This is a genomic window from Microtetraspora malaysiensis (assembly GCF_050947145.1).
Lineage (GTDB): Bacteria > Actinomycetota > Actinomycetes > Streptosporangiales > Streptosporangiaceae > Microtetraspora_A > Microtetraspora_A malaysiensis.
This window is the reverse complement of record NZ_CP191998.1, coordinates 6,273,953-7,190,569: the sequence shown is the minus strand read 5'-3', so window position 1 is coordinate 7,190,569 and position 916,617 is coordinate 6,273,953. Positions and strand designations below refer to the sequence as shown.

Below are 916,617 nucleotides of genomic sequence, written 5' to 3'. Positions count from 1 at the left end.
CGTGACGCGCGGGCTGCTCCGCCGGGCCGGCGGGGGACGGGTGTTCGACACGCTCCTCGACGAGCAGTCGATCCTCGGCCTCGCCCTCGGCGCGGGACTGTCCGGCCTGCTCCCGGTCGCCGAGATCCAGTACCTCGCCTACCTGCACAACGCCATCGACCAGATCCGCGGTGAGGCGGCGACGCTGTCGTTCTTCTCGTCCGGGCAGTACCGGAACCCGATGGTCGTGCGAGTCGCCGGATACGCGTACCAGAAGGGGTTCGGCGGCCACTTCCACAACGACAACGCGGTGGCCTCCCTGCGGGACATCCCGGGGCTGGTCGTCGCCACGCCGTCCCGCCCCGACGACGCGGCCGCGATGCTGCGCACCTGCGTCGCCGCCGCCCGCGCCGACGGCCGGGTGTGCGTGTTCCTGGAGCCGATCGCCCTCTACCACACGCGGGACCTGCACGAGGAGGGCGACGGCGAGTGGCTGGCGCCCATCGCGGCCAAGCACGTGCCGATCGGCCGCGCCCGCGTGTACGGCTCGGGCGACCAGCTCACCATCGTCACGTTCGGCAACGGCCTGCACATGAGCCTGCGCGTCGCGCGGCGTCTCGGCCTCCGCTGCCGCGTGGTCGACCTGCGCTGGTTGTCCCCGCTGCCGGCGGACGACCTGCTGCGGGAGGCGACGGCCACCGGCAAGGTGCTGGTCGTGGACGAGACCCGCAGGTCGGGCGGAGTGTCCGAGGGTGTGCTCGCCGCGCTGGCCGACGCCGGCTTCGACGGCCGGGTCGCCCGCGTCACCAGCAAGGACAGCTTCGTCCCGCTCGGAGACGCCGCCGCGCACGTCCTGCTGACCGAGGACGAGATCGAGGCGGCCGCGCTCGATCTCGTTCTCGGCCGCCCGTGACGGAGGCCGGGTCGCCGGCCTCCTACGAACCGCCCGGCCGTTCGGTCGTGGCGGCGGCCGGGCGGAGGGGAACGGTCGCGCGGGCCAGACGGCACAGGTCGGTGGGACCCAGGGAGTCGGAGCGCCGCCACAACGCCGGCTCGACGCTGTCGGCCTGCCGTACGTGCTCGACCGCCTCCAGGCCCTGCCGTTCCAGCAGCGCCGACAGGTCGCCGGGGGTGAAGAAGGTCAGCCAGGGTTCGCCCCGCTCGGCGGCCGCGGGAAGGGCGAACTCCGCGAAGGCGGCGCTGCGCTCATCACGGAGGGCGGGCGGCAGGGCATACTCCATGACCAGCTCCGTGCCGGGGGCGAAGCCGCCGACGGCGGCGAGAGTGGCGGCGATCGCCTCCGGCGTGAGGTACATGGAGACTCCGAGCCAGCTCACCAGGGACGGCCGGGACGGGTCGAACCCGGCCGCGGTCAGGCCCGAGCCGAGATCGCCGGTCTCCAGGTCCGCGGGCGCGAAGGTCAGCGCCTCCGGCAGCGGGATGCCCGCGGCCGCGAGCAGTTCGCGCTTCCATTGCTGCGTGGCGGGGTGGTCCACCTCGAAGACCGCGACCCGGCCGGCCGGGTCGGAGCGGTAGGCGAAGGTGTCGAGCCCCGCGCCGAGCACGACGTACTGCTCCAGGCCGTCGCGGGTCAGCTCGGCCAGGCGGCGCTCGGTGTAGTGGCTGCGGGCGGTCACCTGGGCGCGGACGCCCGACAGGATGAGGTGGTCGCCGTACGCCCGGTGGAAGCCGATGATCTGCTCGGCGTGCTCGCCGAGCAGAGCGGCGGCCACGGTGTCGTGGAAGATGAACGGCTCCCGATCGACCACGAGGTGTGCCGCGCGGGCGGCCGCCGTAATGATCGCGGTCTGGCTGGGCTGTCCTTCGCGCATGGGCCCGTCGTTCCTTTCTCGCTATGGAACGACGATGCTAAATGCGGAAATAGATAACCATAACGTATCATATCATGGAAAAATAAATTCCAGATAACTGTTCGATATGTATGACATCACATTCCGATTTGCCATGCGTTCTTGCGCGTTTTCTTGCGAATCTCGCCGGCAAGGGCAAGGGCAAAGCGCGGCGAGACGCGGCGGTCAACGGCGCAGCCGCAGGGTGGCCAGTTCGAACGGGCGGAGCGTCGGCGGTGCCGCGCCCCCCTCGTGGGGTACCTCCGTGAGCGGCCGCGGCCGCCGCCTCCGGAAAGCGGGCGGGGTCTGATCGTCGCGCGGATGGTTGCGTTAGCATCGCTATTGCGAATAACTTGCAACTAGCCATTTGGTGAGGAGAGCGCCATGGGGCGGTACACCCTGCCGGACATGCCGTACGACTACGCCGCGCTGGAGCCGGCGATCACGGGAGAGATCCTGGAGCTGCATCACGCCAAGCACCACGCGGCGTACGTGAAGGGCGCCAACGACACGCTGGACCGGCTCGCCGAGGCCCGCGACGCGGGCGACTTCGGCAACCTGGTCGGGCTGGAGAAGACCTACGCGTTCAACCTGTCCGGGCACGTGCTGCACTCGATCTTCTGGCAGAACCTCTCACCCGACGGCGGCGACCGTCCGGATGGGGAGCTCGCGGCGGCCATCGACGAGCACTTCGGATCCTTCGCGGCGTTCCAGAAGCAGCTCACCACCGCGACCTCGACCGTGCAGGGCTCGGGCTGGGGCGTCCTGGCCTGGGAGCCGCTCGGCCGCCGGCTCGTCGTGGAGCAGGTCTACGACCACCACGGCAACGTCGGCATGAACACGACCCCGCTGCTGGTCTTCGACGCCTGGGAGCACGCGTACTACCTGCAGTACCGCAACGTCCGCCCCGACTACGTGGAGAAGTTGTGGTCGCTGATCAACTGGGACGACGTCATCGCCCGCTTCAGGGGGGCCACCGCCGTGGCGTCCTGACGTCGCCCCTCACCTGACTCGGCGCCCGTGCCCCGGCCTTCCTTAGAGATGTCCAACCGGGGCGCGGGCGTCGGCGTGTCGTCCGCCGGTCAGCGGTCTCCGGTGGAGGCGCGCATGCGCAGCTCCGCGGGCAGGACGATCGGCCCCGGCCGTGTGTCCCCGGCCAGCCGTGCGATGAGCAGTTCGACGGCCGCCTTGCCCGTCTCCTCCGGCATGAGATCGAGGGCCGTGATCGCGGGTGTCGCGTGGCGTGTCTGCTGCGCGTCGGAGCCCGCCGCGATGAGCAGGTCACGCGGGACGGCCACGTCGAGCCGCCGCGCCTCGGCGAGCACACCTGCCGCGTGCCGTCCGGTCTGGCAGTAGACCGCGTCGGGCCGCGGCTGCCTGCCCTTCAGCAGCCGCCGGGCGGCGTCCGCGCCGCCCTCCTCGGCCGCCGCCTCGGGGATGTGCAGGACGCGTGCGGGCATGTTGTGCCGTCGAGCCCACGATCGGTACGCCTTCTCGGAGTCCACGTTCCAGGCGTTGTCGTCGGTGCCCGCCAGAAACGCGATGCGCTCGGCGCCCCGTGAGCGCAGCAGGTCGAGGACGCGCTTGGTCTCGTCCACGTCGTCGGGGCCCACCCAGTCCGTGAACGTCGGCCGCCCCGGGTCGCGGCCCACGGTGACGACCGGCACCGAGGCGTCGATCAGCCGGGTGAGCACCGGGTCGTCGCGCACCGGGTCGCCGACGACGTAGCCGTCCACTCCGTGGGCGTACTGGGGGATGTCCGAGCGGGTCAGGTCGGGCACGAGCATGAGGCCGAGTCCGTGGTCGAGCGCGGTCACCGCCGCCGCGCCGGCGAACCGCATGAAGTAGTCCACGCCCTCGGGCAGGTACGACCCGATCGCGTCGAGCGGGCGCATGTCGAGACCGAGGACGCCGGTGCGCCCCTGGCGGAGGCCGCGGGCCATGGGATGGGCACGGTAGGCGAGGCGGTCGGCGACGGCGAGGACCCGCTGCCGCGTGGCCTCGGAGGCGGTCCCCTTGCCGTTCAGTGCGTGGGACACCGTGGTGACGGAGACGCCGGCTTCTCGCGCGACGTCACGGATCGTCGGTCGGGAGGGGGGTAATCCCTGCTCGGACATACCGAACATGGTAGGACACAAAACCTTTTACTAAAACGTTTTGTGCTGTATGGTCGCTGCCTATCGCGCCCTTGGCCTGCTCAAACGGTCCCAAAGGGTCCACTCCCCCCCAGTTCGGAGAACGAGATGCGTATCTGCGCGACAGCGGTCCTGGCCGCCTCGCTGAGCCTCGGACTCGCCGCGTGCGGCGGTGGCCCGGCCGGCCAGAAGACGGCCGACCGCAAGCTCGACGACCTCCTTGTGACCACCCCGGCCGCACAGCGGGATCTCGACAAGGCGACCTGGAACCTGCCTTTCGGCGAGCCCGCGTCCGTCGACCCCATCAAGGCGTTCAACTACCCCGAGAACACCGTCGTCGCGAACCTCTGCGAGGGGCTGACGCGGCTCGACCCCGACTACTCCCTGAAGCCCAACCTGGCCGAGAAGGTCGAGACAGCGGACCAGAAGACCTGGGTGTTCACCCTCCGGGACGACGTCCGCTTCTGGGACGGCACGCCGATGACAGCGGACGACGTCCTCTTCAGCCTGCGCCGCCACCTCGACGCCGACGAGGGCAGCTACTGGGCCTCCGACCAGATCACGGGCAACATCGCGAGCATCGAGAAGACCGGCGAGCACCAGGTCACCATCACGCTGAAGAAGCCCGACGCCACGCTCAACTCGTACATGGCCACCCCGATCGGCGTGGTCGTCCAGCGCGCGCAGCGCGAGAAGGCGGGAGCCAAGTACGGCACGCCCGAAGGCGGCGTCATGTGCACCGGTCCGTACACGGTCTCCTCCTGGGCGAAGGGCTCGTCGATCACGATGCTGCGCAACGACGCGTACTGGGACGCGTCGCGGCGGGCGAAGACCCGGCAGGTCGACCTGCGCTTCATCGTCGACCCCGGCGCGATCGCGAGTGCCCTGGAGACCAACGCCATCGACGGCTCCTACGACGTCCCGATCGACGCGGTGGACCGGCTCTCCGCATCCGGCTCCGGCACGCTGTACCTCGGCAAGTCCCTCCAGATGGTGGCCGTCATCAGCACCGGCAGCGGCCCGCTCGGCGACCCCGCGGTGCGGCGCGCGCTGGCGCTCGCCACCGACCGGGAGGCCATCGCGGCGACCGTCTTCTCCGGCACCGCCCAGGTGCCCCGCTCGCTGGTGCCGCGCGGCGGCTGGACGTACGGCGACGGCGTCTTCGGCCCCGCGAACGACGCCCTGCCCGGCACCGCGAAGAACCTCGACGAGGCGAAGAAGCTCCTCACCGGGGCCGACCTCGGGAACCGGACGATCACCATCGCCTACCCGAGCGAGCGCCAGTTCTACGCCGACATCCTGTCGGAGATGTCCAACGCCGCCCGCGAGCTGGGCCTCACCATCCAGCCCAAGGGCGTCCCGAGCGCGCAGTACGGCGCCTTCTTCTCCGACGCCAAGGCGCGCGCCGGTTACGACGGCTTCATGACGACCAACTACATGGACGTCCCCGACCCGCTCGCCTTCCTGCGGACGATCGCCGCCAAGGGCGGGTCGCAGAACTTCGACGGGCACTCCGACCCGGAGACACAGCGCCTCATCGAGCAGGCCGCCGGGACGCTGGAGGAGTCCGAGCGGGCCAAGGCCGTCGCCGAGTTGCAGACGAAGGTGATGGAGCGGATGCCCTGGATCCCGATCGCCGCTCCGTCGGTCAGGTTGTTCCTCCGCAAGGGGATCACCGGGGTCCCCGCCTCGTTCGTCTACCTCTACTACCCCTGGGCCGCCGACCTCGGCGCGGCGTGACCATGACCGACCCGGGGCGCGGCGACGCGCCCCCCACCTCCTGATCGGAGGCGTTGTGCTGCGCTTCGTACTCCGGCGGCTCGGCGCGCTGGCCGCCACTCTCCTCATCTCCAGCTTCCTCGTCTTCTCGGCGATGTACGCCGCGCCGGGCACGCCGGAGAGCTTCCTCGTCCAGGGCCGGACCGTGAGCCCCGAGGTCCTCGCCTCGATCCGGGCCCAGTACGGCCTGGACGACCCCTTCCTGATCCGCTACGGGAACTGGCTCGGCGGCGTGCTCACCGGCGACCTCGGCGAGTCCCTCACCACCCGCCAGGACGTCGCCTCGCTGCTGGCGTCCCGGATCCCGACCACTCTGTGGCTGACCCTGTACGCCGCCGTGCTCATCGTGGTGTTCGGCGTGCTCGCCGGAGCGCTCGCCGGCCTGCGGGGCGGCGCGTTCGACACCGGCGTGCTGCTCGGGTCGAGTGTGGGCTTCGCCGTCCCCACGTTCTTCGCCGCCGTCCTGCTCATGAGCGTCTTCTCGGTGACCCTCGGCTGGTTCCCCGTCTTCGGCTCCGGGTCCGGCTTCGCGGGGCGCATCGAGCACCTGACCCTGCCCGCCGTGGCGCTCGCGCTCCCGGCGGCCGCGGTGGTCGCCCGCATCACCCGTACCGCCGTCGTCGAGGAACGCGAGGCGGAGCATGTCTCCGTCGCGCTGGCCCGCGGCGTCCCCTGGCGCGTCGTGGCCCGCCGGCACATCCTCCGGAACGCGATGCTGCCCGTCACCACGATCGTCGGGGTGAACATCGCCGCCCTCGTCGCCGGCGCGGCCGTCGTCGAGCACGCCTTCACCCTCGACGGCGTCGGAGCCATGCTCATCAACTCGGTCCAGCAGAAGGACTTCGCCGTCGTCCAGGCCGTCGCGCTCCTGCTGGTCGCGGTCTTCGGCGTGGTCAACCTGGTGATCGACATCCTCTACGCGGTCATCGACCCGCGCGTCCAACTCGGAGGTGAGAGCGCGTGACCGCGCAGGCCCTCGAACGGCCGGCCGTACGGCGGCGCGGCGGCGACCTGGCAGATCGGCTCGGCCCGCTGGGCCTCGCGGCCGTGGCGGTCGTCGCGCTGATCACGCTGGCCGCACTGTGCGCCCCGCTGATCACGTCCCACGACCCCGCCATCGGTAGTGTCATCGAGCGCTACCAGGGTCCGAGCGCCGAGCATCTGCTCGGCACCGACCAGTCCGGCCGCGACCTGCTCGCCCGCCTGCTGTACGGCGCCAGCACCAGCCTGCTCGGCGCGGCCGTCGTCGTGCTGCTCGCCGGCGCGGGCGGCGCCCTGCTCGCCCTCGTCGCAGCCTGGTTCGGCAGGACCGTCGACGCGCTCGTCGGCCGCGTCCTCGACCTGCTGTTCGCCTTCCCGAACCTGCTTCTCGCGATCCTCGCCGTCGCCGTGTTCGGGACCGGGCTCGGACAGGTCACGGTCGCCCTCGCCATCGCGTACGTCCCCTACACCGCGCGCGTGCTGCGCAGCGTCGCGCTGCGCGAGCGACGGCTCGGCTACGTCCAGGCGGCCGAGCTCCAAGGGCTGTCCGGGCTCGTCGTCAGCGTGCGGCACATCCTGCCCAACATCGCGCCGCAGATCCTAACCGGCGCCGCGATCAACTTCGGGTACGCGATGATCGACCTCGCCGCGCTGTCGTTCCTCGGGCTCGGTGTGCAGCCGCCGACCGCCGACTGGGGGCTGATGGTGTCGCAGGGGAAGGACTCGCTCCTCCAGGGCCACGCGCAGCAGAGCGTCTTCGCGGGCGTGTGCATCGTCGTCGCCGTCGCCGCGTTCAGCGTCATCGGCGAGCGGCTCGGCGGGCGGAAGGCGGGTGGCCGGGCATGAACGTCCTCGAACTCGACGACGTCCGTCTCGACCTGCCCTCCAACCACGGAGACCGGACCCTCCTGCGGGGCGTCTCGCTGTCCCTCGCCCCCGGAGAGGCCCTCGGCCTCGTCGGCGAGTCGGGGTCGGGCAAGTCGATGACCCTGCGCACCGTCCTGCGCACCGAGCCCGCCGGCGCCCGGGTGACCGGACGGGTGCTGCTCGACGGCCGGGACGTGCGGACGCTCGGCGCCGCCGACCTGCGCCGAGTGCGCGCCGACGCCATCGCGATGATCAGCCAGAACCCCCGGGCCGCGCTGAATCCGGTGCTCCGGGTCTCACGGTTCCTCGTCGAGGGGCTGTGCGACGCGCGCGGCGAGAGCCGGGAGGCGGCCACCCGCCGGGCCCGCGACCTCCTCGCCCAGGTCGGGATCGCCGACGTGGACCGCTGCATGGCGTCCTATCCGCACCAGCTCTCCGGCGGGATGCTGCAGCGCGTCGTCATCGCCGCGGCGGTGGCGAGCGCGCCCCGGCTGCTGCTGGCCGACGAACCCACCACGGCGCTCGACGTCACCACGCAGTCGGAGGTCATGGCCATCCTCGACGGGCAGCGCCGCGAGCACGGCATGGCGATGCTCTTCGTCACCCACGATCTCGAGCTTGCCTCGGCCGTGTGCGACCGCATCGCCGTGCTGTACGCGGGGGAGATCGTGGAGATCGCGACGCCCGCGCAGCTCCATGCGGCGCCGCGGCATCCGTACACGCGGCTGCTGCTCGACTCGCGGCCGAACATCGCCGCCCGGGTGCCCGCGCTGCCCGTCATCCCCGGCCGGCCCATCGCCGCATACGAGGTCGAGGGCGGCTGCGCGTTCGCGGCCCGCTGCCCATGGGCGGCGCCGCGCTGCGAGCGGGAGGAGCCCGCGCTGGTCCACGACGCCGGCCGCACCACCCGCTGCCTGCGGGCCGGTGAACTGGCCGACGAGCTGGCGGGCGCACCCGCGGATGACGCGGCGGGTGTTTCGGGGGCACCGGCGGAGGCCGGCCGGGACGGCGAAACGGAGGCGAGGGCGTGAGCACCACCGCGGAGAACGTCATCGAGATCAGCGGGCTGCGCAAGCAGTTCGCCGTCGGCCGGGGAAAGCGGCGCCGCACCGTCCACGCACTCGACGATGTCAGTCTCGCCGTCGCCGACGGGAGCTGCCTCGCGGTCGTCGGCGAGTCCGGATCGGGAAAGACGACCCTGGCCCGGATCCTGGTCGGCCTCGAAAGCGCGGACGGCGGAGAGGTCGTGCTCGCCGGTCGCCCCGTCGCCCGGCGGCCGCGCCGGGCGGAGCGGCGGGCCCGCGCCCGCGACATCCAGATGGTTTTCCAGGACCCGAACGGGTCGCTGAACCGCCGCCGCACGGTCGAGGCCGCGATCAAGGAGGTGCTAGCCGCCCACCACCGGGTCACCGGGGACGAGGCGCGTCGCCGGGTGGGCGAGCTGCTCGACCAGGTGGGACTGCGGCCCGCGCACGCCCGGGCGCTGCCCGGCGAGCTCAGCGGCGGCCAGCAGCAGCGGGTCGCCATCGCCCGGGCGCTCGCCGCCGAGCCGCGCGTCCTCGTCCTGGATGAGGCCGTCGCCGCGCTGGACGTGTCGGTGCAGGCGCAGGTGCTCAACCTGCTGGCCGAGATCCGGCAGGCCCGCCGGCTCACCTATCTGTTCATCACCCATGACCTGTCCGTCGTACGGCAGGTGAGCGAGGAGGTCGTCGTCATGCGGCAGGGCCGGATCGTCGAACGGGGGAGCACCGATGAGGTGCTCGACCGTCCCCGGCACGCGTACACGGTGCTGCTGCGCGACAGCGCGCCCCGGCCCGGATGGCGGCCCCGGCTGTCCACCGGCGCGGACGCGCGGGAGGTGGAGGCGTGAGCCCCCGTACGCACCTGCGGATCGAGGAAGCCGACCCGAGGCGGCGCGGGCGTGCGCGCGGGCAGCGGCTCGGCGCCGACATCGCGCGGGGCTGGCGCACGTACTCGGAGCTGTTCGAGGTCGCCGCGGCGGCCAGGGGCGTGACGCTCGACGTCCCCGCGCTCGCCCTCCGGAGCCTCGCCGCCACCCGCGCGTGGGCGCCCGAACTGGCCGATGAGGTCGAGGGCGTCGCCGAGGGCGCGGGCGTCCCGCTGTGGGTCGCCGCCGCGCTCAACGCGCGCACCGAGATCCTCGCCGCGGCCGGAACGCCGCGCGCCGGGGAGTGCTCGACCGTGGTCCGCGCCGGCGTCCTGGGCGGGCAGACGTGGGACTGGCACGAGGAACTGGCGGACGGGTGGCACCTGCAGTCCGTACGCGGTGACGCGGTGGCCTTCACCGGAATCACCGAGCACGGCATCCTCGCCAAGATCGGCCTCAACGAGGCCGGGGTCGGTGTGCTGTTCAACATCCTCGGCCACGCGGACGACGGCGCGGACGGCGTGCCGGTTCACCTCGTCGCCCGCAAGGTCCTCGGCGGCGCGCGGTCGTACGCCGAGGCGGTCGGCATCCTGACCGAGGCCCCGGTGTCCGCCTCCACCGTCGTGACCGTCGTCACCGCGGACCGGGCGGCGTGCGTCGAGTTGAGCCCGGCCGGGGCCGCTGTGATCACCTCCGACCTGACCATGCCGGACGGCTCGGCCTGGCTCGTCCACACCAACCACTTCGCCGACCCGGCGCTCGCCGCGGGCGAGTTCCGCGGCCGGGCCGAGCCGGAGACCTACGACCGGGCCCGCCTGCTCGCCGGGCGGATCCGGCACGGATGGCGCCTCGACGACGCCGACGACCTCGCCGCGCTGCTCACCGCCCATCCGGGCGACGGCGCCGAGATCTGCTGCCACGCGTCCGCCGACGGGCGGCTCGGCACGCGCTGGGCGTCGCTGGCCACCATCGCGGTCGAGCCCCGGGCCGGCCGCCTCATGGTGCACGACGGCGGCCCCTGCTCGGCGCACCCGTCCGCCTGGATCGCCCTGCCCCCTTGCTGACGTCCCTCCCGTTGCTCCGCCGCCACCCGCGGCGGAGCAGCGCGGGGCAGCGGCGGGATTTGCCGAAGCGGCAAGACGATTCACGGCGGCATCACCGCACAGCGGACGATTGACGCGCGAGTCATCGGTCGGTGCGCTCACCTGGTCCGCACCTGCTCGCACGAGGATCGAGAGCTTTGGGGGATCGATGTCGACGTCCGCTCCCGCCGCGGCGGCCACACATCGGGTGGTCTCGTCGCCCGCTGGCCGTATCCACCTGGTGGAACAGGGCTCCGGGCCGCTGGTGCTGCTGGTGCACGGGTTTCCTGAGTCGTGGTACTCCTGGCGCCACCAGTTGCCGGCACTGGCCGCGGCCGGTTACCGGGCCGTCGCCGTCGACGTTCGCGGCTATGGCCGTTCTTCCAAACCCGCAGACGTGGCCGCGTACCGGATGCTGGAACTGGTCGAGGACAACGTCGCCGTGGTGCGTGCCCTGGGCGAGCGGACGGCGGTGATCGTGGGCCACGACTGGGGCGCGACGATCGCCGCCGACTCCGCCGTCGTACGGCCCGACGTCTTCCGCGCGGTCGGGCTGTTGAGCGTGCCGTACGCGCCGCCCGGCGGACCGCGCCCAAGCGACGTCTTCGCCCAGATGGGCGGAGATGAGGAGTTCTACGTCAGCTACTTCCAGGCGACCGGCCGGGCCGAGGCCGAGATCGAACCGGACGTCCGCGGCTGGCTCGCCGGCTTCTACGCCGCCCTGTCCGCCGACACGATGCCCCCCGCCGGCGCCCCGGACCCGCACTTCGTGTCCCGGGGCGGCAGGCTGCGTGACCGGTTCCCCACAGGTCGGCTGCCCGCCTGGCTCAGCGAGGACGATCTCGACGTCTACGCCGCGGAGTTCGAGCGGACCGGTATGAGCGGGGCTCTCAACCGCTACCGGAACATGGACCGGGACTGGGAGGACCTCGCCGACTTCAACGGATCGCCGATTACTCAGCCGTCGCTGTTCATCGGAGGCGCGCGGGACGCGTCGACCACCTGGATGGCCGACGCCATCGCGGCATACCCCGCCACCCTGCCGGGCCTGGTCTCCTCGCGCATTCTCGACGGTTGCGGCCACTGGATCCAACAGGAGCGGCGAGCGGAGGTCAACGAGATCCTGACCGGCTGGCTCGCCTCTCTGCCTGGCTGACCCGCCAGCGAGGCGCGCTCTACCACGATCGGCAGGCCCCGGCGTCTGATCACCCGGCCGGGGGTGACCGCCTTTCTCCTGTGGAGCGCGTGGAGCGGAAGTCGATCCGCCGTCTATCCGTCCGCCGGGCCGAAGGCCGTGAGGAATGTGCCGACGGCGGCGCGGGCGATCTCATGCAGATCGGCGTCGTCGATCTGGCGGGTCCCCATCCGGGAGCGTGCTTCCAGCGGACCGGTGAGCAGTGCCATGAACTGTTCGGCCGCTTGGTCGGGGTCGGGCGCGCGCAGGCGTCCGGCGAGGGTGAGTCGTGCCAGCCGGTCGGCCATCGCCTGGGTGAGGCGGTGCGGCCCGCTCTCGGTGACGATGTCGAGTATGTCGGGGAACTGGGTGATCTCCGAGTAGAGCAGCCGCCGCAGGGCGCAGGAACGGTCGTCGGTGTGCAGGCGGAGGAGACGGTGGCCGACCTCCTCCAGTGTGGCGCGCAGGTCGGGGCCGGGCTCGGCGAGCGGTTCCAGCGCGGCGAGTCGCTCATGCAGCGCGGTCTGGGCCGCGGTCTGCATCGCGTGCCGGAACAGGGTGGCCTTGTCGGTGAGGTGGTTGTACACCGTGGGTTTGGCCACGCCCGCCTCGTTGGCGATCTCCTGCACGCAGGCCTGGGCGTACCCCTGACGGGCGAACACGGTGAACGCGCCGTCCAGGATCGCCTGCCGTTTGTCGATCCGTCCACGTGACCTGACCATGCCCTGATTGTACTCACTGGTTCAGTCGCGTGAACCACGCGGTTGCGTTTGGATTGGCGAGATAAGTATTTTGAACTCATGAGTTCAACAGAAGCAGACGATCGTCTTGATCCGCGGCTGCTGGTGATGATCGCCGTGGTCCTGCTGGGCGGGCTGCTGGGGATCCTCAACAGCACGATGGCCGCCGTCGCCACCGAGAGTCTGGCCATGGCGTTCGACGCCTCGCTCAGCATGGTCGGCTGGGCCTCCACCGGGTTCCTGCTGGTGGTCACCGCCACCATCCCGTTCACCACCTGGGCGGTCGACAGGTTCGGCGGCAGACGGCTGTGGCTGACCGGCCTGGCGCTGTTCATGGCGGGGTCGCTGGCCGCCGGACTGGCCTGGAACGTCGGCAGTCTGATCGCCTTCCGCGCTCTGCAGGGCCTCGGCGCCGGGTTGCTCGACCCGCTCGTGCTGATCCTGCTGGCCCGCGCCGCCGGACCGCGACGCGCCGGACGGGTGATGGGCCTGATGGGGGTCGTGCTGTCGCTGGGACCGGTGCTCGGGCCGATCGCGGGCGGCGCGGTCCTGCACGATCTGTCATGGCGCTGGATGTTCCTGCTCAGCGTGCCCATCGGACTGATCGCGTACCTGCTGGCCCTGCGGGTGATTCCGGCCGACTCGCCAGTTGACTCGCCGGCCGACTCACCGGCCGGGCGGCGGGCACAGGTCCGCCTGGACGTGCTGGGGCTGGCCCTGCTCGCGCCGGGATTCGCCGCGCTCGTCCTGGCTCTGTCGCAAACGGCCGAGCACGGGGCGTTCATCGCCTGGCAGGCACTACTCCCGCTGGCCGCGGGCGTCGCGCTGGTGATCGGCTACGTCGTCCACGCGCTCGCCGCGCGGCGCACGCCACCGCTGATCGACGTACGGCTGTTCGCCTCCCGCGGCTTCACCGCCAGCGTCACCATCATGGGGCTGGGCGGCCTGGCCAACTTCGCGACCCTGTTCGCGTTGCCGCTGTACTACCAGCAGGCGCACGGGCAGGGCGTGCTGGCCGCCGGGCTGCTGATGGCCCCGGCGGGTCTGGGCGGCGCGATCGCCATGCCGCTCGCGGGCGGGCTGTCGGACCGGCTCGGCGCTCGCGGCCTGGCCGTCGGCGGCGCGGTCCTGGCCGGGCTCAGCGCACTGGCGTTCACCCGGATCGGAGCCGACACCGCCGAGATGTGGCCCGTGCTGGCGGCGCTGACCATCGGCCTGGGCATGGGCTGTTTCAGCGCCCCGACGATGGGGTCGCTGTACCGGAGCCTGCCCGGCCCCATGGTGGCGCAGGGCAGCTCCGTGCTCTACATGCTCAACCAGCTCGGCGCCGCACTCGGCGTCGCCCTGGTCACCCTCGTCCTGCAGACCTCCGGCGACCCGATCGCCGGATTCCACGGAGTCTTCTGGCTCGTCGTCGTCGCCATCGCGGCGGTGCTCGCCGCGATCCCGCTGCTGCCCGGCCGTCCCCAGGAGCCGTCCGACCACCCCCAAGCCGTCACATCCGGAAAGGCGTCCTCATGACAGCAATCGTCATCACCGGTGGCACCGACGGGATGGGCCGGGCCCTGGCCCGCACCTACCTCGACCGCGGCGACACTGCCACCGCCGCTCATGTCGCGGCGCTCAAGAGGTACGGCGCCCCCGTCGCGGAAGGCATCAAACCGATCATCGCGCGCGTCGACGCCCCACCCGCCGAGCCGCTCAGCGCCTTCCTCCCGGACGCCCGGATCAGCCTGGACAACCCGTCCTTCGCTCCGGGCGACGCCGCCCGCCTCGACGACCTCACCCGCCACCTGCTGCGCCCCCGGGAGAACTGAACACAGCCATCGCTCGCGGCCCCGCCCCACGCAGGGGCGGGGCCGTACCGCTGTTTTCCGCGCGATCCTCGAATGCCGGGGGCCGCGCCGTTTGGAACTCCATATTCGCTTAGGAAAATGGCGTAATCGATGGAGGTATATCCCGGTCTCTATGATTTGTTGAATTCAGTGTGAATTGTCCGAATCTGTTGTGAGGTGTGTGGATCAACGGCGTGGCGGGCGTCCCGCATCGCTGATGTGGTCGGATGCGTCGGTAAACCGCCGGGAGCGGCCTGGCGTCTGATCTTGGTGAGGCTGGATGAATAATTCAGCTAGATCACGATATTTCAATGCCTCGGCAGAAGATAGCGCTATATTTCCGAATGGAGTGGGCGCAGACTCCATGGGGGAGAGATACGAAGCTGTGCGGGCCGGGGGAGAAATCGCGTGCAACCGAACCTGCCAAGGCGCATAAGGAGACCGGGCTTGATCCGTCTACTGCTAGCGGAGAACATGCACCTTGTTCGATCGGCCCTCGTGGCGCTGCTCTCCACGGAGGAGGACCTGGAGGTGGTCGCGGAGACCGGCCAGGGCGGCGAGATCGTCCCGCTCGCCCGGGAGAACCGTCCGGACGTCGCGCTCCTCGACATCTGCCTCCCCGGCGTCGACGGCCTGACGGCCGCGGCCGAGCTGCACGAGCGGATGCCCGAATGCAAGACGGTGATCCTCACCGGTCGCGGCACCCCGGCAGCGCTGCGCCGGGCACTCGGGGCCAAGGCGCGCGGTTTCGTGGTCAAGCACGCCTCGGCCCAGCAGTTCGTCGACTGCGTGCGCCGGGTGGCGCGCGGGGAGCGGGTGATCGACCCCGAGCTGGCCCTCGCCGCGCTCAACGCTCCGGAGAACCCGCTCACCTCGCGGGAACTGGACGTTCTCCAGGTCGCCGCCGAAGGCTCCACGGTGACCGAGATCGCCGACCGGCTCTATCTGTCCCCGGGGACGGTACGGAACTACCTGTGCCGGATCCTGCCGAAGGTCGGCGCCCGCACCCGCGTGGAGGCGATCAGGATCTCGCTGGAGCGCGGCTGGCTGTGGCCGGAGACGGGCGGCGACATCGGCATGGCCCACTACCCGGCCCTGGGCGGCCGGCGCGGCTCCGGCGGGGCCGAGCACGTCCCGGTCGCCGGTCGTACGGCACCGCGGCGTGGCCGCTGATCGGGCGGCACAGCCCCCACTAGTGGAAGAGGCCGGTGTGGGCGGCGAGGAAGGCGAGGGTGTCGGCGGCCAGCGCGGTGGCCCGGCTGGTGGCCCGGGCCCCGTGCCCCACGTCGCCCTCGTGCCGCAGCAGGATCGGCCGATCGCCGCCGGTGGCCCGCTGGAGCGCGGCGCACATCTTGCGCGCGTGCGCGGGATCGACGCGGGTGTCCCCGCCGAAGACGGTGAACAGCGTGGCGGGATAGTCCACGCCCTCGCGCACCCGGTGATAGGGCGAGTAGCCGAGCAGGCAGCGGAAGAGGTCCGGGTCCTCGGCCGAGCCGTACTCGCCCCGCCAGGCCGGGCCGAGGCCGGAGCGCTCGTAACGGACCATGTCGAGGAGCGGAGCCGAGCAGACCGCGGCGGCGAACAGGTCGGGCCGCTGGGTCAGGGCGGCGCCCACCAGCAGGCCGCCGTTCGACTCGCCCCAGATCCCGAGCCGGTCCGGGGCGGTCCAGCCGTCGGCGATCAGCTTCTCCGCCGCCGCGACGAAGTCGTCGAAGGTGTTCTGCTTGCGGTCCAGCATGCCCGCGCGGTGCCATTCCTCGCCCTCTTCGCCGCCGCCGCGCACCATGGCCACCGCCACCACGCCGCCGGCCTCGGTCCACGCCAGGGTGTCGGCGGCGTACGCGGGGGTCAGCGCGACCCCGAACCCGCCGTAGCCGTACAGGATCGCGGGTCTCGGCCCGTGCAGACCGGCCCGCGCCATGATGAGCATCGGCACCCGTGTCCCGTCGGCCGAGACGCAGTGCAGCCGGTGGCTCTCGATCCGCGGCTCATCGTCGCCGGACCGCGGCCGTCCGCCCGGTACGGCGGCCCGCGCGCCCGGGTCGGGCCCGGGCGCGGTCTCACCGGTGCGGCCGTCGAAGCGCCACACCGCCGGCGGCGTGACGTGGTCGGTGTAGGTGAACCACGCCTCGCGGCCGTGCCGTACGGAAAGGGGGCCGACGGATCCCGCGCCGGGCAGCGGCACGGAGCCGAGCCGCTCGCCGGTGTCCAGATCGTGGACGCCGATCTCGGCGACCGCGTGCCGGACGCGGGTGACGAGCAGCAGGGGGCGGCTCGGCCCGGTCCCGTCGAGGATGGCGAAGTCCGCGAGAACCGCCTCCGGGTCGGCCGGGACCAGGTCCTTCCACACGTCCGGCCGCTCCGGGTCGCCCACACACAGCCGCACCCGGGGCGCGTCCCGGTCGGTGACGACGTACACGCGGCCGTCGCGGGCGACGGTCAGCGCGGTCCGCGCGTCCACGCCCTCCTGCACGACCCGCAGATCCGGCTCCTCGGGACGGCCCCCGGCAAGGTCGGCCAGCCACAGGTCGTTGCGCGAGCCGAGCGACGCGGAGACGACCAGCCAGCGGCCGTCCCCGCTGATCTCCAGCCCGTACGAGGCGACGCCCGCGCGGGCGAAGACCGGGACGTCCGCCGGGACGCCCGTCCGGTGCAGGAAGACGCCGCGCGGCTCGGTCCGCACGTAGAAGAAGCCGGTCCCCCCGGCCAGCCAGGCCACGGGGGAGTAGCGGCAGGGGCCGACCGGCCCGTCCACGACGCGGCGCGTCCGGACGTCCATGACGTACAGCTCGGACCGCTCGTCCCCCCTGCGCGAGGTCTGGTACGCCAGGAGCCCGCCGTCCGAGTCGGGCTGCCACGCGTCGAGCGTGGTCAGGCCGGTCGGGTCGAGCACCGACGGGTCGAGGAGAAGCTGCTCGGCCGGGCCGGGCCCGGTGACGTGGAGCGCCGCGTGCTCCTGCCCCGCCGTGCGACGCAGGGAGAACGCCCGCTCGCCCCGCCACAGCGGCGCGGTGACCATGCCCGCGTCCGCCAGTTCGGCCAGCCGCGTGTACAGCCGGGCCCGGCCGGGCAGCGCGGCCGCGTGCGCCCGCCAGAGGTCGTCCTGCGCGGCCAGCCACCTCCGCGTCTCCGGGTCGTCCGGGTCCTCGAGGCGGCGGTAGGGGTCCGGTACGGCGACGCCGTGCAGCCGATCGACGACAGCCTGGCGCTCCACATAGGGATATTTCATGACACCTGCCTCACGTCGGGGGTCCACTGACCGAGCAGATCGCGGTAGAGCGGCGACACGGCGACCAGCTCGTCATGTGTGCCGAGCCGTACGCGCGTGCCGTCCATGAGCAGCACGTGCCGCGCCCGGAGCGCAGAGGTGAGCCGGTGCGCGACCACGACGAGGGTGCCCCCGCGCCGGGCGAACGCCGCCTCCGCCCGCGCCTCGGCCGCCGGGTCGAGATGACAGGTCGCCTCGTCCAGGATCACCAGCCGGGCCGGTGACAGGTACGCCCTGGTCAGCGCGATGAGCTGACGCTCGCCCGCCGACAGGGCCGCCGGGTTGACCTCCGACGGCAGCCCGCCGAGCCGGCGCGCCAGCTCCGCCATGCCCACCTCGTCGATCGCCCTCCGCACGGCGTCCGGCGCGGCGGAGGCGAGATAGGTGAGGTTCTCGCGGAGCGTGCCCTGGAAGACGTACGCCTCCTGCGGGATCAGCACACGGGCGGCCGGGTCGACGTCCCGTGCGGGCACGCCGCCGATCCTGACCTCTCCCGAGGACGGTTCGAGCAGGCCGGTGACCAGCGCCGCGAGGGTGGACTTGCCGAGCCCGCTCGGGCCGACCACGGCCAGGCGGCACCCCTCGGGCAGGACCAGATCCAGGCCGGACACCACCGGCTCCGCCTCCGGCCCGTACGCGAACGTCACGTCGTGCAGCTCGACCCGGGCGTCGAGTGGCCGGACCGTCCTCGTCCTCCGCGGCCCAGGGCGCGGTTCGCGCGGGGTGACCGCCCGGCCCCGGCCCGTTCCGGCGCGCCTCGCCCCGGGACCGGGCAGCGGCGTGGTCTCCCGGATCCTGGCGACGGACGCCGCCAGCCGCACCCCGCTGACCCCGAGCCCTTCGACGAGGCCGCCGAGCGCGGGCGCGAGCGACTGGACGACGTAGGCGAGCGTCCCGACGATCGCTCCGGCGCTCGCGCCGAGCCCGGGACCGTACGCGAGCACGAGCAGGACGGGCAGCCAGCCCGCCACGCCGAGCGACAGCGTGCGCACCGCCGTCACGCGGGCGACGCGGCGCGCCGCCGCCGCCTGCGCCGCGATCGCTTGTCCGATGTCGGCGGCGACGCGGCGCTCGGCTCCGCAGGAGACGATGTCGCGCAGGCCCCCCGCCATCGCCGCCACCGACTCCGTCAGGCGCTCGTCCGCGACGAGGAAGGCGCGCTGCCGGCGTGCCATGGCGGGCAGCGACAGCAGGAACACCGCCAGCCCGGCGGCGAACGGCGGCAGCACCAGCGGCAGCATGGTCGGCAGGAGCGTCGCCATGCCGACGACGACGCTCACCACGGTGAACGCGAACGACCGGACCGCCGTGATCACCGCGGCGAAGGCGTCCCTGGCCAGCTCGACCTGGAGGGTGGACCGGGCGACCGACTCCGCGCCCGGCCGCCACGGCGGCGTCACCGCGTGACGGACGGCGCCGCCGACCACCCGGGCAAGCAGTTCGTCGCGGAACGGCTCGGCGATCGCGGCGACGGCCAGGACGGACTGCCGGGCGCCCACCGCCGCCACCAGCCACGCGCCGCCGAGCAGGGCGAGCCAGGCCAGCCCCGCGACCGGCCTGCCCACCGCGAAGCCGTCCTCGATGGCGCGCGCGATCGCGTGCCCGATGAGCAACGAGGGCAGCGCCTCCGCGACGGACCACCCCGCCAGCCGCGCCAGCCGGCGCGGCTCCCGCGTCACCGACCGCCAGATCACGCCCGCCCCCCGTCCGAGACGCCGGGGACGCCGGGGACGCCGGTCTGGAAGACGGCCCGATAGGCGGGATACCGCTCCCACAGCACCTCGTGCCGGTCGTAGCCGCGTAACCGCCCGTTCTCCAGCCACAGCACCGCGTCCGCCCTGGCGGCGGTCGCGACCCGGTGGGTCGTCAGGACGCGGGTCCGCCCGCGCAGCTCGCCGGAGAGCGCGGCGGCGACCCGGCGTTCGGTGAGGGTGTCCAGGCTGGAGGTCGCGTCGTCCAGCACCAGCAGGCGGGAGCCCTGCGCGAAGGCGCGGGCCAGCCCGATCCGCTGCCGCTCACCGCCCGACATCGGCGCCTGCGCCAGCGGCGTCGCGTAGCCCAGGGGGAGCCGCCGGACGAACTCGTCGGCGCAGGCCGCCCGCGCCGCCGGTACGAGGGTCGCGTCAGGGTCTTGTGAGCGGAGAAGGGGCGGTTCGTCCGCGTCCGATGGCTCGGTCGGGCCGGCCAGGCCGAGGCCGATCGCGTCGCCGACCGTGTCACCGACCAGGACCGGCCGCTCGAACGCGTGGCCGACCACCCGGCGCAGCGCCCTACGGGACAGCTCGCGCACGGGCACGCCGTCGAGGAACACGGTCCCCTCGGACGGGTCGGCCAGCCGACCGGCCAGCGCGGCGAGCGCCGACTTGCCGGACCCGGACCTGCCCACCACCGCGACCGCCACCCCACCCGGGATGACGAGGTCGACGCCGCGCAGCCCGCTCCCCGAGACGCCCCGGAACTCCAGCGCTCCCGAACCGGCGGGCAGCGCGCGCCGCCCGTACGTCAAGGGAGGCTGCCGCCACAGCTCCTGGACCCGTCCGGCCGCCGACCGCGCCCTGGCCAGCCGTCCCACGTATCCGAGCGCGGAGCCGAGCCCCGCGCCGAGCACCGCGTACCGTGCCGCCGCGTACAGCTCGCCGACCGAGAGATCGCCCCCGGCGAGCCGCAGGCCGCCGACCACGAGCACCGCCACCTCAAGAAGGGGCACGACGACGCCGGTGCGGACCCCGGCCTTGGCGTTCGCCTGCCACAGGCCCACGCCGTACGAGCGCAGGAGGGGGAGCGGCGCGAGCACCCGCGCGACCTCGCTCTCCGTCGTCCCGGCGGCGGCGATCGTACGCGCGCCGGACAGCGCGGTGACCAGGCGGGCGGCGATGTCGCCCTGCACCCCCTGATATGCGGCGACGACCTCGGACGTGTCCCGCATGAAGCCGCGCAGCACGAGCACGATCAGCACGAGCCCGGCGACGAGGGTGAGCGCCGACAGCGGGTCGATGAGAACGAGCGCCACCAGGCCGCCGACCGTCGGGACCAGCAGGGACGCGCCGCTGACGATCGCCTCGGGCGCGTGCCCGGTCTCCTCGGCGTTCATGCCCAGCCTGGTGGTGAGGTCCCCTTCGGGGAGGCGGCGGGTCAACGCGGGGCCGGCGCCGAGCACGTGCGTCATGGCCCGGTGGCGCAGCCACGCCGAGGCGGCGGCGCTGGACGAGCCGGAGGCCCACACATGCAGGCTGTCGCAGACGACGACTCCGGCGAGGACCAGCGCGCACCCGGTGACGGAGCCGATGACGGAGCCGGAGAAGACGCCGGGAGAGGTTCCAGTGATCAGCGTGTCCACGGTCCGGCCGATGACGTACGGCAGGGCGAGTTCGAGGACCGAACCGCCGACGGCCACCACGGCCAGGACGAACACCCACGGGCCGCCGTGCCGGACCGTCCGGACGACCAGCCGGTCTGCCGCCTCCATCCGTCCTCCTCACCGAGCGCGACGCTCGTCCGGGACGTCGCCGGTCCCGAGATCCGGGGTTCCGGCGCGTGCCGTGGCTGTCTTCGGGGGTGCTCCTTCCGAGCGGGCGGCCCCGCCCGATGGGAGTTGGGCCGCAGGGGTCGGGCCCCGGGCGCAAGCACCCGGGGCCCGAGAGGCCGCCGTGACGGCGACCTTCATATGACCGGCCTCTGCTTAGTGGCAGAGAGCGATGCTGAGGTTGCTCGGCCGCCCGGACTGGCAGGTCAGCACGGTCAGCGTGCTACCGCCGCCGTTGTGGCCGCCGCCACCGGGGGTCTCCATGCCCTGAAGATCGAGGAGAACCATTCGTCTACACCTCCTTTCCTGCTCGTTGGGACGGGAGCCGCTGGCCAGGCGGCTGGCTGAAGGGGAGGAACACCGGTTCCTCGTGCAAGGCCGCGCCCAGGGCGAACAGGACGCCGGCCGTTCCTGTGGAGAAGTCCATCGAGAGCCGCAGCAGGCCGTCGCCGGGGAACGCCACGCCCTCGCCGTACGGGAGCATGTGCCAGCGCAGGCCGCGGATCTGCGCGGCGAGCCCGGGATCCGACCGCCGGATCATCGCCAGCGCCGCGATCACCCCGGCCCGGCCGGTGAACAGGCCGGGCTGCACGAAGTACGCGGATCGGGTGACCGTCAGCAGGTCGTCCAGGGCGGGGCCGAGCTCCTCGTCGGCCCGGTGGACGAGATACCGGGACAGCACCAGCGCGATGCCGACCGACCCCTCGTCCAGGTACGGAAGGTGACGCCAGCCCTGGTTCACCTGGAGCGATCCGTCCGCCGCGCGCACGCAACGCCGCAGGTCCTGGCGGATCGCCACGTGGGCCAGGTCGAGCAGCCCCGCGTCGCCGGACCGCTCGTACGCGCGCAGGAAGAGCAGCGCCGGGCCGGACGAGCCGAACATCAGCCCGGCGCGCGGGTTCGCGCCGCCGCTGATCTCCGGCACGTCGTCGGGGCCGCCGAGCCGGTCGGCGCACACGTCGACGACCTCCCGCGCCCGGTCGAGGAGCGCGGATTCACCGGTCGCCTCGCCGAGGTCCAGCAGGTTCAGCCCGATGCCGGCCAGGCCCGCGTACAGGCCCGGCCCGAGCCCCTCCCACCGCTCCCGCAGGCAGATGTCCATGACGTCGAGGGCGTCCTGCCGGTGCCCGAGCCGTTCCAGGACGTGGGCGACGCCGTGCAGGCCGTCGTAGAAGCCGAGAGCGCTGCCGGGCGCCGGCGTGACGGCGCGTTTGCGCAGCCAGTCATCATGGTCCGGGCACCGTTCCGCCCCGGTCGCCGCCAGGGCGTGGAGCACTCCGGCCGCGCCGTTCGCGAGGCTGAGCCCGCCGCCCGGACGGAACTGCGCCACGTCACCGGGGAAGAGCCGGTCGTCGCGGTCCGGCGTGGCCGAGGCCAGGATGGCGCGGCACAGCGCGTCGCGGATCTCCGGCCAGCGGCCCGGGTCGGGCGGCTCCTCCATGTCGCGGTCGCCCGCGATGATCCGGGCCGCTTCCTCGATCGCCGCGGTGGGGATCGGGAACGTGTCCGCGACCAGCCGGGCCAGATGCCGGGCCTTGCCCGGCCGCATCGGCGCCATGATCGTCGTCTGCGGCGCGAACAGGCCGAGCCGCAGGCAGGCCAGCGCGTACTCGTCGCTCGCCACCCCGCGCCGGTCGGACGGCGCGGCATAGGCCGGATGGCCCAGCGCCGGGCGGGCCCCGTCCTCGGCCCAGGTCGCCACCTCGAAGTCGATCAGCGCCACCCGGCCCTCGTCCGTGACGAGGATGTTGTTCGGGTGGAGGTCGCCGAAGACCACGCCGCGCTCGTGCAGCGAGCCGACCGCCCGCTCCACCCGGCCCAGCATGTCCAGCGCCCACTCGGTGTACGCCGGCAGCGCGTCGGGCGCGAGGTCGGTCCGCGTGAGCGGATAACGGTGCACGAGGAGCCGCTGCAACGGGTTGCCGTCGACGAACTCCTCCACCAGGAAGTGGTGGTCCCCGACCGTGAAGTGGTCCAGCAGCGCGGGCACCGCGTCCAGGCCGGCCAGCCGCCGCAGGATGTCGCGCTCGTGCTCCAGCCGGGCGACCGCGTCGCGTCCGGCCGCGTCGAGTCCCGCGTGCGGCCGCGCCTCCTTCAGGACCACGCGCCGTCCGGTCGCCGTGTCCCGGCCGAGATAGACGCCTCCGCCGTTGGAGAAGTGCAGCACGCTCTCGATCTCGTACGGCAGGCCCTCCACCGTCACGGCGTTGCGCGCGGCCAGGTGGGGTTCCAGGAACGCGGGCAGCTCGACCCACGGGGGCACCGAAAAGGTGGAACCCCGCACGTCCGGGACGAGCCGGCCCGCGCCGTCCTCGATCGCGAGCACCATCTCGCCGCTCGTGTCCAGGCAGCGCCGCTCGGCGAAGCCGCCGTACCGCACGAAGAGCGGGCCGTTTCCGTAGCGCAGGTCGCTGAGGATGTACGGGCCCTCGACCCCGCGCAGCAGCTCGTCCAGCTCGGTCAGGATGGTTTCGAGCCGGGCCTCGTCAGGGGGATAGATGGCGATCAGCTTGCCGCTGGACGAACGGGAGGCGGCCTTGGAGTTGTGCATCACCAGCACGGACTCGCTGCGCAGGAACTTGAACGCCACGTTCCTCGGCACGCAGTAGTCCCAGACCGTACGCACCGCCCGTTCCGCGTCGGCCAGCCGAGCGGACACGTGGATCTTCCAACCCTGCGTGGGGAGCGCGGCGACATCGGCCGGCGTGAAGTACATCCACGTGTCGGTCGCCTGATGAAACCAGCCCTCCGGAATTTCTCTCGACAAAGCGGAAAAATCCGAAATCTCTGCATTTTTCTGGTCGGGGCTGTCGTAGAACAACAAATCGGCCAGGCAGTAGAGCTCGTAGTCATCCATATGCCGCCATCTCCCTGTTTATCGCTACAGAGAGAATGGCGAATGCGCCGGTGTGGGGTCTAGTTACACCGTTCACCGATACCGTGTGCGTTTTTCACCGCCGCGATCGGTATGGCGTCATTTCACGTGCTTGGGCGCTTGTTTGCTGTACGGCTCGCCCAGCTGTTCGCGATTTGGCGGCTCAGCGGCTCGATCTACGCCGTTGATGGGACCGACCAACATCGCCGACGCCGCCGGCCACCACCGCAGCCATCCCGCGGACGGCCTTCAGTTACTCGGTCTCGCGGTAGGAGAATGCTTGGGTCCTGGGGTTGGCGCTGGGGCTGGCGCGTGGGGCTGGCGCCGCAAAACCGGGCAGCGTCAGTGCGGCCGAGGCATTCGCCGACCGTTACTGCGCAGGCGACCCACCCCTCGCCGCCGCCAACTCGTGGAGTCGGTGGCGATGACCCCGACATCGGAGGCGCCGATCTTTGCGCGCCCCCTCCGGTCACGAATTCCCACTAAACGGAATGCCGTACACAGCGGTCGCAAATAGTACAAGCGTGACTACTTAGAGTTGCCTATCGAACGCGTGAACGATATCCTCGCAGAGGGTCGACCACCAGACCGGGAGAGGAGGTGCGAAGAGATGATGCTTGCGGGTGGTGTGCTGCTGTCGCGCCGACCGAAGGACGCTCCTCCGCCCCGCGCATCCGACGCGCCTTCCACGTCCCCACGTCGGCGCGGGTCCAGGCGGCACACGCCGTTCATCGGATCCGATCGTTTCTCTGGTGACTCCTACGGTGCGGTGCTTCTCGACCGTGCTCGCAGTGCCGGGCTCCTCGATCGCGCCCGCAGCTCCGGCGGCCGCGAAGGAGCCGCTCATCCCGCCCTACACGACCCGGCCCACCCTGACGAGCGAGTTGCGCGGAGCGGTGGGCCGGGCGACGCGGCGCGCTCTGACGGGCGAGCTGCGCGACGCGAGCCGGACGAGATGCTTTCCTGGGCTCGGCGGCTGCTCGGCCTCCCGGAGGCGGCAGAAGAGCAGAAGCCTGATGGCGGGGAGGGGTCGCAGGGCCTCGGCAGCGGTGGCGGTGTTCTTTCCGGTCGGGACGAGCCGCGGCCCGGGTTTGACCGTGGTGACCTGTCTGCCTGGGACGGGATCTGGCAGGGCCGCCGCCCCACCCACGAGTCGCCCGCGAACCGTCCCTTGCGGGCTGGTCGGGATGATCGGCAGCAGAACGACTCGGGCCGGCAGGGCAAGGACCGGCGGGGTCAGGATCAGCTGGGCGTGGGCCGCGTTCGCGAGGATGAGCAGCGTCCGGGCCGCGCCCCGCAGGACACAGACGCACAGGGCTCGGGTCGGCGTGGCTGTGACCGGTGGGCCAGTGGCGATGCTGCCACCGACGGCCAGGGCATCGGCGGTGATGACCCAGCCGCTGGTGGTGACCGCCGGGGCGCTGGTCGGGATGGCCAGGACGCTGCTGGCCGGGGCTCTTCCACCGACCGCCGAGACGCTGGTGCAGGCAGTGCTGGCAGTGACGGCCAGAACCCCACAGGCCCGGATGCTGCTGGTGATAGCCGGGTAGCGGACTGGCCCGATCTGAACTTGGCCGGACGCGACGTCATCGACCTGCTGGCTCGTGCCGAGCGGCTGGCCGCGGCTGCGGGGACGGTTCCGGGCCGAACCGATACCGAGGCTGGAGCAGAGGCTGGGACCGAGGCCAGGGCTGGCACCGGCGCTGGTGTCGGTGCCAGGACTGGCTCCGGTGCCGAGACCGGTGCCGAGGTTGAGGTGGCGATGGCGGAGATCGTCGCCCTGGCCCGGGCGATCGATCTGGCCGAAGCCGCGATCGCCGCCCGCCTCCCGATAGCCGAGGCCGGGAAGGGCCACCACCTGTTCGGGCGGCGGTCGATCGGAGCATGGCTGGCAGCAGCCACCGGCTCACGCACCGCCCGCGCCGGAGAACGCGTCACACTCGCCCGGCAACTCCCGCGCCTACCCCACACCGCTGGTCTGTTCGCCACCGGCCGTCTGTCGTTCGGGTATGCGGCGACGATCGCGTCCGCCACCCGGCATCTGGACGACGCCGAAACCGAACTGGCCGAACCGATCCTGGTCCAGTTGGCACAAGCGTCGGCGTCCACGGTCGAGGACGTGGCCCGCGCCGGCCACACCATCATCGAGACGATCGACCCGGACGGGAGGCTGGCGCGGGCGGCGGCCAAGACCGAACGCCAGCACCTGACGATCTCCGACACCACCGATGGGATGGGCCGCCTGCGCGGGCTGCTCGACCCAGAGTTGAAGATGCAGCTGAAAACGTGGCTGGAACCTTTGGCGGTCAAAACCGACAGCACCGACCTGCGCAACCGCCCCCGCCGCATGGCCGACGCCCTCGCCATCCGCCTATCGGCGGGCGGCAGGCGCACCGTGATGCACGTATCGGTCACCGAGCAGACCCTGACCGGCCAGTCGGAGGAGCCAGCCTTTCTGGAGGACGGCACGGCTATCCCGGCGCAGGATGCGCGCCGGATGGCCTACACCGCTGAACTACGGCGGGTGCTCCGCGACGCGGACGGGATCATGCGGGACTTCGGGCGGGCACGTCGGCTGGCCTCGGCCGACCAGCGGGAAGCGATCCTGGCCATGTACCGGACCTGCTGCCGCGAAGGGTGTGACGTCCCCGCCTACCTGGCCGAGATCGACCACATCGAACCGTGGTATCCGACCGGCCGCACCAACTTGGACAACCTCGCACCGTTGTGCGCCGCGGACAACAAGTGGAAGTCCCGCCACCCCGACCGGGTAGAGGTGATCGATCAAGGGGACGGGACCGTGTCGATGCGGTTCCACCGGTACTCCAAGCTCCGCCCCCGACGCTGGACCGACAGACAGTGACCAACCACCACTGAACAACGACCCGCGACCCGCGAGCCACGAACGGTGAGCAGCGAGCCGCGTCCGGCGAACGGCGAACGGCGAACGGCGACCCATGATCGGTGATCGGCGTGACCCGCCAGCCGTGATCGACGAGGTTGATCGCGGCGGCCACCCGGCGATCCGGCCCCACCCACGAGCCGGCCCCGCAGCATGCCTGAACTCCACACGCCAGGGCTCTACGCGCGGGGCATTCACGTGCCCGAACTGCACGCGCCAGGCTGCACGCGTGGATGTGCGCGTGCCGGAGCTCCGCACGCGCCTGCCCCAGGCCGCCGCAGACGATGCGTGAACAGGCAGCGGCCCGGCGCGGCGATCGATCACTGGGGATCAGGCCCCACCCACGGGCCGGCCCGGCAGCATGCCAAGGATCCACGCGCCAGGCTGCACGCGTCGGAAGCCAGCGTGCCGGGGCAGCTGTGCCGGGGTTCCATACGCCAGGGCTCCCGTTGGGGTCCCCTCCGAGACGGTGGGCGGACAGGCAATGATCGATTTCACACGCCGAGAGGCGAGGCGAGGGGAGGCTCGCCCTTGTCCGCGAGGGCTTCGCGTTACCGCTGGTCAGCACGTCGATCAGGTTGACTGCGCGAGTGGCGGTCAGGTCACGTACGGCACCGGCGTAGGGCCGGCGATGCTCAGATCGGGTGGCAGGCGTTCCCATCCTGACCAGCGCGATCAGGATGGAAATGGGCTCAGTGAACGTGACCTGGCCAGCCGCAGTGACCTCCTCGGGTCAAGGACGGCCGGCGGCTCGCCTCGCCACCCTTGGCGTCGGTCAGGCTGCGTGGAGCGCGGAGGCCGGGGCGTGGACGTGTCGCCTCAGCACCGCGACGGCAAGGATGACGATGACGGTCAGGTCGAGGGGCCATCCAGGTCGAGGTGGAGCCGAGAAGAAGCTGGGGTGGAGCCGAGAAGGAACCCGGGGGAGCCGAGCGTGGGGCCGGGGTGTGGCCGCAGTCGCGCCACGGGTGTGGGTGCGGTCGGCGCGACGCCATGCCACCCGAACGCAGGCCACGGCACGACGGGTGTGGCCGCGGTCGGTGCGACTCCACGCGAACGCAGGCGAGGCCAGCCGCGATCGGGTGGGGTGTGGGGTTCCCTCTGAAGGGGGGATGGTGAGCGTAGGAAAGCTGTCAATAATCCCCATGACGGCGTAGGAAAGCCGTCAAGACGGGGCGAAGGCTCCCAAACTCCGCGATTTGCTTGCCTTGGGGCTGCTCACCTGGGCGGCCCGAGGCACTCATCCGGCATCTGAGGAGTGGGGATGGCAGACGTCATCTTCGTCGCCCTGACGATCGCGATCTTCGCGGTTCTCGGGCTCGTCGTGAAGGCGGTGGAACGACTGTGAGCGCCGTCAACGCGACCGGTCTGGTCGTGGTCATCGGCCTGGTGATCTTCATGGTCGCGGCCCTGCTGTTCCCGGAGCGGTTCTGATGTCGCCGACCGTGGCGGGGATCGTCTTCATCGCGTCCCTGATCGTCGCCCTCGCGATCACGCACCGGCCGCTCGGCGACTACATGTACCGCGTCTACACCGGCACCAGGCATCTCGCCGTCGAGCGGCTGATCTACCGCCTCATCGGTGTGCGGCCCGACACCGAGCAGCGCTGGACGGTGTACGCCCGTTCGGTGCTGGCGTTCTCGGCGGTGTCGATCCTGTTCCTGTACGCGTTCCAGCGCCTTCAGGACAAGCTGTTCCTGTCGCTGGGCTTCGGCCCGGTACCCGATCACATCGCGTGGAACACGGCCGTCAGCTTCGTGACCAACACCAACTGGCAGGCGTACTCGGGTGAGTCCACGATGGGCCATCTGGTGCAGATGGCGGGCCTGGCCGTGCAGAACTTCGTCTCCGCGGCGGTGGGGATGTCGGTCGCGATCGCGCTGGTACGCGGTTTCGCCAGGAAGCGGACCGACGAACTGGGCAACTTCTGGGTCGATCTGGTGCGCGGCTCGCTCCGTATCCTGCTGCCCATCGCCTTCGTCGGCGCGTTGGTGCTGGTCGCGGGCGGTCTGATCCAGAACTTCGCCGAGCCGCACGCGGTCGCGACGGTGGCGGGCGGGCACCAGACGCTCACCGGCGGCCCGGTGGCCAGCCAGGAGATCATCAAGGAGCTGGGCACCAACGGCGGCGGCTTCTACAACGCGAACTCCTCCCACCCGTTCGAGAACGCGACGAACTGGACCAACTGGGTCGAGATCTTCGCGATCCTGCTCGTCCCCTTCGCGCTGCCGCGCACGTTCGGGCAGATGGTCGGTGACCGGCGGCAGGGCTATGCGATCCTCGCGGTCATGGGCGTGCTGGCCCTGGCCAGCGTCAGCGCGCTGACGGCGCTGGAGCTCGCGCACGGCGGGACCGTGCCGCAGGCGGTCGGGGCCGCGATGGAGGGCAAGGAGGCCAGGTTCGGCGTGGCCAACTCCGGCACCTTCGCCGCCGCTACGACGCTGACGTCGACCGGCGCGGTGAACTCCTTTCACGACTCCTACACCGCGCTCGGCGGCATGATCGCGATGGGCAACATGATGCTCGGGGAGGTCGCGCCAGGAGGCGTCGGCTCGGGTTTGTACGGCATGCTCGTCCTCGCGGTGATCACTGTCTTCGTGGCGGGGCTGATGGTCGGCCGGACGCCGGAGTACCTGGGCAAGAAGATCGGCGCCCGGGAGATCAAGCTCGCCTCGCTGTACTTCCTGACCACCCCGGCGCTCGTCCTGATCGGCACGGCGCTGGCGATGGCGTCCCCGGAGCAGCGCGCGAGCATGTTGAACGGCGGGCCGCACGGCCTGTCGGAGGTCCTCTACGCCTTCACCAGCGCGTCCAACAACAACGGCTCGGCGTTCGCCGGCCTGACGGTCAACACCCCCTGGTACGACACCGTGCTCGGCCTGTGCATGGCCTTGGGGCGGTTCCTGCCGATCGTGTTCGTGCTCGGACTGGCCGGCTCGCTGGCCCGGCAGGCGCCCACCCCGGCGTCGGCGGGCACGCTGCCCACCTACCGGCCGCAGTTCGTCGGCATGGTGGCCGGGGTCACGGTCATCCTGGTCGCTCTCACGTTCCTCCCCGCCCTGGCGCTCGGGCCGCTCGCAGAAGGAATCCACTGACATGTCAACACCCGCGCGGAAAGCGGCGGGCTGTTCCCCCGCACCCAGGAAAGGCCGGGTCGGCGGCGGCCTGCTGGACCCCCGGCAGATGATCCGCTCGCTGCCGGGCGCGCTGCGCAAGCTCAACCCGGCGACGCTGTGGCGCAACCCGGTCATGTTCATCGTCGAGATCGGCGCGGTCTTCACGACCGTGCTGGCCATCGTGAATCCGTCGTTCTTCGCCTGGGCGATCGTGGTCTGGCTGTGGCTGACCGTGCTGTTCGCCAACCTGGCCGAGGCCGTGGCCGAGGGCCGGGGCAAGGCCCAGGCGGCGACGCTGCGCGCGGCCAAGCGCGACACCACCGCGCGCCGTCTGCGGGACCCGGACGACCCGAGCGCATGGGACACGATCGGAGCGACCGAACTGCGGCAGGGCGACGTCGTGGTCGTCGAGGCGGGGGAGATCATCCCGGGCGACGGCGACGTGATCGACGGCATCGCCTCGGTCGACGAGTCGGCGATCACCGGCGAGTCGGCCCCGGTGATCCGCGAGTCCGGCGGCGACCGGTCGGCCGTCACGGGCGGCACGAAGGTGCTCTCGGACCGGATCATCGTACGGATCACCCAGAAGCCGGGGGAGAGCTTCATCGACCGGATGATCTCGCTGGTCGAGGGGGCCAACCGGCAGAAGACGCCCAACGAGATCGCGCTCAACATCCTGCTGGCCGCGCTGACGATCGTCTTCCTGGTCGCGACGGCGACGATGCAGCCGTTGGCGATCTACTCCAAGAGCGTCAACCCCGGCATCCCGGACTCACCGGCGCTGACCGCGGACGGCGTCACCGGCGTGGTGCTGGTCTCGCTGGTGGTGTGCCTGATCCCGACCACGATCGGCGCGCTGCTGTCCGCGATCGGCATCGCGGGCATGGACCGGCTCGTCCAGCGGAACGTGCTCGCGATGAGCGGCCGGGCCGTGGAGGCGGCCGGCGACGTCAACACGCTGCTGCTGGACAAGACCGGCACCATCACGCTGGGCAACCGGCAGGCGTCGGATTTCGTGCCCGCGAGCGGCGTCAGCGCCGAGGAGCTCGCCACCGCCGCCCAGCTCGCGAGCCTCGCCGACGAGACGCCCGAGGGCCGCTCGATCGTCGTGTACGCCAAGGAGGCGCACGGCCTGCGCGAGCGACGGCCGGGCGAACTGGCGCACGCGGTGTGGGTGCCGTTCACCGCCCAGACCCGGATGTCGGGCGTGGACGTGGACGGCCGCCAGGTGCGCAAGGGCGCGGCCACCGCGGTCATGAAATGGGTGCGGGACGCCGGCGGGCACCCGACCGACGAGGTCGGCCACCTGGTCGACGGGATCTCGGCGTCCGGCGGCACCCCGCTGGTGGTGGGCGAGATCGCGGACGGCAAGGCCCGCGTCCTGGGCGTGATCCACCTCAAGGACGTGGTCAAGGCCGGGATGCGGGAGCGGTTCGACGAGATGCGCCGGATGGGCATCCGCACCGTGATGATCACCGGGGACAACCCGCTGACGGCCCGGGCGATCGCGGAGGAGGCCGGGGTGGACGACTTCCTGGCCGAGGCCACGCCGGAGGACAAGCTCGCGCTGATCAGGCGGGAGCAGGAGGGCGGCCGGCTGGTCGCGATGACCGGCGACGGCACCAACGACGCGCCCGCGCTCGCCCAGGCGGACGTCGGCGTGGCGATGAACACCGGCACGACCGCCGCCAAGGAAGCGGGCAACATGGTCGATCTCGACTCCAACCCCACCAAACTCATCGAGATCGTCGAGATCGGCAAGCAGCTCCTGATCACGCGCGGCGCGCTGACCACGTTCTCGATCGCCAACGACATCGCGAAGTACTTCGCGATCATTCCGGCGATCTTCGCGGCGGTCTACCCCGGCCTGGGCGTGCTCAACGTGATGCGCCTGGCCAGCCCCCAGTCGGCGATCCTCTCGGCGGTGATCTTCAACGCGCTCGTCATTGTCGCGCTGATCCCGCTCGCCCTGCGCGGGGTGCGCTACCGGCCGTCCAGCGCCTCGAAGCTGCTCTCCCGCAACCTCTACGTGTACGGCCTCGGCGGCATTGTGGCGCCGTTCGTCGGAATCAAGCTCATCGACCTGTTCATCCAGTTCATCCCGGGGATGTCGTGATGGAACGCATGCCAGGCTGGCTCCGCCAGCACATCGCCGCGTTGCGGGCGCTGCTCGTGCTGACCGTGCTCCTCGGAGCGCTCTACCCGCTCGCGGTCACCGGCGTCGCCCAGGGGCTCCTCAACGGCCGGGCCAACGGCTCACCCGTCGAGAAGGACGGCCGGGTCGTCGGGAGCGCCCTCATCGGCCAGTCCTTCACCGGCCCGGACGGCGCCCCGATCAGAAAGTACTTCCAGAGCCGGCCGAGCGCGGCCGGGGCCGGCTACGACCCCATGGCGAGCGGCGCGAGCAACCTCGGTCCCGAGAACGTCCTGGACGTGCTCGCGGTCCCCGGCGCCACGGACGCCCACGGCAAGCCGGACACCGGACGGCAGAGCCTGCTCACCCAGGTGTGCGCGCGCAGCCGCGCGGCCGGCGCGCTCGAAGGCGTGAGCGGCGCCCGGCCGTACTGCACGCCGGGCGGCGTGGGCGCGGTCCTGAAGGTCTTCCCGGCCGTCGGCACGCCGACCCGGGTGGTCAGCGTCAACCAGGCGTGCCCGGCCGCGCCCTTCGTCGCCGAGTACCGGGGCGTGAAGGTGGAGTGCGGCCGACCCGGCGAGGACTACTCGGCGGGGCGGACCGTCCCGGTGCGGGGGACGGCGCGGGCCGTCGTCCCGGCGGACGCGGTCACCGCGAGCGGCTCCGGCCTCGACCCGCACATCTCCGTCGCGTACGCGCGGCTCCAGGCGTCCCGCGTGGCGCGGGAGCGGGGGCTCCCGCTGGAGCGGGTCAGGCACCTGATCGACGAGAACACGTCCGGGCGGGCCCTCGGCTTCATGGGCGAGCCCGCGGTGAACGTCCTCACGCTCAACCTGGCGCTGGACAAGGGCTGACCGTGGGTTGGGGCCGCCCATCGCGGGCGGCCCCAACCACATGCGGTCTCCGATCAAGAGCTGGGCGCGGGAAGTAGACGCGAGAGTAACGGCCGGCCCCAACCACACGCGGTCTCCGATCAAGAGCTGGGCGCGGGAAGTAGACGCGGGAAGCGGACGGGAAGAAACGGCCGGCCGCAACCGGGGCCGTCGGTCGCCCTCCGGTCGAGCGCCGGGCGAAGCACGCAGCTCACCCCGCGTATCGCGGCCGAAGGAGAGTCACCTCTAAGGCGTGGCCGCTGAATTTCGCGGGTGTTCGGTTAAGCCACTTTCGCGGTGGAAGCTGGAAAGGTGCCGATTGTGGGGGTAATGCTGTAAGCATGGTGAGCCTCTTCGAATACGCGGGTGGGCACGAAGGTCTCCACCGGTTCAACGAGCACTTCTATCGCAGCGTCCTGGCCGACCCGCTGCTCCAGCCGCTGTTCGGTGCCGGGCGCGCCAGTCACGTCACGCACCTGACGGCCTTCACGGCCGAGTCCTTCGGCGGCCCCGATGTCTTCTCCCAGGACATGGGCGGGTTCCCCATGCTGATCGCGGCACACCGAGGCTTGAAGATCAGCGAAGAGCAGCGGCAGCGGTTCGTCGAGCTGTACCTGGCGGCCGCCGACAGCGCCGGGCTGCCGGGCGACCCGGCGTTCCGCGAGGCGCTGCGGTCCCACGTGGAGTTCGGCTCGCAGGTGGCCGTGCAGAACTCCCACGCGGAAAGCGACGATCAGTTGCATCCGCTGCGCGACGTCCCTCTTTGGGAGTGGCCCGGCCCGTCGGCGTAGCCCTTCATCGACGCCTCGATCCGACTCTGGCTCCGCTCGCGGTCCGCGACTGGCTAGTGCCCCTCCCGCCACGGGCAGCATTTGTCAGACACTCCTTAGTCGTCCGAGCCGGGAGCCGACGGCGGTACCTCGACGACGAAGAACAGGAAGGCGGGTTTGCGGGAAAGGTCATGGAAGCCGTCGGGGAACAGCGCACGGGCGGCCGGGTCGGGCTGCGGCTCGCTGATGACGGCAACGCGGAAACCGGCGGCGGTGAAGGCATCGGTCATCGCGTGCAACGGCTTGCGCCATAGCCTCATCGGGTAGAGCTGCCCGTCGAATGGCCAATCGAAGGTGTAGCTGGTGGTCGCGAAGTAGTCGGGCCGAGGATCCTGGAACGTGTAGGCCACGAAAGGGTGGTCCACCGACGCGATCAGCCGGCCGCCGGGCCTGAGCACCCGCCGCAACTCGGCCAGCGTCGGCCCCCAGTCCTCCAGGTAGTGCAGCACCAGCGACGCGACCACGTCGTCGAACGCATCGTCGGCGAACGGCAGGGGGTCGCGCAGGTCGACCATGTGCAGGGCCGCGTCGGCACCCAGCCGCCGCCTGGCCAACGCCAGCATCCCGGCGCTGGCGTCGATGCCGGTGACGACCGCACCGCGGTCGCGTAGCGCGGCGGACAGGGGGCCGGAGCCGCAGCCGGCGTCCAGGATCCGACGGCCGGCCACGTCTCCGGCGAGGGCTACCATCGCGGGTCGCGTGTAGTACCCGTTCACGAGGTTGTTCTCGTTGTCCGCCGAGTACGCCTCGGCGAAACTGTCGTAGTCATTCACCTGGTCCCGATCCGCGGACGGGGTGAAGCTCTCAGGCTCGTCGGTTACGCGTTCCATCGTCGCAGCCTAGTGTTCACATGATCCGCCGGGCGGACCTTTGGCGCCGGGCTAGGTGCCGGGCCAGGCGAAGCGGTGGGTGTGGATCCCGAAATAGGTGAACGCCTCGGCCCGGGTGACCCCGGGGACCCGCTTGATGTGGTCGTTGAGGACGGCGAGGAGCTCGGCGGGCTCCTTGCACACGACCTCCACGAACATGTCGAACGAGCCGGACGTGAGCACCACGTAGATCACCCCGGACAGCTCGCTGATCCGGTCGGCCACGGTGTGCACGTCGCTCTCGACGCGTACGCCGATGAGCGCCATCACCGGAAGGCCCAGCGCCATCGGGTCGGTCACGCCGACGATCTGGACGGCGCCCTCGTCCCGCAGCCGCTGCACCCGCTGGCGTACGGCGGGGGCCGAGAGCCCCGTCGTCTCGGCGAGCGCCGTGTAGGACGCCCGCCCGTCCCGCTGCAGCTCGCGCAGCAGGGTCCGGTCGATGTCGTCGAGGTGCACGCGGCTCATCGCACGAGTTCGGATACGGCGGACGCGAACACCTCGTGGTGCAGGTCCACGTCGGCCTCGGTGGTGGCCGGGCACATCAGCGCCATGTTGTGGAACGGGGTGAGCAGCAGGCCGCGGTTGGCCAGGTAGACGTGCAGGTAGTCGTCCAGGTCGGGGTCGCCGGCCGCGTTGGACTCCCCGCCGTTGCGCGGCGCCGGGGCGGCGAAGCGGTACTCGGCGCGCGCGCCGAGCTGGGTGACCGTCCAGGGGAGCGCGTGCTCGTCGATGACCCCCTGGACGCCCTTGGTGAAGCGGGTGGCCAGCTCGGTCATGGCGACGAAGGCGTCGTCGGTGAGGACGTGCTCAAGGGTGGCGCGCATGGCGGCGACCGAGAGCGGGTTGCCGGCGAGCGTGCCGCCGACGCCGCCCATGTCGACCAGGTCGAGCCCGCTCATCTGCTCGACCCGGGCCGCCACCTCGGCGGACAGCCCGTACCCGCCGCTGGGGATGCCGCCGCCGATGGCCTTGCCGATCGTGACGATGTCGGGGTCGAGCCCCCACGCGCCGGTGCAGCCGCCGGGACCGGCCGAGAACGTGTGCGTCTCGTCGTTGATGAGCAGGCTGCCGTACCGCCGGGTCAGCTCGCGCACGCCGTCGAGGTAGCCGGGCTCGGGCAGCACGATGCCGATGTTGGTGAGCGCGGGCTCCATGAGGACCGCGGCCACGTCGCCGTGGGCCAGCTCGCGCTCCAGCGCCGCCAGGTCGTTGAACTCCACCACCCGGCTGGTCACGGTCGGGTCGACGGGGGCGCCGACGTTGCCCTCGCGGGAGACCTGCTCGCCGTCCGGGCCGACCACGAGCAGCACCTCGTCGACGCTGCCGTGGTAGCAGTAGCTGTTCACCAGGATCTTGGGCCGCCCGGTGATCGCCCGCGCGAGGCGGATCGCCCAGCGGTTGGCGTCGGTCGCGGTCAGCGAGAAGCTCCAGTACGGCACGCCGAAGCGGCGGCCGAGCTCGGCGCCGACCCAGGTCGCGTCCTCGGTCGGCATCATCACGGTCGCGCCGCCGCGGCCCCCGAAGCGGTCGGCGACCGCGTCCACGGTGGCCTGCGGCGAGTGCCCGGCCATGGCGCCGGTGTCGCCCAGGCAGAGGTCCACGTACGTGTTGCCGTCCACGTCGGTGATCCGGGCGCCCCTGGCCTCGGCCAGGTAGAGCGGGAAGCCGGCGGCGGTCTTGTTCATCCACGTCATCGGCACGCCGCCGAACAGGTGGGCGCGAGCCTGCTCGTACGCGGCGGCGGAGCGGGGGTTGCGGTCGCGGAACGTCCGGCGCTCGCGGTCGAGCAGATCGGCGAGACGGGCACGGTCAATCATGGTCACTGCCTTAGAAAACGTCGAGAGAACCGGTTCCGGTATGTGAATCTGAAGTCAACGTACCCCACGACATTCGATTCTTCATAGAGGGGGAGTCGGGCGGGGGCTCAGGCCGGCTCCCCCGTGAGGTCCGTGTCCGGTGTGATGTCCCGCGTGATGTCCCGGGGGAGGGGCGCGGCGGCGCGCTCCGCGCCGGTGCCGTCCGGCAGCAGTCCAAGCGGCCCGGGCGACCCGGGCGACCCGAGCGGACCAAGCGGTCCGCCGAGTGCGCGCAGCGTCCCGCGCAGCCCGTCGACGATCGCCGCGAGTCCGACCTCGAACGAGAGGTCGGCGGGCGGGCGGCCATGTGCCGCCGAGGCCGCGTCGCGGGCGCGTACGGCCGCCGCGAAGGAGGGCGCCTCGGACGAGAGCGGCCCGCAGTCGAACATGTCGGGCGGGGCCACCATGTCGAGCGCGGAGCCGAGGATGAACGACTCGACCGACACCATGACCGGGATGATCATCTCGCCGGGCCAGCCCCCGCGCCGCAACCCGGAGACGACCTGGTCGTACATCCGCAGGGTGCGCAGGGCGCCGGTGATCGGGAGGGTGGCCAGTAGCGATATGGCCGGCGGATGGGCGGCGAAGGTGTCGCGGTAGCCGTGCGCCCATACGATCAGCGCCTTGTCCCACGGCAGCCGGGCGAACATCGAGGCGTCGATCGAGTCGGAGACCAGCTCGCGGACCGCGGCCAGGATGTCGTCCTTGCCGTCCACGTGGTTGTAGAACGAGGAGGGCCGCACGCCGAGCCGCTTGGCGAGCGCGGCGAGGGAGAACCCGTCGGCTCCCGCGTCGTCGATGAGGCCCAGGGCGGCCCGCGCGATGATCTCCCTGCTCAGCACCGGTGTGGCCGGTCGGCCCGCCCGTCTTCTCATTTCCTCGGCCGACCCCTTCCGCTTTGGCCTCCGGACAACTTATCCTTCCGGCACTAAACGAACGTCATTCTTTTTGGACGGCGATGTCACGCACTCTTTTCCGCAACGGCACCATCTGGACCGGCACCGGACACACCGTCACCGCCCTCACCGTGCGGGACGGCCGCATCGAGGCCGTCGGGGCCGAGGCTCTCGCCGTCCAGCCAGATGCCGACCAGGTCGTCGACCTTGAGGGCGGGCTGCTGCTGCCCGCCTTCGGCGACGGGCACTGCCACCCCGACCACGCCGGGTTCGAGGCGATGGGCCCGGGGATCAGGGACCGGGCCAGTGTGGAGGAGATCGTCGAGGCGGTCCGCGAGTACGCGCTCGCGCACCCGGAGGACGAGTGGATCATCGGCGCCAGCTACGACTCGACCCTGGCCCCCGACGGCGTGTTCGACGCCCGCTGGCTGGACGCCGCCGTACCGGACCGGCCCGTCGTCCTGCGCGCCTGGGACTACCACACGGTGTGGTGCAACACCGAGGCCATGCGGCGGTCCGGTGTGGACGCCGCCACGCCGGACACGGAACGCGGCCGCTTCGCCCGCCGCGCCGACGGCGAACCGCTCGGCACGATGTACGAATGGGACGCGGTGGAGGCCGTGCTGCGCGCCGCGCCCGCCCGCACCACCGAGGACCTGATCCGGGCGCTCCCGATCGCCACCGAGGCCTACGCGGCGGCCGGCGTCACCTGGATCCAGGACGCCTGGGTGGAACACGCCTCCGTGGACGCGTACGTCGAGGCGGCCCGCCGTGGCGTGCTCGCCACCCGGGTGAACCTCGGCCTGCGCGCCGACCCGGAACGCTGGCGCGAGCAGCTCGCCGAGTTCGCCGCCGACCGGGAGCGCGTCCGCGCGCTGGGCGACGAGCGGCTCACCGCCAACACCGTCAAGTTCTTCGTCGACGGCATTCTGGAGAACCGCACCGCGTCGCTGCTCGCGCCGTACAGCGACGACCCGTGCACGCGCGGCATGCCCGTCTGGCCGTACGAGGAGCTGGTCGAGGCGTTCACCGCGGTGGACGCGCTGGGCCTGCAGGCGCACCTGCACGCGATCGGCGACGCGGGCGTGCGGGCCGCGCTGGACGCGGTCGAGCACGTGACGCGGGTCAACGGGCCCCGGGACCGGCGGCCGGTCATCGCCCACGTGCAGCTCCTGGACGAGGTGGACCTGCCGCGCTTCGCCCGGCTCGGGGTGATCGCGAACCTCCAGCCCCTGTGGGCGCGCACCGACGCCGCGATGAAGGAGCTGACCTTCCCGCGGATCGGCGCCGAGCGCGCCGGCCGCCAGTACCTCATCGGCTCGCTGCTGCGCGCCGGGGTGACGGTGGCCTTCGGGAGCGACTGGCCGGTGAGCGACCACCGCCCGCTGGCCGGGCTGCCGGTCGCGGTGACCCGCGAGAACGCGGAGCGGGAGCCGGCCGGCGGCTGGCTGCCCGAGGAGCGCGTCGGCTTCGACGCCGCCCTGTCCGCGTACACGGCCGGTGTGGCCTACCAGGCGTTCGCCGAGAAGGAGCGCGGCCTGCTGGTCCCCGGCATGGCCGCCGACCTGGTCTGGCTCGACGCCGACATACGCCTGATGGATCCGCACGACATCGCGCTCCGGGCGGCCGTCCGCGGCACGTGGATGTCCGGCGCGCGAATCCACCCCCCTTCCGACAGGAGAAGCGCTCAATGAACCAATCAGCCGCCCCCTCGGGGCTGAAGCGGGTCCTCGGCGTGCCGGGCCTGACGCTCTTCGGACTCACCTACCTCGCCCCGGTGGCCGTCTTCACGACGTACGGCACGGTCGCGCAGACCACCAAGGGCCACCTGCCGTCGGCGTACGTGGTCGCCCTCGTGGTCATGCTGTTCACGGCGATCAGCTATGGCCGGATGGCGCGGGCGTATCCGACCGCCGGGTCGGCGTACACCTACACGCAGCAGACCTTCGGCGGGCACGTCGGTTTCATGACCGGCTGGACACTGATGCTCGACTACCTCTTCCTCCCGATGATCAACTTCCTGCTCATCGGGATCTACCTGAACAGCCAGTTCCCCGCCGTGCCGCAATGGGCGTTCACGCTGGCCGCGCTGCTCGTCGTGTTCGGGCTCAACGTCCTCGGCATCACCGTGATGAGCCGGGTCAACGTGGTGGTCGTCGGCGCCTCCGTGGTGCTGATCCTCGTGTTCGTCGCGCTGGCGCTCAAGCACCTGTCGGGCCAGCCCTCCCCGGCTCCCTTCGAGGTCTTCACGCCCGGCGAGGGCGTGTTCGCCGGCGCGGCCATCCTGGCGCTGAGCTTCCTCGGGTTCGACGCCGTCTCCACGCTGTCGGAGGAGGCCAGGGAGCCGCGCCGCGACATCCCGCGGGCGATCGTGCTGACCACGCTGATCGGCGGGCTGCTGTTCGTCCTGGTCGCGTGGATGGGCGGGCTGACCCACCCCGGGTACGGCGACTTCGCCAACCCCGACACCGCCGGGGTGGACATCATGGCCGCGCTGGGCGGCGCCGCGTTCGAGACGATCTTCGTAGGCATTTACGTGATCGGCGCCTTCGGGTCGGCGATGACCACGCAGGCAAGCGTCTCCCGCATCCTGTACTCCATGGGACGGGACGGCGTGCTGCCCAAGAGCGTCTTCAGCCTGCTGCACCCGCGCTTCAAGTCGCCGATCTTCGCGGTGTCCGTCGTGTCCGTGGTGTCGCTCGTCGCGCTCTTCATCAGCCTGGACCACGCGGTCGTGATGGTGAACTTCGGCGCGCTGATCGCCTTCTCGATGGTCAACCTCACCGTGATCAAGCACTACATCGTGGACGGCGGGCGGCGCTCGGCGGGCGATCTGTTCCACTACGGCCTGCTGCCGCTGGTCGGCTTCGCCCTGACGGTCTGGCTGTGGACGAGCCTGTCGGGTGTGACCTTCCAGGTCGGGCTGGTCTGGATGGCCGTCGGCCTGGTCTACCTCGTCGGCCTCACCCGGTTCTTCCGCCGCAGGCCCCCGGTGATGACCTTCTCCGACGCCGACCCGGTCACCGCCTGATCCACGCCTGATCCACATCAGCGCTTGGTCGGAGGCGTCTGAAGTCCACTCCGCCGGGGCTCCTTCCATCGGGGCCCCGGCGTCGCAGATCGGCTACGACGACAGGGTGAACCCCTCGTAGTCCTTCGCGGCGACCTCGTCGCATTTCTGCCGGTAGACCCCGACGCCGCCGCAGTAGGGCAGGATGACGCGCGGCTTGCCGGGGACGTTCGCCCCCATGAACCAGGAGTCGGCGGTGGGATAGAGCGTGAGGTCGCCCACCTCCTTCACGTGCTCGACCCACGCGTCCTCGGCCTCCACGGTCGCGTCGATCGACGCGAAGCCGCGCCGGCGCAGGAACGCGACGCAGTCCGCTATCCACTCGACGTGCTGTTCGATGGACACCACCATGTTGCTGAGCACGGACGGGCTGCCCGGGCCGGTGACGATGAACAGGTTGGGGAAGCCGGCCGTGCCGATGCCGAGATAGGTCCGGGGGCCCTCGGCCCACTTCTCCCTCAGGGACCTGCCGCCCTTCCCCCGGATGTCGATGGACAGCAGGGCGCCGGTCATGGCGTCGAAGCCGGTCGCCAGCACGATGTCGTCGAACTCGTGCTCCCCTTCCGTGGTCCGGATCCCCTTTGGGGTGATCTCCACGATCGGGGACCGCCGGAGATCGACCAGGGTGACGTCGTCCCGGTTGTACGTCGCGTAATAGCCGGAGTCGAGGCAGGGGCGCTTGGTGCCGATGGGATGGTCCGTCGGCGACAACGCCGAGGCCACGTCCGGGTCGGCCACGATCTCGCGGATCTTGCCGCGGATGAACTCGGCCGCGGTGTCGTTGGCCCTCCTGTCGAAGAGGATGTCGGTGTAGGAGATCAGGATGTCGACGAGGTTGCCCTTCTCCCAGCTCTCCTGGTATCGCCGCTCCCGTTCCTCGGGCCGTACGTCCAGCGCGGACTTCACCGGGAAGTCGACGGGAATGCCGAAGACCGACTCGCGGGCCAGCCGCCGATGTTCGGGGTACTCCGCCTTCCTGGTCCGCTGCGTCTCGGGATCGAGGGGGACGTTGCGGGCCGGCATGCTGAAGTTCGGCGTCCGCTGAAAGACGGTCAGATGAGCGGCCTGCTCGGCGATGATCGGGATGGACTGGATGCCGGAGGAGCCGGTCCCGATGACGGCGACCCGCCGCCCGGTGAAGTCGACGCCCTCGTGCGGCCAGCGACCGGTGTGGTGGCAGTCGCCCTCGAACCGCTCCAGCCCCTCGACCTCGGGGCCCTTCACGGCGGACAGGCAGCCGGTCGCCATGACGAGGAACTGCGCCGACACGGTCTGCCCGGCGTCCTCCTCGGAGTCCGTCCCGAGGCCATCCCCGGCGACCTGCGCGGCGCCTTCCCCGGGCTCCGTACGGATCATCCAGCGGCTCGCCGCCTCGTCGAAGCGGGCGGCCGCCACCCGTGTGCCGAGCCGGATGTCGCGGCGCAGGTCGAACCGGTCGGCGACGTGCTCGATGTACCGCAGGAGCTCCGGCTGGCTCGGGTACTTCTCCGTCCAGACCCACTCCTGTTCGAGCTCGGGGGAGAAGGAGTAGGAGTACTCCATGCTCTCGATGTCACAGCGCGCGCCGGGGTAGCGGTTCCAGTACCACGTGCCGCCGACGCCGGCGGCGGCCTCGTACACGCGTACGCGCAGTCCGAGCCGCCGCAGGCGGTGGAGCGTGTACAGGCCGGCCAGTCCCGCCCCCACCACGACCGCGTCGAAGTGGGCCGCGGCCGTCTCGTCGCGCGCCATGAATCACCTCGCTGGTGAATCCGGAGGCCGGGCCGACCCCTCGCCGCCTTCGTCCGGGGATGTGATCTACCTCACGAACGTAAGACGCCTGACGAATCCCGTCAACGTCCGCGAAAGTGGCATATGTCCAGACCCGCTCAGCCGCGTTCGAGCAGGACCGCGACGCCGTCCAGCATGCGGTGCAGGCCGAACTCGAAGATGTTCTCCGGCTCGGAGGCCTCGAACGCCTCGGCGCCGAACTCCGACACCATCGGCAGGCGAGGGTCGCGCATGGTGCGCTCGAACGCCTCCTGCCGGGCGGCCGCCCACTGCCGCCGCGTGTGGCGCGTCCTGCGCGCGGCCTGCGCCTCATACGCGAGCGGCACGGCGGCGCTCTGCAGGTATGTGCCGATCATGATGGCGACCTGGACGAGGGTGGCGAAGCCGAGGCCGTGGCCGTCCAGCGCGCGCATCCGCCAGTCGGTGTAGGCCAGCAGGTTCGGCGCGTTCGGCGGGCGCGTGGTGGCGGCGGCCAGCTGCGACAGCCAGGGGTGCGCGCGGTAGAGGGCCCACTCCTCGCGCGCGGACAGCTCCAGTTTGGCCCGCCAGCCGTCGGGGCCGGGCTCCGGCAGGGGCCGCGCGCCGAAGGCGGCGTCCACCATCAGGTCGTTGAGCTCCTCGCGGCCGGCCACGTACCGGTACAGCGACATCACGCCGACCCCGAGGTCGCCGGCGAGGCGGCGCATCGACACGGCGCCGGCCCCCTCCCGATCGGCCACCGCGACGGCCGCGCGCACGATGACGTCCTGGTCCAGGCCGGCTTCGGCGACCTCGGGCGTCCGCCGCGCCTCCACGGTGGCCGGGCGGTCGGCGACCCGCGCCCGGTACGCCCGGGCGCTGCAGGCGCGGGAGCAGTACCGCCGGGGACGTCCCCGCACGCTGGGCCGCAACGCGCGCCCGCACATCTCGCATGTCGCCACGGTCGCCGTCCTCTTTTCGTCACGGAGCTGGTTCGTGTCGAAATTATAAAACATCCTGGCAAATAAGGCATTAAGCAAATTGATGTACGGTGTATTTATGACTCGTGCACTGTACAACGAGCGCGTGACGAACTCCGTCACCGCCGCACTTGAGCTCCATCACGTGACGAAGCGCCACGGCGCGGGCGCCGCCGCCGTGACCGCGCTGGACCGGGTGTCCCTGTCCATCCCGCGCGGCACGTTCACCGCTGTCATGGGCCCTTCGGGGTCGGGCAAGAGCACCCTGCTGCACTGCGCGGCGGGGCTCGACCGGCCGGACTCCGGGGCCGTGGTCCTCGACGGGCGTGACCTGACCGGCCTGGACGAGACGGCGCTGACCCGGTTGCGGCGCGAGCGCATGGGCTTCGTCTTCCAGTCGTTCAACCTGGTGCCCACGCTGACCGTGGCGCAGAACGCGGTGCTGCCCCTGGAGTTCGCCGGTCGCCCGGCCGACGACCGGCGGGTACGCGCGCTGCTCGGGCGGTTGGGGCTCGGCGACCGGATCGACCACCGCCCGGCTGAGTTGTCCGGTGGGCAGCAGCAGCGGGTGGCCATCGCCCGCGCGCTGCTCTCCCAGCCGGCGATCATCTTCGCCGACGAGCCGACCGGCGCCCTCGACACCCAGGCCGCGCGCGAGGTGCTCGGCATCCTGCGCGAGGCGGTGACCGTGTCCGGGCAGACGATCGTGATGGTGACGCACGACCCGGTGGCGGCCGCGTACGCCGACTCGGTGGTGTTCTTCGCCGACGGGCGGATCGTGGACCACTTGGCGCGGCCGGACGCGGGGGCGGTGGCCGCGCGGATGGCCCGCCTCTCGGCGAGGGGCGCCGCCTGATGAGCGGCCTGATGAGCTGGAGGCTGGCGTTCGCCACGGTGCGGGCGCACCGGGGGTCGTACCTGGCGTCGGCCGGGGTGACGCTGGCCGGCACCGCGCTGCTCACCGCGTTCGCGAGCCTGCTGGAGACCGGGCTGACGACCGGACGCGACAGCGGATTCCTGATCATGCTGCCCGCGATCCTGGGCGGTTGGACCGTGGCGATCGTGGGGTTCGGGGTGGTCTCGACCGTGTCCCTGACGATCCAGCACAGGGAGCGGGAGCTGGCGCTGCTGCGCGCGATCGCCGCCACCCCGCGGCAGGTCCGGCGGAACGTCGTGCGGGAGACGATGATCGCGGCCGTCCCCGCGATCGCGGCGGGGGTGGCGCCCGGGGTGGGGCTGGGCGCGATCGTCCTCGGGCGGCTGGTCGACGCCGGGCTGGTCGCGGACGGCACCACGGTCCAGGTGGGCTGGCGGGGCGTCGCGCTCGTGGCGGGCATGTCGCTGCTGACCGCGGTGGGGGCCGCCCTGATCTCCAGCCGGCGCGCCGTCTCGATCCCGCCCGTGCGCGCGCTGGCGACGGCGGCCCCGCAGCCCGCGCGGGCTCTGGGCCGCGGCCGGGTGCTCGCCGGGGCGGCGCTGCTGGCCGTGGGGCTCTCGCTGTCCTGCGGGACGCTGTTCATGGAGAACGGCCCGCTGCTGTCGAGCACGGCGGGGCCGGCGGGCGTCGCGGTCGCCGTCGGGCTCGCCCTGCTCAGCCCGGCGGCCCTGCGGCCGGTCAGATTGCTGTCGGAGGCCCGGCTGGGCGCGACCGTGCGGCTGGCCGCGCGCAACCTCCAGGCCGGGGCCCGGCAGGGCGGCGCCGTCGCGGCGCCGCTGATCCTCCTGGTCGGCATCGCCGGGGGGACGCTCTACATGCAGTCCACCGAGGACAGCGTCATCCACGGGGGCGATGACGTGAGCGCGCAGCTCGCTCCGGTGAATTACCTGGTCGTTGCCATGATCATCGCGTTCACGGCGATCGTGGTGGTCAACACCCTGATCGCGGCCACCCGGCGCCGCCGCCGGGAGTTCGGCCTGCTGCGGCTGTCGGCGGCCACCCGGCGGCAGGTGTTGTGGATGGTCGCCGCCGAGGGCGGGATCACGGCGATCCTCGCGGTCGTGCTCGGCACGGTCGCCGTCGCCGCGACGACCGTGCCATACAGCCTGGTCAAGACCGGATCGCCGATCGCCACGGGGCCGGGGTGGATGTACGCCGCCATCGCCGGGGCGGCGCTCCTGCTCGTGTTGGCCGCCACGATCCCGACCGCCGTGTCCGCGCTGCGGGTCCGCCCGGTCGAGGCCCTGAACTCGGTGTGAGCCAGTGTGCCCGGCCGGGCGGAGCCGCCGTCAGGCGGTCATCGCGACCAGGATCCGGCGGGCGCCGGTGAACGGGTCCCGGCCGTGCGCGCACAGCATGTTGTTGATGATCATCAGGTCGCCCTCGCGCCAGGGGAACCCGTACGAGATCTCGTCGTACGCGGCCTTGACGGCGTCGAGGTCGGCGGTGGTGATCGGGGAGCCGTCGGCGAAGTAGGCGTTGCGGGGCAGGTCGGCCTCGCCGTACAGGCTGAGGAGGGCCTCACGGACCTCCTCGTCCAGGCTGCTCACGTGGAACAGGTTGGACTGGTTGAACCAGACCGGCTCCCCGGTCAGCGGCTCGGTCTGCCAGGACGGGCGGTGGTGCCGGGTGCGCAGCCCCTCGTCGGTCCACTCGTACGCCATCCCGTGGTCGGCGCAGTACCGCTCGACCTGGGCCCGGTCGTCGGTCTGGAACGACTCCTGCCAGGACAGGCCGAGCCCCTCGCGGAACGCCCGGGCGTACACGACGCCGGCCGCGAACCGCTCCCGCACCTCCTCCGGGATCGCGCGGAACATCGCGCGGCTGTTGGCGATGGGGGTGGCCCCGCCGGTCGCCGCCACCGTCTCGCAGAAGAAGAACAGGTGCCCGGGCCAGGTGTCCGAGTACGCGTTCTCGTTGTGCATCGGGAGCGGCTGGTCGGCGGGGTACTCCGTGGAGGTGTAGATGGACTCCGTGACCGACGTGCGCGGGGTCGAGCGCTCGGTGTAGCGCAGCGGCTCGCCCCCGACCACCCGGACGATCCGGTCGAACAGCTCCAGGTCGACCGGCAGGTCGCGGAGCAGCACCGCGCCGTGCTCGGCGAGGGCGGCCCGCAGCCCGTCGCGGTGGGCGGTCACCCAGTCGAGGTGGCCGGTCGCGTCCGGGCCGAGGGCGTACACCGTGATGGCGGTGTGGCCGTTGCCCTCGACGCGTCCGGCCACCGACCCCAGCCGGGGCGCCTCAGTGGGGGTGACTCCGGTCATGATTCGCTGCTTCCTTTCACGAGGCTGAGGCGACGCTGCCTCTCCTGCATACCGATGAGGTCGTCGGGGAGGGAGTCCGGCACCTCGGTGTCGAAGCGCCTCAGCAGCCGGATCGTGGACGCGCTGATGGTGACCGCGGCCATCATCAGCGCGAAGACGATGTACGTGAGGCCCACGCCCCGGCTCTCACCGACGCCGATGACGGCGCCGACCGTGTCGGCGAGCGCGCCGCCCGGCTGCAACATGGGGTTGAACAGGGACGTGGCCACCGGCGCCAGCACGGCGAACCCGATCGGCAGGGTGGACCACGAGAGCGCCTGGTTGAGCGCGAGCACGCGCCCGTGGAACCGCTGCGGCACCTTGACCTGGATCAGCGTCACGTAGATGCCCTGGGAGATCGTCATCGACATGGCGAGGAGGAAGATGCCGGTCACGACCACGGCCAGGGACGGCCGCAGACCCATCACCAGGCAGCCGACCGCCATGCCGAGGTTGCCCAGGAACACGCCGATCATCCGGCGCTTGCGCGGGCCGCCCCACAGCGCCATCACGATGCCGCCGGCCACCGCGCCGATCGCCTCCGCCACCGACACCTGCGCCACCTGGTCGACCGTGCCGAACGAGAGCGTCAGCGGGACGGTCAGCACCAGGGCCGGACCCAGGAAGATGTTCGCGATCGCGAAGTAGATCACCATCGACCGGAAGCCACGCATATGCCAGGAGAACCGCAGACCTTCCGCGATCGAGGTCAGCAGCGGCTCCTTGCGGCGGAACCCGAGCGTGTCGGGGAAGCGGATCACCAGCAGCACCGCGAGAGCGAACACGTAGCTCGCCATGTCGATGGCGAGGATGCCGGGCAGACCGATCGCGACGTACAGACCGGCGCCCAGCAGGGGCGCGAACAGCATCGCGAAGCCGTTGGTGAGCTGCGTGAGGCCGATCGCGTGGCCCAGGTAGCGCTTGGGCACGAGCTGCGGCACCGCGGTCTGGAAGGCCAGTCGTTGGTACGTGCCCGCCATCGAGTTGATCGGCAACAGCAGGTAGATGATCCACAGGTCCAGCCGTCCGGTCCACAGCAGCAGCGCGATCGTGAGCTGGACCACGCCGGCCACGCCGCTCGCGGTGATCATGACGCGGCGCCGGTCGAACCGGTCGATGAGCGGCCCGGCGATCGGCATCATCGCCACACCGCAGATCAGCGTCAGCGCCCACAGCAGACCGAGGTCGGTCACCGACCCCGTACCGGCGAACAGCCACACCGGAACCGCGAAGCCGGTCAGCGCCGATCCGGTCGCCGAGATGAGCTGGCCGATCGCGACGCTGAGGAAGCGGCCGCCGCTCGGCTGCACCGCCGGCTTCTTCTCGGCCGTCCCCGGCTCGGCCGGGTAGTGCGTGTCGTTCACCGCCCATCCCGAGTCCGGGCCCCTGGCGGCCTCGCCGTACTCGGAGGTGTTGCGCCGGGCCATCGCCGGATGGACCTTCGTGACGATCTCGGCCAGTTCCTCCGCGCGGTGCTTGAGGAAGAAGTGGCCGGCCTGGTCGAGCACCACCAGTCCGCTGGTCTCGGTCAGGAACTCCCACTCCCGGTACCGCTCGGTGTAGTAGTCGGTGACCGGGTCCTCCGAGCCGACGATCGAGATGATCGGGGCGGACATCGGCTCCGGGTGCTGGTCGAGCAGCGTCGTGAAGTACTCCTCGGAGGCCCGGGAGTCGGCCCGCATGTTCGCGATGATCCGGTCCGCCTGCTCCGGGTCCAGCTCGTCGGTGTCGACGCCCATGCCCTTGAGCCAGTTGGCGTACTCGCGGTTGCTGCGCAGCTTCTCCAGCCGGGCGCGCAGGGTGCCGATGACGCCCTTGAGCCGGGCGAACGGGAACATCGCGCCGATGTAGACGGCGTCCACGTCACGGCCCGACTCGGTCAGCTTCCGCGCCACGCCGACCGCGATGGCGCTGCCGACGCCGCAGTGGCCGTACAGGACCAGGGGGCCCTCGACCCGTTCCCTGACCTCCGCCACAATCCGGTCGACCAGCTCGTGGAAGGGCACCGCCTCCTCGTTCAGCCCCACGTCGTGGCCCGGGATGGCCACCGAGTACAGCGCGTTCCCCGCGGGCAGCGCGTCGGCGAGGGGCTGGTAGACGATCGCGCTGCCTCCGCCGTACGGCACGCAGACGTAGGACAGGGTGCGCGTGGCGCCCTTCGGGGTCAGCTCGTACAGCAGCGGCTGCGGCCCGTCCGCCGCGTCACTGCCGGCGTCGATGAACACGGCCAGCTCGCGGATGGTGCGGTTCTGGAACAGGTCCATCACGCCGACCGGACGGCCGGTGCCGTCGGACGCCTTGCGGATGCGGGCCACCACCTGGGTGGCGAGCAGCGAGTGGCCGCCGGAGTCGAAGAAGTCGTCGTGGACGCCGATGCGCTCCACGCCGAGCACCTCGGTCCAGATCGTGGCCAGCATCCGCTCGGTGGCGGTCTCCGGCTCGACCAGCTCGGTGGAGGCGTCGCGGGTCGCCTGCGGGGCGGGCAGCGCCTTGCGGTCGAGCTTGCCGTTGGGCGACAGCGGCAGCGCGTCCAGCGTGACGAACGCCGTCGGCACCATGTAGTCGGGCAGGCCCTGCTTGAGCGCGGCCCGCAGCTCGGTGACGTCGATCTCCGCCTCGCCGGCCGGGGTCAGGTAGGCGACCAGCCGCTTGTCCCCGGGGGTGTCCTCGCGGACGATCACGACCGCGTCGGCGACCTCGTCGCGCTCGCGCAGCGTCGTCTCGATCTCACCCAGCTCGATGCGCAGGCCGCGCAGCTTCACCTGGTGGTCGATCCGGCCCAGGAACTCAAGGTTCCCGTCGGCGCGCCAGCGCGCCAGGTCGCCCGTGCGGTACAGCCGGCCGCCCAGCTCGGGGCCGAACGGGTCGGGGACGAACCGCTCCGCGGTGAGCGCCGGGCGGCGGTGGTAGCCCCGGGCCACGCCGACGCCGCCGATGTGCAGCTCGCCGGGTACGCCGAGCGGCGCCGGGTTCCCCCGCCCGTCCAGGACGTAGAGCCGGATGTTGTCGATCGGGGCACCGATCGGCAGCGTGACCGCGCCCTCCAGCGCCTCGGGGCTGCAGTGCCAGGAGGTGACGTCGATGGCCGCCTCGGTCGGGCCGTACAGGTTGTGCAGCTCGCAGCCGGGGAGCACGGAGGTGAACGTGACCGCGGTGGCCACGGGCAGCTCCTCGCCGCTGCAGATCACCCGGCGCAGCGCGGTGCAGCCCTTCGCCGCGTCCTCGTCGTCGGAGAGGAACACCCCCAGCATCGAGGGGACGAAGTGGGCGGTGGTCACGCCTTCGCTGATCAGCAGCTCGCGCAGGTAGGCCGCGTCCTTGTGGCCGCCCGGCTTCGCGAGCACCAGCCGCGCGCCGGTGAGCAGCGGCCAGAAGAACTCCCAGACCGACACGTCGAAGCCGGCCGGCGTCTTCTGCAGCACGACGTCGTCGCCGCCGAGCTGATAGGTGCGCTGCATCCACTCCAGCCGGTTGACGATGCCGCGGTGGGTGTTCGGCACGCCCTTCGGCCGGCCGGTCGAGCCGGAGGTGTAGATGACGTACGCCGGGTTGCGGGAGATGACGGGGGCGCCGGGGTCGCCGGCGGACCGGCCAGTGGATTGACCCGCCCACTCGGCGGGGTCGTCCAGATCCAGGATGACCGCGTCGGTGGCCGGGACGCTCTCCCGCAGGCGGCCCAGGGTCAGCACCACGGGCGCCTGGGCGTCCTCGATCATGAACTGCAGCCGGTCGGCCGGGTACTCGGGGTCGAGCGGCAGGTAGGCGGCGCCCGCCTTGAGCACGCCGAGCAGCGCCACCACCAGTTCGGCCGAGCGCTCGGCGAAGACGCCGACCAGCGTCTCCGGTCCCGCGCCCAGGTCACGCAGCCGGTGCGCCACCCGGTTCGCCCGCTCGTTCAGCTCCGCGTACGTCAGGTCGCGGCCCTCGAAGGTCACCGCGACGGCGTTCGGGGTACGGGCGACCTGCTCCTCGATCCGGCCGTGCAGCGTCGCCGCCTCGTCCAGCTCGGCGGTGGTGTCGTTCCACCCGTCCACCAGCAGCGTCTGCTCGGCGGCGTCCAGCATCGGCAGCTCGGACACCCGGAGGGCCGGGTCGGCGGTGACGGAGCGCAGGAGGGTGACGAACCGCGTCGCCATCCGCGCCACGGTCGCCTCGTCGAACAGCGCCGTGTTGTAGACGAACTTGACGATCAGGCCGTCGCGGATCTCGATGACGTGCAGCTCGATGTCGAAGCGGGTGGACCGCAGGTCCATCGGCAGCCACTCGAAGCCCAGGTCGGACTCGCCCGCCTCCGAGATGCGGCCCATCTGGTAGTTCTGCAGCGCGAACATCGCCTGGAACACCGGAGGCCTGCTGACGTCGCGCGGCACGCCGAGCGCGTTGACGAGCTGCTCGAACGGCACCTCCGCGTGGTCGAAGGCGTCCAGGACGCCCACCCGGGTGCGTTCGAGGTACTCGTCGAAGGTCGGGTCGTCGTCGAGCCGGGCGCGCATCGGCAGCATGTTGATGAACATGCCGATGACGTTCTCCAGCTCCGCCAGCGATCGGCCCGCGGACGAGGAGCCGACCGCGAAGTCGTCCTGGCCCGAGTGCCGCGACAGCAGCACCTGGTAGGCCGCGAGCAGCGTCATGAACAGCGTCGTGCCGCGCGCTCTGGACAGCCGGTTGACCGCGTCGGCCAGCTCGGCGTCCACCTGCACGGTGTGCCAGTCGCCGTCGAACACCTGGGTCGCCGGACGCGGGCGGTCGGCGGGCAGCTCCAGGGCCGGCACCCCGGCCAGCCGCCCGCTCCAGAAGTCCAGCTGCCGGTCCAGCTCCGGCCCGGTCTGGGTCTGCCGCTGCCACTGCGCGAAGTCGCCGTACGAGACCGGCAGGGCGGGCAGTGCGGCCCCGGCCCCGGACCGGCCCGCGTGGTAGGCGGCGGCCAGGTCGCGCAGCAGCAGGTCCACCGACCAGCCGTCGCTGACGATGTGGTGGGTGCTGACCAGCAGGCGGTGGTCGTCGTCGGCCAGCCGGACCAGCAGGGCGTGCAGCAGCGGCCCCTCGACCAGGTCGAACGGCTCGGCGGCGGCCGCGTCGATCAGCGCCTGGGCGGCGGCCTCGTCGTCCGCCGTGACGACGCGCAGCGGCACCGTCACGGACTCCTCGACCCGGACCGTCGGCCGCCCGTCGGCGTCGGCCGGGAAGCGCATCCGCACCGCCTCGTGCCGGACGGGCAGCGTCTGCAGCGCCTGTTCGAGCAGCTCGACGTCGACCTGCCCGGTGAGCCGCATCGGAACCGGGATGTTGTACTGGCTGGTGCCCGGAGCGAACTGCTCCATGAACCAGACCCGCTCCTGCTGGTAGGACAGAGGCGGGGCGGCGCCCTCCGGCCGCGGCTGCACCGTGGTGGTGGCGCGCCGGCGGAGCCGCTGCTCCAGCAGCGCGCGGCGCGCGGCGGACGGAGAGGTCTGCGCGGGCGTCGTCATGATGTGCCGTCGCCTTCCGATGCGAGCATCCGCTCGACATCCTCATCGCTGAGCTGGTCGAGGTCCTCGGACAGCCGCCGCTCGATCTCGGCCGCGAGGTCCTCGACGGTGGTGTAGGAGAACAGACCCCGGACCGGGATGTCGATCTCGATCTGGCCGCGGATCCGGGCGATGGCCCGGATCGCCAGCAGGGAGTTGCCGCCCAGCTCGAAGAAGTCGTCGGTGGCCCCGATCTTCTCCACGCCGAGCAGTTCGGCGAAGACCTCGGCCACCAGCTCCTCGGCCGCAGTGCGCGGCTCGACGTACTCGCTCTCGCCGGGCGCGGCGACCGGCGCGGGCAGCGCGGCGTGGTCGAGCTTGCCGTTGGCGGTCAGCGGCAGGACGTCGAGCACCACGTACGCCGACGGCACCATGTGCGCGGGCAGGGCGGCGGCGAGCGCGTCGTTCACCGCGGCGACGTCCACGTCGGCGACGTCCGCGGCGGACCCCGGCTCGCCGACCAGGTAGGCGACCAGGCGCTTGCCCTCGACGGCGTCCTCGCGCACGCTGACGGCGGCGTCGCGCACGCCGGGCTGGGCGCGCAGTGCCGTCTCGATCTCGCCCGGCTCGATGCGGTAGCCGTGCAGCTTGATCTGGTCGTCCGCGCGGCCGATGTACTCCAGGATCCCGTCCGCGCGGCGGCGCGCCAGGTCGCCGGTGCGGTACATCCGGGCGCCGGCCGGGCCGAACGGGCACGGCAGGTACGCGGCGGCGGTGGCGCCGGGCCGGTTCAGGTAGCCGCGGGTCACCTGCGGGCCGGCCACGTACAGCTCGCCCACCACGCCGGTGGGCACCGCACGCAGGCCGCCGTCCAGCACGTACGCCGCGACGCCGGGGGCCGGACGGCCGATGGGCACCGAGCCCGCCCGGTCGACCGGCAGCTCCTCGCCCGGCGTGACCCGCGCCAGCACGCAGCCGACGGTGGCCTCGGTGGGGCCGTACTCGTTGACGACGGCGACGCCGGGGTGCCGCCGCCGGAACGCGGCGACCGCGTCGGCGGGGAGTGCCTCGCCTCCCAGCACCACGTCGGCCTCCGGGGCGACCCGGTCCGGCAGCGCGGCGAGCAGCGCCAGGTGGCTGGGCGTGACCTTGAGGAACGTGGCCAGGCCGGCCCCGTCGCCGCCCGGCTCCTCGTCCAGGGCGGCGAGCCGCACCGAGCCCCCGACCGTCAGCGGCCCGAACAGGGCGGTCACGGTCAGGTCGAAGGAGATGGGGGAGTGCAGCAGCGCCTGCCCGGCCAGGCCGGGGTAGGTCGCGCCCGCCCACCCGAGGTAGGCGGCCACCGAGCCGTGCTCGACCGCGACACCCTTCGGGGTGCCGGTCGAGCCCGAGGTGTAGATGACGTACGCGACCGCGTCCGGCGTGGGCGCGTCGCCCGCCGTCCCGGCCGATACGGCGGGCCACTCGGCGGGCTCGTCGATCGCGAGCACGACCGGCTCCGCGCCGCTCTGCCCGATCTTCCGCCCGGTCTCCCGCACGGTGTCGAGCAGGTGCTTCCGGGTGAGGACCAGGCCGGCGCCAGAGTCGCCCAGCATGTACGCCACCCGGTCGGCCGGATAGGCCGGATCCACCGGGACGTACCCCGCCCCGGCCTTCCACACGCCGAGCAGCGCGGGCAGCAGCTCCAGGCAGGGCTCGGTGCAGACCGCGACCAGCGACTCGGGGCCGGCGCCGGAGCCGCGCAGCCGCTCCGCCACCCGCCCGGCGGCCTCGTTCAGCTCCGCGTACGTCAGCCGCCGGTCACCGGCGACCACCGCGACCGCGTCGGGGGTGCGCGCGACCTGCTCCTCGACCATGCGGAGCGCCGTCGCGGCGCGCGGGGCGAGCGGCTCGCCCGTGCTCGCCGCGAGCAGCGCGGCACGCTCGGCGCCGTTTACGAGCGGCAGGTCGCCGATCGCGGTGCCGGGGTCGGCCACCCCGGCGTCCAGGACGCGCAGGTAGCGGGCGACGAACGCCTCCGCCGTCTCCTTGTCGAACAGGTCGGTCCGGTACAGCAGGCGGCTGGTGCCCGTGGTCAGGTCGAAGGCGAGGTCGTCCTTCGAGGTCGTGTACGGGATCGGCTCGATGCCCGAGTCGGGGATGTAGTTGAAGCCGATCTGGTACAGCGGCTGCGCCCCCGGGTCCCGCGGCGGGGCGACCGCCTCCACGACCGCCTGGAACGGGACCCGGCCGTTCTCCATCGCGTCGAGCACCGTGGCGCGCACCCGGCCGAGCAGGTCGGCGAACGTCGGATCGCCGCCCGCGTCCGCCCGCACCACGAGCTGGTTGACGAACATGCCGATCAGCCCGGTGACCTCGGGCAGCTCGCGCCCGCTCATGGTCACGCCGACCACCGTGTCGTCCTCGCCGGACAGCCGCGACAGCAGCGCGACATACGCGGTGAGGAACACCATGAACGGCGTCGCGCCGGAGTGGCGTCCCAGCGAGGCGGCCCGCTCCCGCACCCCCTCGGGGATCGTGAAGCGGACCTCGTCACCGGCGTAGCCGAGCCGGGCCGGCCGGGGCCGGTCGGCGGGCAGGGAGTGGACGGCGGGCAGCCCGGCCAGGCGCGTGCGCCAGTACTCCACCTGCCCGGCCGTCGCCTCGTCGCCGATCCGGTCCCGTTGCCAGGACGCGAAGTCGGCGTACTGGATCGGCAGCTCGGGCAGCCCGGCGGCCCCGGCCAGCCCGGCCGGGGCGACCGGCTCGCCGCCCTCGTCCGCCCTGGCCGCGGCGGCGGCGCAGAGGCGGGCCGTCTCCTTCTGCAGGATGACCGCCGAGGTGGCGTCGAACACGGCGTGGTGGATCACGAAGGTGACCACCCAGCGGGCGTCCTTGGCGCGGACCGCCGTCACCCGCCACATCGGGGCGCGGTCGGTCGGGATCGGCTCGCTGTTGGCCGCCTGGATGTGGCCGAGCGTCCGGGCCCTGCGCTCCTCCTCGGGGAGTCCGCGCAGGTCGTACACCCGGATGTCGGGGGTGATCCCGGCGTGCACGACCTGGCGGAGGGTGCCGTCCACGACCCGGAGGGACGTGCGCAGCACCTCATGCCGCTCGGCGAGCGCCGTCAGCGCCGCCTCGATCGCGTCCGCCTCGATCGCGTACGGGATCTCGACCGGGCACGGCAGGTTGAACACCGGCGAGCCCGGGTCCATCTGGTCGGCCAGCCAGATCCGTTCCTGGCCGAAGGAGGCGGGCGCCTCCCATTCCTTGGCGGTCACCATGGTCACCCACCCTGGCGGAGGCTGAGTGGCCGCATGTCGGTCCACACGGTCTCGATGTGGTCCAGGCACTCCTGCTTGGCTCCGCCGAACCCGGCGTCGTGCCATCCGGCGGGGAGGGTCCGCCCGGCGGGCCAGATCGAGTACTGCTCTTCGTCGTTGCGTACGACGACGTACTGCTCGTCGGTCATGGTTCCTGCCTCGTTCGTCGAATGTCTGCTGCCGCGGCGACCTCGGGCGTGGCCCGGGGAGAGGAGGTCATCGACGGTCCAGCTTGGGGATGGTGGTGCCGGCGGCCTGGCCCTGGCCGCTCGTGCCGGCCGCGGCCGGGGACTGCTCGGCGTCGGCGGAGGCGCGCAGCCGCTCGACGACGACCGCGAGCTCGGCCACGGTGGGTGACTCGAACAGGCTGCGCATCGGCAGCTTCACGCCGACGGCCTTGCGCAGCGAGGCGATGAGCTGCACCGCGATCAGGGAGTTGCCGCCGAGCGCGAAGAAGTCGTCGTCGATCCCGACTTCGGACACGCCCAGGCCGTCGCTCCACACCTGGGCGATGGTGGCCTCCAGCTCGTTGCGCGGCATCGCGAGGTCGCCGGACGCCGCCCGCTCGCCCACGTTCTCGTCGCCGCCGGCGACGGTGTCGGTGGTCCGGGACCTGGCCCGCTCGGCGAGCTCGGCCACCGGCAGCGGGTTGATCACGACCTGCGAGCCGAGGCCGCCGGCCAGGACCCGGCGGAACGCCTCGGCGCCGTCCACGGGGGAGATGCCGTCCCCGCTCGTCCCGGCTCCGGCCGGGGCCGCGGGCGCGGCGGCCGGAGCGTCGCCGGCCAGGTTGCCGGCGACGGCGTCGCGGTCCACCCGGCGGAGCACGAAGTCGGCGATCTCGACCAGCACCCGGCCGTTCTCGTCGAACAGCGTCAGGTCGGCCGACACCACGTCGTCGCCTCCGTCGGCGTACCGCAGGTGGCTCCAGAACCGCGCGGGCAGCGCCTCGCGCACCCGCACCTGGCCGTAGGAGAGCGGCAGGTAGCTGCCCTCCCCGCGTCCTTCTCCGAACGCGGTGGCCACGTCGAGCAGGGCCGGGTGCAGCACCCAGCGCTCCAGGTCGGCCGCGGCCGCCTCGGGCGCGATGATCCTGGCCAGCTCCTCGTCCCGGCCGACGTGGTGCTCGCCGAGGGCGTCCCACCGGGGGCCGAAGGTGAGCATGCTGGTCCGGCCGCCCTCGGCGTCGTGACCGGCCGCCTTCGCCCGGCAGCGCGCCACGATCGCCGCGGCGTCCACCTCGGCGGCGGCCTCGGGACGCACCCACCCGGCGGAGCCGCGCACGTGGACCGCGGAGCGGCCCGCCGTACGGCTGGTCACCCGGAACTCGGCGCCCTCCGGCGTGCCGTTCAGCTCCACCCGGTACTGCGCGGTGGCCCCGTCGGCGACGGAGAACGGCTCCAGGAACGCCACGTCCCGCAGCTCCACGATGTGGTCGGCGTCCGGAGCGGTCAGGCAGGCGGCGACGGCGGCGCGGACCGACTCCAGGTGGCCGGTGCCGGGCACCACCGGAACCCCGCCGATGCGGTGCTCGTCGAGCATCCAGTGCGTGCCGGCCGACACCAGGCCGTGGCACTCGGCCTGCCCGTCCTCGCCGGTCAGGCGGGTGGAGACCACCGGGTGGTCCACCGCCTGGGCGACCCCGCCGCGCGCGGCGCGCAGGCCCTCGGGCGCGGTCACCTCGACGGCCATGCCGACCTCGGTCCAGCCGCCCCAGTTCTGCGAGACGACCGGCGCCTGCCAGCCGTGCGCGCCCTTGGCGTAGGCGTCGAGGAAGTTGTTGGCCGCGCAGTAGTCGACCTGGCCGAAGCCGCCGACCACCGAGGTCACCGAGGAGCAGAGCGCCACCCAGTCGAGCGGGAGGTCGCCGAACGCCTCGGACAGGGCGAGCGTGCCGGCGATCTTGGGAGCCAGCACCGCGGTGGCCACGGCGCGCTCCTTGACCTCGGCCATGCCGCCGCCGGGCAGACCCGCGGCATGCACGATGCCGTCCAGGCCGCCGAACTCGGCCTCGACCCGCTCGCGCGCCGCGCGCAGCGCGGCCGGGTCGGTGACGTCGGCCGCCAGCACCAGCACCTGGGCGCCGGCCTCCTCCATCCGCCGGATGGCGAGGATGGCCCGTCCGGTGCGGTCGGCGCCGCCGTGCACCGCGAGGTGGGCGTCCCACTCCTCGCGCGGCGGCAGGCCGCCCCGGCTGAGCAGCGCCAGCCGGGCGCGGGAGCGCCGCGCGAAGTCCTCGGCGAGGGTGATGCCGATGCCGCCGACGCCACCCGTGATCAGGTAGCGGCCGCCCTCGCGGACCGCCGGCGCCGCGGCGTCCTCCTCGCCCAGCGGCACCTGCGCGTAGCCGAGCGCCCAGCGGCGGCCGCCGCGCAGCGTCACCTCACGCTCGTCGGCCGGGCGCAGCAGCTCGGCGACGATGTCGGCGGTACGGGCCGGGCTCGCCTGCGGGTCGGCGTCGATGTGCCGCACGGTCAGGCCGGGCAGTTCCAGCGGCACCACCCGGGTGATGCCGGCGAGGGTGGCGTGCTCGGGACGCGACGGCTCGCCCTGCGCGTCGGTGGTGCCCGACGACACGATGTCGAGGCGGACGCCGTCGGCGGTCCCCGCTCCGGCGAGGGACTGCACCAGGCTCAGCACGCTGAAGAAGCCGCGCTCCTGCGCCTCCCAGGTGGCGGCGATGTCGCCGTTCGCGGGCGCGCCGTCCAGCGCCAGGGCGTGGACGATCGTGACCGGCGCGGCCGCGCCGCCCTCCGGCGTGCCGAGGCCGGCGAGCAGCGCCTCGTGGTCGCCGAGCCCGGCGACCCGTACGGCGGTGCCCCGGTCGCGCAGCGCGGCGACCAGCTCCTCGCCGCGCGGCCCGTCGGCCAGCACCAGGCACGTGCCGAGCTCGGCCCTGCGGGTGTCCGGGGCGAGCTGGCGCCAGGTCGGCACCGCGAACCACTCGCCCAGCGGCAGCGGTCCGCGCCGCCGCGGCGCCGCGGCGACGGCCTCCTGGTCCACCGGGTCGGCGTCGATCCAGTACCGGCGCCGCTCGAACGGGTAGACCGGCAGCGGCACCCGCTGCCCCGCGCCGCCGAACCCGGTCTCCGACCCGGCCGCCAGCGGCACTCCGGCGGCCCACAGCGCGCCGGCGGCCTCGTAGGCGGTGACGACGTCCCCGGCGCGCTCGCCGGGCCCGGGCAGGGTGGGCAGCGGCACCGGCGCGCCCTTCGGGAGCTGCATCCGGGCCAGCCCGGCGAGCTGCCGGCCCGGTCCGCACTCGACCAGCAGCGGCGGCGTGTCGCCGTACTGGGCGAACAGCCCGGCCACGCACGCGCCGAACCTGACCGGCTGCCGCAGGTGGTCGGCCCAGTAGGCCGGGTCCGTCGCCTGCTCGGCGGTGATCGGCAGGCCGGTGACGTTGGACCAGAACGGCAGGCTCGGGGCCTGGCGCGGCACCGAGGCCACCAGCGCGGTGAATTCGGCGAGGATCGGGTCCATCATCGCCGAGTGGAAGGCGTGCGAGGTGCGCAGCGCCTTGCAGCCCACCTTCTCCGCCTTCAGCGTCGCGGCGAACGCCTCGATCGCGTCCACGGGGCCCGCGACCACGCAGGTGCCGGGGCCGTTGACGGTCGCCACCGACACGCCCTCCGGCAGCCGCCCGGCCAGCTCCGACTCGTCCCGCTGGACGGCGAGCATCGCCCCCGGCGGCATCGACTGCATCAGCGCGCCCCGGGCGGCGACCAGGCGCACCGCGTCGGGCACCCGGAAGACCCCGGCGACGGTCGCGGCGGCGTACTCGCCGATGGAGTGGCCGATCATCGCGGCCGGGCGCACGCCCCAGCTCTGCCACAGGCGGGCCAGCGCGTACTCGACCGTGAACAGGGCCGGCTGGGTGTAGCGCGTCTGCCGCAGCAGCTCATCGGCCTCGGAAGCGGCCTCGGAAGCGGATTCGGAGGCGCCGACTGGGCCGCTTTCGGAGCCGGCGAACATCAGGTCGCGCAGGTCGAGGCCGAGGTGCTCGGTGAACAGGTTCGCGCACTCGTCCACGGCGGCGGCGAACACCGGCTCGGCGCGATACAGCTCGGCGCCCATGCCCGCGAACTGCGCGCCCTGCCCGGAGAACAGGAAGGCGACGGGGGGGACGGTGCCGGCCTCACGCTTGCGCAGCCGCTTGCGGTCGCGCAGCGCGGCGACCGCGTCGGCCCGGTCGGCCGCGACCACGGTGGCGCGGTGGGGGTACTCGAGGCGGCCGACGCGCAGCGTGTGCGCCACGTCGGCGAGGTTGAGGCCCTCATTGGTGTCGAGGTGGCCGGCGAGCCGCTCCACCGCCGTGTCCAGGGCGGTCGGGGTCTTGGCCGACACCTGCAGCAGGTGCGCGGGCCGGGGCGCGCGCGAGGGGAGGGTGTCGGGCGCCTCTTCCAGCAGGACGTGCGCGTTGGTGCCGCCGATGCCGAAGGAGCTCACCCCGGCGCGGCGCGGGACGCCGTCGGTCTGCCACTTGCCCAGCGTGGACGCCACGTAGAACGGCGTCTTCTCGAACTCGATCGCCGGGTTGGGCCGCTCGAAGTTGATGGTCGGCGGGATCACCCCGTGTTCGACGGCGAGCACGGTCTTGATCACGCTGATGATGCCCGCGGCCTGGCTGAGGTGGCCGATGTTGGACTTGACCGAGCCGATGGCGCACCAGCTGTGGTCCCGCGCCCCCTGCCCGTACACCGCGCTCAGGGCGGCGACCTCGATCGGGTCGCCCACCGCGGTGCCGGTGCCGTGCGCCTCGACGTAGCCGATGGTGCGCGGGTCGATGGCCGCGAGTCCGATCGCCTGGGCGACGACGGCGGCCTGGCCGTCCACGCTCGGCGCGGAGAAGCCGACCTTGGTCGCGCCGTCGTTGTTGATCGCGTTGCCGCGCACGACGGCCCGGATGTGGTCGCCGTCGGCGATGGCGTCTTCGAGCCGCTTGAGCACGGCGACGCCGACGCCGCTGCCCCAGACGGTGCCGTTCGCGCCCGCGTCGAACGGCCGGCAGTGGCCGTCGGGGGAGGTGAAGCCCTCCACCCCGATGTAGCCGGTGGCCGGCGGGTGCTCCAGGTTGACCCCGCCCGCCAGGGCCATGTCGCACTCGCCGCCGCGCAGCGCCTCGCAGGCCATGTGGAACGCGACCAGTGACGTGGAGCACGCGGTGTGCAGGGTCAGGCTGGGCCCGCGCAGGTTCAGCCGGTACGACACGTTGGTGGCGACGTAGTTCGGCGAGTTGGCGGTGGCCAGGCCGATGCCGTGGCGGGTCTCCCACACCTTCTTGTTGCGGGCCAGGTTCTCCCACAGGTACTGGTTGCCGCCGGTGCCCGCGTACACGCCGATGTCGCCGGCGTAGCGCATCGGGTCGGTGCCGGCGTCGTTCAGGGCGGCGTAGCACGACTCGAGGAACAGCCGGTGCTGCGGGTTGAGGATCTCCGCCTCACGCGTGGTGAGGCCGAACAGGCCGGCGTCGAACTGGTCGTACCCCTCGACGTACGGCGCCTTGGACACCCAGCTCGGGTCGTCGACGTCCTCCTCGGTGACGCCTCTGGCCACCTGCTCCTCGCGGGTGAAGGTGGTGATGGACTCCACACCGTCGACCAGGTTGCGCCAGAACTCCTCGAGGTCGGCGGCCCCGGGCACGCGGGCGGCCATCCCCACGATGGCGATCGGTTCGACGCCCTCGTCGGTGATGTCACTCATGGTCGTTCTCCTGTCCGGTGGTGCTGGAGGCGCGTCGTGGGCGCCGGGTGCGGTTTCGCCGCGCCTCGGCCCTGGAGGCGGCGCGGGCGATTTCGGGGTTGACGGCCTCGGTGGGGCCGCCGGTGTCGTCCGCCTGGGCGTCCAGGTGGGCGGCGAGGGTGCGGATGTTCGGATGGCGGAAGAGCTCCACCATGCGCAGGTCGCGGCCGAGCCAGGTGCGCAGGCGGGCGTGGACGGCGGCGATCGCGAGCGAGTTGCCGCCGATGTCGAAGAAGTTGTCGTCGGGGCCGAAGCCGTCCCGTTCCAGGACCTCGCGCCAGATCGTGGCGATCAGCGCTTCGGTGGCGGCGGTCCCGGCCCCCGCGGGCGGGAGCGGCGCAGCCGCCTCCGTGACCCGCATCGCGCCGGGCGCGGCCTCCGGCGAGAGCTGCTCCGGCAGGGCGACCGAGCCCGCGGGGACCGCCGGGTTCGCCGCCAGCGCGCCGACCACGTTCGCGTAGTCGGCGAGCATCGCGTCGATCCTGGCCGCGTCGAAGAGGTCGGGGTTGTAGAGGAACTCGACCTCGAACCCGTCGCCGCGCTCCGTCACGTAGACGGTCAGGTCGAACGGCGAGCCCGGCTTGTCGACCTCGATCTCCTCGCCGCGCAGCCCCGGGAGGTCCAGCCGCGGCTCGGTCAGGTTCAGCACGTTGAACATGACCTGCGTGAGCGGGGCGTGGGACGGGTCTCGCGCGATGCCGAGCTTCTCGACCACCCGCTCCAGCGGCGCGGCCGGATGCGCGGCCACGTCCATCAGCTCGCGGGTGGCCAGCCGCACCTGGGTGGCGAAGTCGGCCTGGTCGTCCGAGCGCAGCCGCAGCGGCACCATGTCGATGAAGAACCCGACGAGGTCGTCGAAGGCGGCGACCCGCCGGTCGGCGACGACCGCGCCGATCACGTTGTCGGCGGAGCCGGTGAGCCGGTGCAGCAGCCGCCCGAGCCCGGCCAGCAGCACGCCCGCCGGGGTCGCGCCGAGGTCGGCGGCGAGCGCGCGTACGGCGGCGCCGGTCTCGGCCGGGAGCTCCAGGCGTGCCTCCGCGCCCCGGTAGGTCTGCTCCGCCGGACGGGGCCGGTCGCGGGGCAGGTCCAGCACGGTGGGCGCGTCGCGCAGGTGCTCGGTCCACCAGACGAGGTCCGCCGCGCCGTCGCGCAGGTCACGGTCGGCCCGCCACACGGCGTAGTCGGCGTACGACGCGCGCAGCGGCGGCAGGTCCGTCGCCCGGTCCTCGACGAGGGCGGTGTACGCGGCGGCGAGATCGGTGTAGAGCGTGTCCCTGGACCAGCCGTCGAACACCGCGTGGTGCAGGGTCAGCGCCAGCACGTGCTCGTCCCGGCCCAGCGCGTACAGCCAGGCCCGCCACGGGTTCGCGGTGGCCAGGTCGAGCGGCGCGGCCGCGCCGGCGGCGAGCAGCGTCCGCAGCCGGGCGTCCCGCTCGGCCGGGGCGTACCCGCTCAGGTCCACGACGGGGAGGTCCACGTCCGACGGCGGCTCGCACACGGCGTACGGCACGCCGGCCGTCTGCCGGATCCGCCAGCGCAGCACGTCGTGCCGCTCGGCGACCGACCGCAGCGCGGCGCGCAGCGCCCGCCGGTCGAGCGGGCCGTGCAGCCGCTGCGCCAGCGCGATGTTGTACGGCGCCGAGTCGGGCGCGAGCTGGTCCAGGAACCACAGGCGGCGCTGCGGCGGCGCCAGCGTCGGCGGGTTGCCGCGGGTCAGCTCCGGCTCGGTGCGCCGGGTGGCCTTGTCGAACCGCGCCGCGATCTCGGGCAGGGTCCGGCCGGTGAACACGTCGTCCACCGTGACGTCGAGCCCCAGCTCGTCCCGTACGGAGGCGACGAGCCGCATCGCGGTGATCGAGTCGCCGCCGCCGGCGAAGAAGTCCGCGCCGATGCCGAGGCGCCGCCAGATCGCGGCGAGCGTCCGTTCTGTGGTGGTCGTCCCTTCCGCCGCGTCGCCGGCGGGGTGGTCGCCGGCGGGGCGGTCGGCGGCGGCCAGCTCGCGCAGCCTGGCGCGGTCCAGTTTGCCGGAGGCGTTGATCGGCAGCTCGGGCAGGCGCAGTACGCGGGCGGGCAGCATCGCGGCGGTCAGCCGCGAGGCGGCGTGGCCCACGTCGTCCGGCGCGTCCTCCGGGGTGAGGAAGGCGACCAGCTCCACGCCGCCGCCGGCGTGTGGCACCGCCACGACGGCGGCCTGCGTCACCCGCGGATGCTCCTCGAGCACGGCCGCGATCTCGCCCAGCTCGATCCGCTGGCCGCGGACCTTGACCTGGCCGTCGCGGCGGCCGAGGTAGACGAGCCGTCCGTCCTCGGCGTACCTGACCATGTCGCCGGTCCGGTAGAGCCGGGCGCCCGGCTCGCCGGAGAACGGGTCGGGGATGAAGGACGCGGCGGTCAGCCCCGGCCGGTTGAGATATCCGCGGGCCACGCCGGGGCCCCCGATGAGCAGCTCGCCCTCGGCCCCGGGCTCGACCGGCTGGAGCCGCTCGTCCACGACGTAGCAGCGGTGGCCGGGGGTGGGGTGGCCAATCGGCACCGGCGCGGGCTGCGGCGTGGTCAGCGCGCCGCTCACGACCGCCACCGTGGTCTCGGTGGGGCCGTACGTGTTGAGCAGCGTGCGGCCCGGGGTCCCCCACCGGTCGATCAGCGCCGGCGGCACCGCCTCGCCGCCGCACATCACCATCCGCCACTCGGGCAGCGCGGCCGGGTCGAGCAGGGAGAGCACGGCCGGGGTGATGAAGCCCCAGGTGGCCCGGTGCTCGGCGATGAAGCGCCGCAGCCTGGCCGGGTCGACGCGATCCGCGTCGCCGGCCAGGTAAATCGTCGCGCCCACGACCAGGGGGACGAACAGGTCGATGACGATGGGGTCGAAGCCGAGCGAGGTGATCCCGAGCGCGCGGGTGCCGGCGTCGGCGCCGCTGATCTCCACCCATGCGGTGACGAAGCCGAGCAGGTTGCGGTGGGTGTTGAGCACGCCCTTGGGCCGCCCGGTGGATCCGGAGGTGTACAGGGCGTAGGCGAGGTTGTCCGGCCGCGCCGGGCAGGCGAACGGGGCGCCGTTCGGGTCCGCGTCCGGCTGCTCCGTCCCGTCAGGTACGGCGAGTCGCCGCAGGGCGGCGTCGCCCATCGCCTCGCTGACCGCCTCGGCTCCCGCCGGGTCGCACACCACGACGTCCAGGCCGGCGTCGGCGGCCATGTCGAGCAGCCGCAGCCGCGGGCCGGCCGGGTCCAGCGGCACGAAGCAGCCGCCCGCCAGCAGCACGCCGAGCACCGCGACGACCAGCGCGGGCCGCCGTTCCAGGCAGACGCCGACCCGGGCCTCCGGGCGGACGCCGAGCGCGCGGAGCCGGGAGGCCAGCAGCGCGGCCCGGCTGACCAGCTCGGCGTACGTGATCTCCTCGCCCCACTGTGCGACCGCGATCGCGTCGGGCACGGTGCGCGCCCGCTCCAGGATCATGTCGACGACGGTGGGCCCGGTGAGGGGCGGCCGGTCGCTCATCGCGCGCCGCCGGGGACGAGCGGGTCGGTGATCTGCAGGCGGAACTCGCTGAAATAGCGGTCGCCGCGGTGGTCGGGGACCCAAGCCTGGTCAGAGGTGGGAAGGGCCTCGCTGACGGTGAGGGTGATGTCCGGTCCGGCGGTGCGGAGCATGGTGCACAACACGCCGACGTAATGGGGACTGGTGAGGTCGAAGTAGCAGGGTTTCACTTCGCTGCCGATCTTGATGAATACCCGGTCGGGCAGGTTGAGACGGTTTCGCCAGGCACGGGTGGCGAGGTAGCGTCCGCGCTCGTCGGTGATGCCGGCGAGCCCGGTTTCGCTGATGGTGGTGCGCCAGGTTTCGCGGGAGACGACGAGCCGGTCGATGGTGATCCGGGGGGTGTGCTCCCGCGGCGTGGTGATCTTGAAGGCGTCGACGGCGAGCGTGCTCAGCATCTCGGAGAACATCTCGAGCAGTGGCCAGCGGTGCCCGTCGGGGGCGGTGGCGATCAGGGCCCCGCCCTCGTCGGTGACGACGACGGAGGTGGCGGGCAGCAGCCGTTCGGGTTCGGTGCAGCGCCCCGGGGCGAACCCGAGCCGCCGGTCGGTGGTGCCGGTCAGCGACTGCGTGACCCGGCCGGTGTGCCGGGGCCAGTCGGTCGGCAGGACCAGCCGGATCCGGTGCGACCCGAGGTCGGCGCTCAGCTCGTCGCGGAGCCGGTCCGCCTCCGGGTGCCAGACCGTGAAGAGGTCGGATTCGAAGGTGGCCCAGGCCGCGTGCATCTCGCCGAGGACCGCCTGGTAGTCGCCCCGGTTGACGGAGTCCACGTCGGGCGCGCAGATCTGCAGGTCGGGGCTGTGCAGCCGGCCGGCCGACCAGCCGGGCCGCTCGGCGGGGAAGAGCCGGGCCAGCGGCTCGGCCAGCTCGGTGGAGGACACCTGGACGGGGGCCTCGCCCTGCCCCGGCCCGAACAGGCCCTCCCAGCGCCGCGCGAACTCCTCGGCGACCGCGTCGGCCGGCCGCTGCCCGTCGCCCCAGAAGAGGCCCGGCGCCAGGGCGAGGATGTCGGACAGCCGCACCGGCCCGTCGGCCCCCTCCCGCAGGTCGTCGTACAGCTCGCGCAGCGCCGCCGCGTAGGCGTCGGCCAGTGCCGCCGACAGCCAGCGGGCGGTGGTGAGCAGGACGTCCAGTGGTGCGGCGAGGTCGTCCAGGAGCGCGGTGCCGATGGTGACGTCGAGGTCGCGGGTGGTGTCCTCGTAGCAGAGGGTGCGTCCGGCGTACATCTGGCCGTCGCGGCGGCGGGGGGCCGCGCCGGTGAGGGCGGTGAACTCCTCGTCGAGTGTGGCGAGCGCGGCCTTGAGCGCGTCGGGGTTTCCGGCCGCGGCGGCCACGGCGTCGCGGGCGGCGCAGAGCCGGTCGAGCCCCGCCACGGCCTCGGCGCGCAGCTCGTCCTTGTCGATCGCCGCGATCCGGTCCCGGAGGGCCTCCTCGACCTGGTGGCCGAGGGGGAGGTTGGCGTCCCAGATGATGAGGTCGCGTTCGACGAGTCGTTCGAGGAGGAGGTAGCCGTCCTCGGGGCGGGGGAGGGCCGTGACGACCTGGTGGGCGGGGGTGCGTCCGTCGCAGCGGGCGAGCAGGTCAGCTTCGGCGGCGGACAGGGGGAGGGGCGGCTGCATCGGGCGCAGGATGCTGCGCTCGTGCAGGGTGAGGTGCGGGAGCAGTGCAGGCGGCCAGCAGCGGCGCACGCGGGGGTCGGCGGCCAGGTGGTCGGCGTATGCGGCCAGGGCCCAGCTCTCGAACATCACTCCCCGCTGCCGGAGGAGTCCGGCTCCGGGACGGACGTCCAGCGCCTGGTCGGAGTCGGCGACGCTGATCCAGCAGACCGGGCCGAAGAAGCCGATGGTCTCGTTCTTGGCGCAGTACCGCTGCCAGTAGCGGGTCACCGCGCGTTCCCGGTCCCGGCGGCGGACGTTCCGCGGCGCGTCGGGACCGCCCGCGACCAGGCCGTCCAGCGCGATGAGCACGCCGGGGTTCTGCCAGGTGACCGCCTCGCGGAAGAGCGGGTCGGCGGCGATCTCGCAGATCTTGGCCGCTCCGGCCGCGATCGCCTCGGCGAAGACCTTGTCGAAGACCTCGGCGTCGCCGTGGCCGGCGAGCAGGTCGTCGGCGGCGGCAGCGGCGGCGGGCGCGGTGAAGGCGTCCAGCCCGGCGGCCGGGAAACCGGTGGTGCGCAGCAGCGCGTCCGGCCAGACGGCCCAGCCGGTGTTCCCCAGTTCCAGTTTTGTCACCGCGCACCGTCCGGGGTGAGGGAGTCGGTGATCTGGAGGCGGAACTCGCTGAAGTAGCGGTCGCCGCGGTGGTCGGGGACCCAGGCCTGGTCGGAGGTGGGCAGGGCCTCGCTGACGGTGAGGGTGATGTCCGGTCCGGCGGTGCGGAGCATGGTGCACAGCACGCCGACGTAATGGGGACTGGTGAGGTCGAAGTAGCAGGGTTTCACTTCGCTGCCGATCTTGATGAATACCCGGTCGGGCAGGTTGAGCCGGTTTCGCCAGGTACGGGCGGCGAGGAAGCGGGCGCGCTCGTCCGTGACATCCACGAGCCCGGTCGCGCCGACGGTGGTGCGCCAGGTTTCGCGGGTGATGACGAGCCGGTCGATCGTGACCCGGGGCACGTGCGCGCCGGGGACGGTGAGCTTGAACATGTCCAGCAGCTGGGTGCCGAGCATCTCCGCGAATATCTCGATCAGCGGCCATCGCCGCCCGTCCGGGCCGGTGGCGACGAGCGTCCCGTCCTCGTCGGAGACGGTGGCCGCGGTGGCGGGCAGCAGCCGGTCGGGGTCCGCGCCGCGCGCCTTGCCCACGCCGAGCTGCCGGTCGCGCGGCCGGGTCAGCCCGTACCCGGTGCGGGTGGTGTGGCGGGGATAGTCCTCGGGATAGAGGATGTGGATCCGCTCCGGCCCCAGGTCGAGGTCGAGGTCGGCGCGCAGCCGGTCCTGCTCGGGGTGGAACGGGCTGAGCAACGCGCTGTCCAGGGACGACCACGCCGGGTGCAGTTCGCCGAGGACCGCCTGGTAGTCGCCCCGGTTGACGGCGTCCACGTCGGGCGCGCAGATCTGCAGGTCGGGGCTGTGCAGCCGGGCGCCGGACCAGCCGGGCCGCTCGGCGGGGAAGAGCCGGGCGAGCGGCTCGGCCAGCTCGGCGGAGGAGAGCGTGACCCGGCCGCCGGTCGCGGCGGCGTCCGGCGTCCCGATCAGCTCGGCCCAGCGCCGGGCGAAGTCGGCCGCCACTGTGCGGAACGGGTTGTCGTCGCCGGTGAACAGCAGGCCCTGGGCGAGGTACCACAGGTCGCCCAGGCGCACCGGACCCGTCGCCTCCTGGCTCAGCTCCGCGTACAGGTCGCGCAGGACGTCCAGGCACGCCGCGCTGATCGCGTGGGTGAGCCAGCGGGCGGTGGTGAGCAGGACGTCCAGTGGTGCGGCGAGGTCGTCCAGGAGCGCGGTGCCGATGGTGACGTCGAGGTCGCGGGTGGTGTCCTCGTAGCAGAGGGTGCGTCCGGCGTACATCTGGCCGTCGCGGCGGCGGGGGGCCGCGCCGGTGAGGGCGGTGAACTCCTCGTCGAGTGTGGCGAGCGCGGCCTTGAGCGCGTCGGGGTTTCCGGCCGCGGCGGCCACGGCGTCGCGGGCGGCGCAGAGCCGGTCGAGCCCCGCCACGGCCTCGGCGCGCAGCTCATCGTCGTCGATCGCCGCGATCCGGTCGCGCAGCGCGGATTCCGCGTCACGCCCGATCGGCAGGGCGGCGTCCCAGGTGACGAGGTCGCGTTCGACGAGCCGTTCGAGGAGGAGGTAGCCGTCCTCGGGGCGGGGGAGGGCCGTGACGACCTGGTGGGCGGGGGTGCGTCCGTCGCAGCGGGCGAGCAGGTCGGCCTCGGCGGCGGACAGGGGGAGGGGCGGCTGTATCGGACGCAGGATGGTCCGCTCGTGCAGGGTGAGGTGCGGGAGCAGTGCGGGCGGCCAGCAGCGGCGCACGCGGGGGTCGGCGGCCAAGTGGTCGGCGTAGGCCGCCACCGCCCAGCTCTCGAAGGCGACCCGCCGCTCACGCAGCAGCGCGGGCCCGGGGCGGATGTCGAGCGGCAGGGTGGAGTCGGCGACGGTGATCCAGCAGACCGGGCCGAAGAAGCCGATGGTCTCGTTCTTGGCGCAGTACCGCTGCCAGTAGCGGGCCACCGCGCGTTCCCGGTCCCTGCGGCGGACGTTCCGCGGCGCGCCGGGACCGCCCGCGACCAGGCCGTCCAGCGCGATGAGCACGCCGGGGTTCTGCCAGGTGACCGCCTCGCGGAAGAGCGGGTCGGCGGCGATCTCGCAGATCTGGGCCGCTCCGGCCGCGATCGCCTCGGCGAAGACCTTGTCGAAGACCTCGGCGTCTCCCCGGCCGGCGAGCAGGTCGTCGGCGGCGGCAGCGGCGGCGGGCGCGGCGAAGGCGTCCAGCCCGGCGGCCGGGAAACCGGTGGTGCGCAGCAGCGCGTCCGACCAGACGGCCCAGCCGGTGTTCCCCAGCTTCACCTTCGCCATCAGGCACCTCCGAGCGTCATGAGGTCGGCCGACAGCAGGGCGAGCAGCTCCGCCTCGCCGTCCTGGAGGAAGAAGTGACCGCCCTCGACACGGTGGAGCGCGAACCCGGCGGCGGTGAGCTCCTCCCACGCGGCCATCTGCTCCATGGACACGGACGGGTCGAGCGTGCCGGAGAAGGCCGTGATCGGCACCGGCAGCGGCTCCTCGGGCTGGTAGACGTAGTCGTCCAGCAAGGTGAAGTCGGCCCGCAGCGCCGGCAGCAGCAGTTCGAGCAGCTCGGGCTCCTCCGCGACCACCTCGGGCACGCCGCCCCCGGCCACGACCCGCGCCACCAGCTCGTCGTCGGGCAGGCGGGAGAGCCCGTCGAACCCCGAGGACGCGACCAGGTGCGGCGCGCGCGCCGCACCCACGTAGAGCCGATCGGGCAGCCGCTTGCCGTCGCGGCGCAGCTCCCGGATCAGCTCGAACGCGATCCGGGACCCCAGCGAGTGTCCGTACAGCGCGTACGGCCGGGCGTCGGAGTCCACGGCGTCGGCGAGCGCGGCGGCCAGTTCGAGCAGGTCGAGCTCGGCCGGCTCCGCGATCCGGTTCTCCCTGCCGGGGAGCTGGACGCCGTGCACCTCGGCGACCGGCGCGAGAGCGGCGGGCCACGGGTGGAACACGCCGGCGCCGGCCCCGGCGTAGGGCAGGCAGAACAGCCGGGCCGCCGCATGCGGCGCCGGCCGCGGGCAGCGGAACCAGCGGGCGGTCAGTGTGGTCATGAGTCGCCTCCCGGCGGGTCGATCCAGTGACGCTGTCGCTGGAAGGGATAGGTCGGCAGGGGCACCCGCCGCCCCGCGACGGGCGGAGCGGAGGGGCCCGAGGACGGCTCCGCCGCGCCGGCGCCGGACAGGAGCCGGTCGGGGTCGAGCGCCGCGATCGCCTCGGCGAGGTCGCCGCACTCCACCACCACCCGGTGCGCGAAGGAGCGGCGTCCGGCGGCCAGCGTGTACGCCACGTCGGCGAGCGGCAGGTGCGGGTTGGCGGCGAGGTGGTCGCGCAGCCGGACGATCGCCGCGCGCAGCGCCTCGGGGGTGCGCCCGGACACCGGGAGCCGGAACCGGCCGGTTGCCTGGGGCTCCGCCCGCGCCGCGGGCTCCGGGGCCTCGGCCACCAGCACGTGGGCGCCGGTGCCGCCGATGCCGATCGCGCTCACCCCGGCGATCCGGGGGCCGCCCTCCGGCCAGGGCGCCGTCTTGGCGGGCAGGTAGAACGGCCCGCGGTCGAGGTCGAGCTGCGGGTTGGGGGAGTCGACGTGCAGGTTGGCCGGGATCTCGCCGTGCCACACCGACAGGACCGCCTTGATGAACCCGGCGATCCCGGCCGCGGCGTCCGTGTGGCCGATGTTGGTCTTGACCGCGCCCAGGGCGCAGTAGCCGGTGCCGCGCGCCCCGGCCGCACGGAAGGCGCGGGTCAGCGCCTCCACCTCGATGGTGTCGCCCAGCGGCGTGCCGCTGCCGTGCGCCTCCACCAGGCCGATCTCGTCGGGCGCGACGCCCGCGTCACCGAGCGCGTCGGTCACCGCCGCCACCTGCCCGGCCAGGCCCGGTACGGCGAAGCCCACCCGGGCCGCGCCGTCGTTGCCGACGCCCCAGCCGGGGATCACCGCGTACACGTGGTCGCCGTCGGCCAGCGCGTCGGCGAGCCGCTTCAGCGCGACCACGCCGCTGCCGCTGGAGAACCCGGAGCCCGCCGCCGCGGCGTCGAACGCGCGGCACCGGCCGTCGGGGGAGACCATCCCGCCGGGCGTGTGCCGGTGGCGCGGCCAGGTGACGGTGACGCCGCCCGCGAGCGCGAGGTCGCACCGGTGGTCGGCGAGGCTCTGCGCGGCCAGGCCCACCGCGACCAGGGAGCTGGAGCAGGCGGTCTGCACCGCCACCGCCGGGCCGGTCAGGCCCAGCCGGTACGCGACCTGCCCCGGCAGGTGGTCGGACCGCTGATGCGGCAGGATCCGCCCCTCCCAGTCGTCGGGGTCGTCCGGCGAGCCGGCGCCCGGGTTGCCGAACAGGTGGAAGAGGAAGTACCGGTTGGCCGAGGTCGAGGCGAACACGCCGACCTGCCCGTCGAACCGCTCCGGGTCGCACCCCGCGTCCTCCAGGGCCTCCCAGGCGGTCTCCAGGAAGAGCCGGTGCTGCGGGTCGGTGCGGGCGGCCTCCTCGGCGGTGAATCCGAAGAACTCCGCGTCGAAGTCCGCCACCCCGTCCAGCTTCCCGCCGGAGCGGACGTGCGCGGGGTCGGCGAGCAGCCGGTCGCCGATGCCGAGCGCGCGCAGTTCGGCCTCGGAGTAGTCCCAGATGGTGTCCACGCCGTTCGCCAGCACGGACCAGAACGCGGCCGGGCCGGGCGCGCCGGGGAACCGGCAGCCGAGGCCGACCACCGCGATCCGGCCGTCCAGTTCGTCGTCGTACTCCCCGTCGTCTTCGTCGTAGTCGTCGCGTACGGCGGGGGCCGGGCGTGGGGTGGCGGGTGCGGCGGCGGGCGGGGCGGCCTGTTCCAGCAGCGCGCGGGCCTGCGCGCGCACCGTCGCGTGCTCGAACAGCGCCGTCATCGAGACCGGCTCGCCGACCAGGTCGGTGAGCCGCCGCTGGAGCCGTCCCAGCAGCAAGGAGTGGCCGCCGGCGTCGAAGAAGGGCTCGGTCACGCCGACCTCGGTCACGCCGAGCACCGCGCACCAGGCGGCGTGGACCGCCTCCTCGGCGGGTGTGGCGGGCGGCTCGCCGGAGCGGGCCGCGGCCGGCGCGGGCAGCGCCCGCACGTCCACCTTGCCGGTGGGCGTGAGCGGCAGCGCGTCGAGCACCATGACCGCCGCGGGCACCATGTGGTCCGGCAGGTTCTCCGCCGCGGAACGGCGCAGCGCGGCCGGGTCGAGGACCGCCCCGGGGACGGGCTGGACGTGCGCGACGAGCCGGTCGCCGGAGAGCGAGACCACGGCCTTGGCCACGCCGGGCCGCGCGGTGAGGTGCGTCTCGACCTCGGCCGGTTCCACGCGGAAGCCGCGCACCTTGATCTGCCGGTCCAGCCGGCCCAGGCAGATCAGCGTGCCGTCGGGCAGCCGGCGGCCGAGGTCTCCGGTGCGGTAGATCCGCCTGCCCTGGCGGTCGGTGGTGAAGCGCTCGGCGGTGCGCTCCGGGTCCCGCCAGTACCCGAGCGCCAGGTGGGGGCCGCGGAGGGTGATCTCCCCCTCGACGCGGCAGTCGTCCTCGGCCGAGTCGCCGGCCGGGTCCAGCAGCACCACGTCGTAGCCGGGCAGCGCGCGGCCGATCGGCATCAGCGGCCCGGCCTCGGGGAAGGCGTCCCGTACGTCGAAGGAGGTGTGGTGGTGGGCCACGAAGGTGGCCTCGGTCGCGCCGTACCCGTTGACGAAGAGGCACGCGCCGGCGAACCGGCCGCGGCCCGCGAGCACGTCGTCCCTGGTCACCCGCTCGCCGCCGAGCAGCACGGCGCGTACGGACGGCAGCCGGCCGTCCGGCCCGAGGGCGTCGAGCACGTACCGGTAGAGCGTCGGCGTGGAGTGGTAGACGGTCACCTCGCTGTCGGCGAGGCGGCGTACCAGCTCGGCCGGAGTGAGGGCGCGCACGTCGATGGGCACGACGGTCGCGCCGGTCAGCAGCGCGGGATAGATGTCCGGGATGGACGCGTCGAAGCTGACCGAGGCGAGCAGGCTGAGCCGGTCCTCGGGGGTGATCGAGAGGCTGTCGATCTGGTTGCCGACGCAGTGCAGCAGGTTGCGGTGGCTCTGCGCGACCCCCTTCGGCACGCCGGTGGACCCGGAGGTGTAGCGCAGGTACGCCAGCCCGTCCGGCTCGACGGCCGCGCAGGCCGACGGCGGCGTCGGGGTCGCGTCCTCGATGAAGACGATCGGGCCCGGCCGGTCCCCGAGCAGGGTCCGGGCCAGCGCCTCGTGCCTCCGGGTGGTGACCAGCACGCTCACGTCGGCGTCGTCGAGCATGTACGCCAGCCGCGGCGCCGGGTACGCCGGGTCCAGCGGCACGTAGACGCAGCCGGCGAGCAGCGCCCCCATGATCGTGGCGATGACCTGGGCGTCGTGTCCGGTGAGCAGGCCGACGCGGGAGCCGGGGCGGCCTCCCGCCGCCGCGATGAGGTGCTGGATCCCGCCGGCCGCCGCCGCCAGTTCCGCGTACGTGACCGGGGAACCGGGGGAGAGCACCGCGACGCGATCGGGGGAGCTCCTGACGACGTCCAAGAATCGATCGACTACGGTGTGTCGCGTCACCGCATTTCCCGCACGTTGCCCACCATTTCGGTTCTTCCGCCGCCCTGTTACGCCATCGGTAATGACTGAGGATTTGCTGACAGACGGACGTTAAAGGGGGGCCGTTTCCGATCATTAGCCGTATGATTGCTACGCCCGCAATTGCGGCTAATGCGGCTTTGAAGTGATCTTTCGCGACGATCCGCGAGTGGCTCAGGTCGGGAGAACCGGCAGTGATCCTTGACAAAATCGGTCCCGCATACGACTTCCAGATTCTCGGGCCGCTCCAGGTCCGGGTGGACGGCACCGCGCTGACGTTGCCCGCGCGCCATCCGCGGATGCTCCTCGCGGTGCTCCTGCTGCACAACGGCGAGATCCTCCCCGAGGGACGGCTCCTGGAGCAGGTGTGGGGGCACGGCGTGGGCAGCACCATCGCCCTGCGCACGGCCGTGTCGCGGCTGCGCTCCTGGCTGCGCGACAAGGCGGGCGGGGTCGCCGAGGTCGAGCACGTCGGCGGGGGCTACCGGCTGCGGCTGCCGGGCCGATTCCTCGACGCGGCCCGGTTCCGCGCCGCGCTCGCGGCCGACTTCGACGCCCCCGGGACCGACCCGCACCAGCGGCTGGCCGCGCTGATGGGCGCGCTCGAACTCTGGCACGGCTCCGTGCTGGACGGCGCCCCCGAGGGGGTGCGGGAGGAGTCGGAGGTGCGCGCCCTGGAGGACGAGCACGCCCTGTGCCTGCAGCGGCTGGCCGCGCTCGCCATCTCGGTCCAGATGCCCGAGCTGGTCCTGCCCCGCGCCCGCGCCCTCGCCCGGACGCGGCCGTTCGACGAGCCGCTGCACACCCGGCTGATCGAACTGCACGCCGCCTGCGGCCGGCCCGCCGAGGCCCTCATGGAGTACGAGCGGCTGCGCAGCCGGCTGGCCGAGGAACTGGGCATCGCGCCGAGCGCGGACGCCCAGCACGCCTACCTGACGGTGCTCAACCAGGACCTTCCGTCGTCCGGCAGTTTGGACCGATCCCACGCGGTGAGCCGGGACCACCAGGTCGTCCCGCGCCAGACGCCGCCCGACATCGCCGACTTCACCGGGCGCAGCAAGGCCGTCGCGGTGCTCCTCGACCACCTCTGCGGGCTGCTCGACGACGCGTCCCGGACGACCGCGCCCGTCGCGGGCATCACGGGCCCGGCCGGGGCGGGCAAGACCGCTCTCGCCGTGCGCATCGCCCACCGGATCGAGGCCGCGTACGCGGACGGGCAGTTATACGCCGACCTGCGCGGCGCGGACATACCGGAGTCCCCGGCCCGCGTGCTCGGGCGCTTCCTCCGGGCGCTCGGGGTGGCCAAGAACGCCGTCCCGGACGACCCGGCCGAGCGCACCGCGCTGTATCGGAGCCTGGTGAGCGGCCGCCGGATGCTGGTCGTCCTGGACGACGCGGCGGACGAGGCGCAGGTGCGGCCGCTGCTGCCCGGCGCGCCGACGTGCGGCGTCCTGATGACGAGCCGGTCGCGGCTGGTCGGCGTCGGCGGCGCGCGGATCGTCGAGATCGACCGCTTCGACGCCGACCACGCCATCCAGCTGCTCTCGGCGGTCGTCGGGCACGAGCGAGTGACGGCGGAGCCCGCCGCCGCCGCGGAGCTGGTCGCGCTGTGCGACCGGCTCCCTCTCGCGGTGCGTGTCTGCGCCGCCCGGCTCGCCGCGCGGCCGCACTGGCCGCTGGAGGGTCTCGTCGCGCTGCTGCGCGACGAGCACCGCCGGCTCGACGAGCTGAGCGTCGCCGACCTCGCCGTACGGGACGGCCTGCGGCAGAGCTACGCCCGGATGAGGAAGGAGGTCCGGCCGACCCTGGCCCGGCTGGCGCGGCTCGGGCGGGGCGAGTTCACCACCGGCACCGTCGCCGCCGTCTGCGGCCTGGACCACGGCTCCGCCGTGGACCATCTGGGCATCCTGGTCGAGGCCCGGTTCGTCTCGGTGGTCGACACCGGCCAGGCGGGGCGCTTCCATTACCGCGTCGACGACCTGGCCCGGCTGTTCGTCCTCCACCCGGGCAGCGCGGGGTTGGAGTCCTCCGAAGGGCTCCACATCCACTCCTGACCCCGGGCCCGGCGTCACCGCCTCCCGTCAGAGGTGGAACCAGTGAATCCGGCGGCACGCCACGCAGACGAAGCAGGCCGCGTCGCGGTTGGCCCAGTCGAGGTTCATGAACGTCATGCCGGTGGTCTGCAGCTTCCAGCGGTGCTGCTCGAACAGCGCGCCGTCGCAGGTGTCGCAGGTGAGCTGGTGGCCGCTGGGGAGGGTGACCGTCGTGGGCTCGTCCATGCCGACGACACTAACCGTTTTCGCCCTTTAGTGAGGTGTGTCCGGACCTTGGCCGGGCCGGTCACTTCGCCGGGCCGGGTCTCCTGACCCTGGCCTCTCTGGGCTCTGTGCCGGTCGGCCGATGGCATTCGCCGACCTTCTGCGACGAACCATGCCGCACGTAGATCTTTTGGTGATCTTTCGCCACAAGCGTGTCATGCAATACCCACGTCCCATTACAGTGCGGGAATGCGTTTTGTCCCTTTTGTCATGCTTCCTGCCGCATTGCTGCTCGGTGTCGCCATCGCCAGCCCCGCGGAGGCCATCACGAACGGCACCGCCGACGGATCCGACCATCCTGAGGTCGGCGCCCTCATCGCCGACAAGCCGCACGGTGACGGGACCTGGTCGTTCTGCACCGGCACGCTGATCTCCCCGACCGTCTTCCTCACCGCCGCCCACTGCGGCGAGGACGTCCACAAGGGGAAGGACGGCAAGAAGACCGCCCACGTGTCCTTCGCCAGCAAGTACAAAAAGGGCGACAAGCTCTACACCGGCCGTTACGTGGCCGACTCCCGCTTCGGCGAGAAATCCGAGCTCCATGACATGGCCGTCGTCATCTTCGACACCCCGATCACGGACATCACCCCCGCCACGCTCCCCACCGAGGGCCTGCTCGACGAGCTCAAGGCCGACAAGACCCTGCAGACGTCCCAGTTCACCCCTGTCGGGTACGGCTCGCTCAACCCCAAGAAGGGCGCGCACGGTCGCCGGTACATCTACACGGACGAGCGCAGCCAGACGTCCATCTCCTTCGAGGCCCTCACCCCCAGGTGGCTCAAGCTCTCCCTGGACCCGGCGAAGAAGGACGGCGGCACCTGCTTCGGCGACTCGGGCGGCCCCAACTTCCTCGGCGACCGCACCTCCCACCTGCTCGTGGCGACGACGATCAGCGGAGACGACGAGGCGTGCAAGGCGACCAACCTCGACTACCGGCTCGACAGCGCCACCGCTCGCGCGTTCCTCGGCAAGTTCGTCACGCTCCCCTGACTCCCTGCCTCCTGACTCCCCGCCTCCCGGCGGCGCCCCCTCACCCCCCGACGTAGTGGAAGCCCGGCTTCGGATGCATCAGGAAGTCGTGGTGGGAGATGTTCCACGCGTACGCGCCGGCCATGGTGAACTCCACCACGTCGCCCCGCTCCAGGCGCATCGGCACGCGCCGGGCGAGCACGTCCTTGGGGGTGCAGAGCTGCCCCACGATCGTGACGGGCTCGCCCGGCTCGCCGACGACCACCGGCTGGCTGTGGCCCTTGGTCGCCGGCGTGCGGATGTGGTGGGTGCCGCCCGCCACGACGGCGAACAGCTCCCCGTGCACCCGCTTGACGTCGATCACCCGCGTCACGTACCGCCCGCAGTAGACGGTCAGCGACCGCCCCGGCTCGATCCGCAGCGTCTCGCCCGGCCGGCGCAGCGCCGCCAGGCCCCGTCCGTAGGCGTCCCAGTCGAAACGCCGGTCCGGCTCGGCGTAGGAGACCGCCATGCCGCCGCCGAGGTTGACCTCGGTGACCCCGAGCCCCCGCGCGTTGTCCAGGACGGCCGCGGCCAGCTCCAGCAGAGGCCGCGCCTCGAGCCCGCTGGCCAGGTGGGCGTGGATCCCGCGCAGCCGGACCGCGTTCTGCGCGCGGAGTAGCTCCAGGCATTCGTCGATCGCGGCCGGGTCCATGCCGAACGGCGTCGCCCCGCCTCCCATGGCCAGGGACGCGCCCTCGACGGGGACGTCCAGGTTGACCCGGAGCAGCACGTCGGCGGAGCGCCCGGACGCGAGCAGCCGCCGCAGCTCGCCGGGGCTCTCCACATGGAGCCGGGTGACCTCACCGCACAGCTCCGCGTCGGTCTTGCCCGGCCCGCCGAGGGCGACCGGCAGGCCGGGGTGCAGTTCCCGTACGTGCGCCAGCTCCCCGCCCGAGGCGACCTCGAACCCGTCGACGTGCCGGGCGAGGACCCGGAGGAGCTCCGGGTCGGGGTTCGCCTTGACCGCGTAGTAGAGCTCGATGTCTCCGAGCGCCGCGCGCACCGACCGCAGGTGCGTGTCCAGGTCGGCCAGGTCGTAGACGAACGCGGGCAGGCGCTCGGCGGCGAGCGCCGTCGCCGGGATGTTCGCGGGCAGTGCGGTCGTCACCGTGACCTCCGATTCCGCCCGGGGCGGGCGCGCTCCGAGTGATCCTCGCCTGCCGGGACCGGCCGTCCCGCCCGGCGGCGTCCGTACGGTGATCATAGGTTTACGCGCCGTCGCGCTCCCGCGGTTCCGCGTTTCCGTTCGGGGCGTCCGAGTGCCGTACGCCGTCGCATTCCTGTGTGGTGGCGCGGCGCTTTCCACCTCGGGTGGGGCGGTCCGCCGTTGTCTTCCCCTGGTTCCGCTGACGCGGTGGCCTCGGCCCGGGGAGGCGCCCAGCCCGATGGGACATATCCGATCTGACGGATATCTTTACGCGGCGGAAAATCGAAATTACTCTCGCTGGAGTCGTCGCGTCCCGCCGACCGCGCTGGAGTCCATCGCCCTCATGGCCCACCCCTTACCCCAGCCGTCGCCGAGCCCGCGGCCCTCGACCGACCCGTCCCCGCCGCCGTCCCAGCCGTCCCAGCCGCACGAGCAGCCGTCGCCGACGCCGCAGCCCACGCCGGAGCCGTCGGCGCCCCTCAAGGCGGGCGGCGCCACGGGAGCGTCCGGCGGCGGGCCGTCCCGCGTCCCCGCCCCGCCGGGCGGCACGAGCGCGACCGAGGGATATTCGGGCATCGACCCCGCGCGGATGGACGCCTTCGAGCGGGCGCTGGGGCGGGCGGAGGACGCGCTGGGCCGCAACGAGCAGGTGATCCGCGGCGTGCTGCAACGGCTCGACCTGGACACCTCGGGGTTGAGCGCGCTGCGCGAGGCGCGGAGCTGGATCGAATCGAGCCGCCCCGACCTGCGGCGGCGCGGCGACACCATCCGGTCCGAACGCTCCGAGTGGGGCGCGTCCGCCGGACCTGTCGCGCTCGCCGCCTTCAACGAGTCCCAGTACGGCAAGGCGGGCGGCGACCCGGACGTCTACGCGGCGCTCGGCGCGCTCGCCCGGGGCCGCGACACGGGCGAGGTGGACAAGGAGGCGCTGGCCGCGCTCGAGAAGCGCACCGGCGATCCGGCGTTCGCCACCGCGCTGATGAACGCCATGGGCGCGACGGCGTACCGGAAGCTGATCGCCGACACCGCGGAGCGGCGGGACGACAAGGAGGCCAAGCGGCTGCAGACCGCCCTCGCCACGATGCTGGGGACGGCGAGCTCGCGGCTGAGCGACACCTGGCGGGACGAGCTCACCACCGATCTCGCCATCGGATGGCGCGAGGGACACGCGGTCGCGCTGGCGCTCAAGCAGGGCACCTTCGCCACCGGTTTCCTCCTCGCCGCCGCCAGGAAGCTCGACGCGTGGGATCGGAACGTCTCCAAGGCGCCGACCGGACAGGATCCGGGCGCCATGACCGCGCTCATGGAGGCGCTCAGCCGTGATCCGGTGGCGGCCCAGGACTTCTTCGCCGGTGACCCGACCACGTTGAAGCGGCTGCTGACCGAGCGCGGCATGGCGGACAAGGGAGTGGCGCTGGGCAAGGCGCTGGAGGCCGCCACCCTCACCTTCCGCGACCACGACGGCTCGCCGCAGAACCCCTCGCGCGGCTACCTGTCGGCCAAGCTGGCGTCGGAGCTCGTCCACATCGAGGCCGGCCGGATCGAGAAGGGCTATCCGCCCGCGTCGTTCGTCGCCCCACCCAGCACCGGCCGCATCCTCGCCGGCTACATCGCCGACATCGACTCTGCGGCCCAGAAACGCGACGATGCCGCCATCGCCGGGGTTCATGGCGCGGACAATCCCAGCGTGCCGGGACAGGACCCTTGGGGGGCGAAGTTCAACCGCCAAGAGTTACGGCAGGTGATGCGGGAGGCGTTCGCGGACTCGAAGGCGTTCACCCCCGTCCTGGCTGCCCAGACGGCATTCACCCAACGGTTGCTCGACCACGGCGCGGCGGAGATAGCCGCTGGACGGGGTGAGGACGCGCTGATGTCCAACGCGAAAAGTATTGGAGCCGGGTTCGGGGTGATCGCCGACGCGGCGGGGCTGGCGAAGATCGAGGAAGGCAAGAAGCTGGACGAGGCGCAGCAGCGGAATCTGAAATTGCTGGTAGCAGCGGTCAACATCGGGCTGGCCGTGGGTGCAGGGGATGGCACCGCCGCCGCTGTGGGGGAGGTAGCGGGGCTGATCGTGGACAACGCCAAGGGCAGCGCGGAGAGCAAGGCACGCAGCCAGGCCAACGCCGCCGTCGACCAGACCCGGACCCTCCTGCACGATCTCACCGCCCAGGCGATGCTCAAGCACGGTCTGTTCGGTCCCGTCGACCCCGCAGCCCCGACGCATCCGTGGGCTTCGCTGGAAGGCCTGCATGACGGTGACGATCCGCGCGACAATCCCAACAACTTCCTCAAAGACGATGGCCGGACGCTCATGAGCAGGGAGGACATGATCGACAAGACTGCACTCAACGACACCGACAAATACCGACGAGTAGAAGCCTACGAACGGTGGCTCTACGACGGGCCCTCCGGAAAGCCGTGGCGCGACGTGGTGGGCCAGTTGGACCAGGGCTTCAACAACGGCTTCACGCAGTACGGCTCATGAGAAGCTCCCGGCTTGCCATGACGGTAGCCCTGGCCTGCACTCTGGCCATCTCAACCGGCTGCCAGAGCGAGGAGCGCCCCGCTGACCGCACCCCGCTGCCGACGGTGGCGGCCCCGCCCTACATCTGCGACCACATCCCGTTGCACGCGGTTGAGCTGATGACCGGGGTGCGCAACCCCCTGGTGCGCGGCTACTTCGACCTTTCCATCGCCGAGGGACTCGGTGCCGGAAGCTGTGCGGTGTATCAGCGGGATGGCGAGCGGTTGAAAGTGCTGCTCATCGACCTGACGCCGGGAGGCTATGCGGAGGAAGTCGAGGAAACGCTCAACGACGGCGCCTCGCCGTTGCCGGAGATCGTGCCTGGGGGCATCGGCTACTACTTCACGCCCGTCAAAAGTAAGAACAACGACGCCTATGCCCTGCTCGTGCGGGGCAAGGCGGAGCTCAGCGTCCAACTGGAGTACGGCGTCAAGGGGCGGGACAACGCCGCGGACGTGCTGGCGTTGATGAAGCTGATCGCGCCCAAGCTCATCACCCCCGCCAGCGCACCATCTCCCAGCGCGTCAGCTACTCCCAAGGGGAAGTGACCGGACCCCGAGCTGGGCCGCTCGGCTCGGGGAAGGGCCGATGGGAGCTTGGCGACCGCGGCCCCCAGGTCGCCGTGAGTGGGCAGGGTGTATCGGCGCGCCTTGAAGCTCAATCGGGCAGAAGCGCGCCGTGCCGGGCCCGCCGCGTGGCGGCCAGTCCTCCGGCCAGGCCGCTCAGCGTGCAGATCAGCACCAGCCCGGCGTACTGCGGCAGTGAGTAGGCGAACCGCAGCTCGCCGGTTTCGGCCTTGCCGAGCATGGCGAGTGAGGAGGCGGCGATGCCCGTTCCGAGCAGGGTCCCGGCGCAGGTCACGATCAACGTCTCCCAGCACACCGCTCTTGCGAGCTGCCGTGGCTTGGTCCCCACCGTGCGCAGCAGGCGGATCTCCCCGGCCCGCTCGGCCATCGTCATGGCCGTCGAGTTCAGCACCGAGATCACGGTGTAAACCACCGCCGACCCCACCAACATCGGGGCTACCCACACCGACGGCCCGGTACGGGTGACACCCGCCGCCGCGTCGGTGGTCTCCACGGCGAACAAGAAGGTGCACGCCAGCGCCACGGTCAACATCACCGGAGACGCCGCCGACATCGCCCGGCGCGGCTGAGCGACCAGCGAGGACCTGGCCAGCATCCCGGCACCCGGATCGAGCCGGGCCGCCACGGCTCCGAGCAGCCATCCCATCCCACGCACCGCGACGGGGCCCAGCGCGGACGCGCCCACGCAGAGCACCATCGTCGCCCCCAGCGCAGTCGGCGCCGCGCTCTTCAGCTTGACCTGCGGCACCAGCCACAACAGCACGGCACCGCCGGCCAGCGCCGCCCCTCCGGCTACCGCCCTGGGCCAGGGCAGCAGCCGCCGCTGCACCGCGCTGTCCCGCAGCACCTCCAGCGGGCCCACGCCTACCGCCTTGCGCGCCGCGACCCGGGCCGCCAACAGCGTCACCGCCAGCCCGACCACCAGCGCCACGATGAACGGCCCCGTCGTGACCTCGACCGGGACGCCGCCTGGCGCCAGCCCGGTCATTTGCATGAACGCCGCCATCAGTGCGGCGTACGGCACGGCCAGCAAGCAGCCTGCCACGTTCGCCAGCACGGCCACCACCAGCGCCTCCGCCGTGATGAGCCGGCTCACCTGCCGCGGCGTCATGCCGACCGACCGTAGCAGCGCCCATGTCCTGCGCTGCCGCAGCACGTGCAGGCTCAGAATGCCCGCGACCACGAAGATCGACACGAACCCCGACACCACGGCCGACAGCACCAGCAACCCCATGATGCCGTTCAACTCGGCACGTGTGGCCGCGCCGACGACCACCAGACCGCTACCGCCGACCAGCATCACAGCCAAGACCACCGCCGCGAACGACGCGGCGAAGCCCATCCGATTGGTTCGTACGTTGTTCCAGGCCAGTACGAGTGTCACCGGCGGCCGCCCAGCCGCATGCCGATCTGGTCAGCCGAGGGCCGGTCCAAAACCTCGACGATCCGCCCGTCGGTCAGCAACAGCACTCTGTCCGCCTGGGCCGCCGCCTCCGGATCGTGCGTGACCATGACCACCGTCTGACCGAACGCATCGACCGCCTCCCGCAGCAGCGCCAGCACCTCGTGCCCGGTGCGGCGATCCAGCGCCCCCGTCGGCTCGTCGGCGAACAGCACCTCCGGCCTGCCCAGCAGGGCGCGGGCGATCGCCACCCGCTGCTGCTGGCCGCCGGACAGTTGCGCCGGTCGATGCCCTTCCCGACCGGCGAGACCGACCCGGTGCAGCAACTCGCGCACGCGTGAGGGATCGGGCCGCCGCCTGGCAAGGCTGCTGGGCAGGATCACGTTCTGCCAGGCGGTCAGCGACGGCACCAGGTTGAACGCCTGGAAGATGACGCCGACTTGGTCGCGGCGCAGTACCGCCAGTTCGTTCTCCCCGAACCGGGTGATGTCCTGCCCGGCGATGCGAACCGCCCCCGAGTCCGGACGGTCCAACCCCGACGCGCACTGCAGCAGCGTGCTCTTGCCTGACCCCGACGGGCCCATCACCGCCGTGAAACTGCCGCGCGGGAATCCGATACTGACCCGCCGGAGCGCGGCTACTTCGGTTGCGCCTTTTCCGTATGTCCTGGTCACTTCCTCAAGGAGGACCGCGTGATCAACCATGATCAGCAGCGTGCCGGAACGGGTGTGCCTCGCCCATCCGGTTTCTCTCTGAGCGGATCCCTGAGGCTCGCCGCACGCCCTGACATCTCACCTCGCGGCGGTTATCGGAGATCATGCGGGCTGCCCTAGCCGCATCCCCTGATCACCTGGGCGAACGGCCCCCGGCGGGGGAGGCGGCGCGCCCGGACAGCCCCAGCTCGGCGGCCTCGCGCACCGGGACGGACGTGCTGCACGAGCCGTAGGAGGCGAAGCCCGACCGGACCCGGCGCACCTCCTCCGGGGTGAGCGAACGGGCCAGGTCTGCGAGCCGTCCCGCGTCCGTGTCCAGCAGGACGGAGGCGACCTCGTCCGCGCTCCGGCCGCGTACGGCCTGCGCCGAGGCGAGCAGCACGTTGAGGTACCCGAAGTGGGTGAACCCCGTGGCCGGGTCCGTGTGGCGTACCGCGTGGTGCAGGCCGGCGGTGGCCTTCACCGGGATTCCGGCGCCCGCGGCGGCGACGAGCGCAGAGGCCAGGTCGGCGGCGGGCGGGAACAGCTCCGGCAGGACGCCGCCGCACCGCAGCTTCAACCCGAGCGGCCGCCCGGCCGACTCCCGGCGCGCGGCGAGCGCGGCCGTCAGGGCCGCCGCCCCGGTGACGTCCGCGGGCTCGGCGAACAGGATGACGTCCGGGCCCGCGCCTCCCTCGGCGAGCGCCCGCAGCGCGACGTCGAGAGCGGCGGCCATCGGCTCGGTGCCGGACGTGGCGGGGGCGAGCGGCGCGAGCGCCCACTCGATCCCGGCGAGGGTCAGCGCCGGGGCGTCGGTCACCGTGCGGATCGCCTCCCGCGTCTGCGCGGGGTCGGCGCCGCCGATGAGGATGATCCGTACCCGGTCCTCGGGGGCGAGCTCGGCGAGGAACTCGCCGATCCGCGCGGCGGGGCAGAGGAACCGGTGCGCCAGCATCGGCTCGGCGGCGGCGAGGTCCGCCCGGTGCCGCCGTACGGCCGAGGGCATGTCGAGGGACGTCGGGGGGAAGAGCCCGGCGTCGTCGACCAGGGCGTCCAGCAGTCCGGTCACGACGACCTCCGCACCGGTCGGCGACCGCCCCGGCCGAGATCTCTCCTGACCTGCCGCGAGGTCGGCATCTGGTACGGCATCGCACCTCCTGTTGCCGTGCCGTGTGCCGGGTCCGGCCCAGGGACTCGGGCCCGCACGCGATCTGACGCTTATGTCCGCTATCAGACCATGCCGACGGCGAGCGTCGCGAGCCGGAGCACCCCGGCCGCGCGACGACCGCTCGCCACCCGGACGCGCAGCGCGCGCACAAGGCCGAGTGCCGTCACCCGTGGGCGGAAGGTGTCCGGGAGCGGCTTCGCGTCCTCCGGTCGTACGCGATCAGCAGCACCGCGGCGGCGGTGAAGGCCGCGCTGAACAACAGCGGGACCGTATCCGGGAAATAGATGGAATCGGACGGAATGAGCCGCAGCGATCCCTCCACGGCGCCCATGTAGAAGTCCGGCTGGCTGCCCGCCGAAACCTCGGCGGGGGTGTAGCCGCCGAACGCGGTCTCCGGAGGAGCCGGGATCACCGCCGCGACGCCGGCCACTGCGAGGAGGAGCAGCGTCCCGGCCACGGTCAGGCGGACGGCGGCCGCTACGCCGATCGACAGCGCGGTCCAGACGATCAGCCTGACCGGACCGTAGGGGCGACTGGACCCGGTGTAATCACCCGCGCCGAACGTCCAATAGGAAAGGAGGTCGGCGACCAGGTCACCGATGCCGGATTTCCAGTCGTCCGGCTCCTTTCCGCGGTCACCACCGGCGTCGACGTGCATTCGCTCCCTCACCATGGTCGCGAGACGGATCTGGACGCCACCATACTCGGCCGACGGCGTCGCGGATCGGCGATGAAATATCGATTCCTGTTCCGTCGATTCCCGAGGTGAGATATCAATTCGTCGAAAGCAATGTGCCGTCGAATCGGGGCGGGGTCGATGGAAATCGCGGAAACCGGGCGGGAAAGCCCGGCGTGACCGCCGGGCGGGCGGGCCCGAAGACACAGGTCGCGGCGGGGGCCGGAGGCGGGAGATCCGACAGGAGGCCGGGGACGTGAGACGTGACGGGGGCCAGACCGCGAGCGACCTCCTGCCGGCGGTGGTGGTCGCCGTCGTCACGATGGGCGCGACGGCCGTCATCGCCCGGACGTCCGAGCCCGGCCTGCTGCCCGAGTGGGCCGGATATCTGATCCTGGCCGGGACGGCGGCGCCGCTCGCCGCCCAGCGGACGGCTCCCGCGCGCACGCTGGTCGCGGTGATGGCCGGCGCGCTGTGCTACCAGGCTTTCGACCTCCCGGGCGGGGCCTTCACCATCGCGCCCGCCGTCGCGATCTTCAACGCCGCCGGCGCCGGACGCCGGATCGTCGCCGTCGTCGCGACGCCGGTGTGGGCCCTCGCCACGTACCTGCTCGGCGCGAGGTGGGACCACGCCCCCGATACGCAGGGCGTGGTGTGGTTGGCGACCTGGCTCGCGGTCATCCTTGTAGCGGGCGAGGTCACGCGCGGCCGCCGCGAGCGCCTGCGCGCTGAGCGGGAGAAGGCGGCGCAGGCCGAACGGGCCCGCGAGGAGGAGGCCAGGCACCGGGTCACCGAGGAGCGGCTGCGCATCGCCAGGGAGCTGCACGATGTCCTCGCGCACAGCATCTCGGTGATCAACCTTCAGGCCGGTGTCTCGGAGCATCTGATCGACCGCGACCCGATGCAGGCCCGCGCCGCTCTCGGCGCCATCCGCCAGGCGAGCAAGGACGCGCTCGTCGAGCTGCGCAGTATGCTCGGCGTCCTGCGTGCCGTGGACGACGACGGGCGTCCCCTCGCCCCGGCCCCCGGGATGGACCGCCTGCGCGAACTGGTCGAACGCGCGCGAGAGGCGCGGTTGGAGGTGTCCGTCACGCTGCCCGAGGCGAGGTCCGAGCTGCCCGGCATGGTGGATTTGGCCGTCTACCGCATCGTTCAGGAGTCGCTCACGAACGTCATCCGTCACTCGGGGGCGGGCCACGCGGAGGTGACCGTCCGCCTCACCGGCCGGGACGTGTTCGTCGAGGTCGCGGACGACGGTGTAGGGGTGCCGGGCGGCGGGCCGCTCAACGAGGGCAACGGACTGGTGGGAATGCGGGAGCGGGTCATGGCCGTCGGCGGCGAGTTCACCGCCGGACCGGTGGAGGGGAAGGGGTTCCTGGTGCGGGCGAGGCTACCGGTGCGGAGCGCGGCGGCATGATCAGGGTGCTGCTGGCCGACGATCAGCCGCTGATCAGGATGGGGCTGCGTGCCCTGCTCGGCTCAGAACCGGACATCGAGGTCGTTGGCGAGGCGGCCGACGGCGGCGAGGCCGTCGAGATGGCCGCCGACCTCCTCCCCGACGTCGTGATGATGGACGTCAGGATGCCGGTCCTCGACGGCATCGAGGCCACCCGGCGGATCGTCGGCGACCCCCGCCTCGCCATGGTACGGGTCGTCATCCTCACCATGTTCGAGCTGGACGAGTACGTGTTCCAGGGGCTGCGGGCCGGGGCCAGCGGCTTCCTCGTCAAGGACAGCGACCCCGCCCAGCTCCTGCAGGCCGTCCGGGTGGTCGCGGCCGGGGACGCGCTGCTCAGCCCCGGCGTGACCCGGCGTCTGATCGCCGAGTACGCCGGCCGTGTCGTGGACGCGCCCGCGACGCCGGAGCTGGACGTGCTCACCGAGCGAGAGCGCGAGGTCGTGGCGCTCGTCGCCGCCGGGCTGTCCAACCAGGAGATCGCCGAGCGCATGGTCGTCAGCCCGGCGACGGCCAAGACGCACGTCAGCCGGGCCATGACGAAGCTGTCGGCGCGCGACCGCGCCCAGCTCGTGGTGTTCGCTTTCGACTCCGGCCTGGTGCACCCGCGCCCGCGTCCCTGACCGCGGGTTCCGTGACCCCTGAGCGTCCCGGCGCAACCGGCCGCGTCCGCGGACGCGGCCACCGGGATGCCGGCTTCGGTACTCCGCCGGGAGTAGCCGGCCTCGGGGACTGCTCCGCCGGGAGCAGCCGGGCAAGCCGCCCTCGGTCCGATGACCTCCTCCGCCACGCCGTGACAGGCTTGATCACCGTGATCAGGCCTGTCCGGTGACGGAAGCACTCGGAGCGATATGGACACCCTTCTCCTGGCACGGCTGCAGTTCGCGACCACGACCTCCTTCCACTTCCTCTTCGTGACCCTCTCGCTCGGGCTGGTCGTGTTCGTCGCCGGCATGCAGACCGCCTACGCGGTCTCCGGCAAGGCCGTCTACGCCCGCATGACGAAGTTCTGGGGCACGCTGTACGTCATCAACTACGCCCTGGGCATCGTCACGGGCCTGGTGATGGAGTTCCAGTTCGGGCTGAACTGGGGCGGGCTGTCGGAAGTCGCCGGCAACGTCTTCGGGGCGCCGCTGGCGCTGGAGACGCTGATCGCTTTCTTCGTCGAGGCGACGTTCCTCGGCATGTGGATCTTCGGCTGGAACCGGCTGCCCAAGTGGATCCACCTGGCGCTGATCTGGCTGGTCGCGGTCGCCGCGTACGCCTCGGCGCTGTGGATCCTGGCGGCCAACGCCTTCCTGCAGAACCCCGTCGGCCATGAGATGCGTGACGGCCGGGCGTACCTGACCGACTTCGGCGCGCTGCTGCGGAACGACAGCCTGACCGACTCGCTGCCGCACGTGGTGTCGGCGGCGCTGCTGGCCGGAGGGCTGTTCGTGGCCGGGATCAGCGCCTGGCACTTCATCCGGCGGACGGACGAGGTGGAGGTCTTCCGCCGCTCGCTGCGATGGGGCGTCGTCGCCGCCCCCGTCGGCGCGTTCTCGATCATCCACTTCGGCTTCCTGCAGGAGGTCGCGATCGAGAGGTACCAGCCGATGAAGCTCGCCGTCATATACCAGGAGTCGGCCCGGCTGGAGGCCGCGCGGCAGCTGATGCTGCAGCGGTTCGGCCCCGGCGACTTCGCGCCGCCCTCGTGGATCGCGATCCCCTACCAGATCATGATGAACGGCGCCTTCGTCCTCGCCCTCGCCACCCTGGCCTGCCTCGTGCTGCTGTTCCGGAACTGGCTGATACGGCTACGCGTGCCGCTCTACGCGCTGGTCGTGATGATGCCGGTGCCGTTCATATTGATGATCACGGGCTGGCTGGTGCGGGAGGTGGGCCGGCAGCCCTGGGCGGTGTACGGCCTGCTGACCACCGAGCAGGCGGTGTCGGATGTCCCTCCCGGACTCGTGCTCGCCTCCTACGTCGGCTTCACCCTGGTACTCGGGCTGCTCGTGGTCCTCGACTACTGGCTGATCGCCACCTACGCCCGCAGGGGACCCCGCCACACGCTGTTCGGGACGACGCTCGCCGAGCCCGCCAGGGACCGTCTGACGGCCTACTGAACACAGGAGGAAATGGTGGATCTCGTATGGGCGGTCCTGCTGGGGCTGCTGTTCTGCGGCTACTTCATGGTGGACGGCTTCGACATCGGCACCGGTCTGCTGCTGCGTCAGGTCGGCCGCACGGAGGGGGAGCGGCGGGCGCTCCTCACCGCGATCGGCCCGTTCTTCCTCGGCAACGAGGTGTGGCTGGTGGCCGTCGGCGGCGTGCTCGCCGGCGCGTTCCCACTGGTCGAGGACCGGGCGCTGGGCGGAATGTACCCGCTGGTCGTGGTGGGCCTGCTCGTCTGGGTGCTGCGCGACGTGTCCATCTGGTTCCGCAGCCGGCGCGCGTCGCTCGGCTGGCGGGCGGGCTGGGACCGGATGCTCGTCGTGACCAGCGCCGCGTTCGCCGCCTTCTGGGGCCTGTTCACCGGGGCCGCGTTCGCCGGCCTCCCCCCGGCGGGCATGACGGCCGGGGCGGCGCGGCTGGCCGGGCCGTACCCGCTGCTGTGGGCGGTGGCGCTGGTCGCGCTGTTCGCCGCGCACGGGGCCGTCTTCCTCGCGGCCCGGCTGTCGGGAGATCTGGTGAAGCGGGCCGAGGCGACGGCGGTGCGGCTGCTGCGCCCGGCCGCGGGCCTGCTCGCGCTCGCTGTGTCGGCCGGGGCCGTCCTCGTGCTGCCGAAGCGGTGGGAGGTCCTGCTCCCCGCCGTCCTGATCGGCGGCCTGGGCACGGCCGCCCTGTGGGCCGCGAGCGCGGCGGTGCGGCGAGGGAGGCACGGCCGGGCGCTCACGCTCACCTCACTCGCCGCCGCGTCCCCCGTCGCCGTGCTGCTCGTCCGGCTCGCCTGGGACCTGCCGGACGCGGCGGCGGACGCCGCCACTCTGAGCACGCTCGGCGGTTTCGCCCTCGTCGCGCTCCCGCTGCTCGCCGTGGCGCAGGCGTGGATGTGGTGGGCCTTCCGGCGGCGGGTGGACGCGGGGACCGTCGTCTTCTTCTAGCGTCAGCCCTTCTCGGCTCCCTCGTTGGCGCCGCGGACGAAGTAGCGCTGGAAGACCACGAAGATGACCGCGACCGGGATCGTGGCGAGTACGGCCGCGCCGAGCTTGAGCGGATATTGGGTGCCCTTGCCGAGCGAGCCGCTCACCAGGTCGGCGAGACCGCGGGGGAGTGTGAAGAGCTCGGGGCTCTGCACCGCCACCAGGGTGTGCGGGAACTCGTTCCAGGTGCCCTGGAACGAGATGATGGTCAGCGTGAGCAGCGCCGGTCTGGCCATCGGGAGCACCACCGACCAGAACGTGCGGAACACTCCCGCGCCGTCGATCCGCGCGGCCTCCTCGACGCTGACCGGGATCGACTCGAAGAACTGCTTCATGATGAAGACGCCGGCGGCGTCGGCGATCACCGGGAGGATCAGCGCGGTGTAGCTGTTGTACAGGCCGAGCTGGTTGAGCACCAGGAACTTCGGGATGAACAGCACCACACCGGGCACGGCGATCACGGCGACGATCGCGGAGAACAGCGCGCCGCGCCCGGGAAAGCGCAGCCGGGCCAGGGCGTACCCGGCGAGCGAGTCCAGGAAGACCCGCCCCACGGTGACGATGATCGTCACCAGCAGGGAGTTGCCGAGCCACAGCGGCAGGTCGGTGTTCAGGAAGACCTTCTCGTACGCGTTGAGCGTGACGGGGTCGGGGATGGGCGACAACGGGTGCGCGGCCGCGTCCGGCTCGGTCTTGAACGAGTTCGCGATCTGGATCACGAACGGATAGAGGAAGACGAGCGCGAAGAAGATCAGGATGAAGTAACCCGCGAACGTGGAGGCGAGCCTCCGCGCGCCCGCCGAGTCGCCGGTCCGCCGTCCCTTCCGCGTCGAGCGCCGGGCGGCGTCGGTGCTCACCGCCATGCCTTCCCCTTCCTGGCCCGGCGGCCGGGGCGCGGTACGGCGTCCCGGTCCCGCAGGACCCAGCGCTGGACCAGCGCCAGCACCACGATGATCACGAAGAGCACGAACGAGATCGCCGTGCCGGGGCCGTAGTCGAAGTTGCGGAACGCCGTCTTGTACGACAGGTACGCCGGGGTGAGCGTGGTCTTCGCCGGGTCGCCCTGGCTCATCACGTAGACCTGGTCGAAGACCTGCCAGGTGGCGATCGTGCCGAGCGTCAGCACCAGGAAGAGCGTCGGCTTCAGCAGCGGCAGCGTCACGTACCGGAACGTCTGCCAGCGTCCGGCGCCGTCCAGCCGGCTCGCCTCCTCCAGCGTCACCGGGATGTCCTGCAATGCGGCCAGGAACATCAGCATGAACGTGCCCGAGGTCGTCCAGACGACCAGCACGATGATGGTCGTCATGGCCACGCTCGGCCCGGACAGCCACTCCCACCAGGACAGGCCGAACGGCCCGCCGCCGGTGAGCGCGGCCGGCGGCGCGTCCGGATCGACCAGACCGAGCGCGCCGAGCAGCAGGTGCAGCGTGCCGCGCGGGTCGGAGAACCACTGCGGCCCGTTGATGCCGACCAGCTCCAGCAGGCGGCTCACCGCTCCCGAGTTGGCGAAGATGAAGAGGAAGACGACGCTGATCGCCACCGAGCTGGTCACCGACGGGAAGAAGAACGCCGCACGGAAGAACGTCCGGCCCTTGAGCAGCCGGCTGTTGACGATCATGGCCAGCCCGAGCGCCAGCACGGTCTGCGCCGGCACCACGATCACGACGTAGTAGAAGTTGTTGCGGATGCTCGTCATGAAGTCCTGGCGGGCCAGGCCCTCCTCGGTGAACAGCCGCGTGTAGTTGTCCATCCCGACGAACGGCACGCTCGCCCGGAACGGGCTGCCCTGGCCGTTCCACTCAGTGAGGCTCACCCACAGGGCCATCAGGATCGGCAGCAGCATGAACAGGCCCAGGATCACCACGACCGGGGCCACGAAGAGCCAGCCCGCGACGCCCTCCCGGGCGGCGGCGGAGAGCCGCGGCCTCCGCGCTCCCGGCACAGGTCCGCCGGCCGGGGCGGTCATGTCGGCCACGCCGACCTCCTTCCACCGTCTTGCATGTCACTCGCCGGCCCCCGGCCGTCGCGGTGTGGCGGGGCCGGGGGCCGGGTCCCGGGGCGGGCGCCCCGGGACGGATGTCCGGGGGTCAGTTCCCGAGGGCGGCCTGCGTGTTCTTCTGCAGCCGCTCCAGGACGGACGCGGGGGAGGTGGACGTGAGCTTCTGGATGCCGGTGTCGAAGTCGGCCAGCACGCTCTCCATCTTCGGCGCGTTGACGGGGCCCTGGGCGTACTCGGCGCCGTTCACGAACGGGGTGTCGCCCGGGAACTCCGTGGTGTAGGCGTCCTTGGCGGACTGGCGCGACGGCATCACGCCGAACGCCCGGGCGAAGGCCATCTGCTGGTCGGCCGTGGTCATCGCCTGGACGAAGTCGATCGCCTGCTCCTTGTACTTGCTCTTGGCGGAGACGCCCCAGCAGGTGGTGAAGGAGAGGGTGCCCTTGCCCTTCGGCCCGGCGGGCAGCTCGTGCACCGAGTACTTCACGTCAGGGAAGTCGGCCGTGAGCGCGCCCTTGATCCAGTTGCCCTCGATCGTCATGGCGGCCTTCTCCTTGCCGAAGGCCTCGCCGCCCCAGCCCGCGTCGAGCTGCTTGGGGAACTGCGCGTACTTCTTCTTGAGGAGCGACTGCACGTATTCGAGCGCCTTGGCGTTCTCCGGCGAGTCGGCCGTCGCCTGCTTGCCGTCCGGGCTGGTGATCCAGCCGCCCGCCTGCACCATGAACGCGCCGACCCGGTCGCGGGTGTCGCCCACGGCCAGCGGCGTGATCCCCTTGGCCGACAGCTTCTCGCTCACCGAGGTGAGCTGCTCCCACGTGGTGGGCACGTCCGCGTCGGTCAGCCCGGCCTTCTTCCACAGGCCGTCGTTCACGATCAGCGCCAGCGTGGAGAAGTCCTTCGGCGCGCAGTAGAACTTGCCGTCGGAGGTGAAGGTCGCGCGCAGGCTCTCGTAGAAGTCCTCGGAGTTGGCGATCCGGTCCCCGTACGGCTCCAGCGCCCCGACGCTCGCGTAGTCGGCGAAGCGCGACGCGTCCACGTAGAAGACGTCCGGCGGGTTGTCGCCGGCGAACGCCTGGCCGAGCTGCTGGGAGAGGTCCTGCGCCGGGGTGACCGTCGCCGTCGATCCACTGGTCTTGGCCCAGGCGTCGGCGGCCTGCCGTACGGCGTTCGTCTCGGCGTCGCCCGAGGAGCCGATGAGGATCTGCAGGGAGGCCGGGCCGGCGCTCTGCTGGGCCGGTGCGGCCGGCTTGTCGTCGAACCCGCTGCCGCAGGCGGCCGAGGTGAGGAGGCCGGCGCAGGCCAGCGTGCCGAGGGCCGCATTCCTGAGAGTTGCGCGATTCATGGGCGTTCCTGATCTTCTTGTTCTCTGGGGAGTGGGGAACTGCGACGGGTCAACCCGAGCGCCGTACGACCAGCGAGGGCTGGAGCAGCACGTGCGGGTGTGGGTCCCCCGAGGACCCGGATGGGCGGCTGTCGCCGTCGAGGAGGCGGGTGAGCAGCGTGACGCAGCTCGCCGCCGCCTCCGCGAGCGGCTGGCTGAGACTGGTGATGCCGACGGCTTTCGCCACCGGTGTGTCGTCGAACCCGATCACGGCGACCGGCGGCCCCGCCCGGTGCTCGGCCGGCGCGGCGGCGCCGGGGGAGCGCACGGTGTGCAGCGCGCCGAGCGCGAGCGAGTCGCTCACGCAGACGAGCGCGGTCGCCGGGTCGCCGGATTCGAGCAGCTCGCGGGCGGCCGCCTCACCGTCGTCGACGCCGTCGCTGGTCGCCCGGTCGAGCCCCGCCGGATCCACGCCGGCGGCGCGCAGCGTGCGGGCCCAGCCCTCCCGCCGGTCGTCGCCGACGCCCGACCCGGCGGGCCAGCCGAGGAAGCCGATCCGGCGGTGGCCGGCGTCGAGCAGGTGGCGGGTGGCGGCGGCGGTGCCGGCGGCGCCGTCCACGTCCACCCACGCATGCGGCGTACCGTCCGGCACGCCCCACGGGCGGCCGAAGGTGACGAACGGCATGCCCCGGTCGAGCAGCCACGAGGTGCGGATGTCGCCGTGGTGGGTGCCGGTCAGCACGAAGGCGTCCGGCTCGTACGCGCCGAGCAGGTCGGCGAAGGTCGCGATCTCGGCGGTGTCGTCGTCGGCCGTGTAGAGCAGCACCCGGTAGCCCGCGCGCGCGGCGCTCTCGGTGAGGCCGTGCAGGAAGCGGTCCAGGACCGAGCCGTTGATGCCGTCGCGGTCCGGCTCGATGCGGGTGGCGATGAGCCGCGACCTGCCGGTACGCATCTGGCGGGCGGCCTGGTTGACGCGGTAGCCGAGCTCCTCCACCGCGTCGAGCACCCGCCGCCGGGTCTCCTCGCGGACGACCTCAGGCGTGTTGAGCACGTTCGAAACCGTCTGGCGGGAGACGCCGGCGTGACGAGCGACGTCGGCGATCGTCACCTTTTCAGGCATAGAGTCCCTTTCCGTGGGTTTGAACGTTCAAAGAGAAGTAAGGCATCATTGGATCGTTCAAGTAAAGGAAGTGTTGGCAATGTGCACCCCCGGAGCGGATCTGTCAAGGTCGCGCCCCGCCTGATCCGAACCAAGGAGTCGTTACGTGCTGGTCGGAGCCACGCCGGAACCGGGAGCCGCTCTCGCGGCCGAGGAGACCGGCCCCCCGGCGGGATATCGCCTGCAGCCGCTGCTGCACGACCTCGTCAGCACCGTCCTGGCCCCCACCAGCGCGTTGAGCGGAGCCGACGGGCAGATCCGCGCCTCCGGCGTCCAGGGGCTGTTCCACGCCGACGCCCGCGCGCTCTCGCTGGCCAGGCTGCAGATCGACGGACACGAGCCGGAGGCCATCGCCTACCTGCCGGTCGGCCCCGGGCACGACCGGTTCGTCTCACTCGCCCGCCGGCTCGGCGATCCCCACCCCGATCCCACCGTGCGGATCGAGCGCACCCGCCAGGTGACGCCGTACGGCATGAGCGAGCAGGTGGAGATCGTCTCCACGGCGTCGGCGCCCGTCACCGCCACCGTCACGATCGAGCTGGCCGGCGACTTCGCCCCGATCGAGGTCGTGAAGTCGGGCGGCGACACCACGCCCGTCGCGGCCACGGCCGAGGGGCCCGGCACGCTGGTCTGGCGGTCACAGCGCTCCCGGGTCGTCGTGACCGGGATGGACGCGCGGGCCGAGATCGCGGACGCCCCCGGACAGGTCGCCCCGGCGCGGCTGGCCTGGCCGGTCACGGTGCGGCCGCGCGAGCGCGTCACGCTGCGCTGGGAGGCCGCCGTCACCGACCCGGCCGCGGTCGTGATCTCGCCGTCCGGCCCCGTCGAGTGGAGCCGTCCCCGGGTCGCCGCGGCCGACCGGCGGCTGGAACGGCTGCTCGACCGGTCCCTGGACGACCTGCGGTCGCTCCGGCTCGTCGAGCCGGACGCCCCCGGCGACACCTTCCTCGGCGCGGGCGTGCCGTGGTTCCTGACGCTGTTCGGCCGGGACAGCATCTGGGCCGCGCGGATGCTTCTCCCGCTCGGCACCGAACTCGCCGCGGGCACGCTGCGGGTGCTCGCCCGCCGCCAGGGCGTACGGACCGACCCCGCCTCCGGGGAGGCGCCCGGAAAGATCATGCACGAGCTGCGCCGCCACGAGTTCACCGTCGAGGGCAACGGGCTGCGCCTCCCCGCGACCTACTACGGCACCATCGACGCCACCCCGCTGTGGATCGCCCTCCTGCACGACGCCTGGCGGTGGGGGATGCCCGAGCGCGCGGTGGCCCCGCTGCTGCCGCACCTGGAGGCCGCGCTCGGCTGGCTGGGCGAGCACGCCGACCCCGACGGCGACGGCTTCGTCGAGTACATCGACACGAGCTCCCGCGGCCTGGCCAACCAGGGCTGGAAGGACTCGGGCGACGCCGTCCGGTTCAGGGACGGCAGCCAGGCGACCGCGCCGATCGCGCTCGCCGAGGTGCAGGGCTACGCCTACCAGGCGGCGACCGGGGCCGCCGCGCTGCTGGAGGCGTTCGGCCGTCCCGGCGCGGAGCGCTGGCGCGAGCACGCGGCGGCGCTCGCCGCGCGGTTCCGCGACCGGTTCTGGGTGGAGGGCCCCGCGGGCCGCTACCCGGCGCTCGCCCTCGACGCGGCCAAGCGGCCGGTCGACTCGCTCACCAGCAACATCGGGCACCTCCTCGGCACCGGCCTGCTGTCGGCGGGGGAGGAGGCGGAGGTGGCCCGGCTGCTCGCCTCACCCGCGATGGCGGGCGGCTTCGGCCTGCGCACGATGTCGGCCGACGACGGCGGGTTCAGCCCGCTGTCCTACCACTGCGGCTCGATCTGGGCGCACGACACCGCGATCGTGCTCGCCGGGCTGGCCCGCGCCGGGTTCGGCGGGCAGGCCGCCGGGCTCGCCGAGGGGCTGCTCGCCGTCGGCGAGGCGTTCGGCTACCGCCTGCCCGAGCTGTACGGCGGAGACGCGCGGGACGACGTGGGGCGGCCCCTGCCGTACCCGGCCGCGTGCCGGCCGCAGGCGTGGTCGGCCGCGGCGGCGGTGACGATCGTGCACGCGGCCACCGGCCTGTACCCCGACGTGCCGGAAGGCCGGGTCACGCTGCGTCCCCTCGCCGGCGCCCCGCTCGGCGCGGTGTCCGCGCACGGCCTGCGCGTCGCCGGGCACGAGGTCGGCGTCGAGGTGGACGCCGCGGGCCGGGCCGAGGTGACCGGCCTGCCCGCGGGCCTGCGCATTGAGGATCTCGCCCAGCCTGCCCGGTGAGCCTCCCGGCGTCTCCCGGCCCGTTCACCGCGCCGGGAGACGCCGATCACAGGGCTCGCGAGGCGCGGCAGAGCTCGCATCGGTCACAGGCCGGGGGGAGGCGGATCGCTGCGCAGCCTGCTGTACATCCAGCCGTCGCGCCACTGTCCGGCACGGAACTCCACCGAGCGCAGGACGCCCTCCAACGTGAAACCGGCCTTCACCAGCGACTTCTGTTCGGCGATGTTCTCGGGGTGGGTGGCCGCCTGGATGCGCTCGACCGGGGTGTGGGCGAACAGGTAGTCGCACAGCATCGCCTGAGCGCGCCAGCCGATGCCGCGCCCCCGCCAGTCGGGGAGCAGGGCGATCCCGATCTCCCAGTATCGGGAGACCCCGAACCCCTGCGCCGACCAGCTCATGAAGCCCACGGCCGTACCGTCGACCTCGACGATGATCCGGCTGTCGTCCTCGCCCAGGTACCCGTCGGCGGCGTAGCGCCGGACCGGGGCCTGCGCGTCGCGGAACCCCGTCCAGTCCAGGCCGACCAACCCCGGCTCCGTGGCGAAACGCCGGAACATGGCGAGGTCGTCCTCCGCGACCGGTCGCAGTCGTATGTCAAGGGCGCTCACCGCGCCACCCCCTCGTGATGCGTTCGTCCGCGCATGATCGCGTCACCGGCCTGGACCCTACCCCGTGAGATCCGCGAGCCGCCGCCGAGAGGAGCCTGTCATCGCGGCTCGCCGGCCGACTGCCCCTCCCCGCGCACACGGACGGCGAGCAGGGCAAGCCACGCCCAGCCGACGGTGATGGTCAGCCGCTGAAGCAGCCCTCCGATTTCGACGAGGCCTTCGGTCTGAGAGAAGGCTTGGCCGGACAGGAAGAAGCCGATGACGACCAGGGTGCCGGTGGCGGCCGAGTAGAGCGCCCACCCGCGGTCGCCCCAACCGGCGAAGCGCCGGGCGAAGACGAAGCACGCGCCGGCCAGTGCGGCGAAGACCAGCAGTGAAAAGGGCGCGGCCTGCCAGCGCCACTGCTCGGTCGCGGAATCGTTCGTGGCCGAGTCGATCACCGCTGCGCGGGCAGCGGGCGCCACCGGCAGTTATGAACCGGTACAGGGCACCTGCGCATGCCGTCGCGATCAACATCGCGTTCAGAAACTACTGAACTTTCCTCACATCTGACGCATCGAAGCCAAGCATGAACAAGATTCAAAAGCTTTCCATCCTGTCCGCACTGCCCGTCGCCGCGGCTCTGATGGCGCCCCCTGCTCAGGCGGCGGAGCGCCCGGCATGCCCCGTCCCGACCAAGGCAGAGGCGAAGCGGTCGTCCGGTACCAAGACCGACAAGCCGCCCAGGGGCGCCGCCGCCATCAAGGGAGTCCGCGTCAACCACATCCCGAAGGGTTTCACCTACGGCCAGGTCGGCGTCAACGAGCACGATGGCATCACCGAGTACGGCTACCAGTGGAGTGATGACCGCTCCGACGTGAACCCCAGGCAGCGGTCGCTGTGGGTCAGGGTGGTGTGCTGGCCGAAGGCGAGTGAGCTGACGCAGCTCAAGAACGCGCCGTTCGACATCGGGACGTTCTCCGGTGACACCAAGACCGTGAAGATCGGCCGCCGTCAGGTGCTCACCCAGGTGGGTGACGGCGCGCTGGGTCATGGCCGGTACGCGGGCTGGGTAGAGCGTAAGGGCGTCGTCGTCACCGTGATGGCCAGCCGGCCCCTCGTGCCGGAGCTGGCGAAGATCATCAAGGGCATCGAGCTGTCAGCTTCTCGGCCGTAAACGACCGAGCTTGCAGCTCCTCGCCATCGATGGATTCGACGGTTCAGGCCGCGTACGGCAGCGTGACTCACTGCCCAGCGTGGCGAACCACGCCGCGTTGCGATGTCGATAACAGACCAGAGAGCCGTTCCCCGGCATACCGGGTGCGTTCAGTCCCGCCACCGCAACACGAACCGTAACAGCAAAACCACGAAGAGAGAAACCATTCCTCTCGGGCGTGAACGCCCGAGGTTCCTGGCTAGATGGCGCTGAACCGGCCAACCCCGCCATCCGGGGGCCGGGTTGGGTGGTCATCACGCCCGATCGTCTACTGATATCTCGCTCGTGAGGGCACCCCCTCATTTCACGGCAATCACGTCAGATTCCGCTCGGTGTATCCAGGCTGAGGGCCGGGCTGTACCGGTGACCGGCGGGGCCGGCGGGATCCCTAGGCTCGGGGTGCCCTCTCCCGTGATCTCACCCAGGCGGTGAAGCCCTCGATCGCGTCGATGACGGCCTCGAAGCGGACCGAGTGGTACAGGTCGAAGGCGTGGTTCCCGCCGCGCAGCTCGGCGTAGACGACGGGGGCGGCCGAGGTCTCCCGTAGCCGGTCGGCGAAGTGCCGGGCATCGGCCGCGGGCACACGCGAGACCGCCCGCATTCGCGCCTTCGACCAGGCCGCACAACTCGCCGTGCCCGACCTGCCCGCGCCGCCCGCTTCCCAGGAGAGCTACATCCGGGTCCGCGTGTACGCGTGCAGTGCGTCGCGGACGAACGTCGCTCCCGCGGCGTTGTCGTACATGCCGGCGAAGCGGGGGTCGTCGACGTACATGTCCCCCAGGCAGTTCACCATCTCGATCGAGCGCTCCCGGTCGCCCTCGGCCGTGGGGGTACCCGGGATCTGGCTCAGCCACCGGACGTGCCGGGCAGCCAGTGACTGAGCGTGTTCCGATGTCGGGGAAACCCCGGCCTTCACTGCGGCGACCCATGCGGCGACGAGGTCCTCGGTGTCCTGCTTCCAGGCCTGCTGCTGGTCAAGGCTCTTGCCGTGCCACCAGTCGTTGCTCACTTGGAACGCGCGCTCGCCCCAGCGTGAGATCACCTCGTCCTTGTAGCGGTCGTTGAACCCCGCCAACATGACGTCCATCCGCGGTTCCGCCCCCGACTGCAGGGCCTCCAGCGTGTGCCGCACCGACCGGATCTGCCATTCGATGCGGTCCCGTTCCTCTTCCAGAGCGGCGATGTGGGCACGGAGCCCGTCGCACGTGTCCACATCGTCGGCCAGGACCTCGGCGATGGCCGACAAGCCCATGCCGAGCCGGCGCATGAGCAGGATCCGCTGTAGCCGGGCGACCGCGGTGGGGTTGTAGTAGCGGTACCCGTTCGGGCCAACCCGGGACGGGGCCAGGAGCCCGAAGCGGTCGTAGTGACGCAGGGTGCGACTGGTGATGCCGGCCCTCGCCGCGAGTTCCTGGATCGTCCACTCCATCGTTCCAGTGTTACCTGCGGCGGAGAGTGGTTGCGATGATCTCCGAGGCGTCGGCGTGCAGGGCTTGGGCCGCCGTCTGCCCGGTCTCCGCCAGGTAGGTGTCGACCAGCCGGTTGCCCGCGGCGTACCCCGCGCCCATCGGCAGTCCCACCGGGGTGACGCCGAGGTGCTCCGCGCCTGGGTCGCCGTGCACCCAGGCGGTGAAGTTCTCCATGCCGGTCACGTCGAGCCCGGTGAGTACCTTGGCGAAGACCTCGTCGTCGTGCAGGTGCGGCACGCCGATGCGGGCGGGGCCAAGTTCGTCGCCGTAGAGCTGGCGGGCGAAGGCGTCGGCCAGGCCTTCGCCGACGATGTGCTCGCCGACCGTGACGGTCATCGGGTCCCACACCACCCCGCCCGGGCTCCAACGCAGGTTGTGGTGGAGTTCGTGCACGGCGGTGGCCTCCAGCCGCTCCACGTTCTCGGGGAAGGGCCAGAACGTGATGGCGATGTTGCCCGAGATGCCGCCGAACCCGGTCAATCCCAGGCAGGGACCCATGAAGTGCTTGTCAGCCGGATCGCCGAGAACGAACAGCACGGTGATGTCCGGGGCCTCCAGCCCCGGCGTCGCCTCCAGCAGTACGGCGAGAGCGTCGTCGAGCGCGCGTTGCATCCGCTCCCAGGCTCCGGCCGCCGCGAGGGTTTCGAGCGCGTCGAGGCAACGCTCCTCGTCGCGGTCGATGGGGAACCCGGACGATTGGAGGTGTACGGCTACCAGGTCGAGCTCGCCTGGGTGGTAGCGGTACATACCCTTGTTGGCCTCCAGCATCGAACGCAGCAGGTCAGCGCGCTCCGCGACCGGGGCCAGCAGGATCCGCCGCATGGCGGAGTAGGTGTCAAGAACAGTGATCGACATGGGACCCGATGCTAGAAGTTGACGCAGCGTCAAGGTCAAACCGGCGGCGCTCCTCGTCGGGGTATGGCCGGCATGCCGTCACCCGGTCCCGTCATGACCGGCGGTTCGCCGCTGCGACGGACTCACGCGACGTGGTCAGCCGTCAGCTCCAGGTGGGAGCCGGTGAACGCGGCCCGCAGGCGCCGGTCGTGCGTCACGACCACCAGCGCGCCCTGGTAGGAGGCCAGCGCCTCCTCCAGCTGCTCCACGAGCATCGGCGACAGGTGGTTGGTCGGCTCGTCGAGCAGGAGCAGGTCCACGGGCTCACTCACCAGCCGCGCCAGCTCGATCCGCCGCCGTTGTCCGTAGGAGAGCTCGTCCAGGCGCAGCCCCAGGTCGGACGGCCGGAACAGCCCCAGGGCCAGCAGCGCGTCCGCGTGCTCGTCCAGGCTCCCGGGACGCCCCTGCGCGTAGGCCCGCAGCACGGTCCGGTCCGCGGCCCCGGCCGGTCCGGCCCGCCGGGTGTCGCCGGTGTCCAGCTCGTCCTGGCGGAAGAACCCGACCCGGCCGGCCCGCCGTACCACGCCCGCGTCCGGCTGCAGCTCCCCGCTGAGCACCCGCATCAGCGTGGTCTTGCCCGCGCCGTTCGGGCCGGTGACGAGCAGCCGCTCACCGGCGCGGATGGCCAGGGAGTCGAGGCGGAGCCGCCCGGTCACCACCACGCTGTCGAGTGCGGCCACCTCGGCCCCGGTGTCGGTCTCCGCGGTGGCGAGGGCGGCGGTGAAGCGCAGCGGTTCGGGCGGCGGCGGCGCCGGGTGGCCGGTGAGCCATCGCAGCCGCTGCTGGGACTGCCGGATGCGTCCGGCGGCCCCGTGCGTGCGCGAGCGTGCCCGCCAGGCTCCGGTGCCCATGCCCGCCTTGGCCATCTTGCGGGGGATCACGGCCAGCCGGCCCGCGTTGGCCGCCACCAGCGTGGCATGCCGGTCCAGCTCGGCCTTCCATTCCTCGTGGGCCCGCGCCTGGGCGGCGCGTTCGGCGGCCTTGGCCGCGAGGTATCCGGCGTACCCGTCGCCGTAGCGGCGCACCTGCCCGTCGGAGACCTCCAGGATGGCGGTGGTCACCCGCTCCAGGAACGCCCGGTCGTGGGTGATCGCCACGACTGTGCCCCGGTGGGCGCGCAGGCGCTGCTCGAGCCAGGCCACGGCCTGGTCGTCCAGGTCGTTGGTGGGCTCGTCGAGCAGCAGCAGCTCAGGGGCGGACGCCAGCGTGGCGGCCAGGGCGAGCCTGGAGCGCGCGCCGCCGGAGAGCGTGCCGAGCGGACGGTTCCGGTCGAGCCCGGGCAGCCCGAGCGCGTGCAGCGCGACCTCCACCCGAGTGTCGACCGCGTAGCCGTCTCGTGCTTCGAACTCCGCCGCCAGCCGGACGTAGACATCGAGCCCGGCGCGAGTCTCCGCACCGGTCTCGCCGAGCGACTGTTCGGCCGCCCGCATCCGGGCTTCGAGCTCGCGCAGATCGGTGAGCGCCAGGTCGATCGCGTCGGCCACCGTCGCGTGCGGAGGCAGTGCGAGCGACTGCGGCAGATATCCGACGCCGCCGGGCGCCACGACCACGAGTTCGCCGTTGTCCGGCCGCTCGGTCTCCGCCATGAGCTTGAGGAGTGTGGACTTGCCGGACCCGTTGTCGCCGATCACCCCGATCCGCTCGCCGGGTTTGACGGTGAGTGACACCCGGTCCAGGACGACGCGGGTGCCGTAACGCTTGGTGGCCTCGGTAAGTGCCAGTTGGGCAGCGGTACGCAACGGCCCACCTCCTCTTCTCGGCGCGGACGAATTCTGGACGCGGTGGTCGCAATATTCGAGACGAGACGGATCGTCGCGCCACATCACAGTGTGAGGGGATTCTGGGTCTAAGTCAAGACGGACCGTCTCGTCTCGCCGAATGATATGCTCCGGGCATGTCCCAACCCAGAAAACCGAACCCAGCCCGCCGCAGTGAACGGTCCCGGCAGGCCGTCCTCGACGCCGCGCGCGATCTGGTCTCCGAGCTCGGATACGCCAAGGTCTCGATCGAGGCCATCGCCGCCCGGGCGGGAGTGGGCAAGCAGACCATCTACCGCTGGTGGCCGTCAAAGGGGGCCGTGATCTTCGACTCCTTCCTCGCGCTCAGCGAGAGCGAGGAAGGCATGAGCCTCCCCGACACCGGCGACCTCGAGGCCGACCTCAAGATCGTCATGCGGGCCACCGTTGCCGAGTTCGCCGACCCGGCGTTCGAGGCGCCCATCAGGGCGCTCAACACGGAGATCATCGGCGATTCCGCCCTCGCCGCCCAGTACCGCGAGAAGCTGGCCGGCCCCGTCGACGAGGCCAAGAAGGAGCGGCTGCGCAGCGCCCAGCGGGCCGGCCAGCTCGCCGCGGACGCCGACCTCGACCTGGTGCTCGAGGTGCTGTACGCCCCGCTCTACCAACGCTGGCTGCACCGCTCCGGGCCGCTCACCCCGCAGTACGCCGACGCGCTGGTGGAGATCACCCTCCGCGCGTTCGCCCCCTGAACGCGCGGAGGGAGGGCGGTCAGGGGCTGAGCACCGTGCCCGGCGCGCAGGTCGGCGAACGCGCGGTGGACGTCGCCGAGGCCGCCCCGGTCGGGGGGGATGTCCTCGCCGCCCCCCATGACGGGTCCACCAGAGTCTCCCGGTCGTGATCGGGCGTTCCCGGACGGTGGGCGGTGATCGATACTCGGGAGCGAGAACATTCAGCGCCATCTAGCCAGGAACCTCGGGCGTTCACGCCCGAGAGGAATGGCTTCTCTCTTCGTGGTTTTGCTGTTACGGTTCGTGTTGCGGTGGCGGGACTGAACGCACCCGGTATGCCGGGGAACGGCTCTCTGGTCTGTTATCGACATCGCAACGCGGCGTGGTTCGCCACGCTGGGCAGTGAGTCACGCTGCCGTACGCGGCCTGAACCGTCGAATCCATCGATGGCGAGGAGCTGCAAGCTCGGTCGTTTACGGCCGAGAAGCTGACGGAGGCACGTGTCACTGATTTTTCCGGTTCCGCACGGGCGGCCCGGACCGCGCCGCCCGGGACCGCACGCGATCTCCCGAGGTAGCCGAAGGACTCCGGCGGCTCTCCGGGGATGGGTCTGGCGGTGACCGTCGAGACGCGCGGCACGCCGCGCCCGCTTCCCCCGGAGGCCGAGATGGCGGCGTACCGGCTGGTGCAGGAGGCGCTCACCAACACGCTGCGCCACGCGGAGGCCTCCACGGCCGAGGTCGTGCTCGACTGGTCGCCGGACGCGCTGCGGATCGAGGTGGCCGACGACGGCCGCGGCCCCGGCGACCGCGGGGACGGACCCGATCCGGGCGGAGGGCACGGGCTGATCGGGATGCGGGAGCGGGTCGCCGCGTGCGGCGGCACCCTCCGGGCGGGGCCGGGACGGGCCGGCGGGTTCACCGTCGAGGCGACGCTCCCGGTCCGGAAGCCGTCCGGAGAGGCGGTCGGCTGATGCTGCGCGTCCTCGTCGCCGACGACCAGGACCTGTTCCGCGGCGGCTTCTCCATGATCCTGGACGCGCAGCCGGACATCACCGTGGTCGGCGAGGCGTCCGACGGCGTCGAAGCGGTTCGCGCGGCGGCCGAACTCCGGCCGGACGTCGTGCTGATGGACATCCGGATGCCCACCATGGACGGCGTCGAGGCGACGCGGCGGATCCGCGCCGCCACGTCCGCCCGGGTGCTCGTGCTGACCATGTTCGACCTGGACGAGTACGTGTACGCGGCGCTGGGCGCGGGCGCGAGCGGGTTCCTGCTCAAGGACGCGCATCGCGACGAGCTGGTCCGCGCGGTCCGGGTGGTCGCCGCGGGGGAGGGGTTGCTCGCGCCGACGGTGACCCGGCGGCTGATCGAGACGCTGGCGCAGGGTGGCCACGCCGTACCCCGCCTGAAGGCCAGGCTCGACGAGCTGACCGTCCGCGAGCGCGAGACGCTGACGCAGGTCGCGCGCGGCCTGTCGAACGCCGAGATCGCCGCCGAGCTGGTGGTCAGCGAGCACACGGTGAAGACCCACGTGAGCAACCTGCTGACGAAGCTCGGCCTGCGCGACCGCGCCCAGGCCGTCGTCTTCGCGTACGAGTCGGGGCTGGCCGTCCCGGGGTCTCCATCGCAGGAGTGAACCGGGATTCACTCGCGGCGGCGATCCGCGCGGCACTCCTTCGCGGGCAACATCGACGGCGATCGCGAGGAGGTCGTCGCATGTATCCAGATCCCACCCGGCCAGATATCAGCCATCCAGATGCCACCCGCCCAGATGCCACCCGTCCGCGCGGGCTGCGTGGCATGGGCCGGGCCGGCGAGCTGGGCGTGCTCGTCGCGTGCGCGGCGCTCTCGGCGGGGCTGCTCTACTTCGGCACGGGTCTGCATCCGATCGCGTGGCTCACCTGGGCGGCTCCTCTGCCGGTGCTGGTGATCGCGCCGCGGACGACCGCCGTCCGCGCGTGCCTCGCGGCGATGGCGGCATGGGCGGTGGGCGGGGCGAACATGTGGGAGCTTCAGCGCGACCGGATGGAGGTGCCGCTTCCGGTCGCGCTGCTCACCGTCGTCCTGCCCGCGCTGGTCGCGGCCGTGGCCGTCCTGCTCTTCCGGGCACTGGTACGGCGCGGCCGCCTGTGGTCGGCGGCGGCGGTCGTGCCCGCCGTCTGGGTGAGCGCCGAGTACCTCGTCGCGGCCCTCACGCCGTACGGCGCGATCTGGAGCCTGGCGCACACGCAGGCCGGGGTCCCGCCGGTGGTCCAGCTCGCCGCGCTGACCGGCGGGTGGGGGATCTCGTTCCTGCTGACGGCCGTCCCGGCGGCGCTGGCCGTCTCCGCCGCGCCCCGGCGGCGGGCGGGGGAGCGGCCCTGGCGGGTCGCGGCGACCGCATTGACGCTGGCGCTCCTCGTCGCGACCGGGGGAGCCGTCCGGCTCGCCCTGGCCGAGCTGGACGGCACGGAAAGGAAGGTCGCGCTGCTGGCCTCCCGGCAGCAGGACGACTGGGCGCCCATCGACACGCCGCGCGGCCGGGAACGTCTCCGGGAAGTGCTGGCACGGGTGCGGGCGCTGCCGCCGGGGACCGACGCCGTGGTCCTGCCGGAAGGCGGGTTCGTGACGACGGCGGCGGACCTTCCCCTGATCTCCCGCCCGCTCGCGGCGCTGGCCCGCGAGCGGCGTATGGACGTCGTCGCGGGCGTGATCGTGACCGACACCAACCGCAACACCGCGATGTTCTTCCCGGCCGGGGGAGGTGAGCCGGGCGTCTACCGCAAGCAGCACATGGTGCCCGGGGTGGAGCCGTACGTGCCCGGCGACCGGGTGTTCCTGCGCTCCGGGACCGGCGTGGCGATCTGCAAGGACCTGGACTTCCCCGAGCTGGCCCGCGCGTACCGCCGCGCGGGCGCGCAGGTCATGCTGCTGCCCGCCTGGGACTTCGACCTCGACGGATGGCAGCACGCGCGGACGACCGTGTTGCGCGGCGTCGAGAACGGGTTCTGGGCCGTGCGCAGCGCGGCGAACGGGAACCTGACGGTGAGCGATCCGTACGGCCGGGTCCGCGCCGAGACCGCGACCACGGGCCGCGCGCCGACGGTGCTCACCGCGACCGTCGGCACGGGCGCCGCCCGCACGGTCTACACCTGGGCGGGTGACTGGTTCGCCTGGCTGTGCCTGGCCCTGGCCGTCCTGCTTCCCGCGTCGGCGGTCCTCCGACGCCGGGGAGCGGAGTGACCGGGCGGCGGGCCGACCGTGCGTGGCCGGCCCACCGCGGACGGCCCTACAGGTCGGTGGCGATGATCTTCTCGATGTTGCGCTCGGCGAGCGCCGTGATGGTGACGAACGGGTTCACGCTGGTGTTGCCGGGGATCAGCGCGCCGTCGATGACGTACAGACCGGGATAGCCGGCGAGGCGGCCGTAGTTGTCGGTGGCCTTGCCCAGGACCGCGCCGCCCAGCGGGTGGTACGTGAGGTGGTCGCCCCAGATCTTGTAGATGCCGAAGAGGTCGGTCCGGTAGATCGTCCCCTCTTTGGAGTTGATCTTGTCGAAGATCGTCTTGGCCATGTCGATGGCGGGCTGCTTCCAGGACTGCTGCCAGTTCAGGTCGACCTTGCCCGTGGTCGGGTTCCAGGAGAACTCGGCGCGGTTCGGGTTCTTGGTGATCGACAGATAGAACGAGGCGAAGGTCTCGATCCCGGTGGGCAGCGGCGCCACCTCGGCGAACGCGCCGCCCGCGGCCCAGTTGTCGATGCCGCCGCAGGGGATGGACGACTGCAGGGCCCCGGTCGGGTCCCACAGGTGGTTGGCGCGGCCGCACATGACGTTGCCGTTGTCGCCCCAGCCCTTGCCGACCTCGTTGTTCAGGTTGGGCAGCATGCCGGTGGCCTTCAGCTTGACCAGCAGCTTGCTGGTGCCGACGCTGCCGGCGGCGAAGAACACCCGGTCCGCGGTCACGGTCTTGGTGGTCGTGGTCTCGCCGCTGGTGTTGATCTGGTCGATGACGACCGTGTAGCCGCCGCCGGACGCCGGGGCGACCGAGACGACCTTGTGCAGCGGCGAGACGGTGACCCGCCCGGTGGCCGCGGCCTGGGCGAGGTACGTCTTCTGCAGCGACTTCTTGCCGTTGTTGTTGCCGTAGAGGATCTCGCCGGCCAGCGCCGACTTGGTGACGGTGCCGGCCGCCTCCTGCTTCATGTAGTCCCAGTCGTACACGTCGGGCACGAAGACGAACGGGAACCCGGAGCGCTGGGCGTGCTTCCGGCCGACCCGGGCGTACTGGTAGCAGTCGGTGGAGTCGAACCAGGCCGGGTCGATGGTGCCGACCCCGAGCCCGGCGTTGGCGCGCGGGTAGTAGGTGTTGTACATCTCGTCGGGGTTGACCGTCGGGAGGATGGCGCCGAAGTTCTCCCGCTTGGGCGTGACCGCCATGCCGCCGTTGACGAGGGAGCCGCCGCCGACGCCGCGGCCCTGGTAGACCGTGATGCCGCTGAACTCCTCGGCGTCCAGGATCCCGGTGTAACAGGAGATGTCCCGGTCGATCGGGAAGCCGAGGAAGTAGTTGAGCGGCGCCTTCGTCCGGGTGCGCAGCCAGTACGACCGGTTGTCCGGCGAGAGCGTGTTGCAGAAGATCTTGCCGTCGGAGCCGGGGGTGTCCCAGGCCATGCCCATCTCGACCATGTGGACGTCGACGCCCGCCTGGGCGAGGCGCAGCGCGGCGACCGAGCCGCCGTATCCGGTGCCGATCACCAGGGCCGGCACGTGAGCCCCACTGGCGATCGGAGTGGTCGCGGCGACGGTCTGCGCCCAGGCGGGGGTGCGGCCGCCGAGGGCCATGACTCCCAGGAGGGAACCGGCCCCGGCGATGAATCCGCGTCGGGAGAAGCCCGAGGAAGCCGAACCGACCGGCGTGCTGTCACTCATGTGTGGTCCTCACTTTCGACCGATGGGGGGTTCGCGTCGTGCGAGACGGGGGTGGGTGTCCAGGTGGGCGTCCGCAGTGTCATGGGACCGGCTACGGCGTGCCGGAGGGGGAGTGGCCGCCGCCGGGCAGCACGCATACGGCGTCGAGGCCCAGCACCCGGTTGAGCCGGCCGAACGTCAGCCAGGAGCCGATGCACATGGTGAGCTCCACGATCTCGGGCTGGCTGTAGTGCGCGGACATCCGGTTCCAGAAGTCGTCGTCGAGGCCGTGGTGATCGAGCGCGTACCGCTCGGCGTATTCGGCGGCCAGCCGGGTGCGGTCGTCGAAGGCGTCGGTGGTGCGCCAGTGGGTCACCGCGTCGGCGAACTCCACCTCGACCTTCCGCCCGTCGCGTTCCGTCCGCCAGTCGAGGCAGAAGAGGCACCCGTTGATCTGCGCGATCCGCAGCCGTGCGGCCTCGAACTCGCGCAGCCCGAGGGTCGTGTGCGCGTACACCGCAAGGGAGAAGTACGAGGCGGCGGGTCCGATGCCGGGGACCATCTCGCCCCACACGTACTGGATCGGGTCCTTCCCGTCCGGGACGTCGACTCTCATGATCGCTTCCTTCCGAGCCTGCCGATCGCGGGGCGCAGCGGGACGTCGAGCGCGTCGTAGAGTCCCGGCTCCGCCTCCACGAGCCATTCGACGGCGTTCACCAGCCGGCCGACCGCGGTGGCGTTCCCGCCCGCGGACCGGTTGCCGCCCTCGTCGGAGGCCTCGATGGTGACCTCGATGCGCGGGCGGCCCTCGATGATCACCCGGTGCGCTCCTTCGCCGTCGGGCGGCGACGGCCAGTCCGGCGCGCAGGACGGGTGGATGCGGGTGATGTGCTCGATCACGATGCGGGGCTCGCCCTCGACGATGCCCTGCACCTCGAACCGGACCGCGCCCTGGGTGCCGGCCTCGAAGTCGCCCATCGACCTGGTGCTGACCGTGGAGTCGAGCGGGCGCCGCTCCAAGGTCTCGCGGATCTCGTCGAGTTCGACGCCGAGGGCGCGGGCCATCATCCGCACCTGCCCGCCCCACACCATGGTCGGGACCGTCGGCGCGATCATCGGCGGCTCGTAGTCCATCGGCTGGCCCATGCCGACGATGTAGCGGACCGAGTCGGGCTGGTCGTAGGTGGTGTAGTCGAAGATCTCCTGGCAGCGGATCACGTCCACCGTCGAGCCGAGACCGCTGATCAGCAGGGGGAGCACGTCGTTGCCCCAGCCGGGGTCGACGCCGGAGACGAACAGGGAGCCGCCACCCTCGGCGATCGCGGCCAGGATCGGTTCCCGCAGCTCGGGCGGGGCGTTGCGCTGGTCGTAGAGCGCGTACAGCGAGGGCGTGACGACCACGGCCCCGGCCCGGATCGCCCGGACGATGTCGGCGAGGGCGTCGTCGGGGCGGATGTCCCCGGAGGCCGCGTACACGACGGCGCGGGGCCGGGCGGCCAGCACCGCGTCGACGTCGTCGGTCGCCGTGACACCGAGCCGGTGGTCGAGCCCGCCGAGTTCGCCCGCGTCGCGGCCGACCTTGCCGGGAGTGTGGACGAGCACTGCCGTGAGTTCCAGTGCCGGATGGGCCTCGACGGCGCGGATGGCCGCTCGGCCCACATTGCCGGTACCCCAGACGATTGTGGACACCATGGGCGGAGCGTAGCAAGCGCTTGGTTTAGTGCATAGGGCCCCCGCGCCCCGATGTTCGGACGGTGAATCCCATGGTCAGGCCGGGAAAAGGGCATGGCGTGCCCGCCCTCCGACCCGGTCGTTCTCCGGCGGTGTGACCTCGTCCCGTTTCCCGTCGCCACCGCTTCCCGGCGGCCGGGGCGTTGTGTCAGGGGGCGGTCAGGGTGGCCATCGCGCGGTCCGGTTCCCAGTGGGCGCGGAGCGACGTGATCGCCCCGGATTCGTCGACGGTGTAGATGATCACGCAGTCGACCGTCATGGTCGCGCCGCCGTCCAGCGCCATGACGATGGAGGCGACGTTGGCGCAGCAGGGCCCGTTGGCGAAGGAGTCCCTGACATGGAAGCGGTATTCGCGCACCGAGCCGACGTAGGCGTCCCAGAACCTCCCGATCTCGTCGTGACCGCGGTGGCCCCTGCCTTCGGGATCGAGCGGCGAGGGGCCGACGGGATCCTCCACGAGGGCGTCAGGGGCGAACAGTCCCAGCCATTCGCCCCTGTGTCCCGCGGTGACCGCGGCCATGGACGACCGTGCGGCCCGGCGCGCGGGGTGGTCCGTGTCCGGCGCTTCCCAGGTGACTGCCGTGGAATCGGTCATATCCGCGACTGTAACGTGTTCTCGTTTCCGGGTTAAGGGGTGACTTTGGCGATCACCGACTCCGCGAAGCGCTCAAGGTGCTCGATCTTCCTGGCCAGGGGTTCGGTGTCCGGCCCCTTGAAGTACGGCGACCGGAAGCCGACGATCAGGTCGGTGACGCCCTTGTCGGCCAGCCGCTTCACCCCGTCCGCGTGGTACGCGTCGTAGGAGATCGCGTGGATCTCGAAGGGGCGGTCGGCCGTGCCCTCCTCGGCGCGCAGCGCGGCCAGCCTGGCCAGCAGCGCGTCCAGTTCCTCGGCGTCGCCTCCGCCGTGCATCCAGCCGTCGCCGAGGCGGGCCGCCCGGCGCAGCGCCGCCTCGCTGTGCCCGCCGACCAGGATCGGGATCGGTTCGGTGGGGGCCGGGGACATCTTCACCGGCGGCAGGTCGTAGAACTCGCCGTGGTACTCGAAGTAGTCGCCGCTCGTCAGGCCGCGTACCACCTCGATGGCCTCGTCCATCCGCTTGCCGCGGCGCGCCCACGGCACGCCCATCACCGCGAAGTCCTCCGGCCACGGGCTGAGCCCGACGCCGAGGGTCAGCCGGTTGCCGGTCAGGTACGCGATCGAGCTCGCCTGCTTGGCGACCAGCACCGGCGGGCGGACCGGCAGCTTGAGCACGAACGGGGTGAACCGGATCGTCGAGGTCGCCGCTCCCAGTGCCGCCACCAGGATGAACGTCTCGATGAAGCTCTTGTCCTCCAGGAACTGCCGGTCGCCGTCGGAGGTGTAGGGGTAGCTCGTGGCGGACTCCTTCGGATAGACGAGGGAGTCCGCCACGGTGAAGCTCGCGTAGCCCGCCGCTTCGGCGGCCTGGGCGAGCGGGAGATAGTACGACGGGTCGGTCATGGCCTCGGCGTAGGTGAACCGCATGGAAACAGAGCGTAATAGAACCTGTTTCACTTTAGAAGTGCGCGCTTGCCCGCGCGACGTACCTCCGCCGGCGACCGAGGAGCCCGCGGCCGGGAAGCCGGTGCGGCCGTTCGAGGTGATCGAGCAGTCCCCTTCGGCCCGCAGAAGGCGACGACTCTCAGGACGACACTCCGTAGCGGGTGGCGATCGCGGTCGCGCGGTTGCGCAGGAAGTCGCGCAACCACTGCGGGGCCAGGGCTTCCGCGTCCATGCTCAGCTGCCACAGCGCCCATTTGGCGTGTCGTGAATCTTGGAAGGACACCTCCATCCGCAGCCAGCCGTCTGCGTCGGGCTCCTCGGCGCGGACCGCCAGCGCGGTGCCCAGCAGGTCCTCCCGCCGCGCCGGGTTCACCCGTACCAGCACGGTGACTTGGTCGCCGCCGGTCCGAAACCGCGTGCTGCGTTCCTGCCAGGCCCGGTCCAGATCGACCCGGTCCGGACGCTGTGCGGGTTCGGGGAGTTCCTTGGCGGCCAAGATCCGGGACAGCCGGTAGGTGCGGTCCGCGCCAGACTTCGTGGCCAGCAAATAGCCCCGGTCGCGAATGGTGACCAGGCCGATCGGGTCCACCGTGCGCCACATCGGAGTCTGGTCCACAGCCGAGTAGTGGATCCGCAGCTTGTGCCCGGCGAACACCGCGCGCAGGACCTCGGCCGCTATGGCGTCAGGCACCTCCTCATCGACCAGTCGACGCGAGAGGAGGTCGGTCTCCGGGTCGATGAGCAATCGCTCGGCCGCGCCGGCCGCGGTGTCCCGATAGCTCTCGGGTAGCGCGTCAACCACCTTGAGCATCGCCGAAGCGAGCGCTGAGCCGAGGCCGAATGCCTGCGCGCCGCGCCGCGATCCGGCGACCAGCAGGGCAAGGGCCTCGTCGGGGTTCAGCCCGGTGAGCTCGGTCCGGAAACCGGGCAGCAACTCGAAACCGCCGTGCCGGCCGCGTTCGGCGTAGACCGGGACGCCGGCTGCGGACAGCGCCTCGATGTCGCGCAGCACGGTGCGGGTGGATACCTCCAGCTCGCGGGCCAGCGCGGTCGCGGACAGCCGGCCGTGCTGCCGCAGCAGCAGCACCAGCGAGACCAACCGGTCGGCACGCACACGAAAACACTATCGAAATACATGACGAAAGATGTCGTGATTTGTTGGGAGGCTCATCAACGCAACCAAGCAGATGTCGGCTGCCGAGCCGATGGACGTACGTACTCACGATGAATCGAATGGAGCTGATGTGGCTATGGAGCGAACGGCGGTCAACCCGTGGGCGTGGTCGACGGAGCTGGGGTACAACCAGGGTGAGATCGTCTCCGGCCAGACCCGGACCCTGTACATCTCCGGGCAGACCGCGATGAGCGGCGAAGGCAAGCCCCAGCATTCCGGTGACATGGCGGCGCAGTTGGCGCTGAGCCTCGACAACCTGGAGGCCGTGCTCGGCGAGGCCGGCATGTCCCTCGCGAACCTCGTCCGGCTCAACGTCTACACCACCGACGTCGATCGGGTCTTCGAGCACTACGGCGTGCTGGCGTCGCGGTTGGGCGCCGCCGGGGTGGCACCGTCCACCACGATGCTCGGGGTGACACGGCTGGCGATCCCCGACCTGATGGTCGAGCTTGAGGGGACCGCCGTCGCGTGATGCGACCGTGCCGCCTCCGGCAGTGCTGCCGGAGGCGGCACGAGTAATAGGCAGGTGGGTGGCTTCCGGTGCAGGGGCGGTGCGTAGCAGGCCGGTGAGATCGCGGCCCCGGCGCGAGTACTACGTTTCCGACTCGCAATGGGATTTCGGTCTGAATAAAACACTCAATTGGCATCGAATTTTGCGGCGCTGTTGCCTGTCGCTTGACGGATATGCAGGTGGCCAGACGACGCCGAGCCCCAGCGGCACGGTCACCATTACCATCAAGAGCATCAGCGGCGCGACCGGGAGTCGTACAATTCCTCGGTAGGCCCTTCAGTAAAGGCGGTCAACCACGTGGAATCCGCACCAGTCGATCCGCCCCCTCCGCCGCCTCCCGTCGCTGTGGAGGCTGGTCACGAGTTGACCATCGACAGGGGCGCGTGTATCACGTGCGGGGCTCCGGCCGTTCGTGGCGGTCTGTGCTCCGATGATTTCGTCCGCGCCGCGCTCCGTGTCGGCACGTCTCCTTCCTGACATTCTTTGCTCGGCAACAGCAGGCGGTCTCGCAGCCGGCGAGGCCGCCTGTGGAGTTTTCGCGGAAAGGTGATTTTGGGTGGCCGACAGGGATTCCGCGCTCTTGCGTCTGGATGAGGTTTCAATTTCTTTTGACGGGCAGGCAACGCTCACCTCCGTGAGTCTCGACATCTCCGAAGGTGAGTTCGTCGCCCTGGTCGGCCCCAGCGGAAGCGGGAAATCCACCCTGCTGCGCTGCGCGGCCGGATTGCTTCCCCCAGATTCCGGGCGCGTCCTGCTGGCCGATGAGCCGCTGTACCAGCTCCGCCACCACACCCGCACGGCGCTGCGTGCCAGGCACTTCGGGTTCGTCTTTCAGGACGGCGACCTGATCGACGAGCTGACCGTGCACGAGAACGTACGACTCCCGCTGGAGCTGAACAGGATGCACGACAGCCGCGACCGCGCCTCGCAGATCATGAAGCTGCTCGGAATCGCCGACCATGCCAAGCGCTACCCCTGGCAGCTTTCCGGTGGAGAACGGCAACGCGCCGCGATCGCCCGCGCGATGGTCCACCGGCCCGACGTGCTGTTCGCCGATGAGCCGACCGGCGCCCTGGACGCCGACAACAGCCTGGTTGTGGCCGACCTGCTCATCGGTGCGGTTCGCGAGCACGGCACCGCGATCTTGCTGGTCACGCACGACCCACACCTCGCCGGACGTGCCGACCGCGTGGTGACGCTGGTCAACGGCCGCATCGAGACAGCCGACGACCAGAGGGCAGGGACATGACTCCGTTGTCGGCCCGGCTGAGTTACCGGATGCTCCGCGGCTCCCCCCGCGCCACGCTGAACAGGATGACCGGGTTCGCGCTGTGTGCGGCGGCGGCCGTGTTCTTCGGCCTCATCGCCGCATCCATACCGGGAATCGTCGAGGCCCAGCAGACCCGCGACCGTCTCCGCGCGGTTCCGGTCGGTCAGGACCGCGTTGTGAGCGACCTGGAAGCGGGCATGAAGGTCGGGGTCTCCGACATCATGGTCGCCGAGACCAGAAGGTGGCGCCGGGTCTTCGTCTACGACGTACGGGATCGCGCGCGGGCCGCGACTCCGCCCGGCGTCGACCACGCGCCCCGGCCCGGCGAGGTGTTCCTGTCCCCTGCCGCCGCACAGTTGATCGCGTCAAACCCCCGGTACGCGACCTGGGCTCCCGGCCGGCAGGCCGGGCTGATCGGACCGGCCGGGCTCGCCCACCCCGACGAGCTGTACGCGTACGTAGGGCGGGTATCGAACGTACCGGAGGAGCCGAACCTGGATGTCACCTTCGGGGTGAGCCCGACCGCCTACCGGATCACGCCGGACCGGTCGGGTGAGGTGTGGGAGACCTCCTGGAGTCAAGGCACCATGCAGTACCTGGATTCCGAAGCCATCCTGGTCAGGCTGATCCCCGCCACCCTGATCCCCGTCGCCGCGCTCACGCTGGCCGCACTCGGCATGTCATCGCGTGTCTATCGGCGTCGCTGGCTCCGCGCTCATCTCGCCGGCATGCCGCGGGCGCTGATCGGCCGCGTCGCCGCCTGGGAGGGAGCGGTGGCGGGGTTGGCCGGCGGTGCCGCCGGATGCCTGGCCGCCGCCCTTCTGTGGCCGCGCCTCGGCACAACGGGCATCCCGAGCCTCAGCTGGTATCCACAGGACGCGGTCCTGCCGCTGCCGTTCCTCGTGGGAGCAGTCGCCTGCTCGACACTCGTCTTCGCCGTCATGAGCGCTGTCTCAGCGGCCCGATCCATCCGATCGTCGGGACAGGTACGGCGGCGAGCCCAGGGCTCGTGGGCGTTGCTTACCGTTGCCGTACTGGCATGGGTGCTGGCCGCCGTCCCGTTGGCCGAGTACAAGGGGATGTTCGGACGACTCGCCCCCGACAGCCTGCTGGCCCGCGTGTATTCCCCCCAGGTCAGCTATCTGCTCATGACCATCGCGGCGGGGGTGACCATCGTCGCGATCGAGCCGATCACGGTTGCTCTGTCGCGGCTTGTGCGCCCCAGGCACATGCTCGCCACTCGCTTGGCGGCTCGTTTCGTTGCCGGTAATCGAGCGTTGGCCCCCCGCCTGGTGGCCGTGCCCATGTTGCTGATCAGCCTGCTCGGTCTGCACGCCGGAAGCCTGGACGCCGCCACCGAGGTCAAGCAGTTCGCCTACGGGGCCGACGGCCTGCAGAGCGTCGGAATAGACGGGATCAAAGAGCCGCTCAAGCAGCGCTTCCTCGCCTCTCCCGCGGTCGCCCCCTACGCGAAGGTGACCCGTCATCCGGATGGATCGGAAAGCCTCGACATCGTCTTCCCTCGCCGGCGAGCCGACGACGTCATGTCCGACATCCAGACGATCAGGCCGGAGCTGAAGTTCGAGCGCGGGATGGTTCAGACTGTCCAGCAGAGCGCGCAGTTGTACGCGGTGCTCCTGCCCGCGATCTTCGTGGTCGGCCTGGTCGTCTCCATGCCCATGCTGATCATGGGCGTGGCCGACGCACTCCGAGGCGACAGCCGCTTCGCTCGTTCGCTCGAACTCATCGGAGCGCCTCGGCAACTCGTTCGCTCGGCAATGGCCCGGGCGCTGGCATCCGTCGTGTTCTGCGGGATCGTTGTGGCCGGCTTCGGCGTCGCCGTCAACTACAACGTCGTCTACATAGGCGCCTTGTACGGCACCGAGTTGCAACCCGTCTTCGGCTTTCCGTGGGCATATGTACTGGGCGGCGGGCTGGGCATCGCGGCGACCTTGTGGCTGTGCCTGCGGATCCAGCCGAAGGTCTCCGCTCGGCGCACCCACGCGCCACGGCGTCGGGAGCGGATGAACCGCCGTCCGGCATGAGAAAGGCCGGGGGCGGCGTGACCACCCCCGGCCATCCTCGATCGACTACGAACGCCCGTCCTCGGAGCCGAGCACGCTGGACAGGAACGCCCGGGTGCGCTCGTGGGCCGGGGCGGCGAGGAGCTCGCGCGGCCCGCCCTGCTCGACCACGACGCCGTCGGCGAAGAAGGTCAGCCGGTCGCCGACCTCCCGGGCGAAGGCGATCTCGTGGGTCACCACGACCATCGTCATGCCCTCGGCGGCCAGGCCCTTCATGACCTCAAGGACCTCGTCGACCAGCTCCGGGTCGAGCGCGGAGGTCGGCTCGTCGAACAGCATCAGCGTCGGGCTCATCGCGAGCGCCCTGGCGATGGCGACCCGTTGCTGCTGCCCGCCGGAGAGCTGGTGCGGCCGCTTGTGCGCGTGGTCGGCCAGGCCGACCCGGTCCAGGTGCTCCATCGCCAGCGTCCGCGCCCGGTCCTGCGGCGTGCCCAGCACGTGGACTGGGCCGCAGGCGACGTTCTCCAGCGCGCTCTGGTGCGCGAAGAGGTTGAAGCGCTGGAACACCATGCCGATGTTCTTGCGGAAGGCGGCGAACTCCTTGGGCGTCCAAGGGTGGTACCTGCCGTCACGCAGCGTGTGGCCGACCTCCTCCCCGAGGACCCGCAAGCTGCCGCCGAGCACCGGCTCCAGCCCGTTGAGGCACCGCAGGAACGTGGACTTGCCGGACCCCGACGGGCCGATGATGCAGCTCACCTCGCCGGGGGCGACGGCGAAGTCCACCCCGTTGAGCACCTGCACGCTGCCGTAGCCCATCCGGACACCCGAGGCCAGCACGACCGGCTCCACCCCGGATTCCACGCCGGACTCCGCGGACTCCGCGGACTTCACGCCGGGGTTCACGCGGCCACCTTCGGCAGGACCCGGGCCGCCGCGCCGCCGCCGCGCACCAGCCGTACGGCGTCAGAGCCGAAACGGCGCTCCAGCCGCCCCTGAAGGAAGGTCGCCACGGCCGTCATGAGCATGTACCAGACGCTCGCCACGATCAGCAGCTCCATGATCCGGTTGTTCGCCTTGTAGATCTGGCTGGCGTTGGTCATCAGGTCGTGCCCGGCGACCACGTAGACCAGCGACGTGGTCTTCAGCATCGAGATGAACTCGTTTCCGGTCGGCGGGATGATGATGCGCAGCGCCTGCGGCAGCACGATGACCCGCATCCGCTTGGCCGGTGTCATGCCCAGCGCGTACGCCGCCTCGGTCTGGCCGCGGTCCACCGCCTGGATCCCGGCGCGTACGGTCTCGGCGAAGTAGGCCGCCAGGTTCAGCCCCAGCCCCAGCATCGCCGAGGTGAAGCCGGTCATCACCTGGTTGGTGTCCCACTTGAGGCCGATCATGGTGAACGGGATCTTGAGCACCAGCTCGGGGAAGAGGAACGCCAGGTTGTACCAGAAGATGAGCTGCACCAGCACCGGCGTGCCGCGGAAGAACCAGATGTAGCCCGAGGCCAGCGCGCTCAGCACGGGGTTGTGCGCCAGCCGCATGACCGCGACCAGGACGCCGAGCACCAGCCCGAGGGCCGTCGCCAGCACGGAGATCTCGATGGTGACCCAGACTCCGGCCAGGATCCGGTCGTTGAACAGATACTCGGCGACCTTGCCCCAGTCGAGGTGCGGGTTGACCACGACCAGGTAGACCAGCCAGCCCGCGACGGCCAGAGCGACCGCCGCGGACACCCAGCGGCCCCAGTGCAAGGTACGGGCGACGGGCACCGGAGGGCCGGACGGGCCGGCGATCGGTTCGGTGCGCACGTCACTTACCGCCGTTGACCACGGCCGACTCGACGGCCAGCGCGTCCAGGTTCCACGCCTTGAGCAGGTTGCCGTACTCGCCGCTCTTGATGAGGGAGTCGAGCGCGCCCTTGACGGAGTCGATGAGCTGGGTGTTGTCCGGCTTCATCCCGATCCCCCAGGGGGCCGCGGTGCCGTCGAGGGCGATCGCCTCCATTCCGAGCTGGGGATCGGTCGCCTTGTACGCGGCGACCACGTAGTCGGTGACGGTGGCCTGGGCGCGGCCGTTGCCCACCTGGAGCATGGCCTCCGTGTCGCCGGGGAACTTCAGGATGTCCACGGCCTTCTTGCCGTCCTTCTTGCAGTCGGCGTCGTAGCTCTCGGCCAGCTCCATCGAGGAGCCGTTGTCGACGACGGAGACCGTCTTGCCACACAGGTCCTTCGGCCCGTTGATGCCCGCCGGGTTGCCCTTCTTGACCAGCAGCGCGGCGCCAGCCTGCACGTAGTCGACGAACGTGACCTGGCCCTGCCGTTCCTTCGTGTCGCTCATCGAGGAGATGACGAAGTCGTACCGGCCGGTGAGCACGCCGGGGATCTGCGAGTTGAACTCCTCGTCGGTGATGGTCACCTTGACGCCGAGCTTCCTCGCGATGGCGCGCGCCAGGGCGGGGTCGAAGCCGATCGCCGTCTTGCCGTCGCTCGCGTACAGCTCCATGGGCGGGTAGCCGATCGAGGAGACGACCTTCAGGCCGCCGGACTTCAGGCTCGCCGGCGCCTTCGCCGCGAGTTCCTCGTCCGGGGTGATGGCGTTGATGACGTCGGCCGCCTTCTCCTCGGCGGGGGCCTGGTCGAGGGTGACGGCCGCGGCCGGGGCCGTCGCGTCGGAGTTTCCGCCGTCGAGGGACTGAGCGCCGCAGGCGGCGGTCGCGGCCAGCAGCCCGCCGACGGCGAGCGTGGTGAGGATCCGGGTGTTCAAAAGGGGGTGCTCCTTCAGATGAGCTGCCAGCGGACATCGCCGCCGACGACGGTGGTCAGGACCTTGGTGCGCAGCACCGCCTCGGGCGACTCCAGGTAAGGGTCGGTGTCCACCGCGATGAAGTCGGCGAGTCTGCCGGGCGTGAGGAGGCCCTTGCGGTCCTCCTCGCCCGCGGCGTAGGCCGCGCCCAGGGTGTGGGCGGTGACGGCCTCGGCCATGCTCAGCCGCTGTTCCGGCTGCCACCCGCCGACGGGGGTGCCGTCGGTCCGGGTGCGGGTCACCGCGGCGTACAGCGCGGCGAAGGGGTTGGGGTGCTCGACGGGCGCGTCGGAGCCGAAGGCCAGCGCGACGCCGACGTTCAGCATCCCGCGCCAGGCGTAGGAGGCCAGCTCGTGGCCGGCCAGCAGTGAGTCGACCAGGTCGATGTCGCTGGTGCAGTGGACCGGCTGCATCGAGGCGACGACGCCCAGCCGCGCCATCCTGGCCAGGTCGTCCGGCCGCAGGTGCTGGGCGTGCTCGATGCGGTGCCGCAGCCCCGGCGTGGCGCCCAGCGCCTCGTAGGCGTCGAGGACCAGGTGGTTGGCCTGGTCGCCGATGGCGTGCGTGGCCACCGCGATGCCGGCCCCCGCCGCCCGGGAGAACAACGCGACCAGTTCCTCGTACGGCGTGACCGCGATGCCGGTGTTGCCGTGATCGTCGGCGAAGGACTCGCTCATGTGGCAGGTGTGCGAGCCGAGGGCACCGTCGCTGAAGATCTTCACCGGTCCGGTGCGGACCCAGTCGTCGCCCTGCCCGGTGCGGCGGCCCTCGGCGATGGCCTTCTCCAGGTGGATCATCGGGATCGCCTTGTGGACGCGCAGCTTCAGCTCGCCGGCGTCGCGCAGTGCCAGGTAGGCGTCCCGGCAGTCCTCGCCGTCGATGTCGTGGACGCTGGTCAGGCCGAGCCCGAGCAGCTCATCCTGCGCGGTGCGCAGCAGGTCGCGCAGGTCGGCGGAGACCATCAGGTTGCGCAGCGGGTACGAGGCCGACTCGCGCAGGATGCCGGTGGGCTCCCCGTTCGCGTCCCTGACGATCTCGCCGCCCACCGGGTCGGGCGTGCTCGCGTCGATGCCGGCCAGCCGCAGCGCGGCCGAGTTGGCCCACACCGTGTGGCCGTCCACGCTGGGCAGCGCGACCGGCAGGTCCGGGCAGACCGAGTCCAGCGCGTACCGGTCCGGCTGGGCCGGCGGGTTCCACGTGTTGCTGTTCCACCGGCCGCCGAACAGCCAGGCGCCCGGCCGCAGCCGAGCCGCGTGCGCGGCCACCATGGCGAGGGCCTCGTCCAGCGAGCGCACGTCGCGCAGGTCCACCGCGCCGAGGCTCTGGGCGTACTGCGCGGTGTGGATGTGCGCGTCGTACAGGCCGGGGAGCACCGCGGCGCCGTCCAGGTCGATCAGCTCCGCGCTCGGGCCCGCGGCCGCGCGCACCTCCGCCTCGGTGCCGACCGCGATCAGCATTTCGCCGTCCACGGCCATTGCCTGGGCCGGCGGGGCGCCGGCCTCTCCGGTGCGGATGGCGGCGTTGCGGTACACGCGAATGCTCATGTGACTCTCAAACGGGTTCGAGGAACGGTGGCCATCACCTTAGGAGTGGCGAAAAGAAGGCGGAAGCGCTATAAACACGACATTTGGCAGCCCTGAGAGTAAGGAGTGCTAATGCTCAAGCCGGAGCACCTGCGCACTCTCCGTGAAGTGGTTCAGCTCGGTTCGTTCGCCGCCGCGGCGAATCGGCTCGGGTACACCCCGTCGGCCGTCTCGCAGCAGATGGCCGCACTGGAGCGGCAGATCGGCGTGAAGCTGTTCGAGCGCTCCGCGCACAGCGTGCTGCCCACCAGCGCCGCGGAGGTGCTGGCCAGGCACGCGCAGACCGTCCTCGCCGACCTGGAGCGGATGGTCGCGACCGTCCGGGCGGTGCACCGGAACAGCGAGCGGCAGCTCCACCTCGGCATCTTCCCCAGCTTCGCCGACGTGCTGACCGGCGTCCTGCGGAGGATGGAGCCGCGTGACCGGGCCGGCATCAGGGTCACCGTGGCCGAGTCGTCCCAGCTCATCCCGCGCCTGAACGCCGGCGGCGAGATGGACGCCGCGATCGTCTACCAGGTGGGGAACTCCGGCCTGTCGTGGCCGTCGGCGCTGGGTCGTCGCTGGATCGCGGAGGACCGCTACAAGGTCGTGCTCCCGAGGCGCTGGCCCGACCTGGCGCCGCACCGGGCCGAGCAGCTCGCGGACCTGCCGTGGATCATGCACCACCCGGGCAGCAGCGACGCCTTGTTCTTCGACAGCGTGTTCGCCCGGTGGGGCCTGCGCCCTCGTGTCGCGGGCCACTCCGACGACTTCAAGATCACGATGGCGATGATCGAGGCCGGGGTGGGCGCGGCGCTCGTCCCCGACCTCGCGCTGCGCGGGCACGGCCCGGAGGTCGTGGTCGCCGACGTGCCGTGGCTGAACACCAGCCGCAGCATCTTCGCCCTCGCCCGCCCCGAGCGCGAGACCGCCCGCCTGCGCGCGTTGCTCGACGCGCTCGCGGTCTGACCGCGTACGGCGGCGCGCGGAGGGCTCGACGCGGACCGGGGGATATGTCACCATTTGCCGGTTCATGAGCGCGGCCGGACGGGCGACCCCGTCGCACCGGCCGCGCCGTCCGGCGGTGCGAGGAGGTCCCCGACCATGGAACGCGAGACGGCGCAGGCCGGGTCCGCCCAGGTGATGGCGGAGCGCGAGGCGGCGATCGCGCGGTCCGCCGAGGCGATACGCCTCCATGCCGGGCACAACATCCTCATCGAGACCGGCTCCCAGCCGGTGATCGACCGGCTCGCCCGCCACGACGTCCCGGCGCCCGCCGTCCCGGCCGAACTGTGGGGCTGGACGTTCGTGGCGAAGGACATGATCGACGTCGCCGGGCTCCCCACGACCCGCGGCTCCGCCCTGTACGGCGGCGAGGAAGCGCTGACCACCGCGCCCTGCGTCGAGCTGCTCGAACGCGCGGGAGGACTGCTGGTCGGCAAGGCGAACCAGCACGAGTTCGCCTGGGGCATCACGAGTGAGAACCCGCACTGGGGCGACGTGCGCAACCCGCGGCACCCGCACCTGTCGCCCGGCGGGTCGAGCGGCGGCACCGCGGCGGCGCTCGCCGCCGGCATCGCCCGGGTCGGCCTCGGCACCGACACCGGAGGCTCGGTCCGGATCCCGGCGTCCTGCTGCGGCGTGGTGGGGCTGCGCCCGCGGGCCGGCGCCGTCTCCGCCGAAGGCGTCGCGGCGCTCGCCCCGATGTTCGACGTCGTGGGGCCGATGGCCACGTCGGTGGCCGACTGCGCGCAGGTGTGGCGGGCGCTCACCGGCCAGGCGGTCGAGCCGCCGCCCTCCCTGTCGGGACTGGTCGTCGGGGTCGCCGAGGGGTGCGCGCAGGCCGAGGAGTTCGCCGAGCTGGGCGCCGAGATCCGCGAGATCGCCCTGCCGTACGACATTCTCACCCCGTACTGGACGATCGTCGGCGCGCAGGCCCGGCGCACCCACGAGGCCACGTACCCGAGGGCCGCGGCGAGCTACAGCGAGGGCGTGCGGCGCAAGCTGGACGCCGCCGGCGGGATCGGCCACCGGGAGTACCGCCGGGCCGTCGAGGAGCTCGCGGCCGTCCGGGCCCGGTTCGCGGAGGAGATGTCCGGCGTCGACCTCCTGATCACGCCGACGCTCGGCGGACCCGCGCCCCGGGTCGGGTGCGACGAGGCCGCCGTACGCGGGGAGGTCGGCCGCTTCACGTCGGTCGTGTCCGCGCTCGGCCTGCCCGCGCTGGCCGTCGGCGACCTGCAGATGGTGGGCCGCCGCGAGGCGGACGTCCTGCGGGCCGGCCTGTGCCGGGAGGCGTGCGGCGGCGAGATCCCCGAACCCCGCTGACCTCCGGCCGTCAGGCCCGTACCTGGCTCAGGGGCGTCTCAGCCCTTCCTGACCGCCTCGCTCACCTGGGCCGGTGAGGTACGCCAGGGGGCGCCGTGACCGGGGAGCACCCAGGATGCCGACAGTCCGGCGATCCGGTCGAGGGAGGAGAGTGCTTCGGCCGGGTCGTCGGTGAAGGGCGCGGGCTGCGGGCCTGCGCGCCCGGTGAGGACGTGCCGCGTGGTCAGGGCGTCGCCGACGAAGACCGCGTCGGCGAGCGGGACGTGCACCGCCACGCTTCCCGGAGAGTGCCCCGGCATGCCCACGATCACCGGATTCCCGGGCAGGTCCAGGACGTCGCCGTCACCGATCTCGGTGACTTCGCCGACATAGCGGGTGCGCAGGCCGTTCTTGCGGATGGAGTAACCGAAGAATCCGAGCGTCGGGCCGAGACGCATGGGGCCGAACGCGACCTTGGGCTTTTCTCCCGTGCGGGTGCGGACGGCGTCGGCGGCATGCACGAACACCGGTACGCCGTGTGTGCTTCGCAGGCGTTCGGCGAAGCCGATGTGGTCGGAGTCGCCGTGGGTCAGCACGAGTCCGCGGATGTCGTCGACGGACTTGCCCAGGGAGCGGAGTTCGCGCTGCAGATCCCGCCAGTGGCCGGGCAGCCCCGCGTCGATGAGCGTGATGCCCTCGGCGGTGTCGACGAGGTAGCACGCCACGAGATCGTTACCGAGCCGGTGCAGATGGGGTGCGAGTTTCATTGGGCTTCCTTCGGGGGCTGGACAGAGACCGTCGATAGCTAACATAATTAGCCATGATGGCTAACGTCAATAGCTTTCATTCTGGGAGGACGACCGATGCCGACGCCTGAGAAGACCTCGTTCAGCAGGATCGTCGCCGCGGGACGCGATTTGCTGGAGGCGGGCGGCCAGCAGGGACTGACGATGCAGAACGTCGCCGAACGGGTGGGAGTGCGCGCCCCGTCCCTGTACAAGCACGTCGGCAACCGCGCGGCCCTGCTGGCCGCCGTCGCCGAGGCCACCGTCGACGACCTGGTCGCCCGGCTGGAGTCGACCGACGGGTCGATCGAGGGGTTGGCGCGCGGCTACCGGCAGTTCGCCCAGGCCTGGCCAGAGGGGTTCCGGCTGATGTTCTCCGCGGGCGCACCGCCCGAGGCCCTTGCCCGTGTGGCCGCCCCGGTGCTGCACGCCTCAAGGCAACTCGTGGGCGAACGGGACGCGCTTGAAGCCGCCCGCTTGGTGACGGCTTGGGCCGCCGGCTTCATCAAGATGGAACTCGCCGGCGCCTTCCGGCTCGGGGGCGATGTCGACCGTGCCTTCGAGTACGGCCTGGTCGGCATACGCCGGGCACTGGCGGGTGATCACTAGAGCTTCGGAAACCGGGTGTTCGAGTCCGCCCCACCGGGACGGACCGCCCGAGCCCGACGCCGAGGTCGGCGAAGCCCGCGATCGCATCGCCCCGCTGTGGCTACCCGGCCAGGGTGCCGAGGGATCGATCGCGAGCGGCCGGCGGATCAGATCAACTGGTGCAGGGCGGCGATGACCTGACGGCCGGTGGGCGTGGTGAAGTCACGCACCATGTCGGTGGCGAAGCCCGCCACGGAGGTCACCACGCCGCCCGCCGCCTCGATCTGCCGCAGGGCGGCCTCTTCGGTGCGGCGGGTGATGCCGCCGCAGGCATCCACCAGTACCTGTACGGCCATGCCGCCCTCGAGTGCGTCGAGGGCGGTGCGAAGCACCACCATCTCCGTGGTGACCCCGCAGATCACCAGGGTGGGGCGGGACATGGACAGGACGGCCGCACGCCAGGCGGTGTCGTCCCAGCAGGACGCGCCGGTGCGCACATACGGCTCGCCCTCGGGCACCTCCTCGATCGTCCCGGGGCCGCCCGGGCGGGGCGCGGCAGAGACGGTGAACGGTAGGTCGAGGGCCGCGACGAGTCCGTTCAGGACCTTGACCGAGCGGCGGATGGAAGAGGCCGAGTTGGTGGCGGAGGCTTCGACGATGCTGTCCTGCAGGTCGGCGAACACCAGCTGAATGGAGGCGGGATTCAACATTTGTTCTCTCTCTCAATCATTCAGAATCTGAACGGTATCGAGACGGTAGCATTCGGGGTGTGAACGATGTCAAGCTGACTTCCACGCTCGCCTTCCGGCTCGGCACGCTGGGGGCCGTGGTGACCGAACGCTTCTCGGCGCGCCTGGCGGCCTACGGCCTCAAGCCCAAACATGTGGGGCTGCTGGCGATCCTGGAGGCCGGAACGGCGACCTCTCAGCTCGACATCGCCAAACTCATGAACGTGGCGCCCAGCCTCGTGGTGTCGCTCGCCGACCGGCTCGAGGAGCTCGGCGCAGTGCGGCGAGAACGCGATCCCGTCGACCGGCGCAGGCAGACGCTCGCGCTCACGACGGAGGGCCGGGAGCTGCTGGCCGCGTGCACCGGGGCGGCGGCCGAACTCGACGCGGAACTGACCGACGGTCTCCGACCCGAAGAGGTGAAGGCGCTGCGCGGCGTTCTCCGCACGATGGCCGGACGCAGCGGCCTGCCGACTAGCTAGCCCCCTAGGCTCCACGGGTCCACCGGGACGACGCCGGTGCAGCGGCCGAACCGGTCGAGGCGCCGGCCGTAGAGCTTGGCCTGCCGCAGGACGATCTGGCGGTCGGCGACGACGACGTGGGGGAAGCGCTCCTCCAGCCGCACCACCAGCGGGTGCAGGTCGCCCGCGGCGTGCAGGCCCACGGTGAGGAGCATGTTGCGGGCGCCGGCGAGCGCCGCGCACGTCCGGGTCTCCGGCCAGTCGAGCAGCGCCCGGCCCGTCTCCTCCAGCAGGGCGTCCGGCATCCGCAGCCACAGCACGGCCGAGGAGTGCCAGCCCGCGTGCGCGCGTGCGAGGTCGCAGCGGAAGTCGAGGTCGCCGGACCCGACCAGGCGGGACAACCGGCGCTGCACCGTGCGCTCGGAGGTGCCGACCGCGCGGGCCAACTCGGAGTATCCCGCGCGCCCGTCGGCGAGCAGGGCGGCGAACAGCCGGCGGTCGAGCGCGTCCATCCGCCCGGTCGGCTCCGGCGCGGCGGGCTGCCGGGCCAGGGCGCGCGCGGCGCCCGGGGACAGCATGCGCAGCCGCCAGCGGCGCGAGGCGTCGAAGACCCGCGTGGCCACATGGGTGCGCACCTTCGCCACCCCGGGCACCCGCGGCAGGTCCGCGAGCAGGTAGTCCGCCAGCGCGGGCATCGAGGCCGCCACGGCGATCACGAACAGGTCGTGGTCCGCGGCGACGTGCTGCACGGTGATGAGGTGCCCGGCCGCGGCCAGCCGGTCGGCCACCTCGACCGCCGATCCGGCCGCGCAGTCGATCTCCAGGAACGCCACGCTCATCGCGTGCATCTGCCGCCGTCCCAGGGCGACGGTCGTCCACGCCTCGCCGGACGCGTTCAGCCGCTGCCAGCGCCGCGCTACCGTCACCGGGTCCGCGCCGATCGCCGTCCCGACGTCCACCCAGCTCGCGCGGGGGTTGATCTGGAGGGCGTCGATGAGTTCGAGGTCGGCCTCCGACAGCAGCCGCGGCGGCTTGGTGCCGGAATCCTGCACGATCGTCCCTTCAGTGACGCTTTGCTGCGTTTGGCGGCCGGAATCACCTTATCCGGTGATCCTTGTGCGGGCGGCCCGGGACCATGCGGGGAACCCACGGCCCCCGGAGAGAGGACGAATCTCGATGACTCGGTTCGGCGGCACCCGGCGGGTCCGCGGCCTGGCCGGAGGCGGCCGGTGAGCGGACCCCGTCTGGTCGGCGTCCTGGGCGGCATGGGACCGGCGGCCACGGTCGACTTCTACGGCAAGCTCGTGGAGGAGACGCCGGCGACCTCCGACCAGGGACACGTGCCCGTCGTCATCTGGGGCGACCCCCGCGTCCCCGACCGCTCCAAGAACCTGATCGGCGACGGCGAGGACCCGACCCCGTACCTGCGACGCGGCATCGAGGGCCTGAAGCAGGCCGGGTGCCAGGTGCTCGCGGTGCCGTGCAACACCGCCCACGCGTTCGTCCCCCGCCTCGCCGACGAGGCCGGGCTGGAGCTGGCCAGCATCATCGAGGTCACCGCCGACGCCCTCGCCGCCGACGGCGTGCGCGCCGCGGGCGTGCTCGCCACAACAGGCACCCTGCGCGCCGGCCTGTACGCCGAGGCGCTGCGGCGTCGCGGCGTCGCGGTGATCGAGCCGGACGAGCCCGGCCAGCGGCGAGTCATGGCGGCCATCGGCGCGGTCAAGAGCGGCGCCGCCGGCCCGGACCACCGGCGGGCGCTTGAGGAGGTCTCCCGCTCCCTCGTGGATCGCGGCGCCGAGCGGGTCGTCGCCGCGTGTACCGAGATCGTCCTGGCCCTGGACGCCGCCCGCGCCCCCGTCCCGGTCGTCGACCCCGCCCGCCTGCTGGCCCGCCGGGTCGCCGAGCTGGCGCTCGGCTGACCCGTTCCGATCACCTGATCCGGCGCTCGCGCGTCGCGGCCGGGGCCTGGCGTCGTCGCGCGTTCACCGGTGTTCCTGGCCGGTCAGTTCGCGCATGCGGCGCAGCAGCGCGGCCCGCCGGGCGTGGGCGCGTACGGTCAGTGCCAGCGTCCCCGCGATGAACAGGCCCCCGACCGTAAGGGCGAGCCCTGTCCCGGTGCCGCGCTGAACGGCCACCGCGGCGACGACGGCCGTGGTGGCGAGCGAGGCGGCCAGGCTGATCCAGGCGGCGATCACTTGATCGGTGGCGAACAGCGGAACCCTGCGGGTCAGCAGCCACCCGCCGTACCCGGTCCAGAGCAGGCAGAACACGGTGAACAACGCGAACGCCAGGTGAGTGTGGCCGGGAAGCGGGCCGGGCTCCGACCACCACAACGTGCTCACGAACACCGTGCCGGCCATCCCGGCCAGCAGCGCCGCCACCGCCCTGATCCGCGTTGTGCGCGACAGCGTCGGCGCCAGCCGCTCGATGATCTCCTGCTCCGAAAGGCGCGGCTCTTCGGTCATGGCCCGTATCCCTTCTCTTCCAGGTGCTCACGCAGCAGACGACGGGCGCGGTTGAGCCGCGACTTAACCGTTCCGGTCGGGATCCGGCAGATGGCCGCACATTCCTCCACTGGCAGATCCTCCAGATAGAACAGGACGAGAATCTCCCGCTCCAGCACCGGGAGATCTGCCAGGAAGCTCACCAGCGCGGCGCGATCCACCATGGCCTCAGCCGGATCTTCGGTGACCACGTCGTCCACCACGGGCGCTTCCTTGGCCCAGGCGTACTCGCCGCGCAGACGATCGGTCACCGACCGCCGGGCGATCGTGAACAGCCACGGCGCGAACCGGCCGGGTTCTCGCAGCCGGGGAAGGCCGCGGACCACGGCCAGCCAGATCTCCTGGGTCACGTCGTCGGCCCGCTCGGCGTCCAGCATGCGCCGTACGTATGTCCACACCGGCACCCGCCACCGAGCCAGCAACTCGGCCAGTGCTGCGCGCTCGCCCAATTGAGCGCGGACCACCAGCAGTTCATCGGTCATCTCGTCCTCCCGTCAATTAGGACAGTCGGGGGAGAGGCCGAGCGGGTTCACGGTTCCCGAATCAGCGGGCGAAGCACGGCCACCGCATTGGCGTGACCTGGGGAACTTTCCGTCGTGTTGTCTGGCATGGCGCCGACGTCAGGGAGTGCGTGGATGGCGCGGTATCGGCCTGGACGTACGGCTGGGTGGGGCCAGACCCACTTCCGGGCCGCCCCGGGGGGATCAGGCTCCGGCACGGTGCAAAGTAGAGACACCACGCCGTACCGGTCAGATCGCCGCATTTCAGGACGCGCGGGTGCCACGGTCGGGGTCATGGAATGAGAAGGACGGTTCATGAGGCAGCTGGTGTCGTGGTCGGCGCGTGCCTGCGTGGGGTTCGTGCGAGCGTGCGTCGTGGTGGTCGTCAGCATGCTGGTCCCGGCCGTGTGGGCCGCTGCCGCGGCGCTGTGGATCTGGTGGTGGGATGGAGACCCGTGGTCCGGGATAGTGCCGTTCCTGTGGGCGTGTATCGGCACGCTCGCCCTGTCCCGCCCCGTGTGCCGAATGGTCCGCTCCCTCGTCGCGAAGTGGACGGGCACCGTCATCCCCGGCGGATATCGGCAGGCCGGGCCGGTGACGCAGATGGCGACCGGGTACTGGTGGAACGGATACTCCTACGAGCGCACCAGCCGGGACGCCCGCATGGATCAGCAGTGGCGGACCCGGTGGCGCGATCCCGCCACCTGGCGTGATCTGCGGTTCACGGCGATCGCACCGATCACCATGGGAGTGATCTGCGCGATCCCGCCGGCCGGAGTCGTCGCGGCGGTCCTCGGGTTCGGTCGCCCGGGGTTCCCCGCGGTTCTTGCCGGAGTGCTCGGCGCGGTAGTGGCCATCGCCGGCGCGCCGTACGCCTGGCGGTCCATCGAGCCGGTGGCCGTTCGCTTCCTGCGCGCGTCGCCCGCGATGGCACTGCAGGACCGGGTGGCTGAGCTGACGGCCCAGCGCGCGGACGCCACGGTCGCGCAGGCCGCCGAGATCCGCCGGATCGAGCGGGACCTGCACGACGGAGCGCAGGCACGCCTGGTCGCGCTCGGGCTCTCCTTGGCGACCGCGGAGAAGCTGATGGAATCCGACCTTGACCAGGCCAGGGCGCTGCTGCGGGATGCGCGGGCCGGCGCCGCCACGTCGCTGACCGAGCTTCGCGACCTGGTCAGGGGCATCAGCCCGCCGGTGCTGAACGAGCGAGGGCTCGTCGACGCCGTCCGCGCCCTCGCCTTGGACAGCCCGCTCGAAGCGGCGGTCAGCGCCGACGTTCAGCTCCGCCTGGACCCGCCGATCGAGGCCGCCCTGTACTTCGGAGTCGCCGAACTGCTGACCAACGCGGCCAAGCACGCCCACGCGTCCCGGGCGCGGATCTCCATCGCCCAGGACGGCACCGGCATCGTCGTCGATGTGGAGGAGGACGGCCGGGGCGGGGCCGACGTGCGACCCGGGGGTGGACTCGATGGGCTACGCCGCCGCCTCGAGGTCTTCGACGGCACTGTGGAGGTCACCAGCCCGGCAGGCGGTCCGACCCGAGTGAGGATGATGCTGCCATGCGAATCGTTGTAGCCGAAGACCTCTACCTCCTGCGCGACGGGATGGTCCGCCTCCTGGAGGCGTACGGACACCAGGTGGTGGCGACGGCGACCACCGGACCCGAGACGCTCGACGCGCTGCGGACATGGCGGCCGGACGTGTCCGTCGTCGACGTCCGCATGCCGCCGACCCAGTCGGATGAGGGCCTGCAGGCGGCCCTTGCGGCCCGCCGGGAACTGCCCGGACTCCCGGTCCTGATCCTTTCCCAGCACGTCGAACAGCTGTATGCCCGCGAACTCCTGGCCGGCGGCGTCGGCGGCGTCGGGTACTTCCTCAAAGACAGCGTGTTCGACGCCGATCAGTTCATCGATGCCCTGGAACGCGTCGCCGGCGGCGGGACCGCCATGGACCCGGCCGTCATCACCAAATTGCTGTCCAGTGGATCCTCCAGCCGACGGCTCGAACAGCTCACCGAACGCGAACACGCCGTGCTCGGCCTCATGGCCGAAGGATTGTCCAACCAGGCCATCCGCCAGCGGCTCTTCCTCAGTGAGAGCGCCATCAGCAAGTACACGACCTCCATGTTCGGCAAGCTCGGGATCAGCGATGACGAGAGCAGCAACCGCCGTGTCCTGGCCGTCCTCACCTACCTGAACAAGACGTGAACGCGGGCGGCCGTCGCACTCGCGGCGGCGTGCCGCAGTGGTGATCGCCGGATGCCGCCCGCGGCACCGTCTCCGAGCGACGAGGGCGCTCAGACGCCTTCCTGGGCGGCTTCGCGAGAGGACTGAGCGGTGTGCCGGGCGGTCCGCGCGCGCTCCTTCCCGCGTGGCAGGGCGGCCAGGCCGGGGAGCCAGCCGAGCGCGACGCCCCATATCAGCCCGGTCACGAGCGCGCCCGCCAGATATCCGGCGTACGCGCCGAGGCCCGCGGACGCCGTCTGCGTGAGCACGACGGCCCGCAGCAGGTCGGCGAGCACGGCGCCCGCGAGGAAGGCGCCCCATGTGCGCCAGAAGCCGCCGCGCGCGAGCGCGACCACGGCGACGAGCACCAGCGCCGCCACGCTGTCGGCGAGCGTCACCGTCCAGGTCGTCTCCCCGATCGGGACGAGCCGCAGCCCGGGCGGCCCGAGGGGGAGGCCGAGCGCGGCGGGCACCGCCAGGTAGCCCACCCGGGTGACCAGCGCGCCGCCGAAGAGGCCGGACGCGATGACGAGTACCAGCGTGACGACCGTCGGAAGGCTGTTGCGAGCAACGCTCATGTTCGGCATGCTAGCGGCGTCCACGTTTCTCACGGAAGCCCTCGGAGATCGGATGAAGAGAGCCCGGTGGATCGTGTCCCTCGCCGCGCTGGTCGTACTCGCCGGGGGCGTCGTCGCGGCGACCAGGGGTGCCCCCGAGCCGGGCGGCCGCTTCATCACGGACGAGCGAGGCAGGACGCTCATCCTGCGCGGCTTCAACACGGCGAGTAGTGCCAAGGGTGCCCCGGACGCCCTGCCCGAGCTCACCAAGGCGGACATCGACCGCGAATACCGTGACATGGGGACAAACTTCGTCCGGTTCCTCATCATGTGGCGTGCGGTGGAGCCCCAGCCCGGCACCTATGACACGAAATATCTGGACAAGGTGGCGGAGTGGGTCCGCTGGTATGGCGAGCGCGGGTACCACGTCATGCTCGACATGCACCAGGACGTGTGGGGCAGCGGGGTCAGCCCGGAAGGTGAGACAGGCAACGGCGCCCCCACGTGGGCGACCTATCTCGACGGGTTCCCGGTCGAGACCGACCTGCCCACCTGGGAGTTGGGCTACCTGGAGCCGGGCGTCATGCGCGCCTTCGACAACTTCTGGAACACCACCGGCGAGCACCCGGAGCTGATGGACCACTATGCCAAGGCGTGGAAGGCGGTCGCCGCCAGGTTCAAGGACGACCCGGCGGTCCTCGGCTACGACCTGATGAACGAACCCTGGGGCGGCTCGGTCCAGGGCCCGCAGTTCGAGACCGGGCCCCTGGCCACCCTCTACCGCACGACCATCTCCGAGATCCGGTCCGTGGACTCCGACAGTTGGATCTTCCTGGAGCCGCAGGCGGTGGGCGTCAACTGGGGCCTGCCCTCGGCGCTGCCGTACGTCGACGACCCCCGGAGCGGTCCGCCCCGTATCGCCTACGCCCCGCACCTCTACCCGCTGCCGCTCGACCTGGGCGACGACTACACGGCGGGCTCCAAGAACTGGACCGACCGCACGCTCGGCTGGTGGCGCGACAACGTGTTGCGTACGGCGGACCGGCTCGACGCCCCGGTCCTGCTGGGCGAGTTCGGCCTGGACATGACCAGGCCGGGCGCGAGTGACCTGGTGGACCGGGTCGTCCGGCTCAGCGAGCGGGCGGGTGCGGGCGTGGCGTACTGGTCCCGGGACCCATGGTCCTGGGGCCCGTACGACGAGAGCGGCACGGCCACCCCACTGGTCGGCGTCTATGCCAGGCCGTACCCGAGGGCGATCGGCGGCGTCCCCGTGGACATCCGCTCCGAGGCGCGCTCGCTGACAGTGACCTTCGACGCCAACGGGACGGGCCCGACGGAGATCTACCTGCCCGCCGCCGGCTTCCCGGACGGCGGTCGTGCCTCGGAAGGCGAGGCGACCTGGGACGCGGCGCGGCGGGTCCTGACCGTCCGGACCAAAACCTCCGGCCGGGTCACCCTCACGATCACGCCTGCTTAGGTGGGGTGTCTGTACGCGTTCACCGGGGTCGAGGGAGCGAAGCGGGCTTCGCGAGGACCACGGGTTTCTTCCGGCGAACTGACCGGCCCGGCCAAGGCCCGTGGACACCCCACGAGGTGTACCGGCCACGGACGTCGGTGACGGGGGGCGGCCGTGGCGGGCCACTCTCTCCACCGCGTCATCGCCGAGCGGTGCGTCGTGCGCGCGTACGGAGTTTGTCGGTGGGAGCGGCTAGTTTGTTCGAGCACCCTCCGCAGGGCGTATCCGGCCCTTCACCCCCCGGGAAACAGCACGTGCGTCGTTATCGTTTCGGGTGGTTCGCCGCCTCGGTCGCCGCCGCCTACACGGCCGCGGCCGTCCTGTTCGGTGTCATCGCGCTGGTCACCGGTGACGGTGGTCTCCTTGCCCGGCTGCTCACGTTCGGGCAGGCGGGAGGGGCATCCGCCGGATGGCCGGTGCCGCTCCTCGTCCTGATCGCCGCGTTCCACGGGTGGGCGCTATGGCAGATCCTGCGTGGGCGCCAGGCCGGGCCGGTTCCGGCGTCCGGCCGCCGAGCGGATCTTCGGCATCGCCCGGCTGTACGGGCTGCCCTGGATCCTGGGTACGGCGCTGCTCCTGATCGCCCAGGCGGCGGACGGCAGGTGGAGGCGGGCCACCGTGTGGGCGGGGTTCTGTTCCGTGGCGGTGCCGTACCTGCTGTTCCCGTTCTCCATCAGGTTCGCCTTCGCCTGGGCGGACGGCGGCGTCGGGCCTGTGATGTCAGGCCTGGCCACCGCGACCGCCCTGCTGACGGCGGTGTGGCAGGCGCGTTCCGCCCATGAGCTCGCCGGCCCTCAGACGGAGCCCGATGCGCGGGCGGCTCGGCCGGGGCCGGCGTCGCTCCGCTCGCGGACGCTCGCCGTGGTGGCGGTCGCGCTGCCCCTGCTCCCACTGGCAGTCGGCCTTTTCGGCGGCCCGCCGCCGTGGCCTGGGGCGGAGATCTTGTTCGGCTGGACCTCCTACGCTCCGGACGGCTTCCCCGACCTCATGCCGGCCGTGCTCGTGTCGCTGGTCGACGTCGTCGCCGGGGTGGGCGTCCTGTCCGTTCTGGTCCTCGTCGCGGTCCTGCGGAGGACGCTCGGCCTGGTGCGGGCGACGGTGCTCGTCCTGCTCGCCGCCGCCGCGGCCGAGGTCGTCATCGCGCTCACCGCCGCCGTCCCGGGCGACGACCTCGGGTCTGGCCTCCAGGTCTTGGGCGACCCCGAACTGACGTATTCCATGCCGGGCGGCTATCCCTCCGGCGACGTGCGGCTGTGGTTCGGCGGCGCCTTCGCCATGGCGGCTCTCCTGCTCGTGGCGGCGGTGCCGGGTTCCGGTGGCCGGCCGCACTCGCGGTTCCGGATCGCGGCGACGGGCGCAGCGGCGGCCGCCCTGCTGGGTTTCCTTCCGGCGGCCGACCACGGAGGCGGCCCGGTCCTGTGACGTCCATACTCGAAGCGACCCGGCGGAGCTCGCCCGCGTTCACCGTACGGACGGCGTCCAGGTCAGGGATCTCAGCTATGTCCTCGCGGACATCTGCCCGAGTGCCGCCGCCGACGTCGCGGCGGACGCCGAGCAGGAGGAGCGTGAGTTCCGGGAGTGGGAGGAGGAGCGGCGGCGCGTCTGCGCCACCGGGCGCCGCCACCGGCCCCGGATCAGACCGGTGTTCAGGGTCGTCCAGCGGAACCCGGTGATGATGGTGGACTACGGCGACCTGGCGGCGTACGAACCTGACATCGCCGGGGAGGACTTCGAGACGAACGATCCGTCCTACTCGGACGACCTGCTTGCCGGTGGGCCGGGGTTCCTCGACCTCGCCGTCCACCAGGATGTCCCGCTCTGCGTCACGACCGAGACGTACGACCGGCGCCCGCCCGTGGAGACCAGGGGATGGCAGCGCGTGGTCGAGGTCGGCTACCTCAGCGTCAGCGGCGAGATCAGATTCGCTCACCCGTTGGGCGACGACTCGCTACCCGACCTCGCCGTCCGGGGCAAGGGCCACTACCGCATCCGGGTCCACTACTCATGGGACACGTCGAAGGACGGCGGGGCCGTCCGGCAACGGCTGCTCATCATGTCGTATCCGGATCGGGGAGACCGTCCCGTCGTCTACCGGAAGCCCGCCAAGCCCTGACCAGTCGCGCCGGAGTGCTCAAGGTCGCGTGTCGGCGGAACGGGATCGGTTCGGCTCGGTTCGGTTCGGTGGCACGCGCGGTGCGCCGTGCTGGTGCGCGGTTCGTGGGGTGGCGTGGCTCTCGCGGTGGGTCGTGCCGATGTGCGGTTCGTGGGGCGTTGTGGTGCGCCATGCCGCAGTGCGTTCGTGGGGCGGCGGTGGGCCATGCTGATGCGCGGTTCGGTGGCGTGCGCGGGGTGCCGTGCTGGTGTGCGGAGGCCGCGTTCTGACTCGCCAGGACGGCACCACGTCAGCTGGCGCGCTGATGCGATCACGCAGGCCATGCTTGTCCGGCACGTCATCGGAGGCGACCGCTACTCAGGATGAACAGGGCTTGGCGATCTCAGTCCGTCCCGCCCATGCGCCTGCCCAGTGCGCCGCACGGGCGGCGGGGCTGGCACGTGGGCGCAAGCCGGGCAAATTGGGCGGCATCAACGTTGCTGGCCGTAGCTGTAGGTCACCCGGTCCCGGGACGCCAGTGATGGCGTCGACGACAGAGAAGCCGGCCTCGGTGGCGATCCACAGTGATCTCGCGGCTCACGAATGCCCACCAAGCGGAATGTCATGCACGGTACTCACAAATAGTACAAGTGTGATTACTTTGAGTTGTCTATCGAACGCGTGAGCGATATCCTCGCAGAGGTTCGACCGTCAGACCGGGAGGGGAGGTGCGCAGAGATGATGCTTTCGGGTGGCGTGCTGTTGTCGCGCCGACCGGAGGACGCTCTTCCGTCCCGGCCGTCTGACGCGCCTTCCGCATCCCCGCGACGGCGGCGCGGGTCCAGGCGGCACACGCCGTTCATCGGATCGGATCGTTTCTCCGGTGACTCCTACGGGGCGGTGCTCCTCGACCGTGCTCGCAGCGCCGGGCTCCTCGATCACGCTCGCGGTTTCGGCGGCCGCGAAGGAGCCCCTGATCCCACCCCGCACGACCCGGCGCGCCCCGAGGGGCAAGCTGCGCGACGCGGTCAGCCGGACGCCACGGCGCGCTCTGACGAGCGATCCGCGCGACGCGGCAAGCCGGACGCCACGGCGCGCTCTGACGGGCGAGGTGGGCGAGGAAGCGAGCCGGAGACGACGCACTCCTGGGCTCGGCGGCTGCTCGGCCTCCCGGATGTTGCGGAAGACCAGAAGCCTGACGGCGGTGGGCAGTCTTCGGGTCCGGCTCGACCGCCGACCGCGTCCGCTTTCATAGGGCCCGACCGGTCCCGCGCGAAGACGGCCGACCCAAGGGAAGAGACCGGTGGCGGGGGCGGGCCGCAGCGTCTCGGGAGCGAGGGCGGTGCTCTTTCCGGTCGGGACGAGCTACCGCGGCCCGGGTACGACCGTGACGACCTGTCGGCCTGGGATGGGATCTGGCAGGGCCGCCGCTCCACCCTCGATGAGTCGTCCGTGAACCGTCCCCTGCGGGCCGGTCGGGATGGCCGGGGCGCTGGCCAGGGCATCAGCGGTGATGGCCCGGCCGCTGGTGGTGACCGCCGGGGCGCTGGTCGGGATGGCCAGGACGCTGTTGGCTGGGGCTCTTCCACCAACCGCCGAAAGGCTGGTGCAGGCAGTGCTGGCAGCGGTGGGCAGGACGGTGCGGGCCGGGATGCTGCTGGTGGTGATAGCCGGGTAGCGGACTGGCCCGATCTGAACCTGGCCGGACGCGACGTCATCGAGTTGCTCGCTCGTGCTGAGCGGCTGGCCGCGGCTGCGAGGAAGGTGCCGGGCGCGACCGAGACCGAGACCGACGCCGTGGCCGGGGCTGAGATTCGGGCTGGAGCCGGTGTTGGCGCCGGGGCCGAGACTGGCGCCGGGGCCGAGACTGGCTCCGGTGCCGAGACTGGTGCGGAGGTTGAGGTGGTGATGGCGGAGATCGTCGCCCTGGCCCGGGCGATCGATCTGGCCGAAGCCGCGATCGCTACCCGTCTTCCGATAGCCGAGGCCGGGAAGGGACACCAGTTGTTCGGGCGGCGGTCGATCGGAGCATGGCTGGCAGCGGCCACCGGGTCACGCACCGCCCGCGCCGGAGAACGCGTCACACTCGCCCGGCAACTCCCGCGCCTACCCCACACCGCCCGCTTGTTCGCGTCGGGTCGTCTGTCGTTCGGGTATGCGGCGACGATCGCGTCCGCCACCCGGCATCTGGACGACGCCGAAACCGAACTGGCCGAACCGATCCTGGTGGAGTTGGCGCGGGCGTCGGTGTCCACGGTGGAGGACGTGGCCCGCGCCGGCCACACCATCATCGAGACCATCGACCCGGACGGGAGGCTGGCGCGGGCGGCGGCCAAGACCGAACGCCAGCACCTGACGATCTCCGACACCACCGATGGGATGGGCCGCCTGCGCGGACTGCTCGACCCAGAACTGAAGATGCAGCTGAAAACCTGGCTGGAACCGCTGGCGGCCAAAACCGACAGCACCGACCTGCGCAACCACGGCCGCCGCATGGCCGACGCCCTCGCCATCCGCCTATCGCAGGGCGGCAGGCGCACCGTGATGCACGTATCGGTCACCGAGCAAACCCTGACCGGCCAATCAGAAGAGCCGGCCTTTCTGGAGGACGGCACGGCTATCCCGGCGCAGGATGCGCGCAGGATGGCCTACACCGCCGAACTACGGCGGGTGCTCCGCGACGCCGACGGGATCATGAAGGACTTCGGGCGGGCACGTCGGCTGGCCTCGGCCGACCAGCGGGAAGCGATCCTGGCCATGTACCGGACCTGCTGCCGTGAAGGCTGTGACGTCCCCGCCTACCTGGCCGAGATCGACCACATCGAACCCTGGTACCCGACCGGCCGCACCGACCTGGACAACCTCGCACCGCTGTGCGCGGCGGACAACAAGTGGAAGTCCCGCCACCCCGACCGGGTAGAGGTGATCGATCAGGGGGACGGGACCGTGTCGATGCGGTTCTACCGGTATTCCAAGCTCCGTCCCCGACGCTGGACCGACAGACAGTGACCAGCGACCACTGAACAACGACCCCGTGACTCGCCACCGTGGTCAGTGATCCGCGGTCGGTGATCCGCGACCAGCGAACGGCGAGCCGCGATTCCTGATCCATGATCGGCGAGCCGAGAGCCGAGAGCCGAGAGCCGAGAGCCGAGATCCTCGAGCGGCGAGCGGCGAACGGTGATCCGTCATGCACGTCGAAGCCGTCGCATGCAACTGCGACTTCTCTCCGATGCAGGCGGACCGGTGTATCCCTATGGGTCCACCATCGGTACGTCCTCGATTCACGTTGGCGCGGACGCCGCTATCACCGCTGCCTGTGGTGGGGCCGGTTCCTGTTCGATTCCCTCTACTGCGAGCGACTCCGGCTCTGCTGCGATGCCTTCTTCTGGACCAGGGCGCTGTGGATCGTCACCTCGTGCTGCCGGGGTTTGACGACCACCTCATGCCCAGGGTCGATGGTGACCGCTGGCGGCCTGGACACCATGGTGCTCGTCGGGGTCGGCGTTGGGGTCGGCGTCGCCAGGAGTTGGAGTGGGCGTCGGGGCGGCGTTGGAGTCGGGGCGGGGGCGGGGCTGCCTCCGGCCGGTTGTACGCCGTGAACGTCCATCCCGGGCCTGTGGGGGTCGCGCCTGTGACGTCCTCTCCTGTTGTCCTCGGGAACGATCTGCTTGCCCCCGGGCGCGGCCTAGTTCTGTGTCTCCGCCGTCCACGGCCAGAGCTTCTCGGGGTTGCGTACGGCCCAAATGTGCTTGATCCGGTTGCCTGGAACGTCGAACGCCGCCACCGTCACGGTGACGCCGTTGTGCTGGGCCACCAGACCGGGCTGGCCATTGACCGTACGCTCCAGGATCGCCAGGTTGGGGGCCAGGTCGGCGATGGCGATGATGTAGCGGGCGATCTTCTCGCTGCCTTCGATCGGGTGGAGCACGGAGCTGACCAGGCCGCCGCCATCGGAGACCATCGTGGCGTCGGGGTCGAGGAGGCCGACGAGGGCCTCGATGTCCTTCGCCTCCCATGCCTGCTTGAAGTCTCTGACGATGCCGGCCTGCTGGGCCGCCGGGGTCGCGGGAGGCTGCGACGCGCGGACGCGACGGCGGGCCGACGAGGCCAGCTGGCGACATGCGGCCGGGGTACGGCCGACGATCTCCGCCACTTCGGTGAAGGAATGGCAGAAGACATCGTGCAGGACGAACGCGACGCGCTCAGCCGGGGTCATCGATTCGAGCACGACGAGGAAGGCCATGCTGACCGACTCGTCGAGAGTGACCCGGTCGGCCGGATCGACCGCGCTGCCGCCCGGCCGCACGCTGATCCACTCCGTACGGTCGGGCAGCGGCTCCGGGACCCATTCGCCCACGTAGCTCTCGCGCCGGGCCCGGGCCGACCCGAGCAGGTCCAGGCAGATGCGACTGGCCACCCTGGTCAGCCAGGCGCCGGGGGATTCGATGGCCTCCTGCCGCTCCCGGGACATGGCGTACCAGCGGGCGTAGGTCTCCTGGACGACATCCTCGGCGTCGGCCAGGGAGCCGAGGAGCCGGTACGCCAGGTTGATCAGCTGACGCCGCTCGCTCACGATCGCGCTCAGGCCCGGATCGAGTCGGTCGCGCCCTGGCTCGGATTGGGTGGTCATGATGTCGCCGACTCCCTTGGTCGCGTCTGCCCTCACCAGATCGACGAGACAGCGCAGCGAAATGTGAGGTGGGCGGGGACACCTCACATTTTCGGCGGCTGCGTCGTCGGACTACTGAGGCGCCGGGTCACCAGCCTCAAGCACCGCTGAGATTGAGAAGGGAAACCTCCCCATGCCCTCGCACACGACGACGAAGCAAGGCAACCTCACGTTCTTGCGTGTCGCGATCACCGTGCAAACCGTAGCCGTCTTCGTCCAGGCGATCACCGCGGGGCTGTTGCTGTCCTCACCCGGAGGTGGGGCACTGCACAAAGCTGGGGCGTACGGGGTGTTCTTCGTGGTGCTGGTGCACGTTGTCGCCGCGATCGTGGGGTGGCGGCCGGGCGGCGGCTCGCCCAGGCCCATCCTGTACGCGGTCGGCTACCTGGTGCTCGCGTCGGCGCAGGTAGCGCTGGGCATCGCGGGGGTGAAGGCCGTGCACGTCCCCTTGGGTGTCCTGATGTTCGGCATGAGCGTCCTTCAGCTCGTCTGGATCCGGACCGGCCGCCGCGCTTATGGGGCCGCCGCGGCATGACGTCCGGCGCGCAGGTTCCCAGCGGTTGCGTCGCCGGACCACTGAGTCACCCACCAGCACGCGGGAACGCTGGGCGACCCCGGCCGGTGCCGGAAACGCCGGGCGACCTCGGCCGGCACAGGGAAGGCTGGGCGACGCTGGCCGGTGCGGGGAACGCTCGGCATCCCCAGCCGGTATGCGGATCGCCGTCGACCATCCGCGTCGGAACGCGTGATCGTCCCCGGCCATCGGCCGCTTCGCGATGAATGACCAACCCCACCGGTACGCACGCCGAAAACACCGCTGAGATGAGAAGGGAAACCTCGCCATGTCCATGCCTACGACGACCGAGCCGGACCACCTCCAGTCGCGTCTGCCCGACCCCAGCCAGTTCTTCCCCGAGGTGGCGGCAATCGCGGGAGCCATGACCAAGGCGACCCTGAACGGTGCGATCCCGCACACCACCATCCACCTGATGCAGTTGCGCGCCGGGCAGATCGTCGGCAGCACGTACCACACCGTCCGGCAAGCCGGCCTGCTCCGCAAGGCCGGGGAGACAGAGGAGCGCATCACCGCCGTGGCGTCATGGCGGGACGCCCCCTACTTCACCGACGCCGAACGGGTCGCACTGGAGCTCGTGGAGGCCGTTCTCACCCCGAACCCGTCCGGGGAGCGCGTCCCCGACGAGCTGTACGCCAAGGCGTCCGCCCACTACGACGACAAGGCGTTGTGGACGCTCACCATCGCGATAGGCCAGATCTGCTTCTTCATCCCCGTCGCTCTCATCGCCAAGCCGATCCCCGGTAAGGCCCTTGGGAAGAACTACAACCGGTAATGTCCGGCGGCTCAGGGTGAGGCACGGCAGCCGTGCCTCACCCGGGCGCGGCCGACTCTGTGTCGGCACGGCTCGGGGCCGGTGGTCTGCACGGTTCGGGGCCGGCGGTCTGCACGGGAACCGTACGGCTGGCCGCGGCTCGGAGGGTCATGGCGAAGGCCCGGCGGACCGCGCCGCTTCTGAGGAGAAAGGGCGGGGTTCTGCCCACGTCGGTGGCGGATACCGGCCGAGCCCGGTGGGCGGGGGATCAGAGGTCCAGTCCGCCTCTGCTGACGAGTTGCCGCACAATGACGTCGCGCTGGATCTCGTTCGTGCCCTCGCCGACGATCATGAGCGGCGCGTCGCGGAAATAGCGCTCGACGTCGAACTCGGTGGAGTAGCCGTAGCCGCCGTGGATCCGCACCGCGTTGAGCGCGATCTCCATCGCGGTCTCGGAGGCGAAGAGCTTGGCCATCCCGGCCTCCATGTCGCAGCGCCGCCCGGTGTCGGCGCGTTCGGCCGCGTACAGCACGAGCCGGCGCGCGGCGGTGAGCTTGGTGGCCATGTCGGCGAGGTAGTTGCCCACGGCCTGGTGCTTCCAGATCGGCTTGCCGAAGCTCTCGCGTTCCTGGGCGTAGCGCAGGGCGTCGTCGAACGCGGCCCGGGCCACGCCGAGGGCGCGGGCGGCGACCTGGATGCGGCCGGTCTCCAGCCCCTTCATCATCTGCGCGAACCCGCGGCCCTCGACGCCGCCGAGCAGCGCGGAGGCGGGCGCGCGGTAGCCGTCGAAGGACAGCTCGCAGCTCTCCACGCCCTTGTAGCCGAGCTTTGGCAGGTCGCGGGAGACGGTGAGGCCGGGGCCGTGCTCGACGAGCAGGATGCTCATGCCGGTGTACGCCGGCTTCGCGGCCGGGTCGGTCTTGCAGAGCAGGGCGATGAGCTGCGAACGGCGGGAGTTGGTGATCCAGGTTTTGACGCCGTCGATGACGTAGCCGTCGTCCGCGCGGCGTGCGACCGTGGTCATCGCCTGCAGGTCGGAGCCGCCGCCCGGCTCGGTGAGCGCCATCGTGGCACGCACCTCGCCAGTGGCCATCCGGGGGAGGTAGTGCCGCTTCTGCTCCTCGGTGCCGTACGTCGCGAGCAGCTTCGCCACCACGGTGTGCCCGCCCATCGCGCCGGCCAGGCTCATCCAGCCGCGGGCGAGCTCCTCGGTGACCATGACATAGCAGGCCATGGAGACGTGCACGTCGCCGTAGGGCTCGGGTACGGCGAGGCCGAAGACGCCGAGCCGCTTCATCTGCTCGATCAGCGCCTCGGGGTACTCGTCGGCGTGTTCCAGGCCGCGGGCGACGGGCCGGACCTCTCGGTCGACGAAGTCCCGTACGGTCGCCACGATGGCCCGCTCCTCCTCCGACAGCTCTGACAGCTCTGTCACGTCGCCTCCACGCCGCGTCCGCGAAGGCTGCCGGTCGCGGCCTCCGTCGTCGATCCGATCACTCGTCGATGGAACACTGCCCGGTTGGAGCTCCGGTTAAGGGGGCGCGGCTTGAGGGGGGCACAGCGCGAGGAGACGACAGTGGGTATGGCGGTGAGCGGTCGCGGCGAAACCGTCGGGCCGGGCGGGGGACCGTCGGGCGAGGCGGGACACCCGCGGGCGGGGCATGAGGTCGTCGGGCAACGCGCGGGGGACCGTCGGGTAGGGCGTGAGATCGTCGGGAACGCGTGGGACCGTCGGGCGAGGGCGGGGCGAACGGACGGGAGTCGACGGTGAGCGATGTGGTGACGGCGATCGCGGAGGGGCCGTACTTCGAGGAGCTGGCGGTCGGGCAGGTGTTCGACGGCGCGCCCGGCGTCACTCTCACGGCCGGGCACGCCGCGGTCCATCAGGCGGTCGTCGGCGACCGGCTGCGGCTGCCGCTGGACGCGCATCTGTGCCGGGAGGTCACGGGTGAGACCGCCCTGGCGCATCCGGCGCTGGTCTGGGACGTGGCGATCGGCCAGTCCACGCTCGTCACCCATCACGTCGTGGCGAACTTGTTCTATCGGGGGCTGGCGTTCCGGCGGCTGCCGTCGATCGGGGACACCCTGCGTACGTCCACCGAGGTGGTCGCGTTGCGGCAGAACCAAGCCAAACCGGGCCGACGGCCGACCGGGCTGGCCGTGCTGCGAATCAGCACGGTGGACCAGGACGGGGCGCCCGTCCTCGACTTCTGGCGTTGCGCGATGCTGCCGCTGCGCGACCCCGGGGCGCGGACAGGCCACGACGCCGATCTCGACGCGGTGGGCGCGGCGGTCTCGGACGCCGACCTCGCAGAGGCGGCCACGCGGGTGCTGGCCGGCTGGCGTCTCGACCGCTTCCGGGAACGGGTCCCGGGCCGGCACTTCGCGGACGTCTCCGAGGGCGAGAGGTGGCGGGTCGGCGGGGGAGACGTGGTGTCCGCCGCTCCGGAACTGGCGAGACTCACCGTGAACATCGCGCAGGTGCATCACGACGCCCGCGCCGCCCGGGACGCGCGACGGCTGGTGTACGGCGGGCACGCCATCGGTGTCGCGCTGTCCCAGGCCGCCCGGGCGCTGCCGAACCTGGTCACCGTCGTGGCCTGGCACGGCTGCGACCACGTCGGCCCGGTCCACGAGGGGGACACGCTCTCCAGCGAGGTCGTCGTGGAACGGCGCGCCCCGCTGCCCGGCGGCGGGCTGGTCCACCTCCGCTCGCGGGTCGCCGCCCTTGGCGACGGCGACCCGCGTGCCGTCCTCGACTGGAGGTTCGTCGCCGTGATGGCATGACCCGGCGAAGCCCCACAGCGCCGCCGGTTGTTCCGCCCGCCGCACGCGACGGCATCGGCCGACGTCACATGCGAGCCAGGCTGAGCCCTCCCTCCCCGCTCCGTTTGATCACGATGACGGCGTAGACGCCGGACACCTTCGGGTTCGAGATGCTGAGCCGTTCGGCCTTGCCCGGGCCTCCGACGGCGGAGCGGAGGGCGCGGGAGCGCGGCAGGCCCCACACGCCGGACGTCGGTGTCATCACGAAGAGGTCGACGTCCTGCCCGTTGCGGGGCGTGACGACGAACGTCGCGGGCTGGCCCTGTTCGAGCCGGGCCGTACGGATCTCGACCAGCCGGTCGGCGCCCATCGTGAACTCCGTGAACGCGTTCTTCTCCAGGTCGCCGTCGGGCGCCTCGGCCACCTCCAGCGCGTACTCCTGATAGTCGGCGTCCGAAGCGGCGCCGGCCACGTAGGCGTCGTCGGCGGAGGCGGGTTGCACGGCGATGAAGTCCGCGTTGGCGGCGACCCCGTCCGAGCTGGCGAGAGGCACCTTGGCGTGGTCGGGAGGGTACACGTCGAGGTCGACGTTCGCGCCGGTCGCCGGATTGGCGACCGCCGCCACCACGGACCACTTGCCGGCCGTGGTGGTGAAGACCGGCAGCAGCGGGACGTTGGCGGGCCAGCGCGCGATCTTCCGGTCGAAGATGTCGTCGTAGCGCGGGCCGCCGATGGTGTTCTGGAAGAGCACCGACCGCGCGAGAAAGCGGTCATCCTCGCTCAGCCCCGTCAGGAACTGGTCGATGTCGTCGGCGGGCGCCTTCCTGAAGGCGGCCACCACCGCGGCGGGGCCCAAGCCGGCGACGTCCCAGTACTTCTCGTTGCGCGGGCCGGCGTCGGCCAGGTCGAGGAGCGCGCCGGCCACCCGGCCCTCGACCGTGTCCCCGCTGGACCAGCCCTGGCTGAACCAGGTCGGGCTCTCGAGGTCGACCGGGGTGTCGGTGGGCCCCCACCGGTAGTGCGTGTCGCCGTAGGTCTGGACGGCGACCCAGTCGGCCCACCCCTCGGTCCAGGCGCAGGCCGGGCTCTCCACGGGGTCCGTGATGAAGTGCTCCTGGCAGGAGGGGGCGTGGGGCGGCATGCGGTCGTGGGTGTAGTCCATGATGAAGTGGCCCAGCTCGTGGGCGATCGTCATCTTCTGCATCTGGGCCGACGCGTCCAGGCGCACCTGGAAGCGGCTGTCGCATTCGCTGCTGACGGCCGGGCAGTAGTACGAGTGGGTGAGCACGGTGTCGGGCTTCCATTTGACGGTCACCCGCCGGCAGGCGGCCTCGCCGGGTTTCCAGCAGTCGTCAGCCGGCTGGTTCAGCCACCCGGTGTACGCCTTCCACGTGTCGTAGACGGCCGCCATGATCCGGAAGGCACCCTCCATCTCGTCGCCGGGCGCGGCCGCATAGTCGATGGTCGTCGTGTCGGTGCCCTTGGGCACGTCCTTCATCACAGTGCTGTTGGCGAAGTAGTCGAGGCCGGCACCGGTGCCCGGCTCCTCCACCGTCCACAGAGGGGCCACCGTGGACACGGTGAGATAGACGTCCTGGCCGCTGCCGTCCTCGTCGGTGCCGGGAAAGCACACCTTGTAGCCGCCCGCGGCGTCGGTCACGACCTTCCCGAGCAGGTCGGGGGCTTCGCCCTCGCCCTCGTCCTTGTCCCACGCCTCCACGGAGACGCTGGGCGTGCCCCTGACCGTGCCCGTGTCCGCCTCGACGTGCGTGACGCGCCCGTGCACGCAGGTGTCGCCGGCGGGGGTCGCCGCCGGCGCGAGGGTCTGCGCGGGACGGCTGAGGCGCTCCCGCCGCATACCGAAGATCGACGACTTCTCCCCGATCGTGAGGTAGGCGAGTCCTTCGCTGCTCGGGCCGGGCCGCCCGTCCCGGGCGTGAACGCGGATCGAGGCGGGGCCGGGGGCGACCGCCGTGACCACGCCCTCGTACCGGACCGGCGTGCCGCGCCGGGCCCGTTCCGTACGGCTCGCGCGGTCCACGGGGCTGCGCCCGATCGTCGCCGCGGCGTGGGAGAGCCCGGCCGGCGGGCGCACCCAGCGCAGGGTGTCCGGCAGTTCGATGATGGTCGTGGCGTCGGGAATGTCCTGTTTCGCGGTGACCTCGACCGCGAGCGTCGCGTCCTGCCCGACGGCCGGGGCCCGGTCGAGCGCGACGGTCACGGTGAAGCAGTCACCCGGAGTACATGGGGGAGGGGCCGCGTGGGCCGGGGCGGGGGCCGCCGCGGTGAGCACCGCGGCGATCCCCCCGACGATCAGCGCAGCCGCCAGGGCGGCGGCCGTCGGTCGGCGTGACATTCGTGTCTCCTGATCAGCCCGCGCAGGCGACGGGCGAGTCGAAGTGTCCCGGTGAGGTGGGGTACGGCGAGCCGCTGTCATTGGCGGGGATCGCCAGCTCCCGCTGGGCCGACGGGTCGTCTGCGGCACGGCCCGCGCCCGCTCCCCAGGCCACCTTGGCCAGGAAGTCGAGCATCGCGGGGGAGTGCTGGCGGACGATGTTGTGCCCGCCGTTGGCCGGGCCGCAGTGGGTGTAGAGGTTGAACGAGCCGTTCCAGTCGATCATCTTGTCTCCGGGGTTCGGCCCGTTGGCGGTCCGGTCGCCCTGCAGCACGTCCCGGCCCGCGCCGCCGTACTGCCAGTCGACGCCCTGGTGGTGCTGGTCGTCGGCCGTCGAGGCGTTGTCCTTGTCGGTCATCCGGAACCACTGGCAGGGATCCACGACAGTGGTGAGCGTGCCGTCCGGCATGCGCCCCGGGGCGCACGCGTCGGGGTAGGAGCCGCGCGGGTTGTAGTCGAGCAGGTCGGCCCCGGCGCCGCCGAAGAGGTGGTCGACGAACCGGTCCCCGGTGCCCCGGGCGGCCGGGTCGAACGCGCCGCCGCTGAGGCAGTCGGCGGTCGCCGCGTCCAGGACGGGATCACACCCCTTGCCGCCCCAGATGATGTCGTCGCCGTCGTCGCCGAAGACCTCGTCGCCGCCGCTGTCGCCGTTGACCAGGTCGTCGCCGGCGCCACCGTGCATGCTGTCGCGGCCAGGTCCGCCGCGCATGCGGTCGTCGCCGCCGGTGGCGAAGCCGTCGTGCGGCAGGGCCGCGCTCACCCAGGCGTCGCCGTCCGCGTCGTGCAGCAGGTCGGTACGGCGGTCGTAGGAGCCGAGCGGGAATCCGCGGTAGGTCTCCTTCGGCGGGGCGTTGAGGCTGACCGTGAAGCCGAGCTGCTGCGCGTCCCCGGCGTCGATCCGCTCGTTCACCACGCCGCCGCGGTCGCCGAGCATGGCGTCCTCGCCCTCACCGCCGTACATCTCGTCGTCGCCCAACTCGCCGAACAGGTCGTCGTCGCCGGGGCCGCCGTAGAGGCGGTCGTCGCCGTCCTGCCCCCACAGTCCGTCGTCGCCCGCGTCGCCGTACAGGCGGTCGTCGCCGAAAGCGCCCTCCGGCTCGCACGTCGGCTGGGCCTCCGTGCAGAACCTGGTGGAGTCGCCGGGCAGCGCCGGGTCGTGTGTACGGCTCCGCGTCGCGTCGGCGGGCGCCTGCCCGGCCGGATAGCGCTCGGTGTAGACGCGCTCGCCGGTCGCGGTGAGCGTGCGGACGAGCGAGCCGTTGTCGCCGAGCAGCATGTCGGCTCCGCCGCCGCCCTCGATCGCGTCGCCCTTGTCCGCCGCGCCCGGCCGGGCCGAGCCGCCGATCAGGTCGTCCTGGCCGGGGGTGGCGTCGTCGCCCTCCAGCTCCGCGGGCTCGCTCGCGACGCCCTTCCAACCGGGGTCGTCGAGCGGCTTCGTCGTGGTCTGGGAGGACTCGGCCGACAGCGGGAGGTCGCCGCGGATCTGATCCGCGCCGCCGCCGCCTTCGACGTAATCGCCCTGGGCACCGCCGGAGATGTGGTCGTCGCCGCCCTGCCCCCACAGGACGTCCACGCCCGAGCCGCCGGAGACGCGGTCGTCGCCGGAACCGCCGCCCAGGAGCGTGACCGCGCGCGGGGTCATCGGCTTTCCGTCGGACCCGGCCCGTACGGTGGGCCGGGCAGGCTCGCCCGCGAGCGTCACCAGGGCGTTGTCGCCGAGGACGACGTCGTCGCCCGGACCGCCGAACAGCGCGTCGTCGGCCCCGTTGTCGGCGCTGTCGTCGGTGGAGTCGGACGCGACGTGCGAGCCGCCCACCAGGTCGTCGTCGCCCCGGTCGCCCTCGACCCAGTCCACGCCCGGGCCGCCCTCGGCGTAGTCGTCGCCGTCCTGGCCGCGCAGCCGGTCGGGGCCGCCCTGCCCGAAGATCGCGTCGTTCCCGGCGCCGCCGTCGGCGACGTCGGCGCCGGAGCCGCCCGCGAGCAGCTCGACCCGGTGCGTGTGGACCTGGCCGGTCCGTACGGCGACCGCGGTCGCCGCGCCCGACGTGCTCAGGATCGCGTTGTCACCGGCGATCACGTCGGGCCCGTCGCCGCCGAGCAGGGTGTCCCCGGCGTCCGGGTACGGCCCGGAGCCGCCGCCGACGAGCTCGTCCTCGCCGGCCTCGCCGGACACCCGGTCGGCGCCGTCGCCGCCCTCCAGGTGGTCGTCGCCGTCGTCGCCGTGGACCTCGTCGGCCCCGATCCCGCCGAAGGCGGTGTCGTCGCCGGCTCCGCCGTGGATCACGTCCGGGCCGCCGGCCTCCTCCGGCGTCCCGTCCAGGTCGAAGGGTCCGCCGGCGTCGCCGTTGTCGCCGATGAGCCGGTCGGCCCCGGCGTCGCCGTAGAGCGCGTCGCCCCCGTCGGCCTTGCCGGCCGTACGGCTGCCGCCGATGACCAGGTCGTTTCCGGCGCCGCCGAACGCGGTGTCCTCGCCCGCCTCACCCACGACCGTGTCGTCCTGGGCTCCGCCGTACAGGGTGTCGTCGCCGGGGCCGCCGGTCACCTCGTCGGCGCCGTCGTCGCCGAACGCGATGTCGTCGCCCGAGCCGCCGCTGACCGAGTCGTCGCCCGCGCCGCCGGACAGCCGGTCGTCGCCCCGCTCGCCGCAGACGCGGTCCTGGCCGCCGCCCGCGTCGACCCGGTCCGCTCCGCCACCGGCCGAGACGGTCTCCTTGCCCGCGCCGCCGAGGATGAGGTCGCGGCCGTCGCCGTCGCCGTCGTGCTCCTCGCACGGCTCGTCCCGCAGCCGGTCGCCGAAGATCGTCGCGCCGCCGTCGCCGCCCACGATGTGGTCGTCGCCGTCGCCGCCGACCAGCAGCTTGGCCGAGGGTTCGACGCCCGCGGGCAGCGGCAGGTGCCGAACCTGCCTGAGCGGGCCGTAGTCGTCGCGGCCGTCGGCCTCGCCGACGTCGGACGGCTCGGCGACGACCCAGTCGTCACCGGGGCCGCCGAAGATCTCGTCCTTGCCGTACCCGCCGGCGAGGACGTCGTCGCCACCGCCTCCGAGGATCCGGGCGACCTCGCCGGGCCGGGAGCGGCCCGCGACCAGGTCGACGGCCTGCCCGCCGTACACCTTGTCGTCGCCCGCGCCGGTGTCGACGTAGTTCGGCCCCGAGTCGGCCGGTCCCGCGGCGTCCGGCCCGAACTCCTGGCGCGGCCCGGTGTAGATCTCGTCGTCGGCGGAGCCGCCGGTGAGGGTGTCGCGGCCCGGCCCGCCGACCAGCAGGCTCGGCTGGGCGCGGTAGCGGGGCGACGGGTCGGTGGCGGCCAGCGGGCTGTCCGAGGCCACGCCGATGGTGTCGTCCCCTCCGTTGCCCCACAGGTGGTTGCGGCCGAGCCCGGCGGCGATCCGGTCGTCGCCGTCGTCCGGGCCGTCGGCGGGCGCCCCGGGCAGCCCGTCGACGTCCCAGTCGGCGACCTCCACGGTGCCGACCCGGCGGCTGCCGGGGGTCAGGCGGCCGTCACCGGCCACCCAGCCGCCCGCGCCGCCCACGGTGATCTGGTCGTCGCCGGGGCCGCCGGCCACGATCGCGACCCGCGTGCCCCGCTCGTCGTACTGGTCGGCGCTGGTGATCTGATCGTTGCCGGGGCCGCCGTCCACGACGTTGGTCCCGGAACCGGCCAGGATCATGTCGTCACCGTCGCCGCCGAACGCCACGACCTTCCGGTCGAACGGGTACGGCGTGCCGGAGTCGTCCGCGTACCCCTGGAAGACGAGCCGCAGGGAGCCCTTCGCGCCGCGCCCGTCGGCCAGCACCCGGTCGAGGCCGCCCGCGCGGTGCTCCTCGCGCACGCCCAGCGCGCTGACGACGAAGCCCTCGTCGCCGGGGAGCTGGCTGACCGTCCACTGCTCGGCGTCGTCGCTCGGCTTGGCCGTGCTGCCGCCCCGGGCCGCGCGCATCGGGCCGATGTGCAGCACCAGCGCGCCGCCGCTCTCGGTCGCGAGTTTGGGCGGATCCTCGTCGCACTTCGGCTTGGCCGAGAAGTCGAGCAGCGTGGCCTCGACGACGGTCCAGTCGAAACGCTTCTTGAAGATCGAGAATCCGATCTCCACCCAGGCCTTCAGATAGACCTTGAGCTTGCCGTCCATGCTGAACAGGCACACCGGGTTGCGCAGCAGGACGCCGGAGAACTCGTAGAACCTGAACTTGCCGTCGTTGTTCGGGTCGGCCCAGAGCAACGAGACGGTCAGCGAGATGCCGCCGCTCACTCCCGCCCTGACGAGCAGCAGGTCGACCGCTGCCCCGGCCTCCAACCGCCCGTACAGCGTGATCGCGGGCAGGGGCCGGCCCCGCTCGTCGGTGGTCTTCAGGTAGAGGCTGTCGAGGATCTGGAGATCGGCCTCGCCCTGCTCGATCGCCTTGCGGATGCCGTACGTGTCGAAGCCCGCCTTGATCCGCGCCTCGACCCCGGCGGTGCCGGAGATGACCACCATGACGGGCGGCGGCGCGTAGACGGGACCGAAGGACTGGCTGTAGGTGAAGCCGAGACGCAGCGGGCCGGAGTCGTACTCGACCAGCTCCACGTCCCTGCCCATCAGCAGGCTGAAGATCGACCGGCCCGCGTTGTCGAGCACCGGGAAGCTGAAGCCGGCGGTCTTGGAGCGCGTCATCGGCCCCTGCTCGCCGGCCGCGGCCTTGCTCTTGGCGCAGCTCCTGGCCCCCTGGTCGAGCGCGGCGAGCAGGTCGGCCGTCTTCGGGGTCACATCCTTGATCAGGGAGTCCGCCACGTCCGGCGAGTTCTCGGTGGTGAGCGCCCGGTCCCCGGCCACGGTGAAGTCCCCGATCGGGATGTGCAGCTCGCCCTGGCAGTCGGGAAGGGAGGAGACCAGCTTCACGATCTCGACCGCCCGCTCGAGGAACTGGGTCGCCTTGCCGCCGCCCAGCGTGTTGTACTTCTCGGCGATCGTCATCAGGTTGACGTCGCCGCCGCCCGCGGCCCGGCTCAGGTCCGACAGCACCGGGATTGGCGCGTAGAGCTGGTCGACCACCGGCCGGACTGGGTCGGTGAGCCGTTTGACCTGCGTCACCACCGGGCCGAGCACGGTACGGAAGAAGTCGCCGGCCTCCAGGTTCACGTTCGTGAAGGCGATGGACAGGTTCGCGGGGTCGGGGGAGCCTCCCTTGGTGAGGTCCCAGTCGAGGTGGAAGTCGCCGAACAGCCCCGGGAGCATCGGCGAGCCGGGCGTCACGGTGAAGCGCCAGTCGATCGCCGCGTTGGCGTGCAGCGAGGTCTCCACCAGGTCGCCGGCGTCGGCGAGCTGCGCCAGCCCGATCCGGCCGACGGGCTTGAGCCCGACGCCGAAGGTGCCCGCGAACAGGTCGGGCGACTGCGGCGTACGGTTCTTCACGGTGACGTCCAGGATGGCCAACCTGGCGTTGATCTCCTCGGGCAGCGAGACGTTCACGCCGATCTCGGCCCGCGGCCGGTTGTCCGGCGTGGCGTCCACGAAGAATCCGCTGGTCCGGTCCAGGCCGACGGTCGCCTCGATCCGCCAGCCGACCTGGGCCCGTACGCCCTTGCCGGGGCCCTGGCGCAGCGCGAGGCCGGGGATGCCGATGTCCAGCCGCCGCTCCAGGCTCTCGCAGCCCTCGACGCAGCCCTTCGCCGGATCGACGACGCCCTTGCCGACACTGATCTTGAACGTGATGCCGGTCAGCTCGGCGCCCTTGGCCTCGTCACAGGCCTCGGGTTTGTCGGGGTTCGGTGCCTGAACGCAGGTGATCACCGGTTGCACGCCCGGACCGATCTTGGGGGCCAGCTCGGCGTTGTACCACTCGCGCAGGCTCTTGCCGGTGCCGCTCGGCACCTTGCCCATGGCCGCCTTGATCTCCGCGCGCCTGGCGCCGATGAAGTCGGCGCCCTGCTGCAGGTCGTGGCCGACCAGAGGCAGCCTGCCGTCGTAGGCGGCGACGCGCATGCCGGTCTCCAGCGCGACCAGGTAGCGGTCGATGCCCTCGCCCAGGTTGCTCCAGTCCAGCTCCAGCCCGGCGGGCAGAGTGGAGAAGTCGAACGAGGGCAGCTCCAGCCGGTCGATGTCACCGGGCAGCTTCGCGGTCAGGTCGAACATCTCGGCGAGCGGAGCCATCCTGGGCAGCCGCAGGACGAGCGCGTGCTTGCCGTCCGCCGTGATCGGGTTGCCGGCCAGGTAGGCGGGCAGCACCGCGCACAGCGCCAGGTCGGTCTCGTCGCGCCGGGGGTCCCGATCACAGCTGACCGGCTCGCTCGTCTCGTTGAGCGCCAGGTCGAGCCCGGCGAAGAAGTCGGCCGCCGGCACCGCCGCCTCCTGCGACTCGCCGCCGTACCGGAGGCCCACGCCGTAGTCGAGCCTCGCCTGCAGCGGGTCGTCGCCCGCCTTCCCGATGGAGAGCGGCAGCGGACCGACGTCGGCCTTGACGACGCCGTCGAGCTGCGCCTTCGCCTCCAGGTCCAGGCTGGACCCGGTGTCGATCAGCAGGTCGCGGGATAGGTCGAAGTCGCGCCGGAGCGCCACCTCGAACCCGAGCTGCACCTGGCCGTCGATCGCCGCGTCGAGCGTGCCGGAGCCCGAGGCGGCGACCAGGCTGCGCTCACCGAAGGAGAAGCGCAGCGGCTCCTTCAGCGCCGCCTTCTTGTCGTACGCCAGCGACAGGCGCAGCCGGCCGTCTTCGTAGCCGATGCGGGCCTGGCCGCCCAGCGCCTTGTTCAGCTCGGCGACCAGCGCCTGCACCGTGTCCGGCGGGGCCGCGGTCAGCCGGTCGATCGCGTCCCTGAGGGGCGAGCGCAGCGCGTACGCGGCGCCGGGTTCGGGCCGTGCCTGGCCGAACTTCGCGGTGAACGCCATCGTGTGCTCGCCGCACACGGCCGACACGGTCATCAGGCGGGTGCCGACGATCACGCCGCGCCCGATGTGCGCCTGGGTGAACGTGCGCGAGGGGTCGGTGACGAAGCCGTTCTCGCTTCCGCAGGCGCCGTCGCCGTACACGACGCCGGGGCCCGCGCCCATCTCCTCGGCGGCCACCAGGTCGGAGACCGAGCGGCCGAGGAGCGGCAGCTTCGTCGCCATCGCCTTTCCGGCCTGCCCGCTGCCCTTGACCTGTTCGAGGTAGGCGGCCAGCGCGCCCAGCGACTTGATCAGCGTGCCGAACAGCGCGCGCGGGTTGTCGGGGTCGAACGCGAAGTCCTTGACCTTGCCCAGCCGGTCGAAGCCGTGGAAGGCCAGCTCGCCCGGCTTACCGATGTCCGGCATCTCCACGTCGCCGGTGACCTTGCCGCCGAAGAAGTCCGCCATCCCCGGCACGCCCAGGGTCAGCCTGGTCTGCGCGGCGGCGTTCACCTGGGACGTCACGACCGCGCCGGGGTCGCTCGCCAGCCGCTCGAAAAGCCGCGTCAGCGGGATGTCGCCGACGTCCTTGAGGCCGACCTTCACCAGGTCGCCGCCCTTGGCGCTGGACATGGAGAGGTCGCCGGTGAGCCGTACGCCCAGGTAGCCGATGACGGCGTCGACGTCGACGGAGCTGCGGACCGAGACGCTCGCGCCGAACAGCTCGCGGCCGGTGCGCAGCATGACCCGGTCCGCGGGCCTGGGCAGCTCGGTCACCACGGTCGAGGTGCCGTCCGGGTTGGTGTGCTTGTAGGGGCAGGCCTTCCCCTGGCCGTCCGGCCGGGCGGCGCACGCCTGCCCGGTGGCCGCGTCGCCGAGGTCGAGCACGACCGTCGCGGTGGCGTGGTAGCCGCGCATCACACCGGCCACCGAGGTGGCCGCGTTGGCCTGCGCGAGCCCCGCGCGGGACGCGAAGACGTCGCCGAAGGAGACCTGGCCGATCATCGGGTCGGTGGCGGCGATCCGGTACGGCGTGCCGGCGGCGGGCATTCCTCCGCGCCACCCGTCCTGGGCCACGGTGACGGTGTCGGTGGTGTTGTCCGCCACGACGCCGGTCGACGTGCCCGCGGTGACCATTCGGCCGGCGAACTGGCCGGGTGTCCACTTCTGGCCGGCGTGCTTGAGCGTCGTGGCCGTGTAGGTGACGCCGGCGCCCGACCCGCTGCTGCTCTGCCCGGCGGGGTTGAGGGGCTCGGGCGCGGGGTTGACGGTGCGATCGACGACCAGCGTGAACACGATCTTCTTGGTGGCGTCGTCGTACCCCGCGTCGGCGACCTTGATGATCGCGCCTCCGGGGAGTCCGCGCGCCTTGGCGAGCGCGGCGAACATGTCCTGGATCGAGGTGAAGGTGGGCCGGCCGGTGTTCCGGTCGACGCTGCCGGCGACGAACGCGTCGAGCGACTCGGAGACGTGGACCGCGTCGGCCAGGGATCCGCGCATGAACGGCAGGTCGACGTCGCCCTGGCCGTTCCAGCGGGCCCGCTGGACGGCGGTGATGGCGTTGGCCAGGTGCGCCAGGCCGTCGAGCAGGTCCTTCGGGGTGAGCGACTGGAAGCGGCCGAGCCGGTCCAGGTCGGCCTGGCTCACGCTCACCTGCGGCGCACCGGCCGCGATGTCCGGCCAGCTCACGTTCACGGTCGCGGTGGCACCCTCCACCTGCGCGCCGGCGAACGGCTGCGCGGTGACCCCCAGCCCGGCGCTCGCCGCCCCCTTCTTCGCGAAGGCGAACAACCCGGCCGCCGCGCCGTCCGCGCCCAGCTCACGCAGGTCGAGCCGGCCGTCGCCGCTCGGGTCGGAGGACGTGGAGGTGAAGGTGGAGGTGAAGGACAGTGCCGAGCCGGGCGACAGGTCGACGCCGAGGATGCCGAACGCGGCCGAGGGCTTGGCCCCCGCGACCAGCCTCCCGTCCGCCTGGACCGTCAGCGTGGAGCCGGTGCTCAGCCAGACCGCGGTGGTCGCCGGGTCGTAGCCGAAGGACAGCTTCGCGCCGAGCTTCAGCGAGACGTCGACGCCGCCCGACGTGGCCAGCGAAATCTTGGGCTGCGCGCTCTCGATGGAGAGAGGCCGGTCGGCGACGTTCCGCGCGACCTCCAGGGTCAGGTCGAGGCGCCTCGTCCCGCCCTCGGTGCTCGCCTTCGCCAGCAGCCGGCCCGCGCGCGGGCCGGTGATCTCGTACTCGTCCTTGAGATCGTCGAGGCTGGTGAGGTCCTTGAGCCGGTCGTACATCGCGACCCGGAACAGGTCCGCCAGCCCCAGGCCGTCCTCGCCCCCGGGGACCAGGCCCACGAGGGGCAGTCGCTCGCCCATCGGGCCGACCCCGGCGAGCCCCTCGCCGAGCGCGGCGAAGCGTTCGACCGCGGAGAGGAACGCGGTGGTCTCCGCGTCCTTTCGCACGGCCGCCGCGGCGGTCTCCGGCACCCCCGTGACCAGTCCCGCCAGCACCCCGAGAACGCATAGAACATTGAGTAATCGCTGCCTTATCACCAAAACCCCCATACCGGACAGCGGACATACAGGGGATCTGTCTAGTGAGGCCTACTTGTGAATGGCTTGGCGACCACTCGAACGGCAGCGTGCGCCGCCCCCACCCGTCCGGAAAGGACGGAGACCGGCGCGTCCCGTGTCTCGTAACCGAGACACGGGGTCAGCTTCTCGGCCCTTCAGCTTCAGGGCCGAGCTTGCAGCTCCTCGCCGTACCTGGCGGGTACGGGTCAGGCCGCGTCGTCGGCAGCGTGACTCACTGCCCAGCCCGCGACACCGCGTAGCGCGTCAATCGTCCTCGTCGTCGTCGGGGATCATGTACTCGAGCTGCTCGCGGGTCGTGGCGAGCTCGGCCATGACCTCCTCGGAGGCGTCCTGCTCCGCGAGCGACTCAAGCTCGGCGAGCACCGCCCGCATCGCGACCGGGCCCGGCCGCTCCATCGGGTCGATCGGGTCGCCGCCGTCGCCGGGATCGTCGGAAGCTTCCTCCCAATGGATCAGCCAGGCCGCCGACCGCAGGCAGCGTACGCGCGGCACCACCTCGCCGAGATCGCCCCAAAGCTCGGCCGCCCGCCGGTAGGCGGCCAGCGCCTGCGGTGTCTCCTCGGCGTACTCCAGCGCCAGCGCGGCGGACCAGGCCAGCTCCGCGTGCGTGCGCGTGCTGTCCGGGTCGTCCTGCACGAGCCGCGCCGCCTCGACGAACTGCTCGGCCGCGTCGCGATGCCGTCCCAGCTCACGCAGGCACTCGCCGAACTGGGCGCGCGTCATCGCGACCATCGGCGGCGCGTACGGGACCTCGACCTTCGGCATCGCCTCCTCGAACAGCGCGGCGGCCTCGGCGGGGCGGTCGAGGGTGTGGTAAGCGCGGGCCGCGGTGAAGGTGTTGTGGAGCGTGTCGGGTTCGGAGATCCCCTGCCAGCGGGCCGCCGCGGCCAGCGCCGCCCCGGCGAGATCGAGCTCTCGCTCGGGTTGCCGGGAGATCGCGTCGACGATCAGTGAGCTCAACTGGGCGGCCCGGTCGGGCGCGAGGAGGGCGCCGCCGTGCTCGATCGCCCGGCCCGCGAGCTCCTCCGCCTCCTTCGGGTTCTCGTCCAGGGTGACCCCGGCGAGCATGTGCAGGGCGTCGACGGCGTGCCAGCCCGCCCCGGCCTCGGCAAAGCGCGTCGCCGCCGCGACGAGGTGGGCGCGGGCCCCCTCCTGGTCGCCCAACTGGAAGCGGACCCGGGCCAGCATGTCCTCGTAGGCGGCCGCGCGCAGCGGCACGTCGTGCTTCAGCGCGAGAGCGTGCTCGGCCTCCAGGAGGACGATCACCGCCTCGACCTCGGCGCGAGGCGGATCCTCTCGCCCGGCGAGCGCCCCCATCGCGATGACGGGTACGGCCCGGCGCGCGGTCAGGTAGTCGTCCGGCGTGAGCTTCCCGGCGGCGTACGCGTCGCCCGCGTCCGCGCTGACCGCCCGGGCGAGCTCTCCGGCGACGGCCGGGTCTCCCATGTGGAACCTGGCCAGGGCGGCGCCCGCCCGGGTACGGAGCGCCGCCGCCTGGTCGTTCAGGGCGGCGAATCGCTCGGCGACCGCGAGCAGCGCCTCGTGGGCGGCCGCGGGGTCGCCGGCCACCAGCGCCCTGGCCTCGGCGTACGCGACCTCGGCGGCCAGCTCCTCGGAAAGCGGCTCGCCGGCCTCCGCCACCCGCCGCCACGCGTTGTCGGCGTGGGGGTGCCAGATAGCGGACAGTCGGCGCGCCTCGGCGACCAGCTCGTCAAGGGTCGGCTCCGCGGACGGCGGAGTGGCCGGGACGGACACGGCGGACGGCCGCGGCAGCACCGCCGACGCCCCGAGCGGGAGCCGGTCCAGCAGGGGATCGCGGGCGAGCCGTGCGGCGACGCGCTCGCTGAAGACGGTGCTGCCGTTGCGGGCGTCGTAACGGGCGCACACGTCGGCGATCTCCCGTTCCAGCGGGGCGAGAAGCTCGTCGACGCTCCGCCCGCCGACCGGCAGGTCGCCGTGCCCGAGAGCCACCAGGCGGCGCAGCAGCACGACCGCGCCGCTCAGGAAGCCGAGCTGCTCGGAGACGTCGTCGCGCGGGCCGGTCAGCCAGGACGCGTGCTCGGTCAGGATCTCCAGGCCGCGCGCCTCGTTGCCCGTCAGCGCGCAGAACTCGATGTGGTACCCCACGGACGAACGCAGGTTCCCGTCACGGCGGACCATGGGGTACCCCCGCAGGTAGGCGCCACGCGCGTCGTCGAGGCGTCCGGTACGCACCAGGGGGAGCAGTGCCTTGGCCAGCACGCGGTGCGGCTCCTCCGCGCAGGACCGCTCGCCGTCGATCAGCGGGGCCCAGTGCTCCAGCGCGCCCGCGTCGTCGCCCATGTCGGCCCGCCACGTCCCCCAGTCGTTGCGTTCGCAGGCGTCGCAGTCGGCCATCTCATCCCGCGGGGCGCTGAGGGACGCCTCCATCGCGGCGGACGCCGCCCTGTGGTCGCCGAGGTCGCCGGCGAGGCACGAGCGCAGGGCGAGGATCGGGCGGGGACTGTATCCGCGCTGCCGGTAGCGGCTCTGCAACTCGTCGAGCCAGCGGTAGGTCGTCTCCAGCGGGACGGTCGGGCTGCTCAGGAGGTTGTAGGTCATCCACTTGAGCTGCCAGTGGATCATGTCGGCCTGCTCGCCGAGCTGGTCCGGGAAGTCGTCGAGGATCCGCAGGAGCCGTCCGAACGCGATCGGCATACGGTCGCGCTCGCCGCCCCACTCCTGCGCCTCGATCAAGGCGAGGAGCACCTCGCCCTCAAGCGCCCGGTCGTCCGTGGCCCTCGCGTCGGCGGCGAGTCGTTCCAGGCGTTCGATCTTGACCTGGCCGCGCGGCAGCTCGCTGATCGCGTCGAGGGCGGCCTGGATGTCCGTCACGTTCACTTCGTCTCCTCGCCTTCATCGAGCCCGTCGAGCCGTTCGCGTCCGTCGAGCCGTTCGCGTCCGTCGAGCCCGGCCGCGCTGCGTGACGCCCAGCCGAGCAGGTCGTCGAACGCGCGGTTGACCAGCGCCACGTCGGCCGGCCGCAGCGGCCGGTGGGTCATCAGCAGCGCCTGGCCGTACAGCGCCTCGATCGTGGTGACCAGCAGGGCCCGGTCGCGGACCCCCGCCAGTCGCCGGACGACCGGGCTGCGGTGGTTGAGCACGAGCCGCGCGCGGGGCGCCTCGGACTTGAGCGCGCCGAGGATCTCGGCCCACACCCCGTCCGCCTCGGCGGCGGTCTCGGCGCGGGTGCGCTCGCCGCGCGTCGCCCGGGACTCCAGATAGAGCGCCGACACCGAGGCCGGGAGGAAGGAGCGCAGGATCACGTCGCAGCCCAGCGGGTCGAGCGCGCCGCGGGCGGCGGCGAGGAACCCGGCCAGGGCCAGCTCGTCCGCCTGGTCGACGGGGTCGAGCGCGGCGGTGACGACCTCGGTGTCGAGCTCCTCCACCACGACGTCGGGGGCGACGGCCGGGAGCAGCGCGAACAGCTCGGCGTCGTACGCGTAACCGCCGTTGAGCACGCCGACGCCCTGGGCCGCGGCGATCGACGCCACCTGGCGGAAGTCGTCGACGGAGGTCGTGAACCGGATGACCGGGTGCCTCCTCGCGAACTCGGCGAGGGTGACCGTGCCGTCGGTGCTCTCGAACTCGAGATACGGCAGCATGATCTTGAACAGAGCCAGGTCGTGTCTGGCCAGCGACTTCGCCCCGAGGCTGTGTACGGCGAGGAACGCGGCGAGGCGGTGCGGCTCCTGGGCGGCGAGCCCGGTGAGCCAGTCCCGCAGCCGGCCGCCCAGTGCCTCGCGCACGGCGCCGAGGGTTTCGTCCTCGAAGAGCCCTTCGCGTGAGGCGGTCGGACGCAGCGTGTCGGTGTCGACCAGGCAGCGCGCGAAGAACGCCCAATCCGGCAGGAGGCCGGTGGTGGCGTCCCCGAGCAGCATGCCCTTCAGATAGACGCGATGGCGGCCGCCCGCCGACGGGTTCGCCGGCTGCGGCAGGATGTAGGCGGCGCCGCGGATGCCGGCCAGCTCGATGTCGAGCTCGACGACGTCGAGCGCCCTGAAGCCGAGCACGCGCTCGCCGTACGCCAGGAGGGCCGCCCGGCGCGCGGCGGGAGAGTCGTACGAGCGGTCCCACACGGCGGGGCTGTCCGTGGTTCGCACGGTGTGCCCGCCACCGTCCACCGTCACCTCATACGGCAGCAGCGAGCCGAAGTCGCGGGCGAGCTCGACGACCAGGTCGGGGGCGAACCAGCGCTCGGCCCCCGGGCGGGGAGTCAGGAACACCGAGGTTCCCGGCGCCGGCCGCTCGTCCGGCTCCAACCGGCGGACGGAGTACGTCCCGTCGGAGGTCGCCGCCCATTCGACCGGCGGGGCCTCAGGGTCCGCGGCCGACCGCGTCACCACCCGGATCCGCTCCGCCACGGTGAAACAGGCGAGCAGGCCGATGCCGAACTGGCCGAGGAACTCCCGGCGGGCGCCTTCCAGGTCGTCGCGTTTGGACGAGCGGCCGATCGTCGCGAGGAACCGATGGACGTCCGCCTCGGTCAGGCCGACGCCGGGGTCGTCGACGCGCAGCCCCGTCTCGTCCACCGTGATGCGGATCGCGGTCGGTGCCGAGGGGTCGGCCTGCCGTCGCGCCGTGACCGCGTCCACCGCGTTCTGCAGCAGCTCTCTCAGGTAGACCCGGGGGCTGGAGTACAGGTGGTGGGAAAGAAGGTCGACCAGGCCGCGCAAGTCGACCTGGAAAGAGTGCTCGTTTACTGACTTGTCAGCCAACATGCGGGCGATCGTAGCGGCACGCTGCGACAACACGCTGACGTTGGCCGAACCACCGTCTCACTGGTCCCGGTCGCCGCCGCCCGAGCAGCTGCCCACTCCGGCACCGAGCCGATGTCGCCATAATCGGCAGGTGCCGTCACTTAGAGCCTGCTGACGAAGGCTTAAGTGCGCGTGGACATGGGGCCATAGAGGGCCGGCCCGATCTTGTTGATGTAGCCCTGGTGCGACCATTGGGACAGCTGAACGCGGAAACTGTTGACGTTCTCGATTCCAAGGACGGCGGCCAACTCGGCTCCTTTCCAGGCCCGCCAAGGCTGGGCGGCCAGGAGTTCGCAGACCTTGCCGCGCCGGTCGGGACTGGACAGGTCAGGAAGCGCAGGCGGGTCGCTCCAGCGGCCATGGGGCGGTTGGCCTGCCAGTTCACGGGTCAGGCGGCGGGTCATCTGGTGCACGGTGGCCCACCAGACCATGGCTTCGTGGTGCTCGGGCTTGCGCTCGTAGATCCGGACGAGCCGGCGGTAACGGGCCAGCCAGGCGAACGTTCTTTCCACCACCCACCTGCGGGGCAGGACAACGAAGCCGCGGATATCGTCCGAGCGCTTGACGATGGCGACAGCCAGGCCGAGGACCTGCTTGGCCCAGGTCACCAGGCGTCCGGCGTAGCCGCCGTCCGCCCACACCAGCGTGATGGTGGAGAACTTCTCCCGCAGCCGGGCCAGCAGCGGGTGTGCGCCGTCACGGTCTTGGACCGACGCTGCGGTGACGATCACGCACAGGAGCAGTCCGAGCGTGTCGACCGCGATATGCCGCTTCTGCCCCTTCAGCTTCTTGCCCCCGTCATAACCGCAGGCCGCGGCCGGGACGGTCTCGGCGGCCTTGACCGTTTGGGAGTCGATGCAGCCGGCTGTCGGTAGCTCTCCGCGTCCGGCCATGACCCGCAGGCGGCCGCGTAATCGCCCGGCGAGCCGTTCGGGCAGACCGCGCCGGGACCACCGCAGGAAGAAGGCGTACACCGCCTCGTGTTGGGGGAAGTCGACCGGCAGGGCCCGCCACTCGATCCCGTATCGGGTCACATAGTTGATCGCGTCCAGCACCGCGCGCAGGTCATGGACCATCGGCCTGCCCGTGGTCGCGACCAACTCGGCCATCACCGCCCGTGCCTCGCCTGCCAGCACCGCCCACTCGGCATTGGTCAGGTCCGACGGATACGACGGCTTCCGTCCATGACATCGGCACCCCGGTGAGGCGCAACCACTGGCGCCCACGGACGCGGGCGTGTAAACAGACAACCACGGGCTCCTGGCCGCCGAGATGCGTAGACAACACCTCAGCTACCAGGAGCCCGCTCTCGTCCGCAGGCGTATCACGTGAAGAAGGTCTCTACCAGGGCATCCCTGGTCCCGGCCTCAGCGGCCAAATCCTTTGTCAGCAGGCTCTTATAGAAGCCTCGTTGCCGCCGGGCCGGATGGCGTCGCTCATCCAGCCCGAGATCGACGCGGGGGACGTCCGGCTACGGCCATGGCGGCAGTCGGACCGCGCCGCCGTCGTCACCGGTTACGCCGACCCCGCGATCCAGCGCTGGCACTGCCGCTCGATGACGGACGACGAGGCCCGCGACTGGATCGACGCCTGGCCGGACCGATGGCGGCAGGAGACCGGCGCCGGATGGGCCGTGGTCGACACGGCTGAGGTCGTCGGCCAGATCAGCCTGCGCCGGCTCGACTTCGCGCACGGGCTCGCCGAGGTGTCGTACTGGGTGCTGCCCGCCGCCCGGGGCCGCCGGGTCGCCCCGCGCGCCCTCATCGCCCTGACCGCGTGGTCCTTCGCCACGCTGGGGCTGCACCGCGTCGAGCTGTACCACTCGACGGCGAACGCGGCGTCCTGCCGGGTGGCGCACCACGCGGGCTTCGCCGCCGAGGGGACCAAGCGCCGGGAGCAACGCCATCTCGACGGCTGGCACGACGTGCACATCCACGCCCGCCTCGACACCGACAGTGACCACGGGAACCGTAGGCCGAGTCACGCGGGGTCCAGCGCCTGAGCACACCCGCCCACGCCCCGGTGCCGACGACCCGGCCGCCCGCGATGCCGAGCAAGCGCTTCAGCCCCGAGCCGTTCCTGTTGTCCATCGCGCTCGGTGGTATGCGACGTATCTCGGATCAATTCGATGTGACGGATGAATGAACAGGGCGCTCTTGGCTTCCCCTGTGGGCGCGTCAATTACCTTGAGTTCGTCCGAGAGGTAGATAGCGCCGTTGTCAAACAGAACGTGATCGTTGGGGCAGAGGCAGAGAACGTTCTCGACGACGTCGGGGCCGTAGTGAGGACTACCAAGTGCCTGAATGTGTGCGCCTTCGCTGTAGAGGCCCCCGGCTACGCTCAGCGTGAGTCTGCATATTTGGCACTCGTGGTTGTACCAAGCCTTGACCTGCTGGACGACTTTGGTGCTGCGGACAATCCGCTGAACGACGGTCTCGATAACGGAGGGAGGGCCAGGGGTGTCAGCGAACCCTTCGAGCGTAGTTTGGGACGAGCGTGGCGCTGCTGTCGTAGAGCCCTCCTCGGGGATCTTGGCCAGGGTGAATTGCCAGATTCGATATCCGTCAATGCCGACCTTCGCCCCGTGCGACTCCACGCGGAACAGACCGTCGTACCGGAGTCTTGAGGTCGGAGCATAGGGAGAGTCGGGGTTACGGCCGCGGATGACACGAACGGGAAGCCCTTCGAGCTCACTGCGTACCAGGCCGGCATTGCCGGGATCGGATAGCTCTTGGTTGCGGACCTGCCGGCCGGTGTTCGCGTCACGACCGCCGTGACCGGTATAGACGATGGTGTCGCCATAGTCCTCGTCGTCTACGTAGCCGCCAGAGACCACTATCGAGTCGGCGCCTTCCTTTCCCGTGCCCGAGATGCCCGCCTGGAGTGGAGCATGCACTCCTGCATCGTGCAGTTCTCGCCGATTGTTGTACGTCGTCCCAACGGGCTGGCCCTTAATATGCCCAAAAATCCGTGCCATGCCGACATAACTAGCAGGATCGGTAAATGGTTCCAAACCGGTTAGGCGGCTTTCGATAGCCAAGGCTCTACTGCGTATCGCCTCCTCGTGCTGCCGCAACTCTACGGACGTCAGTCGAAGAGGCGGCCTATCAGGGCGCCCTGGCCGGACTGGAGGATGTGCGCGGTTTCCAGCGGAATCCAGAAGCACTCGAACCGGGTCGGCTCCCGTTCGCCGTCGTGGTCCTCCTGGCTGGTCCACCGCTCGGCCGTGGGCTCGGTCGGCTCCAGTTGGAAGATGTGCCGGTGTTGCACCTCGAACCGGTACGGGCTGATGTCGTACTCGGTCTCGCCGAGCTTGCGCACGACCGTGAAGCCATGCAGGCCGGTCTCCTCGCGCGCCTCGCGCAGGGCCGCCGCCTCGGGGGTCTCGCCGGGACGGACGCTCCCCGCGGGGACCTGGATGCCGACCTCCTCGTAGCTGTAGTCGGCGTGCCGGAACACCAGCAGCCGCCCGTCGCGGACGATGTAGCAGAGGACCTTCTCCGCGGTGAGCTTCTCCGGCACGTGAACTCCTGAGTCGTGAACCCGATGCGGAACCGCGCGCCCGTAATCGCCGGTCGGCGCGGACGCGACAGCCAACCAGTTCGGGGACGATACGCGCATCCTGCCCAATACTGCGACGGTCGATATATGGTCGGAGCCATGGCCGGAATGACAGAGGCGACGTACTTCATCCTCGTTGCCTTGATGGAAGAACCGCTCCACGGATACGGGATCATCAAACAGGCCCGAACCCAGTCGCTCGGCGAGGTCGACCTCGCCGTCGGCACCCTGTACAGCGCGCTCGACCGGCTCTCGGAGACCGGCTGGGTGCGGCTGGACCGCGAGGAGACCGTCAACGGGCGTCCGCGGCGCTACTACCGGATCACCGACGACGGCGTGTGCGCCGTCCGTGCTCAGGCGGCCCGGTTGCAGCGCGCCGCCGCACTCATCCTGCGGCCGAGCGGGGTGACGAGCGTATGAACCACGTTCTCGAACTGCGGTACCGCCGCCTCCTGCGCGCCTACCCCAAGGACTACCGCGCCGAGCACGGCGAGGAGCTGATCGGCACGCTGATGGAGGCGGCCCGGCCCGGGGCCCGTCGGCCGTCGCTCCGCGAGACGCTGCATCTCCTCGCCGGCGGGTTCACCGTCCGCGTCCGGGCCACCCGCGCGTCCGGTGTGCCGCCGTGGACCGACGGCCTGCACCTCGGCGCGCTGATCGTGGCGGCTGTCACCTTCGCGCAGCTTCCCGTCCTGCCGTATGTCATCTTCCCGGTGTGGACGGCGCTCGGGATCGTCCTGATGGTGGCGCTCGTGCGGGGATGGATGCGTGTCGCGGCTCCTCTTGCGGCGGTCGCCGCGGTGGCGACGAGCTGGCCCATAATCCTGGGGTTCCACACCCCGGTGCTCGACGTCGGTCCGCTGTACGGAGACTTCGCGCCGGTCGCGCCCTACTGGGTGGTCGCGGCCGCGTCGGCGGTGCTCGCCGTTCGGCGGGCGGGGGCGGGCCGCGCGTCCGGGAAGACCCGGTGGTGGGGTGCGACGATGCCCGTCCGGTCGCCGCGGTGGCTGCTCGTCCCGCTGGTCGGCTGGGCGCTGCAGCTCACGCAGGTGCCGATGCACGAACCCATCTGGGTCGTGTCGCGGGCCGGCGTCGAGGTGGTGGCCCTGCTGCTGGTGCTGGCCGCCACGCTGGCCGCCAGGGACGGCCGCTGGGCGCTGGCGGCCGCCGTCTACCTGCTTCCCGGCCTCGTCTACCTGGCCGAGAACCTGCTTGCGACCGGCGTCCGCGGCTTCCTGTACTGGAGCGTGCTCACCGCTCTCGTTGTGGCCTCCTTGGTCGCCGCCCGCCGGGTGCACGCCAAGGCGTGACCGCCGCTGAGCGCACCTGGTTGCCGGTCGGCGCGGACGCGACAGCCAACCAGTTCGGGGGCGGGACGGGGAGTGATGTGCCGGAGGGGCGTGGCGACCGGACGGGCGCCACGCCGCATTGACCAGGCACTGTCAGCCGATGACGCAGTTCATGGAGTTGAGCGCGAACGCGGCCGGCTTACCGGTGTCGCCGGTGTGGGTGCCCTGGAAGCCGAAATCGGTCGAGCCGCCGGGAGGGATGCTCGCGTTGTAGGAGACGTTCCTGGCGGTGACCTGGCCGCCGGCCGGGGACACCGTGGCGTTCCAGGCGGAGGTGACGCTCTGTCCGCCCGGCAGGGTGAAGGACAGGCCCCACCCGTTGATCGCGGAGCTTCCGGTGTTGGTGACGGTGACGTTCGCGGTGAAGCCGGTGTTCCAGGCGTTCACCGTGTACGTGACCCGGCACGGGCCCGGCGCGGTCGGCGAGGCGGACGGGCTGGCTGAAGGGCTCCCCGACGCGCTGGGGGAGGGGCTGGGCGACGGGCCGGAGGTGTCCGTCAGGCCGAGGAACCGGATCGCGGCCAGCTCCATGCCGCTCGTGGGCAGGCTGTGCCCCACGCCCTGGACGCTGATCGCCTCGACGGGAGGGGTGATGCCGCTGTCGCCGTACCGGGTGCGGGTCCAGCTCGGCTGCGGCTGGTCGGTGAGAGCCGGGGTCTGACCGAGCCCGTGCACGTTGGTCCACTGCTTGACCTCCTCCTGGAGGTTGGGGTAGCGCAGCGTCGTGTCCTCGGTGCCGTGCCAGACCTGCATCCGCGGCCGGGCGCCGCTGTAGCCGGGGTACGCCGCCCGGACCAGGTCGCCCCACTGCTGCGGCGTCTTGATCAGGGCGCCGTTGGCGCAGGTGCCGTTCCAGCTCGATCCGTCGGTCGTGGCGAAGCAGCCGAACGGCACGCCCATGAACGCCGAGCCCGCCTTGAAGATGTCGGGATAGTCGCCCAGCAGGACGTTGGTCATCATCGCCCCGGAGGACGCGCCGGTGGCGTAGACCCGGTTCGTGTCGGTGGTGTAGTGCTGCTGGACGTACCTCACCATGGAGACGATCCCGACCGGGTCGCTGGCGCCGTCGTGGCGCAGCGCCTGCGGCGAGGAGACATCGAAGCAGGAGCCGCTCCTGGTCGCCGACGGGTAGATGACGATGAAGCCGTACTGGTCGGCGAGCGAGGCGAACTGCGTGCCGGAGTAGAAGGCCGGGCCGGAGCCGGTGCAGTAGTGGATCGCGACCAGGACCGCCGGGCGCGCCGGGAGGCGGTCCGGCACGTAGAGGTGCATCCGCAGGTTGGTGGGGTTGGTGCCGAACCCGGTCACCTCGGTGAGCGAGGCCGAGGAGGCCGGTACGGCCATGACCAGGCCCGCCAGCATGAGTAGCGCGGTCGCGATCATCGCGCCCAGCGCCTGAGCTTTCACCCTCATCGGTTGTCCTTCCTGCCTCGGGGGCGTCCGCGTGGAGGGGCATGCGGATCTGAAACATTCCGAGCCTTTGTCGAAATGTTTCGCAGGACAAGACCTGTGCGGGTCGAAGGTCCGCTCCGGCGCGCTGAGCTGGACAAGGGCAAGAAGGACGAGCTGACGGTCTGAAACTTTCCAGGAACGCGGCGGCCGGGCTGCCCCGGCCGCCTCCGGCACGCGGCCTCCCTTGGATCTCCACGTCCCGCGGCCGGATATCGGGACGGACGGGTCAGCCGGCCCAGCGGGCCCGCGCGGCGGGGTCCTCCAGGCCCCAGTAGTTGAGCAGCGGCTCGACGACCTCGGTGCGGAAGACCTGCAGGTTGCTGAGCCCCGTGTCCCAGATGAGCGCCTTGCGCTCCTCGTAGTCGGGCAGCACGGTCACGGGCTCGCGGAAACCCATCAGCCCCCGGTGGACCACCTCCGCCAGTTCGGGCCGCTGCCGCAGCGCGAGCCGGACCGCGTCCCGGTAGAAGGCCAGGTGGAGCGACTCGTCGGCCTGGACGCGGCGCAGCAGGTCGGCCAGCAGCGGGTCGGCGACCACGCGGGAGAGCCGCGCGTAGAAGACCCGCGTCGACAGCTCCTGGATGGACGTGTAGACCATGATCTCGAACGGGTCCACGGCGGGCGCGGGGCGACCGGCGCGCAGCATCGTCGTCTTGGCGTCGAGCATCTCCGCGGACGGCACGGCCCGGTCCATCAGCAGATAGATCTCGAACGCCCGGCCGTGCTGGTCCTCCTCGGCCACCCACCGCCGGAAGAAGTCGGCCAGCAGAGGATGCCCGCGTCCGAGGTGGGCGTACAGGTTCTCGGCGTACCACGGGAGGTTCGTCTCGCCGAGATAGGCGGTCTCCAGCGCCTTGGCGTGGTCGGGGTGGAGCGGCCCCGCGCCCGCGGCCCAGGCGGCCCGCACCGACGCGAGGTCCACCGGCCCGTCGCCGAGGCGGCGGACCATCGCGTCGAGCCGGCGATCCTGCATCCGCTCGATCAGGTCGTCGTACGTCCAGGGGGTACGGGACCGGTCGTGCCGTTCCAGGAGCCGGGCGAGGTGTTTCTCCAGCGGGTCGAAGTCGATCACGCTCGGACCTGCTTCCTCAGGGTCGCGAAATCGGAGGGCGTCGAGATGGGGAGGCCCGCGATGTCGCCGAAGAGCGAGCAGATGGCGCGAGCCTCCCGCTCGGGGTCCACCCACCGGCGGTGCAGCTCCGCCATCGCCGCGGCGGTCTCGGCCTCCTGGTAGTTCTCCGCCGCCGGGTTGGCGTCCGCGAGCCCGCTGTCGGGGTCGCACCACAACTGCCCGACGCGCAGCAGCACCGGCACCGCGCCGTCGGGGTCGGCCGTGGCGAGCTTGCGCGCGTAGTGCGCGAAGCCCTGCGCGTGCCGTCCCTCGTCACCCGCGATCTTCTTGAGCAGCGCGGCCAGCACCGGCTCCTCGCAGGAGGCGGCCATCGCCCCGTACAGCCGGCAGGTACGGACCTCGCCCAGCACGTTGACGGCGAGCGTCGCGATGGCCGGCGGGTCGCCCAGCTCCGGCCGGGTCAGCTCGGGCACCATGCCCTCCGGGTCGCGGCCCGCGGCCTCCGCCCACTGCCGCAGCAGCAGGTGGTGGCGGACCTCCTCGGCGAACCAGATGGACAGCCAGGCCGTCAGGTCCGCGTCGTTCCGGAAGATCCGGACCAGGTCGAGGATCGCGGGGATGGAGGAGAACTCGGTGCGGGCCAGCACGACGAGCCCGTCCACCATGTCACCGTCGATCTTCGAACGGTCGATCTCGCTGAACGGCGGGAGGTCGTGGGTGGGCGACCACCGGACCCGCTCGTGCTTGTAGAAGAGCTCGTCGAAGTCGAGGACGCCGGTCATTCCGCGCCCCCGTCGAACACGTCGAACGCGCCGAACGCGTCGTGGGCGGCCGGCGACAGGCCGGCGAGATAGCCGCGCGGGTCGACGATCAGCTTGCGGGCGTTCAGGTCGAGCAGACCGCACACGCTCTCCATCTCGGCCGCGACCGCGCCGTCCTCGAAGAGGAACGCCTGCCGCAGCACGAACGTGCGCCCGTGCGGCTCCCCCCACTCGTACGCGACGGTGACCCGGATGGTCTGCCCGGCCCGCACCTCGCGACGGAACCGGATCGTCGACTCCAGCAGGACCGGGCCGACGCCGCCCCCGCGCAGGTCCTCGGGCAGCACCCCGAGCGAGCGCAGGTGGCACCACCGCGCGTGCTCGGCGTACGAGTGGTACACCGCCGAGTTGAGGTGCCCCTGCCCGTCGATGTCGTGGAACCGGATGTCGAGCGGGACGGCGTATTCATCCATGTGTTCACCCATGCAGCGTCTCCACTTCGAGTACGGAGGGGTCGACCGCGGCTCCGCTGATCAGGCCGGGGAAGCCGGTCGACAGCGCCCGGTCGGGCGGCTCGGGCGCGGCCCTCCAGGCCCGCTCGTGGCGACGGGCCAGTACGGCGAGGCGCGCGTCGCCGCCATGCAAATCCTCGGCGGCGTCGGCGGCGAGCAGCCCGGCCGAGAGGATGTGCAGGCACCGCTCGGCCAGCCCGCGCAGCGCGAACTGGGCCTCCTCGGGCGGAAGCCGCTCCCAGTCGGCGAGTTCCCGCGCCCACGCCGCGGCCTTCTCCCGTACGGCCGCGCCGAGCGGGTCGCCGGCAAAGGCGCCGGCAGTGTGGTCGGCAGTGTTGTCGGCAGTGTGGCCGGTGGGGCCGAGCGGCGCGGCCAGCGCCTCGACCAGCGTCGACCCGGAGCCGGTACGGCGCAGCGCCCGCGCGAAGTCGAGCAGCATGATGTTGCCGCTGCCCTCCCAGATGGACAGCAGGTGGGCGTCCCTGACCATCCGCGCGTTGGGCCAGTCCTCGATGTAGCCGTTCCCGCCCCGCACCTCCATCGCCTCGTGGCAGGCCCACTGCGCCTGCCGCGCCGTGTGGTACTTGACCAGCGGGGTGAGGGTGCGCAGCAGCACCCCGGCCACCCGGTCGCCGGCGTCCGAGCGCTGCAGCAGCCCGGCCGTGTAGAAGGCCAGCCGGGTGGACGTCTCGGCGGCGAGCGCGAGGTCGGCCAGTACCTCGCGCATGAGCGGGTGGTCGGAGAGCCGCCGGCCGAACGCCGCCCGGCCCGTCGCGTGTTCGCGCGCCTCCAGGTAGGCGCGGTGGACGAGGGCCGCGGCGACCACGGAGTTGGCGACCCTGGTCTGGTTGAGCATCTCCGTCATCTGCCGGAAGCCCACCCCCGGGCCGCCGACCAGCTCGGCGTACGCGCCGGTGAACGTCACCTCGCCGGAGGCGAGGCCGCGCGTCCCGAGCTTGTCCTTGAGCCGGTTGATCACGTACGCGTTCCGCGACCCGTCGTCCAGCGTGCGCCGGACCAGGAACAGCCCGAGCCCGTCGGTGCCGGGACCGGCGCCCTGCGGCCGGGCCAGGGTGAGGATGAGGTCCGCCTGGCAGTTGGAGCAGAACCACTTGTCGCCGTACAGCCGCCAGGAGCCGTCGGCGTCGAGACGGGCCTCGGTCTCGTTCACCCCGACGTCGGAGCCGCCGGCTTTCTCGGTGAGGAACATCGCCGCCTGCCAGAGGTCCCCGTCCGTGGCCGTGAGCCGGGGCAGGTACCGCTCGGCCAGCTCGGGCGCGTAGAGCCGCAGGACGCGGGCCAGGACGTCCGTCATGGTCAGGCCGGTCACGACGTTGCGGTCGGCGTGGGCGAGCAGGAAGAACAGCGCCTGCTTCGCCACCTCGGGGGCGCGGCCCGGCCAGCCGAGCACTCCCTCGCGATGCGACATGGCGGCGATGCCGAACCGCCGGTAGGCGACGTCGACCACGCCGTCCCAGGCGGGATGGAACTCGACCTCGTCGACCCGCACGCCGCGCTGGTCGTACGGCCGTAATCGCGGGCCGTTCAGGTCGGCGGTCGCGGCGAGTTCGTCGAGCGGCCCGGCGGCGAGCTCGCCCATGCCGGTGCAGTGCTCGGCCGCCCACCGCGCCGCGTCGTCGTCGAGCCAGCGGTGCAGGATGCGGGGGAGTACGGGGCTGGCGGTGAAGGGGTTCAGCCCGACGGTGTCGGGCATCGAGCGGGGCGGTGGGAGATCGGTCATCTCACTCCAATCCGAGCAACCTCGACTTTTCGTGCGCCACGGGGATGGTCAGGGGGCGCGCCGTGAAGATCTCCAGCGCGACGGCGGTGCGCTCGTCGCCGAGCGCGGTGAGCGCCCAGCCGGCCTGGGCCGCGAGCAGCGCCGCCTGGTAGGTGCGGGCCATGCTCCAGGCCAGCTCGCGGGCCGTCGCGGGGTCGGGCTCGCGCGCGGCGACCTCCCGCGCGGCGTCCCGGACGATCCGCGCGGCGGCCTCGGTGCGGGGATGCGGGTGGGCGGCGAGCCGCGCCTCCACGTCGTCCCGGAACGCCGCGGCGACGCCGGGGGCGCCCAGCGCCCGGACGACGTCGAGGGCGAGGACGTTCGTCGTGCCCTCCCAGATGGACTGCACCTGCACGTCGCGCAGGACCTGCGGGATGCCGGTGTCCTCCAGGTAGCCGGCGCCGCCGAACGATTCGAGCAGCTCCGAGCAGACGCGTACGGCCTCGCGCGCGGTCACCATCTTGGCGAGCGGCACGACGACCCGGGCGAGCGGGGTCGTGTCCCCGCTGTCGCCGGAGTCACCGTTCTCCTGGCGGCCGACGAGCTGCGCGGAGCGCAGCGCCATCTGCACCATCGCCTCGTGCTCGGCCGCGAGCTCGGCCAGCCAGCCGAGGTGCAGGGGCGAGTCGGCCAGCGGGCCGCCGCGCACCGTCCGGCGCCGGGCGTAGTCGCGGGCCAGCTGGAGGAGGTGGCCGGTCGCGCCCGGCCCGGCCTGCGCCGACGCCATGCGGGCGACGTGGAGCACCGAAGCGATCTTGGCGATGCCGCCGCCGATCCCGCCGACGGGGACGGCGACCGCCCCGTCCAGGTCGAGCTCGGCCGTGGGCAGGCCGCGGGTGCCGTACTTGTCCTTCAGGCGGCGCACCCGCAGGCCGTTCCAGCCGCCGTCCGGCCCGCGCAGCTCCAGCGCGAACAGGGAGAGGCCGCGGCTGCCGGGCTCGGCGCCCTCCGGCCGGGCCAGCGCGACGGCGATGTCGGCGGTGGTCGCCGAGGTGAACCACTTGGTGCCGCGCAGCGCCCACGTGCCGTCGCCGAGAGGCGTCGCCACGGTGCCGGAGCGCGACAGATCGGAGCCGCCCTCCTTCTCGGTCATCCACTGGCCGGAGGTCCAGCCGCCGACCCGCTTGGTCAGCAGGGGAACGTACCGGGCGGCGAGCTCCGCGTCGTGCTGCCGCAGGCAGGCCGCGGCGCCGTCGCTCATGCCGAGCGGGCACAGCGCCGTCGCGGTCACGGCCTGCACCATCTGGTACAGCGCGGCCTGCACCACGCGGCCGTAGGCTCCGTATGTCTCCTCGTAGGGGATCGCCACCGCGCCGAGGCCCTGCAGGAGCCGTACCAGCTCGGTCCAGGCGGGGTCGATCTCGATCCGGTCGATCCGCCGCCCCCACGCGTCGTACGGCAGGTGCCGGGGCGGGTTCGCCTCGGCCCTGGCCGCGAGGGGCGGCATCTCGGTCGCGCAGCGTTCGGCGGCGTGGTCCAGCTCCCCGGCCGCCTTCTCGAAGACGTCCGGGGGAAGGATCCGCTGGACCGCCTGGCGCAGCGCCCGGTCGGCCCGCCACCGGTTGGCGACCCGCGGCGCGTCCTGGACGAAGGGGTCGATCTCGTACCGCTCAGCCGGCATCGGTCGTCACTCCTGTCAGGTTCAAGGCGAGCGCCGTCACATTGGCGATCAGTGATTCGTCGTCGGCGTGGTCGTGGTCCGGTGCGAGCGGGCCGACCAGGCATTCGGCGACGGCGCCCACCAGCGCGGCGCCGGTCAGCTCCGGATCCTGGGCGGGCAGCTCGCCGCGGGTCACGCCCTCGCGGACCAGGTCGGCGAACAGGTCTCGGTAGCGCCGCCGGTAGTCCAGCCGCGCCGCGTCGACGGAGGGGTCCACCGGCTCCGCGATCAGCGCGTAGGCGAGGCGGCGGCCGTCGAGCGCGCGGCGGGCGAACGTGACCACGACGCGGGCGAGGCGGTCCCGCACCGTGCCGTCCGCCGCCGCGACGGAGGCCAGCACGTCCAGCTCGTGGCCGGAGGCGCGCCGGAAGACCTCGGTGAGGAGGTCGCCCCGCGACGGGAAGTGCCGGTAGATGCCCCCCGCGGACAGGTCGGCCCGCTCGGCGACGGCGGACATGGCGGCCGCCTCGAAGCCGCTCTCCGCGACCACGTCCCAGGCCGCCGAGACGATCCGCTCACGCACCTCGGCGAGCCGCCGCTCGGTCTTCTCCGTACGCCGGTAGGGCATACCAAGCAGTGAATCCAGATTTGCAGCTTTGGTCAAGGGGTACGGCGGACGGCGGCCGGGTTGTCCTGTTTCGCCATGAACTCGCGGAAGGTCGCCACCGTGCCCGCCCGATGCTCGCCGAGGCGGCGGATGAGGTCCTCGGTGTCCCGCGCGCGTACCGCGTCGATGATGCCCTGGTGCTCGCGCTCCACCCGCTCCCGGTTGCTCTCCTCGCTGTAGTAGAGGGAGCGGTAGACGTCGCTGGCGTCCCACAGGATGCTCAGGAATCGACGCAGGCGGGGCATCCCGGCGGCGTCGATCAGGGTGAAGTGGAAGCGCCGGTTCGCCGCGGCCATCGCGATGATCTCCCCGGCCTGTCCCGCGGCGACGACGTCGGCGTGGGCGTCCTGCAGCCGCTGGATGTCCTCGTCGGTGATCCGCTCGATCGCGCGCCGCACCGCCTCCTCCTCCAGGATCTGCCTGATGCGGTAGACCTCGAGGAAGTCCTCCAGGGCGAGCTCGGCCACCATGTAGCCGCGCCGGGGACGGTAGATCACCTGGCCCTCGCCCTCGAGGATCTTCAGCGCCTCGCGGATCGGGACCCTGCTCACGCCGAGCTGCTCGGCCAGCGCGTCCTGCCGGATCGCCGAGCCGGGCGCGAGCTGCCCGGTGAGGATCGCCCGGCGCAGCTGCTCCAGCACGTACTGCTGGGTCGTCTGCGGAGGCCTGGCTTCGATGTCCACCCTGTCCTACTCCGTCTCGTGGTCTCACCCGATCGGCCCGCCGGTGCCCGTGACCCCCTGGCTGGGTCGGTCACTTCGCCGGAAGGAACCTGCGGTCCTCGCGAAGCCCGCTCCGCTGGGCCTTCCCTGCGGTCCTCGCTCCCTTCCGCTCCGTTCCCTCGATCCCGATGAACGTTTGCGGACAGCGCACCAGGGGCCGCTGCACGTCCGACTTTAGGGGCTCACGTGTTCGACGCCGTTCGCCCCGAGGCTGGACGCGCGGGACCGTACAAGTAATACTGGATCCAAAATACAATCGGTCAAGCTTTTGTGGAGCGCTGCCGGGCGGTGCTCGACGGCCGAGCACCCCTTGCGACCCTCACCCCTGGAGCAGATCGTCAGCATGAGACTCCGACATCGACCGCACGAGGAGCCCCGATGAGCGGACCGCTCGCCGGCGTCCTGGTGGCCGACTTCTCCCGCGTGCTCGCCGGGCCGTACGCGACCATGCTGCTCGCCGAGATGGGCGCCGACGTCGTCAAGGTGGAGCACCCCGTCCACGGTGACGAGACCCGGGCGTGGGGACCGCCGTACGCGGGCGGCGAGGCCGCCTACTACCTGTCGGTCAACCGCAACAAGCGCGACATCGCCCTCGACCTGAAGCACCCGGAGGGCCGCCGGGTCGCCGCCCTGCTGTGCGAGCGCGCCGACGTGATCATCGAGAACTTCCGGCCCGGCGTCGCCGACCGCCTCGGCATCGGCTACGAGTCCGTACGGCCGCGCAACCCGGGTGTCGTCTACTGCTCGATCACCGGCTTCGGCCGGCAGGACCGGCCGGGCTTCGACGCCGCCGTCCAGGCCGAGAGCGGGCTGATGCACATCACCGGCGACTCCCCGAGCAAGGTCGGCGTCGCCATCGTCGACATCCTCGCCGGGCTCAACGCGGCGGTGGCCATCCTCGGCCCCCTCTACCGGCGGGCGCTCACCGGGACCGGGGCGCGGGTGGAGGTGTCCCTGCTGCACTCCGCCCTGTCGGCGCTGACCAACGTCGCGCAGAGCGCGCTCATCTCGGGCCAGGAGGCGAAGCCGTACGGCAACGCGCATCCGACGATCGTGCCGTACCAGACCTTCGAGGCGGCCGACGGCGGCGTCACCGTCGCGGTCGGGAACGACGCGCTCTACCGCGCCATGTGCGCGGCGATCGGACGCGACGACCTCGCCGCCGACCCCCGCTTCGCCACCAACCCGCTGCGGGTTCGGCACCGGGAGGCGCTGGTCGCCGAGTTGAGCGCGGTCTTCCGCACCCGCCCCGCCGTCGAGTGGACCCGGCTGCTGCAGGACGCGGGCGTGCCGGTCGGGAAGATCCGCGGCGTGCTTGAGGGCATCCGGGCCGCGGAGGACCCAGCGACCGTCACGGTCGAGCATCCGACGGCCGGGCTCCTGGAGCTGCTGCGCACCGGATTCACGCTGACCGGTGACGTCCCGCCGACCCAGCCCCCGCCCCTGCACGGCGAGCACACCAGGGAGCTGCTGGCCGAGCTCGGCCTGACCGGCGACGAGATCCGCCGTCTGGAGGCAGACGGCGTGGCCCGCCAACACCGCCAACACCCCCATGACCGCGACGCCGCGGACCCCGCCCAGAAAGGTATAAACCGGTGAAGACCCCCGACCCGCACGACTTCCTCGCCGTCGACCGCGACCTCACCGAGGAGGAGCGCGCGATCCGCGACACGGTGCGCGCGTACGGCGCCGCCGAGCTGCTCCCGTACGTCGCAGACTGGTTCGAGGCGGGCACCATCCCCGACCCGCGCGCGATCGCCAAGGGCCTCGGCGCGCTCGGCGTGCTCGGCATGCACCTGGACGGGTACGACTGCGCCGGCACGAACGCGGTGAGCTACGGCCTCGCCTGCCGCGAGCTGGAAGCGATCGACAGCGGGCTGCGCAGCTTCGTCTCCGTCCAGGGCTCGCTGGCGATGACCGCGATCCACCGGTACGGCAGCGAGGAGCAGCGGCAGGAGTGGCTGCCCCGGATGGCGTCCGGCGACGCCATCGGCTGCTTCGGGCTGACCGAGCCGGACTCGGGCAGCGACCCCGGTTCGATGCGGACCAGGGCCCGGCGCGACGGCTCCGACTGGGTGCTCGACGGCACCAAGATGTGGATCACCAACGGCTCGGTCGCGGACATCGCGGTCGTGTGGGCCGCCACCGAGGACGGGATCCGCGGGTTCCTCGTGCCGCGGGGCGCCCCCGGCTACTCGACGAACGTGATCCACAAGAAGCTCTCGCTGCGCGCCTCGATCACCTCCGAGCTCGTCCTGGAGGGCGTCCGGCTGCCCGCGGAGGCCATGCTGCCGGGCGCCGAGGGGCTCAAGGCCCCGCTGTCGTGCCTGTCCGAGGCCCGGTACGGGATCGTGTGGGGCGCGGCCGGCGCGGCGCGCGCCTGCTACGAGTCGGCGCTCGACTACGCCCGCGACCGGGTCCAGTTCGGCCGGCCGATCGCCGCCTTCCAGCTCACCCAGCGCAAGCTCGCCGACATGCTGGTGGACGTCAACCACGCGATGCTCACCGCGCTGCAGATCGGCCGCCTCAAGGACGACGGCCTGGCCCACCACTCGCACATCAGCTTCGGCAAGCTCGCCAACGTGCGCGCCGCGCAGCGCGTCGCCGCGCTCGCCCGTGGCATGCACGGCGCCAACGGCATCACGCTGGAATACCCGGTCATGCGGCACATGGTCAACCTCGAATCGGTCGCCACGTACGAGGGGACGGAGGACGTCCACGCCCTGTCCCTCGGGCTGGCGCTGACCGGAACCCCCGCCTTCCGCTGACCCTCGCCGTCCGGGCACGGCAGCTTCGGAGCCGAGCTCCGCGCCGTGCCCGGACGGTTCGGGCTACCGGGCGAGGTGGCGGGTTCTCATCCGATGGCGTAGGCGCGAGTGATCGTCTGGGTCAGACCGGCGCCCGCCGCGTCGGTCACCACCGCGCGGAGGGAGACGAATCCGGCCGTACGCGGGTTCGGCACCATGGCCGTCCATCCCGAAGCGGTGGGGACGACCGGGATACGGCGCCAGTTCGCCCCGTCGTCGGAGGACATCTCCAGCCGGACGGACTTCACTGCGCTCTTGGGAGCCCCCGGGTTGCGCTCGATCCACATGGGCAGCCGGGTCAGTGAACCCGGCTTGGCACGGTTGAGGTCGTCGAGCCCGGCGGGGGCATAGCGCATCGCCATCAGCGGAAGCGCCTGTTCCTTCGCCGTGCTCGCGGACCGGAACGTCCACACGGACTCCACACCGGTGGAGAGCGTGGAGTGCGGCACCTGCCTGCGCATCGACGCGCTCAGCGTGTACGAGGCGGGCTCCGGCGCCAGTTCGGCGTTGAGCGAGCACGACTCCGGCTCAAAGACCGCGCAGTCGGCGAGATCCGTTTTGGCGAGCACCTGCCCGTCTTTGGCGAGGGTGGCGGTTCCGGTGGCCGCGTTGTCCCCGCCGACCCTTCCCTCGGCGCCGTCCGAGAAGAGCGTGCCTCCGAAGAAGGTCAGCGTTTCGCCGATACGGCTGCCGCCGGAAACGGTGAAGGACGGGCCGGTCACCGCGGTGTTCCACACCTCTTGGGTGTGCCCGCGCTTCTTTGCCCTGCCATCATCGGCCAGGTAGGCCGATCCGACCTCGAGCCCGCTGTCCCAGACCAGGCCCGGCGTCCGGTAATGGGTGAGCGTGCCCGGCAGGCTCACATCCTGACCCAGCCACGACATGAAACTGAGGTCGCCCAATCGTGGCCCGGCGAACGGTGTGCCCTGGGCCGCCACGCCGGATGCGCGATAGGTCACGGTCACCTTCGCGAGGTCCTTCTGCCTGACGGCGTACGTGGGATCCTCGGGCAGCCCGTCGGCGTGGCGGTTGACGAGGTCGTAGACGTAGGGGCTCGGGGAAACATCCTTGCTTCCCCAGAGCGTCCTGAGCATGAAGCGCAGTCCCGCCAGGCGCGCCGGGACGACGTAGAACTCTGATTCGGGGTTGGACGATGACCAGGCCATCTTCCACGGCCCGTAGTCAAGCCGGAAATCGAAGCCGCTCTGCTGCGCCGCGGTCGGATCGTCCAGCGTGGTCTGCGCCCGCTTGCCGCGACGCGCGTCGATCGTCAGCTCCTGGTCGGCGTTGTCGACCTTCAGGGCGGTATGGGCGACCGTGATGGTCCTTTGGAAGAATTCCGCGTAGAGATTCCACTCGCCCTTGGGCAGCCGAACCTCGGCGACGCCGTCCTGGGAGAACACGTCACGGACGACGCCCGTCTTCGGGTCGTAGAACTGAGCGTAGGCGTCGGCCGGCTCGCCCTGCCTGTCGATGGTCTTGATGGTGACGTTGTAGGACTCCGGCTCGACGTACGCACCCGCCAGGGTGCGGATCACGGTATCGCCCGAGGTGGCGGTGATCGTCCCGACATAGTCGCCGGGGGCTTTGCCGTTCGCGTCGATGGTGAGCGTGACCGACGCCTGTCCGGCGGCGGGCACCTCGATCCGCTGGGCGGAGAGCTTCAGCACGTCGCCCTCGCTGGCGAGGTCGAGGCTGACCGGGGCGTCGCCGGAGTTGGTGTAGGTGATGGTCCCGGTCTTCGTGCGTTCGTCCGGGCCGTCCCAGGGGAAGGCGGCCCAGGTGTCCGCCGTCTGGGCCACCACGTTCTGGGCGAGCGCGCGCACCAGGTCCACTCGTCCGGTCCCCTGCTGGTACGGCGTGGCACCCGGCGAAGGAGCGGCGCTGCCGGCCAGCGCGGCCTTGAGCTGCCGGCCGGTCCAGTCAGGATGCCGCTGGGCGAGGATGGCCGCGGCCCCGGCCACGTGCGGCGCGGCCATGGAGGTGCCGCTCTTCGCGACGTGTGTGTCGTCGGCGGTGCCGGCGGCCGCCGCCGCGACGATGCCGACGCCCGGTGCGGTGAGGTCCGGTTTGACGGCGTGGTCGCCCAGGCGGGGGCCGGTGCTGGAGAACGGGGCCACCCGGTCCTTCCTGTCGACGGCGCCGACGGTGAGGGCGGCGTCCGCGCTGCCGGGGCTCATCACCGGGTCCCGGAAGGTGTTTCCCGACGCCACGACGAACAACGTGCCCGTCCGCTCGGACAGCGTGTTCACCGCCTGTTCCACGGGGTCGATCTCGGGGGTGTCGGGGGAGCCCATGCTGAAGTTGACGACCTTGGCCTTGACCTCGACGGCGGCCCACTCCATGCCCGCGATGATGGCGGACTCCGAGGCGCCGAAGCTGCCGCCCACCTTTCCGATGGCCAGCCGTGTGCCGGGGGCCACGCCCCGGTACTTCTCTCCGTTACCTGCGACGATCGAGGCGACATGGGTGCCGTGGCCGACGTTGTCTCGGATGTCGGGCTCGTCGCTGAAGTTGCGCTCCTGCGCCACCACGCCCTTCAGGTCGGGATGGTCGGGGTCGTAGCCGGAGTCGAGAACGGCGACCGTGACGCCCTCGCCGGTCATGCCCTGCTTCCACGCTTCGGTGGCGCCGATCTGCTTGACGCTCTGGTCGAGGCTGTAGGACAGGCGGCCGTCCAGCCAGATCTTCGTCGTGCCCGCGGCCAGAGTACGGGGGCCCGCTGTCAGGTCCTTCCAGGTCTGAGCCGCGCCGCTCTTGGGCACGCGAAGCGTGGTCATGCCGAGGCCGGCGAGCTGCCGGGCGCCCTGCGCGCCCCTGAGCGCAGGGGTCGGGCCCGTGCCCGACTGGGTGATCAGCGGGATGTCCGGCGTGTCGGCGTCGCCGTAGTGCCATTCCAGGAGTTGGGTGACGTCGAACAGCCGATCGTCGAGCAGGCCCTGGGCGACCAGGGGCCTGGCGTCCGACGGGATCACGTACAGGTGATCGCCGCGGACCTGTCTCATGAACGCCACCTGCCGGCCGGGGCCGGGTTCCACCCGGTAGCTCTTGCCGGTGACCACGACCCGGTCGCCGGTGATCAGCGTTACGCCGCCCGCCTTTCCGAGCCTCGGCTGCACGGTGTCGGCTTGCGGGCCGTGTACCGGCACGACGCCGAGCGTCCCTGCCAGGAGGGCGGCGACGAGGCCATTGCCTAAGATCATGGGTTGCCTTTCGGGGATGGGGATCGATCGTCCCGTTCTGGGGACAAGAACCGCCCAAAACGGGAATGATCTTTTGGGCGCGCGAAGGACCATACTCCGTTCAACGGAGTATGGTCAATGTGTGCCGCGTCCCGATGAAAGGCGCATGGCCCGCGCCGCGTGACGCGGCGCGGGCCATTTGGAGAGGAGGTCAGGCCCGGGAGATGCGGACGGCGTCGGCGATGACGTAGCCCGTGCCCGAGGTCCAGCGGCTGACGCCGACGGCGTTGTACGTGCCGGCGCTGAGGGAGAACGTCCCCAGGCTGCGCCACGAGCCGCCGCCCGAACGCTGGTCGACGTAGACCGTCTGGTTACCGCCCGACGCCGCCACGATGTACGGCGCCGAGGAGTTGTAGCCGGGGTCGGCCGGATACCACACCTCGACCTTGTACGTGCCGGCGCTGGGGATGCTGGCCTGGTACCAGGCCGGGTCGCTCGCCGCCACAGGGTTGGCGAAGCGGTAGTCGGCGCCGTAACGCTGGCTGGAGTACGCCGAGGTGCCCCAGTTCGCGCTCGCCGAGAACCCGGCGCTGGAGTTGTCGATCGTGGCCGACCACGGCGGGGTGCCGCCGCCGGTCACGTAGTTCATGTACGTGGTCCAGTTCCAGTACGAGCCGGGGTCGGTGTGCGTGGCGCCAGGCACCTCGTTGTGCCCGATGATGTGCGCGCGGTCCTTCGGGATGCCGTACTTGTCGCAGATGGCGCGGGTCAGGGCCGCCGAGGCGCGGTACATGGCGTCGGTGAACCACGAGGCTTCGCTGATGTAGCCCTCGTGCTCGATGCCGATGGAGCGGGTGTTGTAGGACCAGCTGCCCGCGTGCCAGGCGACGTCCTTCTCGCGGACCATCTGCGTGATCTCGCCGTTCGACGACTTGACCACGTAGTGGGCCGACACCTGCGCGCTGGGGTTCTGGAACCAGGAGATGGAGCCGGCGTACGAGCCCTGGGTCACGTGGATGACCACGCGGTCGATGGCGTAGGCCGACGGACGGCTGGAGGCCGTGTAGTTGCTGGAGCTGGCCGCGACCCAGTTCGCGGGCGGATAGTCGGCGCTGAGTATGCCCGCCGCCGCGTTCGGGTCGACCGCCGCGTTCAGGTCGCGTGCCTTGGCGTACTCGCCGCGGTCGGCGGTGACCTCCTGCGGCTTGACGCTGACGCCGCGGGTGTCGATCCCGAGCCCGATCTGCTCGTAGACGGCGTCGGCGTAGAGGCGGGCGACCTCCGGCGTGGACGCGTTGCCGTACTTGGCGACGGCCTGGTACCAGCGGCCGGCGTCCTTCCTGGCCGCCTCGTCGAGGCCGAGCTCGTCGGCGTACGCGCGCAGCACGGCGGCGCCGCCCATGATGTTGGCCTCGGTGTCGGTGCGGAGCTTCCCGGACGGCAGTCCGGTCAGCTCGGCGGCCTTCTCCAGGGCGTGGGTGGTGGGGTTGCTGACCAGATGCATGACGCCGTAGCCGCCGCTCGCGCTCGGCTTGCCCTCGTGGGCGTCCAGGTGGGTCTCGGCGTAGGCGACGGCGACGAGCAGGTCGCGCGGCACGTCCCGCGCCGCGGCCGCGCGGTCGAACGCCGCCGGGAGCGGGGTCTCCCGGTCCGCCACCGCGGGCTGGCCGGCGAGGACGACGAGTGCGGCGACGGCGGATGCGGCGACAGCGGTTAACCGGGCAATGGGGGGTGTCATGTGGAGCTCCTGTCCGGGGGTAACGGCTGCACCGTATGTCACTCCTGACACGATGTCGATAATTGACAAACGATCTGTGTTAGGTGAAAATTTTCGCCCTCATCGCCGCCGAGCGTGCTGATCCTTCACGCGGGCCCCCTGAGATTTGGGTCCACGGATCCTGTGAAGACTATTGCGCTCGCTTTGCAATTTATTGAAACTTCTTTTCGTGACCGCGCTGCTGCGTACCCTCCTGGCGGTGTTCACCGTCGCGATCGTCAACCTCGTCGTCCCGACCTCAGCCGTGACCCCCGCCGCCGCCGCGGCCTGCGCCACCGACCCCGCGACCCCGAAGCGACAGCTCCGCGCCATGTGGATCTCTTCGGTGGCCAACATCGACTGGCCCAGCCGGACCGGCCTGAGCGTCTCGGCGCAGCAGGCCGAGCTGCGCTCCTGGCTCGACCTGGCCGTCAGCAGGCGGATGAACGCCGTGATGATCCAGGTCAGGCCCACCGCCGACGCCTTCTGGCCCTCGTCGTACGAACCGTGGTCGCAATGGCTGACCGGCACACAGGGCGGCGACCCCGGATACGACCCCCTGGCGTTCATGGTGGCCGAGGCGCACGCGCGCAACCTGGAGCTGCACGCCTGGTTCAACCCGTACCGGGTCGCGAACCACGACGACCCGACCAAGCTGATCTCGACCCACCCGGCGCGCCAGCACCCCGGCTGGCGCTTCGCCTACGGCGGCAAGCTCTACTACAACCCGGGCATCCCGGAGGTCCGCACGTTCATCGAGGACGCGATCATGGACGCGGTCAGCCGGTACGACATCGACGGCGTCCACCTCGACGACTACTTCTACCCCTATCCGGTGAGCGGCGAGACGATCCCCGACGCCGCCGCCTTCAGCCAGTACGGCGGGGGCTTCTCCGACATCGGCGACTGGCGCCGCGACAACGTCAACCGGCTCGTGCGTGAGCTGGACCAGCGCATCCACGCGGCCAAGCCGTGGGCTGCCTTCGGCGTCAGCCCGTTCGGCATCTGGCGCAACTCGTCCACCGACCCGCTCGGCTCCCGCACGTCGGGCCTGCAGTCCTACGACGCCATCTACGCCGACAGCCGGCAGTGGGTGAAGCAGGGCTGGGTGGACTACATCGCGCCGCAGATCTACTGGCACATCGGGTACGCCCCCGCCGCCTACGACGTGCTCACCGGGTGGTGGTCCGACGTCGTCAAGGGGACCGGCGTCCAACTCGTCGTCGGCCAGGCCGTCTACCGGGTCGGCGCGAGCGGGCAGGACGCGGCCTGGCAGAGCCCCGCCGAGCTCAGCAACCACCTCTACGAGAACAGGAAGCACCCCGAGGTCGCCGGCGACGTGTACTTCAGCGCCAAGGACGTCAAGGCGGACCGGATCGGCGGCTTCTCCGCCCTCGCCTCCGCGCACTACTCCAAGCCCGCGCTCCTGCCCGCCCGCGGCACCGGAAGCGCGCCCGCCGCCCCCACGATCACCTCGGCCACCCGGACGTCGAACGCCGTCGCCCTCTCCTGGCAGGCCACCGGCTCGCCGACCTCGTACGCGGTCTACCGGGTCGCGGGCGCCCCCACCACGACCGATCCGTGCTTCTTCGCGGACGCCCGCAACCTCATCGCGACGACCCGGCAGACCAGCTACACCGACACCACGCCCGGGGACACCGCCACCTACTACGTCACCGCCCTCGACCGGTGGCAGCAGGAGAGCGCGCCCAGCGCGGGCAAGTCGGTCGGCTCTTCCGGCGCGTTCAGCGTCGTCGTGGACAACTCCGACCCGTCCTTCGCCGCCGGCTCCGCCTGGGGCACCTCGGCCTACTCCTCCCAGGCGTACGGCGCCGACTACCGCTTCGCCTCCCCGGTGGCCGCCAGCGACCCGGCCTGGTTCACCGCCGCCATCCCCGGCGCGGGCAGCTACCGCGTGGAGGTCTGGTATCCGGCCAACTCCGGCTACAACAGCGCGACGCCGTACATCGTGGCGACGAGCGGTGGCAACCAGACGGTGCCGGTGGACCAGCGCACGGGCGGCGGCCAATGGCGCTCGCTCGGCACGTTCACCCTCGCCGCCGGGACGTACAAGGTGGTGGGCGTGAGCCGGTGGACCTCCACCACGGGCTACGTCATCGCCGACGCCGTCCGCATCACCAAGCTCTGATCCTCCTCGCCGATCACACCGCGTCGGTTCACGTACCCTTCGGCGTGGACCGACGCGGAGGAGCGGGGATGAATCGTGGAGCGATGCCGGACCAGGCGATCGCCGGGCGCCTGATCGGGATCCCCGCCGGGGAGATCGTTCTGCGGGATGAGGGTACGAAGACACGGTGGACGGTCGAGGTCGCGGCCTTCCGGCTGGCTCCCCACCCCGTCACCCGCGAGCTGTACCACGCGGTCGTGGGCGAGGCTCCCGAGAGCCCGGCCGGGCCGCGCACGCCGGTGACCGACGTCTCCTGGCTGGACGCCGTCCGGTTCTGCAACCTGCTCTCCCGGGCGGAGGGGCTCGACCTCTGCTACACGATCGGGAGCGATCCCGACGGGCAGGACGTGGTCTGCGACTGGGCGGCCGACGGCTACCGCCTCCCGTCCGAGGCGGAGTGGGAGTACGCCTGCCGGGCCGGGACCTCCGGCGTCCGGTACGGAGAGCTGGACGAGATCGCCTGGTACCGGGGGAACTCCGGCGGCGAGGTCCACGACGTCGCCACCCGGGCGCCGAACGCCTGGGGCCTGCACGACATGATCGGCAACGTGTGGGAGTGGTGCTGGGACGTCTACGACCCCACCGTCTACGGCCCGTACCGCGTGTTCCGCGGGGGCGGCGTGTACGACCACCCCCGTGGATGCCGGGCGTCCTGCCGCCGCAAGAGCCACCCCACCTTCCGCATCGACGACCTCGGCTTCCGCCTGGCCCGGTCGCGCTGAACGCCGGACCGCCGAACTCGCCGGCCGGAGCTCAGCGCGTCCCCCGTTCGGCGGTCACGCCGAGCGCGTGGCCGGCGTGGTCGGCCAGGGTCACCGCGACGAGCCGCGCCTGGAGCGAAGGCCTGCTGCCGGGCGCGGGCCGGAGCATGAACCGCCCGTAGAAACGGCCGTTGGCGAACGTGCGCAGCTCGATCTCCTGATCGGGGAGCCCCTTCCGCTCCACGTCCCAGTGCCTGCGGCCCACGGTCACGGTGCCGTCCTGTTCGAGGCGCGGCGGATGGCCGAGCAGGGTTCCGTACTCGAACCGGCAGTCGCGCAGATGGAGGAGGTCGGTGAGGTGCTCCTGCACGGCGGTGACCACGGCGGCGGACGAGGTGGCGGACTGGGACAGCGCGGCGACCTCGTGGACGCGGGCGAGGTAGTCGGCGTCGGTGACCGTGATCACCTTCAGGCGGCGGGCCCAGGCGGCCAGTTGTGAGGTCACCAGCCCGACGACGAGCAGCAGGACCGCCGTCTGGACGTCCGCCGCCTTGACGATGGTGAACCGTTCGTACGGCTGGGTGAAGAAGAAGTCGAACCAGACGGCGGCCGAAACCGCCGCGAGCGCTCCGGCGAGGCGGTTCCCCGTGGTGGCGACGGCCACCACGGCCACGACGAGGATGAGCGCGACGTTCGTGTTGGAGAGGGCCCCGCGGAAGGGCACGATGATCGCCGCGACGACGAGGGGGAGCAGCACCGCGGCGACGACCGCCGCGAGGTCCCGGTTCAGGAAGCGAGGCATGGGTCATCACCCCTCTCTCTGTCTAGCACGGCGGCCAGGCGATCAACCGAGCGCGTGGCGCAGTCCGTCCGCCAGCGGGCCGAGTGACAGGACGGGCAGGTAGCCGAGAGCGCCGACGATCAGCGCGGCGGTGACGGTCATCAGCGCGAACACCGGGCCGTGGCTGGGGAGCGTGCCCGCCGTGGCGATCCCCCGGGGCCGGCCGGCCAGCATCCCGGCGAGGGCGACGACGAAGATCATCGGCAGGTAGCGGCCGGCGAGCATGGCGATCGCGAGGGCGATCTGGAAGAAGGTGCCGCCGGAGTTCAGCCCGGCGAACGCGCTCCCGTTGCCGGCCGCGGCGCTGGTGAAGGCGTACACGACCTCGGAAACGCCGTGCGCGCCCGGGTTGCCCGCCGCCGTGCGCGCGTTCGACGTGCCCACGGCGAGGGCGGACCCGACGAGCACGGCGGCCGGGGTGACGAGGTGGTAGAGGACCACCGCCTTCATCTCCCGGCCGCCGATCTCCTTGCGCAGGTATTCCGGAGTGCGCCCGACCATGAGACCGCCCAGGAAGACCGCGATCAGCGAGATCATCAGCAGCCCGTACAGGCCGCTGCCGCAGCCGCCCGGGCTGATCTCGCCGAGCATCATGCCGGCCATCAGCACCCCGCCGCCCAGACTGGTGAAGCTGCCGTACGCGGAGTTCGCCGCGCCGTCGGCGGAGGAGGTCGCGGTGACGCCGAACAGGGTGCTTCCCGGCACGCCGAAACGGGTCTCGGTGCCCTCCGCCGCCGCGCCCACCGCGGTGGGGACCGTGCCCGGGTGGGCGTTCTGCACCACTCCGGCGCAGACGGTCGCGAGCAGGAAGAGGACGCCCGCCACGGCGAGGAGCGTCCAGCCCTGCCGCCGATCGCCGACCAACCGGCCGAACATGCGGATGAAACCGGCCGGCACCAGCACCATCAGCACGATCGCGATCACGTTGCTGAGCTGGGTGGGATTCTCGAACGGGTGGGCGCTGTTCGCGTTGAAGAACCCGCCGCCGTCGCCGGACATCAGCTTGATCGCCTCCCAGGAGGCGACCGGACCGGCCGGGATCGTCTGCCGGCCGCCGGCCGGTGTGGTCACCGTCCCCAGCGTGCCGTCGAGGTTCTGTATGACGCCGAGCGCCACCAGGACGAGGGCGAACACCAGGGACAGGGGCAGCAGGACGCGGACGACGCTCCGTACGAGATCGACCCAGAAGTTCCCGATGCGGTCGGTACGCTGCCGGTCCAGCCCCCGGACGAGCGCGACCCCGGCGGCCATGCCCACGCCCGCGCTCGCGAACGCCTGCACGCCCAGGCCGGCCGCCAGCGCGAGGTGGCCCATCGCGGCCTCCCCGGAGTAGCTCTGCCAGCTCGTGTTGGTGGTGAAGCTGACGGCGGTGTTGAACGCGGCCGCCGGGGAGAGCCCGGTGCGGCCGAGGGACAGCGGGAGCACCGGCTGTACCCGCAGAACGATGTACAGCAGCAGTACGCCGACGCCGGAGAACGCGAGAAGAGCCCCCAGGTAGTGCGGCCAGCGTTGGTCGTTGTCCGGATCGACCCCGCACAGCCGGTAGATCACCCTCTCGACCCGCCAGTGCCGGGCGTCGGTGTAGACGCGGGCCAGGTAGTCGCCGAGGGGGACGTGCAGCGCGACGATCACCACCACGACGAACGCGGCCTGCGGCCACCCGGTCATCCCGCGGGGTCCGGACGGGACGCGGAGGCGCGGAGAGCCGGGCCGTGCGCGGACGCGGTGGAGATCGCTGACATCGCCTGCTCCTCGTCTGCCCCTCGCCGAAACGATCATGTGTTGCCGCGGCGCTCCGCCGTCCGGTCAGCGGATGGAAGCGCTCCTGACGTCGCACGCGGCGTCGTGACGCCGGGTACATACCCCGGCTGACGACAGGCCGGGCGCGCGTGCGCCGATGACGTGGGTGACGTGGGTGACATACGCGTTCTTGGCGCCCCTCGCGACGGCGGCCGTTCGGCGGGAATCTCGGAAGCGCAGGAGGAAAGTTTTAAATCAATTGATTGACTTAAGCTGACTCGACGGATTTACTCATCACACATAAGTGGTCAAATCGGGAGGGTTCCAGGTGAGCGAAGACGACGGCCTGATCGTCGGCGGGCCGCGGGACGTCCCGGAGCGGTGGTGACCATGGCGGTCCGGGCCGAGCGGGTCAGCGCGACCCGCGAGCAGATCCTCACGGCGGCGGAGCGGCTGTTCGCCGAGCACGGGGTGTTCACGGTGTCCAACCGGCGGGTCAGCGAGGCCGCCGGGCAGGGCAACAACACCGCGGTCGGCTACCACTTCGGGACGAAGGCGGATCTGGTCCGCGCGATCGTACGCGGGCACGCCGAGCGGATGGAGGCCGTCCGCCGCCGGATGCTGGCCGAGATCGACGGCTCCACCGAGGTGCGGGACTGGGTGGCCTGCCTGGTACGCCCGCTCACCGAACATCTGGCCGCGTTGGGAAACCCCACCTGGTTCGCTCGCTTCGGCGCCCAGGTGATGACCGACCCCGCGCTGCGCGAAATCATGATCGTCGAGGCGCTCACCTCGCCCACGCTGCTCCGGATCCTCGATGGGCTGAACGCCTGCCTGCCCAGGCTGCCGGTCGAGGTGCGGGCCGAGCGCGGCGAGATGACCAGCCAGTTGATGGTGCACATCTGCGCCGAGCGCGAGCGCGCCCTCGCCGAGGGACGGCCGACCCCCCGCTCCAGCTGGCACGACGCCGCGACCGGCCTGATCGACGCGATCACCGGCCTGTGGGCGGCGCCCGTCACCCTGGGCGGGGAGACGCCCCGAAGCGGCCAGGAACCGACATGAAGATCAGCGTGGACGAGGCAGCCGAGAGCGCTTGAGCGCTCCCTCCACCGTCGCGGGCGGACCGGAGCCATGCCGTCCGGCCTCGTTCCGTGCCGACCCCTTGTGAGCCGACCCGTTGTGAAAGGACGCAAGCGATGACCGAAACCGTGAATCCGGCCGAGGTTCCGCAGTTCCCCGGCGCCCGGGCGGCGAGCTGCCCGTTCGACCCGCCACCGGTCCTGCACGCGTTGCAGGAGCAGGGACCGCTGGCGAAGGTCAAGGTGTGGGACGGCAGCACGCCGTGGCTGGTGACCCGCTATGAGGAGCAGCGGGCGCTGCTCGCCGACCCGAGGGTCAGCGCCGACGTCACCCGCCCCGGCTACCCGAGATCGGCCCCGGTCGTGTCCAGGAACGGCTCGGCCATCAGCTTCATCCTGATGGACGATCCCGAGCACGCCCGGCTGCGCCGCATGGTGCAGGCGCCGTTCACCGTCCGGCGGATCGAGACGCTGCGCCCGGCCGTGCAGAAGATCGTGGACGGCCGGATCGACGACATGCTGGCCGGTCCGAACCCGGTGGACCTGGTCGAGGCGTTCGCCCTGCCGGTGCCGTCCCTGGTGATCTGCGAACTGCTCGGCGTCCCCTACGCCGACCACGAGTTCTTCCAGGACAACAGCAAGATTCTCATCAGGCGTGAGGCCGACCCCGAGGAGCGCGCCGCCGCGTTCGCCCGGCTGGTCGGGTACCTGGACGATCTGGTCGGGCAGAAGCTCGACCACCCCGGCGAGGACCTGCTCTCCCGGCTGGCCGAGCGGATCAAGGCCGGCGAGCTGACCCGGCCGGAGGCCGCCCGGATGGGGGTGCTGCTGCTGGTCGCCGGACACGAGACCACCGCGAACATGATCGCGCTCGGCACGCTCGCCCTGCTGGAGCACCCCGACGAGCTCGACCTGCTCCGCCGTACGGACGATCCGAAGCTGATCGCCGGGGCGGTGGAGGAGCTGCTGCGCTACCTCAACATCACGCACAGCGGACGCCGCCGGGTCGCCCTGGAGGACATCGAGATCGGCGGCCAGGTCATCCGCGCCGGCGACGGGCTGATCCTGGCCAACGACATCGGCAACCGCGACCCCGTGGCCTTCCCGGACCCCGACCGGCTGGACCTGCGGCGCGACGCCCGCCGCCACGTCGCCTTCGGCTTCGGCGTCCACCAGTGCCTGGGCCAGCCGCTGGCCCGCATGGAGTTGCAGGTCGCCTACGGCACGCTCTACCGGCGCGCCCCCACGCTGCGGCTGGCTACGGAGCTGGAGCGGATCCCGTTCAAGCACGACGGCCAGGTCTACGGCGTCTACGAGCTCCCCGTGGCCTGGTGACCGACGTCGCCGGCCCGGCATCCCCATCGGCGGAAGGTGAGAGGAACCCGTGAAGATAGTCATCGACCAGGACAGGTGCATCGCCTCCGGGCAGTGCGTGTCCGCCGTCGGCGAGGTGTTCGACCAGCGCGACGAGGACGGCGTCGTGGTGCTGCTCGACCCCACCCCGCCCGCCGACCTGGCCGCCGCCGTCCGGCAGGCCGCGGCCGTGTGCCCCGCGCGGGCCATCCGCGTCGAGGAGTAGGGGGCCACCGGCAACCGGACACGTCCTCAACCGGGCGGCGCAGGACCGGTGCCGAACCGGCAACACCAGTTGCGATTTCCGGGAGGGGCGCGGTGGAATGGGAGCGTGGAACAGCAATCTCCGATCGCCGCCGCGCTGGCCCAGGTCGGCCCCCGGCTCCGGCGCATCCGCACCCGGCGCGGCGTGACCCTGACGGCGCTGGCCGAGGCCACCGGCATCTCCAAGAGCACGCTGTCCCGGCTGGAGTCGGGACAGCGCCGCCCGAGCCTGGAGCTCCTGCTGCCCATCGCGCAGGCCCACCAGGTGTCGCTGGACGAGCTGGTCGGGGCGCCCGAGGTGGGCGACCCCCGGGTCCGCTGCACACCCCGCGTCCGCAACGGCCGTACGGTGATCCCGCTGACCGTCCAGCCCGGGCCGCTGCAGGCCTGGAAGTCGATCATCCCGGCGGAGCAGAACCGGCCGGACCTGTGCACGCACGAGGGCTACGAGTGGCTGTACGTCCTGTCCGGACGCCTGCGGCTCATCGTGGCCGACCACGATCTGGTCATGGGCCCCGGTGAGGCCGCCGAGTTCGACACCCGCCTGCCGCACTGGTTCGGCCCCGCGGGCGACTCTCCCGTGGAGGTCCTCAACCTGTTCGGCCGTCAAGGAGAGCGGATGCACATCCGCACCCGGCCCCGCTCCCGCGAGAATGCGGCGACCTGACCGGCCCTCCCCGAAGGCAGATCCGCTCAGGAGCCCTTGACCAGTGTGAACGCGCCACGGGTCAGCCCCAGCTGCTCCGAGGCCGTCCGTCCCGTGTCGAACGGAGTTTCCGGGTCGCTCGCCAGGGTCGTCACCACGAACGCCCGCCCGTCCGCCGTCCTGGCGAGGAAGCCCAGGTCGTGCACCCCGGGCTCCGACCCGCCCTTGAACCAGACGGACGGCCACTCTGCCTTGTCCAGCGCGAGCCCCGCGTCGTTGATCGACAGGGCCTCGCCGACGCGCTTGTCGGGCAGCTTCGACAGCCGGGCGAAGGCCTGGCACACCTGGGCCGGGGAGGCATACCACTCGATCGTGTCCAGCTCGCGTGGTGCGGTCCACGCGGCGATGCCGGACAGCGGCACCTTGGCGACCACCTTGTCCAGGTACGTCCGTCGCCTGGCCGTTTCCAGCGACAGGTACTTCTTGGCGTGCCGCGGATAGTCGGCCCCCTTGAGCACGAACATCTCCCGCGTGGTGAGGAAGGGCGTGTCGCGCTTGTCGCGGGCTCCCCAGGCCCGCGCCGTACGCTCGACGTTCTTGCGGCCTGCCTTGTGGATGAGCAGATCGGCGGCGGTGTTGTCGCTGATGGAGATCATCAGCTTGGCGGCCTCCAGCACTGACACCTTGCTGTTGTCCGGGCGGTTCTGCAGCTCGCCCGACCCCAGGCTCTTCAGCTCCGGCGTGATCGTGAGCTGGGTGTCCCACCTGAACGCCCCGCTCGCGATGCGCTCGGCCACGGTCCCCAGCACATAGAGCTTGAACATGGAGCTGAGCGGGCGCGCCGTACCGGGGGCGACGGTGTGCACGGGGCGGCAGGTTCCGTCCTTGGTCACCTCCGCGGCGATGAACCCCGCCTGCGGCGCGAGCGTGCTCAGCCGCTGGTCCAGCTCCGCCCAGTCGTTGGGCGCGGGGGCGATGTAGAACAGCAGTCCGTCGATGAGGCCGGCGCCGTCCGTCGTGAGCGACAGGTTGAACAGGGCGCCGGCCGCCTCGACCACGGCGGTCAGCAGGGTGCTCTCCGAGCGGGTGAGCTCCTGGAGCCGCATGCCCGTGAAAGCGGTCAGGGTCTGGTTGAGCTGGTCAGCGGGGATGCTCTGGAGGAACGCGGCGGCGAAGTGCTCCCGCAGCTCGCTCTCCGCGATCGGCGGGCGGGTGGCGGCGTCGAGCAGCCAGCGCACCTGCCTGCCCGCGGGCGTGTCGGGGATGCTGGCCCGGCGCGACCTCCGTGGCCGGCAGGAGGCGCTGACCGGACGCGAACGCGATGTGCTGCGGGAGATGGCGCACGGCCGCTCCAACTCGGCCGTCGCCGACGCGCTGCATCTGTCGATCTCCTCCGTGGAGAAGAACGTCAGTGCCATTTTCACGAAGCTGGGGCTGGAGAACAGCGGGGACGTGCACCGGAGGGTGGCGGCGGTCCTCGCCTACCTGGGCCCCAAGCCATAGGTGAGGAGGCGCAGGAGGATCTCGTCCGGCCCTCGGCGCGCGGCGCGAGCCGTTGAGCGGTCTGCCCTCAGCAGACATATCGGCAGGTCGCGGGGATGCGGCGGATACAAAGGCGCCATGCGTGTTTCACCGAGCATGAGTTATCGGGATCGGCTGAACGAGAAGCTGTTCCAGCAACGGACCCTGCTGTTGACCGGCGAGGTCGACGACGAGATGGCCGAGCGGGCGTGCGCCGAGATGGTGTTGCTCGCCTCGGCCGATGCCGAACGCGACATCATCCTGTACATCAATTCGCCCGGAGGGTCGGTGATGGCCGGGCTGGCGATCTACGACACCATGAAGCTGGTCCCGAACGACGTGGTCACCGTCGCGCTCGGGTTCGCCGCGAGCATGGGGCAGGTGTTGCTGGCGTCCGGCACACACGGCAAGCGGATCAGCCTCGCGCACAGCCGGATCATGATGCACCAGCCGTCGGCCGGCATCGGCGGCACGGCGATCGACATCGCGATCCAGTCCGAGAACCTCCGGTACATGAAGCGGCAGTCCGAGGAGATCCTCGCCGCGGAGACGGGACGCACGATCGAGGAGATCGCCGCCGACAGCGACCGGGACCGCTGGTTCACACCGGAGCAGGCCCGCGACTACGGGATCATCGACGAGATCGTCGACTCCTTCCACAGCCTCGCGCCGTACGCGGCTCACCCGATGGGATTCTCGTCATGACGCAGTACACGATCCCGTACGTGGTCGAACGGACCCCGGTGGGGGAGCGGTCGTTCGACATCTTCAGCCGGCTGCTCAACGAGCGGATCATCTTCCTCGGAACCGAGATCGACGACGGCGTCGCGAACGTCGTGATGGCACAGTTGCTCCACCTGGAGGCGGAGAGCCCCGACCAGGAGATCAACCTGTACATCAACTCTCCCGGCGGCTCGACGACCGCGATGCTCGCGATCTACGACACCATGCAGTTCATCCGCGCGAAGGTCGCGACGTACTGCATGGGCCAGGCGGCATCCGCCGCCGCGGTGTTGCTCGCCGCCGGAGCCCCCGGGCGGCGGTTCGCGCTCTCCCACTCCCGCGTGCTGCTGCACCAGCCGTCCTCGCAGGGGCAGGGCACCATCTCCGACCTGACCTTGCAGGCGGCCGAGATAATGCGCGTGCGCACGCAGACCGAGGAGATCCTCAGCTCCCACACCGGAGTGGACGTCGCCCAGCTGCGCAAGGACACCAGCCGGGACCGGGTCTTCAACGCTCGCGAGGCCATCGAGTACGGCCTGGTCGACGAGCTGATCATCACCCGCGAGACGTTGTAGCGCTCATGCCGCCAGCAGCTCCACCCGCGGCGTACCGGACGGCCTGTGCGTCGCGATCCGGCGCGACGCCGTGATCCGCCGGACGGCGCGGGTGAGCAAATGCTCGATCGGCAACCCGAGCGCGTCGCACACCGAATGCAGCATCTCCGACGACGGCTCTTTGCGGCCGCGCTCGACCTCCGACAGATACTGCTTCGACATGCCGACCGTACGCGCCACGTCGTCGAGCGTGCGGTCCTGGTCCAGCCGCTCGTCGCGGAGGATCTCTCCGTAGACGTTGCGCAGCAACGGGTCCGGGTCGTCGGGGATCTCGGGGCCGCGCTCCTTGCCGGCCCGGCGCGTCCGGATGTCGATGACCACTGATCGGCCCGAGGCTGCCATGCCTCGCAGTCTGGCACGTCCGGATCCGCGGAAGAACGCTTGTTCGCGGACAGGTGAGCGAGCCGAGTTCCCTGGGCGTCCCCGGCGGGCAGCCCACGGTCCGGGACCGAACGAGCCCCCTCCTGCCCGAAGACGGCCGCGGGGCGGCGGCGATCCGTCCGCCGCCCCGCGGCCGCTTTGTTCCCGATCGGGGCCGGACTACCTCGGCGTGTCGACGGCAACGAAGGCGACGGTGCCGCCGGCCTGGAGACTGCTCACGCCCTTGCTGGAGCACTGGCTGATGTCCGAGGTGGGCGTCGCGTTCCCGGCGATCCGCTTGCCCTTCATCTTCCCTTCGGTGACCTCACCGATCAGCAGCATGTCGCCGGCGTTGTAGGAGTTCATCGCGTTGAGGTTGGGACGGATCGTGGAGGTCCCCAGCGCCTGGCCCTTGGCGTCGCTCCAGGTGATGGTGCCCGTGCCGGTGACGTTCTGGGCGCCGCCGACGCAGGACAGCTGCCCGCTGCCCTGGATGGTGATCTTCCCGGAACGCAGGTTGGGGAAGCTGTTGTCGGGGGAGGCGCAGTTGGTCAGCGTCAGGGGGCCCTTGACGGTCACCGTGCGGGCCTCCTGGCTCACCGGCGGGTTGAACGTGATCGGCTGGCCGCTGTTGGTGCTGATGGTGCAGGTCAGCACCGTGTGGCCGCCCGGCTGGCTGGGCGAGGGGGCGGCGACCGGTGTGGCGGGCTTGGCGGCGCCGCTCGACATCCCCTCGGCCACCGATGGGGCGGCCACGAGGGCCATTCCCAGGACGGCCGCGGCCGCGGCGGCGAGACCGCCGACGACGTGGGCGCGGGATCGAGGAGCGTTCATGGGCATCTCCCGGTAGATCGCTGTAGGTGATTGCTTGGTCACAATAAGTAACATGCGAGGGGTCTGTTTGGCAGGGACACGCGCGGATCATCGGTCATGACTTCCGCAGGACACCGTCAGGGAGCGCCGGTGCGTACGGGCAGCGGCGTCCGCTCCGGTCACCAGAGGGCCGGTCACCAGAGGTGGTCACCTGGAGCGCGGGCACGAAGAGCGTGGATGCTCGTGAGAAGGTCCGGTGGGCTGCTGTTTTTCCGCGGCCAGGGAGTGTCTGACAAACGCTGCCCCGGGCTTGACTTGTCAAACGACCTAGACTTGTTGCATGGTCGCGCAAGTTCCCAAGGGTTCTCCGGTCGTTCCGGTAGAGGCGATCGTGGAGGTGCTCAAGGCGATCGCCGATCCGACCCGGTTCCAGATCCTGTACGCGGTCTCCAGCCAGGAACGGGGCGTCGGAGAGCTGGCCGAGATCGTCGGCGCGCACGTGGCCTCCGTCTCCCAGCATCTGGCCAAGCTGCGCGCGGCGGGGTTGGTGAGCTCGCGCAGGGACGGCACGCGGATCTTCTACCGTGCGGCCAACCAGCATGTCGCCGGCCTGATGGCGGAGGCCGGGCTGCTGACCGGATACGTGACGGGCGTGATCGAGCCGCCGGACGACGGCCCCGCGCCGCCCCGGGAGGCGGCGGCGGGCGTGGGGTGGCAGCTGCTGCCGAGCCGGTTGCGTCCGGCGAGTTCCTGACCGTCAGCCGGGCGGCGGGTCCAGGCGATACTCCTCGTGCAGGGTGTCGTACGAGTACAGCTCCGCGTACCGGCCCCAGTCGGTGGCGACGTTCAGCTGCTCGGCGACCTGCTCGCTGGTGTAGTGGTGGGCCAGGACGTTGCGGAAGAATCCGGCGCGCAGGCGCCCGCCGACGCTGTTGGCCAGGCTGGTGGCGATGAAGCGCACCAGCGGGATCTCGATCGCGGCGGGAGCGAAGATCTCCTTGGACGTCTGCACGTCGGCCTCGGAGAACGCGCACCCTTGCGAAGTGAGCCGGACCTCGGTGCCTTCGACGGCGGCGAAGCCCAGCAGTTCCAGCGCGTCGATCAGCGGGAGCAGGTCGTCGACCTCCAGGCTGAGCTCGTCGGTCAGCTCCGCGAAGTCCAGGCGGCCGCCGTGCCGCTGGAGGATCTCGGCCAGACCGGAGAGGCCGTCCACGCCGGCCGCCGGAAGCGGGGTGTTGGCGGGGGTGCGCTTGGCGGGCGCCCGCACGCCCGGCGGCGGCAGCGGGGTGCCGTGGTCCCGGCCGGTCATGGTCTGGTAGATGACGTCGATGAGCTTGGTGAAGTCGGTGCTGTCGCGGTCACGGGGGCGCGGCAGCGGGATGTCGTACGCGGCGCGGATCGTGCCGTAGGGGCGGGCGGCGAGCACCACGACCCGGTCGGCCAGCAGGACGGCCTCCTCGATGTTGTGGGTGACCACGACGATGGCCTTGGTGGGGAACTCGCCGGACTCCCACAGCTCCAGCAGCTCGCCGCGCAGGTTCTCGGCGGTCAGGACGTCGAGGGCGGAGAAGGGCTCGTCCATCAGCAGCACGTCGGGCTCCACGACCAGGGCGCGGGCGAAGCCGACACGCTGCCGCATGCCGCCCGACAGCTCCTTGGGATAGGCCGACTCGAACCCGTCCAGACCGATCAGGTCGATGGCCTTGAGCGCGGCCTCCCGGCGTTCGCGGGCGGGCAGGCCGCGCGCCTCCAGGCCGATCTCGACGTTCTGCCGCACGGTGAGCCACGGCAGCAGCGCGAAGGTCTGGAAGACCATGGCGGTGCCGGGGTTGGCGCCCGTCAACGGCCGGCCCCGATACGTGATGGTCCCGGAGCTGGGCGGGATCAGCCCGGCCAGGCAGCGCAGCAGCGTGGACTTCCCCGAGCCGCTCTTGCCGAGCAGGGCGACGATCTCGCCCTCGTCGATGTCGAGGTCGATGCCGGCCAGGACCGGCAGATCGCCGTCGGCGCCCGCGTAGCTCTTGGTCAGGCCGGTCACGGTCAGCAGGGTCATGAGCTCTCCCGCGGTCACAACGAGTAGCGGTGCTCGGCGAGCCGGTACAGGCGGCGCCAGACGAGGCGGTTGATGAGCACCACATACATGCTCATGACCGCGACTCCGGCCAGGAGCCGCGGATGGTCGCCCGCCGCGGTCGCGTGGGCGATGTACGCGCCCAGGCCGGTGGCGGTCAGCGTGGTGCCGCCGAAGGTGACGACCTCCGCGACGATGGAGGCGTTCCACGCTCCGCCGGAGGCGGTGATGGCGCCGGTCACGTACGACGGGAAGACCCCCGGGATGATCAGGCGCCTCCAGCGGCGCCGGCCGTGTACGCCGAGGTCGTCCATCGCCTCGCGCAGGTCGGTGGGGATGGCCATGGCCCCGGCGATGGCGTTGAACAGGATGTACCACTGGGCCCCGAGCGCCATCAGCAGGATGCCGCCGATGTTGAGCGACAACCCCGTGCGCAGGAAGAGCCACGTCGCGAGCGGGAACAGGAAGTTCGCCGGGAAGCTCGCCAGGATCTGCACAACCGGCTGCGCGATGCGGGTCAGCCGCGGCGAGAACCCGATCTTCACGCCGATCGGCACCCAGATCAGGGTGGCCACGGCGACCAGCACCATCACCCTGGCCAGCGTGGCCAGCCCGAGCAGCAGCGGCTCGACGAAGATGGACAGCCCGGCGGGCTGTCCGGCGAGGTAGCCGACCAGGCTGACCAGGCCCCAGCCGATCAGCGCCAGCGTCACGACGGTGAAGAGGACGTCTCCGGCCCGCCTGCGCCGTGCGTCCACCAGGAACGGCCGGTCGTCGACGCCGAACACCCGCCCCGCCCGGCCGGCGGCCTCCCGCAGCGGCGCCAGGGCCCGGCCGAGCAGGCGGGGCCAGTTCGCCCGGCGCAGGAAGTCCAGCACCAGCGACCGCTGCACCTGCGCGGCCTCCGACTGCTCGACCTTGAACCGTTCGGCCCACGCCGTCAGGGGACGCCAGAACAGGAAGTTCACCCCGATGACCAGGATCGCCATGGTGAGGATGGCCCAGCCGACGTGGCCGAGGTTCCCGGCGACGATGGCCGCGCCCGCGTAGGAGCCGACCCCGGGCAGCGTGTACTCCCTGTTGGACACGCTGATCAGCTCGGAGGCGACCAGGAAGAACCAGCCGCCGCCGAAGCTCATCATCGCGTTCCACACCAGGCCGATCGCGCCCGACGGGAGCTCGACCTTCCAGAAGCGCATCCAGCGGGAGAAGCCCATGCCGCGGGACAGCTCGTCCAGCTCGCGGGGCGTGGTGATCAGCGAATGGTAGAAGGCGAAGGCCATGTTCCACGCCTGGGACGTGAAGATCGCGAACACCGAGGCGAGCTCCAGGCCGAGCAGTGATCCGGGGAAGAGCGCGACGAACCCGGTCACCGCCACCGTCAGGAACGCCAGGACCGGCACCGACTGGAGGATGTCGAGCGCGGGGATCAGCACGCGTTCGAGCCGCCGTGAGTGCGCCGCCGCGTAGGCCCACACCAGCGCGAAGACCAGCGACACCCCGAGCGCGGCGAACATCCGAAGCAGGCTGCGGCCGGCGTAGTACGGCAGGTGCGCCGGGTCGGTGTCGATGCCGCTGACCTGCGTGGGCACGAACGACAGCGTGACGTCCTTGCCGAGGCGGATCACCACGTACAGCAGAACCAGCAGTCCCGCGGCGACGACCGCGTCTACCCAGGAGAACCACCCCAGTCGTGGCGAAAGCGGGCGCGACGGGGCCAGGCGATTCGCCGGGGAGCGTGGGACACCCATGCCGCGACACCTTCCTGCGAGAGACCGACACCGGAAGCCGCCTCGCAGGGCCCGGGTCAGGCGGCGGGCGCGAGGCGGCCGGGACTGTCGGGATCGTCGTCCGCCGGCCGCCTCCTTGCTCGCCGCTGCGAGCTTGACACCCCTACGGAATACCCCGTGAACTGGCCGGACGCTCGGTGCCGGGGCAGGATCCCGGGCGGGCGGTGTACTATTTGCGTATTCGCGCAACTAGTCAATTAGACTGGTTATGGCCGCGACACGGCGGCCTCGATGCGTGCCTCGACGGCGAGGAGGTAATCGATCATGAACACTCTGACCACCGTCGAGTTCGTGCTACGCCTGGCCGTCGGCGTGGGGTGCGGCGCGCTGATCGGTCTGGAGCGCCAGTGGCGCGCCCGGATGGCCGGTCTGCGCACCAACGCGCTCGTCGCCGCCGGAGCCACCCTCTTCGTGCTCTACTCCGACGCGGTGGGCGACAGCGGAAGCCCCACCCGGGTCGCCTCCTACGTCGTGTCCGGGATCGGCTTCCTCGGGGCCGGGGTGATCCTGCGCGACGGATTCAACGTCCGCGGGCTCAACACCGCCGCCACCCTGTGGTGCTCGGCCGCCGTCGGGGTGCTCGCCGCCTCCGGGCACTTCGTCTTCACCGGGATCGCCACGATCGTGGTCCTGGCCGTCCACCTGCTCGGCCGGCCGCTGGGACGGCTCATCGACCACGACACGCCCGGCGCGGTCGAGGACCTGCACCCGTACCTGCTGAACCTCACCTGCCTGGCCGAGGCCGAAAAGCACATCCGCGCCCTTCTCGTCCAGTGCACGAGCGGCGGCGAGGTGATCCTCCGCGGCATCGACAGCATCGGAACCGACCCGACCGGCGACACCCGGTTCACCGCCCACCTTCTGCTGGACGGGGACGCCCCGGCGCGGCTGGAGCATCTGGTCGCCCGGATGTTCCTTGAGCCCGGCATCCACACCGTGGAGTGGCGCACCGCCGATGATCACGCCGCACCGCTGCCCGGCCCGGTCGTGACCGCACGCCAGGAGGAGGGGGTAGCGGCCCCCTGACTCGAAGAAGAACCCACGGGTGCGACCGGGGGCGGGCGTATCGCGTCGGTCAGGCCTGGAGATAGCGCAGGACGGCGAGTACCCGGCGGTGGTCGCTTTCTGATGGAGAAAGACCGAGCTTGGTGAAGATCTGCGTCACGTGCTTCTCCACCGAGCCGGACGACAGGAACAGCGCTTTGGCGATGGCGTTGTTGGAGCGCCCCTCCGCCATCATGGCCAGCACGTCGCGTTCTCTGGGAGTGAGCGTGCCCAGAGACTCCGCGCGCCTGCTCGCGCCCATGATCTGGGTGACGACCTCCGGGTCGAGGACGGTCTCGCCGGCCGCGATCCGGTCGAGCGCGGCCAGGAAGTCCTTGATGTCGGCGACGCGCTCCGGTGCCGCGTCGGCTGCGTGGCCGTCCCGACACCGAGGCGGGACCGCGTGAGCGGGGCTCGTCCAGCACGTCGTCTACGGCGAGTGCTCCGGAGATGTGTCCGCTGCGAGCCTGCGGGTCAGCTCGACCCGGGAGCGCACGTCCAGCTTGGCGAAGACGCGGGCCAGGTGGGCCTCCACCGTCTTGGGGCTCAGGTAGAGCCGCTGGGCGATCTCGCGGTTGGTGAGGCCGGAACCGGCCAGCGCGGCGATCTGCCGCTCGCGTTCGCTGAGTCCCGCCGGCTCCTCGGCCTGCCGGGTGAGGCTCGCCGCCATGCGCAGTTCCGCTTTGGCGAGCTGCTTCTCCAGCCAGGCGGCCGAGCATTCGGCGTAGCGCGCCTTGGCCCGGGCCAGCTCGTCCCGCATCGCCGTCGGGTCGCTGTTCCGGGAGTGCAAGGTCGCGAGGAGCTGACGCGCCCGGCCCTCGTCGATCGCCGCGCCCGCGTCGGCGAAGTAGGTGGCCGCCGCCGACGCGTGCGGCAGGGCCTCCTCCAGCTCGCCGTACTGGAGCAGGACCTCCGCCCGTGCGTGGTGCGCGGCGCCGAGCTGGTGGTCCATGCCGAGGCCCTTGGCGTCGGCGAGGCCGAGGTCGGACAGGAGCAGGGCGCTGTGCAGGTCGTTGAAGCGGGCCGCGGAGACCGCGTGCAGCGCCTGCCGGTAGATTCCCGCGCCGGCCGCCGTCTGCGGAAACCACGGGCCGGCGGTGAGCTGGGCGAGGCAGGCGGCCACCCGGCCGGCGTGGAAGTTCACGGTGGCGAGGTTGAGCCGGGTCAGCTCCGACCACCACGCCGATCGGGGCAGCGCCGGGCCGATCAGCCGGTCGGCCGCGGTGAGGGCGGCCTGCGGGCCGCCCAGCCACAGCAGCGCGGGCAGTGCCGCGGCCCACACGGTCGCGGTCAGCTCATGGCTGTTGGGGAAGGCCGCCAGCTCGGCCGCCTCCTCGGCGGCGGCGACCGCCGCGGAGAGCTTTCCCTCGCGGGTGAGCAGGACGACCTCCACGATGCGCAGGAAGGGGAAACCGGGGTCGAGCCCCTGGTTGCCGACCAGCTCCAGCCCCTTGGCGAGGTGCCGGGCGGCCCGATCCCGGAGGTTGAGCTGCGCCTCGACCAGCGCGAGGGGCGCGAAGAGCGCGGCGTGCGGGCGCAGCTCCGCGTCGGCGACGCCGTCCGCGATCCGGGTGGCCTGTTCGACGTGGACCTCGGCGTCGCCGGTACGGGCCTGCTGCGCCGCGTTGAGCGCGAGCAGGCTGTGCGCCGTCGCGGCGAGCGCCTCATGCCCCAGCTCGCCGGCCTGTTCCAGCGCCGCCAGCGCGTGTCGCCACGCCTCGTCGCTGTCGAGCCGGAGCGAGTCGAGCGCGGCCAGCTCGATCAGGATGTTGGCGGTGTGGGGACAGGCGTCGGCGCCCCGATTCAGCATCCTGACCAGCAGGTGTTTGGCCGCGTCCAGGTCGCCCGTCAGGCGGGACAGGACGGAGGCGAATGCCGCGGCCTCCAGGGACGTGGGTTCCGGCCCCGGCAGCACCGCCTCCAGGATCTCCCGGCCCTCGGCCAGCTCGCCCTCCGAGGCGACCGCGCGGGCGAGCGCCATGAGCATGGTCATCCTCCGCGAGGTCAGGTCCTTCCGGGCGGGGAGGACGCGCAGCGCGGTACGCAGCAGGCGGGACGCGGTGGCCGGCGCAACGTCGAGCAGTCCCGCCGCGGCCTCGTGCAGGATGGCGGCCGCCCGCTCGTCGCCCTGCCGGGCCGACCGCTGGACGTGATGCGCGAGCAGCGTGACCGGCCCGCGATGGGCGTCGAGGTAGGCCGCGGCGCGTTCGTGTGCCCGCGTGCGCCAGCCCATGCCCGCGTCCCGATAGACGGCCGCGCGCAGCAGCGGGTGCCGGAAAGTGAAGAACGCGTCGGTGGGCACCACGGCGCCGTGCGCGCAGAGCCGGTCCAGCGCGTCGGCGGTCTCCTCCTCGCCGGTCTCGGCGATCCAGGCCACCAGGTCGAGGGAGGCCTGGTCGCCGGCGACGGCCAGCGCCTGGGCGACCCGGCGCAGGTCGTCGGGCAGGACGTCGAGCTCGGCCAGCAGCAGCCCCTGCAGCGCCCGCGGCCCGCCCACGGGGTACTCGCCGCCGGTCAACCCGGCCAGGACCGAGTCGCCGGCGTCCGCGAGCGCGTGCAGATAGAGCGGGTTTCCGGCGCTGGCCCGGTGCAGCAACCGCCGCCGATGCGGGCCGGCGCCGGGGAAGAGCTCCGCGAGGTCCTTCTCCTCAAGCGGACGCAGATCCAGGAACACGGCCTGGTCGTCCGCCTGGGGCAGGGCGGCGGCGACGCCGGTGGGCAGCGGCGCGGGCCGGTACGCCACCGCGACGAGCAGGCCGCCGCGCGGTGGCTTGCGCAGCAGGTACTCGGTGAGCTCCAGGGAGGGCTGGTCGGCCCAGTGCAGGTCGTCCAGGAGCAGGGCGATCGAGCCGGGCGCCACCTCCAGCAGGCGCCGGATGCCGCGGTACAACCGGTAGCGGTCGGTGCTCGCCTCGGGCTCGTGGTCTCCCCTGGAGATCGACACGAGGGTCTCCAGCGCCGTCCGCGCCTCCGCGTCGTCCGGTTCGGGCGGCGACCACGGCGTCAGCGCCTCGATGTAGACGGCGAACGGGAAGCTCCTCTCGAACTCCGTGGCCCTGCCGGACATGACGGTGAAGCCGCGTTCGCCGGCGCGCCGGCTCAGCTCGGCCAGCAGCCGCGTCTTGCCGATGCCGGGGCTTCCGGTGATGGAGACGGTGCGGAACCGCCCGGCGGCCACGTCGCCAGCGGCCCGGTCGAGACGCCCCAGTTCGGCCGCGCGTCCGATCAGCCCGGGCGACGCCGAGAAAGGATCGTGCATGCTCACCATCCGAGACGCGAGATCTCGTTCCAAAGTAGGCGATCACCTCACAGCATGTGAAGGTCATCCTGACCTGCGGGCGACAAGGGAGAGAACGGCGATGGCCCGCCCGGGAGCACGCCCGGGCGGGCCATACTGGGGCGGCTATTGTTCAGTCGGGAAGTTGGGGTGTTCGGTCCCGACCGGGCCGCAGAACCACCAGGTGAGGATCCTGGTGAGGTTGAAGGAGTCCCCGTCCGCGGCGCTGATCGACCTGAGGTCGATCTGTCCGGACGGGTGAATCAGACCGGGAAAGATCTCCCGGTAGTCCTCATCCTTCCATGCGCGGATCTCGTTCATCGGTATCACGTCTCCTGGGGCTGACCGGGGAAGCAGCGCAGCAGCAGCGACATGGTGACCGTGACGCACAGCCAGCTCGTGACCTGCGCGTCGGCGCCGGTGGCGGAGGTGAGGTCGATGTCGCCCGCGGGGTGGGCCATCCCGGCCAGGTCCTCGCGGTGGTCCTCGTCCTTCCAGGCGCGGATCATGTCGTGGTTCATGAGGGGGGTTCCTTCCTGTGAGTGAGGGGAAGCGGCGTTAGCTGTCCTTCTGGAACGTGCCGAAGATGATGGTGATGAAGGTGCAGGGAGCGGTGCTGGTGATCCACCAGGTGTTGCTCGCGTCGGCGGCCGTGCTCAGGTTGATGTCACCAGCCGGGTGGCCGAGGCCCGCCGGAAGGCTGTCCCGGTGGTCCTCGTCCTTCCAGGCGCGGATCAGGTCATGGTCCATGGAGTTCACCTCCTTTCTGGGGTTCGTGGGGTTCGGGGGGTGCCGCGCCGTGGCGCGGCGTCACCGGACGAGGCCGGGCAGCCGCTCGGCGGCGGCCGCGGCCTCTCCGGAGGTCAGGGGGCCGAACATGGCGGCATAGTGGCCGCCGAGTTCGAGCAGCTCGGCGTGGGTACCGCGCTCGGCGATGCGCCCGGTGTCGAGCACCACGATCTCGTCGGCGTTCTCGATGGCGGACAGGCGGTGGGAGATGACCAGCCGGGTGACCCGCAGCCGGTTGAGCGCCGCGTCCACCCTGCGCTCGGTGGCCGGGTCCAGATGGCTGGTCGCCTCGTCGAGGATGAGCAGCCGGGGACGGTGGACCAGGGCCCGGGCGAGCGCCACCCGCTGGCGCTGCCCGGCCGACAGGGCCAGGCCGCCCTCGCCGACCCGCGTCGCGTAGCGCATGGGCATCCGCTGGACGTCGTCGTGCAGTCCGGCCACCTCGGCGGCGTACTCCACGTCGGCCTGCGAGGCGTCTGAGCTGCCCATGGTGATGTTGTCGGCGATGGTTCCGTTGAAGAGCGACAGGTGCTGGAGCACCGCTCCGCAGTTCGCCCGCAACTCGTGCAGGTCGAGCTCCTCCAGGGGGATCCCGGAGAGGTGGATCTCGCCGCTGTCGGGGCGCAGCAGGCCCAGGACCATCAGCGCCAGGGTGCTCTTGCCCGATCCGGTACGGCCGGCCACGCCGATCTTGCGTCCGGGCCGCATCGTGAGCGAGATGTCCTGGAGTACGGGCGTGGCCTCCGGGTCGTAGCCGAACGTGACCCGGGACAGTTCCACGTCGATGGGCCCACCGCCGGGCAGGCCGGTCGGGCCGACCGGCTCCTGCCCGGAGTCGAGCACGTCGTGCATGCGCTCCACCTGCGCCCGGACCGACTGCAGCGACTGGCCCGCCGTGGCGAGGGAGCCGAGTGGGGTCAGGACCGACACCGCGACGGCGTTGGCGGCCAGCATCGCGCCGGCGGTCATCGTGCCGTCCAGCACGAGGCTCACGCCGAGCACCAGCATGGCCAGCGGCGACAGAACGCGCATCGTGCTCAGCGCCGCCTCGACCACGGCCGACGAGCGGCCGCGCCGGAGGCCGGCCTCCTGGTGGCGTTCGAACAGGGTGCCCCAGTGGCTCAGCGCCCGGGTCTCCGCGCCGTTCGCCTTGAGCGGCAGCACCGCGTCCAGCGTCTCGACCAGGTAGCCCTGTTCCTCCGACATGGCGTACAGCTCGCGTTTGGCCAGCCTGCCCTGCCTGCCGTACGTCACGACGATCAGGCCGACCTGGACCAGGCCGAGCAGGAGGGTCAGCGCCAGATACGCGGGGGCCAGCACGGCCAGGCCGACCAGGTAGAAGCTGAGCATCGAGGCGTCGAGCACGATCATGAAGAGCTGGCCGGTCAGCACCTCGCGGGCGCTCATCACGCTGGCCAGGCGCATCAGGAGATCGCCCCGGGACCGCTGGAGGAAGAACAGCAGCGGCAGCCGCAGGAGATGCGCCATGAAGCCGCGGGTGAGCACGGCGTTGGCCCGGGTGCGCAGGGTGATCGCCACCCAGCCCCGTATGAGCGCCGCGCCGGCGTGCGTCATGGCGGTCACCGCGACCCCGAGGGCCAGCAGCGGGACGAGTCCCGCCTGGCGCTGCGGCAGCAGTGTGTCGACGACGTACGCCGTGGTCAGGGGCAGGGCGAGTCCGACGCCCTGCAACGCGGCCGACGCCAGGAGGATGCCGGCCATCGGCCCCCGGGTCCCCGGTACGGCCAGCACCTCGCGCAGATATCGGGGGATCGGCCAGTCGCGGGCGCGGCCCAGCCGCCGCCGGAAGTCCGGCTCGGGGCGGAGGGTCAGGCAGATCCCGCTGTAATCCTCGGCGAACTCGGTGTGGGACAGCCGCCGGCGTCCGCCGCTGGGGTCGGCGATGCGGACCCACCGGCGGGTGCGTCGCTCCAGCACCACGAAGTGGCGGCCCCGCCAGAACAGCATCAGCGGGCCGTCGGGCAGATCCGCCGGGGCCACCTGCTCGACGTCCGCGGCCAGGCCGAGCCGGGCCGCGGCGTCCATGAGGCGGCCGACCGACAGGCCGTCCCGTCCTGCGGCGAGGAAGGTGCGACACTCGGCCATCAGGGTGTGACGTCCGAAGTAGCCGGCGATCATGGCCAGGCAGGCGATCCCGCACTCCGTCGCCGTGAGCTGCTGGCGCAGGGGAACGCGCCGGGTGCGGCGGCGCACCAGGGCGAGCACCGCCATGAGGGCCGCGCGGATCCGGCTCACGCCGTCACCCGCTTCGGCGGCTCGAAGAGGAGCACGGAGGGGACGGTCCCGGGCGAGGCCAGCCGCAGCAGGCCGTAGCCGATCCCGGCCAGGCCCGTCATGAGCGACGGTGTCTCGATCTCTCCCGGTGTGCCGCACACCGGACCGTCGCGGTCGAGGGAGTCCACCGCACGCGCCAGCGCGCTCCGGGCCTCCGGGGCGAGGCGGGCGCCGCGCTCCTCGGCCAGCAGGAGCAGGTCGGCGTTGCCGAAGACGCCGTGGCAGAGGCTGTGGCCGCGCAGCGACAGCCCGCCGCGTACGGTCGCGGCCAGCGCCAGGTCCAGGTCGGCGCGCAGGTCCGCATCGGCGCGGAGGCCGGGGTTGTCGCGGAGGTCCAGCACGCCGGCCCTGGCCAGGCCGATGCCGGGCGCGCCGTGGCACCAGGCGTACATGTGGGAGGCGAACCTCTCGGTGTCGCCGCGCCGGTCCACGCGGTGGTCGGGCCAGTTGCCCAGTTCCGGGCTGTAGTCGGCGCGCTCCCCGGCGAGCGCGGCAAGCCCCGTCTCGGTGAACCGGGCCTCGCCCGTCACCGCGCCGAGCCTGATCAGCGCCCAGCCGATGCCCGCGGCCCCGTGCGAGAAGCCCGACAGCGGCCGGCTCGCTCCGTCGGCGGGCCAGGCCACGCCGTCCTCCTGGGGTTCGGCGCGGTCCACCAGCCGACGGCCGCACGTGACGGCGATGTCCAGCGCCCGCTCCGAGTCGGTGTGGGCGTGGACGGCGAGCAGAGCGCCGATCGTGCCCGCGCTGCCGCTCAGAATGTCGAGCGGGTCGGGGACGTCCTCGTCCAGCAGCCCGGCGACGTGCTCGACGGCCTGCACCACGGACGGGGCGGCGTCCTCACCGGCGCAGGCGGCGACGTGGAGGAGCCCGTAGGCCAGCCCCGGCATCCCGCTGAACCCGCCCAGGCCGAACAGCCGCCCGCGCTGCTCGGCCGGCATGAGCGGGTAGCGGTCGAGCAGCGGAGGGATCATCCAGAGCGCCCGCCGCGCCAGATCGACGAAGCGGCGCTCGCCGGTGACTGTGCCCAGCCTGGCGAGGAAGACCGCGATGCCCGTGTGCCCGCCGTAGAGGTCGGTCTTGAGCGGCGAGACCCGCCAGCCCGCTTCGCTGACCGGCTGCAGCCCCAGCCACGACACGCGCTCTCCGTCGCGGATCGCCAGCTCGCTCAGCCGGTCGGCGATCCGTACGGCCTGCTCCAGGCAGCGGTCCGCCGTCTCCGGCGGGACCAGCGGGCGGTCGGGTTCCTCGCGGGGAGCCGCGCCCGTGACGGCGGGTCGCGTCGCCAGGGTCGAGCGGATGATCCATTCCTGTCGGGCCCGGTCGGCCGCGGCCATGCCGGCGAGCTTGGCGTGCACCCGGTCGAGAGGGCTGGCCGGGAAGAACTCGGGGATCCGCTCGCCGTGGCTGTCCCACAGGTCGCGCGAGCCGGGGCGGCCGGTGAACAGCGGGACGTCGCCCGCCCACAGATCGGCCTGCTCGTACGGCACCACCCGCAGCATCGACTCGCCGACCGTCGACACCGACCAGAGGAAGTCCAGGTGACGATCCCGGTTCAGGGCGTCCCGCATCAGGTCGGGATGCGTTCCCTCGTCCAGGAGCGTGCCGTACACCTGGGTGGCGCGCAGCACGGCGCGGACCTCCAGCTCGGTGAAGGCCGCGAGCGGGCCGCCCTCCGCCGTGAGCTCCTCGCGGTGGCGCAGGATCGCGTCGTAGCCGGTACGGAAGCCGAGCACGAGCTGGTCGACGTGGTGCGCCGGCTCGGCGGGGGTTCCGTCGAGCGTCGGTCGGTTGTTGCCGCCGCCGAGTGCCGTCCGCCGCCGCACCATCCGCATCGTGTCGGTGCCGCCGGCCTCCAGCGTCGGCAGGGCGAAGGGGTACATCGCCCCCGCGTCGCCGCCCAGCCCGCCGAGGTCCAGCTCGCCGTCCTCGCTCGACAGGAGCATGGGCAGCACCCCCACCCGGGTGACCGACGAGTTCAGCACGGTCAGCGCCGGGTCCTCACCCTCCTCCAGCACGGGGTGGGGGAGCTGCGGGTGGAACAACGCCTCCAGGTCGATGAGGACCGGCTGGTCGCCGTGGGCGATGAGGTTCTCGAAGTGGAAGTCCGCCGCCTCGATGGTGTGCAACAGCGCCAGGAGCGCGCCGAGCCGCCGGTAGTAGCCATCCACCTCCTCCACCGAGCGACACGGGGCGGCCTCCACGAACGCGATCCAGCCGTATCCCTCGCGCTCCACGATCTCGGGGACGCGCAGGCCCATGTGGCCCGCCCGCTCGTCGAACCATCGCAGCAGCGTCGCGAACCGGGCGTGTACGGCGACGGAACGCGGCTTGTACACCAGCCGCGCGCCCGAGGCGAAGCGGAGGATGGCCACCGCCCGGCCGCCCTGGTGGGTGTCGCCGTCGTTGAGCGTCAGCCCGGTGATCGGGCCGGGGTCGGCCGCGCCGAAGAGGGCGGCGACGACGGCCTCCCGGTCCGCGGTCCAGCGCCGGAGCAGCTCCCGCACCGCGGTGACGGTCTGGTCGGCCCGCTGCGCGAGCAGCCGTCCGAGCACCTGGTATTCGGCCAGTAGCGCGCGCCGGCCCTCGGGAGCGGCGAAGTACGCGACGAAGGACGCGAACCGCGCTTCGGGCGTGTCCCCGGTGAGCCGTCCCTCGACGCGCAGCACGTTGAGCTCCAGCACCAGCGTCCGCGTGGCCAGACTGAGCAGCGCGGCGCTCAGCGCTTGGGCGATGCCGGAGCGCAACGCGTCGCCGTGCTCCCGGGGGATGTCCGGTTCCAGGCGTCGGAGCGCGTCGTCGGTGAACGGCTCGACGATCGCCGCCATGCCCTGCCGCCAGTCGGCCTCCGGCGCGGCCCGGTCGTGGCGCTCGCCGGACAGGACGCGGCCGAGGGTCTCGCTCCAGTCCGGGACCGTGTCCACCCTGGCGCTCAACCGCTCGGGAGGCTCGGCGAGCAGCGCCAGCAGCCCGGCCTCGCTCCCGCAGCCGGCGGGCAACGCCGCCAGGCGCGCGGCGAACGCCGGCCCGTCGCCGAGGCCGTGGGCCCGTTTCCACCGCTCCAGCCGCCTGCGGGCCCGCTCGTCGGCCTCGTTCGCGACCTCGGGTGCTCCCGCCGTGGCGCGCTCCGCCAGGGTCAGCGCACTGATCCACAAAGGAAGGCCCGCCGACGCCAGGGGATCGATCGCCGGGACCGTGGTGTCCGACATGAACTGACTCCCAAGCACAGATCGAACAGATGGCGTCAGCTTGGGCCAGGCGGCGGATCGGCAGCCTCGGGGAAATCCCTACGGGGTTCCCCCTACTTGATCCCTTAGTGAAGGTCCTCCTACTTTTCTCTCTAGCGAGGCTTCGGGCCCAGACGGGCGCCTCGCCAGGCGCAAGAGCCGGCCGGAGCCGAGCCTCCGGCCGGTGATCCAAGAAACACGACGTAATCGCAGCACGTCCCTGCCCCCGGGTGCCTTGGAGAGTTCGGCGTGACCATCGAGATCCGCGGCCTGACGAAGGTGTTCCAGGGACGAGTGCGGGCGCTGGCCGAAGTGACGCTCAGCGTCCCCAGCGGCGTGTTCGGCCTCTTCGGCGCCACCGGAGCCGGGAAGAGCACACTGCTGCGCATCCTCGCCGGGCTCGTCCGCCCGACCAGCGGGAAGGTCGAGCTGGACGGCAGGGAGCTCGTGGGCCCGGTCGGCCGGGACGTGGGGCTCCAGATGGTCGGGTACGTGCCGCAGGCGCCCGGACGGTACCCCGACCTGACCGTGCCCGAGTACCTGAACTACGTCGGCCTGTCCCGGGGGCTGGACGACCGGACCCTCCGGCGGCGGCGCATCGCGGAGGTGGTGGAGCTCGTCGGGCTGGCCGAGGCGGCGCACCGGAACATGGCGGAGTTCGGCGGCGAACTGCTCCGGCGGGTCTCCGTCGCGGCGGCGCTGATCACCGATCCCCGGCTGCTGGTGATCGACGAGCTGCCCGGCCGGCTCGCCCCGGACGAGCGGGCGAGCCTGTGGGAGCTGGCCGCCGCCCTGGGCGAGGAACGGATGGTGATGGTCAGCTCCCGCACGATGGACGACGGCCTGCTCCGTGTCTGCGGGGGGATGGCGGTGCTCGCCGATGGCCGCGTCACCTACTCCGCCGAGGGCGACCGGCTGCCCTGACCTCGCGTCGGTGCGGCTCGCGGCGCGTACGCGCACGCGGGCGGTCAGGCGGGCGGGGGCGAGGTGGGCGAGAGCGCCACCACGGCCTCGGCGGTGTAGGCGAGGAAGGTCAGCGTTTCCTGGAAGTAGAGCTGGACGGCGGCGTCGTCGTGGTCGAGGTAGCCGATCGAGACGTCCTGGCCGATGTGCAGCTCGAAGTCGCCGCCGCGGGTGGACAGCAGGAAGGCGCCGTCGATGGCGGGCGCCCAGATGATCTCGCCGCCGAGGACGCGGGCGATGTGATCATGGATCGGGTAGCCGTGGTCGGTCGCCTCACTGACGGCGGTGTAGGCGTCGGCGCCGAGGGCCAGGCTGTACGGGCCGTCGACGCCGGCCAGCCGCAGCGCGCTCATCGCCCGGCTGACGGCGCCGGGGTAGCCGGGTACGTCCGCGGGGAGCGGGATCGCCGGAAGGGAGGAGGCGGCGCGGAGGCCGATGACGCCGGCCGCGGGGTAGCCGTCGAAGATCACGCGGTCCTCGGCGAGGGCCATCTGGCGGGCGGCGTCCTTGACCGGCTGCCAGTCGGCGTCCTTGGCGCCGCGTTCGACGGCGTCGACCTGCTGCCGGTCGACGGTGAAGGGCGCGCGCAGTTCGACGATCGGCTGGGAGCGCCGCGTGCGGGCGACGACACCGTTCACGGGAGGCTCGGCCGGTTGCAGGTGCCCGGTGCCGACCGCCGACAGCCGCGCCCCTTCCGGCCCCACGACGTCCACGACGCGACGGCCGGCCACGTGCCGGCGGAACGTGCGCCGCGCCTCCTCCTCCAGGTCCGCCCACGCGGCGTCGGAGATCGGCGCGAGTTCCCGATGCAGGTTGTTCATCGAACGTCGCTCCCTTTGAGATCGCCGATGCCCAGGGACTGCTGGGGCGGCCTCTCCCTGTCATCTGGCACGCCCGCGTCGCCGCGTACCCAATCCTCGGCCCGGTCCTCGGCCCGGGGTGCGGCCGCGACGGCGGGCAGGTCGGGCGGATCGTCGAGGAAGCCGACGCTGGGGGCGAAGAAGAGGCCGCCGGTGACGGGGGTGGAGAAGTCCAGGAGCCGGTCGTGCCTGGCCGGCGGGTCGCCGAGGAACATCCGCTCCAGCATCCGTTCGGTCACCGCCGGGGTGCGGGCGTAGCCGATGAAGTACGTGCCGAACTCGCCGCTTCCCACCGTGCCGAAGGGCATGTTGTCGCGCAGGATCTCGTGCTTGGTGCCGTCGGGGTCGACGATCGTGTTGAGGGCGACATGTGAGTCGGGCGGCTTGACGGCGTCGTCCAGCTCGATGTCGGACAGCTTCCTACGGCCGATCACCATCTCCTGCGCCTCGACCGGCAGGGCGTTCCACGCCCGCAGGTCGTGCAGGTACTTCTGCACGATCACGTAGCTTCCGCCGGCGAATCGCGGGTCCTCCGCGCCGACCAGGACGGCCGCGCCGGCCGCCGGGCCGACCGGGTTCTCCGTCCCGTCGACGAAGCCCAGCAGGTCGCGTACGTCGAAGTACTTGAACCCGTGCACCTCGTCGCGGACCGTCACCGCGTCGCGCACCCGATCCATGATCTCCGACGCCAGCGCGAAGCACAGGTCCGGCCGCTGCGCCCGGACGTGGAACAGCAGGTCGCCCGGTGTCGCCACGGCACGGTGGACGGGCCCGGCCAGCTCGCGGAACGGGTGCAGCTCGGCGGGGCGCGGCCCGGCGAACAACCGGTCCCAGGCCTGCGACCCGATCCCGGTGACGCAGCTCAACCGGCCTTCCTGCGCCCGGAAACCCACCGCCTTCTGCAGGCCCGACAGCTCGGTCAGTAGATCCCGTACCCGGGACTCGCCGCCCGGGTCGATCGTCACGACGAGGAAGAGCGCCGACCTGGTCAGTGGGCGCAGCACCTCCTGCGGGAGCGGTTCCACCATCGCGTTCACCTCGTGGTACGCGATGGATGCGTCGTGGTGGGAGCTCCGGTCACCTACCGAGCAATGCCCCGGCCCTGAGACACCACACGGAGCCGTCGGCAACGAACGCGCCATCCAGCCGCCAAACGCAGTCAACCCCGCATATTTCCGGCGGTGGGCCTCAAATCAATACATAGGCAGGTTTGGGGGCGGCTTGGCGCGGCCGGAGTTCCGCGCGGGCAGGGACCAGACGGACATGCTCCTTGCGGGAGAGGATGACGGCGAGATGGCGGGCGAGGAGAACCGGCGGCCGGCCGCCGCCAACCGGGTCTTCGAAGAGACGGACGAGGGGTACCGCACCTCCGCGCGCGGACTGGAGGTGCTGCGCGAGCCGCTGCTGAACAAGGGGACCGCGTTCACCGCCGAGGAACGCGACGAACTCCACCTGCACGGTCTGCTGCCGACGGCGGTGGAGACGCTCGACCAGCAGGCGCGCCGGGTGTACGCCCAGTACCAGGCGCAGGCCACCGACCTGCTGAAGAACATCTACCTGGAGGCGCTGCGCGACCGCGACGAGGTGTTGTACTACCGCCTGCTGTCCGATCACCTGCGGGAGATGCTGCCGATCGTCTACGACCCGACCGTCGCGCAGGCGATCAAGAACTACAGCCACGAATACCGCCGGCCCCGGGGCGTCTACCTGTCCGTCGACGACGTGGACGGCATCGAGCACGCCTTCGCCGACCTGGGACTGGGCCCGGACGACGTGGACCTGGTGGTGGCCTCCGATGCCGAGGAGATCCTGGGCATCGGCGACTGGGGGGTCGGCGGCGGCGCCGGGATCACGGCCGGCAAGCTCGCCGTCTACACCGCCGCGGCCGGGATCGACCCGGCACGCGTCGTACCGGTGGCGCTCGACGTCGGCACCGGCAACGAGGCCCTGCTGAACGATCCCGGCTACGTCGGCAACCGGCACACGCGGGTGCGCGGGCAACGGTACGACGACTTCATCGACGCGTACGTCACCACCGCCACCCGGATGTTCCCGGGAGCCCTGCTGCACTGGGAGGACTTCGGCCCCTCCAACGGGCGGCGGATCCTGGAGAAGTACACCGGCCGCATCCCTACCTTCAACGACGACATGCAGGGGACCGGCGCCATCGTGCTGGCCGCCATGCTGGGCGCCGTCCGGGCGTCCGGGACGCCGATGCGCGACCAGCGGATCGTCGTCTTCGGCGCCGGCACCGCGGGCATCGGGATCGCCGATCAACTGCGGTCGGCGATGGTGCGGGACGGCCTGGATCCGGACACCGCGACCCGGCGCATCTGGCCCGTCGACAAGCAGGGCCTGCTCCTCGACGACATGACCGGCCTGCGGGACTTCCAGACTCCGTACGCCAGGCCCGCCGAGGAGGCGCGCGACTGGAAGCGGGACGGCGGCATCGGCCTGCTGGAGGTGGTCGAGCGGGTCAAGCCGACGATGCTGCTCGGCACCTCGACCGCGCACGGCGCCTTCACCGAGCAGGTGGTCCGCGCGATGGCGGCCGGCGTCGACCGGCCCGTCATCTTCCCGATCTCCAACCCCACCGAACGGATCGAGGCGATGCCCGCCGACCTGCTGCGCTGGACCGACGGCCGGGCCCTGATCGCCACCGGCATCCCGGTCAACCCGATCACCTACGGCCGGGTGACCTACGTGATCGCGCAGGCCAACAACGCGCTGCTGTACCCGGGACTGGGACTGGGCACGATCGTGGCCCGCGCGCGGCGGGTCAGCGACGGCATGCTGCAGGCCGCGGCCGAGGCCGTGGGCGGCATGGTGGAGGTGTCCGCGCCGGGCGCGTCGCTGCTTCCCCAGGTGGAGAACCTGCGGGAGGTGTCGGCGACCGTCGCGGTCGCGGTCGCCGAGCAGGCCGCGCGGGAGGGCCTGGCCCGCGCCGACCTCAAGGACCCGGTCCAGCAGGTCCAGGACGCGATGTGGCAGCCGGTGTACCGGCGGGTCAGGGGGCGGTAGCCGTGACCGCGGACGATCGACGCGCCGGCTCCGGGCCGCCCGTACACGACGTGCCCATCGGGCTCACCGGCTCCGGCACCCGCACCGAGACCGATTCCATCGGCGAGATCCAGGTGCCGGCCGACCACTACTGGGGCGCGCAGACCCAACGATCGCTGATCCACTTCGACATCGGCGACGACCGCATGCCGAAGGAGGTCTACCACGCGTACGGCTACATCAAGAAGGCCGCGGCGATCGTCAACGGCGCCGCCGGGCGGCTGCCCCACTGGAAGGCCGACCTCATCGCGCGCGTCGCCGACGAGGTGATCGGCGGCGACCTCGACGCGGAGTTCCCGTTGTACGTCTGGCAGACCGGCTCGGGCACCCAGTCGAACATGAACGTCAACGAGGTGATCTCCAACCGGGCGATCCAGCTTCTCGGAGGCGAGCTCGGCAGCAAGCACCCCGTGCACCCGAACGACCACGTGAACATGTGTCAGTCCTCCAACGACACCTTCGTCACCGCCATGCACATCGCCGCCGTCCAGATGATCGAGGCCCGGCTGCTGCCCGCCCTGGACCGGTTGCGGCACGCCGCGGAGGCGAAGAGCCGTGAATGGGAACACGTGGTCAAGATCGGCCGAACCCACCTGGAGGACGCCACCCCGCTCACGGTCGGTCAGGAATGGTCCGGATATGTCGCGCAGCTCGCCGACGCCACCGACCACCTGCGCCATGTGGCGCGCGAGCTGTACCGGCTGGCGATCGGCGGGACCGCGGTCGGCACCGGCCTGAACGCGCCGCCCGGTTTCGGCGACGAGGTGGCCGCGCGGCTGGCCGAGCTGACCGGCCGCCCCTTCACCAGCGCGCCCAACAAGTTCGCCGCTCAGGCCTCCTGCGACGCGCTCGTCCGCGTGTCCGCGGCGACGCGCGCCCTGGCCGCGCCGCTGTTCAAGTTCGCCAACGACCTGCGCTGGCTGGCGTCCGGACCGCGAACCGGCCTTCAGGAGCTCGTCCTCCCCGCGAACGAGCCGGGCTCGTCGATCATGCCGGGCAAGGTCAACCCGACCCAGGCCGAGGCGATGCTGATGGTGGCCATCCAGGTGATCGGCAACGACACCGCCGTCTCGATCGCCGGCGGGGAGGGCAACTTCGAACTCAACGCGTTCCGCCCGATCATCATCGACAACGTTCTGCATTCGGTGCGGATCCTCGCGGACATGATCGATCACTTCCGCCGCTTCCTCGTCGAGGGTGCCCGCGTGAACCGCGGCAAACTCGCCGACAACCTGCGCCGCTCCATCATGATGGTCACCGCGCTCAGCCCGGTCATCGGCTACGACAGAGCCGCCCGGATCGCCCACCGCGCCCTCGACGAGGACCTGACCCTGGAGGAGGCCGCGCTGAAGTCCGGGGTCAGCCGCGAACTGTACGAACGCGTCGTCGTCCCGGAAAACCTCACCCGCCCCGGAGTCGCCGAGGCCGGTGACGGGGACGCCGCGGGCGGATCGCGTTGACCCGACGCGCCCCCGTGCGGGCTTCCATCTGGAACAACCCGGGAACAACTCGGGCGATCGCAGCATTCGCCCTTTTCCCTGGCTTTCCGTGCTGCCGCCCGAGGCGGTGACAGACTGGTCCGAGCGCTGTCCACACAGCGGTCATACCTGCTCTGACCTGCGGCGATGGGAGTGCCGATGGCGGACGGAAACGACGTTTTCGATGTAATCGTGATAGGTGCCGGACCCGTCGGGGAGAACGCGGCGAAGCGCGCCGTACGGGGCGGCCTGACGGCCGCGGTCGTCGAGGAGCGCCTGGCGGGCGGCGAGTGCGCCTACTACGCGTGCATCCCGAGCAAGGCGCTGCTGCGGCCGATGGGACTGGCGGCCGAGGTGAGCCGGGTCCCCGGGCTGGAGCTGCGCGGCCCGATCGACGCCGCCGCGGTGCTGGCCCGCCGCGACGAGACCGTGTCCAACCTCGACGACAGCGGCCAGGTGAGCTGGATCGAGAACGTCCCGGCGACATTCGTCCGGGGCCGCGGACGCCTGGCCGGGCCGTTGCAAGTCGAGGTGACGACGCCGGACGGCGGCGTCCGGCCGCTGCGGGCCCGGCACGCCGTCGTCATCGCCACCGGCAGCGACCCGTGGATCCCCGACACGCCCGGACTGCGGGAGGCGCGTCCGTGGACGAACCGGGAGGCGACCAGCGTCCAGCAGGTGCCCAAGCGCCTGGTCGTGATCGGCGGCGGCGTGGTCGCCTGCGAGATGTCCCAGGCGCTGCACTCCCTCGGCGCCCAGGAGACGACCGTGTTCGTGCGTGGCGACCGCCTGCTCGCCCGGACCGAGTCGTTCGCCGGCGAGCTGCTGGCGAAGTCGTTCCAGGACTCGGGGATCGACGTGCGCTTCAGCCGCTCGTGCATCCGCGTCGAGCGGTCCGCCCCGGGCGGCCCGGTGACCGTCCACACCGACGACGGCTCGGTGATCGAGGCCGACGAGATCCTCGTCGGCACCGGACGGCGGGCGGCCGTGGGTGACATCGGCCTGGACACGATCGGCCTGCCTGCGGTCGGCCCGATCGAGGTGGACGCGAGCATGCGGGCGACGGGCGTCCCCGACGGCTGGCTCTACGCCGTGGGCGACGTCAACGGGCGCAACCTGCTCACCCACATGGGCAAGTACCAGGCCCGGATCTGCGGCGACGTGATCGCCGCCCGCGCCCAGGGGCGGCCCGACAACCTGCGGGCGACGCGCGACATCGCCGACGACCAGGGCGCCCCCCAGGTCATCTTCACTGACCCGCAGGTCTGCGTGGTCGGCCGCACGGAGGCGCGGGCCCGCGCCGACGGCTTCGCCGTACGCGCCGTGGAGTACGACATCGGCGCGGTCTCCGGCGCGTACCTGCAGGCCGACGGCTACACCGGCCGGGCGAAGATCGTCGTCGACGAGGACCGCCGCGTGCTTCTCGGCGTCACGTTCGTCGGTCCGGCCGTGGTCGACCTCCTCCACTCGGCCACCGTCGCGGTGATCGGCGAGGTCACCCTCGACCGGCTGTGGCACGCGGTCCCGTCGTTCCCGACCGTGAGCGAGATCTGGCTGCACCTGCTGGAGGAGTACGGCCTGTGACGGTCAGCGGCGGCAGGTGAGGCGCAGCCGCCCCCAGGAGGTGTTGGCGTAACCTCTGGGGTTCCACAGCGCCGCCGGTGACTCGGGGTGTGTGGCGCCCGCGCCGTCCCAGGCGCGGGCCACGATCTCCGCCTCGCCCTCGGGCAGGACGAGGGCGGTGCGCCAGAGCCGCCAGGCCCAGGGGCTCGCCGGCGCGTCCAGCTTCGCCTGGGTCCACGTACGCCCGGCGTCCGGGGAGACGTCCACGCGGGCGACGCCGCGGCCGTCGCCGGCGAACGCGTACCCGATGATCTCGGTCGGTCCGGGCGGCACCCGGGAGCCGTGCTCGGGGCGCAGGATGTCGCAGGTGAGGGCGACCGGCCCGAGCGGGATGCCGGCCCCCGGCCCGCACCGGGAGGGATCGGCGCCGGGCGGCAGCATCCGGTACGCGACGGCCTGGAAGTAGCCGTCGGAGGGTTCCGCGCGGGCGGTGACGCGGTCGAGCCATTTCACGCTGCGGGCGCCGATCCAGCCCGGCACGATCGCGCGCAGCGGGGCGCCGTGGACGGCGGGCAGCGGATGGCCGTTCATCGCCCAGGCGAGCAGCACCTCGTCCGCGGTGGCCTTGACCACGGGGATGGAGCCGCCGTAGAGCTGGGGCGGGTCCGCCTCCCGCGCCATGTCCGGCGCCGCGAAGGCGACGTGCGCGGCCTCGGGACGCAGGCCCGCCTCGGTGAGCACGTCGGTGAGGCGCGCACCGGTCCAGGACGCCGTGGACACGGCGCCGGACCGCCAGGGGTCCTCGCCCGGGATGTCGCGGACCTCGATCAGCTCGGCACGGCGGTTGCCCGCGCACTGCAGCGTCGCGATCACCTCGTACGCGGGGAAGCGGGAGCGCAGCTCCTCCAGCGAGAGCCGCGACGGGCGCTCGACCAGCCCGTCCACCTCCAGCCGCCAGGTGGCCGGGTCGACGCGGGGGATGGGCCCGTGGTTGCGGCTGTAGAAGGTGTCGAGCGGCGTGGTCAGCCGCTCCGCCAGGGCGGACGTGGGCGGTTCGGCGTTGAACGGCTCGTCCGTGTGAACGAGCATGTCATCCCTTTTGTCCCACTTAGTCATGTCTCACGGGTACCCCGAGGCGAGTAGGCGATGCGCGACCGCCGGCCCCGCGCGAGGCGGCCGAACTCAATCGCCGGTGGCCGCCGCGCTCCTACTCGGGCCGCCCGGGGCCTTGCGGCCACGCGCGCTGCCGACGATCGGCAGCACCAGGACGGCCAGCACGCCACCGATCCACAGCACTACTCGGTGCCGGGGGTCTTGCGCGTGGTCACGTTCATGCGGTTCCAGGCGTTGACCGTGAAGATCAGTGCGATGAGCTGGGCGAGCTCCTCGTCGTCGAAATGCCGCGCGGCCTCGTCGTACACCTCGTCCTCGACCCCCTGGGGCAGCAAGGTCACCGCCTCGGTCAGTGCCAGCGCGGCGCGCTCCTTGGCGGTGTAGAGGCTGGATTCCTGCCAGGCGCTCAGCTGGTAGATGCGCGCCTCGGTCTCACCCGCCCGGCGGGCGTCGCCGGTGTGGTAGTCGATGCAGTACGCGCATCGGTTGATCTGCGAGGCGCGGATCTGCACCAGCTCGACCAGGACCGGGTCCAGCCCCTCGCGGGCTGCGGCGTCCAGTCTCAGTACGGCCTTGAAGACCTTGGGGGCGACGGTCGACATGTTCATGCGTGCGGGAATTGCAACGTTCGTCATGTCTTCGACCCTAGAAGCGTGAGCGGCCCAAGATAGGGTGCATTCTCATGGATGTTTTGTGGGTCAATTTCCGACACCGGATGTGGCGGTGAGCGGCCTGCCCCCGGACGGCGGCAGCGACCTGCACCTGGAGCTCACCGGCGGCGGTGGCGCGCGCGTGCGGCTGATGCGGGCGCTGCGCGAGGCGATCCGTTCGGGGTTGCTGGCGCCCGGCACCCGGCTGCCGCCCTATCGCGCCCTCGCCCTTGACCTGGGAATCGCCCGCAACACCGTGGCCGCCGCGTACGCCGAGCTCGTCGAGGAAGGCTGGCTCACCTCACGTCAAGGCTCCGGCACGTACGTCGCGCATCGCGCCGCACCCCTCGAACCCGACCGCCGGCGCTTCCCCGATCGCCCGTCCCGCCTGCGCGTCATCCACGACCTGATGCCCAGTTCCCCCGACGCCGCCGCCTTCCCGCGCTCGTCCTGGATCACCTCGGCCCGGCGCGCGCTGGCCGCCGCGCCCAGCGACGCCTTCGGCGTCGGAGACCCCCGCGGCCGGCCGGAGCTGCGCCAGGCGCTGGTGGACTACCTGGCGCGAACCAGAGGCGTGCGCACCAAGGCCGAGCACATCGTGATCTGCTCGGGCTACGCGCACGGGCTGCGGCTGGTGTGTCAGGTGCTGGGCGGCCCGGTCGCCGTCGAGGCGTACGGGCTCGACTTCCACCGCTCCATCCTCACCGGGGCGGGCCTGACGACCGTGCCGCTCACCGTGGACGCCCACGGCGCACGCATCGAGGAGCTGCCGGCCACGGGCGCGAAGGCCGTCCTGTTGACGCCGGCGCACCAGTACCCCACCGGAGGCGCCCTGCACGCCGAACGCCGCGCCGCGGTCATCGACTGGGCGCGTGCCACGGGCGGTCTGCTGCTGGAGGACGACTACGACGGCGAGTTCCGCTACGACCGCGAACCGATCGGCGCCGTCCAGGGCCTCGACCCTGACCGCGTCGTCTACTTCGGCTCGACGAGCAAGAGCCTGTCACCCGCGCTCCGACTCGGCTGGATGGCGTTGCCCGGCCGGCTGGTGGACGACATCGTCGCCGCCAAGGGCCCGCGCGAGCTCTGGTCGGGCGTCACGGACCAGCTCACCCTGGCCGACTTCATCACCTGCGGCGCCTACGACCGCCACCTGCGCCGCACGCGCGGGATCTACCGGCGCCGTCGTGACCTGCTCACGGCCACGCTCGCCGAACGCGCCCCGCACATCACCGTCAGCGGCATCGCCGCGGGCCTGCACGCCGTCCTCGATCTTCCCGCGGGCAGCGAGCAGGCGACGCTCCGCGCCGCCCGCCGCCTGGGCCTCGCCGTGGAGGGCCTGGGCCCCCACCGGCACCCCGGCAGCACGATGCCGCCGCGCGACGGTCTGGTCATCGGGTACGGCACTCCACGCGAGCACGCGATCGCCGCCGCGCTGGACGCCCTCTGCCTCGCCTTGCCCGACGCGCCATAGGATGCGCGCCGCTGGGGTACCTGGAGATACAGAAAAGGGAACCACATGGTGGCCAACCAGGGACAGCATGGCTTAGCGCGATCTCGCCAAGACGTTCCTCAACCCCCTTCCACGGTCGGCAGCTGGTCACGGGGCGATGAATACCTGCGGGAGGTCTCGGACCTTGTCCCAGCGTTCCTGGGCCTGGCGCAGCCACGTGTCGGTCAAAATGAGTCGCCGTCCGAGGAACTGGGACAAGCGTCTGCATCCCTCCACGTCCGGGTGAAGGCGTGTGCTCGCTCTCCAGTCTGGGGTGGGGCTGGCTCCCATAGCCCCCCACGATGCTGGCCACTTCGGGTGAAGAGAGGAAGAGCTTGGCAGTGATCTGGCCGGCGTCGAATTCCCCCGTGACATACGCTGTTGGCTCCTCGGCTGCGGACTTGGGCGTGCGGGAGTAGTTTCGGACACCCTTGACGGATGTGATTCAGGCGTTGCCGATGCTGTCGGTGGCCATGCAGGCTGCCACCTCGTCGTCAGAGTGCTCATCGAACCGGGGAACCGCATCCACCTTGCCTGACGGCAGGTAGACCCGGGTGCGGCGCAGTTCAGCGCTCTTCTGCCACACCACGTGTTCGTGGACGACCTGGTCGCGATCGCATCGATCTGGGTGGTAGTTGATCCAGCACCATGGCGTCCCGAACGCCTCCCAGGTGCGGGAGTCATACATCGGCTCTTCGTAGAGCTGGCGAAAGACCGCGAGAGTGACTTGCTTGCCGTTGACGGTCATCGCCTTAATCTCCACGGTAGCAGTGGTGATTTCGGCGGACTGGGGGGTGAGCGGAGGACGTCGGGTAGCCAAGGCTCTCCCTTCGCAGACAGGGGGTGCTCTCCACGGTAGGCCGCGTGACCGACGGCGAAAAGTAGCTGCCGTTGCGGGCCAGCCCCAGCCGCGCAGGCGGGCGGAGACGAAGGCTCAGGGAGCGGAGCCCCGCCGCCTCCGTGACGGGCGGAGACGAAGGCTCCGGGTGTTCCCGCCGGGCTCAGAGCGCGAGTTGCGCGTTGAAGGGCGGGGAGGCGGTCAGCGGTCGCATGGCCAGGCGCAGGAGGGTGAGCGCGTTGTCGTCTCCTACGATCCGGTTGGCGCTCAACTTCCCGCAGGCCAGGCAGTGGTGAATGAGCAGCCATTCCCCGTTGCGCCGGGCCGTCACGCCCACCGCCGCCATGCGCCCGCGACACGTCTCACGTCGATCGCCGGGGATCCGGCCATCGACGTGCAGACTCGTCAGGCAGTGCGGGCAGTGGTTGCGCCGACGGCCGTCCGGGGCGAACGCGGCCACGGTAAGGCCGCAGCGCACGCACTGGAAGGTCGTGGCCCTGAGAACAGAACTCGGGGAGAAACTCCTTGGTCAGCTTCTCGGCCCTGAAAGGGCCGAGCTTGCAGCTCCTCGCCGTACCTGGCGGGTACGGGTCAGGCCGCGTCGTCGGCAGCGTGACTCACTGCCCAGCCCGCGACACCGCGCGCGGCGATGTTGCGGGCTGCGTTGACGTCGGCGTGCTCAGAGCCTGTTAGCGATCGGTTTGGGTGGGTTGGCGTGTCGGCTCTGGAGACAGAAGAGGGCTTCTGATAGTCGAGGGAGTGTCTAGATCACTCGCCCACCAGAAGCCCTTGGATGACTGTCTACCGGTTTCCTGGCGTCAGCGCCAGTTGTGTTGTGCCCGGTTGCCTGTGCCGGGATCGGATCCGGTCGTACCCGTCGGATCTGACCGATGAGCAGTGGCAGGTGCTGCGGCCGGAGGCCGAGGCGGTGATGGCCAGGTTACGCAAGGGCCCAGGCGGTGCACCGACACGTCATGATCTACGGGCGATGCTGGACGCGATCGGCTATGTGACCAGGTACGGGATCGAGTGGCGGGCTATGCCGGTGGACTTCCCGCCATGGCCGGCGGTGTACGCGTTTTTCGAACGCTGGTCCGCCCGGGGGATGCCGCACAGCTTGGTGGATCGGCTGCGCGGCCGGATCCGGGTCGCGGCCGGCCGCAAGGAGGCGCCGACCGCGGCGGTGATCGATGCGCAGAGCGTGAAGGCGGCCGAGACCGTCGGCTCGGCCGCCTGCGGGTACGACGGCGGCAAGAAGATCAAGGGACAGAAGCGGCATATCGCGGTCGACACCCTCGGCCTGCTGATCTGTGTGATCAGCACCGCGGCCTCAGTGCAGGACCGTGACGGTGCCGCTCCGCTGCTGGCCCGGCTGCGGGAGAAGTTCTCCACCATCGGCCTGGTGTGGGCTGACGGCGGCTACGCCGGACGGCTGGTCACCTGGGCCAAGCAAGTCCTGGCCTGCACCATCGAGATCGTCAAGCGCAATGACGACATGAAGGGGTTCGTCGTGCTGCCCCGCCGGTGGGTGGTGGAGAGGTCCTTCGCCTTGCTGATGCGCTACCGCCGTCTGGTCCGCTGCTATGAACGAAAACCGGAGCATCACGAAGCCATGGTGCTGTGGGCCACCGTCCACCACATGACCCGCCGCCTCACCCGTGACCTGGCAGGACTGCCAGCCCACGGCCGCTGGAGCGACCCTCCACCGCTGCCGGCGCCGACCAGCCCCGACCGGCGCGGCAAGGTCCTCGAACTCCTGGCTGCCCAGCCCTGGCGGGCATGGAAGGGCACCGAGCTGGCCGCCATCCTCGGGATCGACAACGTCAACAGCTTCCGCGTCCAGCTGTCCCAATGGTCACGCCAAGGCCACATCAACAAGATCGGCCCTGCCCTCTACGGACCCGCACTTAAGCATCTGTGAACAGGCTCTCAGCGAAGCCGCACGACGTGCAGGAGAAGGTTGCCTGGCTCGGCCGGTTGGCCTTGTCCACGTGCCCGCAGGCCGAGCAGGTCTGGGAGGTGTAGGCCGGATCCACATGGATCACGGCGACCCCGTGCCGGGCAGCCTTGTAAGCGATGAACGACCCGAGCTGGTGGAAACTCCACGAATGCAGCGTGACCCGCTGGGGCTTGCGGAGCCGTACCCGGTCACGGATCCCGCCCAGATCTTCCAGGGCGATGCCGCGTCCGGTGCGTTCTGCCTCGGTCACGATGCGTTTGGCGATGGTGTGGTTGGTGTTGGCGGCGAACCGTGCCTCCGTGCGGCGGCGCTTCTTCAGCAGCCGTTTGGCGGATTTGGTGGCCTTGGCCTGCAACCTGCGGCGCAATTCCCGGTTGCGGTGGCGGACCGCGTTCAGGCCCTTGCCGCAGTGGCGGGTGCCGTCGCTGGTGGTGGCGATGCCCAGATCCACCCCTATGAACCCGTCCGGTTCGGTGACCGGAACATCAGGGATCTCGCAGGTCGCGTACAGGAACCACATGCCGTCCCGGCAGACCAGGTCGGATTCGCCTTTCCGGTACTCCGCGAGCGTCTTGAGCTGGCCGGGCGAGCCGGTGAACGCGATGTTCTTCAGCCGTCCTGCCGTGCTCCAGATCGACACCGTGCGGGCGGTGTGGTCCCACGACAGGCAGCGGTCGTCGAACGGCTGGGCGGCATCGGCGCGGAAGGTGACCGGTTTGCTCTCGGCCCGCGCGCGGCGCGCACAGCCTTTCGGTCCCAGGTTCCCCGCCCGGATGTTGGCTTTCAGGGTGGTGTAGGCGTCGGCGACCTTCTTGATCACATGCTGGGCGGCTTGCGCCCCCAGCCCGCGTGCTTTCACCTCGCGATAGGTGTGCTTGCGCAACGCGTACTCACGCCGGTCCCCGGTCGTGAACGCGGTCGCCGAGGCGAAGTTCGCCGCGTCGTTGCAGGCGTGCAGCGTCGCCTCCAGCGCCGCCGCCTGCTCGGGCGTTGGCAGGAGTCTCACCTGCATCACCAGCTTCACAATCGAACACATTAACGTTTGGTCGATGTCGCCGCGGTGGGAATCCAAACCCCAGGCCGGAAGCGATTCCTCCCGGACGTCAACGCCCGGGGTTACTCCCTGGATCACGCTGAAGTAGGTAGGTCCTGGCGAGGCGGGCCTACGCGACGAAACGTCCCAGGACCTTGTGGGTGAGCTGCATACGCGGCGGCAGGGTGCATCCGCACTTGGCGGGAACGCTGCGGCCGCGACGTCGCCGCATGGTCGCGCACCGTTGGGCGCATCCACCCTGGTCAACTCCCTCAAGAGTGTCTCGGCACGCGTGCTGCGCAAGGAGTACGGCGCTCGTGTCCGCACGTATCTGTGGAGCGGCCATTTCTGGTCACTGTCCTGCTTCGCCGCCTCCTGCGGAGGAGCGCCGTTGAGCATCATCAAGGAGTACATCGAAGGCCGGAAACGTCCGGGCTAGCGTCCGGAGGTTCAAAGCCCTAGGCCGGAAGCGATTCCTCCCGGGCGTGAACGCCCAGGATTCCTCGCTAGTGCTGCATCAGCTTGGGTTTGCCCTGTTTCGTGGTGACACGCCGATCAAGGTCCCACCACGGTCGGCGTGATCGCTTCACACTCTGCGTGTGGCTGAACGGGTTCGCGTACGTGAGATCGATGACGATGAAGGCAACCGGCTGCTGCGGATCGTACGGCGCGGCAGCGGGTCGGTGGTGACCTGGCGGCGGGCGCAGATGGTGCTCCTGTCGGCCCAGGGCATGCCTGTCGCAAAGATCGCGCAGGTCGCGTTCACCAGCGAAGACCGGGTCCGGGACGTGATCCACAACTTCAACGCCGATGGATTCGACTCCCTGTACCCCAAGTACAAGGGCGGCCGGGCACCGACGTTCACGCTGCCGCAACGCCGTGAAATCAAGAAGATCGCCAAGTCCAAGCCTGCCGAGCACGGGTTGCCGTTCTCCCGGTGGAGCCTTGCCAAGCTGGCCGACTTCCTGGTCGCCGAGGGGGTGGTCGAGGACATCAGCCATGAGGGCCTGCGCGAGCTTCTACGTGCGGAAAGTGTCTCCTTTCAAGCCATAAAGACCTGGAAGGCCTCCCGCGACCCGGACTATGCGACCAAGAAGGCCCGCATCGAGCACCTGTATGCCATCGCCGACGGCGAGGTCGTCCCCGACCCCGGCGAACCCGCTGTGATCTTCTGCATGGACGAGTTCGGGCCGCTCAACCTGCAACCCCGCCCCGGCAGGCAGTGGACCGACGTCGGCGGCAAGGGCAAGGACCCCAACCGGGAACCCCGGCCGCGGATGCGCGCCACCTACACCCGCACCCAAGGCGTACGGCACCTGTTCGCCGCGTTAGACGTGGGCAAGAACAAGATGTACGGGCACATCAAGAAACGCAAGCGACGCGGCGAGTTCCTTGAGTTCTGCCGCTACCTGCGCAGCCTTCACCCGGCCGAGGTTCGCATCGCGATCGTGTGTGACAACTTCAGCCCGCACCTGACGACCAAGAAGGACAAGCGAGTCGGCCAGTGGGCGGAGGCGAACAACGTCGAGATCGCCTACACGCCCACCAACTCCTCCTACCTGAACCGGATCGAGGCGCAGTTCACCGCGTTGCGCGAGTTCACCCTCAACGGCACCGACCATGCCAGCCACCGCGAGCAGGGCAGCATGATCCGCCGCTACATCGCCTGGCGTAACCGCAACGTCGATAACCCCCGCCTACGCCGGATCGTGAAGAAGGCAAACGTGGCCTGACACGGCACTAGATCACGCTGAATGTCTTTACGAGGGCAGCAAGGAAGCGCCGAGCGGGCCTTGGGAGGCGTTCATCCGCCGACGGTGTTCACGCGGGTACGCGAACACACGGAAATGTCGGTGCACCGGGGCCCGGCCTGACCGACAGGTGACACGTCAGTGGCAGGACCCGCCCAGGGCACAGAGAGGCGCGCTCGGCGCGGACCGGGGCATAAATCAACTGCTTTCTAGGGCGCGACGGCCCGGAGTTCACTGACAGAGTGCCCGGCGAGCATAACAACGGCCCGCGCCGGCCCGCGAACGGTTTTTCACGGCGTCGCCTCTTTCGCCCGCGGGACGGCGACGTCGCGGGGGCTGGTAACGACGCGGCATCCGTGTGCAGATAAGCAGAGGAGTTTCCACCGGTTAGTGAGGCGCCATGACCGAGCGGACAGTGCTGATCTCCGGAGCCGGCGTCGGCGGGCCGACGGCGGCCTACTGGCTGGCCAGGCACGGCTTCCGTGTCACCGTCGTCGAACGCGGTGGAACGCCGCGCTCCAGCGGGAACCCGGTGGACGTCCGAGGCCCCGCCGTACGCGTCGCCGAACGGATGGGCGTCCTGTCCCGGCTGCGCGCGGCGGCCACCGGCACGACGGGCCTCACCTTCGTCGACGCGGCGGGCCGGCGGGTCGGCCGCATGGACATGCGCGCCTTCCAACAGCCGGACGAGGTCGAGATACCACGCGGCGACCTCGCCTCGATCCTCTACGAGGCGAGCCGCGACCACGTCGAGTTCCTCTTCGACGACTCCATCGCGACCCTCGACCAGGTCGAGCACGGGGTCGAGGTCACCTTCGACCGCGCCGGGCCCCGCCGCTTCGACCTGATGATCGGCGCCGACGGCCTGCATTCGATGACCCGCCGGCTGACGTTCGGCGCGGAGAGCGGGTTCGTGCGCCACATGGGCCTCTACGTCGCGACGATGCCGCTCGGCGGCCGGTCCGGGCCCGGCCGGGACATCTTCATGCACAACATCCCCGGCAAGGCGGTCGCCGTCAGCTCCACGCCCAGCGGCGCGTTCTTCCTGTACCGCAGTCCGGCGGAGCCCGGCTTCGACCACCGCGACATCGAGCAGCACAAGCGGCTGCTGACGCGCGCGTACGCGGATGTTTCCTGGCGCGCGCCCGAACTGCTGGAGCGGGTGCGTGCCGCCGACGACCTCTACTTCGACTCGGTGAGCCAGGTGCGCCTGCCGCGCTGGTGGAACGGCCGGGTCGTGCTCCTCGGGGACGCCGCGTCCTGCGTGTCGCTGTTCGGGGACGGCTCCACCCTGGCCATGGCGGGGGCGTTCACTCTCGCCGAGGAACTGGCCGCCGGTCCGGGCGACCCAGAAGCGGCCTTCCGCCGGTACGACGCCGCGCACCGGCCCCTGGTCGACGCCAAGCAGGGGAACATCGGACAGGTGTCGGCGCTCATGGTCCCCGCGACGCGGCGCGGCATCCTGGCGCGGAACCTGGCCACCCGCCTGTGGCCCGCCGTGGCCGCCGCCGCCCGCCTGAAGGGCGCTTTCCGCAGGGCGTAGGGGTCCCCTACGAGGCGCGCGAGCGGCCGACGCAACTGCCCGCCGCTACGCCGACATCGCCGCGATCCTGCCCGGCCTGCTGCGCGATGCCGAAGCTCTTGGCAGCCTCCGCGCCCGGCTCCTGAACACGGCCGGCTCAGCGTCGGCGCCTCCCCAGCACCTTGGGCCGGCCCCGGGTCACCCAGAGGACGACGAGCGCGATCGCGACCGTCGCCGGCCCCGCCACCGCGAGATGGGCGGTGAACCGCTGAACGATCTCCGGGGCGACGTGGTAACTGACGGTGACCAGGGTCGCCGCCCACGCGCAGGCCGTGGGCAGGCTCGCCGTCGCGAAGGTGCGGTACGGCATGCCGGCCCAGCCCGCGAGCCGGGGGGTGAGCGTGCGCGCGCTGCCGAACCACTGGGCCGCGACCACCGCCCAGCGGCCATGCCGTCCGAGCAACTCGCGCGGCCGGTCCCAGCGGCCGGGCGCGAACCGGTGAAACGACGGGGCGCCCTCGCGGCGCCGTCCCCACAGATAGGAGATCTGGGTGCCGGTCACCGCCGCGCAGGCCGCGACCCCGATCGCCCCGCCCAGCGGCACCACGCCCAGATGGGCGAAGTAGCCGAGCGCGACGAGCACGCTCGTCCCGGGCAGGGCGACGCCGATCAGCAGCCCGGCCTCCGCGGTCAGCAACAGCCACGCGACCGCGAGCAGCAGTGGCGGGGAGAACCGGCCGAGTAGATCAGACACCGGCGACCGGCCTGCGGCAGACGTACGCCATCCCCGGCGGCAGGTTCCGCCAGACGGGCCCGGTGGTCAGCACCTCGTCGAAGGCCGCCCGCAGCCTCCGCCGCAGCGCCCTGGCCCCGGCGAGCGGCAGGGCGTGCAGGTAGGTCACGGTGGTGAACGCCCCGGTCGGAGCGAGCGCCCGGCTCACCTCGCCGAGGATCCGCTCCTGACGTCGGCCGGGGAACAGCGACCACGGCAGCGTGCTGACGATCGCGTCCACACGGTCCGCTCCCGCCCGCGCCAGGAGCGCGCCGAGGTCGGCGGCGTCGCCGTGGATGGTCTCCATCCACGGCTTGGTCCGGCGCAGGTGCGTGACAAGGTCCGGCTCGATCTCGACGGAGAGGTGCCGTGCGCCGGGGGAGAGTCGCTCCCGGATGGCCTCGCTGATCGAGCCGGTCCCCGGGCCGAGCTCGACCACCACCGGTGTGCCGCTCGTGGGCACCACCGCGGTCAGGGCCCTGGCCAGTGAGGGAGAGCTCGGCGCGATCGCACCCACGACCCCCTGCCTGCGCAGCGCGGCCGACATGAACGCCCGCAGGTCCGGGGCCAAGGCTGTCTTCATGGAGTCAATGAGATCGTCACGGGGGTGCCGTCCGCAGGGCGCCAGAACCTAGTCCTCGGGGTAGGTCTGGCCATACCTCCCGGGTGGGTCCAGGCGGTTGGCCGGTCGGACGGCACGGGCCGTACTGTCGGGGAATGCAGTCATCGGCGGCCTGGCGGGCCCTTGTTCGGTGGGACCTGTTGCGTACCGCCTGGCCGTGGCGCTCGGTGGCCTACCTGATCACCGGCGTCCTCCTCGGGGAGGTCGTCCTGGTGGCTTTCCTCTTCGCGCTGTTCGTGAGCACGCTCCTGGCGTTGCTGCTGGTGGGCATCCCGCTGCTGCTGGTGCTGGGGTTCAGCGGGATACCGGTGGCCGCGCTGGAACGCCGCCGGTTGCGGATCATCGATGCGGAGCCGGCCGACACACCGCACCGCCGGCTCGACCGTCCGGGGTTGCGCGGGTGGGTGGGGTCGCGCCTGCAGGAGTCCGCCACCTGGCGGGAGCTGGCCTACGTGATCCTGATGATCACCGTGCTCTGGCCGATCGAGCTGCTGGCGGTGACGTTCGGCCTCGGCGTACCGACGACGATGATCCTCACGCCGGTCCTGCGCGCCCAGATGGGTGAGGTGAGGGTGCTGAAGTTCTGGCTGGTCGACACGGACCTGGGGGCCTTCGCGGCGCTCGCGTTGGGGCTGATCTGGCTCGCCCTGGCCCTCTATCCGCTGACGCTGCTCGCCGCCGCGCACGGCTCGCTGGCCCGGCTGCTCCTCGTGTCCCGGGACGCCGAGAGCGGGCAGCGGCTTGAGGAGCTGACCCGGTCCAGGACCCGGCTGGTGGAGGCGTTCGAGATCGAACGGCGGAGGATCGAGCGGGACCTGCACGACGGGGCCCAGCAACGGCTGGTCGCGCTGACCATGACGCTCGGCCTGGCCAAGCTGTCGGAGGGCGCGGAGGCGGCCGATCTCGTCACGAAGGCGCACGAGCAGGCGAAGCTCGCGCTGGCCGAGGTACGCGACCTGATCAGGGGGATCCACCCGCAGATTCTCACCGACCGGGGGCTGCCCGCGGCCGTCGCCGACGTCGCCGACCGCTCCCCGGTGCCCGTCGAGGTCTCGATGGAGCTTCCCGGACGGTTGCCCGAATTCGTGGAATCCGCCGTCTACTTCGTGATCTCCGAGGCGCTGACGAACGTGGCCAAGCACAGCGGCGCCCACGGCGCGTCGGTCACCGGGCGTCTGGACGGCGACTGGCTGGTCGTGGAGATCCGCGACGACGGCGTGGGCGGCGCGGACGCCTCGGTGGGCACCGGCCTGGCGGGGCTCGCCGACCGCGTCTCGGTGGCGGACGGCAGACTGATGCTCTCCAGCCCGCCCGGCGGGCCGACCCTGCTACGAGTGGAGATCCCTTGCGCCTCGATCGCCCCCTCTCGATAGTCCTCGCCGAGGACGGCGTGCTGCTCCGCGAGGGGCTGGCCGGGCTGCTCAACCGGTTCGGGCACCATGTGGCGGCCACCGCGGGCGACGCCGACGGGCTCGTCGAGGCGGTGCGCGCGCACGCCCCCGACATCGTGGTCACCGACGTGCGGATGCCGCCCGGCTTCACCGACGAGGGACTGCGGGCCGCGGTGGCGCTCCGTGCGGCGGACCCGCGGCTGCCGGTTCTCGTGCTGAGCCAGTACGTCGAGCAGACGTACGCGAGTGAGTTGCTGGACTCGGGCGACGGCACCGGGGTCGGCTACCTGCTCAAGGATCGGGTCGGCGACGTGGAGGAGTTCGTGGACGCGCTGCTCAGCGTCGCCGCGGGCGGAACGGTGGTGGACCCCGAGGTGGTGCGGCAGTTGCTGCGCCGCCGGCGTGACCCGCTCGAACGGCTCTCGCCACGCGAGCGGGAGGTCCTCGCGCTGATGGCCGAGGGTCGGTCCAACGCGGCCATCGCCAGGAGCCTGGTGATATCCGAGGCCGCCGTGGGCAAGCACATCGGCAACATCCTGACCAAGCTCGACCTGCCCCCGGCCGAGGACGACCACCGCCGGGTCCTCGCGGTCGTGACCTACCTACGCGGTTGACGCCCGGCACGCCGTGGGTCTCTTCGGGGGGCGATGGGGTGAATCCGTCTTCGAGGGTGATATCGCGAACAGCGCGTTCAGCGCTCGGAATTGTTTGAGGGTATTTGGGGTGAATTGTCAGTCAAATTCCGACGCTTCATCAGCATGACGCCGACGGCATTCACGCCGGCACCCCATATCAGGAGGACGGTCAGCCACTGCCCCCACATGAAAGGAGTCATCGGCCCGGAAAGCAGGTTCTGAACCGACGGGTGCGGCGTGAGCCAGCCCTGCGCGGGCCGGAGCACGTCGACGGCGCCGAGCACGGCCCAAAGGCCCATCGGCAGAACGATGGTGGCGAGGAACGCGACGACGGGCGGCCGCAACAGGAGGCCCAGCCCGGTGCCGGCCAGCTGGGCGGTCATCTGCACCAGCACGCCACCCGCCGCGATGGTCCCGACGTGACTCCACGGCGTGTGAGCGGCGTCGGGCTCACTGACCGCGAGCATGACGGCGCAGATCAGAGCCCCGAAGACGCCGGCGACGGCGGCCACCGACAGCGCGCCCAGCAGGGTCGGCGCGGCGCGTACGGGGCGCGGCGCCCGGCGCAGATCGCCAGCCAGCAGGACGCCGAAGAACGGCACCGCCACCGACATCGCGCTCTGCACCGGACCGGAGAGCGCGGCGAACGTCCAGTCGGGGGACGGCGCCGCCACGGCCACCGCCAACGCGGCGGACAGGCCCGCCAGCAGGGTGATCGCGACCAGCCACTTCCGGGGGAGCGTTCCGACCGAACGCCGGATCGCGTCGAGAGTGGTCCCGCCCGAACGGGTGGCCGTTTCCCCGGCGTCCAACAGTTTTTGCTGCAAAGCTGGTACTCCCGTTCCGTCGGCGCGTTTTCATATCCGGATCGAAACAGCATTCGCCGTCACATCGGCTGAATATCACGATATCCAGATAACAGGGTCCGGCCGAGGAAGTTCCACGACTTAAGCGGCAATTGTTGTACGCGCTGAATGGCACCGACCGCCAGGGCGAGCGGAACGCGGCGATTTGTGTCGAATGCGCCGGCGCGACGCCCGGGTCCGCCCCCGGACGGACGTCGCCGCCGGCTCGCCCATGAGAAGCGGGACCGGTCACCCGGCCATGGTCGCGTGACGGGTCACTGGCCTCGGGCGAGAACGAGGCCGATGCGCTCGCCCAGCCCTTGGGCGTATCCCAGCTGGACCAGCAGCTCGCACACCGGCTCCAGGTACCGCGCGTTGGTCATCGGTCCCACGTCAATCGCGTCGAACCCCAACTGGGTCCCCAGCTCGACGGCCACCTTCCTGCTCTCGGGGTCGTCGCCCGCCACCGGGAGCAGCAGCCGGCGGCCGTCCAGTACGGGAGTCGCCATGGTGGCCGCGAACACGGTGTTGAACGCCTTGACGACCCTCGCGCCCGGCAGTGCGGCCGCGACCTGCTCGCCGCCCGAGGTCTCGTGGCCCACGGTCAGGGACATGAGGTCGGGGGACAGCGGGTTGGTGGCGTCGATCACGACCTTCCCGTGCAGCGACGCCTTCAGCTCGCCGCCGAATTCCCGCACCGCCGGGTAGGGCACGGCCAGTACGACGACGTCGGCGTGGGCGGCCTGGGCGGTCGCCCGCTCCGGGGGCGTCGAGGTGTTGACCCCGGTGACACTGTGGCCGACCTCGGCGAACCGCTCTGCCAGGACAGCGCCGACGTTGCCCGTTCCGATGACGCAGATCTCCACGAGACCTCTCCCTGTTCGATGTTGCTTCGAATTCGAAGCAACATAACACACGTATTTCGAATTCGAAGTAAGCAACCGATAGAGTGTCGCCCATGGATGAGCCCAGATGGCTGAACCAGACCGAGATGCAGGCGTGGGCCGGCTTCCTTGAGGCGTCCGACCTGCTCAACCGGCTGGTGGAACTTCATCTGCGCGAGGCCGGCGGGCTGACCCGCGTGCAGTACGAGATCCTGCACCGGCTCAACGAGAGCCCCGAGAGCGTGCGCATGACCGAGCTGGCCTCGCTCATGGTCTGTTCGCCGAGCGGCCTGAACTACCAGGTGGGGCGGCTGGTCAAGAGAGGGCTCGTCCAGCGCGACTCCGACCCCTCGGACGAGCGCGGCATCCTGGTCTCTCTCACGGAGCAGGGGCGTGCCGTACTCCTCGCCGCGGCGCCAGGGCATGTGGCGACCATCAGGGCGGGCTTGATCGACCTACTGAGTGAGCAGCAGGTGGCGCAGCTCGCGACGATCATGAAGGTGGCTCGCGATCACTTGCGGAGCGTCGTCCCGACGGTGCCGTCCCGCAAGGCGGCCGACAAGCGCGGCTGACCGGTCACCTCGCAGGCCCCGGACGGGCGCCGACGTGGTCGCGCCCTGACGGACACGCCGGCGTCGCGGACGTCAGGAATGGATCTTCTTGTGCTCGGCCAGCATCGCGACGTACTGCTCGATGCGGCGCGCCCGCGTCTCGGGCTTCTTGGCGTCCTGAACGCGGTACAGCACCGCGTAACGGTTGGCGCTGTCCAGTGTCGCGAAGAACGCCTCCGCGGTGGGATTCTCTGCCAGCGCGCGGGCCAGGTCGTCCGGCACCGTGGCGGTCCGCGATCCGTCATACGCGGCGTCCCAGCGGCCGTCTTCCTTGGCGCGTTCGATCTCGAGCAGACCTTGCGGCTTCATCCGGCCCTGCTCGATCAGCGCGACGGCCTTGTCGCGGTTGATCTTCGACCACCTGCTCCTCGGGCGGCGGGGAGTGAAGCGCTGCAGCCAGTGCCCATCGTCGAACGTGGCCTTCTGCCCGTCGATCCAGCCGTAGCACAGTGCCACGTCGAGCGCCTGCGCGTAGTCCACCGAATCGACGCCCGCCGCCTTCTTGGCGAGCTTGAGCCAGATTCCGGACGGAGAGTCGTGGTGGGCGGCGAGCCACGTCTCGAACGCCTCGGCCGATGGAAAAAAGAGAATCTCTCGGTCATGAGCCACCGCAGTAGTCAACCATGCCGGTGGCACAACGGCTGGTGTCCCACCGTTCCCCGATACCTGTCGGCGGGGCCGCAGCCGGCGGCCGGGATCGGATGATGATCGGCATAACCGAAAATCGCCGTGAGCGGGGACGTCTCGGCCATTAGGGTGCGCTCGTGGACACTCTGGAGAACTTCGTCATCACCAGGCGGCTGCGCGTTCCGGTCGACGCCCCGGCCGACTCCACATCTGGGTGGGGGGAGGTGGCCGCCCGCCAGCTCGACGCCGCGCTGCTGAGCGTCGGCTTCACCTGCTCGGCGGCGCTGCTCGAACGCCTGTCGCGGTTGCCCGGCGAGACCGTGGTCGATCTCGGCGTACGGATCCTGGCCGGCGTCCGCCGCCTGGTCGGCGACCATGTCCGGCACAACGCCTACTTCATCGACTTTCCCGCGAACGTGCCCGACACCCTGGAGTTCTGGGCCGGTCTGCTGCGCGAGGCGCTGCTCGACCCGGTCGCCGCCGCGCGCGTCCAGCCGTCCACGCTCGACCTGCTGACGCTGCCGGGCTACGGCCGCTACCAGCACGCGTACGCCGACCTGCTGGCCGCGCACGCCGAGCTGATCCCGCTCGCCGGGGACCGGGTGACCGTGCTGGAGCTGGGCGGGAGCCTGGAGTCCGAGGCGCGCGACCTCTACTTCTCGCTGGCGGGCGCGGAGACGCCGCTCGCCGCCGAGGACCTGGCGGCCCTGCGCACCCTGGCCGCGTTCTGCGCCGACCAGCCGGAGCGCGTCCCCGTTCGTGAGAACCGCGCCGTCATCAACGAGGTACGGCTGGCCGCCGGGCAGCCGCTGCTCGTCGACACGGTGACCGACGTGCTGCGGCTCGCCTGCGGCTGCTCCGGGGGCGACGTCACGCTGGCCACGCCCACCAGGTTCCGCTCGTTCCGCCGCGCCGAGCGCCGTGCCCTCCTGCGGGCCCTGGACGCCGTCGCCACCCCGGCCAAGCTCGGCGACGTGTCGCGGCACCGGGAGCAGTGGAAGCGGCTCGGCGAGCGGCTGCACCCCCACGAGTACCCGCAGTTCCCGCGTGCCGCCGGCGTGTTCGAGGTGGCCAGGGGCGTACGCGAGGCCGCCGGCTTCGACAGCCGCGTCGAGGCCGCCCTGTCGGCGGGCCGTACCGCCGACGCCGTCGAACTGCTGGAGAAGGCGCCCGGCGCGCTGCTGCGCCGCCTCGACCACCTGTTGCGTACCGGCGGCCGGTCCGGGCCGGCCGTACTCGACGCCGCGGAGCGCGCGGCGGCCGGCGCCTCCGGCCGCGTGCTGCTGTCCCTGCGCGAGCACCTGCAGAACCGGCTCGCCCCCGCCGCCGGCCGCGTCTTCGCCAACCGGTACGGCAGGGCGTGGGTGGCGTCCGACTCCCGCCCGCCGCTTGAGGAGGAGTTCCTGTCGCGGGCGCTCGCCGTCCTGGACGAGGAGATCGCCCGCCGCCTCCCCGACCCCGGCGAGCTGATCGTCGATCCCGGCGTGCTCGATGTCGCCCTGCCGCTGTCCGGCAAGGCCGTCGCGCCCGGGCTCGGCATGCTGCCCCGCGGCTCGCTCTCGCGGGTGGACGGCGAGCTGCTCAGATTCTTCGTTCACTGGCGCCAGGCCGGGCGGCGCACCGACTACGACCTGTCCGCGCTCATGCTCGACGCCTCCTACGACAACCCGACGCACATCTCGTGGACGAACTACGCCAACGGCTTCGCCACGTACTCCGGCGACCTCACCGAGGCGCCCGCGCCGCACGGCGCTTCGGAGTTCATCGACATCCGTCTCGCCGACGCGACCCAGCCGATCATCATCCCCGAGGTCAACGTCTACGCGGGTGAGCAGTTCCACGAGGCCGCCGAGGCGTTCTTCGGCTACATGACGCGGGACGCCGAGCAGGAGGGCCGGCCGTTCGAGCCGCGCACCGTACGCATGAAGTCCGACCTGCGCGGCTCCGGCCGGGTCGCGCTGCCGCTCGTCTTCCTCCGCGGTGACGACGGCGACTGGCGGGTGAAATGGCTGCACCTCTACCTGAAGGGGTTTCCCGGCTTCAACCAGGTCGAGGGCAACCGGGGCACCGCCTCCCTGCTGGTGCGCTCGATCGTGGAGCGCGACTACCTGCGGGTCCGCTACCTGGCCGACCTGCTGCGCGCGAAAGCGTCGCCGGCCGGGCACGCCACGTACATCGGGCTGGAGGCTCCGGAGGACCTGCCGGCGGGGTCGCGGGCGTACACGCCCGCGACGCTGCACGAACTGATCCCCGCCTGATACGGTGGCGACACTGCGAGGCCATGGGTGAGCTTCCTTCTTAACCCTAAAGAACCTAGTTCTCCCGCTTTCCTCGCGTTCCGGTCGTGAGGCCATTCGAGGGCTTCCTTCTTACCTGGTTCGAATCCAGGTAGGCCCCAGTGGGCCTACTGGTCTTCTAGCTCCCGAGCCTTCCTCACGACCGCACCATGGCCTCGTTCCGCCAGAGCGGCGATCCGCCGACCACCGCCTGGGCCGTTCACTCCCGATGCCTGCGCACCATGCCGGCGGCGAGGGGAGCCCCGGCGAAGTCACCGGCGGTGATCCGCGCCGCCACGGTCCGGCGGACAAGCCGGTCGGCCAGGCGTGGGGCGTGCCTGGCCACCGCCATCTCGACACGTCCGCGGGCGGTGGTCGCCACATCCCGCGGGGCGCGGCGCGCCGTCAGCGCGCGGGCGATCGCGTCGACCACGCCCTCCACGGGCTCCGGCCGGGACACCGCGTCGAGGGACAGGCCGGCCCGCCGGGTGCTGTCGTGGATCGGGCTGCGCACCATGCTCGGATAGATCGTCGTCACGCCGACGTGCGTCCCGACCTCGAGCCGGAGCGCGTCGGCGTAGGCGGCGAGCGCGCGCTTCGAGACGCCGTACGCGGCGGCGAGCGGCAGCGGCAGGACCGCCATCCGGGAGGCGACGAAGACCGCCCGCCCCCTCGCGCGCACCAGATGGGGCATGACCGCGGCCGTGACGCGCCAGGCGCCGACGAGGTTCAGCCGGAGCTGCGCGTCCACCTCCTCGTCGGGAGCGAGCTCGGCCGGGGCCGGCCCGCCGCGCCCGGCGTTGTTGACCAGCACGTCGACGCCGCCGAGGAGCGCGACAGCCTCGTCGACCGCGGCGTCCACGGACTCCTGGGACGTGATGTCGCAGGCGACGATCGGTACGCCGGAGTCCTCGGGGCACGCGACGTCCAGCCCGACCACCTGCGCGCCCTCCCTGACGAAGCGCTCGCTCATGGCCCGGCCGAAGGTGCCGGCCGCCCCGGTGACCAGGATCCTGCGTCCGGCCAGGCCGCCCCCGGAGGCGGGGCGCAGCTCCTTCTTCATGATCCGGAGGTACGCGTCGATGTCGATCCGCATGTGCGGGCGCCGCTCGCCCCAACGGGCCCGAGCGGCGGCGAGCTCCGCGGAGGCGATCCTCACGGCCGTGTCGGGCGCGGGCGGCCGGTACGTTCCGGCGCGGAGACCGGCCACCATCCGGGCCTGCGCTTCGACGACCGGCAGCGCCGACCCGGTGGACTGCATCAGCCCGACATAGCTGATGGACGTGTCGTCGACGGGGAGGACGTGGCGGTAGAGCAGCAGGCCCGCCGGATCGCCCGCCGTGTCAGCGTCGAGGAAGGGCACCACCGCGCGGTATCCGGTGCACCAGATGATGTGGTCGACCTCGTCCACCCGGCCGTCGGCGAAATGGACCCGCGACCCGTCGAACCGGGAGATGCCGTGCCGGGCGAGTACCTGCCCCGCGGCCACCAGCGCGGGTACGGAGTCGCTCAGGGTGGGGTGGTCCTGGAGCAGGCCCTCCCGGGGGGTGGGGAGACGTGGTCCCGCGGGCCTCCTGTCGAGGATCCGGAGCATGGTCTGCGAGATCGCCTGCCGCACCCGCCAGGGGAGCAGTGCGGCCAGTGCGCCGTTGAGCTGGTCGGAAGGACGGCCGAGCAGCCGTTTCGGGATCACCCAGACGCCTCGCCGGGCCGACAGCAGCACGGCCGAGGCATGGTCGGTCAGCTCCGAGGCGATGTCCATCGCGGAGTTGCCCGTACCGACCACGAGCACACGCTTTCCCGCGAACTCCTCCGGGGTGACGTAGCCGTGCGCGTGGGACTGGGTGCCGGTGAACGACCCGGGGTAGGGCGGGTCGGGGTAGCGCGGCACGTGGTTGTGGCCGTTGGCGACCACGAGATGCTCGACCACCTCACGGCTTCGCCCGTCCGGGCCGTCCAGGACCAGCTCCCACGACCCGTCGGGGGTGCGCCGCGCCGACTCGAGCGTCGTGCCGAACCGGAAGCGTTCGGCCACCCCGGAACGGTCGGCGTACGCGAGCAGGTATTCCAGCATCTGGGCGCGGGTCGGGTAGTCCGGCCACTCCTCCGGCATGGGGAAGTCGGAGAACTGTGTGCGCGGCTTGCTCGTGTTGAGGCAGAGCCCCTCGTAGGAGGCGGTGGCGTCGTCCAGCCGCCACAGGCCGCCGAGCCCGTCGGCGCGCTCGATGCCCAGCACGGGCACGTCCGCCTCGATCAGCGCCTTGACCGCGGCTATCCCGGCGGCTCCGCCGCCGACGACGGCGGTCATGCCCGGCTTCATGGGGTCCATCGCGCACCCTCCGATTAATCCATCGCCTGATGGAATTATTGGTGGGATGAGCCGTGCGCGCCAGGGGGTGCGTAGAGGAGATCGATGAGACGGTGGGCGTAGGCGCGGAACTCGCGCCTCTCGCGGGCGACGGCGACCGCCCCGGCTCCCGCGGCGGTCAGCGCCGCCACGTGGCCGTGCGCCGCCCACACGAGGCTCCGCACGGTGACGTGAGGGGTCGGCTCGCCGATGAGGCCGCGCGCGGCCGCGTCCAGCAGGGCCTGCTCGATCTCGTGGTAGATCGGCAGCGCGTACGCCTCGTCCAGTGGAGAGTGCCGGGTGGGGTCCAGCCAGCGGCGCAACCACAGGAACGTGGTGTGCGGATGCTCGTCCAGGAAGTCGACGAACGTGTCCACGAGGCGGTGCATGGCGCCGACCAGGTCGGAGTGCGACGCCGTGCGCGCCGCCTCCGCGACGGCGCGGACCGAGGGTTCGAGGGTCGCGCGCTCCAGCGCGAAGACCCGGGCGAAGCAGGCCTCGCACAGCTCCGCCTTGGACGGGAAGTGGTGGTGGACGCTGGAGACGTCGATCCCGACCTGCCCGGCGATGTCGCGCATGGAGACGCCGTCGAACCCGCGGACGGCGAAGAGCTCGGTCGCCTTCAGGAGGATGCGCTCGGGTGTGGCGGGTGCGGAAAGGTCACGTGGCGGCCGCCCGCGCCGGCGCGCGCGGGGCGCTCCGGCGTCTTCCTCGCTCGTCTCCATGACTCAAGTCTGGTCGCGCCCCCGCCGGGCGCGCAATCGATCGCTCGTTGGATTACCGGTCGCGCGTGCGAAGGTGGTCTTCTGCAGGTCGGCAACTATTGCGATTTTCGCAATCGCGAGCATAGGCTGCAGGTCATGGCAGGGGAGAAGACAGCAGCGCGAGTACGGCAACTGATCGCGGAAAGCGGTCTCACACAAGCCGAGTTCGCCGGAAGGGCCGGTTTCGACGCCTCCAAGATGTCGAAGTCGCTCTCGGGTGTCCGGCGATTCACGTCACTCGACCTCGCTCGGATCGCGGACCTCTGCGGAGTGACCGTCGACTGGCTCCTCGGTGCGGATCCCATCTCGCCGTCCCTGGCCGCACGAACGGCTGCATCCCCGTCGACCTCGGCTGACACCGCCATCCGCGAAGCCGAACGCCTCGCGCAGATGCGGGCCGACCTCGCGTTCCTCGGATTCCGGCAGGACGTGCCGAGGTTCGAGCTCGGTGGCGGGTCCTTCGTGGACCAAGGGACGCATCTCGCCGCCACCGCCGCCGAGCATGCTCTCAGTAGGGACGTAACGCTCTGGAAGTGCCGAGACCTCGCGGCAGCCGTTGAGACAGTGTTCGGAGTGGACGTCCGAGTGCACAAGCAGCCGGACGGATTCGACGGGCTCTCCTGGTCCGACGACGACTCCGCGCTGATCGTGGTGGGAACCTCCGAGGTTCCCGCCCGCCAGAGATTCACGATCGCGCACGAGTTGGGTCATCTCCTCGCGCGCGACGACCAGAAGCTCAACGTGGACGTGAACATCAACGACGCCGAGCACAAGAGGAAGCCGTCGGAGAAGCGTGCGAACGCGTTCGCCGCGGAACTTCTTCTCCCCGCACAGATGCTCCGGGAAGAAGCCGGCCGTACAAGGTGGAGCCGCCATGATTTCGCCGCGTTGACCTGTCGGTTGTGGGTCTCCCCAAGCACGCTCGCATGGCGATTGTTCAATCTCGACCTCATAGACCGCGGCCTCTGCGATTCCTTCCGCGGGATGACGGCAGGGGAGGCGGCGTCTCTCGCGGGGGAGTGGGAGTCCTTCGGCGAGTGGATCCAGAACGCGTCCCACACGCGGATCCCCGCTCCGCTGGTCCGCGACACCTTCCAGGCGTACGTCGAGAAGAAGTCCACACTCCGTCCGTTTGCGAACCTGCTCGACGTCGATACCGCCACGCTTCGACAGGCGATCAGCGGCACGAGAGAGGACTCTCCCCTCGCGTCATGACCTGGTACTGGTTTCCCGACAACACAGTGCTCTGCAACTTCGCCGTCGTCAGGAAGCTGCCGCTCCTGCGACAGATCTTGCGCGAGCGTGGTCGTTGGACCGAAGCGATCGCCTTCGAGGCGGACAGATCCGCGCGTTACTACCCCGACCTGCGGACGGTCGCCGTGGAGGGGTGGCTCGGGGAGCCGATCGAGATCGACATCGAGGAAGCGCATGTGGTTGAACGCGTGCGACGTGCGGTCTTCGGCGGCACGCGGCAGGAGCCGTTGAAGCATCTTGGTGAGGCGCAGACGTGCCATGTTATCCGGCATTGGCCCGAGTTCACCGGCGCGTACTGGATCACCGACGATTATGACGCCCAGGAGTATGCCCGAAACGTGGGAATCACGACACGAGATACCGCGGACCTGATCAGCGAGGGCGTGAGCGAGGGGTACTGCTCGCGGAACGACGGCTACAAGGTCCTTCAGCTCATGCGGCAAGAGGGCATGCACCTACGGGTTCCGCCCAACCAGGCACACCTGTAGCCATCCCGCCAGCCCGGCCACGTCAGGTAGGTCCATGGGGCCTATCGGCCTATCTAGCTCCCGAGCCTTCCTCGCGACCGCACCGGGGACTCTTTCCGCCAGGGCACGGAGATTCGCCGACGGACTGCGCGGGCTGCGCTGAGGCGGCCGCCGGTGAGAGGTCCCCTGAAGGTAGCCGGCGGTTGCCTGCGATGCTCGTTGTGGGGTAACCGGCCGATACGTTGGCCCGCATGGGATTGGCGGTATCGGTGGGGATCATCGCGGGGCTCGTCGGCCTCGACGATGAGGGCGTGGTGGAGTTCCAGTCGCGGCTGGACGGGTTGAGCGCGGCGCTGGCCGGCGAGGGCATCGTGTGGCGTGAGCCCGACGGTCCCCCTGGGGTGGGGATGCGCCCGCACATCGGCGGCTTCCCCTATTCCTTCCTGCACTACCTGCGGCGGGTGTTCGCGCTGGTCGACAACGACCAGCCGGTCACCCCGGCGCGCGGTGCGGACGACATCGACCGGGACCAGCGATGGGTCGAGTCGAGTTCCGTGCTGTTCGATTCGCATCTGCTGTGCCATTCCGACTGCGCGGGGTACTACGTGCCGGTCGATTTCGAGGATGTGGTGTTCCTGCCCGAGTCCTCGGGGGTCGACGGCGGCGGGATGGTCGGGTCGAGCGTGCGGCTGCTGCGCGAGCTGTGCCGATGCGCTCCAGCGCTCGGCATCCGCCTCGACCCGTCCGCCTCGGCGGCGGGAGCGGACGCCGGCGGTGTGCTGTCGGACGCGGAGGCGGCCCGCGTGTTCACCCTGCCGCTCGAGGACTTCGCCACCGAGACGATGGTGTGGTTGACGCTGTTCGAGGCGTGCAGAGTCAGCGTCCTCAGCGGCCACGCCATCGTCTTCCACTGAGCCCGTGGGATCAGTGGAATCAGGGGACGATGTAGTCCACGTAGCCGCCGTCGACGCGCAGCGCACCGCCGGTGGTCGCCGAGGCGTGGTCCGAGCTGAGGTAGACGACCATGGCGGCGATCTCGTCCGGCTCGATCAGGCGCTGGATCAGCGATCCCGGCCGGTGCCGCTTCATGAACTCGGTCTGGGCCCGATCCCAGGGCAGCTCGTCACCGACGAGGGCGCGGACGAAGTCCTCCACGCCCCCGGTGTGCGTCGGCCCGGCGATCACCGCGTTGACGGTCACGCCCGTACCGGCCATCGTCTTGGCGAAGCCCCGCGAAACACCGAGCAGCGCCGTCTTCGTCACGCCGTAGTGGACCATCTCCTCGGGGATCACCAGGGCGGAGTCGCTGGCCATGAACAGTGCCCGACCCCAGCCGCGGTCGCGCATTCCCGGCAGGTAGTGGCGCGTCAGCCGGATGGCCGACATGACGTTCACGTCCCAGAACCTCTGCCAGGTGGCGTCGTCGACCTCCAGCACCGGCCGTGGAGCGAAGATGCCGAGGTTGTTGACGAGGATGCCCACCGACGGCAGCCGATCGACGACCATGGCGGCCCCCTCCGGTGTGGACACGTCGGCCGCCACACCGTCGAGCCGCGTGCCCGGCGCCTGCTCCGCGCGTAGTTCCGCGACCACCGCCTCGACGCGTTCGGCGTCGCGACCGTTGATCACGGTGTGTGCGCCCGCAGCGGCCAGCCGCGCGGCGATCACGCGACCGATCCCCTGGGTCGATCCGCTGACGAAGGCCGTCCTGCCAGTGAGGTCGATCAGCATGGCCTCACTCCTACCCGGCACTGGAACGACGGCTCGCCGGGGCGAGGGGCGAGGCCCGATCCATGGCGAAAGTTTCCCGCCCGTTTCCGGTGGCCGGCGCTGGGACGCCCCGGTGACGTGGCGGGCGCCGCGGCCGCGTGGGCTGGAGACGGCGCCGATTCCGCGCCGGCGCCGTCTCCAGCCGTCATCGCTCAGGAGCTGTACGCCTCCAGCTCGGAGAGCTGCGCGGCCGCCCAACCGGTGTTGCCGGTGAACTCCAGGCGCAGGTGCCTGACCGTCGCCAAGGTCGGCAGCGTGATCGTCACCTCGTTGCCCGACGCCGGATCGAAGGTGTAGTCGGCGCTGTCCACGACCGTGTCGTACGTGGTGCCGTCGACGCTGGTCTGGACCGAGAGGGTCTGGGTGCGGGCGCCCCAGGCCGGGCTGGGCGGGAGGCGCAGCACGAGGCGCTTGACGCCGAGCGTGCCGCCCAGGTCGACGGTGATCGGCTGCGGCCAGGCGTGAGCCGGGCTCTCCCAGTAGCTGTTGGCCTCGCCGTCCACGGCCTTGGCGGGGACGTACGGCCCGTTGGCCTGCCCGATGGCGGCCTTGCCCAGCGCCAGGTTGGTGGGGGCGTCCGGCGGGAAGCCCTCGCTGTACACCTCGACCTCCGACAGCTGACCGGCGGGCCGAGCCGTGTTTCCGGTGAAGGACAGCCGGACCTTCCGGGTGAGGACCGGGCTGGACAGGCCGATCCTGACCATCCCTCCGGAGGCGGGGTCGAAGGTGTAGCCCTGGGTGGCGACCGCGGTGCTGTAGGTCTTGCCGTTGATGCTGGTCAGCACCGTGATGTTCTGGGTGCGGGCGGCCCACTCCTTACTCGGCGGCACCCGCAGGATCAGCCCCGCCACGCGCCGGGGCCGGTCCAGGTCCACGGTCAGTTCCCCGGGCAGGCCGCTGCTCTCCCAGTAGGTGTCCGGGTCGCCGTCGACGGCGTTGGCCAGGACGTAGCCCGGGTGCGAGTCGCCGGTGACCGGACGGCCGAGGGCCAGGTTCGCCGGGGCGCCGACTGCGGAGACCGCCCAGGTGGCACGCTGCGGCGGAGTCTGCTGCACCGCCTGCTCGCCCGAGGGCACCACGATCAGCTGGGTGATGGCGTTGACGAGCTGTTTGTCCCGGAACTCCCAGCGCTGCAGCTTGCTGCCGGCCGCGCAGGGCCGCAGCTCGACCTTCGTGCCCGGCTGCTGGTGCATGCGCGGATCGGTCACGTCACCCGGGTACGGCACGGCCAGGCACTGGCCGCCGGTCCAGTCGGAGATCGTGTAGTAGTTGTCGGCGGTCGCCGTCAGCTTCCAGACAGAGGGCTTCTTGCCGACGCCGGTGTAGGTCAGGTACGTGGAGCCGGAACCGAGGGTGTAGGTGCCGTCCGGGTAAGGGGTGCCCCGGCCCTGCTCCCAGCCGGGGGCGCGGCCGAGCGCGGCGACCCGGGCCTGGAAGGCGTCGAAGGTGGGCTCGGGATAGGTCGCCTGCCAGGTGAGCTGGGCGATGTACCGCGTCGGCCCGAACGCCTCGTCCTCGACCTCGCGCTCGGTCTGCGCCGCGGAGTAGTCCGGCCAGAGGCTGACCTTCGCGCCGGACAGTCCGGGCTGGTCGCCGACCTTGAGGTCTCCGGCGAACGTGGTGGGCATCCAGCGGTTGTCGTAGAGCCAGCGCGGGTTCATCCAGGAGCCGCCGCGGACCAGATAGAGCGCGCTGGTGCTGTTCATGACCTGGTGTCCCCGGTCCATGAGCTGCTGCGGGGAGAGCGTGCCGGCGAGCGTGGTCCAGTGCTCGACGACCACCCTGGAGTTGAGCTTCACCTTGGCGGTGGCGTGCAGGCCGTCGTTCCACATGCGCAGCCGCTTGCCGTGCTCGGCGGCGTACTCGTCCATCTGGTTGATCAGGTCGGTGACCAGGTCGTCGTACGTGGCCCCGGGCCCGAACTTCGCCTCGGCGGCCTGCTTGAGCTGCGGATAGTTGTCCGGGTTGCGGGCGAGCATGTACTCGTCCGAGCCGATGTGCCAGTCGGGCCCGAACAGGGGCGCGTAGGCGTCGATCATCTTCTTGTATGCGTCGAGCACGGCGGGCTTGCTGACGTCGACCCGCTCGTAGTCGACCTTGCCGTTCCGGTCCTTGAGCGCGATCTGGTCCTCGGTGAAGCCGGCGGGCGCCCGGAAGCCGAGCAGGTTGATCTCGGGGGACACCGCGACGTGGTACTTGTCGGCCAGCGCGACGACCTGGCGGATCTCCTCGGGGGTGTACCAGGCCCAGTCGGTCGTGGGCATGGTCTCGTCCCTGACGTAGACCACCCAGGTGAGGTGGTTGAGCTTGACGTACGCCATGTCCCTGATCAGGCGTTCCAGCGCGGCCATGGAGTGCTTGACCCGGCACGAGCACAGCGTGACCCCGCGCTCGCCGTACTTCGGGGTGTCCTGGACGGTGCCCCCGGGCAGCGTGGCGCCCTGGTGCAGCATCTGCAGCAGCGTCCGCGTGCCGTTGAACACGCCGAGCTCCGAGAAGCCGACGATCCGCACCCGGTCGGTGATGGAGATCGTGTATCCCTCGGCGCCGAGCGCGCTCTGGCCCGGGTCGATCGCGAGCGACACGTCACCCGCGTTTCCGGAGGGCTGGGTGACGGGCGCGCGGCCCGCGGGAGGCCGGCCCGCCGCGGTCAGGTCCTCTACCAGGGTCCGGGCCACCTGCTGCACGGCGGGCGAACCGGTCTCGGCGACGACCCGGGTGCTCGCGGTGTAGCTGTACGAGCCGGAGCCGGCGGTCCAGGACGAGGGCGAGGGGATCAGCTTGAGTGGATCGGCCACGGCCTCCGCCGCGACCGCGGCGGCGGGCGCGGGGACCGTGAGCGGCCCCGCCATCAGCCCCGCGGCGAGTAGAAGGGACGAAAGGAGTCGCAAGGGGGGTGTGCTCCTTACTTGAGCGCGCCAGCGGTGAGGCCGCGCTGGATCTGACTTTGGAAGAGCGTGTAGACGATCATCACGGGGAGGATCGCCGTGCTGAGCGCGGCGAACAGCGCGGCCCAGTCCGCGTCGTAGCCGGCGGCGGTGGAGATCTCGGCGATGCCCTGGGTGAGGACCCACTTGTCCCTGGCCCCGCTGAGCAGCACGAGCGGGAGCTGGTACTGGTTCCACTGGCCGAGCACGTTGAAGATCGTGATGCTGATCAGACCCGGCTTGGCCATCGGCAGCATGATCCGGAAGAACACCCGGGCGTGCGAGGCTCCGTCCACGAACGCCGCCTCGGCCACGGCCGTGGGCAGCGTGCGGAAGAACGAGGCCAGGAAGAACACGGTGAACGGCAGTGAGTAGGCGATGTAGACCAGGACCAGGCCGCCGTGGGTGTTCAGCCCGAGGAACGGGACGGCCCGCCCCACGTTCTGCACGACGAAGAAGAGCGGGGTGAGCGCCAGGTAGGTCGGGAACGCCATGCCGGAGACGAACAGCAGGTACAGCGGCCGGTTGCCGCGGAAGGGGTAGCGGGCCAGCACGTACGCGGCCATGGCACCGAACAGCATCGTGCCGAACGTGCTGAGGGACACGACGACGATGCTGTTGAGCATGTACTGCCCGATGTGCGCCTGCTCCCAGGCCCGGAGGTAGTTGTCGAACCTCGGGACGGCGGGCAGCGACCAGGCGTTGCCGAAGATCTCGTCCTCGGTCTTCACCGACGCCAGGAAGGTCCAGGCGATCGGCACGACCGTGAGGACGAGCCAGGCCAGCAGGGCGAGATGGCTCAGTCTGCGATACATCAGAACTCGATCCGTTCGCGCCGTGACAGCCGGAGGGTCAGCGCCGAGAAGCCGATCGTGAAGAAGAACAGCACGACGCCCATGGCCGAGGCGTAACCGAACTTGAAGTACTCGAAGGCGTTGCGGTAGACCTCGGCGGCGATCACCGTGGTGGAGGAGTCGGGACCGCCCCGCTCCGCCGTCATCACCCAGACGATCGCGAACGCGTCCATCGCGGTGATGCCCAGGTAGACCCAGCCCGTCTGGACGGTGTCACGCAGCAGCGGCAGGGTGATCCGGAAGAAGATCCGCGCCCGGCTCGCCCCGTCCATCTCCGCCGCCTCGACCACCTCGGCCGGGATCGAGGCCATGCCCGCGGTGAACAGCACCACGTAGAAGCCGACCGCCTGCCAGATCAGGACGCCGAGTACGGCCCAGAAGGCCACCGACGTGTCGGAGAGGAAGCCGATCGGCTCCAGCCCCAGCGCCACCAGCGGTGCGTTGAGCATGCCGCTCGCGTCCGGCCGGAACACCTGCTGGAACAGCACCGCGACGACGACGACCGAGAGCACCTGGGGGAAGAAGAACACGACCCGGTAGAACCGGTGGCGCTGGGTGAGGAAGGCGATCACCAGCGCCAGGGACACCGTGACGGAGGGGAGCAGCACCAGCAACAGGGCGTTGTGCCAGAGGGCCTTAAGGAAGACCCTGTCGCCGGCCAGCCTGGCGAAGTTGTCCAGGCCGACGAACCGGGGACTGGCGCTGACCCCGCGCCAGTCCGTGAGCGCGATGTAGAACGCCTGGCCGTATGGGGCGATCACGTAGACCAGGTAGAGCGTCACCGGGATGGCGAGGAACCCGATGATGAAGCGTGTTCTGCCGCTGGTCATCGGGTGAATGTCCGCACGGAGGAGTCCGACTTGATCTCCGCGGCCTTCTTGTCGATCCGCTCCGCCCACGCGTCCACGGCGAGCTTGCCCGCCATGAGCTGGCCGGTGGCGGCGACCACTTCGTCCTCAAGCGGCTTGTACCAGGAGTTGAACAGGAAGTAGACCGTGTTGTCCCCGGCCGCGTCCAACGCCTTGGCCGCGCTGGCCAGGCCCGGCTTGAGCGAGCGGCCCTCGGTCGCCCCCTTCACGATGGTGAGGGTGGAGACCAGCTCGGTGAACCGGCCGGCGCCCTCCTTGGACAGCATCACCCGCAGGTATTCCAGCCCCGCGCCGACGTTGGCCGACTTGGCCGACACCACGTACGGCTCGCCCGGCTGGGCGTGCAGGGTGCCGTACGGCAGGGCGTCGGACGGGGAGAAGTCGGGCAGCGGGAACATCGCGTACCCGAAGTCGGCCGGGGTGGCGTCCTTCTGCTCGTTCTCCAGCCACGATCCGCAGGGCAGCATCGCGACCTGGTACTTGTTGTGCGCGGTCTGGGTCTGCACGTGGTCCAGGCCGGCGGTGCCGGACAGCAGGTAGGGCTGCAGGTCGGCGAAGGCCTTGGCCGCCTGCTTGACCGGCTCGGCGGTCCACGCGCCGGGCTCCAGGTTGTCGATGCGCTTGAGCACGTCGGCGCCGCCGATCTTGGCGGCCAGGGTCAGGATCGTCTCGTAGATGTAGAAGGGGTACTTGCCGGCGAAGGTGAACGGTGCGGCCTTGCCGGACTTCTTGATCGTCTCGCAGAGTGCGATGAAGTCGGCCCAGGTCTTCGGCACCTGCCAGCTGTTCTCCTCGAACAGCTTGGTGCTGTACCAGATGCCCCAGACCGTGTTCACGTAGTTGATCACGCGGGGGACGCCGTCGTACGAACCCTGGGCGATCGCGCCCGGGTCGACGACGTCGCGCACCTTCTTGGACGGGTCGTCCCAGCTCGGCGCGTCGAGCAGCGGGGTCAGGTCGGCGAGCTGGCTGTCCTGGACCAGCGCGCCGAGGTCCATCTTGCCGTCGCCCGAGTTCATCACCAGCTCCGGCGGGTTGCCGCCGGCGAACCTCGGCTGCAGCGCCTTGCCGACCTCCTTGGCCGCGTTGTGCTTGATCTCCAGGCCGGCATACCTGCTCTTGAGCATCGGCTCGTGGATGTCCCGGGCGTACGCGTCGCCGAAGCCGCCGTCGAAGATCCAGACCTCGAGCGGCCGGTCAAGGGCGACGCCCAGCGGGTTGGTGGAGCTGGTCGGGACGGGGGCCGCCGGCGAGCCGCCGGAGGCGACCGGCTGCGCGCAGGCGTTCAGTGCGGGCAGCGCGAGCCCGGCGAGGACGGCGGTACGCAGCATGTCGCGGCGGGTGAGGTTCTTCATGGGGGGATCGCTCCTTGTCAGGCGCCACGGCGGATGCGGCCCGCGTAACGCGCCTCGATCGCGTGGTTGTGCTCGTCGCCGCCGGCCATGTTGGCCGAGAGGTAGACGGGAGGTTCCTGGCCTCGGTCGAGCAGGTCGGCGACCACCTGCTCGACCACCAGCTGGGCGAGCAGTGCCGAGGTGATGGTGGAGACGGCGCCGAAGGCGCCGCCGCCGGGCAGCGGCAGCACCGCGTCGCCGTAGGGGGCGAGGTTGTCCAGGACCACATCGGCGAGGTCCATGAGCTTGCGCCCCGAGGCGTGCCGCGAGGTCATGCGGCTGCTGTGCGCCACGGAGGTGATGGCGATGAGCGGGTGGCCGCGTTCCTTGACCAGCGTGGCCAGCTCGACCGTGGAGCCGTTCACGCCGGAGTTGGAGATCATCACGAAGACGTCCTGCGGCTCGACCGGAGCCAGTTCGTAGACGCGATGGGCGACCTCGGGGTCACGCTCCAGCTCGGGGGTGAGGATGTCGGGCGAGGCCCCGCCGTACTGGACCAGGTCCCTGGGCGTGAGCCGGTTGGTCGGCACCAGGCCGCCCGCGCGCCCGGCGATCTCCATCGCGATCGCCTCGGAATGGCCGGTGCCGAACGCCTGGATCACGCCGTCCCTGCTGAGGGAGTCGACGAGCAGGTCGGCGGCGGCGCGTACGGCCGCGGCCTGGCTCTCGATCACCTCGTCCATCAGGGCGCCGATGCGCTGGGCGTACAAGAAGATCAGTTCCTTTCGACTCGGTGACCTTCGAGCGCCTGGATCGTGCGCCGGAAGGCTTCGTTGGTGCGTTCGTAGGTGCGCTGGGCGACCGCGATGAAGAGCGTGTCCAGCACGAACATCTGGGAGTGCACGGCCGAGAGGCTGACCGGGCGCAGCGCCACCTCGCGGCTGCCGGTGATCAGCGTGTGGTCGGCCAGTGTCGCGAGCGGGGAGCGCGGGAACGAGGTGACCGCGACGGTGGTCGCTCCGTGGTCGCCCGCTTCCCCCACGATCTCCAGGACCTCGCTGGTGCGGCCCTGGTGGGAGACGCCGATGACGACGTCACCCGGCCGCAGCATGGCGGCGTCGGCCAGCGCCTCGTGCGGGTCGGCGTGCGCCCAGCAGGACAGTCCGATCCGGCGCATGTGGCCGCCGATGAACTGGGCCACGAGGCCGCTGGACGAGGAGCCGAACAGCATTACCCGGCCGGCCGCGACGATGGCGTCGGCGACCGCGGCGACGGTGTCCGCCTCCAGCTGAGCGGCGGTCTCCTGGATGAGGCGGGTGTCCGCGGCGGCCACCGACTGGATCACGTTCGCCACCGGATCGTCGGGGCCGATCTCGTGGCCGACCGCGACGTCCCACTTGGCCTGCTCGGCACGGCCGGTCTCGGTGGCCAGCGCCACCCGCAGCTCCGCGAAGCCGGCGAAGCCGAACTGGCGGCAGAAGCGGGTCACCGCGGCGGGTGAGGTGCCGCTCCGCTCGGCCAGCGCCGGGCTGGTGTCCCTGGTCGCCGCGCCGGGATCGGCGAGTATCGTCTGCCCGATCCGGCGCAGCGCCTCGGGTAATTGGTCCAGCTCGGCCTGGATCCGACCAACGATCATGATAGAACCTTTCACTTCGGCGAAGTGATGATGAAAATTAGTATTGCCCAAAGGAGGCGTCAAGCCCCAAGATTTCGGACATGGACCTGGTTCTCGGCATCGACGCCGGCGGCACATCGTCCCGTTGCGCGGTCCGTACCCTCAACGGCGACCCCGTCGGCTACGGACGTTCCGGGGGTGGCAACCCCACGGCGCACGGCGCGGCCACCGCGCGGTCGAACCTCGCGTCGGCGGTGCGGCAGGCGCTGGGCGCCTGCGACCCGGCGCGGGTACGCGCGGCCGTGGCCGGAGTGGCCGGGTTCGGGACCACCCCCGGCGACCTGGCCGAACTCTGGTCCGCGCTGGGGCTCGCCGTGTCACCCCGCGTCGTGGGGGACGCCGAGATCGCCTTCAGCGCCGGAACGGCGGCCCCCTCGGGCACGGTGCTGATCTCGGGCACCGGAGCGATCGCGGCGGCCGTCGCGAACCGCTCGCTCGCCGCCGTCGCCGACGGGTACGGCTGGCTGCTCGGCGACACGGGATCCGGTTTCTGGCTCGGCCGCCAGGCGGTCGGCAGGGTGCTCGACACCCTGCGCCACGGGGCGCCGCCGTACGGGCAGCTGGTGGAGTCCGTGGCCGACCGGCTGCTGGGAACCGGGGAGGAACCGCTCGGCCCGGGTGTGGTGGACCGGGTGATCCGGGCGGTCCACGCCCGCGCGCCCCTGGCGCTCGCCGAGCTGGCGCCGCTCGTCACCGCCGCAGCCGAGGCCGGGGACGCCGTCGCCGCGCGTCTGGTCACGCAGGCGGCCGGACATCTGGTCGACACGGTCTCCCGGGTGCGGGAGAAGGACGCGACCAGCCCGATCGTGCTGGCGGGGAGCGTGCTGACCGGGGGCGGCCCGGTCGGCCACGCCGTACGGGACCTGCTGGCCCGGCGCTGGGACGCCCCGGTGACGGTGGCGGGCGACGCGGCCTGCGCCGCCGCGTGGCTGGCCGCCCGGGACCTGGTGCCCGACCCCGACGCCCTGCACGCCCGGATCATGCGGCCCTGATCGCCACTCGCCCGACCGTGAATTGTCACCGCTGTCCTCTAGCCTCCCGATCAATCGATCAGGCCGGTCTTATCTGGAGAAGGCGGACATGACTTACCTTGAGCTGTCGGAGGACGGCGGCGGAGCGCACAAGTTCTACGAGACCGTCGTCTCCGGAACGCGGGTGACCATCACCTACGGGCGCATCGGCGAGACGGGGCAGATCAAGGTCACCGACTTCCCCACAGTGGAGAAGGCGCGGGCCGCGGCGACCAAGAAGATCAACGAGAAGATGCGCAAGGGCTACGCCCCGGCGGTGCGCGGCGTGCGCCAGCGCAGGGCGGTCACCCGCAGGACCATCGCGAGCACCCGTTCCACCGCCCGGCAGGCGCCGGTCCTGTGGCGCTTCGACAGCGGCGCCTCCGCCTTCGGCATCTTCGTGGACGAGGAGCGCTGCTGGGTCGGCAACCAGCGCGGCGACGTGTACACCGTCACCCACTCCGGCACCGTGACCGGTCGCTTCCGCCTGCCGGACGGCGTCAAGTGCATCGTGGCCGACGACTTCTGGATCTACGCGGGCTGCGACGACGGCAAGGTGTACGACCTGAGCGGCAAGGTACCGAGGGCGGCCTACGAGATCGCCGCCGACGTGGACATCTACTGGCTCGACATCCATGACGGCATCCTCGGCGTCTCCGACCGGGCCGGACGGATCACCACGATCGACTACGAGGACGAGTTCCAGTGGGCGCGTACGGGCCAGGGGGACTACGCCTGGATGGTCCGGTGCGACGAGGACGCGGTCTACCACGGCCACTCCGGCGGCGTGGCGCGCTATGACGCCTCCGACGGCGCCCTCGTCTGGCAGACCCCGTCGGCGGACCATGTGCTGTTCGGCTGGCAGGAGGAGGACGCGGTCTACGCCGCGACCGCCCGCCGTACCGTCCACCGCCTGGCCAAGAGCGACGGCCGCGTCGAGGCCGTGTACCGGTGCGATGGGCCCGTCTACTCCTGCGCGACCTCGCCCAGTGGCCGCTACGTCTTCGCCGGCGACAGCCACTCCTCGGTGTACTGCTTCGCCGCGTCGGGGGAGCGGCTGTGGAAGCTCGCCACCGGCTGCGGATCGGCCTTCTCCATGCAGTTCCGCGACGACCGCCTCTACATCGTCACCACCGACGGCACCCTGGCCTGCATCGACGCGAGCGAAGCGGCGATCGCCGCCGCGTGCGCGGGCACGGTGCCCGAGCCCGTCGACGTCAAGGCCGCCGCGTCGCTTCCGGTGGTGGAGCCTTCGGTCGTACTGGAGACGGTCACGCACGCCGGCGACGGCGTGGTCGTGGAGTGCGTACGCGAGGGCGAGCGGTTGCGCGTCCGCGTGGTCAGCCCCGGCTTCGAGACCTGGAACGTGCAGTTCCCCAAGGAGATCCGCGAGGCCGGCGCCCGCTACCTTGTCGAGGGCGTACGCCCCTCCGGCCGGGGCGGCTTCTACCGCACGTACGGCGAGATCAGGCGGCTCCTTTAGCGGATGCCCACCTACCAGCGCACTCCGCCCGAGGTATCGGATGATTTGCCTGGTAAACATGGGATATGCGGCGCAGCCCGTCACATCCGGCTGACGCCGAGGACGGGAGTGACACGGGACGGGGGCCGCGTGCGTGCGAATGAGACGGGACGAACGGTCACGTCACGTGTCCTGTCGATCCTCGAAGCCTTCGAAACCCACGGGCCGAGCCTGTCGCTGTCGCAGCTGGCGGAGCTGACCGGCCTGCCGGTCTCCACGGCGCACCGGCTCCTGGGCGAACTGCACGCATGGGGAGCCCTCGCGCGCGACGAACAAGGGCGTTACCAGGTCGGTTTGCGCCTGTGGGAGCTGTCGCAAAGCGCGGGCAGACGGCTGCGCGACACCGCGCGGCCCTATCTGCAGGACCTGTTCTCGCTCACCCAGGAGACGTCGCACATCGCGATCCGTGAAGGCAACGAGGCGTTGTACGTCGACCGGGTCTACAGCTCCAAGCGGGTGCCGCGAGCGTCCCGCATCGGCGGGCGGCTGCCGCTCCACGCGACGGCCGTCGGCAAGGTGCTGCTGGCCCACGAGGAGCCGTGGTTTCGCGAGGCCTATCTCCAGGGCGACCTGGAGGCGCGGACGAGGCGGACGCACATCGATCCGGCGGCCCTGGCCGATGAGCTGGGGCAGATCGCCGAGCAGGGGTACGCCGTCACGCTGGAGGAGGCTCGCGCGGGCGCCTGCTCCATCGCGGTGCCGGTCGCGGGGCGATCCGATCATGTCGAGGCGGCGGTGGGCCTGGTCCTGCTGTCGACGCAGTGCAAGACGCTGACCCGGCACCTGCCGGTCCTGCGCGGGGTGGCGTCCCGCATCGAGGCGGCCATCGCCCGCTATCCGTCCGGGTATCTGCGGCAGCGCGGCTGACCGGTTCCGGGACGCGGCCGCGCCGGCTCCGCCCCAGAACGTGTGGGCCCCGGAACGTGTGGGCCCCCGGAACGTGTGCGCCCCCCGGAACGCGTGCGATCGCCGCGTGGGCCCGCGCGCATCGGCGAAAACTCTCCACGGAACCGTCACGCACGCTCGTTTCCGTTGAATGGAAACCGTGCATTGTGACCAGTCGCGATGCGGCCTCACACTGATGAAACTTCGGTAATGCCCGAAATGAAGTGGAGTTGAGCGTGACCGCAAACCTCACCGCCGCCCCGCGATCGTGTCCCGTTCACCACGGGTATGAGCCGTTCGACCAGAACGACCCCTTCCCCGCGTACGCGGCGCTGCGTTCCGAAGAGCCCGTCATGTTCGACGAGCGCATCGGATGCTGGGTGGTCACGCGGTACGACGACGTCAAGGCGGTCTTCGAGGACTGGAAGACCTTCAGCAGCGAGAACGCCCAGGCACCGGTCCGGGAGCGCGGGCCGGAAGCCACGCAGATCATGCTCGACGGCGGATTCACGGCCTACTCGGGCCTGTCGGCGCGGGTCCCTCCGGAGCACACCCGCATCCGCAAGGTGGCCGCCAAGGCCTTCACGCCTCGCCGCTACAAGGCGCTCGAGCCGAGCATCCGGCAGCACGTCGTCACCCTGCTGGAGAGGATGCTCGCCCGGCCCGAGGCCACCGGGGACTTCGTCCGCGACCTCGCCTACGACGTCCCGACGGTCACCATCCTCACGTTGATCGGGGCGGACACCGGCCAGGTGGACACCTTCAAACGCTGGTCGGACTCGCGGGCCGCGATGACCTGGGGCGACCTGAGCGATCAGGAACAGGTGCCGCACGCGCACAACCTCGTCGACTACTGGCAGGAATGCCTTCGCCTGGTGGCCGACGCCCACGAGCACGAGCGCGGCTCCCTGGTCGGCGACCTCGTGCGTGCCCAGGCCGCCGGAGACGAGATCACCGACCACGAGATCGCCTCCGTCGTCTACAGCCTGCTGTTCGCCGGCCACGAGACGACCACGACTCTGATCGGGAACGCCCTGCGTGTCCTGCTGTCGCATCGTGACCAGTGGCAGCGCGTCGTCGACCGTCCCTCGCTCATCCCCGCGGCCATCGACGAAGTGCTGCGCTACAGCGGATCGATCGTGGCGTGGCGGCGACGCGCGCTGGCGGACACGCGGATCGGCGGCGTCGCCATCCCGAAGGGAGCCGACATCCTTCTCGTCATGGGGTCGGCGAACCGGGACGCCGTCAAGTTCGACGATCCGGAGGTCTTCGACATCGACCGGCCCAACGCGCGTGACCACCTCTCGTTCGGATTCGGCATCCACTACTGCCTGGGCAACATGCTCGCCAAACTCCAGGCCAGGATCGCGATCGAGGAGATCGCCCGCCTCATCCCGGATGTCCGCCTGTGCGAGGACGAGCAGATCGTCTTCGGTTCGAACCTCTCGTTCCGTTCTCCGGTCAGCGTCCCGGTGAAGTGGGAGGCCCGCGCATGAGCGGCTTCGACCCGCGGTACGTCCAGTTCTTCGACGGCGGAACCGCGCCGGACCACGCCCTCCTCGGCGGGAAGTGCGCCTCCCTGGTCACGATGACCGCCGCCGGCATGCCCGTGCCGCCGGGCTTCGCGGTGACCACCGCGCTGTACGACGCGTTCGTCGAGGAGTCCGGGCTGCGCGACGTGATCACGAGCGGGCTCAACCGGCTCGACCCCGACGACGTGGCCAGCGTCGACGCCGTGTCGGCGGCCATCCGCGACGAGATCTGCTCGCGCCCGGTGCCCGAGCGGCTCCGGCGCCCGGTGATCGAGGCGTGGGCGGACTTCCAGGGGCGGTTCGAGCGGCCGGTGCCGGTGGCCGTCCGGTCGTCGGCGACCGCCGAGGACCTGCCGGACGCGAGCTTCGCCGGCCAGCAGGACACCTACCTGTGGCTCGTCGACGAGCGCGATGTCCACGAACACATCCGCAAGTGCTGGGCCTCGCTCTACACCAGCCGCGCCATCACGTACCGGCTGCGGAACGCGATCTCCGAAGACGGACTCTCGATGGCCGTCGCCGTCCAGAAGATGGTCCATGCCCGGGTCGCCGGGGTGGCGATGACGCTCAACCCCCGCAACGGGGACCGCTCGAAGATCACCATCGACGCGTCCTGGGGAGTGGGCGAGGCGGTCGTCTCCGGCCACGTCACACCGGACAACATCGTCGTCGACAAGGTGCTGCTGTGCATCGTCGAGGAGCACGTCGGCGACAAGCACATCGAGCTGGTGCCCGACAGCGCCGGCGGCCGCCTCGTCGAGCGTGACGTGGAGGCGGACAGGCGGGCGGTCCGGAGCCTGACCGACGACCAGGTCAGGGCCGTCTCCGAGCTCGCCAAGCGTGCCGAACGGCACTACGGGTGCCCGCAGGACATCGAGTGGGCGCTCGACGCGGACCTTCCTGACGGACAGAACCTGCTCCTGCTGCAGTCACGACCGGAGACCGTCCACTCGTCCAAGCCGAAGCCGGTCACCGCGCCGGCGAAGGCGTCCCCGCCCAGCGTCGGTTTCAGCCTCGGCAGCATCACCGCGCATCTGACCGCGGGCCGCGCCGCAGGCGTGACGAACTGAACCGACCACCCCCCTCACGACAAGGACCCCGATAGCCATGACTGTCGAACCCGCAGTGAAGTCCTTCCCGCGGCCATCGGAGCTGCCGGTGCCTCCGGGCGCCGAAGGCTGGGAGAAGCTCTACCCCTACAACCTCGTGTTCCAGAACCTGAGCGGCTCGGACGACGAGAAGTTCTGGTTCTGCGACAGCCAGCACTGGCCGACGGTGTTCAAGCCGTTCGAGACCATCGGCGGCGAGTTCGCCGTCAAGTGCCTGGGCCAGTACAACACCAGGCACCTGCTCATCCCGCCGGCCAACGGCATCGAGTTCAAGATCCACCTCGGCTACCTCTACATGAGCCCCGTGCCGGTGCCCGAGGAGCAGATCCCGGCCCGGGTGCCCGAGTTCGAGCGGCGCGTCGGCCACTACTTCCAGAACTGGGACAGCCTGCTGGAGCAGTGGAAGCTCAAGGTCCGCGCCACCATCGACGAGCTGGAGGCGCTGACCTTCACGAGCCTCCCGGAGATGGTGCCGTTCGACGACATCGTCAGCGGCAAGGCCAAGGACGGCTCCGAAGTCCTGATGGAGAACTACGACCGGCTGATCCAGCTCGTCTACCAGAACTGGCAGTACCACTTCGAGTTCCTCAACCTCGGCTATCTGGCCTACCTCGACTTCTTCACCTTCGCCAAGCAGGTCTTCCCCGGCATCCCCGACCAGGCCATCGCCAAGATGGTCCAGGGCGTCGACATGGAGCTGTTCCGTCCCGACGACGAGCTGAAGAAGCTCGCCACGCTCGCGGTCGAGCTCGGCCTGCAGTCCGCGTTCGAGAACACCGACGACGTCGAGGGGACCCTGGCCCGGGTCGGTGACCTCTCCGGTGGGCGGCAGTGGCTGGACGCCTACCGCGCCGCCCAGGACCCCTGGTTCAACTTCACCGTCGGCAACGGCTTCTACGCGCACGACAAGTACTGGATCGAGCACCAGGAGATCCCCCTGGGCTACATCAAGGACTACATCCGCCGGGTCGACGAGGGGCAGCAGATCCTCCGCCCGATCGCCGAGCTCGTCGCCGAGCGCGACCGGATCGTGGCCGAGTACCGGTCGCTGATCGACGGGGAGAACCTGGCCGCCTTCGACGTCAAGCACGGTCTGGCCGTGACCGCGTACCCGTACGTCGAGAACCACAACTTCTACATCGAGCACTGGACGATGGGGGTGTTCTGGCGCAAGGTCCGCGAGCTCAGCAGGGTGTTCGTGGCGGCCGGCTTCTGGGCCGGCGAGGGCGACCTGCTGTATCTCACCCGCGGCGAGGTGCGCGACGCCCTGTTCGACCTCGTGACCGGGTGGGCGGTCGGCGCCGAGCCGACCGGGCCGAGCTACTGGCCCGCGGAGATCGAACGCCGCCGCGGCATCATCGACGCTCTCGGCAGCCGGCGTCCGCAGCCCGCGCTCAACACGCCGCCGGCCCAGATCACCGAGCCGTTCACGATGATGCTGTGGGGCATCACGACCGAGCAGGTCCAGCAGTGGCTCGGTGACGACTCCGGCGACGACACCGCCATCACCGGCATGTCCGCCTCGCCCGGCGTCGCCGAGGGGCGCGCCCGTGTCGTCCACCACGCCGACCAGCTGAGTGAGGTGCGGGAGGGCGAGATCCTCGTCGCCACGATCACCGCGCCGTCGTGGGGGCCGATCTTCGGCAAGATCAAGGCGACCGTCACCGACATCGGCGGCATGATGAGCCACGCCGCGATCGTCTGCCGCGAGTACGGCCTTCCCGCGGTCACGGGAACCGGCAACGGATCGACGACGATCCGTACCGGGCAGCTCATCCGGGTCGACGGCAACGCCGGCCGCGTCGAGATCCTCGAGGACTGAGACCGTGCCGACCATGCCGACCACCCGTGACGCCGTGGGCGCCGGCCGCACCGTCCTCGTCACGGGCGCGGCCGGCGGCCTCGGCCGCGCCTTCGCCCTGGGCTTCGCCGCCCACGGATATGCCGTCGCGGTCGCCGACATCGATGCCGCCGGAGCCGAGGAGACCGCCCGGCTCGTCAAGGAAGCGGGCGCCGCCGCCTGGCACGGACACGTCGATGTGACCTCCGTCGACTCCACCGAAGCGCTCGTCGCGGCGGTGGCGGACTTCGGCGGCGGACAGATCGACGTGCTCGTCAACAACGCCGCGCTGTACGCCACCGTGAGCCGCGCACCGCTGGAGCAGATCGATCCCGCCGAGTGGGACCGGGTGATGGCGGTCAACGTCAAGGGACCGTGGCTGGTCGTGCGGGCGGCCAGCCCGTACCTGCCCGAGGGCGGCCGGGTCGTCAACCTGTCCTCGGCCACCGTCTACTCCGGTTCGGAGCAGTGGGCCCACTATGTCGCCTCCAAGGGCGCGGTCATCGCCATGACCCGGGTCATGGCCAAGGAGCTCGGCCGCCGATCGATCACCGTCAACGCGATCGCCCCCGGCTTCACGCTCACCGAGGCCAGCTACGGGCTCATCGAGAACGCCGAGTCCTACGGCGTCGACCGGGGAGCGTTGCGGCGCGCCGGGCAGCCGGACGACATCGTCGGCGCCGCGCTCTTCCTCGCCGGACCCGGCGCCGCCTACGTCAGCGGACAGACCGTGGTCGTCGACGGCGGCCGCCAGTTCATCTGAGACCACCACCAGGAGCAGCATGCCGAAGATCACCTTCGCCGCCGCCGACGGCGACACGCGAACCATCGAGGCCAACGTCGGCGACTCGGTGATGGAGACCGCCGTACGCAACGGCATCGGCGGCGTCGTCGCCGAGTGCGGCGGGTCCCTGTCGTGCGCGACCTGCCACGTCATCGTCGACGAGCACGACTTCGCCTCCCTCCCGCCGATGGAGGAGATGGAGGACGAGATGCTGTGGGGCACGGCCGTCGACCGCACCGGCACGTCGCGGCTGTCGTGCCAGATCCGGGTGACCGAGGACATGGACCTGCGCGTCACCCTGCCCGAGACACAGGTCTGACATGGGCGAGAACGGCCTGTTGATCGTCGGCTCCTCCCAGGCGGGGGTGCAGCTGGCGGTGTCGTCGCGCGCGCTGGGGTATGCCGGACCGGTGACTCTGCTGGGCGATGAGAACCACCGTCCCTACCAGCGGCCCGCCCTGTCCAAGGACTTCCTCCAAGACAAGATCACCAAGGAATCCCTGATCTTCCGGAGCCAGGAATTCTGGGACGAGCATCGCATCACCGTCGTCAAGGGTGAACGCATCGAGAAGATCGTCACCGCACCGGGCGGCGCGGGCACCGCGTGGTCGGCCAGCGGGCGCGCGTTCCCGTTCGACCGGCTCGCCTTGACCGTCGGGGCACGGGCCCGGCGGCTCGACGTTCCCGGCGCCGGCCTGGACGGCGTGCTCTACCTGCGCAACGCCGACGACGCGCTCGAGCTCAAGGCCCGTACGGCGGGAGCCGAGCGCGTGGTCGTCATCGGCGGAGGGTTCATCGGCATCGAGGCCGCCGCCAGCCTGCACGGCCTCGGCAAGCGGGTCACGCTCCTGGAGTTCGCCGACCGCCTGGTGGCGCGTGCCGTCGGAGCCGAGACCTCGCGCTTCCTCCTCGACCACCACCGCCGAGCCGGCATCGACATCCGGCTCGGCAGCGCCGTGGACGAGATCGTCGGCCACGACGGCAAGGTGCGCGCCGTCCGGGCCGGCGGCGAGGAGATCGCGGCCGACATCGTCCTCGTCGGCGTCGGCGTCATCCCGAACACCGAACTCGCCGAGGAGATGGGGCTGCGCTGCGACAACGGCATCGTCGTCGATCACCATGCCGTCGCCTCCGACGGCACGACACTCGCCGTCGGCGACTGCGCCAACCTCCCCAACCCCGTGCCCGGCTCATGGGCGGGGGAGCGCGTCCGCTTCGAGAGCGTCAATCACGCCATCGAACAAGCCAAGGTCGCGGCGCACGCCCTGCTGGGCCGGCAGGAGGAGTACGGAGGCATCCCGTGGTTCTGGTCCAACCAGGGCGACCTCAAACTGCAGATCGCCGGCCTTTCGTCCGGCTACGACCGCACCGTCGTCCGCAGCCCCGCCGACCCGCTCAAACACTCGGTCCTGTACTACCGCGGCGACCGTCTGATCGCCGCGGACTGCGTCAACGTCCCACTCGACTTCATGGCCGTCAAACAGGCGCTCACCAGGAGAGTGACGCTGCCGCCCGACGCCGTCGCCGATCCGGCCGTGCCACTGAGGTCGCTGCTCGCCGAAGCCGCCGCCCCCCACGAAGGGAACCTGTCATGACCACGCCCCTCCCCGCGGCCCCGGTCCCGGCCAACGGGCCGGTCGACACCTCGCCGATCGTGCTCACCCCGGCCCGCGGTTCCGACCTGGACGCGATCTGGTCGGCGGTCGTGCCGGAGACCCGCGTGCGGTCCAACGACATCCACCTGCCGGTGTCCCTCGCGTACGCTGAGCGGCTCTGCGACGCCCATCCCGAGGCCGACGCGCTGCTCGTCAGAGTGGCGATCCTGCTGCACGACGTCGGCTGGGGGCGGGTCGACGAGTCGCGGATCATCGCCGAAGGGTTCACCGGCGACTGGCGCAAGGCCGCCATCCGCTACGAGCACGAGAAGCAGGGGTGCGAGATCGCCCGCGAGGTGCTGCCGCCGCTGGGGTACGACGACGCCTTCATCGAGCGGGTAACCGCGATCATCGACGGGCACGACACGCGCGCCGAAGCGTATTCGCTGGAAGACGCGCTGGTGCGGGACGCCGACCGTCTGTGGCGATTCGACCATGTCGGCATCGCGCTCGCCTCCGGCTGGTTCTCGATGGACCCGGCGACCTACTGCGCCCGGCTGCGCGCGGAGATCGTGCCCGAGTTGCTCACCCGGGCGGCCATCGAGATGGCCCTCGCCTCACTGGCCCGCTCCGAAGCCCTGTTGAAGACGGACGTGCTGCGGTGATCGGTTGGACGCACGTGGACGACCACTTCATCGACGGAGCGTGGGTGCCGTCCACCGGTTCGGAGCGCGTCGGGATCATCGACCCCGCGACCGAGGAGATGTGGGGCAGCGTCCCGGCCGCGACCCGGGACGACCTCGACGCCGCGGTCGCCGCGGCGCGCCGTGCCTTCGACTCCGGGCCGTGGCCGGGGCTCCGCCCGAGCGAAAGAGCGGACGTACTCCGCCGCATCGCCGACGCGATCGAGAAGCGCGCCGAACCTCTCGCGATCACCAACACGCGCGAGAACGGCTCGCCCATCTCCGAGACCGGCGGAGCCGCCGCCAACGCCGCGGCCATCTTCCGCTACTTCGCCTCCCTCGCCCCGGAGCTGGAGCGCGAGGACGTCCGCCCCTTCCCGTCCGGCGTCGGAGAGACGCTGGTCCGCCGGGAGGCGATCGGCGTCTGCGCGCTCATCGCCCCCTGGAACTTCCCGATCAACCTTGTCGCGATCAAGCTCGCTCCCGCGCTGCTGGCCGGTTGCGCGACCGTCATCAAGCCCGCCGAGGCCACGCCGCTGTCGATCCGGTTCGTCGTCGAGGCGGCGGCCGAAGCCGGTGTGCCCCCCGGCGTCGTCAACCTGGTGACCGGGACCGGGCTGACCGGCGACGCCCTCGTCCGGCATCCGGGCGTCGACAAGGTCGCGTTCACCGGATCGACAGACGTCGGCCGGCGCATCGCGGCCGCCTGCGGTGAGCTGCTCCGGCCCGTCACCCTGGAACTCGGTGGCAAGTCCGCGGCGATCGTCCTCGACGACGTCGACCTCGACCTCTTCTCTCAGGCGCTCATCCGGTCCTGCATGCGCAACACCGGCCAGACCTGCTACATCTCGACCCGGATCCTGGCGCCGGACACGCGGTACGACGAGATCGTGGACCGCGTGACCCGCACGATCGCCGCCGCGCCTCAGGGCGATCCGTTCGACCCGGACACGGTCTTCGGGCCGGTCGCCACGCGCCGCCAGTTCGAGACCGTGTCCGAGTTCATCGAGTCGGCTCGCGCCGAAGGGGCGCGCGTCACCACGGGGGGACGCGCCCGCACTGATCGCCCCGGTTTCTTCATCGAGCCCACCGTGCTGGCCGATGTCACACCTCAGATGCGCGTCGCCCGCGAGGAGATATTCGGCCCCGTGGTCACCGTGCAACGGTACGGCGATGTCGACGAGGCGATCCGCATCGCGAACGCGACCGACTTCGGCCTGGGCGGCATCGTGTTCTCCTCGGACCCGCGCAAGGCGCAGGCCGTCGCCGAGCGAATCGACACCGGATCGGTCGGCATCAACTTCTTCGCCTCCAACCACGCGGCACCGTTCGGCGGGCGCCACGACTCCGGGCTCGGTGTCGAGTACGGCGTCGAAGGGTTGGCGCAGTACATCACGTACAAGTCGATCCACCGCCGGACACCCGCCTGAACGGTCGCGCCCGCCCCCTTGGGGCGCCCCCGCGGACGAGCGCCGGGGTGACCCCGGCGATGTCACTCCGGACGGACGGCCCGGACACAGTGCAGCAGGGGTTTCACGTGTTCCGTGCCCTCGACCCGGAAGCCTGCGGCGGGGACGAGGTCGGCGAGGAGCTCCGGCATGCTGGGGTGCATGGCCGGCCCGACCGCCACGGCGACGAGGTGGGCGAAGAAGGCGTTGGTAGGCGGGCGGAACTCGGCGATCAGCAGCCGTCCGCCCGGCCGCAGGACACGGAACATCTCCCCGATGGCGGTGCCGCGGGCGGCGTACGGCATGTGATGGACGGCGAGGGTCGAGACCACGATGTCGAACGAGGCGTCGGGGAACGGGAGATCCTGGCCCTCGCCCACCCGGTAGGAGCAGTTGCGAGGCGCCCGGCCACGGGCATGGCCGACCATCGGCGGCGACGGATCGACTCCGGTCACGTGCCCGTCGGGCCCCACGCGAGGTGCGAGCACCCGGCTCAGGTAACCCGTACCGCAGCCGACGTCCAGAATCCGATCCTCCAGCCGGGCGCCGGTGAGCGCGGCCACCTGAGTGAAAACTCGGCGACGACGCCCGGCGAAGCCGACTTCCGCCATGACCTCATAGGCGCGCGGATGGTGGATCGCGCCGCCCCCCTCTTCGTGTTTTGAAGGGTTGTGCAGGGACTGTCCGATTTTCATGGCGCTGCTCCCTTTTTCGGTACACGCTGTTCAGTTATGAATCGTCCGTTCGTTGGCGTGAATGGGTCAACAAGCACATTCGCGAGGGCGTGCCGTACTGAACAGAGGTGGGAATGTGTTCGGAAACCGGGGGCGGGAGAGCCCCGACCGGCGCGTGCGGCGCACCCGCCGGGCCATCCGGCAGGCGTTGGTGGACCTGATCCTGATCAAGGGCTACGAGGCGGTGACCGTCACCGATCTCATCAACCGCGCCGACGTCGGCCGCTCGACCTTCTACGCGCATTTCGCGGACAAGGAAGAGGTGCTCTTCAGCAGCCTCGACGAGCTCGCTGAGCTGCTCCGCCTCGTCCCCGCCACACGCTCCGGCCCGCTGCTCTCGTTCTCCCTGCCGTTGTTCGAACATCTCCACGAGCAGCGCCGTCTGGCGCGAGCGCTGCTCGGCCGGCGCGGGGGAGCGGTCGTGCGCCTGCGCGGAGAGCAGATCATGGCGGCAGTCGTGCGTGCCGAGCTGATGGCGGCGCTGCCTTCGGAGATCCCGCCGCCGGCTTCGCTCGACATGATCGTCACGTGCGTCACCGGCGCGTTCATGGCGTTGATGCGCAGGTGGGCCGACGGTGAGCTCGTCGCCACACCCGCCGAGATGGACGCGGCGTTCCGCGCGGTCGTGATCCCCGGCCTGGACGCGATCCTGACCACCCACCGGGGGTCGCTGTAGTACTCGGCCACCGCTCCCCGCCTTTCTGTCCTTCCCGCTGGTAACTGGTGGCGTGGGGCGTCGACCGACTGCGCCTGACAGGGCGTAGCCGTCGGCTCCGTAGGCGCGGGCCAGCTCAGCCCGTTTCGTTTCCGAGGTCGGCAGCCGCCAGGAGTCGACCCGGGCCCGGTATCGGTCGGCCCAGCCCCCACCTCCAAGACGTGCTCCACCCACCCGGGTGCGGCAGCCGACAAAGCCTCAAGACAGGCACGAACGCATTCCCCATCTCCAGCCGATTCAAGTCCCGAACAGCGGCGATCACGTGTGTGGAATCGGTCCGCTGCTTGCCGCCGGTCTTGACCAGGCCCTTGTCGGCCAAGGCCGCGAGGAGCACGTCCAGGGCCTTCTCCTTCAGCCCATGCGCGGCCATCCGCGCCCGGAACTCACTGAGTACTGTGTGATCGAACCCCGGATCGTCCAACTCCAGCGACAGCGCGTACTTCCAGTCCATCCCGTACTTGACGCGCTCAGCCGCCGCCCGGTCAGTCAGGTTCTCCACCTTCTGCAACACGGTGATCAGCGCCAGCATCCCGGCGACAGGCCAGGCCGTCTCGGGCGGCGAATCGCGGCAAAGGTATAGGAATAAGCGCGTGATGATGGCTGAGCACGCTCAATCCCTGTCCCCGGTCAACTCGCAGGTGCGGCAGAAGGCCCTGCGGCCGCAGGATCTCCAGCCGCTCTTCGTCGAGCGGGTCAACGCCCGCGATCTGGAGGGGCTCGAAGAGCTCTACGAGCCTGACGCGGCACTGCACTATCCGGCCGGGCACATTGCCCAGGGGATCGAGGAGATCCGGCTGGTGTTGAGGGATTTCCTGGCCGCCGAGCCCCTCATGACGGCCGAGCCCGTCAGCGCGGTCCTCGCCGGTGACCTGGCACTGACCTCGGGGGTGTGGACCATGGAGATCGCCGGGCCCGATGGTCGGCCTTTCCGCGCGACGGGGCAGACGGCCGAGGTCGCGCGCCGCCAGGCCGACGGGACATGGCGGATGATCATCGATGAGCCGGACTTCGTCAGGCCTCAGGACTGACATGGCGCCCTGCTCCGTCAGCGGGTACGCCCGTCCCGGAGCAGGGCGATCGTCTCGGTGAGACGTCGCTGCCTGGTCTCGGGCTTCTTGGCTCCCTCGACGGAGAGAACGAACCACTGCTTCTTGGTATAGGAGAGCGTGTCGAAGAACCTCTTGGCCTCGGCGTCGCGGTCGAGGGCCTCGGCGAGATCGGCCGGCACGGTGACCTCGCGGGGTTCGGTGTCGAGTTCGAGGTTCACCACGACGTCGTCGCCCGCGGAGACTCTCGCGTGTGTGCGGTTCTCCGCGCTGATCCCGACCATGTATCTGCCGCCCATGGACGCCACGGTCGAGCGGTAGGTGTGACCGTTGATCGTGACGCGGACGGGGGGCCGCTTGCCCGCTCCGAGGTCGGCGACGACCTCGTCGGGCACCTGGAACCCTGTGGCGGTTTTGCCGGCCAGCTCGAGTGTGACTCGGAATCTCATCGCTGTCGCTTCTCTACGGGTGGAGCGCGGGCTGATAGGTCAGATGAACGACACCGGTGCTGAAGGTCGCGGAGTCGATCAGCCGCAACGGCGTCTGCCGGTCGTCGTCGAAAAGGCGCCGGCCGCGGCCCAGGACGATGGGGTGGACCAGCAGCTGGAGTTCGTCCAGGACGCCCTCACGCAGCAGTGACCGGACCAGGGTGGGACTGCCGCTGATGGTGATGTTGTTTCCGGGTTCCTCCTTGAGCTTGGTGAGCTCGGCGGTTACGTCGCCGCCGAGCAAGGTGGTGTTGTGCCACCGCACCGTGTCCAAGGTCGTGGAGGCGACCAGTTTGGGCATCGTGTTGATCCGCTCTGCCAGCGGCACCTCGCTGCCGCGCTGCGGCCAGGAGGCGGCGAACACCTCGTAGGTGGTCCGCCCGAGCAGCAGGATGTCGGACTCGTGGAACTGTGCGGCTACCACCTCGCCCATCTGCTCGTTGTAGTAGGGGAAGTGCCAGTCCTCAGGTGCTTCCATGACACCGTCCACGGACACGAACAGCTGCGCGACGATCTTCCTCATGACCTCTCCTCGGTGGGGGGGTGCCTCTGGGGATGCCTGGCGACGCGGTCTCAGGCGGCGAAGAACTCCGCTAGGACGGGGGCGATGGCCGCCGGGTCGACGTTGTGGGGCTGACCGTGCAGGGTGCGGCGCTGGGGGGTGGGCAGGGCCGCGGTGATCGCCTCGGCGGCGGCGCTGACCCAGGGGATCGTCCCGCCGTCGATCACGATCGTGGGAACGGTGATGGAGGCCAACTGGTCGGCGGGCAGGGAGAAGTCACCGGCGACCTCGGCGTCGTAGGCCAGGGCGGGCGCGGTGGAGCCCATCGCCTCCCAGAACGGGCCGGCCTTCATTCCGGCGACGAACTCGGCGGGCATGAGCACCGCCTCCAGGAAGAACAGTTCGAGCATGTCGCCGTGACGGCCCTGCTCGCGCAGCGCGAACTGCTGGTCGCGATAGTCGGCGGGGACGGCCGGGCGGGTGCCGGGGAGGATGTAGGGCACCTCCCACAGCGCCAGCCCGGTGATGGCCAGACCGCGAGCCGCGGCCTGGACGGCGAGGATCCCGCCGCCGGAGGTCCCGTACACCATCGCCGATCCGCCCGCTTCGGTGATCAGGGCCTGGATGTCCTCGAACTCGCGGTCCACTGAGTACGGCGCGGCGTCGCCGCTCTGGCCCCGGCCGCGCCGGTCGTAGTTGTACACGGTGTAGTCGCCCGCAAGCAGGTCGGCCACCGGCGCGTTCGCCGATCGGTCGGTGGGTCCGCCGCCGATCAGGATGACCGCCGGTCCCGAGCCGATCCGGTCGTACGCGATGGGGGTCCCGTCCGTGGAGATGACCTTGTTCATGGCGTTTCCTCTCGAGTTCGTTCGGTACTGGACCGTACAGTACTTGTTTGAGTACTGAGCCGTCTAGTACTAAACTGAAAAATGAGGAGAGGAGCGGACGATGACAGACGTGGCACAGACGACGCCGCAGGTGGAGGGCCGTTCAGCCCGCAAGCGCAGGGCGATCATGGAGGCGGCCACCGGGCTGTTCCTGCGTAACGGCTATCAGGGCACCAGCATGGACGAGGTCGCCGCCCTCGCCGCGGTGTCCAAGCAGACCGTCTACAAGAACTTCACCGACAAGGAACAGTTGTTCCGCGACATCATCCTCGGCGCCACCGACCGAGTCGGCGAGTTCACCGAGGTCGTCGCCCAGCTCGCCGGCACCGAGGACCTGGAGGAGGACCTGGGTGAGCTCGCCCGCCGATACATCACCGTGGTCATCCAGCCGCGAACGCTGCAGCTGCGCAGGCTTCTCATCGCCGAGGCGGGCCGCTTCCCGGCGGTGGCGCGTGACTATTACCAGCGGGCGCCGGGACGCACGATCGACGCGTTCACCGACTGCTTCCAGAACCTGGCGGACCGGGGGCTGCTGCGGATCGACGATCCGTCCCTGGCCGCCAGCCACTTCGCCTGGCTGATCTTGTCCCAGCCGATGGACAAGGCCATGTTCTTCGGGGACGAACAGCAGTACACCCCCGCGGAACTCCAGCACTTCGCGGACGAAGGGGTCCGCGTGTTCCTCGCCGCCTACCGGACCTGAGCGAGACGGCCCGCCGGACCTCGACGGCTGAGCGGCGCCGGAGTCGCGGAGGCTGCGCTTGAGCAGCCCGACGATCAGGTTGGAACGCGGTGGCCGGCGAGGTGGGCGAGGACGGCGTGGTTGGCCTCCCAGCCGTCGGGGAACTTGATCGGCACGTTGAGCCGCACCCGCCCCGTGCTGGGGTGGGCGTCGAGGAGCTCGGGGATCCCGGCACGGGCGACGACGACGCAGGCGTGGCGGTGGCGTGAGGCCAGCACGCACAGGCGCCCGGATTCGAGGTGGAACGCGGTGGCGTCGCGCCGTCCGGACAGCGGGTGGAGGGCGATGGTCACGTCGTACTCGCGGCCCTGGGGCCGGTTGGCCGTGTCCACGGTGATCCCCGCTGGTAACTGACGGCGTGGGGCGTCGACCGACTGCGCCTGCACACCCCGAACGGGCGCCCCACCTGGTAAGGGCGCACCTCGCTTGATTTGCCTACTATTCAGGTAGGTATTACGGTTTATCTTCAGATCCCCCGGAAAGCGAAGGGTTGTTCGGAACATGTCCTCCTTCAGACCTGCGGTCGTCACCGTGGCCATGCTCGCCGCCGTGGGGCTGCTGACCTCCTGTGGCGGTTCCGGCACCGGCGCTCAGGCCAAGAGCGACGGCGAACCCGTGTACGGCGGCACGCTCACCTACCTGGAACACCAGCCGCCCACGTGCCTTTACCTTCCGGCGGCCGGCTTCTATCCGAACGGCGGCGTGCTCAACCAGCTCACCGACAAGCTGACCTGGCAGAACCCCGAGACGCTCAAGATCGAGCCGTGGATCGCCACCAAATGGGAGATCAACGAGGACGCCACGGAGTACACCTTCCACCTGCGGGACGGCGTGACGTTCAGCGACGGCACGCCGCTCGACGCCGAGGCCGTGGCCGCCAACTTCGACGTGTACGGCCGCGGCGACGACAAGCTCAAGCTGCCCCCAGCCGAGTTCGTCAACAACTACGAGCGCAGCGAGGTCATCGACGCCAGGACCGTGCGCTTCCACTTCAACAAGCCGTCGCCCGGCTTCCTGCAGGGCACCTCGGTGATCGGCGCCGGCCTGGTGTCCAAGAAGACGATCGGCCTGCCGTACGAGGAGCAGTGCCAGCTCAAGAACATCATCGGCTCGGGGCCGTTCACGGTGGCCAAGCAGGTCGTCGACAAGGAGATCGACCTCCAGGCGCGCAAGGACTACAACTGGGCGCCGCCCTCCTCCGCGCACCAGGGCCGGGCCTACCTCGACCTCGTCAAGATCATCGTCACGCCGGAGGACAACGTCCGCGTGGGCGCGCTGACCTCGGGGCAGGCCGACTACGTCCGGTACGTGCAGGCCTACGACGAGGCGACGGTCAAGAGCGCGGGCTTCGTCGTCAAGGGCGAGCCCACCCGCGGCGTCAACAACGGCCTCTACCTGCGCCCCGCCAACAGCATCCTGAAGGACATCAGGGTCAGGAAGGCGCTGCAGGCCGGGACGGACGCCAAGGAGGTCGTGGACACCCTCTTCACCGACAACTACCCCGTGGCGACCTCGGTCCTCAGCCATCAGGCGGCCGGGTACGTCGACCTGTCGGACAAGCTCGCCTACGACCCCGGCAAGGCCGGCGAACTGCTCGACGAGGCCGGGTGGACGCGCGGCGCCGACGGCGTCCGGGAGAAGGACGGGGTCAAGCTGCGGCTCGGTGTCTTCGTCGCCGGCCCGCAGCCGCTGTCCAAGCAGACCCTGGAGCTGGTCGCCCAGCAGTGGGCCAAGATCGGCGTGAAGCTCGAGATCCGCCCCGCCGACGCGGGCACCCAGGCCGTGGACATCAAGGACGCCGAGAAGACGGCGGTGAACCACTCGATGGTCGGCCGCGCCGACCAGGACGTCATCAAGAGCCAGTTCCACACCAAGAACCGCGACGTGATCCTGTCCAACGACACGAAGCTCGACCAGCTCCTTGAGGAGGAGTCGGCCCTCGCCGACGAGACCAAGCGGAACGAGAAGGTGGCCGAGATCCAGCGGTACGTCATCGACCAGGGGTACGCCATCCCGCTCTTCGAGGAGCCCCAGGTCTACGGCATCGCGCCGTACGTCCACGGGGCGGCCTTCGAGGCGGTCGGCCGGCCAAGCTTCTACGCTGTCTGGCTCAGTAAGTGACGAAATATCTGCTCAAAAGGGCAGGACAGGCACTGCTCGTCCTGTGGGCCGCCTTCACCGCGGCGTACATCCTGCTCCAGGCCATGCCCGGCGACTCCATCCTGATCAAGTTCCAGGACCCGGAACTCGGGCTGTCACCGGAGCAGATCGCCAAGATCCGCGAGTACTACGACGCGGGCGGCTACCTGCACACGGTGCTCGGCTTCCTGCACGGCGACTTCGGCTACTCGGTCGACACCGGCACCCCGGTCGTCGAACGGCTGGCCGAGGGCCTGCCGGAGACGGCCAAGCTGGCCACCTGCGCCTTCGTCCTGGCGGTCCTGCTGGCCGTGCTGATCGCATTCGGCTCCGCGTACAGCGGCAGGCTGCGCGGCCTGCTGCTGGCGGTGCCCTCCCTGTTCATCTCGGTCCCGGCGTTCTGGCTCGGCATCCTCCTCATCCAGGTCTTCTCCTTCCGGCTCCGGCTGGTCCCCGTCATCGGCGGCACCGAGCTTCAGCAGCTCGTGCTGCCGGTGCTCACGCTGGCCGTCCCGATCTCCGCGCCGATCGCGCAGGTCCTCGCGCGCAGCATCGACCGGGTGCTCACCCAGCCGTTCGTGCCGGTGGTGGCGGCCAAGGGCGCCTCGCGCTCCTGGATCCTGTGGCGGCACGTCGCACGCAACGCGCTGCCGCCGACGCTGACCGTGGCGGGCCTGGTGTTCGGCGAGCTGATCGCCGGGTCCGTGGTCACCGAGACCGTTTTCGGGCGCACCGGCGTCGGCCGCCTCACCGAGCAGGCGGTCAACGCCCAGGACACTCCGGTGCTCCTGGCCGTGGTGGTGCTGGCCGCGACCGCCTTCGTCCTGGTCAACCTGCTGGTGGACGTGCTGTTCCCGGTGCTCGACCCGAGGCTGGCGACATGAGGTGGCCGTCATGGGCGGTCATCGCCCTGGTGGTGCTCTGGGCCGCCATGCCGTCGCTGTTCACCGGGTACGACCCGCTGGCCGGAGTCCCGGCCGAGAAGCTCCAGGGGCCGAGCGCCGCGCACCTGTTCGGCACGGACGCCGTGGGGCGCGACCTGTTCGCCCGGGTGGTGCACGGATCGGTCCACTCGCTCTCGGGCGCGCTCGTCGCGGTCGCCGTCGGTCTGGTCCTCGGCACGCTGCTCGGTCTGATCGCCGGCTCGGTGCGCGGGGTGGTCGACGAGATCGTCATGCGCGTCATGGACGTGCTGCTGTCGGTGCCGGGGCTGCTGCTGGCGCTCACCGTGATCATCCTGCTCGGGCCGGGCACGGTGCACGTGGCGCTCGCGGTGGGCGTCGGCTCCGTCGCCTCCTTCGCCCGCCTGGCCAGGGCCGAGGTGGTCCGGGTGCGCCGTACCGACTACGTCGAGGCGGCGTTCGGCAGCGGCGGCACCTTCGCCGGGGTGCTCTGGCGGCACGTGCTGCCGAACTCCCTCGGCCCGGTCATCGCGCTGTCGGCGCTGCAGTTCGGCGTGGCGATCCTGGCGATCTCCACGCTCGGCTTCCTCGGCTACGGCGCCGAGCCGCCCACCCCCGAGTGGGGGCTGCTCATCGCCGAGGGCCGCAACTACCTGGCCACCTCGTGGTGGCTCACCACGCTGCCCGGCGCGGTCGTCGTCGCCGTGGTGCTCGCCGCCGGTCGCATCTCGAAGGAGATCAGATGAGCCTCCTCGACGTCCGGGATCTCACGGTCGCGTACGGCCGGCAGGTCGCGGTCAAGGGCGTCTCGTTCACGGTCGGGCAGGGAGAGGTCGTCGCCGTGGTCGGCGAGTCCGGGTCCGGCAAGACGACGACGGCCAACGCGATCATCGGCCTGCATCCGGCGGCGTCGGGCGAGGTCCTGCTCAACGGCGTCGACATCGCGGGCTGGTCGCAGCGCCGCCTGCGGTCGATCCGGGGACACGGGATCGGCCTGGTCCCGCAGGACCCGTCGAACTCGCTGAACCCGGTCATGAAGATCGGCCGGCAGATCGGCGAGATCCTCAAGATCCACAATTACGGCGACAGGGCGGACATCAGGCGGCGGGTGATCGAGCTGCTCACCCGCGTCGGCCTGGACGACCCCGAGCGCCGCGCCGGCCAGTACCCGCACGAGCTCTCCGGCGGCATGCGCCAGCGTGTGCTCATCGCCATCGCGATCGCCCTGCGCCCCGGCCTGATCATCGCCGACGAGCCGACCAGCGCGCTGGACGTCACCGTCCAGCGCCGCATCCTCGACCTCATCGACGACCTCAGGAAGGAGTACGGCACCGCCGTCCTCCTGGTCACGCACGACCTGGGTGTGGCGGCGGCGCGCGCCGACCGCCTGGTCGTGATGAAGGACGGCCTGATCGAGGAGTCGGGCGGCGTCCGCGAGGTGCTCGCCGCGCCCGCCTCGCCGTACACCCGCCGCCTCTTCCAGGACGCCCCGGCGCTCACCGCGCGCCCGTACAAGCCTTTCGACGCCGCGGCCGAGCCCGCCATCGTCGTGCGCCACCTCGTCAAGGAGTTCGGCTCCTTCCGCGCCGTCGACGGCGTCTCCTTCGAGGTACGGCGGGGCACCACCCACGCCCTGGTCGGCGAGTCGGGTTCGGGCAAGACAACGACGGCCCGCGTCGTGACCCGCTTCGCCGAGGCCACCTCGGGCGAGGTCGTGATCGGCGGCGATCCGGCCGGCCCACGCGACTTCCGGCGCAGGGTGCAGCTCGTCTACCAGAACCCGTACGGCTCCCTCGACCCCCGCCAGACGGTCGCCGCGATCGTGGAGGAGCCGCTGCGCAACTTCCGCCTCGGCGACCGGACCGCCCGCCCTGCCCGGGTGCGGGAGCTGCTGGAGCGCGTGGCGCTGCCCGAGACGCTGCTCGGGCGCCGGCCCGCGGAGCTGTCCGGCGGGCAGCGCCAGCGAGTGGCGATCGCCCGCGCGCTCGCCGTCGAGCCCGAGGTGGTCGTGCTCGACGAGGCCGTCTCCGCGCTGGACGTGACCGTCCAGGCGCAGATCCTGACGCTGCTGGAAGAGCTCCAGCGCGACCTCGGACTCACCTATCTCTTCATCTCCCACGACCTCGCCGTCGTGCGGCAGATATCGCACACCGTTTCCGTAATGAGCAAGGGACGCATCGTGGAATCAGGAACGACGAATCAGATCTTCGACAGCCCACGGGAGGACTACACCCGCGAGCTGCTCGCCGCCGTGGCGGAGCCGGTGCGATGACCCGGATCGGCTTCTTCACCCGGCTGCTCGACGACGCCCCGCCCGGCGAGCGCTACCGCCTGGCCGCCGAGCAGATCGAGCACGCAGAACGCCTCGGCTTCGACACCGCCTGGGTGGCCCAGCACCACTTCGACGGCGGCGAGGGCGGCCTGCCCGCGCCGCTGGTCTTCCTCAGCCACCTGGCCGCGCGCACCAGCCGGATCAGGCTCGGCACCGCCATCATCACGCTGCCCCTGGAGCACCCGGTGCGCGTGGCCGAGGACGCCGCCGTGCTCGATCTGTTGTCCGGCGGGCGGCTGGAGGTCGGCGTGGGCGGCGGCGGCACGCCCACGGCGTTCGCCGCGTTCGGCCAGGACCCGGCCCAGCGCGGCTCCATCTACGCCGAGCACCTCCAGGTGCTCGTGGACGCGTGGTCGGGCAAGGATCTGGGCGGCGGCAACCACCTCTACCCGGCCGCGCCGGCGCTGCTCGACGCGATCTGGGAGGCCACGTTCTCGGCCTACGGCGGCGCGCGCGCCGGACGGGCGGGCAACGGGCTGATGCTCGCGCGCACCCAGCCCAGGCCCGAGGAGGCGCCGCACGCCACGCTCGCCGAGATCCAGAAACCCATCGTGGACGCCTACTACGCCAATCTGCCCTCCGGCGTCGCCCCACGGGTCATGGCCTCGCGCACCGCGTTCGTCGCCGACACCCGCGAGGAGGCGCTGCGCTGGGCCGCCCGAGGGCTGGCCAAACCGGGCCTGCGGCAGCCGGACGGCGCCGGCGTCGATGCGCTGATCGCCGCCTGGGACGCCCACGTCGGCACCCCCGAGGACGTCATCGCCAGTCTGAAGGCGGACCCGACGCTGGAACGCGCCACCGACCTGGTCTTCCAGGTGCACTCCATCGACCCGCCGCACGAGCGGATCCTGCGCTCCATCGAGCTGCTCGCGACCGAGGTGGTTCCCGCGCTGGGAGGGATATTGGAAGGAACCACCGTATGACCGCCGACGTCATCGACGCGCTGGCCGGGGTCCGGCCCGGCTCCCGCCTGGACCTGCTGCGGGACCGGCGTCCCGACGCCCGTGAACACGCCCAGCGCGCCTACGACGCGTTGTTCGCCCCCGACTCGGAGAAGGAGGTGACGCTGATCGAGCGCGTCGCCGTGGCCGCCTTCGTCGCCGGTCTCCACCAGGACCCCGCCGCCGCCCGCCACTACGCCGGCCGGCTGGCCGAGCACGCCCCCGACCTCGTCGCGACCGTCGAACGTGAGATCGAGGAGGCCCGGACCGCCGGCCCGTACGGCGTGTACGACGAGCCGGCGCTCGCCCGGGAGAGCCTGATCGGCCCGGTTTATCGGACGGCCCGGCGCGACGCGCTCGGCGAGCGCCTGGCCGCCGCGCTCGACCACGCCCACCTGCTGGTCTTCCGTCCCCGCGAGTCGAGCCGCGACGCGCTCAAGACGCTCGTCGACGCCGGCTGGACCACTGCGGGCGTGGTGACGATCTCGCAGCTCGTCGCCTTTCTCGCCTTCCAGGTCCGCGTGGTCGCGGGCCTGCGCTCCTGGGAGCCGACCGATGAAGTTCACCCAGGACAAGCTCGGCTGGGACCCCTGGCTGGAGCCGCCGGCCGAGGACGAGCTGACCGAGGCCCACCGCGACGCCCTCGTCGACAAGGCGCGCGCGGCCTCGCCGTACTTCCGGTTGCTGGCGCTCGACCCGCGCGTGCTGCACGCGCGGACCACGACCGACAACGACATCTTCTACAACGCCGACGGCGGCCTGCCGCGCGCTGAGCGGGAGCTGGCCGCGACCGCGGCCTCGCGGCACAACGGCTGCGTCTTCTGCGCCTCGGTGCACGCCCGCTTCGCCGCGCACTATTCCAAGCACCCCGACCACGTGCAGCGGCTGCTCGACGACGGTGTCGACGCCCCGCAGAACGAGCGGTGGCGAGCGATCATCGACGCCTCCGTGGCGCTGACCGCCACCCCCGGCGCGCTCGGCGCCGACCATCTGGCGGCCCTGCGCGCCGCCGGGCTCGACGACCTGGAGATCAGCGACGTGATCCACGCCGCCGCCTTCTTCAACTGGGCCAACCGGCTCATGATTTCCCTGGGAGAACCCGCGTGACCATCGCACTGGACCACCTCGTGTACGCCGTCCCCGACCTTGAGGCCGGGGTGGCGGCCTTCGCCACGCTGACCGGCGTCGTCCCCTCGGCGGGCGGCGCGCACCCCGGCGGCACGGCCAACTACCTTGTCGGCCTCGGCGCCGGCGCCTACCTGGAGATCATCGGCCCGGACCCGTCCCAGCCCGGGGCACGGCCGCGCGCCTTCGGCCTGGAGGCGCTGACCGAGCCGACGCTCGCCGCGTGGGCCGTACGCACCGACGACATCGAGGAGACCGTACGGCAGGCCCGAGAGGCCGGCTACGACCCGGGCTCCATCGAGCCGCTCTCGCGGCGGACGCCCGGCGGCACGCTCCTCGAATGGCGGCTGACCAGGCGCGACGACCCGGCCGCCGTGCGTACCACGCCGTTCCTCATCGACTGGGGGAGCACCGGGCACCCCTCGGCCTCGGGCATCCCGGCCCTCTCCCTGGCCTCCTTCGCCGTGATCCATCCGGAGCCCGCGTCGGCGCGCGGACCCCTGGACGCCCTCGGGGCCACGGTCCCGGTTGAACGCGGCCCGGCCCCCGGACTGCGTGCCGTGCTCGACACTCCGGAAGGACAGGTGACGCTCGCATGAGCACCCTTCGCGAATACCTCGTCCAGAAGCGTGCCGCGCTCCTCGCCCGCCGCGCCGCCACGGCGGAGAGCGGCGGCGGCCCGGTGCCGCTGCGCGCGACCGTGACCGCCGAAGGCCGCAGTGGCGTGCGGCGGATCAGGATCCGCGACTTCCAGATCCTCAGCGACAGCGGTCCCGACTTCGCCGGATACGACCTCGGGCCCGCTTCACCGGAGCTGCAGGCGGGCGTGCTGGGAAGCTGCGTGACGCACATCTTCCTGATCAAGGCGGCCGAGCTGGAGGTGCCGATCGACGCGCTGTCGGTGGACGTGCGGGCCGAGTACGACCCGCGCGCTCAGTCGCCGGACAACACCGACATCCCGGTCTACCCGCAGAACTTCCGCTACGAGGTCCACCTGGACTCGCCCGCCTCGGACGAGGACCTCGCCCGGCTGCACGCCGAGGTCGAGCGGGTCTGCCCCATCCTCAACCTCATCCGGAACCCGCACGACATCTCGGGCACGATCGTCCGGGTCGGCGCCTGACCCCTCCCGGTCCGCGCCGGCTCCCGTGGCCGGCGCGGACCGGGATCCGAATTCTTCCGTTTCTGCGACTTTCCGATAGAAGATTCCCCGGGGGACCAAGGTCGTTACGGGGGCAGAGGATGCGAGCGGTCAGGGCAGGCGAGGACGCCGACGGGAGCCGGGTGGCGGTGGTGCGGGGGACCGCCGCCGCGCTGGCCGTGCTGTCGGTGGCGCTGACCGTGGCCGGCACCGCGATCCAGTTGTCGTTGCCGAAGGAGTGGGCGCCCTGGCCGCCCACGGCGCCCGACCATGGCTCGGGCCTGATGTTCCCGCTGGTCGGCGCGTTCGTGATCGCGTACCGTCCCCGCCTGAGGCTGGCCTGGCTGATGTGCGCAGGCGGCCTCGGCTGCGCGGTCAACGTGATGGCGACCGGGCTGCAGTTCATGCAGGCGTCGGCCGGCCACCTGGAGAGCGCGGGGTGGCTGCGCTTCCTGGCCATCGCGGGGTGGACGGCCGGGGCGTGCGCGCTGTCGATCCTCGTGCCGCTGCTCTCACCGGACGACCGCCTGCCCTCCCGGCGCTGGCTGCCGGTGGCGATCGCCGGGTTGGCCGCGAGCGTCGTGTACGGCGCGTACAACATCGTGCGGCCGACGCCGCCCGCCGGCACGTACCGCTGGCCGCAGGTCATTCCGAACCCGCTGGCGATCGAGGCCCTGGCTCCCCATCACACCGCGGTGAAGGGGGCACTGACCCTGCTGGTGAACGCCTTCGTGGTGCTCACGGTGCTCTCCCTGCTGGTACGGCTGCGGCACGCGACCCCGGCGGCGCGGCGGCAGCTCGCCTGGCCGTTGGTCGCGTTCGCCGTCTACGCGCTGTTCGTGCTGCTCGGTGAGGACTACTGGCTGCCGGGGACGATCTGGACCGGGCTGATTCCGGTGGCGATCGCCTTCGCGGTGCTGCGCTACCGCCTGTACGGCATCGACACCGTCATCAGCCGGACCGTCGTCGCGACCGGCCTGATCGTCGCGGTCGGCGCGGTGTACTTCGGCACCGGCGCCCTGGCCGGGATGTTCGTCTCCGGCTATGACCAGGTCGCGGGACTGGCCGCCGCCCTGGCGGCGGGCGCGTTCTTCGAGCCGTTGCGCACGCGCCTGCGCCGCCTGACCGACGTGATGCTGTACGGCAAGCACGGCCGGCCCGAAGAGCTGGCCAGGAGGCTGGCCCATGAAGTCGGCGAGACCGAGCCGGGCAACGCGCTCGCCGCCGTCACGGCGGTGGTGCAGGACGGCCTCGGCGTCACCGGCGTCGTCGTCGAGGTCGGCACGGCGGGCATGCGGGTGGAGCGCGGCGCGGCCGGGCCGGACCCGCGTGTCGTGCCGCTGGTGTGGCACGGCGAACCGGTCGGCCGGATGCTGGTCGGGCCGCCCGGACCGCGCCGATTCTCGGCCGCCTACACCGAGCGGCTGATCCGGACGGCGACCCCGTACGTCGCGGATGTGGCGCACGCCGTACTCACGGCGGCCGACCTGCAGCGTTCCCGGGAGCGCATCCTGAGCGCGCGCGAGGAGGAGCGGCGCAGGCTCCGCCGCGACCTGCACGACGGCCTCGGTCAGGCGCTCGCCGCCATGTCGATGTCACTGAACATCGCCCGGATGCGCCTGCGCGAGGCGCCGTCCTCGGCCGACCGGATGCTTGGGGAGCTGCGCGGCAGCATGGACTCGGTCAGCCAGGAGGTCCGCGAGCTGGTCTACGGCCTGCGTCCGCCCATGCTGGACGACCTCGGCCTGCACGGTGCGGTGCGCGCGCTCGCCGCCGCGCCGGGGCCGGCCGTCGACGTCGAGGTGGAGGGCGAGACGCGCGACCTGCCCGCGGCGGTGGAGGTGGCGGCGTACCGGATCGCGCAGGAGGCGCTGACCAACGTGCGCAAGCACGCCGACGCCACCCGGGCGACCGTCATGCTGGCCCGCTCGGACCACGCGCTGGTCGTACGGGTACGCGACGACGGCAAGGGGCTGCCCGAGCGTCGGCGCTCCGGCATCGGCTTCGCGTCGATGCGCGAGCGCGCCGCCGAGCTGGGCGGCACCTGCCTGATCACCCGGGCCCCGGCGACCGGCGCGGACGCCGGGCCGGGGACGCAGGTGGAGGTCACGCTCCCGCTCGCCGTACGCTCCGGCGACCGGGCGCCGGTGAGCACCGGCGGCAGCCTGGATCAGGCCCAGCCGTAGGTCGACCTGATGGACGCGGCGATCTCATTGACCAGGTTCGTGTTGTCGCCGTTGACCATGACGGCGTACCCGGCTCCCAGCTCCGGATAGCCCTTGAACACGGACTTGAAGCCGTAGTTGGAGCCGTCGTGGGTGAAGGAGAAGTTCTTCGTCCCCGACCCGGCGATGAACAGGCCGCGGCCCATGTCGGGCTGCGCCCCCTTGCTGAGCAGCGTCCGCACCGACTCCTTGCTGAGCGGGCCCGCGATGTCACCGGACGCGGTCCACGCCTTGTTGAGGTAGCACACGAGGCGGGACAGGTCGAGGACGTTCGAGTAGAGGCCCGCGGCGGCCGACTCCGGATAGCGGTTCCGCTTGCCGGAGATCACCGCGCCGGTGGTGGTGTGCCCCGACGCGAGCTCGAACGTCGGAGCCAGCGCGTACGAGCTGGTCTTCATGCCGAGTGGCGCGAGCACCTCCTTGTCCATGTACTGGGCCAGCGACAGGCCGGTCTGCTGCTCCACCATCCGCTGCAACAGCACGAACCCCGCGCCGGAGTAGTGGTACTCCGCGCCCGGGTCGGTGGTGAGCTCGATCTTCGGCGAGTTGCCCTCGCCGTTCATGATCTGGAGCAGCGACGGCACGGTCGCGTTCGGCCCGTAGCCCGCGAAGCCGCCACCCGCGGAGGCGTTGAAGCCGGAGCAGACGTCCGCGGGAGAGGTGGAGCCGCGCCCGATGACACCGGCCCGGTGGGTCAGGATGAGGTCGATCGTGGGCACCGCGTCGGGCGAGACGCAGGAGCGGCTGGGCAGGGTCCAGCCGAGGAAGGGGCGGATGTCGCTGCTCAGCGGCTTCTTGAGCGTTTGCATGAGGCGCAGTACGCCGACCGATGCGACGGCCTTGCTGATGGAGGCGGCCTGGAAGCCGGTCTCCGGGTGCGCGGCGGCTCCGCTGCCCGCCTCCAGCCAGCCGTAGCCGGTGGACCAGGTGATGCGGTTGCCGGTCACCACCGCGATCGCCACGCCCGGCGTCTTCCAGTAGCCCATCCGCTGCCAGATGCCCCCGCTTCCCACCGAGTCCTCGACCTGGCGCACCCGGTCGGCGGGCAGGGCCGGAACCTTGCCGCGTGAGCACAGCGACCAGCCGCCGGTCGGCGAGAAGGTGACATTGTGCAGCTGCCAGCCGCCCGCGGAGAGCTTGCCCATCTGCTGGTAGCACTCGTCGTCGATGCCGCGCGCGTGGAACTCGTCCTGCGCGACGACCGCCCACCCGCCGCCGCGGGGGAAGGCGACGTAGGTGACGCGGCGTCCCCCCTGCGTCAAGTTGCGCATCATCTGGTAGCACTCGTCGTCGATGCCCCGGACGTAGAAGCCGTCCGTGTCGACCACCGACCAGCGATTGCCGCCCGCCGGGGGGAAGGCGACGTTGACGACCTGCTTGCCCGCGCCGTAGGAGGCGGTGATCCGCTGCTGGCACTCCGCGGGGATGCCGCGCGCGGACACCCCCTTGTCCGTGGTGATCACCCACCGGTCGCCGCCCTCGGGCGGGAAGGCCACGCAATGGATCTTCCGGCCGGCCTTGGTCAGCTTCCCGAGCTCGGCGTAACACGCGTCGGGGACGCCGCGCGCGAAGAAACGGCCGTCCTGGGTGACGATGACCCAGCCGTTGGACGGCGTGAACGCGAACGAGGTGATGCCATAGGGCGCCAGCTCGCCCATCTTCGTGTGCGCCTCGTCCGGTACACGACGGTTGAAGTAGGGGTAGCTCGCCGCCCACGCCGGCTGGCCGAACCCCACAGCGGCCAGACCGGCGCCGGCTCCGGTGGCGGCGGTCAGGCTGAGAAAATGTCTCCGGTCCATACGGGCACTCCTCCGGTCAGCACAGGACGGGTCCCGCGTACGGGACGCCGATGGTCAAGAAGGTCAAATCCTGGCAGACCGCCGAGTGATCCGCTTCGCTATCCCAGAACGCCGGGGAGAACCTCCAGCTCAGCGCCGGATCGTGCCGCCCGGCCGGCGGTGCCGTGAGCCGACGCCGGCATTCCTGGATTTTCTTCGGCACGGATGTAAAGACTGACGATGTCGTTCCGACTCTGCTGTGAGGCGCTCCCATCAGGGAGCGGCCGATGGCAAGGAGCTGACATGGGAACGTTGGAGAAGAAGACGGCACTGGTGACCGGCGGGTCGCGGGGGATCGGGCGAGCGATCGTGGTGCGGCTGGCTCGTGAGGGCGCGGCAGTGATGTTCAGCTTCAACCGCGACCAGGCGGCGGCTGACGACGTGGTGGCTGAAGTGGCGGCCTTCGGCGGGCAGGCGATCGCGGTACGAGCGGACCAGGGGCGCTTGGAGGACCTGAAGTACCTCTTCGGTGAGGTCGACCGGAATCTGGCCGGTTTGGACGTGGTGGTCAACAACGCGGCGATCAATCCGATGGGGAACATCTGCGACGCCACTGAGAGTGACTTCGACGAGGTGATGGCCGTCAATACCAAGGGGCCGTTCTTCGTTATCCAAGCCGCAGCCGAAAGGCTCGGCGAGGGTGGGCGGATCGTCAACATCTCCTCTTCCGGTGCGGTGCCGGGTCTGGCCTTGTACTTCGCCAGCAAGGCGGCGTTGGAGTCGATCACCGCGGTCGCCGCCCGCGAGTTCGGCCCCAGGGGCATCACGGTCAACAGCGTGACCCCTGGTGCCACCGAAACAGACATGATGCGCGCCGCAGCCGGGGAGAATCTGGAGCAGGCCATCGAGCACGTCGTGTCCCTGACGCCACTGCAACGGCTGGGACGCCCGGAGGACATCGCCAACGTCGTTGCCTTCCTGGCCGGGCCCGACTCGCAATGGATCACGGGTCAGAACCTGCGTGTCTCCGGCGGCCTGATGATCTGACCGGCGTCGGCGGCGAGCCGGAGGACAACGGGCCCCTTCGGCGTTCCCGCACTTTGTGTCAGAAGTAGGGCGTGTCAGAAGTAGGGCCGGGCGCTCTCACGAGCCGATGGCCCCAGCGGTGAGCCGAAAATGTCGGCTCCTGCCCCTACCGTTGACCGCAGCGGGAGGCCCGGCCTTCCCGTCCTCGGACAAGGACGAGATGTGTTCCGCACCCAAACGATCAATCAACCATCTCCACGAATCGAGGCAAGATCTTGAGCACAGTCACCTCGCAGGATGGCACGGTCATCGACTATGACCTCTACGGTGACGGGCCTGCCATCATCTTCATCGGCGGGGCAACGCAGCACCGCGCCATCGACAAGAACACCGGGCAGGTCGCGCAGCGGCTCGCGGCCGAGGGCTTCACGGCGATCGACTACGACCGGCGTGGACGCGGACAGTCCGGCGACACCGCACCGTGGGCACTGGAGCGAGAGGTGGAGGATCTCGCTTCGCTGATCAAGGCAGCGGGAGGGGCCGCGACCCTCTACAGCAGCTCGTCAGGAGCGACCGTGGCTCTGGCAGCCGCAGAGGCCGGCATCGGTGTCACCGCGCTGGCGCTCTATGAGCCACCCCTGTTCGCCGGTGTCGACCATGCCGAGCACCTGGCCACGCTGCGCTCCTTGTTGGCCGCCGGCAAGAACGACGAAGCGATGCGCTACAACCTGAAGGCGGTGATCGGGATGCCGTCCGATGCCGTCGATGGCGTGGCTCACGCACCCGGATGGGCCGAATTGGTGGCAGTCGCCCCAACGCTCGTCTACGACCTCGCAGCCGTCCACGAGATCAACATCGATCCCGACTGGGCCGGCCGTTGGTCCTCGATCACCGTGCCGACGATCGTGTACTCGGGAGACCAGACCTTCCCCGGCATGCCCGAGGCCGCCGACGCGGTGGCGGCGGCCCTTCCCAACGCGACCCGTCGCACCCTGCCCGGCCAGGGCCACGGGCCCACGCCCGATGCCATAGTGCCGGTGCTCCTGGAGTTCCTCCACTGAGCCGACTGCCGTGGTGATCCGCCGAGCGGGATCTTCAGGAAGCCGTCGTTTCTTGAAGATCCCGCTTTCGCCCGTCTCCGGCGCCGGCGGGGGAGATGGAGGGCACGCTTCTCGCCTCGAGGATCGGCGACCTGACGTATGTCTCCGACCACAATGGCCGCCGGGCGCGCCGGAGCTCCGTATGGCGACGCTCGCGGCCAGGCCGGCCCATGTCCACCACGGCCAGCCGGCCTCGTGACCCTGGATGAGCGGGAAGACGAGCAGGAACAACGCGACGGTGAGAACCGCTACTCCCGGCAGGTCGATGCCGCGTGCGCGGGTCGCCCGTGACTCGGGGACGTACCGCACCGCCAGCAGGACCGTGGCGAGCCCGATCGGGATGTTGATCCAGAACACCGGCCGCCAGCCGGAGCCGAAAAGGTCGGCGCCGATCAGCAGGCCGCCGATGAGCTGACCGCCGCTGGTGGCCAGTCCGATCACCATGCCGAGGACGCCGAAGGCGCGGTGGCGGTCCTTCCCGGGGACCAGCAATGTGATGACGGCGAAGACCTGCGGGACCATCAGCGCGGCGCCCAGACCCTGCGCGAGCCGTGCCGCGATCAGGGTGATCGCCGTACCGGACAGAGCGCAGGCGGCCGACGACAGCGTGAAGAGCGCCATTCCCAGCGTGAAGATCCGTTTGCGTCCGTACAGGTCGGCGAGGCGGCCTCCGGTCATGAGGAACACCGCATAGGTGAGCTGGTAGCCCGCCATGATCCACTGCAGTTGGCCGCTGGACGCGCCGAGGTCGGCTTTGATGGCCGGCTCGGCGACGACGACGATGAACGAGTCCAGAATCGCCATGAACGTGCCGACCATCACGATGGCCACGGCGCGCCACGGCGTAGGGGAGGACGTCGGCTGAGCGGCCCCTCGCGCTTGGAGGTCGGGGTGGTCCCGCCGCGCCCGGAGGGATCCGTCGATGTCGGTCACGCGGCTGTCTCCCTTGTTCCGTTCGCCTGTTCTGTTCGCCGCCGGGCGCGCCGGATGGCGCGGCGGCGGTCTCATGCCTTTCCCTGTCACTCAGGCGCTCGGTCGCTCGTCACGGGATGTGCGCGGAGCACGTCCACGAGTCCCTTGACCAGCTCGGACGCCATCACGGCCTGACCTGAGGTCGCGAAGTGGACGCGGTCCGCGCTCAACAGGTTCGGCCGGGAATTGACCGGGTGGCTCCACATGTCGACGAGCACGGCGGAGTGGGTGGCCGCCAGTTCGCGGGTGATGTCGTTGAGCGCGCGCACCCGGTCGTGCCAGTCCGGGAACCCCGGCACCACGAAGGCCGAGCCGAGGGTGAACGTCGTCAGCTGGGCGCCGGTCTCCGCGGCACGCTCGAATATCCGCCGCAGGTTCCGCCCGATCTCGGCGAGGTCGGGATCCGGCCGCCAGATGTCGTTCGCGCCACACGAGATGTGGATCAGGTCGGGGCCGAATTCGAGGACCGGGCCCACCTGGTTCGCCAACGTCTTGGTGGTGGTCGCTCCGATCTTCGCGGCGTTCAGGTAGGCCAGGTCGGGACGTACCCGGCGAAGGATGCCGGCCAGCCGGTCGGGCCATCCCAGGTTCGCGTAGCCGGGGCTCGGGTCCCCGGTTCCCGCCGCGAGGCTGTCGCCCATCGACGCGAACCGTCGCCAGGGCGCGTCGGTCAGCAGCCGTGTGGCGCTCGCCGCTGACAGGCAGAAGGGGTCGGACTCCTCTGTGGGATTCATGGTCACGAAGAAAACGTACGGTCGATCGTACGTATTGTGCAACGCGGGCTGTGGAAGGATGGAGTCGATGAACGAGCCGGCGCAGCGATCGGGGGCAGACGCGGACACCCGCTCCCATGGGGTAGGCGCGGCGGTGTCCGACCAACGCCTCCTCCGCGGCGCGCGGGCCAGGCGGACGATCACCCGTCATGCCGTCGACGTGGCCTCGCTGGAAGGGCTCAACGGCCTCAGCTTCGGCCGGCTGGCCGCCGACCTCGGGCTCAGCAAGAGCGGCATTCAGACGTTGTTCGCGACCAAGGAGAACCTGCAGGTCGCCGCGGTCGAGGCCGCGCGTGAGGCGTTCACTGACGCGGTCGTCCGCCCGGCGGAGGCCGCGTCCCGCGGCGTCGCCCGGTTGCGGGCGCTGATCGAACGATGGATCGCCTACGCCGAGACGCCGCTGTTCCCGGGCGGCTGCTTCTGGGCGGCGAACCTCGCGGACTTCGACAGCAGGCCGGGGCAGGTCCATGACGCGCTCTTCCGGCACCAGCGAGACTGGCGCGGCCTCATCGCCGGCGAACTGCGATACGCGGCCGACGCGGGCGAGATCGCCGACCTGGACGCCGACCTCGCCGCCTTCCAGATCGATGCGGTGCTCTGCGCCGCCAACACCGCCTTACGGCTCGGCGACAAGGACGCCGGGGACAAGGTCGGTCACGTGGTCGACGGCTTCCTCGCGCCTCCCCGGTGATCCGATCCCGCCGGGGGTCGGCGGCACGGTGCCGAATATCCCTGCCTGCGGGGCGGCAGCGGCGGGAGTCTCGGGGGTGTGCGTGATGCTGCGGTCCGCCCGGTGACGCGCCGCCCTTGTTCTCGTCGGGCTGTTCTCGTCGGGCGTCGGCTCAAGGAACCGGTGATCCGCGCGGCACGCCCTCCGGCCCGATCGCGCACCCGCGGCGGGTTGCGGGCGCCTGAGGTCCGCTGCCGCTCCGCGTCGAGTCGGCTGCAGGCCGGGACGTGTTCCAAAGTGACCGCATGCGGCGGCCGTACCGACTGATCGGACGGCCGCCGCATGCGGTGCGAGGGTCAGGGGGCGAGGGCGACACCGACGTTCGTCCCGAGACCCAGTCCAAGACCGGCGCTGACATGCGCCCTGATAAGTGCCCAGAGGTTGGCGTTGACGTCCGTCGTGGCCGCGACCGTGGAGTTTCCAACAAGGAGAGGTACGGGCACCCAGGCGCTGTTCACGTTCGCGCTCGCATCGAGGGGAGCGCCGACGAGAAGCCCCGAGTTCGTCCCGAGGGAAAGCCAGGCGATGCCGAGCCCGCACGCGCAGCTCGCGCCGACGTTCGTGGTGACCGTTTCGGTGGTGACGGTCTCTGTGGTGACGGTCTCTGTAGCGTCCCTGTCGGTGGTGTCCCTGTCGCACCTATCGGTGTCGTACGTGTCGTACCTGCCGGTGTCGTACGTGTCGTACTTGCCGGTGTCGTACGTGTCGTACTTGCCGGTGTCGTACCTGTCGGTGTCGCACCTATCGCACCTGTCGCATCGATCGCACTTGTCGCCGCATTTGTCACAGCGGTCGCACTTGTCACATCGATGGCATTTGTCACAGCGATCGCACCGATCGCATTTGTCGCACCGATCGCAGGGGACCGGCGAGGGTTGAGGCACCGGCGTCGTCACTGTCGGCGTGGGCGTGGGCGTGGGCGAGGGCGTGGGCTTGGGCTTTGGCGGCACGAGGGGCGGCGGGGGCAGTACCAGCGGAGTCGGTTCCGTACGGACCCGCGGCCTGTGCGGCGTCACGATGATGTTCCGCACTTTCTGGTGCTGCTTCTGGCGCTGGTGCTGACGCTCTCGCTGGTGCTGGCGGTTCCGGTTGTGGTTCCGGTTGTGGTTCCTGTTCCTGCCGGTGCCGCCGGAAGGACCGGTGGAGCCATGATGGTGGCCGGTGACCACGGGGACGGGGATGGGGACACCGTCCGCGAATGCGGGCGTGACCACGCCACCCGCGGCCACGGCACCCCCGATCGCCACAGTGCTGATCATGAGTACTCTGGCCAGCTTGCTGGACTTGAGCAACTTGGTTCTCCTTGGAAAGGTCTCGTGTCCCGGCGTAATAATCCTCGAATCGGTCGATGGTGGAAAATACTCAACCTTGATAACCGCTCGAGATTTTATCCGAACGCCGCTTGGCCTCTCCCTTTCGGAGGCAATCGAAACGGAGATCGGCAGATCTTGCCGATTCTGTTTTCGTTTGTTGGTGAATATGAGCTGCATCATGTGACGGTTCCTCCGAATGCCGTCGATCAGTCGAAATGTCACTCTTATCGCTCTTATTTCGGGCTGTGTCGTACGCCGCCGTGGCAGGCTGTCGTCCATGCTGTGACGTGAGCGGGCCGACGTGGGGGAGAAGCGGCCGTCGCCCTGGACCTTCGGCTCGAAGGGCTGGCCCGAGGCCTCTGGCCTGCGTGTTCCGGTATCGGGTGGTGCGTGGCCTCGGGCCTGGCCGATGAGGCGAGCGAAGATCCCATCGGGGTCCGGTGCGACGGTGGCGGGGGCGGACTTTCCGCGCTTCGGGCGTTCTCGCGCCCTCATTGGCACCGCGTCAACGCCTGTGATGATTACCCCTTAATAAGGATATTTTTCGGGGCGTAATGGTGGAATCGCTCCGTGGGAGCTGTGAAAACGGTCCGGCTCATCTGAGGGTGAGGTTGCGAGCATTCCGCATATATTTCGCGGACGATGGTGTGCGGCTGCTTCCGGCCGTGTTCCGCCGCCGGTTACGCCCATGAGCCGTGCCCATCCTGAGGACCGTGGGCGCCGCTCTGCCACCCGCGCCGACACGGGGCGTGCGTCAGCGGTCATCGTCCCCGGCCGAATGTGCGCCTCTCGTTTGGCCGCGCTCGCCGTATGCTGTACGGTACGGCGTACGGAAGAGGAAGGGGTCTGGGCTTGTACGAGCCGAGCAATGAGGAACTGAAGAGTGTCGAAGACTGGTTCGGCCAGTACGACGCGCTGGCCGAACAGGGGGAGGTCGAGAAGCTGGCCGATCTGGCGGTCTTCCCGATGAACCTGGCCACCGACGTGCCGGGCGCCTTCGCGGCGGTCCAGCAGTGGACGCGCGAGGAGTACATCGAGGCGATGAAGGAGGCCATGGGCGGGGGTACGGCGGGCCTCGGCTTGGAGTCCACGAGGACGCCGCACTTCATCAGCCAGAACCTCGTGCTCGTGGAGACCACGGCGACGATGACGATCGAGGGCCGGCGGGAAAGCATGCGCTACGCCGACCTGCTGGTGCGCACCGAGGACGGATGGGCATTCCAGACGATGGTGCAAGGGGGATGGGGACACGGCTGGACGCCGGCGAAACGCGGCTGATCCAGTGCGGGCGTCCGCGGCAGCTGACCGAATCGGATAGGCCGGTCGGCCACGACGGCGACGTCGTGTCGAGGATGGCCGGCACGCGAGTGGTGGCGCGGCGGGGGAGCAGTGGAGTTTCGACGGTGCTTCTCCCGCTTTCGCGATCCTGATCGCGCGGTCCACCGCCCAGGGCTCGGAAGCGGGCGCGGTTGACGGCGTTCTGAACGTCCGACAGCCGCGCCCGCTGCGATGGCGCTCGAGCGAGGTGCGGATCGTGCCACCTGCGCCGGGATAGGCCTTGCCGGCCCAGGTCAGCACGTTGCCGGGGGTCAGGGCCGTCGATCCGGCCGACGGTGTGAGCGGGCAGTCGGGTCGTGTGTCGCTCCAGGAAGAGCGGGTGACGCCCAGGCGAGGTGGCCGGCCGGATCGTGGCCGGGTCAGGTTTCCGGGACGGTGACAGTGATCAGAGCTGGACAACCTTGACGCAGGCCGAGCAATCCGGCTCGTAGCCGCTCCGTGCGGGCCGGGCCGAGGAGCCGTTCTGCCTCCTCGGGGTAGGCCCAGCGATGCTCGACGATGTCGGGATCGTGGGTGGTGAGCCGGGCCGTGGTCGAATCCACGATGCCGAGGTGGAAGAGCATGATCTGGGTCGGGTGGTCCCAGCCCGGGCTCGGGTGCTCGAAGGAGATCGCGATCAGCGGTCCGACGGGGAGGTCCAGGCCGGTCTCCTCACGCAATTCACGGCCCGCCGCATCCAGGGGAGTCTCGTGGGCGTCGACCTGGCCGCCGGGGAGCTGCCACGTGCGGCTTCGCCCGGGGCGGACGAGCAGGATCCGCCCGTGCTGGTCCTGGACCAGCGCATTGGCGCCCACGTGCCAGCGGGGCAAACTGTGCTGCCACTCGTCGGCGTCCAATTGCGGCTTCGCGGGGCCGATACGGCGGACCAGGTCCAGGATTTCCACGCTGACCGCCGGAAGGGCGTCAGCGTACCGCCAGGCGTGGTCATCGTGTTCGGGCGACAGAACGACGTCCGCCCGCTCGACGTGCGCTGCGAACACCAGGTGTCGCGCCGTGCCATGGACGGCCGGATAGTCGAAATGTCCCGGGTATCGGGCCAGGTCGGTGGTGGTCAGGCCAGTCTTCCCGAAGAATGTGCGTTCTGCCGCAAGTTCCGGCGGCTCGCCGTCTTCCACCTGCCCGCAGGGAATCTCCCACAAGCCCCGCAGGGCACGGTCCGGCGCCCGGCGTAGCAGAAGGATCCGTCCCATTTCGTCGAAGGCTGCGACTCCGACGGCAACGGCGCCGCACGTCGCTCTACGGGTGGGCGGCGAGCGGTCGTCATTCTCCCGCCGGTGTGCGGTGGACTGTTCTCGCCGGTCCCAGCCGTCTTGGGCGGTGGCGCTGTCTGGATTCTTGGTCGCCGCGGGCTGGATGCGTGCGGCCGTCGTCTTGTCCGTCGGCGTGTGCTTGCTCATGCCCGGGTGTGTACCCGCGAGTGAGCGCGAGTGGTGCTCGCTCCGGTCGTCGCCCGCACTGGGTTCGGACCCGCGATGGCCCTTCATCCGGCCCGCGAGGTGGTCACCGCGCAATCGCGAGGGGCCAGGTGAACTCGGCGGGCCGCCGCCGGGACCTCTGCCGGCCAGTTACGGGGTGGGGTTGGCGCGGTACCAGTCGAGGGTGGCGGCGATGGCGTCGGTGTGCGGTGTCGCGGCGAACGGTCCGAACGTGGTGGTGAACTTCGAGGTGTCGCTCACGAACGGCCGGTCGCGCTGGTACCACGTCTCGCCGAGGGCGCGGACGGTCGGGTTGAACAGGCCGATCAGGCGTTGCATCGGGCGTCCGAGTGCCGCAGTCCTGCCGTGCCGGCCAAGCTCGGCGAGCACCAGGTCGAGGAACTCCCTGCCCGTCACGGCCGGCGCCGTCGGCAGGTGCCAGGCCTGTCCGTCCGCCCGCGTGTCGCAGCCGAGCGTCACGAGGCCCTTGGCGATGTCGGGCAGGTAGCTGAGTGTGTGGGGCTGGTCGAGTGGCCCCACCCAGCGGGCGGTCTTCCGGCCGAGCGCCGCGCCGAACACCGTCGCGCCGACGATGGTGTTGACGCCGCCGGGGCCGTAGTAGTCGGAGGCTCTGCCGAGGGCGACGCGCAGCTCGCCGGAGCGGTGGGCGGCCAGCAGCGCCTCGGCCATCTCGGCGCGTACCCGCCCCTTGGGGTTGCGGGCGGCGTAGGGCAGGTCCTCGGTCAGGGACCCGTCGATGGGGCCGTACATGTACAGGTTGTCGGCGAAGACCAGCTTGGCGCCGGCGGCGGCCGCGCCCTGGCGCACCGTGTCGGTCATGTGGGGGAACTCCTCCACCCATCGGTCGTACGCAGGGGCGGCGCAGTGGTAGACGACCTCGGCCCCGGCGCAGGCGGCCGTGGCGCCCTCGACGGTGGTGATGTCGCCCCGATGGACCTCGACACCGTGCGGCGCCGGCATCCGGCCGCTGCGGTTGACCGCGCGGACGCGGTGCCCCCGGGAGGCGAGCTCGCGAACCACGGAGCCGCCGATGGCCCCTCCGGCACCGAGGACGACATGCAGATCGGATTCAGCGGGCACGGTGGCCTCCCGTTCGCGAATTTGAGAACGCTGTTATGAAACAGCGTTACGGTATGGTTGTCAACATGGCCCGCCCACGTACCCGCGACTACGACGAGCTACGCCGAGACCTCCTGGACGCCGCCGGACGGCTGCTCGCCCAGGAAGGCCCGCAGGCGCTGAGCACCAGACGCCTGGCCCAGGAGGTCGGCACCTCCACCACGGCCGTCTACAACCTCTTCGGCGACAAGGCCGGCCTGCTGCGCGCGATGTTCCTCGAAGGGTTCGCCCGGCTTGCCGACGCGTTCGCCGCGGTGCCGACCGACGGCGACCCGGAGGCCGACCTGATGGCCCTCGGACAGGCCTACCGGGCCGCCGCCCTGGCCAACCCGCACCTGTACGAGCTGATGTTCGGCCGCCCCATCGCCGACTTCCGGCCGGACGAAGTGGCCCTGGCCGAGATCCAGGGCACGTTCGACACATTGATCCGCGCGGTCGCGCGATGCATCGACTCGGGCCGGTTCGCCCCGGCCGACCCCCACGACGTCGCCGCGCACCTCAACGCCCTGGCGCACGGCCTGGCCAGCCTCGAACTTCTCGGCTCCCTCGGCCCCCGCCCCCAGGCCGACCGCCACTGGCGCATCTCCCTGGAGGCGGCTTTCCGCGGCCACCATGCAACGATGCCGGGGTCGCCGTAGCCGCGACGTGCCACAGTTGGTGTCGCTGTTTCTGCCGCGTTCTCGCCGTGATGGTTCGGCAGTTGGTTGATGGACTGGTGGGCGATATGAAAGCCGTTGCGTGCTGCCCGGGCGCGGGTCGACTGTCTGCCCTCGCACGAGCGGATGGCCGACGGCGGTGTACTCCCGATCGCGGGACTTTCGGCACACCGCCATCGCCGGCGCGTTCCTGAAGGCGGTCTCATGACGGACGCTCCGCTGCTGCTGGTCGACGGCCACAACCTGGTCTGGCGGGCCGCGTTCGGGTTCCCCGCCCCGATCCACTCACATGACAAGACGCGTGACCTCACCGGTGTCTTCGGGTTCTTCGCCCTGCTCAGGGTTGCGATTCGGGATGAGATCCCCGATCCGCCCGAGGTGATCGTCGTGTTCGACGGTGAGTACGGCTCGGCCGCCCGCAAGGAGACCGATCTCTCCTATAAGGCCAACCGGGTCGCGGACGAGACGATGCTCAAGCCGATCCGCGGATGCACGCAAATTGGCGACACCCGGAATTTCCGTACCAGCTCGCTCGCCGGCCTCCCACCCCTGTCGGACAACCATGTTGCGAAGGAACGGCAGGAGGGCCCTGCAGCCTTGAACGCGTGCACGCGAGGTTCGGTCATCACACACTGCCCTCCTGGACGGAAGCACGATCTTGCTGGAGGAGCCACACGCGGGTACGTCTCGCGGGCAAGGAGCTCTTCGTCCCGTGGGCGGCGCCCGGCAGCGCCGCATGCTCTGGCGGAAGGGATCGCATGGCTCGGCGGAGCGGTTGCGCCGATTCGGCGAGCCGGCTGTGCGGGCGTGCATGGGTGCGGCACCTCCCATTGCGGCGACGGAATGCGGTCAGTCAATTGCTCTGCGTGACTGTCTCAGATGCCACTGACATTTCCGCCGGTGCTGTGTCGCCCAGGCCACCATGGACGGATGCCGCCCTCTGCGATCTTCCAGTGACCTCGCTGCGACAGGGAACGGGTGCCTCCCTGTTCTCGCGGATCGCCGGCGGCGACGAGGGCCCCGTCCCGGCCGTACCGCACGGCTCCGATATCGGGATCATTGGGACGGACATCTGCGTAGCGGAGGGGGGCGGACGTGATCAACGTGCTGCTGGCCGAGGACATGCATCTCATCAGGGGGGCGTTGGCCGCACTGATCGAGTTGGAGGACGACATGCGGGTCGTCGGCGAGGTGGCCACAGGGGAGGAGGCGGTCGCGCGGGGGGTCGAGTTGCGTCCCGAGGTCGTGGTGCTGGACATCCAGATGCCAGGGCGGCTGGACGGCATCGCGGCGGCGGAGGAGTTGCGGGCGCGGGCGCCGGAGTGCGCGCTCCTCATGCTGACCTCGGCGGGGAGGACCGAGACGCTCCGCAGGGCGCTCGCGGCCGGGGCGCGTGGCTTCATGGTGAAGGACGCGCCGCCCGCCCGGCTGGCCGAGGCGATCCGGCGGGTCGCCGCGGGCGAGTCCGTCATCGATCCGAGCCTGGCCGCGGCGGCCATCACCGAGCGGCCGAACCCGCTGACCCCGCGCGAGGCCGAGGTCCTGCGCCGGGCGGGGGAAGGCGCCGATCTGGCCGAGATCGCGGCCGGCCTGTTCCTGAGCAAGGGGACGGTGCGGAACTACCTCGGCGCGATCGTGACAAAGCTAGACGCGCGCAATCGGCTCGACGCTGTCCGCATCGCCGCCGAGAACGGCTGGATATAGGACGGTCAGCCGGTACTCGCCACCGTCGCTCTCTGTGGTCAGGGTGCCCCCCGCGGCGGAGACCCGTGCGGTGAGATTGGCCGTTCCGCTGCCGGTTCCCCGGGCGGTGCGGGCGCCGTCGTTGACGACCCGCAGTCCGGTCGGGGTGATGTCGATGAGGCAGTACGTGGCGTCACTGTGCCGCAGCACGTTGGTGACGGCCTCGCGCAGGACGATCGCGAGCAGCGCGTCGTCCCGCCCCGACTCCCGGCGTACGGTGACCTCGACGCTCGCCGCCTCAAGGACAGAGCGGGCCGAGTCCAGCTCGACGGCCAGCGACAGCCGAGGGTCGGGCTCGGCCGGGATGGCGCGCAGCGCGGCCAGGGATCGGCGGGCGATCGCGGCGATCTCCGCGAGCTGCTCTCCGGAGCCCTCCGGCCCCAACCGTCCGGCCAGCTCGGCCTTGACCGTGATGGCGGAGAGCCCGTAGCCGAGGAGGTCGTGGACGTCGCGGGAGATGCGCCTGCGCTCGTCGGCCGCGGCGAGCGCCGCCAGCGCGCGCTGCGCCTCCCTCGCCTCGAAGACCAGCGCGGTCTGCGTGGACAGCCCGTAGAACATGGCCGCGATGGCGACGGCGTTGAACGTCCAGTACAGGTTCTCGGCGGGGGAGTAGCCGCGGAGGGCGAGTACGGCCGACAGCGACGCGACGACCACTCCGGCCAGCGGCCACCAGGCCCGCCCGAAGATCAGGAACCCGGCCGCGGCGAACCCGGCGAGCTGCGGATAGGCCTGTCCCGGATACAGCAGCGTGACGGCGGTGAGCAGGACCAGCGCGGCGGCCGTCCAGGCGGCGTGCCGTGGTCGCGCGCCGGGCGGACGCGGCAGCGCGTGGTGCAGCTGCAACCCGAGGATCCCCGCGGCCAGCAGCGAGGGCGCGGGACGCCCCTGAAGGTAGATCAGCGAGGTCGCGAGGTACCCGGCGTGCACCGCGACCAGGATCGGCAGCGCCAGCCGGGGGGTGAGATCCGGCTCGGGCGCGGGCTCGCCCGTCGCGCTCGGGACGGCACGCGCCCGCGCGGCCGCCGACCGGGAGACCTCGGCGATCCGCGCCGTGTCGCCGCGCCCGGCGAGAGCGATGATCGTGGACAGGATCGTTCCGAGGGCGGCCTCCAGCTCGCGCGCGGCCCGTGACCGCTCGGCGGAGACCGCCCTCGCGGCGAACTGGGCGCGTGCGGCGTGGACGGCGGCGCGCGTGTCGCCGAGCCGGGTCACCCCGAACAGGACGAGCCCCTGGCACGCGGCGTTGAGCACCGCGAGCGCGATCCCGAACGGCGTCGCGGGCGCGAGAAGGGCCGCCGCGGCGACCACCGCCCCGAACAGGCACCAGCGGGCCGCTCCGCGCAGGACGAGCAGCGCCGACGCCGCGACCATGCCCGCCGCGGCCGGCCCCGCCCACGGCAGGAGCAGGGTCTGGGCCGCCAACGGCCAGCGGCTGCGCCACGGAGTCAGGCAGTACACCAATTGGAGTGCGAGAACGAGGGCGAACGGCGGGCTCGGCACCGGATGGAGCGGATCCACCGCGACGCCCAGGAGAACCACCAGAACGATCAGCACGTCACGCACCATATGTCGTGATCGTGCATTCTCCATGCCGGCCCATGTGTCAGACACTGTCGAGGTGCGAGGCCCGCGCCGCACACTGACGGCCATGAAGAAAGCGATCATCGCGGCCCTCGCCGTCCTCGCCCTCCACGCCGCCCCCGCCCACGCCGATGACCTCGGAGCGATCGCGGCCCGCTCCGCCGCCGCGCACAGTGACGAGCTCGGCGCGGTCGTGGCCCGCTCCGCCTCCGCGTACGGCGACGACCTCGGCACGGCGATCGACCGGGCCGTCCCCGCCCTTCTCGCCGAAGACAAGATCCCAGGCGCGGCCGTCGTCGTCGTGGAGAACGGGAGGACGGTGTTCAGCAAGGGCTACGGGCTGGCGGACGTGGGGTCGGGCCGGCCGGTCGACACCGCCACGCCGTTCCTCACCGGCTCGCTGGCCAAGGTGTTCACCGCCGAGGCCGTCCTGCGCCTGGTCGGGGAGGGCAGGCTCGACCTGCGCGCCGACGTGAACCGCTACCTGACGGCGTTCAAGATCGACGACACCTATCCGGGCCGTCCGGTGACCTTGGAGCACATGCTCACCTACACAGCGGGCTTCGACGACGACATCGTCGGTCTCGCCCGTGAGGATCCGGCGACGCTGCCCTCACTCGCCGAGAGCCTCAAGGCTCACCAGCCGCGCCGGGTCCGGCCACCGGGCACACTGATCGCCTACGACAACTACGCCCTCGCCCTCGCGGGCCACCTCGTCGAGGTGGCGTCGGGCGAACCGTACGCGCAGTACGTCGCCGAGCACGTCTTCGCCGCACACGGCATGACCGGCTCGACCGCCGCCCTCCCGCACCCCGCCGCGATCGGGGCACGGCTCGCCCGCGGCTACCGCCCGGACGGCGACGGCTACGCCGAGCAGAAGGGCCAGTACAGCCCCTGGACGCCCTCCGGCACCGGCCCCGCCGTCACCCCCGCCGACATGGCCCGGTACATGATCGACCAGCTCAAGGGCGATCCCCTTGCCCGGCAGATGCAGGCACGGCACTTCACCGCTGACCGGCGCATGCCCGGCATGGGCTACACGCTGGAGGAACGACCGCGCAACGGCCGCCGGATCCTCTACAAGGACGGCGACGTCCCCGGCTATCACAACGCCATGGCCCTCATGCCGGACCAGAGGTTCGGCGTCTACGTCGTCTTCAACGGCGACGGCACATCCGGCGCCGCCGCCTGGGACGCGCAGAAGCTCCTCACCCAGATCATCGACCGGCGCTTCCCCGCGCCCACCCCGCTCACCGCGGACGTCTCCCGGTACGCCGGCTCCTACCGGTCCGCCCGTACCAGCCGCAGCAGCCTGATGAAGGCCTCGACCCTGTTCGTCGTCCCGACCGTCACGGCCAACCCCGACGGCACCCTCACCACCACCGGCCTCTCCCCGGATCCCGACCGGTGGACCCAGCACTGGATCCAGATCGCCCCCGGCCTCTTCCGGGAACGCGACGGCCAGGCCCGCATCTCCTTCCCCGGCGACGGCACCCTCGTCTCCTCCGCTCTCCCCTCGGAGGTCTACGAGGAAGTCCCCTGGTACGACGCCCCCACCCTGAACCTGCCGCTCTTCGTGACCGGCGCCCTCGCTCTGCTCCTCGCCACCCTCGGACTGCCGCTGGCCGCCGCCGTCCGCCGTATCCGCAAGGTCCGCCCACCGCTCCCGGCCCGCCTCGCCGCCCTCGCCGCCTGGATCAGCGCCGCCCTGGCCACCGTCTTCCTCGCCGGGTTCGCCCTCCTCATGGCCGACCCCAACGTCCTCATGGCGGCCCTGCCGCTGAACTCCCCACGCCTCGCCGCGCTTCCCGTCCTGGCCACCCTCGCCCTGGCCTTCGCCGTCCCCATGGTCCCGGCCACCGTCGTCGCCTGGCGCGCCCGCTGGTGGAGGCTGCCCTCCCGGATCGCCTACACCCTGCTCGCCCTGGCGGCGGTCGCCTATTTCGCGGTCGCCCTCGGCTACCACCTTCTGCTCTTCTGAGTCGTCACCGGGCAGCTCCGGTGATCAAGGCCCCGGCCGTCATCCGCCGCCCCGTTTCCCGCTGGCTGTCGGGGGCACGCAGACGATGTGGAAACGGGGGAACCTCCTGGAGGCGCGTGCGAGGTCGACCTCGCGCACCGGGTCCTGGCCCATATACCCATCGGGCGAGGGCCGGAGGCGGTCGTGGTCGACGCGGCCGCGCGGCGCGCCTTCGTCGCCTGTTCCCGCAGCAACGCCGTGGTGGCGGTGGACCTCGACCGGCGCCGGACGGAATGGCGGTCCCCGGTCGGCCGGGAACCGATCCCCGTCGTCATCGACCTGCCGGCCCGGCGGCTGTTCACCGCCGACGCCCGCTCGGACACGGTCACCGTCGTGGACGCGGACAGCGGGACGCGCCTCGCTCAGGTACCCGTCGGCGCTTATCCGGCAGGGCTCGGCCACCATCCCGGGCTGCGCCGGGTCTTCAGCGGAGACACCGCCGCCGGCACCGTCACCGCGCTCGACGCCGATCACGCACGAGTGATCAGGACCGTCCCCGCGGAACTCGGCGCCGGCAGCATCGCGGTGGACACCAGCCGCGACCGGGCGTACTGCGCCAACTTCATGTCCGCCTCGGTCACCGTCTTCGACGCGGCGACGCTCCGGCCGTTGGGCCGGATCGCGGTGCCCGAGGGGCCGTGCAAGGTCGTCGTCGACCCGGTCTCCGACCGGCTGTACGTGGCCGGCTCGCTGCACGGCACGATCACCCGGATCTGCCTGCGGACCGGCGCGAACCTGGGCGAACTGGTGGTCGAGCGGGCCCCGGTCGGGATGTGCGTGTCACCGGACGGCCGGTGGCTGTACGTCTGCAATCGAGGGGCCGGCACCGTCAGCGTGCTCGACACGCTTCGCGGGACGGAATCGCATCGCATCACCGTGGGCGACGGGCCCGGGGACTGCGCGCTGGACCCGGTTACGGGCCGGCTGCTGGTGTCCAACGCCGGCAGCGGCACGCTGACCATCGTGGACCGGCCGTGGCTGCCCGGGCCGCCGGCGCGCGCCTTCCATCCGGTGGTCGGCCACCCGTTGCCCGAGTTCGCGCTCCCGGACCTGCGGACCGGGCGGATCCGCACCACGCGGGAGTGGGCGGAGAAGAAGTACGTCATCAACTTCTTCGCCAGCTGGTGAGGCCCCTGCAACGCGGAGGCGCCGGTTCTTGAGGAACTGCGCCGCCGTACAGCCCGGTCGGGGCTGGACGTCATCATGATCAATGTATGGGAGAGCGTGGACGCCGCCACCGAAGCGCGCCACTTCGCCGATGTCTGGGGCCTTGACGGCACCGTGCTCCTCGACGAGACCGGTGAATATGCGGCACGACTCGGAATCCATGGAGTGCCCACCAACGTGTTCGTCGACGCGAACGGAGTTGTGCGCACAATGGGCGCGACCAGGCCGGACGAGCTGAACGCGGCGGTGGAGGCTCTCCTGCGGCAGCCATGATCAGCGGCCGGGTGTGCGCCCGGCGCCACTGGTGGCCAACGGGGTGATCCTGCCGCGCGCGACATACGTACGCACGCGGTGTCGCGACCGCCGACGCCTCGGAGGAGCGCACCCGTTGAGCCGCACGAATGATCACGGGGCCGATTGCCGGAGGGCGAGATCGCTGGGGGTGCTCAGGGGTCACCAGGTGACGGGCAGGGCGGTCAGGCCGCCGGCCAGCACGTTCGTGTTGAACGTCAGCTCGTCCACCGCGCACCCGAGTTTGAGCGTGGGAAAGCGGGCGGCGAGCTGGGCGAAGACCGTCTGCAGCTCGATGCGGGCCAAAGGGGCGCCGACGCAGTAGCGGGCGCCATGGCCGAAGGTCAGGTGCGGCACGGCCGGGCGGACGAGGTCGAAGCGGTCGGGGTCGGCGAAGACGGCCCGGTCGTGGTTGGCGGCGCCGGTGTCCAGCAGCACCAGATCGCCGGCCCGGATGTGGACTCCGGCGATCTCCAGGTCGGTGCGGGCGTAGCGGGGGATGCCACCGCCGCCCAGACGGGGCGCGCGCAGGATCTCCTCCACCGCCGCGTCGATCCGCGACGGGTCGTCCACCAGGGTCTGCCACTGGCCGGGAGTGGCCAGCAGCCACAGCGTGCCCATGCCGATCGCGGTGACCGTGGTCTCGTGCCCGGCGAACAGCAGGAACATGCCCATCGCGGCGGCCTCGTCGTCACTGACCCCGTCAGTGGCGGCCAGCCGGGAGATCACGTCCGCCTCGGGGTCGCGTTCGGCCCGTTTGCGCGCCACCAGCCGCTGCCCGTAGCCGAACAGTTCGGCCAGCCCCTGCTCGGAGCGTGCCCGATCGGTGGTGTCCGCGGCGGCCTGCGTCCATTGCCGGAACTGGCCGCGGTCGCCGAACGGCACCCCGAGCAGCTCGCAGATGACGGCGATCGGCAGCGGCAGCGCCAGCGCGGCGTGCAGGTCAGCGGGCGACCCGGCGGCATCCAGGTCGTCCAGCAGGCTCGCGGTCAGTGTCTCGACGCGGCCGCGTAGCGCGCGCATCCGCTTGGGTGAGAAGTGCGGCTGCAGCAGCGAGCGCATCCTGTGGTGGTCGGCCTGTTCGGTGTCGAAGTCGCCCAGCGGGCCGCCGAACATCGCCGACTCCCCGGTACGCGAGGCGCGCTCGGGCTCGCGGTGGGCCCGGCCGAGACGGTCGTCATCCAGTAACTGGCGCACCTCCTCATAGCCGGTCACCAGCCACGCCGGGTGGCCGACCGCGGTACGGATCGCGTGGATGGGGCCGCTGGCCTGCAGCTCGCGCAGCAGCGGCGCGGGCCGCATGGGGTGGGGCTGTTCGAGCGGCAGCTGGGCGGGGGCGGACATGGCTCCTCCATGAGGTAGACACTCATTTGTATACTCTGGCGTCTAAAACGCTATATGTATACTCCTGCTTCTACAAGCGGAGGTGGGATGGACAACCCCGAAGAAGGCGTCGGTAAGGCCGTGGTAGCCCAGCCGGTGCGGCGGCTGCGTCGCGCCGAACGGCGCGAGCAGATCCTGGACGCCGCCACCCGCGCCTTCGCCCGCTCCGGCTACACCGCCACCGGCCTCGACGACATCGCCGCCGAGGCTGAACTCACCCGGGCGATGCTGTACCGGCACTTCGACTCCAAGGCCGACCTGTATCGGGCCGTACTCGACCGCGCCTGCACTCGCCTGGCCGAGGCTGTCGGCACCGACGACTTCGACGGCGACGCCATCCCCGCCCTGCTACGCGCCGCCGCGGTCGACCCCGACGGTTTCAGGCTGCTGTTCCGCTACGCCGTCCGTGAGCCCGACTTCCGCGACATGATCGACTCCATCACCGCCGCCTCCCACGAGGTCGCCCGCCGCACCCTCGCCCGCCGCATTCCGGAGGGTCCATGGCTGGACTGGGCCGCCAACCTGCTCCCCACCTTCACCCTGGAAGCCGTCATCGCGTGGCTTGACGCCGGCCGGCCCGATCCCGATCAGGCCGCTGAGCGCATCAGTCAGGCCGTGCACGGGGTCATGGCCGCCGCTCATCCCGTCCGCCAAAGGGAACTTTGACGGTCTTCACACCCAACGCGGGCGCGGTCGCCGCCACTCTGGTCCGCCCCGAGGTGCGGGCCCGCGCCCTGGCCGTGGTGGTCGGCGGACTGGCCGTCGCGACCGCCCTCGGCGTCCCACTCGGCGACGTCATCGGCAGGTGGCTGGGCTGGCGCGGCGCCCTCGGCGCGGCGCCCTCGGCGCGGCGCCCTCGGCGCGGTGGCCGCGATGTGCCTGCTCGTGGCCGTCGCCGTGTCCGCGATCATGCCGATGCTGCCGGGTGGCCCGCGGGTTCCGCTGCGCACCCGGCTGGCCGTACTGCGACGACCCGCCGTCCTGACGGTGCTGCCCCTGACGGTGCTCGGCATGGCCGCCGCCTACACCGCCTACGCCTACATCGTGCCCGCCCTGCGCGCGATGGACATCGGCGAATCCTCCACGGTGTGGATGCTGTTCCTGTATGGAGCCGGCGCCGTGCTCGGCAACCTCGCCGCCGGGTACGCCACCGACCGGTGGGGCTCGGTCCGCGTCCTGAGCGCCGGATACCTCACCATGGCCGCCGCGCTGGCGCTGCTGGCCTGGATGGCCGCCTCCGGGATCGCGCTTCCCGCACTGGCGGGCCTGCTCGTGCTGGCCTGGGGCGGGAGCAGCCGGTGCCAGACGCCACCGCAGCAACACCGGCTCATCGCCACGGCGCCGCAGGAAGCCCCGCTGGTGGTCTCGCTGAACTCCTCGGCGATCTACACCGGCATCGGCGCGGGCACCCTGCTGGGCGGGCTCGCCCTGCCGCACGGGACGCCCCTCGTCTATTTGAGCGGCGCCGCGCTGGCCGCGGTGGCTCTGATCTTCCTCCTCGCCACCGCGCGCAAGGCGTTTCACGGGTGAGCGCGCACGCCGGCGATCGTCCCGGAGCCGGAAGGCCCTTGCCGGAGGCGCGAGCTGGCACTCCCGACAGTGGGGCTGGTTTGATGCGAAGCGGCGAGGAGCAAGGAGTCGGGAGAGCCCGTGGGCGACAGGAGAAATACCCACGTCGTTGAGATGCGCGCCGATGTCGTGGTCAAGCGATACCGGTCATGGAGTTATGGCCAGCCTGAACGCGAGTGGCGGGCCTTGAAGTTGCTCCACGAGCATGTGCCGGGGGTGGCGCCGGTGCCGGTGAGCGCGCATCTTGATGAAGACCCGCCCACCGTGGTGATGTCCCGACTGAGTGGGGCGGGACTGGAAGGTCCTGTCACGACGGATCTGGCCGATGCGATAGCCGAGACCCTGGCGCGAATTCACGAGGCGATCCCTCAGCCGGCCCTAACTGGTTTGCCTCCTCGCGCGGGCGATCCGGTCGAGCTCCTGAACCAGGTCCGAGGGTGGTCGGTGGCTCCGCCAGACCCCCATGGGGATGCCGTGCTGAGTGAGGCGCTGGCCGCGGGCGCCGACTGGGTGCGCCGGCCCACCTTGGAGAAGTCGCTCATGCGGCCGGCCCCTCCTGTTTTCGGCACGGGGGACGGGAATCTGGCGAACTACCTTTGGGATGGCACCGATCTTCGCCTGGTGGACTTCGAATACTCCGGTCGAAGCGATCGCGCCTTTGAACTGGCGGAGGTAGTCGAGCACATCTCCGTACGTGCCAGTCGTTCAGGCATGACACGCGTGTTGGATCGTTTCGAGCTGAGCGCCGCCGAGCTGCGCAGATTCAGAGAGTGCCGCCGACTTTTGGCCCTCTACTGGCTGCTGAGGATTCCGGCTCACAGCCAGAGGCAACCGGGTGATCGAACGGACATTCTGGCCGAACAGGCGACGTGGATGCTGACCCTGCTGTAGGGACCACACCGGTAGCGCACGCGAGGGAAGACGATCCTGGCTTGCGGCGAAGGGTGAGTGATCGTATCCATCACCCGGAAGGCAGGCCAATGCCGGAGCTGAGAACTTGATCGTCGGAGTGTGCGAACAGGCGACCGACGCCGAACTCGTCGCCCGGTACCGGCGGAACCCTGATTTGTTCACCGACGTGCACGACCGCTACTACCGCGACGTCTACCTGTACGTGGCCGGCCGGCTGGACACACAGATCGCCGAGGACATCACGGCCGAGACGTTCCTGCTGGCCTTCGACCAGCGCGACCGGTTCGACCCGGAACGGGGGACCCTGCGGCCCTGGCTGTTCGGCATCGCCACCAATCTGATCGCCAGGCACCGGCGCAAGGAGACACGCCACTACAGGGCGCTGGCCCGGCTGGGTCCGGAACCCGTCATGGAAGGCCACGAGAACCGGGTCGTCACCTCCGTCGCCGCTCAGCGTATGCAGCCGCACCTGGCCAAGGCGCTTGCCGCCCTGTCCGGCGGCGAGCGCGACGTTCTGATTCTCGTTGCCCTGGGCCAGCTCAACTACGACGAGGTGGCCCAGGCGCTCGGCATCGCCTCCGGCACGGTGGGCTCCAGGCTCAGCCGGGCGCGCGCGAAGATGCTCGCCCTCATCGACAAGGAGAAGGTCCATGGATGACCTGAACGCGCTCGCCAACCTGCTGACCAAGCCCGAGCCGTCCACCGAGGCGATCAGCCGCAGCAGGAGTCGGCTCCAGGACAGGATGCGCGGCCGCGCGCGACGGCGGATCGGGTGGCTCATGCCGGCACTCAGCCTGGCCACCGCCGCCGCGGCGGCCGTCGCCGTACTCGCCACGGGCGTGACCGCGCCCGCCGGCGCACCGGCCTCGGGCAAGGAGATCCTGCTCATGGCCGCGGCCAGTGCGGAACGTATGCCCCAAGGTTCCGGGACCTATTGGCACGTCAAACGTGAGTGGCCGCATCTGGGCGAAATCATGGAGATCTGGACCACGCGCGACGGCCGGCGCTGGACCAAGGGCGAGCCCGGCCACCCTCCCGGCGTCGTCGTGCCGGACTCGGCCTCGTTCATGCTCAAGGGGGCCAAGGTGGGATTCGAGGACCTCGAAAGGCTGCCGACAGATCCAGAGGCGTTGAAAACGCGGATCGCCGAGCTTCAGGGGCGTGACGACGACATGGCCGCATCTGAGCAGCGAGGTGACCCCACCCGCACCCTGGTCGCGCTGATCTCGGAGCTGCCGGCGCCTTCAGAGGTCCGTTCCGCGGCGTTCCGGGCACTCGCCGCGATGCCGGGAATCGAGAGCGCGGGTGCGGTCGAAGGCGGGCAGGAACTGCGGTTCCCTGATCCTGATGACGATCCTGATAGCGATCCTGCTGACCGGGCGGAGATCAAAATGGTCGTCGATCCCGAGACCGCTCAGGTGACTCGCACCAACTGCCTCGAAACCAACGACGGAGGCGTGATGGTGAGCGGCCGTGGACCCGTCTCCGTGACCGCCGAATGGACGGACCAGCCCCCTCAGTAGGGGCTGGTCGAGCGGCCCAAGACTCCCACCACCCCGTACGGAGACGGCAGAGCGACTCTGCCGTCTCCTGAGCAGTGCCGCCGCGTTCAGAGACGGAGGTCGAGCGCGGCGGCTCGGCAGGTTTCGCATCTCGCGGGCGCGTGGTCGCGGCCGTGGGCGAACGCGAAAGAGACCATTTCCCCTCGCACGCAAGGCAGATCATGATTTTAGGTAAGTCGCTCCTTGCCGCTGTCATGGCAGGAACGATCGCAGGCATCACACCGGCAGCGGCGGCGGCACCGGCCCCGCAGGCTCCCTCTCGCCAGGCGAACGCGGTGACCCTGATCACCGGTGACCGGGTCGTGGTCACCGGCAAGAGCTACCGGGTGGATCCCGGACCCGGCCGGCGGGAAGTCGGCTTCACGAGCCAGGTACGCGAAGGACACCTGTACGTGATCCCGTCGGATGCCCAGCCCCTGGTCGCCCAGGGCCTGCTCGACCGGCGGTTGTTCGACGTCACCCAGCTCCTGGAATGGCACTACGGCGACGCCGACACGCCGGACATCCCGCTGATCACGCAGTCGGGCACGGGCCCGGCCCCTGCGCTCAGGGGCGCGCAGGGCTCCCGGCAGCTCGCCGGCCTCGGCATGACCACGCTTCACGTGCCCAAGAGCGGCGCGGCTCAGACCTGGAAGGATCTGACAGCGGGCGCCCGTACTCTGGCCGCGGGCACGACGAAGATCTGGCTGGACGGCCGCCTCTCCTACAGCCTCGACCAGAGCACCACACAGATCGGCGCCACCGAGGCATGGAAGCAGGGCATGACCGGCGAGGGCGTCACGGTCGCCGTTCTCGACTCCGGCTACGACCCCGACCATCCGGATCTGAAGGGCGTGGTGGCGCAGGAGCGCAACTTCAGCGACGACCCCGACATCCGCGACCCCATCGGCCACGGCACCCATGTCGCCTCGATCGTCGCAGGTAACGGGGAGAAGTACCGGGGCGTGGCCCCGGGCGCCAAGCTCGCCGTCGGAAAGGTGGGCGACGCCTGGGGTGCGGCCGACTCCGCGATCATCGCGGGTATGGAATGGGCCGCTCTCGAGGTCAAGGCCAAGGTCGTCAACATAAGTCTCGGTGAGCCGGACGCCCCCGAGATCGACCCCGTGGAACAGGCGGTGAACACGCTGTCCGAGCGGACGGGCACGTTGTTCATCGTGGCGTCGGGAAACACCTTCCGGGACCCGGTGATGAGCCCCGGCAGCGCGGACGCCGCCCTCACCGTCGGCGCCGTCGACAGGAAGGACCGGGTGGCCCCGTTCTCCAGCACCGGCCCCCGCCTGGGCGACCACGCCGTCAAACCGGACCTCACCGCACCGGGCGTCGGCATCGTCGCGGCGGCGGCCGCCGGCACCGCCGACGACACACACGTCGCGAAGAGCGGCACCTCCATGGCCGCGCCGCACGTGGCCGGGGCCGCGGCCATCCTCGCCCAACGGCATCCTGACTGGACCGGCCGGCAGCTCAAGGCCGCGCTGGCCGGCAGCGCCGCTTCTTCGCCGGGCGCCACGCCGTACCAGCAGGGCACCGGACGGGTGGATGTGGTCCGCGCCCTGAAGCAGCAGGTCGTGGCCCAGACGGCGGACACCTGGGCCGCCTTCCCCTGGGACGGCCCGGACGAACGCACGAAGACCGGGACCATCACCTACACCAACTCCGGCGACGCCCCGGTCAGCCTCGACCTGACCGCCGAGGGCGACGTGCTGAAGCTCTCCACCCAGCGGATCGAGGTGCCCGCCGCCGGACAGGCGTCGGTCACGCTCACCATCGACGCGAACGGCAAAGCCCCCGGCGACTATGTCGGGACGATCACCGCCACCTCGGGCGATACCGTGATCCGCACCCTGGCGGGTGCGTACGTCGAGCCGGAGTCCTACAACGTCACCATCACCGTCATCGGCAAGCAGGGCGAACCGGTCGACCCCATGATGGCTCAGGTCTATGACGCGAAGACCGGGGCCATCGTCGACCCGATGTTCGAGAACGGTGTGGCCACAGTACGGCTCGCCAAGGGCGACTGGAACTTCTACACCGAGATCGGGGAGAAGGTCGATGGGAGGTTCACCTACACCATCGCCGACTTCCCGCTGCGGGTCGATGGCAGCGACCTTCAGTTGACGGTGGACGCCCGCCAGGGCAAGGCGGCCAAGATCACCGTCGACGATCCGAGTGCCGAACTTCCGAGTTCGTTCGAGTTCGGGCTGTTCCATGGCGCATGGAACTCATTCGGGTCGCGGGGCGGCGTGGACATCACCAACAGGTTCTTTGTCGTTCCCGTTCAGCAGCCAGGTCTGACCTACACCTTGAGAACCCTGTGGCTGAGCAAGGACGTGTCTCCCAGCCCTTACGTCTACGACCTCGTTGACTATCGCACCGGCGGCATTCCTGACAATCCCACCTACGACGCCAGGCAGCAGGATCTGGCGAAGGTCTCCACGACCTACCGGGCCTCGGGAGTGGCGGCCACGGGGACGCCGATGGCTGGACCACATTACGAGGAATTCCCGGCCATGAATTTGATACCACTGGTCGGCGACCTTCCCCTGCCCGGCACGCTCATCCAGTACCGGACCCCCGGGCTGACCTACGCAAGCGGTCTTCAGGTCGGCACCGCCGTGACCTTCGACGGCGGAACGCTCATGAAGCGCGGACAGACCAGCGACGTCTGGAACGCCGCGGTCACCGGTCCGTCGTTCCTGCTGCCGGGCGGCAGCCGTACCGGCGACACGCTGACCTTCTCCGCGTTTGGGCTGTTCGCCGACGCGGGCGCGGGCAGAACGGGCGCGGACGCCGCCGCCACCGGCACCGCCACCCTCGCCAAAGACGGGAAGGTACTGGTCACGACCGACATCGACAACTGTGAGGTCTACCAGGCGGAAGAGTGCGAGCTCCGCGCCGACCTTCCCGCCGGGTCCGGTGCCTACACGCTGACCGCGTCGATGCGCAGGCAGGTGCCGTACTCGACGCTCTCCACCGGGGTGGAGTCCGTATGGAAGTTCCGGTCCGCGACCAAGGCGAAGGAACAGCCGCTGCCGCTGACGGCGGTCCGTTACAGCCCCGCCGGCCTGGATGAATCGAATCGCGCCAAGCCGGGCAGCACGACGCGCCTGCCCATGTGGATCGAGCGCAACCTCGGCTTCATCGGGGCGGAGACGACGTCGGTCCGGCTGGAGGTGTCCTCCGACGACGGGGCGCACTGGCGCCAGATCCCGATCGTCCGCACCGGCTCGGGCTGGACCGCCATGGTGCCGAACCCGCGTACGGCCGGATTCGTCTCCCTCCGTGCGGTGGTGACCGACACGGCGGGCACCGGCCTGACCCAGACGATCACTCGCGCCTACGCCGTCGGCTGACCGACGATCGCGTCACGCTTCCCCGGGCCCGGCTTCCTTCCGGGCCGGGCCCGGGGGGAAGTGACTGATCCGGGCGAGGAGCCGCCGGCTCTTCTGCGACAACTCTCACTGCCCGGCAAAGACGTTCGTTGAGCAGATCCCTCATCTGATCAAGCAGTGTCGGCGGGCTTCGGCGGGGGTGGCCGGCGGCGGCACCCGTGACTGGGCGTGTGTCGACCAGGTCCAGGGCAAGGGGTTCCCCGGTCAGGGGGCCTGGCTCACTCATGTCCTAATGCTACATCATCGTGTTGACGCGTTAGATTACTCATCGCTATAACTAACGCATCATCTTCAATGAAAGGCATTAGAAGTGACGTTCTCCTTGGTCGCCCGCACCACCCACCGCCACCTCGACGTCGATGGTGTCCGCGTCTTCTACCGCGAGTCGCTGCCCGAGCGGTCTGGCGCGCCGGTCCTGCTGCTCCTGCACGGCTTCCCATCGGCCTCGCACCAGTTCCGCCGCCTCATCGACGTGCTGGGCACCCGCTACCGGCTGATCGCGCCCGACTATCCCGGCTTCGGGCACACCGAGGCCCCGGCCGACTTCACCTACTCCTTCGACCGGCTCGCCGACATCACCGAGGGCTTCGTCCAGAAGCTCGGCCTGACCCGCTTCGTGATGTACGTCTTCGACTTCGGCGCGCCCATCGGGTTCCGGCTCGCCGAGCGGCACCCCGAGTGGATCGCGGGCCTGGTCGTGCAGAACGGCAACCTCTACGAGGAGGGCTTGTCCGCCGGAGCCCGCGACTTCATCGCGCTGCGCCCCGACCAGCCCGGTGCCGAGGACACCATCCGCGACCTGCTCACCCTGCCCGGCACGCGCGGCCAGTACGAGACCGGCGTCGCGGACCCCGAACTCCTCGCCCCCGAGGGCTGGACCCTCGACCAGCACTTCCTCGACCTGCCCGGCCGCAAGGAGGCCCAAGTCGCGCTCGCCTTCGACTACCACTCCAACGTTGAGCGGTACGGCACCTGGCAGGAGTGGCTGCGCACGCACACCCCGCCCACCCTCATCACCTGGGGCGCGAACGACCCGTTCTTCCCCGAGCCCGGCGCACACGCCTACCTGCGCGACCTGGCCGACGCCGAACTCCACGTCCTCGACACCGGCCACTTCGCCCTCGAGGACCACCTCCCGGGGATCGCCCCGCTCATCGCCGACTTCCTGGACCGAGTGTGGGGCCGACCGTGAGGCGTCCCGCTGCCGGGCTGGCGGTGTTGTTCACGGTCGCGTTGACCACCATCACCACCGAGACGCTTCCGATGGGTCTGCTGCCGCAGATGAGCCACGGCCTTGGGGCGTCGCAGGACCGGATCGGCTGGCTGGTGGGCGGCTACTCACTGATCATCATCGCCTTCAACCTCGGCATCACCGCCGGTTCGACGCTCGGCGGCCAGACGCCGAGGCACCAGGACCCGGGGCGGCGGATGGCCGCCGCCCCGGGTCCGGCCCCGTCAGCGCAGGCCGAAGGCGCGCGTCACGGTGTGCTTGAGCCGGTTGCCCGCCTCGTCCCACGCCTCGACCTTCAGGCCGACCGCTCCCTTGGTGTCGGCGAGCTTCGGGTACTTGGCGGAGGCCCGGTAGGTGCCGTCGTTCTGCCGTTTCACATCGACGGGCTGCCAGGTGGCGCCGTCGTCGGTGCTCGCCCACAGCTTGATCCCGGCGATCTTCGGCATCGCGCCCCCCGACGGGGAGCGATAGGGATCGACGGTGAAGTGGTGGGTCCTGCCGGCCGGCACGGTGTTGTCCATCCCCAGATCACGGCCGAGGTCGTAGCCGACGAACACGGCCTGCGTCGGCCCGCACTCCTTGGCCCAGCCCTGGACGACCTGGCTGACGCAGATGAGCCCGGGCTGCGGCGTGCCCTTGACGGGCCGGGAGGCGAAGGTCCACTCGGCCTCTTCCCCGTCCTTCTTCGCGGTGAGCCGGTAGGTGCCGGCGCCCTCGGGGATGGTGAAGGCGGGCGCGTTTTTCAGCGCCGGGTTGAGCGGAGCCCGCGGGAGCTCCACGTCGTCCCGGTAGAACCTCACCTCGTAGGCCGGGTTGAGCAGGCCCGGGCTCCAGAACCGGTCGCTGAAGTCCCTGTCCTCCAGCACCCCGCTCGTGACGCCGATCTCGGCCCACAGCACGTCGCCCTCCACGCAGATGGCGCAGCGCAGGGTGGTGCCCTGCCGCGTTCCCGGCGCCGCCTTCGGGTCGGGGATCGACAGCGCCTTCGCCGGAGCCGACGCGGCGCCGAGCGTGCTGGGCGTGGCGAACCACTGCTGACCGGTGCGCCCGGGACGGTCGAACGCCTCCACCCGGTACCGGGTCCCGTACGTGGTGACCTCGTCGAGGCCGCGCGCGGTCATGCCGTGCAGGTGTGTGATCTCCGGATCGAGCGGGCCGACCCACTCCGGCCGGCTGAGGGGCCCGGTGAAGGCGGTCGCGCCTTGATCGGACACCATCGTCGCCGTCACGAAGAGGTCGTCCTGCTTCCAGATGTAGCGGAAGTCCTCGAAGGTGGCCGGCTCGGAATAGTGCACGTCCAAATCCACCTGGGCCAGGTCCCTCGTGCCGAGTTCGTACCGCATCGAGGCGGGGACCCTGCCCTCCACGTACGGCTTGAGCACGTAGGTGTAGGGAGTCTCGGGAGTCCCGGTCACCTTGACCGTGACCGGCCCGGAGGCGAGGCGTTCGCGCAGGTCCATGGCCTCCTTGTTGGACAGCGAGATGTTGCTGATACCCACGGGCTTGGGGTCGCCGGTGAGCGGCTTCTGGGTGATGCCCAGCGGGATCGTGCAGTTCGTGCCCTTCCCGGGGAAAGCGGCGATGCCGGCGGCGCCGGCGTCCCTGATCGGGCCGACCAGCTCGACCGGCAGGCCGCAGAGCGCACCGAACACGCCGTCGCTGAGGCCGGTCTCCAGCAGCGCCAGCTTGCCGCGCAGGTCGAGCCCGGCGAGGTCCTCGGGCCCGCCCCGGCCGACGTCGACGACCTGCAGGTCCCGCGTTCCGGTGAACGGCACGAAGCCGGGGTGGTAGCTCTGCTGGCCGCGGCGCTCGTGCTGCGGCGTGGCCGGGTGCAGCGTGGCCGGCTTGTGCCCGGTCACGCGCATGGCCACCTCGGACTGCCCCAGCGTCCACGCGATCGCGAACCTGAACGCGCCCTTGGTGACCTTCTCGGTCGGCAGGACCCACATCTTGTCCCACGGCCCGGAGGGGAAGGATCCCGCCCAGGTCTCGCCGCCGGCGACGGTCCGCTGGAAGTAGCCGTATGGGGTGTTGTTGAGCGGCTCGGCCGGCTTTGGGGTGCCGAAGCTCACCTGCGAGGTTTTCCTGACGTCGAACGTGATCTCCGTGTCGCCTGTGATGGCGACCTGCGGGTTCATCAGCCAGGCGGTGTTCTTCCTGTCGTCGCCGTCGGCCCAGGAGGCGAGCTGGGTCACGCTCACGGTCCCCTCGGGGACGCGGACGGCGACGGTGCCCTCGCCCACGAGCGCCTGGTCTTCGAGGAGGCCCCGGCTCCCGTCCACGTCGATGACGAACTGGTCGCTCGGGTTGAGCGGCTTGCCGTCCCTGCCGATGGTGTGCACGGTCAGCGTATGCGTCGGGGCCTCGCGTACGGCGCCCACGGGCGTGGTCACCCGCACGTCGCCGGCCTGCGCGACGACCGCCCCGGTGTAGCGGCCGTACTCCAGGTCGGCGGGGTCCAGCGTGACGGTGGTCGTGGCCATGCCGGACGCGGGGACGGTCAGCGAGGACTCCGTCGTCAGCGAGCCCTCCATCGCCGGCCCGCGCACGTCGCGCAGCGCGCCGGTCAGCGTGAGCGTGACCGGCTCCGAGCCCAGGTTGACGTAGCTGATCTTCCGTTCGAGCTTCGTGCCCGGATCGCTCACCGAGGTGAAGTCGGCGGCGGAGGTTGTGGCGAAGACCGTCTGCCGGTGCGCGCGGACCAGGTCGACCCGACCGGCGCCCTGCTCGTACGCCGCGAACCCGTCGTCCTTGGCCGTCGACATCAGGGCCGTCTTGATCAGCGGCCCCTTCCAGTCGGGGTGCTGCTGGGCCATGATCGCCGCTGCTCCGGCCACGTGCGGGGTGGCCATCGAGGTGCCGTTCGCCCTGGTGTAGTACTCGTCGACCGGGGTGCCCATCGAGGTGCCGGCCGCGCGGCCGGCCGCGATGCCGACGCCGGGGGCGGCGATGTCGGGCTTCAGCGCCATGTCGCCGAAGCGCGGGCCCTGACTGGAGAAGCCGGCCAGTTTGTCGTCCTTGTCGACGGCGGCCACAGTGAGGGCCGCGTCGGCCACGCCGGGGGAGCCGATCGATCCGACCTTGCCGTCGTTGCCGGCCGCGATCACGAACAGCGCGCCCGTCGCGGCGCTCAGCTCGTTGACGGCCTGGCTGGTCGGGTCGGTGCCGTCGGTGACGTCGCCACCGAGGCTCATGCTGATCACCTTGGCGCCGCCGGCGGTCGCCCACTCCATGCCCTCGACGACCCAGGATTCCCGGCCGCTGCCGCCGTTGCTGAGCACCTTGCCGATCAGGAGGTCCGCGCCGGGCGCGACGCCCTTGTTCTTCTCTCCTGACGCGGCCCCGCTGCCCGCGATCGTGGTGGCCACGTGGGTGCCGTGTCCGCCGAGGTCCTGTACGGCCTCGCCGGGCACGAACGACCGGGAGTCGGCGACCTTCCCCTTCAGGTCGGGGTGTCCGGCGTCGACACCGGTGTCCAGCACCGCGACCTTGACCCCGGAACCGTCGTGGCCGCCCGCCCAGGCCTCCGGCGCGCCGATCATCGGGACGCTCTCCGCGAGGTCCACCTTGATCTTGCCGTCGAGCCAGATCTTGGCGATCCCGCCGCTGAGCTTGGCCGCGCCGGGGGCGAAGGAGCCGCGTACGGCCTGCCAGAACGTGCCGGACTCACCCTTGGTCACCTCGACCGACGCCCCGTGGATGCTCTCCAGGGTGTGAGTGGGCGCGCTGGCCGGTAGGGCGTCGGCCGAGCCCTTGAGCGTGGCAGCCGGGGGCGTGCCCTGGTACTGCACGATGACCGGGACCTGCGCGGTCGCGTCGTCGGTGTAGCCGTTCTCGGCCAGGTACTTCACGTTGAACAGCCGGCGGTCGAGCTTGCCCGCGTCGACGGCCGGCATCGCGTCGCTCGGCAGGACGTAGACGCCGTCGGGGCCGCTCAGCGTGGCGAGCGTGGGCAGGTCGCCGTCCGGCCGGGGGACCGGTTCGGTGTCGACGGCGTACCTGCCGCCGCCGGTGTCGGTGAGTTTGACCTTGTCTCCGGTGATCAGGGTGATGGCGTGGACACCGGCCCCCAAGCCGGACAGCGAGACGGACGGCGGGGCGGACGGGGGAGCGGTGGCGGCCGGTTCCGGCTCGGCCTGGGCGGCCGGTGGGGGAAGCGCCGCGAGCAGCGCGAACACGGTCGCGGCGGCGCACAGCGAGTTCTTCATGGACACAGGGGGACTGCCTTTCCGCGGGGGGTGACGCTCATACCGGCTCGAAGCCGTCAGGAGGCGCGGGTTCGGACTCCGCGTCCGGCGCGGGTTCCGACTCCGCGTCCGGCTCGGCTTCGGTCTCTGGTTCGGGGGCGGGGTCTGGCTCGGGCATGGAGCAAGCGTCGTCGCTGCCGGGCAGGTGGAGTTATGGGGAATCCCTGGGGAAAACTCCCCAATTCACCGGTAGAAGAGGGCCAGCTCCGTGCGCGACCGGGCTCCGACCTTGCGCATGGCGGCGCTGAGATGCTTGTCCACCGTCTTCGGTGACAGGAACATCTCCTTGGCGATCTCCTGGTTGGTCAGCCCCGTGGCGGCCAGCCGGGCGACCTGCTCCTGCCGCGAGGACAATGCCGAACCCCGCCCCTCGCGCGGCTGGGTGAGCTGCGGGAGGCGTACCCCCCACGTCCGGCCGAGGAGGCTGGCCCGGTCGAGATCCCACCGGGCGCCGAGTTCCGCGTACGCGGCGGTCGCCGCCCGCAGGATCGGTCCGCCGGCCGGGTCCCCGGCGCTGAGCAGGCAGGCCGCCGCCTGCTCGTCCGCCTGCGCGGCGTCGTAGGCCGCGGGGAGCGCGCGGAAACCCTCCGCGGCGGCGGAGAGTGACCGGGCGGCTTCGGCCCACCGCTGGTCCGCCGCCCGCAAGAGTCCGCGGGCCTGCCCCAGCGCGGGAGCGGCCAGCGGCGCGTCCAGTCCGCGCAGACGCCCGTCATAGCGGTCCACCAGCTCGGCGGCGTCATTCGCGCGCCCGGCCGCGAGCAACGCCTCCACGAGCGCCGGTACCGCGCGCACGCCCGCCGGCCACATCTCCTTGTCCTCCCACACGCGTACCGCGGCGGCCGTCTCCGTGATCGCCGCGTCGTGCTCGCCGCGGGCGGTGGCCAGCCGGAGCAGCATCGAGACGGGCAGGGGCAGCAGGTCGAAGTCGCCGAACACGAACGCCCGCCCGACGACGTCGCGCAGGGCGTCCAGTGCGAGATCAAGGCGTCCCGGGGCGGGCGCCAGGCACGCCGTCACCATGTCCACTTGGACGCTCTCGTGTGGAGGGGCGTCGCCCTGCCTGCGCAGAGCGTCCACCATCGGGCGGAGCCTGCCCCACGAGCCGCGGCAGTAGTCGACGATGGCCAGCCTCGACCTGGTCCGTTGCTCGCTGACGCCCTGCAGGTCGGGGTCGGTGGTGTCCAGCGCCGTCTCCAGCAGGTTGCGGGCGAGGTCGTGGTGACCGGCGTAGCAGGCGTCCTCGGCGATGGAGCGGTACGCGTTGGCCTCCTGGTAGTCGCGTGCGCGGCCGTGCGTCTCCGCGCGGACCTGTTCGGTGAGTTCGACCCAGCGCGTGTCGCCCATCAGGGCGAACACCATCGCCAACTTGCTCAGGATCAACAGCCGCATGGTGCGGTTCTCGATGGAGGGCAGGAGGCCGAGCGCCTGGTTGAGCCGGTCGCGCTCCACCTCGGGCGGGACGTCCGGCACGATCGGCAGTCCCAGCAGAACCAGCGCCCACGCGGCCAGGTCGGGACGGTCGCCCAGGTCCTCGATGGCCGCGGCCAGAACGCTGTTCCTTTGAGTGGGATCTTCCCGGCTCACCTCGGCGTGCATGCCCGACAGGAAACGCAGCTCGCCGCGGAGCGTGGTCGGCAGCTCGTGGCGGAGCGCTTCGGTGATCAGCTCGCGCACCTGCGGGAAAGGCAGCACCTGCAGGGCCGCCCAGCCCAGGCGCACGGTGAGCCGCGCCCGCCGTACCGGATCCAGCTCCGCGTTGCGCAGCAGGTCTTCGAGCAGTCGGGTGGCCTCGGCCTCGTCGCCGAGGGCGTCCGCCTGCTCGGCCGCCCTGGCGGCCGCGTCCGCCCACTCGGGCATCCTGCCCGCCTGCCGCAGGTGGTGCGCCATCTGTCCGAGCGGCGCCTGCCGGAGTCCCCGTACGGCCTCCGCCGCGGCCGCATGCATCACCCGCCTGCGTCCCACCGGGATCGCCTCGTAGACGGCCTGCGCCGCCAGTACGTGCCGGAACCCCACCGTCCCTTCCTGCTCGGCCAGCAGCCCGGAGTCGAGCGCGCCGTCCATCGCCTCGGGCCCGGGCCGGCCGGCCGCGTGCGCCAACACTGAGACGGGTACCGCGAGCTGGAGCACCGCGGCGGTCTCCACCACGGCCCGTGCCTCGGCGGGCAGCCGGGACACCCGTTCCTGTACCGAGGCGCGCACGCCCACGGGCACGTCCAGCGCGTCGAGGGCGCGGCGGGCCCAGCCGCCCTCCCATTTGATCAGCGCGCCGCGCGTGCGCAGCAGCGCGAGCAGTTCCTGTACGGCCAGCGGCAGCCCCGAGGCCCGCGCGCGCAGATGCTCCGCGAACTCCTCCGTCACCTCGTTCACACCCAGGATCGCCGCGGCGAGCACGCGGGTCTGCGCCGTGTCGAGCGGAGCGAGCGCCAGGTGCTCGTGCGTGACCGAGTCGGGCGGGCGCGCCGTCAGCGCGCGAACGGGGGCGGCCGCCTCGTCGCCCCGGTAGGTCAGCACCACCGACAGCGCGCGCTGCGGAGTTCCCAGCAGGTAGCCCAGGAACTCGACGGTCTGCTCGTCCGCCCAGTGCAGGTCCTCCACCACCAGGACGGCGGGGCAAAGCGCGGCCAGGACCTCGACCAGGCCGCGGAACAGCCGGTGCCGGTCGGCGGCCCGGTTCTCCAGCGGCGGCGGCGGTTCCGGGAGCACCGCTTCGAGTTCGGGCAGGAGTCCGCGCAGCGCTCCCGCCACCGGCGAGAGGGCGGCGCCGGTCAGGTCGGCGGCGCGGCCGCGCATCGCCTCCACGATCGGGCCCAGCGGGAACGGTTCCCTGATCTGGCCGCAGCCGCCGCTGAGGAGGCGGCGATCCGCCAGCTCGGGCCGGGTGGCCAGCTCGGCCAGCAGTCGTGACTTGCCGATGCCCGCCTCGCCCTCGACGACGGACACCGAGGGGGCCGCGGTCACCGCGGCGACGATCCTTTCCAGCTCTCGATCCCGGCCGACCAGGAGGGGCGACACCGTCCTGCCGAGAGCCTCGGGGTCGTTCACCGGCACCAGCCGCGCATCTCTCACCGTGCCCTGATCGTCATGCAGGCCATGTGATCATGCCATTCAACCCCAAAGGATGATAAAAGTCACGGGCGTTGCACGGCCGGTTCGCGGGCACGACCGGCGCGGCCCCGACACGACCGGGGGACCGCCGACATCCGCGAACCGACGTGACAGTGACGGCCTGGGCGCGCACAGCGGCCGGCGGTACGCGCCCACACGCGCCCACCAGCCGGGGTTCACCTTCGGGCTATTTCCTGCCTGCCAAGGTGTGGGCGACGAGGGCGTTGGCGTGACCGTGCCCGAGGCCGTGCTCGGTCTTGAGCCAGCTGACGAGCTCCATGTGCTTGGTCAGGGGCGAGGAGTCGATGAGGTCGATCCATTCCTGGATGGGGCGCCCGTACTTCTTCTCGATCGAGGGGAAGTAGCTGGTGGGGTCGCCCTTCGGCGGAGTGGCCATGTCGGGAGGTCCGTTCTGCTCGTCGGGGTGTCAGGCTAGGGCCGCGTGGACGAGGTCAGCGCCGGGAGTGGGGCCGGGCGGGCTGGTAGGTCAGGTCCAGCACGCCGGTGGTGAACGTGGCGGACCGGGCGAGTTCGAGCGACACCCGGTCGGTGCCCTCAGGGAAGAGCCGCTCTCCGGTGCCCAGCACGATCGGGTGGATCAGCAGGCGGAGCTCGTCGATGAAGCCCGCGTACAGCAGCATCCGGGTCAGGGTGAGACTGCCCGTCAGGTGGATGTTCTTTCCCGGCTGCCGCTTGAGTTCGACCAGGCTGCCGATGACGTCCCCGGCGATCAGGGTCGAATTCGTCCAGTCGGCTCTGTCCAGGGTGGTCGAGACGACCAGCTTGTGAATGCTGTTGATCTGGTCGGCCAGCTCGCCGGTCTGATGCGGCCAGACCGCGGCGAACGACTCATAGGTCACCCGGCCCAGCAACAGAGTGTCCGCCGCGGCGTGCATCGACCCGACCGCCGCGGCCATCTCGTCGTTGAGGTACGGGAAGTGCCAGCGATCCGGCGCTTCCACGACACCATCGAGCGACATGAACAGTCCGGCCACGACTTTGCGGGCATCGGCCATCCGCTTCCCCCTCTGCTTGGGCGCGATTCATTCGCGCACCGCGGATCAGTTACTCCGAATGGACACGACACGGGTCGTGTCCCCGAGACAGTGTACGAAGATCGTCTTGGCTGTCAACACGATACGTGTCGTTTCCTGTAGGGTGCTCTCGTGGGCAACACACCGAACGTGGCGCGCCGCAGCGAAAGCAGCCGTCAAGCGATCTTTGCTGCCGCCCGTGAGCTCTGCGTGGAGCGGGGGTACGGGCGCCTCACCATCGAAGCCATCGCCTCTCGCGCGGGCGTGAGCAAGAAGACCATCTACCGTTGGTGGCCTTCCAAGGGCGCGGTCATCCTGGAACTGCTCGACGAAGCCGCGACCATGAAAGCTCACCATCTCGACACCGGCGACCTCGCCGCCGATCTGCGCACTCAGTTGACCGCGGTCATCGGCATGCTCGCGCCGCCGCAGACCTCCGCCCTCGCCGGGGTGATCGCCGAGGCGCTGCACGATCCGGCCCTCGCCCATGACCTGCGCGAACGGCTCATCGAGCCGCGCATCGCCGAGTTCAAGAACCGCATGCGCCAAGCGCAGCGGCAGGGACAGCTAAGCCCGGACGCCGACCTCGATGTGGCACTGGACCTGCTGTACGGTCCCCTTTACCACCGGCTCGCCTTCCACCGCGGCATGCCCGACCCCGCCTACCTCGACACCCTCATCGCGCATGCCCTGCACGCGCTCACCCGGCCGGCGGCGCCCGACCCGGGATCCCCTCCAAGCGAGCGGTGAGCCTGCCGCCCCGACGTCAGATCCGATACCGCGCGCAGGGCCGCTACCGAGCGAGGCCGGCGCGCGGTGCCGCCGACCGGCCGGTCGCTCTCGATGACGCAGTGAGAGCACCGCGGCGGCGGCTCCGGTGACCGCACCGAGCCGCTCGCCGTCTGGTTGAGAGGGCCGTCACCGGAACCCCGCCTACATCAGTGCACGTGGGCGCGGGGGATGTCCTGGGAGCTGAGGAGTCGCTGAAGGCGCTCCAGGCCCGTCTGCAGGCTCTGGTCGTCCAGGGCGTAGGAGAGGCGGAGGCAGCCGGGGGCGCCGAAGGCTTCGCCCGGGAGGAGGGCCACGGAGGCCTCGTCCAGGATGAATGTCGCCAGCTCGGCGGTGGTGGTGAAGGAGTGGCCGAGGATTGACCGGGTGAGCAGGCGCTTGACCGAGGGGAAGCAGTAGAAGGCCCCGGTGGGGGTGGGGCAGTCGACTCCGCGTATCCCCTGGAGCACATCGACCATGAGCCGGCGGCGGCGATCATAGGCGGCCAGAACGTCGTCGAAACCCGGGCGGCCCGCGCGCAGGGCCGCGATAGCGGCGACCTGGGCGACGTTGGCGACGTTGGATGACATATGCGATTGCAGGTTGACGGCCGCCTTGACCGCCGCGGTGGGACCGTACAGCCAGCCGACCCGCCAGCCCGTCATGGCGTACGTCTTCGACACGCCGCCGATGACGATGCACCGATCCTCGATGTCCGGAGCGGCTACCGGCATGGATTGGGCTGTCGCGCCGTCGTACACGAGGTGCTGGTAAATCTCATCGCTGATCACCCAGATTCCCCGCTGCGCCGCCCAGTTTCCGATGGCCCGGGTCTCCTCGGGTGTGTAAACGGTTCCCGTCGGGTTGGCGGGGGAGCCGAAGAACAGCACCTTGGTTCGCGGAGTGACGTGCGCCTCAAGGAGTTCGGGCGTCACCTTGAAATCCTGGTCGGCGTCGCTGTGCACGGGGACCGGGGTCGCGCCGGCGAGGCGTACGGCCTCCGGATAGGTGGTCCAATAGGGCGCCGGAATGAGTGCCTCGTCGCCGGGATTCAGCAGGACCATGCAGGCGAGATACACGGCCTGCTTCGCTCCGTTGGTGACCAGCACGTCCGTGTCATTGATGGCAAGGCCCGTATCCGCCAGGACGGTCTGGGCGATCAAATGGCGCAACTCCGCCAGTCCGGCCGCCGACGTGTATCGATGATTGACGGGATCCGGGCAAGCCCGCTGGGCGGCCTCGACGATGTAATCCGGGGTGGGGAAATCCGGCTCACCCGCGCCGAAACTCACGATGCGGTATCCGGCCGCGCGCAGCTCGGCCGCCCGGGACGAAACCGCCATGGTCGCCGATCCGGCGATCGCGCTCGCTCGGTCACTCAATCCGATAGACATGGTTCTCCTCTTACTTCGACGAAAATTCGGCCAGGGTCTTGAGGAAGATGTCGTTCTCATCGGGATGTCCGACGCTTACGCGCAACCATCCGGCCGGGCCCACGTCGCGTACCAGCACGCCTTGCCGGGCCAGCCACGCCGCCACCGCGGAAGAGTCGGCGCCGGTGTCGAAGAGCAGGAAGTTCGCGTCGCTCGGCACGACCGCGTGGCCGGCGCCGACCAGAGCGTCGCGCATTCTCTGGCGCTCGGCGAGAACGCTCGGGATATGCGCGAGCAGTTCATCGGCCTGTTCGAGGGCGGCGAGCGCGACCGCCGCCGTCAGCGTCGACAGATGGTACGGCAGGGCGACGATACGCAAAGGGGCCAGCACGTCGGGTGAGGCGAGCAGGAACCCGACGCGTATCCCCGCGAAACCGAACGCCTTCGACATGGTCCGGGAGATCACCAGCCGTGGATGTTCGGCGAGGAGGCCAGCCCGGCTGCCGATGGCGGAGAACTCCACGTATGCCTCGTCAAGCACCACCAGCCCCGGCGCGGTCCGCAGGACGACGTCCAGCGTCGCCCGATCCAGAGGCGTCCCCGTCGGATTGTTGGGCGCGCAGAGGAAGATGATGTCAGGCCGGTGCCGTTCGACCGCGGTGGCCGCCGCCTCACGGGTCAGGCCGAAATCCGGTCCGCGGTCAGCTGATATCCATCGAGTTCCGGTTATCGTCGCGATTTGCTCGTGCATCGAATACGTGGGCCCGAATCCAAGGGCCGTACGGCCGGGCCCGCCGTACGCCAGGAGCAGGTGCAGCAGTACCTCGTTGGAGCCGTTTCCCGGCCACACCATCTCGGCTCGCACGCCATGTCCGGTATACCGCGCCAATGCGGCTCGCAGCGTGCCGAGGTCGGTGTCCGGATAACGGTTCGCGGTCGCCAGCGCCAGGGAGGCCGCCGAACGCAACACCTCAAGGTGACGTCCTTCGGGAGGACGTGGACTCTCATTGTTGTTCAGCAGCGCGACCGGGTCGACCGGCGAGGAAAACGGCCGGGTGTTGTACGGGCGGACCGTACGCAGGTCGTCCCGGACAGGTAGGGCGGGCATTCAATCTCCGCTTGTGTCTTGTGATCCGGTGATACGCGCGACAAGGCGCTGCATGGACGTTTTCCAGTTGCTTTCCAGCTCGCGGGTCGCCGTCGCCAGATCCTGCTCTTGAAGGGCCGCGGCGATACGCTTGTGCTGTTCGATGGACTCACGAACAATCTGCGGGTCGCCAAGATAGGCATGCTCATATCGATGGACGATGCGTTTGGTGTCGCCGATCATTTCAAGAAGCCGGCTGTTCGGGCAGGCCGCCAGCAGGCCCGCATGCCACTCGTCGTCGGCGCGCTGCACCTCGCGGACGTCTTCGGCTGCCGCCATGTTCTCTGCGGCCTCGATGAGCTGCGGCGCATGCCGGGCGAGTTCCGCGGGATCGGAAAGCGTGATCGCGAGCACTTCGAGCTGGGCGATGATCGGGTAGGTCTCGCGGACCTCCTGCTCGCTCAGGGGAGAGACCCAATACCCCCGGTTCGGGCGGGCGTCGAGAATGCCTTCCTGTGCCAGGCTCGCCAGCGCCTCACGCAGCGGCGTCCGGCTGACGCCGATCTCCGCCGCGAGGTGCACCTCGTTGATGCGGGTGCCCACTGGATATTTGCCTCGGAGAAGGCGGTCAAGGACCTCGTCCCTGACTTGCTCGCGCAAGAGTCTGCGATCGACCGCCATTGTTCCGCCTCCGGCAAAAGCTACTGATGATGTCAGATCCAGAGCATACTACATACTGAACTCAGAGTGCAGAAGCGCTAGGCTGGCGACCCCATCCCCACACCTCTGGAGGTCGCGCCATGCCTGGCTGCGCCATCATCCAGTCACTGAGAACCGCCTACCCGAACGCGTTCAGTGATGACCCATGTGACGCGCCACGACGATTCCACCGATCGATGCCGGGTTACGCCCGCACCCCTCTCGTCGAATCGCCTGAACTGGCGCGTCGGACGGGAACGGGGCGAGTCCTCGTCAAGAACGAGCAGCACCGCCTGGGGTTGCCGTCGTTCAAGATCCTCGGCTCATCCTGGGGGATCCACCGTACGCTGTGCGAACGTCTGGGCCTCGACCCGGCGATCTCGTTCGAGGAACTGCGTCACGCCGTCGGGCCGCTACGCGACCATGTGCTGACCTGCGCCACCGACGGGAACCACGGAAGGGCCGTGGCGCACATGGCCGGTCTCCTCGATATGCGCGCCCGCATCTACGTGCCGAACGAGGTGTCGATGGCGCGGTCGGCGGCGATCGAGGGCGAGGGGGCGCAGGTCGTCCGGGTGTACGCGAGCTATGACGACGCGGTGCGCTACGTGGCCGTTCAGGCCGAACGCGACCCCCACGCCATCCTGGTGTCCGACACGGCCTGGCCCGGGTACGAGACGGTGCCGCGACGCGTGATCGACGGCTATTCGACGATCTTTCATGAGGTTGACGAACAGCTGGCCGAGATGGGTCTCGACCCCATGGACACCCCGGACTTGGTGATCGTCCCTGCGGGTGTGGGCGCCTTCGCCGCCGCCGTCGGCCTCCACTTCGGCTCCCGTGCGGCGACGCGCATCGCGACCGTCGAACCCGACACCGCCGACTGCGTACATCGCTCGCTCGCCGCCGGCGTCCGTACGACCGTCCAAGGGCCGCATCGCTCGATCATGGCCGGTCTGAATTGCGGCGAAACGAGCGTGGTGGCCTGGCCGATCCTGCGCGGCACGGTGGACGCGGCCATCACTGTCGACGACCACGGAGTGCGAGAGGCCATGAGGGTCTTCGCCGGTTGTGGGATCGAGTCGGGGGAGAGCGGCGCGGCCTCGCTCGCGGGTGCGCTGCTCGTCTCCGCCGACCGCGAGTTCCGTGAGGGGCTCGGGCTGACACAGGACAGCACGATCCTTCTCCTGAACACGGAGGGTGCGAGCGACCCTGCGAGCTATCGCAGCATCGTGGGAGATCTGAGCGCGGCCAACGGCTGACGCCTCCACAACCGGAGATCACGCTTCGGGTCGGGCCGTATCGGTCCGGCCCGAACTTGTTCCCTGGCCGGACTTTTAGTTCAGTCTCTGAGTATTCGTCTCCTTGACACCTCTTGCACCACCTCTGCATTCTGTGTTCAGCACGCAGTTGGAAGCGCGTGGGGGAACTGCCTCGGCTGCCTGCGTCACACGACTGCCGGATGTCCGGCGTCATTGACGATTCACAAAAGGTGGGATGACCGTGTTCCTACACATCAGAGGCATGGTGGCCATCGGTTTGGCGTCTGTCCTGCTGGTTTCGGTCGCGTCATGCGGCGGTTCCGAAGCCGGCAAGAAGACGGGGGCGTTCTCCGCCGCGATCCTCGAACCGTCCTCGCTCATGCCGGCCAACTACTCCGAGGTCTACGGAGCGCAGGTGGTGTCCGCGCTCTTCACTCCGCTGGTGACGTTCGACATCAAGACCAACGAGACCCGTCTGGAGGTCGCCGAGAGCGTCGAGAGCACCGACAACAAGGTGTGGAAGGTCAGGCTCAAACCCGGCTGGACGTTCCACAACGGCGAACCCGTTACCTCGCGGTCGTTCGTGGACGCGTGGAATTTCGCCGCGAACAAGAAGTCCGCCCAGCTGAACGCGTACGTCTTCGGGGACATCAAGGGCTATCGCGAGGTCGCCTCCGGAGCCGAGGAGACGATGTCCGGCCTGCGCGTCGTCGACGACCTCAACTTCGAGATCGCGCTGGTGAGACCCTGGTCGCAGTTCAGGCAACTGCTGGGGTATCCCGCGTTCTCGCCGCTCCCCTCCGTGGCCTACAAGGACCCGAAGGCCTTCGAACAGCGGCCGATCGGGAACGGCCCGTTCGTCATGGAGGGCGCCTGGCAGCACGACCAGCAGATCACGCTGCGCCGTAACGACTCCTACGCCGGCACGAAGGCCAAGGCGGGGGAAGTCCAGTTCAAGATCTATCAGAGCTTCGACACCGCCTACAACGATCTGCTCGCCAACAACCTCGACGTCCTGCCCGCCATCCCGACCGCGAGGAGCACCGAGGCCAAGAGCCTGCTGGGGGACCGGTTCGGGGAGTCGCCGAGTGGGCGCATGGAATACCTCGGGTTCCCCGTGAACGGCGAGAAGTTCACGTCGCCTGGCGTACGCAAGGCCATCTCGATGGCGATCGACCGGGACGCGATCACCAAGGCGATCTTCAAGGGCACGCGCACACCGGCGACCGGTTTCGTGCCGCCCGTGGTCCCGGGTGCGGCAGCGGACGCGTGTGGAGCCTTGTGCGTTCATGACGCCGCCGCGGCCAAGGCGGCCTTCGACGCGGCGGGGGGCATCCCCGGCGGCAGTTTCACCATCGGCTACAACAGCGACGCCCCGGAGAACAAGGAGTGGGTCGAGGCTGCCGCGCGGCAGATCTCGAAGGACCTCGGCGTGAACGTCGAGACGAAGGCCTATCCCAAGCTCGCGGTGCTGCTGGGAGATCTGAGCAGCGGGAAGGTCGACACCGCCTTCCGTACCGCGTGGACCTTCTACTTCCCCAGCCCCGAGAACTACCTCAAGCCGTTGTTCACTCAGGACGCCGGGGAGAACTTCTCCCGATACCGCAACGACAAGTTCGAGGCGCTGCTGCGTGACGGCGCGGCGGCCAAGGACACGGAGGCCGCCGACGCGAAATACGCGGAGGCGGAGCGGGTGCTTCTCGACGACATGCCGTACGTGCCGCTCTGGTACCAGGGCGTCATGGCGGGGCACTCCAAGCGGGTCAGCGACGTGATCGTGGATTCCTTCCGCAGACTGCGGATCGAATCCGTGGTCGTGAAATAGCCGGCGGAGGACGCACCAGTGTCCCGTTACATCATGAGCCGAGTCCTGCAGGCGGTGCTGGTCTTCGTCGGCGCGACTTTCGTTATCTTCGTCATCACCTTCGCCCTGCCCGGCGACCCGGTGCAGGCCCTGGCCGGTGAGCGAGCCGCCGATCCGGCGTTCGCGGAGGCGATCCGGGCTCGTTACCACCTCGACGAGCCGCTCCTGCAGCAGTACGTCCGCTTCCTGGCCGGGGCCCTCCAGGGCGATCTGGGGCAGACCTACAGCGGCCAGGACGTGGCCCAGATGCTCGGTGAACGGATCTGGGTCAGTGCCCAGCTCGCGGCGTTCGCCCTGGCGTTCCAGATCATCATCGGTGTCGGCGCCGGAGTCCTCTCCGCGCTGCGCCGCAACGGCGTCGCCGACACCGGGGTCCGGATCTTCACCCTCGCGGGGCTCTCGATCCCGTTCTTCGTGACCGCGTTCGTACTCCAGCTCGTGGTCGGCGTGAAGTTCGGCTGGCTCCCGGTAGCCGGAACCGAGGACGGCCTTCTCAGCTACATCATGCCCGGGTTCGTGCTGGGGTCGTTGTCGACGGCCTACGTGGCCCGGCTCACCCGTGGCCAGCTCGCCGAGTCGCTTCGCGAGGACTACGTCCGGATGGCCACAGCCAAGGGCCTGACTCGAGTCCGAGTTGTGGCGCACCACGCGTTGCGCAACAGCCTGATCCCCGTCGTCACGTTCCTCGGCCTCGAAGTGGGCGCGCTGCTCAGCGGCGCCGTCATCACCGAGAGCATCTTCAACATCCCCGGCATGGGCCAAGCCATGGCGCGAGCCGTTTACCTGGGAGAACGCACGACGGTGGTGGGCGTGGTCACCGTCTTCGTGTTCGTCTACGTTGTCGCGAACCTGCTCGTCGACCTGCTGTACGCCGTACTCGACCCGAGGATCCGCTATGCCTGAACTCGCTTCGGCCGCCGGCGTCGTGGAGCGGCGGGGGGTTCCGCAGAGGAAGCGGCGCGGTCATTGGCAGGCGGTCTGGCGAAGGCTCTCCCGCAGCCCGCTCTTCTATCTCTCCGCCGCCCTGCTTGTGGTGATGGTGGGCATGGCCGCCGCTCCGTCCCTGTTCGCGATGGCCGATCCGTACGACTGCGACCTCGGGCGGACACTGGCCGACGCCGGCGCCGGCCAGTGGTTCGGAAGGGATCTCCAAGGCTGCGACGTGTTCTCGCGCAGCGTGTACGGCGCTCGCGCGAGTCTCGGCATCGGCATCGCCGTCTCCCTGCTGACCGGGCTGCTCGGCGGGGTCGTCGGCGCGGCCGCCGGCTATTTCGGCGGTTGGGTCGACGCGGCCCTGTCCAGGATCACCGAGATCTTCCTGGCCATTCCGCTGCTGCTGGGGGCGAGCGTTCTGCTGACGCTGTTCGGCACGTCGGGCAGCGGCACGTGGACGGTGATCATCGCTCTGTCGGTCCACGGCTGGCCGCAGGTCGCCCGCATCACCCGGTCGTCGGTCATGGAGGCGAAACAGCAGGACTACATGCTGGCGGCGGCCGCCGTCGGGTGTTCGCGGCTGAGGGCCCTCGCCCGCCATGTCGTGCCGAACAGTCTCGGCCCCTGGCTGGTGGTCGTGACGACAAACCTCGGCGTGTTCATCACCTATGAGTCGATCATCTCGATGCTGGGGATCGGCCTGCGCCCGCCGACGATCTCCTGGGGGCAGATGATTCACGACGCTCAGGCGCGGTTCCTGGAGGCGCCACTGCCGCTTCTGGGCCCGGCTCTGTTCCTCAGCGTCACCGTCCTGGCCTTCATCCTGCTCGGCGACGTCGTCCGAGACGCCATCGACCCAAGGATCCACTCGTGAGCGACACGACGCGGAAGGGGAACACCATGGCGACCGAACACCTGCTGGAAGTTCACGATCTGCAGGTCGAGTTCGGCGGCGACGACGGCCCCGTGCCGGTGTTGCGCGGGGTGAGCTGGCACGTGGATCGCGGGGAGACGCTCGCGATCCTCGGAGAGTCCGGGTCGGGCAAGAGCATGACCGCTCAGGTGATCATGGGGATTCTGGAGACCCCTCCGGCCAGGATCGGTGGCGGAAGCGTGCGCTGGAACGGCCGCGATCTGCTCGGCCTTCCGGAAACCGCCAGGCGCGAGGTCCGAGGCCAGGGCATCGGCATGGTCTTTCAGGATTCGTTGTCCGCCTTGAATCCCGTCCTGCGCGTCGGGCCACAGATCGGCGAGACCCTGCGGACCCGCCTCGGCCTCTCCCGTGGAGAGGCTCGTGACCGCACGGTCGAACTGATGCGGCAGGTACGGATCCCGGACGCCGAACAGCGCTACCGCCAGTACCCGCACCAATTCTCCGGCGGTATGCGGCAGCGCGCCGTGATCGCCATGGCGCTCGCGTTGTCGCCGGACGTGCTGATCGCCGACGAGCCGACGACCGCACTGGACGCCACCGTCCAGGTGCAGATACTCCGGCTGCTCCAGACTCTCCAGGGAGAGTCCGGCATGGGACTGGTCCTGATCACCCACGACTTCGGCGCGGCCGCGTCGATCGCCGACCGGGTGGCCGTGATGTACGCGGGCCGCGTGGTGGAGACCGGCATGGTCCGCGACATCTTCCGCCGTCCCGCCCACCCCTATACGAAGGCGCTGCTCGACGCGGTTCCCCGCGCGGATCGCCGGGCCGGACAGCTCGCCGCCCTGCCCGGGCAGCCGCCGGTGCTCGGCAAGGAGACCAGCGGCTGCCCGTTCCGGTTCCGATGCCCGCTCGCCGAAACCGTGTGCGAGGAGCGGGAGCCGGTGCTCAGTGAACACGCGCAGGGCCGCTGGAGCGCCTGCCACCTGGGAAAGGACGTGATCGCCGGTGTGCTCACCGCCCATTCTTGAGGTCACCGACGTCACCCGGCACTACGCGTCCGGACGGCGGTGGCCGTTAGGCTCCGCGTCGCGGGTACACGCCGTGGACAAGGTGTCGTTCACCTTGGGGGAGCGGGAGACACTCGGCCTCGTCGGTGAGTCCGGCTGCGGGAAGTCCACGCTCGGCCGGATGCTCGTCGCCCTCGACCGGCCCACGTCGGGGACGATCCGGTACCGCGGTGAGGACATTCACCGACTCAGCCGCGCCGGGCTGAAAGCCCTGCGGCGCAAGATCCAGATCGTCCTGCAGGACCCGTACACCAGCCTCGATCCGCGGATGACGGTCGGGGACATCGTCGCCGAGCCGCTGGCCGTACACGGCGAGGGAACGCCCGCCGAAAGGCGGAACCGTACCCGGGAGCTATTCGAACTGATCGGCCTCAACCCCGATCATGTGAACCGCTACCCGCACGAGTTCTCCGGTGGGCAACGCCAGCGCATCGGCATCGCCCGCGCGCTCGCCCTGGGGCCCGAGATCGTCGTCTGCGACGAACCCGTCTCGGCGCTGGACGTCTCCGTCCAGGCGCAGGTTCTCAACCTTCTGGCCGATCTGCAGGAACAGCTGAACCTTTCGTACGTGTTCATCGCGCACGATCTCACCGTCGTCCGCCAGATCAGCCACCGGGTCGCCGTGATGTACCTGGGGAAGGTCATCGAGGTCGGCCCTGAGGGCGAGGTCTACGGACAACCGCGGCATCCGTACACGCAGGCGCTGCTGTCGTCCGCACCGCCCACGGACCCCGACATGGCCCGCGAGCAGGAAGTGATCATGCTCAACGGCGATCCGCCCAGTCCCGCCGAGCCTCCCAGCGGGTGCCGATTCCGCACCCGCTGCTGGAAGGCGGAGGAGGTGTGCGCCGTACATGAGCCCGCGCTCGTGGAGGGTGCGGCCTCCGGCCATCTGACCGCCTGCCATTTCGCCCCCGCTGCCTCTGTCCAAGTGGACGGCTAGGCATTACTGTATTCTGTACACAGAATTTTGGAGGAAACTGTGACTCAGTCCACGAACGACCGCCAGTTCGCCGTACGTGCCTCTCGTGTTCTGGACCCCGCGACCGGCGAGTACTACGAGGACGCGAGTGTTGTCATCGCCGACGGCCGGATCGTGTCGGTCGTCGACACCCCGCCCGCCGGGGCCGATCTCATCGACGTGGGCCGGCTGACCCTGATGCCCGGGCTCGTCGACTGCCACACGCACATGCTGCTGCGCCCCGAGGACCAGGTGTGGCCGCCGGCGATCTTGTTCAAGACGCAGGTCTACCGGATGATCGAGGGTGTCGCGGCGTGTGACCGCGCGCTGCAGATCGGCTTCACCAGCGCCCGGGACACCGACAACGAGCAGGTATGGCACGGCGACACCGCGCTCCGGGACGCGATCGAGGCCGGCATCATCCCCGGCCCGCGGATGGCCGTGGCGTCCGATGGCATCTCCATCACCGGCGGTGACATGCGCATCGACGACAAGGTGAACCCGGAACTCAACCTCCCCGACGTCGCCGGGATGGTGGACACCCGCGATGAGCTGATCAAGGAAGTCCGCCGTCAGATCAAGATCGGCGCGGACTGGGTCAAGATCTACGCGACCAGCACCCGCAAGGATGTCGAGCCGGAGGAGCTGGAGCCGCTGCACCAGTTCACGGAGGAGGACATCGCCGCCGTCGTCGCCGAGGCCAAGCGGTACCGGCGCGATGTCGCGGCGCACGCTTACGGCAAGGACGGCGCGCAGGCCGCGATCCGCGGCGGCGTCCGCACGCTTGAGCACGGCCCGCTGCTCACCGAGGAGGACCTGCAGGCCATGCTCGAGTTCGGCACCTTCTGGGTGCCGACGATGGGCACGTACTACAAGCGCCAGCACACCGAGTTCGACCGCCGCTTCGTCAAGCGGCACGAGGGCGCCTTCAAGCGCGGGCTCGAACTCGGTGTCAAGATCGCGTTCGGCACCGACGTCGGCTCCTTCCCGCACGGCGAGCAGGTGGACGAGTTCAGCCTGATGGTGCAGTACGGCATGAAGCCGCTGGACGCGATCAGGTCGGCCACCGTGGTGGCGGCGGAGGTGCTGCGCAAGGAGGGGCAGATCGGAACCCTCGCCGCCGGCTCCCACGCCGACCTCATCGCCGTCGACGGCGACCCCCTCCAGGACATCGAGGCACTCAAGCGGGTCGGATTCGTGATGAAGGGCGGCCTGGTCCACCGGGACGACGTCGCCGCGACCGCGAAGACGCCCGAGGTTCTGTGGAAGCCGGCGCGCTAAACCCCTGGTGACGGCGGCAAGCGAGGTGGAGGGCCATGAACCGGCTGCGAAACGAACTGGTGGTGTACGCGGGTCGGCTGCGTGTGGATCCGTGGGCGCGTGACATCGGTCCCGCGTGGCTGCTCATCCGGGACGGTCGCTTCGCGGAGATCGCACCCGGCCGGATCCGGCCGGGGGAGTGGCCCGACACCTGCGCCAGCCTGGATCTGGGCCGGGCGGTGGTGCTCCCGGGGCTGGTGGACTCCCACGTCCACCTGACCGAGTCCGGGGACGGGGCAGGCGAGGACGTCTCCGCGGCACGCACCGTCTCGGAGCGCGTGGAACTGGGCGTCAGGAACGCCCGGACCGCGTTGCGCGCGGGCATCACCACCGTCGCGGACTGCGGCGGCCCGCCGGAGGCCGTGTTCGAGGTGCGTGCCCGGGCGGCCGCCCTTCCCGACTGCGCCCGGATCCTCGTCGCGGCGGCGCCGATCACCACGGTGCGCGGCCACTCCTGGCGCTTGGGCGGTGAGGCGCCCGACGCGGCGTCCGTACGAGAGCTGGTCACGCGGTTCGCCCTCGCCGGGGCCGACTTCATCAAGGTCATGGCCTCCGGCGGGGGCACACCCGGGGCGCCCCCGTGGGAGCCGAGCTTTCCCGAGGAGTCGCTCCGCGTGGCCGTCGAGACGGCCGCGTCGCTCGGCCGCCCCCTGAAGGTCCACTGCCTGTCCGCCGGTTCGATGCGGACCGCTGTCGCAGCGGGCGTCACGCTGATCGAGCACGGGAAGTTCCGCACCGCCGCCGAAGACGGAGGCGGCTTCGACGCCGCCGTCGCCTACCTGCTCGCGAAGACCGGCACTGTCATCTGCCCGACCCTGTCCGTGGGCCATCACGTCCTCGCAGCACCACCCGAGGTCTCCGGGGACGCCGCCGCGCTTTGGCGACGGCGCCACCCCTACGACCTCGAGGACTTCCGGCATCTGGTCGAAAGCGGTGTACGCATGGTGAGCGGCACGGACGCGGGCTGGCGGTTCACGCCGTTCGACGCGCTGCCCGGCGAGCTGCGGATGATGGCGGGCGCCGGGATGGCGAACCGGGAGGCCCTGGCCGCGGCGACCACCGACGCGGCCGCCGCACTCGGGATGGGAGACCGGATCGGCCGGATCGCGCCTGGCTACCAGGCGGATTTCATCGCGGCCGACGCCGATCCCGTGGACGACCTCACCGCGCTGGACCGGCTGCACGCGGTGGCGCGTGACGGGCAGGTCATCCGATGACGCGCTCCGACCCGATGGCCGTCCTGCTCGAATGGCAGGCGGCCGCGCAGGAAGCCGGTGATCCGCAGGCGGGGCTGATGGCGCTGAGCACCGTCAGCCCGGCCGGTGAGCCCAGCGTGCGCACCGTCTCGGTGAAACTGCTGGAGAGCCGCCGCATCGGCTTCGTCACCGACAGCCGCTCGCCGAAAGCGCGCGACATCGCCGCCTGCCCTCGGGTGGCGGTGATGTTCACCTGGCTGTCGCTGCGCCGCCAGGTCACGGTGCGCGGTGACGCGGCACCCATGAGCACGGCGGAGGCCGAACGGGAGTTCCGCCGCCGTTCCCGGCCGGCCCAGCTTGGGGCCTGGGCGAGCCACCAGTCCTCGCCCATCCCGGACCGGGGCGTACTGGACTCGGCCATGGCCGCGGCCGCCCGCCGCTGGCCCGAGGGCGAAGCCGTTCCGGTACCTCCGTACTGGGCCGGGTACGTGATCACGCCGACGGAGATCGAGTTCCTGCAGGCGGGCCGCCCCGACCGTCTGCATGACCGCCACCGGCATCGCCTGATCGGGGATGCGTGGGTGGGGCAGGCGCTCGGTTCCTGACCTCATCGGCCTTCGGCTCGTCAGATTGGACGGCAAAAGTGAAGCGTCGCGAATTGCTGGCAGGTTCTGTGCCCGGTGTGGTCGCTGTCGCCGCCGGCGGCTGGGCGCTGCCGGACAACGATGGCATCCGTGTCCGCGAGGTGGGCAGCTATTACGTCGGTGGTAAATCGATCACTCTGGACAACGCGGAGTCTCGGGACGCGTTCGCCGCCCAGGGGCAGCCGCCGGTGCAGGTGAACCCCAACGGGGATTTCGAGACCGGCCAGGTATACGTCCAGTACGTACGCCTCGCGCGCCCCCGCGGTTCGCTGCCGGTGCTCATGTGGCACGGCGGCGGCCTGACCGGCGCCTCCTTCGAAACCACGCCGGACGGACGGCCGGGATGGCAACAGCACCTGCTCGCCGGCGGCCATGACGTCCACGTGGCCGACGGGTTCGGCGGTGGCCGCGCCCCGTGGCAGCGCTATCCGGAGATCTCCCAGTCAGAACCGCTGTTCCGTACCAAGCAGGAGCTTTGGGAGCTGTTCCGCATCGGCCCTCCCGGCTCGTACGCCACCGACCCGGCCAAGCGCCGGCCGTACCCTGACACGCTGTTCCCCGTCGCCGCGTTCGACGAGTTCGTCAAGCAGGTGGTGCCGCGCTTCCGCACCTACGACCAGTCCACCCAGGCCGGGTACGACGCGCTGGTCGCCAAGGTCGGGCCGAACGTGATCCTCACCCACAGCGCCGCCGGGCCGCTCGGTTTCGCCGCGACCATCGCCGCCCCGGGTCACGTCCGCGCCCACGTCGCGATCGAGCCGTCAGGGGCTCCCGACCCGTCCACCGTGGACTTCAGCCGGCTTCGCCGGATCCCGCACCTTGTTATCTGGGGCGACCACCTCGACGCCGACGGCTCCTGGGCCGAGCTGTACACCTCCACCAGGCGCTTCCACGACGCTCTGCGCAAGGCCGGCGGACGATCAACCTGGATCGACCTACCGGCCGAAGGCTATCGCGGCAACTCCCACATGATCATGATGGACCGCAACTCCGACAAAGTGGCCGCCCTGATCAACTCCTGGCTGGAAGCGAACGTGAAAGGCTAGACCGCCTCTCCACCGAGCGGCGGCTGGGGAAGCCGTACGGCCGGAGCCCCTGTTGTCCCGCCGTACGGCTTCGGCTCGGAGTGTCAGGGGCGTTGGCCAAGTGAGTTCGTCCAGCCCATCTGCTGGTAGGCCACCGACAGCTGGGGCTCATCCCCGAGCCGCATCACCTGGTACGCGAGGAGCCTGCCCGTGTCAGGAGCGACGATCAGGCGAAACTGAGAGACGCCCTCCACGTCGGAGGAGTACCGGCTTTCGCCTTTCACGGAAACAGCGACGCCCTGGCGGCCGAGAGGATCGGTCACCTTCCCCACCATGGTGACCCCAGGTTGGTCGGCGAGTACCTGGTAGAGAGCCGCCCTGGTGCCTGGTGTGATCGGCCCTGCGAGCAGGTCATGTGCGGTGCCCCATACGTACTGGTTGTAGCTGCCCTGAAGCGGATTTTCCGGATCATCGGCGTCGGCCTGATAGCCGCGCCGCAGATATTTGTCCAATGCGGCCGGCGTAGTGGGCAGTTTCCCGAGTTCGTCCATGCTCAGCCGCCGCGAACCGATCATGAACTGCATCCGTATGTTGTAGTTGTTGACTTGGGGTTCGACGGGACCGTGGCCGAGGCGCGGCGACCCCATCTTCTTCCACGCCGCCTCGTCGTCCGGCGAATCAAAGATGACCTGGTAATCAACGCCGGTTATCGTCCGAGTGCGGTCGCGTGCGTCACGCGCCATCCAGGACTCCTGGGATGTGGCGACAGAGGCAGTGAATGGCAACGGGTTTCTCTTCCCCGCCTGCACCTTCCTGGTATCGCCCCGCTCCCTCTTGTTCTCCGACTGGTCGACCCGCGTGATGGTCCGTTCGAGCGTGTACCAGTAGCGGCCGGTCGTGGCCGGTTCGCGAGCCGCGCTTTCGGCCGCGGCCAGCAGGAACGAATGGGCGTCCACCGGGGTCGTCGCCGGGGGATGAGCCGCTGTGGAGGAGGGCCGGGCGGGCGGTGTGTCCGGGGAGACCATCGCGGGAACGACGATCGCGGCGGCGAGGCCGGCGACGGCCGCACCGGCGATCAGCGGAAACGGGCGGTGCCGGGACACGGTTCCACGGCCGCGGCGGGAGACTCGTGGGGTTTCGAACGCGCGGGCCAGGTCGGCTGAGCGGCGGCGCTGATAGGCGTCCTCGGCGAGGTCATCCAGCCGAGTGGGCGTGAGCCGGGCCATCACGAGGTCGGCCATGTCGGTTCCCTCGGACGGTGGGTTGCGGGAATCCATCACATCTCCTCCAGAAGCTGATTCCTAGCGACGGTCCGGTCCGGCGACATGGTTCGCATCGCCTTGCTCAGGCGTGCGCGGGCACGATGAAGACGCACGTTGTAGGTGCGGGTCGCGCAACCCATGACGGCTGCCGCCTGGTCCGGAGTGAGGCCGTGCCAGGTCGTGAGCGCCAATGCCTCCAGGTCCTTCTCGCGCAGGGAGCGCAACGCGGTGAGTGCGGTTTCCCGGTCCAGGACACGCTCGGCGACATCGCGGCCCGTCTTGTCGTCGGCGGTCATGAGGGCCGCGACCCGGTCGACCAACGCTTGCCGGCGGTGCTGTGCGCCACGATGTTTGGCGAGCTTGTTGCGGGCGACGCCCAGTAGCCACGGAAGCGGTGGATCGGGGACGTCGTCCAGGCGTCGCCACGCGACCAGGAAGGTCTCGCTGGAGACGTCCTCCGCTGTCCCGGGTTCCGCGCGCAGCACGACGTATCCGAATACCGCCCGGTAGTGCCGGTCGTAGAGGTCCGTGAAGCGCTTGTAGGGATCGTTCACATGAGGAAGTCCCTCCCGGAGCCCTCCGATTACCGACCCCTCATCGGAAATTTCGGCACCGGCCATGGCGCGGAGGGAGGCTGGGAGCGCGATGGCGATCCGACAGCGGTCATCGGCCGACCGGGCCCGAATGCGCCATGCGCGCCATCCCGCCCGGCCGACCGGCGGAGAGTTCGGAGCTGACTACTTCGCGGTGAAGACGATCTCCACTCTCCGGTTCTTGGCGCGGTTCTCCTCGGAAGGCTTGCCGTCGACGAAGTTGGGCAGCTTGGGCCTGCTCTTGCCGAAGCCCCTGACCTGGAAGGTCACGCCGGACAACGTCCCCTGCAGAGCTTGCCGTACGGCCTGGGCCCGCTTGAGCGACAGCACCCTGTTGTAGGCGTCGCTGCCCTGGTCGTCGGTGTGTCCCTCGATCTTGATGACCCCGCCGGCGGACTCGGCCTGAATCCTCCCGGCGATCTGACGCAGGCGCGCCTTCGCCTTGGCCGTCAGCACGGCCTTGTCGAGCGCGAACAGCACGTCGCTGGTGAGCGCCACGGTGACCTGCTCGCCCTGCTTCGACTCGCTCTCGGTGCCGTCGAGCGACTCCACCTCGGCGGTGATGTCCTCGACGGTCGCGACGACATCCTCCACCTCGGCCGTGACGTCCACCGGGTCCGCCCACGCGACGGCCGCGGGACCGGTCACGGGGCCGGCTGTCAGGGCGACCGCGACCGCCAGGACCGCGAGACGTTCAGGAAATCGGGACATCGGTGAACACACCCAGCACCTTGAGGTCCACGTTGATCTTCGTGACATCAGGCGGCGGGGCGGCGAACGTGGCGTGCAGCGGCAGTACCTCGCCGGGCTCGGTCCACACGTCGTAGTCCGAGCACAGGCACTTGGCCTTGGTGGGAGGGGTCCCGGTACGCGCGACGGTGTACCGCTTGCCGTTGACCGGATCGACCAGGCTGATCCCCGCCACGGTGAGGCCGAGACCGGCCGGGGTGTCGCCCATGTTGCTGGACATCTCCCAGCGCGTGTCCCCCTTGTTCGTGACCGTGAAGGTCAGCGTGGACAACCGGCCCTGCCGCTTGAGCCCGGTGATCTCCACGGTCAGGTCGGCGCCGCCGGTCTTGACCTCCCTGCCGGCGATCACTGTGCCCTGCTCGGCGGGTGCGCCCGCCTGCCCGCCGGTCTCGGAGTCACCGCCGTCGCCGGTGGAGGCGGGCTCGGCGGAGTCGGCGGAATTCGCAAGCTCGACGGCCTGCTTCTCTTTCGCGACGGGTTGCTTCTCGCCGCCGCCTTGCTGCGCGGTAAGCATCCCGCAGCCGGTCAGCAGGCCCGCCAGGACCGCCGTCACCACATACCCGGCCAGCGTCGGCGTGTTCGCTTTTTGCACCCGTTTTTCACCTCAACATGTCATTAGGCGGGGCACCTTCGGGATCGGCATAGCGCGCCATATCGCGGCCCCCGGTGCCATGACCGCATTGCTGGACTCTTCGGTCAGCAAGGCAATCACCGGGAGCAATTCGTCCCAGTAGCCTCAACTGCCTCATCCACCCCATTAGTGTCGATCATACAATCGTTCGCATTTTCGATACCGACAATTTGTGCACAACCGCCACGGCGGACGGGGAGAACGGCAGGTCAAGGCCCATATTCGGGGAGCTCGGGTCAGTGGAGCTTGCGGGCGTCGACGCGTTCGATCGCGCCCATGGTCAGGCGCTCGGTCTCCTCGATGACGATGCCGAGACCACGCAGGATGGTGACGGGGCGGCGGGTGTAGTGCTCGCCCTGCAGAGGGACGCTGACCAGATCGACGGCGTGCTGGAGCGCACGTAGTGGCCAGAAGGACGCCGCGACGTGGTCGGCCAGCAGCAGGCGTCCCCCGGGCCGCAACACGCGGAGCGCCTCGACGAGAGTGGCGCGTTCGTCGGGGACGCAGCACAGGGCGAAGGTGCTGACGACGGTGTCGAACGTCGCCGCGGGGAAGGGCAGCGCGGTCGCGTCGGCCTGGTGGAGCCGGACGGCCCGGTGGATCAGGTCCGCCTGCCGGCGTGCGGCCTGGACCATGGCGGGGCTCCAGTCGATGCCGGTCAGGTCGACGTCGTCGGGGTAGTGCCGGAGGTTGGCGCCGGTGCCGATGGCGATCTCCAGAGTGGCGCCGCGGGCCCGGCCACAGACCCAGCGGCGGCTGTCTGCCAGGAACCGGCGTTCGACCCCGGCCAACCTTCTGTCGTAGGTGGCCGCCTGCCGGTCCCAGTAGCCGACGAGTTCTCTGGATGACCGGCTCATGGTGCCGAGACCTTCGGTGGTTGGGTGCCGTGAGCGGGGGAGGCGCCGAGGATCTGCGCGAGCGCGGACTTGACGTCCTGGAGGCGGTCGGGGCCGACGATGGCACCCCAGCGGGCCTCCATGTCGGCGAAGTAGGTGGCGCTGATCTCGGCGGCGCGTGTCCCACGGTCGGCGTAGACGACAACACGGCCCCGGCCGTCGGTCGGGTCGGGGACGCGTCGCACGTAGTCGCGCTGTTCCAGGTAGCCCACGAGTTCGCTCATCGCCTGAGGGGTCATCCCGGCTCGGCGGGCCAGCGTGGTGGGCCGGGTGCCGTCGCAGTCCATGAACCGGAACACGTTCAGGCAATGGGTGGGGCGTAGATCCTCGTATCCGCTCTCGACAAGGCGGTGGTAGAGCTCGTCGAGGATCAGGTTGAACGCCTGACCGATGAGCTGCGGCAGGAACGGCACCGCACTTGTAGATCCTTCGGCCACCTTATAACCTCACCTTCTTAGGTTGCCTGAATACTTTAGGACGTAACCGAAGGAGGCGCTATGCCCCAGCCCCGCCCTTGTCGCCGTTCCGAGGGCGACGCCCATCATGTGGGATGCCCCTGGCCGTCAACCCGGCGCTCACCGGGGAGGGGGAGCAGCCATGACCTGGCGTAAGGCCGCGAGGATCGTCGGCGGTACGGTCCTGACCCTGCTTGGCCTGTTGTGGACTCTTCAGGGGGCCGACCTGATACGGATACGGCCCATCCTGTGCGTCGCCGAGTGCCAACCCGTCACCGGTGGATCGCCCGTCTGGCTGGCCATCGGCGTGGTCACCGTCGTTGTCGGGCTCTGGGTGCTGGGTGTGCCGCGGCGGCGACGCGTGAAGCCCAAACGGTGATCGCCGCGCCCTTCAGGGCGTCGGTTCGCCTGGAGCGCACCGCGTGGCCGGGCGCCGAAACGATCTGGACAGGCGCGGGTGGGGGCCGGGGTGCGGCACCGGCCGCCCCGATCACTCGGGCCAGGCAGAGTTCTTGATGACCTCGACGAAGTCGATGTGCCGATATCCGGGGACGAAGTGTTCGAGCACGTCGGCGTTCACCGTGCCGAAGGTCGTGTCCGGGCGGTGCTCGAACCCCTCCTTGAACGCCTGAAGAATCTCCCGCTTGAAGTCGGGCCGCGGGTGCGCGGCCGTCACGGCGTCGAGTTCCTCCCGGCTCAGGTTGTCCAGGCGCATGCCGAGCACGTCGGTCTCCACACCCGCGGTGGTCGCGGCGATCTCCGGGGCCATCTTGTACGGGACCTCGGGCGTGGTGTGGAGGGCGATCGCCGTCCACACGAGATCGGCGTCGGCTTCCGAGAAGCCGTGGGAGCGGAGGAACGCGCGCGCCTGGTCGGCCCCGTCAAGTTCGAAACGCTGATAGTCGCTCCGGCAGGGCGGTACGAGACCCGTGTCGTGGAAGAGGGCCGCGACGTAGAGGAGTTCCGGATCGGGGGCGATCCCGAGGGCACGGGCTTGCAGGCTGCCGAACAGGAACACCCGGCGCGAGTGGTGGAAGAGGAGCGGGGTCGTCGTCTCCCGGACGAGCGACGTCGCTTCGGCGGCGATCGGGCTGTCGGGGATGGCGACCCCGGCGATCATCTCGGACACGGGCGGCTCCCATCGAGAACGGTCGTGACGCCCCAAGACCATGGAGCTGCCAGATAATCCGAGAGATGGATACCCTTCACACCGCCGGTTAGGTCGTGTCTGACAAATCAAGCCCTGCTGCGCTCGGCCCAGACGGCGCCTCGCTACGTTGTCGTCGTCGGCCGTAGGCTCCGCTACGGCCTCCTCCTCCGCCTTGCGATGCATCCATCTGGATCCACGCTCGCGACGGGCAGCATTTGTCAGACACTCCCTAGGGCCAACGATGCTTGATCATCGCCACTCATCCGATCGTGTCGGAGACCAGGCCGAGGTGGCGGGCGACCTGAGCCGGATGGGTGAGCTGTGGGTAGTGCCCCGCGCCGGCGATCTCGGTCACCCGGTGGTCGACGCGTACGGTCAGCGGGTCGGTCGAGCCCACGAGGATCTCGACCGGGACGCGCACCCGCTCCAGCAGCGACCGGGACGTCTCGCGTTCGGCGAAGGCCGTGCGCATCGCCGCGATCACGCGGCGCGCCACCCCGGGACGGCGCAGGTCCGCGGCGGCGCTCGCCACCTCCGGCCCCTCGGGAACGCCGAGCGCAGCGGCCAGGCGAGCGGCGGACATGCGGCGCAACATGGGTACGGCCAGGGCTGAGCGGGTGAGCCGAGAGCTCGGAGCCTGCAGGAACGCGGGGGCGATGAGCACAAGCCTGCTGACGCGCCCGGGATGCTCGACGGCGAAGCGGAGCGCCGGTCCGCAGGCCAGCGAGTGCGCGACCAGCACGGGGCGGGTCCGCACCGGGCGCGTCAGGTCGGCGAGCCACGCGTCCATCGGCGGGCGGTGGGAGCCGAACGTCCCAGCCCGGGCAGGTCGGGGGCCAGGATCGGGCCGGACAGGTGCGCGGCGAGGGGCGCCCACAGGTCGGCGTTCATCGGCAGCCCGTGCAACAGGACGTGGGCGGGCCGGTGCGCGTCTCCCATCGTCCAGGTGCCGTCGCGGAAGCCGTACGGGCTCAGCCACGGCGACGCGGCGCCGAAGCGGGCGGCCACCAGGTCGTCGGCCCACGCGCGCAGGGCGCCCGGGGCCGGGGGCATCTCCAGGCCGGCCGCTTCGGCGAGAGCGCGGGCGGAGGCCGTCGGGTAGCGGTCGGTCGACAGGAACGACAGCGTCTCGGGGTCGGCGCCGGTGATCTTCCGTGGCAGGCGGCGCACGAGGCCGACGGGGACGGTACGGCGCGGCGCGCGCACGCCCATGTGGTCGGCGATCGTGCCGACCAGCTCCGGGAGGCGCGGCGTCGTGTCGTCGAGCACCCAGTGGTCCTGCCCCGTGGGCGAGGTGGGGAGCTCCGCCAGGAACCGCGAGAAGTAGTCGATCGTGACGATCGGCAGGAAGACGTCGGGGCCGCCCGGGAGCGCGGGGAGCCGCCCGTTCCAGAGGTCCTCGACGAGAGAGGCCAGGCCGATGTGCTGGCCGGGACCGATCACCGTGCTGGGATTGGCGATGGTCAGCGGGACCTCCAGTTCACGGGCCCTGGCTCGCACCGCGAGATCGGCCTCGGCCTTCGACGCCTCGTACGCGCCGAGCCTGGCGTAGTCCGGGTGAGCGTTGCTCACGCGGTACCCGCTGATGTGCACGAACCGTCGTAATCCGGGCAGCGTGGCGGCCCATTCGAGCACGTTGAGCGCCCCGGTCACGTTGGTCGCCCGAGCCTCCTCCACGCCGAGGCCGAACGCGAAGCGCGCCGCGGTGTTGTAGACGTCGCGCACCTGGGGCAGTCCCGTGAGCGGCCGGGTGATGTCGGCGCCGACGACCGCCAGCCGGCTGGTGTCGACATCCTGTGCGTTCAGCCAGGCGGTGAGGGTGTCGTTCCGTACGGCTGCCGCCACCCGCTGTCCCCGGCCGAGCAGCTCGGCGACGAGGGAACGGCCGATGAAACCGGTCGCGCCGAAGACGATCGCGTCCATGAACACTCCTTAATAGATCGGTCTACATATTTTTGTGGCCAGAAAGAGGGCCCGCCTCGTGCGGCGGGCCCGGGTCAGCGCAGCAGGGCGGCGAGTGGGCCGGTGACGCGATCCAGTGGCTCTCTGCTGCGGTGCGCCTTGGCCAGCAGCAGCGCCCCCTCGATCAGGGCCAAGATCGTGACCGCGAGGTCGTCGGCGTCCGGCCGCCCGTCGAGCCGCGCACGCAGAGCGGCCGCCCATGAGGTGTACACCTCCGAGCAGGCCTGCTGCAGCGGGTCGCTGGTGCCGGCCATCTCGAGCGCCACGGTGGCGACCGGACACCCCTTCTGCCAGCCTGATTCCTCCAGCCGATCGCCCAGGTGCCGCAACACGCCTTCGACGAAGTCCGCCACGGACGCGCTGGACTCGGCCAGGCCCGCGAAGGCGTCGCCCATCGCCTGTCCGGCACGCCGTATCGACTCGCCGACGAGCTGATCCTTGCCGTCGGGGAAGTGGAAATAGAGCGAGCCGCGGGGCGCGCCGCTGACCGCGATCACCTGGTTGAGTCCGGCGCTGAAGTATCCCCCGGTCTCGACCAGCTCCTGTGTCGCGGTCAGTATCCGGGCCCGCGTCGCCGTCCCCTTCTGCCCCATGGCGGCAAAAATAGACCGATCTGTAGATTTATTCAATCTGTCTCGTACGGCTCATGTCTGGCACCGCTCACGCGCGGCGGCGCCCCGATCCGCGGCACCACTTGCCGGGCCGGGATCCCGATGGCGTGTCGTCAGCGCATCCCTCTAGTTCTTCCGCAGCCTCCGGTAATGGCGGATCAGGCGGTTGGTTGACGAGTCGTGGGTGAGTTCGGGCTCGGTATCGGCCGTCAGCTCGGGTGCGATCTGTCCCGCGAGCACTTTGCCGAGCTCGACGCCCCACTGGTCGAAGGAGTCGATCCCCCAGATCGTTCCCTGGGTGAACACGCTGTGCTCGTACAGCGCCACGAGAGTGCCGAGCCGGTGCGGGGTGAGCCGTTCGGCGAGCAGCACGTTCGTGGGATGGTTGCCCTGCATGACCCGATGCGGCACGACGTCCGGCGCGGTGCCCTCGGCCCGCACCTCCTCCTCGGTCCGGCCGAAGGCGAGTGCCTGTGCCTGCGCGAAGACGTTCGCCGACAACAGGTCATGGTGGTCGCGCAACGGGTTGAGGCTCTTGGCGAAGCCGATCAGGTCGAGCGGGATCAGCCGCGTGCCCTGGTGGATCAGCTGGTAGAAGCTGTGCTGGCCGTTCGTACCCGGCTCGCCCCAGTAGACCGGGCCGGTGTCGTAGTCGACGACGCGGCCGTCGCGGCTGACATGTTTGCCGTTCGACTCCATCGTCAGCTGCTGCAGATAGGCGGGGAACCGCGTCAGATACTGCTCGTACGGCATGACGCCGATGGTCTGGGCCCCGAAGAAGTTCACGTACCACACGGTGAGCAGCCCCAGCAGCACCGGCAGGTTCGCCTCGAGCGGGGCCGTGCGGAAATGCTCGTCCATCTCATGGAAGCCCTCGAGCAGCTCACCGAAATGCTCGGGGCCGATGGCGATCATCGTCGACAGCCCGACGGCGGAGTCCATCGAGTAACGGCCGCCGACCCAATCCCAGAAGCCGAACATGTTCGCGGGGTCGATGCCGAACTCCGCGACGCGCGCGGCGTTGGTCGAGACCGCGACGAAATGGTGGGAGACCGCGCTTTCGTCGCCCAGCTGGCCGATCACCCAGTCGCGCGCCGAATGGGCGTTGGTGAGGGTCTCCAGCGTGCCGAACGTCTTGGAACAGACGATGAACAACGTCTCGTCGGCGAACAGGTCGTGGGTCGCCTCGGCGAAATCGGTGGGGTCGACGTTGGAGATGAATCGGAACCCCAGATCGCGCCGACTGTAGTGGCGCAGTGCCTCGTAGGCCATGACCGGCCCGAGATCGGAGCCGCCGATGCCCACGTTGACGATGTTCTTGATCGGCTTGCCGGTATATCCCTTCCACTGCCCGGAGCGAACCTGCCGGGCGAAGGCCGTCATCCGGTTGAGGACGTCATGGACCTCCGCGACGACGTCGGCACCGTCGACGACGAGCGAGGCACCTTCCGGCATCCGCAGTGCGACGTGGAGCACCGGCCGATGCTCGGAGGTGTTGATCGGTTCGCCGCGGAACATCATGTCCCTGCGCTGCTCAAGCCCCGATTCCCGGGCGAGCTCGACCAGCAGGCGCATCGTCTCGTCGGTGACGCGGTTCTTCGAGTAGTCCAGGTACAGTCCCGTGGCCTCGGCGCACATGCGCTCGCCACGGTCGGGATCCTTGGCGAACAGCTCACGCAGGTGCCGCCCGCCGATGTCGGTGTGGTGCTGCTCGAGTGCCTTCCACGAGGCTCGGTCACGGAGCGGGACGGTCGGCATCGGTTCCTCCGATAATCGGCGAGACGGAGATGGTCGCCCGCATACATTCCCCCTTTCGGCGGCCATGTGTTCGCGGGCGACCTCCGACACCCGTTCGGGGGCGAACCTGATTCACGGTCGGGCACGTACGTATGTGGGGATCCAGCGGCCGTCGCCGGTGAGGCGGTCGGCGCTGGACGGCCCCCACCCGCCGCGCTCGTACGGCTCTGGTGGCGTCTCGAAGTCGAGGATGGGATCGACGATGCGCCATTCCTCTTCCACGGTGTCCTGGCGGGCGAAGTGGCGGGGGTCGCCGGAGAGCGCGTCCGTGATGATTCGTTCGTAAGCGCTTTCCGGTTGTCCCTGCTGCGCCTCGAAGTCGACCGACACCGGCACCTCCCGGATCGCGTCGACCTCACCCGGAGCCTTGGCGAGCAGGTCGAGGGTGACCCCGGGGTTGGGGTCCAGCCTGAACCGGACGATGTTGGGGCGCGGGCGGCCGGCGTCGGCGGACAAGAACAACATGCAGGGCGGACAGCGAAGCCGGACGGCGACCTCGGTGCTGGTGACCGCGAGTGCCTTACCCGTCCTGATCAGGAACGGAACGTCGACCCAGCGCCAGTTGTCGACCCACAGCCGCACCGCGGCGTAGGTTTCGGTGGTCGACCCGGCGGCCACCCCCGGCGTATCGAGATAGCCGGCGTATTGGCCTCGGACGACATCATCGGGCTCGATCGGCCGTATCGCGCGCATCAGCCGACGTTTCTCATCGCGTTCGGTCTCGGCGCTGCTGTCGGCCGGAGGATCCATCGTCAAGTACGCCAGGACCTGCAGCAGATGGTTCTGGACGACGTCGCGGACGGCACCCACCGCGTCGTAGAACGCCCCGCGGCCGGCGACGTCGAACGCCTCGGCCATCGTGATCTGCATGGTGGCGACATGGTCGCGGTTCCAGATGGGCTCCAGCAGGGTGTTGGCGAAGCGGAACATCATGAGGTTCTGGACCGGCTCCTTGCCAAGGAAATGATCGACGCGAAGCAGCCGGTCCTCCGGGAAGTAGCGGTGCAGGTGCGTGTTGAGCCGCCGCGCGGAGGCCAGGTCTTCACCGAATGGTTTCTCCACCACCAGCCGGCCCCGGGCGTTCAGGCCCGAGGCGCCCAAGCGTTCGGCTATCGGCGCGAACAGTGGGGGTGGCACGGCCAGATAGTGGACGGCGAATGTCTCGTCGGAGATTCGCCGCGCGAGTTCGGTGTAGACCTCCGGTCCGGTCACGTCGCCGTGGACCAGCGCCAGCCTGTCGGCGAGTGCGCCGAACACGTCCTCGTCGACCCGCCCGTAAGCGGTCGCGACGCTGTCGTGGACGTGGTTCCGCAGCGTGGCGATGTCCAGATCGCGGCGAACCATGCCGATAACCGGAACGTCGAGTACACCGCGGGCGGTGAGCCTGTACAGCGCCGGAATGATCATCTTCCTGGCGAGATCCCCGGTGATGCCGTACAGCACCAGGACCTGCCCCCGCGGTACGTTCAAGATGCCCCCACTCGGTCCCAAGGACGCCTGCCCGGGCGGGGAATGCCACGCCCGACCGACCCCGGGACGCTACGCGAACCTCACCGGCCGTACTCCTCCGGCAGGTCAGATCTCGCTCACGACGGTCGGGAACGGCGAGATGGCGCCCTTCGTGGCGTTCTTCCCGACGGGCCCGGCACCTATCACGATTACGTGGAAAACGTCTTTCCGTCCGTCATCGGCACTCCCGCTGTGTGACCGGCGTGCGTCGAATCAGTCTTTCACCAGCTCGGGCGGTAACACGGAAAGCCATGGGCAAGGGCGAACGCCTCGATCACCGGGCTGTCTGTCTGGTTCTCTGGTCACGGGTGCGCGATCGGACGCCTTGCGGAAATTTTTGGGTAGGCCGCGCGGCTTCCGCGTCCGGCTGCCCGGCTGGAGCGTAGTTAGTGCGGGTGAGCTGTGGGTATCTGTGCGGATGCGCCCGAAACGGTGGGTGCGTACGGCACCTCCTACGCCACGGCGGCGCCCGGCCGGCGGGAGCCCCGGTAGGCCCATGAGGAGTGCCTGATGCCATCGACGAAGCGCACCGCAGGCGGTCTGCGCAGCCAGGCCTGGTGGGACAACGCCGGCAATCCGGAGATGACGGCTCTTTATCTCGAACGCTTTCTCAACTTCGGGCTGACCCCGACGGAACTCCAGTCGGGCCGACCGATCATCGGCATCGCCCAAACGGGGAGCGACCTCGTTCCCTGCAACCGCCACCACCTCGCCCTCGCCGACCGGGTCAGGGACGGGATCCGCGACGGCGGTGGCATCCCGTTCGAATTTCCCGTCCATCCGCTGCAGGAGACCGGTAAACGCCCGACTGCCGCGCTCGATCGCAACCTCGCCTACCTCGGGCTGGTCGAGGTGCTCTACGGATATCCACTCGACGGGGTCGTCCTCACGACAGGCTGTGACAAGACCACGCCCGCGTGCCTCGCCGCGGCGGCGACGGTGAACATCCCGGCGATAGTCCTGTCCGGAGGGCCGATGCTCAACGGCTATCACCATGGCAAGCGGACCGGCTCATCAGGCTCGGGGCTGGTGATCTGGCAGTCGAAGCGGCTGCTCGCCAGCGGGGAGATCGACTACGACGAGTTCATGGCGCGCGTGGCCGCTTCCGCGCCCAGCGTCGGTCACTGCAACACGATGGGCACCGCGCTGTCGATGAACAGCCTGGCCGAGGCCTTGGGGATGTCCCTGCCAGGCTGCGCGGCGATCCCGGCCCCCTACCGCCAGCGGGCGCAGATGGCCTACGAAACGGGCCGCCGAGCGGTATCCCTCGTGCGCGAGGACCTCACCCCGCGCAAGATCATGACCCTGCGGGCTTTCGAGAACGCGATCGTGGTCGCCTCGGCCATCGCCGCCTCGACCAACGTGCCCATCCACATCAACGCCATCGCGCGTCACGTCGGGGTGCCACTGTCCCTCCAGGACTGGCAGCGAGTCGGAGCCGACATCCCGGTACTGGCGAACGTCGCCCCCGCCGGCGAGTTCCTCGGCGAGGACTTCTACCGCGCCGGCGGCGTCCCCGCCATCATGCGGTCGTTGCTGAGGGCAGGACGCCTGCACGGCGACGCCGTGACTGTCTCCGGCCGTACCGTGGCCGAGAACCTGGCCGATGTCCCGCCCGCCGACCCGACGGTCATCCGTCCCTTCGACGAGCCGCTCGCCGCTCGCGGCGGACTTCTCATCATGACCGGCAACCTGTTCGACTCCGCGGTCATGAAGACCTCGGTCATCACCGACGACTTCCGCGCCCGCTACCTGCCGCATCCCGGCGCTCCGCAGGTGTTCGACCTTCGCGCCATCGTTTTCGACGGGCCTGAGGACTACCACGCCCGGATCCAAGATCCCGAGCTGGGCATCGACGAGAACTGCATCCTCGTCATCCGCTACACCGGGCCGATCGGCTACCCGGGATCGGCCGAGGTCGTGAACATGGAGGTCCCCACCGCGCTGCTCCGGCTCGGCGTCACCTCGCTGCCGACGCTCGGTGACGGCCGCCAGAGCGGCACCTCGGACGCGCCGTCCATTCTCAACGCCAGCCCCGAGGCGGCGGTCGGCGGCAATCTCGCCATTCTGCGCACCGGGGACCGCATCCGTATCGACATGGACAACACGCGCGTCGACGTCCTCCTGCCGGATGAGGAGATCGCCGCGCGGTGGGCCCGATACACACCGCCGGTGTTCGAGAACCAGACACCGTGGCAGGAGATCTACCGCTCCACGGTCGGGCAGTTGGATACCGGAGGCTGCCTGGAGCTCGCCGTGTCGTACCAGGATCTCGTCCACACCAAGGGGATTCCCCGTGACTCGCACTGACGCCAGAGGGACGATTCTGATCGCCGACTTCGACTTCGGCGATGTGGACATCGAACGCGCGATTGTCGAGGGCGCCGGGTTCGAGCTCCTCGCCGCACAGTGCAAGAGCGAGGACGAGGTGATCGAAAAGGGCCGGGACGTCGATGGCGTCCTGACCCAGTACGCGCGGGTCGGTTCCCGCGCCATCGACGCGTTCACCCGTTGCCAGGTGATCGCCCGCTACGGCACGGGCGTGGACATCGTCGACGTCGACGCCGCCACCCGACGCGGCATCCAGGTCACGAACGCGCCGAATGAGTGGTGCGCCGACGAGGTCGCCGATCACGCCGTCGCGCTCTGGTTGGCCGCCGCCCGCAAGATCTGCGCATACGACCGAGCGACCCGGCAGGGCACGTGGCAGTGGCAGAGCGGAGAGCCGATCTGGCGGCTGAGAGGACGGGTGTTCGGGCTGCTGTCCTTCGGCTCCATCGCCCAGCTCGTCGCCGAACGCGCGAGGGCGTTCGGCGTCGAGGTCTGGGCGCACGACCCGTTTCTCGACGAGTCCGAGATCCGATCGTGCGAGGTGCGGCCGGTGTCCTTCGACGAGCTTGTGGAAGGTGCCGACTACCTGGTGGTCCAGGCGCCGCTCACCCCGCAGACACACCACACCTTCGACCGTGCGACGCTCCGCAGGATGAAGCCGACCGCCATCCTCGTCAACACCGCGCGCGGCCCGATCGTGGAGGATACGGCGCTCTACCAGGCACTCACCGAAGGATGGATCGCCGGCGCGGCACTGGACGACCTTGAGGAGGAGCCCGCGAAGCAACGCGACTGGCGCCCGCACAACCCGCTCCTCACGCTGCCCAACGTGATCGTCACCCCGCACGCCGCCTACTACTCCGAGCAGTCCATCACCATGGTGCGGCACATCGCCGCCGAAGAGGCCGTGCGGGTTCTGACCGGGCAGCCGGCCCATTGGCCGGTCAACGACGTGACGGCCGGCTCCCGTCCGTAAGAAGGTGTTCTCCAACCGGTAAGTGATCTTCGCGCATCTCGGGACGCGAACCAGAAGACCTCGCTTGCCAGGGGTTGTCACATTTCGTGATGGCCGTGGCCGATGCGGGGAGGTGGGTCATCGCAGGCTCTCGTTCCGGCGTGCGCTCCACACGGCCGGCCCGGCCGCCAGGAGGAGAACGCCGGCGAGCCAGAGGATGCCCTGCAGTGACAGGGCATCGACGATCGCGCCGCCGGCCAGTGCGCCGAGACCGATCGAGAGGTTGAACACCGCCACCCACAGAGCGGAGGCTTCCTCGACCGCTTGCGGTGCGGCCTTGATCATCCAGGTCTGGAGGCTGGTTGAGACCCCGCCGTACGCCAGGCCCCAGACGACGAGCAACGTCACTCCGCCCACAGTGGTGAGACCTGCCACGGGGTAGAGCAGCACGGTCACCCCCAAGGCGGCGGCGATGGACAGGACGGTGCGATGGAGCCGCTTCACCACGGTGGCACCCGCGATGAAGTTTCCCGCGATGCCCGCCATGCCGAATCCGAACAGCAGCGGCCCGATGAGGTGCTCGTCGATGCCGGACAGTTCCTGCAGCACGGGGCTGATGAACGTGTAGGCCGAGAAATGGCCGGTAACGATCAGGAAGGTCGCCAGGATGCCGACCCGGACACCCTGGTTGCTGAACTGGCCGACCAGCCGCCGCAGGCCGACGGGCTGAGCGGCGGTCAACGGTGGCAGCACAGCCAGCAAGGCGACCAGCACGGCAAGCGCGAGGGCGCTCAGCGCGCCGAACGCGATCCGCCAGCTCGCCAGCTCGCCGATCATCGTGCCGATGGGGACGCCGAAGACGTTCGCGGCCCCGACGCCGCCGAAGATGATCGCGGTGGCCTGCGGCACGCGCGAGGGCGGGACGAGCCGCACGGCCAGACCGCCGGCGATGGCCCAGAACCCGCCGATCGCCACCCCGGCCAGCACGCGGGCGGTGATCAGGAGCGGATAGTTCGGGGTCAGGGCGGAGGCCAGGTTGGCGAGCGTCATGAGTGCCATCAAGGTGACGAGCAAGAGCCTGCGGTCCATCCTGCCGACGAGCATCGGCACCACCGGCGCCGCGACGGCGGCGACGATGCTGGGGACCGTGACCATCAGCCCTGCCGCGCCCTCCGACACCGACAGTGCCGATCCAACGGGGGTGAGCAGCCCGATGGGGAGCTGCTCGGCCGTCACCAGGAGAAATGTGCCAAGGGCCACGGCGGACACCGCGATCCAATGTTTCCTCGCTGACGTGTCTCGCTCGGTCATCGTGGGGCCCGTTGTCGTCACGTCGAATCTCCCTTGTCTCATTAGGGAGCGATCGCTCCCTAACGGCGGCACACCCTAATACGGGAGCGATCGCTCCACAACGTTGGTAGGGTGGCGACCATGGCACGACCCAGGGAGTTCGACGAGCAGGACGTGATCGCCAAGGCGACTCAGCTGTTCTGGTGTCGTGGCTACAACGCCACGTCCGTCCGCGATCTGGGCGCCGAACTCGGGCTCCAGCAAAGCAGCCTCTATCGGGCTTTCAGCGACAAACACACACTGTTCCTGCGGGCGCTGGACCACTATCGGGCGACCGAGTCCACCCAAGCCCAAGAGCAGCTCGACGCCCCGGGCCCCAGCCTCGAGGTCCTGCGGGAATGGCTGGTCTGGATGGTCGGCCACGAGTCCGGCCGCGGCTGCTTCGTGGTCAACACGGCCACCGAGCTCGGCGCCGCCGACCCCGAAGTCCGGCAGAGGACCGAGGCCGCGTTCGAAGTCACTCAGAAGACTCTGGCGTCGCTACTGCGCCGCGGCATCCGCGACGGCGACCTGCCCGCCACGCTGGACGTCGACGCCGCGGTGGAGTCGCTGTTCACGACGGTGCTGGGGCTGCGCGTGCGCGAACGCGCCGGGCACGATCCCCAGCGGCTGGCCACGGCTATCGACTTCACGATCAAAACGCTCGCGGCGTCCGCGATCTGATCGCATGTCGCCACCAGGGCGAAGGCGATGCGAACGGAGATCGGCTAGGGGTTCGACGGCGGCTTCCAAGGAACCGGGGCCCCTCGAATCGGCCCGGTCGCCGCTCGGCGATCAGCTCGGTCGCGGCCTGGTGCACCGCGGCTCGGACGCGGGCGCTGCGTCCGCCGGGTCGTTTGGCGCGCTGCTGTTCCACCATGCCGGCCAACCGAGCCAACCGCGTTCAAGTGCTCGCGCATTGTTGAGGTAGTGTCCGCCCTGCCGATGACCGCCACCGGGAAGATCCTGAAGCGCGAGCTCGCCCACCCGCCCCCCGCCAGACTCGACCTCAGAAGGCGGAACATGCCGAACTTCTCCGACTTCAACCTGAACATCTACCTGAACGGCTTGAACGGCGAGAAGCCGAGGTATCCGGTCACCTGCGGCGATCTCGAGGCGCTCGCGGCGGAGAAGCTCGACCCGGTCCTCTACGACTACGTCGCCGGCGGCGCCGGCGACGAGGCGACCCAGCGCGGCAACGTCACCGCGTTCGAGCGCTGGGGCATCGTGCCGCGAATGCTCTCCGGCGCCGCCGAGCGCGACCTGTCCGTCGAGCTGTTCGGTCGTCGCTACCCGACGCCGCTGATGATGGCGCCGATCGGAGTAGTCGGCATCATGCATGAGAGCCGGCACGGCGACCTCGAAGTGGCGAAGGCGGCGGCCGCGACCGGCGTCCCCATGGTCGCCTCCACGCTCACCCAGGACCCGATGGAGGACGTGGCAGCCGCACTGGGCGACACCCCGGGCTTTTACCAGCTCTACACGCCCAATGATCGCGAGCTCGCGGAGAGTTTCGTGCGCCGGGCCGAGGCCGCCGGGTACGCCGGCATCGTGGTCACGCTCGACACCTGGTCCCTGGGCTGGCGCCCGCGCGACCTCCGGCACGCCTCGATGCCCCAGCTGCAGGGACTGTGCCTGGCCAACTACTTCAGCGACCCTGTGTTCCGGAGCCGGCTGGAGAAGACGCCGGAGAAGGACCCCGCCGCCGCGACGTTCGCCTGGGCCTTCACGTTCGGCAATCCGGCCCTGTCCTGGGACGACCTGGCCTGGCTGCGCGGCCTCACCGGCTTGCCGCTGCTCCTCAAAGGCATCTGCCACCCCGACGACGTACGTCGGGCGCGCGACGGTGGCGTCGACGGCATCTACTGCTCCAACCACGGCGGTCGGCAGGCGGCCAGCGCGCCCGCGCTCGATTTCCTGCCCGCCGTCGTCGCCGCGGCCGAGGGCATGCCGGTCATCTTCGACTCAGGCGTGCGTACCGGCGTCGACGTGGTCAGGGCCCTGGCGCTGGGTGCCACCGCGGTCGCGGTCGGCCGCCCCTACGGCTGGGGCATCACGCTGGGCGGTGCCGCGGGCGCGGAGCACGTGCTGCGCTGCCTGCTCGCCGAGGCCGACCTGACGATGGGACTCAACGGCTACCGGTCGATCGCCGACCTGAGCCCCGACGTACTGGTGCGGGTGCCCTGACCGAGCAGTCTGCGTCCCCGAGCGTGGACGTGCGTGGCGTCGTGAAATGAGGGATATCGGCACCGCGCCTGGGACACCTGGGCAGGCACCGTCGAGTTCGCGATCCCGAAGCCGCGGCGGGGCTGGCACTTCCGTACTCGTTGGGTCGATCCACGAGTACCACTGAGCCGCGTAGACGCTTCGAAGAACGTGCGACTCTGGCCGAGCTGGATCCGCCCCTCTTGAGTTAGCTGTCTGACTCACTATAGACACGGACCTGTTCTGGTGGCTATGGTCTCCAATCAAGTCAGTCAGTCAGCTAACTAACTCAGGAGCGAGTTTCATGATCGTTGTAACCGGCGCCACCGGCAAAGTCGGGCACGAGCTGGTCCGCCTGCTCAGCGAGGCGGGGGAGCAGGTGACCGCGCTCTCCCGGCAGCCGGCGCCGCTTCCGGAGGGGGTCCGGCACAGCGCGGCCGACCTGGCCGAGCCCGCCGGCCTGAAGGCGGCCTTCGACGGGGCCGACGCGTTGTTCCTGCTCGTCGCGGGGGAGGAGCCGCAGGCCATCCTCGACATGGCCAAGGCGGGCGGGATACGGCGAGTGGTGTTGCTGTCCTCCCAAGGCGCGGGAACCCGGCCGCAGGCTTACCGCCACGCCGCCGCCTTCGAGGACGCCGTCCACGGCTCGGGGCTGGACTGGACGATCCTGCGGCCGGGCGGTTTCACCTCCAATGCCTTCGCCTGGGCGGAGCAGATTCGCGCGGACCGTACGGCCGCCGCCCCATTCGGCGATGTCGGGCTGCCGACCATCGATCCGGCCGACATCGCCGAGGTCGCGGCAGTGATCCTGCGAGAAGCCGGACATGCCGGACGTACGTATGAGCTCACCGGCCCGGAGCTGGTCACCCCGCGCGAGCGTGCCGCGATGATCGGGGAGGCGTTGGGCGCGCCGGTGCGATTCGTCGAGCAGACTCGCGAGGAGGCACGCACGCAGATGCTGCAGTTCATGCCCGAACCGATCGCGGAAGGCACCTTGGCCATCCTGGGCGAGCCGACCGCCGCCGAGCAGAAGGTCAGCCCGGACGTGCAGCGGATCCTCGGCCGCGCGCCCCGCACCTTCGCCGACTGGGCGGCGCGGAACATCGCCGCCTTCCGATGATCGGTCTGCCGAACTCGGCGGAGGCGTTCCTGGACGAATCGCACGTGGCCACCCTGACCACGTTGCGACCGGACGGCTCCCCACACCTGGTGGCGGTGCGCTTCACCTGGGACGGCGCCGCGGCTCTGGTCCGAGTCCTGACCGTCGCCTCCTCACGCAAGGCCCGTAACGTGGCCGTCCGCCCGGGCGGACGTGCCGCGCTCTGTCAAGCCGAGGGATTTCGCTGGGTCACCCTCGAAGGCGCCGCCACGTTGTCCAGCGATCCGCGGAGGGTAGCCGAGGCCGCCCGCCGCTACACCCGGCGCTACGGTTCACCGCCTCCCGACCCGCCGGGCCGGGTCGTGCTTGAGATCGCGGTGGACCGAACGATGAAACTCAACACGTGAACGGATTTTCGTTATGCCTGTCCAGCATGTGCTCGACTCCACGATGTTCTATCGAGAGCTCGGCGCCGGGACGCCGATGGTCTTCCTGCACGGCAACCCGACCTCCTCCCACCTGTGGCGGCATGTCCTGCCCGCCGTCGGCTCAGGCCGGCGTCTGGCTCCCGACCTGATCGGCATGGGGGAGTCGGGGAAACCCGCCATCGACTACACCTTCGCCGACCATGCCCGCTACCTGGACGCCTGGTTCGGCGCCCTCGAACTCGACGACGTGGTGCTCATCGGCCACGACTGGGGAGGCGCCCTGGCCTTCGACTGGGCCGCCCGTCACCCCGGCCGGGTGCGTGGCATCGCCTTCACCGAGACCATCGTCAAGCCGATGTCCTGGGAGGAGTTCCCCGAGGGCGGTCGTCAGATGTTCCAGGCGATCAAGGCCGACGGCGTGGGGGAGGCCATGATCCTCGACGAGAACGCCTTCATCGAGCAGGCCCTGCCTGGCACTGTCGCCAAGCCGCTCACCGAGGAGGACTTCGCGGCGTACCGCCGGCCGTACCCCACCAGGGAAAGCCGCCTGCCGCTGCTGCAGTGGCCGCGGTCGATGCCGCTGGGCGGGGACCCCGCCGACGTCGTCGCCAGAGTCGAGGCCTACGACCAGTGGCTGGCCACCAGCGCCGAGGTGCCGAAGCTGCTGGTCACCTTCCGGCCCGGCCCCGGCACCATGATGGGCCCCGAGCTGATCGAGTGGTGCGCGGACAACATCGCCGGCATTGAGATCTCACGATATGAGGCGATCGCCGGTCACCACACTCCGGAGGATCAGCCCCAGGCCATCGCGTCGGCCGTCGCCGACTGGGCGGACAAACACCGGCTCCGTTGATCTACCGGCCCGCCGCGGCGCCTGGACGGCTGCGGCAGGGTGCGGTTATGCGCCGATCAGGCTTGGTCGACCGGGAAGGAGAAGTAAAGCCACTCGTTGTAAAAGGACCCGAAGTGGTCCTGCCAGTCGGCCCGTACGGACGCGAGCCACTCATCGTTTTCGCCGGCGAGCGCCGCTTCGGCCTGGGCCACGGCGGTGGGGATGTCGTGGGCGACCAGATCGCGTACCTCCTGCTCGGGATCATTGCCGCCGAGCGAGATGATCTCCCCTGTCTCCAGCAGAAAGAACTTTCCCCGCTGCTTGTCCAGGTGGGCCATGGTCTTGTCAACGCATGCGGTGAAGTCACGGTCCGCGAGCCCCTGGCCCACCACCCGCAGGAGGTCGCCGAGCAGGCTCGCGCCACCGGCGAAATCCGCGGCGATGCCGATGCGCGGGTTCCAGATCATGGACGGAACGACGGCCGTCTCACGCCCGACCAGCAACTTGTGCGCGAGCGGGATGCTCCAATTGTGCTCAGAGATGCACCGGACCGGCTTCGGAATGTCTTCCACGCTGGGCAGCGAGTCCGCGGAGTAAAGGTAGGAGCGGTTAGCCATGGCGGCGACCATAACAGCGCCGGCCGACAAGAAACGCGCCGTCCCGGCGCCCGGCCGTGGCCGGCAGGGGGTTCCCGGGATCCGGTGGCGGACCCCACCTGTGTGCCCTCCTGCACGAACCTGCCAGGGACGGACACCTGGCTTGATGTCCGTACCATTCCGGCCTCAACTTCGGAACGGGCCGGCAGCACCGCGCCTGCGAACATCTGCCGCAGCGGATCAACGGCGGATGCCGGTGGTCCGCTGCTGTCTCGTGCGGGGCGCGCTCCGTCGTCAGCGGTCACCCTGCGGTTTGCGCCATGTCATGATCGCGGTCGCCGGAAGATGCTCGGCGAAGCCTTTGTCGGGTGATGCTTCCTGCAAGAGTGCCCGCAGGTCCTGTTCGAAATCCGCCAGCCTTTCTCCGAAAAGGTGTGGGGCGGAGTCGGATCGAGAGAAAACCCACGCTATGACGTCGTCCACGGATCGTTCGACCAGCTGTCCGGCCGGAACAGTGTGCCGTTGGAAGTTCTCGAATCCTGCCCGCGCGAGGACCAGGTCCTCCCTGCCCGGCGTGCCATTGGGAAGTGTTCCCTGGCCCGCACGGCGGACCGGGCCGAGATACCGCCGCACCAGTTCACGGATCTCGTCGTACGGCGGAACCGGATGCGAGACCGGTCGCGGCTGCTGGATTGACTCCCCGAACTGGTCCTTGAGTTCGCTCATATGGATGAACGCGCCGCCGGGCTCCAGCATCGAAAGCACGGTCGCGGCGACCCGATCCCGGTCCATCCAGTGGAACGACTGGGCGAACAGCACGGCCCGGAACTCACCCAGACCGGCGGGCAAATCTTCGGCACGGGCGGCCACCCAGCGTGCGTTCGGCACCCCGCGGCGCGCCGCCTGCCGCTCCGCCTCGGTCAGCATGTCCTGGTCCGGGTCGAGGCCGACCACCTCGGCGAAGAGCGGTGCCAGCGCAAGGGACACGATCCCCGGACCGCAGCCGACATCGAGGAGCCTCCCGCCACCGTCCAGGCCGAGAACCTTGGCCAGGGTCTCGACGAAGCCCGGAGCGTACGGAAGACGCCCGCGCTCGTAATAGGCGGAAGCGCCCTTGAAGAGGGAACCGTCCCACTGCCATCCATCAATCACGTTGGGTTCACTCCACGAAATGGCGAAGCCGTAAGGCGGACATGGCCACCGTCGGCAGTTTCTGATTCAGGTGTTCGGTCGAATCGCCGTCCTTGACGCCACTGATGGAGGCTCGCCACTCGGCAGGACGGAAAAGCAGCTCGGGACTCTTGCAGTCACGGATCGCGACGATGTCCGGAAGGTTCCCGGCGACCTTCACACGTTAGCCGCCATTCCCGCCGGAGCGTGACGAATTTCTGCCGGAGTACCGCTCGCGCGCAACTACGAGGCCGCTGTCACGGCCGCAGGACGGCCTTGATGACTCCGTCGGCGCGCTGGTCGAAGGCCCGGTACAAGCCGGGCGCGTCATCGAGCCTGCCGTGATGGGTGACCACCACGCTGGGACGGGCCCGGCCGGACAACACGAGATCACGCAGCAACACCGTGTAGCGACGATCATGCGTGCGGCCGAACCTCGCCGAAACCCCCTTGGAGAAGAAGGTCGCCCACGGCGCCGTCAGGCGGCCGTCGGCGTGCCCCTCGGGGGCCGGGTGCAGGTCCTTCTCGGCGTAGACACCGATGATGCCCAGATGCCCGGTCGGGTTGATCAGCCTGGCGAGATCGGAAACGACCTGCGTCGGGTTCTCCGCTCCGGGGGTCAGGCGGTCGTGGGCCTGGAATCCCACCGCGTCGATGCCCACCTGGACCCCGCTCATCGCCGTCTCGCCGGGCGCCAGGCCGCCGGCCCGGCGTAGCTCGCGAATCTGGTCGACCGGATCCCCCTGCCGGTAGTCGACGGGAACGGCACCGATTTCGCCGGCCTTGTCCAGCCGTTCGGGTACCGCGTCGACGACGTAGACCTCGGCGGCACCCTTCAGCAGGGAACTGTAAGCCGCGAGCAGGCCGATGGTCCCCGCGCCGAACACCGCGACCGTCGCGCCCGCGGTCACCTCGCCCAACACGGTCGCGTGCCAGCCCGTCACGAACGCGTCGGCCAGCAACACCAGATCGTCTTCATGGGCGTCGCCCGGTTCCCCGGGCACCGGGACGCAGTTGGCGTCAGCGAAGGGCACCCTCAGCAGCTCGGCCTGCGCGCCGCGGTACGGACCCATGCCCGCGTAGCCGTAGGCCGCGCCGAAGCCGCCGGGGCGCACTCGCAGGCAGGCGGCGGACAGCCCCCGCGCGCAGTTGACGCACACCCCGCAATACACATGGGTCGGGATCACCACCCGGTCCCCGGGCTTGACCATCTCGACCGCCGAACCGGCCCGCTCGACGATCCCGAGAGGCTCGTGCCCCAGGACCAGCCCTCGGGTGGCTCCTGTGCGCCCGTCGTACATGTGCAGATCGGTCCCGCAGATCGCGCTCGAGGTGACCCTGACGACGACGTCTTCGGGTTCCTCCAGCACCGCGTCGGGGACGTCCTCGACCGCGACGGAGCGGGTGCCGGCGAAGACGACCGCCTTCATGCCGGCCCCTCACCGGTTGTCGTCATCCGAACCTCCACCGTTTCCCCTGGTGGTCGCGTCGCACGCCGATCCCCGGCATCCGTGGTGACGCTCCCTTGGGTGTCACTCACCGCTGTACCCACTCTTGGGCGTCAACAGGTGACTCCAACGCGGGCTCCAGGCCCATGCGAGCCGACAGGCGGTCGGCGGCCGCCATCAACTGAGGCGGGGTAGGGCGACGGGTCACCATGAAGAGGGTGAGCCTGCCCGGAACGGCCACCGTCGAGACCTGCTCCTCCCGCTCGGCGTACGAGATGCCCATCCCGCGGGGCAGGACGATCGGGCAGCGAAGCAGGCGGCCCATCCGTACGGCCGTTTCCGCCGTGGCCGCCGTACGGGGCCGGGCGCCCAGCTCCGAGAGCCGCCGGTGCAGCGTGGCGGTGGACGCGTCGTAGGTGTACGCGACCACATCGAGCCCGGCGAACGGCTTGCGCCCGGAGCCGAGCGGCACGCCCGGTGGGATGAGGACGGCGAGCCGATCGCGGGCCACGGGCAACGCCCCGACCGTACTGGGCAACCGCATCTGATCGGCGATCGCGACGAAGGCCACGTCCAATGAACCCTCGCCGACCCACTCGACCAGCCGATCGCCGTGGTCGGTGACCTGGTGCACCGTCACGTCGCCCAGTAGTCCCTCCAACGCCGGAAACAGCCACGGGGCGAGGCTGCCGAACGTGCCGACGGTGAGGGTGCCCGCGCGCGCCGCCGCCCGGGTCCGATCGAAGATCGCCTCCAAGTGCTCGAGGACGTGGGCCGCCTCCGCGGCGAGCGCCCGCCCGGCCGGCGTCGGTCGTGCTCCGGTCGTGTCCCGGTCGAAGAGTCGTTCGCCGATCCGCCGCTCCAGCGCGGCCAGCCGATTGCTCGCGGCCGGCTGACTGATGAGCAGTTCCCGCCCGGCCGCGCCGAGCGAGCCGTGCCGGGCGAGCGCCTCGACGAGCCGCAGATCCTCGACCGTGGGTAATGACCTCATAAGTCCACGTTATGAGCCGACAGGGCAATCCGCGACCTACCCGGGAATCCCACCTGATTTCAGGATTGGCTCCATGACCGCTCGCCGCGATATCGCCGCCATGCTGATCACAACGTTCCTGACCTGGATGGGACAGCGCACGACCGCCGTGGCGCTCCCTCTCGTCGCTCTCGCCGAGACCGGATCCGCCTGGGCCACCGGGTTGGTCGGCGGGGCTGTCGGGCTGCCCATGCTCACATCGGCGTGGTGGGCCCGGGGACTACGACAACGACTGACGACCGGCCGCGCTCTCGCCGGCGTGCTCGCCGTCCAGGTGGTGGGGTTGCTCGTCGTCCCGATCGGCGCCGCCCTCGGCACCGTCGGCCCGATCCACCTGGCCGCTGCCGGGCTGATCACCGGCTGCGCCACCGCCGTCAGCGCACCGGCCCAGCGGGCACTACTCGCCGACATCTGCGACGGTCTGGGTTCCGGCGTCGCCGCCCGGATGCTCGCCTGGCAGGACTTCGCCCACCGGAGCACGATGATCCTGGCGCCGCCGCTGGCCGGGTGGGCGATCAGCGTCAGCGGTCCGTTCGAGCTGCTCTGGGCGGAGGCGGCGGGCGTCGGCCTCGGCGCGGCCGTACTGCTGACAGTAAGAGGCGATGCGACGGCCACCGCCGGCGGCGAGGTGACGGACGCGCCGGCCCTCCGGCACGTACTGGCCCGTCACCCGGAGGTACGCCGCGCCGTGACCATGTCCGGCGTCGGCGGCCTCGTCTGGTTCGCTTTCACCCTCGGGCTGGCGATCCTCGGCGCCGAGACCGGCCGGCCCGGGCTGCTCATCTCGGCCGGCATGACCGGGTACGGAGTGGGCTCCCTCATCGGCGCGCTCATGGCGCCGACGGTCGTCCCCCGACTGCCGTCACTGGGCACCATGGCCACCGGATGGATCGTCCTCGGGATGGCCTTCGCCGCCCTGCCCGCGGTGACCTCGTCGCTCACGCTGATCGCTTGCCTGGCCGCAGTCGGCGGCTTCGCCATGCCGCTTGGCATCGGAGCGATGAACCGGCTGATCACCGTTCGGACCGACGGCGCGGAACGGCGAGCGGCCTTCGCCGCCGAGAGCCTGGTGCACGACGGGGCAGTGTCACTCGGCCTGCTCGGCGGCGGAGCGATCATCGGACTGGCCGGCGCGGGGCCGACGCTGGTCGTCGCCGGTGTCGCACAAGTCGCCGTCGCGCTCCTCGCCGGACCGTGGATGATCCCAGTACCCGCTCCCCGGGCGCGAGACGACTCCATCAGCCGGCCGGTGGATCGAGACAGCATGACCGTGTGATCGCTCAGGCGTTCTGGCCGCCGAGCAGGACCGTCTCAAGTACCTGGCTCACGTGGTCGGCGGGAGCCGGGTCGACGCGGGGGAGCACGTTCCTCGATGGGCGGCCATGGCCTCTCGCCTGTGGGTCGGCTGCCTGCTCTTCTCGCTCAGCGGCATCGGCGCTGTAGTCGGCGCACTGATGGCCACGCGCATGGCCCGTTGGATCGGCCAGGCCCGGTCGCTGTTGGTCTTCACCTTCGTCGCGGCGCTGGCGGGCCTGCTGGGACCGTTGTGGCTGCTGTTCTCACCCCTGCGGAAGATGCGCGACCTGCCGTCCGGTGACGAGGCGGCTCACCTGGCCGGGCGACCTCTCGCTTCGGAATCTGAGACGTCGTCTCATAGATGAGGCCGCGGTAGCGAACGAGCGCGGCGGCGAAGACCGCCGCTTACCGCAGCCGCCGCCAGGCCTGATCAAGCCTTGTAGTACTCGCGCATGAGACGGGTGGCCCATGCCGGTTGCCGGACCGGGTCGGTGGGCGCGAACTCGACCAGATAGGGCTTGATGTCCAGCACAGGGGTGCCCTCCAGCGCGTCCAGGTCGGCCACATGCAGGTCGCGGCCATCGACGGCCAGCAGCCGGCACACCGAGACACCGAGCCGGTTGGGCCGGTACGGCCCGCGGTGCGCGAAGACACCCACGAGCGGGCCGTCGGGATTCTTGCGCGGCGGCCGGGGGCGGCTCTGCACGTCCGCCTCGTCGATCCGGTCGAACCGGAAGACGATCTCCAGGTGGGAGAACTCCTGCAAGCCCTGCAGGGCCGACGGCTCGAAGCGGTCCTCCAGCCGGATGACGGCCTTGACGTCGTACCAGTTGTCCTCGTACATCTCCGGCCGCCCGCCGAGGACGCGGGCGACGGGGCTCAGGATGGCGTCGTCCATCATGAGTCACCTCGCATGGAGCAGAGCTGGGCGCAGAGGGTGTCGCCGGCCCATCGCTCCCACCGCTCGCGTGTCCACCCCCGCTCGCGGACGAACAGCAGATACAGCTCGGGGCTGAGCAGGCCGTACAGCAGGTCGGCGGCCTCCTCCACGGACATCTCGGCTCGCGCCCCGGGTTTGCCGACAAGCGCCTTGGCCGCGCCCTGCTGGACGACGTACCGGGGATCGATGTCGTGGGGCCACAGCGCGGCGACCTCGGGGTCGCTCGCGCACGCCCCGTCCAGCACCTTGCCGATCGGCGCGACCCGCTCCAGGACCGAGGTCGTGCCCGCGACGTAGGCGCGCAGCATGTCCGGGGCGGTGCCGGCGGCCAGTGCGGTGGTGTACCACGGCCGGTCCATCGTGGCCACCGGCTCGTCATCTCCGGCGATCGTGACGTCGACCAGTTCCTTGAGCAGGGCGCGCTTGTTGCCGAAGACGAAATAGATCGTCTGCACCGCCACGCCGGCCTTGTCCGCGACGTCCTGCAGGTTCGTGGCGCCGTATCCGTCCTGCACGAACAGTTCCAGTGCCGCCGCGAGGATGCGCCGACGCGTCTCCCCGGCTTTCTGTGCTCGTTTGTTCGGCCGCTTGACATCGCTCATGGCTAGAGTCTATCTCTAGATTTGTTCAATAGAAGTCAACTCTAGAGAGAAGGTCCAGCTAATGCCGGTCATCAGCGTCACTCGCTTCCAGGCCGATCCCGCCGACGCCGAGCAGGTTCAGGCCCGGCACGCCGCCCTGGTCACCGCGATCAGAGCCACCCTGCCCGGCCTCACCGAGGCACGCCTCGGCCGGCTGAACGACGAGACGTGGGTCGGCGTCTGGCGCTGGGATTCGGCCGCCAGCCTCCAGGCGGCACGCCAGTCCGCGCCCGGCACCCCCGCCGCCGTCGCGGCGTTCGAGGTGGTCCGCGACGTCACGGCGGAGGACATCGAGGTCCTGGCCGAGATCTGACCGCCTGTCCCGGCCCCGGAACCCGGGGCCGGGATCCCCGATTCAAGGACATGACATGATCGAAATCGACGCGTTGACCAAGGTGTACGGCTCGGCTCAGGTCCGGGCGGTCGACGAGGTGTCGCTGACCGTCCCCGCCGGATCGGTCTTCGGCTTTCTGGGCCCCAACGGGGCCGGCAAGACCACCACCATCAAGATGCTGGCCGGCCTGCTGACCCCCACCTCCGGTCAGGTCCGGCTGGGCGGCTTCGACGTGACCCGGCAGCGCTCGGCCGCGATGGCGCAGTTCGGCGCCGTGCTGGAGGGCTCGCGTAACGTCTACTGGAGCTTGTCGGCCTGGCAGAACCTGATGTACTTCGGCCGGCTCAAGGGCATGCGCAAGGCCCGGGTCGCCGAGCGCGCCCAGGATCTCCTGACGGATCTGGGCCTGTGGGAGCGCCGCCACGACAAGGTGGGCGGCTTCTCCCGGGGCATGCAGCAGAAGGTCGCGATCGCCGTCGCGCTGATCGCCGATCCGCCGATCGTGCTGCTGGACGAGCCGACCCTCGGCCTGGACGTCGAGGCCACCCGCACCGTCAAGAACTGGATCGCCGAGCAGGCCCGCGAGCTCGGCACCACCATCCTGCTCACCACCCACCAGCTGGATGTGGCCGAAGAACTGTGCGACCGGGTGGCCGTCATGCGCCAAGGGAGGCTCGTGGCCGACCTGCCCACGCGGGAACTGCTGGCGCGCTTCCGGGAACGCGACCGGTACGAGATCCGCGTCGAGGGAGCGGCGCCGCCCGGCTTCGACGCCGTCACCCGGGAGGGCGTCACCACGATCAGTGTGCGGGTGAGCGATCCGAGCGAGGTGTATGAGGTGGTTGTGCGGCTGCGCGCACAGGGAGTTGTGCTGGAGTCGCTGACGCAGGTGCAGCCCGATCTGGAGGATGTGTTCCTCGCTCTGGTGAACGAGCCGTCCCATGCGTGAGGTCTTGCGAGCGGAGATCGGCAAAGGCCTGCGGGTTCAGCTCGCTCACCCGGTCGGACATGTGATCACGCTGTTGATCAGCACCATGATGTACCTCGGCCTGCAGTTCGTCCTGGGCCAGGGCGAACTGCGTCAGGACCTGCTGCCGCAAACCCTGGTCGCCATCGGCGGCTACTGGTTCCTGCAGTACGCCGGCCTGGTGATGGTGGCCGACCTCATCGAGGAGAAACGCGCCGGCACCTTCGCCCAATCCCAGATGAGCCCGGCGCCGCCGTGGCTGCCGATGCTCGGCCGGCTGATCACCGCCTCGATCTTCGGACTGGCCGTGGCCGCCGTCGCCGCCCTCGTCCCGATGCTGGCGGCCGGGATCACCATCCCCTTCCGCTGGGCCGCGCTCCTGCCCGCCGCGCTCCTGGGGATCAACGCGCTGGCCTTCACCTTCCTGCTGGCCGGCCTCGCCCTGGTCTCCCCGATGATCGGCGCCCTGCAGTCGCTGTTCACGTCGCTGGTGCTCCTGCTCAACGGCTCGTTCCTGCCGCTGAACCTGTATCCGGACTGGCTCGCCGGAGCGGCCAGAGTCCTGCCCACCACGCTGGGCATCGAGGCGCTCGCTCAGGCGCTGTTCGAGAGCCGAACCCTGACACAGCTCTGGAGCGGCGGCACCCTGCCCTGGCTACTGGCCCACACCCTCGCGCTCACCGCCGTCGCCGGCCTGCTGTTCGTCCGCAACCACCGCCGAGCCCTGGAGTCGTCATGACCTTCGCCCGCGGATTGGCCGCCGAAGTCCGCAAGGGCCTGCTCAACCTGCTCGCCGGATGGCGTGAGGTCCTCATGGAGATGATCACGTTTCCGCTGTTCTACCTGCTCATCGTGCTGTTCATGGGACGCGGGCAGCTGCGTGCGGACCTGCTGCTGCCGGTGCTGCTCGGCATGGTGGCGCTGACCTTCATCCATGAGCAGGTCAACCGGGTGTTCTGGAGCTACCTGGGCGACATCCAGTCCGGCGTGCTGGAACAGACCTACCTGACCCCGCTGCCTTCGGCCGCGAGCATCCTCGGCCGGCAGGTCGCCGCCGTGATCGCGGCCGTACCCACCGCGCTGGCCGTCCTGACCACCGGCGCGGTCGCCATCAGCATCCAGGGCGGGCAACTGCCCTTCGACGCGCAGGTGATCGTACCGCTGGCCGCCATCGTGCTGGGCACCTGCGGGCTGGCGCTGATCCTGTGCGGGCTGACCCTGGTGTTCAAACGCATCGAGATCATCACCCAGCTGTCCGTGGCCCTCTACGCCATCGCCGGCGGCACCCTGGTCCCGCTGGCCGCCCTGCCCGACCCGATCGCCTTCCTCAGCCGGCTGGTCGTCCCCATCGCGCCGGGCATCGAGGCGATGCGCGACATCCTGCTCGGCGGGCACTCCCTGGCCGCACTCCCCACCGGCTGGGGTCTCGGCTGGCTGCTGGCCCAGCCGCTGCTCATCACCGCCGCCGGGGTCATCCTGTTCAACCGGCTCGAACACCTCGCCCGGCACCGCGGCACCCTCGGCCGCTACTAGGCCAAGAACCTGAAGGAAGAGAGCAACCGACGTGAATGTGTTCTTGTGGGTGGCGCAGGCCGTCCTGGCCGCCGTCTTCGGCCTGGCCGGGGTCATGCATTCCACCCTGCCCAAGGAGAGACTGCGCCCCATGCTGCCCTGGGTGGAGGACTTCACCCCGGCCCGGATCCGCCTGATCGGCGTGGTCGAACTTCTCGGCGCCCTCGGTCTGATCCTGCCCGCCGCCACGGGCATCGCCCTGATCCTCACCCCGCTGGCCGCCGTCGGTCTGGCGATCACCATGCTCGGCGCCGCCGTCACCCACGTCCGCCGAAAGGAGCCGGCGGCCGTCGCCGTCAACGCGGTGCTGCTCGCGCTGGCCGTCCTCATCGCCTGGGGCCGCTTCGGCCCGAACGCCTTCTAACGGCTGCCCACCGCGGCGACCTCGTACGGTGCCCAGGCGGTCAGCTCGAACCGCCCTTCCCCGTGCGAGGTGGCGAGCCGCCCGCCCAGGGTCTCGAGCCGGGTGGTCAGATTCCCCACCCCCGCCGAACCAGGACGCCCCTTCACCGAGGCCACCCCGTCATTGCGGACGCGCAGCCGTATCCCCTTCGCCTCCGTCACCGTCGCGATCGCGCAGTGCCGTGCGGAGCTGTGCCTGAGCACGTTGGTGACCGCCTCACGCAGCACCGCGCTCAGCACGGTCTCGGCGTCGGAGGCGAGCGCCTCATGCCCGAGCGACAACGACACCTCGATCCCCGCGGCCGTCAGCACGGAGCGCGCGGACTCCGCCTCGGCGACGAGCTCCAACTCCAGCTGTCCACCGGACACGGCGCGCAGGTCAGCCTTGGCCCCCTCGGCCATCTCCAGAGCCTCGGCGAGCTCCACGCGCGCCCGCGGAGCGTCGAGCCGCCTGGCCAGCTCGCACTTCAGCAAGATTGCCGCCAGGCTGTGCCCGAGCAGGTCGTGCAGGTCGCGGGCGGCGCGCAGCCGCTCTTCGACGACCGCGGTCCTGGCCAGCTCCTCCTTGGCCTCCCGCAACTCCTTCACTACCTGGGCGAGCCTGCTCAGGCTGTAGATGACCAGCCCCGTCACCAGCGTGCTCACCGTGTAGTTGACCACGACGGGCACCGGCAGCCTGAGCAGGAAGCCGATCACCGCCACGCTGGCCATCTCCGCCGCCACCAGGGACAGCCCCCATGCCCACGGGAAGGTGAGCAGCAGTGGCCCGGCCAGGAACCCGGCGATACCCAGCCAGGCCCGGCCGAACAACGCTATCGGCGCGTACGCCAGCGCCGCCATGACCAGCAGTCCCACCGTGTGCCGTCCCCTGAACAAGCTCAGGTGCATGAAGACGATCGCCGCCAGCAGGACGAGGCCGGGGACGAGGAGGTTGGAGGGGGCCTGGAGCAGTGCCTTGGCGCTGAAGCCCACGAGGATCGCGGTCAGGAGGCTGATCGACAGAGCGTAGGCGTGCTCCGTGTCGTACAGGGTGGCGCTCTCTTCGGCCAGCTGCGGGAGCATGGCCTCGACGATGTGGTGGCCCTGGGGTGACAGGCTGGTGGTGAGGGTGCCGCCTGCCTCCGCGAGCCGGGCGGGCAGGTCGCCGAGGAGTTCCTCGCCGGCGTTGGGCACGCCGTCGTTCGTCACGCGGAGCCGTACCTCATGGGCGAGGACGCGGGTCTCGATGGCGCAGAAGGTGGCGCCGCCGTGCCGTACGACCTGGGTCACCGACTCCCGCAACACCGCCGCGAGCAGCGCCCCCGGGGGGCCGAGCGGTTCGGTGTGGCCGATCTGGACCTCGACGGGGACGCCGGCGGCGCTCAGCATCGCCCGAGCCGTGGTGATCTCGGGCGCCAGCGAGGTGGCGCGGTAGCCGGAGGCCGCTGACCTGGCCTCGGCCAGGGCCAGGCGCGCGGTGCCGACAACCTCGGCGATGGACTCGCGGCTGGGATCCTCGGCCGACAACCCCTGGGTGATTCCTGCCAGGGCCCGGCCAAGACCGTCGTTGAGCTGGGCGGCGATGCGCAGCCGTTCCTCCGACACCGCTGTGGCGGCCAGGGCGCGCCTGGTGGCCTGCACCTCGTCGACCTGCTCGATGAGCCGCGTCAGACCATAGATGATCAGCGAGATGAGGATCATGGAGATCGTGGAGTCGAATGATTCACGATCGATGATCGCGGCGCTCACCGCGACGGGAATCGCCAGCGGCCACAGCCGTGTCAGCAGCAGCGAGCCGCCGAGGAAGCCGAGCAGGCCAACCGGCACGTCCAGCCAGGCCGTGGCGGCGTAGGCGATCACGGCCTGGGCGGGAAGGAGACGAGCGGGACGGGAGAGCCGCAGAACGTACGGCAGCTGCATGGCGAACATCGGGGCCGCCAGAAGGACGCCATAGGGGGTGGCTAACGCGTAGATGCTGGAGAATCCGGCGAGCACGGCGACGACGATCCAGCGTGCACGACGCGACACAGCGACCCCCCAGAATCATGACGGATCGCTATGTCACCACATGGGGGCGATATTCCTCACATTGGTGCCGTGGTTTCCGCCCGAACCGAGCCGGCGTGTGTCATGGCCGAGTCATCAGCACTTCCGGTCGCGCGCGGGCAGGTGGCCGGTGACGAGGAAGTCGGTGACGGTCCGGTCGCCGCAGGCGTTGCCGTTGGCGAGGTAGACGCCGTGACCGCCGGAGTTGACGGCGACCATGCGAGCCCGCTGCCCGAACGCCTCGCGCATCTTCAGTGCCCCGCTGTAAGGCGTGGACGGATCGCGCAGATTCTGGATCAGCAGGACGTTGGCCGGGCCGCGCGAGCTGATCCGGGTGGCTTTCTCCGCAGGCTTGAACGGCCAGTACGCGCACGGCCCGAGATTGACCGGCATGCCCGCGGTCAGCGGGTAGACGACCCGGTTGCGCTTGACCTGCTGCTCGTGCCGGGCGATCGAGTTCGGCCATTCAATGTCGTTGCACATCGTGGCACCGGCGTGCGCGGCGGTGTTCTGGAGAGCGGCCTCCTCCGGCTGGTTCGGAGTGGGCAGCTCGGCGCGGTTCAGCGCGGCTTTCATGAGCCCGGCCAGCATCGGGTAATTGGCCGTGGAGTAGAGCGCGTTGAGCAGGGTCTCCCTCAGGAGGTTGCCGGTCAACTGCTGCTCCGGCTTGGCGCCCGGCCACGCCAGCGGCTCGCGGTCCAGCCGGGCGGCGAGATCGAGGAAGGTCCGGCGCACGGCGGCCGCGTCGGCACCGAGGCCGTAGTCGCTGTCGCGCGCCGCCGCCCAGGCTCCGAAGTCGGGGAAGCTGTCCTCCACACCGATGGCGTAGTTGGCCAGCCACTGGCGCGACACCTTGTGCGGATCGGGGTCGTCATTGCTGTCGAGGACCACTCGATCGGTGGTGCCGGGGAACATCGTGGCGTGGACGGCGCCCGCGTAGGTGCCGTACGAGACGCCCCAGTAGGAGATCTTGTCCTCGCCGAGCGCCACGCGGATCCGGTCGATGTCCCTGGCGTGGTTGCGGGTGCTGATGTGCCGGATCAGCGGCCCGCCGTTGCGGGCGCAGGCCTCGGCGATCCGGCGCGACCACGCCGCGTTCTCGGTGATGCCGCCGGCTGCGTCGGGGTACGGCTTGAGCCGCGTGAGGGAGAGGTCGGCGGGCGCGAGCCCACAGGAGACGGGTGAGCTCTTTCCCACGCCACGCGGGTCGAACCCGATGATGTCGTAGCGGTCAAGCACTTCCTGGGGAAGCTTCTTGACCAGGGTGCTCGGACGGTTCAACCCCGGGCTGCCGGGACCGCCCGGGATGATCAGCAACACGCCACGGCGGACCTCGGGGCGAGCCGTCTTGATCCTCGACACCGCCAGCGTGACCGACGGACCGCCGGGGGCGGAGTAGTCCATCGGCACCTCGATCGTCGTGCACTCCTGCCGGGGATCGATGCCCTCGCCGGGCAGGCAGGCGCCCCACTGCGTGACGGCGGCGTGCGCCGGGGCCGCGAGCAGTGCGGTCGTCAGGGCGGCTGCGGACAAGAGGGCGGGGGTTTTCATCAGGATCCTTTCGGTTCTGCGGATGTCCACGACTCTGCCGGGTCGTTGATCGTCGAACCAGAGACCTCATCAGTGATCACCCGTGACCTCGTCATAAAAGCGACAAACGCCCAGAATCCGCACAGCATCCGTAATTCAACGCTTCCCGGTGCGCTCGGCGAGCATCGCGCCGCCGCCTGTCGAAGCAGCCGAGTTCGCTCACCCTCGTGGCCGGCGGCCTGCCCCGCCGCCGAGCGGTGGGACACCCGTGGCCGACAAGCGATCACAATGTGAGGCAACGGGGCTGAAGTCGGGCACCGGCAGGGTCGGGGGGATGTCGATGGGTCAGATCATGTTCATGCTCTTGGGGCCGTTGGAGATACGGGCGGACGGGAGAGCGCTCAAGCTGGGCAGTCCGCGTCAGCGGACCATTCTGACGATGCTGCTGCTGGCGCCGAACCGGGTCGTGTCGGTCGACAGCCTGATCGAGGCCGTCTGGCCGCAGGGGGCTCCCACCACCGCCCGCAACCAGGTAGCCATCTGCGTGGCCGGTCTTCGCAAGGTCTTCAAGGACGCCGTCGGGACGGCCGATCTGATCGTCACCTCGCACCCGGGCTACACCTTGCGTTCGCTTGGTCACCGTATCGATGTCGTCGACTTCGAGGAGCGGGTGGCCCGGGCACGGGACGCGGCAGGTGCCGGCCGGACCGCCGAGGCGTGCGATCTGTTCGCCGAGGCGATCACCCTGTGGCGGGGCCGGGCCCTGGACGGGGTGACCGGTAGCCGGATCGAGGAGGAAGCCGCGCGGCTGGAGGAGGCGCGGCTCGACGCCTACGAGCAACATGCGGGCCTGCAAATCCAGCTCGGGCGTCATCATGCACTGCTGTCCGAATTGTCGGCGCTGGTCAAGGCGCATCCGCTGCGGGAACAGAGCAGGGCGCATCTCATGCTGGCGCACTACCGCTCGGGGCGGCGGGCCGAAGCGCTCGCGGTCTTCCGGGAGGGACGTGATCTGCTTGTGGAGGAGCTTGGCATAGAGCCCGGTCCGGTCCTCCAGGGACTGCACGACCTGGTACTGCGGGACTCGCCAGAGCTGACACAACCGCTCGCCAACCCAGCGCCGTCCCCCTCCACCGACGTTCCGGCGCAGCTGCCGGTCGACTCTGCCTCGTTCACCGGGCGGGCGGGCGAACTACGGGCGCTGGACCGGATGCTGGACGAGCGGCTGGGCCGGTCGCCGCTGGCCGTGGCGGCGATCAGCGGGGTGGGTGGGGTCGGCAAGACCGCGCTGGCCGTCCACTGGGCCAACCAGGTCGCCGGCCGCTTCCCGGACGGGCAGCTGTTCACGGATCTGCGCGGGTACGACGAGAAGGACGACCCGGTTCCTCCCGCAGCCGTCCTCGACCGGTTTCTGCGCGCCCTCGGAGTGGCGGGGCCGCAGATCCCCGCCGACCTGGACAACCGGGCCGCGCTCTACCGCAGCGTGCTCAGTGGCAAGCGAGTGCTGATCGTCCTGGACAACGCCCGCTCCTTCCAGCAGATCCGGCCGTTGCTGCCGGGCAGCGGACGCTGCTGTGTGCTGATCACCGGACGGGATGGGATCGACGACCTGATCGGTGACTACGCCGTGCTCCAGATCGGGCTCAACGTCATGGCCCCCGACGAGGCGGCAGCGCTGCTCGCGGAGGTCGCGGGCGAGGCCAGGATCGGCGCGGATCCGGCGGCCACGGCCCGGCTCGGCGTGCTGTGTGACCGGCTTCCGCTGGGGTTGCGCATCGCCGGTGCCCGCTTGGCCGCCAAGCCGCACTGGTCGGTGCGGAGCCTGGTGTCCCGGCTGGAGAACCAGCGGCGCAGGCTGGACGAGCTCAGCCCCAGAGAGGGCGGGGTACGGGCGAGCTTCCGGCTCAGCTACCGCGACCTGCCGCCTGCCGCCCAGCGGCTCTACCGGCGGCTGGGCCTGTTGACGGTGCCCGATTTCGCGGCCTGGGTGGGAGCGGCGTTGCTCGACATCACCGATCCGGTGGAGGCGGAGAACCTGCTTGAGCAGCTGGTCGACGCTCATTTGCTGGAGGTGGCCTGGGGTTCGGGGCCGGCCACTCGCTACCGCTTCCTGGATTTGTTGCGGCTTTTCTCCTGGGAGTGCGCGCAGGCGGAGGAGGGTGAGGAGGAGCGCGCCGCCGCGTTGGAGCGTGCGTACAGCGGCTGGCTGACGCTGGTGGACGCGGCCCGGCAGCGGGTCTATGGCGGAAGCCACTCAATGGCGTACGGGCCCGTGCGGCGGTTCCCGCTGCCCGAGGAGCTGGTCGACGAACTGTTGGAAGACCCGATGGCGTGGCTGGAGTCGGAACGGACCGCCATCACTGATGTCATCCACCAGGCGGCCGAGAGCGACCACTCGGCGTACGCGTGGGGGCTGACCTTCAGCGGCACCGTGCTCTTCGAGGCGCACAACTACCTTGAGGACTGGCACTCGTGCGCCATGAGTGCCCTGGTGGCGGCAAGGCGGGCCGGGGATCGGCTGGGCGAGGCGAACATGCTGCGCTCGCTCGGCACCCTCGCCATCTACCAGCGGAAGTATCAGGAGGCACAGCCCTCGCTGCTGCTCGCGCTGAAGCTGTTCGAGGAGTGCGGGGAGGTGCACGGTCACGCGCTGGTGCTGCGCAATCTCGCGATCTGCTCCCGGTTCGCGGGGGATCTGGGGGCCGCGCGGCGGGAAGCCGGGCAGGCCCTGGAGGGCTTCCGGAAGGCCGAGGATCTCGCGGGCGAGTCACATCTGTTGGGCCTGTCGGCCCAGATCGAACTGGAGCTCGGCAATGTGCCGGGCGGGATCGCACTGTGCCGGGAGGCCATCGCCAAGAGCCGCGAGGCCGGCTCGACGCGGGGCGAGATGCAGAACGTCTACCGGCTCGCCGAGGCTCTGATGCGGCAGGGCGACCCGGCGGCCGCGGAACGGGCCTGCTTCGAGGCGCTGGCGCTGACCAGAGCGGAGAGCGACCGGCTGGGGGAGGGGCATGCGCTGCGAGGCATCGGGGAGGCGCGCTGGCGGCTGGGCGATCCGGAGGGAGCGGAGCCGGTGCTCCGGCAGGCGCTGGAGGCGGCCGAGGAGGTCGCAGACCGCTTTCTGGGGGCGCGGATCCAGGCCGACCTCGGGTGCGCACGGCTGGTGGGTGGGGAGCCGCGGGCGGCCGTGGACCTGCTGCGGTCGGCCCTCGAGGTGTTCGAGGAACTGGGGGCGTGGACCTGGCGGCAGCGGACGTCCCGCATCCTCGCCGCGGTGGACGCGGATGGGGACCCGGACGGGTCAGGTCTCCGGCCGGCGATGTCGGCCGGAGACCTGGTGGTGCTGATGGAGAGCCGGTGACGGCGCCGCGCGGGCGGGCCCCGCGTCACACCACCTGTGGTGTCTGCGTCGCGCGCCGTACCACCGCCATGGCGGACAGCACCGCCGCCGACACCGCGACCAGCGTGCCCGCGGCGGTGGCGAGCCCCATGGCGCCCCACGGCACCGACAGCGGGGCGGCGCCCCCCGCCAGGACGGAGACGGCGGACCAGACGCCCAGCACGTTGACGCCGCTGACGAGGGCTCCGAGAACGGCACCTGTCACGACGACGGTCAAGGCCTCGAACACCACGATCTGCAGTACCTGGCCATCGGTGGCACCGGTGAGGCGGAGAACGGACAGGTCGCGCCTCCGGTCGGAGGTGGCCATCACCATCGTCGCGGCCAGGGCGATGAGCGTGTACAGCACCACCAGACCCATCACCACCGTCACGGCCAGCCGGTTCTCCCGTTTCGTGTCCGGCAGTGAGGCGGCGATCCACTGTTCGGTGCCGGCGAGGGTGGCGCCGGTGCCGCGTACGGCCTCTCGCAGCCCGGCGGCGACGGCGGCGCGATCCGCGCCCGGCTCGAGTCGCACCTCGATGCGATCCGGCGCGGCACCGGGCGCATTGGCGGCCGTGACGTACACGTCGTCGGAGCCGATGCCGGTCCGCAGGACGCCGGCGACGGTCAGCCGGCCCTTGGAACCGTCCTTTCGCCAGACGTCGACCCGTTGTCCGACGGCCGCGGCAGGCCACTCCTCGTTGACGATGATGGAGCGGTCGTCCAGCTTCTCCAAGGAGCCCTCTACCAGCGGCAGCCTTGCCAGTTCGGCGTGGGAGGCGGGGTCGACGACGCGCCCCGGGTTGGGGACGCGTGCGACGCCCTCCAGCAGGTACTCGACCGTGGTCGGGGCGGAGATCGCAGAACGGGCGCCGGGAACCGCGCGGACTGCCTTCGTCACCTTGTCGGGCAGCGCCCGCCCGCCGCCGCTCGCCGTGATGACGTAGTCGGCCGTCGTGCGGTTGCGGATGTCGTCGGCACGGCCTGCGGCGACCGTGCCGGAGGCGCCGAGCAGTGAGCCGACCAGGCCGACGGAGACCAGGACCGGAGCAGCCACGGCCGCCGTACGCCGCAGGCTCGCGGAAGCGCTCTCCCGGGCCAGCATTCCGATGGCTCCGGGGAGCCGGGATGGCAGCCAGGCGACCAGCTGTACGAAAGGGCGTACCGCGACGGGCGCGAGCAGCGCGAAGGCACCGATCAGCAGCAGCGGCTGGGTGGTGTACGTCTTGCGCTTGAGCAGGTCGGCCGGGTCAGCGGCGATCTTCTGGATGAGCAGCACCACACCGACGGCGAGCAGCAGCCCACCGAACGCCCAACGGCCGCCGGTCATGATGCGCCGGTCCACGTCGGACTCACGCAGCACCTGCACGGCGCTGGTGCGCGAGGCACGGCGGGAGGCGGCGAGCGCCCCGATGATCGCCACCAGCAGTCCTGACCAGAAAGCGAGTTGGTACGGCCAGAACTGGTCACCGACGGTCAACCACGAAGGCGCCAGGCGCTCGTCGATCATCCAGGCCACCAGTTCCGGGCCGCCCAGCCGTCCCAGCAGGCAGCCTGCCAGCGCTGCCAATCCGCCGACCAGCAGAGCTTCGACGACCACGACGGTACGGATCTGCCGTGGTGTGGCCCCGGCGGTGCGCAGCAGCCCGAACTCGCGCTGTCGCTGCGCCACCGCGAAGGCGAAGGTGGAGGCGACGATGAACACCGAGGTGAAGGTCGTGACGGTGGCCGCCGTGGCCAGCAAAGCGTTGACCGTGAAGACCGCGTCCGGGTCCTGTTCCTTGAGGTGCTGCGGGGCGTCGAGAGTCGCGGCAAGGGCGAGCCCCATGGAGGCGGTCAGTCCGGCGCCGAGCGCGACTGCGAGGAAGACCCCGACGAAGTGCGTCCAGCGGGCCCGTACCGTGCTCAGGCTGATGCTCAGCATGCGACCGCCTCCAGCTTGGTCATCCGCTCGGCAACGTCCTGGGCGGTCGGGGAGACCAGTTCTCCGCTGAGTCGGCCGTCGGCGAGGAAGACCACGCGGTCCGCGTACGAGGCGGCCACCGGGTCGTGGGTGACCATGACCACGGTTTGCCGCTCACTGTCGGTCAGCCCGCGCAGCAGGGAGAGGACATCACGGCTGGTGGCGGAGTCCAGGGAACCTGTCGGCTCGTCACCGAAGAGCACCTCGGGGCGGGTGATCAGCGCGCGGGCGAGCGCGACCCGTTGCTGCTGGCCGCCGGACAGTTCCGCCGGCCGGTGCCGGGCGCGGTCGCCGAGCCCGACCTGGTCCAGCGACTCGCGCACCTCGTCGCGGCCGGGCCGGCGTCCCGCGAGCCGCAGCGGCAGCATCACGTTCTGTTCGGCGGTGAGCATCGGCAGGAGGTTGAAGGCCTGAAACACAAAGCCGATCCGGTCCCGGCGCAGCAGGGTCAGCGCCGTCTTGGAGAGTCCGGTCAGTTCGGTGTCGCCCAGCTTCACGCTGCCGGAGTCGGCCCGGTCCAGCCCCGCCGCGCACTGGAGGAGAGTGGACTTGCCGGAGCCGGACGGGCCCATGATGGCGGTGAAGGAACCCCGGGGCAGGGAGAGCGAGACCTCGTGGAGGGCGGTGACCGCGTGGTCGCCCGTTCCATAGGTCTTGCTCACCGCCGTGAGCCGGACTGCGTCGTTGCTCATTCGCTTCTGCCTTTCGTCAGGGATGCTGGGGGACCGGGGAACCAAACGGGCTCCACCTCACTGTCTGCGGCGCACGCTATGTGCGCGCGATTTTTGATCGATTTCGTCCGCCGGAGCCGAGCCGAAATGAGATCCCGGCCCTGGCCGCTCTCCGCGAGCACGTTCGAGCCTTCGCCGACATGACGCTGCGACTCGATGACGACGGCCTGGACGGACCCCACCGTGCGGAATCGACGAGCCAAGGCGGCCGGCCACGGGCGCTTGCCGGCTCTTTCTAACGGTGTTAGGTTCTGCCTAACGATGTTAGAAAGGAAGGTCATGAGCCCGGCCGCACGCCTCGACGCCGATTCGATCCTTGGTGCCGTGTTCGACATCCTCGACAGGGAAGGCGTCGCCGCGCTCTCGATGCGCACGCTGGCCGCACGCCTCGACGTCAAGGCCGCGTCGCTCTACTACCACGTGCCGAACAAGGCCGCGCTGCTCCAGATGGTCGCGGATCGGGTCGCCACGCAGATCGTGGCGACGATCACCCCCGGCCGGGCCTGGCGCGAGCTGCTGGACGGCATCGCCCACAACCTGCGGGGAACCTTGCGGGCCCACCCCGGCGCCGCCGCGGTCGTGGCCGTACAGAACGCGTCGCCCCACGTGTTCGAGGAGGCCGTCCCCCTTGTGCTGCTCTCGATGCGGTCGGGCCTGCACCTCACCGATGACGTGGCGCTTCACCTGGTGCAGTCGCTGTACGTCCTCGTCACCGGCCTCGCTCTCGCCGAGTTCGGCAACGCGCCGGAACCGCCGGCCGCCCCGGCCGCCTACTACGACGCCTGGTTCGACATCGCAGTCTCGACCTTCCTCGACGGGGTCCAGGCGCGGTACGGCACCGGCGACCCGGACTGAGATCCCCACAGAACCCGAGGAAACGAAATCATGCTCCCCGTCGCGCTCGTCCTACTGATCCTCGCCGACGCCTACTTTCTCTTCACCACCCTCGTGGACGTCTTCCCGCTCAACAACGTGCGCGAGGCGACGAGGTCGGAGAAACGCGCGGAGGTGGCCATCAACGGGCCGATCCTGCTCGTCCCGGCCGTGCTCCTCGCCGTGGCCGCCGCCGCACACCTGCCCGTTCTCGCCTACGTCGGAGCGGCCGTCGAACTGCTCATCGTCCTGAGCGGTCTGGCGCTCTGGTGGCTTCCGTACCTGGTCGGGGTCGCGGTCCCGTGGGCGACGGCGGGTACGGGCGAGAGCTGGGCGCAGCTGCACGCCCGGACCTACGCCAAGACGATCATCATCCTTCCCCCTATCGGTGATCGGCCGCGCCCCAACGTCGAGCACATGATCCTCCACGCGCTCATTCTCGTGGCCGCCATCTGCGCGTTCGTCGCCGCCGGCTCGTTGTAGCAGACCCTGGCCGTCTCGCCGCGCGTCGAACGCCCGGCTTCGCGGAAGGCGGTGACGCGTGGTGCGGGCCACGCGTGGCAGGCATGTTCAGTCAGGCACTGCCTGGGCGGCACTGCTGCGTGACCCCACCGTCTTGCCGCTCAACGGCGCAGCCGCGCGTTGAGCCGTGCGGCCTGTCGCGTGAGGTGGTCGCGTTCAGGGAGGCTGGGCGCCGATCGGGCGGCTTCGGCGTAGAGCCGTGCTGCGGTGACCGGGTCACCGTCACGCTCGTGTAGGTACGCCGCGACGGCGGCGTGGCGTGGCAGGGCGGGGTCGAGCCCCGCCAGGGCGGCCAGACCGGCCCGCGGGCCGTCGGCCTCACCGACGGCGACGGCCCGGTTGAGGTGGGCCACCGGGCTGTCGGTGAGGCGCACCAGTTCGTCGTACCACTCGACGATCTGCACCCAGTCGGTCTCCTCGGCCGTCTGGGCGTCGGCATGGAGCGCGGCGATGGCGGCTTGGGCCTGGAACTCGCCCAGGCGGTCGCGGGTGAGGGCTGTCTGGAGCACGTCGACGCCCTCGGCGATCAGACGGGTGTTCCACAGGCTGCGGTCCTGCTCGGCAAGCGGCACGAGCCTCCCGTCGGGAGCGGTCCGGGCCGGGCGCCGTGCGTGGTGGAGCAGCATGAGCGCGAGCAGGCCCGCGACCTCCTCATGGTAGGTCTTGACCGCCAGCTGGCGAGTGAGCCGGATCGCCTCGTCGGCGAGGTCGACGTCGCCGGAGTAGCCCTCGTTGAAAACCAGGTAGAGCACGCGCAGCACGGTGGCGACGTCGCCGGGCTGGTTGAACCGGACGCCCGAGATGGTGCGCTTGGCCCGGCTGATGCGCTGGGCCATGGTCGCTTCCGGCACGAGGTAGGCCTGCGCGATCTGACGCGTGGTCAGGCCGCCGACCGCGCGCAGCGTGAGCGCGACGGCCGAGGCCGGTGTCAGGGACGGGTGCGCGCACAGGAAGTACAGCTGGAGCGTGTCGTCCACCGCCTCGCCCGGGCCGGGCACGGGCTCGACCTCGACGCGTACCTCGCGGTGCCGTCGAGAGGTGTCGGCACGGGCGGCGTCGAGGAACTTACGCCAGGCCACGGTGACCAGCCAGCCTTTGGGGTCCTGCGGCGGGCCGCCCGGCCACACGCGCACGGCCTCGACCAGGGAGTCCTGCACGGCGTCCTCGGCCGCCGCGAAGTCGGCTCCGCGACGGACGAGGATGCCGATCACGGCGGGGGTGAGGCGCCGCAGCAGGGTCTCGTCCACCGTGCGTCACTCCGTGATGGTCGGGCACGCGGTCAGGAACGGGCGCAGCTCGAGCCATTCGTGGATCGGCTTCCCACCCGCACCCGGAGCCGCGGACAACTCGCCGGCCAGCTCGAGCGCCCGCTCGTAGGACTCGACGTCGATCACCATCCAGCCGGCGATCAGGTCCTTGGTCTCGGCGAACGGGCCGTCGGTGATGGGCGGCCGCCCCTCGCCGTCGTAGCGGACGAACGTGCCCTCCGGGGAGAGCGCCTGACTGTCGACGAACTCGCCGGTCTCCTCGAGCCGCGCGGCGAAGTCCCGCATGTACTGCAGGTGGGCCGAAACCTCCTCCGGCGTCCAGCGGTCCATCGGTACGTCGTTGACCGATGCCGGCGCGCCCCGGTAGTGCTTGAGCAGCAGGTACTTGGCCATCAGATTCTCCTTTGCGCGGTACGGCCCAGTGTGGCCATGTTCACCGCGGGGACGAAGCCACACGCGGGTTCTCGACATCCCACCGCGATATTTCCTGGGGGACTTCAAAAACCACGCGTACCACGGTGGGGTTGCGGCCAGCCGACGACGCCGGCCATCGCCTTCGACCTGACCCAGCCGCTGCCCTACCTGTGGTCTCTATCTGGTGGCGGAGGAAGCCCGTACCGTGAGCGACACGAGGTGAAGATCAACGTCGACCAGCTCATAAGGTGAGGATCTCGGAAGGTCGTCGCCGTTGATGGGCGCGGATATGGTCGATGAAGGGAATCTCCGGCGCGGCTCGAACCAATGAGTGTTCAGCGGAGTCCAACAAGATCACAGTTATCGGAAGGGACTCATGTGATCAGCTGGTTGAACGGCACCTCCAAGGCAGCGACCATGTCACCGCGGATGGGCCTTTCGATAAGCAACCGGGGTTACTCATGACGCAGGGTGCTCTCGCAGCCGTGAGCGTGTCCCAGGCATGGTGACCCGCAAACGCGCCCCACGCTCGATGCAGCGAATCGACGTGGCCCGCCTTCCCGAAGACGTCGTGGCGCTCATCGACGCCCTCGGGCCTGATGAGAACTTGGTCGTCACACGTGACGGCGCGTCGATAGCCACAATCTCCAGCACCATTGACGTGGTCCAAGGCGCCATCGTCGATCGCGACGCGTCAGATGAGGCCAACGATCAAGCACCGATGGACTACGAGGGCGTGACAGTCGTGGCCACCGCGATGGAGCTGTCGACCGCGGCTCGGGTTGCGCTGTCGACACAGCTCGGGGCGGACTACGTAGTGCTCGACATGCATGCGGCTCCCGCAACAACCGATGTGCTGCTGGTACCCCCAGGCAGCCCGCAGCTGATTGCAGCGCTCCGGTCGATGTTCCCGAAAGCTCGCGTCGTCGTCACCGAAATCGAGGACCACGAGCTCGGAGTTCAGTACCACGGCCCGGTCCGACGCCTGCTCGACGCTGGCGCTGACGCGTATCTACCTCCGGCGACCCTCCCACTCCTGGCCAGGCAGCTTGACTACACCCTGAATCACGAGCGCGAGATCGCTGGCGGGGTTGCTACACCATTGCAGATCGCACCGATCGTGGCGCCGGCAGATCCAGACGACGAATGACATCCCCGCGCCTCTTCGCTGGACCGTCGGGTGGCGGCTCACCGTAGCTAAAGGAGTTCCGGGCCATCGTGCATCGTCCGCATTCGGGTTGCCGTTCGGACGGTTCGACCTCTACGGCCCCAAAACGGTGGGTATTGTCCCCGGTCACGGGGCGACCAGTGCGTTCGCGCCGAGAAGGACCTTGATGTCCCCTGCGAATGCTCCATTCTTGAGGTTCACCGCATAGTCAGGAAGTTCGACGACGTTGATTCTGCGGTTGAGACGCTCCACCCGGAGAAGAACGGGGGTGTCGCCGTTATGCAGCGTGAGGATTCGTTTGAGTTCTCTGACGACATCCTTGTTTACGCGTTCCTCGCGAAGGAAGAGCACGATTGGCTCGCGGCCATCTGCCTGGATCCCGGAGATGTCGAGGAACGTGATGTCAGTGGCGTTGAACGAGATGGTCGCTTCGTCACCGTCACCACGCGAGCGGATACGTCCTGTGACGGAGACGACCAGGTCGGGCGCGAGGTTGGTCCCGTACAGCTGGTAGGTCTGAGGGAAACAGGGAACCTCAATGGACGCGTCGTGGTCCTCGATCTTGAGGATCGCCCACACGTCACCCTTCTTGGTGACCTTCTTGTCGACGCCGGAGATGATTCCGGCGATGCGGACGTTGCCGGCCCCCGCCTGGCCGTCGAGCACCTGGGCGATCGTCAGATCGCGGTTGCGCTCCAGCACGCGTTCCGCTCCGTTGAGCGGGTGATCGGAGACGTAGAGGCCGAGCATCTCTCGCTCGAATGACAGTTTGGTCTTCTTGTCCCACTCGCCTTCGGGAACCGCGACTTGGAAGACGCTGCTCATTCCGTTGTCTTCATCGTCGTCGAACGCGCCGAACAGCGAGTCCTGTCCCAAAGCCTCTTTGCGCTTGACGTCGATGACCGCGTCGATGGCTTGCTCGTGGATGTGGACCAGGCCCCGGCGGGGGTGGCCGAGCCCGTCGAACGCACCGGCTTTGATGAGCGATTCGATGGTGCGCTTGTTGCAGACGACCTGTGGCACCTTCGTCAGGAAATCATTGAAGTCGGTGTAGGCGCTCTTCGTGGTGCGGGTGCTGATGATGCCATTGATGGCGTTTTCCCCGACGTTCTGGATCGCGCCGAGCCCGAACCTGACGTCATCGCCGACGGCGCTGAACCGCAGTCCGGATTCGTTGACGTCGGGCGGGAGGACCTTCAGCTTCATGCGGCGGCATTCAGCGAGGTAGAGCGCCATCCGGTCCTTGTTGGTGCCGACTGAGGTGAGGAGGGCGGCCATGTACTCGGCCGGGTAGTTGGCCTTGAGGTAGGCGGTCCAGTAGGAAACGAGCCCGTAGCCGGCGGTGTGGGACTTGTTGAATCCGTAGGAGCTGAACGGCTCGAGAACGTCCCAGACGGCCTTTGCCGCTTCCTCCGTGTACCCCTTGTCGGTCATTCCGGAGGAGAAGGTGGCCCATTGTTTGTCCATCTCCTCCTTCTTCTTCTTGCCCATCGCCCTGCGCAGGATGTCGGCGCCGCCGAGGGTGTATCCGGCGAGCTGCTGGGCGATGGCCATGACCTGCTCTTGGTAGACCACCAGGTGGTAGGTGGTGCCCAGGATCGGCTCCAGCGCCTCCTTAAGGGAGGGGTGGATCGGTGTGATCTCCTGCTGGCCGGCCTTGCGGAGGGCGTAGTTGGTGTGGGCGTTGGCTCCCATGGGGCCGGGGCGGCCGAGCGCCAGGACCGACGAGATGTCCTCGAATCGGGCCGGGGCGATCAGCTTGGTGAGGTCGCGCATCATCGAACTGTCGAGCTGGAACACCCCAAGCGTGTCGCCGCGCGCCAGCAGTTCGTAGGTCTTCTTGTCGTCCAGAGACAGGGACAGCATGTCCAGGTCGATGCCGCGGTTGTCCTTGACGTTCTGGACGGCGTCGCCGATGACGGTCAGGTTGCGCAGGCCGAGGAAGTCCATCTTCAGCGCGCCCATGTTCTCGCTGCTGGGCCCGTCGAAGCCGGTGATGCGGGCGCCGTCGTCGGGCCGCATGAAGATCGGCATCACATCGAGCAGGGGCTGGGAGGACAGGATGACTCCCGCGGCGTGCACGCCGGTGCCCCGGGTCAGTCCTTCCAGGCCGAGCGCGGTGTCGATGACCTGCTTGACGTCCTGGTCTTCGTCATACAGCTTGCGGAGTTCGGTCGCCTCGGGGTATCGCTGGTGCTTCTCGTCGAAGATGCCGGTGAGCGGGATCTCCTTGCCCATGACAGCGGGCGGGAACGCTTTGGTGATCTTTTCGCCCACCACGAAGGGGTAGCCGAGGACGCGCGCCGCGTCCTTGACGGCCGCCTTCGACTTGATCGTCATGTAGGTGATGATCAGCGAGACGTTGTCCTCGCCGTACTTCTCGGTGACGTAGCGGATCATGTCACCGCGCCTACGCTCGTCGAAGTCGAGGTCGACGTCGGGCATGGAGATACGTTCGGGGTTCAGGAACCGCTCGAACAGCAGAGAGTGCTCGATGGGGTCGAGCTCGGTGATGCCGGTGACGTAGGCGACCATGGACCCGGTGGCCGATCCTCGGCCGGGGCCGATCCAGATGCCGCTGTCGCGGGCGTACTGGCAGATGTCGGCGACGACGAGGAAGTAGCCGGGGAACCCCATGTCCTCGATGACACGCAGTTCGTAGTCGATCCGTTCCCGGACATCGTCCGGCACGGGGTCGCCGTAACGGCGGACGGCACCGCGGTAGGCCTCCTTGCGGAGCCAGCTCATCTCGGTCTCGCCCTCGGGGACCGGGAACTTGGCGGCAAGGTCGCGGTGGGCGAACACCTCGTCATAGGGCTCGACACGCTCGGCGATCAGCAGGGTGTTCTTGCAGCCCTGCGCCCATGTCTCCGAGCTGTCGAGCGCCCACATCTCCTCAGCGGAGCGCACGTAGTAGCCGTTTCCGGAGAACCGGAACCGACTCGGGTCACTGATCTGGGAGTTGGTGCCGACGCACAGCAGCGCGTCGTGCGCGGTGGACTGGTCCGCGGTGACGTAGTGGGAGTCGTTCGTCACCAGGGGAGGGATGCCGAGAGCCTCGCCGATCCGCAGCAGGTCCTTGCGGACTCCCGTCTCGATCGGGATCCCGCCATGATCCATGATCTCCAGGAAGTAGTTGTCCCGCCCGAAGATTTCCTGGTACTTGGCCGCGGTCTCCAGCGCCTTGTCGTACTGCCCGAGCCGGAGCCGGGTCTGGATCGCGCCGGACGGGCAGCCCGTGGTGGCGACGATCCCTTCGTGATACTCCGCGAACAGCTCATCGTCCATGCGCGGGTACTTCTTCATGTGGCCCTGAAGGGAGGCCAGTGAAGAGATCTTGAACAGGTTGCGCAGACCTTGAGCGTTGATCGCCCACATCGTCTTGTGCAGGTAGGTGCCGCTGGCGGACACGTCGCCGCCCAGACCGGTCCGCTCATCCGACTTGCGCTGGTGGGGCTCCCCCCAGAACACGGACTGTTTGTGGAAGCGGGACTCGGGGCTGACATAGCCCTCGATCCCGATGATCGGCTTCACCCCGGCGGCTTTCATCTTCGCCTGGAATTCGTAGGCGCCGAACATGTTGCCGTGATCGCTCATCGCGATGGCGGGCATCCCCAGCTCGGCCGCTCGCGAGGCCAGTTTGCCGATCTTCGCCGCGCCGTCCAGCATCGAGTACTCGGTGTGAACGTGCAGGTGAACGAACGAATCAGCCACGGGTGATCTTGGCCTTTCCGGTGTGGTGCGGGTGGGGCGCTGGAGGAGACCCAACTCTATCGAGCAGGCAGCGGTGGCCGACCACCCTCGTGGAGAAAGCAGAGAGATCAAAGGCTGAACGCCTGCGGCGAACGGGATGGGCCCCGCGGCCTGTGGCAGGTCCAAGCGGGCACGCGGGTACCACTGAGGTGAAGCTCATCGGCCTCGGCGTGCGCATCGACTAGATTCATCCGGGCCGGACCTGCTCAATTCTGCGATCGTTCGTCCGGCGCGTCCGGGGCGGCCGAAGGTCCGGGGGCGCAGGTCACGTGATCGAGCTTGGACCTAACCGGTGACTGACCACTGGTGAGCACCAGGCGGCCGGTAACCCGGCGCACAGCGCCGTTACCACCTCACTGGCCGCCGGGCCGGAACTGGTGGGCATTTGTTGTGATATTTCCCTTATGGGCAGATGTTTTGGGGATGCCGGCCAGGCGCGTTAGCGATTTGATTTCAAGTCGATGCAGATCAACCCGCTGTGCGCTGCCGTGCACGACCCTGATGACGCGTAATCCACCACCCGTCAGCGTGCCTCACCTGGGGGTCCGTCCCGGGCGAGGGAGAGGCACCCGCGAGTGGCCGACACCGATTCGGTCGAACACGATCCCACCCATCTGTGGGACAGACCACCGAAATGACCCTCGAATCCCTTGCCCGCCTGTTGCCGACGAGTTTCGAACGCAGGACACTGGGTGATCGACGGGGGATTTCATGACAACTCACATAGAGTTTCGAGTTCTTGGTCCGCTGGAAGTCGGCGTCAGGGGTCGCCCTGTCCGGTTGGGAGGGCCTCGGCAACGTTCACTGCTGGCCGCGCTGTTGCTGGATGCCGGGCGGGTCGTGTCGGTCGATCGGCTGGCGGCCGCGGTCTGGGGCGAGCGCCTGCCCGAATCGGTACGCACCCAGATCCCGATCCACGTGCACGCGTTACGCAAGGCGTTCAAGGCCGCCGGCTGCGGCGTGCAGGTGATCGTCACTGAGCAGGCCGGCTATCGCCTGCGCACCGACGGCGTGTGGTTGGACACGCGTGAGGCGGAGGAACAGGCGGGAGCGGCCCGAAGGGCGGCCGCGGCCGGGCAGAGCGAGCAGGCGGCGGCGATGCTGGGGCGGGTGCTCGGGCTGTGGCGGGGGCCGGTGCTGGCCGAGATCGACACCACCGAGATCGCCGCGGTGGCCCGCGGCCTGGAGGATGCCCGGCTGGGCATCGCGGAGGAATGGGCCGAGGCGGAGTTGGCCTGTGGCCGTCCTCGCGAGGTGGTGACACGGCTGGCAGGGCTGGTGGAGGAGCACCCGCTGCGTGAGGGGCTGCGCGCGCAGTTGATGGTGGCGCTGTGGCACTCGGGACGGCAGGCCGACGCGCTGGAAAGCTATCGGCAGGGACGCGAACATCTTCTGGAAGAACTGGGCGTGGAACCGGGCAGAGGGCTGCGAGAAGTCCAGCAGGCGATCCTGGCCGGACCGCCTGCCTGTGAAGTCACGCAACCGGAGGTTCCCAGGCTGCTGGCGCCGCGCCGTGGCGGGAACCCGGACGATGAGCCTCTTCGGGTGGGTTCAGGGCCAGTCGTGACGGTACGGCCGGCGCAGTTGCCGCCGGTGATATCAGCGTTCGTGGGTCGGATGACGCAGATGCGGACGCTGGATCGATTGCTGGGGCAGGATGGGCGACACCTTCCCATGGGCGTGATCAGCGGGGCGGCCGGGGTGGGCAAGACCGCGTTGGCCCTGCAGTGGGCTCATCAGGTGGTCGACCGGTTCCCCGATGGCCAGTTGTTCGCCAATCTTCGTGGCTATGACCTCGACGGAGAGTCGGCGCAGCCGGCGGCGGTGCTGGAACGGTTCCTGCGAGCGCTCGGAGTTGACGGGGCGGCGGTTCCTGCCGGGGTGGAGGAGCGGACCGCGTTGTTCCGCAGCATCTTGGACGGGCGGCAGGTGCTGGTAGTACTGGACAACGCCGAGTCGGCGGCACAGGTGCGGCCATTGCTGCCGGCGACGCCGGGCTGTTCCGTGATCATCACCTCCAGGCGGCGGCTGGAAGGGTTGATGGTGGGTGGTGGTGCGCTGCCGGTTCCGGTGGAGGTTCTGACCGAGCAGGAGTCGGCGGAACTGCTGGCGCGTGTGCTGGGAGCTGAGCGAGCGGCCGCCGAGCGGGAGGCGGTGGCGAAACTGGCCGCGCTGTGTCACGGGTCGCCGCTGGCGTTGCGCGTCGCGGCGGCGAAGCTGGTCATGCGGCCGCAGTGGCCGGTCGCCGAAATGGCCGAGCGGCTGGCCGACGAGCGGAGCCGGTTGGATCAGCTCAGCCGAGGAGGGCTGGAGGTACGAGCCGGCATCGAGCTGTCCTGCCGCGAACTGTCGACGCGGGCGGCCCTGGCGTTCCGGCGGCTGGGGCTGGTGGATGCCCCCGGCGGATTCGCGCCCTGGCTGGTGGCGGCGCTGCTTGACACGACGGTGCACGACGGTGAGCGGCTACTGGAGCAACTGGTCGATGCCCAGTTGCTGCAGCCGCTCGGCAGGGACGGAGCCGGCCAACCGCGTTACCGGTTCCATGATCTGATCCGTCTGTTCGCCCGTGAACAGGCGGAGGCCGCAGAGCCGCCTGACGCCAGGCTGGCCGTGCTGAGCCGGGCCTTCGGCGCGTTGCTGGGTCTGGCGGAGCAGGCCCGCGACGCGCGATACGGCAACCGCTATCCGATGGTCCCCCGCGGTCATGCTTCGCGCTGGTTACCGGAAGACGCATCGCAGGCGGCGCTGCTGAGCGACCCGCTGGCGTGGCTGGAGAGCGAGCGACTGAACCTCGTCTCCGCGGTGACGCAGAGCGCCGAGTTGCAGCTCGCCGATCTGTGCCGCGACCTCGCGGCCGGCTTCGTGCACATGTTTGAGTCACGGGCGTACTTCGACGACTGGCGGTCGGCCGCCACCCGGGCCCTCAGACCTGCTGGAAGCAGCTCTTGAGCTGTTCCAGCGGCTCGGAGACGCGCCCAGCCAGGCCATCGTGCTCCGCCACCTCGGCATGCTGCATCTCTCCGAGGGAGACCTCGACAGGGGGAGACGGGAGCTGGAACAGAAGGCGTTGCGCATCGCCCGCCGGGTGGGCGACAGGATGATCGAGGGCCGGGTCCTGCTCGCTCTCGGCCACCTCAAAAGCGATGACAGCGCCTTCCATCTCCAACAGGCTGCCGAGACCTTCGCGGCCATCGGTGCCGCACGCTGGCAAGACGAGGCCGTCAGGGCGGTTGCGCGGGTGAGCGTCTGAACATCGGCCGGGCCCGTTTTCTGTCGGACACTCCGCTACGATGCCTGGTCCCTAAAATGAGGGTTAATGGGTAGTGGGGTGGATTTCCTGATTGCCGGATCAGCCGGTCGGCCGGTCGCCTTGGAAATCATGTCGGCCGCAGCGTTGCTGAGCACCGCCGCCGGCCGAGTGGTCGTGGGCCCGTGGAACGGCGTAGCCACTGCCCGCGAGGGCTCATAGTGGGGGAGTCCAGCCAACCGGAAGGCCGGCCAGAGCCGAGCCGGGGTGTCCCGTCGCAGGTCGTTGCCCAGCTCACGGCACTCAAACGACCGATACCCGCACAGCTGCCCAGCCCCGTCGCGACGTTCACCGGCCGTGAGGCAGAGGTCGAGAGGCTGTGCACGCTGCTGACCGATGGCTCCGAACGCGCCGTGGCCATCTCCGGACCGGCCGGCATCGGCAAGTCGGCTCTCGCTCTCCAGGTGGCCCACCGCATCTCCCATCTCTTCCCTGATGGGCATCTCTACGTCAACCTGCAGGGATCCACTCCCGATACGGACCCCCTGCCCACTGCGGAGGTGCTCGGCCGATTCCTGCGCTCCATGGGTGTCGCCGCCCCGGCGATCCTGAGCGAGCCGGAGGAGGCGGTCGCCATCTTCCGCTCGCTGACACACGGGAAGCGCCTGCTGATCCTTTTGGACAATGCGGCGAGCGCCGAGCAGGTACGCCATCTACTCCCCGGCAGCGCGACGTGCTGCGTGCTCATCACCAGCAGGCGGATGCTGAGCTCGATCGACGCCGCGAGCCATTCTCAGCTCCGAGGGCTGGTGCCAGAGGAGGCCGGCGCACTTCTCACCAGGCTCCTCGGTGCTGACCGGCTCGACCGCGAAGCCCAGGCGGTGGCTGAGGTCATACCCCTGTGCGGCGAACTACCACTGGCGCTGTCCATTGTCGCAGCGCGACTGCTCGGGCGTCCGGACATGTCAGTTCGCGCCCTCGCCGACAGGCTCGCCAACGAGCAGCGGCGGCTGGCCGAGCTCGAGATCGACGACCAGGCGGTACGCGCCAGTTTCATGGTCAGCTACGAGGACCTGGGCGATGGACCGGCGGCCCGGCTGTTCCGGTTGCTCGGCCTCCTGGGCGGGCCGGATATCGGCGTTCCTGTCGCCGCAGCTCTCGCGGGGCTGCCGGAGCGGCGTACGGCTGAGCTTCTCGATCATTTGCTGGAGAGCCAGCTCGTGGTGTCCGACGTTCCCGGGCGATATCGCATGCACGACCTCCTGCGGTTGTTCGCCCAGGAACTCGCGATGAAACAGGAGAGCGAGGAAGCCCGAGCCCTCGCCGTCCAAGGAGCTTTCCACTGCTATCTCGCCACGGCGCGACGCGCGGCGCTGTCGGTCGAGCCGCTGATCGCCTGGCGGATCGACTTCGTACCCGAGGTGCTCACCCATTCGGGGGTGCCACTGGACTCCGTTGAGGCGGTCAACGCATGGCTCGATACGGAGATCGAGAACCTTGTCGCCACCGCCCGTCAGGCCGTGGCCGGTGCTGATCCGGCGATCGCGGCCTACCTGTCCGCGTGCTTGAACACGCCGTTGGAACAGCGAGCGCGATGGCGCGAGCAACTGGCTCTGGGACACCTCGCTCTGGAGGCGGCGCGTTCCACCGGTGACCTCCGCCAGGCGGGGCTCGGCAACAATGATCTCGGTTGGGCATTGCACGCGCTGGGAAAGCCCGCAGAGGCTCTGGCGTCCTTCGATCGTGCTCTCGAATCCTGGAGACCGATCGGCTACGACACCGGCCAGGCTTTGGCCCTGAACGGACGAGGTGCGGCTCTTCGCTCGCTGGGGCGCCATGAGGAGTCGCTTCTTGCCCTGGAACAGGCGAGCGCGATGTGGCACCGACTGGGCCATGCCCGGCATGAGGCATCGTGTCTGACCGGCATCGGACTGACCCATCAACGACTCGGACGCTACAGCGAGGCGATCGCCGCTCACCGGAAGGCTCTGGCTCTGGCAAGAGAGTCGAATGCCAGGGTCACCGAGGTGATGGCGCTGGGCAACCTCGGGGAGGCACACAGGCTGGCTGGGCAGGCGGATGAGGCGGTGACCTGCTTCCGGGAGGCCCTCCGACTGGATCGGCAGCGCGGCTTGTCCGACACCTATTGGGAGGCAGAGCACCTGTGGGGGCTCGGCCAGGCAACCGGTGACCGTGCCTGCCTGAACAAGTCAGCGGCAATCCTCCACGAGCTGGGTCTGATCACTTACCACGAAGCCCGCGCGATCGAACTCGACCCTGATCCTGAACCCCCCGACGCCATCTCGCAGCAACTCTAGACGCGGAAACGCTCCTGTCATGCAGGGATGCCCCTGCCCAGAGCTCCTGGCCAGAGGCAATCCCACCCGCATTGAGGAACGCAGCACTAGAAGCGCACTAGCAGTGGTTGACGCCCGGGAACGGGTCCTTCCAGGTGTAGACGTTTTCGGCCGCGACGTAGCCGGTGCGCCCGCTGACGTCGCCGTACGTCCGGTACCAGATGCTGTTCCCGCCTCCGTGCTTCTGCCCGGAGACGTAGCACTCGAAGTAGCTGGGGTTCGACTTCAGTGTGTCCACGGCATCCTGGTCGTACTCGCTGTAGCGCGGGCTGCGCCACACGCTCACCCCCGCCTTGTTCCCGCAGTACAGGTGCCCGCTCTTGGCGTAGCAGGGCGGGTTGCCCTGGGCCTGCGCCGGAGCCGTCACCAGCACGCACGTGCCGATCAGCGCCAGCCCCCCGGCCGCCACCGCGATCTTCGTGTGTAGTCGCATTCCAGATCCCCCTCGTTCGAAACTGCCATGTCCAGGGAGACGCTAGGCGTGACGTCTTTCGATCCGTTATCGATGTGATTCACGCACCACGGAACGGGGGCTTGATGACGGCCACTCGCCCCGGCGCGGTATGCACGTCCGCCCAGCCTGAGCTGGGCCGAGGCTTGCCACTCCGTATCAGGGCCTGGGCCCCATCCCGGTGAAGAGGGCATCGATCACGCGGTCGACGTATTCGTGCGTCAGCGGCTTCTGGATGATCAGAGCCTGGAAGTACAGCGGGCCTGACAAGATGCCCATCGCCAGGTCCAGGTCGAAATCAGGCGACAGTTGCCCTTGGTCGCGGGCCGCCTTCAGCCGGGCGACGGTCTTTTCCGCTTGCGGGGTGATGAAGTGGTCGTTGAGTGCTGCGGCGACCTGGGGGTTGAGCAGGGCCTCGCCGATCAGTGCCCGATATAGGGGGCCCACGGGCGCCCGGTCCAGCAGGTTGATGGCCGCGTGGATCTGCTGGCGCAGGTCGGCGATGACGTCACCGGTGTCGGGGTAGTCCAGATGGGCCTCGTTCAGCGACAGGAGCGAGTCGAGGAACAGGGCGCCCTTGGACGACCAGCGGCGGTAGACCGTGTGCTTGCCGACGCCGGCGCGGGTGGCGACCGCTTCGATGCTGAGCTTGGCGTAGCCGATCTCCTCGCCCAACTCCAGCGCGGTCCGCATGATGGCCTCGGTCCGGTCGGCGGCGCGGCTGCCGCGCTTGTCACTCATCCCACCACCGTAACGGACGGCACGTGCCGTGTTGACAGCATTGACCGGTCTCCGCCATGCTCCAAAACGGCACGGCACGTCACGTGTCGTGTAGTCCTGGGAGGTCACCATGAGGCCATCAAGCACAGATCCGGCGCTCCGGCTCGCCGGTCTGACCAAGACCTTCGGCCGAAAGCCGGTGGTCGACCACCTCGACCTGGAGGTGCCGTGCGGGTCCTTCTTCGGCCTGGTCGGCCCCAATGGGGCGGGCAAGACGACGTCGTTGTCGATGGCGGTGGGCCTGCTACGCCCCGACGGCGGGCGGGCCGAGATCTTCGGCCTCGACGTATGGACCGACCCCACGCGGGCCAAGAAATTGATCGGCGTACTGCCCGACGGACTGTCCATGTCCGAGCGGCTGACCGGCCGCGAGCTATTGCGCTTCACCGGCCTGCTGCGCGGCATGGACCTCAAGCAGGTCGAGCGGCGGGCGGGTGAGCTACTGGAGATCTTGGAGCTGGACGGGGCCGAGCGCACGCTGGTGATGGAGTATTCGACCGGCATGCGCAAAAAGATCGGCCTGGCCTCGGCGCTGCTGCATGCGCCGAGGCTGCTGGTGCTGGACGAACCGCTGGAGGCCGTCGACCCCGTCTCGGCCGCCACCATCAAGGTGATCTTGCAGCGGTTCGTGCGCGGCGGCGGCTCGGTGGTGTTCTCCAGCCACGTGATGGCCGTGGTCGAACAGTTGTGTGACCGTGTGGCGGTGATCGCCTCCGGCCGGGTCGTGGCCTCGGGGCCGGTGGAGACCGTACGGGCGGGCCTGAGCCTGGAAGAGCGGTTCGTGAGCCTGGTCGGCGGCCAGATCCCCGAGGTAGGTGAGCTGGCGTGGCTGTCGTCCTGATCCAGATGAAACTGGCCGTGCTGCGGCATTCCGTGACCGGCCGGCGCGCCGCCCAGATGGCCACCGGCGCGCTGGTCGGGCTGGTCCTCGCGGCGGGCCTGATCGTACTCGCGGGCCGCGACTACCCGGTCGCGTCGCTGCCATTCGACCTGCTGGGTGTGGGGTTCGCCCTATGGACGGCAGGCTGGCTGCTGGGCCCGGCGCTGTTCGCCGGCGGCGATGAGACGCTGCGTCCCGAACATTTCTCGCTGCTGTCGTTCACGCCGCGCCGGCTGGCGGCCGGGCTGGCGGGGGCCGCGTTCGTCGGCGTCGCCCCCCTGGTCACACTCGTGGCCTTCTCCGCGCTCGTGGTGGTGACCGTCAAGGCCGGGCTCGGCACGGCGGCCACGGTGGTCGGCGTGCTCGCTGTCGTCCTCCAGCTGGTGGTGTGCGTGCTGGCCTCTCGGCTGGTCACCGCGGCGCTCGGCCAGGTCATGCGGTCCAAGGCGGGCGCGGCCCTGGCCGCTTTCATCAGCGCCGCCATCTTGGCCGGCCTGCATTCGAGCTGGGTGCTCTCACCCCTGGTGCAGGCGGCCCTGCGCACCGGGTTTCCCGACCCCTTCTCCGCCTGGGTTGTGGCGCTGCCCTCCGGCTGGGGTCTGGTGGCGGTGCGGGCGGCCGGTCAGGGGCACTGGCCGACGGTGGCTGCCGCCCTGGCGGGGCTGGCCGTGCTCGGCGTGGTCTGCTGGTACGGCTGGGCGGCCCTGCTGAACCGGCGGCTGACCACCCGGCGCGCGAGTGGCCGTCCGGCCCGGGTCGCCTCCAGCGGGTGGGTCAAAGGCCCGACGACGGCGGTCGCCGCCCGGGAGCTGCGCACCTGGTCTCGGGACCTGTCGCGCTTTCACTACCTGGTCTTCGCCCTGTGTTACGCCATGGTGTTCTGCCTGCTGCCGCTGGCCATCGACGCGCCGATCTTCCTGCCCTGGACCGGAGCAGTCTTCGCTCTGTGGGTCGCGGCCATCTCCGCCAACCTCTACGGCGAGGACGGCACCGAGCTGTGGGCCAAGATGATGGTCCCCGGTGCCGAGCGCCACGACGTGCGCGGCCGTCAGCTCGCCTGGCTGCTGGTCACCGCGCCACCGACGCTCGTCCTGACCACCGCCATGGTCATCCTCACCGGCGAGTACGGCCTGTGGCCCTGGCTGGCGGCGCTCGTGCCCGCGCTTCTGGGCGGCGGCGCGGGTGTGATCGTGCTGGTGTCGGTGCTGCGGCCGTCGCCCATGACCGACCCGCACCGCAGAGGCGGCAACCTGCACGGCACCGACTTCGCCCAGGTGCTGCTGGTGCTGATCCTCACCGCGACGACCGCCGCCCCTGCCTATTTCGCGGTCCGGCTGGGACCGGTCTGGGCGGGACCGGTCGTGGGCCTGACCGGCGGCATCGCGCTGGCCTGGGCGCTGGGACGCTTCGCCGCAACCAGGCTGGAATCGAGCGCGCCCGAGTTGCTCTTGCAGCTACGCACTGGTGTCTCACCGAAGCGGAGGCGACCGGCCCCGGCCCTGGATCTGGAGCGGCTGCACCTGTCCAAGCCCGGATTGGGCCTGGACAAGCTCGGCCTCGACTTGGCTCCGGCGGGCCGGCGCGCCTACGTCATCGCGAGCCTGACCCTGTGTTGGGTGCCCCTGGCGGCTCAGGGCATCGTGCCCGCGCTCATGCTGACCACCGGCCAGGTCACCCGATCGTGGTTTTTGGCCCTGTACCTACCGCAGCATCTCCAGTGGCCCGCCATCATCGCCATGATCGCCCTCGGGCTCGTCCTGCTGGCCACCGGACTGAGCATCGGCCTCTACTACCTGGCCAGGTCACGGCGCGACGGCATCGAACCAGATGGCGGCCCGTGACAGGCGCAGCGGGATCACCGCCCGCGCAGGGTCCGCAGTCCCTGCCGCACGCTGCGCGTGGATGTCGTGCACATCCCCGTTACGAGTTGGCGAGTCGGCTGCGAGTGGCCATGGCTCGGGCTGCGGGGATGCTGCCGATCACGAGCAGGGTCAGCGCGACATCACCCAGGACAATGGGACGGCCCGGCACCACGAAGGCGGCGACCGTCAAGGGGCTGCTGGCCAGCATGGACCAGGCCGCCCATCTCGGGATGACTCCGGCTCGGCGCAGCGCGACAGCGAGCACCACGTAGGCCACCAGATGCCCGACGATGTAGACGAGTAGGTAGCCGCCCATCACCGCGTCGTTCGCGAACCGGTCCAACAGCGTGGCGTAGGAACCGCTGTCGGGTAGGGCGGCCATGGCCATGCTGACGTCGTCCAGCGCGGTCAGGGCCGAGAACGGCAGCCAGCCCACCACCGCGAGCAGCCCACCGATCGTGGCCAGCCACGGCGCCCGGGCATAGGCGAGATACGCGAGGCCGACCGCTCCGAGAGGGAGCAGGAAAGAGGCGAGGACGTACGCGACCAGGTGCACGGCGTTGGTGATCGGATTCGCGGTGGCGTTCGCCGCGATGCTCGTCGCTCCGTCCTCGTGGACGGCCGGAATGAGGATGCTTCCGACGGCGTAACCGAGCGGTCCGCCGACGATCGCCACCGCCAGGACACGCCGCCATAGCCGCTCGTATCCGGGCATCTTCTCGGAAGAATTCTCATCCGGGATGGATGAATCCAATGTGTGCTCATTCAGGGTTGCTGGCCGGGATGAGCGCCTGGACGCGGAAAGAATCATTTCCGGTACCTCCTGGGAAACCGCTGACGTCACGATGGGAGAGCTCGTGTCCTGCCATTAGGTTCCGGCTCGGACATGGGCCGCGTCGTCGGCCGCCCAGCGGCTTTTCACCTACGTGCGCCCGGGTATCCGGGGATCCCGTCGTACGTCGCTGAACGTATCCAGAAGGGAACCGCGCAGGTCAGCGGTACCACCGGGGGTGGACGAGGCCGGATTCGCCGGCGGAGACGACGTAGTTGCACGCGATCGCGGGCGGCGAGTCTGACCATTGCCCGCGAGACGTGGGTTGCGGACTGACAACCCAAGGGAAGTCATCCTGGGCGTGCGCATTTGCCCGAGTTACGCAGACGACGGCGAGGGTGTCCTCCGGAGGAGCGGAAGATCTATTCTTCTGCTATGCGTGTGCCCGCCTGGGATGTGGCCGCGGCGGTGATGCTGTCCGCATTCATGGTCGCGGTGTCGGCCGCGGCGCGTGTGGTCCAGCCCGAGGCCCGGCCGGTAACCACTCTCGGAGTGGCGCTGCTGGTGCTCTCCGGGGCCGCGCTCGCCGTACGGCGGGTGGCGCCGTTGGTGTCCTTCACGCTCGCGGTGGGTGCCGCGGCGGCCTACCTGGGGATGCGGTTCGCCGGCTGGCCGGTGTACCTGGGCGCGTTCGCCGGTCTGCTGGTATTGGTCTCGGAGGTCGGCAGGACGAGGTTGTGGGTTCCGCTCGCCGCGGTCGGCGGTGCGGCGATAGCAGTCGTTACGGGGCCGCCGGAGGGCTGGGACCCGGTCAGGATGCTCACTGTGGCGGCGGTGTGGACGGTTGTGGCGGTGGTCGCCGCACGGTTCGCACACACCCGCCGACGGCTCATGGAACGGGAGGCCGCGGCTCGGGTCGTGCAGGAGCGGCTGCGGATCGCCCGGGAGCTGCATGACGTGCTGTCCCACAGCCTGGCCTCGATCAGCCTGCAGGCCGGCGTCGGGCTGCATCTGGTGGACCGGCAGCCGGAGCAGGCGCGTGAAGCGTTGCGAGGGATCCGGCAGATCAGCACCGACGCTCTGGCGCAGGCCCGGGCCGCGCTGGCCGTGGTCCGGACGCCGGGCGAGGAGACCGCACCGGGCCTGGCTGACCTGGAGGAGTTGATCGCGACTGTGCGGGGAAGCGGCTTGAGCGTCGAAGCGGACATCGATCTCGATGACCGGGCGGTTCCCGAGGTGATCGGCTCCACCGCCTATCGAGTGGTGCAGGAGGCGCTGACCAACGTGATGCGCCATGCGGGGGACGGTGCTCACGCTCGGGCCCGTCTCAGGTGTGTCGACGGCTGGCTGGAGATCGATGTGACAGACGACGGCGTGAGTGCCACGGGGCCGGTCGGCCCTCCTGGCCACGGGTTGCGGGGAATGGCCGAGCGCGTCAGCGCGGTGGGCGGGACGATGCGTGCGGGAGCGACACCTGGTACCGGGTTCACCCTCCATGCCCGTCTCCCGCTGAAGGGGACGGAATGAGCGTGCTGCGGGTCGTACTCGCCGACGACCAGATCATGATCCGCGCCGGGCTGCGCGCGCTGCTGGCCGCCGAGCGGGATCTGGAGGTGGTCGCCGAGGCCGGCGACGGGTGGCAGGCGGTTGCCGCCGCTCGCGCCCAGCGTCCGGACGTCATCGTGATGGACATCCAGATGCCGGTGATGGACGGGCTGGAGGCCACTCGAGCGATCGCGGCGGACCCGAACATGTCCGACGTACGGGTGCTTGTGCTCACCACATACGACGAGGACGAGTTGGTCTTCGAGGCGATCAAGGCGGGCGCGGCTGGATTCCTGCTCAAGGACGCGGAACCGGCCGAGCTGCTACGCGGGATCCGGGTGGCCGCGGCCGGTGACAGCCTTCTCGCTCCGCAAGCCGCGCGCAGGCTGGTCGCGGCCTTCGCGTCCGGCGCGTCGCCAACGGGGCCTGCCGCGCGATCTTTGGGCCTGCTCACCGGCAGAGAACGGGAGATCGTCGCGTTGGTCGGCCGGGGCCTGTCCAACGATGAGATCGCCGAGCGGCTGGTGATCAGTCCGGCGACCGCCCGCACGCATGTCTCCCGGGCCATGGTGAAGCTCACCGCGCGCGACCGCGCGCAGTTGGTCGTGTTCGCCTACGAGTCCGGCTTGGTCCGCCCCGGGCGCGCCGGTTGACCCCTACGTTCTACGAACCAGCTCACGACCATCCGCAGCTCGCGACACTTGAATAGGCGAGCCCGCCAGTACCACCGGCCCTGGTGCCGCCGGACTCGCGACAGGCTCACGTTTCAGCTCTCTGTCGCGACTACTTGGTGATGGAAGGAGCTGAGATGAGCGCACGACGGTACGCACCGGTGGTGAGCACGCTGGGCGATGTGACGTTGGTCGCCGACGGAGGCGAACTGGTGGGCTTGCATTTTCCGCACCACTGGAGTCGGCCGGATGCCTCGACCTTCGGCGAACAGGTCGACGCGTCCTCGGATCCGCTCTTGGCGCAGGCCGCCCATGAGCTGGACGATTATCTGGCTGGGCTGCGGCGCGAGTTCGCGGTACCGCTGGCCGCTCGCGGTGACGAGTTCCAGGCCCGGGTGTGGGCGCTGTTGCGGCAGATTCCCTACGGGCGGACGACGACATACGGGGCGTTGGCCGAGCAGCTCGGCGACCGGCGCCTGGCGCAGAAAGTCGGGCAGGCGGTCGGGCGGAATCCGTTGTGCGTGTTCGTGGCCTGCCACCGGGTGATCGGAGCCAGTGGGGCACTGACGGGATATGCCGGTGGGCTGGAACGCAAACGGCGGCTCCTGGAACTGGAGGAGCCCGAGGAGGCGCGGGCGGGGCGCCTGTTTTAGCAGGGCGCGACCGATTCGGCGATCACCAAGGAGTGGATCGAGAGCCGGAGCGCAATGCGGCAGGTCATCGGCGCCGCGGGCGAGTGCTACGCAACCTCCTGTGCCGCCGGGCGCGGGACGACGGGATTGATTTGCCGCCCTGATCTCACGTTCGGCGGGGTTGGGGCGTCTACGGGGTGATGACTATGAGAGCACCGTTTGAGCAGGCCGTGGAGCGGCATGGCGCGACTGTGTTGCGGGTCTGCCGTGCCGTGCTCGGCCCGGGCCCGGACGCGGATGACGCCTGGTCGGAGACGTTCCTGGCCGCGCTGCGCGCGTGGCCGGGGCTGGACGAGGATACGAACGTGCAGGCGTGGCTGGTACGGGTCGCGCACCGCAAGGCGATCGACATCACCCGAGCCCGAGCCCGGCACGCGATCCCCACCGACGAGCTGCCGGAGCAGGCCTCGACCGCCGACATCCCCGACGCGGAGGCCGTGGAGCTGTGGGGAGCGGTCCGGTCGTTGCCGGAGCGGCAGCGTCTCGCGGTGGCGTACCACTACCTGGGTGGGCTGCCGCACACCGAGGCGGCGGAGCTGATCGGCGGGACCCCGGAGGCGGTGCGCCGGGCCGCGGCAGATGGGGTCAAGACGCTGCGGAAGAGATATCACGCGGGCGGGACACAGGAAGGAGCACCCCGATGAACATCATCATCGACGATGTCGACTGGGACGGCGAGGCCGGGGAGCCGGACGTGACCGCCCTGCTGCCCGTGCCGGAGACGCACCTCGCGGCCCTGCAGGCCCGCCTCGCGCAGGCGGCGTCCGACAGCGACCTGCTGGACGTGGCCTACCGCACCGTCGCCACTCCGGTCGGCGAGCTGCTGCTGGCCGCGACCGAGCGCGGCCTGGTCCGGGTCGCCTTCGAACGTGAGGGCTTCGACCAGGTCCTGGACACACTCGCGGCGAAGATCAGCCCGCGTGTCCTGGCCGCCCCGAAGCGGCTGGACACCGTCGCGCGGGAGCTGGAGGAGTACTTCGCCGGCACCCGGCGTGCCTTTGACGTGCCGCTGGACTACGCCCTGTCGGCCGGGTTCCGGCAGACGGTGCAGCACTACCTGCCCCGCATCGGCTACGGGCACACCCTGACCTACAAGCAGGTCGCCGAGCAGGTGGGCAACCCGAAGGCCGTCCGCGCGGTCGGCACGGCGTGCGCGACCAACCCGCTGCCGGTCGTCGTGCCATGCCACCGGGTGCTGCGCACCGACGGGGGACTGGGTGGCTACATCGGCGGCCTGGACGCGAAGACCAGCCTGCTTACCTTGGAGAAGGCGGCATGACCACGACCAGCACGATGACGAAGACCTCGAAGGCGGCGGACACCCCGTCCACGGCCGGTCCGGACGTGTACGCGGAACGCGTCGCGTCCGGGGACTGGGAGGCGATCACCCAGGAGGTGAACGAGTACGGCGGCGCGCTGCTGCCGCAGCTGCTCAGCCCTGAGGAGGCCGCCGCCATCCGCGCCCTGTACGACGACCGGGGCGGGGTGTTCCGCAGCACGGTCGACATGGGCCGGCACCGCTTCGGCGAGGGCCAGTACCGGTACTTCAACACGCCTTACCCGGAGCCGATCGAACGGCTCAAGCAGGCCCTCTACCGGCGGCTGCTGCCGATCGCCCGGGACTGGTGGGGCAAGCTTGGCCGGGAGCAGGTCTGGCCGGACACGCTGGACGAGTGGCTTCAGATGTGCCATAAGGCGGGACAGACGAAGTCGACCGCGATCCTGTTGAAGTACGGGGAGAAGGACTGGAACGCGCTGCACCGCGACCTGTACGGGGATCTGGTGTTCCCTCTTCAGGTGGTCATCAATCTGAACAACCCGGGCGTGGACCACACCGGTGGGGAGTTCCTGCTGCTGGAGCAGCGTCCCCGCGCTCAGTCGCGTGGCACCGCGTTCCTGCTGCCCCAGGGCCACGGCTACGTGTTCACCACGCGCGACCGCCCGGTGGAGTCCACGCGAGGCTGGTCGGCCGCGCCGGTGAGGCACGGTGTCTCGGCGATCCGGTCCGGTGAGCGGCACACGCTCGCGCTCGTCTTCCACGACGCCGCATGACCGATCACGACACGAGCGGCACGGACGAGACCGGGGGAGCACCGGTCGGCGCCGGGAAGGTCTACACCCTCCTGGACGCCGACCGGCGCCCCTACTCGTCCACCATGCCCGGCGAGCTGGGCGGGCACAGCTGCTCGAAGGTCTACGGGCGCCTGGACTGCCCCGCCGCGCTGCGGGCGATAGCCAAGGGCATGTACGTGAAGCACCGGGTGTTCTTCGCCGACGAGGCCACCGCCATCGCCGCAGGCTATCGCCCCTGCGGCGCCTGCCTACCCGAGAAATACCAGGCCTGGAAGCGGGAGCACCGATGAACACCGCCCTGGTATCGCCGCGACTTCCCAACGGCACGACCGCCGCATGGAGCCGGCACCGAGGTTCGTCCATGAATGAGGACGAGCTGGCCGGGCTCGTCCGGATGGCGCAGGCGCGACGGGCGGCCACGGTCGCCGTCGGCACCGGCCGCGACCCGGCATCCGTGGATGCCGGGCGCCGCTTCGCCGCCGCATGGAGGGAGGCGGGCGGCCAGGTGGTTGCAGTGGTCGACTGGCCCGAGCAGGCGGCGTCCTGGCTGCGGCAGGCGCACCGGCTCACTCGCTCGGAGCCGGACCTGTGGGTGTTCGCCGGGACCCCGGTGGGGCTCGCCCAGATGACCCGCCGCCTCGTGTGGTCGACCCCATGGACGCCGCGCCGTACCCTCGCGGCCCGCGCCGGCATCGACCAGACGGCGCGTCTGGCCGGGCTCGGCGTTCTCGACGGCCTCGCCGGCGCCGGTGAAGACGGGACCTTTTGGTGCATCCGCGACGGCCTGGCCACCACGATCACGTGGGCGGAGGCGGCCACGCCGCGAGGTGGACGGAGGCACGCATGAGCACATTGTTCGGCGATGACCTTGTGGCTCGCCCACGGTGGGAGCTCGCACCCGGGGCGGTGTGGGTGCCGGGCTGGCTGACGCTTGAGCAGCAGGCGTGGATCGTCGCCCGGTTCCGCGAGTGGACTCGCGGCCCGGTGCCGCTGCGGGCGGCAATGGTCGGGGGGCACGAGATGAGCGTGAAGACGGTGTGTCTGGGCTGGCACTGGCGGCCCTACCAGTACACGCGCGAGGCCGTGGACGTGAACGGCAACCGGGTGCTCGGCTTTCCCGACTGGATGGTTCGCCTGGGCCGCAGGGCACTGGTCGAGGCGACCGGCGACCCGCACGCCGGCGACGACTACACTCCCGATACCGCCCTGGTGAACTATTACGACGACACCGCCCGCATGGGCATGCACCAGGACAAGGACGAGCGCTCGCTCGCCCCGGTGGTGTCACTGTCCATCGGCGACACCTGCACCTTCCGCTTCGGCAACACCGAGAACCGGAACAGGCCCTACGAGGACATCGCCCTGGCCTCCGGCGACCTGTTCGTCTTCGGCGGGCCCTCACGGCTCGCCTACCACGGCATCCCCAAGGTCCATCCCCGCACCGCCCCCGACGGGTGCGGTCTGGACACCGGGCGGATCAACATCACCATGCGCGTCACCGGCCTCGCCGGCTGACGGCCCGCATCGACTCGAGAACGAGGAACCCGCACGAGCATGACCGACGCACCCACCGCCGAACAGTCAGCCCTGGACGCCGCGCAGCCCGATCCTGGGGTGGTGATCGGCGAGGACGGCCTGCCTCGACCCGCCTGGGCATCCGTCGACCCGCTGCTGCGCGACTACTACGACACCGAGTGGGGCATGCCCGTGCGCGACGAGCAGGGCATGTACGAGCGGATCAGCTTGGAGGCGTTCCAGGCCGGCCTGTCGTGGGCGACGATCCTGCGCAAGCGCCCCGCGTTCCGGGCCGCGTTCGACGGCTTCGCCCCCGACGTCGTCGCAGGATACGGCGACTCGGACGTGGAGCGGCTGCTGGCCGACCCGGGCATCGTGCGCAACAGCGCGAAGATCCGCGCAGCGATCACGAACGCCCAGGCCACGATCCGCCTGCGCGACAGGGGAGGTTTGGCCGATTTCGTGTGGTCGTTCCAGCCCGATGTGACCCCCGAGCCGGTCACCTTCGATCAGATCCCCACCCGGTCGCCCGAGTCCGAGGCACTGTCCAGGGCGCTGCGCACCGAAGGCTTCGCATTCGTCGGGCCGACCACCATGTTCGCCCTCATGGAAGCCATCGGCATCATCGACACCCACCTCATCGGTTCGCACCGTCGCGGCTCCTCCGGCGTCTGGCCGAAGTGACCGCCCTTCTCGTGCCCGCCCGAGGGCCCTGGGACATCCGCGCCGTCCTGGCCATTCGTCCAGGCGCAAGTGGCGGGCCTCAGCACTGGAGGCGCCGAGCAGCAGGGCGAGGATGCCCAGCAGAGCCTCGTGCGGGTGGACAGCCGGGTCGGTGATCCATCTCCGGAAGAGGCGCCGCTGCTGGTCGAGGGTGAGTGTCTGGCCGATGAAGCCCGGGTACCACGGCCACCGCCTCTTCTCGGATCTTCGACAACCCGACGATGAGCCGGTGGCCGCCACCTGTCCGGTGGCCTGACAGCCACAACCCGTTACGCGCGGTAGATCAATGCGCATCGACCAGGACAAATGTAGCCAGGCCGTAGCCCTATGGTCATACACTCAGGCGCTATGGCGATCGATAAGTCGGGCGTGCTGTGGCGCGGTGAGGACTTTGAGGATCTCGCAGATCTGATCCGCGATTTCCGGGCAGGTGGTTATGCCGTCGACCGGGTGATCGAGGCGGTGTGCTTGGAGTGTAATGGAAGGTCTTTCAATGTTCTGGTCGATGACGATGAAGGATGCGGGCAGCGTGTCTGTGTCGCGTGCAAGGAGCCTTTCTATATTGCTGATAGCGCCGATTATTGGGAGGATACGGATCCCAGTGAATGCGTCTGCCCATGTGGGGGCGAGGAGTTCGCAGTAGCTGTCGGGTTTGCTTTCTGCGATGATGGTGAAGTGCGCTGGGTCAGCATTGGCTTGCGGTGTCTGAGAGACGGAACTCTTGGCGTGTACGCAGACTGGAAGATTGACTACAGCCCCACTGCCCATCTGCTGGAAATGGCCTAACGTTGCTTAATTGGGCAGTGGCAGCCTGGGTCGAGTGGGTGAAAGTCGTCGTGCTGCCGTGAGGCCGGTGCGTCAAGGAATTCAATCACGTCGATGCGGCCATATTGACAGCGCCAGAGCATCTTCGGGTTATGTGTCACGGCCTGGGAACGATTGCCCAAGGCGAATCCCGTGATGTAATTTCGGATGAAATTGCATTCGCTTACATCCTGGCAGCAGAGCGTTCCGGCGTCGCTGCAGGCCAGAGAGGGGTCGGCGTACGGACTCGTCCGCGAGACTGTCCGTCGTGCCCGACCCCTGATCCTCAGGTGAGACAGGCCCGCTGGAAGCTCCAGCGGGCCTGTCTCGCCCGTCATGAACCGGGCACTACGACCAGTCCCTGGCCCTCGGCCGCCAGGCGTGTTTCGGGGATTGCCGCCACGTGCCGTGCCGTACGGGCTCATCATGGACACGTAACTCTCCCCCGCGAGTGATGAGGTCCGAGTCCCTGGTGGATGACCTGATCGCGTTCGTGCAGGTGGCGCCCCTGAGTGGGTGCACGCTGAGCAGCGTCCCGCTCCGGTCCGGGTGAGCGCCGTCGTGCGGCTGCATCGGTTCGATCTCCAGGGCCTTGTCCCCCAGCGCGAACCGGCAGGGGTCTGGACATCAGCCAGCTCTCGCCCCTCAGTCACGAGCCGGCCGTACCGTTCCTGTCCTGCTGGTGGCCATTCATTTCTGGTGGTAGGTGGCCCTGGGCTCCGGGGGGTTGGTGTACGGGTGTCACCGTTCCGTCGCCGCTGGTTGTGCGCAGGAGCGTAGCCGGATCCGCAGCGTGGTCCCGGTCGAGGGTCTAACCGCTGGTCACGAAGGCCGCGATGTCCTCGATGCGGACGATCTCTCCGCGCGCTCCCCAGTTGCCCTCCGGAATCTCGTTGATGTGCACCCACGCGGCGGCGGCCTGGGTGAACCGTCCGGGATCCGCGTCGGCGTCCGCGAGCACGCGCGTGACGCGCCGCACGATGTCACGGCGTTTGTCGTCGTTCATCGAACCGGCCGGAACCCCGACCCGCACGACGTACTTCGGCTTCTCCCCGGCGGGCAGCTGCCGGCCGCCCACGAACCAGGCGTCGATCTCGTTCACCACCAGCCATGAGATGGATCTGGCCGCCTCGGTATCCGGGGCGCCCTCGGCGATCATCACCTCCGACACCAGTTGCCCACCGATCTTCTCACGGAGCTCCTGGTCGAGCGAGCCCTTGGGAACGAACAACTCCACGAACGGCATCAGTCAGTCCTTTCATTGAACTCTCTCCCGAACGTAGCAGTGGTGAGTTCAATGAATCAACTCTCTACACTGAAGTCATGCAACGGACCAGCTTCGCGGAGATGCACTGCTCGATCGGGCAGTCCCTGGAACGTGTCGGCGAGTGGTGGACACCGCTGATCGTGCGGGACATCCACCTGGGCCTGCACCGGTTCGACGACATCGCGGAGAACCTCGGCATCTCCCGCAACCTGCTCATCCGCCGACTCGAGACGCTGGTCGCCGACGGCATCGTGGAGCGCCAGGCGTATCAGGAGCGGCCGCTGCGGCACGAGTACCACCTCACCGAGGCCGGCCGCGATCTCGTGCCGGTCCTGATGGCGCTGATGGCCTGGGGCGACAAATGGGTGACACCGGCGGGCGGTCCGCCGGTACGCCTGGTGCACCGCGAATGCGGTGTGGAATTCACGCCGCAGGTCTGCTGCTCGGAGTGCGGGAAACCGGTGACCACCGCCAACGTGACGGCGCTCCCCGGTCCGGGCGCCGCCTCCGGACCGGGGACCAGGGTGCTAGCCCGGCGCAGCGGCATCGCGCCCGAGGAGTCGTAACCCCCGAGATCACGGGCTATGAGACAGCTTCTGACAGCGGTCTCCAGGGCCTCGGCATAGTCGCGTGATGTCCGGTTGAGGGGCGAACTCGCCGATCTACCCGCGGACGTCGCCGTACTCCCGGTACCGACTGCCGGAGTCTGCTGGAGCACCTGGCCACGGTTCCCGCCCCCCGGCAACGCCGTGGAGTGCGACATTCCTGGTGCTCGCTGCTGGCCATCGCCGCAGCGGCTGTCGCGGCCGGAGCGTGCTCACTGACAGCGATCGCGGAGTGGGCCAGCGACGCTCCCGCACACGTCCTGACCGTCCTCGGAGTCCGGCGCGATCCGCTGACCGGCAAACATCAGGCCCCACACGAGGCCACCATCCGCCGTGCGCTGGGCCACGTGGACGCCGATGCCCTCGACCGCGCGGTCAGTTCATGGATCCTCAGCCGGATGCCCTCCACATCGAACACTCCGCCCGCAGGGCACCGCCCATGTCAGGCGATCGCGATAGACGGCAAAACCTTGCGCGGTGCCCGCTCTCGCGATGGTGAGGCCGTCCACCTGCTGTCAGCCGTCGAGCACCACACCGGCACGGTGCTGGCACAGACCGATGTGGACGGCAAAACCAACGAGATCACTCGCGTCCGGCCGCTGCTGGCGGGGCTGGACCTTGCGGGAAGAGTGATCATCGCTGACGCGCTGCACACCCAGCGCGACCACGCCGAGTTCCTGGTCGCCGAGAAGAGCGCACATTACCTGCTGGTCGTGACGAGGCGGCTGTTATCTAGGATTGTCGGACCCTTCCAGCAGGTCAGAGGATGATGATCTCTTCTTTCACGTAGGTCAAGTTGACCGAACTCAGATCCGCATGGGTCAGAATGTGCGGATGACGATCTCCGCTGACGACTCCGGTCCAGTCCAGATTGTGACGGCCGTTCTTCGCGACGGCGATCGGGTGTTGCTGTGTCATCGAAGCGCCGGACGCCGTTGGTATCCCGACGTGTGGGACCTGCCGGGCGGTCATGTTGAGGAGGGGGAGGATCCGAAAGAGAGCCTTGTCCGCGAGCTTCGGGAGGAGTTGGGAATCACGGCATCGGAGCCGTCCAGCCCGCCGATGCATGAGATCCGGACCACGACGTTCGACATGCAGATCTGGTTGGTCGACAGGTGGACCGGAACACCCGTCAACGCCGCGCCGGACGAGCACGACGCTGTGGCGTGGTTCGAGACGTCCGACCTTGACAGCCTGCGTCTCGCCCACGAGTCGTATCTCTCGATGCTCACCGCCGTGCTCGTCACGTGACGTCGCTCCGGAAGCCAGGGGTGCGCGCTCATCGGCAGATCCGGACACCACCAGGGCTCGGCGAACGTCACTATGTGTAGTCGATGATTTCGATCCGGCCCGCGTACGTCTTCTCCGTGGCTATGAAGGTGGATCCGAGAGCCATGTGTCGGTCGGTTTGAGAGCCACTTGCTGATCAACTGCCTTGGAGTGTTAGTGAAAAAGAGAGCCATGCCAGTGGGCCTGGGGCATGGCTCTCGTGACGCTGTGTGAGTGTTGTCGGCGTACACCTCCCGCTGCGGAGGCGAGTACGCGTAAACGTGCACAGCCCGAGGACGGTTAGCCGGTGGCGGTGATGTGGCTTTGACGGCGGCCAGGGTTCGTGAGGCGGCAGCAGGGGTGCGACGTACGCGTATGTTCGACCAGGTTCAGTGGAGTTCCTGGCGTTCTGCCGTTTCGCCCAGACGATGGAGCAGGTGCGCCCAGCCGTCGCTGGTCTCCTCTTCGAGTACGGCCGGCAGACCACTGTGGCGCAGGATGAGCTCGGTGCCATCACCGTCCGGGGTCAGGGTGACTTCGACTCGGGATGCCTCTGGTGCCATGTCGGGCGCTCCCGGTGTGGCCTCCCAGCCGAAGGTGAAGACGAGACGTTCGTACGGCACGAGCTCCACGAACCGTCCGCGCATCACCGGGCGTGGGCCCTCGTGCATCGCAACCTGCAAGGTGCCACCGGGGCGGGCGTCCAGCTCGGCCGTTCCCCACCATCGCGCCAGGCGTGCCGGGTCGGTGAAGAACCGCCAGACCGTCTCGGGACGCGCACGGATGTGCAACGTCTGCTCAATCGTCCTGCTCACAACGATCCCTTCACGTCCTGGTCACCAGTGTGCGCGTGTTCTTCTCGCTCGGCTTCGTGCTGGAGGCGGCTGAGCGAGGTGGACCACATTGTCTCCAGGAACGTCACCGCCTCGGCCAACCCCTCCGGACGTAGCCGATAGAAGCGGCGATTGCCTGCGCGGCGGACGTCGACGAGGCGGGCTGCTGTCAGCGTTCGCAGATGCTGGGATACCGCAGGGCGACTGATTTCGGGAAAGCGCTCCGCGATCTCGCCTGCCGATACTTCGCGATCCCGCACCAGGACGAGGATGGCGCGGCGGGTCGGGTCCGCCACAGCGCGAAGCGCGTCGTCCATGGGCCACCGCCTTCGTTTGCGCACTGCCGGGACAGCATGTAAGTGTTTAAGCAATATCTTACACTCTATCGATGACGAGGATCCGCCATGTCAGGAGACGACAACACCCGTGCCCCGCGATCGGAGAACCAGCGCCTGAATGCGCTGGTTGGCCGTTGGCGTTCGCAGGGGCGTATAGCGGCAACCGCGATCGACCCGGCGATCCGCATCGCCGGGTCGGACACCTACGAGTGGCTGGCGGGCGAGCACTTCCTCATTCACCGTGTGGACGTGCGCATGAACGAGGAGCACGTCGAGGTCATCGAGATGATCGGGCCCTACGATCCAGCGAGCCGGACCTACCCCATGCGCTCCTTCGACAATCACGGCAACTTCGTCACCATGCGGGCAAGCGTCGACGACGAGGGTGTCTGGACGTTCGCCGGTGAGACGGAGCGGGCGACGCTGGTGATCGCCGAAGACGGCGACTCCATGACGGCCGAATGGGAGCGCACTGACAACGGCTCAAACTGGCGGCACTGGATGGACATGAGCTTCACGAGGGCTTCCAGCCCCAGCGCCATCCCTCGCCGCTGAATCCCTCGCAGATCAGAAGCCTCACCGTCGAGCTCGCCTCGCCGTTCCTGGCAGAGGCACTACAACACCATCATGCTATGCGCGTCTATCCGTACGACGCCATGAAGGTGCTCAACGGTGAGATCACGGTTTCGTGGTAGCGCACGGGCGTTGATCCCCGGCCGGGAACATCAGGATTGGGGCCATGCTCGGTGGGCGTTGGCGGCGTCGCTGTGCGGGCACTGCTGCGGAGGCGAGTGCTCCCTATGTGTGAGCAGTCTTTGCATCGCTGAGCCCGGCCAACACGCGATGCCAAGGGTATGTCTCTATACGGCTATCCCCGCTATTGGGGGCGTGGGGCTCGAATTGGCCGGGGCCTAAAAGGACGTGAACACCTTCGGCGCGAAGCGTCTCTACGCTGCGGCGGAATGGTGCCCGTGAGGCAAGGGCGCTGTTCACGAACGGTAGGACGACGACGGGGATGCCAAGGCCGGGTGCCTCGGCCAAGAGGCCCAGGGCGTAGGTGTCGCAGATGCCTTGGGCGAACTTGTTGATGGTGTTGTACGTGGCCGGGGCGACGACGATGGCGTCTGCCCTCGGGGACTTGGGCTCGCCCGGTTTGCGGTACTGGCTGCGGACCGGGCGGCCGGTCAGCTTCTCCAGTTCGGGCACGTCGATGAAGTCGAGAGCGGACGGGGTGGCGATGATCTGGACCGTCCAACCCCGCTCCTGCGCCATCGTCACGAGGCGGCCGACGTCGCCGGCCGGTCCTGCGGCGCACACGATGACGTAGAGGACCTTGCCGGGTTCGGTCACGTGCTGACTCCCAGGGCTTCGGCGTACTCTCGCGCTTCGCGCCGGACGCTGATGGGCGCGGTGGCGAGGATGTCGCGGACCAGCCTAAGCGCGGCCGGGCAGCCGGTGATCTCCTCGGGGGCGATGTCTCCGGCGGCACGCAGAACGTACAGGGCGCGGTCGTGCCTGCCCCAGGCGAGGAACGCGCGCGAGGTGTCGAGCAGGACGTGGCCTTGCGCTCGTTGATCGGCAGAGCGTTCAGGTCGATCTTGCAGGCGTTCTCGATCGCTGTACCGGCGTCGCCAAGCGGAAGCGCGATGTTCACGCGGTGGCACAGGACATTGTTCGGGCCGAACGCGGTCCACATGTGGTTGCCGTCGTGACCGAGTCGCCGGCCTGCTCGGCCTCATCGAGCAGTTCGGCCGCGGTGTGCCGGTTGGCGTGGAGGGATGCGGCGACGGCTCCTCGTAGGAGGAGCGTGCCGTACACCGACAGGTCGTCAGGGGAGGTCGATTGGACAGACCCCAGCCTCCTCTCGTGGGGTCGATGGTGCATGAGCGACTAGGGCCTGTGCGGAGTTCGGATCTTCAGGCAGGCCGGAGGCTTCGGATCCACAAGATGGCTCCACGTAGATGAAGGCCGGCCAGATAGCTTTCAGGGGTCTTGTCGAACCGGAAGGCCAGCCCACGCCAGTCCTTGATCCGGTTGATACAGCGCTCAACCGTGTTGCGCTCCTTGTAGAGATCCGCGTCATGGCTGACCGGGCGGCCGCCACGCGAGCCGCGTTTCTTGCGGTTGGCCGCCTGGTCCGCCTTCTCGGGGATCACCGCCCGGATGTGGCGTCGGCGCAGGTAGGCGCGGTTGGCGCGAGAGGAGTACGCCTTGTCGGCGGCCACCGCGTCCGGGCGGGTACGCGGGCGCCCGACGCGAATGCGGACCTTGATACGGGCCAGCACGGCGTGAAACTGCGGGCTGTCTCCGGCTTGGCCCGGGGTGAGGACGAAGGACAGAGGGCGGCAGCGCCGGTCGGCGGACAGGTGGACTTTGCTGGTCAGCCCACCCCGTGAGCGGCCCAGCTTGGCTGCCGTCAGCCGGATCCGGCGCCGCAGTCGTAATCGCCGCTGTTCGCCTCGCTCCTCGTCCCCGTCGTCGCCATCTTGGGGGTTTTGCCCCTTTGACGAAGCCCCTTTTCCTGCTCGGCGGCCTCCACCAGCGCCGTGACCAGCTCGCCGTCCAGGGCCATCCCGGCGGCGTGGTGGTGGGCACGGGCCGTGGTGGAGTCCACGCTGACCAGGCCGAGGTCGGCCTGCCCCTGGGCCGCGGCTTCGGCGATCACGGCCTGCATCAGGTGCTCGAAGACGCCCGCCGTCGCCCAGGAGCGGAACCTGTCATAGACGGTGGACCACGGCCCGTACTCGGCGGGCAGATCCCGCCACGGGCTGCCGGTGCGAAACCGCCACATCACGGCGTTGAACTGCTGTCGCAGGTTCGGGATCGGGCCTCGCTCACCCAGGGGCAGGTGAGGCTCGATCAAGGGCCATTCCTCGTCGGTGAGGTCTCCACGCGCCATGGCGATGGCCTATCAGCATCAGAGACCGAGGCGCAGGCGAATCCTTCTGATCTCAACTCCGTACAGCCCCTAGACGGAAGGCGGCGCGCATCAGACCACAGGGGTGAAGCAGCCGGCGGCGGCACAGTTCGAAACGGGTGGACCATGCCGACGCTGGAGAGGCTCGCGGAGGATCTGGAGATGCGGTTGACCGCCCAGTTCCAGCCGCCGCGTGAGGCAAGCTGAAGCCGACCCTGCAACCATCCTGGCCTGGGCCTTCATGATGAGAGGGAGTGACGGGAATCGAACCCGCGCTGCGTGCCTCCCCGCAGTGCGGTGGTCTCAGAGTCGGTACAGCTTGTTGAATGGTGTCGTGATTCGTTCCTGCCGCGATCCAAAATCGATGACCACGGCGACCTCGTCTTCTACACCGATGACGACGCCAAGGCCGTACCGATCGTGGGTCACCCGGTCGTTCACGCTGAACCGCTCGGCAGGCGGGGCGGGGGGCGGGGGTTTGAAGGGACTTGTGGGCAGGTGACGGCGGGACGCGCCGCTAGCTGGTTTCATCCCCTCCAGTATGTGCTGCCTTTGGGAACGCCCGCGACACAAGCTCGACAAACTCGCTAAAATGATCAAGGCCAGGGCGAGGGTCCGACTCCTGACCTGGCCGTTCACGAGTGGAGCGGGTGGCGGGAATCGGCACCGGACCGGCAACAATGTTCTCGCCTGGGGTTTGGCCTTTCGGCAGTTCATGACCATGGGCTTGTGCCGGGTTCAGTGGCCGTCGCCTCGGTCTTGCCGGAAGGGTGTGCCCCCGTGGGCACACCGTTGGTCTTCCCGCATGGGGGTGCGTGAAAGAAACCGGGTCCCGAGATCGCGTTGCACGCGCTGTTGCCGTGGGAGCGGGAGGCGACCGTGTTCAGGCCGCCGGCCGATCCAGTCGCGGGTGTCACAGTGAGGTGCACTGCGGGGCGGACGCGCCGGGTCACTCGGCCACCGTGAAGTAGACGGCCGGATCAAGGGAGTTGAGTGCGATCCAGCGCTGCGCCGTCGCTTCGGCGGGCGCTTGGCCGCCGCCCGCCGAAGCGAGGAAGAAGCCCTGCACGTCGAGAGCGATGCGGGGATCGTCGTCGATGCGCCGCGCCATGTCGTAGTAGACGGCCAGCTCGTGGACGCACCGCGGGGTGGCGGCCGGGCAGGAGCAGTCGACGCTTTCGAGGACCGGCGCGGGCGGATGGCCCGCGTCGGCGATCGCGCGGTACAGATCGTCGGTGAGCAGGGGCTGGATGCCGCTCAGCTGACGGGAGATCTCGGCCGTCGCCCCCGCGGACATCGGCGCGACCTCGATCGTGACCACCGCGGTGCCGCGACCTCGGTGCACGGCGGCGCGCACGGTACGGCCGTCGAACGTGATCTGCACCTTCCCGTCGCGCACCATGCGCCGCGCACTCGGCAGCTGGGGATCTGGACGGGTCTGGCGCAACGACTCGGCGAACCGGACCCAGTCCTTGCCCCACTTCGTGTAACCGTAGTCGTGGTCGGCCATGGTCAGTTGACTCGCTTCCGGCGCAGGACCTCGATGAGACGGTCGTCGTCCAGGCGGGTCAGCTCGGCGACGCTGGACATGTCGGCGATGTCCGACAGCGCGGACTTGCGGTTGTGCATGGCCGCGATGTGCTCCTCGACGGTGGTCCCGGTGGTCAGGGTGGTGATGGTGACCGTGCGGGTCTGACCGATCCGGTGGACCCGGTCGGATGCCTGGGCCTCCACGGCCGGGTTCCACCACCGGTCGAAGTGGATGACGTCGGCGGCGCGCGTGAGCGTGAGCCCGGTGCCCCCGGCCTTCAGGCTGAGGACGAGCACCTTCGGACCGTCGTCGGACTGGAACCGGCGGACGATGTCGGCCCGTTGCTCCTGGTTCAGGCCGCCGTGGAAGAACGGCGTACTCACCCCGAACTGTTCGGCGAAGTGCCGGACCAGCAGCTCACCGGTCTGCCGGTACTGGGTGAAGACGAGGGTCGGAGAGTCGTTCTCCAGGTTGTTGGCCACGATGTCGGTGCACAGGTCGAGCTTTCCCGACCTGCCCGACAGCTCACCGAGGTCGTCCGTGATCAGGCCCGGATGGTTGCAGACCTGCTTGAGCGAGGTCAGGGCTGCGAGCACCTTGGTCTGCCGTTGGGCGCCACTGCCGAAGCCGTCGTCGATGACCTGCTCCAGCAGCCGGTCGTACAGCCTCTCCTGCTCCTCGGTGAGGTCGCAGATGAGATCGGCATGGATCTTGGGCGGGAGCGACCCCGCGACCTGGGACTTCTTCCGCATCAGCACGACCGGCTCGATGGCCCCGCGCAGCCGGGCGGAAGCGGCCAGGGAGCCGTCCGCGATCGGCCGCACGAAACGACGGCGGAACTGCGTCCGGTTCCCGAACAGGTGCGGTGCGACCAGATTGAGCAGGGCCCACAGCTCGTCGAGGTGATTCTCGACGGGCGTCCCGGTCAGGGCGATCCGCGCGTCGGCCGCGATGGTGCGCGCGGCCTTCGACACCTGCGTACGGGGGTTCTTCAGGACCTGCGCCTCGTCGAAGACCGCGGTGCTCCACTGGATCCCCGCCACGGCCGGGCTGTGCGTGCGCAGCGTGGGGTAGCCGGTGAGCACCACCGTGCCGCTGTCCACCGCGGGCAGCGGCCCGCCGCGCCAGATCGTCGCCCGCAGGCCAGGTGCGAACCGCGCGATCTCGTGTGCCCAGTTCCCCACCAACGACGTGGGACAGACCACCAGTTGCGGCCCCTTCTCGGCCCGCCCGGCGACACAGCCGATGGTCTGCAGGGTCTTGCCGAGTCCCATCTCGTCGGCCAGCACCGCTCCGCTGTGCGTCTCGATGGTCTCGCGCAGCCAGCTCACCCCGCGCACCTGATACGGGCGCAGCTTGGCGGTGAGCGCCGTGCGCATCTCGGCCCCCACCGCGGTGGTGCGGCGGAAGACGCCGCTCGCGTGTTCCGCCGTCGTGACGGCGATACCCGTGGCGTCGGGGACCGCGTGCGCGGCGATCGGCAGAGCCGACTCGCCGCCCGCGATCCACGACCGCCATACGTCCACCGACCGGCCGGGCGAGTCGAGGGACACGGCCACGAGCCGGTCCGGCTCGATCAGCACGCAGTCGACGTCGGACACCTTGAGCGTGCCGAGGTCCGGCGTCGGGACGACCAGGGGGACGGTCTGGACGTGACCGACCGCCGGGGCCGCCCCCACGGCGCCGTCGGCCCAGGTCCACAGGGCGAACATGTGCCGGTCGGGCAGGTACGTGGCCTGACTGTCCGACCGCGCCTCGGGGAGTTTCTGCCTGGTTCCCATGGCGTCAGCGGGTGCCCACGTCGTCGCCCTCGCGGGCGGTCAGGTCCTCGGCCCCAGCCCCGGGGGCCGTCTCGTCCGCGGTCGGACCGCCGTCCCACGCGGGCTCGATCGCGCGTCGGTACACGATCGACATGATCGGGCCTCCGACGGCGATACCGATCACACTGCCGGTCTGGCGCACGGCCGACCCGGCACCGGCCCGCTCCAGCGGCAGCGTGCTGATCAGCGCCGCGGTCACCGGGCCGAGCACCATCCTGATGGACAGGCCCTGGACCAGCAGCACAACCTCGATCCAGACGAGGGGCGTGCCCAGTCCGAAAAGCCCGTACGCGCCCATGGTCAGCGCCGCGACGATCAGCGCAGGCACGGCGACGAGCCGCAGCTCGGCCGGGCCGGCGTTCAGCCCACGGACCGGGTCCGCGAGGGTCTCCAGGGTGGTACTCAGGACGGTGTTGTCCAGCCAGATCAGCAGTGAACACACCATGAGAACGGCAAGAATCAACTGCTGCCTGGACTTCGGCAACGTGGATGTAGTCATGAATACTTTCGGATGCGGTCTGGAAAAGCTGACGAGCGGACCGTAGGCAACCATCGGGCGTATGTCAATTCCCGGACGGCCGGTAACGGTCGGCGATTTTCCGGCGCCTCCGAGGGCATGCCGCCAAGTGTTCTGTCAATTCTTGAAGATGTGAGCGGGCCTGCGGTTCGGTGCGCTCCCGTGGGCATGCCGCCAAGCGCTCTGTCAATTTCTGATCCTGTTGTTTGACTTCGCGTGAATTCCGTGCCCCACCCCGTGTTCTGCCTCTGCTCCGCGCCCTGTCCCGCCCCGTGTACCGCGTCGTGCGCTGCACCGGAAGTAGGAAGGGGGGTGGGCGCCAGCGCCGGTGCGGCCGCTCCCGGGGTCCGTCCTGGGGCCGCCGGGAGCGGCCGAGTACCCAGACGGCTACCCCGTGCGGGCGGTCCTTTCGGCCTGCCGGTTCAGCAGGCCGAACGTTCTTCCTCGCGTATTTTTGAATAGGAGGATCGGAATTCACCCGGGTCAATGGAACGGAAGTTGCCGGGGTATGCATGGAGAGGCAGGGGACGGAGCGGACCGCATTCTCGCTAGGGTGTTGCTCGTCCGCAGGGAGAGGAGAGGCGCGCCCTGGATCAGGTTTGCTCTGGCGGTTCTTCTATTCGCGCCCACCAATTGATGTTCTGACCGGTGGTCCCGAAGGCTTCGTTCAGTCGGTTGCTGAGATCGCGAAAGGTGCCGCGCTCGGGTTGCTGTTCAGGCGTCCAGGTGGCGTCGCATTCCTCGCAGAGGAGGAAGCTGTAACATCAATCCGGCGGACATGGCTGAGGGAATCACTCCCTGTTGTTGCTACGGCTCCTGCGACCGCCTCTCAGCAAAACAAATCCTCCGATCACGGCCAGAGCGACGAGTCCGGCCCACAGCCATCCCGATACGCCCTCGGCGGGCTTCTCAACGTCCGCGGAAGCGGTGCCGGTCGCGGACACCTGAACGAGCGGTTCCGACGCGGCGGACGGAGAAACCGACGGAGAGACCAGTGGCGTGCCGGTCGGGTCCGGCGAGCCGGAGGCTGTGGCTTCCGGGGCCGTCACGGTGAAGGGGATCTCACCCTCGATCGGGTGGCCGTCGGAGGAGACCACGCGCCAGGCGATCACGTACCCGCCGGGCGTCAGCGGCTGAGTGACGTCAATAACTACTCTGGAGCCGTCGAGGCGGGGAGCGCCGAGTTCCATCACCTGCCCCGCCGCGTCGCGCAGGGCGACGACGGGATACCGGACCTGGGCGCTGTACTCCAGCTCGATCTCCTTGACGCCGGAGACCTGGGCGTCCTTGGCGGGTGAGCTGTGTTTGAGGCTGTCGTGGGCGAACGCGGCGGGAGCGGTGAGAGTGAGGAACAGTCCGCAGCCCAACACCGCCACCACGGTGCTGCGGATGAATCGCGGCAAGGATGCCATCGTGAACTCCAGGCAGGAGGAAGCCCCGGACCATGCCGGGCACAGTCGGAAACGGCGCCGCCGCGGCGATGCGGAGCGCCTGGACACCGGGCACACCGGCGTCGGAATTCCTGGTCTTCCTGGTTCCTCAGCCGGCGGGATGTGCCATGGGAGGTCCGCGCCGATGGATCGATACCGCGATCTCGCGGCGGCCGTACGGCTCAGGATCGGAGGCCGGAACGGCCTGCCACACAGGACGGAGGGTCTCCTCCGGAACGGTTAGCAGCAGGCGTAGCACGGGAAAGGTTGGCGCGCCCCACAGGCGAAGCATGAGCCAAACCGCGCTCTCGCCCCGGTACAGCCACCAACCGGTCAGCACCGCCACCACGAGATGGGCGAGCACCATGCCCGTGCCGAGGTGGCCGTGGCCGTCCTCGTGATGGGGTATCGGAGCCGGTGTGGTGCTGGCGAAAAGTTCATGGAGGAAGAGTTGCGCGCCCACTGTCGCCGTCAGGACGACCTCGGGACCGCGCTCGCGTCCGTTGAGCGCGTAGGCCAGGACCACTGATCCGAACGTGCCCACCAGGAGCGCCCCAGGCGCGACCGGACCGCCTCCCGCGAAGATGTGCCCGGCCGCGGAGACGAGCACGCACACCGCCGCGAAAGCGGCGGCTCGTGCCAGTCGCAGGGCCGGATCCTCGGGGGACACGATCGCCATCTTTTCAGCAGGGTGGCGCGGTGAGAAGACGGACCCAGGCGATACACGAATCTGGGCGTCCACGTTTCGACTGGTGGGCCGGAGGGCGAAGGGGCCCATTGGTTACTCGGCCGACCATGCAGGGGCCCTGCATTCAGTGGGTGGCGGAGCCGATGAGGACGACGAGCGCGGTGAGGAGCGCGGCGAAAGCCATGGCCAGGGGCACCGGGGATCTGAGCAATCGCCTGTCGTAGGGCGATCGCTGGTGGGCGACCTTGATGGCGACCCAGGAGCTCCGGGCGAGCACACCGGCGACGAAGGCCAGCAGTAATGGCATGAGGACTGCCGGGATGGGCAGCGCGGTCGTGACGAAGGCGCCCATGACCGGACTCAGACAGGCCAGCCCGATCCACGGGGCTATGCGTCGCTGCGGTTGCGCTCCCAGCAACGCGGCGAGTGCCAGGCCCTCGCCGGCCGCGTGGACGAACAGAGCAGCGACCACGACGATCGAGGCGGTCAAGGCCAGGGTCGCCCCCTCCAGGAAGCGGTGCAGCGCGAGACCGCACGCCGCGCCGATGCCACCGGTGCGGCTTGGCTCACAAGGACAGCCGAGGCGGACTACGGCGCCCATCACGCAGTAGGAGATCAGCGTGGTCACCGGCACCGCCCACAGCGGCACACCAGCCTCGTGCGCCTCGGCCCAGGCGTCGGGCAGGAGATCCAGGGCGGCGATGATGAGCAGGACGCCCGAAGCGGCGGCGAGCAGCAGAGTGGATCGACCGGAACCACGCCGGGCCAGCCAGGCACCCGTGACCGTCGCGAGGGCGACCAGCAGCACGGCCGCAAGCGTTTCGGCCGAGGGCAGCGGCCACGTGATGGCCCCGTTGTCGGCTTGTGTTTCGGCGAGTAAGACGGAGAGCATGTTCCCTCCCTTTTGAGGGAGACCGTGCATATGCATCCGTATGAGACGAACAGGCTGCTCAACCACTATGGCACCCGCTGGGCGCGTCGGTTGGCGTCCGGCATCACGCATCCCGACTCGGGCATTGGCTCGTAATGTGACCGCAATCCCGAATCAAGAGCGTGTACCGGGACCATCCCGATCGCCCTTATGCATCGAAACCGGGACTAGCGTGGAAGGCGGACGACGCCTCGACGAGGAGCGACCATGCCTCACACTCGCGAACTGTTCGACACGATGACCGCCAGGGCCGGACTGAGCAGTGACGTCCTCGCCAACGCCGTGGACACCCTCCAGGAATGCGAGGAAGTGGTGACCGCCTGCGCCATGGGCATGCTGGGTGAACAGGACGCGCTCGACATGGCACCGGCGATCAGCCGGGACCTGGACTGCGCTGACGTCGTGGGGACGACGCGCCGCGTATTGACCCGGGGCAGCGGTCCCGACATCAGCCTGATCAGCGCGCAGCTTGAAGCCTGCCTGCTGGCCTGCGAACGCAGCTACGCCTTGTGCAGCCAGCACGCGGCCCACCACGCGCACTGCCAGATGTGCGCGGAAGTCACGCGCCGCTGTGCCGACATGTGCCGGCAGATTCTCGGAGCACTTCACAGGTAAGCACGAGTTGCCGCGCCTCAGAAGGCGCAGGCAGGCTGGGTCTTCTCGGGGCCGGGAAGCCCCACGTACGCTCTGCGCCGCTGGCAGGCGTCGAGCGTGGCCGGCGAGCTCCGGGCCCGCGTACGCGCCCGCGACGGCGTCACGGTCCTGGCCTCGGACGCCGCCTGCACGGCGGGCATGGCGTGTGTACGAGATCTACAAGGTGGGAGCCGAGCCGTACTGGGAAGAAGGGCTCGACCTGGTCGCTCGCACCGTCGAGGTGGCGGGCCGCGGAGGGCTGACGATCCGAAGGCGCGGTTCGCAGACCGTCCTTCCCACGCGGACTTCGCTTGCCCTTGCTAAGTTTCGGGGGCTGGTCGAGGGCGGGAGCATGCCGATCGGCATCGTGAAAGAGAGGGCGAATACCGCCCCTGAACTGGTGACGCTCGGCGCGCTCATCAAGGAATGCGAGCAGCGCTTCGAGGCCGCCGTCGGCGCAGGCGATCGCCGTGGCGTGACGCGGGCGGTACTCGATCTGGAAGAGGCGATCGCCATGTGGTCCGCCGACACGGAGGAGGACGAGGGCGGGGTCGACCAGGCCCGCGCGACGGTACGCCGTCTGGTCGTACGGCTGGGCGGCCCGGCCGACTTCAGCGAGCCCCGGCAGCGGCTGGCCCCGCTGGTGGAGCCGTTGCTCGCCTTACGCGGTCGGCTGCGCGAGCGGGGCATGTACGAGGTCGCGGACGCGCTGCGGATCGCGCTCGCCGACGGTGGTGTGGCGGTGCGTGACACCGCATCCGGCCCGGTGTGGACGGTCCATCCCGCGAAGCGACAGGCGGTCGCGTCTGGATACGACATACGGGTCATCCAGCTGCTGGGGACCGTGTCGCTCCCCGGTAGCCCTCCAGCAGCCGTTTGCGCTGCTTCGCTGGCAGGCGGTCGATATAGAGGCGGCCTTCCAGGTGGTCGGTCTCGTGCTGGAGGCAGCGGGCCAGCAGGCCGGTGCCCTCGACCGTGACCGGGTTTCCGGTGGTGTCGAAACCGTGCACTGTGGCGCGGTCCGGGCGGCCGAGCGTGGCTCGCTGCCCCGGCACGGACAGGCAGCCCTCGTCATGAGCGTCGATATGGCGCTCTCCAACCCTGGGCATGATCAGCACCGGGTTCACCACGACGCCCTTGCAGAACTTATCGCTCTGGTCTGGGCAGTCGTAGACGAAGAGGCTCAGGCTGACGCCGATCTGGTTGGCCGCCAGCCCGACCCCTTCGGCGGCGTACATGCTGGCGAACATGTCCTCCACCAGTTCGCCCAGCTCCTCGTCGTACCGGGTGACCGGCGCACATGGGCGGTGGAGCACGGGGTCCCCTACATGGCGGATCGGCCGGACGGTGCCCCGGCTGCGAATGTCCACGTTCCGCGTCGCCTCCCTGGTTCGCGGTCTGCGGGAAGCAGCACGGCGCGGTGACGCGACAGGGCGGCCACCGGACCAGTTCCCGCTCAATCGCCATAGGATTTTAGTTGCCAATCATATGCAATAAGAGGACGTGGCGGTGTGGCGGTCGTTCTAGGGATCGAGACCTCCTGCGACGAGACGGGCGTGGGCATCGTCGTGGACGGCCGACTGGCCGGAGACGCGCTGGCCTCCAGCATGGCCGAGCATGCCCGGTACGGCGGGGTCGTGCCCGAGATCGCCGCCCGGGCCCACCTGGAGGCACTCATGCCGTGCGTGAACGAGGCGTTCGCCGTCGCGGGCCTGGCCCCCTCGGACGTGGACGCGGTGGCCGTCACCGCCGGACCCGGCCTGGCGACCGCGCTGGAGACCGGAGTCGCGGCGGCCAAGGCGTTCGCGCTGGCCTGGGATGTTCCGCTGTACGGCGTGCATCATCTGGCCGGCCATGTGGCCGCCGACACCCTGGAACACGGCCCGCTCCCCGAGCGCTGTGTCGCACTGATCGTTTCGGGGGGTCACACGTCCCTGCTGCGTGTGGATGACCTCGCTCGTGACTCCATCACCCATCTCGGCGACACCCGTGACGACGCCGCGGGTGAGGCGTTCGACAAGGTGGCCAGACTGCTCGGTCTGGCCTATCCGGGAGGGCCGTCGGTGGGCCGGGCCGCGCTCGACGGCGACCCGCACGCGATCGCATTTCCTCGGGCGATGCCGCGCAGTCACGATTTCTCCTTCTCCGGATTGAAGGCGGCGGTAGCCCGACATGTCGAAACCGGTCTGGTCTCGGTGGCGGACGTGGCCGCCTCCTTCCAAGAGGCCGTGGTCGACGTGCTGACCGGCAAGGCGGTGGCCGCCTGTCGTGAGCATGGGATCGACACCCTCGTCATGGTCGGCGGGGTCGCCGCCAATCATCGGCTGCGCGAGTTGGCCGCCGAGCGCTGCGCCGCGGCCGGGATCACGTTGCGCGTCCCACCGCCCAGGCTGTGCACCGACAATGGCGCGATGATCGCCGCCGTGGGCGGCCTGCTGCACGCCGCCGGGGCGCCCGCCTGTTCACTCGAACTTTCGATCGATCCCTCGGCCCCGCTGACGCGGGCATCGATCAACCGCTCAAGGAGTCCCGCTCCTGAGTACCGCGAAGACCTGCCGCGAGGGCGTCGGTGATCCCGGCGAGGCCGCCCGGCTCGGGCGGACGATCGCTTCGCTCGCTGCTCTTCAGTGCCGCTACCTCGCTGGACCGGTAGGCACTCCTGGAGTCACGGTGAGGGACGGGCGAGGTATGAACGCTGCCGTAATGCCGCCAACGGGAACCGCTCGGACAACGGGCGGGGTACTTCCAGCGACCTTTGATGCAGTCGGCTTCGCCCGCAGGACCGCATAGGAGGAAGGTCATGCGCGGGCTCGTATCCAGCATCGACATCGACCACAGCCCGCAGGAAGCTCAGTGGCCCGGCTGCTGACGGACCTGCCGCCGGAGTGGCACGGAGAGACTGATCGGCGGGAACAGCGTCTTCAAGATCTCCGACGCACATCAAGATCACCCCGCCAGCTCTCACATTCCATCAGCACCGCATTCGTGTCAGAGCCCGGTCACTGGTGTAACTCCTGATCAAGGAGGAACGCACCTGATTAGTACTGTGACCCAGGCAGCGACAGAGATCGACCTGGAAGCCGTCGGCGTAGCGCTTCAGCATGTCGGCTGGACAGCGGGAGTGGATGCTCAAACGTGCTGGGTGACTCGCTGGTGACAACCGTCGCGTCGGGGGCAGGGGCATTCGCGAGGGCTCCGGCCCGGAGCCCTCGCGAAGGAGACGCGCGAAGGGACAAGAGACATGCCTCGGGGTTCGAGCCCGAAGCGGGAACGCCAGTACGAGCACATCAAGGAAAGCCTGCGCGAGCGCGGCCGCAGCGAGGACCTCGCCGAGGAGATCGCGGCTCGCACGGTGAACAAAGAGCGCGCCCGGGCCGGGGAATCCAAGACCGCCAGCCGTACCTCGATCAACGACATCTCTTCCGGTCGACGCGGCGGGCTGCGGTCGCACTCCGGTGCGAAGGGGCGCACGCGCGACCAGTTGTACGCCGAGGCCAAGCGTTGCAACATCTGGGGCGGTCGAAGATGACCAAGGCGCAGCTGGAAAAGGCCCTCAGCTAGGTGGGGTAGAGGTCGTCGAAGTCACAGTTCGGGACGATCTCCAGCGCCCGCCCCCCTCGCTCCAGAGAGGCGGGCCGCCTCGGTAGTACCTGCGTGCCGGCCTGGACACTCATCGGCCCGCTGTGCGCGTCTGGTTCGCGTCGCTGCGTCCCTGGACCAGCAGAGTTTTCGGATGGAGGAGTCGTGGCAACCAGCAGATTGTGCGTCCGCTGGTTGCCGAATTGCGAGCCTCAACTGCCGGGATTTCGCCTATTTGTCGGATTCGGCGCATCTGGAACGCCCGTGACCGCCGGAATGCCGCAACCGGGCAGAGGAGCCCTGTGGGGTGTTCGGTTGTGGACTTCTCTTCGTCGTCTTGTGGTCTGCCCTGATGATCGGCGATCGAGTGATCTACCACATGCACCGGATCCTTACATGAACCAGGCCGAAGTCGGGTGCACTCGGCGATGATGCGAGCGGACTCGCATCCTGGTCTCAGGATCGAAACCCGACCTTTCCCGGCCGTGTTCGGAGCGAAATGAACTCGAAGTCACGTCCGAGCTCGAATCCGCCGCAGCGTACTGGACCCATGGCGGGTTCGACGGCAGCGGCGACTCCTGTCATGAGACGGGACATCGGACAAGGGGGAGCCGGGGCGGATGCCCCGGCTCCCTGGATGGTTCTCCGGCGCTCCGTCAGGTGGCGGAGACCGCGGATCCGGCGGGTGGCCGTCAGGTGGCGGACACCACGACGTCGTCGGCCTTGACGAACATCACGCGGTGGCCGAACTGGATCTGGTAGTACTTCAGGTTTCCGCGGACCACCGTGTGCTGGGACGGGTCCAGCGTCACCGCCTGGTAGTACTCACCCACCGCGGTCAGGCCGACGGTGTAGCGCTGACCCGCGGGGAAGGTGTACTGCAGCGGGGAGATCGCCTGGTAGGGCACGCCCGCCGGGTAGGCCTCCGCCTCCGGATACGCCCTGCCGTACACCGGGACGCTCGCCAGGCCCGGCTTGGGCGTCACCACCAGGCCCTTGGAGGGCACCGCGGTGGGCTGGGAGGCGGGGTTCTGGAACCACGCCTTCTGGCCGAGGTACCAGATCGCCGTCCAGTCGCCCTGGCGGTCGGCCACGGCGTAGCGCTGGCCGGTGACGGCGCGGGCGCTGTGGTCGTAGACGCTGTAGAGCGAGTCGCCGGTCGGGTGCTTGCCGATGTCCTTGACCAGCGGGGCGTCCTCACGCGGCTCGGTGCGCAGCCAGATCGACGCCGAGCCGTGCGGCAGGCAGGCGGCCTCGGGGTTGTCCTTGTCGCAGCCGTAGTAGTACGGCTGGTTCTTGTCGTAGTCGGGAAGGATCATCACCGACTCGGTGGTCGGGCCGCCGGTGCCATGCAGCGGGTGGCCGAGAAGCTGGAAGTAGTGTGCCCAGTCCCAGAAGGGGCCCGGGTCCTCGTGCATCTGCCGGACGGTGGACGCGATCGTGCCGGGCACGTTGTCGTGACCGATGATGTGCGCCCGGTCGAGCGGGACGCCGTAGCGCTTGGCCAGGTAGCGCACCAGCTTGGCCGAGGTACGGTACATCGCCTCGGTGTACCAGGCGCCGCCGGTGCGCAGGAAGCCTTCGTGCTCCAGGCCGATCGACTTGGCGTTGACGTACCAGTTGCCCGCCTGCCAGGCGACGTCCTTGGTCTTGACGTGCTGGGCGATGTGCCCGTCGACGGAGCGCAGCGAGTAGTGCCAGCTCGCGGGTCGCGCGGGGTCCTGCACCAGGTTCACGGAGGGGCCGAAGTAGCCCTCCATGTCGTGGATGACGATGTACTCGATCTGCTGGTTGACCGGCCGGTTCGACAGGTCGTGGTTGCCGTAGCTCCCGTTCGGCAGGGCCTGGTAGGGCGCGGGGATCCACTCGCACGAGATCGTGGGCGGGCACTCGACGCCGTCGCGGACGGGCCGGCGCAGGCCGAGCTTGTCCAGCCAGCTGTCCATCTTCCGCAGACCGGGCGCCGCCTTCAGCGCGACCTTATGGCCGTCGTCGGTGACCCGCTCGGCGCCGGTCTCGATCGTGGCGTAGACCTCGTCGGCGAAGAACTTCGCGGCGTCGGCCTCGGTGGCGCCCGAGTAGCGGGCCACCGCGCCGTACCACTGGCCCGGGTCGTCGCTGAGTGGCGCGCCGAGCTGCTTCTGGTAGTCGGCCAGCAGGGCCGCGCCGCCGCGGATGTTCGTGGCCGGGTCGGCGCGCAGCTCATCGCGGCTCGCGCCGGTGAGCTCGGCCGCCTTCTCCAGGGTCTTGAGCGACATGGGGATCTCGGCGGGTGCCGGGGTCTCCTCGGGGGCCGAAAGGGGGCGGCTGTCGTCGCCGCGGGGGTCCTCGACACCGTCGACGTGGTGGTTCTCCGTCGTCAGCGCGGAGGCGTCGGTGAGGTGCATCGGGCCGTAGCCCGCGGAGTTGCTCGGCAGGCCCGCGTTGGCGTCCCAGCGTGACTCCAGGTAGGACACGCCGAGCAGGACGCTCTCGGGCACGTTGTAGGCCTTGGCGGCCTCGGCGAAGGCGGCCTGCCGTTCGTCTGGGGCGGTCTGCGCCGCCGAGGCGGATTGGGGGAGGGAGAGGCTGCCGACGGCCACAATGGCCGCGGCCGCCAGGCGGAGGGGGGACGATCGTCGCACGAACGCTCCTCGGCTGGGGATCCGGTGCAGACAGCCTGCGAAGCGGAGATCGCGATGTCAATAAGTTTCTTCATATTGACAACAGTTAGCGAAAACTTTCTTCATGATGTCGGGTCGGTGCCGCCGGGCCCGGGTGATGCCGGATCGGTGCCGCCAACCTTGATCAGTCGTCGGTGAGGCGCGAGGTGGCCTCCCGAGCAAGAAGCCGGTCTTCGGCTGAGTTCGATCATGTTGTCAAGCTGCTGGGCAGTCTGTTTGCCCGGCTGTCGCGCAGGGTGGGCGTCGGTTCCAGGGGCCGACGGTGGGGTTCCTCCGGGGTTGACGGGCCAAGGGCGAGTTCAGCTGTCAACCTGGTGGGTCAGGCCTCGCGGCGTGGGTCATCTGCCCGTTTCCGGCTGCACGACCCTCCGGAAGGCGCGCTCCCTTGAGTCGCGAGTGCGCTGGAAGCTGGACGTACCGTTCCTGCCGGACGCGGACGCCTGTGAACACGACGGCGCCTCGATCGGAGCGCTGGGCCGCGGGTTCCACACCCTGCGGGCGCACGGGACGTCGTGCCCGCCGACGTACTCGATGCCTGGTTCTCGCCCGCCCCCCGGGGTCGTCAAGGCGCTGAACGAGCATCAGGACTGGACCACGCGCACCTCTCCGCCTGCTGAAGCCCAGGGGCTCATCGAAGAGATCGCAGCCGCAAGAAATCTACGCTTCTGGGGCGCTTGCGCGAGCGCGCGTCCCGCTCGCCGCCGACTCAAAGGGGGGCGTCCAAGAACGAATCGCCCCCGGACGCTAGCCGGACGCCTCGAAGTCGCTCGGGAACCGGAACCCGAGTCGGGCATGCGGATCGGTGGTGACCGAGAGTTAGGCCAAGAGGATGCGGTGGCGGAGCAGCGCGAAGGCGGTCCGGCCGTGCATCTGGCGCATGATCCGCTTGGTCTTGGTGTTCACGCCTTCGGTGCCGCCGTTGTGGAACGGCAAGGTGACGGCCGCCCGGACGGCATCGCGGTCCTGGTCAAGGCCGCGGATGAAGGCATGGAGATGAGGGAGTTCCGCAGCCGTCCCGGCCCGTCACGCCCTCTGGTCACAGGGCTCTCCCCACGGACGCTACTGACAGCCCGCCTCTCGGCATCCCTGGGGAGGATGGGCCTTGTAGATGTAAGCGGCGAGGTCCACCCCGAACATCTTGAGGGTGTCGTGGTGGACTTCATGGTGCTCCATGCTCACCCAGTAGCCCCAGAAGTCCCTCGGTTAGGTGGCGGATCGAAGCCGTCCGTGGCTGCGCCGTAACGCTAGGGAGCGGGTGGTCCGGGATCGTCCCCCACGGTGGACATTGCCCGTAGCTCGTGCGGGGGACAAGTGCGGCTTGTGGGAGAGGGACGCGATCGCCCCGCTCTGTCGTGCGATACGGATGCCGCCGGAGATGTACGCCATCCGCGGCGACGTCGAACGCAGCGGCGTCGTACGACGAATCGCATGTGCGTGTCCCCCGTGCGAGCTACCCGCGAGTGTCCACCGCACGGGGACGATTCCAGACCGCCGAATCCCTAGCGTTTCTCGGCGTAGCGGCGGTGCCCCGTCGCGGAGTCCCCACGTAAGGGAGTCGTCATGCGGTTGTTGAAACAGCTCGTGCCTGTCGCGCTGGTCGCCTTCGCCGGCAGCGCGATCGTGGGCGCGGTGCAGGGGAACTCGCTCCTCACCCTGCTCCTCGGCGTCGCGACGGCCGTGCTCGCGGTGCTCGTGTACGCCCGCGTGGTGCGGTGGTCCGAGCGCCGCGCACCGGTGGAGGTGGCGGCGCAAGGCGCCGCCCGCGCCATCGCACGATGGGCGCTGATCGGTGTCGCGTTGTTCGCGGCCGTCATCGTGAACATCGCTCTCGTGGGCGGCTACCGGATCGACGGCCTGGGCTCGCTGACGGGCGCGGTCGGGCTGCTCGGCTTCATGGCCGCCGCCGCGGTGACGGAGGAACTGCTCTTTCGCGGCATCCTGTTCAGGATCGTCGAGGAACGCATGGGGACGTGGACGGCGCTGGCGCTGACCGGCCTGTTGTTCGGCCTGTCGCACCTGTTCAACCCGCATGCCGACCTGTGGGGCGCGATCGCCATCGCGATCGAGGCGGGCGGTATGCTCGCCGCCGCCTACGCCGCCACCCGTACCCTGTGGGTGCCGATCGGCGTGCACTTCGGCTGGAACTTCGCGGCGGCCGGCATCTTCGGCACCGAGGTCTCGGGCAACGGCGCGACGCAGGGGCTGCTGCACGGCGTGACGTCGGGCCCCGCGGTGCTCACGGGCGGCGAGTTCGGGCCGGAGGCGAGCCCGTACGCGGTGGTGTTCGGCCTGCTGCTGACGGTCGTGTTCATGTGGCTGGCCCGCCGGCGCGGCAACGTGGTCCCGCTCCGGCGCGGCGCGACCGCTACGCTCGCCCAGTGATCGATCTACGGCGGGTCACGGACCTGTGGCGGCGGTGCGACGTCGTGGTCCGGGATCTGCCGTTCGCGCTGCTGCTGGTCATCGCGTCACTCCTGCCAGCGTTGCACGGCAACGGGACGCAACTCGGCGACCTGTCGCCCCGACCCTTCGACGCGCTGGCCGCCCTGGTGCTCGCCCTCGAGTGCCTCCCGCTCGCCGTGCGCCGGCGGTGGCCGGCCGTCAGTCTCGTCCTGGTGTCGCTCGGCTTCGCCCTCGACCAGCTCCGCGCTTACCACACGGTGGCGGGCACCGCACTGCCTATCGCGCTCATCAGCGCAGGCGCCCATCTGGAACGTCACCGGCGCGTCACCGTGGTTCTCCTCTCCGCGGCGTACGTGCCGCTGGCGCTCGCGCTCGACCGGTCCGGCTCAACCGAGGGGCCGGAGGGATACGTGACGTTCTACCTGGCCCTGACCCTCGCGTGGGGCATCGGGGCCTGGCTGCGCTCCACCCGCGCCGCCGAGGCGGAACGCCGCCGCCACGTCGCCGAGGCCACCCGCGCCGCCGAACGCACCCGGATCGCCCGCGAACTCCACGACGTCGTGACGCACCACGTGACGGCGATGGTCGTGCAGGCCGAAGCCGCACGCTACCTGACCACCGCCCCCGACCACCTCGACGCGACCTTGAGCGCCGTCACCGACACCGGCCGACGGGCGATCGCCGACCTGCGGCACATGCTCGACCTACTCAACCCCGACCACGACGTCGACGTCAGCATGCCCTCCGCCGGCGAGCTCCATACCCTCGTGGAGCAGACCCGCCAGGCCGGGCAGCCGGTGGAGTTCACCGAGGAGGGCAGTCCGGCGGAATCGGCCGGTAGCGCCGAGTTCGTGACCTATAGGGTCGTCCAGGAGGCCCTGACGAACGCCCTCAAATACGCCCACGGCAGCCCGACCGTGGTCCTGGTGCGCTACGGGGAGAAGGAGATCAGCGTGGAGGTCAGCACCGACGGCCCCGGCTCCAGGGCCGCCTCTCCCGGCGGGAGCGGGCGGGGCCTGGCCGGGCTCCGCGAGCGGGTGGACGCCCTGGGCGGCGAGTTCAGCGCCGACCGGCAGGCGGGCGGCGGCTTCGTGGTGCGGGCCCGCATCCCCGCGGGCAGCCCATCGTGACCGCGCCGATCCGGGTCCTGGTCTGCGACGACCAGGCGCTGATCCGCACCGGCTTCGCGACGATCATCGACGCGCAGTCCGACTTGGAGGTGGTGGGCGAGTGCGGTGACGGTCGCGCCGCGGTCGATCTGGCCCGCCGGCTGAGCCCCGACATCGTGGTGATGGACGTGCGGATGCCGGTGCTCGACGGCATCGAGGCCACCCGCCTGCTGGCCGGCGCCGGGGTCGAGAGTCCGATCAAGGTGCTCGTGGTGACGACGTTCAACCTGGATGAGTACGTGTACGAGGCGCTGCGTGCGGGGGCGAGCGGGTTCCTGCTCAAGGATGCCCCACCGGCGCAGCTTCTGCACGGCATCCGCACCGTCGCGGCGGGCGCCGCGCTGCTGGCACCCGAGGTGACGCGGCAGCTGGTCGGCAGGTACGCGGCCCGGATCCGCCCCGCCCAGGCCACGCCGGACGAGACCGCGCTGACCCCGCGCGAGCTGGAGGTGCTGCGCCTCATCGCAGACGGCCGGTCCAACAGCGAGATCGCCGCGACGCTGGTGATCAGCCAGGAGACCGTCAAGACGTACGTGTCCCGCATCCTCACCAAGCTTGACCTGCGTGACCGCGTGCAGGCGGTGGTCTACGCCTACCGCAGAGGCCTGGTGACCTGAGATGCCGGCCCGCCGTCAGCTCCGGGCACGGCCGGCGATCGTGGCGGCCATGTCCGAGTGCGGTCGCCAGGGAGCGCGACGAGGTGATCGCCGGCTTCGATGCCGCGTACGGCAATGTCGAGGCACTCACGCAAGCAGTGGCAGCAATCTCCTTGGACCCGTCGAAGACCTCGAGTCTGACGAGAAGCATGCTGACCGTCACCGAACAGATGTGGCACGGCTGGCTGGTCGGCGGTGCGCTGACAAGCCAGGCCGACGAGCTGTCTGAGATACGCATACCGACCTGCTACATACTCGGCGGAAAGGACGTCGTCGTAGATCAAGCCAACCAGCTTGACGACGTTCGGCGCATCCCTGGAAGCCGTGCGGTCCTGCTGAGCGAGCTTGGACATCTGTGTGGTCTCGAGATGCCCGACGTCGTCGCGAACGAGATCTCGAACTTCCTGGAGACGGAGATACGCGCCGATCCAGCTGAAAGTCGTTGAGAGGCCAGGACGCCGAGGGTGTGCGCGGTGAGCCCGACGATGACCAGGCAGGTGATGAGCGCGAGGTTGAGCAGCAACACGATCGTCAGCCGCCGCCGGGTTCGCTCGTGCAGGGATCTCCTGGACAGTGTCGGTCGAGATCATCACCTTGGACGGTATCGGCAGCGCCGTCGCTGCCCGTGGTCAGCGGGGTTGGTTGCGGGTGGTCCAGCCATGTTTGGTGATGAGCTTGTCCAGGGCGTGGCGGACGGCCACGTTGGAATGGATCCGAACTCGGGCGGCTGCTGCATCCGCAGCACGACAGTGACCAGTTCCACCTGATCGCATCCCGGGCAGGTCTACCGCCGGTCCGGCTGCACGACCCTCCGGAAGTCGCGCAACCCATCTGAGAGATCGTCTAGGCTTGGGCGCCCATAACGGAAGAAAGTCGGCTGTATGGGAGAGCACCGTGGGTGTGGCCATGCCGGAACTGCGTCTGGCGTCGCAGGCCGACAGGGAATGGATCTACCGGCTGCGGCACGAGGTGTACGCACACGAACTCGGCCAGCACCTTCCCAACGATGCCGGGCGGCTCACCGACGTGCTGGACGAGACGAACGTCTACCTCGTGGCGGCCCACGGGACTCAACCTATGGGGTTCATCAGCGTCACGCCTCCTTGGACAGGGCGCTATGCGATCGACAAGTACCTCCGCCGGGAGGAGCACCCGGCGCTGGACGAGGACGGCCTGTTCGAGATCCGCGTCCTTACGGTGGCCCCCCACTGGAGGGGCACATCGACCGCAGCGCTGCTGATGCACGCTGCGTTGCGCTGGATCCGCGCGCATGGCGGCCGCACCGTCGTGGCGTTGGGCCGTTCCGAGATCCTCGCGATGTATCTGGCTGCGGGAATGTCGACCACGGGAACGTCGGTGCGCTCGGGCGCCGTCACGTTCGAGGTGTTGACCGGTCGCGTAGCCGACCTCGCCGAGCGGGCGGTACGGAACTACGGCCGGTTGCTGCGCCGCCTCGAGTCGCGAGTGCGCTGGAAGCTGGACGTACCGTTCCTGCCGGACGCGGACGCCTGTGAGCACGGCGGTGCCTCGATTGGAGCGCTGGGCCGCAGGTTCCGCACCCTGGGAGCGCACAGCGACGTCGTGCCCGCCGACGTACTCGACGCCTGGTTCTCGCCCGCTCCCGGGGTCGTCGAGGCGCTGAACGAGCATCAGGACTGGATCACGCGCACTTCTCCGCCTGCCGAAGCCGAGGGGCTCATCGAAGAGATCGCAACCGCCCGAAACCTTCCGGTAGAGGCCATCGCGGTCGGCGCCGGTTCATCGGACCTGATCTTCCGCGCATTTCGCGGCTGGCTGGACTCATCGGCCCGAGTACTCCTGGTCGAGCCCACTTACGGCGAGTACGCCCATGTCGTCGAGCGCTTGATCGGCTGTCGCGTTGACCGGTTCCCGGTGTGCCGCGAGGAGGGCTGGCGGATGGACCTGGACCGCTTCCGGGACGCTCTGCGCGAGCGCTACGACCTGGTGGTCGTCGTCAATCCCAACAATCCGACGGGAGTGCACGTCGACGCGGGCGAGTTGCGACAGGTCCTGGCGGACGCGCCGGCGCAGACCCGGTTTTGGATCGATGAGGCCTACGTCGGGTATGCCGGGCCCGGCCAATCGCTGGAGCCGTACGCTGTGGCCGCCAGTAACGCCGTGGTGTGCAAGTCGCTGTCCAAGATGTATGCCCTGTCAGGTCTGCGCGTGGCCTACCTGGCCGGGCAATCGGAGATCGCCGCCGAGCTACGCCGCTGGACTCCACCCTGGGGGGTGAGCCTGCCCGCCCAGATCGCCGCGGTGCACGCGTTGCGTGATCCGGGCTACTACGACGAGCGCTGGGCGCAGACCCGGATCCTGCGCGCTGCCCTCGCCAGGGCGCTCGCCGCGATCAACGAGGACCTGCATGTCCAGGAATCGGTGGCCAACTCCGTCCTGCTGACGCTGCCCAAGCACGGTCCCGGCGCGGCGAGCCTGGTGCGGGCATGCCGGCAGCAAGGAGTGTTCCTGCGTGACCTGTCGCCGATGTCGCCCGCTTTCGAAGGGAGGACAGTACGGATCGCGGTGCGCGAGGCCGTGGCCAACGCCCGCATCGCCGCGACCGTCGGCGCGGCGCTGCACGACCTGCAGACCGCGACATGACCTCTCTCGGTGATGCGATCCCTTATGTCGCCGGTGCACTCGCGGTTGGCGGGATTGCCGTCACACTGTCCGGGCGGCGGGACTTCATGCTGCGGTGGTGCGCCTGGGCGGTGGCTGTGCCCGTGGTCGTCGCCGCGTTGTACGCGGGACCGGCCGGGGCCGCTGCCCTCGCCTCGGCCGCAGGCATCGTATGTGCCATCGAGTACGGCCGACTGACGTCTCTTCCCCGGCCCGACCGTGTGATGCTCACCGTCGTCGTGGCCGTCCTGCCTGCCGCTGCCTGGTGGGTCCCGTCGCAACTGCCCCGCGTGCTGATCGCGGCTGTTGTGGCGGTCGCGCTGGTCCCGCTGCTGACTGGTGATGCGGTTGGTGGGCTGCGCAGATTGTCGCTGGCCGTGCTGGGGGTTGTCTGGTTCGCGCCCTTGGTCGGGGTGGTCCTGCTCGGCCCGGCTGCTCTGCCAGTGTTCGTCGCGGTTTCGCTCACCGACATCGCCGCCTCTTTCGGCGGTCGTCTGCTGGGTGGGCCACCTCTGTCACCTTTGTCGCCGGCCAAGCGCTGGGGCGGCGTTCTGGCCGGGGCCGCCGCCGGTCTGGGCGCGCTGGCCGTTTTGGACGCGTTCACCGTTCCTTTGACGGTCGCTGTGGTGCTCGGCGCCCCCTTGGGCGACCTGCTGGAGTCGATGGTCAAGCGGGGAGCCGGCGTCAAGGACTCCGCGTCCTGGCTGGCGGGGGCCGGCGGGCTGCTGGATCGGCTTGACTCCCTGCTGGTCGCACTCGCGCTGGCCCTGCTGCTCACCTGAGCGTTCGCGGACGCTGCTGGCGTGGCACCACGGCCGCGGTGTTTACCACGGCGGGTGCCACCTTGACGACCTGTTTGTTTCCAGCCACGGCTGCCGCATCGGGATCTGCTGGTCTGGGCACGCGCGGCTGGTGTCGTGCGACAGGCCGGTGTGGAAGGGGCCGGATCGTATGGAGCTGTGAGGTTCCCCCTTCGGCGTGGACACCCCTGACAATTGGACCTCGTTCCATGAAGGGGAGACTGTCGGGTGGCACGTCCGTCGAAGTACGGCGATGAGTTCAAGAAGGACGCGGTAAAGCTGGTCCGCGAGTCGCGCCGGACCTGCGCGGATGTCGCGCGGGAACTGGGGATGAACCGCGAGACCCTGCGCGTGTGGGTGCGTGAGGCCGAACAGCAGGAGTCCGATGCCGGAGTCGGGCTGGCCCGCAGTGAACGCGAGGAACTGGCGCGGCTGCGTAAGCGGGTGGCCGAGCTGGAGATCGAAAAGGAGATCCTCCGCAAGGCAGCCGCGTATTTTGCGAAGGAGATGGATCGTTGATCGGCCGCTTGCAGTTCATCTCCGTCCACCGCCTCGTCTACGGGGTCAAGCGGCTGTGCCGGGTGCTGAACGTGGCGCGTAGCGCCTTCTATGCCTGGCTGGGGCGGGAGCCGGCCCGAGCGGCGCGTGTCGTTGAGGACGAGCGGATCGTGGAGAAGATCCGGCGCTTTCATGGCGCCTCGGGTGGGACGAACGGCTCCCCGCGGATCACGGCGGACCTGCGTGATGACGGTGAGCGCGTCAACGCCAAGCGGGTGGCCCGGTTGATGCGCGTGAACGGCATCGTCGGGCTGCATCTGCGTAAGGGCAGGCGGACCACGATCCCTGACGAGCTCGCTCCGCCGGTCCCTGACCTGCTCAAACGCGACTTCACGGCCGGTGAGGTCAACCGGAGGTGGTGCGGGGACATCACCTATCTGCCGGTCGGTGACGCGTGGCTGTATCTCGCGACGGTGATCGATATCGGGTCACGGCGGCTGGTCGGCTGGTCGATCGCCGACCATCTGCGGACCGAGCTGGTCAGCGACGCGTTGACGGCGGCGGTCGGAGCGCGAGGCGGCCAGGTCGACGGGGTGATCTTTCATGGTGACCGCGGCTGTCAGTACACCTCGGCCGAGTTCGCGAAGTTGTGTGAGAAGTACGAGATCCGCCGATCGGTGGGCAGGACCGGGACGTGCCTGGACAACGCCCTGGCGGAGGCATTCAACGCCACGCTCAAGCGTGAACTGCTGCACGGCCGGGGCAGGCGCCGCTGGTCGAGCGAGGTAGAGGCCCGTACCGAGATCTTCCGCTGGATCGCCTGGTACAACCACCGGAGAAGGCACTCGGCGACCGGGAACCTACCCCCGGCCGTCTATGAAGATCGGCTTGTTAGAGTGGCCGAACTGGCTGCATGAAACCGGGTGTCCACGCCCCGGGGGGAAGCCCACTGCACTGAGCCGCTTCCTGCGTGGCCGGGGTGGGCAAGTTATCGAGATGAATCGCCCCGATTGGGCTGAGCGCCGTCGCCATGGAATGAGCACACTATCGATGCCCAGACCACGGAGCCTCCCCCTAAGTGTGGACACCTTGAGTGCCGCGACAGCGGGATGGCGTCCGGACGGTTCGGGATTCAGCACTGCCAGAGGAAACGGCCCTCCCGTTTGTCTGCGCTGAGGAACCCGTAACCCATGCCGCCGCCGAAGTTGGCGCAGGTGCAGTCCGATTCGTTGAGCTGGAAGAAGAACGACCAGGCGCCGGGTGGATACTCCTCGGATTGCAGCCACTCAGGTTGCCCCATGATTCGGGACTCCCATGGTTTTAGGCATTTGGGGTCGACCTCGTCGAGATCGACGTGGACATCGCCATGGACTCCGTCTGGGCCGGTGAAGCCGGGCAGTGTCTGGATGAAGGGCGGGAGACGGCCGGGCTGGACGATGAGCGCGTTCTCGCCCGCTTCTGGATCCCATGATCCCTCACAGCGCTCGCTCATGAACAGGTAGGCCATGCGGGGCTCTCTGCCGGGGAGGCGGAACTGGCCGATGAACGCCATCGGGCGATCGTGCCGGACGCAGACAGGCCATTGCGGTGCCTCCAGCCAGACGGGGTTTCCGCTGAGCTTGGTCACGAACTCGTCGATCGGCTCGCTAGCAGGGCTGAGGGTCATGGTGTACGGGAGGTCGTCGTCCACGGGTGCCTTCCATGGGTCAAGCAGATGGGGGGAGTATCCATCGTGCCGAATATGAAGGTCCGGCGGAGCATGTCATGACCAGGGTCGACCTGCGGAATCTCGATCGGAATGCAGACGGAGATGGTCCGGCGCAGGGCTCGCCCCGCAGCACGCTACAAGCCCTCAACCAGCGGGGCTTCGAGGTGGAGGAGTTTCATCGACCAGCAGATTATTCGTCGCCTTGATCAATGCCGGTCAGTGTCCCGGCGTGCCGATTTCTATCCTCCTGTCCACCGTTGACCCCGCTGACGTGCCTTGCTGTGACGGCCCATTCACCCTGTGCCGGGTACACACGAGCAATCACCGAGCAACCAACTGGGCAACCACACGAGCAACCATTGGGCACCCCGGCGAGCGATCAACGAGCGACCGCCGAGCAGCCAACGAGATACTGAGCTTGCTTGACTTGAAAGCCGGAGAGGAGCTGGGTCTGTCCACTAGTCACGCTGCTCGACGCCCGTCGACGTGATCGACTCGGCAGTGTCCTCAGGGGTGCCGATATGCGGCTTGACCTGGCCGGATGATTAATCGGCACCCGCAGTCTGGCTGCGCTCGATGATGTTCAGTACGGCGTCCCTGGCCTCGCGGAAGACGGCGATGGTCTGGCCGGCGGCTGCGGTGACGGCCTGATCACCGGGTGCATCCGGGGGGTCGAGCAGCAGGGCTACGGTGTCGGCGAGGACGTCGCCGGGGTCGCCCGCGCTGGGCGGGGCGGTGGCCGGCTCGGACATGGCGGTGCCGAACCCGACGAGCACGGCGTGCATGGCGTAGGCCTGGTCGGCCAGCGGGCGGTCGTGGCGGATCAGGCCGTGCCGGCGCAGGATCGGCATGACCGCCTCGCACAGGGCACTGGGCTGGGTGCGGTCGAACAGGTCACGGTCGCCGGCTTGCTCCGTGAGCAGCCGCAGCAGTTCGGCGTCACCGCTGTTGAGGCGGCGCGCCAGCGGGGATTCCAGCCCGGTGCGGATCAGCAGCGGGGCCAGGCGGCGCGGCAGCACGGCGGCGGGGTCGGCGGTGATGCGGGCGATGACCTCGTCCAGGAACCTCAGCAGTTCGCGGGCGAACAGGCCGAGGATGAGGTCCTCCTTGGTGGGCCAGTACAGGTAGACAGTGCCCTTGCCGACCCCGGCCGCCCGGGTGATCTCGCTGACGGTGACCTTGCGCACGCCGTGGTCGGCCACCAGCGCGCGTGTGCTGTCCAGGATGCGGGCGGCTTTGCGCGAGTGGTGTTCGATCAGCTGGCTCACCTGGGCTGTCCTCTTCTTGCATGCGACGACGGGTCACACGGCGGCGACGTCGAATTCCTTGTTCTTCATGTCTGGGCCGTTCATTATCTTGCGCATGGCCGGCCCGATGGCTGGCGCGCGCATCAGGCGGAGCATCGCGGTGCGCATGAATTGTTCCTTGCGGTCGTGCGGGGTGAACAGTCTGCGCATGGTCAGGGCGCTGATCTGCTCGGTATGGATGAACGGCCGCATCCGGGCCTCCCACGTGCGCAACGCGGCCGGCAGGTCGCCGGGGTGGCGCTGCAGCATGGTGCCCAGCAGTTCGCCTCCGGCGATGCCGCTGGAGGCGCCCATGCCCGCGTACAGGGTCACGCACCAGGCGGCGTCGCCGACCAGGACGACCCGGCCGCGGTGCCAGCGCGGCATCTTGACCTGGTGCACGGAGTCGAACAGGTGCTCCGGGGCTTGCTCGAACGCCGTGAACAACTTCTCCAGCAGCGCGCCGGTGGACTGGGGGCCGAAGGCGGCGCGGATGGACTCGATGGCGGGGCGGGTGAACTCGGCGTCGATGTCGTCGGTGCGGTAGGAGAACAGCAGGCCCGGCGTGTGGTCGTGGAAGGGGAAGATCCACGCCGAGCGCCCCGGCTCGGCCAGGACCAGGCCCTCGTCCTGGCTGAAGCCCTCGAGGGGCTCGTTCAGCACGGTGGCGCCGATCATGTAGTTCAGCGGATGCAGGTACTCGGCGGGGCCGAAGACCAGCCTGCGCACCGTCGAGCGCATCCCGTCGGCGCCCACGACGAGGTCGAAGCGCTCGGTGACGGTGGCGCCGGTGGCGGTGTCCTGCAGCGTGACCTCGGCTGCGGACTCGTCCTGGGTGATGCGGGTGGGCACGGTGGAGTAGCGGATCTCCACGTTTGCTGGCAGCGCGGAGAACAGTGCCTGCTCGATGTCGCCGCGCAGCAGTTGCCGGGGTCTGCCGGGCAGGTGGGCCGGGCTCATGCCGGGGGTGCGGCGCTCGGCCCGGTTCACCTCGTAGGAGACCATCTGCGGGCTGCTGCGGTCGCCGATCGCGTCGAGGATGCCCAGCCGCCGCGCGGAGGCGACGCCGGTGCCGAACAACATGATGAAGTACCCGCTCGAGCGGCGGGCGGCGGCCCGCTCCACCAGAACCGGCTCCCAGCCCACCTGCCGTAGCCGCAGCGCGGTGGCGATGCCGGCGATCCCGAGTCCGACCACCAGCGCACGGCCACGCCCAGCTGCGTTCTCCATGATGACTCCCTTCCTGTCAGTCACGACGAACCTATCGAATAAACTGACCAGAATGGTTCTTCTGGTCAGTGGAGTAGAGGAAGGCACCCAAGAACAAGATCGGCCGCCGCTTCTCCCGGCTGGCCCTTACGGCTTCCCTGGCCTGCGTGACCAGCGCAACGCGACTGCAAGAAGAACGGCTCTGCCGCAGATTCGGTGGTGACGGCACTGCGCCTGCCGATAATGTCATCCGCCCAGGTCATGGCCTTGGCCATGACTTCGCCTGACGTACGTGATCTCCGGCTGACAGGGAGGGGTGGGAGTGCGGCATGATGTTCGGCCATGCTCTTTCGCCTGGCCTATCTCGCCGTCACGAACACCTTCGCGGCGCTGCGGTTGCTGCCGATGGGCGATCGTGACAAGGATGTCGAGATTCTCGCCCTGCGCCACCAGATCACCGTCCTTGAACGGCAACTCGGCGCCGGCACGAGGGTGAGGTTCGCCCCCGAAGACCGAGCCTTTCTCGCCGCCCTATTGACGTCGCTGCCCCGTGAGCTCCTACGCCGCCTGCAGCTCCTGGTCCGCCCAGACACCATCCTGCGCTGGCGGCTCCCGAGCGGGCGTCCAGCACGTGGGCCGACTTCCTGCGCTCGCAAGCCGACGCCATTTTGGCCTGCGACTTCATCGAGACCGTCACGCTTGATGGGCGGCGTCAGTACATCCTGGCCGTCATCGAGCACGCCACCCGGCACGTCCGTGTGCTGGGCACCACCGCTCACCCGACCGCGGGCTGGGTCGTGCAGGCCGTCAAGAATCTGGTGATGGATCTGGAGGACGCCAGTTGTCGGGTCCGCTATCTGATCCGCGACCGGGATGGGAAGTTTCCCACTCGCATGGAGGAGATCCTCGCCGATGCCGGCATCCAGACCGTGCTCACCGGCATCCGGATGCCGCGGATGAACGCGATCACGGAGCGGTGGGTGCAGTCGTGCCGCCGTGAGCTTCTCGACCGCTGCCTGCTCTGGAACGAACGCCACCTACGGCACGCCCTGCGCGAGTACGAACGGTTCTACAACCGGCACCGCGCCCCAGCCCTGGCCCAGGCGGCCCCACTGCGCGCCGTCCCTGATCCGATCACTGATCCAGAGCGCATCGCCGACTTGAACATACGCCGTCGAGACCGGCTTGGTGGAGTCCTCCACGAATACTCACATGCCGCTTGAACTGCATGGATGGAGTTTTCGGCAGGCGCAGAGTCGAGGGCCAAGCATCTGGCGGGCGGCGCCAAGGAGCTGTGCCTCGACGGCATCGACTCGGTCAGGCGCGACGTTGACACCCCCGACGACCTACGCGCGGCTGTCCTCCTTGGCGTCGGCGTCCACACGGCCGCCGTCGTCCGTGATCTTGAGCTTTCGTACGGCGGGAGCCAGCACGAAGGGTAGGTTGGCCGCCGCGGTGCCGAGGCAGGCGATCCACAGGAGCTGGTGAACGGTGACGGCCTCGCCCAGCAGCCCGCCGACGACACCGCCGAGCGGCAGCGAACCCCACATGAGGAAGCGGAGGCTGGCGTTCATCCTGCCGCGCAGGGCTTCTGGGCAGATCGCCTGGCGGTAGCTGCCCTGGGCGACGTTGTACATGACCGCGACCAGGAAGATGAGCGCCATGCCGATCGGGTACAGGGCGAGCCGCCAGCCTGGTCCTGTGAAGGCGACGAGCACGTTGAGCGGGATGATGAGGACGGCTGTGCCGTACATCGTGGGGCCGTGACCGAAGCGGGCGATCACGCGTGGTGCGAGGAGCGCGCCGAGCAGGCCGCCGGCCCCCGCGCCCGAGATCATCAGGCCGTAGGCCGTCGCGCTCACGCCCAGCTCGTCGACCAGGTACAACGGCTGGACGATGGCCCAGATGCCGTTGATGAACATGTTCATGGCGCCGACGAGGCCGATCAGGCGCAGGATGGGGTGGCCGAGCACGTAGCGCAGGCCCTCCATGAGGCTCACGCGCCCCCCGGAGGGGGTCTCCTCGGCCTTGACGGTCGTCAGCAGGGTGGCGGAGATCATGTAGCTGACCGCGTCGGCCACGATGGCGATGGGCGCCGTGAGCGCCTGCACGAGCCAGCCGCCGAGCCCGGGGCCGAAGAGCACGGCGAGGCTGCGCACGGACTCCAGGGTTCCGATGCCCTTGGGCAGGCGCTCCTTGGTCACGATGGAGGGCAGGAAGCTCAGGTGGGCGACGTCGAAGAAGGCCGTGCCGATGCTGACGATCACGGCGACCGCGTAGAGCTGCGCCAGCGTAAGCGCGTCGAACAGCGCGGCGATCGGGATCGACGCCAGGGCGACCGCGCGCAGCACGTCGGCCGTCACCAGGATGGGCTTCCTGCGCAACCGGTCGACCCACACACCGGCGGGCAGCCCGAAGAGGAGGAAGCCGATCATCTCGGCGGCGCTGAGCAGGCCGAGCTGGAACGGGCCCGCGTCGAGCACCAGCAGCGCGACCAGCGGGAGGGCCACGCGCGTGACCTGGGTGCCGAACTGGCTGAAGCCGTCGGCGGTGACGTAACGACGGAAAGCGGGGGGCATCTGATCTACCCTAGGGGTGTGTTGGCGCTCTGCGAATTTTCAGCGAGCGGCATCAGCGGGGTGGGTGGTGGCGCTCTTGCGCAGCTCGAACACCATCTTTACAGCGCGCTCACGCATCTCAGGGGTGTATGTCCTCGGGGCCACCATGCCTCCCAGCTTTCCAACCTCGGGTATCGGTCCCAGCGGAAGTATGTGGGGTGCAGGGCCTCGGCATAGTGGCTTGATGTCCGGTTCAGGGCTGGCTTCCGCGGAGTAGAGGCCGATGAGGGGCGGACGGCCGCCGACATGCGAACAGGCACGATCCGCGTGATCATGAGGTTCTCGACGCCAAATGATCAGAGAAGACCGTACCTGCCCCCTCATCATCCCCGATCTCCCCTGCCCTGAGCCAACTCGCCAGCGTGGCCGAGAACGTATCCACGCTCCCATCGGTGGATTGCGTGAGCCTGCTCGATCACCTCGCTGCGGTCCCCGACCCTCGCCGTCGCCGTGGAATCCGGCACGCATGGTGCACGCTGCTGGCCATCGCCGCGGTGGCCGTTGTCGCCGGAGCACGATCGCTCACCGCCATCGCCGAGTGGGCGGCCGATGCTCCCCAGCAGGTCCTGGCACTGCTCGGCGTACGCCGCGACCCGCTGACCGGCGACTTTCAACTCCCGCACGAAGCCACCATCCGCCGTGCCCTGGCCATCGTGGACGCCGACGCACTCGACGCCGCCATCTGTTCATGGATCACCACCCCGCTCCTCGCCGCCGGGATCGCCGAGGCACCCAGGCGGGCGCTCGCGGTGGACGGCAAGAGCCTGCGTGGCACCCGCTCGGGCGGCGGCGAGGCCGTCCACCTGCTGTCCGCCGTGGACCACGCCACCGGCACCGACGTGGCCCAGACCGACGTGGACGGCAAGACCAACGAGATAACCCGGTTCCGGCCGCTGCTGAACGACATGGACCTGACCGGTTGCGTGATCACGGCGGACGCCTTGCACACCCAGCGCGACCACGCCGAATTCCTCGTCGGTGAGAAGAACGCGCACTACCTACTGATCGTCAAGAAGAACCAGCCGAGCCAGTACCGGCAGCTCACCGGCCTGCCCTGGCGCCAGGTCGAGATCCACCACCGCAGCAAAGACCGCGGTCACGGCCGCGAAGAGCGGCGCACGATCAAGGTAGTCAGTGTGGCCGCCGGTCTGCTGTTCCCCTACGCCGTGCAGGCCATTCAGCTCAAACGCCAGGTCCGCGGCCTCGGCCCGGGCACGAAATGGCGGAGCGTGACCGTCTACGCGATCACCAGCCTTCCGGCCCATCAAGCCCGCCCTGCCGACCTGGCCGCCTGGATCCGCGGCCATTGGACCATCGAGAACAAGCTCCACTATGTCCGCGATGTCGCCTACGGCGAGGACCACTCCCAGACCCGGACCGGCAGCACACCCCGCGCTAGCCACCCTGCGCAACCTGGCCATCAGCGCTCTGCGCCCGGCCGGCGAGACCAACATCGCCCAGGCCCTCCGCCGACTCGGCCGAGACGCCACCCGTCCCCTCGCGCTACTTGGCATCACATGATCAGACCGGCTCAACCGACTTTGCCGGAGCCCTGATTCCACCCCGTGCCGCGTACACGCGAGCAAACAACGAGCGACCATCCCGGCGATGGCATGAGCAATGTATGCCTGGATGACGTTGCAACCCCAGCCGTGTACCGCGAGCAGCCACGGAGCAACCATGCGTTTACTGCGCCCACCGGCGCCGCTCCGGGGATAGTTCGGGGCGGGTGTCATCCCGACGAGACAAGTGCGGGCGGTGCCGCACTGAGCCTTCGCGACCCCGAACGCGCAGCGGCCCCGCTGGACGGTGGAAAGCGCACCGCACGAGAGCGGCCGAACAACCTGCCGCTTCTGTCCACTCTTTACGTAAAGATCGTCGACAGGTACTGTGTGATCACTTTCTTAAAGATCGCTCCAACGTTGCTGAGTAGTTCCTGTGACTCAGTCTCTACGCGCACGTTTACCAAACGGAATACGCGCCGCTGTGATCCGGATGGACTGGAGCCGAGATGAATGACCTGGCCGGAGCCCGCCATGCGGATGCACGCGGCGGTCCTCGCCGGAGAACGTGCGCGTTAATGCTTGCCGTGCTCCTGGCCGTCTCCCTGGTCGTGGCTGGACTCGCGTGGAAGCGTGAGCACGACAGGGCGACGGCTCAGGAACGGATCGCACTGGCTCATGGGCTCGCGCTCCACGCCGCGGAGCTGCGTGACGCCGCCCCTGGCATGGCCCTAGACCTCGGCCTGGCCGCAGTCGAGATCCACTCTGACGAGCAGACCCGGGCGGGGCTGATCGACACGATGGTCGGGATGCGTGGCGATGAGCTCACCTCGGACCCCTCCGGCGAGGTGGTGCTGAGCGACGACGGGCGGATCGCCTTGACCGGCGGCGACGAAATGAGCGTCTGGGACCTCACGACCTGGCTCGATCCCAAGATCGTCAATAAGTCCGATCGGGTCGCCGTGTTGAAGGACCGCAGGGAAGGCATGAGCATGACGGCGCTGAGCGGCGACGGGCGGACGGCGCTGACCGGCGGCGATGTCGGCGACACGATCGTGTGGGATCTCACCGATCCGGCCAAGCCGATCCGGGCGGCCGTATTGGCGGGCGGGAAGAACGACGAGGACGACGCCAGCGTGCGGGCGATGGCGTTGTCGCGCGACGGCCGCACGGCGGTGACCGCCGACCTCGGCGGCGACCTGACCGTGTGGAATCTGACCGACCGGTCTCGTCCGGTGCAGTCGGTGACGAGAATTCTCACCTTCGCCATCTTTAGCGACCTCAGACTCAGCGCGGACGGCGGGATCGCCGTCATCTCGTACGGCGGTTTGTACGACGATGGAGCGGTGGCGGTCTGGGATCTTTCCGATCCCTCGCGTCCGGTCAAGGCGGCCGATCTGGCCCTGCCTGCCGGGAAGTATCTGAGGGCGACGGCGATGAGCGCGGACGGGCGCGTCGTCCTTGTCGGGGGCGAGCATTGGGCCGAGGTCTGGAACCTCGATGACCCGTCGCGTCCGGTTCGCGCGGCTGCGCTTGATGTGCCCTTCAATGATATGTATGGCATGGCTTTGGCCCCCGATGGGAGGACCGCCCTGCTTGCCGGACCGAGCGATTCGGCAATCCTCTGGGACCTTTCCGACCGGTCCAGGCCGGCCCGGCTGGCCGCGTTGAAGGGATACACGCGGGAGATCAACTCCGTGGCTCTCGGCGCCGATGCCGGCGTCGTCCTGGCGGCCGGCCCCGGCGGGGTCTCCCTATGGGATCTCGGGGACCTCGCCGAGATCGTCGCCGACCCGGGGCGGGCTGCTTGCGGAGTCAACCCCGGCACGGAGATCAGCAAGGCGGACTGGGCCCGCTACACGGGCGGCGCGGACTGGTCGGACTACAAAGGTGAGGACTTGTCTGACGCCCTTGCCGTTTGCTTCATCAGGTAGGGCTCCATGTAACGCCTGCCTTCGCTACGGCGCCTCGCGCCAGGCACGGAGTGTCAGAGCAGAGCCGGGACGGATGGTGGGGGTGCCACAGCGTAGGGCTGTAGCGGGTCGCTTGGGTTGATGACGCGCGGGCTCAGACCAAGCCGCACAGCCCCAGAGTTGGTGCAGGGAGTTCAGTCGAACTCGCCGTTTTGACGCCGGCGATGAAGGCTTCCCACTCGCTGGGCGTGAGGATGAGGGCGGGGCCGTCGGGGTCCTTGGAGTCCCGAACCGCGTACAGGCGTTCGCCGGTGTTGTGGCCGTCAGTGGCCGAGATGACGGCCACCTCGACGCAGTCGCCGTTGGCGCCGCTGCGGGTGCTCTTGCGCCACTCGGCGTGGAGGAGATCAAGCCGGGGCATCCTCGCGTCTGCATCCACGCAGGTCGTAGGCACGGTGGGCGATCTCGGTCCTAGTGGGTGTCCCGAGCGCTTCAGGGCGGGCATGAAGATCGGCCGTGGTGGCGAGCTTGGCCTACCTCACGGTGACGAACGCGGGCCGCTTCGTCGTCTCAGGCAGTTGCCGAAAGACGCAGCAGCGCGGGGGCCTTAGTCGGCATCTAGAAGGCCCTCCGCTCCCGAACATGTCCCCAGCCGCCAGGCAGCGGAGTGAGGGATCGCGCTTGCGGTTCGTGATCGTTTCGGTGCGGTTCGGGCCCAGCCGTGTGCGCGCCGGGGGCTTCGGTGGCCCTCACTGCGGCCGAACGGCGATCGAGTCGGCGGAGAGCGTGACCTCGACGGTGATGTGCGGATTGTCCAGCTGCGGAAGCTGAAGCCCGCGCTTGAACTCCTCCGCATCGTCCGGCATCATCTTCGGCTGAACTGTGACCTTGACTTGTCCGGTCTCGTCATCTGGGTGCGCCATCATCGTGGCCACCTCAGAACGGGATCGGAGCCAGGAGACGACCGTGTCCTGGGCCTGCCGGAGCTCCGCGGCCGAGAATCCCTTGCCGCCGATCAGGGTGACCTCCATGGGGAGAGTCCTGGCCAGCTCGATCGCGCGAGTCGGGATGGGACCCTTGAAGCCGACGCGCAGCCCCCGCTGGTCGTCGACGTATCTGACGCCGGAGATCTCGTCGGGGAACTCCACGTTAAGTTTGTCGATCACCCGGCTGTTGGACGACTGTGAGCCGAAGCGGTCGATGGCCTCCTCGTAGGAGATGCCCTCCGATTTGGCGATGGCCCCGAGGTCGACCAGCTCAGCGTAGGGAATGCCGTCGATCGCCACGTCCGGGTCGGCCACCGCAGGGTCGTAACCCTCGAAGTCCGTCGGCTTGGGCGATGAGGTAGCAGCCACCCGGGTCGCGTACCGCTTGACGACCTCCTCCAGGGGGCGGCCCGACGACGCCGCCTCTCGCATGAGCCGCTCCAGGGTGGGCCGATGCGCTTTGGGCTGATCGGCCCGCGGCAACACGATCGTCTCGGTCCCGGCCACAGTGGATACCGGACCAGCACCAGACTGGCCGCAGGCGCACAACGACGCGAGCACCGCGATGACGGTCAAACGCGATCTCTTCATACCTGAGGGACGCGCCACCGGCCTGGAGGGTTCATCCAGGCACCCATCCAGTACGGCCAAGCCCGTTCATCAGAGTGCTCCTCCAAGGCGGACCTTGACCGCCGGCATCGAGACTGTGCTCACCGGTATCCGGGTGCCGCGCATGAATTCGATCATGGAGCGGTGGGTGCAGTCGTGCCGCCGCGAGCTACTGGACCGCTGCCTGATCTGGAACGAACGCCACCTACGGTACGCCCTGTGCGAGTACGAACGGTTCTACAACCAGCACCGAGCTCACCAGGCCCTGGCCCAAGCGGCCCCGCTGCGTACCGTCCCGGATCCGATCACGGATCCCGAGCGAATCATCAACCTGAACATACGCCGACGAGACCGGCTCGGTGGCGTCCTTCACGAATACTCACATGCGGCTTGAACTGCGCGGACGGAGTTTTCGGCAGGCGCAGTGTTCGCTAATACGCCAGAGTTCTTCCTTCTTCCGCAAAAGAGGTTGATGCATGCGTAGCGAGAGCTCTTCAGTTCACCGTGCAGTCGCCCAGATCTATCAAGAACTGGTTGAGGCGCGCGAACACTTCTGTTACACGATAACCATGCCAATCCTGCTTGCCGAAGCCGTTCGCTGTATCGGGATGCATGAGGCGGATCTTCTTCCTGCCGCGGGACATGACACATTGGAGGAGGAAGGCTGTCTGCTCATCGGGCAAGTCGGGCCTACGGTGGTCACGTTCGATGAGGCCGGCATCGGTCGCTTTCTTCGAGGTGATGCTGCTCTCGCCAAGGGGCGGCATCGCGGGGTGGTCCAGTGGGATTTCTATGACAAAATGTTCAGCTATATCGATCCCAGCGGGAACGGCGGCAGCTGGGATGAAGATGTGCGCGTTAGAGACAAGTCGATCGACATGATCGGACTGCTGCGGGATAGTTCTCTTTCAGCATATGCCGGTCTCTTCGAGAGTGGCCTGTGGGCTGAGGAGGCCGACGATGCAGAGGCAGGTGCCCCATATTTGGAGACTGTAATGCTAGCGGTTCTAGAATCCGAAACCGGTTTGCGATTCGACGAACATGTCATCGACAGCCTGCCATACGCCCTTCACATTCCCGAGAATCTGAGATAAGGAGAAGAGATGGCGACATTCGTCCCTTTCATTGGATGCCGCTTCGTAAATGAACATGGGAACGTCGATCTCGTCCCGGAGGTCAGGGTAGGCTTTCTGGTTCCTGTTACGGATCCGCAGTTCTCTCTGATAGATCCAGCCGGCAACAGAGTCGATATCAAAACTTATGCCACAACGGGCGATAGTCAAGGATGGGCGTTCACCCCTACCAGCCCGCTCTGCCCTGCCACAAAATACCGCATCGAGATCACGTCTGCACGGGACGCCGAGGGTAATGTAATGGCTGATTACAGCAATTACATAACGACTAGAGAGTGAAATCAGTATTGCCGTCGGCGCCGCATACGCTGGCCCCCGAGGTAAGGTCGGCGTTTCATTCCCGACGATGGGTACGCCCAACTGGCAGGACGGTGATTTTACGGCACGAGCGAAGATGGCGGCATGTCGCGTACGGTCGATGAGCTTGTGGCCGAAGCGGGCTCCGTGTCCGTGGACCGCTGGGACTTCTCCTGCTGGACGGGCGGGCGACGGAGGCATGGGCCCTCCTGGGGGATGCCAGCGCCTGATGAGCGAGCGACTTGCGATGGCCACAACCCGGCTGAACGTCCAGACGGGTAGCGGCGAGGTGCTGGCTAGAACCGCGAAGTTCCTGCCCAAGATGGCGGCCACCGAGTCGTGGCCGCCGAACCTCGCGCGGGCCACCACGCTGCTGCACCCGCGCGGCGTGGTCATCAGGGGCCACCCTGACGAGCCGTCGCTGCCCTTCGCCGACGAGGACCTATCGGCGACCGTGTGATGGCAGGAGATCGCCCGGTGCTCCGTCCAGGCGGCACGTACTTCGCCCAGTACGTGGGGCCCAAGACCATGTTCGAGCTGATCGAGTTCTTCCTCGGCCCCCCTGCCGCGCGAGCTGTGCCGCAGACGGCACCCGGACGAGAAAGCCGCACAGGCGCGGGCGGCCGCCTGAAGATCATGGGCGTTGGCGCGGTTGTCTACTTCCTGCACAAGGTGATCTGGACGGTGCCCCACTTCACCGTCGAACGCTATCGCGACCGGCTGCACGAACGGCACGAGAAGATCGAGGCCGGGCCCCTTCGTGGCCCACTCGTCCCGGACCCTCATCGAGGTCCGCGAACCGGGTGGTCCTAGCCCGGCAAGGGGACGCGGTTGTGGATGCGCCGGCACAGGCTCCGCGTGCCGGCCGGGTGAGTGAAGTACACGAGGACAAGGAGACCGCCACCGTCGGGCACCTTGCCGTCCGCACCAACGCCGTCTTGCGCCCAGCGGGCAGGGCAGGAGGTCAGGGTGCTCTGCACCAGGTATCAGCAGGGAGAGTGAGGAAGGCCAAGCCCACGGCAAGGTTGAGCGTCCGGCCTGCTGGCGCAGCCTGCCGGCCCGCGGCCTGATCGCTGACCGTCTCGAGGAAGACCTCTATCTGCCCGCCCTGAGCGTTCTGCATCTGGACGATGCCTCCGCAATCTGGCTCCTGGCCATCCCGAGGCAGGCCATCGCCTGGGCCGCCACCTACAACCGCGCCTGATCCGGAGCACCGACCGCCCTCGACTTCACCTGGCTGGCCCGCGGCATAGGACAGCGCCCTCACCTGCCGGGACGGAGGCCTCCGCGCCAGCCGGTGCGCACCAGCCGCCGGACTAGGCGGCCCACGTTATGGCCACGATCGGCCCCCGATTTCTGATCTTGGACTCGTTGGTGTGGTGTGGCCGTCTCCGCCGAGGTCCGCGAGCAGCTCGAGCTGAGAGCGGCGGCGGGCGCATCCAGGCTGGAACGCAGATGCCGCTGACGCGAAGCTCATCAGCCTCAGCGTGCGCGTTCAGTCCGGTCGCCATGTCCCTGGACCAGCGGAGTCTCCGGATGGAGGAGCCGCGGCAACCAGCAGATTATTCGTCCGCTGGTTGCTGGCCACCAGCCTCGACTGCCGGGTTGCGCTCATTTGTCGGAGTTGGCGCGTTTGGGGCGGCCGTGGACCCTGGTGGTTAATTTGTGACACACGGGCGGATGTTGATGATCTGGGGCTGTCTGGCCGGGATCATGCGGTGTGCGGCTGTTCCCCCGTCCCGGCCGCGAATATGGAGCAGTCGTGTCGATGCAGCCGCAGCCGTGGCCGCAGATTCCGGAGATGACCGCGCGGGTGGCGCGCGCGGCCTCGGCGAAGGGCGCGTATCCGCTGGCCATGCGGGTTCGAGATGAGCTAGGCGAACTGTTTGCCGATGCCGAGTTCGCTGAAGCGTTCGGGACGCGGGGCCGCCCGGGCCTCTCCCCGGGCTTGCTCGCGCTGGTCACGGTTTTGCAGAAGGTGGAGAACCTGACCGACCGGGCCGCCGCTGACCGGGCCAAGTACGCGATGGACTGGAAGTACGCACTATCGCTGGAGCTGGACGATCCCGGGTTCGACCACACCGTGCTGAGTGAGTTCCGTACCCGGGTGGCCGAGCACGGCCTGGAGGAGAGGGTCCTGGATCTGCTGCTGGCCAGGCTGGCCGCAAAGGGCCTGGTGAAGGCTGGTGGTATGCAGCGAACTGATTCCACGCATGTGATCAGTGCGGTGCGGGATCTGAACCGGATCGAGCTGGCGGGTGAGTGTGTGCGGGCGGCGCTGGAGGCGCTGGCCGCGGCGGCTGCGGGCTGGGTCGAGCAGGTGCTGGAGGTGGGCGGCTGGTCGCGGCGGTATCACGCCCGGGTGGACTCCTGGCGGCTGCCGACCTCGGCCACCAAGCGAACCGAACTCGCCCTCGCGTACGGCGCGGACGGATATGCGCTGGTGGAAGCCGTTTATGCGCCGTTCTCCCCACCCTGGCTGCGGCAGTTGCCCGCCGTGCAGGCGCTGCGGGTGATGCTGATCCAGAACTACACCCGGGTGACTGGCAAGGACGGGCGGGAGGTGGTCAAAAGGCGGCAGGCACTCGATGAAGGCGGAGAGGGACTGCCGCCGGGCAGATGGCGTCTGACCTCCCCGTATGACACCGACGCCCGCTGGGCGGCCAAGGGCGATGACCTCGTCTGGAACGGCTTCAAGGTCCACATCAGCGAGACCTGCCACACCATGGCCCGCAGTTCGGCCGGCAGTTCCCACTCGATGGAGGCAAGCGACGGGCGCGATGTCACGAACAGGGACCCGGGCAACACAGACCCGGTGAGCGAGGAGCCGGAGAACGGGGAGGATCGCCTCCCGCCCAACCTGATCACGAACGTGTCGACCACGGACGCGACCGTGCCGGACGTGGCGATGACCAGCATCATCCACCAGGCGTTGCGGCGGCGCGGCCTGCTGCCGGCCGAGCACTACGTGGACTCGGGGTACGCCGCCGCGGAGCTGCTGGTCACCTCTCGCACGGTCTACGGCCTGGCGTTGATCACCCCGGTCCTGCTCGATCACTCCTCGCAGGCCCGTGCCGGTGCAGGGTTCGACCGCACCGCGTTCACGGTCGACTGGAAGAGCGAGCAGGTCACTTGCCCGCAGGGCCAGGTCAGCGCCTCGTGGAGCCCGTGCACCCAGCGCGGTGCCGAGGCGATCGTGGTCAAGTTCCCCGGCGAGAGCTGTCGGGCATGCCCGGTCCGGGCTTCGTGTACCACGGCGCGGAAGGGTGGCCGTCAGCTCACGTTGCGTCCGCGTGAGCTGCAGCGAGCCCTTGATCAAGCGCGCAGCGAGCAGAACACCAAGGATTGGCAGGCCAAATACGCTCTCCGCGCGGGAGTCGAGGGCACTATGCATCAAGCTGTCGCGGTCACCGGGATGCGCCGGGCCCGCTACCGGGGTCTGAAGAAGGTCCATCTCGACCACGTCTTCTCCGCGGTCGCACTCAACCTGATCCGTCTGGATGCCTGGTGGAACGGCCATGCGCTGGACCGCACCCGCACCAGCCACCTCGCTCGACTCGAACTCACCCTCGCCGCCTGATCGAATTAGCCACCAGAGTCGCCGTGACCGCCGGTATGCCACAACGGGGCAGGGGAGCCCTGTGGGGTGTTCGGCTGTGGACTTCTTCATCGTCTTTGGGGTCTGACCTGATGATCGGCGATCAAGCGATCTACCACGTGCGCGGCCCCCTACATGAACCAGGCCGAAGTCCGCTGGTTGGGCGCACAGAACCCGTACGCGCGAGCAAGCAACGAGCAACCAACGGTGGCCTGCTTCTCGGGCCGAGATCAGCCCACATCGAGAAATCGCAGGTCAGGGGCCATATTCACTGATCAAACTGAGCAGGGCGGGTGGGACTTGAACCCACGACCCACGGATCATGAGTTTCCTGGATGAATGCCACCCTGTGCCTCGGCGTGCCGATTTCTATCCTTCGGCCCCCATTTGGCCCTGCTGATGTGCCGCGCTGTGACGGACCGTTTCTCCCCGTATCGCGTACACACGAGCAATCACCGAGCAACCAACGGGGCAACCACACGAGCAACCGTCGGCCCCTGGCGAGCGATCAACGAGGACGCAGCCCGTGGTTACGCGGCGGCCGTCGCGGTCGTCGAGCGACTGGGACCGCCGGCAGGTCACCTGCCCGCAAGGACAGAAGAGCACCTCCTGGACACCCTGCCGGCAGAAGAACACCCCGATGATCGTGGCCGCCTTCTCGCCCAGCACCTGCCGACCCTGCCCCGTCCGGGACTTATGCACCAGCGCCCACCACAGCGGCCGCCACCTCACCCTGCACCCACGAGCGATCCAGGAAACCCTCGACGCCGCCCGCACCGCACAGGCCACCCCCGCCTGGCGCGATCGATACGCCATCCGATGCGGTATCGAGGCCACCATCCACCAAGCCGTCACGGCCACCGGCCTGCGCCGCGCCCGCTACCGCGGCATCAAGAAAGTCCACCTCGAACACATCGTCTCCGCCATCGCCGTCAACCTGATCCGCCTGGACGCCTGGTGGAACGGCCGCCCTCTGAACCGGAAACGCACCAGTCACCTGGCCCGACTCGAACCAGCCCTGACCGCCTGAATCGAGTTAGCCAGCAGAGTCGTGCAGGTCGTCAAGGGATCAGCGCCCGGGACCGCCGACCCGCCATCCGGGTCCGCCGACCCGGAGACCTGAGCCACGGTGAGCGTAGGACCGTACGGCATCATGCGGGAAAGCGATCGGGCGGTTGGGAGAAGTTCAGGTGAGTGTCGCCGATCCCGAGAGGCACCCGCATGACGGAGACCAATACGTGACCCCTGGACCAGGCGCGGTCGAGGACCTCATTGATGCCCAGCTTGCCGCCCAGGCCGGTCGTGATCCCGCCGTTTTCTCGGCCATCTACGACCGGCACTTCCGAGACATCTACCGATACATCGCCGGACGGCTGGACGTACAGGCCGCCGACGACCTGGCCGCCGAAACCTTCCTCATCGCCCTCCGCGGAAGCCAGAAGTTCGATCCCAAGCGTGGCGGCCTACGGCCTTGGCTGTTCGGGATCGCCACCAACCTCGTGGCACGGCACCGCAGCAAGGAGGCCCGCCACTACCGAGCCCTGGCTCGCATGTGGGCCGAACCGGATGCCGACAGCCACGAGACCCGGGTGGTCAACGCGGTCAGCGCCAAACGGCTGCAGCCTCAGCTGGCCAAGGCGCTGATGAGGCTGACCCAAGGCGAGCGGGACGTGCTGCTGCTGATGGCGCTCGGCCAACTCAGCCACGAGGAGATCGCACAGAGCCTGCAGATCTCGTACGGCACCGTCGGTTCTCGGCTCAGCCGTGCCCGAAAGAAGCTCCGCACCGAACTGAAGGACATCGAACCATGAACGAACTGGAGATGATCAGCGAGATGCTGCACAAGCCCGATCCCTCGGACACCGTCGTACGCGAGGGGCGGCGCCGACTCCACAACGCCCAGGCACGACCGAGGCGCAGGAGCTTCGTTTGGCTGACCGGAGGTATGGGCCTCACGGCTGCCGCGGCTGTGGCTGTGGCCGTGGTGGTCACCACCAGCGGAACGCCTGTGGCGGTGACCACCGGATCGCCGAACGGCACGCCTCACAGCGCGTCGGCGGTGCCGGTGCAGCTGTCCAGCACTCAGATCCTGCTCGCGGCCGCCTCCACCGCGCAGACCAGGTCCGACTCAGGGACCTACTGGCATGTCAAGGCCGACTACAGCGTGCGCGCCGGCAAGCAGACACTTCCCACGAAGTCCTCCGAAAGCTGGGTCAGGCGCGACGGGCAGCCATGGGTGCTCTCCGACCAGGGCGACACCGTCTACGAGGCCAAGGGCCCCAAGACATTCTCCCTGGCCGACAGCCACGTCAGTTTCTCCCAGATTGAGCAGCTGCCGACCGATCCGGAGGCGCTGAAGGCGTGGATCGCCAACAAGGTCGACAACGGCGACGGCGATGCGGATCCCACCGCACGCGAGTGGTTCGTGGCCAATTCCCTGGTCAACCTGCTGGGCGACTTGCCGGCTCCACCGCAGGTCCGCGCCGCGGCCTTCCGGGCGCTGGCCACGATTCCCATCGTGAAGAGCATCGGCACCATGAAGGACAGCCTGGGCCGCGCCGGCGACGGCCTGGAGATTTCCGACCTCGGCGTGGATCTGAAGGTCATCATCGACCCCGAAACCTCGCTCGTCCTAGGCTCCAGCTACCGCAGTGGCAAGGGCGGCAAGATCTACAAGGAGGGGACGACCACCGTTCGAGTCTCCGAGTGGACCGACACGCTGCCTCCCGTGGTCCCCGAACCAGAGCGAACCGCCCCCGCCCGCGGCTAAACCCCCACGACCGAGGGACCCGCCCCGGCTGTTCTCCAGCGAGCGCGCGTTGGCGGCACTGGCCGCACTAGCCACGATGCAATCTGCGCTTGTGCGGTCAGCCCGGGTGTGGTGTCGGTGTTGCCAAGTGATCCGTGGCCGCGGCGTGACGACCGCCGCCTCAGCAACCGACGAGCAGAACTGAGGGGCGCCGTCGGCATGATTCGACGCCTCATCCCCAACCGGCTAGGCGTCAGCCCCAGCACCCCTGATGATCGGAGAATTGCGTGCAGAGAACGACATGGTGGGCCGGTGTCGCCGTGCTTGCCGCGGCCGTGACCGTCCCGCCTCCGGCGGTCGCGCAGGCTGGTGATCAGCCGGTGGCCGGCGTGCGGACGGTCACGCTGGTTACCGGTGACAAGGTGACGGTGACCGGCGCCACGAGCGCGATGGTGGAGCCGGGCGAGGGCAGGGAGAAGGTAACCTTCCTCACCGACGAGACGCGGGGGCGGCTGCGCGTCTTACCCAGCGACGCCGCACCGCTGGTCGCGGCCGGACGGCTCGACCCTCGGCTGTTCGACGTGACGGGGCTGTTGGAGCTCGGGTACGACGACAGCCGCAAGGAGCTCCCCTTGCTCGTGACCGGGGCCTCCGGTCCCGCGCCGGCCGTCCGCGCGATGAGCGGGTTCAGGTCGCTGGGCGCGGTGCGGGGCTTCGCCGTACGGCAGCGCAGGGGCGAGGCCGCGCGGACGTGGCAGGCACTCGCGGGCGGCACGGGCAAGGTGTGGCTCGACGGGCGCCGGAAGATCTTGCTCGACGTGAGCGTCAAGCAGGTCGGCGCGCCGCAGGCGTGGGAGCGTGGGTATACCGGTGCCGGCGTCAAGGTGGCGGTGCTTGACACCGGGATCGACGCGACCCATCCCGACCTCGCCGGGCGGGTCGTGGCGCGGGCCGACTTCACCGAGGTCCAGGACGAGCGCGATGTGATCGGGCACGGCACGCACGTGGCCTCCACCATCGCGGGTAGCGGCGCCGCCTCGGACGGCAGGTACCGTGGCGTCGCCCCCGGGGTGGCGCTGCTGGACGGCAAGGTGTGCGAGTCGCGGTGGTGCTCGGACTCGGCCATCCTGGCGGGCATGCAGTGGGCGGCCGAGCAGGGCGCGAGAGTCGTCAACCTGAGCCTCGGGTCCCCGGACACCTCCGGGCTCGATCCGCTCGAGGAGGCCGTGCAGACGCTCAGCGAGCGCTACGGCACCTTGTTCGTGGCGGCGGCGGGCAACGAAGGTGCCGATCGTACGCTCGTCTCGCCCGGTACGGCCGATGCCGCGCTGGCGGTCGGCGCTGTCAGCAAGTCCGGCGAGCAGGCCGAATTCGCCAGCCGCGGGCCGCGCGCCGGTGATGACGGCCTCAAGCCGGACATTACCGCCCCCGGCGTGGACATCACCGCGGCCCGCGGCAAGGACAGTCCCGGCGACGGCTCCTACGTCGCCATGTCCGGAACCTCCATGGCCACCCCGCACGTCACGGGCGTCGCCGCGCTGCTGGCCGGGGCGCACCCCGGCTGGAAGGGCGACACGCTCAAGGCGGTCCTCATGGGCACCGCCCGGCCGCTGCCGGGGATCGGGGTCTTCGCGCAGGGCGCCGGGCTCGTGGACGCGGCCCGCGGCACGAGCCAGGCCGTGACGGTCGAGCCGCCCGCGCTGAGCTTCGGGCAACAGCGGTGGCCGCACGACGACGACCAGCCAGCGAGCAAGAAGATCGTCTATCGCAACCACCAGCAGCAGCCGGTGACCCTGCGCCTGGAGGTGCGTGGCGACAAGTCCTTCAGTGTCACACCCGCCACGCTGACCGTCCCCGCGGGCGGGCAGGCCGAGGCCGTCGTCACCTCCGACACCCGCGCCGGCGGGCCCGACGGGCCCCTCGGCGGGCACGTCGTCGCTACCGGCGACGGTGACCTGACCGTCAGCACGCCGGTCGGGGTCAACAAGGAGGTCGAGAGCTACGACCTCACCTTCAGGTTCACCGGCAGGAACGGCGGGCCGACCGCCCAGAGTTTCACGACTCTGTACCCGCTGGACACTGACCAGACGCCGATCGACGTGGTGGAGCCCGAGGGGCCGGTCACGCTACGGCTGCCCAAGGGCAGATGGCTGATCAGGACCACCATCCGCGACGATCAGAGCAGGACGCTCCTCGTCCACCCGGGCCTCGACCTGGACCGATCGCAGACCGTGGAGGCCGACGCGCGGCTGGGCCGGCCGATATCGCTGACGCTGCCCCGGGCGGACGCCGTCCCGCTGCTGGCCGAGATCGTCTACCAGTATCAGGTGGCCGCCGGGTCGTCGCGTATTTGGGGCTGGCTCGGCAACTCCTACAACAGCACCTTCACCGCCCAGCTCGGCCCCGCCCGTGCCTATCCGGGCGTGCGCACCAAGGTCGCCGGGGTGTGGGCCGCCGCCCGGGTCGGCAGCCCGTACGCCTACCGCCTGACCTGGTTTCATTCTGGTGGCATGGTCAACGGATTCGAGCGGCGCGTGGCGCAGCGCGACCTGGCCACCATCCACACCGACTATGCCCGCCACCTGCCCGACGCGGAGGCCAACGCGGCCAGCCGCGCCTGGCCGCGTGACGGCGCCGTCTTCTCCTTCCTGATGCACACCACGTTCGGCACGCCGTTCAAGCAGGTCGAGTACGTCAACACCGACGACGGCATCCGCTGGCAGCGCTACCTGTTCGAGTACGCCCCCGACGGCCGGGTCAACAGCTTCGAGTCACCCTTCGCGGTCTACCGGTCCGGGCGGGCGTACACGGAGGCCTGGAACCGCGGCGTATTCTCGCCCACCCTGCCCTGGGCGGGCTACCCGGACTCAGACGGCGTCAGCCGCACCGGTGACGTCATCTCGACCAGCCTGCTCATGTACGGCGACGCCAGAGGATCGCTCGGCTACTCTTCCCGGGCGACGCAGCGGACCGCCCTCTACCGTGACGGCACCCTCGTGGGCGAGCAGCCGGAGATCGTGACGAGCTTCACCGTGCCCGCGCAGGAGGCCGCTTACCGTCTCGTTGTCGAGAGCGAGCGCGGAGCACCCGCGACGCTGTCCACGCGCGTGTCCGGCGTGTGGACGTTCCGGTCCGGGCACGTCGCGGACGACACGCCGACGCGGCTGCCCGTGTCGGTCGTGCGCTTCAGCCCCACCCTCGACACCGAGAACGCCGCCCCGTCCGGACGGCGTTTCACCGTGCCGGTGAGTGTTCAGCCGCTGGAGGGAAGCGCCGCCCGTCCCGTCAGGCGGTTGTCGGTGGAGGTCTCCTACGACGACGGCGCCACCTGGACCAAGGCCGAGATCCACGGGTCAGCGGCCGTCCTGCGCCACCCGGCCGGTGACGGATTCGTTTCCCTGCGCGCCCAAGCGGTGGACGAGGCGGGCAGCACGGCGGAACAGACGATCATCCGCGCCTACCGGATCCGGCCGTCGTGACCCGATAACCGTCACCCGCTGGAGCGGCCAGCGCCCAGGGCGCTGGCCGCTCCAGCGGAATGCGGGCAAAGAACGGCGGTGCCCAACATGCGAAGAGGCCCGGAGCTGATGCTCCGGGCCTTCGTGCTGCTATCTCAGGGCGCTTCCCGGCCTGCTGATCGGGACTGATTCCATGCCTACTGGTCCACTGTGACCTCGTGTCTGGACACGGCCGACAGGGTCGCCTCGTCGCCGGCCCACTGGAAGGTATACGTGTACTTGCCAGCCACTTCGGGTGTGTCCGAGAAGCTGAATGAGCCGTCGCTGCAACCGCGCGCGGCAGGTCGTTGAGATCGGTGACGGTGGTCGTGACGTAGAGCGTGACCAGTGTGACCCCGGCTCCGGTGGCCTCCTCGGCGGCGGCCTGGCGGGCACGTGCCTGGTCGAAGGCGTCGCGGGCGGTCTCGTCCCGGCCGGTCCTGCGGCGGTAGTGCTCGCGGAACGCGGCGGCGTTGACCTCGTCCTCCAGGACGCGGGTGGCCTCGGCGGCGGGCAGCGGCCGGTATTGCACGCTCACCCGCTTGGGGAACGGACCGGGAGCGACCAGGCGGCTGAGCACGTCGGCGGGGACCTTCTGCCGGGGCGCTTCGTGCCAGGCCCAGCTCACGCTGACACCGCTGTCGTGCCGGTAGTGGTCCATGTGCTCTTCGGCTCCGATCGGACCCGCGTCCGCCCAGGTCAGATCCTCGGCCCGTACGGCGTCGGCGCGGGCGGCAGGGTCGAACGCGCAACGGACGACCCTGGCCAGTTCGGCGGCGGTCGCCCGTCCGGTGCACGCCCAGGCCGAGCACCTGCTGCGCCTGGAGGCCGCCGCCTACGACGGGCACGAGGACTACCGCCCGGAGTGGCGCCCCTGACAGCACTCTCCGAGACGAACACGACGTCGTCCATGCGGCGCTCGGCCACCGCCCGGATCCCTGACATTGAAGCGGCGGCGGGCAGGTCCAGGCCGGCACGCAGGTACTAGTGAGGTGAAGCTCATCGGCCCGGTGTGCGCGTCTGGTTCGCGTCGCTGCGTCCCAAGACCAGCCGAGTTTCCGGGTGGAGGAGTTGCGGCAACCAGCAGATTATTCGTCCGCTGGTTGCCGAATTACCAGCCTCAACTGCCGGGATTTCGCCTATTTGTCGGAGTCGGCGCATTTGGAACGCCCATGACCGCCGAAATGCCGCAACTGGGCAGAGGAGCCCTGTGGGGCGTTCGGTTGTGGCCTTGCCTTGATCGTCACATTGGTCTGACCTGAAGATCGATCTCTGGGTGATCTACCGTGTGCCCGGAACGTGCCCGGTGCCCGTGAAAGTCCGCTGGTTGAGCTTCCCGGCGGCGTACACGCGAGCAAACAGCGAGCAACCAACAGGAGCCTGCTTCTCGGGCCGAGATCGGCGCGCATCGAGAAATCGCAGGTCAGGGGCTATATTCACTGATCAAACTGAGTAGGGCGGGTGGGACTTGAACCCACGACCCACGGATTATGAGTCCGATGCTCTGACCGGCTGAGCTACCGCCCCGCAATGGTGGAGTCTCTCACAACTTAGCGCCTCAGTGGATCAGTCGATCACGTCGAAATCGAGCCGGAGGCGGAGCCTGGCGCGCCTCGTTCCGGAACGGTCCGCCGGTCCTGATCACTCCCGTTCCTGTTCATGGCCTGTGTGGTGCCCGGTACGGCGGTCGCAAAGAACAGCTCCGCGCCGCCCGCCATCAGGCGTTATGTCCATGATGTCCGGGTACGGCAGGGCCGAACAGGCTGAAGGGGTTTCGCCGTGGGCAGAAATCTGGTTCGCCGGCTCATGCCGGGAGTCGTGGTTGTTCTCATGGGTCTGGAATCGTGCGCTACGACCTGGCAATCAGGAGGGGACCCCGCCAGCACCGCCGTCGGCTCCCTGAGCGAAGGCTTCTCGATCGGCCTGCTGCTGCCCGACGCCAAGGCGCCGCGCTACGAGAAGTTCGATCGGCCGTACATCGTCCAGCGCGTCGCCGAGCTGTGCCCGAAGTGCGAGGTGGTGTACCGCAACGCGGGCGGAGAGCCGAAGCGGCAGCAGCGGCAGCTCGCCTCGATGCTGGCGGCGGGCGTGAAGGTCTTGATCCTCGATCCGGTGGAGCCCAAGGGCATCGCGGCCTGGGTCGCCCTCGCCAAGAATCAGGGGGCGCGGGTCGTCGCGTACGACCGGCTCGCGAGCGGTCCGGTGGACGCCTACGCCTCGTTCGACAATATTCAGGCGGGCCGGATGCAGGGCCGTTCCCTCCTCGACGCGATCAGGATCGGCGGGGACCCCAGGCGCGGCGAGATCGTGATGGTCAACGGCTCGCCCGCCGACCAGCACGCGGGCGACCTCAAGAAGGGGGCGCACCAGGTCCTGGACGGGCAGGTGACGATCGGCAGGGAGTACGACGCGCCCGGCTGGAGTCCGTACCGGGCAGGGGTGGCGGTGAACGGCGCGTTCACCGCGCTCGGCGCCGACCGGGTGATCGGCATCTACGCGGCCAGTGACGCCATGGCGGACGGCATCGCCACCGTCCTGCGGTACGCGGGCGTCACACCGGGCACGCCGCTCACCGGCCGGGGCGCGGAACTGGAGGCGGTACGGAGGATCCTGCTGGGCGCGCAGACGATGACGGTCTACCTGCCGATCAGGTCGGTGGCGCGGAGCGCGGCCCGGATCGCCGTCGATCTCGGTGTGGGAAGGACGGTGTCCGGGACGGCCGCGCTCTCCAACGGGACGGTCGTGTCGATCCCCTCGACCATGATCGCGCCCGTCGTGGTCGACAGGGGCAACGTCAAGGAGACCGTGATCAAGGACGGCTACTGGACGGCCGCCGAGATCTGCGCACCCCCGCCGGTCCGTACGGCCTGCCGCGCCGAGGGGCTGATCTGAGCGGGGTGGACGGTCCCCGCCCGGAGCCTTCCGGCAACCGGAACGGAGGAGGTGACGGCATAGGCGCGGCGATCTTCGCCGCATGGCCTACCGGCGGAGCCGCGTCGGCTGTGTGCCCGCCACGCTTGGGTGTCTCCGAACCGCCCGGCGCCCTTCGGTCATGATCGCAGGGTCTCGATGAGCTCATCGAGACCTCCTCGGCGGCGAGCCGAGGAGATGTGGTCGATGTAGTCACGAGAGCTGACGATCTTCCCGTCCCGCACGCGGAGGATGAAGACGCAGGGGACCCGGTAGGGTTCACCCCCCTCGGTCGTCCCTCGGTATTCGAATTCGGCGACGATCACCTCGGGATCGGCGGTCTCGTGCACGGTGATGTTGGCCGGCTCCTGGCGAAGCGGCGGCAGACGTTTGCCGGCCGAAAAGTGCTCGCGCAGTTCCTCGCGGGTGCGCAGCGGTTTGTCGCCGGAGGGCGCGAATGGATGTTCGACGTAGGTCTGCTCCGCGTACAGATCGGGCAGTTCGTCCCAGCGCCCCTCCGAGACGCCCCACACGAGTTTGAGGAATACCTCGACTCTGGTGGCTAATTCGATCAGGCGGCGAGGGTGAGTTCGAGTCGAGCGAGGTGGCTGGTGCGGGTGCGGTCCAGCGCATGGCCGTTCCACCAGGCATCCAGACGGATCAGGTTGAGTGCGACCGCGGAGAAGACGTGGTCGAGATGGACCTTCTTCAGACCCCGGTAGCGGGCCCGGCGCATCCCGGTGACCGCGACAGCTTGATGCATAGTGCCCTCGACTCCCGCGCGGAGAGCGTATTTGGCCTGCCAATCCTTGGTGTTCTGCTCGCTGCGCGCTTGATCAAGGGCTCGCTGCAGCTCACGCGGACGCAACGTGAGCTGACGGCCACCCTTCCGCGCCGTGGTACACGAAGCCCGGACCGGGCATGCCCGACAGCTCTCGCCGGGGAACTTGACCACGATCGCCTCGGCACCGCGCTGGGTGCACGGGCTCCACGAGGCGCTGACCTGGCCCTGCGGGCAAGTGACCTGCTCGCTCTTCCAGTCGACCGTGAACGCGGTGCGGTCGAACCCTGCACCGGCACGGGCCTGCGAGGAGTGATCGAGCAGGACCGGGGTGATCAACGCCAGGCCGTAGACCGTGCGAGAGGTGACCAGCAGCTCCGCGGCGGCGTACCCCGAGTCCACGTAGTGCTCGGCCGGCAGCAGGCCGCGCCGCCGCAACGCCTGGTGGATGATGCTGGTCATCGCCACGTCCGGCACGGTCGCGTCCGTGGTCGACACGTTCGTGATCAGGTTGGGCGGGAGGCGATCCTCCCCGTTCTCCGGCTCCTCGCTCACCGGGTCTGTGTTGCCCGGGTCCCTGTTCGTGACATCGCGCCCGTCGCTTGCCTCCATCGAGTGGGAACTGCCGGCCGAACTGCGGGCCATGGTGTGGCAGGTCTCGCTGATGTGGACCTTGAAGCCGTTCCAGACGAGGTCATCGCCCTTGGCCGCCCAGCGGGCGTCGGTGTCATACGGGGAGGTCAGACGCCATCTGCCCGGCGGCAGTCCCTCTCCGCCTTCATCGAGTGCCTGCCGCCTTTTGACCACCTCCCGCCCGTCCTTGCCAGTCACCCGGGTGTAGTTCTGGATCAGCATCACCCGCAGCGCCTGCACGGCGGGCAACTGCCGCAGCCAGGGTGGGGAGAACGGCGCATAAACGGCTTCCACCAGCGCATATCCGTCCGCGCCGTACGCGAGGGCGAGTTCGGTTCGCTTGGTGGCCGAGGTCGGCAGCCGCCAGGAGTCCACCCGGGCGTGATACCGCCGCGACCAGCCGCCCACCTCCAGCACCTGCTCGACCCAGCCCGCAGCCGCCGCGGCCAGCGCCTCCAGCGCCGCCCGCACACACTCACCCGCCAGCTCGATCCGGTTCAGATCCCGCACCGCACTGATCACATGCGTGGAATCAGTTCGCTGCATACCACCAGCCTTCACCAGGCCCTTTGCGGCCAGCCTGGCCAGCAGCAGATCCAGGACCCTCTCCTCCAGGCCGTGCTCGGCCACCCGGGTACGGAACTCACTCAGCACGGTGTGGTCGAACCCGGGATCGTCCAGCTCCAGCGATAGTGCGTACTTCCAGTCCATCGCGTACTTGGCCCGGTCAGCGGCGGCCCGGTCGGTCAGGTTCTCCACCTTCTGCAAAACCGTGACCAGCGCGAGCAAGCCCGGGGAGAGGCCCGGGCGGCCCCGCGTCCCGAACGCTTCAGCGAACTCGGCATCGGCAAACAGTTCGCCTAGCTCATCTCGAACCCGCATGGCCAGCGGATACGCGCCCTTCGCCGAGGCCGCGCGCGCCACCCGCGCGGTCATCTCCGGAATCTGCGGCCACGGCTGCGGCTGCATCGACACGACTGCTCCATATTCGCGGCCGGGACGGGGGAACAGCCGCACACCGCATGATCCCGGCCAGACAGCCCCAGATCATCAACATCCGCCCGTGTGTCACAAATTAACCACCAGGGTCTACCTCGCGGGGAGTGAGCGCCATGATGCCTCCTGATGACACGGTAATGTCCGAAGTGGAGACTCCGTATATACGGAGTGAGGACTTCGAATATACGGAGTGGAGACTTCGGATGGCAACACAACCGACGCGCGCCGATGCCCGCGGAAACCGGGCCCGGATCCTGGAGGTCGCTGAGGAGGTCTTCGGCCGGGGCGGCTCGGCGGCCTCCACCGAGGAGGTCGCGCGCCTCGCCGGGGTCGGCATCGCCACTGTCTTTCGCCACTTCCCCACCAAGCAGATCCTGCTGGAGGCGGTTCTGGTGAGGCACTTCGACCGCCTGTGCGAGCGGGCGCGAGCCCTCGCCGAATCGGATGATCCCGGTCCGGCGTTCTTCGGCTTCTTCGGCCAGATCGTGGCCGATGCCGCGGGCAAGCTCGCCATCATCGAGGCGTTCACCGACGCCGGCGGTGACGTCGGCGGCAAGGCGGCCCAGGGCCCGCGGGACCTGCGCGAGGCCGTCGGCGTCCTGCTCCGGCGTGCCCAGGACGCCGGCGCGGTCCGTACGGACGCCGGCCTCGACGAGGTCCACGCGCTCCTCGTCGGCGTCTCACGGGCCGTCGCCCACATTCGCCTCGACGAGCGGGCCCGCGCCCGGGCACTCGAGATCGTCTTCGATGGGCTCACCCCCCGGTGACCGCTGTGCCACCCGACGGCCGCCGTGGCGTCCTGCCGGGGCATGCCGGCGATCCGGCGTGGCGGAGGGATGCGTCTCGTCCTAGGACAAGTGGGACACGGCGCTTCCTTTGGCAAGGGAGACTGCGTCCATGACCCCGGGCCGCTGGTCTGGATCAGGCGGACTGGAGGCGGCGGCGCAGTGATCCGGCGGCGGCCATCATGGGAAACAGGTGAGTGGCCAGGTTGCGGACAGCGATTCCGCGCCGGGTCGCGGGTATGAGCAGGGCGGTGGCCGAGCCGAAGCCCCGCAGCTTGGGTTCCACAAGGGTGCGATGCCGGCTCTCGTACCGGCGGAACGCTGTTTCGGGGTCGGTGCGGGCGGCCGCCAGTTCCTCGGCGAGGGTGAAGGCGCCCGCTATGGCGAGAGTGGAGCCGTCACCGAACAGCGACAGGCAGGAAGCGGCGTCACCGAGCACCGCGATGCGTCCGCTCGACCACTGGGGCAGGCGGACCTGGCTGACGGAGTCGAAGTAGATGTCGTCGGCGGCCCGTACGCGTTCCAGGAGCTCGGGCACTCGCCAGGAATCGTCGGCGAAGGCGGCGGTCACCAGCCGTTTGTGCTGCTCGGTGTCGCGATGGTCGAAGCCGGTCAGCGCCGGGCTGCGGAACATGAAGGCGGCGACGGCGTGGCCGCGCGAGGGGTGAGCGGAGACCAGCCGGCCAGGGGCGTTGTAGAGGGTCACTTCACGGTCGTCGTCGATCGGACCGTCGATCGGCAGTGTCGCGACATAGATCCCCATGTGGCGAACGAAGTCGCTCTCGGGTCCGAACGCCACCCGGCGGACCGCCGAGTGGAGCCCGTCGGCTCCGATCACCAGGTCGAAGCGACGGGGCTCGGCGCGTTCGAAGGTGACGTCCACCCCGTTCTCGTTCTGATCGAGGGCGACGATGGTGTCGTCCCACAAGAACTCGGCGTCGTCGCTGCTCGCCTCGAGCAGGATCGAGGCGAGCTCCGCGCGCGGCACTTCCGGCTCGCGATCGCCCGCCGACACCTGGAAGGCCCGCAGCTTGATCCGCCCGACGTGGCGGCCCGCGGCGTTGACGAAACGCATGTCCGTCACATTCGAGTCGGCGGCGCGCAGCCGCGGCATGAGACCCATCCGCTCGGCCACCTTCATCGCCGGCCCCCTGACGTCCACGGGATTCCCGCTGGAGCGAAGCCCCGACGCGCGCTCGACCACGGTGGGGCGAAAGCCGTGCCGTGCCAGCCAGTACGCCAGGGTCGACCCGGCGATGCCGGCTCCGGAGATCAGCACCGTCTGGTTGCTCATGGCAACCCTTCCTGTTGAGCGGATGGATTTCTGCCGGAAGCCGGAGGGTGTCACGCCCGCGAGGCGGTGACCTGCGCCAGGAACCGCGCCTTGCCCGATCGGTCCAGCCAGGTGCCGAAGTCCATGAGGCCGGAGTGGGCCATGCGCGCGGATGCCGGGTCGCTGTCGAAGTAGGCCTCGTCCGCCCAGGTGTAGACCTTGGCGACCTCCGGGTTGTGCTTCCAGACGATGTCGAGCGGGACGCGGCTGTGCGGGATGGGACGCCCGGTCGCGGTGCCGAGCGCGTCGGCGATCTGTGGTGTGGTCAGCCTGTCGCCGGCGATCTCCATGGCCTGGCCCACATGGGTGTCCGGGTCGGCGAAGGCCAGTGCGGCGAACGCCCCGACGTCGTCGATGGCGATGAGGTGCATGGCCAGGTCGTCGCGCCAGGGCACGGTGAGCGAGCCGTTCTGGAAGAACCGGGCCGGGCTGGTGAAGTCCTCCATGAACACGGCGGGCCGCAGGATGGTGGCGGGAACGCCGAGGTCGCGGATGTGCTCCTCGATCTGCCACTTTTCGATGGGACCCCAGCCGCGCTCCACGTAGAACCGGTTCTGGCTCTCGGCTCCGCCGACCGACGAGTACACGAGGTGCCGCACGTCCGCGGCCTTGGCGGCGTCCGCGACGTTCTTGCCCTGGGCGAGCTCGTTGTCGTTGGCGGACTGGACGCTGTAGATGCCGTGGACGCCGCGTGCCGCCGCGTCGATGGAGGCGCGGTCGTCCAGGTCGCCGCGGACGAGTTCGGCGCCGCCGGCGGCGAGGCCGGCGGCCGCCGGCGTGGTGTCGTCCCGGACGAGGGCGCGGACGCGCCAGCCGGCGGCGAGGAGGTGGCGGGCGGTGGCGCCGCCCTGGTTCCCGGTCGCGCCGGTGACCAGGATGGTCTTGCGGTGAATGTCCATGGTGTCCATGTCGTGCTCCTGTCGGAGGTGGTGCCGCTGTCGTTGATCGTGACGATATGACGATTCTCGAAAATTCGTCAACTACAAGTTGTGGTTGACGAAATCTCGTATCTGGTCATACGGTTCGTGCGTGAGTGCCACCATGGAACGACTTCGCGAACCGCGACAGCGAGCCGAACGGGCCGCACGGATCCTCGATGCGGCGGCGGACCTGCTCGTCCGCCACGGCTACCGGCGGGTGACCATGGACGATGTGGCCGCCGAGGTCGGCATCGGCAAGGGCACTGTCTACCTGCACTGGAAGACCCGCGAGCAGTTGTTCGGCGCGGTCTTCGCGCGCGAGGTGCTGCACGCGATGGACGAGCTACGGCAGGCGCTGCGGCAGGACCCGCGGACCTGCCTGCTGCACAACTTCGCGCGCGTCTACTTCCTGGCCATCACGAACCGCCCGTTGATGCGCGGGCTCCTCCTGGCCGACCCGCACCTGCTCGGCAAACTGACCGGCTCGCCCGATGCCGCCCGCGATGACCGGCACATCACGATGGCGCGCGACTACTTCGAGCTGCTCGCCGAGCACGGCCTGCTCCGCGACGACATGAGCGTCGATGAGATCGGCTACGCCTACCAGGCGACATTCGAGGGCTTCCTGCGAGCCGAAGGCACCGCTGCCGCGGGCGGCCCGGAACAGCGGGCGGACCTGCTCGCGCGGACCGTCCAGCGCGCGTTCGAGAGCGAGCCGGCGATCCCCGACGCCACACTGCGGGACCTCGCCGCCGCCACCGGCACCCTGATCACCGGCCTGATCGACGCCGATCGCGCCGCCTCCGGCCTCCCCGAGATCTGACGCCCTTGCGGCGCGGCTCTCCGCGGTCGTCGATCGGCGGTGTCCGGCCGTGCGTTCGCGCCGGTCAGGCCTCCCGCGGGCCACGAGTCAGCCGGCGGATGTGATCCTTCCGGCCTTCGCGTCCTGCGCTGGCCCCTTCGCCGCGACAGCGTCGAGGATGAGTTCCACGGAGAAGAGGAAGACTTCCTCGGTCTCCGGATAGATGGACGGCGCGGCCGTGGTCGCGCTGGGGAATCGGACGGGGTCGAGCGCGGCGTACACGCGCCGTTGCTCGTCCCGTAGCTCCGGCACCGTCAACCACGGGGAGAAGGCCGCGACGAGCCCGTTCCCGACGGTGAAGTTGTAGATGGTCTGATAGAACAGGCCGAGCTGGTCCTGGGGGATGCCGGCCCGGATGAGTTCACGGACGGTCCACTCCGTGATGTGGAACAGCTGTGGCTCGTCGTCAGGCTGACCGGCCATCGCCTGGGACAGCCCTTCGTGACGCCGGTAGAGCTTCCACCAGTCGACGATGATGTCCCGCAGGTTGTCGCGCCAGGCGCGTCCGGGCTCCGGCGCGCGGACCTCGCGAAGGAACAGGTCGTCGATGAGCGCGGAGAGCAGGTCGGCCTTCGACGCGAAGTGGCGGTACATCGCGGTCGCGTCCACACCCAGCTCCCGGCCGAGGCGCCGTAGCGTCAGCGCGGCCAGGCCCTCCTCATCGCAGACCCGCTGAGCCGCGCGAAGAATCATCCCGCGGTCCAGGCGAGTTCCACGACGCGTCTCGGCCGGGGGTGAAGGGGCTGCATCTTGACTCATGCAGCACAGCATCCCATCTCCCTCTCGTGCGGTCGTGCCGAGCCGGAGCGGCACTCAGTTCCGGTGAACATAGGTGTCAACGCTGTTGATGTCAACACCGTTGACATCGATATTGGGGCATGCGAGGCTCGCGTCCTGCTGACCCGCAGTGACTTAATACGGCCCGCGACGTTGCGGCCGCCAGGAAAGAGGTCGATGCGCATGAGCGCGTCCGCACCAGAGCGGTACACCCAGGAACTCAAGAGAGACCTCAAACTGTGGGAGAACGTCTCTCTTGTCGTTTCCGCAGTCACCCCGGCGACCGGGGCCTTCATCATCGCGCCGGTCCTGTTCGGCCTGAACGGTACCGGCGCCCCGCTGACCTTCGTCATCGCCGCCATCCTCGGGATCTCGCTCGCCTTCTGCTGGGCCGAGCTCGGCAGCGCCTACCCGATCGCCGGCGGTGACTACACCTTCGTTTCCCGGATCCTCGGCCGGGGAGCCGGGTTCGTCTCCCTGGTCCTGAGCGGACCGGTGCAGGCGGTACTCATCCCCGCTGTCGTCGCGCTCGGCATGGCCGAATATCTGCGGGTCGTCATCGACATCGACGCCAACGTCCTCGGCGCGATCATCCTTCTCAGCGGAATGGTGATCGCGATATTCGGGGTGCGGCTGAACGCGCTCGCGGTGGCGGCGCTCCTCGTCATCGAGCTTCTGGCCGTCGTGCTCGTGTCAGTCCTCGGGTTCGTCAAGGCGAACCGCAGCGTGTCGGTGCTCTTCAGTCCCGAGGTGATCGGAGACGGGGGCACGCGGCCGCTGACCTTCGGAGCGCTGATCGCCGGTATCGCGGTAGCGAGTTTCGCCTACAACGGGTTCCAGGGAGCACTGCTCTACTCGGAAGAGACGGTTGGGGAGCGGAAGAACGTCGCGCGTGCGGTCTTCATCGCGCTCGGCGTGGCCATCGCGTGCGAGGTGCTTCCCGTGGCCGCGGCGCTCCTCGGCGCGCCCTCGGTCCCCGACCTCGTCGCGAGCGCCAACCCGTGGCAGTACTTCCTGACGGCGATCGGCGGCGACACCTTCAACACGATCATCAGCCTCGGTATCGCCGTCGCCGTTCTGAACGCGGTCATCGCCCTGATGCCGTTCTTCGCGCGGATTCTCTACAGCTCCGGGCGGGACATGGCGTGGCCGCGACCGGTGAGCCGATCACTGGCCAAGGTGCACCCCAAGTACGGCACTCCGGTGGTCGCCACCATTGCCGTGGGGGTCGCCGGTGCACTGATCATTCTCGTGACCGACGTCGAGACCTTGACGACATGGGTGGGCGCGGTCCTCGCCATCGAGTTCATCCTCGTGGCGCTGTCGGCGATCGTCGGCCGCGTGCGTCAGCCGAACCAGGACCGGCCCTACCGCATGCCCCTGTGGCCGATCGCGCCGGTCGTCGCGATCGTCATGTCCATCGGCGTGCTCACCCAGCAGGAGCCGAGCGACCTCGCGGTCGCCGGAGGGCTGGTCCTCATCGCGGTGCTGTACTACGTCTTCTACCTGCGTCCGCGCGTGCACACCCACATGCTCACCCTCGACCCGGTCCTCTATGACGAGGGGAAGGGGTCGACCGAGTCATCGGGTAGCGCGCAGCAGACCACACACATCTCGCAGAACTAGGGAGAGACCAGTTGAGCGAGGCTCGGGGCCATACCCTGGCCCACCACGGATCCGTTGGGTTCGACGCCGTGGACTTCACCGCGGTCGATGAGATCTTCGCGCGATTCCACGCCGATGGCGCCGGTGCTCCCGGTGTGGCGTACGGGATCGTCCACGGTGGTCGGGTCGTTCACGGCGGCGGCTACGGCCTGGTCGGTTCCGAATCCCCGGGGACACCGGGACCGGCCACGGTCTTCCGCATCGCGTCGTTGAGCAAGAGTTTCACCGCGGCCGCCATCCTCTCGCTGCGGGACGAGGGCGTGCTCAGGCTCGACGATCCTGTCGGAGAGCACGTCCCGATGCTCGCGCGATTGCCGCGGGCCACCCGCGACTCCCCGCCGATCACTGTCGCGGACTGCCTCACGATGAGCGCCGGACTCCCCACCGACGACGCCTGGGCGGACCGGCAGGAGGAGCTGACCGAGGAAGCGCTCGGCGCGCTGCTGTCCGCCGGGATCGGGTACACAGCGACCCCCGGCACCCGCTTCGAGTACGCCAACCTCGGTTACGTCTTCCTCGGCCAGGTGGTCGAGTCGCTGACCGGGCGACCGTTCACGCAGGTCGTGTCCGACAGGTTTCTTCAGCCCCTGGGGATGTCCTCGACGACCTACGACTACCGGGACGTGGCGGGGGAGCGGCTGGCCACCGGCTATCACCGTGTCGGCGATCGCTGGGAGCCCCAGGCGTTCACGGCCCCGGGCATGTTCTCCGCCATCGGTGGTGTGCTCAGTACGGTCGAGGACCTCGCCGTCTGGGTCCACGGCTTCGCGAGCGCGTTCCCCGCACGCGACGAGCCCGAGGGCGGCCACCCGCTGGCCAGGGCCACCCGCCGGTCGATGCAGCAACAGCACCGGGCGATCACCCCGCTGGTGTCGATGAACGGGCACGGCCTGCCCGACGCGCGCACCGGGGAGTTCCCCTGGGGGCTGTCCGGTTACGGCTACGGCCTGTTCGTCGAGTACGACCCCAGGTGGGGGGAGTTCGTGCACCACATCGGCGGCTACCCCGGGTTCGGCTCGCACATGCGATGGCACCGGGAGACCGGAATCGGGGTCGTGGCCTTCGGAAACGCCCGATACTGCCCCGTCTATGAGCCGGCGGACGCGGCGCTGCGCCAGGTCCTGGACGCGGTCGCCCCTCCGTCACGCACCGTCGTGTCGTGGCCGGTCGTGCATGAGGCGCGGCAGGTGGTCGATCGCCTCGTCGACGGAGACGAGTCCGCGGTGCGCGATCCCGTCTTCTCGCCCACCCTCTTCCAGGACGAGCCGGCCGCGGCACGCTTGACGGCGCTCGACGAGGCGCACCAGCAGGTCGGCGCGCTCACCGGTCCGGCCGAGCGACTGAGCGCCGCGACTCCGGGGCATCTGGTGTGGTGGCGGCCCGCTGAGCATGGGCGGATCCGGCACGAGATGTGGCTGACCCCCACCGTGCCGGCGAAGGTGCAGCGTCTGCAGGTCGACGCGGTGCCGGACCCCTCGCCGGAGTTCGCCCCGGTGATCGAGTGCGTCGTCGAGGCCCTGGCCGGTAAACGACCGGACTGGCCCGAGCATGTCGCCCCGGCCGGGGACACGACCCCGGAGGAGCTGGTCGACGAGCTCAGCCGTGCCCGTGACCTGATCGCTCCCGTCGGCCCGGCCGCGGTGATCGGCGCCACGTCTCCCGACGACGTCGTGATCGAGTGCGTGGGCCGGCAAGGCGCCGTCGAAGTCCGAATGGCACGTACAGGTGATCGAGTGCGTCTCGATCTGGCTCTCCGGCGGACGCCGGAAGATTATCTGCTCCGTCGCGACCAGAGGTGAGACGATCACGCCGGTCGAGGGGAGACCTCGACCGGCGTGTCGCCACGAAACGGCTCAGACCACCGCGCCCGACCCTTCGCGGACGTTGGGCGCCCGCCGCTTGCTCTTCTGCTGGGGAGGCGGCTGCTTGCTGAACCGCTCCAGCTCGATCGCCGCGGGCCCGGCCAAGAACATCGACGACAGTGTGCCGACGAAGATGCCGATGAGCAGCGCGATCGCGAAGTCCCGCAGGGAGTCGCCGCCGAGCACCGCCAGCGCCGCCACGACGAATATCGTGCTGCCGCCGGTGTTGACCGTGCGCGGCACCGTCTGCAGGATCGCGGTGTTGACGATGCGGTCGAACGGCGTCTTGCGGTTCGCCGGCCACAGTTCCCTGACCCGGTCGAAGATGATGACCTTGTCGTTGACCGAGTAGCCGACGATCGTGAGCAGGGCGGCCAGGAAGACGCCGTCGATGGGTTTGCCCAGCCAGGCGAACGCGCCGACGACGGCCAAGGTGTCCACGAACAGCGCGGCCACGCTGGCGGCGCCGAACGTCCACCGGAACCGGAACGCGAGGTAGACGAGCTGCGCCGCCAGCGCGACGCCGAGCGCGATGAGCGCGTTCCTGCGCAGTTCCGCACCCATGCTCGGCCCGATCAGCTCGTCACGCTGCTTGGTGACGTCACCCACCCGCTCGTCCAGTTGCTTCTCGATGCGCACCACGTCGTCGGCGCTGATCTGCCCGGTCCGTACGGAGATCGCGTCGCCCGACATCTGCACGACGGCCGAGGGGAACCCGGCGTCCGACACCGCCTGCCTGGCCGCCCCGGCGTCGACGGTCCGGCTGGTGGCGAACTCCATGATCCGGCCGCCGGTGAACTCCACGCCGTAGTTCAGCCCACGGGTGAAGACACCCAGGGCCATCACCACGAGCAGCCCGGCCGAGACGGCGAGCCAGACCCGCCTGCGCGACATCAGGTTCGGGTTCCGCCGGGTCAGCCAGGTCCGCACCCGGCCGACCGACGCCAGACCGGACGCCTTCGGTCCGATCCGGCCGATCACCAGGTGGGTGAGCATCCGAGTGATGACCATCGCCGAGAACATCGAGACGATGACGCCGATGGCCAGCGTCACCCCGAATCCCTTGACCGGTCCCGACGCCAGCCAGAACAGCAGACCGGCCGCGAGCAGGGTGGTGATGTTGGAGTCCGCGATCGCGCTCCAGGCGTTCTTGTACCCCCGCTCGAGCGCGGCGCGCAGGCCCCTGCGGGGCGACTCGTGGTATTCCTCCCTGGCCCGTTCGAAGACCAGCACGTTGGCGTCGATCGCCATGCCGATCGCCAGCACGAAGCCGGCCAGGCCCGGCAGCGTCAGGGTGGCCCCGAGCAGCACCAGCCCCGCATACGAGATCAGCGCGTAGCAGCCGAGGGCGACTGCGGCGAGCACACCCACCAGGCGGTAGATGACGCCGATGAACAGCGCGGTGAGGAGCACACCGAGGATTCCCGCCTTCGCGCTGGCCTCGATCGCCTCGGCGCCGAGCGTCGGGCCGACCGTGCGCTGCTCGACCAGCTCAAGCGGCACCGGGAGCGAGCCGCCCTTGATCAGCACCGACAGGTTCTGCGCCTCCTCCATGGTGAACGATCCGGTGATCTGGGTGGTGCCGCCGGAGATGCCGGCGTTGCAGCCCACCGTGTCGTTCACTTGGGGCGAGGAGATGACCTCGTTGTCGAGCACGATGGCCACCCTGCGTTTGGGGTCGCCGATCGGCTCGCAGGCCGCCTTCCCGGTGAGCTCCCGCCAGGGGCCCGCCTCCTTGAAATCGATGGTGACGAACCAGCCGAACCCCATCTGGGGATCGGTGTACGCCGAGGCGTCCGTGACGTCGGCCCCGCTGATGGCGACCGGGCCGAGCTTCAGTTTCTGGCCGCTCTCGTCCGCGACGGCGTCCTTGTCGCCGTCCTCGGCGGCGCCGAGGACGGGGTGGAAATTGAGCTGCGCGGTCTTGCCGATGACCTCGGCCGCCTCACGCGGGTCGAGCACGCCGGGCAACTCGGCGATGATCCTTTTCTCGCCGGAACGGACCAAGGTGGGATCGACGACTCCGAGGGCGTCCGCCCGGCGCCGGAGCACGTCGAGAGCACGGTCGGTGGCCTCAGAGTCCGCCTTGACCGTGGGAGAGTCCCTCGTCTCGAAGACGAGCTGGGTCCCGCCGCGCAGATCCAGACCGAGGCGCGGAGCCAGGGTCAGGGCCAGCGACAGCGAGGTCGCGATGACGGCAAGCGCCGCCAGCGCACGCCACAAGGGCGCACGTGACATTCGAGCCTCCACAGGCTTGTCGTTATGGGAAACGTGTCACTGCGCTGTGGAGGGTGGCGCGCGCGCCGGGGCGATCGACGTGCCCGGAGGCACGGGCAGGCCGGGGCCCGCCATACCGTGCTTCCCCATGGCGAGGAGAGCGCGGTGCGGCCCGGCGCCGGCAAGTACGGCGACGCCGCCGGACACGGCGTACGGGCCGGTCCGCGCCTGCAGCCGGGGCATCCTGTGCTGCTGGTCCACCCCGGGGGTGGACAGGTCGTGCCACTTGTGCGCCGGGTCGGCGGGCCCGGCGTGGAGGGCCGCGACGGAGGCGGCCCGGTGGGCCGAGGTGAGCGCGTCCGTCGGGGTCGCGCCCGCCAGAAGGAACACGGGCAGCAGAAGGAGCAACGCGGCGGTCAGTCTGCTCCGCATCGTTTCTCCTCTCTGCTCAGCAGGCCACCGTAGCCTGGGTCGCTCCGAACGCGCGCCACGATGAGCCGTCCAGCGCGCCTCGGCCTACGGCGGCGAGCGGACGCGGCCGGGCGCGTTTCGCTTTCGGAGTGCCGATACACCGATCTGGCCAAGCCGGTCGCCGACCGGAGTGAGGCGGTCGAGCGGGAGAACGACTACATGCCGAATTTCGCCATCTAGCGCCACTTTTCGCGCTTAGCGGTGCCTTCTTGGAGATTTGTCCATATCTCAGAATTATGCAAATTTGGAGGGTATTCCGGCGACGCTCTTGGTGTCAGCTTGGGGGCCAGTCCGATTGCTCGGACCGCTCACCCCCCATGCAGAGGAGTCACCGAGAGTGAATCCCACGATGAGGTCGGGGGCCGTCGCCTTGCTGGCGGCGGTCGCCTTGACCACAGCCTCGCTCACAGCAATGCCCGCCGCCTCAGCGGCCGGGGCCGACGGCTCCCAGGCCGCTGCCCAGGCCGCCCCGCCGCCGTCGCCGGCGTTCGCTCAGCCGGACGCCCAGCAGCGCAAGAACGCCGTCGCCAGTGCCGGCAAGGCGCTGGCCGCCGACACGGCGGCGCTGCACGCCTCGGCCGATGACACCTTCCAGCTGGTACGCGACATCGCCGGCACCCGCGGCCTGCAGTACCTGACCTACCAGCGCTCCCACCGCGGCGTGCCGGTCTACGGCGGCGACGTGGTGGTGGCCACCGACTCCTCCGGCCAGGTCATCGAGACCGTCACCACCGGCCAGGAAACCACGCTGAAGCTCGACGTGACGGCCACCGTCACCGCCGATGCCGCGGCGGGCACCGCCCGCGCCCAACTGGCCGCCGCCGACAGCGTCGCCACCCCCGAGCTGGTGGTGCACGCCACCACCGCCCGGCCGCGCCTGGCCTGGGAGGTCGTCGTCACCGGCACGGCCAAGCACGGCGGCCCCAGCGTGCAGCACGTGTACGTGGACGCCAAGAGCGGCAAGGTGATCGACGCCTGGGACGAGGTGCGGGACGGCACCGGCAGCAGCAATTACCACGGCACCGTCACACTCGCGACCTCCGGGTCCGGCAGCTCGTACTCGATGACCGACCCGAACCGGCCGGGGCTGCGCTGCGGCGGGCAGGGCGGCACCGCCTACACCAAGAGCAGTGACAGCTGGGGCAACGGCTCGGGCACCGACCTGGAGACCGCCTGCGTGGACGCGATATACGCCGCGCAGGTCGAGTGGAACATGCTGCGCGACTGGCTGGGCCGCAACGGCCACAACGGATCGGGCAGCTCCTTCCCTGCCCGGGTCGGTCTCAACGACGTCAACGCCTACTGGAACGGGTCCTACACCAACTTCGGCCACAACCAGGCCAACAACAAGCAGGCGACCACGTACGACGTGGTGGCGCACGAGTACGGCCACGCGATCTTCCAGTTCTCCGGCTCCGGTGGCGCGGGCAGCGGCAACGAGGCCGGCGGACTGAACGAGTCCACCGGTGACATCTTCGGCGCGCTGACCGAGCACTTCGCCAACGAGCCGGCCCCGTACGACACGCCGGACTACCTGGTCGGCGAGCAGCTCAACCTCACCGGGACCGGCCCGATCCGCAACATGTACAACCCGAGCGCGCTGGGCGACCCCAACTGCTACAGCGCCTCCATCCCCAGCACCGAGGTGCACGCGGCGGCCGGCCCGCAGAACCACTGGTTCTACCTCCTCGCGGAGGGCAACAACCCCGGCGGCGGCAAGCCGACCAGTCCGACCTGCAACAGCACCACGGTGACGGGCATCGGCATTCAGAAGGCCGGCCAGATCTTCATGGGTGGCCTGAACCTGAAGACCACTCCGTGGACCCACGCCAAGGCCCGCGTGGCCACCCTGAACGCGGCCAAGTCGCTGTTCCCGAACGGCTGCACCGAGTTCAACGCGGTCAAGGCGGCCTGGGCCGCGGTCAGCGTCAACGCCCAGTCGGGTGAGCCGACCTGCACGGCCGTCCCGGGCAACGACTTCTCGGTCTCCCTCAGCCCGACCTCCGGCAGCGTCCAGACCGGCCAGTCGACCACCACCCGGGTGAACACCGCCGTGATCTCCGGTACCGCCCAGCCGGTCACTCTGAGCACGCGTTCGCTGCCCAACGGCGTCACCGCGTCGTTCAACCCGGCCACGGTCACCGCCGGCCAGTCCTCCACGCTGACCCTGTCCGCCTCCTCCACCGCCACGGGCGGCACCTTCCAGATGACCGTCGTCGGCACCGCCGGATCGACCACCCACGAGGCGACGTTCTCCTTGACCGTCGGCCGTGACCAGCCTCCGGCGAACGACTTCTCCGTCTCGGTGAACCCGTCGTCGGCCTCCGTGCAGGCCGGCCAATCGGCGACCGCGACCCTCGGCACCCAGGTGGTCACCGGCAACGCGGAGTCCCTGGGGTTGTCGGTCAGCAACGCGCCGGCCGGGGTGACCGTGACCTTCAGTCCGTCCACCATCACCGCGGGGCAGACCTCGACGGTGACGATCGCCACGTCCTCGACCACCACGGCGGGGACCTACACGATCAACCTCAACGCGGCCGGCGCGTCGGCCGGCCACTCGGCGGCGTTCTCCCTGACTGTCGGCGGTGGCGGTGGGGAGACCACCTGGGCGACCTGGACCTCGTACAAGGCGGGCGACGTCGTGACCTACAACGGCGTGCGCTACCGGTGCCTCCAGGCGCACACGTCGCTGCCCGGCTGGGAGCCGCCCAACGTTCCCGCCCTCTGGCAGCCGATCTGATCAAGGGGCTCCGGTCAGGGGAACCCTGATCCGCGGTTCTGCTCGATGACAGGGCGGGCGGCCATCCGAGGGCCGCCCGCCCACGTCGTCACGAGGCCGGAGCTGCTTCGGCGCGGGCTGGTCCGGCACGAACGCGGCTCCCGCCTCCGTCACGTGTACGGCCTCCTGATCGGCGGAAACACATGACCAGGGACGGCCGGGGCCTGGGCTGCCGGGCCCCGGCCGTCTCGCCGTCGGGGGCACACCCGCAGGAGGAGTCCGTTTCGTCCGGAAGGACGAGATCGGTGCACGCCCGGCTGTCTATTCTGTGCGCAGGAGGTGACCGGGTGGCGATGACCGAGAACGCGCTGGGCGGCGACGGCGAGGGTGGTGAGGCGGCGGCCGCGGTGCGGCAGGCGGCCGAGCCCTTGGGCTGGCTCGATCCGATACGGGCCCGTCCCGGCGGCCGCCTCACTCTGAAGATCGTCGTCGGTGTGCTCGGCGCGGCGCTCGTCGTCGCCGGCCTCATCATGGTGCCGTTCCCCGGGCCCGGCTGGCTCGTCGTCTTCGCCGGGCTGGCCGTACTGGCCACGGAGTTCGCGTGGGCGCACCGGCTGCTCGGCTTCGCCAAGCGAACGGTCACGGCCGCGACCGACTGGCTCAAACGCCAGAACTGGTTCGTCCGCATCGTGGCCGCCCTGCTGACGGCCGCGCTCGCGGCCGCCATCGTCTGGATCTCTCTCAAGCTCACCCTGGGCATCGACCTGATCGAGCAGGCCGGGCGTCTTCTCGGTTGACACTCTCACCGGCCGGCGGGGGTTCTCGTCCGGCTGACGCGCCGACCACGACCACGACCGGGATCGGGACCGAGACCGGGCCGCCGTCGCGGTTCGCGCTTCGGCGAACGGCGAGCACGCGGCCCGGCACCGGAAAGGCGTCTCTCAGGACAGGACGACCGGATCGCCGTCCAGGTACGGGCGCTCCACCGCGAACGGCGGATGGGCAGGCTCCAGCACGATGTTCCGGCTGGGCGTGGGCACATGCCGGAGATCATGCGTGATCAGGATGGTCGTCCGCCCGGCCATGAGCCGTCGCAGGAGCTCCATGATCCGTGCCGCGGTCGGCGCGTCCAGGCCGGTCATCGGCTCGTCGAGGATCAGCACGGGCGCGTCGCGCAGGATGGCGCGGGCGATCGCGATCCGCTGCCGCTGCCCGCCCGACAGCAGCCGCCCCCGCTGCCCGATGGGGGTGTCGTACCCCTCCGGCAGCGTGCGGATGAAGCCGTCCGCGTCCGCCGTGATCGCGGCCCGCACGATCTCGTCGGGGTCGGCCTCCGGACGCCCGTAGGCGATGTTGTCCCGTACGGTCCCCGAGAAGAGCAGGTTCTCCTGCTGCAGGATGGTGATGTTCTCGCGCAGGGACCTGCGCGGCATCTCGCGGATGTCCACGCCGTCGAGCAGGACGCGGCCCGCCGTCGGGTCGTAGAACCGGAGCAGCAGCTTGGCGATCGTCGTCTTACCCGCGCCGCTCGGCCCCGTGCAGACGACGAGCTCGCCCGGGGCGGCGGTGAAGGAGAGGTCGGTCAGCGTCGGCCTGGTCCGGCCCGGATAGGCGAACACGACGCTCTCGAACTCGATCCGTCCGTGGGCACGGGAGTCCACGACGACGATGTCTCCGGATGCGGTGCCGTTCGCCTGGACGGCCGTCCTTCCGGACGCGGTCGCGGACTCAGCGCCCCCGGCGGCCGCTCCCTTGCCCGCCGCGCCGTCCTCCCCGGCCTCGGAGAGGCCGTCGTACGGGTCGGTGACCATGGGCTTGGCGTGCAACACCTCGATCACGCGGTCCGCGCCGGCCGCCGCCGACGACACGCTGAGCGCCAACTCCCCGAGCCCCTGGAACGTCGGATACAGATAGGCCAGGTACGCGGCGAAGGCGAGCAGCCCGCCGATGGTGAGCCGGCCGGAGGCGATCTCCCACGCGCCCACGCCGATGATCACCAGCAGGCAGAGCGTCTCCACGATCTGCGCGGCCGGGCCGTACAGGGCGGAGAGCCGGGCCCGCGTCACGTTGGCGAGGAGCCACTTGCGGCCCTCCTCGTGCAGGCGCGCCGCCTCGGCGTCCTGCCGGTTGTACGCCTGGACGAGGGACTGGTTGGCCAGGCTCTCCTCGATGACGCTGTTCATGGCGCCGTTGCTGGAGCGTTCGCGGGCGGACGCGTTGCGCAGCCGGGACGTGAACCCCTTGGAGACCAGCAGGAAGAGCGGGACCATCGCGAACGTCACCAGCGCGAGATCCCACCGGATGAAGAACGCCGCTCCGGAGAAGAGCACCGCGCCCGCGGTCGTGGTGATGATCCGCACCAGGCCGGAGCCGACGAGCTCCTCGATGGCCTCGATGTCGTCGGTCAGGCGGGCCATCAGGTCGCCCAGGCGGCGGTTCTCGAAATAGTCGGGCGTGAGCGTCTGCAGGTGGGCGAACACCCTGTCGCGCAGCCGCAGCAGGAAGCGTTCCCCCGCGAGCGCCGTCGCGTAAGCGCTGGAGAAGGAGAGCAGCCCGGCCAGGACGCCGACCCCGATCCAGGCTCCCGCCGGAATCCAGAAGGCGCTCAGTCTGCCGCTGGCCAGGACCTCGTCGGTGATGACCCCGAACAGGCCGATCACGCCGACCTCGCAGACCGACGCCAGGACGGCGGCCACCACGCCGGCGACGAACAGCCGGCGTACGCCGCGGGTCTGCGGCCAGAACTCTCGCAAGGTTGTGCGGATCGAGATGATCGGCGCGATGATGCCGGGCGCCTCGTCCTCCGGGGCAGACGCATTCTCCTTGGACGGGGGTGCGTTGTGTCCAGGTGCGGGCGCGCCGTCCCCGGAACGGGACACGCTCTCTCCAGTGGGGTGCCCACGGACCTTGGCCGGGTCGGTCACTTCGCCGGAAGGAGACTGCGGCCCTCGCGAAGTCCGCTTCGCCAGGTCAACACTGCGGTCCTCGCTCCTTTCCGCTCCGCTCCCTCGGTCCCGGTGAACGTGTGCGGACCGCGCGCGATCTCGCCGCCGGGGTTGGTGGTCGGGCCGGATGAATTCCACCGTGTCGTCGGACGCGGGGTCGCGGCCTCGCCGGTCCGCAGTGTGGTCCGCGACCGCGTCGCCCGGCGACGTGTCGGTCGCCGTCAGGTTCGGGTTCGGGTTCGGGTCAGGTGTCGTGATCGCCACACGCCGTTCCGCGGTCGTTCTGTCGGGGCGGGCCGCCGGTGCGGGGGATGCCGGGGGCCCGGCGTCGGCGTGCGGCGCGTACTCCTCGTCGGACGATGGGTTCAGTTCCACGTGAGATACCTGCCTCTGTGATGGCCGAGAGCCGGCGGGAAAAACCCGCCGGCTCTCTTTCTTCAGATCAGCCAGGGCCTACCAGCATCTGCGCCAGCACCGGCGACGGCAGCCGCAGCGGCGACGACGGCGGCAGCCCCAGCCGCCGCCCCAGCCGCCTCCGCAGCCGCCTCCGCAGCCGCCCCATCCCCAGGAGCTGAACTGCCCCGTCGGAAAGACTTTGGTAAGGCTCATAGGTGCCTCCCTCAGACTGGTTTCCGTGATCTTTCAAATGCGACACTACCACCCTTAGCGCAGCAAATCATTTGAAATGCGGTCGAATCGACCAGCTTTTAACTGGCGGCCGAATGTGAATTATTCTGATTTAGTGTCAGCAAAGAATCTTGCTCATCCTGTTTGGGTGCGCGGGTGCATTGCCCCTGCTTGACGGGGATGGTCGCCCCCGTCGGTCGGTGTGTCGCGGGGGTGCGGCAGGTGCTCGCCGGTGTCCGGTATCGGGCAAGGGGGAAGTGTCGGACTCGCCCGGCATTTCGCGACCGTTCCCCGACCTCTCAATGGTGAGTGGAATAACCGGTCACTGGCATTTACCCGGGATGTCAACGCATTCCGGGTAAAGCAGGCGATCGATGTCTAAAGAAGCGGTTCCGCGGACGCCCTTGCGGGGAGGTCTGTACGGCTTCCGCCCCCGTCGTTATGATCGCGATGGCCTGACATAGGGGTATTCGTCGGAGGCGAGATGTCGGAGCTGAAGCGCGTTCCCGACGGGATCGACACCTCTGTGCCGAGTTCGGCGCGCGTGTACGACTACCTCCTGGGCGGCACGGACAACTCCGCCCTGGACCGGATGGTGGCGGAGAAGCTGCTGTCGGTCGCACCGGCCGCGCGCACCGTCGCCCGGGCGACCCGGGCGTTCCTCGCCAGGGCCGTCCGCTACGTCGCCTCGCAGGGGATCCGGCAGTACGTCGACCTCGGCGCGGGCCTGCCCACCTCGCCGAGCGTTCACGAGATGGCCAGGGAGTCGGTCCCGGACGCGCGCGTCGTCTACGTCGATTACGACCCCCTGGTCAAGATCCGCAACGACGCGACGTTCGCCGCCGATGAGGGCGTGATCACCCTGCGGCGCGACGTCCGCGACCCGGAGGCGATCCTCGGCGACCCCGATCTGCGCGCGGTCGTCGACTTCGGGGAGCCGGTGGCCGTGCTGCTCCTCGGCGTCCTGCACTTCGTCTCCGACGACGAGGGCGCCCATGACATCGTCGCCGCCTGGCGTGGCTGCATGGCGCCGGGCAGCCACGTGATCATCTCCAACCTGGCGGCGGACAGCGACCCCGAGGCGCTGGCCCGGCTCGCGGCGGCGACGGCGGGCAGCCCGGCCGAGTCGACTATCCGCTCCCACGACGAACTGGCCCGCTTCTTCGATGGGTTCGCCCTGGTCGCGCCGGGCCTGGTGCCGGTCCAGGAGTGGCGGCCGTCCCCCGAGGAGCCCGCCATCGGTGCGAAGGTGGTCGTGGAAGGCGGCGTCGGCGTCCTGTCCTGACCCGTCCGCCCGTACACGACCGGACGGCCTCGGCGTCAGGAGACGGCGTCCGCCCTGGTCGCGATCCCGTCGAGCACGCACGCGAGGCCGAACTCGAAGCGTTCCTCGGGGTCGGCGTCCTCGGCTTCGGCGACCCTGCGGGCGAACTGCGGATAGGCGCCGCTGTCGATGACCTCGCGGATGTAGGGGGCCACGCTCTCCCGCCACTGATCCTCGGTCAGGCCGGAGCGCCGCTGCGCCTGCTCCTCGGCCAGGTCCCGGGCCACCGCGCCGAAGACGTACGCCCGGACCGTGTCGACCACGTTGGCGGCGAGCGTGATGTCGGGGGTGAGCGCGAACCCGCGACGGCCGGACGGTCGCGGGCGGAGCCAAGGGGACCGCCGAACCCGATCCGCGCGCCGCGCGACCCTGACCATCGGCCGGGGAGCCGCGCACATGGCGCGACGCCGAATCAGCGGACGGATCAGCGCACGGATCTCAGGCGCAGGACATCAGCGGTCGCGCGTCAGCGTGGCGTGCATGAAGAACGGCGAGTCCTTCGTCACCTTGTTCTCGCCGTGTCCGGCGTACTCGAAGCCGAGCGTTCCGTCCTCGTTGAGCGTGAGGAAGATCTCGCCGTTGCGTACGCAGTTGCCGCGCATGCTCTTCCGTTCGAGCCGTGCGATCGAGTCGGCGATCTCGTTGAGCTCGGACGTGCCGGTGCAGCGGTAGTCCAGGAACTGCTCCGTGGCGGTCCTGCTTCGTTTCTTTATGGTCAGCACCAGCCGGTCGTGCGCGCCGGGGTCGTAGTCGACCTGGCCGCGCCACACTCCCGCGTAGCTCGCCGGGAATTCGTTCGCGTGCTTGCCCCCCGGTCCGGATTTGGACGTGGGGGAGATTCCCGGAGACGGGAGCGGCGGATCGGCGGAGGCGGAGGAAGCGTGCGGCGTCGGGGAGCCGGTCGTGTCGAGGATCTCCCGCCCCGTCGGGCCGAGTGCGGTCGTCCCGTTCCCGCCGCCGGTGGGTTCGCGGGAGTCCCCGTTCCCCGCGCCCGGCCAGAGCAGCACGCCCGCCACCACGGCCACGGCGAGCGCGGCGGCTCCCGTGCCGGCGAGCAGCGCGTTCCGGCGGCGCACGCCGTACCCGCCGGGCGCGGTGACCGCGCCGTCGTGTGTCCCGCCGTCGTGCGTACCGGCGGGTGGGACGGTGGCACGGCCGTCGCCGGCTCCCCGCTGCCGGGAGTCGGGCGCCGGCGCGGTGCCCGAAAGAGCGGCGGACGGCTCCGCGTGCGCCCGGGGGAGCGGCAGCTGGGGCGCGTCCGGGGCGGCGGACGGCGGGGCGGCCGTGGCGGGTGGCGGTGCGTCCGCCGTGGGCGCTTTCTCCTCGGCCGGTCGGCCGAGCAGCCGCATCTGGATGTCGAGGATGGACGGGCGCTGCGCGGGATCCTTGCGCAGCGCGTCCGTGACGATCGACCGCAGCGGCTCGGCCAGATCGCCGAGGTCGGGTTCGCGGTTCATCACCCGGTTGATCACGGCGGGTACGGAGTCGTCGCCGAAGGGCGGCCGCCCGGTGGCGGCGAACACGATCACGCACCCCCACGCGAACACGTCGCTCGCCGGCGTCGCCGTGGCTCCCCCGATCTGCTCGGGGGACATGTAGGAGGGGGTGCCGACCAGGCCGCTGCTTCTCGTGGTCGCGTCCAGGTGCCGGGCGATCCCGAAGTCGATGACCCGGGGACCGTCCGAGCCGAGCAGGACGTTGGCGGGCTTGAAGTCACGGTGCACGACCCCGGCCTCGTGGACGGCCGCCAGGGCGGTCGCGGTCGAGACGGCCAGCCGGTGCAGCGCCGTCCCCGATCGCGGCCCGGCCTGCTGGAGCGAGGGGCCCTCGACGTACTCGCTCACGATGTACGGAAGGTCGGCGTCCACGTCGGTGTCGAGGACCTGCGCGACGCAGAAGGGCGCCACCCGGCGGGCGGCGCTGATCTCGCGGACGAGCCGCCCGCGACTCTCGCCGCCGGCCCATCCCCGGTGCAGGACCTTGACCGCGACGTTCGTTCCGTCGGGCGCGCGGCCCAGGTAGACGACTCCCTGACCTCCCGCGCCGAGCCGGGACTGCAGCGCGTATCCGCCGACCTCGCGCGGGTCGTCCGGAAGCAGCGGCTTCTCCACGCCGAACCCTCCCCTTTTTGCCCCCGCTTTACCTTAGATCGGTCCTGCCGTACGGGCGAAGGGCTCGGCTGCACGAACGCGGGAAAAGGGGGCGGCCGAGGGGAGGGGAAGACGGCGGAAGGCGGGGCGCCAGGCGCCCCGCCTTCCGGTTGGTCAGGGGACTTCGGCCGGTGGCCGGCGTCGGCGCGCGCCGGCGGAGGACGATGCCGGGTGGCGCGCGGAGGAGGTCAGAGGTAGAGACCGGTGCCGTGGTCGGTCTGCGGGGTCGCCACGGCGTGCAGGTCCCGCTCACGCATCACGAGGTAAACCTGGCCCTGGACGTCGACTTCGGACTGCTCCTCGGGGTTGAACAGCACCTTGTCGCCGACCTTCACCGCCCGGGCGTTGGCTCCGACGCCGTAGACCTCGCCCCAGACGAGCCGGTTGGCCATCTTGACGGTGGCCGGGATGACGATGCCCGCGTTGCTCCGCCGCTCTTCGGTCTCGGGGTCCGCCTTGACCATGACGCGGTCGTGGAGCATCTGGATCTCGAATTTGGGGTCAGCCACTCTCGCAGTTTACGCGGGCTCGAGCATCGGGAGTGAAGTGCGCCTATCGGCCCATGGCCAGCTTGTAGCCGGTGCCGGAGGTCCGGTAGACCCGCCCGGTGCCCCACTTGAGGACTTCGAAGTTCACGTGGACGCTGTTGGAGCGGACGCCGGTCAGGTCGGCCATCATCTTCTCCGACAGGTCGAGGATCGCGGGGATGTCGTGCTGTCTGACGGCCCATTCGGCGGGACCGAAGTCCTCCACCACGCCGATCGCGCTCTTACCGTTGTAGGTGACCTTGACCTTGGTGCCGAGCGGCCAGTACGGGCTGGCGATGGTCTCGTAGCGCATCGGCTTGCCGGAGGCGGTCTGCGCGTCCCAGAAGGAGGTGGCGGTGGACTTGCCGGAGGGGAGCTTCGGCTTGGCCTTGGCCGTCTTGGCGCTCTCGGCGGTCGTGGCCTTGGCGGCCGTGGTCTCGGGGGTCGTGGTCTCGGTGGCGGTGGCGGCGCTCGTCTCGCTCGGAACGAACTTCACCGGCTGATCCGCCTGGGCGGCGGTGACCTCACCGGTCGTGGTGGGGGCCGCGGTGCTCGCGCCGCCGGTCTCGGTGCCGGTCTCGGTGCCGGACTCGCCGGTGCTCCGGCTCTCAGCGGACGGATCGGCCTGGGGGGTCGAGGAGGTCTCGGCAGCGGACGGCGACTGGGCGATATGCGCCCTGTCGGCGCCCTGGCCCGGCGACATCACCACTGCGGCGGCTGTCACGCTCCCGATGAGCGTGAGACCAGCGGTCACGGTGACGATCGCCTGGCGAGCTCGCTTCTGCATGGGCATCCTTTCGCTGGATCGCGACTCGGACCCGGAGGGGGCCGGGGAAGAGCGCCGCCGCGAGAGGACGTGCGGGCCGCCATCGGGGGATCGACGGCGGACCTGGTTCCGGGCAGGCCAAAGCAGAGGCCCGGCGAGGTGTGGACTGGGGGGACTCCGGGGGGACGGAGGGACACGTCATCTCAGGAGGTTTGCGACGGCATTGCGATTTTTGGGGATTAAGTTCGCAAGAGGGCTTTGCGTGGCACGAGTATAGGCAATCAGGAGGTAAAGCGGACAAACCAGCACAAACCGGAGGTAGATCTTCCTTTGCGAGTTCCGCCTCGAAGAGCGCCTTCCTGGCATGATCGAGTCCACTCGGACGAAGGAGCGGTCATGCCGTACACGGGCTGGGAATGGATCAACGAGCCCCGCGACTGGGCGGCGGGAGAGGCACTCCGTGTCGTGGCCGACCCCGGCACCGATTTCTGGCAGAAGACCCACTACGGCTTCACGCACGACAACGGCCACATCTTCGGGCGGGTCATGAACGGCGACCTGCGGATCACCGCCACCTTCGAGCTCGACTGGAGCGAGCAGTACGACCAGGCGGGGGTCGCCCTCCGGATCGACGAGGAGAACTGGATCAAGGCGGGGGTCGAGCTGGTCGACGGCGCGCCGCTGGTCAGCGCCGTCGTCACGCGGGGCTGGTCGGACTGGTCCGTGGTCGCGGCGCCGGACGGCTTCCGCTCGGTCACCGTCGACCTCGAACGGACCGGCGACACCGTGACCGTGCGCTACGGGCTCGACGGCGCGGCGCCGGAGCGGATGCTGCGTCTCGCCTACTTCCCGCCGGACGTCCCCGCGTTCGCCGGAGTGATGTGCGCCGCTCCGACCGGGAAGGGCTTCGAGACCCGGTTCGGACCGGTGTCCCTCACCTGAGCCTCCCGCGCCGGCCGGCGCACCGCGTAACAGTGCGGCGTCCGCCGAAGTGTCGGCCGCCTACGTTGACGCCCATGACGACCGACCATCTGACGATCACGCCGAGCGTCCTCTACTTCGGGACGCCGGTCGCCCTGTTGTCCACCGAGAACGAGGACGGCTCCTTCAACCTCGCACCCATGTCCTCCGCCTGGGCGCTGGGGCAGGTGATCGTGCTCGGTCTCGGGAAGGACAGCCAGACCGCGCACAACCTCGCCACCCGTCCCGACCTGGTGATCAACCTCCCCGAGCCGGCGCAATGGCCGGCGGTGGAACGCCTGGCCCCGCTCACCGGCCGCGACCCCGTCCCCGCGCACAAGCAGGGCGCCTTCCGGTACGAACCGGCCAAGTTCGAGGCGGCGGGGCTGCGTCCCGAGCCGTCGGAGACGGTACGGCCGCCCCGGGTGGCGAGCTGCCCGATCCAGATGGAGGCGCGGGCCGCGCGGGTCCAGCCCGACGTGACCGGCGAGTTCCGGGTGATCGAGGCCCACGTGCTGCGCGTACACGCGGATCCGCGCATCGTCGTGCCGGGCACCCAGCACGTCGACCCCGCGGCCTGGAGCCCGCTGATCTACAGCTTTCGGCACTACTTCGGCCTCGGGCGGGAGTTCGGGCACACCTTCCGCTCGGAGACGGCCCACTCGGAGACGGCGCTGCTCAGCGCGCGGGGAGCGTGAGCTCGGCGAACACCGCGCGGTGATCCGTACGCGGGAGCGGGCGGACGCCGAAGGACCGGGTCGCCACGTCAGGAGCGACGAGGATGTGGTCCAGCGTGACCGGAGGGATGCTCCACCCGTTGAAGCGCCACGGCTCGTACGGCCAGGTGGCGGCCAGGCCGTTGCCCGTCGTGGCGGCCGCGTCCCGATAGCCGGCATCCAGCAGACGGCGCATCCGCGCGTGATCGAGGGTGGCGTTGAAGTCCCCGGCGAGGATCCGCACCGGACCGCCGGGCACGGGCAGGGGCAGGGCCGCCAGCCCCTCCGCCCAGCAGGGGGCCTTCGCCGCGTACCGGGGCGCGCAGGGATGGACGGATACCACCGCGACCTCGGGAGCGCCGGGCACGCGTACCGTCGCCACCCCCTGCCGGAAGTCGCCGAACCGGATGTGCCGGCCCGGAGCGACCGGGTGGCGGCTGTAGATCCCCGACCCGTGCGCGCCGGGCTCGGACACGTCCACGCTGTACGGCAGCAGCGCGTCGATCCCGGCCGCGCGCAGGCCCGTGGCGGCCGAGGGAGTGAGCTCCTGCAGGGCCAGCACGTCGGGACGGAGCTCCCGTACGAGGGCGACGAGCTTCTCCGGCGGGACCGCCCCCTTCTTGAGGTTGGCGGACAGGACTCTCAGCCGGGGACCGGCGGCGGCCGGGTCACCGCCCGGGACGGTGCGGGGCAGCACGCAGGCCGCGAGCGTGGCGGCCACGGCCAGGCTCACCACGAGGGCGGCCCATCGGCGCGTCAGCAGCGTGAGCAGCGGAAGGGCCGCCGAGGCGAGCGCCACGTAGGGCGTGAACGCAACGGCGCGGATCCACTCGAAGTGCACGTCCGCGGGGATCAGCCGGAGCACGGCCCACGCCGCGAAGGGCGCGATCGACGCCCAGACGAGGACGCCGGCCCACCGCCGCCGTGTCCGCCGACGCCCGGAACGCGGATCGGGCGTCGCGTCGCTCGGGCAGGCCGCCCCGGACGTGGGTGTCGACTCGGCCGGTCGGGCCGCCGGCAGCGGCTTCGCCTGGTCTCCCGGAAGGGCCTCGGCAGATCGCGGATCGGACATCTGAACGCACTCTCCCGTACCTGAGCGAGCGACCGCGGAGGAAGGCAGGGATTGATCTTATGTGCCGGACCTTCATACTGTGTTGCGCGTTCCAGAGGAAAGGTCGGTTGATGGTCAGGCTCGCCCCCTATGCTCGGTTCCCTTGGCCGCTCCGATGGCTGCTCCGTGTTTTGACCGTTCTGCTGGTCCTCGCGCTCGTGCTCGCGGGCGTGGTCACGTGGACCGTGCGGCGGTCGTTCCCCCAGGTGAACGGTGAGATCAGGCTGCCCGGCCTGGCGGCGGACGTCAGCGTCCTGCGTGACCGGTACGGCGTCCCGCAGATCTACGCCGACACCTCGGCCGACCTCTTCAAGGCGCAGGGCTATGTCCACGCCCAGGACCGCTTCTGGGAGATGGACTTCCGCCGCAAGACCACGGCGGGCCGCCTCTCCGAGCTGTTCGGGTCGTCCACGCTCGACATCGACAAGGTGGTGCGCACGCTCGGCTGGCGCCGTACGGCGGAGAAAGAGATCGAGCTGCTTGAGCCGGAGGCGCGCACGGCGCTGGAGGACTACGCGGCCGGCGTGAACGCCTGGATGGAGCAGAACCAGGGGTTCGCGGCCCGGAGCCTGGAGTACGGCGTGCTCGCCCTGACCAACCGCTCGTACGAGCCGGAGCCGTGGACCCCCGCCGACTCCCTCTCCTGGCTCAAGGCCCTGGCCTGGGACCTGCGTTCCAACATGGGTACGGAGATCGAGCGCGCGATCGACGCGTCCGCGCTTCCGCTGGACCGGGTGGAGGAGCTCTTCCCTGACTACCCCTTCGACCGGCACCGGCCGATCGTGACCAGAGGAGCCGTACGCGACGGCAAGTTCAGCCAGGACGCGGACGAGAAGCCCACCGCCGGAACCCCGGCCCAGCCCGCCCAGCCGTCCGCGACCGAGGCGCTCGCCCGCGTCGCGAAGGTGCTCGACGCCGTCCCCAACCTGCTCGGCACGTCCGGCGGCGATCAGGCGGGCATCGGCTCGAACTCGTGGGTGGTCAGCGGCAAGTACACCGAAAGCGGCAAGCCGCTGCTGGCAAACGACCCGCACCTCGGGCCCCGGATGCCGTCGATCTGGTACCAGGCCGGGCTGCACTGCCGTACCCGCGGGCCGGTCTGTCCCTACGACGTCAGTGGCTACACCTTCTCCGGCGTCCCCGGAGTGATCATCGGGCACAACAGCAAGATCGCCTGGGGGTTCACCAACCTCGGGCCCGACGTCACCGACCTGTACGTCGAGCGCGTGCAGGGCGACACGTACGAGGTGAAGGGCTCGCAGGTTCCGCTGCAGACACGGGTCGAGCAGATCAAGGTCGCGGGCGGGAAGACGGTGGAGCTGCCGGTGCGCTCGACCGCGCACGGGCCGATCATCTCGGAGGTCCTCGGGAACGCCGGGGAGGCGTTGCCGGGCGCCGCCGCCAAGCTCGGCAAGATCGACAAGGGGATGGCCGTGGCGTTGCGCTGGACCGCGCTCGACCCCGGCCGTACCGGTGACGCGATCTTCATGCTGAACCGGGCGGAGAACTGGGAGCAGTTCCGCGCGGCGGCGGCGAAGTTCGAGGCCCCCGCCCAGAACCTGATCTACGCCGACCTGGAGGGCAACATCGGCTACCAGGCGCCGGGCAAGATCCCGGTCCGCGCCGACGGCGAAGGCACGTGGCCGGCCGCGGGGTGGACCGGCGCACAGGAGTGGACCGGTTATATCCCGTTCGAGCAGCTTCCGCACTCGTACAACCCGCCCGAGGGCTTCATCGTCACCGCGAACAACGCCGCGATCAAGCCCGACTACGGCCCGTTCCTCACGACGGACTGGTCGTACGGCTACCGCTCGCAGCGGATCGTGGACCGGATCACGCAGGCCATCGGCGCGGGCAAGATCACCGCGGACACGATGCGGGACATCCAGATGGACTCGCGCAACGGTCTCGCCGAGGTGCTCGTCCCGCACCTGCTGCGGATCGGGGGAGGGGACACCCGGCTGCTGAAGGGGTGGGACTTCACCCAGACCCGGGACTCCGCCGCGGCCGCGTACCACAACGCGATCTGGCGGCACCTGCTCATGCGGACGTTCGACGACGAGCTGCCGGAAAGCGTACGGCCGGGCGGCGGCGACCGGTGGTTCGAGATCGTCGCGAAGCTGCTCGACGAGCCGGACTCGCCCTGGTGGGACGACGTGCGCACGAAGGATGTGACGGAGACCCGCGACGACATCCTGGCGGCGGCGATCAAGGACGCCGGGGCCGACCTGCGGGAACGGCTCGGCGACGACCCGGACGCCTGGCGCTGGGGCGACCTGCACACCCTGGAGCTGACCAACGAGACGTTCGGCACCTCCGGCATCGGCCCGGTCGAGTGGCTGTTCAACCGCGGCCCGCTGCACCTCGCGGGCGGCAAGGACGCGGTCGACGCGACCGGCTGGGACAGCGACAGCGGCTACGAGGTCGTCTGGGTCCCCTCGATGCGGATGGTCGTCGACCTCGCGGACCTCGACCGTTCGCGCTGGATCAACCTGACCGGGGCCTCGGGGCACGCCTTCCACTCGAACTACGACGACCAGGCGGAGCTGTGGGCCGACGGCCGCCTGACCGCCTGGCCCTTCACCGAGCAGGGCGTACGCCGGGAGGCGGTGGACACCCTCACGCTGACTCCGTCAGCTTCTCGGCCCTGAAGTGAAGGGCCGAGCTTGCAGCTCCTCGCCGTAAGCAGAGCCGTGCGCCGGTCACGGCACTAGCGGGCGGCGACGACCGAGGTGATCTCGCCCAGCGGGAAGTCGAGGTAGTCCCCGGCCTCCTCGCACCACGCGTCGAGGACGCCGTCGCGCAGCTCGCCGTGGCTCACGGTGGCGGTCACGCCGTCCGTCAGCGTGATCAGCGCGCGTACGCCCCGGTCGACGACGAAGCCGAGCAGCGTCTGCTGCGCGGTCGGCAACCGGATCGCCCGGCGCCCGATGACCGCCCACGTCCGGCCCGGCGCCCGGTCGGGCGTCTCGCCGCCACGGCGGGCCCCGCTTGCTGCGAGCAGCCTCCGCGCGTGCTCACGCGGGTCCGGCACGTCCGGCGGGAGGTTCGCGAGGCCGTCCAGCAGCCCGTACGGGTGGGCAGGGACGTCGGCCTCGGCGGTCCGCCCGCCGGGGAACAGGATCAACCGGCCGTCGCGCGGGTCCGGCTCGCGCTCCCCGTCGCGCTTCCCCTCCCGGTCACCGGTCCGGTCCGGGGTGTCGTGGCCCGGGCGCGGGCCGCGGCGGACGGCGAGCCCGCCGAAACCGTCGGGCACCGGGGCGTACCCGGCCTCGCGCAGCGCGGCGAGCGTCCGCTCGGCGGTCGCGCCGCTCGCCAGAACGGTCGGCGCCAGGAGGCGGAGGCCGAGCCGGCCGAGCTTGCGATGCGCGTTGATCTCGGCCAGCAGCGCGGGATCCGAGCCGAGGACGACGCAGCCCACCGAGGCCACGGTGACCTCGCCGTGCCTGCGGGCCACGTCCCGGACGAGGTACACGAGCGGCTGGGGCAGCGTGCCCACCTCGGCGAGCGCGTCGAGCAGCGTGTCGGCGCTCTCCCCGGCGTCCAGGGCACGCCGAACGCTGGCGGGGCCGAACCGCCAGACCGACGCCGCTCCCTGGGACTCGCGGTCGGCGGTGCGGTCGAGCAGGGACGCCAGCTCGGCGGAGGGCGGGCCGGTGACGACGGCCGTCAGGTCCGCGCCGAAGAGCGCCGTGCGCTGCGCGCTCGCCAGCGCCTTGGCCGACCGCTCCGCCAGGGCCGGGTCGTGCTCGACCTCGGCGACGGCGCTGTCGTTCTCGCCGCCCGCGACCGAGCCGAGCGCGGCCAGCGCCCGGCCCAGCGCGGTCAGGGCCGGGCCGGAGCACAGCCCGAGCAGCGCGGCCTCCTCCAGAACGGCCGGGGCACATTCGGCGAGCAGCTCCCTGTCGAGCAGTGGCGCCCGCCAGTGGACGGCCTGCACGAGCTCCGGAAACGTCGCGAAGCCCTGGCCCTCGGGGATCTCCGTGAGCGCGCCGAGCAGGGCCCGGCGGATCCGGGCGATCGTCTCGCCCTCGGGGTCGTCGCCCAGCACGGTCGCGTACCGCTCCTGGACGCGGCGCAGGGACGACCGCTCCATCCGCCACCAGGCGGCCAGCAGCACGCGGAGCCGGGCCGGGCCCTCCGACAGCCGCCACCGGTCGAACCTGTCGGTGGGGACGAGCCCGCCCGCCTCCTCGTCCAGGCCGATCAGCCGGGCCACGGCCGACACCTCGATCAGGAGGCGGGCCTCCGCCTCGGCGCAGCCGGTCTCCTTGGCGACGCGCTTCACCTCGCGCACGCCGACGCCGCCGCCCTTCAGCAGGGGCAGCGGCGTCTTGTCGATGTTCTCCAGGACGGCGGTCGCGCGGTCGAGCAGCCGCGGCGCGGCCAGGCACATCTCGTACTCGACCGCCTCCGCGTCGACCGCGACGGTCGCGAGGTCGGGCGGACACGGCGTGAACGGCGGGTGGTAGTCCGGCCCGCGCAGGGCCAGCGCCACCTCCCGCGGCATTCCGGCGACCCCCCACTGCGTACGGAAGAGCAGGCCGCGCTCGACGGCCCATTTCTCCGGGGTCCCCGGCGTGATGAACAGGTCGCCGTTCACGCTGCGGATCGGGCCGTCCCAGGCGAAGTCGTCGAGCATGCCGATCGTGCCCTCCGGCGCCTCGGCGACCAGGGAGGACAGCAGCTCGGCGTCGCTCAGAGCCGCCGACATCCGAGTCATCATCTGGCGTCTCGTCCCCTGGGGCGGGACGCCGAGGTTGCGGCACATCCGCCGCAGGCCCTCGGCGTTCAGCGTCCATGATTCGAGGTACGCGGCGAGCGGCTCGCCGAGGCCGCACGGGGCCGTCCACCAGTGGGCGAGTGCTCCGGCCAGCCCGATCCTGCCGTCGGCCTCCGGCCAGGCCAGGGCGTGGTCGTACAGGCGGTCCAGCCAGGGGATCGTCTCCGAGACGCTCACGCCCAGGAAACGGGCGAGCCGGTCCTCGCCGGGACGGTCGCCGAGTGCGAGGCACGCCTGCACGATCTCCAGGGCCGGGAGGGGAAGTGTGCGCATGACCTCCATGACGGCGAAGTCGCCGGCGAGCCGTTCGGCGAGGGCGTCAAGCGTGCGGGGCCATGGCGGGATGAGGGCGTCCGGGCGGTTGCCCAGCACGCGCGTGAGTCGTTCTTCGTCGAGAGCGGCCAGCCAGCCGGTCAGGTGATCGTCCATCAGACAGAGCTCTCTCGGGAGTCTCGGGAGGGCCACCGTAATCCAGATCGCGGGCCGCGGGGGGCCGGGCGACAGAAATATGAGCCCCTGTTTGACTCCTGACGAGATCGGCCCGGAGGCACGGCGCCCCCGGCCGCGCCCCGCTCCGGCGCGGCCGTAGCGGCGTCTCGGCGTCGTGCACGAGCGCGGGGGAGGGGACGGGCCGGGGAGAGAAAGTCGGAGCGCGCACGGCGGGCGGACGCGGCGATGGGGAAGCGCGACCGGGTGAACCGGTCGCGACGGAGTCAGGCGGAGAGGACGGCCCAGACGGCCTTGCCCTGGGGCGCGAGTGGAGACCAGCCCCAGCGCAGGCTCATGGACTCGACGATGTGCAGTCCCAGCCCGCCCGGCTCGAACGGAGACGGATCACGCAGCACCGGGGCGGCCGAGCCGGGGTCGGTGATCGCGCAGGTGACCAGGGGTCCGCGGCGGATCAGCGACAGCCGTACGACCTCGCGGTCGCGGTGGCGCGGCGCGGCACCGAGCATGAGCCCGTGCCGGAGGGCGTTGGTGGCGAGTTCGGAGACGACGAGCTCCATGCCCTCGGCCAGCTCGCCCATGTTCCAGCCGGCCAGCGTCCCCACGGCGAAACTGCGGGCCGAGTGGATCGACTCCGCGCTCGGAAGCAGGACGAATGTGGCGCTTGCGGCGGCGGATCCGGGGGCGAGAAGATCACGCGCGGGTTCCGGCCACCAGCCGAGGGGAGGCCACCAATCGAGCGCCGACCACTGGGTTTGGCCACGAGTCAGGTTCGCGGACTGCACGAGATCATGATGGTGCACGGTCGCGTGCATGTGCAAGAGCGGATGCACGTGCATTTGGGGGATGCACGCGCTACGGTTACCCCCAATACACCTCTGGGACGAAGGGGGCGATCTTTGACAGACTGTGACTCAGTCCACATACCGGAGGAATAGCACGTGTCGATAGATCCGCCTGGATCCGGCTCCACCGTTCGGCGAATCATGCTTGGTGCGAGCCTTCGCAAACTGCGCGAGGACCGGGGACTGACCCGGGAGGTCGCGGGATTCCATATCCGCGCCTCAGAATCCAAGATCAGCCGGATGGAGCTCGGCCGGGTCGGATTCAAGACACGTGATGTCGAAGACCTGCTCACGTTGTACGGCGTCCACGACGACGCCGAACGCCGTGGCCTGCTGGAGATGGTCCGTGAGGCCAACACGCCCGGCTGGTGGCACAAGTACGGCGACGTACTGCCGAACTGGTTCGTCACCTTCATCGGACTCGAAGAGGCGGCGAGCGTGATCCGCACCTATGAGGTGCAGTTCGTGCCCGGCCTGCTCCAGACGGCCGCGTACGCCCGCGCGGTGATCCGACTCGGCTACCCGGACGACCCGGAGGAGTCGATCGAGCACCGCGTCCATCTGCGTATGCAGCGCCAGGAACGGCTGCGGCAGAAGGGTGGGCCGAGGCTCTGGGCGGTCATCGACGAAGCCGCGCTCAAGCGCCCCATCGGTGGCAAGGGGATCATGCGGGAGCAGCTCCAGCACCTGCTGGAGGTGTCGATGCTGCCCAACATCACCGTCCAGGTGATGCCGTTCCGCTTCGGCATGCACGCGGCGGAGGGAGGGGCGTTCACGATCCTCCGTTTTCCCGAGGCCGATCTTTCGGACGTGGTCTACGTCGAGCAGCTGTGGGGTGCGCTGTACCTCGACAAGCGTGAGGACATCGATCCTTACCTCACCGCCATGGAGCAGTTGTGCGTGGAGAGCACCACGCCCGGGGGTACCGCCGAGATCATCGGTGATCTTCTCAGAGAGATGTAAATGCAGACATATAACGGGATGCCGGCCACTGACCTGACCGGGGTCACCTGGCGAAAGAGCGTTCGGAGCAACTCGACCGGCAACTGCGTGGAGCTCGCCGAGCTTCCCGACGGCGGTGTGGCCGTGCGGAACTCGCGATTCCCCGAGGGGCCGGCGCTCATCTACACACGGGACGAGATTCGAGCGCTGGTGCTCGGAGTCAAAGACGGGGAGTTCGACGGGCTTCTGGTGTAACGCCGTTTTTACGCGACCACGTACGGCCTTAACCGGCTCGTGCGGAACCGCGTAACACGCGTCCGGCAGATTGGGTCCCACACCATCGTGAGATCAGGGGGCTCGCCATGCTGGATCAGATGACTTTCTACCCCGTTGCCGACGACGTGCTCTTCGCACCCGGTGGCCGCGTCGTGATCCGCACATACGGCGTCGCCACGGCGGCGGGGTCCACCGACGGGCGACCCCGGCCGGTGGCCTACCGGACGTGGGTCACCGGGGTCCGGGACCAACCCAGATACTGGCATTGGGGTCATTTCGAGGACGCGCGAACCGGCCACCGCGAAGTCCTCGAATGGCTGACCGGCCGCGGCCCCCGGCCCCAGCAGGTCGCGACCGGCTGAGCTCGCGCCGCGGCCGGGCGCCTGAGACGCGTCAACGGCGCCGCGTCCTCAGGGGAGCCGGAAGCGTCAGGGAACCGGGGCGTTCCACCGCAGGACGGCGGGCTCGCCGTGCTCGAATCCGAGCGCGGAGTACGTCCCGGTGTCCAGGCGGAAGAACCGCCCGTCGCCGGCGGGCAGGCCCAGCCAGCGGGCGGCGAGCACGCGCAGGAAATGGCCGTGCGAGACGAGCACGACGTCGCCGTCGGCGGCCCGGATCCGGGCGATCACCTTGTCCGCCCGCTCGCCCACGTGCGTGACGCTCTCCCCGGGATGCGCCGCGTCGCCCGGGACGACGCCGTCGCGCCAGAGATACCAGCCGGGGCGCGTCGCGCGGATCTCCGGGGTGGTGATCCCCTCGTAGCCGCCGTAGTCCCACTCCCACAGGTGGGGATCGGTCTCGACGGCCGAAAGCCCGGCGAGCCGGGCGGTCTCGCGGGCCCGCCGCGCGGGGCTGGAGAGGGCGAGGGCGAACGCGCGCCCCCGCACCACCCGGCCGAGCGCGCGCGCCTGCTCCTCGCCCCGCTCCGTGAGCGGCAGGTCCGTCAGGCCGGTGTGCCGTCCGTCCCTGCTCCATTCCGTCTCGCCGTGCCTCAGCAGAATGACATCCATATGGGCATCATCCCGGCAGGGCGCCGCTCGCCGTCGCCGGGTCACGCCCAGGAACGGTCAGGGCCGGGTTGCCCGACCACGCCGCGCCCCTACGGGTGAGCACGAACAGGCCCGTGATGAGCACGCAGGTGGCGAGTGGCGGGAGCAGCCCCACGGTGAACCCGGTGACCATGAGGGTGGTCAGCCCCGCGCCGATCATGAGGGTGCCGACGACCACGATGCGGGCCGAGGCGGTGCCGGGCGGCTCCTCCATCCGGCCGAAGAGGCCGACCAGCGCGAGCAGCACGACCGTCAGCGCCGCCAGCCAGAGCGGGATCCGCGCCCACCAGGAGGCGGTGCCCACCTCGGGCGTGTCCGCCCCGAACCCCAGGATGGCGATCCCCGACACGATGACCAGCGCCGTCATGTGCCAGAGGTAGAGCGTCATCATCCGGGGGGCGAGAACGCGGAGCAGCGTGTCCACCCGGCCGCCGCGGGTGATCCGGTCGAGTGCCGGCCGCAGCAGCATCGCCAGCCCGAGCTGCCCGACGAACAGCGCCAGCATGCAGGCGCTCGGCGGGGCCATGTTCGACACCGCTCCGGGCATCCCGATCATGTGCGGCGGGTACGGCCCCGCGGCCACCATCCCGGCGACCATGCCGAAGCCCGCGACCGACAGCGCCAGGGCGCGCCCACCGCGCAGCCACTCCAGCCGGCCCTCGGCGTACAGGAACCCGACCTGGTGGACGGCGAGCCAGACGAACAGCACGTTCAGGTAGCCCGCCTGCTCCAGCCCGGAGAACCGGACCACGTCCACCAGCACCGCGCCCGCCGCCAGCGCCGGAAGCACCCGGCGGGCGGGCTGCCGCGACAGGTACGGCGTGGTCACCACCGCCAGCAGATAGACCGCGAGGAACCACAGGAGCTGCCCCACGGTCCGGGCCGCGACCGCGACCGGCTGCTCGGGCACGTCGAAGGCCCCGAGAACGTAGGGGAGCGGCAACCAGACGAACGCCAGCGGCAACACCGGCCAGGCGAGCCGCCGCAGCCGTCCCGCCACCCAGAGCCCGGGCGCGCGCCCCTTGTTCCGGGCGGAGCGCCAGCTCATCGCGTTCGCGGCGCCGCCCGCGAAGAACACCAGCGGCATCACCTGGCTGATCCAGGTGATCATCGGCACCCCGGCCAGCGCGTTCCCCGTGGACAGCCGCCCGCCGGCGTAGACGAGCACCGGCATGGTCCAGTGCTGGACGACGACCAGGACCATCCCGAAAACGCGCAGGATGTCGACGAACCTGTCCCGGTGCGCGGGGCTCGGCGGCACGCCGGCACGGGATGGGGGGAGCATGGTCAGTGACATGGGGGAATTCGCCTCCGCTGGGGATCAACTCCTCAAGCATTGCGAAAAACCCCTGCTGGGCGCAGCGGTGCAGTCCCCCGTTCTGATCGTTCGGCCAGGACTACCACCGGGGGTGTAGCCAGCTACACCATCGCCCTCCGGAAGACCCGACCATGCAGGTGCCCCTCCCGGCACTCTTTGCCCCGTCGCGTCGCTCCGTCCGGGCAAACCTTGCCGGTCACGGCACTAGTGCGACAGGTAGCTGAGCACGGCCAACACCCGGCGGTGCCCGCCGTCGCTCGGCGGCAGCCCGAGCTTGACGAAGATGTTGCCGACATGCTTGTGCACCGAGCGTTCCGTGACCGTCAGGTGCGCCGCGATGTCGCCGTTCGACCTGCCCTCGGCCATGAGGGCGAGCACCTCGCGCTCGCGCGGGCTCAGCGCGTCCACCGGATGGCGGCCCTGCCGTACCAGCAGTTGGGAGATGACCTCCGGGTCCATGGCCGTGCCGCCGCCGGCCACCCGCCGCAGCGCGTCGACGAACTCCGAGATCCGGCCGACCCGGTCCTTCAGCATGTAGCCGATGCCGCCCTCGCCGCTCGCCAGCAGCTCGGTCGCGTACGTCCGCTCGACGTACTGCGAGAGCACGAGGATCGGCTGGCCCGGGTGCCTGCGCCGCACCTCGACGGCGGCGCGCACGCCCTCGTCGCTGAAGGTCGGCGGCAGTCGCACGTCGACCACGGCGATGTCGGGCCGCTGCTCGTCGACGGCGCGCAGGAACGCCTCGGCTGTGTCGACCGTCCCGGTCACCTCGTGCCCCTCGGTGCGGAGCAGCAGCGCCAGCCCCTCGGCCAGCAGCACGTTGTCCTCGACGATCAGCACTCTCACCGGCACGGCAGCTCCACAGTCAAGGTCGTCGGCCCGCCGGGCGGGCTGGTCAGCCGGGCGCCCCCGTCGAAGGCCGCCGCCCTGCGCCGGATCCCCCTCAGGCCGGTGCCCGCGGTCTCGTCCGCCGCGCCCCGGCCGTCGTCGGTGACCACGACGGTCAGTCGCCCGTCCGTCTCGCTCAGCCGGACCGACGCGGACGACGCGCCGCTGTGCTTGGCCACGTTGGTCAGCGCCTCCGCCACGACGAAGTAGGCCGCCGCCTCCACGGCGGCGGGTAACCGATCGACGCCGTCCGTCGCGGTCGTCACAGGTACCGGACATCCGGCGGCGAGGGCGGCCACCGCGCCGGGCAGTCCGCGGTCGGCGAGGATCGGCGGGTACATGCCGCGGATGATGCCGCGCAGCTCGGTCATCGTCTCCTCGGTGCTCCGCCGGGCCTCCGAGACCAGCTCGGCCGCCTTGGCGGGGTCGTTCGCCATCATCCGCTCGGCGATGCCGAGGCGCATCGCGATCGACACCAGCCGGGCCTGCGCGCCGTCGTGCAGGTCGCGCTCGATGCGGCGCAGCTCCGCGCCGTGCGCGTCGAGCGCCGCCGCCCGGGTCTCGGTCAGCTCGGCGACGCGTTCGGCCAGCCGTACGCGCTCGGGGGTGGCGAGGACCAGCCGGGACAGGTGCGCGTCGGCGGTGGCCAGCAGGGGGATCGCCCACAGCGCGATGGCGGTGAAGGCCGCGAAGTGGACCGGCACGACGGTGATCACCTTGAACCAGCTGTCGATGGGGACGCCGGTCAGGTTCACGGTGTGTTCCGCCGGCACCGCCCACCACCAGAACGGCAGGCCCAGGTCGAACCCGAGCGCGCCCCACAGGGCGATCGCCAGGATGGGCAGCACCATGCCGGCGACGAGATGGAGGGCGAGCCAGCCGATGTCCCGCCAGGTCATCGGGTCGTTCAGGGTCTGCAGGGCCCGGTTCAGCAGGCCCGAGCGGGGCCCGTACTGCGCCGTGACCGGCCGGCCGAGCCATCGGGAGGCGAGCCTCCTGGCGAGCCCGGTGACGGCCCGGTTCACCCGCGTCGTCACCGGCAGCAGCAGCAGGCCGACGAACGTCACGCTGAGCACCAGCGACAGGAGGAACTGCACGAGAGCCAGCACGCACAGAGGGACCAGCAGCAGGCTGAGAAGCAGGTGGCCGGTCGCCCGCGCGGCCAGTCTCGCGCGCTGAACGATGCCTCCCACGGGGGCAAGACTATTTGGTCAGTGGTCCGGTTGATACCGTTCATCCCGACGCACGGCGTAGCGAAGTCCGGTGAGAGACCGGCGCTGTCCCGCAACTGTGAGCCCCTGTCCCCAGGGGGCGAGCCAGGTCGCCTGCACCGTGCGCCGACGCCATCGACCCTCGTGGAAAAGGGTGATCCGTCAATTGACACGGGTCTCTCCAATTCCCGGTGATCCCCCTGGAGGACTTCGTGTCGCCGCTACGCACGACCTTCGCGGGCGCGTTGCTGGGTGTCGTCGTCCTGGCCGGTTGTGGCCAGACGGACGGCACCACAGGAGCCGCGCCCTCCGAGAGCGCTACCGCTTCGGCGCCCGCCGCGGGCTCCGCCTTCCCCGTCACGGTCCAGGCCGGCAACGGAGCGGTGACCATCGCCAAGCGCCCCGAGCGCATCGTGTCGCTCTCCCCGACCGCTACCGAGACCCTGTACGCCGTGGGCGCCGGAAGCCAGGTCACCGCCGTGGACGACCAGTCCAACTACCCGGCGGAGGTGCCGAAGACGTCGCTGTCGGGGTTCAAGCCCAACGTCGAGGCCATCGTCGAGGCCAAGCCGGACCTGGTCGTGCTCTCCAACGACATCGACAACGTCGTGGCCGGGCTGACGAAGGTGGGCGTGCCCGTCATCGTGGAGCCCGCCGCCAACACGCTCGACGAGGCGTACGACGAGATCATCGACCTGGGCGCGGCCACCGGCAACGCGGAGAAGGCCGCCGAGGTGGTGGCGGACATGAAGCGCGAGATCGACCAGCTCGCCGCCGCCGCGCCCAAGGACAAGAAGCTCACCTACTATCACGAGCTGGACACCACGCCCTACGCGGCGACGTCCACGACCTTCCTCGGGCAGGTCTACGGCCTGTTCGGGCTGGTCAACGTGGCCGACAAGGCGCCCGACGCGGCCGGCGGCTATCCCAAGCTCTCGGCCGAGTTCGTCGTCAAGGCGGATCCGGAGCTGATCTTCCTCGGCGACACCAAGTGCTGCGGGCAGAACAAGGACGCGCTCGCCAAGCGCCCCGGCTGGTCCGGCCTATCCGCGATCAAGAACGACCGGGTGATCGAGCTCGACGACGACATCGCCTCCCGCTGGGGGCCGCGCGTGGTGGATCTCGCCAAGGCGATCGGCGAGGCCGTCCAGAAGGCCGCGAGCTGATCGCGTCATGAGTGCCGAGCCGCCCCACGCCGATCCGCTCTGTGCTGATCCGCTCTGTGCTGATCCGCTCTGTGCGGATTCGCCGCGGTCCGACGTGGACCAGGAGGGCGACGGGCCCGGATCCAGCCGTTCCGGCGCAAGACGGTCCGAGACACGGCCGTCCGAGGCGGCGCGGTCACGGCCGGGGCGGCTCCGGACGGAGACACTGCTGGTCGCGGTGGCCCTCCTGCTCGCGAGTATGGCCGTCGGGCTGCTCGTCGGCGCGGCCGACATCTCGCCCAAGGGGATCCTTTTCGCCCTGCTCGACCGGCTGCCGTTCGTCCACCTGGACTCGGGGCTCGCGCCGGTCGACCAAGGGCTGCTGTTCCAGCTCCGGCTGCCGCGCGTGCTGCTCGCCGCCCTCGTCGGCGGGTTGCTGGCCATCGCGGGCGCGGGATACCAGGGGGTGTTCCGCAACCCGCTGGCCGACCCGTACCTGCTCGGCGCGGCGGCCGGCGCCGGGCTCAGTGTGACCCTGGTCGTCGTGTTCCTCGGCGGGGACGCCGGAGTGGCGATCGTCCCCGTCGCCGCGTTCGTGGGCGCGGTCGGCGGCGTCCTCCTCGCGTACGCCGTGGGGAACACCGCCGGTCGCGGGGGCGGGACCGCCACGCTGGTGCTCGCCGGCGTCGCGGTCACGTCGTTCCTGACCGCGATCCAGACCTTCGCGCAGCAGCTCAAGCTGGAGGAGCTCCAGCGCATCTACTCCTGGATCCTGGGCGACGTCGGCGGAGGCTGGGAGCAGGTGTGGATGATCGCGCCGTACGTCGTGGTCTCGACGGTCGTGCTCCTGCTGCACGGGCGGCTGCTGGACGTGCTGTCGGTCGGCGACGAGGAGGCCGCCGGGCTGGGGCTGCGCGCGGGCCGGGTCCGGTTCGTGGTGCTGCTCGCCGCCTCGCTCGCCACGGCGGCCGCGGTGGCGGTGGGCGGGCTGATCGCCTTCGTCGGGATCGTGGTTCCGCACGTGGTGCGGAGGCTGGCGGGCTGGTCCTACCGCATCGTGCTGCCGATCTCCTTCCTGGGCGGCGGGGCCTTCCTGGTGCTCGCCGACACGGTCGCCCGTACGATCCTCGCCCCGGCGGAGCTGCCGATCGGCGTCGTCACGGCGTTCGTGGGCGCGCCGTTCTTCGTCGCGGTCCTGCGCATGACCCGGAGGGTGGGCACGTGAGCGGCCGCCGTACCTACCCCCTTGAGGTCACCGACCTCGGCGTCCGGCTGGACGGGCGCGAGGTCCTCTCCGGCGCCGCCGTCTCGGCGGCCGGAGGGGAGTGGCTGGCCGTCGTCGGTCCGAACGGCGCGGGCAAGTCCACCCTGCTCAAAGCCATGATGGGACTCCTGCCGCACACCGGCGAGGTCGTCGTCGGCGGCGTCCGGGTCCGGGACCTGAAGCCGCGCGAGCGGGCCAGGCTCATCGCGTACGCGCCGCAGAGCCCGTCGCTGCCGCCGGACATGACGGTGTTCGACTACACCCTGCTCGGGCGCACGCCGTACATCCCCTATCTGGGGCGGGAGAGCGCCGCGGACCGGGAGATCGCCGGCGCGGTGCTGGAGCGCCTCGACCTCGCGGGCTTCGCGGCCCGCCCGCTGGCGCACATGTCCGGCGGCGAGCGCCAGCGCGTCGTCCTCGCCCGGGCGCTCGCCCAGCAGGCGCCGGTCCTGCTGCTGGACGAACCGACCACCGCCCTCGACCTGGGACACCAGCAGCAGGTGCTCGAACTCGTGGACCGGCTGCGCGCGGGCGACGGCCTCACCGTCGTGACGACGCTGCACGACCTGAGCCTGGCCGGGCAGTACGCGGACGCGCTGCTGCTGCTCGCGGGCGGCCGGGTCGTCGCGTCGGGCCCTCCCGCGCAGGTGCTGACCGAGCCGCTGCTCGCCCGGCACTTCGGCGCCCGCGTACGCGTGGACGCCGAGGAGGACGGACGGCCTCTCGTGCGGTTGCTCCGCCCCGATGATCGATAGGTTGCCCGGCATGAAGATGACGCTGGGGTACCGGCACGAGGACGGGGCACGGCTCGCGTCGCTGCTGTGGGAGTTCGGCCCGGGGTGGCGGATGATCTCGTCGGCGATGCTCGGCGGCGGCATCGGCCCCCGCGCGTGGGTGCTGAACGCCCAGGTCGTCGCCGCCTACGCGCGGATGGACCCACTGGATCACCTGGCCGAACTCGCGCCGCCGGGCCCCGGGGCCGGGGTGGGGATGCTCACCGCGGCGTCCGTGGACCGGTACGTTCAGGCGTCGGATGGGGGAGTGGAGGCGGTCGCCACGGTGGGGCTGCGCGTCCCCACCTGGGCGGCGTCGCCCGAGGGCAGGCCCGACCCCGAACTGCGTCCCGCGCTCGCCGACCCGGCGACGTTCGATCCATTGCCGCCTGACCGGGCCCCGCACACGCCTGCCCTGCCCGATCACCCACCGCTCGACCCGGCTCCCGGCGACCCGGCACCGCGCGGCTCCGCGCCGTCCGGCCTCCCCGCACCGGGGACGATCAACATCGTCGTGGCGGTTCCGGTCGCCTTCACCGACGCGGCCCTGGTCAACGCCGTCATGACGGTGACGGAGGCGAAGACCCAGGCGTTGATCGAGGCCGGGTTCCCGGGCACCGGCACCGCGTCCGACGCGGTCTGCGTCGCCGTACGGGACCACGGAACGGGGGACGGCCCCGGCACGGGCCGTGCGGCATGGCACGGCGCGGAGGCCGGACCGGAACTCTTCGGCGGCCCGAGATCGATCTGGGGCGCCCGCATCGCGCGCGCCGTCCACCGGGCCGTCCTCGCCGGATCCCGGCAGTGGACGGCGACCCACCTGGGCTAGCTCCGTTTTCCGCACATCGGGACGAGTTGCTGATGTGACACTCGCTCGGGGCCGGCCGGGTCGATTGGGCGAAGAGCCGGCCACCCCACTCATCGCTGACCGTCCAGATGACGATCCTGGGCCGGAGTACTCTACTGCTGATCTAGCACGTAGTGGCCATGCCAGGGCGGAGGCGGCGATGAGCGCCGAAGACCGGATCGAACGGGCCAAGACGCTCTATGAACAGGCAGTGTTCAGCGGCGACGCCAGCGTGCTGGCCAACGCCGAATGGGGCCTGGACGCGGTGGAGGCCGATGCCGCGTTGGCCCGTGGGCGGATCCTGCATGCGCGGTTTCTCAACGAGCGCGCCAGCGCTGGCTCGTCACCCGTCGAGGACCCGGCTGAACTGCCGTTGTTTGAGCGTGCGCTCGAGCTGTACCGGGCGCTGGGCGACGCGCGCGGCGAGGCCGAGGCGTTGTTCTGGATCGGCTGCCTCCATCAGGTCATCCGGCGTGACAACGAGACTGCGGTTCCGGAGCTGGAGCAGTCCTGCCGGCTGGCGGCGCAGGTCGGCGACAAGCCGACCCAGTCCGAGGCCCTTCGGCACTTGGGCATCGCGGCACACATGGCCGGTCGGCTGGATGAATCGCGCGAGCGGCTGGAAGAGTCGTCGCGGCTGCGCCGGGAGGTCGGGGCCCTGCCGGGTGTGGCCGCCAACATGGTCGGGCTGGCCTACATCGCCGCCGCTCAGGACCGGCGGGCGGACGCGCTCGCGACACTCGACGAGGCGCACGCCATCGCACAGGCGCATGGTGCCCATGCCATCGTGCGGCAAATCGAGCAGGCGAGAACGGAGATCTAGTACTCCAGCTGGGCTGGATTGCTGATCGAACTGGAGGAGGTCGTCGAATCCATCACCCGATATTGCCGACGAACGTCAGGGCAGGACTCTAGATATTCCATGAAGGAATACCGATTATTTGCTCGAGTTGCATGTCACGAGTGATGGCGTTATCGAACTTGGCGTCAGTGACATCGGTTAGGCCGTGCGGCGGGGTGCCCGTGTTGACGCTGCTGAATTGTGCCGCGGTCAGGTCGGTGTCTCGCAGGTCGGCCGCCCGCAGGTTACAGCCGGCCAGGCTAACACCTCTGAGTGATGCGCCGCGAAGGTGCGCCATGCTGAGGTCACACAGCTTAAAGGAGCAGCCATCCAAGACGGAGTGACGTAGGTCTACCCCGACGAACGAGCAGCGCACGAACCACAGCTGCCGCGGTCGCAGCGAGGCGAGATCCTGGCCATCGAATACTTGCTGTTTGACGGTGGCGTAGAGGCGAAGCGAATTTAGCAGCTGCTTCGGTGAAGCTTTATCAATCATGTACATCATTGTGCCATCCCGGCTGGAGCCGAATCGAGAATGCCGCTGCGCTGAACCGCAACCAGCTGTCGCAGCCGACCAGGCCGGGCAGAGCATGACGGCCATCGCGAAGCAAGATGAGTGCCGACCGAATCAATCTCGCCTCCTGCATCTATCACCGAAGCACATACGAGCGTCAGTTTGCAGAGGCGGCGAATGTATGCTTGCTTACGCGGCGCCTAAACATGGACGAGCCGGTCAAGAATAGTCTCGACGTCATCCCATCGGGCCACGGCATCGCGTGCCGGCAGGCTCGGATAGGCCGACGTAAGAGCCTTCGTGGTAAGGGGGCGCAAAGATTCAAGGCAAGATGCGGCCAGCGATTCGTGTCCACGCTTTCGCATGGGATCAAGATTGAAGCAGAGAACCCGATCCGAGGGATACAGCTGAGCTACTCTCAGGTCGCTCCGGCTCAAGACGCGGATCCCGCTCGGGGCACTTTGAAGTGCGACCCCCTGCCGCTGCGTCCATCGTTCGAGCAGGTCCCACAGTGCACGAACGTGGTCATCGGCGTTCTGTCGAACTTCCCGCAGGTCAGGCCGTTGTGTAGCAGTCTTCGCAGAAGCGGCAGCGGTACGTCCGTATAAAACTGGGACGAGTGTCTTCCCCGGATAGCCCTCAGCAAGGTACTGCTTGACCTCTACGGCAAGAACCTCTCCAGGGTTCATCTGCTCGTTGAGGAATTCCACGATGCAGCGAAGATCATCGGGGATGACGTCAGCGACGAAGACCATACGGATCCGGCCCGTACGCAGATTCTCCGCGACTTTGGCGAAGAACTCCTCCACCGTGACCATCTCGTCACCGCAGAGCTGGCTGATCAGTTCCTGTGGGTCCTGGCCTGCTTCACGCTGCGTCTGCTCAAAGTGCACACGCAGATCCTGGGACGGCCAATAGCGAACGCCATTGGCGGCGTAATCGAGCATCTGGCCAACGACTTCGCGGCGTATTCGAGAGTCGCTTGAGCGTTTCACCTCGACCAGGGTGGGAACGCCATCCTGATCGACGAAGAGATGATCCAGACTCCACCGACCGCTGCCGCCGTCACGGTCGGGGATGCCGAATTCGCGCCGCACCAACAGCCACCGGCGAGGAGCGCCGGGTGTCATCTGCCCGCCGGCGAGCAGGTCCGGGTGAGTGGCGAGCAAGTCCTGGAGCACTTCTTCAGCTTCGTAAGGCGCCACCCGCATCGCCACAAGACGACCTGCCTCGTCGATGTGAAACAGTCCGTCGCCCATTTCCATCTCCTGGGATCTTCCGTCAGGTTGCCCGGCGATGATATCGAAACAAGATCGAAACTACCGAGAATCGGCCCGAGGTGAGCGATCCTTGCGCCGCTTCATCGGCTCCCTGCGATGCCGCTTTGCCGATAGCGTTCGCAACGAGATAGCGCCAGAAGAGTAGCTCCGCTGTTTCGGCGAGGGCTCGGTGTGTGGTCGCGCTGATCCCGGAAATGGCGAACGCCCCTTCAAAACCCTCACTGCGCGCTGTGGGCGTGCTTGGCCACGTGGCATCTCCTGTGAGGCGGCCCAAGCGCGGACCGAACAGCCGAAGAGCGCGGCGACGTCGCCGGGTTGGCGTCGCGCGGGTACCTCTACCGAGCTCCTTCCTGCAGTGCCTTCTCAACGGCCTGGAGCGTGGCGTCGTCCAGCATCTCGCCGTGGCCCCCGACGAAATAGCGCTCCACCATCTCGAACACCACCACGTCGCTCGCCGCGATCTGATCGGCCACCTGCCGTGCTCCCGCCCTGGCCGGCGCGTCGCTACGCATAACAGTCAGATCCGCGAAGTACGGCGTGGTCCATGGGACGGAGGTTCGGGTGAACGAGTCGCCGATGAGGATGGTCCTCGGTGTGAACAGCGGCGCCTTCCCAGAGGTGTTGGTGACCCTGAACCACAGGGGCGTCCCGCTGTCGTCCCACCTGAGCTGGCGGACCCCTTCCCGCTTCAGACTCCACTGCTCGACGATCTCCTCCCGAGGGGTGCCCAATAGCGGGCCGAGATCTCCCGTCCTGGTCTGGCTTCCCGTTCGGGCGAGATCGTTGCTTTCGGTGAGACCCGGTTGGACGGCCTCGGCGAGCAGCATGCCGTACAGGGCGGAGGAGCGATCGTTCCAATGGCTGTCGGTACTCCAGTAGACCGGTTTCCCTGCCTCGTTCCGTAATTTCAGCAGGGCCGAGCGGAGATCGATGTACCCGTCCAGATCGGCGTGTGCCAGCGCGGCCCAGAACTCCCGCTTCCGCCTCTCCAGGCAGTCCTTGCCGAGGAACCGCTCCGGCAGATGCTCAGGATGGATGGTGGTCTTGTCGGGAGCCACAGTGAACAGGAACCTCTTGCCGGACTTCCGGACCATTCTCGCGAGGCGGCGGACACGGTCCAGCGTCTCGTCGATCGACCACTCCGGCCGGCACGCCTCGGCCACGTCGTCCCCGAAGTAGAGCCACCCGTCCCGGCCTTCGATCACTCGCGGGTACGTCGGTTCTCTGCCGGTGTGGTACGTCGGAGGCTGCTGGAAGAGCAGTTGGGAAAGCGCGGCGTTCCCGCTCACCGCGTGCTGCCGCAGCGGCAGATGGGCGATCGCCCAGGATTCGAGCTTGGGGATGAACGCCCACCCCTCGGCGAGGTCCGGGAAGTCGGGGAGTTTCCGATTCTCCAGTTCGATGGCCCGCTCGCCTGCGGCGAACGCCACCATGGGGCTGAAGAAGAGCAGCCCCGCAGCGAGAACGGCGGCCGCACGTCGGCCGCGTACCCGGCGAAAGCCGGCGTCCTCGCGGCGCCGCGTGCTGTCGGTCGACGTCATCTGTCATCTCTTTCAAAACTGGTAGTAGAGGAACGGGCTGAACGTGCCGGCGGCGACCAGCACCCCGGCGTACGGGGCCGCCACCCACGTCATCACCGCCCGCGCCGCTTTCGCTGCGGGCCCCCGTCCGGACTCGACCAACCGGCCGAGCGAGAACGAGGAGGGGAGCAGTACGACGGTCAGTGCGAGGACAAGGATGAGGGACCGCTGATGGTCGAGCGCGAACACGACGAACTCATCGGGAGCGCCCGGCTGCCAGCTGAACATCGCACCGAGCATGTGCACGGCCTCCGTCATGTTCTCCGCCCGGAAGAACACCCACCCGACCACCACCAGGAGGAAGGTCGCCGCCCGGCGCGCGACCAGGACGATGACGTTCCCCGGCATCCGGTCGAATCCGGATGCACGCTCGAATACGAGCAGGGCGCCGTGATAAAGGCCCCAGGTGAGGAACGTCCAGTCGGCGCCGTGCCAGAAGCCGCAGAGTATGAAGATGATGCACAGGTTCCGGTAGGTGGCCAACCGGCCTCCGCGGTTCCCGCCAAGAGGGATGTACACGTAATCGCGGAACCAGCGGGACAGCGACATGTGCCAACGGCGCCAGAAGTCGGTGATGGAGTATGCCGAGTACGGGCGGTCGAAGTTGTCCGGTAGCCGGAACCCGAGCATGACGCCGAGGCCGATGGCCATGTCCGAGTATCCGGAGAAGTCGAAGTAGATCTGGATGGTGTAGGCGAGCGCCCCGAGCCACGCTGTCGCCGTGGTCATCTGCCCGCCCGGATGAGCGAAGGCCGCATCCGCGATCGGTGCGATCGAATCCGCCACGATCACCTTCTTGGCCAGCCCGAGGGCGAAGCGGGGAAAGCCCACGGCCAGGTCGTCCAGTTTCCTGCGGCGGGTGTCGGCGAGTTGCTCGGAGATCTCGTGGTAGCGGACGATCGGTCCGGCCACGAGCTGCGGGAACATCGCGATATAGGTCACGAACTGAACCGGGCTCTTCTGCGCGGGCCGGCTGCGCCGATAGACGTCCACCACATAGGACAGATGGTGAAAGGTGTAGAAGGAGATGCCGATCGGCAGGGCGAGACTGATGATCGGGGTGTGTCCCAGTCCCAGTGCGCTCGACAGCGCATCGATCTGATGACTGGCGAATCCGGCGTATTTCCAGACGGCCAGGATCGTCAGATTCCACAGCACGGTCGTGATCAGTAGATACAGGCGTAATCGGGAGCGTTCCCGTAGCCGATCGGAGTCGATCGCGATGCCGACGGCGTAGTTCACCGCGATGGCGGATAACAGGAGACCTGTGTAGGCGCCCGCACCCCAAGTATAGAAGACCAGGCTGACCACGGCCACCAATGCGTTACGCCACCGGCCGGGGAGCAGCAAGTATGCAGTGAGCGTGACCGGCATGAAGAACCAGAGGAAGATCGGCGAAGCGAAAGACATCGGTCTCCTGGTACGGGGGAAAGAGAGATCCTGGCGGCCGCGTGGGAAAGTTCGGTCCCTTTATCCGTGTCCGGGCGTCACGAGGAAAAGGAGATAACTCACGCAGGACAGGGCCCCCGGGCGGCTCATCGCGACGAAAACCGCTGAAGCGTGAGCGTCGCCTGGGCGGTGGAGCCGTGCGGCCGAAACTGCCATGACCACGGCCTCGGCAACCTTTGAGAGGGCACTACTCCGCGTTATCCATGCCCGGTCACGCTTTCGCGGGACTCCCGCGCTCCACTGGGTGACGCCATTGCATCAGATGGCCGTCGACGTGTTCCAAGCTCAGGTCCTGGTCGTACCGCACAGGGATGTCCTCGACCTAAGTGAGTGGAACACGCTCCTCCTTGGGCGCCTCTTTGGGGGAAAGCTACAGAACTGCGGCTACCCGGGTGTCGCAAAAGTATCGTAATCGACTATACAGCCAATGTAAGCACTTCATGACGAGGCGACGAATCGGAGGTCAGACATGGCGGGCCGGGATCTCGCCGCGTGCGCGGACTGTCCCTTCTCTCGCCCCCGATCGCCGCCAAGGTCCTGGGGCGCCTCGGGGTGTGGCTGGACAGTCTCGAATCATCATCCTCGGTGACGCGCTGGAGCAAGTAGCCGAGCGCTGATCTTGCCGCCCACGGTCGAGTCCGAGGCCAGGGGTTCGGAGCGTGGGGCCAGTGGCGGGCGAAGACGCGGGTGACGGTCCGAGGAGAATCCATTGCTTTGCGAACTGGGGCGGGCATTCACCGGTCCCGGCGTGATCACGGATCAATTCCAAGTGGGAAACGTGAACAATGGTGCCCTGCGCCGGCATTAGAAGATGACTCCTCGCCCTGTTTCGAGGAGTCTCATGCATCCCACCGAATCGCCTACGCCTCTGCGGCCGATACGTGGCCTGGGGAGGGCGGCCGTCGTGATGCTGGCCGTCGATTCTCTGGTGAGCGTGATCGCGTCCGTCATAAGCGCGCAAAGGGCCATTCTCATCGACAGGATGCTGGCCGACAGCGACTCCGTCTCCATGAGCGAGGTCGAGGCCAGCGACGCGCTTAGTGCCGGGTCCGGCCTGGTGGAGATCATCGTCTATGTCGCCACAGCTGTCATGTTCCTGATCTGGCTGTTTCGCGCCCGGACGAACGCGGAGGTGCTGAGCCCGTGGCCGCATCGACGCGCCAGACCATGGCTGATCTTCGGATGGTTCGTCCCCATCGTCAGCTGGTGGTTCCCGAAGCAAATCGTTGATGACATCTGGACGTCTTCAAACACTGGCGCCCTGGCGGAGACCGGAAACTTCGCGACCGCCCGCCGTTCCGGCCTGATCTGGGCCTGGTGGCTGGCGTGGCTGGTCACCGCGTGGGTCACAAAACTGGTGGGCCGCAAATACGTGAATGTCGAGGAGCTGCCGGACTTACGGAATGCGGCCGTTTTCGACATCGTCGGCAACGCGCTCTCCATTGGCGCGGCCGCCCTGGCCGTCGCGGTCGTCCTGGCGATCACCCGTCTCCAGGAGGACCATTACCGAAATGTGGCAGGGCGGCTGCAGCGCGTGGCGTGATGGGAGATCGACGCTGCCCGGCAAGGGATGTAAGGAGGGCGTCGGCAAGACCACCACGCTGTCGATGGCCGTCGGCCCGCTGCGCCCGGACGGCGGCCGTCGCGGGGGACAGGGGACGTGCGTCGGAGCCGTCAGTAGGTGGCGCACCCGACGTTGACCGGGACGCGCGCCGACGCGCGGCCGGACTTCAGGTCGTACGCCTGGACATAGCCGTTCGGCTTCTTGGACCCGGAGCAGTCGAGGAGGTCGAGCTTCTTGCCGAAGCTTCCCCCGGCGTAATCGGCGTTGGCGACGGCCTTCACGTAACCGCTCTTGTGGATCTGCCCGTTGGTGTAGCGGAAGACGATCGAGACGGTGCCGAAGTTGTAGTGGTCGCCGTTGACCTGGATGCGCGGGATGGTCCCCGGCCCGTTCGGCCGGTACGTGCTGATCCAGAGGCGGGCCAGGACCTTGCGGTCGGAGGAGGTCTTGTTGGCGTCCAGCGTCTCGTCGCGGAGCTCGGGAGAGACGCAGACGTCGTCTCCGGTGAACGCCTCGCGCCAGACCAAACCGGTCAGGCAGGTGTGCGGGCCGTACGCGCCGTTTGTCCAGCGGGCGGCTTTGGTGCGGTTCTCCTGAGCGGTCCGGGTGCGCACCTCGGGCGTGACGCAGACCAGGTCCGAGGGGCGCGCCTCCCGCCACACGTAGCCCTGAAGGCAGGTCTCGGGACCGGGGTCGGGGGCGGCGGCGGACGCGGGCGCGGCGAGGATCGCGGCGGGGACGGTGAGGGAGAGGCCGGCGATCGCGGCGGCGGCCAGGCCGAGCGTGGTGCGCTTCATGGTGATCTCCTGACGGGGTGCTTCCCTGCGGTGCGCGTTCAGGAAACGACCGGGCGCTTTCAGCTCCCTTGATCAGGGCATGCAGAAAGTCTTGCAAGTCGGCAAGTGCCCCATCTGGGCGGTCAAGGCCGGGACCTGGCCCCCGCCCCGTGACCGGATCGCCGTATCGGGTTGCCGGCCGAGGGGCGGGGGATGCGTGGGCGCGCGTGACGAGCGGATTCAGTCGTCGGCGGTGAGCCCTTCGGCGATCTTCTTCAGTTCGGCGTCGATCGCCTTGGCGCCGGTGAACTTCTTGGCGTAGACAGGGCTGAACATGATCTCGGCCCGTCGCCTCTCGCCCATGTTCAGGATGAGGGTCGGGGTGCCCTTCCCGCCGTCCTCGCCGACCCACTGGGTGATCAGGTAGCCGGTCCGGTCGCCGATGGTCACCTCCGCGCCCTTCCCCTCCTCGCGGTAGGCCCGCAGGCGCGTGTCGGCCGCCTGGACGGCCTGGCCTTCATAGACGTAGATCTGGACGCAGTAGAAGCCCTTCTCGTCGCCGTCGTAGTTCCACGCGGTCGTGTACTTGTCGCCGAAGTCCAGCGACCAGTGGGACCACTGCAGGCCGTCGGGCAGGTAGCCCACCCTTACGTGTCCGAAGGCCTTCCCGTCGCCCAGGTCCCCGAGATCACGTTCCTCCCGCGCGGGATCGTCGTCGGCGGGGACGACGATGGCGGGGGGCTCCTGCGCGGCCTGATCGGTGGTGTCCGGCTGCGAGGTCGCGGAGACGGCGCCGGGCGCGCCGGCCCCGGATCCCTGCAGGGAGGCGGAGCCCGGGCTGAGGATCAGGTACGCGGGGGCGGCGACGCCCGCGACGGCAACCGCGGTGGCCAGCGTGGCGAGCCTGATTCGGTTCGTCTTCTTGCGGCGTGTGGAGCGGATGACCCGGTTCACCAGGTCCGGCGGGGCGTACAGCCGCGCGGTCTCGTCCGCCATGATCTGGCGGATGTCGTCTTCAGGCATGGACATTCCTGATCATTCCTTCCGATGATCGCCCGCCGAGGGCCGTGCGGAGTCTGGCGAGCGCTTTCGATGCCTGGCTTTTCACCGTGCCTGCCGAGCAGCCGAGGATCTCCGCGGTCTGCGCCTCGCTGAGGTCCTCCCAGTAGCGCAGGACGATCACCGCGCGCTGCCGGGGAGGCAGGGCACGCAGGGTGTCCATCAGCACGTGGCGCAGGTCGACGTCTGTCTCGTACGGCGACGGCTCGGGAGGGGTGTGCATCGGGATGATCCGCAGGATCGCCCGGCGCCGGGCACGGTCGATGGAGGTGTTGACGATGATGCGGCGGACGTAGGGCTCGGGATTGTCGTACCGCACCCGATCCCAGTTCCGATATGCGCGCTCCAGCGCCGTCTGCAGCAGGTCTTCGGCCTCCCCCTCGTCGCCGCTCGTGAGGTAGGCGACCCGCAGCAGACTCGTGCCGCGGGCGGCCACGAACGCGGCGAACTCGTCGTCTTCGGCGCTGCTCACGCCGGTTCGTCCAGTTCCATGACCCCTAATACGTACGGGGCTTCCCACGCGTTGCCCACATCAGTGGACGACCCCCCACGTTTCCTGGAACCGCGAATCCCGGGAGGAAAGCGGCAACGAGCCCGCGCCTTGTCCGGAACCTCGGGGCGTACGCGGGCAACCCGTCAGGCGGTCCAGCCGTATTAGGGGGCACACAATCGGACGTTCCGGAGGAACCAGATGAAGTTCGTGACCACCCCCGCCCGGTCGCTGATCGCGCTCGGGCTCGGCCTGGCCACCGTGGGCGCCATGGCCCTGCCGGTCTCGGCGGACACGCTGAACCTGCGGCTCACCGCCGCCACCCGGTCGGCGACGGCTCCCGCGCAAGGCGCTTACTGGCATACCAAGATGCTGCGGACGGCCACCTTCCCCTGGCAGTTCGGGAAGGGGACGAACCGCTACCGGCTGGAGCAGCAACGAGTCATTGAGATGTGGACCTCGCCCGATGGCAAGGTCTGGGTGGGGCAGCGGAACCTGGGGGTCCACCCCAAGAGCGCGGCGGACGAGGAGGCGTGGCGTCGCGACGGCTCCCCGGCCACGTGGAAGCGCGCGGTGAACGGCTCGACCGTGTCGCTGTCCAGCGAGCCGGACAAAGGCGGAGTCTTTCCCGTGAAGGCCCCGGCCACGTTCTCGCTGGCCGGGCAGCGGCTGTCCTATGAGCAGCTCCAGAAGTTGCCCGCGGACGCGGCGGGGTTGAAGACCTGGCTCGAGAAGGCCGCGCGCGCCGCCAAGGTGAACGCGGACGCCGTCGACGGTTACGTGACCCAGGCGCTGACCACCCTGCTGCGCGACCTTCCGGCGCCGAAGGAGGTCCGGGCCTCCGCGTACAAGGCGCTGCCGACGATGCCCGGCGTCCGCTCCCTGGGGGCGAGCAAGGACTCCCAGGGTAGGACCGGCGAGGGCCTGTCCGTCGACCACGGGCGGACCCGCCAGAAGGCCGGCACGATCGCGTCCACGACCGAGCTGATCGTCGACACCGACGCGATGCTGCTGCTGGCCGAGAGTCTGACGTCCACGATCAACGGCAAGCCGTTCCTGGACAAGACCTGGACCGAGACCGTGCTCCAGGTCGGCTGGACCGACGACAAGCCGTCGGTTCCCGCTCTCCAGTAGGTAACCAGGCTGCCCCTGCCATCAGGGGCATCCGCGATCCCGGGGACGGGGAACCCTCGGGATCGCGCCTTGGGACGAGAAACCACCGAGAACGGGGACGTTCACATTGGCGGGAGCGCGGCGTGGTCAGCTGTGCGCATGACCACCTAAACGGGAGGCGCCGTCGATTCTGATGGTTTCACCGTTGATCATTGGATTCTGAATCACGTGCGCGACCAGGTTCGCGAACTCGGCGGGGGCGCCGAGACGATACGGATGCTGTGCACCGGACAGCGCCTTTCGTTGCGCGAACTCCGGAAGCCGGCCGAACATCGGGGTGTCGAACATTCCCGGGGCGACGGTGACCACGCGAATCAGCGTGGGCGCGAGATCGCGCGCCGCGGTCAATGTCATCCCGGCCAGACCGGATTTGGACGCGACGTGAGCCGCCATTCCCGGAGGTGCGTCGAACCCCGCTATGGAGCCGGTGTTGATGATCACTGCCCGGCTGCGTGAGCATGGCGAGCACGGGCGGCGCCCCACAGGTCAGCCCCGTTGATCGGGATGATCGGCACGTCGAGAATCGCCATTCCCGCGTAGACGAGGTCGTGGGGAGCGCGCTGTCCCACCGATACGTGATCTTGCGGCACGTCGGTGCTCTTCGGGACGACGAACTCGCGGCCGGACTCGACAACGGTCTGCCGGTGCAGGATCCGCCACAGCCCGTCGCGCTTTTCGAATACGTCGACGTAGCGGCCCTCCAACTGCTGATCGATGAAATCGCCCGAGCCGTCCTCCATCGGAATGTGGTGCAGCACATACCATTGGCTCTCGACAAACGCGCGATCACCGTCGAGTTTGATGATCGGATTCGTGATCGAGTGCTGGGAGTTAGAAACCTCCGCCAGTAGCGGCACCACGTACTCTGCGAACTCGTGCGCGTTTCCGTTGAAAAACCAGTGTATGTCGATGCCGTCAGAGTGGTAGCAGGACTTGAACAATTCGAGGTCGCACCGGTCCGCCGCGCGCGCATAGCGGTACAGCACGTCGCGAATGGATTCCCGGTCCTCCAATTCTGCGAGCTTGCGTTCGAGCTGTTCGATCCGGCCGGCGTTCATGTCCGTGGTCATGACTTCTTCCATTTCGATTCGGGTTGCCAATCAGCGCACTGCTGTCAGCTCGGCTCCGTGGGGGCTCGTACGCCCTGGCGATAGGTGGGCAGAGCCACCGGCGCCCAGCCCGGTTCGGTCTTGGTGTTCGACACGCGTATGGACGTGTCGATCATCGGAGTGGCGAAGTGCGGCGCGGCCGGCCGGAGCACCCGGCCGGGCGTCGCCACCGTGGTCGCGCAGATGCCGGTCCGGGCCGGGCCTGCGCGCCGGCTGCGGTGCCGGACCGGCAAAAGTCACCTGTCTCATGCGTCGCCTCCATAGGCGCCTGTGTCAGTCAACATAGACTGTGTCAGATGGCTAGTCAACGCGGATGTGACCGGCTGGTAACGACGGCGCTTCAGGCGTCGTGGCTGGGTGGCGAGGGCCGGCGGGCAGCCGGATGCCGATGCTGACGGCGGCCCGGTAGGCGGCCCGCTCGACGATGCCCCGCGCCAGGCGTTGCTAGGAGGTGAACCGCACGGTGTTGATCATGTGGTCGATCAGGTCGGGGTCGCACTTCGTGCAGAAGAACGTGATCAACACCGACGACTCTCCGGAGCCCTGCCGTACGACGTAGGCGGAGAAGTCGAGGCGGCCGCCCTGCCCGGGGTCGCCCGCCACGCCGGACAGCTTGACGGCGGGGCGGCCTCCTACCGTGGCCGCCATCGGAGCGCCGGTGAAGGCGACGGTGCCGGGCAGCGCGGACGGCAGGCTCTGCTGGAGCTCCACGGGGGAGTCCGACGTGCTCAGCGCGTTGTTGACCTGGGCGAAGATCCCCGAGGCGCGCTCCGGCTGCCCGTTGATGACCGGGTTGACCTTGGACCAGTCGGTGTTCCCCGGGATGGCGAACAGGGCGTTGAAGTCGTCGGTCGCGGGTGTGGCGATCATCCACTGGTCGCCGTTGGTCTTCGCGGTCCCCCAGGTCGAGGGGTAGGCGATCGTGAAGGGCGCCGCGACGGATCCGGGATAGGTGTTCCAGGTCGCCGCCGTATCGCCGCCCCGGGTGAGGATCAGCACGGCCGCCACCACGACGGACACCAGTACGGCACAGCCGCCGATCAGCGGCCCGAGTGGCAGCCGCCGACGTCGCCCGGCGCCCACGACCGTCGCCTCAGGGGAACGGGGAGGCTCCGGCGTCCGGGGCGTGGCGCGCCCGGGGGCCGGGGGGTACGAGGTCGGTCCGGACGGCGCGCCGTACCCGGGCGGATTCGAGGTCGGACCCGATGACGCGGCGTACCCCGGGGGATTCGAGGCCGGAGCGGGCGTCGGGGGATACGACGTGGGAGTGCCGGATCCGGCCGGCCCCGCTCCCGGAACCGGCGCGGGACGCCCGCCGGGGTGCGGCAGGGAAAGCGTCACCGGAGATGGCGCGCCGCCGCCGATCTCCGCGCCGTGCCCGCTGATCGCGTCGCGCAACGCGGCGACGAACGCCTGGCAGGTCGGGTAGCGCTCGTCCGGTGACTTGGCCAGCGCCCGCGCCATGACGTGGTTGACCGCGTGCGGCAGGTCCGGCCGGTACGGCGTGACCGGCGGCGGCTCGTGCGAGACGTGCGCGTACAGCAGCGCCAGCTCGCTGTCCCGCTGGAACGGCGGCAGCCCGGTGAGCGCCTCGTACGCCACGCAGGCGAAGGCGTACAGGTCGCTGCGCCCGTCCACGGGCAGGCCGCGGATCTGCTCCGGGGCGACGTAGCGGGGCGTGCCCATGAAGTGGCCGTGGCTGGTCAGCCCCGCCTCCGCCGACGAGCTCTTGGTGAGCCCGAAGTCGGTGAGGTAGACGTGGTCGCCGTCCGCCACCAGGATGTTGGCCGGTTTCACGTCGCGGTGGACCAGCCCGTCGGCGTGCGCCGCGTCCAGCGCCGAGGCGATCTGCGCGAACAGCCGGTACGCCCGCGCCACCGGCAGCGGCCCGGCCGACAGCAGGAGGCGGCGCAGGTCGCTGCCCTCGACGTACCGCATGGCGATGAACAGCAGCTCGTCCCGCTCGCCCGCCTCGTAGATCGGGATGATGTTCGGGTGGTCGATGCTCGCGACCATCCGGGACTCGCGGACGAACCGCTCGCGGAACCGGTGGTCGTGGGTGAGCTGCGGGGCGAGGATCTTCAGTGCGACGGCGCGGCCGAGCCGCCGGTCGCGCGCGCGGTACACGGTCGCCATGCCGCCGCGTCCGACGACGGCCTCGATCGTGTAGTCGCCCAGCGTGCGGCCGACCAGCCCGGACGGCGTCTGCGCTCCCTCGCTCATCGCGGGTCCGCCGGATGTCCGCAGAAGCCGCAGAACCGGTGGCCCGGCCCGAGCCGCATCCCGCACTGCGTGCAGAACTTGAGCTGCGCCTGCCCGCGCGGCGGCGAGGGGTCCGGCGCGGGCGGCGCGGCGGCTGCCGGAGCGGCCGCCCCGGCTTCCCTGGTGACGTCCCGCTCGGGGGAGGCAGGAGCCTCGTACGGCGCGGCCTCGAACACCTGGGTCGCGGCGGGCGGCCAGGAGGGGACCGCCGGCCCGGAGGCCACCCCGTCGGGGGCCGGATCGTGCGCGTGCTCGGCGGCGCTCCCGCCTTCCACGCCGGATCGCCGCCGCCGACGGCGGGCCAGGGCCAGTACGGCTCCCGCCGCGATCACGATCACGACCGCCGCTCCGCCGCCCAGCCAGAGCAGCGGCGAGATCGCCGAGGACTTCTTCGCCACGGCCACCGGCGAGGCCGTGGCCCGGGCGCCCGCGTCCTCGGCGGTCCCCGTCTTGGCTCTGGCGACCTTGAGGTGGTCGAGCGCGACCGCCTGGTCCGGCCGCAGGTTGAGCACCTGGAGCAGCACCGGGACCGCTTCGGCGTACAGCTTGTTGTGGTAGGACGCCAGCGCGCTCTCGTACACGACGTCCACCGGACCGCGGCGCGGTGTGACGCCGGCGGCGACCAGGGAGGTGCGGATCTCGTCCACCGGTGTGATCGTCAGCGGCGTGCCGGAGTCGCCGGCCAGCAGTCCGACGACCTCGCTCTTCTCGTCGTCGATGAGCGCGCCGCCGGTCGCGCCGTTCTTGAGCAGCTTCGCGAGCTTGTCGCGGTCCTCCTGCTTGAACGTGCGGGTGCCCGGCGGGTCCAGGTGGGCGGTATCGGCCTTGGCGGGCTGCTTGGCCGACGGGCGGCCGGCGAACGAGATCACGTCGAGGGCGACGACGGACGGGCCGAGCGAGACGCCCACCGGCACGGTGGGGAGGGTCTGCTTCTCGCCGCCCTTGGTGACCTTCAGTACGGCGGGGGCGGCGGGGGAGGCGCCGGTGGTGAGGATCTGGGCGGGCAGCCCGTCCGGCAGCGGGGGATCGAGATAGGGGAAGACGGTGACGTCGGTGGTGACCGTCGCGATGCAGGTCGAGTTCTGTCCCTGCGGGGGATAGCAGGCCTGTAATCGCCGGTTGAGGTCGGGGTCGTCGAGGGTGTGCCGGGAGAAGTCCGCCGGGACCTTGACCTTGAAGTATTCGGAGAAGATCCGGTTCGCGGCGTAGATCCGGGGGTCGCGGCTCGCCTGCACCACGCCGGTCGCGGTGACGACCACGCCGTCAGGGGTGACGGTGAACCCGCTGCCCTCGGCCAGGTCGATGTCGTACTCGCGGACGGCCTGCTGGATGACGCTGCGGTCGTCGAGCAGGGTGATCGACACGTGTGAGGTGGACTCGACCCGTACGACACCGGGAGTGACCCGGTCGGTGGAGCCGCTGGGGTGGGGGTGGAATGGCAGCGAGAGCAGGCCGAGGGCGCCCAGCCCCGCAATGAGGGAGTGCAGGGAAGGCATCGCCGCCTCCTACGACCCGGTGGGAACAGTCCAAGAGTCCCAGCGCGGAGAGTGATGTTCAAGAGCCGGTACGGTGACCGACATCCACTTGATACCGGCGCCGGGTCGCGCGCTCACTTGTCATCCACTTGTCGTCTGATTGACGCCCCGGTCGGGACGGTGCCGCTCTCCGGAGCGGCATATTAATGTGCGCGTCATGACCTCCCTGACCCGTCATTTCCGATCACTCCCTTTGGTGGACGTGCTGATCGGCGCCGCCGTGATCACCCTCGGCACGCTCGAGGCGATGACGGTCGCGACGTCCTACGGGTCGGCGCAGAACCCGCAGTTCTGGTGGGTGGCCCAGGCGGTCGTCACCGGCGTGCTGGTCCTCTACCGTCGTAGGTTCCCGGTGGCGGTCTTCATCCTGATGCTGCTCGCGCAGTACGCCTGGCACCGGCAGGGCAACGAGGGCTGTCCCGTGTGGCAGCTCGCCTCGCTGCTCATCGTCTTCCACACGATCGGCGCGAAGCTGCCGCCGAAGCCGGGGGCGTCGTGGGTGATCGCAGGCATCCTCATCTTCGACTCGGGGGCGGTGGACCACCGTCCGCTGCCGCTCGACGAGGTCATCTTCCTCACCGTCGTCTTCGGCTCCGCGTACCTGACCGGGCTGGCGCTGCGCGGCTACCAGACGCACGCGCAGCGGATGGCCGAGCGGGCGGCCCGCCTGGAGCTGGAGCGCGAGCGCCGGGCCGCGGAGGCGGTCGCCGCCGAGCGCACCCGCATCGCCAGGGAGCTGCACGACGTGGTCGCGCACAGCGTGAGCATGATGGTCATGCAGGCCGGTGTGCTGCGCCGCGGCCTGGGGGGCGACAACGAGATCCTGTCGGGCATCGAGCAGGCCGGCCGGGAGGCCGTCGAGGAGCTGCGCATCATGCTCGGCGCGCTCCGGATGCCGCAGGACGAGGCGCTGCCCCAGCCGGGTCTGGACATGGTGGGCAACCTCATCGCCACGCTCGGGTCGTCCGGCGTGCGGGTCCACCTCGCCGTCGAGGGCGAGCCGGTACGGCTCCCGCCCGGCCTCGACCTGTCCGCGTACCGGATCGTGCAGGAGGCGCTGACGAACGCGGTGAAGTACGCGGGCGACGCCGATGTGCGGATCACGATCGGTTATCGCGACGACGTCGTGGAGCTGCGGATCGCCGACAACGGCACGCCGGGCCCGTCCGCGGCCGGGCTGTCCACCGGCAACGGACTCATCGGCATGCGCGAGCGGGCCGAGCTGTTCGGTGGCTCGATCGAGGCCGGGCCGCTGCCTGAGGGCGGCTTCCAGGTCAACGCCCAGCTTCCCCTGTCCCAAGGAGTCCCCATGAGCGAGCACGCGTGATGAGCGAGGCGTCCCCGATCCGCGTCGTCGTCGCCGACGACCAGGCCATGATCCGCGTGGGGCTGCGCATGGTCGTGGAGAGCGAGCCCGGCATGGAGGTCGTCGGCGAGGCCGCCGACGGTGTGGAGGCGGTCGCCGTGGTCCGGCGGTGCCGGCCGGACGTCGTCCTCATGGACATCTCGATGCCCCGCATGGACGGCCTGACCGCGGCCAGGCAGCTGCTCGACGCCCCGCACCCGCCGAAGATCGTCATGCTGACGACGTTCGACACCGACGAGAACCTGTACGCCGCGCTGCGCGCCGGGACGAGCGGCTTCCTGCTGAAGGTGTCGCCGCCGGAGCAGCTCGTCGAGGCCATCAGGGTGGTGGCCGCAGGCGACGGGCTGCTCGACCCCGCGGTGACCACGCGCGTGATCGCGTCCTTCGCGGGACGGCACGAACCGGTCCGCCCGCCGCAGCTCGCCGAGCTGACGCCGCGCGAGCTGGAGGTGCTCCGGACGCTCGCCCGCGGCCTCACCAACGCCGAGATCGCCGGGGAACTCTTCGTGGGTGAGGCCACGGTGAAGACCCATGTGGCGCGGGTGCTCATGAAGCTGAACCTCCGCGACCGCGCTCAGGCGGTCGTCTTCGCGTACGAGTCGGGCGTGGTGAGGCCGGGGGCGGCGGGGTAGTAGGCGGCCCACGCGCCGTCGCCCATCCGGAGCACCTTGACGCCGAACGCGCCGAGGGCGACGACGGGCAGCGTCCAGAAGAGGATCGTGAGCGGGCTGTACGGCACGGGGAACGAGACGACGTAGCCGACCGCCACCGCGGCCGGCACCCACCAGTGGACCGCCCCGGCCCGCCACACGGCGGTCAGCAGCAGGGGCAGCGCGGCGATCCCGATCATCCCCGGCAGCATGAACCCGAAGGTGGAGTGGGGCAGGCCCATGATCTCGTCGAGCATGCGCTGCGCCTGCTCCGGCGGGTAGCGCTGCCCGAGCCACCACTCGACCGGGTCCGTCATCAGCAGGGACGAGAGGTTCATGTAGCCGAGGACGGTCACCACGCCGGTGATGTGGCCGAACGCCACGGCGCGGCGCCGGACGAAGTGCAGAATGCCGACGGCCGCGACGGCCATCAGCAGCCAGCTCCAGTGGTAGAGCGCGGACTGGAGCTGGGCGAGGGCCGGGTTGTCGCCGTAGCTGACCGCCTCCCGGTCGTCGCCCCAGGTGCCGGGGTCGACGATCACGGCGACGAGCTGCAGCAGCGGGGCGACGATCAGCAGCGTGCCGGTGGCGACGCGCCTGAACCTGGTCGTGTTCCTGAGCATGGGATTTTCCTCACATTGGGGCCTTCCGATCGTTCTCCGATCGCGCTGGACCCTAGGCGGCCCGCGTGCGGGCGCACGTCCGCCGCCGGGCTGATTCGCCATCCACCGCTTGGGGGACTTGTGGTAACAGGCTGTCCTATGTGTATATTTTCCTGTAGATAGGTCCTGAATCGGGAGATATTTCATGACGACGTTCCCCTCGATCCTGTTTGACGAGGCACACAGCGAGGCATGGACCATCCGGCGCGACGTCGCTGAGGCCATGAACCCGGCGCATCCTGACGACAACAGCTACGCCAGGGCGGCGGGAGCGCTGCGCGCGCTCGGCCACGCGGTCGCCGCCCACACCGAAGGACCGATCACGCCGTCATTGCTGAGCGCCCACGACGTCTTCGTCGTCGCGCACCCGTCGGCGGAGCTGTGGGAGCGGACCACCGGCCTGGGCAGCCCCGTCTTCCCGGTCGAGGAGCTGGACGCGATCGAGGCGTACGTCGCCGACGGTGGCGGGCTGATCGTGCTGGCCGAGTGCGAGCAGGAGAAGTACGGGAGCAACCTGACCGAGCTGCTGGCCCGCTTCGGCGTCGGCGTGGAGCACCTCACCGTCCAGGACCCGGCCAACTGCCACAACAAGGTCGCGACCTGGGTCCTCGGCGCTCCGCAGACCGCCGTCGTGCCCGGCGCCGCGGCCGCGGGTACGGACGCCGCCCCCGCGCAGGACCTGCTCGCCGGCGCCCGCCAGGCCTGCTTCTACCGCTCCGGCACGCTCGTCCCGCCGGACGGCGCGACCGTGCTCTTCGCGACCTCGGGCACCGCCGACCCCGCCCGCCGCCCCCTCGCCCTCGCCGTACGGCACGGCCGGGGCCGGATCGTCGTCCTCGCCGACTCCGACCTCTTCGGCGACGACTCGATCGGCGACTACGACCACGAGCGCCTCTGGGAGAACCTCGTCACCTGGGTCGCCCGCGACCCCGCCGACGCCGCCGGGGAGCGCGCCTCCCACGTGGCCGGCGCGCAGGACGCCCAGGAGGAGGAGTACGTCCGGGTGTTCGCCGGGCTCAAGGCGGCCGTCGAGGAACTGCGCGGCCTCCAGGCCAAGGACGGCTCCGTGACCGGCGACCGCGACCGCGCCGTCGCGCTCGTCGGCGACATCGTGGACCACGTCGTACGGCTCGCGCCGCGCTTCCCGCACGACCGCGCGTACCTGGACGCGGTCGTCGCCGACTTCCGCAAGTGGGTGGCCGACGGGCTCGGCGTGCCCGACTTCCTCGACTCCCTCGACGCCTTCCACCCCGACACCCAGCGGGTGGACGGGCTGGAGCACCTCGTCGTCTTCCCGATGTACACCCAGAACGGCAACCTGGACCGCAACATCGAGGCCGTCTGGATCCGCACCGTCTGGCCGGAGTGGCTGGCCGAGCTGGAGCGCGGCGGCTACGACAACCCGATGTTCGTCCCGATCGCGTTCGTGGACTTCACCTCGGGCTACGACACCAACTCCGCGGTGCTGTTCCCCGAGACCGTCGCCGTGCGGCGGACGCCGCCCGCGTTCACCTGGGGCGGCATCTTCTGCGACCGCGAGGCCGCCCGGTTCCGCGTCGTCAGCGGCGCCGCGGCCGCGACGCTGAAGCTGGCCCTGCCGCCGGACGCGGCCCGGCTGATCGCCTCCCAGCAGCTCGCCCAGGACACGTTCGTGATGTGGGACCTGATCCACGACCGGACGCACAGCCACGGCGACCTGCCGTTCGACCCCTTCATGATCAAGCAGCGGATGCCGTACTGGCTGTACGCCCTGGAGGAGCTGCGCTGCGACCTGACGGCGTTCGGCGAGGCGGTGAAGCTGGAGGAGGCCGGCGTTCCGCAGGCCAAGTACGTCCAGTACGCGATCCTGTTCGACCGGCTGTTCCGCTTCCCGATCACCGGTGACCGGGTGCGCAACTACGACGGGCTCGGCGGCCAGCTCCTCTTCGCGTACCTGCACCGGAACGACATCGTGCGCTGGACCGACAACCGGCTCACCGTCGACTGGGAGCGCATCGCCGACGGCATCGCCGACCTGCGCGGCGAGGTCGAGAAGCTCTACCGCGACGGCATCGACCGGGCCAAGCTCGCCCACTGGCTCGCCGCGCACCAGCTCGTGGCCGCCTACGTCGAGCCGCACCCGGCCTCGGTCTGGCACAAGGGCGCGGACGCGCTGCCGGTCGAGGGCTTCCCCAAGGCCGTCGTGGACGCCGTCCTGTCGGACGAGTTCCCCCTGAGCATGTTCTACGAGGCGCTGCGCCGTAAGCTCACCGATGTCGTCGAGTCCACTCGTGGGATCAGGGCGTGACCCCGTCCAGCCACACGAGCCGTACGCGAGAGAGTGAGTGATCGATGAGCAGAGTGATCCTTGTCGCCGGTGCGGCGGGACCCGCCGGGCAGGCCGTCGTCCGCCGGTTCGAGGAGCTCGGCGACACGGTGATCGGCGTCGACCGGACCGGAGCCGACGGCTGCCTCCCGGTCGACCTGCTCGACGAGCAGGCCGTACGCGACCTGGCCGAGCGGATCGGTGAGGAGCACGGCCGGGTGGACGGCATCGTCCACCTCGTCGGCGGCTGGCGCGGGTCCAAGACCTTCGCCGAGACCTCGCTCGCCGACTGGGACCTGCTGCACGACCTGCTGGTCCGCACGCTCCAGCACGTCTCGCTCGCGTTCGAGCCGCTGCTGCGGGCCAGCGAGGACGGCCGGTTCGTGATCGTCTCGGCCAAGGCGGCGCAGAAGCCCACCCAGGGCAACGCGGCGTACGCGACGGCGAAGGCCGCCGCGGAGGCGTGGACCCTCGCGTTCGCCGACGCTCTGAAGGGCACGGCGTCCGCGGCGACGATCCTGGTGGTGATGGCCCTGGTCAACGACGCGATGCGGGCGGCCAGCCCGGAGCGGCCGTTCAAGGGGTACACCGACGTCGCTACCCTGGCTCAGGCCGTCTCCGACCTGTGGGACCGCCGCCCCGAGGAGGTCAACGGGCAGCGGATCGACCTCACGGCGAGCTGAGCGGTGACCCGGGTGCCGGGCCGAGAGACCGGCCCGGGGCCCGGCTGGACTATCACGACGAGAAACATGGGGGAGCTTCCGTGACCACGGATGCCGTTCGGCGGCACGATCCCGAGATCAAGACGTTCGCGAGCGACAACTACGCGGGCGTGCATCCCGAGATCCTGGAGGCCGTCGCCCTCGCGAACGGAGGTCACCAGATCTCCTACGGCGACGACGTCTACACGGAGGCGATTCAGGAGATCTTCCGCGGGCACTTCGGCGAGCGGGCGGAGGCGTGGCCGGTCTTCAACGGCACGGCGGCCAACGTCATCTCGCTGCGCTCGATGTGCGCCCCCTGGGAGGCCGTGGTGTGCGCGGAGAGCGCGCACATCAACACCGACGAGGGCGGCGCGCCCGAGGTGACCGGCGGGCTCAAGCTGCTGACGGTGCCGACCCCGGACGGCAAGCTCACGCCGGAGCTGATCGACCGGCAGGCGTGGGGCTTCGGCGACGTGCACCGGGCGCAGCCGCGGGTCGTCTCGATCTCCAACGCCACCGAGCTGGGCACGCTTTACACGCCCGCCGAGATCAAGGCGATCTGCGACCACGCCCACGAGCTGGGCATGATCGTCCACCTGGACGGCTCCCGCATCACGAACGCGGCGGCCGCCCTGGACGTGCCGCTGCGCGCGCTCACCACCGACGCGGGGGTGGACGTGCTCTCGTTCGGCGGCACCAAGATCGGCCTGCTGCTGGGGGAGGCGGTGGTCGTCCTCAACCCCGCGGCCGTGCGCGGCCTGCCGTACCTCCGGAAGACCAGCATGCAGCTCGCCTCCAAGATGCGGTTCGTCTCGGTGCAGTTCGAGGCGCTCCTCGCGGGCGACCTGTGGCTGCGCAACGCCCGCCAGGCGAACACGATGGCGGCCCGGCTGGCGAGCGCCGTGCGCGAGATCCCCGGCGTGGAGGTGCCACGGCCGGTCGAGGCGAACGCGGTGTTCGCGATCCTGCCCGCCGACGCGGCGGACCGGCTGCGCAAGCGCTACCGCTTCTACAACTGGAACGAGCAGGTCGGCGGCGGCCGGGTCGAGGTCCGCTGGATGTGCGCCTTCGACACCACCGAGGCCGACGTGGACGCCTTCGCGGCCGCCCTCGCCGCCGAGATGCACGCCTGAGAGAGGCGTCCGACAGCTCCGGCCGGCGTACGCGGTGCCCGGCACGCCGGCCGGGCACCTGTCGTCCGGGAAGGGCGGCTCAGAGCTTGTGACCGGTCTCCTTCTCGAACGCGGTCAGCTGCTGCTCCAGCGCCTTCATCAGCTCGAAGACCTGGGCGGGAGGGATCCGGACCCGGCTGACGATCCGCGTCGGCACGCTCACGTACTGCGTGCCCGACTGCGGGTCGTCCGCCATGGCCGGGGGCCGGGTGATCACTGCGAAATCCAGGATGAACCCATCACGGGTGTGCCACACCGAGGCGAAATTGGCGTACTGCCCCGCCTCCACCTCAGGTGAGATGGTCACCTCAAGGCGGCTCTCCGGCTCGTCAATCAATGTTCGCCTCTCCTCCGGACACTTCCCCTCATGTTGCCCTGGCAGGCGCGTTTCCGCGCACTAGGACACGGTGCGATTGAGGGGGTGCGCACCGGAAGCCAGTTCACGGGGTGAGGATCGACGGGAGCGGCTGCCCACCGCGCGCCTGGAGGAAGCCCTTCATCAACGTGATCTCGGCGGTCTGGCCGTCGACGATGTGCTGGGCCAGCTCGCGGACCTCGGTGCGGTCCGACAGTCGCACCGCGCCCCTGGCCATGTCCACGCCGCCCTCGTGATGACGGATCATCAACTGGAGGAAGAGGATCTCGGCGTCCCGCCCCTTGGCGGCACGCAGCCGGTCCATCTCCTCGGGCGTGGCCATCCCCGGCATCACGCCCTGCGTCCCGGTGGCCGCGCCCGTGCTCGGGCCGCCGTGGCCGTGACCGGCCATCCACGCCATCGGCGGACGGTCGGACGCCTGGTCGAGGCCCCACTGCTGCAGCCAGCCCATGAAGATCCCGCGCTGGGTGGACTGCGTGGTGATGATGTCGTACGCCAAATTGCGGATCGGGCCGTCGGTGCTCGCGTCGCGCACCGCGAACGCCATCTCGACCGCCTGCGCGTGATGGACGGCCATGTCCCGGGCGAACCCGGCCTCGGGAGAGGTGTCGCCGGGCGTCCCCGGCCGTGCCACGACCAGCAGGAGGAACGCGGCCGCCGCGACCACGAGGGCGATCAGGACGACCAGGAGGGCGCCCCGCCGAGGAGGCGCCGCCACCTCGCCGATGGGCTCGGCGGCGGAGGGAACGGTCTCGGTGCTCATCGCCACCCAGGCTACTGGCCTCATGGCCGGAAAGGGCCATCGTGCGAACGTCATCTATACGGACGAACCCACTATTCTCCATACGCAATGCGGGGAGTTTGGTGACCAGTCGCTGGAGGACCGATGAGCAAGGAAAAGGCGCAGGCGCGGCGCGAGCACCTCGCCCGCATGAGGGCGGAGCAGAAGCGTAAGGAGCGGCGCGCCGGGCTGCTCATGTGGGGCATCGGCGGCCTGGTCATCGTCGTGCTCGTCGGCCTCGTCGGGTTCTACGTGATCAACGACCGGTCGCAGAAGTCGCTGGACGGCGTGCAGACCTTCGCCTACAAGGGGTCGGAGCACACCTGGGACAAGGTCGCGTACAAGGAGACGCCCCCGACGGGCGGCCCGCACAACTACTACTGGCAGAACTGCGGCATCTACGACCAGCCGATCCACAGCGAGCACGGCGTGCACTCGCTCGAACACGGGGCCGTGTGGATCACCTACCGCCCGAGCCTGCCCAAGGCCGACGTGGACAAGCTGAAGACCCTCGCGTCGAGCGACTTCATGCTGCTCAGCCCGTACGAGGGGCTGAAGGCCGACGTCATGGTCAGCTCGTGGAACCACCAGCTCGTCCTCAACGGCGCCGACGACCCCCGGCTCCCCGCGTACATCAAGAAGTACAAGCAGAACCCGACCTTCACCCCTGAGTTCGGCTCCGCCTGCGACCGGGGCGTCGGCACCACCGCGGGCCAGCAGCCGCTCCCGACCCCCGACCCCGAGCTCGACCCGCACGCCGAGGCGTCGGCGGCGCCCACGCCGCAGCCCTCCACCGAGTCATCGACCGAGCCGGACGCCACGCCCAGCCCGGCCGCGTCCTGACCGGTTCCGCGCCGCGGCTTCCGTGTCAGGCGAGCGCCCGCTCCAGGGGCACCGCCTCCAGCCCGTGCGCCTCGGCCACGGGCCGGCTGGTCAGGTGCCCCTCGTGCGCGTTGAGCCCCCTGGCCAGCGCGGGGTCGGCGAGCAGGGCCTCCCGCCAGCCGAGATCGGCGATCGCCAGCGCGTACGGCACCGTCGCGTTGGTCAGGGCGAACGTCGAGGTGTGCGGCACCGCGCCCGGCATGTTCGCCACGCAGTAGAACACCGAGTCGTGCACCCGGTAGACCGGGTTCGCGTGCGTCGTCGGCCGCGAGTCCTCGAAGCAGCCGCCCTGGTCGATCGCGATGTCGACCAGGACGGAACCGGTCTGCATCCGCGCCACCAGGTCGTTGGTGATCAGCGTGGGCGCCTTGGCCCCCGGCAGCAGCACCGCGCCGATGACCAGGTCCGCGTCGAGCACCGCCCGCTCGATCTCGTACGCGTTGGACGCCACGGTCTGGCAGTGCCCCTGATAGATGATGTCGGCCTGGCGGAGCCGGTCGATGTTCACGTCCAGCAGCAGGACCTCGGCCTGCATCCCGACCGCGATCGCGGCGGCGTTCATGCCGGTGACGCCCGCGCCGATCACCACCACCTTGGCCGCGTAGACGCCCGAGGCGCCGCCCATCAGCACCCCGCGCCCGCCGCCCTGGCGCATCAGGTGGTACGCACCGACCTGGGGCGCGAGCCGTCCGGCGACCTCCGACATCGGCGCCAGCAGCGGCAGCGCCCCGATCTCCGTCTGCACGGTCTCGTACGCGATGGCGGTGACGCCCGAGTTCAGGATCGCCCTGGTGCAGGGCTCCGACGCGGCAAGGTGCAGGTAGGTGAACAGCACCTGCCCCTTGCGCATCCAGTGGTACTCCTGGGGGACCGGCTCCTTGACCTTGAGGACGAGTTCGGAGCGGGCCCAGATCTCCTCGGCCGACTCCACGATCCGCGCGCCCGCCGCGGTGAAGTCGTCGTCCGTGATGGCCGACCCGACCCCGGCCCCCTTCTCGACGAGCACCTCGTGGCCGTGCAGTACCAGCTCGTGGGCGCCGGCGGGAGTGAGGGCGACGCGGTATTCCTGGCTCTTGATCTCGCGCGGGACTCCGACCTTCATCCCTTCACTCTCCTTTCGGGGGAGCGCGGACGGGAGGGCCCCAGATGCAACCAATTGCCTGTCATTCGTGACAAATTGTGATCAATGCCTGTCGAGGGGAAGTCACTGATCTTCCGATTACCTCGGCATGGCATAGCTCGATAGGCTCTGCGACGATGTCAGGGATCGAGGTCGGGATGCAGAACACGCCGGTTCCAGGTGGCCAGGGATCCGATCGCGGGGCGGAAGGCTCCGGTCCGGCCGGGCTCCCAGGTTCAGCAGATGGACCTGGCTCGGCAGGTACCCCAGGTTCAGCAGGTCCGGCAGGCGCGGCCGGTCCGGCGGCTTCCTCGTCCGGCGTGCCGGACTCTTCGGCTCCCGCGCCCGCGGACGCCACGGCTGCGGCGGGCGCCTCCGGCGCCGCCTCCTCGGACCCCGCGTCCGGTCCGGCCACGCCTCCGGGGCCGCCGCAGGCGACGCGCGGCACCACGATCGTCCTGGCGGTGGCGCTCGTCCTCGTCGTCGTCATGACCGGGGTGCTGGGCGCGGTCGCCGTGTTGATGACCCGCGACCCGGACTCTCCTCCGCTCTCCCGCGCGCCACTCCGCACCCTGCGGACGTCCATTCACTTCGCGCCGGTCATCGGTGTGCGCGCCGCGCCCTGCACGGGAACCGACGCGGTGCCCGACGACGCCGGGACCACCTGCTACCAGCTCGATCCCGGGGTCACGGTCACCAGTGTCCAGAAGATCGAGCGGGTGGCCGAGCAGAACGGCACCTTCTCCGTCCGGGTCGTCCTGGCGCCCGCCACGCGGGAGCAGGTCGCCGACCTGACCCGGGAGACGGTGAAGCAGCAGCTCGCCATCGTCGTCGGGGACCAGGTCATCGCCGCGCCGCGGGTGGCGCAGGAGATCACCCAGGACAGCCTCAGCATCGCGGGCTTCACCGAGCCCAACGCCGACGCCCTGATCGCCCGCCTCCTCGGCAGCGGCGCGGGTGACGGCGGCACCGGCCCGACCGGCGGCGACACCACGGGTAATCCCGCCGGGACGACCGACACCACGGGCGGTACAGGCGGCACGACCGACACCACAGGCACCACGGGAGGCACGGGAGACACGACCGGCACCACCGGCGGGACCACCGGGGGCACGACCGACACGGGAGGCACGGGAGACACGACGGGAACCACCGGCGGCACCACGGGCACGACCGGTGGCACGACTGGGGGCACGACGGGCGGCGCGACCGGCACCACCGGGGGCGCGACGGGTACGGGTGCCACCGACGGGACCGTCACCACGCGGAGCCGCACCCAGCCGACCGAACCTGGCCGGTTCGCGACCTGCAAGGAGGCCCGGGAGGCCGGCTACGGGCCGTACACCCGGGGCGTCCACAAGGAATACGCCTGGTATACCGACGTCAACCAGAACGGCGTCGCCTGCGACTCAGGCGACCTCTGACCCCAGGCCACGCCGCCTGACCGCGACGGCCCGTCCCCGGAGGCCACCGCTTCACGGGAGGAGCCCGTTCACGATGGCGCGCACGCCCTTGGCGTAGGTGTCGCGGGCGGTCAGCTCCTCCCAGCGTCCGGCCACCTCGCTCAGCCGGGGAAACTCCTCGGCGTCCAGCTCGGCGAACACCCGTTCCCGATGGGTGTCCCCATCCTCCTGGCGCCGCTTGCGCGCCGCCGCCCGGCCGCCGATCTCGCCCGCCGTGTAGTGCCAGATGATCCGGTACGCGTCCACGGCCTCCTCCAAAGTGAGCCCCGCGCGTACGGCGGCGTCGACGATCCGCTCCGGATACCACAGCGCCCCCACCGACATCAGGTCGTCGGCTCTGAGTACGTCCACGGCCCACGAGCACCCGGACACCGCCTCGCGCATCGCCGTGGCGGCGGCCACCATGCGCTCGCCCGGCTCCTCCGGCAGCTCGGGCCGCGGGATCCCGGCCGCGTAGTCGTCCAGTAGCAGCAGGAGCAGCTCTTCCTTGTCGCGCACGTGGTGGTAGATCGCCATCGCCGTGCTGCCGACCTCCCTGGCCAGCCTGCGCATGGTGAGCCCGCCCACTCCCTCTTCCTCGATCACCCGGAGGGCGGCGGCCACGATCTCCGCCCGGGAGATCTTGGGCGGTCTTCCTGTACGCGTCGGCATCCTGCCATGTTACTTTCTATACATGTATAAAAACTTATGGGTCGTAGCCGTGCTCGCGTTCGCGGTGGCCGTGGGGACCCTCCAGATGACCGTCGTCGTACCACTGCTGCCGGGCCTCGAACGGCAGCTCCACGCCTCGTCCACCACCGTTTCGTGGACGCTCACCGCCGGACTCCTGTCGGGCGCGGTCTCGATACCGCTGCTGGCCCGGCTCGGCGACATGTACGGCCGGCGCACGGTGTCGCTGGTCGCGATCGGACTGCTCATCACCGGTTCGGCGCTCAGCGCCGTGGCGGGCACGCTGCCTTTGCTCATCGTCGGCCGGGTGCTGCAGGGAGCGGCGGCGCCGCTGCTCCCGCTGGCCATGGGGCTGGTCAGGCAGGCGGTGCCCGATCACCGGCTGCCAAGCGCGATCGGGGTGCTGAGCGCCACCATCGGCGTCGGGAGCGGCGGCGGCATGATCCTCGCCGGGCTCCTGGACGGGAACCACCGGACGGTGTTCTGGACGCTCGCCGGGCTGGCCGCGCTGAGCTTCGTCCTGGTGGCGGCCGTGGTCCGGGATGCGCCCGCGCGCGGGTCGGGACGGCCGGACCTGGCCGGGGCGGCGCTGGTCGCGGTGTGGCTCGGCTGCCTGCTGCTGGCGATCAGCAAGGGCGCGGCCTGGGGCTGGACCTCGCCGCTGACGCTGGGCCTGTTCGCCACGGCGGTGGTGGTGGCGGTGGTGTGGGTCGCGACCGCCCGCCGTACCGCGTCGCCGCTGATCGAGATCCCCATGCTGCTGCACCGGGCGACGGTGGGGGCGACCGTGGCGTCGTTCCTGCTGGGGTTCGCCCTGTTCGCGGCCATCACCACGGTGTCGGCGGTGGCCCAGGGCGCGCTTCGGGCCTCGGTGCTGCAGGTCGGGATCTACCTGCTGCCGACGACGGTGCTGATGCTTGTGGTGTCCGTGCTCGCGGGCTCCCTGATGCGCCGCTTCACCGCGTCCGCGCTCGTGGTGGCCGGTTCGGCCCTGGTGACGGCCGCCGCCCTGTGGCTGGCGGTGTCCAGCTCCTCGGGCGCGGACCTGTACGGGGCCGCGACGTTGCTGGGGCTGGGTGTCGGCCTCGGCTACGCGGCGCTCGGGACGATGGCCGTCGAGCACGTGGAGCCCGCCAAGACCGCGGCGGCCGGCGGTGTGAACGCGCTGGTCAGGCTGGTGGGCAGCAGCGTGGCGGGGTCGGTGGGCGCGGCGCTGCTGTCGAGCGGAGGCGCCGTGTGGACCTTCGGCGTCGCGGCCGGCGCGGCCCTGCTGGCAGCGCTCTTCGCCGCCGTCTATGGAAATCTCGCGCGAAAGGAACGGGCATGACGGACGAACAGCGCATCGTCGCCTGGGGCGACGAGCTGATCAAACTGCACGACGGCTTTCGCCGGGACCTGGCGGACCTCCGGTCGTCACGGGCGGGTGCGGCGGACTTACGTACACACTGCCTGGCGTTCTGCGACGCCCTTCACGCCCACCACGAGGGCGAGGACAACGCGCTCTTCCCTCATCTCGGGACCGAGCACCCGGAGCTGGCCGAGACCCTGGTCCGGCTCCGCTCAGAACATCAGGTGGTGGCACGGCTCCTGGAGCGGATCAGGCGGCTCCTGGACCACGGCGGTACGGGGATCGGCGCGGAACTCGACCGGCTCGCCACCGAGCTGGAGGCCCACCTGGACTACGAGGAGGAGCAGCTGGTTCCCATCCTCAACAAGATGCTCGATCTCCCCGAGGAGGTCTGAGCCCGGCGCGCCGGGCGCCGGGCGTGGCCCCCGATCAGCCGGTGTGGGCGAGGGCGATGTCTTCGGGGCGGATGGGGACGCGCGGCAGCGCGAGCCCCGTAGCCGCGCGGACGGCCGCCGCCACGGCGGGCGTGGAGGACAGCGTGGGCGGCTCCCCGGCGCCGCGCAGGCCGTAAGGGGCGTTGGGGTCCGGATTCTCCAGGATCGACAGCCGCATCGGCGGCATGTCGAGGATGGTCGGGATCAGATAGTCGGTGAACGAGGGGTTGAGCACCCTGCCGTCGCGCATCTGGATCTCCTCCAGGAGGGCGAGGCCGAGGCCCTGCGCCGAACCGCCGTGGATCTGCCCCTCCAGCGCGAGCGGGTTCAAGATCCGGCCGACGTCCTGGACGGCGGCGAGTTCGACGACCTTGACCAGCCCGAGCTCCACGTCCACGTCCACGACGGCCCGGTGGACGCACAGCGCGAGCTGGGTGTGCGAGTCGCCCTGGCCGGTCACCGGGTCCAGCGGGACCGTCGGCCGGTGGCGGTACTCCCGCGTCTCCTCCACCGGGCCGTACCGGTCGAGCAGCTCCCCGAGCGAGAGCCCGGGGTCGGCGGCGGTGAGCGCCTCCAGGCGTCGCCGCACCGCCTCGCACGCCGCCTTGACCGCCCCTCCCGTGACATAGGACTGGCGGGAGGCGGAGGAGGATCCGGCCGACCCGACGGTGGTGTCCGCCGGGGCCACGGTGACCCGGTCGATTCCCAGCTCGGTGCGGGCGATCTGGGCCTGGATCGCGACGAGACCCTGCCCGACCTCGGCCGCCGCCGTGTGGACGAGCGCGTGCGGCTCGCCACCGAGGAGCTCGACCCGGACCCGGGCCGTCGAGTAGTCGTCGAAGCCCTCGGAGAAGCAGATGTTCTTGATGCCGACGCCGTAGCCGACCCCGCGCCGCACGCCCTCGCCGCGCGTGGTCCGGCCGACGCCGCCGGGCAGCCGCCGGGGGTCGGGCTCCTCCCGCGTGCCGATCATCCCGCTCGCACGCGCCCCGCTCCCGCCCGGCCCGCGCGAACCGGACGGCGCGTACGCCGGGGGGCCGGGGAGGGGCATCGCGGCGAGCTCGCCGAGCATCGCGGCGAGCGGCGCCGGAGTGTCGATGACCTGCCCGGTCGCCAGCCGGGACCCCTGCGACACGGCGTTGCGCACGCGGATCTCGACCGGCGAGAGGCCGCACGCCGCCGCGAGCCGGTCCATCTGCGACTCGTACGCGTAGCACGCCTGGACGGCGCCGAACCCCCGCATGGCGCCGCACGGCGGGTTGTTGGTGTAGGCGGCGTAGGCGTCGATCCACACGTTCTCCACCTCGTACGGCCCGACGCCGAGCGAGGCGGCGTTGCCGACGACGGCGGGGGAGGAGGAGCAGTAGGCGCCGCCGTCGAGCACGATCTCGGCCTTCACGTAGACGAGCCGCCCGTCGGCGGTCGCCCCGTGCTCGTAGCGCATCCACGCCGGGTGCCGGTGGACGTGCCCGAAGAACGACTCCTCCCGGCCGTACACGATCTTCACGGGGCGGCCGGTGCGCAGCGCCAGCATCGAGGCGTGGATCTGCATCGACAGGTCCTCGCGGGCGCCGAAGGCGCCGCCGACGCCGGCCAGCGTGAGCCGTACCTTGTCCTCGGGCAGGGCGAGGCAGGGCGCGATCTGGTCCCGGTCCACGTGCAGCCACTGGGTGGCGACGTAGAGATCCACGCCTCCGTCGTCCGCCGGCACGGCGAGGCCGGCTTCGGGGCCGAGGAACGCCTGGTCCTGCATCCCGACCTCGTACTCGCCGGTGACGACGACCTCGGCCCCGGATCCGGCCGATCCGACCCGTACCGGCTGGTGCCGTACGACGTTGCCGCCGGGGTGCACGTGGGGACAGGCGGGATCGAGGGCGGCACGGCGGGCGTCGGTGACCGCCTCGCGGACCTCGTACTCGACGACGACGGCGGCGGCCGCCCTGCGGGCCGTCTCCGGATGGTCGGCCGCGACGATCGCCACCGGCTCGCCCTGGTAGCGGACCTGGTCCACGGCGAGCACCGGCTGGTCGGCGTGTTCCAGGCCGTAGAACTTCGCGCCGGGCACGTCCTCGTGCGTCAGCACGGCGAAGACCCCCGGCAGGGCGAGGGCCGGGCCGACGTCGATCGAGCGGATCCAGGCCGACGGGTGCGGGCTGCGCAGCGTCGCGCCCCACAGCATCCCGTCGAGCCACAGGTCCGAGGCGTAGGCGAACGCGCCGGCCACCTTCAACGCGCCGTCGGGGCGCGGGGCGCTCGCGCCGACGCCCAGGTTGGTGCGGGTCTCGGTCTTCAACGGTCGCTCCCCACTTCCGCACGTCCGGGGCTCCGGGTCAGGTCGAGTGGAGATCTCCCCAAATAATGCGATCCGCACGCTTCTGCGGGACCCACTGGCCGTCGATGAGCGGCGCGGAGATGGGGTCGTCCGGCGATGAGACAGAGCTGAGCCATATGCGCACGGGCTGCCGTCGACGACGGTGCCGGACGGCGTACGCGGGAAGTGCGGGAGCCGGTCGCTCGACCCGCTCGTGGGCTACCACCGGCGCCACCAGGGGGAGCTGCCGCTGACCCGCGGCATGTTCTCGGACCGTTCGTGGAACGCGTGCGATGAGCGGCCGTACGTCCACGTCAACACGGTGCGGTTCCGGATCCGCCGCATCGAGGAGCTCAGTGGATCTCTCCTCGATGGCGGACCGGGTGGATCTGTTACCTCGCGCTGCGGGCGGTGGCCCGCTGGGGGGACAGATGGGCTCGAAGCGGATGAGATCGGGGATTGATAACGACTCAGCAGCACCAGTCGCTGGCTGAGTGCCCAGGGGAAGACGTCGCGGCGTTCGCAGCCGTAGCATTTGCCGCAAGAACCACACTGGTTGAGAAGAGAACAGCCAAGGCAGAGACGATGAGTCGGCGGCGCATGATCAGCTCCTGTCGGAAAATCGTCTGATTTACACCATTCTTGCAGGGGGAGCCCGTGACGAGTCAAGATCTAGTAGGCCAGCGCATCAAGATGATCCGCCGTCAACGTGGTCTTTCCCAAGCTCAGCTCGCACATCCGGAGCTTTCGGACAGCTATGTTTCGTTGATCGAGAGCGGAAAACGGACGCCCACTCCGGCCGTTTTGGAACTGCTCGCTCAGAAGCTCGATTGCTCGCTCACTTATCTGATCAATGGCGTGACCGCCGAGCAGATGGAGGAGCTGGAGATCGGCCTGCGCTTCGCCCGGCTCGCCCTGGACAACGGCGAGGTCGAGGAGGCCCGGCGCCGCTTCGGCGAGCTGCTGGCGGACCGGAGCCTGATCGGGCTCTCCCAGCTCCACCAGGACGCCGAGTTCGGCTACGCGCTCGCCGCCGAGGCGTGCGGTCACCGCGGCGAGGCCATCGCGATCCTCAACCGCCTGCTCGACACCGAGGCCGGGATCATGCCCGAGGACCGCCGGGTGGCGATCGCCGTCGCCCTGTGCCGGTGCTACCGCGAGAAGGGCGACCTCGGCCCGGCCGTCGAGGTGGGCGAGACGATGCTCAAGGACATGAACCGGACCACCTGGACCGACGACCTGATCGAGCTCGCCGCGACCCTGCTCGCCGCGTACGGCGTGCGCGGCGACCTGCTGCGCGCCACCCAGTTCGCGAACGAGCTGCTCGCCGCCGCCGACCTGCTCGGCACGCCGCGCGCGACCGTCGCCGCGAACTGGAACGCCGCCAGGATCGCCGAGCTGACCGGCCGGGGCGAGGAGTCGATCGCGCTGGCCGAGCGTGCCCTGGCCGTACAGAGCGAGAACGGCGACTCGCGCAACCTCGCCCGGCTCCGCCTCGCGTACGCGATCCTGCTGCTCCGGGTCCGCCCGGACGACCTGGAGACGGCCCGCGACCTGCTGGCGCGCACCCACCGGGAGCTCGGCGAGTCGGCGGCGAGCAGGGCCGACATCGCCCGCTGCTCGGTCTTCCTGGCCCGCACCGAGCTGGCCCTGGGCCGCCCGGAGGAGGCCGCCGAGCACGCCCTCGCCGCCAAGGGCCTGATGGAGGAGCCGCACGGCGAGCTGCGCTCCGAGGCGCACCTCGTGCTCGGCCAGGCGTACGAGCAACTCGGCAGGCGCGAGGAGGCGGCGGCCGAGCTGGCCGCGGCCGGAGAGTGGCTGGAGCGCTCCCCCAAGATCAGGATTGCCGCGCAGGGCTGGCTGGAGGCCGCCGAGGCGTTCCAGCGCATCGAGGACGGCTCCGCGAGCACCGCCGCCTACCAGCGCGCGCTCGCCTGCGTCGGCCTGTAGCCCCCGCGTCAGAGCGCGCCGAGCGCCCGCCTCCTTCCGGGGGCGGGCGGCGGCGCGGAACCGCCCCGGTGAGTCGGACAGGTGAGCCGGACGTGTGGGGCCGCCGAGTCCCCTGCGGCGGCCTTTACGTGGAGTTACCGAAGTGTCCCGTCCCGGTGCCTCACGCGGGGTAAGGACCGGGCACATGCGTCGGTAGCCTTGTTGCTGCCATGAGAAAATCTCCGCTTGCGGCCGTCGTCGCCTTCGTTGTGACCCTCCTGCTCGGCACGGCTCTCGCCATGCCCGCGCTGGCCCACACCTCGCTCCGGAGCAGCGACCCGAAGGAGAACTCCCGGGTCGACGCACTCACGGAGGTGAACCTGACCTTCTCGGAATCGGTCCGCTACCCGGTCGTGCTGGTGCGCGGCCCGGACGGCCGGCGGTACGAGTCGGGCACCCCGGCCGTCCACGGCTCGGAGGTGACCCAGGCCGTGTCCGGCTCCCTGCCCGCCGGAAAGTACAGCGTCGCCTGGCGGGTCGTCTCCAGTGACGGGCACCCGATCGAGGGGGAGATCCCGTTCACGGTGACCGGCTCCGCCGCGGCCGGCCAGGACGGAACCGAAGCCGCCGCCACCCCGCCCTCCACCCCGGCCGCCTCCGGCGGCACGTCGGCCCCCGAGCAGAGCGCCGCGCCGGTCGCGGCGACGCCGGCGGCGGACGATCAGGCCGAAGCGGACGCGGGCAAGGGCGGCGTCCCGGCCTGGGTGTGGATCGTGGTCTTCGGCATCGGGGGCGTCGGCATCGGGATGGCCATCAGCATGCGGAAGAAGCCATGAGCCGCGCCGCGCGTCTGGGCATCGCCGCCGTCTGCGCGGCGGTCGTCGCGCTGGTGATCGCGATGGTGGCCGGAGGCGCGGCCAGCCCGCGCATCATCCCCGGGCTGCCCGACGAGGGCGCGTTCACCCGGTGGATGCTCCCGCTGTCCAAGCTCGCCATGGACGGCGCGGGCCTCGTCACGATCGGCCTGCTCGTGATGAGCGTCGCGTTCCTCCCGAGCGACAAGGGAGTGCTCGGCAAGCCCGCCCAGGAATATGTCAAGGCCGCTTCCTGGTCGGCGCTGGTCTGGGCGGCCGCGGCCGCGGCCGCCCTCGTCTTCAACCTGTCCGACGCGCTCGGCATGCCGGTCGCGGACGTCCTCGGCGGCAACGAGCTGACAAGCTACGCCAGCCAGGTCCCGCAGGGCATCGCGCTCACGCTGGTCGTGCTCTTCGCGGTCGCCGTCGCGTTGTTCGCACGCGGCGCGATCACCGTCGGCGCGGCGGCGGGGCTGCTGCTCTTCGCGGTGGCGACGCTGCTGCCGCCGGCGCTGACCGGACACTCGTCCTCCTCGCCCAACCACAGCCTCGCCACCACCTCGGTCGCCTTCCACGTGATCTTCCTGGCGCTGTGGGTGGGCGGCCTCGGCGTGCTGTGCGTGCACGCCTACCGCGGCGGCGACCGGCTCGACGTCGCCGCCGCGCGCTTCTCCCGGATGGCCCTCTGGTGCTTCGCCGGCGTCGGTCTGTCCGGTGTCGCGAGCGTCCTCGCCCGGCTCGCGTCGGTCGAGGAGCTGTTCACCACGTCCTACGGCTTGCTGATCGTGGCCAAGACGGTGGCGTTCGCCGGGCTCGGCGTGATCGGCTGGTGGCACCGCGGCCGCACGGTGCCCGCGCTGGCCGCCGGGAAGACCGGGGCGTTCCTGCGCCTCGCCCTCGGCGAGATCCTGCTCATGGCCGCGACGGTCGGCCTGGCCGTCGCCCTCGCGCGCACCGCCCCGCCGGAGATCAAGGGGCCGATCGACCGCGCCTACGAGCTGCTCGGCTACCTCGTGCCGCCGCCGATCTCGGTGGGCAACCTGGTGACGCTGTGGTGGTTCGACCTGTTCTTCGCGGTCGTCGCCGCCGCCCTCGCCGGCCTCTACGCGGCCGGTCTGGTGCGGCTGACCCGCCGGGGCGACTCCTGGCCGCACGGCCGGACCGCCGCCTGGTTCCTCGGCGTCATCGTCCTCGTCATCGCCACCCAGAGCGGCGTCGCCAAGTACGCGCCGGTGCTGTTCAGCGTCCACATGTCCGAGCACATGGTGCTCGCCATGCTGGTGCCGATCCTGCTCGTGCTCGGCGCGCCCATCACGCTCGCGCTGCGCGCGCTCAAGCCCGCCGTACGACGCGGCGACCGGGGCCCCCGCGAGTGGCTGACCGTGCTCCTGCACAGCCGCTACGCCAGATTCATCGCGCACCCCGCGATCGCGACGGCGATCTTCATCGTGTCGACGTACGCGCTGTACTTCACCCCGCTGTTCGCGGCGGCGATGCAGGAGCACCTCGGGCACATTGCGATGTCGGTCCACTTCCTGGTGAGCGGCTGCCTGTTCTTCTGGGTGATCATCGGGGTGGACCCGGGGCCGCACCGGCTGCCTCACATCGGCCGGTTGCTGCTGCTGTTCATCACCATGCCGTTCCACGCGTTCTTCGGCATCGCGCTGATGAGCATGACCACGATCCTCGCCCCCGAGTGGTACGGCCAGCTCGGCCGCACCTGGGGCGCGTCGTCGGTGTCCGACCAGCAGACCGGAGGGGCGATCGCCTGGGGGTTCGGCGAGATCCCGACCCTGATCGTGGTCCTCGCGCTGGCGCTGCAGTGGTGGCGGGCCGACGACCGGCAGGCCCGCCGCGCCGACCGCCGGGCCGAGGAGCGGGCCGCGAAGGTGGGCGGCACCGGCGACGCCGAAATGGACGCCTACAACGACTACCTCGCCAAGCTGAACAAGCGCGACACCGCCCAGTGAGCGGCTCCGGACCCGCTCGCCGAAGAGACGCGAGCGGTCCGGCCGCTCGGTGCGGACGGCGTTCCGCTCGCCGTGCCATACCGGCTGTTCACCGGCAGGGGCCGCCGGGCCGGGCGGAGCGGAGTCGCGCGATGACCCGCCCGGCGATGCCGCCCGCGGGTACGGTTGAAGCGCGTGACCTGCCGGGCGGTGGGCATAACCGCAGGTGACGCCCGCCCCGGGAGCGGGGCGGGTCACGGTGGCGAACCTGTTCGAAGCCCGTGCCGCCGGCGTCCGCGTCGCCCGTCCGCCGGAAGGCGGCGCGACGATTGAGGAGGGGCGGGGTGGCGGAGGAACTGCGGATCCGGCCGAACGGCGATCTGGCCGCGGCCCTGGGGGACTACCTCGCGGAGTGGTCCGGGCGCTGCGGCGTCGCCGTCGAGATCTGGGCGCTGCCCGCCGCAGCCGTGTCGCGGCGGGTCGCGCAGGTCGTGTACGCCACCTTCGTCGAGGCGCTGTCCAATGTCGAACGGCACAGCCGCGCGCGGCAGGTCTCCGTTGCCGTCACCGTCGGGAAGGCGGGCCTGCGGATGACCGTGAGCGACGACGGAGCCGGGTTCGGCGTGGACGGGGTCGCACCCGGCTCGGGGCGGGGACTGGCCGCCATGCGGGCCCGCTTCGCCGAGGCCGGGGGCACGTTGACGATCAACAGCGTCCCCGGCGGCGGGACGACCGTCACCGGAGTGATCCGCTCCCGCTGACGCCCACCGGGCGACGCAGCGGGCGCGACCCTAGGGGAGCGTCAAGATCTCGTGGCCCGAGTCGGTGACCAGGATCGTGTGCTCGAACTGGGCCGTACGCTTGCGGTCCTTGGTCACGGCGGTCCAGTTGTCCGGCCAGATGTCGTAGTCGATCGTCCCCAGCGTGAGCATGGGCTCGATCGTGAACGTCATGCCGGGCACGAGCGTGACCGCGAGCGAGGGGTCGTCGTAGTGCGGGACGACCAGGCCGGAGTGGAACGACGTGCTGATGCCGTGGCCGGTGAAGTCGCGGACGACGCCGTAGCCGAACCGCTTCGCGTACGCCTCGATCACCCGGCCGACCACGTTGAGCTGGCGCCCGGGCGCGACCGCCCGGATCGCGCGCATGGTGGCCTCGCGGGTGCGCTCGACCAGCAGCCGGGACTCCTCGTCCACGTCGCCGACGAGGTACGTCGCGTCGGTGTCCCCGTGCACGCCCCCGATGTACGCGGTGATGTCGACGTTGACGATGTCGCCGTCGTTCAGCACCGTGTCGTCGGGGATGCCGTGGCAGATCACCTCGTTGATCGAGGTGCACAGCGACTTGGGATAGCCGCGGTAGCCCAGGGTCGAGGGGTAGGCGCCGTGGTCGCAGAGGAACTCGTGGCCGATACGGTCGAGCTCGTCGGTGGTGACACCGGGCGCGACGTGCCGGCCGACCTCCTCGAGGGCCTGGGCGGCGATCCGGCCCGCGATCCGCATCTTCTCGATCGTCTCCGGCGTCTGGACGTCGGTGGCGCCCTTCTTCGGGGCGGCCTTCCCCACGTACTCCGGACGTTCGATGTGGGCGGGGACCTTACGCATGGGCGACACTCGCCCTGGCCGGAGGAGTGTTGTCATGCGGCCAAGTCTAGATGCGGTCTGGAGGGGGAGGATTAGCCCGTGAGCGGTCAATGGTGGTTCTGTCTGAAACACATGCGCGTCGAGCCGGAGAAGGGCTGTCCCGACAAGGATCGGATGGGTCCGTACGCGACGGAGGCGGAGGCGGCGCACGCGCTGCAGACCGCCTCCGATCGGAACGAGGCGTGGCAGGTCCAGGACGAGGAATGGGACGAGTAGTGCCTTGACCTGATATTGGGGGACACGCCCGCCGATGGCCTGCGAAGCTGGCCTGGGGCGGGAGGTGACTCATGACGGACCTCGGCGAGCCGGGAGCCCTGAGCGGCGTGGACGAACGCGCCCGTCGCCTGTCCGGTCCGGAGCGCAGGGTCGCGGCACTGCTGGCGGCCGAGGGACATCGTGTCGTCGCCGTGGCCCCCGTCAGCGAGCGGCGTCCCGGCGTCCCGTCTCGGGCCAGCCGTCCGGACGCCCTCGTGGACGGGCGGCCCACGGACTTCGCCGTGCTCACCGAAGGTGACACCGGCGTCGCGGTCACGATGGCGCTGAGCCGTGCCGCCCGCCACGCGGACCGGGCCGTGATCGACGCCCGCGGCACCGGGCTGGGCCGCGCCGCCGCCGAGGCGGGCGTCCGCTGGTTCACCGCCGTCCCGCACAGCAACGTGCTGCGCGGGTGGCGGGTCATCGGCGACGGCTACGACCTCACTCACGAGAACGACCACGACGCGAGCGCGTAGGAACCGCGGGCGGGCGGCCGCACCGGCGTCGCGGTGCCCCCGGTGCCCGGTGTCCCCGGTGCCCGGCGCCCCGCGTGCGCGCGTCAGTCGGTAACGCGCGGCCCGCTGACCCGGTCCACGAGGCGGGCCAGGCGCTCGCGCAGGCTGAGCCGCCGGACGTCGCCCGCCGCGCTGCTCACCAGGTGCTGGGCGCCGTCGAAGCTGAGCGGGCCGTCCAGGCGCGGGATGGCCAGCGCGTCGTGCGCCAGCGACTCCAGGGAGGGGTCGCCGCCGTCGAGGGCGAGGATCGTGGCCCCGGTCCGCCGTGCGTCGTCGACGCGTTCCAGCAGCGGCACGGGGGCCTGCTCCTCGGCGACCACGAAGAGCGTCTCGCCGCGCCGGGCCTCACGCAGCCGGTCGAGCCCGACCCGCAGGTGGGTGGGCGCGTTCGCGGGCGGCGACCAGCGCAGCAGGGTCGGGGTGAGCTGGGAGAGCCCGGACAGCCGCGCCTCGTCCGACAGGTGGGCGGTCAGGTGCCAGGGTTCGTCGTCGGGCGTTCCCACCAGGAGCAGCCCTCCGGGGGACCGGGTCGTACGCAGCGCCCGTCCCAGCTCTCGGGTGCGCTCCAGCCAGTCGGTCGAGGCGAGCACCTCGCGGAGGAGGCTCACCGAGTCAGCATCCATGCGCCCCATCGTGCCTGACATGTCCGCGCGCGGTCCGGCGAATGTCGCTCCTGACCCGCCGGGACATTCCGCCGTCGCCACACGTGATGTCCGCCACACGTGATGTCCGTCACGGGTGATGTCGCTCCTCAGCCACGGGGAACCCCGGGGCGTGGCCGCCCGGCCGGTACGGCAGGCGCCGCCCCAGGCGGCGGCGTGCCTGCGGCGCCCTGGCATGATCTGCCTATGGCTGAGCTGAAAGACCTTCCGGACGTTTCCGGCCTCTCCATCGGCATCCTCGGCGGCACCGGCGACCAGGGCAAGGGCCTGGCGCGCAGGTTCGCCCTCGCCGGGCACACCGTGCTGATCGGCTCGCGCAGCATCGAGCGCGCCCGCGAGGCCGCCGAGAGCATCGGCGTACGCGGCGCAGAGAACGCCGTCGTCGCCGCCGAGGCGGACATCGTGATCGTGGCCGTGCCGTGGGAGGGACACAGGGCGACCCTGGAGTCCCTGCGCGCCGAGCTGGCCGGGAAGATCGTCGTCGACTGCGTGAACCCGCTCGGGTTCGACAAGCAGGGCCCGTACGCGCTGCCGGTCGAGGAGGGCAGCGCGGCCCAGCAGGCGGCGGCCGTCCTTCCGGACAGCCGCGTCGTCGCGGCGTTCCACCACGTGTCCGCGGTCATCCTGCTCGACCCGGAGGTGGCCGAGGTCGGCCTGGACGTCCTCGTTCTCGGCGACGACCGGGAGGCCACGGACATCGTCCAGGCGCTCGCGTCGCGCATCTCGGGAATGCGGGGCATCTACGGCGGACGGCTGCGCAACGCGGGCCAGGTCGAGGCGCTGACCGCCAACCTGATCGCGATCAACCGCCGGTACAAGGCCCACGCCGGGTTCCGGGTCACCGACGTCTGACGGGGTCCGGGGCGCGGGAGGCGCGGCGCCGTCCGACGGCGGTCACCCGCGCTCAGGCCGTCAGCGAGAGCGGCGGCGGATTTCTGGCGCTTTGTACGGGTCTATGGCGGCCCCTGGATCTGACATCCGGGGGCCGGGGCCGCACCGGCCAGGTAATCCTTGTGGGCTTGACATCCTCCCGGCCCTAAAGGACCAGGATCCCAACCGTCGCCGGTTGGGGTTCCTGCTTCACCGCCAGTTGCCCGCTCGGAGGTCTCCGTTGAGGTCTTACACCGGCTCCACAGGCGTTTTACCTGTCCGCCAGCCCGGCGGCCAAGATGTTCTTCGCGGCGTTCACGTCCCGGTCATGGACGGCACCGCAGGCGCACGTCCACTGCCGGACGTTCAGCGGCATCGTGTCCTGCAAGGTTCCACACGCCGAGCACAACTTGGAGGAGGGGAACCATCGGTCCACGACCACCAGTTCCCGCCCGTACCAGTGGGCTTTGTACTCCAGCATCGACCGCAGCTTGCGCCACGACGCATCAGAGATGGCGCGGGCCAGGCTGTGGTTCTTGACCATGGTGCGGACGGTCAGGTCCTCGATCACGACCGTTTGGTTCTCACGGACGAGCCGAGTCGAAAGCTTGTGCAAGTGGTCCCGGCGGCGGTCGGCCATCCGGGCATAGACGCGGGCGACCTTCAATCGGGCCTTGGCCCGGTTCGCGCTGCCCTTGGCTTTGCGGGCCAGCGAGCGCTGTGCCTTGGCCAGCCTGCGCCGCTCAGCCCGCTCATGCCGGGGGTTGGCGACCTTCTCCCCGGTCGACAGGGTGACCAGGGCGGTGATCCCCGCGTCCACCCCCACCGCGCTGCCAGCCGGGTCGAGCGGGCGGATCTTCTCTTCGACCAGGATGGACACGAACCACCGCCCGGACGCGTCCTTCGACACGGTCACGGTGGACGGCTCCGATCCCTCCGGCAGGGGGCGCGACCACACAATGTCCAGCGGACCGTCCATCTTCGCCAGCCACAGCCGACCGTCCCGCCACCGGAACGCCGAGCGGGTGTACTCCGCCGACGCGCGGGACTTCTTGCGGGACTTGAACGCCGGATACTTGGCGCGCTTGGCGAAGAAGTTCGCGAACCCGGACTGGAGGTGCCGGAGCGCTTGCTGCAATGGCACCGACGACACCTCGTTGAGGAAGGCGAGTTCCTCCGTCTGTTTCCACGCGGTCAGAGCAGCCGAGGATTGCTCGTAGGAGACGCGGTGGCCGTCCAGCTTGTAGGCGCGGGTCCGCTCCTGCAGAGCCTTGTTGTAGACCAGGCGCACACACCCGAATGTCCGGGCAAGCTCGGCGGCCTGTCCGGGGGTCGGGTAGAAGCGGTACTTGTAGGCCCGCTTCACGATCCGCACCATGCCGCACATCATGCCACGCGATCAGCCAAAAATCGAACGCGTATTCGACTTATGGCGAATCGTCTACCTTTGCCCTGCCCTGCAGGGAGTCCGATTCCTCCTCCGCCCGAAGGCGGAGGTTTCCTTGGAGGTTTTCGATGACCCTGCGCCCGGAGACGCGAGCCGTCCACCTGCCCCGACCCGATCTGAACGGCAGCACGCCGATCACGATCCCCATCTACCAGACGTCGGGCTTCGCGTTCGACAGCCCGGAGGTCTTCGCCGACGGGATGGGGCGCCCGGACGGCGCCTTCGTCTACGGGCGGCTCTCCAACCCCACCGTCCGCGCGCTGGAGGAGGCCGTCGCCGGCCTGGAGGGCGGACAGGCGGCCGTGGCCACCGGCTCCGGCATGGGGGCCATCAACTCGGTGCTGCTCGCGCTGCTGAGCCCGGGCGACCACGTGATCGCCCAGCGCCCGCTCTACGGCGGCACCGCCCACATGCTGGCCGACCTGACCGCGCGGTTCGGCGTCGAGGTGACGTACGTCCACGAGGCGGACCCGGCGGCGGTGCGCGCGGCCGCGCGGCCGGAGACGAAGCTGCTCTACCTGGAGACGATCGCCAACCCGATGACCCAGGTCGCCGACCTGCCCGGGATGGCGTCCGCCGCGCGCGAGGCGGGGGTGCTGACCGTCGTGGACAACACGTTCGCATCGCCCGTCCTGTGCCGGCCGATCGAGCACGGGGCGGACGTGGTGGTGCACTCCACCACGAAGTACCTCTCCGGCCACACCGACGTCCTCGGCGGCGTCGCGGTCTTCGCCTCCGCCGAGCTGCATCGCAAGGTCTGGTCGTACGCGATCGAGCTGGGCGCCACGGCGGACCCGTTCGCCGCCTGGCTCACCCTGCGCGGCATCCAGACCCTGCCGCTGCGCATGGAGCGCCACTGCGCCAACACGCGCCTGCTGGCCACCCGCCTCGCCGAGCACCCCGCCGTGGCGGCCGTGCACTGGCCCGGCCTGCCGTCGCACCCGTCGTACGACGTGGCGGCCAAGCTGCTGCCGGACTTCGGCGGGGTGTTCTCGTTCGACCTGCACGGGGGCCGCGCGGCCGGCGAGGCGTTCATGAGCTCCGTACGGCTCGCGCTGCTCGCGCCCTCGCTCGGCGGCGTCGAGACGCTGATCCTGCATCCGGCCACGACGTCGCACCGGTCGCTCGACGCGGCCGGGCTGGCCGCCGCGGGGATCGGCGAGGGGACGGTCCGGGTATCCGTCGGCATCGAGCACCCGGAAGATCTGTGGGCCGACTTCGCGCAGGCGCTCGGCTGACGCCGTTCACCGGCGGGCCGGCCCCGCGGGACACGGGGCCGATCCGCGGTCGCGGTCAGTGGTAGCTGTGCTCGGGGGCGGGGAAGACGCCGGAGACGACCTCGTCGGCGTACGCCCGGACGGCCTGGCTCATCTCGCCCGCGAGGTCGAAGTACTTCTTCACGAACTTCGCCGGGCGCGGGGTGAGACCCATCAGGTCCTGCCAGACGAGGACCTGGGCGTCGGTGCCCCCGCCCGCCCCGATGCCGATGGTGGGGATGCTCAGCGACGCGGTCACCCGCTCCGCCAGCTCGGCCGGGACGCACTCCAGCACGACGGCGAACGCGCCGGCGTGCTCAAGGGCCTTGGCGTCGGCCATCAGCTCGTCGCCCGACTGGCCCCGGCCCTGCACGCGGTAGCCGCCGAGGACGTTCACCGACTGCGGGGTCAGGCCGATGTGCGCCATGACCGGCACGCCGGCCGACACGAGCATCTCGGCCTGCGACAGCACGCGGCGGCCGCCCTCCAGCTTCACGGCGTGGGCCCCGGCCTCCTTCATGAACCGGGCCGCCGTCTCCAGCGCCTGCTGCGGCGACGCCTGGTAGGACGCGAACGGCAGGTCGGCGACCACCATCGCGCGGCTGGAGCCGCGTACCACGGCGGCGGTGAGCGGAATGAGGTCGTCGACCGTGACCGGCAAGGTCGAGTCGTACCCATAGACGACCATCGCGGCCGAGTCGCCGACGAGCAGGACGGGGATGCCCGCCTCGTCGAAGATCTTCGCCGTCATCGCGTCGTACGCGGTCACCATCGGCCACTTCTCGTGGCGTTCCTTCGCTGCCGCGAGATCGCGGACGGTCACCCTGCGCCCCGACGTGCCGCCGTAAAGAGCGGTGGGTGCAGCGGAAACAGAGGACATGGCTACCTCCAGGTCTCGTGGCGCCCCTGTGGCGTCCCCGGACAGTCAGATCATCGCATGGTGCCCGCAAATAGAACACCCGAAGGGTGGACGGTAATCCGGTGGAAATCCTGTCGGTGCGGCACGGCACAATGCCATCCCGGAGGTACGCACCAAAATGGCACTCGAACGTTATCGGAGGGTTCTCGCCCTGCCGGGAGTCCGCACGTTGCTGCTGGTCGGCATGCTCGCCAGGATCCCGCTGACGGGCACGGGCATCACGCTCACCCTGCACGTGGTCAACGGGCTCGGCATGGGCTTCCTGCAAGCCGGGCTGGTCGGCACGGGCAACCTGATCGGGGCCGCGATCGGCTCGCCGCTCGCCGGGCGGTTCGTCGACCGGCGCGGGCTGCGTCCCGTGCTCGCGGTGACCACGGCGGTCCAGTTCGCCTTCTGGTGCTCCGCTCCGCTGCTCCCGTACGAGGCGCTGATCCCGGGCGCGATCGTCGCGGGGCTGTTCGCCCAGCCCGTCTTCGGCGCGCTCCGGCAGTGCCTGGGCGCGATGGTCCCCGCGGAGCGCCACCAGTCGGCCTTCGCACTGGACTCCATGGCCGTCGAGCTGTCGTACATGGTGGGCCCGGCCCTGGCGGTCGCCCTCTCGACCGGGTTCGGCACCACCGTGACGATGTACGCGGTGGGCGTCGGACTGGTCGGCACCGGCGTCGCCCTGTACGCGCTGAACCCGCCGACACAGTCCCCGGGCGAGGAGAGCCCCGAGAGGGTGCCGCGGCGCAGGTGGCTCGGGCCCGGGCTGTTCACGCTGCTCGGCGTCGCGTCGTCGCTCACCTTCGTCCTCACCACCACCGAGCTGTCGGTCGTCGCCATGCTCAAGGCGGGGGCGGCCACCCAGTGGACCGGGCTGGTGATCGGGCTCTGGTGCGGATACTCCCTCATCGGCGGGTTCGTGTACGGCGGGCTGCCCCGGGGGTTCTCGCCCCTGCTCCTCACCGGCGCCATGTGTGTGTTCACCGTGCCGATCGGCCTCGTCGGCGGCGGGTGGTGGTGGCTCTGCCTGGCGCTGGTCCCGGCCGGCCTGCTGTGCGCGCCCGCGATGTCGGCCACCGTGGGAGCGATCCAAGGGCGGGTGCCCGCGGGCGCGCGCGGCGAGGCGATGGGCCTGCACGGCACCGCGCTGCTGATCGGTGGCGCCTGCGCCGGCCCGGCGGCCGGGGCGGTGGTCGACGCGCACGGTCCGGTCTGGGCGTTCGCGGCCGCGGGCTGCCTCGGGCTGGTGCTGGTCCTGATCGCCTTCCCGTTCTGGCGGGACGCCAGGCGGCCGGCGGCCGCCGAGCCGGTGTCGGCGTCGGTGTCGGCGTCGCTCTGACGTGCTGATCCGCCGGGTTTCGTTTCCGGAACGTTCCGAGGCTGTTCGGGGAACGTTCCGAGGCTGTCCCGGGGGTGTTCTGAGGTCGTTCTGAGGTCGTTCCGGGAACGCTGCGAGGCTGTCCGGTGTTCGTCTCCGAGGAGGCACGGGGACGGGGGCGGCGTTGCCGTATCCACGGCCGGGCCGCTCCATCCGTCACCCGGGCGTGAGCGCGGCGTGGCCGGGCCTGACGGCCGAGGGCCTGGCCGTCCACATTATGAAACGAGACGGTTGCGTATCGAATCTCGTTCCGCTACGGTACCGTTCCGAAACTAATGCGTATCGAAACTTCACTGGGGGACCCTTTGGACGCGTGTACCGGGCACCCACGCCGATGGCAGATTCTCGGCGTCATGGTGTTCAGCCTGCTGGCCGTCGTGCTCGACAACACCATTCTCAACGTCGCGATCAAGACGATCGCCGACCCGGTGCAGGGTCTGGGGGCCACCCAGAGCGAGCTCGAGTGGGCGATGAACTCCTACACGCTCGTCTTCGCGGGGCTGCTGTTCACCTTCGGCGTGCTGGGCGACAGGTACGGCCGTAAGAAGATGCTGCTGGTCGGCATGGTCATCTTCGGTATCGCGTCGCTGGTCAGCGCGTACGCGCAGGACCCGATGCAGCTCATCATGGCCCGCGCGTTGATGGGTCTCGGCGGCGCGGCCATCATGCCGGCCACGCTGGCGATCATCTCGAACGTCTTCCCGATCCACGAGCGGGGCAAGGCGATCGGCATCTGGGCGGGCGGCGTCGGCATCGCCGTGGCGATCGGCCCGATCACCGGCGGCCTGCTCCTTCAGCACTTCTGGTGGGGCTCGGTCTTCCTGGTCAACATCCCGATCGTGCTGATCGGCCTGGTGTTGATCGGGGCAGTGGTGCCCGACTCCAAGGACCCCGGCAAGACCGGCCTCGACCCGGTCGGCGTGCTGCTGTCGATCGTCGGCCTGGTGGCCCTGGTCTACGGCATCGTGCGGATCAGCGACCTCGGCACCGTCGCCGACGTCTCGGTCGTCGTCCCGTCGCTGCTCGGCCTCGCCATCCTCGGCGTGTTCTTCTGGTACGAGCGGCGCATCGACCACCCGGCCTTCGACGTGCGCCACTTCAGGAACGCCGCCTTCTCCACCGCGATCGCCAGCGTCGGCCTGGTCTTCTTCGCGGCGATGGGCGTGATGTTCTTCATGGCCTTCTACTGGCAGATCGTCCGGGGATACTCGCCGCTCCAGTCGGGCGCCCTGGTGCTGCCCTTCGCGGTGGCCCAGCTCATCTTCGCGCCGCGCAGCTCCAAGGTCGTCGAGAAGTACGGCGCCAAGGCGGTCGGCACGGTCGGCATGTTCGTGATCACTGCCTGCCTCGCGTCCTACTCCCTCGTCGGTGTGGACACGCCCATCTGGATCCTGCTGGTCCTCACGTTCGTCCAGGGGGCGGCGATGGCCCACATCATGCCGCCCGCGACCACCGCGATCATGAACGCGCTGCCCCGTGAGAAGGCCGGTGTCGGCTCCTCGATGAGCAACGTCGTGCGCCAGGTCGGCGGCACCCTCGGCATCGCCATCCTCGGCGCGGTGCTCTCCGCCGTGTACCGCGACGGCATGGAGGGCAAGGTGACCGGCGTCCCGCAGCAGCTCCACCACGTCGTGACCGAGTCGATCTCCGGCGCCGCCGGTGTCGCCGAGAGTCTCGGCGCGCAGGGCGCCGGGCTGATGAAGGCGGCCGGCGAGGCGTTCGTCGGCGGCATCCACTGGGCGGCCCTCGGCTCGGCCGCGGTCGCGCTGGTCGGCGCCCTCCTGATGGCCCGCTGGATGCCCGGAAAGCCCGTTCCGGCCGCTCCGGACGGTATTCCGGAGGTGGATCGCGAGGCGGCGGTAGTGTGAGCGCACGATGATGACGCGGCAGATGGCGGAAGGGGCGGCTCGCGCCGCGGGGCGCCCCCGCAGTGAGAAGGCGGAGAAGTCGATCATCGAGGCCACTCTCGAAATGATCGGCGAGGGCATCGCGGTGTCCGAGCTGTCCATCGAGGGCATCGCATCCCGGGCGGGTGTCGGCAAGACGACGATCTATCGCCGCTGGTCCAACAAGGAAGATCTCGTCGTCGACGCCCTGGCGACGTTGAAACCGCCGCTCCCGCCGCTGCGGGGGGACTCCGTCCGGGACGACCTGGTCGCCTATCTCAGAGTCATCCAGGACGAGTCCCGGCACAGCCGCACGCGCTGCATCATGAACATCGCCATGAGCGACTCCGACCGGCACCCCCGCCTGGCCGCCCGCTTCGACGAGCTGGCCATCCAGCCGCGCCGCGCCGTCATGGCGGAGGTGCTGCGGCGCGGTGTCGAGCGCGGGGAGCTGCGCCCCGACCTCGACGTCGAGATGGCGATGGCCATACTGACCGGCGCGATGCTGTGGCACACCAAGTGGTCGCAGCGCGCCACCGATCTGCCCGACGACCTGGCCGAGCGGATCGTGGACGAGGCGTTGCGCGGCTTCTGCCCCCGCTGAACGCGGGCACTGTCCGGCTTCCGCCCGCGCCGAACGCGGCAGCTGCGCGGCTTCCGCCCATGGTGGACGATGAGGCGCCGCCCGGCTGCCATCCCTCGCTGAGGGGGAAGCCGGGTCGGCGCCGGACGGTCAGCGGGTGGTCTCCCGCCACCGGTTCGTGATCGGCAGCCGCCGGTCGCGGCCGAAGTTCTTCGGCGTGATCTTCGGCCCCGGCGGGTACTGGCGCCGCTTGTACTCCGCGAGGTCCACCAGCCGGATGATCCGGCTCACCAGCTCGCTGTCGTGCCCGGCCGCCACCAGCTCCGGGGCGCCCATGTCCTTCTCCACGTACTCGTCCAGCAGCCGGTCGAGCACGTCGTACGGCGGGAGCGAGTCGGTGTCGCGCTGGTCGGGCCGCAGCTCGGCGCTGGGCTCCTTGGTGATCGAGTTCTCCGGGATCGGCGGCTCGTCCGTGCGGAGCAGGAAGAAGTCGTCCGGGCCGTGGGCGTTGCGCCACGTGGACAGCTCCCAGACCAGGGTCTTCGGCACGTCCTTGATGGGGGCGAACCCGCCCGCCGAGTCGCCGTAGAGGGTGGAGTAGCCGGTGGCCAGCTCGCTCTTGTTGCCGGTGGTCAGCACCAGGTGGCCGTGCTCGTTCGACAGGCTCATCAGCAGCATGCCGCGCACGCGGGCCTGGAGGTTCTCGGCCGCCAGGCCGTCCAGGTCGATCTCCTTCTCGAACGCGGTGACGATGTCGGCGATCGGGACGGTCCGCGCGGTGACGCCCTGCCGCCGTACCAGCTCCTCCGCGTCGCCGACCGAGTGCTCGGACGAGTAGCGCGAGGGCATCAGCACGACGTTCACCCGCTCCGGCCCGATGGCGTCGGACGCGATCGTCGTGGCGAGGGCGGAGTCGATGCCGCCGGACAGGCCGAGGATCACCGAGCGGAAGCCGTTCTTGGTGACGTAGTCGCGCACGCCGAGGACGAGGGCGTGGTAGATCTCGGCGAGGTCGTCCAGCCGCGGGGCCACGACGGGCGGCACGGGCGCGTACGGCTCGACCGGCCCGCCCGTGAGCTCCAGCCGTTCGACGGTGATGGTGGTGCCGTCCTGCGCGTCCACGGGGAACTCGCCGGGCTCGCCGGTGCCGAGCGGGAGGTCGAGGTCGGCGACGAGCAGCTCCTCCTTGAACTGCGAGGCGCGCGCGATCAGGGCGCCGGAGGCGTCGACCACGATCGAGTCGCCGTCGAAGACGAGCTCGTCCTGCCCGCCGACCTGGTTGACGTAGGCGAGGGCGCAGCCCGCTTCCCGGGCCCGCCTCTCGACCAGCTCCCGTCGCACGTCGTCCTTCTCCACCTCGTACGGCGAGGCGTTGGGGACGACGAGCAGGCCGGCGCCGGCCCGGGCGACCGTGGAGACCGGCCCGCCGTCCTGCCAGAGGTCCTCGCAGACGGCGATGGCGACGTCCACGCCGCGCACCCGCACGATGGGCATCCGGTCGCCGCGCACGAAGTAGCGGTACTCGTCGAAGACGCCGTAGTTGGGCAGGTGGTGCTTGGCGCTGCGCGCGACCACGCGCCCGCCGTACAGCACGGCCACGGCGTCGAGGGGTGCGCCCTTCGGCTGGCCGACCCGGGGTTCGAGGTCGGCCCGGTCGACGTAGCCGGTGATGACGGGAAGCTCGCCGAGCCCCTCGTCGGCGAGGCGGCGCGCCACGGCCTCGAGGGTCGCGATGGAGGCGTCCACGAACGAGGAGCGGAGCACCAGGTCCTCGACGGGATATCCGGTCAGGAACATCTCCGTGAAGACCACCAGGTGCGCGCCCTCGTGGGCGGCGCGGTGGGTCCACTCGACGAGCCGGTTCGCGTTCCCGGCGAGGTCGCCGACGACGGGGTTGGTCTGGGCCAGGGCGATACGCAGTTGTGCCACAGGCCCAGCGTAGAACCCCGCGTTATTTGTCGTCAAAGCGACGATAAGTCATCGTTCGGATGATCCGGGACTGACCAGGCCGCTCTCGTACGCGAGGACCACGAGCTGCGCCCGGTCGAGCAGCTCCAGCCGGTCGAGCAGCGCGGCCACCTCCTCGGCCACCTCGCTTTCCGGCACGGCCAGGGTGACGGCGATCTGCCGGTTGGTGAAGCCGCGCGCCACCAGCTTGACCAGGTCGAGGTCGGAGTCCGAGAGCCCGGCGGGGGCGGCCGGGTCGCGCCGCCCGGCGAAGGCCGCGATCAGGTGCGTGGTGACCGCCGGGTCGAGCAGGGCGTCGCCCGCGACCGCGGCCCGGATCGCCGCGATGAGCTGCTCCGGCGGGGAGGTCTTGAGCACGAAGCCGCTCACCCCCGCGCGCAGCGCGGCGTAGAGGTTCTCGTCGGTCCCGAAGGTCGTCATCATGATCACCTTCGGCGGGTCGCCGTCCGCGAGGATCCGCCGTGCCGCGGCCAGGCCGTCGAGCCGGGGCATCTGGATGTCCATCAGGACCACGTCCGGCCGCGCCGTCCGGACGAGGGCGATCGCCTGCTCGCCGTTCTCGGCCGCGCCGGCGAACTCCAGGCCGGGCTCCGAGTCCAGGACCATCTTCAGGCCGGTGCGTACCAGCGCCTGATCGTCGGCGACCAGGACGCGGATCGCCGCCGGCGGGGCGTACGACGCCGGTCCGGCCGTCGGCGCGCCCGAGGCGCGGGACTTCGGGCCGTCCAGGTGCGGCGCCTGCGAGAAGATGTCCTGCTCCAGCCGCTGCAGGGCGGGCCCCAGGTCCAGGCCCAGCTCCTCGCGGAGGGCCTCGCGCGCCCGCCGCAGGGCGCCGAGCGCGTCCCCCTGCCGTCCCTCCCGGTACAGCGCCAGCGCGAGCAGCCGCCAGGCCTCCTCACGCAGCGGGTACGTCGACGCGTGGGCCTCCAGATCAGGGACCAGCGCGCCGGCCCGGCCCAGCCGGATGGCCGCGTCACCTCGGCGTTCGACCGCGAGCAGGCGCAGCTCCTCCAGCCGCAGCCCCTCGGCCACCGCCCACGGCAGGTCGAGGAACTCGGCCAGCGCGGGACCGCGCCACAGGCCGAGCGCGGTCTCCATCCGCTCCAGCGTGCGCGCCGGATCGTTGTCGTGGTCGCTCTTGACGAGCTTCTCGAACCACCAGGAGTCGACCTGCTCCACCGTGGCGCGCAGTGCGTACCCCGGGGGAGCCGAGACCAGGATCCCGGCCTGCTCGCGGGGCGCGCGGCGCGGTTCGAGCGCGCGGCGCAGCCGCGACACGTATCCCTGGATGGTCGAGAGCGCCTGGCCGGGCGGCTCGCCCGGCCACAGCTCGTCGATGAGCACGCCGACGGGTACGGCCCGGCCGCCCGCGACGACCAGCCGGGCCAGCACGGCCTGCTGCCGCTGACCTCCCAGGTCGAGGACCTGACCATCAGATTCCGCCTGGAACGGTCCGAGAGCACGAAATTTCACCATCGCACTGGTAAGCGTAGGGCTATCCGATGCGCCAGAGCAGTGCCCGATGCGAGCTGTCTCCTGCCGTCCGTCCTCACCCGCGTTCTTCCCCGCCGGGCGACCGGCGCGGTGCGGGCCGGGACCGGCAGGAGAGAGGTCAGCGGCCGGGAGCGGGGTCGGGGGAGGCGCTCGTGGTGGAGCCGGTGGGGGAATCCGGAGCGGGGCCGTTCGGGATGGCCGGGGTGGAGCCGTCCGGCGCGGGCGGCTCGCCGGGGGAGGCGAGCGGGAACCGGGCCTCCACCGTGGTGCCCCCGCCGGGAGCGGCGGCGATGACGCAGCTCCCGCCCAGCTCGGCGGCGCGTTCCCGCATCGACGACGTCCCAACCCCGGCCCGCCGGTCCTCCGGCAGGCCGATCCCGTCGTCGGTGACGGTGACCCGCAGCTCGGCGTCCCGGGAGAGCGCCACGCTCACGCGCTCGGCTCGGGCGTGCCTGCGGACGTTGGTCAGCGCCTCCTGCACGATGCGGTACGCCGCCACCTCCACCGCGGCGGGCAGCCCCGACGTCTCGCCCTCGACGACGACCTCCGCGGGCGGCGGCGCCTCCTCCGCCAGGGCCCGTACGGCTCCCGCCAGGCCGAGGTCGTCGAGCGCCGGGGGCCGCAGGCCGTACACGAGCCGGCGAATGTCGCCGGTGACGGCGTCCATGCCGGCGTGCAGGTCGCGGAGCAGTTCGTCGGCCGCGGAGCGGGAGCGCGTGAGGCTGTACCGCGCCATGTTGACGGTCATCGCCATGGCGGACAGGGTCTGGCCGAGGCCGTCGTGCAGGTCGCGGCGCAGCCGGCGGCGCTCCTCCTCACGGGCGGCGAGGATCCGCTCCCGGGATCGCTGCAGGTCCGAGGCCATGCGTACGGCGTGCGCCACGTCGGCGACGTGGGGCAGCAGCGTGGCGATGACCCGCTCGTCGTGAGCGGCGGCGAACCGCCGTGGCCCCGGCTCGCCGATCAGCAGGCGGCCCACCGGCTCGCCGTGCCAGACCAGGGCGATCTTCCTGGGGGAGCCGCCGACGTCGCCGCGCGCGACGTAGCCGGGCCGCCCGCCGGTCACCTCGACGGCGGCGCCATCGACGGCCAGGCCGTCCCGCACGACCGCGACGACGGAGGCGAGCGCGTCGGCGGGACCGGCCAGACGCACCTCCTGGGTGAGCCGGTCGGCGAGGACCGCGGGGTCGCCGACGGGGCCGTAGAGCATCCGGTCGATCGCGCGCTGGAGGGCGCCGCGCAGCGGCTGGAAGAACGCGCCGGACAGCACCGCCGCCGCGACCCCGGCGACCTGGTGGTATCCCGATGCCAGCAGGCCGGCCAGCCCGCTCGCCCCGAAGTAGACGCCGCCGACCACGGCGAGCAGGCCCGCCGCCACGAAGGTCCTGCTGATGACCGTGTCGATGCCGTACAGCCGGTAGCGCAGCGCCGAGAAGAGGATCGCGATGGGGATGGCGGCCGTCCACGCCGAGGCCGGCACCACCATGGACGGGCCCGACAGATAGAAGACGACATATCCGGCGAAGGCGATGAGCGGCCAGGCGATCTGCCGCCGGGTGACCGGGTCGGCCCCGCGTAGCCGCAGCACCAGCGAGAGCAGCGCGGCGACCACGCACACCGCGATGGCGTACGCCAGCGCCGAGACGACCTGGTCGTAGTACGGCGCGAGCGCCTCGATCGCCAGCGGGTTGGGGATGACGGCGGGCAGGCGGTAGCGCGCCGGGTCCGGAGTGGGTCGGGCGACGATCACAACGATCTCCGCGAGCGTCGCCACGACGCCGGCCACGACCACCGGCCGCCACCGGCGCGAGGGCAGCCGGCCGGTCGGCGAGTAGAGGGGCAGCACGATCGCGAGCAGCAGTCCCGCGACGGCCCAGCACGTCACCTCCAGCCAGCGCAGCACCCCGGCGACGTCGAGGTCGCCCCGCGAGGCGGCGTGAAGGAGCAACGCGCCGCCGATCACGTTGCCCGCGCCGAGCAGCCCGCCCGCGCACATCAGCCAGGCGAGGCTCAGCCGTGGGCGCTGCGCGACCAGGAAGGCGCCGACGGGCGCGAAGGCGAGGCCGACGCCGAGGTCCGGGGAGACCGGGAAGCTGGGCTGCCAGTCAGGAGGGAGCCGGAGCTGGACCAGCAGGCCGATTGCCGTCAGGGCGACCGACGCGACCGCCATGACGGCGGCGACCGTCCGGCCGCGTCGTTCGTTCATGGTGAATGCGGATTATGTCGCCAGGAGTCCGTCGGCGCCAGCCCGGCGGCGGATCGCCGGGGCGATGGCGAGCATCGCCGCGGCGGCCAGCGCCCCCAGCACGCCGCAGGTGATCCACAGCACCGGCGCGCCCACATCCAGCAGCCGGGTGCCGAGCAGCGGCGCGAGCAGCGAGGCGGCCGACCAGGCGAAGCCGTTCAGGCCGGCGTAGCGGCCCCGCAGGTGCGGCGGGGCGAGCGCGGCGACGATCGTGCCGGGGATGCCCGCCAGGGCGATCTCGCCGAGCGTCCAGACGGCGATCGCGGCGCCGTGGCCGAGTGCCGACGACATCAGGGTGGTGAGCGCGAACCCTCCGCCCACGACGACGAAGCCGAGGGCCAGGAGGCGGCTCGGGTCGCGGTGGGCGAGCCATGCGTTCGTCAGCGGCTGGATGACCACGATCAGCACGCCGTTCACCGCCATCGCGCTGCCGTACGCGCTGGTCGGGAGGCCCTGACCGGCCATCGCCAGCGGCAGCGTGGTGAACCCCTGGAGGTAGACGAACGCGTACACGAGGTTGATCAGCGTGAAAGCGACCATCAGCCGGTCGCGCAGCACGTCGCCGAACCCGCCCTCGGACACCTCGCTCTTGGCCGGGCGGGTCTCGGGGATCGCCCGCCACACCAGGACGGCGAAGGCGGCGCAGGTGATCGCGTCGATCCAGAACAGCGTGGTGAAGCCGCCCTTGGCCAGCCAGCCGCCGGCGATCATCGCGACGGAGAAGCCCAGGTTGAGCGCCCAGTAGATCAGGCCGTACGCGCGGGGCCGATCCTCGGGGGAGACCAGGTCGGCCACCAGCGCATGGGAGGCGGGGCGGTAGGCGTCGATCACGATCCCGAGCACGAACATCCCGGCGACGATCCCCGGGATGCTCGTCGTGTACCCGAGCGCGATGAACGCGACCGCCGTCATGAGCATCGATCCGGCCAGCGTCACCCGCCGCCCGAAGCGGTCGGCCATCCAGCCCGCGACCGGCTGGGACGCCAGCGACCCCGCGCCGTAGACGGTGAGCACCAGGCCGGTCGCCGCGAGCGACATCCCGCGCGACTGGGTCAGGTAGACGCCGATGAACGGGTCCACCATGGTGCCGAGACGGTTGACGAGGGTGCCGCCGAAGAGGGCCCAGAAGGGGCGGGGAAGGCCGCCGATCCGCGACCGGAGGAAGCCAGTTCTGGCGATGGTCGTGCTTGTCACGGGGAAAGCTTCGGACAGGTGTTCGCTACGATGCGAACGATTTAGCTGTCGCTAAAAGCTCCTGCGGGGAAAGGAGGGCCGGTGAGCATCGAGTGGTGGTTCGCCCCCGGTGACGTGGCCCGGCTGCGGTTCGCGTTCTCGCCGCTGTGGGAGCTGGTGTCGAGCCTGCGCGTGCTGCGGCAGCCCGGGCGGCACTCGGTCCACCTGCCATGGCTGCGCGCCGTGCGGCCCCGGGTGGCCGGGCTCGACCTCGCCGAGCTGTACGCGCTCGTCCCGATGCGGGGTTACCTCCCCGACTTCCTGACGCCGCCGCCGGACACGACGCTTCCGGACTTCGCAGCCGAGCTGGAAAGGGTGCGGCACACACGGCCCGAGACGGCGCTGGAAGAGGCGGCTCACGTGCGCTCCCCCGACCCGGAGGCGCAGCGCAGGTTCGCCGACGACCCGGAGGCCGGCATCCGCCGCGTGTCGGACACGCTGTGGAGCTTGTGGACCGTCGCCATGGAGGAGTTCTGGCCGCAGGTCTACGGCGTGCTGGAGGCCGACGTCATGCGGCGTTCCCGCATCCTCGCGACCGGAGGAGTGCAGGCGGTGTTCACCGACCTGCACGACTCCGTGACCTGGCACGGAGACCGGCTCGTCACGGCCAAGGAGTGGAACCACTCCGGACCGATCACGGGGGACGGCCTGCTGCTCGTGCCCAGCGCGTTCCACTGGCCCGACGTCGCGGTCGTGTGCGAGCCGTACCAGCCGCTGCTGTGCTATCCGGCGCACGGCGTCGGCACGCTGTGGACGACGGGACGGCCGTGCACCTCCGGCGGGCTCACCGCGCTCATCGGCCGTACCAGGGCGGGCATCCTCACCGCGCTGGAGGAGCCCGCCTCGACCTCCGGGCTGGCCCGCCGGATGGATCTCACCCCGGGAGCGGTGAGCCAGCATCTGACCGTGCTGTCCGGCGGCGGGCTCGTCGCCCGGCAGCGGATGGGCAGGGAGGTGCTCTACCGGCGCACCTCCATGGGGGACGCGCTGGTCAGCGGGGTGTGACGGTCGCCCCTGGTCCGGTCACGGAGGACGCGTTCCCTCGTAATGCAGGTGAAACACGCAGAGGGCACACTGGTACGAGACCAGACGTGTAGTTCCCGAGAGGTACGCCGTGGACCGCCAGCAGGAATTCGTTCTCCGAACGCTCGAAGAGCGCGACATCCGGTTCATCCGGCTGTGGTTCACCGACGTGCTCGGCTTCCTCAAGTCGGTGGCCGTGGCGCCCGCCGAGCTCGAAGGGGCCTTTGCCGAAGGCATCGGGTTCGACGGGTCGGCGATCGAGGGCTTCTCCCGCGTCTACGAGTCCGACATGCTGGCCAAGCCGGACCCGTCCACGTTCCAGATCCTGCCGTGGCGCAGCGAGTCGCCGGGCGCGGCCCGCATGTTCTGCGACATCCTCATGCCGGACGGCTCGCCGTCGCACGCCGACCCGCGCTGGGTGCTCAAGCGCACCCTGGCCAGGGCGGCGGAGATGGGGTTCACCTTCTACACCCACCCCGAGGTGGAGTTCTTCCTGCTGCGTGACCGGCCCGAGCGCGGGGAGCGGCCCAGCCCGATCGACGAGGGCGGCTACTTCGACCACACGCCGCACAGCGCGGGCCACGACTTCCGCCGCCAGGCGATCATGATGCTGGAGTCGATGGGCATCTCGGTGGAGTACAGCCACCACGAGGGCGCCCCCGGCCAGCAGGAGATCGACCTGCGCTACGCCGACGCGCTGACGACCGCCGACAACATCATGACCTTCCGGCTGGTGATGAAGGAGGTCGCCCTGGAACAGGGCATCTGGGCGTCCTTCATGCCCAAGCCGTTCACCGAGTACCCCGGCTCGGGCATGCACACCCACATGTCGCTCTTCGAGGGCGACCGGAACGCCTTCTACGAGCCGGGCGCCGACTACCAGCTCTCCAAGGTCGGCCGGTCGTTCATCGGCGGCCTGCTGCGGCACGCCGCCGAGATCACGGCGGTCTGCAACCAGTGGGTGAACTCGTACAAGCGGCTGTGGGGCGGCGCCGAGGCGATCGCCGGGCAGGGCGGCGAGGCCCCCTCCTACATCTGCTGGGGCCACAACAACCGATCCGCGCTGGTCCGGGTCCCGATGTACAAGCCGCACAAGGGCGGCTCGACCCGCATCGAGTTCCGCTCGCTGGACTCCTCGTGCAACCCCTACCTCGCGTTCGCGGTGATCCTCGCCGCCGGTCTGAAGGGCATCGAGCAGGGGTACGAGATGCCGCCCGGCGCGGAGGACGACGTCTGGGCGCTGACCAGCGGGGAGCGCCGGGCGCTCGGCATCCAGCCGCTGCCGCAGTCGCTCGACGAGGCGATAAGCGTGATGGAGCGCAGCGAGCTGGTCGCCGAGACGCTGGGCGAGCACGTCTTCGACTTCTTCCTGCGTAACAAGCGAACCGAGTGGCGCGAGTACCGCCGCCAGGTCACCGAGTTCGAGCTGGGGCGCTACCTCCCGATCCTGTGATCTTCCCCACAGGCCGAATCACCCGCCCCGGGCACCATCGATCACTATGGTTTCGAACCAACACGCTCGGGGCGTGGCGGTGTCTGGACTGAGGAACGAGCGGGCTGAGGAACGAAGCCCCGAGAGACGAGGGAAGACATCGCCTGAGGGCGCCCCGAGCCCGCGCGAGCGGAGCGAGCGCAAATAGACACGCATAGTGAACGTGGCTGACATCCGGGTCTGTTTAACTTCTCTTAAGCGGAGAAGCGTAAAATCGGCGGGTTGGTTACGACTGATGCGGATGGGCCGCAATTGGGCGTGACGTTGGAGGGTGTTGCATGACGACGGCTGCCGGGCTGCAGACCGTTCTGACCGTTCCGGAGCGTTTCCGGGGGCCCGAGGGGACCGCCAACGGCGGGTGGATCTCGGGCACACTGGCCGGCGTTCTGACCGGTGCGAGTGACGGTTCGGCCGTCGAAGTCACCCTGCATAAACCCGTCCCGCTGGAGAAGGAGCTGGGGGTCGCCCAGGTCGGCAACACCCTCGCTCTCGGCGACGGTGATCGGCATCTCGCCGAGGCCATCCCGGTCGCCGAGTCCCTGACCCCGCCCCCGTTCGTGCCGTTCACGGACGCCGCGCGGGCCGAGGCCGGGTTCGCGGGCCTGCGCGGGCACGCGATCGCCGGGTGCTTCGCGTGCGGCCTGCGCGAGCCGGGTGACGGCCTGCGCATCTTCCCCGGCCCGGTGCCGGAGGCGGGCGCGGTGGCGGCGGGCTGGCGGGTCCCGGCCAACGTGACCGATGAGGACGGCGTCGTCCCCGAGTCGATCGTCTGGGCCGCACTCGACTGCGTGACCTTCTGGGCGCACTTCGGCGGCCCCGGCGCGCCCGCCGAGCCGCAGCCGCAGCCCGGCCAGTCCGCGCTTCTCGGCCGGCTGACCGCGCAGGTCTACCGCCGGGTCTACCCGCTCGGCCGCTACTCCGTGGTCGGGCGCGTCTCCGGCCGCGACGGCCGCAAGCTCTTCGGTGAGAGCGCCGTCTACGAGGTCGACGGCACCCTGGTCGCGGCCGCCAAGGCCACCTGGATCGTTCCGCGCGGCTGAGCCCGCGACGACGGGCGCGACGACCCACGTCCGACGGCCCGTGGCCCCCGCGAGAGCGGGCGCGGCCACGGGCCGTCGCGCGTCGTGGAACGGTGGTACGCCGTCGAGCCGGGGGAGCGCGCCGGCCGCTCCGGACCGGCTCTCTGTGCGGCGCGACGGTTCCGCCGCGGTCAGTCGGCGGTCAGCCGATCGACGACCGTGCGGACGCAGCGCTCGTCGAAGATGATCGTGTAGTGGTTGCAGTCCTCGACGACCTCGTCCCGCAGTCCGGGGAGCCGCGCCTTCCACTGCGCGGCCAGGTCGTCGGGCTGCATGCCGACCTCCTGGTTGAGCAGGCCGCGCGGCGCCCGCAGCAGGCTGAGCGGGGACTTGGCGCCCTCCAGTGCCCGGCCGATCTCCTCGGCGCCGGTCAGCAGCCAGCGGCCGTCCTGCCGCACCGCGTCCTCCTGGGCCCGGGAGCGTACGGCGTCGGCCGGGCCGGTCGCGTCGTAGCGCACGTACTCGTCCACCACGGGGGACCAGTGCCCGGCGAACGCCGGGTGCGCCTGGAAGAAGCCGACGTAGTCGTCCACGCCGGCGTAGGTCTGGCTCAGCCGCGCGATGGCCGGGCCGAGCGTGGCCTCCAGCACCGCGTCCGGATCGGCGCCCGGCGGCATCGGCAGCGGGAGCCCGCCGTCCAGCAGGACGGCCCTGGCGTACGCGCGCCGCGCGCCGTGCAGCGCCGCGATGTACGCGCCCATGGAGTGGCCGGTGAGGACGGACGTCTCGTCCGCGCCGACGTGGTCGGCGACGAGGTCGAGGTCCTCGGCGTGCCGGGGCAGCCCGTACGGGCCGGGCACGTCGGCGCTGTGGCCGCGCCCGCGCAGGTCGACGGCGACCAGCGACCACCCCTCGGGGAGCGCCTCGCCCACCGCCCGCCAGGCCATGAGGGAGGCGGTGATGCCGTGGGCCGCGATGATCAGGCGCGGGCCGGTGCCGAACGTCGCGATCCGCAGCCTGCCGCCCGGTACCTTGACCTCGTCGAGCCGCATCGGTTCCTCCTGGGATGAACGATCTTTCCGTGCTGTTGCCCGGCACTGTACGCCAGCGGCGCCGCAAAAGGTACGTCCAGTGACAGACGTGTAATTACTCCCCCTTTATGCTCGTCGGCATGAGCGAGCGTGTCGTCGTGGTGGAGCATGAGGTCGGCGCGGGCCTGGGGTTCTTCGCGGGCTGGCTGGAGGACGCGGGGATCGAGTACGAGATCGTCCGGCCGCACAGGGGAGAGGCGGTGCCCTCCGACCCCGGAGCCGGGCTCCTCGTGCTCGGCGGATCGCCCTCGGCGTGGGACGACGACGGCTGCGCCTGGCTGCCGGACGCCCGCGCGCTCATCGCCAAAGCGGTGGAGAGCGGCGTTCCGACGCTCGGCATCTGCCTGGGCGCGCAGCTCATGACCATCGCCTGCGGCGGCACCGTCGCGCGCGGCGCCGACGGCCTGGAGATCGGCCTCACCTCGATCGAACTGCTGCCCGAGGCGGACGGCGACCGCCTGTTCGGCCCCGTCGCGGCGGCGGTACCGGAGCCGCGCGCGGTGCAGTACCACTACGACGCGATGACCGAGCTGCCGCCGGGCGCGGTGCGCCTGGCGACCGGGTCGCGCTATCCCAACCAGGCGTACCGGCTCGGCGACTCCGCGTGGGCGGTGCAGTTCCACCCGGAGGCGACCCCGGAGATCTTCGCGAGCTGGACCGCCGAGGGCAATCCGCCCGATCACGAGGTGGCGGAGCTGGACCGCGAGGTGAAGGAGGCGGAGGACGGGCTCCGGGCCGCGTGGCGTCCCCTGGCGGAGGCGTTCGCCGCGGTCGTCCGCAACCACCGCTGACGCGGTCGCTGACAGCCCGAATCTCCGGGATCTTCCTGCCAGTCAGGGTGCAGATCCAGATGGCTCCGGTCCGAATCGCCGCCCTCAAAGCGGCGGATCAGTGAGACCGGGCATTGAGGCCGACGATGACAACTTCGATGCGTTCGCGGAGTTCGTCATCGTCGGGCATGCCGAGATGGAAGACGAGGCGGTGGTAGAGAGTGCCGTGCAGAAGGTCGTTGAGGAGCTCCAGGTCGGCGCCTTCGGGGATCTCGCCACGGCGCTGGGCGGAGCGCATCCGCTCGTCGAAGAGCCCGATGTTCGGCATGATCAGTTGCTCACGCAGGTTGGCCGCAAGGTCATCGTCGCGGAGCGCTTCGGCGATGATGCCCGTGAGCGCCGAAGTCTGATGGGGCGTGAGCAGCGCGATCACGGCCTTGAGCTGCGCGAGCACATCCTCGACGAGGTTGCCGGTGTCGGGATGGCCAGCCGTGTCTGCGGCCTCTTCGATGACCGCCTCTAGTAGCACCGCACCCTTTGACGGCCACCATCGGTAGATCGTCTTCTTGCTCACCCCGGATCGGGCAGCGATCCCCTCGATCGTGAGGCGCGGATAGCCGTCCTCTTCACACAGCGCCAGGGCGGCTTCCAGCACCGCCTGGCGCGCAGCCTCGCTACGTTTCGTCGGATCGGGCGCCTTGTTCACCCCCTTAAAGTACACGATACGTAGCGTGTTGCGTAAATGGATATCGTCCTCTACCTTCATAGCAACACGATACGGTGCGTGTCGCCGAGGAACGCGGCCTCCATGGCGGCCGCGGAGGGGATGTCCTCGTCGTCGGCGCCGGGGTCGCACACCGTTTCACCGCCACCGGTCCCGACCGGCTGCGGATGGTCCGCATCCACGCATCGCCGCAGATCGGGCAGGAGTTCGGCTAAGGCCCGCCCGATTCGCACTCATACCCGAGGGGCCGAACTCGGCGCCTCTCCGGGCGGTCGAACGCGCCCGAAACCCCGCAAAAGAACGGAGAACCCCATGTCCATCCCGACCTCGACCGGCGCGGTGCGCGCCGACCTGAACATCTCGCTCGACGGTTTCGCGACCACGACCGACCAGACCCCCGAGAACCCGATGGGCAAGGACTGGTTTCGCCTGGTCGCCGCGTATGCCGCGACCCGCACGTTCCGCGCCCGTGTGCTGGGCGAGACCAGCGGGGCGGGTACGACCGGCGTGGATGACGCGTACGCGGAGGCGTACTTCGCCGAGGTCGGCGCCGAGATCATGGGCGCCGGTATGTTTGGGCTGCACGACAATCCGGACGACCCCGACTGGCGGGGCTGGTGGGGCGACGAGCCACCCTTCCGCGTCCCGGTCTTCGTGCTCACCCACTCCCCGCGAGCCTCGATCGAGATGGCCGGCGGCACCACCTTCCACTTCCTCACGGCCACCCCGGATGAAGCACTCGCACAGGCGCATGCCGCCGCGGCCGGGAAGGACGTGCGGATCGGCGGCGGCGCCACGGTCGTCCGCGAGTTCCTGACGGCGGGCCTGATCGACCGGCTGCACGTGGCCATCGCGCCGATCCTGCTCGGCCGGGGCATCCGGCTCTGGGACGACCTGCGCGGCCTGGAATCGGGCTACGAGGTCACCGCCGAAACCGCGCCGAGCGGCACCATCCACCTCACCTTCCACCGCGACCATTGACCACCCGCGGAGCCGTCCGTCATCCGGAACATCTTCGCCACCAGCGACGCCCGCGTCTCCTGAACCCGGCAAGGAGAACGTCTCATGTCGTTTCAGAGCTACCTCGACAGCATCGAGGCCAAGACCGGCCTCACGCCCCGTCAGTTCCTCGACCTCGCCCGTGAGCGCGGATTCGATGAGACCGCCAAGGCCACGCCGATCCTCGACTGGCTGAAGCAGGACTACGACCTCGGGCGCGGGCACGGCATGGCGCTCGTGCACGTGATCACCAAGGGTCCGCAGATCAGCGGCAAGCACGTCGGAACCACCGGCACCCACGCCGACGCCAGCGACATGCTCTGGCTCGACGGCGCCGCCACCAACCCAAACCGATGACCCGATACCCCGGAAAGGGAGCGCATCATCATGACCACCACCCGTGACCTGGTCTACACCGGCTTCATGTCGCTCGACGGCGTGTTCGACTCGCCCGGCGCCTCGTCCGAAGGGCACCGCAACGGCGGCTGGGTACTCCAGGCCGAGTTCGTCCCCGAGGCGTTCTCTCTCAAGGACGAGGAGCTCGCGGAGACCTCCGCGTTGCTGTTCGGCCGCCGCAGCTACGAGGCGTTCTCGGCCTTCTGGCCGGGGTCCGCCGAGCACGAGCCGTACCGGGACATCCCGAAGTACGTCGTCTCGACCACGCTCGGCGAAGACGCCCTCGTCGACGGATGGGGACCGACCACGATCCTCCGCTCCCTCGACGAGGTCGCGGCCCTCAAGCGCGAAGCGGGCGGAGCGATCTTCGTGCACGGCAGCACCGAACTCGCGCGCAGCCTTGCCGACGCCGGCCTGATCGACCGGTACAACCTGCTCGTCTTCCCGGTGCTCATCGGCCCCGGCAAGAGCGCCTTCGGCAGCGCGGAGCACGGCACGCAGCGCCTGCATCTGCGGGAGTCCGCGACCTATCCCAACGGTGTCACCAAGCTCTGCTACGACGTCGCCCCGGCAGGAGCGGAGGTGGCGGCATGAGTACCGCACGCAAGCTCGTCGTCGGCCTGTTCATCTCGCTCGACGGCGTCGTCGAAGCGCCCGAGACCTGGCCGCGGGTGCCGCTCGCCGTCACCGCGACGACCACCTTCCCCTCCGGCGTCATGAACGCCGTCTACACACCCGCCTGAACCGCGGGACGACTCAGCGATCCGCCGCGGTCACACCGATAGGAGCCGGGCGCACAGCGTGCCCGGCTCTCGTCGATCCGAACAACGGCACCGGCGCTAGCGGCCGGCGTGGTCCGGTGCGGCGCGCCGGAGTCGATCTCCGCGGGGGAGCCTCTCCCGTCGTGTGTACCGTTGCTGCGAAGGCCTCTCCACGATGGCCGATGTGATCGACGTCGAGCTGGAAGAAGGCACGTGAACGCCGACTCCCGGATGCAGACCACGGCGGGGCGCCTGGCCAGGCTCGGATTCACCGACGGAGCCAGGGCAGAGCGGCTGCTGGACCAACTCGGCCCGGAGGCGGTCGGCGATGTCGAGCTGCTCGACGACCTCCTCGCGACCGCCGACCCCGACCTCGCGCTCGCCGCGCTGGCCCGCCTGGTCGAACGCGACCCGAGTGTGCTCGGGGCGTTCCGCGCGGATCCCGCCCTGCGCGCGCGGCTGCTGCGCGTTCTCGGCCTGAGTGCCGCGCTCGGCGACCACGTCGTCCGGCATCCGGAGCACCTGCGGCTGCTGGAGCAGCCCGGGGACGACGGGGCCGAGCCACCCGCGACCGGGGCCGGGGCCGGGGCCGCCGGGCAGGGAAGGGCCGGTCGGCCGACCGAGCGTGAACTGCGCGAAGAGCTGACCACCGCCGTCACCGCGTTCCCGCAGGACCGCCGGGCCGCGCTGGACGCCCTCCGGGTGGCTTACCGGGGACGGCTGCTCCACCTCGCGGCCCGCGACCTGGTGGGCGAATCGGCCTTCGCCGACACCACCGCCGAGCTGTCCGATCTCGCCGGGGCCGCGCTCGACGCCGCCCTGGAGATCGCCCGCACCGAGGTCCCGGACGCGGGCGACGTACGGCTCGCCGTCATCGGCATGGGCAAATGCGGCGCGAGGGAGCTCAACTACATCTCCGACGTCGACGTGGTCTTCGTGGCCGAGCCGAGGGACGGCGCCGACGAGACCAAGGCGCTGCAGGCCGGGACCCGGCTGGCCCAGGCGATGATGCGGGCCTGCTCCGAGAGCACCCCCGAGGGCGCGCTGTGGGAGGTCGACGCGGGACTGCGCCCCGAAGGCAGGCTGGGCCCGCTGGTCCGCACGCTCGACAGCCACCTCGCGTACTACCGGCGCTGGGCCAAGACCTGGGAGTTCCAGGCGCTGCTCAAGGCCCGGCCGGTGGCCGGCGACCTGGAGCTCGGCCAGGAGTACGTCGCCGCCGTCAACGAGCTGGTCTGGCAGGCCGCGGCCAGGGAGAACTTCGTCGAGGACGTGCAGGCGATGCGCCGCCGCGTGGAGGCCCAGGTCAGGGCCGGCGACGCCGAACGCCAGATCAAGCTCGGGCCGGGCGGGCTGCGCGACATCGAGTTCGCCGTCCAGCTCCTCCAGCTCGTCCACGGGCGCGGCGATCCGCTGCTGCGCCGCCGCGCCACGCTGTCCGCGCTCGCCGCCCTGTCCAGGGGCGGGTACGTCGGCCGGGACGACGCCAAGTCGCTCGCCGAGGCGTACACGTTCCTGCGCCGGGTCGAGCACCTGATCCAGCTGCACCGGCTGCGCCGTACGCACGTCGTGCCGTCGGAGACCGCCGACCTGCGCAGGCTCGGGCGGGCGCTCGGCATGACGAGCGACCCCGTCGGCCAGTTCACCAGGACGTGGCGGCGGCACGCGCTGGAGGCGCGGCGGCTGCACGAGAAGCTTTTCTACCGGCCGCTGCTGCAGGCCGTCGCGCGGCTGCCCGAGACCGAGACCCGGCTGTCCGCGGCCGCCGCGAGAGCTCGGCTGGAGGCGCTCGGATACACCGACGCCGAGGGCGCGCTGCGGCACATCGCCGCCCTCACCAGCGGGGTGTCCCGCCGCGCCGCGATCCAGCGCACGCTGCTGCCCGTCATGCTCGGCTGGTTCGCCGACGCGCCCGACCCGGACGCCGGGCTCCTCGGGTTCCGCCAGATCAGCGACAAGCTCGGGGCCACGCCGTGGTATCTGCGGCTGCTCCGCGACGAGACGGCGGTCGCCGAACGGCTCGCCCACCTGCTCGGGACCAGCCGCTACGTCACCGGGTTGCTGCTGCACGCGCCGGAGGCCGTCGCGATCCTCGGCTCCGACGCCGCCCTCGCCGTACGGCCCGCCGCCGCGCTCGCGGCCGAGGCCGCCGCGGCGGTCGGCCGGCACGGCGGGGATGCCGAGACCGCCGTCGCCGCCGTCCGCGCGCTGCGCCGCCGCGAGCTGCTGCGTACGGCGTGCGCCGACCTGGCCGGGCTGATCGACATCGAGGGCGTGGGGCAGGCGCTCTCCGCGCTCAACGATGTGACCATCCAGGCCGCGCTCGACGCGGCGGTCAACAAGGTGAGCGCGGAGCGGCGCGGGCCGATGCCGACCCGGATCGCCGTGATCGCGATGGGCCGGCTGGGCGGCCTGGAGAGCTCGTACGCGAGCGACGCCGACGTGATGTTCGTGCACGCCCCGCTGCCGGGCGCGGCCGACCGGGACGCCACCGACGCCGCTCACGCCGTCGCCGAGGAGCTGCGCCGGCTGCTCGCGCTCCAGGCCCCCGATCCGCCGCTGCCGGTGGACGCCGGGCTGCGGCCCGAGGGCAGGCAGGGGCCGCTGGTCCGCACGATCGCGTCCTATGCGGCGTACTACGCCCGCTGGTCGTCCCACTGGGAGGCGCAGGCGTTGCTGCGCGCCCGGTTCTGCGCGGGGGACGCCGAGCTCGGCGCCGAGTTCATCGCCATGATCGACCCGGTGCGCCACCCCGCCGACGGCATCCCGGGCGACGCCGTACGGGAGATCCGCAAGCTCAAGGCACGCATGGAGGCCGAACGGCTGCCGCGCGGCGCCGATCCCGCCCTGCACACCAAGCTGGGCCGGGGCGGGCTCTCGGACGTGGAGTGGGTGGCGCAGCTCATCCAGCTCCGCCACGCGGGAGCCGTACCGGCGCTGCGCACGACCCGGACGCTCGGCGCGCTGCGCGCCGCGGTTGACGAGGGCCTGCTGGCGGCCGAGGACGAGGCCGTGCTCGACCAGGCGTGGCGGTTCGCCTCGCGGATCAGGGACGCCGTGATGCTGGTCAGGGGCCGGGCCGGGGACACGATCCCCACGGCGGTCAAGGAGCGGTCGCTGATCGCGCGGGCGCTCGGCTACCCGCCGGACGGCTCCGAGGACTTCATCGAGGACTACCGCCGGGTCACCCGCCGGGCCAGGACGGTCGTGGAGCGCGTCTTCTACGAGGACTGACACCACCCCCGCGCCGATTCCGTTGCCGCGGCCCGGCGTCCCGGTGTATCAACGGTGCGATCGACGTCCCCCGGTGAGCCCCGATCCGCTGGACGGGGCCGCGCGTAGATTCGCGGTGATCCTGTGATCTCGTACTACACCGATTTCGCCCTCGGCCTGGTGCTCGCCTTCCTGCTGCTGTCGTTGCTGGTCAGCGGCGTCAACGAGGGCATCGTCCGGCTGCTCGGCATCCGCAGCAAGTTCCTGTGGGCGTACCTGCGCGACACCCTCGACGGCGCGGAGGTCGCGCGGCGGGCCCCGGTGGCACTGCGGGTCCTGACGGGGGTGCTCGACCGGTTGAAGGGCGTGGGGCGCTGGCTGTGGGCCCGGTTGGCCGACCTGCTCCCGCCGTCCGGAGAGGGCCGGTCCCGGCTGCCCGCGACCGTGCTCGGCGTGTTCGCGAAGCTGCCGTTCGGGCGGGATCCGCGACCGGCGTTCAGCGCGCGGCCCGCGCCCGTGCAGAGCCCGCCGCTCGCCGGCCGGCCGGAGGGGGGCAAGTCGCTGGCCGACCTCCTGCACGAGCGGCTGCAGGAGATCGACCACTCGGCGCGCGGCCGGACCAACATCGCGCAGATCCCCCCGGCCCGGTTCGCCGTCGCGCTGATGGAGATCGCCACCGACATGGGCGGTGTCGAGCGGATGATGCGCGAGCTGGACACGCTCAGGAGCCCGCTCTACCGGCCGCTCAAGGCCGTGTGGGACCGCGCGTCCCACGACGCCGAGGCGTTCCGCAACGGGGTCGCGGACTGGTTCGACGGTGAGATGCAGCGGCTCACCATGCTGTACCGGAGGTACGTCCGCTGGGTGATCGCCGCGCTCGCCCTGCTCGTCACGGCGCTCTTCGGCATGGACTCCCTGGAGTACGGCAAGTCGCTGCTGAACGACAGCGCCTACCGCAGCTCGGTCGCGGCGTTCGCCCAGTCCGGCGCGGAGGCACTGGCGCCGCTGAAGGAGCGGTGCGCGTCCGGAGAGAACACCTACTCCTGCGTGACCGACGTGCTCAGCGCCCCGGCGTTCGCACAGATCTTCACGCACGCGCCGGTGACGGTCGAGATGGGCGCCGCGGCCGCCGGGCCGTCCTGGTCGTGGCAGGGCGGCGACTGGTGGAGCCGGGTGGCGTCCCCGTCCCACTGGCCCGGCTTCCTGATCACCCTGTTCGCGCTGCTGTTCGGCGCTCCGTTCTGGTGGGACGTCTTCCGCCGGATCACCGGCATCCGCTCACGCGTCTCGACGCCGGACAAGTAGTCCCGCCGCCGGCGGAGGCCCTACAGCGTGAGCAGTTCGGGCAGGTCGGCCACGCCGGGCAGCAGGTGGGTGTGCCGCTCCGCGCCCAGGCCGACGGCGTCCAGCTTCCCCGTCAGCACGCCGACGACGAGGCGGGCCCCCGCGTTCGTCCCGGCCTGGAGGTCGCGTACGGTGTCGCCCGCCACGGCGACCCGCGCGACATCCCAGACACCCGTCGCCTCCATCGCCCGGAAGATCATGTAGGGGGCGGGACGGCCGGTGGGCACGTCGTCCACGCAGACCGACGCGTCGATCACCACACCGTCCGCGACGTCCACCGCGCCGTCCACCGGGGCCGCGCCGGGCGCGACCCGCCAGCCGAGGGTGGCGAGCAGCGCGGTGGTGACCTCGCGGTCGAATCCGGTCGTCAGCGCCACCTTGACACCGGCCGCGCGGATGCGGGCCAGGGCCTCCGGGACGCCGGGCAGGGGAGTGGGCGGCCGGTCGCGGTACGCCTTGTCCAGCCGGGCGCGGAAGTCGGCGAAGGCGGCGTCCACCGTCGCCTCGTCCGGGTCGTGCCCGGTGCTCTCGGCGAGCAGGCGCGTGATCGCCTCGCGCTTGCTCGCGCCCATCCAGCGCTGGATGTCGGCCTCGGTGGGGCGGCCCCCGGCGGCGGTGACGGCCTCGGCCAGCGCCTGGTACACGGCGCCGTGCTCTTCCACGGTCGTGCCGGCCATGTCCAGGACCACGAGTTCGATCGTCAAGACGGTTCCTCCTCAGCAGGTGCGGGTCGCATGTCGTCGTCACGGCCCGGCCGCCAGGTGCGGCCGACCGAGGGGCGGGCCCGCTGGGCGTTCTCGATGGTGAAGGTGACGACGTCCGGCCGGTAACGGTCGTCGGAGTACTCGTACGGCTCGCCCGCCGCGCTGCCGGCCCTCCGGCGCTCGCGCAGCAGCGGCGCGCCCGGCGGGACGTCGAGGAGCGAGGCGTCCGTCTCGTCGGCGGCGACCGCGTCGAAGACGTGCCGGGCGACGGAGAGATCGACCCCGCGCTCCGCGAGGTAGGCGTAGACCGACCCCGAGTCGGTGTCGAAGTCGAAGAGCAGACGGCCCACCGGCTCGACGAAGGCGGTGCGCTCCACCATCGTCGGCCAGCCGTCCAGCAGCCGCAGCCGCAGCAGCTCGACGACCGGGTCGCCCTCGTCGATGGCCAACGCGTCGGCCACCTCGGGCCGCGCGGGCCGCCGCGCGATCTCCACCGTGCGCTGGCCGGGCGTACGGCCGAGGCCGCGCGCCCACAGCGAGAACGACAGGAACGTCTCGAACGGCTGCGACACCTGGCCCGTGCGCACGACCGGCGGGCGTCCGCGGCCGCCGCCGACGAGCCCCTCGGCGCGCAGCGCGCTCAGTGCCTGGCGTACGGGACCGCGCGAGACCGACCACTGCTCGCACAGTTGGGACTCCGATGGCAGCGCCGCGCCGACGGAGAGTTCGCCGCCGGCGATGCGGCGCCGTAGGTCGTCGGCGATGCGCTCGTGAATTGCCTGCTCCACGGCAGTTGACTATACATCTCGACGTCGTCGACGCAAGCGGGTTCGGCCGCTCGATAATCCCTCTGACCTGCGAGGTTAATAGAAGGCGAACAAGGTGCGACAACTCGCTTGGACGTGTTGACGAGCGTCGGAGGAGTCGGCCACCTTACTTGTCATGACAAGTGCACCGCTGCTTGCGAGGCCACGGGAACGCGCCGACATCGTCATCGTCGGCGCGGGGATCGTCGGCCTCGCCCACGCCGTGGACGCCGTCCGCCGTGGCCTGTCCGTCGTGGTCGTCGAACGGGACGAACACGCGGTCGGAGCCTCGGTGCGGAACTTCGGCCACGGATGTGTCACGGCCCAGGACGGCCCGGCGCTCGAATACGCCCTGGATGCCCGCGCCGCGTGGATCCGGCTGGCGAAGGAGGCCGGTTTCTGGGCGCGCGAGTGCGGCACCGTGGTGGTCGCCCGCGCCGACGACGAGCGCGCCGTGCTCGAGGAGTTCCGCGACCGGCGCGGCGACCAGGTGCGGCTGCTCGATCGCGCCGACGTCGAGGCCCGCGTTCCGGTCGGCCCGGACGCCGTCGGAGGGGCGTGGCTGCCGCTGGACATCCGGGTCAATCCCCGCGAGGCCGTCCACGCCCTCGCGTCCTGGCTGGCGGCTCAGGGCGTGCGCTTCCTGTGGGGGACCGCGGCGCTGACGATCGAGCAGGGGCTGGTCCGCACCGCCCGGGGCGATGTGGCGGCCACCGCGGTCGTGCTGGCCGCCGGCCACGACCTGGACCGGCACTTCCCCGACCTCGCCGACGAGGCGAAGGTGGAGCGCTGCGCCCTGCAGATGCTGCGGGTGCGCGCGCCGTGGGACCGCGCCGTCGATCCGGCCGTCTTCAGCGGCTTCTCGCTGCTGCGCTACCGGGGCTTCGGGGGCTGCCCGGCCCTGTCCGCCGTACGCGCGCGGCTGGAGGCCGAGCACCCCGACCTGGTCGCCGCCGGGCTGAACCTGATGCTCACCCAGCGGCCGGACGGCGACCTCACCCTCGGTGACACGCACGTGTACGGCCGCACGCTCGACCCGTTCAACGTCGAGGTCCTCGACGAGGCGGTGCTCGCCCAGGCGGCCCGGCTCCTCGGGACCGGACCGCTGCGGGTGGTCGAGCGGTGGCGCGGCGTCTACGCCGCCTCGCCCGACCGCGACTTCCTCGTCGAGGCCCCCCTTCCCGGTGTTCGGGCGGTCGCGGTCACCTCCGGCGTCGGCATGACGACCGCGCTCGGGCTCGCCCCGCGCGTCCTCGACGACCTGCTCGCCTAGATCCCCCTCCAGATCCCCTTCCAGATCACCCGACTCGGCCGGCTCCGGCCGAGGCCCTCTCATCCGACCGGCCCGGCTGATCCGGTCCGGTCACCCCCACCGCGTACTCGTCGAAAGCTGAAGGAGAATCGGATGCGCGCCAAGCGGCCCATCGCGTTCGTCACGGCGGTCTCATCCCTCTGTCTCGCCCTCGCCGCCTGCGGCGGCACAGACACGGGCACGGCCACCGGAGCCGCCGGCTCCGCCTCGGCCACCTGCCCGGAGGGCAAGGTCCGGTTCGGCATCGAGCCGTACGAGGACCCGGCCAAGCTCAAGCCCGCGTACGAGGTCCTCGCCTCGGCGCTGGAGAAGAAGCTGAACTGCCCGGTCGAGCTGCAGGTCGTGGACGACTACTCGGCCGAGGTGCTCGCCATGCGCAACGGGAAGCTCGACATCGCGCAGTTCGGCCCGCTCGGCTACGTCTTCGCCAGCCAGAAGGCCGGGGCACAGGCCCTGGTCTCCTTCGCCGACGCCTCCGGCCGGCTGACCACGTACACCGCCGGGATCTGGGTGCCCAAGGACTCGCCGATCACGTCCATCGCCGATCTGAAGGGCCGCACTCTCGCCCTCGGCAGCACCGGATCGACCTCCGGCGACGCGCTGCCGCGCTACGCCCTGAAGACGGCCGGCGTCGCCGAGGCGGACGTGAAGATCGACTACGCCGGAGGGCACCCCGAGGCGCTGCTCGCGCTGACCAACGGCAAGGTGGACGCGGCCGAGATCAACAGCCAGCAGCTCGCCGTCGCGCAGGCCGCCGGCACGTTCGACCCCTCCCGCTACCGGAAGATCTGGACGTCCGACCCGATCCCGAACGACCCGATCACCGTGGCGGGCACGCTCGACCCGGCCTTCCGCACCGCCCTGAAGGACGCGCTGCTCGGCCTCGACCCCGGCGACGTCGCCAAGGTCGGCGCCTTCCTGGACGTGGACCCGCCCGGCCCGCTCGCCGAGGTCACCCAGGACACCTACCGGCCGTTGTTCGAGCTGGCCGCCGCGCTCGGCCTGAGTGAGAAGGACGTATGAGCGTGTCGCCGGGACGTTCAACGGGCGGCACCGCCGTCGCCGACAGGCCGTCCCCCGAGGCCGTGCCGTCGCTGGCCATCACCGGGCTGCGGAAGTCCTTCCCGGGCCGTACCGTGCTGGCCGGGCTCGACCTGCGGATCCCCGCGAGCGGGCTGGTCGTGCTGCTGGGGGCGAACGGCTCGGGCAAGTCCACCGCGCTGCGTTGCGTGGTCGGGCTGGAGCAGCCCGACGGCGGGTCGATCCGGCTCCACGGCGAAGAGATCGTCGGGCTGTCCGGGCGGGAACTCGCCCGGCGGCGCAGCAGAGCCGCGATGATCTTCCAGAAGATCCACCTGGTCCAGCGCCGGACCGTGCTCGACAACGTCTGCGCCGGGGCGCTCGGGCGGCTGCCGTTGCGGCACTCGCTCGTTCCCGCGCTGTTCCCCCGCGAGCTGCGCGAGGAGGCGATGGAGTGCCTGCACCGGGTCGGCCTCGCCGACCGGGCGGGTGACACGGTGGGCCGGCTCTCCGGCGGGCAGCAGCAACGCGTCGCGATCGCCCGCGCGCTGTGCCAGCGCGCCGACGTCGTGCTCGCGGACGAACCCGTCGCCGCCCTCGACCCGGCCGCCGCCACGCAGGTCCTGGAACTGCTGTCCGACCTGGCCCGCGGCCAGGGCCTCGCCGTCGCGGCCGTGCTGCACCAGCCGGAGTTGGCGCGGCGCTACGCGGACCGGGTGGTGGGGCTCGCGCGCGGCCGGCTCGCGTTCGACACCGCGCCCGCGCACCTCTCGGACCGCGATCTCGATGACCTCTACGCCGCCGGGGAGGGGGCGTCATGACCTGGGACACACCCCGCGACCACCGCACGCCGGGCAGGGGGAGCGGCCTGGTCGCCGTCGCGGAGACGGCGGGCAACCCGGGCGGGCGGAGAGGAGCGGTGCCGGCCCCGCCGTCCCGCCGCCGCTCGCCCTCGGCGCTCGGAGCGGCCGTCGTCACCGTGCTCGTCGCGCTCCACGTCCTGGCCTGGCAGGGGACCGGCTTCTCCCCGGCCGAGCTCGTACGGGGCTGGCACGGGATGGCCGACTTCGTCGGCGAGGCGATCCCTCCGGACCTGTCCTGGCCGGTGCTGGGGTCCGGGATCCGGGCGGCGCTCGTCACGCTCTACATCGGCTTGCTCGGCACCACGTTCTCGGTGCCGTTCGCGCTCGTCCTCGCCGTGCTCGGCGCCCGGACCACCACGCCGAACCGGTGGGTCTACCAGGCGGCCCGGTCGCTGCTGTCGTTCCTGCGGGCGGTGCCGGACGTCGTATTCGCGCTGATCTTCGTGACCGCCGTCGGGCTGGGACCGTTCGCCGGCGTCCTCGCGCTGATCTTCCACAACACCGGCGTGATGGGCAAGCTGTGGTCGGAGGCGATGGAGGAGATCGACCTCGGCCCCCGCGACGCGCTGCGCACCAACGGCGCGGGCGGCGTCCAGGTCGTGGCGCACGCGATCCTGCCCGCGGTCGTGCCGCAGTTCATCGGGCTGCTGCTCTACCGGTTCGACGTCAACGTGCGCTCGTCGCTGGTGCTCGGGCTCGTCGGCGCCGGAGGGATCGGCTTCCTGGTCAACCAGTCGATCAAGCTCTTCCGGTTCGACCAGATGGCCACGCACCTGCTGATCGTGCTCGTGCTCGTCATCGGTGTGGACCTGCTCTCCGCCGCCGTACGCCGCCGCATCGCGATGTGAGGGCCGCGCGGACCCCGGCTTCGCGTGGAGAGCTAGCGCGGGGACGGCCGGCGCGTGGTCGTGGCGACCAGGCGCCGCAGCTTGTCCTCCGACTCCGAACCGGGTTCGGCGGCGAACAGGTCCATCCCCTGCAGTTCCGGATCGCCGGGCAGGGCGACCAGCTCGGCGGACAGCCGCAGCTCGCCCACGACGGGGTGGTCGAGCACATAGTCCCAGTGCGTCGCGACGGCCACGTGGTGCTCGTGCCACAGACGGCGGAACTCCGGACTTTCCCTGCAGATCGCGTCCACCTGCGCCATGATCTGCGGGCTCTTCGGGTGACGTACGGCCAGGACCCGGAGCTGGGCGACGTGCTCGCGGGCCAGCCGCGTCCAGCCCTCGCCGTGCATGCGCCGGATCTCCTCGTCCAGAAAGATCAGGTGGCCGATGGTCCTGCGCTCTTCGGGCAGCGCGGCGAAGTCGGCGAAGACCGCGGCGGCCGGCGTGTTCCAGCCGACCACGTCGGCGTGCCGCCCGAGGACGAGGGCCGGCGTCAGCACCAGGGAGTCCAGCAGCCGCCGCAGCCCCGGCCTGAGCGGGGCCGACGTGACCTCCTGACTCCCGCGCGCCGGGCGGGCCAGCGCGTGCAGGTATGCCCGCTCGTCTCCGGAGAGCCGCAGCGCCCCGGCGATGGCGTCCAGCACCTCCGCCGAGACGTTCTGACCGCGGCCCTGCTCCAGCCGCGTGTAGTGGGTCACGCTCACCCCGGCGAGCAGCGCCAGCTCCTCACGGCGCAGCCCGCGCACCCGCCGCGCTCCGTTGCCCCGATACGGCAGGCCGACGTCGTCCGGCCGCAGCCGCGCCCGGCGGGACTTGAGGAACTCGTTCAACTCAACCGCGCGATCCATGTCCGCCCCAGCATAGGCAATCTTTGAGTAGTCAAAACGCGGAGCTGGCCGGCCTCCGGAGGCGCCACCAGGCTGTCCGGCATGCGATACGCGTTCCCTCTTGTCCTTCTCGGCCTGGGCAGCCTGATCACCGCCCTGGACTTCACCGTCGTCTACGTCGCGCTGCCGTGGATCGCGCGTGACGTGGGCTTCTCTCCGTACGCGCTGCAATGGGTGGTCAGCGCGTACGCGGTTCCCTTCGGCGGCTTCCTGCTGCTCGGCGGCCGGCTGTCCGATCTGGTGGGCAGACGGCGGATGTTCGTCTGCGGCATGCTGCTGTACGGCGTGGCCTCGCTGCTCGGCGGGCTGGCCACCTCCCCGGGGCTCCTGATCTGCGCACGGGCGCTGCAGGGGATCGGCGGCGCGGTGCTGATGCCCGCGACCCTCTCGCTGGTCGTCACCATGTTCGACGAGGGGCCCGCGCGCAACCGGGCGATGACCGTGTGGGCCGTGTGCGGCGCCGCCGGTCTCAGCCTGGGCGCGCTGCTCGGCGGAGTGCTCACCAGTGCCTTCGGCTGGGAGGCGGTCTTCTTCGTGAACGTGCCGCTGACCGTGGCCGGCGCCGCCGCCGCGTTCGCCGTACTGACGCCGGACGGCGCGCGGAGGCCGGGCGGGCTCGACCTGCCCGGCGCGCTCACCGGCACCGTGGGGATCACGGTGCTCGTGCTCGCCATCGCGCACGGTGCCGACTGGGGCTGGGCCTCCCCGGGCGTCCTCGGGTCCTTCGCGGCGGGCGCCGCGTCGCTCGCCGGATTCTTCGCGATCGAGGCGCGCAGCCGAAACCCGCTGTTGCCGCTGCGGCTGCTGGCCAACCGGCACACGAGCGTCGGCGCCGGCGCCATCCTGCTCTACGGACTGACCTTGCAGTGCGTGCCGTACTTCCTCACGCTGCACTTCCAGGACGTGCTCGGCTACGACGCCCTGCGGTTGGGCCTGGCCTTCCTCGGGCCGACCCTGGCCATCACGGTGGGCAATCTGGCCGCCGAGCGGCTGATCCCGCGCCTCGGGACGTACCGCACGCTGGTGCTCAGCCTGGTCGTGGGTGCGGCCGGTACGGCGGTGCTGGCGGCGAGCCTGTCCGTCAGCGGGTCCTATCTCGGTCTGCTGGCCAGGGTCGTCGGCTTCGGCCTGGGCGCGGGCCTGTCGTTCGCCACCATGTTCATCGTGGCCTCGACCGGTGTGGCCCCGCACGAGCAGGGTGCGGTCTCGGGCCTCTCCTCCACCGTCCTGCAGGCGGGCGCCGGCGCGGGCCTGGCCATCCTGGTGGTCGTGGCCGGCCACGACACTGCCGGCCTGACCGGTGAGGCGCTCCGCGCCGCCACGGTCGACGGCCTGCGCTCGGCTCTCTTCGTCGCCGCCGCGGTCGCCGCGACGGGCTCGGTGGCCGTGCTCGCGTTCATCCGTGAACACAGGAAACCGGCATTGACCGGCCTGGCAGCCGCGGAGGAGTAGGGCTCTCCGCCGCGGCGGACCATCTCGGCAGCGTGATCGGCGTGGTGCGGCGGCGTCAGACGCCGGTGACGCCGTCGGCCATCTCCCTGAGGACGTCGATGTGCCCGTTGTGGCGAGCGGTCTCCTCGATCAGATGCATGATGATCCAGCGCAGCTCCACCTCTTTGTCGCCCCGGATCTTGCGCTTCGCCACGGTGCCGAGATCGAGGGACGCCACCAGCTTCCGGAAGCGGTCGCACTGGGCCTCGTAGTCGGCCAGCAGCTCTGCCAGGGGGACGTCGAGGCCGATCCGCATCTCGCGGTCGGGGTCCTCATCCGTCCACGGTCCCTGGTCCTCCTCGCCGAGGAACACGACCTGCATCCAGAAGTACTCGACCCCCCAGCGCAGATGGCTGACCAGGCCGGAGATCGTCATGAGCGGCGACCCGGGGAGGGGGGCCTTGCGGGCGTTCTCGTCCGAGAGCCCCTCACATTTCGCGTGGACGGTGGCACGCGCGTAGTCGAGGAAGGTCGTCAGCATGGCGCGTTCGTCGAAGGACGAGGGCATGTCGGTGCGTGTCATGGCTGGCATCCTTCAGGCGCGCGACCCGGGTGTCCAACCGTTATATCCGGCCGCCCGGCCACGCCCCCGGCCTGGAACGGCGTGGCCCGTACGACCCCACGCTCCGCCGCCCTGGGCGGGACGGCCGGGGCGGTCTTCCTCCCCGGCCGTACGGCATCTCCCCGGCCGAGATCACGGGCGGCGCTGCCCCGGGGCTCTTCGCGGAACGCGGAGACCGGGCCCGGCGATCACTTGGTGGTGGGGCGGGCGGACTGGTAGAGGCGGGTGGCGTACTCGGGTCCGTAGTAGCGCTCCAGCTCCTCCAGCGTCTCCTCCGTGGGCTGGAGGCTCTTCACGATGCGCGCCTGCGACGGCAGGGCGTCGGGGTTCCACGTCTCCGGCTTCCACAGCTCGGAGCGGAGGAACGCCTTGGCGCAGTGGAAGAAGATCTGCTCGATCTCGACGACGAGGGCGAAACTCGGCCGGTGCCCCTTGATGACCATCCGGTCGAAGAACGGCGCCTCGCGGACCAGGCGGGCCCTGCCGTTGATGCGGAGCGTCTCGTTCCGGCCCGGGACGAGGTAGATGAGGCCGACGTGCGGGTTGGACAGCACGTTGAGGAAGCCGTCCGCCCTGCGGTTGCCGGGCCGTTCGGGGATCGCGATCGTGGTGTCGTCCAGGACGAGCGTGAACCCGGCGGGATCGCCCTTCGGGGAGACGTCGCAGGCCCCGTCCGCGTCGGCTGTGGCGACCAGACAGAACGGAGAGGTCGCCAGCCACTCCCGGTCGCGCTCGTGCAGCCGCACGCGCTCCTTGGTGATCGCCCTCGGCATCGGTGCCCCCAGCAACTCGCGGAGCTCGGCCTCCGAGGTGACCTCCACGAACTCCGCCGACTCGATGGTCTCGGGCATGGTCGCTCCCGTCGTCACGCGTTGATCAATCGCCGTTGAGCATACTTCGCAGCATTTGTTTCGTCGGGGGGCAGGCATCGCCTTACGCTCCGATCGCCTGCCGTACGGCGCGGTCGGAGCGACGTCATAATCGGCGGGGCAGCCGTCTGGAACGGACCTGCCTACGCGGGCCAAAGGACATCGATACGCCTCCCGTCACAGGCGGTCATACGGAGCCGCAGTGGTCTCCGTTCGTCATATCTGTGGTGCGGGCGCCCCCGCCGTCGTCGATTTCACCGGCCTTCCGCCCGGCGCTCGGGCTGGACGTGACGAGACCGCACTGCGGTGATGGTTCGCCGGATTTGATTCGGTGTTCTTCGTTCCGTCTTGATCTAGAGTCACACTCCTTGTCACCAGCGCGAGCGGAGCCACACGATGACAGCCCTGACAGTGCGTCGAGCGTTTCCCGAGGATGCCGCCCTACTCGCCGAGATGAACCGCCACGTGCACGATCTGCACGCGCGGCATCGGCCGGACATCTACAACGAGCAGCCGCCGCTGGAGGAGCTGGCGCCGATCTACAGAGAGCAACTCGGTCGCGCATCCGTCTGGGGCTTCGTCGCCGAGCTCGCGGGGAGCGGATGCGTCGGATACGCGACCGCGGCGCTCCATCAGCGTGCCCCCAGCGCGTTCCTGCAGCCTGAAGCGTTCATGGTTCTGAACCAGCTCGCGGTGGCGCCGGAGGCGACACGGCGCGGAGCCGCGACCGCCCTGCTCGATGCCGTTCGAGAGGCGGGACGGGCGGCCGGCTGCCGCCGCCTCGTCACCGAGGTCTGGGATTTCAACGACGAAGCACGCTCGTTCTACGAGGCCTCGGGCTTCCTGCCGATGAAGCGTTCCCTGGAGCAACTGCTGTGAGCGTTTCCCCTGCGCGCGGCGGTGGCACAGCGCTTGGTCGGCGGGTGGCGGAATCCGAAATTCGGCGTTAAGCCATGCGGACGGACGCGGATCGGTGGCACGGCAACGGGCCGAACGTAAAGGAAGAGCGGCCGCCGCGGCACCCTCGCAGCTTATAGGGTGCACGATTTCCTTGGATCGGCTATCTATTAATTCGTCGGTACTTGTTTCCGCTGGTTCCCTGAATTCGGCGTGGCGGGCCGAAGTGCCGGTCCCGTGTCGGCATTTCGGAGATTAACTTCAAACCGATGTGCAACATCGCCCGCATGCTTGGTCGATGAAAGTCAAATGCCGTTTCCCGTCGCGAAGAAAGGGGTTTTCGATGAGTTCGTCGCGTACCGGCGGCCGCACGATGATCGGGCTGTCCACCGTACTGGTCGATCGGCTCGACGTTCCCTCGCCGGACAGCCGCGATGGGCGGCACACGGCCCTCTTCCTGCGCATCCAGGCGTTCGTTGAGAGGCAACTCGGCGACACCGGGCTGTCGCCCGCGATGATCGCCGCGGCGCACCACATTTCGGTCCGCCAGCTGTACAAGGTCATGCAGGCGCAGGGCGAGACGGTGGCGGGCTGGATACGCACACGGCGGCTCGAACGTTGCCACCGTGACCTCGCCAACCCGTTACTGGCTCAGCGGTCCGTGAACGCCATCGCGACCCGCTGGGGCTTCATCAGCGCCGCCCACTTCAGCCGCGCCTTCCGGGCCGCCTACGGCGTTTCGCCCACCGAGTATCGACGGTTGACCATGAGGCGTTGACCGGCGACGCATTGACTGCGAACGCACACTGCTTGACCGATGGTGCACAGTATGGCCGTACGACTGTTTTGAGGACGTATTCGCGGTTCTACTTCACATAGTCGACTGCCCGACGACCGAGTCGTCCCGAAATCCATGAGATGCCACAGGAACAGGAGAAGGAAACGTGACCGGATTAACCCGCAAGACCTTCATGAGCGTGGGCCTGACGGCAGGGATACTGGCCGCCATCACAATCGCCCTGCCGGAATCCGCCTCGGCGGTGGTGCTCTACCCGAGCTGCGGTGGAGGGGCCACCAAGACCTCGACGTCCACAAGTTCGTACATGGGGGGGTGTTTCTCGACTCAGGCCCGAATCGACCGGTACTACGCGGGGGTGCCGAGGTCCTACTACGGGCCGCAGGGGAAGGACTCCAACGTTACGGCATCAGACGGCACTCTGATCGGCAACTACGCGCGGTACTACGTGGCGAATTCCGGCGATCCCGGCAAGCACTGGACCAGCTGGATCAAGTTCTGATCGTAGTGGCGCACGAGGTTGCTCGCTGACCCTTGACCCGTGGAGGCGTTGGCACGGATGCGTAGTTTGATCCGCCGGACGGTGAGCGGCTCGGTGCGGGCTGTGCTGGCACTCGTGGTCGGGGCCCTCGTCGCGGTCTCCTGTTCCGGGGAGGCGCGTCCAGGGGAACCGTATGCCGAGGATTTCGAACGCGCACAGAAACAGGCGGTGTCGGATTTCGAGAAGCAGGTGCTCGCGGATCGCAAGATAACGCGGACAGAGTACGACGAGGCCGTGCGCCAGTACGTCTCGTGCATGAAGGCGCGCGGTCTCGGCCTCGAGGCGGTCGACAGCGGCTACGGCTATTACACCTATGTGGAAACTCCGACGAGCCCGAACCACGACGCGGCGCACGTCGTGTGCCGGCGCGGGACCACGTTCTTGATCGAGACCCTCTATACGGGGATCGTGACCAATCCGAACAACGTCGACGTGGATGACCTTCGCGCCGCATGCTTCGTTCGAAAGGGCCTGGCGCCGAAGGGATATTCCGGCGAGTCCTCCAAAGCCGACGGAAGGCGCGGCTACGAGGGCGCGCCATTTGACAGAGAGGATCCGCGTTTCCAGCAGTGCCTGGCGAATCCTTCCCGGTGACGGTATTTGCGAACCGAATGGGGTGGGACAGCCGGATGACCATGTGAAGGATTGGACGGCGCTCCAGCCCACGCCCGTCCCCTGTTCATCCCGTCTACCGTCGCCCCCACCGCAGAGCGCCCACGGGGTCGCCGCCGGCATCGCGGGGCGCCGTGCCCGGTTGTCGCGAGCAGTCGCTCGGCGTTCGCCCGGCGCGCACTGCCTCGTCAGGGGAGCAGATCATGGGGGCGCTTCGCCGCCGATGACGCGGCCCTTCTACGCGTAGTCGGCTCGCTGGTCATGCAAGCGCACCGTATGCGGTTGACGAACCTCGTGCTGATCGAAACACCTGCACATCGCCCCGCCGGCCGCGTACCCGCCGTCTTCGACGGCATCGGCTATCGGAGCGGGGCGGAGGAAAGTCGGCGATCTACGGCGTATCAGAGGCCACGTTCGGCCGTGCTCCGCTCAACGCAGAATTCGTTGCCCTCGGGGTCGAGCAATGTGACCCAGCCGAGCCCTTCGGCGGTGCGGTGATCCTCGTACAGTTTCGCGCCCAAGGTGATGATGCGCTCCACCTCCTCGTCGCGGGTCCGCTCGGTGGGCATCCAGTCGAAATGGATCCGGTTCTTCACCGTCTTGCCCTCGGGCACCTGAATGAACAGCATCCCGGGCACGGGCGAGGGAGCCTCGACGAGGACCTCGGAGTCGCCCGGCGCGTCCTCATCGGACACCGGCCATCCGGTTACGGCACTCCAGAACTTCGCGAGCTCATAAGGATCGGCACTGTCGACGGTCACATGGCGCAGGATCATGAAGTTCAGCCTAGCCACTCGGCCGGCGCTGTCGGGCGATCATGAACGTGGGGGCCGGATCACGAGCTGCGGCCGCCGTACTACCCGGACCGGACTTCCGTCAGCAGGCCATGACGAGCTTACGAACCTAGGGTCCGCCGCTATGTCGCAGCGCCACCTCCTGTCCTGCTGGGCACATGAAGGACCGAGGCTAATAATCAATATCGACCCCATTCTTGCAATTTCCGCCGGTTGGGGAAAAGGATATCTGGAGCCAATATTGCGACAGTGAGGGCTTATCCGCTGCATCGCCTGACCAATAATCAAAGGCCACCACAAGATCGGCAACGAATCCGCCGAGATCTTTGGAGTAACAGGTGTCGGATGGCCAATACTCGGTTGTTCCCACCTTTCTTTTCAGCTCGCGAGTGCCATCCTTCGTCATTCGCCATCCTGACAGCTTCGCTTCGGAGGCATAGTAGGAGGCGACGTCGAAAGGCGTTCCGTCGAATCTGATGAGACGGTCAACCTCACCGATTCCGTTGGCGTCGGTACACGCCAGCGAGGGCATCACATCCGAAGCGTCGTGAGCGCCAGGCGGAATCTTGTCCAAAATAGATTCCTTCTGGGCGCGCTCAGCCATTGAATCGGTTGGATCGTTTATGCAGTCCAAGCCCGTAAGTCTGCCGACCGCCGAGCAGCCAGATGTCATGACAGGCAACGCCACTGCCGCCAGCAGGATTGCCGGTAGATAGGAGCGCGGCGGATGCGTCATCCCACGAACCCTTCTATTCGCGAAAATCCGGGATCCTTCCACAATGGTTTCCCCTACGCCGCCCAGTCGGCGAAACCCTTCTCCAGAACCGGCCGGCTGTGCGGCTGGGGCCCCACGGTCGGTTCGACCACAGTCCCGATGGGCGGGGGAGCTACTTCGCTGAAGGATCTTGCGCGTGATCGCGTTCGGCGCGGAATTCATCCAGGAGGGTGAAGAAGAGCTCCATCGCCGGGGTGCTGGACTTCTCGGCCGCGTTTTCGATTTCCGCAGCCCAGCCCAAAGCGCTGGAATACGACATGCCCAGCCGTGGCCACAGCCACTCCGCGAAGGGCCCGTCGTTGTCGAAGTCAAACGACTCATCGATGCCGTGGATTTCCTGAGCGATCGCATAACCGGCCAGCATCGAGTACAGGTGCTGTAGGGAACCGCGCCAGACCCACATGCTTGGCCGGAGCCGAACCTTGTCCAGAAACTCGTAGACATCGTTCAGCTCACTCGGTGCCCGCAATGCCCGTCGGCTTTTCCCCACTTCCGTCATGTATGCACCCTACTGAGGAGCAAGGGGCCAGGTACACGATCGCGCCGGGAATGTCCACGGCGTTATGAAGAGAGACAGAGGCGTTGGCTCGACAGGCCCCGATGCGAAAGCCCGCGGGAAGGTGGAGACCTTCCCGCGGGCTTTCGGTTCTACGACTTGCGGCACGGAAGCCGCGCGATGAACACCCGGTTCACCGCGCGGCCACCGGTCAGCAGTCGCAGTAGAGCTCGAACTCTCAACTACCCCTTTCCGACCTGCGCCGATCACGTCGAGTAGTGCCTTGACCAGGCAATGCAGCTCTCAACGTCTCCCGCAGGTTTCCGGCGTTTTGCGGCCTCGGACGGAACTGGAACGGAACTGGGGAGCCTGCCCTACGGGTGTTCTACCCCTCGACCGTCCACCCTCGGTCCAGATCGCGAAGCAATACCCGGACTGGACTCGTAGGCTGAATCTCGCACGTGATGGACAGGAGGCTGAGGTGGCGGAGACGACGCTGACCGAGACGATGGTGGCCGAGGTGATGGCCGAGCTGGCCGAGCTCGAGGACCCGAAGATACGCGAGGTGAACGAGAAACACGGTGACGATCACGGTGTGAACCTCAGCAAGCTGCGCGCGCTCGCGAAGCGGCTGAAGACTCAGCAGGAACTCGCGTGCCAGCTCTGGGAGACGGATGACACCACGGCGAGATTGCTGGCGATCCTGATCTGCCGCCCGAAGGCGTTCGAGCGTGACGAGTTGGACGTCATGATGCGCGAGGCGCGCATACCCAAGGTGCACGACTGGCTCGTGAACTACGTGGTGAAAAAGAACCCGCACTCCGAAGAACTGCGCCTGGCCTGGTCCGCCGATCCGGATCCAGTGGTCGCGAGTGCCGGCTGGGCGCTGACCACCGAACGCGTGACGAAGAAGCCCGAGGGCCTCGACCTCGCGGGACTGCTCGACGTCATCGAGGCGGAGATGAAAGACGCTCCGGATCGCCTGCAGTGGGCGATGAACCACTGCCTGGCTCAGATCGGGATCGAGCACGCCGAGCACCGCGCCCGTGCAATCGACATCGGTGAGCGCCTGGAGGTGCTCAAGGACTACCCGACTTCCCCGGGCTGCACATCTCCGTTCGCGCCCATCTGGATCACCGAGATGGTGCGCCGACAGCACGATAAGTAGGAAGGTTCGCGCTCACGCGCGTGTCGCTACTCCCTCAGAACGCGGCGCCCGTCGGCAGGCGTGGCCGCCGCTGCCTGAGCATGTGCTCGCGTTCTCTGGCATGGGCGAGCACGACCCAAATCGAGGATCGCGGCTACATTGACCTCGGGTATTCACCCGCGAAGGGCTCTTGGTGATCAAAAGTTAGAGAAGGTGCATCTGGTCTGCAAGGATGCGATTTGCTGAAGATCAACCCCAAGCAGAAGAGAGTGCACTTTCCGGGTGAACAGTACGGCAATGGCCCGACTCCGATGAGTCAACACGGGCCGCGATCGATGCGGTACTTGTCGCCCGGACGGAACTGAGGCAGAACCAGACGGAAGCCGCGCGATGAACACCCAGTTCACCGCGCGGCCACCGGTCAGCAGTCGTAGTAGAGCTCGAACTCGTGCGGGTGCGGGCGGAGGCGGATCGGGTCGATCTCGTTCTCCCGCTTGTAGGCGATCCAGGTCTGGATCAGGTCGGGCGTGAAGACGCCGCCTTCGAGCAGGTAGTCGTGGTCGGCCTCAAGGGCGTCGAGCACCTCCGGCAGCGAGCCCGGCACCTGCGGGACCTGGCGGGCCTCCTCCGGGGGAAGCTCGTAGAGGTCCTTGTCGATCGGCTCCGGCGGCTCGATCTTGTTGCGGATGCCGTCGATCCCCGCCATCAACTGCGCCGCGAAGGCGAAGTACGGGTTGCAGGACGGGTCCGGCACGCGGAACTCCAGGCGCTTGGCCTTGGGGTTCGAGCCGGTGATCGGGATGCGCACGCACGCCGACCGGTTGCGCTGCGAGTACACCAGGTTGACCGGGGCCTCGTAGCCCGGGACCAGGCGGTGGTAGGAGTTCACCGTCGGGTTGGTGAACGCGAGCAGCGACGGGGCGTGCTTGAGGAGGCCGCCGATGTAGTAGCGGGCGATGTCGGACAGGCCCGCGTAGCCGACCTCGTCGTAGAAGAGCGGCTCGCCGTCCTTCCACAGCGACTGGTGGCAGTGCATGCCGGAGCCGTTGTCGCCAAAGAGCGGCTTGGGCATGAATGTGACGGTGTGCCCGTGCTGGAGCGCCGTGCTCTTGATGATGTACTTGTACAGCATCAGGTTGTCGGCGGTCTTGAGCAGCGTGCCGAACTTGAAGTCGATCTCGGCCTGGCCGGCGGTGCCCACCTCGTGGTGCTGCATCTCGGTCTCGATGCCGGCCTCGATGAGGTTGCGGACCATCTGCGAGCGCAGGTCGGTGAAGTGGTCCATCGGCGGGACGGGGAAGTAGCCGCCCTTGTAGCGGGGCTTGTAGCCCAGGTTCCCGCCCTCGGCGGCCTTGCCGGTGTTCCAGGCGCCCTCGACCGAGTCGATGAAGTAGTAACCGGCGTTCGCCTTGGTCTCAAAGCGGACGTCGTCGAAGATGTAGAACTCCGCCTCGGGGCCGAAGTAGGCCGTGTCGGCGATGCCCGTGCCCTTGAGGTATTCCTCGGCCTTGCGGGCGACGTTGCGCGGGTCGCGGCTGTAGGCCTCACCTGTCAGCGGGTCGTGCACGAAGAAGTTGATGTTCAGCGTCTTGTGGACGCGGAACGGGTCGAGCACGGCGGTGGACGGGTCGGGCAGCAGCAGCATGTCCGACTCGTGAATGGCCTGGAAACCGCGGATCGATGAGCCGTCGAACATGAGGCCGTCGGTGAATACATTGGGGCCGAAGTTCTCGACGGGGAAAGTGAAGTGGTGCGTCGTCCCCGGCAGGTCAGTGAACCTGACGTCGACGAACTGCACACCCTCGTCCCGGATGAACTTCAGGACGTCATCGGCAGAGTTGAACACTCTTGAACCTCCCAGGGGCATGGGCCAGCATCCCGAAAATAAGTCCCGGCCGTTTCCACCCCATGTCTCGTTTGTTTCGCCCGTGTTAATGGGAACGTGCTCGGGCGGTAGCCGCGAACCGGCGGCCGATCATGCGTTTGTGCAGGTCAGGACAGTAGTTGTGCCTCGGTCGTCAATGCGTGGCCGGATCCGCCCGTGGCGCCGCCGGGTCGTGACAGAGCGCGCCGCCATGCGATGGGGCGTGCCGTTCCCGACCGCTCGTACGCGCCGGATCGTTTTCCATCATGGGGGCGGCGGGGCTCGGGGCGGCATTTCCTGTGCAGAAATTGCCCATTCACCGAATATCTTTGCGATCGGCCCGGCATATCACGGTGTGATGATGCGCCTGCGGAAATTCGGCTCATCGAGACTTCTGGGAGCGGAGGTGTCGCGGTGGTTTCAGGGGCGGGACGACGGCACGGCGTCCGGCGCGGTCGAGGCGGCCTGGGTGCCCGTGTCGGCCGGCGGATCGGTGACCGGGGGGTCGGTCGCCTCCCTCGCCGGGCGCATGATCGCGGGTGAGGGCGGGCGCGGCGTCGGGGCCGGATCGGTGTCCCCGGCCAGCAGGTCCGGCCGGAGGCTGAGGATCGCGCCCGCGAGAGCGACCACTCCCAGAATGGCCAGCATCATCACCGGTGTACGGCGTCGCCCCGAGCGGGGGAGACGCGCCGCCGTCGCCTCCATCCGCTTGATCTCGTCCTCGCCGAACTGCGCGACCAGCGCCTCGAAGCGCGCGTCGATGTCGTCAGGGTCCGCCGAGCGCAAAGTTCACTCCAATAGCTGAAATTTCGGGAGATGGTGGGATTAATCATGGTCGTCTTGACCTCCAAGCGGAAGACCGGTGACAGGCGCGGATACGCTGTGGAGTCATGAGCAAGCAGCAGCCCCGGTGGACCCAGACCTGGATGGGGGGAGTCCGGTCGGCCGGCTTCGACCTCGGCTATCCGGGCGAGCGCCTCGGCCTTCCGGCCGAAGGCAGCGGTTCCGTCACCGGGTGGGGGCGCCGCGTCGGCGCCGTCTTCGTCGACTGGCTGCTCTGCACCTGGGCCATCGCCGGGGGCATCTTCCGCGTGCAGAACCCGGACGTCGGCTGGGTCGGCCTCGCCGTGTTCGCGGTGGAGAACGTCCTTCTCCTCGGCACCCTCGGCATGACGCTCGGCATGCGGCTGTTCGGCCTGCGCGTCGCCACGCTCGACGGCGGTCGGCCCCCCTTCCTGGCCGTACTGATCCGGACCTTCCTGCTCTGCCTCGCCGTACCCGCGCTGATCTGGGACCGGGACCGCCGCGGCCTGCATGATCGGGCCTCCAACACGGTCGTCGTCCGCCTCTGAACGGGTCTTCCGACGCCAGATTAAAAGATGAACCGGGTTTGCTTCTGAACCCGGTTCATTTATTGTGCCGGTATGGCCGGTCTCAGAGAAGACAAGAAGCGGCGCACGCGGCAGGCGATCGGCGACATGGCGATGCGGTTGTTCGCCGAGCGCGGGTTCGAGGCGGTCACGGTCAACGAGATCGCCGAGGCGGCGGGCGTCGCGAAGGTGACGCTGTTCAAGTACTTCCCGTCCAAGGAGTCCCTCGTCCTGCACGCGGTCGAGGAGGACCTCGCCGGAGTGGTGATCGCCCGCCCGCCCGGCCGATCTCCGCTGCGCGCCCTGCGCGAGCACCTGCTGGCCTTCGCCGCCGCGCCCATCGGCGACGCGGACGAAATGATCGCCCGGATGAAGGTGATCGTGGACAGCCCCGCGCTCACCGCCGCCGTCAACCGCCTCCAGTACGGCAGCCGGCGCGCCCTGGCCCGCGCCCTGCTGCCCGGCGGGCGACCGCTCACGCCGTGCGAGACCGGCGAAAGCTCGCCCACGCCGTGCGAGGCCGGCGAAGGATCGTCCGCGCCGTGCGAGGCCGGCGACGGGACCCCTCCGCGGAGCGACGCGGCCCCGGGGGCCGCGGGACATCACCCGCCGCCGGCAGGCACCCCCGGCGCCGACCCCGCCGCACTGGCGGCCGAACTGGCGGCCGCGCAGATCAGCGCCGCCGTCCTGACACTCCAGGAGACCTTCTTCCAGCGCGTCGCGGCCGGGATGCCGCCCGCCGAGGCCGGACAGCTGCTGCGCGGCGACGTCGATCTCGCCTTCGACCTGCTGGAGAACGGGCTGGCCTGGCTCGGAGAGAAAGAGACGACATGAGAGCCGTGGGCATCAACTACGACACCGGCTTCCTGCCCGGAGCCGCCTCCCGGCGGCACTTCGACCCCGAGGTCGTCCGGCGCGAGATGCGGGTCATCGCGGACGAGCTGCACTGCACCGCCGTACGCGTGTCCGGAGGGGACCCGGAGCGGCTCAGCGTGGCCGCCGAGCACGCCGCCGACGCGGGCCTGGAGGTCTGGTTCGCGCCGTTCCCCTGCGAGCTGACCACCGACGAGATGCGGCCCTTCTTCGCCGACTGCGCCGCCCGCGCCGAGCGGCTGCGTACGGCGGGCGCCGAGGTCGTCTACGTCATGGGGTGCGAGATCAGCGGCTTCGCGCCCGGTTTCCTGCCGGGGGAGACGCTCTACGACCGGCTGACCGCCCTCGGGTCCTTCACCGCGGAGGACTGGATGTCGATGGGGCCGACCCTCGCCCGGCTGAACGCCTTCCTGGCCGAGGCCGCGGACGGTGCCCGCGCCCGGTTCGGCGGACGGGTGACCTACGCGTCGGCGCCCTGGGAGTTCATCGACTGGACGCCGTTCGACATCGTCGGTGTCGACGCCTACCGCGCCGCCTACAACGCGGCGAACTTCCACGAGGAGATCCGCGGACATCTCCGGCACGGCAAGCCGGTCGCGGTCACCGAGTTCGGCACCTGCCCCTACAAGGGGGCCGGCGACCGAGGCGGCATGGCATGGGCGATCGAGCAGGTGGACCAGCCGGAGCCGGACGAGTCCGAGCAGGTGCGGTACTTCACCGAGCTGCTCGACGTCTTCGCGGCGGAAGGCGTGGACAGCGCGTTCTGGTTCACCTTCGCCGGCTATGAGCGGCGCGGGGACGCCGACCTCGGTTCGTACGGCGTGGTCAGCATGATCGACGAGGTGCGGTGGCGGCCGCGGGAGGTCTTCCACGCCATGGCGGCTAGATATTCCGACAGGTGAAGATCGCGGTGCCGGGGAAGTGGCGGCCGCGCAGCGGGCTCCAGCCGCCCCACACGCCCTCGTGGCCGTCCGGCCACTCCGGCTCGACCAGCCCGGCCAGAACGAACCCGGCGCCGGCGATGAGGCCCACCCAGTCGCCCAGCGTCCGGTGGTGCTCGACATAGGACGGCACCCCGCCGTCGTCCAGCTCCACGTACGGCGAGCGGTCGAAGTAGGACCGGTCCGCCGTCAGCCCGCGCGGGCCGGGATCGTCGGGGAACGCCCACCGGATCGGGTGGCTGACCGAGAACACGAACTGCCCGCCGGGACGCAGCACCCGGCGCACCTCGGCGAGCACGGCGCCCGGGTCCGCGACGAACGGCAGCGCCCCGAACGCCGAGCAGGCCAGGTCGAAGGAATCGGCCAGGAACGGCAGGACCTCCGCGTCCGCCTGCGCGACCGGCAGCGAGAGGCCGGTCGCGTCGTCGATGCGGCGGGAGTGCTGGAGCTGCCGGTGCGACAGGTCCACGGCCGCGACGGTCGCGCCCTGCCTGAGCAGCCACCGGCCGCACTGCCCGGCGCCGCAGCCCACCTCAAGGATGCGGCGGCCGGACACGTCACCGAGCAGCCGGGCGTCCGCCTCGTCCAGGCCCTCCGGGCACCAGATGAACCCGTCGTCGCGCAGGAAGCCGCCGTGCTCGGCCTGGTACTCGTCCGCCGCGCCGTCCCACCAGCCGCGGTTGGCCCGGGAGGTCTCCGCCCGGGTGACCGGGCGCTTCGCGACGCTCACGTCTGATCCCCGGGGTTCAGCGGGGCCCCTTGGGGCCGCGCGGCATCCGGACGTTCTTCGGCATGGGTCCCTTGGGCATCGGCATCGCCGGGGTCAGCGCGCGCATCCGGTTGTTCACCTCGGAGACGACCGGCTTCCTCAGGTTGCGCGGGAGCTTCATCAGGTGGCGCTGCAGCTTCGCCAGCGGCACCTGACCCTCGCCGTCGCCGCACTGGATGTCGTACACCGGGACGTCGATCGCGACCCGCTGCACCCGCTTCTTCTCCGCGACCAGCATCCGCTGCACGCGGTTGCTCGGCCCCTCGGAGACGAGAATCACACCGGGGTGGCCGACCACGCGGAACACGAGGTCCTGCTCGCGGTTGACCGCCACCGGCTTCTCCTCGACGTACCAGTTGCCGCGCATGCCCTGGAGGATCGCGTAGGTCGCGCCGGGCTGGCCGTGGAGCATGCTGAACTGCGCGCGCTGTGCCAGCCGGCTGAACACGATCAGGCCCACCAGGATGGCGGCCAGCACACCGAAGACGTACCAGGTCCAGCCGAAGAGGACACCGAGGACGACGAAGACGGCGAGGGTGCCCAGCGCCGATCCGTAGACGATCGGCATGCCCTTGGGGTTGGCCTGTTTAACGAACTGGGCGACCATCCGGATCTGCTTGAGCCGTCCCGGAGTCGCAGGGTCTTTCGCCATGCTCTGCAGGATACAAATCCCAGGGTGAATTAATGAAAACGAGACCCGCCCGTACGGCTCCCGGAGGAGCCGTAGGGCGGGTCGGGACGGTGTTTCTAGAGCGCCTGCCGTGCCGCGATCGCCTGCTGGTAGAGGCGGCCGGCCCGGTAGGAGGAGCGGACGAGCGGCCCGGACATGACGCCGGCGAAGCCGATCTCTTCGGCTTCTTGCTGCAGCTCGATGAACTCCTCGGGCTTCACCCAGCGCTCCACGGGGTGGTGGCGGGGGCTCGGGCGGAGGTACTGGGTGATCGTCACCAGGTCGCAGCCCGCCTCGTGGAGGTCGCGCAGCGCCTGGGTGATCTCCTCGCGCTCCTCGCCCATGCCGAGGATGAGGTTGGACTTGGTGACCATCCCGGCCTCGCGGGCCGCGGTGATCACTCCGAGGGAGCGCTCGTAGCGGAACGCGGGGCGGATCCGCTTGAAGATCCGCGGGACGGTCTCGATGTTGTGCGCGAACACCTCGGGCTTGGCGGAGAAGACCTCCTCGAGCTGTTCCTGGATCCCGTTGAAGTCGGGCACCAGCAGCTCGACACCGCAGCCGGGGAGCTGCGCGTGGATCTGGCGGGCGGTCTCGGCGTACAGCCAGGCGCCGCCGTCGGGCAGGTCGTCACGGGCGACACCGGTGACGGTGGCGTAGCGCAGGCCCATCTGCTTGACCGACTCGGCCACTCGGCGCGGCTCGTCCTTGTCGTACTCGGCGGGCTTGCCGGTGTCGATCTGGCAGAAATCGCAGCGTCGGGTGCACTGGTCGCCACCAATGAGGAAGGTGGCCTCCCGGTCCTCCCAGCACTCATAGATGTTGGGACAGCCGGCCTCCTCACAGACCGTGTGCAGTCCCTCGCGCCGCACCAGCGATTTAAGCTCGGTGTACTCCGGCCCGGTCTTCAACCGGGTCCTGATCCACGGCGGCTTCTTCTCGATCGGGGTCTGGCTGTTGCGCACCTCCAGGCGGAGGAGCTTACGGCCATCAGGGGCAACGGACACGCCGTCCAGCTTATTACCAGACGTCGGATGTGCCGTCAGGCGAGGTCCTCCTCGTACATGTCGTACGGCTCGGTGCCGAGCGCCTCGGCGAGGCGCTTCTCGGCGAGCGGCATGACCTCGTCCACCGTGATGCGGCGGCCGGTCTCGGCGGACAGGGAGGTCACACCCGCGTCGCCCTCGACGATGCGGTTGTACCAACTCAGGTCGTTGACGCAGTTGAGCGAGAATCCGTGCATGCTGACGCCACCCGCCACCCTGATGCCGATCGCGGCGACCCGGCGGTCGGGCAGGCCGCTCGCGGCGTCTCCGGGGACCCACACTCCGCCCTGGCCCGCGATCCGCCGCGCGACCACCCCGAAGTCCGCGCAGATCTGGATCAGCACGTCCTCAATCAGCCGGACGTACCCGGCGACGTCGGCGATCCGCAGGATGGGGTAGCACACGAGCTGCCCGGGACCGTGCCAGGCGAGCTTCCCGCCGCGGTCCACGTCGATGACGGGGGTGCCGTCGGAGAGCCGCTCGTGCGGCTGGGTGCGGCTGCCCGCCGTGTAGACCGGGGCGTGCTCCAACATCAGGCACAGGTCGGAGATCTCGTTCGCCGCCCGCCGCCGGTGCGCCCGGCGCTGGAGGCCCCACACCTGCTCGTACGGAACGTCGACGCCCAGCCGGACGACCGCGAGCCCGGTCATGCGGCGCTCACGGCTTCCCGCCCGGTCAACCTCGGGATCATGCTCGGCTCGTTCACCCGTCCAGGGTAGAGGTGAGCAGCCGCGGCTCGATACGGAACTCCTTGACACCGCCTGCACCGTCCTTTTCGATCCGGTACGCGTAGCCGCGGGGGTCGACCGTCACGGCCTGGATGAACTCGGTGCCCACATAGTGCAGCCCGACGCCCTCGTCGGCGGCGTACCCGTCGGGCAGCTCGCCCGACGCCACCGATGCGTGCAGCAGCTCTCTGCGCTGCGAGTCGGAGTTGTAGTGGACGCCGCACGAGTACGGCAGGAAGCCCAGCCCCTCGGCCCACGGCCGGAGTTTCGGCCCGAACGAATCAGTGTTGCCGCCCACGTGCCAGCACAGGGCTCCCGCGCTCTGGCCGGACAGCACGACCCCGGAGCGCCACGCCTCGGCGAACGCCTCGTCCAGGCCGTGCAGGCGCCACAGCGCGGCCAGGTTGGCCACGCTGCCGCCGCTCACGTAGATCGCGTCCTGTTCCAGGATCCACTCGCCCGGCTCGGCGACGTTCGGCATGGGGAACACCGTCAGGTGGCTGACCTCGACGTCCCACTCGCGGAACGCCCCGTACATCTTCAGCAGCCAGTCGGCGTCGTCCCCGGTCGCGGTGGCCAGGAGCCCCAGCTTGGGCCGGTCCTGGCCGGTCAGGTCCAGGACGTAGCGCAGCAGCCCGGTCGGCTCGATGAAGCCGTACCGCTCGGTCTGCCGGAAAGATCCGCCACCGATGGCGACGATGTGCGACTGCCCCATGCGGCTCATCGGACACTCCCAAAAACGGAAACAGGAAGTCACTAGAGTACGGCGGCCAGCGCTTCTTTGAGTGTGGGATGCGAGAACCGGTGGCCGGCGTCCCGCAGGCGGCGGGGGACGGCGCGCTGCCCCTTCAGCAGTCCCTCGTCCGCGAACTCGCCCAGCGCCAGGCGCAGCGCGAACGCGGGCGTGCTGAGGGGCATGACCGGCCGGCGCAGCGCCCGCGCGATCGCCTTCGTGTACTCGGCGTTGGTCACCGGCTCGGGAGCGGTGAGGTTGACCGGGCCGGAGACCTCCGGACTGGCCAGCAGGAACCGCACCGCGTCCAGCCAGTCGGGCAGCGAGATCCACGGGACGTACTGCCGGCCGCCGCCCAGGACGGCGCCCGCGCCCACCTTGAAGAGCGGCAGGACCTTGGCCAGCGCCCCGCCGCGGCGGCTCAGCACCACGCCTGTGCGGAGCCGTACGAGCCGGATGCCCTCCTGCTCGGCCGGGGCCGCCGCCTCCTCCCACTCCCGCACCAGGTCGGCGAGGAACCCGCCTCCCGGAGGCGCGGACTCGTCCACCTCGCGTGACCCGGTGTCGCCGTAGTAGCCGACCGCCGAGCCGGACAGCAGTACCCGCGGCCTGTTCTTGAGCAGGCCGAGCGCCTCGACGAGCGTGTGCGTGCCGATCACGCGGCTGTCGACCAGCTCCTGCTTGTACGGATCCGTCCACCTGCGGTCGGCGATGCCCGCTCCGGCGAGGTGAACGACCGCCTCCGCGCCCTCAAGGACGGAGGGGTCGAGCAGGTGGCGCTCCGGGTCCCAGAACGCCTCGTCCGCCGCCGTGGGCTCGCGCCGTACGAGCCGCAGGACCCGGGCGCCGTCCGCGCGCAGGGCCTGGACGAGGGCCGAGCCGAGGAACCCCGACGAGCCGGTCACAACGATGGTCATGACCCCCACGGTAGGCGGCGGCCCCGGAAACGGCGGAGGCCGCCCCGCGCGTACGCGGGACGGCCTCCTGCGCGGGTCGCGTCAGGCGAGCCCGAGCTGGTTCTCGAAGCGGCCCTCCTCCAGACGGCGCTTGACCGTCGTGAGGAAGCGGGCGGCGTCGGCACCGTCGACCAGGCGGTGGTCGTAGGTCAGCGCGAGGTAGACCATCGAGCGGACCGCGATGACCTCGCCCTCGGGCGTGTCGAGCACGACCGGACGCTTGACGACCGCGCCGGTGCCCAGCATGCCGACCTGCGGCTGGTTGAGGATCGGCGTGTCGAACAGGGCGCCGCGGCTGCCGGTGTTGGTCAGCGTGAACGTGGCCCCGGTGATCTCGTCCGGCGTGACCTTGTTGGCGCGGGTCCGCTCAGCGAGGTCGGCCGTCTTACGGGCGAGGCCGGCCAGGTTGAGGTCACCGGCGTTCTTGATCGTCGCCGCGATCAGGCCGCGCTCGGTGTCGACTGCGATGCCCAGGTGCTCGACGTCGAAGTACGTGACCTCCATGGTCTCGTTGTTGATCGTCGCGTTGAGCTTGGGGTGCTGCTTGAGGGCCTCGATCGCCGCCATCTCGAAGAACGGCATGAACGACAGCTTGACGCCCTCGCGGCGGAAGAACTCGTCCTTGGCCCGCGCGCGCAGCCGCGCGATCTTGGTGACGTCGACCTCGACCACCGTGGTGAGCTGGGCCGCGGTCTGCAGCGACTCGACCAGGCGCTTGGACATCGTCTGCCGCAGGCGGGACATCTTCTCGGTGGTGCCACGCAGCGTGGTGTCCACCTGGACCTGCTCCGGCGCGGCGGCCGGGGCGGCCGGAGCCACCGCGGCGGGAGCCGCCGGAGCGGCCGGAGCGGCCGGAGCGGCGACCTGGGCCGCGGCCTGCTCGCGCTGGACGCGGGCGGCCTCGATGACGTCCTGCTTGCGGATGCGGCCACCGACGCCGGTGCCGGCCAGCGCGTCGAGGTCCACACCGTGCTCGGCGGCGAGCTTGCGGACCAGCGGCGTGACGTACGGGGTCTCGCCGGCCGGGGCGACCTCGGCCGCGGGGACCACCGGAGCGGCCGGAGCCACCGGAGCGGGCGCCGGGGCCGGGGCCGGAGCGGGCTGCGGGATCGAGGAGATCGGCGGGGCCGGAGCCGGGGCCGGAACGGGCTCGGGAGCCGGAGCCGGGGCGGGCGCCTCGACGGCGGGCGCGGCCGGAGCCGCGGCGGCGGCGCTCTCGTCGATGACGGCGAGCTCGGCGCCGACCTCGACCGTCTCGTCCTCGGCGACGAGGATCTTGGTCAGGTAACCCGCGGACGGCGACGGGATCTCGGTGTCGACCTTGTCGGTCGACACCTCGAGCAGCGGCTCGTCGGCTTCGACGCGCTCGCCTTCCTTCTTCAGCCAACGGGTGACGGTGCCCTCGGTAACGCTCTCTCCGAGCTGGGGCATGGATACGGAGACCGGCATGGTTCTCTTCTCTCGCGTTTTTCTGTGAGGGCCTTAGTTGTGCACGTGAAGCGGCTTGCCCGCGAGGGCCAGCATCGCCTCGCCGAGGGCCTCGGACTGGGTCGGGTGCGGGTGGATCAGCTGAGCGACGTCACCGGGCGTGGCCTCCCAGTTGTAGATCAGCTGGGCCTCGGCGACGAGCTCGCCGACGCGGCTGCCCACCATGTGCACGCCCAGGACCCGGCCGTCGCGCTCGGCGACGACCTTGACCTCGCCCTGGGTCTGCAGGATCTTGCTCTTGCCGTTTCCGGCGAGGTTGTAGCTCAGCTCCACCACGTCGTGGCCGCGCTCGCGCGCCACGGCGGTGCTGATGCCCACCGATGCCACCTCGGGCTCGGAGTAGGTGATGCGCGGCACACCGTCGTAGTCGATCGGGACCGGGTTCAGCCCGGCGATGTGCTCCGCGACGAGGATGCCCTCGGCGAAGCCGACGTGCGCGAGCTGGAGGGTCGGGATCAGGTCGCCCACCGCGTACACGCCGGGAACGCCGGTCCGGTAGTACTCGTCGACCTTGACGTAGCCGCGGTCGACGGTGACGCCCGCGTCCTCGAAGCCGAGCCCGGCGGAGACCGGGCCGCGGCCCACGGCGACGAGCATCAGCTCGGCGTCGAGGGTCTTGCCGTTCTCCAGGGTGACGACGACACCGGTGTCGGTGGTCTTGACGCTCTCGAACCGGACGCCCAGCTCGTACTTGATGCCGCGGCGGCGGAAGGCGCGCTCCAGGAGCTTGGAGTTGGACTCGTCCTCGAGGGGCAGCAGGTGGGGGAGCGCCTCGACGATGGTGACCTCGGCGCCGAAGGACCGCCACACGCTGGCGAACTCCACGCCGATCACGCCGCCGCCCAGGATGACCACCGAGCTGGGGACGCGGTCGAGGACCAGGGCGTGGTCGCTGGAGACGACCTTGTCGCCGTCGATCTCCAGGCCGGGCAGCGACTTGGGCACCGATCCGGTGGCCAGGACGACGTTGCGGCCCTCGATGACCTGGTCGCCCACGACGACGCGGCCCGGGCCGGCCAGCCGTCCCTCGCCCTCGACAATGGTGATCTTCTTGCTCTTGATGAGGCCCGCGAGACCCTTGTAGAGCCCGCTGATCACCTTGTCCTTGTACGCGTGCACCGCCGGGACGTCGATGCCGTCGAGCCGGGCGCGGACGCCGAACGCCTCGCTCTCGCGAGTCTGGTCCGCCAGCTCGGCCGCGTGCAGAAGGGCCTTGGTGGGGATGCAGCCGCGGTGCAGGCAGGTGCCGCCGACCTTGTCCTTCTCGATCAGGACGACGTTCATGCCGAGCTCGGCCGCCCGAAGGGCGCAGGCGTATCCGCCGCTGCCGCCGCCTAGGACGACGATGTCATAGGGGCCGCTGCCGTCTGCCACAGGAATGCTCCTCGTTGGATTGCCACAGTTGATTGCCACGCCGCCGGACGGACCGACAGCATCTTTTCACTTGTCCGCGTAGTTCGTGGGTCAGTCGGCGGCGCGCAGCGCGTAGCGCTCGGCCAGGGCGACCAGCGTGCGGGTGGTCGCGCCGGTTCCGCCCTTCGGCGTGTAACCGTACGGCTCCATCTTGTTGAAGGCGGGGCCGGCCATGTCGATGTGCGCCCAGCGGACGCCGTCCGGGACGAACTCGCGCAGGAAGATGCCCGCCGCGAGCATCCCGCCCCACCGGTCGGGGTTGAGGTTGGCGATGTCGGCGACGGGTGAGTCGAGACCCTTGCGCAGCTCGGCGGGGAGCGGCATGCCCCACGCGCCCTCGCCCTGGGCGACGGAGACCTCGACGACCTCGTCGCGGAGCGCGTCGTCGTTCGCCATCACGCCGCTGGTGCGCCATCCGAGCGAGACGATCTGCGCACCGGTGAGGGTGGCGACGTCGACGATCAGGTCGGGGTTGTCCTGCGCGGCGCGGGCGATGCCGTCGACCAGTACGAGCCGGCCCTCGGCGTCGGTGTTGAGCACCTCGACGGTCTTGCCGCTGAAGGTGTGCAGCACGTCGGAGGGGCGCATCGCGGTGCCGGACGGCATGTTCTCGGCGAGGCACAGGTAGCCGACGGCGTTGATCGGGACGCCGAGCCTGGCGATGGTGATCAGCGCGCCCAGGACGGCGCCCGCGCCGCCCATGTCGGACTTCATCCAGTCCATCGAGTTGGCGGGCTTGAGCGACAGGCCGCCGGAGTCGAAGGTGATGCCCTTGCCCACGAAGGCGATGGTGCGCGCGGCATCCGGGTGGGTGTGGGCGAGACGGACCAGCCGGGGCGGGTTGACCGAGCCCTGGCCGACGCCGGTGATGCCGCCGAATCCGCCCTCCTTGAGCGCGGTCTCGTCGAGCACCTCGACGGTCAGGCCCGCCTTGGTGGCGACGTCCTCGGCGATGTCGGCGAACTTGGCCGGCCACAGGTCTGACGGCGGCATGTTGACGAGGTCGCGCACCAGGGCGACCGCGTCGGCGACGGTGGACGCCCGCTCGGCGGCGGCGGCCGCGCCCTCGGCGCCGGACAGCACGGAGATCTCGGCCACCGGATCCTTGCGCTCGCCCGTGCGATAGCGGGTGAAATCGTAGGCGCCGAGCAGCGCGCCGAGCGTGACGGCTTCCACCTGCTCGGCGGTCGAGGCGGGGAGGGTGAAGGCGGCGGAGGCCGTGCCGGCGAGGGCGCGGGCGGCGGCGCCGGCCGCGCGGCGGAGCGACTCCAGGTCATATCCGCCTTCGGGGCGGTCGCCGAGGCCGACGGCGAGGATGAGCGGCGCGGGAACGGCGCCGAGACTGGGGATCTTGGCGATCTCCTCGGATTTTCCGGTGAACCCGACCGCGCCGAGCGCCGTGGCGAGGGACGCTCCCAGGGTCGAGTCGAGGTCGTCGGCGCCTGGGGCGACCTGTGGGCCGCCGGGCGAGGCATGGAAGCCGACTACGAGAGCACCGGTCTCGATGGAGACCGTGTCAGATGCGAGAACGCGCACTGTGGTCACGTGAGCCGATGCTAGCTCTGCTTTGAGCGTACGCATAAACGAGGGTTCGTCCTACCAATGATGGGAGCGAATGGTGCTGATGACGACAGCACCATTCGGTGGAAATTGGTGCTAATGTCGCTAGCACCATGTTGTTGAAGCTTGATCTTAACGATCCGCGGCCGCTCCACGAGCAGGTCGCCGACGCCATCCGGCGCGCGGTCGTCCAGGGCGACGTCGCGCCGGGTGACCGGTTGCCCCCGGCGCGCGATCTCGCCGACGCCCTGGGCGTCAACGCCAACACGGTCCTGCGGTCGCTGCGCGACCTGAGGGACGAGGGGCTGCTGGAGTTCCGTCGCGGCCGGGGCGTCTCGGTCCTGCGCCGGCCCGACCCCCGCGAGGCGCTCAGGTCCCTGGCGCGCGACCTGCTCGACGAGGCCGGCCGGTACGGCTACGGCGCCCACGACGTCATCGAACTGATCAAGGAAATGTCATGAACGACTCGTCCGTACGCGACGCGGCCTTCCGCCGGCGGTTCCTCCTGGCGACCGGCGCGTGGGCCGTTCTCGTCGCCTCCGTGCTGGTCGTTGTGCCGCTCATGTTCGAGAGCCGCCTGCCCGACCCGCTGGCCACGCACTGGGGGCCGTCCGGAGAGCCCAACGGTTCGATGCCGTTCGCCGTGTTCGCCCTCGCCGCCCTGTTGTGGGTTCTCGTCGCGGGCGTGGTCCTGGGTGCGGCGGCCGCCGGACGCGTCGCGCTGAGGCGGGCGGCGCGCCGGTGGATCACCGCCCCGCTCGGCTGGATCGGCGCACTCCTGATCGGCCTGCAGGCCACCACCGTCGCCGCCAACCTGGACCGGCGGCGCTGGGAGGACGCGGCGTCGCTCGGTTGGCAGGCCGTCGTCGTGATCGTCGCGGCGTTCGCGGTCGGCGGGCTCGGCTGGCTGGCGGGCCGTCCCGGTCCCGACGAGCGGCCGGTCGCGGCCGGATCCGCTCCGGAGGCCCTCGTGCTCCATCAGGGGGAGCGGCCCGTGTGGGTCTCCGCCGCGGCCTCTCCCGTGGGCGCGGGCGTGGCCCTCGTGGCCCTCGCCGCCGCCGGGTCGCTCGGCGTCTGCGCGTTCCTCGGCCTCCCGCCCGAGCTGTGGATCGGGGCGGCGGTGTTCGCGATCGCCGGGCTGGCCGGGCTCTGGCTCACCTCGATCAGGGTGAAGGTGAGCCCCGAAGCCTTCACCGTGTCGTACGGCCCGCTGCGGTGGCCGTCGAGGTCGGTGCCGATCGGCGGCCTCGACCGGGCCTGGACGGAGGAGCGCCACCCGGCCGACGTAGGCGGCTGGGGATACCGGGGGCTGCCCGGCCGGAACACGATCATGATCCGCGGTGGGGAGTGCCTTGTCGTCCGCTACACCTCCGGCGGGGAGCTTGGGATCAGCGTCGACGACGCCACCCGGGGCGCCGCACTGATCAACGCCCTCGTCTCCGGGAAGCACTGAGGAATCCGTCCGATGCGCCGTGTCAACGATCTCGCCGTGTTCCTCGCCGTCGCCTTCGGAGGCGCGTGGCTGGTGGCGCTGCCGCTGTGGCTGGGCGGATCCGGCCTCGCCACGCCGGCCCTGATGCCCGTCGCGGCCGCGATGATGTTCACCCCCTCCCTCGGCGTGCTCGCCGTGTGGCTGATCTGCCGTCGCGGGACGCCGTTCGGCGAGTGGGCCGGCCGTACCGGCCTGGGATTGGGACCGGCCCGCGGCCGGACCTTCAAGGTCCTCGCCGCGACCTGGGCGGGGACGCCGCTGCTCGTGCTGGCCGCGCTGGCCGTGAGCGCCCTGGTCGGCGTGGTCCGCCTCGACCTCGGCGGGCTCAGCCTCTTCCGGGCCGGGCTGGACGTGGCCGGCGGGGCGCCGCTCCCGCCCGAGACGCTGGCCATGGCCCAGCTCGTCTCGGCGGTCGTCGTCGCGCCGCTGCTGAACGCGATCCCGTCGCTCGGCGAGGAATGGGGGTGGCGCGGGTACCTCCTGCCGCGGCTCCTCGGCGGAGCCGCCCTCGACGCCGCGCCGCGGCCGACCCGGATCGTGTGGCGCGCCATGCTCGTCTCCGGCGTGATCTGGGGGCTCTGGCACGCGCCGCTGACGCTGCTCGGGTACAACTACCCGAATCTCGGGCCCTGGGCCGCGCTGATGTTCGTGGGCGCCTGCGTCCTGCTCGGCGCGATCTTCGGCTGGGTGCGTCTGCGCACCGGCAGCGTGTGGCCCGCGGTGGTGGGACACGGTGCCTTCAACGCCTCGGCAGGACTGATCCTGCTCGTCGGCGACGCGGCCCACCCGCCCAACCTCGCGCTCGCGGGCGCCACCGGTGTCGTCGGCTGGGCCGTCCTCGCCGTCGTCGTGGCCGTCCTGCGCTCGCCGTACCGGTCGCGCGGGCAGGCCGCCGGGGACGCCGCGGACGCCGGGTCGCCGGTCTCCGGCTGACCCGGCGCGTACGGGGGCAGGGCGGCTCGGGGGCGGCTGCCCCGGGCCTCAAAGGAGGAACGCGCAGACCAGCAGCGTCGTGGTGGTCGCGCACTCGACCAGCGCGCCGAGCACGTCCCCGGTGATCCCGCCGAGCCTGCGCACCGCCCGCCGCCGCAGCAGCGTCGCGGCGCCGAGACCGGCCAGCACGGTCAGAGGGAACGTCACCGGAGCCCACCAGGCCGACGACCGCAACGGTGTCTCGTCCACCAGTGACACGGCATAGGGGGAGGTGTCGTAGGAGTAACTCTCGTACGAGTACGGGGCCTCGGCCGGTTGTTCATCCGGTGGATGCACCGCACTGACGCCTGGACCCGGCGCGTTGGTGAGGTGAGGCTGGAGCGCCGACCCGAGCGCGGGCAGTAGGACGGCCGCGAAGACGAGTACGGCGGCTGTCACGGCGAGGGCGGGACCGCGCCGCACGGTGCCCGCGACGAAGGCGCCCAAGCCTCCGGGGCGGGCCGCCGGGACCCCGTCCCGGCACGACCAGGTGATCGCGAGCCGCCCCGCCGCGCAGGCCGCGATCAGCGCGGGCGGTCCGAGGCCCTCCAGCCGGGTCAGCGCGGCCACCTGGGCGAGCAGCGTGAACACGAGCGTGACCACGCCGAACGGCCCGATGTCGGAACGCTTCATGATGTCCAGCGCCTGACCGGCGGGCTTGCCGCTGCCCAGGCCGTCGGCCAGGTCCGCGAGGCCGTCGAGATGCAGGCACCGGGTGAGCCAGGCGAGCGTTCCGACCGCCAGCACCGAGGCGAGCAGCGCGGAGCCGCTCAGCCAGATCGCCGCGCCCGACACCGCGGCGGCGGTCGCCCCGAGGAGCGCCCCGGCGAACGGCGCGAGGACCATCCCGCGCCCGGCGATCCGGCGGTTCACCTCGATGGCGCGGACGGGGAAGACGGTCAGCGTTCCCAGCGTGAACAGCCACGCCTCCGCGGCCCCGGCGGTCTCTCGCTCTGGCGTTCCCGGCACAGACCGTGATCGTAGCCGCGGGCCGGAGCCCGGAGCATCCCGCCCTGTCCCCTCGGCGTGGGAGGCGGCCGGTGACGGGCGGGGCTCAGACGGGAAGGGAGAGCACGCGACCGGCCACGACCAGGGCGACGTCCTCGGACTCGCGGGCGAGGCGCTGGTTCAGGCGGCCGAGCGTGTCCCGGAAGAGGCGGCCGCTCGCGGTGGCCGGGATCACGCCGAGCCCCACTTCGTCGCTCACGGCCACGACCCGGGCCGCCGCCGTCGCCCGCCACGCCTCGACCAGCTCGTCGCATCGCAGGGCCACCCGGTCGAGCGGTGACGGCCCCGCCACGGCCCGGCCGGTGTCGGGCGCGGAGAGGTCCGTCTTCTGCTCGGTTCCCTCCGGCACGGCGCCCCGCGCGTGCGTGTCGTCCTGCCCGTACCCGGGCCAGGCGCCGCATTCGTCGAAGACGGCGGCGATCCAGGTGCCGAGACCGTCGATGAGCAGGGTCCCCGAGGACGTACGGAGCAGCTCGGCGAGGTCGGTCGTCTCCACCGTGCCCCAGTGCGCCGCCCGGCGGTCGCGATGCGCCTGCACACGGGCGAGCCAGGAGAGATCGTCGCCGCCGGAGGGGCCGGTCGCGACATAAGTGACATGAGGCTCCGCCGCGAGGCGCAGCTCGGCCTCCTCGGACTTGCCGGAGCGGGTGCCGCCGAGCAGCAGCGTGCGCCGCGGCGCCGTACGCGTGGGGAGCGGCCGGTCCCGCGTGTCCACCACGGTGCCGTCGGGTACGGCCTCCACTCCCCAGAACGCGAGCCTGCGGGCCAGCTCTCCCTCCGAGGGGACCCGATGGTCGAGACCGACGGCGACGACGCGGGTCCGGGGCGTCACCAGACCGCGCCGCCGCAGGCCGCCGAGGCGCTCGGGACGATCGAGCGGGTCGATGAGCACAACGTCGTACGGCCTCGGCGGCGGCTCCTCCTCGCGGGATTCCGGCGGCGGAGAGGCGGTCGCGGTCAGGCCGGACCCGGCGTGGAGCAGCCGCCCCCCATCGGGACCGGTCACCGCGAGGCCGTCCAGGGTGCGCGCCACCAGGTGGCCCTCCGGCCACGAAAGCGGGTCTCCGGCGGCGGGGACGCCGTCGGGCACGAGCCGAATCCGGCCGTCGACGACGATCGACAGCGGGCGGCGCAGGGTGGTAGCCCGCCCACAGGAGGCGCAACCGCAGCCGGGGGAGGGCCACCCCTCGGGTCCGGCTGTGCCCTCCAGAACGATCCGCATTCCGCCCCTCCCGCTGCGCGATCCCGTCCACCGGTTCCGCACGCGGCCCGGGTTCTCGGGACGTCATCTTTCCGTGGCGCGTGTTCCCGTCCGATGCCGGGCCTTCCGGGCCCGGCATTCGATCGCAGGCTCGGGGCGTACTGGAAAGACCGGCGCTCCGGGCGGTTGTATGGTCGGCGGGACCTGCTCGGAGTCGCGGACCGCCGGATCGCGGCCGGGCGGGCGTCGGCCGCACCGGAAGGGGAGCGTGAGTCATGACGTGGCGATGGCGGTACGAGGACGCGAACGGCGGAGAGGTGACCAACCGGGAGCTGCCGAGGGAGATCTTCACCAGCCAGGCCGACGCCGAGTCCTGGCTCGGGGAGAACTGGCGCGAGCTGCTGGAATCCGGTGTCGAGCAGGTGTCCCTGCTTGATGAGGACCGGGTCGAGTACAGCGGGATGTCGCTGCGCGCGGAGTGACGCGCCGTCCACATCGATGTGCCGCCCACAGCGACGTGCGGGCGGCCGGGACGGGCGGATCGACGGGGCCTGGGCGGAACGCCGACCGCGCCGCCCGCCCGTCGCGGGGGTGCTCGATCGGCGGCTTCGTCCGCCCGTCGCTGAGGTGATCAGTCGGGGCGGCCCTCGGTGAGGCCCACCGGTGGGCCGACCGGCTGGCATAACGGATAGCGAGATGATGTCTCTATTGACGGAACTATCTGTGCCGGTCTAGCGTGGCGGAAAGTCGACCACCGCAGGAGAGCGCCATGATCCACGTAGCCGTACCCGGCTTCGCGGCGACCCTGTCCGGCTGGGAGGACCCGATGAGAGTGAGCCCGCCGCGGAAGGGCATGCGCCCCGGCACCGCCGCGGGAGCTCCGCAGACTCCTTTCTGATCCCTCCATCGGAGGTGAGCGGCGCCGCATCGGGCGGTCCCGCGGCGTCGTCCGCCGTCCTCGCCTGTCCGGACCTTCGCATCCCGGCCGTGACGGCCCTTCCGAGCTGTCATCGCCTTCTGAGACGCGACCCCCAAGTACTCGGAGTGCATCATCATGACCACAGAAGTCTCCCTGTCCCCGATCTCCGGTCCCTCCGCATGGCGCGGCGACGAGCTGGCCGGCTCCACCGAATGGATCTACGTTCTCGGCGACGCCGAGCGCGTGGAGCTGGAGGAGGCCGGCCGCAAGTTCGTCGCCGACGACCCCGACCTGCGGACGGTGAACGCCGCCGACTACCCGCTGGACGCGGCGCGCGGGCTGATCGACGAGTGCGCGCGGCAGATGGACGCCGGGCGCGGCTTCGTGCTGGTGCGCGGCCTGCGCACGGAGGAGTACGGCGACGCCCTCGCGGGCGCCATCTTCTTCGTGATGGGCCTGCACCTCGGCATGCCGATGGAGCAGAACCAGCTCGGTGACGTGCTCGACCACGTCATCGCCACGTCCAACAAGACGCTGGACGACCCCGGCGCGCTGCCGTCCCGGGTCCGCGATCGGCTGCCGTTCCACTCCGACAGCTCCGACGTCGTGGCGCTGATGTGCCTGCGCGCGTCGAAGGAGGGCGGCGCCAGCAGCCTGGTGAGCGGCACCGCGATCTACAACGAGATCCTGCGCCGGCGGCCCGACCTCGCCCCGCTGCTGTTCGAGCCCTGGCACTGGGACTGGCGCGGCCAGGACCCGGACGCGCCCGCCGACACCTACGTGTCCCCGATCTGCAGCTACGTGGACGGCATCTTCAGCACGTACGCGGGCAGTTCGATGATCTTCTCGGCGCAGAAGTACGACGGCGTGCCCCAGCTGACCGACGCCCAGGTCGAGCTGCTGCACCTCTACGACGAGATCAGCCAGGAGCAGGGGCTCGCGCTCGACATGGACTTCCAGCCGGGTGACGTGCAGTGGCTCCTGAACTACGCCGCCCTGCACTCGCGCACCGAGTACGTCGACTGGCCGGAGCCCGAGCGCCGCCGCCACCTGCTCCGCCTGTGGCTCAAGCGCGACGTGGGCCGCCCGCTCGTGGACGGCTTCGGCAAGAACGTCGTCAAGGAGCGTGGCGCCGAGGAGCGGAAGCCGGTCGAGGGCGGCGCCTTTCGCATCGCCGCGGCGGTCGTCCCGAACCAGGACTGGGGCAACTGACCTCGGCACGGCGCACGGCTGACACCTGAACACGACGATGCCCTGGGGACCCGGTCCCCAGGGCATCGTCCGTTCAGGCGGTACCCGTTCGCCGGTTACGGCGCCGGGTCGGCGAGCTGGCGCCGCACCTCGCCGCTGTCCCAGTAGTCCGTACGGTGCGTGATCAGGCCGTGCGCGCCGACCCGGAAGCGGAACACGCCGCGCACCTCGACCGGTTTGCCCCCCGCGGAGAGCAGCCGGAACGACATGCGGTAGGCGAGCGCGGCGCGGCCGTCCTCCACGATCAGGTCCTCGACCGCGTAGTGAAGGTCGGCGAAGTCGGCCAGGAAGCCGGTGAGGTTGGCCCGGTAGCCGTCCCGCCCGGTGACGCTCCGGCCGAGCGGGGAGGTGTGCTCGTTGACGAAGTCCGGACTCACGCAGGCCGCGATCGCGTCGGCGTCGTGCGCGTTGAGCGCGTCGACGTACCGCGCGACCGCGGCCCGGGTGAGCTCGGCGCTCAGGAGGGGTTCGCCCACAGCTTGCGCACCGTGTCGAACACCTGCTGGTTGTGCGAGATCTCGATGACGTTGCCGTCCGGGTCCTTCAGGGCGCAGATGTAGCCGACCGGGTCGGGCATGTCCCGGGGCTCCCAGTGCAGGCAGCCCAGCTCGCGCGCCTGCTCGGCGATGGCGTCCACGTCACCGCGCTCGGGCACCTCGATGCCGATGTGCGCGAACGGCGTGAGCAGGCCGAGCTGCCCGCCCTTGTCCTTGTTGAACGAGACCAGCACCAGCACCATCGGCGTCTCGACCTGCTTGTCGTTGGACAGCCAGGCGCTCTCGCCGGCGTCGTCCCGGAAGCGCTCCACGACGACCAGCGGCGTCAGCGAGGTGTAGAAGTCGATGGCCTTGTCGAGGTCGCCGGTCGGCAGCGCGACGTGCGTCCAGCGTGCCTGGGTCAGACCGCTCATGGTTCTCCTCCGATTTTGAGTGATCAATCAAGGGATGGACGTGTGGATCGGGTCAGGTCGAGCCCCGTACGAAGGGCTGCCCGAGGGACTTCGGTTCGCGGTTCCTGGTCGTGAAGACCAGCATCGCGACCAGCGCCAGCAGGTACGGCGCGACCACCAGGAGCTGCGAGTTCATCGTCAGGCCCAGCGCCGGCAGCGCCAGGCGCATGGCGTCGGCGAGCCCGAACAGCACGCAGCCGAGCAGGGTGCGGCCCAGCCGCCACGCGCCGAAGATCACCGCCGCGATGACGATGTACCCGCGCCCGGCCGTCATGTTCTGGTTGAACGAGCCGACCTCGCCCACCGCCAGGTAGGCGCCGCCGAGCCCGGCCAGCGCCCCGCACCACAGCAGCGCCTGGCGGCGGCGCAGGTTGACGCGGATGCCGGTGACGTCGGCCGCCTGCGGCTGCTCGCCGACGGCCCGCAGTTCGAGGCCCCACCTGCTGCGCTCCACCAGCCACCAGGTCAGCGGGACGACGAGGAGCAGCAGGTAGACCGGCCAGCGTTCGACGAACAGCGGGTGGCCGATCAGGGGGATGTCCCGCAGCCAGGGGACGCTCACCTGCGACACCTGGTGGGAGTCGAAGGAGCTGATCGTGATCAGGTAGCTGGTCAGGCCGAGCACGAGGGCGTTGAGCACCAGGCCGACCACGAACGTGTTGACCTCCAGGCGGTGGGCCAGGTTGCCGTGCACGAGCCCGATCAGCAGGCCGATCAGCACGCCCGCCACCAGGCCGGCGGTGGCGCTGCCGGTCGCCGAGGCGGTGGCCACCGAGCCGAAGGCCGCGCCGAGCATCATCGCCTCAAGGGAGATGTTCATCGTCCCGGCCCGCTCGGCCAGGTACTCGCCGCACGCGGCGAACGCCAGCGGCACGGTGAGCCTGATCCCGCTGGACAGGATCGTCGAGATGTTGTCGGCTGCGCTCACGCGATGGCCTCCTCTGCGACGGGCGCGGCCTCCTGGCGGGCTCCCGCCGTACGGCCTCCGGAACGGCGCCGCCTGGCCAGGGCGACGACCACGGGCGGCGCGACGAAGGCGAGCACCAGCAGCGCCTTGACCACGTCGACCAGGAACGACGGCACCCCGGTCGCGGCCAGGAAGCCGCCTCCGGAGCGCAGTACGCCGAACAGCAGCGCGACCGGCATGGCGGCCAGCGGCCGGTTGCGCGCGACCAGGGCGACCAGCAGGCCGTCCCAGCCGATGTTCATGGCCATGCCCGGCTGGAGCCGGTTGACGCCGACCGGGCTGGCCAGCAGCACCGCCCCGGCCAGGCCGGCCAGCGCGCCGGAGATCGCCAGGGCCGCGCCGCCCAACGCGTTGACCCGTACGCCCGCGTGCTTGGCGGCGAGGGGGTTGCGGCCGAGCATCGTCAGCCGGAAGCCCCAGGGAGTGCGCGTGATGGCCACCGCGATGACCACGGCGGCGGCCACCGCGAGGATCAGGCCGCCGTTGATCTGCAGGCCGGGATACTCGCCGAACGAGCCCAGCAGGCCGGACGGCGGCAGCGGGTTCGACTGCGGGGAGACCGGCGCGTTGCCGACCCGCGACTCCTGCAGCAGCCACGGCATGTTCACCGCGTACGCGACGACCTGCTGGGCGACGAACGTCATCAGCATGGTGCTGACGACGACGTTGACCCCGCGCAGCCGGTGCATCAGCGAGCTGAGACCGGCCCACGCGCCCGCCGCCAGCGCGGCGGCCAGCAGCATGATCACGATCAGCGCGGGTCCGTTGATCGCGAGGCGCAGGCCGACCCAGGCGGCGGCGAGCGCGCCGATGAGCACCTGGCCCTCCTGGCCGATGTTGAACGACCCGGAGCGGGCGCTGACACACGCGCCGACCGCGACGAGCAGCAGCGGCGCCGCGTAGAGCAGCGTCGAACTCCACGCCGTCCAGTCGGCCATGCTGCCCTGGAAGAGGGCCTGGACGGATGCCGACGGCGAGCCGCCGGTGAGCGTGATGAGGGCCGAGGAGAGGGCCAGCGCCACCACCACGCCGACCGCGGTGGCCACCGGGGTCTGCCAGCCGTACGGGCGCGGGGTCAGCAGGCCGAGCAGGCGGCGGCCGGTCCCCGGCGGGGCGCCGGTAGAGGGGGCGGTCACGCGGCCACCCCTCCCACCAGCATGCCGAGCCGTTCGGCGGTGGCCTCGGCGGCGGGCAGGACGCCGGTGATCCGGCCCGAGCAGATGACCGCGATGCGGGACGCCAGAGCCATGACCTCCTCCAATTCGGTGGATATCAGCAACACCGCCACGCCTCCTGACGCCGCGTCCCGGAGCCGCTGGTACATGTCCTCGATCGCGCCGACGTCGAGCCCGTGGGTGGGCTGGGCGGCGACGAGCACGCCGGGCCCGGCCGACAGCTCGCGGGCGAGGACGACGCGCTGCTGGTTGCCGCCGGAGAGGCTCCGTACCGGGGCGTCCAGGGACGGGGCGACGATGTTGAACTCGGCCGCCAGGCGGCGGGCGACGGCGTGCATCTTCCGGCGGCTGACGAAGCCGCGCCCGCTGACGTCGCCGATGGACTTCATCACGAGGTTCTCGGCGACGCTCATGTCCAGGACGACGCCGGAGCTGTGCCGGTCCTCGGGGATGATGCCGAGCCCGGCCCGGTGCAGCGCCCCTGGGCGCTCCAGCTCCACCGGCCGCCCGGCCAGCTCGACCGCGCCGGAGGAGGGGAGGACGAGGCCGGAGAGCAGGTCGCCGAGCGTGGACTGGCCGTTGCCTTCGACGCCGTACAGGCCGACGATCTCGCCGGGGGCGACGTCCAGGCTCAGGTCGGACAGGACGGTCACGCCGTCGATCACGACCGTCAGGTCGCGCAGCCGCAGGGCGGGCGCGGTCCCGGTCGTCGCGGGGGCCGCGTCCGAGGACGCGGCCGGGGTTTCGGCCGGGGGTTCCCCGGACGGCGCGGGGCCGTCCACCGGCAGCATGCCGAGCGCCGCCCCCTCCGCGCGCAGCGAGACGTTCCGCCCGACCATCTGGCGGGCCAGCTCGGGCGGCGTGGTCTCGGCGGTGGCGCTGTGGAAGACCACCTTCCCCTTGCGCAGCACCGTCACCTGGTCGGTGGCCGCGGTGATCTCCGCCAGCTTGTGGCTGATCAGGATCACCGCGCGGTTCTCGGCGCGTACGACGTGGCGCAGGACGGTGAACAGCTCCGCCGACTCGGCCTGGGTCAGTACCGACGTCGGCTCGTCGAGGATGAGAACGGACGGGTCCCGGCGCAGGCACTTGATCAGCTCGACCCGCTGCCGCTCCCCGGCGGAGAGCCGCTCGACGCGGGCCGTCGGGTCGATCGGCAGGCCGTACCTGCGGGCCACCTCCTCCACCTGGCGGCACGCCGCCGCGCGGTCGATCCGCCCGGTGTCGCCGAGGATGACGTTCTCCCAGACGGTCAGCGCGTCGATCAGGCTGAAGTGCTGGTGCACCATGCCGATGCCCAGCGCCACGGCGTCCTGCGGGTCGTGCACGTCCACGGGCGTGTCGCCGCGCATGATCGTTCCAGAGTCGCGCTGGACCAGCCCGAGAAGGATCTTCATCAGCGTCGACTTGCCCGCGCCGTTCTCTCCGAGCAGCCCGTGGATCTCGCCGTGGTTGACGTCGAGATCCACGTTGTCGGAGGCGACGACCGGGCCGTAGCGCTTGCTGATGCCCCGCAGCCGCAGAGCGGGTGTCGATGGCGGGGTCAGCTCCCTCGCCCGCTCGTCAACTGTCGTCATGTCAGGATCCGAGCCTCTTGACCTCGGCCGCCGGGTCGAACTTCTTGGCGCCGACGTCCGCCATGAACGCGTCGAGCTTCTTCTTGACCTCGGGCTTGTCGCCGCACAGCTTCACTGTCGGGTACGGGTCGACGCCGAGCTGCCAGACCTTCTTGACGCCCATCTGCAGCTTGCCCTCGGCGAAGCTCTCCAGGGCGGAGGCGAAGTAGTCGCCGGGGCTGAACATCACCGAGACGTCGAACTTCGGCTTGGTGGAGGCGCACTGGTCGGTGCCCGGCGTGAGGGTGTACACGCCGGCCGAGTTGGCCAGCTCGGTGGCGGCGTTCGTGGCGCCCCCGAGGTAGGGGTACACCACCTTGACGCCCTGGCTGATCTGCGCCTGCATCGCCTCCTTGGCCTTCGCCGAGTCGTTGAGGTCGCCGGTGAAGGTGGTCACCACGGTCGCGTCGGGTATGACCAGGCGGATGCCCGCCCGGTACGCCCTGACGGCGGACTGGGTGAAGTCCACCTCGGGGCCGGTGAGGAACCCGGCCTTCCTGTCGCCGCGCTCCTCAAGCAGCAGCCCGGCGGCGTACCCGGCGGCCAGCAGGCTCTGGTTCGCGTCGTCCACCGAGAGCATGATCTTGGGGGTCTGCGGGATGTTGTCGGAGGACGGCACGTACCACGCCGTGTTGCCGCAGACCGGCTCCTCGGACGCGGGGATCGCGTCCCGCAGCTCCGAGGCGCCCAGCGCGATCAGGTCCACCTTCTGCTGGCAGAGCGCACGCGCGGCGTTGAGCGCGTCGCTGGTGTTGACGCTGCCACGCTTGATCAGCGTCCAGCCCTGGGACGTGGCGAACTTCTCCGCCGTGTCCACGAAGCTCTGGTAGTAGCCGCCGTCGTTGATGTCGCCGGGGCTGAGCACCCCGATGACGACCTTGCCGTCGCCGTTGACGTCCGGCTGGCCGGCCTGGCCGCCGGCGTCGGCGGTGCTGTCGCCGGCCGCGGCCGGAGCCTTGACCGCGGTCGCGTCGTTGCTCGCGCAACCGGTCAGGGCGATCGCGCCGAAGCAGGCGATCATCGCACCGGCGGCCGTGCCCGCGCGGTAGTTTCCGGCCATAACGATCCTCTCGATCTTCTGGGGGCTCGATCTTCTGGAGTTCGCGGTGGATTGTCGGGTGGTGGGTCCCGGGCGGTGACCAGCGGGGGAGTTCTGAGGGGTGCTGGGATCCGCGGGCCGGGACGGGGGGTCAGGAGGGTCTTCGGGCGTACGAGCCGGCCGGGACGACCGGCCAGCGGTGCGGGACGTCGAGGCCGGCCCGGCGCAGCAGCGCGGCCGACCGCTCGGCGGCCTCCCGGCGCAGCGCGTCCGCGTCGAGGGTGGTCAGCCGGCGGTCGCGTACGACGACCTTGCCGTCCACCAGCACGTCGCGGACCGTGTGGGCGGGCGCGCCCCACACCAGGTGCGTGGCCAGGTCGCCCCGGGGCGTCCAGGACAGGTCCCGGGTGTCCATGACCACGAGGTCGGCGGCCTTGCCCACCTCGACGGAGCCGACGAGCTCGCCGAGGCCGGCCGCCCGCGCGCCGTCGATCGTCGCCAGGGCGAAGACCTGGTCGGCGCGCAGGACCGGCGTCTCGTCCCGGTCACGTTCGAGTGCGGCGAGCAGCCGCGCCGCGCCCAGCACGTCGGGTGCGTCGCCCGCGTTGTGCGAGTCGCAGCCGAGGGCGAGCCTGCCGCCTCGGCGGACCAGCTCGGCGTGCCGCCCGGCCTGGCCGTACCCCTGTCCGAGCCGCAGGTACGCCCCGGGACACGAGGCCACCGCCGTGCCCGACTCGATGACGGTGTCGACCTCCGCGTCGTCCAGCCAGACGGCGTGGGCGAGCAGCAGCCGGGGGCCGAGCACGCCGAGCCGCCGGAAGTGCAGCACGGGCGCGGTGCCCGCCCGCTCCGCGTACGCGCGGGTGTCGGCGGCGCTGGGGGAGACGTGCCAGGTCAGGCCCACGTCGAGCCGCTCGGCCAGCTCGGCGGCGCCGGTGAACAGCTCGTCACTGGCGAGGTCGTGCCCGACGAGGGTGACCCAGCCGGTGACGGTGCCGCCCGGGGGCAGCGCGCGTACGGTCTCCTCCTGGAGGGCCAGGGTCTCGGCCGCGGGCAGGGCGTGGGCGGCGCCCGGCACGTCCCAGCCCCACCGGCCGACCCGGGCGCGGATCCCGGCCGAGGCGAGGCCGGCCGCCACCCGCAGCGGGTGGGCGACGGTGCCCGGCTCAAGGAGCGTGGTGACGCCGCGCAGCAGCGACTCGGCCGCCGTGAGCGCCGCCGACAGCTCGTCGTCGTCGCCGGTGACCTGGTCGTGCAGCGGAACGATCCAGTCGAAGATCGCCTCCTGGGAGGAGATGTCGTCCGGGATCATGCTCCGCACGAGGGGGTCGGCGGTGGTGTGCTGGTGCGCGTTGACCAGGCCGGGGATCACCACGCACTCGCGGGCGTCCAGCTCCGGGCTGCCGGGGAAGCGGGCCCGCAGCTCGCCGGGAGTGCCGATCGCGGCGATCCGCCCGTCCGCGACGGCGATCGCGGCGCCGGTGACCACCTCGCGTCCGGGCGCCATCGTGACCACGTCGCCGCCCACGACCAGCAGGTCGGCGGGCGCCGCGGGCGCGTCGGCCGGCGTCGTCATGGCCGCACCAGGACCCGGCCGACCAGCGCCCGGGAGTTGTCGAGGCCGAAGGTGGCGTGCAGGTCTTCCAGCCCGCACTCGGCGGCCGTGACGGTGCGCATGCCGCCGGAGAAGTACGTCTGGAGCATCAGGCCGAAGTCGTCCGAGGCGTAGGCGCCCGAGCCGAGCAGCCGCAGGCCGCGGTGGTAGACGCTCGCCAGCGAGAACGACACCTCGTCCCCGGTGGTGTTGCCGAACATCACCATCCGCCCGCCGATCCGCAGGCAGTCGAGCGAGCGCTGCCAGGTGGCGGCGCCCACGTGGTCGAGGACCACGTCCGCGCCGCGCCCGTCGGTGAAGTCGCGCACCGGCGCGGCGATCGGGGCGTCGCCGCGCAGCAGCAGGTCGGCGCCGAGGCCGGCGGCCACGGCGAGCTTCTCGTCGGTGCTGGCCACCGCGACGACGCGGGCTCCGGCCCGCTTGGCGAGCTGGATGGCGGCGATGCTGACCGAGCTGGCCGCCGCCTGGACGACCACGCAGTCGCCCGCGCCGACCTCGCCCACGCGGTACGTCGCCTGCCAGGCGGTGCTCCACGGGGTGGGCAGCGCGGCGGCCTCGTCGAGGGGGACGCGGTCGGGCACCGGGTAGGCCAGGTCGGCCGGGACGGCGACGAACTCGGCGTACCCTCCCGGCGCGTTGCCGCCGATGACCCGCAGCGCGGCGCAGTGTCCCCGCTCACCGGCGGCGCAGGACGGGCAGCAGCCGCAGCCGACGGTGGGGTCGATCACCACCCGGTCGCCGACGGACCGGGACGTGACGGCCGCGCCGGTCGCCACCACCCGCCCGGCGATGTCCATGCCGGCGATGTGCGGCAGGCTGAAGCCCGGGAGCATCCCCGGACCACGCCGCTGCAGCAGGTCCAGGCGGTTGAGCGCGCAGGCGGCCACCTCGACCACCACGTCGCGCGGGCCGGGCTCGGGGTCCGGGACCCGCTGGACGGCCACCGCCTCGGGGCCTCCGAAGGCCGTCTGGACCAGTGCTCGCACGCTTACCCTCCGACGGTTCGCGAATGTGGATGCCATCTCGCATTGTGATTCGGTGGCTCGCAATGCGACGTACTCTGCTACCGCGCCGGTAGCGTGTCAATGCCTCCGCGGGATCTCGCGCCGCGCGTCATGCGCTTGTTATCCGGCGCTTCCGGGCGCGGATACACGCATGTCGGAGCGGGTCCGCGCGGATTACACAGTGACACCGCCCCGGACCCGCGCCCGCCGCCGTCAGCGGTCGAGCAGGCGGATCGCGACCGCCTTCTCCTGCGTGTACTCCCGCATCGCGCCGTGGCCGCCGCCCCGGCTGAAGCCGCTGTCCTCCTGCATGTTGAACGGGAAGCCGATGACCCCGGCGTCGGCGAACTGGTTCACCGACACCTGGCCTGAGCGAACCTCGCCCGCCAGCCGCAGCGCGCGCGACACGTCGTTCGTCCAGACGCACGCCAGCAGGCCGAAGTCGGTGTCGTTCATCATCTCGACGGCCTGCGCGGTGCCCGAGAACGCCTGTACGGCGAGCACGGGGCCGAAGACCTCCTCCCGGTACAGCCGGGAGCCCGGATCGACGTCGTCGAACACGGTGGGCTCGACGAACCAGCCGTCCGGCCGCCCCCCGGCCCGCTCTCTGGCAGGGCCGCCGCCGGTCACCAGGCGGGCGCCCTGGCGCGGGGCCTCCTCCAGGAATCCGAGCACGCGGCGGTACTGCGCCTCGCTGATCAGCGGGCCCATGTCCAGGTCCGCGTCCCAGGGGCCGAGCCGTACGGCCCGCATGGCGGCGGCGATCCGCTCGACGACCTCGTCCTTGACCGACGCCTCGACCAGCAGCCGGGACCCGGCGTAGCAGTTCTGCCCGGCGTTCTCGGTGATGGAGCCGACGATCGCGGGGATCGCCACGTCCATGTCCGCCTCCGCGAAGAGCACGTTGGGCGACTTGCCGCCCAGCTCCAGCTTGACCGGCACCAGGTTCTCCGCGGCGGCGCGCATGATGGCGCGGCCGGTGGTGGTCGAGCCGACGAAGCTGATGTGGTTCACCCCGGGGTGCGAGGTGAGCGCGGCGCCGGCCTCGGCCCCCTCGCCGGTCAGGACGTTCAGCACGCCCGGGGGGAATCCGGCGCGCCGGGCCAGCTCGGCCAGGGCGAGCGGCGCGAGCGGCGCCACCTCGGACGGCTTGAGCACCACGGTGTTGCCCGCCGCCAGCGCCGGCGCCACGTTGGCCGCCGTGAGTACGGAGGGAACGTTCCACGGGATCACCACGGCGCACACGCCGTAGGGCTCCTGCACGGTGTAGCCGAGGTAGCCGGGGGAGCGGGTGGGCAGGGTGACCCCGGTGAGCTTGTCGGCCGCGCCGGCGAAGTAGTCGACGATGCCCTGCGCGATGTAGCCGTTCATCCGGCCGCCGGACAGCGGCTTGCCGACGTCGCGGGCCTCGTGGGCGGCCAGTTCCTCGACGTGCCGCCCGATGAGCTCGGCCCAGCGGCGCAGCAGCGCGCCGCGCTCGGACGGCGAGGTGGCGGCCCAGCCGGGGAACGCCCGGCGGGCGGCGGCCACGGCGTCGTCGACGTCCGCGCGTCCGGCGCGGGCCACCGCCTGGATCGTCTGTCCGGTCGCGGGATCCGTGACGGGAAGCTCGCCCTTGTCGCGGGCGGGCGCCCACTCGCCGTCGATCAGCTGCTGGGCGGGAGGGATCAGGAGTTCGGCCATGCACGGAATCCTTGACCCCCAATATTCTGCATGTCAAGATGCCATCTCGTTTTATGAAAACGCTCTGAGGAGGCTCCGTGCGCATCACCGCAGCGGTTCTGGAGACGGCGGGAGGCCCCTTCGCCCTCCGTGACGTGGATCTCGGCGAGCCCCGCCCCGACGAGGTGCTCGTCCGGCTCAGCGGCACCGGCATCTGCGGCACCGACCGGGAGTTCGCCACCTTCTTCCCCACCCCGGCCGTGCTCGGTCACGAGGGTGCGGGCGTGGTCGAGCGGGTGGGCGCGCAGGTCACCTCCGTGGCCCCGGGAGACCGCGTGGCGATGAGCTTCACCTCCTGCGGGCGCTGCCCGACCTGCCGGACCGGCTCGCCCGCGTACTGCCACGCCTTCGACGCGGTCAACTTCAGCGGCCGGCGCCCCGACGGCTCCTCCGCGCTGTCCCTCGACGGCGCCGAGATCAACGGGCACTTCCTCGGCCAGTCGTCCTTCGCGACGCACGCCGTGGTGCCGGAGCGCGCGGTCGTCCCCGTCGGCGACGCGGTCGACCTGACCGTCGCCGGCCCGTTCGGCTGCGGCTTCCAGACGGGAGCGGGCGGCGTGTTCAACGTGCTGCGCCCCGAGGCCGGCTCGTCCATCGCGGTCTTCGGCGCGGGCGCGGTCGGCGTCGCCGCGATCATCGCGGCCGCCGTGAGCGGCTGCGGCGTCGTCGCGGCGGTCGACGTGAACGCGGCCAAGCTGGAGGCGGCCCGCTCCTACGGCGCCACGCACGTCGTGAACTCGGCCGCGACGGGCGCCGCCGCCGCGCTCCGCGAGATCGCGCCGCACGGCTTCGACCACGTCATCGACACCACGGGGCGGCAGGACGTCCTGCGTACGGCGGTCGAGGCGCTCAGGCCGCTCGGCCGATGCGGCGTGATCGGCGTCGGACCGAGCCCCGAGATGAGCTTCGACTGGCGCAGCGTGCTCAACGGCCGGACCATCACCGGGATCATCGCCGGGAGCAGCGTCCCGCAGGTCTTCCTGCCGAAGCTGCTCGACCTGCACGCCGCGGGCCGCTTCCCGGTGGACCGGATGATGACGGCGTTCCCGTTCGAGAAGATCAACGAGGCCGTCGCCGCCGTGCGGGCGGGCGAGGTCGCGAAGGCCGTCCTGACGTTCTGACGTCCCGGCCGCCCCTCCCGGGGCTGGCCGGCGCGAATCCTTCCCGAGTCTCGTTTTTCGTGACCTGTCGCGAAAAACGAGACATTGTCTCGCGTTGTGAGCGCCGTTAGACTCTCGGGACCACAGACACCCAGTGGCGCGGCTGGGAAACACCGCGCGTCGTCCATGTATGTGGGGCCTGTGCATCATGACCCGACAGGTTGACTTCGACCACCACTCCGCCCTCTGCACGGAGGACCCGGTCGCCTATTACGCGTCTTTCCGCGAAGCGTGCCCGGTCGGCCGTACGGAGGTCCACGGCGGCTACGTCTACACCACCCGCTACGCCGACGTGGTCCGCGTGGCCCGCGACGACGGGACCTTCTCCTCCTCGCGGGCCGCCGCCGGCCCGGACCGCGTCGCGATCGTGATCCCGAGCGGACCCGGCCTGGAGCAGTACCCGATCGAGCTGGACCCGCCGGAGTCCACGCGGTACCGCGACCTCATCAACCCGCTGCTCACCCCCGACGCGGTCGAGCGGCTCCGGCCGATGATCGCCCGGCACGCGACCCGGATCGTGGACGAGTTCGTCGAGCTGGGCTCGGCCGACTTCGTCCGCGACCTGACCAACCCGCTGCCCGCCGCGGTCACCCTCGACTGGCTCGGCTTCCCCGAGGAGGACTGGGCCCCGCTGGCCGGTCCCATCCACGACATCTTCGCCGCGCCCGCCGACAGCGAGCGGGCCCGCCGCGGCGCCGAGGGCCTCGCCCACATGGAGCGCCGCATCCGCGAGCTGGTACGGCTCCGCCGCGAGGAACCGGCCGACGACGCGGTGAGCCACCTCGTCGCGCAGCGCCGCCCGGACGGGGAGCCGTTCGGCGAGGACGAACTCGTCTCCGTGATCGGCCTGCTCGTCGCCGGCGGCGTGGACACCACCACGTCGCTGACCGGTTCCGTCCTCGTGCACCTCAGCCGGAACCCCGACCAGCGCCGCCGGCTCATCGAGTCGCCCGACCTGCTGGAGACGGCCACCGAGGAGTTCCTCCGCGCGTTCGCCCCCTCCCAGTCGATGGCGCGTACGGCCCTGACCGACGCCGAGATCGGCGGCTGCCCGGTGCGTTCCGGCGAGCGGGTGCTGATCCCGTGGGTGGCGGCCAACCACGACCCGGCCGTCTTCCCCGAGCCGGAGGAGATCCGGCTGGACCGGGACGCCACCCGCCACCTCAGCTTCGGCATCGGCACGCACCGCTGCGCCGGCGCCCACCTGGCCCGCGCCATGTTCCGGGAGATGATCATCCAGGTACTCACCCGGCTGCCCGACTTCACGGTCCTGGAAGAGGGCCTGATCGCCTACCCCACCCGGGGCAACCAGTCCGGCTGGGACGCCATCCCCGCCGTCTTCACGCCCGGCGCCCGCCTGGGCGCGCCGTCCTCCGGGGTCGCGCCGGCGGCCTTCCAGCAGGCGACGCCGTTCGACGTCGTCGTCACGGCGGCGGACACCGTCGCCGACGGAGTGCTGTCGCTGACACTGGCCGCGCCGGACGGGGCGGAACTGCCCGCGTGGGCGCCCGGCGCGCACCTGGAGTTCCGCCTCCCCTCGGGCCGCATCCGGCAGTACTCCCTCTGCGGCGACCCGGACGACCGCGCCACCTATCGCGTGGCCGTCCTCCGGGAGGACGCCGGGCGCGGCGGCTCGGCCGAGCTGCACGACCTCGCCGCGGCGGGTGTGACCCTCACGGTGAAGGGGCCGCGCAACCACTTCCCGCTCGTGCCCGCCGAGGACTACCTGTTCCTCGCCGGGGGCATCGGCGTCACCCCGATCCTCGCCATGGTCCGGGCCGCTGCCCGCGACGGGGCGGCCCTGCGCGCCGTCTACGGCGGCCGGTCCCGCTCGTCCATGGCGTTCCGGGACGAGCTGGTGGAGCACGCGGGGGAGCGCGTCACGCTGCTGCCGCAGGACGAGCACGGGCTGCCCGACCTCGGCGCGATCCTCTCCTCGGCCGGGCCGGGCACCGCGATCTACTGCTGCGGCCCCGCCGGGATGATCGAGGCGGTCGAGCGCGCCTGCGCCCATCGCGGCCTCACCGACCGGCTGCACATCGAGCGGTTCGCGGCCGGTGACGACCTGGAGGCGGCGTTCGATCCGGCCGCCAACACCGCGTTCGACGTCCATCTCGCGCGTACCGGCCGCACGGTGCGGGTCAAGGAGGACCAGCGCCTCATCGAGGCGGTGCGCGAGGCCGTCCCCGGCCTCTCCTACGACTGCGAGAAGGGGTACTGCGGGGCCTGCGAGACGCGGGTCCTCGCCGGCACCCCGGAGCACCGGGACTCGCTGCTCACGCCCGAGGAGCGGGAGTCCGGCCGGACCATGATGATCTGCGTCGGCCGCGCGGCGTCGCCGAAGCTCGTCCTGGACCTGTGACGGCCGGAGATCCTTTGGCCAGGTGAACGTATGCGGACCTTACTGGACGCCGAGCTTCTCCCCGTCGAAGTACGGGGAGAAGCTCGTGGTCGGGGCCGGTGCGGAGTGCCTTGACCAGCCGCGACTCGCAGGCACTCGCCGAGGCTGCCTTCGCTCAGACTGTGAGATCGAGGTTCTCCGCGTAGAACTCCACCGCTCGCTCGTATCCCCCGACCTGCCTGGTCTCGGCAATGATCTTCAACAGGTCTTGTACGGCCTCACGGTGCCTGCCCAGGTTGTGCAGCGCCATCGCGCGGAACGTACGTAGGCCCGGATCGCCGGGGAACTCCGCAAGCCCCTTGTCAAAGGCCGCCAACGCGTCTTCATAACGGCCGCACACGCGCAGGGTACTGCCGTAGCCGGTCCACGTGCCGAGCCGATCGCTCGCGCCCACCTCCAGCGCCTTCTCGTAGTACGGCAGCGCCTCGTGCTCGTTGCCCAGCGCGTCATTGGTGTAGGCGATCTGCCGCAGCACCTCGGGATCGCTCTGGTCCCGAGTCAGCAGATCGGCCAATCTCTCCCGGAGTTCCGCATCAGTCATGGAGATCAGTATGCCCACACCCTCAATGGGGGCCGCGCCTTGCCCGAGGGTTGCCCGACGGTCCTTCCGCTGCCGGACCCAGGGCCCCGGACCGCCGGCGACGGTGTCGCAGACGCCGGCGGTGACACCGTTCAGGTAGCCGAGACGCCGCTCACGCTGTGCCGTCCGGGAGGTGGCTCTCCCGCCCGAGTTCCGCGGTGATCTCGTCGGTGACGCGCTTGAGCGCCTCGGCGGCGGGGGAGCCGCTGCCCGGCGGCACCGAGTCCGTGGTCGCCACGACGGCCATCGTCGCGACCGGGATCCGGTCCCGGAAGACCGGGGCGGCGATGGTGCGCACGCCGTTCACCGACGGTGTGTTGGCCGAGATCCTCTCCTCGCGGATCCGCTCCAGCTCCTGCCGCAGCTCCGGGGACGCCGCCAGCTCCTCGGCCAGCCCCGGCACCTCGCCCTCCGGGAGGAACGCGCAGAAGACCCGGCCCTGGGCCGACTCGGTCCGTGACAGCCGGGTCCCGGTGCGTACGCTGACCCGGATGACGCGGTCGGTGTTGTCGTCCACCCGCACCACCACCGCGCTGTCACCGTCCCAGACGCTCAGCACCACGGTCTCGTCGATCTCGCGCACCAGCCGCTGCATGTACGGCCCGGCGATGCCGATGACCGGCATCCCGGCCCGCGCGGCGGCCGACAGCGTCAGGATCTGCGGGCCGAGGGAGTAAAGCGCCTCACGGTCGTCGTAGCGCAGCAGGTTGCTCTCGCGCAGCGCCTTCGTGTACCGATGCGCGGTCGCCTTGCTGGTGCCCAGGCTGGCGGTCAGCTCGTTGAGGCTGAGCTGCGGACGGCTGACCGTGAACGCACTGAGGATCATGGCCGCGCGCTGGACGGTCTGGATCGCCGGGGCCGCCCGCTCGGCCCCTGCGCCAGGAACGGCAGGCGTGGTCTCGTCACCCATATGGCTTCCTTTGTGTCGGGGTGGTGGCCCGGGGGCACGCTCGTGTTCCATGTTCCGAGACATCGTCTTGGCATCGGAGATGTGTTCCACGGGATGGAGCGGAGCTGTCCGGCGACGACGATCTTCTCAGGAGTGAGACGCTTCGATGACTGATTCGCCGTAAACGACATGCCGCACGACGATCTCGCTATAAATCCGGGCGAATCGCAGCAAAGTGTCCAACTCGATGACATCTCTCCGCGGGTCCGCCGGATCGGCGCGTACAGCGGGGCCGACCCGCACGGTGGGTACGCCGTGGCCGCGCAGTACCACGCCGTCGGTCGAGCCCTTCCAGCCCGAGATGGGCGGAGGCGCGGCCCCGTGCTCGCGGGTCCAGGCGGCGGCGGCGTGCCGTACGACGGGTGCGTCCGGCGGCGTCGCGCCCGAGGGATGGGCCGTCCGGGCCGTCACGGACAGCGCGCAACCCTCCAGTGGGCCCCCGCGCAGGCCGGTCTCCAGCGCGGCCCGGATGTCGGCGGCGATCCGCGCGACGTCGTCCCCGGGCACGGTGACCAGATAGAGGTGCAGCTCGACGACTCCGGGCAGCAGATCCGGCTTGGCCGCCAGGCCGCCGCGCACCGCGCCGATTCCGGCCTCCGCCGCGATCTGGCCGCCGACTCCGGCGCGGGCGGCGACGTGCCGTTCCCGCCACCGCTCCAGGACGCCGATCACCTCGCCGAGGTGCGCGATCAGCCCGCCGGCCGGCGGCGCGGCGTCCCTGGCGAGCACCGGACGGTACCCGGTGCCCAGCCGCACCCGGACGAAGGCCGCCCCCGGCTCCTCGTACAGGATCCCGGGCGGGCCGCACTTGGCCACGACGGCGGCGTCCGGACGCGGGCCGGAGCGGAGGTACTCCTCGACGCCGACCGGCGCGGCCGACTCCGGGGTCGCCGCGAACGGCGAGGCGTGCGTGCCACCGCCGGCCAGCAGCAGCGTGAGCCGGTGGGGGACGCCCGCGTTCCGCAGCGCTGTCACGGCGGCCGCGTACCCGGCCAGCACGGCGGCGGCGGGGGCCCGCGCCACGCCGAGGCCGAACCCGGCGAGCGTGCCCGACTCGCGGTCCACGGTCAGCGGGGCCGGGGCGGTGTCGACCCCCGTGGTCCATCGGTCCCGCTCCGGATCGCCGGGCAGGGACGTGTCCAGGTGGGAGTAGAGGAGCAGTTCCCCGCCGCCTGGCGCGCCGCGGAGAGCGCGGGACCCGGGGACGTCCCGGGGCCGGTCGGCATCTCCCTGGGCCGATGTGGCCACGAGGTTGGCGCCCGCGGCCCCGATCGCGTCGCGCCGCCACGAGATCTGGGGCCACCGCGTCCGCGCCCACTCCGCGAGCCGATCGGCGGCGGCGCGTTCGGCTCCGCGCGGGCTCGGGCCGGCGGCGAGCAGCCGCACCGCCTCGACGATCCGCTCGCCGTCGATCGCGCCGTGCGCGGCGCTCCGCAGGCCTTCCAGGGGGTCGGTCGTCACGGGCTCTCCAGAGTTCCGCTCGGGCTCCGCGATGGGGCGGGTGGCCCGCATCACACTGATGGTAACTCAATCCAAGATGGCATCTCGTATCTTGACAACGTTCTCGGCCGGAACCTACTGTTCCCTCACGTCGGTGGAGAGGCCGATTCCGCAGGCCAACCGGATTCCCACGGCTCCCGCCGCTCCCGGCCCGCCCTTCTGGTGGCGGGCCTCCGGCCAATGGCTCGCGCGTCCCCCCGTTCCCGCGCGGGCGCCCATCCCAGGAGGACTGATGGCCTACGTCGTGACCGACGCGTGCGTGGACGTACAGGACCAATCGTGCGTCGAGGAGTGCCCGGTCGACTGCATCTACGAGGGAGACCGGATGATGTACATCCATCCGGACGAGTGCGTGGACTGCGGCCGATGCGAACCGGTCTGCCCGGTGACGTCGATCTACCACCACGAGGACCTACCGCCGAACCTGGCCGGATTCGCCCAGATCAACACCGAGTTCTTCGCCGGCCTCGGTTCCCCCGGGGGCGCGCGCAAGGTCGGCCGGACCGGGGCCGACCATCCCGCCGTCTCCGGGGACGCGTCGTGACCGCCGCCTCCGACGGGTACGGCTTCGGCGAGCCGGCGGAGAACGGCGGGCCGCCCCCGCTTCACGAGGTGGACCTGGTCATCGTCGGCGCCGGCCCCTCCGGGCTGTACGGCGCCTACTACGCCGGGTTCCGCGGCATGTCCGTCGCCGTGATCGACTCCCTGCCGGAGCCCGGCGGCCAGGTGGCCGCGCTGTACCCGGAAAAGGACATCTTCGACATCGCCGGCTATCCGGCCGTGAAGGGACAGGCGCTGGTCGACGCCCTGGTCGCCCAGGCGAGCCAGGCCGAGCCGCTCTACCTGCTGGGGGAGAGCGCCCTGGAACTGCGGCACGACGCCGACGCGGTCGAGGTCGTCACCGACGCGGGCACCCGGGTACGGGCGAAGGCGCTGCTCCTCACCGGCGGCATCGGCACCTTCACCCCCAGAGAGCTGCCCGTGGGCGGCGAGTACCTCGGGCGCGGCCTGCGCTACTTCGTCCGGAAGCTCGACGAGCTGGCCGGGCAGGACGTGGTGGTGGTCGGCGGCGGCGACTCGGCCGTCGACTGGGCACTCGCCCTGGAGCCGATCGCCCGCTCGCTCACGCTGGTCCACCGCCGGGACGCCTTCCGCGCCCACGAGCACAGCGTCGCCCGGCTGCGCGCGTCCTCCGTACGGGTGCTCACGCCGTTCGAGGTGGCCGACATCACCGGTGACGGCGCGATCGGCGAGGTGACCGTCGAGCGGGTCCGCGGCGACGAGCGGGTCACCCTGCCCGCGCAGACCGTCGTGGCCGCGCTCGGCTTCATCGCCGACCTCGGCCCGGTTCAGAAGTGGGGCCTCGACCTGCGCAAGCGGCACGTCCTGGTCGACCGGTCCATGCGGACCAACCTGGAACGGGTCTTCGCCGCCGGCGACATCAGCGACTACGACGGGAAGGTCCGGCTGATCTCCGTCGGGTTCGGAGAGGCCGCCGCGGCGGTCAACAACCTGGCGCCGCTCGTCAACCCGGCGCTCAGCACGGTTCCGGGGCATTCGTCGGATGCCGTGTGAATGTCGCGTTGATTCCGAGGTTGAACGTCAAGTGGCATGCGTTCCGGCGCGTCCCTGGATAGAGTCCCATCCGACGTAAGGGGTACTCGACGGAGGAGACGGAATGCCGGGGCCACGGCGGCGCGACGACGCGAACCAGTCCGATGCGTCCCCCGAAGCACGCGACGAGGCCCCCGCGATCCAGACCGTACGCCGCGCGGCGCTGATCCTGAGCGCGTTCACCGTCGAACATCCCCGGCTCAGCCTGAGCGAGATCACCGCCCGCCTCGGCACCAGCAAGCCCACCGCGCACCGCTACACGCGGGCGCTGCGGGCGGCCAACCTGCTCCGGTACGACGCCCAGCAGGCGACCTACACGCTGGGGCCCGAGATCCTCGCCCTGGAGGCGGCCGCCCGCGCCGGGCTGCCCATCGCCGCCGCGGCCGGGCCGTACCTCGACCTCCTGGTCCGCGAGACCAACCAGACCGCCGTGCTCAGCGTCTGGAACGGCGAGAGCCCGGTCGTCGTGCGCTGCGTCGACAACACCGACGGCGACATCCGGCTCAGCGTGCGCACCGGCTCCACGCTCGACCTGCTCCGCTCGGCGCAGGGCCGCGTCTTCTGCGCGTACCTGCCGGTGGGGGAGGTCCCCGGGCTGGCGCGCAAACTCCGCACCGCTCCCGACCTGCGCGACCTGATCGACGAGGTGCGGCTGACCGGCATCGCGGTCAACTCGCCCGCCGACCACGGTGTACGCGTGATCGCCGCGCCGATCTTCGAGGGCGACCAGATCGTCGCGTCGATGGCGGTGGTGAGCACAGTGGCCGCCCTGGCCGGAGAGACCGAGCACCAGGTGACAGAGGCGCTGCGCGCCCTCTCGCGCCGCCTGTCCGTCGAACTGGGCGGCGCCACCTCCTCACCCGCCTGACCGGCCTGCACTGCCTTCACGTCCGCGCATTCACGTCCGCCTGGCCCGCCGGTCGGCACGGAATCCACCCGCACCGAATCCACCTCCGCCCGGCGGATGAGTGCCGCTGCGCTGCGGCGGGTGGCTGTTCCGGCGCGCCGTGACAGCGGGCCTCCGGCGATGCCGCTCCCGCGGCCGGCGTGGGCGCGGTGGTACAGGGGCACGGTCCTACGCGCGCCTCCACAACCACCCGCACTCCACTCCGCTCCGCGCCGCACCGGCTTCCCGTGGGGTGTGACGTAATACGAGATATTGTTTCGCATATTGACATGGGTGGAATCTTCCTCCTACGTTCGTGCGTATCCCTCCAACCCCCCTCCCGGTCGCCCACGCCCATACCGCCGACCCCCCCGGCGGTGGGCGTGGGCGACGACGGGAACCAAGGAGCCTGCATGCGAACCCGACGCGTGGGCACCCTCGCGGCCCTGACCACCGTCCCCCTCACCCCGGCGTACGGCCGGTCTGCGGTGGCGGCCCGATGACCGCGCTCAACCTGGTGGCCACCCCCGGCGGGCTGGCCCGCGTCGAGGGCCGGGAGGCCGTCCTCCTCGACCTGTCGTGCGGCGACGTCGCCGAACTGCTCGCCCTGGGCGAGGGCTTCGCGCCCGCCCGGCGGGCGCGCGAGCTGCGCCGACTTCCGCTGGCCGACCTCGAAGGAGAGCTCCTGGCGCCGCTGGCCCGCACGCGGGCGATCTGGGGCGTCGGGCTGAACTACCGCTCGAAGGCCGAGCTGACCGGACGGCCGGTGCCGAAGGAGCCGATCCTCTTCCTGCGCGCCCCGTCCGCCGTGCCGGCGCCGGGGGCGGAGGTCGAGCTGCCGCAGGACCGGTCCAGCCAGGTCGACTACGAGGCCGAGGTCGCCTTCGTCGTCGGCCGCCGCATGTCCCGCGTACGGCCCGAGCAGGTGTGGGAGCACCTCGCCGCCGTCACCGCCGCGAACGACATGACCGCCCGCGACGTCATGGCGGCCACCGGCACGCCGTCCCTGGCCAAGAGCTTCCCCGGCTTCGGCGCGCTCGGCGCCTCGGTGCTCGACCTGTCCGGGGTGCCCGACCCCGGGGACATCGCGGTCCGCGCGACCGTCAACGGCGTCGTCCACCAGGACTCCAGCACGGCCGAGCTGATCTTCCCGGTGCCCGACCTGGTCTCGCGGATCTCGCACTTCGCCGTGCTGGAGCCCGGAGACGTGGTGCTGACCGGCACTCCGGCGGGCACAGGGCAGGACCGCCAGGTCTTCCTCGGTCCGGGCGACGAGGTGGAGATCACCGTGCCGGGGGTGCTGCCCCTGCGCACCCGATACCGGGCGCTTCCCGGCCACTCCTGACCTCACCCCTCTTCCCGACACCCCGTCGGGGCACTCGCTTTGTCCGCATCCGCCGCGCGGCACCGTGCCGCGGCGGCTCCCCCGTCCACAGGCCGGGGTCTCCACGCTCAAGGAGATTCGATGACCGAGACAGATGTTTCCTACGATCTCGTCCTGACGAACGGCACCGTCTTCGACACCGAGGCGGGGACGTCCGCGGTGGCCGACGTGGCGATCTCGGGCGACCGGGTCGCGCGGATCGCGCCGTCCCTCGACCAGGGCGCCAAGGACCGGGCGCGGGAGGTCGTGGACTGCTCCGGCCGCTGGGTGCTCCCCGGCCTGGTGGAGGGCCACACGCACATCTTCGAGCACGTGTCGAAGGTGGGGGCGCCGCCGGACGAGGCCCACCTGCGCAGGGGAGTGGTCGCCGCCGCCGACGCGGGCACGGTCGGCGCGTCCACGTTCGCCGCCTTCGACGCGTACGTGGTCGGCCGGGCCGAGATGCGGCTGGTGAACTTCCTCAACGTGTCGGTGCTCGGCCTGATCGACTTCCGCTTCGGAGAGCTGCTGAACCCCGCGACGCTGGTCCCGGAGGACGCGCTGGCCGTGGCCAGGGAGAACCCGGGTGTGGTGCGCGGCTTCAAGATCCGGCTGTCGGAGGACGTCGTCGGCCCGGCCTGGCGGTCCCTTCTGAAGACGTCGCTCGAACTCGCCGACGAGGCGGGCCTGCCCCTCATGGTCCACATCGGCGAGACCGAGGAGCCGCTGCCCGACGTGCTGCCGATGCTCCGCCCCGGCGACATCGTCGCCCACTGCTACACCGGCAAGCCGCACGGCATCCTCGACGACGGCAAGGTCATCCCCGCCGTACAGGAGGCCAGGGCGCGCGGCGTGCTGTTCGACAGCGCGCACGGCAAGAGCAACCTCAGCTTCGAGGTCGCCCGGCAGGCCATCGCCGAAGGCTTCCTCCCGGACCTGCTCACCTCCGACACCAGCGGACGCAACTGGCGCGGACCGGTGTTCGACCTGGTCACCAGTGCGGCCAAGCTGCTCGCGCTCGGCATGCCGATGGACGAGATCGCGCCGCGCATGACGATCGCCCCCGCCCGCGTCCTCGGCCTCGACGCCGAGGGGTACGGAACCCTCGTCGAAGGGGGCCCCGCCCATGTCACGGTGCTCGCCGAGACCGACGAGACGGTGCTGCCCGACGCTGCGGGCAACTCGATCGTCGCGCCCCGGCTCGAACCCGCCCTCATCCTGCACAAGGGCCGCAAGGTCGAGCCGACCCCGTGGCGCGGCCTGGCGGCGGAGCCGGCCGGCTCCCGGTGACCTGGACCACCCCGGTGACGGACGCCCGGCGGCGGCTGCGGGCCGCGCTCGCCGCCGGGCGCCGGGTCACCGGCACGTTCGTCAAGCTGCCGACGATCGACTGCGTGGACCTGGCCCGCCAGGCCGGGCTCGACTTCGTCGTGGTGGACGGCGAGCACTCCGCCCTCACCGACGAGACCGTCCTCGCGCTGGTACGGCACGCCGCCGCCACGGGGCTGCCCGCCCTGGTCCGGGTGCCCTCGGTGGACCCGGCGTGGATCAACCGCGTGCTGGAGAGCGGCGCTGCCGGAGTGCAGCTCTCGATGCTGACCCGCGCCGCCGAGACGTCCGCCCTGGTCGCGGCCACGCGGTACGCGCCGTACGGCGAGCGCAGCGTCAGCCTGGCGCACCCGGCGGCGGGCTTCGGCGCGGCCGACCTGGCCGCGTACCTGGCCGCCGAGGGGCTCGCCCCGCCGCTGCTCGTCGGGCAGATCGAGACCGCGACGACCCGCGACCCGCTCACGGACCTCGTCCGCGGCCTCGACGTCGCCTTCGTCGGCACCACCGACCTCGCGGTCGGCCTCGGCCTCGCCGGGGCCGCCGACCAGACGGCGCTCGCGGCGCGGGTCGCCGAGATCGCCGCGGCCGCCCGCGCGACCGGGACGGCCTTCGGCGGCTGGGTGGCCCGCCCGGAGGCCGCGCTGATCACCGCGGCCGGGCTCGGCTCGGCCGCGTACGTCATCGCCGGGTCCGACCTGCAGTTCCTCGGATCCGCGCTGCGCGCCACCGCGGCCGTGGCGCGCGACCTGCCCAGTCCGGAATCGGTAGCCCGGTGAAGGACGCCGAGAAAGGAACGACCATGTTCAACCAGCACCTGTACGGCGTCGCGGTGAACTGGGACGACATCCCCGCGACCGAGATCCGCCCCGGAGTGCGGCGCAAGGTGTACTCCACCGACGAGATCATGCTCGCCTGGCACGAGCTGGCCGTCGGGATGACCCTCAACCCGCACCACCATGACGACTTCGACCAGCTCGTGCTCATCCACCAGGGCCGCTGCACGTACTACGTGGACGGCGTGGGCCACGACCTCGGGCCGGGCTCCATGCTGCTGGTGCCCAAGGGGGCCGAGCACTACATCGAGCCCGTCGAGGGGCCGTGCGTCAACGTGGACGTCTTCGCGCCGCCGCGCGCGGACTTCCGTGACGCCGTCTGGCTCCCGGAAGGCCCCTGACCGGTAGGTGACCGGCCGCCCGTGCGTACCATTCGACCGGCCGGCGGGGCGGCCCGCCCGGCCCGCCGTCCGGCGCGGGGCCGATCCGGGGCGCCACGTGCCCGTCGGGTGACCCCGCCAGGGCGGCGCGAGCGTGCCCGCGCGTCGCGGGGCGGATTTCCCCTGAACAGGGATGAGCCGGACCCTCTTGACATTCCACAAGGCTCCGGGCCAGCATCACATTGCGAGACGGTATCTCGAATTCTCGCTCAAATCGCAAGAAGGGCCAGACCGCGGCGATGACGCAGTTGACACATACGGACCCCGGTGGAACGCCCAACCGCTCCCTCGTCCACGAGGACTGGGACGCGTTGACGTTCAAGGTGCACAGGTCGGCCTACCGGTCGCCCGCCCTGTTCCAGCAGGAGACGTCCCGCATCTGGGGCCACACCTGGCTGTACCTGGGGCACGAGACCGAGATCCCGAACCCGGGCGACTTCAAGTCCCGCACGCTCGGCGGCCGGCCGCTCATCTTCTGCCGCGACTCCTCCGGCAAGATCCAGGTGTTCTTCAACGCCTGCACCCACCGCGGCACCATCCTGTGCCGGCACAACGAGGGCAACACCAAGTTCTTCCAGTGCTTCTACCACGCCTGGGCGTTCAGCAACTCCGGCGAGCTGGCCGCGCTGCCCGGTGACGAGGCGTACGCCGACGTCCCCGGCTTCAAGGAGCGGCACCGGCTGCGCTCCGTCCCGCGCGTGGACAGCCACGAGGGCTTCGTCTTCATCTCCTTCGACCCGGACGTGCCGGACCTGCTGACCCACCTCGGTGAGGCCGCGCACTACATGTCGCTCACCGCCAAGATCGGTCCGCAGGGCATGCAGACCGTCCCCGGCGTCCAGCTCTACTCGGTCAAGGGCAACTGGAAGCTCGCCGTCGAGAACGCCATGGACGGCTACCACTTCGCCCCCACCCACAACACCTTCGTGGGCTATCTGCGCGAGACCGGCTTCGCGGTCACCGACGACGACCAGTACGCCTACGACCTCGGCGACGGCCACGGGCTGCTCATCCTGACCGGGCACAACGGCCGCATCGGCATGGTGTGGGAGCCGCGCTTCGGCCCGGAGGAGAAGGAGCGCATCGCCGCCAAGCGGCAGGAGATGGAGCAGCGCCTCGGCAAGGAGCTCGCCGCCGAGGTCGCCGACGCCAGCCGGATCCTGTACGTGTTCCCCAACCTGCTGCTGTTCGACCTGGAGGCGCTGACCATCCGGCAGATCGAGCCGGTCGAGGCGGGCCGCACGGACGTGCGGGCCTGGCAGTTCGTCGAGACCGGCGAGCCGGACGAGGTCCGGGCGCTGCGCATCAAGACGATGGTCAGCTTCGTCGGCCCCGGAGGGCTCGCGACCCCCGACGACATCGAGGCGTACGAGGCGGTGCAGCGCGGCATCGAGGCCACCGCGGACTCGGCCGACCCCGCCTGGGACTGGAGCGACATGTCGCGCGGCATGGCGAACGAGAAGCAGGGCAACCAGGGCCGCTCCATCGACGAGGGCGCGATGCGCAGCTTCTGGCGGCAGTGGTCGCGTCGCGTCGAGGGTGACGGAACCCCGGGTGCCTGAGCGGCCGGGACAGGTGGAGAGCATGGACCAGCGTAAGGAGAGCACCATGGGCCGCCGCACGGTGACCAGGGCGGAAGCCGAGGACTTCCTCTACCGGGAGGCGATGCTGCTCGACGAGTGGCGCCTGGACGAGTGGCTGGCCCTCTTCGAGGAGGGCGGCCGCATGGAGGTCACCACCACCGACTGGAACGGGTGGGACAGCTCCACGGCCGGCGCCTTCATGTGCGACGACCACGACCTGCTCAAGGCCAGGGTGAAGCGGCTCAAGAGCCGCAAGGCGCACGCCGAGAACCCGCACTCCCGCACCCACCGGATGATCTCCAACGTGATCATCCTGGAGCAGGGGGACGAGACGGTCTGGGTCGCCGCCAACTTCATCATCCACCGCTACCGCGACAACCAGGCGTTCTCGTACGTCGGCCGCTACGAGCACGTCCTGCTGGTCGACGACGACGGGCTCAGGTTCCGGCTCCGCAGGTCGATCCCGACCATGGAGACGATGGCCCCGGGCGCCCGGCTGAGCTTCATCCTCTGAGGCGGCGTCCATGATCAGGCACACGCTGGTGTTCCGGTTCCGCGCCGACGTCCCCGACGAGACCGTCGCCGCCGTCCTCGCGGAGCTGGACACCTTCCCGGCGAAGTACCCCACGATGCGCAACTGGGCCAGCGGTCGCAACATCAGCACCCGCGACACCACGATGACGCACGGGTTCGTCGTCGAGTTCGACACCGAGCAGGATCTCCTGGACTACCTCGGCAGCGACTCCCACGAGGAGTTCGTACGCGAGCGCTGGCGCCCGGTGATCGACCGGCAGGCGATCGTCACCTTCGCGTACTGACGTGCGCGCCCCCCTACGACCACGACCGATGAGGAACTGACATGACGACTGACGGCGCCCGCCGCAGGGGGCCCCACAGCATGGAGTACGCGCGGATCCTGGTCCCGGACATGGCCGAGACCATCGAGTTCCTGCGCTACCACGTCGGCCTCCAGCTGGAGCGGCACACCGACGAGTACGCCTACCTGCGCGCCGACATCGAGCACCACTGCATCGAGCTGATCAGCGACCCGAGCCTTTCGGCGTCGCACACCGTCGCGATCGGCTTCAGCGTCGAGTCCGCCGAGGTGCTCGCCGACCTGCGCGAGCGGGTGACCGCCGCCGGTCTCGAGGTGCTGGCGCTCCAGGACCGGATGAAGGGCCTGTGCCAGGACGGCTTCGCCGTACGCGACCCGAACGGCCTGATCATCGAGCTGTTCACCGAGTTCCAGGAGTACGCCGAGCCGCCGACGATCGAGCTGCGCCCGCGCAAGCTGGTGCACCCTTTCCTCGCCACGGACAAGTACGACGAGTGCCTGGAGTTCTACACCAAGGTCCTCGGCTTCCAGGTCTCGGACTACGTCGGCGACATCTCGGCGTTCCTCCGCTCGGAGGACCGGTTCCACCACAGCCTCGCGCTGCAGCGGAACAAGGAGTACTTCGTCGCGCACCTGTGCTTCATGATGAAGAGCTTCGACCACGTCATGCGCGGGCGGGCGCGGGCGCTGCACAAGAAGGTGCCGATCCCCTCCGACCTGGTCAACCACTCCGCGTCCACGTCGATCGCGTTCTACATGTTCGAGCCCAAGCACGGGCCGCGGTACGAGCTGTGCGACGGCCACCGGGTCTTCACGCCCGAAGAGCACGAGACGCACCGGGCCCGCCGCATGGTCGCCGACCCGCGCAACATCGACGTGTGGCGCGCGGCCGACAACGACTGGGACCGTTTCTGACCCGGCGCCACGCGAGGTACGGCGCCGGGCTCTGACCGGGGCGGCGCGGATCCCCTACCGGCAGGGATCCGCGCCGCGCCTTCGTTTCCGGAGCGCGGCTCGCTACGGCCGGCTCGCCGGGCTCACCGTCTTGGCCGGGTCGCGTTCGACCACCGGACCGAGGATCTCGTCGATCTTGCGCATGGTGTCGGCGTCGAGCTTGACCCCGGCCGCCTTCACGTTGTCGCGGACCTGCTCGGGACGGGTCGCGCCCACGATCGCCGACGACACGTTGGGGTTCTGCAGCACCCAGGCCACGGCGAGCTGGGCCATGGTGAGCCCGTGGTCAGCCGCGACCGGCTTCAGCTCCTGCACCCGGCGCAGCACCTCGTCGGACATGAGGCTGTCCATGAACCGCGACCCGGTGGTGTCCGTCGCCCGCGAGCCGGCGGGCGGCGGCTGCCCGGGCAGGTACTTGCCGGTCAGCACACCCTGCGCGATGGGCGACCACACGATCTGGCTGAGCCCCTCGCGCTCGCTCAGCGGCACGACCTCGGCCTCGATGACCCGCCACAGCATCGAGTACTGCGGCTGGTTCGAGACGAGGCGGTCGAAGCCCATCGACTCGGCGATCTTCAACGCCTGGGAGATCTGGTCGGCGCTCCACTCGCTGACACCGACGTAGAGCACCTTGCCCTGCCGTACGAGGTCGTCGAAGGCCCGGAGGGTCTCCTCCAAAGGAGTCTCAAAGTCGAAGCGGTGCGCCTGATAGAGGTCCACATAGTCCGTGCCGAGCCGCCGCAGCGACCCGTTGATCGACTCCATGATGTGCTTGCGTGACAGGCCGCGGTCGTTGCGGCCGGGCCCGGTCGGCCAGTAGACCTTCGTGAAGATCTCCAGAGACTCGCGGCGCACGCCCTTCAGCGCCCGGCCGAGCACCTCCTCGGCCTTCGTGCCCGCGTAGACGTCCGCGGTGTCGAAGGTCGTGATGCCCTCATCCAGGGCCGCGCGCACGCACGCGTGCGCGGCGTCCTCCTCAACCTGGGAACCGTGCGTGATCCAGTTGCCGTAGCTGATCTCACTGACCATGAGACCGCTCCGGCCGAGATGGCGGAATTCCATAAGCGGAACACTAGAACACCCGGTCGATCAGGCGGTGCGCTGGTGTGCCAGGCGCATCGCCGCGATCCCCGGCGGGAAGACGATGATCGGCCGCATCATGCCCATATCCTGGTGTTCCAGCAGGTGGCAGTGGTAGGCGTACCGCCCGGTGCCGCCCACGAACGTGCCGGCGATCTCCACGACCTCCGCGTCGCCGAGCCGGACCACGTCCTTCCAGCCCTTCTCTCCCTCCTCGACCACGCCCGTCTCCTTGAACTCGAGGGGCCGGGTGGTGCCGCAGAGCTTCATGTCGAACCCGCTGACGTCGTAGACCTCCCGCGACAGGATCTGGAAGCGCATCAGGTGGATGTGCATCGGGTGCAGCGCCGTGGCGACGTTGATGAACGTCCACTGCTCGCACTTGCCCAGCTCGCTGTAGAAGTTCACGGTGTCGTCGGGGTTACGGGAGATCCGTTTGAAGGTCCGCAGCCGGCCGTCCGCTCCCCGGAGCTGCACCACGCCGTCCGACGGGATCCGCACCGACGCCGCGTCCACCTCCGCCATCTCCCACATCTCGGCGTGCCGCCCGCCGAGCACCTTCGTGGCGACGATCCGGTGATAGCGGTCCGCTGGCAGCGCGCCGTACGTCAGGCGGGCGAACGAGGACGAGAGCACCGCGGGAGGGGTGAACGAGTCGGCTCCGCCCCCGGCCGCGACCCGGAACTGCATCATCTGCGGGTACGGCAGGCCGGGCGTGGGCACCCCCGGAGACGACTCCCGCGAGATGGGCGGGGCGGGCGGGTTGTCGTCCAGCACGTTCACCAGCCGCAGCCGCCGCCCGCCGGATTTCGAGAAGTCGACCAGGATGTCCACCCGCTCCCCGGGCGACAGGATGAGCGGTGAGTCGACGGTAACCGGTGCGGGGAGGAGCCCGGCGTCCGTCCCGATCTGCCGCACCGCCCCCTTCACCGGCCGCCCGGTCTCCTCATCGATGATCATCATGTGGTACGTGCGGGTGTTGCAGGCGTTGAGGATCCGGAACCGGTACCAGGCGGGCTTCACGTCCAGATAGGGCCAGATCGTGCCGTTGACCAGCGTGTACGGCCCGCGGAACCCGGCCGTGATGTGCGGCGGCGCGGCGTCGGCGTAGGTCACCTTGTGCAGCAGGCGGCCGGTGAGCCGTCCGTCCGCGTCCACCTCGAAGTTGCGATCGGTGATCACCAGCGGGATCTCGCGGTCGTCACCCGGGAGCCTGAGCCGGTCCTCCTCATCGTCCCTGATCAGGTACATGCCGATCAGCCCGGCGAAGAGCGTCCACGTCGAGACGTGCATCGAGTGATCGTGGTACCACAGGGTCGACGCCGGCTGGGAGTTGAGATACTCCACGATCTGCGTCTCGCCGGGGAACTGCCCGTTCTCCGACCACCCGTCCTGGCCCGCCCCCGTGACGGCGCCGTGCAGGTGCACGACCAGCCACGGCGGGATCGCGGCCACGTCCGCGCGCGGCGTGCCCCCGCTGCGCCCCGGCACGACGTACGGGTTGGGCTGCACCCCCACCGGGGCGTAGACCTCCACCGCGGTGACCGGCACCCGCTGGTCGTCGATGACGTTGCGCCAGGCCACCTCCAGCCGCTGCCCGCGCCGCACCTCGATGGTCGGGCCGGGGAAATGCCCGCCGTAGGTCCACAGGCGGGTCGGCGGGAGCTGCGCGTGCAGCCGCCGGTTCACCGAGCGTAGCTCGATCGTCAGCCGCTGCTCCTGCGGGCGGAGGACCGGCGGGACGCGGAGCGCGTCCAGGAAGGGCGTCAGCGTGGTGGTGATCCCGCGGCCCTGCGGGATGTCCGCCGCGGCGGGGGGTACGTTGCCGGTCGGCGAGGAGCCGGGGCGCTGCGGGCCGTGCGCCGAACTTCCGTGCGGGTCGTCTCCCGATGCGATCCTCCCCGGAGTCTCCCCGCGGACCGACGCCACCACCCTGCCGCCGCCCCAGCCCACCGCGGTCGCCGCGAGCCCCGCGGCCACGGTCCAGAATCCCCGCCTGCTGGTCCTCATCCCCGCTCCGTCTTCGCGATCGTCTCGCCGCCCCCCAAGCGACCGGTACGGCTCTCTCCCGCGGCCGCCCCGGGCGCGACGCCGGTCGCCATAGTGCCACGACCCGCCCGTACAGCCCGGGAAGCCGCGCAGGAGCCCGGATCGGGACCGCCGCCGTCGCGCGGGAGCGGATCAGACCTGGGACGGATTGGCGGTAGTGTGCCCCGGTGCGGCGGTTGATCCCTTCTCGTCTGATACGGCTCGCGCTCGCGGCCGCAGTGGCCGCGACCATCGTCGGGGCCGTGTTCCTCCTGTTCCGGCGCCGCGCGGACCCTGCCTCCGGCGGCGTGCCCGGCCGTGTTTCAGGGCGTGCGTCCGGTCATGCGGCGGACGGCGCCATCGGCGGTTTGGCACGTCCTGACCAAAGCCGTCCGGTCCCGCGGAGAGGGGGCGAACCCGGCACCGGCACGGCCGAGGTCGCGTCCTTCCCGCCCGAGCCGGTCCGAAGCCGAAGGCGGCTGCACCGGTTGGTGGGGGCCGCGGTGGTCGTCTGCCTGCTCGCGCTGGGAGTCCGCTACGTCGAGGCCACGACCTTCCACGAAGATCCGCTGACCTCGGCGGACGCGCGGCACCCGGACAGCGTCCCCTGTGTCGGGGACGGCTGCCTGGGCAGCGGCGTCGGCGCTGTGACATCCGCCACCGGTGGGGCGGATCCCGAGGACCATGTGCAGCCGGAGGAGAAGCCGGACCCGGCGTGCGCGCCCACCGTGGGCAGGCCCGTGGTCCGGCCGGTGCGGCCCCGGGTGACCCGCGCCGTGAACCGGCAGTGGCGGCGCATCGAGAGGTGGCTCAAGGCCAACGCGCCCCGGACGTTCCGCACGCTGCGCCCGCCCGCGAGGGCGGGGACGATCGCCGTCGCCGAAGCCCAGATGGGCGTGCGGTTCCCCGACGACCTGCGCGCCTCGCTGCTGCGCCACAACGGCTCCCGCGTCACGCCGGAGACCGGGGGCCTGCGGCTCTACCGGTACGGGATGTCCGGCGTGAAGGAGATCCGCGACACCTGGCGGCACCTGTGCCGGCAGGAGGGCGTCGACTACACCGACGATCCGCGTGACGAGTGGTGGAGCGGGCGGATGATCCCCGTCGGCGACGACCGGAACGGTGAGTACCTGCTGGTCGACTCAGTACGAAGGGACGTCGCGGGATCGATCGCCGAGAACGGCGGAACCTTCACGGGCGGGCCGGACTGGACCTCGTACTACGCGTTGCTCAGGACCGTCGCCGACGCGCTGGTCTCGGGACAGCCGATCAAGGGCCGGCTCGCCCCCCAGGTGACGGATGGGGCGCTCGGATGGGTCGCCGTGGACGACCGGGAAACGGGCAACCCGGGCGTGACCGTCGGTACGACGCCGTAGGAGGAGGGGAAGGGGCGGAACGGCGTACGGCCACCGCGTCGCGGTGGCCGTACCGGAACCCGCCCGCCCTCAGCTCGACGGCGGGGTGACCGGCTTGCCGCCGGGCAGCACCATCGGCTTGGGGAAGCGCAGGCGGCGGATCTGCGAGGAGCGCATCGCGGCGTAGAAGCCGATGCCCTTCAGGTTCTCGCCGGGGAATTTCTGCGCGGCGGCCTGCTTCACCCGGTACCCGACGTAGAACGAGTTGCCGATGACCGCGACCATCACGATCGGCAGGGCCAGGGTGTAGACCGTCAGAACCGCCACGCGGATCTGCGGCGGGAACGGGACCACCGACAGCAGCATGATGACCAGCACCGCGGGCAGGAAGTACTGCCCGGGGAGACGCCGGGAATCGACCCAGTCCCGGGCGAACCTGCGCACGGGACCCTTGTCACGGGGGAGGAGGTACTTCTCCTCGCCACGGAGCATGCCCTCACGCTGCCGGGCCCGCTGCACCCGGTCCCGGTCCCGCTGCTGGCGGTAGGCTTCCTTGCGGTTGGCCGGTGCGGTGACGGGCGAGCGGCGGCGCCCCTGCGCCTCGCTCCGCTTAGGGGTGGGACGGCCCTTGCCCTGAGGCTTAGGATCTTGGACGGAGATGGGGGTCTCGTCCGTGGTGGCCTGGTTACGACGTCCGAACACGTCGCCCAGCCTACCGGGAGTGCAACTTAGTGACGCCCTCACGCGTTATGCGTAGGGTGAACCAAGGCGGCTTGGCCGCTTTTGGGCGACTGAATACGGCTGGGGCTACCCACGCAACCTTGAGAAGGGGACGGCCGACGCGCATGAGCGTGATGAAAAGACTTTCCATGATCTTCAAGTCGAAGGCCAATAGGGCACTGGACAAGATGGAGGATCCGCGGGAGACCCTGGACTACTCCTACCAGCGCCAGCTTGAGCTGCTGCAGAAGGTGCGCCGGGGCGTGGCCGACGTCGCCACCAGCCGCAAGCGGGTCGAACTGCAGATCAACCAGCTCGAAGCCCAGGGCAAGAAACTGGAGGACCAGGGCAGGCAGGCGCTGTCCGTCGGACGGGAGGACCTGGCGCGTGAGGCGCTGACCCGCCGCAACGGCCTCAACACCCAGATCGCCGACCTGCGGATCCAGTACAACAACCTGCAGGGCGAGGAGGAGAAGCTCACCCTCGCCAGCCAGCGGCTCCAGGCCAAGGTGGACTCCTTCCGCACCAAGAAGGAGACCATCAAGGCCACCTACACCGCGGCCGAGGCGCAGACCCGGATCAACGAGGCGTTCTCCGGCATCTCCGAGGAGATGGGCGACGTCGGCCTCGCGATCCAGCGCGCCGAGGACAAGACGGCGCAGATGCAGGCGCGCGCCGGCGCGATCGACGAGCTGCTCGCCAGCGGCGCGCTCGACGACTTCACCGGTCAGCGCGACGACATCCAGGCCGAGCTCGACCGCATGGGCGGCGGCACGGACGTCGAGCTGGAGATCGCCAGGATGAAGGCGGAGCTCGGGCAGGGTCCGGCTCCCAAGAGCGCCATCGAGGCCGGGCAGCCTGGCCAGGCGGCCCAGCAGGCGCCGCAGACCCAGCAGATTCGGCAGCCGGGGGAGGGCCTGTGATCGTCAGAATCATGGGAGAAGGCCAGATCCAGATAGCCGACGCCGACCTCGACGTTCTGAACGCCCTGGACGACGAGCTTGAGGCCGCCATCGAGGCAGAGGATGAGGCGGTCTTCCGGGTCAAGCTGCACGCGCTTCTGGACAAGGTCCGTCAGGTGGGCAAGTCCCTGCCCGACGACTCGCTCGAGCCGTCCGAGCTGATCCTGCCTCCCGCCGACGCCTCGATCGAGGAAGTGCGGGACATGCTCGGCGACACCGGGCTCATCCCGGGCTGATGTCCCGGACCAGGTTCGCCCCTGATCGTGGTCTGACCACCCGGATGGTCGCGACCATGTTCTTGCTCGGCCTGCTCTACGTCGCGTTCATGGCCATCCTGATCGCGGTCGGGGTGCGGGCGGTCGTGGTTCTGGTGATCGCCGCGGGCTTCCTGCTGGTGCAGTACTTCCTGTCCGACAAGATCGCGTTGTTCGCGATGCACGGACGGGAGGTCTCCCCTCAGGAAGCCCCTGAGCTGCACGGCATCATCGACCGGCTGAGCGCGATGGCGGACATGCCCAAACCCAGGGTGGCGATCGCCGACTCGGACGTGCCGAACGCGTTCGCCACCGGGCGCAACCAGAAGAACGCGGTCGTCTGCGTGACGACCGGCATCCTGCGCAGGCTCGACGCGCGGGAGCTGGAAGGCGTCCTCGCCCATGAGATGTCCCACGTCGCGCACCGCGACGTGGCGGTCATGACGATCGCCTCGTTCCTCGGCGTGGTGGCCGGGCTGATGACCCGGTTCGCGCTCTACAGCGGCCTCGCGGGAGGCCGCAGGGACAACAACAACGGCCCGCCCGTCGGGCTGATCATCCTGCTGGTGTCCGGCATCGTCTACGCGGTGAGCTTCCTGCTGACCCGGGCCCTGTCCCGCTACCGCGAGCTGGCCGCCGACCGCGCGGGCGCCCTGCTGACGCAGCAGCCGTCCGCACTGGCGAGCGCGCTCACGAAGGTGAGCGGCGAGATCGCGCGGATCCCGACGCAGGATCTGCGCGAGGCGCAGCCGTTCAACGCGTTCTACTTCGCGCCCGCCCTCTCCGGACAGAGCGTCGCGTCCCTGTTCTCCACCCACCCGTCGCTGGAGCGCCGCCTGGAGCAGCTTTCCGGCATCTCGGCCGAGCTGGGGCGCTGATGGGCTGGTTCGACGCGCTTCTCGGCAGGTCGAAACCGGCGAAGCCGGACCTCGACGCGCTGTTCGCGTTGCCGTCGGCGGCGGTGACCCTGCAGGCGGCCACCGGGTTCACCCCCGCCGGCGTCGGGTCGGTGTGCTTCCGCGCCGCGGAGGGCGGCGCCTTCGTCCGGCTCGAACAGGAGATCCAGGCCCTGCTCGGCACGGGCACCGAGCTGGCGCCCGACTCGTACGGCTACACCTGGCTGGTGGTCCGCCGCCCCGCCGAGGACGTGGCGTCGCTGGTCACCGACCTGCACGCGGTCAACTCGACGCTGGAGGCGAACGGCTTCGGGCCGTCCCTGCTGTGCTCGCTGGTGACCTTCGCCGACCCGCGCGGCCGGCGGCTCGCCATCGTCTACCTGTACAAGCAGGGCACCTTCTACCCCTTCGCGCCCACCGGTGGCACCCACCGGGACAACGCGCTCGAACTGCAGATGCGCGGGGTGCTCGCGGGCGAGCTCAAGATCGAACCCGACCTCGCCCGCTGGTTCCCGGTCTGGGGCGCCCCCGGCCTGTGAGCCGGTCGCGCGGCGCCCCCGGCCCCACTACGGAAGCGCCAGCATGCGGTCGAGCGCGACCTTGGCCCAGTGGGTGGTGTCGGGGTCGACGGTGATCTGGTTGACCACCTCGCCGTCGGCGAGCGACTCCAGCGCCCACACCAGGTGCGGCAGGTCGATCCGGTTCATGGTGGAGCAGTAGCAGACGGTCCGGTCGAGGAAGGTCACGTCCTTGTCCGGGAACATCCCCGCGAGCCGCTTGACCAGGTTCAGCTCGGTGCCGATCGCCCACGACGAGCCGGCTGGGGCCTCCTGAAGCTTGCGGATGATGTATTCCGTGGAGCCGACGAAGTCGGCCTTGGTCACGACCTCGTGCCGGCACTCCGGGTGGACCAGCACGTTCACACCGGGGATGCGGGCGCGTACGTCGTCGACGCATTCGGCGGTGAACCGGCCGTGGACCGAGCAGTGGCCCTTCCACAGGATCATCCGGGCGTTCTCGAGCTGCTCCCGGGTGAGGCCCCCGTTCGGGCGGTGCGGGTTGTAGACGACGCAGTCGTCCAGCGACATGCCCAGTTCCAGCACGGCGGTGTTGCGGCCGAGGTGCTGGTCGGGGAGGAACAGGACTTTCTCTCCCTGCTCGAAGGCCCACTCCAGCGCGCGCCGCGCGTTGGACGAGGTGCAGACGGCCCCTCCGTGCCGCCCGCAGAAGGCCTTGATGTCGGCGCTGGAGTTCATGTACGTGATCGGGACCACGCGGTCGGCGAGCCCCGCGTCCTCCAGGGCGTCCCAGCACTCCTCGACCTGGTCGAAGGTCGCCATGTCGGCCATCGAGCAGCCGGCCGCCATGTCCGGCAGGACGACCTTCTGGGCGTCGGAGGTGAGGATGTCGGCCGACTCGGCCATGAAGTGGACGCCGCAGAAGACGATGTATTCGGCCTCGGGACGGGCGGCGGCCTCGCGGGCGAGCTTGAAAGAGTCGCCGGTCACATCCGCGAACTGGATGACCTCGTCGCGCTGGTAGTGGTGGCCGAGCACGAAGAGCCTGTCGCCGAGCCGTTCCTTGGCCTTGCGGGCGCGCTCGACCAGCGCGGGATCGGAGGCGAGGGGCAGCTCACCCGGACACTCCACGCCACGCTCGCTGTGCGGGTCGGCGTCCTGGCCGAGGATGAAGAGCGGAATCCCGGTCTCGGTGGTCGTCACGACCACACCCCCTTCGGGGACTTATCGTCGAACTGACGACTAATAATTACACATCCTTCGTCCGTTTCGTGCCAGGGGTCGCCGGTCTCCGCGCCAGCCTGCCCCCGACCCGACCCGGTCCGCGCTCACCGGCGATCACGAGCCCGGGTGCCGCGGGGAGGGCCCGGCCGGGAATGTGTGGCGCCGAAGCGGTGTTGGTAGCGTCTATCTGGGGAGAGCTCAGGGGTGTGGCCTTCGGCAAAGGCGGAAACCATCCCTTTGGGCCCACCCTGAGACGTCAGAATCCATCGACCGCTCCCGGAGGGCGGTTGACGCAGACGCGGGAGTCAGCACATGACGGTTGAGAGCAGCGAGACCACCCAGCAGGGTCTGATCCTGACTGACGCGGCCGCCGCCAAGGTCAAGAGCCTGCTGGAGCAGCAGGGCGAGGAAGGACTGCAGCTGCGCGTCGCGGTGCAGCCGGGTGGCTGTTCCGGCCTTCGCTACCAGCTCTTCTTCGACGACCGCTCCATGGACGGCGACGTCGTGTCGGACTTCGGCGGTGTCAGCGTCGTGACCGACCGGATGAGCGCGCCGTACCTGATCGGCGCCACAGTCGACTTCGTGGACACGATCGAGAAGCAGGGCTTCACGATCGACAACCCGAACGCCACGGGCTCCTGCGCCTGCGGCGACTCGTTCAACTAGCGGCCGCCCGCGGCCCCGGAGCAATCCCCTCGGGCCGCGCACCGCGACATGGACGCCCCGTACGGCCCTGCCGTGCGGGGCGTCGGCGTGCACCGGCGCCGGTGGAGATCCCACCTGGACTCCGGTCGCGTATTCTTGCGGGGTTTGTCGGAACGTTCATCGAGGCGTCCGCGAAGACCTATGGAGACCCTCGAAACGTTCGTCCAGATGCTGACAACGAGGAGACTGACCCCGTGCGCATCGCCGTCACCGGCTCCATCGCGACCGACCACCTGATGACCTTCCCCGGCCGTTTCGGGGACCAGCTCATCGCCGAACAGCTCGACCGGGTATCCCTGTCCTTCCTGGTCGACGAACTGCAGATCCGCCGCGGGGGGTGCGCGGCGAACATCTCGTTCGGCATGGGATGCCTGGGGCAGCGCCCCGTCCTCGTCGGCGCCGTGGGAACGGACTTCACGGACTACCGATCGTGGCTGGAGCGCCACGGCGTCGACTGCGAGTCGGTCTACGTCTCCGAGCTGCACCACACGGCGCGCTTCCTGTGCACCACGGACGAGGATCACAACCAGATCGCCTCGTTCTACACCGGGGCGATGGCCGAGGCCAGGGAGATCGAGCTGGGCCCGATCATCGACCGCCTCGGCGGCCTCGACCTGGTCCTGATCAGCCCCAACGACCCCGATGCCATGCTGCGGCACACGGACGAGGCGCGCGGCCGGGGCATCCCCTTCGCGGCCGACCCCTCCCAGCAGCTCGCCCGGATGCCCGGCGAGGACATCCGCCAGCTCGTCGACGGCGCGGCCTACCTGTTCGGCAACGACTACGAAAAGGGCCTCATCGAGCAGAAGACCGGCTGGTCGGACGAGGAGATCCTGCAGCGGGTCGGCGTGCGCGTCACCACGCTCGGCCCGAAGGGCGCGCGGATCGACCGCGTCGGCGAGCCGAGCCTGCACGTCCCCCCGGCTCCCGAGCTGGGTAAAGCCGACCCGACCGGCGTCGGCGACGCCTTCCGGGCCGGCTTCCTTTCGGCCCTCTCCTGGGACCTGTCACTCGAGCGCTGCGCGCAGGTCGGCAACCTCACCGCGACGCATGTCCTGGAGCAGGTCGGCTGCCAGGAGTACGAGCTGAGCCAGCGCGTCTTCCTGGAGCGGTTCGGCGCCGTCTACGGCCAGGACGCCGCGGGCGAGGTCGCCGTCCACGTGAAGTGCCACTACGCGTAGCCGCGGCACGCGGTTACCGACGCGGCGTGCTTTCCGCGTAGATCCTGGTGACCGCCTCGGCGAGCTTGTCCTCGGGCAGGTGGGCGGCCAGGTCGGCCTCGCTGATCACCCCGACCAGTCGGTGGTTCTCCAGCACGGGCAGCCGCCGGATCTGGTGCTCCTCCATGGTTTGGAGTGCGTCGTCCAGATCCGCGTCGGCGTCGATCCACACGGGCGTGCCCTGCGCGAGTTCCCTCGCCTTCACCTCGGCGCAGTTCTTACCGGCCGCGACGCACTTGATGACGATGTCGCGGTCGGTGATGATCCCCTTGAGCCGGTCGTCCTCGCCGCACACCGGCAGCGATCCGACGTTGAGGTCGCGCATCATCCGCGCGGCGGTGAGCAGGTTCTCGTTCTCCCCGATGCACTGCACGCCGAAGTGCATGACGTTGCGTGCGGTGGTCATGAAATCCCCCGAGATCTCTCGATGTGCGTTTCCGGGGACCCTCTACCCAGAAGATGGGCGGTCAGTAGTTACGCCGCACCTGGATGGCCCAGCCGCCCTGGGGGATCTCGGCGCTGCCCACGTGCGCGTGGGACTTCAGCCGGCACCACGCGGGGATGTCGGTGTACGCGGCCGGGTCGTCGGCCAGGACCTCGACCACCGCGCCCATCGGCACCTGGTTGATCTGGTCGGCCAGCATGATGATCGGGATCGGGCACTTGCGCCCGAGCGCGTCGATCGTCAGAGCGGCGGGCTCACGCGTCCCGGCCTGTGTCTCGGCCACCGCCTCCGCCCTCGGCTCCCCGGTCTCGCCCCCGCCGGCCCCCGAACGCCTCCGCCACATCAGCGCACTCCCAAACTCGCTCGGATGCGTCGCACGATGTCCGGTAGTGCGGCGAGGAACCGGTCGACGTCGCCCTCGGACACGCCTCGAGGCAGCGATACCCGGACGTTCCCGTGCGTAAGCACCCCCATCGCCTCCAGCACGTGCGATGGACGAAGCGTACTCGCCGTGCAGGAACTCCCGGATGAGACGGCGAACCCGGCCCGGTCCAGCTCGGTCAGCAGCGCCTCGCCCTCCACGTAAAGACACGAAAAGGTGACGATATGCGGCAACCTCAGGACGGGGTCGCCGACCACCTCCACATCGGGAACCAGGCGCGGAACCTCGGTCCTGACCCGATCGACCAGGGCCGACAGCCGAGCGTTCTCCGCCGCGGCCTCTTCGGCCGTCGCGCGCAGCGCCGCCGCGGCGGCCACGATCGCCGGGACGTTCTCGAACCCCGGCACGCGGCGCCGTTCCCGCTCGTCCTGCGGGTACGGCGAGCGCCAGCGGGTCCCCTTGCGCACCGCGAGGACCCCGACCCCCGCCGGGCCGCCCCACTTGTGCGCGCTCGCCGTCAGCACGGACCAGCCGCGGGGGAGCGGGAGCCGCCCCGCCGACTGCGCGGCGTCGACCAGCAGCGGCACCCCCGCCTCCTGGCAGGCCGCGGCGGCCTCCTCGACGGGCTGGAGGGTCCCCACCTCGTGGTTGGCCGTCTGCAGGCAGGCCAGCGCCGTCCCCGGCGCGGAGACGGCCCGCGCGAACGCCTCCGCGTCCACCCGGCCGGAACGGCTCACGCCGACGACCTCGGCCGTGCCGCCCCCGCGCTCGTGCTCCTCGGCGGCGTGCAGGACACTGGAGTGCTCGACCGCGCCGGTCACCAGGCGATCTCCGACGCGCCTGCGGCCGTTCAACGTGCCGAGGACGCCGAGATGGACCGCCTGGGTGCCCGACGAGGTGAACGCCACCTCGTCCGGGCGGGCGCCGATCACCTCGGCGACGTCGGCCCGCGCCTGCTCAAGCAGCATCTGCGCGCGTCGCGCGGCGCCGTAAAGGCGTGCCGGGTCGGCCCAGCCGGAGTCGAGGGCGGACAGCAGGGCGTCCCGCGCCGCGGGATGAAGGGGTTCAGTCGAGGCAGCGTCCAGATAGACCACAGTTAGGACATTAACGGGGGCTGCTCAGAGGGGCGGTCCCGGTCCGCGCTAATGTGTCCCCCAGCGTGAACTCAATCAAGTAAAGGGGTGACCGGTCCGAGACGGCCCTGGTCCCTTTGAACGTGCAAGTTGGAAGATTCGCCCAGGAGAAGGACTCTTGGGCTTCACCTGTGGGGTAGGCAATCCGTGAGTCCGACCCGCCGTACGACACGGCGACCGTTGGCCCGCCGCCGGTTGCCACGCGTCGCCGCTCTGGCGGTGCTCGTGGCTGCTGCGACGGCGTGTAGCGCCCAGACGACTGAGCAGTGGTCCCGTGGCGGTATGCCCGAGGGCGTTACAGAGCAGTCACTCCTTACCCAGTCGCTCTGGAACGGGGCCTGGATCGCGGCACTGGCCACCGGCATCGTCGTGTGGGGCCTGATCCTCTGGGCGTGCGCGTTCCACCGTAAGAAGAAGAATTCGCCGGACCGGCTGCCGCCTCAGGTGCGGTACAACCTGCCGATCGAGATCCTCTACACCGTGGTGCCGATCATCATGGTCTCGGTCTTCTTCTACTTCACCTCGCGTGACGAGACCACGATCATGAAGGTGACCGGCACCGCTCCGGTCAAGGTCAAGGTCGACGGCTTCCAGTGGAGCTGGCGCTTCACCACCGAGTACCAGGACAAGACCGCCAAGGTCGAAGGCGTGCCGGTCGACCTCGCCAAGCAGAGCGTCGAGAACCCCGAGGGCCCGCAGCTCGTGCTGCCGACGGGCGCCGAGGTCGAGTTCGAGCTGCACTCGCCCGACGTCATTCACTCGTTCTGGGTGCCGGCTTTCCTGTTCAAGCAGGACGTGTTCCCCGGCCAGGTCCACAACAAGTTCCAGATCAAGACCTTGAACCGCCCCGGCGTCTTCGTCGGACGGTGCGCCGAGCTGTGCGGCGTCGACCACAGCAAGATGCTGTTCTCCGTCAAGCTCGTGCCGCAGGCGGAGTTCGACCAGTACATCCAGAGCCAGGCGGGGAGTGCACAGTGACCGCCATCCACCAACCCGCCGCCCTCGCGGCCCGGCCGTACACCAAGGGCTCGGTCGTGGCCAAGTGGCTTTCCACCACTGACCACAAGGTCATCGGGAACCTGTACCTGATCACGTCGTTCGTGTTCTTCCTGATCGGCGGCGTCATGGCGCTGGTCATGCGCGCCGAGCTGGCCCAGCCGGGCCTGCAGTTCGTGACGAACGAGCAGTTCAACCAGCTCTTCACCATGCACGGCACGATCATGCTGCTGATGTTCGCGACGCCGCTTTTCGCGGGCTTCGCCAACGCGATCATGCCGTTGCAGATCGGCGCGCCCGACGTGGCCTTCCCCCGGCTGAACATGGTGAGCTACTGGCTCTACCTGTTCGGCAGCACCATCGCGGTGGCGGGCTTCATCACCCCGGGCGGCGCGGCCGCCTTCGGATGGACGGCGTACGCGCCGCTGTCCAACGCGGTGACCTCGCCCGGCCTCGGCGGCGACATGTGGATCATGGGTCTGGCGCTGTCCGGGCTCGGCACGATCCTCGGCGCGGTGAACTTCATCACCACGATCATCACCATGCGCGCGCCCGGCATGACCATGTTCCGGATGCCGATGTTCACCTGGAACATCCTGCTCACCAGCGTCCTGGTGCTGCTGGCCTTCCCGGTCCTCGCGGCCGCGCTGCTGGCGCTGGAGGCCGACCGCAAGCTCGGCGCCCACATCTTCGACTCCGCCACCGGTGGCGCGATGCTGTGGCAGCACCTGTTCTGGTTCTTCGGGCACCCCGAGGTCTACATCATCGCGCTGCCGTTCTTCGGCATCATCACCGAGGTCATCCCGGTGTTCAGCCGCAAGCCGATCTTCGGTTACATCGGCCTGGTCAGCGCGACGATCCTGATCGCGGGCCTGTCGATCACCGTGTGGGCGCACCACATGTTCGCGACCGGCCAGGTGCTCCTGCCGTTCTTCTCGTTCATGACGTTCCTCATCGCGGTCCCGACCGGTGTGAAGTTCTTCAACTGGATCGGCACGATGTGGCGTGGCCATATGACGTTCGAGTCGCCGATGCTGTTCGCGATCGGCTTCCTGGTGACCTTCCTCTTCGGCGGTCTCACCGGCGTCATCCTGGCCTCGCCGCCGCTCGACTTCCACATCACCGACACCTACTTCGTCGTGGCCCACTTCCACTACGTGATCTTCGGCACCGTGGTGTTCGCGATGTTCTCGGGCTTCTACTTCTGGTGGCCCAAGTTCACCGGGCGGATGCTGAACGACCGGCTGGGCAAGGTCCACTTCTGGCTCACGTTCTTCGGCTTCCACCTGACCTTCCTGGTGCAGCACTGGCTGGGCGTCATCGGCTTCCCGCGCCGCTACGCCGACTACGCGGCGGTGGACGGCTTCACCGACCTGAACATGGTCTCGTCGGTGGGCGCGTTCCTCCTCGGCGCCTCGCTGCTGCCGTTCTTCTACAACATGTGGATCACGTGGAAGAAGGCGCCGAAGGTCACCGTCGACGACCCGTGGGGCTACTGCGGCTCGCTCGAGTGGGCGACCTCCTGCCCGCCGCCGCGGCACAACTTCACGTCGCTGCCGCGCATCCGGTCTGAGCGTCCCGCGTTCGACCTGAAGTACCCGCACCTTTCCGCGCAGCCTGCACTGGAGGAAGGCCGATGAAGGTCCAGGGTTGGGTGTTCGTGATCTGCGGCCTCTTCTTCGCCGCAGTGGACGTGGTCTACTGGTTCTGGTCCAAGGAGCCGACCGGCACCGCGGTGATGGCCATCTCCGTCGGCCTCGCCTTCATGGTCGGCTACTACCTGCTCTTCACGGCTCGCCGCATCGGTGAGCAGCCGGAGGACAGCAAGGAGGCCGAGATCAGCGACGGCGCCGGCGAGCTGGGCTTCTTCAGCCCGCACAGCTGGTGGCCGCTGTTCGTCTGCCTCTCCGCGGCGCTGACGTTCTTCGGCTTCGCCGTCGGGATGTGGCTCTTCCTGATCGGTGTCTTCGCCACCGTCATGAGCATGATCGGCTTCGTGTTCCAGTACTACCGGGGCAACTTCTCGCACTGACCCGGAGGAGCGCGTCTCCACCGACTCCGTCGCGGCCGGCCAACGATCTCGTTGGCCGGCCGCGACGCTTTTCTTTGCCAGGTGTCATCCCTGCCCTGAGCGCAGACCCAACGTAATCGGGTACTAACCCGTTGCAAGTGGTACGTGGCGGGGGGAGGCCGACGTGCGAGCTGGTGCTGGGCTGCTTGCCATACTCATGGCGACCGGATGTTCCGCCGCCGTGGCGGATCGCGAGAAGGAGGCCGGCGTACCTGCGGCGGCGGTGGGCATCACGCCGGAGAACGGGGCCCAGGGCCTCGCGCCCGAACTGCCCATCATGATCACGGCCGCCGCGGGGACGCTGAAGAGCGTCACGGCCGAGGCGAAGGGCAAGCCCGTGGCCGGGATGTTCAGCGCCGACCGGACGAGGTGGCGGAGCGCCCGGCCGATGACACCGGGCACCGATTACACGGTCACCGCCGTGGGGGTCAACGCGGCGGGCAAGACCACCGAGACCAGGAGCGTCTTCTCGACGCAGAAGGCGGCCAAGACGTTCGACGTCCAGACCATCCTCCCGAACAAGGAGATCACCGGTCTGACAGTGGGCATCGGCATGCCCATCATGATCACATTCGACCACGACGTCACCGACCGCGTCTCGGTGGAGAAGAACCTGCAGGTCTACGCGTCCAAGCCGATCCAGGGCGCGTGGCACTGGTTCGACAACCGCCGGGTGACGTTCCGTCCCAAGGAGTACTGGCCGGCGCACACGAAGGTCCGGCTGGTGGCCCGGCTCGCCGGTGTCCGCGGCGGCGAGGGCACGTACGGTACGAAGGACTACGTCCGCGACTTCACCATCGGCCGCTCTCAGATCAGCCACGCCGACACCGGATCGCATTACATGAAGGTGGAGCGTGACGGGAAGGTCATCCGGAGCATGCCCATCAGCGCCGGCATGGGCGGTGCGATGAAGTACTACACGACCTCGGGCATCCATCTCGCCATGGACCGCGAGCTCGTCACCGTCATGACCTCGCCCGGGATCGGCCCCGGCAGCCCCGGCTACTACCAGACCACCGTCTACGACACCGTACGGATCTCCGACACCGGCGAGTACGTGCACGGCGCCCCGTGGTCGGTGGGGGACCAGGGCAACTCCAACGTGAGCCACGGCTGCGTCAACGTCAGCCCCGCGAACGCGAAGTGGTTCAGGATCAACACCCTGATCGGCGACCCCATCGTCATCAGTGGATCGCCGCGGCCGCTCGACCCGACGAACGGCTGGGGGCACTGGCAGGAATCCTGGAAGCAGTGGCTCAAGTGGAGCCGGCTCCGCGGCGCCAGCACCGAGCCGCTCTGACGGCCGCTGAACGCCGCGACGACGGCCCGTGTCCCCCTTTCTCGGGGGCGCGGGAGTCCGCCGTCTGCGGCCGAATGAGGGCCGGACAGCCAATTCGGGGGAGAGGCGCCCTTGTGGTGGCGTGCGCGCGTCGCGGGCGGCCGCTCAGGGCGGCTCAGCGGCGCCGCGCCGCCCCGGCGAGCCGTAGGGGCCCGTCCCTGAGGGTAGGTCGCCGTGCGGCGCCCAAAGGCGTCGTGCGGCCCCCACGGGGCCGGAGAAAGCGAAACGGCCCGGGTGGGAATCCCCACCCGGGCCGCTCACGTGCGGTTCACCCGGACTCAGTGACCTTCTTTGTGCTCCCCGGCGCCGACGGCGACGTGCTCCTCGCCGTGGCCCTCCTCAAGGGGGACGCGGTCGGTGCCGTACGCCTTGCTCATCTTGGCGCGGAGCCGGCCGATCAGCGAGCGGGCGCCCTTGGGCGGGATCCCCTCACGGTCGGCTGCGCTCTCGATGACGGGGATCTCCTTCTTGCCCCGCATGTGCGCCAGGATGTCGTCCGCCGGCGGCGTGTGGACCTCGATGTACTCGCCGTTCGGCATCCGCTTGATGACACCGGACTCGACACCGTGGGACACGATCTCGGCGTCCTTGCGCTGGAGGCCGAGGCAGATCCGGTAGGTGACGAAGTAGGCGATCGCCGGGCCGAGGAAGACGGCCACCCGGCCGAAGATCGTCGTCTCGTAGAGGCCGATGTGGAAGTTGGCCGAGATCTCGTCGTTGGCGCCCAGCAGCCACAGGACACCGTAGAACGTCATCGCGGAGATGCCGATCGAGGTGCGGTGCGGGTTGTTGCGCGGCCGGTCGACGATGTGGTGCTCGCGCCGGTCGCCGGTCACCCACTGTTCCAGGAACGGATACAGCGCCAGGCCGGTCATGATGAGCCCCAGCGGCAGCAGCGCCGGGATCAGCACGCTCAGCGGGATCGTGCCTCCGGACGTGCCGAAGAGGTTGATCTCCCACGCGGGCATCAGACGTAGAGAGCCTTCGAGGAAGCCCATGTACCAGTCGGGCTGCGAGCCCGCCGAGATGTCCGCCGGTGTGTACGGCCCGAACAGCCAGATCGGGTTGATCTGCGCGAACGTGCCCAGCAGCGCCAGCACGCCGAACGTGAACAGGAAGTACGCGCCCGCCTTGGCCATGAAGGCCGGGTAGAACGGCGCGCCCACCACGTTGCGCTCGGTCCGGCCCTTGCCCGGCATCTGCGTGTGCTTCTGCACCCACATGAGGATCATGTGAGCGGTGATCAGCGCCAGCAGGATGCCCGGGATGAGCAGGATGTGCAGCGTGAAGAACCGGGAGATGATGTCCTCGCCGGGGTACTCGCCCCCGAACAGGAAGAACTGGATGTACGTGCCGATCAGCGGGATCGACAGGATGACGCCCTGGGTGATGCGCAGACCGGCACCGGACAGCAGGTCGTCCGGCAGCGAGTAACCGGTCAGACCCTCGAACAGGGCGAGGCTCAGCAGCAGGATGCCGATCAGCCAGTTCAGCTCGCGCGGCTTGCGGTATGCCCCGGTGAAGAACACGCGGAGCATGTGCACCACCATGCCGGCGATGAACAGCAGGGCCGCCCAGTGGTGGATCTGCCGGATGAGCAGACCGCCGCGGACGTCGAACGAGATGTTCAGCGCCGAGGCGTACGCCTCGGACATCATGACGCCCTTGAGCGGCTCGTACGCCCCGTTGTACATCACTTCGCCCATGGTGGGCCTGAACCAGAACGTCAGGAACGTACCGGTCAGCAGCAGGATGACGAACGAGTAGAGCGCGATCTCACCCAGCAGGAACGACCAGTGGTCGGGGAACATCTTCCGCAGATTGCGCTTGAGGAAGCTGCCCGCCCCGAGCCGGTCGTCGACGAAGGTCGAAACGCCGGCGATTGCCTTCGGAGGAGTGTCCATTACGCCTTCTCCGCCTTCTCCCGGGCTTCCTTCTCAGCGTCCCCGCGCTCCCAGAAGCTGGGACCGACGGGCACGTTGAAGTCGGCCTTGGCGATGAGGTAGCCCTCTTCGTCGATCCCGATCGGAAGCTGCGGCAGCGGCCGCGCCGCGGGACCGAAGACGACCTTGGCGCCGTCGGCGGCGTCGAAGGTCGACTGGTGACACGGGCAGAGGATGTGGTGGGTCGTCTGCTCGTACAGCGCCGCGGGACAGCCCACGTGGGTGCAGATCTTCGAGTAGGCGACGATGCCGTCGTGCGTCCAGTTCAGGTTCGTGCCGGACTTGAGCTCCTCCGGACGGAACTTGAGCAGGATCAGCGTGGCCTTGGCCAGGGCGTTGAGGTCGTGCTCGTAACCCTCGGGCACCACCGAGAGGATGCCGCCGGGCGAGTTGAAGTCGGCGGCGCGGATCGGCTGGCCGGTGCCCTCGGTGATGAGGCGGCGCGGCTTGCCGTTCTTGGTGGCCTCGCCCCAGACCGTGTGCCGGAGCTTGGTGCCCGGCAGCGGGCCGAGGTCCCTGAGCAGGACGATCGGAGCCAGGCCGAGCGGCGCCGCCGCCAGCAGCAGCGTGCGGCGGAGCAGCTTGTGCTTGACGAAGCCGCTCTCGTTGGCTCCCGCGAGGAACGTCTCCTTGACGGACTCACGGGTCTCGGAGTCGGACGCCATCGGGTGGCGCTCCTGGATCATGCTGTACTTCGGCATGATCCTGCGCACCCACGTCGTGATGCCGGCCGCCAGCGCGAGCAGCGCCAGCGTCAGCGTGCCGCCGAGCGCGAAGTTGGACGCCGAGGTCTTCTCGAGCGTCCCCACCTGGAAGATGACGTACGAGGCGATGAAGCCGACGCCCGCCAGGAAGGCGATCGCGAACAGAAGCGCGACCACCCTTTCGGCCTTACGGGCGCTGTCGGGATCCTGGAGCTTCACCCCAAGCAGGGCCTCGGGCTTGTGGGCGGGCTCTTCCTTGAGGACGGCCTCGCTCGGCGGGGGGGTGCCGATAACGCGCTTAGGCACGCGATCCTCGGGCTGGTCGATGGTGTTGTCTGTCATTAGTGAGCCTGTCGCTTCTTCGCGGTGATCCAGATAGCGGCGAGAACCAGCAGGCTGATGCCGACGACCCAGCCCACCAGGCCCTCGGTCACCGGACCGATCCTGCCGAGGCCGGCACCGCCCGGGTCCACCTGGCCGCGGACGCTGGTGATGTAGGCGATCATGTCCCGCTTCTGTTCGGGAGTGATCACTGAGTCGTTGAAGACGGGCATCGCCTGCGGACCGGTGGCCATCGCCTCGTAGATCTGCGTCGGCGACGACTCGTGCAGCGGGGGTGCGTACTTGCCGTAGGTCAGCGCGCCGCCCGCGCCGACGAAGTTGTGGCACTGGATGCAGTTCGCGCGGAACAGCTCGCCACCCTTCGCCGGGTCGCCCTTGGCCGGGTCCACCTGCTCGGCCGTCGGCCGGGTCGGGCCGCCGCCCAGCGACTGCACGTACGCAGCGAGCTGGTCGATGGCCTCGGGGGTCACCCACTCGTCAAGGGGCTTGCGCGGAGCCTGGGCCCCCGGGTCGGCCGCAGGCATGCGCCCGCTGCTCACCTGGAAGTCCACGGCCGCCGCGCCCACGCCCACCAGGGTGGGGCCGGACTTGGTGCCCTCGGCGTTCAGCCCGTGACAGCTGGCGCAGTGGGCGACGAAGAGGTCCTTGCCCTTCGCCACGTCATCGGCCTTGCCGGACGCGACCGCCGCGTCCGCGGTGCTGCCGTTCGGCGCGGCGAGCGCGTATCCCCCGCCGAGGAGGCCCAGCGCGAGTGCCACAACGGCAAAACGCGCGAGGGGATGCCGCCGTCGCGCGGTGATGGATTTCACCGATCTCCCCGTTCCGATCATTTGATGATGTAGATGGTCGCGAAAAGGCCGATCCAGACCACGTCGACGAAGTGCCAGTAGTAGGACACGACGATCGCGCTGGTGGCCTGCTCATGGGTGAAGCGCTTCGCGGCGTACGTGCGTCCCAGAATGAACAGGAACGCGATCAGTCCACCCGTCACGTGCAGACCGTGGAAGCCTGTGGTCAGGTAGAAGACGGAGCCGTAGGCGCTGGAGGCGAGGGTCATGCCCTCCTCCACCAGGGTGCGGTACTCGTTCAGCTGGCCCGCGACGAAGATCGCGCCCAAGATGAAGCTGAAGATGTACCAGAACCTGAGCTTCTTGACCTGGCCCTTTTCCGCGGCCCATACACCGAACTGGCACGTCACGCTGGAGAGGATCAGGATGATCGTGTTCGCCGTGGCGTACGGAATGTCGAGATGGGTGTCCGGCCAGGGCTGGCCCTGGCCGAGGCTGACCGACCGGATGGTGAAGTACATCGCGAACAGCGCCGCGAAGAACATGAGCTCAGAGGACAGCCACACGATGGTCCCGACCTGGACCAGATTCGGTCGGCGGGTCCCGTAGGGCGTCGTCGTCGTTGTAATTGCGGATGCTGTCGCCACGGGCAGCATTATTGCGGCTCCCCTGGTCGGGTCGCCGCACGGCCCCCCGTTAGAGGCCGCTTTGCTCGGTTTAGAACCTCAGAATCCTGGCAAGAACCCTGGGCTACGCGTACGGCGGGGGCGCCGGTACCATCACGATGACCATACCCAGCGATTCGACAGTGAGCGTGACATGAGGGTTCTCGTCTACAGCGACGACGCAGGCACCCGTGAGAAGGTGCGGCTTGCCATCGGACGGCGTCCCGCAGCGGACGTGCCTCTCGTCGAGATCGTCGAGTGCGCCACCCAGCCGGCCGTGCTCAAGCATCTCGACTCCGGCGAGATCGACATCGCGGTCCTCGACGGCGAGGCCGCCCCGGCCGGGGGCATGGGGGTCAGCAGGCAGGCCAAGGACGAGGTGCACAACTGCCCGCCGATCCTGCTCATCATCGCGCGCAAGGACGACCGCTGGCTCGCCAACTGGTCCCGCGCCGACGCCGTCGTCGCCCAGCCGCTCGACCCCATGGCCGTCGCCGAGGCCGTTGCCGACCTCATGCGGCGCCGGCTGAACCTGACCGGATCGAACCTCCCCGCCCAGCCCGTCTCGTAACGGAGCCTCTCCCTATGGACTCGCGTACCACCTGGCCGTCCCTGCTGAACGCCCTGCTCGCCGGCGAGCACCTGAGCGCCGACGAGACGGCGTGGGCCATGGGCGAGATCATGTCCGGTGACGCCACCCCCGCTCAGATCGGGGCGTTCGCGGTCGCGCTGCGGGCGAAGGGGGAGACCGTCGCCGAGGCGTCCGGCCTGGCCAGGGCCATGCTGGAGCGGGCGGTTCCGCTGTCCATCGAGGGGCCCGTCGTCGACATCGTCGGCACCGGAGGCGATCGGGCGCACACCGTCAACGTGTCCACGATGTCGGCCATCGTCGCCGCGGCCGCGGGCGCTCGGGTCGTCAAGCACGGCAACCGGGCCGCGACCTCCCTGTGCGGCGCGGCCGACGTCCTGGAGCACCTCGGTGTCGTCCTCGACCTGTCGCCGCAGGCCACCGCCCGGCTCGCGGCCGAGGCCGGGATCGCGTTCTGCTTCGCGCCCGTCTACCACCCGGGCTTCCGGTTCGCCGGGCCGCCGCGCCGCGAGATCGGCATCCCCACCGTCTTCAACTTCCTCGGCCCGCTCACCAACCCGGCGCGGCCCACCGCCCAGGCGATCGGCGTCTTCGACGCCCGCATGCTCCCCGTGGTCGCGGGCGTCTTCGCCGAGCGCGGCGTGTCCGCGCTGGTCTTCCGGGGCGAGGACGGGCTGGACGAGCTCTCCACCGCCGGGCCCTCGCGGGTCTTCGTCGTCCGTGACGGCGCCGCCGCCGAGATTCTTTTCGATCCGGCGGACATCGGCGTGTCGCGGTCCCGGCCGGACGACCTGCGCGGCGGCGACGTCGCGTTCAACGCCGCGGCCGTCCATGACACGCTCGGGGGCAAGACCGGTCCGGTGCGCGACGCGGTGCTGCTGAACGCCGCCGCCGCCCTGGTCGCCTTTGACGGATCCGGCGACGACCTGGTCGCCGATCTCGGCGCCGCGTACGCCCGCGCCGCCGAGGCGGTCGACACCGGGAAGGCCGCCGCCTCGCTCAAGCGCTGGGTCGAGGTCAGCCGCTCCCTCGCCTCCTGAGCCGCGCGGGCGGGGATCCGCCCCACGAGGGAGTCCCGGTTCGCCGCGGAGATGACGCGTGCCAGGGGCGTGAGCCGTACCGTGCGCGCCTGCCGCGCCTTCTGCTCGCCCGCCTCGCTTGTCTCGCCCGTGGGTGGCCACCCGCCCTCTCCGAGGTCCGGCGGAGGCTCGCCCCGTACGGCGCCGCGCAGCGCCCCGGCGCGGCCCGCTCGGCCTCGGTCACGCCGCGGCGGACCCGGAGCCTACTCGGCCTGACCGGACGGGACGACGGCGCGCCGAGGAGCGGCCGCGCGGCGCGTGGGAACGAGCGGCGCTGTTCGGCGGCTCGGTGCCGGCGCGCGTCGTGCCCGGCGGCTGCCGAGACCCGGGTCCGCCTGCTGTGCGGTCAGTCGGCCTCGCTGAGGCCGATCGAGAAGGCCGCGTCGAGGTCGTGGCGGGAGTAGGTGCGGAAGGCGATGTGCGTCTCGGTCTGCTGCACCCCGGGCACCTTGTTGATCCGGCCGGGCACGATCTCGGCGATCTGTTCGTACCGCCCCACGCGGATCATGGCGAGCAGGTCGTACTCGCCGGTGATCGAGTAGACCTCGCTGACCCCGTCGAGCTCGGCGACCGTCTGCGCGACCTCGGGAATCCGGTCGACATCAGCCTTGATGTGCACGATCGCGGTGACCATTCGCGTTCTCCTGTGTCAGTCGGGGTTCATCGCGTACGGCCCGCGCCCCGGCGACGCGGGGGCGGGATCGATGGTTCATCGTAGGGGCTTGCCCTCACGCGGCTGATGCCCGGGGAGCCCCTGGTAGGCGCGTTCCATCCGGGCGCGCAGCCGGCCCGCGCCGTACGCCGGGAGGCTCCACGTGCCGTCCACCCGGACCAGCCGCACGCCGGGGGCCTCCAACCAGCGCAGCACGCACTCGGTCTCCTCCGCGCTGGCCGCCGGGATGGGGCCCGGACCCGGCGAGACGGTCTCGGCCGTGGCGACCAGGGCGTCGACGTAGGGCACCGGATGGGCGCCGCGCGGCATCACCCCCGCCGCGGCGAGCCGCCCGTGCCGTACTACGTGGATGTCCCACCCGCCGTCGAACGCGGGGGCGGCCGCCACCATCTGCGGGATCGCGGTGAGAGAGCGCAGCCGCTGCATGCGGGCGGCCGTGCGGACGTAGGCGGCGAGCCGGTCGCGGTCCACGGCCGCCTCCTCGTACCGCTGCTCCGCCGACAGGCGGCGCATCCTCGTCTCGATCGCGGAGACGACCACCTCGGGGTCGCGCTCCATCGCGTGCCGGGCGCTTTCCACGTGCCGTGAATAATCCCCCTCGCTCTCGCGGCCCTCGCAGGGCGCGCCGCACCGGCCGAGCCCGGCCAGCGTGCAGGCGGAGCGGCGGACGCGGGGAGAGAGCCGCTGCGTGCACTGCCGCAGCGGGATCGCCTCGTGCAGGGCGGCCCGCGCCTCGTCGGCGAGCCTGCTGCTGGAGAACGGCCCGAGATAGGTGCCGTGGTCGTCCTTGAGATCGCGGACGACGCTGAGCCGGGGGAACGGCTCGTCGGTCAGCTTGAGCCAGACCACGCGCTCCGGGAACCGGGACCGCTTGTTGTAACGCGGCTTCGCCGCCCCGATCATGCGCAGCTCGCGGACCTCCGCCTCCAGCGCGGTCGCGCACACGATCGAACGGACGCTCTCCGCGATGCCGACCATCTCGCGGACCCGCGGGCGGGTCTCGCTCGCCGTGAAGTAGCTCCTGACCCGGTTGCGAAGGTTGGAGCTCTTGCCGATGTAGAGCGCCTCGCCCTTGGCGTCCTCGAAGACGTACACGCCCGGGGCGCCGGGCACCGACTGGGCCAGGTGCCGCTTGCGCTGCTGCTCCGTGGTCGGGGCGCGGACGAAGGAGCGCAGGTCCTCCAAGGTGTGCACACCGTACGAGCCGACCCGGCCGATCAGGCCGTGCAACACGTCGACCGTCGCCTTGGCGTCGGAGAGCGCCCGGTGGCAGGGGTCGGTGACGCTGCGGAACAACCGGGCGAGGGTGGCCAGCTTGCAGTTGGGCGTCTCGTCCCGAGTGAGGACCCGCCGCGCCAGGTCCGCGGTGTCGACCATGGGGTTGGCCGGCGGCGGGTACCCCCCGGCGGCACACGCGGCCTTGAGGAACCCCATGTCGAAGGGCGCGTTGTGCGCGACCAGCGTGGCGCCGGCGGCGAACTCCAGGAACGCGGGCAGCACCTCGGGCATCTTCGGCGCGGCCATGACCATGGCGTCGGTGATGCCGGTGAGGACGGAGATGAACGGCGGGATCGGTCCGCCGGGGTCGACCAGCGTGGCGAACTCGCCGAGGACCTCGCCGCCGCGCACCTTGACCGCGCCGATCTCGGTGATGGCGTGCTCGGCCGCCGAGCCGCCGGTGGTCTCCAGGTCGAAGACCACGAACGTCACGTCCCGCAGGGGAGTGCCGAGCTCGTCCAGAGTGCCCTGTACCGCTTCCACGCGCCTGACCTTAAAGACGGGCACCGACATTCCCCACGGCAGGGCTACGCCTGAGGGGTCCACTCCCGCCGCAGCATGGCGTAGATCACCTCGTCGCTCCACTCGCCCTTGAACACCTCGTTCTCCACCAGGTGGGCCTCGCGGCGCATGCCGAGACGCTCCATGATGCGGGAGGAGGCGGTGTTGCGGTTGTCGCAGCGGCCGTAGACGCGGTGCAGGTCCAGGTCGGCGAAGGCGAGCCGGAGCAGCTCCTGAGACGCCTCTGTGGCGAACCCGCGCCCGTGGTAGGCGGGGTGGAAGACGAAACCGATCTCGCCCTGCCGGTGCTCACGGCTGCGCCAGAACAGGGAGATGTCGCCGATCAATGTTCCCGTCTCGCGCAGCTCGACAGCCATGTTGAGGGTGTCGTTGTCGTCGCTCAGGACGGCGTACCCGATCTTCTTCTCCAGTGCGGCCCTGGTCTCGTCGCGCGTACGGGCGTCCCAGTAGACGTAGCGGGCGACGTCGGGACGCGAGTGGAAGGAGTACAGCTCGTCGAGGTCGTCCATCGTGAACGGGCGGAGCAGCAGTCGGGGGGTTTTGATGGGGTAGGACGGGTTCAGCACCGGATCATCCTATTGGCGGCCCGGCCGCTTGCCGCGCGTCCCGGTCCAGTCTCGCCGCGACGCTCCTGAGGTCCTCGGCCAACAGGTGCAGCATCCCGCGCCAGCCGTACAACTCGCGGTCGAAACGCTCGGAGGCCGGGCCGGTCCACCCCGGGGATCGGCGCAGCCCGGCCACCGGATCCAGCAGATCGTCGAACCAGGGCGCGGCCCTGCGCATCGCGTCGCTCTCGAACGTCACGCGCCCAAGCCTGACAGAAGCGGGAACAGTGTGTGACCGATGCCCTACGATCCGCAACGTGACCAAGCTGTGGTTGGCCGACGCGCCGTCCCTGCGCGCGCTCGCCGCCCGCCTGGACGACGTGTCGGGCCGCCTCGCCCCGAGGGTGGGCGGCGCCCTTTCACCGGTGTTCGGCGCCGACCAGATCGCGCGCCACCCCGAGCTGGCGCACTACGCCGAGCGGCTGCGCGCGCTGCGGCGCTGGTGCGAGGAGACCTCGGCGGACCTGCGGCGCAGGGCCGCGATCGCCGAACAGGCCGACGCGCTGGCCCTCGACCCGGTGGAGCCGCCCGCGGTGCGCAGCGCGCTGGTCGCCGTTGCGTCCGGCGCGGCCGACGCCGCGCTGTCCGAACTACGGCTCCTCGTCGGTGCCCGGGGCCCCGGGCCCGGGCGTGACGAAGCGGTGGCCGCGTTCTTCGCCACGCTCGCGCCGGACACCGCGCTCGCGGTCGCCCTCGCCAGCGCCGCCCTGACCGGCCCGCTCGGCGGCGTGCCGTACGAGCTGCGGTACGCGGCGAACCGGCTGCTCATCCGGCAGGCTCGCGCGGAGGCGGAGGCTCTGTGGCTGACCGACCGGGTCGCCCTGTTCTCCCGGCTGCTTCAACCCCGCGAGGTGCCGGCCATGCGGGACGGGCGGGTCGTCTCGTTGCGGGTGCCCCGGCAGTTCCTGCTGTTCGACCCGAACGGGCAGGGCCGGGTCGCCGAGGTGTTCGGCGATCTCGCCTCCGCGGCGTCCGTCGCCGTCACCGTGCCCGGCACCGGGAACAATCTCGCGACCTATGCCGACGGCCCGGGTGCGAACGCGCTGGCCCTGCACGACTTCGCCGAGCGCTTCTCCGGGGGAAGGACGGCCACGATCGCCTGGATGGGATGCGACCTGCCGCAGACCTTGCCACAGGCGGCCTGGACGTCCTACGCCGAGGCCGGCGGGCCCCTGCTCCGCGGCTTCGTGACCGGCCTGCGCCTCGGCGACGACGTCCGCACCACCCTGGTCGGCCACTCGTATGGCAGTACGGTGACCGGCCACGCCGTGACCGCCGGGCTGCGTCCCGGCAACCTCGTCGCCGTGGCGAGCCCGGGGTGGGGGGTCTATTCGGCGGCAGCTCTGCGCGCTCCCGGCATCCGCCTGTACGCCCTGCGTCACCCCCACGACGTGATCGGCATCGCGCCCGTGGTGTCGCTGCTGTCGAAGGCGGGGCTGCTCGGCCTGCTGGCCACCGCCTGGACGGGCCACGGGCAGGATCCCATCCTCCTCGACGGCGTCACCCGTCTGGCGACCGGCACGGACCGCGATCTCGTGCAACTCGGCCTCGACATCGACGCCCACGGCGACTACTTCACGACCACAGGCAGAAGCAAGCTTGCGACCAAGAACATCGCGCATGTGATCGCCGGAGATCAGAGACCGATGCCATTCGGCGTTGGGAGGGACGGGACCGATGAAACGTAAGATGTTTGTCCCTCTCGTCGTCATTATTGTCGTATTTGCCCAAGGATGCGTGATGGTGGATAAGAAGCTGCCTTCTCTGGCCGACGGGCTGCGCATGATGCTCGGGGCACTGGATGAAACGGTGGCGGCCGGGCTTGACGGAGCGGAGCCCTATCTGAAGACCAGGAGGCCCTGGCAATGTGATCAAGCACAAAAGAGGTCATTCAGCTCTAGCTACGATGTCAAGGCCAGAGATCCTCGCTCTGTCGTCAAGGCCGTCGGCGCTCATTGGCGCAGTCGGGGCTACCGCATTCAAGAGGAAAATTCGGGCGCTCCAAAACATCCCGAGATATATGCGGATGCCGATGTATTTGAGCTCGGCATCGTCGGCTTCCCTGAGCGGGGGGAGGTGTGGATACACGGCAACACCGTGTGCTTGGCGGGGGAGGTGCCGGAGGACTGGCGGGACGTCCGGTAAGGGGGTGTCCTCTGGAGCGACAGTCACGGGTCGGCGGGTCCGTCCTGAGTCCTTATCGCAACCAACCGGTTGGCTGAAGTCCGTTAACCTCGCAGTTCGTGCATCGTAAGGGAGCCCCCCGCGATGCCAAGAGAAGGCCCGGGCGGCGGACGCGCGGGCCAGGGTGATGCCCCGACCCGGCCAGGGGCACGGCGGCCGTACCCTTTAAAAAGGACAAGGATGAGGAGCAAGCGGATGAGTTCAGCCGGAGAGGGCCTGTCTCGTCCGCTGCCGGAGCAGGTGCGTTTACACGTGGTGGAGCTCGCGGCTCAGGTTCTGGGGTCCATGCCGGCAGCCACGATCCCGCCTCAGTTGCGCGGCATCGCCAAGTTCGACCCGCGCAAGCGCGCCCGCCTCGGCGGCGCGCCGATCGCCGCCCTGCTCGAGTCGGACAAGGAGTTCCGCGAGACGGTCGCGGAGACGCTCAGGTCCGCTTGGCCGGACCTGGCGACGGGCCTCGCCGAAGGCGTGGTCCCGGCGGCGGCCGATCCTGTGCTTGTCGCCGCCGCGGCGTACCTGATCCGCCCTCAGGACTGGCCGGATCTGGTCGAGCGCGCCCGTGAGGACCTGGAGCTGACCACGTCGGCCGAGGCGGAGCGGGACCAGGTCGAGGCGCGGCTCCGCGAGCAGCTCGCCGCCCAGCGCACGGCCGCCAAGGAGGAGGCCGAGCGGCTGCGCGAGCAGATCAGAGCCGCCCGCGGGGAGAACGCCGACCTCCGGCGCAAGCTGCACGACGCGCGTGAGCGGGCCAAGGCGGCCGACCAGCGTGCGGCCGAGCTGGAGACCGAGACGGTCGAGGCCAGGGCCAGGGTGGCGAACGCCAGCGGCGCGGCCGAGACGGAGATCCGCAGACTGAAGGAGCGCCTCGCGGACGCGGAGCGGCAGCTTGAGGCGAGCCGCCGCGCGGCCCGCGAGGGACGCAGCGTGGAGGACGCCCGCATCCGCGTGCTCATGGACGCGTTGCAGGACGCCGCCGCCGGGCTGCGCAAGGAGCTGGCCCTGCCCACGATGATCAGCAAGCCGGCCGACTACGTGTCGGCGGTGGTCCCGGGCGCGCCGAGCGTGCGCGCGGTGCCCGCCAGGGCGCTCGCCGACGACGATCCCCAGCTGTTCGACCAGTTGCTCGCCATTCCCAACCTGCACGTCATCATCGACGGCTACAACGTCACCAAGACGGGCTATCCGACGCTCACGCTGGCGGACCAGCGGGCCCGGCTCCTCACCGGGCTCGGCGGCCTCGCCGTACAGGCCAGGGTGGAGGTGACCTGCGTCTTCGACGGAGCGGAGCTCAACGGGCCGGTGCAGGTGTCGGCTCCGCGCGGGGTCCGGGTGATGTTCAGCGCCCCGGGTCAGATCGCCGATGATCTCATCCGCCAGCTCGTCAAGGCGGAGCCCGCCGGGCGCGCCATCGCGGTGGTCTCCTCCGACCGCGAGGTGGCCGATTCCGTACGCCGGATGGGGGCGCGGCCGGTGCCGTCGCTGCTGTTGCTCCGGCGTCTCGGCCGTGCGTGATCACTGAGGGTTCCCTGCTGGTCGCCATAGGTGATGAGCGGTGCGAATACCTGCGAATAGGTTGAATCACCATGATCGCCTGAGTAAAGTCGCGCCCCAGATTTGTCTATATCGAAGGGGACGTCAGTGCGAGGGCGTGTACCCGCGGTCGTTGTCGGCTTGGCAGCTGTGGCGCTGCTGTTGCCAATAACTGGCGCCCAGGCCGACCCCAAGCCCACGGTCGCGCAGGCCAAGGCCAAGCTGAAGAAGCTGAACGAGCAGGCCGACAAGGTCGTGGACCAGTACAACGCGGCCAACGAGAAGTGGAAGAAGGCCAAGAAGCAGTACGCCGAGATCAACGCCAGCTACACCAAGAAGGCCGAGAGGGTCGACGTACTGCGCGAGAGTCTGGTGACGGTCGCCACCAGCACGTACCAGACCGGAGACATCGTCTCCATGGGGCTGCTCTACAGCCCGAACCCCGAATCGATGCTCAGCGGCCTCGCCGCGCTCGACCAGCTTTCGCAGGGGCGGGCCCGGCAGCTCAACGAGTACCAGGGCGCCATCGCTGATCTCAAGAAACAGCGGGATCAGAAGAAGGGCGTCTACGTTGAGGCCACCAAGGTCAAAGCCGACCTCCTCAAGGAGAAGAAGCAGGCCGACCAGCTGGTCAAGGAGCAGACCGAGCTGCTGCGCCGCATCGGGGCGTACAACCCGGGCAACACCAACAGCGCCGGTGCCGTGTATTCCGGGCCCGCCTCGGGTAACGCGCTCGCCGCGCTTCAGTTCGCCTACCGGCAGATCGGCAAGCCGTACCGGTACGGCGCGACCGGGCCGGGCTCGTGGGACTGCTCGGGACTCGTCCAGGCCGCGTGGTCGGCCGGCGGGGTGTCGCTGCCACGGACGAGCTATGAGCAGTGGGCGTGGGGGGCGAGCCGCAAGGTCCCGCTCAACGCGCTGCAGGCCGGCGACCTGCTCTGGCATGCCGGGCTCGGCCATGTGGGCATCTACGCCGGAAACGGCAAGGTCGTCCACGCTCCGCAGACGGGTGACGTGGTGAAGGTCGTCACGCTGGCCCAGTACAACGCGATGGGGGCGGTGCGCCCTTGATCCGTGCCGCTGGATAGCGGACTCTCGATCTGGCGGGACACCGGCTGACCGGTGTCCCGCTTCGCGTATGCGGCCTTGCTCTTCCGGCTTGGCCGGGTCGGGCGCTTCGCCGGAAGGAACCCGCGGTCCTCGCGACGCCCGCGGGCCAACGCTGCGGTCCTCGCTCCCTACCGCTCCGCGCCCGCGATCCTGGTGATACGTATGCGGACAGCGCGCCGGCTCACGTGCCCTGCCCGCCCCCAGGGGCCCGTCACGTCGCCCGGAGGGCCGTTACCGGCCCCACGCGGACTCCGTTGCGTGGCGCGCACCCACGCGGCCTCGCCCGAGGCCCCGCCGTCCGTCCGCCCGGCGCGCGAACAATGACGGCGTGTCGTCGGCGCGTGCGGTGCCCCTCGCCCATTCGCCGAAGCGCGGGCTGGGAAGGCGATGGAGACAAAAGATCCATCGCGAAGTACGCCGGCTCGCGCAGGGCTGGATTATGACTTCCGATCTTTAGTGAGAAATGTGATAACTCTCACACCGAAGTGGATCAAAATGGGGCCGTTGACGATCTTCGTGGCGTAAAGGCGAACGCCGGAATCGATCTCGCAATCGGAGTGATCGATGTGGCCGATGTGGCCAATTTGTGGTGTGATGCGGCAAATGTGAGCAGGGTCACATCGACTGTCCGGAAATATCGGCTACCCAGGGGTTTCCGCTTGCCCGGATCGTTTATTCGATCTTTATTTCTTGGTTAGGCCTTTGCCGTCTTGTGGCACGAATCGGTAACTTCTGGGCCGCGGTGAGCGCCACGCCACCGCCGCGAACAACGGTCCGACGCCGTGTTCGCGCAGCATCCGTCGCCAGCTTCGGGACTTCCTGAGGTGAAGCGACATGCCGAGTCCGTGCAGTCAGGAGGCACGGAGCCGGGGAACCATCGACCTTCTGCCGAAGGTCCGGGGTGAATCGGCGCGCTTCGCGCCGTAGGGCGACTTCCCCGCCCGAACCCGTCAGCTAACCCGGTAGGCGCAAGCGGAAGACCCTAGGAGCGATCCTGTCCAGCACCCCTGCACGTCTGTCCCGCCTTGCCCGCGTCACCCTGGGCGGCGCCGCGATCGGCGTCTCCTTCGGGGCCGTCGGCGCCTCCCCCGCCTCGGCCGACCCCGTGACGGACGGCCTCACCATGGAGAAGGTCACGACCACGAGTGCGACGGCCCTGACGGAAGCCGAAATGTCGGCCACCGTGACGGTCGCCACCGCGCAGACCTCCAGCCGCCAGTCCAAGGCGGCCCGCCAGCAGCAGCTGGCCCGCAAGGCCGTCGAAGTGGCCAAGAAGCAACTCGGCGACCCGTACCGATGGGGCGCCAGCGGCCCCGGCGCGTTCGACTGCTCGGGCCTCGTCCAGTACGCCTGGCAGAAGGCCGGCGTGGACATCCCGCGCACCACCTGGTCACAGCGCAGCGGTGTGAAGAAGAAGGTCGCCTGGAGCAAGCTCAAGCCCGGTGACCTCATCTTCACGAGCGGCGGCGGCCACGTCGGTATGTACGTCGGAAAGGGCAAGATGATCCACTCGCCGCACACCGGCGCGGTGGTCCGCATCGACAAGCTCGACGCCTACCGCAAGAGCAGCTTCGTCGGAGCGGTCCGCCCCGGCAGCTGAGAACACAGGAGCGCCCGCCGATGGGCGGTGAGCGTCCGATGCCGACAGCCGTTCCCCCGGGCTGTCGGACCTGACGCTCCCGACGTGCCCCCAGGAGCGTCCCCGCCCATCGGCCGGGTACGTCCGGCAGAAGAAGACCCCATCCCGGGCGCGCCCGGGACGCCCCCCGGCCGGGGTGGGGTCTGACCGGACACGCCTCGCGGCCCCGTCCCTCGTCCAGAGGGGCGGGGTCGCGGCATATCCGGCGACCCGTACGATTTCCGCATGCTCGCTCTGGCCCGCCTCACGGCGGCCGTGCTGGTCGTGGCGTCGGTGACCGGCCTGGCCGCCGACGCCCCACCCGACCGGGCCTTCGCCACGGCGCGGACGGTCATGGGGGAGCACCCCGAGATATGGGTCGGCGCCTCCATCGCCAGGGGGAAGCACGCCGTCGTCGTCACCGGGCATGCGGCGTCCACGCCGCCGTCCCTCTCCACGCCTGGGGCCCGTGCCGGAGCCGGGCTCGCCGACGTGGCCGACTCCGCTCGCCGTACGGTCGCCCGGGTCTGGGGGCAGGTGGACGCGGTGATCCTCGTCCCGGCGACCGACGAGCAGGCGGAGGTGCTCGCGTCGCCCTCCGGGGTGGCGGGCCTGGCCGCCCTGGCCGACGTCGACCACGTGATCGTGGCGCCGTCCGGGTTCGGCCGGCTCTCCCCGACCGGCCGCCGGGTCGTGCTGGCCCACGAGCTGACCCACGTCGCCACCGGCGCCGCGCTCTCCGGGGACATGCCGGCCTGGCTGGTGGAGGGCTTCGCCGACTACGTCGGCTATCACGGCAGCGGCCTCACGGCGCGGGCGGTCGCGGCGGAGCTCACCGCCGAGGTCCGTTCCGGAACGCCGCCCGTGGCACTGCCCGGCCGCGAGGCGTTCCGGCCCGGCGGGCCGCGGCTCCCGCAGGCGTACGAGGAGGCATGGCTGGCCTGCCGGTACATTGCCGACCGGTACGGGGAGCACGCCCTGGTGGCTCTCTATCGGGCGGCGCGTCGCCACGGCATCACCACGGCGCTGGTAGAAACGTTAGGCACCGATCTGGCGGAGCTGACCGCGGCCTGGCGAGGATACCTGCGCCGCGAGCTCGCCTGATATGGCCCGCCCGCACGAGAACCGCCGCGGACTGCGAAGGGGTGATGGGGATGTCACAGAGCGACGTCGCCGGACATGTCGGCCGCTCCAGAGCCGGACGCTACTCCGGGAGCCGGGCGGCGGCGATCACGCTGCTCGCTCTGGGCGCGGCCCTGCTGGCGGTCGTCGCGGTCACGACCCCGTGGCGGCCCCTCGGCCCCGACGCTCCGGACGTGCGCGCCGAGCCCGCGCTGGACTTCACCCGCGCCCAGCTCGACCGCGCCGACGCCTTCGACGCGGCGACGTCGCCTCCCGGCTACCTGTCGCTCGCGCTGACCCTGCTCATCGGGGGAGTGCTCGTCCTCACCCCGGTCGGCGCCCGGCTGATCGGGCGGCTCAGGGGACCCTGGTGGATCAAGGCGATCATCGGCCTGCTCGGTGTCTACGTCGTCTCGCTGGTGCTCAGATGGCCGCTCGGCATGTGGATGGAGGGCGTGCTGCGGGACTACGGCCTGTCCACGCAGACCTGGGGTTCCTGGTCCGCCGACCGGCTGAAGAACTTCGCCCTCCAGATCGTGCTCTCCGGCATCGCCGTGCTGGTGATCGTCGCACTCGCCCGCAAGTGGCCGCGCGCCTGGTGGATCCCCGCCTCCGTGGGCGCGTTCGCGCTGACCGTCGTGGTGTCCTTCGCGTACCCGGTCGTGGTAGAGCCGATGTTCAACAACTTCACGCCGCTGCCCGCCGGGCAGCTGCGCACCGACCTGCTCGCCATGGCCCAGAGGGACGGCGTCCCGGTCAAGGACGTGCTGGTCGCCGACGCCTCCCGCCGCACCACCGCGCTCAACGCGTACGTCTCCGGGTTCGGGGCCACCCGCCGCATCGTCGTCTACGACACGCTGGTCAGTCAGCCGGAGCAGGAGGTCGAGCTGGTCGTCGCGCACGAGCTGGGCCACGCCAAGAACGACGACGTCCTGTACGGCACGCTGGTGGGCGCCCTCGGCGCAGCGGCGGGCACCTGCCTGCTCTTCCTCGTGTTCCAGGCGCTGCGCCGCCGCGCGGGAGTCTCCTCGGCGGGCGACCCCCGGGCCGTCGCGCTGCTCGTCGGGCTCATCTCCCTCGGCACCGTGCTTTCCGGGCCGGCGCAGAACGTGGTGAGCCGGCAGATCGAGGCCCGCGCGGACGCGCACGCGCTCGACCTCACCCGCGACCCGGCCCCGTTCATCGCCATGCAGAAGAGCCTGGCGCTGCGCAACATCTCGGACCTGTCGCCGAGCGCCCTGGACTACATGCTCTACGCCTCACACCCCTCGACCGCCGAGCGCATCGCGATGGCACGGTCCTGGGCGCGCCTCAATGGCGTGCCCCGGCCGTGACGCGACGACCGTGCAGAGCGGCGGACCCGGAGGAGGGGCCGTGGACAGGACCCTGTTCGTCACCAACGACTTCCCGCCGAGGCCCGGGGGCATCCAGGCGTTCGTCCACGGGCTGGCCTCCCGCCTCGACCCGGCGTCGGTCGTGGTCTACGCCCCACGCTGGAAGGGGTGCGAGGCGTTCGACGCGCGGCAGCCGTACGAGGTGGTGCGGCACCCGACCTCGCTCATGCTGCCGGGGCCGTCGGTGGCGCGCCGGGCCGCCGAGCTGGCGCGGGACTGCCGCACCGTCGTCTTCGGCGCCGCGGCCCCGCTCGGCCTGCTCGCCCCCGCCCTGCGTGAGGCCGGGGCCCGGCGCGTGGTCATGCTGACGCACGGCCACGAGGCGTCCTGGGCCCGGCTGCCGATCGCCCGCGACCTCCTGCGCCGCATCGGCGAGGGCGCGGATCTGGTCACCTACCTGGGTGAGTACACGCGCGGCCACCTCGCGCCGCACATCCCCGACGCCAAGCTCGTACGGCTCGCGCCGGGCGTGGACACCGCGACCTTCCACCCGGGCGCCGGGGGAGCGCGGGTGAGGATGTCGCTGGGGCTCGGTGAGCGGCCCGTGGTCGTGTGCGTCTCGCGGCTGGTGCCGCGCAAGGGCCAGGACACGCTGGTCCGCGCCTGGCCGCTGGTCCGCGCCCGGATCCCGGACGCGATGCTGTTGCTGGTCGGGGGCGGCCCCTCGCGCGGCGCACTGCGGCGGATGGCGGAGGGGAGCGGGCTCGCGGACTCCGTCGTGCTCACCGGCTCCGTGCCCTGGGCCGACCTGCCGTCGTACTACGACGCCGGCGACGTCTTCGCCATGCCGTGCCGTACCCGCCTGGGCGGGCTGGACGTCGAGGGGCTCGGCATCGTCTACCTGGAGGCGTCGGCGACCGGCCTGCCGGTCGTCGCGGGCGCGTCCGGCGGCGCCCCCGACGCCGTACGGCACGGCGAGACCGGACTGATGGTCGACGGGACGTCGCACGAGGAGGTGGCGGCCGCACTCGTCGAGCTGCTGAGCGATCCCGCGCGTGCCCGCGCCATGGGGGAGCGTGGCCGAGCGTGGATCGAGGAGGAGTGGCGCTGGGACCTCGTGGCCGCCCGGTTCACCGGCCTGCTCGCGCCCGGCCGGGTGGAGGAGGCCCCACGGGGCCGGGCGCTCCCGGAAGCCGGGGAAGCGCAGTCCTAGCGGCCGCCGGAAGCGTTCAGCAGTGGCGACCGGTATCCGGTGGCCGGAAAGTCCGTCCGCGGCACCCGGGCCACGCCCATCGTGCCGCCCGCGGCCCTGCGCGGGCGGCGTACAGCGGGCGGCACATACGCGAGGAGGCGCCGGACCTGGCGGGTGGCGTCCCGCCAGGTGGAGTTACGCGTACAGGTCGTCGATCTGCTTGGCGAAGTCGCGTGCCACGACGTGACGCTTGATCGACTGCTTCGGCGTGACGTGGCCGGAGTCCTCGCTCAGCTCGATGTCGAGGATGGCGAACTTCTTGATCTGCTCGGCCCTGGAGACGGAGAGGTTGGCGTTGTCCACGGCCCGTTGCACCTCGGCCACGACGGCCGGGTCGGAGCAGAGCTCGGCCATGGAGGCGCCGGTGCGCCCGTTGGCCGACTTCCACTGTTCCATGGCCTCCGGGTCGAGCGTGACGAGCGCGGCGACGAACGGCCGATCGTCGCCGACCACCATCACCTGGCTGACCAGCCGGTGCGCCCGGATGCTGTCCTCCAGCGGGCCGGGGGCGACGTTCTTCCCGGCCGCGGTGACGAGGATCTCCTTCTTCCTGCCGGTGATCCGCAGGTAGCCGTCCTTGTCGAGCTCGCCGACGTCGCCGGTGTGGAACCAGCCCTGCGCGTCGATGGCCTCCTTGGTGGCCCGCTCGTTGTTCCAGTAGCCGCCGAAGACGTGGCGCCCCTTGACCAGGATCTCGCCGTCGTCGGCGATGCCGATGGTGACGCCGGGGAACGGCTTGCCAACCGTGCCGACCTTGTTCGCGCCCGGGATGTTCACCGACGAGGGCGCGCTCGTCTCGGTGAGGCCCCAGCCCTCGAACACCTCGATGCCGACGCCGCGGAAGAAGTGACCCAGTCGCTCGCCGAGGGCGGAGCCGCCGGAGACGGCCGCGCTCAGCGCGCCGCCGGTCGCCGCCCGCAGCTTGCCGTACACGAGCTTGTCGAAGAGGGCGTGCTTGAGGCGGAGGCCGAGGGAGGCGCCGCCGGAGCTCTCCGCCTTGCTCCACTCGATCCCGACGTTCACGGCGGTGTGGAAGATCTTGCCCTTGCCCTCGGAGGTGGCCTTGAGCTCCGCGGCGTTGTAGACCTTCTCGAAGACACGGGGCACCCCGAGCAGGAAGGTCGGCTTGAACGTCTGCAGGTCCGGTGCGACGTTCTTCATGTTGGGCGTGTGCCCGATCACGGTGGCCGTCTCGATGAGGACGATCTGGATGATCCTCGCGAAGCTGTGCGCGAGCGGCAGGAACAGCAGCGCGGCCCGGTCGTGTACGTCGAACAGCAGCTCCAGCGGGCCCTGCGCCACGTTCCGCGCGGTGAACAGCAGGTTGTCGTGGCTGAGCATGCAGCCCTTGGGCCGGCCGGTGGTGCCGGAGGTGTAGATGATCGTGGCGAGGTCGTGTCCGCCCCGCGCGGCCCGCCGTTCGGCCAGCGTGTCATTGGAGACGTCGGCGCCGAGCCGGGTCAGCTCCTCCAGCCCGCCGCCCTCGATGCGCCAGAGCGCGGTCAGGTCGGGCACGGCTTCCTTGACCGTCTGCTCGTGCGACTCCATCTCGATGACGGCGCACTTGGCCCCGCTGTCGGAGATGATCCACTTCACCTGCTCGGCCGAGGAGGTCTCGTAGATCGGCACCCCGACCCCGCCCGCGGCCCAGATGGCGTAGTCGACGACCGTCCACTCGTACCGCGTACGGGACATGAGCGCCACCCGGTCGCCGGGCTCGACGCCGGCGGCGATCAGCCCTTTGGCGACGCCCGCGACCGTGTCACGGAACTCGCGCGCGGTCACCGCGACCCAGGCGTCGCCCTCCTTGCGGCGGATCACCACGGCGTCCGGTTCGTCGACGCCGCGCTGGAACACCGTATCTGTGCAATTCGCGGACAACGGGACGTCCACCAGCACGGGAACGCTGTACTCGCGCACGGTCACTCCTTCGGGCGCGCTCCTGACATCTTCTTGACCGAGGCTGGAGCGGGCATCGGCTTCACCGGACGCTACCGTGCGAAGTTACGCGTGGGTAGATCCGTCACAGAGGCGTTATCTGCGCATTCGCACGCTATCAGGGCGGTCGTCGGGGCTCGTGGGACCGGGCGTTCCGTGGGGGAGACCGGACTCGCTCCTTACTCGCCGGCACGATCCGAAGGTTCGAACACACGATCGGGGCGGGCGCCGGACCGGCTCGGGCGCCGGTACTACGATGTCCGGCATGAGGGTGCATGTCGTCAGCGACGTCCACGGCCGGGCCGACGCCCTGGCTCGGGCGGGCGACGGCGCCGACGCCCTCGTATGCCTGGGCGACCTCATCCTCTTCGTCGACTACGCCGACCACTCGCGCGGGATCTTCGCCGACCTGTTCGGACGGGAGAAGGCCTCCGAGTTCATCGGGCTGCGCACCGCGGGCCGGTTCGACGAGGCGCGGGCCATGTCGGCCGCGCTGTGGGCCGCGCTCGACGGAGACCCCCGCGACCACATCGAGGCCGCGGTCCGCCGCCAGTACGCCGAGATCTTCCAGGCGATGCCGACGCCCGCCTACATGACGTACGGGAACGTGGACGTCCCGCGGCTGTGGCCGGAGTTCGTCCGCCCCGGCCACGTCGTCCTCGACGGCGCCACCGCCGAGATCGGCGGGCTCAGGTTCGGCTTCGTCGGCGGCGGGCTGCACACCCCCTACCGCACGCCGTACGAGATCGACGACGAGGAGTACGCCCGCAAGGTCGAGGCGCTGGGCGAGGTGGACGTGCTGTGCTGCCACATCCCGCCCGCGATCCCCGAGCTGCTCTACGACGTCGTCGCCCGCCGGCTGGAACGCGGCAGCGAGGCCACCCTGGAGGCGATCAGGAGGACGCAGCCCAGATACGCGCTGTTCGGGCACGTCCACCAGCCCCTGGTGAGCAGGACCCGGGTGGGTCGCACCGAGTGCGTCAACGTTGGTCATTTCCGCGGGCGCGGCACACCTTTCGCCCTGGAATGGTGAAGTACGGTTAGCCCATGGCTGATCGAACCACGTCGAGCATCACGATCGACGCCGACCCGGCGTCCGTCATGACCGTGATCGCCGACTTCCCCGCCTACCCCGAGTGGGCCGGCCAGGTGAAGTCCGCGAGCGTCCTGGAGACCGCCGAGCAGGGCCGGGCGGCACGCGTCCGGTTCGCCCTCGACGCCGGGGTGATCAGCGACGACTACGTCCTCGGCTACGAGTGGATCGACGACACCGCCGTGAGCTGGCACATCGTCGAGCCCGGCAAGATGGTCTCCGGTCTGGACGGCAGCTACCGCCTCACCGAGACCTCCGGCGGCACCGAGGTGACGTACGAGCTGGCCGTGGACCTCAAGGTGCCGATGATCGGCATGATCAAGCGCAAGGCCGAGAAGGTCATCGTCGACACGGCCCTCAAGGGGCTCAAGAAGCGCGTCGAAGGCCGATGAGGGTCCTCCTCTTCACGGGGAAGGGCGGCGTCGGCAAGACCACCGCGGCGGCGGCGACCGCGACCCTCGCGGCGGAGCGCGGACTGAAGACGCTGGTCGTCTCCACGGACACCGCCCACTCCCTCGCCGACGCGCTCGCCGTGCCCGCCTCCGGAGAGCCGGTCCAGGCGGCGCCGGGGCTCTACCTCCAGCAGGTCGACACGCAGAAGGCGCTCGAACGCCACTGGGGCGAGCTGCGGGCGTACGCCAGAAACGTGCTCCAGGAGCTGGGCCTGGACGAGGTCACCTCCGAGGAGATCACGGTCCTGCCCGGCGCCGAGGAGATCATCGCGCTGCTCGAACTGCGCGAGCAGACCCGCGACGGCCGCTGGGACGTCGTCGTGGTCGACTGCGCGCCCACCGCCGAGACGCTGCGGCTGCTCGCCCTCCCCGAGGCCCTCGACTGGCACGTCAACCGGCTGCTCCCGGGCCTGCGGCGGGTGCTGCGCGCGGTCTCGCCGGTGGTCAGGCACATCGCCAAGGTGAGCGCCCCCGAGGGCGCCGTCATCTCCGCCGGAGAGCGGCTGCACCGCGGCCTGATGGAGGTCCGTGAGCTGCTGACCGGCGACAACGCCTCGGTCCGCCTCGTGCTCACCCCCGAGGCCGTGGTCGTCGCCGAGGCCCGGCGCACGCTGACCTCGCTCAGCCTGTACGGCTACCGCGTGGACGGGGTCGTCGCCAACCGCGTCTTCCCGGCCGACGACGCCGACGACTGGCGGCGCGGCTGGGTGGAGGCGCAGGCCAGGCAGCTCGCGGAGATCCACCACTCGTTCGCGCCCCTGCCGATCCACACCGTCCCCTATCTCCCGGCCGAGCCGGTGGGCCCGCGCGCTCTGGCGGAGGTCGCCGCCGCGCTGTACGGCACGGCCGACCCGTTCGCCCCACCGAGCGCCGAGCCGCCGATGCGCGTCGAGGCCGACGAACTGGTCCTCGCCCTCCCGCTGGCCGACAAGGAGGCCGTGGATCTGGCTCGCAAGGGAGAGGACCTGATCGTCACGGCGGGCTCCTACCGGCGGGTGATCGCCCTTCCCGCGGCACTGGCCCGCAGGGGGATCGCCGGTGCCGTGCTCCGCGACGGGCACCTCCGGGTACGGTTCGAGACAGGAGGGGCGAAATGACAGAAAACAATGCCAACAACGGGTCCAACGACACCCAGGGCACCAACGGATCCCCGCGACAGGACCCGCTCGGGTCGATCGCGGAGGAGGCCATGAAGCTCTTTGACACCCTGCAGCGGCGGGTGGGCCGCGAGCTGGGCAAGGGTTTTGTGAAGGGCGGCGTGAGCGGGCTCGGTGACGCCCTGGGCGGTGGTCTCGGCGGCGCGTTCGGCACCGGCCGTACCGACGACGTGTGGGGAGAGGCGGTCGCCGCCGACGAGCACGACGAGTACATCTGCCGGGCCTGCCCGGTCTGCCGGGTGATCGCCGCGGGCAAGGAGTCCGGCGGCGACGTCACCGACCACCTGATCGCGGCGGGCGGCGAGCTGGTCACGGCGCTGCGCCAGGCGGTGGACGCCCTGCAGCAGCGGGCGACCCCGCCCAAGCGGCCGGACGAGCCGCGTGTAGAGCACATCGACCTGGGCTGACAGAGGTTTCGAGCAATGGCCTTGACCATCGGCGTGGACATCGGCGGCACGAAGATCGCTTCGGGTGTCGTCACGGAGGACGGGCGGATCCTCGACCGCGCCCTGCGGCCGACGCCGGCCGGCGGCCCCGAGCTGGTGGCCGACGCCATCGCCGACGCGGTGACCGAGCTGGCCCGGCGGCACGCCGTCGAGGCCGTCGGCCTGGGGGCCGCCGGGTTCGTGGACGAGACCCGGTCGATCGTCCGGTTCGCCCCCAACCTGGTCTGGCGCGAGGAGCCGCTGCGCAAGAAGGTCGCCGAGCTGGTCGGCCTCCCCGTCGTGGTGGAGAACGACGCCAACGCCACCGCCTGGGGCGAGTACCGCTTCGGCGCGGGCCGGGGCGAGAGCCACGTCGTGTGCGTCGCCCTCGGCACCGGCATCGGCGGCGGCGTCGTCCTCGGCGGCGCGCTCTACCGGGGCCGCTGGGGCATGGGGGGCGAGCTCGGCCACATGCAGATGGTGCCGGAGGGCCTGCCCTGCGGGTGCGGCAACCACGGCTGCTGGGAGCAGTACGCCAGCGGGAACGCGCTCGTGCGGCAGGCGCGGATCAACGCCGCCGCCGACCCGTCCTCCGCGGCCCGCCTGCTTGAGCTGGCCGGCTCCGCGGACGCCGTCGTCGGGCAGCACGTCACCGACGCCGCCAGGGACGGAGACGCCGCCGCGCTCGCCGCGTTCGAGTTCCTCGCCGACTGGCTGGCCCAGGGTCTGGCCGACCTGGCGGCGGTCCTCGACCCCGGCTGCTTCATCATCGGCGGCGGGGTCTCCGGCGCCGCGGACCTGTTCCTCGACCGGGTCCGCGCCGACTACGCGGCCCGCCTCACCGGGCGTGGGCACCGCCCGCTCGCCGGCATCCGCGCCGCCGAGCTGGGACCGGCCGCCGGCATGGTGGGCGCCGCCGACCTCGCCCGGCTCCGCTGACACCGCCGGTGCGGGACCGCGCCGGGCATGTGACGTACGGACGGGAGTCGGGAGCGAGCGCTGGCAGCCATCAGGATCGCCACCTACAACGTGCGGGCGGGGCGTGATGACCGCCGAGCGCTCGTGCGGGTCGTCAACGCCATGCGGCCCGACGTGCTGTGCGTTCAGGAGGCCCCGCGGCTCCCCGGCAGGCGGCGCCGCCTCGCCCGGGAGACCGGCCTGACGATCGCGGCGGGCGGCCGCGCCTCCGGGGCGCGCCTGGCCGGTACGGCGGTGCTCACCGGGCCCGCCGTACGGGTGTTGCACGCCGCGGAGCACCGGCTGCGCTGGTTCCCCGCGCTGGAGCCGCGCGTCGTCGTGTTCGCGGTCGTCGAGAAGGACGGCCTGCGGCTCGCGGTGTGCTGTTTCCACCTCGACCTGCACCCCGGGGCGCGGCTCCGGCACGCCGCCGAGATCGTGCCGATCGTGGAGCGCCTCGCCCGGGTCTTCGAGGCGCGCGCCGTCCTGTGCGGGGACGTCAACGAGGAGCCCGGCGGGCCCACCTGGGGCTACTTCGACCGGCGCTTCACGGACTGCTACGGGGAGTCGCCGAAGGGGGAGGGCGGGACCTTCAGCGCCAGGCGGCCGGCGAAGCGGATCGACGGGATCTTCGCCGCCCCCGGCCTCGCCGTGGCGTGCTGCGGAGCCGCGGACGCCGACCCCGCCGACCTCGTGATCGCCAGCGACCACCGCCCCGTGGTCGCGGACCTGTACGGAGACACGCTCGGCGGCGCGGTGACCGGACCTGCCGGGAAATCGGGCTAATAGGTCACATTCGGGACCGGAATCGTGACCTCGCGCACACGGGTCACTCCCGCCACCGTACGATTTGTTCATGACCCGCCGCCACAGACGGCGCGCGGCACCGCTTGGTGTGCTCCTCGCCGGTCTCGTGGCCGGCTTCCTTCTGTGCGCCACATCGGTGGCGCCCGCCTACGCCGAACCCGGGAGCCCGGAGTCGGGCAACCAGGCCACGCGCAGCCGTACGTCCTCCGCCAAACTCCAGGCGGACGGCTCCCTCTCCGACGTCGCCGGACTCTCGGAGAAGGACGTGTGGGCGGTCGGCCAGCAGGACGTCTGGGACTTCTGGCAGAACCAGGGCGTCATCACGCACTGGAACGGCAGCTCCTGGACGGAGGTGGGCGTCCGCAACGACACCACGGGCGCCGGGCACCTGCGCTCCGTGGCCGCCGCCTCCAAGAACGACGTGTGGGCGGTCGGTGACGGCCACGACGGCCTGCCGTACGTCGCCAGGGGAAACCGCGACGGGTTCGACCGGCTCACCGTGCCGCAGCTGCGCGGCGGCGACTGGATCGGCGCGGTCGCCGCGACGACCGGCAGGGTGGTGCTGGTCGGCAGCCGGGACGGCCGGACGCTCGTCGCCGAGGCGACCGCTCCCTCCTGGACCGGCTGGGAGACCGTGCAGGGGCCGGCCGGCGCCCTGTACGGCGTCGGCCTCACCGGCAAGTCGGAGGGCTGGGCGGTCGGCGACTCCGGCTCCCGGCCGCTGATCCTCCGGCTCACCACGACCGGCTGGAAGGTGTCCCACGTCCCCGTGGTGAAGGGCGGCTTCCTGCGCGACATCTACGTCCAGAGCCGCAAGCGCGCGGTCGCGGTCGGCGGGGTCTACCAGCCCTCCGGCAAAATCACGCCGCTCGTGCTGTCCTGGGATGGCGAGAGCTGGACCAGGGAGAAGCTGCCCGTCGCCCAGGCCGAGCTGTACGGCGTGGCCGGCGACGGCGCCGGCGCGTTCTGGGTGTCGGGCTACGATCCCGGGCGGCCCGGGACGGCCTTCCTGCTCACCTACACCGGCTCGAAGTGGAAGGTCGTGCACGGTGACTCGGTGCCCGACCGCACGGTCCGCCTGCAGGCGGTGACCCGGGTCGGTGCGACCACCATGGCGGTCGGGCACACGCTCGACGCGAACGACCGCTACCACGACGTGGTCGAGACGTTCGGCGCCTCGGCCAAATAGCGCGTGCGCCGCCTCTGACCGGTGCGCCGCGTCTGACCACGGGGCCGCTCATCGTGGCGGTCGGTCTCCCGTCGCTTTCGGCTCCGCGCCGGTCGCGGGGCATCCCGGCCGCCCGTCCCCGAAATCGAGCCGGGTGGGACGCACCTCCGGCGCTGCCCTGTGCGTACGGATCTCGCCGGGAACGGAGGTCGCCTGGCCGTCGTCCCGAAGCCGCCCGGAGGTCGGGCGCAGGGCCCGGCCGCGGCCGGGCGGCGGAGGACAGGCAGGAGGTCAGATGACGGCGCCGTCGTCCCAGCCGGAGTCGGCGGGCGGTCCGTCGCCCATCCGCACCACGAGGGCCACGAACCCGCCGATGAACGCCGCCACGGCGGCGAAGACGATCCAGCCGTCCATCGGCCAGCTCAGCAGGGCCGCGAGCAGCAGGTACGCGGGGCCGCCGAAGAGGGCCGCCCACGCCAGCTTGGCGACGCCGTCCGCCTTGGGCAACGGGGGAGGAGGCGGAGGGATGTAGTGGTCCTCGTCGTCGACAGGCTCTTGGACGGCCGCTTGGACCGGCTCGGTGTCCTCCTCCTCTTTCTTCTCCGCGGGGGGCTCGTCCGGGACGTTCTCCCGGTCGGGCCATGGTTGACCGGCCGAGGTGTCCTCGGCCTTCTCATTGAAAGAGGCGACGATCTGACGCCAGACCTCGTCCTCGTCACTCTGTGGCGTCACTTCGATCCCGGGTCAGGAGTCCTTCGTCAAGGGTACCGACGCATGCGTGCGAATGAAGTCGAGGCTCCCCGCAAAGATCGTGGGGGCATCGTTGTCCAACGTGGCGACGTGGTAGCTGTCGGGTAGTTCTCTGATTTCCAGATTGTTCCCCATCCGTTCCCGGAGGAACTCCACGCTCGCCGGTTTCACCACGTGGTCCTGAGGACTCCGGTACACCAGCACCGGCTGAGTGATCCGGTTCAGGTCCTGCTGAACGAGCCTCCAGAAACGTGGCAGCGTGGCGGCGGCCCGGACCGGCGTCCGCGCGTAGCCGAGCTCGGTCGCACCCTCTTTCTTGATGTCGCCCGCCACGCCCGGAACCGACCGCAGGAACCATTTCAGCACCGGAGCCAGCCGCAGGATCGGCACGTCGTTCACCACGGACGGATTGACCACGACCACACCGCGCACCAACTCGCCGTGCACCTCCGCGAGCCGGAGCGCCATGCACCCGCCCATCGACAGGCCCATCACGAACACCTCGGCGCAGGCGCCGCGCAAATCGGCGAACGACTTGTCCAGCTCGGCGTACCAGTCCTCCCAGCGGGTCCGGCTCATCTCCTGCCAGGTCGTGCCGTGGCCGGGAAGCCGGGGAAGGGCGACGGTCAGCCCGGCCTCCGCGAGGTATTCGCCCCACGGCCGCAACGCCTGGGGTGATCCGGTGAACCCGTGGCACAGCAGGACGCCGATCTCGCCCCCATCATGCTGGTACGGCTCGGCGCCGGAAAGCAGCGGCATGAGAGAACCTCCGTGTCGGGTGCTCCTCCAGATTCGCCCGATAGTCGCACGTTGGCCATGGTTAGTGCGAGCACCTTAAGACATGGGAAGATGACTTGCACATCCGATCGAAGGAGCGCCCACGGTGTTGTATTGGGTGGTGAAGTACACCATCTGGCCATTGCTCCGGCTCATCTACCGCCCCTGGGCTAAGGGGATGGAGAACGTGCCGGCCGAAGGTCCGGTGATCCTGGCGGGCAACCACCTGTCGTTCGCCGACCATTTCTTCGGCGCGGGGTTTCTACCGCGCAAGGTCATCTCCCTCGGCAAGGCCGAGTACTTCACCGGCCGCGGGATCAAGGGCTTGGTCAGCCGGGCCTTCTTCTCCGGTGTCGGGACCGTGCCGATCGACCGTTCCGGAGGCAAGGCCAGCGAGGCTGCGCTCCGCACCGGCCTGCGCGTCCTCAAGGACAACCAGGTCCTCGGCATCTATCCGGAGGGGACACGCTCTCCGGACGGCCGGCTGTACAAGGGCAAGACCGGCGTCGCCCGGCTCGCCCTGGAGGCCCGCGCCCCGGTCATCCCCTGGGCGATGGTCAACACGTTCGAGATGATGCCCCCCGGGCACCCCATCCCCAAATTCGGCATCCGTCCCGGTGTCAGGTACGGCAAGCCGCTCGACTTCTCCCGCTACTACGGGATGGAAGGCGACCGCCTCGTGCTCCGCGCCGTCACCGACGAGATCATGTACGCGCTGATGGAGCTGTCCGGCCAGGAGTACGTGGACAAGTACGCCGCCAGCGCCAAGGTCGAGATGGTCCGCACCGCCCGGGCGGCCGCGTCGAAGTCCTGACCGCCCATTCCTCGAGGCGAGCGGCCCCGGATCGAGGATCTCGTCCCGGGGCGCCCGACTCCTGATCGCCGGCTGAGCCCGGGTGCGGCCCTCCGTGGGCTCAGACCCGGGCGCGGATCTGGCGGATGTGCTCCGGCGTGGTGCGGCAGCAGCCGCCGACGTACACCGCGCCCAGGGCGTGCCACCGGGCGGCGGCCTCGCCGTACTCCACTGGATCGGTGAGGCCGAGCCAGCGGTGACCGGCCGCGTCCCATGTCTCGCCGGAGTTGGGATAGACCACGACGGGTTTGCCCTCGATCCGGCCGATCAGGCCCGGGATGTGGCGCGGGGCCGTGCAGTTCACACCGACCGCGATGACCTGGGGCAACTCGGCGAACAGCGCGGCGCACTCGCGCAGCGGGGTGCCGTCGCTGATGTGCTCGTCGTCGCGGCACGAGAAGCTGACCCAGGCCCGCACCGACGGCAGCTCGCCCAGCAGCGTGGCCAATGCTCGAGCCTCCGCCAGCGACGGGATGGTCTCGCAGGCCAGCAGGTCCGCTCCGGCGTTCGCCAGGATCTCCAGGCGGTCCCGGTGCCATGCGGTCAGCCCCGCCTCGTCGAGGTCGTAGTCGCCGGTGTACTCGGAGCCGTCGGCCAGATAGGCGCCGTACGGCCCGACGCTCGCGGCCACCAGCCCATGCCCGGCGGTGTCCCGGGCCTGTACGGCCAGCTTGACCGACAGGCGGATGAGATCCGCCGCCTCCCGCGAGGTCAGGCCGCGCCGCACGAAGCCAGGGATGCTGGCCTGGTAGCTCGCCGTCGTCGCGACGTCCGCACCGGCCGCGAAGTAGTCGAGATGAACCTGCCGGATCGCGCCGGGATCTTCGATCAGCAGCTTGGCCGACCAGAGGTCGTCGGAAAGGTCGCAGCCCAGGGCCTCAAGGTGGGTGGCGAGGCCGCCATCGAGGATCAGTGTGGAACTCACCGGGCAACCCTATGCGTTCGTGGCATATGGGGCTTAAACGGCTCATTCTCCGTGTGCTGCGCCGCCGATCTCCCGTCCCCGCAGGGGGACGCGACGACCGGCCCGACACGGGCGGAGTGCGGGAACCCAGGCGTCCCGCGCCTCACCCACCGTCCGACGTCATCCGTCTGAACGAACCTCACTGATCCCCCCACGAGCGCCGTGAGCCACGGCCGGCGACCCCGACCGAGGCTCACTGGCGCTTCCAGAAGGGGCGGCGTTCGGAGCGGGGCGGCTCTTCGGTGAGCGGCTCCGCTGCGGCGCGCCCCTCCCCGGCATCCGCTGCCGTGGATGATTGCTCCGGCGGGAGCGACGGCGTGGCGGAGGTCTCTTCAGGGGAGCCGGCGGAAAGCCGGCTGAGGACCTCGACCGCTCGCCGCCACAGATCGGCGAGGTCGACGTCGGCACGTTCGGCCTGATCGAGCGCCTCTCCCAGCGCGGACAGCTCCGCATGGCCGCCGACCAGGTGATCGAACACCCGCAGGCGGCTGGCAAGATCCGCGAGGTAGCGACGGCGGACCGGCTCGGGGGAAGACTCCACCGCGCGGAGCCGCCGCAGTTCCTCGGCCAGGTGCGGCCGGATGCCGTCGAGACTCGTCGTCGGAGCGGTCCCCCCGCCCGGAGACCAGCCCTGCCCGCCGGTGAACCCGCTGCCGAGCCGAGGCGGTCGCGATGCCGCGCTTCCCGGGGCCGCGGGCGGGCCGACGCCGGCGTCCATCCAGGCGATGGGCGTGTCGGCGGGGCGGCCCGGCGCGGGAGCGCTCTTGGCGGAGAAGGCCATCGTGGTCATGGCGGCCGCCATGACCGGCTGAGGCGGCTCCCAGCCGCTGGGCAGCTCGACCGGCTGGATCACGTGGTGCTTCGGCCTGCCGTCGGCGGCCACGTGGGTGTCCACCGCGACGAACGCGGTGAATCGGCAGAGCACACCGAAACGCAGCGACGTCGCGACGATCTCGTGTTCCAGCGACCGGTCGCCGACCGCGTACCGATCTTCGAGGTCGCGCACATGGGCCCGTGCCCACACGGCCCGGGCGGCGCCACCCGCGGCGTCGCCTCCCACGATCATCGCCGGCACGCGGGCCTCCCACGGCCGGCCGTCCGAGGTCAGCCCGTGGACGGTCAGCGCCCTCTCGTCACCGGTGCCGACCGCGTCTGGGGAGGCGACCGGATCTGTCGCACGCCCCATGTCAGATGGGAAGAGCCGCGCCGGCTCGCCGGTGGCCGTGCCGACGCGATAGCGGCCGGAGACCGTCAGTGGAACGCCGGGGTAGAGCGAGCCGGCGTGCGTGACGGTGCCGGGGACGATGTCGAACCCGTCCGTCCGGAGCGAGATGCCGGTGACCAGGGGAGAGCCGATGCGGCGATGAATGTGCTCCATCGCCTCGTCGAGGCGGTCTTCCGACTCGACCAGTTCGCACCGCCCGGAGCCGAGAACGGCCAGCCTGCCGAGGAATCCGACGTTGACGGCCCGGTCGATCCCGACGGCGTGCACCCGGACCCCGCTCAGTCGCGCCCCGGTGCGCTCCAGGATCTGGTCCTCGTTGCCGACCTGCCCATCGGTGACCAGCACAAGCACGCGATCGGGCCCGGCGGCAGGTGTCGAGCCGAGGGGCGACAAGGATTCCGGTTCGGACGGGACCGGGCGGGCCGGCCCCTGGCCGGGGAAGTGGTCAGGGGAACGGCCGGACGCCTGGTCGCCGGACAACGGATGAGGAGGCGTCGGCAGCTCTGCCGACGGCGGGGGAGTGGACGGGGCGAGCAGACGCAGCGCCTCCTCCATCGGGGCGAGGATCTCGGTGCCACCCCGCGCTTCCAACCGGGACAGGTGCTCGATCGCGCGGTAGCGGTTGCGATCCGTGGCCGGGGTGAGCCCATCGGGGAAGGCGCGCTCGATGACCGTGTCGAACGCGAGCACGGCGAACCTGTCCCGGGAGGTGAGTGTGTCGACGATGCGCGCCGCGGCCCGCCGGGCGGCGACCATCTTCCACCCGGCCATGCTGCCCGATCGGTCGAGCAGAAGGACGACGTCCCGGGGAACGGTCTCGCCCGGCTTCTCCGCCGGTGGAACGACGGTCAGCGTGAACGTGCCCTCGGCGGAAGGCGGGGTGCCCTCAGAGGTGGCCCGCCCCTGGTGGGACATGGCAGACCCCGGCCCGGAACCGGCGTCGCCCGTTCCACCGGGCTCGCCGACGGGTCCGGATCCGCGTGACCCGGTCTCGGCCGGCGTACGGGCCCCGGGGGATGAGGCCGGAGGGTCGGGGACAAGCGCCAGCGAGGTGGACGGCGCGAAGCCCAGACGCAGGATGAAGTCGCGGTCCAGGCGCTCACCCGGTGTCAGCCGAACAGTGTCGCCCTCCTGGATGACCTCGTGGAGGCTGGACCGGATCTCCTTGAGCCCCAGGCCGGCGGGATCGATCGTCGTCACCAGCGAAAGCCGGACCGGATTGGGGAAGCCGGGCAGGAGCACCGGTGGTGTGATCCGCGAGGCGTCGGGCACCGCGTCCGTGTCCGGCGCGGTGCCGTCGCCGACCTGGCCGCCGTCCAGCGGCGTGCCGGGGATGTAGCGCGGCGCCACCACGAGCGGGAAACGGAACTCGGCCGCGCCGTCTTCGAAGGGAAGGGGCTGGCTGAGCGTGAGGTGTATCCGCACCCGCTCGCCGGCCAGGATGTTGCCGACCCGGATGGTGAAGACGTCGGGACGGTCCTCCTCGGCCATCGCCGCGCGGCGGCCTTCGGCGAGCGCGCGGTCGTAGTCGGCTCTGGCCTGTCCGCGCTCCTTCAGGACGCCGTCGATCACCCGATCGTCGGCGGTCATCCGGAAGGCCGTCACCGCGGCGCGGGGCGGCAGCGGGAAGACGTACGTCGCCTCCAAGGTGACGTCGAAGGGGTTGCGGAACCCCTGCGTCATCTCGACATCGGCCAGGAGCCCCGCGACCCGGGCGGCGATGTCGACGCTCTCCAGCGGAAGGTTGCCTCTGGCGGTCTCCAAGGCGCCCAGCCCGGCGTCCGGTACGGGATGACACCGCTCGGGCGGCAGGGGGGTGATGATCGGGACAGACATCGGTCAGCTCCCTTCCATGGCGGACTCAGGCCGGGCGGCCAGTCCTCTGGCGACAAGGTCGGCGATGAGGGGCGCGGCGGCCTCGCGGAGCGCCGCCAGGTCGTGTTCGGTGGGCGGGCGCGTCGCCTGGTCCAGCATGATCGTCACGCCGGGAGCCAGTCGTACGCCGTGGACGAGGTCGGCGGGGCGGGGTGGGAGGGCGTCGCGGGCATGGCCGTCCTCCCGGTCGGCCGCGGAGGCGTGAGTGAGGCCGGCGGCCCACCGGGCGTCCATCGCGTCGAACGGTTTCGACGAGGCGGCCACGGAGGGGGACGCGCCCGGTGCTCCGGCGGTGACGGCTGTCATGTCGTGTCCGGGGGAGGAGCGCGTCCAGAAGCGCTCGGCTCGTCCCGGTCGGCCCGCGTCGGCCGGCGGCGGTGTGCGGACGTCCGGAGCGTCACCCGGCTGAACGGGGGCGACGCCGCCCGGCGGGGCCGCCGAGGCGTCGGCCGCGGGCGGGACGACCGGGAGGCCGGCCAAACCGGAGGCGCGTTCCAGCATCTCGTCGGTCGCGCCGGCGAGCTCGGTCTGGATCTCCGCGATCGACCGGCCCTCGGCCTGGCGGCGCTTGATCGCGACAAGTTGGAGCAGATGACGTCGGCCGTAGAGGGCGACCCGGCCGCGCCGGGCCAGCGGGGGATCGAGCAGGCCGATCGTCGCGTACCACCGGATGAGCCGCGCGTTCGGAACGTCGCGGACCCGCCCGTTGGGGCGTGGCCCGGCGCCGAGCAGCGCCGCCGCGCGCTCGGCCAGCTCTCCGATGGTCCACGTGCCGTCCATGCCGCCATGGTGACACTGTCATTGTGACACTGTCAACGTTTAGTCCGCGTGGAAGGGGTATGCCAGCTAGTCCGTTGGCAATGACGAACGACTCTGATCGAGGGGGAGGTACCTTCATGACCTCGATAAGCAGTCCGCTCTCGCCCGACAACAAGAAGATCGCCACGGATTGCCTGCAGGGCGCGCTGATCGATCTGATCGACCTGTCCCTGGAGGGCAAGCAGGCCCACTGGAATGTCATCGGCCGCCACTTCCGTCCGCTCCATCTGCAGCTCGACGACATCGTGGACTTCGCTCGCGAGAGCTCGGACCTCGTCGCCGAGCGCGCGGTGGCGCTGGGAGCGAACCCCGACGGCCGTCCCGGCACCGTTGCGCGTGACAGCCACGTGACAAGGGTCGACAGCGGCTACATCGAGGACGGCAAGGTTGTCGCGATCTTCACCGACGTTCTCGAGTCGATCATCCGCCGCATGCGGGAGCGCATCGACGCGACCGAGACGGCCGACCCCGTCACGCAGGACCTTTTCATCGGGATCACCCGTGACCTCGAGAAGCACCACTGGATGATGCAGGCTCAGCGCTGATCGTCCGCTGCTGTGCCGGTGCCCCGGAGCATTCGCAGGGGGAAGGTCAGGCGGATCGGGGGTGCGGGTGAAAGCCGTGGCCGACCCTCGACACCGCTGGGAGGCGCGGAGCCGCGCGTCAAAGGAGCCTGCGGGCGAGACCGGCGACAGGCGGCCGGCTCGCCAGCAACTCGCGGAGGGCGTCCCATTTCGGGGCGCCCTCGTGCGTCTCCGGCGTGCTCGGGCCGCGCACGTCAGACAGCGGAGCGGCGGGCGCCAGCCCGAGCCGGGCGAGGGCCTCCGCCCACGCGCCGACGCTCCCCGTGGACGCCGCCTTCTCCAGCACTTCCAGGACCGTCTCGCCGGAGCCGCACTCCTTCGCCAGCGCGGACAGCAGATGCGGCCAGCGGACGGCCAGGGCCGCGACCTTCGCCACCGCGGCGTCGTCGGCGCGGTCCGCGCCGGCCAGGCTCTGCCGGTACGTCACGAACGAGTAGAACCTGAAGACGTTCACATAGCGCTTGAGCTGGCGCGGATTGGCGGAGGAGAGGACGGGAAGCGCCGCCTCGATCGCCCGGTAGGCGTTCTCGTCCGTGTAGAGATCGTCGTACACCCGGTCGGCGGCGAGCCGCGTCTCCGGCCACAGGTCCGGTACAGCGCCGCCCGACGGACTTCCCGGTTCACCGGCCGGCGGCTCGGCGGCGGCCACCGCGTCTCGCGCCTCCAGAAGACCGGCCGCGCCCGGCGCCTCCAGAAGACCGGCCGCGCCCGGCGCCTCCAGGAGAGCGGCCGTGTCCGGCGCCGCGGCCACGGCCTCCTGCGCCTCGCGCGCCGCGGCGTCCAGCGTGTCGGCGGTCGGCGCGGCGGCCCGGATCGTCGCTTCGAGGATCTCGACAAGCCGTGGGTCCAGGGGACGCCTTCCGGGGGAGAGCCCGCCGCCGGAGGCGCTCCCGGTCGTCCCGGAAGCGGCGTGGACATCGGCCCCGAGGGACCGGTGCCCGTGATCGCCGGATCGCCCGGCCGGAACCGGACGCGCATCCGCCTCCCAACGCGCATCCGCTCCCCAGTGGGCATCCGCCTCCCAGCGCGGCGCCGTACGTGCATCCGTTCCCCAGCGGGGGGCCGCATGTTCGCCGGCTCCCCAAGCGGCCCGTGCCTGGTCGCGGCCCCGTTCGGCATGCCGCCGGTGGCGGCTCCCGCGTACGCCGTCGTCGCCCGGGTCCTTCGCGGCCCCCGCCCCGGGCGCGTCGCCGTCCTCCGCCCCCGGCCCCCTGTCCGTACCGTCCGAAGGCGGACGCGGGCGCTCGCGGCGACGGTCGACTCCGAGCAGCGCGCCGATGTATCCGGGCAGGCGATGGGCGTCCTCCAGCGCCGGAAGGCTGAGCGGAAGCTGGACGATCTTCTCCAGGAAACGCCACCCGAGCCCCGAACGCAGGTCCGCCGGCATGGCTTCCGCGAGATCCTGGTAGGCGACCTCCACATGGGCCGCCACCACATCCGGCTCCATGGCCAGGACGAAGACGCAGTTCGGGAACTCCCCGGCGAGGAAGAGGTTGATCGCCTCGATCACCTGGGCGACGGTCCCGGAGCCGCATCGGTCCAGGTCGTCGACGAAGACCACGAGAGGACGCTCCTCAGTGGCCACCAGCCGCAGCACCCGGCGCATGTCGGTCTGGACGAGGTGCAGGAACCCCGTTTTCGCGCCGTACCCGGGGTCCCCGACGAGGTCGCCCGCCAGTCCGGGAGCCGGGCCGAGCAGGTCCGGCGGCCGGATCAGCCTGCCGAACGCCGTGTCCGCCGACTCGGTCAGGAACCGGGCGAGCCGTACGGCGCCGCCGGCGAGCGCGGCCACCGAGCCGCACGTGCCGAGGGCCGCCGCGGCGGCGCGCAGGGCGGGGCCGAGCGCCGGCACCAGGGCCGCGGCGGCGAGCGAGGCGCAGGTGAGCACGATCGTGGCGGCCAGCCCGAGCGCGACGGGCGTGAGCCGGGTGATCGCCATCCGGTAGGCCCGCCGCCGCACGGCCTCGCGGTCGATCCTGGCGAGGTTGAGCTTCAGCCAGAAGCGTTCGCGCTCGCCGCGGGGCAACCGGCCGGTGACCTGTGTGATGATCTCGTGTGCGAGGCCCGCCCAGACCTGCTCGCCGTTCTGGTACATCCACGGGTTGAACCACACCGTCGGGCGCCAGTCGGAGGCGCGCAGGGCCGCCCGTTCCGGTGCGGAGAGGCGGGGATCCTCGCGGCACCGGTCGCCGCCGCGCCTCCGAGCGCACGAGAGCACTTCGGCGATGGTCACCCGGGACGACCCCCGCGCCTTCCGGCGCAGGCCGGCACGGCGCCTCCGCCCCGCCCGCCGCGGCGACGAGCCCGGACGGGCCAGGTGGATCTCGGCCGGATTTCCGTCCGCCGTGCCCGGGTCGAGCAGGTCCTGGATCATCCGCATCAGCGACGTCTTGCCGGTGCCCCACGGGCCTTTGACGCCGATCGTCAGCGGCGGCAGCGTCTCGGGATGGCGGACGAACGCCGCGACCGCCTCCGCGTAGGTCCGGTGCCCGAGCTGGTCGTCCGTCGTCCAGCGGTCCGGCGTGAGCCTCGCCCGGGGCCGTACGGCGCGGCGGGCGGCCCGCCATCGACGCAGCACGGCGGAGGCGCGGGCGTGCTCATCCCGGGTCAGCCGCGCCCGCCCGACCTCTCGTACGGCGGGGTGGACCAGCAGCCCCGAGGCGTCCACGAGCTCCCAGGGCGTGCCGAGCTCCGCGAGCGCCGGCGTCGCGACCCGGCCCGCCGTGCCGCCGGCCGGATCGCCGTGGTCGCGGTCCGCGAGCAGCAGGGCCGCGAGGTCGGAGGTCAGCGGTTCGCCGTCCTCGAGCAGCGCGGCAAACCGCAGCAGGTCCTGGGCGACCGGGCCGAGGTACACGTCGTAGACCCGGGCGACGATCTCCCCGGCGGCCGAGGGGACGGAGCTCTCCCCGCGCCTGCGGAGCTCGCCGGCCGCCGCGCTCAGCTCGTCGGGCACGGCTCCTCCGGCCGCCGCGCTCCCGGCCCGGCCGGTACGCACGAGCGGGACGGAGGGGGCGTCGCCGTACACGCTCAGCAGGGGGCGCAGCGAGCTGCCCGCAGAGGCGGTGACGGCGTATCGGTGCAGGTCGGCGACGGTGACCACGCCGTCACCGTCGGCGTCGGCCGCTCCGGTGAGCAGCCCGTCGGCGATCACGCCGGTGAGCGAGAAGCCGCGGCGCGGCGGACGCTCGCCCATCGCCAGGCCGGTCGTCAGCGCCGCCGCCACGATGGGCGGATCACCGCGTACGGGGAGAACACTGACATCGGGCCGCGAACCGGCAGTGTCACCGGGGTCGCTGTCCACCACCCAGCCGAAGTCCACGATCATCACGATGGCCTCTGCCGCGCAGTCGCCCGCGCGGCGCGCGAAGCCGCTGATCAGGGCGGCGAAGTCGCGCGAGGTCCAGCCCCGTCCCGTCGGCCACCGGACGACGAGCAGGTCGCCCGGCTCCGCCGCGTCGAGGAACCGGCCCAGGTGGCGATGGTCCCCGGACGCTTCGCCGGGCACGGACTCCACTACGTACCCGTTGGTCGCCAGGGCGTGGACGAGCCGCCGGGCGGGCAGGGCGGAGGCGGCGTCCCGGACCGCGGCTCCGCCGACGTCCCGATCTTCGGGATCGAGGAACACCAGCGCCTTGCGCGCGTGGAGCGGCCCGGTCGCCCGCTCGGGCGCCGGGCGGGCGCCTGGAGCCGGGGCGTCTACCGTGCCGTGCCTCATGGATCGATCACCGTGGTCAGCTGGAGGGCCGGTGGGGGCCTCAATGTAGCCCCGGGCGTGTCGGAGATGATCGCGACGGGCGGCGCCGATTACGTACTTCTCGCGCAAAGTTTGCGCGGACGAAGCGCGGGGATCCCCCGGGCGTTCACCACTTTTTGATCGGCTGTCCGGACCGACCGTGCGTAGCGCGCCAACGAGACGCAGCGGACACGGCCCGGAGGCGGGCGGCGGCAACGGGTCCGGAACCTGACCGGGCCGCGTGCCACGAGCAGGCCAAGGAGACGATCATGTCGCGTCATACGTCCGTACGGCCGGAGGCGATCCCCGTGCTGACCGGCCCCTTGTGGTCGTCCGCCTCCGCGGAGGCGACCTTCCGGACGGGCGGCGGCGGCCCCGCGCTGCCCGGGTCCCTCAGCCGGTGCGGGGACCTGGAGCCGCCGGACGGCGACGCGATCACGCTCGCGCGCGGGTTCACCGGCAGGGTCGTCGGCCGTTCCGGTCAACGTGTGGGCGGGCTGACCTGGCACGCCGAACCCGGCGCGGGAGCCTGTTTCCCCGACGGCGACGGATGGATCTACGTCTCCAACTCGGACGTCCCGCTGCTCGGCGGCGTGTCGGCGATCCGGTTCGGCCCGGACGGCGCCGTCAGGAGCGCGTATCGCATCCTCTCCGGGACCGACCGGAACCGCACCGGCGAAGCCACCCCCTGGGACACCTGGCTGTCCTGCGAGGAGACCAGCCGCGGCCGGATCTTCGAGTGTGATCCGTACGGTGAGCACGCGGCCATGCCCCGCCTCGCGATGGGCCTGTTCCGGCACGCGGGAGCGGCGTTCGATCCGTCCAGGACGGCCGTATATCTGACCGAGGGCGAGCGGGACGGCTGCTTCTACCGCTTCCGCCCGGAGGATTGGGGTGACCTGACGACCGGCGTCCTGGAGGTGATGGTGGGCGGGCCGGGGCTCGGCCCGGTCACCTGGCGGCGGGTCCCCAACCCGGCCGCCCTGTTCGAGCCGACCCGCGAGCAGGTCGAGGGGGCCAAGCGGTTCGCCGGGAGCGGCGACTGCCACTACTCCGGCGGCCTCTGCCGTTTCGCCACGGCGGGCGACGGCCGCGTCTGGGCGTACGACGCGGAGAACGAGCAGATCACCATCCTCCACAACGCGGACCCGCGGAGTGACATGGACGGGCTGGCGGCGGGGCGCGTCCGGGCTCTCGTCATCGCCGAGCACGGCGACGGCACGGAGATGGCGATCCTCGGGGAGGACGGCGCCCGCACGCCGTTCCTGCGGATCCTGGGGCACGGCGGGCCGGAGGTCACCGGCCCGGCCTTCTCACCCGACGGCGCCCGGCTGTACTTCTCGGCACGGCACGGCGGCGGCTCGTCCGCGGCGGATGTCACCTACGAGATCACCGGCCGCTTCCGCCGCTGATCGCGTCGCCGCGCCCGCCGACCGGGCAAAGGCCGGCGGCGGGCGTCAGGACGCCCAGTCACGCGCGCGGTCGACGGCCTTCTTCCAGAGCGCGTAGGCCGCGCCGTCGCCCGGGCCGGGCTCGAAGCGGCGGTCGAGCCGCCAGGTCGCGCGCAACTCCTCCTGCGAGGACCAGACGCCCGCGCCGAGTCCGGCGAGGAACGCCGCGCCCAGGGCCGTCGTCTCCCGCACGACCGGGCGCTCGACCGGGGTGCCGATCTGGTCCGCCTGCAGCTGCATCAGCAGGTCGTTCGCGCTGGCCCCGCCGTCGGCCTTCAACACGGGCACGGGGAGGTCCATCGTCTCCACGATGTCGCGCACCTCGAAGGCGATCGCCTCCAAGGTCGCGCGCACGAGGTGCGCCCGCATGGTGCCGCGCGTGATGCCGAGAATCGTGCCCCGCGCGTCCGGATCCCAGTACGGCGCGCCGAGGCCGGTCAGGGCGGGGACGAAGACCACGCCGCCCGAGTCGGGAACCGTCCGGGCGACGGCCTCGGTCTCCGCGGCGCTCTGGATCACGCCCAGGCCGTCGCGCAGCCACTGGACGGCGGCGCCGGTGACGAAGACCGCCCCTTCGAGCGCGTACGTCATGGCGCCGGAGGGCGCCTGCCAGGCCACCGTGGTGAGCAGCCCGGCCGCCGAGCGGACGATCTCGTCCCCGGTGTTGACCAGAATGAAGGAGCCGGTGCCGTATGTGCATTTCACGTCGCCGGGCGAGAAGCAGGTCTGGCCGAACAGCGCGGCCTGCTGGTCGCCCGCGACCCCGCTGATCGGCAGGTCCAGCCCGAGGAACGCCTTCGGGGACGTGCGGCCGATCTCTCCGTAATTGGGGACGAGCTCCGGCAGCGCCTTCTCCGGCACGCCGAACAGGTCGCACAGCTCCGGCGACCAGGCGCCGCGCGTGATGTCGTACAGCAGGGTCCTGGACGCGTTGGACGGATCGGTGACGTGCCGCTCGCCGTTCGTGAGCCTCGCGATCAGGTACGAGTCCACCGTCCCGATCGCGAGGTTGCCCGCGTTCCACGCCCTCGGGTCGTTCTCGGCGAGCCAGGCCAGCTTGGTGCCGGTGAAATAGGGGTCGAGCCGCAGGCCGGTCAGCTCCGCCACCCGCGGCTCGTGCTCGCGGAGCCGCTCGCAGACGTCCGCCGAGCGGCGGTCCTGCCACACGATCGCCCGGCGCGGCGCGGCCAGGGTGGTCCGGTCCCACAGCACCGCGGTCTCCCGCTGGTTGGTGATGCCGACGCACCGTGGCGGCGTCGCGGCCCCGTCCAGCGCCGTACGGCAGGCGGCCAGCGTCGCCTGCCAGATCTCCTCGGGGACGTGCTCGACCCAGCCGGGCCGGGGGAAGTGCTGCGCGAACTCCTCATATCCCCGTGACTCGATCCGGCCGTCCTCGGACACCACCAGGGCGGTGACCCCGGTCGTTCCCGCGTCGATCGCCAGGACGCTCACCGCGCCTCCTTCACCGGCACGTTGGCTACTGTGGATGTTGGGCGGATAGTAACCCGCGGGTCCGCCGCCCGGGCAGCGCGCGCATACGCGGACGCCCGCGTGGGGCCCGGTGCGGGCGGCGGCGTGACGCCGATCCGACGCGAGCCGGAGGCGCCGGGGAGGCTGACAGAGGAGCGGCGCGCGGCCGGTCGCCGGAATCCCGGCGTGGCGCGGATCCACTCGTTACGCTTGATCATCGAACTGGACGTTTGGTCTAGACCATTCCTGCCGCCTCGGGCAGAATGCCTTGCATTGACGTGCTGGAGAGCCGGCATCGGTCTGGCCGTGAATCCATCTGGAGGAACCCGTCATGCGTATCGGAGTGCTGACCGGAGGCGGCGACTGCCCCGGCCTGAACGCCGTTATCCGCGCGGTCGTCCGCAAGGGCATCGGAGTCTACGGATACGAGTTCGTCGGCTTCCGTGACGGCTGGCGCGGCCCGCTGGAGGGCGAAACCATGGAGCTGGGCATCCCGGCGGTGCGCGGCATCCTGCCGCGCGGCGGCACGATCCTCGGCTCCTCCCGCACGAACCCCATCAAGATCGAGGGCGGCGTCGAGCGGATCAAGGACAATCTGGCCGCGGCGGGCGTCGACGCCCTGATCGCCATCGGCGGCGAGGACACCCTCGGGGTCGCCAAGCAGCTCTACGACCGGGGCGTTCGGGTCGTCGGCGTGCCCAAGACGATCGACAACGACCTCAACGCGACCGACTACACGTTCGGCTTCGACACCGCGGTGAACATCGCGATGGAGGCCATCGACCGCCTCCACACCACGGCCGAGTCCCACCACCGCGCCCTCATCTGCGAGGTGATGGGCCGTCACGCGGGCTGGATCGCCCTGCACGCCGGCATGGCCGCGGGCGCCAACGTCATCCTGATCCCGGAGAAGCCGTTCGACATCGACCGCGTCTGCGCCTACGTGGAGTCCCGCTTCAAGACCCGTTACTCGCCGATCATCGTCGTCGCCGAGGGCGCCCACCCGATCGAGGGCCAGATGGCGCTGCAGGCCGGCGAGCTCGACGCGTTCGGGCACGTACGCCTCGGCGGCATCGGCGAGGTCCTCGCCCAGGAGATCGAGAAGCGTACCGGCAAGGAGGCCCGCACCACGGTCCTCGGCCACATCCAGCGCGGCGGCACGCCGACCGCGTACGACCGGGTCCTGGCCACCCGCTTCGGGCTCGGCGCCATCGACGCCGTCCACGAGGGCGACTACGGCAAGATGATCGCCCTGAGCGGCACCGACATCGTGCGGGTCGGCCTCGACGCGGCGACCGCCGAGCTCAAGACCGTTCCGGCCTCGCGCTACGAGGAGGCCGAGGTCTTCTTCGGCTGACCGGGCCGACAGTCCAGGCGAGCGGTCGCGCGTCGCCGGTCTCACGAGCGGGCCGGTCCTGGTGAGAGGTGACCGGTCTGGCAAGAGGGGCCGCCCCGGGGTTCTGGGGCGGCCCTTCGCCTGTCCGGGCGCCGGGCCCCTCCAGGCTCGCGTCCGCAAGCCCGCGTCTTCCCGGGGGTAGGCCTCCGACCGTGACGCTCTTGGGTGAGCGGCCGCCGTCAGTCGTGTAGGCGGTGTTGGTGGTATTGCGGCTCGCGGGGGAGGGGCGCGGTCGATCCGGCCCGCCGCTCGGCCAGCCACTCCAGCAGCTTCGCCTCCGCGCGCAGCTCGCGTTCGGAGGGGGCGAGGATGGCCGACAGCAGCATCACCAGGGTGAACATGCTGATGAGGACCAGCAGCGGCACCAGGAAATCGATGGCCGGGGCGCCGGGGACCATCCCCGGATCGGGGTCGAGCCGCACGCTCATCGCGAACATGCCGGTGTAGTGCATCCCGCTGACAGCCACCCCCATGATCAGCGCTGCCCCGGCGGTCGGGAGCGCGCCCCGTACCCGCGTCGTGAACCACAGCGCGGTCGTCGCCGCCGCGACGGCGATCAGCACCGAGCCTGCGACGACGCCGAAGTCGTAGCGGACGTGCCCCGGCATGTTCATCGCGGCCATGCCGACGTAGTGCATGCAGGCGACGCCGCCTCCGGTGAGCAGCCCGCCCGCGAGCAGCGGTCCGAGCCGTACGCCGCCGTACGCGACGAGGAACAGGCCGGCGCCCACCACGGCCACGGCGAGGAGGGCCGAGGCGACGGTGAGTGGGATGTCATAACGGATCGGGACGTTCCCGACGTTGAACCCCATCATCGCGATGAAGTGCATGACCCAGATCCCGGTGCCGCCGATCGACACGGCGCCCCCGGCCAGCCAGCGCACCCGGGCGCCGCCGATCGCGAAACGGGCACGCGCGGTCAGCATCAGCCCGAGCATCGATCCGATGCTGGACATCACGTACGCGAGCACCGGCGTGAGCAGCCCGTACGCGAAGTGGTTTATGTGTGCCATGAATTCACCTTTCGGTAATTCGGGACACCGGGAGTATGGCAACGGGGCGGCATTTGCGAATCTATAGGGGGATATTTAGGGGGATGGGGAGGGAGAACTTTTGTTCTGAGGGAGAAGGAGTTTCGCGCGTGTGGATAAATGCGCACTCCGAGTGAGGTTCGGTTCACATTTCTCGTGCGGTGATCGCGAAGCCCGGCTCCGGCCGGTAGGGGAAGCCCGAATTTCTCTCACATTCGATGGTGCCCGGTTCACGTCGACCGGTCGGCGACGAACGTGCGGTGATGGCTGGCAGGGGCGACGATTCAGCGGATCCGGTCCTCGAATGCCGACGGGAAACCCGCTCTCGCCGCACCGAATTCCGGGTTCGGGTTCGATCGCAGGACGCCGACCGATGAGTCGCGAGCTGCCGGCCTCTGGTAGGTGAATGCGCGTTTGATCGGACGATCCGCGCCTGCCCCGGCCAAATGCGCGACCGGGCTCCGCCGACCTGATCCGGCTGCCCGGAAATCACCTCGGGGCGTGGGGTGGCGGGAGAGTGCGGCGCGGAGGAGGGGGTTTGCGGAGGCCGGAGCAGCCCCCGCCGGAGCGCCTACGGACCTCGGCCTGGCCGCGCGCACTCATGCGCCGCAGAGGGGCGCCGTGACGAACGCGCGCCGTCATGTACGTGCCGGGGAAGGGCGGAGACGCGGGCCGCCGGGGACCGTGCCCGTGGACCGGTCGTCTCGCCGAGGGCGGACGAGGGGCGTGCGCGGACTAAAGTAGCGGGATCGCGGCGTTGTCCCTTGCCGGGCCGGATTCCGGTTCGCCGCAGCCGCCCGTACCCGCCACACTTGCGGTAGTCGTACTGTCTCGAACCGCTTCGCCGGAGGTAACACAATGTCCGTGACGGCCATGTCGGCCCTGGGTGAGCCCTGCGTGCTGCTCAAGCTGGGCGAGGTCGTCCTCAAGGGCAGGAACCGCGAGCTCTTCGAGAGCCGGCTGCGCTCCAACATCAAGGCCGCGCTCAAGGAGTTCACGGTCGACATCCGGCAGCGGCACGGCGTGATCGCGCTGTTCCTGCCGAAGGGCACGTCGGTGGACGTCGCCGAGGCGGTCGCGCAGCGCGTGTCCGAGGTGCCCGGCCTGGTGCGGGTCAACCTCGCCTGGCGCGTCGCCAAGACCCCCGAGGCCGTGACCGAGGCGGCCATCGAGCTGATCAGGGACAGGGACGAGGTCGCGCGTAAGGCGTCCTTCGCCGTGCGCTCGCGGCGCAGGGACAAGCGCTTCCCGCTGCGCTCCAACGAGCTGGACCGCCTCGTCGGCGGCAACATCAACGACACGTACGGCCTGCCGGTCGATCTGAGCAAGCCCGAGCTGACCGTCTTCATCGAGGTGGACCGGGACGAGGTCTTCGTCTTCACCGACGGCCTGCCCGGCCAGGGAGGGCTGCCGGTCGGCTCCAGTGGGCGGGCGCTGGTCCTGATGTCCGGAGGCATCGACTCGCCGGTCGCCGCCTACCGCATGATGCGGCGCGGCCTCCGGGTGGACTTCCTGCACTTCTCCGGCATCCCGTTCACCACGTCCGAGTCCATCTACAAGGCGTACGCGCTGGTCCGCCGGCTCGACCGGTTCCAGGGGAAGTCGCGCCTGTGGGTGGTGCCGTTCGGCAAGGCCCAGCAGTCGATCAAGGCGTCCGGCCAGGACCGGCTCGCCGTGATCGCGCAGCGGCGCCTGATGCTGAAGACGGCGGAAGAGGTCGCCCACCGCATCCACGCGGAGGCGCTGGTCACCGGCGACTCGCTCGGGCAGGTCTCGTCCCAGACGCTGACCAACATCACCGCCCAGGACCACGCGGTCGCGATGCCCATCCTGCGGCCGTTGATCGGGCTGGACAAGACCGAGATCATGGCCGAGGCGCGCCGGATCGGCACGCTGGAGATCTCCGAGCTGCCGGACGAGGACTGCTGCACGCTCCTCGCTCCGCGTACGGCCGAGACCCGGGCCAAGATCGAGGACCTCAAGCAGATCGAGAAGCGGCTCGACGCCGAGGAGCTGGCCGTCCAGCTCGCCGACTCCCTGCAGGAGTACAAGCTCGAAGGCGTCTGACCGGGCCGGTGCGGTGGCCCGGTCGTCCGGGTCAGAAGGACGGCTCCCGATAGCTGTAGATGTCGTCGAGGTCGTACAGCGCGATCTCGTCGGGGGCCTCCTTCGCCGCCTGGCGCAGGTGCTCCGAGAAGCCGTGCATGGAGAAGATCGCCAGTATGGCGTTCTCCGCCTTGTGGTCCTTGGCCAGCAGCGCCCGGATGTGGCGAAGGCGCTCCAGGTCCTTCAGGCCGCGCGGCCGCTCGGTCGCCTTGGTCTCGCCGATGGCGGTGATCGTCGAACCCTTGGGGCGGCCACTGGTGTTGTGAGCGAGACCGATGTAGTCCACCTCGTGGGTGGTCCGGTTGGCCGGGTCGGGCACCAGCGCCCAGCCGTCCGAGCCGAGGTCGGTCCGGTTGTACAGCAGGCGGAACGCGCTCCACGTGGCGGTCTGCTCGAACGCCGGGCCGATCACCTGGGAGCGGAAGCTCTGCTGCGCGTCCCGCCAGGCGTCCTCCGGAGTCGTCACCCCGCGCACCAGATCGCGCATGCGCGACTCGACCACGGCGTGATGGAAGCGGACGATCGGGTCGTTCAGCCGGAACAGGTAGTCGCGGGGCCGTAGCAGGTCGCGCCACTCCTCGACGTACCGCATGGCCACCAGCCGGGCGACGATCCCGTCGGTCTCGTCCTTGGAACGGCCGATGGCCCCGCCGATCTTCGTCAGGGTGGTGTTGCCTTCGGAGATCGCCTTCATCGCCTGCCGGTAGATGTCCTTGTCCGTGATGCGCGGGTCCTCGCGGAGCAGGCGATCGATCTCGTCCTCGGTGAAGAAGTCCGGCCGTGGCCGGAGCAGTGCGTCGGCGAGCCAGGCGTCCAGTTCCTCCATCGTCTGCGGAATCGGGAGCCCCGTCAGTTGCAGAAGCGGATTCCGATAGCCCGGAGCGCCGCCGAGCGCCGCGAAGAGGGTGAACGCCACCCGGCGATCCTCGATCCCCCAGAACCGCGCCATGTCGACATGGTCGAATGGGTCCATGGTCAGCTTGAAGGTGAGGCGGCCGAAGAGCGGCCGGGAGCCGTGACCGAGCTCGTGGATCACCGACATCGCCGAGCCGCAGAGCAACATGCGCCCCTCGATGAGCCGGTCGTAGTAGCCGATCCAGAGGCCGGGCTTGCCGGGCTCGCCGCGCCGGAACGAGCTGGTGTCGTAGATCGACTTCACGATCGATTGCAGGTCCGGGGTGTCCCGCAGCAGATAGGGGAACTCGTCGATCACGACGGGGGGTATCCGATTTCCCTCGCTCCTGCTGAACGTCGCGTCCATCGCGATCTTGAGTAGCCAGTCCCAGGTGTCGTACGCGGCGACGGACAGAGCCGACAGTTCGGCGGCCCGAGAGGGGTCGTAGGTGATCAGTTCCTTGCGGAACCGCTCCTGGGCTTCGGCGAGCGTCTCCTCGAGGCGCGCCTCGAAGTAGAACCCGCCGGTCGCGACGGTGAAGTGCTTGAGAAGGTAGGACTTCCCGGTACGGCGGCGGCCGGCCAGTGCGGCCACCCCCGAGCCCGGGGTTCCGATGGGAGAAGGCCGCGCGAACCGCTCCAGGATCTCCCAGTCCTCGTCGCGGTCAACGATGTCGTCAGGTTTGGGCAACATGCGGGCAGCGTATTTTCCCGGCTCGGCCGTCCGCTGGGATTCCAGGAAACCCTTCCGACCTGCGGTTATATGCGGATTTCGCGACGAATGTGCCCCGCCGGTCGGTACGGCTCGCCGCTTGTGGCGCAAGCCGTACCCGCTCGTCCGCGGCCGGACGGTCGCACATTCGGAAGGTCAGGGGCGCGAGACCACGCGGTGGCGGGCCGCGCCCCGAGGCGAGTCGGAGATCACGCGGGCACCGGGACCGCGTGAGTGGCGTCGGCGAGCGTACGGCCCAGTAGCGGGGGGAACTGGCGCATCACCCGCGCGAGCTCGCGCAGGTCGCCGTTGACCAGGGCCTGGGGGCCGTCGCAGAGCGCCTGCTCGGGGTGGGGGTGGACGTCGATGATCACGCCGTCGGCGCCGACCGCGATGGCCGCGCGGGTGAGCGGCAGGACGAGGTCACGGCGGCCGCCCGAGTGGGACGGGTCGATGATCACGGGGAGGTGGGAGAGCCGCTGCGCGACGGGGACCGCGGAGACGTCCAGGGTGTTGCGGGTGGCGGTCTCGAACGTGCGGATGCCGCGCTCGCACAGCACGATGTCGAGGTTGCCACGCTGGGCGATGTACTCGGCCGACATCAGCCACTCTTCGATCGTGCCGCTCATGCCGCGCTTGAGCATGACCGGCTTGCCCGCCGCGCCGACCGCCTGGAGCAGCGCGAAGTTCTGCGTGTTGCGGGTGCCGATCTGCAGCATGTCCGCGTAGGACGCGACCAGCTCGACGTCGTGGGCGTCCACCACCTCGGTGACGATCGGCAGGCCGGTCTTCTCGCGTACGTCGGCGAGGATCCGCAGGCCCTCCTCGCCCAGCCCCTGGAAGGCGTACGGCGAGGTGCGCGGCTTGAAGGCGCCGCCGCGCAGCAGGGTCGCGCCCGCGGCCTTGGCCATCTCGGCCGCCTCCAGGGTCTGCTGCGGGGTCTCGACGGCGCACGGGCCCGCGATCAGCGTCACGGTGTCCGGGCCGATCGGCACCCCGCCCACCCTGACGGTCGACCGTTCCGGGTGGTTCTCCCGGCTGACCAGCTTGTACGGCACGGACACGCGCATGACGTCCGCGACGCCGGACATGCCGCGCAGATTCAGCGTCGCGAACCGTTCGACGTCGCCGACCAGCCCGATGATCGTCCGGCTCACGCCGCTGCTGACGAACGCCTCGCCGCCGGCCGTGGCGACGAGCCCGACGATCGACTCGATGTCGCCCTGGGTCGCCTCGGACCCCATGACGATGACCATGGTCACTCCTAGTGGGTGCTGTCGTTTTCCTCGCGAAACGCGAAAGGCCCCGGGTCCGTGTGGACCCGGGGCCTTTCGTTCGCCTTGGCTGTCAGCGCAGCGCTAAGGGGCGAGCGGTCCCTGCGGGTCCGTCGCCATACCAAAACTCAGCGGTACGCATGTCACGCAATATAGCGCATGCCCGGCAGCGGGTGAGACCGTTCATGATCGCGAATGGCTTTCCGGTCGCTGGCGGGGTCCCGGTGCCGGTGAGGTGAACGGCTGGTGGCAGGATGGCGACGTGCCGGAGATGCCCGAAGAGGAGAACCGTCTGCCCCCGGGGCAGTACATCCCACGCGGCCGGCCCGTCATCCACTACGGCCGGGTCCCGGCGTTCCGTCCCGAGAGCTGGCGTTTCCAGGTCTTCGGCGCGACGGCGTCGGGTGACACGCACATGCTCGGGTGGGAGGAGTTCGCCGCGCTGCCCAGGACCGCGGTCATCGCGGACTTCCACTGCGTCACCAAGTTCTCGATCATGGGCAACGAGTGGTCGGGCATCGCGGCGCGGACGCTGATGGAGCACGTCCCCCCGGCCCCCGGCGTACGGCACATCATGATCTGGGCCGAGTACGGCTACAGCGCGAACATGCGGATGAGCGACTTCGACCGCGACACCACGCTGTTCGCCACCGCGCTGGACGACAAGCCGCTCACCCCTGAGCGAGGCTTCCCTGTACGCATCGTGGTCCCGCACCTGTACGCCTGGAAGAGCGTGAAGTGGGTGCGCGGGATCGAGTACCTGACGGAGGACCGGCGCGGCTTCTGGGAGGAGCGCGGCTATCACAACCTCGCCGACCCCTGGCGCGAGCAGCGGTACTCCTACCAGGAGGAACCGGGCGAGGGTCCTCCCTGACGGGCCAGGTGGCGCTCCGCTTCGTGTTCGCCTGACCACTGTTCGTCGTTGAATCCCTTGCGGGTCCGGCGGGCGAGGCGGCACGGTGGTGGCCATGCTGCGTGTTATGGCCGTCGACGGCGAGACGTCCGCCTTGTCGGAGCTCGTCTACCTCCTGCGCCGGAACGAGCGGATCGAGCACGTCACCACCGCACAGGACGGGCTGGCCGCGCTCCACATGATCGTGACGATGCTGGGCGCCGGTGAGCGCCTCGACGGAGTCTTCCTCGACGTCCGGCTGCCCGGGCTGGACGGGTTCGAGCTGGCGAAGATGATCGCCGGCTTCCCCGGGCGGACCCGGCTGGTCTTCGTCACCGCCCATGACTGCGCGGTCCGCGCGTTCGAGCTGGAGGCCGTCGATTACGTGCTCAAGCCGGTACGCCCCGAACGGCTGGCGCAGGCCGTGCGGCGACTCTCTTCGGCGGCCGAGGCGGTGGGCGGTGAGGAGGAGGGCATCGACGTCATACCCGTCGAGTTGGGCGGCCGCACCAAGTTCGTACAGCGCCAGGCCGTCTGGTACGCCGAGGCGCACGGCGATTACGTGCGGCTGCACACCGTGGACGGCACCTACCTCGTACGGATGCCGCTGGCGGCGCTCGAACGTCGCTGGGGCGGCTCGGGCTTCGTCCGCGCCCATCGCAGCACGCTGGTGAACGCGCGGCATGTCAGCGAGCTGCGCTACGACGGCGGCCGGATGGTGCTCCAGGTGGGCGGTGCGGTCCTTCCCGTGAGCAGGCGGCACACCCGCCAGGTGCGCGACCAGCTCGTCCGGCGCTTCCGGGTGCCCACCTCGACGCTCGGCTCGATGTGACCGCCGGGAGCTCTTCGGCGGCGAGGGAGGGTGACCGTTCGTCGCGCCAGGTGTGCCGCCGGTCCCGACGGGGATGGCCGCGCGTCGCGAAACAAGGACCGCTCGTCCGAACTCCGGTCGCGAGCACGGCGCGCCGCCGTAATCTCTCCGTCATTGCAAGGCCACGCCGCGTAGCTGAACGAAGTTCGTGACCATGCCGCGCGGATGCCGGGCGAGTCCTCATTGGGGATGAGGGCACTGGGAAATATCCGAAAATGCCGTATAAGTCGGCACTCGTCGGATATGGCTTGTCGTGGGATCCGCGAAAGCGGTCCGGCCATCGGGGGCGCCGGACCGCGAGCGGGCTCCCGTGCGGTCCGTGTATCGGGGACCGCCGGGCGGTGTCAGCCGCTGGTCGCCGACTCCCGGAGCTTCTTCAGCAGCGCGATGTTCTCCCGGTCCTTGTCCGCCTTGCCGGGCGTCTCGATGCAGAGCGGCACCCCCGCGGTCACGGGGTGGCGCATGATCTCGGCGAAGGGCTCCGCGCCGATGTGCCCGGCGCCGATGTTCTCGTGGCGGTCCTTCTTCGAGCCGCACACGTCCTTCGAGTCGTTCGCGTGGATCAGCTTGAGCCGTCCGGGAGCGGTCGCGTGCAGCGCGTCGAGCGTCGCCGCCACCCCGCCGGGCGCGGCCAGGTCGTGCCCGGCGGCGTAGGCGTGGCAGGTGTCCAGGCAGACGCCCACCTTGGGGTGGTGCTCCAGCGCCTCCAGGTAGGGCCCGAGATCCTGCACGGTCGCGCAGAGCATCTGCCCCTGCCCGGCCATGGGTTCGAGCAGCAGGTCCGGGCCGCCCTCGGGGATCTCCTCCAGCAGCGGGAGGAGATGCTCGTGGATCTGGCGCATGGCGTCGTCCCGCGACTGGCTGACCGCGGAACCGGTGTGCACCACCACTCCGAGGGCGCCGATCTGGGCGCCACGCCGGAGCGTGTGCCTGATCACCGCCACGGAGTTGTCCAGGGTCGCCGGGGTGGGCGAGCCGAAGTTCACCAGGTAGGGGGCGTGCGCGAAGACCGGCAGTTCGGACGCGGCGAGCTTCGCGTCCTCGGCCGGGTCACCGTCGTTCAGCGCCCAGGTCCGCGGGTTGGTGACGAAGACCTGGGCCATCTCGGCGCCGACGTCGGCCGCGTAGCGCAACCCGCCGGTGGCGAGACCGCCCGAGACGGAAACGTGCGCGCCAATCGCATTTCTCGAGGTCATGATGGCTCCAGCCTAGTGTCCTGACCGGCAAGATTTGCCCGGAAGGAGCGGTGTCCGGGGTGGTGCATCGCAAGGCGGAGGAGGAGGCCGTAGCGGAGCCTACGGCCGACGACGACAACGCCGCGAGGTGCCGCCCTGGGCGACGCGACGGGGCAAAGATTGACGGGAGGGGCACTTAGTGTCCTGGCCGGCAAGATTTGCCCGGAAGGGGCGGTGTCCGGGGTGCTGCGTCGCGCGACGCTCCGCCGCCGGTTCCCGAGCATTTGCGGCAACGGGCGCACCCCGGCCGGGACACGACTGAGCGGTTGTCCGTCCGCGCTGCTAGACCCGTCCTCCGCGGCGATGTTGACTGCATGCATGCGAGAACTCAGCCAGGAGGAACTGCGCTCCTGCTGCGCGTCCACGACCTGGATGGACGCCGTCGCGGCGCGGCAGCCGTACGCCGACCTCGCCGCGCTGGTGGAGGCCGGCGAGGCCGCGGTCGCGGCGCTGGACTGGGCCGACATCGTGGAGGCGCTCGGGGCGCATCCCCGTATCGGAGAGCGCGCCCTGGCCGAGCGGACGGCGGACGGCGGGCGCGCGGAGGCGTGGTCCCGGGCCGAGCAGTCCGGCGCGGCCGGCGCGTCCCCGGCCGTGCTCGACGCCATCACCAGGGGAAACGCCGTCTACGAGGAACGATTCGGGCACGTCTACCTGGTACGCGCCACAGGCAGGAGCGCCGAGGAGATGCTCGGCCTGCTGCTCGCCCGGCTCGGGAACGACGACGAGACCGAGCGGGAGATCGTCCGCGCCGAGCTGGGCGAGATCGTCCGGCTCCGGCTGGAGAAGGCGGTGACCGGCGGGTGAGCCTCTCCACTCATGTGCTCGATCTGGCCAAGGGCGTCCCGGCCACCGGCGTGCTCGTGCGGCTCTCGCGTATGACCGTGCACGGTTTCCTCGCCGCGGCCGAGGGCCGTACGGACGACGACGGCCGGATCCGGGAGTGGTCGCCGGTGAGCGCGGAGTGGGTCGAGGGGACGGACCCGCGCCCCGGCACCTACCGCCTGGTCTTCCACACGCGGGAGTACCTGGGGGAGGACGCGTTCTTCCCCGAGGTCAGCGTGGTCTTCACGATTCGCGAGCACGACGGCCACTGCCACGTGCCGCTGCTGCTCAGTCCGTACGCCTACTCGACCTATCGCGGGAGCTAATGTGATCGTCCTGGGTCCCAACCGGTACGGCAAGGCCGAGACCAGGGTGGTCAGGGTCACCCGGAACGGGGACGCCCACCGCCTGAAAGATCTCAACGTGAGCACGTCGCTGTCCGGCGCGATGGACGACGTCCACCTGACCGGCGACAACTCGGCCGTGCTCACCACCGACGCGCAGAAGAACACGGTGTACGCCTTCGCCAGAAAGCACGGCATCGGCGCGATCGAGGACTTCGCCCTGCTGCTGGCCAGGCACTTCGTGGACTCCCAGCCGTCCGTCCACCGGGCGCGGGTCGCGATCGACGAGTACGCCTGGGAGCGGAACGCCGGCTCCGGGCACTCGTTCCTCCGCTCGGGCGGCGAGGTGCGCACCTGCGTCGCCCACTACGACGGATCGGCCGCCTGGATGGTGTGCGGGCTGCGTGACCTCGTCGTGCTCAACACGACGAACTCCGAGTTCCGGGGGTTCGTCAAGGACGCGTACACGACGCTTCCGGAGACAGGCGACCGGATCCTCGCCACGGCGGTCGACGCGTCCTGGCGGCACACGGCGACGCCGCCCGACGGGACCGGCGCGGCAGGCGAAGAGGCCCCGACCGACTGGGACAAGTCGTACGAGAGCGCTCGCCAGGCGCTGCTCGCCGCCTTCGCCGGGACCTACAGCCGCTCCCTGCAGCAGACGCTGTACGCCATGGGAGCCCGCGTTCTCGCCGACTGCCCCGAGATCTGCGAGGTACGGCTCTCGCTGCCGAACAGGCACCACTTCCTGGTCGATCTCGCGCCGTTCGGGCTGGACAATCCCGACGAGGTCTACCTCGCGGCCGACCGGCCGTACGGGCTGATCGAGGGGACGGTCCTGCGTGACGACGCGCCCCCGGCCGGCCCGGCCTGGGAGTGACCGCCATGGACTTCCTGCGCCCCGCCACTTGGGAGGACGCCCTGGCGATGAAGGCCGCCAGGCCGGACGCGACGCCGATCCAGGGCGGCACGGACGTCATGGTCGAGATCAACCTCGACAAGGGGCGCCCGACGGCGCTCCTCGACCTGAACCCCGTCGCCGAGTTGTCCCGATGGTCCTGGACGGCCGGTCCCGCCCCGATGCTCCGCGTGGGCGCCGGTGTCACGTACACGCGGTTGATCGCGGAACTGGGCGGGTGGCTGCCGGGGCTCGCCCAGGCGTCCCGTACCGTCGGCTCGCCGCAGATCAGGAACAGGGGCACGCTCGCGGGCAATCTGGGGGCGGCCTCGCCCGCCGGAGACGGCCATCCGCCGCTGCTGGCGTCCGGCGCGCTGGTCGAGGCCGAGTCGGTGCGCGGGACCCGGCTCATCCCGATCGGCGAGTTCTACACGGGCGTGAAGCGCAACGCGCTGGAGGGGGACGAGCTGATCCGCGCGGTCCACGTCCCCCCGGCCGCCGGTCCGCAGTGCTTCGCCAAGGTCGGCACGAGGAACGCGATGGTGATCGCGGTCTGCTCCTTCGCCGTCGCCCTCGACCTCCGGGCGCGGCGCGCGGGCACCGGGATCGGCTCCGCAGCCCCCACCCCGCGCAGGGCCCACGCGGCCGAGGAGTTCCTCGCCGGAGAGCTCGACTGGGACGGCGCGGGACCGGTCGATCCCGCGCTGGCCCGCAGGTTCGGCGAACTGGTCGCGGAGGCGGCCGCGCCCATCGACGACGTGCGCGGCCGGGCGGACTATCGGAGGCACGCCCTGGCCGTGATGGCGCGCCGGGCGCTCGGCTGGGCGTGGGCGGAGCGGGAGGTCTGATGCGGGTGAACGTCCACGTCAACGGTGAACCGATGGTCGCCGACGACCTCTGGGAGGGGGAGAGCCTGCTGTACGTGCTGCGCGAGCGGCTCGGCCTGCCCGGCGCGAAGAACGCCTGCGAGCAGGGCGAGTGCGGATCGTGCACCGTCTACCTCGACGGGATCACGGTCTGCGCGTGCCTCGTGGCGGCGGGCCAGGCCGAGGGGCGCGAGGTGGTGACCGTCGAGGGGCTCTCCGAGGGACGCGCCCGACGGCGCGGCGGCGCTCACGACCGGAACCCGCGGCCGGACCCGGACGCCGATGGCGTCGCCGGGCCGCGGCTCGACGGGCTGGACGAGGTGCAGCGCTGCTTCGTCGAGGCCGGAGCCGTGCAGTGCGGGTTCTGCACGCCCGGGCTGATCGTGCAGGTTCACTCGCTGATCGCGAGCGCCTCGCGGGTGCCCGAGGACGCCGAGATCCGCGAGGCGCTGGCCGGCAACCTGTGCCGGTGCACCGGATACGAGAAGATCCTCGACGCCGTACGGCTGGCCGCGGAGCGCGTGCACGCCCGCGCCGCCGCGGAGGACGCGCGAGCCGTGCCGGGAGGGGCCGATGACTGACCGGGGACGGCCGAGCGTGGTCATCGAGAACGCGTACATCGCTCCGGTGGCCGGTGCGGAGATCCCCGGCGGCCACATCGTGATCGAAGGGGATCGCATCGTCGCCGTCGGGCCGGGCCGGGCGGACGCCGTACCGGCGGGCGCCGTGCGCGTGGACGGGAGCGGCTGCCTGGCCACACCCGGTCTGGTCAACACCCACCATCACCTCTACCAGTGGGCCGCGCAGGGGATCGCCCCTGATGGGACGCTGTTCGAATGGCTGGTCGCCAGCTATCCGGTGTGGGCCCGGATGGACGCCGAGGTGATGCACGGCGCGGCCACGGCGGGGCTCGCCTGGCTGGCGGCGTCGGGGTGCACCACGACGACCGACCACCACTACATCTTCCCGAAGGGGCGCGGCGACCTGTTCGACGCGGAGGTCGAGGCGGCCCGCGCCGTCGGCCTGCGGTTCCATCCGTGCCGGGGGTCGATGGATCTCGGCCGGTCACAGGGCGGTCTGCCGCCGGACGAGATCGTGGAGGACATCGACGAGATCCTCGCCGCCACCGAGGACGCGATCCGGAAATATCACGATCCGTCCTTCGGGGCGATGCTCCGGGTCGCGGTCGCGCCCTGCTCGCCGTTCTCGGTGAGCGGCGAGCTGATGGTCCGCTCCGCCGAGCTCGCCCGCTCCCACGGCGTACGGCTGCACACGCACATCGCCGAGAGCCTGGACGAGGACGACCACTGCAAGGAGCGGTTCGGGGTCCTGCCGGTGGAGTACCTCGACCAGCTCGGCTGGCTCGGGCCCGACGTCTGGCTGGCGCACTGCGTCCACCTGACCGACAAGGATGTCCGGCGGTTCGCCGAGACCGGCACCGGCGCCGCGCACTGCCCGTCGTCGAACGGCCGTCTCGGCTCGGGCGTCGCGCGCGTACCCGACCTGCTGCGCGCCGGAGTTCCGGTCGGCCTCGGCGTGGACGGCGCCGCGTCCAGCGAGATGACCACGATGGCGGGTGAGATGCGGACCGCGATGCTGACGCAGCGCGCCCGCCACGGCCCGCACGCCCTGACCGCTCGCCAGGCGCTGGAACTCGCCACGCTGGGCGGGGCGCGCTGCCTCGGCCGCGCGGCGGAGATCGGGACGCTGGAGCCGGGCAAGCTGGCCGACGTCGCCCTGTGGCGGATGGACGGTTTCCTCGCCGCGATCGACGACCCGGTGGTCGCCCTCGCGTACGGCGGCTCGCCGCCCCTGGCCCGGCTGCTGGCCGGCGGACGGACGCTGGTCGAGGACGGCGAACTCCGCACCGTGCCCGCGGCGGAGGCCGCCAGGGCGGGGGCGGCGGCGCATCGGCGCCTGACGGCCGCGATCCTGTGACGGGCACCCGCCGGTCATCGCCGGGCGCCGCCGTTCGACGATGATGGATCGTCAACGTTTGCTATCTTTCGCCGGACTTTGGAGAGCAGTTATGAGGGACCACGTCGTCATCGCGCCGGACAAGTTCAGGGGGTCGCTGACCGCCGCCGAGGTCGCCGCGCGGGTGGCCGCGGGGCTGGGCGACGTGCCGGCCCTGCGGATCCCGGTGGCCGACGGCGGTGACGGCACCGTGGACGCGGTCGTCGCCTGCGGCTTCACCCGGGTCGAGGTCGAGGTGACCGGCCCCGTCGGCGATCCCGTCCGCGCCTCCTACGCCGTCCGGGACGGCATCGCCGTGATCGAGCTGGCCGAGGCGTCCGGCCTGCGGCGGCTGCCCGGCGGGCCCGCGCCCCTGACCGCCACGAGCTACGGAACCGGCGAGCTGATCGCCCACGCCGTACGGCACGGCGCCCGCGAGGTCGTGCTCGGCCTCGGCGGCAGCGCATGCACGGACGGCGGCGCGGGCATGCTCCAGGCGCTCGGCGCCCGGCTGCTGGACGAGAACGGCGAGGAGCTGCCGCCCGGCGGAGCCGCCCTCCGGAGGCTCGCGACCATCGACATCTCGGCCTTCGGCTCCGGCCACGCTCACGGGCATGAACACGGGCATGAACACGAGCATGGCCACGAGCATGGCCACGGGTATGAGCACGGGCATGAGCACGGGCATGAGCACGGGCATGAGCACGGGCATGAGCACGGGCATGAGCACGGGCATGAGCACGGGCATGAGCACGGGCACGATCACCGGCATTCCGGGCGGGGGCTCGCGGACGTCGAGTTCGTGGTCGCGAGCGACGTGGACAACCCCCTCCTCGGCCCGCACGGAGCCGCGGCGGTGTACGGCCCGCAGAAGGGCGCCGAGCCCGAGGACGTGGCGGTGCTGGAGGCCGGACTGGCCCGGCTCGCCGCCGTCGCCGCGCACACCCACGGCGTGGTGGGGGCGAGCGAGCACGACGGGGTCGTCCGCGCGATGGGCGTCGCCGGACGGCCCGGGGCCGGGGCGGCCGGAGGCGTCGGTTTCGCCGCGCTGGCCTTCCTCCACGCCGAGATCAGCCCCGGCATCGAGTACCTCCTCGGCCTGCTGGAGTTCGACCGGCACGTCGAGGGCGCCCGGCTGGTCATCACCGGCGAGGGGGCGCTCGACGCGCAGTCCCTACGTGGCAAGGCCCCGCTCGGGGTGGCCGCGGCGGCGGCCAAGCACGGCGTCCCGGTCGTCGCGGTCTGCGGCCGCCGGTCCATCTCGGACGAGGACCTGCGCTCGGCGGGTATCTCCCGGGCGTACGCGCTGACCGACCTCGAACCCGACGTCGAGAGGTGCATGGCCGAGCCGGGGCCGCTGCTGGAGCGCCTGGCCGCGCTCATCGCGTCCGACCACCTGCCACCGTCCGCCGGCCGCGGCGGTCACGACGAAGCCAACGGAGGTTCCGCATGATCCGACCCGGTCCGTCCCGCCATGACTGAGCCCCTCGCTCCCGGGGCGGCGGAAGTTCCCGCGCCGGGAACGCCCGGGGGCCCACTGCCCGGCGAGCCCGAGTTCGACCTGGTCGTGCGGTCCCGGCGGGTGGTCACCCCGGAGGGCGTGCGGCCGCTCGCGGTGGCCGTACGGGACGGGAAGATCGCGGCGCTGCTCCCGCACGACTCGCTCGAACACCGGCGGGAAGGGGCGGCGCGGGAGACGGTGGACCTGGGGGAGGTGGCGCTGCTTCCCGGCCTGGTCGACACCCACGTCCACGTCAACGAGCCGGGCCGTACGCACTGGGAGGGGTTCGCCTCGGCCACCAGGGCGGCGGCCGCCGGGGGAGTCACGACCGTGGTCGACATGCCGCTCAACGCGCTGCCGCCCACGGTGAGCGTGGCCGCCCTGGAGATCAAGCGGCAGGCCGCCGAGGGCCGGTGCCACGTCGACGTCGGCTTCTGGGGCGGAGCGGTTCCCGGCAACGAGGGTGAGCTGGAGCCGCTGCACCGGGCCGGGGTCTTCGGCGTCAAGTGCTTCCTCTCGCCGTCCGGCGTGGACGAGTTCCCCGCCCTGGACCGCGCCGGGCTGCGGGAGGCCCTGCGGACGCTCGCCTCGTTCGACGGGCTGATGATCGTCCACGCCGAGGATCCGGCCCTCCTCACCGACCCGCCCGGCCCGGCGTACCGGGACTTCCTGGCATCCCGTACGGCGGAAGCCGAGCGCAGGGCCGTCGCGCAGGTTGTCGAGCTGGCCGCCGAGACCGGCGCCCGCGCTCACATCGTCCACGTGTCGTCCGCGTCCTGCCTCGACGTGCTGCGGGCGGCGCGCCGGGACGGCGTGCGGATCAGCGCGGAGACCTGCCCGCACTACCTCACCCTGACCGCCGAGGAGGTCAGCGGGCCCGCCTACAAGTGCTGCCCTCCGATCAGGGAGGCCGCCAACCGCGACGGCCTCTGGCGGGGACTCGCCGACGGGCTGTTGATGGGCGTCGTCTCCGACCACTCGCCGTCCCCGCCCGACCTCAAGGCGCCCGACTTCGCCGCCGCCTGGGGCGGGATCTCCTCGCTGCAACTCGGTCTCCCCGTCGTCTGGACGTCCGCGCGAGAACGCGGCTATGGCCTGAGCGAGGTGGCACGGTGGATGGCGGAGGGGCCGGCGGCGCTGGTGGGCCTGCCGTACAAGGGGGCGATCAGGCCGGGAGCGGACGCGGACCTGGTCGCCTTCGACCCGGAGGGGCGGTTCACCGTGGACGCCGCCGCGCTGCACCACCGGCACCCGGTGACGCCCTACGACGGCAGGACGCTGACGGGGGTCGTCGTCCGCACGTGGCTGCGCGGCCGACCGGCCGGCGGCGGCGCCCCGCGCGGCCGGCTCCTCGCCCGGGAGGGGATGGGATGAGAGGGCACGGCAGGCTCCCCGACCTCGCGCTCCGCACGTACGGAGGCTCGGTGGTCGCGGCGAGCGACGAGTCGTTCGCCGCCAAGGAGGCGCTGATCAGGCCGGGGCGGCCGGAGTTCCGTCCCCGCACGTTCGGCGCCAAGGGCCAGGTCTACGACGGGTGGGAGACCCGCAGGCGGCGCGAGCCCGGTCACGAATGGGCCGTGGTACGGCTCGGCCTGCCCGGTGTGATCAGGTCGCTCGTGATCGACACCGCCTGGTTCACCGGCAACTATCCGCCGTTCGCGTCCGTCGAGGCGTGTACGGCGGACGGCTACCCGGCGCCGGACGAGCTGACCGGGTGGGTCGAGATCGTGCCGCGCGCCGCTCTCACGGGCGACACCGTGCACGAGTTCGAGGTGACCGACCCGCGGCGGTTCACGCACGTGCGGGTGAACGTCTTCCCCGACGGCGGTGTGGCCCGGCTGCGCGTGCACGGGGAGGTGGTGCCGGATCCGCGGCTCCTGTCCGGGCTGACCGTCGATCTGGCCGCGCTGGAGAACGGGGCGCGCGTTGTCGCCTGCTCGGACGAGTTCTACTCCTCGCCCGAGAACGTGCTCGCGCCGGGGCTCGCCAGGAACCAGGCCGAGGGCTGGGAGACCGCCCGCCGGCGCGACGGAGGCAACGACTGGCTGATCGTCGCCCTCGCCGGGCCGGGCACCGTCGCCGTGGCCGAGCTGGACACCACGAACCTCCTGTACAACGCCCCGGGCGCGGCCGCGCTGCGCGGCATCGACGGCCGGTCGGCCGCGCTCGACGACGAGCACGCCTGGTTCACCCTGCTGCCGGAGACGCGGCTCCAGCCCGACACCCGGCACCGGTTCCGCCTCGACGACGACAGACCGCTGACCCACGCCCGGATCGACATCTTCCCCGACGGAGGGCTGGCCCGGCTGCGGCTGCTCGGCTCCCTGCTCTCCTGAGCGGAAGAGCCCGCCCACCCCGGCTTCGCGGGACGGACGGGCTCCTCAACGGTGGGCGTCAGTGCCAGAGGATGACGGTCGTCCCCCGAGGCTGGTCACCGGTCGGGTTCTGCCCGAGGACGCGCTGCCCGCCGGCCAGGGCGCGGGTCTCCACCGCGAACCCCGCGGCCTCCAGCTCGCCCTTTGCCTCGCCCACGTCCTTGAAGAGCACGTTGGGGACGGTCACGAAGTCGGGGGCGGAGATCGACGGGTCGGTCTCCCACGGCCAGTGCCAGCCGTTGTCCGGCCCCCTGGAGACGGTCAGCCGTACGCCGGCACCTCCGGCCACCGGGGCACCCGCGGCCGGATCCTGCGCGATGACCGTACCCGGCGGGTTGGCGTCGGCCGCCTCGTCGACCTGGACCTGGAAGCCCCGCTCCTGGAGGAACTGCACCGCCTGGTCCTTCATCATCTTCGAGACGTCCGGCATCAGCAGGCCGGCGCTGACCACCAGGTTGATCGTCTCGCCCTTCCTGACCCGGCTGCCGACCGGCGGCTTGGTGCCGATGACGGCGTCGCGTTCGACGGCGTTGTTGGAGACGGTGCTCACCTGGCCGACCTCCAGGCCGGCCTCGGCGATCTTGACCTTGGCGTCGCCCACGCTGAGCTTCTCGACGTTCGGCACCGGGACGGTCTCCGGGCCCATGGACGCCACGAAGGTCAGCTGCGACCCCTCCTCGACCTCGCTGCCGGGAGCGGGCGAGATCTCCAGGACCAGGTCCTTGCCGACCTTCTCGTCGAACCTGGGCTCCCCGAGCTTGACCACGAAGCCCGCGTTCTCCGCCTGCTGGCGGGCCGCCACGATCTGCTGGTTCAGCAGGTTGGGAACCCGTTTGGTCTCCACCCGGGAGAACCACCAGCCGCTGAACGCGATGCCGCCGAGCATCACCACGACGAGGCCGACGAGCAACCAGGTCGATCGCCGTTGCAGTCGGGGCTTGCGCGTCTCCGTCGTCGCGATCTCGTGCTTCGGCTGGATCATGGTGTGCGCGGCCAGGTCCGATCCGCGGGTGGCGTACGACGTCGTGGCGGCGCCCGGCGAGCCGTGCATCCCCGGCGAACCGTGCATCCCGGGCGCTTGCCTCCCGGGCGAGCCGTGCATCCCAGGCGTCTGCATCCCGGACGCCTGGATCCCGGATGCCGGCATCCCAGGCGTACTGTGCCTTCCGGGCGACGAGGGGTGCGTTCCGGGCATGCTGTGCGTGCCCGGCATGCTCTGCGTTCCGGGTGCGCTGTGCACGCCGGACGTCCTGGACACCCCGGGATGGCTGTGCGTCCCCGGCATGCTGTGCGCGCCGCCGGCCGTCCTTCCCGGAGCGCCCGGCGCCGCGCCCCGCCCGGCCGGCCCACGCGGCATCGTGCGATGCGTCTCGACGGCGGCCACCAGCATGGCGGTCGCGTCGGCGGGGCGGCGTGCGGGGTCTCTGGCGGTGGCCGCGGCCACCAGGGCGTCGACCTGCGGAGGGATGCCGGCGACGATCGAGGACGGCGGGGGCACGCTGTCGTGCACGTGCCGGTAGGCGATGGACATCGGGGTCTCGCCCTCGTACGGCTGACGCCCGGTGATCAGCTCGAACAGCATGACCCCGGCCGCGTAGACGTCGCTGCGGGCGTCCGCGACCCCCGAGGTCACCTGCTCGGGCGACATGTAACCGATCGTGCCGATCATCATGCCGGTTTTGGTCTGGTTGCTCGCCTCGACGGCCCGGGCCAGGCCGAAGTCCACGACCTTGACCCGGCCGTCGTCGGAGAGCAGCACGTTCTCCGGCTTGACGTCCCGGTGGATGAGCCCCGCCTGATGGGCCGCGCCGAGGGCGGCCAGCACGGGGATCATGAGTTCGAGCGCTTCCCGGGCGGGCAGCGGACCGCGCGAGCGCAGCACGTCGCGCAGGGTCTTGCCCGGCACGTACTCCATCGTCAGATAGACGGTGGATCCGTCCATGCCCTGGTCGAAGACCTGGACCACGTTGGGGTGAGACAGGCTCGCGACCGACTTGGCCTCGCCGATGAACCTCTGGACGAACTTCGGGTCCTCGGCCAGCGAGCGGTGCATCACCTTGAGGGCGAGCATCCGGTCGAGCCGGGTGTCCTGCGCCAGGTAAACGGAGGCCATGCCGCCCCGGGCGATCCTCGACTCGACGCGGTAACGTCCGTCGAGCAGCTGCCCCACCAACGGGTCGGTTAACGACGTGTCCACCCGCCTGAGTTTACGGGTCCTTTGTCACGGGTAGGCCCTTTCGGCTACGAGACTGTGACCGAATTGGACCGTAATGCGGACCTTGGGGCGGAACGTTATGCGAACCCCGGCAGCGAGGGGGAGGACGCCTCCGCATACCGCCGCCGGGGGATCCGGCCCGCCAGCCGCGCCATCCGTCCCGCCTCGACCGCCGAGCGCATCGCGGAGGCCATGAGCTCCGGCCGCTGGGCGCGCGTCACCGCCGTCGCCAGCAACACGGCGTCACAGCCCAGCTCCATCGCCAGCGCGGCGTCGCTCGCGGTGCCCAGACCCGCGTCGAGGATCACCGGGACCGACGCCGCCTCGACGATCAGCTCGATGCTGTGCGGGTTGCGGATGCCCAGACCGGACCCGATCGGCGCGCCCAGCGGCATCACCGCCGCGCACCCCGCCTGCTCCAGCCTGCGGGCGAGCGCCGGATCATCCCCGATGTACGGCAGCACGACGAAGCCGTCCGCCACCAGCCGCTCGGCGGCGTCGAACGTCTCGATCGGGTCGGGCAGCAGGGTCCGCTCGTCGGAGATGACCTCCAGCTTCACCCAGTTCGTCTCCAGGGCCTCCCGGGCCAGACGCGCGGTCAGCACGGCCTCGCCCGCGGTGAAGCAGCCCGCCGTGTTCGGCAGGACCTTGATGCCGCGCCGGCGCAGCACGTCGAGCACCGACCCCTGGACCGCCGGGTCCAGCCGCCGCATGGCGACCGTGGTCAGCTCGGTGCCGGACGCCTCGAGTGCCCGGTCGAGCACCTCCAGGGAAGGGGCGCCGCCGGTGCCCATGATCAACCGGGAGGAGAACTTCTCCCCGCCGATGACCAGCACATCGTCCTCGTCGTTCACCGTCATCCTCCCTGCACCGCCGTCAGCACCTCGACCCGGTCGTTCTCGGTCAGCGAGGTCGACTCCCAGGCGCCCCTGCTCACCACCACGTCGTTCACCGCCACGGCGACGCCGCTGGTCATCGCCGTGAGCGTACGCACGGCCTGTGCCACGGTCGTGCCGTCGGGCAGCTCACCGGCGTCTCCATTGATCGTCACCTTCATCGCAGGCCCCTTTCCGGATCGCAGGACCGGACGGCGTCGGGCACGTCGCCGCCGGTCAGGAACGCCGTAACCGCCTCCGCGGTGACCGGCGCGAGCAGTACGCCTCCACGGTGGTGACCGGTCGCCGCGATCACGCCCCGCGCGACCGCCGGGCCGATCAGCGGCAGGTTGTCGGGCGTGCCGGGCCGGAAACCGACGGTCGTCTCCGCCAGCTCCAGCTCCGTGATGCCCGGGACCAGCTCGCGCGCGTCGCGCAGCAGCTCGTAGACGCCGCCCGCGGTCACCCGATCATCGAACCCCAGCTCCTCGACGGTGGCGCCGAGCGTGATCTCGCCGTCGCCCCTGGGCACCAGGTACGCGGGCGACCCGTGCACCTTCCCTCGTACGCACCGGCTCAGGAAGTCCTTGGGGCCGCGCAGCCGCAGGATCTGGCCCTTGACCGGCCGCACCGGCAGACCGGGCGCGAGCGACGCCGACCAGGACCCCGCCGCGATCACCACACGGTCCGCGGTCCGCTCCTCACCCGACGCCAGCCGTACGCCGCGGGCCTCGCCCCCGTCCACGACCAGCTCGGTCACCCGGTCACGCACCAGCGTGCCGCCCGCCCGCTCGAACGCCGCCAGCAGCGCCCGCATCACCAGACGCGGATTCACCCACGCGTCGCCCGCGGCCAGCAGCCCGCCGCGCACCGACGGCGACAGCATCGGCTCGAGCTTCCGGCACTCGCGGCCCGTCAACCGTTCCACCGGCAGACCGAGCGTCTCCTCGAACGCCGCGAGATCCTCCAGGTAGGCCATGTCGTCCGGGCCGTACGCGACCTCGAGCGTGCCCTCGGCGCGGTAGTCGATATCGACACCGCTCTCCTCCTGCAGCTCGTCCCGGAAGGACGGCCACTTCTCCAGCGACGCCAGCCCCAGCCGCAGCAACGGCTCCTCGGTGTACGTCACCTCGCTGACCGGGGCGAGCATCCCGGCCGCCGCGTGCGACGCCCCTGCCCCCGGATCCGGATCCACAACAGCGACGGAAAGGCCGCCCCGGACGGCACGCCAGGCCGCCGACAGACCCACCACGCCACCGCCCACGACGACCACTTCGTAGCCACGCACCTTGCGCTCCCTTCGCCGGCATTACCCGGATCAGGTGTTCTGGCGGTCGAGAGCTGTCACACGGTCGCGCTCGGGGTCCTCGTTCGCTTCGCGGGAGGCTCGTTCCTCGCCTGCCACTTCGCTCACTGCGGCCCTCGCCGCTCCGTACGCTCTCCTCTCAGCCCGGCTCACCGGGCTCCCGCGCGTCTTACGCCTCAAGACTAGTCTTGATCGGGAGTGTCACGCACAACACGGTCGATGCCGCTCGTGCGGGCTACTTGCTCAACTCGTTACCAAATCTCCATTGGCGGGTGCCCCGGTGGCCGATCTAGGGTCAGGGCGTGGATCACGTCGTGGTGGTAGGTGCCGGCCTGGCCGGGATACGGAGCATCGAGGCCCTGCGAGCCCATGGGTTCGCCGGCCGGATCACGCTGATCGGCGAGGAACGTCATCGCCCCTATGACAGGCCGCCCCTTTCCAAGGCGGTGCTGCTCGGAGAGACCGACTCCACCGTGGTCGACTCCGACCTGGACGCCCTCGACGTGCGGCTGCTCCTCGGGACCGCCGCCAAGGGGCTCGGCGCCGGCGTGCTGGAGACCACGGAAGGGGAGCTCGCGTTCGACGGGCTCGTCATCGCCACAGGCGCCACGCCCATCCGGCTGCGCGGCGAGGGCAGGCAACACGTCCTGCGCACCATCGACGACGCCATCGAGCTGCGCTCCCGGCTCGTGCCCGGCGCCCGCGTCGCCGTCATCGGCGCCGGCTGGGTCGGCGCCGAGGTGGCCACCGCGGCGGCGAAGGCCGGGTGCGCCGTCACGGTCGTCGAGGGCGGCGAGGCCCCGCTCGCCGCGGCCCTCGGCGCCACCGCCGGCGCGTACACCACCGGCTGGTACGCCGAGGCGGGCATCGAGCTCCGGCTCGGCGCCGTGGTCGGCTCCGTCGATCCCGACGGCCTGACGCTCATGTCGGGCACCCGCATCCCGGCGGACGTCGTCGTGACCGGGGTCGGCGTACGTCCCGCCGTCGACTGGCTGAAGGGCTCGGCCGTGGAGCTCGACAACGGCGTCGTCGTGGACGAGCACCTGCGCACCTCCGTGCCCGGCGTCGTCGCCGTGGGCGACTGCGCCAACTGGTGGTCGCGCAGGTCCGGCAGGCGGATGCGGGTCGAACACTGGGACAACGCGCTCGGCGCCCCGGACACCGCCGCCGCCAGCCTGCTCGGCGAGGACGCGGTGTACGACCCCGTCCCGTACTTCTGGTCGGAGCAGTTCGGACGGATGGTGCAGTTCGCCGGATGCCGCGACGGCGGCCGCCTGATCCTGAGAGGAAAGCCCGAATCGGATCGGAAGTGGGCGGCCTGCTGGCTCACCGATGACGATAGGCTCGCCGCCGTGCTGACCGTCGACCGGCCCCGCGACCTCGTGCAGGGACGGCGGCTGATCGAGGCCGCGCGACGGATGGACGTGGCCCGGATCTCCGACCTCGCCGCCCCCCTCCGCGACTGCGTCCTGCCCTAGCCGCGGAGGCTTTCCGGCGGCCCGGCGGCTGATCCGCGCCGGGCCGAAGGAGTACGGTCGGCGGACGGGAAGAGAACGCCAAATGGCCGTCGCGTCGGGCCATGAGGCGCGCCAGGCTTTACCGGGCGCTCCGCAATCGAGGTGTTTTGCGGCGGCCACCTGTGGTAATCGTGGATTTGTGACGCTTACTGTTGCGCAGATCGACAGAGAGACCGACCAGCTCGTCGGGGAGTGGCTCCCCCTCTCTGCGGTTGCGAAGAAGCTCGGACTCAGCATCGGCCGGACCAAGCAGCTAATCAAGGACAAGAAGCTCGTCGGCGCCCGCAGGGGCTCCGGGGAGCCACAGATCCCGGTGAGGTTCCTGGGCCCGGACGACGTGCTCAAGGGACTGCCCGGCACCCTCACCGTGCTGGCGGACGCCGGATACGACGAGGTCGAGTCGATCCGCTGGCTCTTCACAGCGGACGACTCGCTTCCAGGGGCGCCGATCGACGCGATCAGCGCCGGACGGCACACCGAGGTCAAGCGCAGGGCGCAGGCGCTCGGATTCTGACCGATTCGCCGGGCGTGGCATGGTAGTGGGGTGAATCTCCGAAAGCGGCTGGCCGACGCCCGGCTCTACCTTTGCACCGACGGCCGGCGTGGCCGTGGCGATCTGCCCGAGTTCCTCGACGCCGTGCTGGCCGCCGGTGTGGACATCGTCCAGCTCCGGGAGAAGGGGCTGGAGGCGCGCGAGGAGCTCGCGCTCCTGGAGGTCTTCCGCGAGGCCTGTGATCGGCACGGCGCGTTGCTCGCGGTGAACGACCGCGCCGACGTCGCCCGCGCCGCGCGCCCCGACATCCTGCACCTCGGCCAGGACGACCTGCCGGTCCCCGTCGCCCGGGAGATCCTCGGGCCGGACATCCTGATCGGCAGGTCCACCCACTCGGCTGACGAGGCGACCGCGGCCGCGGCCGAGCCCGGCGTGGACTACTTCTGCTGCGGCCCGATCTGGCCGACGCCGACCAAGCCCGGCCGTCCCGCTCCCGGTGTGGCGTTGCTGGAGCACGCCTCCCGGCTGGACACGGACCGGCCGTGGTTCGGCATCGGCGGCATCGACCTCGGCAACCTCGGCGAGGTCCTCTCCCACGGCGTGCGCCGGGTCGTCGTCGTACGGGCGATCACCGAGGCGGAGGACCCTGCGGCGGCGACGGCCGAGCTGCGCGCCCGCCTCGACGCCGTCCCTTTCTGAGGGCCCTCCGGCCTGCCGTCAGGTGCGGCGCGTGGTGGCGGCGACGGCCAGCGCGCCGAGCGCGTCGCGCGCCTCGGCCTCGATCGGCGCGTGTTCGAGGGATCGGAGCGCGTCGTCGAGATAGCGCTTGATCATGTCCTCGCACTGGGCCAGCGCGCCGGTCTCCTCGATGACGAAGCGGAGCTGCGCCACGCCCTCCCCGTCCAGCTTCGGGTCGCCGAGCAACGTGCGTACGACCTCGGCCTGGGAGTCGGTGGCGGCGGCGAGCGTCCGCGCGATCAGCATGGTGCGCTTGCCCTCACGCAGGTCGTCGCCCGCGGGCTTGCCCGTCTCGGCGGGGTCGCCGAAGACCCCGAGGACGTCGTCGCGGAGCTGGAACGCGATGCCGACCTTCTGGCCGTACTCGACGCAGAGCCGGTCGATCCACGGGGTCACACCACGCGTGGCGAGGACGAGACCGAGCCGCAGCGGCTGCTCCACCGAATACTTGCCGCTCTTGTACAGGGCCACGCGCAGGGCGCTCTCGAAGGTGCTCTCGCCCTTGGCCTGCTCAAGCAGATCGAGGTACTGCCCGAACATCAGCTCGGTGCGCATGTGGTCGTAGACCGGCTGCGCGGCGGCCAGGGCCTCGTCGGGCACGCCGCTGGTCCGCCACATCTGCCCCGACCAGATGAGGAGGAGGTTGCCGAGCAGCACCGCCGCGCCCTCGCCGAACTGCTCCGCCGACCCGTGCCACCCCGACTCCGCGTGCAGCCGCTCGAAGCGGCGGTGCGCCGCGGGCATGCCGCGCCGCAGGTCGCTCGCGTCCATCACGTCGTCATGGATGAGCGCGCTGGCCTGCAGGAGTTCGAGAGAGGCGGCGGCGCGGTAGACCGCCGGGTCGTCACCGCCGCCGGCCGCCCGCCACCCCCAGTGGCAGAAGGCCGGGCGCAGTCTCTTGCCGCCTGCGATGAAGTCGTCCACGGTGGACAGCAGTACGGCGAACTGGGGGTCGTCGAAGAACGGTCGCTGCTCGTCGAGGAACCTTCGTAGGGATCGATCCACTTCGGAACGTACGAGGTCGAGCGGGGCGGCGGACGTGGTCATGCCCTTGAGCGTAACCGGCATAGACCGAACAGTAGAGGCCTGGGAGGCATAAGTGGAGAAAGGTAACAAAGCAACCGCGTTTCGTCCGCATCGTGAGAGGCCACGCGGCAGCCGGAGACCAGGACGGTAGCCTGGTCACCATGGCTTTGGGTCTCCCGTCACGACTTCCGGACCGCGTCCCCACGATCCGCGAGCTGCTCGCGAAGGGGGAGCGGTCGTTCTCGTTCGAGTTCTTCCCGCCGAAGAACGACGAGGGGGAGCGGCAGCTGTGGCGCGCGATCCGCGAGCTGGAGGCGCTGCGGCCCACCTTCGTGTCCGTGACGTACGGCGCCGGCGGCAGCACGCGCGACCGCACGGTCGAGATCGTCGAGCGCCTCGCCCACGAGACCACGCTGACCCCGGTCGCGCACTTCACCGCGGTCGACCACTCCGTCAAGGAGCTGCGCCACCTGATCGGCAGGTTCGCCGACGCGGGCGTGCGCAACATCCTGGCCGTACGCGGCGACCCGCCCGGCGGCAACCCGCTGGACGAGTGGGTCAAGCACCCCGAGGGCGTGGCGTACGCCGAGGAACTGGTCCGGCTGATCCGCCAGTCCGGCGACTTCTGCGTGGGCGTGGCGGCCTTCCCGTACAAGCACCCCCGGTCGGGCACGATCGAGTCGGACACCGACTACTTCGTGCGCAAGTGCCAGGCCGGCGCCGACTACGCGATCACGCAGATGTTCTTCCGCGCGGAGGACTACCTGCGCCTGCGGGACCGGGTGGCCGCCAAGGGCTGCGCCACGCCGATCATCCCGGGCGTCATGCCGGTGACCCAGATCAGCACGATCGCCCGTTCCGAGCAGCTGTCGGGCGCCCCGTTCCCGCCGGAGGTGGCGGCCCGGTTCGAGAAGGTCGCGCACGACCCGGCGGCGGTGCGCCGCCTCGGCGTCGAGCACGCGGCGGAGATGTGCCAGACGCTGCTCGACGAGGGCGCGCCGGGCATCCACTTCATCACCTTCAACAGGTCGAGCGCGACCCGCGAGGTCTTCCAGGCGCTCGCCGCGAGCCCAACCGCGCTCACCGCCTGACTTCCTTCCTGCTTTCCCGGCCCAGGCCGGGCCCGCTCCCGGCGGCCGATCACGCGGCGGCCGCCCGCGCGTTCTCGTGGTGTGCGGCCGGTGCGCAGAGTTGGGGGCTCGCGGTCAGGCCCGGCCCCTCGGCGGGAGAGGGAGCCTGGTCCCGGCGATCGCGTAGCTCTCGTGGCTGCCGGGAAAGGCGAACTCCGTCATGAGGTCGACGAAGCCGATGTTCCGATAGAGCCGCCGCGCCACCGTCGGGGCGTCGTGCGTCGAGAGCACGGCCGTACGCTCCGGCCGGCCCTCGCAGATGGTGTGGATCAGCCGGCGGCCGACGCCCTTGCCCTGGTGGCCGGGGAGGACGTGGATCTCCGCGATCTCCAGCGCGTCGCCGAACCACTCCTCGGTGGTCGCGCCGCCGGACTGGTCGGCCAGGGATCGCGCCACGATGTCGTGCCACCATTGCCCCGGCATCCCGTGGAATCCATAAGCAAAGCCAATGATTTCCGGATTTTCCGCGAGAACGCAGATGAAATCTGGATATGTCGCGTGGTTGCGCATAATGCCGAGGCGGCCGGAGAACTGGTCGGGAGGCGGTCGCATGGCGGCCATATAGATGGTGAGGACCGTGTCGAGCACCTCGACGAACTCGTCAGGGCCGATCCGCCGCAGCTCGATCATCGCGCATCCGGGGCGCAGGCCCCGCCCCTCCGGGCGAGGGGAGCGCCCTCGTCGTACCCGTCCGGTCCCGTGGGCTCAGGGGATTCCGCGATGGCCAACGCACGTCTGCTTTCTGGTCGGGAACCCGGCGGGAGCACCGTGTCCGTGGCGGAAGGAATCGGGGCCGCCGCGATTCCGACCGCCTTTCTGCGAACCGCGCGCGACGGCCTCGGCGGGAGGGCCGGGCGCTGTTCCCCGGCTTTCAGCCGCGGAAGGACACCGATTTCCGCACATTAGCAAAGCCGTTTCCCGTGCCGCCGTCCGGCGAGAACTCCGCTGACGGCCCGCGTGGCGGCGGCGCCGGCGACGATCCAGGAGCGCCGCCGCCATCGGCGTCGTCCGCGGTGCTCCGGCGTTCAGGCCGGGGAGCGGGTCACTCCACCTCGGCCGCGGTGCCGCCGGTGATCCTGATCAGCTCGTCGAACGAAGTGGGGAAGACCGTGTGCGAGTGGCCGGCGGCGGCCCAGACGACCTCGTGCTTGGCCAGCCAGGTGTCCACCAGCGTGCGTATGGGGGCCGGATGGCCCACCGGCGCCACGCCCCCGATCGCCTGCCCGGTGTGAAGGCGGACGAACTCCGGCGTGGCACGCCGTACCTTGGCGGCGCCCACGAGTCCCGCGATCAGCTCCGTGTTCACCCGGTGCGCGCCGCTGGTGAGGACCAGGAGCGGCGCGCCGTCCGCGTCGAAGATCAGGCTGTTGGCGATCGCCCCCACCTCGCAGCCGAGCTGCTCGGCGGCGGCTGCGGCGGTCGGCACGGATTCGGGAAAAACCACGACATCACCCTCGACGTCATGGGAGCGCAGGACCTCTGTCACACGGGCGACGTTCGGATGCAACTTTTCGAGCATCAGGCAACTCTAATCAGGTGGACACGCCATGGGCCACGCATTACCACCCAATGGCGAGTACCCGGGATTATCGCTTCCGTGGGTTAATGTCCATTGATCGAACACTGGGAGACAACTGAAAGGGTTGGTCCGAATGGGGGCTCGACGGTGGGCTGCCGCCGCGACGCTCGTCACGGTGGGGGCCGTGACGGTCGCGGGCTGCGGCACGGCTGGAACAGGACAGGCGAAAACGGACGCTACACGGCCGGTGGCCGCCACCGCGCCGGTCTCGGTGCCGGTATCGGCGCCGGTCCGCATGGAGCCCACGCGCGTGACGCCGGTGGCGGTGACGACCGGCACCGGAGTACGCGCGGCCGCCGCGGGGTTCGCGCCGTTCACCGCGCCCGGCCGGACGCTCAAGCCCGGCTCCAGGGGAACCGAGGTCAAGGCGCTGCAGGCGCGGCTGAAGGAGCTCGGCTACGTGCCCGGCCCGCTCGACGGCCAGTACGGCGGGACCACCCAGATGGCGGTGTGGGCGTTCCAGAAAGTCCAGGGCATCACGCCGACGAGCACGGTGGCGAGCCGCACCTGGCGTGCGCTGGAGAACCCCAAGGCGCCCAAGGTCCTGGTACCGCGCGGCAAGCCGGACCGGGTCGAGGTCAACCTTGCCAAGCAGATCATGGTGCTGTACTCCGGCGGTGAGGCGAAGCTCATCTCGCACGTCTCCTCCGGAAGCGGGATCCCGTACACGGAGTACGCCATGTGGAACGGCAAGCGGACGAAGTTCACCGGCAGCGCCAGGACGCCGACGGGCGACTACAAGACGACTTGGCGCCGGAGCGGCTGGCACCGGTCCTACCTGGGGCAGCTCTACAACCCGATCTTCTTCAACGGCGGCATCGCCCTCCACGGCGCGCTGTCCGTGCCGCTCTATCCCGCGTCCCACGGGTGCGTGCGGTTGCCGATGAAGGTGGCCGAGATCCTGCCCGGAATGCTCGGCACCGGCGTTCCCGTCCACGTGCGGGGGAAGTTCGTCCGCTGACGCGCGAGTCCTGCTTGTCCAGGTCGATCACCGGGCCCGGGGCGTCTCGCCCCGGGCCCGCGTCGTGCTCCGGATCGCGCGCCGCCCGGGAAGCCGCGCCGGGGCGTCAACCTTCGGAGGGATTTCCGGTCGCCCTGACGACGACCGTCCACTCTCGAAAGCCCTTGCCGGTAGGCCTTTCCGCGTTTCCGGTGGTCAGCGATCGTGCCGCGGCCGCATGACTCAGTCGAACCCTTGTTCGCCACGATGCTTGACAGTGAACCTGGTCGAATTTATGTTCGAGGCGGTGAGTGCGGGACTCGCGGCTCGCACTCACCCCGTTGGATGCCGTGCCTTCGTCGTCGGCGGAGACGAGCGCGGTGCGGTCCACGGCGTGGGCCGGACGGGGAGAGGGGAAGCTCCTCGTCCGGTCGCCGTGACAGATTGTCGGTGCCGTCTGCAAAGGTGATCTCACCGGCGAGCAGCGCCGGAAGCCACGACTCAAGGAGGCGGGCGTGACTGGACAGGTCGATGACCGCAGGAGCGGGCCCAAAGTCCCACAGGCTGTTCTGGCGCATCTCGCGGACGCCCGTGCCTGCCTGGCGGACGCCATCGGAGGCTCCGCGCCGGCGGACAGGTACGTGTCGGCCCATCTTGCGGCGCTCAAGGCGGCGGCGGCCGTGCTGGCCGCTCGTCCCCGGCCCATGGACGGTCGGCGGCGTCGGCTGCGCAGCGCCTGGGAGCTGCTGCCCGAGGCCGAGCCCAAGCTGGCGGATTGGGCCGCGTTCTTCGCGGTGAGCGCCACCAAGCGCGCGGCGGCGGAGGCGGGGATGACCCGCGTGGTCAGTCAGCGCGACGCCGAGGAGCTCATCGCCGAGGCGGACAGGTTCGTCGGCGAGATCGAGACTCTTCTCGGGGTGCCGGGCCAGTCGGCCCTGCCCATGGCGGGATGAGCGGCGGCTGTCGCGCCTGAGCCCAGAGCGGTCGGCGCGGTCCGTGTGTCTCTTCGGTGTGTCTCTTATGACGGCGTCAGTTCTTACGACGACGCCGGTTCTCATGGTCAGGGCCCCGAGCGGCCGGACCGGCCGGCTCGGGGCCCATAACGATCGCGCGTGTTCAGTAAGGAACGGCGGCGTCGCCGGTCAGAAGGACTCCACGGCCCGGCGGGCCTCCGCGTCCAGCACGCCCCAGCTGATGAACTCCTCGGTCAGCTCCACCGGCGACTTGTCATAGATGACCGCAAGCGAGCGCAGGTCCTCCTGGCGGATCGACAGCACCTTGCCGTTGTAGTCGCCACGCTGGCTCTGGATGGTCGCGGCGTACCTGGCGAGCGGGCCCGCCTTGTCCTTCGGAAGCTGCGAGAGCCGCTCCAGGTCGATGACAAGCTTCGGCGCGGGCGCCAACGGGCTGGGAGCGGCACCCCCGGGGAGCAGCTCAGACACCGGAACACCGTAGAATTCGGCAAGCTCGGCCAGCTTCTGCACGGTCACCGCGCGGTCGCCGCGCTCATAGGAGCCGACCACGACGGCCTTCCACCGGCCACGTGACTTCTCTTCTACCCCGTGCAGGGAGAGCCCCTGCTGGGTGCGGATCGCGCGCAGTCGCGCGCCGAGCGACTTGGCGTAGTCAGACGGCATCGTGGGCCCCCGGCTCTCTATGTCTGTTCTCAACTTGATTCTCCTTCCTTGTCCCGTATGCACAGAACACCGGGGCGGGCGCCTGAGGCAGGCACCTTCGGTGACCGCTGCGTCGGGTTTTACCCAGGAAGGTCGCGTGTTGTGGTTACGGACAGTGACGGTAAAGCCGCCACTCGCAAAGGTCAAGCTGATTGGAAAAAAGAGCCCCAAACAGTGTTCTCCCCTCAATCCCCCCATCCGAGACTGCCTCGGCGTTTCCGGCGAGTGACGCCCAGAGCGAACGCGGGCCCTTTTGCGGCCATCGCCGCTGGCAGGAGGGGGTGACCCGGTCAGGCGCGCCGAAACCGGACTGGTAACCTGGGGCCGCCAGACACCCTTTAAGCCCCGTCCTGTGAGGCGGGAAAGGTGGTGATATCTCCATGTCCGATGCCCGAAATCAGGCCCGAGCGGTCCTAGAGGGTCCCGACATCCACCGGGCGTTGACCCGCATCGCGCACGAGATCCTCGAACGCACCAAGGGTGCGGAGAAAGTCGTGCTGCTCGGCATCCCGACGCGCGGCGCGACGCTCGCCTTCCGGATCGCGGAGCGCATCTCCCAGTTCGAGGGCGTGAAGGTGCCCGTCGGCACCATCGACATCACGATGTACCGCGACGACCTCCGGCTGCGTCCCGCGCGTCCCCTCGGCCGTACGGACCTTCCCGCCGAGGGCGTGGACGGCAGGACGGTCGTCCTCGTCGACGACGTGCTCTTCTCCGGCCGGACCGTCCGCGCGGCGCTCGACGCGCTCAACGACGTGGGCCGCCCGCGGGCCGTCCAGCTCGCCACCCTGGTCGACCGTGGCCACCGCGAACTGCCCATCCGAGCCGACTACGTCGGTAAGAACCTGCCGACCTCCAAGAGCGAGAAGGTGAAGGTCTACCTCCAGGAGATCGACGGACGCGACGCCGTACTGCTCATCAAGGGAGACGACCGGCCCGGCGCCGGCGAGACGAACGGGGAGCGGTGAGCACGATGAAGCGGCATCTGATCTCGGCGGGGGACCTGACCCGCGACGACGCCCTGCTCGTCCTCGACACGGCCGAGGAGCTGGCCCGGGTCTCCGAGCGCTCCATCAAGAAGCTGCCGACGCTGCGGGGCCGCACGGTGGTCAACCTCTTCTACGAGGACTCCACCCGGACCCGCATCTCGTTCGAGGCCGCGGCCAAGCGGCTGTCCGCCGACGTCATCAACTTCTCGGCCAAGGGGTCGAGCGTGTCGAAGGGCGAGTCGCTCAAGGACACGGCGCTGACCCTTGAGGCCATGGGCGCGGACGCGGTCGTCATCAGGCACGCCGCCTCCGGCGCCCCGCACCGCCTGGCCAACTGGGTGCGCGGCAGCGTGGTCAACGCCGGCGACGGCACCCACGAGCACCCCACGCAGGCGCTGCTCGACGCGTTCAGCATGCGGCGCAGGATGGGCCGGATCGAAGGGCTCAAGGTCGCCATCGTGGGCGACATCCTGCACAGCCGGGTCGCCCGGTCGAACGTCCTGCTGCTGCAGGCGCTCGGCGCCGAGGTGACCCTGGTCGCCCCGCCGACTCTGCTGCCCGTGGCCGTCGACACCTGGCCCTGCCAGGTCTCCTACGACCTGGACGCGGTGCTGCCGAAGTCCGACGTCGTCATGATGCTCCGCGTGCAGCTCGAGCGGATGAACGCCGCCTACTTCCCGTCCGCCCGGGAGTACAGCCGCCGCTACGGGCTGGACCGCGAACGCTTCGCCCGCCTGCACGACGACGCCATCGTCATGCACCCCGGCCCGATGAACCGAGGCATGGAGATCTCCGCCGAGGTCGCCGACTCGCCGCGCTCGACGATCGTGGAGCAGGTGGCGAACGGGGTGACCGTCCGCATGGCCGTTCTCTATCTGCTGCTGAGCGGGTCCGAGCCCGCGATCGGGGGAGACCTGTGAGCACCATTCTGATCAAGAACGCCCGCGTCCTCGGCGGGGAGCCGTGCGACATCCTCGTCAGGGACGGCGTCATCGCCGAGGTCGGCGCGGCCGCCGGCAAGGCGGGCCCGGCCGAGACGATCGACGCGACCGGCCTGATCGCGCTGCCCGGCCTGGTCGACCTGCACACGCACCTGCGCGAGCCCGGCCGCGAGGACGCCGAGACCGTCCAGACGGGCACCCAGGCCGCCGCGCGCGGCGGGTTCACCGCCGTCCACGCCATGGCCAACACCTCGCCGGTCGCGGACACCGCGGGCGTCGTCGAGCAGGTCTGGCGGCTCGGCCAGGAGTACGGCCACTGCGACGTCCAGCCGGTCGGCGCCGTGACGTCGGGCCTGGAGGGCAGGCAGCTCGCCGAGCTGGGCGCCATGGCCGACTCCGCCGCCCGGGTCCGGGTCTTCTCCGACGACGGCAAGTGCGTCTCCGACGCCGTCCTGATGCGCCGGGCGCTCGAATACGTCAAGGCGTTCGACGGTGTCGTCGCCCAGCACGCCCAGGAGCCGCGGCTGACCGAGGGCGCCCAGGTCAACGAGGGCGAGATCTCCGGCAGGCTCGGCCTGACCGGGTGGCCGGCCGTCGCCGAAGAGGCGATCATCGCCCGCGACTGCCTGCTGGCCGCGCACGTCGGCTCCCGGTTGCACGTGTGCCACGTCTCCACCGCGGGATCGGTCGAGATCATCCGCTGGGCCAAGTCGAAGGGCTGGGACGTCACGGCCGAGGTGACCCCGCACCACCTGCTGCTCACCGACAGTTATGTGGAGCGTTCCCCGGTGGGGCCGTACAACCCGATCTACAAGGTGAATCCGCCGCTGCGCACGAACGAGGACGTCCTCGCGCTGCGCGAGGCGCTCGCGGACGGGACGATCGACTGTGTCGCCACCGACCACGCCCCGCACCCGGTCGAGGACAAGGAGACCGAGTGGGCCGCGGCCGCCATGGGCATGATCGGACTGGAGACGGCCCTGTCCGTGGTCCAGGAGGCCATGGTCGAGACCGGCCTGCTCGACTGGGCCGGCGTCGCCGACCGCATGTCGTACCGCCCGGCCAGGATCGGCAGGCTGAGCGGCCACGGCAGCCCGCTGGAGGCGGGCGCGGCCGCCAACATCACGCTTTACGACCCCTCGGTCCGCACGGCGGTGGATCCGGCGGCGATGGCGTCCAAGAGCCGCAACACGCCGTACGAGGGGATGACGCTTCCTGGCCGGGTCGTGGCCACGTTGCTGCGCGGCCGCCCGACCGTTCTTGAAGGGAAGCTGGTGTGACGATGAGTGAGGAGAGCGAGACCGTGAACACGGCGCTGCTCGTGCTGGAGGACGGCAGGGTCTTCGAGGGGACGGCCTTCGGGGCCGTCGGCGAGACGTTCGGCGAGATGGTCTTCAACACCGGGATGACCGGATACCAGGAGACGCTGACCGACCCGTCGTACCACCGGCAGATCGTGGCGATGACCGCGCCGCACATCGGCAACACCGGCGTGAACGAGGAGGACCCGGAGTCGGGCCGAATCTGGGTGGCGGGCTACGTGGTGCGCGAGCCCGCGCGGGTCCGGTCGAACTGGCGGTCCACCAAGAGCCTGGACGAGTACCTGCGTGAGCAGGGCGTGGTCGGGATCGCGATGGCGGGGACGCGGGCGTTGACCCGTCACCTGCGTGAGCGTGGCGCGATGCGGGCCGGGGTGTTCTCCGGCGCGGCGCTGGCCGACGCGGACGAGCTGGTGGAGCGGGTACGACGGTCGCCCGGTATGGAGGGCGCCGACCTGGCCGGCGAGGTCTCCACGGCCGAGCCGTACGTGGTGAAGGCCGTGGGCGAGAAGCGGTTCACGGTCGCGGCGGTCGACCTGGGGATCAAGGCGATGACGCCGGAGCGGATGGCCGAGCGGGGCTGTGAGGTGCACGTGCTGCCCGCGACCGCGACCGCGGCGGACATCCTCGCGATCGAGCCGGACGGCGTGTTCTTCTCCAACGGCCCCGGCGACCCCGCCACCGCCGACTTCGCCGTCGAGGCGCTGCGCGGCGTGCTGGACGCGGGCCGGCCGTTCTTCGGCATCTGCTTCGGCAACCAGATCCTCGGCCGCGCGCTGGGGCTGGGCACCTACAAGCTCCGGTACGGCCACCGGGGCGTCAACCAGCCGGTCCAGGACCGTAGGACCGGCAAGGTGGAGATCTCGGCGCACAACCACGGCTTCGCCGTCCAGGCCCCGCTCGACGGGCCGTTCGACACGCCGTACGGGCGGGCCGAGGTGAGCCACGTGAACTTGAACGACGGCTGCGTGGAGGGGCTGCGGCTGCTCGACTATCCGGGCTTCAGCGTGCAGTACCACCCGGAGGCCGCGGCCGGGCCGCACGACGCCGCATACCTCTTCGACGAGTTCTGCGAGCTGATGGAGCGGACTGACGGCGGCCGGCCGGAGACGACGAGCGAAACGGGGGAGAAGGGTGCCTAAGCGCACGGACATCAGGTCGATCATGGTGATCGGCTCCGGGCCGATCGTGATCGGGCAGGCGTGCGAGTTCGACTACTCCGGCACCCAGGCCTGCCGCGTGCTGCGCGCCGAGGGGTTCCGGGTCATCCTGGTCAACAGCAACCCCGCCACGATCATGACCGACCCCGAGTTCGCCGACGCCACCTACGTCGAGCCGATCACTCCGGACATCGTCGAGAAGATCATCGCCAAGGAGCGGCCGGACGCGCTGCTGCCCACCCTGGGCGGGCAGACCGCGCTCAACACCGCGGTCGCCCTGCACGAGGCCGGCGTCCTGGACCGGTACGGGGTGGAGCTGATCGGCGCGAACTTCGACGCGATCCAGGCCGGGGAGAACCGGGAGCGGTTCAAGGGGATCGTCGCCAAGGTCGCCGCCGAGCACGGCCTGAACGCCGAGTCCGCCCGCAGCGTGATCTGCCACTCGATCGAGGACTGCCTGGCCGCCGTCGACCAGCTGGGCTATCCGCTGGTGGTGCGGCCCTCGTTCACGATGGGCGGCGTAGGTTCGGGGTTCGCCTACGACGAGGCCGACCTGCGGCGGATCGCCGGCGCCGGTCTGGACGCGTCTCCGACCACCGAGGTGCTCCTGGAGGAGTCGATCCTCGGCTGGAAGGAGTACGAGCTCGAGGTCATGCGCGACCGCGCGGACAACGTGGTGATCGTGTGTTCGATCGAGAACATCGACCCGATGGGCGTGCACACCGGTGACAGTGTGACCGTGGCGCCGGCGATGACGCTGACCGACCGCGAGTACCAGAACATGCGGGACGTGGCGATCGCGGTGATCCGCGAGGTCGGGGTGGACACCGGCGGCTGCAACATCCAGTTCGCGGTCAACCCGGACACCGGCCGGATGATCGTGATCGAGATGAACCCGCGGGTGTCGCGCTCCTCGGCGCTGGCGTCCAAGGCGACCGGGTTCCCGATCGCGAAGATCGCGGCCAAGCTCGCGATCGGCTACACGCTGGACGAGATCCCGAACGACATCACCCGCGAGACCCCGGCGTCGTTCGAGCCGTCGCTCGACTACGTCGTGGTGAAGGTGCCGCGGTTCGCGTTCGAGAAGTTCGCGGGCGCGGACCAGACGCTGACCACGCACATGAAGTCGGTCGGCGAGGCGATGGCCATCGGCCGCTCCTTCCCGGAGGCGCTGCAGAAGGCGCTGCGGTCGCTGGAGAAGAAGGGCTCGTCGTTCTCCTGGACGGGCGAGCCCGGCGGCCTGCGGGGGCTGCTGGAGGCCTGCCGGACGCCGCACGACGGCAGGCTGCGCACGATGCAGCAGGCCATCAGGGCGGGGGCCACGCCGGAGGACCTGTTCGAGGCGACCAAGGTCGACCCGTGGTTCCTCGACCAGCTGTACGCCATCGACGAGGTGGCCCGCTCGATCACCACGCTGGACCGGCCGGCCCTGCTGACGGCCAAGCGGTACGGCTTCAGCGACGCGCAGATCGCCGAGATCCTCGGGGTCGCCGAGTCGCGCGTACGCGAGGCGCGGCACGAGTCCGGCGTGCGTCCCGTCTACAACACCGTGGACACCTGCGCCGCCGAGTTCGCCGCCAAGACGCCCTACCTCTACTCCACGTACGACGAGGAGACCGAGGTCCCGGCCGGGGACCGGCCCAAGGTGATCATCCTGGGCAGCGGGCCGAACCGGATCGGGCAGGGCATCGAGTTCGACTACGCCTGTGTGCACGCCAGCTTCGAGCTGGCCAAGGCGGGGTTCGAGACGGTGATGGTCAACTGCAACCCCGAGACGGTCTCCACCGACTACGACACCTCCGACCGGCTGTACTTCGAGCCGCTGACGCTCGAGGACGTGCTGGAGGTCGTGCACGCCGAGCAGGCGACCGGCCCGGTCGCCGGGGTGATCGTGCAGCTCGGCGGTCAGACGCCGCTCGGCCTCGCCCAGGCGCTCAAGGACGCCGGGGTGCCGGTGGTCGGCACGTCGCCCGAGTCGATCCACCTCGCGGAGGAGCGCGGCGCGTTCGGCCGGGTGCTCGCCGAGGCGAACCTGCCGGCTCCCAAGCACGGCACCGCGCTGAGCGTCGCGGAGGCCCAGTCGATCGCCGCCGAGATCGGCTACCCGGTCCTGGTCCGCCCGTCGTACGTGCTCGGCGGGGCCGGGATGGCGATCGTCTACGACGACGACACCCTGGCCTCCTACATGGCCAGCGCGGTGCAGGCGTCGGACAACCCGGTGCTGATCGACAAGTTCCTCGACGACGCGATCGAGATCGACGTGGACGCCCTGTTCGACGGCGAGGAGCTGTACCTGGGCGGCGTGATGGAGCACATCGAGGAGGCCGGCATCCACTCCGGCGACTCGGCCTGCGCGCTCCCGCCGATCACGCTGGGCGGGTTCGACATCAAGCGGATCCGCGCCGCCACCGAGGGGATCGCCCGCGGTGTGGGCGTGCGCGGGCTGCTGAACGTGCAGTACGCGATGGCCGCTGGGGTCCTGTACGTGCTGGAGGCCAACCCGCGCGCCAGCCGCACGGTGCCGTTCGTGTCCAAGGCCACCGCCGTGCCGCTGGCCAAGGCCGCCGCCCGGGTCATGCTCGGCGCCTCCATCGCCGAGCTGCGCGCCGAGGGGATGCTGCCCGCCTCAGGTGATGGGGGGACGCTGCCGCTGGACGCGCCGATCGCGGTGAAGGAGGCGGTGCTGCCGTTCAACCGCTTCCGCGGGGTGGACACGGTCCTGGGGCCGGAGATGCGCTCGACCGGTGAGGTCATGGGCATCGACGAGTTCTTCGGCACCGCGTACGCCAAGTCCCAGGCCGCCGCGTACGGGGACCTGCCGACCAAGGGCCGGGCGTTCGTGTCGGTGGCGAACAAGGACAAGCGTTCGGTGATCTTCCCGGTGAAGGCGCTGGCGGATCTGGGCTTCGAGATCCTCGCGACCGAGGGTACGGCGGAGGTGCTGCGCCGTAACGGTGTCCGTGCCAAGATCGTGCGCAAGCACAGTGACGGGGCCGGTCCGGAGGGTGAGCCGACGATCGTGCGGCGGATTCTGGACGGGGAGGTGGATCTGATCGTGAACACGCCGTATGGGAGCCCGGGGCAGTCCGGGCCGCGGCTGGACGGGTATGAGATCCGCACCGCCGCCGTCCTGCGCGGTGTCGCGTGCATCACCACCGTTCAGGGACTCGCCGCCGCCGTTCAGGGCATCCAGCACATCGTCCGCGGCGACGTGGGCGTACGGTCGCTCCAGGAGCATGCCCGGAGGCTGAGGGACTGAGCGAGCGGAGCGGCCCGCGAGGCACGGGCGGTCCGCGAAGCGAGCGAGGGAGCGAGGCCGACCGTGAGTGCGAGGCTGAGGGACTGAGCGAGCGGAGCGGCCCGCGAGTACGGTGCTGAAGGCGCGCCTCCGGCACGACGCGGGGTCCGTGAAGTGACCGAGGGAGCGAGGCCGACCGTGAGTGCGAGGCTGAGGGACTGAGCGAGCGGAGCGGCCCGCCGGTACGGTGCCGGGGAGGCGCTCCCGGCGCGGCGTGGAGCGGGGCCGGCCGTCGGCATGCGGCTGTGGGACTGAGTGTCGCGGGACGGCGGGCCCGTGCCACGGCGGAGGTGAGGGAGTGGCCGGTTCCCCGGTGCAGGTGACGGGAACGGTGCTGACGACTCGGCGGGTGGAGGCTTACCACGCGCTGACCGTCGTGGCGCCGGCCGTCGCCGACCGGTTCCGGCCGGGCCACTTCGTCACCGTCGGTGTGGGCGGGCCGTACACGTCGATGTTGACGCGGCGGGCGTTCGCGATCCACGACGTGAAGCCGGACTACGGCGGCACGGTGGAGTTCGTGTTCAGTGTGCGCGGGCCGGGTACGGCGTGGCTGGCGGACCGCAGGGCGCGGGACACGCTGGACCTGGTCGGGCCGCTCGGGCGTCCGTTCCCGCTGCCGCGCGATCCGTGCACGTGCGTGCTGGTCGGCGGCGAGTACGGCTCCGCGTCTCTCTTCGTGCTGGCGGACGTCCTGCAGCGGCGGGGGTGCCGGGTCGACTTCGTGCTGGGCGCTTCCAGCGCCGACCGGGTGTTCGGCGCGTTGCGCGCCCGCCGGATGGGCGAGACGACGACGCTGACGACCGAGGACGGCTCGCTGGGTATGCGCGGGGAGGTGATCGACGTACTCGCGGGCGTGATCGCGGACGCGCGGGCGGACGTGGTCTACGCGTGCGGGCCGATGGCGATGCTGCGCGGGGTGACGGCGGTGTGCGTCGAGTTCGGCATCCCGGCGCAGGTGTCGGTGGAACAGTCCATGGCGTGTGGTGTCGGCATCTGCATGACGTGCGTCGTCCCGGTCATCGACGAGGACGGCGTGACGCGGATGGTCCGGGCCTGCACGGACGGCCCGGTGTTCCTGGGCGAGCGGGTCCGCTTCGACGACGTCGGGACGATCCCGTTCGACGCTCTGGGCGCTCCTGGAGGGCGGCATGGGTAGGCGTGAGGGTGTCCCGGGCCGCGCGGCGCGCGGCGCCTCCGGGCCTGAGGCGGCGCGGGGCGTGGGTGTGACGGTGTCGCTCTCGGAGGCGGCGCGAGACGCGGGTGTGACGGGTTCGCGTGCCGCGGTCTTCGGCCGGGACGGGGAGCGGCATGGCCGTTGACCTGAGGAGCTACCTGGGCCATGTGGAGTTGCCCAACCCCGTCTTGACGGCCTCCGGCTGCGGCGGCACCGGCCGGGAGCTGGCGCAGTTCTTCGACGTGACGCGGATCGGCGCGTTCGTGACCCGGTCGATCACGATGGCTCCCAGAGCCGGGCGTCCGACGCCGAGGATGGCGGAGACGCCGTCGGGCATGCTGAGCGCCGTGGGCCTTCAGGGGCCCGGCGTGGAGGTGTTCGCGGAGCGGGAGCTGTCCTGGCTGGCCCAGCGGGGAGTGCGCACGATCGTCTCCATAGGAGGCGGCAGTGTGGCGGAGTACACCGCCCTGGCCCGGCGGCTGGCCGACGCCCCGGGGATCACGGCCGTCGAGGTGAACCTGTCCTGCCCGAACGTCGAGGACCGGGGCCGGGTCTTCGCCCGGGACGGCTCGGCCGCGGCGGAGGTCGTCGCGTCCGTACGGGCCGCGACGCGCTACGACGTCCCGGTGATCGCGAAGCTCGCGCCGGACGTGGCCGACGTCGTCTCGCTGGCCCGCCTGTGCGTGGACGGCGGGGCCGACGCGCTTTCCATGATCAACGCGCCGCTGGGCATGAGCGTGGACGTCGACACCATGCGCCCGTCGCTCGCCGCCGGTACCGGCGGCCTGTCCGGGCCCGCGATCAAGCCGCTCGCGGTCCGCTGTGTCTGGCAGGTCCACGCGGCCCTTCCGGGCGTGCCCATCGTCGGCATGGGCGGCGTGATGACGGGAAGGGACGCCCTGGAGCTGGTCCTGGCCGGCGCGTGCGCCGTCGCCGTGGGCACCGCCCTGTTCCACGACCCCTACGCCTGCCAGCGCATCCTGAGGGAGCTTGAGGAGCTCCTGCAGGCGCGTGGCTTCGACCGCCTGGCCGACGCCGTCGGGCTGGCGCACAGACCCGCCGGGGCAGGTCCCCGGAACCGCATCGAACTGGAGGAGAGCTCCCTGTGACCCCCGCACCCATCGCCGTCGCCCTTGACGCGCCCGACCTGGAGACCGCGGCCCGGTGGGCGAGTCTGGTGACGCCCCACGTCTCGACGGTGAAGGTCGGGCTGGAACTCTACCTCCGTTACGGACCCGATGTGATCGACTCCGTGCGCGGGGCGAGCGGCGTTCAGATCTTCCTCGACCTCAAGCTGCACGACATCCCGAACACAGTCGCCGGGGCGACCCGCGCCGTGGCGCGGCTCAAGCCGTCCATCCTCACCGTGCACGCGTCGGGCGGGCCCGCGATGATCAGGGCCGCCGTCGACGCGGCGGGCCCGCAGACCCAGATCGCCGCCGTGACGGTCCTCACGTCGCTCTCGGAGGCCGATCTCGCCGCGATCGGCTTCGAGGGACGTCCCGACGACTCCGTGCGCCGCCTGGCGGCTCTCGCCGTGGGCGCGGGAGCCCAGGCCCTGGTCTGCTCGCCCCGTGAGGTCGCCGCGGTGCGCGCCGAGGTCGGGCCCGGGATCACGTTGATCACCCCCGGTGTTCGGCCCGCCGGCGCCGACACCCAGGATCAGGCAAGAGTAGCGACCCCGGAGGACGCGCTCGTCGACGGGGCCGATCTTCTGGTGATCGGCCGGCCCATCACGGGCTCGTCGGACCCGGGTGCCGCCGCCGCGACGATCGCCGCGGCGCTCCGCAAGGTGGACGTGTCCCGTTCGGCGGGCGCGGCCTCGCACGCACGCTGAAAGGCGCCCGGCGGGGTCCGGAGGGCCGTTGCCGGATCCTGTGGCAAAGATCATCCCAGATCTTTCCCGCGCTCGCGCCACACCCCCCCGCCGATGCCGTTCCGCGGGCCCGTCCGGGGTCCGCGCGCGGGCGCGCCGGGGCCGCTCCCCGGTCATGGAGGTCCGCTCGCCGGTCTCTCGGGCCCGCCCCGTCGAGCCCTTTCCGGCCTTCCGCGGCCCGTCGGCGTACGGCCGCCGGCCGGTCCGGGAGGCCCGTACGAGGCCCGTCACGGGCGGTCCGGGGGAGGGTTCTCCTCCGTGGCTGATGAGGCGGTTTTCATCGACAGAGTGTGATTTTCCAGGTACTCAAAGTAATAGATTCAATTTTGTGGTGAGAGAAACGTGGCTTGACGTTGCCGGAGGGGGCATGGACCAGCTAGTTTCCCCTCCCGTCCGAGTACATCGACAGAAATTCGAGGTGACCCGGCGTGGCTCTTCCTCCCCTGACTCCCGAGCAGCGCGCGGCAGCACTTGAGAAGGCTGCCAAGGCTCGCAAGGAGCGTGCCGAGGTCAAGAACCGGCTCAAGCACGGCGCGGTTTCTCTGGCTGAGGTGTTGAAGGATGGGCAGACCGATGACGTCATCGGCAAGATGAAGGTCTCGGCTCTGCTGGAGTCGCTCCCTGGCGTGGGCAAGGTCCGCGCCAAGCAGCTCATGGAGCGCCTTGGTATCGCCGAGTCCCGCCGCGTGCGGGGTCTCGGTGCCAACCAGCGCGCCTCCTTGGAGCGGGAGTTCGGCGGCGCCGAGAGCTGATCTCGGCTTCGCTAGCAAGATTTACGGGGGATATTGAGTGACCGATACGTCCTGGCCCGGCGAGGATCGGGCCCGCCAGGCAGCCGCTTCCGGCGGGTCCGGGACATGTGCCGGTGACTCCATGCCTCCACACCGCCGCCTGACGGTCCTCTCCGGTCCGTCGGGCGTCGGGAAGTCCACGGTCGTCGCCGAGCTCCGGCGGTCGCACCCCGCGGTGTGGCTGTCGGTCTCGGTGACAACCAGGAAACCCCGCCCTGGCGAAACCCATGGCGTGGAGTACTACTTCGCCGACGACGCCGAGTTCGATCGCATGATCGCCTCGGGAGAGCTCCTGGAGTGGGCCGAGTTCGCCGGCAACCGGTACGGGACGCCCCGCACGCCCGTGCTCGAACGGCTGGCCGCGGGAGTGCCGACGCTGCTGGAGATCGACCTCCAGGGCGCGCGGCAGGTGCGTGAGAGCATGCCCGAGGCGCTGCTCGTCTTCCTGGCCCCGCCGAGCTGGGAGGAGCTGGAGCGGCGGCTGCGCGGGCGCGGCACGGAACCCCCCGACGTCATCGAGCGCCGTCTCGACGCCGGTCGCGTGGAGATGGCCGCCGAGAAGGAATTCGATCTCACTCTTGTCAACACGTCCGTCCAGGACGTATGCGGTCGCCTGATAGCCTTGTTGGCCGGTACTACGGAGGCTTAGGACTCCGAGACGAACGGACGTCCACCTAGCTAGGGGAAGCATCAACGTGGCAACCAGCGGCACCTATGCGGAAGGCATCACCAACCCGTCGATCGACTCGCTGCTCGACATCGTCGACAGCAAGTACAGCCTGGTCATCATGGGCGCGAAGCGGGCGCGCCAGATCAACGCCTACTACTCCCAGCTCGGCGAGGGCCTGCTGGAGTACGTCGGGCCTCTCGTGGAGACCCACGCCCAGGAGAAGCCGCTGTCCATCGCGCTGCGCGAGGTCAGCGACGGCCTGCTCACCTCCGAGCCCATCGAGGGCTGACGGCGCTCAAGGCGCCCGCCCCGCTCGCGCGGGAGGCGCGCGGGAGGTTTCACACGTGAGATCGGTGGTCCTTGGGGTCAGCGCCGGCATCGCGGTCTACAAGGCGTGCGAGTTGCTTCGCCTGTTCACCGAGTCCGGCCACGACGTGCGGGTCGTCCCGACCCGGGACGCGCTGCGGTTCGTCGGCGAGCCGACCTGGGCCGCGCTGTCGGGCAACCCGGTGACCACCGAGGTGTGGGATTCGGTCCACGAGGTGCCGCACGTGCGCATCGGGCAGCACGCCGACCTCGTCGTCGTCGCGCCCGCCACCGCGGACGTGCTCGCCCGGGCCGCGCACGGCCTGGCGAACGACCTGCTCACCAACACCCTGCTGACCGCCCGCTGTCCGGTGGTGTTCGCGCCCGCGATGCACACCGAGATGTGGGAGCACCCCGCCACCCGGGCCAACGTGGCGACGCTGCGCGAGCGCGGCGCGATCGTCATCGATCCGGCGGTCGGACGGCTCACCGGGGCGGACAGCGGCCCTGGGCGGCTGCCCGACCCCGCCGAGATCTTCGAGGTCTGCCGCCGCGTCCTCGCTGGACGCCCCGCCGACCTCGCCGGCCGGCACGTCGTGATCTCCGCCGGGGGCACCCGCGAGGCCATCGACCCGGTCCGGTTCATCGGCAACCGTTCGTCGGGCCTGCAGGGCTACGCCCTCGCCCGTACGGCCGTGGCCCGCGGCGCGGAGGTGACGCTGGTGTCGGCCAACGTCGCACTGCCCGACCCGGCCGGAGCCAAGGTGGTGCGGGTCGAGACGGCCACCGCGCTGCGCGAGGCCGTCGTCTCCGCCGCCGGGCACGCCGACGCCGTCGTTATGGCCGCCGCGGTGGCGGACTTCCGCCCGGCGACGCACAGCGACACGAAGATCAAGAAGTCGGCGGCCGAGCCGGACCCCATCCACCTGGTGAAGAACCCGGACGTGCTGGCCGAGCTCGGCGAGATCCGCCGCGAGGGGCGCGCGCCGTCCCCCCGCGTCATCGTCGGCTTCGCGGCCGAGACCGACGACGTGCTCGCCAACGGCCGGGCCAAGCTCGAGCGCAAGGGCTGCGACCTGCTCGTGGTCAACCAGGTGGGGGAGAACCTCGCGTTCGGCACCCCCGACAACGCCGCCGTCGTGCTCGTGGCGGGCGGCGACCCCGTCGAGATCCCGCGAGGGCCCAAGGAGGATCTCGCGGACGTGGTGTGGGATCTGGTGGCCGCACGCCTCGCCTGACCGGCGCTTTTCCCCTATTCAGACCGGATAAGACGGACTTTCTGGATCTTTCGCGGGTGGCGGGGCTTCGCGGGGCCGTACCTGGTGGGGCTACACTCAGCGGAGCATTGTTGACGTCAGCAGCCGCTGCATGAGGAGCCACGAGTTGTCCCGTCGCCTGTTCACCTCCGAGTCGGTTACCGAAGGCCACCCGGACAAGATCGCTGACCAGATCAGTGACGCGATTCTCGACGCCATGCTCAAGGACGACCCCAAGAGCCGTGTCGCCGTCGAGACGCTGATCACCACTGGCCAGGTCCACGTCGCCGGAGAGGTGACGACGGAGACCTACGTCGACATCCCGGCCCTGATCCGGGACAAGATCCTCGAGATCGGCTACGACGCCTCCCACAAGGGCTTCGACGGCGCCTCCTGTGGTGTCTCGGTGTCCATCGGCGCGCAGTCGCCCGACATCGCGCAGGGCGTTGACGATGCTTACGAGCACCGCGAGGGCGAGGGCGTGGACGACCTCGACCGCCAGGGCGCCGGCGACCAGGGCCTCATGTTCGGCTACGCCTGCCGCGAGACCCCCGAGCTGATGCCGCTGCCGATCACGCTGGCGCACCGGATGGCCCGCCGCCTGTCCGAGGTCCGCAAGAACGGCACCATCCCCTACCTGCGTCCGGACGGCAAGACCCAGGTCACCATCGAGTACGACGGCGACCGTCCGGTGCGGCTCGACACGGTCGTCGTCTCGACCCAGCACGCGCCCGAGATCGACCTGCGCGAGATGCTCACGCCCGACATCCGCGAGCACGTCGTGGAGCCGGTGCTCGCCGACCTCGACATCGAGGTCGAGGGCTACCGGCTGCTCGTCAACCCGACCGGCCGCTTCGAGATCGGCGGCCCGATGGGCGACGCCGGCCTGACCGGTCGCAAGATCATCGTCGACACCTACGGCGGCATGGCCCGCCACGGCGGCGGCGCCTTCTCCGGCAAGGACCCGTCGAAGGTCGACCGCTCGGCCGCCTACGCCATGCGCTGGGTCGCCAAGAACGTCGTCGCGGCCGGCCTCGCCGACCGCGCCGAGGTCCAGGTGGCGTACGCGATTGGTAAGGCCCAGCCGGTGGGCGTGTTCATCGAGACCTTCGGCACCGAGAAGGTCTCGGTCGCCCAGATCCAGGAGGCGGTGCTCAAGGTCTTCGACCTGCGCCCGGCCGCCATCATCCGCGACCTCGACCTGCTGCGCCCGGTCTACTCCGAGACCGCCGCGTACGGCCACTTCGGCCGCGAGGGCTTCTCGTGGGAGTCCACGGACCGCGCCGACGCCCTGCGCGAGGCCGTCGGCCTCTGACACGTCCAGCAAGCGGCACCCGTCGTCTCCGGCGGGTGCCGCTTCGCGTTCCTCCGGCGCCGCTCCCGTCCCGGCGGCCCACCCCTCCGTACGGCCCGGCGGCGGGGCCGACGGCATCTGGTAGGACAGGAAAGTGACCGTTCCGACATCGCCCGAGGGCCAGGAGGCGCTGCTCGCGATGCCGGAGCGCGGGCCGCGGCGGACCGCCGGGGCGGCAGGGCCGGCCGGGAGGAAGCCGGGCCCGGCCAAGGGCGCTCCCGATCCGGCCGGGCAGGCTCCGGTGGCGCGGGTCGTGGTCGACACACCCCTGCCCCACCTGGACCGGCCGTTCGACTACCTCGTTCCGGCGTCCATGGACGCGGACGCCGTGCCGGGCTGCCGGGTGCGGGTGCGCTTCGCCGGGAAGCTCACCGACGGCTTCCTGCTCGAACGGGCCGAGCACACCGACCACGAGGGCAAGCTCGCGTTCCTTGAGCGGGTGATCTCACCCGAGCCCGTGCTGACGGCCGAGATCGCCGGTCTCGCCCGGGCCGTCGCCGACCGCTACGCCGGGACGATGTCCGACATCCTGCGCCTGGCCGTGCCGCCCCGGCACGCGAAGGTCGAGGCCGAGCCCCGGCCGTCCCAGGAGCCTCCGACCGGCGGGTCCGGCGCGCAGGGCAGCGGGCCGGGCGGCGCCGACGGTGGCGGCACGGACCGGCCGGAGACAGAGGGCGCCGAGACGGGTGCCGTGGACGCGGACGCGGGCCACTGGCGTGCCTATCCCACCGGGCAGTCCTTCCTCGCCGCCCTCGCCGACGGGCGCTCACCACGGGCCGTCTGGTCCGCCCTTCCGGGCACCGGCCAGGAGGGGCTCTCCTGGCCGTACGCCATCGCGGCGGCCGTACGGGCGACCCTGGCGAGCGGGCGCGGCGCGGTCGTCGTGCTGCCCGACGGCAAGGACGTGGCGCTGGCCGACCGCGCGCTCGGGGACACCCCGCATGTGGCGATCACCGCCGATCTCGGCCCGGCGGAGCGTTACCGCCGCTGGCTCAGGGTGTTGCGGCGGGAGGTGCCGGTCGCCGTCGGCACCAAGGCCGCGGCCTTCGCTCCTGTGGCCGACCTCGGCCTCGCGGTCATCTGGGACGACGGGGACGATCTGCACGACGAACAGCACGCGCCCTACCCCCACGCCCGCGAGGTGCTCGCGCTGCGCGCCCACCGCGCCGGCGCGGCCATGCTGATCGGCGGGTACGCGCGGACGGTGGAGGCCACCCGGCTGATCGCCTCGGGATGGGCCAGGCCACTGGTGGCCCGGCGCGAGGAGGTCAGGGCGCGGGCCCCCCGGGTGCGTCCGGCGGGCGACGACGCCGAGATGGGCAGGGACGAGGCGGCCCGCGCGGCCCGGCTGCCGAGCCTCGCCTGGCGGGCGCTCAGGCGGGGGCTGGAGCAGGGTCCCGTGCTGGTCCAGGTGCCGCGCAGGGGATATCTGCCGGTGCTCGCCTGCCAGAACTGCCGCGCCCTGGCCAGGTGCGGCCACGCCGGGTGCTCAGGGCCGCTGGCGCTGCGCTCCGGTCACGCCGCGCCATACTGCCGCTGGTGCGGGCGGATCGCGGGCGAGTGGCGTTGCGGCGCGTGCGGCGGGCGCCGGGTGCGCGCCGTCGTCACCGGTTCCCGGCGCACCGCCGAGGAGCTCGGCCGCGCGTTCCCCTCCGTCACGGTGCGTACGTCCGGGCGGGACGAGGTCCTCGCCACGATCGGCGCGGGGCCCGCCCTGGTCGTCGCCACCCCCGGAGCCGAGCCTGTGCCGGACGGGGGATACGCCGCCGCCGTCCTCCTGGACGGCTGGGCGTTGCTCGGCCGCCCCGAGCTGCGCGCCGCCGAGGAGGCGCTGCGCCGCTGGATGAACGCGGCGGCGCTGCTGCGGCCGGGGGCCGAGGCGGTGGTGCTGGCCGACGCGTCGGTGCCCGCCGTGCAGGCGCTGGTGCGATGGGACCCGGTCACCCACGCCGAGCGCGAGCTGGGGGAGCGCGCGGAGCTCGGCTTCCCTCCGGTCACCCGCGTCGCCACGCTGACCGGGCCGCCGTCAGCGGTCCGGGAGATGCTCACCTCGGTGGAGCTTCCGGCCGGGGCCCAGGTCCTCGGTCCCGTACCGGTCGAGGGGTCGCGCCCCGGCGGCGACCGGGAGGGCGAGCAGGAACGGGCGATGATCCGGGTGCCGCGCGCCCAAGGGGCGGCGCTGGCGCGGGCCCTCAAGGGAGCGAGCGGGGTGCGCTCGGCGCGCAAGGCGGCCGACCTCGTGCGGGTGCGCGTCGATCCGCTCGACCCGGTGTGACGGCGACGCGGCTTGGCCGGCGGCGGTGCGGCGCACGTCCGGGAGCTGCGGTTTCCTGCGTGTTCGCCGCCGATTCGCGATGCTGTCAGTAACCCGTTAGCGTCTCCCTGTGTCGATCGAATGGGTGAACCGCGCTGTCGACGACCTGCGCGCCTGGGGGCAAGAGAAGGACGTCGAGGTCGACGTCGACGAGGTGCGGCTGCTGTGCGACTACGCCAGTGACTACCTGGAGGTGAACGAGCTCGGCGATTTCCGGCCGGGAACGTTCGAAGAGCTGCTGCTGGAGATCTATCCGCGTAAGGTCATCGCGCCGCCCGAAAGCGCGGGCGAGACCGTCGCAGCCGCGCGCACCCTCGTCGAGTTTCTCGTCGACACGGGTGAGATCGGCGCGAAGACGGCGGACCGCATCCGGGTCGCGCTCGACGAGATCGAGCCCGAGATGCCCGCCGCCCTCGCCGACACGAGCAAGTTCGGCATGGCCAAGAGCATCTTCAGCGCCATCGACGCCGACTCGCTCGACCTGGCCGACCCCCTCGCCGTACAGCGGGCGGTTGACGAGCTCGACGGCCTCGACGAGGACGCCTGCGACTGTCCGGGCTGCGCGCCGCTCCCGGCGGTGCGGCTCGCCTCGCCGTCCGAGATCGCCCATGCCGTACGCGAGGTGCCGCTGCTGCGGGACGCGCACCAGCTCGTGATGTGGATGACCGAGGGCGGCAGGACCGCCACGGTCAAGAAGGCGCTGCGGGTCAAGGACGCGCGCGAGGTCGAGCGGGAGCTCGGCGTGGGCCGCCCCGGGCTGGCCTGGCGGCTGGCCCTCGACCTCGGCCTGGTCCGGCTGGACGGCACGGCGGTGCTCCTGGAGGAGGGATTCGTCCCGCTGGAGTCCCGCGACGAGGAGGACCTGCTCGACCTGTGGGCGGCGACGGTGGAGTTCCTCATCGAGGCCCCCGTCGAGATCACCGGCAACGAGGCCGTGGACGAGTCCGTCTACGCGGTCCACGACCTGCTGTACCGGCTGCAGGTGCCGGTGCCGCCGGACAGCGTCGGAGAGTACCTCCGCGAGCTGGCCGTGGGCGAGCGGGTGGAGGGTGTCGACGAGGCGCTGGAGCGGCTCGTCTACACGGGCACGGTCCACCACGTGGACGGCGGCGTCGCGCTGACCCCGCACGGGCTGTGGGGCCTGCGGGAGCTCTACCTGGAGATCGGGTTGGAGCCGCCCATCGCGGCCGACCTGGCCGAGGGCGACGCGAGCGGCCTCGTCTCGGGGCTCATCACCAGCGGGCTGCCCGCCGAGGTGGCCGAGGGCGACATCGACCGGTGGCTGGCCCAGCGCACGCCCAAGCAGGCCGCGGCCGAGCTGCTCGGAGCGGTGGTGGGGGCGCCGGCGGAGATGCGCGGCATCGCCGTCACGATCGTGGACCGGCTCCCGGCCGAGGCGGAGTCCGCGGTGACCCACTGCCTCGACGACCCGGAGCTGCGGCCGCACGCCATCCACTGGCTGGCGTCCCGGGGCCTGCCCGCGCCCGCGCTCACCCAGGACGAGCTGCTCTGGGTCAGCGTGGACATGCTCGCGCTCGCGCTGCCCGCCGCCCAGATCGACCCGGACGGATTCGCCGAGAACATGGCGGTCTCCGGACCTCCGCCGCACCTGATCGAGGACATGTGGCGGGTCGAGCACCCGGACGTGGTCGAGGTGCTCGAACTGCTCGGCAACACGCTCCCGGACAAGATCACCGCCAAGGCGGCCCGCAAGGCCGCGTTCAAGGCGCGCTCGCGCGGCATCCGTTGACCCGCCCCGCGGGGCGGGTCAACGGAGCGGCTCCTCCGGGGAGATCGGCGAGCCGTTCACGGGTGCGCACCGGCGCCCGCCCGCACGCTCTCCTGAGACCGGCGAGGAGGAAGCGGCGAACGGCACAGCTGGCGTCGTATGTGGAGTAAGTTGCTGTAATGGCCGACAGCGACGCCCTCACTTTCCCGCCGGTCGACCTCGCCTTCGACGAGGAACTGGTGCGTGCCGTGCCCCTGGTGCCGCTCGTGCGCGACGCCGTACGGCTCGCGCGGTGGACCGGGGTGCGCGAGGTCACCGAGGGCGGGCTGCTGACCGAGGAGGACGCGGCGGCCGCGGTCCGCGAGCTCGGCCTGGAGGCCCGCCGGCTCCGTCTCATCTGGATCGTCGCGGTGAACGGCCGCCTCATCGAGATCACCAAGGCCGGCGCCCGGCCCGGCTCGCCCATCCACGACCTGCTGGAGTTCTGGGACGGCGTGGTCATGGACGTGCTCGACCGCACCGAGGAGGGCCTGACCGGCTCCAGCGTGATCGACGAGCACCTGACCGAGATCCTCGCGACCATCTACTCGGTCCGGACGGGCATGCCCGTCGCCGCCCTGGCCTCGGGCATCCTGCAGGCGCACGAGGTCGGTTGCGAGGCCCGCCCGGCGGAGCTGCGGCGGCTGCGGATGACGCTCCCCGGCGAACTGGCCGACGCGCTCGGCTTACTGGAGTACTGCGGGCTGATCGAGCCCGTCGCCGAGGTCGTACCGCTGACGCCGCTCGGCGTGTGGGCGGTGCGCCGTGATCTGCTCAGGGAGGGGCACGACGCGCCCTCGCTGCACGAGGTGGCGGGGTTCGCCGAGCTGGGCGCGGCGGAGCTGATCGAGGCGATGCTGGAGGGGAAGGCGTCGTCGAGCGTCGCCACGCTGTGGCTGGAGCGGCGGATCCCCGAGGACGCCGCGCGCGAGCTGATCAAGATCGCGGCGTCCGGGAACGCCGCGCAGCGGGGCACGGCGGGCACGGTCCTGGAGGAGCTGGGCCCCGAGGCCGAGCCGGCCGTCCGTGAGGCGCTGTCCGAGCCGATGATGTGGCGGTACGCCGCGGCCTGGCTGGGCGTCCGTGACCTGGAGGCGCCCGCGCTGAGCGAGAGCGACGGCGCCTGGGTGGCGGTGGACACCCTCGCCGCCCTGCTGTACATCGGCTCCGGGAGCGAGTCGGTCGGCCAGATCGACATGCTGGGGGAGGACCTGCGCACGCTGGTCCCCGAGATGGGCCGCACCGAGCACCCCGACGCCCTGGCCGTCCTGGAGATGCTGGGCCGCCACCACCCCGACGTGGTCATCGCCAAATCGGCGCGCAAGACCGCGATGAAAGTGCGCTCCAAGATCGCCTGATCCGCGTCCCCGCCTGCCCGCCTGCCGCCGCCGCCCGGGTCGCGCCCACCGTCGTCCGGGGCACGCGTGCGATCAGGGCGTTCGGGGCGCGCGGCCGCGTTCGGCATTCGGGCCCGGTGCCGAAGGGCCGTAAACTGGGCTGATCCCTGGAACTTGACGTCACCTGATGTGAACGGAGCCCTCTGTTGTCCATTCAGCCGATCCGCCTGTTCGGCGACCCGGTGCTGCGCACCCCGGCGGAGCCGGTGGTGGATTTCGACAAGGAGCTGCGCCGGCTCGTCAAGGACCTCACCGACACGATGATGGACGCGCCGGGCGCCGGGCTGGCCGCGCCGCAGATCGGTGTCGGGCTGCGCGTGTTCACCTACTACGTGGACGATCAGCTCGGTCACCTGATCAACCCCGACCTTGACCTGTCCTCCGAGCTCGACGAGGAGGGCGAGGAGGGCTGCCTGTCCTTCCCCGGCCTGTCCTTCCCGACGCCCCGCGCGATCAGGGCCGTGGCCAAGGGCGTCAACATGCACGGCGAGCCCGTCGTGCTCGAGGGCACCGACATGATGGCGCGTTGCTTCCAGCACGAGACCGACCATCTCGACGGCGTGCTCTTCATCGACCGCATGGACTCCAAGCAGCGCAAGCAGGCGATGCGGGCCATCCGCGAGGCCGAGTGGAGCGGGCTGTCCGCCCCGACCGTCAGGTTCTCTCCGCACGCGACGCGGGGGAGGGCCCTGTAGTGCGCCTGGTCTTCGCCGGCACGCCGGACACCGCGCTGCCCTCGCTGCGCGCGCTGCTGGACTCGCCCCGGCACGAGGTCGTCGCCGTCGTCACCCGTCCGGACGCGCAGTCGGGCCGGGGGCGCAAGGTTCATCCCAGCCCCGTGGCCCAGCTCGCCGACGAGGCCGGCATCGAGGTGCTCAGGCCGGCGAAGGCCGGGGACCCCGGCTTCCTCGACCGGCTGCGCGAGATCGACCCGGACTGCTGCCCCGTCGTCGCGTACGGCGCGCTGCTGCCGCAGGCCGCGCTGGACATCCCCCGGCACGGGTGGGTCAACCTGCACTTCTCGCTGCTGCCGGCCTGGCGCGGCGCGGCGCCGGTCCAGCACGCCGTGCTGCACGGCGACGAGATCACCGGCGCCGCGACCTTCCGCATCGTCAAGGAGCTCGACGCGGGCCCCGTCTTCGGTGTCGTGACCGAGCCGGTACGACCCGACGACACCAGCGGCGACCTTCTCGGCCGCCTCGCCGAGTCGGGCGCCGAGCTGCTCCTCGCCACCCTGGACGGCATCGAGGACGGCACGCTGGAGGCCCGCGAGCAGCCGTACGACGGCGTCAGCCTCGCCCCCAAGATCGACGTGGACGACGCCCGGGTGGACTGGACGGCTCCCGCCCTGCGGGTGGACCGGATGATCCGCGCCTGCACGCCCGCCCCCGGCGCGTGGACCGAGTTCCGCGGCCAGCGGGTCAAGGTCGGCCCGGTGAAGCTCGCGCCCGACGCGGACCGGCTTGGTCCCGGGGAGATCAGGGCGGCCAAGAACAGCGTTCTGGTCGGCACCGCGTCCCACCCGGTCGAGCTGAGCGAGGTGCAGCCGCAGGGCAAGCGTCTGATGACGGCGGCGGAGTGGGCGCGCGGCGTGCGCGTCTCCGGCGAGGATCGGCTGGGCTGAGCGATCATGAACAGCGACAACCGCGGCGGCCGGAACCGCTCCGAGCAGAACCGCGCCGGAGGCGGCCCCGCCGGGCAGCGCCGCGGCGGGCAGGACAGAGCCGGGCAGGACAGAGCCGGGCGAGGCGGCCCGCAGCGGCGCGGCGGCGCAAGCCAGGCCGGCCGGCGCGGTCCGGGTAAACCGGTCAGGGACGAGGCGCGCAACGCCGCCTACGACCTGATGCGCGCCGTCGACGAGCGTGACGCGTACGCCAACCTGCTGATGCCGACACTGCTGCGGCAGCGGAAGATCGGCGGCAGGGACGCGGCGCTCGCCACCGAGCTGGCGTACGGCACGCTGCGCGGGCTCGGCACGTACGACGAGATCATCGCAATGTGCAGTGACCGCCCGCCGGAGGAGGTGGACCCGCCGCTGCTGGACGCGATCCGGCTCGGCGTCCACCAGCTGCTGCAGACCCGCATCCCCGCGCACGCGGCGGTGAGCGCGACCATCGACCTGGTACGGCTCCGCGTGGGCAGCGGCCCCTCCCGGTACGCCAACGCCGTGCTGCGCAAGGTCGCCACCCGGACGATGGAGGAATGGCTGCCCATCGTCGCCCCGCCGCGCGAGGACGACCCGGTGGGGAACCTCGCGGTCAGCTACAGCCACCCCGCCTGGATCGTCGCCGCCCTGCGGGATGCGCTCGGCGGTGACGTCGAGGAGACCGCCGCCCTGCTCGCCGCCGACAACGACCGGCCCAGGGTGGCGCTGGTGGCGCGGCCCGGCCGGTGCTCGCTGGACGAGCTCGTCGCCGCCGGGGCCGAACCCGCCGCGTACTCGCCGTACGGGGCCTATCTGCGCGAGGGCGACCCGGGCGCCATCCGGGCGGTCGGCGAGGCGCGGGCAGCCGTGCAGGACGAGGCCAGCCAGCTCGTCGCGCTCGCCCTCACCCGGGTTCCCCTGGAGGGGGACGCGCGCTGGCTCGACATGTGCGCCGGGCCGGGCGGCAAGGCCGGGCTGCTCGACGCGGTGGCCACCCAGCGGGGCGCTCGCCTGCTCGGCGCGGACGTGCAGTATCACCGCGCCCGGCTGGCCTGGCAGGCCACCGCGGAGGCCAAGATCGTCGTGGCGGACGGCACCGAGCCGGCGTGGCGGCCGGGCGCGTTCGACCGGGTGATGCTGGACGCTCCGTGCACCGGGCTGGGCGCGCTGCGCCGCCGTCCGGAGGCACGCTGGCGGCGCGACCCGCGCAGCATCCCCGAGCTGACCGCCCTGCAGCGGCGGCTCCTCGGCGTGGCACTCGACGCCGTACGGCCCGGCGGGGTGGTGGCGTACGTGACCTGCTCGCCGCACCTGGCCGAGACCCGGGCGGTGGTCGGCGACCTCGCCGGGGACGGGAGGGCCGAGATCCTGGACGCCAGGGAGTACCTGCCGGAGGTCCCCGGTCTCGGCGACGGCCCGTACGCGCAGTTCTGGCCGCACCGCCACGGCACCGACGCGATGTTCCTGGCGCTGCTGCGCCGCAGGTGAGACGGGCCGCGGACGCGGCCGGGACAGGGCTCGCCGCCGGGGGAACCCGCGGCGGGCCCGGGACACGACCCGGCTAAACTCGGGCATCATGGCCGTACAGATCTCGCCCAGCATCCTGTCCGCAGACTTCTCCAGGCTCGCCGACGAGGCGACCCGGGTGGAGGGCATCGCCGACTGGTTGCACGTGGACGTCATGGACAACCACTTCGTGCCCAACCTCACGCTCGGCCTGCCCATCGTCGAGTCGCTGCTCAAGGCGACGTCGCTCCCGATCGACTGCCACCTCATGATCGAGAGCCCGGACCGGTGGGCGCCGTCGTACGCGGAGGCGGGCGCGGGCAGCGTGACGATCCACGCCGAGGCGGCCAAGGCGCCGGTGCGGACGCTGCGCGCCATCCGCTCCGCGGGCGCGCGCTCCGGGTTCGCGCTCAACCCGGCGACCCCGGTGGACTACTACGAGGACCTGCTGCCCGAGATCGACATGCTTCTGGTGATGACGGTCGAGCCGGGCTTCGGCGGCCAGAAGTTCCTCGACGTGATGCTGCCCAAGCTGTCGCGTGCCCGCGCGCTCATCGAGAAGCACGGCGGCGAGGTGTGGCTGCAGGTGGACGGCGGCGTCTCCGCCGAGACGATCGAGCGCTGCGCGGAGGCCGGGGCCGACGTCTTCGTGGCCGGCAGCGCGGTCTACGGCGCGGAGGACGCGGCCAAGGCCGTACACGACCTGCGGGCCCTCGCCGCGGCCGCCCAGCAGGCCTGACCAGGCACGGATACACCTCCACCAGGTCCGGAGCCTCGGTCTGGAAATCCCCAAGCAGGAAGGGCTTGGTCAACGTAGGGTGCAGATGTGGCAAATGGTGCATATCTGAGATACCCCCACTTGCATGACGACCTCCTCACCTTCGTAGCGGACGACGACGTCTGGCTGGCGCCCGTGGGCGGCGGCAGGGCCTGGCGGTTCACGGCCGACCAGGCCGCGGTCTCCCACCCCCGGTTCTCTTCCGACGGCACGCACATCGCGTGGACCAGCGCCCGCGAGGGCGAGCCCGAAGTGTTCGCCGCCGATCTGGAGGGCGCCGAGAGCGAGCGGCTCACGCACTGGGGCAACGCCATGACGGGCGTGCGAGGCTGGACCGAGGACGGGAACGTACTGGCCGTCACCGCCGCGGGCCACGGCTCACGCACCCGGCTGTGGGCCTACGCGGTTCCGCTGGACGGCGGCCAGGCGAAGGCCCTGCCGTACGGCCGGGTCAGCGAGGCCGCGGTCAGCGGCCCCAAGGTGGCGACCGTCTCGGCGATGTGGCGCGAACCGTCGCAGTGGAAGCGCTACCGCGGAGGCACCGCGGCCAAGATCTGGGTGGACGCCACGGGCGACGGCGAGTTCACCCGCCTGTTCGCCGACAACCCCGCGCAGCATTGGTCGGCCATGTGGGTGGGGGAGCGCCTGGCCTTCCTCGCCGACACCGACGGCGACGGCAACCTGTACTCCTGCCTGCCCGACGGCTCGGACCTGCGGCAGCACACCACGCACCGCGGCTTCTACGCGCGCCATGCCGCATCCGACGGCTCCCGTGTCGTCTACAGCGTCGGCGGTGAGCTGTGGCTGCTGGAGAGCCTGGCAGCGGAGCCGTACAAGCTGGACATCACCCTGAGCGGGCCGCGCCCGGCCCGGGCCAAGCGGCCGGCGCCGAGCAAGGTCGGCAGCTTCGCGCCGGACCGTACCGGGCGGGCCAGCGTGGTCGAGATCCGCGGCACCGCCCACTGGCTGACCCACCGCGACGGCCCCGCGGGCGTGCTGCGCGCCGAGCCCGGCGTCCGGGTACGGCTGCCGCGGCCCCTCGACGACGCCGGCCGGGTCGTCTGGGTGTCGGACGCCTCCGGCGAGGACGCGCTGGAGATCGGCGCACCCGGCGGTGAGATTCGCACGCTGGGCGCTGGTCAGCTCGGCCGGGTGCTCGACCTGGCCGCAGCACCGGACGGCAGGCACGCCGCGGTCGCCACTCACGACGGGCGGCTCCTGGTGGTGGACCTCGACCACGGGAATGTCCGCGAGCTGGACCGCACCACCCACGGCGACGTGCAGCAGCTGACGTTCTCGCCGGACTCGGCCTGGCTCGCGTGGGCGCATCCCTACCAGGCCGAGCGCCGCCACCTCAAGCTGGCCCGCGTGGACGGCGGCACCGCGATCGAGGTGACCCCGCCGCGCTTCAACGACTACAGCCCGTCCTTCACCAAGGACGGCAAGTGCCTGGCCTTCCTGTCCGACCGTACGTTCAACCCGGTCTACGACGCCCACGTCTTCGACCTGGCCTTCCCCAGCAGCTGCCGGCCGTACCTGGTGCCGCTCAAGGCGACCACGCCCTCGCCGTTCGACCCCTCGCTGGCGGGCCGCGGCTTCAATGGGGAGGCCGACGCCGGTTCGGACGCCGGGAACGACGGCACGTCCGACACGCCGCCCGTGACCGAGGTGGACGCCGACGGGCTGGCGGCACGGATCGTGCCCGTGCCGGTACCCGCCGGCACCTACTCCAACCTGCGCGCCGCCAAGGACGGCCTGCTGTGGCTGCGCCATCCGCTCAACGGCCAGCTCGGCGACGGTACCGAGCCCGGCACGCCGATCCTGGAGCGCTATGACCTGACCAAGCGCAAGGTCAGCGAGCTGGGCGGGGAGTTCCGGGCCTTCGAGGTCAGCGGCGACAGCACGCGCCTGGTGACCACCGGCAAGAACGGCCTGCAGACCCGCGCCACCGGAGAGGACGGCGAGGTCGTCACCATCGACCTGGACCGGGTGGCCGTGACCATCGACCCGGTCGCCGAGTGGCGGCAGGCCTACAACGAGGCCGGGCGGCTCATGCGCGACCACTTCTGGCGCGCGGACATGAACGGCGTCGACTGGCAGGCCACGCTCGACCGCTACGCCCCGCTCGTGGAGCGGATCGGCACCTACTCCGAGCTGATCGACCTGCTCTGGGAGGTCCAGGGTGAGCTGGCCACCTCCCACGCCTACGCGCGGCCCAATGGCGTCGCCCGCGATCCCAAACGCCGCCAGGGCCAGCTCGGCGCCGACCTCGCCCGGGACGAGAACGGAGTGTGGCGGATCAGCCGCATCCTGCCCGGGGAGTCCTCCGACCACGAGGCCCGCTCGCCGCTGCTCGCGCCCGGCGTCGCCGTCCGGGAGGGCGACGCGATCGTCGCCGTGGGCGGGCGCCGGGTCGATCCGGTCCGCGGGCCGCTGGCCCTGCTGTCCGGCGCGGCGGAGCGGCCCGTGGAGCTGACCGTCCAGCCCGGCTCCGGCGGCGAGACCCGCCGGGTCGTCGTCACGCCCGTCGCCGACGAGACGCCGCTGCGGTACCACGACTGGGTGGCCGGACGGCGGGCGTTCGTGCGTGCGGCGTCGGGCGGGCGGCTCGGCTACCTGCACGTGCCGGACATGGTGGCCACCGGTTGGGCGCAGTTCCACCGGGACCTGCATGCCGAGATGGGCTTCGACGGGCTCATCGTGGACGTCCGCGACAACGGCGGCGGTCATGTCTCCGAGCTGGTGCTGGAGAAGCTGCAGCGCCGGGTGACCGGGTGGATGCGGGCCCGGGGGTACGAGCCGATGCGGTACCCGAACGACTCACCTCGCGGGCCCATCGTGGCCGTCACCGACGAGTTCGCCGGATCGGACGGGGACATCGTCAGCGCCGGGATCAAGAATCGCGGCATCGGGCCGCTCGTGGGCACGCGGACCTGGGGCGGCGTGATCGGCATCGACTCGCGGTACTCGCTTGTGGACGGGACCATCGTCACTCAGCCGCGGTACTCCTTCTGGCTGGAGGGCGGGGGGTGGGGCGTGGAGAACCACGGCGTCGACCCGGACGTCGAGGTCATCGTGACGCCGCAGGACCTGGTCGCCGGGCGGGATCCGCAGCTGACGCGGGCGGTGGAGCTCGCCTTGGCGGCGCTGGAGGAGAGGGGTCCGGCGACCCCGCCGGAGTTGCCGCCGCTGCGGTGACGAGTGGTGAGAGTACGGCCGGGCCGCGGACAGTCCGCGGCCCGGCCGTACTCAGGAAAAGGTCGGTCAGGCGAGAGCGGGGTCGAGCACCACGTCCTCGCCGTGCGTCGTGGGCGCCTCGGGGAAGTGGCAGGCGGTGAGGTGGCCCTCGCGGTTCCCGGCGAGCTGGAGCAGCGGTGGCGCCTCTGTGGCGCACCGCTCCTGGGCCTTCCAGCAGCGGGTGCGGAACCGGCAGCCGGTGGGCGGGTTGATCGGGGACGGCACGTCGCCCGCGAGCCGGATGCGCTGGCGCGGCGTCTCGTCCACCGTGGCCTCGGGGACGGCCGACAGCAGCGCGTGCGTGTACGGGTGCCGGGGCCGCGTGTAGATCGACGCGCGGTCACCGACCTCCACGACCTTGCCCAGATACATGACCGCCACGCGCTGGGAGAAGTGCCGGACCACGGCCAGGTCGTGCGCGATGAACAGGAACGCGATCCCGAGGTCGCGCTGGAGCTCCTGGAGCAGGTTGATGACCTGGGCCTGGATGGAGACGTCCAGCGCGGAGACCGGCTCGTCCGCGATGATCAGCTTGGGGTTCAGCGAGAGCGCCCGGGCGATGCCGATGCGCTGCCGCTGGCCGCCGGAGAACTCGTGCGGGAACCGGTTGTAGTGCTCGGGGTTGAGCCCGACGGTCTCCAGCAGCTCCCTGACCCGATTCTCGTGGCCGCCGGGCGGGTTGATGCCGTTGATCCGCATCGGGCCGCTGATGATCGTGCCCACCGTCTGGCGCGGGTTCAGCGAGCTGTACGGGTCCTGGAAGATCATCTGAATCTCGGGCCGGACCGGCTTCAGCGCCCGCCGGGAGGCGTGGCTGATGTCCTCGCCCCGGTAGAGCACCTTGCCGAAGGTCGGCTCGTACAGCCGGGCGGCCAGCCGGCCGAGGGTGGACTTGCCGCAGCCCGACTCGCCGACCAGGCCGACCGCCTCGCCCTCGCCGATCTTGAGGTCGACGCCGTCCACCGCGTGGACGTTGCCCACCTGGCGTTTCACGATGAAGCCGCCCATCACCGGGAAGTACTTGGTGAGCCCCTTGAGCTCCAGCAGCGGTTGCATCAGCGGCCTTCCATGAGCTGGGTGAAGATCTCCTGCTTCTGCGTCAGGGTGAGATAGCACGCGTCGCCGTGCCCGTGCTCCGGCGACAGCTCCGGAAGCTCCGTGGAGCACAGGTCGGGGCCGACCTGGTTGCGATAGTCGCAGCGGGGGTGGAAGCGGCAGCCGGGGGGCGGGGTGAGCAGGCTCGGCGGCGTCCCGCGCACCGGCTTGAGCGGCACGTCCACGGACGAGCCGAGCCGCGGGGCCGAGGACAGCAGCCCCCAGGTGTACGGGTGCCGGGGCGTGCCGAGGACCTCGCGCACCGTGCCGCGCTCGGCGGCCCGGCCGGCGTACATCACCAGCACGTTGTGCGCCGCCTGGGCGACCACGCCGAGGTCGTGCGTGATCAGGATGATGGCGGTGCCCATCTGGTCCTGGAGGTCCTTGAGCAGGTCGAGGATCTGCGCCTGGACGGTCACGTCGAGCGCGGTGGTCGGCTCGTCGGCGATGACCAGCGCGGGGTCGCAGACCAGCGCCATCGCGATCATCACGCGTTGCCGCATGCCACCGGAGAAGTGGTGGGGGTAGTCGTCCACCCGGACCCGGGCGTTGGGGATGCCGACGCGTTCGAGCATCTCGACCGCCCGGTCGCGCGCCTCGCGCTTGCTCGCGCCCTTGTGTTTGCGGTACACCTCGCCGATCTGCCGGCCGACGGTGTGGAACGGCGACAGCGCGGTCAGCGGGTCCTGGAAGATCATGGCGATGCGGTTGCCGCGCAGCCGCTCCAGGGTGCCGCGGCTCGCACCGACCAGCTCCTGGTCCTCGAACCAGATCTCGCCGCGGATCTCGGCCTGCTCGCTGCTGTGCAGCCCGAGGATCGTCAGGTTGGTCACGGATTTGCCGGAGCCGGACTCGCCGACGATGCCGAGGGTGGTGCCCTTCTCGACCTCGAAGGAGAGCCCGTCCACCGCTTTGACGACCCCGTCCTCTGTCTGGAAGGAGACGTGCAGGTCCTGGACGGACAGGAACGAGTCGCTCCGGCGGCCCCGGCCGGTCTCGGTGATCGTGACGGCGGTCAAGCGATGGCTCCTAGCTGAGGCGGACGCGCGGGTCGATGACGGCGTAGAGCGCGTCGACGATGACGTTGAAGACGACGATCGCGGCGGCGGCGAGCAGGACGGTGGCCATCAGCATCGGCAGGTCGTCGTTGTTGACCGACTGGATCGACAGGCGGCCGATGCCCTGGAGGCTGAAGGTCGTCTCGGTGATGATCGCGCCGCCGATGAGGCTGGCGAGGTCGATGCCGAAGATCGTCGCGATGGGGGTGAGCGTGCCGCGCAGCGCGAACCGCAGCACGACCGTCCGCGCGGACATGCCCTTCGCGCGTGCCGTGCGGACGTAGTCCTCGCTGAGCTGCTCCACCATGGTCGAGCGGGTCATGCGGGTGTAGTTGGCGGTGAAGATGATCGCCAGGACGATCCACGGCAGCAGCAGGCCGTACGCCCAGCCGATCGGGTCCTCGGTGATCGGCACGTAGCGGGGCCGTTCGATGATCTGCCACTGGAAGACGAGGAAGTACATGGCGAGGGTGCCGATGAAGTAGATCTGCACCGACGCGCCGATCAGGGACGACACGCTGGCGATCTTGTCGAGCGCCTTGCCCTGGTTCAGTGCGGCGATGATGCCGGTGCCGACGCCGAAGAACAGGAAGACGACCGCCGCGCCGACGGTCAGCGAGAGCGTCACCGGCAGCCGGTCGACGATCGTGCCGAAGACCGGCTCCTGGTTCACGAACGAATAGCCCAGGCAGGGGGCCGGGCAGTGCCCCAGCCCTTCGTATTCGCGGCCGACGAAGATCCCGGAGACCCACTCGACGAACTGGACGAAGATCGGCTGGTCCAGGCCGAGGTTGTGCCTCGCCTGGACGAGGGTCTCGGGCGGGCAGACCTTGCCGCAGGCGAGCCGGGCGGGGTCGCCCGGCACGGCGAAGAAGAGGAAGAACGTCACGGCGGAGACGATCAACAAGATGAACGCCGCGCTGAGACCTCTGCGAGTCAGGAAACGAAGCACCGGAGCTCCTGTGCGGGGCTCCGGGGCGCCTCGTGAGGCGCCCCGGAGACGTGGCCTACTGCTGCTTCACGAAGATGGTGTTCGGGGAGACGACCCAGCTGATCGGGTCGATCTCGGCGCCGCCGATCAGCGAGCCGTGCAGGGAGTTGGCGATGCTGTTCACGTCGGGGATCAGCGGCGTCACCTTCTCCATGATGGTCTTGTCGAGGGCGCCCCAGGCCTTGTTCGCCTCGTCGGCGTCGCTCATGCCCTGGATGCGCTTGATCTCCGCCTGGATCTCCGGGTCCTTGAAGTGGGAGACGTTCTGCCCGCCCTCGACGACCGGGCCGAAGATCACCGGGAAGACCGTGGCCGCGTTGGGCCAGTCGGCGCCCCAGCCGCCCCAGTACATGTCGAACCCGTTATCGATCTTGGTAATCGAGTCGTACCAGGTCTTCGGGTTGAGCGGCTTGGCGACGACCTTGATGCCGGCCTTCTCCAGCCCGGCCTTGATCGCGACGGTGATGCGCTCCTGGACCGGAGTCTGGTTGTAGGCGTACACGATGGTCGGGTGCGGGTTGCTCGACTGCGCGAGCAGCTCCTTCGCCTTCTCGACGTCACCCTCGGGCTTGGCCTTCTTGTTGAAGAGGTCGTACTCCTGGTAGCCCGCCAGAGTGGGGTTGAGGATCGTGGTGGAGATCACCGAGGAGACCGGGCCGCCTCCGATCTGCTGGAGCTGCTTGGCCGGCCACGCGTAGTTGATCGCCTGGCGGATCTTGATGTCCTTCACCCGGTCGAGGTTGAAGTAGTAGTAGTCCGCGTACGGTGACGGCTGGCTCATCAGGCGCGGCTTGAAGGCCGGGTCGGACAGCACCTGCTGGAGCCGCTCCGGCGCGACCTGCCGGTAGAAGCTGAACGTCTTCTTGTCGTCACCCGCGTCGGCGATGAACCGGTCGGTGGCCTGGAGGTTCTGGTAGCCGAACTCCATGTGCCACTTGTCCGGATACGCGCCGCGGATCGGGTCGGTGGCCGGGTCCCAGTTCGGGTTCCGCTCCAGATCCATCGACTTGTCCGTGACGTGGTTGACGATGATGTACGGGCCGCTGGAGAAGGGCTCCTTGTCGTACTTCTCCTTGGTGTCCTTCGCCTTCGGGACGATGCCGTACGTCGTCATCGCCAGCGCGAAGTTCGCGTCGGCGTGCGGCTCCTTGAACTTGAATACGACGGTCTTGTCGTCGGGCGTCTCGATGTTGTCGAGGTGCTTGCCGTCGTAGGGGCCCTTGTAGGACTTCTTGTAGTTCTCCTGCGTCAGCCACTGCTGCACGTAGGGGGCGCCCTCGGTGCTGTAGGAGGCGAAGAGGCGCTCGATGGACCACTTCACGTCGCCGGAGGTGATCGGGGTGCCGTCCTGCCACTTCACGCCGTCCTTCAGCGTGAACGTCCAGGTCTTGCCGCCGTCGGAGGCCTGGCCGGTGTCGGTGGCGAGGTCGCCGACCAGCTTGTAGTCGTTCTTCGCGATCCGCTTGTAGCCGGTGAGCTGGCGGGCGTACATCAGGGCGAAGGTGCTCTCGACGTTGGTGTAGATGCGGCCCGGGTCGAGGTGGGCGTAGTCGTCGCGGTCGATCATGTTGATCGTGCCGCCCTTGACGACGCCCTCCGGCGCGATCGCGGGTCCGTTGGAGTCGTCGGCCGTGCCGATGGCGATCTTCGGCGCGGTGTCGGCGGAGGGCCCCCGGTCCGACGCGGCGCTGGACGGGTTGCCGGCGGCGGCGGGCGTTCCGCCTCCGCCGCCCTTGGCACAGGCGCCGGCGAGAGCCAGGACGCCGACGGCGAGAACGGCCACCGTCGACCGCTTTCGGATGGACATGTCACTCCTAATCTGGGGGATCTGCGGGAGACGTGGTCAGCGTCTGATCTTGGGGTCGAAGGCGTCCCGTACGGAGTCTCCGAGCAGGTTGAACGCGATGACGAAGATGAGCAGGGCGATGCCCGGGAACATCAGGTAGGTGATGTCGTCGGTGTAGACCTCGGTGCCGCGCAGGAACATGCGGCCCCAGTCCGGGGTGGGCTCGATCATGCCGACGCCCAGGAAGGACAGCGCGGCCTCGGAGGTGACGAGGGCGGGCAGCAGCAGCGTGGACTGGATCAGGATCGGGGTCCACAGGTTCGGCAGCAGTTCCTTGAAGACGATCCGGGCCGGTGATGCGCCGGTGACCTTGGCCGCCTCGACGAACTCCCGTTCGCGCAGGGAGAGCACGTTGCCACGCAGCAGACGCGCCAGCCCGGCCCAGCCGAAGATCGTCAGGAAGATGATCAGCGTGGCCGCGCGCAGCCAGACCGGCGTCTCCTCCTCGGGCTTGACCATGATGTTCTCCAGCACCGGCATGAACGCGATGATGAAGAGCGTCGAGGGGAACGACAGCAGGACGTCGATCACGCGGCCGATGAAGTAGTCGGTTCTGCCGCCCACGTAGCCGGCGACGATGCCGACCACGATGCCGATCAGCGTGGTGGCGAGCGTGGCCGTCAGGGCGATCAGCAGCGAGGTCCGGATGCCGTACACGAGCTGCATGAAGACGTCGCGGCCGAGGCCGGGCTCGATGCCGAACCAGAACTCCGAGCTGATGCCGCCGTTGGGCAGGAGCGGGAAGCCGAAGTCGTTCAGCAGGCCGGGCCGGTCCTGACCGTAGGTCGTGTACGGGTCCTTGCCGTACAGCAGGGAGATCAGCGGGGCGCCGACGGCGACCAGGATGAAGAACAGGACGATGACCGCCGAGATCATGCCTGTCGGGTCCCGGCGGAAGCGCCGCCACATGAGCTGGCCGGGGGACCGGCCGACCAGGCTTCCGCCGGGCGCGGCGGGTGCGATCGCCGTTGTCGGTTCTGCGGTGGTCTCTGAAGGGATCGTCATCGCGCAGGAGCTCCCGAGAGGGACATCAAAGGTCGGCAGAAATCCCGACTTGAGGGAACTTTGGCAAGTTATTTTCCGTAGGTCAATGAGACGACGGGCGCCATTTATTTCTTGCTTGGTTCGTGCCTCAAAGTAAATCACCTTGTGTTGAGGCAAGGCGTTGACCTGGACGGATGGGAGGGCGACCATGTCGACTATACGTATGCGCCCGTGTCACGATTCTGTGACACAATCCGGACAGTATCGCGGCGCAATATGTCGGATAACGCGACTTTCGGGAATTGTCGCGGTCGGAACTTGGTGATTTAACCGCAATTTCGGGCGGCCCCTTTTTGGGCTCGGCGCCGCGTGGTGGCCGGGTGGCCCGGGCTCGCGAGTGTGCTGACCGCAACCGCTCACCGGGGTCGGGGGGGCGCAGCCGGGGCGGAGTGAAGGCCCCATGAGAGAGGGCCGCGGGTTCCCTCAGGCGAAGCGACCGACCCGGCCGAGGTCCGTGGACGTCCCGCGAGGGGGGCTGGAGCGTAGGTATGAAAGAAGTGTTTGACACTTCAAATCGTCAAAGATAGCTTTGACATATGCGAGACACCGACCCTCGCGCCATGCGGGCGATGGCGAACCCGCTGAGACTGGATCTGCTCGACTTGCTGGCCCGGGTCGGACCCGCCACGGCGGCGAGCTGCGCGCGGCACCGAAAAGGACGGCCCCGAGAAGGACGCCGGGACGGAGTGACCCGCCGGCGCAGCCCCGCGGGCGAGGCGAGGCGAGACGCGCCGCGGCCGCTCTCATCCACCCCTGAACGAGAGAGCAGATGAGCACGATGGACGACATGCGGAAGGCCGCCGAGATGGGGCTGGCCGACATCAACCGGGCCCACGCCGAGCTCGTCGCGGAGACCGACCTGCGCCGCCGCCTCCGCGCGGCACGGAGCGTCCGTGCGGGCGACGACGACGATCGGATGGCGGCGAGCCTCCTCGGGGGTGTGCGCCACCGGCTGGCCGTGGTCATGCGCGGCCTGGCCGACGGCATCGACCCCCTGCCGCGCCGGGTGTGTGAGCCCTGACGCTCCGGGCGGAGACAGGACGGGCCCCCGGCCGCGTGGGGCGGCCGGGGGCCCGTGTCTGGGTCGTGTCCGGAAACTGCCTAGCCGACGGCCGTGTTGATCTCGGCGAAGTGGCAGGCCACGTGGTGGCCGTCGCCGCGGTCGGTCAGCGGGGGCTCCTCGCTGATGCAGATGCTCTGCGCCTTCCAGCAGCGGGTGCGGAACCGGCAGCCGCTCGGCGGGTCGATCGGGCTCGGCACGTCACCGGTGAGGATGATCCGCTCCCTGCGCCGCTCCACCGCCGGATCGGCCGTCGGGGCCGCCGAGAGGAGGGCCTGGGAGTACGGATGCATCGGCCGCTCGTAGAGGTCGTCGCGGTCGGCCATCTCCACGATCTTGCCCAGGTACATCACCGCGACCCGGTCCGAGATGTGCCGGACCACCGACAGGTCGTGCGCGATGAACACGTACGCGAGGCCGAGGCTGTCCTGCAGGTCCTCCAGCAGGTTCACCACGCCGGCCTGGACCGACACGTCCAGCGCGGAGACGGGCTCGTCGAGGATCAGCAGCTTCGGCTCCAGCGCCAGCGCCCGGGCGATGCCGACGCGCTGGCGCTGCCCGCCCGAGAACTCGTGCGGGTAGCGGTTGCCGTGCTCGGGGCTGAGCCCGACCATGCTGAGCAGCTCGGCGACCTTCTCCGGCCCCGTGGACTTCCACAGGCCGTGGACCTTGAGCGGCTCGGCGATGATGTCGTTGACCGGCATCGTCGGGTTGAGCGACGCGTAGGGGTCCTGGAAGACGATCTGGACGTCCCGCCGTACGGCCTGCATCTGCTTGGCCGTCATCGTGGTCAGCTCCTTGCCCTCGAACCGGACGGAGCCGGAGGTGGGCCGGTGGAGCTGCAGGATGGCGCGACCCGTCGTGGACTTGCCGCAGCCGGACTCGCCGACGACTCCGAGCGTCTCGCCCTTGTCCACCTGCAGGGAGACGCCGCTGACGGCCTGGACGTGGCCGACGACCCGGCGGATGAGGCCGGTCCCCCTGACGGGGAAGCGCATCACCAGGTCCTCGACCTGCAACAGAGGCGTGTTCTCGGTCATGAGGTCTCGCTGTTCGTGCGGAAGAACGCGGTCGGGTCCGTGGCCTCGGCCAGCTTGGGCCAGTGGTGGCAGGCGGCCAGCTGCGTGCCGCTTTCGGTCTCCGCCATGGGCGGCTCCGCCGTACGGCACTGGTCGTCGGCGAGCGGGCAGCGGGGGGAGAACGGGCAGCCTGCCGGCAGGTTGATCAGCGAGGGCGGCGTGCCCTTGATCGGCTGCAGCCGCTCGCCGGAGACGGCGGCCGACGGGATCGACCCGAGCAGACCCACCGTGTACGGCATGCGGGGCCGGGCGAAGACCTGGTCGACCTCGCCGATCTCCACCGGCTTGCCGGCGTACATGACCAGGATGCGGTGGGCCATGCCGGCGATGACGCCGAGGTCGTGCGTGATGAGCACGATCGCGGCGTCCACCGCGTCCTTGACCTCCAGCAGCTTCTCCAGGATCTGCGCCTGGACGGTCACGTCGAGCGCCGTGGTCGGCTCGTCGGCGATGATCATGTCCGGGTTGTTGATGATCGCCATGGCGATCATCGCGCGCTGCCGCATGCCGCCGGAGAACTCGTGCGGATAGCTGCGCAGCCGGGCCTCGGCCTGGGGGATCCCCACCAGGTCGAGCATCTCCTTGGCGCGGGCCAGCGCGTCCTTGCGCGGGATCAGGTCGTGGGCCAGCACCGCCTCGGCGAGCTGGTCGCCGATGGTGTGCACCGGGTTGAGCGCGGTCATCGGGTCCTGGAAGACCATGGCGATCTTGCGGCCGCGCAGCCCGCGGCGCTTGCGCTCGCTCATGGCCAGGACGTCCTCGCCCCGGTAGCGGATGCTGCCGCTGATCCTGGCGCTCTTGGGCAGCAGGCCCATGACCGCCATCGACGAGACCGACTTGCCGGAGCCGGACTCGCCGACGATGCCGAGCACCTCGCGCTCGCGCACCGTGTAGGACACCCCGCGTACGGCCTGCACGAGGCCGTCGTCGGTGGGGAAGCTGACCTGGAGGTTCTCGACCTTCAGGATCTCGGTCTCGCCGGGGCGCTTGGAGTCCGACAGGCGCCGGCCGATGTGGACACCCCGCGTGTTGGTCGTCATCAGTTGCGCACCCGGTTCTGTCGAGGATCGAAGGCGTCGCGCAGGCCGTCGCCGATGAAGTTGACCGACAGCGCGATCGCGATGATGAAGATGCCCGGCCACCAGAAGAGCCACGGCCGGGTCACCATGGCGCTGCGGTAGGTCTGGATGAGCTGTCCGAGCGAGGTGTCCGGGGGCCTGACGCCGAACCCGATGAACGACAGCGCCGTCTCCAGCAGGATGCCCGAGGAGACCGCGAGCGTGGCGCTCACGATGATCACGCCGAGCGTGTTGGGCATGATGTGCTTGAAGATGATCCGGCGCGAGGAGGTGCCGACGGCCTGCGCCGCCTCCACGAACTCCTTCTCGCGCAGCGACAGGAACTGGCCGCGCACCAGCCGGGCGACGCTGGTCCAGGTGATGACGCCGAGCATCAGGGCCAGGAAGTACGGGCCCAGGTTGCCGGCGATCTGGCCGACGACGGCGCCGATGATCAGGACCGGGATGGTGATCATCACGTCGGTGAGCCGCATCAGCGCCGACTCGATCCAGCCGCGGAAATATCCGGCCAGCGCGCCGATGACCGTGCCCACGAAGGTGGAGACGAGGCCGATGGCCAGCGCGACGATGATCGAGATCTGCGCGCCGCGCATGGTGAGGGCGAAGTAGTCCTTGCCCAGGTTGTCCTGGCCGAACGGGTGCTCGCCGAGGTGGATGCCGGAACCGCCGAGGAACTCGGGGATCACGCTGAGCGTGGGGCGTCCGCGGTCCAGGAGGGTGCCGCTGCCGGTCCACGGCTTGTCCCACCAGCCCGGGAGCGGCCCGAAGCCGATCGAGGTGAAGGCCAGGACGAAGACGAAGAGGAAAAGGGCCAGGCCGAACAGCGCACCCTTGTGCCGGAAGAACCTGCGGGTGACGAGCTGGCCCTGGGTGCGGGCGGTGACCGCCATCCCCTGCGGGGCGGCGGTGGGCTCGGCGTGCTCTGTGTTCAGTGTCATCGAAAGTGTCTCCGCTCCGTCACGACAGCCGGATGCGCGGGTCGAGGTAGGCGTAGGCGATGTCCGCGACCATGTTCCAGATCACGATGGCGGCGCCCGCGACCAGGAAGCAGCCCATGACCGGGGTGGGGTCGACCTCTTTGAGCGACTTGGTGAACATCGCGCCCAGTCCGCGCCAGCCGAAGACGTGCTCGGTGACGACCGCACCGCTGAACACCCCGGCGAAGTCGAGCGCGAGGATCGTGGTGATGGGGATCATCCCGTTGCGGAACGCGTGCTTGATGATCACCGTGCGCTCCGGCAGGCCCTTCGCGCGCGCGGTGCGGACGTAGTCCTGGTTCATCACCTCGAGCATGCTGGCCCTGCTGTACCGGGAGTGGCCGGCCAGGCCGATCAGGATGAGCGCCAGCGTGGGCAGCAGCAGGTGCATCGCCGAGTCCAGCGAGACGTGCCAGAAGTCGCCCGTGTAGTTGGGGGTCTCCGACCCGATCGTGGCGACGGGGCGGTTGCGCACCGAGACGGTGTAGCTGTGCCACGCCTGCAGGATCCGGTCCACGAAGATCAGGCCGCCGGTGAGCAGTCCGCTGAAGACGGCCAGCGGGATGGCCTGGCGGCGCAGCAGCCCGCCCAGCGTGTGGCCGAGCACCCAGCTCACGACGATCGTGAGGAGGGCGAGCCCCAGGATGGAGAGCAGGTTCGCGTCGGAGAGCACCGGCTGGAGCGGCTGGTACAGCAGGGCGCCCACTCCGGCGCTGGCCAGCGCCGCGTACATCGGCTGGAGGTTCTCCCAGCCGGCGACCAGCGCGCTCGCGCCCGCCGCGGCGGCCAGCGACACCACGAGGATGAAGGGGAAGCCGAGGCCGGGGTCGGCGAACCAGTGGCTCGCGGACAGGGCGTACAGGACGACGGCGGTGACGGCGAAGCCGATGGCGAAGGTGGTGAGCTTCCCCTTCCACCGGCCCTTGTAGATCGAGGCCCAGACCAGCCCGGCGAACACGGCGACGAGCCCGATGACCCAGAGCGGGATCACGGGGTCGCGCAGCCAGTCGTTGAACTCGATCGCCATGTACTGCTTGAGCATCGTCGCCACCCAGAAAACCGGTAGCGAGAAGCAGACGAACGCTGCGAAAGTGATCCCGTGGTCGAAGCTGCTGTACTGACGCAGCGCGGAGACGACACCGATCATGATGCCGATGAAGGCGCCGAGCAGGGTCGCGATCACGACGAGCTGGAGCGTGGCGGTGGTCGCCAGGGCGAGCTGGGAGCTCACGGCGTGCCCGCTCTTGTCGACGCCGAGGTCGCCTCGGAAGAGGTCGGTCAGCCAGCCGAAATAGCGGACCGGGATCGGCACGTCGAGTCTCAGGGACTTGATACGGGCCGCCATCTGCGCCTGCGCCTGCGGAGTCGACTGCTCACGCAGGTCGGCGAGCGGGTCCCCCGACAGGGCGACCAGGACGAACATGATGAAAGTCGCGGCGAGCAGAACGAGGCTTGATATGGCCAGCCGCCGCGCGATGAATGCGAGCATTCCCCCGACCTCCTGCGGTGACGGGCCGGCCATGGAGGGGTGTCGGGGCGCGACCCGGGTAGGTCGGGCGCCGCCGCGCCCGCCCGGGGTGAGGCAGAGCGGCGGCCCCGTGTAGATCAGATGTGAGAGTGCCGCCAGGCACCGCTCGGGGCCGGGCGCATACCCGGCCCCGAGGGCGTCAGACGGTCAGTGGGCCTACTACTGGATGGCCCACTCGTGCATGTTCCAGGTGACGGAGGCCTGGGAGGCGTTCGGCACGACGTTCTGGACGTTCTCGCTCCAGGCCGTCAGTGCCGGCTGCGAGTAGAGCGGGATGCTCATCAGGTCGTCCCAGAGGGTCTTCTCGACCTGCTTGACGAGGTCGACCGTCTTGGTGGGGTCGGTCTCGCTGAGGATCTGGTCGAGGACCTTGTCGAGCTCCTTGTTGGAGTAGCAGCCCTTGTTGTTGCCCTTGCCGGACGGGGTGCACTTCTCGACGGTGTGGTAGGTGGAGGTCCAGCCGCTGTTGAGGGCCGAGCCCGACCAGCCGAAGAGCGCCACGTCGAAGTTGCCGTTGGCGAGGTCGCCGCCGTCGGCGAAGAACTTCTCGCTGCCGGTGTCGACGATGTCGAAGCCGGCCTGGTCACACGAGGCCTTGATCAGCTCGACGACCTGGGTGCGGCGCGGGTTCGGCTGGTTGTAGCCGATCCGGACCTTCAGCTTGCCCTTGCCGGACTCGGAGAGCAGCTTCTTGGAGGCCTCGATGTCGACGGTGTTCCACTTGTCGCCGCCCGCGAAGGCCACCGTGTCGGCGTACTGCGGCTGGAACCCGACGACGTTGCGCACGTCCAGCGTCTGGGCCTCAGGGTTCTGCGGCTTGATCAGGTTGTCGACGATCTGCTGACGCGGCACGCAGAGCGCGAGCGCCTTGCGCAGGTTCGGGTCCTTGAACGGGCCCTTGTTGAAGTTGAAGGTCAGGTGGTCGTACAGGAACTGGTCACCCGTCTTGACCGTGACGCCGTTCAGGCCCCCGAGCTGGGCGACGACGTCCGGGTTCGACTGCGGCTCGATGATGTTGGTCTCACCGTTCTGCAGCGCCTGGACCTGCTCGTCCTGCGGGATGAAGCGGATGACGACCTTGGCCGCCTTGGCCGGCTCGCCCCAGTACTTCTCGTTCCTGGCCAGGGTGATGGACTGGCCGGGGGAGTAGGAGTCGATCACGAACGGGCCGTTCGAGGGCATGAGCTTCTTGTCCGGCATCTTGCCGTTGAACAGCCAGCCCTTGTTGTAGAACTCGGCGGCCTTCTTCAGCTTGGCCTTGTCGCCCTTCTTGATGGCGTCGACGAACTCCTCGACGGTGAGCCCGCCCTGCTCGGCGACGATGTGCGCCGGCATGGTCAGGACATCGAGGGCTTCCCAGTCGACGAAGGGCTGCTTGTACTTGAGCGTGATCTCCTTGTCGCCGACCTTGCAGTCGGGCAGCTCGACCCGGCCCCACTGGTCGGTGCTGATGTAGGAGAAGTCCGTGAACTTGCCCGAGCCGGTCGCCCACGTGAGCATCACGTCGGCACAACCGAGGTCGGCGCCGTCGGACCAGACAGACTTCGGGTTGAGGGTGTACTTGACCGTCAGCGGGTCGTCGGAGACCTTCTCGTAGGTGGCGACCTCGGTGTTGCGCCGCACGCCACCCTCGGTGCTGTAGCCCCACACGTCCTGCAGGACCCGGTTGGAGACCACGATGTGGTTCTGCGAGGAGTACTCCTCGGCGGTGTAACCGTTGTAGGAGTTCAGCTCCTGCTCGAAGGCGTGGGTGACGGTGGTGTCGGCGGCGGCGGGGGCGCTGCTCGCAGACCCGGACTCGTTGGCGGCGGGCTTGTCCTCACCGCTGGCGCATGCGGTCAGCAGGATCGCCGCTCCGGTGGCGACTGCGAGGAACCTTCCGGTCCTCCGTGCGTATGACACGAATTTTCTCCTCAAAGGCATGAGCTGTCACAACTCTCCCGGATAACTAGCACCTTTTCGATTCTTGACGGAAGGGGGAGGTAACAGAACGTTGCGGATCTGATGCCTGAATCACACCGCCTTGTTGGGTTTGTCATGATCTATCACGACTCGATCGTCGCAGCTCACGGGATCGTGACGTGATCATGACAGAACCAAGACATTTTGACTTATGGTGTTAGATTTTCGGATTTAGTGTGGTGTCGTGGTCCACGCGGGGTACCTACCGGAGGCCGATCGCGGCGGCCGCCCGGGGGCGCGGTCCCGTCTTCGGCATCCTCGGTGTTCTCGGTGTTCTCGGTGTTCTCGGCACGGCGGCAGGAGGCCGGCATGGGCGGCAGCAGCGGCACGGGCGTCCGGGCGGGCGGCAAGAGCGAGGTCGGCAAGAGCGAGGTCGGCACGGGCAAAGTCGGCACGGGCAAGGGCAGGCGGAGCTCGGCCGGGCGGCACGCCGATCACGGCATCTTCGGTCCCGAGTCGGTGACCTGGCGGGTGATGGGCGAGCCGATCCTCATGGTCGGCGGCTTCCGGGCGCTGCTCATGCAGGGCCTGCACCCGCGCGCCATGCGCGGTGTCCTGCAGAACTCCGCGCTCCTCGACCCCGCCGAGGCCTGGGCCCGGTTCCAGCGCACGACCGACTTCGTCCGCGTGCGGACCTTCGGGACCACGGCCGAGGTGGCCGCCGCCGGAGCCCGGGTGCGTCGCATTCACGCCGCGTTGACGGCGTTCGACCCGGACCGGGACGAGCGGTTCCGGCTCGACGACCCCGACGCGCTGCGCTGGGTCCACGTCGGCGAGGTCGACTCCTATCTGTCGGTCGCCCGCCGCGCGGGCGTCTCGCTGAGCGACGCCGACGCCGACCGGTTCGTGGCCGAGTGGCGGCGCGCCGCCGAGGTCGTCGGGCTGCGGCCGGACGACGTGCCCGGAACGCTCGCCGAGCTGCGCGACTATATGGAGGAGCGGCGGCCGGACCTCTACTTCGTCCCCGAGGCGTCGCACCCACTGCTGCTGGCGCTCAACGCGCCGCTGCCGCTGCGCCTGGCCCCGCTCAGGGCCGCGCTTCCGATGATCATGGCGCTCGCGTTCGCGTCGCTGCCCCGATGGGCGCGCCGCCTGTACGGCCTGCCCGCCACGCCGATCGGTGACCTGTGGGCGAGCGCCACGCTCAGGACGCTGCACCGGGGCCTCGGCCTGGTGCCCGCACAGATGCGCTACTCGCCCGCCGCGCTCAGGGCCAGGGAGGCCGTCGCCGCGTACGACGCGCTCCGCGCCTGACTCGAACCCCCTTGGGGGGCGGGTTGGGCGCGGTTTGCCGGGCCATGGCAGACTGATAAGCGGGAGCGAACCCGGAACTCGGGTCCGCGACCGTTCATAAGACAAAGAGCAAGCGTGCTCCGGGGTCGGTGAAATTCCGAACCGGCGGTGACATCCGTCCCCTCTCGGGGACGCGGTGAAGTCCGCGACCCGGCCGAAGCCATCGGCCGGTGGACCTGGTGTGATTCCAGGACCGACGGTCATAGTCCGGATGGGAGGAAGCGCGCGAACGGGAGACAGCCGTCTTTCGGCGGTCCGGCGTAGCCGGGCTGGCCGGCGGCGTACGCCACCCGTGCGACGTGGCCCATGTGGCCGCGTCCTTTCCACACCCCGGGGCCCGCCTGGCGACACAGGCGAGGAGGACTGACCGGGGTGAGCGAGCAAATCCCCGCGCGTGCCGATGCGGCGCTTCCCACGGCCCCCGACGACGCGGCCCCCGGGGATGTGCCGCACATGCGGCGGGCCGTCGAGCTCGCGGCCCGCGGCCTCGGCACCACCAGCCCCAACCCCGTGGTCGGCTGCGTCGTGCTCGACGCCGCCTCCGCCGTCGTGGGCGAGGGCTTCCACGCCTACGCCGGAGGGCCCCATGCCGAGGTCGTCGCGCTGCGCGAGGCGGGGGATCGGGCCCGGGGCGGCACCGCCTACGTGACCCTGGAGCCGTGCAGCCACACCGGCCGGACCGGCCCCTGCGTGCAGGCGCTGCTCGACGCGGGCGTCGCCCGGGTCGTGGTCGCCGTCGCGGACCCCAACCCCGTGGCCGCCGGAGGCGTCGAACGGCTCAGGGAGCGCGGTGTCCGGGTCGACGTCGGCGTGCTGGCCGAGGAGGCCGAGCGGGGCAACACCGCCTGGCTCACCTCCGTCCGGGCCCGCCGGCCGTACGTGACCTGGAAGTTCGCGGCCACGCTCGACGGCAGGTCGGCGGCGCGGGACGGCACCAGCAAGTGGATCACCTCCGCCGAGGCCCGCGCCGACGTCCACCGGCTGCGCGGCGAGTGCGACGCGATCGTGGCGGGGATCGGCACGGTCCTCGCCGACGACCCCCTGCTCACCGTCCGGATGTCCGAGGGAGCCGGCCCCGAGCGGGCGCCGCTGCGCGTCGTCGTCGACTCGGCCGCGCGCACGCCGCGGGCGGCCCGCGTCCTGTCGGGGCCGGCGCCCACCCTGGTCGCGGTGGCCGCCGACACCGCCGTGCCGGCGCACCTCGCCGACGTCGTACGGCTGCCGCGCACGCCGTACGGGCTGGACCTGCGCGTGCTCCTGGAGGAGCTGCGCCGGCGGCAGATCGTGAGCGTGCTCGTGGAGGGCGGGCCGCGGCTGGCCGGGTCCTTCGTCAGAGAGGGCCTGGTGGACCGGGTCGTCGGCTATCTCGCCCCGGCGCTGCTGGGGGCGGGGGCGGCGGCGCTCGGCCCGGCCGGTGTCGCCACGATCGCCGACATCCACCGCTTCGAAATCGAAGATGTCACCCCCATCGGGCCGGACCTGCGGGTCGTGCTCCGCCCCGGAGCCTCCCCGGGCTCCGGGGACGCCGCCGCGTCCCACCGGTCGGCACCATCGAAGGAGAACTGAGATGTTCACCGGAATCGTCGAGGAACTGGGCGAGGTCGTCGCGATCGAGCCGCTCGCTGACTCGGCCCGCCTGTCGGTGCGCGGCGGGATCGTCACCGCCGACGCCGTCCACGGCGCGTCGATCGCGGTCAACGGGGTCTGCCTGACCGTCGTCGGCGTCGCGGACGGCGTGTTCACCGCCGACGTGATGAAGGAGACCCTGGACCGCTCCTGCCTCGGCGTGCTGGTGCCGGGCTCGCGGGTCAACCTGGAACGGGCCGTACGCGTCGACCAGCGGCTCGGCGGCCACATCGTGCAGGGGCACGTGGACGGCACCGGCGTGGTGCTCTCCCGCGAGCCCGCCCAGCACTGGGACGTCGTGCGGATCTCCCTGCCGGCCGAACTGGACCGCTACGTCGTCGAAAAGGGCTCGATCGCGGTGGACGGCGTCAGCCTGACCGTGGCCGGCGTGGACACGGGCGGCTTCGCCGTCAGCCTGATCCCGACCACGCTGGAGATGACCACCCTCGGCCGCAAGCAGCCGGGCGACCCGGTCAACCTGGAAGTCGACATCCTCGCCAAGCACGTCGAGAAGCTCATCGGCGCGCACGGCCTCGGGGTCCGGCCGTGAACTGGGCGGAGGCGGGGTTCGAGGTCCTCGGCCGGCACGTCGCCTGGGCCGACCTGGTGGGCAACGTGTGCGCGCTGGCCACGCTGTGGCTCGCGATGAAGCGGACGATCTGGACCTGGCCGGTCCAGTTCGCCGGCTCGGTGCTGCTGTTCGCCGCGTCGATCAGCGCGCACATCACCGGAAACGCGCTCAAGCAGGTGCTGTTCGGCGCGCTCGCGATCTACGGCTGGGTTCGCTGGTCGCGCGGCAGCCGCGGCGGCGCGCCGCTGGCCGTCCGCTCGGCCACCGGGCGCGAGCGCGTCGCGCTGGTCGCCGTACTGGCCGCCGGCACCGTCGCGGTCGCCCTGCTCTTCGGGTTCCTCAACTCCCGCGGCCTGAACGTGTCGTGGGCGCCGTGGCCCGACGCGTACATCTTCGTCGGCAGCGCGGTGGCGACCTGGGCGCAGGGGCGGGCGCTGGTCGACTTCTGGCTGCTGTGGGTCGCCGTCGACCTGGTCGGCGTCCCCCTGGCGTTCCGTTCGGGGCTGGTCGTCTCCGGCGCGGTCTACGCCGTCTTCTTCGTCCTGGTCCTGATCGGGTTCCGCGACTGGCGGCGCGAATCCCGCGCACTGGAGGCAGTTACCACATGAGCATCCGTCTGGACCCGATCGAACGGGCCGTCGCCGACATCCGCGAGGGCCGGCCGGTCGTCGTGGTCGACAACGAGCACCGCGAGAACGAGGGCGACATCATCTTCGCCGCGGCCAAGGCCACGCCCGAGCTCGTCGCATTCATGATCCGGCACACCAGCGGCGTGATCTGCGTGGCCATGGAGGGGGGCGAGCTGGACCGGCTCGGACTGCCGCTGATGGTCCACGAGAACAAGGAGCGCATGCGCACCGCGTACACGATCAGCGTGGACGCCAGGGACGGGGTGTCCACCGGGATCTCGGCCGCCGACCGGGCGCTGACGATCCGTACGCTCTGCGACTCGGCCACCGAGCCGTACGAGCTGGTCCGGCCGGGGCACATCTTCCCGCTGCGGTACCGGGAGGGCGGCGTGCTGGTCCGTCCCGGCCACACCGAGGCGGCGGTGGACCTGGCCCGGCTGGCCGGGCTCGCCCCGTCCGGCGCGCTCGCCGAGGTCGTCAACGACGACGGCACCATGAAGCGGCTGCCCGCCCTGCGCGAGTTCGCCGACGAGCACGACCTCGCGCTCGTGACGATCGAGCAGCTCATCGACCACCGCAAGCGCACCGAGCGCATGGTGGCCAGGGTCGCCGAGACCCGCATCCCCAACCGGTACGGCGTCTGGCGGGCCTACGGCTACTCCAGCGCCCTGGACGGCGGCGAGCACCTGGCGCTCGTCTACGGCGACCTGGCCGACGGCGAGAACGTGCTGGTGCGCGCCCATTCCGAGTGCCTCACCGGCGACGTCCTCGGCTCGCTGCGCTGCGACTGCGGCGTGCAGCTCGACCACGCCATGCGGGCCATCGCCGAGGAGGGCCGAGGCGTCGTGGTCTACCTGCGCGGCCACGAGGGCCGGGGCATCGGCCTGCTCGCCAAGCTTCAGGCGTACGGGCTGCAGGACAACGGCAGCGACACCGTGGACGCCAACGTGGAGCTCGGGCTGCCGGTGGACGCGCGGGAGTTCTCCAACGCCGCCCAGATGCTCGCCGACCTCGGTGTGAAGTCCGTGCGGCTGCTGACCAACAACCCCGCGAAGGTGCGCGGCATGGACGGCTACGGCATCAAGGTGCTCGGCCGCGAGCCCATGCCGATGGCGGTCAACCCGTACAACGAGAAGTACCTCACGGCCAAGCGCGACCGGCTCGGCCACGACATTCCCAAGGAGGAGGAGACGGCATGAGCGAGCGGATCGACGGGCGCGGCCCGTCCGGACACGGGACCCGGGAGGCGGCATGAGCGGCATCGGACGTCCCCAGGCGGCCCCGGTCGAGGCGGCCGGGCTGACCGTCGGCATCGTGGCGGCCCGCTGGCACGCCGAGATCACCGACCGGCTGGTGGAGCGGGCCGTGCGGGCGGCGCGCGACTGCGGCGCCGAGCCGACCGTGCTGCGGGTGGCCGGGTCGCTGGAGATCCCGGTCGTGGCGCAGGCCCTCGCGCGCCGGTGCGATGCGGTGGTGGCGCTCGGCGCGGTGATCCGCGGCGATACGGCCCACTTCGACTACGTCTGCGACTCGGTGACGGCCGGGCTGACCAGGGTGGCGCTGGACGAGTCCACCCCGGTCGGGAATGGGGTGCTCACCTGTGAGACCCTCGATCAGGCGCTCGACCGTTCCGGTGTGCCGGGCGGCCATGAGGACAAGGGGTACGAGGCGACGGTCGCCGCGCTGGAGACCGCGCTCCTGCTCCGCGACCCGGCGCTCGTGCCCGCGCGGTAGCGTGCACGCGACCCGTACGTCCAACGCATCTCGGTGATCATGCAGACGCTCACAGGTACCCCTCCGGCCGGCCGCCACGTCGTCGACGAGCGCGGAGGTGCGCGATGACGGCTGCCGCGCCGCCCCCGCTGCCGGTGACCTGGCGCCCGCGCCAGGCGCGGATCATCGCGTACTCCATGGCGGCGATCATGGTGGTGGGTTCGGTGGTCCTCGCGGTGATCCTGCCCGAGCAGTTCAAGCTGCCGGACCGGCTCGGCATGATCGCCTTCGGCGGCGCGGTGGCGGCCGTGCTGCACTTGCTCGGGCGGCTCCGCGTGGAGGCGGACGAGCGGGGCATCAAGGTCGTCAACGCGCTGCGGACCCACTACTTCGAATGGGCCCAGGTGCTCGACGTGAACCTGGTCGAGGGCGACCCCTGGCCCAAGCTCGACCTGGCCGACGGCAACAGCGTCGGCGCCATGGGCATCCAGGGCTCCGAGAAGGAGCGCTCCCGTAAGGCGGTCTCCGAGCTGCGCGCCCTCATCCGCGCCCGCGGCGAGGCCCCCGACCGCGACTGAGGCGGGGGAGCGGGCCCGCCGTTCGCGCCCGGCCAAGGGAGGTGCCGGGTTTCGCCGTAAAGTTCCACTGGAACGGTCGTCGAGCCCGGTGAGGTCCAGAGTGAGCGTGCTGATCGACTGGCCCAACTGGCCCGGGCCCCGCAGGCTGCTCTGGTCGCACCTCGTCAGCGATCATTCGTACGACGAGCTGCACGGCTTCGCCCAGCTCCTCGGCGTGCCGCCGCGCGCCTTCGACCGCGATCACTATGACGTTCCGGAAACGATCTACGACCGCGCCGTCCTGCTCGGCGCCGAGCCGGTGTCGAGCCGGGAGCTCGTGTCGCGCCTGCGGGCGGCCGGGCTGCGCAACCCCAAGTGGCGCCCCCTGGCCGGTGGCCCCTCAGGCGAGTGAGGCGAGCTCCCCGGTGAGGTTCTCCCTGGCCCGCGCCTCCCACAGCGCCCGGCCGGCGGCCGTGCCGTACAGGTGGGGCCGGTCCAGGAGCCGCCGCAGGACCTGCGCGCGTCCCGCCCGGAACAGCTCATCCGGCACGTGCCGGTACTCCTGTCGGACCGCCCGCGCGTACGCCGCGTAGGCCGCCCCCTCCCCGCCCAGAACGGACAGGTCGGCGTCGCACAGCACCGCCGCGTCCGCGTCGCCGGGCTCGTACGTGTGTGACGCTGTCACCCGGACCAGCCGTGCCACCTCACGGACCAGGCCGTCCGGCGCCCCGCATGCGGCCAGGCGGGCCTGCGCGAGCTGGGCGCTGCGCTCCTCGTCCCACCCCGCGCGTCCCTCGTACACCGCGTCGTGGAACCAGGCGGCGAGCCGTACGGCCCGCGGGTCGGCGGCGTGCCCGGCGAGCGGCTCGATCGCGGCGAGGACGGCGGCGAGGTGCGCGGTGGTGTGGTAGCGCCGGTGCGGCTCCGCCCAGCGCGCGATCAGCTCGGCGCGCAGCGCGTCCGCACACGGGGAGGCGGCGAGGTCCAGGGGTGCCGGAGGACGGAGGGCGGGCTGCTCCATGTCCGTGACCATATCGCCGGATCTCGCCGCGACGGTGGTGGACGGTCTGCCACGCCACATGGACGCCGGACCAGGCCGTCGCCGTCCTGTCGGATCGCGGGGGGCCGCCCTCAGTCCTCGCGTCGTGCGGCTGCCTCGATCAGTCGCAGGAGGTCGGCCAGATCGGCCTCGAACTCGGCGGTGAGGTCGAGGGGCAGGTCCAGCCACGGCGCGAGCCTCCTGTGCCCGGGCAGGTCGCCGTCCGGAAGCTGTCCGCGCCGGCCACGCGGGTCCAGGATGCCGGAAGTGAAGCGGCCCCCCGCCTCGGAGGCGGCAAACCCGATCACGAAGGTGCTGATCAGGCGCTCCAGCCGGGGTACGTCGCGATCCGGGACCCCGGCTTCGATGAGCGCGGTGTAGACGACGTCCACGACGCGGGCGGCGTCCGGTGTAAGGGCGGGCCGTGAGAAGAGCAGAGGGGCCGCCCAGGGGTGGCGCTGGATCACCTCCCGGCAGGCCCGTGCGAGGGTACCGAGCCGTTCACTCCAGGGGCGATCCCCGCCGGCCTCGGGCGGCAGGAACGCGGTGAGCAGGCGCCCGACCATGCCGTCCAGCAGTGCGGCCTTGTCGCTGACATGCCGGTACAGCGCCATCGGGGTCACCCCGACGCGATCGGCCACCGCCCGCATCGACACCGCGTCGAGGCCGTGCTCGTCGGCGATGGCCACCGCCGCGTCCAGGATCTCTTCCCGCCTCCCACCCATGGATATACAGTGTATACGTATACGGTGTAGATCGAAGATGAAGGCAGGATGCTCCTCGCGGAGGACCTGGTGAAGGGGTACGGTCGGCGGCGCGCCCTCGACGGCTTCGACCTCGCGGTCGCGGCCGGCGAGATCGTCGGCCTGATCGGGCACAACGGCGCGGGCAAGACCACCTTCGTCGAGATCGTCAGTGGTCTCGTCCGCCCCGATGCGGGGCGGCTGCGCGTCGGCGGGCGGGACGCGCTGCGCGCCGGTCGCGCCCTACGGCGGCTGCTCGGCGTGGCCCCGCAGGAGTTCGCTCTGTACAACCGCGTCACCGCGCGGGAGAACCTGCGGCTGTTCGCCGGGCTGGCCGGGCTCCGCGGGCGGCGCCGAGACGCGGAGATCGCCCGCGTCCTGGACGAGCTCCAGCTGGCCGCGCTCGCGGACCGGCCCGTGGGCGTCCTGTCCGGGGGGCAGCGCCGCCGTGTCCAGGCGGCCACAGCCATGGTCGGTTCCCCCCGGCTGCTGCTCCTGGACGAACCGACCGCCGGGGCCGACCCGGAAACCCGATCCGCCCTGCTGGCCGCCGTCAAGGCACGGGCCGAAGCCGGGACCGCCGTCCTCTACACCACTCACTACCTGCCGGAACTCGTCGATCTCGACGCTACGGTGGCGCTCGCCCGCGCCGGGCGCGTCATCGCGCGCGGGACCCAGCAGGAGCTCACCCGCGGCCTGCCCGGCGAACTGAAGGTCGCCTTCGCGGACCCGGCCGAACCCGAACTGCGTCTGCCGACGACCGACCCCGGCGCCGACCTCGCCGCGCTACTCGCCTCCGGGCGCACCCCCGCCTCCGTCGACGTGCGCCGCCCCAGCCTGGACGACCTCTACCGCTCACTGGAAGCGGTGGCAACCGAGGAGGACACGAATACCCGTGATGCCCGTGATGTCCGTGCGTGAGTCCGTCACCCGTACGAGCGCCCTGGTGCGCCACAACCTGCTGCTGATGCTGCGCGAGCCCGGCCCGTTGCTCAGCCGGGTGATCCTGCCGCTCGTCTTCCTCACCCTGCTGCGCCCCCTCTACGTGGCCGCGCAGGGCCGGACGGCGGGCACCGAGCAGGCCGTCGTGGGCACGCTGGTCACCTTCTCGCTGCTCGCGCTCAGCATCTCCGGCGGCGCCATCCTCACCGAACGGCTCGGCCGCACCTGGGACCGGCTGCGCGGCACGTCTGTCCACCCCGCGGAGATGCTCGTCGGCAAGGCCGTCCCCGTCTTCGTGGCCCTGCTCGCCCAGCAACTGATCATCATCGGCTTCGGGGTGTGCGCCTTCGGGGTGAGCGTTCCGCATCCGCTCCCGCTGCTCGGCGTCCTGCTGAGCTGGAGCGCCACCCTGCTCGGCCTCGGCGCGCTGGCCGGCGTACTCGTCCGCAGCATGGGTGAGCTCTCGGCCGCCTACGACATCGGCGGGATGCTGCTCAGCAGCCTCGGCGGCGCGCTCGTCCCGCTTGCCGTCCTGCCGCACTGGGTCGCGGCCGTGGCCCCGATCTCCCCCGGCTACTGGGCCGTCCGCGGCCTGCGCGCCGCCCTCGCGGGCGACATCCGCACGTCGGTCGCGGCCTCGGGCACGCTGCTCGCCGTGGCTCTGGCCTGTGGCGCCCTGGCCTCGGTACGTCTGCGGGGCCGCGGCGGACGGCTGGTGGCGCTCTAGGCGAGAAGGGCCGCGAACGCCGAGCAACTTATACGAATCCATCCGCTGTTTGGCGAAATTGACCACAGTCAGGCGAGGGACGGTGGACGTAGCCTGACTGTGTGTCCCAGAGGACGAACCCGGACCCGGCGGCGGGGATCGACTCGCCCGCCAAGCTGTCCGCGCTGCTGGAAGAACACGACTACCTGGCCGACGAGGGCCTGGCCACGGCCGCGTTCCTGGCGTTGCGGATGGGGCGCCCGCTCTTCCTTGAGGGCGAGGCGGGCGTCGGCAAGACCGAGCTGGCCAAGACGCTCGCGGCGATCCTCGACGCCCCGCTCATCCGGCTGCAGTGCTACGAGGGGCTCGACGCCGCCCAGGCGCTCTACGACTGGGACTTCGCCCGCCAACTGCTGCACCTCAAGGCCGCCGAGGCGGCCGGGGCCACCGACGTCAAGGCGCTGGAAGGCGAGATCTACGACCGCAGGTTCCTGGTCGCCCGGCCGCTGCTGCGTGCCCTGGAGACCCAGCCCTGCGTGCTGCTCGTGGACGAGATCGACCGGGCCGACGACGAGTTCGAGGCGTTCCTCCTCGAGGTTCTTTCCGACTTCACCATCTCCGTGCCCGAGCTCGGCACGATCAGGGCGCAGACGCCGCCGGTCGTCGTCCTGACCTCCAACCGCACCCGCGAGGTGCACGAGGCGCTCAAACGGCGCTGCCTGTACCACTGGATCGAGCATCCCTCCTTCGAGCACGAGGTCGCGATCCTGCTGCGGCGGCTGCCCGCCTGCACGGAGGAGCTCGCGGCCGAGGTGGCCGGCGCGGCCGGGCGGCTGCGCGAGGCCGACCTGGTCAAGCCGCCCGGCGTGGCCGAGACGCTCGACTGGGCCGAGGCGCTGCTCACCCTCGGCGCCGCCCGCCTCGACCCCGGTTTGGCCGCGGTCACCCTGGGCGCGCTGCTCAAATACCGCGAGGACCAGGAGACTGTACGGCGCGGCGGCCTGCTGGGTGACGGGCTCGCGGCGCGCACGGGAGGCGGCGGCGGCCGTGCCTGAGCCGCGCCGCGAGGCACGTGAGGGACACGGGGCGGCGGCGGGCGACGACCGCGCCGCCCTCGTCCGGGCGATGACGGGCTTCGCCCGCACGCTGCGCGCGGCCGGGGTCGCCGCCGACCACCAGCGGACCCAGGGCTTCCTGGCCGCGCTGCGCGAGCTGGGCGCGCGCGAGCCGTGCGACGTCTACTGGGCCGGCCGGCTGACGCTCTGCTCCTGCCCCGACGACCTCGACCGGTACGACCGGTGCTTCGCGGCCTACTTCGGCGGCGCGCGGCCCGCCGCCCGCCGCGTGCCGCCCGCGGCGACCGTGACCCGGTTCGTCCTGCGCCCCGACGAGGGAGCCGGAGAGCCGGGCGAGGGAGGCGAGGCGAGCGCGGCGGCCACGGCGAGCGAGATCGAGGTGCTGCGCCACCGGGACGTCGCCCGGATGACCGCCGTCGAGCGGCAGGAGGTGGCCCGGCTGCTCGGGATGCTCAGGAGCGCCCGCGAGCGGCGCACGTCGCGTCGCCGCGCGCCGTCGCACCGCGGCGCGCTCGACGGCCGCCGCACCGTGCGCGAGGCGGTCCGCCGCGGCGGTGAGCCGGCCCGGCTGCGGTTCCGCGACCGCACCGAGAAGCCGCGCCGGGTCGTCATGCTCGTGGACGTGAGCGGCTCGATGGCCCCCTACGCCGACACCCTGCTGCGCTTCGCGCACGCCCTGGTCCGCGCCGAGCCGCGTGCCACGGAAGTGTTCAGCGTGGGTACGCGGCTCACCAGGGTGACCGCGGAGCTGCGCCACCGCGACCCCGCCGTCGCCATGGACGCCGTCTCGGCCGCGATCCCCGACTGGAGCGGCGGCACCCGGCTGGGGGAGGAGCTGAAGGAGTTGCTCCGGCTGTCCGACCCCCGGGGAGCGATCGTGGTGATCGCCTCGGACGGCTGGGAGCGGGGCGACGCGAGCCTGCTCGGCCGCCAGATGGAACGCCTGTCGCGGCTCGCCCACCGGGTGATCTGGGTCAATCCGCACAAGGGGGACCCGGCCTATCGGCCGCTGACCGCCGGGATGCGGGCGGCCCTGCCGTACGTCACCGAGTTCGTCGCCGGGCACAGCCTGGCCGCGTACGAGGAGCTCGCGCTCCGCCTGGCCGGCGGCACGGTCCCCGGTGCGGTTCATCGGGGGAGAGGCAGGCCGGATGCGTGACGTGCTGGCCCAGATCGTGCGCTGGTGGGAGGCGGGGGAGCGGTTCGGCCTGGCCACCGTGGTCGGCACGTTCCGCAGCGCGCCCCGGCCGCCCGGGGCGTCCATGGCGGTGCTCCGGGACGAGGCGACCGGCAGCGTCTCCGGCGGCTGCGTCGAGGGCGCGGTCTACGACCTGGCCCAGCGGGTGGTCGCGGACGGCACGCCCGTGCTCCAGCGGTACGGCGTCAGCGACGACGACGCCTTCTCCGTCGGCCTGACCTGCGGTGGCGTCATCGACGTGTTCGTCGAGCCCGTCTCGCGCGCGACCTACCCCGAGCTGGGGGAGGTCGCCGCCTCCATCGAGCGGAGCGAGCCGGTGGCGGTGGCGACGATCGTCGCCGGGCCGGGGCCGATCGGGGCGCGCCGCGTCGTACGGCCCGGCCGCGCCTCCGGCACGCTCGGCTCGTCCCGGCTCGACGACGCGGTGGACGACGACGCGCACGGGATGCTCGCCCAGGGGCTCACCGGCATCCGCCGGTACGGCCCCGAGGGGGAGCGGCGGCTGGACGACCTACAGGTCTTCGTGCAGTCGTTCGCGCCGTCGCCGCGGATGCTGGTGTTCGGCGCCATCGACTTCGCCGCGGCCGTGGCGCGGATCGGCAAGTTCCTCGGCTACCACGTGGTGGTCTGCGACGCGCGTCCGGTGTTCGCCACCTCCCGCCGGTTTCCCGAGGCCGACGAGGTCGTGGTGAAGTGGCCGCACGACTACCTGGCGACGGCCGAGGTGGACGAGCGCACCGTGATCTGCGTTCTCACCCACGACCCCAAGTTCGACGTCCCGCTGCTGGAGGTCGCGCTGCGCACCCCGGCGGCGTACGTTGGGGCGATGGGGTCGCGGCGCACGCACGAGGACCGGCTGCGGCGGTTGCGCGAGGCGGGGCTCACGGACGCGGAGCTGTCCCGGCTGCGCTCGCCGATCGGGCTGGACCTCGGCGCGCGCACACCCGAGGAGACGGCGGTGTCGATCGCGGCCGAGCTGATCCAGCTCCGGTGGGGCGGAACCGGCCGCGCCCTGACCGAGACGACGGGCCGGATCCACGGCGACGCCGGGCTTTCGGGCGCGTCCGTCGCGGCGAGTCAGGGTGAGGAGCGTGCGGATGGCGACGGCTGATCCCAACGAGGTCGTGGGTGTCCTGCTCGCGGCCGGTTCGGGCCGCAGGATGGGCACACCGAAGGCGCTGGTGGAGTTCGAGGGGGAGCGGCTCGCCGATCGCGGCGTGCGGCTGCTCGCCGAGGGCGGCTGCGACCCGGTGCTGATCGTGCTCGGCGCCGCGGAGGTGCGAGTCCCGGGCGCGGTCGCGGTGCACAACCCCGAGTGGGCGACCGGCATGGGCTCGTCGCTGCGCGCGGGCCTCGCCGCGCTGCCCGCCTCCGCCCGCGCCGCGGTGATCGCCCTCGTCGACCAGCCGCTGGTCCGGCCGGAGGCCGTGCGCCGCCTGATCGCGGCGTACCGCGCGGGCGCCGCGGTCGCGGTGGCCTGCTACGGCGGCGCGCCGCGCAACCCCGTGCTCATCACCCGCGAGCACTTCGCGGAGGTGGCCGCGCTGGCCCAGGGCGACGTGGGAGCGCGGCCCTTCCTGCGGGCGCGTCCCGAGCTGGTCACCCGGGTGGAGTGCGACGGGGTGGGCGACCCGGCCGACCTCGACACGCCGGACGACCTGCGCGCGCTCGGATCCCGCTGACCCTCCGGGTTGGCCGCCGCCGGTCCGGTCGTTAGCCTGGGACCCCAAAGAAACGGAACATCATTCGGTTCCGGTGCTGCGCGCGGAAGGACGTACAGGATGCGGATCGGGATGGCCCTGAACTACGCGGGCGGGTTCAAGGAGACCGTGGCCGAGCTGGCCGACTACGAGAAGGCCGGGCTGGACATCGTCTTCGTCGCCGAGGCGTACAGCTTCGACGCGGTCAGCCAGATGGGCTACATCGCCGCCAGGACCGAGCGGTTGCAGATCGCCTCGGGCATCCTGCCGATCTACTCCCGCACTCCGGCACTGCTGGCGATGACGGCCGCCGGGATGGACTACGTCTCCGACGGGCGGTTCACGCTCGGGCTGGGCGCCTCCGGCCCGCAGGTCATCGAGGGCTTCCACGGCGTGCCGTACACCGCGCCGCTGGGCCGGACCCGCGAGGTCATCGAGATCTGCCGCAAGGTCTGGCGGCGCGAACGCCTCGAATACGCCGGAAAGCACTACACCCTGCCCTATGAGGGCGGCACCGGCCTGGGCAAGCCGCTGAAGCTGATCAACCACCCGGTGCGCGACCGCATCCCGATCGTCCTCGCCGCGATCGGACCGAAGAACGTCGCGCTGGCCGCCGAGCTGGCCGAGGGCTGGGAGCCGATCTTCTTCATGCCGGAGAAGGCCGCCGACGTCTGGGGCGACTCTCTGGCGGCGGGCAAGGCGAAGCGTGACCCCTCGCTCGGCGAGCTGGACGTCATCGCCCAGGCGTTCCTCGCGATCGGCGACGACGTGGACGGGCTGCGCGAGCTGGGCCGTCCCATGGCCGCGCTGTACATCGGCGGCATGGGCGCCAAGGGCAAGAACTTCTACAACGACCTCGCCCGGCGCTACGGCTACGAGAAGGAGGCCGAGCGGATCCAGGACCTCTACCTGGAGGGGAAGAAGGACGAGGCCGCCGCGCTCGTCCCGGCCGAACTGCTCGAGCGGATGTCGCTGATCGGCTCGGAGGGCTTCGTCCGCGACCGGGTGGCGGCGATGCGGGAGGCCGGGGTGACCACGATCAACGTCGCGCCGATCGGCCGCACCCACGAGGAGCGTCTCGCGCTGATCGAGAAGATCAGGGACATCGCCGGCTGACCCGGCCCGCCCCCTCATAGCGCTCCCGCTCGCACGGCCCTTTTCCCCGCCGATGCGGGCGGTGCCGGTGAGACTGCGGAAGCAGGGGGCATGACTTATCCGTGCATACGGAACAAATCCCCACTCAAGGGCGGAGACAGGCGGTGAAGACAGCGGTCAGCCGGGCCTCCACCGCCGCCGGATCGGAGTCGCGGAGCGGCTCCGGCCCGAGCAGGCGGCGCAGCGAGCTGACGCCGAGGATGAACGTCACCGCGAGCGCGGCCCGCTCCCTCGTGCGCGGGCCGCTCAGTCGCGCGGCGATCGCGCCGATCATGGCGTCCTCGACCCGGGCCCGGAGCACCGCCCTGATCTCCGGGCTGGTCCCCGCACGGTCGATCGTGCGGGTGAGCTGCTCCACCGTCCCGGTGTGCAGCCGCCGCGCCATGCGCGCGGCGAGCCGCGCGGGCAGGCCCTCGGGGTCCCCCTCGATGACCGCCTCCAGGGTGGAGCCGGTCGCGACGACCTGGGCGAAGAGTCCCGCCTTCGTGCCGAAGTAGCGGTTGATCAGGGAGACGTTGGCGTCGGCGGCGGCGGCGATCATGCGCATCGTGACCTGCTCGTAGCCGTGCTCGGCGAACAGTTCCCTGGCCGCCTCCAGGATCCGCCGGCTGGTCGCCGCACGATCTCTCATGGGGCGCAACCCTAACGCGTTTGACATGTAAACAAGCGTCTACTAATTCTTAGAGGAACTAACTAAACTGGGGGATCCGTGACTGACGTCGTGAATCGGGCGGGAAGCCGCCGGACGTATACGCACCGGGAGGTCATGGAGATCCTCTCGGGGCTGCTCCTCGCGCTCCTGACCTCGATGATCTCGACGTCCGTGGTCGGCACCGCGCTTCCCACCATCGTCGGCGACCTCGGCGGGCAGGATCAGCTCTCCTGGGTCGCCAGCGCGACGCTGCTCACGATGACCGTCTCGACCCCCCTGTGGGGCAAGCTGTCCGACATCTTCGGACGCAAGCTCATGTTCCAGACGTCCCTCGTGCTGTTCGTGGCCGCCTCGGTGGTCGCGGGGCTGTCGCAGAACATCGGGATGCTGATCGCGGCCAGGGCGGTGCAGGGTCTCGGCGCGGGCGGGCTCTCCGCGCTGACCCAGGTCATCCTCGGCGACGTGGTCGAGCCGAGGGAGCGGGGACGCTACTCCGGCTACGTCGGCGCGGTCTTCGGCGTCTCCACCGTCGCCGGCCCGCTGCTCGGCGGGTTCATCGTCGACACGTCCTGGCTCGGCTGGCGGTGGTGCTTCTACGTCTGCGTCCCGCTCGCCGTCGTCGCGTTCGCCGTGATCCAGAAGGTGCTGCGCCTCGACCACGAGCCCCGCGACGCCCGCCTCGACTGGTGGGGCGCCTTCACGATCACCGGAGCCGCCACCTCGTTCATGCTCGTGCTCTCCCTGGGCGGCCACGAGTTCGAGTGGAACTCCGGCTGGACGTACGGGCTGTGCGCGCTGGGCGTGGCGCTCGGCCTGCTCGCGGTGGTCGCCGAGCGCCGGGCGGCCGGCCCGATCCTCCCGCCCCGGCTGTTCCGCGACCGGACCTTCCTGCTGGCCAGCCTGGCCTCCCTCCTCGTCGGCGTCGCCATGTACGGCGCGATGATCTACCTGCCGCAGTACCTGCAGATCGTCAAGGGCATGAGCCCGACGGCCTCCGGCCTGATGACGCTGCCCATGGTCGTGAGCCTCTTCCTCGGCTCCATCGTCTCCGGACGCATCGTCACCAGGACCGGCCGCTGGAAGGCCTATCCCGTGGCCGGGATGCTGCTCGTCGCCGGCGGCCTCGGCCTGCTCTCCCGGCTGCACGTCGACTCCAGCGACCTCGTGATCGGCCTCGACATGGCGGTCTTCGGCGTCGGCCTCGGCCTCACCATGCAGATGCTGATCCTCGCCGCCCAGAACGCCGCCGAGGTGCGCGACATGGCCGCCACCACCTCCGGCGTCGCGTTCTTCCGCAGCCTCGGCGGCGCCATCGGCGTGGCCGCGTACGGCGCGATCCTCACGAACAAGGTCAAGAGCGAGCTGACGTCGATGATGGCGGCCGCGCACATCACCCCGTCGGGCGGCGGGTCCACCCTCAGCCTCGGCACCCCAGAGGCCATCGCGAAGCTGCCCGCCCCGGTCCACGCGATGGTGCTGGAGGCGTACGCGCGGGGTATGCAGACGGTGTTCCTCGTCGGCGTGCCCGCCGCGCTCCTCGGGTTCGTCGCGGTGCTGCTCCTGCGCGAGGCGCCACTGCGCTCTTCCCGCGCCGCCCAGGCCCGCAGGCCCGCCCCCGCCGAGAGCGACTGAGGCCGGGAGGCGCCGCGGCGCGGCGCGGCGTAGAGTCCCCCCATCGGATCGGAGGACCCCCCATGCCATTCGCCGCACGCCGCGCCAAGGTCGCCGCGGCACTGTCCGGGCACGACCTCACCGCGCTGCTCGTCACGCGGCCGGTCAACGTGCGCTATCTCACCGGCCTGTCCAGCTCCAACGCCGCGGTGCTCGTCACCGCGGCCGGGGAGGCCGTGCTCGCCACCGACTCCCGCTACATCGGGACGGCCCGGCGCGAGTGCGCCGACGTCGAGACGGTGGAGACGCGCGACGTCACCGGCGCGCTGGCCGGACGCCCGGAGGGCGCGGGACGGCTCGCCGTCGAGGCACACGACATGTCGGTCGCCGGCTACCACAAGCTGCTGGCGGACCACCCGGACCTCGGCGCGGTCTCCGGGGTGGTCGAGGAGGTCAGGACCGTCAAGGACGAGACCGAGATCGAGGCGCTCCGCCGCGCCTGCGCGATCACCGACGCGGCGTTCTCGCGGGTGACCGAGCGGATCGCGCCCGGCGTCACCGAGATCGAGGTCGCCCGGTGGCTGGAGTCGGCCATGGTGGAGCTCGGCGCGGAGAAGCCGGCCTTCGACTCCATCGTGGCGAGCGGCCCGAACGGCGCGGTGCCGCACCACTCGCCGTCCGGGCGCGCGATCGAGTCCGGAGACCTGGTGACCATGGACTTCGGCGCCCGCGTCGACGGCTACCACGCCGACATGACCCGCACCGTCGCCGTCGGCCGCCCCGCCGACTGGCTCCGCGACCTCTACGAGCTCGTACGGCGGGCCCAGCGCGCCGGCCGCCACGCCGTACGGCCCGGGGCGTCGGCGCACGATGTGGACGCGGCCGCGCGGACGGTGATCGAGGAGGCCGGGCACGCCGAACACTTCGGCCACGGGCTGGGCCACGGGGTCGGCCTGGAGATCCACGAGCAGCCGTTCCTCGGCCCCGGCAAGACCGGTAGAATAGACGATCGGGTTCCGCTCACCGTTGAGCCGGGGGTTTACCTGCCCGGCAGGGGCGGGGTGCGCATCGAGGACACGCTGGTGGCTCGAGCCGACGGTCCGGAGCTCCTCACACTGACCACCAAGGAGCTGCTCGTCATCTAGGGCAGCCGCACTCAGGAGAACCACGTGGCGACGACGAACGACCTCAAGAACGGACTGGTGCTCAAGCTCGACGGCGGGGAACTCTGGACCGTCGTGGAGTTTCAGCACGTCAAGCCCGGCAAGGGCGGCGCGTTCGTCCGCACCAAGCTGAAGAACGTCATGTCCGGCAAGGTCCTGGACAAGACCTTCAACGCGGGCGTCAAGGTTGAAGTGGCCAACGTCGACAAGCGCGAGATGCAGTACTCGTACTTGGACGGCGAGGACTTCGTCTTCATGGACACCGAGACGTACGACATGCTGCACGTCTCGCGCGCCGCCGTCGGCGACACCGCCAACTACCTGCTCGAGAACATGCTCGCCACGGTGGCGATCAACGAGGGCAACGTGCTCTACGTCGAGCTTCCCGCCGCCGTCGAGCTGACCATCGCCGAGACCGAGCCCGGCCTGCAGGGCGACCGCTCCACCGGCGGCACCAAGCCGGCCAAGCTGGAGACCGGCGCCGAGATCAAGGTTCCGCTGTTCATCACGACCGGCGAGAAGGTCAAGGTCGACACCCGCAGCGGCGAATACCTCGGTCGGGCCTGACGTGTCAGCTCGGGGCAAGGCCCGACGACGCGCGCTCGACATCCTGTTCGAGGCCGAGGCGCGCGACGAGAGCCCGCTGACTGTCCTGGCCGAGCGCGTCCAGCGTGCCGAGCCGCCCGTCAACGAGTACACCTCCGCTCTGGTGGAGGGCGTGGCCAAGAACCTCGGCCGCATCGACGATCTTCTCGCCACGTATGCCGAAGGCTGGACGCTGGAGCGCATGCCCGCCGTCGACCGCAACATCCTGCGCGGCGGCACGTACGAGATGCTCTGGTCGGACGAGGTGCCCGAGGGCGTCGTCATCAGCGAGTGGGTGCATCTCGCGGCCGAGCTGTCCACCGACGAGTCGCCGCACTTCGTCAACGGCCTGCTCGCTCGTTTCAAGCAGCTCAAGCCGTCGCTGTCCCTCTGATCGACCGGTCCGCTCCCGCCTCGCGCGGGGGTGTCCGGCCGTGCCGTTAGGCTGGCGGGAGCCGTACGAGGGAGGGGCGAAAGTGCGTGACGCCACGCGGCAGACCGTCGTCTGGGAGGCGCTTCGCGCGGTCCTGGCGGACCTGACCGCCGCGACAGGACGCGACAGGCTGGACATCGTGGACGCGGGAGGGGGCACCGGCGGTTTCGCGGTGCCGCTGGCCGGGCTGGGTCACACCGTCACCGTGGTCGATCCGTCACCGGACTCGCTGGCCGCGCTGGAGCGCCGGGCCGCCGAGACCGGCGTTCCCGTACGCGCAGTGCAGGGCGACGCCGGAGACCTCGGCGACCTCCTGGAGTCCGGCGGCGCCGATCTGGTGCTCTGCCACAGCGTCCTCGAATACGTCGAGGACCCCGCCGCGGCGCTGGCCGCCGCCGCGGGCATCCTGCGCCGGGGCGGCGTGGTCAGCGTGCTGGCCGCGAACCCGGTGGCCACCGCCATCCACCGCGCCCTGTCCGGCAATTTCGGTGAGGCGCGGCAGGTGCTCGCCGACTCCGCCGGGCGCTGGGGCGACCGCGACCCCACCCCGCGCAGGTTCACCAAGGAGGACGTGACCGGCCTCCTGACCAAGGCCGGGTTCACCGTCGCGGACGTGCACGGCGTCCGTGTCTTCGCCGATCTCGTGCCGAGCCGGCTGGCGGAGGCGGACCCGGCGGCCCTGGTCGAGCTGGAGCGGGCCGCCGCCGCCCATCCCGTGCTGCGCGACATCGCCACCCAGGTGCACGTCATCGCCTACCGATAGAACTCCTGTTCGGATAGGATCGAAGGCGTGTCCCGGAAGCAGATGCTCCCCCAAGGCGGCGGCGGGCTGGCCGATGACAGCGGCTGCCCGATCCTGCACGTGGACATGGACGCCTTCTTCGCCAGCGTCGAGCTGCTCGACCGGCCCGAGCTGCGCGGCCTGCCCGTCATCGTCGGAGCCGCCGGGGCCCGCGGGGTGGTCCTCAGCGCCACCTATGAGGCCCGCCGGTTCGGCGTGCACTCGGCGATGCCGATGACCCGGGCGATGCGCGTCTGCCCGCGCGCCACGATCATCCCGCCGGATCACCGCAAGTACACCGCGGTCTCCCGGGGCGTCATGGAGATCTTCCGGTCGATCACCCCCGAGGTGGAGCCGATCTCCTCCGACGAGGCGTTCCTCGACGTCGGTGGCGCCCGGCGCCGCCTCGGCAGTCCCTCCGCCATCGCCGCCATGATCCGCGAGCAGGTCGCCGAGCAGTACGGCATCACCTGCTCGGTCGGCGTCGCGAGCAACAAGTTCGTGGCCAAGCTCGCCTCCCGCCAGTGCAAGCCCGACGGGCTGCTCGTCGTCCCGGCGGACGGCGTGGTCGAGTTCCTCCATCCGCTGCCCGTCGCCGCCCTGTGGGGCGTCGGCGAGCGCACCGAGCAGGTCCTGGTCCGGCTCGGCATCCGCACCGTCGGCGATCTGGCCCAGGTGCCCGTGTCCACGCTCCAGCGCGAGCTCGGGGCCGCCGGCGCCCACCTCGCCGCCCTGGCCTGGGGCCGGGACGAGCGCCCGGTGGTGGCGCACACCCCGGACAAGAGCATCGGCAACGAGGAGACGTTCCCGTTCGACGTCGACGACCCGGAGGCGATCAGGCGCGAGCTGCTGCGGCTGTCCGAGCGGGTCGCCGCCCGGCTCAGAGCGAGCGGCCAGGTCGGTCGGACGGTCAGCGTCAAGCTACGCCGCGCCGACTTCACCACGATCACCAGATCGCGTACGCTGCGCGAGGCCACCGACGTCGCCAAGGAGATATTCGCCACATCCTGTGAACTTTTCGCCGCCGCCGGGCTGGATCGAGTCCGGCTGCGGCTGGTCGGGGTGCGCATGGAAAACCTCCGCCCGGCCGGCACGGTCACCCGCCAGCTCAGCCTCGGCGAGAGAGAGACCGGCTGGCGAGAGGCGGAACAGGCGATGGACAAGGCGATCCGGCGCTTCGGTCCCGATGCGGTCCGCCCGGCTTCGCTCGTCCGCCCTCCGTCTGGTCCAATGGATCTATGACGTCCCCACCGGTTTGGACCACGTTGGACGTTTTCTTTCGTCTACGTCTACAGCCTCGTATTCTGGGGATAACCGACCGCGAGGTCCGGACACCCCGTGTCGTCCGTTGCCGTTTTCCCCGAAATGGGGCCGTCCTTGGGAGGCGCCGTGCCGCTGTCTGAGCACGAGCAGCGCTTGCTCGACCAGATCGAGCAGGGTCTCTACGCCGAGGACCCGAAGTGGGCCAACGCCGTTCGGATCAGCGATCCGCGCAGTCACTACAAGAGGCGCCTGCTGAAGGCGTCCCTCGGCTTCGCGCTCGGCGTCGTCCTGTTGATGGTCGGCGTCGTCGCGAACGAGATCTGGCTCGGCGTCGCCGGGTTCGTGGTGATGCTGGCGACCTGCCTCTGGGGCCTGTCCAGCTGGAAGCGCATGAACGGCTTCGGCGTCGAGAGCCCGGCCCCCCGGGCACCCGGCCGCCGCCCGCAGCGCCGGGGCTTCATGGACCGCATGGAGGAGCGCTGGCGCCGTCGCACCGACGAGCGCTGAACCTCCGCCTTCGGCGACCGACACGGGGGAGAGCGGTCGTGGCGGCTCACCGCGGGTGAGCCGCCACCGACGTCCCCAGGCCCCTACCTGGTGCCCGCCTCGCCCTTGGACAGGGGCAGCCACCGGATGCCCTCCAGCCGGTCGAACCCGTCCAACACCCTCGTCCCCGCCGCCCGCACGCGCAGCAGGATCGACCGCGGCGCGAGCAGCGCCCCCATCCGCCGCTTCCCCGGCACCGCTCCCATCAGGGCCCGCCGTACGCATGACAGCTCGGCCGCCGCGGGTCCCGCCGACGGCGGGGACGCGGCGTAACGCATCCGCTCTTCAGCCGTCGCGACGGCCGTGACCGCCGCCGCGGCCTCCGCGTCGAACTCGTACATCTCCGTCAGTCTCCGGGCGAGCGCGCGCGGGCTCTCGCTCGGCTCCCGCGCCTCGCCGAGATCGGTCAGCGTGTCGCACAGCTCGGCCCACGCGGCCCTGATCGCGGGCGCGGCCCCGCCGCGCCGGATCTGCGCGTGCCGGCGCCGGCGGACCAGCGTCCGGGCCGCCGCCGGGACCAGCGAGAGCAGCAGGACGCCCACCGCCCCCAACGCGATCTTCGCGGCCACCGGCATACCCGGGTCCACCGCGACCGGGACGGCCCCGAGATCGCGTTCGAAGTCCCTCGGATTGCGGCGGGTCGGGCCCTGGGAGGAGGTGTCCTCCTCGTCGGAGGTCGGCCCGGCGGACGGGTCGGCCGACGGCGTGACCTCGGACGGGCGCGGCAGCGAGTAGTCGGGCACGCGGGCCGTGCCCTGGCCCGCGCCACCGGCCGGCGTCGGCTCGAAGGGCAGCCAGCCCACGCCCTCGAAGTACAGCTCCGGCCAGGCGTGCGCGTCCTGGGTGCGCACCGCCCACGACTTCTCGATCTTCGTGCCGCCCGTGTAACCGATCGACACCCGCGCCGGGATGCCGATCACCCGGGCCATCACCGCCATCGCGCTGGCGAACTGCTCGCAGTACCCCGTGCGCGCGGTGAGGATGAACCGCGACAGCGCGCTGCCACCCGACCCCTTCGTCTCCAGGCTGTAGCTGAAGCCGCCGGTACGGGTGAACCACTCCTGCAGCAGGACGGCCTTCTGGTACGGCGTGGCGCCCTTCGCCGTCACCCGCCCGGCCATGGCGACGACTTTGGGGTCCAGGTCCGGCAGCGCGAGGAAGCGCGCGTCGGGCGTCGGTGTGTCCATGGTGTCCAGCTGGTCACGGGTGGGCCGCGGCTCGTTCACCACCACCCGGTAGTCCAGGCCGGCGGCCTCGTCACGGGTGGAGAACACCATCCGCGACGCCTGGTCGGCCCGCCAGTCGCCGTCGACGTCGACCTCGACCGCCGGATAGGGCAGGGGCAGGAAGAGCAGCGGGCCGATGTCCTCGCTCACGCTGATGCGGCTCTCCACCCGGTTCGTCGCGATGCCGGGCCCGAGGCCGGTCGGCGGCGGCAGCGGTCCCTCCGACACCCGGTCCTCCGGGCGGCCGCGCAGCGGGCTCACCGTCCACTTCTTCCCGTCGAAGACGTCGAGCGCGTAGATGCGCAGGTAGCGCGGCCGGTTGTCGGCGCTGGTGTAGGTCAGCACCGTCAGGTTCCGTTGCTGCGACAACTGGCCGCTGAGCTTGGCGATCGCGTCGGGGATGCCGATGCTGTTGCCGCCCTTCCCCGACCCGTTGCCCACGCCGAAGCCGAACAGCGGGTCGGGGCTCAGTGCCGGGAGCAACGCCGGCAGGACGACCGCGAGGGCGATCGCGGTCGCGCCGATCCGCTTGCCGGAGAGCGCGAGCCGCCCCGAGTCCGCCTTGTCCGTGCCGACCGAACGAGCCCGCCGCACCAGTACGGCACGGCCCCACTGGGTGAGCCGCTCCCGGCCGTCGGCCACCAGCAGCCCGACGTAGCCGATCGCCGCGATCACGAAGGCCGGCCAGGCGACCGGCTCGGTCAGCACCGCGGCGGGCACCGTGAACAGGCCGAGCAGGGGCAGCCCCGCCAGCGCGGCCCGGCGCAGCCGTACCGCGAACAGGTCCACCAGGATGGCGATCAGGCCGACGCCGCTCGCGGTCAGCATGCTTATGCCGGGCTCGGCCGGCACTGGCACGGCGTACCGCTGGATGTCGGTGAACCCCTCGGCGAGCAGCTCGCCCAGCCGCAGCGCCGACGCCTTCGTCGGGACCACCCACGCCCACGTGTGCTCCTTGGCGAACGTGGCCGACAGGAACACCGCCGTCGCGAGCAGCAGCAGGGGCGGCACCGCCCACTTCGGCGCGTCGAACCGCGACGCGAGGGCCGCTCCGCCGGTCGTGACCAGGAGCGTGCCCACACAGGCCCAGAACCAGGCCCCGCCCTCGAACAGCGAGTAGAGCGTCAGCGTTACCGCGCCGACGGCCAGCCCCGCGACGACCGACAGCCTCATCGCCCGCTCACCGGCCCTCTCCGATCACCGTGAACCCGACCCGTCGTCACGCCGCGCTCCTCTTGTACGCCGCCTCCGGCCAGACGTCGGCGAGGGACGTCCCGGAGGGAAGCCGCAGCACCCGCCATCCGGCCCGCGAGAGCACGGACCGCGCCACCTCGAACGACTCGTCCGGCGCCGAATCCCAGGTCGTGACGTCGAGCATGACCGCGACCCCCGTCACGCCGCTGTGCCGCAGACGGGCCAGCGCCTGGGCCTCCCCGGCGTCGAGCGCCCCGAGGACCGCCACGATCAGCCCCTCCCCGCTGCCCTGGCGCAGCGCCCCGACCCCGTGCTCCAGCGAGCGGGCCGAGCTCTGCCGTACGACGGAGAGGGTGTCGAGCAGCGACCACGCCAGGCCGCCGTCGGCGAGGCGCTCCGGGCCCTGGTCGGTGACCAGGCGCAGGCCGAGACCCTCGTGCGCCAGGTGTACGCCGATCGACGCCGCGGCCGAGACCGCCACCTCGAACGACGAGCGCGGGCCGTCGCCCCGGTGGGCGTGCCTGCGGGTGTCCAGCAGGAGCGCGCCCCTGCTCTGCCACTGCTGCTCCTCGCGCCGCACCATCAGCTCGCCCCGGCGGGCGGTGGACCTCCAGTGCACCCGCCGCAGGTCGTCCCCCAGGCGGTACTCGCGCGGGGCCACGTCGTCGTCGCCCGCCGCCGCCACCGACCGTGAACGGCTGTCGCCCCCGCCGCTCCACTCGCCGGAAAGGCGCACGTGGGGGAGGGTCACCACCTGGGGCACCACCACCAGGGTGTCCGTGATGGTGAACGACCGGTTGAGCTCGACCATCCCGAACGGGTCGGCGATCCGGACCGACAGCGGGCCGATGGGATAGCGGCCGCGCAGATCGGAGTGGACCTTGTAGTCCACTTCGCGGATGCCGCGCGCCTCCACCCGGTCCAGGACGAACCGGGGCCGCGTTCCCAGGGCGTACTGCAGGTTGTCCTCGACGAGCAGCAGCCCGGTGGGGAGGCGGGTCACGTTCTCCAGCCTCAGGGTGACCGTGCTGCCGGCGCCCGCCTCGACGCGGGCGGGATCCAGGCGCCGGGCACAGGTCAGCCGGTAGCGGGTCCGCGCCACCACCATCGCGGAAATCAACGGCATCGCGATGACCAGCACCGCGATCCGCAGCAGGTCCTGCTCGCCGAGGATGAGGGCGCACAGCAGCGCCGCCGCGCCCGACGCGAGAAACGACCTGCCGCGCGACGTCAGCGCCTTGAGCCCCGTCATCGAATCTCCTTGCACTCTCCTGGGGCGCCGCGGCCCTGGCCGCGGCGCGGGGAGGACGTCAGTTCGCGTCCGGAACGGGGACGCGGCGCACCAGATCGGCCACCACCTGCTCCGGCTGGCGGCGCTGCCCCTGCGCCTCCAGGCTGGGCAGCAGCCGGTGCGCGAGCACCGGCACCGCCAGCTCCTGCAGGTCGTCCGGGATCACGTAGTCGCGGCCGGCCAGCGCGGCGTGCGCCCTGGCCCCGCGCAGCAGCTGGAGCGTCGCGCGCGGCGAGGCGCCCAGGCGCAGGTCCGGCGACCGCCTGGTCGCGGTCACCATGTCCACGGCGTACCTCTTCACCGCCTGGGAGACGTAGACCGCGCGGACCGCCTGGATGAGCGCGCGCACCTCGGCGGTCGTCGCCACGGGCTCCAGCTTGCCGAGGGGCTGGGACGCCCCGTGCACGTCGAGCATCTCCAGCTCGGCCGTCGGCTCGGGGTAGCCCATCGCGATCTTCGCGGTGAAGCGGTCCCGCTGCGCCTCCGGAAGCGGATAGGTGCCCTCCATCTCGATCGGGTTCTGGGTCGCGATCACCATGAAGGGCGACTCGAGCTCGTACGTGACGCCGTCGACGGTGACCTGGTGCTCCTCCATGCACTCCAGGAGCGCGGACTGCGTCTTGGGGGAGGCGCGGTTGATCTCGTCGCCGACGACGATGTTGGCGAAAACGGGGCCCGGCTTGAACTCGAACTCCCGGGTCTGCTGGTTGTAGGCGCTGACACCGGTGATGTCGCTCGGCAGCAGGTCCGGGGTGAACTGGACACGCCGGACGGGGCAGTCGATGGACCGGGCCAGTGCCTTGGCCAACATCGTCTTCCCGACACCCGGCACGTCCTCGATGAGGAGGTGGCCCTCCGCCAGAAGAACGGTGAGGGTGAGGCGGACCGCGTCCGCCTTGCCCTCGATCACCGATTCGATCGACCGGCGGATCCGATGCGCGGTGTCGACCAGGTCTTCCAGCCGGTTTCCGGCGTCGGGGGCGACGTCGCTCGTTAGTGCCACCTGGCCTCCATGAGGATGCGCCCGCATGAATGGGGCGTTTGACGTTCCTTATCCATTCTGTGTACCGACCTTATGACGCCTCAGGTTCCTGGGCGACTTTGTCCGGAAATCCGGGTGAACTGCCCATAGTGTTATGAGCTCGTTTCTCGTTGACGTCGCGCGGTCGTCCGAATCCCGTGACATAACTCGCTCCACTTTCCTCCATCCCGGCTCCGGGGGTCGCCGGAAACCCCGGCGGGGCCGGGGCTGCCGCCCCGTGGAGGCGGGTTCCGACACGCCCGCACCGGGGTTGCGGGGCTCCGGGGCGCCCCACTCCGCACCACCTCAATTGACCTGCGGAAATGCGAACGAAATAGCCCGCGACGAGGGCCGGAATCGGTTGACGGTGGGGAGAAGTGGAGTATGGTGGTGCGCAGTGGAGGGCAGGGGCGAAAGCGCTGAGCGCTCCGCAAGGCACGGGAGGTGGAGCCGATGTTCCTCGGCACCCACCAGCCGCGTCTGGACGACAAAGGACGGCTGTTCCTGCCGGCGAAGTATCGCGAGGAGCTGGCGGAGGGTCTTGTGATCACCAAGGGCCAGGAGCGCTGCCTCTACGTCTTCCCCGTAGAGGAGTTCCAGCGCATCACCGAGGCTCTGCGCACCGCGCCGGTGACCGCCAAGGCGGTCCGGGACTACAGCCGGGTCTTCTTCGCGAGCGCGTCCGATGAGACGCCGGACAAGCAGGGACGGATCACGATTCCCCCGAGCCTGCGGCAATACGCGGGTCTGGAACGTGACTGCGCCGTCATTGGAGCCAACACCCGCCTGGAAATCTGGGGCGCCGCGGCCTGGGAGGCCTATCTGGCGGATCAAGAACAGGCGTTCTCCGACCTTTCCGAGGAGGTGTTGCCCGGAGTTCTGTAATTCGTAGACATCGGATCTCGCGTCGGCGAGATCAGGAAAGACCCGTCGGTGACGTTCGGCGAGGTCTCCACCCGCTCCCAGCGGCACCTGATGCACCTTCCCCGGTGTCAGGTTCCGCGGCCGGCGACGCGGATGGGGACCTGGCCGGGCGGGTCGCCTCCCCGTACGGGAGCGGTCCTTTGGGTGGGGGATCCATAAGAAGATCACCGGCGGCAGCCGCATATCCGCGAGCTTTGCAGCGGCAGCATTTTGGGGGTTTACAGCGTTGTCGGAGTTCTCCGAGCCGTCGTCCGGTCACGTTCCGGTCATGCTCGATCGCGTACTGGATCTTCTCGCCCCGGCGTTGTCCGGGCCGGATCCGGTGGTCGTCGACGCCAACCTCGGCCTGGGCGGGCACGCTCAGGCGCTGCTCGCCGCCCACCCCTCCCTCCATCTCGTCGGCATCGACCGCGACCCGACCGCCATCGAGCGGTCCACCGCGCGCCTGGCGCCGTACGCCGGGCGCACCACGATCGTGCGCGCGGTCTCCGACGAGCTGACCGACGTCCTGGACCACATCGGGCGGCCAAGGGTCAACGGCGTGCTGTTCGACCTCGGCGTCTCCTCGCCCCAGCTCGATGAGGCGGAGCGCGGCTTCGCGTACTCCTACGACGCGCCCCTCGACATGAGGATGGACCCGGACCAGGAGCTCACCGCGGAACTGGTCGTCAACACGTACTCCGCCGCGGAGCTGACCCGCATCCTGCGCGACTACGGCGAGGAACGCTTCGCCGCGCGCGTGGCCAGCCTGATCGTCAAGGAACGGTCCAAGCAGCCCATCGCCTCCACCAAGCAGCTCGCCGACCTGGTCAGGTCGGCGATCCCCGCCGCGACCCGGCGGACGGGGGGCAACCCCGCGAAGAGGACTTTCCAGGCCTTGCGCATCGAGGTGAACGAGGAGCTCACCGCTCTGGAGCGGGCGCTGCCCGCCGCCCTCGACGCGCTCGCGCTCGGCGGGCGCGTGGTCGTGCTCGCCTATCACTCCTTGGAGGACCGGCTCACCAAGCAGGTCCTCGTGGCGCGAACCAGGGATACCAGCCCCCCCGGGCTCCCGGTCCCGCTCGAGGCTCACCAGCCCCGGTTCCGCCTTCTGACGAGGGGAGCGGAGCTCCCGGACGAAGACGAGGTGGCCCGCAATCCGCGGGCGGCGTCGGCCCGGTTGCGGGCGGCAGAGAGGATCCGCGAGGGATGAGGACTGAGCAGGAGAGCCGGCAGGCGGCGCGACGCGTTCCCGCGAGGGGGCGCGCGGCGGTGCCCACCGCCGGCCGCGCCCAGAACGGACGCGACGGACGGCAGGTCCGCGGGAGTGAGGACGCGGACCCGCCCGCGCGCGGCGCCCGCGTCCCCTCCGAGCGGCGCGTCCCCCCGGCCGAGCCGCCGGCGCGGCGCGGCGTCCGGGGCGCGACCGCCGATCCCGCGAAGAACCCCGGCGGGTCCAGGAGCGCGACGGTGCCGAAGAGCCGGACCGCGACCTCCGCTGCCTCAACGACGTCGGCCGCCGCCTCGCGGAGCGTGAGCACGCCGAAGGGCAGGAGCAGCGCGAGCGGCCGCCCGGCGGCGAAGAACGCGCCGACGACGGGCGCCGCCGCGAAGGGCACAGCGGCGAAGGGAACCACGGCGAAGAGCACTGCGGTCAAGGGCACGGCGGCGAAGGCGACGGCGGTGCGGTCGGGCGCGACCCCCACCCGCCAGGCTCCCGTCCGACCGGCCCCGGCACGCCCCACTCCGGCCCGTCCGGCCCCCGTGCGCGAGGCGCCCGAGGCGGGCGCGACCACCACGGCCGAGCCCGTCGCCCTCAGGCGGCCCCGGCGTGCGGTGCGGTCCGCCGCGTCGGCGACCGGCGCCGCGGCCGCGAGGAGCGGCAGGCGGCCGCCGCGCGCGCCGTTCGTGCTGCTCGTCGTCGGGTTGCTCTGCGGCGGCCTGGTCAGCCTGCTGCTGCTGAACACCGTGCTCGCGCAGGACTCGTTCGAGCTGAGCGACCTGCGTTCGGGCACCGAGCGGCTGCGCCAGCAGGCGGACGCGCTCGACAACCAGGTCCGCATGCTGACCCAGCCGGGCGCGCTCGACGAGCAGGCCCGTGGCGGCTCCAAGCTGGACACCGACCAGACGGCCCCTCCGCGCTTCATCTCCGCCGAGCACGAGTCCGGCGCGCGTACCGGCGGCGAGACGGAGGGCGCGGGCCGGTGAGGGAGGGCGGCGGCCGGAACCCGGGGCCCGGCCGCGGCGGCCCGGGCGGACGCGGCGGTCAAGGACCGGGCGGCGGTTCCGGCGGGCGTGGCGGCCAGGGCCCCGGGAGCGGCTCGGGCGGACGCGCCCAGGGACCGGGCGGCGGCTCGGGCCGGCGCGGTCCGCAGATCCCCGGGGGCGGCAGGCCCGCCTCCGGCTCGGGAAGATCATCATCTGGCTCGGGACGGCCCGCCTCCGGCTCGGGGAGGCCGGTTCCCGGCGCGGGGAAGCCCGCCTCCGGCTCGTCCGGTTCTTCCGGCAGATCGTCGTCCGGCTCCGGACGGCCGGCCCCCGGTTCGGGCGGCAAGCCCGCGTCCGGCTCGGGACGGCCCGCCGCCGTCCCAGGGAAGCCCGCGACCGGCTCCGGCCGTCCGCCGTCGGGCTCCGGGCGGCCCGCGTCCGGCGCCGGAGTCCGTTCCGGTTCCAGCGACGGCCGCACCGGCGGCTCCCCGAAGGCCCCCCGTCCGGGCGGGCCGCGCCGTACGGGCGAGGACCCGGCCAGGGCGCGGCGGCCCGGTGAGTCGCGCCCCGGAGGGCCGCGTGCCCCGAGGGGGGACGACCGGGACGAGACCGTACGATCGCGCGGCCTACGCGGCTCCGGCCAGCCGCCCGGGAACCCGCCGCCGCGGCCGCCCGCCGTGCTGCGCCTGGGCCACCCCGGGCGGCGGCTGCACGCCGGGCTGATCGCGATGGCGTTCGTGCTGTCCCTGTTCGCGGGGCGTCTCGTCCAGCTCCAGGGGCTCGACTCGAAGGTGCTCCAGGCCAAGGCGGAACGGCAGCGGGTCCAGCCGGAGACACTCCCCGCCAGACGCGGCTCCATCACGGACGCGAACGGCCACGAACTGGCCCTCACCAAGGATGCGGCAGAGATCTACGTCGACCCCTACGAGGTGGATCCCAAGAAGCGGGAACAGGTGAGCAGCACGCTCGCGAGCGAGCTGAACCTGCCCAAGGAGAAGGTGGACGCCGCGCTCGCGAAGACGCAGCAGCGGTACATCCCCCTCAACCGGGACGTCGACCCGCTGCGCGCCAAGAAGATCATGGGGATGAGGTTCAAGGGCGTCGGCTCCAAGCCGACCTACCGCCGCATGTACCCCGGCGGCAGGCTCGCCGGAGGGCTGCTCGGCTTCGTCGGCTACGACGGGCACGGACTCGAGGGCCTGGAGCGCACGTACGACAAGCTCCTCGCGGGGCAGGACGGCCAGCAGAGCATCGAGATCGGCCGCGGTGGCGAACGCATCCCGATGACGCGCAGCACGCGCAAGGAGCCGGTGGCGGGACAGGACGTGCGGCTGACCATCGACCGGGACATCCAGTGGGCGGCCGAGCAGGCGATCGACCGCCAGGTCCAGGCCAGCAAGGCGGCCAGCGGCAGCGTGATCGTGATGGACATCAAGACCGGCCAGATCCTCGCCATGGCGAACTCGCCGGGCGTGGACCTGAACCACTGGAGCACCGTCGCCGCCGAGGACCGGGGCAACCGCGCCGTCTCCGAGGTCTTCGAACCCGGCAGCACCAACAAGGTGATCACCGCCGCCGCGGCGATCGAGCACGCCGGGGTGACGCCGAACACGGTCTTCCGGGTGCCCGATCAGATCCAGTGCGCGGACCGCGTGCTCAAGGACGCGCACACGCACCCGCCGGAGAAGCTCACCTTCACCGGGGTCATCGCCGAGTCCAGCAACGTCGGCACGATCATGGCCGCGCGCAAGCTCAGCAACCAGCGGCTCTACGACACCATCCGGGCGTTCGGGTTCGGCTCGGTCAGCGGCTCGGGCCTCCCCGGCGAGGAAGCGGGACTGCTGCCCGACTGGCGCACCTGGTCCGGCAGCCAGCGCTGCACGGTCGCGTACGGCCAGGGCGTCTCGGTCACCGCGCTGCAGATGGCGAGCGTCTACCAGACGATCGCCAACGGCGGCGTACGCGTGACGCCGTCGCTGGTGGCGGGCACCACCGACGGCCACGGACGGCTGGCCCCGGCTCCCACCCCGAAACAGACGCGCGTGATCAGCGAGACGACCGCCAAGCAGATCTCCGGGATGCTCGAAGCCGCCGTCGGCAACGACGGCACGGGAACGGAGGCGGCGATCCCCGGATATCGTGTGGCGGGAAAGACCGGAACCGCCATGCGGTACGACCAGAAGTGCGGCGGGTACTGCGGTTATACGGCCACGTTCGTCGGCTTCACCCCGGCGGACGCGCCGCGCCTCATGGCGCTGGCCGTCATCCAGGATCCGAAGAAGGGTCATTACGGCGGGGCGGTGGCCGCGCCGGTGTTCAGGGAGGTCATGAGTTTCGCCTTGAAGACCAGGAAGATCCCACCGACCGGAACGAAGGCGCCCAAGGCCGTCCTTCGCGCCGGAGAGTGACGGAGGAAGGTACGCTCTCGCCGTGCGTCCCCCGTTCTCCATGCGTCCTGAGGCCGTTCCGGCCCGTCCGTTGTCCGGTCTGACGGCCCTCCTCGGCACGCCCTCAGTGGTGCCCGCGCCGGGCGCCAAGGCGCCGCGCGGCGCCGTCACCGGCATCGGCATCGACTCCCGCCGCATCCGCCGTGGCGATCTGTACGTGGCCCTGCCGGGCAACAACGCCCACGGCGCCACCTTCTCCCGCCAGGCCATGGCGGCGGGCGCGGTGGCGATCCTCACCGACGAGGAAGGGCGTGACGCGGCCGCGGAGACCGGACTGCCGGTGCTCGTCGTGCCCAACCCGCGCGCGGTGCTCGGCCAGGTCTCCTCCTGGGTGTACGGCCGGCCCGTCCGCGATCTCACGGTCATCGGCGTGACGGGCACCAGCGGCAAGTCGACCTCGACCTTCCTGTTGGAGGCGGGCCTGCGGGCCGCCGGGCACCGCACCGGCCTGGTCGGCGGCGTGGAGATCCGCGCGGGCGACCTGCGGTTCACCCCGGAGCTCACCACCCCCGAGGCCAGCGACCTGCACGGGCTGTTCGGGCTGATGCGCGAGCAGGGTGTGACCGCCGCCGCGATGGAGGTCTCCAGCCATGCCCTCGCCCTCGGCCGCGTCGACGGGGTCTTCTACGACGTCGCGATCTTCACGAACCTGTCCCAGGACCATCTGGACTTCCACAGCGACCTGGAGGACTACTTCTCCGCCAAGGTGAAGCTGTTCACCCCCGAGCTGTCCCGCGTCGGCGTGGTCAACATCGACGACCCGTACGGCCGCGAGCTCCTGGGCCGGGCCAAAGTGCCGACGACGACGTTCTCCGCCAAGGGCGCCCCGGAGGCCGACTGGCGGGCCGAGGACGTGCGCCTGGGCGCCGACGGCAGCGCCTTCCGCGTGGTCGGTCCCGGGGGAGTCGAGGCCCACGTCTCGGTGGCCCTGCCCGGCCCGTTCAACGTGGACAACTCCCTCGGCGTGATCGTCGCGCTCGTCGAGGCCGGCGTCGGCCTGCAGGCGGCGGTCGACGGGATCTCCGCGTTCGCCGGGGTTCCCGGTCGGATGGAGCGGGTGCCGGGTGCGGTCGGCTTCCAGGCGATCGTGGACTACGCTCACAAGCCCGGTGCCGTAGAGTCGGTCCTCGGCTCGCTGCGCGAGGTGACCCAGGGTCGCCTCGTCGTCGTGCTGGGCTGCGGTGGCGACCGCGACCGCGGCAAGCGCCCGATCATGGGAGAGGCGGCCGCGCGGCTGGCCGACGTCGCGATCCTCACCAGCGACAACCCCAGGAGCGAGGATCCGCTCGCGATCCTGGCCGCGATGATGGAGGGAGCGCTCAGGGTGCCCAAGGGCGAACGAGCGCACGTGATCGTGGAGCCCGACCGGGCCGCCGCGATCGAAGTCGCGATCGCGGGCGCGGCGCCGGGAGACATCGTCGTCGTGGCCGGCAAGGGCCACGAGCAGGGGCAGTACGTCGAGGGACGGGTCATCCCCTTCGACGATCGCGAGGTGGTCGCCCAGGCCATCTCCAGAAGAGGAGGCCGAGCCGGGCACGAGGCGGGGCGGGACGCTCCGCCGCACCGTGCGTGAGGCGCGGCCGAACCGACCGATCAACGTGATAGAGAGCAGGAAAGACGCATGATCCCGTTGCCGTTGGCCCGGGTCGCCGAGGTCACCTCGGGTGCGCTCACCGGCATGGCCGACGCTCGCGCCGTGATCCGCGGCCCCGTCGTGATCGACTCGCGGGCCGTCGAGCCGGGATCGCTGTTCGTCGCGATCAAGGGAGAGCGTGCGGACGGCCACGACTTCGCCGCCCGCGCGTGCGCGGACGGGGCGGTCGCCGTCCTCGCGTCCCGGCCCGTCGAGGCGCCGGCCGTGATCGTGGAGGACGTTCAGGCCGCCCTGGCCGCGCTGGCGAACGCCGTGGCGTCCGAGCTTCCCGACACGACCGTCGTCGGGGTGACCGGTTCGGCCGGCAAGACCACGACCAAGGACCTGCTGGCCAGGCTCGCCGCCCGGATGGGCCCCACCGTGGCTCCCGTCGGCTCGTACAACAATGAGATCGGCCACCCGCTGACCGTGCTGCGGGCGGACGAGGCGACGCGCTTCCTGATCCTGGAGCTGAGCGCGCGCAACATCGGCCACATCGCCGACCTGGCCCGGATCGCGCCGCCGCGGATCGGCGTCGTGCTGAACGTCGGCACCGCCCACCTCGGCGTGTTCGGCGGCAAGGAGGCGATCGCGCGGGCCAAGGGCGAGCTGCCGGAGGCGCTGCCGGAGGACGGCGTGGCCGTGCTCAACGCCGACGACCCCCTGGTCGCCGCCATGGCCTCCCGCACCCGCGCTCGGGTGACCTTCTTCGGGCGTTCCGCCGACGCCCAGGTGCGGGCCGAGGACGTGACGCTCGACGCCCGGGGCCGCGCGTCCTTCACGCTGCGCACGCCCTCCGGCGCCGCCCCCGTATCGCTTCGCCTATACGGCGCGCACGCGGTGGAGAACGCGCTGGCGGCGGCAGCGGCGGCGTACGAGCTGGGGCTCCCCGTCGGCACGATCGCCGAGGAGCTGTCGGAGGCCGAGCCGCGTAGCCGCTGGCGCATGGAGGTCACCGAGCGGGCCGACGGCGTCACCGTCGTCAACGACGCCTACAACGCCAACCCCGACTCGATGCGGGCGGCGTTCGGCAGCCTCGCCGTGATCGGCGAGGGGCGGCGCAAGTTCGCGGTGATCGCCGCGCTGCGCGAGCTGGGCGAGGAAAGCGCGGCGCTGAACGAGCAGCTCGGGCGGCTCGCCGCGGGCGCCGGGCTGGAGGGGTTGATCGTCGTCGGGGAGGACGCCGGGCCGGTCCTGGCGGGCGCGCCGGGCGCGCTGTACGTGCCCGACGTGGAGACGGCCGCCGCCGAGCTGTCGGCGCGGCTCGCCCCCGGAGACGTGGTGCTGGTGAAGGGGCCACGGGCGGAGGCGCTGGAACGGGTCGCCGAGGCCCTGCTCGGAGGTGACGACCGATGAGGAACATCCTCATCGCCGCCGTGGTGTCGCTGCTGCTGTCCATGGCCGGCACCCCGCTGGCCATCCGGCTCTTCTCCCGGCGCGGCATCGGCCAGAACATCCGCGAGGAAGGCCCGTCGGGGCACTACGACAAGCGGGGCACCCCCACCATGGGTGGCACCGTGATCGTGATCGCCGCGCTGATCGGATACTTCAGCGCGCACCTGATGACGTTCTTCTCCGCGACGACGGAACCGCCGACGGTGTCGGCCCTGCTGGTGCTGTTCCTGATGACCGGCCTCGGCCTCGTCGGGTTTCTGGACGACTTCATCAAGATCTACAAACAGCGCAGCCTGGGCCTGCGCAGCGGCGCCAAGGCGCTCGGCCAGCTCGTCGTCGGCGCGGTCTTCGCGGTGCTCTGCGTGCAGTTCCCCAACGCGTACGACATCACCCCGGCGGAGACGCGGCTGTCGTTCCTGCGGGACTTCGGGCCCTCCATCGGGCTGGTGGGGTTCACGATCTGGGTGCTGTTCATCATCGTGGGCTTCTCGAACGCGGTGAACCTGACGGACGGCCTGGACGGGCTGGCCAGTGGCGCGACCGGCGTCGTGCTCGCGTCGTACGTGCTGATCGGCAACTGGCAGCTCCGCAACAGCTGCACCGCGGCGCTGGGGCCCAACTGCTACGTCGTTCGTGATCCGCTCGACCTCGCGGTGGTCGCCGCCGCCGTGCTCGGCGCGCTGGTCGGCTTCCTGTGGTGGAACGCGCCGCCCGCCAAGATCTTCATGGGTGACACGGGGTCGCTCGCGCTGGGCGGCGTCATCGCCGGCCTGGCGTTCACCACCCGCACCCAGCTCCTGCTGGTCGTCCTCGCGGGCCTGCCGGTGGTCATCACCGCGTCGGTCATGATCCAGGTCGGCTTCTTCAAGATGACCGGGAAACGGGTGTTCCGGATGGCCCCGCTCCAGCACCACTTCGAGCTGAAGGGCTGGGCCGAGACCACCATCGTGGTGCGGTTCTGGCTGATCGCCGCGCTCTGCGCCGCCTCCGCGCTCGGCCTCTTCTACCTCGAATGGATGCCCAAGCAGTGAGCGTGGTCGTGGTCGCCGGGCTGGGTGTCTCCGGCGCCGCCGCCGCCCGCGGCCTGGCCGCCGCGGGGGAGCGGGTCGTCGTCCTGGAGGCGAACCCGGGTGAGCGCCAGCGGGCCGCGGCGGCCGAGCTGGCCCCCCTCGGCGTCGAGGTGCGGTTCGGCGAGCCGATCCTCCCCGACGAGGCCTCGCTCCTGGTCACCTCGCCGGGGTGGCGCCCCAGCCACCCGCTGCTGGCCGCCGCCGTACGGTCCGGTGTCGAGGTGATCGGCGAGGTCGAGCTGGCGTGGCGGCTGCGGGCCGCGGACGGCTCCGCCGCCCCGTGGCTCGCCCTGACCGGCACCAACGGCAAGACCACGGCCGTACGGATGCTGACCTCGATCCTGGTCGAGGCCGGGCACCGCGCCGTCGCCGTCGGCAACGTCGGCGTCCCGATCGCGGCGGCCGTGCGCGAGCCGTACGACGTGCTGGCGGTCGAGCTGTCCAGCTTCCAGCTCCACTGGTCGTCGAGCCTGGCGCCGCGGGCCGCCGCGCTGCTCAACGTCGCCCCCGACCACATCGACTGGCACGGCTCCCTGGAGGAGTACGCCGCCGCCAAGGCGCGGATCTTCGAGAAGGCGGACGTGGTCGTCTACAACGCCGACGACGACTGGTGCGCGCGGCTGGCCGGGCCGTACCTTCCCGGTGAGGCGGGCGCCGGGGACGTCCGGACCGTCGGGTTCACGCTCGGCACGCCGCGCCCCGGGCAGCTCGGCCTCGTCGAGGAGCTGCTGGTCGACCGGGCCTTCGTGGCCGACCCCGTGCGCGAGGCGGAGGAGCTCGCCGACCTCGGCGACATCACGCCGTTCGCGCCGCACAATGTCGCCAACGCGCTCGCCGCCGCCGCGCTCGCCCGCGCGTACGGCGTGCCCGCCGACGCCGTACGGCGGGGCCTGCGCGCCTTCGCCCCGGACCCGCACCGGATCCAGCACGTCGCCACGGTGGACGGCGTCGACTACGTGGACGATTCCAAGGCCACGAACCCGCACGCCGCGGCGGCGTCGCTCGCCGCCTACCAGTCGGTGGTGTGGATCGCCGGCGGCCAGTTGAAAGGTGCGGACGTCGACGAGCTGGTCCGCGGGGCGGCGCCCCGGCTCAGGGGAGCGGTTCTGCTCGGCCAGGACCGCGCGCGGATCCGGGAGGCTCTGGCGCGACACGCCGCGAATGTTCCGGTCGTGGACGTTCCGGGGCAAGACACTGGAGTCATGGACCGCGTCGTCGGGGAGGCCCGGCGGCTCGCCTCACCCGGGGACACCGTGCTGCTCGCGCCCGCAGGGGCGTCGCTGGACATGTGGCCGGGGTACGGCGCGCGCGGGGACGCCTTCGCGCGGGCGGTCCACCGGCTTTCCGGCTAAGCAGTCACGCCGGGGAATTCGAGGACGAAAGCACATATGACGAGTGAGGCGACGGCGGAGAAGCCCGCGAACGCGCACGACACGCTCCGATGGCGGGCCAGGCTCCGGGAGCTCCTCGGGCGGCCGCTCGTCTCGTACTACCTGGTCCTCGGCTGCAGCGCGCTGCTGCTCGCGCTCGGGCTGATGATGGTCCTGTCGGCGTCCAGCATCGAGTCGATGCAGATGAGCCCGGGACGTTCGCCGTTCTACCTGTTCCTGCGGCAGATCGGCGCGGCCGCCATCGGCCTGCCGATCATGTACGGCTGCTCACGGCTGCCCCGCCGCTTCTTCCAGCTCGCGGGCTATCCGCTGCTGGCGATCTCGATCATCGGCCTGGTCATGGTGATCTTCATCGGCGCCAGCGAGCTGGGCGCACAGCGGTGGATCTACATCGGTGGCTTCACCATCCAGCCCTCGGAGCCGGCCAAGCTCGCGCTCGTCCTCTGGGGCGCCGACATGCTGGCGCGCAAGGCGCGGGGCGGCCTGATCGAGTGGCGGCATCTGCTGGTCCCGCTCATGCCGGGCGTCGCCATCCTGGCCGTCCTGGTCCTGCTGGGCCGCGACCTCGGCACGACGATCGTCCTCATGCTGATCTTCCTGACCCTGCTGTGGGTGGTCGGCGCCCCGGTGCGGCTGTTCGGCGCCGTGCTCGCGCTGCTCGCGCTCGCCACGGCTTTCATGATCATGGTGGAGCCGTACCGGATGGCCCGGCTCACCGGGTTCCTGCACGTGTGGGACTCGGCACAGGGCGACGGCTACCAGGCGGCGCAGGGACAGATCGCGATGGGCACCGGCGGCTGGTTCGGCCTCGGCCTGGGCAGCAGCCGGGCGAAGTGGGACTGGGTACCGCACGCGGAGAGCGACTTCATCTTCTCCATCCTGGGCGAGGAGCTCGGCCTGATGGGCACCCTCGTGGTGGTCGCGCTGTTCGGCCTGCTCGGCTACGCCGGGCTGCGGATCGCCTCCCGGGTCAGCGACCCGTTCATCCGGCTGGCCGCCGCCGCGGCGGTCGCGTGGATCGCCGGCCAGGCGATCGTCAACATCGGCGCGGTGATCGGCGTGCTGCCCGTCACCGGCATCCCGCTGCCGCTCGTGTCCTACGGAGGATCGGCCCTGTTGCCGACCCTCGCCGCGCTCGGCATGTTGCTGTCGTTCGCCAAGCAGGAGCCGGGAGCCGCCGAAGCCCTCGCCGCCCGTGGACCGGGACCGGCCGCTCGGGCTTTAAGCTGGCTTGGCCTGGGTCGTCCGGCGGCGAGAGCGAGATCTCGCCGCGCGCGCCGATGACCCGGCGCTCGATCCGACCCGAGGGCAGGGAGTGACATGAGGGTGGTCCTCGCCGGCGGAGGCACGGCCGGCCATATCGAGCCGGCGCTCGCGCTGGCCGACGCGCTTCGCCGACTGGACCCGGCGATCGGAATCACCTGCCTCGGCACGGAGAAGGGCCTGGAGACCCGCCTGGTGCCCGCCCGAGGGTACGAGCTCGCGCTGATCCCCGCCGTCCCGCTGCCGCGCGCGCTCACGCCGCAGCTGCTGACCGTGCCCGGGCGGCTCGCCGGGGCGATCAACGCGGCGGCCGGCGTCCTGGACCGCGTCCAGGCGGACGTCCTGGTGGGCTTCGGCGGGTACGTGGCCACGCCGGGCTACCTCGCGGCGCGCCGGCGCAGTGTCCCGATCGTCATCCACGAGGCCAACCCGCGGCCGGGGCTCGCCAACCGCCTCGGCGCCCGGATGACCGACCACGTGTTCACCGGTCACCCCGAGACCGCGCTGCCGGGCGCCCAGTGCGTCGGCATCCCGCTGCGGCGTGAGGTCGTGACGGTGGACCGCTTCTCCCTCGGGGACAAGGCCAGGTCCTACTTCGGCCTGGAGTCCGACCGCACCACCCTGCTGGTCTTCGGCGGCTCCCAGGGAGCCCGCTCGATCAACCAGGCGGCGCTGGAGGCGTCCCCCGTGCTGCGGGCGGCGGGCATCCAGGTGCTCCACGTGATCGGCCCCAAGAACACGGTCGAGATGGAGCCGCCGCCCGGCGACCCGCAGTACGTGATTCTCCCGTACGTGGACCGGATGGACCTCGCCTACGCCGCGGCCGACCTCGTGCTGTGCCGCAGCGGCGCGATGACCTGCGCCGAGCTGACCGCGGTCGGGCTGCCTGCGGCGTACGTCCCGCTGCCGCACGGCAACGGCGAGCAGCGGCTCAACGCGCAGCCCATCGTCCAGGCGGGCGGCGGCATCATGGTCGACGACGCGGACCTGTCGGCGGAGTGGATCGTCCGGATGCTGCTGCCGATCCTGCAGGACCCGGAGCGTGTCGCGATGATGTCCGAGGCCGCGTTCCGGATGGGCCGCAAGGACGCCGACGACATCCTGGCCCGCAAGGTCCTGGAGATCGCCTACCGATGAGAAAGAAGACGGTGCGAGGAGTGGGGAACCACCAGTGAGTCTTGTCAAGCTCGTACGGCCCGTCCCGGCGAAGGAGCTGGGGCGGGTGCATTTCATCGGCATCGGCGGCGCCGGCATGTCGGGCATCGCGCGCATCCTGCTCAAGCGCGGCGTGCCGGTGTCCGGCAGCGACGCCCGCACCTCCGTGATGCTGGGCGAACTGCGCGAGCTCGGCGCCGTCGTCCACGTGGGCCACGCCGCCTCGCACATCAAGAACGTGGACACCGTCGTCGTCTCCACCGCGATCCGCGACTCCAACCCGGAGCTGGGTGAGGCGCTGCGGCAGAACCTGCGCGTCATCCCGAGGGCCGCGGCGCTGGCCGCGGTGATGGTCGGCCGGACCGGCATCGCGATCGCCGGCACCCACGGCAAGACGACGACGACCTCCATGCTGACCGTGGCCCTGCAGAAGTGCGGCGCCGACCCGTCCTACTGCGTGGGGGGACAGCTCGTCACCACCGGCCTCGGCGCCGACGAGGGCAACGGCGAGGTCTTCGTGGCCGAGGCCGACGAGAGCGACGGATCCTTCCTCATGCTCGCGCCGCGCATCGCCGTGGTGACCAACGTCGAGCCCGATCACCTGGACAACTACGGCGAGCCGCAGGCCGTCTACGACACCTTCGCGCGCTTCGCCGAGCGGGTGGAGTCGGTGCTCGTGCTCTGCGCCGACGACCCCGGCGCGGCCGCCCTCGCGCCGGCCGCCAGGGAGCGTGGCCTCAAGGTCGTCACGTACGGCGAGGCCGCCGACGCCGACCTGCGCGTCTCCGGGATCGCCCCGAGGGGGCTCGGCCTGGAGTTCACGGTGGAGGGCCACGGAACCGTCCGGCTCACCGTCCCCGGCCGGCACAACGCGCTGAACGCAGCGGCCGTCCTCGCGGTGGCCCTGGAGCTCGGCCTGCCGTTCGACGAGATCAGGGACGGCCTGGCGGCGTTCACCGGAGCCAAGCGGCGGTTCGAGGCCAAGGGCGAGGCGCGCGGCGTCTCCGTGTTCGACAGCTACGCCCACCACCCGACGGAGCTGGCCGCCGACCTGCGCGCGGCGCGCGACGTCGTGGAGGAGGGCGGCCGGGTGATCGCGGTCTTCCAGCCGCACCTCTACTCCCGCACCCGCTTCTTCGCCGACGACTTCGGCGCGGCCCTGGGCCTGGCGGACGAGGCGATCGTCCTGGACGTGTACGGCGCCCGCGAGGACCCCGAGCCGGGCGTCTCCGGTGCGCTGGTGGCCGGGAAGGTGCCGCTGCCCGCCGATCGCGTCGCGTACGCGCCGGACCGGTCCGCGGTGCCCTCGCTGGTGGCCGGACGGGCCCGGCAGGGGGACATCGTCCTCACGATGGGCGCGGGCGACGTGACCGAACTCGGCCCGCTGATCGTCGAGGAGCTGTCCGCGGGGTGAGCGGTTCCGGGGGTCGCGGGCCCGACGGCCGGCGAGTCCCGGCGAGTCGCCGGGCGCGACGGCCTCCGGGCTGCCAAGGTGGGGAGCCGGACACGCGAGCGCGCCGTCTCGGCGCGGCCTCCCGCCGATCGGAGTGAGACGTGAGGGCGACCATCTGGCGAGTGGGTCTGGCGACCCTGCTGACGGGTGGCGTGGTCGGCGCGGCGACGTGGCTGGTCCTCTTCTCCCCGGTGCTCGGGGTGCGCGACGTACAGATCAGCGGCGCCGTGGGCGTTCCCGCCGACGAGGTGCGGCGCGCCGCCGGGGTCGCGCCGGGCACCCCGCTGGCCCGGGTCGACCTTGAGAAGGTGCGCGTGCGGGTCGCCGCGCTGACCCGGGTGGAGTCGGCGCGGGTGGACCGGGCCTGGCCGGGGACCCTCCAGGTCTCCGTCGTCGAGCGAACCCCCTTGGCTCTGGCGAGGGTGGACGGCAGGACCGTGACGATGGACCGCTATGGCGTCGTCCTGGGGGACGCGGGCCCGGCCGTCCGGCTTCCCCTGCTGCGTGTCCAGCGGCCCGCCGCCGACGACCCCGCCACCAGGTCGGCGCTGGCCGTCCTCGCGGCTCTTCCCGACGGGCTGAGGGGGCGGATGGACGAGGTCGTCGCGCCCTCGCCGGCGTCGGTCACGCTGCGCCTGACGGACGGTCGTACGGCCACATGGGGCGATGAGGAGCGCTCCGCGGAGAAGGCGCGGATCCTGGAGTCCCTGCTCCGGAGGCCTGCACGTTCCTACGACGTCAGCTCCCCCGACGTGGTGACGGTGAAGTGAGATTTCTCACCACCCACGCGATCATGCGGGACAGTCGTGATCAAAATCGCGTGCGAATCGGACACGTCGCGACACGCCGGACGGTGCTTGCGGCGCGGTTAGTTGACCCTGGGGGATGGGCAACCCTACTGTCCGTATCAATCTTCAGGTTGACATAACTCTAAATCTCAACTTGAGGGTGAGAGTTTTGAGCCAGCGCGGGTACCCCCCGCATCCAACGCAAACGATCGGAAAGGCCCCTCGTCGTGGCAGCACCGCAGAACTACCTCGCGGTCATCAAGGTCGTCGGCATCGGCGGCGGCGGAGTCAACGCCGTCAACCGGATGATCGAGGAGGGACTCAAGGGCGTCGAGTTCATCGCCATCAACACCGACGCCCAGGCGCTGCTGATGAGTGACGCCGACGTGAAGCTTGACGTCGGCCGCGAACTCACCCGCGGCCTCGGCGCCGGAGCCAACCCGGAGGTCGGCCGCAAGGCCGCGGAAGACCACCGCGAGGAGATCGAGGAGGTCATCAAGGGCGCGGACATGGTCTTCGTCACCGCGGGCGAGGGTGGCGGCACCGGCACCGGTGGCGCACCGGTCGTGGCGAACATCGCGCGCTCGCTCGGCGCCCTGACCATCGGCGTGGTGACCCGGCCCTTCAGCTTCGAGGGCAAGCGCCGGGCGATGCAGGCCGAGGCCGGAATAGAGACTCTTCGCGAGGAGGTGGACACGCTGATCGTCATCCCGAACGACCGGCTGCTGTCCATCTCCGACCGGCAGGTCAGCGTGCTGGACGCGTTCAAGGCCGCCGACCAGGTGCTCCTGTCCGGCGTGCAGGGCATCACCGACCTGATCACCACGCCCGGTCTGATCAACCTGGACTTCGCCGACGTGAAGTCCGTCATGTCGGGCGCGGGCTCCGCCCTGATGGGCATCGGACACGCCCGCGGCGACGACCGCTCGGTCGCCGCCGCCGAGATGGCGGTGTCCAGCCCGCTGCTGGAGGCCAGCATCGACGGAGCGCACGGCGTGCTGCTGTCGATCGCGGGCGGCTCCGACCTGGGCCTGTTCGAGATCAACGAGGCGGCCCAGCTCGTGTCCAACGCGGCGGCCATCGACGCCAACATCATCTTCGGCACGGTGATCGACGACGCCCTCGGCGACGAGGTGCGGGTGACGGTCATCGCGGCGGGCTTCGACGAGCCGACCCCGGCCAAGCCCGCCGCACCGCCCCAGGCCGCGACCCGCTCGCAGCCCGCCCGGCCGGAGCCCGCCCGTCCGGCGGCCTCGGCGGCCGCCCGGCCCGCTTCCGCGTCGGCCCCGGCCAAGCCCGAGCCGCGCGCGGAGCAGCCCGCCCCGGTCCGGCCGGCCTCCGCGCCGTCCGTGCCGGTCACCCCGGTCGCGCCCCCGGCCCCGGAGCCCGAGGGCATGCAGGCGCCCAAGCCGGCGGTGACGCCGGTGTCCGTGCCGGAGGACCTCGAGCCCCCAGTGTCCTTCCCCAGGGAGAGCGTGTCCGAAGGCACGCGCCCGGAGCAGAGCGTGTCGGGCACCGGCCCGTTCTCCATTCCGCGTCCCACGCCCGAGCCGCCGACTCCGATCACCTCGCGCGTCAGCCAGCCGGCCAGCCGCCGGCCGGTGGTGTTCGAGGAGCAGGAAGAGGAGCTCGACGTGCCCGACTTCCTTAAGTGACCTTCCCCACACGCGAGTACAAGTGAACGACGCACGACGCGAGGAGCTATCGGCGGGCCTGGCCGCGACGGAGGCGCGCATCCGCGACGCCTGCCGTGCGGCCGGCCGGGACCCGTCCGAGATCACGCTCATCGCGGTGACCAAGACCTACCCCGCCTCCGACGTACGCCTGCTCGCCGGGCTCGGTGTGCAGGACGTCGGCGAGAACCGTGACCAGGAGGCCGCCCCCAAGGCGTCCGAATGCGCGGACCTGGGCCTCACCTGGCATTTCATCGGCCAGTTGCAGACCAACAAGGTCCGCTCGGTGGTCGCCTACGCCGACCTGGTCCACTCGGTGGACCGGGTCCGGCTGGTGGACGCGTTGAGCCGCGAGGCGGTGCGCGCGGACCGGGAGATCGGCTGCCTCATCCAGGTGTCGCTCGACCCCGCCGCGCCCATCTCGGGAGGCGTTGCGGAGCGCGGAGGGGTGGCCCCCACCGCCGTCCCCGAGCTGGCCGAGGCCGTCGCGCGGGCCGAGAACCTGCGGCTGCGCGGCGTCATGGCGGTCGCCCCGCTCGGGCAGGACCCGGGGCCCGCCTTCGCCCGCCTCGCGGAAATCGCCCGGGCGCTCCGGAACGATCACCCCGGGGCGGACGTTGTATCGGCGGGGATGAGTGGTGACCTTGACGAGGCGATCGCGAATGGTGCGACACACGTGCGTGTCGGTACGGCGTTGCTCGGCCGCAGAAAGCCCTTCGTCAGGTAATGTCCCCCAAGTGGACCTTGGTGTCCGCATCCAGGTAGAGGTCGATCAGCGGTCAGCTCCACGGGGGTACGGCTACCGCCCTGGCCTTCCAAAAGGGACCTAGAAGGCATGAGGGGGAGGAAGCCGGGCCGGACCGGCCGGGACTGCCAGGCAGGACCGACCGGCGTGGTACGGCTCCCGCCCCGGTGACACGGAGGACGACGAGAGATGGCCGGCGCGATGCGCAAGATGGCGGTCTACCTCGGTCTCGTGGAGGACGACCGCTACGACGACAGGTACGTGACCGAGTACGCGAACGACGAGGACTACGCCGACGACGACTACGAGTCGGCGCGCCGCGGATTCTCCGCCGGGGGGCAGAGCGGGCAAGCGGTGTCTCAGGAGCACGACGAGGACGGTGACACGTCGATCCCGGCGCCCCGTCCCCCGACCGCGGTGCTCGAGCGGCGTACGACCGATCTGGCGCGGATCACGACCCTCCATCCCCGCACGTACAACGAGGCGCGCACGATCGGGGAGCACTACCGGGAGGGCACTCCGGTCATCATGAACCTTACTGAGATGGTCGACAGCGACGCCAAGCGTCTTGTCGATTTCGCGGCAGGTCTCGTCTTTGGCCTACACGGAAGCATCGAACGTGTTACGAACAAGGTGTTCCTGTTGTCCCCTGCCAACGTCGAGGTGACCGCCGAGGACAAGGCCCGAATCGCGGAACGCGGCTTCTTCAACCAGAGCTAGAGTTCCATGTATGGACAGTGACCGGCTCAGCGGTACCCATGGGGACCGGAGACTGCGGAACAGGATGGAGGTGAGGCTCGACCGTGGGGATCGTCAGTGAGATCTTGGTCGCTGTACTCTCTCTCTACCTCGTTCTGCTGATCGGCAGAATGATCTTTGATACGGTGCAGCTCTTTGCCCGCTCCTGGCGGCCTTCCGGGGTCGTCCTGGTAGTGGCGGAGGTCACTTACACACTGACCGACCCGCCTCTCAAATTTCTCCGCCGTTTCATTCCGCCCCTCAGGTTGGGTACGGTGGCCTTTGACCTAAGCTTCACAGTGCTGTTCATTGTGGTCTTGGTCTTGATCCAAGTCGTGTCCGCGCTTCGTTGATCGGGAACCGTCCCTCCGGACAGACTCCAAGCGCGCCAAGGAGACTCACATGCCGCTGACGCCCGCCGATGTGCGGAACAAGCAATTCAGTACCACCAGGCTGAGGCCTGGGTACGACGAGGAGGAGGTCGACGCCTTCCTGGACGAGGTCGAGGCGGAACTCGACCGCCTCATCCAGGAGAACGAGGAGCTTCGCGCGAAGCTGGCCGAGTGCATGCGCGGCAAGGTGCCGGGCGGCATGAACATGGCCGGAGGCATGCAGATGGCCCCCGCCCCGGTCGCCGAGCCGAAGCCCGAGATGATGGTGCCGCAGCCCGAGCCCATCAAGCCTCCGGAGCCCGTCCGCCCCGAGCCCGTCCCCGTCGGCATGGGCATGCCGCCCGCCGAGGACAACATGGACACCGCGGCCCGGGTGCTCGCCCTCGCCCAGCAGACCGCCGACCAGGCGATCGCCGACGCCCGCCGGGAGGCGGACGAGACCGTGACCCGCGCCCGGCGCGAGGCCGACGACATCCTCGGCAAGGCCCGCCGCCAGGCCGAGCAGATCATCGGTGACGCCCGCGCCCGCGCCGAGACGCTCGAGCGTGACGCGCAGGAGCGCCACCGCCAGGCCATGGGCACCCTGGTGCAGAACCGCGACGAGCTCGACCGCAAGGTGGAGGAGCTGCGCAGCTTCGAGCGGGAGTACCGCAGCCGCCTCAAGCTCTACCTGGAGCAGCAGCTCGCGGACCTGACCGTGTCGGCCGAGAACAGCGGCGGCTTCCCGATCGTGGGTGCCCCCCCGGCCATGGCGCACGCCGTGACCCCGGGCGCCCAGCCGATGCCGGTCTCCCCGAACCCCTTCGGCCAGGAGCCCTCGCCTCACTCGGGCGCTTTCCAGACCCCCGACGGCCCCCACAACGACCGCCGGTAAGGCGAAGGGCCGCGTCATCCGCGCGTCCCGCTTCTCGGAGTTCCCCCCGTGATCCTTATCAGTGCCGCCCTGGTGCTCGTCGCGATCGGCCTGCTCATCGCAGGCGTGGTCTTGGCGAAGCCGTTCCTCGTGATGTGGTCGATCGTGGTCAGCGTGCTGTCCGCGGTCTGTTTGCTGATCGGGGCGCTGCTGAGGCGCCATGAACTGTTCCCGGCCGGCGGGCGTGCCGCCGAGGAACCGGTTCCGGCCCCTCAGGGCACAGCCGCGGCCGTACCCCAGATGGCGCACGCCGGCGTCCCCGGGCATCCGGGTATGCCGGGGCAGGTCGGCCTCCCCGGGCCCGTCGGGCACCCCGCTTTCGGCGGGGCCCCGGCTCATCCGGTGGCGCACCCCATGATGGGTGTCCCGGTCGTTCCCCCCTCGGGGGCGCCGGTGCCGCACGCCTTCCCGCAGCAGCGGCCGCCCGCGCGGCCCGCGACGGCGGGACGAGAGCTCGGCCCGGACGTCATCGTGCTGGTCATCCCGGGGAGGAAGCGGTTCCACCTGGCGGACTGCCGTCAGCTCCAGGGCCGCGAGGCCGAGGAGCTCACGCACGAGGAGGCACGCGAGGAGGGCTTCACGCCCTGCACCGCCTGCGTCCCGGAGGCGGCGGCACGGGTCGCCACCGACACCGAGGAGAACGCGGGCGGAGGCGACGCGCCCGAAACGGCCGTGGCGGACGACACGTTGCCCGGCCTCACGCGGCCCGGCGACGCCGCCGGACGGAGCACGTCCGGCGGAGGCACGGCGGGCGACCCCGCGGCCACGGACGACGCCGAGGACATCGTCCCGGCGGCCGAGAGCACGACCGAAGACGACGAGCCGGTGAACCCGGCCGAGACGACGGATCCCGGGCGCGCCGGGTCCGCCGAGCCGGCCGGCTCCACCACGGCGACGATGCCACGCTCCTTCTTCGACCCGGCCGTACGGCCGGGCGAGGCGGCCGGCGCGGCTTCGTCGGACGTCGTGATGGTCATGACGGGCACCCGTAGGTATCACCGCGCGAGCTGCCCGTTGATCAAGGCCGCCCCCGAGGGGGGACTGGAGACGATGGCCACGAGGGAGGCGGAGGACGCGGGGCTCACCCCCTGCTCCATCTGTGCCGCGTAGGCGTTCCTGATCTAAAACCCGGCGGCGGGGACCCGAACAGGGGTCCCCGCCGCCGGGTTTTTCCCGTTGTCAGGATGGGCGGGTGAGATGCCCGGGCTGTGGGTCCCCGCCGGAGCGGGGACCCACAGGGGCGCCGTCAGGCGCGGCGGAGCTGGAAGACCAGCCCGAGGTCGGCGTCCTCGTGCCGGGGCAGGCCGTCCTGGGAACCCTCGGTGAACGCGGTGGCGAGGACCTCGTCGGCGATGGCCCGGCCTCCCTCACGGAGGGCCTCGGCCAGGTCGTCGCCGCGCGCGGACCACCACAGCTCGATCCGGTCGGTGATCGCCAGCCCGGTGGACTTCCGGGCGTCCTGGACGAGGCGGATGACCTCGCGGACCAGGCCCGCCCGGCGCAGCTCGTCGGTGATCTCCAGGTCGAGCGCGACGGTCTCGCCGGTGCCGGTGTCCACCGCCCCGGTCTCCACGGCCCAGCCCGAGCGCGGCTGCTCGGTGACGATCACGTCGTCCGGCCCGAGCTCGACCGTGCCCAGCTCGCCGGCCTCGACCGTGGCGGCCGTGCCGGACCTGAGGGCCTGGGCGAGCGCGGCGGGGTCGGCGGCTCCGACCGCGGCCGCGACCAGCTTGGTCTGCGAGCCGAACCGCTTGCCGAGCGAGCGGAAGTTCGGCTTGACGGTGAACGTCACCAGATCGGCCGAGAATCCGGACATGTCCTGAAGCGTCTGCACGTTCAGCTCGTCGGCGATCAGCTCCCGCAGCTCACCGGGCAGGGCGGCCCAGCCCGGCGCGCCGATGAGCGCGCGGCCCAGCGGCTGGCGGGTCTTGACCGAGGAGGAGGCGCGGGCCGAACGGCCGAGCTCCACCAGGCGGCGGACCAGCGCCATCTGCTCCGAGAGGGCCGGGCTGACCGCCGCCTCGTCCACCTCCGGCCACGTGGCCAGGTGGACTGACTGCGGCGCGTCCACCCCGCGCAGCACGTCCCACACGTAGTCGGTGAGGAACGGGACCATCGGGGCCATCAGCCGCGTCACGGTCTCCAGGCACTCGTACAGCGTGGCGAACGCGGCGGCCTCACCGGACCAGAACCGGCGGCGGGAGCGCCGGACGTACCAGTTGGACAGATCGTCCAGGAACTCCGTCAGCCGGCGGCCGGCCCGGGCGGTGTCGAACTCGTCGAGGGACGCCGTCACCTCGGCGACGGTCCGGTGCAGCTCGGCCAGCGCCCACCGGTCGATCAGCGGACGCTCCGCGTGCGGCGGGGCCTCGCCCATCATGGACGGCGACCACGACTCGGCGTTGGCGTACAGGGCGAAGAACGACGTCGTGTTCCAGTAGGTGAGCAGGACCTTCCGGATGATCTCCTCGAGCGAGGCGTGGCCGATCCGGCGGGGCGCCCACGGCGAGCCGGAGGTCGCCATGTACCAGCGCAGGGAGTCGGCGCCGTGCCGCTCCATGAGCGGCATGGGCTGCAACACGTTGCCGAGGTGCTTGCTCATCTTGCGGCCGTCCTCGGCGAGGATCAGGCCGAGGCAGAGCACGTTCTCGTAGGAGGAGCGGCCGAAGACGAGCGTGCCCACGGCCATCATCGAGTAGAACCAGCCACGGGTCTGGTCGATGGCCTCGCAGATGAACTGCCCCGGGTAGGAGCGCTCGAAGATCTCCTTGTCGACGTGCGGCGCGCCCCACTGGGCGAACGGCATGGCGCCCGAGTCGTACCAGACGTCGATGACGTCGGGGACCCGCTTCGCCTCGGCGCCGCACTGCCCACAGGGGAAGGCGACGTCGTCCACGTAGGGGCGGTGCGGGTCGAGCGCGGACAGGTCCTGCCCGGCCAGCTCGCCGAGCTCCTCCAGGGAACCGACGCAGGTGACGTGCGAGTCGTCCTCCGAGCAGACCCAAAGCGGCAGCGGGGTGCCCCAGTAACGGGACCGCGACAGCGCCCAGTCCACGTTGTTGCGCAGCCACTCGCCATACCGGCCGTTCTTGATCGTGCCGGGGAACCAGTTGGTCCGCTCGTTCTCGGCGAGCAGCTCGTCCTTGATCGAGGTGGTCCTGATGTACCAGGAGGGGAGCGCGTAGTACAGCAGCGGTGTGTGGCAGCGCCAGCAGTGCGGGTAGCTGTGCTCGAAGTGGCCGCCCCGGAACAGCAGGCCGCGCTCACGCAGGCTGTCAGTCAGCGGCTCGTCGGCGTCCTTGAAGAACATCCCGCGGACCAGCGGTACGTCCGGGAGGAAACGCCCGTCCGGGCCGATCGGGTTGACGACCGGCATGCCGTACCGCTTGCAGACCGCCATGTCGTCGGCGCCGAAGGCGGGCGCCTGGTGGACCAGGCCGGTGCCGTCCTCGACGGTGACGTAGTCGCCGAGCACGACGTAGTGGGCGACGGGGCCCTGCCCGTCGGCGCCGTCCTCGGGGAAGGCGACCAGGTCGAACGGGCGGCGGTAGGCGGTGCGCTCCAGGTCCCTGCCGCTGAAGGTCGCGACCACCTCGGCGTCCTCGCCGAGGACCCGCGTGAGCAGCGGCTCGGCGACCACGAGGATCTCACCACCGGTGCGCGCCGCGACGTAGGTCACGTCGGGGTGCACGGCCACGGCCGTGTTGGACACGAGCGTCCACGGCGTCGTGGTCCAGATCAGCAGCGACGCGCCCATCTCGGCCAGCGGGCCGGAGGTGGCGGGCATCCGGACGTACACCGAGGGGCTGGAGACGGTCTCGTACCCGCCCGGCTGGCCGAGCTCGTGGTCCGACAGCCCGGTGCCGCAGCGCGGGCAGTACGGCGTGATCCGGAAGTCGCGGAACAGCAGGCCCTTGTCCCAGATGGTCTTGAGCGACCACCAGACGGCCTGGACGTACTGGGGGTCCATGGTGCGGTAGGCCTGGGACATGTCGACCCAGTAGCCCATCCGCTCGGTCATCTCCTCGAACGCGTCCACGTGCCGCAGTACGGACTCGCGGCACTTCGCGTTGAACTCGGCGATGCCGTACGCCTCGATCTGGGGCTTGCCGGAGAGGCCGAGCTCCTTCTCGACGGCGACCTCGACGGGCAGGCCGTGGCAGTCCCAGCCGGCCTTGCGCGGGACGTGGTAGCCGCGCATCGACTTGTAGCGAGGGAAGACGTCCTTGAAGACGCGCGCCTCGATGTGGTGGACGCCGGGCATGCCGTTCGCCGTCGGCGGGCCCTCGAAGAAGACCCAGGACGGGCCGCCGGCGTTCTGCTCCAGGGAGCGTTCGAAGACCTTCCCGTCCCGCCAGCGTTCAAGGACCTCGCGTTCGAGGGCCGGCAGGTCGACCTGCGCGGGAAGAGAGCGGAAATAGTGGGAAGACATCGTCGGGCGGGCCTCCACGCAGTGGCTGACATGGCGTGAAGGGACGAAGCCGGACCCGGCTCCGCGGTACCACCCTTCTTGGCCCACCCCTCGGGCGGGCCCTCTCATTCGTGTCGCTGCCAGGTCTACTCGGCTTCGCGCCTTTCTTCCGGCGGCTCCGGGGTGATCTTCGCTCCGTGACTCGCCCCGGGCTCGCACCGTCCCCGGGTCGCTCCTGCGAGTGGGTACGGAGGTACTCGTCCCCATCAACGCCTTGCGAACTAAAACGATAACGCAGAGACCCGATGACAGCTTCCCCAATTTCCCCGGGGATCTTCGTACGGCCGTGCCGCTCGGGCGGAACATACCGAGACACCGCGATGTTGTCAGGGTGTGCCCTCAGGACGACGGGGTGAAAAGGACGACGGAGACGGCCCTCGCGGCCGTCGCCTTCGCTTCCCGGGGCCGTCGCCGCGGGGCATCCGGCCGGCCTCGCGTACGCATGGGACGCAAGTGAAACGCACGCGGGGAAAGGCCGGGGCAGGGCTGAGGAGATCGAGGGGAACGATGACGGGTTCGCGGAACGCGGCGCTCGCCTGCGGGCCGGGCGCGCGGACCGCGCGCGGGAGGAGCCCGCTCGCCGGACGGGTACGTCGTTCACCGGAGGAACGGGTGCAACGTTCGCTTATGGGGCAGGTAAAACGCCCGGCGCGTCGATTGCCGAGCGGTTTTGCGCGACCTAAGCTGCCCGGACTGCTCATGTGTTTGATCACTGCGCCTTACAACGGGAGGCCCTCATGACGACGCGTGCGAGACCCGCCACCAGTGAAGCGACCTGGTCCGAAGAAGAGCTCGCCGAGGTCCGGGAGCGGCTCAGGCACGAGACCGAGGAACTCGTCGCGGACATCTCCCGCGCCGAGGAGCAGCTCGCGTCGGGGGACGCCAGCGAGGGCGCCGGGGACGATCCGGCGGACGCGGGCGCGAAGACGTATGAGCGGGAGCGCGAGATCGCCCTTACCCTGAATGCGCGCGACCTGCTCGCGCAGAACGAGCGGGCGATCGCCCGCATCGCCGCAGGGACTTACGGAGTGTGCGAATCGTGCCACAAGCCGATCGGCAAGGAACGCCTTCGAGCGTTCCCGAGGGCGACGCTGTGCGTAGCGTGCAAGCAGCGGGAGGAGCGCCGCTGAGCGACCAGACCGACGCGGGGACCGCCGGCGGCGCCGTCCGCGCGCGGAGGATCGCTCTCCTCGGCGTGGTCGCGGTCCTCGTGTACGCCCTCGACCTGGTGACCAAGACCCTGGTCGTGACCTTCCTCGAGGGCGAGGAGCCGGTGGAGGTCATCCCCGACGTGCTGCTGCTGAACGTCATCCGCAACTCGGGTGCCGCGTTCAGCATCGGCACCGGGATGACGATCGTCTTCACCGTGATCGCGCTCGGGGTGGTCGGCGCCATCCTCCGTACGGCCCGGCAACTCCGCAGCCTGCCTTGGGCGATCACGCTGGGCCTGCTGCTCGGCGGCGCGCTCGGCAACCTGACCGACCGGATCTTCCGGGCGCCCGCCCCGTTGCAGGGACACGTGGTCGACTTCCTCCAGGTCTTCCCCGCCACCCGCTTCCCCGTGTTCAACCTCGCTGACTCGGCGATCGTGTGCGGCGGCATCCTCGCCGTCCTCCTCGCCTGGCGCGGCTACCAGGTGGACGGCACGCGGCAGACGGGCGACGAGCAGACCGGTGAGGAGAAGTCCAATGGGTGAGCAGCGCAGCCTTCCGGTTCCGGAGGGTCTTGAGGGCGAGCGCCTCGACGCCGCCCTGGCCCGGTTGTTCGGTTTCTCGCGCACCCGCGCCGCCGAGCTGATCGCCACCGGCGACGTGCTCGTGGACGGTTCGATCGCCGCCAAGTCGGACCGCGTACACGCCGGGGCGTGGCTCGACGTGACGATCCCCCCGCCGCCGTCCGCGCCGATGCCCGTCGCGGAGCCGGTGCCCGGCATGGGCATCCTGTACGAGGACGACGACATCGTGGTCGTGGACAAGCCCATCGGGGTGGCCGCGCACCCGACGGTCGGCTGGACCGGTCCCACGGTGATCGGCGGGCTGCTGGGAGCCGGCCACACCGTCGCGACCAGCGGCGCCGCGGAGCGGCAGGGCATCGTCCACCGCCTCGACGCGAACACCACGGGCGCGATGGTGGTCGCCAAGAGCGAGTTCGCCTACTCCCACCTCAAGCGGGCGTTCAAGGAGCGCACCGTCGAGAAGCGCTACCACGCCCTCGTGCAGGGCCACATGGACCCGCTGCGCGGCACCGTGGACGCGCCCATCGACCGCCACCCCTCCGGTGACGGCCGGTTCGCCGTCGTCGCGGGCGGCAAGGAGTCGGTCACCCACTACGACACCGTCGAGGCGTTCCGCGCGGCGTCGCTGCTCGACATCAAGCTGGAGACCGGCCGTACGCACCAGATCAGGGTCCACATGTCGGCGCTGCGGCACCCCTGTGTGGGCGATCTCATGTACGGCGCCGACCCCAAGCTGGCCGCGCGGCTCGGCGTGACCCGGCAGTGGCTGCACGCGGTCTCGCTGGCCTTCGAGCACCCGTCCACGGGGGAGTGGGTCTCGTTCACCAGCCCGTACCCCGAGGACCTGGCCCGCGGCCTGGACATCGTCGGCTTCGAGAGCTGACCCGTCCGCGCCGTCCGGCCCGGTTCCTCTCGGCCTGGCGCCCCGATCGTCTCGGGGGCCAGGCCTTTCTCATGCTCCTGGGCGGGCGCACGCCAGGGGGAAGGTCAGCCCGTCGGGCGGAACGTCTTGGTGAACCAGGCGAAGTAGGACTGGCCCTCCTGCTCCCAGCGGCTGTCGGAGGTCTGCCAGTAGATCGCCACGTCGCGCCCGTCGGCGGTGACGAAGGAACGGTCGAGCACGTGCAGCGCCCCCTGCTGCGACTGCCAGGTGAACTCCCAGTCGGCGGCGGGGAGCCGCTGGAAGACCACGGAACGCAGGCCGAGCCGCTCGTAGTCGGGGAAGGAGGCCGTGGTCTTCGGATTGTCCGCCAGCTGCTGCAGGTGGAGCATCGGATCCTCGTCGGTGTCGATCCACTTCGTGAAGTCGACCTTGAGGTAGCTGCCCTTGGACCCGGAGGGACGGAAGGTCACCGAGGCCGCCGTGCGATCCTCGGTCCAGCTCTGGGGGACCGCGATCGAGAAGCCCAGCGGGTCTTGGCGCGTCGCCCAGCCGCGCGGCAGCCTGGCCGCCGGTGACGACGTCGGGGTGGGCGTTTCGGTCGGCGTTTCGGTCGGTGTGGTCGGGGACGGTGACGGCACGACGGGGGAGCCCGTGAGGGCGCGGTAGCCGTACCACCCGCCGACGCCGACGCCGGCCAGCAGCACGGGCAGGAGGGCGAGCAGGGCCACCCGCCTGGTCGAGCGCCGTGGGGCGGGGGGAGACGCCGGTGCCGGGGCGGGCTGGGCCGGCGGATGGCCGGTCGTCGCCCCGCCCCACGGCGGAAGCGTCCCCGCCCAGGGAGCGCCTTCCTGGACGGCGGCCGCGGTGTGCGCGCCGCCGGGGCCGTTCGGGTCGTGCGCGGGGCCGGGGCCGGAGACATGGTCGCCCGTCACCGGGGGCCCGCCGCCCGGCGGGGCGGCCGGTACGCCGGTCGCGGCGCCGAAGGGCGCGGGCGTGTTGCCCGGAGCGTACGGGCGGACCCCGCCCGCCGGGGAGGGGGCGTGCGCCCCGGTCACGGCGGCCGGCCCGGACGCGGAGGACCCTCCGGCCGGAGGGTACGGCTCGGCCCGGTGCGGGTGGCGGTCGCCGCCCGGTAACGGTGTGCCGGACGCCGCCGCCCGCAGCAGCCCGGCGGTCTCGACGGCGTCGATGCGCCGCGCCGGGTCCTTGTTGAGGAGGCCCTCGATGACGGGGGCGAGCGGCCCGGCCCGCAGGGCCGGGTCGGGCTCGTTGTGCAGGACGGCCGCCATGGTGGCGATCGACGAGGTCCGGTCGAACGGCGCCCGGCCCTCGACCGCGGCGTAGATCGTCGCGCCGAGCGACCACAGGTCGGACTCGGGGGTGGCGGGATCGCCGTTGAGCCGCTCCGGAGGAAGGTACGCGGGGGTGCCGGTGACGACGCCGGTCATGGTGAGCCCGGCCTCCTCCGGCATGGTCGCGATGCCGAAGTCGGTGAGGACCACCCGGCCGTCATCCGTGATCAGCACGTTTTCCGGCTTGACGTCGCGGTGCAGCACTCCGGCGGCGTGCGCGGTGCACAGCGCGTCGAGCACCTGGAGGGCGATGTGGGCGACGCGCTCGGGGACGAGCGGGCCCTGCTCGCGGATCACCTGGCCGAGGGAGCGGGAGCGGACCAGCTGCATGATGATCCAGGGACGGCCGTCCTCCTCGATCACGTCGTGGACGACGATCACGTTGGGGTGGGAGATGCGGCCGGCAGCGCGGGCCTCGCGGACGGTCCGGCGGTTGAAGGCGGCCCGGTCCTCCTCGCTCATCGGCTGGTAGAGGACCTCCTTGACGGCGACTGCGCGAGCGAGCAGCTCGTCGTGAGCGTGCCAGACGACGCCCATGCCTCCTCGGCCGATGGGTTCGAGCAGTTGGTACCTGCCCGCCACACGACGCCCCGCCTCCACCAGGCTCCCTCCTCGAAACCTCTGAATCGTCCCATAGCTCGGGAGCGTGTCAGCAGTCGAAGAGAACGCCTGTCGATGTGGCCGCCGCCTGGATCATGATCAGGACGGATGGCGTCACGGACGAGGGCTGGGGCGCGGTGGCGGGAGGCGGCCCTTACACCCATTCGGGCGTCCCGAATCGCAACTTTGTTATCTCTTGCCCGCTTTATTCCAAACTTATACGATTCGCTCACTCTTTCACTTTCGTCGCAACTACCCCCTCCTTCGCGCCATTCACCCGCAGAAGCAGCCCCTCTACCCCCCGGAGGAAAAGATCATGCGGTTACGCACGACGATGTGCGGAAGATCCACCTATGCAAAGATCGCCGGAGTGGCGGCCCTCGCGCTGACCGCCCTCGTCGCTCCGGTGAGCCCGGCCGCGTACGCGGACCCGGGCGGCGACCAGTGCGTCTCCGACCCGAACGCCCATGTCACCTCGGTGCCGAGTCCCGAGAAGTTCTTCGGCTTCCCGCTCGGCAAGGGCCAGCCCCGCACGGTCACCACCGACGAGATCAAGACGTACGTCGAGGCCGTGGGACGGGCCTCCGACCGGGTGGTCACCGGGACGATCGCGCACAGCGTCACCGGCCAGGAACTGCCCTACGCAATCGTGTCCAGCAGCCACCACATGGTGCCGGGACAGCTCAAGAAGATCGCCGCGCAGATCCGCTCGCTGCGCGACCCCAGGTCGCTGCGGCCGGACAAGGCGGCCAGGATCGCCGAGGACGGCCCGGCCATCGTGTGGATCGCGGGCAACGTCCACGGCGGCGAGAAGAGCGGGGCCGACGCCGCGCTGCGCACGCTGTACGAGCTGGCCGGCGGCCTCTCCTGCGACGTCGCCACGCGCAACGAGAACCTCGTCACCGTCATCATGCCGACCCAGAACCCCGACGGCCGGAACGCCGACCGCCGCCAGAACGAGTACGGCTTCGACCTCAACCGGGACTGGTTCGCCCGGACCCAGCCGGAGACCGGCGGCAAGATCGAAATGCTCCGGGAGTACCCGGCGCAGGTCTTCGTGGACGCGCACGAGATGGGCGGGCGGCAGTACTTCTTCCCGCCGAACGCCGACCCGATCCACCATGAGATCGCCGCGCAGCCGGTGGACTGGATCAACCGCATCGGCGCCGCCAACGCGGCCGGTTTCGGCTACAACGGCGCCTGCGGCGGCGCGGTCACGACCGAGTGCTACTTCAACTACGCCACGTACGACATGTTCTACATGGGGTACGGCGACACCGTGCCGGCCACCGGCTTCGGCGCGGCGGGCATGACGTTCGAGAAGGGCAGCGCCTCGGCCGTCGAGGACCGCGTGCAGCAGCAGTTCAACACGCAGTGGGCCACGACCGGCTGGGCCGCCGCCAACCGGCGCGAGATCCTGGACGGCTACTACAAGATCTGGCAGACCGCGATCGAGCAGGGCAAGGCGGGCACGCTGGAGCCCAACGAGGTCGTCCAGCCGACCAACACCGTCCGGTTCCCGGTCCCGGACGTCAAGGTACGGTCGTACTTCCTGCTGCCGGACCGCCAGATCGGCGACGTGCGGCGGCTGGTCGAGCGGCTGCGCGCGATGGACGTCGAGGTCTACCGCCTCAAGCAGGAGGTCACCGTGCCGAACGCCGACGTCTTCGGCGGCCGCACGGTCAAGAACCTGTCCGTACCGGCCGGGGCGTACTGGATCCCGATGGACCAGCCGCAGAAGCACTGGATCCAGGCGCTGATCGCGCAGGACCCCTACGTGCCGTTCCCCTACTTCTATGACGTGTCGTCCTGGAGCAACCCGCTGCTGATGGGCGTCGCGACCGTCTCCACCGGCGACGCGCTGTCGCCGAAGGCCGACGCGGTGAAGGGCATGGACGGCGGCGTCGTCTCGGCCGCCCCGGCGAACGGCTCCTACTCCTACCCGATGGACTCGGCCGCCGCCTCCGAGCTCACGTTCCGCCTCCTCGGCCAGGGCGTGGCGCTCTCGCGCGACCTCGCCACCGGCGTGGTCAGCCTGCCCGCCCGCGCGGTGAACCGGGGCGACCTCGACAAGCTCGCCCGCTCGTACGGCGTGGCGGTCGAGGGCCAGGCGGGGGACGCGTCCGGGACGCCGCTGCGCGTCCCCGACACCGGCCTGTTCGCCGGCACGGGCGTCTCCACCACCTCCGGCTCGTACGGCGAGGCGCGCTACGTCCTCGGCGAGCGCTGGGGCCTCGACGTCAAGGCGGTCACGACCGCGGACGTCAACGGCAACACCCCGGCGTTCACCGAGCGCAGCGTCCTGCTGGTGCCGGACGGCAGCAGCGCGAACGGCGGCCTGACCGCCCAGGGCCTGGCGAACCTCAAGGCGTGGGTGGCCGCGGGCGGCACGTACGTCGGGCTGCGCAACGAGGGCACCCGGGTCGCCAGGACGGCGGGGCTGACCTCCACCACGGAGAAGACCAAGCCGACGGGATATCAGGTCATCGGCTCGCACTTCCGGGTGAACGTGGACACCGCGAGCCAGGTCGCCCTCGGCCGCCCGGCGGAGGACTTCCAGTTCAACAACGGTGATCCGATCCTGAACCCGAGCGTCACCGGCGCGAACGTCCTCACCTACCCGTCCGACGGCGCGTTCTGGTCCAACGGCTACACGACCAACGCCAACGCGCTGAAGGGCTCGGTCGCGCTGGTGGACGAGCCGACCGGCGCCGGGCACGCCGTGCTGTTCGCCTACAACCCGCTGTTCCGCGCGTACAACGAGAACGGCATCCACCTGGTCGCCAACGCGCTGCTCCTTCCCTCCTCGAAGACCTCCTCTGACACCGAGGCCGCGCGGACGCTCGCGGCGACGCCGGCCGGCAAGGTGGAGGCGCTGCGCGCGGACGCGGCCAAGGCGGCCCCGGCGGACGACCTCGCCGGGGAATGGCGGCCCATCGTCATCCAGGTCGCCGACGCCGACGCGGGCCGGGCCGAGGCCGTGGTCCGGACGTACACCGACACCGCGCGGACGGCCTCCGCGGACGGGTCGTCGTACATCACGATCCCGAACCCGGAGGGGCTCGCGGCCGACGAGCACCCCTTCCTGCGCGACATGGTCCACGACCTGAACGGGGCGGGCATCCCGCTGCGCTCGGTCGTCGGCTGACCCCCGTCCTCGGGCCGGGATCCCGGCCCGAGGACCGATCACCCTCTCCCGGATCAGGACCGTCCTGATCCCGCATCCCCGAGTACGCGCGGTTCCGGCCGGTCCCCCCAACGGCCGGAACCGCCTGGAAGGACCCTCAATGCGAATCTCCCGTCTCAGCGGCGCGGCCCTCGCCGTCGCGGCCGGCGCCCTGATCGGCGTCCCGGCGGCCCAGCCCGCGCTCGCCGCCCCCGGAGCCCCCGGAGCGCCCCGGTACTCGGCCGGTGCGGCGGGCGTCGGCGACCCGTACTTCCCCGACCAGGGCAACGGCGGCTTCGACGTACAGCACTACGACATCGCCTTCGCCTACGACCCGGCGACCCGGCACATGGACGCCGTCACGACGATCACCGCGGTCGCGACCCAGGACCTGGACCAGTTCAACCTCGACTTCCGGGGCCCGGAGATCAGCGAGCTCAAGGTGGACAAGCACCCGGCCGCGTTCGCCCGGGACGGCCAGGAGCTGATCGTCACGCCGCGCCCGAAGCTCAAGTCCGGCCAGGTCTTCACGGTCACCGTCAAGTACGCCGGGACGCCGCCGGTCATCACCGACCCGGACGGCTCCCTCGAGGGCTGGGTGCCCACCGACGACGGCGCGTTCGTGGCCGGCGAGCCGCAGGGCGCCCCCGCCTGGTTCCCCGGCAGCGACCACCCGACAGACAAGGCGACCTTCACCTTCCACGTGACCGTGCCGGAGGGCGTCACGGCGGTGGGCAACGGTCAGCTCCTCTCGCAGACGACCGAGGACGGCAAGACCACCTTCGTCTGGGACTCGACCGAGCCGATGGCGACCTACCTCGCCACGGTGACCATTGGGAACTTCACCGTCACCGAGTCGAAGACCCCGAGCGGGATCCCGATCTACACGGCGGTCGACCCGCGCCTGGTGGCCCAGTCGGCGAACACCGTCTCCAAGATCCCGGACATCATGGAGTACTTCTCCACGATCTTCGGGCCGTACCCGTTCGCCTCCACGGGGGCGATCATCGACCGGGCGCCGAACGTCGGGTACGCCCTGGAGACCCAGACGAAGCCGATCTTCTCCAGCTCCCCGAGCGTCGGCACGATGGCGCACGAGCTGGCGCACCAGTGGTACGGCGACAGCGTGACGCCGACCAAGTGGTCCGACATCTGGCTCAATGAGGGCTTCGCGACGTACGCCACCTGGCTCTGGACCGAGCACACCGGGGGCGCCACGGCGCAGCAGACGTTCAACAACTCCAGCAACTACGGCCGGGCGGCGACGTCGTCGTTCTGGCAGACGGTGCTGGCCGACCCCGGCTCGGTGGACATGTTCGGCAGCGTGCCGTACAACCGAGGTGCGATGACGCTGCACGCGCTGCGTGGCAAGATCGGTGACACGGCGTTCTTCAAGCTGATCAAGGACTGGGCCGCCGAAAACCGGCACGGCAACACGGACACGGCCGCGTTCATCCGCAGCGCGGAGAAGGCGTCGGGCATGGACCTGACCGCCTTCTTCGACGTCTGGGCCTTCCAGAAGGGCAAGCCCGCCTCCTGGTGAGATACCTGGCCCGGCCGGCGGCGCCCTCTCCTCCCTCAGGCGCCACCGGCCGGGCCAGCCGGCGCAGGCGGGCGGTACGTCACTTGGCGGGCGTGAACGTGCGCGTGAAGGTCTCGAAGTAGTGGTAGTCCTTCTTCCAGCGCTTAGCCTTCGTTTTCCAGAAGATGGCATAGCCGTGGTTCTTGTCGGTGACGAAACCGCGGTTGATCACGCGCGCATCGCCGCTCCAGGGCCGCCAGGTGAACTCCCAGTCGGCGGCGTCCAGGAAGTAGTCCACCTTCCTGATGCCGATTTTCTTGTAGCCGCCGAAGCGGTATTGGGCGGTTCTCTCCTGGTTCTTCCAGTCCTTCAGCGCGTCGTTCCCGGGGGTGCTGGTGTAGCCGATCTGCAGGTACTGGCTCCGGTCGGAGCCCCGGAAGTAGACGTTGCCGCTGTCCCGGTTGTACTCCTTCCAGCCCTTGGGCAGCGCGATCGAGAAGCCCGTCTTGTCCGTGTACCGCTTCCAGCCCTTCGGGATCTCGGTGGACTGCACGGGCGAGGGGGTCTGCGACGGCGAGGGGGAGGTCGCCGGGCGTGAGGGGTCCGTGGAGCTCTTCCCGGGGGCGGCGGAGTTCCGATCCGCGCCGCCCACCGGAGGGGTCTGCTGCTCCGCCTGCCGCAGGCCGATGTAGCCGGCCACGCCCGCGACGATCAGCAGAGCGGGGACGATCACCAGCGCCGCGCGGAGCATCGGCAGCGACCGCCGGGCCGGGGCGGCCGGCCCGCCGCTCCACGAGCTGAGCTGGGTCGCCTCCTGGCCGCCTGCCGCCGCCCCCGGGTTCGCGGAGAACAGCGAGCCGTCCGCGCCGGAGGCCTCCGTAGCGCCGGGGGCGGAGTACGTGGGCGAGACCGCGGGGAACGGCCGTGCCGTACGGGCCGGCTTGGCGGCCTCGAACGAGCCGCGATCGGCGGCCGGCGCGGACGAGCCCGCCCCGCCGGCGGTGAGACCGCTCCCGGCCGTTCCGGCCGAGGCCGCCGTCCGGGAGGCGCCGGTCCCCGGCGTGCCCGTTCCGGAGGTGGTGATCCCGGGCTTGGCGGTTCCGGGCGTGGGGCCGGCGAACTTCCGGGTCTCCTGCGCGGGCTTCGCCGCGCCGGACCCGGCGGAGGACGCGCCCGTGGTTTCCGGCGCGCTCCCGGACCCCTTGACGCCGGGCGAGGCCCCGGAGCCCCGGGCCGCGTTGCCGTCCGGCTTCTCCGGCTCCGCCTCCGCGAGCAGGGGCAGCGGGAGATCCGGCTCGGTGTCGCCGTCCGACAACGCGTCGTCCGCCCTGGAACCCGCCCGCTCGTACGGCCGCGGCCGGGCCTGGGCCGCCCCCGCGTCGTCCCAGCCGCTCTGGCCCGTCTCCGGGATGGCGCGGCCCCCGGGCTCGCCCGCGACGGCCCCCTTCGACGGCGCGGCGGACCCGCCCTTCGGCCGTGCCATACCGGCGGCGCCGCGCCGCAGGAGCTCGGCCGTCTCGTCGTAGCTGGGCCGGTCGGCCGGTTCCTTCTCCAGCAGCCGCTCCAGCACGACCTGCAACTCCCCGGCGTGTACGGCGGGGGCGGGGGCGTCGTTGAGCACCGCGTGCATGGTCGCCATCGGCATGCCGCGATCGTGCGGGGGCTTGCCCTCCACGGCGGCGTACAGGGTGGCGCCGAGCGACCACAGGTCGGACTCGCGCTGGGCCGGGTCGCCGCGCAGCCGCTCCGGGGCGATGAACGCGGGCGTGCCGATGAGCCCGGTCCTGGTCATGGTGTTGTCGGCCTCCAGGCGCGCGATGCCGAAGTCGGTCAGCACCACCCGCCCGTCGTCCGTGATCAGCACGTTCTCCGGCTTGACGTCACGGTGGAGTACGCCCTGGGCGTGGGCGGCCTTGAGGGCGTCCAGGACCTGCAGCCCGATCTCGGTGGTCCGCTCGGGGGAGAGCCGCCCGTCCTCCCTGATGACCTGTCCGAGGGAGCGGGAGGGGACGAGCTGCATGATGATCCAGGGCCGGTCGTCCTCCTCGATGACGTCGTGGACGACGACGACATTCGGATGGGTGAGCCGCCCGGCCGCGCGCGCCTCGCGCATGGTCCGGCGGTTGAGCTCGTCGAGCTGGTCTCCCATCGCGCTGTCGTAACGGACCTCCTTGACCGCGACGACCCGGTCAAGTAGCTCGTCGTGGGCCCGCCAGACGATTCCCATGCCACCTCGGCCAATGGGCTCGATCAGGTGGTACCGGCCGCCGACCAGCCGGCCTTCCGCATGCGCCATCAAATCCCCTCCTGGACGCATAGATCGTCCCATGGATGACAAAGGGATCAACCCGGCCGGATAAGGGGCCGTCCGATATCTGAGACGGATCGGTCCGGCTCGCGGAGTATGCCTGGTAAGGTCGATACATGGCTCACTATTTCACGTTTACGCAGCCGGCTCCGGGAGGGCCGGTCGCAGGCGCGTGATCTAGCGACCATCCGGAGCCGGCTGAAGGCAGAGACGTACGTCTCTGCCTTTTTCGTTGTCAACGAGCCGGTCGAGGGGCCGGCCTATCCGAGGAGCCGACATGTCCCAGGCCGCCGCCGCAACGCCCGAGTCCGCCGCGTCCCATCCCGCGCGGCCCCCCGCCCGCGCCGAGAACCGCGCCGCCGTACGGATCGGCGCCCTGGCGGTGGGGGAGGGGCTGCCGGTCGCGGTGATCGGCGGCGGCGACGCCCGGTGGCTCAGCCTGCGCGCGGGCCACGGCCGCCGGTCCGCGGGCGAGGCGATCGCCGAGGCGCGCGCGGGCTGGCGCGGACCGCTGCTCGTCGAGCCGTTCTCGGCCGCCGACCTCGACGCGGTCGCGGCCGGCGCGGACGGCGTGCTGGTGGGGGCGGCCTGGATGCAGGACTTCCAGCTGGTCCGCGCGGCGGCCGGGCTCGGCCTCCCCATGGTCGTGCAGCGCGGCCCCGCCGCCACCCTGGACGAGTGGCTGGCGATCATCGACTACTGCGTGGCCGAGGGCAACGACCAGGTGGCCCTGTGCGAGAGCGGGAGCCGTACGCACGGCTCGGCCGCGGTGCTCGACCTCGCACTCATGCGCGCGGCGGGGGAGCGGTCGGGCCGCCCGGTCCTTGCCGCCCTCGGGCACGACGCCGCGCTCGCGGGGGCGGCCGTCGCGGCCGGGGCCGACGGTCTGCTGCTCGCGCCGGACGCGCCGCCGGGCGCCGTCGCCGCCGCGACGGAGGCCGCGACCGTGCTGGCCGCGCTCGTACGGCAGGAGGTCCCGCGGACCGTCGCCGGGGCGCGGGCCGCCATCGACCGGGTGGACGCGGCGCTCGCCACCGTCCTGGAGCGGCGCGCCACACTGGCCGGCACGGTGCAGCGGCTCAAGCCGGTCGGCGGGTTCGCCGGACGGGACATGGAGCGGGAGCGCCGCCTGGTCGCGGCCATGGCGCACCGCGCCCCCCGCCTGGGAGAATCGCGGCTCGCCCCGGTCATGAACGCCGTGATCGAGGCCGGTCTCCACCTCGCCGAAGAGGAGCGCTCCTGGGCCTGAGCGGACCCCGCGCCGCTGGTGGCCGAGAAGGTCGACCCGTCCGGGATGTTCGGCTTCAGGAACCTGATGCCGAGCTACCCGATCGCCGTGCTCAAGCTCCCCCTCGACGACCTCCGCGCCGTCACTCCCTAGGTCGCGTCTGACAAATCAAGCCCTGCTGCGCGCGGCCCAGACGGCGCCTCGCTGCGTTGACGCCCCACCCACGAAAAGTCCTCGCAAGCTCGGACTTTCCGCGGGGCCCGGGATTGTCGGCCGTAGGCTCCGCTACGGCCTCCTCCTCCGCCTTGCGATGCATCCACCCGGATCCGCGCTCGCGACGGGCAGCATTTGTCAGACACTCCCTAACCGCGCGGGATGAGGCGTGGCGGCTCGACCAAGCCGGGCGCTCCGATCGCGGGATCGGGCGGCACCGGGACCGGCCGGTCGGCCGGCGGCACCTGCTCGCCGTTCAGCGCCTGCTGAGCTCCTCGGAGGAGCTGGAAGAGGTCCGGCAGGCCCCGGTTCCGGTCGCGGCGCCCGTGCGCCTTGAACTCCGCCCTGCGGCGGGCCTCCCGCGCCTTCTTGCGCGCGGCCTCCAGCATCTCCTTGAGGCCGGGCGTGAAGCCGCCGCCGAATCTCGCCAAGTCCGGCCTGGCGAACCCGCTCGGCGGGGTCTTCCGGAGCGCCCCGATCATGGATTTCACCCAGATGGGACCGGGCAGCGAGGCTCCCTGGACGGATCCGTAGTACTCCCCACCGATCGTCACCCCGGTCAGCGGGTACCGGTAGGAGCCGCGCATGTCGCCGACGCTGACGGCGGCGGCCAGGTCCGGCGTGTATCCGGCGAACCACGCCGAGGTGTAGCCGTTGTTGGTCCCGGTCTTGCCCGCGGCCGGCCGTCCGATCGACTGACCTTGCATCGTGCCCCGGGTGAAGACGCCTTGCAGCACGTGGTTGACGGCGTCGGCCACCTGCGGCTCCAGCGCCCGTGAGCAGCTCGGTGGGACCGGGACGCGGGTGCCGTCGCGTTCCACGATCTCCGTGATGGCGACCGGCCGGCAGTACCGCCCGCGGGCCCCGAAGGCGGCGAAGGCGCCGGCCACGGTCGTCGGGTCCATCTCGTTCACGCCGAGGGTGAAGGTGGGCACCTCGCGCAGGGGAGCGCCGTCGGCCCGCTCGATCCCGAGCCTGCGCGCGGTCTTGACGACGTTGCACAACCCGACCCGGCGCTCCAGCTTCATGAAGAAGATGTTCACCGACTTCCACGTGCCCAGCTCCAGGCTGTACGGCCCGCCGGTGCCCTCGCCGCCCGCGTTGAAGATCCGCGCGCGCGGGTCGTTCACCGGCTTGCCGGAACAGTTGGTGTACCCCTCGCGGGGGACGAACCGGCCCGGCGTCTGGAACCCCTCCCCGAACCGCCACCCCTGGGACAGCGCGGTCGCCAAGGTGAACGCCTTGAACGTGGAGCCCGCCTGGAAGCCCTGCCCGCCGCCGTGGGCCTGGTCGGCCGGCAGGTTGTAGGTGGTGTTGGGCCCGTTCTTGCGGTTGCCGGGGTTGTTGCCGTAGTGCTTGCTCGCGGCGAGGGCGCGGATCCGGCCGGTGCCGGGCTCGACCATCGCCTCCGCCGCCACCTCGTGGTCGGTGGGCGCGACCCGCGCCGCGATGGCCCGCTCGGCGGAGCGCTGCGCCACCGGGTCGAGGGTGGTACGCAGCACGAGGCCCCCGCGCCGCAGCGTCCGCTCCCGGTCGGCCGCGGTGTAGCCGAACGCCGGGTTCGTCAGGATCTCGTGCTGCACGTACAGGCAGAAGTACGGGTAACGACTCTGGCCGCAGCCGCCGCCGGCCGACTGCATGTTCAGGCGCAGCGGCTTGGCCCTGGCCGCCCGCGCCGCGGCCGGGCGGATCACGCCGAGCTGCTCCATCCGCTCCAGCACCAGGTCGCGCCGCTCGCGCAGCGCCTGCCGCTGCGGAGCCCCCAGCGAGGGGTCGGTGGTGTACGGCGCGCGCACCGCCCCGGCCAGCGTCGCCGCCTGGAGCAGCGTCAACCGGGACGCGTCCACCCCGAAGAACCGCTGCGCTGCCGCCTGGACGCCGAACGCGCCAGCCCCGAAGTACGCGATGTTGAGATAACGCTCGAGGATCTGGTCCTTGGTGTACTTGCGCTCCAGGGCCAGGGCGTACCGCAGCTCGGTGATCTTGCGGTCGATGTTCTGCACCCGGGCGAGCTGCCGCTCCTGGTCGGTCTCGGCGTGGTTGACCAGGAGGTTCTTCACCAACTGCTGGGTGAGGGAGGAGCCTCCCTGCCGGACGCCGCCCGCCTGGGCGTTCGTCACCAGCGCCCGGAAGGTGCCCCGGACGTCGAGGGCGCCGTGCTCGTAGAAGCGGGCGTCCTCAATCGCGATGATCGCGTGCCGCATCACCGGGGCGATCTGGTTGATCGGCACCGACTCCCGGTTCTGCGTGTAGAACTGGGCGATCTGCTTGCCGTGCCGGTCCAGCACCCGGGTCATCTCCGGCAGCGGGTCCTCCGGTGGGATGGGCAGCTCCTCGGTGAAGCTGCTCGCCGCCTCCTTGGCCCCAAGCCCGACGCCGCCCACCAGCGGGAGGGCTATGGTGGCGATCAGGACGCCGCCGAGCGCGCCGGCCGTTCCGAGCGCGCCGGCGTACGCGAGTCGATTCGTCACACGGTAATGACTACGACCGCGCGCCGCGCGCCGAACGAGGGCGCGCGGGGCTTTTACCGAATTCCGGGCGAAAACTCGGGGTGGGCTCGGCTTGGGGAGAAGGTCAGTTCCCCCTGCGGATCTTCAGACCGAGGGAGTTGAACTGCTCGAACGGCCGGTGGTATCCCCGCTCGATGTGGTTCACGCCGCGCAGCGTCGAGGTGTCCTCGGCGACCGCCGCCGCCAGCACCGCCGAGAACCCGGCGCGGATGTCGGGCAGCGTGACGTCGGCCCCGCGCAGCTTGGAGCCGCCCCGCACGACGGCCGAGTGCTTGGCGTTGCTGTCGTGGTAGCGGCAGGCCGGGCCACCCAGGCACTGCGCGAACACCTCGATCTCGCAGCCCATCTTCTGCAGCGCCGGGACGTACACGAGCCGGTTCTCGAAGACGGTCTCGTGCAGCACGGACATGCCGTCGGCACGGGTGAACAGCACCATGAGCGGGGTCTGCCAGTCGGTCATGAAGCCCGGGTGCGTGTCGGTCTGCACCGCCGCCGCGCGCAGGCCGGCGGGGGCCGAGGCGGTCAGCCACTCGTCGGTGATGTCGAACCGCGCGCCCATGCGCGCCAGCGTGGTGATGGCGGTGACCAGCCGGTCCTGCGGGCAGCCGTGCACCCGGACCTCGCCGCCGGTGACCAGCCCGGCCACCAGGTAGGAGAACGCCTCGATGCGGTCGCCGGCGAGCCAGGTGGAGGCGCCGCGCAGCCGCTCGACGCCTTCGATCACGATGCGCCGGTCGGGGCTCATCTCGATCATCGCGCCCATGCGCTGGAGGAACAGGGCCAGCTCGACCACCTCGGGCTCCATCGCCGCGCCCTTGATGACGGTCTTGCCCTCGGCGAGCACCGCGCTCATCAGGATCGTCTCGGTGGCGCCGACGCTGGGGTACGGCAGCGTGATCCGGTTGCCGCGGAGCCGGGTCGCCTTGGCCGTGATGCCGGTCTCGCCGACCTCGACCTCGGCCCCCATGAGGCGCAGCGCCTCCACGTGGAAGTTGACCGGCCGCCGCCCGATCGGGTCGCCGCCGACCAGCGGCACGAATGCCTCGCCCGCGAGGTGCAGCAGCGGACCGAGCATCAGGATCGGGATCCGGTTGAGCCCGGTGTACTCCTCCGGGACCCGGGGCCGGATCTCGCCGCCCCGCTCGATCTTGATCTCGCCCGGCGAGATCTCCACGTGGATGCCCAGGGCCTCCAGCATGGCCGCGGTCAGGCCGACCTCGCCGACCTCGGGCGCGTTGTGCAACGTGCTTGGACCGGTCCCGAGCATGGCCGCGACCATGTGTTTGGACACCGCGTTCTTGGAACCCCGTACCTCGACGTCGCCGCGCAGCGGTCCGGACGGTTCGATGTGCCACACCTCTTCACTCACGTGGCAAGACTAACCGCGTTTCACCCATGTCCCGCGTAGGTACCATCGGGACGGTGCGGCATCTGAGAGTGGAACTGACCACGTTCGTGGTGACGCTGCTGGCGCTGACGGCGTTCGGTGTGGCGGCCGGGTTCGCGTGGTCGGCGATCGCCCCCACGTCGAGGTTCGTCCTGACCGAATCGGGTCCGCTCGTCGCCGATGCCGAGTCGCAGACGCTCATCGCCGCCGACGGCTGGTTCGCTGTCGTCACCGGGGCGCTCGGCCTGGCCTCCGGGGCGGTGGCGTACTTCCTGGCGCGCGGCCGGGCCCCGGTCGGGGCCGTGCTCGGCCTGGCGGGAGGCGGGCTGCTCGGCGCGTACGTCGCCTCCCAGGTCGGATCGACGGCGGTGGGCACCACGATCCAGGCCGCCGGGCCGGCCGGGCTGCGGACCAGCGACTCCCTCGGCCTCACCGCGCACGGGGTGCTGCTGATCTGGGCGCTGCTCGCCGCCGGGGTGTTCTGGGTGCTCGAATTCGTGCTGAGCTATCGCGAGGGCGCCGCCGAGGACCCGGCCCAGGCCGACGCGGGCCCGGCCGACGCCGGCTAGAGCGGCGGGCGCCGCTCATTGCAGCGGGTGGCCCGCTCGAACGCGAGGCCGAGGCGCAGCACGTCCAGGTCGGCCCACGGACGGCCGACGATCTGCAGGCCGACCGGCAGCCCCTCGGAGGTGAACCCGCACGGCACCGACATCGCCGGGGCCGACAGCACGCTGATCCAGTAGCAGGACCGCATCCACGCGAGGTAGTCCGGCATCGGCTGCCCGGCGATCTCCGTGACGTACGGGTCGTCCGCGGGGAACGGCGGTACCTGGCTGACCGGGGCGATCAGGAAGTCGTGCTCGTCGAAGAGCGCGTTCATCCGGTGGTAGAGAGAGGTGCGGAGCCGCTCCGCGTGGGCGAGCTCGGCACCGGTGACCTCGCGGCCCCGCTCGACGTTCCACGCCACGTTGGGGCCGACGCCGGACAGGTCGCCGTAATTGAGCGCGTAGAACCACGCTCGCTGGACGCGGAAGGCGTCCTCGGCGTCGGACAGGTCGAGGTCGACCAGTTTCACCCGGGCCCCCATCTCCGACAGCGTCCCGGCCGCCTCGGCGGTGAGCCGCGCGGTCTCGGGGTCCACCGGCAGGCCGCCGAGGTCGGGGCTGTAGGCGATCCTGGCGCGGGTGACGTCCATCTCCAGGCTCGCGCCGAACACCTCGCCGTCCTCACGCACCGCGTACGGCGAGCAGGGGTCGAAGCCGGAGATCGCCCGCATGAACAGCGCCAGGTCGGCGACCGTCCTGGCCATCGGCCCGGGAACGCTCAGCGTGAACCAGGCCGCCTGCCGTGACAGGGACGGCACCCGTCCCGGCGTCGGGCGCAGCCCGGCGACGTTGCAGAACGAGGCGGGGTTGCGCAGCGACCCGCCCATGTCCGAGCCGTCGGCGAGCGGCACCATGCCGGACGCCAGCGCGGCGGTGGCGCCCCCGCTGCTGCCGCCCGCGCTCCTGGACAGGTCGTAGGGGTTGCGGGTGACGCCGAACACGTCGTTGACCGTGTGTGAGCCGGTGCCGAACTCCGGCGTGTTCGTCTTGCCGATCATGACGCCGCCGGCGGCGCGGACCCTCCGGACCAGCAGGTCGTCCTCGGCGGGAACGTGGTCGGCGAACATGCGGGAGCCGTACGTGGTCCGCACTCCGGCGGTGTCGACCAGGTCCTTGTGCGCGACCGGCAGCCCGTGCAGCGGGCCGAGGACCTCGCCCCGGGCCAGCGCCTCGTCGGCCCGCCGCGCCTGGTCGAGCGCCCGCTCAGGGGTCAGGGTGACGATCGCGTTGACCCGGCCGTTGACCTCCTCGACGCGGCGCAGGTGCGCCTCCACCAGCTCGACCGCGCTGACCTGCTTCGACAGCAGGAGCCGCGACATCTCGGTGGCGGTCAGGTAGTGCGGGTCGGTCATCGTGCTGCCCCCATCGACGGTCGTGCGGCCGGACCTCCGAGTCTCGCGGAACCGTTCCCCGCTCCGCGATGGCAAGGTTCGCCGAGGCGGATCAGCCGATTTTGCCGATCGGGGCGGTGACGGCCCCGGTCAGCGCGATCAGGTTCGCCGGGGCGGTCTCGATCTGCAGGCCGCGCCGTCCGGCCGAGAAGTAGATCGTCTCGAAGCCGAGCGCCGACTCGTCCACCACCGTGGGCAGCCGCTTGCGCTGCCCCAGCGGGCTGATGCCGCCGACGACGTATCCGGTGACCCGTTCGACCTTGGTCGCGTCCGCCATCGCCGCCCGCTTGCCCTTGAGCGCGGCGGCGAACGCCTTGAGGTCGAGCTTGCCCGCGACCGGGACGACCGCCACGGCGAGCCCGGCCTCGGTCTCGGCCACCAGCGTCTTGAAGATCCGTTCGTACGGCAGGCCGAGCGCGTCCGCCGCCTCCTCGCCGTACGCCTGCGCGCTGGCGTCGTGCTCATACGGGTGGAGGGTGAACTCCACCGCGGCCTTCGCCAGCGCCACGGTGGCCGGCGTTCCCTGCCCACCCTTGCTCTTGGTCTTGCTCACCTCTCGAAGGGTAGGGCATCCCGTTCCGGCGGCTCCAATTAATAAACGTCCTGTCTGGAAACAGCCTCGACCTCCCCGGGCGTCACGGGCCGGTGAAGGTGATCCAGCAGGCGGGGCCAGGTGCCGTCCTCGACCCACCGCCGGTACCGCTCGTAGCAGGTCTGCCAGGGGCCGTACCGCTCGGGCAGGTCGCGCCAGGACGCCAGGGTGCGGGTGCGCCACAGGATCCCGTCGACGATCTGCCGCTGGTCACGCGGCCTGCGCCCCCGGCCGCCGGGCTCCGGCTCCGCCAGCAGCGGCCGCAGCCGCGCCCACTCGTCGTCGGTCAGGTCGCCGTCCGCCCGGTCGCCCTCGGGACTGCCGTCGGGCGCCCCGGCGGCGAGCTCCAGGCGCTCGGCCCCCAGCCGGAGCGGTCCGCGGCCCCGCGTGCCGAGGACGTCCTGCGCGTTCAGGAGGGTGCACGACGTCATCGACAGGCAGCCGCACCCGATGCACCCGAGAAGCTCGCGGCGGAGCTGCTCGATCTCCATCCTCTTGGCCGCCAGCCGGGCGTCCCAGCGGCGGGAGATCCGTGCCCAGTCGTGCCGGCTCGGCGCCCGGTCGTGCGGCAGGCCGGCGAACGCGTCGCGCACGTCGGCCAGCGAGAGGCCGAGCCGCCTCGACACCACGATCAGGGAGACGCGCCGGATCATATGCCGCGGATAACGGCGCTGGTTCCCCTCGGTCCGCTGCGCGGAGATCAGCCCGAGCCGCTCGTAGTAGTGGAGCGCGGAGACCGCCACACCGGTGCGGCGCGAGACGTCGCCGACAGACAGCAAGTCATCGGATCTCCAGTTCACCGGACCTCCAGTTGACCTCAAGTGCGCTTGAGATTCTAAGGTCCGTGCCATGACTTTGCTTGATGACGGCACCAGGGTCGGGACCTGGCGCGAGCTGCTCGGCCCCGGACATATCGGGACGTCCGTCGTCCTCGCCGGCGGGGTCGCCCTCTATGCGATCAACGTTTATGTGACCACCAGCCTGCTGCCGACCGCGGTGCGCGACATCGGCGGGGAACGCTTCTACGCCTGGAACGCGACGGTCTTCCTGATCGCCTCGGTCATCTCCTCGATGCTCGTCAGCAGGATTCTGGCGTCGCGCGGGGCTGTCGGGGCGTATTTGACCGGTTTCGGCGCTTTCACGCTCGGCACCGTGATCTGTGCCGCGAGCCCGGTGATGGAGCTCCTACTCGCGGGGCGCGCGATCCAGGGCCTCGGTGGCGGGCTCCTCGCCGGGCTGGGCTTCGCCGTCATGCGCTCCGCCCTGCCCCCGCACCTTTGGACCAGGGGCGCGGCCCTCGTGTCGGCGATGTGGGGGATCGGGGCCTTCGTCGGGCCCGCGCTCGGCGGGCTCTTCGCCCAGATCGGCGCGTGGCGGCTGGCGTTCGGGACGCTCGCGGCCCTGGCCGTGGCGATCGCCTTCATCGTGCCCAGGGCGCTGCCGCGCGGCGAATACGGCGTCGCCGCCGGTCCGGTTCCCGGGATTTCGCTCGCCCTGCTCACCGGGGCGGCGGCGCTGATCAGCCTGGCCGGCGTCCTGCCGCGCGGAGCGCTCACCGCGCTCGCCGTCGCGGGCGCGCTCGCCTTGGTCGCGCTGTTCCTCCTCCAGGAGCGCCGCGCCGAGGTCCGGGTGCTGCCCGCCCTGACGTTCTCGGGCGGCTCGCCGCTGAAGTGGATCTATCTGACGATCGTCGTCCTCGCGATCGGCTCCACCGCCGAGACCTTCGTCCCCCTGTTCGGGCAGCGGCTCGGCGGCCTGGCGCCGGTGGCGGCCGGGTTCCTCGGCGCCGCGCTGTCGCTCGGCTGGTCCGCGGCCCAGTTCCTCAGCGCCAACGCCGTCCGCCCGGCGGCGATCCGGCGGATCCGCGTCGCCGGCCCCGCCGTGCTCGCCACCGGCCTGGCGCTCACCGGGCTCCTGCAGGCGGAGAACGCCGGCGGGCTGACCATGATCCTCTGGGTCGCGACGTACATGATCGCCGGGGCCGGGATCGGCATGGCGTTCCCGCACCTGGCGACCGCGGTGATGGGCAGCACGGACGACCAGGAGGAGGCGGGCCGGGCGACCACGGCGATCAGCACCGTGCAGCTCATCGCCAGCGCCTTCGGCTCCGCCCTCGCCGGGGTGCTGGTCAACCTCGGCGAGCCGTCCACCCTCCGCTCGGCGCACTACCTGCTGTTCGGCTTCGCCCTGATCGCCGTGCTCGGCTGCCTGACGGCCCGCGCCGCCCGGTCCCGGGCGTGACCGGAAAACCCAAACGTCTGGGTACGGCACAGCCTGGCCTGAGCCCGCCGCGCGTGCTGGGCCCGCCGCGCGTGCTGGGCCCGCCCCCGGTGGCGGGGCGAGCCCAGCCCGGCCGCTCAGGCCAGCGCGATGGTGATGGGGCCGCCGTGCGGGTCGGCGCCGGACAGCAGCGACGACGGCACGCGGAAGACCCGGCCCGGGGAGACCGGCCAGGGGAGGGTCCGGCGGGCGATGCGCCGTCCGTCCTGGGTCACCTCGACCCGGGCGACGAGCCGCTGCTCGGCCGACCACAGCAGGATCCGCTCGCGCGGGGGCTTCCCCGCCCCGGGACGTACCAGGCCGGGGGACACCCAGGTGAACGGCGCCTCCACCCGCAACGGGATGCCCGGCCCCTGCGGCAGGACGCCCGCCAGGTAGTCGCGTACGTGCCGGGCCACGTGGTGGCCGTCCAGCGCGGCGATGTCGGCGGTGTCCACGGGGTGGACCAGGTTGCCCACCGCGAAGACGCCCGGACGGCTGGTGCGCAGGGCGTTGTCCACCAGCGGCCCCTTGCTGCCGGGGTCGATGTCGAGGCCGGCGGCGCGGGCCAGCTCGTGGTCCGGGATCCAGTCTCCGGTGAAGATCACCGTGTCGCACGGCACCGTGCGCCGCGCCCCGGTGGTGAGGTCCTCGACCTCGACCGCCTCCACCGCGTAATGCCCGATGATCCGGGTCACCCGGGTCCGCGTCGCCACCGGCACCCGCAGCACCGCCCGGCCGGGCACGCTGAACGCGGCGTAGGACTCCGCGTGCGGGTGCTCCGTCGTCATCAGCACGGTGCGGCACCCGGCCTCGCGCAGCGTCAGTGCCGCCGACCAGCTCACCAGCTCCGCGCCGACGATCACGGCCCGCGTGCCGACCTCGCGGTGGTGCAGGTGGACGAGGTTCTGGAGCTGGCCCGTGTTCATCACGCCGGGCGGCCGGTCGCCCGGCACCAGCCGCGCCGTACGGGGGCGCTCTCTGGCGCCGGTGGCCAGCACTACCGCCCGGGCGTCCACCCGGATCCGGCCCTCGGGGGTGGTGACGTCGAGGGAGCGCTCCCCGGCCCAGCCGGTGACCATCGCCGACGTCCGCACGCGGGCGCCCGCCTCGACCGCCCGCTCGGTGAGCAGCCGCGCGTACGCCGGGCCGTTCATCACCCGGTGCAGGTCGCGCAGGCCGTACCCGGTGTGGTCGCTGTGCCGGGGGATACCCCCGGCCTCCCACTCCCGGTCGAGCACCAGCACGTCCAGACCCGAGGCCGCGAGCTCCCGTGCCGCGGTCAGTCCGGACGGCCCGGCCCCGACGACGGCGACGTCCGGGCTCTCGGTCGTGACGTCCGGCGCGACGCCGTTCGTGCCGCTCACTGCGCTTCCCCCGTCTGCTCGGTTTCCCCGTGCTCCCTGTACTCCCTGTTCTCCCGCGCGACCCCGGCGCGCAGGCGCCCCTCGACCTCGGCTCCGCAGAAGAAGCCCTGGCAGCGGCCCATCAGCGTCCGCGTACGGCGGCGCAGCCCGTCGATGTCGGCGGGCGGGATGGGCGACGCGAGCGCGTCCCTGATCTCCCCCTCGGTGACCCGCTCGCAGAAGCACACGGCCGTGCCGTACGCCGGGTCCTCGGCGATGAGGTCCGCGCGCTGGTAGGGGCGCGGGAACGCCTCGCCGATGTTGGGCATCTGCGGCGGGTCCGGCAGCGTCGCCTTGGCGTCGAGCCGCAACCCGGCCTCGCCCAGCAGGCCGAGCGCGTGCTCCGCCACCGCCATGGCCGACGTGAGGCCGGTCGAGCGGATGCCGCCGAGCACGAGGTAGCGCTGCCCGGCGTCCAGGAACACCTGGTAGTCGCCGTGCTCCGTGGCCGCGCGCAGGCCCGCGTACGAGGCGGTGACCTCCTCCTCCAGCAGGGCGGGCATCAGCTTCCTGCCCTTCTCCAGCAGGAACCCGAAGCCGTGCTCGGAGGTGGAGGTGTCGGTCCGGTCGTCGCGGTCCTCGGCGGTCGGGCCGAGCATGACGTTGCCGTAGATCGTCGGGCTGACCAGCACGCCCTTGCCGCGCGAGCTGGGCACCGGCAGCACGATCCGGTTCACCAGCGGCCGGGCGAGCTTGTCGAACACGAACAGCTCGCCCCGGCGCGGGGTGACCGTGAACCGCGTGTGCCCGAAGAGGCCGTCGATCACGTCCGAGCCGAGCCCGGCGGCGTTGACGACCCAGCCCGCGCGCAGCGTGCCCCGGCTGGTCCGCAACACGGTGTCCGCCGCGTCCCCTGCCGTGCCGGAGGGCGGCTCGACACCCTCGACCCTGGTGTTGAACAGCAGGTACGTCCCGCGGGACAGCGCCTCCGTGGCGAACGCCAGCGTGGTGGTCCACGGGCAGATGATCGACTCGTCGGGCACGGTCAGCCCGCCGAGCGCGCCCGGCGCCAGCGCCGGGACCTGCCGGTAGACCTCCTCGGCGTCGACGATCTCGCACCGCTCGTAGCCGTTCTCGGCCGCCTTGGCGGCCAGCCCCGGCAGCGCGGCCAGCTCCTCCTCGGTCCAGGCGACCAGCACCGCGCCGGTGCGCTCGACCGGGATGCCGGTCTTGGTCGCGTAGTCGCCGAGCAGCTCGTAGCCGCGCCGCACCAGCCGGGACTCCAGCGTGCCGGGCTTGGCGTCGAACCCGGTGTGCAAAATCGCCGTGTTGGCCTTGCTCGTGCCGTCGCCGACGTCGGCGCGCGCCTCGACCAGGGCGACCGACAGCTCGTACGCCGACAGCGCCCGGGCCACGGCGGCGCCGACGACCCCGCCGCCGATCACCGCCACGTCGACCCTCTCGACCGGCAGCGGGCCGTACCTCATCTGCCGCGTGTTCATGCTTCGCTCCCCGTCAGATCCGCCCTGTCCATGGCCGCGTCCACGCCCCGGCGCCATCGGGCCAGGAACTCGGCGGCCCGCTCGCCCGTCCAGCGCGGCTCGTACGTCGTGGACGGCGTCCACGCGGGCACCGCGTCCTCCAGGCTCAGCGCGGGGTCGACCGCGAGCCGGGCCATGGCGGCGGCGCCGAGCGCGGTCGCGTGCGGCGACGGGTAGACGTCCACCGGCATCTGGGCGAGGTCGGCCTGCGCCTGCATCAGCGTGGCCGACCGGGTGAGGCCGCCGTCCACCCGCAGCCGGGTCAGCGGCGCGCCGAGGTCGCGGGCGACCACCTGGGCGAGGTCGGCCACCTGCGCGGCCACGCCCTCCAGCACGGCGCGCACCAGGTGCCCGGGCCGGGTGGACAGCGTCATCCCGAGGAACGAGGCGGTCGCGTCCGGCCGCCACCAGGGCGCGGCGAGCCCGGCGAGCGCCGGGACGAACAGCGCGCCCTGGCTGTCGGGCGCGGCGGTCGCGTCCAGGTCGGTGGCGCCCCCGATGAAGCCGAGGTCGCCGAGCCAGCGCACCGCCGACGCCGCCGTGTAGACCTGCCCGTCCACGCAGTACGGCGTGCCGCCCCTGGCCCGCCACGCGACGGAGGTGGTCAGGCCGGAGGTGGACCGTACGGCGCGCTCGCCGGTGTTGGCGAGCAGGAACGCGCCGGTGCCGAAGGTGCACTTGGCCTCGCCGGGCCGCAGGCAGCCCTCGGCGAGGAGGGCGGCCTGCTGGTCCACGATGAGCCCGCCGACGGGGATCTCCCCGCCGAAGGCCCGGGTGGTGCCGACGATCTCGTCGCAGGCGACGATCCGCGGCAGCCGCTCGCCGTCGAGCTTGAACAGGCGCAGCAGCTCGGGGCTCCAGTCGACGGCGTCCAGGTCGAGCAGCAGCGAGCGGCTCGCGGTGGAGGCGTCCGTCACGAACGCACCGGTGAGGTGGTGCACCAGCCAGGAGTCGGTTGTGGTCACCATCCCCTCGGATGTGAGGTTGCGGCGGATCCACGCCATCTTGGGCGCGGAGAAGTACGGGTCGAGCACGAGTCCGGTCAGCTCCGCGACCCGGCCGGCGTGGTCGGCGAGATCGGCGCACACGTCCTCGGCGCGGCGGTCCTGCCAGACCAGCGCGGTCGTCAGCGGCCGCCCGGTGTCGGGGTCCCAGGCGAGCACGGTCTCGCCCTGGTTGGCCAGGGTCACCGCGTCGATCGGCCGGCCCGCCTGCGCGACCGCCTGGCGGCCCGCCGCGAGCACCGAGTCGAGCAGTTCCTGCGGGTTCTGCTCGACCCGGCCTCCGGGCAGGTACGCCGGCCGTACGGGCACCTCGGCGAGCGCCAGGACGGCGCCGTCCGGCCCGACGACGATGGCCTTGGTGCCGGACGTCCCCTGGTCGATGGCCAAGACGGTGGTCACAGCGACTCCACCCCCACGCCGGGCTCGGCGGTCAGCCGGTCCCTGCGGGTGACCCAGACGACGGCGAACACGGCGGCGCCGAGCACCAGGGAGCCGAGGGCGTAGAGCTGCGCCATGCGGAAGTCGGAGGGGATCATGAAGATGCTCAGCTCGATGACCAGCCAGACGACGGCGCCCGCGACGACGGGCTTCTCCCACTTCCCGAGCCGGAAGTCGTCCGGCTGCGGGCGGTACTTGCGCCGGGTGCCGAGGTACAGCGCGACGGTCCCGGCGTACAGGATGGCGGGCATCAGCGTGCCCGCGCCCAGCAGCTCGCCCAGGGCGTCGGCGTTGCCGGAGAAGGTGAGGACGATCAGCAGCGAGGCGCCGGCGGCGACGACGGTGGCCCAGGTGGGGCCGCCGGTGGCGCGCGGCACCCGGCTCAGCGCGCCGGAGAACGGCAGCCGGCCGTCGCGGGCCATGGCGTGCACGAGCCGGCTGCAGCTCACCATGATGACCAGACCGCAGGCGAAGATGGCCACACTCACGACGACGAGGAAGGCCCGCGCCACGCCGGCGCCGACCACGTTCGCGATGACCTGGGCGACGGGGGCGGAGGAGGCGGTGATGCCCGCGACGTCCGTGCCGAGCGCGGCGGTGACCACGATCAGGAACACCATGCCGATGGCGACGCTGAGCAGGATCGCGCGGACCATGGCCCGGGGGACGACCTTCTTGGGGTTGATGGTCTCCTCGGCGAGGTTGGCCGCCGACTCCCAGCCGACCAGGGTGAACGCGCCGAGCAGGGCCGAGAGCATGAACGGCCCGAGCCAGCCGAAGTAGCCGTCCTGCGACGCGACGCCGGTCGAGGTCAGGTTGGACCACTCGGCGTGCCCGCCGAAGATCGCGAACCCGGCGATGAGCAGGGTGAGCCCGATCATCGCGACGATCTCGGCGCTCACCGCGAGGTTGTTGATCTTGGTGGTGATGGGCGTGGACCAGATGATGAGCACCATCTGCACGAGCAGCACGACAGCGGTGACCAGCGCGCCGCTGAGCGGGGTGTAGGTCCAGCCGAACAGCGGGAACAGCGCCGTCTGGGCGAGTCCGTAGTCGACCGCGACGGCGACGATCGCGAGGAACGCGAACGACACCCAGCCGAACCACCAGCCGAGCACCGGCGAGGCCAGCCGGCTCGCCCACTGGTAGCTGTAGCCGGACAGCGGGATCCGGCTGGCGAGCATGCCGTAGACCAGGGCGACCATCACGGTGCCCGCGCCCACGATGGGCCAGGTCCAGATGCCGGCCGGGCCGCCCTTGCCGAGCACGGTGCCGTACGTCGAGAACAGGCCGGTGGTGATCGAGATGAACGAGAAGGCGACCGCGAAGGACTCGAACGACTTCAGGGTGCGCTTGAACTGCTGGGAGTATCCCGCGTGCGAGATCGCCTCGTCGGCGGCGCTGTCACTCCCGGTCATGACCCCGGGTGCGGGCGTGGAACGATGGGACATGGATCGTCTCCTGCTGCGAAGAAAGTGAGCGGTCCGGGCCCGGCGGCGTGGCCGCGCCGCCGGGCCGAGCTTACGGCCTGATTACCTCCACGCCCGCCCTGACCAGGGCGGACGCGAGTTCGGGGGGCGGTTCCCGGTCCGTGATGAGACCGGAGAATCCGTCCAGGCCGCACACCCGGTAGGCGGCGACCCTGCTGTGTTTCGTACTGTCGGCCAGCACGTAGGTGCGCGCCGTGTTGGCGAGGATGACCCGCTTCGTCGCGACCTCGTCGAGGTAGTAGTCGGTCAGCCCGGCACGCGCGGTCAGGCCGCCGGAGCCGAGGAGCGCCACGTCGGCCCGCAGGTCCTGGAAGAACGCCACGGTCTGCGCGTTCGAGACCGCGAGGTCGCCCTGCCTGACCCGGCCGCCGGCGACGAGCACCTCGACGCCCGGCCGCCCGGACAGCTCGGCGGCGACCAGCAGCGAGCACGTCGCCACCACCCCGCGGAAGCCGGGCGGGATCGCCCGCGCCGCCTGTACGGCCGTGGTGCCCACGTCGATGATCACCGTCTGGCCCGGCCGGAGCACCTGGGCCGCCTGCGCGCCGATGACCGCCTTGGCCTCGGCCTGCGTGGTGGAGCGTTCCAGGTAGGAGGACTCCTCGCCGGTGCCGGAGGTGACCGCCGTGGCGCCGCCGTGCACGCGGGCCAGCAGGCCGCGCTGTTCGAGGGTCGCCAGGTCGCGGCGGACGGTCTCGTGCGAGACGCCGAGCTGCTCGGCCAGGTCCTCGGTGCGCAGCGTGCCGGCCTGCGACAGTGCCTCGACGATGCGCTGGTGGCGCTGGGCCGGAAGCATGAACACCATCCAAATGACCGAAATTGACTACTATTGCCCGAAAGTGTGGATTAGTGACCGAAAGATGTCAATAGTCGGTCACCAACACGACGCGCCGTCCGCATGCTGGACCGAAAGCGATCGCTCCGCCGCCGTCCGTAGACTGTGAGGGTGATTTCCCGTATCGATCTGCGCGGTTCCCTGCCCGGTGACCTGCGCGATGTGCTGCCCCGCGCCGAGCTCGACGTCGAGGCCGCCCTGGCGAAGGTGCGGCCCATATGTGAGGACGTGCGCCATCGTGGCGCGGCAGCCGTACGGGAGCTGACCGCGAGATTCGACGGCGTCGAGCTGGAGTCCACCCGCGTCCCGGTGGAGGAGCTCGGCCGCGCCCTGGCCACCCTCGACCCGGCGGTGCGCGCCGCCCTGGAAGAGTCGATCAGGCGGGCCCGCGCGGTCCACCGCGACCAGCGCCGCACCGACACCACCACCCAGGTCGTGCCGGGCGGCACGGTCACCGAGCGGTGGGTCCCGGTGGACCGCGTCGGCCTGTACGTGCCGGGCGGCCGGGCCGTCTACCCCTCCAGCGTCGTCATGAACGTGGTGCCCGCCCAGGAGGCCGGGGTCGGCTCCCTCGCCGTCACCTCGCCCGCCCAGAAGGACTTCGGCGGGCTCCCGCACCCCACGATCCTCGCCGCCTGCGCGCTGCTCGGCGTCGACGAGGTCTACGCCGTCGGCGGCGCCCAGGCCGTGGCCATGTTCGCCTACGGCACCGAGGAGTGCCCGCCGGCCACCATGGTCACCGGCCCCGGCAACATCTGGGTCGCCGCGGCCAAGCGGCTGCTCAAGGGCCGCATCGGCATCGACTCCGAGGCCGGCCCCACCGAGATCGCCGTTCTCGCCGACGAGACCGCCGACCCGGCCCACGTCGCCGCCGACCTGATCAGCCAGGCCGAGCACGACGTGATCGCCGCGTCGGTGCTCGTCACCACCAGCCTCGAGCTCGCCGACGCGGTCGAGAAGGAGCTGCCCGGCCAGGTCGCCGCGACCCGCCACTCCGAGCGCATCACCGAGGCGCTCTCCGGCCGCCAGTCCGGCATCGTCCTCGTCTCCTCACTCGACGACGGGCTGCGCGTCGTCGACGCGTACGCCGCCGAGCACCTGGAGATCCAGACAGCGGACGCGGCGGCGGTGGCCGCCCGGGTGCGCAACGCCGGAGCGATCTTCGTCGGGCCCTACTCCCCGGTGTCCCTCGGCGACTACATGGCGGGCTCCAACCACGTGCTGCCCACCGGCGGCTGCGCCTGCCACTCCTCCGGGCTGTCCGTGCAGACGTTCCTGCGCGGCATCCACGTCGTCGAGTACACCCGGGAGGCGCTGGCCGGCGCCGCGCCACACGTGTGCGTGCTCGCCGACGCCGAGGACCTGCCCGCGCACGGCGCCGCCGTACGCGCCCGGTTCGACTGGGGGATCCCCTCGTGACGGCCCGGGACGACCAGCGAGAGAACGTGACGGCAGCGGTGACGACACTCGACGACCTGCCCATCCGGGACGATCTGCGGGGCAAGACCGCCTACGGCGCCCCCCAGCTCGACGTGCCGGTCCGGCTCAACACCAACGAGAACCCCTACCCGCCCTCGCCGGCCCTGGTCGAGGACCTGGCCCGGGCCGTACGGCAGGGCGCGGCGACGCTCAACCGCTACCCCGACCGGGACGCGCTCGACCTGCGCAAGGACCTCGCCGACCACCTCGGCCACGGCCTGACCGCCCGGCAGGTGTGGGCGGCCAACGGCTCCAACGAGGTCATCCAGCAGATCCTGCAGGCGTTCGGCGGCCCCGGCCGCGTCGCGATGGGCTTCGAACCGTCCTACTCCATGCACCCGATCATCGCGGGCGTCACCGCCACCCGGTGGATCGACGGGGCGCGCGAGGAGGACTTCGCGATCGACGAGGAGCGGGCCGTCCGCGTGATCGAGGAGCACCGCCCCGATGTGGTGTTTCTCACCTCGCCGAACAACCCCACCGGAACGGCGCTGCCGCTGCGGGTGATCGAGCGCATCCTCGCCGCCGCGCCCGGCATGGTCGTGGTGGACGAGGCGTACGCCGAGTTCGCCCGCACCGGCACGCCGTCGGCGCTGTCGCTGCTCCCGGGCAACCCCCGGCTGATCGTCACGCGCACCATGTCCAAGGCGTTCGCCATGGCGGGCACCCGCCTCGGCTACCTCGCCGCCGACCCCGCCGTGATCGACGCGCTGCTGCTGGTCCGCCTGCCGTACCACCTGTCCACGCTGACGCAGGCCGCGGCCCGGGTCGCGCTCGCGCACCGGACGGAACTGCTCGGCACGGTGGACGCGCTGCGGGCCGAGCGGGACGCGACGGTGGACTGGCTACGGCAACGTGGCCTCTCCGTCGCAGACTCTGACGCCAATTTCGTGCTATTCGGTAAGTTTCCGGATCGGCACGCCATTTGGGAGGGCGTGCTCGAACGCGGCGTGCTGATCAGGGAGACCGGTCCGGACGGCTGGCTGCGGGTGTCGATCGGGACCGGTGAAGAGATGGCGGCCTTCCGGGCCGCGCTGGAGGGGGTCCTCGGATGAGTGAGGCGCGCGTTGCCGTCGCGAACCGCGTCGGGCGGGTCGAGCGCGCCACCAAGGAGACGTCCGTGCTGGTCGAGGTCAACCTCGACGGCACCGGCGTCATCGACGTGGCGACCGGGGTCGGGTTCTTCGACCACATGCTGGCGCAGCTCGGCAAGCACGGGCTGTTCGACCTGACCATCAAGACGCAGGGCGACCTGCACATCGACTCCCACCACACGATCGAGGACACCTCGCTCGCGCTGGGCGCCGCGTTCCGCGAGGCGTTGGGCGACAAGTCGGGCATCCGGCGGTTCGGCACCGCGGCCTGCCCCCTCGACGAGTCGCTCGCCCAGGTCACGGTGGACCTGTCCGGCCGGCCGTACCTCGTGCACACCGAGCCCGAGGGCATGGCCCCGATGATCGGCCCCGACTACGACACGACCATGACCCGGCACATCCTGGAGTCGTTCGTCGCCCAGGCCGCGGTCTGCCTGCACGTGCACGTGCCGTACGGGCGCAACGCGCACCACATCGTGGAGGCGCAGTTCAAGGCTCTCGCCCGCGCGCTGCGCGAGGCGTCGGAGCGGGACCCGCGCGCGACCGGCGTGCCGAGCACCAAGGGTGTGCTATGACCTTCGCGTCCGTCGGCATGATCTTCGTGGGGCTCTTCCTGATCGGCGGGGTCATCTCCGCCGTACGCCAGGGCCTGAAAGGCCTCGCCATAATCACCGGCGCGGCCGCCGCGCTGGCGCTGACCGCGGGAGTTTTGTGGTGGCAGTAGCGAAGCGGGTCGTCATCCTCGACTACGGCTCGGGCAACCTGCGTTCGGCCGAGCGGGCGTTCGCCCGCGCGGGCGCCGACGTCACGGTGACCTCCGACCACGACGCGGCCCTCGAGGCGGACGGCCTGGTCGTCCCGGGGGTCGGCGCGTTCGCCGCCTGCATGGCGGGGCTGAAGAGCGTCCAGGGCGACCGCGTGGTCGGTCGCCGGCTGGCCGCGGCCCGCCCCGTCCTCGGCATCTGCGTCGGCATGCAGATCCTCTTCGAGAAGGGCGTCGAGCACGGCGTCCACACCCAGGGCTGCGGCGAGTGGCCCGGCGTCGTCCAGCGCCTGGACGCCCCGGTGCTGCCGCACATGGGCTGGAACACGGTGTCCGCCCCGGAGGGCAGCGTCCTGTTCCGCGGGCTCGACCCCGAGACCCGGTTCTACTTCGTCCACTCCTACGGGGTGCGCGAGTGGCAGCTCACCCCCGGGCCGGGCTTCCCCGCCCCGCTGGTCACCTGGGCCGAGCACGGTGTGCCGTTCGTCGCCGCCGTCGAGAACGGGCCGCTCATGGCCACCCAGTTCCACCCCGAGAAGTCCGGCGACGCCGGAGCCGTTCTTCTCTCCAACTGGCTGAGCACGCTGTGAACCCGCGGGGTCTCCCCGGCGCGCGCCCCGGACCGCCGCGTCAGGAGGCCGCGTGAGCAAGGAACGCGCCAGGCGCCGGGCGGAGCGCGAGGCCGAGCGGGAGCGCCGCGCGGCCGAACACGCGGCTCGCGAGGCGCGGGCGGCCAGGCGGCGGGAGCTGCGCGGCCGGGTGGTCGCCGTTCTCCCGCGCCGCGTACGCGTGGCCAGGCAGGGTGGACTCCTCGCCCGCAGGCGCCGCGACCAGAACGCCGTGCTCGTTGTGTTGTGGTTCCTCACGCAGGTCATCGCCTGGCTGTTGCTCGACGGCTGGGCGGCCCGGATCGGCGTGCTCGTTCTGTCGATTCTGCTGATCCCGGTGCTCGTCACCGTCATATTTGACCGGAGGTCCTGACTGATGTCGCTCGTTTTGCTTCCCGCTGTTGACGTCGCCGACGGCCAGGCGGTTCGCCTGGTGCAGGGCGAGGCGGGGACGGAGACCTCGTACGGCGACCCGCTCGCCGCGGCGCTCGCCTGGCAGGAGGCCGGCGCGGAGTGGGTCCATCTGGTGGACCTGGACGCCGCCTTCGGCCGCGGCAGCAACCGCGAGCTGCTGGCCTCGGTGGTGGGCGCCCTGGACGTGAACGTCGAGCTGTCCGGCGGGATCCGCGATGACGCCTCCCTCGCGGCCGCCCTGGCCACCGGCTGCCGCCGGGTCAACATCGGCACCGCCGCTCTGGAGGACCCCGCCTGGTGCGCCAAGATCATCGCCGAGCACGGCGACCGCATCGCGGTCGGGCTCGACGTGCGCGGCACCACCCTGGCGGCGCGCGGCTGGACGCAGGAGGGCGGCGACCTGTGGGAGGTGCTCGACCGGCTGGAGTCGGAGGGCTGCCCGCGCTACGTCGTCACCGACGTGACCAAGGACGGCACGCTGCGCGGCCCCAACGTCGACCTGCTCCGCGAGGTCTGCCGCCGCACCGAGCGGCCGATGATCGCCAGCGGCGGCGTGTCGTCGCTGGACGACCTGCGCGTCCTGGCTGGCCTCGTGCCGGACGGCGTCGAGGGCGCCATCGTGGGCAAGGCGCTGTACGCCCAGGCGTTCACCCTGGAAGAGGCGTTGGCGGCGGTGAGCGCCCGATGAGCACCAGGATCTTCTCCGGCGGCCCGTGGGAGGACCGGTACGGTTACGCCCGCGCGGTCGTCGCCGGCTCGCGCGTATGGGTGTCCGGATGCACCGCCACCGTGGACGGCGAGGTCCGGCACGTCGGCGACGCCTACCAGCAGACGCTCACCGCGATCGGCATCGCGCTCGACGCCGTCGGCAAGGCGGGCGGCAGCGTGCAGGACGTCGTCCGTACTCGGATATACCTGGTGAAGGCGGACGACTTCGACGCCGTCGGCCGGGCGCACGGCGAGGTCTTCGGCGCGGTCCGGCCCGCCTGTACGAGCATCCAGGTGGCCGGGCTCGTGGACCCCCGGATGCTGGTCGAGATCGAGGTCGAGGCGTACCTGTGCGACGGGACGCGCGAGGATCCGGGAGGTGAGGCTCCGTGACGGTGGCGGTTCGCGTTATCCCCTGCCTGGACGTGGACGCCGGGCGGGTGGTCAAGGGCGTCAACTTCGAGAACCTGCGCGACGCCGGTGACCCGGTCGAGCTGGCCCGCCGCTACGACGCCGAGGGCGCCGACGAGCTGACCTTCCTCGACATCACCGCCTCCTCGGGCGGCCGCGAGACCATGCTCGACGTGGTGCGCCGCACCGCCGAGCAGGTATTCATCCCGCTGACCGTCGGCGGCGGCGTCCGCACGGTCGAGGACGTGGACCGGCTGCTGCGCGCGGGCGCCGACAAGGTGGGGATCAACACCGCCGCCATCGCCCGGCCCGAGCTGCTGACCGAGGCGTCCCGGCGGTTCGGCGCCCAGTGCATCGTGCTGTCGGTGGACGCCCGCCGCGTCGTGGACGGGCCGCCCACCCCCTCCGGCTTCGAGGTGACCACGCACGGCGGCCGCCGCGGCGCCGGCATCGACGCGGTCGAGTGGGCACGCCGCGGGCAGGAGCTCGGCGTGGGGGAGATCCTGCTCAACTCCATGGACGGCGACGGCACCAAGGACGGCTACGACCTGGAGATGCTCCGGGCCGTACGCGCCGCGGTCACCGTCCCGGTGATCGCCTCGGGCGGCGCGGGGAAGCTGGAGCACTTCGCGCCCGCCATCGACGCGGGCGCCGACGCCGTGCTCGCGGCGAGCGTCTTCCACTTCGGCGAGCTGAAGATCGCCGAAGTGAAGGACGCCCTCCGTGCGGCCGGCCACCCCGTGCGCTGACCTGGGACCCGCCCCTGTTCCCGCGACCTCGGCCGGTCAGACGGCCGAGGTCGTGCTCAGGTATTCGGCGAAGCTCATCGGCGGATGGCCGGCGACCTTCTCCACCGTGTCGGTGACCACGTCCAGCTCTCCGGCCGCGATCGCGGCGTACGACGTCACCCAGCCCGCCACCTCCCACTCGGGCGCGCCGTAGCGGGCCCGGGAGGCGTACGCCTCCTCGATCGTCTCGGCGTGGTAGCGGGTCGGTTTCCCGGTGACCCTGGTGATCGTCTCCGCCGCCTCGGCCATCGTCAGCGCCCGCGGCCCGGTCACGTCGTACGTCACGCCGTCGTGGCCGTGCTCGCGCAGGACGACGGCGGCCACGTCGGCGATGTCGTCGCGCGCCACCATGCCGGCCCGGCCCTGCCCGGCCGGACCCCGGATGACGCCGTCCTCTCCCACGAAGTACGGCACCAGATCCATGTACAGGCTGTTGCGCAGGAACGTGAACCTGACGCCGCTCTCCCGGATGTGCTGCTCGGTGTGCCAGTGGTCGCGGGCGAACGTGAAGGTCGCGTCCGGGGCGGCGCCGAGGAACGACACGTACACGATCCTGGACACGCCCGCGTTGAGCGCGGCGTCGACGGCCGAGGTGTGCAGCGCCACCCGGCCAGCCGTCTCGGTCGCGGAGACCAGCAACAGCGTCTGCACCTCGTCGAGCGCGGCCCGCAGCGCGTCCGCGTCCTCGTACGCCGCGGCGACCGCGTGGGCGCCGGGCAGGTCCGGCGCTCGGGACGTGTCGCGGACGACGAGGCGCTGGTCCACGCCGGCGGCGGCGAGGCGGTGCGCCACGCGCCGTCCGAGCTGACCGGTCGCCCCGGTCACAGCGATGAGATCAGAGGTCATTCGTCCAGTGTCACACCGCCCGCCGGACGGCCGGCGGGCGGACTCGCGGATCGCGGCCTCCGGCGGGAACCTGATCTGCTGGGGGAACCGGGGCGCCGCGGCGCCCGCCGGCGGGCTGGGCGGAGGCGCCGTCGCCGAAGGAAACAGCGTCGATGCCGATGAGAGCGTCGGCGGGCGTGGCGCCGCCGACTGCTGAGAGGGCACGACGAAGACGAGAGAGGGCGCGACGAGACACCGTCGCGCACGGGCGGTCCCGCGAGCGTCGCCGCGGAATCACCGCCGGTGGAGGCGCCGCCGGAGAAGTCCGGCCGCGCCGTCCCGGCCGCGTCGTCAGGGGCCGGGTGTCACCGTGAGGTCCTGCCTCACCGCAGAACTGTCGTGAAGAACGTCGCCAATCGACTCGCTCCCGTATTCACCGTGTCGAACACGCCCTTCACGGCGCCGGCGGCGGCGGCTGGCTGGCTGTAGAGGTAGAAGACCACGAACGCGATAGCCGCGTACGTAAGAACCTTCTTGACCTGCATAGGGGGGCCTCCTGCAGTCAGTTTCCCGGCGGAACATACCCAGCGACGGGAATGATCATAACTAGCTGGGAGGCCAGGAGGCTCTTCCGGGGGGCTAACTCTTCAGCCAGAAAACAGAGACGTGAAGAACGCCGACAGCCGCTCGGCTCCGGTGCCGATGCTGTCGAACACCCCCCGGACCGCGGCGGCGGCCCCCGCGGGCTGGGTGAACAGGTAGAAGGCCACGAAAGCGATCGCGGCGTAGGTCAGGAGCTTCTTCACGTTCATCAGAGTTACGGCGCGACCCCGGACGGGGCGGGGGAGGAGGCGCCGCCCTCCTTTCTTCTCCGATCGCTGGCCCTCATGCTGCCGCATCACGTCGTGACATGTGCGTGTTTCCTGAGGAGTCGCCGGATATCGGAGGAGCGGAGCGGAAAGCCCGGGTCTCAGGTCACATGCCGAGCCGCGCCTCGCGGAGCTGGGTCACGGCGGCGGGGTCGCCCTCGTAGGACACCCGGGCGTGCGCCTGGCGGCCGAAGGCCAGCATCATCAGCTCCTGGGCGTCGCCGATCGCCACGACGGCCGGTTCGGCCATGCGGCCCGCGGCCTTCTCCCCGTTCGTACGGCGCAGCACCACGCCCACCGGCGACCCGCGGAAGAACAGCCGGGCCATCGAGCGCAGTCGCTGCCACAGCACGTCGTCCAGGCCGGCGGGCAGCTCCCTGGGCTCCCAGTCCGGTTGCGCCCTGCGGACGTCCTCATGGTGGACGAACATCTCCACCGTGTTGATCAGCTCGTCGATCCCCGGGATCAGGCCGTACGGCGTCCACTTCGGGGGGCCCTGCCGTACGAGGTCGACCAGCTCGGGGTAGGAGTGGCGGGCCTTGAGTCGCTCCTGCACGGACGCGGTGTACGGCGCGAGCGCGCCGATCCCGATGCCGGGGAGCGCGTCCGGGCGGCGCTCGCGCACCGCGAGGTGGGCGGCGAGGTCGGCGGTCGTCCAGCCCGCGCAGAGCGTCGGCGCGTCGGGGCCGAGGTCGTCCAGTAGGTCGCAGAGCGCGGCGCGTTCGGAGCGGGAGTGGGTCACGGCCCCGAGCCTAATGCCGCCGGACGACACGGATCATCCCGCCCCTGATGCCGTCGGATGACACGGATCATCGCGCCGCCCGGAATATTCCGGTTGATCAGGATGATAAGGAGTATCTAGGACCAAATGCCGGGGAAGGTGTCGGTCCGGGGACGGATACGGGGCGCCGCGCGGGCGGGTAACGTCTCGGATGCCCGTCCGGGAAGACCAGATTCCGACTGGAATCAGCCACAGGGCGCGCAGGTCGTACCGCGCCGCCACGATCGAGAGGACCCACCGCGTGCCGTCTCAGGTGTCAACCGCCGTCATGCGTCAGGGTCTCAAGGTCATCGGTGTCGCCATCAAATCGGAGCCGCGCGTCTTCATCGCCGCCGTGCTCTCCAGCGGCCTCTACGGCGTGATGACCGTCGCCTCCTCCTGGGCGCTCGGCCGGGCCACCGACCAGGTCGTGCTGCCCGCCTTCCGCGAGGGCCGGACGAGCGCGGGCGCCCTGGCGACCGCCGCCCTGCTGATCGTCGGGGTCGCGATGCTCAAGGCGCTCGGCGTCATGGGGCGGCGCATCCTGGCCGGCGTCATGCAGTACCGCATGCAGGCGATGTCGCGGCGCGCGGTCACCCGGCAATACCTACGGCTCCCGCTCGCCTGGCACCACCGGCACCCCACCGGCCAGCTCCTCTCCAACGCCAGCTCCGACGCCGAGGCCGCCTGGGCGCCGCTCGCGCCGCTGCCCATGGCCGTCGGCGTCGTCGTGATGCTGGTGACGGCCGCCGTGGCGATCCTCATGACGGACCCGGTCCTCGCCATCGTCGGTTTCCTGATATTTCCGGCCATCGCGTTGCTCAACCTGGTCTACCAGCGCAAGCTGTCCCCGCTGGCGACCCAGGCGCAGCAGCTCCGCGCCGAGGTCAGCGAGATCGCGCACGAGAGCTTCGACGGCGCCCTCGTCGTCAAGACCCTCGGCCGGGAGGGCGCCGAGACCGCCAGGTTCCGCGCCAAGGCCGACGAACTGCGCGACGCGAACATCGCCGTCGGCAAGGTGCGCGGCCTGTTCGACCCGATGCTGGAGGCCCTGCCCACCCTCGGCGTGCTCGCCGTGCTCCTCGTCGGCGCGATCCGGCTGGACAGCGGCGGCATGGTCGCGGGCGAGCTGATCCAGGTCGCCTACCTGTTCACGCTGCTCGCCTTCCCGATCCGGGCGCTCGGCTGGGTGCTCGCCGAGCTGCCGCGCAGCGTCGTCGGCTGGCGGCGCGTCCAGGACGTGCTCGACGCCACCGGCTCCATGGAGTACGGCGCCGCCAGGCTGGACGACGGCGATCCGGCCGAGATCGAGGTGAGCGGGGTCACCTTCGGCTACGACCCGCAGGCCCCGGTGCTGCGCGAGGTCGGCTTCGACATTGCGCGCGGAAGGACCGTCGCGATCGTCGGCCCGACGGGGGCGGGCAAGTCCACGCTCACCCAGCTCCTCGCCCGCCTGATCGACCCCGACCGGGGCGCGGTGCGGGTGGACGGGACCGACCTGCGCGACGTGGCGCGCGGAGAGGTGAGCGCGTCCGTCGCGTTCGTCCCGCAGCAGACGTTCCTCTTCGACGACAGCGTGCGCGGCAACATCACGCTCGGCCGCGACGTCCCCGACGAGCGGGTCTGGGCGGCGCTGCGGCTCGCCCAGGCGGACGGCTTCATCGCCGCGCTCCCCGGGGGACTCGACACGCACGTCGGCGAGCGCGGGGCCACGCTGTCCGGCGGGCAGCGGCAACGGGTCGCCCTCGCCCGCGCGCTGGTCCGCGAGCCCCGCCTGCTCATCCTCGACGACGCCACCTCCAGCGTGGACCCGCAGGTCGAGAAGCGCATCCTGCACGGGCTGCGCGAGGGCTCGGCCCGCTCCACGGTGATCGTCGTGGCGTACCGGATGGCGACCATCGCCCTGGCCGACGAGGTCGTCTACCTGGAACACGGGGCCGTGGTCGACCAGGGCACCCACGATGAGCTGCTCGGCCGCTGCGAGGGCTACCGCGTCCTCGTCACCGCGTACGAGAGGGAAGAGGCCGAGCGGGCCGCGATCGACAGCGACGAGGAGGTCGTGGCGTGACCGCCGTGACAAGCGAGCGAGAGGCCGGCGAGCGGGAGGGCGACGAGCCCGGCGGCGGCATACGGGCGGCCGAGCGGTCGGCCCTGGAGACCCTGCGGCACGGCATTCGGCTGTCGCCGGAGTTCCGCCGCGGCCTGGCCGGCACCATGGTCCTCGCCGTGCTCGCCACACTCGGCAAGGTCATCGTGCCGATCGCGGTGCAGCAGGTCATCGACCGCGGCCTGCGCGGCAGCGCGCCCGACGTGCCGTTCATCAGGAACGCCGTCGTGCTGTGCGCGGTCGCCGTGGTGCTGACCGCCCTGGCCGGCTACCTCATGAACATCCGGCTCTACCGGGCCACCGAGTCGGGCCTGGCCACGCTGCGGACCAAGGCGTTCCGGCACGTGCACGACCTGTCCGTGCTCACCCAGAACAGCGAGCGGCGCGGCTCGATGGTCTCCCGGGTGACCGGCGACGTGGACCAGATCAGCACGTTCATGCAGTGGGGCGGGCTGATGATCGTCGTCGCGGGCGGGCAGCTCGTGATCGCGACGGTCGTCATGGCCGTCTACTCCTGGCAGCTCACGCTCCTGGTGTGGGCCTGCTTCCTCCCGCTGGTGTTCCTGCTGCCGCGCTTCCAGCGGCTGGTGGCCCGGCGCTACACCGCCGTCCGCGAGCGCACCGGCGACGTGCTGGCCGCCGTCAGCGAGTCGGTCGTCGGCAGCGCCGTCATCAGGGCGTACGGCTCGGAGGACCGCACGTCGGCGCGCATCGACGCCGCGGTGAACGGCCAGCGCGAGGCGCAGACCCGGGCGCAGAAGGTGGTCGGCCTCACCTTCCCGATCACCGAGCTGGTGGCCGCGATCGCCCTGGCCGGGGTGGTCCTGCTCGGCGTGCGGCTCGGCCTGGACGGCACGATCAGCGCCGGACGGCTGGTCGCCTTCCTCTTCCTGATCACGTTGTTCATCAGCCCGCTGCAGACCGCCACCGAGGTCCTGAACGAGGCGCAGAACGCCATCGCCGGATGGCGGCGCGTCCTCGGCGTGCTCGACTCCCCGGCCGACGTGGCCGACCCGGAGAACGGCGTCACGCTGCCGCGCGGGCCGATCTCCGTCTCGTTCGAGGGCGTCGGCTTCTCCTACCCGGGCGGCGCGCCCGTCCTGCACGACGTGACGGTGGACATCCCGCCGCGCACCCGCGTCGCCGTGGTCGGCGAGACCGGCTCGGGCAAGACGACCTTCGCCAAGCTGCTCACCCGCCTCATGGACCCGGTGTCCGGCCAGGTCCTGGTGGACGGCGTCGACCTACGGGAGGTGCGGTTCTCCTCGCTGCGCGAGCGGATCGTCATGGTGCCCCAGGACGGCTTCCTCTTCGACGCCACCCTTGAGGAGAACATCCGCTTCGGCCGGCCGGCCGCGACCACCGAGGAGATCCGGCTGGCGCTGACCGAGCTCGGGCTCACCGACTGGCTGGAGGGGCTGCCCGCCGGACTGGACACCCCGGTCGGCCAGCGCGGCGAGTCCCTGTCGGCGGGGGAGCGGCAGCTCGTCGCCCTCGCCCGCGCCTACCTCGCCGACCCCGACCTGCTGCTCCTCGACGAGGCCACCTCCGCCGTGGACCCGGCCACCGAGGTACGGCTGGCGCGGGCCCTGGACGGGATCACCCGGGGCCGCACGGCCGTGTCGATCGCGCACCGCCTCTCGACGGCCGAGGCCGCCGACGAGGTGATCGTCTTCCAGCACGGCCGGATCATCCAGCGCGGCCCGCACGCCGAGCTGGTGGACCAGCCCGGCGTCTACGCCGACCTGTACGCCTCGTGGACCTCGGCCACCCGCTCCTGAGGAGAGGCGGCCGGGCTCAACGGGTCTGGGGATCGCCGCCCGCCAGCCGCTGGGCGAGATAGATCGGCACCACCGAGACGATCACCAGCACCGCGGCGACCACGTTCACCACCGGGGCCTGGTTGGGCCGGAACAGGTTCTCGAAGATCCAGATTGGCAGCGTCCTGACCCCGGCGCCCGCGGTGAACGTGGTCACGATGATCTCGTCGAACGACAGCGCGAACGCCAGCAGGCCGCCCGCCAGCAGCGCCGAGCGCATCATCGGGAAGGTGACCAGGCGAAACGTGGTGAACGTGTCCGCGCCCAGGTCGGCCGACGCCTCCTCCAAGTTCAGGCCCATCCGCCGCAGCCGTGCCAGCACGTTGTTGTAGACGGTCACGACGCAGAACGTGGCGTGGCCGACGATCACGGTGAAGAGCCCGAGCGGGACGCCGAGCACCGAGTGGAACGTGTTGCTCAGCGCGATGCCCGTCACGATGCCGGGCAGTGCGATCGGCAGCACGATCAGCAGCGACACGGTGTCGCGGCCGAAGAACCGGTACCGCTGCACCGCGAACGCCGCCATGGTCCCGAGCGCCAGCGCGATCGCCGTGGCGCCCAGGCCCGCCTGGACCGACGTCCACAGCGCGTCGCGCACGCCGGTGGAGCGCCAGGCCGCGCCCCACCACTGGAGCGTGAACCCCGGAGGTGGCCACCCGAACGTCCGGTCGGAGTTGAAGGAGTTCAGCACCACCACGCCCAGCGGGACGTAGACGACGCCGAGCCCCAGGACAAGCGCCGTCCACAGCGCCGCCCGTGCCGTACGCGACAGGTTCACCGTGCCTCCTCCTTCGCCGGCGCGCGGACCGCGTGACTCCCGACGGGTTCGCTTCGGTCTCTCACAGGTTCTCCAGGGCTCCGGTACGGCGGACCGCCGCCAGGTACACCAGCATGATCACGACGGGTACGGTCGCGACGGCCGCCGCGAAGGGCAGGTTGTTCGCCGCGCCGATGTTGTCGTAGACGACGTTGCCGATGAGCTGCGATTTGCCGCCCACGATCTTCACGGTGATGTAGTCGCCCAGCGACAGCGAGAAGGTGAAGATCGACCCCGCGACCACGGCGGGGAAGCTGAGCGGCCATACCACGGTCCGGAAGGTGCGCCAGCCGCGCGCGCCCAGGTCGCCGGCGGCGTCGAGCAGCGAGTTCGGCAGGCGCTCCAGCCCGGCGTAGATCGGCAGGATCATGTACGGCAGCCACAGGTATGAGAGCGTCGCGATGGTGGCGCCCAGCCCGTAGCCCCAGCCGAGCAGGCCCCCGGAGGAGAGCATCACCCGCCACGCGTACGCCTTGGCGAGGTAGGACGCCCACAGAGGGGTGAGCGCCAGGATCACCAGCCAGCGCTGGGCCCGCGGCGAGGCGAGCTTGGCCATGGCGAACGCCATCGGGAAGGCGACGACCAGGTCGATGAGCGTGACCGCGACCGCGACGCCCAGGGAGCGCAGCGCGATCGTCAGGTACACCTCCCCGGTCACCAGGTCGTGGAAGTTCGCCCAGGTGAACGTCTTGACCAGGTCGCCGGTGAACGTGTCGGTCGACCAGAACGCGGTCACGAAGAGTGCGGCGAGCGCCCCCAGGTAGGCGAGCCCCAGCCACGCCAGCGGCGCCGAGAGCAGCAGCGCCAGCCGCGTCCGCGCGTGGCGGTGCAGGAAGGCGGCGGCCCGCGCGCGCGGGCCGGTACGGCCGACGACGGCCGAAGTAGTCATGTGATCTTCTCCCAAAACCCTCCGCCCCGTCCCCGCGCGGCACGCCGCCGCGCCGGGGACGGGAAGCCGGGAACGGTCAGCCCTTGATCTCGGTCCAGGCGCGGGTCCACTCCGAGTAGTCCTTGCACTTCACGTCCGTGCGCCCGTCCAGGCACTGGGCGATCGGCGTGGTCCAGAAGCGGACCTTGGAGAAGTACTCCTCGTCCGTGGCGTGGAACGTGTCGCAGAACGAGGCGTCCGAGGTCTTCGCGCACGCCTTCGCGTTGGCCGGGGCCTCGCCGAACCACTCCGCGACCTGCGCGTTCGCCGTGGGGGAGATGATCCAGTCGAGCCACTTGTAGGCGCAGTTCGGGTGCTTGGCCTGGGCCGCGATCATCCAGGTGTCCGACCAGCCGGTCGAGCCCTCCTTGGGCAGGGTCACCTCGACCGGGGCCTTCTCCGCCTTGGCGAGGTTGGCGATCACCTGCCAGGTGGTGCCGACGACGGTGTCGCCGCCCTTGAACGCCTGGATCTCCTTCGTGTAGTCGGACCAGTACTCGCCGACGATCTGGCGCTGCTGCTTGAGCAGGTCCACCGCGGCCTGGAACTGCGTGTCGTCCAGCGCGTACGGGTCCTTGATGCCGAGCTCCGGCTTGGCCGACATCAGGTAGAGGGCGGCGTCCGCGATGTAGATCGGCGAGTCGTACGCCGTCACCTTCCCCTTGTACGGCGAGGCCGGGTCGAACACCGCGCCCCACGAGTCGGGCGTGGGCTTGACCGCGTCGGTCCGCCACATGAGGAGGTTGGCCCCGCGGCCGTGCGGGACGCCGTACGCGACCCCCTTGACCGAGTTCCACGGCTTGAGCTTGAGGCCGTCGAAGACGTCCGTGTAGTTGGGGATGAGGTCGGTGTTGACCGGAGCGGCCGTTCCGGAGGCGATCAGCCGCAGCGAGGCGTCGCCCGAGGCCGACACCGTGTCGTACTCGCCGGTCTTCATGAGGTTGACCATCTCGTCGGAGGTCCCGGCGACCTTCGTGTTGACCTTGCAGCCGGTCGCCTTCTCGAACGGGTGGACCCAGTCGACCTTGGGGTCGTTGGAGCCGTCCTCGGCGTACCCTGCCCAGGCGACCAGGTTGACCTGGCCCTCTCCGGCGCCGACGGACGTGGCGGCCTTCAGCGCGGGCGGGTTGAAGCCGCTCTGCCCCGGCGCGCCGCCGCCGCTGCCGGTCGCGTCGCCGCCGCAGGCGGTCAGGGTGGCGAGGGCCAGCGCGAACGTGACGGCGAGGCCGCGGGTCAGGAGCACCGGCCGGTGGGAGGTGGACCGCATGGTGTCTCTCCTTGCGTTTCGTGGACGAGTCGTAGCGATGTGTGACGGACGGAACGTCGACGGGGCTCAAGACGATTGAAGAGGCCCCGGATACGGCGGATTCAGGAGGTGATGGCGAATTCGTGGCGGCGTTGCCAGACGAGCCGCACCCGGCGGCCGCGCAGGCCCGTCACGTCCATCGACGAGACCTCCTGGTTCTGCTGCAACGCGATGAGCCGGGTGCCCGTGTCGAGGTCAACCACGAACCGGGTGGCCGGGCCCGCGTAGACGACCTCGGACACGGTGCCCTCGGCGCTGTGCTCGTCTGAGCCCGGCGGGTCGGCGTCGTCGAGGACGACCCGCAGCTTCTCCGGGCGGACGCTGAACGTGCCCTCCTTGCCGAGCACCGCGCGCGCCGTCGCCCCCGAGATGAGGTTGGAGGTGCCGACGAAGCCGGCGACGAACGCGGTCGCGGGGCGCTCGTAGATCTCCGCCGGGGTGCCGATCTGCTCGATGGCGCCCGCGTTGAACACCGCGATCCGGTCGCTCATGGTGAGCGCCTCCTCCTGGTCGTGGGTGACGAACAGGAAGGTGATGCCGACCTCGCGCTGGATGGCCTTCAGCTCGACCTGCATCTCCTCGCGCAGCTTGAGGTCGAGCGCGCCGAGCGGCTCGTCGAGCAGCAGCACGCGCGGCCGGTTGACCAGGGCGCGGGCGAGGGCGACCCGCTGGCGTTGTCCTCCGGAGAGCTGCGCCGGGCGGCGCTTCTCGAAGCCGTCGAGCCGGACCGACGCCAGTGCCTCCATTGCGCGGGCGCGCCGCTCCGCCTTGGGGACCCGCTTCACCCGCAGGCCGTACTCGACGTTCTCCAGCACGCTCATGTGCGGGAACAGCGCGTAGTCCTGGAAGACGGTGTTCACGTCCCGCTCGAACGGCGCGAGCCGGGTGACGTCCCGGCCGCCCAGCTCGACGGTTCCGGCGGTGGGGGACTCGAACCCGGCGATCATGCGCAGGACGGTGGTCTTCCCGGAGCCGGACGGCCCGAGCATCGCGAAGAACTCGCCGTCGGCCACGTCGAGGTCCACGCTGGCGACCGCGACGACGCTCCCGAAACTCTTGCGGAGTCCGCGCAGGCTGACCGCGCGGCCGTCGCGGTCGGAGACCGTGGAGGTGACGGACGTCACTTCTTGCTGTGGCATGACCGGAAACATATGGGTTTAAAGATTTCCCGGTAAAGCCCTGATCCGGTATCACTGTGTTAACTATCCGACGAAAGTGATCGAAGACCAGGAAAGCGGGCAGATCGGCATGTTGGCGGCGCGACACACCGGATCCGGCGGGCGAGTGACCGACTGGGCATGGCCGTGAGCGTCGCGCGGCTGGCGGTCTTCTCCCCGGTCGACAGCACCGGCCGGGTCGACCTCGTGGTCCGGCGGCTCGGTGACGCGATCGCCCTCGGCCTGCTCGCGGACGGCGAGCAGCTCCCCAGCGAGGCCGAGCTGGCGGGCCGCCTCGGCGTCTCGACCGTGACCGTACGCGAGGCGCTCATGGCGCTGCGCGAGCGGGGGCTGGTGGAGACCAGGCGCGGCCGGGGCGGCGGCAGCTTCGCCCGCGCCCCCTCGGAGCCCGATGTGACCGAGCGGCTCGGCGACCTCGCCGTGGACGAGCTGCGCGACCTCGGCGACCACTACGCCGCCGTCGCCGGGGCCGCGGCCCGGCTCGCGGCGCAGCGCTCGCTGCCCTCGGACGTCGCGCCGCTGTGGCGCTCGCTCGACGAGATGGCCGTGGCCGAGACGAGCGCCCAGCTCCGCCGCCTGGACGGCCGCTTCCACATCGAGGTCGCGGCGGCCTCCCAGTCCGCGCGCCTCACCCGGGAGGAGATCCGGTTACAGGCCGACATCGGACCGTTGCTGTGGCTTTCGCACGAGGACCTCGCAGGGCACGATGAGACGGCGGCACAGCATCGCGCCATCGCCGAGGCGATCGGCGCGGGCGACGCCGACCGGGCGCGCGACCTCGCCGAGCGGCACGTGCTCGACGCCACGGACCACCTGATCGAGCTTCGGCTGCGGCTGCGGGAGTAAGACGATGACCACACGGTCGGACACGGTGCGATCGGTCGCGCCGCCGGGCGCCCGCCCCGCCGCTGCGCTGGCCACGGTGCCCGCCGCGCCGACTGGATCGGCCGGGGCGCCCGCCGGAACGGCCGTGGCCGCCGCGCTGGCCCGGGTCCGCGACACCGCCGAGGAGGTCTTCGCGGCGCTCGCCGACGTGCGCGCCGCGACCGCCGGCCGGGCCCGTTCCGTACGGCGCGGCGGGCGCGGCCTGGTCAGCTCCGACCTCGCCGCGCTGCGCCCCCTGCTGTTCGGCCGGCTCGGCGCGATCATCGCCGGCATCGGGTTCATCGCCGCGCCCGGGCTGCTCGCCGACGCGCCCTGGTACCTGGAGTGGTGGCAGGAGAGCCCCTCGGGGGCGCCCGTGCAGCTCCTGCGCGACCTCGACCCGTCGAGCAGCGCCTTCTACGACTACACCCACTGGGACTGGTACACCGGCCCCGCCACGGGCGCGGAGCACACGATCTGCGGGCCGTACGTCGACTACCTGTGCACCGACGAGTACAGCCTCACCCTCTCGGTGCCGGTGACGCTGGACGGCGTCTTCCTCGGGGTGGCCGCGGCCGACGTGTTCGTGCGGCGCTTCCAGGCCGCCGTGGTGCCCGCGCTCAGAGAGATCCCCGTCCCGGCGTTCCTGGTCAACGCCCAGGGCCGGGTGGTGGCCTCCAACACCGCCCGCTGGGTCGCCGGCTCCGTGTACCGGGGGACCGAGGGCTTCGCAGTGCGCCGGGTGCCGGGCCTTCCGCTGTCGCTCGTCGAGGGCACCGGCCGGTAGACCGGCTCCGGCCTGCGGCAGAATTGGCGCATGTCCCTCGATCCGAAGATCGCCGCGCGGCTGAAGCGCACCCAGGACGGGCTGGTGCCCGCCGTCGTCCAGCAGCACGACACCGGCGAGGTGCTGATGCTCGCCTGGATGGACGACGAGGCGCTGCACCGCACGCTCACCACGGGCCGGGCCACGTACTGGTCCCGCAGCCGGGGGGAGTACTGGATCAAGGGTGACACCTCCGGCAGCGTGCAGTGGGTGCGGTCGGTGAGCCTCGACTGCGACGGCGACACGATCCTGCTGAAGGTCGACCAGGTGGGCGCCGCCTGCCACACCGGCGACCGCACCTGCTTCGACGCCGGGGTGCTCGACGCCGTCCAGGGCCACGCGGGGGACGACGTCGCGACGCGGGGCGGCGAGCGGTCATGACGTCGTCCCCGGGCGCGGGAGGTCCGGCCGCCGGGACCGGCGTGTCCCGCGCCGACGCCCGGCCCCGTGGCGCGCGGCGCTCGCTGATGGCCTGGTTGGTGTGCTGCGCGGCCGGGGCGGGCCTGGTGCTGTTCGCGGCCGGCAAAGAGTGGGCCGCCGTCGGCTACGGCGGGGCGCCGGTTCCCGTGAACGGCGGCGACGCCGTCGCCGGCCTCACGCCTCTCGTCCTGGCCGCCCTGGCCGCCGTGCTCGCCGTTTTTGCGACCAGAGGCGTGTGGCGGCGGCTGGTCGGCGTGGTGCTCACGTGCTGCGGCGCCGCCGTCGCGGCGCTGGCGTGGCCGTCCCGGCTGCCCGAGAGGGCCGTGGAGGTCGCCGAGACCACGCGCTCGCTCTCCGGCCAGGCGGCGCGTGTGACGGTGACGGCGTGGCCGTGGGCGGCGGTCGCCGGAGGAGCGCTGCTCGCCGCCTGCGGCGTGGCGGCGGTGTTGCTCGCCGGCGCCTGGCCGGGCATGTCCGGCAAGTATGAGCGTCGTTCCGGCGATGGCGGGAAGACGACGCGACGGGTCACCGGCGACCGGGCGTTGTGGGACGCGATCGACGAGGGGACGGACCCCACTGTCGATTTGGATGATCATTCCGGAAATGACAAGAAATAGTAAAGAAACCGCACGCGACGTGGTCATTTCCCGCTTTGCGGCATCGTCACGAATTGCCGACGAAGTGGATACTCTCGCAACACCAGTCCGATGTGTCGCTAAGCTTCCGGTCCGCAACTCATGACCATATAGGAGCCGTGAAATGAGCTACGGAAACCAGCCGGGCGACACGGGGGGCTACGGGGCGCAGCCGCCCGGCGGCGGATACGGCCCGCCTCCCGGTGACGGTGGCTACCCGCCTCCCGGTGGCTACCCGCCGCCCGGCGGCGGATACGGCCCGCCTCCCGGTGATGGTGGCTACCCGCCGCCCGGCGGGTACGGCGCCGCGCCGACCCCGCCGAACAACCACCTCGTGATGGCCATCATCACCACGGTCCTGTGCTGCCTTCCGTTGGGCATCGTCTCGATCGTCTACGCCACCCAGGTCAACTCGAAGTGGGCGATGGGTGACTTCCAGGGCGCGATGGCCGCTTCGGAGTCGGCCAAGAAGTGGTGGATCGCATCCTTGATCACGGCTGCTGTCCTCTTCGTGCTGTACATCGTTCTCGTCGTCGTGCTGGGAGTGTTCAGCGCCAGCGTGAGCAGCTCGTCATACTGAGGGCCATGACGGAGACAGCGCATGAGCGGCGCGGCGCGGACCGGATTCGGTCGGTGCTCGCGCCGCTCGGCGTCGCGGCGGTCACCGGCGCGGCCTTCGCGTTCGTGGGCTCCGTGGACCCCAACCAGCCCGGGCACTACCCGACGTGCCCCTTCCTCTTCCTGACCGGGCTCTACTGCCCCGGCTGCGGCACGCTGCGCGCGATGCACGCGCTCGCCCACGCCGACCCGCTCACTGCCCTCGGGTTCAACCCGCTCGCGATGGCCACCATCCCGTTCCTGCTGTTCTGGTGGGGGCGCTGGACGCTGCGCTCGTGGCAGGGGAGGCCCGCCCGCGCCACCCTGGCGCGGCCCATATATCTGTGGGCCTTCCTCGCCCTCGTGATCGTTTATTGGGTGGTGCGAAACCTCCCATTCGGTCGCGTTCTAGCCCCCTGACGAGACCCGATGGCCGAGCGGCCTCGGCGAGGCCGATAGCATCGGCAGGGCAAGGTAGCGACGGCAGCGACCGGAGGGACCGCTTCTCGTGAGCGAGCGTAGCGAGCGAACAGGTTTGCGCGGCAGTGTTCACTCATGCGGGCTCCGAGCCGATGGCGAGGAGGGCTCATGAGCGTTCTCGACGACATCATCACCGGCGTCCGCGAGGACCTGGAGGCCCGGCAGCAGGCCGTGCCGATCGAGCTTCTGAAGGAGCGCGCCGGGCGCGCTCCGGCGGCCAAGGACGCCTACGCCGCACTCGGCGGCGACAAAGTCTCGGTGATCGCCGAGGTGAAGCGGTCGAGCCCGTCCAAGGGCGCGCTCGCCGCGATCGCCGACCCCGCGGCCCTCGCCGCGGACTACGAGGCCGGCGGGGCGCACGTGATCAGCGTGCTGACCGAGCGGCGCAGGTTCGGCGGCACCCTGGAGGACCTGGCCTCGGTCCGGGCCGCGGTGGACATCCCCATCCTGCGCAAGGACTTCATCGTCACCTCCTACCAGCTCTGGGAGGCCCGGGCGTACGGCGCGGACCTCGCGCTGCTCATCGTGGCCGCCCTGGAGCAGAACGCGCTGGTCTCGCTCATCGAGCGGGCCGAGTCGATCGGCCTCGCCCCGCTGGTCGAGGTGCACACCGAGGAAGAGCTCGACCGCGCCCTCGCCGCCGGAGCCAGGATCATCGGCGTCAACGCGCGCAACCTCAAGACCCTGGAAGTCGACCGGGACGTCTTCGCCAAGATCGCGCCCAAGATCCCCGACGGCGTCATCAAGATCGCCGAGTCGGGCGTGCGCGGCCCGCACGACCTGCTCGCGTACGCGCGGGCCGGGGCCGACGCGGTGCTGGTCGGCGAGAGCCTGGTCACCGGAAAGGACCCCAGGGCCGCCGTGAACGATCTGGTCACCGCCGGCGCCCACCCATCGTCTCGGCAGGAGAGGCAGTCGTGAGCCTGACAGAAGGACCCATCGTCACCGCGGCGGACCTCGCCGGCAACGGCGTCTACGGCGACGACCCGGACGGCGACGGCAAGTTCGGCATCTTCGGCGGGCGGTTCGTGCCCGAGGCCCTGATCCCGGCGCTCGACGAGGTGGCCGCCGAGTACGAGAAGGCCAAGACCGACGAGGCGTTCCTCCGCGAGTTCGACCACCTGCTGCGCACGTACGCGGGGCGGCCGACCACGCTCACGGAGGTGCCGCGCTTCGCCGAGCACGCGGGCGGCGCCCGGATCGTGCTCAAGCGCGAGGACCTCACCCACACCGGCGCGCACAAGATCAACAATGTGCTGGGGCAGGCGCTGCTGACCCGGCGGCTGGGCAAGACCCGGGTGATCGCCGAGACCGGCGCGGGCCAGCACGGCGTGGCCACGGCCACCGCCGCCGCCTTGCTCGGCCTGGAGTGCGTCATCTACATGGGCGCCGTGGACTGCGAGCGCCAGGCGCTCAACGTCGCCCGGATGAAGCTGCTCGGCGCGACCGTCGTGCCGGTCACCAACGGCAGCCAGACGCTCAAGGACGCGATCAACGAGGCGTTCCGCGACTGGGTCACCAACGTCGACCGCACCCACTACCTCTTCGGCACGGTCGCCGGGCCGCACCCGTTCCCCGAGATCGTCCGCGACTTCGCCCGGATCATCGGCGTCGAGGCCCGCCGCCAGATCCTGGAGCTGACCGGCCGGCTGCCCGACGCGATCTGCGCCGCGGTCGGCGGCGGTTCCAACGCCATCGGGATCTTCCACGCCTTCATCGGTGACGAGGGAGTCCGGCTGTATGGCTACGAGGCCGCCGGGCATGGGCTGGAGAGCGGCGAGCACGCCCTCACCCTCACCGCGGGCAGCGTCGGCGTGCTGCACGGCGCCCGCACGTACGTCCTGCAGGACGAGGAGGGCCAGACGATCGAGTCGCACTCGATCTCGGCCGGTCTCGACTACCCCGGGGTGGGCCCCGAGCACGCCTGGCTGAAGGACTCCGGCCGGGCCGTCTACGAAGGCATCACCGACGCCGAGGCGATGGAGGCGTTCGCCCTGCTCGCCCGCACCGAGGGCATCATCCCGGCGATCGAGTCCTCGCACGCCCTCGCCGGTGCGCTGAAGCTCGGGCGCGAGCTCGGCCCGGAGGCCACCATCCTGGTGAACCTCTCCGGCCGCGGCGACAAGGACATGGGCACCGCGATGAAGTACTTCAACCTCTAAGCACCTCTACGCTGATCCTCCGACTGAGCGGGGGAGCCGGGCCGGCGACGGCGGAGCGGCGAAACGGCGGCCCCACCCAGGTGAGGCGGATCCGACCCAGACGAACGGAACACCGATGACGACACTTCAGACGGTCTTCTCGAAGGCGCGCGCCGAGAACCGGGCCGCCCTCGTGGGCTACCTGCCGGCCGGTTTCCCCACCAAGGACGGGGCCGTCGCCGCCGCCACCGCCATGGTGGAGGCCGGGTGCGACGTGATCGAGATCGGCCTGCCGTACTCTGACCCGCTCATGGACGGCCCCACCATCCAGGACGCTGTCCACCGCTCACTGGAGAACGGCACCCGCATCGCCGACGTGATGCGCACGGTCGAGGGCGTCGCCAAGACCGGCGCCGCGACCCTCGTCATGACGTACTGGAACCCGATCGACCGGTACGGCGCGACCCGCTTCGCGCGCGACCTGGCGAACGCCGGCGGCGTCGGTACGATCACCCCCGACCTCACGCCCGAGGAGTCCGGGGTCTGGCTCCAGGAGAGCAAGGACGCGGGCATCGACACCGTGTTCCTGGTCGCGCCGAGCTCCACCGAGGACCGCATCGGCAAGGTGGCCAAGATCTGCACCGGCTTCGTCTACGCCGCCTCCCTGATGGGCGTGACGGGCGCGCGCGAGTCGGTCGGATCCGCCGCCGAGGGCCTGGTCGCCCGCACCCGGCAGCACACCTCCCTGCCCGTGTGCGTCGGGCTCGGCGTGGGCACCGGGGCGCAGGCCGCCGAGGTGGCCGCCTACGCCGACGGCGTGATCGTCGGCTCCGCGTTCATCCGGCGTCTCCTCGACGCGCCCGACGAGGCGTCCGGGCTCGCCTCGGTGCGCGAGCTCGCGGCCGAGCTCGCCGCGGGCGTCCGCCGGTAGCCGACCGGGGCCGGCCCTACCCAGATAACAGGGGGGTCGATCGCTTAACCGGCGCTTATGCCGTCCATGATGTGGTGGGCTCCAAGTAATGTGCAGATAGCACGGCCGTCGCGCTGGTGACGGCCGGACATCGTGACGGCAACGAGGCCAACCCCGCGAGGAGACGAATGGTGTTGACTCACCAGAAGGCCGCACCTGGTCGACCGCGAACGGAACACCCCGCGTTACCCTGGGTGACGACCGCGGCCCGGCTGGTCCTCGCGGCGGTGCTCATCGTGGCGGGCGGACTCAAGATCGGCGCCCCGGCGCTCTCGGTGCAGGCGGTACAGGCGTACCAACTCCTGCCGGACTCGCTGGCCACGGCCATCGGGTACGGTCTGCCTATCGTCGAAATCGTCATCGGCGTCCTGCTGGTGGTCGGCCTGCTGACCAGGGTCGCGGCCATGGTCTCCGGGTTGCTCATGCTGGCGTTCGTCATTGGCATCGCCTCCGCCTGGGCGCGGGGTCTGCGCATCGACTGCGGCTGCTTCGGCGGCGGCGGCGAGCTGGGCGCGGGTGAGAGCCCCAACTATCTCTGGGAGATCCTCCGTGACTTCGGCCTGGTGGTCGTGGCCGCGTGGATCTTCATCCGTCCGCCGGGCCGCCTCGCGATGGACTCCGCACTCGGCCTGACCGGGCCGCGCGAGCCGCACCAGCCTGAAGGCGACATTTTCCAGGGCGAAGAGCCCGACGCATAGGGAGAGATGCATGAGCAAGGCGGCGAGGGACGCCTCGGTCCGGGCACGCATCGCGGCGCAACGGGAAACCGAGCGCAAGCAGGAGCAGCGCAAGCGCCTGACCACGATCATCACCGTGGTGGTCGTCGTGCTGGCCGTGATCGGCGGCGGCTGGTGGTACGCCGCGCAGCAGAGCAAGTCCGAGACGGTCGCCGGCGGGCTCGCCCCCGTGACCGTGCAGAGCGACGGCACCGCCGTGATGGCCAAGCCCGGGGTCACCACGCCGGTCCTGGACATCTTCGAGGACCCGCAGTGCCCGGTCTGCAAGCAGCTTGAGGAGATCAGCGGCCCCACGATCAAGAACCTCGCCGCCGAAGGCAAGGTCAAGGTCGTCTACCACCCGCTCACGATCTTCTCGCAGGAGCCGACCCGGTCGAACTCGCTTCGCGCCGCGTCCGCGCTGCGCTGCGTGTCCGACGGCAGTCAGTGGATCGCCTTCCACGACCGGCTCTTCAAGGAGCAGCCGAGCGAGACCGCCGAGGGCTTCAAGACCGACGACCTGGTGAAGTGGGGCAATGACGTCGGCGTCACCGCGCCCGGCTTCGAGAGCTGCGTCAAGGACCAGACTCAGCAGGCGGCGCACGAGCAGTCCTCCACCAAGACGCTGCAGGACCAGAAGCTCCAGGGGACGCCGACGCTCAAGCTGAACGGCACCGTCATCGACAACAACACGATCTTCGTGCCGAGCGCGCTTCGCCAGGAAATCATCAATGCCGGCAAGTAGGACGGGACGGGCCGTGGATCTTCGCGGCCCGTTCTCCCCAGCTGTGCGCGAGGTCGCGTCCGTCTACGGTAACGTCCATTGACATGCCCCTCGCCTCGATTCCCAGCCCGTCACAAGGGGTCTGGAACCTCGGTCCGCTCCCCATCCGGGCGTACGCGCTGTGCATCGTGCTCGGCGTCATCGTCGCCGTCTGGATAGGGGAGCGGCGTTGGCGCGCCCGCGGTGGCGCGCCGGGAGCGATCACCGATCTCGCCGTCTGGGCCGTGCCGTTCGGCCTCGTCGGCGGGCGGCTGTACCACGTCATCACCGATTGGCAGCTCTACTTCGGCCCCGAAGCGCCGAACCGGCCGATCGACACCCTGTTCATCTGGAAGGGCGGCCTCGGCATCTGGGGGGCCATCGCGCTGGGCGCCCTCGGGGTGTGGATCGCCTGCCGCCGCCGGGGCATCTCGTTCTCGGCGGTCGCCGACACCCTTGCCCCGGCCATCGCCGTGGCGCAGGCGATCGGCCGCTGGGGCAACTACTTCAACCAGGAGCTGTTCGGCGGGCCCACCACGCTGCCCTGGGGCCTGGAGATCGAGCCGGGCCGTCCCGGCACGGTGCCCGGCGCCGACACCTACCACCCGACCTTCCTGTACGAGTCGCTGTGGAACCTCGCCCTCGCGGGCATCCTGGTGCTCGTGGGCAGGCGCTTCGCCCTCCGGCACGGCCGGCTGTTCGCGCTGTACGTCGCGGGATACACCCTCGGCCGGTTCTGGGTCGAGGGCCTGCGGGTCGACCCCGCCCACCACATCCTCGGGCTCCGGCTGAACCAGTGGACCGCCGTGGTGATCTTCCTGCTGGCGATCGCGTACTTCTGGTTCGCGCGGAACAAGACCGGCGAGGAGCCGCTCGGCGCCGAGAGCCCGGCAGGCGACCCGGGCGAGTCCGGCGCGGCGGACGGCGGCTCTGACGCAGCCGATTCACCCGAGGGCGGCTCGGCCGGCTCCGACACCACCGGTGAGGCGGCCGCCTCACCAGAACAGGGAGGAAGCCGGCGATGACCGGCGCAGATTCGGGGGTTCGCGCCGAGATCCATCACCAGCACCGGGACGTGAACGGCGGCTGGCTGCGCCCGGCGGTGTTCGGCGCGATGGACGGCCTCGTCTCCAACTTCGCCCTCATCGCGGGCGTGGCGGGCGGCACGGCCGACACCAAGATCATCGCGCTCGCCGGCGTGGCCGGCCTCGCCGCCGGGGCCTTCTCCATGGCCGGCGGCGAGTACGTTTCGGTGGCCAGCCAGCGCGAGCTGGCCCAGGCGGAGATCGACGTCGAGCGTCGCGAGCTCGAACGCAATCCGGAGGCCGAGGAGGCCGAGCTCGCCCAGCTCTACGTGCAGCGCGGGGTCGAGCCGGAGACGGCCAGGGAGGTCGCCCGCCAGATCTCCAGGAACCCGGAGAAGGCGCTGGAGGTGCACGCCCGGGCCGAGCTCGGCGTCGATCCGCACGACCTGCCCTCGCCGATGCTCGCCGCGGTCTCCTCGTTCCTGTCGTTCACCATCGGGGCCCTGATCCCGCTCCTGCCGTACCTGCTGGGTGTGCAGGGGCTGTGGGTGTCGGTGATCGCGTCCTCGGTGGCGCTGTTCGCCGCCGGCGCGGTGGTGTCCCAGGTGACGGCGCGGAGCTGGTGGTTCAGCGGGCTGCGCCAACTCCTGGTGGGCGCGGTGGCGGCGGCGCTCACGTGGGGGCTCGGCACGGCGGTCGGAGCAAGCGGTCTGTGACGAAGCGCAAGCGCAGGTCGCAGCCGCCCTCGGAGCGCTGGACCAGCGACACCCTGGCCGAGTTCGGGCTGAGCGTCCTGCAGCAGCGGCTCGTCATCGGCATCGGATCGGTGGTGGCGGGCGTCGCCTCCGTGGTGGCCCTGATCTTCCTGGCCAACATGATCGGGAGCGGTGACGTCCCGCCGGCGCAGGGATCGAGCTCCCTCGGCGGGGCCCGGCCCGGCGACTACCGCGCCTGGTCCTCGCTCAAGCAGTTCGCCCCCATCGCGAACCGCAAGGCCGACGCCGCTCCTCTCACCCTGAAGGAGCTCTTCGGGGGGCGCACCGTGCAGGCAGGAAAAATCACCCTCAAGCGGGTCGGTGTCCACCTCGACAGCGGGTGCCGCCAGTCCGTCTGGGGCGCCGACCTGGTCCAGGAGCTGTCCGAGGCGGGGTGCACGCAGATCGCGCGCGGTTTCTACACCAGCGCCGACGGCACGTACATCGCCCAGTACGCCATGCTCAACCTTGCCGACGTCACGGCCGCCGACGGCCTGGTCGAGCGGCTGAAGTCGCTCTACCTGGGCGGCTGGATGCTGCCGCTCGACCCGGCCAAGGCCGGGTTCACCGGGTACACCGAGGCGAGCGGCCACGCGATGGGCCACTACGTCGGACTGGTCTGGATCGGCAGGGCCGACGGCGCCGACCCGACCCCGCAGGACGACTTCGTCACGCTCGGCCTTGCCGTACGCGATGTGGAACGGGCGCTCTACAAGCGCGTCGTCGCGGTCGCGGGCGTTCCCTCGATCACCGTCAAGCCGTCGCCGGGGGAGGAGACGGCCCAGCCGGCCGAGCCGGGCCCCACCGAGTCCGGGACAGGGGAGGGGGCCGGATCCCCGGCCTCGCCCTCTCCGACCCCCGTGGGGCAGTAGGCCGGAACCCGCTCACCCGCTACCAGGGCAAAGTTTGCCTTTCCCACCAGATACCGAAATATCGGCTTGAATGATGATGTTGTAGGTTAAATGCCGGGATCAGCCGGGATGTAGGGCGAGCGACGCTCAAGGAAGAGCGCAGCGAAAGGGCGCTCGCCGCACCGCGACGAAGCGGTTTCCCGGTGGGTGATACGTCCCGCCTCCTGCCCTTCTCTCCACCACGGTTCGCCCCAGCGAAGGTTCGCGAAGCGCACCGGGTTGGGACTAATCGGGCAGGATGCGGTAACGTTTGACGTACCTATCACCGCAGCAGGGCCAACGTCGTCCCTCTGTTTTCGAGCAGAAGATGACGACGGGAGGGATTCATGCCTGCTGCCCGCCTCGGCCATGCCGGAGGCTTCCCCGAGCCTCAGGGCCTGTACGACCCCGCGAACGAGCACGACGCCTGCGGTGTCGCCATGGTGGCGGACGTCGCCGGCCGCCGCAGCTATGACATCGTCGCGAAGGCCCTGACCGCGCTGCGCAACCTGGACCATCGAGGGGCCAGTGGCAGCGAGCCGGACACCGGCGACGGAGCCGGCATTCTCACGCAGATCCCGGACGCGTTCTTCCGCGCGGTCGTGGCCGACCTGGAATGGCGCAGCCCCCTGCCGCCCGAGGGCGCGTACGCCGCCGGTCTCGCGTTCCTTCCGCGCGACGAGCAGGCGCGCGGCGTCGCCGTCGGCCTGATCGAGGAGATCGCCGCGGAGGAGGGCGTGACCGTCCTCGGCTGGCGTGACGTCCCCGTCGACGCAGCGCTCCCCGGCGCCAGCGCCCGCGCGGTCATGCCGCACTTCTCGCAGCTCTTCATCACCGCACCGAACGGCGCGACCGGCATCGCCCTCGACCGGCTGGCCTTCGCCTTCCGCAAGCGGGCCGAGCACGAGGCCGACGTCTACTTCGCCTCGCTGTCCAGCCGCACGGTCGTCTACAAGGGGATGCTGACCTCGCTGCAGGTCGAGCCGTTCTTCCCCGACCTGTCCGACCAGCGGTACGCGACCGCGATCGCGCTGGTCCACTCGCGGTTCTCCACGAACACGTTCCCCTCGTGGCCGCTCGCCCACCCCTACCGGTACGTCGCGCACAACGGCGAGATCAACACCGTCAGGGGCAACCGGAACTGGATGCGCGCCCGCGAGGCGATGCTGGCCAGCGGCGTGATCCCGGGCGACATGGAGCGGCTGTTCCCGATCTGCGACCCGGACGGCTCCGACACCGCGTCCTTCGACGAGACGCTCGAACTGCTCCACCTGGGCGGCCGGTCGCTCCCGCACGCCGTGCTCATGATGATCCCGGAGGCGTGGGAGAACCACACGGAGATGGACCCCGCCCGGCGGGCGTTCTACGAGTTCCACTCCACCCTGATGGAGGCGTGGGACGGGCCGGCGTCGATCACCTTCTCCGACGGCACGCTCGTCGGCGCGGTGCTCGACCGCAACGGCCTGCGCCCCGGCCGCTTCTGGGTCACCGACGACGGGCTGGTGGTGCTGGCCTCCGAGGCCGGCGTCCTGGCCGACATCCCGCAGGAGAAGGTCGTCCGCAAGGGCCGCCTCCAGCCCGGCCGGATGTTCCTGGTCGACACCTCGCGCGGCAAGATCATCGAGGATGACGAGATCAAGGCCGAGCTCGCGGCGGCCGAGCCGTACGGTGCCTGGCTGCACGCGGGCCTGGTCCGCTTCGAGGAGCTGCCCGCGCGCGAGCACGAGCACCCGACGCACGAAGCGCTCGTCAAGCGGCAGCAGACCTTCGGCTACTCCGAGGAGGAGCTGCGGGTCATCCTCACGCCGATGGCGCGCCACGGCTACGAGCCGATCGGGTCGATGGGCAGCGACACGCCCGTCGCCGTACTGAGCGAGAAGCCGCGGCTGCTCTTCGACTACTTCAGCCAGCTCTTCGCCCAGGTCACCAACCCGCCGCTGGACGCGATCCGCGAGGAGCTCGTCACCTCGCTGCAGTCGACCATCGGCCCCGAGGGCAACCTGCTCGACCCGGGCCCGGCCTCCTGCCGCCGGCTCGTGCTGCCCTACCCGGTGATCGACAACGACGAGCTCGCCAAGATCGTCCACATCAACGACGAGGGCGCGCTGCCGGGCTTCCAGCCGTACGTCGTCTCCGGGCTGTTCCACGTGGGCGGCGGCGGTGACGCGCTGCTGCGGCGGCTGCGGGAGATCCGCGAGGAGGTCTCGCGAGCGATCGAGGACGGCGCGCGGATCATCGTCCTGTCCGACCGCGGCTCCTCCCGCGAGAAGGCGCCGATCCCGGCGCTGCTGCTCACCGGCGCGGTGCACCACCACCTCATCCGGGAGAAGACGCGCACCCGCGTCGGCCTGGTCATCGAGACCGGTGAAGCCCGCGAGTGCCACCACATGGCCCTGCTCATCGGGTACGGCGCGAGCGCGGTCAACCCCTACCTCGCGATCGAGACCGTCGAGGACATGGTCGAGGCCGGGCGGCTGCCCGGCGTCGAGCCGCGCGCGGCAGTGCACAACCTGATCAAGGCGTACGGCAAGGGCGTCCTGAAGATCATGTCCAAGATGGGCGTGTCCACGGTCGCCTCGTACACCGGCGCGCAGATCTTCGAGGCGCTCGGCCTGGGCGCCGAGGTCATCGACGAGTGCTTCACGGGGACCACCTCGCGGCTCGGCGGCGTCGGCTTCGACGTCCTGGCCCTCGAGGCGTCCGAGCGGCACCAGCGGGCCTACCCGCGGGCCGAGAACGCGCACCGGCGGCTGGAGGTCGGCGGCGAGTACCAGTGGCGCCGCGAGGGCGAGCCCCACCTGTTCAACCCGACGACGGTCTTCAAGCTGCAGCACGCCACCCGCGGCCGGCGGTACGAGATCTTCAAGGAATACACCTCCCTGGTCGACGGCCAGGCCGAGCGGCTGATGACCCTGCGCGGCCTGTTCCGGCTGCGTAAGAGCACGCCCGTGCCGATCGAGGAGGTGGAGCCGGTCGAGTCGATCGTCCGGCGGTTCTCCACCGGTGCCATGTCGTACGGCTCGATCTCGATGGAAGCGCACGAGACCATCGCCATCGCCATGAACCGGCTGGGCGGCAAGTCCAACACCGGCGAGGGCGGCGAGGACCCCGAGCGGCTGTACGACCTGGACCGGCGCAGCGCGATCAAGCAGGTGGCCTCCGGCCGCTTCGGCGTGACCAGCGAGTACCTGGTGAACGCCGACGACCTGCAGATCAAGATGGCCCAGGGCGCCAAGCCCGGCGAGGGCGGCCAGCTCCCGGGGCACAAGGTGTACCCGTGGATCGCCAAGACCCGGCACTCCACGCCCGGCGTCGGCCTCATCTCGCCGCCGCCGCACCACGACATCTACTCGATCGAGGACCTGGCCCAGCTCATCCACGACCTCAAGAACGCCAACCCGCGGGCCCGCGTGCACGTGAAGCTGGTGTCCGAGGTCGGCGTCGGCACCGTGGCCGCGGGCGTGTCCAAGGCGCACGCCGACGTCGTGCTGATCTCCGGCCACGACGGCGGCACCGGCGCCTCGCCGCTGACCTCGCTCAAGCACGCCGGAACGCCGTGGGAGCTCGGCCTGGCCGAGACCCAGCAGACGCTGCTGCTCAACGGCCTGCGCGACCGGATCGTCGTCCAGGCGGACGGCCAGCTCAAGACCGGCCGCGACGTGATCGTGGCGGCGCTGCTCGGGGCCGAGGAGTTCGGCTTCGCCACCGCGCCGCTGGTCGTCTCCGGCTGCGTCATGATGCGGGTCTGCCACCTGGACACCTGCCCGGTCGGTGTGGCCACGCAGAACCCGGAGCTGCGCAAGCGGTTCACCGGCAAGCCCGAGTTCGTGGTGAACTTCTTCGAGTTCATCGCGCAGGAGGTCCGCGAGTACCTCGCCGAACTCGGCTTCCGCTCGCTCGACGAGGCCGTCGGCCACGCCGAGATGCTGGACTTCACCGCGGCCGTCGACCACTGGAAGGCCGCGGGGCTGGACCTGTCGCCGATCCTGCACCAGCCGGCGCTGCCCGCGGGCACTCCGCTGCGCAAGTTCGTCGAGCAGGACCACGGCCTCGACCGTGCCCTGGACAACACGCTCATCCAGCTCGCCGAGGGCGCGCTCAAGTACGGCGACCGGGTCACGCTCGAACTGCCCATCCGCAACGTCAACCGTACGGTCGGCACGATGCTCGGCCACGAGGTGACCCGCAGGTACGGCGGGGCCGGACTGCCGGACGACACCATCGACGTGACCTTCACCGGGTCGGCGGGCAACTCGTTCGGCGCGTTCGTGCCGCGCGGCGTCACGCTGCGGCTCGTCGGCGACGCCAACGACTACGTCGGCAAGGGCCTGTCCGGAGGCCGCCTGGTCGTCCGCCCGCCCGCGGACGCGCCGTTCGCGGCCGAGACCCAGGTCGTCGCCGGCAACGTCGGCCTGTACGGGGCCACCTCCGGCGAGGTGTTCGTCCGGGGCGTCGTGGGCGAGCGGTTCTGCGTGCGCAACTCCGGCGCGACCGCCGTCGTCGAAGGCGTCGGCGACCACGGCTGCGAGTACATGACCGGCGGCCGGGCCGTCGTCCTCGGGCCGACCGGGCGCAACTTCGCGGCCGGCATGTCCGGCGGCGTCGCGTACGTGCTGGATCTGAACGCCGACCGGGTCAACCGGGAGATGGTGGAGATCGAGTCGCTGACGGACGAGGACGCCGCGTTCCTGCGGGCGATCGTGGAGCGGCACCTGGCCGAGACCGGCTCGGCCGTGGCCAAGGGGCTGCTGGCCGACTGGGACGCCGCGCTCACGCGGATCGGCAAGGTCATGCCGACCGACTACAAGCGGGTGCTCCAGGCGGCGGAGGCCGCCCGGCTCGAAGGCCGCGACATCGACGAGGCCGTCATGGCCGCGGCGCAGGGGTGAGGCCGATGACCGACGTCCGCTTCGCCGTCAACCGTTCGACCGACGCACACCGATAAGGGGGGTACACCGATGGCTGACCCGAAGGGTTTCCTCACGCACGACCGCGAGCTGCCGGCGCGCCGCCCGGTCGACGTGCGCATCCGCGACTGGCGGGAGGTCTACGAGGACTTCCCGAAGCCCGCGCTGACCAAGCAGGCCGCCCGCTGCATGGACTGCGGCATCCCGTTCTGCCACAACGGCTGCCCGCTCGGGAACCTCATCCCCGAGTGGAACGACCTGGTGTACCGGGACGACTGGCGTGAGGCGGCCGAGCGGCTGCACGCGACCAACAACTTCCCGGAGTTCACCGGACGCCTGTGCCCGGCTCCCTGTGAGGCGGCCTGCGTCCTCGGCATCAACGCCGACCCGGTCTCGATCAAGCGGGTCGAGGTCGAGATCATCGACCGCGCCTTCGCCGAGGGCTGGGTCGCGCCGCGGCCGCCGGAGAGGAAGACCGGCAAGCGCGTCGCCGTGGTCGGCTCCGGCCCGGCCGGGCTGGCCGCCGCCCAGCAGCTCACCCGCGCCGGGCACGACGTCGTCGTGTTCGAACGCGCGGACCGGATCGGCGGCCTGCTCCGGTACGGCATCCCCGAGTTCAAGATGGAGAAGCGCCACCTCGACCGCCGCCTGGCGCAGATGGAGGCCGAGGGCACCGAGTTCCGCACCGGCGTCAACGTCGGCGTGGACGTCCCGGTCGCCCGCCTGCGCGAGGAGTTCGACGCGATCGTGCTCGCCGGTGGGGCCACCGCCTGGCGCGACCTGCCGGTGCCCGGGCGCGAGCTCAAGGGCGTCTACCAGGCGATGGAGTACCTCCCGCCCGCCAACCGGGACCTCGCCGCGTCGCCGATCTCGGCGGAGGGCAAGCACGTGGTCGTGATCGGCGGCGGTGACACCGGCGCCGACTGCGTCGGCACGGCGATCCGCCAGGGGGCCGCCTCGGTCACCCAGTTGGAGATCATGCCGCGGCCGCCGGCGGACCGGCCCGGATCCCAGCCGTGGCCGACGTACCCGATGCTGTTCAAGATGGAGAGCGCGCACGAGGAGCTGGAGGCGGGCGGCGGCGCCCGCGTCTACGCCGCCTCCACCACCGAGTTCCTCGCGGACGAGCACGGCAACGTCCGGGCGCTGCGCCTGGTCGACGTCGAGGGGCCGGCGGCCGGGTTCCGGCCGATCCCGGGCAGCGAGCGGGAGATCCCCGCCGAGCTGGTCACCCTCGCGATGGGATTCGTCGGCCCGGAGCGTGGCCCGCTGCTCACCGGCCTCGCGTCGCTCGCCTCGCGCGACTTCTTCGACGCCCGGGGCAACGTGGCCCGCGGCGCGTCGTACGAGACCGCCGTGGAGGGCGTCTTCGCGGCCGGTGACATGGGGCGCGGCCAGTCGCTGATCGTGTGGGCGATCGCGGAGGGCCGGTCGGCCGCCGCGGCGGTGGACGAGTACCTCTCGGGCCGTACCGCCCTGCCGGTCGCGGTCCCGCCGACGGCGCGCCCGCTGGTCTGACACCTGCGTGAACGGACGTGACCACGCGGCCGCCGGCCGCGTGGTCACGTCTATTGTTGTGGCCGGAGCCGCCTGCGCACGTCCCCCAGGCGAAAATCCGACAAAACGGGAATACCTCTCGTATGTCGGTGGCGTGCTCACGCTGTCAGGCTCCTCCCGGGACGGGCGGGCCAGAACGAGGAGGGGTCGTTGAACGTACGGGGACGTCTCACCGCCGCGGTCCTCGCGGTGGCGATGGCGGGCACGGCCTGCGCGGCCGGCCCGAGCGATCCCGGCGCGGGCCGGGACGCCCACGGGGCGCGGACGGCGACGCCCGGGACGGCGCGGCCGACGGGGGCGAGCGGGGAGTTCCTCGTCTTCTACACCCAAGGCGGTCGGGACGCGGCGGCCCGCGCGGTCGCCGCCAGCGGCGGCGTGGTCACCGGGGACGAGCCGCGGCTCGGCTACCTCGTGGCCGAGCTGTCCGCGCCGGAGAAGCTTGGCACGACCCCGGCGATCGCCGGCGTCACCCCCGACCGCAGGATCGGCGAGGCGGCGAGCGTGCCAACGCCGCCCGCCGCCTCGCCGCCGGCGTCGCCCACCCCCGCACCCTCCGCGGCCACGTCGGGGCCCGCGGCGCTGGCCGACCCGCTGTCCGGCCGCCAGTGGGACATGAAGATGATCGGCGCCACCGCCACCGGTTCCTACGCTCACCCCTCGGCGCGGGGCAGGCGGGTGCTCGTCGGCGTCATCGACACCGGCATCGACGGCAAGCACCCCGACATCGCGCCCAACTTCAACCGCGAGCTGAGCCGCAACTTCGTCACCGACCGGCCCAAGGACGCCAACGGCAAGACGTTCGACGGTCCCTGCGAGGCCAAGGACTGCAAGGACCCCGTGGACGTGGACGACGACGGCCACGGCACGCACGTCGCCAGTACGATCGGCTCCCCGCTCAACGGGATCGGGGTCGCCGGGGTCGCCCCCGAGGTGTCGCTGGTGAACATCCGCGCCGGCACCGACTCCGGCTACTTCTTCCTCAAGCCCACCCTGGACGCCCTCACGTACGCCGCCGACATCGGCGTCGCGGTGGTCAACATGAGCTTCTACGTGGACCCCTGGACGTTCAACTGCCCGAACAACCCGAAGGACACGCCCGCCGAACGGCTCGAACAGCGCGGCATCATCGAGGGCATGCGCCGCGCCGTGGCGTACGCGCACGCCCACGGCGTCACGCTGATCACGGCCATCGGGAACAGCGGCACCGACCTCGGCCACCCGGCGAAGGACACCGCGAGCCCCGACTACCCGCTGGGCGCCGAACACGAGCGCAAGGTCGACAACACCTGCATCAACGTGCCGGCGGAGCTGGAGCACGTCATCTCGGTCTCCGCCGTCGGCCCCACCGAGCGCAAGGCGTCCTACTCCGACTACGGCGTCGAGCAGACCGACATCGCCGCGCCGGGCGGCGACCTGTTCGCCAAGGACGGGCGGCTCACCGGCGTGGGCAGGGAGATCCTGGCCGCGGCCCCGGCCCGCGCGCTGCGCCAGAAGGGCCTCGTCGACGCCCGCGGGGTGCCCCAGGACCCGTCCGTGGTCCGGGAGTGCCCGCCCGGCGGGACCTGTGCCTACTACCAGTACCTGGAGGGCACCTCCATGGCCTCGCCGCACGCCGCCGGCGTCGCCGCGATCATCGTCGGCCGCTTCGGCACCCCCGGGAAGAACGGCCTGACGATGGACCCCGCCGAGGTCGAACGCATTTTGTACGAGACGGCGGTGCCCCGGCCCTGCCCGGAGCCCCGGGCGTACAAGTACGCGAAGAACGACGTGCAGACCTGCGAGGGCGGCCGGGATCACAACGGCTTCTTCGGCCACGGCATCGTCAGCGCCGCCCGGGCCGCGACGTTCACCCGCTGAGTCTCCGCTGGGGGAATGCCCTGCTGGCGGTCCGGCGGATTCGGTAGCCTGAATTGGGCGCGCGAAGCCGCGACGGCGGGCGCCGGGCCCGCGCCACCCCGCACGGCGGGGTGCGAAGGACACCCGGATGAGCCCGATACGTCATCGACAATTTGGCCACAGCTCCATGCGCCGTCACAATCAAGTGGTCTGTACCAATTAGGCTAGGACCGTGAGTCGTCGAGCAAAGATCGTCTGTACCCTTGGCCCCGCAACCTCCTCGCCGGAGCGGCTGCGCGAGCTCATCGCCGCCGGCATGGACGTGGCCAGATTCAACCTCTCGCACGGCAGCCACGAGCTGCACAAGGAGGTGTTGGACCGGGTCAGGGCCGCCGCCGACGAGGTAGGGCGTGCCGTAGGCGTGCTCGCCGACCTCCAGGGGCCCAAGATTCGCGTGGGCCGGTTCGCGTCCGGTCCGGTACGGCTCGGCTTCGGAGACGTCTTCACCATCACCACCGAGGACGTCCCCGGCGACCGTGACATCGTCTCCACCACGTACGCCGGGCTGCCCGGCGACGTGCGGCCGGGCGACACCGTGCTCGTGGACGACGGCCGCCTCCACCTGGAGGTGACCGCCGTGGACGGCCCCCGCGTGGTCACCCGCGTCGTCATCGGCGGCATGATCTCCGACAACAAGGGCCTCAACCTGCCCGGCGTCGCGGTCAGCGCGCCCGCGCTCACCGAGAAGGACGAGATCGACCTGCGCTGGGCGCTGCGCACCGGCTTCGACATGATCGCGCTGTCCTTCGTGCGCTCGCCCGGCGACGCCGAGATCGTGCACGGGATCATGGAAGAGGAGGGTGTCCACCTCCCGCTGCTCGCCAAGATCGAGAAGCCGCAGGCCGTCGCCTGTCTGGAGGAGATCGTCGACGCCTTCGACGGCATCATGGTCGCCCGCGGCGACCTCGGCGTCGAGCTGCCGCTCGAGCAGGTGCCGATCGTTCAGCGCCGCATCATCGAGCTGTGCCGTGACAAGGCGCACCCGGTCATCGTCGCCACCCAGATGCTCGACTCCATGATGAGCGCCCCCCGGCCGACCCGGGCCGAGGCCTCCGACGTCGCGTACGCGGTCATGGACGGCGCCGACGCGGTGATGCTGTCCGGCGAGACCTCCGTCGGCAACTATCCCGTCGAGTCGGTCTCCACCATGGCCCGCATCGCGACGGCCGCCGAGAGCGCCACACTGCACGCCACGCACACCCTGGAGCGGCTGCCCGAGACCACCGGCGGCGCCATCGCCAGGGCTGCGGCCGAGGTCGGCGCGATCGTCGGCGCCAAGGCCCTGGTGGCGTTCACGATGTCGGGCGAGACCGCGCGGCGGCTCGCGCGCTACCGCTCGCCGATCCCGCTGCTCGCCTTCACCTCCAACCCGCAGGTCCGCGGGCAGCTCGCGGTGACCTGGGGCGTCGAGACCTTCGAGGTGCCGTTCGTCCACCACACCGACGACATGGTGCGCCAGGTCGAGGCCTCGCTGCTCACCCTCGGCAACTTCGAGAAGGGCGACAAGATCGTCATCGTGGCGGGGTCCCCGACCGGCATCCCGGGCTCGACCAACTTCCTGCGCGTGCACACGATCGGCTCGGCGGTCGCGCACCCCCGCTGACCGGCGGCTCCGTACCGATCCGACCCGGTGGCCCACGGCCGCCGGGTCGTCGGCGTGCCGGACACTCTCGTCGGCCTTCCGGTGGGAAGTGGCTGGTCACGCCACATTTCCATTACGTCGCGTTATGAAGTCATAACTGTAGGTGGCGAAAATCTGGTTGATCAGACGTGAGCCGTAGGGAACCATGGCGGGAGCGAGCCGTCCCCCCTTAGGTGAGGAGTGTCACGCCCGGTCATGCCGTCACGATCAGGACCCACCTCAGACGCTCGAAAACCCTCCTGGTCCTCGCTGTGGCGGCTCAAGTCGTATCTGCGCCCCTATACCCGGCCGGTGGTCCTCATGTGGGCCGCGGCCGTGCTCGGCATCGCGGCCGCCATCCTGACCCCGCTCGTCGGCAAGGAGATCATCGACGGTCCGGTGGCCCACGGAGACCAGGCCGCGCTGCTGCCACTCGGACTGCTCGCGCTCGCGCTCGGTGTGGCCGAGGCCCTGCTCACCTTCCTGCGCCGCTGGTCCCAGGCCGCTCCCGTGCTCGGTCTGGAGACGGCGATCCGCGACGACCTGTACCGCCATCTGCAGCGCCTGCCGATGCGCTTCCACGACGAATGGCAGTCCGGTCAGCTCCTCTCCCGCGCGACCACGGACCTGTCCACGATCCGGCGGTTCCTCGGGTTCGGCGTGCTGTTCCTCGTGATGAACGTCCTCCAGCTCACCACCGTGACCGTGGTGCTGCTGCGGATGTACTGGCCGCTCGGCCTGCTCGTCGCCGGTTCGGCGATCCCCGTCATCATCCTGTCGAATCGCTTCGAGAAGCGGTACATCCGCATCTCCCGCCAGGTGCAGGACGAGCAGGGCGACCTCGCCACCTTCGTCGAGGAGAGCGCCCTCGGCGTCCGCACGATCAAGGCGTTCGGACGGCGGCGCCACGTGGCCGCGACGTACGACGGCCTGGCGGGCAAGGTGTACCGCACCTCCCTGGAGAAGGTGCGGCTGTCCTCCCGGTTCTTCACCTTCCTGGAAGTGGTGCCGAACGTCACCCTCGCCATGGTGCTGCTCCTCGGCGCGCTCGCCGTCGGCGGCGGCTGGCTGACCCTGGGCACGCTGGTGGCCTTCACCACGCTGGTGCTCCAGCTCGTCTGGCCGGTCACCTCGCTCGGGTACATCCTGGCGATGGGCCAGGAGGCCATGACGTCGGCGGACCGGGTCGTCGAGGTGCTCGACACCGTGCCCGAGATCGCCGGCGGCGCGCAGGTCGTCGCCGAGCCGCGCGGCCACCTGCGTTTCGAGGGCGTCGGCTTCCGGTTCCCCGGCGCCGAGCGGCCCGTGCTGCGCGACGTCTGGCTTGAGGTGGAGCCGGGAGAGACCATAGCCATCGTCGGCGCGACCGGCTCGGGCAAAACCACGCTCACCGCGCTGGTGCCGCGGCTGGTCGACGTCACGGCCGGGCGCGTCACCGTCGACGGGCACGACGTGCGCGACCTGTCCCTGCCCTCGCTGCGTTCGGTGGTCGCCACCGCCTTCGAGGAGGCCACGCTGTTCTCGATGAGCGTCCGGGAGAACCTCACCCTCGGCCGCGGGGACGCCACCGACGAGGAGATCCGCGCCACGCTGGAGATCGCCCAGGCCACCTTCGCGTACGACCTGCCCTGGGGGCTGGACACCCGCATCGGCGAGCAGGGCATGTCCCTGTCCGGCGGCCAGCGGCAGCGGCTCGCCCTGGCCCGCGCGGTGCTCGGCCGGCCCCGGATCCTCGTCCTGGACGACACCCTCTCGGCGCTCGACGTGGAGACCGAGGCCCTGGTCGAGGAGGCGTTGCGCGCCGTCCTCACCGACGCCACCGGCCTCGTCGTCGCGCACCGGGCCTCGACCGTGCTGCTCGCCGACCGGGTCGCGCTCCTGCAGGACGGCACCATCACCCACGTCGGCCGCCACGCGGACCTGCTGGCCGAGGTCCCCGAATACCGGGCGCTCCTCGCGCAGGACGCCGATCTCGACCAGGAGGAGGCACTGCGGTGAGCGTGGAAGCGACCGGGGACGGCTGGCGCGGAGTCGCCGCGGAGGAGCAGGACCATCTCTCCGACCGGGTGTCGCTCCTGCTGCGCACCCGCTCACGCCGGCTGCTCGGCGACCTGCTCCGCCCGCACCGGCGCGGCATGGCGCTGCTGGTCGCGATCATCGTGCTGTCCAGCGCCGCTGGGCTGGCCATCCCGTACCTCGTCGCGGTCGGCATCGACGACGGCATCCCGCCGATGCTGCGCGGCGGCGGGCCCGGGACGCTGTTCGTCATCGTCGCCGCGGTCGTCGCGGCCGCGCTGACCCAGGCGCTCACCCGGCAGGCGTTCCTGCGGCTGTCCGGCCGCATCGGCCAGGACATCCTGCTCGAACTCCGCCGCCGCGTCTTCGACCACTTCCAGCGGCTGTCCCTGTCGTTCCACGAGAAGTACACCTCCGGGCGGGTGATCTCGCGGCTCACCTCGGACGTCGAGGCGATCGCCGAGCTGCTGGCGTCCGGCCTGGACGGGCTGGTCACGGCGGTGCTCACGCTGGTCGGCACCGCGGCCATGCTGCTCCTGCTCGACGCGCACCTCGCCGTGGTCGCGCTGCTGCCGCTGCCCCTGCTGCTGCTGTTCACCCGCTGGTTCCGGCGCCAGTCCAGCGTCACCTACCGCAGGACCAGGGAGACCGTCGCCCTGGTCATCGTCCACTTCGTCGAGTCGATGACCGGCATCCGCGCGGTCCAGGCGTTCCGTAGGGAGCCCCGCAACCAGGAGATCTTCGAGCGGCTCAACCAGGACTACCGCGACGCCAACATGCGGGGCATGCGCCTCGTCGCGGCCTTCATGCCCGGCGTCAAACTGATCGGCAACGTGACCGTGGCCGCGGTCCTGCTGTACGGCGGATGGCTCGCGCTGCACGATGCCGTCACTGTCGGAGTGCTGGCCGCGTTCCTGCTCTACCTGCGCCAGTTCTACGAGCCCATGCAGGAGATCAGCCAGTTCTACAACACGCTCCAGTCGGCGAGCGCGGCGCTGGAGAAGCTGTCCGGGGTGCTGGAGGAGGAGCCCGCCGTCGCCGAGCCCCGCCACCCCGCGGCCCTGCCGTACGCGAAGGGGGCGGTGCGGTTCGAGGCGGTCGAGTTCGCCTACCCGGACGGGCCTCCGATCATCCCGGCGCTCGACCTGGAGCTCCCGGCCGGGCAGACCATGGCGGTGGTCGGCACCACGGGCGCGGGCAAGACCACCCTGGCCAAGCTGATCTCCCGGTTCTACGACCCGGTGGACGGCCGCGTCCTGCTCGACGGGGTGGACCTGCGCGACCTCGACGAGGCCGCGCTGCGCCGCTCGGTGGTCATGGTCACCCAGGAGAACTTCCTGTTCTCCGGCACGATCGCCGAGAACATCAGGTTCGGCCGTCCGGACGCCTCCGACGAGGAGGTGGTCGCCGCCGCCCGCGCGATCGGGGCGCACGCGTTCGTCGCGGCGCTGCCGGACGGCTACGACACCCAGGTCGGCAAGCGCGGCGGCCGGATGTCGGCCGGGCAGCGCCAGCTCGTGGCCTTCGCGCGGGCGTTCCTCGCCGACCCGGCCGTCCTCATCCTCGACGAGGCGACCTCCAGCCTCGATGTGCCGAGCGAGCGGCTGGTCCAGCGGGCGCTGCGCACCATCCTCGCGGACCGGACCGCCGTGATCATCGCGCATCGGCTGTCCACCGTGGAGATCGCCGACCGCGTGCTCGTCATGGAGGGTGGCCGCGTGGTCGAGGACGGCCCGCCGCAGCGGCTGATCGCGGGAGCGGGCCGATTCGCCCGCCTGCATCGCGCCTGGGTCGAGAGCCTCGCCTGACCGTACGCGCCGCGCCTGGGCGGCCGTACGGGAGAGCCGGAGGCGGATGGAGCCGGCGATCCCGGCTCGGTGACTGGTGAAAAAGTGCCCCGGGTGGGACTCGAACCCACACTGTACGGGTTTTGAATCCGCTCCCTCATGCCAATTGGGGTACCGGGGCTTCAATCCGGACACTGTGTGACATGTCCGAACCCGTCGCTCGGAGCTTAGCGGATGAACGATCAACCACAAGCCCCGTGCGTGGTCCTACTGTAGTGGACATCGGTAACCTCTTGTGCGTGACTACGCAGCGGCGAGTGGTGATCGCGGAAGACGAGGCCCTGATCCGCCTCGATCTCAAGGAGATGCTCGAAGAGGACGGCTACGCCGTCGTGGGGGAGGCCGGCGACGGTGAGACGGCCGTCAAGAAGGCCATCGAGCTGCGCCCCGATCTGGTGATCCTCGACGTGAAGATGCCCGTGCTCGACGGGATCTCGGCCGCTGAGCGGATCGTCTCCGAGCGCATCGCGCCCTGCCTCATCCTCACCGCGTTCTCACAGCGCGACCTGGTGGAGCGGGCCAGGGACGCGGGGGCCATGGCCTACCTGGTCAAGCCGTTCACCAAGGGGGACCTCATCCCCGCGATCGAGATGGCGGTCAGCCGCCACGAGGAGATCGCCGCACTGGAGAAGGAGGTCTCCGGACTCTCCGAGCGGCTGGAGACCCGCAAGCTGGTCGAGCGGGCCAAGGGCCTGCTCATGGCGCAGCACGGCTGGACCGAGCCGCAGGCGTTCCGCTGGATCCAGAAGGCGTCGATGGACCGCCGCATGAGCATGCGGCAGGTGGCCCAGATCGTCGTCGACGACGCGGCCGGGAGCTGAGGACGGGGGAGGCTCCGCCCGGCGCTTCACGCGGCGTCGGGTCGTACGCTGCGCCACAGACGGGTCTGTACATGCATAAAAGCACCATCTTGGCGACCGCCCGTCCCCGATAAAAAGCGTAATTAACGTTTTTTGTCGGGTTTGTTACCAGATTGATTTTGGGCTGGAGCGATCTACATAACAAAGCCATAACTGTGATGGGCTCTGTACCGACCTGTGACTTCGCGAGGTTGTACTACCGCTCACGACCCCTCGGCTGACCACTGTCTTGGGGCGGACGCGTATCCGATCCCCAATGGTGGGATCAAGCGAAAGGAAGGCAACCTTGCGATCCACGATCGCTCGCCTCGGTGGCGTCGTCGCTGCCGGTACAGCGCTTGTCCTCGGCCTCGCGGCCTGTGGGAGCGGCACTGAGGAGGCTTCGCCGACCGGTGCTCAGAACGGTGACGGTGCCACCACCCTCAAGATCGGCTTCATGGGCGACCTGACCGGGGCCAACTCCGCGCTGATGATCCCGCCGTCCCAGGGCGCCCAGCTCGCCGTCGACGAATTCAACGCCAAGTCGACCAAGGTCAAGGTCGAGATGGTGAAGTACGACAGCCAGGGTAACCCCGACCAGGCCGTCACCCAGGTCCAGCAGGCCATCACCCAGGACAAGATCACCGCCCTCGTCGGCCCCGGTTTCTCCGGCGAGTCGCGCAACGTCGGCCCCATCCTGGAGCAGGCCAAGATCCCGAGCATCTCCGCGTCGGCGACCAACCCCGCGCTGGCCGACAACGGCTGGAAGTTCTGGCACCGCGTCGTCGCCAACGACGACGTCCAGGGCCCGGCCGTCGCCGAGTTCCTGGTCAAGGCCAAGTCGGCCAAGAAGGCCTTCGTCATCGACGACGCTCAGGAGTACGGCGCCGGCCTCGGTGACGCGGTGGCCAAGGGCTTCGAGTCCCAGGGCGTCAAGGTCGAGCGCGACAAGATCGACCCCGAGGGCTCGGACTACTCCTCGACCGTCACCAAGGTGAAGGCGGCCGCGCCGGAGGTCATCTTCTTCGGCGGCTACTACGCTCCGCTCGGCCGGCTGCTCAAGCAGCTCCGCGACGGCGGCGTGACCGCGGTCGTCTCCTCCGGCGACGGCTCGGTCGACCAGGCGCTCGTCGAGGGCGCGGGCAAGGGCGCCGCCGAGGGCGCGGTCCTCGGCTGCCCCTGCCTCATCCCGTTCGGCTCGGACGTGCCGGAGCTGAAGACCTTCAGCGACAACTACAAGGCGAAGTTCGGCACCGACCCGCTGATCTACGCCACCGAGGGCTATGACGCGATGTCGGCCTTCCTGAAGGCGATCGAGGCGGGCAACACCACCTCCGAGAAGATCAACGAGTACCTCTCGACGATCGACTTCCCGGGTGTCTCCAAGCAGATCAAGTTCAACCCGAACGGTGAGATCGCCGCGAGCGTCATTCACATCTACGAGGTGAAGGACGGCAAGGTGACCTGGCTGGGCGACACCTCGAAGGCTCAGCTGAGCTGAGGCGACGAGTAGCGACCTGAGAACGCTGAGGAGCGGGAGCGACCCCCCGGCTCCCGCTCCTCACTGCCCGGCGACCCCGGTTGCCCCGGTTCGAAAGCGACCACCGTGCTCAACGACTTCATCAGCCAGGTCGGGCCGTCCACAATCGGAGGTCTGGCCAGCGGCGCCATTTACGCCTTGATCGCCCTCGGCTACACGATGGTGTACGGCGTGCTGCGCCTCATCAACTTCGCCCACTCCGAAATCTTCATGATCGGCTCCTTCGCGGCGCTGTTCGTGATCAACTTGATGGGGGTCACGGGCCCGCTCAGCGGGATCGCGCTGGTCGGGACGATGCTCCTGCTCCTGCTGGCCTCCATGGCCGCCTCGGGCGGTGCGGCCGTCGTGCTGGAGCGGGTGGCCTACCGGCCGCTGCGCAGGCGCGGCGCCTCCAGGCTCGCGGCGCTCATCTCCGCGATCGGCGCCTCGATCTTCCTCCAGGAGCTCTTCGCCCTGGTGATCATCCCCGAGGTGTTCGACCGCCCCTCCCAGGGCCGCAACCAGGTCCCCGTCCCGCGGCTCTTCGACCGTGAGACGGTCTTCTCGATCGGCAACACCGACATCAGGAACGACCACCTGTTCATCATCGTCGCCGCCGTGGTGATGATGGTCCTGCTCGACATCTTCGTGAACCGCACCAGGATCGGCCGCGGCATCCGGGCGACCTCCCAGGACCCTGAGACCGCCGTGCTCATGGGCGTGAACATCGACAGCATCATCCGCACCACCTTCCTGGTCGGCGGCGCGATGGCCGGCGTGGCCTCGCTGCTCTACGCCATGGAGTTCGAGAACCTCCGCTTCAACGTGGGCTTCCTGCTCGGCGTCAAGGCGTTCACCGCGGCGGTGCTGGGCGGCATCGGCAACCTACGTGGGGCGCTCCTCGGCGGGCTCATGCTCGGTCTCATCGAGAACTGGGGCTCGATCTTCTTCGGCTCCGAGTGGAAGGACGTCATCGCCTTCTCCGTCCTCGTCCTCGTCCTCCTGTTCCGTCCCACCGGCATCCTCGGTGAATCCCTCCAGCGAGCGCGCGCATGAACGCTAACTCCAACGTCCGATCAGGAAACCCGCTGACGGCCCTCAGGCGGACCGTCGGCGGCTACACCGACGGCGTGCGCGACTGGTGGGCGACGGCCCCCGGTTGGGCCCGCTGGACTGTGTACGCCCTGCTGATCGCGCTCGCGATCGTCGCGCCCAGCGACGCCATCGGGTCGTTCATGTCCCCGCACTCGCACTGGGCGTCGCTGCTGTTCAGCCCGATCGGGACGTACGTCCTGCTGGCGGTGGGCCTGAACGTGGTGGTTGGGCAGGCCGGCCTGCTGGACCTCGGATTCGTCGCCTTCTACGCCATCGGCGCCTACACCATGGCGATCTTCGGCACCAAGTACGGCTGGAACTTCTGGCCGGTGCTCGTGGTCGGCATCTTCATGACGGCGGTGTCGGGCATCATCCTGGGCTCGCCGACGCTGCGGCTGCGCGGTGACTACCTGGCGATCGTCACGCTCGGATTCGGCGAGATCGTTCGGGTCACGGCGCAGAACACCGAGTCCATCGGCGGCTCGCGCGGCATCACCAACATCCCGCACCCGGAGCCCATCTTCGGCGTGGAGTTCTTCCTCGACCCGCTCCCGTACTACTACCTGCTGCTCGCGGCGATCATCCTTGTGGTCATCTTCGCGAAACGGCTGGAACGGAGCCGGGTCGGCCGGGCCTGGGAGGCCATCCGCGAGGACGAGGACGCCGCCGAGCTGATGGGCGTGCCGACGTTCAAGTTCAAGCTGCTGGCCTTCTTCATCGGGGCCATGATCGGCGGACTCACCGGCGTCATCTGGGCCAGCAAGGTCATCGCGATCCAGCCGCCCAACTTCCCGTTCATCCTGTCGGCCACGATCCTGGCCGCCGTGGTGCTCGGCGGCTCGGGCAACCTGCCGGGCGTGATGATCGGCGCGTTCCTGATCGCCTGGCTGCCCGAGCGCTTCCGGGGCTTCGCCGACTACCGGATCCTCATCTTCGGCGCGGCGCTCGTGCTGACGATGGCGCTGCGCCCGGAGGGCCTGCTGCCGCCCCGCCGTCGCCGCTCCATCAGCGGATCCGTCACGAAGCCCGAGACGCCCCCCGCGGGCGGTGACGAGGCCGGCGACGACCGGCCCGCCGAGGAGGTGGCCAAGTGAGCCTGCCGGAAAACGCGAGCTCGCCGGCGAAGACGCTCCTGGAGCTCCGCCAGGTCACCATGCGCTTCGGTGGCGTGCAGGCGCTCGGTGGAGTCGACCTCGCCGTCAAGGAAGGGGAGATCTTCGCGCTCATCGGCCCGAACGGCGCCGGCAAGACCACGGTTTTCAACACGATCACCGGTGTCTACCGGCCGACCTCGGGCGAGGTTGTCTTCGACGGCCAGAAGATCAGCGGCATGAAGCGGTTCCAGGTGACCAAGCGCGGCGTCGCGCGCACCTTCCAGAACATCCGGCTGTTCCACAACATGTCGGCCCTGGAGAACGTCCTGGTGGGCGCGGACGCGCATCACCGGACGGGTGCGGTCGGCGCGGCGCTCGGGCTGCCCTGGCACCGCCGCGAAGAGAAGCGCGGGCGCGAGCGGGCGATGGAACTGCTCGAGTTCGCCGGCATCGCCCACCGCGCCGACGAGACGGCCAAGAACCTGCCCTACGGCGACCAGCGCAGGCTGGAGATCGTCCGGGCACTCGCGACCGAGCCCCAGCTCCTGCTGCTCGACGAGCCCGCCGCCGGCATGAACCCGGCGGAGAAGATCGAGCTGCAGACACTCATCAAGGCCATCCGCGACGCGGGCCGCACGATCCTGCTGATCGAGCACGACATGGCCCTGATCATGGGCATCAGCGACCGCATCGCGGTGCTGGACTTCGGGCAGAAGATCGCTGACGGCCTCCCGGCCGAGGTGCAGAACGACCCGCGGGTCATCGAGGCGTACTTGGGAGCTCCCGCAGATGCTTCTTGAGATTAAGGACATTCACGTCCATTACGGCAAGATCGAGGCTCTCAAGGGCGTTTCGCTGGAGGTCGACGAGGGTGAGATCGTCACCCTGATCGGCGCCAACGGCGCGGGCAAGACCACCACGCTCAAGACCATCTCGGGCCTGCGCGGGCTGTCGTCCGGCAGCATCACGTTCGACGGCAAGGACATCAGCCGCCTGCCCGGGCACAAGCGGGTGCTCGTCGGCATCGGCCAGTCCCCGGAGGGCCGGGGCGTCTTCCCCGGCATGACGGTCACCGAGAACCTCCTCATGGGCGCGTACGCCCGGCGCGGCGACTTCTCCAAGGACCTGGCCGAGGTGTTCGAGCTGTTCCCGCGCCTGGCCGAGCGCAAGGACCAGGCCGGCGGCACGATGTCGGGTGGCGAGCAGCAGATGGTCGCCATCGGGCGGGCGCTGATGAGCAAGCCCAAGGTGCTCCTGCTCGACGAGCCGTCGATGGGACTGGCGCCGATGCTGGTGGCCCAGATCTTCTCGATCATCAAGGAGATCAACACGCGGGGGACCACGGTCCTGCTGGTCGAGCAGAACGCGCAGCAGGCGCTCCAGCTCGCCCACCGGGCGTACGTCCTGGAGACCGGCAGGGTGGTCAAGTCCGCCCCGGCCGCCGAGCTCCTGGACGACCCGCAGGTGCGCGAGGCGTACCTGGGCGGGGCGCTCGGGCAGCACTGACGACGCGACGCGGCGCGGGCCGGCCGGGGGACGCTCACCCGGCCGGCCCTACGCGTGCGCGCGCTCAACGGACCGGCAGCTCGACGCCCTCGGACGGCGTGACCGAGCCGAACGGCGGCGCGCCGAAGAGCCGGACCTTCGTGATCCGCGCGTCCTTCGGCACGTCGAACCACAGGTCGAACTCCGTGCGGACGAAGCTGCCCATCATCATCTCGTCGGGCTGCCGCTTCATCGCTTGCGTGAAGGAGTTGACGTGGAAGACGCGGCCGTCGGAGGCGACGAGGAGCTGGCGCTTGGCCTCGAACTTCTGATTGGTCCGGTCGACGTTCTGCACGACGATCCTGGCGCTGGCGAATTGCCCTTTGGCGTTCCACTCCGCGTGGCTGCCGATCAGACTCGACATGCCGTCCTGGAAGCCGATGAGCCAGAAGCGGGTGGCGCCGTCTGTCACGAGGGAGGGGCGGAGCACGCTCTCGCCGGGGCGGGCGGTCTCGGCCGGGAGTGAGTAGGTGTGCGGGGTCGCGGCTGGTTTCGCCGGCGGATCCGAGCATCCGGTCGTGAGGGCGGTTGTGGTCACGGCGACGACCGCGAGCAGTCCGGCCCGAGCAAACCACGGCATTACCGCACGATAGATCCGCGCCCGGCGTCGGCGCACCGGCATGTGATCAGGCGTATCCGGATCGTTTCCTCGACGCGACCCGGGCGTCTCCGGAGTCGCAGGCGGGGGAGGGCGGGGCGGCGCCGCTTCGTCTCGTCGAGCCCGTGGCGGCCTTTGGGACCGTGCGCAGCTTCCCCGGCTCCGCACGTTGTCTACTCAGCTCGCCACGGGCTCCGAGCCGGACCAGGCTAGCGACGGCACCGCCCGTCGTGCAAAGAAACGGTGCGATCCGTTCCGATCGGATCGGGGACGGCCGTCGGTCAGCCGGCGTCGCGCAGCATGCAGGTGAGTCGCGCGGTGCAGACGCGGCGGCCCTCGTCATCGCTGATCTCGATGTCGTAGGTGGCGAGGCTGCGTCCTCCGTGGACCCGGGTGGCCACCGCCGTGACGTGGCCCGACGTGGCCGAGCGGTGGTGCGTGGCGTTGATCTCGATGCCGACCGCGACCCGTCCGGGCCCCGCGTGCAGCGCCGCCCCCATCGAGCCGACCGACTCGGCCAGCACGCAGGAGGCGCCCCCGTGGAGCAGGCCGTACGGCTGGGTGTTGCCCTCCACGGGCATCCGTCCGATGACCTTCTCGGCGGTCGCCTCCAGGAGCTCGATGCCCATCCGCTCCGGAAGGTGCCCGCGGCTGATCTGGTTGAGGAAAGTCACGGAGTCGTCGGGATTGGTCAGGGTCAAGGGGATGCCTCCTGTACGCAAGAGCCTGCGGTTTCTGTCGTAGATGGAGACTAGGCTGCGGATGTGCCGAACACCGAAGCGACCCCCGACCGTCCGTGCCTGTTGCTCCTGGACGGTCATTCCCTTGCCTATCGCGCCTTCTACGCCCTGAAGGACGCGAATCTGATGACGACGGACGGTCAGCACACGGAAGCGGTGTACGGCTTCACCTCGATGTTGACCAACGTCCTGCGCGACGAGCGGCCGAGCCACGTCGCGGTCTGTTTCGACAGGAGCGAGCCGACCTTCCGGCACGAGGCGTTCGAGGCGTACAAGGCGAACCGGTCCGAGACGCCGGAGGACTTCCGCGGTCAGGTGCAGCTCATCTTCGAGTTGCTCGACGCGCTGCGCGTCCCGCACCTGTCGCTGGCGGGCTTCGAGGCGGACGACCTGATCGCGACGCTCGCCACCCAGGCGTCCGGCGCGGGGATGAACGTACTGATCGTCACCGGTGACCGCGACGCGCTGCAGCTCGTCAACGACAAGGTGACGGTGCTGATGACGCGGCGCGGCATCAGCGACATGACCCGGTTCACCCCCGAGGCCGTGGTGGACAAGTACGGTCTGACTCCGGCGCAGTACCCCGACTTCGCCGCGCTGCGCGGCGACCCGAGCGACAACCTGCCGAGCATCCCCAGCGTGGGGGAGAAGACCGCCACCAAGTGGATCTCCGAGTACGGCTCGCTCGACGAGCTGGTCCGCCGGGCCGACGAGGTCAAGGGCAAGGTCGGCGAGAAGCTCCGCGACCACCTCGGCCAGGTGATCCACAACCGGATGCTGACCGAGCTGCGGCGCGACGTCCCCCTCGACGCCACCCCGGACGCGCTCACCATGGGCGAGTGGGACCGCGAGGAGATCAACAAGCTGCTCGACTCGCTGCAGATCCGCGGCGAGCTGCGTGATCGGCTCTTCAAGACCCTCGGCACGGCCGAGCCCGAGACGAGCGAGGGCTTCGAGGTCGAGGTCACCGTGCTCGGCCCCGGCGAGGTCGGCGGGTGGCTGGCCGCGCTGCCCGAGGGCCGCGCCGGCCTGGAGTTCCGGGGCTCCTACGGCAGCGGCACCGGGCGGCTGGACGGCATCGCCATCGCGGACGGGACGGGCGCCGCCTACATCGACCCCACCCAGCTCACGCCGGAGGACGAGGCGGCCCTCAGCGCGTGGCTCGCCGACGAGTCCCGGCCGAAGGCCGTGCACGACGCCAAGGGCCCGCTGCTCGCGCTGTGGGAGCTCGGCATGGACCTGCGCGGGCTGACCTGCGACACGGCCGTCGCCGCCTACCTGGCGCTGCCGGGGCAGAGCTCGTTCCCGCTCAACGACCTCGTCCTGCGTTACCTGCACCGCGAGCTGCGCAGCGAGGCCGAGACCAACGGCCAGACCAGCCTCTTCGAGGAGGACGACGCGGCCGCGGCCGAGCTGGCGCTGCGGGCCCACGCCGTACGCGACCTCGCCGACGAGCTGGAGGCGCGCCTGTCGAGCCGGGGCGGCACCCGCCTGATCACCGAGGTCGAGCTGCCCCTGATGCGGGTGCTCGCCTCGATGGAGCGGGCCGGCATCGCGGCCGACGGGCAGTACTTCGCCGCGCTCGAAGCGGAGTTCGGCGCGGCGGTCAAGCAGGCGGTGGAGGCGGCGCACGCCTCGGTGGGCGAGCAGTTCAACCTCGGGTCGCCCAAGCAGCTCCAGGAGATCCTCTTCGTCCGGCTGAACCTGCCCAAGACGAAGAAGACCAAGACCGGCTACACCACCGACGCCGACGCGCTGACCTGGCTGGCCGGCCAGACCGACCACGAGCTGCCGACGATCATGCTGCGGCACCGCGACCAGATGAAGCTGCGCATCACCGTCGAGGGCCTGATCAAGGAGATCGGCGACGACGAGCGCATCCACACCACGTTCAACCAGATCAAGGCGGCGACCGGGCGGCTCAGCTCGGAGAAGCCCAACCTGCAGAACGTGCCGATCCGCACCGCCGAGGGCCGCCGGATCCGCAAGGGCTTCGTCGTGGGGGCGGGCTACGAGACGCTGCTCACCGCCGACTACAGCCAGATCGAGCTGCGGATCATGGCGCATCTGTCCGGCGACGAGTCGCTGATCGCGGCCTTCGAGTCCGGCCACGACTTCCACCAGGCGACCGCGGCGCGGGTCTTCGACCTCCCGCCCGAGCAGGTGGACGCCGACCTGCGCGCCCGGATCAAGGCGATGAACTACGGGCTGGCCTACGGCCTGTCCGACTTCGGGCTGTCCGGCCAGCTCGGCATCCCGGTCGCGGAGGCGCGCGCGCTCAAGGACGAGTACTTCCAGGAGTTCGGCGGGGTCCGCGACTACCTGGAGGAGGTCGTCTCCCGGGCCCGCACGGACGGGTACACCGAGACCATCCTCGGGCGGCGTCGTTATCTGCCGGACCTGACCAGCGACAACCGGCAGCGCCGCGAGATGGCGGAGCGGATGGCGCTGAACGCGCCGATCCAGGGCTCCGCGGCGGACGTCATCAAGGTGGCGATGCTCGACGTGCAGCGGGCGATCGAGGGCATGCGCTCGCGGATGCTGCTCCAGGTGCACGACGAGCTCGTCTTCGAGGTCGCCCCCGGCGAGCTGGAGGAGCTCAAGCGCGTCGTGGTCGAACACATGTGCGGCGCGTTCCAGTTCCGCGTCCCGCTCGACGTGTCCGTGGGCGTCGGCCCGACCTGGGAGGACGCCGGTCACTGAACAGGCTCCTCGCGGCCTGAGATTGCCTGCGATTCACCCGGAATTCGGGCAGAGATGACCTTCTGCGATTTTGCCGCAGTATGGTCAAATCATTGTGCGGAAACTTGCTCGGGTGACAGTGGTCGCCAACGCGGCGGTGATCGCGGTGGGGCTGGTGGCGCTGATGCTGCTGCCCCCCGCAGGAGATGACGAGTCCGGGGAGAGGAGGATCCCGGCCAGGGCGGCCCCTGCGCCGGCGAGTGAACCCGACCCGCCTCCGCCGGTCGTCGCGACCGTGGAGTCCGCCCGCGCGGTTGGCGCGAACGAGCTCGGCCTGGTGCCGGTGATCATGTATCACCGGCTGCTGAAGAAGCGGATCGCGTCCATCGACCGGACGCCCGCCCAGCTCCGGGCCGAGCTGGTGAAGCTGGCCAAGGCGGGCTACGTGCCGGTCACGGCGGCGGAGTTCGCCAGCGGCAGGATCGACATCCCGGCCGGAGCGCACCCGGTCGTGCTCACCTTCGACGACGGGCACCCCTCGCACTTCGCGCTGGACGCCGACGGCCGACCCAAGCGCGACACCGCGGTCGGGGTCATCTACGAGGTCGCGGAGAAGTACCCGGACTTCCGTCCCGTCGCGACCTTCTGGGTGAACCGCGCGCCGTTCGGGCTGCCGGACCGGGCGCAGCAGGAGGCGGCGGTGAAGTGGCTGGTGGACCACGGTTTCGAAGTGGCCAACCATACCTATACGCATCCTGACCTGCGCCGGCTGTCCACCAAGGGGGCGGCCGAGCAGATCGTCAGGCAGGAGCGGCTGCTGAAGAAGCTGGGCGCCCCGCCGTCCACCACGATGGCCCTGCCGTACGGCTCCCGCCCGCGCAAGGCGAAGATCGCCCGCGAGGGGAAGTGGGACGGCACGCGTTACCGCTTCGACGGCGTCTTCCTCGCCGGGGCCGAGCCGTCGGTTCCGCCGTACGCGAAGAGCTTCGACAGCACCGCGATCTGGCGCATCCAGTCCAACGGCAAGCAGGGAGAATGCCGCCGCTGGTGCTCGGCCTACTGGCTGGGGTGGCTGAACGAACACCCCAAGGAGCGCTACACGTCGGATGGGGATCCTGAGCACATCTCCATACCGAAGAGGCTTCGAGGTAATATCATTTCAAAGGCGGCGAAAAAGGTCATCGCTTACTAGTGCTGCGGCCGGATTGACCTGGGACGCGTCGTCTCATATGCTGATCGCTGCGCTGTGGGTTCGCGTGCGCCTCGGACGGAGCGGGCTCACACTCGATCATCCATCGCCATGGTTGAACGGAAAAAAAGCCCACCGCGCCTTGGTCACAACGACATCTGTCCGGTTCGGAGCAATTCCACACATGACGAGCAGCACTGAGGCCACCTCGAGCACCCCGCAGGTAGCGGTCAACGACATCGGTTCCGAGGAGGCCTTCCTCGCCGCGATCGACGAGACCATCAAGTACTTCAACGACGGCGACATCGTTGAAGGCACCGTCGTCAAGGTCGATCGAGACGAGGTCTTGCTCGACATCGGCTACAAGACCGAGGGTGTCATCCCTTCGCGTGAGCTCTCGATCAAGCACGATGTCGATCCTGCCGACGTCGTCGAAGTCGGCGAGCACGTCGAGGCCCTTGTCCTCCAGAAGGAGGACAAGGAAGGCCGCCTCATCCTGTCCAAGAAGCGCGCGCAGTACGAGCGGGCCTGGGGCACGATCGAGAAGATCAAGGACGAGGACGGCATCGTCACCGGCACCGTCATCGAGGTCGTCAAGGGTGGTCTCATCCTCGACATCGGCCTCCGTGGCTTCCTGCCGGCGTCCCTGGTCGAGATGCGTCGCGTCCGCGACCTGCAGCCGTACGTCGGCCGCGAGCTCGAGGCCAAGATCATAGAGCTGGACAAGAACCGCAACAACGTGGTTCTTTCCCGCCGCGCGTGGCTGGAGCAGACCCAGTCGGAGGTCCGCCAGACCTTCCTCAACACCCTGCAGAAGGGTCAGGTCCGCAAGGGCGTCGTCTCCTCGATCGTCAACTTCGGTGCGTTCGTGGACCTCGGCGGCGTCGACGGACTGGTCCACGTCTCCGAGCTTTCCTGGAAGCACATCGACCACCCGTCCGAGGTTGTCGAGGTCGGCCAGGAGGTCACCGTCGAGGTTCTCGACGTCGACATGGAGCGCGAGCGCGTCTCCCTCTCGCTCAAGGCGACGCAGGAAGACCCGTGGCAGCAGTTCGCCCGCACCCACCAGATCGGCCAGGTCGTTCCGGGCCGCGTCACCAAGCTGGTGCCGTTCGGTGCGTTCGTCCGGGTCGAGGAGGGCATCGAGGGCCTGGTCCACATCTCCGAGCTGGCCGAGCGCCACGTGGAGATCCCGGAGCAGGTCGTTCAGGTCGGCGACGAGATCTTCGTCAAGATCATCGACATCGACCTGGACCGCCGCCGCATCTCCCTCTCGCTGAAGCAGGCGAACGAGGGCGCGCTGGGCGCCGACGTCGAGTTCGACCCCACGCTGTACGGCATGGCGGCGACCTACGACGACCAGGGCAACTACATCTACCCGGAGGGCTTCGACGCCGAGACCGGCGAGTGGCTCGAGGGCTTCGACAAGCAGCGCGAGGAGTGGGAGCGGCAGTACGCCGAGGCCCAGGCCCGCTTCGAGGCCCACAAGTCGCAGGTCGAGAAGGCCCGCGCGGAGGAGGCGGAGGCCAGCGAGGCCGCCCCGTCGACCTACTCCGGCGAGACCACCGGCGCGGCTCAGACCGGTGGCGCGCTCGCCTCGGACGAGGCGCTCGCCGCCCTGCGCGAGAAGCTGGCCGGAGGCCAGAGCTGATCGCTCAGGACGTGAGGTAAGCACACGGAAGGCCCCGCTTCGGCGGGGCCTTTTCGCGTCCGTGCCCCTCGCGTCCGCGCTTCGTGTCTGCATACCCGGCACCAGAGGACCGGTCGGTCCGCCTCAGCCTCCACCCCGATGCCGCCGGAGCGGGGCCGATAGGGTGCCCCCGTGATGGACATAGAGAGGGCGTCACCCGAGGACGCGGGCGAGATCCTCACCCTGCAGCGCGCGGCGTACGTGACCGAGGCTCAGATGTACGGCGACCCCTTCATCGCCCCTCTCGTCGAGTCGTACGAGCAGCTTCGCCGGGCGATCGAGACCGGCGTGGTGCTCAAGGCCGTCGAAGGCGCCCGCGTCGTCGGGTCGGTGCGCGGCAGGCTGCCGGACCCCCTTGGGCAGGAGGGTGTCCAGGCACGGACCGGACGGCGCGAGGCGCCCCTATCCGGCCCCACGTGCCTCGTGGCCCGCCTCGTCGTCGCCCCCGACCGGCAGGGCAGCGGCATCGGCACCGCGCTGCTGGAGGCGCTGCACGAGGCGGTCCCGGAGGCCGTCGCCTTCGACCTGTTCACCGGGCACCTTTCGGAGGGCAACCTGCGGCTGTACCGCCGCCTGGGATACCGCGAAACACGCCGGGAACGGGTGCAGGACCACCTCACGCTGATCCACATGCGGCGTGCGGCGTCGCCGTGCTGACCGTCCGGCGCCCGCGCGTCCGACGTGTGGCCCGGCGGTCGATATGGGGCGCCTGCCGGATATGGCGGGGTCCCGATAGGCTGCGGGCGTGATGAAGGTGGGTCTCACGGGCGGCATCGGGTCGGGTAAGAGCGAGGTCTCCCGGCGCCTCGCGGAGCACGGGGCGATCGTCATCGACGCCGACAAGGTCGCCCGCGAGGTGGTGGAGCCCGGCACCGAGGGGCTCAAGGAGATCGTCGAGGCGTTCGGCGAGGACGTGCTCCGCCCGGACGGCAGCCTCGATCGGGAGCGGCTCGGCGCCATCGTCTTCACCGACGCCGGCCAACTGGCCGTGCTGAACGGGATCGTCCATCCGAAGGTCGGCGCGCGGGTGCAGGAGCTCCAGGACGCCGCGCCGCGGGACGCGATCGTGGTGTACGACGTCCCGCTGCTCGCGGAGAACGGGCTCGCGCCGATGTACGACCTCGTCGTCGTCGTGGACGCGTCGGATGAGACCCGCCTGGAGCGGCTGACGCGGATGCGGGGCATGTCCGAGCCGGACGCGCGGGCGCGCATCGCCGCGCAGGCCACGCGGGAGGACCGCCTGAAGGTCGCCGACGTGGTGATCGCCAACGAGGGGCCGCTGGAGGACCTCGACGCCCGGGTCGCCGAGCTGTGGGAGGACCTGCGCGCCAGGGCCGCCTGACCCGCGGACCCCGGGGGCGCGGAACGGGCCCATGCCTGGGCTGCGCGCCGTCGACTCGGGGCGGGGCCGTCGTCGTGCGGGCGGTGGGGCGGGCCCGAGGCGAGAAATGTCGGTGGCCCGGCGTAGGTTATGCAGACGTGAGGCCCGTAACCGACCTGCAGCGTAAAGTGGCACCCTTCGAGGTGATCACCGAGATGACGCCGTCCGGCGACCAGCCCACCGCGATCGCGGAGCTGGAGCGCCGGGTTAAGGGGAAAGCCAAGGACAATGTCCTCCTCGGCGCCACCGGCACCGGCAAGACCGCGACCGTCGCCTGGCTGATCGAGCGCTTGCAGCGACCGACGCTCGTCATGCAGCCGAACAAGACGCTCGCCGCACAGTTCGCGAACGAGCTGCGCGAGATGCTGCCGAACAACGCTGTCGAATATTTCGTGTCGTACTACGACTACTACCAGCCCGAGGCGTACGTTCCGCAGAGCGACACCTACATCGAGAAGGACTCCTCGATCAACGAGGAGGTCGAGCGGCTGCGCCACTCCGCGACCAACTCGCTGCTGACCCGCCGCGACACGGTCGTGGTGGCGTCGGTGTCCTGCATCTACGGCCTCGGCACCCCGCAGGAGTACGTCGATCGCATGGTCCGGCTCAAGGTCGGCCAGGAGGTCGAGCGCGACCAGCTCCTCCGCAGGCTCGTCGACATGCAGTACGCGCGCAACGACCTGTCCTTCACCAGAGGCACCTTCCGGGTGCGCGGCGACACGATCGAGATCATCCCGCAGTACGAGGAGCTCGCCGTCCGGATCGAGATGTTCGGCGACGAGATCGAGAAGCTCGCCACGCTGCACCCGCTGACCGGCGAGGTCATCACCGAGGACGAGGAGCTGTACATCTTCCCGGCCTCGCACTACGTCGCCGGGCCGGAGCGGATGGAGCGGGCGATCCGCGACATCGAGGCGGAGCTGACCGAGTCACTCAGCCGGATGGAGCAGCAGGGCAAGCTGCTGGAGGCGCAGCGGCTGCGCATGCGCACCACGTACGACATCGAGATGATGCGCCAGATCGGCACCTGCTCCGGCATCGAGAACTACTCCCGCCACATCGACGGCCGGGAGCAGGGCAGCGCGCCGAACACGCTGCTCGACTACTTCCCCGAGGACTTCCTGCTCGTCCTGGACGAGTCGCACCAGACCGTGCCGCAGATCGGCGCGATGTACGAGGGGGACGCCTCGCGCAAGCGCACGCTGGTCGAGCACGGGTTCCGGCTGCCGTCGGCGATGGACAACCGTCCGCTCAAGTGGGAGGAGTTCCTGGAGCGGATCGACCAGACGGTCTACCTGTCGGCCACGCCGGGGCCGTACGAGCTGGGCCGGTGCAAGGGTGACGTGGTCGAGCAGGTCATCCGCCCGACCGGGCTGGTCGACCCGGAGGTCGTCGTCAAGCCGACCAAGGGGCAGATCGACGATCTGATGCACGAGATCCGGGTGCGCACCGAGAAGGATGAGCGCGTCCTGGTCACCACGCTGACGAAGAAGATGGCCGAGGACCTCACCGACTATCTCCTGGAGAACGGCATCCGCGTGCGCTACCTGCACAGCGAGGTGGACACCCTCCGGCGGATCGAGCTGCTGCGCGAGCTGCGCATGGGCGAGTTCGACGTGCTGGTCGGCATCAACCTGCTCCGTGAGGGCCTCGACCTGCCCGAGGTGTCGCTGGTGGCCATCCTGGACGCCGACAAGGAGGGCTTCCTGCGCTCGGAGACCTCGCTGATCCAGACGATCGGCCGCGCCGCGCGGAACGTCTCCGGCCAGGTCCACATGTACGCCGACAAGGTCACGCCCAGCATGGAGCGGGCCATCGAGGAGACCAACCGGCGGCGGGCCAAGCAGATGGCCTACAACGAGGCGAACGGGATCGACCCCCAGCCGCTGCGCAAGAAGATCGCCGACATCCTGGACAGCCTGGCCAGGGAGGACGCGGACACCGCCCAGCTGCTCGGCGGCGGAGGGCGCCAGCAGTCGCGCGGCAAGGCTCCGGTGCCCGGGCTCGCGTCGCGTCCGGCGGGGCAGCACGCCAAGGCGATCGCCGGGGAGATGCCCCGGGCCCAGTTGGAGTCCCTGGTCGAGTCGCTCACCGAGCAGATGCACACGGCCGCGGCCGACCTGCAGTTCGAGGTGGCCGCGCGGCTGCGTGACGAGATCAAGGAGCTCAAGCGCGAGCTCCGTGACATGCGCGAGGCCGGGGTGAAGTAACCGCTCCGGCACGCCGCCCCGCCGGGCGGCCGACCACGGCTCCCGGCGGGTGCCCCACCGAGATGGGCTGCGAGTGTGCGACACGCCGTGGACGGCCGTCCACGGCCTTGCCAGGGGCGACCGGCCGCCCGCGACCGGTCACGGCGTTGCCCTGGGGGCGACCGGGGCGAGCGCTGAGAGCGGGACGGTACCCGTACCGCGACGGGGTGCGGCTGGTTCGGTGTGGGGCGGTCTCAGGTGGGCTGCGCCGCACGGGCGGCCCGGCGGGAGGCGCGATGGCGGCGCACCCGGCGGACCAGGCGCCAGCCGACGAAGGCGAGCACCGCGACCGCAACGATGACCAGCACCGGCAGGAAGATCGCGATGAGGCTCATGCCCAGCGCGCCCGCGTCCTCGACCGTGCTGATCACCGGCGCGCCCACGCCGGCCGTGGTGACGTTCACCACCGGGCGGGCACTCGCCTTGATCGCGTGGACGACGAGGGCGACGGCGATGCCGAGGACCCACCCGACGGCGGGATGCTCCGCCATCCAGGCCGAGTTGTCCAGCTCGGCGGCGGCCGCCGTGGCACTGAAGACCACTCCGCCGGACGCGGGTCGTACGGCGGTCTGGATGATGTCGTTGACGTGATCGACGACCGGCACCTTGTCGAGCACGATCTCCGCGACCAGGAGGACGGCGACGATCAGCAGGACCCAGCCGTTGGAGAGCCACTCGTAACCCTGCGGCAGCCGTACGGCGTCGGTGAAGTGGGCGGCCAGCCCGACGACGAGCAGCGGGATATAGGCATTCAGCCCCGCGGCGGTAGACAGGCCGAGCCCGGTGAGTGCGGCGAACATCACCCCTCCAACGAACGTGTCCGCGTGCCGGTGCCTGGTGCGGCGCGGAAATCCGGCAGGGGTCCATCATCCCCGGTCCGCGCACAACCCGGCGCGGCCGCCGGCAGGAGGCCGGCGGCCGTAGCGGTTGGCGGGCGCCTCATCCGCTCGTGGCGCGATGCGAAGCGGGCCTCACCTGCTTGTGGCGGGACGCAAAGGGGGAAGGTCGAAGTCGTCGTTCCGCATCCGCAGCAGCGCGTACGAGGCCCCGGCGAAGCCGGCCGCGGCGACCAGCAGGCCGACGCCCTGGGCCACGTGGCCGGGGAGGAACGGGTGGGTGAAGCCGCCCACCGCCAGGGCGAATCCTGTCCAGGCCGGGGCGACGCGGCTGCGCCACAGCGCGAGGCCCAGCAGGAGCAGGCCGATGACGATGCCCACGATGAACAGCAGGCCTGCCACCATCTGCACCGGATCGTTCTCCAGCACATCGTCGGAGAGCTTGGTCATGGCGCCCACGTCGAGTCCCGACCGGACGGTGTAATACGCGAGCGGGCCGCCACCGGTGATCAGCGCGATCCCGGAGAAGGAGCCCAGCAGCGAGATGAACGCACCGAACGAGGTGAGCCTCGGGGCGCCGCGACGGGCCGCCCAGATGACCGCGAACGTGGCGGCCGGGAGTCCGACGACGAAGACGGCCCCGGCCAACCTGAGGACGTCCAGGAGCTGCTGATCGGCCGCGTAGGCCGTCACCGTCTCGGCGAAGGAGGCTCCTCCGTCGATCGGGTTGAGCAGGTAGTACACGGCCTGCGCGAGCATGGGCAGTGGCGCGATCACCGCGAGAAGGACGCGCCAGAAGCCGCGCACATCGTGCGGCCGCGCGGTGGGCGACGTGCGGTCGCTCGTCGTCGCCGGGTCGGGCCGGGTGCCGGGGTGCATGGTGTCCTCCGAGGGGTGTCGTTCGTCCTGCGGTTCCCTGCGCTTCGGAGCTTGGCGGGCGCTCGCCCCCGCCGTCGTGGGCGCCGGCCCCCGGATCGGTCCCAGATGCTCCCGGACGAGATGGGAGTACACACCCATGGTCATCGGGGCGGGCGGCCCCGATGATTGGCGCATGGCGGTGAAACGAGCCGGACCTGTCGCGGCGGTCGCGGTCACGGGTCTCCTGGACACCGCGAGCTGGGGGGCGTGGTTCGCGGGCGGTCTCAGCGTGGCCGACGCGGCGGGGGCGTACCTGCTGACCAACACCGCCATGTCGGTGACGTTCACCGCCTTCGGCGCGCTGGTGCTGGCCCACCGGCCGCGGCATCGGATCGGGCTGCTCTTCGTGGCCTACGGCGCCTGCTACACCGTGAGCGTGGCCTGCCTGGGCCTGCTGTCGGGAGTCTTCGCGCTGTCGCCCGGATGGGAGCGGGCCGTCGACCTCGTCGGCATCACCGTGTGGATCCCGGCGCCGGTGGTCTGCCTGCCCCTGATCCTGCAGCTCTTCCCCGACGGTCGCCCGCTGTCCCCCCGGTGGCGCCCGCTGGCGGCGGTGACGCTCGCGCTGACCCTGCTCGCCCCGGCGGTGACGTTGCGGCCGGGCGGCGACGCGGGCGACCCGACGGCCGATCACAGCCCGCTGCTGCCCGCGGCCGTGGGGCGGGTGGCGGCGGCCCTGGTGCCCGTGTTCGTCGCCGCCGCGGCTCTGGTGCTGCTGGGCAGCCTCGTCGCGCTCGGGCTGCGCGCCCGGCGGTCGGGCGGCGCGGAGCGGCTGCAGGTGATGTGGCTGCTGTGGGCGGTGGTGCTGTTCGTGGTGCTGAACCTGCAGCGCATCGTCACCACCGACGGCCCGGTCCTGTTCCTGCTCACCCTGCCGCTCGTCCCGGCGGCGGCCACGGTGGCGATCGTGCGCCACCAGCTCTACGACATCCGGCTGATCGTCAACCGCTCCCTGGTGTACGGCCTGCTCACCGTGGGCGTGGTGGGGGCGTACCTCGGCATCGTCGCGGGCCTGGCCCCGCTGGCCCGAGAGTGGCTGTCGGCCAGCCCGCTGGTGGCGACCGGCGTGATCGCGGTGACGTTCGCGCCGGCGAGGTCCGCCCTGCAGTCCTTCGTGGACCGGCTCATGTACGGGCGGCGGCGCGACCCGGCCGAGGCGGCCGCGCGGGTGGGGGCGCGCCTGGCGACGGGGCTGGACGGCGTACTCAACGCGGTCTGCGAGGCGCTGCGGCTGCCCTACGCCGCCGTCAGGTCGGACGGTCGCCTGATCGCGGCGTGCGGCAGCCCCACGCCGGCCTGGCACGTGGTGGCCCTCGAGGTGGCCGAAGGAGAGAAGGCCGACCTGCTCGTCGGCCTCCGGGCGGGCGAGGCACGGTTGTCCACCGTCGACCGGCGCGCTCTCGACCTGCTGGCCGCGCCGGTCGGCCTCGCTCTTCAGGCCGTACGCCTGTCGGAACGCCTGCGCGAGTCCCGCAGGCACATCGTGGCGGCCAGGGAGGAGGAGCGGCGGCGGCTGCGCCGGGACCTGCACGACGGCCTGGGCAGCGCGCTGGCCGCGGTCACCCTGAAGGCCGACGCCGCGCACAACCTGTTGCGGAGCGATCCGGAGCACTGCGGACGGCTGCTGCTCGACCTGCGCGACGACCTCGCCGACGCGATCGCGGACATCCGGAGGCTGGTCTACGACCTGCGCCCGCCCGATCTGGACGAGTTGGGGCTCGCCGGAGCGCTGCGGCAGCGCGCCCAGCAGTCCTGGCGTCGCGACCAGGCCGGGTTCGTGGTCACCGTGGACATCCCCGACGACCTGCCGTCGCTGCCCGCCGCCGTCGAGGTCGCCGCGTACCGGATCGCCACCGAGGCGGTCACGAACGCCCTGCGCCACAGCCGGGCGAACACCTGCGAAGTCTCGCTGCGCGCCGACGGCGCGCTGCACCTGGAGATCCGCGACAACGGCGCCGACGCCTCCGGCGCGTGGTCCCACGGCGTGGGCCTGCGCTCGATGCGCGAGCGCGCCGCGGAGCTGGGCGGCACGCTCACCGCCGGACCGACCAACCAGGGGGGACTCGTCCACGCCCTGCTGCCATTGGAGGGCGTATGACCGTGGACGGCACGATCCGCATCGTCGTTGTGGACGATCACCCGCTGATGCGTGAGGGGCTGCGCGCCCTGGTCGCCTCCCTGCCCGACATCGACGTGGTCGGCGAGGCCGGAGACGGTGCGTCCGCCCGGCGTGAAGCCCTGCTCGCCGCCCCCGACGTCGTGGTCATGGACCTGCACATGCCCGGGACCAACGGGGTGGAGGCGACCAGGGCGATCCTGCGGAGCGCGCCCGCGACCCGGATCCTGGTGCTGACCATGTTCGAGGACGACGAGTCGGTCTTCGGGGCAATGCGGGCCGGCGCCTCCGGATACCTGGTCAAGGGGGCGCGGCAGGAGGAGATCGTCCGCGCGATCCGCTCCGTCGCCGCGGGGCAGGCTGTCTTCGGCCCGAGCGTCGCGCGCCGGATCATCGACTTCTTCGCCGGCGCGCCGCGGCCGGCACCGGCCGCCGAGCCCTTCCCCGAGCTGACCGCGCGCGAGCGCGAGGTCCTCGACCTGATCGCCGCGGGCCATTCGAACTCCGCGATCGCGCGGCACCTCGTCATCAGCGTCAAGACCGTCAGCAACCACATCTCGGCGATCTTCGCCAAGCTACGGGTCGCCGACCGGGCCGAGGCCATCGTCCGTGCCCGCCAGGCCGGACTCGGTACGCGATCACGCCAAGGAGATTCCTGACCGGGCGGGTAGCGGAAGCGGGTACCGCGTGGGCGCCGCCCGGGGGCGACCCGTAATTTCCGGCGGTCGCGAATGCGCACGCCGCACGTATTGCGCTCACGGGATCGGGTTGCAATGCTCTCCGACAGGATAGGCGCAGAAGGCTGGAATCGGATCGATGGCGGATATCGGTGGGCGGGAACGTCCCGCGCCCGGCGCGCCATTGGAATTACGGCTGAGTCGCATCGCCATTTTGATCCTGGTGATTTCCATCTTCTCGCGATCCATGCTCGTGCTGGTCTCCCAGGGGCCGCCGGCGCGGCGGATCATCGGCCTCGCGCTCTGCGTGGCCGTCATCACGCTGTACGTCCTGGCCACCACCATGGTGCCGCCCAGGTGGGCGCACCGCTGGGCGGTCGGCGCCATGGCCGTGCTCGCCTACTGCCCGCTGCCGTTCCTCGGTGCGTGGTGGACGACCGTGGTGCCCTTCCTGGCCTCGATGGCCCTGGGGTTGCTCCGCCGGCCGTACTCCTTCGTGGTGTTCGCCGTGGTGGTCGTTGCGGAGTTCCCTGTGGCGCTGCTCCTGGGCGACGCTCCGCCCGCCGCCCTCTACACGGCTCTCCTGGTCGTGGTGGTCGCGTTGCCCCTCTACGGGCTCACGCGTTTCGCGGAGACGGCGCGGACGCTGTACGAGACCAGGGCGGAACTGGTCGCGGCCGAGGTGGACGGCCAGCGCGCCAGGATCGCCGGCGAACTCCAGGCGCTGCTGGGGGAGCGGCTGGGCGACATCGGCACCCGTGGTGCCCGGGCGCTGGCCCAGGTGGACGGCGATCCCGAGCGGCTGCGCGAGGAACTCTCCGGCATGTTGACCCTGGCCCGTGCCGTGCAGCGGGAGATGCGGGAGTTCGCGCATCGGGAGCAAATGTCGGAATCGGGAACGGATGATTATCCGAAATGATGAATATCACGACATATGAGTGTTAGTTGCTTCTGGTGGTAATTGTCGGATAGCGCGAATCTGGTCACGCAAGGGCAGCGGGGCGGCGGAGCCTGACGACTTGATCATTGTCACCTCGCGCGGGTCGGCGCTCACCGCGTGGACCGTGGGATCCGGCGGCTCCTGACGGCGAAGCCGCAGGCGGTGCCGCGCGAACCCGGAGGTGAGGATGGGCGAGACGGTGATCGAGGTCGCCGGCCTGCGGAAGCGCTACGGCGGCTTCACCGCCGTCGACGGGATCTCGTTCGAGGTGATGAGGGGCGAGGTGTTCGCGCTGCTCGGCACGAACGGCGCGGGCAAGACGACCACGATCGAGATACTCGAGGGGTACCTCAAGCCATCCGGCGGGACCGCCACGGTTCTCGGCCACGACCCGTCCGACCGCCGGGCGCTGCGCGCCAGGACCGGCCTGGTCCTGCAGGAGTCCGGTCTGTTCGGAGAGCTGTCGGCGGCGGAGACGGTGGACGCCTGGCGCCGGTTCACCTCCGGTGCGCGGAGCACTGACGAGCCGCTCGACATGGTGGGGCTCACCGATCGGTCGCGTACCAGGGTCAAAGACATGTCCGGCGGCGAGAAGCGCAAGCTGGACATCGCTCGCCGTCCTGGGCCGTCCGGAGTTGCTGTTCCTCGACGAACCGACTTCGGGCCTCGACGCCGAGGCCCGCCACCGGGTACGCGACCTCGTCGCCGACCTTGCCGCGGGCGGGACCAGCGTGCTGCTGACCACGCACTATCTGGAGGAGGCGCAGGACCTCGCCGCCAGGGTGGCGATCATGGACAAGGGCCGGATCGTGGCCTACGGCACGATGGCCGAGGTGCTCGGCCGAGGCACGGGGCGGGTCGCCTTCGAGTTGCCCGAGGGCGTGCGGCCGGACGGCCTGTCCCTCGGCCTGGAGGCCACCCTGACGAGCCAGGGACGGCGCTGCGTGGTCGTCACGCCCGACCCGGAGGCCGTGGCGCACACCGTGCTCGCCTGGGCCCATGCGCACGGCGTCAAGATCACCGGCCTGGACGTCCGCCAGGCCACCCTGGAAGAGGTCTTCCTCGACATCGCCGATCCGGCCCGACGGGAGGCACGGCAGTGAAGGCGTACACGCTCTCCCAGTTCCTGCTCCGCCAGAAGATCTTCTGGCGGACCCCGGCCTCCGTCGTCGTCGCGTTCGGCCTGCCGCTGCTGTTCGGGGGGTTGATGCCGCTCATCATGCCGGACGGCGAGGTGGGCGGCGCGACGATGAGTGTCTACATGGTCACCGGAGTCATCGTGATGGTGGTGGCGATGACCGGGTTCCTGAATCTGGTGGAGGCGCTCGTCGGCAGGCGGCAGGCGCTGATACTCAAGCGGCTGCGTGGCACTGAGCTGCCCGACCTGGCCATCTTCGGCGGGGAGATCCTCACGGTGATCGCGGTCGGCCTCCTTCAGCTGGTGCTGCTCATCGCCATGGCGAAGCTGCTGCACGGCATCGACCTGCCGGCCGATCCCGCCCTGCTCGTGGTCACCCTGATCGCCGGGCTGGCGGTGTTCGCCGCGCTGGCCGTCGCCGCGAGCGGCCGCGTCCCCGGACAAGGGACGACCGTAATGGTGAGCATGCCGGTACTGCTCCTCACGATCGGCTTCTCCGGGTTCGCGTACCCGGTCTCGGAGTTCCCCGGCTGGCTGCGCGCGGTCGCCGCCGTCCTGCCGATCACGCCGATCGCGCAGGGGGTACGCACCGCCTACGTCGGCCGGGACTTCGTGCACCAGACAGGCTCGGCCGTCCCACCCGAGGTCGGCGTGCTGGAGGGATTCCAGGTCATGGGGTCCGGCTGGCTGGTGCTGGCCGCGTGGCTGGTCGCCGCGCTGTGGGCCGGGAAGAGGTGGTTCAGGTGGGAGCCCCGGCGCGGCTAACCGCGGCCGGCCCCCTCGGCGCGGGCGGTTGATCGAGAAGGCGGGCTTTGTCACGATTGGGGATACGTCGTGGCCTACCCGGACGTCCGGAGACTTCTGTGGCAGAGGAACAACGGCCCGCCTCCGCGAACGATGCGCAGATCAGGCGGCTGACGGGGGTGGTGATCGCGGTCACCGCGGTCCTGTGGAGCACCGTGCCCGTCACCTACCTGCTCGCCGGCGGGGGGCTGCCCGCCTTGGCCGCCGGCGCGATCCTGTCCGGTCTGCTGGTGCTCTACGGCCGGGCCGTCCATCGCCACGTCGCGGGGGTGCCCCAGGGGCGGGCGCGGGTGTGGGCTCTCTGTGCGATCGTGGCCGTCGTCTACGGCCTCTGGCCGGTCTTCACGGAGATGTGGATCTACATGCCGAGCATCGCCGGGGCCGCGGCGATGCTGATGCTGCCGGTCCGCGGCGCCGCCGCCATGCTCGTGGGAGTGACGTTGGCGCAGGTCATCGGATTGGCGCTGCTGGGAAAGGGGCCGGCCGAGGTGCTCTTCGGCACGGTCAACGTGCTCGCCACGGCTGTCGTCCAGTTCGGGGTCGTCCACTACGCCCGGTTTGTACGGGAACTGCGTGAACTGCGGAACTCGCTCGCCGAGGCGGCGCTCTGCCAGGACCGCCTTCGCGTGGCGCGGGAGCTGCACGACCTGCTCGGGCAGACTCTGACCTCGATCACGCTGAGGTTGGAGCTGGCGCTCGCGCTGGTGGACGTGGATCGGAGCCGGGTCCGCCCGGAGCTCGAGGCGATGATGGAGATCACCCGCGACGCGCAGACCGAGGTGAAGGGCGTGGTGGACACGCGGTCGAACCTCGACCTCGGGGCGGAGCTGTCCGCGGCGGTCGCCCTGCTGAACCTCACCGGCGACATAGAGGTGGCCGGCGAGGCCGCGCGAGGCGACCGGGTGGTGTCCCAGGCGCTCGCGACGCGGCCGGACGTCGCGGTCATCGACATCGAGATGCCGGGCCTCGACGGCATCGGCGCCACCATGCGACTCAGGAGCGCTCTGCCCGAGTGCCGGGTGCTGATCCTCACCAGCATGGCGCAGACCGGCCACCTCAGGCGCGCCCTCGACGCGGGGGCGTCCGGGTTCATGCTCAAGGACGCGCCCACGGAACGGCTGGCCGAGAGCATCCGCAGGGTCGCGGCGGGGGAGCAGGCCATCGACTCCGGGTTGGCGGCCGCGGCCGTGAGCAGCCGGGTCAGTCCGCTCACCGAGCGCGAGGCGGCCGTGCTGTCCGCCGTCGCCTCGGGCGCGTCCACCGCCGAGATCGCCGGACAGCTCTGCCTGTCGGCCGCGACCGTGCGCAACTACATCTCCACCGTGATCACCAAGACCGGCGCACGCAACCGGACCGACGCGGTGCGGATCGCCGCCGAGTCCGGCTGGATCTGACGGACGTGGGCCGGTACGTCGATGACGAACCGCAGGCCGCGGGCGGTCAGGAGTCGGTGACGGCGCGGAGCCGTTCGACCGCGTCGGCGTACCCCTCGATCATCTCGTAGACCACCTGGCGGGCCGGTTTGACCTGGTTCATCTGGCCGACGACCTGTCCGACGAAGTAGTTCGCCAGCTCGCGCGCTCCCGGAACCCCCGCTTCGGCGGCGCGTCCCACCCGGGCCATCGCCTCCTCGGCGAGGAGCAGTTGGAGCGGCATGCCGAGGGGCCCGGGGCTGTCCGGGGCGCCGTCCCATTCCTCCGTCCAGGCGGACCTGAGCTGCCGGGCGGGCTTGCCGGTGCGCGAGCGCGACCTGACGGTGTCACCCGATGTCGCGGCGAGCATCTTGCGCTTCACCGCCGGGGGCGTCTCGGCCTCGTCCGTGGTGAGCCACACGGAGCCGCACCACACGCCCTCCGCGCCGAGGGCGAGCGCCGCGGCGACCTGGCGGCCGTCGGCGATGCCGCCGGCGGCGAGGACGGGGACCGGAGCGACGGCGTCCACGACCTGGGGGACCAGGACCATCGTGGAGACCTCGCCGGTGTGCCCGCCCGCCTCGGCGCCCTGGGCGACGATGATGTCCGCGCCCGCCGCCACCTGCCGGGCCGCGTGCTCGACCGTGCCGACCAGCGCGGCGACCGGGACTCCGGCCGCCCGTGCCCGCTCGACCATCTCCGGTGGCGGCGGCCCGAGGGCGCTGGCGATCAGCCCGATGGGGTGCTTGAGCGCGACGTCGATGAGCCTGGTCGCGCCTTCGTGGGTGACCCTCCGGCCCACGTCGTCCGCGTCCCCGGGGCTGCCGGCCCCGGCGGCGCCGATCTCGCCGGGACCGCTGTGGGCGCCGACGCCGTACTTGCGGAACAGGTGGTCCACGAAGTCGCGGTGCGCCTCCGGGATGAGGTCGGGCAGGCGCGCGCCTGGTGCGGCGGCCGCGGCGTCGATCTTCCCGGGGACCAGCACGTCCACGCCGTACGGCCGGCCGCCGACCTGGGCGTCGATCCAGGTCAGCTCCTCGTCCAGCCGGTCGGCCGAGTAGGCGACGGCGCCGAGGACGCCGAACCCGCCCGCGTTGGTCACCGCGGCCACGACGTCGCGGCAGTGGCTGAAGGCGAACAGCGGGAACTCCACGCCGAAGCGCTCGGTGAGCCTGGTGCGCATGCCGCGAACCTACGCCCAGAACGATGTTCGGTCCAGAGTCGGCGGTTGTGGAGGGCGGGCGGATCGTCGCCGGAACCAAGCGTTCATCCATTCGTCCACGTGCGCATCCGTGATCAGATCCTGTCGTTCGCCCAGCCACGTTGGACTCCCGACTTGGTCATTTCGGTCGGAAGCCCCCATATGTCTGGTCCTTCGGCCGTTCATCGAGTCACAAGGATGTGCAATGAACAACCGCCGAGCACGGCTTACCCTCGCCGTCGCGGCCATGGCGGCCGCCACGGCACCGCTGTCGATGACCACGGTCGCCGCCGCGGACGCCCCCTCCATCTCGGCCGAGAAGGTCGCGCCCACCGCGCAGTGGACGACGCGTACCGTCGCGCCGGGGGTGGAGGTCCGTACCGGCGTCATCACCGATCCCACCGCCGCGCCCAGCTGGGCCGTCACGGTGCAGGCGCCCGTCACGGCCCGGTTCACCGGCGCTCAGGCATGGGCCGCGGTCGGCACGGAGACGTGGGCCGCGCAGACCTCCGACAAACTGCGCGCCGCAGGGTTCGAGCCGAACCTGACGAGGATCGACTGGCCGGGCTACACCGACACGCCGCACGGCCTGATGGGCGTACGCGTCCGGGTCGGCACCTACCCGACCCAGGGTGAGGCGGCGAGCGCGGCGGCGAAGGTCACCGCCGCCGGTTTCCGCGCCGCGGTCGAGTGGACCGGCTACGACGCGGACCAGCCGGCCGACCGGGAGAACATCCACGTCGCGATCATCGACCCGCGTGCCTTCGACGGCTCGGTCACCGCCACCCACGACGGCAACGTCGCCCAGCGGGAGACGACCTCCTCGGTGGCCGCCAAGCTCGGGTCGCTGGTGGGGGTCAACGGGGGCTTCTTCGTCACCTCCGACGCGGACGGGGCGCAGGGCATCCAGGCGGGCATCAGCGCCCACGACGGGAGGCTGGCGTCGATGGCGGTGGGGTCGCGCGCCGCGCTGATCCTCACCGGCGGCGGACGGCACAGCCGGATCGCCGACCTGACCACCACCGTCACCGCCCGGGCCGGCGGCTCCACCTACGCCGTCCGGGGCATCAACCGCACCCCCGGACTCGTACGTGACTGCGGCCAGGACGGCGGAAGCCCCACCGCCGAGCCGCGCCAGGACGTCACCTGCGCCATGGCCGACGACCTGGTCGAGTTCACCTCCGAGTACGGCCGCAGCCTGCCGGCCGGTCCCGGCAGGCAGGTGACGCTGGACGCCAAGGACCGTGTGGTGGCGGTAGGCGACCGGGGCGGCGTCGTCGCCCCTGGACAGACCGTGCTCCAGGGCATCGGCCAGGCGGCCGACTGGCTCGGCGGCCACGCCGTGACGGGCGGGAAGATCTCCGTGAAGGAGGTCGTCCGCGACACCCACGGCCGGCAGACCAAGCTCGGCGCGGGCGACACCATCGTCAGCGGCGCCCCGACCCTGGTGGAGAACGGCGAGATCAGCATCGACGCCGCCGCCGAGGGCATCGTCGACCCGGCCGACCTGTCCTTCGGGTACGCCTGGTCGAACACCCGCCAGCCTCGCACGATGGCGGGCCTCGACCGGCAGGGCCGCCTGCTGCTGGTCACCGTGGACGGCCGGCTCAGCGGCGGCAGCGAGGGCTTCACCATCGCCGAGGCGGCGGCCTTCATGAAGTCCCTGGGCGCGGAGCAGGCGCTGAACCTGGACGGCGGCGGCTCCACCGCGATGGCGGTGAACGGCGAGCTGGTCAACCGTCCCTCCGACGCGGCCGGTGAGCGTGCCGTCGGCGACACGATCCAGGTCCTGCCGCGTACGCGCTGACCTCGGCGAGGCCGATCTCGAGCAAGAGGACGAGCCGCGGTGGACGTCCGGGCCGCTCGACGGTCCGGACGACCTGCCGTCACCGCCGGAAAGGCCGATCGGACCCCGGACGCCGGCGAGCCCGGGAAGGGCGGCTCAGGGCCGTCGTACGGGCGTCCTGGGGCCGGTCACTCGTTCGAGGCCAGGAGGTGCACCGACGGTTCGTCCCGCGCCGCCTCCGGGCCGCCGCCGGGGCGCGGGGAGTGCCAGCCCTCATCCGGCGTGTACGTCCGGACGAGCTTCGCGGGAACCCCGGCCACGACGGAGTGGTCGGGGAACTCGCCGCGTACCACGGCGCCTCCGGCGACCACCGACTGACGGCCGAGCCGGGTGCCGGGCAGGATGATCGCTCCCGTGCCGAGCCAGGAGCCAGAGCCGATGGAGACGGGGTTGTTGCGCGGCCACTGCCGCCCGATCGGCGTCTCGGGGTCGTCGTAGACGTGGTTCTGGTCGGTGATGTACACGTACGGCCCGGTGAAGACGTCGTCGCCGATGTCGATCGACTGGTGGCCGACGATATGGCTGCCCCTGCCGATCGAGCAGCCGCGGCCGATCCTGACGATGGAGCCGGGGCCGAGGTCGACGCCCGGTCCCATGCCCGCCGAGATCGACACGCGTTCCCCGACGAGCGTGTGGTCGCCGATCTCGATCCACGCCTCGCCGAAGATCGCGCCGACGGGGAAGGACAGGCACGCTCCATCACCGAGGCGGCGGAACCGATAATCCGCGGGAGAGAGCGGGCTGACGGCCCCCGCCGCCTTCGCGTATGCCCAGCCGCGGTGGAGCAAACGGCCCACGGCGCGCTTCACGATCGACATAACGGGACAAGTTACTCCTCGGTCGAAGTGCGGGCTATGGCGGGTTCGTGCACGTAGTGGACAAGGTTTGTTATTCTGAGAGCCCGTGGGCATGACGGCCGTCCATCTGGACGGCTGGGGATCACAACGACCACGGGAGCCACTTTGCGCAGCGCCGCACACACCAAGCATCTGTTCGTCACCGGCGGCGTCGCCTCCAGTCTTGGCAAAGGGCTCACCGCCTCGAGCCTCGGACGCCTGCTGAAACTCCGGGGCCTGCGGGTCACCATGCAGAAGCTCGACCCCTACCTCAACGTTGACCCGGGCACGATGAACCCGTTCCAGCACGGTGAGGTGTTCGTCACAGACGACGGAGCCGAGACCGACCTCGACGTCGGCCACTACGAGCGCTTCCTCGACACCGAGCTGCACGGCTCGGCCAACGTCACCACCGGCCAGGTCTACTCGAACGTGATCGCCAAGGAGCGGCGCGGCGAATACCTCGGCGACACCGTCCAGGTCATCCCGCACATCACGAACGAGATCAAGGACCGCATCCGCGGCATGGCCGGCCCGGACGTCGACGTCGTCATCACCGAGGTCGGCGGCACGGTCGGGGACATCGAGTCGCTCCCCTTCCTCGAGGCCGTCCGGCAGGTCCGCCACGAGGTGGGCCGCGACAACGTCTTCTTCCTCCACGTCTCGCTGCTGCCGTACATCGGCCCGAGCGGCGAGCTGAAGACCAAGCCGACCCAGCACTCCGTGGCCGCGCTGCGCAGCATCGGCATCCAGCCCGACGCGATCGTCTGCCGCTCCGACCGGCCGATCACGACGAGCCTCAAGCGCAAGATCAGCCTGATGTGCGACGTGGACGAGGACGCCGTCGTCTCCGCCGTGGACGCCGCCTCGATCTACGACATCCCCAAGGTGCTGCACGCCGAGGGGCTCGACGCGTACGTCGTGCGCCGGCTCGGCCTGCCGTTCCGCGACGTGGACTGGACGCAGTGGGACCAGCTCCTGCGCCGGGTGCACCGCCCGGCCAAGGAGGTGACGATCGCCCTGGTCGGCAAGTACATCGACCTGCCCGACGCCTACCTCTCGGTCACCGAGGCGCTGCGGGCCGGCGGCTTCGCCAATGACGCGCGGGTCAACATCCGCTGGGTCAAGAGCGACGACTGCGAGTCCCCGGAGGGGGCGGCGCGCGAGCTCGACGGCGTCGACGGCCTGCTGATCCCGGGCGGGTTCGGGGTGCGCGGCATCGAGGGCAAGGTCGGCGCGATCCGGCACGCCCGCGAGAACGCCGTCCCGCTGCTCGGCATCTGCCTCGGCATGCAGTGCATGGTGATCGAGGCGGCGCGCAACCTGGCCGGCGTCGAAGGCGCGGGCAGCACCGAGTTCGACCCGGAGGCCGCCGCCCCGGTGATCTCCACCATGGCCGACCAGGAGGACGTCGTCTCCGGCGAGCGCGACATGGGCGGCACGATGCGGCTCGGCCTCTACCCGGCCAAGCTGGCCGAGGGCTCGCTCGCCCGCCAGCTCTACGGCAAGGCCAAGGTGGAGGAGCGGCACCGCCACCGCTACGAGGTGAACAACTCCTTCCGCGAGCGCCTGGAGAAGGTCGGCATGGTGTTCTCCGGCCTCTCGCCGGACGGCCGCCTCGTCGAGTACGCCGAGCTCGCCAACGACCAGCACCCGTTCTTCATCGGTACCCAGGCCCACCCCGAGTTCCGGTCGCGGCCCACCCGTCCGCACCCGCTGTTCAAGGGGCTGGTCGGCGCCGCGCTCGCGTACGCCGACGCACGCGGGACCACGGTGAAGGCGGGCCGGAGCAAGTGAAGATCGAGGATGTCCCGGAGTCGTGGGAGGTCACGGACTCCAAGGAGCGCTTCGCCGCTCGGGTGATCTCCGTACGGACCGACACGGTCCGCATGCCGGGTGACGAGACGGCCGATCGTGACTACGTCGTGCACCCGGGCTCGGTGGCGGTGCTCGCCGTCGACGAGGACGACCGGGTGCTGATGATCCGCCAGTACCGCCACCCGGTGCGGCGCCTGCTCTGGGAGCTGCCCGCCGGGATCAGGGACGTGCCGGGTGAGCCGCTGGTGGAGTGCGCCGCCCGCGAGCTGGCCGAGGAGGCGGGCTACCGGGCGCGCACCTGGCACACGCTGGTCGACATCTACACCTCGCCCGGCATGTGCGACGAGCGCATCCGGATCTTCCTCGCCCGCGACCTGTCGCCGATCCCCGCGGAGGAGAACGACTACGTCCACCGGCACGAGGAGATCGGCATGCCGGTGGAGTGGGTTCCCCTGGGGGAGGCGGTGGAGAAGGCGATGACGGGAATGATCCACAATTCCCCCGCCATCGCCGGTATCCTCGCCGCGTACGCCGCCTCCGCCGACGGGTTCAAGGGGCTCCGCCCCGCCGACGCGCCGGAGGCCTGAGTCCGTAGGGGGACGTCCTGAGCGAGACGGAGGCCGTGCTGTCCAGCTACCTCGCCCATCTGGCGGTGGAGCGGGGCCTGGCCGCCAACACGCTTGCCTCCTATCGGCGTGACCTGCGGCGTTACGTGGACCATCTCCGGTCGCGTGGGCTCGACACGTTCGCCGACGTGGGCGAGTCCGACGTCGTCGCCTTCCTTGCAGCGCTGCGGGAGGGCGACGACGAGCACCCCGCGCTGGTCGCCAGCTCGGCCGCGCGGGCCGTGTCCGCCGTGCGCGGCCTGCACCGCTTCGCGCTGCGTGAGGGGGTGGCCGGCCACGACCCGGCGCACGAGGTCCGCCCGCCGCGCCAGCTCCGCAGGCTGCCCAAGGCGATCACGGTCGCCGAGGTGGAGCGGCTCATCGCCGCCTCCGGCCCCGAGGAATCGCCGCTCGCCCTCCGCAACCGCGCCCTCCTGGAGGTGCTGTACGGCACCGGCGCGCGCATCTCCGAGGCGGTCGGCCTCGCCGTGGACGACGTGTCGCCCGGCGCCGAGGCGGAGGACCAGGTCCGGCTGCGCGGCAAAGGGGGACGCACCCGGATCGTCCCTCTCGGGCGGTTCGCCCGCCAGGCGCTCGACGCGTACATCGTCAGGGCGCGGCCTCAGATCGCCGCGCACGGCCGGGGGACCTCGGGCCTGTTCCTGAACGCCCGGGGCGGCCGGTTGACCCGCCAGGGAGCCTGGGAGGTCCTGCAACAGGCCGCCGAGCGCGCCGGTCTTTCCGGCGTTTCACCGCATATGTTGCGACATTCGTTCGCAACCCATCTCCTTGACGGAGGGGCTGACGTTAGGGTGGTGCAGGAGTTGCTCGGGCACGCCTCGGTGACCACCACCCAGGTGTACACCTTGGTCACGGTCGACAAGCTCCGCGAGGTCTACGCGGCCGCCCACCCGCGCGCCCTGCGCTGAAATGCGGCCGAATATCGCGTCCAAGGGCGCGGCGCCTTGCCGCATACGTGCCAAGCCTTTAAATTCGGTCGAGTTCGTGACCGTCAGGGAGGTTCATCAAGGTGACTGCGACCACCGATGCGACGTGGACCGCGGGACCCCCCGGCCGTGAGATCGGACCCACCGGCCGGGTGCGCCCGGTCTTCCCCACGCCCAGTCCGCCGGAGACCCACGGCCCGGCGCGCATCGTCGCGATGGTGAACCAGAAGGGCGGCGTCGGCAAGACCACCACCACGATCAACCTGGGCGCCGCGCTCGCCGAGGTCGGACAGCGGGTCCTCCTCGTCGACTTCGACCCGCAGGGCGCTCTGTCGGTCGGCCTCGGCATCGACCCGCGACCGCTCGAGGCGACGGTCTACGACCTCCTCATGGAGGAGCCCGACGTCACCACCGAGGACGTCCTGCTCAACACCACGGTCGAGGGCATGGACCTGCTGCCGAGCAACATCTTCCTGTCCGGCGCGGAGATCAGGCTCGTCAACGAGGTCGCCAGGGAGTACGCCCTGCAGCGGTCGCTCGAGCCGCTGCTGCCGCACTACGACATCTGCCTGATCGACTGCCAGCCGTCGCTCGGCCTGCTCACCGTCAACGCGCTGACCTGCGCGCACAGCGTGATGATCCCGCTGGAGTGCGAGTTCTTCGCGCTGCGCGGCGTCGCCCTGCTGATGGAGTCCATCGGCAAGGTCCAGGAGCGGCTCAACAAGAACCTGGAGATCGACGGCCTGCTCGCCACCATGTACGACCCGCGCACGCTGCACGCCCGGGAAGTGCTCCAGACGATCATGCAGGGCTTCGGTGACAAGGTCTTCCACACCGTCATCAACCGCACCGTCCGCTTCCCCGACGCGACCCTGGCGGGCGAGCCGATCACCCAGTTCGACCCCGGCTCCATGGGCGCCACCGCGTACCGGGAGCTGGCGCGCGAGCTGCTCGCGCGCTGGCCCGCCCGCGTCTGACCCCGTCCCGAAACCCCGGCCCGGCGGGCCGATCCGTCCCCGGGGAGCGACGCCGTACGGGACAATGAGCGACGTGACCGAGCAGCCCGCAACCGCGTTCCAGGTGCATCTGGACGTCTTCGAGGGCCCCTTCGACCTGCTGCTCGGGCTGATCTCCAAGCACAAGCTGGACATCACCGAGGTGTCCCTGCACAAGGTCACGGACGAGTTCATCTCCTATATCCGCTCCCGGGGGCCGGAGTGGGACCTCGACCAGACGAGCCACTTCCTGCTCGTCGCGGCGACCCTCCTGGACCTCAAGGCTGCCCGGCTGCTGCCCACCGGCGAGGTCGAGGACGAGGAGGACCTCGCCCTGCTGGAGGCGCGTGACCTGCTGTTCGCCCGGCTTCTGCAGTACCGGGCGTACAAGGAGGTCGCGAAGATCTTCTCGGCCCGGATGGCCGAGGAGGCGCTGCGCTTCCCCCGGATCGTCCCGATGGAGCAGCGGTTCGCCAGCCTGCTGCCCGAGCTGATCCTCGGCATCGGCCCGGAACGGCTGGCCAAGATCGCCGTCAAGGTCTTCACGCCGAAGACCCCGCCGTCGGTTTCCGTGACCCACATGTACCAACCGCTCGCCAGCGTCCGCGAACAGGCCGCTATCCTTGTCGAGCGGCTCAGGCTGGCCCGCACGGCCACCTTCCGGTCGCTGACCGCCGACTGCGCGGGCACGTACGAGGTCGTCGCGCGTTTCCTGGCCGTCCTGGAGCTGTTCAGGGAGGCAGCTGTCTCCTTCGAGCAGCTGGAGCCCCTCGGCGAGCTCTACGTGACCTGGACCGGCGCCGCCGACGGGGACGTGACCGTCGGCGACGACTACGAAGAGGGCAAGAGGGCCGACGATGAGTCCGAGTGAGTCCGAGCGCGTCGAGGACGCGACGGCCCCGGCCGAGCCCGGCCCCCTCCGATCGGCGATCGAGGCCATCCTCCTCGTCGTGGACGAGCCGGTCGCCGAGGTGACGCTCGCGCAGGTCCTGGAGCGCCCGACCGTAGAGGTCGCGGCCGTCCTGCGCGATCTCGCCGCGGAATACACCGCGGCCGGGCGGGGTTTCGACCTGCGGGAGGTCGGCGGAGGCTGGCGCTTCTACACTCGGGCCGATTACGCCCCCGTGGTGGAGCGCTTCGTCCGGGACGGCCAGCAGGCGCGGCTCACGCAGGCCGCGCTGGAGACCCTCGCCGTGGTCGCCTACCGTC

Annotated in this window: 801 protein-coding genes, 2 tRNA genes, 12 pseudogenes and 3 riboswitches (2 of these 818 only partly in view); of the genes and pseudogenes, 467 read left to right on the top strand and 348 right to left on the bottom strand. The window is 70.8% G+C overall.

Translation table 11 applies throughout. The features are described from left to right. Positions 1–892, top strand: partial view of a dehydrogenase E1 component subunit alpha/beta gene (locus ACQP1V_RS33680; protein ID WP_433414293.1) — the end only. Its footprint begins 1,178 nt before the window's first position; only the last 892 of its 2,070 coding nucleotides appear in the window; its start codon lies beyond the left edge, outside the window; the stop codon is at positions 890–892. A 22-nt stretch (positions 893–914) separates the two neighbouring features. On the opposite strand, the gene ACQP1V_RS33675 is transcribed toward ACQP1V_RS33680, so the two are convergent. After that, complete coding sequence (locus ACQP1V_RS33675; RefSeq protein ID WP_433414291.1) at positions 915–1,811, bottom strand: class I SAM-dependent methyltransferase; 897 nt, start codon at positions 1,809–1,811, stop codon at positions 915–917. Positions 1,812–2,213: 402 nt separating this feature from the next. Here ACQP1V_RS33675 and ACQP1V_RS33670 point away from each other — a divergent pair, with 402 nt between their 5' ends. After that, positions 2,214–2,822, top strand: a complete 609-nt coding sequence (locus ACQP1V_RS33670) for a superoxide dismutase (RefSeq protein ID WP_387417688.1) — start codon at positions 2,214–2,216, stop codon at positions 2,820–2,822. An 89-nt stretch (positions 2,823–2,911) separates the two neighbouring features. Here ACQP1V_RS33670 and ACQP1V_RS33665 read toward each other — a convergent pair whose 3' ends face one another. Continuing rightward, complete coding sequence (locus ACQP1V_RS33665; RefSeq protein WP_433414289.1) at positions 2,912–3,946, bottom strand: LacI family DNA-binding transcriptional regulator; 1,035 nt, start codon at positions 3,944–3,946, stop codon at positions 2,912–2,914. 126 nt (positions 3,947–4,072) lie between these two features. Between ACQP1V_RS33665 and ACQP1V_RS33660 the strand changes: the two genes are divergently transcribed. The 7 genes from ACQP1V_RS33660 to ACQP1V_RS33630 all read left to right on the top strand — a co-directional run bounded on the left by ACQP1V_RS33660 (position 4,073) and on the right by ACQP1V_RS33630 (position 11,717). After that, a complete protein-coding gene (locus tag ACQP1V_RS33660; RefSeq protein ID WP_387417690.1) occupies positions 4,073–5,704 on the top strand; it encodes an ABC transporter substrate-binding protein in 1,632 nt (543 codons plus the stop codon). A 55-nt stretch (positions 5,705–5,759) separates the two neighbouring features. Next, positions 5,760–6,707 carry an ABC transporter permease gene (locus tag ACQP1V_RS33655; protein ID WP_387417691.1) on the top strand — a complete coding sequence of 316 codons (948 nt, stop codon included), beginning with the start codon at positions 5,760–5,762 and terminating at the stop codon, positions 6,705–6,707. Further along, positions 6,704–7,570, top strand: a complete 867-nt coding sequence (locus tag ACQP1V_RS33650; protein WP_433414286.1) for an ABC transporter permease — start codon at positions 6,704–6,706, stop codon at positions 7,568–7,570. Before ACQP1V_RS33655 ends, ACQP1V_RS33650 begins: the two co-directional genes overlap by 4 nt. After that, positions 7,567–8,622: an ABC transporter ATP-binding protein gene (locus tag ACQP1V_RS33645; RefSeq protein ID WP_433414284.1), complete on the top strand. Its 1,056-nt coding sequence runs from the start codon at positions 7,567–7,569 to the stop codon at positions 8,620–8,622. Before ACQP1V_RS33650 ends, ACQP1V_RS33645 begins: the two co-directional genes overlap by 4 nt. Beyond that, positions 8,619–9,461, top strand: coding sequence for an ATP-binding cassette domain-containing protein (locus tag ACQP1V_RS33640; RefSeq protein ID WP_433414282.1), 843 nt, complete (start codon positions 8,619–8,621; stop codon positions 9,459–9,461). Before ACQP1V_RS33645 ends, ACQP1V_RS33640 begins: the two co-directional genes overlap by 4 nt. After that, positions 9,458–10,543: a C45 family autoproteolytic acyltransferase/hydolase gene (locus ACQP1V_RS33635; protein WP_433414280.1), complete on the top strand. Its 1,086-nt coding sequence runs from the start codon at positions 9,458–9,460 to the stop codon at positions 10,541–10,543. Before ACQP1V_RS33640 ends, ACQP1V_RS33635 begins: the two co-directional genes overlap by 4 nt. A 187-nt stretch (positions 10,544–10,730) precedes the next feature. After that, complete coding sequence (locus ACQP1V_RS33630) at positions 10,731–11,717, top strand: alpha/beta fold hydrolase (RefSeq protein WP_387417696.1); 987 nt, start codon at positions 10,731–10,733, stop codon at positions 11,715–11,717. Between the two features lie 113 nt (positions 11,718–11,830). Here ACQP1V_RS33630 and ACQP1V_RS33625 read toward each other — a convergent pair whose 3' ends face one another. After that, on the bottom strand, positions 11,831–12,457 hold the full coding sequence (locus tag ACQP1V_RS33625) for a TetR/AcrR family transcriptional regulator (RefSeq protein ID WP_433414277.1): 627 nt from the start codon (positions 12,455–12,457) through the stop codon (positions 11,831–11,833). 78 nt (positions 12,458–12,535) lie between these two features. Here ACQP1V_RS33625 and ACQP1V_RS33620 point away from each other — a divergent pair, with 78 nt between their 5' ends. From ACQP1V_RS33620 to ACQP1V_RS33610, 3 genes are all read left to right on the top strand, one after another. Further along, on the top strand, positions 12,536–13,996 hold the full coding sequence (locus ACQP1V_RS33620; protein ID WP_433414275.1) for a DHA2 family efflux MFS transporter permease subunit: 1,461 nt from the start codon (positions 12,536–12,538) through the stop codon (positions 13,994–13,996). Continuing rightward, positions 13,993–14,292 (top strand): hypothetical protein, encoded by a 300-nt coding sequence (locus ACQP1V_RS33615; RefSeq protein ID WP_387417699.1) that lies wholly within the window; start codon positions 13,993–13,995, stop codon positions 14,290–14,292. The genes ACQP1V_RS33620 and ACQP1V_RS33615 overlap by 4 nt, the downstream gene beginning before the upstream one ends. Positions 14,293–14,757: 465 nt before the next feature. Then, positions 14,758–15,483: a response regulator gene (locus tag ACQP1V_RS33610; RefSeq protein ID WP_433414273.1), complete on the top strand. Its 726-nt coding sequence runs from the start codon at positions 14,758–14,760 to the stop codon at positions 15,481–15,483. 19 nt (positions 15,484–15,502) lie between these two features. On the opposite strand, the gene ACQP1V_RS33605 is transcribed toward ACQP1V_RS33610, so the two are convergent. The 5 genes from ACQP1V_RS33605 to lanKC form a co-directional block, all read right to left on the bottom strand. Next, positions 15,503–17,539 carry a prolyl oligopeptidase family serine peptidase gene (locus ACQP1V_RS33605; RefSeq protein WP_433414271.1) on the bottom strand — a complete coding sequence of 679 codons (2,037 nt, stop codon included), beginning with the start codon at positions 17,537–17,539 and terminating at the stop codon, positions 15,503–15,505. After that, positions 17,536–19,272 (bottom strand): ATP-binding cassette domain-containing protein, encoded by a 1,737-nt coding sequence (locus tag ACQP1V_RS33600; protein WP_433414269.1) that lies wholly within the window; start codon positions 19,270–19,272, stop codon positions 17,536–17,538. The genes ACQP1V_RS33605 and ACQP1V_RS33600 overlap by 4 nt, the downstream gene beginning before the upstream one ends. Beyond that, positions 19,269–21,044, bottom strand: coding sequence for an ABC transporter ATP-binding protein (locus ACQP1V_RS33595; RefSeq protein ID WP_433414267.1), 1,776 nt, complete (start codon positions 21,042–21,044; stop codon positions 19,269–19,271). The genes ACQP1V_RS33600 and ACQP1V_RS33595 overlap by 4 nt, the downstream gene beginning before the upstream one ends. A 213-nt stretch (positions 21,045–21,257) precedes the next feature. Next, positions 21,258–21,389 (bottom strand): SapB/AmfS family lanthipeptide, encoded by a 132-nt coding sequence (locus ACQP1V_RS33590; RefSeq protein ID WP_157570739.1) that lies wholly within the window; start codon positions 21,387–21,389, stop codon positions 21,258–21,260. 4 nt (positions 21,390–21,393) lie between these two features. Further along, entirely contained in the window at positions 21,394–23,958 is a 2,565-nt protein-coding gene (gene lanKC, locus ACQP1V_RS33585; protein WP_433414265.1) for a class III lanthionine synthetase LanKC, read from the bottom strand. A 1,367-nt stretch (positions 23,959–25,325) separates the two neighbouring features. On the opposite strand from lanKC, the gene ACQP1V_RS33580 reads away from it, so the two are divergent. From ACQP1V_RS33580 to ACQP1V_RS33550, 7 genes are all read left to right on the top strand, one after another. Next, positions 25,326–25,526, top strand: coding sequence for a hypothetical protein (locus ACQP1V_RS33580; protein WP_433414263.1), 201 nt, complete (start codon positions 25,326–25,328; stop codon positions 25,524–25,526). A gap of 212 nt (positions 25,527–25,738) precedes the next feature. Continuing rightward, positions 25,739–26,839: a DUF222 domain-containing protein gene (locus tag ACQP1V_RS33575; RefSeq protein WP_433414261.1), complete on the top strand. Its 1,101-nt coding sequence runs from the start codon at positions 25,739–25,741 to the stop codon at positions 26,837–26,839. Positions 26,840–28,222: 1,383 nt separating this feature from the next. Further along, positions 28,223–28,312 carry a K(+)-transporting ATPase subunit F gene (gene kdpF, locus ACQP1V_RS33570; RefSeq protein ID WP_387410463.1) on the top strand — a complete coding sequence of 30 codons (90 nt, stop codon included), beginning with the start codon at positions 28,223–28,225 and terminating at the stop codon, positions 28,310–28,312. Beyond that, the gene (kdpA, locus tag ACQP1V_RS33565) at positions 28,312–29,973 is read left to right on the top strand and encodes a potassium-transporting ATPase subunit KdpA (RefSeq protein WP_433414259.1); all 1,662 of its coding nucleotides are present in this window, start codon (positions 28,312–28,314) and stop codon (positions 29,971–29,973) included. Before kdpF ends, kdpA (ACQP1V_RS33565) begins: the two co-directional genes overlap by 1 nt. 1 nt (position 29,974) lies before the next feature. Further along, positions 29,975–32,110: a potassium-transporting ATPase subunit KdpB gene (gene kdpB / locus ACQP1V_RS33560; protein ID WP_433414257.1), complete on the top strand. Its 2,136-nt coding sequence runs from the start codon at positions 29,975–29,977 to the stop codon at positions 32,108–32,110. Continuing rightward, positions 32,110–32,982, top strand: a complete 873-nt coding sequence (locus ACQP1V_RS33555) for a potassium-transporting ATPase subunit C (protein ID WP_433414255.1) — start codon at positions 32,110–32,112, stop codon at positions 32,980–32,982. The genes kdpB and ACQP1V_RS33555 overlap by 1 nt, the downstream gene beginning before the upstream one ends. A gap of 359 nt (positions 32,983–33,341) precedes the next feature. Then, complete coding sequence (locus ACQP1V_RS33550; protein WP_433414253.1) at positions 33,342–33,791, top strand: group II truncated hemoglobin; 450 nt, start codon at positions 33,342–33,344, stop codon at positions 33,789–33,791. Between the two features lie 95 nt (positions 33,792–33,886). On the opposite strand, the gene ACQP1V_RS33545 is transcribed toward ACQP1V_RS33550, so the two are convergent. From ACQP1V_RS33545 to ACQP1V_RS33530, 4 genes are all read right to left on the bottom strand, one after another. After that, positions 33,887–34,660: a methyltransferase domain-containing protein gene (locus ACQP1V_RS33545; RefSeq protein ID WP_433414251.1), complete on the bottom strand. Its 774-nt coding sequence runs from the start codon at positions 34,658–34,660 to the stop codon at positions 33,887–33,889. A 51-nt stretch (positions 34,661–34,711) separates the two neighbouring features. Then, positions 34,712–35,167, bottom strand: coding sequence for an Lrp/AsnC family transcriptional regulator (locus ACQP1V_RS33540; RefSeq protein ID WP_067143871.1), 456 nt, complete (start codon positions 35,165–35,167; stop codon positions 34,712–34,714). Further along, positions 35,164–36,519, bottom strand: a complete 1,356-nt coding sequence (locus tag ACQP1V_RS33535; protein WP_433414249.1) for a transaminase — start codon at positions 36,517–36,519, stop codon at positions 35,164–35,166. Before ACQP1V_RS33535 ends, ACQP1V_RS33540 begins: the two co-directional genes overlap by 4 nt. A 107-nt stretch (positions 36,520–36,626) precedes the next feature. Further along, positions 36,627–37,433: a TetR/AcrR family transcriptional regulator gene (locus ACQP1V_RS33530; protein ID WP_433414247.1), complete on the bottom strand. Its 807-nt coding sequence runs from the start codon at positions 37,431–37,433 to the stop codon at positions 36,627–36,629. Between the two features lie 83 nt (positions 37,434–37,516). On the opposite strand from ACQP1V_RS33530, the gene ACQP1V_RS33525 reads away from it, so the two are divergent. Both ACQP1V_RS33525 and ACQP1V_RS33520 read left to right on the top strand, forming a co-directional pair. Beyond that, a complete protein-coding gene (locus ACQP1V_RS33525) occupies positions 37,517–39,148 on the top strand; it encodes an amidohydrolase (protein ID WP_433414245.1) in 1,632 nt (543 codons plus the stop codon). Further along, a complete protein-coding gene (locus ACQP1V_RS33520; protein WP_433414243.1) occupies positions 39,145–40,485 on the top strand; it encodes an APC family permease in 1,341 nt (446 codons plus the stop codon). The genes ACQP1V_RS33525 and ACQP1V_RS33520 overlap by 4 nt, the downstream gene beginning before the upstream one ends. Before the next feature lie 93 nt (positions 40,486–40,578). On the opposite strand, the gene ACQP1V_RS33515 is transcribed toward ACQP1V_RS33520, so the two are convergent. Together ACQP1V_RS33515 and ACQP1V_RS33510 are read right to left on the bottom strand one after the other, a co-directional pair. Then, complete coding sequence (locus tag ACQP1V_RS33515) at positions 40,579–42,255, bottom strand: flavin-containing monooxygenase (RefSeq protein ID WP_433414241.1); 1,677 nt, start codon at positions 42,253–42,255, stop codon at positions 40,579–40,581. Between the two features lie 137 nt (positions 42,256–42,392). Next, positions 42,393–43,214 (bottom strand): TetR/AcrR family transcriptional regulator C-terminal domain-containing protein, encoded by an 822-nt coding sequence (locus ACQP1V_RS33510; RefSeq protein ID WP_433414239.1) that lies wholly within the window; start codon positions 43,212–43,214, stop codon positions 42,393–42,395. 97 nt (positions 43,215–43,311) lie between these two features. Here ACQP1V_RS33510 and ACQP1V_RS33505 point away from each other — a divergent pair, with 97 nt between their 5' ends. Next, complete coding sequence (locus ACQP1V_RS33505; protein WP_433414237.1) at positions 43,312–44,088, top strand: ABC transporter ATP-binding protein; 777 nt, start codon at positions 43,312–43,314, stop codon at positions 44,086–44,088. An 11-nt stretch (positions 44,089–44,099) separates the two neighbouring features. Continuing rightward, positions 44,100–45,428, top strand: a complete 1,329-nt coding sequence (locus ACQP1V_RS33500; protein ID WP_433414235.1) for an FtsX-like permease family protein — start codon at positions 44,100–44,102, stop codon at positions 45,426–45,428. A 30-nt stretch (positions 45,429–45,458) separates the two neighbouring features. Here the strand turns inward: ACQP1V_RS33500 and ACQP1V_RS33495 are convergent, their stop codons facing one another. The 10 genes from ACQP1V_RS33495 to ACQP1V_RS33450 form a co-directional block, all read right to left on the bottom strand. Further along, the gene (locus ACQP1V_RS33495) at positions 45,459–46,433 is read right to left on the bottom strand and encodes a TauD/TfdA family dioxygenase (RefSeq protein ID WP_433414233.1); all 975 of its coding nucleotides are present in this window, start codon (positions 46,431–46,433) and stop codon (positions 45,459–45,461) included. Further along, positions 46,430–51,940, bottom strand: coding sequence for an amino acid adenylation domain-containing protein (locus ACQP1V_RS33490; RefSeq protein WP_433414231.1), 5,511 nt, complete (start codon positions 51,938–51,940; stop codon positions 46,430–46,432). The genes ACQP1V_RS33495 and ACQP1V_RS33490 overlap by 4 nt, the downstream gene beginning before the upstream one ends. Further along, positions 51,937–55,182 carry a non-ribosomal peptide synthetase gene (locus ACQP1V_RS33485; protein WP_433414229.1) on the bottom strand — a complete coding sequence of 1,082 codons (3,246 nt, stop codon included), beginning with the start codon at positions 55,180–55,182 and terminating at the stop codon, positions 51,937–51,939. The genes ACQP1V_RS33490 and ACQP1V_RS33485 overlap by 4 nt, the downstream gene beginning before the upstream one ends. 2 nt (positions 55,183–55,184) lie before the next feature. After that, positions 55,185–55,370, bottom strand: a complete 186-nt coding sequence (locus tag ACQP1V_RS33480; protein WP_067143850.1) for an MbtH family protein — start codon at positions 55,368–55,370, stop codon at positions 55,185–55,187. A gap of 67 nt (positions 55,371–55,437) precedes the next feature. Next, positions 55,438–60,924: an SDR family NAD(P)-dependent oxidoreductase gene (locus ACQP1V_RS33475; protein WP_433414227.1), complete on the bottom strand. Its 5,487-nt coding sequence runs from the start codon at positions 60,922–60,924 to the stop codon at positions 55,438–55,440. Further along, on the bottom strand, positions 60,917–64,459 hold the full coding sequence (locus ACQP1V_RS33470) for an amino acid adenylation domain-containing protein (protein WP_433414225.1): 3,543 nt from the start codon (positions 64,457–64,459) through the stop codon (positions 60,917–60,919). The genes ACQP1V_RS33475 and ACQP1V_RS33470 overlap by 8 nt, the downstream gene beginning before the upstream one ends. After that, positions 64,456–66,729, bottom strand: a complete 2,274-nt coding sequence (locus ACQP1V_RS33465; protein WP_433414223.1) for a lantibiotic dehydratase — start codon at positions 66,727–66,729, stop codon at positions 64,456–64,458. The genes ACQP1V_RS33470 and ACQP1V_RS33465 overlap by 4 nt, the downstream gene beginning before the upstream one ends. Beyond that, positions 66,726–69,008: a lantibiotic dehydratase gene (locus ACQP1V_RS33460; protein ID WP_433414221.1), complete on the bottom strand. Its 2,283-nt coding sequence runs from the start codon at positions 69,006–69,008 to the stop codon at positions 66,726–66,728. Before ACQP1V_RS33460 ends, ACQP1V_RS33465 begins: the two co-directional genes overlap by 4 nt. Then, positions 69,008–69,769, bottom strand: a complete 762-nt coding sequence (locus ACQP1V_RS33455) for a thioesterase II family protein (protein ID WP_433414219.1) — start codon at positions 69,767–69,769, stop codon at positions 69,008–69,010. The genes ACQP1V_RS33460 and ACQP1V_RS33455 overlap by 1 nt, the downstream gene beginning before the upstream one ends. Further along, complete coding sequence (locus tag ACQP1V_RS33450) at positions 69,766–73,251, bottom strand: amino acid adenylation domain-containing protein (protein ID WP_433414217.1); 3,486 nt, start codon at positions 73,249–73,251, stop codon at positions 69,766–69,768. Before ACQP1V_RS33450 ends, ACQP1V_RS33455 begins: the two co-directional genes overlap by 4 nt. Before the next feature lie 242 nt (positions 73,252–73,493). On the opposite strand from ACQP1V_RS33450, the gene ACQP1V_RS33445 reads away from it, so the two are divergent. After that, on the top strand, positions 73,494–75,353 hold the full coding sequence (locus tag ACQP1V_RS33445; RefSeq protein WP_433414215.1) for a BTAD domain-containing putative transcriptional regulator: 1,860 nt from the start codon (positions 73,494–73,496) through the stop codon (positions 75,351–75,353). Positions 75,354–75,380: 27 nt separating this feature from the next. Here ACQP1V_RS33445 and ACQP1V_RS33440 read toward each other — a convergent pair whose 3' ends face one another. After that, complete coding sequence (locus ACQP1V_RS33440; RefSeq protein ID WP_387410433.1) at positions 75,381–75,578, bottom strand: hypothetical protein; 198 nt, start codon at positions 75,576–75,578, stop codon at positions 75,381–75,383. A gap of 228 nt (positions 75,579–75,806) precedes the next feature. Here ACQP1V_RS33440 and ACQP1V_RS33435 point away from each other — a divergent pair, with 228 nt between their 5' ends. Continuing rightward, positions 75,807–76,607, top strand: a complete 801-nt coding sequence (locus ACQP1V_RS33435; protein ID WP_433414213.1) for a trypsin-like serine protease — start codon at positions 75,807–75,809, stop codon at positions 76,605–76,607. 40 nt (positions 76,608–76,647) lie between these two features. Here ACQP1V_RS33435 and ACQP1V_RS33430 read toward each other — a convergent pair whose 3' ends face one another. After that, positions 76,648–77,736, bottom strand: coding sequence for an alanine racemase (locus ACQP1V_RS33430; RefSeq protein ID WP_433414211.1), 1,089 nt, complete (start codon positions 77,734–77,736; stop codon positions 76,648–76,650). A 382-nt stretch (positions 77,737–78,118) separates the two neighbouring features. On the opposite strand from ACQP1V_RS33430, the gene ACQP1V_RS33425 reads away from it, so the two are divergent. Together ACQP1V_RS33425 and ACQP1V_RS33420 are read left to right on the top strand one after the other, a co-directional pair. Next, complete coding sequence (locus ACQP1V_RS33425; RefSeq protein ID WP_433414209.1) at positions 78,119–80,260, top strand: hypothetical protein; 2,142 nt, start codon at positions 78,119–78,121, stop codon at positions 80,258–80,260. Positions 80,261–80,277: 17 nt separating this feature from the next. Further along, positions 80,278–80,847 carry a hypothetical protein gene (locus ACQP1V_RS33420; protein ID WP_433414207.1) on the top strand — a complete coding sequence of 190 codons (570 nt, stop codon included), beginning with the start codon at positions 80,278–80,280 and terminating at the stop codon, positions 80,845–80,847. A gap of 109 nt (positions 80,848–80,956) precedes the next feature. Here the strand turns inward: ACQP1V_RS33420 and ACQP1V_RS33415 are convergent, their stop codons facing one another. The 4 genes from ACQP1V_RS33415 to ACQP1V_RS33400 form a co-directional block, all read right to left on the bottom strand. Further along, positions 80,957–82,270 (bottom strand): FtsX-like permease family protein, encoded by a 1,314-nt coding sequence (locus ACQP1V_RS33415; RefSeq protein WP_433414205.1) that lies wholly within the window; start codon positions 82,268–82,270, stop codon positions 80,957–80,959. Then, positions 82,267–82,992, bottom strand: coding sequence for an ABC transporter ATP-binding protein (locus ACQP1V_RS33410; RefSeq protein WP_067143376.1), 726 nt, complete (start codon positions 82,990–82,992; stop codon positions 82,267–82,269). Before ACQP1V_RS33410 ends, ACQP1V_RS33415 begins: the two co-directional genes overlap by 4 nt. Before the next feature lie 142 nt (positions 82,993–83,134). Next, positions 83,135–84,049, bottom strand: a complete 915-nt coding sequence (locus tag ACQP1V_RS33405) for a hypothetical protein (RefSeq protein ID WP_433414203.1) — start codon at positions 84,047–84,049, stop codon at positions 83,135–83,137. A gap of 262 nt (positions 84,050–84,311) precedes the next feature. After that, positions 84,312–84,806, bottom strand: coding sequence for a hypothetical protein (locus tag ACQP1V_RS33400; RefSeq protein ID WP_433414201.1), 495 nt, complete (start codon positions 84,804–84,806; stop codon positions 84,312–84,314). A gap of 274 nt (positions 84,807–85,080) precedes the next feature. Between ACQP1V_RS33400 and ACQP1V_RS33395 the strand changes: the two genes are divergently transcribed. The 4 genes from ACQP1V_RS33395 to ACQP1V_RS33380 all read left to right on the top strand — a co-directional run bounded on the left by ACQP1V_RS33395 (position 85,081) and on the right by ACQP1V_RS33380 (position 89,366). Beyond that, positions 85,081–86,241 carry a sensor histidine kinase gene (locus tag ACQP1V_RS33395; protein WP_433414199.1) on the top strand — a complete coding sequence of 387 codons (1,161 nt, stop codon included), beginning with the start codon at positions 85,081–85,083 and terminating at the stop codon, positions 86,239–86,241. Then, on the top strand, positions 86,238–86,903 hold the full coding sequence (locus ACQP1V_RS33390) for a response regulator (protein WP_433414197.1): 666 nt from the start codon (positions 86,238–86,240) through the stop codon (positions 86,901–86,903). The genes ACQP1V_RS33395 and ACQP1V_RS33390 overlap by 4 nt, the downstream gene beginning before the upstream one ends. 228 nt (positions 86,904–87,131) lie before the next feature. Next, the gene (locus ACQP1V_RS33385; RefSeq protein WP_433414195.1) at positions 87,132–88,388 is read left to right on the top strand and encodes a cytochrome ubiquinol oxidase subunit I; all 1,257 of its coding nucleotides are present in this window, start codon (positions 87,132–87,134) and stop codon (positions 88,386–88,388) included. Positions 88,389–88,400: 12 nt separating this feature from the next. Then, on the top strand, positions 88,401–89,366 hold the full coding sequence (locus ACQP1V_RS33380) for a cytochrome d ubiquinol oxidase subunit II (protein WP_433414193.1): 966 nt from the start codon (positions 88,401–88,403) through the stop codon (positions 89,364–89,366). 2 nt (positions 89,367–89,368) lie between these two features. On the opposite strand, the gene ACQP1V_RS33375 is transcribed toward ACQP1V_RS33380, so the two are convergent. From ACQP1V_RS33375 to ACQP1V_RS33360, 4 genes are all read right to left on the bottom strand, one after another. Next, positions 89,369–90,268, bottom strand: a complete 900-nt coding sequence (locus ACQP1V_RS33375) for a carbohydrate ABC transporter permease (RefSeq protein ID WP_433414191.1) — start codon at positions 90,266–90,268, stop codon at positions 89,369–89,371. Beyond that, a complete protein-coding gene (locus ACQP1V_RS33370; RefSeq protein WP_433426047.1) occupies positions 90,259–91,371 on the bottom strand; it encodes a carbohydrate ABC transporter permease in 1,113 nt (370 codons plus the stop codon). Before ACQP1V_RS33370 ends, ACQP1V_RS33375 begins: the two co-directional genes overlap by 10 nt. A 121-nt stretch (positions 91,372–91,492) precedes the next feature. Then, the gene (locus ACQP1V_RS33365; RefSeq protein WP_433414189.1) at positions 91,493–92,743 is read right to left on the bottom strand and encodes a sugar ABC transporter substrate-binding protein; all 1,251 of its coding nucleotides are present in this window, start codon (positions 92,741–92,743) and stop codon (positions 91,493–91,495) included. Positions 92,744–92,792: 49 nt separating this feature from the next. After that, entirely contained in the window at positions 92,793–93,842 is a 1,050-nt protein-coding gene (locus ACQP1V_RS33360) for a LacI family DNA-binding transcriptional regulator (RefSeq protein WP_433414187.1), read from the bottom strand. A gap of 145 nt (positions 93,843–93,987) precedes the next feature. Here ACQP1V_RS33360 and ACQP1V_RS33355 point away from each other — a divergent pair, with 145 nt between their 5' ends. Continuing rightward, complete coding sequence (locus ACQP1V_RS33355; RefSeq protein ID WP_433414185.1) at positions 93,988–96,138, top strand: amylo-alpha-1,6-glucosidase; 2,151 nt, start codon at positions 93,988–93,990, stop codon at positions 96,136–96,138. Positions 96,139–96,221: 83 nt separating this feature from the next. On the opposite strand, the gene ACQP1V_RS33350 is transcribed toward ACQP1V_RS33355, so the two are convergent. Next, positions 96,222–96,746 (bottom strand): GNAT family N-acetyltransferase, encoded by a 525-nt coding sequence (locus ACQP1V_RS33350; RefSeq protein ID WP_433414183.1) that lies wholly within the window; start codon positions 96,744–96,746, stop codon positions 96,222–96,224. A 98-nt stretch (positions 96,747–96,844) separates the two neighbouring features. Beyond that, the gene (locus tag ACQP1V_RS33345; RefSeq protein WP_433414181.1) at positions 96,845–97,210 is read right to left on the bottom strand and encodes a DUF998 domain-containing protein; all 366 of its coding nucleotides are present in this window, start codon (positions 97,208–97,210) and stop codon (positions 96,845–96,847) included. A 104-nt stretch (positions 97,211–97,314) separates the two neighbouring features. Here ACQP1V_RS33345 and ACQP1V_RS33340 point away from each other — a divergent pair, with 104 nt between their 5' ends. Beyond that, positions 97,315–97,902 carry a hypothetical protein gene (locus ACQP1V_RS33340; RefSeq protein WP_433414180.1) on the top strand — a complete coding sequence of 196 codons (588 nt, stop codon included), beginning with the start codon at positions 97,315–97,317 and terminating at the stop codon, positions 97,900–97,902. Between the two features lie 427 nt (positions 97,903–98,329). Here ACQP1V_RS33340 and ACQP1V_RS33335 read toward each other — a convergent pair whose 3' ends face one another. From ACQP1V_RS33335 to ACQP1V_RS33320, 4 genes are all read right to left on the bottom strand, one after another. Then, positions 98,330–98,542: a hypothetical protein gene (locus ACQP1V_RS33335; RefSeq protein WP_433414178.1), complete on the bottom strand. Its 213-nt coding sequence runs from the start codon at positions 98,540–98,542 to the stop codon at positions 98,330–98,332. A 69-nt stretch (positions 98,543–98,611) separates the two neighbouring features. Continuing rightward, positions 98,612–99,370 (bottom strand): MerR family transcriptional regulator, encoded by a 759-nt coding sequence (locus ACQP1V_RS33330; RefSeq protein ID WP_433414176.1) that lies wholly within the window; start codon positions 99,368–99,370, stop codon positions 98,612–98,614. Positions 99,371–99,380: 10 nt separating this feature from the next. Next, positions 99,381–100,265, bottom strand: coding sequence for a DUF2268 domain-containing protein (locus ACQP1V_RS33325; protein WP_433414174.1), 885 nt, complete (start codon positions 100,263–100,265; stop codon positions 99,381–99,383). Between the two features lie 122 nt (positions 100,266–100,387). Beyond that, positions 100,388–102,043: a TlrC/CarA/OleB/SrmB family ABC-F type ribosomal protection protein gene (locus tag ACQP1V_RS33320; RefSeq protein ID WP_433414172.1), complete on the bottom strand. Its 1,656-nt coding sequence runs from the start codon at positions 102,041–102,043 to the stop codon at positions 100,388–100,390. A gap of 155 nt (positions 102,044–102,198) precedes the next feature. On the opposite strand from ACQP1V_RS33320, the gene ACQP1V_RS33315 reads away from it, so the two are divergent. The 4 genes from ACQP1V_RS33315 (at position 102,199) to ACQP1V_RS33300 (ending at position 105,995) form a co-directional block, all read left to right on the top strand. Beyond that, positions 102,199–102,792: a TetR/AcrR family transcriptional regulator gene (locus tag ACQP1V_RS33315; protein ID WP_433414170.1), complete on the top strand. Its 594-nt coding sequence runs from the start codon at positions 102,199–102,201 to the stop codon at positions 102,790–102,792. Positions 102,793–103,387: 595 nt separating this feature from the next. Further along, on the top strand, positions 103,388–103,744 hold the full coding sequence (locus ACQP1V_RS33310) for a sensor histidine kinase (RefSeq protein ID WP_433414168.1): 357 nt from the start codon (positions 103,388–103,390) through the stop codon (positions 103,742–103,744). Next, complete coding sequence (locus ACQP1V_RS33305; RefSeq protein WP_433414167.1) at positions 103,744–104,409, top strand: response regulator; 666 nt, start codon at positions 103,744–103,746, stop codon at positions 104,407–104,409. Before ACQP1V_RS33310 ends, ACQP1V_RS33305 begins: the two co-directional genes overlap by 1 nt. An 80-nt stretch (positions 104,410–104,489) precedes the next feature. Further along, positions 104,490–105,995, top strand: a complete 1,506-nt coding sequence (locus ACQP1V_RS33300) for a nitrilase-related carbon-nitrogen hydrolase (protein WP_433414165.1) — start codon at positions 104,490–104,492, stop codon at positions 105,993–105,995. Positions 105,996–106,041: 46 nt separating this feature from the next. On the opposite strand, the gene ACQP1V_RS33295 is transcribed toward ACQP1V_RS33300, so the two are convergent. The 6 genes from ACQP1V_RS33295 to ACQP1V_RS33270 all read right to left on the bottom strand — a co-directional run bounded on the left by ACQP1V_RS33295 (position 106,042) and on the right by ACQP1V_RS33270 (position 112,030). Continuing rightward, positions 106,042–107,682, bottom strand: coding sequence for a GMC oxidoreductase (locus ACQP1V_RS33295; protein ID WP_433414163.1), 1,641 nt, complete (start codon positions 107,680–107,682; stop codon positions 106,042–106,044). A 91-nt stretch (positions 107,683–107,773) separates the two neighbouring features. After that, the gene (locus tag ACQP1V_RS33290; protein ID WP_433414161.1) at positions 107,774–108,277 is read right to left on the bottom strand and encodes a carboxymuconolactone decarboxylase family protein; all 504 of its coding nucleotides are present in this window, start codon (positions 108,275–108,277) and stop codon (positions 107,774–107,776) included. Further along, positions 108,274–109,353 (bottom strand): NAD(P)H-dependent amine dehydrogenase family protein, encoded by a 1,080-nt coding sequence (locus ACQP1V_RS33285; RefSeq protein ID WP_387410387.1) that lies wholly within the window; start codon positions 109,351–109,353, stop codon positions 108,274–108,276. Before ACQP1V_RS33285 ends, ACQP1V_RS33290 begins: the two co-directional genes overlap by 4 nt. A gap of 187 nt (positions 109,354–109,540) precedes the next feature. Beyond that, the gene (locus ACQP1V_RS33280) at positions 109,541–109,987 is read right to left on the bottom strand and encodes a nuclear transport factor 2 family protein (protein WP_433414159.1); all 447 of its coding nucleotides are present in this window, start codon (positions 109,985–109,987) and stop codon (positions 109,541–109,543) included. A 32-nt stretch (positions 109,988–110,019) separates the two neighbouring features. Next, positions 110,020–110,898 carry a TIGR03619 family F420-dependent LLM class oxidoreductase gene (locus ACQP1V_RS33275; RefSeq protein WP_433414157.1) on the bottom strand — a complete coding sequence of 293 codons (879 nt, stop codon included), beginning with the start codon at positions 110,896–110,898 and terminating at the stop codon, positions 110,020–110,022. Positions 110,899–111,055: 157 nt separating this feature from the next. Beyond that, positions 111,056–112,030, bottom strand: a complete 975-nt coding sequence (locus ACQP1V_RS33270; RefSeq protein WP_433414155.1) for a helix-turn-helix transcriptional regulator — start codon at positions 112,028–112,030, stop codon at positions 111,056–111,058. Positions 112,031–112,166: 136 nt separating this feature from the next. On the opposite strand from ACQP1V_RS33270, the gene ACQP1V_RS33265 reads away from it, so the two are divergent. The 3 genes from ACQP1V_RS33265 to ACQP1V_RS33255 all read left to right on the top strand — a co-directional run bounded on the left by ACQP1V_RS33265 (position 112,167) and on the right by ACQP1V_RS33255 (position 115,916). Then, the gene (locus tag ACQP1V_RS33265; protein ID WP_433426045.1) at positions 112,167–112,562 is read left to right on the top strand and encodes a RidA family protein; all 396 of its coding nucleotides are present in this window, start codon (positions 112,167–112,169) and stop codon (positions 112,560–112,562) included. A 595-nt stretch (positions 112,563–113,157) separates the two neighbouring features. Next, on the top strand, positions 113,158–113,850 hold the full coding sequence (locus ACQP1V_RS33260) for an ABC transporter ATP-binding protein (protein WP_433414153.1): 693 nt from the start codon (positions 113,158–113,160) through the stop codon (positions 113,848–113,850). Next, complete coding sequence (locus ACQP1V_RS33255; RefSeq protein ID WP_433414151.1) at positions 113,847–115,916, top strand: hypothetical protein; 2,070 nt, start codon at positions 113,847–113,849, stop codon at positions 115,914–115,916. Before ACQP1V_RS33260 ends, ACQP1V_RS33255 begins: the two co-directional genes overlap by 4 nt. Positions 115,917–115,961: 45 nt before the next feature. Here the strand turns inward: ACQP1V_RS33255 and ACQP1V_RS33250 are convergent, their stop codons facing one another. The 4 genes from ACQP1V_RS33250 to ACQP1V_RS33235 form a co-directional block, all read right to left on the bottom strand. Beyond that, positions 115,962–116,711 (bottom strand): amino acid ABC transporter ATP-binding protein, encoded by a 750-nt coding sequence (locus ACQP1V_RS33250; protein WP_387410487.1) that lies wholly within the window; start codon positions 116,709–116,711, stop codon positions 115,962–115,964. Between the two features lie 83 nt (positions 116,712–116,794). Continuing rightward, entirely contained in the window at positions 116,795–117,703 is a 909-nt protein-coding gene (locus ACQP1V_RS33245) for an amino acid ABC transporter permease (RefSeq protein WP_067143245.1), read from the bottom strand. A gap of 1 nt (position 117,704) precedes the next feature. After that, entirely contained in the window at positions 117,705–118,658 is a 954-nt protein-coding gene (locus tag ACQP1V_RS33240; protein ID WP_433414149.1) for an ABC transporter substrate-binding protein, read from the bottom strand. A 14-nt stretch (positions 118,659–118,672) separates the two neighbouring features. Then, positions 118,673–120,241: an amidohydrolase gene (locus tag ACQP1V_RS33235; RefSeq protein WP_433414147.1), complete on the bottom strand. Its 1,569-nt coding sequence runs from the start codon at positions 120,239–120,241 to the stop codon at positions 118,673–118,675. Positions 120,242–120,352: 111 nt separating this feature from the next. On the opposite strand from ACQP1V_RS33235, the gene ACQP1V_RS33230 reads away from it, so the two are divergent. Then, positions 120,353–121,228 (top strand): LysR family transcriptional regulator, encoded by an 876-nt coding sequence (locus ACQP1V_RS33230; RefSeq protein WP_433414145.1) that lies wholly within the window; start codon positions 120,353–120,355, stop codon positions 121,226–121,228. A gap of 135 nt (positions 121,229–121,363) precedes the next feature. Further along, positions 121,364–122,587, top strand: coding sequence for an amidase (locus ACQP1V_RS33225; protein ID WP_433414143.1), 1,224 nt, complete (start codon positions 121,364–121,366; stop codon positions 122,585–122,587). Positions 122,588–122,625: 38 nt separating this feature from the next. Here the strand turns inward: ACQP1V_RS33225 and ACQP1V_RS33220 are convergent, their stop codons facing one another. Continuing rightward, positions 122,626–123,333 (bottom strand): MBL fold metallo-hydrolase, encoded by a 708-nt coding sequence (locus ACQP1V_RS33220; protein WP_433414141.1) that lies wholly within the window; start codon positions 123,331–123,333, stop codon positions 122,626–122,628. A 96-nt stretch (positions 123,334–123,429) separates the two neighbouring features. Here ACQP1V_RS33220 and ACQP1V_RS33215 point away from each other — a divergent pair, with 96 nt between their 5' ends. Further along, positions 123,430–123,960, top strand: a complete 531-nt coding sequence (locus ACQP1V_RS33215) for a TetR/AcrR family transcriptional regulator (protein WP_067143221.1) — start codon at positions 123,430–123,432, stop codon at positions 123,958–123,960. Positions 123,961–124,106: 146 nt separating this feature from the next. On the opposite strand, the gene ACQP1V_RS33210 is transcribed toward ACQP1V_RS33215, so the two are convergent. Then, positions 124,107–124,649, bottom strand: coding sequence for an isochorismatase family protein (locus tag ACQP1V_RS33210; protein ID WP_433414139.1), 543 nt, complete (start codon positions 124,647–124,649; stop codon positions 124,107–124,109). Positions 124,650–124,708: 59 nt separating this feature from the next. Between ACQP1V_RS33210 and ACQP1V_RS33205 the strand changes: the two genes are divergently transcribed. Next, positions 124,709–125,149, top strand: coding sequence for a MarR family winged helix-turn-helix transcriptional regulator (locus tag ACQP1V_RS33205; RefSeq protein WP_433414137.1), 441 nt, complete (start codon positions 124,709–124,711; stop codon positions 125,147–125,149). Here ACQP1V_RS33205 and ACQP1V_RS33200 read toward each other — a convergent pair. After that, positions 125,146–126,180 carry an Lrp/AsnC family transcriptional regulator gene (locus ACQP1V_RS33200; RefSeq protein ID WP_433414135.1) on the bottom strand — a complete coding sequence of 345 codons (1,035 nt, stop codon included), beginning with the start codon at positions 126,178–126,180 and terminating at the stop codon, positions 125,146–125,148. The genes ACQP1V_RS33205 and ACQP1V_RS33200 overlap by 4 nt on opposite strands. Before the next feature lie 177 nt (positions 126,181–126,357). Here ACQP1V_RS33200 and ACQP1V_RS33195 point away from each other — a divergent pair, with 177 nt between their 5' ends. After that, a complete protein-coding gene (locus ACQP1V_RS33195) occupies positions 126,358–127,050 on the top strand; it encodes an aspartate/glutamate racemase family protein (RefSeq protein WP_433414133.1) in 693 nt (230 codons plus the stop codon). 63 nt (positions 127,051–127,113) lie between these two features. Here ACQP1V_RS33195 and ACQP1V_RS33190 read toward each other — a convergent pair whose 3' ends face one another. Further along, complete coding sequence (locus ACQP1V_RS33190) at positions 127,114–127,596, bottom strand: hypothetical protein (protein ID WP_433414132.1); 483 nt, start codon at positions 127,594–127,596, stop codon at positions 127,114–127,116. Then, positions 127,593–128,117: an RNA polymerase sigma factor gene (locus tag ACQP1V_RS33185; protein WP_433414130.1), complete on the bottom strand. Its 525-nt coding sequence runs from the start codon at positions 128,115–128,117 to the stop codon at positions 127,593–127,595. Before ACQP1V_RS33185 ends, ACQP1V_RS33190 begins: the two co-directional genes overlap by 4 nt. Positions 128,118–128,450: 333 nt before the next feature. On the opposite strand from ACQP1V_RS33185, the gene ACQP1V_RS33180 reads away from it, so the two are divergent. Further along, positions 128,451–129,710 carry a sensor histidine kinase gene (locus ACQP1V_RS33180; RefSeq protein ID WP_433414128.1) on the top strand — a complete coding sequence of 420 codons (1,260 nt, stop codon included), beginning with the start codon at positions 128,451–128,453 and terminating at the stop codon, positions 129,708–129,710. Then, positions 129,695–130,342: a response regulator transcription factor gene (locus ACQP1V_RS33175; protein WP_433414126.1), complete on the top strand. Its 648-nt coding sequence runs from the start codon at positions 129,695–129,697 to the stop codon at positions 130,340–130,342. Before ACQP1V_RS33180 ends, ACQP1V_RS33175 begins: the two co-directional genes overlap by 16 nt. 89 nt (positions 130,343–130,431) lie before the next feature. Here ACQP1V_RS33175 and ACQP1V_RS33170 read toward each other — a convergent pair whose 3' ends face one another. After that, positions 130,432–130,938 carry a hypothetical protein gene (locus ACQP1V_RS33170; RefSeq protein WP_433414124.1) on the bottom strand — a complete coding sequence of 169 codons (507 nt, stop codon included), beginning with the start codon at positions 130,936–130,938 and terminating at the stop codon, positions 130,432–130,434. Between the two features lie 52 nt (positions 130,939–130,990). Here ACQP1V_RS33170 and ACQP1V_RS33165 point away from each other — a divergent pair, with 52 nt between their 5' ends. From ACQP1V_RS33165 to ACQP1V_RS33150, 4 genes are all read left to right on the top strand, one after another. Further along, positions 130,991–132,394 (top strand): cellulase family glycosylhydrolase, encoded by a 1,404-nt coding sequence (locus ACQP1V_RS33165; protein ID WP_433414122.1) that lies wholly within the window; start codon positions 130,991–130,993, stop codon positions 132,392–132,394. 513 nt (positions 132,395–132,907) lie between these two features. After that, entirely contained in the window at positions 132,908–133,855 is a 948-nt protein-coding gene (locus tag ACQP1V_RS33160) for a hypothetical protein (protein WP_433414120.1), read from the top strand. Further along, positions 133,749–134,546 (top strand): hypothetical protein, encoded by a 798-nt coding sequence (locus tag ACQP1V_RS33155; RefSeq protein WP_433414118.1) that lies wholly within the window; start codon positions 133,749–133,751, stop codon positions 134,544–134,546. The genes ACQP1V_RS33160 and ACQP1V_RS33155 overlap by 107 nt, the downstream gene beginning before the upstream one ends. 1,431 nt (positions 134,547–135,977) lie before the next feature. Beyond that, a complete protein-coding gene (locus tag ACQP1V_RS33150) occupies positions 135,978–137,534 on the top strand; it encodes a DUF222 domain-containing protein (protein ID WP_433414116.1) in 1,557 nt (518 codons plus the stop codon). A 679-nt stretch (positions 137,535–138,213) separates the two neighbouring features. Here ACQP1V_RS33150 and sigJ read toward each other — a convergent pair. Continuing rightward, positions 138,214–139,158, bottom strand: coding sequence for an RNA polymerase sigma factor SigJ (gene sigJ / locus ACQP1V_RS33145; RefSeq protein ID WP_433414115.1), 945 nt, complete (start codon positions 139,156–139,158; stop codon positions 138,214–138,216). Positions 139,159–139,372: 214 nt separating this feature from the next. Between sigJ and ACQP1V_RS33140 the strand changes: the two genes are divergently transcribed. Both ACQP1V_RS33140 and ACQP1V_RS33135 read left to right on the top strand, forming a co-directional pair. After that, on the top strand, positions 139,373–139,732 hold the full coding sequence (locus tag ACQP1V_RS33140; RefSeq protein WP_433414113.1) for a hypothetical protein: 360 nt from the start codon (positions 139,373–139,375) through the stop codon (positions 139,730–139,732). Between the two features lie 307 nt (positions 139,733–140,039). After that, complete coding sequence (locus tag ACQP1V_RS33135; protein WP_387410352.1) at positions 140,040–140,546, top strand: carboxymuconolactone decarboxylase family protein; 507 nt, start codon at positions 140,040–140,042, stop codon at positions 140,544–140,546. A 247-nt stretch (positions 140,547–140,793) separates the two neighbouring features. On the opposite strand, the gene ACQP1V_RS33130 is transcribed toward ACQP1V_RS33135, so the two are convergent. Beyond that, entirely contained in the window at positions 140,794–141,951 is a 1,158-nt protein-coding gene (locus ACQP1V_RS33130; protein ID WP_387410484.1) for an acyl-CoA dehydrogenase family protein, read from the bottom strand. A 341-nt stretch (positions 141,952–142,292) separates the two neighbouring features. Here ACQP1V_RS33130 and ACQP1V_RS33125 point away from each other — a divergent pair, with 341 nt between their 5' ends. Beyond that, entirely contained in the window at positions 142,293–143,312 is a 1,020-nt protein-coding gene (locus tag ACQP1V_RS33125; protein ID WP_433414111.1) for a MaoC family dehydratase, read from the top strand. 64 nt (positions 143,313–143,376) lie between these two features. On the opposite strand, the gene ACQP1V_RS33120 is transcribed toward ACQP1V_RS33125, so the two are convergent. The 5 genes from ACQP1V_RS33120 to ACQP1V_RS33100 all read right to left on the bottom strand — a co-directional run bounded on the left by ACQP1V_RS33120 (position 143,377) and on the right by ACQP1V_RS33100 (position 161,117). Further along, the gene (locus ACQP1V_RS33120; RefSeq protein WP_433414109.1) at positions 143,377–145,647 is read right to left on the bottom strand and encodes a hypothetical protein; all 2,271 of its coding nucleotides are present in this window, start codon (positions 145,645–145,647) and stop codon (positions 143,377–143,379) included. Positions 145,648–145,660: 13 nt separating this feature from the next. Then, on the bottom strand, positions 145,661–155,029 hold the full coding sequence (locus ACQP1V_RS33115; RefSeq protein WP_433414107.1) for a hypothetical protein: 9,369 nt from the start codon (positions 155,027–155,029) through the stop codon (positions 145,661–145,663). A gap of 327 nt (positions 155,030–155,356) precedes the next feature. Beyond that, positions 155,357–157,972 (bottom strand): hypothetical protein, encoded by a 2,616-nt coding sequence (locus tag ACQP1V_RS33110; protein ID WP_433414105.1) that lies wholly within the window; start codon positions 157,970–157,972, stop codon positions 155,357–155,359. Further along, positions 157,969–159,852, bottom strand: coding sequence for an HSP90 family protein (locus ACQP1V_RS33105; RefSeq protein ID WP_433414103.1), 1,884 nt, complete (start codon positions 159,850–159,852; stop codon positions 157,969–157,971). The genes ACQP1V_RS33110 and ACQP1V_RS33105 overlap by 4 nt, the downstream gene beginning before the upstream one ends. A 161-nt stretch (positions 159,853–160,013) precedes the next feature. Then, the gene (locus ACQP1V_RS33100) at positions 160,014–161,117 is read right to left on the bottom strand and encodes an IS5 family transposase (protein WP_387418505.1); all 1,104 of its coding nucleotides are present in this window, start codon (positions 161,115–161,117) and stop codon (positions 160,014–160,016) included. 185 nt (positions 161,118–161,302) lie between these two features. Between ACQP1V_RS33100 and ACQP1V_RS33095 the strand changes: the two genes are divergently transcribed. After that, complete coding sequence (locus tag ACQP1V_RS33095) at positions 161,303–161,893, top strand: GNAT family N-acetyltransferase (protein WP_433414101.1); 591 nt, start codon at positions 161,303–161,305, stop codon at positions 161,891–161,893. Between the two features lie 60 nt (positions 161,894–161,953). Here the strand turns inward: ACQP1V_RS33095 and ACQP1V_RS33090 are convergent, their stop codons facing one another. Next, positions 161,954–162,868 carry a YDG/SRA domain-containing protein gene (locus ACQP1V_RS33090; protein ID WP_433426042.1) on the bottom strand — a complete coding sequence of 305 codons (915 nt, stop codon included), beginning with the start codon at positions 162,866–162,868 and terminating at the stop codon, positions 161,954–161,956. A 110-nt stretch (positions 162,869–162,978) separates the two neighbouring features. After that, entirely contained in the window at positions 162,979–163,413 is a 435-nt protein-coding gene (locus tag ACQP1V_RS33085) for an NUDIX hydrolase (RefSeq protein WP_433414099.1), read from the bottom strand. Positions 163,414–163,551: 138 nt separating this feature from the next. On the opposite strand from ACQP1V_RS33085, the gene ACQP1V_RS33080 reads away from it, so the two are divergent. Continuing rightward, positions 163,552–163,872: a PadR family transcriptional regulator gene (locus ACQP1V_RS33080; RefSeq protein WP_433414097.1), complete on the top strand. Its 321-nt coding sequence runs from the start codon at positions 163,552–163,554 to the stop codon at positions 163,870–163,872. After that, the gene (locus ACQP1V_RS33075; protein ID WP_433414095.1) at positions 163,869–164,762 is read left to right on the top strand and encodes a hypothetical protein; all 894 of its coding nucleotides are present in this window, start codon (positions 163,869–163,871) and stop codon (positions 164,760–164,762) included. Before ACQP1V_RS33080 ends, ACQP1V_RS33075 begins: the two co-directional genes overlap by 4 nt. Positions 164,763–164,894: 132 nt before the next feature. Here ACQP1V_RS33075 and ACQP1V_RS33070 read toward each other — a convergent pair whose 3' ends face one another. The 8 genes from ACQP1V_RS33070 to ACQP1V_RS33035 all read right to left on the bottom strand — a co-directional run bounded on the left by ACQP1V_RS33070 (position 164,895) and on the right by ACQP1V_RS33035 (position 173,328). After that, positions 164,895–166,214 (bottom strand): extracellular catalytic domain type 1 short-chain-length polyhydroxyalkanoate depolymerase, encoded by a 1,320-nt coding sequence (locus ACQP1V_RS33070; RefSeq protein ID WP_433414093.1) that lies wholly within the window; start codon positions 166,212–166,214, stop codon positions 164,895–164,897. A 265-nt stretch (positions 166,215–166,479) separates the two neighbouring features. Beyond that, the gene (locus tag ACQP1V_RS33065) at positions 166,480–167,325 is read right to left on the bottom strand and encodes an acyl-ACP desaturase (protein ID WP_433414091.1); all 846 of its coding nucleotides are present in this window, start codon (positions 167,323–167,325) and stop codon (positions 166,480–166,482) included. Beyond that, positions 167,322–168,107 (bottom strand): hypothetical protein, encoded by a 786-nt coding sequence (locus ACQP1V_RS33060; protein WP_433414089.1) that lies wholly within the window; start codon positions 168,105–168,107, stop codon positions 167,322–167,324. Before ACQP1V_RS33060 ends, ACQP1V_RS33065 begins: the two co-directional genes overlap by 4 nt. Next, positions 168,104–168,571, bottom strand: coding sequence for an acyl-CoA thioesterase (locus ACQP1V_RS33055; RefSeq protein ID WP_433414087.1), 468 nt, complete (start codon positions 168,569–168,571; stop codon positions 168,104–168,106). The genes ACQP1V_RS33060 and ACQP1V_RS33055 overlap by 4 nt, the downstream gene beginning before the upstream one ends. Beyond that, on the bottom strand, positions 168,564–170,339 hold the full coding sequence (locus ACQP1V_RS33050; RefSeq protein WP_433414085.1) for an acyl-CoA dehydrogenase family protein: 1,776 nt from the start codon (positions 170,337–170,339) through the stop codon (positions 168,564–168,566). The genes ACQP1V_RS33055 and ACQP1V_RS33050 overlap by 8 nt, the downstream gene beginning before the upstream one ends. A 1-nt stretch (position 170,340) precedes the next feature. Further along, entirely contained in the window at positions 170,341–171,999 is a 1,659-nt protein-coding gene (locus ACQP1V_RS33045; protein ID WP_433414083.1) for an acyl-CoA dehydrogenase family protein, read from the bottom strand. After that, positions 171,989–172,606 carry a TetR/AcrR family transcriptional regulator gene (locus tag ACQP1V_RS33040; protein ID WP_433414081.1) on the bottom strand — a complete coding sequence of 206 codons (618 nt, stop codon included), beginning with the start codon at positions 172,604–172,606 and terminating at the stop codon, positions 171,989–171,991. Before ACQP1V_RS33040 ends, ACQP1V_RS33045 begins: the two co-directional genes overlap by 11 nt. A 32-nt stretch (positions 172,607–172,638) precedes the next feature. Further along, positions 172,639–173,328, bottom strand: a complete 690-nt coding sequence (locus tag ACQP1V_RS33035) for a GntR family transcriptional regulator (RefSeq protein ID WP_433414079.1) — start codon at positions 173,326–173,328, stop codon at positions 172,639–172,641. A gap of 417 nt (positions 173,329–173,745) precedes the next feature. On the opposite strand from ACQP1V_RS33035, the gene ACQP1V_RS33030 reads away from it, so the two are divergent. Together ACQP1V_RS33030 and ACQP1V_RS33025 are read left to right on the top strand one after the other, a co-directional pair. Then, positions 173,746–174,966, top strand: coding sequence for a CaiB/BaiF CoA transferase family protein (locus ACQP1V_RS33030; protein WP_433414077.1), 1,221 nt, complete (start codon positions 173,746–173,748; stop codon positions 174,964–174,966). After that, positions 174,963–176,135, top strand: coding sequence for an acyl-CoA dehydrogenase family protein (locus tag ACQP1V_RS33025; RefSeq protein WP_433414075.1), 1,173 nt, complete (start codon positions 174,963–174,965; stop codon positions 176,133–176,135). Before ACQP1V_RS33030 ends, ACQP1V_RS33025 begins: the two co-directional genes overlap by 4 nt. Before the next feature lie 86 nt (positions 176,136–176,221). Here ACQP1V_RS33025 and ACQP1V_RS33020 read toward each other — a convergent pair whose 3' ends face one another. Together ACQP1V_RS33020 and ACQP1V_RS33015 are read right to left on the bottom strand one after the other, a co-directional pair. Then, positions 176,222–179,377 carry a S8 family serine peptidase gene (locus ACQP1V_RS33020; protein ID WP_433414073.1) on the bottom strand — a complete coding sequence of 1,052 codons (3,156 nt, stop codon included), beginning with the start codon at positions 179,375–179,377 and terminating at the stop codon, positions 176,222–176,224. Positions 179,378–179,567: 190 nt separating this feature from the next. Further along, positions 179,568–181,094, bottom strand: a complete 1,527-nt coding sequence (locus tag ACQP1V_RS33015) for an N-acetylmuramoyl-L-alanine amidase (protein WP_433414071.1) — start codon at positions 181,092–181,094, stop codon at positions 179,568–179,570. Between the two features lie 208 nt (positions 181,095–181,302). Between ACQP1V_RS33015 and ACQP1V_RS33010 the strand changes: the two genes are divergently transcribed. Together ACQP1V_RS33010 and ACQP1V_RS33005 are read left to right on the top strand one after the other, a co-directional pair. Next, positions 181,303–183,261, top strand: a complete 1,959-nt coding sequence (locus ACQP1V_RS33010) for a family 10 glycosylhydrolase (protein WP_433414069.1) — start codon at positions 181,303–181,305, stop codon at positions 183,259–183,261. A gap of 68 nt (positions 183,262–183,329) precedes the next feature. Beyond that, entirely contained in the window at positions 183,330–184,022 is a 693-nt protein-coding gene (locus tag ACQP1V_RS33005) for a formylglycine-generating enzyme family protein (RefSeq protein WP_433414067.1), read from the top strand. A gap of 31 nt (positions 184,023–184,053) precedes the next feature. Here the strand turns inward: ACQP1V_RS33005 and ACQP1V_RS33000 are convergent, their stop codons facing one another. Continuing rightward, a complete protein-coding gene (locus ACQP1V_RS33000; RefSeq protein WP_433414065.1) occupies positions 184,054–184,803 on the bottom strand; it encodes a DUF4118 domain-containing protein in 750 nt (249 codons plus the stop codon). 42 nt (positions 184,804–184,845) lie between these two features. After that, positions 184,846–186,510: a potassium-transporting ATPase subunit KdpA gene (gene kdpA / locus ACQP1V_RS32995; protein ID WP_433414063.1), complete on the bottom strand. Its 1,665-nt coding sequence runs from the start codon at positions 186,508–186,510 to the stop codon at positions 184,846–184,848. 462 nt (positions 186,511–186,972) lie between these two features. On the opposite strand from kdpA (ACQP1V_RS32995), the gene ACQP1V_RS32990 reads away from it, so the two are divergent. The 4 genes from ACQP1V_RS32990 (at position 186,973) to ACQP1V_RS32975 (ending at position 189,945) form a co-directional block, all read left to right on the top strand. Continuing rightward, positions 186,973–187,644, top strand: a complete 672-nt coding sequence (locus ACQP1V_RS32990; RefSeq protein WP_433426040.1) for a TetR/AcrR family transcriptional regulator — start codon at positions 186,973–186,975, stop codon at positions 187,642–187,644. A gap of 134 nt (positions 187,645–187,778) precedes the next feature. After that, a complete protein-coding gene (locus ACQP1V_RS32985) occupies positions 187,779–188,996 on the top strand; it encodes a cytochrome P450 (protein WP_433414062.1) in 1,218 nt (405 codons plus the stop codon). A gap of 49 nt (positions 188,997–189,045) precedes the next feature. Further along, entirely contained in the window at positions 189,046–189,240 is a 195-nt protein-coding gene (locus ACQP1V_RS32980) for a ferredoxin (protein ID WP_061254207.1), read from the top strand. Between the two features lie 105 nt (positions 189,241–189,345). Continuing rightward, positions 189,346–189,945: a helix-turn-helix domain-containing protein gene (locus ACQP1V_RS32975; protein WP_433414061.1), complete on the top strand. Its 600-nt coding sequence runs from the start codon at positions 189,346–189,348 to the stop codon at positions 189,943–189,945. Positions 189,946–189,971: 26 nt separating this feature from the next. On the opposite strand, the gene ACQP1V_RS32970 is transcribed toward ACQP1V_RS32975, so the two are convergent. Further along, positions 189,972–191,162 carry a serine hydrolase gene (locus tag ACQP1V_RS32970; RefSeq protein WP_433414058.1) on the bottom strand — a complete coding sequence of 397 codons (1,191 nt, stop codon included), beginning with the start codon at positions 191,160–191,162 and terminating at the stop codon, positions 189,972–189,974. On the opposite strand from ACQP1V_RS32970, the gene ACQP1V_RS32965 reads away from it, so the two are divergent. The 3 genes from ACQP1V_RS32965 to ACQP1V_RS32955 all read left to right on the top strand — a co-directional run bounded on the left by ACQP1V_RS32965 (position 191,137) and on the right by ACQP1V_RS32955 (position 192,743). After that, a complete protein-coding gene (locus tag ACQP1V_RS32965) occupies positions 191,137–191,427 on the top strand; it encodes a response regulator transcription factor (RefSeq protein WP_433414056.1) in 291 nt (96 codons plus the stop codon). The genes ACQP1V_RS32970 and ACQP1V_RS32965 overlap by 26 nt on opposite strands. A gap of 117 nt (positions 191,428–191,544) precedes the next feature. Continuing rightward, positions 191,545–192,150 (top strand): ClpP family protease, encoded by a 606-nt coding sequence (locus tag ACQP1V_RS32960; RefSeq protein WP_433414055.1) that lies wholly within the window; start codon positions 191,545–191,547, stop codon positions 192,148–192,150. Beyond that, positions 192,147–192,743: a ClpP family protease gene (locus tag ACQP1V_RS32955; RefSeq protein ID WP_067136967.1), complete on the top strand. Its 597-nt coding sequence runs from the start codon at positions 192,147–192,149 to the stop codon at positions 192,741–192,743. The genes ACQP1V_RS32960 and ACQP1V_RS32955 overlap by 4 nt, the downstream gene beginning before the upstream one ends. Positions 192,744–192,746: 3 nt before the next feature. On the opposite strand, the gene ACQP1V_RS32950 is transcribed toward ACQP1V_RS32955, so the two are convergent. Together ACQP1V_RS32950 and ACQP1V_RS32945 are read right to left on the bottom strand one after the other, a co-directional pair. Continuing rightward, on the bottom strand, positions 192,747–193,124 hold the full coding sequence (locus ACQP1V_RS32950; protein ID WP_387410301.1) for a helix-turn-helix domain-containing protein: 378 nt from the start codon (positions 193,122–193,124) through the stop codon (positions 192,747–192,749). A 198-nt stretch (positions 193,125–193,322) separates the two neighbouring features. Beyond that, complete coding sequence (locus ACQP1V_RS32945) at positions 193,323–193,976, bottom strand: hypothetical protein (protein WP_387410300.1); 654 nt, start codon at positions 193,974–193,976, stop codon at positions 193,323–193,325. A gap of 319 nt (positions 193,977–194,295) precedes the next feature. On the opposite strand from ACQP1V_RS32945, the gene ACQP1V_RS32940 reads away from it, so the two are divergent. Next, positions 194,296–194,709 (top strand): ArsR/SmtB family transcription factor, encoded by a 414-nt coding sequence (locus ACQP1V_RS32940; RefSeq protein ID WP_433414052.1) that lies wholly within the window; start codon positions 194,296–194,298, stop codon positions 194,707–194,709. Positions 194,710–194,712: 3 nt separating this feature from the next. On the opposite strand, the gene ACQP1V_RS32935 is transcribed toward ACQP1V_RS32940, so the two are convergent. Continuing rightward, positions 194,713–196,008 carry an ABC transporter ATP-binding protein gene (locus ACQP1V_RS32935; protein ID WP_433414050.1) on the bottom strand — a complete coding sequence of 432 codons (1,296 nt, stop codon included), beginning with the start codon at positions 196,006–196,008 and terminating at the stop codon, positions 194,713–194,715. A 14-nt stretch (positions 196,009–196,022) separates the two neighbouring features. Next, the gene (locus tag ACQP1V_RS32930; protein ID WP_433414047.1) at positions 196,023–197,777 is read right to left on the bottom strand and encodes an ABC transporter permease; all 1,755 of its coding nucleotides are present in this window, start codon (positions 197,775–197,777) and stop codon (positions 196,023–196,025) included. A 303-nt stretch (positions 197,778–198,080) separates the two neighbouring features. Here ACQP1V_RS32930 and ACQP1V_RS32925 point away from each other — a divergent pair, with 303 nt between their 5' ends. Further along, positions 198,081–198,842 carry an MgtC/SapB family protein gene (locus ACQP1V_RS32925; protein WP_433414045.1) on the top strand — a complete coding sequence of 254 codons (762 nt, stop codon included), beginning with the start codon at positions 198,081–198,083 and terminating at the stop codon, positions 198,840–198,842. 49 nt (positions 198,843–198,891) lie between these two features. Here the strand turns inward: ACQP1V_RS32925 and ACQP1V_RS32920 are convergent, their stop codons facing one another. From ACQP1V_RS32920 to ACQP1V_RS32890, 7 genes are all read right to left on the bottom strand, one after another. Further along, positions 198,892–199,122, bottom strand: coding sequence for a response regulator transcription factor (locus ACQP1V_RS32920; RefSeq protein ID WP_433414043.1), 231 nt, complete (start codon positions 199,120–199,122; stop codon positions 198,892–198,894). Between the two features lie 168 nt (positions 199,123–199,290). Then, complete coding sequence (locus ACQP1V_RS32915) at positions 199,291–202,119, bottom strand: helix-turn-helix transcriptional regulator (RefSeq protein WP_433414041.1); 2,829 nt, start codon at positions 202,117–202,119, stop codon at positions 199,291–199,293. 144 nt (positions 202,120–202,263) lie between these two features. Further along, the gene (locus tag ACQP1V_RS32910; RefSeq protein WP_433414039.1) at positions 202,264–202,458 is read right to left on the bottom strand and encodes a hypothetical protein; all 195 of its coding nucleotides are present in this window, start codon (positions 202,456–202,458) and stop codon (positions 202,264–202,266) included. A gap of 5 nt (positions 202,459–202,463) precedes the next feature. Further along, positions 202,464–202,658: a mersacidin/lichenicidin family type 2 lantibiotic gene (locus tag ACQP1V_RS32905; RefSeq protein ID WP_433414037.1), complete on the bottom strand. Its 195-nt coding sequence runs from the start codon at positions 202,656–202,658 to the stop codon at positions 202,464–202,466. 37 nt (positions 202,659–202,695) lie between these two features. Next, the gene (locus ACQP1V_RS32900; protein ID WP_433414035.1) at positions 202,696–202,887 is read right to left on the bottom strand and encodes a mersacidin/lichenicidin family type 2 lantibiotic; all 192 of its coding nucleotides are present in this window, start codon (positions 202,885–202,887) and stop codon (positions 202,696–202,698) included. A 60-nt stretch (positions 202,888–202,947) separates the two neighbouring features. Beyond that, complete coding sequence (locus tag ACQP1V_RS32895; protein WP_433414033.1) at positions 202,948–205,182, bottom strand: peptidase domain-containing ABC transporter; 2,235 nt, start codon at positions 205,180–205,182, stop codon at positions 202,948–202,950. Then, positions 205,179–208,427, bottom strand: coding sequence for a type 2 lanthipeptide synthetase LanM family protein (locus tag ACQP1V_RS32890; protein ID WP_433414031.1), 3,249 nt, complete (start codon positions 208,425–208,427; stop codon positions 205,179–205,181). Before ACQP1V_RS32890 ends, ACQP1V_RS32895 begins: the two co-directional genes overlap by 4 nt. A gap of 267 nt (positions 208,428–208,694) precedes the next feature. Between ACQP1V_RS32890 and ACQP1V_RS32885 the strand changes: the two genes are divergently transcribed. Further along, positions 208,695–209,369 (top strand): ATP-binding cassette domain-containing protein, encoded by a 675-nt coding sequence (locus tag ACQP1V_RS32885; protein ID WP_433414029.1) that lies wholly within the window; start codon positions 208,695–208,697, stop codon positions 209,367–209,369. 44 nt (positions 209,370–209,413) lie between these two features. Here ACQP1V_RS32885 and ACQP1V_RS32880 read toward each other — a convergent pair whose 3' ends face one another. Both ACQP1V_RS32880 and ACQP1V_RS32875 read right to left on the bottom strand, forming a co-directional pair. Then, positions 209,414–210,229 (bottom strand): family 1 encapsulin nanocompartment shell protein, encoded by an 816-nt coding sequence (locus ACQP1V_RS32880; protein WP_433414027.1) that lies wholly within the window; start codon positions 210,227–210,229, stop codon positions 209,414–209,416. Further along, a complete protein-coding gene (locus tag ACQP1V_RS32875; RefSeq protein ID WP_433414025.1) occupies positions 210,226–211,296 on the bottom strand; it encodes a Dyp-type peroxidase in 1,071 nt (356 codons plus the stop codon). Before ACQP1V_RS32875 ends, ACQP1V_RS32880 begins: the two co-directional genes overlap by 4 nt. A gap of 235 nt (positions 211,297–211,531) precedes the next feature. Between ACQP1V_RS32875 and ACQP1V_RS32870 the strand changes: the two genes are divergently transcribed. From ACQP1V_RS32870 to ACQP1V_RS32860, 3 genes are all read left to right on the top strand, one after another. Beyond that, positions 211,532–213,289, top strand: coding sequence for an NAD-dependent malic enzyme (locus ACQP1V_RS32870; protein ID WP_433414024.1), 1,758 nt, complete (start codon positions 211,532–211,534; stop codon positions 213,287–213,289). A gap of 2 nt (positions 213,290–213,291) precedes the next feature. Then, positions 213,292–214,788 (top strand): class II fumarate hydratase, encoded by a 1,497-nt coding sequence (gene fumC / locus ACQP1V_RS32865; RefSeq protein ID WP_433414022.1) that lies wholly within the window; start codon positions 213,292–213,294, stop codon positions 214,786–214,788. 177 nt (positions 214,789–214,965) lie between these two features. Next, positions 214,966–216,390 carry a dihydrolipoyl dehydrogenase family protein gene (locus ACQP1V_RS32860; protein ID WP_433414021.1) on the top strand — a complete coding sequence of 475 codons (1,425 nt, stop codon included), beginning with the start codon at positions 214,966–214,968 and terminating at the stop codon, positions 216,388–216,390. A 3-nt stretch (positions 216,391–216,393) separates the two neighbouring features. Here the strand turns inward: ACQP1V_RS32860 and ACQP1V_RS32855 are convergent, their stop codons facing one another. Together ACQP1V_RS32855 and ACQP1V_RS32850 are read right to left on the bottom strand one after the other, a co-directional pair. Beyond that, positions 216,394–217,458, bottom strand: coding sequence for a sulfite oxidase (locus tag ACQP1V_RS32855; RefSeq protein WP_433414019.1), 1,065 nt, complete (start codon positions 217,456–217,458; stop codon positions 216,394–216,396). A gap of 206 nt (positions 217,459–217,664) precedes the next feature. Continuing rightward, positions 217,665–218,117, bottom strand: a complete 453-nt coding sequence (locus tag ACQP1V_RS32850) for a carboxymuconolactone decarboxylase family protein (RefSeq protein WP_387410268.1) — start codon at positions 218,115–218,117, stop codon at positions 217,665–217,667. A gap of 88 nt (positions 218,118–218,205) precedes the next feature. Here ACQP1V_RS32850 and ACQP1V_RS32845 point away from each other — a divergent pair, with 88 nt between their 5' ends. Beyond that, a complete protein-coding gene (locus ACQP1V_RS32845; RefSeq protein ID WP_433414017.1) occupies positions 218,206–219,606 on the top strand; it encodes a PLP-dependent aminotransferase family protein in 1,401 nt (466 codons plus the stop codon). Between the two features lie 463 nt (positions 219,607–220,069). On the opposite strand, the gene ACQP1V_RS32840 is transcribed toward ACQP1V_RS32845, so the two are convergent. Both ACQP1V_RS32840 and ACQP1V_RS32835 read right to left on the bottom strand, forming a co-directional pair. Further along, a complete protein-coding gene (locus ACQP1V_RS32840) occupies positions 220,070–220,372 on the bottom strand; it encodes a hypothetical protein (RefSeq protein WP_433414015.1) in 303 nt (100 codons plus the stop codon). 253 nt (positions 220,373–220,625) lie between these two features. Next, positions 220,626–220,943: pseudogene (locus ACQP1V_RS32835) on the bottom strand (RNHCP domain-containing protein); the annotation flags it as partial. Positions 220,944–221,255: 312 nt separating this feature from the next. On the opposite strand from ACQP1V_RS32835, the gene ACQP1V_RS32830 reads away from it, so the two are divergent. Continuing rightward, positions 221,256–222,383, top strand: coding sequence for an IS5 family transposase (locus ACQP1V_RS32830; protein WP_433412213.1), 1,128 nt, complete (start codon positions 221,256–221,258; stop codon positions 222,381–222,383). Here ACQP1V_RS32830 and ACQP1V_RS32825 read toward each other — a convergent pair. Beyond that, entirely contained in the window at positions 222,370–223,434 is a 1,065-nt protein-coding gene (locus ACQP1V_RS32825) for an RNA-guided endonuclease InsQ/TnpB family protein (protein ID WP_433414013.1), read from the bottom strand. The two genes, ACQP1V_RS32830 and ACQP1V_RS32825, sit on opposite strands and share 14 nt — an antisense overlap. A 265-nt stretch (positions 223,435–223,699) precedes the next feature. Between ACQP1V_RS32825 and ACQP1V_RS32820 the strand changes: the two genes are divergently transcribed. From ACQP1V_RS32820 to ACQP1V_RS32810, 3 genes are all read left to right on the top strand, one after another. Further along, positions 223,700–223,894: a transposase gene (locus ACQP1V_RS32820; RefSeq protein WP_433414011.1), complete on the top strand. Its 195-nt coding sequence runs from the start codon at positions 223,700–223,702 to the stop codon at positions 223,892–223,894. Positions 223,895–224,054: 160 nt separating this feature from the next. Beyond that, positions 224,055–225,188, top strand: coding sequence for an IS630 family transposase (locus tag ACQP1V_RS32815; RefSeq protein WP_433414009.1), 1,134 nt, complete (start codon positions 224,055–224,057; stop codon positions 225,186–225,188). A gap of 418 nt (positions 225,189–225,606) precedes the next feature. Continuing rightward, positions 225,607–226,749 carry an FAD-dependent monooxygenase gene (locus ACQP1V_RS32810; protein ID WP_433414007.1) on the top strand — a complete coding sequence of 381 codons (1,143 nt, stop codon included), beginning with the start codon at positions 225,607–225,609 and terminating at the stop codon, positions 226,747–226,749. A gap of 136 nt (positions 226,750–226,885) precedes the next feature. Here ACQP1V_RS32810 and ACQP1V_RS32805 read toward each other — a convergent pair whose 3' ends face one another. Continuing rightward, on the bottom strand, positions 226,886–227,482 hold the full coding sequence (locus ACQP1V_RS32805; RefSeq protein ID WP_433414005.1) for a DedA family protein: 597 nt from the start codon (positions 227,480–227,482) through the stop codon (positions 226,886–226,888). Further along, on the bottom strand, positions 227,475–228,083 hold the full coding sequence (locus ACQP1V_RS32800) for a class I SAM-dependent methyltransferase (protein WP_067137020.1): 609 nt from the start codon (positions 228,081–228,083) through the stop codon (positions 227,475–227,477). Before ACQP1V_RS32800 ends, ACQP1V_RS32805 begins: the two co-directional genes overlap by 8 nt. Positions 228,084–228,217: 134 nt before the next feature. Here ACQP1V_RS32800 and ACQP1V_RS32795 point away from each other — a divergent pair, with 134 nt between their 5' ends. Together ACQP1V_RS32795 and ACQP1V_RS32790 are read left to right on the top strand one after the other, a co-directional pair. Continuing rightward, positions 228,218–229,495 carry a sensor histidine kinase gene (locus tag ACQP1V_RS32795; protein ID WP_433414003.1) on the top strand — a complete coding sequence of 426 codons (1,278 nt, stop codon included), beginning with the start codon at positions 228,218–228,220 and terminating at the stop codon, positions 229,493–229,495. Next, positions 229,468–230,127 carry a LuxR C-terminal-related transcriptional regulator gene (locus tag ACQP1V_RS32790; protein WP_387410256.1) on the top strand — a complete coding sequence of 220 codons (660 nt, stop codon included), beginning with the start codon at positions 229,468–229,470 and terminating at the stop codon, positions 230,125–230,127. Before ACQP1V_RS32795 ends, ACQP1V_RS32790 begins: the two co-directional genes overlap by 28 nt. A 77-nt stretch (positions 230,128–230,204) precedes the next feature. Here ACQP1V_RS32790 and ACQP1V_RS32785 read toward each other — a convergent pair whose 3' ends face one another. Further along, entirely contained in the window at positions 230,205–230,960 is a 756-nt protein-coding gene (locus ACQP1V_RS32785) for a hypothetical protein (RefSeq protein WP_433414001.1), read from the bottom strand. Positions 230,961–231,268: 308 nt separating this feature from the next. Beyond that, positions 231,269–231,859: an NADPH-dependent F420 reductase gene (locus ACQP1V_RS32780; protein ID WP_433413999.1), complete on the bottom strand. Its 591-nt coding sequence runs from the start codon at positions 231,857–231,859 to the stop codon at positions 231,269–231,271. Between the two features lie 92 nt (positions 231,860–231,951). Here ACQP1V_RS32780 and ACQP1V_RS32775 point away from each other — a divergent pair, with 92 nt between their 5' ends. Further along, complete coding sequence (locus ACQP1V_RS32775; RefSeq protein ID WP_433413997.1) at positions 231,952–232,449, top strand: MarR family winged helix-turn-helix transcriptional regulator; 498 nt, start codon at positions 231,952–231,954, stop codon at positions 232,447–232,449. A gap of 72 nt (positions 232,450–232,521) precedes the next feature. Here ACQP1V_RS32775 and ACQP1V_RS32770 read toward each other — a convergent pair whose 3' ends face one another. Next, positions 232,522–233,124 carry a YdeI/OmpD-associated family protein gene (locus ACQP1V_RS32770; RefSeq protein WP_433413995.1) on the bottom strand — a complete coding sequence of 201 codons (603 nt, stop codon included), beginning with the start codon at positions 233,122–233,124 and terminating at the stop codon, positions 232,522–232,524. A gap of 128 nt (positions 233,125–233,252) precedes the next feature. On the opposite strand from ACQP1V_RS32770, the gene ACQP1V_RS32765 reads away from it, so the two are divergent. Then, positions 233,253–235,373: a hypothetical protein gene (locus ACQP1V_RS32765; protein WP_433413993.1), complete on the top strand. Its 2,121-nt coding sequence runs from the start codon at positions 233,253–233,255 to the stop codon at positions 235,371–235,373. Between the two features lie 238 nt (positions 235,374–235,611). Here the strand turns inward: ACQP1V_RS32765 and ACQP1V_RS32760 are convergent, their stop codons facing one another. Both ACQP1V_RS32760 and ACQP1V_RS32755 read right to left on the bottom strand, forming a co-directional pair. After that, on the bottom strand, positions 235,612–237,720 hold the full coding sequence (locus ACQP1V_RS32760) for an SDR family NAD(P)-dependent oxidoreductase (protein ID WP_433413991.1): 2,109 nt from the start codon (positions 237,718–237,720) through the stop codon (positions 235,612–235,614). Positions 237,721–237,755: 35 nt separating this feature from the next. Beyond that, a complete protein-coding gene (locus tag ACQP1V_RS32755; protein WP_433413989.1) occupies positions 237,756–238,463 on the bottom strand; it encodes a TetR/AcrR family transcriptional regulator in 708 nt (235 codons plus the stop codon). 135 nt (positions 238,464–238,598) lie between these two features. Here ACQP1V_RS32755 and ACQP1V_RS32750 point away from each other — a divergent pair, with 135 nt between their 5' ends. The 3 genes from ACQP1V_RS32750 (at position 238,599) to ACQP1V_RS32740 (ending at position 241,137) form a co-directional block, all read left to right on the top strand. Further along, positions 238,599–239,717: a helix-turn-helix domain-containing protein gene (locus ACQP1V_RS32750; RefSeq protein ID WP_433413987.1), complete on the top strand. Its 1,119-nt coding sequence runs from the start codon at positions 238,599–238,601 to the stop codon at positions 239,715–239,717. Further along, positions 239,714–240,244 (top strand): hypothetical protein, encoded by a 531-nt coding sequence (locus ACQP1V_RS32745; RefSeq protein ID WP_433413985.1) that lies wholly within the window; start codon positions 239,714–239,716, stop codon positions 240,242–240,244. Before ACQP1V_RS32750 ends, ACQP1V_RS32745 begins: the two co-directional genes overlap by 4 nt. Before the next feature lie 230 nt (positions 240,245–240,474). After that, the gene (locus ACQP1V_RS32740) at positions 240,475–241,137 is read left to right on the top strand and encodes a hypothetical protein (protein WP_433413983.1); all 663 of its coding nucleotides are present in this window, start codon (positions 240,475–240,477) and stop codon (positions 241,135–241,137) included. Between the two features lie 19 nt (positions 241,138–241,156). Here ACQP1V_RS32740 and ACQP1V_RS32735 read toward each other — a convergent pair whose 3' ends face one another. From ACQP1V_RS32735 to ACQP1V_RS32705, 7 genes are all read right to left on the bottom strand, one after another. Continuing rightward, on the bottom strand, positions 241,157–241,954 hold the full coding sequence (locus ACQP1V_RS32735) for an SDR family NAD(P)-dependent oxidoreductase (RefSeq protein ID WP_433413981.1): 798 nt from the start codon (positions 241,952–241,954) through the stop codon (positions 241,157–241,159). Positions 241,955–242,145: 191 nt separating this feature from the next. After that, positions 242,146–244,884, bottom strand: coding sequence for a discoidin domain-containing protein (locus ACQP1V_RS32730; protein WP_433413979.1), 2,739 nt, complete (start codon positions 244,882–244,884; stop codon positions 242,146–242,148). A 14-nt stretch (positions 244,885–244,898) separates the two neighbouring features. After that, on the bottom strand, positions 244,899–245,735 hold the full coding sequence (locus ACQP1V_RS32725; protein WP_433216825.1) for a carbohydrate ABC transporter permease: 837 nt from the start codon (positions 245,733–245,735) through the stop codon (positions 244,899–244,901). Beyond that, on the bottom strand, positions 245,735–246,604 hold the full coding sequence (locus ACQP1V_RS32720) for a carbohydrate ABC transporter permease (RefSeq protein WP_433413977.1): 870 nt from the start codon (positions 246,602–246,604) through the stop codon (positions 245,735–245,737). The genes ACQP1V_RS32725 and ACQP1V_RS32720 overlap by 1 nt, the downstream gene beginning before the upstream one ends. After that, positions 246,601–247,998: an N-acetylglucosamine/diacetylchitobiose ABC transporter substrate-binding protein gene (ngcE, locus tag ACQP1V_RS32715; protein WP_433413975.1), complete on the bottom strand. Its 1,398-nt coding sequence runs from the start codon at positions 247,996–247,998 to the stop codon at positions 246,601–246,603. The genes ACQP1V_RS32720 and ngcE overlap by 4 nt, the downstream gene beginning before the upstream one ends. Positions 247,999–248,015: 17 nt before the next feature. Then, positions 248,016–248,747: a sugar isomerase domain-containing protein gene (locus ACQP1V_RS32710; protein WP_433413973.1), complete on the bottom strand. Its 732-nt coding sequence runs from the start codon at positions 248,745–248,747 to the stop codon at positions 248,016–248,018. A gap of 5 nt (positions 248,748–248,752) precedes the next feature. Beyond that, positions 248,753–249,613, bottom strand: a complete 861-nt coding sequence (locus tag ACQP1V_RS32705) for a MurR/RpiR family transcriptional regulator (RefSeq protein ID WP_433413971.1) — start codon at positions 249,611–249,613, stop codon at positions 248,753–248,755. 80 nt (positions 249,614–249,693) lie between these two features. On the opposite strand from ACQP1V_RS32705, the gene ACQP1V_RS32700 reads away from it, so the two are divergent. The 11 genes from ACQP1V_RS32700 to ACQP1V_RS32650 all read left to right on the top strand — a co-directional run bounded on the left by ACQP1V_RS32700 (position 249,694) and on the right by ACQP1V_RS32650 (position 262,042). Then, complete coding sequence (locus ACQP1V_RS32700) at positions 249,694–250,644, top strand: N-acetylglucosamine kinase (RefSeq protein WP_433413969.1); 951 nt, start codon at positions 249,694–249,696, stop codon at positions 250,642–250,644. An 88-nt stretch (positions 250,645–250,732) separates the two neighbouring features. Further along, a complete protein-coding gene (locus tag ACQP1V_RS32695) occupies positions 250,733–252,145 on the top strand; it encodes a WGR domain-containing protein (RefSeq protein ID WP_433413967.1) in 1,413 nt (470 codons plus the stop codon). 129 nt (positions 252,146–252,274) lie between these two features. Next, the gene (locus ACQP1V_RS32690; protein ID WP_433413965.1) at positions 252,275–253,051 is read left to right on the top strand and encodes an IclR family transcriptional regulator; all 777 of its coding nucleotides are present in this window, start codon (positions 252,275–252,277) and stop codon (positions 253,049–253,051) included. A gap of 254 nt (positions 253,052–253,305) precedes the next feature. Beyond that, the gene (locus ACQP1V_RS32685) at positions 253,306–254,565 is read left to right on the top strand and encodes a cytochrome P450 (RefSeq protein ID WP_433413963.1); all 1,260 of its coding nucleotides are present in this window, start codon (positions 253,306–253,308) and stop codon (positions 254,563–254,565) included. Further along, positions 254,562–255,671, top strand: coding sequence for a PEP/pyruvate-binding domain-containing protein (locus tag ACQP1V_RS32680; RefSeq protein ID WP_433413961.1), 1,110 nt, complete (start codon positions 254,562–254,564; stop codon positions 255,669–255,671). Before ACQP1V_RS32685 ends, ACQP1V_RS32680 begins: the two co-directional genes overlap by 4 nt. A 37-nt stretch (positions 255,672–255,708) precedes the next feature. Further along, on the top strand, positions 255,709–257,532 hold the full coding sequence (locus ACQP1V_RS32675; RefSeq protein ID WP_433413959.1) for a PEP-utilizing enzyme: 1,824 nt from the start codon (positions 255,709–255,711) through the stop codon (positions 257,530–257,532). A 13-nt stretch (positions 257,533–257,545) separates the two neighbouring features. Then, the gene (locus ACQP1V_RS32670; protein ID WP_433413957.1) at positions 257,546–258,313 is read left to right on the top strand and encodes an SDR family NAD(P)-dependent oxidoreductase; all 768 of its coding nucleotides are present in this window, start codon (positions 257,546–257,548) and stop codon (positions 258,311–258,313) included. 19 nt (positions 258,314–258,332) lie between these two features. Next, positions 258,333–258,653 carry a 2Fe-2S iron-sulfur cluster-binding protein gene (locus tag ACQP1V_RS32665; protein ID WP_433216777.1) on the top strand — a complete coding sequence of 107 codons (321 nt, stop codon included), beginning with the start codon at positions 258,333–258,335 and terminating at the stop codon, positions 258,651–258,653. Between the two features lies 1 nt (position 258,654). Then, the gene (locus ACQP1V_RS32660) at positions 258,655–259,929 is read left to right on the top strand and encodes an NAD(P)/FAD-dependent oxidoreductase (protein WP_433413955.1); all 1,275 of its coding nucleotides are present in this window, start codon (positions 258,655–258,657) and stop codon (positions 259,927–259,929) included. Further along, the gene (locus ACQP1V_RS32655) at positions 259,926–260,594 is read left to right on the top strand and encodes an HD domain-containing protein (protein WP_067137062.1); all 669 of its coding nucleotides are present in this window, start codon (positions 259,926–259,928) and stop codon (positions 260,592–260,594) included. Before ACQP1V_RS32660 ends, ACQP1V_RS32655 begins: the two co-directional genes overlap by 4 nt. After that, a complete protein-coding gene (locus tag ACQP1V_RS32650) occupies positions 260,591–262,042 on the top strand; it encodes an aldehyde dehydrogenase family protein (protein ID WP_433413953.1) in 1,452 nt (483 codons plus the stop codon). Before ACQP1V_RS32655 ends, ACQP1V_RS32650 begins: the two co-directional genes overlap by 4 nt. A gap of 62 nt (positions 262,043–262,104) precedes the next feature. On the opposite strand, the gene ACQP1V_RS32645 is transcribed toward ACQP1V_RS32650, so the two are convergent. Beyond that, positions 262,105–262,755 (bottom strand): class I SAM-dependent methyltransferase, encoded by a 651-nt coding sequence (locus tag ACQP1V_RS32645; RefSeq protein ID WP_433413951.1) that lies wholly within the window; start codon positions 262,753–262,755, stop codon positions 262,105–262,107. A gap of 115 nt (positions 262,756–262,870) precedes the next feature. Between ACQP1V_RS32645 and ACQP1V_RS32640 the strand changes: the two genes are divergently transcribed. Continuing rightward, the gene (locus ACQP1V_RS32640) at positions 262,871–263,470 is read left to right on the top strand and encodes a TetR/AcrR family transcriptional regulator (protein WP_433413949.1); all 600 of its coding nucleotides are present in this window, start codon (positions 262,871–262,873) and stop codon (positions 263,468–263,470) included. A gap of 115 nt (positions 263,471–263,585) precedes the next feature. Here ACQP1V_RS32640 and ACQP1V_RS32635 read toward each other — a convergent pair whose 3' ends face one another. After that, on the bottom strand, positions 263,586–264,038 hold the full coding sequence (locus ACQP1V_RS32635; RefSeq protein WP_433413947.1) for a transposase: 453 nt from the start codon (positions 264,036–264,038) through the stop codon (positions 263,586–263,588). Here ACQP1V_RS32635 and ACQP1V_RS32630 point away from each other — a divergent pair. Beyond that, a complete protein-coding gene (locus ACQP1V_RS32630) occupies positions 264,022–264,537 on the top strand; it encodes a YybH family protein (RefSeq protein WP_433413945.1) in 516 nt (171 codons plus the stop codon). The two genes, ACQP1V_RS32635 and ACQP1V_RS32630, sit on opposite strands and share 17 nt — an antisense overlap. 17 nt (positions 264,538–264,554) lie before the next feature. Here the strand turns inward: ACQP1V_RS32630 and ACQP1V_RS32625 are convergent, their stop codons facing one another. The 3 genes from ACQP1V_RS32625 to ACQP1V_RS32615 are packed head-to-tail and all read right to left on the bottom strand — an operon-like array spanning position 264,555 to position 266,393. Beyond that, positions 264,555–265,004 carry a YdeI/OmpD-associated family protein gene (locus tag ACQP1V_RS32625; RefSeq protein WP_433413943.1) on the bottom strand — a complete coding sequence of 150 codons (450 nt, stop codon included), beginning with the start codon at positions 265,002–265,004 and terminating at the stop codon, positions 264,555–264,557. Positions 265,005–265,017: 13 nt separating this feature from the next. Further along, on the bottom strand, positions 265,018–265,566 hold the full coding sequence (locus ACQP1V_RS32620) for a dihydrofolate reductase family protein (protein ID WP_387410220.1): 549 nt from the start codon (positions 265,564–265,566) through the stop codon (positions 265,018–265,020). 50 nt (positions 265,567–265,616) lie between these two features. Next, a complete protein-coding gene (locus tag ACQP1V_RS32615; protein ID WP_433413941.1) occupies positions 265,617–266,393 on the bottom strand; it encodes an alpha/beta fold hydrolase in 777 nt (258 codons plus the stop codon). 100 nt (positions 266,394–266,493) lie between these two features. On the opposite strand from ACQP1V_RS32615, the gene ACQP1V_RS32610 reads away from it, so the two are divergent. Beyond that, positions 266,494–267,135, top strand: a complete 642-nt coding sequence (locus ACQP1V_RS32610) for a TetR/AcrR family transcriptional regulator (RefSeq protein WP_433413939.1) — start codon at positions 266,494–266,496, stop codon at positions 267,133–267,135. 74 nt (positions 267,136–267,209) lie between these two features. Here ACQP1V_RS32610 and ACQP1V_RS32605 read toward each other — a convergent pair whose 3' ends face one another. Beyond that, on the bottom strand, positions 267,210–267,506 hold the full coding sequence (locus ACQP1V_RS32605) for a hypothetical protein (protein WP_433413937.1): 297 nt from the start codon (positions 267,504–267,506) through the stop codon (positions 267,210–267,212). Between the two features lie 169 nt (positions 267,507–267,675). Between ACQP1V_RS32605 and ACQP1V_RS32600 the strand changes: the two genes are divergently transcribed. The 10 genes and pseudogenes from ACQP1V_RS32600 (at position 267,676) to ACQP1V_RS32555 (ending at position 277,940) form a co-directional block, all read left to right on the top strand. Beyond that, positions 267,676–269,295, top strand: coding sequence for a TIGR04028 family ABC transporter substrate-binding protein (locus ACQP1V_RS32600; RefSeq protein WP_433413935.1), 1,620 nt, complete (start codon positions 267,676–267,678; stop codon positions 269,293–269,295). Next, the gene (locus tag ACQP1V_RS32595) at positions 269,292–270,197 is read left to right on the top strand and encodes an ABC transporter permease (protein ID WP_433413933.1); all 906 of its coding nucleotides are present in this window, start codon (positions 269,292–269,294) and stop codon (positions 270,195–270,197) included. Before ACQP1V_RS32600 ends, ACQP1V_RS32595 begins: the two co-directional genes overlap by 4 nt. Further along, the gene (locus ACQP1V_RS32590; protein WP_433413931.1) at positions 270,194–270,961 is read left to right on the top strand and encodes an ABC transporter permease; all 768 of its coding nucleotides are present in this window, start codon (positions 270,194–270,196) and stop codon (positions 270,959–270,961) included. The genes ACQP1V_RS32595 and ACQP1V_RS32590 overlap by 4 nt, the downstream gene beginning before the upstream one ends. Beyond that, positions 270,958–272,487 carry a dipeptide ABC transporter ATP-binding protein gene (locus ACQP1V_RS32585; protein ID WP_433413929.1) on the top strand — a complete coding sequence of 510 codons (1,530 nt, stop codon included), beginning with the start codon at positions 270,958–270,960 and terminating at the stop codon, positions 272,485–272,487. The genes ACQP1V_RS32590 and ACQP1V_RS32585 overlap by 4 nt, the downstream gene beginning before the upstream one ends. Beyond that, entirely contained in the window at positions 272,484–273,470 is a 987-nt protein-coding gene (locus ACQP1V_RS32580; protein ID WP_433413927.1) for a putative FMN-dependent luciferase-like monooxygenase, read from the top strand. Before ACQP1V_RS32585 ends, ACQP1V_RS32580 begins: the two co-directional genes overlap by 4 nt. Beyond that, positions 273,467–274,015 (top strand): annotated as a pseudogene (locus ACQP1V_RS32575) (CMD domain protein); the annotation flags it as partial. The gene ACQP1V_RS32580 and the pseudogene ACQP1V_RS32575, both read left to right, overlap by 4 nt. 28 nt (positions 274,016–274,043) lie before the next feature. Beyond that, on the top strand, positions 274,044–274,595 hold the full coding sequence (locus tag ACQP1V_RS32570; RefSeq protein ID WP_433413925.1) for an alkylhydroperoxidase domain protein: 552 nt from the start codon (positions 274,044–274,046) through the stop codon (positions 274,593–274,595). After that, positions 274,592–275,212 carry a VOC family protein gene (locus tag ACQP1V_RS32565; RefSeq protein ID WP_387410199.1) on the top strand — a complete coding sequence of 207 codons (621 nt, stop codon included), beginning with the start codon at positions 274,592–274,594 and terminating at the stop codon, positions 275,210–275,212. The genes ACQP1V_RS32570 and ACQP1V_RS32565 overlap by 4 nt, the downstream gene beginning before the upstream one ends. Next, the gene (locus ACQP1V_RS32560; RefSeq protein ID WP_433413923.1) at positions 275,209–275,736 is read left to right on the top strand and encodes an OsmC family protein; all 528 of its coding nucleotides are present in this window, start codon (positions 275,209–275,211) and stop codon (positions 275,734–275,736) included. Before ACQP1V_RS32565 ends, ACQP1V_RS32560 begins: the two co-directional genes overlap by 4 nt. A 119-nt stretch (positions 275,737–275,855) precedes the next feature. After that, the gene (locus ACQP1V_RS32555; protein WP_433413921.1) at positions 275,856–277,940 is read left to right on the top strand and encodes a sensor histidine kinase; all 2,085 of its coding nucleotides are present in this window, start codon (positions 275,856–275,858) and stop codon (positions 277,938–277,940) included. Here the strand turns inward: ACQP1V_RS32555 and ACQP1V_RS32550 are convergent. Continuing rightward, positions 277,925–279,778, bottom strand: coding sequence for a serine hydrolase domain-containing protein (locus tag ACQP1V_RS32550; protein WP_433413919.1), 1,854 nt, complete (start codon positions 279,776–279,778; stop codon positions 277,925–277,927). The genes ACQP1V_RS32555 and ACQP1V_RS32550 overlap by 16 nt on opposite strands. A 282-nt stretch (positions 279,779–280,060) precedes the next feature. Between ACQP1V_RS32550 and ACQP1V_RS32545 the strand changes: the two genes are divergently transcribed. Continuing rightward, positions 280,061–280,804, top strand: coding sequence for an SDR family NAD(P)-dependent oxidoreductase (locus ACQP1V_RS32545; RefSeq protein WP_433413917.1), 744 nt, complete (start codon positions 280,061–280,063; stop codon positions 280,802–280,804). Positions 280,805–281,058: 254 nt separating this feature from the next. Next, a complete protein-coding gene (locus ACQP1V_RS32540; RefSeq protein ID WP_433413915.1) occupies positions 281,059–281,844 on the top strand; it encodes an alpha/beta fold hydrolase in 786 nt (261 codons plus the stop codon). 267 nt (positions 281,845–282,111) lie between these two features. Here ACQP1V_RS32540 and ACQP1V_RS32535 read toward each other — a convergent pair. Further along, a pseudogene (locus ACQP1V_RS32535) lies at positions 282,112–282,666 on the bottom strand (MFS transporter); the annotation flags it as partial. On the opposite strand from ACQP1V_RS32535, the gene ACQP1V_RS32530 reads away from it, so the two are divergent. After that, complete coding sequence (locus ACQP1V_RS32530; protein WP_433413913.1) at positions 282,596–282,748, top strand: hypothetical protein; 153 nt, start codon at positions 282,596–282,598, stop codon at positions 282,746–282,748. The pseudogene ACQP1V_RS32535 and the gene ACQP1V_RS32530 sit on opposite strands and share 71 nt — an antisense overlap. A gap of 154 nt (positions 282,749–282,902) precedes the next feature. Here the strand turns inward: ACQP1V_RS32530 and ACQP1V_RS32525 are convergent, their stop codons facing one another. Beyond that, positions 282,903–283,589 carry an SGNH/GDSL hydrolase family protein gene (locus tag ACQP1V_RS32525; protein ID WP_433426038.1) on the bottom strand — a complete coding sequence of 229 codons (687 nt, stop codon included), beginning with the start codon at positions 283,587–283,589 and terminating at the stop codon, positions 282,903–282,905. A 67-nt stretch (positions 283,590–283,656) separates the two neighbouring features. Between ACQP1V_RS32525 and ACQP1V_RS32520 the strand changes: the two genes are divergently transcribed. After that, on the top strand, positions 283,657–284,319 hold the full coding sequence (locus tag ACQP1V_RS32520) for a TetR/AcrR family transcriptional regulator (RefSeq protein WP_433413911.1): 663 nt from the start codon (positions 283,657–283,659) through the stop codon (positions 284,317–284,319). Between the two features lie 335 nt (positions 284,320–284,654). Here the strand turns inward: ACQP1V_RS32520 and ACQP1V_RS32515 are convergent, their stop codons facing one another. Next, positions 284,655–285,950, bottom strand: a complete 1,296-nt coding sequence (locus ACQP1V_RS32515; protein WP_433413909.1) for a hypothetical protein — start codon at positions 285,948–285,950, stop codon at positions 284,655–284,657. Positions 285,951–286,523: 573 nt separating this feature from the next. Here ACQP1V_RS32515 and ACQP1V_RS32510 point away from each other — a divergent pair. Next, positions 286,524–286,949: a nuclear transport factor 2 family protein gene (locus tag ACQP1V_RS32510; RefSeq protein WP_433413907.1), complete on the top strand. Its 426-nt coding sequence runs from the start codon at positions 286,524–286,526 to the stop codon at positions 286,947–286,949. A 419-nt stretch (positions 286,950–287,368) separates the two neighbouring features. On the opposite strand, the gene ACQP1V_RS32505 is transcribed toward ACQP1V_RS32510, so the two are convergent. Then, positions 287,369–288,406 carry an NUDIX hydrolase gene (locus tag ACQP1V_RS32505; protein ID WP_433413905.1) on the bottom strand — a complete coding sequence of 346 codons (1,038 nt, stop codon included), beginning with the start codon at positions 288,404–288,406 and terminating at the stop codon, positions 287,369–287,371. A 168-nt stretch (positions 288,407–288,574) separates the two neighbouring features. Then, positions 288,575–289,525 carry an NAD-dependent epimerase/dehydratase family protein gene (locus tag ACQP1V_RS32500; protein ID WP_433413903.1) on the bottom strand — a complete coding sequence of 317 codons (951 nt, stop codon included), beginning with the start codon at positions 289,523–289,525 and terminating at the stop codon, positions 288,575–288,577. 65 nt (positions 289,526–289,590) lie between these two features. On the opposite strand from ACQP1V_RS32500, the gene ACQP1V_RS32495 reads away from it, so the two are divergent. The 3 genes from ACQP1V_RS32495 (at position 289,591) to ACQP1V_RS32485 (ending at position 291,924) form a co-directional block, all read left to right on the top strand. Next, positions 289,591–290,202, top strand: coding sequence for a TetR/AcrR family transcriptional regulator (locus tag ACQP1V_RS32495; protein WP_433413901.1), 612 nt, complete (start codon positions 289,591–289,593; stop codon positions 290,200–290,202). A gap of 222 nt (positions 290,203–290,424) precedes the next feature. Further along, a complete protein-coding gene (locus ACQP1V_RS32490) occupies positions 290,425–291,090 on the top strand; it encodes a hypothetical protein (protein WP_433413899.1) in 666 nt (221 codons plus the stop codon). Between the two features lie 225 nt (positions 291,091–291,315). Next, positions 291,316–291,924, top strand: a complete 609-nt coding sequence (locus ACQP1V_RS32485; RefSeq protein WP_433413897.1) for a response regulator transcription factor — start codon at positions 291,316–291,318, stop codon at positions 291,922–291,924. On the opposite strand, the gene ACQP1V_RS32480 is transcribed toward ACQP1V_RS32485, so the two are convergent. Beyond that, positions 291,865–293,517: a sensor histidine kinase gene (locus tag ACQP1V_RS32480; RefSeq protein WP_433413895.1), complete on the bottom strand. Its 1,653-nt coding sequence runs from the start codon at positions 293,515–293,517 to the stop codon at positions 291,865–291,867. The two genes, ACQP1V_RS32485 and ACQP1V_RS32480, sit on opposite strands and share 60 nt — an antisense overlap. A gap of 94 nt (positions 293,518–293,611) precedes the next feature. Between ACQP1V_RS32480 and ACQP1V_RS32475 the strand changes: the two genes are divergently transcribed. The 3 genes and pseudogenes from ACQP1V_RS32475 to ACQP1V_RS32465 all read left to right on the top strand — a co-directional run. Continuing rightward, a complete protein-coding gene (locus tag ACQP1V_RS32475) occupies positions 293,612–295,525 on the top strand; it encodes a serine hydrolase domain-containing protein (protein WP_433413893.1) in 1,914 nt (637 codons plus the stop codon). Positions 295,526–295,612: 87 nt separating this feature from the next. Then, a complete protein-coding gene (locus tag ACQP1V_RS32470) occupies positions 295,613–296,692 on the top strand; it encodes a beta-propeller fold lactonase family protein (protein ID WP_433413891.1) in 1,080 nt (359 codons plus the stop codon). Between the two features lie 12 nt (positions 296,693–296,704). Further along, a pseudogene (locus ACQP1V_RS32465) lies at positions 296,705–297,004 on the top strand (TlpA family protein disulfide reductase); the annotation flags it as partial. 180 nt (positions 297,005–297,184) lie between these two features. Here ACQP1V_RS32465 and ACQP1V_RS32460 read toward each other — a convergent pair. Then, the gene (locus ACQP1V_RS32460; protein WP_433413889.1) at positions 297,185–298,366 is read right to left on the bottom strand and encodes a cytochrome P450; all 1,182 of its coding nucleotides are present in this window, start codon (positions 298,364–298,366) and stop codon (positions 297,185–297,187) included. Between the two features lie 87 nt (positions 298,367–298,453). Between ACQP1V_RS32460 and ACQP1V_RS32455 the strand changes: the two genes are divergently transcribed. From ACQP1V_RS32455 to ACQP1V_RS32425, 7 genes are all read left to right on the top strand, one after another. Next, positions 298,454–299,071 (top strand): TetR/AcrR family transcriptional regulator, encoded by a 618-nt coding sequence (locus ACQP1V_RS32455; protein ID WP_433413887.1) that lies wholly within the window; start codon positions 298,454–298,456, stop codon positions 299,069–299,071. Between the two features lie 207 nt (positions 299,072–299,278). Then, a complete protein-coding gene (locus ACQP1V_RS32450; protein WP_433413885.1) occupies positions 299,279–299,935 on the top strand; it encodes an MFS transporter in 657 nt (218 codons plus the stop codon). 120 nt (positions 299,936–300,055) lie between these two features. After that, positions 300,056–300,865: a phosphotransferase gene (locus ACQP1V_RS32445; protein WP_433413883.1), complete on the top strand. Its 810-nt coding sequence runs from the start codon at positions 300,056–300,058 to the stop codon at positions 300,863–300,865. 106 nt (positions 300,866–300,971) lie between these two features. Then, positions 300,972–301,544, top strand: coding sequence for an RNA polymerase sigma factor (locus ACQP1V_RS32440; RefSeq protein ID WP_433413881.1), 573 nt, complete (start codon positions 300,972–300,974; stop codon positions 301,542–301,544). Further along, positions 301,537–302,409 carry a CU044_5270 family protein gene (locus ACQP1V_RS32435; protein WP_433413879.1) on the top strand — a complete coding sequence of 291 codons (873 nt, stop codon included), beginning with the start codon at positions 301,537–301,539 and terminating at the stop codon, positions 302,407–302,409. The genes ACQP1V_RS32440 and ACQP1V_RS32435 overlap by 8 nt, the downstream gene beginning before the upstream one ends. A 314-nt stretch (positions 302,410–302,723) precedes the next feature. After that, positions 302,724–305,798 carry a S8 family serine peptidase gene (locus ACQP1V_RS32430; protein ID WP_433413877.1) on the top strand — a complete coding sequence of 1,025 codons (3,075 nt, stop codon included), beginning with the start codon at positions 302,724–302,726 and terminating at the stop codon, positions 305,796–305,798. Positions 305,799–306,147: 349 nt separating this feature from the next. Beyond that, positions 306,148–307,029, top strand: coding sequence for an alpha/beta fold hydrolase (locus ACQP1V_RS32425; RefSeq protein WP_433413875.1), 882 nt, complete (start codon positions 306,148–306,150; stop codon positions 307,027–307,029). 263 nt (positions 307,030–307,292) lie between these two features. Here the strand turns inward: ACQP1V_RS32425 and ACQP1V_RS32420 are convergent, their stop codons facing one another. From ACQP1V_RS32420 to ACQP1V_RS32405, 4 genes are all read right to left on the bottom strand, one after another. Further along, a complete protein-coding gene (locus ACQP1V_RS32420) occupies positions 307,293–311,276 on the bottom strand; it encodes a S8 family serine peptidase (RefSeq protein ID WP_433413873.1) in 3,984 nt (1,327 codons plus the stop codon). 222 nt (positions 311,277–311,498) lie between these two features. Continuing rightward, positions 311,499–314,381, bottom strand: coding sequence for a helix-turn-helix transcriptional regulator (locus ACQP1V_RS32415; RefSeq protein ID WP_433413871.1), 2,883 nt, complete (start codon positions 314,379–314,381; stop codon positions 311,499–311,501). 226 nt (positions 314,382–314,607) lie between these two features. Next, the gene (locus ACQP1V_RS32410; protein ID WP_433413869.1) at positions 314,608–314,817 is read right to left on the bottom strand and encodes a DUF4287 domain-containing protein; all 210 of its coding nucleotides are present in this window, start codon (positions 314,815–314,817) and stop codon (positions 314,608–314,610) included. 55 nt (positions 314,818–314,872) lie between these two features. Continuing rightward, positions 314,873–315,436, bottom strand: coding sequence for a dihydrofolate reductase family protein (locus tag ACQP1V_RS32405; protein ID WP_433413867.1), 564 nt, complete (start codon positions 315,434–315,436; stop codon positions 314,873–314,875). 150 nt (positions 315,437–315,586) lie between these two features. Here ACQP1V_RS32405 and ACQP1V_RS32400 point away from each other — a divergent pair, with 150 nt between their 5' ends. Further along, positions 315,587–316,204 carry a TetR/AcrR family transcriptional regulator gene (locus ACQP1V_RS32400; RefSeq protein WP_433413865.1) on the top strand — a complete coding sequence of 206 codons (618 nt, stop codon included), beginning with the start codon at positions 315,587–315,589 and terminating at the stop codon, positions 316,202–316,204. Positions 316,205–316,392: 188 nt separating this feature from the next. Here ACQP1V_RS32400 and ACQP1V_RS32395 read toward each other — a convergent pair whose 3' ends face one another. From ACQP1V_RS32395 to ACQP1V_RS32385, 3 genes are read right to left on the bottom strand one after another with little or no spacing between them, the layout of a single operon-like run. Beyond that, entirely contained in the window at positions 316,393–317,616 is a 1,224-nt protein-coding gene (locus ACQP1V_RS32395) for a pyridoxal phosphate-dependent aminotransferase (RefSeq protein WP_433413863.1), read from the bottom strand. 10 nt (positions 317,617–317,626) lie between these two features. After that, positions 317,627–318,703, bottom strand: a complete 1,077-nt coding sequence (locus ACQP1V_RS32390) for a histidinol-phosphate transaminase (RefSeq protein WP_433413861.1) — start codon at positions 318,701–318,703, stop codon at positions 317,627–317,629. After that, positions 318,704–319,363: a GntR family transcriptional regulator gene (locus ACQP1V_RS32385; protein ID WP_433413860.1), complete on the bottom strand. Its 660-nt coding sequence runs from the start codon at positions 319,361–319,363 to the stop codon at positions 318,704–318,706. Between the two features lie 119 nt (positions 319,364–319,482). On the opposite strand from ACQP1V_RS32385, the gene ACQP1V_RS32380 reads away from it, so the two are divergent. The 10 genes from ACQP1V_RS32380 to ACQP1V_RS32335 all read left to right on the top strand — a co-directional run bounded on the left by ACQP1V_RS32380 (position 319,483) and on the right by ACQP1V_RS32335 (position 330,551). Further along, on the top strand, positions 319,483–320,643 hold the full coding sequence (locus tag ACQP1V_RS32380; protein WP_387410148.1) for a diaminopropionate ammonia-lyase: 1,161 nt from the start codon (positions 319,483–319,485) through the stop codon (positions 320,641–320,643). Between the two features lie 235 nt (positions 320,644–320,878). Then, positions 320,879–322,468, top strand: coding sequence for a peptide ABC transporter substrate-binding protein (locus ACQP1V_RS32375; RefSeq protein WP_433413858.1), 1,590 nt, complete (start codon positions 320,879–320,881; stop codon positions 322,466–322,468). Positions 322,469–322,501: 33 nt separating this feature from the next. Beyond that, positions 322,502–323,410 (top strand): ABC transporter permease, encoded by a 909-nt coding sequence (locus ACQP1V_RS32370; protein ID WP_433413856.1) that lies wholly within the window; start codon positions 322,502–322,504, stop codon positions 323,408–323,410. Next, positions 323,403–324,314, top strand: a complete 912-nt coding sequence (locus ACQP1V_RS32365) for an ABC transporter permease (protein ID WP_433413855.1) — start codon at positions 323,403–323,405, stop codon at positions 324,312–324,314. The genes ACQP1V_RS32370 and ACQP1V_RS32365 overlap by 8 nt, the downstream gene beginning before the upstream one ends. After that, the gene (locus tag ACQP1V_RS32360; RefSeq protein WP_387410142.1) at positions 324,311–325,345 is read left to right on the top strand and encodes an ABC transporter ATP-binding protein; all 1,035 of its coding nucleotides are present in this window, start codon (positions 324,311–324,313) and stop codon (positions 325,343–325,345) included. The genes ACQP1V_RS32365 and ACQP1V_RS32360 overlap by 4 nt, the downstream gene beginning before the upstream one ends. Continuing rightward, entirely contained in the window at positions 325,323–326,327 is a 1,005-nt protein-coding gene (locus tag ACQP1V_RS32355) for an ABC transporter ATP-binding protein (protein ID WP_387410140.1), read from the top strand. Before ACQP1V_RS32360 ends, ACQP1V_RS32355 begins: the two co-directional genes overlap by 23 nt. A 39-nt stretch (positions 326,328–326,366) precedes the next feature. Next, positions 326,367–327,626 carry an amidohydrolase family protein gene (locus ACQP1V_RS32350; protein ID WP_433413852.1) on the top strand — a complete coding sequence of 420 codons (1,260 nt, stop codon included), beginning with the start codon at positions 326,367–326,369 and terminating at the stop codon, positions 327,624–327,626. Between the two features lie 35 nt (positions 327,627–327,661). Continuing rightward, positions 327,662–328,882 carry an amidohydrolase family protein gene (locus ACQP1V_RS32345; RefSeq protein ID WP_433413850.1) on the top strand — a complete coding sequence of 407 codons (1,221 nt, stop codon included), beginning with the start codon at positions 327,662–327,664 and terminating at the stop codon, positions 328,880–328,882. Next, a complete protein-coding gene (locus ACQP1V_RS32340) occupies positions 328,879–329,466 on the top strand; it encodes a pyridoxine/pyridoxamine 5'-phosphate oxidase (RefSeq protein ID WP_433413848.1) in 588 nt (195 codons plus the stop codon). The genes ACQP1V_RS32345 and ACQP1V_RS32340 overlap by 4 nt, the downstream gene beginning before the upstream one ends. 53 nt (positions 329,467–329,519) lie before the next feature. Next, on the top strand, positions 329,520–330,551 hold the full coding sequence (locus tag ACQP1V_RS32335; RefSeq protein WP_433413846.1) for a hypothetical protein: 1,032 nt from the start codon (positions 329,520–329,522) through the stop codon (positions 330,549–330,551). Between the two features lie 83 nt (positions 330,552–330,634). Here ACQP1V_RS32335 and ACQP1V_RS32330 read toward each other — a convergent pair whose 3' ends face one another. From ACQP1V_RS32330 to ACQP1V_RS32305, 6 genes are all read right to left on the bottom strand, one after another. Then, complete coding sequence (locus ACQP1V_RS32330; protein WP_433413845.1) at positions 330,635–331,807, bottom strand: CU044_5270 family protein; 1,173 nt, start codon at positions 331,805–331,807, stop codon at positions 330,635–330,637. Next, positions 331,807–332,412, bottom strand: coding sequence for an RNA polymerase sigma factor (locus tag ACQP1V_RS32325; protein WP_433413844.1), 606 nt, complete (start codon positions 332,410–332,412; stop codon positions 331,807–331,809). Before ACQP1V_RS32325 ends, ACQP1V_RS32330 begins: the two co-directional genes overlap by 1 nt. A 117-nt stretch (positions 332,413–332,529) precedes the next feature. After that, positions 332,530–333,096, bottom strand: coding sequence for an OmpA family protein (locus ACQP1V_RS32320; protein WP_433413842.1), 567 nt, complete (start codon positions 333,094–333,096; stop codon positions 332,530–332,532). Then, positions 333,080–333,727 carry a hypothetical protein gene (locus tag ACQP1V_RS32315; protein WP_433413840.1) on the bottom strand — a complete coding sequence of 216 codons (648 nt, stop codon included), beginning with the start codon at positions 333,725–333,727 and terminating at the stop codon, positions 333,080–333,082. The genes ACQP1V_RS32320 and ACQP1V_RS32315 overlap by 17 nt, the downstream gene beginning before the upstream one ends. A 275-nt stretch (positions 333,728–334,002) precedes the next feature. After that, positions 334,003–334,623: a class I SAM-dependent methyltransferase gene (locus ACQP1V_RS32310; protein ID WP_433413838.1), complete on the bottom strand. Its 621-nt coding sequence runs from the start codon at positions 334,621–334,623 to the stop codon at positions 334,003–334,005. Beyond that, a complete protein-coding gene (locus tag ACQP1V_RS32305) occupies positions 334,620–335,075 on the bottom strand; it encodes a MarR family winged helix-turn-helix transcriptional regulator (protein ID WP_433413837.1) in 456 nt (151 codons plus the stop codon). Before ACQP1V_RS32305 ends, ACQP1V_RS32310 begins: the two co-directional genes overlap by 4 nt. A gap of 184 nt (positions 335,076–335,259) precedes the next feature. Between ACQP1V_RS32305 and ACQP1V_RS32300 the strand changes: the two genes are divergently transcribed. Continuing rightward, a complete protein-coding gene (locus tag ACQP1V_RS32300; RefSeq protein ID WP_433413835.1) occupies positions 335,260–335,496 on the top strand; it encodes a hypothetical protein in 237 nt (78 codons plus the stop codon). 111 nt (positions 335,497–335,607) lie between these two features. On the opposite strand, the gene ACQP1V_RS32295 is transcribed toward ACQP1V_RS32300, so the two are convergent. The 6 genes from ACQP1V_RS32295 to zwf form a co-directional block, all read right to left on the bottom strand. Beyond that, positions 335,608–336,237 (bottom strand): HD domain-containing protein, encoded by a 630-nt coding sequence (locus ACQP1V_RS32295; protein ID WP_433426036.1) that lies wholly within the window; start codon positions 336,235–336,237, stop codon positions 335,608–335,610. Between the two features lie 289 nt (positions 336,238–336,526). Then, positions 336,527–337,057 carry an alpha/beta fold hydrolase gene (locus ACQP1V_RS32290; RefSeq protein ID WP_433413834.1) on the bottom strand — a complete coding sequence of 177 codons (531 nt, stop codon included), beginning with the start codon at positions 337,055–337,057 and terminating at the stop codon, positions 336,527–336,529. Beyond that, the gene (locus ACQP1V_RS32285) at positions 337,033–338,190 is read right to left on the bottom strand and encodes an SDR family oxidoreductase (RefSeq protein ID WP_433413832.1); all 1,158 of its coding nucleotides are present in this window, start codon (positions 338,188–338,190) and stop codon (positions 337,033–337,035) included. Before ACQP1V_RS32285 ends, ACQP1V_RS32290 begins: the two co-directional genes overlap by 25 nt. 74 nt (positions 338,191–338,264) lie before the next feature. Then, positions 338,265–338,822, bottom strand: a complete 558-nt coding sequence (locus ACQP1V_RS32280; RefSeq protein WP_433413830.1) for a TetR/AcrR family transcriptional regulator — start codon at positions 338,820–338,822, stop codon at positions 338,265–338,267. A gap of 144 nt (positions 338,823–338,966) precedes the next feature. Next, entirely contained in the window at positions 338,967–340,598 is a 1,632-nt protein-coding gene (gene pgi / locus ACQP1V_RS32275; RefSeq protein ID WP_433413828.1) for a glucose-6-phosphate isomerase, read from the bottom strand. A gap of 111 nt (positions 340,599–340,709) precedes the next feature. Further along, positions 340,710–342,107, bottom strand: coding sequence for a glucose-6-phosphate dehydrogenase (gene zwf, locus ACQP1V_RS32270; RefSeq protein ID WP_433413826.1), 1,398 nt, complete (start codon positions 342,105–342,107; stop codon positions 340,710–340,712). Between the two features lie 549 nt (positions 342,108–342,656). Here zwf and ACQP1V_RS32265 point away from each other — a divergent pair. Further along, positions 342,657–344,456 (top strand): IlvD/Edd family dehydratase, encoded by a 1,800-nt coding sequence (locus ACQP1V_RS32265; protein ID WP_433413824.1) that lies wholly within the window; start codon positions 342,657–342,659, stop codon positions 344,454–344,456. Continuing rightward, positions 344,443–345,453, top strand: a complete 1,011-nt coding sequence (locus ACQP1V_RS32260; protein ID WP_433413822.1) for a C-terminal binding protein — start codon at positions 344,443–344,445, stop codon at positions 345,451–345,453. Before ACQP1V_RS32265 ends, ACQP1V_RS32260 begins: the two co-directional genes overlap by 14 nt. A 117-nt stretch (positions 345,454–345,570) precedes the next feature. Here the strand turns inward: ACQP1V_RS32260 and ACQP1V_RS32255 are convergent, their stop codons facing one another. Beyond that, positions 345,571–346,743, bottom strand: coding sequence for an MFS transporter (locus ACQP1V_RS32255; RefSeq protein ID WP_433426034.1), 1,173 nt, complete (start codon positions 346,741–346,743; stop codon positions 345,571–345,573). 120 nt (positions 346,744–346,863) lie between these two features. On the opposite strand from ACQP1V_RS32255, the gene ACQP1V_RS32250 reads away from it, so the two are divergent. From ACQP1V_RS32250 to ACQP1V_RS32230, 5 genes are all read left to right on the top strand, one after another. After that, positions 346,864–347,445, top strand: coding sequence for a TetR/AcrR family transcriptional regulator (locus ACQP1V_RS32250; RefSeq protein ID WP_433413820.1), 582 nt, complete (start codon positions 346,864–346,866; stop codon positions 347,443–347,445). Positions 347,446–347,691: 246 nt separating this feature from the next. Then, positions 347,692–348,948: an alpha-hydroxy-acid oxidizing protein gene (locus ACQP1V_RS32245; RefSeq protein WP_433413818.1), complete on the top strand. Its 1,257-nt coding sequence runs from the start codon at positions 347,692–347,694 to the stop codon at positions 348,946–348,948. Between the two features lie 322 nt (positions 348,949–349,270). Beyond that, positions 349,271–350,086 (top strand): NAD(P)H-binding protein, encoded by an 816-nt coding sequence (locus ACQP1V_RS32240; RefSeq protein ID WP_433413816.1) that lies wholly within the window; start codon positions 349,271–349,273, stop codon positions 350,084–350,086. Beyond that, a complete protein-coding gene (locus ACQP1V_RS32235; protein WP_433413814.1) occupies positions 350,083–350,472 on the top strand; it encodes a pyridoxamine 5'-phosphate oxidase family protein in 390 nt (129 codons plus the stop codon). The genes ACQP1V_RS32240 and ACQP1V_RS32235 overlap by 4 nt, the downstream gene beginning before the upstream one ends. 13 nt (positions 350,473–350,485) lie before the next feature. Then, on the top strand, positions 350,486–351,346 hold the full coding sequence (locus tag ACQP1V_RS32230) for a haloalkane dehalogenase (protein WP_433413812.1): 861 nt from the start codon (positions 350,486–350,488) through the stop codon (positions 351,344–351,346). A gap of 56 nt (positions 351,347–351,402) precedes the next feature. Here ACQP1V_RS32230 and ACQP1V_RS32225 read toward each other — a convergent pair whose 3' ends face one another. From ACQP1V_RS32225 to ACQP1V_RS32205, 5 genes are all read right to left on the bottom strand, one after another. Next, positions 351,403–351,954 (bottom strand): hypothetical protein, encoded by a 552-nt coding sequence (locus tag ACQP1V_RS32225; protein ID WP_433413810.1) that lies wholly within the window; start codon positions 351,952–351,954, stop codon positions 351,403–351,405. A gap of 261 nt (positions 351,955–352,215) precedes the next feature. Next, on the bottom strand, positions 352,216–353,073 hold the full coding sequence (locus ACQP1V_RS32220) for a class I SAM-dependent methyltransferase (RefSeq protein ID WP_433413808.1): 858 nt from the start codon (positions 353,071–353,073) through the stop codon (positions 352,216–352,218). 7 nt (positions 353,074–353,080) lie between these two features. Further along, positions 353,081–353,272: a DUF397 domain-containing protein gene (locus tag ACQP1V_RS32215; RefSeq protein ID WP_433413806.1), complete on the bottom strand. Its 192-nt coding sequence runs from the start codon at positions 353,270–353,272 to the stop codon at positions 353,081–353,083. 76 nt (positions 353,273–353,348) lie between these two features. Next, complete coding sequence (locus tag ACQP1V_RS32210) at positions 353,349–354,521, bottom strand: glutathione-independent formaldehyde dehydrogenase (protein WP_433413804.1); 1,173 nt, start codon at positions 354,519–354,521, stop codon at positions 353,349–353,351. Between the two features lie 106 nt (positions 354,522–354,627). Next, complete coding sequence (locus ACQP1V_RS32205) at positions 354,628–355,530, bottom strand: LysR family transcriptional regulator (protein ID WP_433413802.1); 903 nt, start codon at positions 355,528–355,530, stop codon at positions 354,628–354,630. A gap of 73 nt (positions 355,531–355,603) precedes the next feature. On the opposite strand from ACQP1V_RS32205, the gene ACQP1V_RS32200 reads away from it, so the two are divergent. Next, positions 355,604–356,845 carry a hypothetical protein gene (locus ACQP1V_RS32200; RefSeq protein WP_433413800.1) on the top strand — a complete coding sequence of 414 codons (1,242 nt, stop codon included), beginning with the start codon at positions 355,604–355,606 and terminating at the stop codon, positions 356,843–356,845. A 106-nt stretch (positions 356,846–356,951) separates the two neighbouring features. After that, positions 356,952–357,230 carry a hypothetical protein gene (locus tag ACQP1V_RS32195; protein WP_433413798.1) on the top strand — a complete coding sequence of 93 codons (279 nt, stop codon included), beginning with the start codon at positions 356,952–356,954 and terminating at the stop codon, positions 357,228–357,230. A 65-nt stretch (positions 357,231–357,295) separates the two neighbouring features. On the opposite strand, the gene ACQP1V_RS32190 is transcribed toward ACQP1V_RS32195, so the two are convergent. Both ACQP1V_RS32190 and ACQP1V_RS32185 read right to left on the bottom strand, forming a co-directional pair. After that, the gene (locus ACQP1V_RS32190) at positions 357,296–357,763 is read right to left on the bottom strand and encodes an SAM-dependent methyltransferase (RefSeq protein WP_387410093.1); all 468 of its coding nucleotides are present in this window, start codon (positions 357,761–357,763) and stop codon (positions 357,296–357,298) included. Further along, a complete protein-coding gene (locus ACQP1V_RS32185; RefSeq protein ID WP_433413796.1) occupies positions 357,763–358,407 on the bottom strand; it encodes a TetR/AcrR family transcriptional regulator in 645 nt (214 codons plus the stop codon). The genes ACQP1V_RS32190 and ACQP1V_RS32185 overlap by 1 nt, the downstream gene beginning before the upstream one ends. A gap of 61 nt (positions 358,408–358,468) precedes the next feature. Between ACQP1V_RS32185 and ACQP1V_RS32180 the strand changes: the two genes are divergently transcribed. The 5 genes from ACQP1V_RS32180 to ACQP1V_RS32160 are packed head-to-tail and all read left to right on the top strand — an operon-like array spanning position 358,469 to position 361,683. Next, positions 358,469–358,759 (top strand): antibiotic biosynthesis monooxygenase, encoded by a 291-nt coding sequence (locus tag ACQP1V_RS32180; protein ID WP_067143765.1) that lies wholly within the window; start codon positions 358,469–358,471, stop codon positions 358,757–358,759. A gap of 55 nt (positions 358,760–358,814) precedes the next feature. After that, positions 358,815–359,729, top strand: coding sequence for an ATP-binding cassette domain-containing protein (locus tag ACQP1V_RS32175; RefSeq protein ID WP_433413793.1), 915 nt, complete (start codon positions 358,815–358,817; stop codon positions 359,727–359,729). Further along, entirely contained in the window at positions 359,722–360,486 is a 765-nt protein-coding gene (locus ACQP1V_RS32170; RefSeq protein ID WP_433413791.1) for an ABC transporter permease, read from the top strand. The genes ACQP1V_RS32175 and ACQP1V_RS32170 overlap by 8 nt, the downstream gene beginning before the upstream one ends. Next, a complete protein-coding gene (locus ACQP1V_RS32165) occupies positions 360,483–361,280 on the top strand; it encodes an ABC transporter permease (protein ID WP_387410086.1) in 798 nt (265 codons plus the stop codon). Before ACQP1V_RS32170 ends, ACQP1V_RS32165 begins: the two co-directional genes overlap by 4 nt. A 31-nt stretch (positions 361,281–361,311) precedes the next feature. Further along, positions 361,312–361,683: a DoxX family protein gene (locus ACQP1V_RS32160; protein WP_433413789.1), complete on the top strand. Its 372-nt coding sequence runs from the start codon at positions 361,312–361,314 to the stop codon at positions 361,681–361,683. Here ACQP1V_RS32160 and ACQP1V_RS32155 read toward each other — a convergent pair. Both ACQP1V_RS32155 and ACQP1V_RS32150 read right to left on the bottom strand, forming a co-directional pair. Continuing rightward, entirely contained in the window at positions 361,680–363,728 is a 2,049-nt protein-coding gene (locus ACQP1V_RS32155; RefSeq protein WP_433413788.1) for a sensor histidine kinase, read from the bottom strand. The genes ACQP1V_RS32160 and ACQP1V_RS32155 overlap by 4 nt on opposite strands. Positions 363,729–363,842: 114 nt before the next feature. Beyond that, positions 363,843–365,297, bottom strand: a complete 1,455-nt coding sequence (locus tag ACQP1V_RS32150) for an alpha/beta hydrolase (RefSeq protein WP_433413786.1) — start codon at positions 365,295–365,297, stop codon at positions 363,843–363,845. Between the two features lie 313 nt (positions 365,298–365,610). Here ACQP1V_RS32150 and ACQP1V_RS32145 point away from each other — a divergent pair, with 313 nt between their 5' ends. Continuing rightward, positions 365,611–368,637: a BTAD domain-containing putative transcriptional regulator gene (locus ACQP1V_RS32145; RefSeq protein WP_433413784.1), complete on the top strand. Its 3,027-nt coding sequence runs from the start codon at positions 365,611–365,613 to the stop codon at positions 368,635–368,637. Positions 368,638–368,662: 25 nt separating this feature from the next. Here the strand turns inward: ACQP1V_RS32145 and ACQP1V_RS32140 are convergent, their stop codons facing one another. After that, the gene (locus tag ACQP1V_RS32140; protein ID WP_433413782.1) at positions 368,663–370,582 is read right to left on the bottom strand and encodes an FtsX-like permease family protein; all 1,920 of its coding nucleotides are present in this window, start codon (positions 370,580–370,582) and stop codon (positions 368,663–368,665) included. Continuing rightward, positions 370,576–371,313, bottom strand: coding sequence for an ABC transporter ATP-binding protein (locus ACQP1V_RS32135; RefSeq protein ID WP_433413780.1), 738 nt, complete (start codon positions 371,311–371,313; stop codon positions 370,576–370,578). Before ACQP1V_RS32135 ends, ACQP1V_RS32140 begins: the two co-directional genes overlap by 7 nt. A gap of 318 nt (positions 371,314–371,631) precedes the next feature. Here ACQP1V_RS32135 and ACQP1V_RS32130 point away from each other — a divergent pair, with 318 nt between their 5' ends. Together ACQP1V_RS32130 and ACQP1V_RS32125 are read left to right on the top strand one after the other, a co-directional pair. After that, the gene (locus tag ACQP1V_RS32130; RefSeq protein WP_433413778.1) at positions 371,632–372,207 is read left to right on the top strand and encodes a TetR/AcrR family transcriptional regulator; all 576 of its coding nucleotides are present in this window, start codon (positions 371,632–371,634) and stop codon (positions 372,205–372,207) included. 30 nt (positions 372,208–372,237) lie between these two features. Next, positions 372,238–372,708, top strand: a complete 471-nt coding sequence (locus tag ACQP1V_RS32125) for a hypothetical protein (RefSeq protein ID WP_433413776.1) — start codon at positions 372,238–372,240, stop codon at positions 372,706–372,708. Positions 372,709–372,848: 140 nt separating this feature from the next. On the opposite strand, the gene ACQP1V_RS32120 is transcribed toward ACQP1V_RS32125, so the two are convergent. Then, positions 372,849–373,994 carry an RNA polymerase sigma factor gene (locus ACQP1V_RS32120; protein WP_433413774.1) on the bottom strand — a complete coding sequence of 382 codons (1,146 nt, stop codon included), beginning with the start codon at positions 373,992–373,994 and terminating at the stop codon, positions 372,849–372,851. Between the two features lie 6 nt (positions 373,995–374,000). Beyond that, positions 374,001–374,408, bottom strand: a complete 408-nt coding sequence (locus tag ACQP1V_RS32115) for a YciI family protein (protein WP_433413773.1) — start codon at positions 374,406–374,408, stop codon at positions 374,001–374,003. Between the two features lie 553 nt (positions 374,409–374,961). Between ACQP1V_RS32115 and ACQP1V_RS32110 the strand changes: the two genes are divergently transcribed. Further along, positions 374,962–375,579: a hypothetical protein gene (locus ACQP1V_RS32110; RefSeq protein WP_433413770.1), complete on the top strand. Its 618-nt coding sequence runs from the start codon at positions 374,962–374,964 to the stop codon at positions 375,577–375,579. Between the two features lie 144 nt (positions 375,580–375,723). Here ACQP1V_RS32110 and dnaE read toward each other — a convergent pair whose 3' ends face one another. After that, a complete protein-coding gene (gene dnaE, locus ACQP1V_RS32105; protein WP_433413768.1) occupies positions 375,724–379,311 on the bottom strand; it encodes a DNA polymerase III subunit alpha in 3,588 nt (1,195 codons plus the stop codon). Between the two features lie 750 nt (positions 379,312–380,061). On the opposite strand from dnaE, the gene ACQP1V_RS32100 reads away from it, so the two are divergent. The 3 genes from ACQP1V_RS32100 (at position 380,062) to ACQP1V_RS32090 (ending at position 384,915) form a co-directional block, all read left to right on the top strand. Next, complete coding sequence (locus ACQP1V_RS32100; protein WP_433413766.1) at positions 380,062–382,299, top strand: AfsR/SARP family transcriptional regulator; 2,238 nt, start codon at positions 380,062–380,064, stop codon at positions 382,297–382,299. A 40-nt stretch (positions 382,300–382,339) separates the two neighbouring features. Next, complete coding sequence (locus tag ACQP1V_RS32095; protein WP_433413764.1) at positions 382,340–382,600, top strand: hypothetical protein; 261 nt, start codon at positions 382,340–382,342, stop codon at positions 382,598–382,600. A gap of 218 nt (positions 382,601–382,818) precedes the next feature. After that, positions 382,819–384,915 carry a tetratricopeptide repeat protein gene (locus ACQP1V_RS32090; RefSeq protein WP_433413763.1) on the top strand — a complete coding sequence of 699 codons (2,097 nt, stop codon included), beginning with the start codon at positions 382,819–382,821 and terminating at the stop codon, positions 384,913–384,915. Positions 384,916–385,012: 97 nt separating this feature from the next. Here the strand turns inward: ACQP1V_RS32090 and ACQP1V_RS32085 are convergent, their stop codons facing one another. Next, on the bottom strand, positions 385,013–385,387 hold the full coding sequence (locus ACQP1V_RS32085; protein WP_433413761.1) for a hypothetical protein: 375 nt from the start codon (positions 385,385–385,387) through the stop codon (positions 385,013–385,015). 177 nt (positions 385,388–385,564) lie between these two features. Further along, complete coding sequence (locus ACQP1V_RS32080; RefSeq protein ID WP_387410054.1) at positions 385,565–386,146, bottom strand: TetR/AcrR family transcriptional regulator; 582 nt, start codon at positions 386,144–386,146, stop codon at positions 385,565–385,567. Between the two features lie 109 nt (positions 386,147–386,255). On the opposite strand from ACQP1V_RS32080, the gene ACQP1V_RS32075 reads away from it, so the two are divergent. Together ACQP1V_RS32075 and ACQP1V_RS32070 are read left to right on the top strand one after the other, a co-directional pair. Continuing rightward, positions 386,256–387,026 (top strand): ABC transporter ATP-binding protein, encoded by a 771-nt coding sequence (locus tag ACQP1V_RS32075; RefSeq protein ID WP_433413758.1) that lies wholly within the window; start codon positions 386,256–386,258, stop codon positions 387,024–387,026. After that, on the top strand, positions 387,011–388,906 hold the full coding sequence (locus tag ACQP1V_RS32070) for a hypothetical protein (protein WP_433413756.1): 1,896 nt from the start codon (positions 387,011–387,013) through the stop codon (positions 388,904–388,906). The genes ACQP1V_RS32075 and ACQP1V_RS32070 overlap by 16 nt, the downstream gene beginning before the upstream one ends. 79 nt (positions 388,907–388,985) lie before the next feature. Here ACQP1V_RS32070 and ACQP1V_RS32065 read toward each other — a convergent pair whose 3' ends face one another. Then, positions 388,986–389,681, bottom strand: coding sequence for a hypothetical protein (locus ACQP1V_RS32065; protein ID WP_433413753.1), 696 nt, complete (start codon positions 389,679–389,681; stop codon positions 388,986–388,988). Positions 389,682–390,134: 453 nt separating this feature from the next. On the opposite strand from ACQP1V_RS32065, the gene ACQP1V_RS32060 reads away from it, so the two are divergent. The 11 genes from ACQP1V_RS32060 to ACQP1V_RS32010 all read left to right on the top strand — a co-directional run bounded on the left by ACQP1V_RS32060 (position 390,135) and on the right by ACQP1V_RS32010 (position 397,704). Further along, complete coding sequence (locus ACQP1V_RS32060) at positions 390,135–391,226, top strand: sensor histidine kinase (RefSeq protein WP_433413750.1); 1,092 nt, start codon at positions 390,135–390,137, stop codon at positions 391,224–391,226. Between the two features lie 2 nt (positions 391,227–391,228). Further along, the gene (locus tag ACQP1V_RS32055; protein ID WP_433426032.1) at positions 391,229–391,897 is read left to right on the top strand and encodes a response regulator; all 669 of its coding nucleotides are present in this window, start codon (positions 391,229–391,231) and stop codon (positions 391,895–391,897) included. Between the two features lie 155 nt (positions 391,898–392,052). After that, positions 392,053–392,568: a methylated-DNA--[protein]-cysteine S-methyltransferase gene (locus ACQP1V_RS32050; protein WP_433413748.1), complete on the top strand. Its 516-nt coding sequence runs from the start codon at positions 392,053–392,055 to the stop codon at positions 392,566–392,568. Between the two features lie 185 nt (positions 392,569–392,753). Then, positions 392,754–393,251, top strand: a complete 498-nt coding sequence (locus tag ACQP1V_RS32045; protein WP_387410041.1) for an RNA polymerase sigma factor — start codon at positions 392,754–392,756, stop codon at positions 393,249–393,251. Then, a complete protein-coding gene (locus ACQP1V_RS32040; RefSeq protein ID WP_433413745.1) occupies positions 393,248–393,886 on the top strand; it encodes a methylated-DNA--[protein]-cysteine S-methyltransferase in 639 nt (212 codons plus the stop codon). Before ACQP1V_RS32045 ends, ACQP1V_RS32040 begins: the two co-directional genes overlap by 4 nt. Then, positions 393,883–394,659 (top strand): 2OG-Fe(II) oxygenase, encoded by a 777-nt coding sequence (locus ACQP1V_RS32035; RefSeq protein WP_433413742.1) that lies wholly within the window; start codon positions 393,883–393,885, stop codon positions 394,657–394,659. Before ACQP1V_RS32040 ends, ACQP1V_RS32035 begins: the two co-directional genes overlap by 4 nt. Continuing rightward, positions 394,656–394,970 carry an Ada metal-binding domain-containing protein gene (locus ACQP1V_RS32030; protein ID WP_433413740.1) on the top strand — a complete coding sequence of 105 codons (315 nt, stop codon included), beginning with the start codon at positions 394,656–394,658 and terminating at the stop codon, positions 394,968–394,970. The genes ACQP1V_RS32035 and ACQP1V_RS32030 overlap by 4 nt, the downstream gene beginning before the upstream one ends. 71 nt (positions 394,971–395,041) lie before the next feature. Beyond that, the gene (locus ACQP1V_RS32025) at positions 395,042–395,527 is read left to right on the top strand and encodes a hypothetical protein (RefSeq protein WP_433413738.1); all 486 of its coding nucleotides are present in this window, start codon (positions 395,042–395,044) and stop codon (positions 395,525–395,527) included. Continuing rightward, positions 395,524–396,195, top strand: a complete 672-nt coding sequence (locus ACQP1V_RS32020) for an alpha-ketoglutarate-dependent dioxygenase AlkB family protein (protein WP_433413736.1) — start codon at positions 395,524–395,526, stop codon at positions 396,193–396,195. Before ACQP1V_RS32025 ends, ACQP1V_RS32020 begins: the two co-directional genes overlap by 4 nt. A gap of 39 nt (positions 396,196–396,234) precedes the next feature. Beyond that, entirely contained in the window at positions 396,235–396,879 is a 645-nt protein-coding gene (locus ACQP1V_RS32015) for a DNA-3-methyladenine glycosylase I (protein ID WP_433413733.1), read from the top strand. A gap of 387 nt (positions 396,880–397,266) precedes the next feature. Further along, the gene (locus tag ACQP1V_RS32010; RefSeq protein ID WP_433413731.1) at positions 397,267–397,704 is read left to right on the top strand and encodes a hypothetical protein; all 438 of its coding nucleotides are present in this window, start codon (positions 397,267–397,269) and stop codon (positions 397,702–397,704) included. Positions 397,705–398,533: 829 nt separating this feature from the next. Here ACQP1V_RS32010 and ACQP1V_RS32005 read toward each other — a convergent pair. Then, positions 398,534–398,968 carry a tautomerase family protein gene (locus ACQP1V_RS32005; protein ID WP_387410026.1) on the bottom strand — a complete coding sequence of 145 codons (435 nt, stop codon included), beginning with the start codon at positions 398,966–398,968 and terminating at the stop codon, positions 398,534–398,536. Between the two features lie 77 nt (positions 398,969–399,045). On the opposite strand from ACQP1V_RS32005, the gene ACQP1V_RS32000 reads away from it, so the two are divergent. The 3 genes from ACQP1V_RS32000 to ACQP1V_RS31990 all read left to right on the top strand — a co-directional run bounded on the left by ACQP1V_RS32000 (position 399,046) and on the right by ACQP1V_RS31990 (position 400,845). Continuing rightward, on the top strand, positions 399,046–399,555 hold the full coding sequence (locus ACQP1V_RS32000) for a winged helix-turn-helix transcriptional regulator (protein ID WP_433413727.1): 510 nt from the start codon (positions 399,046–399,048) through the stop codon (positions 399,553–399,555). 140 nt (positions 399,556–399,695) lie between these two features. Next, positions 399,696–400,364: an ISAs1 family transposase gene (locus tag ACQP1V_RS31995; RefSeq protein WP_433426030.1), complete on the top strand. Its 669-nt coding sequence runs from the start codon at positions 399,696–399,698 to the stop codon at positions 400,362–400,364. A 64-nt stretch (positions 400,365–400,428) separates the two neighbouring features. After that, positions 400,429–400,845, top strand: coding sequence for an NUDIX domain-containing protein (locus tag ACQP1V_RS31990; protein ID WP_433413725.1), 417 nt, complete (start codon positions 400,429–400,431; stop codon positions 400,843–400,845). 407 nt (positions 400,846–401,252) lie between these two features. Here ACQP1V_RS31990 and ACQP1V_RS31985 read toward each other — a convergent pair whose 3' ends face one another. Beyond that, positions 401,253–401,678 carry an SRPBCC family protein gene (locus ACQP1V_RS31985; protein ID WP_285711099.1) on the bottom strand — a complete coding sequence of 142 codons (426 nt, stop codon included), beginning with the start codon at positions 401,676–401,678 and terminating at the stop codon, positions 401,253–401,255. Then, positions 401,675–402,013, bottom strand: a complete 339-nt coding sequence (locus ACQP1V_RS31980; RefSeq protein WP_285711101.1) for an ArsR/SmtB family transcription factor — start codon at positions 402,011–402,013, stop codon at positions 401,675–401,677. Before ACQP1V_RS31980 ends, ACQP1V_RS31985 begins: the two co-directional genes overlap by 4 nt. Before the next feature lie 87 nt (positions 402,014–402,100). On the opposite strand from ACQP1V_RS31980, the gene ACQP1V_RS31975 reads away from it, so the two are divergent. After that, positions 402,101–402,589: a DUF1579 family protein gene (locus ACQP1V_RS31975; RefSeq protein WP_271222356.1), complete on the top strand. Its 489-nt coding sequence runs from the start codon at positions 402,101–402,103 to the stop codon at positions 402,587–402,589. 243 nt (positions 402,590–402,832) lie between these two features. On the opposite strand, the gene ACQP1V_RS31970 is transcribed toward ACQP1V_RS31975, so the two are convergent. From ACQP1V_RS31970 to ACQP1V_RS31925, 10 genes and pseudogenes are all read right to left on the bottom strand, one after another. Beyond that, the gene (locus ACQP1V_RS31970; protein ID WP_433413722.1) at positions 402,833–403,384 is read right to left on the bottom strand and encodes a flavoprotein; all 552 of its coding nucleotides are present in this window, start codon (positions 403,382–403,384) and stop codon (positions 402,833–402,835) included. Next, on the bottom strand, positions 403,381–403,698 hold the full coding sequence (locus tag ACQP1V_RS31965; protein ID WP_433413719.1) for a hypothetical protein: 318 nt from the start codon (positions 403,696–403,698) through the stop codon (positions 403,381–403,383). Before ACQP1V_RS31965 ends, ACQP1V_RS31970 begins: the two co-directional genes overlap by 4 nt. 252 nt (positions 403,699–403,950) lie before the next feature. Continuing rightward, positions 403,951–404,933 (bottom strand): annotated as a pseudogene (locus ACQP1V_RS31960) (IS5 family transposase). Between the two features lie 321 nt (positions 404,934–405,254). Next, on the bottom strand, positions 405,255–405,392 hold the full coding sequence (locus tag ACQP1V_RS31955; RefSeq protein ID WP_433413717.1) for a hypothetical protein: 138 nt from the start codon (positions 405,390–405,392) through the stop codon (positions 405,255–405,257). A gap of 508 nt (positions 405,393–405,900) precedes the next feature. Then, entirely contained in the window at positions 405,901–406,461 is a 561-nt protein-coding gene (locus ACQP1V_RS31950; protein WP_433413714.1) for a hypothetical protein, read from the bottom strand. A gap of 2 nt (positions 406,462–406,463) precedes the next feature. Beyond that, positions 406,464–408,263 carry a DEAD/DEAH box helicase gene (locus tag ACQP1V_RS31945; protein ID WP_433413712.1) on the bottom strand — a complete coding sequence of 600 codons (1,800 nt, stop codon included), beginning with the start codon at positions 408,261–408,263 and terminating at the stop codon, positions 406,464–406,466. Positions 408,264–408,267: 4 nt separating this feature from the next. Continuing rightward, positions 408,268–408,801 (bottom strand): hypothetical protein, encoded by a 534-nt coding sequence (locus ACQP1V_RS31940; RefSeq protein ID WP_433413711.1) that lies wholly within the window; start codon positions 408,799–408,801, stop codon positions 408,268–408,270. A gap of 809 nt (positions 408,802–409,610) precedes the next feature. Continuing rightward, positions 409,611–410,222, bottom strand: a complete 612-nt coding sequence (locus tag ACQP1V_RS31935; protein ID WP_433413709.1) for a copper resistance CopC family protein — start codon at positions 410,220–410,222, stop codon at positions 409,611–409,613. 136 nt (positions 410,223–410,358) lie between these two features. Next, the gene (locus ACQP1V_RS31930) at positions 410,359–410,928 is read right to left on the bottom strand and encodes an MFS transporter (protein WP_433413707.1); all 570 of its coding nucleotides are present in this window, start codon (positions 410,926–410,928) and stop codon (positions 410,359–410,361) included. Between the two features lie 133 nt (positions 410,929–411,061). Next, entirely contained in the window at positions 411,062–411,829 is a 768-nt protein-coding gene (locus ACQP1V_RS31925; RefSeq protein ID WP_387410006.1) for a hypothetical protein, read from the bottom strand. Positions 411,830–412,075: 246 nt separating this feature from the next. On the opposite strand from ACQP1V_RS31925, the gene ACQP1V_RS31920 reads away from it, so the two are divergent. Continuing rightward, the gene (locus tag ACQP1V_RS31920; protein WP_433413705.1) at positions 412,076–412,483 is read left to right on the top strand and encodes a four-helix bundle copper-binding protein; all 408 of its coding nucleotides are present in this window, start codon (positions 412,076–412,078) and stop codon (positions 412,481–412,483) included. Positions 412,484–412,500: 17 nt separating this feature from the next. Here ACQP1V_RS31920 and ACQP1V_RS31915 read toward each other — a convergent pair whose 3' ends face one another. Further along, on the bottom strand, positions 412,501–412,662 hold the full coding sequence (locus ACQP1V_RS31915; RefSeq protein WP_433413703.1) for a hypothetical protein: 162 nt from the start codon (positions 412,660–412,662) through the stop codon (positions 412,501–412,503). Between the two features lie 663 nt (positions 412,663–413,325). Next, complete coding sequence (gene def, locus ACQP1V_RS31910) at positions 413,326–413,871, bottom strand: peptide deformylase (protein WP_433413701.1); 546 nt, start codon at positions 413,869–413,871, stop codon at positions 413,326–413,328. A gap of 141 nt (positions 413,872–414,012) precedes the next feature. Between def (ACQP1V_RS31910) and tsaD the strand changes: the two genes are divergently transcribed. Further along, positions 414,013–415,074, top strand: a complete 1,062-nt coding sequence (gene tsaD, locus ACQP1V_RS31905; RefSeq protein WP_433413699.1) for a tRNA (adenosine(37)-N6)-threonylcarbamoyltransferase complex transferase subunit TsaD — start codon at positions 414,013–414,015, stop codon at positions 415,072–415,074. 668 nt (positions 415,075–415,742) lie between these two features. Continuing rightward, positions 415,743–416,030, top strand: a complete 288-nt coding sequence (locus tag ACQP1V_RS31900) for a hypothetical protein (RefSeq protein WP_433413697.1) — start codon at positions 415,743–415,745, stop codon at positions 416,028–416,030. Between the two features lie 742 nt (positions 416,031–416,772). On the opposite strand, the gene ACQP1V_RS31895 is transcribed toward ACQP1V_RS31900, so the two are convergent. Both ACQP1V_RS31895 and ACQP1V_RS31890 read right to left on the bottom strand, forming a co-directional pair. After that, positions 416,773–418,704, bottom strand: a complete 1,932-nt coding sequence (locus ACQP1V_RS31895; protein WP_433413694.1) for an N-acetylmuramoyl-L-alanine amidase — start codon at positions 418,702–418,704, stop codon at positions 416,773–416,775. Positions 418,705–419,559: 855 nt separating this feature from the next. Continuing rightward, positions 419,560–419,754, bottom strand: a pseudogene (locus ACQP1V_RS31890) (transposase); the annotation flags it as partial. Positions 419,755–420,303: 549 nt separating this feature from the next. On the opposite strand from ACQP1V_RS31890, the gene ACQP1V_RS31885 reads away from it, so the two are divergent. The 7 genes from ACQP1V_RS31885 to ACQP1V_RS31855 all read left to right on the top strand — a co-directional run bounded on the left by ACQP1V_RS31885 (position 420,304) and on the right by ACQP1V_RS31855 (position 427,826). Next, positions 420,304–421,125, top strand: a complete 822-nt coding sequence (locus ACQP1V_RS31885; RefSeq protein WP_433413692.1) for a lysostaphin resistance A-like protein — start codon at positions 420,304–420,306, stop codon at positions 421,123–421,125. Next, positions 421,122–422,276, top strand: a complete 1,155-nt coding sequence (locus ACQP1V_RS31880) for a sensor histidine kinase (protein WP_433413690.1) — start codon at positions 421,122–421,124, stop codon at positions 422,274–422,276. Before ACQP1V_RS31885 ends, ACQP1V_RS31880 begins: the two co-directional genes overlap by 4 nt. Continuing rightward, positions 422,273–422,932 carry a response regulator gene (locus tag ACQP1V_RS31875; protein WP_433413688.1) on the top strand — a complete coding sequence of 220 codons (660 nt, stop codon included), beginning with the start codon at positions 422,273–422,275 and terminating at the stop codon, positions 422,930–422,932. Before ACQP1V_RS31880 ends, ACQP1V_RS31875 begins: the two co-directional genes overlap by 4 nt. An 83-nt stretch (positions 422,933–423,015) precedes the next feature. Beyond that, the gene (locus ACQP1V_RS31870; protein WP_433413685.1) at positions 423,016–423,417 is read left to right on the top strand and encodes an alpha/beta fold hydrolase; all 402 of its coding nucleotides are present in this window, start codon (positions 423,016–423,018) and stop codon (positions 423,415–423,417) included. A 460-nt stretch (positions 423,418–423,877) separates the two neighbouring features. Continuing rightward, positions 423,878–425,593 carry an aminotransferase class I/II-fold pyridoxal phosphate-dependent enzyme gene (locus ACQP1V_RS31865; protein ID WP_433413683.1) on the top strand — a complete coding sequence of 572 codons (1,716 nt, stop codon included), beginning with the start codon at positions 423,878–423,880 and terminating at the stop codon, positions 425,591–425,593. Next, positions 425,590–426,393, top strand: a complete 804-nt coding sequence (locus ACQP1V_RS31860) for a phosphatidate cytidylyltransferase (RefSeq protein WP_433413682.1) — start codon at positions 425,590–425,592, stop codon at positions 426,391–426,393. Before ACQP1V_RS31865 ends, ACQP1V_RS31860 begins: the two co-directional genes overlap by 4 nt. Positions 426,394–426,639: 246 nt before the next feature. Continuing rightward, a protein-coding gene (locus ACQP1V_RS31855; protein WP_433412153.1) for an IS3 family transposase occupies positions 426,640–427,826 on the top strand; the annotation gives its coding sequence in 2 pieces (ribosomal slippage) (positions 426,640–426,909 and positions 426,912–427,826; 1,185 coding nt in all). Positions 427,827–428,041: 215 nt separating this feature from the next. Here ACQP1V_RS31855 and ACQP1V_RS31850 read toward each other — a convergent pair. The 3 genes from ACQP1V_RS31850 to ACQP1V_RS31840 all read right to left on the bottom strand — a co-directional run bounded on the left by ACQP1V_RS31850 (position 428,042) and on the right by ACQP1V_RS31840 (position 431,133). Further along, a complete protein-coding gene (locus tag ACQP1V_RS31850; protein WP_433413681.1) occupies positions 428,042–428,599 on the bottom strand; it encodes a hypothetical protein in 558 nt (185 codons plus the stop codon). Between the two features lie 563 nt (positions 428,600–429,162). Beyond that, a complete protein-coding gene (locus ACQP1V_RS31845) occupies positions 429,163–429,885 on the bottom strand; it encodes a TetR/AcrR family transcriptional regulator (protein WP_387409984.1) in 723 nt (240 codons plus the stop codon). 33 nt (positions 429,886–429,918) lie between these two features. Beyond that, entirely contained in the window at positions 429,919–431,133 is a 1,215-nt protein-coding gene (locus ACQP1V_RS31840) for an FAD-dependent monooxygenase (RefSeq protein ID WP_433413680.1), read from the bottom strand. A 647-nt stretch (positions 431,134–431,780) separates the two neighbouring features. On the opposite strand from ACQP1V_RS31840, the gene ACQP1V_RS31835 reads away from it, so the two are divergent. Both ACQP1V_RS31835 and ACQP1V_RS31830 read left to right on the top strand, forming a co-directional pair. Next, positions 431,781–432,335, top strand: a complete 555-nt coding sequence (locus tag ACQP1V_RS31835) for a hypothetical protein (protein ID WP_433413679.1) — start codon at positions 431,781–431,783, stop codon at positions 432,333–432,335. Positions 432,336–432,368: 33 nt separating this feature from the next. After that, positions 432,369–432,509 (top strand): annotated as a pseudogene (locus tag ACQP1V_RS31830) (2-phospho-L-lactate guanylyltransferase); the annotation flags it as partial. Here the strand turns inward: ACQP1V_RS31830 and ACQP1V_RS31825 are convergent. Next, a complete protein-coding gene (locus tag ACQP1V_RS31825; RefSeq protein ID WP_433413678.1) occupies positions 432,459–433,691 on the bottom strand; it encodes an MFS transporter in 1,233 nt (410 codons plus the stop codon). The pseudogene ACQP1V_RS31830 and the gene ACQP1V_RS31825 overlap by 51 nt on opposite strands. 440 nt (positions 433,692–434,131) lie before the next feature. On the opposite strand from ACQP1V_RS31825, the gene ACQP1V_RS31820 reads away from it, so the two are divergent. Next, the gene (locus tag ACQP1V_RS31820; protein WP_433413677.1) at positions 434,132–435,286 is read left to right on the top strand and encodes an ISAs1 family transposase; all 1,155 of its coding nucleotides are present in this window, start codon (positions 434,132–434,134) and stop codon (positions 435,284–435,286) included. Between the two features lie 524 nt (positions 435,287–435,810). After that, positions 435,811–437,166: a WD40 repeat domain-containing protein gene (locus ACQP1V_RS31815; RefSeq protein ID WP_433413676.1), complete on the top strand. Its 1,356-nt coding sequence runs from the start codon at positions 435,811–435,813 to the stop codon at positions 437,164–437,166. Positions 437,167–437,299: 133 nt separating this feature from the next. Here ACQP1V_RS31815 and ACQP1V_RS31810 read toward each other — a convergent pair whose 3' ends face one another. Both ACQP1V_RS31810 and ACQP1V_RS31805 read right to left on the bottom strand, forming a co-directional pair. Beyond that, on the bottom strand, positions 437,300–437,566 hold the full coding sequence (locus ACQP1V_RS31810) for a DUF397 domain-containing protein (protein ID WP_433413675.1): 267 nt from the start codon (positions 437,564–437,566) through the stop codon (positions 437,300–437,302). Positions 437,567–437,894: 328 nt separating this feature from the next. Then, on the bottom strand, positions 437,895–438,707 hold the full coding sequence (locus ACQP1V_RS31805) for a hypothetical protein (protein WP_433413674.1): 813 nt from the start codon (positions 438,705–438,707) through the stop codon (positions 437,895–437,897). 109 nt (positions 438,708–438,816) lie between these two features. On the opposite strand from ACQP1V_RS31805, the gene ACQP1V_RS31800 reads away from it, so the two are divergent. The 10 genes from ACQP1V_RS31800 (at position 438,817) to ACQP1V_RS31755 (ending at position 449,996) form a co-directional block, all read left to right on the top strand. Further along, positions 438,817–439,134 carry an integrase core domain-containing protein gene (locus ACQP1V_RS31800; RefSeq protein WP_433413673.1) on the top strand — a complete coding sequence of 106 codons (318 nt, stop codon included), beginning with the start codon at positions 438,817–438,819 and terminating at the stop codon, positions 439,132–439,134. A gap of 82 nt (positions 439,135–439,216) precedes the next feature. Next, positions 439,217–439,834 (top strand): hypothetical protein, encoded by a 618-nt coding sequence (locus ACQP1V_RS31795; protein ID WP_433413672.1) that lies wholly within the window; start codon positions 439,217–439,219, stop codon positions 439,832–439,834. 9 nt (positions 439,835–439,843) lie between these two features. Next, the gene (locus ACQP1V_RS31790; protein WP_433413671.1) at positions 439,844–440,152 is read left to right on the top strand and encodes an Ig-like domain-containing protein; all 309 of its coding nucleotides are present in this window, start codon (positions 439,844–439,846) and stop codon (positions 440,150–440,152) included. 247 nt (positions 440,153–440,399) lie between these two features. Continuing rightward, the gene (locus ACQP1V_RS31785) at positions 440,400–440,630 is read left to right on the top strand and encodes a hypothetical protein (protein WP_433413670.1); all 231 of its coding nucleotides are present in this window, start codon (positions 440,400–440,402) and stop codon (positions 440,628–440,630) included. A gap of 17 nt (positions 440,631–440,647) precedes the next feature. Next, positions 440,648–440,983, top strand: coding sequence for a hypothetical protein (locus tag ACQP1V_RS31780; RefSeq protein ID WP_433413669.1), 336 nt, complete (start codon positions 440,648–440,650; stop codon positions 440,981–440,983). A 955-nt stretch (positions 440,984–441,938) separates the two neighbouring features. Then, positions 441,939–443,750: a transposase gene (locus ACQP1V_RS31775; protein ID WP_433425761.1), complete on the top strand. Its 1,812-nt coding sequence runs from the start codon at positions 441,939–441,941 to the stop codon at positions 443,748–443,750. A gap of 544 nt (positions 443,751–444,294) precedes the next feature. Beyond that, positions 444,295–444,798, top strand: a complete 504-nt coding sequence (locus ACQP1V_RS31770) for a transposase (RefSeq protein WP_433413668.1) — start codon at positions 444,295–444,297, stop codon at positions 444,796–444,798. A 208-nt stretch (positions 444,799–445,006) separates the two neighbouring features. After that, positions 445,007–445,579 carry an RNA polymerase sigma factor gene (locus ACQP1V_RS31765; protein ID WP_433413667.1) on the top strand — a complete coding sequence of 191 codons (573 nt, stop codon included), beginning with the start codon at positions 445,007–445,009 and terminating at the stop codon, positions 445,577–445,579. 23 nt (positions 445,580–445,602) lie between these two features. Beyond that, the gene (locus ACQP1V_RS31760) at positions 445,603–446,538 is read left to right on the top strand and encodes a CU044_5270 family protein (RefSeq protein ID WP_433413666.1); all 936 of its coding nucleotides are present in this window, start codon (positions 445,603–445,605) and stop codon (positions 446,536–446,538) included. Between the two features lie 266 nt (positions 446,539–446,804). Next, on the top strand, positions 446,805–449,996 hold the full coding sequence (locus tag ACQP1V_RS31755; RefSeq protein WP_433413664.1) for a S8 family serine peptidase: 3,192 nt from the start codon (positions 446,805–446,807) through the stop codon (positions 449,994–449,996). On the opposite strand, the gene ACQP1V_RS31750 is transcribed toward ACQP1V_RS31755, so the two are convergent. Next, positions 449,965–450,783, bottom strand: a complete 819-nt coding sequence (locus ACQP1V_RS31750; RefSeq protein WP_433426028.1) for an SCO6880 family protein — start codon at positions 450,781–450,783, stop codon at positions 449,965–449,967. The genes ACQP1V_RS31755 and ACQP1V_RS31750 overlap by 32 nt on opposite strands. Before the next feature lie 684 nt (positions 450,784–451,467). Next, positions 451,468–451,541: transfer RNA gene (locus ACQP1V_RS31745), tRNA-Ile, on the bottom strand. 303 nt (positions 451,542–451,844) lie between these two features. Between ACQP1V_RS31745 and ACQP1V_RS31740 the strand changes: the two genes are divergently transcribed. Beyond that, positions 451,845–452,906 (top strand): sugar ABC transporter substrate-binding protein, encoded by a 1,062-nt coding sequence (locus ACQP1V_RS31740; protein ID WP_433413663.1) that lies wholly within the window; start codon positions 451,845–451,847, stop codon positions 452,904–452,906. A 158-nt stretch (positions 452,907–453,064) separates the two neighbouring features. Here the strand turns inward: ACQP1V_RS31740 and ACQP1V_RS31735 are convergent, their stop codons facing one another. Both ACQP1V_RS31735 and ACQP1V_RS31730 read right to left on the bottom strand, forming a co-directional pair. Further along, complete coding sequence (locus ACQP1V_RS31735; RefSeq protein WP_433413662.1) at positions 453,065–453,457, bottom strand: nuclear transport factor 2 family protein; 393 nt, start codon at positions 453,455–453,457, stop codon at positions 453,065–453,067. Between the two features lie 38 nt (positions 453,458–453,495). After that, positions 453,496–455,307, bottom strand: a complete 1,812-nt coding sequence (locus tag ACQP1V_RS31730; RefSeq protein WP_433425761.1) for a transposase — start codon at positions 455,305–455,307, stop codon at positions 453,496–453,498. A 233-nt stretch (positions 455,308–455,540) separates the two neighbouring features. On the opposite strand from ACQP1V_RS31730, the gene ACQP1V_RS31725 reads away from it, so the two are divergent. Further along, positions 455,541–456,104 carry a TetR/AcrR family transcriptional regulator gene (locus ACQP1V_RS31725; protein ID WP_433413661.1) on the top strand — a complete coding sequence of 188 codons (564 nt, stop codon included), beginning with the start codon at positions 455,541–455,543 and terminating at the stop codon, positions 456,102–456,104. A 154-nt stretch (positions 456,105–456,258) separates the two neighbouring features. Here ACQP1V_RS31725 and ACQP1V_RS31720 read toward each other — a convergent pair whose 3' ends face one another. Both ACQP1V_RS31720 and ACQP1V_RS31715 read right to left on the bottom strand, forming a co-directional pair. Beyond that, positions 456,259–457,416 (bottom strand): FAD-dependent monooxygenase, encoded by a 1,158-nt coding sequence (locus ACQP1V_RS31720; RefSeq protein WP_433413659.1) that lies wholly within the window; start codon positions 457,414–457,416, stop codon positions 456,259–456,261. A gap of 50 nt (positions 457,417–457,466) precedes the next feature. Then, entirely contained in the window at positions 457,467–458,363 is an 897-nt protein-coding gene (locus ACQP1V_RS31715; protein ID WP_433413658.1) for an NmrA/HSCARG family protein, read from the bottom strand. A 121-nt stretch (positions 458,364–458,484) separates the two neighbouring features. On the opposite strand from ACQP1V_RS31715, the gene ACQP1V_RS31710 reads away from it, so the two are divergent. Further along, complete coding sequence (locus ACQP1V_RS31710; protein WP_433413657.1) at positions 458,485–459,198, top strand: TetR/AcrR family transcriptional regulator; 714 nt, start codon at positions 458,485–458,487, stop codon at positions 459,196–459,198. An 87-nt stretch (positions 459,199–459,285) separates the two neighbouring features. Here the strand turns inward: ACQP1V_RS31710 and ACQP1V_RS31705 are convergent, their stop codons facing one another. Beyond that, complete coding sequence (locus ACQP1V_RS31705; protein WP_387417554.1) at positions 459,286–459,930, bottom strand: TetR/AcrR family transcriptional regulator; 645 nt, start codon at positions 459,928–459,930, stop codon at positions 459,286–459,288. Positions 459,931–460,059: 129 nt separating this feature from the next. On the opposite strand from ACQP1V_RS31705, the gene ACQP1V_RS31700 reads away from it, so the two are divergent. Further along, a complete protein-coding gene (locus ACQP1V_RS31700; RefSeq protein ID WP_433413656.1) occupies positions 460,060–461,640 on the top strand; it encodes an APC family permease in 1,581 nt (526 codons plus the stop codon). Positions 461,641–461,651: 11 nt separating this feature from the next. Beyond that, positions 461,652–463,478: a serine hydrolase domain-containing protein gene (locus tag ACQP1V_RS31695; protein WP_433413655.1), complete on the top strand. Its 1,827-nt coding sequence runs from the start codon at positions 461,652–461,654 to the stop codon at positions 463,476–463,478. A 54-nt stretch (positions 463,479–463,532) separates the two neighbouring features. Here the strand turns inward: ACQP1V_RS31695 and secD are convergent, their stop codons facing one another. Together secD and ACQP1V_RS31685 are read right to left on the bottom strand one after the other, a co-directional pair. Next, a complete protein-coding gene (secD, locus tag ACQP1V_RS31690; RefSeq protein WP_433413653.1) occupies positions 463,533–465,779 on the bottom strand; it encodes a protein translocase subunit SecD in 2,247 nt (748 codons plus the stop codon). A 36-nt stretch (positions 465,780–465,815) separates the two neighbouring features. Next, a complete protein-coding gene (locus tag ACQP1V_RS31685) occupies positions 465,816–466,190 on the bottom strand; it encodes a hypothetical protein (protein ID WP_387417558.1) in 375 nt (124 codons plus the stop codon). Positions 466,191–466,250: 60 nt separating this feature from the next. On the opposite strand from ACQP1V_RS31685, the gene ACQP1V_RS31680 reads away from it, so the two are divergent. The 3 genes from ACQP1V_RS31680 (at position 466,251) to ACQP1V_RS31670 (ending at position 469,745) form a co-directional block, all read left to right on the top strand. Continuing rightward, a complete protein-coding gene (locus tag ACQP1V_RS31680; RefSeq protein ID WP_433413651.1) occupies positions 466,251–466,409 on the top strand; it encodes a hypothetical protein in 159 nt (52 codons plus the stop codon). 157 nt (positions 466,410–466,566) lie between these two features. Beyond that, positions 466,567–468,969: a M4 family metallopeptidase gene (locus tag ACQP1V_RS31675; RefSeq protein ID WP_433413650.1), complete on the top strand. Its 2,403-nt coding sequence runs from the start codon at positions 466,567–466,569 to the stop codon at positions 468,967–468,969. Between the two features lie 332 nt (positions 468,970–469,301). Then, the gene (locus ACQP1V_RS31670; protein ID WP_433426026.1) at positions 469,302–469,745 is read left to right on the top strand and encodes a TIGR02611 family protein; all 444 of its coding nucleotides are present in this window, start codon (positions 469,302–469,304) and stop codon (positions 469,743–469,745) included. Positions 469,746–469,889: 144 nt separating this feature from the next. Here ACQP1V_RS31670 and ACQP1V_RS31665 read toward each other — a convergent pair whose 3' ends face one another. After that, positions 469,890–471,827: an ABC transporter ATP-binding protein gene (locus ACQP1V_RS31665; protein ID WP_433413649.1), complete on the bottom strand. Its 1,938-nt coding sequence runs from the start codon at positions 471,825–471,827 to the stop codon at positions 469,890–469,892. Between the two features lie 1,177 nt (positions 471,828–473,004). Between ACQP1V_RS31665 and ACQP1V_RS31660 the strand changes: the two genes are divergently transcribed. Further along, positions 473,005–473,805, top strand: a complete 801-nt coding sequence (locus ACQP1V_RS31660) for an SAM-dependent methyltransferase (protein WP_433413648.1) — start codon at positions 473,005–473,007, stop codon at positions 473,803–473,805. Between the two features lie 35 nt (positions 473,806–473,840). Here the strand turns inward: ACQP1V_RS31660 and ACQP1V_RS31655 are convergent, their stop codons facing one another. The 4 genes from ACQP1V_RS31655 to ACQP1V_RS31640 all read right to left on the bottom strand — a co-directional run bounded on the left by ACQP1V_RS31655 (position 473,841) and on the right by ACQP1V_RS31640 (position 477,308). Next, the gene (locus tag ACQP1V_RS31655; RefSeq protein WP_433413647.1) at positions 473,841–474,242 is read right to left on the bottom strand and encodes a TetR/AcrR family transcriptional regulator C-terminal domain-containing protein; all 402 of its coding nucleotides are present in this window, start codon (positions 474,240–474,242) and stop codon (positions 473,841–473,843) included. A 54-nt stretch (positions 474,243–474,296) separates the two neighbouring features. Further along, a complete protein-coding gene (locus tag ACQP1V_RS31650) occupies positions 474,297–475,955 on the bottom strand; it encodes a serine/threonine protein kinase (RefSeq protein WP_433413646.1) in 1,659 nt (552 codons plus the stop codon). 227 nt (positions 475,956–476,182) lie between these two features. Beyond that, positions 476,183–476,503, bottom strand: coding sequence for a GroES family chaperonin (locus tag ACQP1V_RS31645; RefSeq protein ID WP_432865470.1), 321 nt, complete (start codon positions 476,501–476,503; stop codon positions 476,183–476,185). Between the two features lie 43 nt (positions 476,504–476,546). Then, a complete protein-coding gene (locus ACQP1V_RS31640; RefSeq protein ID WP_433413645.1) occupies positions 476,547–477,308 on the bottom strand; it encodes a hypothetical protein in 762 nt (253 codons plus the stop codon). Positions 477,309–477,683: 375 nt separating this feature from the next. Between ACQP1V_RS31640 and ACQP1V_RS31635 the strand changes: the two genes are divergently transcribed. Then, positions 477,684–478,229, top strand: coding sequence for a DUF1349 domain-containing protein (locus ACQP1V_RS31635; protein ID WP_067127797.1), 546 nt, complete (start codon positions 477,684–477,686; stop codon positions 478,227–478,229). 74 nt (positions 478,230–478,303) lie between these two features. Beyond that, a complete protein-coding gene (locus ACQP1V_RS31630) occupies positions 478,304–478,945 on the top strand; it encodes a flavin reductase family protein (RefSeq protein WP_433413644.1) in 642 nt (213 codons plus the stop codon). Here the strand turns inward: ACQP1V_RS31630 and ACQP1V_RS31625 are convergent. Beyond that, positions 478,926–480,035 carry an endonuclease/exonuclease/phosphatase family protein gene (locus ACQP1V_RS31625; RefSeq protein WP_433413643.1) on the bottom strand — a complete coding sequence of 370 codons (1,110 nt, stop codon included), beginning with the start codon at positions 480,033–480,035 and terminating at the stop codon, positions 478,926–478,928. The two genes, ACQP1V_RS31630 and ACQP1V_RS31625, sit on opposite strands and share 20 nt — an antisense overlap. 110 nt (positions 480,036–480,145) lie before the next feature. Here ACQP1V_RS31625 and ACQP1V_RS31620 point away from each other — a divergent pair, with 110 nt between their 5' ends. After that, positions 480,146–482,725, top strand: coding sequence for a penicillin acylase family protein (locus ACQP1V_RS31620; RefSeq protein WP_433413642.1), 2,580 nt, complete (start codon positions 480,146–480,148; stop codon positions 482,723–482,725). 59 nt (positions 482,726–482,784) lie between these two features. Here ACQP1V_RS31620 and ACQP1V_RS31615 read toward each other — a convergent pair whose 3' ends face one another. Then, entirely contained in the window at positions 482,785–485,286 is a 2,502-nt protein-coding gene (locus tag ACQP1V_RS31615) for a helicase-associated domain-containing protein (RefSeq protein WP_433413641.1), read from the bottom strand. A 284-nt stretch (positions 485,287–485,570) separates the two neighbouring features. Further along, a complete protein-coding gene (locus tag ACQP1V_RS31610; RefSeq protein ID WP_387417572.1) occupies positions 485,571–486,089 on the bottom strand; it encodes an ATP-binding protein in 519 nt (172 codons plus the stop codon). Positions 486,090–486,290: 201 nt separating this feature from the next. Here ACQP1V_RS31610 and ACQP1V_RS31605 point away from each other — a divergent pair, with 201 nt between their 5' ends. The 3 genes from ACQP1V_RS31605 (at position 486,291) to ACQP1V_RS31595 (ending at position 487,729) form a co-directional block, all read left to right on the top strand. Next, positions 486,291–487,112: a helix-turn-helix domain-containing protein gene (locus ACQP1V_RS31605; protein WP_433413640.1), complete on the top strand. Its 822-nt coding sequence runs from the start codon at positions 486,291–486,293 to the stop codon at positions 487,110–487,112. After that, a complete protein-coding gene (locus ACQP1V_RS31600) occupies positions 487,113–487,346 on the top strand; it encodes a DUF397 domain-containing protein (RefSeq protein WP_067127814.1) in 234 nt (77 codons plus the stop codon). Positions 487,347–487,465: 119 nt separating this feature from the next. Further along, positions 487,466–487,729, top strand: a complete 264-nt coding sequence (locus ACQP1V_RS31595; RefSeq protein ID WP_433413638.1) for a hypothetical protein — start codon at positions 487,466–487,468, stop codon at positions 487,727–487,729. A 66-nt stretch (positions 487,730–487,795) separates the two neighbouring features. Here ACQP1V_RS31595 and ACQP1V_RS31590 read toward each other — a convergent pair whose 3' ends face one another. From ACQP1V_RS31590 to ACQP1V_RS31575, 4 genes are all read right to left on the bottom strand, one after another. Next, complete coding sequence (locus tag ACQP1V_RS31590; protein WP_433413636.1) at positions 487,796–488,377, bottom strand: histidine phosphatase family protein; 582 nt, start codon at positions 488,375–488,377, stop codon at positions 487,796–487,798. A 7-nt stretch (positions 488,378–488,384) separates the two neighbouring features. Further along, complete coding sequence (locus ACQP1V_RS31585; RefSeq protein WP_433413634.1) at positions 488,385–489,713, bottom strand: acyltransferase family protein; 1,329 nt, start codon at positions 489,711–489,713, stop codon at positions 488,385–488,387. A 225-nt stretch (positions 489,714–489,938) separates the two neighbouring features. Next, complete coding sequence (locus ACQP1V_RS31580; protein WP_067128834.1) at positions 489,939–490,580, bottom strand: response regulator; 642 nt, start codon at positions 490,578–490,580, stop codon at positions 489,939–489,941. Then, positions 490,577–491,815, bottom strand: coding sequence for a sensor histidine kinase (locus tag ACQP1V_RS31575; RefSeq protein WP_433413633.1), 1,239 nt, complete (start codon positions 491,813–491,815; stop codon positions 490,577–490,579). The genes ACQP1V_RS31580 and ACQP1V_RS31575 overlap by 4 nt, the downstream gene beginning before the upstream one ends. Before the next feature lie 38 nt (positions 491,816–491,853). Next, a riboswitch (cobalamin riboswitch) is annotated at positions 491,854–491,969 on the top strand. 58 nt (positions 491,970–492,027) lie between these two features. Here ACQP1V_RS31575 and ACQP1V_RS31570 point away from each other — a divergent pair. The 5 genes from ACQP1V_RS31570 to ACQP1V_RS31550 all read left to right on the top strand — a co-directional run bounded on the left by ACQP1V_RS31570 (position 492,028) and on the right by ACQP1V_RS31550 (position 496,685). Continuing rightward, on the top strand, positions 492,028–492,999 hold the full coding sequence (locus ACQP1V_RS31570) for an ABC transporter substrate-binding protein (RefSeq protein WP_433426024.1): 972 nt from the start codon (positions 492,028–492,030) through the stop codon (positions 492,997–492,999). A gap of 238 nt (positions 493,000–493,237) precedes the next feature. After that, entirely contained in the window at positions 493,238–494,203 is a 966-nt protein-coding gene (locus tag ACQP1V_RS31565; protein WP_084258674.1) for a FecCD family ABC transporter permease, read from the top strand. Next, the gene (locus ACQP1V_RS31560) at positions 494,200–494,997 is read left to right on the top strand and encodes an ABC transporter ATP-binding protein (protein ID WP_433413632.1); all 798 of its coding nucleotides are present in this window, start codon (positions 494,200–494,202) and stop codon (positions 494,995–494,997) included. Before ACQP1V_RS31565 ends, ACQP1V_RS31560 begins: the two co-directional genes overlap by 4 nt. A 16-nt stretch (positions 494,998–495,013) precedes the next feature. Continuing rightward, positions 495,014–495,844 carry an adenosylcobinamide amidohydrolase gene (locus ACQP1V_RS31555; protein ID WP_433426022.1) on the top strand — a complete coding sequence of 277 codons (831 nt, stop codon included), beginning with the start codon at positions 495,014–495,016 and terminating at the stop codon, positions 495,842–495,844. A gap of 178 nt (positions 495,845–496,022) precedes the next feature. After that, positions 496,023–496,685 carry a tetratricopeptide repeat protein gene (locus tag ACQP1V_RS31550; RefSeq protein WP_433413630.1) on the top strand — a complete coding sequence of 221 codons (663 nt, stop codon included), beginning with the start codon at positions 496,023–496,025 and terminating at the stop codon, positions 496,683–496,685. An 88-nt stretch (positions 496,686–496,773) separates the two neighbouring features. Here ACQP1V_RS31550 and ACQP1V_RS31545 read toward each other — a convergent pair whose 3' ends face one another. The 4 genes from ACQP1V_RS31545 to ACQP1V_RS31530 all read right to left on the bottom strand — a co-directional run bounded on the left by ACQP1V_RS31545 (position 496,774) and on the right by ACQP1V_RS31530 (position 501,487). After that, the gene (locus ACQP1V_RS31545) at positions 496,774–497,304 is read right to left on the bottom strand and encodes a pentapeptide repeat-containing protein (RefSeq protein ID WP_433413628.1); all 531 of its coding nucleotides are present in this window, start codon (positions 497,302–497,304) and stop codon (positions 496,774–496,776) included. Between the two features lie 113 nt (positions 497,305–497,417). Further along, positions 497,418–498,476 carry a hypothetical protein gene (locus ACQP1V_RS31540; RefSeq protein ID WP_433413627.1) on the bottom strand — a complete coding sequence of 353 codons (1,059 nt, stop codon included), beginning with the start codon at positions 498,474–498,476 and terminating at the stop codon, positions 497,418–497,420. 356 nt (positions 498,477–498,832) lie between these two features. Next, entirely contained in the window at positions 498,833–500,038 is a 1,206-nt protein-coding gene (locus ACQP1V_RS31535) for an alginate O-acetyltransferase AlgX-related protein (protein ID WP_433413626.1), read from the bottom strand. Positions 500,039–500,050: 12 nt separating this feature from the next. Beyond that, entirely contained in the window at positions 500,051–501,487 is a 1,437-nt protein-coding gene (locus tag ACQP1V_RS31530) for an MBOAT family O-acyltransferase (RefSeq protein WP_433413625.1), read from the bottom strand. Between the two features lie 880 nt (positions 501,488–502,367). Between ACQP1V_RS31530 and ACQP1V_RS31525 the strand changes: the two genes are divergently transcribed. After that, positions 502,368–503,069 carry a DUF4328 domain-containing protein gene (locus ACQP1V_RS31525; RefSeq protein ID WP_433413624.1) on the top strand — a complete coding sequence of 234 codons (702 nt, stop codon included), beginning with the start codon at positions 502,368–502,370 and terminating at the stop codon, positions 503,067–503,069. Positions 503,070–503,200: 131 nt separating this feature from the next. Here the strand turns inward: ACQP1V_RS31525 and ACQP1V_RS31520 are convergent, their stop codons facing one another. The 3 genes from ACQP1V_RS31520 to ACQP1V_RS31510 all read right to left on the bottom strand — a co-directional run bounded on the left by ACQP1V_RS31520 (position 503,201) and on the right by ACQP1V_RS31510 (position 505,397). After that, positions 503,201–503,887: a hypothetical protein gene (locus ACQP1V_RS31520; protein WP_433413623.1), complete on the bottom strand. Its 687-nt coding sequence runs from the start codon at positions 503,885–503,887 to the stop codon at positions 503,201–503,203. 219 nt (positions 503,888–504,106) lie between these two features. After that, entirely contained in the window at positions 504,107–504,889 is a 783-nt protein-coding gene (locus ACQP1V_RS31515) for a hypothetical protein (protein WP_433413622.1), read from the bottom strand. Next, entirely contained in the window at positions 504,882–505,397 is a 516-nt protein-coding gene (locus tag ACQP1V_RS31510) for a SigE family RNA polymerase sigma factor (RefSeq protein WP_433413621.1), read from the bottom strand. Before ACQP1V_RS31510 ends, ACQP1V_RS31515 begins: the two co-directional genes overlap by 8 nt. A 219-nt stretch (positions 505,398–505,616) precedes the next feature. Here ACQP1V_RS31510 and ACQP1V_RS31505 point away from each other — a divergent pair, with 219 nt between their 5' ends. After that, entirely contained in the window at positions 505,617–506,549 is a 933-nt protein-coding gene (locus ACQP1V_RS31505) for a hypothetical protein (RefSeq protein ID WP_433413620.1), read from the top strand. 126 nt (positions 506,550–506,675) lie between these two features. Here the strand turns inward: ACQP1V_RS31505 and ACQP1V_RS31500 are convergent, their stop codons facing one another. The 5 genes from ACQP1V_RS31500 to ACQP1V_RS31480 all read right to left on the bottom strand — a co-directional run bounded on the left by ACQP1V_RS31500 (position 506,676) and on the right by ACQP1V_RS31480 (position 511,455). Then, positions 506,676–507,029 (bottom strand): SDR family oxidoreductase, encoded by a 354-nt coding sequence (locus ACQP1V_RS31500; RefSeq protein WP_433413619.1) that lies wholly within the window; start codon positions 507,027–507,029, stop codon positions 506,676–506,678. Next, the gene (locus ACQP1V_RS31495) at positions 507,026–507,658 is read right to left on the bottom strand and encodes a nuclear transport factor 2 family protein (protein ID WP_433413618.1); all 633 of its coding nucleotides are present in this window, start codon (positions 507,656–507,658) and stop codon (positions 507,026–507,028) included. The genes ACQP1V_RS31500 and ACQP1V_RS31495 overlap by 4 nt, the downstream gene beginning before the upstream one ends. Before the next feature lie 44 nt (positions 507,659–507,702). After that, a complete protein-coding gene (locus ACQP1V_RS31490; RefSeq protein WP_433413617.1) occupies positions 507,703–507,930 on the bottom strand; it encodes a hypothetical protein in 228 nt (75 codons plus the stop codon). Positions 507,931–508,141: 211 nt separating this feature from the next. Beyond that, positions 508,142–509,920: a protein kinase domain-containing protein gene (locus ACQP1V_RS31485; protein WP_433413615.1), complete on the bottom strand. Its 1,779-nt coding sequence runs from the start codon at positions 509,918–509,920 to the stop codon at positions 508,142–508,144. After that, positions 509,917–511,455, bottom strand: a complete 1,539-nt coding sequence (locus tag ACQP1V_RS31480) for a zinc ribbon domain-containing protein (protein WP_433413614.1) — start codon at positions 511,453–511,455, stop codon at positions 509,917–509,919. Before ACQP1V_RS31480 ends, ACQP1V_RS31485 begins: the two co-directional genes overlap by 4 nt. Positions 511,456–511,651: 196 nt before the next feature. Between ACQP1V_RS31480 and ACQP1V_RS31475 the strand changes: the two genes are divergently transcribed. Together ACQP1V_RS31475 and ACQP1V_RS31470 are read left to right on the top strand one after the other, a co-directional pair. Continuing rightward, entirely contained in the window at positions 511,652–512,821 is a 1,170-nt protein-coding gene (locus ACQP1V_RS31475; protein WP_433413613.1) for a sensor histidine kinase, read from the top strand. Continuing rightward, on the top strand, positions 512,821–513,492 hold the full coding sequence (locus tag ACQP1V_RS31470) for a response regulator (RefSeq protein WP_433413612.1): 672 nt from the start codon (positions 512,821–512,823) through the stop codon (positions 513,490–513,492). The genes ACQP1V_RS31475 and ACQP1V_RS31470 overlap by 1 nt, the downstream gene beginning before the upstream one ends. On the opposite strand, the gene ACQP1V_RS31465 is transcribed toward ACQP1V_RS31470, so the two are convergent. Further along, positions 513,435–514,133, bottom strand: coding sequence for a hypothetical protein (locus ACQP1V_RS31465; RefSeq protein ID WP_433413611.1), 699 nt, complete (start codon positions 514,131–514,133; stop codon positions 513,435–513,437). The two genes, ACQP1V_RS31470 and ACQP1V_RS31465, sit on opposite strands and share 58 nt — an antisense overlap. A gap of 184 nt (positions 514,134–514,317) precedes the next feature. Here ACQP1V_RS31465 and ACQP1V_RS31460 point away from each other — a divergent pair, with 184 nt between their 5' ends. The 3 genes from ACQP1V_RS31460 (at position 514,318) to ACQP1V_RS31450 (ending at position 518,314) form a co-directional block, all read left to right on the top strand. Further along, positions 514,318–516,459, top strand: a complete 2,142-nt coding sequence (locus ACQP1V_RS31460; protein ID WP_433413610.1) for a DUF6421 family protein — start codon at positions 514,318–514,320, stop codon at positions 516,457–516,459. A 44-nt stretch (positions 516,460–516,503) separates the two neighbouring features. Beyond that, positions 516,504–517,160 carry an SDR family NAD(P)-dependent oxidoreductase gene (locus ACQP1V_RS31455; RefSeq protein ID WP_387408610.1) on the top strand — a complete coding sequence of 219 codons (657 nt, stop codon included), beginning with the start codon at positions 516,504–516,506 and terminating at the stop codon, positions 517,158–517,160. An 80-nt stretch (positions 517,161–517,240) separates the two neighbouring features. Next, positions 517,241–518,314, top strand: a complete 1,074-nt coding sequence (locus ACQP1V_RS31450; RefSeq protein ID WP_067127873.1) for a threonine aldolase family protein — start codon at positions 517,241–517,243, stop codon at positions 518,312–518,314. Between the two features lie 79 nt (positions 518,315–518,393). Here the strand turns inward: ACQP1V_RS31450 and ACQP1V_RS31445 are convergent, their stop codons facing one another. Beyond that, positions 518,394–518,690 (bottom strand): DUF3467 domain-containing protein, encoded by a 297-nt coding sequence (locus ACQP1V_RS31445; RefSeq protein ID WP_067127876.1) that lies wholly within the window; start codon positions 518,688–518,690, stop codon positions 518,394–518,396. Positions 518,691–518,793: 103 nt separating this feature from the next. After that, positions 518,794–519,492, bottom strand: a complete 699-nt coding sequence (locus ACQP1V_RS31440) for a DUF305 domain-containing protein (RefSeq protein ID WP_433413609.1) — start codon at positions 519,490–519,492, stop codon at positions 518,794–518,796. Between the two features lie 123 nt (positions 519,493–519,615). On the opposite strand from ACQP1V_RS31440, the gene ACQP1V_RS31435 reads away from it, so the two are divergent. Beyond that, positions 519,616–520,353 (top strand): DUF3105 domain-containing protein, encoded by a 738-nt coding sequence (locus tag ACQP1V_RS31435; RefSeq protein WP_433413608.1) that lies wholly within the window; start codon positions 519,616–519,618, stop codon positions 520,351–520,353. Between the two features lie 25 nt (positions 520,354–520,378). Here the strand turns inward: ACQP1V_RS31435 and ald are convergent, their stop codons facing one another. Then, positions 520,379–521,494 carry an alanine dehydrogenase gene (ald, locus tag ACQP1V_RS31430; RefSeq protein WP_067127882.1) on the bottom strand — a complete coding sequence of 372 codons (1,116 nt, stop codon included), beginning with the start codon at positions 521,492–521,494 and terminating at the stop codon, positions 520,379–520,381. Between the two features lie 338 nt (positions 521,495–521,832). On the opposite strand from ald, the gene ACQP1V_RS31425 reads away from it, so the two are divergent. Continuing rightward, entirely contained in the window at positions 521,833–522,936 is a 1,104-nt protein-coding gene (locus tag ACQP1V_RS31425) for a SecDF P1 head subdomain-containing protein (RefSeq protein ID WP_433413606.1), read from the top strand. A 51-nt stretch (positions 522,937–522,987) separates the two neighbouring features. On the opposite strand, the gene ACQP1V_RS31420 is transcribed toward ACQP1V_RS31425, so the two are convergent. Further along, positions 522,988–523,626 (bottom strand): TetR/AcrR family transcriptional regulator, encoded by a 639-nt coding sequence (locus ACQP1V_RS31420; RefSeq protein WP_433413604.1) that lies wholly within the window; start codon positions 523,624–523,626, stop codon positions 522,988–522,990. Positions 523,627–523,648: 22 nt separating this feature from the next. Between ACQP1V_RS31420 and ACQP1V_RS31415 the strand changes: the two genes are divergently transcribed. Beyond that, a complete protein-coding gene (locus tag ACQP1V_RS31415) occupies positions 523,649–524,971 on the top strand; it encodes an MFS transporter (RefSeq protein WP_433413602.1) in 1,323 nt (440 codons plus the stop codon). Beyond that, positions 524,968–525,387 carry a hemerythrin domain-containing protein gene (locus tag ACQP1V_RS31410; RefSeq protein WP_433413601.1) on the top strand — a complete coding sequence of 140 codons (420 nt, stop codon included), beginning with the start codon at positions 524,968–524,970 and terminating at the stop codon, positions 525,385–525,387. Before ACQP1V_RS31415 ends, ACQP1V_RS31410 begins: the two co-directional genes overlap by 4 nt. Before the next feature lie 34 nt (positions 525,388–525,421). On the opposite strand, the gene ACQP1V_RS31405 is transcribed toward ACQP1V_RS31410, so the two are convergent. Beyond that, a complete protein-coding gene (locus ACQP1V_RS31405) occupies positions 525,422–527,719 on the bottom strand; it encodes a molybdopterin cofactor-binding domain-containing protein (RefSeq protein ID WP_433413600.1) in 2,298 nt (765 codons plus the stop codon). 280 nt (positions 527,720–527,999) lie between these two features. On the opposite strand from ACQP1V_RS31405, the gene ACQP1V_RS31400 reads away from it, so the two are divergent. From ACQP1V_RS31400 to ACQP1V_RS31380, 5 genes are all read left to right on the top strand, one after another. Next, positions 528,000–528,200 (top strand): helix-turn-helix domain-containing protein, encoded by a 201-nt coding sequence (locus tag ACQP1V_RS31400; RefSeq protein WP_433426020.1) that lies wholly within the window; start codon positions 528,000–528,002, stop codon positions 528,198–528,200. Positions 528,201–528,394: 194 nt separating this feature from the next. Continuing rightward, positions 528,395–529,687 (top strand): helix-turn-helix domain-containing protein, encoded by a 1,293-nt coding sequence (locus tag ACQP1V_RS31395; RefSeq protein ID WP_433413599.1) that lies wholly within the window; start codon positions 528,395–528,397, stop codon positions 529,685–529,687. Between the two features lie 209 nt (positions 529,688–529,896). Then, positions 529,897–530,502, top strand: a complete 606-nt coding sequence (locus ACQP1V_RS31390; RefSeq protein WP_433413597.1) for a copper resistance CopC family protein — start codon at positions 529,897–529,899, stop codon at positions 530,500–530,502. After that, entirely contained in the window at positions 530,499–532,490 is a 1,992-nt protein-coding gene (locus ACQP1V_RS31385) for a cytochrome c oxidase assembly protein (RefSeq protein ID WP_433413596.1), read from the top strand. The genes ACQP1V_RS31390 and ACQP1V_RS31385 overlap by 4 nt, the downstream gene beginning before the upstream one ends. A 323-nt stretch (positions 532,491–532,813) precedes the next feature. After that, positions 532,814–533,230 (top strand): sensor histidine kinase, encoded by a 417-nt coding sequence (locus ACQP1V_RS31380; protein ID WP_387408623.1) that lies wholly within the window; start codon positions 532,814–532,816, stop codon positions 533,228–533,230. Positions 533,231–533,260: 30 nt separating this feature from the next. Here ACQP1V_RS31380 and map read toward each other — a convergent pair whose 3' ends face one another. After that, positions 533,261–534,109, bottom strand: a complete 849-nt coding sequence (map, locus tag ACQP1V_RS31375) for a type I methionyl aminopeptidase (RefSeq protein ID WP_387408624.1) — start codon at positions 534,107–534,109, stop codon at positions 533,261–533,263. Positions 534,110–534,151: 42 nt separating this feature from the next. Here map and ACQP1V_RS31370 point away from each other — a divergent pair, with 42 nt between their 5' ends. Beyond that, positions 534,152–534,328, top strand: a complete 177-nt coding sequence (locus ACQP1V_RS31370) for a hypothetical protein (protein WP_157570206.1) — start codon at positions 534,152–534,154, stop codon at positions 534,326–534,328. Positions 534,329–534,399: 71 nt separating this feature from the next. Then, on the top strand, positions 534,400–534,843 hold the full coding sequence (locus ACQP1V_RS31365; RefSeq protein ID WP_433413594.1) for a hypothetical protein: 444 nt from the start codon (positions 534,400–534,402) through the stop codon (positions 534,841–534,843). An 83-nt stretch (positions 534,844–534,926) separates the two neighbouring features. Here ACQP1V_RS31365 and ACQP1V_RS31360 read toward each other — a convergent pair whose 3' ends face one another. Then, positions 534,927–535,505: a hypothetical protein gene (locus ACQP1V_RS31360; protein WP_174550680.1), complete on the bottom strand. Its 579-nt coding sequence runs from the start codon at positions 535,503–535,505 to the stop codon at positions 534,927–534,929. Between the two features lie 225 nt (positions 535,506–535,730). On the opposite strand from ACQP1V_RS31360, the gene npdG reads away from it, so the two are divergent. After that, positions 535,731–536,396 carry an NADPH-dependent F420 reductase gene (gene npdG / locus ACQP1V_RS31355; RefSeq protein WP_433413592.1) on the top strand — a complete coding sequence of 222 codons (666 nt, stop codon included), beginning with the start codon at positions 535,731–535,733 and terminating at the stop codon, positions 536,394–536,396. Positions 536,397–536,580: 184 nt separating this feature from the next. On the opposite strand, the pseudogene ACQP1V_RS31350 reads toward npdG, so the two are convergent. Next, positions 536,581–537,792 (bottom strand): annotated as a pseudogene (locus tag ACQP1V_RS31350) (RNA-guided endonuclease InsQ/TnpB family protein). Between the two features lie 137 nt (positions 537,793–537,929). Between ACQP1V_RS31350 and ACQP1V_RS31345 the strand changes: the two are divergent. Then, the gene (locus tag ACQP1V_RS31345) at positions 537,930–539,099 is read left to right on the top strand and encodes a trans-sulfuration enzyme family protein (protein WP_067128864.1); all 1,170 of its coding nucleotides are present in this window, start codon (positions 537,930–537,932) and stop codon (positions 539,097–539,099) included. Between the two features lie 55 nt (positions 539,100–539,154). On the opposite strand, the gene panB is transcribed toward ACQP1V_RS31345, so the two are convergent. Further along, positions 539,155–539,997 (bottom strand): 3-methyl-2-oxobutanoate hydroxymethyltransferase, encoded by an 843-nt coding sequence (gene panB, locus ACQP1V_RS31340; protein WP_067127916.1) that lies wholly within the window; start codon positions 539,995–539,997, stop codon positions 539,155–539,157. A 157-nt stretch (positions 539,998–540,154) separates the two neighbouring features. Between panB and ACQP1V_RS31335 the strand changes: the two genes are divergently transcribed. From ACQP1V_RS31335 to ACQP1V_RS31325, 3 genes are all read left to right on the top strand, one after another. Then, positions 540,155–541,360: an MFS transporter gene (locus ACQP1V_RS31335; protein ID WP_433413591.1), complete on the top strand. Its 1,206-nt coding sequence runs from the start codon at positions 540,155–540,157 to the stop codon at positions 541,358–541,360. A gap of 392 nt (positions 541,361–541,752) precedes the next feature. Continuing rightward, positions 541,753–543,267 carry an MFS transporter gene (locus ACQP1V_RS31330; protein WP_433413590.1) on the top strand — a complete coding sequence of 505 codons (1,515 nt, stop codon included), beginning with the start codon at positions 541,753–541,755 and terminating at the stop codon, positions 543,265–543,267. A 7-nt stretch (positions 543,268–543,274) separates the two neighbouring features. Beyond that, positions 543,275–543,889 (top strand): TetR/AcrR family transcriptional regulator, encoded by a 615-nt coding sequence (locus ACQP1V_RS31325; protein WP_067127925.1) that lies wholly within the window; start codon positions 543,275–543,277, stop codon positions 543,887–543,889. A 129-nt stretch (positions 543,890–544,018) separates the two neighbouring features. Here the strand turns inward: ACQP1V_RS31325 and ACQP1V_RS31320 are convergent, their stop codons facing one another. The 4 genes from ACQP1V_RS31320 to ACQP1V_RS31305 all read right to left on the bottom strand — a co-directional run bounded on the left by ACQP1V_RS31320 (position 544,019) and on the right by ACQP1V_RS31305 (position 550,769). Continuing rightward, positions 544,019–545,797, bottom strand: a complete 1,779-nt coding sequence (locus ACQP1V_RS31320) for an NAD+ synthase (protein WP_433413589.1) — start codon at positions 545,795–545,797, stop codon at positions 544,019–544,021. Between the two features lie 48 nt (positions 545,798–545,845). Further along, complete coding sequence (locus tag ACQP1V_RS31315; protein ID WP_433413588.1) at positions 545,846–547,312, bottom strand: BTAD domain-containing putative transcriptional regulator; 1,467 nt, start codon at positions 547,310–547,312, stop codon at positions 545,846–545,848. A gap of 136 nt (positions 547,313–547,448) precedes the next feature. Further along, complete coding sequence (locus ACQP1V_RS31310; protein WP_433413587.1) at positions 547,449–549,536, bottom strand: sensor histidine kinase; 2,088 nt, start codon at positions 549,534–549,536, stop codon at positions 547,449–547,451. Between the two features lie 12 nt (positions 549,537–549,548). Further along, entirely contained in the window at positions 549,549–550,769 is a 1,221-nt protein-coding gene (locus ACQP1V_RS31305) for an MDR family MFS transporter (protein WP_433413586.1), read from the bottom strand. An 81-nt stretch (positions 550,770–550,850) separates the two neighbouring features. Here ACQP1V_RS31305 and ACQP1V_RS31300 point away from each other — a divergent pair, with 81 nt between their 5' ends. The 3 genes from ACQP1V_RS31300 to ACQP1V_RS31290 all read left to right on the top strand — a co-directional run bounded on the left by ACQP1V_RS31300 (position 550,851) and on the right by ACQP1V_RS31290 (position 554,363). Then, positions 550,851–551,813 (top strand): DUF5937 family protein, encoded by a 963-nt coding sequence (locus tag ACQP1V_RS31300; protein ID WP_433413585.1) that lies wholly within the window; start codon positions 550,851–550,853, stop codon positions 551,811–551,813. Positions 551,814–551,922: 109 nt separating this feature from the next. After that, positions 551,923–553,284 (top strand): glutamine synthetase family protein, encoded by a 1,362-nt coding sequence (locus tag ACQP1V_RS31295; RefSeq protein WP_067127938.1) that lies wholly within the window; start codon positions 551,923–551,925, stop codon positions 553,282–553,284. Between the two features lie 317 nt (positions 553,285–553,601). Further along, entirely contained in the window at positions 553,602–554,363 is a 762-nt protein-coding gene (locus ACQP1V_RS31290) for a hypothetical protein (protein ID WP_433413584.1), read from the top strand. 170 nt (positions 554,364–554,533) lie between these two features. On the opposite strand, the gene ACQP1V_RS31285 is transcribed toward ACQP1V_RS31290, so the two are convergent. After that, positions 554,534–555,394 carry an alpha/beta hydrolase gene (locus tag ACQP1V_RS31285; protein WP_433413582.1) on the bottom strand — a complete coding sequence of 287 codons (861 nt, stop codon included), beginning with the start codon at positions 555,392–555,394 and terminating at the stop codon, positions 554,534–554,536. A gap of 119 nt (positions 555,395–555,513) precedes the next feature. Here ACQP1V_RS31285 and ACQP1V_RS31280 point away from each other — a divergent pair, with 119 nt between their 5' ends. Then, positions 555,514–556,224 (top strand): type 1 glutamine amidotransferase, encoded by a 711-nt coding sequence (locus ACQP1V_RS31280; RefSeq protein WP_433413581.1) that lies wholly within the window; start codon positions 555,514–555,516, stop codon positions 556,222–556,224. 97 nt (positions 556,225–556,321) lie between these two features. Here ACQP1V_RS31280 and ACQP1V_RS31275 read toward each other — a convergent pair whose 3' ends face one another. Further along, the gene (locus tag ACQP1V_RS31275) at positions 556,322–556,969 is read right to left on the bottom strand and encodes a TetR/AcrR family transcriptional regulator (RefSeq protein ID WP_433413579.1); all 648 of its coding nucleotides are present in this window, start codon (positions 556,967–556,969) and stop codon (positions 556,322–556,324) included. A gap of 14 nt (positions 556,970–556,983) precedes the next feature. Here ACQP1V_RS31275 and ACQP1V_RS31270 point away from each other — a divergent pair, with 14 nt between their 5' ends. The 7 genes from ACQP1V_RS31270 (at position 556,984) to ACQP1V_RS31240 (ending at position 563,601) form a co-directional block, all read left to right on the top strand. Further along, entirely contained in the window at positions 556,984–557,142 is a 159-nt protein-coding gene (locus ACQP1V_RS31270) for a hypothetical protein (protein WP_433413578.1), read from the top strand. A 97-nt stretch (positions 557,143–557,239) separates the two neighbouring features. Beyond that, positions 557,240–557,908: a dihydrofolate reductase family protein gene (locus ACQP1V_RS31265; protein WP_433413576.1), complete on the top strand. Its 669-nt coding sequence runs from the start codon at positions 557,240–557,242 to the stop codon at positions 557,906–557,908. An 84-nt stretch (positions 557,909–557,992) separates the two neighbouring features. Beyond that, entirely contained in the window at positions 557,993–558,283 is a 291-nt protein-coding gene (locus ACQP1V_RS31260) for a DUF4287 domain-containing protein (protein ID WP_433413574.1), read from the top strand. A gap of 30 nt (positions 558,284–558,313) precedes the next feature. Next, the gene (locus ACQP1V_RS31255; RefSeq protein WP_433413572.1) at positions 558,314–558,916 is read left to right on the top strand and encodes a dihydrofolate reductase family protein; all 603 of its coding nucleotides are present in this window, start codon (positions 558,314–558,316) and stop codon (positions 558,914–558,916) included. Continuing rightward, positions 558,913–559,065, top strand: a complete 153-nt coding sequence (locus tag ACQP1V_RS31250; protein ID WP_433413570.1) for a hypothetical protein — start codon at positions 558,913–558,915, stop codon at positions 559,063–559,065. Before ACQP1V_RS31255 ends, ACQP1V_RS31250 begins: the two co-directional genes overlap by 4 nt. A gap of 249 nt (positions 559,066–559,314) precedes the next feature. Further along, on the top strand, positions 559,315–562,317 hold the full coding sequence (locus ACQP1V_RS31245; protein ID WP_433426018.1) for a bifunctional [glutamine synthetase] adenylyltransferase/[glutamine synthetase]-adenylyl-L-tyrosine phosphorylase: 3,003 nt from the start codon (positions 559,315–559,317) through the stop codon (positions 562,315–562,317). A 123-nt stretch (positions 562,318–562,440) separates the two neighbouring features. Continuing rightward, positions 562,441–563,601, top strand: a complete 1,161-nt coding sequence (locus ACQP1V_RS31240) for a hypothetical protein (protein ID WP_433413569.1) — start codon at positions 562,441–562,443, stop codon at positions 563,599–563,601. 20 nt (positions 563,602–563,621) lie between these two features. On the opposite strand, the gene ACQP1V_RS31235 is transcribed toward ACQP1V_RS31240, so the two are convergent. Together ACQP1V_RS31235 and ACQP1V_RS31230 are read right to left on the bottom strand one after the other, a co-directional pair. Next, entirely contained in the window at positions 563,622–564,344 is a 723-nt protein-coding gene (locus ACQP1V_RS31235; protein ID WP_433413568.1) for a phosphonatase-like hydrolase, read from the bottom strand. Continuing rightward, positions 564,341–565,132, bottom strand: coding sequence for a GntR family transcriptional regulator (locus ACQP1V_RS31230; protein ID WP_433413567.1), 792 nt, complete (start codon positions 565,130–565,132; stop codon positions 564,341–564,343). Before ACQP1V_RS31230 ends, ACQP1V_RS31235 begins: the two co-directional genes overlap by 4 nt. Before the next feature lie 154 nt (positions 565,133–565,286). On the opposite strand from ACQP1V_RS31230, the gene ACQP1V_RS31225 reads away from it, so the two are divergent. The 4 genes from ACQP1V_RS31225 (at position 565,287) to phnE (ending at position 569,193) form a co-directional block, all read left to right on the top strand. Further along, positions 565,287–566,423: a TIGR03364 family FAD-dependent oxidoreductase gene (locus ACQP1V_RS31225; protein WP_433413566.1), complete on the top strand. Its 1,137-nt coding sequence runs from the start codon at positions 565,287–565,289 to the stop codon at positions 566,421–566,423. A 132-nt stretch (positions 566,424–566,555) separates the two neighbouring features. Next, entirely contained in the window at positions 566,556–567,485 is a 930-nt protein-coding gene (locus ACQP1V_RS31220; RefSeq protein WP_433413565.1) for a phosphate/phosphite/phosphonate ABC transporter substrate-binding protein, read from the top strand. Then, complete coding sequence (locus tag ACQP1V_RS31215; RefSeq protein ID WP_433413563.1) at positions 567,482–568,303, top strand: phosphonate ABC transporter ATP-binding protein; 822 nt, start codon at positions 567,482–567,484, stop codon at positions 568,301–568,303. Before ACQP1V_RS31220 ends, ACQP1V_RS31215 begins: the two co-directional genes overlap by 4 nt. Then, positions 568,300–569,193: a phosphonate ABC transporter, permease protein PhnE gene (phnE, locus tag ACQP1V_RS31210; protein ID WP_433413562.1), complete on the top strand. Its 894-nt coding sequence runs from the start codon at positions 568,300–568,302 to the stop codon at positions 569,191–569,193. The genes ACQP1V_RS31215 and phnE overlap by 4 nt, the downstream gene beginning before the upstream one ends. Positions 569,194–569,225: 32 nt before the next feature. On the opposite strand, the gene ACQP1V_RS31205 is transcribed toward phnE, so the two are convergent. Further along, positions 569,226–570,080: a helix-turn-helix domain-containing protein gene (locus ACQP1V_RS31205; protein WP_433413561.1), complete on the bottom strand. Its 855-nt coding sequence runs from the start codon at positions 570,078–570,080 to the stop codon at positions 569,226–569,228. Positions 570,081–570,161: 81 nt separating this feature from the next. Between ACQP1V_RS31205 and ACQP1V_RS31200 the strand changes: the two genes are divergently transcribed. Beyond that, positions 570,162–571,571, top strand: coding sequence for an MFS transporter (locus tag ACQP1V_RS31200; protein WP_433413559.1), 1,410 nt, complete (start codon positions 570,162–570,164; stop codon positions 571,569–571,571). Between the two features lie 55 nt (positions 571,572–571,626). On the opposite strand, the gene ACQP1V_RS31195 is transcribed toward ACQP1V_RS31200, so the two are convergent. Both ACQP1V_RS31195 and ACQP1V_RS31190 read right to left on the bottom strand, forming a co-directional pair. Continuing rightward, positions 571,627–572,133 (bottom strand): DinB family protein, encoded by a 507-nt coding sequence (locus ACQP1V_RS31195; protein ID WP_433413558.1) that lies wholly within the window; start codon positions 572,131–572,133, stop codon positions 571,627–571,629. 227 nt (positions 572,134–572,360) lie between these two features. Beyond that, on the bottom strand, positions 572,361–573,023 hold the full coding sequence (locus ACQP1V_RS31190; protein ID WP_433413557.1) for a pyridoxamine 5'-phosphate oxidase family protein: 663 nt from the start codon (positions 573,021–573,023) through the stop codon (positions 572,361–572,363). A 471-nt stretch (positions 573,024–573,494) separates the two neighbouring features. Here ACQP1V_RS31190 and ACQP1V_RS31185 point away from each other — a divergent pair, with 471 nt between their 5' ends. From ACQP1V_RS31185 to ACQP1V_RS31170, 4 genes are all read left to right on the top strand, one after another. Beyond that, complete coding sequence (locus ACQP1V_RS31185) at positions 573,495–573,920, top strand: N-acetyltransferase family protein (protein ID WP_433413556.1); 426 nt, start codon at positions 573,495–573,497, stop codon at positions 573,918–573,920. Between the two features lie 316 nt (positions 573,921–574,236). Further along, a complete protein-coding gene (locus ACQP1V_RS31180) occupies positions 574,237–574,716 on the top strand; it encodes a helix-turn-helix domain-containing protein (protein ID WP_433413555.1) in 480 nt (159 codons plus the stop codon). A 166-nt stretch (positions 574,717–574,882) separates the two neighbouring features. Further along, positions 574,883–575,236: a hypothetical protein gene (locus tag ACQP1V_RS31175; RefSeq protein ID WP_433413554.1), complete on the top strand. Its 354-nt coding sequence runs from the start codon at positions 574,883–574,885 to the stop codon at positions 575,234–575,236. Between the two features lie 39 nt (positions 575,237–575,275). Beyond that, complete coding sequence (locus tag ACQP1V_RS31170; RefSeq protein ID WP_433413553.1) at positions 575,276–575,869, top strand: hypothetical protein; 594 nt, start codon at positions 575,276–575,278, stop codon at positions 575,867–575,869. 419 nt (positions 575,870–576,288) lie between these two features. Here ACQP1V_RS31170 and ACQP1V_RS31165 read toward each other — a convergent pair whose 3' ends face one another. The 3 genes from ACQP1V_RS31165 to ACQP1V_RS31155 form a co-directional block, all read right to left on the bottom strand. Beyond that, on the bottom strand, positions 576,289–576,663 hold the full coding sequence (locus ACQP1V_RS31165) for a VOC family protein (RefSeq protein WP_433413552.1): 375 nt from the start codon (positions 576,661–576,663) through the stop codon (positions 576,289–576,291). 190 nt (positions 576,664–576,853) lie between these two features. Next, the gene (locus tag ACQP1V_RS31160) at positions 576,854–577,417 is read right to left on the bottom strand and encodes a hypothetical protein (RefSeq protein ID WP_433413551.1); all 564 of its coding nucleotides are present in this window, start codon (positions 577,415–577,417) and stop codon (positions 576,854–576,856) included. A 151-nt stretch (positions 577,418–577,568) separates the two neighbouring features. Beyond that, complete coding sequence (locus ACQP1V_RS31155; RefSeq protein WP_433413550.1) at positions 577,569–577,955, bottom strand: hypothetical protein; 387 nt, start codon at positions 577,953–577,955, stop codon at positions 577,569–577,571. Positions 577,956–578,475: 520 nt separating this feature from the next. On the opposite strand from ACQP1V_RS31155, the gene ACQP1V_RS31150 reads away from it, so the two are divergent. Beyond that, the gene (locus tag ACQP1V_RS31150) at positions 578,476–579,120 is read left to right on the top strand and encodes a DNA alkylation repair protein (protein WP_433426016.1); all 645 of its coding nucleotides are present in this window, start codon (positions 578,476–578,478) and stop codon (positions 579,118–579,120) included. A gap of 400 nt (positions 579,121–579,520) precedes the next feature. Here ACQP1V_RS31150 and glnA read toward each other — a convergent pair whose 3' ends face one another. Then, entirely contained in the window at positions 579,521–580,945 is a 1,425-nt protein-coding gene (gene glnA, locus ACQP1V_RS31145) for a type I glutamate--ammonia ligase (RefSeq protein ID WP_387408659.1), read from the bottom strand. 438 nt (positions 580,946–581,383) lie between these two features. Then, positions 581,384–581,749, bottom strand: a complete 366-nt coding sequence (locus ACQP1V_RS31140; protein ID WP_433413549.1) for a hypothetical protein — start codon at positions 581,747–581,749, stop codon at positions 581,384–581,386. A gap of 104 nt (positions 581,750–581,853) precedes the next feature. Between ACQP1V_RS31140 and ACQP1V_RS31135 the strand changes: the two genes are divergently transcribed. From ACQP1V_RS31135 to ACQP1V_RS31125, 3 genes are all read left to right on the top strand, one after another. Next, positions 581,854–582,315 carry an RDD family protein gene (locus ACQP1V_RS31135; protein ID WP_433413548.1) on the top strand — a complete coding sequence of 154 codons (462 nt, stop codon included), beginning with the start codon at positions 581,854–581,856 and terminating at the stop codon, positions 582,313–582,315. Positions 582,316–582,387: 72 nt separating this feature from the next. Then, positions 582,388–583,167: a TetR/AcrR family transcriptional regulator gene (locus tag ACQP1V_RS31130; protein ID WP_433413547.1), complete on the top strand. Its 780-nt coding sequence runs from the start codon at positions 582,388–582,390 to the stop codon at positions 583,165–583,167. After that, a complete protein-coding gene (locus ACQP1V_RS31125; protein WP_433413546.1) occupies positions 583,164–584,108 on the top strand; it encodes a hypothetical protein in 945 nt (314 codons plus the stop codon). Before ACQP1V_RS31130 ends, ACQP1V_RS31125 begins: the two co-directional genes overlap by 4 nt. Here ACQP1V_RS31125 and ACQP1V_RS31120 read toward each other — a convergent pair. The 9 genes from ACQP1V_RS31120 to ACQP1V_RS31080 all read right to left on the bottom strand — a co-directional run bounded on the left by ACQP1V_RS31120 (position 584,089) and on the right by ACQP1V_RS31080 (position 593,531). After that, on the bottom strand, positions 584,089–584,877 hold the full coding sequence (locus tag ACQP1V_RS31120; RefSeq protein ID WP_433413545.1) for a class I SAM-dependent methyltransferase: 789 nt from the start codon (positions 584,875–584,877) through the stop codon (positions 584,089–584,091). The genes ACQP1V_RS31125 and ACQP1V_RS31120 overlap by 20 nt on opposite strands. 16 nt (positions 584,878–584,893) lie before the next feature. Then, positions 584,894–585,568 (bottom strand): DUF4191 domain-containing protein, encoded by a 675-nt coding sequence (locus ACQP1V_RS31115; protein ID WP_387408665.1) that lies wholly within the window; start codon positions 585,566–585,568, stop codon positions 584,894–584,896. A gap of 95 nt (positions 585,569–585,663) precedes the next feature. After that, positions 585,664–586,593, bottom strand: coding sequence for a lipoyl synthase (lipA, locus tag ACQP1V_RS31110; protein WP_067128030.1), 930 nt, complete (start codon positions 586,591–586,593; stop codon positions 585,664–585,666). Between the two features lie 35 nt (positions 586,594–586,628). Beyond that, positions 586,629–587,282, bottom strand: a complete 654-nt coding sequence (gene lipB / locus ACQP1V_RS31105; RefSeq protein ID WP_387408667.1) for a lipoyl(octanoyl) transferase LipB — start codon at positions 587,280–587,282, stop codon at positions 586,629–586,631. Between the two features lie 52 nt (positions 587,283–587,334). Further along, positions 587,335–588,084, bottom strand: a complete 750-nt coding sequence (locus tag ACQP1V_RS31100; protein ID WP_433413544.1) for a Type 1 glutamine amidotransferase-like domain-containing protein — start codon at positions 588,082–588,084, stop codon at positions 587,335–587,337. Positions 588,085–588,116: 32 nt separating this feature from the next. Then, on the bottom strand, positions 588,117–589,010 hold the full coding sequence (locus ACQP1V_RS31095; RefSeq protein WP_433413543.1) for a TIGR01777 family oxidoreductase: 894 nt from the start codon (positions 589,008–589,010) through the stop codon (positions 588,117–588,119). 81 nt (positions 589,011–589,091) lie between these two features. Continuing rightward, entirely contained in the window at positions 589,092–590,498 is a 1,407-nt protein-coding gene (sucB, locus tag ACQP1V_RS31090) for a 2-oxoglutarate dehydrogenase, E2 component, dihydrolipoamide succinyltransferase (protein WP_387408670.1), read from the bottom strand. A gap of 33 nt (positions 590,499–590,531) precedes the next feature. Further along, on the bottom strand, positions 590,532–591,911 hold the full coding sequence (lpdA, locus tag ACQP1V_RS31085; protein WP_387408671.1) for a dihydrolipoyl dehydrogenase: 1,380 nt from the start codon (positions 591,909–591,911) through the stop codon (positions 590,532–590,534). A gap of 90 nt (positions 591,912–592,001) precedes the next feature. Continuing rightward, positions 592,002–593,531 (bottom strand): leucyl aminopeptidase, encoded by a 1,530-nt coding sequence (locus ACQP1V_RS31080; RefSeq protein ID WP_433413542.1) that lies wholly within the window; start codon positions 593,529–593,531, stop codon positions 592,002–592,004. Positions 593,532–593,623: 92 nt separating this feature from the next. Between ACQP1V_RS31080 and ACQP1V_RS31075 the strand changes: the two genes are divergently transcribed. From ACQP1V_RS31075 to ACQP1V_RS31065, 3 genes are read left to right on the top strand one after another with little or no spacing between them, the layout of a single operon-like run. Next, positions 593,624–593,971 carry a GntR family transcriptional regulator gene (locus tag ACQP1V_RS31075; RefSeq protein ID WP_433413541.1) on the top strand — a complete coding sequence of 116 codons (348 nt, stop codon included), beginning with the start codon at positions 593,624–593,626 and terminating at the stop codon, positions 593,969–593,971. Further along, a complete protein-coding gene (locus ACQP1V_RS31070) occupies positions 593,968–594,963 on the top strand; it encodes a DUF1648 domain-containing protein (protein WP_433413540.1) in 996 nt (331 codons plus the stop codon). Before ACQP1V_RS31075 ends, ACQP1V_RS31070 begins: the two co-directional genes overlap by 4 nt. Positions 594,964–594,975: 12 nt before the next feature. Continuing rightward, positions 594,976–595,935: a lysostaphin resistance A-like protein gene (locus tag ACQP1V_RS31065; RefSeq protein WP_433413539.1), complete on the top strand. Its 960-nt coding sequence runs from the start codon at positions 594,976–594,978 to the stop codon at positions 595,933–595,935. Positions 595,936–595,983: 48 nt separating this feature from the next. Here ACQP1V_RS31065 and ACQP1V_RS31060 read toward each other — a convergent pair whose 3' ends face one another. Both ACQP1V_RS31060 and ACQP1V_RS31055 read right to left on the bottom strand, forming a co-directional pair. Further along, positions 595,984–596,943, bottom strand: coding sequence for an adenosylcobinamide-GDP ribazoletransferase (locus ACQP1V_RS31060; protein WP_433413538.1), 960 nt, complete (start codon positions 596,941–596,943; stop codon positions 595,984–595,986). Between the two features lie 85 nt (positions 596,944–597,028). Continuing rightward, positions 597,029–598,204, bottom strand: a complete 1,176-nt coding sequence (locus tag ACQP1V_RS31055; protein WP_433413537.1) for a bifunctional adenosylcobinamide kinase/adenosylcobinamide-phosphate guanylyltransferase — start codon at positions 598,202–598,204, stop codon at positions 597,029–597,031. Positions 598,205–598,458: 254 nt separating this feature from the next. Between ACQP1V_RS31055 and ACQP1V_RS31050 the strand changes: the two genes are divergently transcribed. The 3 genes from ACQP1V_RS31050 to ACQP1V_RS31040 all read left to right on the top strand — a co-directional run bounded on the left by ACQP1V_RS31050 (position 598,459) and on the right by ACQP1V_RS31040 (position 600,314). Beyond that, positions 598,459–598,665 carry a hypothetical protein gene (locus ACQP1V_RS31050; RefSeq protein WP_387408677.1) on the top strand — a complete coding sequence of 69 codons (207 nt, stop codon included), beginning with the start codon at positions 598,459–598,461 and terminating at the stop codon, positions 598,663–598,665. Positions 598,666–598,952: 287 nt separating this feature from the next. Continuing rightward, positions 598,953–599,081 carry a hypothetical protein gene (locus ACQP1V_RS31045; RefSeq protein WP_281195495.1) on the top strand — a complete coding sequence of 43 codons (129 nt, stop codon included), beginning with the start codon at positions 598,953–598,955 and terminating at the stop codon, positions 599,079–599,081. Positions 599,082–599,237: 156 nt separating this feature from the next. Further along, positions 599,238–600,314, top strand: a complete 1,077-nt coding sequence (locus ACQP1V_RS31040; protein WP_433413536.1) for a TauD/TfdA family dioxygenase — start codon at positions 599,238–599,240, stop codon at positions 600,312–600,314. Positions 600,315–600,409: 95 nt separating this feature from the next. Here ACQP1V_RS31040 and ACQP1V_RS31035 read toward each other — a convergent pair whose 3' ends face one another. From ACQP1V_RS31035 to ACQP1V_RS30995, 9 genes are all read right to left on the bottom strand, one after another. Further along, entirely contained in the window at positions 600,410–600,829 is a 420-nt protein-coding gene (locus tag ACQP1V_RS31035; protein WP_387408679.1) for an ester cyclase, read from the bottom strand. Beyond that, positions 600,811–601,263, bottom strand: a complete 453-nt coding sequence (locus ACQP1V_RS31030) for a VOC family protein (protein WP_285703424.1) — start codon at positions 601,261–601,263, stop codon at positions 600,811–600,813. The genes ACQP1V_RS31035 and ACQP1V_RS31030 overlap by 19 nt, the downstream gene beginning before the upstream one ends. A 52-nt stretch (positions 601,264–601,315) precedes the next feature. After that, positions 601,316–602,230 (bottom strand): ABC transporter permease, encoded by a 915-nt coding sequence (locus tag ACQP1V_RS31025; protein ID WP_067128065.1) that lies wholly within the window; start codon positions 602,228–602,230, stop codon positions 601,316–601,318. Next, positions 602,227–603,405 (bottom strand): ABC transporter permease, encoded by a 1,179-nt coding sequence (locus tag ACQP1V_RS31020; RefSeq protein ID WP_387408681.1) that lies wholly within the window; start codon positions 603,403–603,405, stop codon positions 602,227–602,229. Before ACQP1V_RS31020 ends, ACQP1V_RS31025 begins: the two co-directional genes overlap by 4 nt. Then, positions 603,402–605,021, bottom strand: coding sequence for an ABC transporter ATP-binding protein (locus ACQP1V_RS31015; RefSeq protein WP_433413535.1), 1,620 nt, complete (start codon positions 605,019–605,021; stop codon positions 603,402–603,404). Before ACQP1V_RS31015 ends, ACQP1V_RS31020 begins: the two co-directional genes overlap by 4 nt. Before the next feature lies 1 nt (position 605,022). Then, complete coding sequence (locus ACQP1V_RS31010; protein WP_433413534.1) at positions 605,023–606,120, bottom strand: BMP family ABC transporter substrate-binding protein; 1,098 nt, start codon at positions 606,118–606,120, stop codon at positions 605,023–605,025. A gap of 130 nt (positions 606,121–606,250) precedes the next feature. Then, complete coding sequence (locus ACQP1V_RS31005; protein WP_433413532.1) at positions 606,251–607,675, bottom strand: amidohydrolase family protein; 1,425 nt, start codon at positions 607,673–607,675, stop codon at positions 606,251–606,253. After that, positions 607,672–608,700: a zinc-binding dehydrogenase gene (locus ACQP1V_RS31000; protein WP_433413531.1), complete on the bottom strand. Its 1,029-nt coding sequence runs from the start codon at positions 608,698–608,700 to the stop codon at positions 607,672–607,674. Before ACQP1V_RS31000 ends, ACQP1V_RS31005 begins: the two co-directional genes overlap by 4 nt. A gap of 231 nt (positions 608,701–608,931) precedes the next feature. After that, a complete protein-coding gene (locus ACQP1V_RS30995; protein ID WP_433413530.1) occupies positions 608,932–610,401 on the bottom strand; it encodes an aldehyde dehydrogenase family protein in 1,470 nt (489 codons plus the stop codon). 77 nt (positions 610,402–610,478) lie between these two features. Between ACQP1V_RS30995 and ACQP1V_RS30990 the strand changes: the two genes are divergently transcribed. Further along, complete coding sequence (locus tag ACQP1V_RS30990) at positions 610,479–611,561, top strand: NAD(P)-dependent alcohol dehydrogenase (protein ID WP_433413529.1); 1,083 nt, start codon at positions 610,479–610,481, stop codon at positions 611,559–611,561. Between the two features lie 187 nt (positions 611,562–611,748). Next, a complete protein-coding gene (locus tag ACQP1V_RS30985; RefSeq protein ID WP_433413527.1) occupies positions 611,749–613,962 on the top strand; it encodes a cytochrome P450/oxidoreductase in 2,214 nt (737 codons plus the stop codon). Positions 613,963–614,116: 154 nt separating this feature from the next. On the opposite strand, the gene ACQP1V_RS30980 is transcribed toward ACQP1V_RS30985, so the two are convergent. The 3 genes from ACQP1V_RS30980 to ACQP1V_RS30970 form a co-directional block, all read right to left on the bottom strand. Next, positions 614,117–614,542, bottom strand: a complete 426-nt coding sequence (locus tag ACQP1V_RS30980; RefSeq protein ID WP_433413526.1) for a tetratricopeptide repeat protein — start codon at positions 614,540–614,542, stop codon at positions 614,117–614,119. Positions 614,543–614,693: 151 nt separating this feature from the next. Then, positions 614,694–615,491, bottom strand: a complete 798-nt coding sequence (locus ACQP1V_RS30975) for an IclR family transcriptional regulator (RefSeq protein ID WP_433413525.1) — start codon at positions 615,489–615,491, stop codon at positions 614,694–614,696. 126 nt (positions 615,492–615,617) lie between these two features. Continuing rightward, entirely contained in the window at positions 615,618–617,042 is a 1,425-nt protein-coding gene (locus ACQP1V_RS30970; protein WP_433413524.1) for a hypothetical protein, read from the bottom strand. 220 nt (positions 617,043–617,262) lie between these two features. Here ACQP1V_RS30970 and fdxA point away from each other — a divergent pair, with 220 nt between their 5' ends. The 11 genes from fdxA (at position 617,263) to ACQP1V_RS30915 (ending at position 626,768) form a co-directional block, all read left to right on the top strand. After that, a complete protein-coding gene (gene fdxA / locus ACQP1V_RS30965) occupies positions 617,263–617,574 on the top strand; it encodes a ferredoxin (RefSeq protein WP_067128091.1) in 312 nt (103 codons plus the stop codon). After that, positions 617,571–618,605: an NAD(P)/FAD-dependent oxidoreductase gene (locus tag ACQP1V_RS30960; RefSeq protein WP_433413523.1), complete on the top strand. Its 1,035-nt coding sequence runs from the start codon at positions 617,571–617,573 to the stop codon at positions 618,603–618,605. Before fdxA ends, ACQP1V_RS30960 begins: the two co-directional genes overlap by 4 nt. Before the next feature lie 103 nt (positions 618,606–618,708). Continuing rightward, on the top strand, positions 618,709–619,512 hold the full coding sequence (locus ACQP1V_RS30955) for an IclR family transcriptional regulator (RefSeq protein ID WP_387408693.1): 804 nt from the start codon (positions 618,709–618,711) through the stop codon (positions 619,510–619,512). Positions 619,513–620,029: 517 nt separating this feature from the next. After that, complete coding sequence (locus ACQP1V_RS30950) at positions 620,030–620,875, top strand: fumarylacetoacetate hydrolase family protein (RefSeq protein WP_433413522.1); 846 nt, start codon at positions 620,030–620,032, stop codon at positions 620,873–620,875. 120 nt (positions 620,876–620,995) lie between these two features. Continuing rightward, positions 620,996–622,183 (top strand): hypothetical protein, encoded by a 1,188-nt coding sequence (locus ACQP1V_RS30945; RefSeq protein WP_433413521.1) that lies wholly within the window; start codon positions 620,996–620,998, stop codon positions 622,181–622,183. Continuing rightward, positions 622,180–622,998, top strand: a complete 819-nt coding sequence (locus ACQP1V_RS30940) for an aldolase/citrate lyase family protein (RefSeq protein WP_433413520.1) — start codon at positions 622,180–622,182, stop codon at positions 622,996–622,998. The genes ACQP1V_RS30945 and ACQP1V_RS30940 overlap by 4 nt, the downstream gene beginning before the upstream one ends. A gap of 23 nt (positions 622,999–623,021) precedes the next feature. Then, positions 623,022–623,396, top strand: coding sequence for an AraC family ligand binding domain-containing protein (locus ACQP1V_RS30935; RefSeq protein ID WP_067128914.1), 375 nt, complete (start codon positions 623,022–623,024; stop codon positions 623,394–623,396). Between the two features lie 278 nt (positions 623,397–623,674). Continuing rightward, the gene (locus ACQP1V_RS30930) at positions 623,675–624,997 is read left to right on the top strand and encodes an aromatic ring-hydroxylating oxygenase subunit alpha (RefSeq protein ID WP_387408697.1); all 1,323 of its coding nucleotides are present in this window, start codon (positions 623,675–623,677) and stop codon (positions 624,995–624,997) included. Positions 624,998–625,019: 22 nt separating this feature from the next. Then, on the top strand, positions 625,020–625,532 hold the full coding sequence (locus ACQP1V_RS30925; protein ID WP_433413519.1) for an aromatic-ring-hydroxylating dioxygenase subunit beta: 513 nt from the start codon (positions 625,020–625,022) through the stop codon (positions 625,530–625,532). Between the two features lie 10 nt (positions 625,533–625,542). Continuing rightward, a complete protein-coding gene (locus tag ACQP1V_RS30920; RefSeq protein WP_433413517.1) occupies positions 625,543–625,836 on the top strand; it encodes a Dabb family protein in 294 nt (97 codons plus the stop codon). 41 nt (positions 625,837–625,877) lie between these two features. Beyond that, on the top strand, positions 625,878–626,768 hold the full coding sequence (locus tag ACQP1V_RS30915; protein ID WP_387408700.1) for a VOC family protein: 891 nt from the start codon (positions 625,878–625,880) through the stop codon (positions 626,766–626,768). Positions 626,769–626,870: 102 nt separating this feature from the next. Here the strand turns inward: ACQP1V_RS30915 and ACQP1V_RS30910 are convergent, their stop codons facing one another. Then, positions 626,871–627,869 (bottom strand): aldo/keto reductase family protein, encoded by a 999-nt coding sequence (locus tag ACQP1V_RS30910; protein WP_433413516.1) that lies wholly within the window; start codon positions 627,867–627,869, stop codon positions 626,871–626,873. 27 nt (positions 627,870–627,896) lie between these two features. Next, positions 627,897–629,897, bottom strand: coding sequence for a multicopper oxidase family protein (locus ACQP1V_RS30905; protein WP_433413515.1), 2,001 nt, complete (start codon positions 629,895–629,897; stop codon positions 627,897–627,899). Positions 629,898–630,406: 509 nt separating this feature from the next. Here ACQP1V_RS30905 and ACQP1V_RS30900 point away from each other — a divergent pair. Continuing rightward, a complete protein-coding gene (locus ACQP1V_RS30900) occupies positions 630,407–631,291 on the top strand; it encodes an SMI1/KNR4 family protein (RefSeq protein ID WP_433413514.1) in 885 nt (294 codons plus the stop codon). Positions 631,292–631,360: 69 nt separating this feature from the next. Here the strand turns inward: ACQP1V_RS30900 and ACQP1V_RS30895 are convergent, their stop codons facing one another. After that, positions 631,361–631,972 (bottom strand): DUF3043 domain-containing protein, encoded by a 612-nt coding sequence (locus ACQP1V_RS30895; protein ID WP_433413513.1) that lies wholly within the window; start codon positions 631,970–631,972, stop codon positions 631,361–631,363. A gap of 143 nt (positions 631,973–632,115) precedes the next feature. Between ACQP1V_RS30895 and ACQP1V_RS30890 the strand changes: the two genes are divergently transcribed. Genes ACQP1V_RS30890 through pspAB form a run of 4 tightly spaced genes read left to right on the top strand, consistent with a single transcriptional unit; the run spans position 632,116 to position 634,641 of the window. Beyond that, positions 632,116–632,913, top strand: a complete 798-nt coding sequence (locus ACQP1V_RS30890; protein ID WP_084258631.1) for a PspA/IM30 family protein — start codon at positions 632,116–632,118, stop codon at positions 632,911–632,913. After that, the gene (gene pspAA, locus ACQP1V_RS30885) at positions 632,910–633,188 is read left to right on the top strand and encodes a PspA-associated protein PspAA (RefSeq protein ID WP_067128127.1); all 279 of its coding nucleotides are present in this window, start codon (positions 632,910–632,912) and stop codon (positions 633,186–633,188) included. Before ACQP1V_RS30890 ends, pspAA begins: the two co-directional genes overlap by 4 nt. After that, on the top strand, positions 633,188–634,084 hold the full coding sequence (gene htpX, locus ACQP1V_RS30880; protein ID WP_433413511.1) for a zinc metalloprotease HtpX: 897 nt from the start codon (positions 633,188–633,190) through the stop codon (positions 634,082–634,084). The genes pspAA and htpX overlap by 1 nt, the downstream gene beginning before the upstream one ends. Then, positions 634,084–634,641, top strand: coding sequence for a PspA-associated protein PspAB (pspAB, locus tag ACQP1V_RS30875; protein WP_433413510.1), 558 nt, complete (start codon positions 634,084–634,086; stop codon positions 634,639–634,641). The genes htpX and pspAB overlap by 1 nt, the downstream gene beginning before the upstream one ends. A gap of 27 nt (positions 634,642–634,668) precedes the next feature. On the opposite strand, the gene nadA is transcribed toward pspAB, so the two are convergent. Further along, positions 634,669–635,823 (bottom strand): quinolinate synthase NadA, encoded by a 1,155-nt coding sequence (gene nadA / locus ACQP1V_RS30870; protein ID WP_433413509.1) that lies wholly within the window; start codon positions 635,821–635,823, stop codon positions 634,669–634,671. A gap of 333 nt (positions 635,824–636,156) precedes the next feature. Between nadA and erpA the strand changes: the two genes are divergently transcribed. Both erpA and ACQP1V_RS30860 read left to right on the top strand, forming a co-directional pair. After that, positions 636,157–636,510, top strand: coding sequence for an iron-sulfur cluster insertion protein ErpA (gene erpA, locus ACQP1V_RS30865; RefSeq protein WP_061256525.1), 354 nt, complete (start codon positions 636,157–636,159; stop codon positions 636,508–636,510). Between the two features lie 233 nt (positions 636,511–636,743). Continuing rightward, a complete protein-coding gene (locus ACQP1V_RS30860) occupies positions 636,744–637,730 on the top strand; it encodes a carbohydrate kinase family protein (protein ID WP_433413508.1) in 987 nt (328 codons plus the stop codon). A 13-nt stretch (positions 637,731–637,743) separates the two neighbouring features. On the opposite strand, the gene ACQP1V_RS30855 is transcribed toward ACQP1V_RS30860, so the two are convergent. From ACQP1V_RS30855 to ACQP1V_RS30845, 3 genes are all read right to left on the bottom strand, one after another. Continuing rightward, complete coding sequence (locus ACQP1V_RS30855) at positions 637,744–638,175, bottom strand: CBS domain-containing protein (RefSeq protein WP_433413507.1); 432 nt, start codon at positions 638,173–638,175, stop codon at positions 637,744–637,746. Between the two features lie 61 nt (positions 638,176–638,236). Beyond that, entirely contained in the window at positions 638,237–638,557 is a 321-nt protein-coding gene (locus ACQP1V_RS30850) for a sulfurtransferase TusA family protein (protein WP_433413506.1), read from the bottom strand. Further along, entirely contained in the window at positions 638,557–639,690 is a 1,134-nt protein-coding gene (locus tag ACQP1V_RS30845; RefSeq protein ID WP_433413505.1) for a cysteine desulfurase family protein, read from the bottom strand. Before ACQP1V_RS30845 ends, ACQP1V_RS30850 begins: the two co-directional genes overlap by 1 nt. A 186-nt stretch (positions 639,691–639,876) precedes the next feature. Here ACQP1V_RS30845 and ctaC point away from each other — a divergent pair, with 186 nt between their 5' ends. From ctaC to ACQP1V_RS30825, 4 genes are all read left to right on the top strand, one after another. After that, positions 639,877–640,707: an aa3-type cytochrome oxidase subunit II gene (gene ctaC, locus ACQP1V_RS30840; RefSeq protein WP_433413504.1), complete on the top strand. Its 831-nt coding sequence runs from the start codon at positions 639,877–639,879 to the stop codon at positions 640,705–640,707. Continuing rightward, entirely contained in the window at positions 640,704–642,365 is a 1,662-nt protein-coding gene (ctaD, locus tag ACQP1V_RS30835) for an aa3-type cytochrome oxidase subunit I (protein ID WP_433413503.1), read from the top strand. Before ctaC ends, ctaD begins: the two co-directional genes overlap by 4 nt. Continuing rightward, a complete protein-coding gene (locus ACQP1V_RS30830) occupies positions 642,362–642,757 on the top strand; it encodes a cytochrome c oxidase subunit 4 (RefSeq protein ID WP_067128151.1) in 396 nt (131 codons plus the stop codon). The genes ctaD and ACQP1V_RS30830 overlap by 4 nt, the downstream gene beginning before the upstream one ends. 163 nt (positions 642,758–642,920) lie before the next feature. Next, positions 642,921–644,096 carry a L,D-transpeptidase gene (locus ACQP1V_RS30825; RefSeq protein WP_433413502.1) on the top strand — a complete coding sequence of 392 codons (1,176 nt, stop codon included), beginning with the start codon at positions 642,921–642,923 and terminating at the stop codon, positions 644,094–644,096. Positions 644,097–644,413: 317 nt separating this feature from the next. On the opposite strand, the gene qcrB is transcribed toward ACQP1V_RS30825, so the two are convergent. From qcrB to ctaE, 4 genes are read right to left on the bottom strand one after another with little or no spacing between them, the layout of a single operon-like run. Beyond that, positions 644,414–646,039, bottom strand: coding sequence for a cytochrome bc1 complex cytochrome b subunit (gene qcrB / locus ACQP1V_RS30820; RefSeq protein WP_067128157.1), 1,626 nt, complete (start codon positions 646,037–646,039; stop codon positions 644,414–644,416). Next, positions 646,039–647,124 (bottom strand): cytochrome bc1 complex Rieske iron-sulfur subunit, encoded by a 1,086-nt coding sequence (gene qcrA / locus ACQP1V_RS30815; RefSeq protein ID WP_433413501.1) that lies wholly within the window; start codon positions 647,122–647,124, stop codon positions 646,039–646,041. Before qcrA ends, qcrB begins: the two co-directional genes overlap by 1 nt. Then, a complete protein-coding gene (gene qcrC / locus ACQP1V_RS30810) occupies positions 647,124–647,933 on the bottom strand; it encodes a cytochrome bc1 complex diheme cytochrome c subunit (protein WP_433413500.1) in 810 nt (269 codons plus the stop codon). The genes qcrA and qcrC overlap by 1 nt, the downstream gene beginning before the upstream one ends. Before the next feature lie 17 nt (positions 647,934–647,950). Beyond that, a complete protein-coding gene (ctaE, locus tag ACQP1V_RS30805) occupies positions 647,951–648,568 on the bottom strand; it encodes an aa3-type cytochrome oxidase subunit III (RefSeq protein WP_067128166.1) in 618 nt (205 codons plus the stop codon). A gap of 163 nt (positions 648,569–648,731) precedes the next feature. Between ctaE and ACQP1V_RS30800 the strand changes: the two genes are divergently transcribed. Continuing rightward, positions 648,732–649,148, top strand: a complete 417-nt coding sequence (locus ACQP1V_RS30800) for a hypothetical protein (protein WP_387408718.1) — start codon at positions 648,732–648,734, stop codon at positions 649,146–649,148. Positions 649,149–649,162: 14 nt separating this feature from the next. Next, on the top strand, positions 649,163–650,206 hold the full coding sequence (gene trpD / locus ACQP1V_RS30795; RefSeq protein ID WP_433413499.1) for an anthranilate phosphoribosyltransferase: 1,044 nt from the start codon (positions 649,163–649,165) through the stop codon (positions 650,204–650,206). A gap of 385 nt (positions 650,207–650,591) precedes the next feature. Here trpD and ACQP1V_RS30790 read toward each other — a convergent pair whose 3' ends face one another. The 4 genes from ACQP1V_RS30790 to ACQP1V_RS30775 all read right to left on the bottom strand — a co-directional run bounded on the left by ACQP1V_RS30790 (position 650,592) and on the right by ACQP1V_RS30775 (position 653,522). Further along, entirely contained in the window at positions 650,592–650,879 is a 288-nt protein-coding gene (locus ACQP1V_RS30790; RefSeq protein WP_067128174.1) for an Lrp/AsnC family transcriptional regulator, read from the bottom strand. 75 nt (positions 650,880–650,954) lie between these two features. Then, a complete protein-coding gene (locus tag ACQP1V_RS30785; RefSeq protein ID WP_433413498.1) occupies positions 650,955–652,709 on the bottom strand; it encodes a DEDD exonuclease domain-containing protein in 1,755 nt (584 codons plus the stop codon). A 14-nt stretch (positions 652,710–652,723) separates the two neighbouring features. Then, positions 652,724–653,284 carry a GNAT family N-acetyltransferase gene (locus ACQP1V_RS30780; RefSeq protein WP_433413497.1) on the bottom strand — a complete coding sequence of 187 codons (561 nt, stop codon included), beginning with the start codon at positions 653,282–653,284 and terminating at the stop codon, positions 652,724–652,726. Positions 653,285–653,288: 4 nt separating this feature from the next. Then, complete coding sequence (locus tag ACQP1V_RS30775; RefSeq protein WP_433413495.1) at positions 653,289–653,522, bottom strand: hypothetical protein; 234 nt, start codon at positions 653,520–653,522, stop codon at positions 653,289–653,291. Positions 653,523–653,580: 58 nt separating this feature from the next. On the opposite strand from ACQP1V_RS30775, the gene ACQP1V_RS30770 reads away from it, so the two are divergent. From ACQP1V_RS30770 to ACQP1V_RS30735, 8 genes are all read left to right on the top strand, one after another. Beyond that, the gene (locus ACQP1V_RS30770; protein ID WP_433413494.1) at positions 653,581–655,011 is read left to right on the top strand and encodes an alpha/beta hydrolase; all 1,431 of its coding nucleotides are present in this window, start codon (positions 653,581–653,583) and stop codon (positions 655,009–655,011) included. Beyond that, positions 655,001–655,468 carry a hypothetical protein gene (locus tag ACQP1V_RS30765; RefSeq protein ID WP_433413493.1) on the top strand — a complete coding sequence of 156 codons (468 nt, stop codon included), beginning with the start codon at positions 655,001–655,003 and terminating at the stop codon, positions 655,466–655,468. Before ACQP1V_RS30770 ends, ACQP1V_RS30765 begins: the two co-directional genes overlap by 11 nt. A gap of 234 nt (positions 655,469–655,702) precedes the next feature. Next, positions 655,703–657,019, top strand: a complete 1,317-nt coding sequence (locus ACQP1V_RS30760) for an NYN domain-containing protein (protein ID WP_387408724.1) — start codon at positions 655,703–655,705, stop codon at positions 657,017–657,019. A gap of 126 nt (positions 657,020–657,145) precedes the next feature. Then, complete coding sequence (locus ACQP1V_RS30755; protein WP_387408725.1) at positions 657,146–658,108, top strand: C40 family peptidase; 963 nt, start codon at positions 657,146–657,148, stop codon at positions 658,106–658,108. Positions 658,109–658,972: 864 nt separating this feature from the next. After that, positions 658,973–659,131: riboswitch (cyclic di-AMP (ydaO/yuaA leader) on the top strand. 187 nt (positions 659,132–659,318) lie between these two features. Further along, entirely contained in the window at positions 659,319–659,747 is a 429-nt protein-coding gene (locus ACQP1V_RS30750) for a C40 family peptidase (RefSeq protein ID WP_433413492.1), read from the top strand. Between the two features lie 264 nt (positions 659,748–660,011). Then, positions 660,012–660,869: a hypothetical protein gene (locus tag ACQP1V_RS30745; protein ID WP_433413491.1), complete on the top strand. Its 858-nt coding sequence runs from the start codon at positions 660,012–660,014 to the stop codon at positions 660,867–660,869. Between the two features lie 50 nt (positions 660,870–660,919). Beyond that, on the top strand, positions 660,920–662,221 hold the full coding sequence (locus ACQP1V_RS30740; protein WP_433413489.1) for a M48 family metallopeptidase: 1,302 nt from the start codon (positions 660,920–660,922) through the stop codon (positions 662,219–662,221). Between the two features lie 40 nt (positions 662,222–662,261). Next, positions 662,262–663,434, top strand: coding sequence for a glycosyltransferase family 4 protein (locus ACQP1V_RS30735; protein ID WP_433413488.1), 1,173 nt, complete (start codon positions 662,262–662,264; stop codon positions 663,432–663,434). Positions 663,435–663,608: 174 nt separating this feature from the next. Here the strand turns inward: ACQP1V_RS30735 and ACQP1V_RS30730 are convergent, their stop codons facing one another. Next, the gene (locus tag ACQP1V_RS30730; RefSeq protein WP_433413486.1) at positions 663,609–665,393 is read right to left on the bottom strand and encodes an AMP-dependent synthetase/ligase; all 1,785 of its coding nucleotides are present in this window, start codon (positions 665,391–665,393) and stop codon (positions 663,609–663,611) included. 283 nt (positions 665,394–665,676) lie between these two features. On the opposite strand from ACQP1V_RS30730, the gene ACQP1V_RS30725 reads away from it, so the two are divergent. The 7 genes from ACQP1V_RS30725 to ACQP1V_RS30695 all read left to right on the top strand — a co-directional run bounded on the left by ACQP1V_RS30725 (position 665,677) and on the right by ACQP1V_RS30695 (position 671,491). Then, positions 665,677–666,444, top strand: coding sequence for a metallophosphoesterase family protein (locus ACQP1V_RS30725; RefSeq protein WP_387408731.1), 768 nt, complete (start codon positions 665,677–665,679; stop codon positions 666,442–666,444). Between the two features lie 14 nt (positions 666,445–666,458). After that, on the top strand, positions 666,459–666,896 hold the full coding sequence (locus ACQP1V_RS30720; RefSeq protein ID WP_067128207.1) for an SRPBCC family protein: 438 nt from the start codon (positions 666,459–666,461) through the stop codon (positions 666,894–666,896). Then, positions 666,893–668,053, top strand: coding sequence for an ArsA family ATPase (locus ACQP1V_RS30715; protein ID WP_067128210.1), 1,161 nt, complete (start codon positions 666,893–666,895; stop codon positions 668,051–668,053). Before ACQP1V_RS30720 ends, ACQP1V_RS30715 begins: the two co-directional genes overlap by 4 nt. Continuing rightward, on the top strand, positions 668,050–668,520 hold the full coding sequence (locus tag ACQP1V_RS30710; RefSeq protein WP_433413485.1) for a hypothetical protein: 471 nt from the start codon (positions 668,050–668,052) through the stop codon (positions 668,518–668,520). The genes ACQP1V_RS30715 and ACQP1V_RS30710 overlap by 4 nt, the downstream gene beginning before the upstream one ends. Before the next feature lie 15 nt (positions 668,521–668,535). After that, positions 668,536–669,477, top strand: coding sequence for an ROK family glucokinase (locus ACQP1V_RS30705; protein WP_387408733.1), 942 nt, complete (start codon positions 668,536–668,538; stop codon positions 669,475–669,477). 90 nt (positions 669,478–669,567) lie between these two features. Continuing rightward, the gene (locus ACQP1V_RS30700) at positions 669,568–670,281 is read left to right on the top strand and encodes an endonuclease/exonuclease/phosphatase family protein (RefSeq protein WP_433413484.1); all 714 of its coding nucleotides are present in this window, start codon (positions 669,568–669,570) and stop codon (positions 670,279–670,281) included. 70 nt (positions 670,282–670,351) lie between these two features. Beyond that, complete coding sequence (locus tag ACQP1V_RS30695) at positions 670,352–671,491, top strand: hypothetical protein (RefSeq protein WP_433413483.1); 1,140 nt, start codon at positions 670,352–670,354, stop codon at positions 671,489–671,491. Positions 671,492–671,761: 270 nt separating this feature from the next. On the opposite strand, the gene ACQP1V_RS30690 is transcribed toward ACQP1V_RS30695, so the two are convergent. Both ACQP1V_RS30690 and ACQP1V_RS30685 read right to left on the bottom strand, forming a co-directional pair. After that, entirely contained in the window at positions 671,762–672,202 is a 441-nt protein-coding gene (locus tag ACQP1V_RS30690) for a hypothetical protein (protein ID WP_433413482.1), read from the bottom strand. Positions 672,203–672,214: 12 nt separating this feature from the next. Beyond that, positions 672,215–672,979, bottom strand: coding sequence for an alpha/beta hydrolase (locus ACQP1V_RS30685; protein WP_067128228.1), 765 nt, complete (start codon positions 672,977–672,979; stop codon positions 672,215–672,217). A 124-nt stretch (positions 672,980–673,103) separates the two neighbouring features. Here ACQP1V_RS30685 and ACQP1V_RS30680 point away from each other — a divergent pair, with 124 nt between their 5' ends. Further along, positions 673,104–673,811, top strand: coding sequence for a lysophospholipid acyltransferase family protein (locus ACQP1V_RS30680; protein ID WP_433413481.1), 708 nt, complete (start codon positions 673,104–673,106; stop codon positions 673,809–673,811). Between the two features lie 100 nt (positions 673,812–673,911). On the opposite strand, the gene mmuM is transcribed toward ACQP1V_RS30680, so the two are convergent. From mmuM to ACQP1V_RS30665, 3 genes are all read right to left on the bottom strand, one after another. Further along, the gene (gene mmuM / locus ACQP1V_RS30675; protein ID WP_387408739.1) at positions 673,912–674,775 is read right to left on the bottom strand and encodes a homocysteine S-methyltransferase; all 864 of its coding nucleotides are present in this window, start codon (positions 674,773–674,775) and stop codon (positions 673,912–673,914) included. 232 nt (positions 674,776–675,007) lie between these two features. After that, a complete protein-coding gene (locus tag ACQP1V_RS30670) occupies positions 675,008–677,875 on the bottom strand; it encodes a VIT domain-containing protein (protein ID WP_433413480.1) in 2,868 nt (955 codons plus the stop codon). A gap of 3 nt (positions 677,876–677,878) precedes the next feature. Further along, on the bottom strand, positions 677,879–678,694 hold the full coding sequence (locus ACQP1V_RS30665) for a helix-turn-helix domain-containing protein (protein WP_433413479.1): 816 nt from the start codon (positions 678,692–678,694) through the stop codon (positions 677,879–677,881). 116 nt (positions 678,695–678,810) lie between these two features. Between ACQP1V_RS30665 and ACQP1V_RS30660 the strand changes: the two genes are divergently transcribed. Next, positions 678,811–679,278 (top strand): Dps family protein, encoded by a 468-nt coding sequence (locus tag ACQP1V_RS30660; RefSeq protein ID WP_067128237.1) that lies wholly within the window; start codon positions 678,811–678,813, stop codon positions 679,276–679,278. Between the two features lie 118 nt (positions 679,279–679,396). Here the strand turns inward: ACQP1V_RS30660 and ACQP1V_RS30655 are convergent, their stop codons facing one another. Beyond that, the gene (locus ACQP1V_RS30655) at positions 679,397–683,032 is read right to left on the bottom strand and encodes a P-loop NTPase fold protein (protein ID WP_433413478.1); all 3,636 of its coding nucleotides are present in this window, start codon (positions 683,030–683,032) and stop codon (positions 679,397–679,399) included. A gap of 287 nt (positions 683,033–683,319) precedes the next feature. On the opposite strand from ACQP1V_RS30655, the gene ACQP1V_RS30650 reads away from it, so the two are divergent. Then, a complete protein-coding gene (locus ACQP1V_RS30650) occupies positions 683,320–684,462 on the top strand; it encodes an alkaline phosphatase PhoX (protein ID WP_433413476.1) in 1,143 nt (380 codons plus the stop codon). 45 nt (positions 684,463–684,507) lie between these two features. Here ACQP1V_RS30650 and ACQP1V_RS30645 read toward each other — a convergent pair whose 3' ends face one another. Then, positions 684,508–685,953, bottom strand: a complete 1,446-nt coding sequence (locus ACQP1V_RS30645; protein ID WP_433413475.1) for an FGGY family carbohydrate kinase — start codon at positions 685,951–685,953, stop codon at positions 684,508–684,510. A 349-nt stretch (positions 685,954–686,302) separates the two neighbouring features. On the opposite strand from ACQP1V_RS30645, the gene ACQP1V_RS30640 reads away from it, so the two are divergent. Continuing rightward, entirely contained in the window at positions 686,303–687,328 is a 1,026-nt protein-coding gene (locus ACQP1V_RS30640; RefSeq protein ID WP_066936651.1) for a 6-phosphofructokinase, read from the top strand. Positions 687,329–687,546: 218 nt separating this feature from the next. On the opposite strand, the gene ACQP1V_RS30635 is transcribed toward ACQP1V_RS30640, so the two are convergent. Next, a complete protein-coding gene (locus tag ACQP1V_RS30635) occupies positions 687,547–688,380 on the bottom strand; it encodes an MHYT domain-containing protein (protein ID WP_433413474.1) in 834 nt (277 codons plus the stop codon). 876 nt (positions 688,381–689,256) lie between these two features. Between ACQP1V_RS30635 and thiI the strand changes: the two genes are divergently transcribed. After that, positions 689,257–690,465, top strand: a complete 1,209-nt coding sequence (thiI, locus tag ACQP1V_RS30630; protein ID WP_433413473.1) for a tRNA uracil 4-sulfurtransferase ThiI — start codon at positions 689,257–689,259, stop codon at positions 690,463–690,465. A 31-nt stretch (positions 690,466–690,496) separates the two neighbouring features. Here the strand turns inward: thiI and ACQP1V_RS30625 are convergent, their stop codons facing one another. Next, positions 690,497–692,092 carry an AAA family ATPase gene (locus ACQP1V_RS30625; RefSeq protein ID WP_433413472.1) on the bottom strand — a complete coding sequence of 532 codons (1,596 nt, stop codon included), beginning with the start codon at positions 692,090–692,092 and terminating at the stop codon, positions 690,497–690,499. Between the two features lie 227 nt (positions 692,093–692,319). Continuing rightward, positions 692,320–693,366 carry a 3-deoxy-7-phosphoheptulonate synthase gene (gene aroF, locus ACQP1V_RS30620; RefSeq protein ID WP_433413471.1) on the bottom strand — a complete coding sequence of 349 codons (1,047 nt, stop codon included), beginning with the start codon at positions 693,364–693,366 and terminating at the stop codon, positions 692,320–692,322. 289 nt (positions 693,367–693,655) lie between these two features. On the opposite strand from aroF, the gene ACQP1V_RS30615 reads away from it, so the two are divergent. Together ACQP1V_RS30615 and ACQP1V_RS30610 are read left to right on the top strand one after the other, a co-directional pair. Beyond that, positions 693,656–694,258 carry a sulfite oxidase-like oxidoreductase gene (locus ACQP1V_RS30615; RefSeq protein WP_387408961.1) on the top strand — a complete coding sequence of 201 codons (603 nt, stop codon included), beginning with the start codon at positions 693,656–693,658 and terminating at the stop codon, positions 694,256–694,258. Between the two features lie 94 nt (positions 694,259–694,352). Continuing rightward, positions 694,353–695,108: a LytR/AlgR family response regulator transcription factor gene (locus tag ACQP1V_RS30610; protein WP_387408749.1), complete on the top strand. Its 756-nt coding sequence runs from the start codon at positions 694,353–694,355 to the stop codon at positions 695,106–695,108. Positions 695,109–695,491: 383 nt separating this feature from the next. Here the strand turns inward: ACQP1V_RS30610 and ACQP1V_RS30605 are convergent, their stop codons facing one another. Next, positions 695,492–696,343 (bottom strand): deoxyribonuclease IV, encoded by an 852-nt coding sequence (locus tag ACQP1V_RS30605; RefSeq protein WP_067128259.1) that lies wholly within the window; start codon positions 696,341–696,343, stop codon positions 695,492–695,494. Between the two features lie 357 nt (positions 696,344–696,700). On the opposite strand from ACQP1V_RS30605, the gene uraD reads away from it, so the two are divergent. From uraD to alc, 9 genes are all read left to right on the top strand, one after another. Next, positions 696,701–697,189 carry a 2-oxo-4-hydroxy-4-carboxy-5-ureidoimidazoline decarboxylase gene (gene uraD / locus ACQP1V_RS30600; RefSeq protein ID WP_433413470.1) on the top strand — a complete coding sequence of 163 codons (489 nt, stop codon included), beginning with the start codon at positions 696,701–696,703 and terminating at the stop codon, positions 697,187–697,189. After that, positions 697,186–697,533, top strand: coding sequence for a hydroxyisourate hydrolase (uraH, locus tag ACQP1V_RS30595; RefSeq protein WP_067128265.1), 348 nt, complete (start codon positions 697,186–697,188; stop codon positions 697,531–697,533). The genes uraD and uraH overlap by 4 nt, the downstream gene beginning before the upstream one ends. Before the next feature lies 1 nt (position 697,534). Beyond that, complete coding sequence (pucL, locus tag ACQP1V_RS30590) at positions 697,535–698,431, top strand: factor-independent urate hydroxylase (RefSeq protein WP_433413469.1); 897 nt, start codon at positions 697,535–697,537, stop codon at positions 698,429–698,431. A 5-nt stretch (positions 698,432–698,436) separates the two neighbouring features. After that, positions 698,437–699,297: an FAD binding domain-containing protein gene (locus tag ACQP1V_RS30585; RefSeq protein WP_387408753.1), complete on the top strand. Its 861-nt coding sequence runs from the start codon at positions 698,437–698,439 to the stop codon at positions 699,295–699,297. Then, the gene (locus ACQP1V_RS30580) at positions 699,297–699,896 is read left to right on the top strand and encodes a (2Fe-2S)-binding protein (protein ID WP_433413468.1); all 600 of its coding nucleotides are present in this window, start codon (positions 699,297–699,299) and stop codon (positions 699,894–699,896) included. Before ACQP1V_RS30585 ends, ACQP1V_RS30580 begins: the two co-directional genes overlap by 1 nt. Continuing rightward, positions 699,889–701,253 carry an 8-oxoguanine deaminase gene (locus ACQP1V_RS30575; protein ID WP_433413467.1) on the top strand — a complete coding sequence of 455 codons (1,365 nt, stop codon included), beginning with the start codon at positions 699,889–699,891 and terminating at the stop codon, positions 701,251–701,253. Before ACQP1V_RS30580 ends, ACQP1V_RS30575 begins: the two co-directional genes overlap by 8 nt. A 91-nt stretch (positions 701,254–701,344) precedes the next feature. After that, a complete protein-coding gene (locus ACQP1V_RS30570; RefSeq protein WP_433413466.1) occupies positions 701,345–702,724 on the top strand; it encodes a glycerate kinase in 1,380 nt (459 codons plus the stop codon). A gap of 21 nt (positions 702,725–702,745) precedes the next feature. Next, on the top strand, positions 702,746–704,146 hold the full coding sequence (gene allB, locus ACQP1V_RS30565; RefSeq protein WP_433413465.1) for an allantoinase AllB: 1,401 nt from the start codon (positions 702,746–702,748) through the stop codon (positions 704,144–704,146). Continuing rightward, complete coding sequence (gene alc / locus ACQP1V_RS30560) at positions 704,143–705,108, top strand: allantoicase (protein ID WP_433413463.1); 966 nt, start codon at positions 704,143–704,145, stop codon at positions 705,106–705,108. The genes allB and alc overlap by 4 nt, the downstream gene beginning before the upstream one ends. A gap of 58 nt (positions 705,109–705,166) precedes the next feature. Here the strand turns inward: alc and ACQP1V_RS30555 are convergent, their stop codons facing one another. From ACQP1V_RS30555 to thiO, 4 genes are all read right to left on the bottom strand, one after another. Beyond that, positions 705,167–707,344 (bottom strand): protein kinase domain-containing protein, encoded by a 2,178-nt coding sequence (locus tag ACQP1V_RS30555; protein WP_433413461.1) that lies wholly within the window; start codon positions 707,342–707,344, stop codon positions 705,167–705,169. A gap of 95 nt (positions 707,345–707,439) precedes the next feature. Continuing rightward, positions 707,440–708,216 (bottom strand): thiazole synthase, encoded by a 777-nt coding sequence (locus tag ACQP1V_RS30550; protein WP_387408760.1) that lies wholly within the window; start codon positions 708,214–708,216, stop codon positions 707,440–707,442. A gap of 2 nt (positions 708,217–708,218) precedes the next feature. Beyond that, positions 708,219–708,419, bottom strand: a complete 201-nt coding sequence (thiS, locus tag ACQP1V_RS30545; RefSeq protein ID WP_067128282.1) for a sulfur carrier protein ThiS — start codon at positions 708,417–708,419, stop codon at positions 708,219–708,221. Continuing rightward, the gene (gene thiO / locus ACQP1V_RS30540; RefSeq protein ID WP_433413460.1) at positions 708,416–709,525 is read right to left on the bottom strand and encodes a glycine oxidase ThiO; all 1,110 of its coding nucleotides are present in this window, start codon (positions 709,523–709,525) and stop codon (positions 708,416–708,418) included. Before thiO ends, thiS begins: the two co-directional genes overlap by 4 nt. 320 nt (positions 709,526–709,845) lie before the next feature. Between thiO and ACQP1V_RS30535 the strand changes: the two genes are divergently transcribed. The 3 genes from ACQP1V_RS30535 (at position 709,846) to thiE (ending at position 712,252) form a co-directional block, all read left to right on the top strand. After that, entirely contained in the window at positions 709,846–711,021 is a 1,176-nt protein-coding gene (locus ACQP1V_RS30535; RefSeq protein WP_433413459.1) for an NAD(P)/FAD-dependent oxidoreductase, read from the top strand. Between the two features lie 178 nt (positions 711,022–711,199). Then, entirely contained in the window at positions 711,200–711,574 is a 375-nt protein-coding gene (locus ACQP1V_RS30530) for an Rv2175c family DNA-binding protein (protein WP_433413458.1), read from the top strand. Between the two features lie 30 nt (positions 711,575–711,604). Then, positions 711,605–712,252 carry a thiamine phosphate synthase gene (thiE, locus tag ACQP1V_RS30525; protein WP_433413456.1) on the top strand — a complete coding sequence of 216 codons (648 nt, stop codon included), beginning with the start codon at positions 711,605–711,607 and terminating at the stop codon, positions 712,250–712,252. Positions 712,253–712,270: 18 nt separating this feature from the next. Here thiE and ACQP1V_RS30520 read toward each other — a convergent pair whose 3' ends face one another. Further along, on the bottom strand, positions 712,271–713,338 hold the full coding sequence (locus ACQP1V_RS30520; protein WP_067128953.1) for a polyprenyl synthetase family protein: 1,068 nt from the start codon (positions 713,336–713,338) through the stop codon (positions 712,271–712,273). A gap of 140 nt (positions 713,339–713,478) precedes the next feature. Here ACQP1V_RS30520 and metF point away from each other — a divergent pair, with 140 nt between their 5' ends. After that, a complete protein-coding gene (gene metF, locus ACQP1V_RS30515; RefSeq protein WP_387408765.1) occupies positions 713,479–714,408 on the top strand; it encodes a methylenetetrahydrofolate reductase [NAD(P)H] in 930 nt (309 codons plus the stop codon). A 114-nt stretch (positions 714,409–714,522) separates the two neighbouring features. Here metF and ACQP1V_RS30510 read toward each other — a convergent pair whose 3' ends face one another. Both ACQP1V_RS30510 and ACQP1V_RS30505 read right to left on the bottom strand, forming a co-directional pair. Further along, positions 714,523–715,077, bottom strand: a complete 555-nt coding sequence (locus ACQP1V_RS30510) for a GNAT family N-acetyltransferase (RefSeq protein WP_433413455.1) — start codon at positions 715,075–715,077, stop codon at positions 714,523–714,525. Positions 715,078–715,489: 412 nt separating this feature from the next. After that, the gene (locus ACQP1V_RS30505) at positions 715,490–715,966 is read right to left on the bottom strand and encodes a YbaK/EbsC family protein (RefSeq protein ID WP_433413454.1); all 477 of its coding nucleotides are present in this window, start codon (positions 715,964–715,966) and stop codon (positions 715,490–715,492) included. Between the two features lie 247 nt (positions 715,967–716,213). Between ACQP1V_RS30505 and ACQP1V_RS30500 the strand changes: the two genes are divergently transcribed. Continuing rightward, positions 716,214–716,987, top strand: a complete 774-nt coding sequence (locus ACQP1V_RS30500) for a L,D-transpeptidase family protein (protein WP_433413453.1) — start codon at positions 716,214–716,216, stop codon at positions 716,985–716,987. Between the two features lie 494 nt (positions 716,988–717,481). Next, entirely contained in the window at positions 717,482–717,919 is a 438-nt protein-coding gene (locus ACQP1V_RS30495; RefSeq protein WP_387408768.1) for an SAV_6107 family HEPN domain-containing protein, read from the top strand. A 189-nt stretch (positions 717,920–718,108) separates the two neighbouring features. Here the strand turns inward: ACQP1V_RS30495 and bldD are convergent, their stop codons facing one another. Further along, positions 718,109–718,603 carry a transcriptional regulator BldD gene (gene bldD, locus ACQP1V_RS30490; protein WP_061256674.1) on the bottom strand — a complete coding sequence of 165 codons (495 nt, stop codon included), beginning with the start codon at positions 718,601–718,603 and terminating at the stop codon, positions 718,109–718,111. 419 nt (positions 718,604–719,022) lie between these two features. Here bldD and pyrR point away from each other — a divergent pair, with 419 nt between their 5' ends. The 21 genes from pyrR (at position 719,023) to ACQP1V_RS30385 (ending at position 746,382) form a co-directional block, all read left to right on the top strand. Further along, entirely contained in the window at positions 719,023–719,610 is a 588-nt protein-coding gene (pyrR, locus tag ACQP1V_RS30485) for a bifunctional pyr operon transcriptional regulator/uracil phosphoribosyltransferase PyrR (RefSeq protein ID WP_067128319.1), read from the top strand. Positions 719,611–719,615: 5 nt separating this feature from the next. Continuing rightward, entirely contained in the window at positions 719,616–720,551 is a 936-nt protein-coding gene (locus tag ACQP1V_RS30480) for an aspartate carbamoyltransferase catalytic subunit (protein ID WP_387408962.1), read from the top strand. Next, entirely contained in the window at positions 720,548–721,852 is a 1,305-nt protein-coding gene (locus tag ACQP1V_RS30475; protein ID WP_433215669.1) for a dihydroorotase, read from the top strand. Before ACQP1V_RS30480 ends, ACQP1V_RS30475 begins: the two co-directional genes overlap by 4 nt. A gap of 2 nt (positions 721,853–721,854) precedes the next feature. Then, positions 721,855–723,033: a glutamine-hydrolyzing carbamoyl-phosphate synthase small subunit gene (gene carA / locus ACQP1V_RS30470; protein WP_433413452.1), complete on the top strand. Its 1,179-nt coding sequence runs from the start codon at positions 721,855–721,857 to the stop codon at positions 723,031–723,033. Next, positions 723,026–726,310, top strand: a complete 3,285-nt coding sequence (carB, locus tag ACQP1V_RS30465; RefSeq protein ID WP_433413451.1) for a carbamoyl-phosphate synthase large subunit — start codon at positions 723,026–723,028, stop codon at positions 726,308–726,310. Before carA ends, carB begins: the two co-directional genes overlap by 8 nt. Positions 726,311–726,647: 337 nt before the next feature. Further along, complete coding sequence (locus ACQP1V_RS30460; protein WP_433413450.1) at positions 726,648–727,505, top strand: dihydroorotate dehydrogenase electron transfer subunit; 858 nt, start codon at positions 726,648–726,650, stop codon at positions 727,503–727,505. Between the two features lie 152 nt (positions 727,506–727,657). Further along, positions 727,658–728,632 carry a dihydroorotate dehydrogenase gene (locus ACQP1V_RS30455; RefSeq protein WP_433215657.1) on the top strand — a complete coding sequence of 325 codons (975 nt, stop codon included), beginning with the start codon at positions 727,658–727,660 and terminating at the stop codon, positions 728,630–728,632. Then, complete coding sequence (gene pyrF, locus ACQP1V_RS30450) at positions 728,629–729,360, top strand: orotidine-5'-phosphate decarboxylase (RefSeq protein ID WP_433413449.1); 732 nt, start codon at positions 728,629–728,631, stop codon at positions 729,358–729,360. The genes ACQP1V_RS30455 and pyrF overlap by 4 nt, the downstream gene beginning before the upstream one ends. 467 nt (positions 729,361–729,827) lie before the next feature. Then, positions 729,828–730,151 carry an integration host factor, actinobacterial type gene (mihF, locus tag ACQP1V_RS30445; protein WP_030450375.1) on the top strand — a complete coding sequence of 108 codons (324 nt, stop codon included), beginning with the start codon at positions 729,828–729,830 and terminating at the stop codon, positions 730,149–730,151. Positions 730,152–730,272: 121 nt separating this feature from the next. Continuing rightward, positions 730,273–730,839 (top strand): guanylate kinase, encoded by a 567-nt coding sequence (gene gmk / locus ACQP1V_RS30440; RefSeq protein WP_067128339.1) that lies wholly within the window; start codon positions 730,273–730,275, stop codon positions 730,837–730,839. 46 nt (positions 730,840–730,885) lie between these two features. Then, a complete protein-coding gene (gene rpoZ / locus ACQP1V_RS30435) occupies positions 730,886–731,149 on the top strand; it encodes a DNA-directed RNA polymerase subunit omega (protein ID WP_066935945.1) in 264 nt (87 codons plus the stop codon). 55 nt (positions 731,150–731,204) lie between these two features. Further along, positions 731,205–732,404 carry a bifunctional phosphopantothenoylcysteine decarboxylase/phosphopantothenate--cysteine ligase CoaBC gene (coaBC, locus tag ACQP1V_RS30430; RefSeq protein WP_433413448.1) on the top strand — a complete coding sequence of 400 codons (1,200 nt, stop codon included), beginning with the start codon at positions 731,205–731,207 and terminating at the stop codon, positions 732,402–732,404. A 145-nt stretch (positions 732,405–732,549) separates the two neighbouring features. Next, positions 732,550–733,737, top strand: coding sequence for a methionine adenosyltransferase (metK, locus tag ACQP1V_RS30425; protein WP_433413447.1), 1,188 nt, complete (start codon positions 732,550–732,552; stop codon positions 733,735–733,737). Between the two features lie 178 nt (positions 733,738–733,915). Next, positions 733,916–736,051 carry a primosomal protein N' gene (locus ACQP1V_RS30420; RefSeq protein WP_433426013.1) on the top strand — a complete coding sequence of 712 codons (2,136 nt, stop codon included), beginning with the start codon at positions 733,916–733,918 and terminating at the stop codon, positions 736,049–736,051. 109 nt (positions 736,052–736,160) lie between these two features. Then, positions 736,161–737,840 carry a hypothetical protein gene (locus tag ACQP1V_RS30415; protein WP_433413446.1) on the top strand — a complete coding sequence of 560 codons (1,680 nt, stop codon included), beginning with the start codon at positions 736,161–736,163 and terminating at the stop codon, positions 737,838–737,840. Between the two features lie 158 nt (positions 737,841–737,998). Further along, positions 737,999–739,216, top strand: coding sequence for a hypothetical protein (locus ACQP1V_RS30410; protein ID WP_433413445.1), 1,218 nt, complete (start codon positions 737,999–738,001; stop codon positions 739,214–739,216). 185 nt (positions 739,217–739,401) lie between these two features. Further along, on the top strand, positions 739,402–739,950 hold the full coding sequence (def, locus tag ACQP1V_RS30405) for a peptide deformylase (protein ID WP_433413444.1): 549 nt from the start codon (positions 739,402–739,404) through the stop codon (positions 739,948–739,950). Next, a complete protein-coding gene (gene fmt / locus ACQP1V_RS30400) occupies positions 739,950–740,879 on the top strand; it encodes a methionyl-tRNA formyltransferase (RefSeq protein WP_433413443.1) in 930 nt (309 codons plus the stop codon). The genes def (ACQP1V_RS30405) and fmt overlap by 1 nt, the downstream gene beginning before the upstream one ends. A gap of 6 nt (positions 740,880–740,885) precedes the next feature. Continuing rightward, complete coding sequence (locus ACQP1V_RS30395; RefSeq protein WP_433413442.1) at positions 740,886–742,388, top strand: RsmB/NOP family class I SAM-dependent RNA methyltransferase; 1,503 nt, start codon at positions 740,886–740,888, stop codon at positions 742,386–742,388. Between the two features lie 88 nt (positions 742,389–742,476). Next, a complete protein-coding gene (rpe, locus tag ACQP1V_RS30390) occupies positions 742,477–743,145 on the top strand; it encodes a ribulose-phosphate 3-epimerase (RefSeq protein WP_067128364.1) in 669 nt (222 codons plus the stop codon). 120 nt (positions 743,146–743,265) lie between these two features. Next, on the top strand, positions 743,266–746,382 hold the full coding sequence (locus ACQP1V_RS30385) for a S41 family peptidase (RefSeq protein WP_433413440.1): 3,117 nt from the start codon (positions 743,266–743,268) through the stop codon (positions 746,380–746,382). A gap of 66 nt (positions 746,383–746,448) precedes the next feature. Here the strand turns inward: ACQP1V_RS30385 and ACQP1V_RS30380 are convergent, their stop codons facing one another. The 5 genes from ACQP1V_RS30380 to ACQP1V_RS30360 are packed head-to-tail and all read right to left on the bottom strand — an operon-like array spanning position 746,449 to position 752,416. After that, entirely contained in the window at positions 746,449–747,477 is a 1,029-nt protein-coding gene (locus ACQP1V_RS30380) for an ABC transporter ATP-binding protein (RefSeq protein ID WP_433413439.1), read from the bottom strand. After that, positions 747,477–748,535 (bottom strand): ABC transporter ATP-binding protein, encoded by a 1,059-nt coding sequence (locus ACQP1V_RS30375; RefSeq protein WP_387408786.1) that lies wholly within the window; start codon positions 748,533–748,535, stop codon positions 747,477–747,479. Before ACQP1V_RS30375 ends, ACQP1V_RS30380 begins: the two co-directional genes overlap by 1 nt. 10 nt (positions 748,536–748,545) lie before the next feature. Further along, positions 748,546–749,526: an ABC transporter permease gene (locus ACQP1V_RS30370; protein WP_433413438.1), complete on the bottom strand. Its 981-nt coding sequence runs from the start codon at positions 749,524–749,526 to the stop codon at positions 748,546–748,548. Between the two features lie 55 nt (positions 749,527–749,581). After that, entirely contained in the window at positions 749,582–751,372 is a 1,791-nt protein-coding gene (locus ACQP1V_RS30365) for an ABC transporter substrate-binding protein (RefSeq protein WP_387408788.1), read from the bottom strand. 36 nt (positions 751,373–751,408) lie between these two features. After that, positions 751,409–752,416 carry an ABC transporter permease gene (locus ACQP1V_RS30360; RefSeq protein ID WP_433413437.1) on the bottom strand — a complete coding sequence of 336 codons (1,008 nt, stop codon included), beginning with the start codon at positions 752,414–752,416 and terminating at the stop codon, positions 751,409–751,411. Positions 752,417–753,224: 808 nt separating this feature from the next. Here ACQP1V_RS30360 and ACQP1V_RS30355 point away from each other — a divergent pair. Next, positions 753,225–753,476, top strand: coding sequence for a hypothetical protein (locus ACQP1V_RS30355; RefSeq protein WP_387408790.1), 252 nt, complete (start codon positions 753,225–753,227; stop codon positions 753,474–753,476). An 80-nt stretch (positions 753,477–753,556) separates the two neighbouring features. On the opposite strand, the gene ACQP1V_RS30350 is transcribed toward ACQP1V_RS30355, so the two are convergent. The 5 genes from ACQP1V_RS30350 to ACQP1V_RS30330 all read right to left on the bottom strand — a co-directional run bounded on the left by ACQP1V_RS30350 (position 753,557) and on the right by ACQP1V_RS30330 (position 760,080). After that, positions 753,557–754,555, bottom strand: coding sequence for an ABC transporter ATP-binding protein (locus tag ACQP1V_RS30350; protein ID WP_387408791.1), 999 nt, complete (start codon positions 754,553–754,555; stop codon positions 753,557–753,559). Then, positions 754,552–755,634 (bottom strand): ABC transporter ATP-binding protein, encoded by a 1,083-nt coding sequence (locus ACQP1V_RS30345; protein WP_433413435.1) that lies wholly within the window; start codon positions 755,632–755,634, stop codon positions 754,552–754,554. The genes ACQP1V_RS30350 and ACQP1V_RS30345 overlap by 4 nt, the downstream gene beginning before the upstream one ends. Next, positions 755,634–756,611 carry an ABC transporter permease gene (locus tag ACQP1V_RS30340; protein WP_387408793.1) on the bottom strand — a complete coding sequence of 326 codons (978 nt, stop codon included), beginning with the start codon at positions 756,609–756,611 and terminating at the stop codon, positions 755,634–755,636. Before ACQP1V_RS30340 ends, ACQP1V_RS30345 begins: the two co-directional genes overlap by 1 nt. A gap of 19 nt (positions 756,612–756,630) precedes the next feature. Then, entirely contained in the window at positions 756,631–758,139 is a 1,509-nt protein-coding gene (locus ACQP1V_RS30335; protein WP_433413433.1) for an ABC transporter permease, read from the bottom strand. Between the two features lie 198 nt (positions 758,140–758,337). Beyond that, positions 758,338–760,080, bottom strand: a complete 1,743-nt coding sequence (locus ACQP1V_RS30330) for an ABC transporter family substrate-binding protein (RefSeq protein ID WP_433413432.1) — start codon at positions 760,078–760,080, stop codon at positions 758,338–758,340. 369 nt (positions 760,081–760,449) lie between these two features. Here ACQP1V_RS30330 and ACQP1V_RS30325 point away from each other — a divergent pair, with 369 nt between their 5' ends. From ACQP1V_RS30325 to ACQP1V_RS30290, 8 genes are all read left to right on the top strand, one after another. Further along, positions 760,450–761,394: an oxygenase MpaB family protein gene (locus ACQP1V_RS30325; protein WP_433413431.1), complete on the top strand. Its 945-nt coding sequence runs from the start codon at positions 760,450–760,452 to the stop codon at positions 761,392–761,394. A 110-nt stretch (positions 761,395–761,504) separates the two neighbouring features. Next, a riboswitch (FMN riboswitch) is annotated at positions 761,505–761,662 on the top strand. 143 nt (positions 761,663–761,805) lie between these two features. Continuing rightward, entirely contained in the window at positions 761,806–762,999 is a 1,194-nt protein-coding gene (gene ribD / locus ACQP1V_RS30320; protein ID WP_433413429.1) for a bifunctional diaminohydroxyphosphoribosylaminopyrimidine deaminase/5-amino-6-(5-phosphoribosylamino)uracil reductase RibD, read from the top strand. A 1-nt stretch (position 763,000) separates the two neighbouring features. Further along, positions 763,001–763,609, top strand: a complete 609-nt coding sequence (locus ACQP1V_RS30315) for a riboflavin synthase (protein WP_433413428.1) — start codon at positions 763,001–763,003, stop codon at positions 763,607–763,609. Beyond that, positions 763,606–764,238 (top strand): nicotinamide riboside transporter PnuC, encoded by a 633-nt coding sequence (gene pnuC, locus ACQP1V_RS30310; protein WP_433413427.1) that lies wholly within the window; start codon positions 763,606–763,608, stop codon positions 764,236–764,238. Before ACQP1V_RS30315 ends, pnuC begins: the two co-directional genes overlap by 4 nt. After that, a complete protein-coding gene (locus ACQP1V_RS30305; protein ID WP_433413426.1) occupies positions 764,235–765,458 on the top strand; it encodes a bifunctional 3,4-dihydroxy-2-butanone-4-phosphate synthase/GTP cyclohydrolase II in 1,224 nt (407 codons plus the stop codon). Before pnuC ends, ACQP1V_RS30305 begins: the two co-directional genes overlap by 4 nt. A gap of 52 nt (positions 765,459–765,510) precedes the next feature. After that, positions 765,511–765,993 (top strand): 6,7-dimethyl-8-ribityllumazine synthase, encoded by a 483-nt coding sequence (gene ribH, locus ACQP1V_RS30300; protein ID WP_433413425.1) that lies wholly within the window; start codon positions 765,511–765,513, stop codon positions 765,991–765,993. A gap of 104 nt (positions 765,994–766,097) precedes the next feature. After that, positions 766,098–766,550: a PH domain-containing protein gene (locus ACQP1V_RS30295; RefSeq protein ID WP_387408801.1), complete on the top strand. Its 453-nt coding sequence runs from the start codon at positions 766,098–766,100 to the stop codon at positions 766,548–766,550. A gap of 100 nt (positions 766,551–766,650) precedes the next feature. Next, a complete protein-coding gene (locus ACQP1V_RS30290) occupies positions 766,651–766,941 on the top strand; it encodes a DUF4031 domain-containing protein (RefSeq protein WP_433413423.1) in 291 nt (96 codons plus the stop codon). Here ACQP1V_RS30290 and ACQP1V_RS30285 read toward each other — a convergent pair. Continuing rightward, the gene (locus ACQP1V_RS30285) at positions 766,930–767,550 is read right to left on the bottom strand and encodes an HD domain-containing protein (protein ID WP_433413422.1); all 621 of its coding nucleotides are present in this window, start codon (positions 767,548–767,550) and stop codon (positions 766,930–766,932) included. The genes ACQP1V_RS30290 and ACQP1V_RS30285 overlap by 12 nt on opposite strands. Before the next feature lie 110 nt (positions 767,551–767,660). Next, positions 767,661–768,293, bottom strand: a complete 633-nt coding sequence (locus ACQP1V_RS30280; RefSeq protein WP_433413421.1) for a TetR/AcrR family transcriptional regulator — start codon at positions 768,291–768,293, stop codon at positions 767,661–767,663. A 48-nt stretch (positions 768,294–768,341) separates the two neighbouring features. Between ACQP1V_RS30280 and ACQP1V_RS30275 the strand changes: the two genes are divergently transcribed. The 7 genes from ACQP1V_RS30275 (at position 768,342) to ACQP1V_RS30245 (ending at position 775,049) form a co-directional block, all read left to right on the top strand. Then, the gene (locus ACQP1V_RS30275) at positions 768,342–769,232 is read left to right on the top strand and encodes an ABC transporter ATP-binding protein (protein WP_433413420.1); all 891 of its coding nucleotides are present in this window, start codon (positions 768,342–768,344) and stop codon (positions 769,230–769,232) included. Continuing rightward, positions 769,219–769,980: an ABC transporter permease gene (locus ACQP1V_RS30270; protein ID WP_433413419.1), complete on the top strand. Its 762-nt coding sequence runs from the start codon at positions 769,219–769,221 to the stop codon at positions 769,978–769,980. Before ACQP1V_RS30275 ends, ACQP1V_RS30270 begins: the two co-directional genes overlap by 14 nt. A gap of 101 nt (positions 769,981–770,081) precedes the next feature. After that, positions 770,082–771,014 carry an AAA family ATPase gene (locus ACQP1V_RS30265; protein ID WP_433413418.1) on the top strand — a complete coding sequence of 311 codons (933 nt, stop codon included), beginning with the start codon at positions 770,082–770,084 and terminating at the stop codon, positions 771,012–771,014. Next, positions 771,007–772,194, top strand: a complete 1,188-nt coding sequence (locus ACQP1V_RS30260) for a vWA domain-containing protein (protein ID WP_433413417.1) — start codon at positions 771,007–771,009, stop codon at positions 772,192–772,194. The genes ACQP1V_RS30265 and ACQP1V_RS30260 overlap by 8 nt, the downstream gene beginning before the upstream one ends. Further along, positions 772,187–773,344: an XdhC family protein gene (locus ACQP1V_RS30255; protein ID WP_433413416.1), complete on the top strand. Its 1,158-nt coding sequence runs from the start codon at positions 772,187–772,189 to the stop codon at positions 773,342–773,344. Before ACQP1V_RS30260 ends, ACQP1V_RS30255 begins: the two co-directional genes overlap by 8 nt. Then, entirely contained in the window at positions 773,331–773,915 is a 585-nt protein-coding gene (locus ACQP1V_RS30250; protein ID WP_433413415.1) for a nucleotidyltransferase family protein, read from the top strand. The genes ACQP1V_RS30255 and ACQP1V_RS30250 overlap by 14 nt, the downstream gene beginning before the upstream one ends. A 99-nt stretch (positions 773,916–774,014) precedes the next feature. Next, complete coding sequence (locus ACQP1V_RS30245) at positions 774,015–775,049, top strand: LLM class F420-dependent oxidoreductase (protein ID WP_067128424.1); 1,035 nt, start codon at positions 774,015–774,017, stop codon at positions 775,047–775,049. Between the two features lie 124 nt (positions 775,050–775,173). Here ACQP1V_RS30245 and ACQP1V_RS30240 read toward each other — a convergent pair whose 3' ends face one another. Further along, positions 775,174–775,719, bottom strand: coding sequence for a TetR family transcriptional regulator (locus ACQP1V_RS30240; protein ID WP_433413414.1), 546 nt, complete (start codon positions 775,717–775,719; stop codon positions 775,174–775,176). A 135-nt stretch (positions 775,720–775,854) separates the two neighbouring features. On the opposite strand from ACQP1V_RS30240, the gene ACQP1V_RS30235 reads away from it, so the two are divergent. The 7 genes from ACQP1V_RS30235 to ACQP1V_RS30205 all read left to right on the top strand — a co-directional run bounded on the left by ACQP1V_RS30235 (position 775,855) and on the right by ACQP1V_RS30205 (position 782,083). Beyond that, positions 775,855–777,372: an MDR family MFS transporter gene (locus tag ACQP1V_RS30235; RefSeq protein ID WP_433426011.1), complete on the top strand. Its 1,518-nt coding sequence runs from the start codon at positions 775,855–775,857 to the stop codon at positions 777,370–777,372. Positions 777,373–777,434: 62 nt separating this feature from the next. Next, on the top strand, positions 777,435–778,496 hold the full coding sequence (locus ACQP1V_RS30230; protein WP_387408808.1) for an aminopeptidase P family protein: 1,062 nt from the start codon (positions 777,435–777,437) through the stop codon (positions 778,494–778,496). 24 nt (positions 778,497–778,520) lie between these two features. After that, a complete protein-coding gene (efp, locus tag ACQP1V_RS30225; RefSeq protein ID WP_433413413.1) occupies positions 778,521–779,081 on the top strand; it encodes an elongation factor P in 561 nt (186 codons plus the stop codon). A 1-nt stretch (position 779,082) separates the two neighbouring features. Then, complete coding sequence (nusB, locus tag ACQP1V_RS30220) at positions 779,083–779,493, top strand: transcription antitermination factor NusB (RefSeq protein ID WP_067128438.1); 411 nt, start codon at positions 779,083–779,085, stop codon at positions 779,491–779,493. Positions 779,494–779,575: 82 nt separating this feature from the next. Continuing rightward, positions 779,576–780,295, top strand: a complete 720-nt coding sequence (locus tag ACQP1V_RS30215; RefSeq protein WP_433413412.1) for a methyltransferase domain-containing protein — start codon at positions 779,576–779,578, stop codon at positions 780,293–780,295. Between the two features lie 42 nt (positions 780,296–780,337). Further along, positions 780,338–781,555 (top strand): DNA polymerase IV, encoded by a 1,218-nt coding sequence (locus ACQP1V_RS30210; RefSeq protein ID WP_433426009.1) that lies wholly within the window; start codon positions 780,338–780,340, stop codon positions 781,553–781,555. Positions 781,556–781,702: 147 nt separating this feature from the next. Further along, positions 781,703–782,083: a DUF3040 domain-containing protein gene (locus tag ACQP1V_RS30205; RefSeq protein WP_433413410.1), complete on the top strand. Its 381-nt coding sequence runs from the start codon at positions 781,703–781,705 to the stop codon at positions 782,081–782,083. A gap of 83 nt (positions 782,084–782,166) precedes the next feature. Here the strand turns inward: ACQP1V_RS30205 and ACQP1V_RS30200 are convergent, their stop codons facing one another. The 3 genes from ACQP1V_RS30200 to ACQP1V_RS30190 are packed head-to-tail and all read right to left on the bottom strand — an operon-like array spanning position 782,167 to position 786,863. Then, positions 782,167–784,521: a transglutaminaseTgpA domain-containing protein gene (locus tag ACQP1V_RS30200; RefSeq protein ID WP_433413409.1), complete on the bottom strand. Its 2,355-nt coding sequence runs from the start codon at positions 784,519–784,521 to the stop codon at positions 782,167–782,169. A 46-nt stretch (positions 784,522–784,567) separates the two neighbouring features. Continuing rightward, positions 784,568–785,794 (bottom strand): DUF58 domain-containing protein, encoded by a 1,227-nt coding sequence (locus ACQP1V_RS30195; RefSeq protein WP_433413408.1) that lies wholly within the window; start codon positions 785,792–785,794, stop codon positions 784,568–784,570. A 58-nt stretch (positions 785,795–785,852) separates the two neighbouring features. Continuing rightward, entirely contained in the window at positions 785,853–786,863 is a 1,011-nt protein-coding gene (locus ACQP1V_RS30190; protein WP_433413407.1) for an AAA family ATPase, read from the bottom strand. A gap of 444 nt (positions 786,864–787,307) precedes the next feature. Between ACQP1V_RS30190 and mraZ the strand changes: the two genes are divergently transcribed. The 3 genes from mraZ to ACQP1V_RS30175 all read left to right on the top strand — a co-directional run bounded on the left by mraZ (position 787,308) and on the right by ACQP1V_RS30175 (position 789,965). After that, positions 787,308–787,739: a division/cell wall cluster transcriptional repressor MraZ gene (mraZ, locus tag ACQP1V_RS30185; protein WP_067128454.1), complete on the top strand. Its 432-nt coding sequence runs from the start codon at positions 787,308–787,310 to the stop codon at positions 787,737–787,739. Between the two features lie 265 nt (positions 787,740–788,004). Then, on the top strand, positions 788,005–788,970 hold the full coding sequence (gene rsmH, locus ACQP1V_RS30180; RefSeq protein WP_067128456.1) for a 16S rRNA (cytosine(1402)-N(4))-methyltransferase RsmH: 966 nt from the start codon (positions 788,005–788,007) through the stop codon (positions 788,968–788,970). Beyond that, complete coding sequence (locus tag ACQP1V_RS30175; RefSeq protein ID WP_433413406.1) at positions 788,967–789,965, top strand: hypothetical protein; 999 nt, start codon at positions 788,967–788,969, stop codon at positions 789,963–789,965. Before rsmH ends, ACQP1V_RS30175 begins: the two co-directional genes overlap by 4 nt. A 58-nt stretch (positions 789,966–790,023) precedes the next feature. On the opposite strand, the gene ACQP1V_RS30170 is transcribed toward ACQP1V_RS30175, so the two are convergent. Further along, positions 790,024–790,443 (bottom strand): hypothetical protein, encoded by a 420-nt coding sequence (locus ACQP1V_RS30170; protein ID WP_433413405.1) that lies wholly within the window; start codon positions 790,441–790,443, stop codon positions 790,024–790,026. Between the two features lie 199 nt (positions 790,444–790,642). Here ACQP1V_RS30170 and ACQP1V_RS30165 point away from each other — a divergent pair, with 199 nt between their 5' ends. The 15 genes from ACQP1V_RS30165 to ACQP1V_RS30095 all read left to right on the top strand — a co-directional run bounded on the left by ACQP1V_RS30165 (position 790,643) and on the right by ACQP1V_RS30095 (position 808,131). Then, the gene (locus tag ACQP1V_RS30165; protein WP_433413404.1) at positions 790,643–792,373 is read left to right on the top strand and encodes a peptidoglycan D,D-transpeptidase FtsI family protein; all 1,731 of its coding nucleotides are present in this window, start codon (positions 790,643–790,645) and stop codon (positions 792,371–792,373) included. A 40-nt stretch (positions 792,374–792,413) separates the two neighbouring features. Next, positions 792,414–793,985, top strand: coding sequence for a UDP-N-acetylmuramoyl-L-alanyl-D-glutamate--2,6-diaminopimelate ligase (locus ACQP1V_RS30160; RefSeq protein ID WP_433426007.1), 1,572 nt, complete (start codon positions 792,414–792,416; stop codon positions 793,983–793,985). A 48-nt stretch (positions 793,986–794,033) separates the two neighbouring features. Next, a complete protein-coding gene (locus ACQP1V_RS30155) occupies positions 794,034–795,401 on the top strand; it encodes a UDP-N-acetylmuramoyl-tripeptide--D-alanyl-D-alanine ligase (protein ID WP_433413403.1) in 1,368 nt (455 codons plus the stop codon). After that, on the top strand, positions 795,398–796,471 hold the full coding sequence (gene mraY / locus ACQP1V_RS30150) for a phospho-N-acetylmuramoyl-pentapeptide-transferase (RefSeq protein ID WP_387408820.1): 1,074 nt from the start codon (positions 795,398–795,400) through the stop codon (positions 796,469–796,471). The genes ACQP1V_RS30155 and mraY overlap by 4 nt, the downstream gene beginning before the upstream one ends. Continuing rightward, positions 796,453–797,862, top strand: coding sequence for a UDP-N-acetylmuramoyl-L-alanine--D-glutamate ligase (gene murD, locus ACQP1V_RS30145; RefSeq protein WP_433413401.1), 1,410 nt, complete (start codon positions 796,453–796,455; stop codon positions 797,860–797,862). Before mraY ends, murD begins: the two co-directional genes overlap by 19 nt. Before the next feature lie 36 nt (positions 797,863–797,898). Next, on the top strand, positions 797,899–799,185 hold the full coding sequence (gene ftsW / locus ACQP1V_RS30140; protein ID WP_433413400.1) for a putative lipid II flippase FtsW: 1,287 nt from the start codon (positions 797,899–797,901) through the stop codon (positions 799,183–799,185). A 36-nt stretch (positions 799,186–799,221) separates the two neighbouring features. Further along, on the top strand, positions 799,222–800,301 hold the full coding sequence (gene murG / locus ACQP1V_RS30135) for an undecaprenyldiphospho-muramoylpentapeptide beta-N-acetylglucosaminyltransferase (RefSeq protein ID WP_387408823.1): 1,080 nt from the start codon (positions 799,222–799,224) through the stop codon (positions 800,299–800,301). Positions 800,302–800,335: 34 nt separating this feature from the next. Next, entirely contained in the window at positions 800,336–801,733 is a 1,398-nt protein-coding gene (gene murC, locus ACQP1V_RS30130) for a UDP-N-acetylmuramate--L-alanine ligase (protein ID WP_433413399.1), read from the top strand. Positions 801,734–801,873: 140 nt separating this feature from the next. Then, positions 801,874–802,542, top strand: coding sequence for a cell division protein FtsQ/DivIB (locus tag ACQP1V_RS30125; protein WP_387408825.1), 669 nt, complete (start codon positions 801,874–801,876; stop codon positions 802,540–802,542). Positions 802,543–802,787: 245 nt separating this feature from the next. Further along, positions 802,788–804,215 carry a cell division protein FtsZ gene (ftsZ, locus tag ACQP1V_RS30120; protein WP_433413397.1) on the top strand — a complete coding sequence of 476 codons (1,428 nt, stop codon included), beginning with the start codon at positions 802,788–802,790 and terminating at the stop codon, positions 804,213–804,215. A 22-nt stretch (positions 804,216–804,237) separates the two neighbouring features. Then, positions 804,238–804,960 carry a YggS family pyridoxal phosphate-dependent enzyme gene (locus ACQP1V_RS30115; protein WP_433413396.1) on the top strand — a complete coding sequence of 241 codons (723 nt, stop codon included), beginning with the start codon at positions 804,238–804,240 and terminating at the stop codon, positions 804,958–804,960. A gap of 207 nt (positions 804,961–805,167) precedes the next feature. After that, positions 805,168–805,698: a cell division protein SepF gene (locus ACQP1V_RS30110; RefSeq protein ID WP_433413395.1), complete on the top strand. Its 531-nt coding sequence runs from the start codon at positions 805,168–805,170 to the stop codon at positions 805,696–805,698. Between the two features lie 83 nt (positions 805,699–805,781). Then, positions 805,782–806,069, top strand: coding sequence for a YggT family protein (locus tag ACQP1V_RS30105; protein WP_061252351.1), 288 nt, complete (start codon positions 805,782–805,784; stop codon positions 806,067–806,069). A 49-nt stretch (positions 806,070–806,118) separates the two neighbouring features. Continuing rightward, positions 806,119–806,982 carry a DivIVA domain-containing protein gene (locus ACQP1V_RS30100; RefSeq protein WP_433413394.1) on the top strand — a complete coding sequence of 288 codons (864 nt, stop codon included), beginning with the start codon at positions 806,119–806,121 and terminating at the stop codon, positions 806,980–806,982. Positions 806,983–807,030: 48 nt separating this feature from the next. Then, entirely contained in the window at positions 807,031–808,131 is a 1,101-nt protein-coding gene (locus ACQP1V_RS30095; RefSeq protein WP_433413393.1) for a hypothetical protein, read from the top strand. A 136-nt stretch (positions 808,132–808,267) separates the two neighbouring features. Here the strand turns inward: ACQP1V_RS30095 and ileS are convergent, their stop codons facing one another. Continuing rightward, positions 808,268–811,453, bottom strand: a complete 3,186-nt coding sequence (ileS, locus tag ACQP1V_RS30090; RefSeq protein WP_433413392.1) for an isoleucine--tRNA ligase — start codon at positions 811,451–811,453, stop codon at positions 808,268–808,270. A gap of 776 nt (positions 811,454–812,229) precedes the next feature. Here ileS and ACQP1V_RS30085 point away from each other — a divergent pair. From ACQP1V_RS30085 to ACQP1V_RS30075, 3 genes are read left to right on the top strand one after another with little or no spacing between them, the layout of a single operon-like run. After that, positions 812,230–812,622, top strand: a complete 393-nt coding sequence (locus ACQP1V_RS30085; RefSeq protein ID WP_433413391.1) for a TraR/DksA family transcriptional regulator — start codon at positions 812,230–812,232, stop codon at positions 812,620–812,622. Beyond that, entirely contained in the window at positions 812,586–813,188 is a 603-nt protein-coding gene (gene lspA, locus ACQP1V_RS30080; RefSeq protein ID WP_433413390.1) for a signal peptidase II, read from the top strand. Before ACQP1V_RS30085 ends, lspA begins: the two co-directional genes overlap by 37 nt. Further along, complete coding sequence (locus ACQP1V_RS30075; protein ID WP_067128500.1) at positions 813,181–814,110, top strand: RluA family pseudouridine synthase; 930 nt, start codon at positions 813,181–813,183, stop codon at positions 814,108–814,110. The genes lspA and ACQP1V_RS30075 overlap by 8 nt, the downstream gene beginning before the upstream one ends. A gap of 104 nt (positions 814,111–814,214) precedes the next feature. On the opposite strand, the gene ACQP1V_RS30070 is transcribed toward ACQP1V_RS30075, so the two are convergent. After that, positions 814,215–816,062 carry a serine/threonine-protein kinase gene (locus ACQP1V_RS30070; protein WP_433413389.1) on the bottom strand — a complete coding sequence of 616 codons (1,848 nt, stop codon included), beginning with the start codon at positions 816,060–816,062 and terminating at the stop codon, positions 814,215–814,217. A 316-nt stretch (positions 816,063–816,378) separates the two neighbouring features. On the opposite strand from ACQP1V_RS30070, the gene ACQP1V_RS30065 reads away from it, so the two are divergent. Both ACQP1V_RS30065 and ACQP1V_RS30060 read left to right on the top strand, forming a co-directional pair. Continuing rightward, a complete protein-coding gene (locus tag ACQP1V_RS30065; protein ID WP_433413387.1) occupies positions 816,379–819,210 on the top strand; it encodes a M14 family zinc carboxypeptidase in 2,832 nt (943 codons plus the stop codon). 139 nt (positions 819,211–819,349) lie between these two features. After that, positions 819,350–820,771, top strand: a complete 1,422-nt coding sequence (locus ACQP1V_RS30060; RefSeq protein ID WP_433413386.1) for a M1 family metallopeptidase — start codon at positions 819,350–819,352, stop codon at positions 820,769–820,771. A gap of 79 nt (positions 820,772–820,850) precedes the next feature. Here ACQP1V_RS30060 and ACQP1V_RS30055 read toward each other — a convergent pair whose 3' ends face one another. Then, entirely contained in the window at positions 820,851–823,046 is a 2,196-nt protein-coding gene (locus ACQP1V_RS30055; protein WP_433413385.1) for a protein kinase domain-containing protein, read from the bottom strand. A 289-nt stretch (positions 823,047–823,335) separates the two neighbouring features. Between ACQP1V_RS30055 and ACQP1V_RS30050 the strand changes: the two are divergent. Continuing rightward, positions 823,336–823,845, top strand: a pseudogene (locus tag ACQP1V_RS30050) (hypothetical protein); the annotation flags it as partial. Positions 823,846–824,004: 159 nt separating this feature from the next. After that, positions 824,005–824,307 carry a chorismate mutase gene (locus ACQP1V_RS30045; RefSeq protein ID WP_433426005.1) on the top strand — a complete coding sequence of 101 codons (303 nt, stop codon included), beginning with the start codon at positions 824,005–824,007 and terminating at the stop codon, positions 824,305–824,307. Positions 824,308–824,648: 341 nt separating this feature from the next. Here ACQP1V_RS30045 and ACQP1V_RS30040 read toward each other — a convergent pair whose 3' ends face one another. Together ACQP1V_RS30040 and murA are read right to left on the bottom strand one after the other, a co-directional pair. Next, the gene (locus tag ACQP1V_RS30040; protein WP_433413384.1) at positions 824,649–826,970 is read right to left on the bottom strand and encodes a transglycosylase domain-containing protein; all 2,322 of its coding nucleotides are present in this window, start codon (positions 826,968–826,970) and stop codon (positions 824,649–824,651) included. 103 nt (positions 826,971–827,073) lie between these two features. Continuing rightward, positions 827,074–828,378 carry a UDP-N-acetylglucosamine 1-carboxyvinyltransferase gene (gene murA / locus ACQP1V_RS30035; RefSeq protein ID WP_387408838.1) on the bottom strand — a complete coding sequence of 435 codons (1,305 nt, stop codon included), beginning with the start codon at positions 828,376–828,378 and terminating at the stop codon, positions 827,074–827,076. Between the two features lie 53 nt (positions 828,379–828,431). On the opposite strand from murA, the gene ACQP1V_RS30030 reads away from it, so the two are divergent. Beyond that, positions 828,432–828,965 carry a hypothetical protein gene (locus ACQP1V_RS30030; protein ID WP_433413383.1) on the top strand — a complete coding sequence of 178 codons (534 nt, stop codon included), beginning with the start codon at positions 828,432–828,434 and terminating at the stop codon, positions 828,963–828,965. Here the strand turns inward: ACQP1V_RS30030 and ACQP1V_RS30025 are convergent. The 4 genes and pseudogenes from ACQP1V_RS30025 to soxR form a co-directional block, all read right to left on the bottom strand. Further along, complete coding sequence (locus tag ACQP1V_RS30025) at positions 828,962–830,353, bottom strand: amidase (protein ID WP_433413382.1); 1,392 nt, start codon at positions 830,351–830,353, stop codon at positions 828,962–828,964. The genes ACQP1V_RS30030 and ACQP1V_RS30025 overlap by 4 nt on opposite strands. A 91-nt stretch (positions 830,354–830,444) precedes the next feature. After that, positions 830,445–830,945, bottom strand: a complete 501-nt coding sequence (gene ybaK, locus ACQP1V_RS30020) for a Cys-tRNA(Pro) deacylase (protein WP_433413381.1) — start codon at positions 830,943–830,945, stop codon at positions 830,445–830,447. Positions 830,946–831,049: 104 nt separating this feature from the next. Next, a pseudogene (locus ACQP1V_RS30015) lies at positions 831,050–831,334 on the bottom strand (transposase); the annotation flags it as partial. Between the two features lie 24 nt (positions 831,335–831,358). Beyond that, positions 831,359–831,835 (bottom strand): annotated as a pseudogene (gene soxR / locus ACQP1V_RS30010) (redox-sensitive transcriptional activator SoxR); the annotation flags it as partial. Here soxR and ACQP1V_RS30005 point away from each other — a divergent pair. Beyond that, entirely contained in the window at positions 831,834–833,225 is a 1,392-nt protein-coding gene (locus tag ACQP1V_RS30005; RefSeq protein WP_433413380.1) for an MFS transporter, read from the top strand. The pseudogene soxR and the gene ACQP1V_RS30005 sit on opposite strands and share 2 nt — an antisense overlap. A 116-nt stretch (positions 833,226–833,341) precedes the next feature. On the opposite strand, the gene ACQP1V_RS30000 is transcribed toward ACQP1V_RS30005, so the two are convergent. From ACQP1V_RS30000 to ACQP1V_RS29980, 5 genes are all read right to left on the bottom strand, one after another. Continuing rightward, positions 833,342–834,610, bottom strand: coding sequence for an NAD(P)/FAD-dependent oxidoreductase (locus ACQP1V_RS30000; protein WP_433413379.1), 1,269 nt, complete (start codon positions 834,608–834,610; stop codon positions 833,342–833,344). Then, the gene (locus tag ACQP1V_RS29995; protein ID WP_433413378.1) at positions 834,607–836,091 is read right to left on the bottom strand and encodes an NAD(P)/FAD-dependent oxidoreductase; all 1,485 of its coding nucleotides are present in this window, start codon (positions 836,089–836,091) and stop codon (positions 834,607–834,609) included. Before ACQP1V_RS29995 ends, ACQP1V_RS30000 begins: the two co-directional genes overlap by 4 nt. Next, on the bottom strand, positions 836,088–837,533 hold the full coding sequence (locus ACQP1V_RS29990; RefSeq protein WP_433413377.1) for an FGGY family carbohydrate kinase: 1,446 nt from the start codon (positions 837,531–837,533) through the stop codon (positions 836,088–836,090). The genes ACQP1V_RS29995 and ACQP1V_RS29990 overlap by 4 nt, the downstream gene beginning before the upstream one ends. Then, positions 837,530–839,023: an amino acid permease gene (locus tag ACQP1V_RS29985; protein WP_433413376.1), complete on the bottom strand. Its 1,494-nt coding sequence runs from the start codon at positions 839,021–839,023 to the stop codon at positions 837,530–837,532. The genes ACQP1V_RS29990 and ACQP1V_RS29985 overlap by 4 nt, the downstream gene beginning before the upstream one ends. Before the next feature lie 70 nt (positions 839,024–839,093). After that, positions 839,094–839,867 carry a DeoR/GlpR family DNA-binding transcription regulator gene (locus tag ACQP1V_RS29980; protein WP_433413375.1) on the bottom strand — a complete coding sequence of 258 codons (774 nt, stop codon included), beginning with the start codon at positions 839,865–839,867 and terminating at the stop codon, positions 839,094–839,096. A 141-nt stretch (positions 839,868–840,008) separates the two neighbouring features. Between ACQP1V_RS29980 and hisD the strand changes: the two genes are divergently transcribed. Genes hisD through hisF form a run of 9 tightly spaced genes read left to right on the top strand, consistent with a single transcriptional unit; the run spans position 840,009 to position 846,123 of the window. Further along, positions 840,009–841,316, top strand: a complete 1,308-nt coding sequence (gene hisD, locus ACQP1V_RS29975; RefSeq protein ID WP_433413374.1) for a histidinol dehydrogenase — start codon at positions 840,009–840,011, stop codon at positions 841,314–841,316. A gap of 38 nt (positions 841,317–841,354) precedes the next feature. Then, positions 841,355–842,431, top strand: a complete 1,077-nt coding sequence (locus tag ACQP1V_RS29970; protein ID WP_433426003.1) for a histidinol-phosphate transaminase — start codon at positions 841,355–841,357, stop codon at positions 842,429–842,431. Then, positions 842,428–843,045: an imidazoleglycerol-phosphate dehydratase HisB gene (hisB, locus tag ACQP1V_RS29965; protein ID WP_067128546.1), complete on the top strand. Its 618-nt coding sequence runs from the start codon at positions 842,428–842,430 to the stop codon at positions 843,043–843,045. The genes ACQP1V_RS29970 and hisB overlap by 4 nt, the downstream gene beginning before the upstream one ends. After that, a complete protein-coding gene (locus tag ACQP1V_RS29960) occupies positions 843,042–843,194 on the top strand; it encodes a hypothetical protein (RefSeq protein WP_169806520.1) in 153 nt (50 codons plus the stop codon). The genes hisB and ACQP1V_RS29960 overlap by 4 nt, the downstream gene beginning before the upstream one ends. Beyond that, positions 843,185–843,823: an imidazole glycerol phosphate synthase subunit HisH gene (gene hisH, locus ACQP1V_RS29955; RefSeq protein WP_067128550.1), complete on the top strand. Its 639-nt coding sequence runs from the start codon at positions 843,185–843,187 to the stop codon at positions 843,821–843,823. Before ACQP1V_RS29960 ends, hisH begins: the two co-directional genes overlap by 10 nt. 52 nt (positions 843,824–843,875) lie before the next feature. Next, complete coding sequence (locus ACQP1V_RS29950) at positions 843,876–844,214, top strand: hypothetical protein (protein WP_387408848.1); 339 nt, start codon at positions 843,876–843,878, stop codon at positions 844,212–844,214. 3 nt (positions 844,215–844,217) lie between these two features. Then, complete coding sequence (gene priA / locus ACQP1V_RS29945) at positions 844,218–844,943, top strand: bifunctional 1-(5-phosphoribosyl)-5-((5-phosphoribosylamino)methylideneamino)imidazole-4-carboxamide isomerase/phosphoribosylanthranilate isomerase PriA (protein WP_433413373.1); 726 nt, start codon at positions 844,218–844,220, stop codon at positions 844,941–844,943. After that, entirely contained in the window at positions 844,940–845,356 is a 417-nt protein-coding gene (locus ACQP1V_RS29940) for a RidA family protein (RefSeq protein WP_067128559.1), read from the top strand. The genes priA and ACQP1V_RS29940 overlap by 4 nt, the downstream gene beginning before the upstream one ends. Beyond that, positions 845,353–846,123, top strand: a complete 771-nt coding sequence (gene hisF, locus ACQP1V_RS29935; RefSeq protein ID WP_433413372.1) for an imidazole glycerol phosphate synthase subunit HisF — start codon at positions 845,353–845,355, stop codon at positions 846,121–846,123. Before ACQP1V_RS29940 ends, hisF begins: the two co-directional genes overlap by 4 nt. Positions 846,124–846,159: 36 nt before the next feature. Here hisF and ACQP1V_RS29930 read toward each other — a convergent pair whose 3' ends face one another. Further along, positions 846,160–847,008 carry an SDR family oxidoreductase gene (locus ACQP1V_RS29930; RefSeq protein WP_433413371.1) on the bottom strand — a complete coding sequence of 283 codons (849 nt, stop codon included), beginning with the start codon at positions 847,006–847,008 and terminating at the stop codon, positions 846,160–846,162. 7 nt (positions 847,009–847,015) lie between these two features. On the opposite strand from ACQP1V_RS29930, the gene ACQP1V_RS29925 reads away from it, so the two are divergent. Continuing rightward, positions 847,016–847,204, top strand: a complete 189-nt coding sequence (locus tag ACQP1V_RS29925) for a hypothetical protein (RefSeq protein ID WP_433413370.1) — start codon at positions 847,016–847,018, stop codon at positions 847,202–847,204. Between the two features lie 166 nt (positions 847,205–847,370). Here the strand turns inward: ACQP1V_RS29925 and ACQP1V_RS29920 are convergent, their stop codons facing one another. The 3 genes from ACQP1V_RS29920 to ACQP1V_RS29910 all read right to left on the bottom strand — a co-directional run bounded on the left by ACQP1V_RS29920 (position 847,371) and on the right by ACQP1V_RS29910 (position 848,598). After that, positions 847,371–847,532: a hypothetical protein gene (locus tag ACQP1V_RS29920; RefSeq protein WP_169806521.1), complete on the bottom strand. Its 162-nt coding sequence runs from the start codon at positions 847,530–847,532 to the stop codon at positions 847,371–847,373. A gap of 102 nt (positions 847,533–847,634) precedes the next feature. After that, complete coding sequence (locus tag ACQP1V_RS29915) at positions 847,635–847,793, bottom strand: hypothetical protein (RefSeq protein WP_169806513.1); 159 nt, start codon at positions 847,791–847,793, stop codon at positions 847,635–847,637. Positions 847,794–847,962: 169 nt separating this feature from the next. Beyond that, complete coding sequence (locus ACQP1V_RS29910; protein ID WP_433413369.1) at positions 847,963–848,598, bottom strand: TIGR03085 family metal-binding protein; 636 nt, start codon at positions 848,596–848,598, stop codon at positions 847,963–847,965. Between the two features lie 307 nt (positions 848,599–848,905). Between ACQP1V_RS29910 and ACQP1V_RS29905 the strand changes: the two genes are divergently transcribed. Continuing rightward, a complete protein-coding gene (locus ACQP1V_RS29905) occupies positions 848,906–850,684 on the top strand; it encodes an ABC transporter ATP-binding protein (protein ID WP_433413368.1) in 1,779 nt (592 codons plus the stop codon). Then, complete coding sequence (locus ACQP1V_RS29900) at positions 850,681–852,504, top strand: ABC transporter ATP-binding protein (protein ID WP_433413367.1); 1,824 nt, start codon at positions 850,681–850,683, stop codon at positions 852,502–852,504. The genes ACQP1V_RS29905 and ACQP1V_RS29900 overlap by 4 nt, the downstream gene beginning before the upstream one ends. A 16-nt stretch (positions 852,505–852,520) precedes the next feature. Here the strand turns inward: ACQP1V_RS29900 and ACQP1V_RS29895 are convergent, their stop codons facing one another. From ACQP1V_RS29895 to ACQP1V_RS29880, 4 genes are all read right to left on the bottom strand, one after another. After that, positions 852,521–853,321: an ABC transporter permease gene (locus tag ACQP1V_RS29895; protein ID WP_433413366.1), complete on the bottom strand. Its 801-nt coding sequence runs from the start codon at positions 853,319–853,321 to the stop codon at positions 852,521–852,523. A 61-nt stretch (positions 853,322–853,382) separates the two neighbouring features. Beyond that, positions 853,383–854,249: an ABC transporter permease gene (locus ACQP1V_RS29890; RefSeq protein WP_433413365.1), complete on the bottom strand. Its 867-nt coding sequence runs from the start codon at positions 854,247–854,249 to the stop codon at positions 853,383–853,385. A gap of 76 nt (positions 854,250–854,325) precedes the next feature. Next, entirely contained in the window at positions 854,326–855,555 is a 1,230-nt protein-coding gene (locus ACQP1V_RS29885) for an ABC transporter substrate-binding protein (protein WP_433413364.1), read from the bottom strand. A 101-nt stretch (positions 855,556–855,656) separates the two neighbouring features. Beyond that, complete coding sequence (locus tag ACQP1V_RS29880; protein ID WP_433413363.1) at positions 855,657–856,733, bottom strand: ABC transporter ATP-binding protein; 1,077 nt, start codon at positions 856,731–856,733, stop codon at positions 855,657–855,659. 159 nt (positions 856,734–856,892) lie between these two features. Here ACQP1V_RS29880 and ACQP1V_RS29875 point away from each other — a divergent pair, with 159 nt between their 5' ends. The 20 genes from ACQP1V_RS29875 to ACQP1V_RS29780 all read left to right on the top strand — a co-directional run bounded on the left by ACQP1V_RS29875 (position 856,893) and on the right by ACQP1V_RS29780 (position 881,659). Further along, on the top strand, positions 856,893–857,618 hold the full coding sequence (locus tag ACQP1V_RS29875; RefSeq protein ID WP_433413362.1) for a FadR/GntR family transcriptional regulator: 726 nt from the start codon (positions 856,893–856,895) through the stop codon (positions 857,616–857,618). Positions 857,619–857,622: 4 nt separating this feature from the next. Continuing rightward, positions 857,623–858,423: a cache domain-containing protein gene (locus ACQP1V_RS29870; protein WP_433413361.1), complete on the top strand. Its 801-nt coding sequence runs from the start codon at positions 857,623–857,625 to the stop codon at positions 858,421–858,423. Positions 858,424–858,453: 30 nt separating this feature from the next. Then, positions 858,454–858,843 carry a phosphoribosyl-AMP cyclohydrolase gene (gene hisI, locus ACQP1V_RS29865; RefSeq protein WP_067128577.1) on the top strand — a complete coding sequence of 130 codons (390 nt, stop codon included), beginning with the start codon at positions 858,454–858,456 and terminating at the stop codon, positions 858,841–858,843. Beyond that, positions 858,840–859,499: a Trp biosynthesis-associated membrane protein gene (locus ACQP1V_RS29860; protein WP_433413360.1), complete on the top strand. Its 660-nt coding sequence runs from the start codon at positions 858,840–858,842 to the stop codon at positions 859,497–859,499. Before hisI ends, ACQP1V_RS29860 begins: the two co-directional genes overlap by 4 nt. A gap of 142 nt (positions 859,500–859,641) precedes the next feature. Next, entirely contained in the window at positions 859,642–860,097 is a 456-nt protein-coding gene (locus tag ACQP1V_RS29855) for a CD225/dispanin family protein (RefSeq protein WP_433413359.1), read from the top strand. 5 nt (positions 860,098–860,102) lie between these two features. Beyond that, positions 860,103–860,534 carry a DUF2752 domain-containing protein gene (locus ACQP1V_RS29850; protein WP_433413358.1) on the top strand — a complete coding sequence of 144 codons (432 nt, stop codon included), beginning with the start codon at positions 860,103–860,105 and terminating at the stop codon, positions 860,532–860,534. 168 nt (positions 860,535–860,702) lie between these two features. Continuing rightward, a complete protein-coding gene (gene trpC / locus ACQP1V_RS29845) occupies positions 860,703–861,515 on the top strand; it encodes an indole-3-glycerol phosphate synthase TrpC (RefSeq protein ID WP_387408864.1) in 813 nt (270 codons plus the stop codon). 17 nt (positions 861,516–861,532) lie between these two features. Beyond that, complete coding sequence (trpB, locus tag ACQP1V_RS29840) at positions 861,533–862,756, top strand: tryptophan synthase subunit beta (RefSeq protein WP_433426001.1); 1,224 nt, start codon at positions 861,533–861,535, stop codon at positions 862,754–862,756. A gap of 115 nt (positions 862,757–862,871) precedes the next feature. Further along, positions 862,872–863,666, top strand: a complete 795-nt coding sequence (trpA, locus tag ACQP1V_RS29835) for a tryptophan synthase subunit alpha (RefSeq protein WP_067128584.1) — start codon at positions 862,872–862,874, stop codon at positions 863,664–863,666. A gap of 233 nt (positions 863,667–863,899) precedes the next feature. Then, on the top strand, positions 863,900–864,403 hold the full coding sequence (locus tag ACQP1V_RS29830) for a DoxX family protein (protein WP_433413357.1): 504 nt from the start codon (positions 863,900–863,902) through the stop codon (positions 864,401–864,403). A gap of 10 nt (positions 864,404–864,413) precedes the next feature. Next, positions 864,414–865,166, top strand: a complete 753-nt coding sequence (locus ACQP1V_RS29825) for a DsbA family protein (protein WP_387408866.1) — start codon at positions 864,414–864,416, stop codon at positions 865,164–865,166. 83 nt (positions 865,167–865,249) lie between these two features. Continuing rightward, positions 865,250–866,209: a prolipoprotein diacylglyceryl transferase gene (lgt, locus tag ACQP1V_RS29820; protein ID WP_433413356.1), complete on the top strand. Its 960-nt coding sequence runs from the start codon at positions 865,250–865,252 to the stop codon at positions 866,207–866,209. Continuing rightward, entirely contained in the window at positions 866,206–866,925 is a 720-nt protein-coding gene (locus ACQP1V_RS29815; protein WP_433413355.1) for a VIT1/CCC1 transporter family protein, read from the top strand. Before lgt ends, ACQP1V_RS29815 begins: the two co-directional genes overlap by 4 nt. Further along, complete coding sequence (locus ACQP1V_RS29810) at positions 866,922–867,836, top strand: hypothetical protein (protein WP_433413354.1); 915 nt, start codon at positions 866,922–866,924, stop codon at positions 867,834–867,836. The genes ACQP1V_RS29815 and ACQP1V_RS29810 overlap by 4 nt, the downstream gene beginning before the upstream one ends. A 365-nt stretch (positions 867,837–868,201) precedes the next feature. Continuing rightward, entirely contained in the window at positions 868,202–872,743 is a 4,542-nt protein-coding gene (gltB, locus tag ACQP1V_RS29805; RefSeq protein ID WP_433413353.1) for a glutamate synthase large subunit, read from the top strand. A 69-nt stretch (positions 872,744–872,812) separates the two neighbouring features. After that, a complete protein-coding gene (locus ACQP1V_RS29800; RefSeq protein WP_433413352.1) occupies positions 872,813–874,279 on the top strand; it encodes a glutamate synthase subunit beta in 1,467 nt (488 codons plus the stop codon). 189 nt (positions 874,280–874,468) lie between these two features. After that, complete coding sequence (locus ACQP1V_RS29795) at positions 874,469–876,175, top strand: S8 family peptidase (RefSeq protein ID WP_433413351.1); 1,707 nt, start codon at positions 874,469–874,471, stop codon at positions 876,173–876,175. 211 nt (positions 876,176–876,386) lie between these two features. Beyond that, entirely contained in the window at positions 876,387–877,817 is a 1,431-nt protein-coding gene (pyk, locus tag ACQP1V_RS29790) for a pyruvate kinase (RefSeq protein WP_387408872.1), read from the top strand. Between the two features lie 339 nt (positions 877,818–878,156). Then, entirely contained in the window at positions 878,157–879,833 is a 1,677-nt protein-coding gene (locus ACQP1V_RS29785) for an ABC transporter ATP-binding protein (RefSeq protein WP_433425999.1), read from the top strand. Beyond that, complete coding sequence (locus tag ACQP1V_RS29780) at positions 879,830–881,659, top strand: ABC transporter ATP-binding protein (protein ID WP_433413350.1); 1,830 nt, start codon at positions 879,830–879,832, stop codon at positions 881,657–881,659. Before ACQP1V_RS29785 ends, ACQP1V_RS29780 begins: the two co-directional genes overlap by 4 nt. A gap of 85 nt (positions 881,660–881,744) precedes the next feature. On the opposite strand, the gene ACQP1V_RS29775 is transcribed toward ACQP1V_RS29780, so the two are convergent. Further along, positions 881,745–881,819 (bottom strand) — tRNA-Leu (locus ACQP1V_RS29775). Between the two features lie 118 nt (positions 881,820–881,937). Here ACQP1V_RS29775 and ACQP1V_RS29770 point away from each other — a divergent pair. From ACQP1V_RS29770 to ACQP1V_RS29745, 6 genes are all read left to right on the top strand, one after another. Next, positions 881,938–882,519 (top strand): ANTAR domain-containing response regulator, encoded by a 582-nt coding sequence (locus tag ACQP1V_RS29770; protein WP_387408875.1) that lies wholly within the window; start codon positions 881,938–881,940, stop codon positions 882,517–882,519. A 325-nt stretch (positions 882,520–882,844) separates the two neighbouring features. Continuing rightward, entirely contained in the window at positions 882,845–884,038 is a 1,194-nt protein-coding gene (locus ACQP1V_RS29765) for a branched-chain amino acid ABC transporter substrate-binding protein (RefSeq protein WP_433413349.1), read from the top strand. A gap of 105 nt (positions 884,039–884,143) precedes the next feature. After that, a complete protein-coding gene (locus ACQP1V_RS29760; RefSeq protein WP_433413348.1) occupies positions 884,144–885,112 on the top strand; it encodes a branched-chain amino acid ABC transporter permease in 969 nt (322 codons plus the stop codon). Beyond that, a complete protein-coding gene (locus ACQP1V_RS29755) occupies positions 885,109–886,245 on the top strand; it encodes a branched-chain amino acid ABC transporter permease (RefSeq protein ID WP_433413346.1) in 1,137 nt (378 codons plus the stop codon). Before ACQP1V_RS29760 ends, ACQP1V_RS29755 begins: the two co-directional genes overlap by 4 nt. Before the next feature lie 59 nt (positions 886,246–886,304). Beyond that, a complete protein-coding gene (locus tag ACQP1V_RS29750; protein WP_387408968.1) occupies positions 886,305–887,045 on the top strand; it encodes an ABC transporter ATP-binding protein in 741 nt (246 codons plus the stop codon). After that, positions 887,035–887,751 (top strand): ABC transporter ATP-binding protein, encoded by a 717-nt coding sequence (locus ACQP1V_RS29745; RefSeq protein ID WP_067128633.1) that lies wholly within the window; start codon positions 887,035–887,037, stop codon positions 887,749–887,751. Before ACQP1V_RS29750 ends, ACQP1V_RS29745 begins: the two co-directional genes overlap by 11 nt. Before the next feature lie 64 nt (positions 887,752–887,815). On the opposite strand, the gene ACQP1V_RS29740 is transcribed toward ACQP1V_RS29745, so the two are convergent. After that, entirely contained in the window at positions 887,816–888,370 is a 555-nt protein-coding gene (locus tag ACQP1V_RS29740) for a DUF4352 domain-containing protein (protein ID WP_433413345.1), read from the bottom strand. Positions 888,371–888,669: 299 nt separating this feature from the next. After that, complete coding sequence (locus ACQP1V_RS29735; protein WP_067128639.1) at positions 888,670–889,089, bottom strand: PaaI family thioesterase; 420 nt, start codon at positions 889,087–889,089, stop codon at positions 888,670–888,672. Between the two features lie 63 nt (positions 889,090–889,152). Here ACQP1V_RS29735 and polA point away from each other — a divergent pair, with 63 nt between their 5' ends. From polA to uvrB, 6 genes are all read left to right on the top strand, one after another. After that, positions 889,153–891,831, top strand: coding sequence for a DNA polymerase I (gene polA, locus ACQP1V_RS29730; protein WP_433413343.1), 2,679 nt, complete (start codon positions 889,153–889,155; stop codon positions 891,829–891,831). Positions 891,832–891,943: 112 nt separating this feature from the next. Next, positions 891,944–893,002 carry a polysaccharide deacetylase family protein gene (locus ACQP1V_RS29725; RefSeq protein WP_433413342.1) on the top strand — a complete coding sequence of 353 codons (1,059 nt, stop codon included), beginning with the start codon at positions 891,944–891,946 and terminating at the stop codon, positions 893,000–893,002. Between the two features lie 181 nt (positions 893,003–893,183). Beyond that, a complete protein-coding gene (rpsA, locus tag ACQP1V_RS29720) occupies positions 893,184–894,650 on the top strand; it encodes a 30S ribosomal protein S1 (protein ID WP_067128647.1) in 1,467 nt (488 codons plus the stop codon). Positions 894,651–894,824: 174 nt separating this feature from the next. Further along, the gene (locus ACQP1V_RS29715) at positions 894,825–895,346 is read left to right on the top strand and encodes a GNAT family N-acetyltransferase (RefSeq protein WP_433413341.1); all 522 of its coding nucleotides are present in this window, start codon (positions 894,825–894,827) and stop codon (positions 895,344–895,346) included. Positions 895,347–895,434: 88 nt separating this feature from the next. After that, positions 895,435–896,031 carry a dephospho-CoA kinase gene (gene coaE / locus ACQP1V_RS29710; RefSeq protein ID WP_067128653.1) on the top strand — a complete coding sequence of 199 codons (597 nt, stop codon included), beginning with the start codon at positions 895,435–895,437 and terminating at the stop codon, positions 896,029–896,031. 137 nt (positions 896,032–896,168) lie between these two features. Beyond that, the gene (uvrB, locus tag ACQP1V_RS29705; protein ID WP_433413340.1) at positions 896,169–898,280 is read left to right on the top strand and encodes an excinuclease ABC subunit UvrB; all 2,112 of its coding nucleotides are present in this window, start codon (positions 896,169–896,171) and stop codon (positions 898,278–898,280) included. Between the two features lie 233 nt (positions 898,281–898,513). On the opposite strand, the gene ACQP1V_RS29700 is transcribed toward uvrB, so the two are convergent. Both ACQP1V_RS29700 and ACQP1V_RS29695 read right to left on the bottom strand, forming a co-directional pair. Further along, on the bottom strand, positions 898,514–899,119 hold the full coding sequence (locus tag ACQP1V_RS29700) for a DUF4126 domain-containing protein (protein ID WP_433413339.1): 606 nt from the start codon (positions 899,117–899,119) through the stop codon (positions 898,514–898,516). 171 nt (positions 899,120–899,290) lie between these two features. Further along, complete coding sequence (locus tag ACQP1V_RS29695) at positions 899,291–900,208, bottom strand: hypothetical protein (protein ID WP_433413338.1); 918 nt, start codon at positions 900,206–900,208, stop codon at positions 899,291–899,293. Between ACQP1V_RS29695 and ACQP1V_RS29690 the strand changes: the two genes are divergently transcribed. Together ACQP1V_RS29690 and ACQP1V_RS29685 are read left to right on the top strand one after the other, a co-directional pair. Further along, a complete protein-coding gene (locus tag ACQP1V_RS29690) occupies positions 900,207–902,171 on the top strand; it encodes a histidine kinase (RefSeq protein ID WP_433413337.1) in 1,965 nt (654 codons plus the stop codon). The genes ACQP1V_RS29695 and ACQP1V_RS29690 overlap by 2 nt on opposite strands. Next, positions 902,168–902,848, top strand: a complete 681-nt coding sequence (locus ACQP1V_RS29685; protein ID WP_433413336.1) for a response regulator — start codon at positions 902,168–902,170, stop codon at positions 902,846–902,848. The genes ACQP1V_RS29690 and ACQP1V_RS29685 overlap by 4 nt, the downstream gene beginning before the upstream one ends. A gap of 96 nt (positions 902,849–902,944) precedes the next feature. Here ACQP1V_RS29685 and ACQP1V_RS29680 read toward each other — a convergent pair whose 3' ends face one another. Next, entirely contained in the window at positions 902,945–903,115 is a 171-nt protein-coding gene (locus ACQP1V_RS29680; protein ID WP_433413334.1) for a hypothetical protein, read from the bottom strand. Between ACQP1V_RS29680 and ACQP1V_RS29675 the strand changes: the two genes are divergently transcribed. The 5 genes and pseudogenes from ACQP1V_RS29675 (at position 903,114) to ACQP1V_RS29655 (ending at position 907,142) form a co-directional block, all read left to right on the top strand. Further along, a complete protein-coding gene (locus tag ACQP1V_RS29675; protein WP_387408890.1) occupies positions 903,114–903,785 on the top strand; it encodes a hypothetical protein in 672 nt (223 codons plus the stop codon). The genes ACQP1V_RS29680 and ACQP1V_RS29675 overlap by 2 nt on opposite strands. Before the next feature lie 304 nt (positions 903,786–904,089). Then, positions 904,090–904,362 (top strand): annotated as a pseudogene (locus ACQP1V_RS29670) (ATP-binding cassette domain-containing protein); the annotation flags it as partial. A 79-nt stretch (positions 904,363–904,441) separates the two neighbouring features. Further along, positions 904,442–904,909 carry a hypothetical protein gene (locus ACQP1V_RS29665; protein ID WP_433425997.1) on the top strand — a complete coding sequence of 156 codons (468 nt, stop codon included), beginning with the start codon at positions 904,442–904,444 and terminating at the stop codon, positions 904,907–904,909. After that, a complete protein-coding gene (locus ACQP1V_RS29660) occupies positions 904,906–905,709 on the top strand; it encodes an ABC transporter permease (RefSeq protein WP_433425995.1) in 804 nt (267 codons plus the stop codon). Before ACQP1V_RS29665 ends, ACQP1V_RS29660 begins: the two co-directional genes overlap by 4 nt. A gap of 98 nt (positions 905,710–905,807) precedes the next feature. Then, a complete protein-coding gene (locus ACQP1V_RS29655; protein ID WP_433413333.1) occupies positions 905,808–907,142 on the top strand; it encodes a response regulator in 1,335 nt (444 codons plus the stop codon). A gap of 46 nt (positions 907,143–907,188) precedes the next feature. Here ACQP1V_RS29655 and ACQP1V_RS29650 read toward each other — a convergent pair whose 3' ends face one another. After that, complete coding sequence (locus tag ACQP1V_RS29650; RefSeq protein ID WP_433413332.1) at positions 907,189–908,343, bottom strand: NAD(P)H-dependent flavin oxidoreductase; 1,155 nt, start codon at positions 908,341–908,343, stop codon at positions 907,189–907,191. Between the two features lie 223 nt (positions 908,344–908,566). On the opposite strand from ACQP1V_RS29650, the gene ACQP1V_RS29645 reads away from it, so the two are divergent. Next, positions 908,567–910,168, top strand: coding sequence for a phosphodiester glycosidase family protein (locus tag ACQP1V_RS29645; protein ID WP_433413331.1), 1,602 nt, complete (start codon positions 908,567–908,569; stop codon positions 910,166–910,168). A gap of 167 nt (positions 910,169–910,335) precedes the next feature. On the opposite strand, the gene ACQP1V_RS29640 is transcribed toward ACQP1V_RS29645, so the two are convergent. Beyond that, positions 910,336–911,025 (bottom strand): acyltransferase, encoded by a 690-nt coding sequence (locus ACQP1V_RS29640; RefSeq protein ID WP_433413330.1) that lies wholly within the window; start codon positions 911,023–911,025, stop codon positions 910,336–910,338. 144 nt (positions 911,026–911,169) lie between these two features. On the opposite strand from ACQP1V_RS29640, the gene ACQP1V_RS29635 reads away from it, so the two are divergent. From ACQP1V_RS29635 to scpB, 6 genes are all read left to right on the top strand, one after another. Continuing rightward, on the top strand, positions 911,170–912,840 hold the full coding sequence (locus tag ACQP1V_RS29635) for a CTP synthase (RefSeq protein WP_067128694.1): 1,671 nt from the start codon (positions 911,170–911,172) through the stop codon (positions 912,838–912,840). Next, positions 912,837–913,448: an NUDIX domain-containing protein gene (locus ACQP1V_RS29630; protein WP_387408911.1), complete on the top strand. Its 612-nt coding sequence runs from the start codon at positions 912,837–912,839 to the stop codon at positions 913,446–913,448. Before ACQP1V_RS29635 ends, ACQP1V_RS29630 begins: the two co-directional genes overlap by 4 nt. A 17-nt stretch (positions 913,449–913,465) precedes the next feature. Beyond that, the gene (gene xerD, locus ACQP1V_RS29625) at positions 913,466–914,395 is read left to right on the top strand and encodes a site-specific tyrosine recombinase XerD (RefSeq protein ID WP_433425993.1); all 930 of its coding nucleotides are present in this window, start codon (positions 913,466–913,468) and stop codon (positions 914,393–914,395) included. Between the two features lie 152 nt (positions 914,396–914,547). Continuing rightward, entirely contained in the window at positions 914,548–915,390 is an 843-nt protein-coding gene (locus ACQP1V_RS29620; RefSeq protein WP_433425991.1) for a ParA family protein, read from the top strand. A gap of 73 nt (positions 915,391–915,463) precedes the next feature. Further along, the gene (locus tag ACQP1V_RS29615; protein ID WP_245658156.1) at positions 915,464–916,279 is read left to right on the top strand and encodes a segregation and condensation protein A; all 816 of its coding nucleotides are present in this window, start codon (positions 915,464–915,466) and stop codon (positions 916,277–916,279) included. Further along, positions 916,266–916,617 carry the 5' portion of an SMC-Scp complex subunit ScpB gene (scpB, locus tag ACQP1V_RS29610; protein WP_067128708.1) on the top strand. It continues 239 nt past the right edge of the window, so only the first 352 of its 591 coding nucleotides appear in the window; the start codon lies at positions 916,266–916,268; the stop codon falls past the right edge of the window. Before ACQP1V_RS29615 ends, scpB begins: the two co-directional genes overlap by 14 nt.

Coding starts and splice junctions, on each gene's coding strand:
- ACQP1V_RS33675 (WP_433414291.1), bottom strand. CDS start 1,811: ATGCGCGAAGGACAGCCCAGCCAGACCGCGATCATTACGGCGGCCGCC.
- ACQP1V_RS33670 (WP_387417688.1), top strand. CDS start 2,214: ATGGGGCGGTACACCCTGCCGGACATGCCGTACGACTACGCCGCGCTG.
- ACQP1V_RS33665 (WP_433414289.1), bottom strand. CDS start 3,946: ATGTCCGAGCAGGGATTACCCCCCTCCCGACCGACGATCCGTGACGTC.
- ACQP1V_RS33660 (WP_387417690.1), top strand. CDS start 4,073: ATGCGTATCTGCGCGACAGCGGTCCTGGCCGCCTCGCTGAGCCTCGGA.
- ACQP1V_RS33645 (WP_433414284.1), top strand. CDS start 7,567: ATGAACGTCCTCGAACTCGACGACGTCCGTCTCGACCTGCCCTCCAAC.
- ACQP1V_RS33630 (WP_387417696.1), top strand. CDS start 10,731: ATGTCGACGTCCGCTCCCGCCGCGGCGGCCACACATCGGGTGGTCTCG.
- ACQP1V_RS33625 (WP_433414277.1), bottom strand. CDS start 12,457: ATGGTCAGGTCACGTGGACGGATCGACAAACGGCAGGCGATCCTGGAC.
- ACQP1V_RS33620 (WP_433414275.1), top strand. CDS start 12,536: ATGAGTTCAACAGAAGCAGACGATCGTCTTGATCCGCGGCTGCTGGTG.
- ACQP1V_RS33615 (WP_387417699.1), top strand. CDS start 13,993: ATGACAGCAATCGTCATCACCGGTGGCACCGACGGGATGGGCCGGGCC.
- ACQP1V_RS33605 (WP_433414271.1), bottom strand. CDS start 17,539: ATGAAATATCCCTATGTGGAGCGCCAGGCTGTCGTCGATCGGCTGCAC.
- ACQP1V_RS33595 (WP_433414267.1), bottom strand. CDS start 21,044: ATGGAGGCGGCAGACCGGCTGGTCGTCCGGACGGTCCGGCACGGCGGC.
- ACQP1V_RS33590 (WP_157570739.1), bottom strand. CDS start 21,389: ATGGTTCTCCTCGATCTTCAGGGCATGGAGACCCCCGGTGGCGGCGGC.
- lanKC (WP_433414265.1), bottom strand. CDS start 23,958: ATGGATGACTACGAGCTCTACTGCCTGGCCGATTTGTTGTTCTACGAC.
- ACQP1V_RS33575 (WP_433414261.1), top strand. CDS start 25,739: ATGGCGGAGATCGTCGCCCTGGCCCGGGCGATCGATCTGGCCGAAGCC.
- kdpA (WP_433414259.1), top strand. CDS start 28,312: ATGTCGCCGACCGTGGCGGGGATCGTCTTCATCGCGTCCCTGATCGTC.
- kdpB (WP_433414257.1), top strand. CDS start 29,975: ATGTCAACACCCGCGCGGAAAGCGGCGGGCTGTTCCCCCGCACCCAGG.
- ACQP1V_RS33555 (WP_433414255.1), top strand. CDS start 32,110: ATGGAACGCATGCCAGGCTGGCTCCGCCAGCACATCGCCGCGTTGCGG.
- ACQP1V_RS33550 (WP_433414253.1), top strand. CDS start 33,342: ATGGTGAGCCTCTTCGAATACGCGGGTGGGCACGAAGGTCTCCACCGG.
- ACQP1V_RS33545 (WP_433414251.1), bottom strand. CDS start 34,660: ATGGAACGCGTAACCGACGAGCCTGAGAGCTTCACCCCGTCCGCGGAT.
- ACQP1V_RS33540 (WP_067143871.1), bottom strand. CDS start 35,167: ATGAGCCGCGTGCACCTCGACGACATCGACCGGACCCTGCTGCGCGAG.
- ACQP1V_RS33535 (WP_433414249.1), bottom strand. CDS start 36,519: ATGATTGACCGTGCCCGTCTCGCCGATCTGCTCGACCGCGAGCGCCGG.
- ACQP1V_RS33530 (WP_433414247.1), bottom strand. CDS start 37,433: ATGAGAAGACGGGCGGGCCGACCGGCCACACCGGTGCTGAGCAGGGAG.
- ACQP1V_RS33525 (WP_433414245.1), top strand. CDS start 37,517: ATGTCACGCACTCTTTTCCGCAACGGCACCATCTGGACCGGCACCGGA.
- ACQP1V_RS33520 (WP_433414243.1), top strand. CDS start 39,145: ATGAACCAATCAGCCGCCCCCTCGGGGCTGAAGCGGGTCCTCGGCGTG.
- ACQP1V_RS33515 (WP_433414241.1), bottom strand. CDS start 42,255: ATGGCGCGCGACGAGACGGCCGCGGCCCACTTCGACGCGGTCGTGGTG.
- ACQP1V_RS33505 (WP_433414237.1), top strand. CDS start 43,312: ATGACTCGTGCACTGTACAACGAGCGCGTGACGAACTCCGTCACCGCC.
- ACQP1V_RS33500 (WP_433414235.1), top strand. CDS start 44,100: ATGAGCTGGAGGCTGGCGTTCGCCACGGTGCGGGCGCACCGGGGGTCG.
- ACQP1V_RS33495 (WP_433414233.1), bottom strand. CDS start 46,433: ATGACCGGAGTCACCCCCACTGAGGCGCCCCGGCTGGGGTCGGTGGCC.
- ACQP1V_RS33490 (WP_433414231.1), bottom strand. CDS start 51,940: ATGACGACGCCCGCGCAGACCTCTCCGTCCGCCGCGCGCCGCGCGCTG.
- ACQP1V_RS33485 (WP_433414229.1), bottom strand. CDS start 55,182: ATGGTGACCGCCAAGGAATGGGAGGCGCCCGCCTCCTTCGGCCAGGAA.
- ACQP1V_RS33480 (WP_067143850.1), bottom strand. CDS start 55,370: ATGACCGACGAGCAGTACGTCGTCGTACGCAACGACGAAGAGCAGTAC.
- ACQP1V_RS33475 (WP_433414227.1), bottom strand. CDS start 60,924: ATGAGTGACATCACCGACGAGGGCGTCGAACCGATCGCCATCGTGGGG.
- ACQP1V_RS33470 (WP_433414225.1), bottom strand. CDS start 64,459: ATGAGCGACCGGCCGCCCCTCACCGGGCCCACCGTCGTCGACATGATC.
- ACQP1V_RS33460 (WP_433414221.1), bottom strand. CDS start 69,008: ATGGCGAAGGTGAAGCTGGGGAACACCGGCTGGGCCGTCTGGTCGGAC.
- ACQP1V_RS33455 (WP_433414219.1), bottom strand. CDS start 69,769: ATGACCACACTGACCGCCCGCTGGTTCCGCTGCCCGCGGCCGGCGCCG.
- ACQP1V_RS33440 (WP_387410433.1), bottom strand. CDS start 75,578: ATGGACGAGCCCACGACGGTCACCCTCCCCAGCGGCCACCAGCTCACC.
- ACQP1V_RS33435 (WP_433414213.1), top strand. CDS start 75,807: ATGCGTTTTGTCCCTTTTGTCATGCTTCCTGCCGCATTGCTGCTCGGT.
- ACQP1V_RS33425 (WP_433414209.1), top strand. CDS start 78,119: ATGGCCCACCCCTTACCCCAGCCGTCGCCGAGCCCGCGGCCCTCGACC.
- ACQP1V_RS33420 (WP_433414207.1), top strand. CDS start 80,278: ATGACGGTAGCCCTGGCCTGCACTCTGGCCATCTCAACCGGCTGCCAG.
- ACQP1V_RS33410 (WP_067143376.1), bottom strand. CDS start 82,992: ATGGTTGATCACGCGGTCCTCCTTGAGGAAGTGACCAGGACATACGGA.
- ACQP1V_RS33400 (WP_433414201.1), bottom strand. CDS start 84,806: ATGCACGTCGACGCCGGTGGTGACCGCGGAAAGGAGCCGGACGACTGG.
- ACQP1V_RS33390 (WP_433414197.1), top strand. CDS start 86,238: ATGATCAGGGTGCTGCTGGCCGACGATCAGCCGCTGATCAGGATGGGG.
- ACQP1V_RS33385 (WP_433414195.1), top strand. CDS start 87,132: ATGGACACCCTTCTCCTGGCACGGCTGCAGTTCGCGACCACGACCTCC.
- ACQP1V_RS33380 (WP_433414193.1), top strand. CDS start 88,401: ATGGTGGATCTCGTATGGGCGGTCCTGCTGGGGCTGCTGTTCTGCGGC.
- ACQP1V_RS33375 (WP_433414191.1), bottom strand. CDS start 90,268: ATGGCGGTGAGCACCGACGCCGCCCGGCGCTCGACGCGGAAGGGACGG.
- ACQP1V_RS33370 (WP_433426047.1), bottom strand. CDS start 91,371: ATGACCGCCCCGGCCGGCGGACCTGTGCCGGGAGCGCGGAGGCCGCGG.
- ACQP1V_RS33365 (WP_433414189.1), bottom strand. CDS start 92,743: ATGAATCGCGCAACTCTCAGGAATGCGGCCCTCGGCACGCTGGCCTGC.
- ACQP1V_RS33360 (WP_433414187.1), bottom strand. CDS start 93,842: ATGCCTGAAAAGGTGACGATCGCCGACGTCGCTCGTCACGCCGGCGTC.
- ACQP1V_RS33340 (WP_433414180.1), top strand. CDS start 97,315: ATGAACAAGATTCAAAAGCTTTCCATCCTGTCCGCACTGCCCGTCGCC.
- ACQP1V_RS33335 (WP_433414178.1), bottom strand. CDS start 98,542: ATGCGGGCGGTCTCGCGTGTGCCCGCGGCCGATGCCCGGCACTTCGCC.
- ACQP1V_RS33330 (WP_433414176.1), bottom strand. CDS start 99,370: ATGGAGTGGACGATCCAGGAACTCGCGGCGAGGGCCGGCATCACCAGT.
- ACQP1V_RS33325 (WP_433414174.1), bottom strand. CDS start 100,265: ATGTCGATCACTGTTCTTGACACCTACTCCGCCATGCGGCGGATCCTG.
- ACQP1V_RS33315 (WP_433414170.1), top strand. CDS start 102,199: ATGTCCCAACCCAGAAAACCGAACCCAGCCCGCCGCAGTGAACGGTCC.
- ACQP1V_RS33305 (WP_433414167.1), top strand. CDS start 103,744: ATGCTGCGCGTCCTCGTCGCCGACGACCAGGACCTGTTCCGCGGCGGC.
- ACQP1V_RS33300 (WP_433414165.1), top strand. CDS start 104,490: ATGTATCCAGATCCCACCCGGCCAGATATCAGCCATCCAGATGCCACC.
- ACQP1V_RS33295 (WP_433414163.1), bottom strand. CDS start 107,682: ATGAGTGACAGCACGCCGGTCGGTTCGGCTTCCTCGGGCTTCTCCCGA.
- ACQP1V_RS33290 (WP_433414161.1), bottom strand. CDS start 108,277: ATGAGAGTCGACGTCCCGGACGGGAAGGACCCGATCCAGTACGTGTGG.
- ACQP1V_RS33285 (WP_387410387.1), bottom strand. CDS start 109,353: ATGGTGTCCACAATCGTCTGGGGTACCGGCAATGTGGGCCGAGCGGCC.
- ACQP1V_RS33280 (WP_433414159.1), bottom strand. CDS start 109,987: ATGACCGATTCCACGGCAGTCACCTGGGAAGCGCCGGACACGGACCAC.
- ACQP1V_RS33275 (WP_433414157.1), bottom strand. CDS start 110,898: ATGCGGTTCACCTACGCCGAGGCCATGACCGACCCGTCGTACTATCTC.
- ACQP1V_RS33265 (WP_433426045.1), top strand. CDS start 112,167: ATGGAGCGAACGGCGGTCAACCCGTGGGCGTGGTCGACGGAGCTGGGG.
- ACQP1V_RS33255 (WP_433414151.1), top strand. CDS start 113,847: ATGACTCCGTTGTCGGCCCGGCTGAGTTACCGGATGCTCCGCGGCTCC.
- ACQP1V_RS33250 (WP_387410487.1), bottom strand. CDS start 116,711: ATGGGCTACGGCAGCGTGCAGGTGCTCAACGGGGTGGACTTCGCCGTC.
- ACQP1V_RS33235 (WP_433414147.1), bottom strand. CDS start 120,241: ATGAGCATTCGCGTGTACCGCAACGCCGCCATCCGCACCGGAGAGGCC.
- ACQP1V_RS33230 (WP_433414145.1), top strand. CDS start 120,353: ATGCTCAAGCCGGAGCACCTGCGCACTCTCCGTGAAGTGGTTCAGCTC.
- ACQP1V_RS33225 (WP_433414143.1), top strand. CDS start 121,364: ATGGAACGCGAGACGGCGCAGGCCGGGTCCGCCCAGGTGATGGCGGAG.
- ACQP1V_RS33220 (WP_433414141.1), bottom strand. CDS start 123,333: ATGAAACTCGCACCCCATCTGCACCGGCTCGGTAACGATCTCGTGGCG.
- ACQP1V_RS33215 (WP_067143221.1), top strand. CDS start 123,430: ATGCCGACGCCTGAGAAGACCTCGTTCAGCAGGATCGTCGCCGCGGGA.
- ACQP1V_RS33210 (WP_433414139.1), bottom strand. CDS start 124,649: ATGTTGAATCCCGCCTCCATTCAGCTGGTGTTCGCCGACCTGCAGGAC.
- ACQP1V_RS33190 (WP_433414132.1), bottom strand. CDS start 127,596: ATGACCGAAGAGCCGCGCCTTTCGGAGCAGGAGATCATCGAGCGGCTG.
- ACQP1V_RS33185 (WP_433414130.1), bottom strand. CDS start 128,117: ATGACCGATGAACTGCTGGTGGTCCGCGCTCAATTGGGCGAGCGCGCA.
- ACQP1V_RS33180 (WP_433414128.1), top strand. CDS start 128,451: ATGAGGCAGCTGGTGTCGTGGTCGGCGCGTGCCTGCGTGGGGTTCGTG.
- ACQP1V_RS33175 (WP_433414126.1), top strand. CDS start 129,695: ATGCGAATCGTTGTAGCCGAAGACCTCTACCTCCTGCGCGACGGGATG.
- ACQP1V_RS33170 (WP_433414124.1), bottom strand. CDS start 130,938: ATGAGCGTTGCTCGCAACAGCCTTCCGACGGTCGTCACGCTGGTACTC.
- ACQP1V_RS33165 (WP_433414122.1), top strand. CDS start 130,991: ATGAAGAGAGCCCGGTGGATCGTGTCCCTCGCCGCGCTGGTCGTACTC.
- sigJ (WP_433414115.1), bottom strand. CDS start 139,158: ATGACCACCCAATCCGAGCCAGGGCGCGACCGACTCGATCCGGGCCTG.
- ACQP1V_RS33135 (WP_387410352.1), top strand. CDS start 140,040: ATGTCCATGCCTACGACGACCGAGCCGGACCACCTCCAGTCGCGTCTG.
- ACQP1V_RS33120 (WP_433414109.1), bottom strand. CDS start 145,647: ATGTCACGCCGACCGACGGCCGCCGCCCTGGCGGCTGCGCTGATCGTC.
- ACQP1V_RS33105 (WP_433414103.1), bottom strand. CDS start 159,852: ATGTTGGCTGACAAGTCAGTAAACGAGCACTCTTTCCAGGTCGACTTG.
- ACQP1V_RS33090 (WP_433426042.1), bottom strand. CDS start 162,868: ATGGCACGGATTTTTGGGCATATTAAGGGCCAGCCCGTTGGGACGACG.
- ACQP1V_RS33080 (WP_433414097.1), top strand. CDS start 163,552: ATGGCCGGAATGACAGAGGCGACGTACTTCATCCTCGTTGCCTTGATG.
- ACQP1V_RS33075 (WP_433414095.1), top strand. CDS start 163,869: ATGAACCACGTTCTCGAACTGCGGTACCGCCGCCTCCTGCGCGCCTAC.
- ACQP1V_RS33070 (WP_433414093.1), bottom strand. CDS start 166,214: ATGAGGGTGAAAGCTCAGGCGCTGGGCGCGATGATCGCGACCGCGCTA.
- ACQP1V_RS33060 (WP_433414089.1), bottom strand. CDS start 168,107: ATGACCGGCGTCCTCGACTTCGACGAGCTCTTCTACAAGCACGAGCGG.
- ACQP1V_RS33055 (WP_433414087.1), bottom strand. CDS start 168,571: ATGGGTGAACACATGGATGAATACGCCGTCCCGCTCGACATCCGGTTC.
- ACQP1V_RS33050 (WP_433414085.1), bottom strand. CDS start 170,339: ATGACCGATCTCCCACCGCCCCGCTCGATGCCCGACACCGTCGGGCTG.
- ACQP1V_RS33045 (WP_433414083.1), bottom strand. CDS start 171,999: ATGCCGGCTGAGCGGTACGAGATCGACCCCTTCGTCCAGGACGCGCCG.
- ACQP1V_RS33040 (WP_433414081.1), bottom strand. CDS start 172,606: ATGCCCTACCGGCGTACGGAGAAGACCGAGCGGCGGCTCGCCGAGGTG.
- ACQP1V_RS33030 (WP_433414077.1), top strand. CDS start 173,746: ATGAGCGGACCGCTCGCCGGCGTCCTGGTGGCCGACTTCTCCCGCGTG.
- ACQP1V_RS33020 (WP_433414073.1), bottom strand. CDS start 179,377: ATGATCTTAGGCAATGGCCTCGTCGCCGCCCTCCTGGCAGGGACGCTC.
- ACQP1V_RS33015 (WP_433414071.1), bottom strand. CDS start 181,094: ATGACACCCCCCATTGCCCGGTTAACCGCTGTCGCCGCATCCGCCGTC.
- ACQP1V_RS33005 (WP_433414067.1), top strand. CDS start 183,330: ATGAATCGTGGAGCGATGCCGGACCAGGCGATCGCCGGGCGCCTGATC.
- ACQP1V_RS33000 (WP_433414065.1), bottom strand. CDS start 184,803: ATGCCTCGCTTCCTGAACCGGGACCTCGCGGCGGTCGTCGCCGCGGTG.
- kdpA (WP_433414063.1), bottom strand. CDS start 186,510: ATGACCGGGTGGCCGCAGGCCGCGTTCGTCGTGGTGGTGATCGTCGCG.
- ACQP1V_RS32990 (WP_433426040.1), top strand. CDS start 186,973: ATGGCGGTCCGGGCCGAGCGGGTCAGCGCGACCCGCGAGCAGATCCTC.
- ACQP1V_RS32985 (WP_433414062.1), top strand. CDS start 187,779: ATGACCGAAACCGTGAATCCGGCCGAGGTTCCGCAGTTCCCCGGCGCC.
- ACQP1V_RS32960 (WP_433414055.1), top strand. CDS start 191,545: ATGCGTGTTTCACCGAGCATGAGTTATCGGGATCGGCTGAACGAGAAG.
- ACQP1V_RS32955 (WP_067136967.1), top strand. CDS start 192,147: ATGACGCAGTACACGATCCCGTACGTGGTCGAACGGACCCCGGTGGGG.
- ACQP1V_RS32950 (WP_387410301.1), bottom strand. CDS start 193,124: ATGGCAGCCTCGGGCCGATCAGTGGTCATCGACATCCGGACGCGCCGG.
- ACQP1V_RS32945 (WP_387410300.1), bottom strand. CDS start 193,976: ATGAACGCTCCTCGATCCCGCGCCCACGTCGTCGGCGGTCTCGCCGCC.
- ACQP1V_RS32940 (WP_433414052.1), top strand. CDS start 194,296: ATGGTCGCGCAAGTTCCCAAGGGTTCTCCGGTCGTTCCGGTAGAGGCG.
- ACQP1V_RS32935 (WP_433414050.1), bottom strand. CDS start 196,008: ATGACCCTGCTGACCGTGACCGGCCTGACCAAGAGCTACGCGGGCGCC.
- ACQP1V_RS32930 (WP_433414047.1), bottom strand. CDS start 197,777: ATGGGTGTCCCACGCTCCCCGGCGAATCGCCTGGCCCCGTCGCGCCCG.
- ACQP1V_RS32925 (WP_433414045.1), top strand. CDS start 198,081: ATGAACACTCTGACCACCGTCGAGTTCGTGCTACGCCTGGCCGTCGGC.
- ACQP1V_RS32920 (WP_433414043.1), bottom strand. CDS start 199,122: ATGGGCGCGAGCAGGCGCGCGGAGTCTCTGGGCACGCTCACTCCCAGA.
- ACQP1V_RS32915 (WP_433414041.1), bottom strand. CDS start 202,119: ATGCACGATCCTTTCTCGGCGTCGCCCGGGCTGATCGGACGCGCGGCC.
- ACQP1V_RS32910 (WP_433414039.1), bottom strand. CDS start 202,458: ATGAACGAGATCCGCGCATGGAAGGATGAGGACTACCGGGAGATCTTT.
- ACQP1V_RS32905 (WP_433414037.1), bottom strand. CDS start 202,658: ATGAACCACGACATGATCCGCGCCTGGAAGGACGAGGACCACCGCGAG.
- ACQP1V_RS32900 (WP_433414035.1), bottom strand. CDS start 202,887: ATGGACCATGACCTGATCCGCGCCTGGAAGGACGAGGACCACCGGGAC.
- ACQP1V_RS32890 (WP_433414031.1), bottom strand. CDS start 208,427: ATGTCGGACACCACGGTCCCGGCGATCGATCCCCTGGCGTCGGCGGGC.
- ACQP1V_RS32880 (WP_433414027.1), bottom strand. CDS start 210,229: ATGAACAACCTGCATCGGGAACTCGCGCCGATCTCCGACGCCGCGTGG.
- ACQP1V_RS32875 (WP_433414025.1), bottom strand. CDS start 211,296: ATGGTGGAACCGCTCCCGCAGGAGGTGCTGCGCCCACTGACCAGGTCG.
- ACQP1V_RS32870 (WP_433414024.1), top strand. CDS start 211,532: ATGCTCCTTGCGGGAGAGGATGACGGCGAGATGGCGGGCGAGGAGAAC.
- ACQP1V_RS32860 (WP_433414021.1), top strand. CDS start 214,966: ATGGCGGACGGAAACGACGTTTTCGATGTAATCGTGATAGGTGCCGGA.
- ACQP1V_RS32855 (WP_433414019.1), bottom strand. CDS start 217,458: ATGCTCGTTCACACGGACGAGCCGTTCAACGCCGAACCGCCCACGTCC.
- ACQP1V_RS32850 (WP_387410268.1), bottom strand. CDS start 218,117: ATGACGAACGTTGCAATTCCCGCACGCATGAACATGTCGACCGTCGCC.
- ACQP1V_RS32840 (WP_433414015.1), bottom strand. CDS start 220,372: ATGACCGTCAACGGCAAGCAAGTCACTCTCGCGGTCTTTCGCCAGCTC.
- ACQP1V_RS32830 (WP_433412213.1), top strand. CDS start 221,256: ATGACTGTCTACCGGTTTCCTGGCGTCAGCGCCAGTTGTGTTGTGCCC.
- ACQP1V_RS32825 (WP_433414013.1), bottom strand. CDS start 223,434: ATGCAGGTGAGACTCCTGCCAACGCCCGAGCAGGCGGCGGCGCTGGAG.
- ACQP1V_RS32810 (WP_433414007.1), top strand. CDS start 225,607: ATGACCGAGCGGACAGTGCTGATCTCCGGAGCCGGCGTCGGCGGGCCG.
- ACQP1V_RS32800 (WP_067137020.1), bottom strand. CDS start 228,083: ATGAAGACAGCCTTGGCCCCGGACCTGCGGGCGTTCATGTCGGCCGCG.
- ACQP1V_RS32795 (WP_433414003.1), top strand. CDS start 228,218: ATGCAGTCATCGGCGGCCTGGCGGGCCCTTGTTCGGTGGGACCTGTTG.
- ACQP1V_RS32775 (WP_433413997.1), top strand. CDS start 231,952: ATGGATGAGCCCAGATGGCTGAACCAGACCGAGATGCAGGCGTGGGCC.
- ACQP1V_RS32760 (WP_433413991.1), bottom strand. CDS start 237,720: ATGGACCCCATGAAGCCGGGCATGACCGCCGTCGTCGGCGGCGGAGCC.
- ACQP1V_RS32755 (WP_433413989.1), bottom strand. CDS start 238,463: ATGGAGACGAGCGAGGAAGACGCCGGAGCGCCCCGCGCGCGCCGGCGC.
- ACQP1V_RS32750 (WP_433413987.1), top strand. CDS start 238,599: ATGGCAGGGGAGAAGACAGCAGCGCGAGTACGGCAACTGATCGCGGAA.
- ACQP1V_RS32745 (WP_433413985.1), top strand. CDS start 239,714: ATGACCTGGTACTGGTTTCCCGACAACACAGTGCTCTGCAACTTCGCC.
- ACQP1V_RS32740 (WP_433413983.1), top strand. CDS start 240,475: ATGGGATTGGCGGTATCGGTGGGGATCATCGCGGGGCTCGTCGGCCTC.
- ACQP1V_RS32735 (WP_433413981.1), bottom strand. CDS start 241,954: ATGCTGATCGACCTCACTGGCAGGACGGCCTTCGTCAGCGGATCGACC.
- ACQP1V_RS32725 (WP_433216825.1), bottom strand. CDS start 245,735: ATGTATCGCAGACTGAGCCATCTCGCCCTGCTGGCCTGGCTCGTCCTC.
- ACQP1V_RS32720 (WP_433413977.1), bottom strand. CDS start 246,604: ATGACCAGCGGCAGAACACGCTTCATCATCGGGTTCCTCGCCATCCCG.
- ngcE (WP_433413975.1), bottom strand. CDS start 247,998: ATGAAGAACCTCACCCGCCGCGACATGCTGCGTACCGCCGTCCTCGCC.
- ACQP1V_RS32705 (WP_433413971.1), bottom strand. CDS start 249,613: ATGATCGTTGGTCGGATCCAGGCCGAGCTGGACCAATTACCCGAGGCG.
- ACQP1V_RS32700 (WP_433413969.1), top strand. CDS start 249,694: ATGGACCTGGTTCTCGGCATCGACGCCGGCGGCACATCGTCCCGTTGC.
- ACQP1V_RS32695 (WP_433413967.1), top strand. CDS start 250,733: ATGACTTACCTTGAGCTGTCGGAGGACGGCGGCGGAGCGCACAAGTTC.
- ACQP1V_RS32680 (WP_433413961.1), top strand. CDS start 254,562: ATGAGCGGCTTCGACCCGCGGTACGTCCAGTTCTTCGACGGCGGAACC.
- ACQP1V_RS32675 (WP_433413959.1), top strand. CDS start 255,709: ATGACTGTCGAACCCGCAGTGAAGTCCTTCCCGCGGCCATCGGAGCTG.
- ACQP1V_RS32670 (WP_433413957.1), top strand. CDS start 257,546: ATGCCGACCACCCGTGACGCCGTGGGCGCCGGCCGCACCGTCCTCGTC.
- ACQP1V_RS32665 (WP_433216777.1), top strand. CDS start 258,333: ATGCCGAAGATCACCTTCGCCGCCGCCGACGGCGACACGCGAACCATC.
- ACQP1V_RS32660 (WP_433413955.1), top strand. CDS start 258,655: ATGGGCGAGAACGGCCTGTTGATCGTCGGCTCCTCCCAGGCGGGGGTG.
- ACQP1V_RS32655 (WP_067137062.1), top strand. CDS start 259,926: ATGACCACGCCCCTCCCCGCGGCCCCGGTCCCGGCCAACGGGCCGGTC.
- ACQP1V_RS32645 (WP_433413951.1), bottom strand. CDS start 262,755: ATGAAAATCGGACAGTCCCTGCACAACCCTTCAAAACACGAAGAGGGG.
- ACQP1V_RS32635 (WP_433413947.1), bottom strand. CDS start 264,038: ATGCTGGCGCTGATCACCGTGTTGCAGAAGGTGGAGAACCTGACTGAC.
- ACQP1V_RS32625 (WP_433413943.1), bottom strand. CDS start 265,004: ATGAGATTCCGAGTCACACTCGAGCTGGCCGGCAAAACCGCCACAGGG.
- ACQP1V_RS32620 (WP_387410220.1), bottom strand. CDS start 265,566: ATGAGGAAGATCGTCGCGCAGCTGTTCGTGTCCGTGGACGGTGTCATG.
- ACQP1V_RS32615 (WP_433413941.1), bottom strand. CDS start 266,393: ATGAACAAGGTCATCTCCACGGACGGGACCCCCATCGCGTACGACCGG.
- ACQP1V_RS32610 (WP_433413939.1), top strand. CDS start 266,494: ATGACAGACGTGGCACAGACGACGCCGCAGGTGGAGGGCCGTTCAGCC.
- ACQP1V_RS32600 (WP_433413935.1), top strand. CDS start 267,676: ATGTCCTCCTTCAGACCTGCGGTCGTCACCGTGGCCATGCTCGCCGCC.
- ACQP1V_RS32590 (WP_433413931.1), top strand. CDS start 270,194: ATGAGGTGGCCGTCATGGGCGGTCATCGCCCTGGTGGTGCTCTGGGCC.
- ACQP1V_RS32585 (WP_433413929.1), top strand. CDS start 270,958: ATGAGCCTCCTCGACGTCCGGGATCTCACGGTCGCGTACGGCCGGCAG.
- ACQP1V_RS32580 (WP_433413927.1), top strand. CDS start 272,484: ATGACCCGGATCGGCTTCTTCACCCGGCTGCTCGACGACGCCCCGCCC.
- ACQP1V_RS32570 (WP_433413925.1), top strand. CDS start 274,044: ATGAAGTTCACCCAGGACAAGCTCGGCTGGGACCCCTGGCTGGAGCCG.
- ACQP1V_RS32560 (WP_433413923.1), top strand. CDS start 275,209: ATGAGCACCCTTCGCGAATACCTCGTCCAGAAGCGTGCCGCGCTCCTC.
- ACQP1V_RS32555 (WP_433413921.1), top strand. CDS start 275,856: ATGCGAGCGGTCAGGGCAGGCGAGGACGCCGACGGGAGCCGGGTGGCG.
- ACQP1V_RS32550 (WP_433413919.1), bottom strand. CDS start 279,778: ATGGACCGGAGACATTTTCTCAGCCTGACCGCCGCCACCGGAGCCGGC.
- ACQP1V_RS32545 (WP_433413917.1), top strand. CDS start 280,061: ATGGGAACGTTGGAGAAGAAGACGGCACTGGTGACCGGCGGGTCGCGG.
- ACQP1V_RS32530 (WP_433413913.1), top strand. CDS start 282,596: ATGATCCACTGCAGTTGGCCGCTGGACGCGCCGAGGTCGGCTTTGATG.
- ACQP1V_RS32525 (WP_433426038.1), bottom strand. CDS start 283,589: ATGAATCCCACAGAGGAGTCCGACCCCTTCTGCCTGTCAGCGGCGAGC.
- ACQP1V_RS32520 (WP_433413911.1), top strand. CDS start 283,657: ATGAACGAGCCGGCGCAGCGATCGGGGGCAGACGCGGACACCCGCTCC.
- ACQP1V_RS32515 (WP_433413909.1), bottom strand. CDS start 285,950: ATGGACGACAGCCTGCCACGGCGGCGTACGACACAGCCCGAAATAAGA.
- ACQP1V_RS32505 (WP_433413905.1), bottom strand. CDS start 288,406: ATGAGCAAGCACACGCCGACGGACAAGACGACGGCCGCACGCATCCAG.
- ACQP1V_RS32495 (WP_433413901.1), top strand. CDS start 289,591: ATGGCCCGCCCACGTACCCGCGACTACGACGAGCTACGCCGAGACCTC.
- ACQP1V_RS32490 (WP_433413899.1), top strand. CDS start 290,425: ATGACGGACGCTCCGCTGCTGCTGGTCGACGGCCACAACCTGGTCTGG.
- ACQP1V_RS32475 (WP_433413893.1), top strand. CDS start 293,612: ATGAAGAAAGCGATCATCGCGGCCCTCGCCGTCCTCGCCCTCCACGCC.
- ACQP1V_RS32460 (WP_433413889.1), bottom strand. CDS start 298,366: ATGTCCGCCCCCGCCCAGCTGCCGCTCGAACAGCCCCACCCCATGCGG.
- ACQP1V_RS32455 (WP_433413887.1), top strand. CDS start 298,454: ATGGACAACCCCGAAGAAGGCGTCGGTAAGGCCGTGGTAGCCCAGCCG.
- ACQP1V_RS32450 (WP_433413885.1), top strand. CDS start 299,279: ATGTGCCTGCTCGTGGCCGTCGCCGTGTCCGCGATCATGCCGATGCTG.
- ACQP1V_RS32435 (WP_433413879.1), top strand. CDS start 301,537: ATGGATGACCTGAACGCGCTCGCCAACCTGCTGACCAAGCCCGAGCCG.
- ACQP1V_RS32420 (WP_433413873.1), bottom strand. CDS start 311,276: ATGAAGAACTCGCTGTGCGCCGCCGCGACCGTGTTCGCGCTGCTCGCG.
- ACQP1V_RS32410 (WP_433413869.1), bottom strand. CDS start 314,817: ATGGCCACTCCGCCGAAGGGCGACCCCACCAGCTACTTCCCCTCGATC.
- ACQP1V_RS32405 (WP_433413867.1), bottom strand. CDS start 315,436: ATGGCCGATGCCCGCAAAGTCGTGGCCGGACTGTTCATGTCGCTCGAT.
- ACQP1V_RS32395 (WP_433413863.1), bottom strand. CDS start 317,616: ATGTCTATCGGATTGAGTGACCGAGCGAGCGCGATCGCCGGATCGGCG.
- ACQP1V_RS32390 (WP_433413861.1), bottom strand. CDS start 318,703: ATGCCCGCCCTACCTGTCCGGGACGACCTGCGTACGGTCCGCCCGTAC.
- ACQP1V_RS32385 (WP_433413860.1), bottom strand. CDS start 319,363: ATGGCGGTCGATCGCAGACTCTTGCGCGAGCAAGTCAGGGACGAGGTC.
- ACQP1V_RS32380 (WP_387410148.1), top strand. CDS start 319,483: ATGCCTGGCTGCGCCATCATCCAGTCACTGAGAACCGCCTACCCGAAC.
- ACQP1V_RS32375 (WP_433413858.1), top strand. CDS start 320,879: ATGACCGTGTTCCTACACATCAGAGGCATGGTGGCCATCGGTTTGGCG.
- ACQP1V_RS32370 (WP_433413856.1), top strand. CDS start 322,502: ATGAGCCGAGTCCTGCAGGCGGTGCTGGTCTTCGTCGGCGCGACTTTC.
- ACQP1V_RS32365 (WP_433413855.1), top strand. CDS start 323,403: ATGCCTGAACTCGCTTCGGCCGCCGGCGTCGTGGAGCGGCGGGGGGTT.
- ACQP1V_RS32345 (WP_433413850.1), top strand. CDS start 327,662: ATGAACCGGCTGCGAAACGAACTGGTGGTGTACGCGGGTCGGCTGCGT.
- ACQP1V_RS32340 (WP_433413848.1), top strand. CDS start 328,879: ATGACGCGCTCCGACCCGATGGCCGTCCTGCTCGAATGGCAGGCGGCC.
- ACQP1V_RS32330 (WP_433413845.1), bottom strand. CDS start 331,807: ATGGATTCCCGCAACCCACCGTCCGAGGGAACCGACATGGCCGACCTC.
- ACQP1V_RS32325 (WP_433413844.1), bottom strand. CDS start 332,412: ATGGCCGGTGCCGAAATTTCCGATGAGGGGTCGGTAATCGGAGGGCTC.
- ACQP1V_RS32320 (WP_433413842.1), bottom strand. CDS start 333,096: ATGTCCCGATTTCCTGAACGTCTCGCGGTCCTGGCGGTCGCGGTCGCC.
- ACQP1V_RS32310 (WP_433413838.1), bottom strand. CDS start 334,623: ATGAGCCGGTCATCCAGAGAACTCGTCGGCTACTGGGACCGGCAGGCG.
- ACQP1V_RS32300 (WP_433413835.1), top strand. CDS start 335,260: ATGACCTGGCGTAAGGCCGCGAGGATCGTCGGCGGTACGGTCCTGACC.
- ACQP1V_RS32295 (WP_433426036.1), bottom strand. CDS start 336,237: ATGATCGCCGGGGTCGCCATCCCCGACAGCCCGATCGCCGCCGAAGCG.
- ACQP1V_RS32290 (WP_433413834.1), bottom strand. CDS start 337,057: ATGGACGCGTGGCTCGCCGACCTGACGCGCCCGGTGCGGACCCGCCCC.
- ACQP1V_RS32285 (WP_433413832.1), bottom strand. CDS start 338,190: ATGGACGCGATCGTCTTCGGCGCGACCGGTTTCATCGGCCGTTCCCTC.
- ACQP1V_RS32280 (WP_433413830.1), bottom strand. CDS start 338,822: ATGGGGCAGAAGGGGACGGCGACGCGGGCCCGGATACTGACCGCGACA.
- pgi (WP_433413828.1), bottom strand. CDS start 340,598: ATGCCGACCGTCCCGCTCCGTGACCGAGCCTCGTGGAAGGCACTCGAG.
- ACQP1V_RS32265 (WP_433413824.1), top strand. CDS start 342,657: ATGCCATCGACGAAGCGCACCGCAGGCGGTCTGCGCAGCCAGGCCTGG.
- ACQP1V_RS32255 (WP_433426034.1), bottom strand. CDS start 346,743: ATGACCGAGCGAGACACGTCAGCGAGGAAACATTGGATCGCGGTGTCC.
- ACQP1V_RS32250 (WP_433413820.1), top strand. CDS start 346,864: ATGGCACGACCCAGGGAGTTCGACGAGCAGGACGTGATCGCCAAGGCG.
- ACQP1V_RS32240 (WP_433413816.1), top strand. CDS start 349,271: ATGATCGTTGTAACCGGCGCCACCGGCAAAGTCGGGCACGAGCTGGTC.
- ACQP1V_RS32235 (WP_433413814.1), top strand. CDS start 350,083: ATGATCGGTCTGCCGAACTCGGCGGAGGCGTTCCTGGACGAATCGCAC.
- ACQP1V_RS32230 (WP_433413812.1), top strand. CDS start 350,486: ATGCCTGTCCAGCATGTGCTCGACTCCACGATGTTCTATCGAGAGCTC.
- ACQP1V_RS32225 (WP_433413810.1), bottom strand. CDS start 351,954: ATGGTCGCCGCCATGGCTAACCGCTCCTACCTTTACTCCGCGGACTCG.
- ACQP1V_RS32210 (WP_433413804.1), bottom strand. CDS start 354,521: ATGAAGGCGGTCGTCTTCGCCGGCACCCGCTCCGTCGCGGTCGAGGAC.
- ACQP1V_RS32205 (WP_433413802.1), bottom strand. CDS start 355,530: ATGAGGTCATTACCCACGGTCGAGGATCTGCGGCTCGTCGAGGCGCTC.
- ACQP1V_RS32200 (WP_433413800.1), top strand. CDS start 355,604: ATGACCGCTCGCCGCGATATCGCCGCCATGCTGATCACAACGTTCCTG.
- ACQP1V_RS32195 (WP_433413798.1), top strand. CDS start 356,952: ATGGCCTCTCGCCTGTGGGTCGGCTGCCTGCTCTTCTCGCTCAGCGGC.
- ACQP1V_RS32190 (WP_387410093.1), bottom strand. CDS start 357,763: ATGGACGACGCCATCCTGAGCCCCGTCGCCCGCGTCCTCGGCGGGCGG.
- ACQP1V_RS32185 (WP_433413796.1), bottom strand. CDS start 358,407: ATGAGCGATGTCAAGCGGCCGAACAAACGAGCACAGAAAGCCGGGGAG.
- ACQP1V_RS32180 (WP_067143765.1), top strand. CDS start 358,469: ATGCCGGTCATCAGCGTCACTCGCTTCCAGGCCGATCCCGCCGACGCC.
- ACQP1V_RS32175 (WP_433413793.1), top strand. CDS start 358,815: ATGATCGAAATCGACGCGTTGACCAAGGTGTACGGCTCGGCTCAGGTC.
- ACQP1V_RS32170 (WP_433413791.1), top strand. CDS start 359,722: ATGCGTGAGGTCTTGCGAGCGGAGATCGGCAAAGGCCTGCGGGTTCAG.
- ACQP1V_RS32165 (WP_387410086.1), top strand. CDS start 360,483: ATGACCTTCGCCCGCGGATTGGCCGCCGAAGTCCGCAAGGGCCTGCTC.
- ACQP1V_RS32150 (WP_433413786.1), bottom strand. CDS start 365,297: ATGAAAACCCCCGCCCTCTTGTCCGCAGCCGCCCTGACGACCGCACTG.
- ACQP1V_RS32145 (WP_433413784.1), top strand. CDS start 365,611: ATGTCGATGGGTCAGATCATGTTCATGCTCTTGGGGCCGTTGGAGATA.
- ACQP1V_RS32140 (WP_433413782.1), bottom strand. CDS start 370,582: ATGCTGAGCATCAGCCTGAGCACGGTACGGGCCCGCTGGACGCACTTC.
- ACQP1V_RS32135 (WP_433413780.1), bottom strand. CDS start 371,313: ATGAGCAACGACGCAGTCCGGCTCACGGCGGTGAGCAAGACCTATGGA.
- ACQP1V_RS32130 (WP_433413778.1), top strand. CDS start 371,632: ATGAGCCCGGCCGCACGCCTCGACGCCGATTCGATCCTTGGTGCCGTG.
- ACQP1V_RS32125 (WP_433413776.1), top strand. CDS start 372,238: ATGCTCCCCGTCGCGCTCGTCCTACTGATCCTCGCCGACGCCTACTTT.
- ACQP1V_RS32115 (WP_433413773.1), bottom strand. CDS start 374,408: ATGGCCAAGTACCTGCTGCTCAAGCACTACCGGGGCGCGCCGGCATCG.
- ACQP1V_RS32110 (WP_433413770.1), top strand. CDS start 374,962: ATGCAGCGAATCGACGTGGCCCGCCTTCCCGAAGACGTCGTGGCGCTC.
- ACQP1V_RS32100 (WP_433413766.1), top strand. CDS start 380,062: ATGACAACTCACATAGAGTTTCGAGTTCTTGGTCCGCTGGAAGTCGGC.
- ACQP1V_RS32085 (WP_433413761.1), bottom strand. CDS start 385,387: ATGCGACTACACACGAAGATCGCGGTGGCGGCCGGGGGGCTGGCGCTG.
- ACQP1V_RS32080 (WP_387410054.1), bottom strand. CDS start 386,146: ATGAGTGACAAGCGCGGCAGCCGCGCCGCCGACCGGACCGAGGCCATC.
- ACQP1V_RS32075 (WP_433413758.1), top strand. CDS start 386,256: ATGAGGCCATCAAGCACAGATCCGGCGCTCCGGCTCGCCGGTCTGACC.
- ACQP1V_RS32060 (WP_433413750.1), top strand. CDS start 390,135: ATGCGTGTGCCCGCCTGGGATGTGGCCGCGGCGGTGATGCTGTCCGCA.
- ACQP1V_RS32050 (WP_433413748.1), top strand. CDS start 392,053: ATGAGCGCACGACGGTACGCACCGGTGGTGAGCACGCTGGGCGATGTG.
- ACQP1V_RS32045 (WP_387410041.1), top strand. CDS start 392,754: ATGAGAGCACCGTTTGAGCAGGCCGTGGAGCGGCATGGCGCGACTGTG.
- ACQP1V_RS32040 (WP_433413745.1), top strand. CDS start 393,248: ATGAACATCATCATCGACGATGTCGACTGGGACGGCGAGGCCGGGGAG.
- ACQP1V_RS32035 (WP_433413742.1), top strand. CDS start 393,883: ATGACCACGACCAGCACGATGACGAAGACCTCGAAGGCGGCGGACACC.
- ACQP1V_RS32030 (WP_433413740.1), top strand. CDS start 394,656: ATGACCGATCACGACACGAGCGGCACGGACGAGACCGGGGGAGCACCG.
- ACQP1V_RS32025 (WP_433413738.1), top strand. CDS start 395,042: ATGAATGAGGACGAGCTGGCCGGGCTCGTCCGGATGGCGCAGGCGCGA.
- ACQP1V_RS32020 (WP_433413736.1), top strand. CDS start 395,524: ATGAGCACATTGTTCGGCGATGACCTTGTGGCTCGCCCACGGTGGGAG.
- ACQP1V_RS32015 (WP_433413733.1), top strand. CDS start 396,235: ATGACCGACGCACCCACCGCCGAACAGTCAGCCCTGGACGCCGCGCAG.
- ACQP1V_RS32010 (WP_433413731.1), top strand. CDS start 397,267: ATGGCGATCGATAAGTCGGGCGTGCTGTGGCGCGGTGAGGACTTTGAG.
- ACQP1V_RS32005 (WP_387410026.1), bottom strand. CDS start 398,968: ATGCCGTTCGTGGAGTTGTTCGTTCCCAAGGGCTCGCTCGACCAGGAG.
- ACQP1V_RS32000 (WP_433413727.1), top strand. CDS start 399,046: ATGCAACGGACCAGCTTCGCGGAGATGCACTGCTCGATCGGGCAGTCC.
- ACQP1V_RS31990 (WP_433413725.1), top strand. CDS start 400,429: ATGACGATCTCCGCTGACGACTCCGGTCCAGTCCAGATTGTGACGGCC.
- ACQP1V_RS31980 (WP_285711101.1), bottom strand. CDS start 402,013: ATGGACGACGCGCTTCGCGCTGTGGCGGACCCGACCCGCCGCGCCATC.
- ACQP1V_RS31975 (WP_271222356.1), top strand. CDS start 402,101: ATGTCAGGAGACGACAACACCCGTGCCCCGCGATCGGAGAACCAGCGC.
- ACQP1V_RS31950 (WP_433413714.1), bottom strand. CDS start 406,461: ATGGCCGACCACGACTACGGTTACACGAAGTGGGGCAAGGACTGGGTC.
- ACQP1V_RS31945 (WP_433413712.1), bottom strand. CDS start 408,263: ATGGGAACCAGGCAGAAACTCCCCGAGGCGCGGTCGGACAGTCAGGCC.
- ACQP1V_RS31940 (WP_433413711.1), bottom strand. CDS start 408,801: ATGACTACATCCACGTTGCCGAAGTCCAGGCAGCAGTTGATTCTTGCC.
- ACQP1V_RS31930 (WP_433413707.1), bottom strand. CDS start 410,928: ATGGCGATCGTGTCCCCCGAGGATCCGGCCCTGCGACTGGCACGAGCC.
- ACQP1V_RS31925 (WP_387410006.1), bottom strand. CDS start 411,829: ATGCTCTCCGTCTTACTCGCCGAAACACAAGCCGACAACGGGGCCATC.
- ACQP1V_RS31920 (WP_433413705.1), top strand. CDS start 412,076: ATGCCTCACACTCGCGAACTGTTCGACACGATGACCGCCAGGGCCGGA.
- ACQP1V_RS31915 (WP_433413703.1), bottom strand. CDS start 412,662: ATGCCCGCCGTGCAGGCGGCGTCCGAGGCCAGGACCGTGACGCCGTCG.
- ACQP1V_RS31900 (WP_433413697.1), top strand. CDS start 415,743: ATGCCTCGGGGTTCGAGCCCGAAGCGGGAACGCCAGTACGAGCACATC.
- ACQP1V_RS31885 (WP_433413692.1), top strand. CDS start 420,304: ATGCGGTTGTTGAAACAGCTCGTGCCTGTCGCGCTGGTCGCCTTCGCC.
- ACQP1V_RS31865 (WP_433413683.1), top strand. CDS start 423,878: ATGCCGGAACTGCGTCTGGCGTCGCAGGCCGACAGGGAATGGATCTAC.
- ACQP1V_RS31860 (WP_433413682.1), top strand. CDS start 425,590: ATGACCTCTCTCGGTGATGCGATCCCTTATGTCGCCGGTGCACTCGCG.
- ACQP1V_RS31840 (WP_433413680.1), bottom strand. CDS start 431,133: ATGGAGAACGCAGCTGGGCGTGGCCGTGCGCTGGTGGTCGGACTCGGG.
- ACQP1V_RS31825 (WP_433413678.1), bottom strand. CDS start 433,691: ATGCCCCCCGCTTTCCGTCGTTACGTCACCGCCGACGGCTTCAGCCAG.
- ACQP1V_RS31815 (WP_433413676.1), top strand. CDS start 435,811: ATGCTTGCCGTGCTCCTGGCCGTCTCCCTGGTCGTGGCTGGACTCGCG.
- ACQP1V_RS31810 (WP_433413675.1), bottom strand. CDS start 437,566: ATGCCCCGGCTTGATCTCCTCCACGCCGAGTGGCGCAAGAGCACCCGC.
- ACQP1V_RS31795 (WP_433413672.1), top strand. CDS start 439,217: ATGCGTAGCGAGAGCTCTTCAGTTCACCGTGCAGTCGCCCAGATCTAT.
- ACQP1V_RS31790 (WP_433413671.1), top strand. CDS start 439,844: ATGGCGACATTCGTCCCTTTCATTGGATGCCGCTTCGTAAATGAACAT.
- ACQP1V_RS31785 (WP_433413670.1), top strand. CDS start 440,400: ATGAGCGAGCGACTTGCGATGGCCACAACCCGGCTGAACGTCCAGACG.
- ACQP1V_RS31775 (WP_433425761.1), top strand. CDS start 441,939: ATGCAGCCGCAGCCGTGGCCGCAGATTCCGGAGATGACCGCGCGGGTG.
- ACQP1V_RS31760 (WP_433413666.1), top strand. CDS start 445,603: ATGCTGCACAAGCCCGATCCCTCGGACACCGTCGTACGCGAGGGGCGG.
- ACQP1V_RS31740 (WP_433413663.1), top strand. CDS start 451,845: ATGGGTCTGGAATCGTGCGCTACGACCTGGCAATCAGGAGGGGACCCC.
- ACQP1V_RS31730 (WP_433425761.1), bottom strand. CDS start 455,307: ATGCAGCCGCAGCCGTGGCCGCAGATTCCGGAGATGACCGCGCGGGTG.
- ACQP1V_RS31725 (WP_433413661.1), top strand. CDS start 455,541: ATGGCAACACAACCGACGCGCGCCGATGCCCGCGGAAACCGGGCCCGG.
- ACQP1V_RS31720 (WP_433413659.1), bottom strand. CDS start 457,416: ATGAGCAACCAGACGGTGCTGATCTCCGGAGCCGGCATCGCCGGGTCG.
- ACQP1V_RS31715 (WP_433413658.1), bottom strand. CDS start 458,363: ATGGACACCATGGACATTCACCGCAAGACCATCCTGGTCACCGGCGCG.
- ACQP1V_RS31705 (WP_387417554.1), bottom strand. CDS start 459,930: ATGATTCTTCGCGCGGCTCAGCGGGTCTGCGATGAGGAGGGCCTGGCC.
- secD (WP_433413653.1), bottom strand. CDS start 465,779: ATGTCACGTGCGCCCTTGTGGCGTGCGCTGGCGGCGCTTGCCGTCATC.
- ACQP1V_RS31685 (WP_387417558.1), bottom strand. CDS start 466,190: ATGCGGAGCAGACTGACCGCCGCGTTGCTCCTTCTGCTGCCCGTGTTC.
- ACQP1V_RS31680 (WP_433413651.1), top strand. CDS start 466,251: ATGAGCCGTCCAGCGCGCCTCGGCCTACGGCGGCGAGCGGACGCGGCC.
- ACQP1V_RS31670 (WP_433426026.1), top strand. CDS start 469,302: ATGACCGAGAACGCGCTGGGCGGCGACGGCGAGGGTGGTGAGGCGGCG.
- ACQP1V_RS31660 (WP_433413648.1), top strand. CDS start 473,005: ATGTCGGAGCTGAAGCGCGTTCCCGACGGGATCGACACCTCTGTGCCG.
- ACQP1V_RS31655 (WP_433413647.1), bottom strand. CDS start 474,242: ATGTGCGCGGCTCCCCGGCCGATGGTCAGGGTCGCGCGGCGCGCGGAT.
- ACQP1V_RS31640 (WP_433413645.1), bottom strand. CDS start 477,308: ATGCAGAAGCGAGCTCGCCAGGCGATCGTCACCGTGACCGCTGGTCTC.
- ACQP1V_RS31635 (WP_067127797.1), top strand. CDS start 477,684: ATGCCGTACACGGGCTGGGAATGGATCAACGAGCCCCGCGACTGGGCG.
- ACQP1V_RS31630 (WP_433413644.1), top strand. CDS start 478,304: ATGACGACCGACCATCTGACGATCACGCCGAGCGTCCTCTACTTCGGG.
- ACQP1V_RS31625 (WP_433413643.1), bottom strand. CDS start 480,035: ATGTCCGATCCGCGATCTGCCGAGGCCCTTCCGGGAGACCAGGCGAAG.
- ACQP1V_RS31620 (WP_433413642.1), top strand. CDS start 480,146: ATGGTCAGGCTCGCCCCCTATGCTCGGTTCCCTTGGCCGCTCCGATGG.
- ACQP1V_RS31615 (WP_433413641.1), bottom strand. CDS start 485,286: ATGGACGATCACCTGACCGGCTGGCTGGCCGCTCTCGACGAAGAACGA.
- ACQP1V_RS31605 (WP_433413640.1), top strand. CDS start 486,291: ATGCTTGGTGCGAGCCTTCGCAAACTGCGCGAGGACCGGGGACTGACC.
- ACQP1V_RS31600 (WP_067127814.1), top strand. CDS start 487,113: ATGCAGACATATAACGGGATGCCGGCCACTGACCTGACCGGGGTCACC.
- ACQP1V_RS31595 (WP_433413638.1), top strand. CDS start 487,466: ATGACTTTCTACCCCGTTGCCGACGACGTGCTCTTCGCACCCGGTGGC.
- ACQP1V_RS31590 (WP_433413636.1), bottom strand. CDS start 488,377: ATGGATGTCATTCTGCTGAGGCACGGCGAGACGGAATGGAGCAGGGAC.
- ACQP1V_RS31585 (WP_433413634.1), bottom strand. CDS start 489,713: ATGTCACTGACCATGCTCCCCCCATCCCGTGCCGGCGTGCCGCCGAGC.
- ACQP1V_RS31565 (WP_084258674.1), top strand. CDS start 493,238: ATGGCCGTCGGGCTGCTCGTCGGCGCGGCCGACATCTCGCCCAAGGGG.
- ACQP1V_RS31555 (WP_433426022.1), top strand. CDS start 495,014: ATGACGCTGGGGTACCGGCACGAGGACGGGGCACGGCTCGCGTCGCTG.
- ACQP1V_RS31550 (WP_433413630.1), top strand. CDS start 496,023: ATGAGCGCCGAAGACCGGATCGAACGGGCCAAGACGCTCTATGAACAG.
- ACQP1V_RS31545 (WP_433413628.1), bottom strand. CDS start 497,304: ATGGCCGTCATGCTCTGCCCGGCCTGGTCGGCTGCGACAGCTGGTTGC.
- ACQP1V_RS31540 (WP_433413627.1), bottom strand. CDS start 498,476: ATGGGCGACGGACTGTTTCACATCGACGAGGCAGGTCGTCTTGTGGCG.
- ACQP1V_RS31535 (WP_433413626.1), bottom strand. CDS start 500,038: ATGACGTCGACCGACAGCACGCGGCGCCGCGAGGACGCCGGCTTTCGC.
- ACQP1V_RS31530 (WP_433413625.1), bottom strand. CDS start 501,487: ATGTCTTTCGCTTCGCCGATCTTCCTCTGGTTCTTCATGCCGGTCACG.
- ACQP1V_RS31525 (WP_433413624.1), top strand. CDS start 502,368: ATGCATCCCACCGAATCGCCTACGCCTCTGCGGCCGATACGTGGCCTG.
- ACQP1V_RS31520 (WP_433413623.1), bottom strand. CDS start 503,887: ATGAAGCGCACCACGCTCGGCCTGGCCGCCGCCGCGATCGCCGGCCTC.
- ACQP1V_RS31515 (WP_433413622.1), bottom strand. CDS start 504,889: ATGCCTGAAGACGACATCCGCCAGATCATGGCGGACGAGACCGCGCGG.
- ACQP1V_RS31505 (WP_433413620.1), top strand. CDS start 505,617: ATGAAGTTCGTGACCACCCCCGCCCGGTCGCTGATCGCGCTCGGGCTC.
- ACQP1V_RS31495 (WP_433413618.1), bottom strand. CDS start 507,658: ATGACCACGGACATGAACGCCGGCCGGATCGAACAGCTCGAACGCAAG.
- ACQP1V_RS31485 (WP_433413615.1), bottom strand. CDS start 509,920: ATGAGCGAGGGAGCGCAGACGCCGTCCGGGCTGGTCGGCCGCACGCTG.
- ACQP1V_RS31480 (WP_433413614.1), bottom strand. CDS start 511,455: ATGCCTTCCCTGCACTCCCTCATTGCGGGGCTGGGCGCCCTCGGCCTG.
- ACQP1V_RS31475 (WP_433413613.1), top strand. CDS start 511,652: ATGACCTCCCTGACCCGTCATTTCCGATCACTCCCTTTGGTGGACGTG.
- ACQP1V_RS31470 (WP_433413612.1), top strand. CDS start 512,821: ATGAGCGAGGCGTCCCCGATCCGCGTCGTCGTCGCCGACGACCAGGCC.
- ACQP1V_RS31465 (WP_433413611.1), bottom strand. CDS start 514,133: ATGCTCAGGAACACGACCAGGTTCAGGCGCGTCGCCACCGGCACGCTG.
- ACQP1V_RS31460 (WP_433413610.1), top strand. CDS start 514,318: ATGACGACGTTCCCCTCGATCCTGTTTGACGAGGCACACAGCGAGGCA.
- ACQP1V_RS31455 (WP_387408610.1), top strand. CDS start 516,504: ATGAGCAGAGTGATCCTTGTCGCCGGTGCGGCGGGACCCGCCGGGCAG.
- ACQP1V_RS31440 (WP_433413609.1), bottom strand. CDS start 519,492: ATGAGCACCGAGACCGTTCCCTCCGCCGCCGAGCCCATCGGCGAGGTG.
- ACQP1V_RS31435 (WP_433413608.1), top strand. CDS start 519,616: ATGAGCAAGGAAAAGGCGCAGGCGCGGCGCGAGCACCTCGCCCGCATG.
- ald (WP_067127882.1), bottom strand. CDS start 521,494: ATGAAGGTCGGAGTCCCGCGCGAGATCAAGAGCCAGGAATACCGCGTC.
- ACQP1V_RS31420 (WP_433413604.1), bottom strand. CDS start 523,626: ATGCCGACGCGTACAGGAAGACCGCCCAAGATCTCCCGGGCGGAGATC.
- ACQP1V_RS31415 (WP_433413602.1), top strand. CDS start 523,649: ATGTATAAAAACTTATGGGTCGTAGCCGTGCTCGCGTTCGCGGTGGCC.
- ACQP1V_RS31410 (WP_433413601.1), top strand. CDS start 524,968: ATGACGGACGAACAGCGCATCGTCGCCTGGGGCGACGAGCTGATCAAA.
- ACQP1V_RS31400 (WP_433426020.1), top strand. CDS start 528,000: ATGTTCTCGGACCGTTCGTGGAACGCGTGCGATGAGCGGCCGTACGTC.
- ACQP1V_RS31390 (WP_433413597.1), top strand. CDS start 529,897: ATGAGAAAATCTCCGCTTGCGGCCGTCGTCGCCTTCGTTGTGACCCTC.
- ACQP1V_RS31385 (WP_433413596.1), top strand. CDS start 530,499: ATGAGCCGCGCCGCGCGTCTGGGCATCGCCGCCGTCTGCGCGGCGGTC.
- map (WP_387408624.1), bottom strand. CDS start 534,109: ATGACAACACTCCTCCGGCCAGGGCGAGTGTCGCCCATGCGTAAGGTC.
- ACQP1V_RS31365 (WP_433413594.1), top strand. CDS start 534,400: ATGACGGACCTCGGCGAGCCGGGAGCCCTGAGCGGCGTGGACGAACGC.
- ACQP1V_RS31360 (WP_174550680.1), bottom strand. CDS start 535,505: ATGGATGCTGACTCGGTGAGCCTCCTCCGCGAGGTGCTCGCCTCGACC.
- npdG (WP_433413592.1), top strand. CDS start 535,731: ATGGCTGAGCTGAAAGACCTTCCGGACGTTTCCGGCCTCTCCATCGGC.
- ACQP1V_RS31345 (WP_067128864.1), top strand. CDS start 537,930: ATGACCCTGCGCCCGGAGACGCGAGCCGTCCACCTGCCCCGACCCGAT.
- panB (WP_067127916.1), bottom strand. CDS start 539,997: ATGTCCTCTGTTTCCGCTGCACCCACCGCTCTTTACGGCGGCACGTCG.
- ACQP1V_RS31335 (WP_433413591.1), top strand. CDS start 540,155: ATGGCACTCGAACGTTATCGGAGGGTTCTCGCCCTGCCGGGAGTCCGC.
- ACQP1V_RS31330 (WP_433413590.1), top strand. CDS start 541,753: ATGGTGTTCAGCCTGCTGGCCGTCGTGCTCGACAACACCATTCTCAAC.
- ACQP1V_RS31325 (WP_067127925.1), top strand. CDS start 543,275: ATGATGACGCGGCAGATGGCGGAAGGGGCGGCTCGCGCCGCGGGGCGC.
- ACQP1V_RS31315 (WP_433413588.1), bottom strand. CDS start 547,312: ATGGTGAAATTTCGTGCTCTCGGACCGTTCCAGGCGGAATCTGATGGT.
- ACQP1V_RS31310 (WP_433413587.1), bottom strand. CDS start 549,536: ATGAACGAACGACGCGGCCGGACGGTCGCCGCCGTCATGGCGGTCGCG.
- ACQP1V_RS31290 (WP_433413584.1), top strand. CDS start 553,602: ATGACGACGGCTGCCGGGCTGCAGACCGTTCTGACCGTTCCGGAGCGT.
- ACQP1V_RS31285 (WP_433413582.1), bottom strand. CDS start 555,394: ATGCGGCTCGACGAGGTCAAGGTACCGGGCGGCAGGCTGCGGATCGCG.
- ACQP1V_RS31280 (WP_433413581.1), top strand. CDS start 555,514: ATGAGCGAGCGTGTCGTCGTGGTGGAGCATGAGGTCGGCGCGGGCCTG.
- ACQP1V_RS31275 (WP_433413579.1), bottom strand. CDS start 556,969: ATGAAGGTAGAGGACGATATCCATTTACGCAACACGCTACGTATCGTG.
- ACQP1V_RS31265 (WP_433413576.1), top strand. CDS start 557,240: ATGTCCATCCCGACCTCGACCGGCGCGGTGCGCGCCGACCTGAACATC.
- ACQP1V_RS31260 (WP_433413574.1), top strand. CDS start 557,993: ATGTCGTTTCAGAGCTACCTCGACAGCATCGAGGCCAAGACCGGCCTC.
- ACQP1V_RS31255 (WP_433413572.1), top strand. CDS start 558,314: ATGACCACCACCCGTGACCTGGTCTACACCGGCTTCATGTCGCTCGAC.
- ACQP1V_RS31250 (WP_433413570.1), top strand. CDS start 558,913: ATGAGTACCGCACGCAAGCTCGTCGTCGGCCTGTTCATCTCGCTCGAC.
- ACQP1V_RS31245 (WP_433426018.1), top strand. CDS start 559,315: ATGCAGACCACGGCGGGGCGCCTGGCCAGGCTCGGATTCACCGACGGA.
- ACQP1V_RS31225 (WP_433413566.1), top strand. CDS start 565,287: ATGACAAGTGCACCGCTGCTTGCGAGGCCACGGGAACGCGCCGACATC.
- ACQP1V_RS31220 (WP_433413565.1), top strand. CDS start 566,556: ATGCGCGCCAAGCGGCCCATCGCGTTCGTCACGGCGGTCTCATCCCTC.
- ACQP1V_RS31215 (WP_433413563.1), top strand. CDS start 567,482: ATGAGCGTGTCGCCGGGACGTTCAACGGGCGGCACCGCCGTCGCCGAC.
- phnE (WP_433413562.1), top strand. CDS start 568,300: ATGACCTGGGACACACCCCGCGACCACCGCACGCCGGGCAGGGGGAGC.
- ACQP1V_RS31205 (WP_433413561.1), bottom strand. CDS start 570,080: ATGGATCGCGCGGTTGAGTTGAACGAGTTCCTCAAGTCCCGCCGGGCG.
- ACQP1V_RS31200 (WP_433413559.1), top strand. CDS start 570,162: ATGCGATACGCGTTCCCTCTTGTCCTTCTCGGCCTGGGCAGCCTGATC.
- ACQP1V_RS31195 (WP_433413558.1), bottom strand. CDS start 572,133: ATGACACGCACCGACATGCCCTCGTCCTTCGACGAACGCGCCATGCTG.
- ACQP1V_RS31190 (WP_433413557.1), bottom strand. CDS start 573,023: ATGCCCGAGACCATCGAGTCGGCGGAGTTCGTGGAGGTCACCTCGGAG.
- ACQP1V_RS31185 (WP_433413556.1), top strand. CDS start 573,495: ATGAACCGCCACGTGCACGATCTGCACGCGCGGCATCGGCCGGACATC.
- ACQP1V_RS31180 (WP_433413555.1), top strand. CDS start 574,237: ATGAAAGTCAAATGCCGTTTCCCGTCGCGAAGAAAGGGGTTTTCGATG.
- ACQP1V_RS31165 (WP_433413552.1), bottom strand. CDS start 576,663: ATGATCCTGCGCCATGTGACCGTCGACAGTGCCGATCCTTATGAGCTC.
- ACQP1V_RS31160 (WP_433413551.1), bottom strand. CDS start 577,417: ATGACGCATCCGCCGCGCTCCTATCTACCGGCAATCCTGCTGGCGGCA.
- ACQP1V_RS31155 (WP_433413550.1), bottom strand. CDS start 577,955: ATGACGGAAGTGGGGAAAAGCCGACGGGCATTGCGGGCACCGAGTGAG.
- ACQP1V_RS31150 (WP_433426016.1), top strand. CDS start 578,476: ATGGCCGAGCTGGCCGAGCTCGAGGACCCGAAGATACGCGAGGTGAAC.
- ACQP1V_RS31135 (WP_433413548.1), top strand. CDS start 581,854: ATGAGCAAGCAGCAGCCCCGGTGGACCCAGACCTGGATGGGGGGAGTC.
- ACQP1V_RS31130 (WP_433413547.1), top strand. CDS start 582,388: ATGGCCGGTCTCAGAGAAGACAAGAAGCGGCGCACGCGGCAGGCGATC.
- ACQP1V_RS31125 (WP_433413546.1), top strand. CDS start 583,164: ATGAGAGCCGTGGGCATCAACTACGACACCGGCTTCCTGCCCGGAGCC.
- ACQP1V_RS31115 (WP_387408665.1), bottom strand. CDS start 585,568: ATGGCGAAAGACCCTGCGACTCCGGGACGGCTCAAGCAGATCCGGATG.
- lipB (WP_387408667.1), bottom strand. CDS start 587,282: ATGACCGGGCTCGCGGTCGTCCGGCTGGGCGTCGACGTTCCGTACGAG.
- ACQP1V_RS31100 (WP_433413544.1), bottom strand. CDS start 588,084: ATGAGCCGCATGGGGCAGTCGCACATCGTCGCCATCGGTGGCGGATCT.
- ACQP1V_RS31095 (WP_433413543.1), bottom strand. CDS start 589,010: ATGACCATCGTTGTGACCGGCTCGTCGGGGTTCCTCGGCTCGGCCCTC.
- sucB (WP_387408670.1), bottom strand. CDS start 590,498: ATGCCGGTCTCCGTATCCATGCCCCAGCTCGGAGAGAGCGTTACCGAG.
- ACQP1V_RS31080 (WP_433413542.1), bottom strand. CDS start 593,531: ATGCGTACGCTCAAAGCAGAGCTAGCATCGGCTCACGTGACCACAGTG.
- ACQP1V_RS31075 (WP_433413541.1), top strand. CDS start 593,624: ATGTTGTTGAAGCTTGATCTTAACGATCCGCGGCCGCTCCACGAGCAG.
- ACQP1V_RS31070 (WP_433413540.1), top strand. CDS start 593,968: ATGAACGACTCGTCCGTACGCGACGCGGCCTTCCGCCGGCGGTTCCTC.
- ACQP1V_RS31065 (WP_433413539.1), top strand. CDS start 594,976: ATGCGCCGTGTCAACGATCTCGCCGTGTTCCTCGCCGTCGCCTTCGGA.
- ACQP1V_RS31055 (WP_433413537.1), bottom strand. CDS start 598,204: ATGCGGATCGTTCTGGAGGGCACAGCCGGACCCGAGGGGTGGCCCTCC.
- ACQP1V_RS31050 (WP_387408677.1), top strand. CDS start 598,459: ATGACGTGGCGATGGCGGTACGAGGACGCGAACGGCGGAGAGGTGACC.
- ACQP1V_RS31045 (WP_281195495.1), top strand. CDS start 598,953: ATGATCCACGTAGCCGTACCCGGCTTCGCGGCGACCCTGTCCGGCTGG.
- ACQP1V_RS31040 (WP_433413536.1), top strand. CDS start 599,238: ATGACCACAGAAGTCTCCCTGTCCCCGATCTCCGGTCCCTCCGCATGG.
- ACQP1V_RS31030 (WP_285703424.1), bottom strand. CDS start 601,263: ATGAGCGGTCTGACCCAGGCACGCTGGACGCACGTCGCGCTGCCGACC.
- ACQP1V_RS31015 (WP_433413535.1), bottom strand. CDS start 605,021: ATGACGACAGTTGACGAGCGGGCGAGGGAGCTGACCCCGCCATCGACA.
- ACQP1V_RS31010 (WP_433413534.1), bottom strand. CDS start 606,120: ATGGCCGGAAACTACCGCGCGGGCACGGCCGCCGGTGCGATGATCGCC.
- ACQP1V_RS31005 (WP_433413532.1), bottom strand. CDS start 607,675: ATGACGACGCCGGCCGACGCGCCCGCGGCGCCCGCCGACCTGCTGGTC.
- ACQP1V_RS30995 (WP_433413530.1), bottom strand. CDS start 610,401: ATGGCCGAACTCCTGATCCCTCCCGCCCAGCAGCTGATCGACGGCGAG.
- ACQP1V_RS30985 (WP_433413527.1), top strand. CDS start 611,749: ATGACCCGACAGGTTGACTTCGACCACCACTCCGCCCTCTGCACGGAG.
- ACQP1V_RS30980 (WP_433413526.1), bottom strand. CDS start 614,542: ATGACTGATGCGGAACTCCGGGAGAGATTGGCCGATCTGCTGACTCGG.
- ACQP1V_RS30975 (WP_433413525.1), bottom strand. CDS start 615,491: ATGGGTGACGAGACCACGCCTGCCGTTCCTGGCGCAGGGGCCGAGCGG.
- ACQP1V_RS30970 (WP_433413524.1), bottom strand. CDS start 617,042: ATGCGGGCCACCCGCCCCATCGCGGAGCCCGAGCGGAACTCTGGAGAG.
- fdxA (WP_067128091.1), top strand. CDS start 617,263: ATGGCCTACGTCGTGACCGACGCGTGCGTGGACGTACAGGACCAATCG.
- ACQP1V_RS30955 (WP_387408693.1), top strand. CDS start 618,709: ATGCCGGGGCCACGGCGGCGCGACGACGCGAACCAGTCCGATGCGTCC.
- ACQP1V_RS30950 (WP_433413522.1), top strand. CDS start 620,030: ATGACCGCGCTCAACCTGGTGGCCACCCCCGGCGGGCTGGCCCGCGTC.
- ACQP1V_RS30945 (WP_433413521.1), top strand. CDS start 620,996: ATGACCGAGACAGATGTTTCCTACGATCTCGTCCTGACGAACGGCACC.
- ACQP1V_RS30935 (WP_067128914.1), top strand. CDS start 623,022: ATGTTCAACCAGCACCTGTACGGCGTCGCGGTGAACTGGGACGACATC.
- ACQP1V_RS30930 (WP_387408697.1), top strand. CDS start 623,675: ATGACGCAGTTGACACATACGGACCCCGGTGGAACGCCCAACCGCTCC.
- ACQP1V_RS30925 (WP_433413519.1), top strand. CDS start 625,020: ATGGACCAGCGTAAGGAGAGCACCATGGGCCGCCGCACGGTGACCAGG.
- ACQP1V_RS30920 (WP_433413517.1), top strand. CDS start 625,543: ATGATCAGGCACACGCTGGTGTTCCGGTTCCGCGCCGACGTCCCCGAC.
- ACQP1V_RS30915 (WP_387408700.1), top strand. CDS start 625,878: ATGACGACTGACGGCGCCCGCCGCAGGGGGCCCCACAGCATGGAGTAC.
- ACQP1V_RS30910 (WP_433413516.1), bottom strand. CDS start 627,869: ATGGAATTCCGCCATCTCGGCCGGAGCGGTCTCATGGTCAGTGAGATC.
- ACQP1V_RS30905 (WP_433413515.1), bottom strand. CDS start 629,897: ATGAGGACCAGCAGGCGGGGATTCTGGACCGTGGCCGCGGGGCTCGCG.
- ACQP1V_RS30890 (WP_084258631.1), top strand. CDS start 632,116: ATGAGCGTGATGAAAAGACTTTCCATGATCTTCAAGTCGAAGGCCAAT.
- htpX (WP_433413511.1), top strand. CDS start 633,188: ATGTCCCGGACCAGGTTCGCCCCTGATCGTGGTCTGACCACCCGGATG.
- pspAB (WP_433413510.1), top strand. CDS start 634,084: ATGGGCTGGTTCGACGCGCTTCTCGGCAGGTCGAAACCGGCGAAGCCG.
- erpA (WP_061256525.1), top strand. CDS start 636,157: ATGACGGTTGAGAGCAGCGAGACCACCCAGCAGGGTCTGATCCTGACT.
- ACQP1V_RS30855 (WP_433413507.1), bottom strand. CDS start 638,175: ATGACCACCGCACGCAACGTCATGCACTTCGGCGTGCAGTGCATCGGG.
- ACQP1V_RS30850 (WP_433413506.1), bottom strand. CDS start 638,557: ATGTGGCGGAGGCGTTCGGGGGCCGGCGGGGGCGAGACCGGGGAGCCG.
- ACQP1V_RS30830 (WP_067128151.1), top strand. CDS start 642,362: ATGAAGGTCCAGGGTTGGGTGTTCGTGATCTGCGGCCTCTTCTTCGCC.
- qcrB (WP_067128157.1), bottom strand. CDS start 646,039: ATGGACACTCCTCCGAAGGCAATCGCCGGCGTTTCGACCTTCGTCGAC.
- qcrA (WP_433413501.1), bottom strand. CDS start 647,124: ATGACAGACAACACCATCGACCAGCCCGAGGATCGCGTGCCTAAGCGC.
- ctaE (WP_067128166.1), bottom strand. CDS start 648,568: ATGCTGCCCGTGGCGACAGCATCCGCAATTACAACGACGACGACGCCC.
- ACQP1V_RS30800 (WP_387408718.1), top strand. CDS start 648,732: ATGAGGGTTCTCGTCTACAGCGACGACGCAGGCACCCGTGAGAAGGTG.
- trpD (WP_433413499.1), top strand. CDS start 649,163: ATGGACTCGCGTACCACCTGGCCGTCCCTGCTGAACGCCCTGCTCGCC.
- ACQP1V_RS30790 (WP_067128174.1), bottom strand. CDS start 650,879: ATGGTCACCGCGATCGTGCACATCAAGGCTGATGTCGACCGGATTCCC.
- ACQP1V_RS30785 (WP_433413498.1), bottom strand. CDS start 652,709: ATGTCGGTGCCCGTCTTTAAGGTCAGGCGCGTGGAAGCGGTACAGGGC.
- ACQP1V_RS30765 (WP_433413493.1), top strand. CDS start 655,001: ATGAAACGTAAGATGTTTGTCCCTCTCGTCGTCATTATTGTCGTATTT.
- ACQP1V_RS30760 (WP_387408724.1), top strand. CDS start 655,703: ATGAGTTCAGCCGGAGAGGGCCTGTCTCGTCCGCTGCCGGAGCAGGTG.
- ACQP1V_RS30750 (WP_433413492.1), top strand. CDS start 659,319: ATGTCGGCCACCGTGACGGTCGCCACCGCGCAGACCTCCAGCCGCCAG.
- ACQP1V_RS30745 (WP_433413491.1), top strand. CDS start 660,012: ATGCTCGCTCTGGCCCGCCTCACGGCGGCCGTGCTGGTCGTGGCGTCG.
- ACQP1V_RS30740 (WP_433413489.1), top strand. CDS start 660,920: ATGTCACAGAGCGACGTCGCCGGACATGTCGGCCGCTCCAGAGCCGGA.
- ACQP1V_RS30725 (WP_387408731.1), top strand. CDS start 665,677: ATGAGGGTGCATGTCGTCAGCGACGTCCACGGCCGGGCCGACGCCCTG.
- ACQP1V_RS30720 (WP_067128207.1), top strand. CDS start 666,459: ATGGCTGATCGAACCACGTCGAGCATCACGATCGACGCCGACCCGGCG.
- ACQP1V_RS30715 (WP_067128210.1), top strand. CDS start 666,893: ATGAGGGTCCTCCTCTTCACGGGGAAGGGCGGCGTCGGCAAGACCACC.
- ACQP1V_RS30710 (WP_433413485.1), top strand. CDS start 668,050: ATGACAGAAAACAATGCCAACAACGGGTCCAACGACACCCAGGGCACC.
- ACQP1V_RS30705 (WP_387408733.1), top strand. CDS start 668,536: ATGGCCTTGACCATCGGCGTGGACATCGGCGGCACGAAGATCGCTTCG.
- ACQP1V_RS30695 (WP_433413483.1), top strand. CDS start 670,352: ATGACCCGCCGCCACAGACGGCGCGCGGCACCGCTTGGTGTGCTCCTC.
- ACQP1V_RS30685 (WP_067128228.1), bottom strand. CDS start 672,979: ATGCCGCTGCTTTCCGGCGCCGAGCCGTACCAGCATGATGGGGGCGAG.
- ACQP1V_RS30670 (WP_433413480.1), bottom strand. CDS start 677,875: ATGTCTGTCCCGATCATCACCCCCCTGCCGCCCGAGCGGTGTCATCCC.
- ACQP1V_RS30665 (WP_433413479.1), bottom strand. CDS start 678,694: ATGGACGGCACGTGGACCATCGGAGAGCTGGCCGAGCGCGCGGCGGCG.
- ACQP1V_RS30660 (WP_067128237.1), top strand. CDS start 678,811: ATGACCTCGATAAGCAGTCCGCTCTCGCCCGACAACAAGAAGATCGCC.
- ACQP1V_RS30655 (WP_433413478.1), bottom strand. CDS start 683,032: ATGAGGCACGGCACGGTAGACGCCCCGGCTCCAGGCGCCCGCCCGGCG.
- ACQP1V_RS30650 (WP_433413476.1), top strand. CDS start 683,320: ATGTCGCGTCATACGTCCGTACGGCCGGAGGCGATCCCCGTGCTGACC.
- ACQP1V_RS30640 (WP_066936651.1), top strand. CDS start 686,303: ATGCGTATCGGAGTGCTGACCGGAGGCGGCGACTGCCCCGGCCTGAAC.
- ACQP1V_RS30635 (WP_433413474.1), bottom strand. CDS start 688,380: ATGGCACACATAAACCACTTCGCGTACGGGCTGCTCACGCCGGTGCTC.
- thiI (WP_433413473.1), top strand. CDS start 689,257: ATGTCCGTGACGGCCATGTCGGCCCTGGGTGAGCCCTGCGTGCTGCTC.
- ACQP1V_RS30625 (WP_433413472.1), bottom strand. CDS start 692,092: ATGTTGCCCAAACCTGACGACATCGTTGACCGCGACGAGGACTGGGAG.
- aroF (WP_433413471.1), bottom strand. CDS start 693,366: ATGGTCATCGTCATGGGGTCCGAGGCGACCCAGGGCGACATCGAGTCG.
- ACQP1V_RS30615 (WP_387408961.1), top strand. CDS start 693,656: ATGCCCGAAGAGGAGAACCGTCTGCCCCCGGGGCAGTACATCCCACGC.
- ACQP1V_RS30610 (WP_387408749.1), top strand. CDS start 694,353: ATGCTGCGTGTTATGGCCGTCGACGGCGAGACGTCCGCCTTGTCGGAG.
- ACQP1V_RS30605 (WP_067128259.1), bottom strand. CDS start 696,343: ATGACCTCGAGAAATGCGATTGGCGCGCACGTTTCCGTCTCGGGCGGT.
- uraD (WP_433413470.1), top strand. CDS start 696,701: ATGCGAGAACTCAGCCAGGAGGAACTGCGCTCCTGCTGCGCGTCCACG.
- ACQP1V_RS30585 (WP_387408753.1), top strand. CDS start 698,437: ATGGACTTCCTGCGCCCCGCCACTTGGGAGGACGCCCTGGCGATGAAG.
- ACQP1V_RS30580 (WP_433413468.1), top strand. CDS start 699,297: ATGCGGGTGAACGTCCACGTCAACGGTGAACCGATGGTCGCCGACGAC.
- ACQP1V_RS30575 (WP_433413467.1), top strand. CDS start 699,889: ATGACTGACCGGGGACGGCCGAGCGTGGTCATCGAGAACGCGTACATC.
- ACQP1V_RS30570 (WP_433413466.1), top strand. CDS start 701,345: ATGAGGGACCACGTCGTCATCGCGCCGGACAAGTTCAGGGGGTCGCTG.
- allB (WP_433413465.1), top strand. CDS start 702,746: ATGACTGAGCCCCTCGCTCCCGGGGCGGCGGAAGTTCCCGCGCCGGGA.
- alc (WP_433413463.1), top strand. CDS start 704,143: ATGAGAGGGCACGGCAGGCTCCCCGACCTCGCGCTCCGCACGTACGGA.
- thiS (WP_067128282.1), bottom strand. CDS start 708,419: ATGAAGGTGACGATCAATGGAGACGCCGGTGAGCTGCCCGACGGCACG.
- ACQP1V_RS30520 (WP_067128953.1), bottom strand. CDS start 713,338: ATGACCACGTCCGCCGCCCCGCTCGACCTCGTACGTTCCGAAGTGGAT.
- metF (WP_387408765.1), top strand. CDS start 713,479: ATGGCTTTGGGTCTCCCGTCACGACTTCCGGACCGCGTCCCCACGATC.
- ACQP1V_RS30510 (WP_433413455.1), bottom strand. CDS start 715,077: ATGATCGAGCTGCGGCGGATCGGCCCTGACGAGTTCGTCGAGGTGCTC.
- ACQP1V_RS30505 (WP_433413454.1), bottom strand. CDS start 715,966: ATGCTCGAAAAGTTGCATCCGAACGTCGCCCGTGTGACAGAGGTCCTG.
- bldD (WP_061256674.1), bottom strand. CDS start 718,603: ATGCCGTCTGACTACGCCAAGTCGCTCGGCGCGCGACTGCGCGCGATC.
- pyrR (WP_067128319.1), top strand. CDS start 719,023: ATGTCCGATGCCCGAAATCAGGCCCGAGCGGTCCTAGAGGGTCCCGAC.
- ACQP1V_RS30480 (WP_387408962.1), top strand. CDS start 719,616: ATGAAGCGGCATCTGATCTCGGCGGGGGACCTGACCCGCGACGACGCC.
- carA (WP_433413452.1), top strand. CDS start 721,855: ATGAGTGAGGAGAGCGAGACCGTGAACACGGCGCTGCTCGTGCTGGAG.
- ACQP1V_RS30455 (WP_433215657.1), top strand. CDS start 727,658: ATGGCCGTTGACCTGAGGAGCTACCTGGGCCATGTGGAGTTGCCCAAC.
- gmk (WP_067128339.1), top strand. CDS start 730,273: ATGCCTCCACACCGCCGCCTGACGGTCCTCTCCGGTCCGTCGGGCGTC.
- ACQP1V_RS30420 (WP_433426013.1), top strand. CDS start 733,916: ATGCCGGAGCGCGGGCCGCGGCGGACCGCCGGGGCGGCAGGGCCGGCC.
- ACQP1V_RS30410 (WP_433413445.1), top strand. CDS start 737,999: ATGGCCGACAGCGACGCCCTCACTTTCCCGCCGGTCGACCTCGCCTTC.
- ACQP1V_RS30395 (WP_433413442.1), top strand. CDS start 740,886: ATGAACAGCGACAACCGCGGCGGCCGGAACCGCTCCGAGCAGAACCGC.
- rpe (WP_067128364.1), top strand. CDS start 742,477: ATGGCCGTACAGATCTCGCCCAGCATCCTGTCCGCAGACTTCTCCAGG.
- ACQP1V_RS30380 (WP_433413439.1), bottom strand. CDS start 747,477: ATGCAACCGCTGCTGGAGCTCAAGGGGCTCACCAAGTACTTCCCGGTG.
- ACQP1V_RS30365 (WP_387408788.1), bottom strand. CDS start 751,372: ATGTCCATCCGAAAGCGGTCGACGGTGGCCGTTCTCGCCGTCGGCGTC.
- ACQP1V_RS30360 (WP_433413437.1), bottom strand. CDS start 752,416: ATGACGATCCCTTCAGAGACCACCGCAGAACCGACAACGGCGATCGCA.
- ACQP1V_RS30355 (WP_387408790.1), top strand. CDS start 753,225: ATGAGCACGATGGACGACATGCGGAAGGCCGCCGAGATGGGGCTGGCC.
- ACQP1V_RS30350 (WP_387408791.1), bottom strand. CDS start 754,555: ATGACCGAGAACACGCCTCTGTTGCAGGTCGAGGACCTGGTGATGCGC.
- ACQP1V_RS30345 (WP_433413435.1), bottom strand. CDS start 755,634: ATGACGACCAACACGCGGGGTGTCCACATCGGCCGGCGCCTGTCGGAC.
- ACQP1V_RS30340 (WP_387408793.1), bottom strand. CDS start 756,611: ATGACACTGAACACAGAGCACGCCGAGCCCACCGCCGCCCCGCAGGGG.
- ACQP1V_RS30335 (WP_433413433.1), bottom strand. CDS start 758,139: ATGCTCGCATTCATCGCGCGGCGGCTGGCCATATCAAGCCTCGTTCTG.
- ACQP1V_RS30325 (WP_433413431.1), top strand. CDS start 760,450: ATGGGCGGCAGCAGCGGCACGGGCGTCCGGGCGGGCGGCAAGAGCGAG.
- ACQP1V_RS30315 (WP_433413428.1), top strand. CDS start 763,001: ATGTTCACCGGAATCGTCGAGGAACTGGGCGAGGTCGTCGCGATCGAG.
- ACQP1V_RS30305 (WP_433413426.1), top strand. CDS start 764,235: ATGAGCATCCGTCTGGACCCGATCGAACGGGCCGTCGCCGACATCCGC.
- ribH (WP_433413425.1), top strand. CDS start 765,511: ATGAGCGGCATCGGACGTCCCCAGGCGGCCCCGGTCGAGGCGGCCGGG.
- ACQP1V_RS30295 (WP_387408801.1), top strand. CDS start 766,098: ATGACGGCTGCCGCGCCGCCCCCGCTGCCGGTGACCTGGCGCCCGCGC.
- ACQP1V_RS30285 (WP_433413422.1), bottom strand. CDS start 767,550: ATGGAGCAGCCCGCCCTCCGTCCTCCGGCACCCCTGGACCTCGCCGCC.
- ACQP1V_RS30280 (WP_433413421.1), bottom strand. CDS start 768,293: ATGGGTGGGAGGCGGGAAGAGATCCTGGACGCGGCGGTGGCCATCGCC.
- ACQP1V_RS30275 (WP_433413420.1), top strand. CDS start 768,342: ATGCTCCTCGCGGAGGACCTGGTGAAGGGGTACGGTCGGCGGCGCGCC.
- ACQP1V_RS30270 (WP_433413419.1), top strand. CDS start 769,219: ATGTCCGTGCGTGAGTCCGTCACCCGTACGAGCGCCCTGGTGCGCCAC.
- ACQP1V_RS30255 (WP_433413416.1), top strand. CDS start 772,187: ATGCGTGACGTGCTGGCCCAGATCGTGCGCTGGTGGGAGGCGGGGGAG.
- ACQP1V_RS30250 (WP_433413415.1), top strand. CDS start 773,331: ATGGCGACGGCTGATCCCAACGAGGTCGTGGGTGTCCTGCTCGCGGCC.
- ACQP1V_RS30245 (WP_067128424.1), top strand. CDS start 774,015: ATGCGGATCGGGATGGCCCTGAACTACGCGGGCGGGTTCAAGGAGACC.
- ACQP1V_RS30240 (WP_433413414.1), bottom strand. CDS start 775,719: ATGAGAGATCGTGCGGCGACCAGCCGGCGGATCCTGGAGGCGGCCAGG.
- ACQP1V_RS30235 (WP_433426011.1), top strand. CDS start 775,855: ATGGAGATCCTCTCGGGGCTGCTCCTCGCGCTCCTGACCTCGATGATC.
- ACQP1V_RS30230 (WP_387408808.1), top strand. CDS start 777,435: ATGCCATTCGCCGCACGCCGCGCCAAGGTCGCCGCGGCACTGTCCGGG.
- ACQP1V_RS30210 (WP_433426009.1), top strand. CDS start 780,338: ATGCTCCCCCAAGGCGGCGGCGGGCTGGCCGATGACAGCGGCTGCCCG.
- ACQP1V_RS30200 (WP_433413409.1), bottom strand. CDS start 784,521: ATGAGGCTGTCGGTCGTCGCGGGGCTGGCCGTCGGCGCGGTAACGCTG.
- ACQP1V_RS30195 (WP_433413408.1), bottom strand. CDS start 785,794: ATGACGGGGCTCAAGGCGCTGACGTCGCGCGGCAGGTCGTTTCTCGCG.
- ACQP1V_RS30190 (WP_433413407.1), bottom strand. CDS start 786,863: ATGCGGGCGCATCCTCATGGAGGCCAGGTGGCACTAACGAGCGACGTC.
- mraZ (WP_067128454.1), top strand. CDS start 787,308: ATGTTCCTCGGCACCCACCAGCCGCGTCTGGACGACAAAGGACGGCTG.
- ACQP1V_RS30175 (WP_433413406.1), top strand. CDS start 788,967: ATGAGGACTGAGCAGGAGAGCCGGCAGGCGGCGCGACGCGTTCCCGCG.
- ACQP1V_RS30160 (WP_433426007.1), top strand. CDS start 792,414: ATGCGTCCTGAGGCCGTTCCGGCCCGTCCGTTGTCCGGTCTGACGGCC.
- ACQP1V_RS30155 (WP_433413403.1), top strand. CDS start 794,034: ATGATCCCGTTGCCGTTGGCCCGGGTCGCCGAGGTCACCTCGGGTGCG.
- mraY (WP_387408820.1), top strand. CDS start 795,398: ATGAGGAACATCCTCATCGCCGCCGTGGTGTCGCTGCTGCTGTCCATG.
- murD (WP_433413401.1), top strand. CDS start 796,453: ATGGATGCCCAAGCAGTGAGCGTGGTCGTGGTCGCCGGGCTGGGTGTC.
- ftsW (WP_433413400.1), top strand. CDS start 797,899: ATGACGAGTGAGGCGACGGCGGAGAAGCCCGCGAACGCGCACGACACG.
- murG (WP_387408823.1), top strand. CDS start 799,222: ATGAGGGTGGTCCTCGCCGGCGGAGGCACGGCCGGCCATATCGAGCCG.
- ACQP1V_RS30110 (WP_433413395.1), top strand. CDS start 805,168: ATGGCCGGCGCGATGCGCAAGATGGCGGTCTACCTCGGTCTCGTGGAG.
- ACQP1V_RS30100 (WP_433413394.1), top strand. CDS start 806,119: ATGCCGCTGACGCCCGCCGATGTGCGGAACAAGCAATTCAGTACCACC.
- ileS (WP_433413392.1), bottom strand. CDS start 811,453: ATGTCTTCCCACTATTTCCGCTCTCTTCCCGCGCAGGTCGACCTGCCG.
- ACQP1V_RS30085 (WP_433413391.1), top strand. CDS start 812,230: ATGACGACGCGTGCGAGACCCGCCACCAGTGAAGCGACCTGGTCCGAA.
- ACQP1V_RS30075 (WP_067128500.1), top strand. CDS start 813,181: ATGGGTGAGCAGCGCAGCCTTCCGGTTCCGGAGGGTCTTGAGGGCGAG.
- ACQP1V_RS30065 (WP_433413387.1), top strand. CDS start 816,379: ATGCGGTTACGCACGACGATGTGCGGAAGATCCACCTATGCAAAGATC.
- ACQP1V_RS30060 (WP_433413386.1), top strand. CDS start 819,350: ATGCGAATCTCCCGTCTCAGCGGCGCGGCCCTCGCCGTCGCGGCCGGC.
- ACQP1V_RS30055 (WP_433413385.1), bottom strand. CDS start 823,046: ATGGCGCATGCGGAAGGCCGGCTGGTCGGCGGCCGGTACCACCTGATC.
- ACQP1V_RS30025 (WP_433413382.1), bottom strand. CDS start 830,353: ATGACCGACCCGCACTACCTGACCGCCACCGAGATGTCGCGGCTCCTG.
- ACQP1V_RS30005 (WP_433413380.1), top strand. CDS start 831,834: ATGACTTTGCTTGATGACGGCACCAGGGTCGGGACCTGGCGCGAGCTG.
- ACQP1V_RS29995 (WP_433413378.1), bottom strand. CDS start 836,091: ATGAACACGCGGCAGATGAGGTACGGCCCGCTGCCGGTCGAGAGGGTC.
- ACQP1V_RS29985 (WP_433413376.1), bottom strand. CDS start 839,023: ATGTCCCATCGTTCCACGCCCGCACCCGGGGTCATGACCGGGAGTGAC.
- ACQP1V_RS29980 (WP_433413375.1), bottom strand. CDS start 839,867: ATGGTGTTCATGCTTCCGGCCCAGCGCCACCAGCGCATCGTCGAGGCA.
- hisB (WP_067128546.1), top strand. CDS start 842,428: ATGAGTGAGGCGCGCGTTGCCGTCGCGAACCGCGTCGGGCGGGTCGAG.
- ACQP1V_RS29960 (WP_169806520.1), top strand. CDS start 843,042: ATGACCTTCGCGTCCGTCGGCATGATCTTCGTGGGGCTCTTCCTGATC.
- priA (WP_433413373.1), top strand. CDS start 844,218: ATGTCGCTCGTTTTGCTTCCCGCTGTTGACGTCGCCGACGGCCAGGCG.
- ACQP1V_RS29940 (WP_067128559.1), top strand. CDS start 844,940: ATGAGCACCAGGATCTTCTCCGGCGGCCCGTGGGAGGACCGGTACGGT.
- ACQP1V_RS29930 (WP_433413371.1), bottom strand. CDS start 847,008: ATGACCTCTGATCTCATCGCTGTGACCGGGGCGACCGGTCAGCTCGGA.
- ACQP1V_RS29920 (WP_169806521.1), bottom strand. CDS start 847,532: ATGCAGGTCAAGAAGGTTCTTACGTACGCGGCTATCGCGTTCGTGGTC.
- ACQP1V_RS29905 (WP_433413368.1), top strand. CDS start 848,906: ATGCGTCAGGGTCTCAAGGTCATCGGTGTCGCCATCAAATCGGAGCCG.
- ACQP1V_RS29890 (WP_433413365.1), bottom strand. CDS start 854,249: ATGACTACTTCGGCCGTCGTCGGCCGTACCGGCCCGCGCGCGCGGGCC.
- ACQP1V_RS29885 (WP_433413364.1), bottom strand. CDS start 855,555: ATGCGGTCCACCTCCCACCGGCCGGTGCTCCTGACCCGCGGCCTCGCC.
- ACQP1V_RS29880 (WP_433413363.1), bottom strand. CDS start 856,733: ATGCCACAGCAAGAAGTGACGTCCGTCACCTCCACGGTCTCCGACCGC.
- ACQP1V_RS29875 (WP_433413362.1), top strand. CDS start 856,893: ATGGCCGTGAGCGTCGCGCGGCTGGCGGTCTTCTCCCCGGTCGACAGC.
- ACQP1V_RS29870 (WP_433413361.1), top strand. CDS start 857,623: ATGACCACACGGTCGGACACGGTGCGATCGGTCGCGCCGCCGGGCGCC.
- hisI (WP_067128577.1), top strand. CDS start 858,454: ATGTCCCTCGATCCGAAGATCGCCGCGCGGCTGAAGCGCACCCAGGAC.
- ACQP1V_RS29860 (WP_433413360.1), top strand. CDS start 858,840: ATGACGTCGTCCCCGGGCGCGGGAGGTCCGGCCGCCGGGACCGGCGTG.
- ACQP1V_RS29855 (WP_433413359.1), top strand. CDS start 859,642: ATGAGCTACGGAAACCAGCCGGGCGACACGGGGGGCTACGGGGCGCAG.
- ACQP1V_RS29850 (WP_433413358.1), top strand. CDS start 860,103: ATGACGGAGACAGCGCATGAGCGGCGCGGCGCGGACCGGATTCGGTCG.
- trpC (WP_387408864.1), top strand. CDS start 860,703: ATGAGCGTTCTCGACGACATCATCACCGGCGTCCGCGAGGACCTGGAG.
- trpA (WP_067128584.1), top strand. CDS start 862,872: ATGACGACACTTCAGACGGTCTTCTCGAAGGCGCGCGCCGAGAACCGG.
- ACQP1V_RS29825 (WP_387408866.1), top strand. CDS start 864,414: ATGAGCAAGGCGGCGAGGGACGCCTCGGTCCGGGCACGCATCGCGGCG.
- lgt (WP_433413356.1), top strand. CDS start 865,250: ATGCCCCTCGCCTCGATTCCCAGCCCGTCACAAGGGGTCTGGAACCTC.
- ACQP1V_RS29815 (WP_433413355.1), top strand. CDS start 866,206: ATGACCGGCGCAGATTCGGGGGTTCGCGCCGAGATCCATCACCAGCAC.
- gltB (WP_433413353.1), top strand. CDS start 868,202: ATGCCTGCTGCCCGCCTCGGCCATGCCGGAGGCTTCCCCGAGCCTCAG.
- ACQP1V_RS29800 (WP_433413352.1), top strand. CDS start 872,813: ATGGCTGACCCGAAGGGTTTCCTCACGCACGACCGCGAGCTGCCGGCG.
- ACQP1V_RS29785 (WP_433425999.1), top strand. CDS start 878,157: ATGTGGGCCGCGGCCGTGCTCGGCATCGCGGCCGCCATCCTGACCCCG.
- ACQP1V_RS29755 (WP_433413346.1), top strand. CDS start 885,109: ATGAACGCTAACTCCAACGTCCGATCAGGAAACCCGCTGACGGCCCTC.
- ACQP1V_RS29750 (WP_387408968.1), top strand. CDS start 886,305: ATGCGCTTCGGTGGCGTGCAGGCGCTCGGTGGAGTCGACCTCGCCGTC.
- ACQP1V_RS29745 (WP_067128633.1), top strand. CDS start 887,035: ATGCTTCTTGAGATTAAGGACATTCACGTCCATTACGGCAAGATCGAG.
- ACQP1V_RS29740 (WP_433413345.1), bottom strand. CDS start 888,370: ATGCCGTGGTTTGCTCGGGCCGGACTGCTCGCGGTCGTCGCCGTGACC.
- rpsA (WP_067128647.1), top strand. CDS start 893,184: ATGACGAGCAGCACTGAGGCCACCTCGAGCACCCCGCAGGTAGCGGTC.
- ACQP1V_RS29715 (WP_433413341.1), top strand. CDS start 894,825: ATGGACATAGAGAGGGCGTCACCCGAGGACGCGGGCGAGATCCTCACC.
- ACQP1V_RS29700 (WP_433413339.1), bottom strand. CDS start 899,119: ATGTTCGCCGCACTCACCGGGCTCGGCCTGTCTACCGCCGCGGGGCTG.
- ACQP1V_RS29690 (WP_433413337.1), top strand. CDS start 900,207: ATGGCGGTGAAACGAGCCGGACCTGTCGCGGCGGTCGCGGTCACGGGT.
- ACQP1V_RS29695 (WP_433413338.1), bottom strand. CDS start 900,208: ATGCGCCAATCATCGGGGCCGCCCGCCCCGATGACCATGGGTGTGTAC.
- ACQP1V_RS29685 (WP_433413336.1), top strand. CDS start 902,168: ATGACCGTGGACGGCACGATCCGCATCGTCGTTGTGGACGATCACCCG.
- ACQP1V_RS29675 (WP_387408890.1), top strand. CDS start 903,114: ATGCTCGTGCTGGTCTCCCAGGGGCCGCCGGCGCGGCGGATCATCGGC.
- ACQP1V_RS29680 (WP_433413334.1), bottom strand. CDS start 903,115: ATGGATCGCGAGAAGATGGAAATCACCAGGATCAAAATGGCGATGCGA.
- ACQP1V_RS29650 (WP_433413332.1), bottom strand. CDS start 908,343: ATGCGCACCAGGCTCACCGAGCGCTTCGGCGTGGAGTTCCCGCTGTTC.
- ACQP1V_RS29645 (WP_433413331.1), top strand. CDS start 908,567: ATGAACAACCGCCGAGCACGGCTTACCCTCGCCGTCGCGGCCATGGCG.
- ACQP1V_RS29640 (WP_433413330.1), bottom strand. CDS start 911,025: ATGTCGATCGTGAAGCGCGCCGTGGGCCGTTTGCTCCACCGCGGCTGG.